Raw genomic sequence first — 922,746 nt, forward strand, 5'->3', positions numbered from 1 at the left:
TCCTGGCGCGCGATTTCGACCGCTACGTGCTGGAACGCAGCGGTGTGCTGCGGGCCGGTTGATCGATCGGCGCTGGCACGCCGCCGAACGGCATCGTCACCGGCGTCGGGCATTCGTTCTGAAAATATTTTTTGTAACACGCAAAAATATCCGCGATATCTTTTTTGCCCTGTTAATCGATTACATCCGGAAAAAAGTTATCGCGGATTCCCTCATCGATATCCATATTTTTTATTTGGGAGGCGAAATCAAAGTTTTTGGAATCGCATCTATTTCCGTACTGAAATCTGTAAATTTTCCGGTCGAATCAGTCACTTAGCGACGTGCGGCACCCGGTTGCAAAGCATTTGAAAATGCCGCATTCTCCGCTCCAGATAGGGATGAGAGGGTCCCATATCGCCGAATACATAATTACTACGACGGAGACTACAGTGAAAAACCTATTATCCCTGGCGGGATTGGGGGCGGTATTCGCTTCCTGCTTCATTACCGCCAATGCCGGCGCCCAGGCCGGCGCGACCTTGCCCACCTTCCAGAACGCGTCCGTGCACGATCCTTCCGTGATCAAGGTCGGCGACACGTTCTACGTGTTCGGCTCGCACCTGGCGTCGGCCAAGTCGAAGGACCTCATGAAGTGGACGCAGATGACGGACAGCGTCAGCGCCACCAATCCGCTGTTCCTGAACGGTTCGAAGAACGTCTACACGGAGCTGGCCGAGACGTTCGCGTGGGCGAACTCCTCGACCCTGTGGGCGCCCGACGTGCGCCAGCTCGCGGACGGCAAGTACTACATGTATTACGACGCCTGCGAGGGCGACGCGCCCCGGTCCGCGCTGGGCGTGGCCGTCGCGAACAGCGTCGAGGGACCGTACGTCAACAAGGGCGTGATCCTCAAGTCCGGCATGTGGGGACAGGCGAGCTACGACGGCACGATCTACGACGCGCTGAAGCATCCGAACACGGTCGATCCGAACGTCTTCTTCGACAACGCGGGCAAGCTGTGGATGATCTACGGCTCGTACTCGGGCGGCATCTTCATCATGCAGATGAATCCCGCCACGGGCATGCCTTACCCGAACCAGGGCTACGGCAAGCGCCTCACGGGCGGCAACCACGCGCGCATCGAAGGCGCGTACGTGATGTACAGCCCGGCCACGTCGTACTACTACATGTTCACGTCGTTCGGCGGCCTCGATGCGAACGGCGGCTACAACATGCGGATCTCGCGCTCGACGAATCCGGACGGCCCGTACTTCGACGCCCAGGGCAACAACATGGCCAACGTGAAGGCCGATCCGGCCAAGCCGCTGTTCGACGACGCGTCCATTGCGCCGTACGGCGTCAAGCTGATGGGTAACTTCCTGTTCGAGCGCAAGCTGGGCGAGGCGGGCACCGGCATCGGCACGGGCTATGTCTCGCCGGGCCACAACTCGGCGTGGTACGACCCGGCGACCGGCAAGCACTTCCTGATCTTCCACACGCGCTTCCCGGAACGGGGCGAGCAGCATGAGGTGCGCGTGCACCAGATGTTCATGAACGCGGACGGCTGGCCCGTCGTGGCGCCGTACCGCTACGCCAACGAGACGCAGCCCGCCTTCCTGCGTCCCGAATTCGTGTTCGGCGACTACCTGTACGTCAACCACGGCAAGGACATCACGGCCACGATCAAGAAGTCGCAGCTGATCACGCTGAACGCCAACGGCAGCATCACCGGCGCCGTGACGGGCACGTGGCGCAGGCCAGGCGGCAACCAGATCGAGATCAGCCTGCCCGGCGCCTCGACGTACAAGGGCGTGCTGCTGACGGAATGGGACGAAACGTCGAAGTCGTACGTGACGACGTTCACCGCGTCGGCGCGCGAAGGCATCGCCATCTTCGGCAGCCGCCTGATCCCGCGTACCGACAGGCAGGTCGCGACCGCCATCTACAATGAACTGAGCCTCGGCGCCACGACGGCCGTCACCGGCAACCTCACGCTGCCGACGACGGCCGCGCGCAACGCCGTCATCAGCTGGACGTCGTCGAATCCGGCCGTCGTCAGCAACACCGGCATCGTGACGACGCCGGCGACCGGCGCGATCAACGTCACGCTCACGGCGCGGATCACGAAGGGGACCGCCACGCTGACGAAGACCTTCACCGTCACCGTGCGCAAGCTGGGCGGCCTCGTGGCGTACTACGCGTTCGACGGCAACCTGGCCGATTCGAACGGCGCGTTCGCGCCCGGCAGCGTCAGCGGCAACAGGATCGACGTGGCCGGCGGCAGCCTGGCGTTCGCCGCGGGCGTGCGCGGCAGCGCGGCCGTGTTCGACGGCGCCACCGGCGTGCGCCTGCCGAACGGCCTGATCTCGTCGAACGCGTACACCGTGTCGATGTGGCTGAAACCCGCGCAGCTGACGGCGTTCACGACGACGTTCTTCGGCGCGCGCACGACGGATTCGTGGGTCAGCTTCCTGCCCATGGGCCATGCCGGCGTCGGCGGCGCGACGATGCTGTGGTCGGGATCGAACTGGTATGACGCGGGCCTGGGCATGAACATCCCCGTGAACCAGTGGTCGCACGTGGCCTTCACGGTCAACAACGGCGCCGTCAACGTGTATGTCAATGGCGTGAAGCGCTTCTCCGGCACGGGCTTCCCGAATGTGTTCACGACGACGACCGGCACGTTCGCGCTCGGCGTGAACTACTGGGATACGCCGTACAAGGGCTCGATGGACGAGCTGCGCATCTATAACGCGGCCCTCAGCGACGCCGAAGTCGCCGGCCTGGCACACTGATGAAGGGAATGACCATGAAGAAGACCATCATCGGCCTGCTGGCGCTCGTTGCCTGCACGCTGGCCCACGCGGGCGTCGTCCATTTCGACGACCTGTCCGGCGACGAGACCCTGCCGATCACCGCCGGCTACGCGGGGTTCGACTGGGACAATATGGGGACGATCCGCGCCGACGCCTATCCCGGCAGCGGCTTCGAGGCGGGCACCGTGTCGCCGATGAACGCGGCGTTCAACTGGTACGGCGGCACGGCCACGATCTCGACGGCCGACGGCAATGCATTCGCCTATGCGGGCGCGTATTTCACGTCGGCGTGGGCCGACCAGGAGATCTCGTTCGAAGGCTGGCGCAACGGCCTGCAGCTGTTCTCGTCCGCTGCGTACACGCTGGACACCGCGACGCCGCGCTGGATCCAGCTCGACTGGTCCGGCATCGATACGCTGGTCATCTACAACAACGGTCCGACGCAGTGGGCGATGGATGAGTTCACGGTGCCGGAACCGGGGTCGCTGGCGCTGATGGGCGTGTCGTTGGCGGGACTGATGGCGGCGCGGCGCCGCAAGCGTTCCGCATGACGCATCGTGGGCACGGGGTGCCCACGCTACGGCGCATGGTGGCGGGGGATTGACGTTGGTCCGGCGCCGCGTGCATTTCATGTGAGGCATCGTGGGCACGGGGTGCCCACGCTACGGCGCATGGTGGCGGGGGATTGACGTCGGTCCGGCGCCGCGTGCATTTCATGTGACGCATCGTGGGCACGGGGTGCCCACGCTACGGCGCACGGTGGCGGGGGGATTGACGCCGGTCCGGCGCCGCGTGCATCTCATGTGAGGCATCGTGGGCACGGGGTGCCCACGCTACGGCGCACGGTGGCGGGGGGATTGACGTCGGTCCGGCGCCGCGTGCATTTCATGTGAGGCATCGTGGGCACGGGGTGCCCACGCTACGGCCTGGAACTCGTAGGGTGGGCTCCCCGAGCCCACGCAATCGTTCCATGTGACGCATGGTGGTCTCCGGGCCCGCCTGTCATTCCAGGTGCTCGTGGTGCTCCGCCACGCCCTGCTTCCAGTACGCCGACACGCGTGTCGCCTCGCGCGGCACGCCTTTCTCGGTCAGCGCCCGGCGCACCCGCGCCATCAAGGACGCTTCGCCGCCACCCCACGCAAAACCACGGCCTTCCGGCACCGCGAGCGTCCGTAACGCTTCGACCAGCGCATCCTGCGTATCGAACCAGCGCACATCGGCCGCGCCCGCGAACACGCGCCGGTCGTCCGCTTCCGCATGCACGAGCACGATCGCGCGGCGCCCCGCCGGCAGCTCTTCCAGCCGTCGCGCGATGGCCGGCAGGGCGGTCGCGTCGCCCGCCAGCAGGTGCCAGTCGAGTGCCGACGGCACGATCATCGACCCGCGCGGCCCGCCGACGAGCGCGCGCTGGCCGGCGACGGCGCGGCGCGCCCACTCGGATGCCTTGCCGTCGCCGTGCAGCGCGAACTCGATCACGAGCTCGCGCGCTTCGCGGCTGAAGCGCCGTGGGGTATAGTCGCGCCTCACCTGGGCGCCGTCCGCATCCGCGAACATGAACTTGACGTGGTCGTCGAACGACAGCGACGTAAAATCGGCCAGTGCCGCGCCCGCGAAGGTGATGGCGGCGAAGCCGGGGCCCAGCGGTTCGACGCGCGCGACGGTGAGTTCGCGCAGCTTGAGTTCGTGGCGTACGCGGCGCACCAACGTGTCCGGGTGGTCTGCAGTCTGTTGCATCGTTGCTCCGAAAATTAGTTGATAATGTCCTCTACAAGTCCTCATTATGCGAAATATAGTTGATCAAGTCAACCAAAATCCCCCGTCGCCTGCGCTGGAGGTGCTGGAGCGCGTCCACGCGATCATGCACCTGTTCCGTTCGGCCCAGCAGCGCAGCCTGCGTGCCGGTCCGCACGACCTGGCGCACATGGAGATCAAGGTGCTGGGCTTCTTCGCGCGCCGTCCGGGCGCGACGCAGAGCGACCTGGCCGCGCATTCGGGACGCGACAAGGCCCAGCTGGCGCGCCTCGTGCGCGGCCTGCGCGACCGCGGCCTGCTCGCAGCGGTGGCGGACGAGACGGACAAGCGCAGCACGCGGCTGTCGTTGTCGGGCGAGGGAAAGAAGATGTACGCGGCGCTGCATCGCCACGACCGCGCGCTGGCCGAAGTGGCGCTGGACGGCATATCGGAAGAGGAACGCGCGACCCTGCTGGACCTGCTGGCGCGGGTGCGCGCGAACCTGGAAAGGGAGTAGGGCCGGACCCGCGCCGGCCGCAGGCCCGGCGGCCGCTCCGGGCCCCGACTTCGGGCGACTACTTCAGGCGCTTACTTCGGACAGCAGCACTTCGCGCCGCACGGCCGCGCTCAGGCGCCCGGCGTCCAGCAGGCGCATGACGGTGAGCGCCTGGCGCGCCGGCACGGGATTCGCGCCCTTGCCGGTCAGCGCGTCGCGGATGCCCGCGTAATACGACGGATAGGCACCGTTCTCGGTCGGCAGCGACGACGTCGCCACCTTCCCGTCGCGCAGGACGGCCAGCGTGCCGGCCTCCGCGTCGACGCCCCATGCGGCCGCGGCGCCGGTCGGCAGGCGGCCCGCGATCAGGTCCGCTTCCTGCGGGTCGAGGCTTTGCTTGACCCAGCTGCCGGCAAGGCCGTGCAGCGCCACGCGCGGGCGCGCGACGGCGGCCACCATGCTGGCGCCGAGGTCCACGCGCAGGCCGTCGGCGTAGCGCAGGCGCGCCTGGAACTGGTCTTCGCAGCGGCTGCCCGGACGCAGGGTCGGCAGGTCGGCCTCGATGGCCAGCGGCTCGCCGAAGTACAGCACGGCTTCGTCGAGCAGGTGCGGGCCCAGGTCCATCCAGATGCCGCCGCCGGCATCCAGCTCTTCCTTCCAGCGCGCCTGCGGTTGCGGGCGGAAGCGGTCGAAATGCATGGCCGCGTGGCGGATCGAGCCCAGCGTGCCCTCGGCGAGCAGGCGCAGCGCGGTGCGCGTCGTGCTGTCCCAGCGGCGGTTGTGGTACACGCTGAGCAGCAGGCCCTTGTCCTCGGCGAGGCGCACGAGCGCGCCGGCCTGCACCGCATCGTCCGTGAACGGCTTGTCGACGACGACGTGCTTGCCGGCTTCCAGCGCGGCCTGCGCGAGCGGGAAGTGGGTCGTGTTCGGGCTGGCCAGCACGACCAGCCGCACGGCGGGATCTTTGATGAGGGCGGCCGGATCGGCGTGCACGGCGACGTCGCCCAGGTCGGCGCGCACCTTGTCCGGATTGCGGCTGGCCACCGCGGCGATGGCGAGGCCCGGCGTCGTGCGCAGCAGGGGCGCATGGAAGACCTGGCCGGCGAAGCCGTAGCCGATGAGTCCAACGTTGATCGTGTCAGCGGTCATTGTGATCCTTGTGATCGTTGTAGGTGAGCCTGTCAGTGCGGGAGCGCCAGCCCGGCCGGCCGCGGGCCCGGGCCGCGGCTCGCGCTGCGTTCGATGCTCTGCACGTCGAGCGGGCGCGTGACGCGGTAGCGCGCCAGCGCGGCGGCGCCGACGGCCACGGCCTGGGCGCCGAAGTGCGAGGTGCGGATGACGGGCGGCGGCAGCATCGCGGCATGCGCATACGCGGCCAGCACGTGCCGGGCCGGTTCGATGAACGCGTCGCCCAGCTGCAGCGCGGGGCCCCCGATCACGATCGCCATCGGGTCGAAGCCGGCCCACAGATTGTTCAGGAGGATGCCCAGCTGGCGGCCGGCCGCGTCGACGGCGGCGCACGTGGTCTTGTCGCCGTCGGCCACGCGGCGGAACAGGTGCTCGAGGGCCGGATGGCTGGGGGGTTCGCGTCCCAGCAGCGAGCCGAGGCCGATCAGCGCGTCGGCGCAGCCGCGCCGCCCGCACTGGCACAGCGGTCCGCCGGCCTGCAGGATCGCGTGGCCCACTTCGCCCGCGAAACCGTGCAGGCCGGTGAGCAGGCGGTCGTTCACGATCACGCCGGCGCCCACGCCGTAGCCGATCGACAGGTAGATCAGCGGATCGGTGCCCGACTGGTCGGCGAATTCGAATTCGCCCAGCGCCGCCACGTTCGCCTCGTTCTGCATGAACAGCGGCAGCCGGTCCAGCGGCGAGCCGACGACGTGGGTCTGGACGATGCCGGCCACGTCCACGTCGCGCCAGCCGAGGTGGGGCGCGTGGTGCAGCAGGCCGCGGGCCTCGTCGACGGCGCCGTGCAGGCCGATGCCCACGCCCAGCACGCGCCGCGCCGTGCCCTGGCCGGCCGGGCGCGCCAGCCGCTTCGCCAGCTTGACGAGGGCGAGGGCGGCGAGGCGGATGCAGGACACGGGGTCGCCCGGGTCTTCGTAGGTGAGGATGCGCGTGTCGAGCACTTCGCCCAGCAGGTTGGTGGCGACGACGCGCGCCTCGTCCACGCCCAGTTCGGCGCCGAGCAGGGCCAGGCGCGACGGGTCCAGGTGCAGGGGCGTGGCGCGGCGGCCTACCTCGCCGGTCACGAGCAGCTCGCTTTCCGTGAGCCAGCCTTCGTCGACCAGCTCGCGCACGAGCAGGCTGACGGTCGACTTGGTCAGGCCCAGGACGTCGGCCAGCGCGGCGCGCGACAGGCCGGGCTGGGTGCTCACCTGGCGTACCAGCGCCATACGGTTCAGTTGCTTGAGGAGTTGCTGGTCACCGGTAACAGGCATGGGCGGGGAAAATCAAGTGGTTTGTGATGATTATGCAACAGATTGGAAATTTTTGTACATCATGCAGTACGCATATTTATAACGACGGGCGCACTGGCTGGTGAAAAGTATAACGGGAGCAAAGTGGGGGCGGGGTGGAACGAAGTGATTGATTTATTTATGAAATCGATTTCTTGAGAAAATTCGCGCATCTTCATACGTATGTTACGTAATCCGCGTTCCGGTGGGAAAAACGCGGTCCATTTCGGTGCGCGGACGCATTTTTTACGTGCATACAGTTCGTTCGACCGATTGACCAATGTGTCAAATGTTCTTAATCTTGAGCAAATGATGTTCGCTATCAGTGACCAAAGAGTCAACGTTGCGGCGGCCAGGACGGCTGCCGCGACCCGGACGACAGAGCCCCCGCCGGCAAGTACGGGAACCGGGGGATGCCAGGAGTAGTACCACCACCACGGACGTCTGCGCCCGTCGGGCGCGGCGTTTTTTTCGAGAGACGAGAGGAGACACAGTGCTGCACACCAAGAGGGTTTTTTCCCATCACCTGAACACCAGGCACCGCCTGATCAGCCTGGCCGTTGCGAGCGCGTGCGCCGCCGTTGCGCTACCTGCCTACGCACAGGACGCGAACAACGGTGCATCCAGTGGCACCGCAGCGCCAGGCGATACGGCGGTGACCACGGCGGTGCAGGGCGTCGCGACGAATACCGTCGTGGTCACCGGCATCCGCGCCAGCATGCAGTCCACGCTGAACCTGAAGCGTAACTCCGATGGTATCGTCGACGGCATCGTCGCCGACGACATCGGCAAATTCCCCGACACGAACCTGGCCGAAGCCGTCCAGCGCATCTCCGGCGTGTCGATCGACCGCAACCGCGGCGAAGGCGCCAAGGTCACCGTGCGCGGCGTCGGTCCGGACCTGAACATGGTGCTGCTGAACGGGCGCCAGATGCCGACCGCGAACCTGGGCGACCAGGCCGGCCGCGCGTTCGACTTCTCCAACCTGGCGTCGGAAGCCGTGTCGCAGATCCAGGTGTACAAGAGTGCCCGCGCCGACACGCCGCCGGGCGGCATCGGCGCCACCCTGAACATCATGACCGGCCGTCCGCTGGACATGGGCAACCGCGCCACCTTCGGCGTGAAGGGCGTGTACGACAAGTCCAACAACAACCTGCCGGACATCGACGCAGGCAAGAAGGTCACGCCGGAAGTCTCGGGCCTGTACAGCACGACGTGGCATGACGGCATGTTCGGCTTCGCGGCCACCGGCAGCTACCAGTCGCGCAACCTGGGCGTGAACCAGGCCGCCGTCACCAACGGCTGGCTCGGCCCGTTCCACGGCGACACCGTCAGCCAGGACCCGGGTCCGGTTCCGGTGTCGGGCGTCGGCGTGACGAACCCGCCGAAGGCCAGCGACATCTACCTGACCCCGCAGAACCTGTCGTACTTCGTGCGCGGCTCGCAGCGCCAGCGCACCAACGGCCAGCTGACGTTCCAGTTCCGCCCGGTGAAGGAGATCACGACCACGCTGGACTACACGTACGCGGAAAACAAGATCCAGACCAAGTACCACGAGTTGTCGGTCTGGTTCAACCACCCCCTGAACGCCCAGACGAGCAAGTGGACCAACGGCCCGATCGCCTCGCCGCTGTACTACGAAGAGCAGGTGACGAACCAGGACATGGCGATGAACGGCGGCGATTTCGCCACCAAGTCGACCCTGGACTCGATCGGCTTCAACACCCAGTGGCGCGTCTCGCCGGCCCTGCGCCTGTCGCTCGACATGCACCACTCGGTGGCGGAGTCGAAATCGGACAGCCCGTACGGCTCGAACAACGACCTGGCGACCGTCAGCTTCTCGCGCGGCACCACCGGCGTCGACTTCAGCCAGGAGATGCCGATCCTCGTCATCCCGGGCGGCGCCGACTACACGGCCGCGCCGAACCAGGTGTCCGGCTCGTGGTTCCAGGATGGCCTGAACAAGATGAAGATCGACCAGATCCAGGCCGGCGGCAGCCTGAAACTGTTCGAGTCGTCGAACCTGAACTTCGGCCTGTCGCACTCGAAGGTCAACAACCACTCCGTGTTCCAGCAGGTGCAGCGCGACTCGTGGGGCGGCACGTCGACAACCCCGGGCACCGCCTATAACCAGAACCTGTGGTTCGCGGACGGCATCAGCCAGTACTTCAGCAAGCTGGGCGGCTCGAACGATCCGCGCATGTACAACCGCTACAACCTGTTCAACTTCGCCGACGTGCGCGACAACGCGATCAAGGTGACGGGCGACCAGGCCGGCTATACCCCGAGCCTGTCCAACCCGAGCTTCAACCGCACCACGATCGAGAAGACGAAGGCGCTGTTCATGCAGTTCAATACGGACTGGGATACGGCGATGCCGATGCACACCGGCGTGGGCTTCCGCTACGAGAAGACCGACGTCGCCTCGACCGGCCTGCTGAAGCAGCCGACCCAGGTCAACTGGATCTCGCAGAACGAACTGCCGATCGTCTTCGGCTCGCAGACCTTCCAGACCCAGACCGGCAGCTACAGCAACTTCCTGCCGACGGTGGACTGGGACATGGACGTGCGTGACGACCTGAAGGTACGCGCCAGCTACGGCGTATCGATCGGCCGTCCGCGCTACGACCAGATCGAGGGCGGCACCACGTACAGCGCCACGGCGGGCGTGACCGGCACGACGGCGAACCGCGGCAACCCGGGCCTGTCGCCGGTCAAGTCGAAGAACCTGGACCTGTCGGCCGAGTGGTATTACACGAAGCAGAGCATGGTGTCGCTGGGCCTGTTCTACAAGGACCTGTCCGACTATGCCGGCCAGACCGTCGTCAACGAGCCGTCGACGACGGCGACGACGCCGGTGGGCGGCGGCTACTGGAACGCGGCCATCGCCGCGGGCTGCGTGGCGACCGACACGAACTGCATGCGTAACTACATCCTGTCGCACTTCGCCGGCCAGCCGGGCGTGACGGCGACCGGCACCAACGCGGCGGGCAACCTGACGGGCACCATCAGCGGCATCCCGGGCGATCCGGCGCTGCCGTACCAGGTGACGACGTTCATCAACCAGGACAAGGCGTCGCTGAAGGGTGCGGAGGTGAACTGGCAGCACATGTTCAACAACGGCCTCGGTTTCCAGGCCAACTACACGTACGTGAAGTCGAGCCTCAAGTACGACAACATGGGACTGGGTAACCAGTTCGCGCTGGTCGGCCTGTCGAACTCCGCCAACCTGGTCGGTATCTACGAAGACCAGAAATGGTCGATCCGCCTGGCGTACAACTGGCGCGGCGAGTTCCTCGCGAGCGTGGCCGACAACGGCAAGCCGAACCCGCAGTACGTCGAGCCGTACGGCCAGACCGACCTGTCGATCGGCTACAACGTCAACAAGAACCTGAGCGTGTCGCTCGAGGCGATCAACCTGACCGACTCGACCCAGCGCACGCACGGCCGTACCGACCAGCAGGTGCTGCAGGTCACGACCGGCGGCCCGCGCTACATGCTGGGCGCGCGCTACAAGTTCTGATGATGTGACCGGGCGGCGGCCGCGCGCCGCCGCATGCAAGGGCCGTCCTTCGGGGCGGCCTTTTTTTCGGGGTCAGAGCCCGTTTTTGGGCAATTTCCAAAAGCCGGGCTCTGACCCCGAATTCACGAGTATTGTCGATGCGGATGGTAGCGTGCAGCAACGCATTATTATTCCCGGATCGGCGGTTTTAACGATTGCGCATGTGACCGCTAACAGCGACAATAGCGCTTCAACTATAATGCGCACGCCGCCGCCACCGTCCGGCACCGTGCCGCGGAGACGATCCCACCCGTCCGCCACGCGCGGCGGCGGGCCATACGGCCCGTCATGACAGTCTTCCCGGCCCTTTGCCGCCTGTGCGTCCGGCATCGCCCGATTCACCCCCTGCGATAGAGGACTGAATGAGACTTACCCTGCACCGCACGCTGATTGCGCTAACATCGGCGCTCGCCATCGTACCCTCGGCCTTCGCCGCCCCGCTGACCACCCTGGACCGGAACGGCGCCTGGGTGACGGTGGAAGCGTACGGCCCGAACGTCGTCCACGTGACGATCGCCGTCGACAAGGACGAAGTCCTCAAGGGGCCGGGCTACGGCATCCTGGCAAAGCACGCCGACAACGGCGGCTTCCGCCACGCGGCCGGCAATGACGGCGACACCTTCACGTCGAACGGCATGACCCTGCACGTGAACGCGGCCCCGCCGGCGCGCACGCCGAGCCAGCCGGAGAAATACTTCGCGCCGTCGCTGGCCCCGGTCGGCCTGCAGGTGAAGAACGCGCAGGGCGAGCAGATCCTCGACATGCAGGGCTGGGAGATGTCGCCGCAGACCGTCTCCGGCGAAAAGACCTACCAGGTCGGCGCCACGTTCGCGGTCGCCCGCGACGAGCATTACTACGGCATGGGCCAGAACCAGGAATCCACGGGGCCCCTGGACCTGCGCGGCCGCACGCTCGACTGCAAGCACTGGTATGACGCGCCGGCCGGCGAGACAGTGTGCGTGCCGTTCATGGTGTCCTCGAAGGGCTACGGCATCGTCTGGGACAACCCGTCGGCCACGCGCTTTTCCGCCGGCATCAACGGCCGCACGACGTTCCAGTCGAACGTGGGCGAGCGCGTGTCGTTCTTCGTCATCACGGGCAAGACGGCGGACGAGATCTACTCGGGCTACGCGCGCCTGACCGGCAAGACGCCGATCCCGCCGAAGGCCGCGTTCGGCCTGATCCAGTCGAAGGCGCGCTACGACAGCCAGCAGGAAGTGCTGCGCGTCGCGAACACCTACCGCCAGAAAAAATACCCGCTCGACGTGATGGTCGTCGACTGGTTCTACTGGACCCGCATGGGCCAGATGGACATCAACCCGGCCGAGTTCCCCGATCCGGACGGCATGAACAAGCAGCTGCATGACATGGGCATGCAGTCGATCGTCTCGATCTGGCCGCGCTTCGAAACGGCGGGCCGCTACTTCAACGAGCTGGATGCGAAGGGCTATCTGCTGAAGGACAAGGACGGCAAGACCGTCGACGGCCTGCCGTTCCGTTCCGACCGCACCGGCGGCCTGATCGACGCGACGAATCCGAAGGCGCGCCAATGGTTCTGGGAGAAGGCGCGCGACAACGTCCTGTCGCACGGCTTCGATTACCCGTGGCTGGACGAGACCGAACCGGACCTCGTGCCGGACGGCTTCTTCTACTCGATCGGTTCGGGCGATCGCTACCACAACCTGTTCCCGCTGCTGCACGTGGAAGGCGTGGCTGACAATATGCGCGCCTGGAAGCCGAACAAGCGCGTGCTGATCCTGTCGCGTGCGGCCTACCTCGGCTCGCAGCGCACGGGCGCGCTGTTCTGGTCCTCGGACGTCAACGCGACGTGGGAAGCGCTGCAGCGCCAGATCCCGACGGGCCTGAACATGACGGCATCCGGCATCGCCATGTGGGGCAACGACATCGGCGGCTGGCAGTCGATCCCGGCCACCAGCGGCGGCACCAAACCGCCGCTGCTCGACCCCTCCGACGCGCGCGACGTCGTCGGCCAGAACAGCGACTATCCCGAGCTCCTGACGCGCTGGTTCGAGTACGGCACCTTCCTGCCGACCCTGCGCTTGCACGGCCTGCACAAGCACACCGACATCTGGTCGTTCGGCAAGCAGGCGGAGGCCGTCATGTCCCGCTACGACGCGCTGCGCTACCAGCTGATCCCGTACATCTACAGCCAGGCCAAGTTCACGCACGACACCGGCGCGCCGTTCATGCGCGGCCTGTGGATGGACTTCCCGAACGATCCGAACGTCGCGAACATCGGCACCGAATACATGTTCGGCCCGGCGTTCCTCGTGGCGCCGGTGACGGAGCAGGGCCAGACGGAAAAGAACGTCTACCTGCCGGCGGGCAGCGACTGGTACAACTTCTGGACCGACGAGAAGCTGGCCGGCGGCCAGTGGGTCAAGGTCGCGGCACCGATCGACCAGATCCCCGTGTTCGTGAAGGCCGGTTCGATCGTCCCGCTCGGCACGGCGATCCAGTCGACGGCGACGAAGCAGGGCATCGCCCAGGTCAAGGTCTACCCGGGCCGCGACGGCAGTTTCGACCTGTACGACGACGACGGCGTGTCGTACGACTACGAAAAAGGCAAGGGCACGACGACGCGCCTGCACTGGAATGACGGCGCGGGCAAGCTCACCGCCAGCGGCGGGGATGCCAGCGTGGCGAAGAACCTGCCTGGCCTCGTGAAGGTCGCCGGCAAATAATCGCGGCACGTCATGAACGCCGTTCCCGCCAGCGCGGGAGCGGCGTTTTTTTTATGGCTGTGTGCGCGATATCGAGGTAAGCGCGCATTGCCCCTCCCTCGGCTGCCGGCGTCAACGACGGCGCCGCCCGACCCGAATGCGCCGGCCACGCAGCCGGACCCACCGCAATCCCCATCGCGGCCGGCATGCCCGGCATCCCCTGCGCCCCCACATGTACGCGCGCAAGTCCCTTTCCGCCATCGCGACGTCCGCGACAGCGATGCGGCCGACGGGTTCCCGAACGGCGCCGCGCGGCGCGATCCGGCTTCCGAAGACACAAATGACCGGTCCTCCGGAACGGGGCAGACCGCGGCATGCGCCATGAATAACATCAGACATCATATCTGTTGTTATCGTATAACACCCCTAACACGATTTTTGTGGTAGCGGATAGCAAGCCCCCGAGGGAGCGGCCCGCTCTATGACGCCTGCGATACGAATTCCGGTATCGGTCACGAAAAAAAATTTATTGGTTCCGTGGTATTTACTCAAGTATTTTACTGACATGTCAGACGTCATACTTGGAAAGCCCCTCCGCAGAGGCGATTTCATCCGTCTTGGGTAGGTGCCTGCCGACAGTGTGGCGAAGGTCGTTCCGCGCCGAAAAATGTTAGCGTTTAACATTTTGTGTTAGTGCGATCGGGGCGAGTGTCCGAAGTAACCGTGTCAGGAGAACCGTTCCCGAGAAAAACAAGCGCATCAAGCAGTCCGACCTCGATACGACACCAAAAGGCCGCCGAGGCCATCCGATAAGAAGACAAAGAGGAGACATATGAAGCAACACTGGAAAGGCGCCGCACGGCGCAGGGCACCCTATTGCCGCGAGATTTACGCATTGACGATCCTGGCCGGCCTCGTGTCGAGCGCCTGGGCGCAGGACGCCGCGCAACCGGCAGCCACCGCCGCGGCGGCGCAGGCCGGCGCGGACGGCAAGAAGCAGGCGGCCGCCCCGACCGTCACCGTGACCGGTTACCGCAGCTCGCTGGCGCTGTCCGCCAACGAAAAGCGCGAGAACAACGGCCTGACCGACACCGTGTTCTCGGAGGACATCGGCAAGTTCCCCGACCCGAACATCGCGGACGCCCTGTCGCGCGTGCCGGGCGTGACGGTGACCCGCGCGGCCATCGACGGCGAGGGCATGAACATCTCGATCCGCGGCATGGGCCCGGCGTTCACGCGGGTGCTGCTGAACGGCGCGCCGATGGCGTCGGCGTCGGCCGGCAGCTGGGGCGGCAACATCAGCGCCAACCGCGAAGTGGACATGGACTTCCTGCCGTCCGAACTGTTCCGCAGCGCCACCGTGTACAAGAGCCAGCGGGCCGACATCATCGAAGGCGGCGTGGCCGGTACGGTCGACATGCGCAGCGTGCGTCCGTTCGACAAGGCCGGCTTCCGTTCGGCCTTCACGGCCAGCGGCAATTATCGCGACAAGGACGGCAAATGGGGCAATACCGGTTCCGGCCTCGTCAGCAATACGTGGAACACGCGCTTCGGCAAGGTGGGCGCGCTCGCCGGCTTCGCGTGGGGCAACACGAAATACCACACCGACGTGTTCCAGACGGTGGACATGCGCACCGTCCGCCTGAATGCGAACCAGCGCAACGCGTCCGATCCGGCCGCGCTCCCGGGCGACTATTTCAACAGCCCGGCCACGGTGCCGTCCGGGATTCCGCTCTCCGTGCTGCCGGCCTACGCGCAATCGCTGCTCAAGCCGGGCGCCGCGATCGACCGCAACATGCTGCTGGCGTTGAATCCGGGCGCAACGATCCAGCAGATCGACAACGGCCTGATGGGCCGCCTGCCGCGCTACCTGGTCTACGACGGCGAGCGCCGCCGCCGCGGCGAGGTGCTGAGCTTCCAGTGGCAGCCGAACGACCAGTGGGACTTCTATCTCGACACCCTGTTCGCCCAGAAGGGCAACAAGATGACGCAGGAAGACATGAACGTGGGCATGCGCGCCAATACGCCGATCCCCATCGGCATGACGTTCGACCGCAGCGATTGCTCCGCCTATTGCACGATCACGGGCGCGACGCTGGCCGACACGTTCTGGTCGCTCGAGTTCCGCCCGATGAAGGAGAACACGCACTTCCGCAGCATCAATCCGGGCTTCGAGTACCGTCCGACGGACAGGCTGACCATCGACGGCCACGTCAACTACACGGACAGCGAGTTCTATCGCGACATGCCGACCGTGCTGGTGGCGACCACGTCGCCGTCGTCGGTGGTCAATTACAGCAACACGGCGCCGGGCAAGATCCCGGTCATGACGAGCAACATCGACATCAACGACCCCAGCGCCTTCGGCTGGTACCAGGCGGGGCAGGGCCTGTCCGGCCTGCGCACCGACCTCTACCAGCGCCGCAACACCACCAAGGGCACGCGCCTGAACCTGAACTGGGGCGACGACACGTTTTCCATCAAGGCGGGCGGTTCGTTCGACGACATCGCGCGCCGCTTCACGGACTACAACAACGCCGACGCGTGGATGAACCTCACCTGCGGCAACAACGTCAGCTACCCGTTCTATGCGCCCAACACGGCGCTGCAGGGAACGTGCGACGGACGCTCCACGCCGGGCGCCGCCGTCGCCGCGACGGCCTATCCGGGCTACGGCACCGGCTCGACCGCGGGCCTCACGAACCAGCTGGTGTATCTCGGTTCGGCCGTCACGAATGCCGACCTGGCCAAGTACGTGCACGCGAGCGATCACGGTTTCGTCACGGTCGACTGGGACAAATTTGCGAAGGACACGAATTACCAGTACTTCCGCGACCGCATCATGGACGTGCCCACGACGGGCGGCGGCTACCTGCGCGAAAAAGTGAAGGCGTTCTACCTCGAGACGAACGGCAAGCTGCCCCTGTTCGGCCGCACGTTCCGCTACAACGCCGGCGTGCGCTATGCGCAGACGGAGCAGACGATCGGCGCGCCGCAGAGCGTGGCCGATCCGCGCAACGCGGCGCAGAACCTCGCCAACGGCGGCCGCTATCCGAACCTGCAGACCTGGACCTACGAGACGACCAAGTACCATAACGTGCTGCCGTCGTTCACCGTCTCGTACAACATCCTGCACGACCTGATCGCACGGGTGTCCGGCTCCAAGTCGATGACCCGGGCGAACCCGGCCGACCTGCACCAGACCCAGTTGACGATCGGCGACCAGGGCGTGAACCAGGGCAGCGTGTCCAACCCGAACCTCAAGCCCTTCAAGGCGAACAACCTCGACCTGGGCCTGGAGTATTACTTCAGCCGGGAAGGCTATGTGGCGCTGGCGGGCTTCGCCAAGGACATCGTCAGCCGGCCGGGCACGCGCTACATCGACTACACGCTGGCGCAGCTGGATCAGATCTACGGCACGGTGGGCCTGACGGGCGCGCAGCAGGCGGCGGTGGACGCGGCCGGGGGACGCGACCAGAAGCACGTGTTCATCAGCGAGCCGTACAACATCGACACCAAGCTCAAGGTGCGCGGCTTCGAATTCACGTGGCAGCAGCCGCTGGACATGTTGCCGGTCAAGGGCTTCGGCTTCACGGGCAACTTCACGTACACGAAGCAGACCGACGAGGTGGTGGGCTCGCCGCCCGTCGCGGGCGTGCCGCCGCGGACCAACAACCTGACGCTGTATTACGAGCGCAACGGCCTGAACCTGCGCGTCGCGCGGCAGTACACGTCCAGCCTGATCAGCAATACCGGCACGGGCCTGGCGACGTGGACGAACGCGTACTCGACGTCGCGCTCGCAGGTCGACCTGTCCGCCGGCCTGAACCTGCAAAAGCTGTTCGGCTTCCGCTACAACACGGACGTGACGCTCAGCGTCTGGAACGTGAACAACGCCAAGAGCCAGAACTACACGCAGTTCACCAACGCGATCTTCGACGAGAACGCGCCGGGCCGCAGCTACACCATGTCGCTGCGCACGGCGTTCTGACCTTGCGTCTCCCCGGGCCGTCGGCCGATGGCCCGGTGTTCATGGAGCGGCCCCGCGGCCGCTCCTTTTTTTTCAACGCCGATCGGCCGCGGCATCCGTCCACGTGAAACGCACGCCGTCGCTGCCGTCCGGCAGCGGCCCCGGGCTGTCCGCGCGGACGGCATGCGTGGCCGGATCGACGCGCAGGAAGCGGTTCGTCGCCAGCGACATCAGCACGAGTTCACCCGTCGGCGTCTCGATCCACTGGAAGCTTTCCGCCTGCCCCGGCCGGCCCTTGCGCAGGCCCACGCCGCCTTTCGCGTCGACGCTGACCCATGCCGCGCCGGAGCGCAGCGCGACGCGGCCCAGGCCCATGTCCTTGACGGCGAGCGGCGCGGCCCCGCCGTGCCCGGGCACGAACGCGTCGCCCGTCTTCCAGCCGGCGAGCCGGATCTCGCGGCCGTAGGGAATCGCGCGCATCAGGCCGTGCGGGTCCGGCTGGTAGACGTCGATGCTGTCGAAGTCGGCGTGCCCGCCCGCTGTGCCGGTCTGGTTGTAGTCGAAGAGGGCGTAGCGCACGCCCTGGAACGTCGTCAGCTGGAACACCATCCTGAACGGCTCGCCGATCGGCGCGAACGTCTTCCCGTCCGTCGACCAGCTGAAGCGCGCCTGCTCCGTGAGGAAGTCGCAGTCGGCGCGCAGCATCACGCGCGCCGCGCCCGCGGGCAGCGGCACGCGCACGGTGCGGTCGCGCGCCTGGTCGTACAGCGCCACCTGCAGGCCCGCGGCCGTTTTTTCGACGCCCAGCGTCGCATACGGGAGGTTCAGCAGGGCCAGGCCGGCGACGTCGCCGTCGGCGAGGCCGGCCGCATCCAGCGTCACCGTGGGCGACGAGCGGGGGCCGATGGCGCGCTGGGTCAGGCTGTTGCGGGCCTGCCAGAACGACGTGGCGGGCAGCGCGTGCAGGCGCAGGAAGCCGGGCCGCTCCGTCAGCGACCACTTGCCGTCGACGGGGACGTGATTCCACTGCCAGACGGGTTGCAGGGCCGGACCCGAAAAGTCGTCGCTGCGCGCATACGGGACGGCAATGGGGGAGGGCGCCGCCGTCTTCGGCTTGACCCAGGTGCGCGGATTGCGTCCCAGGTTGCCGGGCAGGCCGAAGTAAGGCCAGCCGTCCTTCCAGGTGACCGGCGCGAGGCTCAGCAAACGGCCGACCGAATTGAAGTCCTGCATCGAGAAGCCCCACCATTCGCCGGCCGGCGTCAGCACGATGCCGCCCTGGTGCAGAGAATCGGCGTTACGCGCCGACGGGTCGGGCGGCACGAGCGTGGCCGGCATCCTGTTGTCCTTGAGGCGGTAGCCCTGGGCCATGCCGTAATCCTCGTCCTTGCTGATCGCCCGGTTCACTTCGTACGGACCGTCCACCTTGTCCGCGCGCGCGGCCGGCATGCGGAAGCCCCCGGCATAGTTGGCGCTCAGGATGTAGTACTTGCCCTTGATCTTGTAGAAGTGCGCGCCTTCGCCCATGCCGGCGTCCTGGGTGAACAGGATCTTTTCCGTGCCGGGCACGATGTCCGTCAGGTCGTCCGTCAGCTTGGCGACGTGCATGCGCTGGTGGTCCCACACGACCCATGCCGTGCCGTCGTCGTCGAACAGGACGGAGAGGTCGTGCAGGCCGCGCTTCATTTCGCGCCGGGTCCAGGGCCCGCGCGGATCGGTGGCGGAAAAGACCTGCGTGGCGCGGCCGTTCACGTTGCTGAAGATGTAGAACGTGCCGTTCCGGTAGCGCAGGCTGGGCGCCCAGATGCCCTGGCCGTAGATGTTCTTGCCGTCCTCCAGCCGGTAGGCGGGGCCGAAGTCCAGCTTGTCGACGGCATAGCCCAGGAATTCCCAGTTCACGAGGTCGCGCGAGCGCAGGATGGGCAGGCCGGGCATCGCGTGCATCGTCGTGCCGGTCAAATAGAACCAGTCGCCCACGCGGATCAGGTCGGGGTCGGAGAACTCGTCGTAGAACAGCGGATTCGTGAAGGTGCCGTTGCCGTTGTCGGCCGTCCAGGTGGCGGTCGACAGCCCGGTGGCGGGGCGGGGCACCTCCTGCGCGCGCACGTGCATGCAGGCGACGGCGGCGCAGACGGCGAGGGCCGCCGCGGCGAGGCGCGGCGGGCGGGGGCGGTGTGGGGTCATGTGAGGTCCGGTGGCGTACAGGTCATCCGGCAATGTAGGGCATGCCGGCAAGCGTTGTCAAAGCCGCGGCGGCGCGCCGGCGGGCGCCGGGGGCGAGGTCACCGCTATATATAAGCCATTGTTATTGCAGGAATTTTCCCTGCAGCTCGAAGCGGGCGCCGCGGACCCGACCCGAAATATCCGATAATTTGCAACTAACCGACGATTGCGATACCGAACCCGATATCGGTCGCCAGGAAAAAATCATCGCAGGGACCGGTACGCCGGGCTGTTTTTTTCGCCTTCATGGCTGTCGATCATCCGGATCTTGCCCCGGCGGCCGTCACAGGCAGCGTGCCCGCCTGCGCTTGTGTTTAGTCTGGGGCCGGTGCATACTCGAAGGCTCTTCCGTACCCCGGGGGCGCTGCCCGCCCTTTCCGACAGCACAGCATGAAATCCAACGGCCTGTCCCTGCATCACCCCTTCGCGTTCTGGGCCGGCACGGCCGCCATCGTCGCCGGCGTGCTGGCGCACATCCCGATGTTCGTGTGCGCCTCGCACATGGGGTACCGGATGGTCGGCATGAAAATGGACGCCCTGATGCTGGCGGGGATGGCCCTGATCCCGCTCGGACTGTTGTTGGCGGCCTACGGCGTGATGCCCCGCATGGCGCGGCTGCGCGCGGGCACCCGCGCGCGCGGCGGCCTGCATTTCCACATCGCCGACGGCATCCCGCTGAACCGCCAGCACTGGTATCTCGTCGCCGTGCTCGTGGTCGCGCTGACGATCGACGTGATGAAGCCGGCCACGCTCGGTTTCGTCATGCCGGGCATGACCCGCGAATACGATCTCGCCAAGCAGTCGGCCGGCATGCTGGCCTTCGTCGCGCTGACCGGGACGACGGTCGGTTCCGTCGCCTGGGGTCTCGTCGCCGACCGCTTCGGCCGGCGCGCGACGATCCTGCTGTCCGCCCTGATGTTCATCGGCACCGCCATCTGCGGCGCGATGCCGTCGTTTAACTGGAACCTGGCCATGTGCTTCCTGATGGGCGCGTCGGCCGGCGGCCTGCTCCCGATCACGTTCACGCTGATGGCCGAGATGATCCCGGCCGCGCACCGCGGCTGGCTGCTCGTCGCGCTGGGCGGCCTCGGGAACTCGGCCGGCTACCTCGTCGCCGCGTGGTCCGCCAGCCTGCTGGAACCGGTCTACGGCTGGCGCGTGCTGTGGCTATTGGGCCTGCCGACGGGCGCCATCATCATCCTGCTCAGCCGCCTGCTGCCGGAATCGCCGCGCTTCCTCGCGACCAACGGCCTGCCCGACCAGGCGCGCGCCGTGCTGGCGAAATTCGCGGGCGTCGTCGACGCGGACGGGGAGGGCGGGACGGACGGCGGGGCCGAGGCCGACCGTCCGTCGTCCGGCATGCGCGCGCTGCTGCAGGGCGGCTACGGCCCGCTGACGATCGGCATGGGCGTGGCCGGCATCGCCTGGGGCCTGGCCAACTTCGGCTTTCTCCTGTGGCTGCCGACGAACCTGCGCGCGATGGGCATGGACGCCGCCACGGCCACGAGCCTCCTCGCCAAATCGGCATTTCTCGCGCTGCCAGGCACGCTCGTCGTGATCTGGCTGTACCACCGCTGGAGCACGATCAACACTCTCGTGACCTTCATCGGCCTGTCGTGCGCGAGCCTGCTGGGCTTCTTCCTGCTCGGCCATTTCGGCGTGGCGTCGACGGCCGCGATGGTCGTCGCGACGGTCGCGCTGCTGGTCTCGGCCAGCGGCGTGATCGCCACCCTGATCCCGTACGCGTCCGAAATCTACCCGGTGCACCTGCGCGCCACCGGGTCCGGCGTCATCGCGGCCGGCTCCAAGCTGGGCGGCATCCTTGGCGCCGGCTTCGGCGTCGTGGGCCTGTTCGGCAACGTGTCGCTGGCCGCGCTCGTGATCGCGGCCCCGATGGCCGTCGCGGCGCTGCTGCTGGCGAAAAACGGCATCGATACGCGCGGCCGCCGGCTGGAAGAGATCCAGGGGCTGATCGGGGAGCCGGCCGCGCTGGGCTGAACGCCGCGCTGCCGGTCGTGTGGCGTAGTGCCGGACGGATCGCCCTGATCGAACAGGCCGCCAGAGGCCGGCCGTGTCCGCGCTGCGGTTGTGGTCGCGTGCACCGCTGCGGCCAGGCGAGCGGCCTGCAGCGCTTTCGGTGCCTCGGGTGCGGACGCAGCTATAACGCGCTGACCGGCACGCCGCTCGCCCGTCTGCGCAAGAAAGAGTGCTGGCTACCGTTCCTGCAATCCATCCTCGAATCGCGCACGGTGCGCGACGCCGCGCGGGTGACCGGAGTGCACCGGACGACCAGTTTCAGGTGGCGCCACCGGTTCGTGCCCGGCGCGATGCGCGACCGTCCGCCGATGTTGGCGGCCATCGTCGAGGCGGACGAGACCTATCGACTCGAATCGCAGAAGGGCTCGCGCAACCTGACGCGGCGGCCGAGAAAGCGCGGCGGCGTGGCCAGCCGGCGCGGGATCAATCGCGAATACGACTGCCTGCTCATCGCGCGCGACCGCAACGGGCAGACGCTGGACTTTCATACGGGACGCGGACAAGTGACGGCCGCGCAATTGCATGCGTGCCTCAAGCCGGTCTTGCCGGCCGACGTATTGCTGATCAGCGACGGGGCCGCGGCGTATCGTCGTTTCGCCGTGCAAGCGGGCATCACGCACGAAGCGGTGAACGTGAAGGCCGGCGTGCGGGCGCGCGGCGCGATCCACATCCAGAACGTCAACAGCTGGCACAGCCGTTTCAAGAGCTGGCTGGTGCGGTTCCGCGGCGTCGCGAGCCGCTACCTCATCAATTATTCGGGCTGGCAACGGCTGCTGGATGCGCGGCGGCTGACGACGCCCGCGCATTTGCTGTGCGCTGCGGTCCGGTTCGGCTAAGGGCGGCTGCGCTCGGTTACCGAAATATCGCGAACACAGCCATTTTTTTTACTAAATGGAAATTTTAAAGGCCACGACACAGCATCATCGGATGTCATGTATTTATTGTTTCCTTGAGGATGCAATAAATACATGCCGCCTTCGCGGCCGTGTTACCTTACTTACAACAGAGAACATCATGGGCTTACAACAACGCCTCGAGCATCTGCTGCTCTGGCATAAATTCGCGATCCTGAGCGTGGTCGGCATCGTCGTCGCCGCCATCCCGGCCACGCTCTATCTGGAAGAGACCGGCAAGGCGCTGGACGCGATGCAGCTCGAAGCCCAGGCGCGCAGGCCGGTGGCCACGATCCTCGCCGCGATCCAGACGACCCAGCAGCATCGCGGCCTGGCGGCACTGGTGGTCGGCGGCGTCGCGGAATCGGTCCCGAAGCGCGAAGCGAAGCAGCGCGAGGTGGACGGCAACTACGCGGCCATGGCGGCGATCGTCGCCGGCCTCCACGATCCGCGCCTCGACCAGGCGTGGACGGACGCGAACCGGGACTGGGAAGCGTTGCGCGGGCGCGTGGTCGCGCGCACGATCTCGGTGCCCGAGAGCTATGAGGGGCACACGGCCCTGGTGCCCAAGCTGCTCGAGGTCGAGGACCAGGTGGCCGACCACTACGGCCTGGACCTGGACCCGGACGTCGATTCCTACCAGCTGATCCAGGCGATTTATTACCAGCTGCCTTACCTGTCGGAGGAACTCGGCAAGATGCGGGCCAAGGGCGCCGGCATGCTGGCCACGAAGAGCGCCAGCGCGGAAGACCGGTTGGCCCTGTCCGCGATCGTCGCGCGGGTCGCCGACCGGCTGCACCAGACCAGCCGCCAGTTCGACAAGGCCGCGCGCGCCAATCCGGCCCTGGCCGCGCCGCTGGAAGGTCCGATGCGGCACGTGCGCGAGCAGGCGCAGCAGACCATGCAACTGGCCATGGAGCAGATCGTGAAGGCGGACCAGCTCACTTTCTCCGGGCCGGAGTACGTCAGGCTGACCACGGCCGCCATCGATGCCCAGTACGCGTTCGCGGACAAGGCCTCGGAGCAGTTCAACGGACTGCTCGACGCCAGGATTTCCGCCCTCCGCCGCACCCGTCTGGGCATGCTGGCCGCCGTCGCCGCCCTGTTCGCGTTCGGCGGCCTGATGCTTTACGTGATCGCGCGCTCCGTGACGCAGCCGCTGAACAATGCCGTCGAGATCGCGGAACGGGTCGCCGCCGGCGATCTGACGGCGGCCTTCGCCACCGAGGGGCGCAATGAAACCGCGCGGCTGCTGGCTTCCCTCGGGCGCATGAACGACAACCTGCGCAAGATCGTGCGCGAGGTCCGGGTCAGCGTCGACACCATCGGCGCCACGACCGGCGACATCGCAAATGGCAACGCGGACCTGTCGGCGCGCACCGAATCGCAGGCATCGAGCCTGGAAGAGACGGCGGCGTCGATGGAAGAGATCACGGCCACCGTCCGGCAGAACGCCGAGAATGCCGCCCAGGCCAACCAGGTAGCGCGCCAGGCCTCGGCCGTGGCCGAGCGCGGCGGCCAGGTGGTGACCGACGTGGTGGCGACGATGGCAGCGATCAACGCCAGCGCGCGCAGGATCGTCGACATCATCGGCGTCATCGACGGTATCGCCTTCCAGACCAATATTCTTGCGCTGAATGCCGCCGTCGAGGCGGCGCGCGCGGGAGAGCAGGGCCGCGGCTTCGCGGTGGTGGCCGGCGAAGTGCGCAGCCTGGCCCAGCGCAGCGCGGCGGCGGCCAAGGAGATCAAGCAGCTCATCGACGAAAGCGTCGAGCGCGTCGAGACGGGCAACCGCCTGGTGATCCAGGCCGGCGCGTCGATGGACGATATCCTGTCCAGCGTGCAGCGCGTGTCCGGCATCGTGTCGGAGATCGTCGTCGCGTCGCGTGAGCAGGCGGCGGGCATCCACCAGGTCAACGACGCCATTACGAACCTGGACGACACCACCCAGCAGAACGCCGCTCTGGTGGAGCAAGCGGCGGCGGCGGCCGCGAGTCTGGATGAGCAGGCGCGCAACCTGGCCCGTACCGTGAGCGTTTTCCATACCGGCGACGATCGGGAGGTGCAAGGCCAGGGCGCGGCGCTGCGGCGGCCGGCGCCTGTCGTCAGGCTGGCGGCCTGAAAAAAAAAAGGCCGGGCATCGGCCCGGCCAGGAAATGACGGCCTGGGTCTCAGGCCGCGTGGTGACTGGCGCTCGTGTCGTTCGCAGCCGGCGCGCCCTTGACGCTGCCGCTGCCCGCATCCATGCCGTCGTCGTGGTGGAACGGCGCGAACCACGTCGCGAGGAACGACGGGATCGTCGCGATCATGACGGCGACGAAGTAGCTGACGTAGCCCAGGTATTCCTGCAGCACGCCGCTGATCGTGCCCGTGACCAGCATGCACAAGCCCATCAGGCCCGTGCCGAAGGCGTAGTGCGTCGTCGTGTACTTGCCCGGCGCGAGCTGCTGCATCAGGTAGATCATGTAGCCGACGGAGCCGAAGCCGAAGAAGAACTTCTCGACGATGACGCCGGCCGCGATCGTCCACGCGTCGGAGGGCAGGGCGATGCTCATCGCCAGGAACGTCAGGTTGGGAATGTTGACGGCGCAGCACAGGATGAACAGCGTGCGTTTCAGGCCGCGCTTCGCGACGAACATCCCGCCCAGCAGGGAGCCGACGAGCACCGCGATCAGGCCCCAGGTGCCGTAGATGATGCCCAGGCTCTCGTTGGACAGGCCGAGTCCTCCCTTCGCGGGTGAATCGACCATGAAGAAGGGCCCGATCTTTTCCAGCATGCCGATGCTGAAGCGGAATAGGAACGCGAAGGCGACCATCTTCCACACGTCGCGTTTCTGGAAGAAGGTGACGAACGAATCCCACAGGATGCCGGCCGCGCCGCGCACGCTGGTCGGCGTGTTTTCCGCGCGCGCGCCGTCGGGCATCACGCGCGCATGCCAGGCGGCCATCACGAGGATGATGGCGGCGACGATGAAGAAGATCACGCGCCACGCGTCCATCCAGTCCGGCCCGAACACCTTCGGGTCATGGTGGAACACCTCCGTGTGCAGGCGTCCGCTCAGGTAGACGAGGAAGCCGGACGCCACGATCGGCCCGACGTTCCACGACAGGCTTTGCACGCCGCAGTACAGGGCCTGCGTGCGCGTGTCGAGCGACGTGACGTAGACGCCGTCGCTGGCGATGTCCTGCGTCGCGCCGATGAACGACATGACGACGAACATGGACAGCATCAGCACCATCCAGTTCGGCATGCTCATCGCCAGCCCGACGCCGGCGAAGCCCAGCGCGATGAGCACCTGCATCAGCAGCACGAAGAATTTCTTCGTCCGGTACATCTCGACGAACGGCGCGAACAGCGGTTTCGCCGTGTAGGCGAAGATCAGGACGCTCGAATACGCGGCGGCGCGCGCATTGTCCATGCCGATGTTCTTGAACATGATGGCGGTCACGCTCGTCAGCATGACGTAGCCCATCGCCATCGTGAAGTACCCGGTGGGTACCCACAGCAGCGGGTGGCGGATGCGGTCAGGCGTGCGCATGATGGGCCGTCGTGACGGAGTCGATCGGGGCGCGCTGCGCCGCGGCGCGGGCGTCGACGAGCTGCTGGTCCAGCATCGCGGCGGCGCCGGCCAGGGCAGGGTAGGGCGCGTGGATCACGTACACGGGGATCTGCCTGCAGAAGTCGGTGAAGCGGCCCTTGTTCTCGAAGCGGGCGCGGAACGACGACTTGGCGAAGAACCCGGCCAGGCGCGGCACGACGCCGCCGCCGATGTAGATGCCGCCGCGCGCGCACAAGGTCACGGCCACGTTCGCGGCCATCGTGCCGAGCGCGCCGCAGAAGATGTCCAGCACTTCGGCGCACAGCGCATCGCCCGCCAGGCCGCGCTCGACGACCTGCGCCGGTTCGAGGGCATCGCCTTCGATGCCGTCGATGGCGCACAGCGCCTCGTGGATCGTCGCCAGGCCCGGACCCGAGATCAGGCGTTCGGCCGACACGTGGTCCCACTTGGTCCAGCAGTACGCGAGCACCGCCTGTTCGCGCGCGTTGGACGGCGAAAAGGCGACGTGGCCGCCTTCGCTGGGCAGTACGGTCCAGCGGCCGCCGGCCGGGATCACGCCGCCGACGCCGAGACCGGTGCCCGCGCCCACGAGGCCGATCACGGCGTCGGGGCTGACGCGGGTGCCGCCGACCTGTTCGAGGTCCGCGTCCGCGAGGCCGGGCACCGACATCGACAGCGCGGCGAAGTCGTTCACGACGAGCAGCGTGTCGAGGCCGAGGTCGCGGCGCGCGGCGTCGATCGAGAACTGCCAGTGGTGGTTGGTCATCTTGACGAAATCGCCTTCGACCGGATTCGCGATCGCGATCACGGCGTGGCGCACTTCGCGCGCGGCGCCGGGGTGGCGCGCCAGGTAGGCGCGCACGGCGTCGGTGAACGTCGGGTGGGCGGCGCAGGCCAGCGTCGCGATTTCCTCGATGCGGCCGGGGCCGCGCTGCAATGCGAAGCGGGCGTTGGTGCCGCCGATGTCGGCCAGCAGGCGGGCGCCGCCGAAAAGCACATCATCCATGGTGTCCCTCATGTCTTGCTCTGTCTCCTGTTGTTCTTGTCCGCGGCAGGTCAGGCCGCGCGCAGCGCAGCGCGCTGGCCGGCGATGAAATCGCGGTACCAGAGCGCGCTCGCCTTGGGCGTGCGCTGCTGCGTGGCGTAGTCGACGTAGACGATGCCGAAGCGCTTGGCATAGCCGGAATTCCATTCAAAATTATCCATCAGGCTCCACAGGAAGTAACCGCGCACGTCGACGCCCTGGTCCATCGCGGCCTTGAGGGCCTCGAGGTGGGTGCGGACGTAGTCCAGGCGCTGGGTGTCGTTGACCTGGCCGCCCTCGATCGCGTCGACCGAGGCCATGCCGTTTTCCGTAATGTACACCGGCGGCAGGTCGGGGTACTCCTGTTTCAGCTGCACGAGCAGGTCCGTCAGGCCCTGCGGATAGATTTCCCATCCCATGTCGGTGAAGCCCATGCCGCCTTCGGGCTTCTTCGGCGGGACGTCCGCGCTCATCACTTCGCGGCGGTAGTAGTTCACGCCGAGGAAGTCGAGCGGCTGGGCGATGACGTCGAAGTCGCCCGCGTGCACGGTGGGCGCGTCGGCGCCGTGCGCTTCCAGCGACAGGGCCGGATAGCGGCGCTTGAAGATCGGGTCCATGAACCACTCGATGGAATTGGCCCATTCGAGCGCGGCGAGGCGGCGGTCCGCTTCGGTGTCGGTGGCCGGTTCGGCGGTCCACTGGTTCAGCACGATGCCCAGTTGCGCGCTCGGATTCACGGCGCGCATCGCCTGCATGGCCAGGCCGTGCGACAGCAGCAGGTGGTGCGACACCTGGATCGCCTGTTTCTTGTCCGCGACGCCGGGCGCGAACTGGCCGTTGCCGTAGCCGAGGTTCGCCGTGCACCACGGCTCGTTGTGCGTGGCGATGCTGGCCACGCGGTTGCCGTAGCGGCGCGCCACCTCGGCCGCGTAGTCGGCGAAGCGGTGCGCCGTGTCGCGCGACATCCAGCCGCCGTCATCCTGCAGGCCCTGCGGCAGGTCCCAGTGGTACAGCGTGATGTGCGCGGCGATGCCTTTTTCGTCCAGCGCGTCCAGCAGGCGTGTGTAGAAATCGAAACCCGCCTCGTTCCACGCGCCCTTGCCGGTCGGCTGCACGCGGCTCCACGCCATCGAGAAGCGGTAGGCGCCCACGCCCAGCGACGCCATCAGGGCGACGTCTTCGCGATAGCGGTGGTAGTGGTCGCAGGCCACGTCGCCGTTGCTGCCGTCGATGATGTTGGCGGCGTCGTGCGAGAACGTATCCCAGATCGAAGGGCCCTTGCCGTCGGCGTCAAAGGCGCCTTCGATCTGGAAGGCGCTGGTGGCGACGCCCCACGTGAAGTTGGAAGGAAAGCGGATGGAGTCGGTCATGATGCTTCGGTTGGTCGTTGTAGGTTGAAACTTCTGAAATCGATTTCATCGTACATGCGCCATTGCCCGGGTGTCAAATAGATTTTTTCCCTGCAAGCCGCCAGCCACATGTCAAACCGGCATGTCCTGGTGTATATTCACGAGCTTCGCGGCAATTGCCGTGTCGAAGAACCAGGCCGAAACGCATGAAAAAGGATTCCAGCAGCCCGCAGATGGTTACCGTCCACGAGGTCGCCCGTGTGGCGGGCGTGTCGGCGGCGACGGTGTCGCGCTTCCTGAACGGCACCGCCAAGGTGTCGGAGGAAAAGCGCCAGGCCATCGAAAGCGTCATCGAAAAGCTCAATTACAAGCCGAACGTGCTGGCGCAGAACCTCAAGACGGGCAGTTCGCGCACCATCGGCGTGTTGACGCAGTCGCTCGTGTCGGGCTATTTCGCCGACGCGATGGCGGGCATCGACGAAGCGCTGCAGGGGACGGGCTACGCGCCGCTGATCGTCTCGGGCCACTGGCATGCGGACGAGGAGGCCGAGCGCATCGAACTGCTGATCGCGCGCCGCGTGGACGGCCTCGTGATCCTGAGCGGCAAGCTGAAGGATGCGCAGATCCTGAAACTGTCGCAGCGCGTGCCCATCGTCGCCTTCGGCCGCGACCTGAGCGCGCCGCGCGCGTACGGCTTCTGCCTCGATAACTACTGGGGCGCCTGCGAGGCGGTGGGCCACCTGATCGCGCAGGGCCACCGCAACATCGCGTTCATCACGGGTCCGTCCGACCACCAGGATGCGCTGGCCCGCCTGGCCGGCTACCGCGACACGCTGGCCAAGCACGGCATCAAGGAACAGCAGCAGCTGATCGTGGGCGGCGACTTCCAGGAATCGGGCGGCCTGCTGGCGGTCGAGCGCCTGCTCGAATCGAAGCAGCGCTTTTCCGCGATCTTCTGCGCCAACGACCTGACGGCGTACGGCGCACGCCTGGCGCTGTACCGGCGCGGCATCCGCGTCCCGGAAGACATCTCCGTGATCGGCTTCGACGACCTGCACAGCTCCATGTACACGACGCCGCCGCTGACCACCGTGCGCCAGCCGCTGTTCGACGTCGGCAAGTGCCTGGGCCGCGCCATCGTCAAGATGATCGGGCACGAGACGCTCGACATCGAGGTGCCGCAGCTGAACCTCGTCGTGCGCGAGTCCGTCAAGCAGATCGACTGATCGACAATTCGGGGTCGACAATTCGGGGTCGACAATTCGGGGTCGACAATTCGGGGTCAGAGCCCGGTTTTTGGAAATTTACCAAAATCGGGCTCTGACCCCGGTTCATTGCTGACCCCGGTTCATTGGCTCCGGTTTCAGGCAGCGAAGCCGCCGTCCACCGCCAGGTCCGCACCCGTCACGAAGCCCGCTTCGGGGCTGGCCAGCCACGCCACCAGCGACGCGATCTCCTGCGGCCGGCCGTGGCGCGGCAATGCCATGAAGGCGTGCAGCGACTTGCCGAAGTCGGTGTCGGCCGGGTTCATGTCCGTGTCGACGGGGCCCGGCAGCACGTTGTTGACGGTGATGCCGCGCGGGCCGAGGTCGCGCGCGAGGCCTTTCACGAGGCCCGTCAGCGCCGATTTGCTCATCGCATAGACGGCGGCGCCGGCGAACGGCACGCGCAGCGCGTTCGTGCTGCCGATGTTGATGACGCGCCCGCCCTCGCCCAGGTGGCGCACGGCCGCCTGCGTGGCGGCGAACACGGCGCGCAGGTTGACGGCGACCGTCTTGTCGAAATCCGCGAGCGAAAATTCCGTCACGTGGCCGCCGAGGAACACGCCCGCATTGTTGACGAGGATGTCCAGCCGGCCGAACCTGGCGACGGCCGCGTCGATCGCCGCCGTCAGCGCCTGCGCGTCGGCCACGTCGGCGCGCAGGGCCAGGGCGCGGCCGCCGGCGGCCTCGATGCGGCCGGCGAGCTCTTGCGCGGCGGCGTCCGACGATTGATACGTGAACGCGACGGCCGCGCCGTCCCGCGCCAGGCGCTCGACGATGGCGGCGCCGATGCCGCGCGAACCGCCGGTGACGAAAGCGACTTTGTGTTCGAAATGCGTGGTTGCCATGCTGTTCTCCATTCGGTTGGGGTGGTTGATGGATGCAGTATCATTCCAACTCCCGGTTCAAACTAGCCGGCCAGAACGCATAAGACTTTCAACTACAGGTTAAAGGTCCGCCATGAGCGACGCTTTCGTCCACCTTGATTCCTTCATCTACAGCGCCGAGGACGGCGGCTTTTCCGCCGCCGCGCGCCGCCTCGGCCTCACGCCGGCGGGCGTCAGCAAGAACGTCGGCCGGCTGGAGGCGAGCCTCGGCGTGCGCCTGTTCCGGCGCAGCACCCGCAAGCTGAGCCTGACGGAAGAGGGCGAGCAACTGCTGCGCGAGGTGGCCGAGCCGTGGCACCGCATCCAGGACGCGATGGCCGTCGTGCGCCAGGGCGCCAACCACGCGGCCGGACCGTTGAAGGTGGCGATGGCGCCGGCCGTCGGGCGCATGCATTTCGTGCCGATGCTGGCGGAATTCCGCCGCCGCTATCCCGAGGTGCTGCCCGACCTGCATTTCGATAACCGCCAGGTCGACCTGATCGCGGAAGGCTTCGACGTGGCGATCGGCGGCGGCGTCGAGCTGCCGCAGGGCGTCGTCGCGCGCGAGCTGGCGCGCGTGCGCATCGTGCTCGCGGCGTCGCCCGACTACCTGGCGCGGTGCGGCACGCCGCGGCATCCCGACGACCTGCCCGCGCACGACGGCATCGCGCGCCGTTCGATCCGCTCCGGCCGGCTGCAGGCGCTCACCCTGCGCGACGACGCCGGCGGCGTGGCGCCGTACGAATGCCGGCCCGTGGCCGTGCTGGACGATCCGGAAGCGATGGCGCACGCCGCTGCGGCGGGACTCGGCATCGCGCTGCTGCCGGCGCCGCACGCGGGGCCGCTGCTGGCCGATGGACGGCTGGTGCGCATCCTGCCGGACTGGTATGCGGAGACGGGGCCGCTGTTCCTCTACTATTCGAGCCGGCGCCTGCTGCCGGCCAAGACCCGGGTGTTCGTCGACTTCGTCGTCGAGCGGTTCCGCGAACTGGGCCTGGCCGCGCACTTCACCGGCTGACGCCGGCCGCGCGGCCGCGCTACCACTTGCAGCCGCTGCCCGTCACGGCATCTTTCAACAAGGGCAGGACGGCCAGCAGGCCCAGGCCCGCGTAGGCCGTGCGGCAATCGTTGCGGCTGCTGCGCGCGATGCCGCGCGCCAACTGGTCCTCGCGCGCCTCGCGGCCCGGATCGAGCGTGGGCGGCGGCCGTTTCGGCAGCGCGACGAGACCGCGGCCGTCCTCGCGCGCGGCCGCGCGGGCCATGCCGCGGGCGGCGGCCATGTCGAAGGCGGACGCGTCGTCCGGCGGTGCCGGTGCGGCGGCGGCCGCCGTGCCGGCGAGGGCGTCGGACGCGGTACTGGTCGCGGGCACGACGCCGGCCGTTGGCGCGGCAGCGGTCGCGGACACGACGATGGGTGCGGGCGCGGCAGCGGTCACGGGCGCAGCGACGGCTGCGGGCGCCGCACGTGTCGTGGACGCGACGGCGGCGCGCGGCATCGCCGGTTCCATTTTGCGCCGCTGCCGCGGAGCGGCTGGCGTCGGTGTCGCCGGGGCCAGCGCGGGTGCGGACGTGGGCGGGACGGCGCGCGCCGGCACGAGCACGAAGTCGATGCGCGTCGTCGACGGCCCGTCGTCCCGACGCGGCGGCGGCGCGTGCAGCAGCCACGCGGCCAGCAGCGCGTGGACGAGCAGGCTGATGCCCCAGCCGAGCGCGGGGCCGCGCCGGCCCGGACGGACAGTGGTGATGAGCATCCGGCGATTCTAGCAAGCGCATCCGGCGCAAAGCTCACGCACTGTCACGCCACTGACATTTAGCCTTCATACAATGTACGATTGCCAATAACCCGCAACCCGACCGAAAGACCGACCGCATGCGACCCTCCTGGCTGAAGACTTCGCTCACCCTGATCACGTGCGCCACGCTGTGGCTGCCCGGGCCCGCATCCGCCGCGCAGCCCCCCAGACCGGCGACTGTCGCAACGCAGGTGAAACCGCCGAAGCTGGTGGTCGTGATGGTCATCGACGGCCTGCCGTCCGAGCAGGTGCAGCGCTACCGCGACCAGTTCGGCCCCGGCGGCCTGCGCCGCCTGCTGGAGCAGGGCGCGTCGTTCACGGACGCGCACCAGGCCCACGGCATCACGGTGACGGCCGTCGGCCACTCGGCCGTGCTGACGGGCGCCTATCCTTACCGCCACGGCATCATCGGCAACAACTGGATCGCGCCGGATGGCCGGCAGGTCTACTGCACCGAGGACACCCGCTACCACTACATCGACGAAGACACGGACGCGCACGACGGCACGTCGCCCGCGAACCTGCGCGTGGACACCCTCGGCGACCAGCTGCGCTACGCGAGCGGCAACCGCAGCAAGGTCGTGACCGTGTCCGGCAAGGACCGCGGCGCCATCCTGCTCGCCGGCAAGACCGGCACGGCGTACATGTACATGGACAAGACGGGCGATTTCGCCACCAGCACATACTACATGGACCAGTATCCCGCCTGGGCCGCACGCTTCCGCGCCGCGAAGCCGCAGGACCGCTACTACGCCAAGTCGTGGACGCCGCTGCTGGACGACAAGGCCTATGCCGACGACGCGCCGTACCCGGCCGCGACGACCTCCAGTCCGAACCGCTTCCCGTTCACGTTCTACAGCGACAGCGGCAAGCCGGCCGCCGATTATTACGTCCGCCTGAAGAAGAGCCCGGCCGTCGACGCGCTGACGCTGGAATTCGCCGAGGCCGCCGTGGACGGCGAACGGCTGGGCAGCAATCCGACCGGTGCGACGGACCTGCTGGGCGTGAGCCTGTCCGGCCACGATTACGTGAACCATGCCTACGGCCCGGAAAGCCGCATGTCGCACGACCACCTGCAACAGGTCGACCGCCAGATCGCGCGGTTCTTCACGTTCCTCGACAAGCGCGTCGGCATGGACAATGTGCTCGTCGTGCTGACGGCCGACCACGGCTTCGCCAACACGGCCGAGTTCGCCCGCACGCAGCACGCGGACGCGCTGCGCGTGAACCCGAAGGCGCTGCTGGACACGCTGGACGCCCAGCTGGCCGAGCGTTTCGGCGTCGCCAGGCTGGTCAAGACGTCGCTGTTGCCGGAGATCCACCTGGACTATGCCGCCATCGAGCGCCGCGGCCTCGCCCGTGCCGACGTGGAAAACGCCGCCGCCCGCTTCCTGCTCGCGCAGCCGGGCATTGCGGAGGTCTTCACGCGCACGCAGCTGGAGCAGGGCGTCGCCTCGAAGTCGCGCCTGGGCACGCTGATGCAGCGGGCCTGGAACCGCGCGCTGTCCGGCGACCTGCTCGTGGTGACGACGCCGTACACGATCTTCAGCAGCGGCACGTCGGGCGCCAGCCACGGCACGCCCTGGCAGTACGACACGTCGGTGCCGCTGCTGATCATGGGCAAGCGCTGGATCCGTCCGGGCGAGCAGGCCGGGTATGCCGAGGTCGTGGACATCGCGCCGACGCTGGCGCAGATCCTGCACGTGCGCCGTCCGGCGGGCGCGGAAGGGCGCGCGTTGACCGAGGCGCTGCGTTGACGGCGGCGCCGGGCGACGCGGCGGACCCGCTGGCCGCTATACTGCGGTCAACGACACTTCCTCCGGGCCCATCCATGTACGCAGCAGTCGACCTCGGCTCCAATTCCTTCCGCCTCCACATCGGCGAGCCGATCGCGGGCCAGATCCACATCGTGCGCACGGCGCGCGACCCGATCCGCCTCGCGGCCGGCCTCGGTCCGGACAACGCACTGGGCGACGCCGCCGTGGAGACGGCCCTGCGCACCTTGCGCGACTTCAGCGGCATCCTGCGCCAGTTCCGCCTCGATGCGGTGCGCGTCGTCGCGACCAACACGATGCGCGTGGCCAGCAATGCCGCGGACGTGTTGCCGCGCATGGAAGAGGCGATCGGCCATCCCATCGAGATCATTTCCGGCGAGGAAGAAGGGCGCCTGATCTACATGGGGGTCGCGCGCGCGCTGGGCCGGCGCGCCGAGCGGCGGCTCGTGATCGACATCGGCGGCGGCTCCACCGAAGTCATCGCGGCGCATGGCGACGACATCCACATCGTCGAATCGTTCAGCATCGGCACGCATCCGCAGAGCGCGGCGTATTTCCACGGCGGCCACATCAGCGCGGACGCGTTCGAGACGGCCGTCAACGCGGCCCGTGCCCAGTTCGAAGACGCGGCCGACCAGTACCGCAAGCACGGCTGGGACGCCGTCTACGGCTCCTCGGGCACCATGCGCGCGATACACGAAGTGATTTCGCGCAACCGGCTCGGCGACGGTACGATGTCGCTGGCGAGCCTGCTGGCGTTGCGCGACCGGCTGATCGAACTCGGCCACGTCGACGCATTCGACCTGCCGGGCGTGAAACGCGAGCGCGTGATCGTGATGACGGGCGGTCTCTCCATCCTGATCGGCGTGATGCAGGAACTGGGCGTGCCCGCCATGACGGCGATTAACGCCGGCCTGCGCCTCGGGGTGCTGTCCGACCTGGAACTGCGCGCCAACCGCCACGACCGCCGTGACCTGGCCATCCAGGACTGCATGCGCCGCTTCGGCGTCGACATCGAGCGCGCCGCGCGCACGGCCGCCATCGCGAAGAAGCTGTTCGACAAGCTGTCGCCGCAGGACGAGGGCGTCGTCCACCACCTGCTGCGCAGCGCCCTGCTGCACGAGGTGGGGCAATCCGTGTCGCACACGGGCGCGCACAAGCACGCCGCGTACATCGTCGAGCACGCCGACCTGCCGGGCTTCACGGCGCGCGAACAGCGCCTCATGAGCCTGATCGTGCTGGGCCAGAAGGGCAACCTGCGCAAGGTGCGCGAGGTGCTGGGCGTGCCCGACCTGGCCAAGGCCGTGCTGGCGCTGCGCCTGGCGGCCGTGTTCATGCATGCGCGCGTGGACGACGACGTCGACGCCGTCCGCCTGCGCATGAAGGGCCGCATCGACATCGAGACGCCGCGCGGCTGGCTGCGCCAGCATCCGACCGTGGCCGCGTGGTTCGAAAAGGAAGCGTCGGCCTGGGATGACGTCGGGGTGCCGTTCAGCGTGACGACGTAGGCGCCAGCGGAATCCGGACGGCAGCGCCGCCGTACGTCACCGTGGCCGTGGCGTCCGGCGCATCGTCCAGGCCATGTCCCGCATGCGGGCCGACGACGACCAGCTTGAACTTGAGCTCGCGTTGCATGCCGGCATAATGGCCCCGGCGCGCGCCGATGGTCAGGGTGCGGGCCGCATCATTCCAGCGCAGGGGAATCTCGGCGTATTCGCCGTCCTGGTACGCATGGCCTTCACCGGCGTCGTCGTACAGCGTGTACGTGCCGTCTGCGCCCGGATACACACGCACCTCGATCGGCGCGTCGACGGTCTCGTCGGCGAACTGCTTGACCGGGCCCAACGGCAGCACGGTGCCGGCCCGCACGTGGATCGGCATGCGGTCGATCGGCGCATCGACGGTAATCGTCCGTCCGCCCCGGTGGGGCTCGCCGGTCCAGAAGTCGAACCAGGTTCCTCGCGGCAGATAGACCCGGGCCGTCCTGGGCCCGTCGACCGGCGTGGAATTGGCCCCGTAGTACATGGGCGCCACGACCGGGCTGACCAGGATGCCCTGCCCGAACAGCATTTCGCCCTTCAGGTCATGCGTGCGCAGGTCTTGCGGATAGCGGAAGGCGACCGGACGGATCAGCGAACCGCCGTCCAGGTAGGCATGGCCGGCCTCGGAGTACAGGTAGGGCAGCATGCGGTAGCGCAGCCGGATCGCGGCCAGGATCGCGTCGTAGAAAGGCGTGCCCGGCGCGCCGAACTGCCACGGCTCGCGCGGCGTGTCCGTGCCATGGCTGCGGAACATCGGCATGAAGGCGCCGGCTTGCATCCAGCGCGTGTACAGTTCGCGGTAGCCGAGGTCGTCCACGCCTTGCGGGTAGTCGCCTTGACGGAACCATTGCCCGCCGCCTTTCACGAAGAAGCCGCCGATGTCGAAGGTGACGTTCGGCAGGCCCGACGCGCTGAAGCGCTGCATGGTCGCGACCTGCCGGGCCAGCGTGCGCCAGTTGGCCGAGATGTCGCCGCTCCAGATGACGGCGCCGACGGCCTGGCTGCCCGGATAGCCGGAGCGGGTCAGGTCGACGGTGCGCTTGTCCGGCGCGCGGCGGCGCCAGAAGCGCGCCAGCCCCTGGGAGTTGGCCAGCCCATACGCGTTCAACCATTCGGGATCGATCACCCTGGCCAGGCCATCGATGTTCTGCTGGTCGGCGCCGGCGGCGCGCGCCGCACCGTTCCAGTCGGCCACTTCGGGTTCGGTCGAATCGGTCCACCAGGCATCGATGCCATGGCGTCCCAGCACGTCCCACACCTGGTCGAAGTAGAAGTCGGCCGCGTCGGGCCGCAGGAAGTCCACGTAGCCGCTGCCGCTGCTGAAGAAGCCGCGGTCCTGCATGGCCCGGCCCGGCGGATCGAGCGGACTGGGGTTGGGCCAGATCGAAATCATGACCTTGGCGTTCAGCGCGTGCACGGCGGACGTCATGGCCTGGATGTCCGGGTAGCGCTCCGGGTCCGGCACCGGGCTGCCCCAGCGGCCGGGCTGCCAGTAGTTCCAGTCCTGCACGATGAGGTCCAGGGGAATCTTGCGCTCCCGGAACTGGCGCACCGTGTCCACCACTTCCTGCTGCGTCGTGTAGCGCTCCTTCGACTGGATGTAGCCGTAGGCCCAGCGCGGCAGCATCGCGGCGGCGCCGGTCAACTGGCGGAAGCCGGCGATCGCCCCGTCCATCGACGGTCCGAGCACGATGTAGTAATCGAGGTCGTCGACGACGTCGCTGCCGATCGACGTGCCCGTCGGGCCATCGGCGAACGTCATGGCGCTGTAGCTGTCGAACAGCAGTCCGTAGCCGCGGGTGGAGACCAGGAAGGGCACGACCACGCGCAGGTTGTGCTGGTACAGGCGCTTGCTCGTGCCGCGCAGGTTCAGGTCGGCGGTTTCGTCGAGGCCCAGGCCATACAGCCCTTCGTCGTCGCTCAACCTGAAGCGCACCTGCGCGCGCCACGCTTCGCGGTCCTTCGCCTGGCGGTAGGCGCCCACCTGCTGGCGCTCGCCGTCCACGGTCTGCACCGACCGCACGGTGGCCGGATCCGGCACCGACTTGATCACGTCGGTGCGCGTGAAACTGCGCGGCGCCGTCGGGTCTTCGCGCAGGAACACCCGCCCGGCGCGGTCGCGCAGGGTCAGGGCGCCGCTGGCGCGGTCCAGCGTGACCGACAGCGCGGCCGAGCGCAAGGTCAGCGCAGAGGCGTCCCGGGTCACGTCGATGGGCCCCGGCTTCTCCCGCACCGGCACGCGCATCATGCTCGTGCGGTTGGACCACTGCGGATTGGGCGTGGCGCTGACGCGCACGATGCGGTCTGTCACGAACAGCACGCGCAAACGGGTGCCGTCGAGGGTGGCCTCGACGCCGTCGGGACGCGTGCGTATCTGCTCGAGCGACGCGGCGGCCGCGTGACCGGCAAGGGCCAGCAGTGGGAACAAAAGCCGGCAGGCGTACAAGCGAAATCTCATCGTCGCTCCAGGGATCGGGTGGGGAAAGGGGTTTGGCAAAAGTATCGTTTGTTTATTATATATCAAATACAATCGATGTCCGGCTCGACCATTGCCGCCTTCACGCAACAGCGGGAGGGCGTTGTGCACACAGCCGTCAAGCGTTCATGATCCGCGCCTAATTTGCACGCTTGCCCGCCCACCATTGCATTCCACTGGCCGGAGGCGATACTGGAAGTCCGATCATCGGATATTCATGGAGAGGATCATGAACGAGCAAGCAAACATCGGCCTGCTCAAACAGGCGTACGACGCTTACGACAAAGGGGACATCCAGCGCCTCATCGGCCTGCTCGCGCAGGACATCGAGTGGGAGCTGCCCGAAGTGGAGGGCATCCCGTTCACCGGCAAACGCCGCGGCGTGGACCAGGTCGCCGACTTCTTCCGCGTCATGGCCGAATGCCAGGAGCCGCGCGAATTCAGGCCGGACCAGTTCATCGGCCAGGGTGACCAGGTCATCGTGCTCGGGCACGGCACGTTCACCGTCAAGGCCACGGGTGCCGAGTTCAGCAGCGACTGGTGCCACGTCTTCCGTGTCGCCGGCGGCAAGATCGCCAGCTTCAAGGAATACGACGATACCTACAGGGCCGCGCAGGCCTACCGGCCGCAGGGCGCCGGCGCCGGCGCGGCTGCCGGCAAGGGCGCAACGCGTCCGGCCATCCATTGACCTTCATTCTTCAGGCACGCGGCCGCGCCCCCGGGCGTGGCCGTTTCGTTTTGTCATTCTGTTATCATGCGGCACTTCGACTTCGTTCGCATGCCCATGACGGCCGATCCGCTTATCCTGAACAACATCGCCCTCGCGGGCCGGCACGTGCGGCTGGAACCGTTCGACGAGACGCTGCGCGAACCGGTCCGGGCCGCGCTCGATTGCGATCCCGACGCGTGGCGCCTGTTCGCGATCAACGGGCAGGGCGCTGACTTCGACGCCTTCTGGCGCGCCCTCAACGGCCAGGTCGCGCAGGGCGGCTGGATCGCGTATGCCATCCGCCATGCCGCGACGGGCGCCATCGTGGGCACCACCAGCTTCCTGAACATCAAGCCCACGCGCCAGACCGTCGAGATCGGCGGCACCTTCGTGCACCCGGATGCGCGCGCCACGCTCGTCAACGCGGAAGCGAAATACCTGATGCTGGCCCACGCTTTCGCCGCCGGCATGCGCCGCGTCGAGCTGCTGACGGACGCCCGCAACGTGCGCAGCCAGGCCGCCATCGCCAGGCTGGGCGCCGTGCGCGAAGGCGTGCTGCGCCGCGAGCGCGTGACGTGGACCGGACACGTGCGCGACAGCGTGCTGTTCGCCGTGACGGACCTCGACTGGCCCGACGTCCGGGCGCGCCTGGAGCGGCGGCTGGGCGCGGCCGGGCCGGCCTGAATCAGCGCTGCGCGAAAAACGCCGACGGCGAACAGCCGAACGTCTTGCGGAACATGTGCGAAAAGGCCGACTGGCTCGTGTAGCCCAGTTGTTCCGCCACGCGCGCGAGCGGCATGCCGCGCGCGATCAGCGGCGCCGCATGCGCCAGGCGCACCTGCTGGCGCCACTGGCTGAACGGCATCCCCAGCTCTTTTTCGAACAACCGCGCCAGCGTGCGTTCGGACGCGCCGACCTGGCGCGCCCAGTCCGCCAGCGTGTGCGCGGCGCCGGGCTCGTCGAGCAGGCGCTCGCACAGGCTCTGCAGGCGCTTGTCGCGCGGCAGCGGTACGCGGATCGGCAGCGCGGGCGCGCGCGCCAGCTCGTCCAGCATCAGTTCCGACAGCAGGCTCGCGCGCGCCGACGGTGCCAACGGCGGCAGCTGTTCCAGCGCGAGGATCAGCTCGCGCAGCAGGGTCGACACGTCCAGCACGCGGCAATCCTCGCCGGGGAACGGCGTGCGCGCGGCGTGGATGCGCACCGGCCGCAGCCGCACGGGTTCGAGCACCGTGACCTCGTGCACGACGCCGGGCGCGGTCCAGATGGCGCGCGACGGCGGCACGATCCAGCTGCTGCCGGCCGCCGTCAGGCGGATCACGCCCTCGCGCGCATACGTGAGCTGGCCGAACGGATGCGTATGGGGCGCCACGTTGTCGGCGGCTTCCAGGTCGCGCGCCGTCAAGGTGACGGGGCGCTCGGGCGTCGGATCGAAGCAGTCCGGCAAGGGCTGCGTATGGTGCACGACGGGGATGCTCATGGATGTCCGGTTCTCGACAAATTTTGTCCTGCTATCGTAATTCAGACGTGGTCGGTTTGCCTACACTGGTCTTTTCTTCTGGAGTCAATATGTCCCAAGACAGCACCCTGCGCAGCGACGCGCGCGTGATCGGCCTGGTCGGCCTGGCCCACGGCACGTCGCACTTTTATCACCTGATCCTGGCCGCGCTGTTTCCCTGGCTGAAGCCCGCGTTCGGCCTCAGCTATGCGGAGCTGGGGCTGCTGCTGACGGCGTTCTTCGTCGTGTCCGGCGTCGGCCAGGCGCTGGCCGGCTTCGTCGTCGACCGCGTGGGCGCGCGCCGCGTGCTGTTCTTCGGCATGGCGATGCTGGGCGTGTCGGCGCTCGTGCTGTCGGCGGCCGGCAGCTACGCGGCGCTGATGGCCGGCGCGCTGCTGGCCGGCGTCGGCAACAGCATCTTCCACCCGGCCGACTACACGCTGCTGAACCAGCGCGTCTCGCGCGCCCGCCTGGCGCACGGCTTTTCCGTGCACGGCATCAGCGGCAATATCGGCTGGGCCGCGGCGCCGCTGTTCATGACGACGGTCGCCGCGCTGTCCAGCTGGCGCATGGCGCTCGCGTACGCCGCGATCCTGCCGTTCTGCGTGCTAGGCATCCTGTTCCTGAACCGCGCGCACCTGCGTCCGGAACCGAAGCCGGCCGCGGCGTCCATCGACGCCGCCGGGGAGGGCGCCGGCACGTTGTCCTTCCTGCGCCTGCGCGCCGTGTGGATGTGCTTCGCGTTCTTCTTCCTGACGGCGGTGTCGCTGGGCGGCATCCAGGCGTTCGCGTCGATCGGCCTGATGCAGTTGTACGGCATCTCGCGCGCGCTGGCGACCGGCGCGTACACCGCATACATGCTGGCGTCCGCCGTCGGCATGCTGCTGGGCGGCTTCGTGGGCGTGCGTGCGACCGGCGCGGGCCGCCAGGACCACGACCGCACGGTCGCCATCGCCTTCGCCGTGGCCGCCGCGCTGGCGCTGCTGCTGGGCGCGGCCGTCGTGCCGGACTGGCTGGCGCTGCCGCTGATGGCGCTCATCGGCTTCTTCTCGGGCGTGGCGGGACCGTCGCGCGACCTGATGATCCGCGCGGCCGCGCCGAAGAACGCCACCGGGCGCGTGTACGGCGTCGTCTATTCGGGTCTCGACAGCGGCCTGTCCGTCGGACCGGCCATGTTCGGGCTCGTGATGGACGCGGGGCATCCCGGCTGGGTGTTCGCCGGGATCGCGCTGTTCCAGGCACTGGCGATCGCGACGGCGGTGGGCGTCGGCGGCGGGACGCGCGGGGCGCGCCTGCAGAACGCCTGACTGGTGTTCGGCATCCGCGCGGTCGTCGCGCGCAGGCGCGCGACCCCGTCAGTGTTGGAGCTCGGTATCGTCATACAACTGCCGGACGAATTCCAGAAACTCGTCCCCCATGATTTCAGAGTGTCCGGGGATCAGGCTGGCATCGGTTCGTATATTCCATACCAGCGAATTAGGGTCGCGATTTTGCCTGGGGTCCGATTGCTTCAGCTGGACGAGTCGCACGCCGCCGCAAAAATCCCGGACCCACGGCCTCAGCAAACCGTTGTCCTGCGTGTATTGGTTGAAAAACCGCGCGGAATTTTCGACTTCGATTGCCTTGTTCTTCAGGATTTGGTCCTTGTCGCTGGAACTCAACGGCCCCGGTTTTTGCCAGCCCGGGCACGGTTCGGAAGCGATCCTGATTAATTCATGGGTTTGATACAGCTCGATATGGCCATGCGTGTGTGTCATGGCTTCATTCTGTTCTTCGGAAGTGACCGGGCGTTCAAAGATGCTGTTGAGAAAACGACCGGCCGGGAACGCATCTTTCGTTGCGAGATCGGCGGTCGACGTGATCGTGACGAGTATCGGCGGTTGCGCGACCCGGTTCTTGTAATTGATCGCGGCCTGATGGACGGGCTGATATCGTACCGCTTCGAACGCTGGGTTGATGAGGACGATCATTTCTGCCGGACGCCGGTTGGCGATGCCTTTCGCTGCATGTTCCCGCCCGGTGGTATCGTCCTTTCCGTGCTGATCCAGTTGCGCGTCCAGGTCCCGTTCCGCGTTCAGCGTCGCCATGATCTGCCCGGACATTGCTGAATACAGGATCCAGGCGCCGAAGCTGTGCCCGATCATCAATGTCCGCACCCTGCAGCCGCCGGTCGTCAACCTCCCTTCCCGGGGTGTCGCGCAGTCGGGGCTGGCGGTACGGCTATTGTAATATTGCTGAACGGTCCGCAGGCGGGCAAAGAGTTCCTGTACCGTTCCGTGGGAAACCCGCAGGGCGGCCGCTTTCCGCGACCAAAAACTGAGATTGATCAGCGGTCCTGGCAGGTTCCACGATTTTCCGCGCCAACCGACATAGATGCCGACCACTTTTCTCGGATTGTCCTTGCCGCCTCTCTCCAGCGTTCGTGCCGAGGCCAGCACTTGCCTGAAACGTTCCACGTCGCTATCGTCGCTGCGGGCGTCATGTTTCCACCCGTGGACGTACACAATGATGTTCAGGTAGCTGCTATTTTCATCCAGTAATTTGTCCAGGCGATTCATCAAATGATCGATCTGGTTTTGTGATGTATTTCCCGCAGTCGGCGATTCGTTGTCGAGCGTTGGCATCCAGCCCTGATCGTCGAATTCCACGAAATGAAGTTCATAACCTTGCCCCGTCTCGGGCGTGACATTCGAGCACCTTTCAAGCGTTCCGGCAGAATGGAGCGGGCATTCGACGTCGCCAACATCTACCAGCCGCGTTCGATATGGACGATCCGATGCGCAGCCGAACAAAAATACGCTTGCGATAACGCACAGCAGCCATGTCTCGATATGCGATTTCATTTTCACTCCATGCTTCGTGAGAGAAATTTCCGAAACGGCGAGCGCATAAGCGCGATGCATAAACGGCTCCTCATTTTATTGAAGAGTAACTATTGCGCAGTCTAAATAATTTTATGTACCGAGATTTTTAAATTCGTTCAGCGTCAGTCTATTGCCTAATCAATCCGCCGATCGCAGAATATTTTTTTGTGTGCGATAAAAGATACAAGGACTATCGAAAAATTCCGATAGAAAATTTTTTATAATGGTCTCAGTTCGAAAAACAATTGGCGTCGACATACGATTATCGCGATAACGCCGCCATTCCACCGCCGCCGGCAAAGGCGGCGACATACTGGCCGTTCTCCTTGGGCAAGGCACCGATCGGGGATGCGGACCATGAGCGGCCGATACCCGCTCGGTTCGAAATCCTGCAACTAACCGACATGCCGGCGCGGCGATATGCCGCCTCATGCGCAGGCATTGAATTTACATTAGCGCTAATGTATTATGCGGACATGGACACCAGATCGAATCCCGGCCTCGGGGAACTGCTCCGCTACGTGGGCGAGCTCGTGGAACACGGGGCCGAGGAGCATTACCGCGCGCTGAGCCCCGGCTACCGCGCCCGCTACACGCCCGTGCTGCGCGCCCTGCACGCCGGCGCGCGCACCGTCACCGACATCACGGCGCGCACGCATCTGACGCAGGGTGCGATCAGCCAGACCGTGGCGCTGCTGGAGGACGACGGCCTGATCGCGCGCCACGCCGTCGACGATGCGCGCAAGAGCGGCATCCGCCTCACCGCGGCCGGGCGCGCGCTGGTCGCCCGGCTCGAACGCCACTGGACCGCGACGTTCGCCGCGATCGCCGCCCTCGAGGATGAAATCGGCCATCCGTTGCGGCGCGCGCTCGAAGCCGCGGCCGCGGCGCTGGAGCGCGAAGGATTCGCGGCCCGCGTCACGGCCGCCAAGACCCGACTGAAAAAGGAGCATGTGCATGCCGACTGACCATTCGCAGTCACGCAACTGGTTCGATGAGGGCGGCCGCGCGTACGCCCGGTTCCGTCCCGAGTATCCGCCGCGGCTCGCGGACTTCCTCGCCTCGAAGGCGCCCGAGCGCCGGCTCGCCGTCGACGTCGGCTGCGGCAACGGCCAGCTGACCCGGTTGCTGGCGGCGCATTTCGACAAGGTGGTCGGCCTCGACCCGAGCGCCGACCAGATCGCGAACGCCACGCCGGACGCGCGCATCGAGTATCGCTGCGCGCCGGCCGAACGGCTGCCGCTGCCGGATGCGAGCGTGAGCCTGATCACGGCGGCCCAGGCGGCGCACTGGTTCGACCTGCCGGCGTTCTATCGCGAGGTGCGCCGGGTCGGCACGCCGGGCGCGGTCGTTGCGCTCATCAGCTACGGCGTGCTGACGCTCGAGGCGCGCTTCGACGCGCGCTTCCAGACGTTCTACCGCGACGAGATCGGCCCGTACTGGCCGCCGGAGCGCAAGCTGGTCGACACGGGGTATGCGACCATCGATTTTCCGTTCGCGGAGAGCGCCGCGCCGGCGCTCGACATCCGCCTCGACTGGCACCTGAACGAATTCATCGGTTATCTGCTGACCTGGTCCGCCGTGCGCAGCGCGCGCGAGGCCGGCAAGGAAGGGTTGCTGATCGACTTCGCCAACGACATCGCGGATGCGTGGGGCGACCCGAACATCAGGCGCACCGTTCGCTGGCCCATCAATATGCGCATCGGGACGCTGTAAGGGGCGCCGGGCGTCAGCGCAGCTTGCCCACGATGTCCGGGCCGACCGCCAGGCGCACGAACGGCGCCGGGTCGTCGTCGCCCTTGCTGGCGATCCAGAACACGCTGGCCTTGCGGATCTTCCAGTCCTGCGCCGTCCCGGAAAAGATCAGCGACGCCACGTGGCCGAGCACCGGCTGGTGCCCGACGACGACGACGGTATGGCGGTTGGCCGGCCAGCCGGCCGCTTCCAGGATGCGTTCCGCCGTCGAATCCGTATTCAGCGCTTCCGCGGTCGTGAATTTGCGGCCCAGCGCCTGCGCCGTCTGCACGCAGCGCGCGGCCGGGCTGGAGAGGATGCGGCAGTGCGAGGGCAGCTGGCGGTCGAGCCACGCGCCCATGCGCGAGGCGTGGCGCGCGCCCTTTGCCGTCAGCTCGCGCAACTGGTCGCCGGCGCGGTCCGCCGCGTGCGGCTCAGCCTCGGCGTGGCGCCACAGGATCAGTTCCATGGTCGTTCTCCTTGTTGTGCGCGTGGGCGCTGCTCTGTGCGCCCAGCGTGTCCATCAGGAACTGCTGGGCGCCGAAGGCCGACTGGCTCCCGCGCGCCTTGCGGCGCCGCGAGCGGCCGTCGCTGCCCAGTTCCCAGGCGTTGACGTTGTCCTTCAAATAGACCTGCAGGCCCTCGCGCAACACGCGTTTTTTCAGCGCGGGCGAGCGGATGGGGAACGCGACTTCGACGCGGCGGAACAGGTTGCGGTTCATCCAGTCGGCGCTGCCGAGGTAGACGTCGTTCTTGAGATTGTTGCGGAAGTAGTAGATGCGCGTGTGCTCGAGGAAGCGGCCGACGATGGACCGCACGCGGATGTTGTCCGACAGCCCCGGCACGCCGGGCCGCAGCGAGCACGCGCCGCGCACGATCAGGTCGATGCGCACGCCGTCGCCGGACGCTTCGTACAGCGCGCGGATCACGGATTCGTCGGTCAGTGAATTCATCTTGGCGATGATGCGCGCCGGCTTGCCTTCGCGCGCGATCGCGGCTTCCTGGCGGATCGCCTTCACGATCTCCTTCTGCAGCGTGAACGGCGCCAGCCACATGGCCGCCAGCTGCGTCGGCCGCGTCAGGCTCGTGAGGTGGATGAACACTTCGTTGACGTCGGCCGTGATCTCCTCGTCCGCCGTGAGCAGGCCGAAGTCCGTGTAGAAGCGGGCAGTCGTCGGGTTGTAGTTGCCGGTGCCGAGGTGGGCGTAGCGGCGCAGGCCGTCCGGCTCGCGGCGCAGCACGAGCGCCATCTTCGCGTGCGTCTTGAGGCCCACGACGCCGTACACGACCTGGGCGCCGGCTTCCTCCAGCCGCTCGGCCCAGTTGATGTTCGCCTCTTCGTCGAAGCGCGCCATCAGTTCGACGATGACGGTGACTTCCTTGCCGCGCAGGGCCGCGTTGATCAGGGAATCCATCAGCTCCGAATTCGAACCCGCGCGGTAGATCGTCTGCTTGATCGCGACGACGTTCGGATCGGTCGCGGCGCAGCGCACGAAGTCGATCACGGGCTGGAACGACTGGTACGGATGGTGCAGCAGCACGTCCTGCTTGCGCAGCACGGCGAACGTGTCGTGCGCGTTCACGAGCTTGGCCGGGAAGCCCGGCAGATAGGGCGCGAATTTCAGGTCCGGACGCGCATTGCTGTTGACGATCTCCAGCAGGCGTCCCATGTTGACGGGCCCGTCGACGGTGAACAGGCGCGAGCGGTCGATCGAGAACTGGTCGAGCAGGAAGTCGGCGAGGTGCTTGGGACAGCCGCGCGCCACTTCCAGCCGCACGGCGAAGCCGTAGTTGCGGCTATGGAGTTCGCTCTGCAGCGCCTGGCGCAGGTTCTTGACCTCTTCCTCGTCCACCCACAGGTCGCTGTTGCGGGTGACGCGGAACTGCGAGTACGACACGACCTCGCGCCCCGTGAACAGGTCCGCCATATGCGCCTGGATGACGGACGTCAGCAGGCAGTACGACGCCCCCGGCTTGTCCGACAGCTCGTCCGGCAGGCGGATGAGCCGCGGCAGCACGCGCGGGGCCTTCATGATCGCGATGCCCGAGCCGCGCCCGAACGCATCCTTCCCGGCCAGCTCGATGATGAAATTCAGGCTCTTGTTGATTACGCGCGGGAACGGATGCGCCGGATCGAGGCCGACCGGCGTGAGCAGGGGCCGCACCTCCTTGTCGAAGTACTGCTTGACCCAGGCCTTCTGCGCCGCGTTGCGGTCCGAGCGGCGCAGCAGGTGGATGCCGTTGGCGGACAGCTGCGGCAAAATCTGGGCGTTGAGCAGCGCATACTGGCGCCCGATGATCTGGCGGCATTCCTCGCTGGCGCCTTCCAGGTCGGCCTGCCCGGGATCGGGCCCGCCATGGGCCTGGTGCTGCGCCAGCAGGCTCGCGACGCGCACCTCGAAGAATTCGTCGAGGTTGCTCGAGACGATGGTGAGGAAGCGCAGGCGTTCGAGCAGGGGGACGGACGCATCCTCGGCCTGTTCGAGCACGCGGCGGTTGAACTCGAGCAGGGACAGTTCCCGGTTGAGGAACAGCTGCGGGCTATCGGCCGGAAGCGCGGCAAGGGCCTCGTCCGTCTTCAACTTCATATCCATTTTTCGGAAAAATTTCACTCGTGGCAACAGAGTGTAGAAGCCGATTATGACGAGATTGTGACAGAGAACGGGTTTTCGGGGCGCGCAATGTTACCGAAATGCATTTTGGATAAAGTCCTGTCATAAACCGCTCGGACTGGCGGGCGGCGCAGGCCGGCCGTTCATTGCCACGACCGCGAATCGCCACTCGGCGGTTCGCAAGCCAGCGCTCGCGCGAGGCCGCTGCCGTTTCCTGTTGTTTCTCAATGGTAATCACAACCGTTCTGTCACGATAACGAGCTGTTTGCTGCTTCCCTGCCACTTTCCCATGCAAGCCAGACGACGACGTTTCAGGAGCTGCCCCCGTCGACGGGCACGAAACGATCGGGTTTGCATTGCGGCGGAGTGCGCTGGCTCTGTTTTATTCCGTTGTTTGCGGTCTTCTCTTGACGATTGTATAGAGATAAGGCAACCCTTCCAATGGCTAATCAAGCGCTGCTCGGTCAACAAGACCGCCTTCTGAAATTAGATACGCCGTTAGGCGACAATGTTCTTCTGCCTCAACTGAAAAAGAAAAAATGTTTTGGTCGGGAGATAAAGATCTCGCCAAGAAAATTGCAAAAGAACGAGGGAAAATAATCCTGGAGCAAACTCCTGGCGGGAAAGTAATCGATGAATGGGGTGACCTAAATAATATATTTTCGTGGGACGGGAAAGATATGGGGCCTTATGGTTGGGACTTGTGGGGTGCCGTCTCAGTTGAGTATGCAAAAGAGGCAACAGGGGAAATTGATGTCATACAGAATATCAAGAAATTTCCAAGAGGAGGCGATACTTGGAGGGGGAGTGAATGGACAACACTTGTACGGCAGCGCAAAGTTAGCTTTATGAATATTTTTGCAATGGACGCTGATGGTAACGTAATGAAAACAATGAAAATTGCGCCAGATAGTGAAATCGCGAAAGAGCTTTTCAAGGAAAAATAATATGACCGCCGCATTTGAGGAATTTATGAGGCAACACGACATGACCGGGAGCGAAAAGGCTGATGGCTATAGCCCGGATGTGTTTATTGGGCTGGAAGATCGAGAGAGGGAATGCGTTTTTAAGTTGCTAACAGATGAGCTTCCGTGGTCCGCTGACTGGCTTTTTCGTCTCGACGCAGAAAGGGCTTTAACAGTCGCAAAAGAAAAGGAGAAAGAACTGCGTGGTCGCAGTTATGGAAGTGCTTATATGCTTCAGAAAGTGATGACTAAGTATTCTGGGGACTTACTTTATCAAAAACATATGATTGAGGACTACGCGTGCTACGATGTTAGGTTAAAAGCTCGCGTGATAGATGCGATTGATTGCACGCCGACGAATGCAGAAACCATTTCGTTTTTTAAAGAAGTTATCCTGACGGAAGTCGATGCAGATGCAGTGGCCAGCGCAAGTATTTATTTTTTGGATGCCATGAAGATACCCGCGGCAAACGATGCGGAGAAAAGGATATACAATCGATTATTGGATGAATTGCGGAGCGAAGATGTGCGTATCAAATTGCGAGCTATTTCTGAAACAGAAAAATTTCGAGACGATTTGTTGCGAAAAGCATGATGGGTTTAACAGGGTTGGCTTTAATGAGCGCAACGGCTTTCAATGCAATTATTTTTCAAAAAGGCGCCCGGAGTAAATGCAGAGCTCTCCGATGAACGCATTTCAAAATTTCTTGGATTTCTTTTTGATGCACAACAAAGAGCGACGGGATGGGCTAAGCGAATCCTACTTTGCTTCTATGGTCGAAGAAGAGAGGGCGCGTGCGTTCGATTTTTTTTAAAACTTGTCGAGAAAGGCGGAACTGAAGAAAACGTTAATGGACTGTTTAGAGCTGATTTCACTCGTGCCATTGAGTCTGTTAGACGTCTGTTGGCAGAAAACACGTTGACTGGAGAGACGCAAATAGCGGCAGCGTGGAATATCTACAAAGTTCAGCGCAACGAAAGCCGTCTGTCCGTTTTTATCCGCTTTTTTGCCGATCCGGACTGTCGTTTGCGAGAAAAAGCGGTATATTACGTCCCGGCAGATAATTTAACGACTGAACTTAATGCTGGCCTCCAAGGCATGGTTCGGACGGAAGCAGAGCAGCTTGCACGCGTACATGCTGTAGATAAGCTTCTGGAATGTTATGGTGCGACCAAGGAGTCAGTCGGAAAAAGCGAATATTCAGATTTCTATAAGGACCTACACAGCGACGATCCGAAAACAAAGGAAGCAGTCTTTAGAAAGCTTGACGCATTATTTAACTGATACGAAGCATCAGAGAAAATAATTTTCAAAATATTTTTGGAAAGATAAGAGTAAAGAAAACCCAAGAATCAGTTCGGTAGCGTCGTAAAATTAAACGACTATACCACCGGCTCCCTGACCCGCCTCAGATCATCCCTGGGCGGCCTTCCGAACATGCGGCTGTACTCGCGCGTAAACTGCGACGGGCTCTCGTAGCCGACCTGGTACGCCACGGCCGCCACGTCGCGGCTGCTCGCGGCCAGCCGCGCACGCGCCTCGTGCAGGCGGATCTGCTTCTGGTATTGCAGGGGGCTCAACGAGGTAAATTCCTTGAAGTGGCGGAACAGCGTCGACGCGCTCATGCCGCTCACGGCTTCCAGCTGCTGGGTCGACACGGGTTCCGCGTAGTGCTGCTGCAGCCAGCGGATCGCGCGGCCGATGCGCGACGCGCGGCTGTCGGCCAGGCCGACTTCGCGCAGCATCGGGCCGTGCGGGCCGGAGAGCAGGCGCCACAAGATTTCCTTTTCCAGCAGCGGACGCAGGATGCGCACGTCGTCCGGGTGGTCGAGCAGGGTGACGAGGCGGCCGACGGCGTCCAGCAGCTGGATTGACGCCGCGTGCACGGCCATCGGCACGGCGTCCGGCGCCGCGTCGGCTTCCGCCTCGACGATCAGGCCCGCGATCTCGGCCGGGCGCAAGGTGAGCGCGACGCCCAGGTACGGTTCGTCCTCGCTGGCGTGGATCACCTGGCCCGTCGACGGCATCGACAGCGACACGATCACGCAGTCGCCCGGGCCGTATTCGTAGGTGCGGCCGGCTATCGTCGAGCGCTTGCGGCCCTGCAGGATCAGGGCGAACATCGGCTCCTCGATGCCGCTCATCGGGGCGGTCGGCGCCGTGACGGCGCGCACCCGCAGGCCGGGCACGGCGCAGTCCGGGCCCGTGCCGGCGTGGCGCATGGCGAGGTGGCGGAGGTCGTGGAGAGTCATCATGGTGTCGTTCGCTGGTAGTGAGGCGTGCGTCTTCACGCAACGACGATCGTAACATGATCGCCGCCGCCAAAGACACATATGTATGGGCTATGGCTGGCCCGCCGGGACGCCGCGCGCGCCGCGGCGCCACCACGGTTGCCGCGCCGGGCGTTCGTACGCCTGGCCGGCCGGCACCGCGAGCGCGACGAGCGTGCCGCCACCTGGCGCGGAACCGATGTCGAGCCGCGCGCCGATGGCCGCCGCGCGCTCGCGCATGCCCGCGAGGCCCCAGTGGCCGGGACGCGCGGCCTCGCCGATGCCGCGGCCGTCGTCGCGCACCGTGAGCTCGAACGCCTGTTCGCCGAACGTCACCGCCAGCGTCACCTGCGCGGCGCGCGCATGGCGGAAGGCGTTCTGCAGCGCTTCGCGCGCGATGAAACAGGCTTCCTGGGCGACGTCGCGGCACAGGGTGCGGCGCTGGCCGTCCACGCGCACGGAAAAGGTGACGCCGAACTGCTCGCCGAGGATGTGGCCCAGCGGGACGAGCGCGCCGACCAGGTCCTGCGCCGGCGCCGCCGCGCCGCGCAGCGCCGTCAGTTCGTCGCGGCCTTCGCGCAATGCGTGCCGCGCCTGGTCCAGCGTGCGGTCGATCAGCGGCAGGTCGGGACAGTCCTGCGGCAGGCGGCCGCGCGCGTGCTCGAACAGCATCAGCAGCGCTTGCACCGATTGCATCAGCGTGTCGTGCAGGGTGCGCGCGATCCGTTCGCGCTCGCCCGCGCGCTCCTGCAGCAGGCGGCGCAGTTGCAGGGTGGCGCGGCGCAGGCGCAGGCGGTACAGCAGCCAGGCCGCCAGCACGAACGCCACGCCGCACAGCGCCTTGAACGGCGCGCTCTGCACGAAGGTCGGCGCGATCGCGACGTCGAGCGCCGCCCCCGCCGGATTCCACACGCCGTCCTCGTTGGCGGCGCTCACGAGAAAGCGGTAGCGGCCCGGGCCCAGGCGCGTGTAATACGCGGTGCGGCGCGTGCCGGCGTCGCGCCAGCCGTCGTCCACGCCCTCCAGGCGGTAGCGGAAGCGGACCCGCTCCGGCATCGTGAAGCTGGGCGCCGTGTAGGCGATCTGCAGGTCCTGCGTGCCGGCCGGGAGTTCGACGGCCTTGCCTGCACCCAGGCTGCGGCCGTTCGCGTCAAGGCTCACGATGTGCACGGGCGGTGCCAGCCGGTTGCGCGGCAGCCGGGCCGGATCGATCCAGGCGGCACCGTCGCTGCCGTGCAGCCACAGGCGGCCGTCGGGCGTGGCCAGCAGGCTCGATTGGCCGGGGCGCAGCTGGACGACGCCGGGATAGCCGTCGAGGGCGTCGAACAGGTCGTAGCCGCCGATCGTGCCGTCCGGGGCGGCGAGGAAGGCGCGCCAGCGCGCGGCGGGAATGCGCACGAGGCCCAGGTTCCCGTTCAGCCACAGGTCGCCGCTTGCATCCAGCAGCATGCCGGTGATGCCGGCGCCGGCTTGCGGGTCGGCCAGGCGCACGGGCCGGAACCGGCCGCCGGCCAGCATGAACAGCCCTTTGTCGCCGCCGGCCAGCACCACGCCGCCGGCGTCGACCACGTTGCCGACGACGCCGGCGTCGAGGCCCTGGGCGAGGCCGTAGCGGCTGACCTTCCCGTCGCGCAGGGCCAGTACCGTGCTGTCGCGGTAGCCGAACCACGCCGTGCCGTCCGCGCCGCGCGCCATGCAGACGGGCGGCGTGTCGGGCAGGCCGTATTCGTGCGCGGGATGCCAGCGGCCGCCGGTCCAGCGGTACAGCCGGCTGTAGGCGAAGCCGGTCCACAGGCCGGTGCCGTCGTCCAGCATCGTGCGCACGCCGGGATTCATGGCGGTCTGCGGCACGTCGTCCGGAAACGGGATGCGGGTGCGGGCGCCGTCCTTGCGCCGCTCGATGTAGCCGGCGCGGCCGAGCAGCAGGGCGCCGTCGGCCGCGGTCGCGAGCGAATTGACGTCGGTCTCGGGCTGTGCCTCCGGGCCGTCCGGGCCCAGGGTCCACAGGCCCATCCCGCGCGGGTTCTGGGCGCGCGTCCACAGGCGGCCCGTATCGTCCAGCGCGAACGAGACGCTGTAGCTGCCGACCGGGAGCCCCATGGACACGACGCGGTTCCGGCGGAACCGGTCGACGCCGCGCTGCGTGCCGACCCAGATGTTGCCTTCGCGGTCTTCGAACACCGAGATCGGTTTGCCGGTCGTGGCACCGGGCGGCGGCCGGTCGGCCGGATCGGTGGCGTGGTGCCAGGCGTCGAGGTGGGCGAGCGTCCGCGGCGCCAGGCGGCACACCTGGTCGCAGTCGGCGGACCACAGGTTGCCGTCGCGGTCGAAGACGGCGTCCAGCGAATACGACGTCGTCCACCAGTCGCGCGGCCGCGGCGGCGTGGCCAGCCGCGCCGGCAGGCGCTCGACATGGTCCATGTACCACAGCCACAGACGGCCGTCGGGCGCGGCCATGACGTCGAAGCGCTGGCCCCTGAGGCCGGCCGGCACGAAGCGGTCGGTGCCGGGATCGCGATAATACAGCGCGGTCTCCGTGTGCACCCACAGGCGTCCGGCCGGATCGCGCCGCAGTCCTTCCGGCATGCCGGGCAGGCCCTGGTCCGCACCGATCCTGTGCCAGCGCGCGCCGTCCAGCACGAACAATCCCTTGGTCGTCGACGCCCACGTGCGCCCGCGCTCGTCCGCCACGATGGAACCGACGCCTTCCGGATCGATGCCGTCCGCCGCGGTGTAATGGCGCAAGCGGCCGGCGCGGTACACGGAAATGCCCGCGAAGCGGTAGCCGATCCACAGCGCACCGTCGGGGAACGCGCGCACCGTCGCCACCGCGTTCGACAGCAGGGGCGTGCCGCCCAGCGCGTGGATGCGCTCGAAGCGCACGCCGTCGAAGCGGTACAGCCCGGACGGCGTGGCGAACCACATGAAGCCGCCCGTGTCCTGCGTCATTTCCCACACGTCGCCCGGCATGCCGTCCTTGCTCGTCCAGGCGTCGTGGTGCAGCTGGGCGATGGACAGCGCCGGATCGAGGGCCTGCGCGCTGCCGCAGCCGAGGACGCCGGCGAGGGCGAGCGCACAACGGGACGCAGGGCGGAACGAAAAACGGAACGGGAAGCGGAACATTGGTTGGATTGTAAAGCAGGACGCCCCGCGCTGCAGGCGCTGCCCCGCGCCTATACGAACGGATACTGGCGACACGAGGGGTACGGGACTACCATGGCTTGCCGGTGCATCACCGTCCACCCACCATTCCCCGCAGAGGATCATCCCATGAGCAATCCAAAACTCGAAGTGCTGACGCCGCAGAACAGCCAGATCATCTTCATCGATCACCAGCCGCAGATGGCCTTCGGCGTGCAGTCGATCGACCGCCAGGTCCTGAAGAACAACACCGTGGGGCTGGCCAAGGCCGCCGCCGCGTTCAACATCCCGGCGACCATCACCACCGTCGAGACACAAGGCTTCTCGGGCTATACCTACCCGGAACTGCTGGACGTCTTCCCGAACCAGCCCATCCTCGAGCGCACGTCGATGAACTCGTGGGACGACCAGAAAGTGCGCGACGCGCTGGCCGCCAATGGCCGCAAGAAGGTCGTCGTCGCCGGCCTGTGGACGGAAGTCTGCAACACCACGTTCGCCCTGTGCGCGATGCTGGAAGGCGGCTACGAGATCTACATGGTGGCCGACGCGTCGGGCGGCACGTCGAAGGAAGCCCACGACTACGCCATGCAGCGCATGATCCAGGCCGGCGTCGTGCCGGTGACGTGGCAGCAGGTGCTGCTCGAGTGGCAGCGCGACTGGGCGCACAAGGACACGTACGACGCCGTCGTCGGCATCGCCAAGGAGCACTCGGGCGCGTACGGCATGGGCATCGACTACGCCTACACGATGGTGCACAAGGCGCCGCAGCGCGGCACGACCAGCCACGAGACGCTCGCGCCGGCACCGGCACGCTGATCACGCGCGCCGGGGCGATCCCCCGTGCGCGCATCCGCGGCCCCGCCAGATCCGCGCGGGGCCGCTCCCTTCCATCGACAGGGGAAAGCATGAAGTTCTATCTGGTATCCCTGGGCGCCGGCCTGCTGGTCGGCTGCATCTACGCATTGCTGCAGGTGCGCTCGCCAGCGCCGCCGGCCATCGCCCTGATCGGCCTGTTCGGCATGCTCGTCGGCGAGCAGGCCGTACCCATCGCCAAGCGCCTGATGACCGGCGAGCCCGTGACCGTGTCCTGGTTCCGCGCCGAGTGCGTGACGCGGATCAGCGGCATCCAGCCGCCGGCCCCGCAGGCGCAGGCGGAGGGCACGGCCGGGAACGACCGTGCCGCTTGACTCCGGCCAGACCGTGCTCGTGGTGGACGACGACGCCACTGTCCGCGCCGGCATGGTCGCGCTGCTGCATGCGGCCGGCTATGCGGCGCGCGGCTTTCCCGGCGCGGCCGCGGTGCTGGACGGCTTCGATGCCGTGCACGCCCGTTGCGCCGTCCTCGACATCCACATCGGCGAGCCGGACGGCTTCGCGCTGCGCGACTGCCTGTGCGCGCTGGCGCCGCGCCTGCCCGTCATCTTCATCACCGGCGACATCGACCCCGCGCTCGCGGCGCGCGCCGCCGGCGCGGGCGCGCTGGCGCTGCTGCACAAGCCCGTCGACGCCGACTGCCTGCTGGCGCTGATCGATGCGATTCCGGCGGCGCCGGACCCGATCCGTTGACGCCCGCGCTTCCACACGGGCCGGCGATTTCCGCTATGCTGGCGTCTGCGTACGACACGGAGGCAGGCATGAGCGAGGGGATGGTGATGGTGGTGGACGACGACGCTGGCGTGCGCCTGGGTCTCGCACACCTGCTCGAAGCGGAAGGCTATGCCGTGCGCGCGTTCGCCGACGCGGCCGACTTCCTCGCGCAGCCCGCGCCATCGGCACCATCCTGCCTGATCCTCGACATGCAGATGCCGCGGCTGGACGGCATGAGCGTGCTGCAGCACATGGCCGAACGCCACCTGGCGCTGCCGGTGATCTTCCTGACCGGCCACGGCACGATTCCGCTCTCCGTCGCCGCCATGAAGGCCGGCGCCGACGAATTCCTCACCAAGCCCGTCGACCCGGACGCGCTGCTGGCCGCCGTCGGACAAGCGCTGGACAGCGACGCGGGCCGCATCGCGCAGCGGCGCGAGGCCGACGAGCTGGCCCGGCGCCATGCCCGGCTCACGCCGCGCGAGCGCGAAGTGTTCGGGCTCGCCATCGGCGGCCTGCTCAACAAGCAGATCGCCGACGCGATGGGCATCAGCGAGATCATGGCCAAGGTCCACAAGCGCAACCTGATGCAGAAGATGGAGACGCGCACCCTGGCCGAGCTGGTGCGCATGGCCGAGAAGCTCGGCATCGAGAGTTCGCGCAGCCGCTGAGACCCCGTACAATGCGCTTCCACGATTTACGTTCGGAGGATTGCATGGGAAAGAAGGACGTGCCGGGCGTCGGCGAATACGGCGGCCCGGCCGGCGGTTGGGGCGCGCTGCAGGCCGTGGCGAAGGCGATCCGCGGCGAGATGACCGCGAAGGACACGACGATCCTGCTGCAGGTGAACCAGCCGGAGGGCTTCGATTGCCCGGGCTGCGCCTGGCCCGATCCGCGCCAGGGCTCGTCGTTCGAATTCTGCGAGAACGGCGCCAAGGCCGTGTCGTGGGAAGCGACGCACAAGCGCGTCACGCCCGCGTTCTTCGCACAGCACACGGTGACCGAATTGTTCGGCCGGGAGGACTTCGCCCTCGAATGGGAAGGACGACTCACGCACCCGATGAAGTACGACGCGGCGTCGGACCGCTACCTGCCCATCGCGTGGGACCAGGCGTTCGCCGAGATCGGCGCGCACCTGCGCCGCCTGCCCGATCCTGACATGGCCGAGTTCTACGCGTCCGGGCGCACGTCCAACGAAGCGGCATTCCTGTACCAGCTGTTCGTGCGCGAGTTCGGCACGAACAACTTCCCCGACTGTTCGAACATGTGCCACGAGGCGACCAGCGTCGGCCTGCCGGAATCGATCGGCGTCGGCAAGGGCACCGTCACGCTGGAAGACTTCGACCACTGCGACGCCATCTTCTCGTTCGGCCACAACCCCGGCACGAACCACCCGCGCATGCTGGCGACGTTGCGCGAGGCGCGCCTGCGCGACGTGCCCATCGTCGTGTTCAACCCCCTCAAGGAACGGAGCCTGGAACGCTTCAAGTCGCCCCAGAGTCCCGTCGAGATGACGGTCGGGAAGGCTGTCGCCATCGCGACGTCGTACTACCAGGTCAAGGTGGGCGGCGACGCGGCCGTGGTGCAGGGCATGATGAAGGCGCTGCTCGCGCGCGATGCCGTCGACCGCGACTTCATCCGCGACCACACGGCCGGCTTCGACGCCCTCGCGGCCGACCTGGCCGCGCTTTCCTGGGACGAGATCGAGGGCGTGGCGGGCCTGTCGCGCGCCGACATCGAGGCGGCGGCGGACGTGTATGCGCGGGCCGAACGCGTCATCATCTGCTACGGCATGGGCATCACGCAGCACCGCCACGGCACGTCGAACGTGCAGCAGCTCGCGAATCTCCTGCTGCTGCGCGGGAATATCGGCCGCGAGGGCGCCGGCATCTGTCCGCTGCGCGGCCACTCGAACGTGCAGGGCGACCGCACGGTCGGCATCACGGAAATCCCGGGCGCCGCATTCCTCGACAGCCTGCAGCGCGTGTTCGGCTTCGCGCCGCCGCGCGCCAAGGGCCATGCGGCCGTGGAAGCGCTGGAAGCGATGCGCGACGGGCGCTCGCGCGCGCTCGTCTGCCTGGGCGGCAACCTGCCCGTGGCGATGCCAGATCCGCAGGCGTGCTTCGACGCGATGCGCAAGCTGGACCTGTCCGTGCACATCGCCACCAAGCTGAATCGCTCGCACCTCCTCGTCGGCAAGCACACCTACCTGCTGCCCTGCCTGGGCCGCACGGAGCTGGACGTGCAGGCCGGCGGGCCGCAATCGGTCACGGTCGAGGATTCGATGTCGATGGTGCACGCATCGCGCGGCAGTCTGCCGCCCGCGTCGCCCGGGCTGAAATCGGAACCGGCCATCGTCGCCGGCATCGCCCGCGCCACGCTGCCCGATTCGAAGGTCGACTGGGAGGGATTCGTGGCCGACTACGGCCGCATCCGCGCCGCGATCGAGGCTGTGTTCCCCGATTTTAAGGACTACAACGAGCGCGTGAGCAAGCCGCGCGGCTTCCGCCTCGACGTGCCGGCGAGCCGGCGCGAGTGGCGCACGGCGTCGGGCCGCGCGAACTTCATCGTCGCCGCGCGCGACCAGCGGCCGCTCGCACGGCCCGGTGCGCAGGGCGTCCTCGTGCTGGCGACCGTCCGCAGCCATGACCAGTACAACACGACGATCTACGGCAAGAACGACCGCTATCGGGGCGTGACGGGGCGGCGCGACGTCGTCTTCGTCAACGCGGCCGACCTGGCCGAACGGGGGCTGGAACATGGCGACATCGTCGACATCGAAGCCGTCGCGGCGCACGACGAGGGCAGGGAACCGCGCGTGCTGCGCGGCTTCGTGGCCGTGGCGCACGACATCGCGCGGGGCGCCGCCGCCGCGTATTATCCGGAGGCGAACGGGCTGATCGCGCTCGCCAACCGCGATGCGAAGAGCGGCACGCCGTCGTACAAGTCGGTGCCCATCGTGATCCGGCGCGCGGCCGGATCGCGGTAAGGCGTCAGCCCTTGATGAAGGCGAGGATGTCGGCGTTGATGACGTCGGCGTGCGTCGTCGGCATCCCGTGCGGGAAGCCTTTGTACGTTTTCAGCGTGCCATGCGCGAGCAGCTTGGCGGACAGCACGCCGGCGTCGGCGTAGGGCACGATCTGGTCGTCGTCACCGTGCTGCACGAGGACGGGCAGGGTGATCTTCCTGAGGTCTTCCGTGAAGTCGGTCTGCGAGAACGCGACGACGCCGTCGTAATGGGCCTTGGCGCCGCCCATCATGCCCTGGCGCCACCAGTTCTGGACGATGCCTTCCTGCGGCTTGACGCCGGGCCGGTTGAAGCCGTAGAACGGACCGGCCGGCAGGTCGCGGTAGAACTGCGCGCGGTTCGTGGCGACCTGCTGCTGGATGCCGTCGAACACGTCCTTTGCCAGGCCGCCCGGGTTCGTTGCCGACTTCACCATCAGCGGCGGCACGGCCGCGATCAGCACGGCCTTCGCCGCGCGCGCCTGGCCGTGGCGGGCCAGGTAGCGCACGACTTCGCCGCCGCCCGTCGAGTGGCCGACGTGGATCGCGCCCTTGAGGTCGAGGTGCCGGACGACGGCCGCCAGGTCGTCGGCATAGTGGTCCATGTCGTGCCCGAAGCCCACCTGGGTGGAGCGGCCGTGGCCGCGGCGGTCGTGCGCGATCACGCGAAAACCGCGCTGCACGAAATACATCATCTGCGAGTCCCAGTCGTCCGAACTCAGGGGCCAGCCGTGCGAGAACACGATCGGCGTGCCGCTGCCCCAGTCCTTGTAGAAGATGTCGACGCCGTCCTTGGTGCGGACGGTGTCCGTCGTCATGCGCGCGGCGCCGTCTTTTGGTGCCGCGGCGGCATGCGCCGGCCCGGTGGCCAGCACGGCGAGCGGCAGCGCGGCCGCGCCGCCCAGCATGTTGCGGCGTTTGCCGTTGATGTCGTTCATATCGTTTTCCCTGTTGTCTGGTTGTTGTGGTGAACCGATGTTCGACCGTTACGATGCCTGATGCGCGCGCCAAAAACCACTCGCCGGAAGGTAGGGTGGGCGGCCTCCGCCCACGCGTAACGCCGCCTGGACGCGCACGTCCGCACGCGCACGTCACGCGTGGGCACGGGGTGCCCACCCTACCGGGGATCGTGCGGCGGCCGGCGCCGTGCCGGGTCCGCCGGAGGTAGGGTGGGCGGCCTCCGCCCACGCGTTACGCCGCGTGACGCCGCGTCGATGCCAAGGTCACGCGGCGGCGGGCGCCGGCTCGAGCGCCGGCCAGTCCAGCAGCACCATGAACGCCAGCAGCGCCAGCGCCGGCAGCAGGCACCAGAAGCCGAACGTCATGTACGCGGCGCCGCCCGCGACGCAGCCCAGCGCGAACGCCACCACGGGCCAGAAGAACTTCACGAAGCGCGCCTTGACGGCCGGCGTGGCGCGGCCGCTGGCGAGGTCCGTCATGTCGATCAGCAGTTCCGTCACGTTGCCCGTCATGACCGTGGTCGGCGCGATGCGGCCGAACTGCAGCTTGCCGGCCGCGTTCTGCACGCCCATCGCCGCGGCGCCCAGCATGCCGCACGCGAGGACCAGCGGCGCTTGCGGATTGGACAGCGGCGCCGCCGCGCCGCCGGCGGCCATGAACAGCGCCAGCAGCGCGAGCTGCATGCCCAGCAGCGGGCGCGCCGGGTTGTGGCCGAGGCGGGCGCAGCGTACGTCCATCTGGCGCGCCACGACGACGCCCGCGGCGAACGCGGGGATCGCGAGGAATTTCAGCATCAGCACCCCGGCGTGCGACGGCCGCGCGAGCTCGCTGCCGATGAGGACGAAGTTGCCCGTCACGTGCGCCGTGAACAGCCCGAACAGGGCGACGAACGCGGACGTGTCGATGTAGCCGGCCAGCAGGCCGAGCCCGACGCCGAGCGTGAGGTCGGTCGGTTTGATGGACATGATGGCCTCCTCAGAACGCGAAGCAGCTGCAGCCGAACGCGCCCCAGAATGCCGTGAAGTCCGACACCGGCACATCGGACTTGCGCGCGCGGTCGTGCGCATGGGCGTGCACGGAACACGCGCCGCGGCACTGGTGGGCCATGGCCGGCGCGGCCGGCTGCTGCGCGGGGCGGTAGTGGCCCGGCACCTTGGCGACGGGCGACCATTCGGGCAGTACCGGCAGCGCCGGCGGCGCCAGCTTGTCGAACGGCCCCTGGCCGAACACGATCCGGCCGCCGACGACGGTCAGCACGGATTCGATCGCCTTGATCGATTCCTCGTCCACGCGGAAGTAGTCGGCCGACAGCACGGCCAGGTCGGCCAGCATGCCTTCCTGGATGCGGCCCTTGTGGCCCTGCTCGCTGGAGAACCAGGCGCTGCCCGCCGTCCACAGTTCCAGCGCCGTGTGGCGGTCGAGGCGCGTGCCCGCGTCGTACAGGCGCAGGCCGCCGACGGTGCGGCCCGAGACGAGCCAGTACAGCGCAGTCCACGGGTTGTAGCTGGCCACGCGGGTCGCGTCCGTGCCGGCGCCGACGGGCACGCCGGCGTCCAGCATGCGCTTGATCGGCGGCGTCGTTTCGGCCGCTTTCGCACCGTAGCGCTCGACGAAGTACTCGCCCTGGAACGCCATGCGGTGCTGGATCGCGATGCCGCCGCCGAGGGCCTTGACGCGCTCGATGTTGCGCGGGGTGATGGTCTCGGCGTGGTCGAACATCCAGCGCAGGCCCGCGAACGGGATTTCGCGGTCGACCTTCTCGAACACGTCGAGCATGCGCGAGATCGATTCGTCATAGGTCGCGTGCAGGCGGAACGGCCAGCGGCTGGCGACGAGGTGGCGCACGACCTGTTCCAGCTCCGCTTCCATCCCGGCCGGCAGGTCGGGGCGCGGTTCCAGGAAGTCCTCGAAGTCGGCGGCCGAAAACACGAGCATCTCGCCGGCGCCGTTGTGGCGATACCAGTCGGTGCCCTGGCCCGGCGTGACCATCTCGGTCCACTTCCTGAAATCGTCGAGTTCGCGGCCCTTGTTCTGGGTGAACAGGTTGTAGGCGATGCGGATCGTCAGCTGGTCTTGCGCGGCCAGCTGTTCGACGACCTGGTAGTCTTCGGGATAATTCTGGAAACCGCCGCCCGCGTCGATCGCGCTCGTCAGGCCCAGGCGGTTCAGTTCGCGCATGAAGTGGCGCGTCGAATTGATCTGCTGTTCGAGCGGCAGCGTCGGGCCCTTGGCCAGCGTCGCGTACAGGATCATCGCGTTGGGACGGGCGATCAGCATGCCGGTCGGGTTGCCGGCGGCATCGCGCACGATCTCGCCGCCCGGCGGGTTCGGCGTCGTCTTGTCGTAGCCGACGGCGCGCAGGGCGGCGCGGTTGAGCAGGGCGCGGTCGTACAGGTGCAGCACGAACACGGGCGTGTCGGGCGCGGCCGCGTTGAGTTCCTCGATGGTCGGCATGCGTCGTTCGGCGAACTGGAATTCGTTCCAGCCGCCGACCACGCGCACCCATTGCGGGTTCGGCGTGCGGTCGGCCTGCGCCTTCAACATGCGCAGTGCATCGGCCAGCGACGGCACGCCTTCCCAGCGCAGCTCGAGGTTGTAATTCAGGCCGCCGCGGATCAGGTGCAGGTGCGAATCGTTCAGGCCCGGGATGACCGTATGGCCGTCGAGGTCGACGACGCGGGTGGCGGAGCCGCGGTGGCGCATCACGTCGGCGGCGGCGCCCACGGCGATGAAGCGGCCGGCGCCGATGGCGACCGCGTCGGCCTGCGGCTTGGACCGGTCCAGCGTGTGGAAGCGGCCGTTGGTGAGGATCAGGTCGGCGATGGCGGGTGTGTTCATGGGGTTCTCCAGAAGTGTAGACATGGTACTGCGGCGGCCCGCTGGCCGCCCGCACGCGGGATTTCAGGCATGGTCGTGGCTCGCGGATGGGGGCGCCGTGGCGGCCATGCTGCGCACGGGCAGCACGACGCGGAACAGGGCGCCGTGCGGCTCGGCGGGTACGCATTCGATGCGGCCGCCGTGGGCGCGGACGATGGCGCGGCTGATCGACAGGCCGACACCGGTGCCGTGCGGCTTGGTGGAGTACAGGGCGTCGAAGATGCGTTCGCGGTCGGCCGGTGCGATGCCGGGCCCGTTGTCGCGCACGCGCAGCTCGACGAGGCCAGGGCCGGCGGGCGCCGATTCCAGCACGATGCGGCGCGGCCGGTCGCTGACGGCCGCCAGCGCCTCGATCGCGTTCAGCAGCAGGTTGATGAGCACCTGCTGGACCTGGGCGCGGCTGGCGTGGACCTGGCGCTCCGCCAGCTGCAGGCGCGTTTCCAGCTGCACGTTCTGCCGCACCATCAGCGCGCGCAGCAGTTGCGCGACTTCGCCGACGGCCCCGTCGAGCGCGAACGTGCTGGCCGCCTCGCCTTCGCGCCTGGCCAGGCCGCGCACGCTGCGCACGATGTCGCCGGCCTGGCGTCCGCAGGTGCTGATCTGTTCAAGCGCTTCCAGCGCGCGCGCCGTGTCGGGCTGGCCGCGGCGCAGCCAGCGCCGCGCGGCGGCGGCGTGCAGCAGGATCGCGGCCAGCGGCTGGTTGACCTCGTGCGCGATGGCGATGCCGAGTTCTCCCACCGTGCCGGCGCGGGCGGCGCGCGTCTGCTGGTCGGGGTCGAGCGTCGCCGGCACGGCGTCCCAGGCCTGCACCAGCGCGCGCACGCGGCCGTGCGCGCCCCAGGCGCGCCAGGTGTCCAGCGCGAGCCGGCGGTAACCCGGCAGCGCGCCCGCGAGACCGAGCCGGCCGCACAGGCTGGCCGCGCCTTCCCAGGCCAGTGCGGCGATCCACGCCTGGCCATCCGACTGCGCCAGCGCGGCCGCGGCTTCGTAGGCGCACAGGGCGCGGGCGCCGCCGCCGGCATCCTGTTCGGCGGCGCGCGCCAGCAGCGCCATGGCGCCGGCCAGGTGCGGGGCGCGCCGGGCCCAGGCCTGCAGCGCGCGGCGATGGTCGCGCAGTTGCGCGCCCAGGCCGGGAATGCCGCGCAGGCGCGCCAGGGTCAGCGCGCCGAACAGGTGATAGGGCAGCAGTTCGCACGGCGGCGTGAGGGGCGTGACGAGCGGGCGTGCCGCGGCCAGTGCCGCCCGCGCGGCGCCCGTCTGGCCGCGTGGCTGCGCGGCCTGCAGGCAGTCGAGCCAGCAGCCGAACTGCATGGCGTCCGGCGCGACCGCGGGCAAGTCCGGTTCGTGGCTGCTGCCCGCGAGGGCGCGGAACAGCGCGAGGCGGCCGTCCAGCTGGCGCGCGGCGGCGGACGCGCCATCTGCCGGGATGGCCTGGCGCACGGCTTGCGCGTAGTGCAGCAGTTCGGTCAGCGGCGCGCCGCACAGCAGGCGCATGCCGGTCCACAGGACGGCGTTGCGGGCCAGCGTGGCGGGCCGGCCGGCCTCGATGCGGCAGGCTTCGGCCTGCAGCAGGGCGGCGTCGCGCAACGGGGCGCGCCGGGCCAGGACAAGGGTCGCGTGGGCGCGCAGCACGGCACCGCCGACGGCGCCGGCGTCCGGCCGGCGGGCGCGCGCCGCGCAGGCTTCGGCCAGCAGCAGGGCGCGGCGGCCGCCGCGGAAGCGGTCGAGCGCGACGGCGGCCAGCAGCACGGCGGCCAGCAGGGTGGCGTCGCGCGGGCCGTCCAGCAGCGCGCGGCCGATCTCCGCTTCGATCAGCGCGCCGGGCAGGCGGCCGGCGCTGCAGGCGTCCTGCAGCGCGTCGGCCAAGGCCGGATCGGTGCCGAGCAGCGGGGCGGCCGCCAGCGTCGTCACGCCGGCGCCGCACAGCAGCAGCCAGGCGCGCCGGCAGGCGGCAATGGAGGGCTCCGGCGCCGCCGTGCCGCCGGCGGGCGGGACGTACGGGGCGGGAGCGGGTCGGGTCGGTGGTAACGGTCGGGTCATCTGCGCTCGGGATTGCCGCCGGCGGGAGTTGGGCCGGAGCGGAACCAGTATCGCGGCATGGCCCGGGAATTCCCTCATACGAAAGGATGAGCGCCGCACGTATCGGCGACCGGGCGGGCGGCGTGTCGGCGCGCGCGGCGCCTCGTGCGTTGATGGGGGCGGGGCCGGCCGGCCCGGCATGGGGGAGGATGATGCGGTACTACGTGACGTTCGTGATGCTGGGCCTCCTGCTGGGCGGCCTGTGCCTGTTGCTGGACGTGCGGCCGGCGGCACCGACCGTTGCGATGCCGGGGCTGTTCGGCGCCATCGGCGCGCCGCCAGGGGCGCCGGCGCAGGTGGAAGCCCTGTCTGCGGCGCGGCAGGCATGACCGGCCGCGCCGGGCGGGATCAGGAACGCAGGAAGGCCAGCAGGTCGGCGTTCAGGCGGTCCTTGTGCGTGGCCGGCAGGCCGTGCGGGGCGCCTTCGTAGACGAGCAGGCGGCCTTGGGGCAGCAGCTCGGCGGCACGGCGCGCGGTGGTGTCGATCGGTACGATCTGGTCGTCGTCGCCGTGGATCACGAGCGTCGGAATGGTCATCTTCTTGAGGTCTGCCGTGAAGTCGGTTTCCGAGAACTGCTTGATGCACTCGTACGCGGCGCGGATGCTGCACTGCATGCCCTGCAGCCAGAACGTATCGCGCAGGCCCTGCGACTCCTTGGCGCCTTCGCGGTTGGCGCCGTAGAACGGGCCGGACAGGTCCTTGAAGAATTGCGCGCGGTCGGCCTGCACGCCCTGGCGGATGCCGTCGAAGACCGCCATCGGCACGCCGTTCGGGTTCGCGTCCGATTGCGCCATCTGCGGCGTCACGGCGCCCACCAGCACGGCGCGCTTGACGCGGTCGGTGCCGTGGCGGCCGATGTAGCGCGCGACTTCGCCGCCGCCGGTCGAGTGGCCGACGAGGGTGACGCCGTGCAGGTCCAGCGCCTCGATCAGCTGGGCCAGGTCGTCCGCGTAGTCGTCCATGTGGTTGCCGTGCCAGGGCTTGCTCGACAGGCCGTGGCCGCGGCGGTCGTGGGCGATGACGCGGTAGCCGTGGTCGGCCAGGAACATCATCTGGTCTTCCCACGCGTCGCCCTGCAGCGGCCAGCCGTGGCTGAACACGACGGCGGGACCGTGGCCCCAGTCGGTGAAGCGGATGATGGTGCCGTCGCGGGTGGTGACGGTGTTGATGGTACGGGTGATGGTCATGGCGGGTCCCTTCGGTTGGTGGCAGGAAGCCGGAAGGGACGGCGCGGGCCGCCGCATCCGGGCCCGGTCATTGTCGGGAGGGATGCGCGGGCGGTCTAGTCATACGAACGTATAGGTATTTACTTGCCGGTATCGGTCGTTGCCCGCTCGATCGGGCAGTTGAGGGCGAGCATGCGCGCCAGCGGCATCGACGTGCGCAGGCGTTCGCGCCACCACTTGAGCGCGGCGCCTTCCTCGCCCGTGCGCCACGCCATGTACAGCGTCTCGTCCGGCTTGGGTTCCTCGACCTCTTTTTCGACGAGGCGGCCGGCGGCGATGTCGGCGCGGGCCCAGGCCTCGGGCAGGAAGCCGAAGCCGAGGCCCGCCAGCTGGAATTCGTATTTCGTCTGCATGTCGGGGACGGCCAGCGTGTCCTGGCCGAACAGCAGGCCCACGGTGCGCGCCTGCAGCACCCGGGCGGAATCCGCGACGGACACTGCGCGGTGCGCCGTCAGCTCCGCCTTGCCGAGCCGGTAGCGGACCTGCGCCAGCGGGTGCGAAGGCGCGACGGCGAACACGAACGACATCGTGCCGAGCGGCTCGGCCGTGTAGCCGCCGCCGGACGGGCCTTCGCCGGCCGCGCCCACGAGCAGGTCGACGCGGCGGTCGAGCAGGCTTTCCCAGGTGCCGGCCAGGGCCTCGCGCACGATGCGCAGGCGGGTCTGGTCGGCCACGTCATAGAATGCCCGGATGTCGTCCTGCAGGCCGAGCGGCGCGAGCGCGGAATCCATGCCGATGGCGAATTCGGTCTCCCAGCCCGAAGCGACGCGGCGCACGCGGCTTTCCAGGTCGCCCGCCGCCTTGAGCAGGTAGCGGCCTTCCTTCAGCAGTTCCTCGCCCGCGGGCGTGAGGACGACGCGCGGGCCGAAGCGCTCGAACAGCTGCACGCCCAGGTCGTCCTCCAGCTTGGAGACGGTGTACGAGATCGTCGACGGCACGCGGTACAGTTCCTTCGCGGCGGCCGAAAAGCTGCCGCGGCGGGCGATGGTGTCGACGGTGAGGAGGGCGTCCAGGCTGAGTCTGAGCATGTGGGGGCTTGAAGGATCGGGGAGCGCATCGTATCAAAATTGCGCCGGTCACGCCCACTTCGACAAGGTCCGGCCGATGCGCGCGCGGAATGCCTGCACCCGGTGCGGCGCGAGGGACTCGGCCCGGTACAGCGACAGCATCCCGAAGCGGCACTGCGGCGCGCAGGTCCCCAGCAGCGCCGTTTTCAGGACGCGCTTCACGGGTTGCCGCAGCACCAGCCGGTCCACCCACCACGGCGAGCCCAGCGAGGTGATCGCCACGGCCTGGCGCAGCTTGCCGAGGCGCGGCCTGATCGGACCGAGGTCGCTGGCGTGGTCGTATGCGATGCCGGGTGCCCAGACGCGGTCGAACCAGCCCTTGAGCATCGCCGGGAAGCCGAACCACCACGTCGGGAACACCAGCACGAGCGCCTCGGCGGCCAGCAGGTTGTCCACGTGCGGCGCCGTGGCCCTGCCGTCGAACGCGGGCCCGTAATACGACGCGCGTTCCGTCGCGGTCAACGCCGGCGCGAAGCCCGCGCCGTACAGGTCTTCGACGATCACGTCGTGGCCGTGGGCGGTCAGCGTGGAGATGGCGTGCTGCGCCAGCGCGCGGCACAAGCTGTCATGGACGGGGTGGGCGACGACGACGAGACACTTCATGCGCGCTCCCCCAGCCCGAGTTCGTCCGCCGCCTGCCGGCGCAGCACGAACTTCTGGATCTTCCCCGTCACCGTCATCGGAAACCCGTCCACGAAGCGCACGTAGCGCGGGATCTTGTAGTGCGCGATCTGCCCCTGGCAAAAGGCGCGGATCTCGTCCGCGTCCGCCTGCTCGCCCGGCCGCAGCACGATGCAGGCGCACAGCTCCTCGCCATACTTCGGGTCCGGCACGCCGACGCACTGCACGTCCAGCACCTTCGGATGGCGGTACAGGAACTCCTCGACCTCGCGCGGATAGATATTTTCGCCGCCGCGGATCACCATGTCCTTCGCGCGCCCCACGATGCGGCAATAGCCGTCGGCGTCCAGCGTCGCCAGGTCGCCGGTGTGCATCCAGCCGGCGGGGTCGACCGCTTCGCGCGTGCGCGTGTCGTCGCCCCAGTAGCCGAGCATGACCGAATAGCCGCGCGTGAGCAGCTCGCCCGTTGCGCCGCGCGGCACGATGCGCCCGTCGGCGTCGACGATCTTGACTTCCAGGTGCGGATGGATGCGCCCGACCGTGCCCACGCGGCACGCGGGCGGATCGTCGACCGCGGTCTGGAAGCTCACGGGCGACGTCTCCGTCATGCCGTAGGCGATCGTGATCTCGGCCATGTGCATCTGGCGCATCACGCGCTGCATCACTTCCGCCGGGCAGGGCGAGCCGGCCATGATGCCCGTGCGCAGGCTCGCCAGGTCGAACGACGCGAACTCCGGATGGTCGAGCAGCGCGATGAACATCGTCGGCACGCCGTGCAGCGCCGTGCAGCGCTCGGCCTGCACGGTGGCCAGCACCGCGCCCGCGTCGAAGCCTTCGCCCGGATAGACCATCGCCGCGCCGTGCGTCATGCACGCCAGGTTCCCCAGCACCATGCCGAAGCAGTGGTACAGCGGGACGGGGATGCACAGGCGGTCGCGCTCCGTCAGGCGCATGGCCTCGCCGATGAAGAAGCCGTTGTTGAGGATGTTGTGGTGCGTGAGCGTGGCCCCTTTCGGCGCGCCCGTCGTGCCGGACGTGAACTGGATGTTGACGGGATCGTCGAACTGCAGCGTGCGCGCGACGTCCGCCAGGCGCGCGAAGTCGGCCGGGCCGGCGCCTTGCGCCACCGTGTCGAAGTCCAGCATGCCCGGGGTCGAGCCTGGCCCCAGGCGGATCACGTGGCGCAGCTCGGGCAGGCGCGCGGCGCGCAGGTCGCCGGGCGCAGGATGGGGCGAATGCGCGTCCAGTTCCGGCACGAGGTCGCGCAGCATGCCGAGGTAGTCGCTGGACTTGAAGCCGGGCGCCAGGATCAGCGCGCGGCAGCCGACCTTCGCCAGCGCATATTCCAGTTCGGCGCGCCGGTAGGCCGGATTGATGTTGACCATGACGAGGCCGGCCTTCGCGGTCGCGAACTGCGTGAGCACCCATTCCGCGCGGTTCTGCGACCAGATGCCCACGCGGTCGCCGGGATCGAGGCCCAGGCCCAGCAGGCCGGCGGCGAGGCGGTCGGCCCGTTCGCGCAGCTCGCGCCAGCCCCAGCGCACGCCCTGGTGCGGCACGACGAGGGCGTCGCGCCCGGGGAAGCGTGCGGCGACGCGGTCCAGGTGGACGCCGATCGTGTCGCCGATGAGGGGGAGCGGGTGGGCTCCGTGGACGTAGCTGGCCTGCTCCATGCCTGTCTCCTGTTTTGACGTTTTGACACAGTGTAGCGTCCGCGCACGGTCCGTTATTATCGAAAAAATCGATCATAGACCATGAAACAACTCGTTTTCCATCCCGCCCCGCAGCGACCATAATGCTTTCCATGGAAACGCGCTTTCGACGGCAAGCCGGCGAGACGGCAGAGCCCGCGAAGCGCGGTGTGTTCGAACGGTTCGAACGCAGGACTTGACAATCACAGGGAGAACATCATGCTGAAAGTACGTAAAAGCGCGGATCGCGGTGTCGCCAGTTTCGGCTGGCTGCGCTCGCAGCACACCTTCTCGTTCGGCCACTACCACGACCCGGCGCACATGAACGTCGGGCCGCTGCGGGTGATCAACGAGGACCGCGTGGCCCCCGGCCGCGGCTTCGACCCGCACAGCCACAAGAACATGGAGATCATTTCCTATGTACTGGACGGCGCGCTGGAGCACAAGGACAGCATGGGCAACGGTTCCGTCCTGCGCTACGGCGACGTGCAGCGCATGAGCGCCGGCACGGGCGTCACCCACAGCGAGTACAACCACTCGGCGACGGCGCCCGTGCACTTCCTGCAGATCTGGGTGATCCCGTCCGAGACCGACGGCGCGCCGGGCTACGAAGAGAAGCACTTCGATGCGGATTCGAAGCGCGGCCGGCTGCGCCTGATCGCGTCGAACGACGGGCGCGACGGCTCCGTCTCGCTGCGCCAGGACGCCGCCATCTTCGCGACGATCCTGGACGGCGGCGACCGCGCCGACCATGCGCTGCTGCCGGGCCGCCAGGCATACGTGCAGGTGGCGCGGGGCAGCGTGACGGTGAACGGCTGCGTGCTCGGCGCCGGCGACGCCGTCGAGATCAGCGGGGAAGCGGTCGTCGCGCTGGCGGACGCGCAGGATGCCGAAGTGCTGCTGTTCGACCTGCCGGCCTGAACCCGGCACGTATTTCGAAGTCAAACACGACCGCGCCACGCCGTGCCGCCAGGGGCGCGGGGTGAACCCGGTACAATCAGTCCGCAACCTGTGCACACGGGCGGCGGACATCCACGCAAACGCATGAGACGAGGAGGACAGGCCATGGAAGTGACGACGCATCGCGGTACGGGACCGCTGCAGCAGGTGATCGAGATCGGACCGCACCGCATCCTGACGGACGTGAAGCCGGAATTCGGCGGCGAGGACAGCGGCCCGGAACCGCACGACATCCTGGCGGCCGCGCTGGCGGCGTGCACGACGCTCACCGTGAGCCTGTACGCGAAGCGCAAGGGCTATGCGCTGGATGAGGTCAAGGTCTCGATCCGGCATGGCCAGGAAGGCGCGGCCTACGGCCTGCACCGCACCATCGAATACATCGGCGCGCTGGACGACGACACCAAGGCCCGGCTCACCGACATCGCCAACAAATGCCCGGTGCACAAGACCTTGTCGGGCACCATCCAGATCACCACGGAGGCCATCTGACATGAGCACGTTCGACCAAGGGAATAATGAGAGCGGCGTGGAAACCATCGTCGTCCCGCGCACGCACGACCTGGGCGGCGGCTTCGAAGTGCGGCGCGCGCTGCCGCACAAGGACCGGCGCATGGTCGGCCCGTTCGTCTTCCTCGACCAGATGGGACCGCACGTGTTCCACGCCGGCGAAGGGATCGACGTGCGCCCACATCCGCACATCGGCCTGGCCACCGTCACGTACCTGCTGGACGGCCAGATCCGCCATCGCGACAGCCTCGGCACCGTGCAGGACATCAAGCCGGGCGAAGTGAACTGGATGACGGCCGGGAAGGGCATCGTCCACTCCGAGCGCACCGGTCCGGACGTGCGCGCCGCCGGCTCCAACCTGTTCGGCCTGCAGTGCTGGGTGGCGCTGCCGCAGGCGCAGGAAGAATGCGATCCGGCCTTTTCGCACACGGGCGCGGGCGACCTGCCGATCCTCGACGGCGACGGCGCCACCGCGCGCATCATCGCGGGCAGCTATTTCGGCAAGACGTCGCCGGTGCCGGTGCAATCGCCGCTGTTCTACGTCGACCTGGCGCTGCAGCCGGGCGCGCGGCTGACGCTGCCGGCCGAATATCCGGAGCAGGCGCTGTACGTGGTCGACGGCACGCTCGACCTGGGCCGCGACGGCCGCTTCGAACAGGGCCAGCTGCTCGTGCTGAAGCCCGGCGCCGTCGTCACGCTGGCGGCGACGGCAAACCGGGGCGCGCGCGTGATGCTGCTGGGGGGCGAGCCGATGGACGGCCCGCGCTACCTGACGTGGAATTTCGTGTCCAGTTCGGCCGACCGCATCGAGCAGGCGAAGGAAGACTGGAAAGCCCAGCGCTTCCCGCACGTGCCGGGCGAGAACGAATTCATTCCGCTCCCCGACCTGCCGGGACGGCCGGTGCGCTATCCTTGAACCGAGCCCTGAACTGAGCCCAGCGCTCAGCCCTGGGCGTCGGCGCTGCGGGGCGGCGGCACCGCATGGCGCCGCTCGTCCGGCCGCGTGAGCACCCGCATCGCGATTTCGAACGGCACACCCAGCGCGGCCAGCGCGCGCGCGGGCGAGCGGTTCCGGTCCTGGGCCTCGTGGATCGTGGCCTCGATCATCAAGGCGGTCTTGTAGTCGCTTCGTCTTTCCATCGCCCGATGTTAACACGAAGCCCGCTCGTCCCGTGGCTGGCCGGCGCGCCGCCCGGACAGCGCCGCGTCCGCGCCGGCCCCCGCCTCGGCGAGAAAATCGGCGACGGCGCGCACGCGGCTCGACGCGGCCAGGTCCGCGTGGATCACGAGCCACACCCCGTCGCTGAATACCTGGTCGGGCGCCAGCACGCGCACGAGATCCACTCCCGTCGCGAGGAAGTCGGGCAGCACCGCGAGGCCGAGGCCCGCGCGCACGGCCGCGATCTGCGCGCGCAGGGTCGACGCCGTCAGCACCACGTGCGCATCGGGCGCGCGCTGCGCCAGCCATTGCGCGGCCGGCAGGTGCGCATGCGCTTCGTCCCACGTGATGACGGCGCGGCCGGCCAGCGGATCGCCCCCCTGCGCCGGGTGGCGCGCGAGGTAGTCGCGGTGGCCGTACACGCCGTGGCTCATCTCGCCCAGGCGGCGCGCCTTGAGGTTGCCGTGGGTGGGCCGCACGACGCGCAGCGCGAGGTCGGCGTCGCGCCGGCCCAGTTCCACGGTGGCCGTCGTCGTGACGATCTCCAGGCGCAGCTGCGGATGGCGCGCGACGAGGCGGGGCAGGGCGGGGATCACGAGGTCGGTCGCCAGGTTCTCGGTCGTGGCCAGGTGCACGAGCCCCGACACGGCGGGACTCAGGCCGGACGCGCCGCGTTCGAACGCCAGCATATTGTCTTCGACGGCCTGCGCGCGCCCGAGCAGTTCGCGGCCCTCGTCCGTCAGGTGGTAGCCCGTCTGGTGGCGCGCGAACAGCCGCGTGGCGAGGCGCGTTTCCAGTTCGGTGATGCGGCGGCTGACGGTCGACTGGCTCACGCGCAGCACGTCCGCCGCGCGCGTCAGGCTGCCGCCGCGCGCTACTTCGAGAAAGTATTTCAGGTCGTTCCAGTCCACGCGTTCGCTCTCGTCTTCCATTTTTGGAAAACGATTATGCGATTATTGGTGTTTTCTTTGCAAGGCGCAGGGCCTACATTGTCGACAGACCGCCGCCGGCGGCACCCACCACGAAAGGACAACGACATGCTGACCAAACGACGACTCGGAACCCAGGGACTGGAAGTCTCCGCCATCGGCCTGGGCTGCATGGGCATGAGCCATGCCTACGGCACCCCCGACGACGCGGAATCGATCGCGACGATCCACCGTGCCCTCGACCTCGGCTGCACCTTCTTCGACACCGCGGAAGTGTACGGCCCGTTCACCAACGAGGAATTGCTGGGCCGCGCGCTGGCAGGCCGCCGCGACGACGTGCAGATCGCGACCAAGTTCGGCTTCGTCATCGGCAAGGGCCATTTCGCCGGCGCCGACAGCCGCCCGGAACACATCCGCGACGTGGTCGAGGCCTCGTTGAAGCGCCTGCGCACGGACCGCATCGACCTGCTGTACCAGCACCGCGTCGATCCGAACGTGCCGATCGAGGACGTGGCGGGCACCGTCAAGGACCTGATCCAGGAAGGCAAGGTGCTGCACTTCGGCCTGTCCGAGGCGGGCGCCGCGACGATCCGCCGTGCCCACGCCGTGCAACCGGTGACGGCGCTGCAGAGCGAGTATTCGATCTGGGAACGCAACATCGAGGCCGACGTGCTGCCCGTGCTGCGCGAACTGGGCATCGGCTTCGTGCCGTTCAGCCCTCTCGGGCGCGGCTTCCTGACCGGCACGGCCAAGCGCGCCGAGGACTATCCGGCGGACGATTTCCGCGCCCAGAACGACCCGCGCCTGCAGGGCGAGAATTTCGACCGCAACCAGGCCATCGCCGACCTGGTGAAGGACATCGCCGCCGCGCACGGCGCCCTGCCGGGGCAGGTGGCGCTGGCCTGGCTGCTGGCGCAGGGCGACGACATCGTCCCGATTCCCGGCACGAAGCGCCGCACCTACCTCGAACAGAACCTGGCCGCGGCCGACGTCCGGCTCGACGCGGACGACCTGCGCCGCCTGGACGGGGCGCTGACGCAGATCGGCGTGGCCGGCGCGCGCTACACGGCGAAGGCGCTGGCGATGGTGGATCGCTGACGCCGGCCGGCGGCTCAGTCCTCGCGCGGCGCGGGTTGCAGCGCGGCGCGCACGGCCGCGAGAATGTTGTCCGAGGCGGCGCGGTCGGACACGGCGCGCGCCAGCGTGAGGGCGCCGACCATCGCGGCGAGCGCCACGACGCCTTCGTCGCCGGGAGCGGCCGCGAGGTTGCAGTCGGCCAGCAATGCCGTCATGCGCGCCACCATCGCGTCGGCGGTGGCGCTGGGCTGGCCGCGCAGGCCCAGTTCCGCGGCCAGCGTGGGCAGCGGACAGCCTTCGCCCGGTTCGTCGCGGTGTTGGGTGGACAGGTAGTGGTCGATGACGGCGCGCGCCGGCGGATCGGCGGCCGGCGGCGCCTGCCAGCGTTCCAGCGTCTGCTCGGCGGCGGCTTCCAGCGACGCCTGCACGAGCGCGTCCTTGGATTCGAAGTGGGCGTAAAAGCCGCCGTGGGTCAGGCCGAGCGCCTTCATGAGCGGCACCAGGCCGGTGCCCTCGATGCCGTCCTTGCGGAAGCGGCGCGCGGCTTCGCCGATGATGCGCTGGCGCGTTTCGGCCTTATGGTTACTCGTGTAACGCATGCTTATGGGTCGGTATGCAGTAATCGAATGCGGTCCGTGCGGCCGGGAGCGACGGACCCGCTGGCAACGGATGTGCTCATGAAATTTGGCAACGTTCCGTGTCACGATTGTAAGGCTTTGCGTGGGATTCCACAATTCCGGCCATCGATTTTGACGAAATTTGCCGGAATTGGTGTTGCGTCCCGGCATATCTACGGGCCGCACAGCCATTTTACGATATAAAAACGATAGCGTTCCGCGCTTATTTGGCCGCGGCGGCCGCCGGCGCCGTTTCCGCACCGTGGGATGCGGCCGCCGCCCCGTGCCGCCGCAGGTACGCGGCGCAGGCGTCGGCGTCGAGCGGCTTGCTGAAATAGTCGCCCTGGATCTGGTCGCAGCCCGCGCTGCGCAGGGCGGCCAGCTGGCCGTCCGTCTCGACGCCCTCGGCGATGACGTCCAGGTGCAGCGTGTGCGCCATGGCGATGATCGCCTTCACCATCGCCAGCGATTCGGCGCTCTGGTGCACGTCGAGGACGAAGGACCGATCGACCTTGAGCTTGTCGACGGGCAGGCGCTTGAGGTAGCTGAGGCTCGAATAGCCGGTGCCGAAATCGTCGATGCTGAGCGTGGTGCCGAGTTCGCGCAACTGGCGCATCAGGTCCGCGGTGCGGCCCGGGTCGTCCATCGAGATGCTTTCCGTGAGTTCCAGTTCGAGCAGGCGCGGGGGCAGGCCGGATTCGCGCAAGACCGTGCCGACGAGCGCCACGACGTCCGTGCCGAGGAACTGTTTGCCCGACAGGTTGACGGCCACCGGCACGTCCGGCACGCCGGCGTCGCTCCAGGCGCGGCGCTGGGCCACGGCCGCGCGCAGCACCCATTCGCCGATCGGCACGACGAGGCCGGATTCCTCGGCGATCGGGATGAATTCGGCCGGCGAGATCGCGCCGTGTTCCGGATGCTTCCAGCGCACGAGCACTTCCAGGCCGGCCACGGCGCCCGTGCGCAGGTCGGTCTTGGGCTGGTAGTTCAGCGACAGCTCGTTGCGGTCGATGGCATGGCGCAGCTGGTTTTCCAGCGTGAGCTTGCGCTGCAGCGCCTGGCTCAGTTCTTCCGAATAGCGCTGGATCTGGCCGCCGCCCAGCGCCTTGGCGCGGCGCACGGCCATCGTCGCGTTGTTGAGCAGGACGTCGCCGTCGGCGCCGTCTTCCGGGAAGATGGCGTAGCCGATGCTGCACGTGAGCGGGATCGCGCCGCCGGCCGTCTTGAATTCGCGCGTGACGGACTGCAGCAACTGGCGCAGGCGGTCGCGCGCCACGCTGTCGTCGCCGAGGCCGGGCAGCAGCAGGACGAATTCGTCGCTGCCCGCGCGCGCCAGCAGGTCGCCCGGCCGCAGCAGGTTCTGCAGGCTCCACGTGATCGCGACGAGGGCCTTGTCGCCCGCGTGGTGGCCCAGCAGCTCGTTGAGGCGCTTGAACTTGTCGACGTTGACCGTCGCGATGAGCGTGTGGCCGCCGTCGTGCTTCCATTGATCGAGGTTGTCGGCGATGGTCTTCACCAGCACCTGGCGGTTCGCGAGGCCCGTCAGCATGTCGTGCGTGAGCAGGAACTCGACCTGGCCGGCGGCCGCCGCCAGTTCGGGATTCGCGTTGTCGACGTAGACGTGCGAGCGCAGCGACTGCGCGGCCGCGGCCAGCTGGCGGAAGTGGATCAGCTGTTCCGTCATGCGCGCCAGGTCGCGCAGGATGTCGAGTTGTTCCTCGGTGAGCGTGCGCGGCACGCGGTCGAGGACGCACAGGGTCCCCAGCGGCATCCGGTCGATCGAGTACAGCTGCACGCCCGCGTAAAACCGGATGTGCGGCGGGTTCACGACCATCGGATTGTCGGCGAAGCGCGCGTCCTTCGTCGCGTCCGGGACGATCAGCGGTTCGTGGTCGAGGATCGCATGGCCGCAGAACGAGATCTCGCGCCGCGTGCCTGTCATGTCGATGCCGCAGCGCGACTTGAACCATTGGTCTTCCTTGTCGACCAGCGACACGAGCGCGATCGGCATGTCGAGGAGCCGGCTGGCCATGCGGGTGATGCGGTCGAAGGCGTCTTCCGGCGCGCTGTGGAGGAGGCGGGTGGCGTGCAGCGCCGTCAGCCGGCGCGCTTCGTCGAGCGGGATGGATGGGGTCTGCATGGCATGTCTTGTTCGGGTCGGTTCAGACACATTCTGCCACGGTCGGCAAACTGGAGGCACGAGCTTGGCGCGGCGTTGCCGCCGGGAAGGTCAAGCCGTCCTGAACCGCTGCACGAGCCAGTCCGCGAACACGCGCACGCGGGCCGACAACTGGCGCGCCTGCGGGTACAGCACGGAGACGGGGATCGTCGGCGGCGGCACGTCCGCGAGCACCTCGACGAGCTGCCCCGCCGCCAGCTGTTCGGCCACGCGGTAGCGCGGCACCTGCACGAGCCCCAGGCCCGCGAGGGCCGCCGCCGTATAGGCTTCCGTGCCCGTGACCGAGACGACGCCGGGCGGCGTCGCCAGTTTCAGTCCCGTGTCCGTCATGAATTCCAGCGGATACGGCCGACCCGTCGCGGTCGACACGTAATGGACCGCCTGGCGGCGTGCGAGGTCGGCCAGCGCCGCGGGCACGCCCAGGCGGTCCAGGTAGGCGGGACTGGCCACCGTCACCTGTTCCAGGTCGGCCGCGCGCCGCGCCACCATCGACGAATCGTGCAGCTGGCCCGCGCGCAGCACGCAGTCGACGCCTTCGCGCACGAGGTCGACGAGGCGGTCGTCCTCGCCCACGTGCAGCTGGATGCGCGGATAGCGGGCGAGAAACGCGGGCAGCGCGGGAAACACGAAGTAGCGCGCCAGCGTCGGCTGCAGGTTCACGCGCAACAGGCCGGCGGGCTCGCTGCCGCGGAACGCATCCTCCGCCTCGTCGAGGTCGGCCAGCAGGCGCACGCACCGTTCGTAGTACGCGGCGCCGTCCTGCGTGGGCGCGACGGCGCGCGTGGTGCGTTCCAGCAGCCGCGTGCCGAGCCGGTTTTCCAGCCGCTTGATGGCGTTGGTGGCGGTGGCGCGCGGGATCAGGAGATCCTCGGCCGCCTGCGTGAAGCTGCGGCGCTCCACGATGCGCACGAAAATCTGCATCTCCTGGAACCGGTCCATCTGCGTCGCCATGCGTGCCACCTCCCGGCCGGCATTATACGGTGCGCGCGCAGGCCGGTCGCCTTACGCGATGCCGCCGTTGGCGCGCAGGACCTGGCCGTTGACCCAGCCGCCGTCCGGACCGGCCAGGAAGGCCACGACGCCGGCGATGTCGTCCGGCTCGCCCAGGCGTCCCAGCGGCGCCATCATGGCGGCCTGGCGGATCTGCTCGTCGGACTTCCCGTCCAGGAACAGTTCGGTGGCGACGGGTCCCGGCGCCACCGCGTTGCAGGTGATGTCGCGGCCGCGGAGCTCTTTCGCGAACACGCGGGTCAGCGCTTCCACGGCGCCCTTGGTGGCGACGTACACGCCGTAGGTCGGCGGCGCCATGTGCAGTACGCTCGTCGAGAAGTTGACGATGCGCCCGCCGCCGTTCAGGCGCGCGGCCGCCTCGCGCATCGTGTTGAACGTGCCCGTGACGTTGATGGCCATCGTGCGCTCGAACACCTCGTCGCTCGTCTCGGCGATGGTCACGTACGGCAGGATGCCGGCGTTGTTGACGAGGATGTCGACGCGGCCGAGCCGTTCTTCGATCGTCGCGAACATGGCTTTCACGTCGGCGACCCGGGCGACGTCGGCCCGGACCGCGATGGCACGGCCGCCGGCCTGTTCGATGGCGGCGACGGTGGCGTTGGCGGCCGCTTCGTTGCCGGCGTAGTTGACGGCGACGGCGAATCCGTCTGCCGCGAGGCGTCTGGCGACGGCGGCGCCGATGCCGCGCGAGGCGCCGGTGACGAGGGCGACGCGGGTGGTGGCTTGCTGGGCTTGCTGGTTCATGGTGACCTCCTTGGTTGGTTGACAGTGAGGTCATGATGATTGATTTCCGTTAGAAGATAATCATGTCGCGTGTGTATTCATAATTTCGTTTGAGATAACAATCGTCGGACACGGACACGGACGCGGGCACGTTGCCGGACGATCCGTGGGGCCGGCCGCGCATCCCTGCCTATGGACTGCGCCGGGCGCGCATACCGAGCAAGAATTCCGCGCACGATTGGCCGCGCCCCGGTCCTTGGGTTAACATTTCCTGTATCGGCGTCGGCCCGCGCAGGGCGGCCCGCGGCGGGCACCAGGGAGACCACCATGAAAGCGATCATCACCGGCCACACCAGGGGCCTCGGCGCCGCGCTCGCCGGCAACCTGCTGGCGCGGGGCGTGCCCGTGCTGGGCCTGGCGCGCAGCCGCGCGCCCGAGCTGGCGGACGCGTATCCCGACCTGTTCGAGGAGATCGAGCTCGACCTGGCCGACAGCGTCGCGCTGTCCGGCTGGCTGGCGGGCGGCGCGCTCGGCGCCTACCTGGACGGCACCGGCGCCGTCCTGCTGCTGAATAATGCGGGCATGGTCAGCCCGGTCGGCCCGCTCGACGCGCAGGACCCGCAGGCCGTGCTGCGCGCCGTGCAGCTGAACGTGGCGGCGCCGATGGCGTTGGCGGCCGCCGTCGTGCGCGCCAGCGACGGGGCGCAGCGGCGCATCCTGCACATTTCCAGCGGCGCCGGCCGCAGCCCGTACGCGGGCTGGAGCGTCTACTGCGCCACCAAGGCCGCCCTCGACCACCACGCGCGCGCCGTCGCGCTGGACCGCGAACGGGGCGTCCGTATCTGCAGCCTGGCGCCGGGCGTCATCGACACCGGCATGCAGGCCGAGATCCGCGCCGTGCCCGAGGAACGCTTCCCCATGCGCCAGCGCTTCGTCGACCTCAAGGAGACGGGCGCGCTCCTCGATCCCGACGAATGCGCCGAGCACCTGGTCGACTACCTGCTCGGCGCCGGTTTCGGGGCCGAAGTCATCGCCGACCTGCGCACGTTGTCCTGAGCGTTGTCCCGAGCCCGGTTACGCGGCCGGCGCGCGCGGAATCTGCAGGCCTTCGGCGACGGCCGGGCGGGCGCGGAACGCTTCCAGCACACGGCCCACTTCCGGGAAACGGTCGAAGCCGACGATCTCGCCGGCATCGTAGAAGCCGATCAGGTTGTTCACCCACGGGAAGGTCGCGATGTCGGCGATCGTGTACTCGTCGCCCATGATCCAGTCGCGGCCGCGCAGGTGCGCGTCGAGCACGCCCAGCAGGCGCTTCGCCTCGTGCACATAGCGGTCGCGCGGGCGCTTGTCCTCGTATTCGCGGCCGGCGAACTTGTGGAAGAACCCCAGCTGGCCGAACATCGGGCCGATGCCGCCCATCTGGAACATCAGCCACTGGATCGTCTCGTAGCGCCGCGCCGGGTCCGCGGGCAGCAGCTTGCCCGTCTTCTCGGCGAGGTACAGCAGGATCGCGCCCGATTCGAACAGCGGCAGCGGCTTGCCGCCGGGGCCGTCGGGGTCGATGATCGCGGGGATCTTGTTGTTCGGGTTCAGCGCCATGAATTCCGGCGTCGTCTGCTCGTTCTGGTCGAACGCGATGCGGTGCACCTCGTACGGCAGCTTGATCTCTTCCAGCATGATCGACACCTTGACGCCGTTCGGCGTCGGCAGCGAATACAGCTGCAGGCGGTCGGGGTGCTGCGCGGGCCATTTCTGCGTGATGAGGAACTGGTTCAGGTCGGTCACGGACGATTCTCCTGTCGGTTGGTTTGCATTGATTGTACTCAAGATACGGTTTTGCGCAGGGTGGGAGCATACATCTTGGTCTTGGGCAACGATGGGGAGCCATGGACGAGCTGCTGCGCTACTACGAGGAAGAGCTGGGGTTGTTCGGCCAGTTCGCGCGCGAATTCCGCGCCCGCTATCCCAAGCCGGCCAGCGACCTGCACGTGACCGGCGACACCTGGGACGATCCCGGCGTCGCGCGCCTCATCCAGTCCGTCGCGTTGCTGTCCGCGCGGATCAACAAGCGCCTCGACGACGATTATCCCAAGTTCACCGAAGCGCTGCTGGACAGCCTGTATCCCCATTACCTGCGGCCGCTGCCGTCGTATTCCGTCGTCCAGGTGGGCTACCGCGCGCCCGCCGAGGTGCCGGAAAAGCCGTTCCTGCTCGCGCGCGGCACGATGCTGCGCTCCAGCGCCGGGACGGATGCGCCATGCCTGTTCCGCACCGTCTACGACGTGCTGCTGGCGCCGCTCACCGTGGCGCGGCTCGCGTTCGTGCCGCTGCTCGAGGTCCCGCGCGCGCTCCGGGTGCCGCGCAAGGCAGCGAGCAACAGCGCCTGCGGCATCAGCCTCACGATCGAGACGGCGCGCGGCGGCTTTCCGGAGCGCCTGCCGCCGGCGCTGCGCCTGTTCGCCGACGGCGACGCGTCGACCCGCGCCGCACTGATCGACGCGCTGTTCCTGCGCGCCGCCTCCGCCTGGCTGCAGCCGGAAGGCGACAAGGGCTGGCTGCCGCTCGCGCGCGTGCCGCTGCGGCTGGCCGGCCTCGCGGACGAGGATGCGATGCTGCCGTATCCCGCGCGCTCGCACCCGGCGCCGCGCCTGCTGACCGAGTATTTCTGTTATCCGGAAAAATTCAATTTCATCGACGTCGACCTGGCGGCGCTGGGCGACCTGCTGCCGCCGCGCTGCCGCCGGTTCACGCTGCATGTCGCGCTGTCCGGCATCGCCCCCGATTCCGACGGCGCGCGCCTGCTGGCCGGGCTGGACGCGCGCAACCTGCTGCCCGGATGCACGCCCGTCATCAATCTGTTTTCCAAGCCCGGCGCGCCGCTGCAGCTCGCCTACACGAGCGCCGACTACCCGCTGCTGGCCGACGGCGCCCACGCGGCGGCTTACGAAATCCACAGCGTGGACGCGGTGCGCCTCGTGCGCGAAGGCACGGGCACCGTGACGCCGTTCGCGCCCCTGTATGCGCCGGGCGACGCCGCGCGGGGCGACGCTTCGTCCGGGGGCGCGGGCAGGGCGGACGCGGCGCACTACTGGATCGCGCGGCGCGACTACGCGACGGCCGCCGTCAGTCCCGGCCACGAGATGCGCATCGCCCTCGTCGACGGCGATTTCCACCCGCTCGACGCGGCCGGCGCGACGCTCTCCACCGAGCTGACGTGCAGCAACCGCGACGTGCCGTCGCGCCTGCCGTATGGCCAGCCGCAGGGCGACCTGCGCAGCGACGAGCTGTCGGCCCTGGCCCCCATCCGCATGCTGCGCAAGCCCACGCCCAGCTGGCGCTTCGCCGGCACGCGCGGTACGCACTGGCGCCTGATCGCCCACCTGGCCATGAACCATGCCGGCCTGACGATGGCCGGCCTGGCCGACTTTCAAAAGATGCTCGCGCTGTACGACCTGCCGCGCTCGCCCGTGGCGCAGCGCCAGATTGCCGGCATCGTCGGGCTGGAACACGGCACGGTGCGCGCGTGGGTCGGCGCGGCGCCCGTCGCCAGCCTCACGCCCGGCATCGGCATCCGTCTCACTGTCGACGAGGACGCGTTCGCCGGCACCGGCCTGTATCCGTTCGTGCAGGTGCTCGACCATTATTTTGCCCTGAACGGCCAGCTCAACTGCTTCACCCGGCTGCAGGTCGTGTCGCACCAGACCGGCCGCGAAATCCTCGCCTGCGCTCCGCGGACCAGCGGCGGCGAATGGACCTGATCGCGCGCCTGCTGGCCGAGCCCCAGCGCTTCGACTTCGTCCAGGCCGTGCGCCTGCTGCTGCTGGCGCTGGACGAGCGCGGCATTCCCGCGCGCCGTGCGCTCGCGCGTCACCTGCGCTTCGCCAACAGCGTCGCGCTCTCGTTCCCGCCCAGCCAACTGGAGGGGGCGACGCGGGAGCCGGACGGCTACCGCCTGACGCCCAGCTTCATGGGCCTCCTGGGCGCGCACGGGGCGCTGCCGCTGCACGTGACGGAGCGCCTGCTCGCGCTGCCGGCGGACGCGCCGGATGCGCAAGCCGCGCGCGCCTTCCTCGACATGTTCAGCACGCGCATGCTCGCGCTGTGGTACGGTGCGTGGCAGAAATACCGGGTCGAGCACCTCGTGACCGGCCCGCGCGACGGGTTTCTCCCCTTGCTGCTGGCGCTGGCGGGCGTGCCGGGCGGCGCGGCGTTCGCGCGGGACGGCGTCCCGGACACCGCACTGGCCGCGTTCGCGGGCCTGCTGCGCCGGCGGCCCGTGTCGGCGGTCGTGCTGGGCCGGGTGTTGTCCAGCCACTTCGGCGTGGCCGTGCGCGTGCAGGAGGGCGTCGGCCATTGGGACCGCCTGGCTGTGTCCGAACAGAGCGCCCTCGGCACAAAATTCGAAAACCGCGCGCTGCTCGGCCGGCGCGCGCTGCTGGGCGCGCGCAGCTGGCGCCCCGACCTGCGCGTGCGCGTGCGCATCGGGCCCCTCGACCGTACCCGCTACGACCACTTCCTGCCCGGCGCCGCGGGCGCCCGCGCGCTGCGCACGTTGCTGGGCCTGTTCGCCGTCCCGACGCTCGCCTACGACATCGTGCTCGTGCTGCGCCAGGCCGACCTGGGACCGGTGCAGCTCGAGGCGGCCGGCCGCCGGCTCGGCCTGGACAGCTATCTGCTCAGCGCCCCCGCCGCGGCCGACCGCGCCGACCTTTGCTACGAACTCCGTCCGCTCGACCCGCTGCCGCCCCTGTCCGCCACAAAATCCCCTTGACCTTCCCATCGTGGGAAGGCATATCCTGTGTCGGTCATCACGGGAGAAACAGTATGGGGATCGACATCGATGTCAGCGGAATGACCTGCGCGTCGTGCGTGGCGCGCGTGGAGAAGGCGATCAAGGCCGTGCCGGGCGTGCGCGACGCGAGCGTCAATCTGGCGACGGAACGCGCGGCCGTGCAGGGCGACGGGCTGGACCTCGCGGCCATCGTGGCCGCCGTCGAGCGGGCCGGCTACGCGGCGCGGCCGGCGGGCAGCGGCAAGGCCGAGGCGCCCGCGGCGCCGGGACTGCCCACCTGGTGGCCCGTCGCCGTGGCCGCGCTGCTCAGCGTTCCTCTCATCGCCCCGATGCTGCTGGCGCCGTTCGGCATCGACTGGATGCTGCCCGGCTGGCTGCAACTGCTGCTGGCGACGCCCGTCCAGTTCTGGCTCGGCGCGCGCTTTTACCGGGCCGGCTGGAAGGCCGTGCGCGCGGGCGCCGGCAATATGGACCTGCTCGTCGCGATCGGCACATCGGCCGCGTACTTCCTGTCGCTGTACCAGTTGCTGCACGCGGGCGGCGGGCACCTGTATTTCGAATCCGCCGCCGTCGTCGTCACGCTCGTCCTGCTCGGCAAATGGCTGGAAGGCCGCGCGCGCCACCAGACCGTCGCCGCGATCCGCGCGCTGGAGGCGTTGCGGCCCGCCGAGGCCATCGTCCGCCGCGCCGGCCGCGACGCGACGATTCCGCTCGACGACCTGCGCGCCGGCGACCTGATGGTCGTGCGGCCGGGCGAACGCGTGCCGGCCGACGGCCGCGTCATGGAAGGCGCCAGCCATCTCGACGAATCCCTGCTGACGGGCGAGAGCCTGCCGGTGGCGAAGGGTACGGGCGACCGCGTCACGGGCGGCGCCGTCAACGGCGAGGGCCTGCTGCTGGTCGAGGCAACGGCGGTCGGCGCGGACAGCATGCTGGCCCGGATCATCCGCATGGTCGAGGATGCGCAGGCCGCCAAGGCCCCGATCCAGCGGCTCGTCGACAAGGTCAGCGCCGTGTTCGTGCCCGTCGTGCTGCTGATCTCCCTCGTCACCCTGCTGGCCTGGGGCCTGGCGACCGGGGACTGGCAGCACGCGCTGCTGAACGCGGTGGCCGTGCAGGTGATCGCCTGCCCGTGCGCGCTGGGCCTCGCCACGCCGACCGGCATCATGGTCGGCACGGGCGCGGCCGCGCGCCACGGCATCCTGATCAAGGACGCGGAAGCGCTGGAGACGGCGCACGCGCTCAAGATGGTCGTGTTCGACAAGACGGGCACGCTGACGGAAGGCCGTCCGCGCGTCGTCGCGCTGGAAGGCGGCGACACGCGCCGGCTGCTGGCATTGGCCGCGGCCGTCCAGCAGGGGAGTGCACATCCGCTGGCGCGCGCCGTGACGGATCTGGCCGCGGCGCGCGCGGTGGCCGTGCCGCCCGCGACGGCATCCGCCGCGCTGCCGGGCCGCGGCGTGCGCGCCCGCGTGGACGGCGACACCGTTTATCTCGGCAACCGCCGCATGCTGGACGAGATCGGCGCCGGCGCTGTCTTGCCGGCCGCGCTGGCCGCCGCGGCCGCGCGCCACGAGGCGGACGGCCGCACCGTGTCGTGGCTGGCCCGCGACGACGGTGGTGCCATCGTCGTGGAAGGCGTGCTCGCATTCGGCGACCGCCTCAAGCCGGCGAGCCAGGCGGCCATCGCCCGCCTGCGCGCCCTCGGCGTGGACAGCATGATGCTGAGCGGCGACAACGAAGGCAGCGCGCGCGCCGTCGCGCAGGCCCTCGGCCTCACGCGCTGGGTCGCGCACGTGCAGCCGCAGGACAAGGCTGACGTCGTGCGCGGCCTGATGCGCGAAGGGCACAAGGTGGGCATGGTGGGCGACGGCATCAACGACGCCCCCGCGCTGGCGGCGGCCGACGTCGGCATCGCCATGGCCGGCGGCACCGACGTCGCGCTGCACACGGCCGCGATCACCCTGATGCGGGGCGACCCGCTGCTCGTGGCGGACGCCATCGACATCTCGGACCGCACGTGGCGCAAGATCCGCCAGAACCTGATGTGGGCCTTCGTCTACAACGTCGTCGGCATTCCCGTCGCGGCATTGGGCCTGCTGAACCCCGTGCTGGCCGGGGCGGCGATGGCGCTGAGTTCCGTCAGCGTCGTCACCAATGCGCTGCTGCTGCGGCGCTGGCGGCCGGCGCCGCGTCCGGCCATTGACGATACGATTTCAACCAACGGGGCGGACCTGCCCCAAGTACAAGGAGCACACACGATGTATGAATTGACCGTCGAAGACATGAGCTGCGGCCACTGCGTGGGCCGCGTCACCAAGTCGGTGCAGGCCGTCGACAAGGATGCGAAGGTCGAAGTCGACCTGCCGACCAAGAAAGTCAAGGTCGAGAGCACCGCCGACCTGGACGCGATCGCGCAGGCGATCGATGCGGCCGGGTATCCGGTGACGGCCCGCGGCGCCTGACCTGACACGGCGTTATCGGCCGAATTCGTGCCGGCACCGAATGGCGGTGCCGCACGACAGGCATCACGACAGCGGCGGGTCGGATGTTCGTTGGATGGGGGCCTGTGACGCTCGATGGCTGGCTTCGACCATTTGCAGATGCGGCCCGGTCAAAAATCGATTTTTTGGAGTCGACTATTTATGTCCACCCCATGATTTTCCAGGCGTGCCTGGATATGCACCTTCGTCGTGAATTTCTGCGTGTCCTTGCGATCCGCGCTAACGATGACGGACTTTGCACTGCCGTCGTACGTGCAGACCGCGGCTGGCGGCGCCGGACAGGTGAAACCGAGCGCGTTGAGCGCCGCGAGGGGATCGGCGGCATTCAGAACCCGGGGCACATTGACCAGGTCACCAATGCTCCGGTCCACGGCTGTCTCGCCCAGGAACATCGAATATTTCAACTGGGTGGCCAATTTGCTCGTGCCAAGTCCAGCGTAATCATTGGTTGCTGCCGGGTCGATCGAGCAGGCCGCGAGTAGTAACGGAAAAACGTGTTTCAGGTATTTCATCTGCGCGTATGCCCGGCATGGATTATTTCGTTTCTCTTCGGCTGCGCCCGGCATTTTCGTCAACCGTTGCTAGCCCCTTGCTATGCCGATGTCGAAAACGAAGTGCGGCGGCCACATCGCAAAAGTTGACGTTCATCGTGCCGGTCATTGTAAAGAAATGCCGTTGCGATTTTCCGGCAGATTGTCGCCAATATTAATTGGTCGACGCCTGGCCACTCGATCTTCCTGACGAAACCGACATAGATCCGCCGGACGACGAAATGGTCGAACCCGGCCTGGTGGAACGTGCTCGTGTCGGTCCGATAGGCGCGTGCGCTGCCGTTGAAGAGGTCGTTGGCGTTGACCGTCAGACCGAGCGTCTTGCTCAGGGCATGCTTCCACGTCAGGTTCACGCTGCTGGTCGCACCAAGGCGGCCCAGCGGCGCGAGTGCGGCCGACTGGCGGTGCGCATCGAGCGCCACGTCGTCGCGGCCGACGCGGTACGCCGCCCTGACGTTCAGGTAGCCGGAGACGCCGTCCTGGCGCACGGCGCCGGCAAGATCGGGCGTATCGAGCACCACGCGATACGCGCCGCCGTCCAAGCCCAGGCGCAGCGTCGCATCCGGCGTCCAGTCGAGCGAGCCCGTGATGCCGGCCGAGCGGGCCTGTCCGCCATTCTGCTTCGACGTGATCAGCACGTTGTCGACGAAACTGCGCGCGTCCGTCACCGTATCGCGGCTCGTGCGGTAGAAGGCGCCGGCATTGCCGTCCAGGTGTGCCGTACCGGCGTGCGCGCCGACCTCCCATGCGGTGAGCCGCTGCGGCCCGAGGCCGGGATTGCCGCGGCTCAGATTCTGCGCGTCGACATAGGTGGTGAATGGGTTGCGGTCGCGCGGGTCGGGCATCTGGAGGCTGCGGCGATAGGCGAGCGTCAGGTCGGCGTCGTCGCCGACCGCGTACTTCAGGTGCAGGCTCGGATCGAAGGCCTGCCAGTGCCCGGTCCGCGCGCTGCCCTGTGCAGGATTCACCCGCAGCGCCATGCGTTCGGCCCGTCCGCCCAGCAGCGCTTCCCATTTGCCGTGCCGGACCCGGTCCGTCAGGTAGACGGCGCGCAGGGCCGTCGTCACGGTGTAGCCGTTGGTCGTGGCCGGATCGGGCGTCTCGACACCCGTCGCGGGATCGACCCGCGCCTGGTAGTTGCCGATGGCGTCGGTCTGGTCCCGTAGATCCAGGCCCATGCCCCATTGGCCGTGTTTCGCCGCGCCGGTCCAGTCGACGGTGGCCTGGTCGAGGCGGCGCGCCGACCGGGTCGCACCATGGCTGTAGTCGGTGGCGCGCGCGGGCTCCACGAATACGTCGCGATACGACTTGTCGACCAGGCCCACCGTCGCGCTGTGCTGCACCGTCGCCTTGAGCGCCGCGCCGTCGCCCTGATGGCTGACGCTCAGGTTGGCGCTGTCGTCCGACTGCTCGTTCGGCCCGTTGGAGATGCGGTGATAGATCGTCCCGGCGCCGCCGGTGCTGGTCTCGTTGAGGACGTCGAACAAGGGACGCGACCGCCGTTCGTTATGGCGCGCCGACAGGCTGACGCTGTCGGCGTCGCTCAGGGCGTAATCGGCGCCCAGCGCCGCGCTGTCCACCACGCGCCGGATGAACACCCGCGACGCCTGCAGTGTCTGTCCGGACTGGCCCGCGGCCGGATTATTCCAGTCGACGCTCGAACGGCGGATCTTCAGCGTGCCGTCATGACGGTACGCCACGTTGCCGTGCACGCTCAATCGGCCCCGGGTCGCGTCGCCCGACGCGCCGGCGTTCCACAGGCCCTGGTCCGTGGCGCTGCCCTGGACCTGCGCGTGCGCGCCGGGCTTGCGGTTGCGCTTCAAGACGATATTCACGATCGCGCCCCCATTGGCGCGATAGGCGGCGGAGGGATTCGTGATGACTTCGACGCTGGCGATGTCGGCGCCGCTCATGGTCTGCAGCGCCAGCGCGCGTTCTTCGCCGGACCCCGACAGCATCGCCGTCGGCTTGCCGTCGACGAGGACCGTGACCTGGGTATTGCCCTTGACCGCGATCTGCCCGTCGGCCGTGACCGAGACCCCCGGCGTCGCCTGCAGCACGTCCTGCGCCGACCCGTTGGCTGCCCGCGGCGTGTCGGCAACCTGGTAGACGGTCTTGTCGAGTTTTCTGGCGACCGCCGCCTTCTTCGCCATGACGGTGACCGTCGGGGCGCCGGGATCGCCGTCGCCGTCGCCGGCGCGTGCCGTCACCGGCAGCGCGGCGAGGCCGCACAGGATCGCCGAACGTATCGTCTTCTGCACATCATGTCCTTTCATTCCGTTGAACCGGATTGTGGGGGACATTCGACCGTGTCGAAGACGGTGTGTGACCGGCGCCCTGTTCGGCGTGACGTGCGGATCAGTGGCCCTCGTGGCCGCCGCCGCTTGCTCTGCGCCGCGCGGTCCCGATGACTTCACCCTGCGCCGGCGCGGCCGGCGCATCCACGGCCTCCGGCACCGCGCCCGTCCACTCGCGCGCCACCGTGCCGGCCGGATGCCGGTACCAGCCGGGATCGCGGTAGTCGCCGCGCGCCAGTCCCTCGCGTACCTTGATGACGGTGAACATGCCGCCCATCTCGATATTCCCGAACGGGCCGCGCCCGGCCATCATCGGCAGCGTGTTTTCCGGCAGCGGCATCTGCATGCCGCCCATCGATCCGCCCTTGTCGCCCATGGCCATATAGCCGGGCACGAGGTCGTTGATCTTCTGCGCGATGCCGGCCTGGTCGACGCCGATCAGGGTCGGCATATCGTGGCTCATCGCGTTCATCGTGTGGTGCGACTTGTGGCAGTGGAAGGCCCAGTCGCCCGGATTGTCCGCGACGAATTCGATGGCGCGCATCTGGCCCACGCCGATGTCGACCGTCACCTCGGGCCAGCGCGCGGCCGGCGCAATCCAGCCGCCGTCCGTGCCCGTCACCTCGAAGCGGTGGCCGTGGATGTGGAACGGGTGGTTCGTCATCGTCAGGTTGCCCATGCGGATGCGCACCTTGTCGTCCTTGCGCACCACCATCGGGTCGGTGCCGGGGAAGGCGCGGCTATTGATGGTCCACAGGTTAAAGTCGAGCATCGTGTTCACGTTCGGCGTGTAGTTGCCGGGCGCGATGTCGTACGCGTTCAGCAGGAACACGAAGTCGCGGTCGACGGCCTGCCGGCGCGGATCCTTCGGGTGCGTGACCCAGAAGCCCATCATGCCCATCGCCATCTGCGTCATCTCGTCGCTGTGCGGGTGGTACATGAAGGTCCCCGCATGGCGCGCGACGAATTCGTAGACGAAGGTCTTGCCGGGCGCGATGGCGGGCTGCACGAGTCCCGCCACGCCGTCCATCCCGTTCGGCAGGATCTGGCCGTGCCAGTGGATGGTCGTCGCCTCCGGCAGTTTATTGGTCACGAAGATGCGCACCTTGTCGCCTTCCACGACCTCGATGGTCGGTCCCGGGCTTTGCCCGTTGTAGCCCCACAGGTTCGCCTTCATGCCGGGCGCGATCTCGCGCACGACGGGTTCGGCCACGAGGTGGAATTCCTTGACGCCGTCCTTCATGCGCCACGGCAGGCTCCACCCGTTGAGCGTGACGACGGGATTGTACGGGTGGCCGCTCGCGGGATGCTGCGGCGGCTGCGTCGCGGCCGAGGCCTGGACCGGCGCTTCCGGAATGGCGGCCGCGCCGGCCTTCGACACGAGCGAGGCGCCCACCATGGCGCCGGCCGCGCCGGTGATGAAATTTCTGCGGCTGGTCATTCTGCCTTGTCCTTGTTCTGCGGGTTCAATCGGGTGCCGAGCGTGGCTTCCAGTGCGGCGTGGGCGGTCCAGAAGGCGTCCAGCGCCTCGATGTAGGCGCCGACCGCGTCCGCCTGCGCGCGCGCGTCGGCCAGCAGGTCCTGCGGGCTGGCCAGCATGCCGTTGTAGCGCAGCAGGACCTCGCGCCCGATCTTCCTGCGCAGCGGGATGATCGTGTCGCGATAATGCCGCGCCACGTCGTACGCGTTGCGATAGGCGAGATAGCCCTCGCGCGCCTCGCTGCGCGCCGTGACGGCGGTGAGCGCCACGCGGTTCACGGCCTGCATGTACGTGGCCTCGGCGCGTGCGACGCGCGCGCCGCCCCAGTCGAACAGCGGCAGTTCCAGCGACAGCGTGTAGCCGTGTTGCCTGGGCGCGCCGGTGTCCGACTTGTCGGCATAGCCGGCGTCGAGCACGTCGATGAAGCGGGTCGTGCGCGTGAGGCCCAGGTCCGCCGCGGTGGCGGACGCCTCGGCCCTCGCGGCCTGCACGTCCAGGCGCTGTTCCAGCGCGATGCGTTCGACGTCGGCCAGTTCCGCCGGCGCGGCCGGCAGGTCGGGCAGGTGGTCGGGCAGCGCGTAGCCGGCGTCCTTGCCCCACAGGCCCAGCGCGCGCGTGAGGCGCTCGCGCGCGGCGGTCGCGCGCCAGGCCGCGCGCGCGACGTCGCTTGCGGCCTGCGCATGAAAGAGCTGTTCGCGCGCCAGTTCGAGCTGGTTCGTGTTGCCCGCCGTGGCCATGCGGCCGGCCAGTTCGGCGCCGGCTTCGCTCGCTGCCTGCACGCGGCGCGCATAGTCGAGGGCCTGCCTGCCGGCCACCGCCTCGATCCACGCCGTGCGCGTTTCGAGCGCGTGGCGCTCGATGGCGGCGCCGACCTCGCGCTTCACCTGCTCGAAGCGGCGCGCCTCCATGCGCGCGGCCAGCGGCGCGGTCAGCATGCCGACGAGGTCGAACGTGATGCTGCGTTCGATCTCGAGGGCGCCGCCGCCCGCGAGCCGCTTGAAGTCGAACGACGGATTGCGCGGACGCGCGGCCTGGGCCAGGTCGGCCTGGGCGATCCCCACGTTCCAGTACGCGGCCTGCAGGCCGGGATGGTTGACGAGGGCGATGCGCACGGCCGTGTCCATGTCCAGCGGCGCGCCCGCCGCGAACACGGGCAGCGCCCGCAACGACGGCGGCAGCGCGCCCTGTCCGGCGCCGTCGCGCGTCAGTTGCGGCGTCACCCCGGTGCGGTCCTGCGTCGCGGCGGCGACGTCGTCGAAGCCGCCGTCCGGCGTGACCGTCGCGCAGCCCGCGAGCAGCGCCAGCGCGGCCGCCGCCGGCAGCAGGCGTACTTGCGGCATCACGGCGCTTCCTTGTGGCCGCAGCAGCCCGGCTTGCACGCGGCCGGCTGCGCACCCGTGTCGCCGTGGCCGCTGCACGTGCCGCCGTCTTTCATATCCATGCCGGCGCAGCAGCTTTTCTTGTCGCCGCCAGCCATGCACTGCATGCCTTTCATGCCGCCGGCGGCCATGGACGGCATCGCGCCCATGTCCATGCCGGCGTGATGTTCGTGCATGGGCATGGACATGGCGGGGCCGGTTGCCGGCGCGGGTTCGGCGTGGTCGTCGATGGCAGGCTGCGCGCGGGTGGCGGGCACCGGCGCCTGCGGATCGGCGACGCCGGCGGAAGAAGTCTGTGCGGCGGCGTGCGCGCACGTGGCGGCCAGCAGCCAGGCCAGCGCACGGGTCAGGTGAAGTCGTTTCATGTTGTCCTCGTGTCGAATGCGTGAATGGCGCCGCCGCGCATGGAGAGCGCCGGCGGCGAGATACGGGCGCGGACCGAAAGGCCGCGCCGTTCAGGCGATGACGAGACGGGGAGGGCGTTCGGGCAGTGACGGGTCGACGCTGGCCACGTGGCCGGCGCGGAAGGGAATGGCGACGGAGGGCGGCGCGAACGCCGGCGGGACGAGTGGCGCGGGCACGAGGGCGACCACGATGCAGCAGCCGGGGCAGGTGCCGCGGTGCTTGTCCTGGTGATCGCCGGCGGACGCCTTGCCTGCCTGCGCCGCGTGGGCGGCGGGCATGTCGTGGCAGCTTCGCGCAGTCGGCGCGGCGTGCGCCGCCGTCATGGCAGCGGGCGCGCTCAGCGACGGCAGCATGCGCGCGGCGGCCAGGCCCTGGAAGGGCAGGGCCAGCAACAGCAGCCAGACGAACAGTGAGCGCAGGACGGTATTCACGCGGGCATTCTAGCACGGCACCGTTGCATTTTTATCCGTCCGGCGTCTTTGTGGTGATGCAAGAATGGCCACACGTGCTAGCATATTGACATGACAAGGAGATTACGGGCAATGATCGGCATCTTGACGCGCATGCGGGCAGCACGGACCATGCACAGCCGGCGCCAGGTGGGCGAACGGGCCGCGCAGGTCATCGACCGGGTGATCTTCGACATGGGTGTCGACCGCCTCGTGCAGGGCACGTTCCGGCTCGATCGGCACTGCCGCCCGCGCTTCTCCAGCGCCCCCCTCGCGCCCGGCCGCGACGGCGTCGCGGTGGCGCTGGCGCAGCTGGCCGAATGCGCCGCGCTCACGGCGGCGGCGCGCCGCGATGCCGATCGCGAGGCGCTGCGGATGCACACGGACGCCGTCGTCGCGGGCCTGCTGCGCGAATTCGAGGCCCGCTCCCCGCGCTTTCGCGCGCTGCCGGCGGTGCCGGGCGCATAAGCCGGCGCCGATGTCAGCGCAGCGCCGAACGCAGCGCGCCGGACTCGAAATAGATGTGCTGGATCGCCGGATAGGCGGCCGCCACGGCCTTCTCCAGCCGCTCGATCGCGGCCTCCACTTCGTCGATGCGCATGCCGCGGTTGAACTGCACGGCGGCCGTCAGCAGCACGTCGTCCGGCCCAAGCTGCATGCTGAGCAGCTTGCCGACTTCCTGGATGGCGGGATCGGCGCGCAGGATCTCGCACACGCGCCGCGTGGCCTCGGTGCCGATGCCTTCGCCGACGAGCAGCGCGCCGGTCTCGCGCGCGAGGGCGAACGCGGCGCCCACGAGCAGGAGGCCGATCATGATCGACGCGGCCGGATCGAAATACGGGCTGTCGAACACGAAGCCGAGCGTGATGCCGGCGGCCGCGATGGTCAGGCCCAGCAGGGCGGCAGTGTCCTCGATGAAGACGGTGAACACCGACGCGTCCTTGCTCGCATGGACGGTCTGCCACAGCGAGGCGCCGGGCTTGCGCCGTTTGTTGAGTTCTTTGCGCGACACGTTCCAGCTGTAGCCCTCGAAGCAGGCCGAGACGGCCAGCACGACGTAGTTCCACATCGGGTCTTCCAGCGGCTCCGGATGGCGCAGCGCGCTGATGCCGTGGTAGATCGACAGCCCGCCGCCCAGCGAAAACACGGACAGCGCGACGAGCAGCGCCCAGAAATACAGCGCCTTGCCGTAGCCGAACGGGTGGCGCTTGTCGGCCGGCTTCTCGCTGTTCCTCTCGCCGATCAGCAGCAGGAATTCGTTACCGGTGTCGACGGCCGAGTGGATGCCTTCGGCCAGCATGGCGGCACTGCCCGTGATGGCGGCGACGACGAACTTGGCGACCGCGATGCCCAGGTTCGCGAGGATCGCCGCGTAGATCACCTTGCGCGAGCCGCCTTGTTCGTTCTCTTTGTCCGTCATGGTGTATGGTTGTCGCCGGTGGCGTCGATGAGATGTCGAGCCAAGTGTAGCCAATCCGCCGCCGGCGGCTTGCACGGCTGGGAGCGTGTGGATGAGTGTACGTAATCTCAAGCAACTGTTCGCCCCGACGTCGGTGGCCCTCGTCGGCGCCTCCGAGCGACCGGGCAGCGTCGGCGCGACCATGCTGCGCAACCTGCGCGAAGGCGGCTTCGCGGGCCGGCTGTTCCCCGTGAATCCCAAGTACGAGACACTCGCCGGCCTGCAGGTCTGGCCCGACGTGGCACGCCTGCCGCAGGCGCCCGACCTGGCCATCATCTGCACGCCGCCGGCCACGATCCCCGGCATCGTGCGCGCGCTCGGCGCACTGGGGACGCGCGCCGCCATCGTGATGAGCGCCGGCGTGTCGACGGCGCGCGACCTGCGCGGGCGCAGCATCAAGCAGGCGATGCTGGACGCCGCCAACCCCTACCTGCTGCGCATCCTGGGGCCGAACAGTTCCGGCCTGCTGGCGCCCGGCATCGGCCTGAACGCGAGCATCGCCGTGGGCGGCGCGGCGCCGGGGCGCCTCGCCTTCGTGTCCGAATCGGGCGCGCTGATGGCGGGCGTGCTCGATTGGGCGCGCACGCGCAACGTCGGCTTTTCCACGTTCCTGGCCCTGGGCGACTCGGCCGACGTCGACTTCGGCGACGTGCTCGACTACCTGGCCAGCGATCCCGGCACGTCCGCGATCCTGCTGCACGCGGAGAGCGTGCGCTATGCCCGCAAATTCATGTCGGCCGCCCGCGCGGCGGCCCGCAGCAAGCCGACCCTGATGCTCAAGGCCGGGCGCTCGCTGGAGGCGCCGACTGCCGGCGCCTGCCTGTCCGGCGTGCTGGCGCGGCCCGACGACGTGTATGACGCCGCCATCCGCCGCGCCGGCATGCTGCGCGTGTACACGACGGACCAGCTGTTCGCGGCCGTGGAGACGCTGGCGCGCGCCAAGCCTTTGTTCGGCGAGCGCCTGGCGCTGCTCGGCAACGGCGCCGGCCCCGTCGTGCTGGCCGCCGACGCCCTGCAATACGGCGGCGGCCAGCAGGCCGAATTGTCGGCGGAGACGGTGGCGCAGCTGCGCGGCCTCGTGCCCGAATGGAGCGGCAGCGGCGAATTGAACCTGCGCGGCGACGCGCCGCCGGAGCGCTACCGCGACGTCGTCGACGTGCTGCTGCACGACGGCGGGGCGAACGCCGTCGTGATGATCCACGCGCCCAACGCCGTCGTCGATCCGGCCGACGTGGCGCGCGCGGTGGCGCCGCTGGCGAAGGCGTCGTCGCGCAACGTGCTCGCGTGCTGGCTCGGCCTGCAGTCGGTGGGAGAAGCGCGCGCGATCGCGTACGAGGCGGGCATGCCGGCCTACCGCACGCCGGAAGCGGCGGTGAACGGCTTCCTGCAGATCGTCCACTTCCGCCGCAACCAGCAGCTCCTGATGGAAGTCCCGGCTTCCGTCGGCGACGGGGAGCCGGACCGCGGACGCGCCCGTGCCCTCGTCCGCGAGCTGCTCGCGCGGGGACGCAGGACGGGCCGCTACCTGCTGGACGATCCGGACACGAAGGCGATCCTCGACGCCTACGGCATCCCCACGGTGCCCACGCGCGCGGCCGCGACGCCGGACGACGCCGTCGCCATGGCCGGCGAGATCGGCTATCCGGTGGCGGTCAAGATCCTGTCGCCGGACGTGGCGCAGAAGTCGGACGTCGGCGGCGTGTCGCTCGACCTCGATACGCCGGAAGCGGTGCGCGCCGCGACGGAACGCATGCAGAAACGCCTGGCCGAACTGAAGCCGGACGCGCGCCTGGACGGCTTCATCGTGCAGGCGATGGCGCGCAATCCGGCGGCGCACGAACTGATCGCGGGCGCCGCCACCGACCCCGTGTTCGGGCCGGTGATCCTGTTCGGCCAGGGCGGCCTCGCAGTGGAAGCCGTCAACGACCACGCGGTCGGCCTGCCGCCGCTGAACACGGTGCTGGCGCGCGACCTGATCTCGCGCACGCGCGTGGCGCGCCAGCTGGCCGGCTACCGCAACCATCCGGCCGCCAACCTGGACGCCATCGCCGCCGTGCTCGTGCAAGTGTCGCGCCTCGTGGCCGACGTGCCGGAGATCGTCGAACTGGACGTCAACCCGCTGCTGGCCGATGCCAATGGTGCCGTCGTGCTCGACGCGCGCATGCGCATCGCGATGGCCGACCGCGCCGGCAACGCGCTGGACCGCCTGGCGATCCGTCCGTATCCATCCGAACTGGAAGAGTTCGTGGCGTGGCAGGGCGAGACGATCCTGCTGCGCCCCATCCGCCCCGAGGACGGCGCCGCGCACGTCGCCTTCTTCAACGCGCTGACGCCGGACGACGTCCGCTACCGCATGTTCGTGCGCGTGCGCGAACTGCAGCCGGCGCAGCTGGCGCGCTTCACGCAGATCGACTACGACCGCGAGATGGCCTTCATCGCCACGCGCGCCGGCGCGGACGGCCACGCGGAGACGCTGGCCGTGGGCCGCGTCGTGGCCGATCCCGACAACATGAGTGCCGAATTCGCGGTGACGGTGCGTTCGGACCTGAAGGGCAAGGGCCTGGGCGTCATGTTGATGAACAAGCTGATCGCCTACTGCCGCGCGCGCGGCACCCGCGAGATCGTGGGCGAGGCGCTGCCGCAGAACGCACCCGTCATCGGCCTCGTCAAGAAACTCGGCTTCATCGTCGGGCCGGTGGACGAGGACGAGGGCGTGCGGAAGTTCCGCTTGCCGCTGCGCTAGCGCCGCATCAGCGGCGGAACCGTACGTCTTCCTGCACGACGGGTGCGTCCTTGTTGCCGTTCTTCGGCTTCTTGGGTTTCTTCGGCTTCTTGACGATCTCGCCGCTCGCAGTCGTCTGCGGCACGCGGTGCTCGGGCTCGAAGCCCGCTTCCTCCTTGCGCTGCAAGGGCTGCTTCGTCAGCGCCTCGATGGCGGCGAGTTGCTGGACTTCGTCCGCGCACACGAGCGACACGGCGTCGCCCGACGCGCCCGCGCGCCCCGTGCGGCCGGTGCGGTGCACATAGTCTTCCGCCACGATCGGCAGGTCGACGTTGACGACGACGGGCAGTTCCTCGATGTCGAGGCCGCGCGCCGCGACGTCGGTGGCGACCAGCACCCGTACCTCGCCCGCCTTGAAGCGCTCGAGCGCACGCAGGCGCGCGGGCTGCGGCTTGTCGCCGTGGATCGAATCGGCGCCCACGCCTTGCGCGGCCAGCAGGTCGACGAGCTGGTCGACCCCCTTGCGCGTCTTCACGAACGCGAGCACCTGGGACCAGCCGTGGCGCTTGAGCAGGTGCAGGAACAGGTCGGGCTTGCGTTTCTTGTCGACCGGGACGATCCACTGGCGGATCGCCTGCACCGTCGTGTTGCGCGGCGACGCCTCGATGCCGACGGGGTCGACCAGCAGCTTCGTTGCCAGCAGCCGGATCGGGTCGGAAAAGGTCGCGGAGAACAGCAAGGTCTGGCGCCGCCTGGGCAGCAGCGCGAGCAGGTTGTCGATGTCGCGCGAGAACCCGAGGTCGAGCATGCGGTCGGCCTCGTCCAGCACGAGCGTCTGCACCTGGTTGAAGCGCACGGCGTTCTGGCGCTGCAGGTCGAGCAGGCGGCCGGGCGTGGCGACGAGCACGTCGACGCCCTTACGCAACCGCATCATCTGCGGATTGATGCTGACGCCGCCGTACGCGACCATCGTGCGCAGCGGCAGCCCGGCCCCGTAGGCGCGCACGCTCTCGTGCACCTGCTCGGCGAGCTCGCGCGTCGGCACGAGGATCAGGGCGCGCACCGAATTGGCGGCGGCCTGCACGCCGTCGAGCACGAGGCGCTGCAGCAGGGGCAGGGCGAAGCCGGCCGTCTTGCCGGTGCCCGTCTGGGCGGCGGCCATGACGTCGCGACCGGCCAGCACGGCGGGAATCGCCTGCGACTGGACGGCGGTGGGCGTGTGGTAGGACAGCGAGGCGAGGGTGCGCGTGATCTGGTCGATCAGGCCGAGCGAAGCGAACGACATGGTGGCGGAGGCGGTCTTGGAAAAGGCGACAGTGTAACCTGTCGCCCAACCTAGGGTCACGGCGGGTGTCCACTTGTCGTGAGTGCAACGCGCACGTACACTGCGCCTTCGTGGACTTCCGATGCGACGAGGCCGATGGGCATAATTTTGATAGCCGTGTTTCTTGCGATGCTGCTCGGCTTCTCCTGTCTGGGCATCCCGCTGGGTGTCCGGGCCGTATGCCGGGCGCGCGGCCGCACGACCGCGGTCCTCGTTTTATCGGCGGCGAGCGCCGGCCTCGGCGTGCTTGCGGTGTTGCTGCCTTTCGCGCTCGTGATGTCGAGCCGCGTGTCGGCATGGGGATTCGTCCTGGTCGTGACGGCGTGCGTCGGCGCGATTGCCGGGCTGGCCGGCGCCGTTCTCGGGCAGCGTTTTCGGGAATCGGGCAGGCCCGCCGACGGCCTGTTCGGCGCCGCGTTCTTCCTTTCCGCGGCGGCGTTCCCGGTGAACTGGTTCTGGCTGGCGCCGCGCCTGGAGGCGTGGTTCCGGGTCGGCTGGACGTATTGATGCCGCCGCTGCGTCGTCCGGCGCCTAAGGCATATCGCGAGCCTTGTCAGGCGCAACCGCCAGCACCACCGTCCACAGCGCGAACTTGATGATGCGCTCGACCACATAGAAGCAGCACGCCCAGATCGCAAGCCTGGCGAACGAGAATCCGCCATGCAGTACCGAGTCGTCCATCCCGGCGGCCTTGAGCCATCCCTGCACGATCAAGACCGCGCCGACGCAGCACGGCAGCTCGATCCACCATTTGTTAGCCGAATTCTTTTTCATGCCGATGTCTTTCCACACTGATCCGAAGCATTGCCGGCGCGAGTGTAGCAGTCCGGACACCCCCGAAAACACGCCGATTGTCACGCGCCGCCGCCGGCGAATGGGAAATCGACGTCCGGCCTCCGTCCCGACACGATGTCCGCGATCGCCCGCCCCGAGCCGCACCCCATCGTCCAGCCCAGCGTGCCGTGGCCCGTGTTCAGGTACAGGTTCGCGAAGCGCGTGCGGCCGATGATCGGGACGTTCGACGGCGTCAGCGGCCGCAGGCCCGCCCAGTACGTGGCGGCGTCGTAGTCGCAGGCGCCGGGGAACAGGGCGCGCACGCGCCGCGTGATCGCCGCGCAGCGCACGGGATTCAGGTCGCGCGTATAGCCGTTCAACTCGCACGTGCCGGCCACGCGCAGGCGCGCGCCCAGGCGCGAGAACACGAGCTTGTGGCCGTCGTCCGTCAGCGACACGGTCGGCGCGGCGTCGCCATCGACCACCGGATACGTGGCGGAATACCCCTTGCCGGGATAGATCATCAGCCGAATGCCCAGCGGCGCGAGCAGGTGCACGGAAAAACTGCCGAGCGCGACGACGACGGCGTCCGCATGCAGTTGCTGGTGGCGGCCGTCGGCGTCGATGATTTCCACGCCGTCGATGCGGTCGCCGCGGGCCAAAAGTCGCGTCGCCGTCGTGTCGTACAGGAAGCGGATGCCGGCGGCCGCGCCGCGCGCGGCCAGTTGCGCCGTGAACCGGTACACGTCGCCGGATTCGTCGCTGGCCGTGAAGTCGCCGCCCACGAGCTTGCGGCGCACGGGCGCCAGCGCGGGTTCGATCCGCACGACTTCGTCGGCGTCGACGGTCATGCGCGGGCAGCCCAGGTCGCGCATCGCGGCGGCCGCGCGGCGGGCGCGCTCGAATTCCTTGTCGTCCGTGTAGAAATGGAGGATGCCGCGCGTGAGGCTGTCGTACTCGATGCCTGTCCGCGCGCGCAGCGCCTGCAGGCTGCGGCGGCTGTACTCGGCCATGGCGACGATCCGGCGCAGGTTGGCGGCGACGCGGCCGGGTGCGCACTCGCGCACGAACTGCAGGCACCAGCGCCATTGCAGCGGGTCGGCGCGCAGGCGGAACAGCAGCGGCGCGTCTTCCCGGCCCAGCGACTGCACGACCTTGAGCAGGCCGGCGGGCGTGGCCCAGGGCTCGGCGTGCGACACGGAGATCTGGCAGCCGTTCGCGAAACTCGTCTCCTGCGCCGGGCCGCCCTGGCGTTCGACCACCGTGACGTCGTGGCCGGCCTCGCGCAGATACCAGGCGGTCGCGGTGCCGACGACGCCGGCGCCGAGGACGATCACGTGCATCGGCGCACCGTTGCGATACGGCGTGGGAAGTTTCTGGAAACAGGAAGTTGCATGCGGCTCCTCGTTGGCGTCGTGGTGACGGGCGGAGCCGGCAAAGGAGAGCGGGCGCCGGCGCGGGGACCGGTATCCGCATGCTTCCCTTCGCTGGCATTACCCAGATCAGGTTCGGAGGGTGTTTCTCACCCGCGGGCCGCGGTTGCGGCTGCAGGACCCCTAGCGTTGCCTTATGGCAGGCAGAATTCTAACCGGTCCGCGGCGCGGCGGCAAAGTGGGCGGAACAGCGGGTCGGATTGGGGAGGCAATGGGTATGCGGCGGCGCCGGCGCGCGAATGCGGCCGGACGACAGCATGCTGCGCGGCGTGCGCAGGTCAGGCCGGGACGGCGGCCGTGGCCGCGGCCAGCGCGACGGTGGGTTTCACCGGTTCGCGCCGGTCCTGGCAGGCCACGAGCATGAGACAGGCCAGGAGCAGCAGGCGATAGCAGGCACGATGATGTTTCATGACTCTCTCTCCTTTGGCCGCATCGTAGCCCAACCCCGGCGGCGCCGGCGCGCCGCTGGCGCACGCTCAGAAGCGGTAGCCGATGCTCGCGCGCACGACCGGATAGACCTTGAGGGAATCCACGTCGTCGCGCAGGTGCAGGCGCTCGGCGGCGATGTCGTTGAGGAGCGCCACGCAGTCCGTCAGCGACGCCGGGCAGCTGGTGCTGGCCAGATGCACGTTCGGATTGCCCTGGTAGAACACGCCGAGGTCGACGTTGCTGGTCCAGTGCGAGGACGGTGCCAGCGCCTTGCCCCAGCCGATGCCGACGTAGGGCGCGGCCTTGCGGTAATCGATGCGGCCGGTCAGGAGGCCGACGTCGGCCGTCGTGTAGGTATGGCCGTTCAGCGTGAAGGCGCCGGCGCCGTTCGGCCTGGCCCGGGCGTCGAACCGGTTGCCGTTGTAGAGGACGCCGCCCGTCAGGTGGAAGCTGCTGCCTTCGGTCAGATACCAGTCGAACAGGATGTCGAACGTCTGCAGCTTGCCCTTGATGTCGTAGTCGACGAGGTTCGACGTCCTGGTGAAGTTGTGGCGGAAATAGTTGGCGCCGAAGCGGCCGTTCAGATAGGTTTCCATCGGCACGACGACGTGGAAGCCCACGCCGGTGGTGCCGATGTCGGCCGTTGCGCCGCCCTGCTGGCGGCGCCCGCCGCCAGCAGGGCGGCCGCGGCCAGCACGGTTTGTTTCGCGAACATCGATGACCTTTCAGTGGATTGGAGCCGGCGATTGTAGCCGCGCACTTGCCCCAAGAGAAATATTGCTGCCCGGTCTGTTGTAATCCCGCCCGGCGACAATGTAAGCATGTGTTGCAACGAATTGTACGTAACATTTCGTTTGATAAACTCGACACAAACATTACAAAGAGGTCATCCTATGAAATCCCTGATCTTCGGCGTGGCGCTGTGCGCCGCCGCTCTCCCGGCCCTGGCCCAGACGAACGTGTCCATCAGCGTCGGCCAGCCCGGCTTCTATGGCCGTGTCGACATCGGCGACTTCGCGCCGCGCCCCGTCCTGTACGCGCCGCAACCGGTGATCATCACGCCGGCGCCGCAATACGTGGCGGAACCCATCTACCTGCGCGTGCCGCCGGGCCACCGCAAGCACTGGGCGCGTTACTGCGGCCGCTACGGCGCGTGCGGCCGTCCGGTCCTGTTCGTGCGCGACGAGTGGTACACGAACACCTACGTGCCGCGCTACCGCGAGCATTTCGGCGGCTATCGCGGCGATCATCGTGGCAACTACGGCGGCGGACCGCGCGACGTGCGCGTCGTCGAGCGCGTGGAATACCGCGACCGCGGCGACCACGGCCGCCACGAGGGCTGGGAGCACGGCCGCGGCCATGACGAGGGTCACGGCGACCACGGCAACGGTCACGGCCACGACCATGGCCGCGGCCACGACTGATCCGTGACGGGCGGTTGCGCCGCCCCGTAGTAGACTGTCCGGGTGAGCCCGGCAGCGGGCGTGACCGACGGAGGCAGGCTTGCAGGGCGATATCGTGATCGTAGGCGGCGGGGCGGGCGGACTGGAACTGGCCTGCAAGCTGGGCCGCAAACTGGGACCGGACAAGGTGACGCTGGTCGACAGCCGGCTCTACCACGTGTGGAAGCCGTCGCTGCACGAAGTGGCGGCCGGCACGCTGGACATCCACCAGGAAGGCCTGTCGTACCAGATGCTGGCGCACGACCGCGGCTTTTCCTTCGTGTACGGCGCCATGACGGCGCTCGACGCGGCCGCGCGGCACATCACGATCGCGCCCGTGACCACGGCGGCCGATGGCGAGGAAGTGCTGCCGGAGCGCACCCTCGGCTTCCGCTCGCTCGTGATCGCCGTCGGCAGCACGTCGAATTATTTCGGCGTGCCCGGCGCGCGCGAGAACACGATTTCCCTGAATGCCACCGAGGACGCCGAGCGGTTCCGCCTGCGCCTCTTGCGCCTCCTCGCCCAGGCCGAGCAGCAGAAGGACGACGGTGCGGCCGACAGCGGCATCGACATCGTCATCATCGGCGGCGGCGCCACCGGCGTCGAGCTGGCGGCGGAATTGCGCGAAGCGTCCGGCGCCTACGCGGCCTATGGCTTGCGCCGGCTGCAAGTCAAGCGCGACGTGCGCATCACCCTGCTCGAAGGCGCGCCGCGCATCCTGGCGCCGCTGCCGGAACGGGTCTCGAGTGCGGCCGCGCGTCTGCTCGACCAGCGCGCCATCCGGGTCGTGACGGATTGCCGGGTCAACCGCATCGACCAGAACCAGGTCAGCGACAACAAGGGCAACCTCTATCCGGCCGACCTGTGCGTGTGGGCGGCGGGCATCCGCGCGCCCGAGTTCCTGGGCGCGCTCGGCCTGCCCGTGGCCAAGGGCGGCCAGGTCGAGGTCGACGCGCAGCTACGTGTGAAGGACGTGCCCGGCGTGTACGCGCTGGGCGACTGCGCCGCCTGCACGGACGGCAAGGGCAAGCCCGTGCCGCCGCGCGCCCAGGCCGCGCACCAGCAGGCTGCTTATCTCCTCAAGACCTTCGTCGACCAGGCGGCCGGCAAGCCGCCGCAGACGGCGCCGTACGTGTACCGCGATTACGGCTCGCTCGTGTCGATCGGGCGCGAGACGACGGTGGGCAACCTGATGGGTTCATTGCGGGGCGCCAGCCTGTTCGTGGAAGGATTCCTGGCGCGCATCATGTACATGAGCCTGCACCTGATGCACCACCAGGCCGTGCTGGGGTCGCTGCGCACGGGCCTGATGGCGGTGGGGCGCTTCCTGATCCGCAGGACGACGCCGATCGTCAAGCTGCACTGAGCCCGCCGCGCGGCTGCCGGCAGGCGGCATCGAGCAGCGGGATGTCGCAGCAGCGCACGCCGGGCTGGACGCCGTCCCACACGACGCGTTGCATCGCGCTGCAGTAGCACGCGAGGTTGGCGTCGACGAGGTGCCACAGTGCGAGCCGGCAATGCCCGCAGGCCGGCATCGGCGCCGGCCGCTGGATGGGTTCGAGCCGTTCGAGCGTCGGGCTGAGCGCCTCGGGCGGCCGGGCAAACGGTGGCGTCGGGTCCATGCGAAGCTCCACGATGGTTGGCAACCCGCCGATGCTCGCACGGGCCCGCAACCGGGTGTTCGGCCCGATCAAGGAAACGTCATGTCGTTCAGCGCACGGCCAGGATGTCCCACAGATGGTTCCGCTGCTTCTTGTCGGCGGGGTCGAAGATGCGCCGGCCGATCTCGAGTCCCAGCTTGCGATGGCTTTCCCACTGCGCCTCATCGAAGAACTGGTCGCCCGTGGTCTGCTGCGGGAATTCCTTGTTCACGGCGCCATAGTTGTGCACGTCCAGCGGCGCCTCGGCGATCAGGACGGGCTTGACCAGGACGATGCGCATGTCCGGCACCTTGTTGTGCCGCGCCCCGCTGCTGCGGAACACGTTCAGCAGCAGGGCGCATTTGTTGCTGCCGGGCTTGGGCTGCGCCAGCTCCGCGGCGGTGCCGAACACGTCGCGCAACGGGGACAGCGACGTCGTGACGGTCTCGTCGACTTCGATGTCGATGCCGAAGTCGATGCGCGCCAGGCGGATCAGGCCGGCGAGATCGTCGAACCGGTAGCCGGGATCGGCGCCGCAGTCGCAGGCGACGATGAACTTGACGTCGCGTTCGGGCCGCAACAGTTCGTAGATGCCGGTATTGTCGAAATGTCCGCCGTCGCTGAGGTAGTGCATGGGGCGGCGGGTACCGTAGAAATGCGCGCCCAGCTCGTCGACCAGGTAGGCCTGGGTCGGCAGCGCGGTGCGGAACAGGCGCGCGAGGCCGCGCTCGGTGTTGCGCGTCAGGCCGGAACGCCACCAGCGGCCCAGCCGCACGTTCGCCAGGCCCAGCAGCAGGGCCATGGCCGCCGACGTGCGCCGTCCGCTGCCGGTGGCGGCGGCCGCGCCTGAGATGCCGATCCATTCGCCGATCGTCAACGGGTCGCCGGGGCCGGTGTCCTCGGCGGGAAAGCACTTGCCGTCGATCGCGAACGGCAGGGCCGGCGTGTCCCCGGCGACGGCGGGGAGCACCACCATCGGCCGTCCCTTGCGATCGCGCTGGATCAGTTGCTCGGCCGGGTCGACGTTCTGGTTCAGGCACACGTTGATGAGATGCAGGGGCGCGTAGCGGTTCGTGTTGTAGGCGACATGGTCGATGTGGTCGGTATCGAGCGGTTCCGCCGAGCTCAGCGTCTTGTCGCCGTCCGCGAAACGGTGGGCGTTGCTGGCGCCCTGGTAGGCGCGCGTCAACCGTGCGCTGTACAGGCCCTGCAGCGAGGACAGGTTGAGGAACTGCGGGAAGCGGCCGATCATCGCCGTGAGCGCGCCGGCGGCGAGCAGCAGGAGCAGCAGCCAGCCGCACTGCGACTTCAGCAGCCCGGCCGCCGCGAACGTGTAGCGGCACGCCAGGTCCACGCCTTGCCACTGGATCCAGATGACGCCGTAATCCCAGACGGACACGAGCAGCACGGCGAGCGCCGTGGCGGCCAGCCCGAGCAGGACGTCGACCGGAATGCGCGTACGGGGCATGCCGGACAGCTTGACGAGGCGCGGGGCCAGGCGGCGCGTCAGCCACGTCAGGATGGCGGTCGCCGTCAGCGGCGGCCCCAGGGTCCAGTCGTGCGCATAAAAGCTCTGGGAGAGCGTGTCGACGAGCGCCAGGAAGGCGAGCACGCCGGCCAGCTTCAGCGTCCAGGTGAGCTGGCGCGTCAGGTGCAGGCGCAGTGCCGCGAACGTCTTGTGCGGCGCGGCCGCGCGGAACCACAGGGCGCCGAGCGCCATCTCGGCCAGCACGGCGGCGAACGGCGTTCCCGCCTGGTCCCACGGCGCGGCAGGCGCGATCCAGAACCATGGAATCCAGGCCGCCGCGGCGCCGACCACGACGGCCACGCAGGCCGCGCACCCCACATAGCCGAGCCAGTACCGCACGGGCTGCTTCGCCGCCTTGTCGAGGCTTTCGCCCGCGGGCGGATAGGTCATCCAGTAGGCGCAGCCGCACGGCACCGTGAGCAGCGCCAGCACCGCCACGGGAAACATCCACAGGCCGCTGAGCCAGACGTCCGACAGCCATGTGCCCGGTTTGGACAGCTGGACGATGAATTGGGTCAACTGCCCTTGATCGGCCACGTACAGGAGGCCGTTCTTGGCCAGGTTCAGCAGGGCGAGCAGGACGAGCAGCAGCAGGCCGAGCACCAGATGCAGGGCAAACCATGCACGCAGGACGGTGGCGATGCCATACAGCAGGTCGCCGGCGCTGGACGGTGCGAGGTAGCGGCCGTTTTCGCGCAGCCAGGCCATGGCCCGGTACGCGCTGCCGGCGGCCTTGACGGTGCCCGTGCGCAGGCGCGGCGGTTCCTGGCGCAGCGTATCGTAGGCATTCGCGGCGCTGGCGGCCTCGTCCATCTCGCGATCGGCGCGTCCCGGCACGAACATGCTCGCGAAGAACGTCCCGATATAGCCGCCGCCGCTGACCGTCGACAGGTAGTCGAACTGGCCCAGCAGGCTCTCCTCGGTGGCGGCCGGACTGCCGGGGAGGGGGAGCGGCGCGGCCCCGGGCGGCGCCGGCGTGCGGCCGAGTGCCTCGAGTACGCCGAGGCAAAAGGTGGCGCTGCGGATGCCGCCGCCGGACAGGCACAGGCCCCAGGCCGACGTCGCCTGCTGCTCGGGCACGGACCGGCGCCGGCGGACCCGCGCGAGCTCCTCGCGCATGCGCCCGATGTAACGGTCATCGGCTGTCGCCGGGGGCTGGTGCGATTGCGTGTCCATGCATACCTCCATCGCGCTCGACGCGGAGGGCGTCGATATGGCTGACCACGGACGACGTGCCGGGTTCCCGGCCATCTATCCGTGCAGGGTAAGAATTTGCCGGACAAATCTATCGGCGAATTCCTACAAGGCTAGCATGATTCACTGACAAAATTCTCACCAATAATTGCATTGGCGGGCAGGCGACGGGCGTGCGGCGGCCGCGCCCGGGAGGGCGGCCGTGCGGCGGGCGGGATGCGGCCCGATTACTTGGGGATGACCAGCGTCAGGGCGGTGCCTTTGCCGTCCGGTCCGGGGCCGAGGGTGAGCGTGCCGTTCAAGCCGCGGACGCGCTCGCGCAGCATGCGCAGGCCGTGGCAGCTGGGGGCGGCGGCGACGCCCGCGCCGGGGCCGACGCCGTCGTCGCGCACGGTCAGCATGGCCTGGTCGCCATCGTCGTCGAGGATGACGTCGACCGCCGTCGCCTGTGCGTGCCGGGCGATGTTACGCAGGCCTTCCTCGGCGCAGCGCAGCAGCGCGACGCCCTGGGCGCGCGTGTAGTCGGCGTCCTCGTCCGGCATGCTGGCCCTGGCCTTGATGCCGTGCTCGCGGCCCCATTCCTGGACCAGTTCCGCGATCGCCGCCCTGGGGCCCAGGAACTCCAGCTTGTCGTTCCAGAGCGCCAGCTGCATCTTGCGGTTGGTCTCGATGATGTTGTTCAGCAGTTGCTTCATTTGCGCGGCGCGGTCGCGCTGCGGCTGTTCCTGCAAGTGTTGCGACAGCAGGCCGAGATGCATCGTCAGCGCCGTCATCGACGAACCGAGACTGTCGTGCAGCCGGCGTGCCAGCAGGCGCCGCTCTTCGTCCCAGCAGGTCGTCAGGTGGGCCAGGAGTTCGGCCAGCTCGGCGGCGCGCGCCGCATGCTGGCTGTCTTCTCCGGAATCCGGCGGATGAGGTTCCGAAACTTTCATAAAGGCAACCAATTTATGTTTCTCGGGATGATACAACAGCTTGGGCCGGGGCGGCGCAGGAATCGTCTTTGTGAGTTGCCGTACAGTCTAGTGTTGCATTTCGGGTCAAGCTGGAGGCTGACAACCCCACGCAAGGAGCTACAGATGAGCACGAGATCCCACACCGGCGCACAGGCCGGCGCCCAGACCAACGCCATGGCCGCAGGCCAGGACGCCATCGCCCTCTTGACCGCGGACCACCGCGAAGTCTCGGACATGTTCGAACAGTTCGACCAGCTGGGCGACCGCGCCACCACCAGCAAGGAAAAGCTCAAGGACAAGATTTGCAAGGCACTGATCGCCCACACGACGATCGAAGAAGAAATCTTTTATCCGGCCGTGCGCGCCAAGATCGAGGAGGGCGAGGATATGGTGGACGAGGCCGTCGTCGAGCACGCGGCGGCCAAGGACCTCATCAAGCAGTTGCAGGAAATGCAGCCGGACGACGAGCTGTACGACGCGAAGGTGAAGGTGCTCGGCGAGCAGATCGAGCACCACGTCAAGGAAGAAGAGAAGGAGATGTTCCCGAAAGTGAAGAAAAGCGGGCTGGACCTGCTCGCGCTGGGCCAGGAGATGGCCATGCGCAAGCAGGAGCTGATGTCGACGCTGTAAATCCGCCGAGGTCAGCGGGGCCGACATCGTAGGGTGGGCGGCCTCCGCCCACGCGTGACGCCGCGTAGCTGCCACGGTAACGCGTGGGCACGGGGTGCCCACCCTACGTGCCCGCCGGCCGTCCGCCGGCGGCGGCCGGCTGGGCCAGGGGCAACCCTTCGCCCCCTGGGCGGGCCGCCGTGCCCGCCAGCTGGTCGAGCAGGGCGTGCAGTTCGACGGGCTTGACGAGGTGCAGGTCGAAGCCCGCTTCCAGCACGCGGCGCTGGTCTTCCGCCAGGCCGTAGCCGGTGAGCGCGATCAGGCGGATGCCGTGCGTGCCCGCTTCCTGGCGCAGGCGGCGCGCCACTTCATAGCCGTCGATGCCGGGCAGGCCGATGTCGACGAGGGCGACGTCCGGCTTCTCGGCGCACGCCACGCGCACGCCTTCCAGGCCGTCGCCGGCCTGCAGCACCGGATACCCGAACGACGCCAGCATCGTGGCCATCATCTCGCGGCCGTCGTCATTGTCTTCGATCAGCAGCACGGTGGGCTTGTCGGCCTCGCGCGCCCGCGCGTGGGCGGGGACGTCCGTCGCCGCGCCGGGCTCGGTGCGCGGCAGGCGGATCTCGAACGTGCTCCCGCCGCTGCTGCCCGGGCTGCTTGCGCTGACCGACCCGCCATGCAGTTCGACGAGGCGCCGCACGAGCGACAGGCCGATGCCGAGGCCGCCCTGCGAGCGGTCGATCGAGATCGCGCCCTGCACGAACACGTCGAACACGTGCGGCAGCAGGTCGGGGGCGATGCCCACGCCGGAATCGCTCACGCGCAGCACGATGTCCGCCTCGTGCGCCGCGACGGCGATCTCGATGCGGCCGCCGGCCGGCGTGTATTTCAGCGCATTGTCGATCAGGTTCGTCGCGATCTGTTCGAGCCGCGTGGCGTCGCCGTCGACCCAGCCCGGCGCCAGCTGCACATCGATGTCGTAGCCGGCCGTGCGGCCGGTGGCGCGGAATGTGTCGAGGCAGCTCGATACGAGCGTGGCGATGTCCAGCCGCTTGCGCGAAAGCAGGATTTTGCCCGACATCGCCCGCGACAAATCCAGCAGATCGTCGACGATGCGCGATAAATGCTGGCTCTGGCGCTGGATGATCAGGCGGGCGCGGCCGATGGAGTCGGGGCCGACGCCGGGCATGCCCAGCAGCGACGACGCGCTGCTGATGGCGGACAGCGGGTTGCGCAGTTCGTGCCCCAGCATCGCGAGGAATTCGTCCTTGGCGCTGCTCTTGCGCTCGGCCGCGCGGCGCTCTTCCATTTCGCGCACGAGGCGCTTGTTCGTCGCGGTCAGCTCGGTCGTGCGCTGGGACAGTTTCTCGGCCTGGCGCTTGAGCTGTTCGTTCTTCGTCGCGAGCGCCACGAACACCTGTACCTTGGCGCGCAGCACCTGCGGGATCACGGGGGTGAACAGGAAATCGGCGGCGCCGCGCTGGTAGGCCTTCAGCCGGTCGATCTCGTCGGCGAGGAATGCCGTGACGAAGATGATCGGGATGTCGGCGGAGCGGGGACGCAGGTGGATGGCCTCGGCCGTTTCGAAGCCGTCCATGCCGGGCATGTTGACGTCCAGCAGGATGACGGCGAAGTCGTGGCGGAGCACCTGGCGCAGCGCGTCCTGGCCGGAACGCGCGGACAAGACCTCGTAATTGCTCTCGTCGGCCCATTGCTCCAGGAGGCTCGTCAATGCAAGCAGGCTGGCGGCATCGTCGTTGACGACGAGAATCTTAGGTTTTTCGGTGAGGGACACGGCGTTTGAACAAGGGCTCGGTACACGTATTCACAAGCTCATCAGAATAACAGAGCATGCCGCTTTGCAAAATATATCGATAAAAACTGTTGCAATTCGTCATGATAGCACGGCCGATCAGGCCCCTTGAAATCAATCGTGCGCGGCAACTGGCGGGGCATCGTTCGGTGCCGCACATACCGTGTCAAGACCGTATGCGATAGTGGGGTCACGTCAGGGAGCCACATGAAAGGACAGCCATGAATATCCAGATCATCGTTAACGACACGCATCACGATAAATGCTTCCGTGAACTGGTCAACCAGCCGGTGACGGTGCTGCGCAACGTCAGCCAGGCGCAGGCGGACGCGCTGCGCGATGCGTTCGGCATCAATACCATCGCGGAACTGGCCGATCTCAAGCTGGTCAAGTGGGCGCGCGCGATCCGCACGATGGCCAGCGCCGAGGCCGAGCCGCGCGAGGCGGTGGCCAAGGAAACGCTGCTCGACGATGCCGTGGAAATGACGTTCCCGGCCAGCGATCCGCTTTCCGTTTCCTCCGGCATCACCCGTATCGAGGTGCCGCCGGAAAAAGTGGACGCGAGCTCCGACCACCAGAACGCCGCCGCCATCGAGGCGCACAACGAGCAGGTCGTCGGCTGCCGGGCACTGGGCCCGGGGGGCGAAAAGACGGCCGGGGCGGCCTGAACCGCGCCGGCACGCACGGCGGGCGCCACATCGTGCCCACGCGGACGCCGGCAAACCGCCGACGTCACGCGTGGGCACGTTTCATTCGAGGCCCCCGGCCTCGAATGCCCGCCGTGACGCCTAGAAGTTCACGCGGAACTGTGCGCCGAAGTTGCGCGGCTCGTTGACGATGCCCGTCAGGTTGTCGAAGTCGATCGCGGCCACCACCTGGATGCGGTTGGTGATGTTGCGGGCGAACGCGGCGACTTCATACTTCCCGTTGTCCCACTTGTAGCCGACCCGCAGGCCGCCTTCCAGCAGCGCCTTCGCCTTGTACTCCTTGGCCTCGTACAGGAACATGTTGTAGTCGGTCCGGTACGACCAGTCCGTGAGCGCATACAGCTCGCCGTCCGCCAGCGGATGCGAATAGCGCAGCGTGAGGTTGGTCTGCCATTTCGGCGAGCGGGGCAGCGGCAGGCCGTCCAGCTTCTGCGTGTACGGGAACGGGCCGGGCACGCCGGTCGGGGTGCAGCCGTTCACGCCGTTCGTGTTGGGCTGGTTGCCGCAGGTCTGCACGAACAGGTTCGGGTCCTTGATCTCCGTGTCGTTGTAGCTGGCGCCGAGGCTGGCGCGCCAGTCGTCCGACAGGATCGCCTGGAAGTCCATTTCCACGCCCTGGCCCGTGACCTTGTCGGCGTTGATCAACTGGTTCATGTTGATCGTGCCGCTGCCGGCCGTCAGCTGCTTGTCCTTCACGCGGTACTGGAAGACCGTCGCCGACAGGCGCGCGCGGCGGTCCAGCATGTCCGCCTTGATGCCCGCTTCATACGACAGCGCCTTTTCCGCGCCGGCCATCGACGGTTTGTCCGAGAGGCCGTTCAGGCGGCCCTGCATCGACGGGGCGCGGTAGCCGGTCGCCACGCGCGCGAACAGGTTGGTGTCGCCATCCAGAGCGTAGCTGGCCGAACCGTCCCAGCTGATGTTGTGCGAATCGCTGTGCAGCGGCAGCGGGCCGCTGGACTTGGGCGGCTCGAAGCGCTGCGCCACGAAATCCTTGTTGTCGCTGGTGTAGCGCAGGCCGCCGCGCACTTTCAGCTTGTCCGTCAGCTTGTAGTTCAGGGTGCCGAAGGCGGCCCAGGAGCGGGCGTCCTGGGTCTGGGTCGCGTAGGCGTCGTTCTGCGGATTGCCCGGTGCGAGCGTGTTGAAGCTGATCGAGTCGATCCGGATGTGTTCATCGAAGTAGAACACGCCGGCCATCCATTGCAGCGGGTCCCTGGTGTTCGATTCCAGGCGGATTTCCTGCGTCGTCTGGTTATGTTCGGGCAGCAGGTCCGCCGTCTCGACCGTGAACGGAATGTACGCGGGCTGGCCCGGATAATTCGGCCCCATCGGCGGCGCGTAGACGGCGCCGACGCCGCCGTCGACGTCGCCGCGGCTGTAGAAATAGGCGTGCTCGTAACCCGTGATCGAGTGCAGGGTCATGCCGTCCAGGTCCCAGCGCAGGCGCAGGTTGGCGCCGCTGGTGCGCAGCGTCTGGTTGTTGCCGCCGTCGGTCGGGTAGCTGTCGTAGTTGAAGCCGTCGACGAGGTCGCTCGTGCCCTTCTTGATGATATTGGCGCGGAACAGCGTCGCGTTGCCGCGCATGTCGCGCGCGTGGACGTTGAACAGGGCCGAGAAGTCGCGGGTCGGCTTGACCAGCAGCTGCACGCGCGCGGCATTGTCGTCATAGCCCTCGAAGTCGCGGGTGTACGCGTTCGGTTCCGGGTTGTGCACGCGGTTGTTGCGGTGCTGGGACTGCAGCGACACGCGCAGCGCGGCCGTATCCGACAGCGGCATGTTGTAGGCGCCTTCCGCATTCATGGTGCCGTAGTTGCCGGCGCCCAGCACGGCGTAGCCTTCCGTCTTGAATACCGGTTTCGCGGAGTCGAACTTGATCACGCCCGCCGGCGAGTTGCGGCCGAACAGCGTGCCTTGCGGGCCGCGCAGCACTTCGACCTGGTCGACGTCGAAGACGGGGAAGCCCTTGAGCATCGGGCTTTCCTGCACGATGTCGTCGACGACGAGGCCGACCGGCTGGGACGCGTTCAGGTCGAAGTCGGTATTGCCCTGGCCGCGGATGTAGAAGCGGGGGAACGAACGGCCATAGTCGGACTCGACGTTCAGGGACGGCGAGCGGCCCGCCAGGAACCGGATGTCGGCGCCGCCGGACGTCAGCACGTCGAGCTTGTCGCCCTTGATCGCGGTGACGGACATCGGCACGTCCTTGAGGTTCTCGGCGCGCCGCTGGGCGGTCACGATGACGGTTTCCAGGTGCTGGACCGGCCTGGCGGCGGCGTCCCGCGCGGCGGCCTGATCGGCGCTCTGATCGGGTTCGTCGGCCAGGGCATACAGGGGGAATGTGCCGGCCACGGCGGCTGCGAGCAGGGTGCGGGCAAACATTCGGGTGGGACGTACGTGCATGTTACGCATCTCTTCCTTTATTGGAGCTATTGATGTAAATCGACCTTGTTCGATCGATACTCTCTCGTTCTTGTTTCTTTGTCGGTTGGCAAAGAATAACCATCCTAGCAGTAAAAACATTTGCACAAGATTACTGCTGATTTATTTGAAAAATAGATAAATCCCTTAGTTAAACGGTATTTGCCATTCACCGGCGGGCTATTGCATAGTTTGATGTTCGGTACGGTCGACGCCGGCTCGCGCGGCAGAGTGAGGCCGTGACGGGCGTAATGACACGGGCGCGCCGACAACCGTCTTTACGTGCGTAACCGTGTGATTTGAGCAACAGATGCGATGTTGTTAATGTCCAACAACGAGCGCATGCGGCACATGTGAAAAGCGGTCCGCCCATGTGGAACGAACCGCCCGGTGTGAAGCAGGAGGAAAGCGGGCGCTGGCGTCAGCGATGCTGCACGAGCTCCTGCGCCGGCGCGACGGTCGCGGAAGGCGCCGGCGGTGCCATGCTCGGCTTGACGGCCAGCGCGGCCTGGCGGGCGGCGCTGCCGTTGGCGCAGTAGCGGTTCTTGCCGGCGCGCTTCGCTTCGTACAGCGCGTAGTCGGCAATGCTGATCAGGTCGACGACGTTCTCGGCATCGTCCGGATAGAGGCTGATGCCGATGCTGGTCGACAGCTGCAGCGTGAGGTCGTTGATGAAGAAGGGCTCGGACAGCGCCTCGACGAGCTTGGCGGCCGGGCCCTGCGCGTCGGCCAGGCTGTGCACGTCGGCCAGCAGGACGATGAATTCGTCGCCGCCCAGGCGCGCCACCGTGTCTTCCTTGCGCGAATTCGACAGCAGGCGCTGCGATACCATCTTCAGGATCTCGTCGCCGTAGGCGTGGCCGTAGGTGTCGTTGATCGCCTTGAAGCCGTCCAGGTCGAGGTACATCACCGCGGCCTTGTGGTGGTTGCGGTTGGCGTGCTGCAGGGCGGTTTCGATACGGTCTTCCAGCAGGCGGCGGTTCGGCAGGCCCGTCAGGGCATCGTGCAGCGCGAGTTCCTGCTGGGCGCGGCTGTACTGGGCCAGTTCCTTGTACAGCAGGCGCACTTCCAGCATGTTGTGGATGCGCTTGTGCACTTCGAGCAGGTCGAACGGCTTGCTGATGAAGTCGCGCGCGCCCGCTTCCAGTGCGGCGATCTTGAAGCTGGGCTGTGCCGTCAGGGCGAGCACGGGCAGATAGCCGCCCTGTTCAATTTCCTTGAGGCCTTTCATGACCTGGAAACCGTTCAGGCCCGGCATTTGCAGGTCGAGCAGGATCAGGTCGTAGTTGTGCTCGCGATGCAGCGGGCATACCTGTTCCGGCAGCATCGTCGAACTGACGTCGGTGTAGCCTTCCTCACGCAATATCTCTTCCATCAATTCGATATTGTCGGGGGAATCGTCTACGACCAGGATCTTCGCGTTCAGGATGTCTTGTCGGCTGGGCATGCGTAATCTCATCAAATCAAGGCCGGCATCGTTAATTCCCTAACGGATTCCGACTCTAGAGCAACATTCCATAGTCTAGCAAATGGCCGAGAATTTCTTGTAGGACAGCGCCGCGTGCGTGGGTAGGAACATTATTCATGATTTATTCATGACACTAGCGTACGCCATTTCTGCCCGCCGCGGGTGCCGCGGCACGACTTACCATCGGGGTGGAAGGGCCTACGACGGAGGCAACTGTTGCAATTAGTTCACTCGGCTCGACCGGTTTCGAAATATGCGCCGAGAAACCCGCCTCCAGCGCGCTCAACCGGTCTTCGGAACGGGCGAACGCCGTCAGGGCAATGGCGGGGACGTGGCCGCCTTCTTCGCGCGACAGGTGGCGCACCCAGTCGAGCAGTTCGAAACCGTCCACTTCGGGCATGCCCAGGTCGCTGATCAGGAGGTTCGGCACCTGTTCCTTGAACAGCGCGAACGCTTCCCGGGCGCTGGCGGCGATGCGCACGCCGGCGCCGCAATCGCTGAGGATGCGCTTCATCAGCTCGCGTGCGTCGCGGTCGTCGTCGACGACGAGGACGTTGACGCCGGACAGGTCGAGCACCGTCATGTCCGGCGTCGGCGGGGTCGGCAGGATCATGGCGGCGCGGGCGCGCGCGGCCGATGCCGGCTGCTGCTTGGCGAGCGGCAATTCGATCGTGAAGCTGGCGCCCTTGCCCTCGCCGGCACTTTCCGCGCGGACCGTGCCGCCGTGCTGCTCGACCAGGTGCTTGACGATCGCGAGTCCCAGGCCGAGACCGCCGTGGCGCCGCGTCATCGACGCGTCGCCCTGGCGGAAGCGTTCGAACACGTGGGTGATGAATTCCGGGCGGATGCCGGCGCCGTTGTCGCGCACCGTCACGGCGACGCTGGCGTCGTTGCGTGCCAGTTCGATGCTGACGAGGCCGTCGCGGGGCGTGAACTTGATGGCGTTCGACAGCAGATTCCACACGATCTGCTGCAGCCGGGCCGGATCGCCCGCGACGAGGCCCGGGTCGGCGGCGTAGTGTTTCTCGATGCGGATGTTCTTGGCGTCGGCGGCCGGGCGTACGGTCTCGACCGCGGCGTCGATGAAGCTGGCCGGCGCCACGGATTGCATGTCGAGCAGCACCTTGCCGGACGTGATCCGGCTCATGTCGAGCAGGTCTTCGATCAGCTGGGCCTGGGCGCGCGCATTGCGCTCGATCGTCTGCAGGCCTTTCTGCAGGTCGTTCTGGTCGCGGCTGCCGCGGCGCAGCACCTGGGCCCAGCCGAGGATCGCCGACAGCGGCGTGCGCAGTTCGTGCGACAGCGTGGCCAGGAATTCGTCCTTCATCTGGCTCGTGCGTTCGGCCTCGGCGCGCGCCTGGCGTTCGCTTTCCAGCAAGATCTTGCGCTCCTCGGCGGCCCGCTGGGCGGCTTCGTACAGGCGCGCGTTGTCGATCGCGACGGCGGCCTGGGCCGCGATGCCGCGCACGATGCGCTCCGTGCGGTCGCTGAAGATGCCCGCTTCGGGATGCCCGAAGAACATGGTGCCGAGTAGTTCTCCAGAGTGGGCGACGACCGGCACGGCCAGGTAGCTGCGCACGGCCGGGTGGCCCGTGGGCAGGCCGAACGGCGCCGCCTCGCCGAAGCGGGCGTCGTGCGTGACGTCGTCCGAGCGGACGAGGCCGGCCGGGCGGTCCGCGAGCCCCGGGCCGAACAGGCCGTTGGGACCGCCTGCGCCGAACGACTCGAGCCCGGCCGGGCTGCCGCCGGAGACCGTGTACAGCGTGAACATGTTGCCGCCGTCGGCACCGCCCTCGTGGCCGTCATGGCGGCCGTGGTAGAGGAAGGCGCCCTGGCGCGCGCCGGCGATGCCGGTGGCGGCGTCCGTCGCGGCCTGCAGCAGCGAGCGCAGGTCGCGCGTGGACGCCAGCGCGCTGCCGGTGCTGTTGAGCAGTTCGAGCACGTGCGACTCGTCGCGCAACGCCTGTTCGGCGCGCTTGACTTCGTCGACGTCCGTGTTCGTGCCGAACCAGCGCAAGACCTTGCCGTGGCGGTCGCGCACGGGATTCACGCGCGTGAGGAACCAGCGGTAGGTATCGTCCGCGCCGTGGATCGGGTATTCCATTTCGAACGGGGTGCCGCTGCGGATGCTGGCGTTCCAGCGCTCCTGCACGGCTGGCAGCACGGTGGGTTCGACGGTCGTTTGCCAGCCCCAGCCGACGACCTGGTCGGGCGTCGTGCCCGTGTATTCGAACCACCGTTCGTTGAACCAGACGATGGCGCCGTCGGCCTGGGCCATCCAGGCCAGCTGCGGGATCGTGTTGGCCAGCGCGCGCAGCACTTCCTCGCTCTGGCGCAGGGCGTCGGCGGCGCTGCGCCGGGCCGTGATGTCCTGCACGACGCCCGTCATGCCCAGCACGCCCTCGCGCCGGACCTGGTCGGCGTAGTCGGCGCGGCCCACGAGCGCGACCCAGCGCGGCTCGCCGCCGGGGCCGGGCAGGCGGCATTCCAGTTCGAGGTCGCCGTGGCCGGAGAAGGCCTGCAGCACGGCGCGCCGTACGCTTTCGCGGTCGCCCGGGTCGAGGCGGGCGCGCAGTTCGCTCCACGCCAGCGGTTGCTCGGCCGGCAGGCCGAAGACGGCGGCGGCGCGTTCGCCCAGCATCACGCGGTCGCTGGCGGCATCCCAGCGCCAGTCGCCCAGGCGGCCGGCGGCCAGCGCCACCTGCAGGCGGCTGTTGCCTTGCTGGAGGGCTTGCTGGTCGGCCTTGCGCCGGTTGATGTCCTGGAAGTACAGCGTGAGGCCGTCCGGCGACGGATGGGCGCGCACCTCGAACCAGCGCTTCAGCGCGGGCCAGAAGAATTCCTGGATCGCCGTCTCGCGGCTGACCATGGCGCGCCGGTAGACGGTTTCCAGCAGGCTGCCGCGCAGTTCCGGGAACGTGGCCCACAGGTCGTGGCCGACGAGGCTCGGACGGGTCTTCTGCAGGGGCGCGAGCATGTCCAGCGCGCGCCCGTTGATGTACATGATGCGCCAGTGGTGGTCGACGGCGCAGAAGCCGTCGGTCAGGCTTTCGAGCATGTTTTCCATGCGCGCATTGGCGTGGCGCAGGGCTTCGCGGGCTTCCTGCAGCTCGCGCGCGGCCGCGGCGGCATCGGTTGCGGCGGAGGCGGGGACGGCAGCAGCGGGCTGCGCGGAAGGCTGCCGCAGCTGGTCGCGCTCGTTGTTCACCGTCGGTCTCCCCACGAGATCACCGGAGCGGGCACCGGACCGGGCATCTTGATGGGCTCGGAGGGGCGGGGTGCTCTGTCGGTGGGCTCGAAATCGGTCATCGTTCTGGGCTCTGCGCGCGCGACTGCGGTGCCGCGCGGAATGCGCGGGCACGTCCGTCCACGGCGCGTAACGAGCCGTACATCGATTCTAGCCCAGCCCGGGCGCTTTGTTGCACACCTTTGACGCATCGTTCAGGTGCGCACCGGCAGCGGGTGCGCCACCTTGTCGAGGGCCTGCTGAAGCTGGTCGAGCTCGTAGGGCTTCTGCAGCGACAGATAGGGGAATTCCACGTGGCGCAGCAGGGTGTCGCCATAGCCCGACGCAAAGATCACCCGCATGGCCGGGGCGCTGGCCACCGCCTGCCGCGCCAGCTCGACGCCCGACATGCCCGGCAGGCTGACGTCCGTGAACAAGACGTCGTAGTGCCCGGCCGCCAGCCGCGCCAGCGCGTCGTCCGGGTGGCCGACGCCGTCCGCCTCGTGGCCGAAGGCGCGCAGCATCTCGCACACCAGGTACTGGGAATCGACGTTGTCCTCGACGACCAGGATATGGAGCGGGCCGTCCGCCTCGGCGGGCGCCGCTCCGGGTACGGGCGCGGCCGGCGCCAGCGCGCACAGCACGCCGGCCACCGTGTCGCCGTCGGCGCGCACCGGCGTGAAATACAGATCGTAGCGGCCGCCGCCGTCGCTGCCCGGGAATGCGAGCGTGCGGCCGGGGGCATGCGAGGCTTCGCCGTCCCAGGCGCGTTCCAGCTCGGCGCCGCCGGCCGCCAGCGGCGGTGGCATCACCGGCGGTATGCTGCCGCCCGGCACCCGTCCATACGCCGGGCCGGCCAGCGCGCCGTAGGCGTCGTTGAACAGGACCGTCATGTCCCGGCCCCACACCAGCAGCAGCGGCAGCGGGATATTGAACATCATGTCGGCGGCCAGCTTCAGCGCTTGCGGCCACTGCTGCGGATCGCCGAGCCGGGAAGCGGACCAGTCGAAGGAACTGGAGGAATGTGCGGACCTGCCGGAAAGGAGCATAGCGCAGTAACGATTGTTATCTAAACGAAAAGAGGATGCATCGTACACCAAATCGGAAGCAGGGGGCGGCACGACTGCACACGGTTTCATAGAGGAAAAAAACCGGGATCGACGCAGGGTGCGGTCGTAAAAGAACAACATCCTGAACAGCCGATATTGCACCACAGCATATGGCGCCGCGCGCCGACCTCATTGGGCGCCGCCGGGCACGCCGGGCAAAAAAAAGCCCGCTGCGGGAGCGGGCTGAATCTATCCTTGGAGGAGAATAGAGGAGACAGGGATCATAATGCTGCATCGCAAAAAAGAAATCCAATTTAGTTTTCCAATGTCCCTCATTGGTTTTATAAATGACTCGACGGTACGGCTGCCAATCGTGCCGCTCTTGGTGCACTAAAGAAAATGTTCTACGATAGCAAAATGTTTAAAAGCGCTCTGCTGTCGTTCACGTTCTTTCGAGCCGATCCCTCCGCGCGCCGTGCGTTGCCATTCTCGACCTTACCCGGCTATCATGCCCGTTGCGGTTGCCGGCCATGCGCGGCGCCGTTTGTATTGACAGGAACATGTCCGGCACGCCTTGTTCGTGCCTGGCGTGCCTTATCCGGCCGTTTCGTAGGGCGCCGCACGTTCCGGCGCTCCCTGCCATCGTTTACAGTCCTGGGTTTGCCAACCGGCCGATGCATCGTCAATTGAACCGATTTACGAACCGCGGCCTGCGCCGCTCGCTCGCCGCCTGGGCGCTGGCCGCCGTCGCCGTCCTGTGCGCCGGCGTGGGGCTGGCGCCGCCTGCGCGCGCGCAGAGCGCAGCGTCGGGCGTGCCGCTGGAGCGGCGCGTGAAAGCGGCGTTCCTGTATAAATTCCTCGGCTATACCGACTTTCCCTCCAGCGCCTTTGGCGACGCCGCTGCGCCGCTGACGATCGGCGTGATCGGCGCGGACGACCTGGCCGTCGAGCTGGCGCGCGTGGTGGCGGGGCGTACCGTCAACGGCCGCTCCATCGAAGTGCGCGAGCTGCGCGAGGCCGACGCCGGCGCCCGCGTGCATCTGCTGTTCGTGGGCGGGAGCGATCCGCAGCGGGTGGCGCGCATCGTGCGCCAGGCGACCGGCGCGATGCTCGTCGTGACCGAGTGCGATAACGGGCTGCAGCTTGGCAGTGTGATCAATTTCCGCATCGTCGACGAGCGTGTCCGCTTCGACGTCGCGCTCGACGCGGCGGAACGCAACGGCATCAAACTCAGTTCGCGCCTCCTGACGGTGGCGAACCGGGTGCAGAAAGGAGCGCAGTGATGGTGGTGCGCGATGGCGGCACGGTCCGCGGCAAACTGATTCTGATGGCGGTATCGACGACGTTCGTCGCGCTGCTGGCGGCTTCCGTCGCCATGCTCCTGTTCGACCTGCGCGCGTTCCAGCGCTACTGGACCGACGACCTGATGACCCAGGCCGACATCATGGCGCGCGTGACCGCGCCGGCGCTGACGTTCAACGACGAGGAGACGGCGCGCCAGAACCTCGCCGTGCTGCGCGTGCGGCCGCAGATCCTCGCCGCCGCCATCTATACGAGCGACGGCACGCGCTTCGCCACGTACGCGGTGAGTCCGAACCAGACCATTCCGGCGCGGCCGGCGCCGTCCGGCTACCGCATCGAGGGCGGCGAGGTGGCCGTGTTCCGCAACATCGTGGAAAACGGCGAGATGGTGGGCACGGTCTACCTGCGCTCGCGCTATGGCGTCGTCGACCGCCTGTTCAGCTATGGCACGATCCTCGGCGCGGTGATGCTGGGCGCGCTCGTGATCGCGGGGCTGGTCGCATCGCGCCTGCAGGCCGCCATCACGCGGCCGCTGGCGGCCGTCACCAATGTCGCGCGCCAGGTGATGCAGCGGCGCGATTTCACGCTGCGCGTGCCGGGCAACGACAGCGGCGAGATCGGCGTGCTCGTCGCCGCCTTCAACGACATGCTGGCCGAGATCGGCCGGCGCTCGCATGCGCTGCAGGAAGCGAATGCGACGCTCGAGCACGAGATGCAGGTGCGCGAGCGCGCGGAAGAGGCGTTGCGCCTCGCCGACCGCCGCAAGGACGAATTCCTCGCCACCCTGGCGCACGAGCTGCGCAATCCGCTGGCGCCGATCCGCACGGGCCTGGATATCCTGCGCCTGCGCAGCGGCGACGCCCAGGCCACCCAGCGCGCCACCGACATCATGGAGCGCCAGCTGCGCCAGATGGTGCGCCTCGTCGACGACCTGCTGGACGTCTCGCGCATCAACACGGGCAAGTTCACGATCAAGAGCGGCCGCGTGGAACTGAAGGCCGTCGTCAACGACGCGCTCGAAGTCGTCCGCCCGTACATCGAACTGCACGGCCACGAGCTGACGATCGACCTGCCGGACCGCCCCGTATTCCTGAACGGCGATGCGACGCGCCTCGCGCAGATCCTCTCGAACCTGCTGAACAACGCCGCCAAATACACCAATCGCGGCGGCCGGGTCGGCCTGAGCGCGAGCGTGGACGACCGTACGCTCACGGTGACCGTGTCGGATACCGGCATCGGCATCGCGCCGGACATGCTGGATTCCGTGTTCGAAATGTTCGTGCAGGTGGATTCGACCCTGGAGCGCTCGAACGCGGGCCTGGGCGTCGGACTGTCGCTGGCGCGCAAGCTGGTCGAGCTGCACGGCGGCACCATCGAGGCGCGCAGCGCGGGCATCGGCCACGGCAGCCAGTTCGTCGTGCGCCTGCCGATCGTCGTCGAGCCGGAGCTCCCGGCCAAACCGACGCCAATGTCCTTCATCAGCTCGGAAACCTACCGCATCCTGCTGGCCGACGACAACGTCGACTTCGTCAACAGCATCGGCGCGCTGCTGACGGCGATGGGGCACAGCGTCGTCATCACGCACAACGGCGTGGATGCGCTGGCGGCCGCCAAGCGCTTCTGTCCGGACTACGCCTTCCTCGACATCGGCCTGCCGCAGATGTCCGGCTACGACCTGGCGCGGGGCATCCGCGACCTGTCGTGCTGCACGATGACCGTCATGGTCGCCGTCACCGGCTGGGGCCAGGAAAAGGACAGGCAGCTGGCGTTCGAGGCCGGTTTCGACCATCACATGGTCAAACCCGTGCGTTTCGAACAGATCGAGGAAATCCTGGGGAACCGCAGCATCATCAAGAAGCTGCGCACCTGAACGGCAAGGGCAAAAAAAGGCTGTGTTCGCGTTAAGTCCGTGAACTGAATCTGGTTGCAGATGTCATACGCATCGTCGAGTTAACTCATGAGGAGTGACGATGCGCGGCCTACCCTTCGACGAAGTGCTCAGCCTGTTGTCGGCGGCGCAGCTCTCGACTGCCGACCTGGTCCGGCTGCGCGAATGGATCGCTGGCCTGTCGCATCCGGCGGAATGTATCGCCCTGATCGAACAGGCCGCCAGAGGCCGGCCGTGTCCACGCTGCGGTTGCCCCCGCGTACACCGTTGCGGCCAGGCGAGCGGCCTGCAGCGCTTTCGGTGCCTCGGGTGCGGACGCAGCTATAACGCCCTGACCGGCACGCCGCTCGCTCGTCTGCGCAAGAAAGAGTGTTGGCTGCCCTATTTGCAATGCGTCCTCGAATCGCGCACGGTGCGCGACGCTGCGCGCGTGACCGGCGTGCACCGGACGACCAGTTTCAGGTGGCGCCACCGGTTCGTGCCCGGCGCGATGCGCGACCGGCCGGCGGCATTGTCGGCCATCGTCGAGGCCGACGAGACCTATCGCCTCGAATCACAGAAGGGCTCGCGCAACCTGACGCGGCGGCCGAGAAAGCGCGGCGGCGAGACCAGGCGACGCGGGATCAATCGCGAATACGACTGCCTGCTCGTCGCGTGCGACCGTACGGGGCAGACGCTGGACTTTCACACGGGCCGAGGACAAGTGACGGCCGCGCAATTGCATGCGTGCCTCAAGCCGGTATTGCCGGCCGATGTGCTGCTGATCAGCGACGGGGCCGCGGCCTATCGCCGTTTCGCCGTGCAAGCGGAGATCACGCACGAGGCGGTGAACGTGACGGCCGGCGTGCGGGCGCGCGGCGCGATCCACATCCAGAACGTGAACAGCTGGCACAGCCGTTTCAAGAGCTGGCTGGTGCGGTTTCGCGGTGTCGCGAGCCGCTATTTGATCAATTATTCGGGGTGGCAACGGCTGCTGGATGCGCGGCGGCTGACGACGCCTGCGCACCTGTTGTGCGCTGCGGCGCAGCGCGGCTAGGTGGCAGCGCTCGCTTACCTACATAACGCGAACACAGCCAAAAAAAAGCGGAAGCGCGAACGCTTCCGCCCGACTCAAGCTAACGGCGCGTCAAGCCTGGTTGGCCGACTTGCGGCGGCGCGCCAGGAAGCCCAGCACGCCGAGGCCGGCCAGCATCATGCCGTAGGTTTCCGGTTCCGGCACGGGAGCGGCCATCGAGACGGCGCCACCGAAGCTCGCGGCCTGGTCGGAGACCAGGTTGCCGCTCACTTGCAGGTAGTAGTTGCCGGCTGCCAGGTTGTTGCTGGAGATCGTCCACACGTCGATGTTGCCGGATTGCAGAGAAGCGCCGGACGAGACCAGCGCGTCGCCGGCGGCGTTGTACAGCGATACGCCAGTGATGTCGAGGCCGGTGTCAGCGGTGCGGCTCACGGACGAGATGATGGCGTCCAGGTTCGAGCCGGCGCTGGTGCCGCCCACGGAAAAGGTGAAGCGGTCGGCAAAGGTGTTGCCGTTGTTGTTCATCGCGAACGTGTCGCCAAAGAAGCCGCTGCCGTCGGTCAGGTCGAGGACCTGCGGGGTGTTGCCGACGGTAGCCGCCATGGCAGCGGTGGAAGCGAACGACGCAGAGGCCAACACTACAGCAGCAATCAGTGATTTTTTCATTTCTTACCTCGCAAAGAAACAGCCGCGTCCTGCAGCTTGGTTTTCAAGAATCGGGGAACTTCATCGTATCAAATCGACGATAAAACGCACGGAAAATCACCGAAGTGTGCGCTTCTTGATGGAAATATGCCGAAAATAAAGAGTTTCTGCTTGGATGCGCTTTTCACCCGCTCTTCATAGAGAACGTGGTCGGTTTGGTATGTGCAAATGACAAAATAGACCGATATTGCACGATATTTGTAGGTAGGTTCCTACGTGAAGACGCGAGAAAATCCGCCGCAGAGTTTTTTCTGTTGGTGAACGAGCATTGCGCGGTTGGCAAGAAAAACGGCGGGATAACGATGAGGCTCGACTCGTCGTCAAAGCTGTGGAAGCACAGCAATGAAAAAGGCCAGATCTCGCGATCTGGCCTTTCGAAAAAGCTGGTGCGGCTGGCAGGAATCGAACCCACGACCCCTTGGTTCGTAGCCAAGTACTCTATCCAGCTGAGCTACAGCCGCCCGATGCACGCATTATAGCGGGATTTTGCCGTTTGGAAAAGGGCAATGATGGCAGTTTGCCAAAGCCCGGAAGCGATCGGCATAGGGGCGGCCAGTATAACTAGCCGGCCCCTGCCACACCACCCGGCATGCGGGTCCGCACCGGGCGGTTCGAGTAGTTGAGGTCAGAACAGGCGTGGTACTCCCAACCGGTCGAAGTGGGCAATCGTGAGGACCGACTTGAGCAGCCGGTCCGCGTTGCGCCACCAACGGCGGCTGTTCGCCGCCACCCGCCGGACGACGGCGGGCGACGCTCCGAGGCGCAGCAGTTCCCGATACATGGTTGTTCCGCGTTTCCAGTGCTTGAGCTGGATCGCCCGCAGCCTGTGACGCAGCCATTCATCGAGTTTTCTCCAAATTTTCGGAGTTTCGGCGTATTTGAAGTACCCTTTCCAGCCAAGCATGTAGGTACGCAGCTTGTCGACGGTCTGGGCCATACTGCGGCCGCAAGAACGCCCCGTCAGTTCGCGGATACGTTGTTTGAACGTTACCAGCGGCTTGTCCGCGACTTTCAGTTTCACCGCTTTCCCACGCCCCAACCACAGGCTGTAACCGAGGAATTTGCGACCAAATGCACCACCGACCGCGCTCTTGGCTTCGTTGACCACGAGGTGCAACTTGTCATAGAGCCGGCGCAGCAGCGCCATCACCCGTTCGCCGGCCCGTTGGCTGCGAACATACACATTCGCGTCATCGGCATAGCGCGCGAAGCAGTGGCCGCGTCGCTCCAGTTCCTTGTCCACTTCGTCGAGCAGAACATTGGCCAACAGCGGACTGAGCGGGCCGCCTTGCGGCGTGCCCTCGTGCCGTGACTGCACCACGCCATGATCCATGATGCCGCTGTTCAGATAAGCACGTATCAGCCGGATGACTCCGGCGTCGTCGATGCGTTTCCGTAAGCGGTCGATCAGGATGTCATGGTTGACCCGGTCGAAGAACTTCGACAGGTCTACGTCCACCACGATCCGCCGTCCCGACTGGACGTACGCCCGGGACGCAAGAACCGCGTCCTGCGCCCGCCGGCCCGGTCGGAAGCCGTAGCTGTGCTCACTGAAAGTGGGATCGAGAATCGGTTGCAGCACCTGGAGCAGCGCTTGCTGGATCAGCCGATCCGTCACCGTCGGAATGCCAAGCTCACGCTCGCCACCGTCGGGCTTCGGGATCGTCACCCTGCGTACCGGACTGGGCCGGTACGTCCCCGCCAGCAATTGTTCGCGTATTTCCGGCCAAGCCACGGCCAGATGGCGCGAGGTTGCGTCGATGTCCCGACCATCCACCCCGGCCGCGCCCTTGTTGGCGCGCACGCGCTTGAACGCCTGCAGCAGGTTTTCCCTCCTCAGCGCCGCATTCAGTAGCGCCGATCCCGCGTCTCCTGACGTATGTCGCGGGCAGCAGGCTTCGTCGCTGGAAACTTTAGCCAAGGCTTCACCCCGGCCTACCGCCTCCCGCCCCGCTCGCGCGGGCATCTGACGCATTGCCTGTCGCATCGACATACCGGACAACACTCCTACTCGTTCGGTCCTTCGTCGGCGGGGTCGAGCCTTCCCGGCGCTACCACCGACTACTATGACCTCTGCTGAGACCCTGCAACGGCAACACCGCCGCCCTTTCAGGCGTGAGGCAGGGCGTCCCCAGGTAAGGGCCGCACTCCTTCATCACACAACCGCCGCATCTACGCCGCTCCGCCTTGACCACAAGAGCTTCGCGGTCTTTCGCCCGCTCGCCCTGCTCGGCAGCGCCTTCTATGTGGTTCGTGTTCCTCGGCTCGTGATTTACGATTCACGCTTCCTTTCCACGGTCGATTACTCTTCCGCAGTTGCGCTTCACTTCGCTCGCTGTGGTCAGCTTGCGGCGGGACTTGCACTCGCAGGAATGCGCCCATGCTGGGCGCACGAAAAGAAAAAGGCCAGATCGCAAGATCTGGCCTTTCGAAAAAGCTGGTGCGGCTGGCAGGAATCGAACCCACGACCCCTTGGTTCGTAGCCAAGTACTCTATCCAGCTGAGCTACAGCCGCCCGAGGCACGCATTATAGCAGTCCTTTCTCGAATGGCAAAGTGCGCAGCGACAGGCACCGGTCGGACCGATGCGCCAGGCGTATGACACTTCCGCTTGACAATACATTGAAGTGATCCTAAAGTGATATCACTTTCATATAACAACGGAACGCCCGCATGTCTACACATACTCGTCAGGAAATCTCGGTCGCATCGATGAATGGTTACGTGGCCGGCGCCGGCGGCCTGCTTGCCGTGCTGGCGGGTGCCTGGCTGGTCCGTGCAGGCATCATGGGCACGGTCGCCAACGGCGTGGCCGTCGCCGGTATCGCACTTGCCGTCGCCGGGGGATTCGTGTGCACGGGGCTGTACATGCTGCAGCCGAATGAAACGGCGGTGCTGACGCTGTTCGGACGTTATGTGGGCACGGACCGCGGCGAGGGGCTGCGCTGGGCCTTTCCGCTGTACCGCAAGCGCAAGCTGACGGTGCGGGCGCGCAACCTCAACATGTCGACGCTCAAGGTCAACGACAAGCGCGGCAATCCGGTGGAGCTGGCGGCCGCCGTCGTGTGGCGGGTGCGCGATACGGCGCAGGCGCTGTTCGAAGTGGACGATTTCGAGCGCTACGTGACCGTGCAGGCCGAGGCCGCGCTGCGCCACCTGGCAGTGCAATATGCGTATGACGAAGGGGAGGACCTGGCGCCGGGCGAGATGACGCTGCGCGGTGGCGCGGCGGAAGTCGGCCACGCGCTCAGCGAGGAACTGACGGCGCGCTTCGAAGCGGCGGGCGTGGAAACGCTGGACGCGAAGCTGACCCACCTGGCCTATGCGCCCGAGATCGCCCAGGTGATGCTGCGCCGCCAGCAGGCCCAGGCGATCATCAGCGCCCGTGCCCGCATCGTGCACGGCGCGGTCACGATGGTGGAAGACGCACTCAAGGGCCTGGCCGAACGCCAGATCGTCGAACTGGATGCGGAACGCAAGGCGGCGATGGTCAGCAATCTGCTCGTGGTCCTGTGCTCCGACCGCGACGCGCAGCCGGTCATCAACGCGGGCACCCTGTACAACTGATTCGCGTATCGATGGCAAGTCCTGGTAAAAAGTCGTATCCGCTGCGTATCGACCCCGCGTTGTGGGAGCAGTTGCAGCGCCTGGCCGCCAACGACCTGCGCAGCGTGAATGCGGAAATCGAATTCCTGCTGCGCGAAGCGCTGGCGCGGCGGGGCATCCGGATCGCGCCGGTCCAGCCGGATGAGGGGAGCGGCGAATCGCCGTGAGAAATGAAGAAATGAAAAAGGCCAGATCTTGCGATCTGGCCTTTCGAAAAAGCTGGTGCGGCTGGCAGGAATCGAACCCACGACCCCTTGGTTCGTAGCCAAGTACTCTATCCAGCTGAGCTACAGCCGCCCGAGGCACGCATTATAGCAGCGGTTTCATGATAGTCAAAGTGTCCGTTGCCAGGATGCTCACAGCTCATGCGAATAGACGATGAAACCCAGGTGCCTGGCGACTTTATCGTAGAGCGCACGGCCGGCCGCGTTTCCCGTCTGCGTCTGCCAGTACACGCGCGAACTGCCCGCAGTGCGCGCCGCGTCATATACGCCTTCGATCAGGCGCCTTCCGATGCCAAGTCCGCGCAATTCAGGGGCAGTGAACAGGTCCTGGAGGTAGCAGACGTCGTGCAGCCGCGTCGTGCTGCGGTGAAAAACGAGGTGTGCGAGGCCGACGATGCGGCCGGCGTCCGTGGCCACCAGGGCGTGCACGGGTTCGGCCGGATCGAGGAATCTGTTCCACGTGGCCTGCGTGATCTCCTCGGGCAGGGCGGTGGGGCCGCTGCGCTGGTAGAACGCGTTATAACCGTCCCACAGCGGGCGCCAGCCGTCGTAGTCGGTGGGTGCGAGCGGGCGGATGGTCGGTCGGGCGGGCATGTTGATGGATGTGTCATCGAAAACGACATCATACCCCGGCGCGGAAAATGAAAAAGGCCAGATCTTGCGATCTGGCCTTTCGAAAAAGCTGGTGCGGCTGGCAGGAATCGAACCCACGACCCCTTGGTTCGTAGCCAAGTACTCTATCCAGCTGAGCTACAGCCGCCCGATGCACGCATTATAGCAGTGGCATCCCGAATGAGGAAGTCTTAATTTTTCTCAACATTTTCGGGTGTTCTGGTAGATTAGGGCCCGTGTCCTGGAAATCCGAAATCATGCCGCCCGTGAGCCGAGAGCCACGTCCGCCGGCGTACGCACTGGCGTTGCTGCGCATGGTCTGCGGCGTCGTGCTGGCGTGCCTGTGTTCGGCGGCGCTGGCCAGCGGGCCGCGCAGCCTGCGCTTCGAGCGCGTCGGCCTGGAAGAAGGGCTGTCGCAGGAATCCGTGCTTGCGATCCTGCAGGACCGCGACGGCTTCATGTGGTTCGGCACCCAGGCCGGCCTGAACCGCTTCGACGGTTACCGCAACCAGATCTTCCGCAACGATCCCAATGACCCGTCCAGCCTGGCCGACAATTTCGTCCAGGCCGCGTACGAGGATGGCCAGGGCCGTCTGTGGTTCGGTACCCGCGGCGGCCTCGTGCGGTTCGATCCCGCGACCCGGAAATTCGTGCGACTGCCGTTCCTCGCCGGCAGCGAGCGCACCGCGCGCAACAGCGCCGTCACGGCGATCATCGGCGATGGCGCCAGCGGCCTTTGGGTCGGCACCGGCGACGGCCTCGTGCACGTCGATCCCGCCACCGGGCGCTTCCACCCGCTGCGCCACGACGGCGCCGACGCCGGCAGCCTGCGCGACGACCGCGTCACGGCGCTCGCCCTCGACCCCCGCGGCGGCCTGTGGATCGGCACCGGCGTCGGCCTCGACCACCTGGCGGCAGGCGCCGTCCGCTTCGACCATTTCGACATCGACGCCGCCGGCGGCAGCAAGCGCAACGCCGTGGTCGCGTTGTCGATGGGGCCGCGCGATACGCTCTGGATCGGCACCGACGCCGGCCTGGACGCATGGCGCATCGGCCAGGGGCCGCCGCAGCGCCACCACGTCGGCGCCGACGAAGGCATGAACGACGGCCGCGTGCGCACCCTCTATCACGACCAGGGCAGCAACCTGTGGGTGGGCACGGAGCTCGACGGCCTCAAATGGCGCGACCCGACGAGCGGACGCTTCGTCGCCTACACCAGCCAGCCGCTCGACCGCCACACGCTGTCGGACAACCAGATCACGTCGATCTGGGTCGATCGCACGGGCACGCTGTGGGCCGGCACGATGTTCGGCGGCGTCAATCGCGCGGACCTGGCCAGCGGCGGCTTTTCCCGCTTCTCGATGCTGCAGGGCCAGGTGGACGACGTCAGAAGCGCGCGCAAGATCCGCAGCATCGCGATCGGCGCCGACGGCCGCCTGTGGCTGGGCACGACGGGCGGCGGCATCCTGCACCTCGACCCGGACAGCGGCCGCGCCCGCGTGCTGCGCCACGACCCGGCGAATCCGGCCAGCCTGCCGGACGACGTCGTCAACAGCGTGCTGCCGGGGCGCGGCCGGCTGTGGGTGGGCTCGCCGAGCGGCCTGTCCTGGCGCGACCCGACGACCGGCCGCTTCACGCCGATGCCGCTGGGCCGCGAGGCAGGCGCGAACTGGATCCAGTCGCTCACCCTCGATCGCGCCGGGGCGCTGTGGATCATCACCCGCGGCGGCCTGTTCATGGTGGAGCCGGACGGCCACACGCTGCACGGCTGGCGCCACGATCCGGCCGATCCGCGCAGCCTGGGCGAGAATTTCGGGTTCGACGTGCTCGAGGATCGCGCCGGGGCGATCTGGATCGGCACCGAGAATGGCCTCGACCGCTACGACCGCGCGACCGGCACCTTCACGCACTACCGCCACGATCCGCGCGACCCGGCCAGCCTGGGCCACAACCGCATCTACTATCTGTACGAATCGGCGCGCGGCGACCTGTGGATCGGCACGGCGGGCGGCCTGCAGCGCGTGGAGCGGGACGCCGGCGGCAAGGTGACGTTCCGCCTGTTTCCGGTCACGCCCGCGCGCGAACAGGTGCCGATCGGCGCCATCCTCGAAGACGGCAACGGCCAGATCTGGGTCAGCACGACGGTCGGCGTGACCCGCGTGGACCCGGAGACGGGGCGCTACAAGAATTACAGCGCGAAGGACGGCCTGACGGACGGCTCGTACTTCGTCGGTTCGGCGGCGCGCGGCGCCGACGGCGAACTGCATTTCGGCGGCATCAACGGCATGACGTCGTTCCAGCCGGAGGACATCCGCGACAATCCGTTTCCGCCCACGGTGGTCATCACCGACTTCCTCGTGTTCAACCGGCCGCGCGCGCTGCCCGTCGCCGTCGACCGCCTGCACGACATCCGCCTGAGCTACCGCGACACCGTGTTCACGCTGGAATTCGCCGCGCTGCATTACGCCGACCCGCAAGCGAACCGCTACGCCTACCGGCTGCGCGGCTTCGACCGGGACTGGACCGAGACGGATGCCCGCAAGCGCTTCGCCACCTACACGAACCTCGATCCGGGCGACTACGTGTTCGAGGTGCGGGCCGCCAACAAGGACGGCGTGTGGAGCGACAAGCCGGCCACGCTCGCCATCTCGATCCCGCCGCCGTTCTGGATGACGTGGTGGTTCCGCCTGTTCGCGGCGAGTGTCCTGGCCGGGTGCGCCGTCGCCCTGTACCGCCTGCGCGTCCGGGTGCTCGTGCAGCAGAAGGAGCGCCTGGAGCGCCAGGTCGGCGCGCGCACGGCGGAACTCGTGCTGCAGAAGGAGCACGCGGAGCGGCGCAAGCAGGAGGCCGAGGCGCAGAAGGAAGCGGTGGAGCAGGCGCGGCGCAACATCGCGCTGTTGTCCGACATCGGCCGCGAGCTGACGGCGAACCTGGACAGCGAAGCCATCATGGCGAATGTGTTCGGCCAGGTGCGCCAGCTGATGGACGCGCCCCTGTTCGCGATCGGCATGGCGCGCGCCGACGGGCCGCCGGACTATCCGTACGTCGTCGAGGACGGGCGCCGCGTGCCCGCGGCGGGCCGCTTCCCGGCGCGCGTGCGCGGGCTCGCCGAGTACTGCCTGGCGACCGGCGAGGAGATCCTGATCGGCGACCTGGCCCGCGATTACGCCCGTTTCGCGGGCCTCGTGCGCGACGTGCTCGGGGGCGACGCGGCCGGCACGGACGGCGCAACGCTGCCGTCGCCGCGTTCCCTGCTGATCGTGCCGATCCTCGTCGGCAGCCGCGTGCTGGGCGTGATCACGGTGCAGAGCGGCCGTCCCGGCGCCTACCAGAACGTGCAGCTGGACATGCTCAGCACCCTTGCGTCGTACGTCGGCGTCGCGCTCGACAACGCCGACGCCTACCGCCAGCTCAAGGAAACCCAGGCCCAGCTGGCGGCGCGCGAAAAACTCGCGTCGCTCGGGTCCCTCGTCGCGGGCGTCGCGCACGAATTGAATACGCCAATCGGCAACAGCCTGCTGATGGCCAGCACGCTGGAGGAAAAGACCGACGCGCTGGCCGACCGCTTCACGCGCAACGCGCTGAAGAAATCGGACCTGGAAACGTGGATCGCGGCGGCGCGCGAAGCGGCAAGCCTCATCGTGCGCAGCCTGAACGGGGCGGCGGACCTCGTGAACAGTTTCAAGCAGGTGTCGGTGGACCAGGCCAGCACGCAGCGGCGCCGCTTCGACCTCGGCCAGGCCTGCCACGAGATCGCGGCGACGATGATGAACCAGGTGCGCCGCGCCGGCCACACGCTCGAGCTGCGCGTCCCGCCGGGGATCGCGATGGACAGCTATCCCGGGCCGTTCGGCCAGGTCGTCATCAACTTCATCAACAACGCGCTGCTGCACGGGTTCGACGCGCCGGGCGGCCACATGCTGCTCGAAGCGAAGGCGCTGGACGGCGAGCGCGTACGCATCGAGTTCCGCGACGACGGCCGCGGCATCGCGCCGGAGCACCTGTCGCGCATCTTCGATCCGTTTTTCACCACGCGGATGGGGCAGGGCGGCACGGGCCTGGGTCTCAACATCGCCTACAACCTCGTGACGACGCTGTTGCAGGGGACGATCCGGGTCGAGAGCGCGCCCGGCCAGGGTACGGCCTTCATCCTCGAGCTGCCGCTGCGCGCGGCGCCCGGCGGCGCGTAATGCGAGGTGGGCACGGGGTGCCCACCCTACGTGTCTTCTGCGGCATCAACGGTCTTTCCGTAGGGCGGGCGGCCCTCCGCCCGCGCGGACGCCGGCGATACGCGACCATCACGCGTGGGCACGGCGTGCCCGCCCCACATCAAACGACGTTAGTCGGACTGCCCGCCACCCACGCTTCCAGGTTGTCGACCAACATGTCCGCCAAGGTCTGCATCGCCCCGGCGCTGGCCCACGCCACATGCGGCGTGAGCACGAAATTCGGCAGGCGCAGCTGCAGCAGCGGATTCTCCGGCACCGGCGGCTCCTTGCTCAGGACGTCGAATCCGGCGCCCGCGATCGTGCCGTCCGTCAGCGCCCGCGCCAGCGCCGCTTCGTCCACGAGGCCGCCGCGCGCCGTGTTGATCAGGATGGCGCCGCGCTTCATCGTGGCCAGCTCGCGCGCGCCGATCATGTGGCGGGTCTGGTCCGTCAACGGCAGGTGCAGGCTCACCACGTCCGACGTGGCCAGCAGCTCGGCCAGCGGCAGCGGCGTGACGTCGGTGTCGGCGACCGCAGAGCGCGACGCGACGGCGACCTCCATGCCGAACGCGCGCCCGATCTGCGCCACGCGGCGCCCCAGCGCGCCGTAGCCGACGATGCCGAGGCGGCTGCCGGCCAGGTCGCCGATCGGGTGGTCGAGCAGGCAGAAGCGCGTCGACCGTTCCCAGCGGCCCGCCTCGACGTCGGCCGCGTAGGCGCGCAGGTTGCGGCGCACGGCCAGGATCAGCGCGAAGCAGTGCTCGGGCACGGAGACGAGCGAGTAATTGCGGATGTTGGCGACGACGATGCCCCGTTCGCGGCAGGCGGCGAGATCGACGTTGTCGGTGCCGGTGGCGGCCACGGCGATCATCTTCAGGTCCGGCAGTTGCGCGATCGCGTCCGCGCGCAGCGGCACCTTGTTCGTGATGGCGATGGCGGCGCCGCGCAGGCGTTCCACGACGTCGGCGGCGTTCGTGGCGGGGTAGTCGCGCCAGCGGTGGTCGAAGGCGGGCTTGCGGATGTCGGCGATCAGGCTGTCGCGGTCGAGGAAGACGATCTGGTGCTGAGCGATGTCGTGCATGGTAGGCCCGGATGAGGAGGGACCGCCATTGTAGAACGCAGACGAAAAAAAGACAGGGCGAACCCTGTCTTCCGAGGATGGGGGGCTTGAGCCGGTTCTGCGCCGCCGGCGGATTACTTGGCGGCGTCGGCTTTCTGGTCTGCGTGTGCCGCGGCCTTGTCGGCTGCGGCGTCCACCTTGGCTTTGGTGGCTTTCTTGTGTGCCTTGGCTTTCTTCTTCGCGGCGTCGGCCTTGGCGACGGCGACGTCGGAATTGGCTTCGGCGGCTTTCTTCTCCAGCTTCGCGTCGGCTTTCACGTCGGCCTTCTCTTCCTTGGCTTCGGCCTTGGCGGCTTTCTTGTCGGCCTTGACCTCGGCCTTGGTGGCCGGCGTCATCGTCGTGGCCGGGGTGGCCGTGGTCTGGGCGTACACCGACGTTGCGAACAGGCCTGCGATCAGGGTGGCGACGATTTTGCTCATGGCGATGTGTCCTTCAGGGCTTGTTGAGAGAGGGATGATTCCCGTGCTACTGGGCGAGAAACGCGGCCCGTCCACGACCCGTTGACGATCCTTTACATCCGGTTACAAAGTACGTACGGCAATACGTTTGCCAGCATGCGGTTTGACACTGGAAATTATTCCAACGATACTCTGGCGGCACTACCAGTGCACCCCAACAACATCGACACCACAGAGACGCCCGTGAGAACACAACACTCCCTCCGTACGACCCTGACCGCCATCGCGCTCGCCACCGCGGCGCTGGCGGCACAGGCCGCAGACACCGTCCACATCGATCCGCAGCACCTGTCGCAGGACGTCAAGGTCCTGTCCTCCGACGCGTTCGAAGGCCGCGGCCCGAACACGGCCGGCGAGACCAAGACCGTCAACTACCTCGTCGAGCAGTTCAAGGCCGCCGGCCTGCAGCCGGGCGGCGACCTCGTCGACGGCAAGCGCGGCTGGACCCAGGACGTGCCGCTCGGCCGCTTCGAGATCCAGGGCCCGGTCCGGATGACCGTGAACGCGGGCGGCAAGACGCAGACTTATGCGCAAGGCAACGAAGTCGCCGTGCGCGCCGCGATGACGGGCGCGAAGACCGTCGATTTCAAGAATGCCCCGCTGGTGTTCGTCGGCTACGGCGTGACCGCGCCGGAACGCAAATGGGACGATTTCAAGGGCCAGGACCTGAAGGGCAAGCTGGCCGTCGTGCTGATCAACGACCCGGACTTCGAGACGGGCAAGGGCGATTTCGGCGGCAAGGCCATGACCTATTACGGCCGCTGGACCTATAAATACGAGGAGATGGCACGCCGCGGCGCGCTGGGTACGCTGATCGTCCACGAGACGGCGCCGGCCTCGTACGGCTGGGCCACGGTGAAGAACTCGAACACGAACGTCCAGTACGACATCGTGCGCAAGAACCCGCTCGAGACGCATGCGCCGGTCGAAGCCTGGATCCAGCGCGACGTTGCCGTCGACCTGTTCAAGCACGCCGGCCTGGACTTCGACAAACTCAAGAAACAGGCCCAGACCCGCGCGTTCAAGCCCGTCGAACTGAAGGGTGTGACGATGTCCGCGCACTACGCCGTCGACGCCAAGGTCATCACGTCGAAGAACGTGCTGGCGATCCGTCCGGGCAGCGAGCACGCGGACCAGGTCGTGATGTACAGCGCGCACTGGGACCACCTGGGCGTCGGCCTGCCGGACGCGAAGGGCGACAAGATCTACAACGGCGCCGTCGACAACGCCACCGGCATCGCCGCGCTGCTGGAGCTGGCGCGCGCCTACGCCAAGGCACCGGCGCCGCAACGCAGCGTCGTGTTCCTGGCGGTGACGGCGGAAGAGAAGGGCCTGCTGGGTTCGGAATACTATGCGAACAACCCGGTCTATCCGCTGGCGAAGACCGCCGGCGTGATCAATATGGATGCGCTGAGCCCGTACGGTCCGGCGCGCGACTTCACCATCTCCGGCAGCGCCAGGCTCGGCCTGCTCGACCGCCTCGTCGCCAAGGCGAAGCAGAACGGCATCAGCTATGCCGCGGATCCGAAGCCGGAAGCGGGCCACTTCTTCCGCTCCGACCACTTCTCGTTCGCCAAGCACGGCGTGCCGGCGGTCTCGTTCGGTTCGGGCGAGGACTGGGAGCAGGGCGGCGTCGCGGCGGGCAAGGCGGCCGAGGAGAAATACGTGGCGGTCGCCTACCACCAGCCGGCGGACGAGTGGAGCGCGGCGTGGCCGTTCACGGGCATGGCGCGCGACCTCGGCGTCCTGTATTCGGTGGGACGCGACCTGGCGGATTCGTCGGCATGGCCGAACTGGTCCAAGGACTCCGAGTTCCGCGCGGCGCGTGACGCGAGCGCGGCCGAACGCAAGTAATTTGCGGCGAACGCGGGCTCGTGGGGCCGCCCTGCGAGCTGCGGCATCCGTAGGGTGGGCACCCCGTGCCCACGAGCGCACCGCCACACGGTGAGAAACGCGGGCTCGGGGAGCCCGCCCTACGAGCTGCGGCATCCGTAGGGTGGGCACCCCGTGCCCACGAGCGCACCACCACACGGTTAACTGGCGAACAGTCGCGTCCGCACCGCTTGCCTACACTGAGGCAAATAGATGCCGAGGTGATGCCATGCCCGACCCATTAAAGCTGTACAAGGCCAAGCGCGATTTCAAGATCACGGCCGAGCCCAAGGAAGGCGGCGAGGCCAGCAAGGGGCTTCTCACCTTCGTGATCCAGAAGCACTGGGCCACCCGTCTGCACTACGATTTCCGTCTGGAACTGGACGGCGTCATGAAGAGCTGGGCCGTGCCAAAGGGCCCCAGCTTCGACACCCACGACCGCCGCATGGCGGTGCACGTGGAAGACCATCCCATCTCGTATTCCGACTTCGAAGGCACGATCCCGCCGCAGCAGTACGGCGCCGGCAAGGTCATCGTCTGGGACAAGGGCACGTGGGAACCCGTCGGCGACCCGCGCAAGGGCTTCGCGAAGGGCGAGATCAAGTTCGAGATGCATGGCCACAAGATGCACGGACGCTGGGTGCTCGTCCGGCTGCGCGGCCACGAGGACGACAGGCAGGAGCCCTGGCTGCTCATCAAGGAGAACGACGAGTACGCCCGTCCGGCCGCCGAATTCTCCGTCGTCGACGAGATGCCGGACAGCGTCAGGGACCTGCCGATGCCCGCGCCGGGCGCCGCCGCACCGGGTGCTGCCGCGCCGGCGAAACCCGCGCGCAAGGCCGCGGCCAAGCCGAAGCGCGGCGCGCCGCCCGACGGCGCCGTCAAGGCCGACCTGCCGGCGACGCTGGCGCCGGAACTGGCCACGCTCGTCGACGGCCCGCCGGCCGACCCCGAAAACTACATCTACGAAATCAAGTTCGACGGCTACCGCATGCTCACGCGCGTGCAGGGCAAGGACATCCGCTTCGTCACCCGCAACGGCAACGACTGGACCGCCAAGCTCGGCCCGCTGCAACAGGAGGTCCGGCGCATGAAGCTGCCGGACGGCTGGTACGACGGCGAGATCGTCGTGCACGACGAGAACGGCAAGCCGAACTTCAACCTGCTGCAGCTCGCGTTCGACGGCTCCAACACCGCGCGCATCGTCTACTTCGTGTTCGACGTCCCGTACTGCAAGGGGTACGACCTGCGCGACGTGCGCCTCGATGCGCGTCGTGCGCTGCTGCAGGACGTGCTGGCGGCAAAGCCGTCCGACATCGTCCGGTTCTCGACCGAGTTCGGGACCGACCCGGCGCAGCTCGTCGTCGCCGCGTGCCAGATCGGGCTGGAGGGCGTGATCGGCAAGCGGCGCGACTCGCGCTACGTGACGCGCCGCTCGCCCGAGTGGATCAAGCTGAAATGCGGGCAGCGCCAGGAATTCGTCATCGGCGGCTATACCGATCCGCAGGGCTCGCGCACGGGCATCGGCTCGCTGCTGCTCGGCTACTACGACAAGGATGGCGTGCTGCGCTACGCGGGCAACTGCGGCAGCGGATTCAATGGCGCGTCGCTGCGCCACATGCGCGCCGTGCTGGAACAGATCGCGACGGACAAGAGCCCGTTCCCGCCGCGCGCCGTGCCGGGCCGCACGAACCACTGGGTCAGGCCGGAGCTCGTCGCCGAGGTCAGCTTCTCGGAATGGACCGCCACCGACTCCATCCGCCACCCCGTGTTCCAGGGCCTGCGCAAGGACAAGCCGGCGCGGAGCGTCGTGCGCGAGCTGCCGAAGCACATGCAGGCCGAGGCGCCGCCGGCGGATGCGAAGCCCGCGCGCAAGCGGGCGGCGAAGAAGGCCCCGGCCGCGGACGACGCGTTGCCCGGCAACCTGCCCGCCACGTTCAAGGTCACGCACGGCGAGCGCGTGATGGATGCCGAGAGCGGCGTCACGAAGGTCGAGATGGTGCGCTACTACGCCCTCGTCGGCACCTTGATGATGGCATACCTGAAGGGCCGGCCCGTCTCGCTCGTGCGTGCGCCCGAGGGCGTGGGCGGGGAGCTGTTCTTCCAGAAGCACGTCGGCGACACGCGCAAGATGCCCGGCGTCGCGCAGATGGACCAGGCGCTCGATCCCGACCACCCGAGCATGACGGCGATCGCGACGACCGAGGGCCTGCTGTCGAGCGCCCAGTGGAACGTCGTCGAGATCCACAGCCAGAACGCGACGGCCGGCCACTACGACACGCCGGACCGCATGGTGTTCGACCTCGACCCGGGCGAGGGCGTCGAATGGTCCGCGGTCCAGGAAGCGGCGCAGCTCGTGCGCGCCTTCCTGCAGGAGCTGGGGCTGAACCCGTTCCTCAAGACCAGCGGCGGCAAGGGCCTGCACGTCGTCGTCCCGCTCAAGCCGAAGCTCGACTGGGACACGGTAAAGGATTTTTCGCACGCGATCGTGGACCACCTGGCGCAGACGCTGCCCGAACGCTTCTCGGCCAAGAGCGGCGCGAAGAACCGCGTGGGCCGCATCTTCATCGACTACCTGCGCAACGGCCGCGGCGCGACGACCGTCGCCGCGTGGTCGGCGCGGGCGCGCCCCGGCCTGGGCATCTCCGTGCCCGTGCGCTGGGAAGAGCTGCCCGGCCTGAAGTCGGGCAGCCATTGGACCGTCAAGACCGTGCACACGCGGCTCGACGAGGGCAATGCGCCGTGGGCGGACTACGCCAGGAGCGCGACCACCCTCACCAAGGCAATGAAGGCGCTCGGGTTCAAGCCCGGCAAGCAGTAACCCACCGAACGGCGGCGCGGGCCCGGGCGGCCCGCCGCACGCCTCCCCGGCGGCGGAGCCGCGTACAGGTCCGGCTACCAGATTCCCGCGCCGCACGGGACTACCTGTCCATTTGTTAATTCGCTGGCAAATTTCATTTGTCGGTTTGGTGATTTTGCGAATTGCTGCTCTTCCATTAAAACTCACAGAATGTCTTCGGCGTGGGGGTCGTCCAACTTCACTTCATTCGATCGAAAATACGAACTACGACGGAGATAACTGGAATGAAAATCAATCGGTGCACAAAGGCGCTCATCGGGAGCGTGTTCGGCGGCGTCCTCATGGCCGGGCTGATCGCGGCACCCGCGCAGGCCCAGAGCTACACCTGGCAAAACGTGCAGATGGTCGGCGGCGGCTATGTCGACGGCATCATCGCCCATCCCGGACAGCAGGGCCTGTTCTATGCGAAGACCGACGTGGGCGGCGCCTACCGCTACAACGCGGCCACCGCCACCTGGGTCCCGCTGAACGACTGGACGCCTTCCGCCAACAATAACTGGATGGGCGTCGACAGCATCGCCGTCGACCCGAGCAATCCCAGCATGGTCTTCATGTCCGTCGGCGCCTACGACAGCTGGGCGTACGTCCCCGCCGGCGCGATCCTCGTGTCGTCCAACCAGGGCGCCACCTTCACCGCCCACCAGATGCCGTTCCCGATGGGCTCCAACAACACGGGCCGCGACGCCGGCGAGCGCCTGCAGGTCGACCCGAACAACGGCAACGTGCTGTTCTACGGCACCCGCAACGACAACCTGCCGACGCCGTACAACAACGGCATGAACGGCCTGTGGACCAGCACCGACAAGGGCACCACGTGGACCCAGGTCGCGGCCGGCAATGCCCCGCCGCTGTCCAGCGACGGCACCGGCGCCGGCATCGTCTTCACCGCGTTCTACAAGCCGTCGCTGGCCAACGGCCGTACACAGACCATCTTCGCCGGCGTCTCCGACAGCAAGGCGCCGTCGACCCTGTACGTCAGCACCGACGCCGGCGCCCACTGGAGCGCCGTCAGCGGCGGGCCGGGCGCGACGAGCGCCGGCGGCATGTATCCGAACCACGGCCTGATCGGCCCGGACGGCAACCTCTACATCACCTATGGCAATTCGCCCGGCCCCTACGGCATGAGCAGCGGCCAGGTGTGGAAGTACAGCGTCGGCCAGAAGACCTGGCAGAACATCACGCCGCTCGCTCCCACCTCGTCCGATTCGTTCGGCTACGACGGCCTTGCCCTCGACGCGAAGAAGTCCGGTACGCTCATCGTCACCACGGTCGACCGCTACTCCAACGGCGACACGATCTTCCGTTCCACGAACAGCGGCAACTCCGGCAGCTGGATCGACCTGAAACCCAAGGCCACGATGAGCTGGACGCAATCGCCGTGGGCGCCGTGGGGCCATCCCACCGGCTTCCAGGGCTGGATGAATCCGGTCATCGATCCGTTCAATTCGAACAACGCCTTCTACGGCACGGGCGGCGGCATCTTCGGCACCACCAACCTGACCGCCGCCGACAGCGGCCTGGCCACCAACTGGGCCGTCGCCGCCAAGGGGATCGAGGAGACGGTGCCGCAGACGATCGCGTCGCCGACGTCGGGCGCGCCGCTGATCGCCGCGATCGCCGACGTGTGCGGCTTCGTCTTCAATTCGCTGACGACGCCGCCCAACTCGATGATTTCCACGACCAGCGGCACCGGCGTCGCCGGCGCCTGCACGTTCGGCAGCGGCATCGACTTCGCCCGGGGCAATCCGGCCAAGATGGTCATGGTCGGCAGCAATCCGTATTCGAGCCCGGTGCCCGTCGGCGTCGTGTCCTCCAACGGCGGCAGCAGCTGGACCGCTTTCCCGACCCTGCCGGCCGGCATGAAGAAGGGCGAAGGCTCGGTCGCCGTCAGCTTCGACGGCAACTCCATCGTCTGGTCGCCGCACACGGACGACAACCTGCACCCGGTCTACACGACCAATGGCGGCGCGTCGTGGACCACCATCTCGTTCTGGGGTAACACGCTGCCCGTCGGCGCGAAGGTCCTGTCGGACGGCGCGCAGAACGTGTTCTACGCGTGGCAGTCGGGCACGACGAACTTCTACGTCGGGAACGGCGCCGCGAGCTGGTACCAGGCGGCCGCGCTGCCGGTCGCGCCGACGCAGGTGACGGCCGTGCCGGGCCGCGGCGGCGAAGTGTGGATGGCGGCCGGCTCGGGACTGTACAAGAGCACCAACTCGGGCTCGTCGTGGAATGCGCCGATCACGATCACCTATTTCGGCTACGCCTTCACCCCGACGTCCATCGGCTTCGGCAAGGCGGCCGCGGGCGCGAGCTACCCGGCCATCTACTCGGGCGGGCAGTTCTCCGACGGCACGACGGGCCTGATGCGCTCCATCGACGGCGGCACGACGTGGACGAAGATCAACGACGGCAACCACCAGTGGAGCGGCATCAGCCAGGTCGTCGGCGACATGCGGACCTTCGGTACGGTCTACCTGAATGTCGCGGGCGGCATGGGCCGGGGCATCATCTACGGCACCTCGGCGAACTGACGGTGCGCGGCACGGTGGTATGCTGTCTGCCACCGTGCCCGCTCACCGCAACGAACCTCGAAAGACAGACGTGAAACACTTGCCCCTCGCCGCCGCCGTCACCCTGTTCAGCGCCGCGTGCGCATCGGGCGCCTACTGGGGGCTGCCATGGTTCCAGCCGCCCGTGCGGGCGGTCGTGGCGGCACCGCAGGCGGGTGTGGCACCACCCTCCATCGACGCCGCCGCGGGACTCTTCGGCGGCGCGCCGGCCGGTGCGGTGGCCAGCGCGTTCCAGCTGAAGGGCGTCATCGACGCCGGGCCGGAAGGCGTGGCGATCCTCGCGATGGACGGCAAGCCGGCGCAGGCGGTCGGCATCGGCAGGGAGGTCGCGCCCGGCGTGCGCGTGCGCGAAATCCACCAGCGCTACGTGCTGCTCGACGACGGCGGCGCGCTCAAGCGCCTCGACCTGCCGGACAGCGCGATCGCCGGCCTGGCGCTCGTCGCGGCAGCGGCGCCGCTGTCCGACACGTCCGCACCCGCGCGCGCGGAGGCGCCGCGCACACCCGTCACGGGCGCGCGATCCGGCGGACCGATGCCGCCGCCGGTCATGAATCCGAACCTGGCCAGGACGCCCGGCCAGGTGCCGGACCAGATACGGCAGATGCAGGAGATGCAACAAATGCAACAAATGCAGCGGATGCACAGGCCGTCCGGCATCGGCCCCGCGGCGTTCGGCGCGAAGCCGGTGGGCTGAGCGGCGCGGCTCAGGGGGCCGGCGGCGCCGGCATCGTGAAGCGGGCCAGGTCGTCGATGCCGAGGCGCGTCTCGATGGCCGCGATCCGCTTGACGGCATCCTCGAAGCCGTCGTGTCCGAACATCCGCTTCTCGATCTCCTCGAACCGTTCCGACATCTCGTCGTAGGCCTTGCCGGACAAGGCATCCTTCCAGGCCGGGAAGACGATCGTGTCCTCGCGCGCCGCATGGTGTTCGTACATCAGTTCGAAGGCCTCGAGCGCCTGCGCCAGCGGCAGCGCGTTGCCGCTCGCGATCCGGCCACGGGCCGTTGCGCGCAGCACGTACGCCGTGAGCTGGCGGCCGCGGTCGTGCTGGGCATGCAGCACATCGACGTAGCCCGCGGCCGGGCCCTTCGTCCTGCGCACGGCGGGAAAGATGTGCTCTTCCTCCAGCTTGCGTTCGTGGTAGTCCTCGCCGAACGTGCGGAACAGCTGCGCCGTCTGCGTCAAGGCGTCGGCCGGCACCCGGGCCGGATCGCTGCGCAGGCGCGCCGCCGCGGCGCGGTAGACGAGCAGGGCGCGGCGCAGCACGCCGTGCTCGCGCATCAGGTCTTCGGCGGCGCCGACGTCCTTGCTCCTGTCCTCGGCCGCACCCGCGGCCGCGGCGATTCCGCCCGCCGCCAGGACGAGGAAACCGCGCCGCTCACGTCGAATGTCGTCCATGCGTCACTCCGTCGTCGTCCACGGGGTCGCCCCGCTCGTTGCGCACGATGGCGCGGATGTTCATCGCCGCGAGCCCGGCCTGCAGCGCGATCAGCGCCCATGCGCCGTCGTGCAGGCCCCACACGATCCACAGGACGTTACTCGCGATGAAGGTCCAGAACCCGACGACGCGCTTCCTGGCGTGGCGCGCGCCGACGAGGAAGGCGGCCACCAGCGTCACGGCCATCGCCGGCCATTGCAGCAGGTCCAGCAGCGTGTCGACATCCACTCAGGCGGCCTTCCTGCGCCGCGCCGGCGCCGTCTTTGCCGCCGTCTTCGGCGCAGCCCTGGCGGCCGTCTTCGCCGCTGTCTTCGTCGCCGTCTTTGCCGACGTGGACTTCGCGGCCGTCGTCCGCTTCGCACCCGCATGCGTGGCCGCGTGCGCGGGGGCCTTGCGCGCGCGCGGCGGCGGGGTGTCGTCCGTGTCGTCGTCGGCGGCGCGCGCCGGCTTCTTCGCCCTGGCCGGCGGCGGTTCGTCGTCGTCGTCGTCCGCCGCGGCTCGCGCGGGCTTCTTGCCCAGGCTGGCCTGCAGCAGCGAGACGAGGTCGATGACGTTCGTTTTCGCCGGCTTCTCTTCCTCCGGCTCCGGTTCCGTCAGGGTCTTGGTCTGGTTGGCGGCGACCTTTTTCTTGATCAGCGCCAGCACGTCTTCGCGGTAGGTGTCGTGGTACTGCTGCGGCTTCCACTTCTCGCTCATGCCTTCGACGAGCGCCTTGGCCATCTGCAGTTCCTTGTCCGTGACCTGCGCCGCCTTCGAGTCCGCGCCCGGGATCTTCAGCTCGTCGATGGGGCGGATCTCGTCCGGGTAGCGCAGCGTGTTCAGCACGATCGTGTCGCCCACGCACACGAGGGCGGCGAGATGCTGCTTGACGCGGATGACGACGTTGGCGATGCCGATCTTGCCCACTTCGCGCAGGGTCTCGCGCAGCAGCGCATAGACCTTGTCGCCGCCCTTGCCGGGCGCGAGGTAGTAGGGCTGCTCGTAGTAGATCAGCGGGACCTGCTCGGCGTTCACGAACGCGATGATGTCGATCGACTGCGTCGCTTCCGGATTGGCGCGGCGCAGGTCTTCGTCCGTCAGCACGACGTATTCGCCTTCCTTGTATTCATAGCCCTTGACGATGTCGTCCCACGACACTTCCTTGCCGGTCGCCTTGTTGTAGCGCTTGAAGCCGATCGGCGCGAAGTCGCGCCGGTCGAGCATCGTCAGGTCGAGCCCCTGGTCGCTCGCCGCCGGATACATCTCGACCGGGATGTGCACCAGCCCGAAGCTGATCGCACCTTTCCACATGCTGCGTGCCATCTGGCTCTCCTCGAGGTTATTCGCCCACCGAGCCCGTGATCGGCAGGACGACGCCGGTGACGTAGCCGGAACACACGTTCGACGCGAGATAGACGTATGCCGGCGACAGCTCTTCCGGCTGGGCCGGACGGCCGAACGTCGTACTCTGGCCGAACTTGGTGATGTCTTCCGGCGACTGGTCGGCCGGATTCAGCGGCGTCCACACGGGGCCCGGCGCGACGGCGTTCACGCGGATGCCCTTGTCGAGCAGGTTGGCGGCGAGGGACATCGTGAACGCGTGGATCGCGCCCTTCGTCGTCGAATAATCGAGCAGCTTCTTCGACCCCTTGAGACCCGTCACGGAGCCGGTGTTGACGATCGACGCGCCGCGCGTCATGTACGGCAGGCAGGCCTTCGCCATATGGAAGTAGCCGTAGATATTGGTCCGCATCGTCTCGTCGAAACGGTCTTCGGTGAGGTCGAGCAGCGACTCGGCGTGTTCCTGGAACGCGGCGTTATTCACCAGCACGTCCAGGCGGCCCCACCTGGCGACGATCTGGTCGACGGCCTGCTGGCAGAATTCCATGTCCTTGACGTCGCCCGCGATCGTCACGCACTTCTGGCCCTCGGCTTCGATGTAGCGCTGGGTCTCGGCGGCGTCCTCGTGTTCGTTCAGGTACAGGACGGCCACGTCGGCGCCTTCGCGCGCGAACAGGACGGCGACGGCGCGGCCGATGCCGGAATCGCCGCCCGTCACGATCGCGACCTGGCCCGCCAGCTTGCCGCTGCCCTTGTACTGCTCGGCCATGAACCTGGGCTTGAGCTCCATCTGCGCCTCGAGGCCCGGCTTGGCCAGGTGCTGGGCGGGGAAGTCGCCGCTCGGCTGCTGGATGCCGGTCTGGGCCGCATTGCTCCCGCCCGCGCCGCTGCCCTGGTCACCCTTCTGCATGCTGGCGTCGCGCTGGTCCTGGCGGTTCTGGATCGCCTTCTGCTTGTTCGCTGCATCGTCCTGTGTTGCCATGGTCCTCTCCTTGTGCATGATCCCGCCAGTATTCCCGCGCCGGCCGGACGCTGACGGTGCGCTTCCACACATTGCGAGCATTTGCTAGGCGTTACAGGTGCTTTGTGGCAAACTTGTTACGTAACAGTGCCAGGGGTGGATGATGGTGGAGCAAACGGAACAGGAAGCAGGGCGGACCGGGATTTACCTCAGTCCGATGGCGCAGCGGCGCGCCGAATTCGCGGACGCGTGCGCGTCCCTGTTCGCGCGCCTGCACCTGGCCGACAGTGCCGACGTCGCCGCCAGCCTGCTGGCGCGCGCGCAGCCGGACCTGCTCGTCATCGACCTCGACCGCTTCGAACCGAGCATCGACCTGGATGCGCTGGGCGACCTCGTCTCCCGCCGCGCCGGCCTGCCCACCTTGCTGCTGTGTCCTTTCGGCGGCGCCGGGTGGCTGCCTGAGCTGATGGCGCGCGGGCCCGTCGGCTATGCCGTCACGCCGCTCGATGCGGCCGCGCTGCGCGCGGCGGTGGAGGCGCGCCTGGCGGCGCCGGACGCCGCCGGGTCGGCCGCCGATGCGGTCGACCTGCGCACCTTGCTCGACCTGCGCGCCCGCGTGCAGGCCGCCGTGATCGATGCGGAGGACGCGCACACGCTGTCCGAAGCCCTGTGCGCCGCCCTGTGCGCGTGGCCGGGCGTGCTGCACGCCGGCGTGTTCCTGCTCAAGGACGGCAACGACTTGCAGCTGGTCGCCCAGCAGGGACCCGACGGCCTGCTGCTCGGCGCGCTGCTGCAGCGCACGGACCGCCTGCTGCAGGCGCCGCTGCGCCACGCCTTCCCGGGCCTGCTGGCCGCCGCCGGCGGCGTCGCCGCGCTCGTCGAGGCGCCCGAACAGCCGGGCGAACCGGCGCTGGCGGCGGGCTTGCGCGCGCACGGCGTCGCGCAGGCGCTGGGCCTGCCGATTCCGGCCGACGGTCCCGGCGCGCCGCGCGGCGCGCTGTCGCTGCTGTTCGGCGCCGCCCGCGCATTCTCCATCGACGAGTGGAACACCTTGCTCGACGTGGCGCGCCTGGCCGCGCTGGGCCTGCGCCACGCCGCCCTCGGCCAGGAAAACGACCACCTGCTGGCGCGCCTGACCTACATCTCGACGACGGACGCCTTGACCGGCGTGGCCAACCGCCGCCACGGCGAGGAATTGCTGGACAAGGAAATCAAGCGCGCGCGCCGCTATCGCGTGCCGCTCGCGCTGCTGTCGTTCGACATCGACCGCTTCAAGGCCGTCAACGACACCTATGGCTATCCGGTCGGCGACGTGGCGCTGCGCACCGTGGCCGACACGGCGCGCGCCGTGCTGCGCGCCAGCGACATCCTGGTGCGCTCGGGCGGCGAGGAATTCCACATCATCGCGCCGCACACCAGCGCCATCGACGGCCTCAAGATGGCGGAAAAGGTGCGCGTGGCGATCGAGCAGGCCGAGATCCCCGGCTGCGACCACGTGACGGTGAGCCTCGGCGTGGCCCAGCTGGGGGAGCAGGAGAGCGGCGATTCGCTGACCCAGCGCGCCGACGCCGCCCTCGCGCGCGCCAAGCGCGCGGGGCGCAACTGCGTAGAACTGGCGATGCAGTGAGCGGCCGCGGTGTGCCGGCGCCGCGCCGCGCCGACTTGGCCGGCGATGTGGGCGCGGGCATCGTCGTCGCCATGATGATGATCCCGCAGGGCATGGCGTACGCCCTCGTGGCCGGCCTGCCGCCCGTGGCGGGGCTGTACGCGAGTATCGTGCCGCCGCTGTTGTACGCCTTGTTCGGCACGAGTTCCACGCAGTCCGTGGGGCCGATGGCCATCATCTCGCTGATGACGGCGTCCGCGCTGGCGCCGCTGGCGCTCCCCGGCAGTGCGCTGTACGGCGTGCTCGCGGCCCAGCTGGCGCTCGTATCCGGCGCCGTGCTGCTCGCGTGCGGCCTGCTGCGCGTGGGCTTCCTCGCGAACTTCTTTTCGCGCCCCGTGATGAGCGGCTTCACGCTCGGCTCGGCCGTCGTGATCGCGCTGGGCCAGGCGCGGACCTTGCTGGGTGCGGCGCCGCCGCAGGTGCACGGCCCCAGCGCCATGCTGGGCGTCGGCAGCATCGCGCTGCTGCTGTTCGCACGCCGCTGGCTGGCGCCGCTGCTGCGCCGGCTCGGCATGCCGCCCGGCGCGGCCGATGTCGCGGCGAAGCTGGCGCCGATGCTGCTGGTGCTGGGCGGTATCGCACTCGTCGCGGCGCTGCGCCTCGACCGCATGGGCGTGCAGGTGATCGGCGCGGTGCCGGCCGGCCTGCCGCGCCTGGCCCTGGCGACGTCCGCCGTGCATTGGCAGGCGCTCGTCAAGCCGGCCTCCCTGATCGGCTTCATGAGCTTCCTGATCGCGATGTCGGGCGCACAGGCGCTGGCGCTCAAGCGCGCGGAAAAGCTGCACACGAACCGCGAACTGGTGGGCCTGGGCCTCGCCAATATCGGCAGCGCGCTGTCCGGCGGGTTTCCCGTGACGGGCAGCCTGTCGCGTTCCGCCGTGAATTTCGCGGCCGGCGCGCGCACCCGGCTGGCGGGCGTCGTGACGGCGGCGCTGCTGGCCGGCGCGCTCGTGCTGCCGACCGGATGGCTCGCGCTGCTGCCGCTGCCGGTACTGGCCGCGACGATCATCGTCGCCGTGCTGGGCCTGCTGGACTGGTCGACGCTGCGCACGTCATGGCACTACGACCGCGCGGACGCGCTGGCGCTGCTGGCGACGGCCGGCGGCGTGCTGCTGCTCGGGGTGGAGGCGGGTGTCGTGCTGGGCCTGCTGCTGTCGCTGGGGACCATGATCTGGCGCGAGAGCCGGCCGCACATCGCCGTGCTGGGCCGGATTCCGCACACTGAGCATTTTCGCAATGTCGACCGCTACACGGTCGACACGGACCGCGGCGTACTGTTGCTGCGCATCGATGCGGGCCTGTTCTTCGGCAATATCGAAGCCGTCACCCGGCGCATCGAGGAAGCACTGGGGGCGCATGGCGACGCGCGCGAGCTCGTGCTCGTGCTGTCGGCCGTGAACGCCATCGACAGTTCGGCGCTGTTCGGCCTGCTGGACCTGAACCGAGTGCTGGCCCGGCGCCACATCCGCCTGCACCTGGCCGAAGTCAAGGGGCCGGTGCTCGACCGCCTGCGCGCGTCGACACTCTTGCGTGAGCTCAGCGGCCGTCTCTTTTTGAGCACAGCCAATGCCTGGGATGCCCTCGCACGGCACGACACATGATTGCAAGCAAATCCCAGCTGTGGCAGGATGGAACCAAGGTTTTAGAGAAAAGGTGGATATCATGCCGCGCCCCAGCACTATCGTTATTCTGTTGTCAACCGTCGTCCTGGTCGCCCTCGGTTTCGCCGCCGCCGTCCCGGCCGGCATCGCCCTCGCGCTGACGTTCGAACTGGCCGCTTCCAAACGCGACGCCGACCGCGCGCGCGCCCTGCGCCCCGTCCGCGTGGCCCGGCCACTGCGCCGCCGCCGCTGATCGGCGCCGGCCTTCCTCCGCCCGCCTGACCGGTATCCGCTGCCGGCCGGGCTCGCCGGCACGCTCCGGGTTTCCCTCGTCGCCGCGCGCGACCGTCCCGCGGCTTCACGCTCGTGTTGCCGTTATTGCATCCCTCAGAAATTGACCGGCGCCGAGGCCGGCCTATGCCTGCTTGCGCGCGCCGTCCGACCGCTGCGCCGGGTCGCCCAGGCGGATCGGCGCCGCGTCCTGCGGGTACAGCGCACGCACGCCGTCGTAGACGTGGGCGATGGCGGCCATGTCGGCGGCTTCGTCGCCCGTCATCGTCAGCGTGCGGGTGACGTCGATGATCTTCCGGCCATAATCCAGCGAGACCAGCAGCACCGGCACGTCGGCGGCCAGCGCGATGCGGTAGAAGCCGCTCTTCCAGTGCGGCCGGTAGCCGCGCGTGCCTTCCGGCGTGATGGCCAGCCAGAACCAGTTCGACGCGTGCATCGTCTGCGCGAGGCGCAGGATCGCGCCCTGCGGCGCGCTGCGGTCGACGGCCACGCCGCCCCAGTAGCGCATGATGGCGCCCATCGGGCCGCGGAACAGCGAATCCTTGGCGAGCCAGCGGAACTGCAGGCCGACCGCCCATTTGGCCAGCAGGCCGACGAAGAAATCCCAGTTCGACGTGTGCGGATACACGACGGCGATGCCGTGCGGGCCGGGCAGGCGCTTGAAGTAGAGATTCCAGCCGATCGCGTTCAGCATGCGCAGCGCGGTGCGCTGGCCCCAGGTCGGCATCGCCTCGGGGCGCATCAGGTATTCTTCCATGTTCTCTCCATGCGGGCGGGCCGTATGCGGCCTCTGGTCTGGGCTTGACAGTGTTTCAACCGGGGCGTCTCCGCGCAATATCGATTGCGCCCCAGCAAGCAAACCGGGCATTTTATAGCGCTACCAAACGAGGGACAAGCGAAAATACTGGAAGCGTTGCGGTCCCGTCGGTATCATCCTTGCCTCTCGAACAAGGATTTTCAAGATGGACATCACGATTTTTCACAACGCGCGCTGCGGCACGTCGCGCACGACACTGGAAACCATCCGCGCGGCCGGCGTCGAGCCGCGCGTGATCGATTACCTCGCGCAGCCGCCTTCGCGGGACGAACTCAGGGATATGATCGCCCGTGCGGGCCTGACGGTGCGCGACGCCGCGCGCAGCAAGGAAGCGCTGTTCACGGAACTGGGCCTGGATGATCCCGCGACGACCGACGACGCCCTGCTGGACGCCATGGTCGCGCATCCGATCCTCATCAACCGGCCCTTCGTCTTGACGCCCAGGGGCGTGCGCCTGTGCCGGCCTTCCGAGCTGGTGCGCGAGATCCTGTAAGCGAGCCCGCCAAGGCGCGTCGCGGCAGGCTCGCGCCCGCCGGGAAGCGTTCCGGCAGGCTCGCGCCCGCGCGGTCCGTTCAGTGCTGGGCGGCGCCGATATCCACGGGCTCCTTCGCGGGGCGTACCTTGCCGTAGAAATCCGGCCCGGTATCGCCCTCCGGCAACCCCTTGCCGATCGCCGGCGAATCCTGCTCGAGGGCGAAATCGGGTGTCCCGTCGCGCGTGTATGCGACGAAGCGCGGCGGGGCGTCCACCGTGCCGCTGTGCGTCATGCCGTCGGCCAGGTGCCAGTCGCCTTCCGGGTTTCCGAACACGAGGTTGTTGCGGTAGATGTTGTGGGGGCCCGTCGCGCCCTGTTCCGAAATGCCGTAGCGGTTGTCGTACACGATGTTGTTGACCACCCGCGTGTGGTCATTCGGCCCCTCGGTGTGATAAAAATCGCCGCCGCCGACGACGATGCCCGTGTTCGACGCCGTCACCGTATTGTTCGCGACGACGACGTCGTGGGCGTCGTGCCACAGGTGGATGCCCGCCTCGGCGACGCGGTAGACGACGTTGTTGCGGATCGTGGCCGGCGTGTTCACGTAGATGCCCTGCACCCAGCGGCAGCCGGGCGGGCCGATGTCGTGCACGCTGTTGCCGATCACGTCGGAATGGGTGCCCTTGTAATAGCTGTCCACGCCGATGCCGGAGCCGCCCGCGCTCGTGCACGGCACGGTGATGGCGACGTGGTGGACGTGGTTGCCGACGATGCGGTTGTACGACCCGCCGCTGTAGATGCCCGTGGTCCAGCGGATGCCGGCGCTGGCCTCCGGCCCGTCCAGCCCGGAGCTGCCGTCGACGTCGAACCCTTCGATGTCGACGTAGCTGGCGCGGTTGTCCCAGCCCTGCGCGGTGGTGGACACGGGCGGCGGCACGATGCGCGCGCGCCAGCGCTCGGTCGCGCGGAACACGATGCGGGCATTGGCCCGGCCGTCGACCGCCGTGCGGAACCCGCCGCGGTAGGTGCCGGGCAGGACGTTGACGATCGTGCCCGGCGTAACGAGCTGGGCGGCGCGTGCCAGCGAGCGCAGCGGCGCGGCGCGCGTGCCGGGATTCGTGTCCAGGCCGTCCGGCGCGACGTACAACTCGGTGGGGACGATTTCGGGCGCGACCGTCACGGCGGGTGCGTCCTTCATCGTGCAGGCGGCGAGCAGGGCGCAGGCGAACATGTACAGCAAGGTGCGCAGGTGGCGGATCGGTGTCATGGCGGGGCCCGGGACGGTCGCTAACGGCGCAAGTTTGCCGTACATCCCCGGCGGCGCGGCTGTCTGCCTCAATCGAACGTTTGATGCCGCTTAAACCGGACGCGCGCGGGCGTCGGCGGTGCGATATCGCTTGCCGCTGCGCAATGGATCAGATTCGTTTTGACATCGGGAAAGCACGGGTGGTATAGTCGTCCGGCTTCGATTGGTAACGTTTCCAATCGCGCGCCGAACATCAACAACGGGAGACACGATGACGACGAGACGAGACGCAATGCGGCTGCTGGGTGCCGCGACCCTGGCGGGCGGGCAGATGGCCGTGGCCGGCCGATCCGCGGCAGCGCCGGCGCCCGCGCAAGGCGCCGGCGCAGCGGCGGAGCCGGGTGCCGGCTGGCAGGCCGTCACGTCCGCCCCGGGCGCCGAGCGCTTCGTCGCGCGCCCGCTCGGCGCGTTCCAGCCGGCCGGCCAGCCGCCCGAGACCGACATCGACGTGTTCGTCGACACCACGAAGCGGTTCCAGGAAGTGTTCGGTTTCGGCGGCGCCGTCACCGACGCCGTCGCCGAGGTCCACGCGGCGCTCACCCCGGCGCAGCAGCAGGCTTTCCTGACCGCGTACTTCGACCCGCGCGCCGGCCTGGGCTACAGCGTGCTGCGCACCACGATCCACAGTTCCGACTTCGGCAGCGGCAGCTACACGTACGTGCGCGACGGCGACCGCGCGCTCGCCTCGTTCAGCATCGCCCCCGACCTGAAGCTGCGCGTGCCGCTGCTGCGCGCGGCGCTGGCGGCCGGGCGCGCGCATGGCACGGCCGTGCGCGTGTTCGCCAGTCCCTGGAGCGCGCCGGCGTGGATGAAGTCGAACGGCAGCATGGTCGGCGGCGGCAGCCTGCTGCCGGAATACCGCGACACGTGGGCGCGCTACGTCGTCAAGTTCGTGCAGGCGTACGAGGCGGCCGGCGTCCCGCTGTGGGGCCTGAGTGTGCAGAACGAGCCGATGGCGAAGCAGACGTGGGAGTCGATGATGTTCAGCGCCGAGGACGAAACCCGCTTCCTCGGCGACCATCTCGGACCGGCGTTGAAGGCGGCGGGCCTGGGCGGCAGGAAGATCATCGTCTGGGACCACAACCGCGACCTGCTGCCGCAGCGCGCCGCGCACATCCTGCGCGATCCGAAGGCGCGGCCCTACATCTGGGGCGTCGGCTACCACTGGTACGAGACGTGGGCCGGGGGCGAACCCATGCACCGCAACGTCGCCGCCGTGCACGAGGCCTGGCCCGACGTGAACCTCCTGATGACGGAAGGCTGCATCGAAAAATTCGATCCGGCGCGCCTGCAGGACTGGGCCAACGGCGAGCGCTACGGCAGCCAGATGATCGCCGACCTGAACGCCGGCGGCGTCGGCTGGGTCGACTGGAACATGCTGCTCGACAGCCGCGGCGGCCCGAACCACAAGAACAATTTCTGCTTCGCGCCGCTGCATGCGAGCGACGACGGCCAGCTCGTGTTCACGCCCATCTACACGGCCATCGGCCATTTCAGCCGCTACATCCGTCCCGGCGCGCGCCGGGTGAGCGCCGCGACGAGCCGCAGCACCCTCGACGCCACGGCATTCCGCAACGCCGACGGGCGCCTGGCGGTCGTCGTCATGAACCGCAGCGACCAGCCGGTGCGCTACCGCCTGTTCGTCGACCGGCGCGAGGTGGCGGTCGAGATTCCGGCGCGGGCGATCCAGACCGTGGTCGGTTGATTCATCCGTAGTGCATGCGCCGTCGTTCCCGGCCTGGCCGGCCACCGTGGCGGGAACCCGGGTGCGGGCAGTCGCCGCGCATGCAAACTTGGGCCCCCGCCTGCGCGGGGGCGACGGCAAGATCGATGCGGGAGGATTTCCGCAAAGAGCGTCGTCTCCAGCACAAACTCCGCACTTCAGTTACATTGTGCGGCACGCCCTGCATGTAGACCAGGTCGCGCCGCCCGGCCTTGAAAATACGGGTATATACACTTACATTGGCGTTCCGTATCCACAGGAGATTGTGATGAGCCGTAAGACCCCCATCGAGCGTTACCGCAACATCGGCATCAGCGCCCACATCGATGCCGGCAAGACCACCACCACGGAGCGCATCCTGTTCTACACCGGCGTCAACCACAAGATCGGCGAGGTGCACAACGGCGCGGCGACGATGGACTGGATGGAGCAGGAACAGGAACGCGGCATCACGATCACGTCGGCCGCGACGACGGCCTTCTGGAAGGGCATGGGCGGCAACTTCGCGGAACACCGCATCAACATCATCGACACGCCGGGCCACGTCGACTTCACCATCGAGGTCGAACGCTCGATGCGCGTGCTCGACGGCGCGGTCATGGTCTACGATTCCGTCGGCGGCGTGCAGCCGCAGTCGGAGACCGTGTGGCGCCAGGCGAACAAGTACAAGGTGCCACGCATCGCGTTCGTCAACAAGATGGACCGCGTGGGCGCCGATTTCTTCCGCGTCCAGCAGCAGATCAAGGACCGCCTGAAGGGCAACGCCGTGCCGATCCAGATCCCGCTCGGCGCGGAAGAGCATTTCGAGGGCGTGATCGACCTCGTCAAGATGCGCGCCATCCGCTGGGACGACGCCAGCCAGGGCGTGCGCTTCGCCTACGAAGACATCCCGGCCGACCTGCAGCCGCTGGCGCAGGAATGGCGCGAGCACATGATCGAGGCGGCCGCCGACGCGACGCCCGAGCTGACGGAGAAATACCTGAACGGCGAAGCGCTGACGGAAGACGAGATCAAGGCGGCGCTGCGCGCGCGCACGATCGCGGGCGAGATCGTGCCGATGCTGGCCGGTTCGGCCTTCAAGAACAAGGGCGTGCAGGCGATGCTGGACGCCGTCGTCGAATACCTGCCGTCGCCGGTGGACGTGCCGGCGATCGCGGGCCACGACGAGGACGACCGTCCGCTCGAACGGCACCCGGCCGACGACGAGCCGTTCTCCGCGCTCGCCTTCAAGATCATGACCGATCCGTTCGTCGGCCAGCTGACGTTCTTCCGCGTGTATTCGGGCGTCGTGAATTCGGGCGACACCGTGTACAACCCGACCAAGGGCCAGAAGGAACGCCTGGGCCGCATCCTGCAGATGCACGCCAACGAGCGCAAGGAGATCAAGGAGGTGTTCGCGGGCGACATCGCCGCGGCCGTCGGCCTGAAGGGCGTCACGACGGGCGATACGCTGTCCGACCCGGACAAGGTGATCGTGCTGGAAAAGATGACGTTCCCCGAGCCCGTGATCTCGCAGGCCGTGGAGCCGAAGACGAAGGCCGACCAGGAAAAGATGGGCATCGCCCTGAGCCGGTTGGCCCAGGAAGACCCGTCGTTCCGCGTGCGCACGGACGAGGAATCGGGCCAGACCATCATGTCCGGCATGGGCGAGCTGCACCTGGAAATCCTCGTCGACCGCATGAAGCGCGAGTTCGGCGTCGAGGCGACGGTCGGCAAGCCGCAGGTGGCGTACCGCGAGACGATCCAGAAGACCGTCGAGAACATCGAGGGCAAGTTCGTCAAGCAGTCCGGCGGCAAGGGCCAGTACGGCCACGTCGTGCTGAAGCTCGACCCGCTGGAACCGGGCAAGGGCTATGAATTCGTCGACGCCATCAAGGGCGGCGTCGTGCCGCGCGAGTACATCCCGGCCGTCGACAAGGGCATCCAGGAGACGCTGCAGGCGGGCGTGCTTGCCGGCTACCCGGTCGTGGACGTGCGCGCGACCTTGACCTTCGGTTCGTACCACGACGTCGACTCGAACGAGAACGCGTTCCGCGTCGCGGCGTCGATGGCGTTCAAGGACGGCATGCGCAAGGCGGCGCCGGAACTGCTCGAACCGATGATGCAGGTCGAGGTCGAGACGCCGGAGGAATTCACGGGCAACGTCATGGGCGACCTGGCGACGCGGCGCGGCGTCGTGCAGGGCATGGACGAGATCCCGGGCGGCGGCGGGAAGCTGATCGACGCGGTCGTGCCGCTGGCCGAGATGTTCGGCTACTCGACCACCCTGCGCTCGCTGACGCAGGGACGGGCCACGTACACGATGGAGTTCAAGCACTACGCGGCGGTGCCGAAGCATATCCTCGACCAGATCGCGACGGCCAGGGCGGCAAGGTAGCCTGACCCGTCATCCCCGCGCAGGCGGGGATCCAGTCTTGCGTGCGTGGCAAGCGGCGTTACCGGGTTCCCGCCTGCGCGGGAACGACGGTGTTTTTGTTTTGCGGTATCGTCGTGTTTTTGACCACGGAGACCGCGATGAAACAACTTCCCCTCCCGTCCGGCCGCACGATCCCCATCCTCGGCCAGGGCACCTGGAACATGGGGGAGGACCCGGCCGCGCGCGCGGCCGAGGTGGCCGCGCTGCGGCTCGGCATGGACCTCGGCATGACCCTGATCGACACGGCCGAGATGTACGGCGAGGGCGGCGCCGAGGAAGTGGTGGGCGAGGCCATCGCCGGGCGCCGCGACGACGTGGTCCTGGTCAGCAAGGTCTATCCGCACAACGCCTCGCGCGCGGGCGTGCGCGCCGCGTGCGAGCGCAGCCTGCGCCGCCTCGGCACCGACCACCTCGACCTCTACCTGCTGCACTGGCGCGGCGGCGTCCCGCTGGCGGAGACGCTGGAGGCCTTCGAGCGCCTGCGCGCCGAGGGCAAGATCCGCGACTACGGCGTGTCCAACTTCGACGCGGACGACATGCTGGAGGCGGCCGCGCTGCCCGAAGGCGGCGCCATCGCGGCGAACCAGGTGTTGTACAACCTGGTCCAGCGCGGCATCGAATGGGACCTGCTGCCGTGGTGCCGCGCCCGCGGTATCCCCGTGATGGCGTATTCGCCGCTGGAGTCGACGCCGGCCGAACAGGGGCCGCTGCTGGCCCGTCCGCAGCTGGGCGAGGTGGCGCGCCGCCACGGCGCGACGCCGGCCCAGGTGGCGCTGGCCTGGCTGCTGCGCCAGGACGGCGTCGTCACGATTCCGAAGGCCGTGCAGCCGGCCCACGTGCGCGCCAACCGCGCGGCGCTCGACCTGGCACCGCAACTGACGGTCGATGACATGGCCCTGCTGGACGAAGGATTTCCGCCGCCGGGCCGGCGCCGGCCGCTGGCGATGCGCTGAGCGGCGCCCGGCGGGTGTTCAGCGGGTGCCCAGCGGGTGCTCAGTGGGTGCTCAGCCAGTGGAGCAGGTCCCCCGCGGCGAGAGGGCGGCTGAACAGATAGCCTTGTCCCTTGGCGCACGCCTGGGCGCGCACGGCGGCGGCCTGCGACTCGGTCTCGATGCCTTCCGCGACGGTGCCCATGCCGAGGCTTTGCGCCACCTTCACCGTCGCCTCGATCAGCACGCGGTGGTGATGGCTCCTGTCGGCCTGGCAGACGAACGAGCGGTCGATCTTGACCGTGTCCACGGGCAGCTGGTGCAGGCTGGAGAGCGACGAATAGCCGGTGCCGAAATCGTCCAGCGCGAGCGCGACGCCGAGCGCCTTCAGTTCGTGCAGGCGCTGCTGCACCTGCTGGTCCTGCGCGGCCAGGCTTTCCGTCACTTCGAGCTGCAGCTGGTCCGCGCGCATGCCGTTCTGGTGCAGCACGTCGCGCGCGACGTCGGGCCATCCCGGCTCCGCCAGTTGGACGCGCGACAGGTTCACGGCCAGCAGCCGCGGCGCGCGCGCGCCCAGGTCGCGCTGCCACGCGCCGAAATCGCGGCAGGCGCGGCGCAGCACGAAGTCGCCCAGCGGCCCGATGAGCCCCGATTCCTCGGCCACCTGGATGAATTCGATGGGCGGCACGACGCCGCGCACCGGATGCCGCCAGCGCGCGAGCGCTTCGACGCCGGCCGCGTGGTCGGTGGCGCCGTCCGCGCCCAGGCCCAAGACGGGCTGGTAGACGACGAACAGCTGCTCTGTCAGGAGGCGGTCGACAGGTCGGGCACCACCGCCGTCATGTACGCCGCGAGGAATTCCTGCGGCATGCGGCGCGGCCGGCCGCTCGAGAGCTCGATGCAGACGAGGTCCCAGCGACCGCGCAGCACCGTCGCGCCGTCGCGTTCGCGCACGAGCTGGAAGCGCCGTTCCATTGCCAGCTTGCCGTCGCCCGCGACCAGCCACGTGCCGAGCACGAGCGCTTCGCCGGCGCCGGTCGGCAGCAGGTAGTCGTATTCGCCGCGCCGGATGGCCATCGCCCGGTCGAGGCGCCGGTAGTCGTCCAGCGACAGGCCGAGCGCCTCCGAATGCGCCCAGCCGGCCTGTTCGCACCAGCGGACGTAGACGGCATTGTTGGTGTGGTTCAGTCCGTCGATGTCGGCCGCTTGCGGGACACGGGGCAGGGTGAACGGGTGCGGGTAATCCCAATCCAAGGTGGTTCCTTCCGGATGCTGCGGGTGGATGCGTGCCGCGCGGGAGCGGGGCGTCCATTTTACGTCGAGGCATGGGAAGCGGGGTCTTTACGCGGGAGCTCATGCCGGCTCCGGCAGCAGCGGCTGGTGATCGGAACCGGTCGCGTCCGCGGCCACGCGTACCGCGCGCACGTTCGGCCTTCAGGCGCGCGTGGCAGTCGAATCCGGGCAGCCGTTCGACGACACGGTCGAGGTCGGCTCCTCCCTCCGGCGTGCGGGCGCACTGCATGTTCCAGATGATCGGGCGTAGCATGGCGGTCCTTTCGAGAAGCACAGGCTAGCGTGGCACCGGTGGCGCGGTCTGATGCAGGTCAGGCGTGCGCGGCGAACCGCGCGATCGGCACACGGTCTATGCAAATGATGGAGGCGGCGATGTACACGATGATTCTTTTGCTGTACCTGCAGCAGGGCCTGGACGTGACGCTGGACCAGGCCAATCTGCGCGGCCAGTACATGAAGCAGGGCGAATGCGAAACGGCAGCGCGCAGGCTGCGCGGGCCGGTGCCCATTCCCCGCAATTACTCGGCGGCCTGGCAGGACGTCATGTGCATCAAGGTGAACACCAACGTCCGGGTCAACGGTATGAAGCCGGTCGACCTGTCGAAGGCGTTGCAGGCGTACGCGCCCCTGCATTGCCAGGCGGAGGGTGCGTGGGAAAGGGTGGCCGAGCTGTGCCGTGCGCCTGAACCGCCGGGCACCGGCGAGGGCGGCGGCGAGGGCGGCGGCGCAAGCGGCACGGGCGACACGCCTGCCAGGTCGGCGGGGCGCTAGCTGTGGGCGTGGCAGCGGCGCGGGGCGATCGACGCGGCTGGCAGGGCGATGAGCGGCGGCTGCCGGACGCAGCGCCGGTCAGGGATCGTCGCGGTTCCAGGTGACGCCTTTCGGGCAGTCGCTCGCCGCGGCCGAGCCGACGCCCGGCATGGTGGACGCGGCGCCGTCGGGCATCCCGCGCAGGGGCATGCCCGCGCTGCCCGACCGGCGGCAACGGACCCGGTCGCCCTGGCGGAAGCGATAGATGACGACACCGTCCGGTGACGTGTAGGTGTCCGTCTGCAAGGTCAGCGTGCGGTCGATGTGGGCGGATTCGACGCCGCGCCGGAAGCGGGCCCATGGTGTGTCGGCCTCGTCGGGCACACCCGGCTTGCCCTTGCGCAGTTCGTGGTCGATGCGTCCGGCCTGATGCTGCGCGAGGCCGACCGCGAAGCCGCCTCGCGTCGACGCCGGTGCCGTGTCCGCCGGCCTGGCGGTGTCGAAGACGTCCGGCGCCGATGCGGCGGCGGCCTGCGCGGGCACGGCCGCCGCTTGCGTGCCGGTGTGGGCGCGCGTGAGGTCGTCCGGCCTGGGCATGGGCGTGGCCTGCGTCGGGGGCGCGGCGCGGACAGGTGCGGCCGGCGCCGGGGCCGGGCGGGACGGCGCGGGACGCGGATGCGGATGCGGATCGTTCCGCGCCGGCGGCCGTGCAGTGTGGCCGCCAGCGGTTTGCAGGAAGAAGGTGACGACCCGGGATGGCCGGGCGGGCTGTGGACGCCGTTCCTGCGTCCACAACCACAGTGCCAGCAGGTGGACGGCGCAGGTGAAGGCCAGCACGCCGCGCCGCCGGGTGTCCGGGGCCGGTGCGAAGGTGGCGCCGGGCGTCATCCGCGCTCCACCGGGCACCGCCGCGGGTGCGGGTGCGGCGGGCGTGCCGGCTGCCGCGGGGTAGCCGGCGCCGCCGTCCCGGTCATATGCGCATCATGCATGCCCGGCGCGACGCGCTCAGTGCGCCGTCATGGCCTGCCGGATGGCCACGCAGCGGTGGTCTTCCTGCACGGCGTCGAGCAGGGCGCGGCGAGTGCCGGCGGAGAGGTCCTTGTCGGCGTCGGCGGCCGCCTGCAGGCGCCGGACGCTGGCCGCCGTGCAGCCGGCCGGGATCAGCGCCGGGCCATAGGCGCGCATGTAGACGGGGCCGGCCGCCTTGTCGAGTTGCGGCAGGCGTGCGAGGCGCGCGTCGGCGGTCTGTTCGCCCAGGCCATGCTGCTCGGCCGGGTACAGGTGACCCATCGCCGTGCGTACCTTCGAAAACGGCAGCCTGGTCTGCAGGTCGTGCACGGTGCTTAGCCACTGCGTCTTGACGGCCGGGTCGGGGCGGCTGACGACGGCGGCCAGGGCGGCGTCCTGGCCCGTGTCCGATTTGTCGCGCGCCAGTTCGGCGTCGACGAGGGCTGCGGCGCCCGGATAGCCGTAGCGGTTCAGGCGGCCGATGATCGCCCAGCGCAGGTCCTGGTTGATCGCGAGGCCGTCGACGTGTTCCTTGCCGTCGAGGATGGCGGCGAGGCGGGCCAGCGCGGCCGGCGAGCTGGCGACGTCGACGTAGGTGCCGAACCAGCGGCGCTGGAAGTTGTCGTCGCCCTTGCTTGCGAGCGCGCCGGTCCAGGCCATGTCTTCCAGCTGGCGCGTGACCGCCTGCGCGTAGGCGGCCTGCGGGTCCATCAGGTCGAGGTAGCGCTTGGCCGCGAGGACCTTGCCCGACACGTCGCCCAGCAGTGTGTAGTCTTTTTCTTGCGGTACGTTGTTCAGTGCAGTGGCCAGGAAATCGTTCAGCGGGAGCTTGCCGTCGCGTACGCCGTCCCACAGGCTTTGCCACAGCATCGCGCGCAGCAGCGGATCGGCCACCGCGGCCAGGTGAGTGCGCGCGCTGTCGAACGAGCGCGGATCGAGCCGTACCTTGACGAAGCCCCAGTCGTCGTAGTTCGGGTAGACGAGGTCCGGGCAGGCGGCGCCGTTCATGGCCGGCACTGCCGTCTTCGCGCCCTTGTAGGTGACGGCAATGTTGCGCTCGAGTTTGTAGTCCTTGCCGTCCAGGCGGAACGCGGCCACCTGCACGCGCTGCTCGCGCAGGGTCGGCAAGGCCTTGCCGGGCGCGCTCTGCTCGAGGGTGAAGCCGGCGATCTTGCCGGCCTTGCAGGTGTAGTTGGCGGCGATGGTGTCCACGCCCGGCTGGTACAGCCATTCGTTGGTCCAGCCCTTCAGGTCGCGACCGGCGGCGTGGCCGAGGCTGCCGATGAAGTCTTCCAGCTTCGCGTTGCGGTACTGGTATTTGACGAGGTAGTCGTGCACGCCCTTGCGGAACACGTCGGCGCCCAGCAGGTGGCGCAGCTGGATCAGTGTCGATGCGCCCTTCGCATACGTGATGGCGTCGATGTTGTCGAAGGCATTGCGCGTCGACGGCACCGGCACTTCGATCGGGTGCGTGGTGGTCTTCTGGTCCTGGTCGTAGGCGCGCTGCTTGCCTTCGGAATAGAAGGCGCGCCAGGCGTCCTTGAATTCCGTCGCGTCGGCCGTGGCGAGCGTGCCCATGAACGAGGCGAAGCTTTCGTTCAGCCACAGGCCGTTCCACCACTGCATCGTGACGAGGTCGCCGAACCACTGGTGCGCCATCTCGTGCATGATGACGTAGGCGAGGCGCGCGCGCTGCTCGGCCGTCATCTCGGCCTTGTACATGAAGCCGCGCTCGGCGAACGTGATCGCGGCGGCGTTTTCCATCGCGCCGTACAGGAAGTCGGGCACGAGGACCTGGTCGTATTTTTCGAACTGGTAAGGAATGCCGAAATAGTCGTCGAAGAAGGCGAGGCCGGCCTTCGTGTACTTGAACCATTCCGCCGGCTTGATCTGCGCAGCCACGGACTGGCGCGCGAACAGGCGCATCGGGTACTTGCCGCTCGTGTCTTCCCACATCTTGTAGGGACCGGCGTGCATCGAGAAATTATACGGACTCAGTTTCTTGGTACGGGCGAAGGTCCAGCGGCGCAGGTCGCCGGCGGGGGCGACGTTCGTCTCGCGCGTCGTCGAGATCACCTGCCAGTCGGCCGGCACGCTCACGGTCACCTGGTACGTCGCTTTCAGGTCGGGCTGGTCGAACACGGCGAACATCTGGTGCGCGGCGGCCGGCTCGAAGTGGGAATACGTGTAGACGCGGCCGTCGACCGGGTCGACCATGCGGTGCAGGCCCTCGCCGTTGGTGCTGTGCGGGCGTTCGTACGCGACGACGACCGTGTTGCGGCCACGGGTGAGGTCGTGCGGCGCCAGCGTGATGAACCAGCCGTTGTACTGCGGCGTGACGGTCTTGCCGTTGACGGTCAGCGACTTGATCGTGGCCTTGTCGAGGTCGACGGTGAGCGGACTGTTCACGTCCTTGAGGTCGAAGGTCAGCGTCGTCGTGCCGCTGAACGTTTCCTTGCCGGTGAGCGTGAAATCGAGCGCGTAGTCGACGTTGGACACGCGCGCCGAACGGGCGGCGGCGGCGGCCTGCGACAGGAAAGCGTCCTCGGCCCGTGCCGCGGTGGCGGTCGTGGCGGCGTGGACGAGTGGGGTAGCGGCAAACGCCAGCGCGGTGGCGGCGGCGAGCGGCATCAGGCGAAACAGGCAGGTCTTCACGGGACTCCTTGCGACGATGAACGAAGGCGGCAGCTTGTGGCCACGCCCAGTAGGAATCTCACAAGAATATCATGTCAGCAATAGCATTCGTACCCATGAGGCGCGCTGACGAAGGTTTTTTTACTGGATTATATGCATGCGGAAGGAAGGGGATACTCTGCCGCCGGAACGCGTCCGCGCGGTGCGGACGCGTCCGTAAAACGCGACGGCGTCAGCCGTTGGCCTGCAGGGCCGGGTAATCCGTGTAGCCTTCGGCGTTCGGGGCGTAGAACTTGTCAGGGCGCGGCGCATTCAGCGGGGCGTCGCGCTTGAGCCGCTCCGGCAGGTCCGGGTTGGCGATGAACCATTGGCCGAAGGCGACGGCGTCCGCGTCTCCGCTCGTCAGCAATTGCGCCGCGCTCTCTTTCGTCAGCTTTTCGTTGGCAATGTAGACGCCGCCGAAGATACGCTTGAGCTGCGGGCCCAGGCGGTCGTCGCCGATCGCTTCGCGGGCGCAGATGAACGCGATGCCGCGCTTGCCCAGTTCACGCGCCACATGGCCGAACGTTTCCAGCGGCGTGGAATCGCCCATGTCGTGGACGTCGCGGCGCGGCGCGAGGTGCATGCCGACGCGGTCGGCACCCCAGACGGCGATGCACGCGTCCGTCACTTCCAGCATCAGGCGCGCGCGATTTTCGATCGCGCCGCCGTACGCGTCTGTGCGCCGGTTGGTGCTGTCCTGCAGGAACTGGTCCAGCAGATAGCCATTGGCACCGTGGATTTCCACGCCGTCGAAGCCGGCCTTCTTCGCGTTCTCGGCGCCCTTGCGGTAGGCGGCCACGATGCCCGGGATTTCCTCGAGCGCCAGTGCGCGCGGCGTGACGTACGGCTTCGTCGGGCGCACGAGGCTGACGTGGCCCTGGGGCTGCAGGGCCGACGGCGCGACGGGCACGTCGCCGTCCAGGAACAGCGGGTCGGAGATGCGCCCCACATGCCACAACTGCAGGAAGATGCGGCCGCCGGCCTCGTGCACGGCGCCGGTGACCTGCTTCCAGCCCGCGACCTGCTCGTCGGACCAGATGCCCGGGGTGTCGGCATAGCCCACGCCCATCGGCGTGACCGAGGTCGCTTCCGACAGGATCAGACCGGCCGAGGCACGTTGTGCGTAGTATTCGGCCATCAGGGCGTTCGGCACGCGGCCTGCGCCCACGGCGCGCGAGCGGGTCAGCGGCGCCATGATGATGCGGTTCGGCAGTTCGAGGCTGCCGACCTTGATCGGGTCAAACAAAGTCGTCATTGGTACTCCTGTTTCTCGTTGGTCCGCCGCACTGTCGCGGCGAAGAGAGGGCATCTTAAAGCAGCGCCGGAAATCCTGCAGAGGACGCCGCGATTTCCGCCTGCCGGCGTGACCGGGCGGCGCTGATGCTATACTGGAGGGTTGGGTAGCGGCCGGATGTCGGATCAGGGCATCTCGGCCCAGCGCACGTGGATGCGGTCCAGTTCGCCGCTGGCCTTGAGCTTGTCGAGCGCGGCGCCCAGCAGCGGCGCGAGCGCGGGATCGGCCCGGCGGCCGACCCAGAAATACGTCGGCTCGTCGGCCAGGACGACGGGAAGCACCCGCACGCGGTCTTCCAGCCCGTCCTTGCGGATCAGGTAGCGCACGGTCAGGTCGTTGATGTAGGCGAAGCGGCCGTGGCCGGCCAGGATCTTGCGCAGGTTCACGCGGTTGTCGTCGGTCGCGTCGTCGACGCGCACGCCGGCGTCGCGCAGGCGCTCCGTGAACACCGATGCCCGCTGCGACGTGACGAGGTCGCCCAGCCGGGCCAGGTCTTCGGTCGACTCGATCGTGACCGGGTCGTTCCTGCGCACCACCAGGTAGTGGCGCACCAGATAGATCGGCTTGCCCACCGGCTGTCCGATGGCCAGCCGGTGCGGCGACGGCACCAGGCCGCAGGCGGCATCCAGCGAGCCCGTCTCCAGCCCGGCCTCGATGCCCGACAGCGAGCGGCTGCTGTGGCGGTAGCCGGTGAAGTGCAGGCGCGGTTCGATCCGTTCGATCGCGGCCATGATGTCCGGACAGATCCCGGTGACACGGCCGTCCTCATGGATCCACTTGGGTTCCAGGACTTCCTGCGACGCGACGCGGACTTCCAGCGCCCGTGCGCCGCTGCCCGCGAACGCGAGCGCCAGCAGCGCGCAGCGCACCGTTCTTGCGTATTTCCCCATTGGTGTTGTTGTTGTTGTTGTCGTTCGTGCCAGGGGCCGATTGTCGCACGATCCGGCCCCGTTTTCCCAACCGGGCGCGGCCGCGTGTCGATTCGGCAACGGGCGCGTACCCGCGCACGTTTGACCTGCATCGTCGTCGCATCCCGTCCGCACGCGAAGATACCGCTGCCAGTCCGGCGCGGCCGGCACCGACAAGGAGAATGGGATGATGGTCATCAGCGCGACTGGCCGGGAGGCTTGCCATGCATGAGTCCGACGGGCACTTCCTGTCCGTCGTCGTGCCGCTGCGCGACGAGGAAGACAACGTGCTGCCGCTGGCGACCCAGGTACAGGCGGCGCTGGCCGGCGCGCCGTGGCCGTGGCAACTGATCCTCGTCGACGACGGCAGCCGCGACCGCACCGGCGAGCGCATCCGCGAAGCCGTGGCCGCCAGTCCCCGCCACCTGAGCGGCGCCATCCTGCGGCGCGGGTTCGGCCAGACGGCCGCCATGCAGGCCGGCATCGACCTCGCGCGCGGTACCGTCATCGCCACGCTCGACGGCGACCTGCAGAACAGTCCGCACGACATCGTGCGCATGGTGCGCCGCCTGCTCGACGACGACCTCGACCTGCTGGTGGGCTGGCGCCGCGCCCGTCGCGACGGGCTGCTGCGGCGGCTGCCGTCGCGGCTGGGCAACCGCCTGATCGGCCTGCTGACGGGCGTGCCGCTGCATGACTACGGCTGCACGCTCAAGGTCTACCGCACCGCCGTGCTGCGGCGGGTGCGGCTGTACGGCGAGATGCACCGCTTCATCCCGAGCTGGATGGCCACGCTGACGTCGCTCGACCGCATCGCCGAGGAAGAAGTCAGCCATTATCCGCGCCGCCACGGACGGTCGAAATACGGCGCGTCCGGCCTGTCGCGGGCCGTGAAGGTCTTGCTGGACCTGCTCACGATGGCGTTCTTCGTGCGCTTCCGCGCCAGTCCCGGCCATTTCTTCGGGCGCATCGGGCTCGCGTGCGGGGGCGGCGGGCTGCTCGTACTGGCCTGGCTCAGCTGGCTGAAGCTGGGCGAGGGCGCCGCCATCGCCGGCCGGCCCCTGCTGCTGCTCGGCATCCTGCTCGTCGTGATCGGGGTGCAGTTCGTCTGCACGGGCATCCTGACCGAGATGCTCGCCCGCACCTGGTTCGAGGCCGGCGCCGCGCCCGCCTATCTCGTGGGCGAAACCGTCGGCGGCGGTGCCGGCGACGACGACGGCGCGCCGTCCCACCGGCGCCCGCGCGCGGTGCGGGAGCGCCCATGAGCACCGCGCGCAGCGGACCGGATGCCGAGGTGACGGCACAGCTGCGCGCGCAGGGGGCGCCCGGGCGCTGGTCGCGCCTGCGTGCCGCGCTGACGCCGTGGACGTGGCCGCTGCTGCTCGCGGCGGCGATCTGGCTCGGCCTGTTCCACGGCCTCGGCGCGATCCCGCTGTTCGACGTGGACGAGGGCGCGTTCGGCGAAGCGACGCGGGAAATGCTGGCCCGCGGCGACTACGTATCGACGTGGCTGAACGGCCAGCCGCGCTTCGACAAGCCGATCCTGACCTATTGGCTGCAGGCCGCGTCCGTCCGGCTGTTCGGCCTGGACGAGTTCGCGCTGCGGCTGCCGTCCGCGCTCGCGGCCGCGGCCTGGATCGGCGCCATCCACGCCTTCGCGCGCCGCGCCGTCGACCGCGGCACGGCTCGCGCCGCCGCCTTCATCGCCGCCACGAGCGCCGGCGTCGTCGTGATCGGCCGCGGCGCGATCGCCGACGCACTGCTGAACCTGTTCCTGGCGCTGGCGATGTTCGACGTCTACCGCGAACTCGTCGATCCGCGCCCGCGCTGGCGCCGCCGCGCCTTTCTCTGGATCGCGTTGGGCGTGCTGACCAAGGGCCCCGTCGCGCTGCTCGTGCCGGGCGCCGCCAGCGCCATCGCGTTCCTGCTGCAGCGGCGCATGGCGGGCTGGTGGCGCGCCGTGCGCGATCCGGTCGGCTGGCTGATCCTGTTCGCCGTCGCGGGGCCGTGGTACGTCCTGGAGTACGCGCGGCAGGGCGGCGCGTTCCTGGCCGGCTTCTTCATGCGCCACAACGTCGAGCGCTTCCTCGTCCCGCTGCAGGGCCATGGGGGCAGCGCCCTGTACTACCTGCCGGCGCTGCTGCTGCTCGTCCTGCCGTACACGGGGCTGCTGCTCGCCACGCTGCCCGGACTGCGCCGGCTGCGCGCGACGCCCCTCGACACGCTGCTGTGGTGCTGGTTCCTGTTCGTGCTCGGCTTCTTCACGCTGGCGGGCACGAAGCTGCCGCACTACCTGCTGTACGGCGCGACGCCCCTGTTCATCCTGATGGCGCGCCGGCGCCACGCGCTGCGCTTCCGGGTGTGGGCCCTGGTGCCCGCGCTGCTCGCGTGCGGCGCGGTGGCCGCACTGCCGCTGGTGTTGCGGCATGCCGCGCCGGGCGCGCGCAACGCGTACGTGCGCGAGGCGCTGTCCAGGGGCGACGTCCTTGGTCCGGCATGGCAGGCGCAGGCGCTCGTGGCGGCCGCCGCCGTGCTGGCGCTCGTGCTGTGGCCCGGTCGGCCGCGTACCGGCGGCACCGGCGCGGCGCCTCCGCCATGGACGGACGCCGACCCCGCCCACCGCGCCGCCGCGGCCGCCGGCAACGGGGCCTGGCCGCGCCTCGCCGCGGCCGCGCTGGCCTGCTCGTACGCGCTCGGCGGCCTGCTGCTGCCGGCCGCGGCCGAGCTCCAGCAAGGGCCCGTCAAGCGTGCCGCGCTGCTGGCCAGGCAGGCCGGGTGGCCGGTGCGCAGCTGGCGCATCGACGCGCCCAGTTTTTCCGTGTACCGCGCCGCAGTCACGCCGGCGGCGGACGTGCCGCGCGCGGGCGACGTCATCCTCACCCGCAGCGATGCGCTGGACAGCCTGCCGCCGGCGCGCGTGCTGTTCCGCGAGGGCGGCGTGCTGCTGGTCCGCATCGGCGGGTGAATCGCCATGCCGGCTTCGCTCCGTTCCCCCTGGGCCTGGCTGCCGCCCGCGGCCGCACTGGTGCTCGTGGCGGCCATCCTCGCGACCGGCAGCAACCGCGCGCTGTTCCTGTGGCTGAACCATGGCGGCCACGCCGTCGGCGATCTCGTCTGGTTCCACCTGACCATGCTGGGCGACGGGGCCATGGCGCTGGCGCTCGTGCTGCCCTGCATCCGGCGGGCGCCGCGCCTGTTCTGGGCGGCGCTGCTGGCGGCCGTCGTGGCGGGCCTCTGGACCCAGGGCACGAAACAGGTGATCGACGTGCCGCGGCCGCTGTCCGTGTTCGCGCCCGGCGCCTTCCACCTGGCGGGGCCGGCCTATCGCCACGTGTCGTTCCCGTCCGGCCACGCCGCGGCCGCGTTCGCGCTGGCCGGCATCTGGATCCTGGGCGTCGAGGGCCGGCGGCCGTGGCGCGGCCTGCTGTTCGTGCTGGCCGGGCTCGTCGGGCTGTCGCGCATCATGATCGGCGTGCACTGGCCGCTCGACGTCGTCTGGGGCATGGCGGGCGGCTGGCTGGGCGCATGGTCCGGTCTCGCACTGCAGGCGCGCTGGCGCTGGCCGACGGCGGGACGGGGCGGCCGGCTGGCCGGCGCCGTGCTGCTGGCCGTGACGGCGAGCCTGCTGGTGAGCCGCCACATCGGCATCCCGGCCGTGATGCCGGCGCAGCGCCTGGTCGCGGCGGTCTGCCTCGCGTGGGGCGCGTGGGAGATCCGCTGCCTGGGCAGGATGCGCGGCGCCGGGGCGCTTGCGCCGCGCGGTACGGCGCCGTACGCGGCCCAGGCGCCGCCGTGGCGCGCCGCGCTGGCCCAGGCGGCCCGGGCGGTGGGGATGGCGCGGGCCCGGTGGGCGGGCCGGCTGGGCGTCGCCCGGCTCGTGCAGCGCGTACAGCGCGATCAGCGCGATCAGCAACGGAGGAACGATGGCTGACGAGGACGGGTGGCTGCTGGTGGGGTTTGGCGGACAGGCCGTGTTCATGGGCCGTTTCGTCATCCAGTGGATCGCCAGCGAGCGCTATCGCCGCAGCGTGATCCCGGTGTCGTTCTGGTATCTGAGCATCGTGGGCGCGCTGGTCCTGCTCGTCTACGCGCTGCACCGGCGCGATCCGGTGTTCGTCGCCGGACAGGGCATCGGGGTCGCGATCTACCTGCGCAACCTGCAGCTGATCCGGCGCGCGCGCGCCACCGACGCGCTGCGCACGGAGTGAGCGGCGGCGACCCGCGTCAGCGCATGGTCAGCGCATGGTCAGCGCACGGCCAGGATCGAGACCTTGGCGGCCAGCACGAGCAGCACGGCGCCCACCGTCCGGTCGAGCCAGACGAGCCGCGCCCGCAGCCAGGCCAGCACCGGACGCGACGAGAACAGCAGCGCCACGAGCGCGAACCACAGCAGCGACTCGGCGACGAGCAGGGTCCAGAGGAGGGCGACGTCGGCCGCCGCCAGGCCCGGCTTGAGCGCCTGCGACAGCACCGATCCGAAGTACAGCATGGCCTTGGGATTGAGCAGGTTCGTGAGGAAGCCGCTGACGAACGTCCTGCGGCCGCCCTGCGCCGCCTGCGCGTCCGGCAGCTGGCCCTTGGAGCGCAGGCACTGGATGCCCAGCCAGGCGAGGTACAGCGCGCCGACGACGGCCAGGATGCGGGACAGGCCCGGCAGCGCCGCCAGCACGAGCGACATGCCGAGGACGGAGATCAGCACATAGATGCCGATTGCCGTCGCCACGCCGGCGGCGGCCCACAGGCCGGCGCGGCGGCCGGAGACGATGGCGGTGCGCGTCACGACCGCGAAGTCGGGCCCGGGCGAGATCAGGGCCAGTGCGTGGATGCTCAGGATGAGCAGCAGGGTGTTCGGCGTCATGGCGGTCGGTGCGGCGGCGTGGTGGACGGTGCCGGACATCGTAGCACCGTCCCGGCCGCGCCGCATGCCGCTGCGTTATTCGCGTCCGAAAGCCGGGTTCGGGCGCGTGAGGTAGTACCACTCGTGGTTCGGCGCGGCGTTCACGTCCGGGAACAGGATGCGGCCCGCGAATTCCGCGACGACGGGCGTGCCGTCCGCGCGCACGCCGATCTGCTCGCCCTCCGCGACGGGATCGAAGCTGGCCCATTGGCGCGTGAAGCGGTCGTCCGCATGCAGCTTGTCGTGCACGACGACCATCTGCAGCGCCTCCATCTCGTCGAACGGCACCGGCTGCGGTTCCGGCATATCGATGATCTTCAGGAAGGCGAGAGTGTTCATGATGGCCGTGTAGGCGACGTCCGGCGCGCGCGGGTCGAGGTGCTGGCCGCATTCGAGGGTAAGCGCATAGCCGCCCGTGCTGCGCATGTATTCCGTCGTGCCCATGCCGTAGCGCAGCACGGTTTCCAGTTCCGCCGCGTTGCCGCGCGACCGGCGCTGGACGCCGCCGCCGTACGCGGCCATCCAGCCCGTGACGAAGCGGCGCACGCCGAGGCGGCGCGCCAGCGCGCGTTCGGCCCGCATGTGCGCGAAGGGTTCGAGGGGGCCGTCGTTGTCGAGGGGGCCGACCATCACGAACGGCTCGCCGTGCGCGGCATTGAACGAGTGGAGGTCGAGCAGGACGTCGTGCCGGGCCAGCAGTGGGCACAGCCAGTTGGCCACATGGTCCTCGAAGTCGTGCGGTTCCGCTTTCGGGGACAGGTCGCGGTTCAGGTTGCGGTCGCCCGAGCGCGTGTCTTTCGCGTACGCCAGCGGGTTGACGATGGGGACGAACGTCACGCCGCCGTTGACGATGCGGAGGGTGCCGGCGTCGATCTCCGCCATGATCCGCTGGATGGCCTGGGTGCCGCACTTCTCGTTGCCGTGCGTGGCGCCCATGATGATGATGTTGGGGCCGGCGCCCTGGCCGGTGTAGTTGACGGACTTGAAGTGCAGCTGGCTGGCGGGGATCATGCGTCTTGTTCCAAAAAAAATGAATGCGGGCATTGTAGCGTGCCGGCCCCCGGCGTGGCATCATCCGTGTTTTCGTAAAAGAATGCCAACATGGACGGCGTCAATACCGGAGGCCCGCCGCGCATCCACGGCCTCGACACCTTGCGCGCCCTCGCGGTGTCGCTCGTGGTGCTGCACCACTACACGCTGTTCGTCAGCGACGCCCCGACTTTCGGCTGGATCGGCACGATGGGCTGGGCGGGCGTCGACCTGTTCTTCGCGCTGTCGGGCTACCTGATCGGCAACCAGATCTTCGGCGCGCTCGGCACCGCGCGCGGATTCGGGCTGGGACGCTTCTACGCGCGCCGCCTGCTGCGCACGCTCCCCAACTTCTGGGTCGTGCTGGTGCTGTACGCGCTGTGGCCGGCCTGGCGCGGCGCCACGCCCATGCTCCCGCTGTGGCAGTACCTGACCTTCACGCAGAATATCCATTTGCAGCCGGGCACCGCGTTTTCGCATGCGTGGTCGCTGTGCATCGAGGAGCAGTTCTACATGCTGCTGCCGGCCGCCGCCATCGCCGGCGCCGCGCTCGGACGAGCGGGGGTGCGCCTGCGCTGGGCGTGGATCGCGCTGCTGCTGGCCGTCGCGGGCGGGATGCTGGCCCGCGCGACGATCTGGCACGACGGGCAGCACGCCGCGAACGGGCTCGGCTACTACTACCAGTACATCTATTACTCGAGCTGGTGCCGCTGCGACGAATTGCTGGCGGGCGTCGCGCTCGCGCTGCTCAGGGGCCGCGCGCCCGGCTTGTGGCGGCGCCTCCTCGCGCACGGCAATGCGCTCCTGGCGGCCGGGTTGTGCGTCACCGCCGGAACCTGGGCGTGGTTCCTCGGCGATCATTATGGCCTCGCACAGACCGTCGTCGGCTATCCGCTGCTGGCCCTCGGCTGTTCCTTGCTGATCCTGGCGGCGCTGGCGCCGGACTCGCTGCTGCACCGCGTGCGGGTGCCGGGCGCGGCCAGCCTCGCCCTGTGGTCGTACGCGATCTACCTCACGCACAAATCCGTCAGCATCCTCGTCGCGGGGCGCATGGCGCGGGCGGGCTTCGGGGCCGGGGACGGGGCCACGATCGCCGCGTGCCTGCTGGCGTCGCTGCTGGCCGGGTGGCTGCTGTTCGTCTGCGTCGAGACGCCGTTCATGCGGCTGCGCGCACGGTGGGACGGCGCGCTCAGCCCCGTACCCGCACCGGCGCTTCGATGACGTCGAAGGCGGCCGGCATGTCGGCCAGCCATGCCTGCAGGTGGGCGATGCGCATCGACGGGTCGTAGCCCGCCGTCGACGCCAGCGCGGCGCGCAGGCCGGGCAGGGCTTCCGGCGTGTGCGGGCTGTCGCAGGCGTCGATCAGCATGGCGACGAGGTCCGTCGGCGCCGTGCCGCCGCGGCGCAGGCGCGCGTGGATCACGCCGAGCAGCGCGCGCTGCATGCGCGGCGTCGGGTGGGTGATGTGGGCGAAGACGGTAGGCGTGTTGGCGATGGCTTCGCAGATCGCCGTCTCCATCTGTTCGGGCTTGAGGTCGGAGGCGATGTCGAAATAGGCGCGGTCCCAGCGCGTACGGGCGTACCGGTGGCCGGGCGGGAAGGCGTCGACGCTTTCCAGGCCGAGTGCGCGGCTGGCGCGGGACAGCAGGGACGACAGGACGGGAAGCAGCGGCATCGTGGATGAAAGGCGGAGTGCGATGCCCGCTAGTGTAGACCAAGACGCGCAAACGCGCGGCCGTCGCGTGGCCGCCCCGCGCCCACGCGTAACACACGCGGTGGGCGAACGTCCGCGTGGGCACAGGGTGCCCACCCTACCGGGACATTCGGCATAGGCACAGACCGTGGGGTGGGCGCCCCGCGCCCACGCGTAACGCACATGGTGCGCGCACGTCCGCATAGGCACAAGCCGTAGGGTGGGCGCCCCGCGCCCACGCGTAACGCACGTGGTTCGCACGCGTCCGCGTGGGCACGGGGTGCCCACCCAACCGGCACAGGTTTTAAGCCGCCGCCGCCGCAGCCGCCGTGCTGTCCGTGAACTTCCCGTTGCGGAAATCCTCGACGGCCTGGAACACCTCGGCCTGCGTGTTCATCACGAACGGGCCGTATTGCGCGATCGGCTCGTTCAGCGGCCGGCCCGCGATCAGCAGCAGGCGGGCGGGCGCGCCGGCCTTGATGCGCACGCCGTCGGCGTCCCGGGCGTTGTCGAGGATGGCCATGCGGGCCTGCGGCACCGCCTTGCCTTCGACGACGACGTCGCCGCGGAACACGTACAGGAAGGCGTTGTGCCCGGCCGGCAGCGGCTGGTCGAACGTGGCGCCGGCGGGCAGCTCGATGTCCAGGTACAGCGGCTCGGTGACGTCGCGCCGGACGGCGCCGTCGACGCCGTGCGTGTTGCCGGCGATCACCTGCACGGCCGCGCCGGAGGCCAGCGTGAAGCGCGGCACGTCCGCGGCCGGGATGTCGCGGTACCAGGGCGCGCGCATCTTGTCCTGCGCGGGCAGGTTGAGCCACAGCTGGAAGCCTTCCATCAGGCCCTCGTCCTGCTCGGGCATCTCCGAGTGGACCACGCCGCGGCCGGCCGTCATCCACTGCACGCCGCCGCTCGAGATCGAACCTTCATGGCCGGCGCTGTCGCGGTGGCGCATGCGGCCCTCGAGCATGTAGGTGACGGTCTCGAAGCCGCGGTGCGGGTGCTCCGGGAAGCCGGCGATGTAGTCGCCCGCCTTGTCGCTGCCGAAGGCGTCCAGCATCAGGAACGGGTCGAGGCGGCGCTGCAGCGGCTGCGTCAGCACGCGGTTGATCTTGACGCCCGCGCCGTCCATGACGAACTGGCCGCCGACCAGGCGTTCGACACCGCGGCTCGTGGCCACGGTCTGTGTTTGCACTTGCTGGGTCATGATGTTCTCCTTACGGTGCGCGTTCCCGGGATATGAAAGCGTTCAGGCCAGGGCCGCCACTGCGGCGTCGGCGTCGGCCTGGCCTTGCGCGGCCGCGTCCGGGCCCATCGCCTGGGCCGCCGAGTAGATGAACGCGTGGTCCGCCAGGCCCAGGAAGTTCAGCAGCATGCGGATGTGCGGCACTTGCGGGTCGGCGTCCGCCGGGTAGACGCCGCCGCGCGCCGTGGCCACGTATACTTTCTTGTTCTTGAGCAGGCCTTCCGGACCGTTCTCCGTGTAGCGGAACGTCACGCCGGCGCGGGCAACCGCGTCGAACCAGGCCTTCAGCTGGATCGGCATGCCGAAGTTGTACATCGGCGCACCGAGCACGATCACGTCGGCGGCCTGCGCTTCGGCGATCAGCGTGTCGTCCAGGGCCACGCGGGCGGCCTGGGCGGCCGTGCGCTGGTCGGCCGGGGTGAACAGGGCGCCGAGCGCCGCTTCGTCCAGCACCGGATGCGGGTTCGCGCCCACGTCGCGCACCGTGACCGTCGCGCCCGGATTGGCGGCGGCCAGCTTGGCGACGATCGCGTTGGCCACGCGGGTCGATTCGGATTGGGTGCCGCGCAAGCTCGAGTTGATCTGCAGGATGTTCATGGTGGTCTTCCTTCGTGTCGGTTTGTGTTGCGATGGAGTCACTTTAGCGGTTCCATATATCGAGCGGAAGGCGGTAGAATGGATAACATTATTCAACCGATGGAACAATCAACGCCATGAACGTCGAACCGAACGACTTGCTGCTGTTCGCCCGCATCGTCGAGGCAGGCAGTTTCAGCATGGCGGCGCAGCGCCTCGACCTGCCCAAGTCGACGGTTTCGCGCCGCATCGCGATGCTGGAGGCGAGCGTGGGCGAGCGCCTGCTGCAGCGCACGACGCGCCGCCTGATGCTGACGGAGTTCGGCGCGAGCCTGCTGGAGCACGCGCGCAAGGTGGCGGAAGAAGTGGAGGCGGCCGGCGCGCTGGCGCAGCACCGCCAGGCCGAACCCAGCGGCAAGCTGCGCATCTCGATGCCGCAGGATTTCGCCAACGTCGTCATGGTCGAGATGATTCCGCGCTTCGTCGAGCGCTATCCGGCCGTGTCGCTGGAACTGGACCTGTCGCCGCGGCGCGTGGACCTCGTCGCGGAGAACTTCGACATCGCGATCCGCATGGGCGACCTGCCGGAAGACTCGACCCTGGCCGCGCGCCGCATCGCCCTGCAGCGTTTCGGCTTGTACGCGGCGCCGTCCTACCTCGCGCGGCGCGGCCTGCCCGAACAGCCGGACGATCTGCTGCGGCACGACCTGCTGTGCATCCTCAGCCGCACGGGCGGCGCCGCGCCGTGGGTCCTGCAGCGCGGCAAGGTGCGGTGGGAAAAGGAACTGACGGCGCGGCTGACGGCCAATTCACCCCAGCTGCTGGCGCGCATCGCGTGCAGCGGGGTCGGCATTGCGGCGAGCACGGATTTCATCGTGGCGAAACACGTCAACAGGGGCGAGCTGGTGCGGGTGCTGCCGGAATGGGAGATGCCGGTCGCGACCGGCTGGGCCGTGTTTCCGGGCCGGCGCCTGATGCCCGCGAAGACGCGGGCGTTCCTCGACATGATGGACGAGATGTTCTGCAAGGACCAGGACAAGCCGGCCTGAGCGTCAGGCGGATGCGTGCGCCGCGCCCTTCGTGCCGCGCATGCCGGCCAGCAGGATGCAGCCGAACACGATCTCGACGGCCGCGCCCGTGAATGCGACGGCGGCCGGCGGCGCGTGCCGCGCGGCCAGCGCATAGCCAGCCAGCGCCAGCACGGCGCCGCACACCCAGAACAGCTTGCGGCCGAACAGCGTGGCGAACGTCAGGTAGCGGCCGCCGATCACGAACAGCATCGCGGGGAAGAACAGATCGATGCGCCACAGCGAGATGCCGTAGACGAGGGCCAGCATCATGATCATCCAGATGGTCGTCGCGAAGGCCAGCATGCCCAGCGGGTTGCCGGCCGCATGGCGCGCGGAGCGGCCCAGCGCGCGCGTGAGCAGCGCGGAGACTGGATGGATCAGTACGCCGCCTGCGTACAGCGCCCAGACGGCGGCTTGCGGCGAGCGCGTCAGGCAGACGGCGCCGGCGATGGCCCAGACCGACCCGGACACGAACAGGCCGGGCGCGCCGCCCAGGTAGGCCGTGCGCATGTCCTGCTGCGCGGCGGCGAACGTCAGTGAGGCGGGAGGCGGTGATGGCGTGGCGTGCATGGCGTGCTCCGTGAAAGAGAAATGCCATGCTGACACGAAACAGTTGTCAGTACAATATCTTTTTTTACGCCGGCCGGTTGCCCATCATCTCGCCCAGGCGCACGGCACGTTCCGGCGCCCAGTCCGGGTTGAAGCGGATCGTGCCGGGACGGAACAGCATGACGATCGTCGAGCCGAGCAGGAAGCGGCCCATTTCCTCGCCTCTTTTCAGGACGATCTCGCGGTCCGCGTACGTCCATTCCGTCACCTTCTGCATGCGCGGCGGATTCACGACGCCGTGCCAGACGGTCGCCATGCTGCCCACGATCGTCGCGCCCACGAGCACGAGCACGAACGGGCCGTGCTCGGGCGATTCGAACACGCACACGACGCGTTCGTTGCGCGCGAACAGGTTCGGTACGCCGCGCGCCGTCGTCGGGTTGACGGAGAACAGGGCGCCCGGCACGTAGATCATCCGCGTCAGTTTGCCGTCGCACGGCATGTGCAGGCGGTGGTAATCCTTCGGCGACAGGTACAGGTTGGCGAAGCAGCCGTGGCGGAATTGACTTGCCAGCGTGGCGTCGCCGCCGACCAGTTCGGTCGTCGTGAAGCGGTGGCCTTTCGCCTGCAGGATGTGGTGGTCGTCGATGGCGCCGAACTGGCTGATGGCGCCGTCGACCGGGCAGACGAAGTCGGCGTCGGCCAGCGGACGCACGCCTTCCCTCAGCGGCCGCGTGAAGAATTCGTTGAAGCTTTTATAGCTCGCGATATCGGCATTCTCGGCCTCGGCCATGTTGACGCCATATTTGGCGACGAACCAGCGGATCAGGCGCGTCGTGACCGTGCCGCCCTTGGCACCGGCCACGCGGCCGGCGAAGGTCGTGAGGCGCCTCTTCGGCAGCAGATACTGGGGCAGGACTTTCAGGCGATCGGACACGGTGAACCTCGAAATAAAGACGCGCCATTATAGCGGCGCGGGCGTTCGCGAAAATGGTTTTGCCAAAAAGCATTAATTATTCGGCAAAGTGGCCGGAATGCTTCGCTTATGCATATCAAAAATATTTACGCTTAGGCAACAATGCGTCGGAAATCTGGTGGACAATGGCGGCCGTGCTATTTTTTGCCATTCTGACATGCATATCGTGATGACGCCATCCCGCTTGACCACCGGGGTCAGAGCCCGTTTTTGAGCAATAGCTTGACTGGAATTTCAAGCGGCATGGCCTGCGAGCAATGTCTCGAAAAAGGGCTCTGACCCCGAATTCACGACTTCAGGCCAGCGGCGATGAGGGCGACGGCCGCCAGGCGCGCGCGGCGTCCGGCGTCACGCCTGCTCGGCGACCGGTGCCGTCTCCGGTATGCCGTGGCGACGGAAGTAGCGGTGCGCGACCAGCAGCGCCGCGGCCTGCATCGCCGCGCACAGGAAGAACGGCCCGCCCATGCGCCAGTCCAGCGGCGGCAGGTGGCTCGCCGCGCGCAGCAGCTCGGTGCCGACGAGGGGCATGATGACGAGGCCGATGCTGCTGACCGATTGCAGGGAGCCCATCAACTCGCCCTGTTCGCGCGGCGACGACGATTTCGACAGGATGCCCTGCAGCGCCGGGCCGGCGGCGAACGACAGCAGGTTGCACACGATGAAGACGTACATCATCCAGCCGTGCGTCGCGACCGCGTACAGGAAATAGGTGACGGCGCCGGATGCGAGGCCGATCAGCGACAGCCGCACTTCGCCGAAGCGCCGGATCAGCCGTGCGAGCAGCCCGGCCTGCACGACGATCGAGCACACGCCCACGCAGAACAGGGCGATGCCGTTGTCGCCCGGGCTCCAGTTGAAGCGGAACGTCGTGTACAGGACCCACGTCGTCTGCAGCGTCATCTGGGCGAAGGCGACGAGCGCGTAGACGACGATGAGGCCGCGGATGTCGGTCCGCCGCACGAGGCGCAGCAGCGCGCCGAACGGATTGATGCGCGCCCACTGGAACGGCGTGCGGCGTTCGCGCGGCAGCGATTCCGGCACGGCGATCCAGCCGTACACGAAGTTCGCGGCGGACAGCGCGGCCGCCAGGTAGAACGGCAGGTGCAGTCCCATATTGCCCAGCAGGCCGCCCAGCATCGGGCCGCAGATGAAGCCGAAACCGAACGCCGCGCCGATCTTGCCGAAGCTTTTCGCGCGGTTCTCCGGCGTCGACACGTCGGATGCATACGCCGACGCCACCGACATGCTGGCCGACGACGCGCCGCCGATGATGCGGCCGATGAACAGGCAGGCGAGATTCGGCGCCCACGCCGTGGCGAGGAAGTTGATGCACATGCCGCCCATCGAATACAGCAGCACGGGACGGCGGCCGATGCGGTCGGACAGCGCGCCGACCAGCGGCATGAACAGGAATTGCATCAGGCCGAACGTGGAGCCCAGCACGCCGTACCACAGCGCCTGCTGCTCGCGGTCGGCGACGAATGTGCCGACGAGGTTCGGCAGCACGGGCACGATGAGGCCGATGCCGAGCATGTCGATGAACACGCAGATCAGGACGAAATTCAGGTTGCCGGACGGGGTCCTGGCAAGAGTCGCGCTGCTGGTCATGGCCTTCCCGGAATGAAGCGGAAAGCGCTTATGGTAGCACCGATTGCCCTGCCGGCAACACCGGCCGTCCCGTCAAACGCCGGCCTGCGGCATGCCGCTCCATTCGCGGGCGAAGGCGCCGCGGAAGTCCGTCAACGCGGCCAGCCGCGCCTCGGCGAGCGTGCGGCCGGCCACCGTCTGCATCATGGCGGGCAGGCGTGCCAGCTTGGCCTCGATGTGGTCGAGGGCATAGGCTTTGTCGTCGAGCGGACGGTCGTGCGCGAGCGGATCGCCGCCATGGGCCAGGGCGCTGCCCATCCGGCCCGCGATGTAGAACATGCGCGCCAGGCCCACCATGCCGAGGCCGTCCAGGCGGTCGGCGTCCTGCACGATGCGCGCCTCCAGCGTCGTCGCGGGCACGGCCGCGGAAAAGCTGTGCGCCTCGATCGCGTGGGCGACGCCCGCCAGTTTATCGGCCGGAAAATCGAGCGCGGCCAATCTCTCGCCGGCCAGTTCCGCCGACAGGCGCGACGCCACGCTGCGACGCGGATCGTCCTTCGGCACGTTGACGAGATCGTGCAGATAGCAGGCCGCCAGCACGACGAGCGCGTCCGCCTGCGGGTAATGCGCCAGCAGCGCCTGCGCATTGCGCCACACGCGCTCGAAATGGTTCAGGTCGTGGGCGCCGTCCGGGCCCTGTTCCGCGACCGCGGCGGCGGCCAGTGCGGCCAGGCGCGCCTGCCAGGCGGCGAGTTCAGGAGGACGTTCGTAGTGCGTCGTCTGCATCGGATTCGTCGAAGGAAAAGTTCGCGAGCGCGCGCTGCGACAGCGCGTCCGCATCGGTGTTCTTGTGGCGCGGCACCCAGCGCAGGCGCACGTCGGACAAGGCGGCCAGCAGCGTGTGCACGCGGCTGCGGTAGGGCGCCAGCGCCGGCGCGGCGTACAGGTCGGGGCCGGCGACGTCGTCGATCACGACCCGGCTGTCGCCATGGATCGTGAGGTCGCGCGCGCCGTGCGCGACGGCCGCTTCCAGCAGCGCGATCAGGGCGCGGTATTCGGCCTCGCTGCTGTTGCCGTGGCCGGCCGGGCGGGCGATCTCGACCCGGATGCCGGCGGGCCCGTCGAGCCGGGCGCCGATGCCGCAGCGGCCCGGGTTCGGCTTGGCGGAGCCGTCGAACCAGCCGCGCCAGGCGCTGGGCGGGCCGTCGTGGCGGGCCGCGCGGCGCGCGTCGGCGGCGGCTTTCCCGGCGGCGCGGGCGGCGTCGCGTGCCGCCTGGGCGGCCAGCATGCCGGTGCGCGCGGCGACGAGGGCGGCGAGGCCCTGGGTGCCGGCCGCTGCTTCCAGGGTGCGGCGCAGCGCCTGGTCGGCCGGCAACCCGGCGGCCCGCGCCAGGCGGCGGCTGGCGGCGCGCTCGGCTTTATAGGCGATCCGGTCCAGGTCAGGGAAGTCGTTCATGCCGTGAGGATACCTGCTTTTCGCTGACGTCGTGTCCGCGAAGAAAAACAGCACCGGGCGGTGCTGTTTTCATGGTGCATCAACGGCGGTAGGGATTGTCCGGCCGGTGATCCCGGCGGTTCGGCACGCCGTCGCCGTCGCGGTCGCGGTCGTAGCGGTTCGGCACGCCGTCGCGGTCTTCGTCGTGGCGCCGGCCGCCGCGTTCGTAGCGGTCGGGGACGCCGTCGCGGTCGCGGTCGCGGTAGTAGGCGCGGTCGCCGTAGTAGCGGTCGCCGCGGCGCTCGAAGCGGTCGGGCACGCCGTCGCGGTCGCGGTCACGGCCGTATGGCGTCCACGCGGCCGGCTGCATATACCAGCCGCCGTTGCCCTGATACCAGGCGGGCGCGCGGTAGGCATAGCCCGGACGCTCGACCACCCAGAACCCCGGCGCCCAGACGTGGCGGCGGCCGTTCCATTCCCAGTGGCCGGGCGCCCACACATAACCGTGGCGCGGCGCGGGGACGCGTTCGTACAGCGGGGCTGGCGGCGCGGTACCGATGTAGAGGCTGACATTGCTGTAAGCCATCGAAGGGAGAGGTGCTGCGGCGGCGCCGATGGCGATCAGGGCGGCAAGAGTGAGGCGTTTCATGTTGGTCTCCAATCCGGACTGCGGATGAAACCAATATAGCGCGGGGTGCTGCTGCATTCAGCAGTTGAAGCAGATGCTTACATCTGAAACAGATTACGTCGAGGAACGTGCGGACGGCGGCGCGGGCGCGCGGCCGTCCACGGTGCACGTCATGCGCGGCTCCGCACACGTTCCAGCGCCAGCATCTGCTGTTTTTCGACCGGCGTCAGGCGCTTGGCGGTGACGTGTACGACCGGGATGCCGGCCGTCGTCGCGTAGACCGGGGCGGTCGCTTGCGCGGGCTTGACGCTGTCGGCGGCGACGCTCGCGACGCCGGCCAGGCTCAGTGCGACCAGGAAGGCGGCTTCCATGTGTTTGATGACGTTCATGATGTTCTCCTCGGGGTGGTGGGTGGATGAAGCATTTGTCGATGTGTGTACTGTAGCCACAAGGCTTCCCGGTCTCCAGCGGCGTGCGACGGACCGCAAGAAACGCGGGATGAAGCGCACGAAATCGCGACCGGCGTGCCGTTCGTTTCACCCGCCCCCGGCTAGGTGCGCACGGGCACAACAGAGGGGGAATACCGATGATCGGAGCGCTCGTCGAGGCCGTTGCGGCAAACCGGACGCGCTGGCGGCGCGCGCGCAACCTGCGCGCCGCCAGCGCCCGCCGGCGCCCGCGCCCGCGCGCGCGCGCGTGGCCGGCCCGGCACCGCTGCGCTGGCTCACGGCCGGCTGCGTGCTGATGGCCGCGGCGGGCGCCGTCCTCATCGTCGTGCACGCGCGCTGGCTGGCCGCGGCCGGCGCGATTGCGCCCGGCTACGGCGCGGCGCGCTTCCAGTCCGTGCTGCCGGGCCTCGCGTTTACCGTGCCGCAAGCCGAGGGCGCAACGGTGCGCACGCGCGGCGCGGCGGCGCTGCTCATCCTGTCCGGCATGCGCGCCGGCCCCGTGCACCGCGTCGACCTGTGCGGCCAGCTTGCGGACCGCACGCGCCCCGGCCGCCTGCTGCCGCTGCGCATCGGCTGGACGTTCGCCGACCTGGCCGGCCTCGAAGCGCCGCGCAACGTGCTGCTGACCGACCGGCCGATGCCGCGCGTGCGCATCCGGCGCGGCGCGGCCGTCGATGCGCCCGACCTGAGCCTGCGCTGGGACGGCCAGGCGCAGTGGCTGGCCGCCGGCGCCGGGCCGGTGGGCGGGGCGACGGGCCAGGCCGCGCTGCGCGGCGACGGCTGGCTGACGTGGCAGGGCGGCGCGCTGCGCCTGCAGCGCCGGGCGAGCGGCGCGTGTCCGCTGGCCGGCGAACTGCTCGTGCAGCTCTATAGTGCGGCGCCCGCACGGCGCGCCCTCGTCGTCGCGCTGCCCGCGGACGGCCCGGCCGTCGAGGCGCTGCTGGCGCCGGGCGACTATCGCGTGCCGGCGGCGTCCGCGCCGGCGCTGGAAGACGAGCAGTTGTTCGCGCAACTGAGCGCCCGCGGCCTCGTGCGCCTCGGCGCGAACGGCCTGGCCGAGCTGGCCCCGCCCGACCTGGCCGCGTGGCGCGCGGCCGGCAAGACGCCGTGGGATGGCGTCACGCTCGACGGCGACGCGCTGCGCCTGCTGGAGCGCCTGTACCGCCGCGCCGACGGCGATTTCGTGCGCGAGCAGGTACGCATCTTCAATGCCGAACGGCGCCTGCTCGCCTGGCGCGTCCTCGGCGCGGACGCCGCGAGGATGCCCGGCACCTGGCGCGCCGCCGCCCAGCTGGGCGCGGCGGCGCCCGCGCCGGTGCCGCAGGCGGGCGACAAGCCCCCCGCGATGGCGCGCCAGTTAGCGCGGCTGCCGCCGGGCTGGGCCCCGTGGCAGCGCGTGGACGCGTGGCCGGCGGGCGCCTTTGCTGCGCGCGTGCACCTGCATCTGGCGGCGCCGGCCCGTGCCGGCGACGGCATCCGGCTGATGCTCGCGGGCCGCCTGCGCCATGTGGCGGGCGCGCGGCTGCGTAGCGATCCGCAGCCCGCTTGCGACGGCCGCGCGTGCGGTGCGCCCGACGAGGTGCAGGTGCTCGACCTGCTGCCGGACGCGGGCGCCGGCGAGATCGTGCTGGACGCCGACCCGCTGCCGCCCGCGGCCCTCGCCACGCCGGGCGATGCGCGCTACCGCCACCTCGTCGTGCGCGCCGGCCGCCTCGCCTGGCAGGCGCTCGGCCCGGCCGCGGCCCGCGCGCCGGCGCCGCTGGCCGACGTCGTGCTGGCGGACCGCACCGGCGTCCCGCTGTGGCGCGCCGGCGCCCCGACCGATGCGGCGCGCGCGGCCGGCCTGGCGACCTTGCTGGGCGTACGGGCGAACCAGCCCGGCAGCGTCGCCGCGATGCTGGGCCGGCTGCCGGGTGCCCATCACGCGGCGCGCCTCACGCTGGACGCCGGCCTGCAGGCGGCCGCGCAGGCCGCGCTGGAGTGCATCGCCATGCGCCGCGGCCGGTGGGACGGCGCGGCGTGCAGCGGCGCCGGCGCGGTGCCGGCGGGGCGGCAGGCGGGCGTCGTCCTGCTCGACACGGAGACGGGCGCCATCCTCGCGGCGGCCGGGGCGGGCATGCCGGCGGTGGACGCCGCCAACTGGCGCGAGGCGCGCGACTTCGACCGCGTCGACCCGGCCGCGAGCCCGCTGCGCCTGCCCGCGCTGCAGCACGACGGCGGCGCGGAACGGGCGCCGGGGTCGACGTTCAAGATCGTCAGCGCCCTCGGCCTGGAACTCGCCGCGCGCGCCGACCAGCAACTGGACGCCTTGCTGGACGGCCTGCCGCTGGCCGGCATCAACGCCGTGGCGCGCGCGCGCGGCTTCGCGTTCCGCACCGACGCGCCCACCTATCCGCTGGACGGCCGCGCCCACATCACGAACTTCCGCGACCAGGGCCTGGATCGGCGCGCGCACGACGGCCGGCTCGGCGTCGCGCAGGCGCTGACGTACAGCCTGAACACGTGGTTCGCATGGATGGGCGAGTTGTCGGACCGGAGCCTGCGCGGCCGGCCCGACGGCGGCGTTCCCGACCTGCAGCCATTGGCGCCGGATGCGCTGGATGCGGTGCGGCCGATCGTCGCGATGGCGCGCCGGCTCGGCTTCGGGCAGGCGCTGCGCCTCGACGGTGGACTGCTGCCGGCGGACTACCCGTGGTCGGCATGGGATGCGCTGCAGGCGACGCCGGCCGGCATCGACCCGATCCACACGCGCCACGAGCTGCGCCAGATGGCGATCGGGCTGCGCATGCAGGCGACGCCGCTGCAGATGGCCCTCGCGGCGGGCGCCGTCGGCCAGGGGCGGGTGATCGTGCCGCACTTGCTGGGAGAGCTCGACGGCGTGGCGGCGGCGCCCGTCGCCGGGCCGGCGCTGGGCGTGCGCCTGGACCGCATCCGCGCCGGCATGAAGGGCGTCGTCGACGTGGGCACCGCATCCGGCGCGTTCCGTGCCCCGGAACTGGCCGGCATCCGCCGTGGCCTGTCCGGCAAGACGGGGACGGCGCCGGTGGGCGACGGCACGCTCGCCACGGTCTGGTTCACGGGCTGGCTGGAGCCGCACAGCGTGCCGGGGCAGGACCACCGCCTGGCCGTCGCCGTCTTCGTCAGCCGCTCGGAAGCGACCGGCGGGGCGCACGCGGCGCCCGTCGCGGCGGCCGTGCTGGGCGCGCTGGCCCGCCGGAATCCGCCAACGCGTTGAATTAAGGGGTATTTTCCACTCAGCTGCGCGCCTCCCCGGTGTGGTTCTATGGCATCATCTATTACGGTCCTGTCATTGGGGATCGAGCCATCGAAGAGGATTTATGCGTTTGCCGGGGACCCGGTACCAGGAACCGGGGTGGGAGGAAGTGCGCAAATTGCTGGGACAGTGCTCGCTCGTCGCACTGCGCGGCGAGGGCGGCGCGCGCCCGGACCGGCTGGACGACTACGTCGAGTGCATGGCCGCGCAGCTGCTGGCCCAGCGCCACGGCGCCCGCGCCCGCGCGCCCGCCAACGGCTACGGCGACACCGTGTACGAGCTGGCCGTGGCCCTCGTCGTCGAACTGCGCGCCCGTCCGGCCGACTGGGACGCCTTGTGCGCCGCGCTGGCCGGCCAACCCGCGGGCGACGCGCTGCTGCGCAAGAAGGTGAACGATATGTTTGCCGTGCTGCGCGACCGCGTCGACGCCGACAATTACCAGGCCGCCTGCGGCCGCCCCTGCAGCCCGAACCGCATGTACGCCTACCGCATGCTGGATACCGCCTACCACGACGTGGCGCGCCTGTTCGCCGGCTGGCGCGCGCACCGGGCGCAGGTCGGCGCCATCCTCGGCCGCGCGATCGACGACGGCGCCGCGCCCATCGAAGTGCGCCAGCTGCGCACCATCGCGGACTGCCGACCCGAGTGGGTGTTGCGCTGGAGCGCGTCGCTGGAAGCGTTCGGCGGCGGCCCCGGGCCGCTGCACACCCGCTCCAAGCGCTTCGCGAGCCTGAAGACGAGCCCCGACAAGATCGCCGCCATGCTGCGCGAGATCGGCGACTACGAACAGTTGTCCGCGAACCGCGACCAGGACTGGCTGCAGGACCTGGACGACGCCTCGGTCTGGGTCGAGGATTACTGGCGCGTGCTGCAGGAATCGGACAGCGCCGCCACGCCCGGCCCGGACCGCATCCTCGAGGCGCGCCAGGACGCGCTCGACCTGGAAGAACCGGAACCGGACCCCGTGCCCCCCGAGGCTCCGGCCGACCCGCGCCTGGAAACGCTGGCCCTGAGTGTTTCACTGCCCCCCGGCTATCTGCGGGAGGCGGCAGCGGCCGCGCCGGCGGACGGCCAGGCCGCGCGCCTGCTGGCCGCCGACGGCCTGCCCGTGCGCCTCGCCGTGTTCGCGCGGCTGCTGGGGCAGGACGACGACGTCTATCCGGACGCGTGGCGCGACCCGGCCACCGGCGCGCTGCCGACCATGCAGCAACTGGCGGCGCTGGCCGAGGTCTCGCTGCCGACATTGCGCAAGCGGCGCGACGCGGCCATCGCCCGCCTGGGCGCGGCCATCAACGACAAGCGAGGAAGCGATGCATAGCGACGACACCACCTCCCGCCGGCTGCAGGAAGCCCTGCTGCTGGAGCGCCGCAGGGCCGGCGACCGGCTGATGCTGGACGACGCCACGCTGGCCGCCGCGCTGGACGGCAGCCGGCCGCTGACGGCGGGCGAGCGGGCCGCGCTGCAGGCGTCGCCGCTGACGGCGCGCCGGCTGCGCCATCTGGCGCTGGAACGGCGCGCGGCGGCCGTCGCATGGCGCGGCAGCCGCGGCGTGCTGCGCGCGGCCAGCAGCGGCACGCCGGCCGCCCTCGTCACCGAAGACGGCTGGTGGACGCTCCATTTCGTGGACGCCGGCGGCGCCTGGCGCGCGATCCTGCAACTGGCGCCGCAGGCCCCGTTCGCCGAAGCCCTGCTGGTGGCGCGCGCGCCGCTGCGTGTGGCGGACGGCGCCGGCGCCACGATCCTGGCCGCGCAACTCGATGCCGACGGCGAGTGCGAGGCCCCGTGGCCGTTCGCGGCCGCGCCGGGCGACCATTTGCAGGCGCACGGCGCCCGCTTCACCGTCGAACCGCTGGAGGCGGACACACCATGATCCCATTCTTCAAGCGCGCCGCACCCGCCCACGACGCGTGCAGCCTCGGACGCACGGCCGTCGCGGTGCCCCTGCAGCCCGGCTGCGGCACGCCGCCGGGCTGCCCCATCGTGATCGTCGACGCCGACGGCCGTCCCCGCCGCGCCACCACGCCGCCCGGCAAGAAGGTCGAGCTGCGGCCCGGCGAACTGGCGTGGGCGTTCCACCCGGGGCCGTACACGATCGCCATCGTCCCGTTCGCGCAGGCGCCCGAGATCGGCCTGCGCACCACGTTCGCCATCGACCCGCTCGACCCGGCGCCGGCCGGCAAGCGCTTCGACCTGTATCTCGCGGCGGAAGCGGACGGCCGCGTCGACCTGGCGGCGCTCTGCGCCGCCGTCGAGGGCGCCGTGCGCAGCGCGCTGGAGCAGGGCGCGCTGGACCTGCCGCCGTGTGCCGACATCGACGAGTGGAACGCGTTCCGCCTGGGCCTGAACCAGTTGCTGTACCTGCGTTTCGGTCTGAGCGTGGACGATTGCGTGCCCGTCGAGCTGGACGACGTCGATTACGCGGCGCAGCTGGCCGCCCGCGCCGCCGGGGGTGCCGTCGCCGTGGCCCCGGCGTCGGTCGCCGAACGCGTCGAACCGGCGCTGGCCGATGCGAAGGCGCTGCGCCGGATGTTCCTGGAACTGCCTTGCCTGATGTGCGGCCTGCGCCTGGGCGCGCTGCCGTCCGGGCAGGACCAGTTCCGCCAGCAGCAGGCGTTGTTGCAGCGCCTGGACCGCCTGTCGGTCGAGATCACGACGATGCCGGCGCTGGTGCTGGCCGCGCCGGGCCAGCCGCTCGCCATCGACGACCAGTTGCGGCGCATGCGCCACAGCCGCCGCGCGACGGTCGCGCTGGACGAGGCGTGGGCGCTGCTGGCCCGTCTCGACGGCGCCGACAAGGACGAAGGCGATGCGCGGCTCGCGGCGCTGTACGACGAGGCCGAGCGCATCGTCGCCAACCTCGAAGCGGAATGCGCCGGCCGCCGCGCCGTGCACGCGGCGAAGGAGCCGGCATGACGGCCCCGCAGCAGGCGACCTGCCGCAGCCGCCTCGCCGACGGCACGCTGCTCACGGTGACGGCCACGCGGCGCGAGCGCGCCGGCCGCGCCGACGTCAAGTGCACGGTGCCGGGCGACCCGCAGCGCGCCGAGCGCTTGCAGCAGGCCGTGCGCCTCGCGCGCCACACGGAAGCGAAGATCGACAGCCGCGACCAGGTCGTGCTCAGCGCCGACCGCGCACCGTCCGGACGCGACTGCGAACTCGCGTTCGTCCTGGCCGACCGCATGGTGCGCGGCGTGTGGCATGGACGCGGCGACGTGGTCGCGAACGGCTGGTCCGACGCGTGGCAGCTGGGGCGAGTCGACGGCCACGACGTCGCCGACGCGTCGCCGGACGCGCTGCTGGGCGGCCCGGACGGCCTCGCGCACCTGGGCCAGCTGGACGGCCACCCCGATCCCGGCGCACGCGTGTCCAGCGCACGCGCGTGGTTCCCGCTGCACAGCGGCGGCGACGGCGACGCCCTGGCATGGGTCGAGGTGAGCGTCCATCCGCTGGCACCGGATGCGGAGCGGGTGGACGAGGAACAGACGATTGCCGTGCCGGGTGCCGATGCGGCGCGCCAGTCGGCCGTGCGCCAGGCGCTGGCCGGCGCCCGCCATTTCGACGGCCGGGGCCTGCACCGCTGGCGCACGACGGTGCGATTCGGCGCCGCCGGTTTCGCGGGCCGGTCGTACGAACTGGCGCTGGTGCTGGCCGACCGCATGGCGCGCGGCCGCGAATTCGTGCCGCGCGCGCGGCTGCTGGCGACCGGCTGCTCGGATGCCTGGCACGTCGGCCGCGTGGACACGGTCGACGGCCTCGCGCCGAAATGCGCGCTGCTGCTGCGCGAGGCCGGGCCGGGCGACCGGATCGTGCTGCCGCATGCGTGGCGCGACGGCTTGCCGCTGGGGTTCGCGGACGACGTCCGCGCGCGCGGCGCGAGCGTCGCCTGCGTCGAGCGGATCGGGATCATTTGAGGTAGGCTTTGCGCGTGGGCGGAAACGGGAAGGAGTCGATGATGTTGCGGATGTTCGGATTAGGCGGTGCCAGGTGCCCGCGCTGCGCGCAGGCCCACGAGGCGGCCGACGGCTATTGCGCCGGCTGCGGCCTGATGCTGGGGACGCCGCGCCATGCGCCCATGCTGGTCGAGAACCGCTGGGTGCCCGGCCCGGACGAACTGGCCGTGTTCTTCGGCGTGCGCGCGCTGTCCGGCGTGTTCGTCAAGACCTTGCGCGTGCCCGCCACGGCGCGCGCCTATATCCTGCAGGGCGAGGACGCGACGGAAGTGCCGCAGGGCGAGTACGAGATCGAAGGCTTCTTCACGCGCCTGAACCACCTGCTGCGCGACCAGCATGCCGAGATCCTCGTCACGCGCAGCAGCGCGCTTCCCGTCGAATTCGAGCTTGCCGGCCTGCGCAGCGCGGAACACCTGGAGGTGTCGGCGCGTCTCGCGCTGTCGGTGCGCATCGAGAGCGTGCCCGCGTTCGCGCGCTACTTCATGACGATGCCGGGCACGGTCAAGGCGGACCAGCTGCGCGAACTGCTGGCGCAGCCGGTGCGCCAGCTCGCCGCCGAATTCGTCGCCGCGCGCTCGCTGCGCGAGATGGCGGGGCAGCGCGAATTGCGGCCGGAACTCGACCAGCACCTGCAGGGCGGCCTCGCGACGCTGCTGGCCGACTACGGCCTGGGCCTGGTGCGCGTGGAGACGCTGGCGCTGCGCCACGACCGCTTCGACGCCAACCGCGCGCGCATCGGCAGCCTGTGGCTCGCCGCCGACGAGCAGCGGGTGAAGGTCGAGCATGCGCGCCAGCTGGACGAGTTGTACACGGAAGACGAGTGGCGCCGCATCGCGCGCGAGGAAAGCGAGGCGCGCCTGGCGCACCGCCGCGCCGAACTGCGCCAGGGTGCGAGCCTCGAGCGCGCCGACATGACCCTGCAGAACGCCGAGCGCGCGCAGGCGATCCGCGCCCGCGAGATCGAGCTGTATGGCCGCATCGTCGCGGCCCGGTCGCGCAAGCAGGCCATCGAGCGCGGCGCGCAGGATCTCGTCGCGGAACTCGAACACGAACTGGCGCAGAAGCGCGGCGCGCGCGCGGACCAGGAAACGGAATGGGCGCACCTGCGCGAACTGGCGGCCGTGCGCATGCGCGAGGAAGTGGCGCTGGCGCGCGAGGACGCCGCGCAGGCGCGCACCGTCGCGGCGCAGCGCTTCACGCACCAGTTGCTGCAGCAGCAGATCCGCAACAAGATCGAGCAGGCGCGCGGCATCGAGGACGCGGTCCGCCAGCGCGCGGAACTGGCGCGCCTTGCCGCGGCCGAGGAAGACGCGGCGCGCCGCATGCGCGCGATCGACGCGGAAGAACACGCGGGCCGCCTGAAACTGCTGGAGCTGGCGAATGCCGCGCGCCGCCGCGGCGCCGAGCGCGCGCTGGAATGGGACGACGCGCAGGCGGCCGCGCGGCTGCGTGCGGCCGAGCGGGGCGAATCCGTCGATGCCGAGACCGTGCGCCAGCGCGTGGAAGCGCTGCGCCGCGACAGCACGCAGGCCGATGCGCTGGCCCAGCACGAAAAGCTGTTGCGCACGATCGCGGCCGACGCGGCGCTCCAGCGGGCGGCGCTGGACGGCGAGCAGGCGCGCGCCGCGCTGCAGGCCGACGCCGTGGCCGCCGAGCGGGACCACGAGCTGCGCCGCATGGAGGCGCTGGGCGCCGTCGACGACGCGACCAAGCTGGTGCTGGCGGCCAGCCCGAACGCGGCGCTGCTGGCGGACGTGCTCAAGGCGCGCACGCAGGCCGGCATGAGCGCGGAGCAGCTGGCGGCGCTCGCGTCGGTGCCGCCGCAGGAGGCGCTGCGGCTGGCCGAGGAACACGTGGCGCGCGAACGCGAACGGCGCGACGCGGAGCTCGAATGCGAACGGCGCCACCAGCTCGACCTGCTCGCGTTGCAGAACGACGTGAACAAGGCCGCGCTGGCCACGCAGGCGCAGTTGGGTTCAGGCCTGATCGCGGGCGCCGCGGCATTGGCGCACGGCCAGGCGTGCCGCCACGCGGACGCGCAGGCCGGCGACCGTTTCTGCGGCAGTTGCGGCGCGCCGCTGCCGGCGCGGGGATGATGCAGACGGCCATCGACAAGCTGCGCGAACTACGCGCGCTGCACGAAGACGGCCTGTTGAGCCGCCAGGAGTTCGACAGCCGCAAGAATGCGATCCTGGACGCGGCGTATGCCGTCAACCCTGCCGCCGACTCGTCCGCGAACGCCGAGGCGCCCGCGCGCGCCGGGACCGAGATCGGCCTGATGGCCACGCAGGAAGTGGGGCCCGCGCACCGCCGCTATCGCCTCGAACGGCTGATCGCGCAAGGCGGCATGGGCGAGGTGTGGCAGGCGACCGACCTCGCCACGCACGCGGAACTGGGCCACAGCGCCCAGGTGGCATTGAAAATCCTGCCGCCGCGGCTCACGGAAAATTCGCTGCACGCGAAGCTGCTGATCGAGGAAGCGGCCCGCGCGCGCCAGCTGGCGCACGAACACATCGTGCGCGTCTACGACTGGGCGCAGGACCCGGCCACGGGCAGCTATTTCATCATCATGGAATGCCTCGAAGGCGAAGACCTCGACACGCTGCTCGCGCGCGAAGGCCGGCTTGCCCTCGACCGCGCGCTCGACATCCTCGCGCCGCTGGCCGATGCGCTCGACTACGCGTGGGAGCGGCACCACCTCGTCCACCGCGACATCAAGCCCGCCAACGTGTTCCTCGCGCGCGGCGGCGACGTCAAGCTGCTCGACTTCGGCATCGCGGCGCGGGCACGTGCCGGCGGCCTCGCGCTGGAGGCGCCGGCCAGCTCGGGCACGGCCGGCTATCGCGCGCCCGAGGCCGGCGGCGGCGGCGTGGCGGGCGTGCCGGAGCGCGGGCTCGACGTGTATGCCGTCGCCGTCATGTTGTACCGGATGCTGGCGGGCGCGTTGCCGGCGCATGCCGGTCCGGCGCGGCCGGACGGCGTGAACGACGCCCAGTGGGACGTGCTGCGCGCGGGATTTGCCCCCGAACCGACGCGGCGTCCGGCCAGCGTGGCGGAACTGCTCGCGCGCCTGCGCGCCGCGCAGGGACCCAGCGCGGACGAGCTGCGTGCCCGCGCGGAAGCGGAACAGCGTGCGCAGGCCGACGCCACCCGCGAACGCGCCGCGCAGGCCGCGCGCGACGTCGCGGCGCGCAAGCTGGCGGAGGCGCGCGCCCAGGCCGAGGCGGCCGCGAAAGCCCAGCTGGACCGCCAGCGCCGCGAACACGAACGGGCGGCGAAGGCGGCGGCCGAAGAGGCGCGGGCGGCGCGCAAGGAAGCGCTGCGCCAGCAGCTCCTCGAGCGGCGCGCGGCGGAAGCGGAAAAGGCGCGGCTGGAGCGCGAGGAGACGCAGCGCAAACTGGCCCAGGCCAAGGCGGCGGCCGTGTATCTCGCCGAGCAGAAGCGCGCCCGTCTCGAGGAAGCGGCGCGCGCCCAGGCCGTCCTCGAGCAGCTGCTGCCGACGCCGGCCAGTCCCGTCGCCGATACCGAGGGCGTGCTGCGCGACCGTTTCGAAGGCGGCGAGAGCCGCGGTCCGGAACTCGTGCTGGTGCCGACCGGACGGTTTCAGATGGGTTCACCCGAACACGAACGCAAAGTGGCGATGGAGGCGGGCTCGCAACCGGGCTGGCTGGCGCGCGAATTGCCGCAGCACTGGGTCGGCATCGAGAAGCCGATCGCGATGGGCCGCTATCCCGTGACGGTCGGCGAATGGCGCCTGTTCGTGCTGGCGACCGGCTGGCGCACGAGCGGTGAAGTCGACTGGGACGCGCCCGGCTTCGCGCAGACCGACCGCCATCCTGTCGTCGGCGTGAACTGGTTCGATGCGATCCGCTACGTGCGCTGGCTGTCCGAGGCGACCGGAAAATCGTACCGCCTGCCCAGCGAGGCCGAATGGGAGTACGCCTGCCGCGCCGGGACGAAGACGGCGTTTTCGTTCGGCGACACGATCACGACGGAGCAGGCCAACTACGACGGCAACTTCACGTACAACGGCAGCCCGCGCGGCGCGTACCGCCGCGGCACGACGCCGGTCGGCATGTTCGCGGCGAACCCGTGGGGCCTGTTCGACATGCACGGCAACGTATGGGAATGGGTGCAGGACGTGGTGCACGACAATTACGACGGCGCGCCGCTGGACGGCAGCGCGTGGGACGAGGGCGGCGACCAGGCCCGCCGCATCCTGCGCGGCGGCTCGTGGCTGTACAACCCGCGCTATCTGCGCTCAGCCTTGCGCAACGGTTTTTCGGCCGCGCTGTCGAACGACATCGTCGGCTTTCGCGTCGTGCGCGACCTGATGTAAGCGGCCCGGCACGATACGAAGCAGCAACTCCACGGCAGTGACATAATGAAAAGGCACGCGGGCGAGGCCGGCCGTGCCGTCCGCGTCCTGCGCGTCTTGCGCGCATTTCGGATACGAGGAGGTTGCCATGCGCATTCCCAAGGACATCCAGATCCCGTTCATCGTGCTGTCGCTGGAGGCGGTCCTGCTGACCGGCGCGGCGCTGATCTTCCTGATACTGCGCCCCGGTTGAGCGGGAAACTCAGGCGTCCAGCAGGCGGGCGGCCGCGCGTCTACGGTCGCCGGCCTGTCTTGGCTCGTCCTCGCGCCCGGCCTGGTCTTCCGGCCGCGCCCGGCAGGCGAAGCGCACCCGGCCCGTGAAGCGGGCGAGGCGTTCCAGCACGGTGGCGGGACCCAGCGCCGTTTCCTGGCCGGTTCCCGGGTCGAGGTGCCAGAAGCCGCCGTCGCGGTGGAACAGGATCGGCATGCCGGCCGCGCGGGGCAGCGCGGCGCCGCTGTTCGGTTGCGGCTCGACGCCTGGCGCGAACAGCATGAAGCACTCGGCGGCGCCGCCGGCGTCCACGCGGTGCAGGGTCAGCGCGTGCGCGTGCAGCGCGGTGACGACGAACGTCACCACGCCGCGGATGCTGGCCGTCAGTTCGATGCGCATGCCGAGCCGCAGCGGCACCGGCGCGTGCTTGCCCGGCCAGGCGCCGTCCAGCAGCAGGCCGTAGCGCGACACGTCCTCGATCTCGAAGCCGCCGCGGGCCGGCCGGATGACGGCGTGGCGCGCGGACAGGCGGCGCGTGAGGCCTTGCCGCTCCGGGCCGTGCTCGCCGTAGTGTTCGAGCAGCAGGTCGCAATCGGCGTCGCCGGGTTCGTGGCGGCCCAGCACGCATTCTTCCAGCGCGAACAGGCGCACGTGGCGATGAAAGCCGGCGTCCGGTTCCGCGTACACGAGGCAGGCGGCGCTCGCCGGGCAGGGATGTGCCGCCCGTTCGGCCGGGAGGTCGATTTCGATCAGGTCCTCGTCCCAGGCGATGGTCGGCAGGGCGACGGCCACCTTGCCGCCGGCGTTCGCATCGAGGGTCAGCTGGGCGATGGAGGCATTGCGGGCCTGGATGTCGATGTCCATCGCGCCGCCGCCGGCCAGGCCGTGCACGCGGGCGATGCCGGCGTCGTCGGCGCTGATGCGCACGTTCTTGTGCGTCGCGAGGAAGGTCTGGTGGATCTCGCCCAGCGAGGCGTCCGGGCGCGGCACGAGCAGCACGAGCGTCGCCACCCAGGTGCGCGCCGCGGCCGGGTGGGCTGGGTCGCGGGCATGCAGTTCGAGGTCGATGCGGTACTGGCCGTGTTCGCGGCCGCGCGACGAGAATTCCACGAACACGGGGCGCCAGTCGCCGCGCAGGGTGCGGCTGAATTGCTGGCGGCCGCCGTCGTCCGGCAGCAGTTGCGATTCCAGTAACAGGGTCAGTTGCGGCGGCACGTCGTCCGGCATGCCGCGCAGTTCCAGCTTGATGGCCTGGCGGCCGCCCGCCGCGCGCGGATCGAAGCCGCTCACGTGCAGGTGCGGACGGGGCGCCGGCCGGATGGCCTCCGGCATGTGCGCCGGCGCGCCGCCGGTCCGCACGCGTTGCAACAGGTCGAAGCTGGAGCCGAGCAGGTCCGCCGGCCCCGGCGCCTGCCGGTGCCCGTGCGCGCACACCGGCTCGCCGGGGGCGACCCAGACCGTGCAATGCGGGTGATCGGGACTGCTGCAACGCTTCATGGGCGGTTATCGGCTCGGCAGGTGACGCTGCGGACGGGGTGTTCGGGCCTCAGCTTACGCGATTGTAGCCGAGCGCGGCGCGCGGAATTCATTGTTGAGCAAGACTTTTTTCCAAAATGCATCATTTACAACATCATGCGCCGGGCAGCGCCGTCTCGTCGCGCGGGCCGCCGCCGGGAACCCGCAGCAGGATCGCGCTGACGTTGTCGGGATAAAAGAACGCGGCCGGATGGGCATCGTAGGCGGCCAGCAGGGTGCGCAGCATCGTGGCGGCGTCGGCGCCGCCCCCCAGCAGTTGCGGCCACTGGCGCACCCAGCCCTGCGGGTCCGAGCACGACCACAGGCCGTCCGTCGCCAGCAGGTACGATGCGCCGGGGCGCAGTTCGACGGGACGGCGGTCGGCCAGGCGCCACAGCCAGGCCGGCAGGTTCAGCGGCGACAGTTCGAACAGCGGATCGTTCAGCCGCGCCGGATCGGCGAACGCGTTCCCGAGCAGGAAGGCCTGCGCGACCTGGGGCCGGTGCTCGCCGTGGACCTGCTGCCACCAGTCGGCTTCGCCCAGCAGGCCGGCCATCGCATAGGCGGTGGCGGGCACGTGGTCGACCGTCAGCGGCGTCGCCCGCTCTGGCAGGATTTCGTACAGGCGCGAATCGCCCACGTGGTACAGCAGCGGCGTGTCGCCGGCGCGCAGTTCCAGCAAGGTCAACGTCGTGCCGGGGCGCGCGCCCGGCGCATCGGCGAAATGGCGCTGCAGGTCGGCGTGCAGCGTGTCCAGGCGGCGCGCCAGTTCGGCGGCGCCGGTGCATGGCGGCATGGCGAGCAGGCCCGCGACGACGGCTTCCGCCGCTTCGCGCCCGTGGCCGTGGCCGCCCATCCCGTCCAGCACCGCGAGCCGGGCGTGGCCGGCGCGCCAGCCGGGCAGGCGGCGGCGCTGCACGGCCTGGTCCTGCAGCCAGGCCGCGTTGCCGTCTTCGTCGATCAGCAGCAGATTGTCCTGGTTTTCCGCGCGCAGGCGCGGTCCGGCGCCCAGGCGCGAGCAGGCGGCGACGTCGAGCGCGGCGAAGCGCAGCCCGGCAATCCAGGCGTCGGCGGGAGAAACGGCGGGGGACGATGTCGGCATCTCCATACTGTAACCGGAAATGCCGTTTCGCCAAGCGTCGATCAGATGGGGTTTTTCCGCTTACCTGTCACTAACACGGCCGCGTTCACGAGCACGCAGGCGCCGGCCGCCGCCATCGCGCAGCGCACGCCCCAGGCATCCGCGACGCGGCCCCAGAACAGGCTCCCGGCCGTGTAGCCGCCCGCCATCACGACGAGGTAGATCGCCAGCGTGCGGGCCCGCACGTCGGCCGGGAACGACAGCTGGGCGGCCGCGTTCAGGGTCGACACCACGGCCGACCAGGCCATGCCGCCGCACACGATCAGCGGGATCAGGAGGGTGAGCGTGTGCAGGAAGGGCATCGTGGCCAGCATCGCGCCGTACACGGCGAGCGCGCCGGCCAGGATGTTGGTCTTGTCGACGCGGGCGCGGATCGCGGGCAGGCAGAACGCGGCGACGACGGCGCCGCCGCCCAGGCTGCCCATCAACGTGCCGAACACGCTGGCGTCCATGCGCAGCACGTCGCGCACGAACACGGGCAGCAGGCCGGCGAACGCGATGGTGGCGAAGAACACGGTCGCCACGTTGCGCAGGATGCGCCGGTAGCGCGGGCAGCCGAACGCCGTCGCCAGGCCTTCGCGCAGGCGCGCGCCGTAGCCCGCGCAAGGCCTGGGCCGGCCGCCGTCTTCGCGCCACCAGGCGCGGTACACGGCCAGCAGGCCGACGAACGAGACGGCGTTGACGAGGAACAGCGGGCCGGGGCCGATCCACTTGAACAGCACCCCGCCCAGCGCCGGACCGAGGATCGCGGCCGTGTTGTACGACAGGTTGTTGAGGGTCGCCGCCGCTTCCACTTCGTCCGGCTCGACGAGACCGGACATCGCTGCCTGCCACGCGGGCCACATGAATGCCGAGCCGCAGCCGAGACAGAAGAGCACCGCCAGCACGGCGGCATGGGGCGCGTGCCCGGTCGTCACGAGGGCCGCGAGCGTGCATGCGCAGCCGGCCATGAACAGATTGCAGAAGAACAGGAACTGCGGCCGGTGCACGGCATCCGCGACGACGCCGGCGAACAGCGCGAACAGGAACACAGGAATGTAGGTCGAGGTCTGCACGAGCGTCGTCGTCGACGCCGAGTGCGAGCTGGACGCGATCAGCCAGGCCGACGCGAACGTCTGGATCCACGTGCCGAGGTTCGAGACCAGGTTGGCGCACCACAGGCGCCGGTAGCGTGCATGGCGCAGGGGCTGCGTCAGCGGGACTCTTTGCCGGGCCGGGGCCGGCGTCTGGGCATGGGGCGGCGCGGCGGGGGCGAGGCGGAATTTCGTCATGAACCCAGTCTACGGGCGCGCCACGGCCGGGTCAACGCGGCGGCGGGACTTGCCTGCGTTTGCCCCGCCGGTGCGGGGTTTTCCCAACGTGACGTTTCGACAAGCCCCGCGCGGCCATGCTATCTTGGCGTTTTATCCGCTGTCCTTCGCGCACATGCAGATCCGTCCGTTCGAACCCGCCGACATCGATGCCGCCGCCGCCGTGTTGCGGCGCGCGGCCGAGACCTTCATCCTGCACGAGGCCGCGCCCGACGACGGCGCGGCCTTCCTCGCCCTGCACGACGCGGCGGCCCTGCGCCGCAACCTCGACGCCGGCTTCGTCTATCACGCGGCCGTCGTGGACGGCGTGCTGGCCGGCTTCATCGGCATGCGCGGCGGCACGCACCTGTACCACCTGTTCGTGGACGCGGCCTACCAGCGGCGCGGGATCGCGCAGGCCCTGTGGCATGCGGCGCGCGCCGCGGCGCTGCAGCCGGGGCATCCGGGCGTCTTCACCGTCAACGCGTCGAACGTCGCCGTGCCGTTCTACGCGTCGCTCGGCTTCGAACGGACGGCGCCCATGCAGCCGGACTCGGTGCCCTACAACCCGATGCGGCGCGTCGAAGCCGGATCAGCGGCCCTCGTCGATCCGGCGTAGCCACAGGCTGCTGGCCCAGCCGTCCACGGCGCGGCCGTCGGCGCGGGCGCGCACCTGCCACCAGTCGCCGTCCGTCGCACCCGTCGCGGTGACGATGGCGCCGGCGCGCAGCACCCGCACGCGCACGGCGCGCACGCCGCGGTCTTCGCGCAGGTTCAGGTCGGCCGCGACGCGGTAGCGCGCGCCGGCCGTCGGGCCCACCGCGGCAACCGCCGCCGTCCGGACAGCCGCCGTGGCTTCGAGCGGCGCGGGCGCGGACGGCAGCAGCGCCGACAACAGCATCCCGAAGACGAACGTGCCGCCGCCCAGCACCGCCAGCGCCCGCGCGTTGGGCCGGCGCCACCACGCGCGCGGCGTGCACCACGCGGCCAGCACGAGCGTGATCGTGAACGCGAGGCCCCAGGCGAGCCAAGGGGCCAGCCACGGGGCCAGCCAGGGCGGGACGGCGAAGGCGGCGAAGTCCATGCGCGCCTCAGGCATCGAAGCGCAGCACGTAATGGCCGGCGACGAGGTGGTGGCCGGCCGGCAGGCGGTAGGGCTGCTCGGGCGTGGCGGTGTCGATCGCGGCGACGAAGGCCAGCTGCTCGTCCAGGTGGTACAAGGCCTGCGTGGGCGACAGGCGCGCGATCAGCCAGCCGTCCGGCCCCGCTTCGAAGCTGAACGCGTCGCGCGAGAGGCCCAGCCGGTCGGCGCTCGACGGCGGCGTGCCGGCCGCGTTGCGCACGAATCGCGGCGAATCCAGCAGGCGCAGCGCCGCCAGCATGGGTGCACCGCGGCCGAACGTGAAGCGCGCGCCGGGCGCCACCGGCAGCGCCGGCGGCTGCGGCAATAGCAGCAGGGCGCAGTAGCGGTCGGCCAGCGCGGGGGGGCACGCGGCGAGTTCCACGCGCGTGCCGTCGACGGGGCTGAAGCTGGCCGGCACCGCGATCCGTTCGCGGCCGGCGGGCGTGATCGCCTGCAGCTCGTCCTGGTCGTCGACGGCGAAGCCGATGATGGCGTCCTGCGCTTGGGCCGCGGGGACGAAGGCGCGGTTCAGGCCGATCTCCAGCACCTGCGCGCCCGTCTCGCGGTAGCGCGACAGCCGCGGCAGCGCCAGCGCGGCCCGCCCCACGCGCGGGCGCGGCACGGGCGCATAGGTCGCGTCCGGCGGCGCGCCGGCCGGCTGCGGCGCCGGGTCCCGCGCCAGGGGTACGGCTGTCAGTTCGGAATCCAGCACGGCGCGTGGCTTCCAGACGGCGGGACGGGCCGGCGCCGCCGGGGTTTTCGCGACGGCTGCCGGCGGGCGCGCGGTGGCGGCCGGCCGCGCCGGCGTCACGCGCAGCAGCAGGCGCAGCGCGGCGCCGCTGGCGTCCACCGCGCCGCGGCGCGACTTGATCGTCCAGTAGCCGGCCGCCGCATCCCAGTTGCAGTCGAAGGCGTCCTTGGGCCGCACCTGGACTTCCAGCGGCGCGTCCGGGCCGTCGTTGATGAGGAGGACTGCGCCTTCCGCGCCGAACGGCCAGCCCGGCGCGGCGTAGGTCGCTTCGTGCTCGTCGTGGCCGATGAGGGTTAGGCGCTGGTTCGGGTAGATGGCGCAGACGGTCTTCCACACGGCGCTGTCGCGCGATACGGCGACCGTGTACTGCACGGCTTCGCCCGCCGCCGGCAGGTAGACGGCGTGGCCGAACTTGACCTCCACCTCGCCCGGTTCCAGGCGGTCGGCGCCGACGACGTGGTAGCGCACGTCGTCGCCCTGCAGCAGGTCGCCGAAATCCTTCTGGTGCAGCGCCGCCAGGCCTTGCGCGAGGTCGCGCACGCGGGCGCCGCGCGTGAGGTGGCGGTCGTCGTCGACTTCTTCCTGCGGCAGCATCAGCGTGATGTGGGAAAAGCAGCGGACGGCGGCGCGGCCCCGTTGCTCGCGCGGCGTGCGTTCCAGCAGGTCGCGCAGCAGCGGGCGGCGCGCGAACAGCGCCAGGCCCGGCGCCTGCCAGATGGCGTGGGCGTCGAAGACGTCGCCCACCTTGCCTAGGACTTCATGTTGGACGTAGACCGGCATGATTCGTTCTCCTCTAAAGATTGGCTGCTGGCGGCAGCGGCACCTAGCAGGGGGCAGATGAAAAACAGCAGGTGCGAGCCGCCCGCCGACAGGAAGCTCATCGGCTGGCCCATCACCGGGAAGATCGCGAGGTTCGTGCCCCACGAGAGCAGGAAGTGGCCGAACGCGAACGCGGCGCCGCCGGCCAGGAAAAAGCAGCGCAGGCGCGCGAGCCAGGCGACGCGGTAGTCGCGTGCGTCCCTGGCGGCCAGCCAGCAGCGCACGGCCAGGCGCAGCACCGCCGCGAGGAACGCCGCCTGCAGCAGCCACAGGCCGACGGCAGCAAGCAGGCCGTGTCGCTGCAGGAAAAAGGATGCGGCGAAGTCGTCCTGCACGGCCGGGATGCGCAGCGCGAAGCCGGGAGACAGGCCCAGGTTCGCCACGCCGAACGCGCCGTCGGCGCCGCGCCAGCCGCCTTGCGCGATGGCGCGGGCGCCCAGCAGCAACTGCTGTCCCGTGTGCGGATGCGTGCCGGGATCGAGCCAGACGAGGAAGCGGTCGGCATAGAAATCCCAGCGCGCGATGCCGTCCGCGCCGACGCCGCGCAGCAGCGCCACGGCCAGCACGGCAGCGCCGCCCACGCACGCGAGCGCGAACGCGGCGCTGCGGCGGCGCGTGGCGAGCGCCTGGGCCAGCATCATCGTGCCGGCCCACAGCGCCAGCAGCACGAGCGGCGAATAGTCGTCGACCTGCACGAGCGCGACGCCGAGCAGCAGCATGAACAGCAGCGCGGGCGCCGCGAGCCGCAGGCCGCGCCGCCATGCGCCGCCGGGCGCGGGACCGTCCGCGCAGGCGAGCGCCAGGCAGTGGGCGGACAGCGCGGCCAGCGCCAGCTTGGCGAATTCCACGGGCTGCAGGTCGAACACGCCGGTCTCGTCGCCGTACGCGACCTGCAGCAGCAGCGCGAGGAGCGCCGCGCCGGTCAGCAGCAGCAGCGCCAGTTCGATGCGCGCCTGGGGCAGCGGCCGCGCTGGCCGTACGAGCCCCGCCAGCGTGGCGGCGCCGCAGGCCAGCGCCAGCAGCGCCGCCGTCTTGTGGAAGTGGCGCAGCCACGCGGTGTCCGGCGCGCCCAGGCCCAGGTCGAGCTGCGCCAGCAAGCCGAGTGCCAACAGCGGCAGCGCGGCCGCGAGGACGGGGTCGAGGCGGCGCGGCGCCAGCAGCGCGAACGCCAGCGCGGCCCACGCGGCGGCCAGGCCGACGCCCGCACCGGGCGGCGCGCCGCTGCGCTGGAGCCAGAACAGCACGACGCCGGCGCCGGCCAGCAGCAGGCCAGTGCCGGCCGCCGCGCCGGCGCGCAGGCGCATGCCCGCGCGCGCGCCGAGCGCCGTCGCGAGCGCGCCCGCGCCGGCGAGGCCGAGAACCACCAGCAGCGGCACGCCGGCCTGCGCCGGCAGGTCCCACGGCGCGCGCCGGGTCCACGTCCACGTGACGCCGGGCGGCAGGCGCGGCGCCGCGTCCGGATACAGGGCCACGTGGCCGGCGGGACGCAGGCGCAGCACGTCGCCGTCCATCGCGAGCAGCAGGCGCGTGCGGCCGGCGACGAGCGTCCGGCCGCCGTCGAGGCGCAGCGGCCGTCCGGCCAGCAGCGCAGCGTGGCCGTCCTCGGTCAGCAGCACCGGGACGGATGGCGCGGCGGCCAGCACGAAGCCGTCGTTGCCGCGGCCGCGCGCGATGGTGGCGGCGGGCGCCGGCAGGCCGGCGACGGCGATGCGGTTGCCGCAATCGAGGTTGCCCCCGAAAACGAGCGGGCGGCCGAAGGCGAGCATGCCGGGCGCGATCCGGTTCCACAGGCCGGCCAGGCGCGTGCCGATGCGCGCGTCCGGACAGGCCGGCTGCGGCCGGCCGTCGCGGCGCAGCAGGGCGCCGTCGTAGCGCCATGTCGTGCGGCCGGCGGACAACGACACGGCGTCGGCGTCGGCCGCGTCGACGTCGATGCGCAGGGCGCCCGGCTGGAATTGCTGGCCCGGGCGCAGCACGACGCTGCCGCTGCGGCGCCGGCGCTCGCCATCCTGGACGAGCAGCGTGCCGCCCGCGCCGTCGGCGGCCGCCCACCAGCTGCCGTCCGCGGCGCGGCGCAGTTGCAGCCGGCCGCCGTCGTCGGCCGGCGCGCCGAGGGCGGCGTGGTCGAGATCGAGCGCCGCGCCGCGGGGCAGCACGACGGCCACGCGCGCCGGCATCCACGCGGCCGGGGCGCGCAGCAGTGCGAGCATCTGCAGTGCGCACAGCGCGGCCAGCGCTGCCCCGGCGCACACGCGCGCCGTGCGTGACGATGCGGGCGTCATGCGGCGCTCCGCCAGGCGCCGGGCGCGCGGTCCAGGCCCTGTGCCGCGCGCGCGATCAGGCGGCTGATCTCGAGCGCATGGCGCGGACGCGCGTCGGGACGCGGCGCCAGCAGCGCGCGCAGCAGGACCAGCAGCGCATCGTGGTCGGGTGCGGCTGCGCGCGCGAGGAACAGTGCGGTCTCGTCGGGCGCGAGGATCGCGGGCGGTGCGCCCAGTGCGCCCGCGCCGGCTGCGCCGTGCGAGCGGTAGGCGTCGGCGCAGGTGGCGCAAAAGCGCAGCGGGATGCCGGCGACGAGATAGTAGAGCAGGGCGCCCAGAGCGAAGTAATCGCTGCGTGCGTCGGTCCGGTAGCGGCCGCCGGCGTCGGGGAAGAATTGCTCGGGCGCCTGCCAGGCGGCCGTGCCGGCGTAGGAATGGGCGGCGCTGTCCAGCAAGGGACGGTTGGTGCCGAAGTCGGCCAGTTTCAGCACGCTGCCGCGCGCGTCGACGAGCAGGTTGGCCGGCTTGAGGTCGAGATAGCGCCAGCCGTACTGGTGGACTTTCGCGAGCGCGCCGTTGACCTGGGCCACCCAGGCCAGCGCGCGGTCGGCGCCGGGGCTCGCGCCACGGCTGCGCAATGCCGCCAGGTGGGCGGCCAGGTCGCCGTCCAGCAATTCCAGCGCCAGCGCGGGCAGGCCGTCGTGTTCGCCGCTGTCGAGCAGGCGCACGATGTGGCGCTGGTCCCACGGCTGCAGGCTGCGAAGGAATGCGATCTCGGCGTCGAAGCAGGCGCGCCAGGCCGCGCGCTGCGGCGGCAGGGCCAGGTCCATCTGCGCGCGGTTGACGAGTTTCACGGCCGCGGGCAGGCCGTCCAGTACGGACTCGGCGCGCCAGACCTGGCCGTAGCTGGAACCGCCCAGCGGCGCCAGCAGGCGCCAGGCGCCCGCCGTCAACGTGATGATGTCGCCTGCTTCGACCATGTGTCCTCCCGCGCCGGCGGCCGGCTGCCGCTTGCCGGGGATTAGCGGGGGGAGGGGAAAAGCCGGTCCGATGTGCCGTGGCGGTCTGTGTTAATCTCGCCCGTATTGCCGGTTTTGCAAGGGGCGCGAAAGGAACACATGTCGAGATCCGCATTGAGTGCCAAGGTGTTTGCCGTTTACCTGTTCGTCGTCGGGCCCGTGCTGGTGTTCGCGCCGAACGCGCTGCTGTCGTTGTTCGGGATCGCGCCCACGGGTGAGGTCTGGATACGCGTCGTCGGCCTCCTCGCGTCCTGTCTCGGTGTGTATCTCTGGATTTGCGCCGGGTTCAGGCCGTTTCTCGAAGCATCGGTCTACACGCGCATCCTCGTTTTCGTCGTGTTTCTCGTATTCGCGATCAAGGGCCTCGTCAGTCCGATGATCGTGGTGGTCGGCGTGATCGATCTGTGCGGGGGACTCTGGACGTGGTTCGCGCTGAAGGCGGATGCCCGCTCGTCCGCATCCGCCCTGGCAGCGCAGCGCTGACGGGGCGTCGAGGCGATAAAAAGCCGCGCATGAGGCGCGGCTTGTTATCGTTCGGTGCTGCGATCAGCGGTGCCAGCCGCCGCGATCGTGGCCGCGGTCCCAGCCGCGGTCATGGTCCCAGCCGCGATGCCAGCCGCGGTCGTGATCGTACCCGCGGCCGCGTTCGACGACGACGACGTCCGGGCGCGCATCGTAGTAATAGCGCTGCGGCTCGACGTACACGGGGCGCGACTCGACGTACACCGGGCGGGGCTCGACGTAGGTCGGTGCCGACTGGTAATAACCCTCGGAATAGCCGCCCGAGTAGCCGCGGTTGCGGTAGTAATAGTCGTCGTTCGTGCGGGCGGAGTTGCCGACCGCGGCACCGATGACGCCGCCGACGATGGCGCCGTTGCGGCCACCCACGCCACCGCCGATGGCGGCGCCGGCCAGCGCGCCGACGACCGTGTTCACACCCCGATCGTCAGCCATCGCCGTGGAGGACACGGCAGCTGCGGCCAGGAGCATGGCACCAATGCATTTTTTCTTCAACATGGCTTGTTCCTTGCGCCTCAACGGGGGATCGGGATGATCGCGACTACGCCAGGCATGCAAGCATCATAGATCGGGCACCGGATGGTGCCACGCGTTAATACAGATTATTACAGTTGCTTCCGGGTCGGTAACATAAGCGCCGGAAACGTGTTTCTGCCCTTGCAGTCGGCGCCGGCTGCCCCATCTTGGAAGGATTATCGACTGATCCGACTCCACCATGGCGCGCCGACGTTCGTTCGTTTCCATTCTTGCCATCCTGGTGCTGTTGCATGCGTACATCGGCTTGCGGCTGTTGCCTGGCATGGGCGCCGGCCCGTTCGGGATGCTGGCGGGGACGGTGCTGCTTGCCGTCTCGGCCGCGCTCGTGCGCATCGGCCTCGTCGCGCCGAGCCTGCGCCGCACGCGCTGGTCCGGACCGCTGACGTGGGCCGGGCTGCTGGCCATGGGTTTCTTTTCTTCGCTGTTCGTGCTGACGCTCGTGCGCGACGTCGTGCTGCTGGCACTGGCGCTCGGCGGCGCCGGCGGGCCCGGATTCACCCGCCACAGCGCCGTCGCCGTGCCGCTGGTGGCGCTGGCCGTCACGCTCGTCGGCTTCATCAATGCCCGCCGCGTGGCGCGCGTCGTCAGGGTCGAGGTGCCGATCGACGGCTTGCCCGAAGACCTGCACGGGTATTCGATCGCGCAGATTTCCGACATCCACGTCGGCCCCACGATCCGCCGCCCCTACCTGAACGCCATCGTCACGAAGGTCAATGCGCTCAAGCCGGACGCCATCGCCATCACGGGCGACCTCGTCGACGGGACCGTGCAGCGCCTCGCCCTGCACACGGAACCGCTGGCGCGGCTGTCCGCGCCGGACGGCGCCTTCTTCGTCACTGGCAACCACGAATATTATTCTGGCGTCGATCAGTGGGTGACCGAGGTGCGCCGCCTCGGCCTGCGCGTGCTGATGAACGAGCACGTGATCCGGCACCGGGGCCGCGCCAAGGTCATGATCGCCGGCGTTACCGACTATACGGCCCAGCATTTCGATCCCGCCCACAGGAGCGATCCGCACCTGGCCGCCGCCGGCGCGCCGGACGACGTCGCCGTGCGCATTTTGCTGGCCCACCAGCCGCGCAGCGCGCCGGCCGCGGCCGAGGCCGGCTTCGACCTGCAATTGTCCGGCCACACGCACGGCGGCCAGTTCTTCCCGTGGAATTTGTTCGTGCCGTTGCAGCAACCGTTCGTGGCCGGCCTGAACCGCGTGCGCTCGCTGTGGGTGTACACGAGCCGCGGCACCGGCTATTGGGGACCGCCCAAGCGCTTCGGCGCGCCGTCCGAGATCACGCTCGTGCGCCTGGTGCCCGGCCGCGTCTGACGGCCCGCGGCACGGGTGGATATATGTACGCCAATATATTTCCACAAACACAGTGGGATGCGTTATCGTTTTGGTTTCGTCACCGACCAAAGGATCGCACGCATGAACCGCCGTCTCTGTCTTCCTGCCCTGAGCCTGATCGCCGCCGCCTGCATGCTGGGCGCCACCGCGAGTGCCGCCAATCCCGGCAATGATCCGGCCGCGCTCGCCAAGGTGCGCGATACGGCGTTGCAGAGCGATTACGCCTACCAGCGGCTGGAGGACTTGACGGACCTCGTCGGCCCGCGCCTGTCGGGCTCGCCCGGCGCGGCCGCCGCGGTGACCCAGGTCGCCGCCGAATTGCGCAAGCTGGGCGCCAAGGTCACGCTGCAGCCGATCAAGGTGCCGCACTGGGTGCGCGGGGAAGAGAAGGGCGCGCTCGTCGACTACCAGGGCCGGCCGGCCGGCGTCACGCAGAAGATCGTGCTGACGGCGCTGGGCGGCTCGGGCGCGACGCCGGCCGCCGGCATCACGGCGCCCGTGATCGTCGTGCGCACGTTCGAGGAACTCAAGGCGCGCGCGGCCGAGGTCAAGGGCCGGATCGTGCTGTTCGACGTGCCGTTCGACCAGAACATGGCGGACCGCGGCCTGGCCGGCACCGCGTATGGCCAGGCCGTCGCCTTCCGCGGGGCCGGCCCGCGCATGGCGGCCGAGATGGGCGCCGTGGCGGCCCTCGTGCGCGCCGTGGGCGGCGCCGCCTATCGCATTCCGCACACGGGCGCGACCTTGCTCAAGGACGATGCGCGCATCCCCGCGGCGGCCGTCACGATCGAGGATTCGCTGCTGATCAGCCGCCTGTCGAAACGCGGCCCCGTCACCATGCACCTGACGCTGACGCCGCAGATCCTGCCGGACGCCGACAGCTATAACGTGATCGCCGACTGGCCGGGCACGGACAAGGCGGACGAGATCGTGCTCGTGTCCGGCCACCTGGATTCGTGGGACCTCGCGACGGGCGCCAACGACGACGGCTCGGGCGTCGTCAGCGCGATGGCCGTGATCGATACGCTGCGCAAGCTGGACTACCACGCGCACCGCACGATCCGCGTCGTCGCCTGGATGAACGAGGAGAACGGCGGACGCGGCGGGCATACCTATGACGCCGTCAACAAGAACGTCGCCGACAAGCATTTTGCCGCGTACGAGGACGACGGCGGTTCGGGCCGTCCGTTCGGCCTGCACGCGGGCATCAGCCTGGCGGGCGCCAAGCTGCTGGCGCCGCTGCAGGCGGCCTTGTATCCGATGGGCGCGGGGGCATTCCGGCGCGACGACGTCGTCGGTTCCGGCGACCTGCACGACCTCGAGGATTCCGGCGTGCCGAGCTTCGAGCCGTGGATCGATTCTGCCGACTACTTCAATTATCACCATACCCCCGCCGATACCTTCGATAAGGTGAACCCGGAAAACCTGCGCCGCCACGCCGCCGTGATGGCGACGACGGCCTGGTTCCTGGCCAATATGGACCAGCCGCTCGGCCGTGCCAACGCCGCGACCGAGGCGAAGGCCGCCAAGTAACACGGTCGTCGACGCGCACGGTCGTTGACGGGCGCCGCGCACCGTCTACGCGTGCGCGTTCCCATGCCTCCCATCCGGCCGTCGCGCCGTTCCGGGCGCGGCACCACCCGTTCCCGTTACCCGGCGTCGATGCGCCGGATCGCGCGCGCGTGGCCGCGGAACGGACGGCCGTACACGGTCTGGATGCCGCTGGCAAAATTCTGCCCCCAGACCAGTTGCGGCCGCGTATCGTGCGGTTCGTTCGACCAGTACCACACGCGATCGAAGCGCTCGCGCAGGTTGGCGAACAGCAGGGCAAGTTCGCGCCGCGTCGGCAACTCCCCATCCTGCGCGGCGGCCCATTCCCGCGCGGCCGGCCAACTGACGTCGGACGTGTCGTCCGCCAGCAGCACGAGGTGGTAGTCGGACTCGCCGTTCTTGCCGAGTATCAGGCCGGCATAGGCTTCGCCTTCCTTCAACATTCCTTGGATCCTCAGGTAATCACCCATTGCGCAACCCTTTCGTCATGTCTTCATGTCTTGCGGTCTTTGTATGACCATCGATCGCTGCGCTTGGTTGCGACGTTCGATACGACCTAGCTCATAACGGAGTGCGCTGCAGTGGTTCTCAACTTTTCGCGGACACTGTTCAAAGGCAACTGTTAAACGGGCGCACGAGGTCGCGCCCATCTCGTCCGCAAAAAGTTTGCAATTGCAAATCAGTAAGCTATTGATTCTCTTGGGTAATGTTGCTTAGCAACTCGTTACCATGGGAAATTTTTTTTCGAAAAAGTTGAACCAAGGCAGTTTCCTTGCGTCAAAGGGTTATCTTCACTTTTTAATGCAAGGAAACTCTCCGATGAAATTTGCTTCGAACGTCCGTCTGAACTCCCTGCTGTCTTGCAGCGCCGCAGTCCTGTTGTCCGCCGGTGGCAGCGCCATGGCGATGACCACGCCGGCCACGACCTATAACTATTACGTGTCGCCGACCGGTTCGGACACGGCCGCGGGCACGAAGGCCGCGCCGTTCAAGACCCTGGCCCGCGCCGCCAAGGCCGCGACGCGCGCCGGCACCACGGTCTGGGTTGCACCGGGCACCTATGCCGGCGGTATCAAGACGACGTACAGCGGCACCAGCTCGGCCCGCATCTACTGGGTGTCGACGACGAAGTGGGGCGCCAGGATCGTTCCGCCGGCCAGCTCGACCAACAACAATGCGTGGGACAACCGCGGCAACTACGTGAGCATCATCGGCTTCGACGTCGACGGCACGAACTCGGGCAGCGGCACCAAGTGGACCCACGGTATCTACACGGGCGGTTCGTACGGCATGATCGCGGACAACCACATCCACAACATCGCGAAGTCCGTCTCCTGCACGAGCGCCGGCGGTTCGGCGATCGGCGTGGACAGCTATTACCACGGCGTGATGACGGATGTGATCGGCAACGTCGTCAACGACATCGGCCCGGCCGGCTGCACGTACGTCCAGGGCATTTATTTCAGCACCTCGGGCTCGATCAAGAACAACCTGGTCTACCGCGTGGGCGCGGTGGCGATCCACCTGTGGCACGACGCCAATCACGTGGTCATCACCAACAACACGGCGGCGGCATCGAACTTCGGCATGGTGATCGGCGGCGGCGACTTCTATTACACGACGGCCGGTGCGAACAATGTCTTCGTTGCGAACAACATCGTGTACGACAACAAGTACGGCATCTCGGAGCAGGGCGTGACCGGCAAGCAGAACGTGTACAAGAACAACCTCGTGACCAAGAACTCGACGTACAACATTTCGCTGCGCAATGGCCTCGTCGCCACGGCGACGGTCAGCTCGGACCCGCTGTTCAAGGGCTATTCGCGCACCGCGACGACGCCCGATTTCCACCTGACCACCAGCTCGCCGGCAATCGGCCGCGGTATCGCGACGAACGCCTACCCGACCGACCTGGGCGGCAAGCCCCGTAACGCCACCACGGGTTACGACATCGGCGCCTACCAGCACTGATCCGGTCACTTACCCGGTAGTACCGGTCCGGCTTGCCGGACCCCAAGCGCCCGCGGCGCCCTGCCGCGGGTTCGCCTCCCAGTGTTGCGCCTGCTGACACCGACGCTGCCGGCCTTGCGCCCGCGGCAGGGGAACCCACGCACTCAAGGAATGTAAATGAAACAACGACTCAATATCGCGTCCAATACCCGTATCAACGCACTGCTGTGCAGCAGCGCCGCCGTTCTCCTGGCCGCGTGCGGCGCCGCCGGCGCCGCGTCGGCCCAGACGACGGCCCATGTCTACACCATTACGGGTGCCGGACCAACGAGTGAGCCGAATGCGGCCGGTGCCGCATCGAAGGATTTCGCCCTGACGGGCTACGACATCAACCCGCTGGCCGGCGCCGGCTCGCTCAACGGCGCGATCGCCAGCCCCGCCGCGGGCGCCGCCGGGACGCAGCCCCGCCTGCTCGCCGGCGTCACGGCGGCCAATCCGTCGTCGTCCGCCGTGACCACGGCAACCGCGCAGGTGACCCAGCTGTACCAGAGCCTGCTTGGCCGCGCGCCGGATGCGGCCGGCCTCGCGTACTGGAGCCAGGCAGTGGCCAGCGGCGTGCCGCTCTCCGCCGTCGAAGCTGCCATCCGCAGCAGTGCTGAATACATGAGCCTGCATAACTCCACGGGCTCGACGGTGACGGTACCGGCGACGCCGTATAACTACTACGTGTCGCCGACCGGCTCGGACACGGCCGCGGGCACGAAGGCCGCGCCGTTCAAGACCCTGGCCCGCGCCGCCAAGGCCGCGACGCGCGCCGGCACCACGGTCTGGGTTGCGCCGGGCACCTACGCCGGCGGCATCAAGACCACGTACAGCGGCACCAGCTCGGCCCGCATCTACTGGGTGTCGACGACGAAGTGGGGCGCCAGGATCGTCCCGCCGGCCAGCTCGACCAACAACAATGCGTGGGACAACCGCGGCAACTACGTGAGCATCATCGGCTTCGACGTCGACGGCACGAACTCGGGCAGCGGCACCAAGTGGACCCACGGTATCTACACGGGCGGTTCGTACGGCATGATCGCGGACAACCACATCCACAACGTCGCGAAGTCCGTCGCCTGCACGAGCGCCGGCGGTTCGGCGATCGGCGTGGACAGCTATTACCACGGCGTGATGACGGATGTGATCGGCAACGTCGTCAACGATATCGGACCAACGGGCTGCACGTACGTCCAGGGCATCTACTTCAGCACCTCGGGCACGATCAAGAACAACCTGGTCTACCGCGTGGGCGCGGTGGCGATCCACTTGTGGCACGACGCCAATCACGTGATCATCACCAACAACACGGCGGCGGCATCGAACTTCGGGATGGTGATCGGCGGCGGCGACTTCTATTACACGTCGGCAGGCGCGAACAATGTCTTCGTTGCGAACAACATTGTGTACGACAACAAGTACGGCATCTCGGAGCAGGGTGTGACCGGAAAGCAGAACGTCTACAAGAACAACCTGATCTACAAGAACACGACGTACAACACCTCGCTGCGCAATGGCCTCGTCGCCACCGCGACGGTCAGCTCGGACCCGCTGTTCAAGGGCTATTCGCGCACTGCGACGACGCCCGACTTCCACCTGACCTCCAGCTCGCCGGCAATCGGCCGCGGTACCGCGACGAACGCCTACCCGACCGACCTGGACGGCAAGCCCCGTAACGCCGCCACCGGTTACGACATCGGCGCCTACCAGCACTGATCGCTGCACGCAGGGCGGCGCCGGTTCGGCGCACGGGCCCGGTTCGGGAAGATGCGTTCTTCCTGGACCGGGCCTTTTTGTTTACATCGCCAGGAAATAGTTTTGTCCTTGTATGTTCATTACCGTAGGAAATTTTTTTTCGAAAAGGTTGAACTAAGGCAGTTTCCTTGCGTCAAAGGGTTATCTTCACTTTTTAATGCAAGGAAACTCTCCGATGAAATTTGCTTCGAACGTCCGTCTGAACACCCTGCTGTCCTGCAGTGCCGCAGTCCTGTTGTCCGCCGGTGGCAGCGCCATGGCGATGACCACGCCGGCCACGACCTATAACTATTACGTGTCGCCGACCGGTTCGGACACGGCCGCGGGCACGAAGGCCGCACCGTTCAAGACCCTGGCCCGCGCCGCCAAGGCCGCGACGCGCGCCGGCACCACGGTCTGGGTTGCACCGGGCACCTATGCCGGCGGTATCAAGACGACGTACAGCGGCACCAGCTCGGCCCGCATCTACTGGGTGTCGACGACGAAGTGGGGCGCCAGGATCGTCCCGCCGGCCAGCTCGACCAACAACAATGCGTGGGACAACCGCGGCAACTACGTGAGCATCATCGGCTTCGACGTCGACGGCACCAACTCGGGCAGCGGCACGAAGTGGACCCACGGTATCTACACGGGCGGTTCGTACGGCATGATCGCCGACAACCACATCCACAACATCGCGAAGTCCGTGACCTGCACGAGCGCAGGCGGTTCGGCGATCGGCGTGGACAGCTATTACCACGGCGTCATGACGGATGTGATCGGCAACGTCGTCAACGACATCGGCCCGGCCGGCTGCACGTACGTCCAGGGCATCTACTTCAGCACCTCGGGCTCGATCAAGAACAACCTGGTGTACCGCGTGGGCGCGGTGGCGATCCACCTGTGGCACGACGCCAATCACGTGACCATCACCAACAACACGGCGGCGGCATCGAACTTCGGCATGGTCATCGGCGGCGGCGACTTCTATTACACGACGGCCGGTGCGAACAATGTCTTCGTCGCGAACAACATCGTGTACGACAACAAGTACGGCATCTCGGAGCAGGGCGTGACCGGCAAGCAGAACGTGTACAAGAACAATCTCGTGACCAAGAACTCGACGTACAACATTTCGCTGCGCAATGGCCTCGTCGCCACCGCGACGGTCAGTTCGGACCCGCTGTTCAAGGGCTATTCGCGCACGGCGACGACGCCCGACTTCCACCTGACCACCAGCTCGCCGGCAATCGGCCGCGGTATCGCGACCAACGCCTACCCGACCGACCTGGACGGCAAGGCCCGTAACGCCACCACGGGTTACGACATCGGCGCCTACCAGCACTAAGCCTGTCGCGCCCCTGGACTCTCCGGGGGCGACGCAAGCGGCGGCCCGCATGCCTTCCGGTGTGCGGGCCGTTTGCTTTGGATCGGTCGATGCTTCAATCGTCCAGGGGCGTGGTGATGCCTGGCCCGTCCGCCCCGGCCCGGTTCACGGCCGTGCTGACCTTGTACCAGTCGAAGGCGTCGGCCGGCACGGCGGCATGGCGCGCCAGCTCGATCGCCTGCTGGGGCGACAGGTCCGGATCGAGCCACAGCTTCGCGGCCTCGGCGTCCAGCACGACGGGGCGGCGGTCGTGGATGTCCAGCATGCCGCCGGACGCGTCGTCCGTGACGATGACGAAGCCCGCTTCCGCCCGGTTTTCGGCGAACGGGCCGAAGTTGGCAACGGCCAGCATGAACAACGGTTGATGATCCTTGCGGTGGATGTGCCAGGGTTGCTTGTGACCCTTTTCTCCCGTCCATTCGTACCAGCCTTCGGCCGGCACGACACCGCGCCCGTTCTTGACGAGCCGCGACCAATAGCGGTTGGCCAGTTTTTCCAGGCGCGCATTGATCACGATCGGCACCTTGCCCTCGGCCCATTTGGCGCGATAGCTCCAGAACACATCGTCCACGCGGTGCTCGCCGTCCTGCACGTGCATGACGGGCCGATAGGTGCCCGGCGCCGCGTTCGGCGTCGGCCTCGACTCGCTGTCGAGCACGGCGTCGGTCCAGCCGATCAGGTTGGCGTACTGGCGCGCCGTCTGGCTTTGGTCAAATCGTCCACACATGGGGCGATGGTAGCGCAGATGGGCGACGGCGGTCGTCCGTTAGGGCGGCCCATATCGCCGTCCCCGAAATATTTTGTGTCTCCCCCCTAAACAATTTCCAGAACGCACGGATACCTTGTGATCGGCGGTGGGCCGGCTCGACCTGGGCGCCCACCGCCCAACAACACCAACAAGCCTGCTGCGGCAGGCGTCTACACAAGGGATGGCGGCGATGGTTGCGATTACTGGCGGGCAGGGTCTTGGAGTGAACCTGGGTTTGGCGGGCGTGTTGGGCGACCGCGGACTGGCGGGGCAGGCACAGGCGGGCCGCAACGGCCAGCGGGTGTATGTGAACGGCAGCACCGGGAACCTCGTCGTGCAGACGCAGGACGAACAACTGTTCGACCACGGCCTGGACCTGGGCGTCGTGCGCACCTATAACAGCCAGGGCCAGCTGGACGCCAACGCCGCCGACAACGCCAGCACCGGCCTTTACGCGCGGCGCATCGAGCTGGCCGAGGGGGAACTCGGCGGCTACGGCAGCACGTTGCGCCGCACGGCGCGCGACGGGACGCAGACCGCCTGACGGGCGTGGTCGTCGATCTCAGCCCGGAAGACAACAGTGTGGCCGACGGCCAGGTGTACCGCACCGATTACCGCTATGACGGCGACAGCCTGCGCCTCGCGTCGATCGCCCAGAGCGACGGCGGCTCGCTGGCATTCTCGTGTGTCGAGCAGGATGGCGTGTACCGGATCGCCGCGGTGTCCGAGGGCGGCGTCAGCAATCCGGATGGCAGCTACAACATCGCCATCACCGGATGCTCCTTGGTCGTATGGGGCAGGTGGCCCGCGCCGTGCCTCCGACGCTTTGTAAGCAGGGCGAGACGACCTGTTTTCGTGCCAACTCAAGGGATCGCGATTGGTGTTGGTCTGCCGCAGCGGCGCTGTCGTGGGGCTGAAAACCCGCTGCATCGTGCATCCTGGCGCCAATAGAGGATCGGTACGCAAAAGGAGCTTGAACTGGTTTTCCCTGAACAGATGGAGGATTCGGTGTCAAAATTCGAGGGTGTATCGCGCCGGGGAGCAGGCGCGTGTATTAATTTCTCTCGATTTCAAGATCGGAGAGGTCGCCTATTCAGTAGAGGATTCGTACTCGGAGCGGACGAAGCAGGGTATACCGCGGTGAAAGTGGTCGTCGGCCGCAAGGAAACGAGTCTTTCTTGCCGCGGCAATGCGACGGTCGGTTCGGAGTTCGAAATGATCTCCCAGAAGTTGGACCAACTTCAAAAATGAAAAGGGCGGACAGTATCTTAAGAAATCAATCCGTGGCGCTCACATGACGTCAGGCGGATGGTACAGGTGCTGGCCGGGCTCGATCGAGATCAAGCCGCGCCCGAGCCGCGCTGCGTACAGCGTTGTTGTGGTCGCCAGCTCAGCTCCCTCTAACCTGATAACAATCGGAGATAACGAACTTGATCAAACCAAGGATTTTTTCACGACTGTTGATCGTTTTTATCGCTGCACTGCACGGCTTGGGTTCGGCGACGCCACTGGGGACGTCGCCGCAAGGCCTCTGGACCGGAACGCTCGGTAATAATGAGATCGTTGCGTGTTTCGACCGGCGTGGTGAGAACGAAAGGCCGCATGGAAGCTATTACTATGCTCGATATTTGCGCCCGATTTCCCTCACACCGCAGGCCGGTAAGGGCGAGTGGACCGAAGGCCCGGATGCAAGCTGGATACTGACCTCCATCGACGATACCCAGCTTAACGGCGTATGGCGCCGGAGCGATGGCCACGGGGATTTACCCGTACATCTGAGTCGTTTGTCCGGTACGAGCGCACGTCACGGTTGCGGTAGTGACTTGTATAACCTTCCTTTAGAAAGGGAAGCCAGTCGGGTTGCGATTGGGCCGATCAAGTATTTCGGACAAAAGCGCTACCGGCCAATCTCGATTGCCGGCGTCCAGTTGATCGAGTTGGTCGATAAAGGGCCTGGCATCGCAGCGATCAACCGGCAACTCCGTGCTGAACTGCCGGGTGGCGATGGCGATGTCAGGGCGCTGCGCGAGCAGTTGCGGGAACTCGTCAAGACGCAGGGCCGCTACGTGTTCGACACGGTCAGCGCCGAGCCGATCGAATGGAACGACCGGTTGGTCACAATCCAATTGCACCGGGATTTCGCAGGCGAAGGAGCGGCTGGCGCCGAAAATGGATTTCGTACCTGGAACGTCGTGAGCGGCGCCGAAATCGATCCGTGGCGCTGGCTTGGTGGCGCGTCCGGGCGTAGCGCCGATTTGTCGCTTCCTGTGATACGCAGGACGGGCGTGTTGTCCGCGAAGTTGAAGAGTTACCTGATGAAGGTTGCTCATGTAGGTAGCGAGTGTCGCGCTGTGTACGATGAATCTTCGGTCGCCGGAGTTCACGTTTGCGAAATCGGCGTCGAGTTCCTGCTGGGAAATACGTTTCATCCGGAATGCATGCAGAACGTGCTCGTTTCGCCTGAGGCAATGCAGCCGTTTTTGAATACGGAAGGGAAATCCGGATTCCGATGGCTGACCAAAAGATAGTGCCGGATCTCGTCTGTATAATCGACATGGTGTGCTTGGGACGGTTTGCGACCAGCGCCCAAGCGAACGCTGCCAATTCCTTGTGCGCGCCGAACGAAGACGTGTTTTTCAATTTCCCGCTCAAGGACACGGTGCTGCAACAGGTGGGCGGGACGTTGACCCTGCTCGGCGAATTGATCGGCGTTCTCGACGTGGGAGCCGTAGCCACGCACGGCTATCGCGACCTTATTCTTGGTGGGCCGGGCTACTGTGGCAACCAGGTTTACCATTGGACCGGACGCGCCTACGCTTACGTCTGCAACGCGCCCGGCGACATGGACGCCAAACTGCGCCGCACGTGCACGGCTGCGCCGAGCAGGATCCGATGGTGCAGTGCAGGAAGGACGCCCGACCATAATCGTATCCATTTGGTGATGAACCTGACAGAAGGCGATACCGCGTTTACGAAGGACGAGGCGAGATACTGGTTCTGGAGGGATTCAAGGGCTCGAAAAAGTGACTCCGGTTTCAAGGGGCACCGGCTTCGGTTTGCAGCAAGTTATCTTTGCCGTTTTTGACTACAAGCCTAAATTCATTGTTCAATTCGGCATCGCTTTGAGATTCGATGTAATCGAGGATGTCGTGACGCAGTGTTGGCGTACGCCCCCGCAGTCCCGGGCACACCCGGTGACCGTGAATGCCAACCCGAGTATTTCACGAGCAAGAACAGGAGAATCGAAGTCTATTCGTCTGAAAGATATCGCGCATATCTTGAGTAAGACAAAGGCATTGTTCGATAAGCATTGCTTTCCATTTTCGATCTGGTCAATAAACGAAACGTTGAATATATAATATAAATAGATAATGAACAAGGTCGAGGTCAATAAGGCGGTATACGACGGTCTAGCGAAAATTCTTGTCCCAGCCGGTTTCAAGGGAAGGGAATCCGACTGCCGGTTTATCCGTCGGACGGCGTCCGGTTTCCAAGACGTGGGCGCTCCGCTTCGGGATTACGATCCTGTGTTCGCATTCTCGGTGAATATCGGACTGCGGGTCGATGCGATCCAGGACGAGGCGAATCCTTTGTATCCGCTCGACTCACAGTACTGGGCCGACTCGTTTACCGTCCTGCTCAAACCTGTCTATTTCCTCGGAAGAGACCTGAAATTCGAGGTGCAGACCCCGGAAGAGATAGACCGTGCGACGAGCGAAATCAAGAGTCTGTTCGAAGACCACGTCTTTTCGTTTTTCGATTCCTGCCAGGATCTCGCAACGGTGGAACGCTTGTTGAATCGGGATCCTGGCAAGCCGTGGATGGCGAATCGGCGAGATCACGCGATCAACGGCGTCATTGCAGCGGCCCTTTGCGCGCGGTCTGATTTCCCCGACATCGTCGCGCGCTATCGCCAGGAGTTCGTCGGATTTATCGAGCCCATAAGGAACCGGGTTGAGGCTGCCGTCGCCCATGCGACTGCGGATATTCTGCCGAACCACATCGGCACATGAATGATATTTTCTCAAAAAAGAGGGTTCTGAACGTGATCGATGCGAGCGACAGCGCACCGGCAGGCCGAGCGGCTGCCAGAACGGCGCCAGCATGAGGACCGTCGCGAGGCGCAGTGCGCACGGCAGCACCCCAGTCACCCAGACTGTGGAAAAATCGGCACGCATGGCGTCAGAAGTAGCCGGGGATGCCCGCGATCAGGTCGGTGGCGAGCAGCAGCAGCCTGCGCAGCATCCAGGAGCCGAACAGGGTCAGCGCGAGGACCGTGGCGATCAGTTTCGGGATGAAGGTCAGCGACATGTCCTGGACCTGCGTGACGACTTGCAGCACGCTCACCGCGAGGCCGACGATCAAGGTGCAGGCAAGTACCGGGGCACAGATGGCAACTGCTCCCCACAGCAATTGCGCCAGCAGATGCAGCGCGACATCCGAACTCATGTTTCTCTCCAGGCCGTCGTGGTACGCGGCGTGCTCTTTCAGGGTTCCGGATCGTGCCCGGGTTTGGTCTAGTTATTATTGCGATGCGCGTTTGCACTGCCGTTCGACGTATCGTGCCGCGTTCGCTGAATCAATTAAATTTCTTAAATATAATAAAGTTTGATACAAAACAAGACATTTGCCCGCATTCTACAGACAGAAATTTGTCAAAAACTCACCAATTGTTTCCACGCACGATTATTTCGGTCTTTACAACAAGCGGATGAAACAAAAGCCGCGTCCTGCAATTTTTGGAAACTCCACATTGATCTAAATCAGAGTAAGAGTAGATAAAAAATAAATGTTGCCGAAGTAGCGATGGGCGGTTTTTTTGCGCCGGAAACTGTGACAGACTTACCAGCCATTTCGTTGGGTAAATAGCTTCTGGTCACATTCCGCAGCAAGACCTCAACCTGAAGGACGCCATCGCGATGCCTGAAACGGACCCGAACAACTTCGACGTGATCGTGATCGGAGGCGGACCGCTCGGCCTGTCGAGCGCCTACCACCTGAGCAAGCGCAAGGTCCGCACGCTCGTGCTGGAACAGTTCACTTACATCAACCAGCTGGGCAGCTCGGCCGGCGTGTCGCGCCAGTTCCGGATTCCCTATCCGGACGCGTACATGGTCAAGCTGGTCAAGCAGTCCATGCCGTACTGGGATGAGCTGCAGGCGCTGACGCCCGTGCCGCTGCGGGACAAGGTCGGCACCTTGTGGTTCGGCGATCCTGCGGTGCAGTCGACCGAAGGCAATATCAAGGCGGCGGAGGCGGCCTTGCGCGAGCAGGACGTGTCCTATGTGTCCCTGACGCAGGCCGAGCTGGAGCAGCAGTACCACTTCCGCAACCTGCCGGAGAACTACGTCGGCCTGTTCCAGGAAGACGGCGCCAGCATCGACCTCAAGGCCACCCAGACAACCCTGTACGACTGGAACCGCGATTCGCCGTATGTCGAATTGCGGCAGGAGGCGCCAGCCACCCGGATCCGCCATGTGCACGGCAAGTATGAAGTCACCACGCCGCAAGGGGTGTTCGTCGCCGAAAAACTGGTGCTGACGCCGGGCCCGTATGCCGACGACGTGTTCGCATTGCTCGACTTCGGCGTGGCCGCGACGTACTGGAGCATGGCCTCCGCGTTCTACCGGATCACCGATCCGGCCATCCGCTACCCGACGTGGTTCGTGTTCCAGAATCCGGTCGGCGACAACGGCAACCAGTTCTACGGCTTCCCCGAGGTCAGCTGGAACTATCCCGGTTATGTCCGCGTCGCGTCCGACTTCGTCATGGCGCCGCTGGCGTCGCCCGACCAGCGCACGCCGGTGCCCAATCCGCGGGAGCTGGACTATACGGCCGACTGGGTCGGGCGCCACATGACGGGGCTGGAACCGACGCCTTGCTACACCTCCACGTGCCTCGTCGCGCTCAGCAAGATCGCCAACAAGGAATTGCTGATCGACTTCGCGCCGCCGTCCGTGCCGAACCACCGGAACGTCGTCATCTGCACCACTGGCTGGGCGGGAAAATTCGTGCCGCTGATCGGCGCCATCCTGGCCGACCTGGCGCTGGACGGCCACACGCGCTTCGACATCTCCCACTTTGCGAACGGCAGCCAATACTTCACCTCACGCAGGAAGAGCGACCAATGACCACGAAGACCTACGCGATTTTCGGTGCCGGCGCCGCCGGCTTGTACACCGCCTGGCGTCTGTTGAGCGGCAAGAGCGCGCCGGGCAGCGGCCCGTCGAAGCTGCTGGAAGAAGGCGACACGCTGCACCTGTACGACTGGGGCAACTATCGCTTCCGGCCCGGCGACGGCGGCACGCGCGCACCCGGCGCGCGCGTCTGCACCTGGCACTACCGCGACGATTCGGAAAACTCGTACGTCGAACTGGGCGGGATGCGGTATTCGTACTGGGACCGCAGCCGCAAGGACTCGGACACCGTGACCCAGCCCGGCCACCGGCTGGTCACGACCGTCGTCGAGCAGCTTGGCCTGGACAAGTATGCGGTGCCCTTCAACGAATCGACCAATCCGCTGTTCTACCTGCGTACCAGGAACATGTACCTGGACGGGATCACGTCGGCCCAGCCGGCGCCGTATGCGGTGAACAAGTACGGGGCCGCCTCGTCGCCGGACAACGGCTTCACGGTGGTCGAGAACATCGCCGTGACCAAGAAGTCCGGTCCGGTCACGCGCCGCCAGTGGGACCAGTTCTACCAGAACGGCCGCATCACCGCCGACATGCCGTCCACGTCCACGTTCGAAAAGGGCGACCTGCTGAAAAACGTCGGCTACTGGAATCTGATGTACGACCAGCTGGGTTCCGAAGGGTTCGACTATACCGCGGACGGCAACGGCTACACGTCGAACGTCATCAACTGGAACGCGGCGGTGGCGGTGGGCGCGAACAACGAGTTCGCGCCGGGCACGCCCTACAAGACGCTGACGACCGGTTATTCCGGCATGTTCCAGGCACTGTTCGACGCCATCCTCGCGCTGGCGGAGGAGAAGGGCGTGCATTTCGATTACGTGGCGAACCACCGCTTGCACTCGATCCTCGAGGTCGACGGTGCGATCCACTACGGCATCGCGACGCGCGAAGCGCCGGACAAGAAGCACAGCAGCCACGTGTGCGACGCGGCCTGGCTCGCCATGCCGCGCCATGCGCTCGAACTGGTCGCGCGGGCCACCCGCTACGAATCGACGGCCGGACTCGACGTGCTGAACGACGAGAAGGTGCAGCTGTATCTGGAGTCGAGCATCCTGCAGCCCTCGTACAAGATCGGCATGTTCTTCGACAGCGAATGGTGGCTGGATGCCGCCACGCCGTACGCGCCGCAACTGGCCGGCTACGAAGTGACGCCGGCCGTGATCGAGGCGCTGCGGACGGCGCATTTCGCGCCCGGCCATCTGGACGCGATCGCCGCGTCGCCCGTGCTGAACGCGCCCTATGCCAGCGTCGATGCGTTCGTCGCCGACGTGGAGCAGTTGCTGGGCGAGCGCCTGACGCTGAAACAGCAAAACGAGCTCGTGGCCGCCGCCGCCCGCCAGACCATCGGGCCGAGCGTCACCGATACGCCGATCCGCCAGGTCGTCTATTTCGGCAACAATGCGACGGACCCCAACGGTGCGCCGGTGTACGGCCTGCTGGCCTCGTACGACGACGAAGCGTTCACCGATTTCTGGAGTGGGCTGGAGCTGAACCCGAACGAGCTGCGGCAAGTGCCGACGACGCGCAATACCCAGCCGCTGACCGGACCGAGTCCGGTGCCCGACCGCATGATGAAGATGCTGCTGCGGCAACTGGCCGAGGTGCACTTCGGCCCCAATGCCGACCTGTCGGCGGTGCCCGTGCCGCTCGAGGCGCGCTATATGGACTGGTCGCTGCCGCCGTTCAATGCCGGCTACCACGCCTGGGCCGCGCATTACGACATCGGCGACGTGCAGCGGAAGATCCGCAAGCCGTCGCAGCTCATCGCCGGCAAGGACGCCAATATCTTCATCGTCGGCGAAGCGTATTCGAACGACCAGGCCTGGGTCGAGGGCGCCTACTGCACGGCCGAGTCGGTGCTCAACGATTTCTTCGGCGCCGTGCCCCTGATCGACAACGAGCATTACCCGTTCATCTGCTCGGCCAGCGGCGAAGGCGCCTGAACGAAACGGCCATGTCTTGCGGGGCGCTGCGCGGCCCTGCTCATTGAACGACCTACTGGAGAAGTCATGCGTTCTGCACAAATGCGACGCTTCCTGCGCCCCGGCGGCGCGGCGCGATCGGACAAGGCCTTGCTGGAGGCGGTCCCGGAAGGGGAAGAGCTGTCGTTGCGCGAACGTGTCAGCTTCCTGCTGCACGTGGACGCGGAAATCGAGCATTGCCTGATGGTGCAATACCTGTTCGCGGCGTATTCGCTCGGCGGGCCGCAGGTGCCGGAACACCACCGCGAGACCGTGCGCGGCTGGCAGGACACCATCCTCGGCATCGCCAAGGAGGAGATGGGCCACCTGGTGACGGTGCAGAACGCGCTGCGCCTGATCGGCGCGCCGCTCAATTTCGGGCGCGAGGATTTTCCGTGGGACGTGCCGTTCTACCCGTTCCCGTTCGCGCTCGAGCCGCTCACGCTGAAGTCGGTGGCCAAGTACGTGTACGCGGAATCGGCGGTGGACTGGAAGGGCGCGCTGGCGGACGAGATCGGGCAGCTGGTCAAGCAGGAGGTGCAAAGCCCGCACCGGGTGTCCGAGCTGTTCGGCGCGCTGATGCCGCTTATCGGGCGCCTGCCGGAAAGCGCGTTCCAGCCCGAGACCCTGCGCAACCAGGCCGACTTCGCCGAATGGGGGCGCGGCTACCAGGCCGGGCAGCGCGGCAATACCACGCCGCACCATGCGCGCAACACGCCTGACGTCCTCGTCGTGCCGCTGGCCTCGCGCGGCGATGCGGTCGCCGCGCTCAAGGCGGTGGCCGAGCAGGGCGAAGCGCCGGGTCCCGACGCGGACGACGAACGGTCCCACTTCAGCCGGTTCCTGAAGATCTACGAAGGCATGAAGGCGGCGGAGCGGGAAGGCTGGTCGCCGGCGCGGCCGGTCGCCACGAATCCGTACGTGTCGCTCGATCCGGACCTGGAACAGCCGGGCGCCGCCGGCGCGGACGCAGGCGCCGCGCTGATCGTGAACCGCGAAGCCGTCCTGTGGGCGCGCCTGCACAATGTACGCTACCGCATGCTGCTCACGTTCCTGCACCACAGCTTCCTGCTCGACGGCGGTGCGGACGCGACCGCCGCATTCACGCCGCGCGGCGCCGTCATCAACGCGACGTTCGGCGAAATGTACAACCTGCGCGCCCTGTCCGGCCTCCTGATGCAACTGCCGCTGGACCCGGCCAATCCGGCCGCCGGCAACGCCGGGCCGCCGTTCCAGATGCCGTACACGCTCGACTTGCCGGAAGGCGAAGGCAATCGCTGGCGCTTGTACCTCGAACTGCTCGACGCCGCCGCGAGCCTGGTTGGCGCCCTGGAGGCGGTCGCCGAGCCGGCGCGCCGCCATTTCTTGGCCGCGCTGTCCGACAGCGACGCGCAGCTGCGCGCGACGGTGCTGCGCATCCTGGCCGGGCGCACCGCCCGGGACCAGGCCAACTGAAGGAAACCCGATGACCATCCGCGAACTCCGCATACTTCCCCCGCTGGCGATCGGACGGCTGGGCGCCTCGCCCCAGCCGCTCGAGGCATTCGACCTCCAGGTGCCGCCCGGCCGGCCGCTGGATTTTCGTACCATCGTGCCGCAGGAATCCTTCGAGATCGACCCCGAAAGCGGCGCGATCGTCCGCGCCTACGTGCCCGAGCGGATCGCCTTCAAGGACGCCGACGGCTGGATCCGCCCGGTGGCGCCGTTCCTCGAAGTGTTTGCCCTGACCGACGCGCATCCCGACGAACTGGTGCCCCTGACGCTGGACCTGCTGGCCGCCGAAGGGATCGAACCGGCGCAGCTGCGCTGGGAGGTCGAGGTCGCCAACATCAAGCTGTTCCGGCGCACCGGCGACCCGGGCGACAAGATCGTCGCGCGCCTCCCGGCGTTGACGGACCATCGGCGCCAGCCCCTGCACGGCGCGTGCGACCACTTCCTGCCGGGACGCAGCCTGCCCCTCGGCACGGTGCAGTTCATCCGTCCGACGCCGGCATTCCCGCAGATCCGGCTGCGCTTCACGCCGGCCGCGGGCAAGGTGTACGGCGCCAGCCGCACGCGCCACGATCCGGCCACCGGCAAACAGGTACCCGATCACATCATCGACGACGAAGCGCTGGTCCTGTACGACAAGGACAAGGGGCGCTGGCATGGCTACGAAGAGGCCCAGGGCGGCCCGACGCTCACCAATCCGGCCCAGATCTTCGCCGGCTACAACACGCCTGACCCGAACGCGCCGGACAAGACCCTGCGGGTGAGCTGGGGCTACCTCGACGACGAGTGCGACGGTGTCGTGCGGGTCGTGATGCGCCGGCCCGACGGCACGGAGCTGGCCGCGCATGCGACCATCGGCGCCGGCCCGCCCGCGTTCGCGCCGGACACGCTGCCGATCCGCGTCGTTTCCGACGAGCTGGAGCAGATCCTCTACGGCCCGCGCGTCCGCGAGGCCGAGGTCTCGCTCGACGAGGCGGAAGCGATCGTGCGCCGCGCGCTGGAGACGATCCGCCTCATGAACACGGCGGTCATGAACGGCAACAGCGTCAACGGCCGCGAGGACGTGGCCAGCACCATGGTGCGCCAGGACACCGGCGACTTTGCGCGCTACTTCGCGCCGATCGCCGCGCCGGCGCTGGTCGACAACCTGGCCCTGCGCGCCCTGCACGAGCGCGTCTTCAGCACCCTGGCGGCCGGCGGCGCCCCATGGTTCGCCGAAGCGTTGCGGCGACCCGAGGAGATCGGCGACCTGAGCGACGGAACGCGCCGCAAGATGCCGGCGCTGATGCGCGGTGCCGACGGGCGCGGCCTGACGCTGACCCGGCGCCAGATCGACATCGTGGTCAAGGCCGCGGCACGCGCCATGTTCGGCGCGCCCGCCGTCTCGGGACGGCATAGTGAACAGCACGCGAAGGACAGCAGCGATGAGTGACAAGATCAAACCGGCGAACATGGCGGCCCAGCTGCATTACCGCGGGGCCGGCAATCCGTATTCGGTGCTGCCGCGCACCGCGATCTCGAATTGCTTTCCGGGCCTGGAATTCGATTTCCGCAATGTCTGGCGGCGCGCGATCGAGGGCATCGTCCTGGTCGAAAACAACAACTACGTCGTGGCCGCGGAGGCCCCGGAGTACGCGCACCTGGTGGGCCACCGGCTGCTGTCCATCGACGGCCTGCCGACGATGGTCGTGACCAGGGGCCCGGTCAGTCCCGGCGGCGATTCCCAGCGGCTGGGCACGACGGCCAACCCGAACGCCGTCTCGTTCATGGAGTGGTCGAACTCGATCGCGCGCCTCGTCGACAAGCAGGGGCAGCAGGTCGAATGCAGCTTCACGGCGGCGCCGTCGGCCACCGAAGTGATCGCGTCGGAGCAGAAGGAACAGCTGGTCCTCACGATGACCCTGCGCAGATTCTTCGACGGCGACAGCGCGGCATTCGCGGCCGGCCTCGTGCAGCCCGGCGAGCTGACGCAGGGCCTGTGCGCGCCGTGGCAGAACGACTACCGCGAATGCGCCTGCTACTACTGGGCCGCCAGCCGTCCCGACTACGTGAACGTCGAGCCGACCGCCGACGGCCAGAGCCGGGGCGACATGTGGTTGTCGAAGGAGCGCACCGGTTCCTATGTGCCGGACAACCGGACCGACCCCCGGCTGCTGTCCTACGACGACCTGTTCGCGGACTGGCAGCGGCAGCTCCACTTCATCATCGGCGGCAAGGACGCCGACGCGTCGTGACCGCACCCGCCCGCATCCTGGCCAGGCGCAGCATGCGCGACTCGCGGCCGCGCAGCCGCCAGTTGCACCTGCTCGAGCACGCAGGCGGCGCCCAGCTGCTGGTCGCGAACGGCAGCCGCCTGTACCGCCTGGCGCCCGCGCAGGGCGATGCGTTCCGCGCCGCCCTCGACGGCATGGACGAGGCGGGCATCGCCGCCCTGATCGCGTCCAGCGGCCTGGACGCGCCGCTCGCCATCGACGACACGCCGCTGGCGCCGATGGCGCCGCACGCGCTGTCGCTGGCCATCGCCCAGAAGTGCAATCTCGGGTGCACCTATTGCTATGCCCAGCAGGGCAGCTTCGGCGGCACGGCCACGGCGATGAGCGAGGAAGTCGCGCGCCAGGCCGTCGACCGGCTGCTGGAGTCGGCGCTGCCGGGCAGCCGGGTCAATCTCGCGTTCATGGGCGGCGAGCCGCTGACCAACCGCGCCGTCCTGCGCGCCGCCACCGCGTATGCGGCGGGCGAGGCCGCGGCGCGCCAGGTGGACATCGGCTTTTCGATCACCACCAACGGGACGCTGCTGCGGCCGGACGACGCCGACTTTTTCGAGCAGCGCGGATTCGCCGTGACGGTGAGCCTGGACGGGCTGCCCGAGCAGCACGACCGCCTGCGCCCGTTCAAGAGCGGCAAGGGCTCGTTCGACCGCATCATGGAACGGGTGGCGCCGCTGCTCGCCATCCAGCGGCGGGCCCAGGTCTCGGCCCGCGTGACGGTCACGCCGTTCAACCTGCGGCTCGTGGACAGCCTCGATTACTTCGTGGCCGCGGGGTTTCACAGCGTCGGCTTTTCGCCGCTGCTGCGCGCGCCGAACGGCGAGGACGAGCTGGGCCCGGAGCGCATGGAGGACATGCTCGAAGGGATGATCGCGTGCGGCCTCGCGTTCGAGGAGCGGGTGCTGCGCGGCGAGCGCTACCCGTTCCTCAACATGGTCAACGCGCTGCGCGAGCTGCAGCGCGGGACGCATCGGCCCTATCCGTGCGGTGCCGGTGCCGGCTATTTCGGCGTGTCGGCCAGCGGCGACGTGTCGGCCTGCCATCGCTTCGTCGGCGATGCGGAAGGGCAGTTCGGCACGCTGGCCGACGGCATCGACCGGGGCAGGCAGGCCATCTGGCTCGCGCAGCGGCACGTGCACGCGCAGCAGCCCTGCAGCAACTGCTGGGCGCGCTACCTGTGCGGCGGCGGTTGCCACCACGAAGTGCTGGCGCGCGGGCGCACGGCCTGCGACTACATCCGCGGCTGGCTGCACTACACGATGCAGGCACACGACAGGCTGAGCCGGCTGGCGCCGGACTGGGCGGCCGGAGCCCATGGCGACTAGCCGGCGCGACACCGACGTCGTGGTCCTCGGCGCCGGGCCCGCGGGCAGTTGCTGCGCGCTGCGGCTGCTCCAGCTGGGTCATCGCGTCACCCTCGTCGAGCGTGCGCGCTTTCCCCGCGCGCAGATCGGCGAATCGCTCACGCCCGGCATCGCCGGCATCCTCGACCTGCTGGGCGTCCGCGCGCAGGCCGATGCCTTGCCCCGCATGGCGGGTCCCGCCTGGCTCGTATGGGAGCACGCCGACCCGGCGCCGCGCGCGGCGGCGGGCGCCAACGCCATGGTGGACCGGGCGAGCTTCGACGAGGTCTTGTTCCGGGCCGTCGCGGCGCGCGGCGGCCGGTGCCTGCAGGCGGCGGCCATGGCCGGGCTGTCCGGCGCGCCCGGCGCCTGGCAGGTGCGGCTCGCAACCGCGCACGGCATCGAGACCGTCGGCGCGCGCTTCGTGGTCGACGCCACCGGGCGGCGCAACAGCGGCGGCGCGATGCGCACGCCGACGGCCGCGCCGCTGCTGGCCCTGTGGACGGATCTCGACCGGGGCCCGTGCGCGCACCTGGTGGAGGCATGTCCCGACGGCTGGCTGTGGGGCGCGGCCCGGCCCGACGGGCGGTTCCGGATCATGGCGTTCGCCGACCCGGCCAGCGTGCGCGGACGAGATGCCGAGCGCTGGCTCGCCGCGCAGCTCGCGCGCAGCCGCCTGTTTGCGGTCGCCGCCGGCGCGTTGCGGCCCGGTGCCGTGCATGCGTGCGCGGCGACGCCGGCATTCAGCGAAGCGGCCTGGCAGCCGGGTGTCGTCAGGACGGGCGACGCGGCGTTCTGTATCGATCCGCTGTCGTCCAGCGGCGTCGAGAAGGCGCTGCGCTTTTCCCTGCAGGCGGCAGTCGCGGTGCATACCGTCCTCGCCGACGCCGGCGACGAGAACCTGGCGCGCACGTTCTACGAGCACCGGCTGGCCGAGTCGGTCGCCACGCATCGCGCCTGGGCCCAGCGCTACTACAGGATGGCGTGGCCGGACGACGCCAGCCCGTTCTGGCGCGCACGGCGCGAGGATTTCGTGATGACGCCGAAGGGCGGCTCCGCATTGGCGCGGCTGGTCGCGCGTACGCCCGTCCCGGCGCCCGGGCCGGCCGCCGCACCCGGGATGCTGTTGCGGGGCGAGGTGCGCCGCTGCGACGCGCTCGATATCATCGACGAGCCGTGCGTCGTGGACGACCGTGTCCAGCTGCGGCGCGCCGTCGCGCACCCGAACCTGCCGCGCCCGGTGGCATTCGTCGAGGGGGCCGAGATCGTGCCGTTGCTGGACGTGCTGGCCGCGGTGCCGCGGCTGGAAACGGCGGTCGAGCTGTGGTCGTACCGGATGCCGCCGGCGCGCGCGGCGCGCATCGCCGCCTGGCTGTGCGAACAGCGGCTGGTGCGCGCGGCCGGATGATCGGGTAGCCGGCCCCGAAAGAATGGCGGCCATCGTTTTCCACGCGGACGACATAAACGTGTTGCGAGGCACGAACGGAACATCTATACTCTCGAAAGTTTCTTATATATTAAAAACCAAGGAGATTCGATGATCCGCCGTGCGCTTACCTCCACCTTCGCCCTGTGCAGTTTGCTCGGCAGTCCATTGGTGTCCGCTTCCGAGAATGCCGGCCCGCCCGTCAAGCTGACCCATGTCGCGGGACCATTTACCGCCGACCCAGCTTCCTTGAACAAGTATGAAACGCCCGCGTGGTTCCGTGACGCCAAGTTCGGCATCTGGGCCCATTGGGGACCGCAGGCGGTGCCGCGTGCCGGCGACTGGTACGCGCGCAATATGTACGTCTACGGCACGGCGCAGTACGAGCATCACCTCAAGACGTATGGCCACCCGTCCAAGTTCGGCTACAAGGACATCATTCCGTTGTGGAAGGCCGAGAAGTTCGATCCGGACGCCCTGATGGCCCTGTACGCCAAGGCTGGCGCGAAATATTTCGTCAGCATGGGCGTCCACCATGACAATTTCGACCTGTGGGATTCGAAGTACCACCGCTGGAATGCCGTCAAGATGGGGCCGCATCGGGATATCGTCGGCGCCTGGCAGAAGGCGGCCGTCAAGGCCGGGCTGCGCTTCGGCGTGTCCGAGCACCTGGGGGCAAGCTATGGCTGGTTCGGCACCAGCCATGGGCACGACGAGGTCTTTCCGGAGCTGGGCGTACCCTATGACGGCGCCGATCCGAAGTACGCGGACCTGTACCACACGCCGCACGACGAACTCTTTGGCGGCGGGTCGAAGTGGTACACGAAGAACACGGCCTTTCACCAGGAATGGTACAACCGCGTGACCGACCTGGTAACGCATTACAAGCCCGACCTGCTGTATACCGACGGCGGCATCCCGTTCGGCGAGACCGGCAGGACCCTGGTCGCCAATTTCTATAACGACAACATCAAGACACACGGCAAGCTGGAGGCCGTGTACAACCACAAGGACATCGGCTCCGGCGAATTTCTCCGCAAGGCCGGCGTGCAGGACGTCGAACGCGGTGTCATGAACAGTATCCAGCCGCTGCCGTGGCAGACCGACACCTCGATGGGCGACTGGTTCTACAGCGAGGGCTACAAGTACAAGACGACGCAGGACGTCGTGACCATGCTGGCGGATATCGTCAGCAAGAACGGCAACCTGCTCCTCAACGTGGTGCAGTATCCGGATGGCAGCCTGCCGCCCGAGTCGCGCCAATTCCTCGACGAGATGGCTGCCTGGATCAAGGTCAACGGCGAAGCGATCTATGGTACCCGGCCGTGGAAGACGTTCGGCGAAGGCCCGACGAAGACGGAGGGCGGCGCGTTCAAGGAAAACGCCGGCTATACGGCCCGCGATATCCGCTTCACCACCAGGGACGGCGCGCTGTACGCCATCACGCTGGGCGAGCCGAAGGGGCAGGTGCGCATCGCCTCGCTCGGCGCGCGTGCGGGACTGGAAACGCGGCCGGTCAAATCGGTGTCGCTGGTGGGTGCGAGCGAGCCGCTGCGCTGGAAGCAGCAGGACGACGCGCTCGTGATCGAACTGCCGGCCGCCATGCCGACGGCAATCGCGTCCAGTTTCAGGATCGGGTTCTGATCGGACAAATTTATTAGCCGGATTCGCGAAAAACGTGCATTTCCGAGCCCTGTCGCATTGAATATATAGAATACAATCGACGGTTGCATCGGAAACACGGAACAAGCGGAGACGGTTACATGAACACACGAATGATGACATTGGCGGTGCTGGCCGCCTTGAGCGGCGCTGCATGCGCCGCACCTGCGGGTCCTGTCACGGTGACGTCGCCGGACGGCCGGGCCGCTATCCGGATTGCGCCCGCCAGCACGTCGTTTGCGTGGACCTCGAGCGCGCCGCTCATATCGCCGCAACCGGATCCGACGCAGACGATCTATGCCGTGAAAGATCCATCGATCGTCTACGCGAACGGCCGATATCACGTATTCATGACCACTGCCGGGTCGGCCGGCTGGGGGCTCGGGTACACGAGCTTTGCCAAGTGGTCGGATGCATCGTCGGCGAAAATCGTCCCGCTCGACAAATCCGCGATGGGACCGGGGTATCGCGCCGCGCCTCAAGTGTTCTATTTTGCGCCGCAGAAAAAATGGTATCTCGTCTACCAGGGCGGCGATCCCCTTTATTCGACGTCGGACGATATCGGCGATCCGATGTCCTGGAGCGCGCCGAGACCGTTCTTTCCCGTCGTGCCCGAGGTCGTCAAGCAACCGCAAGGCAATGCCTGGCTGGATTTCTGGGTGATCTGCGACGACGCAAAATGCTATCTGTTCAATACCGATGATGGTGGGCGTCTGCTGCGGTCGGAAACCGATATCGGCCGGTTCCCGAATGGCTTCCATAATACTGTCGTCGTCATGGCCGAAAAAGCGGGGGACCTGTTCGAGGCCAGCAATACCTACAAGATTGCCGGCACGCACACGTACATCACCCTTGTCGAGGCAGTTTCACCGAAAGGGCGCTATTTCCGCATCTGGAAGAGCGATCGCCTGGACGGGAAATGGGAGCCGTTCTCGTCCGCGCCGATGAACGCGTTCGCCAGCCGCGATAACGTCGCGCAGGCCTGGTCGGAAGGTGTCTCGCACGGTGAAATGATCCGGACGAACACGGATCAGACGATGACAATCGATCCTTGCCGGCCGCTCGCATATCTCTTCCAGGGCAATGACCCGGCAGTGCATACGGACGACTACATCAAGATCCCGTATCGCCTGGGCGTCATCACGGCGCAAGGGGGGAATCCGGTGAGCGCACTCTGCCGCTAACCCGGCGCATCGATGTGAATCGCCGTGATAGTCGGGTAGGCCGACAAGCGGGGGAGGGCCGAGACGGACCAGGCCGATCGAAGCCCTCGATCTCGGCGGGCGGGCAGGGGAATTGCTGCACCTGGAGACGGTGTGACTGAAAAAGTGGTGCCCGGAGCCGGGATCGAACCGGCACGCCATCGCTGGCACGGGATTTTAAGTCCCGGGTGTCTACCAGTTTCACCATCCGGGCAGCGCGCAGGATTCTAGCACAGTCGGACCCGGTCAGGGTCGAAAATGCAATGTTGACGGCTCGGGCGCGGGCCTGCGGCTGTGGCGTTCCCTTCAACCGGGGGCCCGCATGGTGTAGCATGCGGGGCGATACGCCGCGGCCGTCGCCGCCGCGGCAGGACCACGCAAGGAAAACCATTGAATATCACGATCAACGAAGAACTCCGCTCTTTCATCGATCCCCTCACGCCCGTCGAATACGCGGCGCTCGAACGCAGCCTGCTGGCCGACGGTTGCCGCGATGCGCTCGTGCTGTGGCGCGACGTGCTGATCGACGGGCATAACCGCTACGACATCTGCCGCAAGCACGACATCCCGTTCCGCACCGTCGCCAACGACAAGTTCGACTCGCTCGAAGACGTCATGCTGTGGGTGATCGACAATAATCTCGCGCGCCGCAGCGTGTCCGATTTCCAGCGCGGCATGCTCGCGCTGCGCAAGAAGGAAATCGTCGCCGCGCGCGCCGCCCAGCGCGCCGCGCAGCAGCCGGCGGACGCCGCGCCGGAAGCGGCGCCGCAGGAAGCGGCCGACGATCCGTCCGACCCGCCCTGGAGCACGCGCGAGGACGTGGCCAAGGCCGCGCGCGTGTCCGCGAACACGCTGAGCCAAATCGAGCGCATCCGCAAGACGGCGGCGCCGGAACTGGTCGACGCCGTGCGCAGCGGGACGATTTCGGTCAGCGCGGCCGCCAGCGTCGCGTCGCTGCCGCCGGATGCGCAGGTCGCCGCCGTCGCCGGCGGCCGCAAGGAATTGCAGCAGGCCGCGCGCCAGGTGCGCGAGCAGAAGGCGGGCGCGAAGCCGAAGAAGGACACCGTGCCGGATTCGCCGGAAGACCAGGTCAAGGCTTTGCGCAGCCAGGTCGGTGAACTCAAGGACCGCGTCGCCACCTTGATGACGGAAAACGAAGTGCTGCGGCAAAAGCTGGCTGCGCTCGGCGCCGCCTGACCCGCGAGGAGCGGCCATGACGATGTCCCGCCCGACCCCGGTCGCCGTCGCCTGCGCCGCGTTGTTCGCGCTGGCGCAGCCCGCGTTTGCCGCCGCCCCGGCGCCTGTCGCCGCGACGGTCCGTGCGGCCTTCGCGCCGGCCGAGCTGGCGCGCATGCGGGCGGCGGCGCGGCGCGTGACGATTATGCGCGACAAGTGGGGCATCCCGCACGTGTTCGGCAAGACGGACGCCGATGCCGTGTTCGGCATGCTGTTCGCCCAGGCCGAGGACGACTTCAACCGCGTCGAGCTCAATTACATCAATGCGCTGGGGCGGCTGGCCGAAGTGGAGGGCGAGAAGGAGATCTGGCGCGACCTGCGCATGAAGCTGTACATCGACCCCGCCGACATGAAGGCGAAGTATGCGGCGAGTCCGGCCTGGCTCAGGAAGCTGATGGATGCGTATGCGGATGGCCTGAACTGGTATCTCGTCACGCATCCGCAAGTGAAACCGAAGCTGCTCGTGCGCTTCGAGCCGTGGATGGCGCTGGCGTTCAGCGAGGGCAGCATCGGCGGCGACATCGAGACCATCGACCTGAAAGGGCTGGAGGCGTTCTACGGCAGGCAGATGGCGGCGCCGGTCGCGCTGGCCGACCTGGTTGACCTGGGCGGGGCGGGCAAGGGGTTCGACCCCGAGCCGCAGGGATCGAACGGCTTCGCCATCGCGCCGCGGCGCACGGCTGGCGGCCACGCGCTGCTGCTGATCAATCCGCACACGTCGTTCTACTTCCGCCCCGAGATCCACATGGTCAGCGAGGAGGGCCTGAACGCGTACGGCGCCGTCACCTGGGGCCAGTTCTTCATCTACCAGGGCTTCAACGACCGGATCGGCTGGATGCACACGTCGGGCGGCGGCGACGTCATCGACGAGTACCTGGAAACGGTGACACGGCGCGACGGCACCTATGTCTACAAGTACGGCGCCGCCGAACGCACGGTACGCGAGAAGACCGTCACGCTGCCGTACCGCACGGCGCACGGCTTGGCGACCCGCACGGTCACGGCGTACTTCACGCACCACGGGCCCGTGATCCGCGCGCAGGACGGCAAGTGGGTGGCCGTGCGCATGATGGCAGATCCGGTGCACGCGCTGATGCAGTCGTACGGGCGCACGAAGGCACGCGACTACGCGGCGTTCTACAAGGTCATGGCGTTGCGCACGAATTCGTCGAACAACACGGTGTATGCGGACGCCGACGGGAATATCGCCTACTTCCACGGCAATTTCATCCCGCGCCGCGATCCGCGCTTCGACTGGACGAAACCGGTCGACGGCAGCGATCCGGCGACCGAGTGGCACGGTCTGCACGACGTCAAGGAGACGATCACCGTGTTCAACCCCGAAAGCGGGTATGTCTCGAACACGAACAACTGGCCCTGCACGGGATTCGGCGCGAGCAGCCCGGATTGCTCGGCGTATCCGCGCTATATGTGGTCGCTGCCGCAGAATCCGCGCGGCATCCACGCCGAACGCGTGCTGCACGATGCGCACGAGCTGACGCTCGACGGCCTCATCGCCAAGGCCTACGACAGCTATCTGACGGCGTTCGAGCCGCTCGTCCCGAGCGTGGTGAGGGATTGGGACGCGCTGCCGGACGGCGCTCCGCTGAAGGCGCGGCTGGCCGGCCAGGTGGCGTTGCTGCGCGGGTGGGACCTGCGCTTTTCGACGGCGTCCGTGGCGACGTCGCTGGCCGTGTACTGGGGCCAGGACATGGTCAGGGAAGCGTCGGTCCGCGCGAAGGCGCATGGGATGCCGGTGATCGACTTCGTGCAGACGGCCTTGCACCCGCAGGAGCGCCTCGACGCGCTGGCGCGCGCGAGCGACAAATTGCAGGCCGACTTCGGCAGCTGGAAGACGCCGTGGGGCGAGATCAACCGTTTCCAGAGGCTGTCCGGCGCCGTCGACCAGCAGTACGACGACGCCAGACCGAGCCTGCCGGTCGGCTTCACGTCGGCGAACTGGGGTTCGCTGGCCTCGTTCGGCATGACGGCGCGGCAGACGACGAAGCGCATCTATGGCGACCGCGGCAACAGCTTCGTCGCGGCCGTCGAATTCGGCCCGCACGTGCGCGCGAAGAGCATCCTGGCCGGTGGCGAGAGCGGCGATCCGGCGTCGCCCCATTTCACGGACCAGGCCGCGATGTACAGCCGCGGCGAATTCAAGGACGTCCTCTACACCAGGGCAGACATCGAAAAACATCTCGAGCGCAAATATCACCCTGGCGAATGAGCAGCCTGGGGCGCGCACTTTATACGCACCGCAAACCCGGGTGTAAATACCGCTTTCGACAAGTATGCAGTTTGCATTTTCCGATTTACTGGTGGTCGCCACACGGCTGTCCAACCAACCAAGGAGTGCATCGTGCGTATCCAATCGCTGCCGTTGTATTTGCTGAAACCGCTGTGCCTTGCCGCCATGTTGTGCGCCGCGGCCGGTGCCCAGGCGGGCATCACGGTTTACACGTCCCAGAGCGACTTCCTGAGCGCCGTCTCGGCGCCCGCCGTCGATACCTTCGACGACCTCACCATCGCACCGTACGGCGACACGGTCTTTCGTACGGCCGCCGCCTACAACTACCAGGCGTATTCCGACACCGGCATCTGGGGCGCCGGCGGTCCGACGGATTTCTGGCTGTCGAACAATACCCGCGACAACCCCATCGTGTTCTCGAACTTCACCGGCGGGGTGAGCGCCTTCGGCGGCCAGTTCTTCGCGTCGGACGTTGCCGGCCAGTTCGTGGACGGCAACGTCGTGCTGACGGCCGCCGACGGCGGCACGCTCACCTATGACGTCACGGGTGCGACGACGTCCTCGTTCGTCGGTTTCGTGTCGACGTCGCCCCTGTCTTCCGTGACCCTGGTCACGGACGGCGGCGCGTACTGGCCGACGGCGAACAACGTCGTGCTCGCGGTGCCGGAACCTGTCACCTACGGCATGATGCTGACGGGCATCGGCCTGCTGGGCCTGGTGGCGCGCCGGCGCCGCGGCTGAGGCCATCCGCGCGCATCTTCCACACTCATCTATATACGCAGCACAAGACGGCTGCGAATGCACGGTCATTCAGATTGCATCGAATGCGGCACGGGTATGTACTTGGGGCCGGCCCGCCGGGTCATCCCATCGACTAACCTCGGAGAACAATGTGCGTACCCAATATCCGCTGTCCCTGAAACACCTATGCCTGGCTGTCCTGCTGTGCGCCGCGGGCGCGGCCCGTGCGGACATCCATGTCTACACGAATGCGGCCGACTTCATGTCCGCCGTGTCCGCGCCGGGCATCGACACCTATGACGACCTGCGCGTGCAGCAATATGGCGACACGCTGCTCCGCAACGCCGGTAGCTACGACTACCAGGCGTATTCGTACGGCGCGTTGTGGGGTGCCGGCGGACCGGGCGATTACTGGCTGTCGAACAATACGCAGGCCGACACCATTGTTTTCAGTAATTTCTCCGGCGGCGTGAGCGCGTTCGGCGGCCAGTTCTTCGCGTCCGACATCGCCGGGCAATTCCTCCCGTCCGGCAGCCTGACCTTGACCGCGAGCGATGGCGACACGCTGAGCTATACGCTGGACGGCGCCACGGAGACGTCGTTCCTCGGCTTCGTCTCGACGAGCGCGCTGGAGTCGGTCACGCTGCAGGCGAACGGCAGCTATTGGCCGACGGCCAACAACGTGATGCTGGCCGTGCCCGAGCCCGCCACCTACGGCATGCTGCTGGCCGGACTGGGATTGTTCGGCCTGGCCGCGCGGCGGCGGCGCTGACGCCGCCCGGCCCACCCTGGCGCCGCCGCATGCCGGATTGCTATAATCGCCGGATCGTACAACGGCATTCCAGGGCGGGGCAGGGCAGTGGCAAAACTCTATTTCAGGTATTCGGCGATGAACGCCGGCAAATCGACGTCGCTGCTGCAAGTGGCACACAACTACGAAGAGCAGGGCCAGAAGGTCCGGTTGTACACCGCCGCCATCGACGACCGCTACGGCGTCGGCCAGATCACGTCGCGCCTGGGCCCGCAGCGCCAGACCGACGTGTTCGACCCGCGCACGAACTTCCTGGACGACGCGCCTGCGGTGGCCTGCGTCCTGGTCGACGAAGCCCAGTTTCTGACGCGGGAACAGGTCGTGCAGCTGCACCAGCTGGCCCAGGTGCGGGGCGTGCCCGTGATCTGCTACGGCCTGCGCAGCGATTTCCGCGGCGACCCGTTCCCCGGCTCGGCCTACCTGCTGGCGCTGGCCGACGACATCGAGGAAATCAAGAACATCTGCACGTGCGGCAAGAAGGCGACGATGAACATCCGGGTCGACGCCGAGGGGCGCCGCATCCGCGAAGGCGAGCAGGTCAGCATTGGCGGCAACGAAAGCTACCGCCAGGCCTGCGGCCGCTGTTTCTACCTGGGCTGACGCGGCACGACCATGTCCTGGCCGGCAGGTTGCCTCGCCCATCTGCCCGCCTGGGCCTGCGGCCTGGGCGAGATTGCGCTGTACCTCGCGCCCTCGCTGGCGCTGGCATTCCTGATCTGGATGGTCACCAGGGCGCACCCCGTCTTTTTCCTGTTCAGCGCGGTCGGCACGTTTTGCCACGAGCTGGCGCATTTCGCCGTCGGGCTGCTGCTCGGCGCGGATCCGGTCGGTTTTACCATCATCCCGCGCCGCAACGGCCGCACCTGGGAGCTGGGGTCGGTGTCGTTTGCCAACCTGCGCTGGTATAACGCGGCGCCGGCGGCGCTGGCACCGTTCCTGGTGCTGCTCGTGCCGTTGGGCGTCGCGTGGTGGCGCACCCGCGCGGCCTGGCACTTCGGCCCGGCCGACCTGGCGTTGACCCTGCTGCTGGCGCCGCAGTTCCTGTCGTTCTGGCCGTCGCCCGTCGACTGGAAGCTGGCGCTGCGCAGCTGGCCTTATCTGTTGATCATCGCGGCGGCCGGCCTTGCCCTGTGCTGGTTTCAGACCAGTTTGTTTCGATTTGTAAAAGCGTAGGCGCGCGGCCGCCGTCAAGACTTAAGCTCGGCTGAAACGCGTACAAGCCGGCTCTGCGCCGCTGCGCTATCCTGTAGAATGGGTCGCATCCGCCGCTGCGTCGGCGCGACCGTCAGCCCTCCCGCCTGGCAGTCGCCATTGAATATCCCGTCCGGAGAACCTATAGAATGAAGAAGCAGATGTTGATGGTCGCGCTGGCGTTTGCCATGTCGGCCCACGTGGTCACGGCGCAGCCGGAAAAGGTCGCCACCGTCCAGACCGACAAGGCCGCCATCGTCCAGCTCAAGCCATCCGTCGCCCAGACCCAGGCGGCCCTGTGGGCGTCGCGCGTGCTCGCGCGCTACCACTACAAGGCGATGCCGCTCGACGACGCGATGTCCGCGAAGATCTTCGACGCCTACTTCAAGGCGCTCGACAGCGAAAAGCTGTACTTCACCCAGGCCGACATCGACGGCTTCGCACCCGTGCGCAACAAGCTGGACGATGCGATCAACAACGAAGACCTGACGGTGCCTTTCCAGATCTACAACGTGTACCAGCAGCGTTTCTTCGACCGCATGGCGTACGCCCGTGAGCTGTTGAAGGGCAAGTTCGATTTCAACACGGACGAGACGCTGCAGATCGACCGCGAGAAGGCCGCGTGGGCAAAGAACGAGGACGAAGCGAAGGACCTGTGGCGCAAGCGCGTCAAGAACGACTGGCTGCGCCTCAAGCTGGCCGGCAAGGACGACAAGTCGATCCGCGAGACGCTGGACAAGCGCTACGAGGGCTACCAGAGCCGCCTCAAGAAGCTGAACAACGAAGACGTGTTCCAGATGTTCATGAACGCGTACGCGATGGCGATCGAGCCGCACACGAACTACCTGGGCCCGCGCTCGGCCGAGAACTTCGACATCGCCATGCGCCTGTCGCTGGACGGCATCGGCGCCGTGCTGCAGTCGCGCGAGGACTACACCGTGATCCGCGAAGTCGTCCCCGGCGGCCCGGCCGACAAGTCCGGCAAGCTGAAGGTGGGCGACCGCATCGTCGGCGTCGCGCAGGGCAACGGCCCGTTCACGGACGTGATGGGCTGGCGCATCGACGACGTCGTGCAGCTCGTGCGCGGCGAACGCAATTCGACGGTCCGCCTCGACGTGCTGCCGGCCGACGTCGGCCAGGACGGCAAGCACACGACCATCTCGCTCGTGCGCCAGAAGATCAGCATGGAAGAGCAGTCGGCCAAGAAGAAGATCATCGAGGTCACCGACAACGGCGTGAAGCGCCGCATCGGCGTGATCCAGCTGCCGACCTTCTACCAGGACTTCGAGGCGCGCCGCAAGGGCGACAAGGACTTCAAGAGCGCCACCCGCGACGTGAAGCGCATCCTTGGCGAACTCAAGAAGGAGAAGGTCGACAACGTCCTGATCGACCTGCGCAACAACGGCGGCGGTTCGCTGATCGAGGCCGTCGAACTGACCGGCCTGTTCATCGACAAGGGCCCGGTCGTGCAGCAGCGCAGCGCGGAAGGCCGCGTCGAGGTCGAGAGCGACACGGATGCCGGCCTGGCCTGGGACGGTCCGATGGGCGTGCTGATCAACCGCGGTTCTGCATCGGCGTCGGAGATCTTCGCCGCCGCGATCCAGGACTATGGCCGCGGCATCATCATCGGCGAGCCGAGCTTCGGCAAGGGCACCGTGCAGACGCTGATCAACCTCGACCGCTTCTCGCAGAACGACAAGCTGAAGTACGGCGAGCTGAAAATGACGATCGCCCAGTTCTTCCGCATCAACGGCGGCACGACGCAGTTGCGCGGCGTCACGCCGGACATCAAGTTCCCGGTGACGTCGGATGACGACAACTTCGGCGAGCAGTCGTACGAGAACGCGTTGCCGTGGGTGCAGATCAAGCCGGCGACCTATATGCCGTCCGGCGACCTGAAGGAGCTGTTCAATCCGCTGCAGAAGAAGCATGACGCGCGCGTCGCCAAGGACCGCGACTTCCTGGACATCGAGCAGGACATCGCCGAAGCCCTCAAGCTGCGCAAGGACAACGTCATCTCGCTCAACGAAGCGGTGCGCCGCAAGGAGCGCGAGAACCAGGAAGCCAAGGCGCGCCTGCGCGAATCGCGCCTGGCCGGCAAGGACAATCCGGATGAGCCGGTCGCGGGTCCGGGCAGCAAGGAGCAGCGCGGCAAGGTGCCGTCGCCGACGAGCCCGAAGAAGACGAATGTCGTGCTGAAAGGCGCGGCGGGCGCCGACGACGGCCTGCAGGGCGACGAGCGCAGCCTGACGGCCGAACTGGCCGCCGAGAAGGCCGCCAAGAACGCCAAGGACGTCTATCTGCAGGAAGCGGCACACATCCTGGCCGACGAGGCCGGCATGCTGAAGGCGGACACCCGGATGGCATCGCGCGCCATGCCGTACTTGTCAATGTTGAAACAGAATAGTAACTAATGAATTGTTAATTATTTTGTAGAAATTTCCGGGTTTTCACCCGGAAAGAATGACCGAAGGCGAGGCTCCCCATGGGGCCTCGCCTTTTTTTATGCCGTTCAATTGAAAATTGTGATTTTTGCAGCTGTGATACATTGGCTCAGCAGTTAAATTAAGAATAACTTTTCACACTGAGCAAGGAGTTCATTATGTCAACTCGTTACCTCATCGCGGCGGCTCTCCTGTTCGGAAGCGCGTGCGGGGCGCAAGCGGAAGTGGTCTCGGCAGCGGCCCAATCGGGTTTCCTGTCCGGATGGACCGGCGGCAACGGCGCGGATGTCGTCGGTTCCGGGGTGCTGGCGAACGGCGTCAGCCTGGTCGGCGGCGCGGCCTATGGCAGCGGTAACCTCGCCGAGGCGTTGTATCAAAAGGCGAGCGCAAGCGTCGGGCAGACCGGTACGGAAGTCAAATTGTCGTACTCGCAGGGTATCGAAGGCACGTATCTGCTGAGCACCAGCAACGCCAAGCTCGCGGCGATGCTGGGTAACGGCATGTCCGTGGTGTCCACCAGCGACGGCAAGGTCGTCACGCCGGGTCAGCTGGGTGGAGCGGGCAGCAGCGGCAGCAGCGGAGCATCCGGCGGAGGCGGCGGAGCATCCGGCGGCGGCGGCGGTTCGTCCGGCGGCGGCGCGGCCGCTGGCGGCGGGTCCACCAAAGGCGGCGGACCGACCGACGTGGGCAACAGCGTCGACGGGGCGCCGTCGGGCAATTATGGCAATTCGGGCAATGGCGCCACGGTGATCACGCCGGCCGCCGGCGGGCAGACGGGCGGCGCGATCGTCGAGCTGCCGGTGCCGGCCCAGGATGCCGGCGACGGCGGGTTCGATACCGGCATCGGCGCCGGCTTGCCGGTGAGCCTGCCGGCGGCCGCCGCCGTACCGGAACCGTCGTCGATCGCCCTGATGCTGGCCGGCATGCTGGGCGCGATGGGTGTCGTGCGTCGCCGCAAGCACTGATCCGCGGTTCGCAGTCATCACGCATTCGTCGCCCCCGCCCCGTGCGGGGGCGATGCTTTTGGGAGGCCCCCTCTTTATCGCCCGGTGATTTCAGGTACAATCTTTTGAACGGTCGTGCTTTTTTGGCCGGCACACAAAGGAGACAACATGGACCTGACCTACACCGGCGACGACCTGGCTTTCCGCGACCAGGTACGCGCCTTCCTCGAGGCCGAGTTGCCGGCCGACCTGCGCCACAAGGTTCAACACCACCTGCGCCTGCACAAGGACGACTACGTCCGCTGGCACAGGATCCTGGCGCGCCAGGGCTGGGCCGCGCCCGGCTGGCCGCGCGAGTACGGCGGGCCGGGCTGGACGCCCGTGCAGCGCCACATCTTCGACGAGGAATGCGCCCGCGCCGGCACGCCGCCCGTGCTGCCGTTCGGCGTGAACATGGTCGCGCCGGTGATCATGGCGTTCGGCAGCCAGGCCCAGAAGGACTACTACCTGCCGCGCATCCTGGCGTGCGAGGACTGGTGGTGCCAGGGCTATTCCGAGCCGGGCGCCGGGTCCGACCTCGCGTCACTGAAGACGACGGCCGTCCTTGAGCGGGACGGCGGCGGCGATCACTACGTGGTGAACGGCCAGAAGACGTGGACCACATTGGCCCAGCACGCCGACATGATCTTCTGCCTCGTCCGTACCGACCCCGGCGTGCGCAAGCAGGAGGGCATCTCCTTCCTGCTGATCGACATGCATGCGCCCGGCGTCACCGTGCGCCCGATCATCATGCTGGATGAAGACCACGAAGTGAACGAGGTCTTTTTCGACAATGTGCGCGTGCCGGTGTCTAACCTCGTCGGCCAGGAAAACAAGGGCTGGACCTATGCCAAGTATTTGCTGGGCCACGAGCGCACCGGCATCGCGGCCGTGGGCCGGTCCAAGCGCGAACTGGCCCGGTTGAAGGCATTGGCGCGGCGCGAGCAGAAGGATGGCCGGCCGTTGCTGAACGACCCGCTGTTCGCGGCGAAAGTCGCCGACCTGGAGATCGAACTCATGGCGCTCGAGATGACCGTGCTGCGCGTGCTGGCCGACGCCCACAAGGCGCCGGGCCCGGAAGCATCCGTGCTCAAGGTGCGCGGCACCGAGATCCAGCAGCGGCTGTCGGAGCTGATGGTCGAGGCGGCCGGCCCGCTGGCGCTGCCGTTCGATCCGGCCTATCTCGACGGCGCGCGCGAACACAGCGCCATCGACGACGACTTCGCCGCGCCGCTGCTGCCGCATTACTTCAATGTCCGCAAGACGTCGATCTACGGCGGATCGAACGAGATCCAACGCAACATCATCTCCCAGATGATCCTGGGCCTGTGAGGAAAGACATGGACTTCAACTTCAAGGAAGAGCAACTGCAACTGGCCGATGCCCTCAAGCGCTGGATCGCACGCGACTATACGTTCGACGCCCGCCGCGCGATCGTCGGTTCGCCCGCGGGCGTGTCGGACGCCGCCTGGGGCACGCTCGCCGAACTGGGCCTGACGGCGCTCCCGCTGCCGGAAGCGCACGGCGGCTTCGACGGCGACGCGGTCGACATGTTCGTCGTCATGCAGGAGCTGGGCCGCGGCCTCGTCGTCGAACCGTATGTCGCGACGATGCTGGGCGCCGAGTTCCTGCGCCGCGGCGGCGCGCACGGTGAGCTGCTGGACCGCGTCGCGGGCGGCGCGCTGAAGCTGGCGTGCGCGCTGGGCGAACGCCAGTCCCGCCACGACCTGCGCGACATCGCCACGCGCGCCGTCCGCGACGGGGACGGCTGGCGCCTCGACGGCGAAAAGAAGGTCGTGCTGCACGGCGCCCAGGCCGGCGTGCTGGTCGTGTCGGCGCGCAGCGCCGGCGGCCAGCGCGACGAGGCGGGCATCACGCTGTTCGCGGTCGCGGCGGATGCGCCGGGCGTCGTCACGCGGGACGTGCGCATGCTGGACGGCCAGCGCGCCGCGACGTGCTGCTGCGCGACGTGCGCGTGGACGCCGCCGCCGTGATCGGCACGGCGGACGCCGGCTGGGACATCATGGAAGCGGCGGCCGATTACGGTGCGGCCCTGCTGTGCGCCGAGGCGCTCGGCGCGATGGACGCCCTGTTCGGCGCGACGCTCGACTACCTCAAGACGCGCCAGCAGTTCGGCGTCCCGATCGGCAAATTCCAGGCGCTGCAGCACCGCATGGCCGACATGTACGTGCACCTGGAGCAGGCCCGTTCGATGGCGCTGCTGGCGGCCGTGCGCGTCGCGGAAGACGCACGCGAGGCCGGCGGCAGCAGCGCGGCGGAGCGCCGCCGCGCGGTCTCGGCCGCCAAGTACCGCGTGGGCCAGGCCGCGCGCTTCGTCGGCCAGCAGGCGGTCCAGCTGCACGGCGGCATGGGCGTGACGGACGAGCTGCCGGCGTCGCATTATTTCAAGCGCCTGTCGACGTTCGAACTGACCCTGGGCGATTGCGACCATCACCTGGCCCGCTTCATCGCGCAGCCGGGCTTCCTCGACGGGGAGGCAGCCTAATGTCTTTGTCAAGCAAACTCGGTGGGCGTTGGATCGAAGGGGCGGCGGTAGGTGAGCATGGCCCACAGGACGTTCACACGCCGGCGCGCCAGCGCGATGATGGCCTGATGATGGCGCTTGCCCTCGCGCCGTTTTCGGTCGTAGAACTGGCGGCTGGCGGGACATCGCAGGGACGCGAAGGCGGATTGATAGAAGACGCGTTTGAGCCCCTTGTTGCCGCCCAGCGGGCGCTTGAGCCAACGCGTCTTGCCGGATTGTTTGAGCACGGGCGCGAGGCCGGCTGCAGCGGCCAGCGCGTCGCCGGATCGAAAGCGGCTGATCTGCCCAACCTCGGCGATGAATTCCGCCGTCATGATGGCCCCCATCCCGGGCAGGCTGCGGATGAGGGCCGCGTCAGGGTGGCGTCGCAACAATTCTTCGAGTTCGCCGTCGATCCGGTCAAGTCTGGCGACGGCTGCGAGAGACTCCTCGGCCAGTTCCTTGATCAACCGGCCCACGGTACGGCTGCCCGGCACGACGGTAGCTTGCCGCAGTGCCGCCGCCCGCGCAGCCATCGCCAGCTCTTGCCCACAGGTGCGCTTGCCGGTCGAACCCAACGCCGTCAGCAAATCGCTCAGGCTCAGAGTTCGAAACTCTTCCGGCGTGACAGCGCAGGCCAGCAGGCGCAAACCCATCTTCGTCGTCATGTCGATCCGGTGTTCAAGTTCAGGAAAAATACCGACCAGCAAATCATGCATGCGCGCGATGCGGCGGGTCTGCTCCTGCGTCAGGTCGGCCCGGTGCGACACCAGCAAACGGATTTCAATGTCCAGTTCAGTCTCAGCCACGACTGGGCGCAAGTCGCTCCGCGTCCGGACCTGGTCGGCAATGACGCGGGCATCACGCGGATCGCTTTTCGCTTCGCCGCCGACCGTTCCTTGGCGGGCACGGTTGACCGCCAGGCCCGGGATATGGACCAGCTCGACGCCGGCGTGCAGCAACACCGCCTGGGCAAAGGCTGCAATCCCGCCCAGCACATCAATGCCCACCCGGCAGGGCTGGGCAAGCTTGCTCAACTCCTCGACCAGCAGGGTCAAATCGACGGGCGTATTCATCACCTTCCGGTTCAACACTACCCTGCCAACGGAATCAACCGCACAGGCCCAATGGATTTCCTTGGCAATATCAATACCGACAAACGTGCTCATCAGTGGCCTCCCTTTTACGTGGCTCAGCCTTTCCTGATTGCCTGCCTCGCCCTACACAGCGATCGCTCGCATAGCCTAATCAGCGGTCAACAGGAAATAGCGGAACGGGGGGATGTGCCTCCTGAGCCATCGATGGCAGCCAGCATGAAAACCATCCCCGTCCGCAGCCGGACGCAATCTTGGACAATCGACATTCGGCACCGTTTGCACGGTACTGAGAAAGGTAGGGCCGCATGAAGGCGTATTGGTATTTCGAGGATTTCGAGCCGGGCCAGGACATCGACCTGGGCCTGCGCACCGTCACGGAAGAGGAGATCGTCGCGTTCGCGCGCGACTACGATCCGCAGCCGTTCCACGTCGACCGGGATGCGGCCGCGCACTCGATCTACGGCGGCGTCATCGCCAGCGGCTGGCACACGTGCGGCATGATGATGCGCCTCGTCGTCGACGGGCTGCTCGGCAGATCGTCGAGCATGGGCTCGCCCGGCCTGGATGGCGTGCGCTGGCTCGCGCCCGTGCGCGCGGGCGACACGCTGAACGTGCGCTACCGGACCGTGCAGGTGAAGGCGTCGGCGTCCAAGCCTGACCGCGGCGTCGTCTGGTCGAAGTGGGTCGCCATCAACCAGCATGGCGAGACCGTGTGCACGGTCGAGGGCATGGGCATGTTCGGGCGCCGGCCCGGCGGGGAGGCGCGCGATGGCTAAGGCATTGCACGAAGTGAGCGGGCTGGATGCGCTGAAGGCCCTCGTGGGCACGGAGCTCGGCCGCTCGCGCTGGTTCGAGGTCGGCCAGGAGCGCATCGCCACGTTCGCCGACGCCACCGACGACCACCAGTGGATCCACGTCGACCCGGACCGCAGCGCGCGCGAATCGCCGTTCGGCACGACCGTGGCGCACGGCTTCCTCACGCTGTCGCTGCTGCCGTCGATGCTGGCCGACGTGCTCGTGATGGTCGATGCGAAGCTCGTCGTGAACTATGGGCTGAACAAGGTGCGCTTTCCCGCGCCGGTGCCGGCCGGCAGCCGTGTGCGCGGGGCGATCGTGCTGGCGGCGCTGGACGAAGAAGCGGGGTCCAGCCAGCTCACGCTGGCCGTGACGGTCGAACGCGAGGGCGGCACGAAGCCGGTCTGCGTGGCCGAATTCCTCGTGCGCCGCTACGCCTGAGACCGCGATCTGCGAATCGTCGTCCCCGCGCAGGCGGGGACCCAAGTTGCGCGCGCCGTCGCGACGCGTGCAGGTCGCGCGCGGCCGCCTGCGCGGGAGCGAAGCCGGGTACGGTTTCGGGTATCAACCGATGCATTCCGCGCCGCCGAGGCGGAAGCGGTTGCGGCCCTCGGCCTTGGCCTGGTAGAGCAGGGCGTCCGCGACCTGGATCAGGTCGGCCGGGAGACTGTGCTCGCCCGGCACCATGCACGCGATGCCCATGCTGGCCGTCAGGTAAGCGGCCGTCGGCGAGGCCTCGTGCGGGATGCCCAGATGCTCCAGTTCCGCCATGAGCCGGTGCGCCACGCCGGTGGCGCCGCGGCTGTCCAGCTGCGGCAGCAGGACCGCGAATTCCTCGCCGCCGTAGCGGGCCACGAGGTCTTGCGTGCGCGCGGCGGCGCGGCGCATCGCCGCGGCGAACTGCATCAGGGTCGCGTCGCCGGCCTGGTGGCCATAGTGGTCGTTGTACAGCTTGAAATGGTCGATGTCGACCAGGATCAGCGCCACCGGCAGGCCGGCGCGCCCGCAGCGGCGCCATTCGGCGTCGAGGCGTTCGTCGAAGGCGCGGCGGTTGGCCACGCCCGTCAGCGCGTCGGTGAGGATCAGGGCGCGCAAGGCGTCGCGCTGGCGCTTGACGGTGAGCTGGGTGCGCACGCGCGCCCGCACGACGGCCGCGTTCACGGGCTTGCTGATGAAGTCGGCGGCGCCGGCGCCCAGCGCGCGCGTCTCGTCCTCGGGCGACTTCAGCGCGGTCACGAAGATCACGGGGATGTCGCTCGTCTCGGGCGCCGCGAGGAGCTCCTTGCAGACGGCATAACCGTCCATGCCCGGCATGACGGCGTCCAGCAGGATCAGGTCGGGCTGCTGGGTGCGGGCGATGTCGAGCGCGCGCGGACCGTCCAGCGCGAACAGGACTTCGTGCTCGTCCTGCAGGGCGCCGTGCAGGATCTGGATGTTTTCCATCGCATCGTCGACCACCAGGATGCGGCCGTTCAAGGCCATGTCGGTCCAGCTCATGCATCCTCCTTCGTGTCCAGTAGCGCGCGCACCAGCTGCGCCGCCTCTTCGAAGCGCAGCGTCGCCACCGCGTCCGCCAGCGGCGCCACGGCGCCGGGCTCCAGCCGGGCGAGGGCGGGACGCAGCGTCTCGAACTGCGCCATCGCTTTCATGTTGTTATTGTGGAGCAAATCGAGCAGCTGCGCCAACTCGCGCCGCAAGGTAGCGCTATCTTCCGCCTGTGCCGGTGCCGCGTCCGCCGGTTGCGGGGCCGGGAGGTCGCGCGCCGCGTCCAGCACGATCCGCAGGGCCGCCTCGAGGCGGGCCAGGCGCAGCGCGAGCGCCGCGGCGTCCTCGCTGCGCAGCGCCCGCTCCAGTTCCAGCGCCTGCCCGGCCACGTCCGTCGCGCCCAGGTTGGCGGCCACGCCGCGCAGGCGGTGCGCGGCCTGGCCCGCGGCTGTGCGGTCGCCCGCGTCGAGCAGGGCCCGGATGTCGGACACGGCGCCGCCCTGCGAACTTTCGAAGCGCTTGAACAGGGCGGCGAAGCTGGCGAAACTGCCGCCGAAGCGGGGCAGCGTCGCCTTCAGGTCGATGCCGGGCTGGTTGGCCGGCGCGGCCGGTCCGGACGCCGGTGCGGTGCCGGCGGCGTCGGCGGCGTCGGGCGCGGGCGCCGCCGGGCGGCCCGTGAGGCGGCTCAGCATGTCCACCAGTTCGTCCACGTCGATCGGCTTTGCGAGGTAGTCGCTCATGCCGGCGGCGCGGGCGCGGCGGCGGTCCTCGTCGAGGGCGTTGGCCGTCATCGCGATCACGGGCAGGCGGTCGAGGCCCATCGCGCGGATCGCGGCCGTCGCTTCGAAACCGTCCATCACGGGCATCTGCAAGTCCATCAGCACGGCGTCGTACTGGGCCGCCGCATTGCCGGCCGAATGTTCGCCCAGCATGCTGACGGCGATGCGGCCGTTCGCCGCGAAATCGACGCTGGCGCCGGCGTGCACGAGCACGTAGTTCGCCACTTCCTGGTTGAGCAGATTGTCTTCGACGACGAGCACGCGCATGCCGGCGAGGCGCCCGCCGAGCGGCGCCGTGCGGTGCGGGGCCGGCGCCGGGGCGCCGCTGTGCAGTTCCGCCAGCACGTCGGCCAGCGCGCCCGGCGTGAACGGTTTCGCGAGCACGGCGTCGATGCGCAGGTCGGCCGCCACCGCATCGACGCGTTCGCGCTCCGGATCGGCGGCCAGCAGCGCGCAGCGGGGCAGGGCGATGGCCCGGTCGGCGCGCGCGAAGGCGATCACGGAGGCGCCGTCCAGGTCGCCCAGCACGCTGTCGATGAACGCGACGTCGAACGGTCCTTCGGCACGCAGCAGCGCCAGCGTGTCGGCGCCGCTGGCGGCCGTCGCGACGTGCCACCCGCGCGCCGCGAGCAGCCCGGCCAGCGCGGCGCGGCTGCTCGCATTGTCGTCCGCCACCAGCACGCGCAGCGGCGCATTCGCTTGATGGACCGGCGCCGCGGCGTCCGGCGCGGTGCCGAACGAGGCGGCGAAGCGGAACGTGGCGCCCCGGCCCGGCGCGCTGTCCACCCGCAGCTCGCCGCCCATCAGGCGCACGAGGCGCCGGCTGATCGCCAGGCCCAGGCCCGTGCCGCCGTACTTGCGGCTCGTGGAGGTGTCGGCCTGCGAGAACGCCTCGAACATGCGCTGCTGCTGCTCGGGCGCGATGCCGATGCCGCTGTCGCGCACGGTGAAGCCGAGCGCGATCCGGTCGCCGTCGCGGCCCACCGGGTCGATCGCCAGTACGACTTCGCCCCGCTCCGTGAACTTGATCGCGTTGCTGACGAGGTTGAGCAGCACCTGGCCGAGCCGCATCGGGTCGCCCACGAGGCGGGCCGGCACGTCGGGATGGACCGCGAACACGGGCTCGATGCCCTTGTTCCAGGCGCCCGTCGCGGACATCGCGGCGATGCTGGACAGGACGTCGTCCAGCGCGAACGGGGTCTGCTCGAGCACCAGCTGACCCGCTTCCACCTTCGAATAATCGAGCACGTCGTTCAGCATCGACAGCAGCGACTTCGCGGCCATCTGCATGCGCGCCACGTAGCCGCGCTCGCGCCGGCCCAGGTCGGCCTCCTCGAGCAGGCGCGCGAGGGCGATGACGGCGTTCATCGGCGTGCGGATCTCGTGGCTCATGTTGGCGAGGAATTCGCCCTTGGCGCTGCTGGCCGCTTCGGCCGCGTGCAGCGCTTCCTCCAGGCGCGACTGCGTGCGTTTCAGTTCCGTGATGTCGGCATGCAGCATGTAGAAACCCTGCACCCGCCCGTCCGGATCGATGTCGGGGATGTAGCTGCCCCACGCCTGGATCACCTTGCCGGAGCCCTTGCGGTGCAGCCTGCGTTCGAAGAACTGGCGCTCGCCGCGCAGGACGCCGTCGAGGTAGGTCTGCACTTCCGCGATCTGTTCCTCGTCGACGAGCTCGCGCATGTGGCGGCCGACGATGTCGGAGGAGGAACGCTCGAGCCAGTCGCAATAGGGCTTGTTCGCGAAGCGGCAGCGCATGTCCGCGTCCCAGTAGCCGACGAGCGCGGGCAGGTGGTCCGTCACGGTACGGATCATGCGTTCGCTTTCTTCCAGCCGGCGGCTGGCGGCGCGCAGCGCGGCGGCCGTCTCCACGCGGGCGCTGATGTCGCGGATGGTGCCCTGCACGATGCCGCGGCCGCCGATGTCGACGCTGTTGAGCAGCACGTCGGCGTGGAACTGCGAGCCGTCGCGGCGCCGGTAGATCCATTCGAAGCGGCTGCCGCCCGTGTCGAGTGCGCGCCGCATCGCCTCGTTCCACATGTCGTCCGAGCGGCGCCCGTTCGGCTGCAGTTCGGGCGAGCTGCTGGCCGGCGCCATCGCGAGGAATTCGTCCGCGCCGGCGCAGCCGAACAGGTCGATCGCGGCCTGGTTGGCGCTGAGGAAGCCGGCCCCGTAGGCGATCAGCACGTGGGCGTCGCCCGACCCTTCGAACAGGGTGCGGAACAGCTCCTCGTTGTCGCGGTTGCGCTGTTCCTGGCGCTTGCGCTCCGTGATGTCGAGCACGACGGCGTTGATGCCGACCAGCTCGCGCTCCGGGCCGTACACGGGGTAGTAGCTGCAGATCCAGTGGCGCATCACGCCCGGTTGCGCGGGGGTGTCGCCGCTGTCCTCGACCTCGATCAGCGGCCGCCCCGATGCCAGCACCTGGCGGTACGGCTTCTCGATGTGGACGCCCCGTTCGCCCAGCAGCTCGGGGAATGTGCGGCCGACGTGGGCGCTGGCCGGCAGCGCGTTCACGGCCGCCAGGTAGTCGTTGATCATGACGACCTTGAGGCTGCGGTCGACGAAGGCCAGGCCGACGGGCGCCGTGGCATACACGGTGGCCAGCATCGCGGAGGAGCGCTGCAGCTCGTTGGTGCGCTCGGCCACGAGCGATTCGAGGCCGGCGCGGTACTGCTGCAATTCGCCCTCGACCTTGCCCAGCGCGCGCGCGACGGTCGCCGCCTCGCGGATCGCCAGCGGCGGAATGACGAGCGCCTCGCCGCGCCCGAGCGCCGCCGCCGGCTCGGTCAGGGCCCGCACCGAGCGCGCGATCGAGTCGCCGATGCGCCAGGCGGCGCCGAGGCTGATGGCCAGCATGACGGCGATCCACGCGAGCGTGGTGGCGGGATCGGGGCCGAGGATCTCGCGCGCCGCGTGGCGCGGGAAGCCGATCGCCACGGCCCAGTCGTGCCCGAGCGTGCGCGCATAGGCCGCGTACATCGGCTGCGGCCCGTGGTCGAGCAGCTCGACGAGGCCGAGCGGCCGGTTGGCCAGCGCCCGCGCCAGTTCCGGACGCATGGTGTCGCTGATCGCGTGCAGCGTGTGCCCGCGGAACGCGACGAGCTTGCGGTGGTTGTCGAACACGAGGGCGGTCCAGTGCGGCGGCAGGTTCTGGTTCGCCAGCAGTTCCTGCAGGCGGCGCGGGCGCAGCTCGACGGTCAGCGCATACGCGACCTTGCCGCCGCGCCAGACCGGCACCGCGACCGAAATCACCCATGGCTGCGTGGCGTCGCCGCGGTGCAGGCCCGACGTGACCGTGTCGCCCGTATTGAACACGGTGCGCACGTCCGCTTCGTTGCCGCGCGGGGGCAGGACGCTGCCGAGCGTGTGGCGCGTGTCCAGCAGCACGGTGCCGTCCGGCGCGCTGACGGCGACGGCGTAGGCGGGGAATTCGGGCCGCAGCAGCCGGCGCGCGGCCGTGTGGAAGGCGGCCAGGTCGCCGTTCGCCAGGTTGGCCTGGTTGGCCAGGGTGCGCGCCGCGGTTTCGCCGTTGGCGAGGTCGCGGTCGACGGCCGCCGCCAGCGCGCGCGCGATCATTTCGGCATCCTCGGCGATGTGGGCCCGTTCGCGCTTGTCGGCGTCGGTGGCGAATACGAGGTAGCCGATCAGGATCGGCAGGGCGCACGCCAGCACGAGCGTCACCAGCTTGGCGCGAATGGAAGGTAGCGAACGACGTTGTAACAACTGCACTGCAAGCTCCGCGAAGGGTGCGCAGCCGACGCGGCGCCATAAGACATGGTAGCCCAGCAGGCGCGAGCGGCAAACCCCCTTGATGCCGACAACACGATTCCTGTCCCGCAACCCGTAAATTCGGGGTCAGAGCCCGATTCGTGGCAATTGATCGAAACAGGGCTCTGACCCCGAATTTTGACAACACTGTTTCTTGCCTGGCATGCCGGATAGGCATGGAGTCGCGCCGACGATACGTTTTGCGTTACGTAAAGTCATTCTCTAGGTTAATTTTTCGTTCCTGTGACATACAATGCAGGACTAGTCCTACATTGATCGAAGAGGTGGTATGGCGCGGCCCGAAAAAGTCCGACTTGGCGAAATCCTGGTGCAACAAAAGCTGCTGTCGGAAGACCAGCTGAACCAGGCCCTGGCCGACCAGAAGCGCAGCGGCCGCAAGCTGGGCCGCGTGTTCGTCGAGAGCGGCTTCGTCACGGAAGAGCAGATTTCCGGCGCGCTCGCGCGCCAGCTCGGCATCCCCTACCTCAACCTCAAGTTCTACAACATCAACCAGGACGTCGTGCGCCTGCTGCCGGAAACGCAGGCGCGCCGCTTCCGGGCGCTGGTGCTGGAAGACCGCGCCGACACGGTGCTCGTCGGCGTCTCCGACCCGACCGACCTGTTTGCCTACGACGAGATCGCGCGCCTGCTGAAGAAGGGCGTCGAACTGGCCGTCGTCAACGAGACGGAAGTGCTGCAGGCGATCGACCGCATCTACCGCCGCACGGGCGAGATCACGGGCCTCGCGCGCGAACTGGAACAGGACCTGGGCGACACGACGTCGGTCGACTTCGGCGCGCTGTCCGCCAACTCCGGGCTGGAAGAAGCGCCGGTCGTCAAGCTGCTGCAGTCGGTGTTCGACGATGCCGCCCAGGTGCGCGCATCGGACATCCACATCGAACCGCAGGACGGCCGCCTGCAGATCCGCTTCCGCATCGACGGCGTGCTGCACCTGCAGACCGAGGCCGACATCAAGATCGCGACGCCGCTGGCGCTGCGCCTGAAGCTGATGGCGGACCTCGACATCTCGGAAAAGCGCCTGCCGCAGGACGGCCGCTTCGCCGTCAAGGTGCGCAACCAGCGCATCGACGTCCGTATCTCGACCATGCCCACGCAGTACGGCGAATCCGTCGTCATGCGTCTGTTGAACCAGGTCGGCACCACGTTGCGCCTGGATGCGATCGGCATGCCGGCCGCGCTGGTCGAGCGCTTCCGGGCCATCGTCCAGCGCCCGAACGGGCTCGTGCTCGTGACCGGGCCGACGGGTTCCGGCAAGACGACCACGCTGTACAGCGCGCTGGCCGAGCTGAACTCGGTGGAGAAGAAGCTGATCACGGTCGAGGACCCGATCGAATACCGGCTGTCCGGCATCAACCAGGTGCAGGTCAACGACAAGATCGAGCTGAATTTCGCGCGCGTGCTGCGCTCCGCGCTGCGCCAGGACCCGGACATCGTGCTGGTCGGCGAGATGCGCGACCAGGAGACGGCGCAGATCGGCCTGCGCGCCGCCATGACGGGCCACCTCGTGTTGTCGACCTTGCACACGAACGACGCCGCATCGACCCCGCTGCGCCTGATGGACATGGGCGTCCCGCGCTACATGGTGAGCGGCTCGCTGCAGGCCGTGCTGGCGCAGCGTCTCGTGCGCGTGATCTGCGAAAGCTGCTCGGAGCCGTACCCGCTGCCGGCGCCGGAGCGCGCCTGGCTGCGCGCCGAACTGGGGGACCGCGCCGAGACGGTGCCGTTCTTCCACGGGCGCGGCTGCTCGCACTGCAACGGCACGGGCTACCGCGGACGGACCGGCGTGTACGAACTGCTGGAGATGACGCGCGCCGTCAACGAGGCCGCCAACCATCCGGACCCCGGGCACTTCCTGAAAGTGGCGCATGCCGAGATGCGCGGCGAGACGCTGCGCCGCAGCGGCGTGCGGCTGGCGATCCAGGGCCGCACGACGGTCGCGGAAGCCATGCGCATCAGTAACCAGATGGACGACTGATAAGCACCCATGCCGTTCTTTGCCTATAAAGGCCGCAACGCGCGCGGCGAATTGATGCAGGGGGTGCTGGAAGGCGCCGACAGCGCCGCCGTGGCCGACCAGCTGTCCGGCACCGGCGTCACCCCGCTGGACATCACGCCGACCACCCGCAAGGCCACGTCGGGCGGCGGCGGCGACGCCGGCGAAGGCCTGTGGCAGCGGCTGACGCGCCAGAAGGTCACCTCGATCGACGTGCAGCTGTTCAGCCGCCAGATCTACACGCTGCTGAAGTCCGGCGTGCCGATCATGCGCGGGCTGGCCGGGCTGCAGGAGTCGGCGACCAACAAAAGCTTCGCGCGCGTGATCCAGGACCTGCGCGAATCGCTGGACGCGGGCCGCGAACTGTCGACGGCGATGCGCCGCCACACCGAATGCTTCACGCCGTTCTACCTGTCGATGGTGCGCGTGGGCGAGATGACGGGCCGCCTGGAAGACGTGTTCCTGCGCCTGTTCGACCACCTCGAATTCGACCGCGACATGCGCGACCGGGTGAAGACCGCGCTGCGCTACCCCACGTTCGTCATCGTCGCGATGATCGCGGCGATGGTCGTCGTGAACGTGTTCGTGATCCCGCAGTTCGAGAAGGTCTTCCAGAGCTTCCACGCCGAACTGCCGCTGATGACGCGCATCCTGATCGCGACGTCGCGCTTCACGGTCGACTACTGGCCCGTGATGGCCGGCGCGGCGGTGGCCGCGTTCATGGGCTTCCGCGCCTGGACGCGCACGGCGGCGGGCCGCCTCACGTGGGACCGCTACAAGCTGCGCTTTCCCATCGCCGGCAAGATCATCCACAAGGCCACGATGGCCCGCTTCGCGCGCAGCTTCGCGCTGTCGATCCGCAGCGGCGTGCCGATCGTGCAAGCCCTCACGGTCGTCGCGCAGACGGCCGACAATGCCTATCTGACGCTGCGCCTCGACCAGATGCGCGACGGCGTCGAGCGCGGCGAAAGCATCCTGCGCACGGCGACCAATGCCCACGTGTTCACGCCGATCGTCCTGCAGATGATCGCCGTGGGCGAGGAATCCGGGTCGCTCGACGACCTGATGGACGAGATCGCGCAGATGTACGAGCGCGAAGTCGATTACGAACTCAAGACGCTGTCCAGCCAGATCGAGCCGATCCTGATCACCTTCCTCGGTGCGATGGTGCTCGTGCTGGCGCTGGGCATCTTCCTGCCGATCTGGGACCTGGGCAAGGCAGCCCTGCATCACTGACATGAGGACCACCATGGCAAGCACCGGACATACGCGCCCGCGCGGCTTCTCGCTGCTGGAATTCGCGCTCGTCGCCGCCGTCACGGCCGCGCTGTGCACCCTGCTGCTGCACCGCCTGGACGGCTACCGCCGCGCGGCCGAGGACGCGGCCACGGCCCAGACTGTCGCCGCGCTGCGCACGGCGCTGCAGGTCGAGGCGGCGCGCGCACTGGCGCAGGGCCGCACGGAGGCGCTGGCGGCGCTCGCGCAGGAGAATCCCATCCGCCTGCTGGCGCGGCCCCCGGCGAATTACCTCGGTGAATTCGCACTATCCATACAGGGTCGCGTGGCACGCAACGGGTGGGTGTTCGATCCGCGCGACAAAACCCTTGTCTATGTCACCTCAGAACGAGAAAGATTTGCCTCAGGCAAATCGGAATTGCCCGCGTTCAAGGTAGAATTAACGCGAAATGTCACAGTCGCGGGAAAGCCCGCGATGAGCCTTGCGCTGAACGAAGTCGATACGCAAGGCAGTCGTTAAACAACAACCCACGCGGCGTGGACGCCGCATCATCATCGGAGAGAGCATGAAAGCAAGTATCAAGAACAATGCGCAGGGCGGCTTCACCTTGATCGAATTGATCGTCGTGATCGTGATCCTGGGCATTCTGGCGGCGACGGCATTGCCGAAGTTTGCCAGCCTGGGCGGCGATGCACGCCTTGCCAGCCTGCAGGCGGCGAAAGGCTCCCTGGCCGCGACGGCTGCGATGGCCCATGGCAAATATCTGGTCAATACCGGCACGGCGCTGACGACGCTGGCGGTGGAAGGCGCGACGATCACCTACCAGACGGCCTTCGCTTCCGGCTACCCGAGGGCGGACACCGGCCTGGGCGACGCCGCCGGCCTGTCGACTGACTACACCGTCTATGGCCCTGGCCATGCGAACGACGCCAATTCGGTATCGACGGCCGCGGACGAGATCATGATCGTCCCGAAGAGCGCCGCCAGCTCCCCGACGGGCCTGAAGTGCTACGTCAAGTACAAGGAGCCGACCTCGGCAACGTCCGGCCCGACGATCAAGCTGGGCTCGACGGGCACGCTGACGGCGGCCGACTGCGAATAATCGCCGCCTGGCATGGCCTTGAGAAACGGCGCTTCGGCGCCGTTTCTCATTGGGGCGCCGGGTAGCGCCTCCAATGGATGCAGCGTATTGACCACACCCATTAGTAGTTCCACACGGAAAACCAAAAATATTCTCTCAGAGTAAAATTTTGGTATCGGATTTTCCTCCCGCTTGAATATAATCAAGCCTCTAGCTCTTCTATCTCGACTCAGTCACGGATACCATCGCCACGCATGGGTTTTTTCAGTAAAGCACAGAACAATGCAGCCTGGCTGGCCATGGTGCCGCAGCGCGACGGGATCGCCGCGGCCAGCGTGCGCCGTGGCGGTACGGAAGGCGCGAAGCCGGCCGTGACGCATGCCGTCTTCTTCCCGGGCACGCCGTCCGCCGATGCACTCGACAAGGCCGCCAGGGAGATGCACAGCGCGACCCATCGCTGCACGACGGTGCTGGCGGGCGGCGACTACCAGTTCATGTCGGTCGAATCGCCGAACGTCCCGCGCGAGGAACTGAAAAGCGCGATGCGCTGGCGCCTCAAGGACATCCTCGACTTCCCCATCGACGAGGCCACGTTCGACGTCCTCGACATCCCGCTCGACCCGAACGCGGTCGTGCGTCCGCAGCAAAGCGTGTTCGCCATCGCCGCGCGCAACGGCGTGATCGCCGCGCGCCAGAAGCTGTTCAACGCGGCCAAGGTCAAGCTGCGCGTGATCGACATCCCCGAGATGGCCCAGCGTAACGTGTCGGCCCTGCTGGAGCCGGAAGGCCGCGGCGTCGCCATGCTGTCGTTCGGCGAGGACGGCGGCCTCCTGACCGTGTCGTGGCGCGGCGAGCTGTATCTGTCGCGCCGCATCGACGTGACGGTGGCCCAGGTCCTCGACGACGACCACGACCGCAAGCACCAGAGCTTCGACAAGATCACGCTGGAGCTGCAGCGGTCCCTCGACAACTTCGAGCGCCAGTTCGCGTTCATCAGCGTGGCCAAGCTCGTGCTGGCGCCGACCGGCGCCACGGGCCTGGAAGAATACCTGTCGAGCAACCTGTACACCCGCGTCGAGACGCTGGACCTGGCCACGCTGCTCGACCTCGAGCGCGTCCCCGATCTTGCGGACCCGGCACGCCAGCAGCGCTTCTTCGTGCCCATCGGCGCCGCGCTGCGCCAGGAGGAGGGCGCCGCATGAGCCAGCAGATCAACCTCTTCAATCCTGCTTTCCAGCCGCAGAAGAAGATCTTCTCCGTCAACGCGATGGCCGCCGCGCTGGGCGTGCTCGTGCTGGGCCTCGTCGGGACGGGCGTCTACGCCAAGGTGCGTGTGATGGGCCTGCAGGCCGACGTCGCGCGCGGCGAGGACCGCGTGCAGCAGGCGCAGAAGCGCCTGGAAGCCGCCGCCGCCGAATTCGCGCCGCGCACGAAGGACAGCCGGCTCGAAGCCGAGCTGGCCGACGCGCAGGCCGAGCACGACGCGCTGCGTCGCGTGGCCGACGTGATCGCGCACGGTGACCTGGGCAATACCCAGGGCTATGCCGAATACTTCCGCGCGCTGGCGCGCCAGAGCGTCGACGGCCTGTGGCTGACGGGCGTCTCCATCGCCGGCGCCGGCATGGACATCGGCGTGCGCGGCCGCGCCCTCGATCCCGCCCTCGTGCCGGGCTACCTGGCGCGCCTGCGCAACGAACGCGTGCTGCAGGGCATGCCGGTCGGCAGCATGCAGATCGGCCAGGGGAGCGCCGTCAAGGTGCGCGGCGCCGACGGCAAGGAGACCGATGCGCCCGCGCCGTATGTCGAATTCAGCCTGCAGTCGGCCGCCACGTCGTCCGGCGGCGCGAGCGCCGGAGGCCAGCAATGAAGCGCCGCTGGCTCCAGTTCACGGCGCGCGTGGAAGCGCTGCAGCCGCGCGAACGCATCATGGCGTTCGGCGCCGCGGTCGTCGTGCTCGTGTTCCTCTCGAATACCTTCGTGTTCGCGCCCTTGTCGCACAAGGAAGCCACCTTGCGCTCGACGTTGCAGCAACAGGGCATCACGGTCGACGGCATCGCCGCCGACATCGCATCGAAGGCGCGCGCGTACGGCAACGATCCGAACGTCGCGCTGCGCAAGCGCCTCGGCGAACTGCGTGCCGAGACGGCGCGCACGAGCGACGAGCTGCGCACGATGCAGAAAGGCCTCGTGCCGCCGGAGCGCATCGCGCCGCTGCTGGAATCGATCCTGCGCGCGAACGGCCGCCTGAAGCTCGTGTCGCTCAAGACGCTGCCCGTGACGACGCTGAACGACGGCACCGCGCCGCCCGCCGCGCCGACGGCCGGCGCCCCGGCCGCGCCGGCCGCCACGCCGCCCGTCGTGAAGTCGCCCGACCTGCTGTACCGCCACGGCGTCGAGCTGACGGTGCGCGGCAGCTATCTCGACATGGTCGACTACATGCATGCGCTCGAGACGCTGCCCACCCAGCTGTTCTGGGGCAAGGCGCAGCTGGACGCGGAAGACTATCCGAACGTGCGCCTCACATTGACGCTGTACACCCTGAGCCTGGACCCGAAATGGATGAAGCTGTGATCACGACGACCAAGCGCGCCCTCGGCGCGGCGTTCTGCGCCTTGCTGTGCACGATGTCATGCGCCGCCGGCGCGTTCGCGCAAGGCCTGCAGGATCCGACCAGGCCGCCCGCCGCCGCGACGCCGGCGATGGGCGGTCCCGCGGCCGCCGGCAGCGGTCCGCAACTGCAGTCGATCCTGATCGGGCGCGCGGCGGGCGGGCGCCACCTGGCCGTGATCGACGGCGAGACGGTGCGGCCGGGCGACAGCTTCCACGGCGCGACGGTCGCGCGCATCGACGCGAACGAAGTCGAACTGGTGCGCGGCGGCGAGCGCCAGGTGCTGCGCCTGTACGCGCAGGCCGCGGACGGCAAGACCCCTGTCCGTACCGCGCGGCGCTGATAAAGGATGAGGATGAACGACAAGCGTATCCCGATGCGTACCCTGGCTGCGCTCACCGCCGCCGTGCTGGCGTTGTCCGGCTGCCAGACGACGCCGAGCACGACGACCTACGACGCCATCAAGGGCGAAGTGCGCGGCGCCGCGAGCGCGCGTCCGGCGGGCGCGCCGGCCGTCGACGCGGCCGTCGCCGACGCGCTGCTGCCGCCGGCCGCCGCGCTGGCCACCCAATTGCCGAAGGCGCGGCCCGCGCTGGAAGAGCGCTTCAACGTCTCCTTCAACAACGTGCCCGCGCAGCAGTTCTTCCGCTCGATCGTCGCCGGCACGCGCTACAACATCCTCGTGCATCCGGACGTCGCCGGCACCATCACGGCGAACCTCAAGGACGTCACCCTGCCGGAGACGCTCGACGCGATCCGCGAGATGTACGGCTACGATTACAAGATCGAGGGCACGCGCATCTCGATCAAGCCGCTGACGATGCAGACCAAGATGTTCCACGTGAACTACCTGGTCGGCAAGCGCGCGGGCATGTCGAACACGCGCGTGTCGTCGACGTCGGTGGCGAACGCGGTCAACAACCAGAACGGCAACGGCAACAACAACCAGGGCCAGAACAACAACGGCAACAACCAGAACAACAACGGCAACAATCCGAACGGCCAGGGCAACTCGCAGATGGACAGCACGGACGTCGCGACCACCTCCGCCAACGATTTCTGGGGCGACCTGAAACTGTCCATCGAAGCCATCGTGGGCTCGAAGGAGGGCGGCCGCAGTGTCGTCGTGAGCCCGCAGTCGGGCGTACTCGTGATCCGCGCCATGCCGGACGAATTGCGCAACGTGGACGCCTACCTGAAGGCCACGCAGCTCGCCGTCGACCGCCAGGTGATCCTGGAAGCGAAGATCCTCGAGGTGGAGCTGAACGACAGTTACCAGAGCGGCGTCAACTGGGCCTCGTTCGCGTCGATCAGGAGCGGTCACGACAACCGCGTCTCGGGCGGCATCATCGCGCCGGGCGCCGCGCTCACGCCGCTGCCGTTCGGCGGCGGCCAGCCGGGCACGATCACGGATCCGAGCACGGGCCTGTCGGCCAGCAGCGGCTTCTCGCTGTCGAATGCGGCGGGGACGGCCGGCTCGATGTTCGGCCTCGCCGTGCAGACGGCGAACTTCGCCGCGCTGATCTCGTTCCTCGAAACGCAGGGCACCGTGCACGTGCTGTCCAGCCCTCGCGTGGCCGCGGTCAACAACCAGAAGGCCGTGCTCAAGATCGGCACGGACGAGTTCTACGTCACCGGCGTGCAGACGACGACGAATTCCACGACGACCGGCAACACCGTGTCCCCGAGCGTGACGCTGCAGCCGTTCTTCTCCGGCGTCGTGCTCGACGTCACGCCGCAGATCGACGACAAGGGCAACATCCTGCTGCACGTGCACCCGTCCGTGAGCCAGGTCTCGACGATCAACAAATCGGTCAATCTGGGCACGGCCGGCAGCCTGAACCTGCCGCTGGCCGCGTCGGCCACGTCGGAGCTGGACAGCATCGTGCGCGGCCAGAACGGCCAGGTCGTGGCCATCGGCGGCTTGATGCGCCAGTCGTCCACGGCGGACGATTCGCAGGTGCCGGGCACCAGCAGTGTGCCCGTGCTGTCCTCGCTGTTCGGCGCCAAGAAGCGCGTGAACCAGAAGCGCGAGCTGGTCGTGCTGATCAAGCCGACGATCGTCGAAGGCGTCAACAACTGGAACGACGACCTGCTCGATACCAACCGCCGCATCGAGCAGCTCGACCCGCGCGCCCGGGGGAACCGCTGAATGTACACGGCGCACTTCGGCCTGCGCGAGCTGCCGTTCGGGATCACCCCAGACACCAGCTTCTTCTTCGGCAGCCCGCATTCGCAGGAAGCCCTGAATACGCTGCTCGTGGCGGCGCGCACCGGCGAAGGCTTCATCAAGATCACGGGGGAGGTCGGCACCGGCAAGACCCTGTTGTGCCGCAAGTTCATGGCGACGCTGGGGCCCGAGTTCGTCACCGCCTACATCCCGAACCCGTACCTGGAACCGCGCACGCTGATGCTCGCACTCGCGGACGAGCTGGAAGTCGGCTACGACAAGGACGCCGACCAGCACGCGGTGCTGAAGGCGATCACGCACCGGCTGCTGGATCTCGCGGCCGCGGACAAGCGCGTGCTGCTGTGCCTCGACGAGGCGCAGGCGATGCCCGTCGAGACGCTGGAGGCGCTGCGCCTGCTGACGAATCTGGAGACGGAAAAGCGCAAGCTGCTGCAGATCGTACTGTTCGGCCAGCCGGAACTGAACCGCAAGCTGGAGCTGCAGTCGATCCGCCAGCTGGCGCAGCGCATCACGTTCCACTACCACCTCGGCCCCTTGTCGCGCGACGACCTCGATTACTATGTGGCGCATCGCCTGCGCGTGGCGGGGTATGATGGCGCGCGCCTGTTTTCGCGCGCCGCGGTGGCGCGCCTGTACGCGGCCAGCGGCGGCGTGCCGCGCCTCGTCAACATCCTCGCCCACAAGGCCATGATGCTGTGCTATGGCCAGGGGCGCCAGCAGGTCGCGCGCGCGCACGTGAGCGCGGCCGCGCGCGACACGCACGCGACGAGCCGGCGCCGCCTGTGGCCGTGGGCCGCGCTGCTGGCCGTGCTGGCCGGCGCCGCGGCGGGCCTGGCGTGGGCACTGAGCCATTGACGGGGAGCCGGAATGAGCCTGATTAACAAGATGCTGCAGGACCTCGACGCGCGCGGCACGCCCCAGGACGGCGAACTGCCGGGCCAGGTGAAGCCTGTCGCGCGTGAACCGTACCGGCCGGACTGGCGCGCGATCGCGGCCGGGGTCGGCGGCGCCCACGCCGCCCGCGCGCACGGCTGGCTGGCCTTGACCCAGCTGCATCGCATCCCGCGTCCCGTGACTGCCGTGCCCGCGCCCGTCGCCGCCGTCAAGGTGGCGCCGGTCGTCGCGGGCCCCGTGCGGGCGCCGCAGGTGGTCACCGGGCCGGTCCAGGCGCCGGCAGCCGCGCCGGTGGAAGCGCCGCGCGCCGCGCCGGCAACGCCGCAGGCGGCCGAACGGGCAGAGGAAACGCCGGCCACGACGTCCATGACACGGGCCGAACGCCGCGCCGAGCGCAAGCGTCTCGCGGCGGCGCGCAAGGAAGAGAAAGCGGCGGCGCGCACGGTCGAGAAGACGCCCACCGTGCGCCCTCAGGACGTCGCGCCGATGGAGCCGGACAGCGCGGAAGCGCGCGCGGCCCGCCGCGCGTTGGCGCAGGCGCTGGCCGCGCGCGGAAAATCGGTGAAGAAGACGTCCGCCGCGCTGCTGGCCGCGGCGCGCGCGGCCGCGCGGGACGACGCCGGCGCCACGGGCAAGCACGGCGCGCAGGGCCGCCAGGAAACGGGCGCCCAGCGTGCGGAAGGCGACTACCGGCGCGCGCTGGCGAGCCTGCAGGAAGGCCGCATGACCGAGACGGTGGCCGCGCTCGAACAGGCGCTCAAGTACGAACCCACGCACGAGGCGGCGCGCCAGACGCTGGTCGGCCTCCTGATCGAAGCGAACCGCACCGACGAGGCGATGCGCCAGCTGCAGCTGGGCCTCACGCTGGACGCGCGCCAGCCGGCCATGGCGATGCTGCTGGCGCGCCTGCAGATCGAACGGGGCGGCAACGGAATCGATACCTTGATGCGCACATTGCCGTATGCTGGCAACGATCCCGACTACCACGCCTTCGTGGCGGCCGCGCTGGCGCGCCAGCAGCGCCACCGCGAAGCGGCCGAGCAGTATCAGCAGGCCGTGCGGGCCATGCCGTCGAACGGCGTGTGGTGGATGGGCCTCGGCATGTCGCTGCAGGCCGAGAAGCGCAACGGCGAGGCGCTCGACGCGTACCAGAAGGCGCGCGCGAGCGGCGCTCTGTCGGAGGAATTGCTGGGGTTCGTCGAGCGGCGCATCCAGCAGCTCGGGCGCTGACTCACACCCTGGCGAGGCGCTCCAGCGCCAGCGCCAGCGTCTCATCCTTCTTCGCGAAGCAGAAGCGCACGATCCTCGACTCCGTGGGCCGGCTGTAGAACGCCGCCACGGGAATCGCCGCCACCTTGATCTCGCGCGTGAGCCACTGCGCGAATTCCGACTCGCCCAGGTCCGAGATCCCGTCGTAGCGCACGCACTGGAAATACGTGCCGTCCGCCGGCAGCAAGGTGAAGCGGGACTGCGCCAGCCCCGCGCGGAACAGGTCGCGCTTGCGCTGGTAGAACGCCGGCAGGTCGCGCCACGGCGCCGGGTCGCGCATGAAGCCGGCCAGGCCGGCCTGCATCGGCGTGTTCACGCTGAAGACGTTGTACTGGTGGACCTTGCGGAATTCCGCCATCAACGGCGCCGGCGCGGCCACATAGCCCACCTTCCAGCCCGTCACGTGATACGTCTTGCCGAAACTGGAGACGACGAACGCGCGCTCGGCCAGCACCGGGTGGCGGCTCACGGAGGCGTGCGGCTGGCCGTCGTAGACCATGTGTTCGTACACCTCGTCCGACAGGATCAGGATGCCGGTTCCGGCCACGATGTCCGCCAGCGCATCGAGATCGGCCTGGCGCAGGATGGTCCCGGTCGGATTGTGCGGGGTGTTCACGACGATCATGCGGGTCCGCGCCGTGACGGCCGCCGCGACGTCGTCCCACGGCACGCTGTAGCCGTCCGCGCCGACGCGCATGGCGACCGGCACCGCCACGCCGCCGGCCAGCGCGATCGACGGCTGGTAGCTGTCGTAGCACGGCTCGATGACGATCGCTTCGTCGCCCGGATGCACGGCGCACAGGATCGCGGTGATGATGCCTTGCGTGGCGCCGGCCGTGACCGTGATCTCGGCGTTGGCGTCGTACGCGCGGCCGTACAGCGCTGCCAGCTTGGCGGCGATGGCCTCGCGCAGCACGGGCAGGCCGGTCATCGGCGCGTACTGGTTGTGGCCCGCGCGCATGGCGGCGTCGACGGCGTCCAGCAGGCGCGGGTCGCACTGGAAATCGGGGAAGCCCTGGCCCAGGTTGACGGCGCCGTATTCGTTGGCCAGGGCGGACATGAGGGTGAACACGGTGGTGCCGACGGCCGGCAGGCGCGATCGCAGGACGGGTGTGGTCATGGTGCGGACGGGTTGGATGAAGGTCGGATCATTCTAGCGTGGGCGACGCCTCGGTCTTGACCCACGCGTCGGGCGTCATGATGCGGAACAGGTTCTCGCGCGCGGTCCGGCGCGCCAGCTTGAGCAGGGCCTTGTCCTTCGTGACGAGGACGGCGGCGTCGGCGTCGCGGGCGATCTCGAGGAATTTCTGGTCGTCGCGGTCGGTGCAGACGGGCAGGCGCAGTGCGCGGGCCGTCGGCGCCACGACCTCGATCAGGGCGTCGAAGCGGTCCGCCGCGTGCGGGCGCGTCGTGTCGTCGAGGGGCAGGTGGGCATAATGCAGCACGATGCGGTATTCGTCGCGGCAGTCGGCGCGGGTGACGGCGCGCACGCGGCCGGACTCGAGGGCGGCCAGCAACGGCGCCCAGCGCGGGTCGCGGAAAACGAACAGGTCGAGGCAGACATTGGTGTCGATGACGATGGGTTTCGCTGGAGCAGGTATCATGTCAGCAATTTTACCCGTTGCACGTGTTTCAACAATGCTGATCGTTCTTTCGCCCGCCAAATCCCTCGACCTCGATTCCCCGCCCACCACCCGCGCACGCACGACGCCGCGCTTCATCGACGATGCCGCCGACCTCATCCGGGTCCTGAAACCCAGGTCGCCGGCCGAGATCGGTGCGCTGATGGACATCTCGGATCAGCTGTCCGTGCTGAACGTGACGCGTTACGCCGACTGGCACCCGGACCATGGCGCCGCGCGCCAGGCCATCATGTCCTTCGACGGCGACGTCTACACGGGCCTCGCCGCGCGCACGCTGGACGCGCGGGCGCTGAAGTACGTGCAGGGCAGGGTGCGCATCCTGTCCGGCCTGTACGGCGTCCTGCGCCCGCTGGACGGCATGCACCCGTACCGCCTCGAGATGGGCACCCGCCTCGCGAACCCGCGCGGCAAGGACCTGTACGCCTTCTGGGGCGAGCGCGTGACGGCCGCGCTGAATGCGGACGCGAAGGACGCGGGGGCGCAGGTCCTCGTGAACCTGGCGTCGGAAGAATACTTCAAGTCCGTCAAGCCGAAGCTGCTGGACGTGCCCGTGATCACGCCCGTGTTCGAGGACTGGAAGAACGGCAAGTACAAGATCATCTCGTTCTTCGCCAAGCGGGCGCGCGGGATGATGGCCCGGTACGCGGCCGAGCGCGGGATCACGGACGTGCAGCGGTTGAAGGCGTTCGACGTCGACGGCTATGCGTTCGACGCGGCCGTGTCGACGGACAAGGCGTGGGTGTTCAGGCGGCGGATCGACAGCTGACGTTCCGTCGGCCCGCGCAGAAGATGCCCGTCGTCCCCGCGCAGGCGGGGACCCAAGATGCCCGTCGTCCCCGCGAAGGCGGGGACCCAAGTAATGCCACCAGCTTCGCCGGCGTCGGCATGCCGCGCCGATCGTGGAAATTGGGCCCGTGCCTGCGCAGGGGTGACGGGGCCAACAATAAAAATTTGGCCCCGGCATGCGCAGGCGACGGCGCCAACCATAAAAAAAGCCCGCATCGCTGCGGGCATCGTCGTCCTTACTGCACGGCATCCTTCGGCGCCGGCTTCGGCCCCGCCTTGGCCCAGAACTTCCACCACGGCGCATCGCCCGAGCCCTTGCCGCCCATGAAGCGGCTGTCCGGGTAATTCTTGGCAAAGATGCGCTGCGTGTCGTCGCGCAGGTCGAACATGCCCAGCTTGTCGTAGCAGCGGATCATGATGAACAGCGCTTCCTCGCGCGCGGTCGACTGGTTGAACTGCGTCACGGCCGTCTGCGCGCGGTTCAGTGCGGCCAGGTAGGCGCCGCGGCGATAATAGTAGTTCGCCACGTGCACTTCGTACTGCGCCATCGCGTCGATCAGGTAGTTCATGCGGGCGATCGAGTCCGGCGCGTATTTGCTGTTCGGGAACTTGTCGACCAGTTCCTTGAACGCGGCAAACGCCTCGCGCGTCGCCTTGGGGTCGCGCTCGGTCGGGTCCTGGGCGTAGATGAAGCTGAGGAAGCCGATCTGGTCGTTGAAGTTGATCAGGCCGCGCAGGTAGTACATATAGTCGACCTGCGGGTGGTTCGGGTGCAGCTTGATGAAGCGTTCCACGGCCGCCAGCGCCTCGGCCTGGTCCTGCGCCTTGTAGTGCGCATAGGCGATTTCCATCTGCGCCTGGGCGGCGTAGGTGCCGAACGGATAGTTGGATTCGAGGCGTTCGTACAGCTTGATCGCAGCTTCGTAATGGCCGCCGGCCATTTCCTCCTGCGCGTCAGCGTATAATTTCGATGCTGACACGTTCTTGTTTTCGTCCGATCTTTCCGGCAACAAACCGCAAGCTGACAAACTTAGCAGGACGCTAGTCACGACAATTACAGACAATTTTTTTTGCATAAGCTCTATTGCAAGAAAGTTTTACCGAGATTCAACGAACGGCTGATTATAGCCGATGGGACTGACGTGATATTAACTGCTGCGCCGAATTCGGCGGAAAACCTTTTCGACCCCGACCTGGACGAGGACCTCGACGCCGATCTCGATGCCGGCGTGGCCGGCCCCGACTATTCCCCGATCACCCTGGAACTGGTGCCCGAACACTGCGGCCAGCGCCTGGACAAGGTCGTGGCCGGGCTGGTGCCGCAATTCTCGCGCAGCCGCCTGCAGCAATGGTTCGACGAAGGCCACATCACCGTCGACGGCAAGCCGGCGAAGGGCAAGAGCACGGCCTACGGCGACGAGGCGATCGTCGTCCTGCCGCAGCCCGCGCCCGAGGACACGGCCTACACGCCGGAACCGATGGCACTGAACATCGTGTACGAGGACGATGCGATCATCGTCGTCAACAAGCCGGCCGGCCTCGTCGTGCACCCGGGTTCGGGCAACTGGTCGGGCACCTTGCTGAACGGCCTGCTGCACCACTGCCCGCAACTGGTGTCCGTGCCGCGCGCCGGCATCGTGCACCGCCTCGACAAGGATACGAGCGGCCTGATGGTCGTCGGCAAGACGCTGGAGGCCCAGACCGACCTCGTGCGCCAGCTGCAGGCCCGCACCGTCAAGCGCGAGTACCTGGCCCTCGTGTGGGGCACGCCGCGCGCCAGCGGCACCATCGACTCGGCGATCAGCCGCGACCCGAAAGACCGCGTCAAGATGGCCGTGTCGAACAGCCCGTCGGCCAAACCCGCCATCACGCACTACGAGCTGCTCGAAAGCGGCGAGCTGGACCGCCGTCCCGTCAGCCTCGTGCAATGCCGCCTGGAGACGGGCCGCACGCACCAGATCCGCGTGCACATGCAGTCGCTGGGGTACAGCCTCGTCGGCGACACCGTGTACGGCAAGCAGCACCTGCGCTCGTTCTTCCACCGCCAGGCGCTGCAGGCGCGCCGCCTCGGCCTCACGCATCCGGCCAGCGGCGAGCACATGGAATGGGTCGTGCCGCTGGCCGACGATTTTGCGGAACTTCTGGAACAAGCCGGGATCGAAGAACCGGAAGCGATTTGATGAGTGGTTCCAGTTTGCCGCCGCATCTGCTCGATACCGATCTGATTCATCCGGCCGCGCCGGACCAGTGGCCCGATCTGCCTGACGCGTTCGGTGCACTGGCCACGACGCGGCGCGGCGGCGTCAGCATGGGGCCGTACGGCGACGGATGCGGTGGCGGGGGCCTGAACCTGGGCAGGCACGTGGACGACGATCCGGAGGCCGTGCAGACCAACCGCGCGCGCCTGCGGGCACGCCTGCCGGGGCCGCCCGCATGGATCGCGCAGGTCCACGGCGCCGACGTCGTCGATGCGGCGACCGTGCAGCCGGACGGACCCGTGCGCACGGGCGACGCGAGCATCGCGACGGCGCCGGGCGTCGTCTGCGCCATCCTGACGGCGGATTGCCTGCCCGTGCTGTTCGCGGACCTGGGCGGCAAGGTCGCGGGCGCCGCGCATGCGGGCTGGCGCGGCCTGGCGGGCGGCGTGCTGGGGCAGACGGTCGCCGCCATGCGCGCGGCCGGCGCGGGCGAGATCACGGCCTGGCTCGGGCCGGCGATCGGGCCGGACGCGTTCGAGGTGGGGCCCGATGTGCTGGCCGCCTTCGACGCCGCGCTGCCGGGGCAGGCGGCCGATGCGTTCAAGCCGTATCCCGGCAGGCCGGGCAAGTATCTGGCCGACATGCCGCTGTTGGCGCGCCGCATGCTGGCGCGCGCCGGCGTCACGCGCGTGCACGGGGGCGGGCGCTGCACGGCGACCGAGGCCGACTGGTTTTATTCCTACCGGCGCGATGGCGTCAGCGGCCGCCAGGCCAGTCTCATCTGGCTGAAGTAGAGGGCGGGCAGCCGCCGTCGGCGCTGCCTGCGGCATCGTCACGGCCATCCGCCGCGCGCACTGCGGCCCGGGCCGCGCGGGCGCGCCGGCGCCGTGATCCCGCAAGGTAAAATACTAGCGAGAACGGCAACACGCCATAGCCGAAAAAAGTCATAATGCCGCCAACCACAGTCGGCTCCGTCGCCGCCATCAGGGTTACGACGTACATCCATCCTATGGCCACGATCCACATGCGATGCTCCGGTTGCTGTCGACAAATCGATTCTACACAATGGACGCCTTATGAATACGCCTGATGCTACCCCGCAGATGCTTGCCGCTCCCTGGATGGCGCCGTTCGCGCAATTCACCGATCCCTCCGCCTGGCAGTCGATGATGAAACTTCCCGACGGTGCCGACGGTACGGCAGCATTCGCACCCGTGGCAAAGATGCTGGGCGATATCGGCGCCGGCCTGTCGCAGGGCAAGCTGGAGGCGCTGCGCGACGACTACGTGCAAAAGGCAACGAAGCTGTGGCAGGATTTCGTCGGCGGCAAGCTGCCGTCGTTCAGCGACCGCCGCTTTGCCGCGCCGGAGTGGACGGCGAATCCGATGTCCGCGTACAGCGTCGCGTCGTACCTGCTGAATTCCGAGTTCCTGATGGCGCTGGCCGAGGCCGTCGAGGTGCCCCCGCGCGAGAAGCAGAAGATCCGCTTCGCCGTCCAGCAGATCGTCGATGCGATGTCGCCAGCCAACTTCCTCGCGACGAATCCGGAAGCCCAGCAGAAAATGATCGAGACCAAGGGCGAAAGTCTCACGAAGGGCCTGCAGAATATGCTGGCCGACCTGCAAAAGGGCCGCATCTCGCAATCGGACGAATCCGCGTTCGAGGTCGGCCGCAACGTCGGCGTCACGCCGGGCGCGGTCGTGTTCGAGAATCATTTGTTCCAACTGATCCAGTACACGCCGACGACGCCGACCGTGCACGAGGTGCCGCTGCTGATGGTGCCGCCTTGCATCAACAAGTACTACATCCTCGACCTGCAGCCGGAGAATTCCCTCGTCCGCTACCTGGTGGAGCAGGGCAATACGGTGTTCATGGTCTCCTGGCGCAACCCGGACCAGGGCCTGGCCGGCACGACGTGGGACGACTACATCGAGCAGGGCGCGATCCGCGCGCTGGACGTCACCCGCGCGATCGCGGGCAAGGACAAGGTGAACGTGTTCGGCTTCTGCGTGGGCGGCACCATCGCGGCGACGGCGCTGGCCGTGCTGGCCGCGCGCGGCCAGAAGCCGGCCGCGAGCCTGAGCCTGTTCACGACCCTGCTGGACTTTTCCGATACGGGCGTGCTGGACGTCTTCGTCGACGAGACGCAGGTGAAGATGCGCGAGCAGCAGCTGGCGCGCGGCGGCCTGATGCCGGGACGCGACCTGGCGACGACGTTCTCGGCGCTGCGTCCCAACGACCTCGTGTGGAACTATGTCCAGCAGAACTACCTCAAGGGCAAGACGCCGCCCGCGTTCGACCTGCTGTACTGGAATGCCGACAGCACCAACCTGCCGGGGCCGATGTATTGCTGGTACCTGCGCAACACCTATCTCGAGGACAAGCTGAAGGTGCCGGGTGCGCTGACCGTGGCCGGCACGAAGGTCGACCTGGGCGCCATCGATTGCCCGACCTTCCTGTACGGCTCGAAGGAAGACCACATCGTGCCGTGGGAAGCCGCGTTCGCGTCGATGGGCCTGCTGAACCCGAAGAAGCCGAAGAACAACCGCTTCGTGCTGGGCGCTTCCGGCCATATCGCGGGCGTCATCAACCCGGCGTCGAAGAACAAGCGCAGCTACTGGGTGGGCGAAGGCGGCCGCACGCGACCGAAGACGGCGGCCGAGTGGAGCGCCAGCGCCGTCGAGAAGAAGGGCAGTTGGTGGCCGGAATGGGCGAAGTTCCTGGCGGAGTTCGGCGGCCAGGACGTGGCGCCGCCCGCGCAACCGGGCAGTGCCGCTTTCCCCGCGATCGAGCCGGCGCCGGGCCGTTACGTCAAGGCGCGCGCGGATTGAGGCGGCTGCGGAGGGTATTTGCGAAATAAATCATTCAGTTGCTCAGTGAATAATTGCTGCACCTGCGTTCGCAACGTGGTATTTTTAGCGGATATCCTCTTGGAATCGGAGACGCCGCGGGAGATCCCCGCGGTCGCCGCATAATAAATGCGCTACGGCGCTGTACATGGAAATGAGATGAGTAGTGTCAAAAAAAGCACTGAACGCCTGATCAAGAAATATCCGAACCGCCGGCTGTACGACACCCAGACCAGTTCTTACATCACCTTGTCCGACGTGAAGCAACTCGTGCTCGATTCCGACGAGTTCACGGTCGTGGATGCCAAGACGAACGAAGACCTGACCCGCAGCATCCTCCTGCAGATCATTCTCGAAGAGGAAGCGCACGGCGTGCCGATGTTCTCCAGTGGCGTGCTGTCCCAGATCATCCGTTACTACGGCCATGCGATGCAGGGCATGATGGGTTCCTACCTGGAAAAGAACGTGCAGGCCTTCACCGACATCCAGAACAAGTTCGTCGGCTCGGCCGCGGGCGCGCTGGAAGGCAAGCCGTTCAGCACCGAGATGTGGACCCAGTTCATGAACATCCAGGGCCCGATGATGCAGGGCATGATGAACAACTACATCGACCAGAGCAAGAACCTGTTCCTGCAGATGCAGGAGCAGATGCAGAGCCAGAGCAAGGCGATGATGTTCGGCGCGTTTCCGTTCGGGGTGCCGCCCGAGAAAAAGTGAACGTGTAACGTACCGCGCACGATCAGTCGTACCGCGCACGATCAGTCGTACCGCGCACGATCAGTCGTACCGCGCACGATCAATCGTACCGCGCACGATCAATCGTACCGCACACGATCAGCCGTCGTCCCCGCGCAGGCGGGGACCCAATTTCGCAACCATTCCGGCAGCGCCAAAATTGGGCCCCTGCCTGCGCAGGGGCGACGAGCAACGGGTGCGGGCCACCACACGCTGTATTTCGCCCCTCGATTTCCCTCCGCCCCCGCTTCCTGTACAATCGCGGATTGCCCTGAATTTTCGCCGCAATCCGACAATGCAAGAACTCCGCCGTAATCCCCTCCCTGCCACCGTTGACGCCACCGGCAGCGCGACGCCGCCCAAGGTCGGCTTCGTCTCGCTCGGCTGCCCCAAGGCGCTGGTCGACTCCGAACAGATCCTCACGCAGCTGCGCGCGGAGGGTTACGAGACCGCCAAGTCGTATGCCGGCGCGGACCTCGTGATCGTCAACACCTGCGGCTTCATCGACGCGGCCGTGCAGGAATCGCTGGATGCGATCGGCGAGGCGCTGGCCGAGAACGGCAAGGTCATCGTCACCGGCTGCCTCGGCGCCAAGAAGGATGCCGCCGGAGACGACATCATCACCAAGGTGCACCCGAAGGTGCTGGCCGTGACCGGTCCGCATGCCGTGGCCGAAGTGATGGAATCCGTGCACCTGCACCTGCCCAAGCCGCACGACCCGTTCATCGATCTCGTGCCGGACCACGGCGTCAAGCTCACGCCCAAGCACTACGCCTACCTGAAGATTTCCGAAGGCTGCAATCACCGCTGCAGCTTCTGCATCATCCCGTCGATGCGTGGCGACCTCGTGTCGCGTCCCATCCACGACGTGCTGCAGGAGGCGGAGAACCTGTTCAAGGCAGGCGTCAAGGAACTGCTGGTGATCTCGCAGGACACGAGCGCCTACGGCGTCGACGTCAAGTTCCGCACCGGCTTCTGGAACGGCCGCCCGGTCAAGACGCACATGACGCAGCTGGCCGAAGCGCTGGGCCAGCTGGCCAGGCAGTACGGCGCGTGGGTGCGCATGCACTACGTGTACCCGTACCCGCACGTCGACCAGGTGATCCCGTTCATGGGCGAGCACGTCCTGCCTTATCTCGACATCCCGCTGCAGCACGCGCACCCGGACGTCCTGAAGCGCATGAAGCGCCCGGCGAGCGGCGAGAAGAACCTCGACCGCATCCAGGCCTGGCGCAAGATGAATCCCGACCTCACGATCCGCTCCACGTTCATCGCCGGCTTCCCGGGCGAGACGGAGGCGGAATTCGAATACCTGCTGGACTTCCTGAAGGAAGCGCAGATCGACCGCCTGGGCTGCTTTGCCTACTCCCCGGTCGAAGGCGCGACGGCGAACGCGATCGCGAATCCGGTGCCGGAAGAAGTCAAGGAAGAGCGCCGCGCGCGCGTGATGCTGCTGCAGGAAGAGATCTCGGCCAAGCGCCTGCAGGCGAAGGTCGGCACGACGATCCGCGTGCTCGTCGACGAGGCGGGCCCGCGCGAAGCGATCGGCAGGTCGGCGGCGGACGCGCCGGAAATCGACGGCGTCGTGCACATCAAGCGCGCCCTCGCGCCGGGCAAGGCCAAGCCGGCCGTCGGCGAATTCATCGACGTGGTCGTGACGAAGGCGGATGCGCACGACCTGTGGGCGACCGTGGCCTGAGCGATCGAGACGGCGCTGCGGCGTTGGATGCTGCTTGGGTTCCCGCCTGCGCGGGAACGACGGGTGGAGCGGCCGCAGTGCTTGCAACCTGGGTTTCCGCCTGCGCGGGAACGACGAACACAGCAGTGGAGTACCCGACGTGACCAAACTGTCCATCCAGACCACGCTGACGCACAGCGACTACCGCCCCCCGGCCGGCTTCGCCGCCTACCCGACCGCCATCCACCACGCCTCGACCGTCCTGTTCAAGGACGTGGCCAGCATGCGCGCGGGCGACTGGCGCAACAAGACGGCCTATACCTACGGCCTGCACGGCACGCCCACGACGTTCACCCTGGAAGCCCGGCTGGCCGCCATCGAAGGCGGCACACACTGCCTGCTGGCGCCGTCCGGCCTCGCCGCGATCTCGATGATCCTGCTGGCGCTCTTGAGAGCGGGCGACGACGTCCTCCTGCCCGATAACGTCTACAACCCCACGCGCGAGCTGGGGCGCTGGCTGGCCAGCGACTTCGGCGTCACGGCGCGCTTCTATGATCCGCTGGTGGGCGCGGGCATCGCGGACCTGCTCCAGCCGAACACGAAACTGGTCTGGACCGAGGCGCCGGGTTCCGTGTCGATGGAAGTGCCGGACCTGCCCGCGATCTGCGCGGCGGCGCGCGCCAGGGGCATCCCGGTCGCGCTGGACAACACGTGGGCCGCGGGGCTCGCGCTGCGCGGCTTCGACGTGGGCGCCGACATCGTCATGCAGGCGCTGACGAAATACCAGTCGGGCGGTTCGGACGTGCTGATGGGCGCCGTGATCACGCGCGACGCGGCCCTCAACGAACGCATCGCCATGGCGCACATGCGCCTGGGGATGGGCGTCGGCGCCGACGACGCCTACCTCGTGCTGCGCGGCCTGGAAACGATGAAGCTGCGCTTCGACGCGCACGACGCGGCCGCGCGCAAGGTGGCCGGCTGGCTCGAGGGACGTCCGGAGATCGCGAAGGTGCTGCACCCGGCGTTCGCGGATTGCCCCGGCCACGACGTGTGGCAGCGCGATTTCAACGGCGCCGGCGGCCTGTTTTCCGTCGTCTTCGATGCGCGCTACAGCGGCGAGCAGGTCGACCGGTTCGTCGATTCCCTGGCCCTGTTCGGCATCGGATACAGCTGGGGCGGGACGCACAGCCTCGCCGTGCCGTACCGGATGCAGGGGATGCGCCGCGCCTGGGCCGACGCCGGCGCGCTCGTGCGTTTCAATATCGGGCTCGAAGCGCCCGACGATCTCATCGCCGATATCGCGCAGGCGCTCGGCAAGCTGTAACCGCCGTCACACCGGCATCGCCCGATTGTTGTTGAGGTCGAGAAAGCCCCGGATGATCCGGTACGCCATCCACAACCACGCGCCGGCGCCGACGAGCCACGCCAGCGGAATCCCGATGAGCGTGATCGCGAGACATACCGCCACCGCCATCCACAGCAGATAGAACCAGAACGACCGGATCATCCACGTGTGGTGGCTGTACACCATCGTCCCGGCCGTGTCCGGCCGCCGGATGTAATTGACGATCAGCACCAGGATCGACAGCGTGCCGAGCGAAAAGAAAAAGGTGAGCGCGTGCGCGACGTACAGGATGCGCGCGAACTGCTTGGCATCCTCGAGGCCGCGTTCGTGGACGAGTTCCTGGGCCATGCTATTCCTCTGAAATCAGAAGTAATAGCCGATATTAGCATTGAACCGATGACCGGACGATTTGGCAGCCCCGCCCGTGCCGAGGGCGTTGCCGAAGCCCGGCGACAGGTAGGGCTGGTTCGTGGCATTCGCGACGTCGACGATGATGACCCAGCCGCCCGACGCGAACGTAATGCCCGTCACGTTCTGATAGCTGTCGGCATAGCCGGCGGCGGATTTCCTGAGCCGGCTCCAGTCGTTGTAGACCATGAACTGACTGAACGGCCCGATCGAACCGGGGATTTTATAGGTGAGGTTCGCGATGTCGATGTGTCCCCTGGCCGCAAGACGATTCGAGAAGCCGAACGCGCCGATCAGGACGCAGTCCTTGTCGCAGGCGCCGTACCAGTTGCCGGCCAGCGAGCCGTTCCCATCGAAGTCGTTGTCGTACTTGATCGTCTCCAGCTGCACGCCGAGGTTGCCGAATTCGCCGGCCACATGCAGTGCGCCGGCCCGGCGGTTGCCGCTGGAGAGCGCCGGGCTCGTTGCGGCCAGCTGTCCGGCCAGGACGGAGGCGCCGAGCTCGGTTTTCCCGCCGGCGAACGGGAAGGCATATCCCAGCCGCGCGACGAAGGTATTCTTCTCCTCGCGGCCATAGCTCTGCATCAGGTGATTGCTGAAGCGGACAGAATCCAGCCCATCGAGTTCCGCGGTGCTGTCGGTCCAGGACAGCAGATGGCGGCCGTCCGACGGCAAGAATGCGACGTTGGCGTGCAGGCCGCCGATCCTGCGCTGATACTGGACGCCCATCGCATACGTGTCCTCGTAGCCGGCATACCAGGCCATCGATTCGAAGAAGTTATTCGACGCATAGGGCAGAATGCCGAACGGCATGCGCTCCTGTCCCACATGGAGTTCGCTCTTGTCGGCAAACCGATAGCCGGCCCACAGATATTCGTTGAACAGCATGTCGGCGCCCTTGCTGGCGCCCGTCTGGCGGCTCGTGTAGTGGTAGTACCGCTCGCGTCCCGCCGCCAGGAAGCGGCCGTCGTCGTATTTGAAGCCGAGGCGGGCGGTGTCGAATTCGGGCGTGCCCTTGCGCTGATCGTTCCAGCTCAGTGCTTCCACCCACATCCTGATCGCGCCATCGAACTTGAGCGGGTCCTTGCCGCTTTCCTGCGCGGATGCGCCGGACGCCGATAAAGCGAGGCAGGCGCCGGCGATGGCAAACACGACCGCGCCGGTTTGTTTCCGGTTATTCATTGATTTGTTTCCTGGCAGGGCGCGACAGAAGCGGCTTGCCGTGGGCAGCCGCCGGGGCGTCGGCATCGATGCGGAATTCCCCGACCAGCGACACCAGCAGTGCCGCCTGGTCATGCAGGCTCTCCGACGCGGCAGCGGCCTGCTCGACCAGCGCCGCGTTCTGCTGGGTCGTGCCGTCCATCTGCGCGATGGCCTGATTGACCTGCGCGATGCCACTGCTTTGCTCGGCGCTGGCGGCGCTGATCTCGACGACGATATCGGTGACGCGCCGCACGCTCGCGAGGATCTCTTCCATCGTATGGCCCGCCTCGCCGACCAGGGTGCTGCCGGCGCCGACCTTGTCGACCGAGTCGCCGATCAGGCCCTTGATCTCCTTGGCCGCCGAGGCCGAGCGCTGCGCCAGGTTGCGCACCTCGCTGGCGACGACCGCGAAGCCGCGGCCCTGTTCGCCCGCGCGGGCCGCCTCGACGGCGGCGTTCAGCGCCAGGATATTGGTCTGGAAGGCGATGCCGTCGATCACGCCGATGATGTCGACGATCTTCTGCGACGATGCCTTGATCGAGCCCATCGTGTCCACCACCTGGGCGACGACGGCGCTGCCGCGGGCGGCGATTTCCGACGCGCCTTGCGCGAGCTGGTTGGCCTGGCGTGCGTTGTCCGCGTTCTGCCTCACCGTCGACGTCAGTTCCTCCATCGACGCGGCGGTTTCTTCCAGCGCGCCCGCCTGCTGCTCGGTGCGGGCCGACAGGTCGGCGTTGCCCTGGCTGATTTCGGTGCTGGCCAGGGCCACGTTGTCCGAACTGTGGCGCACGCGCGCCAGCACGTGCTGGAGCTTGGCGACGAATTCGTTGAATCCGCCCGCGATCTGGGCCAGTTCGTCCTTGCCCCTGACTTCCAGGCGCGCGGTGAGGTCGGCGTTGCCGCCGGCCAGGCCGGCCATCGCCGTGCCCAGCACCCGCAACGGCTTGGTCAGGCGGTTCAGCACGGACACCAGCACGACCGCCGCCACCACGGCGCACAACACCGACACCAGCAGCGTATAGGTGAGCAGGTCGCGCGCATCCGCGGTCACCACGCGCTGCGGGAAGCTGAGCTTGATCGACCACGGCGCGATGTCGGGCCGCAGCCGGATCGGCTGCAGCAGGTGCACCTCGCCCCGGGTATCCGCGTATTCATAGGTCTGGCCCTGGCGGATGGCCTCCAGGCCGGCAGCCGGGATGTCGTCGGCCTTCCTGCCGGTGCGCGCGGCGTCCGGATTGCTGGCGTACAGGCCGCCGTTCGACACCAGCGCCAGGTGGCCGCCGTCGATGACCTTCAGCGACGCGAGGATTTCGCTCAGCCGCGACAGTCCGAAGTCGACGCTGGCCACGCCGCTGAATACGCCCTTGACCATGATCGGCACGTTGAAGGACGTCATCGCCACATCCTTGCCGTTGATCGGATAGGTATGCGGTTCGGTCATATAGATCCGGCCGGTGCTTTTCGGGATGTCGTACCAGTCGTTGGCATGGGGCTTGTCCGCGAACACGATGGGTTCTACGTGCAGGCCGCCCGACGCTTCGCGCGAGTAATAGGGCATGGCCCGGCCGGTGGCGTCGTATTCCGGTGCCTTGCCCGCATACTCGGCATCCTTGCCGTCGAGCGCGTCGGGCTCCCAGGTCACGGTGGAGCCGTTCAGGTCCTCCGAGTCCAGTACCGTCGCCTTGACCATCTCGCTCATCTGGGCGCGGGTCAGCGCGATGTCGGCGCCGCGGGTCGTGCGCATGGTGCGCGCCAGGCCCAGGACCGTCGTCAGGTGGGACCCCATGCGCGCCTGCACCGCGGCGGCGGCCTCGCGCGCGGTCGTGCGCGCCAGCTTCATGCTCGATTCCTCGGCGCTGCGGCTGCTGCGGATGCCGGTGACGGTCGACGTGGCGGCAAGGCTGAGGATCACCAGCACGGTCGCGGTCAGGCAGATCTTGGCGTTCAGGCTCAGGGAGCGGGAAGCGGAACTCGGGCCGCCGGGAACCGGGCGGCGCGGCGCGGCAGGCTGCGCCTGCAACATTGGGCTGGATGTCATGGGAACTCTCAGGGTACGGGTCTCGGGGAAAAATAATTCCGTGTGGAAAATTTTAGGCCGGACAATGAGAGGATGAGCAAAAAAGGCGACAAAAATCTGCCGTGAATGCCTCAATGCGGCATGGCTGCCACACTTCCAGTCGTGTTCAATTACATACCGTAAATTAAACGCACGAGCGTGCGCCCCGCGCCCCGCGCGTCATGCAACGCGCGCGTACTGCTGCACCCAGGCCATCAGGCGGTTCGCATCCATCGCCCCCGCCTGGCGCGCGATTTCGCGCCCTTTCTCGAACAGCGCGATGGTCGGGATGCTGCGGATGGCGTAGCGCGCGGCCAGGTCCTGCGACGCTTCCGTGTCCACCTTCAGCAGGCGCACGCGCGGCTCCAGCCGGCCGGCGGCCTGGGCGTAGGCGGGCGCCATCATGCGGCACGGACCGCACCAGGCGGCCCAGAAGTCGACGAGGACGGGAATGTCGTTGCGCGCGACGTGCTTGTCGAAGCGGGCCGACGACACGTCGGTGGGCTGGGCCGTGAACAGCGCCTGCGCGCATTTGCCGCAGACCGGCTGGTCGACCAGGCGCGCGCCCGCCACGCGGTTGACGGCGTCGCAGTGCGGGCAGACGATGTGCAGGGAATCGGCCATGGTACCTCCTGTGTGATGGTCATATTGTAGTGGCGCGGCGCGTGCGCCGTCGGACATCTCGTTCGGCATAGAATCGGGTGCCGGGCGGATGCCCTCCAACATGGGTTCAGATGAGCGAATTGCAATCCACAGCGAGCGGCCGGCCCCTGATCGGGTGCGCCGGCTGGAGCATACCGAAGGACGCGGCGGCCGCCTTTCCGGGCGCGGGCAGCCACCTCGAACGCTACGCGGCCGTGTTCCCGGCCGTCGAGATCAATTCGTCGTTCTACCGGCCGCACCAGCCGCAGACCTACGCCCGCTGGGCCGCCAGCGTGCCGCAGGATTTCCGGTTTTCCGTCAAGCTGCCGAAGGCGATCACGCACGAGGCGAAGCTGGTCGACGCCGACGCGCTGCTCGACCGTTTCGTGCGCGAGGCCGGCGAGCTGGGACCGAAACTCGGCTGCGTGCTCGTCCAGCTGCCGCCCAGCGGCGTGTTCGATGCGGCGGTCGTCGGCGACTTCCTGCCGCGCCTGCGCGCGCGCTTTCCCTGCATGCTCGCGATCGAGGGCCGCCATCCGACGTGGTTCGGCGACGCGGCCACCACGCTGCTGCGCGAGCACGGCGTCACGCGCGTGATCGCCGATCCGCCGGCCGGCCAGCCGGGCCCGCACGTGCCGACGACGGGCGCGTCCTACCTCCGCCTGCACGGCACGCCGCGCGTCTACTACTCGGCCTATCCGCGGGCGTTCCTGCTGGACGTCGAACAGCGCATCGCGGCGCTGGCGCGGCCGGGCGCGGATCTCTGGTGCATCTTCGACAACACGGCCGAGGGCCATTCGGTGCCGAACGCGCTGGACGTGCTGCGTGGCGTCGATGTCTCCGCGGCCGCATGAGCCATGGCCACCGCGACGTTCCGCTTCTACGGCGAATTGAACGACTTCCTCGCGCGCGAGCGGCGCGGCCACGCGTTCGCGACCCCGTGCGCGCGGGCGGCGACGACCAAGCACATGGTCGAGGCGCTGGGCGTGCCGCACACGGAGGTCGAACTGGTCCTCGTGAACGGCGACCCGGCGGGGCTGGACGACATCCTGGAAGAGGGCGACCGCGTCGCCGTCTACCCGCGCTTCACGAGCCTGGACGTGGCCGACGTGGCGCGCCTCGCCCAGCGCCCGCCGGGCCGCGCGCGCTTCGTCGCGGACGCCCACCTCGGCGCGCTCGCGCGGCTGTTGCGGATGGCGGGGTTCGACACCATCTACCGCAACACCCTGCATGGCGCGGAGGTCGAGGCGATCGCGCTGGAGGACGGCCGTGCCGTGCTCACGCGCGACCGCGCACTGCTCAAGCGCCGCGGCATCGAGTACGGTTGCTATGTGCGCGCCCTGACGGCGCAAGCGCAGCTGCAGGAAGTGGTCGAGCGCTTCGGGCTGGGCGAGCGCGTGCGCCCGTTCACGCTGTGCCTGTCCTGCAATGCGCCGCTGCGTCCCGTGGCGAAGGCCGACGTGATCGATCGCCTGCCGCCGCGCGTGGCCGCGACCCGGGACGAATTCAGCACGTGCGACCGCTGCCACGGCGTGTTCTGGAAAGGCTCGCACTGGCAGCGCATGGCCGGCGTGCTCGACACGATCGTTTGCGCCGCGGGGGCCGAAGACGGCCCGCATTGATATACACTACTTTCCCGGACGAGCAATCCGTTGACGGCGTGATCCCATGTTGCAGCAGGCATCGATACCCATCCGCATCGAATGTCCCCCTGGCGCCTGCGTCTGCGAGCGCGAGGTGCTGCTGGCCGACCCGGACGCCGACCTGCGCCCGCTGCGCCTCACGCGCAGCGAAGAGCAGCGCCTGCTCGAACGCATCGACGCCGTGGGCAGCTACGCGGAGCTCACGCGCCTGCAGGACCGTATCCGCGCCAACCTCGGGGTGGAACTGCGGATCGAGCCCGGCCCGAACGAGGTGCGCACTCTGCGCGGCATCCTGATCGTGCTGGAAGACCGTCCGGGCCTGTGCAAGAAGGTGCGCCAGTCGGTGCCGGCCGCCGTGCGCAGGGTACTGGAGCGGCATCCCGAGATCACGTACGCGATCCTCGACGCGCACGACCTGTTCGGGATGCGGGGCGGCTGAAGGCAGGCCGTCTTTGCGCGCATTCCACGGTACCTCGATCATTCCATAACCCTCGTCAAACAATGCAATTCGACGCGCGGCGATTCCGAATGCGCGGCGGATGGGAATGCGTTCTCCGCGAATCGTTTCGATCTGGATGGGCCCGGCGATGATAAGCGCGTCGACACGCCGCTTGCATTTCTTCAGGGTTCGTTCCCGGCCGATTGTGGCAAATCCTGGGTGAGCGTTGGGAAAATCCGGAGCCGCCTGCGGTTGCTTGACACGTGCGCGCGCTTGGAGAGAGCATGAAACGGTCATAAGGTTTTATGACGCGATTGAACCGATGCGATAACGATCCGGGGGCGAAAATGCCGAGACCAGTATGCGATCTACAAGCGGTCCTCAACCTGACTCAACCTTTAGGGCCGATTCAACAGGAGCATATGGAAGATTCCTGTGCCGAAAAACTGCTTGATCATCAGGTTGCTCCCTTCCGCGAAATCGCGGCCGAACCTCATATGTTGTTGTTGGGCCGGAAAGGGGCCGGAAAAACGGCGGCCCTCGCCGAAATACGGATTGCTGCAAGCCGACGGGGCGATGTGCGCCGTGCCCGCCCGCTCCCCCAACGCGGTGCGCAGTTCGTTCTTGCGATCGACTCCTGGCCCCATTTTCACGAGGTGGTGTCCCGTGTCGGCCGAAACGTGCAGGGAGAGCAAGTCAGCCCGGAATTAATTCCGCCCGAGATGTACAGAGACTTGTGGGTCGATTCGCTCTGGCACGAAATTATCACTTATTTCTACGATTATGCGCATGAGGATGACACGCGTGCCGATTTAATGCCGGTGCACAGGTATATCAATGCGGAAGCGCCTACGGGCGTGCCGCTCAAGCTTGCGGCCCAGCAGATGGCCGAAGATGCCAGGGACGCGATCGTCAGCTTTCTGGACCAACGCGACGCTCAGCTTTTCTTTCTTGTCGACACCATGGAGCGTTATCCCATACGTAATTCCGTATTCGCACAAACGCTCAGCGGGATGTTTCCCGCGATGTATAAGATCAAGGCAAATAATTCGCGCATTAAAATTATCTTCTCTGTCCCCGAGGAGATCGAGTCCTTCATGGCGGCCGGCTCGGCGAATCTGATGAAGGATTTTGCATCGTCATTTCGTGTGCGCTGGAAACCAATTGACCTGGTTCATCTGATTGCATACCGCCTGCGCGCCTCGGCATCGATTCACGATCGGCCACTTTATGAGCGGACGGAGAGCCTGGATTTTTCGAAACGGGACGATCTGCACAAAATGTTGAGCGTTATTCTGCCGGAAACGATACGAAATGCATGTGGTAATGACGAGGATGCGTTGGCATACATTATCCGTCATACACAGTTACTGCCACGGCAAATATTGTTTATTTTTAACGCGGCGCTCAGCGAGCAATTTCGTAAGCATAAGACTTTCGAAAATGTAAAGGGAGAGCTGGTGCGGAAGGCGGTCACCGAGTCGCAGCGGTTCATCGGCGAGCAGATGTTGACACTGTATCGGAACGTTTATCCAAAATTGCTGACCGAGGCCAGGAAGATATTGCCCGACCTCGAGCCGATCTGTGACTATCAAAGCTTGCGCAAGATAGAGTCCCGTTTTAACAGGAATATTGAAGACGACGTCGTGTCCATTTGGGATACGATGTTTGAAATGGGTATATTGGGGCGCTCGACCACGAAAAGCGGCGATCTTTCCAATCCGCCCATGGACGAGAGCCGCTACTGCTACGGGCAGTTCCATTTCAACGCCGATTCGGGTTTCGGTCTGGCGACCGACGGCGAGTACTGTTTTCACCCGATCTTCGCGCGTTATTACGGAATGGCGCGTCGCAAGGAAGAACAACGCGTAGTGTATCCAGCGAATATCGATCTGGAGAACATATATGTCGATCAAAGTTCCGGATAAATTGCCCGCTCTTTTTCTGGCGCGATTTTTATGGCTCGCGGTCGTGGTGATCATTGTATGTTCGCTGATTGCTGCCCAGCACACCGGAGATGGCCACTGGGTCAACCGGGGCGGCGCCGGGATTGCAGCGCTGGGCGCCGCGTCCATCCTGCCGCAGATAATGGAAGAAATGCGCCTGGAAGACGAGGCGCGGGAGCTGGAAGAAAAGCATGGTCAACGTCACTGGAACCCGGTGCCGCGTACCCGGATTGAAGAGCTTGAAAGCGAACTTGCCGCGAAAGCCTTGAAGGAAAAAATGTCCAGAGTACGTAGCGAGCGTCTGTATATTGCAAGCCGGGTTGTCGTGACGGCCATGATTGGCGAGCTGCTTCATGGGGGCGGGGATCTCGCCGCGTGTAGCCTGCTTATCGCTTGCGCGGCGCACTGATGTCATTGGACATGGACACAGGCGGTTTCGCTCGTTGCGCGGGCACCCGGCGCGGGAACGGGCGCAGCAGGAGGATCACCGGATCATCGGGGAATTTTTGTTGCTGAAGCAATACTTTGCCGGTTTTCCCTGGCCTCGTATATCCTTGCGGCCATCGACACCAAGGAAAACCCATGAAGATCGTCATCGCCCCCGATTCGTTCAAGGAAAGCCTGACGGCGCTGCAGGTGGCCGCCGCCATCGAGGCCGGCATGCGCGAGGTCTGGCCCGATGCGACCTATGTGAAGGTGCCCGTGGCCGACGGCGGTGAGGGCACCGTGCAGGCGATGATCGACGCGACCGGCGGCCGGCGCGTGGACGCCCGCGTGACGGGGCCGCTGGGCCAGACGGTCGACGCGTTCTACGGCGAGGCCGGCGGCGGCCTCGCCGTGATCGAGATGGCGGCCGCCAGCGGCCTCGAAGGCGTGCCGCCCGACCTGCGCGATCCGCGCACGGCCACTAGCCGCGGCACGGGGTAACTCATCGTCGCCGCGCTGGACGCCGGCGCGCGCCGCTTCGTGCTGGGCGTGGGCGGCAGCGCGACGAACGACGGCGGCGCCGGCATGTTGCAGGCGCTCGGCGTGCGCCTGCTCGACGACGCCGGGCACGATATCGGCCCGGGCGGCGCGGCGCTGGCACGGCTGGCCCGCATCGACGCGTCAGGGCTCGATCCGCGCGTGCGCGAGGCGGAATTCCAGATCGCGTGCGACGTCGACAACCCGCTCGTCGGCCCGCGCGGCGCGTCCGCCGTGTTCGGGCCGCAGAAGGGCGCGTCGCCCGAGATGGTGCGGCAGCTCGACGCCGCGCTCGCGCACTTCGCGGACATCGTCAAGCGCGACCTCGGCCAGGACATCGCGCAGATGCCCGGCGCGGGCGCCGGCGGCGGCATCGCGGCGGCGATGGTCGTGTTCCTGAACGGGCAGCTGCGGCCCGGCATCGAGATCGTCACGGAGGCCGTCGGGCTGGATGCGGCCGTGCGCGACGCCGACCTCGTCGTGACGGGCGAAGGCCGCATCGACGGCCAGACCGTGAACGGCAAGACGCCGATGGGCGTGGCGCGGGTCGCGCGGCGCCACGGCAAACCGGTGGTCGCCATCGGCGGCAGCCTGGCAAACGATGCGGATGCCGTGCACGCGCACGGGATCGAGGTGGTGGTGGCGGCCGTCGCGCGGCCGTGCTCCGTGGCGGAGGCGCTGGCCGCGGCCGAGGACAACCTGCGCCGCGCCGCGCGCAACCTCGCGGCCGCGCTGGCGCTGGGATCGCGCCTTCGGTAGGGTGGGCACCCCGTGCCCACGCGTGCGGCAAGTGGCATGTTGGCGTTCGCGTCGGCACTCCGTGCCCACGCGTGACGCATGTGATATCTTGGCGTAACGTGCGGGCACGAGTGCCCGAACAGACACCGAGAGCCCGCCTTGCCCGACATCCTTCCCGACGACGAATCCTACTGGTCCGCCATCCGCGCCCAGTACACGCGCTCCCCTGACTTCATCAACCTCGAAAACGGCTACTTCGGCATGCCGGCGAACCCCGTGCGCGCGGCGCTCAGGCGCTACCAGGACGAGGTCGACCTCGAGAACGCGTTCTTCCTGCGCATGCGCTGGCCCGCGCGGCTCGCGCGCGTGAAATCGCTGCTGGCCGATTTCACCGGCGCGGCGCCCGATGAACTGCTGATCACGCGCAGCGCCGTCGAGTCGCTGAACATCCTGCTGCAGGGCTATCCGTTCGCGCCCGGCGACGCGATCCTGATGGCGCGCCACGACTACGACAGCAGCCATGACATCGTCCGCATGCTGGCCGGGCGCCGTGGCCTGGCCGTCGTGCAGGTCGACGTTCCGCACGACCTGGAAGACGAGGACGCCGTCCTGGCGCTGTACGCGGAGGCGATCACGCCGCGCACGCGCGTGCTGCTGCTCACCCATATCGTGCACCGCACGGGACGCATCATGCCGGTGGCGCGGCTGGCCGCGCTGGCGCGCGGGCGCGGCATCGACGCCATCGTCGACGGCGCCCATGCGCTCGCGCAGATCGACTTCACGATTCCGCAGGTCGGCGCGCCGTTCGCCGCGTACAACCTGCACAAATGGGTCGGCGCGCCGCTCGGCACGGGCCTGCTGTACAGCGCGCGCGACCGCATCGCCGACATCGCGCCGCTGTACGGCGACGTGTCGTCCGCGCGCGGCGACATCGACAAGCTGGGCCACGTGGGCACCGTGCCGCCGGCGCCCATCATGGCCGTCGAGGACGCGCTCGCGTTCCACGCCGCCATCGGCACCCGCAACAAGGAAGCGCGCCTGCGCTGGCTGGCGCGGCGCTGGATGGACAGGGTGGCCGGCGTGCCGGGCGTCACCCTGTACACGCCGCGCGATCCGCGCCTGCACTGCGCGCTGGGCGCGTTCGGCATCGACGGCGTGCCGGCGGCGGAGGTCGTACGGCGCCTGATGGATGAACACCGCATCTTCACCGTCGTGCGCAAGTTCGGCGGCACCGAGATCGTGCGGGTCACGCCGCACCTGTACAGCAGCCCCGCAGAGCTCGACGTGCTGGCGGACGCGATCCGTCAGTGCGTGCCGCCCAGGTAGGCCGCGACGACCTTCGGATCGTTCCTGAGGCTCGCGGCCGGCCCGTGCACGGCGATGCTGCCGTTCTCCAGCACATAGCCGTAGTCCGCCACGTTCAGCGCGGCCTGGGCGAACTGCTCGACGAGCAGCATCGTGACGCCTTCCGCCTTCAGCCGCGCGATGATGCGGAAGACTTCGTCGACGAGGATCGGCGCGAGGCCCATCGACGGTTCGTCGAGCAGCACGACGTCGGGATTCAGCATGACGGCGCGCGCCATCGCCAGCATCTGCTGCTCGCCGCCGGACAGGGTGCCCGCGAGCTGCGTGCGGCGCTCCTTCAGCCGCGGGAACAGTTCCAGCGCGCGCTCCAGGTCGCGCTGGATGTCGCCCCTGGGCCGGGCGCGGGTAAAACGGGGGAAGGCGCCCAGCAGCAGGTTGTCCGTGACCGTCATCGTCGCGAACACGCGCCGGCCTTCGGGCGAATGGGCGAGGCCGGCGCGGGCGATGCGGTGCGAGTCCATGCCGGTGATGTCGCGGCCGGCGAGGCGCACCGTCCCGTCGCGCGGCTTGAGCATGCCGGAGATGGCGCGCATGGTCGTCGTCTTGCCGGCGCCGTTGGAGCCGATCAGGGTGACCAGCTGGCCCTTCGGGACCTCCAGCGAGATCCCGTGCAGCACTTCGACCTTGCCATAGGCCGCGTGCAGGTTGTCGATGGTGAGCATGTGGTCTCCTCAGACGGCGGCGGTGGTGGACGCCGCCGGCTCGCCCGCGCCGCCCAGGTAGGCTTCGATCACGCGCGGGTCGGACTGCACGCGCGCCGGCGTGCCCTCGGCGATCTTCTGGCCGAAATCGAGCACGGTGACGGTGTCCGAGATCGACATCACGACATCCATGTGGTGCTCGATGAGGACGATCGTGATGCCGTGGTCGCGGATCTTGCGGATGATGGCCATCAGCTCGCGGATGTCGGGCGCCGTGAGGCCCGCGGCCGGTTCGTCCAGCAGCAGCAGGCGCGGATCGAGCGCCAGCGCGCGGCCGATCTCGAGCAGGCGCTGCTTGCCGTAGGGGAGGTTGCGGGCTTCCTCGTCGGCCAGGTCGGCGAGGCCGACGAAGCGCAGGATCGCGGCGGCCCGCGCGCGCGCCGCCAGCTCCTCGCGCTTGCGGCGCGGCGTGTGCAGCATGGCGTCGAACACGTTCGAGCGGAAGCTGTGGTGCAGGCCGACGAGGATGTTTTCGGTCGCCGTCATCTCGCCGAACAACTGCACGTTCTGGAAGGTGCGGGCGATGCCGCCCAGCGCGATCTGCGCCGGCGTGCGGCCCGTGATGCCGGTGCCGGCAAAGAAGACCTGGCCGGCCGTCGGCCGGTAGATGCCGGTGAGGACGTTCATCATCGTGCTCTTGCCCGAGCCGTTCGGTCCGATCAGGCCGTGGACGGTGCCGCGCGCCACGGTCAGGTCGACCTGGTTCAGCGCCTTCAGGCCGCCGAACTGCATCAGCACCTGCTGCACGCGCAGCAGTTCGCCGCCCGCGCCTTCCGCGGCCGCGATGCCCGCGAACGGATCGGCGCCATCGTCCACCAGGGCGCGCGCATGCGCGCGGCCGCGCCCGAGCAGGCCGCGGAAAAAGCCCACGATGCCTTCCTGCAGATAGTAGACGACGAACAGCGTCATGAGGCCGAAGATCGTCAGGCGCCAGTCGACCATGCTCTCCAGTTTGTACGACACGACCGCCATCGCCAGCGTGGCCACCACGGGCACGGCGACGCGGCCGAAGGTTGTCTTGCGGCGCGCCAGCAGCAGGCCGGCCGCCACGACGGCGAGGATCGCGGCGGCGACGGCGATCTGGCGGAACAGGTCGATGTCGGACAGGAGGCTCGGCAGCATCACCACGATCACGGCGCCGATCAGCGCGCCGCTGCGCGTCTTGCGGCCGCCCATGATCACCGCGAGCAGGAACAGCATCGTCAGCTCGAAGTTGTAGGTGTTCGGCGAGATGTACTGCTCGGAGTACGCGTACAGGCTGCCCGCCAGGCCCGCGAACCCGGCGCTGATGACGAACGCGTAGACTTTGTAGCGGTAGACCGAGACGCCCATGCAGTCGGACGCGATGGGGCTGTCGCGCAGCGCCTCGAACGCGCGGCCGATGTGCGACTTCAGGAGCCGGTGCACCAGCACCAGCGACACGACCATCAGCGCGGCCACGGCGTAGTAGAACTCGACCTCGGTCAGTTCGTGGCCGGCCACGCTGGGTTTCGTGAGCATGATGCCCATCGGGCCGTCGGTGAGGAAGGTCATCTCGTTGATGAGGATTTGCACGATGGTGCCGAAGGCGAGCGTCACCATCGCGAGGTAGGGGCCCGTCACGCGCAGCGCGGGCAGGGCGAGGATCGCGCCGAACAGGGCGGCGCCGGCGATGCTGGCGGGGATCGTCAGCCACCATGCGGCCGCCAGCTTCATCACCAGCACGCCCGTCACGTACGAGCCCACGCCGAACAGGCCGGCGTGGCCCAGCGACACCTGGCCCGTGTAGCCGACGACGATGTCGAGCCCGAACAGCAGGATCGCGTAGATCAGGATCGTCACGACGAGGTGCAGGTAGTACGAGTTCGCGACCAGCACCGGGAAGGCGGCCAGCAGCGCGATGCCGGCGACGGCGGCGACCGGAATCAGTTTGTTCATTGTCGTGGCCATCGTCACACTTTCTTGATCGCGGCCTTGCCGAACAGGCCGGACGGCTTCACCGCGAGCACGAGCAGCAGCAGGACGAGGCCCGGCACTTCCTTGTAGCCGGTCGACAGGTAGAAGCCCGTGGCGGTTTCCGCGATGCCGAGGATGATGCCGCCGACGATGGCGCCCATGCCCGACGTGAGGCCGCCGATGATCGCGACGGCGAACGCCTTGAGGCCCAGCGACGCGCCCATCGTGGCGCTCGTGAGCGTGAGCGGCGCGATCAGGGCGCCCGCGAAGGCCGCGGTTGCGGACGACAGCGCGTACGAGAACGTGATCACCATCTTCGTGTTGATGCCCATGAGGCCCGCCGCGTCGCGGTCGTTGGCGGTGGCGACGACCGCCTTGCCGTAAATGGATTTGCGGTTGAAGATTTCGACGGCCAGCATGATGGCGAGCGCGCCGACGACGACGGCGACCTGCATCGGCTGCACGTTCGCGCCCATGACCGTGAACGGTTCCGACGACAGCGGCGACGGGAACGGCAGCACGTCCTTGCCCCAGATGTTCTCGGCCACGTTCTTGAAGATGATCGCGAGGGCGATCGTCGACATGATCCAGCCGAACTCCGACTTGATGCGGATCGCGGGCCGCACGGCGATCCATTCGACGAACATGCCTTGCAGCGCGCCGAACGCGACGACGACGGGAATCATCAGCCAGTAGCTGAGATAGGGCCCGCCGTGGACGGTGCCGACGAGCGACAGGCCGACGAGGGCGCCGAGCATCAGCGCCTCGCCCTGGCCGAAGTTGAGGGTGCCGGACGTGGCGAAGGTCAGTTGGTAGCCGAACGCGATCACGGCGTAGATCATGCCGAGCGCGATGCCGGACACGACGAGTTGCAGCAGGATCTCCATGAGTCCTCCAGAGGGTTCGGCAATACGCGGATAAGCAATTAACGAATATGCGAATACGTTAATGACTACGCGAATACGTTAATGAGTACGCGAATACGTGAATACGTTAATGACTACGCGAATACATACCACGTCGTCCCCGCGCAGGCGGGGACCCAATTTTGCTTGCGCCGTCGAGATGCGCGCAACTTGGGTTCCCGCCTGCGCGGGAACGACGGGTAGGTTACTTGGCCTGCACCACGTGCCCGTCCTTCACTTCGCCGAACTTGGTATTGTCGAAGTTGATGGCTTCGTGGTCGGTGTGCGTGTACGGCTTGTTGTAGGTGGTGACGACGCCTTCCACCGGCGACTTCAGGTTCTCCAGCGCGGCGGCGATCTTCGGTCCCTCCGTGCTGCCGGCCTGCTGGATCGCGGCGGCGAGCAGGTACACGGAATCGTAGCCCTGCGCGGCCGACACGGCGGACGGCATGCGGCCGCCCGGCGGGTTGTAGGCCTTGACGTAGGCGTCGATGAACGCCTTGCGCTTCGGCGTGTCCGGGTTCTGGATGAAGGTCTGCGGCATGCGGGTGCCGTCGCCGTTCTTGCCCGCGTTGTCGATGAAGTTGGCCATCGCGAGCGTCCAGCTGCCGACGATGGGCACTTTCCAGCCCAGCTTCTGCATGCCGTTGGCGATCTGCGCCAGTTCGGGGCCGATGCCGTAGGTGAGCACGACGTCGGCGCCGGCCTGCTTGGCGCGCAGCAGCTGCGCCGTCATGTCGACGTCGCCGATGTTGTACTTCTCGACGGCGACTGGCTTCACGCCCTTTTTCGCGAGCGTCTTTTCGAGGTCTTCGCGCCCCAGCTGGCCGTAGTTGGTGGAGTCGGCGAGGATCGCCGGCTTCTTGAAGCCGCGGCGCGCGACGGCTTCCTCGACGATCATCGCGGACTGGATCGTGTCGTTGGCCGAATTGCGGAAGATGTAGTTTTCCGGCTGGCTGGCGAACTGCTTCGTGACGATGGAGCCGGTCGCCACGTTGTTCATGACGGGGATCCTGGCCTGCTGGTAGAAGCGCTGCGAGGCGAGGGCGACGCCAGTGTTGATGTAGCCGACGGTGGCGACGACGTGTTCCTTGTTGATGAGTTCCTGCGCGACCTGCACCCCGCGTTCGTTCTTCGCCTCGTCGTCGCGTTCGACCAGTTCGATCTTGCGGCCCAGCACGCCGCCCTTGGCATTGATTTCATTCACGGCGAGGCGGACGCCGTCGCGCATCGACACGCCCATCGGCGCCGACCCGCCCGTGAACGGACCGGACACGCCGATCTTGATCGGCTCGGCCGCCATGCCGGCCGTCGAAAACCCCAGCGCTACCCCTGCAACCAATGCCTTCACTTTGAAATTCATTGCGGTCTCCGTAGTCATCTTCTCGTTTTACGCCGGGACGCCGAGGATCGGCGCCGGGCCCATCGTGGGCGATTGTAGAATGGCAATCAAACAACGGCAAACGATTGATGTGACGCGATGCAACATGCGTCTTTCATGCAAATGCGTAAGGAAAGCGTCAGGCAGGGCGGGTAGGGCGCATAAAAAAAAGGCCGCGCCGAGGCGCAGCCTTTGTCCGACCGGCATTCGGGCCGGTGTCAGCGGTGGCCGTGCCAACCGCCGCGGTGACCCCAGCCGCCGCGATGGCCGCCGCTCCAGTGGCCCCAGCTGAAGCCGAGGCCGATCGAGATCGGCGGATACCACAGCGGGTCGGCGTACACGGGCCCGTAGGGCGCATAGACCGGCGCGGGCGCGTAGACGGGCGGCGCGACGTACACCGGCTGGGTCACGACCGTGGCCGGGGCCGGTGAGTAGGTCACGCGGCCGGCGTCGCCGGATGCGGCCGCGGCGGCACCGGTGCCGGGCGCGACCGGCGTCACCGACACGACCTGCCAGCCGTTGGCGTCCGGCTGGGCGTAGGCGCGCGTGCCGTAGTTGGCGGGCGCGGGGTAATACGTGGCGCAGCCGCTGAGGGCTGCAGCGAGCGAAGCAATAATGGCGAGCTTTTTCATGGCGGTTCTCCTCACCTGCTAACTATACGGATTCGGACGGCGCGCGCCTGCGGATTTACAGGCTGTTACACCTGTTCACTTTGCGGAACAATGGTAGCGCTGGCGCAGCCCGAGCTTACCTGCCGGTAGCCGCGCCCGGTTTGATGATATCGTGTCGGGTTCCGTCTCGCTTACGCTTTTCGATGTCTTCTTCAACGCATTCCGGTACGCGGCCGGCCGGCTTGTCGGCCTGGGTGCCGTACGCCGCCCTCCTGATGTCGCTCGTCTCGCTGACGGCGGGCGCCTCGCTGGCCAAGCAGTTGTTCCCCGTCGTCGGCGCGGCCGGCGCAACGGCGATGCGCCTCACGTTCGCCGCCATGATCCTCGCCGTCGTGTTCCGCCCGTGGCGCGTCAAGGGGCGGGGCGACAGGCGCGCGCTGCTGCAATACGGCCTGACGCTGGGGGCGATGAACCTCAGCTTCTACACGGCGCTCGCGTATGTCCCGCTGGGCATCGCCATCGCCGTCGAGTTCACGGGGCCGCTCGTCGTGGCCGTGGCGACGTCGCGCCGGCGCCTGGATTACGTCTGGATCGGCGTCGCCTGTGCCGGCCTCGCGCTGCTGCTGCCGCTGCGCGGCGGCGGGGCGGCCGTCGACTGGCGCGGCATCGCGTTCGCGCTCGTGGCCGGCGCCTGCTGGGCCGTGTACATCCTCGCCGGCAAGCGCGCCAGCGCCGCCTACGGCCCGGCCGCGTCGAGCTGGGGGACGGCGATCGGTGCGCTGATCGCGGCCCCCGTCGGCATCGCGCACGCGGGTGCGGCCCTGCTGGCGCCGTCGGTGCTGGAGGTCGGCGTCGTGGTCGCCGTGCTGTCCAGCGCGATTCCCTATTCGCTCGAGATGGTGGCGCTGCGCCGCCTGCCGGCCAACACCTTCAGCACGCTGCTCAGCGCGGAACCGGCCATCGGCGCGCTGATGGGCCTCGTGCTGCTCGGCGAGCATCTCGACGCCGCCCAATGGCTGGCCATCGCCCTCATCGTCGCCTCGTCGATCGGCGCGGCGACGAGCGCCAGCCTGGCCGCGCGGCGCCGTCCCGCCGATGCCGAACCGCCGGTGCCGTTATGAACCACGACGTCCGCCTGCTGCAGGAAGACGACTGGGCCGCGTTCCGGCAATTGCGGCTGCTCGCGACGGTCGAGGCGCCGCTGGCGATCTGGCCCACGCGCGAGGAAGAGGCGCGGCGCACGCCGGCCGAGGTGCGCGAGCGCATCGCGCCGACGGCGTTGCATGCCGTGTTCGGCGCGTTCGCGGGGACGGACCTCGTCGCGATCGCCGGGGTGCGCCGCGAGCCGCTGGCGCAGGTGGCGCACAAGGCCACGCTGTGGGGCGTGTACGTGCATCCCGCGCACCGGCGCGGCGGCCTCGCGCGGCTGCTGCTGGGCGCCGCGTGCGCCCACGCGCGCGCGCAGGGCGTGCTGCAGGCGCACCTGGCGGTGAATGCCGACAACCCGCGCGCGCTCGCCCTGTACGAATCGCTGGGGTTCACGGCGTACGGCCGCGAGCCGCGCGCGCTGCGCGTCAAGGATGCGTTTTACGACGAGGTCCTGATGGCGCTCCCGCTGGACGACGCTGCATCGTTTGCCGCGCTGGGGTAGAGTAGCGGCTCGATAACGACGACCGAGGGAAGACCATGCAACGACGACAACTGGGCCGGGATGGCCTGACGGTGCCGGAAATCGGCCTGGGATGCTGGCAGCTGGGCGGCGGCTGGGGCAACGACTGGAACGACGACGTGGCGCAGCAGACGCTGCATACGGCCATCGAATCCGGCGTGCGCTTCATCGACACGGCCGACGTCTACGGCGACGGCGCCAGCGAGCGCTCGATCGGCCGCTTCCTCGCCGGCCGGACGGACTCGGACATCGTCGTGGCCACCAAGCTGGGACGCGCCGGCATCTACCCGGACGGCTACACGCGCGCATCGCTGCGCGAAGCGACCCAGCGCTCGCTGGAGCGCTTGCAGGTGGACGCACTGGACCTCACGCAGCTGCACTGCGTGCCGACCGACGTGCTGCGCCAGGGCCACGTGTTCGACTGGCTGCGCGAACTGCAGCAGGAAGGTCTCGTCAGGCGCTGGGGCGCCAGCGTGGAATCCGTCGACGAGGGCATGATCTGCCTGGAACAGGAAGGACTGGCGTCGCTGCAGGTGATCTTCAACATCTTCCGCCAGAAGCCGGCCGAAGAGCTGTTCCCGCGCGCGGCCGATAAACAGGTCGGCATCATTGTGCGCCTGCCGCTCGCAAGCGGCCTGCTGGGCGGGAAGATCACGCGGGCGACGACGTTCCGCGCCGACGATCACCGGCATTTCAACCGCGACGGTGCCATGTTCAATGTGGGAGAAACGTTCGCGGGACTGGAACTGGAGCGGGGCATCGCGGCCGTCGAGCAGCTGGCGCCGCTGGTCCCGGCCGGGATGACGATGGCGCAGATGGCGCTGCGCTGGGTCCTCGACCACCCGGAGGTGTCGGTCGTGATCCCGGGCGCGAGCCGCCCGGACCAGGTGCGCGCGAACGTGGACGCGGCTGCAGCGCCGCCGCTGCCGGCGGCGCTGCACGAGCAGCTCGCCGGCATGTACCGCGCCCACGTGCGCGATTTCATCCGCGGGCCGTACTGACCCGCGCAGGTTCAGGTCGACGTCACAGCGCGACGTCCACGCGGGCCGACCACGAGCGGCCGTTGATGCCGAACGGGCAGGTCTCCCAGCAGTACGTGAAGCCCAGCTGCGGGAACGGCGCGGCCTTGACCGGGTCCCACTTGGTCGGGAACGTGTTGAAGATGTTGTTCGCACCGACGGTCAGGCTGGTCGACTTGCTGAAGTTGTAGCGCACGGTGGCGTCCACGATCCACTTGGCGTCCCACGTCTGGATGAACGGGGCCGTGAAGCCCTGGCCCTGCACTTCGCCGTAGTAGTTGGCGCGCACGTTGCCGTTCCATTGGTCGTGCGTGTAGTCGGCCGCCAGGACGTGGTGCTGGCGCGGCTGGCCGCGTTCGATCAGCGTCACCTGGGAGTCGTCGAACAGCTGCGTGCCCGTCAGCACCGGCGAATCCGAATGGCGGCCCGTCACCGACGTGCGGTTGAAGTCCAGCTGCGCGGACAGCACCAGGGTCGAACCCGGCCAGCGCGTCGTGTGGTCGGCGACGATGTCCAGGCCCTTCGTCTCGGTGTCGATCGCGTTCGTGAAGAACTGCGCCTGGCCGACTTTCAGCGGATCGAGGATCGCCTTGATCGGGCACGCGGCAGCCGTGGCGCACGCGCCGGATTCCGGCGCGATGTTCGACGAGAACACGATGCGGTTGTCGATGTCGATGCGCCACAGGTCGGCCGTCAGCGAGAAGTTCGACACCGGGCGCAGCACGATGCCCACGCTCGCGTTCTTCGACGTCTCCTGCTTCAGGTTCGGGATGCCGAAGGCCTTGGTGACGGCGCTGCCTTCACGCGCGGTCAGGGTCTCGGTCAGCACGCCGGCGCTGTTCAGGTTCGTCGACACGGAGCTGTAGAACTTCTGCTGCACGCTCGGCGCGCGGAAGCCCGTCGACAGCGTGCCGCGGAAGCCCACCTGGCGGGTCGGGTCGTAGCGCAGCGACAGCTTGCCGGTCGTCGTGCTGCCGAAGTCCGAGTACTTTTCCCAGCGCGCCGCGGCGCCGATCAGCAGTTGCGGCGTGATGTTGTGTTCGACGTCGGCGTACAGCGCGATGTTGTGGCGCGCGTCGTCGACGGCCGTCGCGGGCGTGTAGCCGGGGAAGCCCTGCGTGCCCGATGCGGCCGCGCCGCCCGTCTGGTCCTTGATCGCGATGGCCGGGTTGTTCGTGCGGCCGTACTGGTACGAGACCGGATCGCCGGCGTCGATCGCATAGCCGTCGCGGCGCCATTCGAAGCCGGTGGCGAAGTTGACCTTGCGGCCCATCACGTCGAGCGGGCCGCGCAGGTCGGCGTTGAGCGTGGTCTGCTTGAATTTCAGCTTGCCGGTGTCGGCTTCCAGCGGCGACTCGGCGTAGATGCCGCCGCCCGGTTTCGGTTCGTACCAGTAGCTGACGTTGATGGTTTCCTTTTCGTGGAAATCGAGTTCGCTGCGGCCGTGGTTGATCGAGACGTCGGCCTTCCAGTCGTTCGGCAGGTCGCGGCGGTAGCCGACCGCCAGCGACGCGTCCTTGACGGTCGTGCGGATGTTCGGCAGGAAGCCGTTCGGGTAGATGGCCGGCACGTTGCGGCCGTCGCCGGCGGAGCGGAAGAAGCCGGACGAATCGCCGGTGCGGTGCGACACGCCGCCAAACACATAGACTTCGCCGTCGCTGGCGACCGGAATCGCCGAGTTCCACCAGAAATACTGGTCCTTCGCGAGGCTGTCGCCGATGCGCTGGGTGACGCGCGGCGGGTCGACGCGCAGCGTGTCCACGCCGGCGCGGTTCGTTTCGCCGCGGTAGCGCGCCTCGGCCGTCAGGTTGACGTAGCCGCCGTCGCCGATCGTCCAGCCCTTGTTGACGCTGCCCTGGCGCAGCTCGCCGCCGCCTTCGGTCGTGCCGCCGACGGTGCCGGACAGCTGCGTCTCGTTGGTCTGGGTCTTCAGCACGATGTTGATCACGCCGGCGATGGCGTCCGAGCCGTACTGCGCCGCCGCGCCGTCGCGCAGCACCTCGATGCGCTGGATGGCCGACATCGGGATCGCGTTGATGTCCGTGCCGGCCGAGCCGCGGCCGATGGTCTGCTGCACGTTGACGAGCGCCTGCTGGTGGCGGCGCTTGCCGTTCACGAGCACGAGCAGCTGGTCCGGGCCCAGCGAGCGCAGGGTGGCGGGGCGGATGATGTCCGTGCCGTCGCTGATGAAGGTGGTCGAGAAGTTGAACGACGGGTCGAGCGTCTGCAGCAGCTTGCCAAGTTCGACGGGACCGGCCATCGCCATGTCCTTGCCGCTGATCAGGCCGACGGGCGCGGCCGAATCCAGCGCGGTGCGCGCCGTCGAGCGTGAACCGAGCACGACGACGGAAGCCATGCCCGTGTCGGCGGCGCTCTGGGCCGGCGCGGCGGGCGTGTCCTGGGACCAGGCGGGGGCGAAAGCGAGGAACAGCGAAGAGGCGAGCAAGGTGCGGGTGAAGGCGGGTACGGCGCGGTGTTGTGTCATCCTGATTCTCTCGATGGTTGTTGTTGTGCGAACGCGGCCGCACCGGTTTGGTGCTGGCCGGGCGTGGGCCAGTGTACCGACCGCTCAACCGTATTCACAATCGTCACCTGTCTATACTGTTGTGAAATTGATGCATACAAGGCAATCTTGCTTGTTGAAATAGACGGAATGCGGCTATTCTGGACACCATGGCGGAGATGCCGACCTCGAAACAGGGCAGGATGAGCATGAGAATTCCGGATATGCATATACGCGGAGTGTAACAATCTTGCTCGAAAGATTAGTAGCGGAAGGGGGATGGATCGCGCGGCGCGCGGGCGTGGGTAGGCGCGCCGTCGGGGCCGACGGCGTGTCTTGAGGCTGTCAGGCGCCGCTCAGGCGTAGACGTTGATCGTATTGACGATGCCTTGCGCGACGGCGTCGGCGACCGCGACGCTCGTCAGCGCGGGATTGGCTTTCAGGATCGTGCCCCAGTCGCCGGGGACGGCGGCGGACACCGACGTGTCGGACGCCGGGGATGTGGTCGTGGACGCGTCCTGGCTGGTCGACGTGCCGTCCGCGGCGGGCGGTTGCGGCGCCGCGCCGGCGGCCGCGTTGCTGGCGGCCGCGACCTGGTTCAGCAGGCCGGTGGCGTCATACGTCTGGAATCCGGACGGGGCGCTTCCCAGCGTCGCCACGATGCTCGCTTCCTGGGCCAGCGCGGCCATCGCCACGCTGTTCGTCGCTGTCGTTGGCGGCGTGGTTGAGGGCGGACTCGGCGTCGTGTAGGTCGGCGTGGATGTCGTCGACGTGAGGGAGGAAATAGTCATGATGATTTCCTAAAATGTTTCCACGCGTCAATTGTACACCCAGTTCAACCGAGGATGGTCAACAGCCCGTCCAGTCCGGTGAAATTCAGCGCCACGTTCGCCTGCGCGCGCACGACCGGCTTGGCGCGGAACGCCACCGACAGCCCGGACACGCCCATCATCCTGAGGTCGTTGGCGCCGTCGCCCATGACGATCGCCCGCTTCGTATCGATGCCCAGTTCGGCGCACACGCGCTCCACGGTGCGTTTCTTTTCCTCGGCGTCCACGATGCCGCCGACGACCCTGCCGGTCAACACGCCGCCCGCCGCCTCCAGCACGTTCGCGTGGGTGTAGTCCAGGCCGAGGCGCGTCTTGAGGCGCTCGGTGAAGAACGTGAAGCCGCCCGATACGAGCAGCGTCTTGAGGCCCGCGGCCTGCACGCCCAGCAGCATCGCTTCGCCGCCCGGCGAGATGCGCAGGCGTTCCTCGTACACGCGCGCCAAAGCCGACGTCGGCAAGCCTTCCAGCAGCGCGACGCGGCGCGTGAGGCTCTCGGCGAAATCCAGTTCGCCGCGCATCGCCGCTTCCGTGATCGCCGATACCTGGGGTTTGAGGCCCTGCATGTCCGCGATCTCGTCGATGCATTCGATGGTGATCAGGGTCGAGTCCATGTCCATCGCAACCAGGCCGAAATCTGCCAGGGTCAGGCCGGCATCGACGAACGTCGCGTCGATGCCGGCGGCGTGGGCCGCCGCGTCGACGGCCGCCTTGAGTTCCGGCGTGACGTCGAAACCGTCGCAGCGCAGCGCGTGTGCGTGGAGTTCGGTGGTGCGTGCGGGACGGGCGAGTTGGGCGACGCGCGCGAGCGCGGCCTGGTCGGCCTGGGGGCCCTGGAGTACGAGCTTGGTGGACATGATTCGTTCTGCTTGTGGGTGATTACGCGAGGAGTTGTTTGATGGTCTGCTTGAGCTGGTTCACGCGCGCGGCCAGGTCCGGCATGTTCGATGTGATGCGCAGCTTGTCCTGGCCGGCCAGCTTGACGTGGCGGTTCTTCTGGATCAGCGTGATGATCTTGATCGGATCGATGGGCGGCTTTTCCATGAACTGCAGGCTGGCGCTTTCCGCGTGCGCGTCGATCTTGACGATGCCGACGGACCTGGCCGCGATGCGCAGGCGGTGCGTCTCGATCAGCGCCTTCACGGCATCGGGGAGCTTGCCGAAGCGGTCGATCAGTTCTTCCTGCATGTCGTCGATGCGGCCCTGGTCCTCGCAGTTCGCGAGGCGTTTGTAGATCGACAGGCGTTCGTGCACGTCGCCGCAGAAATCGGCCGGCAGCAGGGCGGGCACGTGCAGGTTGATTTCGGTCGTCGACGACAGCGGCGCGCTCATGTCCGGTTCGCGGCCGGCCTTGAGCGCCTTCACGGCTTCGTTCAGCATGTCGGAATACAGCTGGAAGCCGATCTCCAGCATCTCGCCCGACTGGTTCTCGCCCAGCACCTCGCCGGCGCCGCGGATTTCCAGGTCGTGCATGGCGAGGTAGAAGCCGCTGCCCAGTTCTTCCATCGCCTGGATGGCGTCGAGCCGGCGCTGCGCCTGTTTCGACAACCCGAGCACGTCGTTCACGAGCAGGTAGGCATAGGCCTGGTGGTGCGAACGGCCGACGCGGCCGCGCAGCTGGTGCAGCTGGGCGAGGCCGAACTTGTCGGCGCGGTGCATGATGATCGTGTTCGCCGTCGGCACGTCGATGCCGGTCTCGATGATCGTCGTGCACAGCAGGATGTTGTAGCGCTGGGCGACGAAATCGCGCATGACCTTTTCGAGGTCGCGCTCGTGCATCTGGCCGTGCGCGACGGCGATGCGCGCTTCCGGCAGCAGTTCGCGCAGCATGGCGAGGCGGTTCTCGATGGTCTCGACCTCGTTGTGCAGGAAGTAGATCTGGCCGCCCCGTTTCAGTTCGCGCAGGCAGGCTTCGCGGATCACGGAGCCGTCTTCGCCGCGCACGAACGTCTTGATCGCGAGGCGTTTCTGCGGCGCCGTCGCGATGACGGAAAAGTCGCGCAGGCCTTCCAGCGCCATGCCGAGGGTGCGCGGGATCGGCGTCGCGGTCAGCGTCAGCACGTCCACTTCGGCCCGCAATGCCTTCAGCGCTTCCTTCTGGCGCACGCCGAAGCGGTGTTCCTCGTCGATGATGACGAGGCCTAAGCGCGTGAACTTCACGTCCGGCGACAGCAGCTTGTGGGTGCCGATCACGATGTCGACGGTGCCGTCGGCCATGCCCTTGATCGCGTTGTTGATCTCCTTGCCGGTGCGGAAGCGCGACAGCTCCGCGATGCGCACGGGCCAGTCGGCGAAGCGGTCGGAGAACGTCTGCGCGTGCTGCTCCGCGAGCAGGGTCGTCGGCGCGAGGATCGCGACCTGCTTGCCGCCCATGACGGCGATGAACGCGGCGCGCAGCGCGACTTCGGTCTTGCCGAAGCCGACGTCGCCGCACACGAGGCGGTCCATCGGCCGGCCCGACGTCATGTCCTGGATGACGGCGGCGATGGCCGCGCGCTGGTCCGGCGTCTCGTCGAAGCCGAAGCTCTGGGCGAAGTTTTCGTAGTCGCCGGCGGAATATTCGAACGAATGGCCCTGGCGCGCGGCGCGGCGGGCGTACAGGTTCAGCAGCTCGGCGGCCGTGTCGCGCACCTGTTCCGCCGCCTTGCGCTTGGCCTTGTCCCACTGGCCGGAGCCGAGCGTGTGCAGCGGCGCGTCTTCCGGCGAGGCGCCCGAATAGCGCGAGATCACGTGCAGTTGCGAGACCGGCACGTAGAGCTTCGACTCTTTTGCGTATTCGAGGTGCAGGAATTCCGTCTCGCCTTCGCCCAGGTCCATGCTGACGAGGCCCAGGTAGCGGCCGATGCCGTGGTTGATGTGCACGACCGCGTCGCCGATCTTCAGTTCGGACAGGTCGCGCACCATCGACTCGACCTGCGAACCCGCTTCCTGCTTCTTCTTGCCCGCGCGCCGGCCGGTGCCCGCGTACAGCTCCGTCTCGGTGATGAACACGAGGCGGCCGGCGCCTTCTTCCATCAGTTCGAAGCCGGCCTGCAGCGGCGCGACGCCCAGCACGACCTTCGCATCCGACGCACGCAGTCCGTCGAAGCCTTCGACGGGCGCGAGATCCAGCTTGTATTCGTTGAAGTACTGCTGCAGCGTCTCGCGCCGGCCAGCCGATTCCGCGCAGATCATCACGCGCTTGCCGGCCGCCTGCATCAGGTACGAGCGCAGGTTCGCGAGCGGATCGTCGAGGCGGCGGTTGACGGCGATGTCGGGGATCGCTGCGGACAGTTCCGATGCGCCCGCGCCCGCGTCACGCGCGATGGCCCAGCGGCCGTGCGGCTTGGCCCGCACGAAGAAGTCCTCGGTGCCGAGGAAGATCTCCTTCGGTTCCAGGATCGGGCGGTCGCGGTCGGTCTTGAGGAATTTGTAGCGCGACTCCGTGTCGGTCCAGAAGCGCTGGATGGATGCCTCGATGTCGCCGACCAGGGCGAGCGATGCGTCGTCCGGGAGGTAGTCGAACAAGGTGGCCGTCTCGTCGAAGAACAGCGGCAGATAGTATTCGATGCCGGCCGACGCGATGCCGTTGCCGATGTCGCGGTAGATCGTCGAGCGCGACGGATCGCCTTCGAAGCGTTCGCGCCAGCGCCCGCGGAACGCGCTGCGCGCCTGTTCGTCCATCGGGAATTCGCGGCCCGGCAGCAGGCGCACTTCCTTGACGGGGTACAGCGAGCGCTGGGTGTCGGCGTCGAACGTGCGGATCGTCTCGATCTCGTCGCCGAACAGGTCGAGGCGGTACGGCAGCGCGGAACCCATCGGGAACAGGTCGATCAGGCCGCCCCGCACGGAATATTCGCCGGGCGACATCACCTGCGTGACGTGGGTATAGCCGGCGAGCGTCAGCTGGGCCTTGAGCTTCGCCTCGTCCAGGTGCTCGCCCTGGCGGAAGAAGAACGTGTACGCGGCGAGGAAGGACGGCGGCGCCAGGCGCACGAGCGCCGTCGTCGCCGGGACGACGAGCACGTCGCACTGGCCGTTGCGGATTTCGTGCAGGGTCGCCAGGCGCTCGGACACGAGGTCCTGGTGTGGCGAGAACGCGTCGTAGGGCAGCGTCTCCCAGTCCGGCAGCAGGTGGCACGACAGCTTGCCTTCGGCGAACCACGGGATTTCGTCGAGCAGGCGCTGGCCGTCGCTGGCGTTCGCGACGATCACGGTCAGCATCTGCTTCCTGGCTTTCAGCGCGAGGGCGGCGACGGCGAGCGCATAGGCATCGGCCGAGCCATGCAGCTGGGGCAGGGCGAAACGGGTTCCGGGTTTGGGAAGGTGTCTGGTGAGGTCGAAGGGCATTGACGCGTGCTATTGTCGGGTCGTCAGGACGAGCAGCCATTATAGACGAACAACGTCCGGGCCGCCCTGCGCCGGCCCGTTCGCGGCTGGCTCAGCGTACGCCGGTGCCCGACGTGTTGTCGCCCGAGTTGCCGGTGGCCGTCGCGCCCGAGGCGCTCATGCCCGACGAGGTGCCGGACGAACCGGAGGTCGCGGTGCCCGCCGGCATCGCGCCCGGGCCGCCGGCGCCTTGTACGCCTTCGCCGGCGCCGCCGCTGGAGGTCGCCCCCGACGCCGAGCTGCCGCGCATGCTGTCGCCTGCATTGCCGCCCGCATTGCCGCCCGTGGCGCTGCATGCCGCCAGGCCCAGGGCCATCAGGCCCCCGATCAGGATGCCTCGATACGTTTTCATGATTCGCTCCCGTGATTGAGCAACGCAAACATCATGCGGCGGAGCAGGGCGGTGCAGAATAGGATGGGTACGTGACGCCCTGTAGGATTGGGCGTACGGAGCGATGGTGCGGTGGGGCGATCGTCCGGCCGCGGATGGGCCGGACGGACGGTGGAAGCGATCAGTGGCCGTTGGTGCCCTGGGTGTTGGTGCCCTGGCCGGTGGCGTCCGAGTTGCCGGCGCCGCCGGCGGAGGTCGTGGGCGGGAGGGAATTCGCCGTGCCCGCCGCGCCGGTGGCCGGGGTCCCCATCGTGGCGGAATCGGTCGTGCCGGTGGCGCTCGAGCCGGCGCTGCTGGACGTGGCGCCCGCCGACGAGCTGCCGGTCGCGTCGCTGCTGGTCCCGTTGGTGGCGGTCGAGCTGCATGCGGCCAGGCTCATGGCCATCAGGCCGCCGATCAGAAGGGCTTGGTACTTTTTCATCGTTCACTCCTGTTGTAAAAGTGACGCCATCATGGCGGCACACATGCCTGCACGAAATAGGATCAGCCCGTACAGACATGTAGGACTGGACGCACGATCTCTTTGTTTTGTGGCAATGCGCTTGACAGGGCGCCAACGAAAACGGGCCGCACGCGGCGGCCCGTCGGGGTGGTCGTCGACCGCTCAGAACAGCGTGTTCGACGGCTGCTGCCGCTGCGGCTGCGGTTGTGGTTGAGGCTGAGGTTGCGCCGGCGCCGTGCCCGGCGCGCCGGGCGTGACCGGCGTGACCAGCGGCCCGCCCTCGACCGGCTGCACGGCGTTCGGGTCCGGTGCCTGGTCGAGGTCGATGCCGCCCAGCGCAGGCGTCTCGGCAAACTCGGCGTAGACCCAGTCGTCGTTCTCGCGCACGACGCCGTCCGGCGCCAGGCGCTCTTCCTGCGGCGGCTTCTTGGCAAGCGCCACGCGCATGTAGTCGATCCAGATCGGCAGCGCGACCGTGGCGCCGAATTCGCGCCCGCCCAGCGATTTCGGATCGTCGTAGCCCATCCACGCGACCGCGACGACGTTGCCGCCGTAGCCCGAGAACCAGCCGTCCATCGCATCGCTCGTCGTGCCGGTCTTGCCGGCGATGTCCGTGCGGCCGAGCGCCTTCGTCGCTTCCGCGCCGGTGCCGTAGCGGGTCACGTCGCGCAGCATGCTGTCGGTGATGAAGGCGTTGCGCGGATCGAGGACGCGCTGCTCGTCGGTGTGCTCGGCCGGCGGTTTGGTCTGCTGGATGATCTTGCCGTCGGCGTCCTCGATGCGGGCGATCAGGTAGGGCTGCACGCGGTAGCCGCCGTTCGCGAACACGGCGTACGCGCCGGCCATCTGCAGCGGCGTCGCGGCGCCCGTGCCCAGCGCCAGCGTGTAGTTCTGCGGCTGGCGCGCCAGGTCGAAGCCGAACTTGCCGACGAATTCATGCGCATACGGCACCGTGATCGCGCGCAGCAGGCGCACGGACGGCACGTTCTTCGATTCGGCCAGCGCGCGGCGCATCGTGATCGGGCCGTCGTACTTGTTGTCGTCGTTCTGCGGCGACCATGTCCTGCCGGCGTCCTCGCCCGGCATGTCGAGCGGCGCGTCGAGGATGAGCGTGCCCGGCGAATAGCCCTTGTCGACGGCGGCCGAGTAGATGAACGGCTTCATGCCGGAGCCGGGCTGGCGCCAGGCCTGCGTCACGTGGTTGAATTTCTGGAAGTTGTAATCGAAGCCGCCGACCATCGCGTGGTAGGCGCCGGTATCGGCGTCGATGGCGACGAACGCGGCCGCCACCTGCGGCACCTGCGTCACGCTCCAGTTGCCCTTCGCATCCTTGGCCACGCGGATGATGGCGCCGGGCGTGAGGCGCATGCTCGCCTTCGCGCCGGACGACAGGCCGGCCTGGGCGAATTTCAGGCCCGCGCCGGCGAGGTCGACCATGTCGCCGTCGACCGTCTCCACACGCACCGCCTTGCTCGTCGCCGACAGCACGACGGCCGGGATCAGGCCCTCGCTGACGGGACGCTTGCCGAGGGCGTCGTTGATCGCGTCCTCGCGTTCCGCCGGGTCGGACGGCAGGTCCATGCGGTCTTCCGGGCCGCGCCAGCCGTGGCGCTGGTCGTAGGTCAGCACGTTGCGCCGGACCGACGCGTAGGCGGCGTCCTGCTCGGGTTTCAGGATCGTCGTGTAGACCCGGATGCCCTTCGTGTACGCGTCTTCCTTGAACTGGTTGTACACGGCCTGGCGCGCCAGTTCGGCCACGTATTCCGCGTGCGTGCCGAAGTCCTGCACGCCGCGCTGGTTGACGCGCAGCGGCTCGGCCAGCGCTTTCTGGTACTGCTCTTCCGTGATGTAGTTCAGCGCGCGCATGCGGCCCAGCACGGCGTGCTGGCGCTCGCGCGCCCGCTTCGGATTCGCGACCGGATTATGGCGCGCCGGGTTCTGCGGCAGGCCCGCCAGCATCGCCATCTCGGCGACCGAGAGCTGGTCCAGCGTCTTGTTGAAATAGATCCGCGCGGCGCTCGAGAAGCCGTAGGCGCGCTGTCCCAGGTAGATCTGGTTCATGTACAGCTCGAGGATCTCGTCCTTCGACAGAGCGGCCTCGATCTTGTACGCGAGCGCGATCTCGTTGATCTTGCGCGACAGGCGCTTTTCGCGCGACAGGAAGAAGTTGCGCGCCACCTGCATCGTGATCGTGGACGCGCCGCCGGAGCCGAAGCCGCCGCGCAGGTTCGACCCGACGGCGCCCATCGCGCGCTTCCAGTCGATGGCGCCGTGCTCGTAGAAGCGGGCGTCCTCGATGGCGAGCAGCGATTTCTTCATCAGGTCGGGGATCTTCTTGATCGGGACGAAATCGCGATGCTCTTCGCCGAACTCGCCGATGAGGACGTTGTCTGCCGTGTAGACGCGCAGCGGGATCTTGGGCCGGTAGTCGGTGACGGCATCCAGCGCCGGCACGTTGGGCAGGACGCGGAACACGATGTAACCGCCGACGCCGGCGATGAACAGGACGATGACGGCGGCCAGGATGGCCAGTGCCGGAATCAGGAAGCCGCGCTGGCGGAGGGCGCGCGGCGTTGCCGGCTTGCGGGTATTTGTCAAAACAGAACTCTCTTGATGCGGGTCGAAAACCCGTTGGGAGACCGTAACTACGGGCGATGTGCGAAATTATAATCCGCTTTTCTTCCACTACGGCATGTGCGATAGTCACGCTTTCAGGGCCCGTCCGGCGATCCCGACGGTCCTGTTCGTCAATACCCACGCCTGAAGGAAACCCCTCCCATGCCTTATGACCCCAGCCCGCCGGCCGTCAAGCCGTATATTCCGGCGTCCAGCACGCTGCCGGAGCTGACGTGGCGCGCCCTGATCATGGGCACCGTGCTCGGGATGATCTTCGGCGCCTCCTCGCTGTACCTCGTGCTCAAGGTCGGCCTGACCGTCAGCGCGTCGATTCCCGTCGCCGTCATCGCGATCACGCTGTTCGGCCTCGCCAGGAAGGCGGGCGGGCGCGAGGCGACGATCCTGGAGAACAGTATCACGCAGACGGCCGGTTCGGCCGGCGAATCGCTCGCGTTCGGCCTGGGCGTCACCATGCCCGCGATCATGATCCTCGGCTTCGACCTGGAAATCTCGCGCGTGATGCTCGTGGGCGTGCTGGGCGGGCTGCTGGGCATCCTCATGATGATCCCGATGCGCCGCACGATGATCGTCGACCAGCACCGCGAACTGAAATACCCGGAAGGCACGGCCTGCGCCGAAGTGCTGAAGGCGGCGGCGACGGAATCGTCGCGCGAGGCCGCCGGCGAAGTGCGCGACGCCGGTTCGGACGAGGCGAAGGAAGCGCGCCAGCGCGCCTTCATCATCTTCGGCGGCTTCGGGCTCGGGCTGTTGTACAAGGTGCTCAACATCTCGCTCAAGCTGTGGAAGGACACGGTGAACTTCGTGTTCGACGCGCCGCTGAAAGCCGGTTCGGCCGGCGCCGAGATCTCGCCAGAGCTGCTGGGCGTCGGCTACATCATCGGGCCGCGCATCGCGATGATCATGGCGGGCGGCGGCGTGCTGTCGTACCTGCTGCTGATCCCGATGATCAAATTCTTCGGCGACGCGCTGACGGTGCCGGTGGCGCCGGGAACGATGCTGATCCGCGACATGAGCCCGGACGACGTCCGCAGCGCCTACGTGCTGTACATCGGCGCGGGCGCCGTCGCGGCCGGCGGCCTGATTTCGCTCGTGCGTTCGCTGCCGACGATCTGGAACGGCCTGAAAGGCGGGCTGGCCGGCATCGGCAAAGGCTCGACCGCGGACCTGTCGCTGCGCACCGAGCAGGACATGCCGCTGAAATGGGTGGTCATCGGCTGCCTGGGCATCATCGCCGCGATCACGTTCGCGACGCCGCTGCACATGAATCTGCTGGGCGCGCTGCTGATCCTCGTATTCGGTTTCCTGTTTTCGACCGTCTCGTCGCGCCTGACGGGCGAGGTGGGTTCGTCGTCGAACCCGATCTCCGGCATGGCGGTGGCGACGCTGCTGTTCACGTGCCTGATCTTCCTCGTGATGGGCTGGACGGGCGGGCGCTATTACGTGACGGCGCTGTCCGTCGGCGCCATCGTCTGCATCGCCGCCAGCAATGCGGGGACGACGTCGCAGGACCTCAAGACAGGCTTCCTCGTCGGCTCGACGCCCAGGTTGCAGCAATACGCGATCCTCGCGGGCGCGCTCGCGTCGGCGCTGATCCTGGGGCCGATCCTGTTGAAACTGAACGACGCGGGCACCGTGTACGTGCCGGCCGCGCAGGTGGCGCCGCACGTGACGACGGACGCATCCCGGTTGACGGACACGATGCAGCTGCAGGGCCCGCAGGCGGCCACCGACCACGCGACCTACAAAGTCTGGCAGAAGACGGACACGCACGGCGGCCCCGCCGGCAAATACCTCGTGCGCGCGGACGGCACGCTCGCGTACCTCGTCGACCCGGGCATCAACGGCCAGTACCACACGCGCCCGGATGGTTCCGAGGTCAAGAAATTCGATGCGCCCAAGGCCGTGCTGATGTCGTACATCATCAAGGGCATCCTCGACCACCAGCTGCCGTGGACCCTCGTGCTGTTCGGCGTGATGGTCGCCGTCGTGCTGGAGATGTCGGGCGTCGCGTCGCTCGCGTTCACGGTGGGCGTCTACCTGCCGCTCGTGTCGACCTTGCCGATCGCGATCGGCGGCATCATCCGCTGGCTGGTCGACCGCCGCAACAATACGCTGCCGCAATACACGGGCCTGTCCGGGGACGAGCTGCAGGCCGCGGGCGACCGCAGCTCGGGCACGCTGCTGGCCTCCGGCTACATCGCCGGCGGCGCGCTGGCGGGCATCATCATCGCCATCACGGCCGGGGTGATGACGGATTTCGACAATACGATGAACAAGTGGGCGGAAGCGGCGAATCCGTTCTTCGCCGGCGCGAGTTCGGACCTGCTGTCGATCCTGCCGTATGCGGCGATCTGCGTGCTGCTGTACGTGGTCGGGCGCGAGAAGGCCGCGAAATGACGGCGTGATCGCGGGCGCGCGGCACTCACCGCATTGGTGGGCTCGGGGAGCCCACCCTACGAACGCAATGTTCACGTCGGATGGGCACCCGGTGCCCACGACACGCATGAACGGCCGCATCATGTGTCGAGCGTCGCGCGCATCGCGTCAGATCCAATGGGGGGCTCGGGGAGCCCACCCTACGAACGCAATGTTCACGTCGGGTGTGCGCCCGGTGCCCACGACACGCATGAACGGCCGCATCACGTGTCGAGCGTTGCGCGCATCGCCGCCATCTCGGCCACGATCCAGTCGCGGAAATGCCGGATCTTCGTCATCGCCTCCTTGTGCGGATTGACGAGGAGCCGGTAGCCATAGCCGAACGGCGCGCTCCTGCACGCGAGCTGCAGGAGCGTGCCGGTGCGGATGTCCTCGAACGCGATCCCGTACGGCACGAGGCCGATGCCCTGGCCGGCCACGGCCGCCTGCGCCAGTACGCCCCAATGGCTGTACGTACGTGAAAAATCGTAGTCGCCCTTCAGCGCGCGGTTTTCGTTCAGCAGTTGCAGCCAGCCCTCCGGCGTGCGCTCGCACAGCAGCGGAAAGCGGGTGAGGTCCGGCAGCTGCAGCGCGTCCTGGCCGTCGGCCAGCAGGTCGGGGCTGTACACGGGCACGAGGCGCTCGCGGAACAGCAGCGCGGGGTCGCCGTCCTTCACGGGGCCGTAGCGGATCGCCACATCGATGGCATCGTCCTCGATGTCGACCGGCGTGTCGTTCGAATCGATGCGCAGGTCCAGTTCCGGATGCAGCTTCGTGAAGCGCGACATGCGCGGCACGAGCCACTTGATCGCGAACGAGTGCGTCGTCGAGATGCGCAGCACGGCTTCGTCGCTGCCGCGCTGCAGGGCCGCCACCTTGGCGCCCAGGTCGGCCAGCATGCGCGCCACGGCGATCGCCAGTTCCTGGCCCTTGGCCGTCAGTGCGATGTGGCGCGGATGCCGCACGAACAGGGCAAAACCGACGGCTTCCTCGAGCTGCTTGACCTGCAGGCTGACGGCGGCCGGCGTCTTGTGCAGCTCGCGCGCGGCCAGCTTGAAGCTGCCCCAGCGCGCGGCGCATTCGAAATCGATCAGGCCGGAGAGGCTGCGCAGCGGCCTCACCGCTCACTCCAGCATAAGTTTTTCTTACTCATAACATTTATTTTTCTAGTTTGAACAATTGCGGTTCTGGTTACAGAATATAGCGGATCGACGACGACGTGCCTAAGGAAAACTTCATGACCAAGAACATCCTGGTGATCGGTGGGACCCGTTACATCGGCAGGCTGCTGGTGCAGCGCCTGCTGCGAGCCGGCCATCGCGTGACCGTGGCGACGCGCGGTTACGCGCCCGACCCGTTCGGCGAGCGCATCGCGCGCGTGCGCGTCGACCGCCGCAACGAGACCGCCATGCGCAACGCGTTCGCCGATGCCGGACCGTTCGACGTCGTCTACGACCAGATGTGCTACAACCCGCTCGACGCCGCCATCGCCGTGCGCACGTTCGCGGGCAGGGTGGGGCGCTACGTGATGGCGTCGACGATCGACGCCTACCGCGTCCTCGGCTACGACCACGGCCGGCCGTTGACGGAACCGGACCTCGCCATCGAGGCGCAGACGATCGACACGGGCTACCCCTGGCACGACCCGTGCCGCGCCACCGAGTGCTATGTCGCGGGCAAGGTGCAGGCCGAGGCCTATCTCGTGCGCGACGGTTCGCTGCCGCTTGTCGTGCCGCGCCTGGCGCACGTGCTGGGCGGACCGGAAGATTTCACGGGCCGCCTCGCGCACTACGTGGAACTGGCGCGGATGAACGGCGTCCTGGAATATGCGAACGCGGACGCCGCCCTGTCGTTCCTGCCGCTGCGGGGCGCGGCCGATTTCCTCGTCTGGGTCGGGATGCAGTCGTTCACGGGGGCGGTCAACGGAGCGTGCGACGGCGCGCTGTCGGCGGCCCGCCTGTTCGAGCGGGTCGGCGCCGTGCTCGATACGCCGGTGCGCACCCGCCGTGGCGCGGCGGGATCGCCGCCGGGCCGCCTGTCGCCGTTCGACGTGCCGGGCCCGATGGTGCTCGACACGGCGCGCGCGCAGGCGCTCGGCTACCGGTTCGGGCATTGCGACGAGTGGATCGACGATACGATCCAGTTGCACGACCTGGCGTTCGTGTAGGGTGCCCACGCGAAGGCCAAGGCCAACGCGATGCATGCGTCACGCGTGGGCATGGGATGCCCACCCTACGTAAAACGTCGGCCTGAGAGGCCGTCGTTTTACTTCACGCCGTGCATCAGTTTCTGGATCAGCGGCGCGATCAGGAACAGCAGCACGCCGGCGCCGATCAGGGCCCAGAAGCCGAACGTGTAGCCGGACAGCGCCGATTCCACGGTCATGCCTTTTTCGCCCGATACGACCGACGCGAAGATGCCCGACAGGTTGTTGCCGATACCGGTCGACAGGAACCAGCCGCCCATGCCCAGGCCGACGAGGCGGGTCGGGGCCAGCTTGGTCACCATCGACAGGCCGATCGGCGACAGGCACAGCTCACCGACGGACTGGATCACGTAGACCATGAACAGGGTCCAGAACGGGATCTTGCTGTCCGGGCCGACGAGGTGCTGCAGGGCGAACATCAGCAGCAGGAACGCGAGGCCGTTGAAGATCAGGCCGAGGCCGAACTTGCGCGGGATCGACGGGTTCTTGCGGCCCATCGCGACCCACACGGAGGCGACGATTGGTGCGATCACGATGATCGCGAGCGTGTTCACGGACTGGAACCAGCCGGTCGGGAAGGTCCAGCCGCTGAAGTCGCGGCGCACGATGTATTCGGCCAGGAAGGTGAACGAGCTGCCGGCCTGCTCGAAGAAGCACCAGAACATCACGTTGAAGAAGAAGATGACGAGCATCGCGATCGTCTTGTCGCGCACGACCGCGCCGCCGCGGATGCCTTCCACCATCAGCATGATCGCGAGGATGATGAAGAGGACCGACAGCAGGCCTTGCAGCTTTTCCGCGCCCAGTTTCAGCACGAAGTAGACGACGGGGATGACGACGAACGAACCGATGATGACGCCGACGAGGCGCATCGGGCTGCCGAGCGGTCCGGTGGCGGCGCCGATGCCCTTCAACATGCGGCGGCCGATCTGGAACCAGATCAGCGACAGGATCATGCCGACGCCGGCCGCGAAGAACACGACCTTGTACGCCGGGACGCCGCTCTGGCCGGACATGCTCTCGGCCAGGACGCCCGTGAGGATCGGGGCGAGGAAGCCGCCGCCGTTGATGCCCATGTAGAAGATCGTGAAGCCGGAGTCGCGGCGCTGGTCGTTGATCCCGTACAGCTGGCCGACCATCGCGGAGATGTTCGGCTTGAACATGCCGTTGCCGACGATGATGGTGGCGAGGCCCAGCTTGAAGACGTCGGGATTCGGCACCGTGATGGCGAACAGGCCGAGCACCATGAACGCGGCGCCGACGAGGATGGAACGCTGGTAGCCGATCACACGGTCGGCGATGTAGCCGCCGAACACGGCGCCGGCATACACCAGGGCGAGGTAGGAGCCGTAGGTCAGGTTGGCGTCGGCCTGGCCCACGCCGCTGCCGCCGTAGAACTGGGCGACGATGTAGAGCACAAGGGCCCAACGGATGCCGTAGAAAGCGAAACGTTCCCAGAATTCGGTCATGAACAGCATCCACAGCGGCGCCGGGTGCCCCATGATCTGTCTGAATTCCGGTACCGCTCTCGGTTCGGCGGTTGTAGTAGCTGCACCGCTCATGCGGTTCCTCCCCTATCTTTATAAGAATGATTGCGTTTTTCGGGGCATGGCCGGCCTGGGTAAGGATGGCTGCCCAGCGTCGCATTTTAGTGTAAATCGTGCATGCCGGGCCAGCTTTTTACGGCTCATCCGTATGGCGAATCGGCATAAACGAAATGGAGGACGCAAACTCGTGTGACTTGTCGTATATTGGAGCAAAAGCGACACTGATTCACAGAAGAGGAAAGGAACCAACCATGAATTACGACGTTGTCGATACGCTGATTTCTCCGGAAGGACGGCTGGAAGTCCTGTCGAAGGCCGAGGTGTCCAAGCTCCTCGATACGAGCCAGGGCGGGCTGTACCAGATCTTCCGCAAATGCGCGCTGGCGGTGCTCAACTCCGGCAGCTCGATCGACGACGGCAAGGAACTGCTCGAGCGCTACAAGGATTTCGACATCAAGATCATCCAGCGCGAACGCGGCATCAAGCTCGATATCCGCGGCGCGCCCGCGCACGCCTTCGTCGACGGCAAGATGATCAAGGGTATCCACGAGCACCTGTTCTCGGTCCTGCGCGACATCGTCTACGTGAACTTCGAGGTGACGGACAATCCGCGCTTCGACCTCACGCGCCCGGAAGGCATCACGGATGCCGTCTTCCACATCCTGCGCAACGCCAACGTGATCCAGCCGCAGCGCAATCCGAACCTCGTCGTGTGCTGGGGCGGCCACTCGATCAATCGCGTCGAGTACAACTACTCGAAGCACGTGGGCTACCAGCTGGGACTGCGCGAACTCGATATCTGCACGGGTTGCGGCCCGGGTGCGATGAAGGGGCCGATGAAGGGCGCCACCATCGGCCACGCCAAGCAGCGCCTGCAGGGCGGCCGCTATCTCGGCATCTCGGAACCGGGCATCATCGCGGCCGAATCGCCGAACCCGATCGTCAACGACCTCGTGATCATGCCCGACATCGAGAAGCGCCTGGAGGCCTTCGTGCGCGTGGGCCACGGCATCATCGTGTTCCCGGGCGGTGCCGGCACGGCGGAAGAGATCCTGTACATCCTCGGCATCCTGCTCCACCCGGACAATGCGGAACTGCCGTTCCCGCTCGTCTTCACGGGACCGGCGACGGCGCGTGCCTATTTCGAACAGATCGACCAGTTCATCGGTCTGACCCTCGGCCCGGACGCGCAGCGCCGCTACAAGATCATCGTCGACGACCCGGACGCCGTGGCGCGCGAGATGCAGACCGGTATCCGCCAGGTGCGCGAGTTCCGCAAGTCGCGCAGCGACGCGTACTACTTCAACTGGGGCCTGCGGATCGACCCGGAGTTCCAGAAGCCGTTCCGCCCGACCCACGAGAACATGCGCAACCTGTCGCTGCATAAAAACCAGGAGACGCACCTGCTGGCCGCGAACCTGCGCCGCGCATTCTCGGGCGTCGTCGCGGGCAACGTGAAGGAAGAGGGCATCCGCGCGATCGAGCAGTTCGGCAAGTTCGAGATCCACGGCGAGAACGAGATCATGGCGCCGATGGATGCGTTGCTGCAGTCGTTCGTCGAACAGAGCCGCATGAAGTTGCCGGGCAAGGAGTATGTGCCTTGCTATCGGGTGGTTCGCTAAGATAAATAACGCAAGAACACCGTCATCCCCGCGGAGGCGGCGATCCAAGTTGCGCGCGTTGCGGCTGCGCGTACAAATTGGGTCCCTGCCTTCGCAGGGACGACGTTTTGAGGTAGCCACATATAAGAAAGGCGCGGACGATTCAACGTCCGCGCCTTTTTTCGTGATGCGTCACCTGCCTGTGGCGGTCAATCTTCCTTGCGCAGGTGCGGGAATAGCAGCACGTCGCGGATGTTCGGCGAGTCGGTGATGATCATCATGAGGCGGTCGATGCCGATGCCGCAGCCGCCGGTCGGGGGCATGCCGTATTCCAGCGCGCGGATGTAGTCGGCGTCGTAGTACATCGCCTCCTCGTCGCCCGCGTTCTTCGCTTCCACCTGCGCCAGGAAGCGCGCCGACTGGTCTTCCGGGTCGTTCAGCTCGGAGAAGCCGTTGGCGATCTCGCGGCCCACCATGAACAGCTCGAAGCGTTCCGTGATGCCCTCGCGCGTGTCCGACGCGCGCGCCAGCGGCGACACTTCGACCGGGTAGTCGATGATGAACGTCGGTTCCCACAACTGCGCTTCCGCCGTCTCTTCGAACAGCGACAGCTGCAGCGCGCCCAGGCCCGAGATGGCGTGCGGCTTGACGCCGAACTTCGCCAGTTCCGCCTTCAGGAACGCCATGTCGTGCAGCTGTTCGTCCGTGTAGTGCGGCGCGAACTTGTTGATGGCCTGGACGATCGTCAGGCGGTGGAACGGCTTGGACAGGTCCAGCGCGCGGCCGCCGTAGGTCAGTTCGGCGGTGCCGTGGGCGTCGATGGCGGCCTGGCGGATCACGGCTTCCGTGAAGTCCATCAGCCACTTGTAGTCGGTCCACGCGGCGTAGAACTCCATCATCGTGAATTCCGGATTGTGGCGGATCGACACGCCCTCGTTGCGGAAGTTGCGGTTGATCTCGAACACGCGGTCGAAGCCGCCCACGACGAGGCGCTTCAGGTACAGCTCGGGCGCGATGCGCAGGAACATCTGCATGTCCAGCGCGTTGTGGTGCGTGATGAACGGCTTCGCGGCGGCGCCGCCCGGGATCGCGTGCAGCATCGGCGTCTCGACTTCCATGAAGCCGTGGTCCTGCATGAAGCGGCGGATCGACGAGATGGCGGCGGTGCGCGCCTTGAACGTGCGGCGCGTTTCCTCGTTCATGATCAGGTCGACGTAGCGCTGGCGGTACTTCGTTTCCTGGTCGGCGAGGCCGTGGAACTTGTCCGGCAGCGGGCGCAGGGCCTTCGTGATCAGGCGGAGCAGGGTGACCTTCACGGTCAGCTCGTCGGTCTTGGTCTTGAACAGCGTGCCTTCGACGCCGAGGATGTCGCCCAGGTCGTAGTGGCGCAGCGCTTCCATCGCTTCCTCGCCCGTGTTGTCGAGGGTGACGTAGATCTGGATGCGGCCGTCGGCGCGCGGGCCGGATGCGTCCTGCAAGGTCGCGAAGGCGGCCTTCTTGCCGGCTTCGCGCTTGAGCATCATGCGGCCCGCCAGCACGACCTGCTGCGGCTCGGCTTCCAGCTGTTCGCGGGTCCAGCCGCCGAACTGCTCGGTGAGGTCGGCCGACTTGTGCTGCGGGACGAAGTCGTTCGGGAAGGCGATGCCTTTTTCGCGGATGGCGGCCAGCTTGACGCGGCGCTCGGCGATGATCTTGTTGTCTTCGGCCGCGAGGTTCGTTGGCTCGTTGCCCGGTTGCTGTTCTTGGTTTTCGGTGCTCATGTCAGGTATCGGTCTGGTAGGAATTACGGGGTGCCGAGCAGGTCGCCGACGTTCAGTTCTTCATAGTGCTCGACGATGCGCACGACGTTGTCGAATTCGCGGAAGGCCTCGGCCGGCAGCGTGGTCGTGATGACGACGGCGCGCATGCCGGCGCGGCGCGCCGCTTCCACGCCCATCGGCGCGTCCTCGAACACGATGCAATCGGCGGGCGGCACGCCGAGCTTCTCGGCCGCTTTCAGGAAGACGTCCGGATGCGGCTTGCCGCGTGCGACGTCGGCCGCGCCGACGACCGCGTCGAAGCGGCGGCGCAGGTCCAGTTCGTCGAGCGTGAAGACGATGTTCGCGGGCGGGGCCGACGTCGCCACCGCCAGCCGCACGCCTTGCGCGCGCGCGCTCGCCACGAAGGCCTCGAAGCCCTGGATCGCGCCGCGGTGCGGACCGTAGATCTCGCGGTACAGCACGTCCTTCTCCTGCGCCAGCACGGCGATCTCGTCGTCCGGGATGTCCGGGCCGAGGCGCTCGCGCAGGATCTCGCGGCCCTGGGCGCCGGCCGTCTCGCGGAAGAACGCGTCGGGGTCGTACGTCTTGCCGCGGCGGGCGAAGAACGCCAGCCACGACTCGGTGTGGAACGCCATGTTGTCGACGATGGTGCCGTCCATGTCGAAGATGAAGGCGGGCTTCGTCATGCCTTACACGCCCTGCTTCAGCGAGGCGGAAATGAAGTCGTCGAGGTCGCCGTCCAGCACGTTCTTCGTGTTGCCGGTCTCGAAGCCCGTGCGCAGGTCCTTGATGCGCGACTGGTCGAGGACGTACGAACGGATCTGGTGGCCCCAGCCCACGTCGGTCTTCGAGTCTTCCAGCTTCTGCTGCTCGGCCATGCGCTTGCGCAGTTCGAGCTCGAACAGCTTGGCGCGCAGCATGTCGAACGCCTCGGCCTTGTTGCGGTGCTGCGAGCGGTCGTTCTGGCACTGCACGACGATGCCCGACGGCGCGTGCGTCAGGCGCACCGCGGAGTCGGTCTTGTTGATGTGCTGGCCGCCGGCGCCGGACGCGCGGTAGGTGTCGATGCGGACGTCGGCCGGATTGATCTCGATCTCGATCGATTCGTCGACTTCCGGGTACACGAAGATCGACGAGAACGAGGTGTGGCGGCCGTTGGCGGAATCGAACGGCGACTTGCGCACGAGACGGTGCACGCCCGTTTCCGTGCGCAGGTGGCCGTAGGCGTATTCGCCCTCGACCTTGATGGTGGCCGTCTTGATGCCGGCGACCTCGCCCTCGGACAATTCCATCACCTCGGCCTTGAAGCCCTTGCGCTCGCAATAGCGCAGGTATTGGCGCATCAGCATCGATGCCCAGTCCTGGGCCTCGGTGCCGCCGGCGCCGGCCTGGATGTCGATGAAGCAGCTGGCGTGGTCCATCGGGTTGCTGAACATCCGGCGGAATTCCATCTGCTCGATCACTTTCGCGATCTCGCCGGCATCGGCTTCCACGGCTTCGATGGTGGCGTCGTCGCCTTCCTCGCGCGCCATCTCGAACAGATCGGAGGCGTCGCCCAGGTCGGCGCGCGCCTTTTCCAGCGTCAGGACGACGCCTTCCAGCGCCTTCTTCTCGCGGCCCATCTCCTGGGCGCGTTTCTGGTCGTTCCAGATCGCCGGATCTTCGAGTTCCTGGTTGACCTGCTCTAACTTCTCCGCTTTGCGGTCGAAGTCAAAGATACCTCCGAAGTTCGGCTTCACGGCTGGTCAGGTCGTTCAGCAGGGCGGAGAGGGCATTGATGCGTTCAGCTTCCATGGTCTTTGGCAAATTTTATTGGTTGAATCGAACCCACGATTATACCGTAATGGAAGGCGCTCCCGTGCGCGCCTTGCCGTGCGCCACGGCGCTGGCTTATGATGCCTGCCCATGACGCCCCGCCTTTCCCATCTGTTTGCGCTGATTCCCGTGGCCGCGGCCGTGTCCGCCCTGGCCGCGCCGGTGGCGCCCGGCACCCACGCCACGCTCGCGATCCTGGAGACGACCGACCTCCACGCGAACGTCGTCGGCTACGATTATTTCAAGCTCGCGCAAGACCCCTCGTTCGGCCTGGACCGCACTGCGACGCTGATCGCCCAGGCGCGGCGCGAGTTTCCGAACACGGTGCTGCTCGATGACGGCGACACGATCCAGGGCACGGCGCTGGGCGATTACCAGGCCCTCGTCGCGCCCGTGAAGTGCGGCGAGCTGCCGGCCATCTACCAGGCGATGCAACGCCTCGGCTATGACGGCGGGAGCGTCGGCAACCACGATTTCAACTACGGCCTGGGTTATCTCGGCCAGGTGACGGGCACCCGTTTCGACGTCCCCGGCATCGAGCAGCCCGCCAAACCGTGCGCGGGCCCCGGCTTTCCGATCGTGCTCGCGAACGTCTACAGCGTCAAGACGCACGCGCCGCTGTTCGCGCCGTACCGCATCATCGCCAAGCGCGTGCGGGCCGAGGACGCGGACGGGCATCCCGTCGAGGCGACGGTAAGGATCGGCATCATCGGCTTCACGACGCCCACGATCATGGCGTGGGACAAGCGCGCGCTGGAAGGCCGCGTCTACACGGAAGGCCTCGTCGAGACGGCACGCCGCTACCTGCCGGAGATGCGCCGCCAGGGCGCCGACCTGATCGTCGCCATTTCGCACGGCGGCCTGGACGCGAGCCCGTATTCCCCGACGATGGAGAACGGCAATTACTACCTGGCGCAAGTGGCCGGCATCGATGCGCTGCTGATGGGTCATGCGCACCAGCTGTTCCCGAATCCGGCGAGCAAGGTCGCGCAGTTCGACCTGCCGCACGTCGACAAGGTGCGCGGCACCGTGTTCGGCGTGCCGGCCGTGATGGCGAACCTGTGGGGCAAGAACCTGGGCGTGATCCGCTTCGACCTGCGCCACGACGGCAAGGGCTGGACGATCAACCGCGACCGGACCGTCGTCGAGACGCGCGCCACGCAGCAGCCCGACAAATCGTATGTCGCCGCCGATCCGGCCGTGCTGGACAGGGTGCGCGCCGCCCACGAGGCGACGATCCGCTACGTGCAGACGCCCGTCGGCAGCACGGATTTCCGCATGTCGACGTACTTCGCCGATGTCGGCGATCCGTCCGCCATCCAGGCCGTCAACGCGGCGCAGGCGGACTATGTGCGCGAGTACGTGAAGGCGAATCTGCCGCAATACACGGACGTGCCCGTGCTGTCCGTCTCGGCCGCGTTCAAGGCCGGCGCGGCGGGACCAGGCGATTACACGGACGTGGCGCCCGGCAGCCTCGCGCTGAACAATGCGGCCGACCTGTACCTGTATCCGAACGCGCTGTATGCGGTCAAGGTCGACGGGGCGGGATTGAAGGCGTGGCTGGAACATGCGGCAGGACGCTTCAACACCATCGATCCGGCGCGGACGGCGCCGCAGGAACTCGTCAACGGCGGATTTCCCAGTTTTAACTTCGACATGGTCACGTCGCCCGATCTGCGCTACGAGATCGACGTGACGCGCCCGGCCGGCCAGCGCATCCGCAACCTGGCGTGGCGGGGCAAGCCCGTCGCCAGCGACCAGGCCTTCCTCGTCGCGACCAATAACTACCGCGCGAGCGGCGGCGGCAGCTTCCCCGGCCTGGACGGCAGCCGGACCGTGATCGCGGCGCCGGACACGAACCGCGACGTGCTGATCGCGTGGATCCGCGCGCACAAGCGGCTCACGCGGGCCGCGGACGGCGCGGCGCGCAGCTGGCGCTTCGCACGGGCAAGGACGGCGGGGCCGGTCGTGTTCCACGCGCCGCCGGGCAAGCTGGACCTGGCGCGCGCGGCCGGGCTCGACAACGTGTCGGCACTGCGGGAGGACGACGGCCAGGGCAAGGGGTTCGCGTTGTACGCGGTCGACCTGGCGAAATGAGGGCGCTCAGTTGCGCAGGGCGCGGCCCGTGGCCTGGATCTCGCTCGAGGCGATCTCGGCCAGGTCGATGAGGCTTTGCACTTCGGCCGCGCGCAGGCGGCGCGGTTCGCGGTCGATCACGCACAGCGTGCCGAGCGGCTGGCCGGACTTGTCGCGCAGCGGCACGCCGGCATAGAAGCGGATGTGCGGTTCCTGCAGCACGAGCGGATTGCTGCGGAAGCGCTCGTCTTCCATGGCGTCTTCGACGACGAATAATTCGTTCTTGAGGATCGCGTGCGAGCAGAACGCCCAGTCGCGCGGCGTCTCGCGCGCGGCGAGGCCGGTGCGGGCCTTGAACCATTGGCGGGTCGAGGTCAGCAGGGAGATCAGGGCGATCGGCGAACCGGTCACCATCGAGGCCAGGCGCACGAGGCGGTCGAAGCGGGCTTCCTGGTCGGTGTCGACGAGGCCGGTGGCGGCCAGCGCGGCCAGGCGCGCGCGCTCGTTGGCGCCGACCGGGTAGCCGGCCTGAGGCGCCGGCTGGTATTCCTTGTCCGTGCTCGGGTTCGGGGTCGAGCGTGCCGGGTCGTCGCCGTGCATCAAGCCTTGCACGAGGCTCAGGCGCGTGCGGCGGTGTCCGCCGGGCGTCTTCCAGGATTCGATTGCGCCGCTTTCCATCCAGATCTGCACGGTGCTCGTCGCCACGCCCAGCAGGCGTGCCACTTCGCTCGTGGTCAGGATCGGGTCGTCTTCTTGTAAGTTGCTTTGCATAAACATCCTCATTACCGTCAGTATAGCGGATTCGGAGGGGTTCGCATTTCTTAAAATATAGTTGCGATATGGAACGTGTTTCTAAGCCAACATTTCCATTCGATTTTACATTTTCGTGCCCAATGTGACATTAACGGAATGGGCGCGGCGCAGGCGCGCCGCTCAATGGACGGCGTGGCGTTCCGGCTGCACGAGCACGAACGGGCTGACGACGGACGCCCACAGCAGGGTATCGGCGGCCTGCCAGGTGCTGGCCTGCACGTCGGATACTTTGGCGATCTTGCCTTCGGTCATCCACTGGGTGATCGCGGCCTTGTCGTCGTGGGCGATGCGCACGGCGACTTCGACGAGGTCCAGCGCTTCGCTCACGTAGACGACGGCGCCGTGGGCGAAATGGCGTTCCAGTTCGGACCAGTGCACGCGGGCGGTTTCGCGGTTGATCTTGTCGTGCAGTTCGTTGTCTTTGAGCGGATCGGTTTTCATGAGCTTGGTGGTCGTGATTCAGAGGCATTCGACGGCGGGACGCGGCGAACCCGCCCATGTTAACCGATATGCATGGCCCTTGCGGACATTGCCGACCAGCGCCGGGCGGAAGCACGCGAGGTTCGTGCCGTCGGGCCGGCGTACGCTCGGGTAGATGACGCCCATCGAGCCCGCGTCCAGCAGGTCGGCGGCCAGCGCCTGCGAGGCGACGTAGCTGTCCGGGGCAAGGCAGTCGTGCCAGGCGTCGGCACCGCGCAGGTCGTGGAAGGTGGCACTGAAGTCGGCCAGCAGCGCCTGGTAATTCACGCTGTCGTCGAAGCGCCCGATCTCGTGGTATTCGACGGCCTTGTGGAACGCCACCTCGGCCAGCGCCGTCTCGGCGTCGAACGCGCAATACCACGCGCCCCGTTCGCCGTCGTTGAAGCGGCTGCCTTCCGGACGCGCATACGCATAGGCCGCGTTGATGATGCGGAAATTTGGCACGCCAAACACGAGCTCATCCACGCCTATGCCGGGCAGCAGGCCGGATTCGCCGCGCAGGCGATCGTTGGTGGCATTGTCGAGGTCGAACAGGTCGCGCAGCATGCCTTCGCCGTCGGCCAGCGGGGCCAGCACGGAATCCTCGAGGTCGGCGAAGCGCGAGGGGATCAGGCGGCACGTGTCGAACTGCCGCAGCGCCGTCAGGCGGGGGATCAGTTTCACTCACAGTCCTCCGCGGCGGGCGTCGAGGAGCCGGCGCACGGTCTGCATCGCCAGCAGGCCGCCGCCCAGCATATAGGCCAGCGGGGTGCGGCCGTTGAAGATCGGATTGGTATTCGGGAGGTGGGCCCATTCGTCGGCGAGCTTGTCGCCGTACAGGATGTGCAGGGCCTTGTAGATGCCGAGCAGGTAGGAAATGCGTGTGATGCGGTCGACTTCGAGCACCCGTGCGGGGTGCTTCTTCCATTCGTAGAACGAGGACGACGACAGGCCGCCGAGCAGCTCGCGCGCATCCTCGTCGCGGATCCGCCAGGCGTCGGCGAGCCGGAAGAATCCTTTCAGGGCCGACTCGGACAACCGTTCGCGCTCGGAGCGGGCGGACAGGTCGACGAGTACCGCCGGCTCGAACCGGCTCTTGGGGTAGGCGTAGGCGAAGCTCATGAGGAATCCTCCGGTTTTGGATTATATATACTCCGCTTCCGGATATCGTGCAAGCGTCTTGTGCAAAGCGAATTGCCATGCCAGAATGCAAAGCTTGTCAAACCATCATCCTGGCAAACGACGAAAAGGGGGGCGCGATGCGTCTGCTGTCGATTGGGGTCATGTGCATCAGCATGCTGATGCTGGCTATGGCGAGCGCGGCGCGGCCGTCGCACGACGAGCTGAAGAAACAGGTGGCCGATACGGAACGCGCCTTCGCCGCCACGATGAAGGCGCGCGACCACGCCGCGTTCATCGCTTTCCTGGCCGACGAGGCCATCTTCTTTTCCGGCGCGACGGCACTGCGTGGGCGCGACAACATCGCCGACGCATGGCGCAAATACTATCAGGGCGAGCGCGCGCCGTTCTCGTGGGAGCCCGAGCAGGTGGAAGTGGTGGAATCGGGCACGCTGGCCTATAGCGGCGGGCCGGTCTACGACGCCGCCGGCAAGGTGGTGGGGCGCTTCAATTCGATCTGGCGGCTGGAAGCCCCCGGGCGCTGGAAGATCGTGTTCGACCGGGGCGAGGCGCCACCGTGCCGCTGGGGGACCAAACCCGCCGAACAGAAGGACTGAGCGTCCCCGCGCTCAACAATGTGACTAGTTGCTCGTGCCGAGTTGACACTCTCCAGCCCTGTCCCGATACTCGTCCGCACCCCAACGACGAGAGGCAGGAGACATGGACAAGCCCACGATTCGCACCTATGCACCGATCGCACTGCTGGCGCTCACGCTGACGCAGTCCGCCTTTGCCGCGCAAGGCAAGCAGGTCGAGAAACTCGATCGCGGCGTCATCGCCATCGCGACCGGCAGCGGCGTCTTCATCAGCTGGCGCGTGCTGGGCGTCGACGACCCCGGCACCCGCTTCAACCTCTACCGCGACGGCGTGCGCCTGAACGATGTCCCGCTCGAGGCGAGCAATTTCACGGACGCCGCCGGCTCCCCGGCGGCGCATTATGCCGTGCGGCCCGTCGTCAAGGGGCAGGAAAAGAAGGACGAGCCGGCCGCGGCGACCTGGAACCAGCCGTTCCTGCGCATTCCGGTGCAGCGGCCCGCGGGCGGCGTCACGCCCAAGGGCGAAGCGTACACCTACGACATCAACGATGGCACGCCGGCCGACCTGGACGGCGACGGCCAGTACGAGCTGATCGTCAAGTGGCAGCCGACCAATGCCAAGGACAATTCGCAGTCGGGCTATACGGGCAACACCTATGTCGACGCGTACAAGCTCGACGGCACCCGCCTGTGGCGCATCGATCTCGGCCGCAACATCCGCGCCGGCGCCCATTACACGACGATGGTGGCCTACGACCTCGACGGCAACGGCAGGGCCGAGGTGATGCTCAAGACCGCCGACGGCACCGTCGACGGCCAGGGCAAGGTGATCGGCGACGCCAGTGCGGACTACCGCAATGCCAACGGTTATATCCTGTCCGGTCCCGAGTTCCTGACCGTGTTCGACGGCCGCACCGGCCGCGCGCTGGCGACCACGAACTACCTGCCGGCGCGCGGTTCGGTGGCGGCGTGGGGCGACAGCTACGGCAACCGCGTCGACCGGTTCCTGGGCGGTGTCGCCTACCTGGACGGCCGCCGTCCCAGCGCCGTGTTCTCGCGCGGCTACTACACCCGCGCCGTCGTCGCCGCCTGGGACTACCGCGACGGCGTGCTGTCCAGCCGCTGGGTGTTCGACACGGACAAGGAGGGCAGCGCCGTGCGCGGCCAGGGATCGCACTGGTTCGCGGTGGCGGACGTCGACGGCGACGGCCGCGACGACATCGTCTACGGCGCGGCCGCGATCGGCAGCGACGGGCATATGTTGTACAGCACCGGCCTGTGCCACGGCGACGCGCTGCACGTGGGCAAGCTCGACCCGGCCCGCGCCGGCCTGCAGGCGTATATGGTGCACGAAACGCCATCCTGCTATGGCGCCTACGGCTCCGAGATGCACGACGCGGGCACGGGCCGGATACTGTGGGGCGTCAGCGGCAGCGGCGCCGACGTCGGCCGCGGCGTGTGCGCGGACGTCGATCCGAACTATCTCGGCGAGGAATGCTGGGCGGCGCGCGGCGGCCTGATGGCGGCCAACGGCCACCAGATCACCACCAAACGGCCCAGCAACATGAACTTCGCCAGCTGGTGGGATGGCGACCTGGGCCGCGAGCTGCTCGACGGCACCGCCATCAACAAGTGGCAGCCGGCGACGGCCAGTGTGGTGCGCCTGCTGGATGGCGCGCCGTTCGGGGCGGCCTCGAACAACGGCACCAAGGCCACGCCGGTGCTGTCGGCCGACATCCTGGGCGACTGGCGCGAGGAAGTCGTGTGGCGCACGGCCGACAACTCGGCGCTGCTCGTGTTCAGCACGACGACGCCGACCACGGCGCGCATCCCGACCCTGATGCACGATCCGCAATACCGCGCGCAGGTGGCGGGGCAGAACGCCGGCTACAACCAGCCGCCGCATCCGAGCTATTACCTGGGCGTGGGCATGGAGCCGGTGGTGCAGGCGCCGATTTTTACGCGTTAGGTCCGCAGCCTGAACGACCGCTCAAGTATGAAGACGTCGTCCCCGCGAAGGCGGGGATCCAAGTTGTTCGCGTTATCGTGACGCATGCAAAACTGGGTTCCCGCCTGCGCGGGAACGACGATTGTAAGCCGGTGGACTGATGTGTGAGTGCGCATCAGCCGCCGCCCGTCGTCCCCGCGAAGGCGGGGATCAAAGTTGTCCGCGTTATTGTGATGCATGCAAAATTGGGTTCCCGCCTGCGCGGGAACGACGATTGTAAGCCGGTGGACTGATGTGTGAGCGCGCATCAGCCGCCGCCCGTCGTCCCCGCGCAGGCGGGGACCCAAGTTGCACGCGCTGAGGCAACGCGTGCAAAGCTTGGGTTACCGCCTGCGCGGAACGACGATTTCATGATGGGTAACTGATGTGCCGCCAGGCGCGGCCGCCGGGAGCCTCACGCCGCCTCGGCGTGCTCCACCAGCAGCTGCACCTTGGTGACGCCGTTGTACTCGTTGGCGTCGAGCCGGAACGCCACGCGCGCCTTGTCGCCCAGCGCGTCCGTGTGCCCGAACCAGATCGCGTCGTAGCGCCGGCCATTGCGTTCCAGCAGGAGCTTGAGGTGCTTGTCCTTCAGGATGCGCTGGCTCACGACACGGAATTCGTCGCAGAACACGGGCGGCGCAAAACCCTGGCCCCACACCTGGCCGTCCAGAAGTTCGATGAATTGCGTGCTGTAGAAATCGTCTTCCAGCGGACCGTCCGTCTCGACGATGCGTTCCAGCTGGGCTTCCGTCAGCCAGGACCGGCCGACGGCCTCGAACGCCTGCGCGAACGTGTCGAAGCGGTCGGCGCGGATCGACAGGCCCGCCGCCATCGAGTGGCCGCCGAATTTGTCGATCAGGCCGGGGACTTTCTTCGACACGAGGTCCAGCGCGTCGCGCAGGTGGAAGCCCGGGATCGAGCGCCCCGAGCCCTTGATCCAGCCGTCGCCCGCGGGCGCGAACGTGATCGTCGGGCGGTAGAACTTTTCCTTGAGGCGCGAGGCGACGATGCCGATCACGCCCTGGTGCCAGCCGTCGTCGAACACGGCGATGGTGCTGGCGTCCGCCGGGTTGAAGTCGTCCAGGTGCAGCAGCGCCTCGCCCTGCATGTCGGCCTCGATCTCGCGCCGCTTCAGGTTGATGTCGTTGAGCTGCTGGGCGATGGCCCAGGCGCGGCCTTCGTCGTCCGTGATCAGGCATTCGATCCCGAGCGACATGTCTTCCAGGCGGCCGGCGGCGTTCAGGCGCGGCCCGAGCGCGAAGCCGAGGTCGAACGGCGACGCGCAGCGCGCTTCGCGCCCCGCGACGCGGAACAGTGCCGCCACGCCGGCGTGCATGCGCCCCGCGCGCATGCGCTTGAGGCCTTGCGCGACGAGGATGCGGTTGTTCGTATCGAGCTTGACGACGTCCGCCACCGTGCCCAGCGCGACGAGGTCGAGCAGGTTGTCGAGCTTCGGCTGCGTCTGCGCGTCGAACACGCCGCGCCGGCGCAGTTCCGCGCGCAGCGCCAGCAGCACGTAGAACACGACGCCCACGCCGGCCAGGTGCTTGCTCGGGAAGCCGCATTCGGGCTGGTTCGGGTTCACGATCACGCGCGCGTCCGGCAGGGCGTCGCCCGGCAGGTGGTGGTCGGTGACGACCACGTCGATGCCGCGCGCCTTGGCGGCCGCCACACCGTCGATGCTGGCGATGCCGTTGTCCACGGTGATGATGATGTCCGGCGCCTTTTCGCGCGCCGTCAGCTCGACGATTTCCGGCGTCAGGCCGTAGCCGTACTCGAAACGGTTCGGCACGATGTAGTCGACCCGCGCACCCATCGCCCACAGCCCGCGCAGGGCGGTGGCGCAGGCGGTGGCGCCGTCGCAGTCGTAGTCGGCCACGATGGTCATCTTCTTGCCGGCCGCGATGGCGTCGGCCAGATAGGTCGCGGCCGCGTCGATCTGGCGCAGCGCGCCCGGCGGCACGAGGGCCTGGAGCTCGATCGCGAGTTCGCGCGGATCGGTCAGGCCGCGCGCGGCGTACACGCGCGCCAGCACGGGGTGGATGCCGCCCTGGCGCAGCATTTCGGATTGGCGTACGGGGCAGGGGCGGATGGTGATGCGGGTCTTCAAAGCAGTCGTTCCAGGGTCGGGCGGCGCCAGAATTTACGCTGCGCCAGTGGTGTCGTCGTCGTTTCGAGGAGGCCGTCGCGGTGGCTCAGCACGAGCCGCACCGACCTCGCGCGGCCCTGCGCCAGCGCGGCCAGCAGCGGCGCGAACAGGTCCGCTTCCAGACGCTGCATCTGCTGCAGCCAGCCGCTCCAGTCGGCCGCGATGCCGGGTGCGGCCACGTTGCCGCAGGCGAGCAGCCAATCGCCGTCGTCGTCCAGCAGGCCATCGAGTTCGGCCAGGCTGTTCATGCGCCGCTCGGCCAGCGCCGCCAGCCAGCCGGGCGTCTCGAACGCGGCCACGCGCGGGCGCGCGACCGCATTGCCGGCCGCCTTCGCGACCAGTTGCTGGGCGTGCTCGGTCGCCACGCTCGCATTCCCCCACGGCCAGAAGGAATTGATCGGCAACTGGCCGCGCGCCTCGCGCGCCGCGTTGGCCGGATCCGTGAACCACGTCACCTGCACGTCGTTCTGCAGCTTGCGGAAGGCGCGCGCCTGCGCGCCGGACGGCATCCAGTCCGTCAGGTTCATGTTCACCGCCGCGTCCGGGCTCGCGGTCGCAAGCTCGGTCCAGTCGTCGGCGCGCATGAACCAGGTGTCGTGCGTGCCCCAGGCCAGCAGCATGCCGGCGTCCTCGAAGCAGGGCCGGGCGCTGTCGAACAGGGCGCGCGCCTCCGGTTCGTGCAGGTCGAGCGCGCGCGTGTCGCCCATCTGCAGGTGCGTGCGCGCGATCTGGATGTGGGTCGGATTCACGACGAACCACATCCCGCCTTCCGGGTCGAGGCCGAAGCCGCGCATGGCGCTGGCCGCGACGCCCGGCACGAGGCCGCGCGCGAGGCCCAGTTCCCGTGCGATCCACAACTCGTGCGGCAGCACGCGCGCGTCGGCATCCAGCGGGCGGTATTGCCGGTTTGATGTTCTTGACAACAGCGCGGCCAGCGCCGGCGCGTGCAGGGCGCGGGTCAGGTCGGGCGCGAATTCTGGAGCGGGGAGGGCGAACGGCAGGACGAGCGAAATGTGGGCCATCCCGGTATTGTAGGCGAAATCGGCCCGTTCAGATATCCGCTCCCCGCATCCCGTCGGTGCCGGGGAGGGGCGTCGTGACGTCCGGCGTGGACGTGGGCGCCATCGACGCGTCCGGCGGCAGCCCGGCCGATCCGCCCGGCGGCAGCATGCCGGACACGGGCGTGAGACCGATCGCCTCGTGATACCAGCCCTGCACCAGCGCCAGGTGGCGGTGCTCGTCCTCCAGCGCCAGCGTGAAGCCGGCCAGCAGGTCGTCCTGTCCGGCCTCGCCGGCCAGCGCGATCAGGGTCTCCCAGCCGGCGCGGTCGGCCAGCTCGGCCGTCAGCAGCGCGTGCAGCGACTGGGCCAGGCTCGTGCGCGGATCGCCCAGTACCTGCACGATGCCCTGCGCCTCGATGCCCGCGACGTCCGCGCTGGGCGTCTGCGCCGTCGGGTCGCCGCCCAGCGACTCGATCGCCTCCTTGAGCAGCAGGAAGTGACGGGCTTCGTCGCGGCGGATGTCCGCCACGTGGTCGCGCGTCATGCCCGCGGGCCCGCGCTGCATCACGTCGCATTTCGCCAGCAGCGCGTCGTACAGCCGCGTGCCGGTCCGTTCAAATGCAAGGCGCTCGCCCAGCTTGTCGAGCAGGATCTGGGGCCGGTCACCCTTGAGCATGTGCATGCCCACGCTGACGGCGCCCGCCACCGTGCCCGGCATGGGGAGCGAGCCGATGGCGTCGGCATCGACGATGTACGCTTCGCGCGCGTCCTGCAGCGCGCGCTCGTCGCCCGGGGCGCCGCGGATGGGGATGTTCTCGCTGCGTTGCATGGCCGCCGTGTCGAGGGGCGACATCTGCACCCCGGTCCGGTTCATGCCCATGTGTTCCGTCTGCTGTGCCATCATGCCTCCCGCTCGCCCGTCAGGGCATCACGACGCCGCCCCGGTTGGCCGGCAGGGTCGCCACGAGGGCCGTCGTGCCGGCGGCGCCGTGGCTGACGAGCTCCGTGCCCGGCGTCCAGACGTAGCCGGCCGCCACCGCCTCGCTGGGCGAGCCGTCGTGGTTCAGCTGGCGGCGGACGTCGATGCTGGCCTGGTCTTCGTGCTCCCTAGGCACGAACTGCGTGCCGAGCGCGCGCAGATCGACTTCGCTCGCCAGCACGCTGCGGACGTAGTCGCGCTGGCTGCGCAATTCGATCGGGCGGGCGAAGTCGCCGACGATCTCGGCCGGATCGCGCCGTTCGTAGCGCCGGAAGGCCTCGGCGGCCAGGTGGAAGTGGCCCAGTTCGTGGTCGAGGCAGCGTTCCCAGACGGCCTTGACGTGGTGGTTCGTCTCCGTCTCGACGCAACTGTAATAGGCGTAGCACTCGTTCGCCTCGTGCAGCATCCACTGCTCGACCCACGTCTCGGTGGGGTCCAGCAGCGATTCGTACTGGGTCACGTGCTGTTCCTCCACCGCCGCGATCTCGGCATACAGCTGGCGCGCCACGGGGTCGGCGAAGGTCGGGCCCACGGTCATATAATAGTCATGCGTCTGCGCCTCGGCCGCCGTGACCGTCAGCGCGTGCAGCTTGCTGAGCATCGCGGCCATGCTGCGGTCGTAGGGGATGCGCAGGTCGTCGCGCGGGGCGCGGTGGTGTTCGGACGTGGGGCGGCCGGGCAGGATGTCCGTATAGCTCTGCAGGATATTGTTCGCATCCTTGCCTTCCATGCGGTCGAGCAGGGCCGCGTAGCGGTAAAGGTGGTCGAAGTCTTCCAGCAGGCCGAAGCGGTAGACCTGGCACAGGTAGCTGTCCGGCTCGGCCTTGGCCACGCTCGCCGTCAGCTCGATGGCCAGCTGTTCGTGGGCGATCGTCGTCTCGAGCGGCGAATGGTCGGGCGACAGCAGGCCGCCCACCAGCGTCGCCTGATGCTGTTCGACCCGCCGCACCTCGGCCAGCGGCTGGCGCAGCGCCATGTTGCAGCGCGCCGCCATGTGCGAGAAGCGCACGGCCTCGCGTTCGATGCCGGTCATGAGGATCACGCGCATGCGGGTGAAGGCATCGTCGTCCAGCTTGCTGATCGGTTTGCGCACCATGCCGCGCCACGTGGTGTGCTGCCGGTCGAGCGGCGTGCCCTTGGAATCGAAGACGGAAAATGCCATGGTCGGCCTCCTGTCTCCGTTCGATAGGCCTTTGCGCCCGGAGTTCCGGACATTTTCCAGTGTGTGTATGCAGGAAAAAGTACTTCCAATTGTGACAACGCCTCACGTGGATGAGCGTTGTGTGGCAAACTGCGGGACCAAAGCATTTACCCCGGAGCCCATGAGCCTCATCCACAAACTGCCGTACGAATGGCTGGTCGGCCTGCGCTACACGCGCGCCGGCAAGCGCAGCAGCCGCAACAGCTTCATTTCCTTCATCTCACTGATCTCCGTGTCCGGCATCGCCCTGGGCGTGGGTGCGCTGATCGTCGTGCTGTCGGTGATGAACGGGTTCCAGAAGGAGGTCACGGACCGCATGCTGTCCGTGCTGGCGCACATCGAGGTGTTCGACGCGAGCGGGGCCATGCCGAACTGGCGCCAGGCCGAGCAGGAAGCCTTCAAGAATCCCGCCGTGCGCGGCGCCGCGCCGTTCGTCGAGACGCAGGGCCTGCTCGTGCGCGAGGACACGATGAAGCCGGCCATCATCCGCGGCATCCTGCCGTCGGAAGAGCACAAGGTGTCCGACGTGGCGAAGCAGATCCGCCAGGGCAGCATCGAGAGCCTGCGTCCCGGCCAGTTCAACATCGTGCTCGGCTACGTGCTGGCGCGTTCGCTCGGCGTGGGCATCGGCGACAAGGTCAACATGCTGCTGGCCCAGGGCCAGACGACGCCGGCCGGCATGGTCCCGCGCTCGCGCGTGTTCACCGTGAGCGGCATCTTCGAGGCCGGCCACTACGAATTCGATTCGGCGCTGGCGTTCATCGACATCGAGGACGCCGAGCGCATGGAACGCCTGGACGCGCCGAACGGCCTGCGCCTGCGCATCGCCGACATGCACGACGCGCCGATCGTGGCCGACCAGCTCAAGCACAGCATGTCGGGCGACCTGATCATGCGCGACTGGTCCAAGCTGAACGCCAACTGGTTCGCCGCCGTGCAGACCGAGAAGCGCATGATGTTCATCATCCTCACGCTGATCATCGCCGTGGCCGCGTTCAACCTGGTCTCGACGCTCGTCATGACGGTGACGGAAAAGCAGCCCGACATCGCCATCCTGCGCACGCTGGGCGCGTCGCCGCGCTCCATCACGAAGATCTTCATGATCCAGGGCGCCCTCGTCGGCATCATGGGCACCGTGGCCGGCGTCGCGCTGGGCGTGCTGGTGGCGCTGAACATCGACGTCATCGTGCCGTTCATCGAGCACCTGCTGGGCGTGCAGTTCCTGTCCAAGGACATTTACCTGATCAGCGAAATCCCGTCCGACCTGCGCTGGCCGGACGTCTTCAAGATCGGCGGCGTCTCGGTGCTGCTGGCCTTCGTCGCCACCATCTACCCCAGTTGGTCGGCGTCGCGCGTGAAACCGGCGGAGGCCCTGCGTTATGAGTAACATGAAAAACGAGACCGGCGGCCCCGCCATCCTGGCTTGCCGCGGCGTCGGCAAGACCTTCCGCGAGGGCGACTACGCCGTCCAGGTGCTCGACCACGTCGACTTTTCGATCGGCCGCGGCGAACGCGTCGCCATCGTGGGCGCGTCCGGCTCGGGCAAGTCGACCCTGCTGCACATCCTGGGCGGGCTGGACACGCCCAGCACGGGCATCGTCACCCTGCAGGGCGAAGACTTCGCCACGCTGTCGGAGACGCGCCGCGGCGACCTGCGCAACCGCTTCCTCGGCTTCGTCTACCAGTTCCACCACCTGCTGCCGGAATTCACGGCACTGGACAACGTCGCGATGCCGCTCTTGATCCGGCGCGTGAAGCGCGACGAGGCGCTCGCGCGCGCCGAGGCCATCCTGGCCCGCGTGGGCCTGACCAGGCGCGCCATCCACCGGCCGGGCGAACTGTCCGGCGGCGAACGCCAGCGCGTGGCACTGGCGCGTGCCCTCGTCACGGAACCGGCCTGCGTGCTCGCGGATGAGCCGACCGGGAACCTCGACCACACGACGGCGCAGGGCATCTTCGACCTGATGCTGGAACTGTCGAAGACCCTGGGCACCGCCTTCGTCATCGTCACGCACGACCCGGAACTGGCGGGCCGCTGCGACCGCGTGCTGCGCATGACGGAACACGGGCTGCAGCCGGCCGAGGCGTAGGCACCCCATGTGGATCGACACCCACTGCCACCTCGACGCGCACGAATTCGGCACGGAATCCGCCGGCGTCGCACGGCGTGCGCAGGAGGCGGGCGCCGGCATGATCGTGATCCCGGCCGTCGCGCGCGATAACTTCGACGTCGTGCGGACCCTGGCGGCGGACGTCCCGAACGCCAGCTATGCGCTGGGCATCCATCCGATCCACGTACCGCAGGCCACGGACGACGACCTCGCCGAACTGCGGCGCCAGGTCGAGGCGTCGCTCGCCGACCCGCGCTTCGTGGCCATCGGCGAGATCGGCCTGGACTTCTTCATTCCGCTGCTGTGCGAGCCGGCGATGCGCGAGAAGCAGGAACGCTTCCTGCGCGAGCAGCTGCGCATCGCGCGCGACTTCGGCCTGCCGGTGCTCACGCACGTGCGCCGGTCGCAGGACCAGGTGCTGAAGCACGTGCGCCAGATCGGACCGAACGGCGGCATCGCGCACGCGTTCAACGGCAGCTTCCAGCAGGCCCGGGCCTTCATCGACGCGGGCTTCCACCTCGGCTTCGGCGGCGCGATGACCTTTACGCGCGCGCTGCAGATCCGGCGGCTCGCGGCGGAACTGCCGCTGGACGCCATCGTGCTGGAGACGGACGCGCCGGACATCGCGCCCGCGTGGATCCACCCGGCCCGCAACAGTCCGGAACAATTGCCCGCGATCGGTGCCGTGCTGGCCGGGCTGCGCGCCGTCGACGTCGCTGCGGTGCGCGCGGCGACGCGCGCGAACGCGCTGGCGGCGATACCCCGCCTGGCCCCGCTGCTGGCCTGAGCGGCCGTTCTCCCCGGCGCGCATGCGGCGCGCATCAATCACATGGGTCCTACCCGCTGACCATCGAAGCGCGCCGCAATCGCAGCCGCAACCGCGACCGCGTCCGCACCGTCCCGGTTCCCGCGTGTTCGCACCGGCGCATCGCGCGACCCCGCGCGGCGCGCGGCATGGGACCATCCGCACGCACGCGGGTTCGTCCCTGCGCACTCTGAGCCAAACCAATCCCGGGCCGTTCGAAGCATGGAAGAATCCATTCTCGTGCCGCAGCCGCGGCGTGTTCACGGGAGAGACAGTGGAAAGCGCGAGCGAGTTCCTGCGGGTTCTGCAGAACGAGAAGGTCCTGAGCACCGCTCATCGGCCATTGCGCCTGCGCCTGGCCCACGGCGGGCGGCTCGCGGACGACGTGCTGCTGCCCCAGCGGGTCGTGGGCAGCGAGGCGATCTGCGGCGGCATCGACTACCGCGTCGCCTGCGTCGCCGGCAGCCCGCACATCGCGCTCAAGGACCTCATCGCGCTGCCGGCCGAGCTCCAGTTCGTCACCGACCGCGGCATGCTGCGCAGCGTCTGCGGCATCGTCACCGAGGCGCGCGCCGGCGACGCGGACGGCGGCCTGGCCGGCTACGAAGTCGTCCTGCGCGACGTGTTCGCCGTAATGGAAAAGCGCACCAACAGCCGCGTGTTCCGCTACCAGAACGAGCTCGAGATCGTGCAGGTGCTGTGCGACGAATGGCGCCAGTCGAACACGGTGCTGGCCAACGCGTTCGAACTCGAACTCGACCCGCTGTTCGACATGCGCCAGTTCCCGCCGCGCGAACAGACCATGCAGTACAACGAATCGGACGCCGCATTCGTGCGCCGGCTGCTCAGGCGGCGCGGCATCGCCTGGGTGTTCCGGCCGGGCCGCAGCCGCGGCACCCCCGTCGACCCCGCGCACGACCGCACGCCGGCGCACACGCTGGTGCTGTTCAACGACCCGAACAGCCTGCCGCAGAACGGCGCCGGCACCGTGCGCTACCACCGCGACACCATGGCGGACGGCCGCGACACGATCCATTCCTGGCGTGCCGCGCGCCGCCTGCAGCCGGGCGTCGCCACCCGCCACAGCTGGGATTACAAGAACGCCGGCAGCCCGGAGTTCATGACGGCCACCGCGCGCAGCACGGCCGACCAGGGCCCGAGCGGCAACACGCTCGCCGCTTCGCTGGACGACTACCTGATCGAGATGCCGCACGCCGGCAACGACACCCTCGACCACTGGCGCCTCGGCCACGTGCGCATGAGCCGCCACGAATTCGAATCGAAGTGCTTCCAGGGCGAGGGCAGCGTGCGCGACTTCTGCGTCGGCCAGTATTTCACGCTCGAGGGCCATCCCGAGATCGACACCCATCCCGCGCCGGAGCGCGACTTCGTGATCACGGAACTGCACATCGCGGCCGACAACAACCTGCCGCGCGGCCTCGACGTCGAGCGCGATCGGCATGCGGCGCACCCTGCCGCCGCGCCGGCCCTGAGCGCGCTGCCGCCGCCGCGCGCGGGCGACGGGCAGGCGCGCGTGCGCGTCGGCTTTTCCGCCGTGCGGCGCGGGATCGCCATCGTGCCGGCGTACGACCCGCGCACCGACCTGCCGCATCCGCCGCTGCAAAGCGCCATCGTCGTCGGCCCGGCCGGCGAGGACGTCCACTGCGACGCGCTGGGGCGCGTGAAGATCCGCTTCCCCGGCATGCGCACCGCCGATCACCGCCACGCGCACGGCGCCGGCGCGTCCGGTTCGCCGGCCGATTCCGCCTGGGTGCGCGTGGCGTCGAACTGGGCCGGCAACGGCAACGGCAGCCGGCAGCAGGCGGGCGCGCTGTCGCTGCCGCGCGTGGGCAGCGAAGTGCTGGTGGCCTTCCTCGGCGGCGATCCCGACCGCCCGATCATCCTCGCGCAGTTGTACAACCAGCGCACGGCGCCGCCCGCGTTCAGCCAGACGGGCGCCTTGCCGGGCAACCGCTACGTGTCCGGCACGCGTACGCACGAAGTGCAGGGCGCGCGCGGCAACCAGCTGCGCTTCGACGACACGCGCGGCGAAATCAGCGCCCAACTGGCCAGCGACCACGGCACGTCGGAACTGAACCTCGGCTGGCTGACGCGCCCGCGCGCCGACGGCAGCGGCACGCCGCGCGGCGAGGGCGCGGAGCTGCGCAGCGACTTGTCCGTCGTCGTGCGCGGCGCCCAGGGCGTATTGATCAGCGCCGAGGCGAGCCCGCAGGCGGAAGGCGGCCAGCTCGATCGCGCCGGCCTGGCGGGCCTGGCCGACGTCATGCAGGGCATACTCCACGAAGTGGGCAAGCTGGCAGCCGTCCACACGGACGACGAGCCGACGGGCAAGCGCCTCGCGGTCCTCGTCGACAAGCTGAAACGCTGGCATGCCGGCAGCAACGTGGCCGAAGGCGCGGCGGGCGGCGGCGAGCCGATCCTGGCCGCGACGGCGCCGAACGGCGTCATCATCGCCAGCAACGACAGCCTCGCACTGGGCGCGAGCGGCAAGGTGGACGTCATCAGCGCGGGCGACGCCGAGGTCGCGGCCGGCAAGAACATCTTCGTGCGCGCCGCCCGCCGCCTGAGCCTGTTCGCCCACGAACTTGGAGTACGGCTCGTCGCCGGCCGCGGCGACATCGTGATCCACACCCACCTGGGCAATATCCAGATCAAGTCCGCGGGCCGCATCAGCCTCGTCGCCGCCGAGCGCATCGAGCTGGAGGCGCCGGACGTCAAGATCATCGCGCCGGGCGCGCAGACCGGCTGGGCCGGCGGCACGGTCACCCAGCAGACGAGCGGCCGCCAGGTGTTCAAGGGCGCCGGCTTCGACGAGCTCGGACCGGACGGCGCGACACCCGCCGGCGTACGCATGCCGGCGTCGCACCTGCACACGGACGAATACGTGGTCTTGCGCCACGAGCAGACCGCGAAGCCGGTCCCGAACCAGCGTTACAAGGCGACGTTCGAAGACGGCCGCACCGTCACCGGACGCACCGACGCGGAGGGCCGCACGTCGTTACTGATCGGCGAAATGATCGGCGACGTGCACATGACCTTCCTCCCCGACGACGACACCGCCCACTGACCCGGGCCCCAACCCTCGACCACGGAGCGCGCATGGCAGACCCGACCCGCCCCTTGCCTCACCTCGTCCCGCAGCCGGACGGCAGCTGGACCGGCCGAACCGTCCTGACGCCGACGTCGTTCACGACACGTGGCTTGTTTACATTGCCGTCGTCGAAGGTCATTCCGGTGATTGTGGTGCCGGGCATCATGGGGACGAATTTGAGGGCGGCGACCAGTCCGGCGAAGAGGGCGAATGAAGTTCTTGATCCGGGGGAGCCGGCGTGGCGGGCGCCGAATGGGACGTTTGAGGGGCTGAAGACGGCGCATAAATGGAAGAATTTCGGCCCGGTCCGGCGTCAACAAATTTTGGACGCTAAGACGCTTGAGGTGGACAACCGTGGCGATATCCATCTTCCGCTGGAAGCGCGCAACTACGGCACGACCGAGGCCGAAGTGCGGCAGCGCTGGTGGGGTGAAGTCCACTGGGATTCTTACGGTAGGTTGCTGTATGGTTTGCATGTGGGGCTCAACCACACTTTCGAGATGGACCCGTTGGACAATGTACGCGTGATATGTCGTCATTGGAAAGATGTGATGGCATGCGACCCGGCAAAATGGGGCGTGCGGAGTATCGACAAGCTCACTGAACCTGAGTTGGAAAAGCACGCGGGCTATTACTACCCGGTCTACGCATGCGGCTACAACTGGCTCGAATCCTGCGAGGACTCGGCCAAGTCGCTCCGACAACGTATAGAACGCGTCATTGCCTTCTGGACTGAGCGCAAGCGTGAATGTCAGAAAGTGATCCTAGTTACCCACTCGATGGGCGGTTTGGTCGCGCGTGCTTGCGCTAAGCAGATTCCAGAGCGAATTCTCGGGGTCATTCACGGCGTGATGCCAGCCCTCGGTGCACCGGCCTGCTACCGCCGGATCGCCTGTGGTACTGAGACGTGGAGTCCAAGCAATGGAAAGGTAGATAATATCAAGGCCGAGCACGTTGCCGAAATCTTGGGTGAGCACCCGAGAGACACGATGGCCGCAATGGCTACCTCGCCGGGCGCACTACAGCTACTGCCGAATCATCTTTACCCGCAGCCTTGGTTGCATATCTGTCTGGTCAGCAGGGTCAATAATAAAGACGTGCCGCGGGAGGTGGTACATTTGCCGGTCGGAAATCCGTACGATATGTATCGTGATACGCGATCTTGGTACAGGCTGATTGATCCGGTATTGGCAGATCCGGCAAAAAAGTACAACGACGAGGCTGAGGTCATCGATATGATTCGAAAGGCCGTCAATAATGCCGAGCGCTTCCACCGCCAGGTTCTGGATACCTATTATCATCCAAATACCTATGCTTTTTATGGCGCGGACCCGGAACACATGTCCTTTGGCGCGGTGCGCTGGGTAGCGCGCGACCCTGGAGCGGGGGCCGTGTTCACGGAGTCGAACGTCCGCGGAGCGGTCTTGGGGGACTACACTCCAACCGGCGGGCGACGCGTTCGCGTGGAAAGGCGAACCGACATGTATTTTGTTCCGGCGCGCCAGGATGTTGCCGGTGACGGCACTGTGCCGCACCAGTCCGGCGCAGGGCCACGCGGAAAGGTCAGCCAGTTGTTCGACGTCCGTGGATTCGATCATCAAGGGGCGTTCAACAATGACGCAATCCTGATGTTGACCCAACATCTTATTGTCAAGCTGGTTCAGAAGCTGCAATGAAACGCACGGAGAAACCGCAATGGCGCAAGCGTTTCGCATTTCCCGCGCTTCAGAACATTGCCGGAGCCACTGTCGTGACTCATGACCTCTGCCGGAAAAGCACGGACGGGGTTACGAGCCTGATGAGACGCAAGAAAACTCCATGCGCCGTTCAGTATGCACGAGCCACCGAATGTAAATTGGATGGGCGAGCGATTGACGTCCATGGGCTCGATCCTATGGACGCGTTCACGCGGCGAGTTGTTCTGTCGTCGGCCCCAGTTTCCATTGTCAAGCTGGTACCGACGTTGCCATGACTCGAACGAGGAAACACGGTTGGCGAGAGCTTGTCGTCTTGCTCGCAGCTCTCGCCTGTGCGGGAACCTGGGCTGCAGGCCAGGTCCGTAGCATACGGGACAGATCCGAGGTGGCAAAAATGACGGAAAAAATGAAAACGGTATGCGTCGGACGATACCTGGTCGATGTACCGGGCGAGGCTGAGGTAAGCCTGTCGGGCGAAAGGATATCCGGATTCGCGATTGATACTGTCGAAGAGAGCCAAGCAGCGTTCCGGCAGAGGGTTGCCGCGCGTGAGGCCGAAATTGCGGCACGTCGTGCCGATCAGGATGACAACGGCGAGGGGGGCATGATCGAAGCACGCGATTTGCGTATTCCCGGCCTGGTTGGGCGATCATTTGTCTATGGACGTAGCCGCGGTTACATGATGAACGGGGATCGTCGGGTTGACATGGAGTCGGTATCGATCGAGGTCCATGCACATATGGGGGAATTAAGTTTTTTGTTGTCGGCGACGTCCAAGCAGGAGTCCGGTGTCAGAGAGGCGGAAGCCTTGCTGGCACGGTTGCAAATACGTGGCGAAGAAGAGATCCCGCCTGTGCCGGGCTTCTGTATTTGGCGGGGCGTGTTTGCCGAACCTCTGCCCGAGCACAAGAACGAACACGTGATTCTACATCTCGGCCTGCCCGGCCATCCAGACATGGGTTTGGCTTTGTCCAGCACGCCCAGTGGGCAAGCCGGTCGGAGTTTGCTTGAGCGCGTTGCGGAAACTGACGCTGAAGCCACTGCTGACGAGATGTTGCGTGTGACAAAGTTGCGCTCGGGAACGCGCAGTATTAATGGGATCGACGGCGAGGAAGTGCTGGAGAGAGTTCGTGAACTGAACTTTACTACCGGGTACAGCTTTATGTGGGAATCACCGGGAGTCCAGGATGATCACTTGCGGCCCTATCTGCTATTGAACATGGAGACTGGCACCAACCCGCGACCCGGCGGCAAGCCTGTCGACTCCAGCCTCCATGAAGATGCCGTTTTGACTCTGTGGGACAGTATCTCGTCCAGTATTCGCCTTCGCAAGTCCGATTTGCCGCCGCCTGCCGATCCGCCGCCTGAACCTCCAGGCCCGAAGCTAGGTGCATTGGCAACCGCCGGCGAAGTCTGCCCGCAGTCCGGCTGGTGGAAATGCCGCGAAGGCGGTCCAGGCGTCGACGTGCAGGGCGGCTCAGTCCAGTGGATTCGCAAAGGCGATCGCATGCCGCAGGCGTTGCTGCTGCCGCGCCAGACCTTATGGCAAAAGCTGCGTGGTCTCCAGCCGAGCATCGAGCCGTCCCAGCCGACCACCTGGAAACTGCTCGACAAGCGTCTGCGGCCGCGCACACCAACTATAGTGGCACTCGCTCCGCCGGGACCTATCAGCGTCACAGCGGACACACCTGCCGATGCCAGCCAGGTGGTCGCCCTCGGTACCAACGTGAGGACCGGTGAAGTTTGCCCGGCCAGCGGCTGGTGGCGCTGCGGAGAAACACACGCCCTCGACGGTACGCGCTGGTTCCCGCGCGGCAGTACGCTTCCGGCAGCGACTTTTCAAGTACCGGTAGGTGTATTCGGTCGTTCCGCCGGTCCTGAGGTCATTCAACGTCGAAGTACGTGGCAACTGATGCGTCAAGCCGAGGCTGAAGGCGTTGCACTTCTCGCGGATGCCGGGAAGGAGGCACAGGACGGCACCGCTCGTCCGGCGGATGGCCCGTCGTCGCTGGCGTGAGCCGTCAGCAGCGCGCTCGTACATTCTCTGAACGGATGACAGCTATGACCCATTCGAGAAAGCTTGGATGGCGGGCGATGATCGTCTTGCTCGCAGCGCTCGCCTGTGCGGGAACCTGGGCTGCAGGCCAGGTCCACAGCATACGGGACAGATCTGCGGTGGCAAAAATGACCGAAAAGATGAAAACAATATGCGTCGGACGATTTCTTGTCGACGTGCCCGCCCACGCGGATATAGGTTTGTCACACGAGATGATCGATGGATTCGAGCTCGACACGGTTGAGGAAAGCGAGACGTCGTTTCGCGAACGCGTGGCGGCGCGTGAGGCCGCGATTGGAACGCATGGGGTGGCGACGGATTCACGCGGAACTGGAGGTATGGTGGAAGCTCGTGACCTGCGGGTGCCGAATATGGTTGGACGCATCCTCGTCTACGGACGTACTCGTAGTTACAGGATGGATGGGAATCGCCGTGTTGATGATGAATGGGTGTCGATCGAAGTTCATGCGCATCTAAATGGGTCAAGTATCGCGCTCTCAATGAAATACGCCGATCAGCCTGATGTGTACTCCGCCGAAGCACTGTTGGCAAGGCTGCACCCACGAGATCCGGATGAGATTCCGTCAATCCCGGGCTTCTGTATCCAGCACGCAGTCTTCACCGAGCCGCTCCCTCCTCGCAAAACCGAGCATATTGTGATGCATCTCGGTCTGCCCGGGCATCCAGATATGGGCTTGGCTCTGTCCAGTACGCCCAGTGGCCAAACTGGTAAAAGCTTACTCGAACGTGTCGCGGAGACCGATGCCGAAGCCAGCGCAGACGAAACTTTACGGGTTACGAAGCTACGTTTGGGTAAACGTGGCATCAACGGTATCGACGGCGAAGAAGTATTGGAGCGTGTACGAGAACTGAACTTTACTACGGGGTATGGCTTCATGTGGGAAGCGTTGGGTACGAAAGACGATCCGATGCATCCTTATCGGCTGTTAAACATGGAGACAGGAACCAACCCTCGGCCAGGAGGCAATCCAGTCGACTCCAGCCTGCACGAAGACGCCGTGCTGGCCCTGTGGGACAGTATCTCATCCAGCATCCGCCTCCGCCCAGCCAAGCGTTTGGAAGATCATCCGCCGTCCGGCAAACCGGCCGCCAGCAGCCGCGACCGCACATGATCGACTGTCCGCCATAACGGGTTCACCCGGGTGATCGTGACGCCATGCGCAGCTTCATCCTCGGCTTCGTCACCGGCGTAAGCTGCCTGCAAACCGCCGCCACGCTGCCGTCGACAAAGCTGATGGCCGCCTTCGCTGCCGCTGCCGCGCTGCTCCTTCTGGCCTGCGCGTATGCGATCCGCCACCCGGCCGCGCGAATCGCTACCATCGCCAGCGCCGGCCTGCTGGCCGGCTTCACCTGGGCCGCGCTGCTGGCCCAAACGACGCTCGCGCCATCGCTCGCCCCGCGCGACGAAGGCCGCGACCTGCACATCGTCGGCATCGTCGAGACGCTGCCGTACCGCTTCCACCAGGGCGTGCGCTTCGACTTCCGCGTCGAACGCAGCCTCGATGCCGGCGTGCGCGTGCCGCCGCACGTGGCGTTGTCGTGGTACGCCGGCCGGCACGGTGCGCGCCAGGCCGCCGGCGACGTCCAGCCGGGCCAGCGCTGGCGATTGACGGTGCGGCTGCAGCGCCCCCACGGCAACGCCAATCCGGGCGGGTTCGATTACGAGGCGTGGCTGCTGGAGCAGGGCGTGCGTGCCACCGGCTATGTGCGTGCCGGCGACGACAACACGCAACTGAAGGCCTTCGTGGCCAGTCCGGGCATGCTGGTCGAACGCGTGCGGGCGGCGCTGCGCGCGCGCATCCAGGATGCCCTCGCGGGCCGCACGTACGCCGGCGTCATCGTGGCGCTGGTGATCGGCGACCAGCGCGGCATCGACCAGGCCGACTGGCAGGTGTTCAACCGCACCGGCATCGGCCACCTCATTTCCATCTCCGGATTGCACATCACGATGATCGCGGGCCTCGCCGCGTGGGCGGTGTCGGCCCTGTGGCGGCGCTCGTTCTTCACAGGCGCGCGGCTGCCGCTGCTGCTGCCGGCGCAGAAGGCCGCGGCGCTGGCCGGGGCGATCGTCGCCTTGCTGTACGTGCTGCTGGCCGGCTTCGGCGTGCCGGCGCAGCGCACGCTGTACATGTTGTCGGTCGTCGCGCTGGCGTTGTGGATGGGGCGCCTGGCCGCCGTGTCGCACGTGTTGTGCACGGCGCTCGGGGTGGTCGTGCTGCTCGATCCGTGGGCCGTGTTGTGGCCGGGGTTCTGGCTGTCGTTCGGCGCCGTGGCCGTCATCCTGTTCGCGGGACACGGCCGCATTGGGCCGCCGCCCGCCGGTCCGCGCGGCGCGCTGCTGCTGGCCGGGCGCACGCAATGGGCCGTCACGGCGGGGCTGGTGCCGCTGACCTTGCTGCTGTTCGGCCAGGTGTCCGTCGTCAGCCCGCTCGCGAACGCGGTGGCGATCCCGGTCGTCAGCTTCGTCGTGACGCCGCTCGCGCTGGCCGGTAGCCTGACCCCCGGAGCGCCGGGCGACTGGCTGCTGCTGCTCGCGCACTGGGTCGTCGAGGTGCTCGCCTGGCTGCTGCGCCTCATGGCCGACTGGCCGGGCGCCGTGTGGCGCGCGCCGGCGCCGCAGGGGTGGGTATTCGTGCTGGGCCTGGGCGGCACGCTGTGGATGCTGATGCCGCGCGGCTGGCCCCATCGCTGGGCCGGCGCCGTGGCGCTGTTGCCGATGTTGATGCAGGTCCCCGACCATCCGCAGGCCGGTACGTTCCGCGTGACCGCGTTCGACGTGGGGCAGGGGATGGCGCTGCTGGTCGAGACGGAAGGGCACCGCCTGATCTACGACACCGGCCCCGCCTACGCGCCCGGTAGCGATGCCGGCGGCCGCGTGATCCTGCCGTACCTGCGCATGCGCGGCATCGCGGCTCTCGACGGCATCGTCGTCAGCCACGGCGACACGGACCACACGGGCGGCGCGCTGGCGCTGCTGGAGGGCGTCGACGCCGGATGGCTGGCGTCATCGCTGCCCGCCGATCATCCGGTGGTGCGCGCGGCGCGGCACCACGTCCGCTGCGCGGCCGGCCAGCACTGGGCGTGGGACGGCATCGCGTTCGACATGCTGCACCCCACAAGCGCCAGCTACGCCGATGCGGCGTTGAAAACCAATGCGCGCAGCTGCACGCTGCGCATCAGCAATGGACACCGCACGTTGCTGCTGGCCGGCGACATCGAAGGGGCGCAGGAAGCGGCACTGCTCGGGCGCGCGCGCGACCGCCTGCGCGCGGACGTTCTGCTGGCGCCGCATCACGGCAGCGGCACGTCGTCCACGCTGGCGTTCCTGCAGGCCGTGCGGCCGGAGGTCGCGATCTTCCAGGTCGGCTACCGCAATCGCTATCACCATCCAAAACCGGAGGTCTACGCGCGCTACGGTACGCTCGGCGTCGAGCGCTTGCGCACCGACGACGCGGGCGCGCTGGTAGTCGACTTCGGCACGTCCGTCGTGTGGCGCGGCTATCGCGACGAACACGCGCGTTACTGGTACGCGCGCTAGGTGCCGGTCACGCGCGGCAGCGTGATGGTCATCCGCAGCCCGCCTTCGGCGCGGTTCGCGGCGGAGATCCGGCCGCCGTGCGTCTCGACCACGCGTTTGGCGATGGCGAGGCCGAGGCCGTGGCCATCGACGTTGTTGCGCGTGGGGTTCGAGCGGAAGAAGGGTTCGAACACGTCGCCCAGGTGTTCCGGCGCGATGCCCGGGCCCTGGTCGAGCACTTCGATGTGAACGAGTCTGCCGTCCGGATGCACGCGCACGTCCACGCGGCCGCCGGCGCCATGCTTGACCGCGTTGCGCACGATGTTTTCGACCGCGCTCCACAGCAGGTCCGGCGCGGCGCGCAGGGTGACCGGTTCCGGGGCGTCGACTTCGACCACCGCACCGGCCTCGAAGCGGGCGTCGTCGGCGATCTGGTCGATCATCTCGACGAGATCGACGGGCTCGATCGCCGGCAGCGTCGTCGATGCTTCCAGGCGCGACAGCGTCAACAGCTCGCCGACGAGGCGGTCCATGCGCACGCTTTCCCGCTCGATGCGCTCGAGCGACGCCTGCAGCCGGTCGGGCTGCTGGTGCGCCAGGCCGATGGCCGCCTGCAGGCGCGCCAGCGGCGAACGCAGTTCGTGCGAGACGTCGTGCAGCAGGCGCCGCTGGCCTTCCATCAGGGCGCGCAACTGGGCGCTCATGCGGTCGAAGTCGTGGCCCAGTTCCGCCAGCTCGTCGCCGATCAGGCGCGGCCCGGCATGGGCGAACCGGGGCGCGAGGTCGCCGGCCGCGGCGGCGTCGAAGGCGCGTTGCAGCGCGCGGATCGGGCGCGAAAAATACCAGGCGAGGAGAACGGCGAACAGCAGGCTGGCCAGCGTGGCGGCGACGATCGGCAGCCAGTGGCCCACGTGGCGGCCGAATTCAGGCGGCAGGCCGAACCAGCCGCTACCCGGGCCGCCGGGGCCGCCGTCCATGCGCGGGCCGGGGCCGTCGGGGCCCCCAGGGCCGCCCGGGCCGCCGTCGCGCGGGGCGGCATCCGGCGCGGGCCCGCCGGGCGGACCGAAGCCCGGTGCGGCGCCGAACCCCGGCTGTCCGGGACCGTCCGTGCCCGGCGTGTGCCAGGCGCGCGAGGCAAAGGCGACGTAGCGGCGGCCGTCGGCGCCGGTCAGGTGCGTGACGGCGTGCGAGGGACCATCGCCGTTCAGGTTGCGTTCGACTTCCTCGCGCAGCTTGGCGGGCACGGGCCGGTCGAGCAGTTCATGGCCCTGCTCGTCGAGCACGTACAGATGCATGCGCCGGCTGCCGGCGGCCAGGTCGCGCAGGGCGTCGATGCCGCCGTGCTTGAGTGTGGCCGCGGCCGCGTCGAGCATGATCGTCGCGGGCGGGCTCGCGTCGAGCGTCGGTTCGGCGTTGTGCTGGCGCGCCTGGTCGCGCAGCCAGAGGGTGCCGCCGATGCCGATCGTGGCCGCCACCTGGGCCAGCAGGATGGACAGGAAGAACTTCCAGAACAACCGGCCCATCGCTACTCGCGGATCAGCTGGTAGCCGAGACGGTAGACGGTCTGCAGGCAGGAACGGCCGTCGGACAGCGTGCCGAGTTTATGGCGCAGGCTGGACAGGTGGACGTCGATGTTGCGGTCGAAGCGGGCCAGCGGCCGGCCCAGGCCCTGTTCGGACAGGTCGTTCTTGCTGACGGGGCGGCCGGCGTTGCGGGCCAGGACTTCGAGCAGGTTGAATTCGGTGCTGGTCAGATCCAGCGGCTGGCCTTCCCACATCGCGCGGCGCTGTTCCGGCAGCATCGTCAGCTTGCCGACCGTGAGCGTGATGCCCGGGCCGTCGTTCGGCGAGCTTTGCGTACGGCGCAGGATGGCGCGCACGCGTGCCGTCAGTTCGCGCGGCGTGCAGGGTTTCGTGACGTAGTCGTCGGCGCCCAGTTCCAGGCCGAGGATGCGGTCGGCGTCGTCGCCGCGGCCGGTCAGCATCAGGATCGGCATCCGGCTGGCGGCGCGGATGCGGCGCAGCGTCTCGATGCCGTTCATGCGCGGCATCATCACGTCGAGGATGGCGATCGCGTACTGGCCGGACAGCGCTTCGCGCGCGCCCGTCTCGCCGTCGTGGGCGCAGGCGACGCGAAAGCCTTCCTGTTCCAGGTATTCGGAGAACATGCCGACCAGTTCGGTGTCGTCGTCGATGAGTAGGACTTGGTTCATGCTCGCATCTTAGCGCAGGGCCGCAGCGGCGGCCACGGCGGCCGGATTCTCTTTACTTCGTTTTACACGGTGATAACACTTTTTAACGCGGAGGAATCCGACAATGGCGTCTCCAAACAAAAAAGGATGACAGACATGAAACTCACAAGCCTTTCCGCGGCGGCCGCGCTGCTCGCCGCCTGCGTCACCGCCACGTGCGCCGTCCCGGCCTTCGCGGCCGGCGAGGCCGATGCGCCGCCGGCCGCCGGCCAGCCGGGTCCCGGCAACGACCATGAGCGCGGTCATGAGCGCGGGCCGGAAGGATTCGGTTTCGGCGGCCACGCACCCGGCGCGCCGGGTCCGGACATGCCCTTCGGCCGCATGCCCCCGCTGCACGGCCTGAAGCTCAGCGAGGCGCAGGAGGACAAGCTGTTCGCCATCATGCACGCCCAGGCGCCGCAGCGCCGCGAGAACGACAAGGCGATCCGCAAGGCGCACGATGCCTTGCGCGACCTGGGCCGCGCCGACAGGTTCGACGACGCGAAGGCCGGCGCCGTGGCGCGCGACCTGGGCCAGGCCGTCGCCGCCGAAGCCTTGCTGCAGGCACGCACGGAGGCGCAGGCGCTGGCCGTGCTGACGCCCGAGCAGCGCGAGCAGATGCGCCAGCACCGCATGCGCGGGCGCGACGCGGGCGAGCGCGCGGACGGCCCGCCGGACCGTCGCTGAACGTGTCGCCGAGCCGGCTGCCGGGCCGGCCGCCGCACGCGGCGCTGCCGCGCCGCGTGTAGGCGTTTCCCTCTAAACCACGGGAGGTAATGACATTACAATGGGCCTCGTTCCGACTATGCGCAGCCGCGTCATCCCTTTTCCGATGCCCCACCCATTACTCCATTTCACCCACGGGAACAGCTATCCGGCGGGATCGTACGGCCGCCTGCTCGACGACCTGCGGCGCGATTTCGACGTGCGCACGACGGACATGCTGGGCCACGATCCCCGTTATCCCGTGCGCGACAACTGGCACACGCTGATCGACGAACTGATCGCGCAGCTGGAGGCCTATGGCCGGCCTGCGATCCTCGTCGGCCATTCGCTGGGCGGCGCGGTGAGCATGCTGGCGGCGCACCGGCGTCCGGACCTGGCGCGCTGCGTCGTGATGCTGGATTCGCCCGTCGTCGCGGGCTGGCGCGCGGGCGTGTGGCGCCTCGTGAAGGCGCTGGGGCTGCGCGAACGGCTGTCGCCGGGCGGGATCGCGCGGCGCCGCCGCAACGTCTGGCCGTCGCGCGCGGCCGCCTACGAACATTTCATCGCCAAGCCGATCTTCCAGGCCTGGGCGCCGGGCGCGCTGGACGATTACCTGGACCACGGCCTGGCGCCGCATCCGGACGGCGTCCGGCTGCGCTTCGACCGCGACGTCGAGGCGGCGATCTACAGCACGCTGCCGCACGATATGGAGCGCGCGCTGCGCGGGCCGTTCCCGGTGCCGGTCGGCTTCGTCGCGGGCACCGATTCCGCCGAGTTGCGCCAGGCGGGCCTGGACGGCACGCGCCGGCTCGTCGGCGACAATTTCGTCACCATCGAGGGCACGCACCTGTATCCAATGGAAAAGCCGCAGCTCACGGCGCAGCTGACGCGCGAGATGATCGCGCGCCTGCTGGCGCAAGCGGAGGAAAAAGCCGGACGCCCGGCGGCGCTTTTCGCCTAGGCTGCTGTGCTTTCGCGTAGAATTGCGGGATTGTTATCCCAATCTTTTTAGAAAAGAAGCCCAGCGATGAGTATCAAGAGCGACAAATGGATACGCCGGATGGCGGACGAACACCGCATGATCGAACCGTTCTCGCCGAAACAGGTGCGTGAGACGGACGGCCGCAAGATCATTTCGTGGGGCACGTCCTCGTACGGTTACGACATCCGCTGCGCCGATGAATTCAAGGTGTTCACGAACATCAACAGCACCATCGTCGACCCGAAGAACTTCGATTCGAATTCGTTCGTCGACGTGAAGAGCGACGTGTGCATCATCCCGCCGAACTCGTTCGCGCTGGCCCGCACGATCGAATATTTCCGCATCCCGCGCAACGTGCTGACCGTCTGCCTGGGCAAGTCGACGTATGCCCGCTGCGGCATCATCGTCAACGTCACGCCGTTCGAGCCGGAATGGGAAGGCTATGTGACGCTGGAGTTCTCGAACACGACGCCGCTGCCCGCCAAGATCTATGCGGGCGAAGGCTGCGCGCAGGTGCTGTTCTTCGAGAGCGACGAGGTGTGCGAGACGTCGTACAAGGACCGTGGCGGCAAGTATCAGGGCCAGCATGGGGTGACGTTGCCCAAGGCCTGATCCGGTCGACGTACCGCACGATTGAAAAAGGGAGGCCGCGGCCTCCCTTTTTTGGTTCAGGTCAGGCGCGAGATGGATACCGAGACCGTGCCTTTGTTATTGCAATAGGCGAAGAACGCATCGTTCGCAAACAGGTACAAATAGCTGGCCTGGGCGATCGTCACCACATTGCCTTCTCCGATATCGGTCAGGTGCGATTCGCGATCGCGGCGTCCCGGGCCCCGGCGCCGGCTTTCGATCCAGCCGGTCACGAAGTTGCGCGCCGCTGGCCTCGACAATCCGAGATCGGCCGACGGATGCACGGCCGCGACGAGGCTGAACCAGTCGGCATCGCGGGCGCGCCGCGCCCATTTGAAGAGCGACAGCAGGGGCGAGGTATAGCCGGCGGCCGTCGAACGGATGGCGGCATCGTACCACTGGCCCGTTGCACGCAAATCGTAGGTCTCGCCCGCACGGACGTGCAGCGCCGCGGCGTTCCACCACAAGGCCGCGTGCACGTCCACGTGCTTGCATTGGGTGGTGGCCAGCCGGTCGCAGGCCTGCGGATCATGCTCCGGTGTTCGATTCCCGGTCATGTGCGTTCCCGGCGGCGATAAGACGTCACGCGCCGCACAGCGGGCGCAGTTCGTCGCACGCTTTGCGGACGGCGCGGAACCGCGCGAGAGACTGGTCGCCGACCGTGACCGGCGTCAGATACCAGCCCAGCGGCGCCGTGTGCAGGGACTGGATGAATTTGCAGCGCTCGCCCTCGTCCTTGATCGTACTTGCGAACGCGTCGTCGAGATTCGGCTGGAGCGGGAAGTCCTTGATGCCGGAATTACGATAGCGCCACACGGCGAGGGCGGCTTGCGATTCGCGCACGGCGAACAGGGCGTCGACCGCGGAAAAGGCGCCCTTCACGGGCTTGGGATCGGTGCCCGCGCAGAGTTGGTCCGGAGGGTTGCCATCGATGTTCAGCCAATGCCTGTTTGCGCCCGGCATGCCGGTATCGGCCAGCGTGCCCGCGCCGCTGTTGTCGGCATAGCCGCCGTCGACCAGCAGCATCGCCTGCTTCCCGAACGCGATGCCGCCCGCCGGCGAGACGAAGGGAAAACGGGCGCTATGGAGGACGGCCTGCCCGACCTGGAAAGCCGCGTCCAGGTTGCGCGATCCGCTCCTGCCGGAAAAGGTGCTGCGGTTCGAGAACCACACGCGCTCACCGGTGGTGACGTCGGTGGCGTTGAAGAAGACGGACGGCGCCGGTGCGATGCCGCCGTCCAGCCGGCCGAGCGGCAGCGCCAGGCCGGCCAGGGAGATGCCGCTGCGGCCCGGCACCGCCGCGCGCGCCGCCAGCACCGACGTCAGCGTGTCCTGCCAGCTGTCCAGCAGGGCCTGTCCGCGCTGGGGCGTGGTGTAGGGGACGAGATCGGTCGACAGCATGCGTGCCATGGCGGCCGACAGGTGATCCTGCACGAGGGTGTCGTCGACCATCTGCGCGAGCTGCGGCCCGTTCAGCGACGATGGCGTGCAGTGCGCCCCCCACCCGCCGGACGCGACGAATTCCTGGCGCAGGAGCATGTAGACGGCGAGTCCCAGGCTGCCGCCGGATACGCCGCTCAGCCGGTCGAGCCGCCGGCCGAATTCGCCGCACGAGCGGTCATCGAGGTCCGCCAGCACCTCGGCGGTAAAGAGCGCGGCGCGCAGGCCGCCGCCATAGGCATTGACGACGATGTCGGTGGCCTGGCGCTCCTGCAGGGTTCTGGGCCCGGACGGGAGAGTCGCTTGCGGCAATCGTTCCTGCCCGAGCTGTTCTTCGAACGGCGCCCAGCCGAACGTCCCGTGGAGGAACAAATAGATGGCCCCCGCCGCGGTCGCAATGATCAGCAGGAATCCGGGCTTGTTGTGGGTGATGTGGCGCAGGGCCAGCGTGATGGCGCACAACGTGAACAGGACGGCGGTGAGCGAGATCAGGACGATCGCCGCGGAGCCGAGTGCCCGGGCGGCGGCCGGCGGACCGTACGACAGCGCCAGCAGCAGCAGGGCGCCGCCGATGCCCATGCCCAGCAGCCGGACGAGTGCCTCGTCGAGGCTGAAGGTCAGGTTGGCGTCCGCGCTGCGTGTCGACTTCGCCACCTTGCGCAGGAGCGGGCGGCGTACCGTGAAGAGGAAATACAGCGCGGCCGGCAGGTAGCACAGGATGGACAGCGCGCCGATGACCTGCCAGTCATAGATGGTCGGGCTGGCGGCAATGATGAGAAACCATGGGACCGCGCCGCCAACCAGCAGGGCGACGGCCAGCGGCCATTCGCGCGCGTTCCTGTGAATGGCGTACAGGACTGCGCACAGGGGCGTCAGGCACGCAAGCAGCGCGATCAGCACGCCGAAGCGGTGATCGGTCCGCCGGCTTTCCTGGACGATGACGAGTGCGATGATCAACACGGCCGGCGTGAGGGCGCCGATCAGGCGCGGGTACATTTCGATGACGCGCGACGGCACCGCTCCCGCCGCGCCATGGCGTTTGTCCCGTTCGACGGTCAGCAGCAGGCGCGCCGTGTACCAGACGCCCACGCCGATGAATGCCATCGCCGCGGCGAGTGCGAAGAACTGTGTCCCGATGTACTGGTCGTACGGCTTCGGCATGCGGTTGAACGAATGCGGCACCGGCCCGATGGTGCCGAACAGTGCTTCGCGCGCCTGGTCGATCCGGACGAAGACGACGATCGCGGCGACGGCAAACAACAGCGGCAAGACGGTTTCGTGGATTGCCGCGGGCCAGCCGGTCGGCGCCGCCGATTGCCCCGCGGCCGCCGGTCCCGGATCGTTCTGCAATGCAGCTGCCATATATCGTCTCCATTGTCGGATGGATAATATATTGCCATTGTCATAGCGCTATTGTCCAGAAATTAGATCGATCGGATCAGCGTCTCCCGGACGATGGTTCGGCGCTACGTATGACCTCTGCAGGCCCATTCGGTTCACGCGCGTGGAGCGGCTACCGCCAAAAAAAAAGAGGGGCCTCGGCCCCTCTCGGTGTGGTGCGCGGGAACGGTTCAATCCTGCCTGACGCAATCCACGAAGTATCCCAGCTTGCCATCGACCTCGCGCTTGACGAGGCCATGCACGTCGGTCTCGAAGCCCGGGAAGCGTTCGTTGAAATCGCGCGCGAAGCGCAGGTAATCGACGATGGTCTTGTTGAAGCGCTCGCCCGGAATCAGCAGGGGAATGCCCGGCGGATAAGGCGTCAGCAGGATCGCCGTGATGCGGCCTTCCAGGTCCTCGATGGCCACGCGCTCGATCTCGCGGTGCGCCATTTTCGCGAAGGCGTCCGACGGCTTCATCGCCGGGATCATGTCCGACAGGTACATCTCGGTCGTCAGGCGGGCGACGTCGCGCGACTTGTAGAAGTCGTGGATCTGCTGGCACAGGTCGCGCAGGCCCCACGATTCGTAGCGCGGGTTCGCGGCCGTGAACTCCGGCATGATGCGCCACATCGGCTGGTTGCGGTCGTAGTCGTCCTTGAACTGCTGCAGGGCGGTGACGAGCGTGTTCCAGCGGCCTTTCGTGATGCCGATCGTGAACATGATGAAGAACGAGTACAGGCCGCACTTCTCGATGATCACGCCGTGCTCGGCGAGGTATTTGGTGACGATCGACGCCGGGATGCCCGAGTCGCCGAACGAGCCGTCCAGCGACAGGCCGGGCGTGACGACCGTGGCCTTGATCGGGTCGAGCATGTTGAAGCCTTCGGCCAGGTTGCCGAAGCCGTGCCAGTCGTCGTCGGCGTGGATCATCCAGTCGGCCTGCGTGCCGATGCCTTCGGCGCTGAAGTCCTGCGGACCCCAGACCTTGAACCACCAGTCGTCGCCGTAGTCCTGGTCGACCTTCTGCATCGCGCGGCGGAAGTCCAGCGCCTCGAAGATCGATTCCTCGACGAGGGCCGTGCCGCCCGGCGCTTCCATCATCGCGGCGGCGACGTCGCACGAGGCGATGATCGAATACTGCGGCGACGTCGACGTGTGCATCAGGTAGGCTTCGTTGAACGCGTCCTGGTCGAGCGCGACGGTCTCGGACTCGCGCACGAGCACCTGCGACGCCTGCGACAGGCCGGCCAGCAGCTTGTGCGTGGACTGCGTCGAGAAGATCATCGACTGTTTCGCGCGCGGGCGGTCGCGCCCGATCGCGTGCATGTTGCGGTAGAAATCGTGGAACGTGGCGTGCGGCAGCCAGGCTTCGTCGAAGTGCAGCGTGTCGATCTCGCCGTCCAGCAGTTCGCGCAGCGTCTCGACGTTGTAGACGACGCCGTCGTAGGTCGACTGCGTGATCGTCATGATGCGCGGCTTCTTGTTCTTGGCCTCGCGCGCGAACGGATTCGCCTCGATCTTCTTGCGGATCGACTCCGGCGAGAACTCGGCCAGCGGGATCGGGCCGATGATGCCGAGGTTGTTCCGGGTCGGCATCAGGAACACGGGGATCGCGCCGCACATGATGATCGAGTGCAGGATCGACTTGTGGCAGTTGCGGTCGACGACGACGATGTCGCCCGGCGCCACGGTCGAATGCCACACCATCTTGTTCGACGTCGACGTGCCGTTGGTGACGAAGTAGCAGTGGTCGGCGTTGTAGATGCGCGCGGCGTTGCGCTCGGATTTGGCGACGGGGCCGGTGTGGTCGAGCAGCTGGCCCAGTTCCTCGACGGCGTTGCAGACGTCGGCGCGCAGCATGTTCTCGCCGAAGAACTGGTGGAACATCTGGCCGATCGGCGACTTCAGGAACGCCACGCCGCCCGAGTGGCCGGGGCAGTGCCACGAGTACGAGCCGTCGTTCGCGTAGTGGACCAGCGCGCGGAAGAACGGCGGCGCCAGGCTGTCCAGGTAGGCCTTCGCTTCGCGGATGATGTGGCGCGCGACGAATTCCGGCGTGTCCTCGAACATGTGGATGAAGCCGTGCAGCTCCTTCAGGATGTCGTTCGGGATGTGGCGGCTCGTGCGGGTTTCGCCGTAGATGTAGATCGGGATGTCCGAGTTCTTGTGGCGGATCTCCTGCACGAAGGCGCGCAGGCCCGACAGGGCGAAGTTGGTTTCCTCGATGGTGCCGCCGCCGAATTCCTCGTCGTCGATCGACAGCACGAAGGCCGAGGCGCGCGACTGCTGCTGGGCGAACTGCGAGAGGTCGCCATAGCTGGTCAGGCCCAGCACTTCCATGCCTTCTTTTTCCATCGCCGCGGCCAGTGCGCGAATGCCGAGACCGGACGTGTTCTCGGAACGGAAATCCTCGTCAATGATGACGATTGGGAAACGAAATTTCATGGACAGCTCCAAAGCGAAGCGCCGTGCGCGCCGCCCATCCGGAAGTGGAAGGCGGCCGGGCACGGCACCGGAAAAATGAAGAAGCGGATTTTCGCAGAAATTGCGTGGTCCCGTGCAAAAATTTTTAATAGGTTATCTACACGGGCGAGATTGTGGCGCACTCTTGTTTGACGACGATGACGGGGCACGATGTCGAAGCGCCGCAACCAGGTAGGGCGGGCTCCCCGAGCCCGCCATGAAGCCGCGTCGTTGCGACGTGTTGGTGGGCACGGGGTGCCCACCCTACGGCAATGCGATAGCGCGACCGGTGTCGAACCGCGAAACTGCGTAGGGAGGGCTCCCCGAGCCCGCGCGCGACGTCAATGCGAGGCTGCCGAGGTGAACAGCGCACCGAGCGGATCGACGTGCAGCCACGCGAATGCCCCGAGTGCGAAGCCGACGACGGCCACGACGTAGGTCACCGACAGCAGCCAGCGCCGGCGCGTGAGCAGGGTGATCGCGGCCAGCGAGATCGCGATCTGTTCCGCCGTCGTCGCGAGGGCCCACTGGTGGTGGGTGTGCAGCGCGTGTTCGGACTTCTCGTTCCACGCGTCCGACTGCTTGTCGAGCTTTTCGGCTTCCTTGCGGTTGCCGGCCTTGTCGAGGTCGTAGCGGGCCGCCTGGGCCTTGAATCTTGCCGCGTCCGCGCCCGGCAGCGAGGCCGCCATTTCGGCGATGTTCTGCTTGATCGACTTGGCCTGGTAGTAGTTCCACGCGTCGGCGGCCGCCGTCTTGGCGATGGCCGCGTTGTTCTTGTACAGCGCCGCGTCGGTCTGGGTGTCGCCGCCCAGGTAGCCGAACACCGCGCCGGCGGTGGCCAGGATGGCCGTCATCACCGCGATGTTGTTCGAGAAGCTGTCGCTGCCGTGCTGCGCGGCGTGTTCGACCGCGTGGTCGTGCGGTCCATGGACATGAAAGCCGTGTTCGGACATGGTATTACTCGACCTTGTCGTAGGTGACGATGGCGTAATCGACGTCCGCCGTCGGCGAATGCAGGGGCTCGTTCGACACGGCCGTCCATGCGCCGCCGTCGATCTCGGGGAAGAACGTGTCGCAGCGGTAGGCCTTGTCGATGTGCGTGACGATCAGCCGGTCGGCCACGCGCATCGCCTCGGCGAAGATCTGGGCGCCGCCGATGATGCTGGCCGACTCGCCGCCGACCAGGGCGACGGCTTCCTCGAGCGAGCCCGCCGTCTCCACGCCGTCGTGGCGCCAGTCGCGGTTGCGCGTGACGACGATGTTGCGCCGTCCCGGCAGCGGACGGCCGATCGATTCGAACGTCTTGCGGCCCATGATGATCGGATGGCCGAGGGTCACGCGCTTGAAGTGCGCGAGGTCCTCGGGCAGGTGCCACGGCAGCTTGTTGTCGATGCCGATGCCGCGCCTGGCATCCATGGCGACGACGATGGACAGGTGGTTGGCCATGAAACCTCCTCAGACGGCGACGGGCGCCTTGATGGCGGGATGCGGATCGTAGCCGGTGATCTCGAAGTCGTCGAACTTGTAGTCGAACAGCGAGTCGGGCTTGCGGCGGATGACCAGCTGCGGCAGCGGGCGCTCGGCGCGCGACAGCTGGAGTTCGACCTGCTCCATGTGGTTCGAGTACAGGTGGCAGTCGCCGCCGGTCCAGACGAAATCGCCGACGTCCAGGCCCGCCTGCTGGGCCATCATGTGCGTGAGCAGCGCGTACGACGCGATGTTGAACGGGACGCCGAGGAAGATGTCGGCGCTGCGCTGGTACAGCTGGCACGAGAGCTTGCCGTCGGCGACGTAGAACTGGAACAGCGCGTGGCACGGCGGCAGCTTCATCTGCGGGATGTCGGCCACGTTCCAGGCCGAGACGATCATGCGGCGCGAGTCCGGATTATTCCTGATCTGGTCCAGCACCTGGCTGATCTGGTCGACGTGGCCGCCCGACGGCGTCGGCCAGCTGCGCCACTGGTAGCCGTAGATGGGACCGAGCTCGCCGTTCGCGTCCGCCCATTCGTCCCAGATCGAGACGCCGTTGTCCTTCAGGTACGCGATGTTGGTGGAGCCGGCCAGGAACCAGATCAGTTCATGGATGATCGACTTCAGGTGCAGCTTCTTGGTGGTCACCAGCGGGAATCCGTCCTGCAGGTCGAAGCGCATCTGGTGGCCGAACACGGAGCGGGTGCCGGTGCCGGTGCGGTCGGTTTTGACCGTGCCATGGTCCAGCACATGGCGCATCAGGTCGAGATATTGACGCATCGGTGTGGCTCGCAATGAAAGATTGAAAACCCGCGCATTTTAACCGATAGCGGCGCCGCGCCGCATGACGATGCTTACACGCTGCGCTCCACCGCGGCCGCCAGCAGCGCGACGGCTTCGCGCACGCGGCCGTCCGGCGTGTCCAGCAGGTTGTCGCCCACATAGACTTCGAAGAACGAGGTGTCCGGCAGCACGCCGTGGTTCACGCGATTGAACGGCCAGATGCCGTGGTCGCGCGCCAGTTCGCGGCGGATCTCCAGCGCGCGGTCGCGGCTCACGGGCAGGTGCACGTGCAGCATGTTCGCTTGCGGCCGGGCCGGGTTCACGCGCAGCACCGGGTGGTCGCGCAGCACGTCGTACAGGAATTCGGTCCGCGCGAAGCATGCCGGCATGGCGGCCAGCCGCTGCTCGAACTGCATCGCGGCCGCCACCACGTACGGGGAGCGGTGGATGACGTTGCCGCCCTGGCGCTTGAACCATTCGGCCGCCTGCGCCACGAAGGCGCGGCTGCCGGCCAGCATGGCGCCACCGAGGCCGCCGATGCCCTTGTACAGCGAGGTGTAGACGGTGTCGAAGCCGGCCGCGATCTCGGCCACCGGGCGGCCGTAGCCCGCCGCCGCTTCCCACAGGCGCGCGCCGTCCATGTGCAGGTGGATGCCGTGCGCGCGGCAGTGCGCCTTGATGGCCTGCAGGTCGTCCCAGCCCGACAGCTGGCCGCCGATTTCGCGCATGGGAATTTCGAGCGCGACGGCGGACAGGCGGTCGGGCAGGTTGACGATGTCCGCCGCGGCCCAGGGGCGGTACGGGTCGCCGACGCGCAGGGCGTCGAAATGCCCCAGCAGCTGATAATTGGAACGCTCGTGGACGAAGATGTGCGCGGTCGGATGCAGCGCCACCGGGGCGCGGCCCCGCGCGTCCGCGGCGAGGCGCAAGGTGGTCACCTGGGCCAGTGTGCCGCTGATGCAGAACACGGCGGCCTCGAAGCCGAGCAGTTCGGCCACGCGCCGCTCGAAGCCCTGGATCAGGGTGCCGTCGCCATACGTGTCGTGGGCGACGCCGTTGGCTTCGCACCAGGCGGCCATCGCGGCGAACATCTCCGCCGGGGTGCGGGCGCGGTGGCCGGGAATGACGGTGGTGCAGCGGGCGAGCAGGTCGGTATCGGTCAATCGGGGCTCCAGGGTAGCGGACCGCGCTACTCTACACCCAAGCGGACCGGCGCGGAAGGGCGCGGCCGGCGGTCGCGCCCACGGCATTGTCCGGTCAGTACTGCGCGAGCGCGGGGCGGGACGCGGCCGGCTGCTGGTCCAGCTTGAACAGGCGCACGGCGCGCGCCAGCTGGTCGGCCTGTTCCTGCATGGCCTGGGCGGCGGCGCTGGCTTCCTCGACGAGGGCCGCGTTCTGCTGGGTGACCTGGTCCATCGCGCCGATCGAGCGGTTGATGTGCTCGATGCCGGTGCTCTGTTCCGCGTTCGCGGTGCTGATGCGGGCCATGATGGCCGTGACCTTTTCGGCGCTGGCCAGCACCTCGGTCATCGTGACGCCCGCTTCCTGCACGATGCGGCTGCCGGCGTCGACTTCCGCCGTCGACGCGACGATCAGGCCCTTGATCTCCTTCGCCGCCGCGGCGCTGCGCTGGGCGAGGTTGCGCACCTCGGTCGCCACGACGGCGAAGCCGCGGCCCTGCTCGCCGGCGCGGGCCGCTTCGACGGCCGCGTTGAGCGCGAGGATATTGGTCTGGAACGCGATGCCGTCGATGACGCCGATGATGTCGCCGATCTTGCCGGACGACGCCTTGATCGTGTTCATCGTGTCGATCACCTGGTGCACCATGCGGCCGCCTTCCTGCGCGACCATCGAGGTGTTCACGGCCAGCTGGTTCGCTTCGTGGGTGTCGCCCGCGTTGCGGCGCACGGTCGCCGTCAGGTCCTGCATCGAGTTGGCGGTCGAGGCCAGGTTGGCGGCCTGTTGCTCGGTGCGCGCGCACAGGTCCAGGTTGCCGGTCGAGATTTCGCCGGACGCGCCCGCGATCTGCTCGGCGCCGCTGCGCACCTGGCCCACGACCGCCGACAGGCTGCTGCTGATATTGTTCATCGCTTCGGCCAGCAGGCCGATTTCGTCATTGCGGTCGACGTCCATGCGCACGCTCAGGTCGCCCTCGGCGATGCGCACGGCGGCGTCGCGCGCCCGCACCAGCGGCCGGGTGACGGTGCGGGTCATCACGAAGTGCAGGATGGTGGCGAAGATGGCCAGCGCGGCGAGGCCGATGCCGATGTAGCGGTTGCGCAGGCGCGCCGCTTCCTTCGTGATCTCGTCCTCGTACGTGCCGCCGGCGATCAGCCAGTTCCAGTCCTTGAACAGCGTGTACGCGGCCACCTTCATGCGCGGCGCCGTTTCGTCGGCTTCCGCGTTCTGCCACGGGTAGGTCATGAGGCCGTGCTGCGTCTCGAGCATCTCCTTGATGAATTCGCGGCCGCTGGCGTCGCGGCTGCCCAGGATGTTCTTGCCTTCCTTGACGGGGTGGACGATCAGGTCGCCGTAGGTCTTGCCCTTCGTTGCGTCGAGCACGAAGTAATAGCCGGTGTCGCCGACCTTCTTCTTCTTGATGCGTGCGCGCAGCGCGTTGATGTTGGCCTCGACGTCGAGGCCGATGTAGAGGATGCCGATCACCGTGCCCGATGCGTCGCGGATCGGTTCATAGTCGGTGATGAACGGCTTGCCGAACAGCTTGACCATGCCGACGTACGCCTTGCCGGCGCGGATCGCGGCATACGCGGGGCTCGCGTGGTCGAGGATCGTGCCGACGGCGCGGTCGCCGTTTTCCTTTTTCACCGAGGTGGTGACGCGCACGTAGTCGTCGCCGCTGACGACGAACACCGAGGCGTTGCCGCCGGTCTGGCGCGTGAAGGCGTCGGGCAGCGTGAAGTCGAGATTCAGCGGCTTGCCGGCGACGCTCAGCGTCGGCACCTGCCGGTCGCCGACCGCGACCATCTTGCTGTCGTCGCGCGCGAACTCGCCGGCGAACTGCGAGGCGAAGATGCGGCCGTAGCCGACGGCCTGGCTCTTCATGACGTTGTCGAACATCTCGACGGCGTTGACGACGCTCTGCAGTTCGGACTCGACGTTGGCGATGGCACGCGCGTGCAGCATCGAGGACGTCGTCCAGGTGATGGTGAAGACGAGGCCGGCGAGGATGACGCCGACGAGCGCGAACGTGAAGGCCGTGATCTTGGAGCCGACGGTCCAGTTCGCGACACTGAACGATTTCTTGTTCATGGGAGGCTTTGGGGAGATGTGACGTTGCGCTATCGTACGCCAACTATCCCCAAGGCAACAAAAGTGTGTCGTCCTTCCGATGTGTTCGTGCAACAAATTTTTGCCGGAATGGAACGATTTACCGTGAAACCACCCCGGGCCTTGTCATGCCGCCAACTCAATGCTCGACGTGCACGTTATGGAACTGCAAAGCCGCCAGGTTCGCGTAAATGCCGCCGAGCGCCACGAGCGACGCGTGCGTCCCCGTCTCGACGATGCGGCCGTCCTCCATCACGATGATGCGGTCCGCGCGCTGCACGGTGGCCAGGCGGTGCGCGATGATCAGCGTCGTGCGGCCCACCATCGCCGCTTCCAGCGCGCGCTGCACGAGGCGTTCTGATTCCGCGTCGAGGGCGCTGGTCGCTTCGTCCAGCAGCAGCAGCGGTGGATTCTTGAGCAGCGCGCGCGCGATCGCGATGCGCTGGCGCTGGCCGCCGGACAGCCGCACGCCGCGCTCGCCCAGGTACGATTCGTAGCCTTGGGGCAGGCGCTCGATGAATTCGTGCGCGGCCGCCAGCTTCGCCGCGGCGATGACTTCGGCGTCCGTCGCGCCGGCGCGGCCGTAGCGGATGTTTTCCAGCGCGTTGGCCGAGAAGATCACAGTGTCTTGCGGGACGATGCCGATGGCGTCGCGCAGCACGTGCAGGTCGAGGTCGCGGATGTCGACGCCGTCGAGGCGGATGCTGCCTGCCTGCGGGTCGTAGAAGCGCAGCAGCAGCTGGAACAGCGTCGTCTTGCCGGCGCCGGACGGGCCGACGACGGCCACCGTTTCGCCGGGCTTGACGTCGAGGCTGACGTGGTCCAGCGCGGCCGTGTCCGGGCGCGACGGGTAGGAGAACTGCACGTTCGCGAGGTTCAGGGAAGCGCCGCCGGCCGTGCGCGCGGGCAGCGGCGTGGGGTGCGCCGGGTTGCGGATGTCGGAGCTGACGGCCAGCAGTTCCAGCAGGCGTTCGGTGGCGCCGGCCGCGCGCTGGGCCTCGCCCATCACCTCGGACAGCGCGCCGATCGCGCCGGACACGATGGACGCGTACAGGATGAACTGGCCGAGGTCGCCGCCCGTCATGGTCCCTTCCAGCACGGCGTGCGCGCCCAGCCACAGTACGAACACGATGGCGCCGAATATGAGCGCGATCGCGAGCATCGTGAGGATGGCGCGCGCGCGGATGCGCCGCATCGCGGTCGCGAATGCGTCCTCGACGGACGCACCGAAGCGCCGGGCCTCGATCTTTTCGTGGGTGAACGCCTGCACGGTCGGCATGGCGTTGAGGATCTCGCCGGCCAGCGCCGACGCGTCCGCGATGCGGTCCTGCGAATCGCGCGACAGCTTGCGCACGCGCCGGCCGTACAGCACGATCGGCACGACGACCAGCACCAGCAGGCCGAGGATGATCGACGTCAGCTTCACGCTCGTCACGAACAGCATCGCGAGGCCGCCCGCGAACAGCAGTGTGTTGCGCAGCGCGAGCGAGATGCTGGTGCCGACGACGCTCTGGATGAGGGTCGTGTCCGTGGTCAGGCGCGACAGGACTTCGCCGCTGCGCGTGGTCTCGAAGAATGCCGGGCTTTGCTCGACGACGTGGCGGTAGACGGCGCTGCGGATGTCGGTCGTCACGCGCTCGCCCAGCCACGAGACCATGTAGAACCTGGCGGCCGTCGCGACCGCGAGCACGGCGGCCACGCCGAACAGCGCGAGGAAGGTGCTGTTGACGCTGGCGGCGCTCGCGGCGCCTCCCCTGGCGCCGAAGCCGTGGTCGATCATCTGCTTGAACGCATACGGGATCGCGAGCGTGGCGGTGGCCGCGACCAGCAGGGCGATGCCGGCAAGGAGGAACTGGCGGCGGTACGGCCGCAGGAAGGGCAGCAGGCCTTTGAGGGCGGCGAGGGCGCCCTTGCGCGGCGCGGCCGGCGTGGCCGGGTTGGATCGGGTGTCGGTGGTGGAACCGTTGCTCATGTCGTCATTCGTTGTTCGTGGTGTTGCGGATGCTTGCGTGTTCATAGCTTCATGGCCGATACATAACCCGTCAGTTCGAGGTAGCCGCGTCCGGCGGGCCGGCCGTCGCGCCGCACGGTCACGGCGCCTTCCCAGTACACGGACCCGGTCGAGCGGCGCGAATCGAGTTCCTGGTCCGGCAGCAGGGGCTCGATGCGCCACTGCGTCGCGCCCGTCGTCAGCAGGGTCGCCACCGGGTAGGCGGCGTTCGTGCGGGGCGAGGTCCAGGTCCGCTCAGGGGCGAAGCGCACCTGGTCGGGCCCGTACTGCGTCACGCGCGAGCCGGCGTCGCGCCAGGTCGCGTGGGCCCACAGTGTACTCCCATCCCTGGCGCGGATCCGGAAGGCCATGAGGGCGCCGCCGTCGTCCAGGTTGATGCCGGTCCAGTCCCACCCCGCGGCGTTCGCGTCCAGCACCTGGCTGGACCATTCGTGGTCGAGCCAGGCGCTGCCCGTCACGGCCTGTTTGCGGCCGGCGCGGACGATTTCGCCGTCCACCTGCAGGTGCGGCTCGCTGTAGTAATAACTGGCGTGGCCGGGCTGCCGCCCTTTTTGCGAATAGCCGGCGTCGCCCTGCAGCAGCATGGGTTGCGTGGGCGCGAGGCGCAGCGTGAACGACAGTTCGCCCGCGCGCACGACGACGCGGTAACGGCCGTCGGGCTCGCGGCGCATGCTCCAGTCGTCCAGTTTGATATCCGTCGTGCCGGTATCGGCATAGGCCAGGCCGAAGCCGGCGCGGGCGCTGCGCTGGTCGTGCACGAGGTGGCCGAGCGCCGGATCGGACAGCGCAGCATGGCCGATGATCAGCTGCTTCGGCGCGAACGCGCTCGGGTTGGCGGGATCGGTCTCGGTGCGGCTGCGGAAGAACGTGACCTGGAAGCCGAGCGGCTTGCCGTCGGGCGTCCGCAGCCATCCGGTCGCGTACCACCATTCCGTGCGGTAGTCCGGATGCGCGCCGTAGTCGGCCGGGAACGTCAGGGCCCGCCCCGGCGTGACGGTCGCGAAGACGGGCGGCGCGGCGTGCGCGCAGGCCGCCGCGAGAAGCCACACGAGCAGGATGCGCAGCACCGTCATCACCAGTCCTCCCGCACGGCGCGCACCGGCCCGCCGGACAGCGCGTAGCGGCCCGACACCAGCGCCGTCGCGACGGATGCCGCCACCAGCACGGCGGCCACGCTGCCGAGCAGGGGCCACGGCAGGTGCAACTGCATCGTCCAGTGGAACGATTGCGGATTGACGACGTAGACGAGGATCAGGCTGATGACGAGGCCCAGCACGAACCCGGTCAGCACGCCCAGCGCGGTCAGCGCGCCGCCTTCGACGGCGAGGATGCCCAGCACCTGGCGCCGCGTGACGCCCACATGGCGCAGCATGCCGAATTCCTTCGCGCGCGCCAGCGTCTGCGCGGAGAACGTGGCCGCCACGCCGGACAGGCCGATGGCGATGGCGATCGCTTCCAGCAGGTACGTGACGGCGAAGCTGCGGTCGAAGATCTTGAGGCTCATGGCGCGGATGTCGCCGGGACGCGCCATCTGCAGGGCGGCGCCGAACGGCAGGCGGCGCAGCGCGGCCTCGATCCGTGCGGTGTCCGCGCCGGGCGCGGCCCACAGGGCGGCGTCCGTGACCGTCGCATCGCCCGTCAGCGCGCGGTAGTCGGCCAGGCGCACGACGGCGGCCCCGGTCTGGCTGGCATAGTCGCGCCAGACGCCGGCGATGAAGAACGGTTGCGGGCGGCCGCCCAGCGGCAGCGTCAGGGTCTGCCCGACCTTCAGCCGGTACAGGTCCGTCATCGCTTCCGAGATCCATACGGGGCGGCGGCCGGCCGGTACCGGCGCCGCGTCGCCGACGAGGGCGAGCATGCGGCCGGGGTCCCGCGCATCGATGTCGCGCGCCACGAGCACGATGTTCGGGCGCGCCGGATCGAGCGACAGGGGCCGGGTGCGCAGGAACGCGCTGCGTGCGACGCCCGGCACGGCGACCAGCGCGGCCTGTTCCTGCGGGCCGAACCCGCCCGTGTTGCCGCCGCTGCTGCTGCGCACGTACAGGTCGGCCGGCAGGATGTGCAGGATCCAGTCGTCGACCGAGACGCGGAAGCTGGCGACCATGATGCCCATCGCGACCATCAGGCTGAAGCTCGCCAGCACGCCGCCGAGCGCGATCGACGCCTGGCCCGGCGCGTTGGCGAGGCGTGCCAGCGTCAGCGCCAGCACGGGCGAATGGTCTTCCCGGCGGCGCAGCAGGCGGTCGAGCAGGCGGAACGCGGATGCGGCCAGCCGCGGCATCAGGCCTATGCCGCCCACGAGCAGCAGGGCGACGGCAAAGTAGCCGAACAGCGGCAGCCCGAACACGGGCGGCGCGAACGCGCAGGCGCCGGCCGCCAGCAGGCAGACGAGCGACGGCCAGACCCGGTTCAGGCGTTCCAGCGCCGTTTCGTCGGTGCCGGATTTGAGCGCGATGGCGGGCCGGGCGCGCGCTGCCTCGAGTGCCGGGGCAGCGCAGCCGAGCAGGGCGACGCCCAGGCCCAGGCCGAAGTAGACGAGGGCGGCGCCGGGCGCGAATTGCACGCGCGGCTTCACGCCGGGGAAGTAGCCGGCGCCGAGATCGCCGCCGAACAGCGCCAGCGCGGCCGCCGCGAGACCATAGCCGGCCGCGATACCGAGCAGGGCGCCGAGCACGCCCAGGATCGCACCTTCCAGCAGCACCTGGCGCAGCAGCGCGCGCCGTTCCAGCCCGAGCACGCGCAGCAGCGCGAACTGGCCGCGCCGGCGCAGCACGGACAGGGCCTGCGTGGAAAACACGAGGAACGCGCCGGTAAACAACGCGACGAGCGCAAGCACGGTCAGGTTCACACGGTAGGCGCGGCTGAGGTTATTGCTGCGGCTTTCCTGGTTGGCGTCGCCCGGCCGGCCGACCGTGAAGCGGCCCGGATAATCGCGCTGGAGCTCCGCCGCCAGCGCCCGTTCGAACGCGGCGCGGTCGACGCCGTCGCGCAGTTTCAGGTCGATCCGCGACAGTTTGCCGGTGAGATGGAAACGCCACTGCAGCGCGCCGATGTCCATCACGCCGAGGCGCTGGCCGCTGCGCGCGCGCAGGATGGGGCCCGCCACGCGCAGATGCAGGTCGTGCGTGCCGGCGCGCACGGCGATGGTGTCGCCGCGAGTCTTGCCCAGCCACGCCTGCGCGGCCGGGGACAGGAACACGGCGTCGTCGGCCAGCACGTCGTAGGGGTGCGCGGCATCCGGCACGCCCATCAGGTCGGGCGCGATGTAGCCCGCGCGGAAGGCGTCGAGACCCACGATCTTGAGCGCACCCTGGCCGTCCGAGCGCGCCGCGTCCACCTCCAGCACGGGCGACGCGAGCGCGACGCCTTCATGCGTGGCGAGGCGCGGATAGATGTCTTCGTCGAACAGGGCTTCGCGGCCCGTCACCTGGACGTCGGCCTGGCCGGACAGGCTGTGCACGGCCGCGTTGAATTCGTTGAACGCGGCCGTGTTGATCAGGTGGATCGCAAAACCCATCGCCACGCCGACGGCGATGGCGACGACGGCCAGCACGGCGCGCATCGGATGCGCGCGCCATTCGCCGAACAGCAGCCAGCGCGCCAGCGTGTTCATGCCGGACATCATGCCGGACGTCACGCCGGACATTCCACCGCCAGCGCCTCGCGTGCGCGCTGCGCCCGGCGTTGCGCCGCCACGCGCCCGCGGCCCGTCAGGCGCGCGGCGTCTTCTTCGGCCCATTGCCGGCGCAGGTGCACGCGTGCGCATTGCTTGCGGTGCGCGGCCGCGGCGCGGGCCGTGCGCGCGTCCGCCTTGTCGCTGCGCCGCTGTTCCCGTTCGCGCGCGAGGCGCAGCTTTTCCAGCTCGACGAGCGTGCGCGCATCGCGCGTGGCGACCGTCTCCGCGCCTTCGGGGCGGATGCCGGCGGGCGCCGGCAGTTCGACGGATCTGCCTTGCGCGCAAGGGCGGTCGGCATAGGTCGTCCTGCCGTCGTGCGTGCACTTGTAGACGGGTTGGGCGAGGGCGCCGGACAGGACGCCGGCTGCCAGCAGGGGGAACAAACGCATCATGACGATCTCCCGGTCACAGGATTTTACCGGGGTTCATGATGCCGAGCGGGTCGAGGGCGGTCTTGATGGCACGCATCAGGTCCAGTTCGACCGCGGATTTGTAGCGCGGGAGTTCGTCCCGCTTCAGCGCGCCGACGCCGTGTTCGGCCGAGATCGAGCCGCCGTGCGCCGCCGCGCTGTCGTGCACGATGCGGTTGATGGGGCCCTGCTGCGCGAGGAAATCGTCGTGGCGGATGCCTTCCGGCGGCGCCACGTTGTAGTGCAGGTTGCCGTCGCCCAGGTGGCCGAAGCAGACCACCTGCACGCCCGGATAATCCGCCGCCAGCCGGGCGTCCGTCGTCTCGATGAAATCGGCGATGCGCGAGATCGGCACCGAGATGTCGTGCTTGATGTTCTTGCCGGCCGCCGCCTGCGCGAGCGGGATGTGTTCGCGGATGGCCCACAGCGCACGCGACTGGGCGATCGACGTCGCGACGACGGCGTCCCGCGCGACGCCGTCTTCCAGCGCCCGTTCGATGGCGCGCTCCAGCAGCGCGACGCCGTGTTCTTCCGATTCGTGGCTCGACAATTCGAGCAGGGCGTATTGCGGATAGCGTTCCGGGAACGGTTTCGGCAGGTCGGGGAAGTGGGCGGCGACGAGGCGCAGGCTGACGTCGCTCATCAATTCATAGCCCGTCAGCGTCGGGCCGCACGCCGCCTCCACGAGCTTCAGCAGCGCGAGGGCGTCGCGCGGGCTGGCCAGCGCGACGAGCGCGGTGATCGCCGCCTTCGGCTGCGGGAACAGCTTCAGCACGGCCGCCGTGATGATGCCGAGCGTGCCTTCGGCCCCGACGTACAGGTCGCGCAGGTCGTAGCCGGTGTTGTCCTTGCGCAGGCCGCGCAGCGCGTCCCACACGTCGCCCTGCGCCGTGACGACTTCCAGGCCCAGGCAGAGTTCCCTCGTGTTCCCGTAGCGCAGCACGCCGGTGCCGCCCGCATTGGTGGACAGGTTGCCGCCGATGGTGCAGCTGCCCTCGGCCGCCAGCGACAGCGGGAACAACAGGCAATGGGCGCTGGCCGCCTGCTGGATGTCGTGCAGGATGCAGCCGGCGTCCACCGTCATCGTGCGGTTGAAGGTGTCGACGGCGCGGATGCGGTCGAGGCGCCGCAGCGACAGCACGATGGCGTCGCCGCTGGCGTCCGGCACGCTGCCGAGCACGAGGCCCGTGCGGCCGCCCTGCGGGACCACCGGCACGCGCAGGTCGCGGCACAGGCGCACGACGGCCGCGACTTCCGCCGTGTTCGCGGGCCGGACGACGGCGCGGGCGCGTCCCGTGAAGCGGCCGCGCCAGTCGGTGAGGTACGGGGCGGTGTCGTGGTCGTCGACGAGGACGTTCGCCTGGCCGACGATGGCGCTGCAGCGTTCGATGAAGCCGTCAGTCATGCGGTACTTTGACCTTGTCGAGCAATTCCTTGGCCAGCTTCTGCGCCTGTTTCTTGTACGGGCGCAGGTACAGCAGGGCGAACAGGAAGTAGGCGCAGACGAGCAGGGTCTCGCCCAGGGCCATCATGCGCGAGATTTCCGTGCGGTCGCTCCAGGCGCGCACGATGCCCTCGACCAGGTAGATCAGGATCACCATCGACGACCATTGCAGCGTGTACAGGTCGCGTTTGAGCACCCCGCGCAGCGGCAGCAGCAGCGGCAGGGCCTTGAGCGCGAGCAGCGAGCCGCCCGGATGGAGCGGCGCCACGGCGATTTCCCAGGCCAGCAGCCAGGCGAACAGGATGACCAGGCTGGTCACCGCGCCCGTATGAAACACCCTTAGCACTTGCATTGCTTAATCCGTCCCCTGCAGTTTGCGGCTTGCTTGTGCGAGGCGCCGGCCGAGCGCGATCGCAAGCCGCTTCTCGTCTTCGGTCACCGGGCGGTTGCCGTCCACGCCGGACCAGTGGGTCGCGCCGTAGGGACTGCCGCCGCTGGCGGTGGTCATCAGTTCCGGCTCGGTGTAGGGCAGGCCCATCACCATCATGCCGTGGTGCAGCAGCGGGATCATCATCGACAGCAGGGTCGATTCCTGGCCGCCGTGCAGGCTGCCCGTCGACGTGAACACCGCGGCCGGCTTGCCGGCCAGCGTGCCGGACAGCCATTGCGCCGAGGTGCCGTCGAGGAAATATTTCATCGGCGCCGCCATATTGCCGAAGCGCGTGGGCGAACCCAGCGCCAGTCCGGCGCATTCGGCCAGGTCCTCGAGCTCCACGTAGGGCGCGCCGGACCGCGGGATATCGGGTTCCGTCGCTTCGGCCACCGTCGATACCGCGGGGACAGTCCGCAACCGGGCTTCCAGCCCCGGTACGCTGTCGATGCCCTGGCCGATCAGTTCGGCCAGCCGGCGGGTCTTTCCATGACGCGAGTAATACAACACGAGGATAATCTGATTGGTTGGGTTCATCGTTGGTATTATAGGGCGCTTTACAAGATGACACGTTCGCGCAGGATGCTTTTTCTCGCCGGCGCGGCGACCCTATCGATGCTTTCCAAGACCGTCACCAACCTTTCCCGCAGCACGACCGAGATGATCAACACGGGCGTCGACCGGGTGCGCGGGTTGACGTGGAACGAGGCGCGCGACCTCGTGCGCTTCGCGCGCCGCCGCGTGACCGAAGAAAAACTGCCGCAGGTGGCCGGCAGCCTGACGTTCACGACGACCCTGGCCATCGTCCCGCTCCTGACCATCGTGCTGGCCATCTTCACGACCTTCCCCATGTTCGGCAAGCTGCGCACGGCCCTCGACAATTACTTCGTCCAGATGCTGATGCCGAGGGCCATCGCGAACACGATCACGGCCAACCTGACGCAGTTCGCCAGCAAGGCGACCGGCCTGTCGGCCGTGGGCGGTATCGCGCTCGTGTTCACGTCGGTCGCCATGATCAGCACCATCGAGCGCGCGTTCAACCAGATCTGGAAGGTGCGCCAGCCGCGCCCCCTCGTCCAGCGTGTGCTCGTGTACTGGGCGCTCGTCACCCTGGGGCCGCTCGCGTTCGGTATCTCGCTGACCCTGACGTCGCAGCTGTTTTCCGCCACCAACGGCCTGACGAGCCTCGTGCCGTTCCTCGGCGCGGTCTTCTACACGGTCGTGTCGGTCGCGCTGACGACGGGCGCCTACGTGCTGCTGTACATGACGGTGCCGAACCGCGACGTCGACTGGCGCGATGCCGTCTGGGGCGGCCTCGTCGCCGCGATCGCGTTCGAGGTCGCCAAGCGCGTGTTCGCCATCTTCATCCGCCAGTTCCCGACCTACGCCATCATCTACGGCGCGCTGGCGGCGCTGCCGCTGTTCCTCGTCTGGATGTATCTGTCGTGGATGATCACGCTCGTGGGCGCGCTGCTGACGGCGGCGCTGCCGATCGTCAAGTACGAGCGCTGGTGGTACGAACCCGTGCCGGGCGGCGCGTTCGTCGACGCGATGGCCGTGCTCAAGGTCCTCCAGGGCGGCGCGCGGATCACGGGCACGGCGATGGTGTCGAACGCGCAGATCCGCGCGTGCACCCGCATCGGCTACGACGAGATGACGTCGTTGCTGGAGCAGATGGTGGCGGCAGGCTGGGTCGGCCGGGTGCAGGCAGAGACGGCCGTCGCGCTGCGCTGGGGCCGGGGCGCGCGTGCCGGGACCCAGTGCTGGGTGCTGCTCGTCGATCCGCGCCTGATCCGCCTGGCCGACGTCTACCGCCTGTTCGTGTTCGGCGGCATCGGCAGCGAGGGCGGTCCGGCGGGCGCGGCGGCGCAATCGCCGCTCGCGCTGGACACGGCCGCGCTGGCGCGCCAGGTCGAGGCCGCCGTCGAACGGGGCCTGGACGAGACGCTGGCCGAGCATTTCGAGCGGACCGGGTCCGGCCCGCTCGGCTGATTACCAGCTGACCTTGCCCGTCAGCATCTGCCAGTACATCACCCAGTCCGCGCGGAACGAATACCACGGGTAGTCGAACGTGGCCGGGCGGTTCTTTTCGAAAAAGAAGTGCCCGATCCAGGCGCCGCCGTAGCCCGTCACGACGGCCACGAGCAGCCACCAGGGATTCAGGCTGTCGATGTACTGGGCGATGCCCGCGATGGCCGACGACGTCCCGAGGAAGTGGGCGCGCCGGCACAGCTGGTTCTCGTGCTGGTCCAGGTAGTACGGATAGAACTGCGCGAAGCTGTCGTAGCGAACGGCGGCCATGCCATGTCTCCTGATCGTTGCCCCCACTGCCCAGTGTAGATCAATTCAGGCCGCGCACGAAGTCCGCCAGCGCGGTGCTCACGGCATCCGGCTGTTCCGTCATCATCGCATGCCCGCAATCGATGGCCACTACCCGCGCGTGGGGGATCGCGGCCACGAGCGCCTGCGCCGAGCGGGGCGGCGTCATGACGTCGCGCCGGCCTTGCACGAACAGTGTCGGACACGCGACGGCGCCTGCCGCCGCGCCGCCGTGCGCATACGTGTTGCATGCGACGAAATCGGTGTGGAACAGCTGTGCCGGATTCAGCTGCGACAGCCGCTGCATCAGCCGGCGCGAGGCGCCCGGCGCCCAGAAGCCTTGCGGGCTGCCGGCCGCCGCCGGCGCGATGCTCGCGTGCGACCACAGGTTGACCATGTCGATGGCGCCCGCTTCATCCGTGCGGGCCGTTTCCAGCAGGGCGTCCGAGACCTTCATCGGCCACGTGCTGCCCAGCAGGGCGAGCCCGCGCACGCGCGCCGGCGCGCGGGCCGCGGCGTCGAGGGCGATCAGCGACCCCATGCTGTGGCCGGCGAGCACGGCGCGTTCGATGCCGGCGGCGTCGAGGAGGGCGAGCAGCCAGGCGGCCATCCCGTCCACCGTCGCCAGCGCGGGACCGGCGCTGCGGCCATGGCCGGGCAGGTCGACGGCCAGCACGTCGTGGCCCGGGCGCGCCAGCGCGCGGGCCTGGGCCGTCCACACCGAATGGTCGTTCTGGGCGCCGTGGATGAACACGATGGCGGGGCGGCCCGCGGCCGGGGCGGTGCCGGCGGTGTAGGCGTAGGCGGTGTTGCCGTTCACGTCGATCAGCATGTCAGGCTCCTTTTTGTGCCAGTTTCAGGGCGCGGGCGAGGTCGTCCAGCAGGTCGTCGGCGTCTTCCAGGCCGAGCGCGAGGCGGACCGCGCCTGCGCTGCCCGCAGTCGCCTGCGAGCGGGCGCCGCCGCCGTCGTGCGCGCGGCCGAATACCTTGAGCGCGTCGAGGAAGCGGGCGGCGGCCGCCGGGCCGCCCTGCAGCGTGAACGGGACCACGGCGCCGCAACCGCGCGGCAGCAGGCGCTGGGCGGTCGCGTGGTCGGGGTGGCTGTCCAGGTCCGGATACGCGACGCCGGCGACGGCAGGATGCGCGGCGAGCGCTTCGGCCACTTTGCGCGCGACAGCGACGTGGCGCTCCATGCGCACGCCCAGCGTTTCCAGGCCGTGCAGCATGGCGGCGGCATCGTGGGCGCCGAGCGTGGCGCCGAAAGCGCGCAGCCCGGCGTGGCGGGCGCGCAGCGCGAACGCGCCGACCGTCGACTCTTCGGCGAAGACGCGGCCGTCGCAGCCCGGGTCCGGCTCGCACAGGCCGGCGAAACGGCCGGTGCGCGCATGGGCCGCGGCCCAGTCGAACGTGCCGCCGTCGACGAGCAGCCCGCCCGCGGCAAACGGCTGCCCGGCGAGATAGCCGGCGCCATGGAACACGAGGTCCGCGCCGTGGTCGAACGGGGTCAGGAGCCACGGCGTGGCGAGCGTCGCATCCACCAGCAGCGGCAGGTCGTGTTCGTGCGCGATGGCGGCGACCTGCGGAATGTCGAGCACGTCGAGGGATGCATGGCCCAGCGCTGCGCCGACCAGCAACCGCGTGTCGGGCCGGATGGCGGCGCGCCAGGCGTCGGCATCGCGCGGGTCGACGAAGGTCGTGGCGACGCCGAAGCGTCCGAGGCCGTGCGCGAGCAGGGCTTGCGCGTCGCCGTGCAGATTGCGCGCGGCGACGACGTGGCGGCCGGCGCCGGCCAGCGTGGCCACGGCCAGGTGCAGGGCGGCCTGGCCGCTGGCCGTGGCGATGCCGGCCACGCCGCCTTCGAGGGCGGCGATGCGTTCTTCCAAGGTGGCGGCGGCCGGGGGCGAAGCCTGCGCGCCTGCGGCCGTGTGCAGCGCGAGGGTGGTGAAGCCGGGATATCGGGGTCCGCTCATGGCGTACTGTTCCTGAAGACGAAGACGGCGCATGCTAGCATTCGATAGCGCTAACCGTTTCATTTATTCATCATCATGGTGCGTTGTGCACGGTTGTAGGGCGGAAAGCTGGATTTTTTGGGGAGCTTAGGCTAGAGTCACCTTATGAGTTATACAACGCAGCACGCATCTCCAATCAAGGGGGTCCAAATGAAGGTATCGGAAATCCTGCAGGTCAAGGGCGACATCCTCTATACGGTATCGCCGGACACCGACCTCGCCAACGCCGCCGCCACGATGGCCGAGCGCGACATCGGTTCGCTCGTCGTGATGGAATACGGCGACCTGGTCGGCATGCTGACCTTCCGCGAGGTCATCAAGGCCTTGCATGCGCATGGCGGCTCGCTGGCGCCGGCGGGCACCGTGCGCAAGCACATGGACGACAGTCCGATCACCGTCACGCCGGACACCGAAGTCAACGAAGTGCGCCGCATCATGCTGGAAAAGCACGCGCGCTACCTGCCCGTCATGAACGCGCGCACGCTGCTGGGCGTGATCTCGTTCTACGACGTCGCCAAGGCCGTGCTGGAAGCGCAGAGCTTCGAGAACCGCATGCTCAAGGCGTATATCCGCGACTGGCCCGCGGAGCAGATGGCCGACGACTGACGGTTCGGCGCAGGCATGTCGTAGGGTGGGCACCCTGTGCCCACGATGGCGTCGCTACGCATGCGTTTGGTGGGCACGGGGTGCCCACCCTACTGCGTTGACCACGTCCTGATCACGCGGCGCGCGTCAGCGCGTCGTTGCCGAGCCATTCGATGAGCGCCTCCGGCGCCAGCGGCCGCGCGAACAGGTAGCCCTGCGCCAGCGGGCAGCCCAGCGTCTGCAGGATCTGCGCCTGGCGCTCGTCTTCCACGCCCTCGGCGATGATCGACAGGCCCAGGTTGCGCCCCAGTTCGATGACCATCTCGGCGATGCTGCTGCCGCGCGCCGCGTCCGTGATTTCGGTCACGAAGGCGCGGTCGATCTTCAGGCGGTCCACGCGCAGGCGCTGCAGATACGACAGCGACGAAAACCCGGTCCCGAAGTCGTCGATGGCGATCGATACGCCGGTGCGCTTGATCTCGGCGAGGCGTTCGATCAGCAGGTCGGGCTCTTCCATCGCCATCGATTCCGTGATCTCCAGCTCCACGCGTTCCGGCGGCGCGCCGGTGTCGGCCAGTGCCTGGCGCAACATGTCGATGAAATGCGGGTGGCGGAACTGCACCTGCGAGACGTTGATCGACATCGTGAAGTCCACGTGCCCGGCCGCGCGCACGCGCACGAGTTCCGCGCACGCCTCGCGCAGCACCCACGCGCCGATGTCGATGATCAGGCCCGAGTATTCGGCGATGGGGATGAAGCGGTCGGGCGGCACGAAGCGGCCGTCCTCGGTGCGCCAGCGCAGCAGGGCTTCGGCACCGAACGTGCGGCGCGCCGCGAGTTCGACCTGGGGCTGGTACGCGAGAAACAGTTCGCCGCGGGCGAAGCCGCCGCGCAGCGCGTGCATCAGGCGGACGCGTTCGCGGATCTCCACGCCCATGCCGCGCGAAAAATAGAAATGGCCGCCGCGCCGCTGGCTCTTCGCGCGCTTGAGGGCGATGTCGGCATCCTTGAGGGCGTCGGCCGCGCTGCCGTCGTGTTCGAGCAGGCGCACGAGACCGAGCGTGGCCGACACCTGCACGTCCTGGCCTTCGATCGAGAACGGGGCCGCGAACAGGTCCTGGACGGCGGCCGGTTCGATCAGGTCGGCCTGGCCCAGCAGGCAGAAGATGTCGCCGCCGATGCGCGCCAGCGCCAGGCCGGCGTCCAGGCGCAGGCGCAGGCGTTGCGCCACGGCCCCGAGCAGCGCGTCGCCGAACTGGTGGCCGAGGGCGTCGTTCGTTTCCGCGAACTGGTCGATGTCGACGAGGCACAGGGTCGCGTCGGCGCGGGTCTGCAGGCTGTCGTCGACGAGTTCGACGAGGCGCGTGCGGTTCGGCAGGCCGGTCAGCGCATCGTAGAACGCGGCGCGGTGCAGGTCGGTCATCAGCGCGACGTTGTCCAGGCCGACGGCGATGCTGCTCGTGAAGACGTCGATGAGGCCGCGGCGCAGGCCGTCCAGCGGCCATGCCAGCCGCACCCACGCGGCGAAGTCGCAATGCGCCTTGCCGCTGAAGTAGAGGGCGAGGTGGTCGTCCTCGTAGACGTTGCGGCGCCCGGCCAGCGCCAGCGCGATGGCGGCCGCCGGTCCTTGCGTCGAGGCGGGCAGCATGCCGTCGCGCGCCAGCGCCGCGCTGGCCCCGCAGCTGGCCAGCACCTGCCAGCCGGCGGCGGCGCCCGGCGGGCACGCGCACAGCAGGCCGTCGGCCGGCTGGCCGGCGAGGGCGGCCACCTCGCGCAGGATGCCCAGGGTCATCTCGCCGACCGAATGCATGGCCATCAGCTCGCTGTTCGCGCGCACGACTTCGGCCAGGCCGGTGCGGCTGTCTTCCAGCGCGTGGATCTGCTGGTAGGCGCGGATGGCGGCGGCCACGCTCGTGTAGAGCTTCGTGCGGGTGAGTTCGGACTTGGTGCGGTAATCGTTGATGTCGTAACCGCGGATGGCGTCCATTTCCGGCGCATAGCCGGGCTGCCCCGTGCGGAGGATGATGCGGACGTCGTGGCGGCCAAGGGTGTCGCGCACGTGACGCACCAGGTGCAGGCCGGCGTCGGCCTGTTCCATCACGACGTCGAGCAGGATCACGGCGATGTCGCGCTCGCGCTCCAGCATCGCCATGGCCTGGGCGGCGGAGTAGGCGTGCAGGAATTCCAGCGGCCGTCCGTGCATCTCGAGGGCGCCCAGCGCGAACGTCGTCGTCGAATGCACGTCGGCATCGTCGTCGACGATCAGCACGCGCCATGCCCCGCTGCCTTTGCCGGGCGCGACTGCCGGCGTCTCGTCAGCGAACACCAGGTCATCGTCCTGCGCGGCGCCGGCGGGCGTGTTCGGTGCGGGCATGTGCTGCGTCTCCAGGTTAAGCTCCGTGATTGCGAACCAGTATATATGCAATGCTAGCAACTCCGGCAGAAAAATTCCACAAAGAAACATTTTTCTTGATGCATATAGGGCGTTTCCCCGCCCGTCTGCCCATGCTGGTAAAATCTTTCATTCCATTCGCACAACCCAACGAGAATCCATGTCCGGCAACACATTTGGCAAGCTGTTTTCCGTAACCACTTTCGGCGAGTCGCACGGTCCCGCGATCGGCTGCGTGATCGATGGCTGCCCGCCGGGACTGGCGCTGTCCGAGGCCGACATCCAGCCGGAGCTGGACCGCCGCAAGCCGGGCACGTCGCGCCACGTGACCCAGCGCCAGGAAGCGGACCAGGTCAGGATCCTGTCCGGCGTCTACGAGGGCGTGACGACGGGCACGCCGATCGCGCTGCTGATCGAGAACACGGACCAGCGCAGCAAGGACTACGGCAACATCGCCGACACCTTCCGCCCCGGCCATGCCGATTACACCTACTGGCACAAATACGGCGTGCGCGACCCGCGCGGCGGCGGCCGCTCGTCGGCGCGCCTGACGGCACCCGTCGTCGGCGCCGGCGCGATCGCCAAGAAGTGGCTGCGCGAAAAATTCGGGACCGAGTTCGCGGGCTGCATGAGCCAGCTGGGCGACATCGCCGTGCCGTTCCAGGACTTCAAGCACGTGCACGACAACCCGTTCTTCGCCGCGACGGCCGACGCCGACCTGATCGCGCGCATGGAAACGGCGATGGACGAACTGCGCCGCGCCGGCGATTCGATCGGCGCCCGCATCGACGTGGTGGCGAAGAACGTGCCGGTCGGCCTCGGCCAGCCGATCTACGACAAGCTCGATGCCGACATCGCTTATGCCATGATGGGCATCAACGCGGTCAAGGGCGTGGAGATCGGCGCGGGCTTCCACTCGGTCGAGCAGAAGGGTTCCGAGCACGGCGACGAACTGACGCCCGAGGGCTTCGTGGGCAATAACGCGGGCGGCGTGCTGGGCGGGATTTCGACGGGCCAGGACATCACGGTGTCCATCGCCATCAAGCCGACGTCGTCGATCCGCACGCCGCGCCGGTCGATCGACAAGGCGGGCAATGCGGTGTCGGTCGAGACGTTCGGCCGCCACGACCCGTGCGTGGGCATCCGCGCGACGCCGATCGCGGAAGCGATGCTGGCGCTGGTGCTGATCGATCACGCGCTGATGCACCGCGCGCAGTGCGGCGACGTGCACGTGGACACGCCGCGGCTGCGCTGAGCAACGCAGCATTCGATACGTCGCCCCCGCGCAGGCGGGGGCCCAAGTTCCGCATGCCTGATGCGAGCGCGAAAAAATTGGATCCCTGCCTTCGCAGGGACGACGTTTACGCGCCGGCTCTTGAAAGCGCCGGCGCTTTGGTCACGCCCGGTTCGCCACCGCTTCCAGCGGCTGGCGCCGCTCGACGCTCTTCACGACGAGGCCGCGCAATTCGTTCAGCAGCGAGAATTCCGTCTGGCTCAGGTAGACGGACGGGAAGCGGTCATCCCAGTCGCCGTAGATGAAGCCGACCGGCTCGCCGCGGGTGCACAGCGGGATGATCACGAAGCAGCGTGCCTCGAGCAGCGTGCCTTTCCACCAGAGCGGCAGCTTGCTCGAGAATTTCGGGTCGCGCGCGTTCTCGATGAAGATCACGCGGTCGCTGCCGAGGGCGGCGAAGAACACGTTCGGTTCGTAGGTGTCGTCGAAGGCCAGCTTGGGCGCGAGCGTCTTGGCGTTGTCGCCCAGGCCGATCTTGGCCGTGTAGCGGCCGTCGCGGCGGTTGCGCAGGAAGCCGAAGGCGCGCGTGAACGACAGGCCGTGGTATGCCGTCTCGAGCGCCATCGACACCATCTGGCCCGGCGTTGCCTGGGCCGCGGCGTCGCGCATGTCGGCCACGCCGTCCAGAAGAATCTTGTTGCCGGCTTCGCGCATGCGCGTGACGGCGGCGGCGCGGGCGCGCTTCTCGGGCGGATTCGCGAGCGGCGCGATCGACAGGTCGGCGGCCGCTTCGACCTTGGCCTTTTCGATGGCGCCGACGATGTTGTCCGGCTCGATGCCGAGCAGCGGCGCGAAGCCGGCCGCAAGCAGCCGGACCTGTTCGGCACCCGCTTCGTCGCCATGCCACAGGCTGTTCGCGCACTGGGTCGACATGGTGCCAAGGGCGGCGAGCCAGTCGTCATGGCCGAAGTCGGCGCCGCGCTCGCCCGGTTCCACGCGGCGCATGCCGGCGATCAGGTTGCGCGGCAGGCCCCAGTGCTCGGCCGTCGCGCGCCCGATCTGTTCCAGCGGCAGGCCCAGTTGGGCGACGGCGGTCGCATCGATGTCGCCCCGGCCGGCGGCCTGCTGCATCAGCGTCCAGTGTTCGGGCAGGTAGAACGTGACCATCATCCGGCCCAGCGAGTGGAGGATCGAGCAGACGACCGCTTCTTCCGGATCGCGCGTGGCCGCTTCGCTGGCCACCTGGTGCGCCACCATGCCGGCCAGGACGGCTTTTTCCATCTCGATGTGGGCCTGCAGCGAATCCGGCGTGGACCTGGACAGTTCCTCGATCAGCTTCAGGCCGAGGGCGAGGTGGCCGATGGCCTCGGTGCCCAGCACGAGGATCGCCTTCGAGACGGTGTTGACGCGCTGGCCGAACGCCGAGTACATGCCGCTGTTCGCCAGGCGCAGCACCTTCTGGGTGAGCACGGGGTCGGACAGCACGGTCTGGGTCATGGAAAAGTCGCGCTCGTCCTCGCCGCGCATCGTGGCGAGGATGGCGTTGATGGCCTTGGTGAAGCCCGGCATGTCGCCGCGCCGGCGGATCCGCTCCCACAACAGGGCGAGGGTGGCGTCGGCTTTCGGCGATCGTTCGATGGTAGCAGTCTGGTTCATGTGAGGCCCGCCCGTAATTCGTCCGGCAGCAGTTCCGTGTACAGGTTTTCCTTGAGCGCGGCCATGGCCACGTGGGCCGGCATCGGTTTTCCGGTCAGGTAGCCTTGTATGTAGTCGCACCCGCGCGACTCGACGTAGGTAAGTTGTTCTTCGGTCTCGACGCCTTCGGCCACGACGGACAGGTCGAGGTGCTTGGCCAGGTCGAGCACGGCGTTGCAGATCGCCGCGTCCTTGGTCGAGGCGGGCAGGTCCTTGATGAAGGCGCGGTCGATCTTGAGCACCGAGATCGGGAAGCGCTTCAGGTACGCCAGGCTCGAATAGCCGGTGCCGAAGTCGTCGATCGCGATGCGCGCGCGGCGTTCCGCCATCTTGGTCAGGATCGCTTCCGCGTGGACCGGGTCGATCATCAGCGTGCCTTCCGTGATCTCGAGCACGAGCTTGTCGCCGGGCGCGCCGGAAAACGCGAGGGCGTCGTCCAGCACGTCGAGGAAACGGTCGTTGCGGAACTGGCGCGGGCTGATGTTGACCGAGATGTACAGGTCGCGCTTGGCCACTTCCTCGAACTGGCCCAGTTGCACGAGCGCTGCCTTGAGCGCCCAGGCACCCAGCAGGTTGATGAGGCCATTCGTCTCGGCGATCGGGATGAAGCGCACGGGCGGCACCATGCCGAGCGTCGGATGCTTCCAGCGCATCAGCGTCTCGAACCCTTCGATCCGGCGGGTGCGGCTGGACACGATCGGCTGGTAGTACAGCAGGAATTCGCCTTCGCGCACGGCCTGGAACATCGCGGCTTCGAGCGAGATGTCGTGCTGCGGCGGACCGCTTTCGCGTACGCTGTAGACGACCGTGCGGCCCTTGCCCGTTTCCTTGGCGCGGCCCATGGCGGCATCGGCGAGGGCGATCAGCCGGATCTCGTCCTCGGCGTGGTCGGGATAGATCGACACGCCCACGGACGCGCCCAGGTACACGGTATGCCCGTCGACCTCGAACGGCGCCTGCAGCGCGGCCAGCAGGCGGCCGCTGACCAGTTTGATCTGGTCGGGCGTGAACGTGCCCGGCAGGACCCCCACGAATTCGTCGCCGCCGACGCGGGCCAGCGTGTCGCTGTCGCGCAGCGTCTTGCGCAGGCGGCTCGCGGCCTGGCGCAGGACGGCGTCGCCGACCGGGTGGCCGAGGCCGTCGTTGACCTTCTTGAAGCCGTCCAGGCCGATCGTGGCGATGCAGAAGCCCTGGCCGGAGCGGCGCGCGTTGGCGATCACCATGCGGATGCGGTCGGACAGCAGCAGGCGGTTCGGGAGCTCCGTCAGTGCGTCGTGCGTGGCCATGTGGCGCAAGCGTTGTTCGGTGGCGCGCTGGGCCGACATGTCGCGGCCGACGGCCAGCAATTCACGGCTGCCCGGCAGCGCTGCGATGCGCAGCTCGAACCACGTGTCCTTGCCGGGGCAGCGCAGCCGCACTTCGACGAGCACCGGGTCGCCGGCCGTGCCGGCATCGACGAGGGCATTGCGCAGGGCGGCCTGGTCGGCGTCGAGGGCAAGCGTCGTCAGGACGGTGCCGGCCAGCGGCTGGGTGCCGAATGCGCGCTGGGCGCGCTGGCTCGCGTATTGGATCAGACCGGAAGGATCGAGGCGGAGCGCGACGTCGCCCACCGCTTCCATGTAGCCGTCCGGGCTCGCCGCCGGGGCCGCATGGCGCGGATCGTTCGGTACTGCGGGTGAACTGGCGCGCATTGTCGAAATATCTGCTTTCTAATCGTGGCAGCAAAGCCTGGGGTAATGCTGGAGTGTACCAAATCAACAAGGAATGTATCACCGAAAGATGCCGGCGAGCACTAAAAAGCACAATGCCCGCTATCTTTCCGCCCTTGCTTGATGCGCCGCAGTTCCCGGATCGGACGGGTCGCGCTTGCCCGGCACAGGGCTTTAGGCTAGCCTTGTTGCTTAACCGATAACCACGAGCTGCGGCACGAAGGTTTATTGTCGCCGATACAGTGCGAAGAGGAAACTTTTGCACCGATATTATGATGCTCAGTTGCAACAGCTGGGCGTGCGGGCCACCCGGAGGAGACGCCATGAACCGTTTCGACACCCACGAGGTTTTCAACCAGGCGCCGCCGTTCGGGGACGTCAACCTGTTCGCCTGCGACCCCGCGCTGCGTGAAGCGCTGGAGCACGAAGGGGCCGGCTGGGCGGGCGCCGACCTCGACCGGCTGGGGCAGGCGCTCGGCGCTGCCGGCGTGCTCGACCTGGGGCGGCTGGCCAACGAGTTCCCCCCGCGGCTCGTGAACTTCGACCGCGGCGGCAATCGCGTCGACGAGGTCGAGTTCCATCCGGCATGGCATGAGCTCATGCGCCTCCTGATCGAGAACGGCGCCCATTCGCTGCCGTGGGAAGCGGCGCGTCCCGGCGCCCAGGTCGCGCGCGCGGCGGCCTACCTGCTGTTCGGCCAGGTCGAGAACGGCTCGCAATGCCCGGTGACGATGACGTACGCGGCGGTGCCGGCGCTGCGCCAGCACGCGGGCATCGCGGCGCACTGGCTGCCGAAAATCCTGTCGCGCACGTACGATCCGCGCTCGCTGCCGATCGAACGGAAGCACGGCGCACTGATCGGCATGGGCATGACGGAAAAGCAGGGCGGCACGGACGTGCGCGCCAACACGACGCGGGCCACGCGCATGAGCCCGGACGTCGCCGCCACCCGCTTCGGGGCGGCGTGGCGCGACGCCTGGAGCCTCGTCGGCCACAAATGGTTCTTTTCGGCGCCGCAGTCGGACGCCCACCTCGTCCTGGCCCAGGCTACCGAGGGCGGCAGCGCAGGACTGTCCTGCTTCTTTGTCCCGCGTTACCTGCCGGACGGCACCCGCAACGCGATCCGCGTGCAGCGCCTCAAGAACAAACTGGGGAACAAGTCGAACGCGTCGTCCGAGGTCGAGTTCTGCGATGCCGTCGGCTGGATGATCGGCAAGGAAGGGCGCGGCATCCCGACGATCCTCGAAATGGGCAGCCACACGCGCCTGGACTGTGTGACGGGCACGGCCGGCATCATGCGTGCGGCCCTGTGCCATGCGCTGCACCACGCCCGCGCCCGCAGCGCGTTCGGGCGCCGGCTGGCCGAGCAGCCCCTGATGCAAAACGTGCTGGCCGACCTGGCGCTGGAATCGGAAGCGGCCACCGCGTTTGCGCTGCGCCTCGCGCGCTGCGTCGACGTGGGGCCGGACGGCGCCGTCGACCCGCGCGAAGCGGCGCTGGGCCGCATCCTGACACCGGCCGGCAAGTACTGGCTGTGCAAGCGCGGGCCGGCATTCGGCGCCGAGGCGATGGAAGTCATGGGCGGCAACGGCTACGTGGAGGACGGCCCGCTGGCGCGCCTGTATCGCGAATTTCCCGTCAACTCCATCTGGGAAGGTTCGGGCAACGTGATGTGCCTGGACGTGCTGCGCGCGTTCGCCAAGGGCCCGGAACCACGCGACGCCCTGGCCGCGGAGCTGGCGCTGGCTCGCGGCCGCGATCCCCGCTTCGACGCGTATTGCGCGCGCCTGCTGGATGGGCTGGGCACCCTGGCGGCCGATGAATTCGGCGCGCGCCGCCTCGCCGAGCAACTGGTCGTGGCCGTCCAGGCCGGGCTGTTGCTGCGCCGTGCGCCGTCTTTCGTCGCCGCTGCGTTCGTGGCGTCGCGCATCGCCGTCGACGTCGGCGGCGCGTTCGGCCGGCTGCCGGACGGCGCCGACTGCGCCGCGATCCTGGCGCGCGCCCTCGTCGAGTGAACGTCGCCATGAAACTTCGACAAAGGACGGGACAAACGGGCGCGTGGCTGGGATAATGCTCGCCATTTACCGAAAACCATGCCGGCGCCACAAGTGACGGCCTACGCACGACTCCCACTCATGAAACAAGATCCGCGCTTCCCGAACCTGTTCATCCTCAACCATCCCCTGATCCAGCACAAGCTGTCGCACATGCGCGACCGCGGCACGTCCACGCGCACGTTCCGCGAACTGCTCCGGGAGATCACGCTGCTGATGGGTTACGAGATCACGCGCGACCTGCCGCTGACGACGCGCGAGATCGACACGCCGCTGATGACGATCGATGCGCCCGTCATCGCGGGCAAGAAGCTGGCCATCGTGCCGATCCTGCGCGCCGGCATCGGCATGAGCGACGGCCTACTGGAGCTGGTGCCGTCGGCGCGCGTGGGCCACATCGGCGTATTCCGCGACCCGGATACGCACATGCCCGTGGAATACCTCGTGCGCTTGCCGGACACGGCCGAGCGCACATTCATCCTGTGCGATCCGATGGTCGCGACGGGCAACTCGGCCGTGCACGCGGTCGACGTGATGAAAAAGCGCGGCGTGACGGACGACCAGATCATCTTCCTCGCCCTCGTCGCGGCGCCGGAAGGCGTCGCGGTGTTCCACCAGGCGCATCCGGGCGTGAAGCTGTACGTCGCCTCGCTCGACAACAACCTGAACGACCACGCGTACATCGTGCCGGGCCTGGGCGACGCGGGCGACCGTATCTTCGGCACCAAATGAGTGCGAGTGCGGATGCGGAGTTCTTCGCGCGCCTGGCGGAGCTGAACGATAAATTTGCGGCGAGCCTGCCGCAGACGCTCGGGCGCCTGTCGGCTGCGCGCAACGAATTCGATTCGAGTCATCCGCCGTCGGCGCTGATCGAACAAATGCATGCGGTGCTGCATACGCTGGCCGGCTCATCCGCCACGTTCGGTTTCCGCATCCTCGGTCAGCAGGCGCGCATGCTGGAACAGCGTTTGCGCGTCCTGATGACGTTCGATGGCGTTGCGCCGCAGGAATGGGATGCATGGCTGGCCGAACTGGACGTGTTCGTTGCTTGGGGAATCGTCGACCCGAAAGCGGCCTATCCCGGCGACGACTCGGCCGTTTAGCGTTACGGCAAAGAAGCTGTCCCTGAATCGTTTGATTTAGGACAAACTTTATCTGCTTCCATGCCCTATATTTTGCGTACTGCCGAAGCAAACGGGATCGGTAAAAGGTTGATGATAGGAATTGTTACTGATCCCGGTTTTATTTTGCGAAAACCGTGTACGTGCGGGTTTATTCGGTATAATTAGGGATCGTTGGATTCGCGGTAGCAGTGCAGTTAGTCTGTCATTTGTTTCTTGCTTCTTCAAACGATCGTAAACGGACTTCTGTCCACTTCAACTGAAATAGGAAATTGTAATGGCAACTGGCATCGTAAAATGGTTCAATGACTCCAAAGGCTTCGGGTTCATCACCCCGGACGAAGGCGGCGAAGACCTGTTCGCGCACTTCTCGGCGATCCAATCGCAAGGCTTCAAGTCGCTGCAAGAGAACCAGCGCGTTTCTTTCGACGTGACCTCTGGTCCGAAAGGCAAACAAGCATCGAACATCCAGCCGCTGTAATCGGCTGAATGTCTGACAAAAAATCCTCGGGTCTCCGAGGATTTTTTTTTGCCCATCCGTTTCAGGGCATCGCGTTCATATCTCCCGCATCTTGCCCAGGCTGTTCCGCCAGTAATCCGGCTGCGAATAGGCGTGGCGCAGGAAATCGACGAATACGCGGATCCGCAGCGGCAGGTGACGGCGCTGTGCGAACACGGCATAGATATCGTTGCCCGGCGCCGCGAACTGCTCCAGCACCGGCACCAGCAGGCCGCTTTCGATTTCCGAACTGACTTCCCACATCGACCGCCAGGCCAGGCCGCGGCCGGCCATCGCCCAGTCGTGCAGGACGGCGCCGTCGTTGCACACCATGTTGCCGCCCACCTTTATCGTGACGATCTTGCCGTGGTCGCGGAACGTCCAGCCCCGCTGGCTGCCCTGGCTGCTGATCGCCAGGCAATTATGCTTGCCGAGATCGTCGAGCGTCTGCGGCGTGCCGTAGCGCTTCAGGTAGCCCGGGGTGGCGACGACGACGCGGTGGTTGTCGGCCAGTTTCACGCCGACCAGGTTCGAGTCCGTCAGGCTGGCGATGCGGATCGCGATGTCCACGCCTTCGCCGATGACGTCGACGACGCGGTCGGACAGGTTCAGGTTGACGCTCACCTCGCGATGTTCGGCGAGGAAGGAGGGCACGAGCGGCGCCACGTGCTGGCGCCCGAAGCCGGCCGGCGCGGAGACGACCAGGTGCCCCGTCGCCCGAGCGCTCCGTTCCGACACGGCCGCTTCCGCTTCTTCGAGCTCGGCAAGGATGCGCTGGCAATCCTCAAGGAACGCCGCGCCTTCGTCCGTCAGCGCCAGCTTGCGCGTGGTACGCTGTAGCAGCTTGACGCCCAGCCGCGCTTCCAGCGCATCCAGGCGGCGTCCGATCATGGCCGGCGCAATCCCTTCGGCCCGTGCCGCGGCCGACAGGCTGCCGCGGGCGATGACTTCGACGAACGTCGATATCTGACGAAAATGGTCCAACGGAAATCCCCGAGTCTGGTGTTGATCTGTGACAAAAACGCACAAATGAATATATTTTTTGTCTCGTTTAGGCGAGTAATAGTGAATATACTTGAAGCAATATCAAACGCCAAGGCGGCTTGTGCCAAGCCGGTGCGGTAAAGCCGAATTTCATACTAGAACAGGAGAAAGCAATGACCATCGCCACCCCAGCCGGAATGGAAATCCGGGCCGAGATCAAGCCCGGCTACGAACAGATCCTGACGCCGGAAGCGCTCGCGCTGGTAGCGAAACTGAGCCGCGAATTCGAGCCGCGCCGCCAGCAATTGCTGGCTGCCCGCGTCGAGCGCGCCAAACGCCTGGATGCCGGCGAGCGTCCGGACTTCCTGCCGGAAACCGCGCACATCCGCAACGGCGACTGGAAGATCGCCCCGATTCCCAAGGCGCTGGAGTGCCGCCGGGTGGAAATCACCGGTCCGGTCGAACGCAAGATGGTCATCAATGCGCTGAACTCGGGTGCGGACAGCTATATGACCGACTTCGAGGATTCGAACACCCCGAACTGGGACAACCAGCTCACCGGCCAGCTGAACATGCGCGACGCCGTGCGCAAGACGATTTCGCTGGAACAGAACGGCAAGCAATACAAGCTGAACGACAAGGTCGCCACGCTGGTCGTCCGTCCGCGCGGCTGGCACCTGGACGAGAAGCACGTGCTCGTCGACGGCAAGCGCATCTCGGGCGGCATCTTCGACTTCGCCCTGTTCATGGTCCACAACGCCAAGGAACAACTGGCCCGCGGCGCCGGTCCGTACTTCTACCTGCCGAAGATGGAATCGCACCTGGAAGCGCGCCTGTGGAACGATATCTTCGTCATGACGCAGAACGAACTGGGCCTGCCGCAAGGCACCATCAAGGCGACCGTGCTGATCGAGACGATCGTGGCCGCGTTCGAGATGGACGAGATCCTGTACGAACTGCGCGAACACAGTGCCGGCCTGAACGCGGGCCGCTGGGATTATATTTTCTCGTGCATCAAGAAGTTCAAGCTGGACAAGGACTTCTGCCTGGCCGACCGTCCGAAGGTCACGATGACGGCGCCGTTCATGCGTGCCTACGCGCTGCTGCTGCTGAAGACCTGCCACAAGCGTAACGCGCCGGCGATCGGCGGCATGTCGGCATTGATCCCGATCAAGAATGATCCGGAAAAGAACGAAGTCGCGATGGGCGGCGTGCGCAGCGACAAGGCACGCGACGCGACCGACGGCTACGACGGCGGCTGGGTCGCGCACCCTGGCCTCGTCGACCTGGCGATGACGGAATTCAAGAAGGTGCTGGGCGACCGTCCGAACCAGATCGACAAGCAGCGTCCGGACGTCGAGGTGACGGCCAAGGACCTGCTGGACTTCCGTCCGGAAACTCCGATCACCGAAGCGGGCCTGCGCTACAACATCAACGTCGGCATCCACTACCTGGGCGCCTGGCTCGCCGGCAACGGCTGCGTGCCAATCCACAACCTGATGGAAGACGCCGCCACGGCCGAAATCAGCCGTTCGCAGGTCTGGCAGTGGATCCGTTCGCCGAAGGGCGTGCTGGAAGACGGCCGCAAGGTCACTGCCGAGATGGTGCGTGCGATGATCCCGCAAGAGCTGGCCAACGCGAAAGCGGCCGCCCCGAACGGCGACAGCCCGACCTATGACCGCGCCGCCGAGATCTTCGAACAGATGTCGACGTCGGAAGACTTCGCCGAGTTCCTGACGCTGCCGCTGTACGAAGAAATCTGAGCGTGCCTTTGACGCAACCGCAGGTGACGGCGGTTGCGTCGTCAGCTGTTGCGTCGTCAACGTTTGCGCTGCGCCAGCGGCGCCCGGCCGACGAATTCCCGCAACACCGCTTCATCGATCCCGTTGCCCTGCAGGCGCCAGAGCAGGGCGTCGATCCGGTCCGCGCCCCAGAACAGCGCAGCATCGTCCCCGACCCGGAACGTCGGCACCCCGAACACACCCTCCTCCGCCGCCTGTGCCGTCGCATCCGCGAGCGCCTGCTTGATGGTCGGCGTCCGCGCCGCCGCCAGCAGGGCGGTGCCGTCCTGCCCGGCCTCGTCCGCCAGGCGCACGAGCGTCGCATCGTCCATGAGGTTCTCGCCCCGCTCCCAGGTCGCGCAGGTGAACGCGACCAGCAGCCTGCGCCGTGCCGCGTCCTCGTCCACCGCCGTGCACATCCGTAGCGCGGTCAGCGGATTGAACGGATGGCCGGGCGGCCCGGCGAAGGGCAGGCCGCGCCGGGCCGCTTCGCGCATCACGTCGCGGAACAGGTAGCGGCGCTTGGCCTCCACCTCGGCGGGGCCGATATTCGCGTGCGCGCTCAACAGGCCCGCGAACAGCACGGGGACCACGACGATGTGCGCACCTGCCGCCTCGATGCGGTCGAGATCGCGCAGGCCCAGCCATGCATACGGACTGACCGGATCGGCATAGCAGCGCACCGCGATCACGGCGCGCTCAGAACACGTTCTTCCACTCGCGCAGCGCGGCGAACACGGCCACCGGGTCCGTATCGGCACCGAGGCGGCCGGCCGCCGCCAGGCTGGCGATGATCGTGGATTCGCGCGTGCGCAGGAAGGGGTTGGTCGCCTTTTCGATCGCGATCGTCGACGGGATCGTCGGCAGGTGCGTGCCGCGCAGCTGGCTGTCGTTGGCGATGCGCATCTGCAGCGCCCGGTTGCCCGGTTCCAGCGCTTCGGCGAAGCGTAGGTTGGACAAGGTATATTCATGGGCGCAATAGATCAGCGTATCGTCGGGCAGGGCGGCCAGCTTGGCCAGCGACGCCGCCATCTGCGCGGGCGTGCCTTCGAACAGGCGGCCGCAGCCGCCGCCGAACAGCGTGTCGCCGCAGAACAGCCAGTGGGCGCCGCCGTCCTCGCGGACATAGGCGATGTGGCCGTTCGTGTGGCCGGGGACGTCCAGCACGGCGAGGTCGAGTGCGAGGCCGGGCACCCGGACGCGATCGCCTTCGCCCAGCGGATGATTGACCAGCGCGATGCCGTCGTTGCGGGGACCGAACACGGGCACGTTGCTGTGTTCGAGCAAGCGCATCACGCCGCCGATGTGGTCAGCATGGTGATGGGTGAGTAGAATGGCGGTCAGGGTGAGCCCATTTGCCCGCAGGGCCGCGAGGACCGGTTCGGCGTCGCCCGGATCGACCGCAGCCGCATGGACCCCGTCATGGATGAGCCACAGGTAATTATCCTTGAACGCTGGCACGGTCAGTACGGCAAGTTCAGTGGGCGAGGGAGTCATAGGGGTATGAATAAAGGTTGGGCATGGACAGCGCGGCATCCGAAAAATCCATTATAGCGCTCGACCGCTGGCTGCAATCGCCGGCGGGCGCGTACGTGCGCGCGTGGGAGCAGGCGTGCCTGGACGAGTTGACGGTCGATATTTTCGGCTTCAACGCGATCCAGATCGGCGTGCCCCAGATCGACGCGCTGGCCGCCAACCGCATGCCCAATAAATGGCAGGCGGCGACGCGCACCTCGACGGCCGACGAACTGGCCTATGCGACGAAGGGCAAGCAGATCGCGGTGGCGCTCGACTTCGCCGACCTGCCGTTCGCGTCGCAGAGCCTGGACCTCGTCGTGCTGCCGCACGTGCTCGAGTTCGCGGCCGAGCCGCACCAGGTGCTGCGCGAGGTCGAGCGGGTGCTGATCCCGGAGGGCCAGGTGATCATCTGCGGCTTCAATCCGGCCAGCCTGTGGGGCGTGCGCCAGGGGATGGGGCGCATCACGAGCAGCGACTACCTGCCGGCCGCGGGCGAGTTCATTTCTATGCCGCGCCTGAAAGACTGGTTAAAATTGTTGAATCTCGGCGTCACGCGCAGCCATTTCGGCTGTTACGCGCCGCCGTTCCGGACCGCGCAGTGGCTCAACCGGTTCGCCTTCGTCGAAGGGGCGGGGCGGCGCTGGTGGCCGTATCTCGGCGCCGTGTACATGGTGCACGCGATCAAGCGCGTGAAGGGCATGCACATCATCGGTCCGGCCTGGAACAAGAAGCCGAGCAAGGCGCCGCAGGCGGTGCCGGCGACCAACCGCAACGAACATCACAAGTAACACGTACAAGGAAGAAAGCGCAGCATGACCAAAGTTCAGATTTTTACCGACGGCGCCTGCAAGGGGAATCCGGGCACCGGCGGCTGGGGCGCGCTGCTCGTGGCCGATGGCGGCCACGAAAAGGAGATCTTCGGCGGCGAGCCGAACACGACCAACAACCGGATGGAATTGCGGGCCGTGATCGAGGCGCTGACCACGCTCAACCGGCCGTGCGAGGTCGTGCTGCATACGGACAGCCAGTACGTGCAGAAGGGCATCTCGGAATGGATCCACGGCTGGAAGGCGCGCGGCTGGAAGACGGCGGCGAAGGAGCCGGTCAAGAACGACGACCTGTGGAAGGCCCTCGACGCCGCCCAGCAGCAGCACGCCGTCGAATGGCGCTGGGTGCGCGGGCACAACGGCCACCCCGGCAACGAGCGCGCGGACGTGCTGGCGAATATGGGCGCGGCTTCGGTAAAGCGCTGATTTTGCTATACTAATTGGTTCTTCTTAACGCTTTTTGAGTCTTCACGCGCATGCGCCAAATCGTCCTCGATACCGAAACCACAGGCCTGAATCCGCGCACCGGCGACCGCATCATCGAAGTCGGTTGCGTCGAAATCTTCAACCGCAAGCTGACCGGCAATAACTTCCACCGTTATATCAATCCCGAGCGCGACTCGGACGAAGCGGCGCTGGCGGTCCACGGCCTGACGACCGAATTCCTCAGCGATAAGCCCAAATTCCACGAGATCGCCCACGAGCTGCGCGAATTCGTGCAGGGCGCCGAGATCATCATCCATAACGCGCCGTTCGACCTCGCGTTCCTGAACCACGAATTCGAACGCATGGGCCTGCCGCCATTCGTCGAACATTGTTCCAGCGTGATCGACACCCTCGTGCACGCCAAGGAACTGCACCCCGGCAAGCGCAACTCGCTGGATGCGCTGTGCGACCGCTACGGCATCTCGAACGCGCACCGCAAGCTGCACGGCGCGTTGCTGGACTCGGAGCTGCTGGCCGACGTCTACCTGGCGATGACGCGCGGCCAGAACACCTTGTCGATGGACGTCGAGGTCGAAGCGGGCAGCGGCGGCCTCGTGCTGGAAGCCGGTCCGCTGGGCGACATCCTCGTGGTCCCGGCCAGCGCCGAGGACCTCGCCGAACACGACAACATCCTCGCCGCGCTCGACAAAGGCGTGAAAGGCGAATGTGTTTGGAGAAAATATTCTCCGCAGGGGTGACAAAACGCAAAACGCCCCCTATAATGCTCGTCATTGCAGCGATGCAATCGCAGCAAAGCAGTAGAAAGTAGGGCGGTTAGCTCAGGGGTAGAGCACAGCATTCACACTGCTGGGGTCGCAAGTTCGAAACTTGCACCGCCCACCAGGATTCGGGTCCCGATTCAACGAGTCGGGACAAGACAGAAGGCCAGCGATCAGCTGGCCTTTTTGTTTTCTCCCGGCGGTATCCCCGTTCCGCCAACAGACGCCGCAAATGCGCGTCCATGGCGTGCACCGTGGCGTTGCGGGTGCCGTCGCAGGCACCAGGATGTGAGCGATACCACTGCTTGGGTTACAATCGACGCTCACGTTCGCAGGCGCATCCGGCCCGCGGACACTCGCATCCGACGCGTTCCGGGGCAGATCGGGCAACGTGATCTTCGGAGATGTCGACAACCTATGGAGCATCCATGCATACCCGCTTGACCCGCTTGCTGATGACGGCACTGGGCGGACTGTCCGTGATGATGGCAGCGCGCGCGGCCGAGCCGGCGCGTGCCGTCCAGACCGTGCAACTCGAGGGCGACGCCGGCGGCAGGCGGTTCGAAGGATTCGGCGTCGTCGACGGCGGCGGCGGCACGTCCGTGCTGCTGAAGGACTACCCGGAACCGCAACGCAGCCAGATCCTCGACCTGATCTACAAGCCGGACTTCGGCGCCTCGGTGAGCGCGCTGTACGTGGAAATTCCCGGCGACGGCAACTCGACCCAGGGCTCGATGCCCAGCCACATGCACACGCGCGGCGACTTGAACTACGACCGCGGCTACACCTGGTGGGTGATGACGGAGGCGCACAAGCGCAACCCGCTGCTGGCGCTGGACGGCACCATCTGGAGCGCGCCGGGCTGGATCGGCGACAGCGGCGGCCTGTTCGGCGGCGGCAGTGGCGATGCGCGCTTCTTCTCGCAGGATACGGCGGATTATTATGTGACGTGGCTGCGCGGCCTGCGCGATGTCTATGGGCTCCAGATGGACGCGCTCGGCGTGCGCAACGAGAAGGGTGTCAGCTACGGTCTGGTCAAGGCGATGCGCAAGACGCTGGACGGCAACGGATTCGGCAAGGTCAGGCTGCACGCATTCGACAACTGGCCCGACGAATGGAAGTTCGACTTCGTCAAGGACCTCGACGCCGATCCCGAACTGGCCGCGGCGATCGGCGCGATCGGCGCGCACGTCAACACGGACACCTCGACCGTCCCCGCCGGCGTGCGCGCCACGGCGGCGCGGCTGGGCAAGCCGCTCTGGAACACGGAGGCGCATGTCTACAAGGCCGGCTACGAAGGCCTGATCGGGAACGTCGAATCGTTCAACGAGAACTATATCCGCAGCGGCATGACGCGCTTCGTCAACTGGTACGGCATCGCGGGCCTGTACACGATGGAGCCTTATTCCGGCGAAAAGGAAGCGGCGCTGCGCGCCAACTGGCCGTGGAGCGGCCATTACGAACCGAACCCCAGCCTGTGGGGCTATGCCCACTATGGCCAGTTCACGCGCGTCGGCTGGACCTACCTGAATGGTGCCAGCGGCGACCTGGCCGGGGGCGGCACGTATGTCACGCTGAAATCGCCCGGCAAGGATTACAGCGTGATCGTCGAGACCCGCAAGGCCACGGCGCCGCAGCAGGTGCGCTTCGTGGTCGGACGCGGCCTGGCGCACACGAGCCTCGCCGTTTGGCGCAGCAATACGCACGACTATTTCGCGCGCCAGGCGGATCTCGTGCCCGTCGGCGGGGCGGTCGCGCTGACGCTCGAACCGAACGCCGTGTATTCGCTCACGACGACGCGCGGCCAGCGCAAGGGCGGCTTCGCCGACGTGCCGCCGCTGCGGCCATTCCCGTTCCCCTACCGCGAGACGTTCGACGGGTATGGGCACCCGCGGCGGTGGGGCTACCTGCCGCGCTATTTCGCGGACATCGCCGGCGCGTTCGAACTGGCCGCTTGTCCGGCACGGCCCGGGACATGCCTGCATCAGGCCGTGCCCGTGCCGACACTTTCCTGGGCGCCGGAATGGAAGCCCTATACGATCATCGGCGACGATGCGTGGACCGATTACGAGGCCGGCGCGGACGTGCATGTCGGTCCCGGCGAATCCGCGGCCGTGATGGGCCGGGTGAACCACGTGGGCACCGGCTTCGGCACCATCCCCAAGGGTTACTACCTGCAGCTGGAGGCGGGAGGCCGCGTGAGCCTCGTCGTCGTGCGCGGCAAGGCCGACAAGAAGGCGCTCGTCGGCGACGGCGAGCAGCAGGCCCTGATCAAGGCGCAGGACGAGGCCGGCGAGGGCGGCGAGAAGGTGCTGGCCACCGGTGCGGCCGCCGGCGGCGACGGCTGGCACACGCTCAAGTTGCGCTTCGAAGGTTCGACCATCCGCGGCTTCGTCGACGGCACACTGGTCGTGCAGGCCGACGACGCGCTTTACGGGCACGGGATGGCCGGCCTGATGGCGGGGCCGACGAACCGGGGCTTCAGCATGCCGTATTTCGACAACGTCGTCGTCAACCGCATCGATGGCCCGCTGCCGGCCGCCACCGAGGCGCTGCCCGGACAGGCGCCGCTCTATCCGGGCAAGGACTGAGCGGCGCCGGCCATCGCACGCGGCGTCCGGTCAACCTGCGGCCGGCGCGACCGACGCGCCCTCGACGCCGTGGCGGGCGAGGGCGTCGGCCACGAATCCGCCCGCCTTCATCCGTTCGACGAACTGCGCGAGGAACGCGGCCGCCTGCTCGCCGCGGGTTTTCGGCGTGCCCATCGCCTGCTGGATGACCATGAAGCGGCGCTCCAGCAGCCGCAGGCCGCTGGAGCGCCGTGCATCCGCTTCCAGTTGCTGTTTGACGCCGGCCGCCACGTCCGCGCCCGATGCCAGGAAGGTGTCGACGACGGTGGGCGAGGTCGGCGCGCGCACGATCTGCGCGTGCTGCAGCGTGCGCGTCAGGTACAGGTCGTAGGCGCTGCCCTTGCCGACGACGACGCGGTTGCCCGCCCGGTCGACTTCTTCGTTGGCGCGGATGGGCGACGCGTCCTTCACGAGATAGCAGCCTTCGATCAGCACATACGCCGCGCTGAACGCGATGTTCGCGCCGCGTACCGGGTCGATGGCGAAGAAGCCGACGTCCGCGGCCCCGGATGCGACGACGTCCACCGATTTGCCGGCCGCGTCGACGACGACGAGTTCCAGGTCAACGCCCAGCAGGCGCGCGAATTCGGCGGCCAGGTCGACCGACACGCCGCGCGCGCCGCCGTCCGCGCCCTGGTGCGCGAGGATGGGATTGCCCAGATTGATGGCAGCGCGCAGCGTGCCGGTCGGGGTGAAGGCGGAGCGGATGGAGGGCGAAGGTGTCATGGTCGGTGTCGGATGGGGGCTCAGGGTTGCAGGATGTGTTCGATTTTCGCCAGTGAGCGCAGCGTGTGTTCCAGGTGCTCGCGCATGAAGGCGGAGGCTTCCTCGTTGCGGTCGCGTTCGAGCAGGTCGAGGATGTGCAGGTGCTGGCGGCAGTGTTCGGGGTAGCGGTCGCGCTTCGTCATCGAGCGGTAGGACAGCAGGCGCCGCACGCGGTTGGCGCGCTTGATCGTATCGATGAAGAAGGGGTTGCCGGACGCTTCGACGAGGCTTTCGTGGAAGCGCACGCCGCGGTCGTGCAGCTCGTCCGCGGTTGCCGTCTCGATGCCGCCGTCCAGCAGCCGCAGCTCCGTCTCGCGGCACTGCTGGAGGATCTTGCGGTCCAGCCTGTAGCCCGGCTCGAGCAGGGCGGCCGGCTCCAGCGCCAGCCGCAGGCGGTACGACTGCAGCAGGCTGTCGGGCGTCGTCAGCATCGTCGAGAAGGTCCAGCCGTAGCCGGGCTTGCGCTCGGCCCAGCCTTCCTTGGCGATCCGCCCCAGCACGGCGTTCAGCTGCGCGGCCGTCAGGCCGTAGCGGGTCTTGATCAGCTGCTCGGAAAACGCTTGCGGCAGCTCGTTCTTCAACAGGTCGTCGGCGATCCTGAAATACACGCTCGTGACGACGTCCGGCTCGTCCAGGCCCAGGCGCTCGACGATGTTCGCGACCGGCTCGTCGAGCGACGTGGCGACGAAATAGCCGCGGTTGCGTTCGCGCGTGACGATGCCCCTGTCGTGCAGCAGGGCGAGCGCGCTGTTGACCGGCTGGCGCGACACGCGCAGCCGGTCCGCCAGCATCTGGGCCGGCAGGTGGCTGCCTGCCTCCCAGGCTTCGGTCTTGATCAGTTCGATGATCTGTTTCGGGATCGTTGTTTCGGCGTTCATGGTATTCGTGGATGACGGCCCGCGGGCCTCTTCCGAATATTATGACGTACGCTGCCCGGCGATGGACTTTTGCAGGATGTACGGAATCACGCCGCCCTGGCGTAGCAGGTCGACTTCGAGCCGCGTCTCGACGGCGGCCGTGGCGGCGTACGATTCGACGCCGCCGTCCGCGCGCAGCACGCGTACCGTGATCGTCGCGCGCGGCCCGATCGCATCCGCCGGGGCATCGATCCCGATCCGGTCGCCCGGCACGATGCGCAGGCGGTCCGGCGCGCATTCGGGCGGTACGCGCAGCGGGAGGATGCCCATGCCGATCAGGTTCGACCGGTGGATGCGTTCGAAGCTTTGCGCCAGCACGGCGCGGATGCCCAGCAGGCGCTGGCCTTTCGCGGCCCAGTCGCGCGACGAGCCCGTGCCGTAGCGTTCACCGGCCAACAGCACGACCGCGGCGCCCTCGTCGCGGTAGCGCCCGGCGACGTCGAAGATCGGCGCCACCGTGCCGCTCGGGACGTGCAGCGTCTGCCCGACGGGCGACTCCGGCCACAACAGGTTGCGCAGCGACTTGCTGTAGAACGCGGCGCGCACCATGACTTCCCAATTGCCGCGGCGCGAGGCGAACACGTTCAGGTCGTCGCGCTCGTCGCCGACGACGCAGCTGGGCGGCATCGTCGCTGCCACCGGCCTCGGTGCATCCACCGTGCGCGTCAGGAATGCGCTGGCGGGCGTCGTCTACGACCTCGGCTTCATGAAGCTGCATGCGGGCTACGGCGACACGAAGCTGGCCGCGGCCGGCGCGACGGACATCCGCAACACGCTGCTGGGCGTGACCGTGCCGGTGCCGACGGGCACCGTGATCGCGTCGTGGAACCGCAGCGACCTGCGCGACCTGGCGTACGGCGTCGCCCAGCAGGCCGGCATCGGCTACAGCTACCCGCTCAGCAAGCGCACGACGCTCTATTCGTCCGCGAGCTGGACGCGCAACGAGAGCCAGGTCGCGCTGAACGCCTACGCCAAGGGCGCGAGCCAGCACGAGGCGCGCCTGGGTATCGTCCACACCTTCTGAACGGCGCCGCGCACGCCACCGTTCGATTCCGCTTGCCGCCGGAATTGCTTTAGGCTTAAAGTATCTCCCGGTACGCATCGACCGATCTTTTCTCCGGGGGCGCTTCATGACGGGCATGTCCGCTGCAGAGTTGAGTCCATCGGCCCACATCGACACGTTCGCGCGGGACCATCTCCCGCCCGTCGACCTGTGGCCGGACCTCGTGTTCGACCTGCCCGGGCTCCAGTACCCGGCGCGCCTGAATTGCGTGGCGGAGCTGCTGGACCGCCACGTCGCGGCCGGACGCGGCGCGCGCAGCGCCGTGCTGGGTGACGCGCTGACGTGGACCTATGCCGAGCTGCAGGCGCAGGTGGACCGCATCGCCCACGTGCTGCGCGCGGACATGGGGCTGGTGCCCGGCAACCGCGTGCTGCTGCGCGGGGCGAACTGCTCGACGATGGCGGCCGCGATCCTTGCCGTGTTCAAGGCGGGACTCGTCGCGGTGCCGACGATGCCGCTGCTGCGTGCGCGCGAACTGGGCATCATTCTCGACAAGGCGAAGGTGAACGCGGTGCTGTGCGCGCGCAGCCTGGCGGCGGAATTCGAGCAGGTCGAGGACCATCCGCCCGTCGTGTATTTCCACGACCCCGGCCATCCGGATGGGCTGGAGGCCCGCATGGCGCGGCACGATGCGCCGTTCGCGCCCGTGGCGACGGCGGCCGACGACGTGTGCCTGATCAGCTTCACGTCCGGCACGACCGGCGTCCCGAAGGGTACGATGCACTTCCACCGCGACATCCTGGCCATCTGCGACTGTTTTCCGCCGCATACCCTGGGGGCGCGCGCGGACGACGTCTTCATCGGCACGCCGCCGCTGGCTTTCACGTTCGGCCTGGGCGGGCTGCTGCTGTTCCCCATGCGCGTGGGTGCGGCCGGCGTGCTGCTCGAAAAGCTCACGCCCGAGGGACTGCTGGCCGCAATCGAGCGCTTCCGGGCCACCGTCTGCTTCACGGCGCCGACGTTCTATCGGCAGATGACGCCGCTCGCTGCGCGCCATGACCTGCGTTCGCTGCAGAAATGCGTGTCCGCCGGCGAGGCGCTGCCGCTGGCCACGCGCGAGGGCTGGAAAGCGGCCACCGGCATCGACATGATCGACGGTATCGGCGCGACCGAGATCCTCCACATCTTCATTTCCGCCGCCGGCGCCGACATCCGTCCCGGCGCGACCGGCAAGCCGGTCCCCGGCTACCGCGCCTGCGTGCTCGACGACGACGGCCATCCCGTCGGCCCGGGCGTGACCGGACGCCTGGCCGTCAAGGGCCCGACGGGATGCCGCTACCTGGCGGACGAGCGCCAGCGCGACTATGTGCTGGACGGCTGGAACCTGACGGGCGACAGCTACGAGATGGACGCCGACGGCTATTTCTACTACCGCTCGCGCACGGACGACATGATCATCTCGGCCGGCTACAACATCGCCGGCGCCGAGGTCGAAGAAGCGCTGCTGCGGCATCCTGCGGTGGCCGAGTGCGGCGTCGTGGGACGGGCGGACGAGGAGCGCGGCCAGATCGTCGAGGCGCACGTCGTCCTCAAGCCCGGCCACGAACCGACGCCCGCCACGGCGCGCATACTGCAGGATTTCGTCAAGGCGCAGATCGCGCCGTACAAATATCCGCGCGTCGTGCGCTTCACCGACAAGCTGCCGCGCACGGAAACGGGCAAGCTGCAGCGCTTCAAACTACGACTGTCATGAACATCGTCTGCATCGGCGGCGGACCCGGCGGCCTGTATTTCGCCCTCTTGGCGAAGAAGCGGGAGCCCGCGCACCGCATCGTCGTCGTCGAGCGCAACCGGCCGTACGACACGTTCGGCTGGGGCGTCGTGTTCTCGGACCAGACGCTGGGCAACCTGGTCGCGGCCGACGAACCGACGGCGCTCAGCATCCTGCAGGCGTTCAACCACTGGGACGACATCGACGTGTTCTTCAAGGGCGAACGGATCACGTCGGGCGGCCACGGCTTCTGCGGCATCGGCCGCAAGCGGCTCCTGAACATCCTGCAGCAGCGCTGCGAGGAACTCGGCGTGGAGCTCGTGTTCGAGACGGACGTGCAGGACGACCAGGCCGTCGCGGCGCGCTATGGCGCCGATCTCGTGATCGCCGCCGATGGGCTGAACAGCCGCATCCGGACGCGCTATGCGGCGACGTTCCGGCCCACCGTCGAGACGCGGCGCTGCCGTTTCGTGTGGCTGGGCACGAAAAAGAAGTTCGACGCGTTCACGTTCGTGTTCAAGGAGACGGAGTTCGGCTGGTTCCAGGCCCACGTCTACCAGTTCGACGGCGCGACGTCGACCTTCATCGTCGAGACGCCGGACGAGGTGTGGCGCAAGGCCGGCCTGGCCGACATGCCGCAGGAGGCGGCCATCGCCTTCTGCGAACGGCTGTTCGCGGACCACCTGGACGGGCATCCGCTGCTGTCGAACGCGGCCCACCGGCGCGGCGCCGCGATCTGGATCGCGTTCCCGCGTATCGTCTGCGAACGGTGGGTGCACTGGAACGACGGCGTCCCCGTGGTGCTGATGGGCGACGCGGCGCACACGGCGCACTTCTCGATCGGCTCCGGCACCAAGCTGGCGCTGGAAGACGCGATCGAACTGGCGCGCTGCTTCGGCAGCCACGGCGGCAATGGGGGCGACACGCGCGCGGCGCTCGACGCCTACCAGGCCAGCCGCGCCGTGGAAGTGCTGAAGATCCAGTCGGCCGCGCGCAATTCGATGGAATGGTTCGAAAACGTGGAGCGCTACACGGCACTGGACGCGGAGCAGTTCGCGTACTCGATGCTCACGCGCAGCCAGCGCATCTCGCACGAGAACCTGCGCCTGCGCGATCCCGGCTACGTCGCGCACTTCGAGGACTGGTTCGCCGCGCGGGCCTGCGCGCGCGCGGGCGTGGACCTGCCGCCAGGCGTGCGCGTGCCGCCGATGTTCACGCCGCTGCGCGTGCGCGACGTGTTCCTCAAGAACCGCATCGTCGTCTCGCCGATGGCGCAGTATTCGGCCGTCGACGGCGTGCCGGGCGATTACCACCTCGTGCATCTCGGCGCCCGCGCGATGGGCGGCGCCGCGCTGGTGATGGCGGAGATGACCTGCGTGTCGAGCGACGCGCGCATCACGCCGGCCTGTCCGGGCATGTACGCGCCCGAGCACACGGCGGCGTGGCGGCGCATCGTCGACTTCGTGCACGGCCATACGGACGCGTGCATCGGCATCCAGCTCGGCCACGCGGGCCCGAAGGGCTCGACGCGGCCCATGTGGGACGGCATCGACCAGCCGCTGCCCGCGGACAACTGGCCGCTGATCGCCGCCTCGGCGCAGCAATACCTGCCGGGCATCTCGCAGGTCGCGCGCGCCGCGACGGACGACGATCTCGCGCGCGTCGAGGCCGATTTCGTGCGCGCCACGCGCGCGGCCGCCGAGGCGGGGTTCGACTGGCTCGAACTGCATTGCGCGCATGGTTATCTGCTGTCGTCGTTCATCTCGCCGCTGACCAACCGGCGCACCGACGACTATGGCGGCAGCCTGGAAAACCGCTGCCGCTATCCGCTGCGCGTGTTCCGCGCGATGCGGGCCGCGTGGCCGGCGGCCAGGCCGATGAGCGTGCGCATCTCGGCCCACGACTGGGTCGAAGGCGGCATCACCCCGGCGGACGCGGTGGAGATCGCGCGCCTGTTCAAGGCGGCCGGCGCGGACATGATCGACTGCTCGTCGGGCCAGGTGAGCAAACAGGAGCGACCGGTGTTCGGACGCATGTACCAGACGCCGTTCGCGGACCGCGTCCGCAACGAGGCCGGCATTCCGACGATCGCGGTCGGCTCCATCTTCGAGGCGGACCACGCCAACAGCATCATCGCGGCCGGGCGCGCCGACCTGTGCGCCGTGGGCCGGCCGCACCTGGCGAATCCCGCATGGACCCTGGCGGAAGCCGCGCGGATCGGCTTCACGGCCATCGCCTGGCCCAGGCAGTACCTGGCGGGCAAGGCCCAGCTGGAACGCAACCTGGAGCGCGAGCGCCAGCTGGCGGCGGCCGGCGCGGGCCTGTCGCCGCAACAGGTCGCGGCGCGGCTGCTGGAGGGCTGATGGACACTTTGATTGGAAAACATGCCGTGGTGACGGGCGCCAGCCGCGGCATCGGCCTCGCGATCGCGCGCGCCTTGCTGGCGCAGGGCGCGCGCGTGACCCTGATGGCGCGCGACGCGGCCGCACTGGAAGCGGCGGCGGCCGGCCTGGGCGGCGGCGCGGCGTGGCGGACGCTGGACGTGACCGATCCGGCCGGCGTCGCGCAAGCGTTCGCGGACGCGGGCGCCGTGGACATCCTCGTCAACAATGCGGGCCAGGCGGCGTCGGCGCCGTTCGGACGTACCGATGACGCGCTGTGGCAGCGCATGCTGGACGTGAACCTGACCGGCGCCTGGCACTGCATCCAGGCCGCGCTGCCGGGCATGGCGGACGCGGGCTGGGGACGCATCGTCAACGTCGCCTCGACGGCCGGCCTCACGGGCTACCGCTACGTGGCGGCCTATTGCGCGGCCAAGCACGGCCTCGTCGGCCTCACGCGCGCGCTGGCGCTGGAAGTCGCGCACCGCGGCGTCACCGTGAATGCCGTCTGTCCGGGCTATACCGAGACGGACATCGTGGCGGACGCCGTGGCCAACATCGCGCGCAAGACCGGCCGCTCCGAGGAACAGGCGCGCGCCGGACTGGCGGCCGCGAATCCGCAGGGCCGGCTGGTGCAGCCGGACGAAGTGGCGCACGCGGTCGCCTGGCTGTGCATGCCCGGTGCGGCCGCACTGAACGGCCAGGCCATCGCGGTGGCCGGCGGGGAGGTCATGTGAAGCCCGCGCACGATGCCCCGCCCGACCTGACGGCGCGCCTGACGGGCGAGCATCACCAGGCGCTCAAGCTGTGGCTGCGCATGCTGGCCTGCACGACGCGCGTCGAGGCCACGATCCGCGGCCGCCTGCGCGCCACGTTCGGCATCACGCTGCCGCGCTTCGACCTGATGGCCCAGCTGGAGCGCCATCCGGACGGCTTGCGGATGGGCGAGCTGTCGAAGCGGATGATGGTCACGGGCGGCAACGTCACGGGCATCGCGGACCAGCTGGAACGCGAACGGCTGGTCGTGCGGGTGGCCGATCCGCAGGACGGGCGCGCGTACATGGTCAAGCTCACGCCGCTGGGCCGCACGACGTTCGCCGGCATGGCGGCCGTGCACGAAGGCTGGGTCGCGGACCTGTTCCGCGACATCCCCGCCGCCGACAAGACGAAGATGATCGCGCTGCTGGACACGATGAAGCGGCATCTGAACGACAACGACGACTAAAACCAGGAGCACACCATGCGTTACCTGCAGGGCGACCCGCATGCGCTGCCGCGCAACCGCACGACGCTGGCCGATTACCGCGCCGAGCATTTCCTGTTCGAAGCGGCGGACGGCGTGGCCACCATCACGCTGAACCGCCCGGAGCGCAAGAACCCGCTGACCTTCGACTCCTACGCGGAGCTGCGCGACCTGTTCCGCGCGCTCGCATACGCGGACGACGTGAAGGCCATCGTCATCGCGGGCGCGGGCGGCAATTTCTGCTCCGGCGGCGACGTGCACGAGATCATCGGGCCGCTCACGCGCCTGGACATGCCCGGCCTGCTGGCCTTCACGCGCATGACGGGCGACACCGTGAAGGCGATGCTGGCGTGTCCGCAGCCGATCGTGGCGGCCGTGGACGGCGTGTGCGCGGGCGCCGGCGCGATCCTGGCGATGGCGTCCGACCTGCGCCTCGCGAGCACGCGCGCCCGCACCGCGTTCCTGTTCGCGAAGGTGGGCCTGGCCGGCTGCGACATGGGGGCGTGTGCCATCCTGCCGCGCCTGATCGGCCAGGGACGGGCCGCGGAACTGCTGTACACGGGCCGTTCGATGTCGGCCGAGGAGGGCGAGCGCTGGGGCTTCTTCAACCGCCTGTGCGCGCCGGACGAGGTGGTGGGCGAGGCGCTGCAACTGGCGCGCAGCCTGGCCGCGGGCCCCACGTTCGCCCACGGCATGACGAAGAAGATGTTGCAGCAGGAGTGGAACATGGGGATCCACGACGCCATCGAGGCCGAGGCCCAGGCCCAGGCCATCTGCATGGCGACCAACGACTTCCACCGCGCCTACCACGCCTTCGTGGCGAAGTCGGTGCCGGGCTTCGAGGGGGACTGACATGGCGGACAAGGGTTATCTCGAGTGGCCGTTCTTCGAAGGACGGCACGTCGACCTGGAGGCGGCGCTCGATGAGTGGGCGGGGCACACCGTGCGCGGCCTGCACGGCGCCGACGTCGACGCCGATTGCCGGCGCCTCGTGCGCCTGCTGGGCGAAGGCGGCTGGCTGCGGCATGCGATCGCGGGCGCGGGGACGGCGATCGATACCCGTGCAATCTGCCTGATCCGCGAGACGCTGGCGCGCCACAATGGCCTCGCGGATTTCGCGTTCGCCATGCAGGGTCTTGGCGCGGGCGCCATCAGCCTGTTCGGCACGGACGCGCAGCGCGAGCGCTACCTGCCGCGCGTGGCGCGCGGCGCGGCCATCGCGGCGTTCGCGCTGTCGGAGCCGGATGCCGGTTCGGACGTCGCCGCCATGCGCTGCGCCGCGCGGGCCGACGGCGATGCGTATGTCCTCGATGGCGACAAGACGTGGATCTCCAACGGCGGCATCGCGGATTTCTACGTGGTGTTCGCGCGCACGGGCGAGGCGCCGGGCGCGCGCGGCATCAGCGCCTTCATCGTCGACGCGGACATGCCGGGATTCTCGATCGCGGAGCGCATCGCCGTGATCGCGCCGCACCCGCTGGCACGGCTGCGTTTCGACGGTTGCCGGGTGCCGGCCGCGCAGCGCATCGGCTTGGCGGGGCAGGGCTTCAAGGTGGCGATGGCGACGCTCGACGTGTTCCGCACGTCCGTCGCGGCGGCGGCGCTGGGCTTCGCGCGTCGGGCGTTCGACGAGGCGCTGGCGCATGCACAGCACCGCCGGATGTTCGGCCAGACCCTGGCCGACTTCCAGCTGACGCAGGCGAAGCTCGCGCAGATGGCGACGTCGATCGATGCGGGCGCATTGCTGACGTACCGCGCGGCGTGGCAGCGCGACCGCGGTGCCAAAGTGACGAAGGAAGCGGCGATGGCGAAGATGACGGCGACGGAATCGGCGCAGCAGGTGATCGACGCGGCGGTGCAGATGTTCGGCGGGCTGGGCGTCACCAGCGGCCATCCGGCCGAGCGGCTCTATCGCGAGATCCGCGCCCTGCGCATCTACGAGGGCGCCACCGAAGTGCAGCAACTGATCATCGCGCGCGAACTGCTGCGCGAAGCCAAGGAAGGAACGTGATGGAGATCCTGCAACCACCGCTCTGGCCGCGCCCGCGCGGCTACGCGAACGGCATCGCGGCGAGCGGCCGCCTCGTGTTCGTGAGCGGGATGATCGGCTGGAACGCGCGCGGCGAATTCGAGAGCGACGGGTTCGCGTCCCAGGCGCGCCAGGCGCTGCTCAACGTGGTCGCCGTGCTGCGCGAGGCGCAGGCGGGGCCCGAGCATCTCGTGCGCATGACCTGGTACGTGGTCGACAAGCGCGAATACCTCGCGGCGTCGGCCGAACTGGGCGCGGCTTACCGCGAGATCATCGGCGCCCATTATCCGGCCATGACGGCCGTCGAAGTGCGGGCGCTGATCGAGGACCGCGCGCGGGTGGAAATCGAGGCGACGGCCGTGGTGCCCTAGCAGCCGCACGGCATCCCGGGCGGCATGCCCAGCGTCTCGGCCTTGGCGATCGTGGTGGCCCGTGGCAGGTTGAATGCGAGGGGGATGAGGGACACGAGGCCCTTGTAGGGCACGGGGTCGCAGCTGCCGCTGTCGCCGCCGGCGAGGCAGATGCGCACCCTGACGAGCTGGATGCAGTTCACGGCGTTCGGATCGCGCATGCAGTTCACGCGGTTTTCCTGGGGGCTGGCGGGCAATGTGCCGGTCATCGATACGGGCACCGACGAGTCCGAGGGTATCTGCAGGTAGTCGATCTTGACGTTCTGGTCGGTGATCGGGTCGCCGAAGGCCAGCAGGCCGGGGGACGTGCGGAACACGGCCTGCTGACGCACGCTCTGCATCGCCGCGGCGTCGCTGAAATCCGTGTTCACGGCGAGTGCCGCCGCCCTGCGCGTGACTTCCTGCAGGGTGTTGCACAGGTACATGGCCCGCGCCAGTTCGATGATGCCGAAAAACAGCAGGAAGAAGATGACGGCGACGGAGGCGAACTCGATGGCGGCAACACCCCGTTGTCGCGCCGGGCGCTGCCGGCGCAGGGTCGATAAGGTCTTCATGGGTACAACTCCACTTGGGCGCCCAACGATTGCTCGGGAACGAGTCCGGCGAATTCGCCGTAGAGCGAGTTGCTGGTGGCGGCGACCGGCATGAAGAATTTGCCGATGCCGAGTACGGTCGCCTTGCTGCCGGACACGGGGCATTCCAATAACGGCAGGTTCAGGACGCGCCGGTTGCGTACGCTCTTGTTCCCCGCCGGGGAGGTCTTGAAGAAGGTCGTCCCGTTCGTGTACGAATAGGGCGTGGGCGTGGATTGGCTCGTGGGGTACGGCGTCGTCGTCGACGTGGTGGGCTGGCCGGGATTATACAAAGTGGCCCAGGCGGACGTATCGTAGGTACTGTAGCCGCCCGCCGGTTCCGGTTCGCCCGCCTGTTGGTAGGCGGCATAGGGAACCGCCTTTGCGTACGACCACAGCACGCCGAATTGCGCATTCGTCGTGCCGCCGGGCGCCGTGTCCGGGCCCGCGACGGTCCAGCGCCTGTCCGTATCCAGCAGCAGGGCGGCCGATTGCGCCGTCGGTGTGACGCGCATCCAGGAGTTGCTGCCGTTGTAGGGATATTCCTTGATATTCGCGTCCGAGGGGGCCGTGCGGGCGTCGCATGCGGCCAGCGGCGCGCTGTAGGAACCGAAGCGCGAATTCAGGTAGTAATAGAGGCTCCCGATCGGAAACGGGGACGAGACGGTGACTTTGCCGCCGGTCAGCCGGGTCATTGCCATCGTTCCGGTGCAGACGAAAGGGGCGAGGGTGGCCACGTCGCTGATCACGGCGCTGTTCGCGAACGGATTGACGAGGAACGTCTTCCCGGCGGCGGCGGCGGGCACGTTCAGGTCGAGCAGATTGTAGGCCACGCCGCGGCGGTAGCCGTATTCCTCCAGTTCGCCGTTGTGATTGCGATGCGATTCGCTGCGCATGGCGCAGATGCCCAGCGGGGTGACCTTGACGGCCGCGCGGCCGGCGACGGCGCGGCCGCTGGTCGACGCGTCGGACGAGCGCGTGAGGGTCCGGGCGAACAGCGTCGTGACCTTGCCGTAGTCTTGATCGAGGCCGCTCGTGTCGACTTTCGCAAAGAGCAGTCCGTCGGGCTGTGTCTTTGCCTCCGAGGCCGATTTCCACGGTCCCGCCGGACCCCGGCCGAACTCGATGGCCGCATCGGACCAGCTCATGGCGCTGTTGTTGTAGTGGTAAGTGAGCCCGGCGGGCGGCGCCGCGGTAAAGCGGTCCGCCGCTTTCTGCAGCGCGTTGGTAATGCCCTGGGTCGTGCCGTCGAGTTCCAGCGCGGCCGCCAATGCCACCGTATCCGCCGCATTCTGCAATTCCATTTTGCGGTTGTACATCTGGGACAGGTCGATGGCCAGGGCAAAAAAGCCGATCATGATAATGAGCCCGGCGGCGAACATGATCCCGATCGCACCGTCCTGCCGAAGCGGCATGCCCGGGGCAGGCCGCGGCGCCGGCCGGGCGGCCGCTACGCTGTTGATCGTTTCCATACGTTTTCTCCGACTCCGCATTATTCGAACGGGCCCGCGCCAGATCGAGACCGGGAATATCGGTCAGTCCCCGGCGTAAAGCATCGTGACGTGGCTGTTGAGGGTCATGTTGGTATTGCCCAGATATTCCGACGTCAATGGGCTGAGAATCGTGTCATGCAGGCCGATCTGGATATCGGCGCGTACCGTCGCCGGCACGGCGCCGCCACAGACGATCGAGTCGCACAGGAGCGTGATGTTGATGCCGTCCGTGAACGGAAGAATCTCCTCGAGTTCCTGTTGCGCGATCCAGCGGGCGACCGCCGGCACCTTGGCCTCGCTGAAACCGCCGCCATAGGTCCGCATTTCCGCCTGGTTCGCCATCGACAAATAGCGGGCGGCGTCGTGCGCCGCCTTTTCGCCGACGCTGTAATACCAGAACACGCGGGCGAAAAAGAAGGGAACGGCCAACAGCAGCATGAAGATCGGCAGGACAAACGCCATTTCGACAGCGATATACCCGCTCGCGGCATTCCTGGAAAATTTGCGTCGCGTTAACATTTCCGCCTCTTCAGGATCATTGGCCCTCTGCCGATTCTAGTCCCCGTGTTCAGGGGATATTTGACTTGGCCCAATTGCGCTAGCGCATGCCCCAGGCCGCGCGGACCTGGCGGTCGACCCGCCGCGGCGCCACCGCGCCTTCTGGTTATCGATCACAAATATTTCGCGACAGGATATTTTGTTCCGGCCTGCGCATGCTAGACTTTACGCGGGGTATCGATAACATAGACGTGGTCGACGATCCCGCAAAAACAAAACCATGGAGGAGACTCAAATGAAGAAAACCGGTACCCGCGCCCCCCTGCTGCGGGCAGCGGCGCTGGCCGTGTCGCTCGCCATCGCCGCGATGGGCCCCGGCGCGCACGATGCCTTTGCCGCCGACACGATCCAGACCATCGTCACGACCTACCAGCCGACCATCAACGAATCGATCGACGCGAGCGGCTTCAAGCATCCCGGCGTCGGCCTGACGAAGGACGTGCTGGAGACCATGCGCGCTGAGGTGCTGGCGCAGAAGGAACCCTGGAACACGTATTTCAACCGGATGCTGTTGTCGGGCGCTGCCTCGAAGACGATCTCGTCGAACAACCAGAGCGGTTCGGACCCGACCAGGCCGGGGACGGTCGCCTTCAACAGCCAGGGCGTGGAATCGAAGTTCATCGCGGACGCGCTCAAGGCCTACACCCAGGCCATCCTGTACTACGTGACGGGCGACGAGACGTACCGCGCGAACGCCATGCGCCTGATCCGCATCTGGGCGCAGATGGACCCGAACCAGTACGCCTATTACACAGACGCCCACATCCACACGGGCATTCCCATGAACCGGATGATGGCGGCCGCCGAGATCATGCGCTACACGAGCTGCCAGACGGCGGCGCTGGCGTGGACCGACCAGGACACCGCGAACCTGACGAACAACCTCATCGTGCCCGTCACCGAGACGTTCAACCACAGTCCCGACCACTTCATGAATCAGCACCTGTATCCGCTGATCGGGTCGATGTCCGGCTATATCTTCACGGGCAACCGGGCGCGCTGGAACGAGGGCGTCGAGTGGTTCACGATCAACAAGACGGCCGTCGACCAGGGCCAGAACGGCTCGATCAAGCAGCTGTTCCGCCTCGTGACGAAGAACGACCTCACGGGAGAAGCCGTCACGCCCATGGTGGAGCACGTGGAGATGGGACGCGACCAGGCGCACGGCGCCGGCGACGTCACCAACATGAGCATCCTGGCGCGCCTCCTGATGTCGCAGGACACGAAGATCGATCCCGTCGACGGCACGGCGTCGACGGCGCCCGATGCCGTCGGGCCGTACGAATTCCTGAACGACCGCATCCTGGACGCGACCGAATACTTCGCCGGGTTCATGCTCGGCTACGACACGCCGTGGGTGCCGACGGCCGCGCACACGGACCCGGACGGCGTGCCGACCGTGATCTACAAGACGCTGCAGCGCGGCTACCGCGGCCGCCTCACGCAGAACACGTGGGAGCCGTACTACTATTACAAATACACGCGCGGCCTGGACATGAGCCAGCGCGCGCCCAACTTCACGCGCATGTTCGCGGACCGGACGACCTACAACTGGGACGGCGTGGACGGCGGCGGCGATTTCTGGCTCTTCATTCCGCCCGCGGCAGAAAGCGAGGGCACGCAATTCCTCGTGAAGCCCATCGTCGACCCGCTGCGCGAAGTGGAAGACCGCTTCACGTCGCTGGACGGCTTCGGCACGGCCATGCAGGACGATGCGGCGTCGTTCGTGCGCGTCGCGGCCACCGGGGCGGGCAGCAGGCTGGCGGTGTTCGGCTACGCCAACGGCACCCGCAGCGTCGCGTTCCGCGTGCGCACGAACGGCGAAGCGTCGATGGACGCGTTCGGCGACACGATCCTGCTGCCGGACACGCAGGGCCAATGGCGCTACGTGAGTTACGCATTCAACCAGTACCAGGGCCTGGGCGACTACCTGCCCCTCACCATCAAGGGCGCGGGCACGACGGTCGACATCGACCACCTGAACGTCAACCCGGGCACCGCCATCACGCCGCCCGTGTTCACCAGCGGCGATGCGGCGCTGAGCCTGTACACGAACGCGGGATCGACCGCCACCGTCGCGTACAGCTTCGCGGCGACGGACGCCACGGCCACCGACGTCCTCACCTACAAGATCGACAACCTGCCGCCGGGCGCCCGGTTCGACTCGACGACCGGCGCGTTCTCGTGGGTGCCGACCCAGGCCGGCACCTATGACTTCATCGTCACGTCGACGGACGGCACGGTGGTCACGTCGAAGGCCGCGCGGATCGTCGTCAGCGCCGACCGCCAGTCCGCGATCGCGGCCGTCACGGCCGCGTACAAGCCCGGCACGCTGTACACCAGCCAGACGCTGGCCGTCTACAACGCGGCCTATGCGGACGCGACGAACGCGGTGGCGACGGCGGGCGACGACCAGTTCTACCAGAAGCTGGGCGCGCTGCAGGCCGCCATGACGGGCCTCGCGGAACTGACGCCGCTGCTCGCCGACGGCAGCATGAACTTCGCGAACATGTTCGTCTCGTCCACGTTCGGCACGGCCGTCCCGAACCTGCTGGACGGCAGTTCCGATTCGTTCGTGTTCTACGGCCAGGCGCAGAACCTGACGCACACCATGGATTTCGGCCCCAGCTACAAGGTCAACGCCAGCGCGTTCCAGCTGCAGGTGCGGACCAGCTTCCCCGAGCGCATCGGCGGCGTCACCGTGTTCGGTTCGAACGACAACGAGAACTGGGTGCGCCTGACCCCGGGCATGACGGCGGTCACGGAAGACATGCAGACGCTGGACGTGAGCGACGACCTGAAGAACCAGCAGTTCCGCTTCCTGAAGCTGCAGATGATCGAGCCGTCGAGCACCATGTTCGAAATGGCGGAATTCCGCATCTTCGGCATCCGGCACGAGACGGTCAACCAGCTGTCGTCGGTGTCGCTCGCTTCCGACCAGGCGCTGAAGAAGCGCATCGTCCCGGGCAATACGGTCAAGCTGAATTTCCAGGCCGCGGCGCCGATCAACGCCGTGACGGCGACGATCCAGGGCCAGCCCGCGCAGGTGAGCACGACCGACAACGTCAACTACACGGCGACCGCCGTGATGCCGGGCGACGTCAAGCCGGGCAACGTCAAGTTCCTGCTGAACTACAAGACGGCGGCCGGCGTCGATGCCGAACCCGTGCTGTTCACGACGGACAGCACGTCGCTGTTCATCGCCGACCAGACGAATTACCTGGACAATCTGCTGGCCATCACGAGCCTGAAGGATTCCAGCGGCCGGAATGCGACCGACCTGCTGGCGACGGTGAACACGCTGTTCGACAGCAACCTGGCCAGCGGTACCGATTTCCGCGTGAACGGCAGCGGTTACGGCGGCTGGGTGATGTTCGACTTCAAGGAGGGCGGGCAGGCGACCATCCAGCGCGCCGAAGTGATCGGGCGCCAGGACCAGTACTCGTCGCGCATCAACGGCACCGTGGTGCAGGGCTCGAACGACAACACGTCCTGGACGACGATCTCGAACGCGGCCGGCAACACGGCGGACTGGCAGACACTGACCGTGGGCAGCCCGCAGCCATACCGCTACATCCGCATCACGAACGGCAATAACTGGTACGGGAACATGGAGGAGCTGCGCCTGTACGGCACCGCCGCATCGTCGAACAAGATCGCGACCGTGTCGATGAGTTCCGCGCAGGCGCTGCGCACGCGCATCGTGCCCGGCAACGCGGTCAAGCTGACGTTCACGGCCAAGGAAGCGGTCAGCAACGTGGCCGTCGCGATCCAGGGCGTCCCGGCCGCGGTGACGACGGCCGACAACATCAACTTCACGGCCACCGCGACGCTGAACGAGGGCGTGGCGGCGGGCGCTGTCAAGTTCGCGATCAGCTACAAGCAGGCCAACGGCGAGGACGGCTTCACGAGCACGAGCACGACGGACAACACGGGGCTGACGCTGGTGGACGAGGCGGACACGATCCGTAACGTGGCCACCGTCGCCACGCTGATCGATTCGAGCGTCAACCGTCCCGCGTCCACCACGCTGGGCAACGTCAACAACCTGTTCGACGCGAACCTCGGCTCGATCTCGGACTTCCGCACCGGCAGCAACAACTCGGGTGCGGGCAGCTTCATCACGTTCGACTTCAAGTCGGGCAACCAGGTCAACCTGACGGGCGTGGAACTGGCGGCGCGCCAGGACCAGTATTACACCCGTGCGAAGGGCACCGTGATCCAGGGCTCGAACGACAACACGAGCTGGACGACGCTCACCAGCCCGGCCGCCTCGACGCCGGAATGGCAGACCTTCCCCGTCGCCAGTGCGGCCCCGTACCGCTACATCCGCATCTACAACGGCGGCACGTGGTTCGGCAACCTGTCGGAAGTGCGCCTGCACGGTTCGCTGCACGGCGCCGACACCACGCCGCCCGTCACGACGGCCGCGACGGACCCCGCGTCCGCGGCAAACGGCACGTCCGCGACGAACGTGACGGTGACCCTGTCCGCCAGCGATGTCGGCGGCAGCGTCGCGGCGACGTATTACACGGTGGACGGCGGCGCGCGCCAGACCGGCACGGCGCTGGCGCTGGCCACGACGGGCAGCCATACGGTGGCCTACTGGAGCGTCGACGCCGCCGGCAATACCGAGGCGCAGCACACGCTCGCCGTGAACATCGCGCCGGCCGACGTGAGCGCGGGCGTCAGGATGACCCAGCAGGGCGCCACGCTGAACCGCGCGACCGGCAAGTACGTGGGCGGCGTGACCGTCACGAACACCGGCGCGACGGCGCTGGCCGGCCCGCTGTGGCTCACCTTGAACGGGCTCACCGCGGGCGTGACGCTCGACGGCGCCGCGGGCACGAACGGCGGCGCGCCCTACGTCGTCGTGGGCGGCCCGCTCAATCCCGGCGCGACGCTGACCGTGCCGCTGACGTTCACGAATCCGGCCCGCGGCATCGTCGGCTACACGCCGGCGCTCTACCAACCCCATTTCTGAGGACACGACATGCACACCCGATTCAAGACCCAATTTGCCGCCCTGTGCACCCGGGCGGCCCTCGCCGCGCTGCTGGCGGCCGGCGCCGGGGCGGCGTCGGCCGGCACGATCCACGTGGCGATCGACACGTCGACGTTCGGCGTGGCCGACGGCTACATCGACATGAACCTGAGCGCCGGCAGCGGCGTGCCGCTGGCGACGGCCGTGGTCGACCACATGGTCGGCTTCGACGGCAGCGCGTATATCGACTCCTGGGGCCTGACGCCGGTGCCGGGCGGGTACGCGTTCCGCAACGACACGGCGAACGATCTGTTCCACGCCGTGGATTTCGGCGGCGTGCTGTCGTTCGACCTGACGTTCGCCGGCGAGCCCGACCCGCTGGCGAGTTATGTATCGCATTTCGTCGTGTCGGCGTTCGACGACGCGTTCGCGCCGCTCGGCCATTACGATCCGGTCTCGGGAGCGCTGGCGGACTTCGCCTGGACCCCGGCGACCGGCGCGCAAGGGCAGGGGAGCGTCGCCGCCACCCTGAACGATCCCGCGGTGACGGCGGTGCCCGAGCCGGCCGCCTACCTGCTGGCGGGAATCGGACTGACGGCGCTGGCCCTCGCACGCCGCCGCCGGCGCTGACACCGCGCTGAAGCATCCGGCCGGCCCGCGTCGCGCGACGCGGGCCGGCTTTTTTACGCGGTCAGCTGGACGCGATCAGCGCTGCGATGTCCGCCGCGCTGAGTGCTCCGCGATAGATGCGGAACTCGTCGATCTTGCCGTTGAAGTAAGGGTCGGCCGCATACTGCGAACGGCCGATCCAGTTCTGGCTCGTGCCCCCCAACTGCCACGGCGGCAGGAACTCGGCGCTGTTGGTGCCGGCCACGGCGCCGTTGACGTACAGCGTCGCGGTCCGCCCCGAAAGTGTCACGGCCACGTGCACCCATTGCGCGGTCGGCAGTGCGGTGGTGCTCGATACCGCCTGCTCGCCGTGGCCGCCGTCGACGGTGATCGCGAAGCGCGCGCCGCCGCTGCCGGAGCGCGGCGTGAGGAACATGTAGCGGCCCGTGCCCGAACCGAAGTCGAAGATCCGCTCCCAGGTGCGCGCTGCGTTCCAGTACACCCAGCAGGCCACCGTGAAGTCCGTCAGGTCCGTCACCAGGTTGGCCGGCAGGTTCACATAGTCCGTGCTCCCGTTCAGTGCGAGGGCGCTGCCCGACTTGCCGGTGCCCCAGGCGGCGCTGCCCGTCAGCGTGCCGGCGTGTCCCTGGCCGCTGGCATCGGACACCGCCGTGCCGGTGCCCTCGTTGCACGCCAGGTACGTATGGAGCGTCTTGCCCACCTTGGCCGTGGCGCGGTTGGAATCGGCCGTTTCGCCGCCCGGCGTCATGGCGGAGACCACGTAATACCAGGTGCCGGTGCCGGGATTGTCGGTGTACGTCAGCAGGTCGGTGATGCCGCTCGCGATGGTAGTCCAGGGACCGCTCGTCGACGTGGCGCGCTTGACGTTGTAGCTGGTGCCGTAGGCGCTGCCCCACCACGACAGCTCGACCTGGCCGGCCGGCGTGCGCGCCTTCAGGCCGCTGGGGGCGGCGCCGGCCGCGATCGCATCGCGCGTGCAGGTGAGGGTGCCGTAGCCCAGCTGGTCGTAACCGCCGCTGTTCGGGCCGTAGTTGCCGCCGCCGCCTTCCGGCTGGATCTGCAGCGCGAACATCTTCGAATACGGCGCCGCCAGGCCCTTGCGGTTGACGTAATGGTTGTAGACCAGCGCCCAGCACGGGCGGACGTTGCCCTGGCTGTTCGTCGAGAAGACGCCCTGGTAGACGTTGTCAGCGTTGTTGTAGGGGACGTAGGGCACCGTGTAATAGGTCGTCCCCGACTGGATCAGGTTCGCTTTCGCCACGTATTCCGCGCCCATCAGGAAGCGGTTGTTATCGTAGCCGTACAGGTCCACGCCCTGGTTCCACGCCATCTCGCACAGGGCGCCCATCAGCGCGATGCCGAGCGTGTTGTGGCCCTGGTCGCGCCCCGATTCCTGCCATTGGCCCAGGAAGCCCGGGTGGATGTAGTACACGGCCTGCGCGACGGCGCCGTTGCCCGCGCCCGACTGGAAATAGGTGACGGCTTCGTCGAACAGGGTGCGGTCGTCGCACAGCACGCCGATCGCCATGATCGACGCCATCTGGCACAGGTCCCAGTTGGCCCAGTAGTGCGTGATGTCCGTGCCGTTGTGGCGGATCAGGAAGTCGTGGTTGATGGAATAGAAGACATTCCGCATCATGTTCTGGAAACTCGTGATGTCCGCCGCGGCCCACCCGGTATAGGTGCGCATGATTTCGCCGGCGTTGGCGAATTCGTAGCCGTAGATGCCGGCGGCCAGGGCGGCGTCCGTCGTGCCCTGGATCGACGTGAGCGTCGACGACCAGGCGTTCATGATCTGCACGGCCTTGTTGGCGTAGTTGATGTCGCCCGAGATCTTCCAGCGCAGTGCGCAGGCGTAGGCGGCGGCCACGTCGTTGAACAGGGTGCTGTAGTTCTCCGCGTGGGTGCCGTCGTAGCCGCGGTACACGATGGTCTGCGGATGCGGCGTGTACGTCAGGCTCGCGTGCGAGTTGTTGATGAGGATGTTCCAGCTGCCGGACCAGGGCGCGGTCGTGTACTTGACTTGCATGCGGTCGAAGTCGGCCTGGGTGTGCAGCAGGCCCGGATGGACGAAGGGGCCGGTCGATGCGCCGGTCCCGCTCATCGTTCCGGTTGCCGTTGCGCCTGCCGTCCCGCCGGAGAGCAGGCTGGCGGCGGGGCCGTCGGCGCCGCCCGCGCCGCAGCCGGCGAGGGCAATGGCGCCGAGACTCAGGAGGAAACTGCGGCGTCCCAGTTCGGCGCGCGAGACGGCGTCGGGCGCCTCCGCGGGCGTGAGGGCGGGGCGGGTCGGGCTGGCGGGTTCGTTGCTGTCGTGCGGTTCGATTCTCTTCATGTGGCGTCTCCATGCCATGCAGGCGTGTGTTGGACTGCGATCGAAGTGCTGCCGTACTGCCGCGCCGATGCTAGCATGGATCGCCCTTGTTTTGTTATCGTTAACCACGACGCGAATCAAGCTGTCGCGCGCCCGCCATGGCCGGTGACGGGAGTGCGTCTGCCATGTGCAAAAGATATCCGTTTCGATAAAAAACATATGGGTCGCCGTCGGCCGCCGCCGTTATCATCGGCAGGTGACGATGGCCGCGCTCCATTGCGAAAGCGGACATGGTCTTGACAGTCGCATCAGATGTGATATAAATGTAATTGAGGCTGTTATCGATACCAACGACGGCGGGGCAGAGTCCGATTCCGCCGCAACCAAACGATAAACCCGGCGGCGGCGCGGTCCGCATGCACGGGTAAAGGAGACGATGTTGTTGTCCACGTTACGTGCGTTCGCACGCCTGTGCACCTTGCCGCTTGCCGTTCTGTGCGCCGGCCTGTTCGCCGGCATCGCGCCGGCCCACGCCGGCGAGAACCGGCTGCAGGTGCACCCGTTCCCGAACCCGATCCGCTATTCCCACCACAACGACGACTACACGGTGCGCGTGCGCGTGCCCGGCGGCGCGTGGCAGGACCTGTACGAATACAACGTCAAGGTGGACCTCGACAAGCCCCAGGATGCCTCGATGGTGTACTTCAATTTCGACGGCGCGGTGGAGGTGGCGGTCCAGAAGAACAATGGCATGTTCTCGAAAGTGACCATACGGCCGGATGCGAAGGGCGTCAAGCCCGTCGTGCGCGACGGCATCGTCTACTTCACGCTGCGCCGCCCTGACAACCTGAGCGTGGAATTCGACGACGACCACCTGCACAACCTGCACGTGTTCACCCACGCGATCCGCGCCGACATGCCGGCCGTGCCGGCGGACCTGTCCTCGTACGACGTCGGCACGGGCACGACGCCCGACATGACGCAGAGGACCGTGTTCTTCGGGCCCGGCATCCACAGCGGCGAATTCCGCGTGCGTTCCCACACCACGGTGTATATCCACGGCGCGGCCATCATGAAGAATCCCCTCGTCATCGACGGCGTGGAAGACGTCAAGGTGATCAGCGACGGCCTGTTCGACGGCGTGGACATGATGATGGTGCGGAATTCGCGTCACGTCGAGATCGACGGTCCGATCTTCATCAACCAGCCGCACGGCACGATGCGCTGCATCACCTCGCAGGACCTCGTCGAAAAGAACATCCGCACGATCGGCGCGGGCCAGTGGTCCGACGGGCTGGGACATTTCGCCTGCGAGCGCGTGACGATCGCGGACAGCTTCGTGCGCACGTCCGACGACTGCGTCACGTTCTACAACCACCGCTGGGACATCTGGGGCGACACCCGCGACGTGCAGGTGAAAGACTCGACCCTGTGGGCCGACGTCGCGCACGCCGTCATGATCGGCATCCACGGCAACACGCCGACGCCGGCCCACCCGCAAAGCGAGGTGCTGGAGCGCCTGCGCTTTTCCAACATCGACATCCTCGAGCACGACGAGGACGAACCCGAATACGAGGGCGCGCTCGGCATCATGGCCGGCGACGACAACCTGGTGCGCGACGTCGTGTTCGACGACATCCGCGTCGACCGCATCGAGGAGGGCAAGCTGTTCAACCTCAAGATCGCCTACACGGCCAAGTACAACACGAGCCCCGGCCGCGGCATCGAGAACGTCACCCTGCGCAACATCCATTACACGGGCCGCGGCGCGCCGAGCGCCGCGCGCATCACGGGCCGCGACGGCGCGCGCATGGTCAGGAACGTCACGATCGAGAACGTGACCGTCGGCGGCAAGCGCTTGAGCGCGCCCGAGGCCGGGCTGCTCGAGGTGAACGAATTCGTCGACGGCCTGCATTTCCGCTGAAGGACGGGCCCATCATGCACCGACAACGAGAAAGAGGCAGGAACTTCATGGCATCAATGAACATCATCGCGACCGTCGTCCTCGCCGCGGCGGCGCTGCCGGCGCTGGCGGCCCGGCCGCAACCGGCCGAGTGGGAACAGCCGGAAGTCGTGGCCGTCAACCGCGAACCGATGAAGGCGACGTTCTTCAATTTCGAATCGCGCGACAAGGCGCTGGCCGGCGACAAGGCCGCGTCGCAGTACTATCTGTCGCTGGACGGCACGTGGTCGTTCAAGTATTCGCCGAACCCGGAAGCGCGCCCGAAGGAATTCTTCAAGCCGTCGTACGACGTTGCCAGATGGGGCCACATCGAGGTGCCGGGCATGCTGCAGGCGCAGGGCTACGGCAAGCCGATCTTCACCAACATCAAGTACCCGTTTCCGCAGAACGAACCGTATATCCCGCATGACCTCAACGAGGTGGGATCGTACCGCCGCGAGTTCGACGTGCCGGCGGCCTGGAACGGCCGCGACGTGTTCCTCCAGATCGGTGCGGCGGGCGCCGCGTACTACGTCTGGGTCAATGGCAAGCGCGTCGGCTATTCGGAAGATTCCAAGCTGCCGGCCGAATTCGACCTGACCCGCTACGTGCACCCGGGCCGCAACATGATCGCGATCGAACTGTATCGCTGGGCGGACGGTTCGTACCTGGAAGACCAGGATTTCTGGCGTGTCAACGGCATCGAGCGCAGCGTGTACCTGTATGCGGAACCGAAGACGCGCCTGCGCGACTACCGCGTGACGGCGGCGCTGGACAAGCCGGCCTACCGCGACGGCCGCTTCGCGCTGGTGGCCGACATGGCCGGCGTTCCGGCCGCGATGCAGGTCGACGCCCGCGTGCTGGACGGCGCGCGCGAAGTCCTGCACGTGCGGGGCAAGTCCGGCGCGGACGGCAAGGCGGCGCTGGCCGGCGCCATCCCGTCCGTCAAGCCCTGGTCGGCCGAGACGCCGAACCTGTACACGCTCCTCGTCGAGGTGTCGGACGCGCAGGGACGGCTCGTGTCGGCGACGGCGCGCCGCATCGGCTTCCGCACCGTCGAAGTGGCGGACGGCGAAGTGCGGGTGAACGGCAGGCGCGTGATGATCAAGGGCGTCAACCGGCACGAGCACGACCCCCATACGTGGCGCGTGATGTCGCTGGAGACGATGCGCAAGGACATCGAGCTGATGAAGCGCGCCAATGTCAACGCCGTGCGCGCGTCGCACTACCCGAACGATCCGCGCTGGTACGACCTGGCCGACGAATATGGCCTGTACATCATGGACGAGGCGGACCTGGAATCGCACGGCTACATGCAGGCGGGCGACCAGGCTGCGACGCGGGAGGCGCGCGCGTCCATCCAGCTCGGCTACAAGCCGCACTGGCGCATCGCGCACCTGGACCGCGTGTCGCGCATGGTGGAGCGGGACAAGAATTCGCCGTCCGTCATCTTCTGGTCGCTGGGGAACGAGGCCGGCACGGGACCGAACTTCGAGAACGCCGCCGCCTGGATCCGCAAGAACGATCCGACGCGCCTGATCAGCTACCTGGGGCACGGGACCATCGGCGAGGAACACCTGCCGAACGCCTACGTCGACATCTACGCGCCCATGTACGACGACATCGAAAAGATGGAGGACTACGCGCTCGATCCGGCCTACCGCCAGCCGATGATCCAGTGCGAGTACGCCCACGCGATGGGCAATTCGCTGGGCAACCTGGAAGACTACTGGAAGGTCATCCGCGCGCACCGCAAGCTGCAGGGCGGCTTCGTGTGGGACTGGGTCGACCAGAGCATCATCGCGCGCGACGACAAGGGCCGCACGTACTGGGCATCCGGCTTCGACCTGAATCCTGGGCGCGGCGACAACAGCGTCGTCGGCGACGGCGTCGTGCGTTCCGACCGTACGCCCGATCCGGAATACTACGAGCTGCAGAAAGTCTATTCGCCCGTCGTGTTCGAGGGCGACCCGGCCGCAGGCAGCATCGAGGTCGTGAACCGCTACGATTTCCGCGACCTGTCGCAGCTGGCGTTCGACTGGGAACTGGCGCGCGACGGCGTCGTCGTCGCGCACGGCACCCTGGCCGATGCGGCCACGCCGGCAGGCGGCAGGCAGAAACTCGCCCTCGCGCTGCCCGACGCCGGCCGCGACGGCGAACGGGTGCTGACCGTGCGGGCCCGCAGCCGCGCGGCGGCGCCGGGCGTGGAGCAGGGCACGGTCGTCGGCTGGTCGCAGTTCGTGCTGCCGTCGACGGCGGTCGCGCACAAGGCGCCGGCAACCGTGGCCCCCGTGCGCACGGACGGTGCCGTCGAACTGCGCGCCGCCGACGCCGTGTTGCGCGTCGCGCCGGACACCGGCCTCGTGACCTACACGGTGGCCGGGCGCACGGTGCTCAAGGGCGGCGCGCCGAATTTCTGGCGCGGCCTGACGGACAACGACGAGGGCGCGGGCGTGGACAAGAGCCACAAGGTCTGGCAGACGTTCACGGAACAGCGCAAGGTGCGCGGCGTGGCCGTCGAGGGCGACGGCGTGCACGTGCTGTTCAGCTTCGGCGCCGGTGCGGCGCACTGGGAAAACGTGTATCGCATGCGTGTCGACGGCAGCGTCGAGGTGGCCGCCAGCTTCACGCCGCTGCGCGACGACCTGCCGGACCCGGTGCGCCTGGGCCTGCGCTTCGACAGCCTGCCCGCGCTCGACACGCTGTCCTGGTATGGCCGCGGCCCGTACGAATCGTACGCGGACCGCAAGACGGGTTCCGCGCTCGGCCTGTACGCGGGCAAGGTGGCGGACCAGTACCACGGCTACATCCGCCCGCAGGAAAGCGGCAACAAGACGGATGTGCGCTGGTTCCAGTTGAAGAGCGCTGATGGCGCCGGCATCCGGGTGGGCGCCGACACGCCGTTCTCGTTCAACGCGCTCGCATTCCCGTACGAGGACCTGTACCTGCGGCCGCGCGGCACGTGGAAGAGTTCCGAGATCGCGCCGCATGGCGACGGTACGGTGCTGGTCGACATGGCGCAGGCCGGCGTCGGCGGCGACACCGGGTGGAGTCTCGACGGCCGGCCGCATGTGAAGTACCGCATCCCGCTGGCGCCGGCCAGTTATCGCTTCGTGCTCGCGCCGGTGCGTGCGGACCGGGTCGCGGCCGAGTGAACGGCAGCACTACGCCGGGGGATTGTCAAGCACCCGGCGTAGTGCAAATACCACAAAGAACATGATATTTCGCAAAGGCATTAATACAAGGAAGGATGGCACGTATAATTCAAAGCAGATTTGTTATCGATACCTAAAACGCCAGCACCACCCAGCGAGGCCAATGTGCCCGATGAGCCCAAGCCGGCAATAACCAGCAAACCAGCATCCTGGAGGAGAACACAATGAATCAACATCGCAACATCGGACCGAAAATGTCGGTCGTGGCCCTGGCGCTCGCGCAGGCTTTCGCAGGCAACGCGTTCGCGCAGCAGGTGGACCCCAACGCCAACACCGTCGTCGTGACGGGCCTGCGCGCCAGCGCCCAGTCGTCCGTCGCCATCAAGCGCGATACGATGGAAGTCGTGGATTCGATCACGGCCGAGGACATCGGCAAGCTGCCCGACCCGAACGTGGCCGAGACGCTGACCCGTCTTCCCGGCGTGCAGGGCTACCGCTACGGCGGCGAGGGCGCTTCGCCGGCCGGCTACGGCTCGGGCCTGACCATCCGCGGCCTCGCGGGCCAGACGGCATCGCAAGTCAATGGCCGCGCCTACTTCACCGCCGGCGCACGCGAGTTCAATATCGAGGACGCGATCCCCGGCATGATCGCCGGCGTCGACGTCTACAAGAATCCGTCCGCCGAACACATCGAAGGCGCCATCGGCGGCCTGGTGAATATCCGCACCCGCAATCCGAGCGACTTCAAGGGCCTGACGGCCACGCTGAGCACGAATGCGCGCTACAACGACCTGGCCAAGAAGACCGATCCGGAATTGTTCGGCTTGCTCGCCAACCGCTTCGACCTCGGTGGCGGCTCGCGCATCGGCGTCATGGCCGCGTTTGCGTTCCAGAAGAGCACCGGGCGTTCCGACAGCACGCCGGCCAACCGTGCGCCGGATTACCGCCGCGTCGTCCGCGGCGACAGCGCCGAATACGCGAACCTGGCCGCATCGAACACCACGAACGACCCGGGCAAGCCGATGTCGAAGTACGTCGGCCGTAACGACGTGAGCTACCTCGCCAGCGTGCCGACCCTCGCCACGTCGCCGACCGTGGGCGTCAACATGCCGAACACGGCCGGACTCACGCCGGACCAGGTCGCCAACATCATCTCGACGCCGGCCGTGAACACGAACGTGTTCCAGGAAACCATCATGCGTCAGCGTAAGGGCCTGAACGTCGCCGCCGACTACCGTGTCGACAACACCCTGCGGTTCTACGTGGAGACCAACTACACCGGTTACCTGTATCACCAGAATTATCGCTTCGTCTTCGTCGACAACGGCGGCAATGTCCAGAACCTGCAGACCGCGCCGTTTGCCGTGACCGAGGGCCTCGCCAATCGCAATTTCAACGGCGGCAGCAACGATATCCTGACGACCCAGCGCCTGCAGAGCGGGACGTTCCTGAACTCGCAGGTGCGGCCGTGGGGCGGCGACGAGCACAGCCCGTACTCGACCTGGATCGGCGCCGGCGGCGTCGAGTGGAGCCCGACCAGCGCACTGTCGCTGAAGGCCGATTTCTCGTACATCAAGGCGGACCGCAAGCAGGACAACCGCCGCGTCGAAATGGCCGGTGCGGCCGGCCTGTCGTGGGACGTGTCGCGCGTCGCGGACGGCCTGCCGCACCAGATCGCCATCAGTGGTCCGAGCCTGTCCGATCCGGGCAACTTCGTCTACAACTGGTATCCGGTCACCTACCTCACCTGGGACGACAAGGGCGGCGCGGCCGCGCTGGACGGCGCCTACACGTTCGACCACGGCTTCTTCGACAAGCTGAAATTCGGTACGCGTTTCGCGCACCAGCAAAGCCTGTTCATGGACCACGGCTTCGGCCGCTCGCTGGCGGCGGATGGCCAGGCGCTCAAGGCCGACCGCTCGAACGGCATCTCGGTGGCGAGCAACACGGGCGTGCTGCAGGCCGCGCCGTCGAACTACATGGACGGCACCGCCGGCTATGCGGGCGGCTATCTCGTCTACAATCCGGATGCGCTGCTCGGCAACCAGGTGCGCGGACAGTTCCCGAATGCCGGCATCCCGGCCGAGGGCAGCTTCGCGGAAAACCCGCTGGCGCACCGTCTCATGAGCGAGAACACGCTGGCCGCTTATCTGGTCGGCGAGTTTTCGGGACTGGACGAGCGCCTCAAGGGCAATGTCGGCGTGCGCGTGGTGCGTACGAGGTCGTCGGCGACGGCGCGCAACCGCGACTTCACGCAGGCGGCGCTGACGTATGTCGACTTCCCGCAATCGACGACCTACACCAACGTCCTGCCGACGTTCAACGCGACCTACGACATCCAGAAGGATTTCCTGGCACGTTTCGGCTATGGCCGCGGGATGACGCGCCCCGACCTGGGCTCGCTGAATCCGTTCATCAACGCCAATGCCGACGGTACGGGCAACATGGGGAACGCCAGCCTGCGTCCGCAGATCGCCGACAGCTTCGACTTCTCGCTCGAGCGCTATTTCAACGCGACGAACTACGTGTCGGCCGCCGTGTTCGACAAGAAGATCAAGGGCTTCTTCAGCAACCTCGCGCAATGCATGACGGTGCCGCTCGTCGCGCCGTATGCCGGCACGACCTCCAACACCTGCTCGGGCGGCCAATACCTGGTCACGCGGCCGGTGAACGCGGAACCGGGCTTCGCACGTGGTATCGAAGTGTCGGGCCAATGGTTCTTCAATAACAGCTACAACTGGCTGAAGAACTTCGGCGTATCGGGTTCGTACACCTACGTCGACACGTCCAATCCCGTCAACGCGGGCACCGCGGCGGCGCCGGTCTTCCTGACGACGCAGCAGCCGTTCGTGTCGAAGAACAGCTACAGCGTCACCGGCATGTACGAGGACAAGAAGCTGTCGGCGCGCCTCGTGTACACGTGGCGCTCGTCCCAGCTGTGGGGCGGCGTGAACCCGCTGACGCCGCTGGGCAGCGGCTACATCGCGGGCTATGGCCTGCTCGACGCGTCGCTCAACTACGCGATCGACGACCACGCGACCCTCGCCTTCACCGCGTCCAACCTCACCGACAAGGCGCCGAACCGCTTCATCGGCGAAGCGCAGACCTACGAGACGGGCCGCGAGCTGCAGCACTTCGAGAATGGCCGCACGTTCAGCGTGGGCCTGCGTTACAAGTTCTGATCGCCGGAACGCGTAACAGCCAGCGTGCCGGCCGCATCCCGCGGCCGGCGCCGGACCGTATCGGGCGCTGCCGGCCGGTACGGTCCGGCCGTTTCTGCGCCCGGTCGTTTCAAGAACCAAGGATTGCGTCATGAAGTGGATCCGCCTTCCCGTCATTGCCGCCGGCATGTGCGCCGCGGCGATGGCCTGTGCAACCCAGCAAGTGGACGTCGAGATCGAAGCGGCCCGTCCGGGGCCGGTCATCAACAGGAATGTGTACGGCCAGTTCGTCGAGCATCTCGGCACCGGCGTGTACGGCGGCCTGTGGGTCGGCCCCGAATCGCCGATCCCGAATACCCGCGGCTGGCGCGACGACGCCGTCGGCGCGCTGAAGGCGCTGCACGTCCCGGTGGTGCGCTGGCCCGGCGGCTGCTTCGCGGACGATTACGCCTGGCGCGACGGCATTGGCCCGCGCGACCGGCGGCCCGTCAAGATCAACGCCAACTGGGGCGGCGTCAAGGAAACCAATGCCGTCGGCACGCACGAGTTCTTCGACCTCGTCGACCAGCTCGGGACCGCGGCTTACGTCAACGGCAACGTCGGCACCGGCTCGGCGCGCGAAATCGCGGAATGGATCGAGTACATGACGGCGGACGGCCAGTCATCCCTCGCCCGATTGCGTGCCCGGAACGGCCATCCCGCACCGTTCAAGGTGGCGTTCTTTGGTCTCGGCAACGAGAGCTGGGGATGCGGCGGCAATATGACGGCGCGCCACTACACCGACTTGTACAATCACGACGCGACGTTCGTGCGGACGACGCCGGACGCCATGCCGGCGCTCATCGCCGCCGGCGGCCTGGATGGCGACGTCGCCTGGACCGATTACCTGAGCCGCCACATCCGCGCGAACGCGAGCGCGATCAGCCTGCACTACTACACGGTGCCGGGCCGGGGCGGAAAAACGAAGGGCGCGGCGACCGGCTTCGGCGAGGACCAATGGATCTCGGCGCTGAAGGATGCCCTGCATATGGACGACCTCATCGCCGCGAACGTCGCCCGGCTCGACGAGACCGATCCCGGAAAGAAGTACACCATCGCGGTCGACGAATGGGGCACCTGGTACGATCCCACGCCGGGCACCAACCCGCGCTTCCTGCAGCAGCAGAATTCCCTGCGCGACGCGCTCGTGGCGGCGCTGCACTTCCACATCTTCCATGCGCACGCCGCGCGCGTGAGCATGGCGAACATCGCGCAGATGGTGAACGTCCTGCAGGCGATGATCCTGACCGACGGCGAACGGATGGTGCTGACGCCGACCTATCACGTATTCAGGATGTACGTGCCGTTCCAGGATGCGACCGCGTTGCCGGTGAAGGTCGCCGGCGATCCGCAATACCGCTTCGGCGCGACGGCCATCCCGGCCGTCAGCGTCTCGGCCGCGCGCGGCAAGAACGGCAAGCTGCACCTTGGACTGGTGAACGCCGACCCGCACGACGCGGTCGACGTTGCGGTGCAGGTGGCCGGCGCGCGGGCCGTGGCGGCGCAGGGGAGCGTCCTGACCGCGTCCACGATGGACGCGCACAACACCTTCGCCGCGCCGGATGCCGTGTTGCCGGAGCCGCTGCGGGCGAGCGCGGACCATGGGAAGCTCGTCGTCAGGCTGCCTGCGAAGTCGGTTGCCGTGCTGGCGATCGACGAGTGAGCCGGGCCGGTTTTTTTACAGAAGGAAGCAGCATGAAATCGATCAAGCGCGCGGTGCTCGGGTTATCGATGCTCGCGGCAACGGCCGCCGCGGCGCCGCAGGTCGCCGTCACCATCGACGCGGTCCACCCCGGACCGGTGATCAACAAGGACCTCTATGGCCAGTCCATCGGACTTGGCGGCGGCGGGATGTGGGTGGGACCGGGGTCGCCGATCGCAAATATCCGCGGCTGGCGCAAGGACATGGTCGACGCGCTCAAGGCGCTCCACGTCCCGGTCATGCGCTGGCCGGGCGGATGCGCGGCCGATGCCTACCATTGGCGCGACGGCATCGGCGTGCACGGGGATGCCGTCGGCACCCACGAATTCTTCGACCTGGCCGAGCAGGTCGGCGCGGACGCGCACGTGGTCGCGAACGTCGGCACGGGCTCGCTCCGCGAGGCGGCGGACTGGATCGAATACATGACGGCGGACGGGGACTCGACGCTGGCGCAGCTGCGGGCGAAGAACGGGCATCCGAGGCCGTTCAAGGTCGCGTATGTCGGCGTCGGCAACGAGAGCTGGGGCTGCGGCGGCGACATGAAGGCCGACTACTACGCGGACTTGTACAACCAGTACGCGGTCTTCATCAAGGCGCGAAGCGGCACGCCGCCCAGGCTCGTCGCCAGCGGCGGCGATCCCGCATGGACGGCGGAAGTCGGCAAGAAAGAGCGCATACGCGACTATCGCGATGCGATCGCCATCCACGACGCCGGGACGGGCGCGGTCGACGGCGCCGACGTGGTCATCGCGCAGCATATCGCCGCGCTCGACGGCGACGATCCGGCACGGAAGGTGCAGCTCGTCGTCGACGAATGGCGCGCCCGGCCCGACGGGAGGCCTGGACGGCGGCCGGATGCGATGGGCGATGCGCTTGCCGCAGCGTTGCGGTTCCACGTGTTTCACGCGCGCGCCGGCCGCCTGGCCATGGCGAGCATGGCGCCGGCGGACCTTGCGCTGATCGTGGCGGCGGGCGACGGGATCGCGCTGACACCGATGTATCACGCGTTCAGGATGCACGTGCCGTTCCAGGGCGCGGCCGCGCTGCCCGTGCGGGTCGAGCGGGATGCGCGGGCCGCCGCCGCCGCGCCGGCGGTCAGCGCTTCGGCCGCGCGGGCCCCGGATGGGATCCTGTACCTGTCGCTCGTCAACCCGGGTCCGGACGCCGCGGTGGACGTCGTCGTCGGCGTGACGGGCGCCGAAACCCGCGGCGCCCGCGGCAGCGTGCTGGCCGCGCCAGCGACGGATGCGCACCGGACCCTCGCGGCCCCGGCTTCTGCGGCGCCCGTTCCGTTCGCGGCGCGCGCCGCGCACGGCAAGCTGCGCATGACGCTTCCGGCGAAGTCGGTGGCCGTCGTCGCAATCCGGGAGACCCCCACGCGGGCGCCGTGAACGTCGCGGCCGGGTCGTCCCGGCCGCTCCCCGTGCCGTCAGTACGGGCCCGGGCCGGGCGCCGTCACGTTGAAGTCATCGGCTTCCAGGTACGACGGCTGCGCGCGCTCCCGCGTGCCCACGCTGAACAGCCCCACCTGCGCCCCGACCCACGTGCCGCGCGTGACGGGAAACGCGTCGCCCGCCGGCTTGAATTCGCGGCCATCGAGGCTGTACGAAAAGCCGACGAACGCATTCTCGTTCATCGCCATGCGCAGGGTCAGTTCGGCCGGCGCGTCGGCCAGCACCACGGTGGACTCCTCGCGGCAGCGCGGTCCGAACGGGCCGCACACGGTGCGCACGAGATCAGTCCGGCCGCCGCTGCGGCGCAGCCCCAGCCACGTGTACTGCATCGCATTGACGATCAGCCCCGCGCGATCGCCGTCCACGGCGCCGGCCAGGCGCACGCGCGTCTCGACGATGAAGCGCGACGCGGGCGCCTTCTGCGTCAGGATCGATCCCGCCGCGCGCACATGGCCGTCGGCCTCCGGCACGACCTGCGTGGCCAGGCGCAGGTGGCCCGGATGGTCGGTCAGCGAATACCAGCCGGGCGCCGGGTTCGCGCCCCATTGCCACTGCGGGCCGAGCGTGGTGCCGTCGAATGCGTCGCTCGTCGCCGGCGCGGCGGGGCCGAAGCCCTGGACCGGCTTCGTGTACGTGATGACCGGTTCGCCCGTGCCGGGCTTGCGTCCCGGCGCGCCGATGACGGGCCAGCCGCCTTCCCAGCGCATCGGCTGCAGGTGCACGACGCGGCCGTAGGCCCCCTTGTCCTGGAAGTGGACGAACCAGTCCTTGCCGTCCGGCGCATCGACCCACGCGCCCTGGTGCGGGCCGTTGACGGGCGTGTCGCCCTGGTCCATCACGCGGCGGACCTCGTACGGGCCGTCGATCGAGCGCGCGCGGAACACGGCCTGCCAGCCCATCTCGACGCCGCCCGCCGGCGCGAAGACGTAGTAATACCCGTTGGCCTTGTAGAGCTTGGGCCCTTCGACCGTGTGGTAGCCGGGATAGCGGCCGCCGTCGATGACGACCTTGCCGCCGTCGTCCAGCATGCGCGTCGCCTGCGGGTCCATGCGGCGCAGGGTCAGCACGTTGTTGATGCCGGCGCGGCTCTTCGCCCACGCGTGCATCAGGTACGCCTTGCCGTCGTCGTCCCACAAGGGCGCGGGGTCGATGATGCCGCGCCCGGCCAGCAGCAGGCGCGGCGCGCTCCACGGGCCGGCGAAATGCTCGGCCGTCATGACGTACACGCCGTAGTCGGGGTCGGGGTAGAAGATCCAGAAGCGCCCGTCGTGCCAGCGCAGGCACGGCGCCCACACGCCCTTGCCGTACTGCGGGCGGGCGAATACGGCGGCCGGCTCGAGGCGGGGCAGGGCATGGCCGACGAGCGCCCAGTTCACGAGGTCACGGGACTCCAGCAGCGGCAGGCCGGGCGTGTTGTTGAAGCTGGACGCCGTCATGTAGAACGTGTCGCCGACGCGGATCACGTCCGGATCGGAATAGTCGGCGTGCAGGACGGGATTGCGGTAGCGGCCGTCGCCGAGGTCGGCGATCCACGGCGCTGCCGCGAGGGCGGCGGGCGTGGCGGGCGCGGGCTGGGCCACGCTGCGGCATCCCGCGACGGCGGCGGCGGCAAGCAGCACGGCGGCGGCGATCCGCGTCCGTGCGGGGGCGGGCGATTGGACGATGGGTGAGGCGGGCAAAACGGTCTCCTTGGGTTGTTATCGATCTCATGGTAGCATTCGAAGATAGACGCTATCAAGGCTATCCGGACCGCATAAGGGCGGACCGGGGCGGGTGCGTCGGCCATGGCCGCTTGTCACAAGTGGCGTTTCCGCTGGCCCGGCGGTATCATGTGATACAACATATACGGCTTGAAATCGATAACATCGCCGGAACGACAGACTACAGGACAATAATTCAATGGGTAGTGAATCCAAGCAGGGCGACCGCTCTTCCGGCGGCGCGACGGTATGGGACGTGGCGCAAAAGGCCGGCGTCTCGGCGATGACCGTCTCGCGCGTCATCAACGGCAATGCCAGCGTCAGCGACAAGACGCGGGAAAAGGTCAACCGCGCGATCCAGGAACTGAACTACCAGGTCAACGTGGCGGCACGCGCGGCGCGCATCGGCACCTTGCGCGTCGGTCTGTTGTACAGCAACCCGAGCGCCGCATTCCTCAGCGCGTTCCTCGTCGGCGCCCTCGGCGAGTGCAGTCAGACGGGCGCCCACCTGATCCTCGAGAACTGCGACAACCTGCGCAGCCAGCGCAAGGCGATCGACCGCCTGATCGCGGACGGCGCCGACGGCATCCTCGTGCCGCCGCCGCTGTGCGACTCCAAGGCCGCCCTCAAGCAGCTGGGAGAACTGGGCATTCCGTCGGTGGCCGTGGCGACCGCGAAACCGTCGCCGCAGATGTCGGCCGTGCGCATCGACGACTACGAAGGCGCGCTGACGATGACGAAGCACCTGCTGGCGCTCGGCCACACGGACATCGGCTTCATCAAGGGCGACCCGGAACACACCCCGGCGCAGCTGCGCTACCAGGCATTCATCGACGCCATGCGCGAAGCCGGCCACCACGTGCCCGCCGAGCGCGTCGCGCAAGGCATGTTCACGTACCGTTCCGGCCTGCTGGCGGCGCGCGAGCTGCTGGCCCACCCGACCCGGCCGACGGCGATCTTCGCCAGCAACGACGACATGGCGGCGGCCGTCATCGCCGTCGCTCACGGCATGCATCTGCAGGTCCCGGACGACATCGCCGTCTGCGGCTTCGACGACACGCCCGTCGCGACGACCGTGTGGCCGGAGTTGACGACCATCCACCAGCCGATCACGGAGATGGCGCGCAGCGCCGTCGCGCTGCTGGTGGAGCACATCCGCTCGCGCCGTGCCGGCCAGTCGTACATGCCGCAGCACCGGCTGATGCCGTACACGCTCGTCGAGCGGGAGTCGACCGAAGCGGTCGATTGACCGTCACCAGTAGGGTCGCCACGTGCGCGTGAGGCGCACGAGCGCCTCCAGGTAGAAATAATCGCCCCAGATGCAGGCCTCGTCCACGCCGACCCCGTTCGGCTTGTGGTACACGCCATGCTTCAGCAGGCCGGCGCCAGGGGTGCCGCTCGTGTCCGCGTAATCGTTGGCCAGCGTGGCCACCATGCCGGCGGCGGCGCGCTCGTACGGGGCGCGCAGCGGGTCGGCCAGCGGCAGGTGCTGCGCCAGCTCCAGCAGGCCGCAGGCGGCGATCGCGGCGCCCGAGCTGTCGCGCGGTTCCGGGCCCGCCGTGAAGACGAGGTCCCAGTAGCAGATGCCGTCCTGCGGCAGGCGGTTCAGGAAGTAGTTGGCCAGCACCTTCGCCAGGTCGACGAGGCGGCCGTCGCCGTTGTGGCGGTAGACGAGCGGGAAGCCCGAGATCCCCCACGCCTGGCCCCGCGCCCAGCACGAGTCGTCCGCATGGCCCTGGTGCGTCTTGCCGTGCAGCGGGGCGCCGCTGGCCGGGTCGAAGAAGAAGGTGTGGAACGTGGAGCCGTCGGCGCGCACGATGTGGCGCGCGGCCGCTTCGATGTGGCGGTCGGCCGCCGCGCGGAACGCCGGGTCGCCCGTGTAGTCGCTGGCCCAGTACAGCAGCGGCAGGTTCAGGTTGCAGTCGATGATCATGCGCCCGCGCTGCGCCGGGTCGCTCAGTTCACCCCAGGCCTGGATGATGCCGGCGCCGGGCAGGTAGCGCTGCAGCAGCAGGCGTGCGGCGCCAAGGGCCGCCTCTGCGGCCTGCGGCTCGCCCGTCAACTGGTAACCCGCCACGCACGAGAGGCTGTACAGGAAGCCGAGGTCGTGGTGGTCGACGTTGATGCGTTCGCGCTGGCGCGCGTGGAAGCCGGCGACGTGGCGCAGGGCCGCATCGCGGTAGCGTGCGGCGCCAGTCAGCTCGTACGCGAGCCACAGCATGCCGGTCCAGAAACCGTTCGTCCATTCCGTATTGTCCATCGCGGCATAGACGCCGTTCTTCGATGACGGCATCGGGAAGGCGTCGCCGAAATGCGCGAGGTTGCGGTCGACGGCGTCCAGCGCGCGGTCGATCGCGCGGTCGATGGCGGCCTTGTCGACGCCGGCGTTCCAGTGCGGCGGCAGGGCGCCGGTGTTCAGCGGCTCGATCGGGGCCGGGTTGAGGGGGGAAGACATGCGAACTCCTTGACGGTTCATTTTGCCGGTTCCGCGAGCGGCGTTGCGGGGGACGCGGTCGTCTCCGGCGGCGTCGGCAGCAGGAACACGGCGGACAGGATAAGGAAGACGAGGCCCATGCCGGCCATCGACAGATAGGTGGCGGAATAGCCGATGCTGTCGTAGCCGATACCGGCGAGAGGCGACAGCGCGGCCAGGCCGATCGAGTGGCCGAAGCTCACGCCCACCATGTACACGGTCGACGCGAACCGGTTGTCGAAGTGGCGCGCGATGTAGCGGAAGATGGAGACGGCCAGGATCGGCAGTTCCACCGAGTGCAGCAGCTTCATCGCGGAGATCGACAGCGGACCGGCCGCGAGGCCGGAACCCGTGATCCGCACGAGCATGATGGCGCCGGCCAGCAGCAGGCCGTTCTTGGCCCCGATGCGGCGCACGAGCAGCGGCGCGAGGAACAGGCCGCCGGCCTCGAGGAAGATCTGGGTCGAATTCAGGTAGCCGAACATGGCGGCGCCCGTCGCCACGTCGGGAAACAGCGACGCGAAGTAGTTGGAGAACTGCTGGTCGAACACGAGGTAGAGGTTCGTCACGCCCAGCACGAACACCATGAAGCGCCAGAAGCCCGGCATGCGCAGCAGGGCGAACGCTTCGCCCAGCCGCACGCCTTCCCGGGCGCGGACCTCGGTGCCGTCGGGGCCCGTGCGCCACACGGCCAGCAGCACGAGCATCAGCACGCCGGCGCACGACGCGAGCGCGAAATTGATGCCCGGGTCGACGTTGTAGATCCGGCCGCTGAACATGGCGGCGCTGGCGAAGCCCAGCGAGCCCCACAGCCTCACGCGGCTGTATTCGAAGCCGTCGCGGCGGCCGATGCGGTCGACGTACGATTCGATCGCATAGCTGCCGGCGATGAACGTGATGCCCAGGTACAGCCCGCCGACGGCGGCGCCCAGCAGGATGTGCGCCTTGAGCAGCGGCGCGTAGACCATCGTGAAGAACAGGCCGGACAGCGCGACGAGCGCCGCGACGGTCCACAGGATGTTGCGGCGGGTCCCGACGCGATCGGACACGAAGCCGTAGATCGGTTGCGAGCACATCGCGGCGGCGAAGTTCGCCGAGAACACGATGCCCGTCTCGGTGCCCGACAGCTTGAGGGTCGAGCGCAGCCACAGCGCGAGCAGCGAGATGCTCATCGCCTGGGCGAAGAAGTAGATGTAGACGAAGCCGCACAGGAAGCGGAAGTGCGATTGTCGCGTTGTCATGGTTGTCTCCTCGCTATCGTTATTGCGCCGGCCGCAGCCAGATCGCCTGGCCGCCGGACGCCGCCAGCGGCGCCTCGATGACCGTCTTCGCGTCCACGCGCACCGTGCGCAGGCCGACCTTCGTACGGGTGGGCGCCGCGGGATCGTCCGCGTAGATCGTGGCGAGATACTGTTTGCCGGGCGCCAGGAAGTCAAGGGCGACCTTCAGCGTGCGGCTGTCCGTGTTCGTGATCGTGCCGACGAACCACTGGTCGCCGTGGCGGCGCGCCGTGGTGATGAACTGGCCGGGGCTGCCCTGCAGCACGCGGGTCTCGTCCCACGTCGTCGGCAGGCGGTCCCAGAATTCCAGTTCCGGCTCGTCGTGCGAATCGGCCGGGCGGTCGTACCAGTACAGCGTCTGCAGCGGACTGTAATAGATCGCGGCGAGCGCCAGCTGGTGCGCATGCGTCGTCCTGATGCGCGGGCTGTAGTAGCAGAACGTGTAGTCGGCGGCGCCGGCGAGGAAGCGCGTGAACGGCAGCACCGTGTTGTGCGTCGCATCCGGCATCTCCTCGTTGCCGCGGATGCCTTCGGCCGTCAGCAGGTTCGGCCACGTGCGCTGCTCGCCCGTCGGGCGCCAGTCGTCGTGGATGTTGACCATGATGTGCGCGTCCGCCGCCTGGCGGATCGCCTTTTCGATCCACGTCGTCCAGCGGTGCGAGCCCACCTGCACGAAGCCGAACTTGACGCCTTTCACGCCCCAGTCGCGGTAGGTCTGGAACAGGGTGTCGGACTGCGCGAGCAGCGCCTGCTGGTTCACGTACAGCCACACGCCGATGCCCTTGTTCCTGGCGTAGCGGATGATCTCCGGCAGGTCGAAGTCGGGGATCGCAACCTTCGTCGCATCGGCGTCGAACGAGAACGCGTTGCCGTACCACTTCCAGTCGAACAGGATGTACTGCAAACCGTGGCGGGCGGCGAAGTCGACGTTCGCCTTCGCGTCCTTCGTCGTCTGCGTCATCACGCGCATGATCTTGCCGGGCCGGATCCAGCCCGTGTCGGCGATGTGCGACGCGTCGTTCAGGTTGAGGATGAAGTCGTCGTGCTCGATCAGGGCGCCGGGCGTCTCGGCCACCATGATGCCGCGCCACGGCGTGGCGAACGGAGAGATCAGGTCGGCGCCGCCGTGCATCGAGGTCACCAGCGTGTCCGGCCGCGTCGCGCTCAGGCGGAATTTGCTGCGCGCATAATCGACCATGCCCGCTTCGAGCAGGGCCACGTGCAGGCCGCCCGGCAGCTGCAGGGTCAGCGGACGTTCCGATTCGTCCGGCCAGTTCGCGAGCGGCAGCAACGTGTACGGCGCCTGCGCCCAGCCGTGATACCACGCCCGGGTGCCGGACGGCAGCGCGAATTCGGTGTTTTCCTGCGTGATGCGGTAGTAGGTGCCCTTTTCGTTTTCGGGGAAGACGTAGCGCAGCGCCACGCCTTCGTCGTAGGCGCGGATCTCGAGCGCCATCTTATAGATCGGATTGTCGTCCTTGACCATGGCGATCGTCGCCGCGTTGTAGCGGTCGCGGATCGTCGAACGCTCGCCGGTGACGGGGTGCCACGTGCTGTCGTGCGCCGCCTTCGTCACGCCCGTGATGGCGAGGTTCTCGAACCAGTGCGCATGGCGGTCGACCGGCAGCGCCATGGCGCTCTCGGACAGGTGGTTGTCCAGCTCCAGGTCCAGGCGCGAGTCGCGGATGACGGTCCGGTCCTTGTAGCGCACGCTGTAGTGCAGCTCGCGCTTGTCGCCGGCCAGGCGCGCCTGATAGAAGTCGAGGACGAGGCGGCCATCGGGCGACGCGACGCTGACCCGGCTCGCGGGGACGACGTCCTGGGCGTGCGCCGCGTGCAGGGCGAGCGCGGCAAGCAAGAATGCGAGGCGGCGGATCATACGCGGGCCTCCTCGCGCTGGACGGCGATGGCGTCGGCCAGCGCCAGCACGGCCGCCAGCGGCGGCGGCTGGGCCCCGGCCGCGCGGCAGGCGGCGGTGCCGGCGGCGACGGCGAAGCGCAGGTGGCTGCCGCCGGCGCGTTCCGGCCACGTCATGAGGCTGTAGAGCAGGGCGCCGATGCTGGCGTCGCCGGCGCCGACCGTGTCGACGACGTCCACGCGGGGCGCCGCGGCGCGCCACACGCCGTCCGGCCGGACGAGGTGGGCGCCGTCGCCGCCGCGCGTGTACAGGTAGGTCGCGGCCGGATTCCAGGAACGCAGCGCGGCAAACGCCGCATCGAGGTCGTCGTGCCGGAACAGCCCGCGCAGGTCTTCGTCCGACACCTTGACGACGTCCGCCAGGCCGACCATCTCGCGCAGCGTCGCGTCGTAGCTCTCGTCCATCAGCGCGCGGTAGTTCGGGTCGTAGCTGATCTTCGTGCCGCGCCGCCCGAGCTCCCGCGCGAGCGCGACGAGCGTGCCCGCGAGCGGCGCGCGCGCGAGGCTGATGCCGCCGAAGTGGACCCACTCGGCCTTCTCCCGCCACCCGTCCGGCAGCCGGCGCGGATCGAAGTGCAGGTCGGCGCTGTCCGTGCCGATGAAGAAGTAGCGGGGCGGCTGGCGTTCATGCACGACGGCCAGCAGCGGCGGCCGGTCGACCTGTTGCAGGAAGCGGTCGTCCAGGCCCGCGGCCGTATTCGCGGCCGCCAGTTCGGCGCCGAAGACGTCGCGGCTGACGGCGCCCGCGAACGCGCTCGGGATGCCGAGGCGGGCGGCGACGCGCGCCACGTTCCACGTCGAGCCGCCCGTCTGGCTCGTCCACGTGCCGGGACCCGTCGTCAGCAGGTCGGTCAGGGCCTCGCCCGCGGCGACAAAGCGCGGCAGGGCGTTCATCGCGGCAGCTCCAGCGCGCGCAGCACGTCGTAGCAGGCGCCCATCGTGTGGTAATCGGTCTTGCCGGCCGGGCTCTTTTCGTCGCTGAGCTTGCGGTTGTCCGGGCCGAGGATGCGGTACCAGGCGCCGTGCTCGTGGTCGACGAAGTGCCGCCAGCTGTACGCCCAGATGCGTTCGTACCAGTCCCAGTACGCCGCGTTCCCGGTGCGTACGGCCAGCAGCGCGGCGGCCGCGAAGCTTTCGGCCTGTACCCAGAAATACTTGTCGCCGTCGCAGATGGTGTCGTCCGGCGCGAAGCCGTAGCAGATGCCGCCGTTGTCCTGGTCCCAGGCGCGCGCCAGCGCGGCGTCGAACAGCGCGACGGCGCGCGGCGCGAGCCAGTCGGCGTCCCCTTGCAGGTGGATGCGGTGGCGCTCGAGCAGCAGGAGCAGCTTCGCCCATTCCGTCAGGTGGCCCGGCTGGTAGCCCCAGGGACGGAAGATGTTCGTCTTGTCGTCGCGGTTGTAGTCCCAGTCGACCGACCAGTCGGCGCGGTAGTGTTCCCACACGAAGCCGCCGGCCAGTGCCGCCTGGCGCACCGTGATGTTGCGGGCCAGGAGTTCTGCGCGGTGCAGGTAGCGGACCTCGTTCGTCGCCTCGTACGCCGCCAGCATCGCTTCGCACGCATGCATGTTGGCGTTCTGGCCGCGGTAGGTGTCCAGCGTCGACCAGTCGGCGCTGGCCTGGTCGGCGTACAGGCCATGTTCGGGCAGCCAGAAGTGCGCCTCCATCAGCGCGAACGTCTCGGCGATGTGGTCGCGGGCGTCGAGCACGCCCGCCTGCAGCGCGTGCGCATACGCCAGCACGACGAACGCGAGGCCGTAGCAATGGTTGTCGCCGTCGAGGATCTCTTTGCGGCCGCCGTCCCATGCGAGCTGCCAGGCGTAGCCGCCGGTGCCCGGATCGCGATGGGCGTCGCGCAGGAAGGCCACGCCGTGGCGCACCGCGGCGAGGTAATCGGGATTGCCGAACCGGCGGTATGCCATCGCGTAGTTGAAGACGAAGCGCGTGCTGCTGACGAGGTGGCGCGTCGTGCGGTCGTACACGGTGCCGTCGTCGCGGAAGAAGTGATAAAAGCCGCCGCTCGGGTCGATGCAGCGCGGGTGGTAGAACCGCATCGTGGCCGCAATGTGGTCGAGCAGGAAATCGGGGGAGCGGAAATCGGGTGCCATGTCGCGGTTCTCTATTCGGAGGTTGTCGGGGAGGTCTGGGGCCAGGCGGCGATGCGGTAGCGGGTTTCCCACGGCGCCTCAGGGGAAATCGCAATGCCCAGCCGGTCCGCCAGCGGATGGCCGGCGGGCGCGGTCGCGACGCGGCCCAGGTCGAAGATGCTGTTCACCGGTTCGGCGCCCAGCGCCAGGTGGTTGCTCATCCAGGGAAAGTGGATGCGCCCGCCGTTGCTGACCCAGAGCAGCAGGTCGGGCAGCTGCGCCGTGTCCCACCACAGGCCGACGCAGGCGTCGTAGTCGAGGTAGTGCAGCGCGAACGGCGCGTCCGTGCCGGTGCCGCCGACCGCCCGTACCTGCAGCAGCTCCTCGGCCGGCGCGCCCAGGGGCAGGTGCGCGAGGTCGACGGGGCCGTCGATGCCGGCGAGCCGGTCGAGGGACGCCGAGCGGGTGTCGGACAGCAGCCGCGACACGGCGCCCGCCGGCTGGGCGGGATAGCTGTGGATGCCGTCGTGCGGGCCGAGCACGACCCGCACCCGCCCAGCCGCCGGCGGCAGGCGGAACGTCGGATGCAGGCCGGCGGGCACGCGGGCCGGCCGCCGTGCCCACACGCGCAGCACGACGTCGACGGCGGGCGCGTGCGGGTCGGCCGTGATCTCGCGCTCCATGTGCTCGATCGGCGAGCCGGGCGGGTAATCGATGGCGAGGTGGATGCGCTGCCCGGTCGCCGACACGCAGCGCCAGTGATGGTTGGCCGCGTAGCCGTGGTTCCAGCTGTCTTCCGGCGCGTGCGTGCGCCAGGCGGCGGGCAGGCCTTGCGGCGGCTCGGTGCAGCCGAACGGCAGGCAAGGCCACTCGCCGCGCAGGCGGCGCATGATGCCGGGCAGGCTGCTGGAGCGCGTCATCCCGGCCCACGGGGCGACGTGCATGATCTCCAGTTCGCGTTCGTCGCCGATGCGCAGGCTGAGCGGCCCGAGCATCGCCCCCAGCGACTGCACTTCCGCGCTGCCGTGGTCCCACGCGAGGCGCCAACTGCCGGTCACGCGCGCCTCCCGGTGTCAGCGCAGCGCATCGAACGCTCCAGTGCGCGCGGCGCCGACGTGGTCGGGGCGCGCGAGGTCGAAGTCGCCGGTGGCCGCGTGTTTCAGCGCGGCGGCCGCGAGCGCGAATCCGGCCACGTCCGCCGGCGCCATGCCGGACTGCAGCCCGTGCAGCACGCCGGCCGCGAACGCGTCGCCGGTGCCGATGCGGTCGACGATGCCGGACAGCCGGTAGCTGCCGCCCGTCACGGTTTTCGTGCGCGTGTGCAGGCACGCCGACAATTCGTGTTCGCCCGCGCCGTGCTGGACCCGGCAGGTCCAGGCGAGCAAGGTCAGGTTCGGGAATGCGGCGAACGCGGTGCGCGCCACTTCCGCGGCGCGCGATGGGTCGGCCAGTTCCGGACGTCCCAGCACGAGGGCGATGTCGCGCGGGCCGGCGAACAGGACGTCCGCCTGGCGCATGGCGTCGAGGAGCACCGCGATGCCGTCCTGGCCGCGTTCCGCCCACAGCGACGCCCGGTAGTCGCCGTCGAACGCGACGCGCACGCCGCGTGCGCGCGCGGCCCGCATCGCGGCCAGCACGGCGTGCGCGGGGCCGTCGCCGACGGCCGGCGAGATGCCGGACACGTGCAGCCACGCGGCGCCGTCCAGCAGCGCGGGCCAGTCGTACAGGTCGGGGTCGGCCAGCGCGTAGGCCGAGCCGGCGCGGTCGTAGATGATGTCGGCCGGACGCACGACGGCGCCCGGCTCGAGGAAATACAGGCCCATGCGGCCCGGATGCATGCGGATGCCGGACGTGTCGACGCCGTGCGCGCGCAGGCTGTCGAGGGCGGCGCGGCCGAGCCGGTTGTCCGGCAGGACGCTGACCATCGCGGCGCGGTGGCCGAGCAGCGCGAGCGCGACGGCGACGTTCGCCTCGGCGCCGCCCGTGCCGGCGTCGAGGGCCGGCGCCTGCGGCAGCATGCGGCCAGGGGGTGCGGCGAGGCGCAGCAGGATCTCGCCGAAGCAGACGATGCGGCCCGCCATGTCGGGAGCGGCGTTCATCGGGCGAGCCAGCCGCCGTCGACGGGCAGCACGACGCCGTGGACGTAGTCGCTGGCGCCGCTGGCCAGGAAGACGGCGGCGCCGGCCAGGTCCTGCGGTTGGCCCCAGCGGCCGGCGGGGATGCGGGCGAGGATCGCCGGCTCGCGCACGGGGTCGGCGCGCAGGGCCGCCGTGTTGTTGGTGTCGAAGTAGCCGGGCGCGATGGCGTTCACGTTGATGCCGTGCGCGGCCCATTCGTTGGCCAGCGCCCGCGTGAGCCCCGCCACGGCGCTTTTGCTCGCCGCGTAGGCCGGCACGCGGACGCCGCCCTGGAACGACAGCAGCGACGCGATGTTGACGATCTTGCCGCCGCCGTGGGCGGCCATGTGGCGCGCGGCCGCCTGGGACAGGAAGAACACGGATTTCAGGTTGGTGTCGATCACGGCATCCCAGTCCGCTTCCTCGACGTCGAGGCTGTCGGCGCGGCGGATGATGCCGGCATTGTTGACGACGATGTCGAGCCGGCCGTTCAGGGTGACGGCGGCGTCGACGACGTCGCGTACGGGCGCCGTCGACGCCAGGTCGGCATGGATGTCGAGGAAGCGGCGGCCGAGGGCCGTGACGCGGGCGCCCGTGTCGGTGGCGGCGCTGCGGCCGACCGCCACGATGTCGGCGCCGGCCTGTGCCAGCGCGACGGCGATGCCCTGGCCGAGGCCCGTGTTGGCGCCGGTCACGAGCGCCGTGCGGCCGGCGAGGTTGAACAGGTCGAGCATGGTTGTCCTTATTTGAGCTGGCAGATGTCCAGGACCTTCATGTCCGTGTAATCGAGGTTCTCGCCGCCCATCGCCCAGATGAAGGCGTAGTTCGCGGTGCCGGACCCCATGTGGATCGACCACGGCGGCGACACGACCGCCTGTTCGTTGGCGACGACGATGTGGCGCGCGGCGTCCGGCTCGCCCATGAAGTGGAACACGCGCTGGTCGTCCTGCAGGTCGAAGTAGAAATAGACTTCGGAGCGGCGCTCGTGCACGTGCGGCGGCATCGTGTTCCAGACGCTGCCCGTCTTGAGGATCGTGAGGCCCAGCAGCAGCTGCGCGGACTTGCAGACGCCCGGGATCACGTACTGGTAGATCGTCCGTTCGTTCGAGGTCGCGGCGCTGCCGCGCTCCAGCGGGACCGCCTGTGCGTGCGTGATCTTGGCGAGCTCGCAGCGGACGTGGGCGGGCGTCGACGCGAGATAGAAACGCGCCGGGTTCGCCGGGTCCAGCGATTCGAACACGACGTCGGCGCTGCCCATCGGGACATACAGGCCGTCGCGCGGCGCGAGTTCGAACGCCTGGCCGTCGACGGTGACGCGGCCCGTCCCGCCGGCCACGTTGATGATGCCCAGTTCGCGGCGGGCGAGGAACGGCTGGCCGGCGGCGGACGCCGGTTCGGTGTGGGCGGGCAGGGCGAGCGGACCGTGCACGGGCGCGGCGCCGCCGATGACGAAGCGCTCGTCGTGACAGTAATTCAGCGTGACGGCGTCCGGGGCGAACATCCGGTCGAGCAGATAGCGCTGGCGCAGCTGGTCGTTGCTGGCGCCCGCCATCATGTCGGGGTGGGTTGCGTAACAAGTCTTCGCGAACACTGGTGTCTCCTCGTTGTCCGTTATTGGTTGCCGGCTTGCGGTTATCGATAACAATGATATCAGGGTATTTCGAAAAGTCAAATGTCCGGCGCCTGCCTGCGGGCGCGCATGCGGGGAGGGCCGGTGCCGGAGCGCCGTCAGCGCCCGGACGCCCTTTTTGCGAAAAATGTTGTACACGTTCGTCAACTTTTGTTATCGTTAACGTGCGCTGTATCCGTGACGCCTGACGGATGCTGGCGGTGGTGTGCCGACATCGTGGGCGCCATCGTTCGCGGATGGACGGCGTCGCGGCGCCACCGGCTCGCGCCGGTGCGGCGATCTCCTTGCGGGTACGTTCCAGGCCCGCATTCGACCTGCCTCGGCGATCGGGGCAGGTTTTTTTTTACCGGGAAAGCACATTCGGCTTATCGGTTGCTTCCTCCAGTTCTGCCAGGCAGCGTCCCGGATGCTTGCGATGGCGTGGTGCCGGCCCGCATCGAGCCGTGCCCGCTGCCTGCGTGAGCTGTGTGAGAATAGGGTTTTTACGCAGGTGCGTGCAGTTTCATGGACAAGGCCAATCCAGCCGACGGCGTCATCGCATTGTTCAACGAAGGCCGCTTCGAGGAGGCGCTCGCCCGGGTCGCCGACGCGGCGCCTGACGCGGTCCCCGGCGTCGAGTTGCTGAATATCGCGGCGGCCTGCGCCTGCGCGCTGGCGCGGCCGGCCCAGGCCGAACAGTATTGGAGGCTGGCGCTGCAACGCGATCCCGCGCACGCCCCGACCTGGAACAATCTCGGCATCCTGCTGCAGCAGGGCGGCCGCGGCGCGGAGGCGGAAGCGGCATATCACGAGGCCCTCGCCTTGCAGCCGGGCTTCGCCGATGCGCACTACAATCTTGGCCTGCTGCTCCAGCAATCCGGCGCGCTCGATGCGGCCCACGCCTGCTACCAGCGCGCGCTGGCGCTCCGCCCCGGCCATGCCGACACCTACAACAATCTCGGCGCCCTGTACCGGATGCGCGAGCAATGGCCGGCGGCGCTGGCCTGTTTCCGGCAGGCGGCGGCGCTGCAGCCGGAGAATGCGCACGCCCGGAACAACCTCGGCCTGGCGCTGGCACAAGTGGGCCGGATGGATGAGGCGGAAGCGGCGCTGGGCCGGGCGCTGGCCTTGCAGCCCGGCTTTGCGGCCGCTCGCGCCAACCTCGACCTGGTGCGGCAGGCGCCCGGCCGCGGCGCGCAGGTGCGGCACCGGTCCGGCAATGCCGCCGCGGCCGATCCGGACGATGCGCTGGCCCTGCACCAGCGCGCCGACCTGCTGCAGACATCGGGGCACTGGGCGCAGGCCGAGGCGTGCTACCTCGACGCGCTCGAGCGCGCCCCGGAACGCGCCGGACTGCACAACAACCTCGCCGTCCTGCAGAGCCGGATGGGCCGGCTGGACGCCGCCGAAGCCAGCTACCGCAGGGCGCTGGCCCTGCGCCCGGACTATGCCGAGGCCCTGCATAACCTGGCCATGCTGTACATGCGGCAGCGCCGCCATGCGCTGGCGGAACGGGCGCTGCGCGACTTCCTCGCGCTGCGTCCCGACGATCCGGACGGCCTGAATTCGCTCGGCAACCTGCACCAGCAGGTGCACCGCTACGCGGACGCCGAACAATGCTATCGCCGCGCATTGGCGCGCCGCCCGTCCGACCCGAAGTCCCTGAACAACCTGGCGGTGCTGCTGCAGCACGAGGGCCGCGCCGAGGAAGCCGAAGCGGCCTACCGGGCAACGATCGACGCCGATCCCGGCTATCCCGAGGCGCGCTGGAACCTCGGCTTCATGCTGCTGGCGCGCGGCCGCCTGGCGGAAGGCTGGCCATTGATGGAGGCGCGCTACGATCCCGCCCTGGCGCATCCGATCGCCGCCAGGCCGGTTCTCGGATTTCCGCAATGGCGGGACGAAAGTCTCGCGGGCCGCAGCATCGTCGTGTGGCCGGAACAGGGATTCGGCGACCAGATCCAGTTTGTGCGCTACCTGCCGAAGTTGAAGGCGGCTGGCGCGTCCCGGGTCACCCTGGTGTGCCAGGACCCGCTCGTGCCGCTGCTGCGCGACGCCGCCGGCGCCGATGCCGTGCTGGCCCTGAGCGAGGCGGCGACGCGCCTGCCGCCGCATGACTACTGGGTCTTCATGCTGAGCCTGCCGATGCATTTCAGGACGACGCTGGCGACCATTCCGGCCGCCTTGCCCTACCTGGCACCCGATCCCGCGCGCGTCCGGCGCTGGCGCCCACGGCTCGGCGCGGACGGCGTGCGCGTCGGCCTCGTATGGCGCGGCTTCGGCGGGCACGTCAACGACGCCAACCGCTCGCTGCCCGACCTGGCTTGCCTGGCGCCGCTGTGGCGGGTGCCGGGGGTGGTTTTCGTCAGCCTGCAGCGCGGCATGGACGGGGAGGGCGCCGGCGCCGCCACGCCGGACTTGCCCTTGCTGGACCTCGGCGCCGGGATCGCCGACTTTGCCGACACCGCCGCCATCGTGTCGCTGCTCGACCTGGTCGTCTGCGTCGATACCGCCGTGGCCCACGTGGCGGGTGCGCTCGGCAAGCCGTGCTGGGTGCTGTTGCCGGCCGTGCATCCGGACTGGCGCTGGATGGAAGCGCGCGCCGATTCGCCGTGGTATCCCGGGGTCCTCAAGCTGTACCGGCAAACCGCGCCGGGCGACTGGCGCACCGTCGTCGACGCCGTCGCCGCGGACCTGGCGGCCTGGACCGCGCGTCCCTGAGGACCGTCAGCTGCCGGTCCTCCGGGGGCCGGCGCCGCGGACCCTTGTCACCTTCCGTTGTATCGGAGCAGCAGAATCGGTAAAAACGATTCAGATACAAAAAATATGTTGCCTGACAGCATGTTTCAAATGAGAATTCGCTGACCGTCTGCAATCCCCTTTCTTACCTAATTCACTGCCGCTCCTCGCCGCCGCCGCCCCCACCCGCCCGCGCATCCGCGCGCGCGAGCCGCCGCTTGCCGCATTGCGAACACATCATATGAATCATATCTACCGCCTGGTCTGGAACAAAAAACGAAACATGCTCATGGCCGTCGCCGAGTTCGCGAGCGCGCAGGGCAAGGATGCGGCAGGCGAGGCCGATGCGAACGGCCAGCCTGGCGCCGGCCGGCAAGCGGGCCCTGCCACGCCTGGCGCCCGTAGTCTGTTGGCGGCGGCGATCCTGGCAGTCTTCCCGGTGGTCTCGTTTGCGCAGATCCAGCAGCATACGATCGCCTACGGTAATGTCGAAACCTGGTCGGATACCGATGGCACGAACGCCGCTGCGGTCGGCTGGCAAGTGATCAACGACGGCGGGCTCGACATCTCCGCCACCGTGGCCGGATCGGCCGTCCAGAGCCTGGCCGGCTCCGGCAGCGTCCTGCTGGGTTCCCAGACCTTGAGCCTGCTCGCCGCGCAGGATACCTTCGGCGGCGTGCTGTCCGGATCGGGCGGCTTGCTGTTGCAGGCCGGCTTCGAGACCCTGGGCGGCACCCAGACCTACACCGGCGCGACCACCATCAATCCCGGCGGGACGCTGATGCTGGCCGGTTCGGGCAGCGTCGCGCTGTCGAGCGGGGTCGTCAACAATGGCCTTTTCGATATCTCGGCAACCGACAATGGCAGCCGGATCCAGACCCTCAATGGTTTCGGCGCCGTCATCCTCGGCGGCCAGACCCTGACCCTGACCAATGCCGGCGGCACGGTGGTCCAGAACACGGGCGGCCTGCCTGGCGTGCCGATCCTCGGATCGGGCGGCGTCGTTCTCGGTGCCCCGAACCTGGTCCTGGGCAACGCCAGCACTGACTTTTCGGGCGTGATCCTCGGCGCCGGCGGCCTGACGGTCAGCGGCGGCGTCGAGACCCTGGCCGGCATCAACGGCTACACCGGCGCCACCACGATCGGCCAGGGCGCGACCGTGGCGCTGGCCGGCCTGGGCAGCATCGCGTCGTCGAGCGGCGTGGCCGACGACGGCGTGCTCGATGTCTCCGCCAGCATCTTCGGCACGCAGATCCAGTCGCTGTCGGGCTCGGGCAGCGTGGCGCTGGGCGCGCAGACGCTGACGCTCACCAATGCCGGCGACGTGTTCGCGGGCGCGGTCAACGGTTCCGGCGGCGTGGCGGTCGCGGGCGGCGTCGAGACCCTGACCGGTACCAACACCTACAGCGGCGCGACCAGCGTCAACATGGGTGGCACGCTGGCGCTGGCCGGTTCGGGCGGCATCGCCCTGTCGAGCGGCGTGAACGACAATGGCGTCTTCGACATCGCCGCCACCGACAACGGCGCGCAAATCCAGTCGCTGTCCGGTTCGGGCACCGTGCTGCTGGGCGGGCAGACCCTGACCCTGACGAATGCCGGCGGCACGGTGATCCAGAGCCCCATTGGCCTTCCCGGCCTGCCCTTGTCCGGATCGGGCGGCGTCATCCTCGTTACTCCGCCCCTGATCCTGGGCAATGTCACCAATGGCTTTACGGGCACGATCGCCGGGTCTGGCGGCCTGGCTGTGACCGGCGGGGTGGAGACCCTGGCCGGCATCAACGGCTACACCGGCGCCACCACGATCGCCACGGGCAGCACGCTGGCGCTGACCGGCCTGGGCAGCATCGCGTCGTCGAGCAGCGTGGCCGACGACGGCGTGCTCGATGTCTCCGCCAGCATCTTCGGCACGCAGATCCAGTCGCTGTCGGGCTCGGGCAGCGTGGCGCTGGGCGCGCAGACGCTGACGCTGACCAATGCCGGCGACGTGTTCGCGGGCACGATCAACGGTTCCGGCGGCGTGGCGGTCGCGGGCGGCGTCGAGACCCTGACCGGTACCAACACCTACAGCGGTGCCACCAGCGTCAACATGGGTGGCACGCTGGCGCTGGCCGGTTCGGGCGGCATCGCCCTGTCGAGCGGCGTGGCCGACAACGGCGTCTTCGACATCTCGGCGACCGACAATGGCGCCCAGATCCGGACGCTGTCCGGCTCGGGCACCGTGCTGCTGGGCGGGCAGACCCTGACCCTGACGAATGCCGGTGGCACGGTGATCCAGAGCCCCATTGGCCTTCCCGGCCTGCCCTTGTCCGGATCGGGCGGCGTCATCCTCGTTACTCCGCCCCTGATCCTGGGCAATGTTACCAATGACTTCGCGGGCACGATCGCCGGGTCTGGCGGCCTGGCTGTGACCGGCGGGGTGGAGACCCTGGCCGGCATCAACAGCTACACCGGCGCCACCACGATCGGCCAGGGCGCGACCGTGGCGCTGGCCGGCCTGGGCAGCATCGCGTCGTCGAGCGGCGTGGCGGACAATGGCGTGCTCGATGTCTCCGCCAGCATCTTCGGCACGCAGATCCAGTCGCTGTCCGGCTCGGGCAGCGTGGCGCTGGGCGCGCAGACGCTGACGCTGACCAATGCCGGCGACGTGTTCGCGGGCGCGGTCAACGGTTCCGGCGGCGTGGCGGTCGCGGGCGGCGTCGAGACCCTGACCGGTACCAACACCTACAGCGGCGCCACCAGCGTCAACATGGGTGGCACGCTGGCGCTGGCCGGTTCGGGCAGCATCGCCCTGTCGAGCGGTGTGAACGACAACGGCGTCTTCGACATCGCCGCCACCGACAACGGCGCGCAAATCCAGACGCTGTCCGGCTCGGGCACCGTGCTGCTGGGCGGTCAGACCCTGACCCTGACGAATGCCGGCGCGACCAGCACCCAGACCGGCGGCATCCTGCTTCCCGGCTTGCCCGGCCTGCCGGTCGTGACCAGCACGGGCGCCGACTTTGCCGGCACCATCGCCGGTTCCGGCGGCCTGACCGTGGCCGGCGGCACCGAACAACTCAGCGGCGCCAACACCTACACCGGCGCGACCGTCATCAACGCGGGCGCGACCCTGGGCCTGGCCGGCTCGGGCAGCATCGCGTTGTCCAGTGGCGTGGCCGACTACGGCGTGCTCGACATCTCGGCGACCAGCAATGGCGCGCAGATCCAGTCGCTGTCCGGTTCGGGCAGCGTGGCGCTGGGCGCGCAGACCCTGGCGCTGTCGAATGCCAATGACGTGTTCGCGGGCACGATCGCCGGCGCCGGCGGCCTGGCCGTGAATGGCGGCACCGAGACCCTGGCCGGCATCAACAGCTACACCGGCGCCACGACGATCGGCCAGGGCGCGACTCTGAACCTGCTTGCCCTTGGCAATATCTCGTCGTCGAGCGGCGTCGCGGACAATGGCGTGCTGGACGTCTCCACCAGCATCTTCGGCACGCAGATCCGGTCGCTGTCCGGTTCGGGCGGCGTGGCGCTGGGCGCGCAGACGCTGACGCTGACCAACGCGGCCGACACCTTCGCGGGCAATATCGCCGGCGTGGGCGGACTGGCCGTCGCGGGCGGCGTCGAGACCCTGAGCGGCGCCAACACCTACAGCGGTGCCACCAGCGTCAACATGGGCGCCACGCTGGCCCTGGCCGGTTCGGGCAGCATCGCCTCGTCGGGCGGCGTGGCCGACGACGGCGTCTTCGATATCTCGGCGACCGACAATGGCGCCCAGATCCGGACGCTGTCCGGCTCGGGCACCGTGCAGCTGGGCGGCCAGACCCTGACCCTGACGAATGCCGGCTCGACCAGCACCCAGACCGGCGGCGGCCTGATCGGCGTGATCGTCGGCCCGGGCGGCATCCTGCTCCCCGGCTTGCCTGGCCTGCCGGTCGTGACCAGCACGGGCGCCGACTTTGCCGGCACCATCGCCGGTTCCGGCGGCCTGACCGTGGCCGGCGGCACCGAACAACTCAGCGGCACCAACATCTACACCGGCGCGACCAGCATCAACGCGGGCGCGACCCTGGGCCTGGCCGGCTCGGGCAGCATCGCGTTGTCCAGCAGCGTGGCCGATTACGGCGTGCTCGACATCTCGGCGGCCAGCAATGGCGCGCAGATCCAGTCGCTGTCCGGTTCGGGCAGCGTGGCGCTGGGCGCGCAGACGCTGACGCTGACCAATGCCGGCGACGTGTTCGCGGGCGCGGTCAACGGTTCCGGCGGCGTGGCGGTCGCGGGCGGCGTCGAGACCCTGACCGGTACCAACACCTACAGCGGCGCCACCAGCGTCAACGTGGGCGCTACGCTGGCGCTGGCCGGTTCGGGCAGCATCGCCCTGTCGAGCGGCGTGAACGACAACGGCGTCTTCGACATCGCCGCCACCAACAACGGCGCGCAAATCCAGTCGCTGTCCGGCTCGGGCGCCGTGCTGCTTGGCGGCCAGACCCTGACCCTGACGAATGCCGGCGCGACCAGCACCCAGACCGGCGGCATCCCGCTCCCCGGCTTGCCCGGCCTGCCGGTCGTGACCAGCACGGGCGCCGACTTTGCCGGCACCATCGCCGGTTCCGGCGGCCTGACGGTGGCCGGCGGCACCGAACGACTCAGCGGCACCAACACCTACAGCGGCGCGACCGGCATCAACGCGGGCGCGACCCTGGGCCTGGCCGGCTCGGGCAGCATCGCGCTGTCGAGCAGCGTGGCCGACTACGGCGTGCTCGACATCTCGGCGGCCAGCAACGGCACGCAGATCCAGTCGCTGTCCGGTTCGGGCAGCGTGGCGCTCGGCGCGCAGACCTTGACGCTGTCGAATGCGAACGACGCGTTTGCGGGCACGATCGCCGGCGCCGGCGGCCTGGCCGTGAATGGCGGCACCGAGACCCTGGCCGGCTACAACGGCTACACCGGCGCCAGCACCATCGGTGCGGGCGGCACCCTGGCGCTCGCCGGCGCCGCCAACATCGCCTCGTCGGGTGGCGTGACCGACAACGGCGTCTTCGACATCGCCGCCACCGACAACGGCGCGCAAATTCAGTCGCTGTCCGGCTCGGGCACCGTGCTGCTGGGCGGGCAGACCCTGACCCTGACGAATGCCGGCGCGACCAGCACCCAGACCGGCGGCGGCCTGGTCGGCGTGATCGTCGGCCCGGGCGGCATCCTGCTTCCCGGCCTGCCTGGCCTGCCGGTCGTGACCAGCACGGGCGCCGACTTTGCCGGCACCATCGCCGGTTCCGGCGGCCTGACCGTGGCCGGCGGCACCGAACAACTCAGCGGCACCAACACCTACACCGGCGCGACCGGCATCAACGCGGGCGCGACCCTGGGCCTGGCCGGCTCGGGCAGCATCGCGTTGTCCAGCAGCGTGGCCGACTACGGCGTGCTCGACGTCTCGGCGGCCAGCAATGGCGCGCAGATCCAGTCGCTGTCCGGTTCGGGCAGCGTGGCGCTGGGCGCGCAGACCTTGACGCTGTCGAATGCGAACGACGTGTTCGCGGGCACGATCGCCGGCGCCGGCGGCCTGGCCGTGAATGGCGGCACCGAGACCCTGGCCGGCATCAACAGCTACACCGGCGCCACCACGATCGGCCAGGGCGCGACGCTGAACCTGCTTGCCCTGGGCAATATCTCGTCGTCGAGCGGCGTCGCGGACAATGGCGTGCTGGACGTCTCCACCAGCATCTTCGGCACGCAGATCCGGTCGCTGTCCGGCTCGGGCAGCGTGGCGCTGGGCGCGCAGACGCTGACGCTGACGAACGCGGCCGACACCTTCGCGGGCAATATCGCCGGCGTGGGCGGACTGGCCGTCGCGGGCGGCGTCGAGACCCTGAGCGGCGCCAACACCTACGGCGGTGCCACCAGCGTCAACATGGGCGCCACGCTGGCGCTGTCCGGTTCGGGCAGCATCGCCTCGTCGGGCGGCGTGGCCGACGACGGCGTGCTCGACATCGCCGCCACCAACAACGGTGCGCAAATCCAGTCGCTGTCCGGCTCGGGCACCGTGCTGCTGGGCGGCCAGACCCTGACCCTGACGAATGCCGGCGCGACCGGCACCGGCGCCGAATTCGCCGGCACCATCGCCGGTTCCGGCGGCCTGGCGGTGGCAGGCGGCACCGAGCAGCTCAGCGGCGTCAACACCTACACCGGCGCGACCGGCATCAACGCAGGCGCAACCCTGGGCGTGGCCGGCCTGGGCAGCATCGCGTCGTCGAGCGGCGTGGCCGACAATGGCGTGCTCGATATCTCGGCGGCCAGCAATGGCGCGCACATCCAGTCGCTGTCCGGCTCGGGCAGCGTGCTGCTCGGCGCGCAGACCCTGACGCTCACGAATGCGGCCGGGGCCTTCGCGGGTACGGTCTCCGGCAGCGGCGCCGTGACCGTCAGCGGCGGTGCGCAGCAGTTCGGCGGGGCCAATACCTACGCCGGCGCGACCACCATCGGCACAGGCGGCACGCTGGCGCTGGCTGGCACCGGCAGCATCGCAACGTCGAGCGGCGTGGCCGACGACGGCGTGTTCAACATCGCCGCCACCGACAACGGCGCCGCGATCCGCACGCTGTCCGGCTCGGGCAGCGTGGTCCTGGGCTGCAAGGATCTGACACTGACCCATGCGAGCGGCAGCTTCGCCGGCACGATCGACGGCGGCTGCGGCGGCGTGAACGTCGCCGGCGGCACCGAGGTGCTGTCCGGCGCCAACAGCTACACCGGCGCCACCACGATTGGCGCGAACGCGGCCCTGGCGCTGTCCGGCTCGGGCAGTATCGCGCTGTCCAGCGGCGTCGCCGACAATGGCAGCCTCAGCATCGCGGGCACCGGTAACGGCGTGCAGATCAAGTCGCTGTCCGGTTCGGGCAGCGTGATCCTGGGCGGCCAGACCCTGACGCTCACCAATGCGAACGGCGTGTTCGCCGGCAGCATCAACGGTTCCGGCGGCCTGGCGCTGACCGGCGGCGTGGAAACCCTGACCGGCAACACCAGCCACACCGGCGCCACCACCATTGGCCACGACGGTACGCTGGCGCTGGCCGGCACGGCATCGATCGCATCGTCGAGCGGCGTCGTGGCCGACGGCACGCTGGATATCGCGGGCATGTCCGGCCAGGCTGCGGTGAAGACCCTGTCCGGTTCCGGCAGCGTCATCCTCGGCGGCCAGAGCCTGACCCTGACCGCTGCATCCGGCAACTTCCGCGGCGCGATCTCCGGTGCGGGCGGGCTGGCGATCGCGTCCGGCACCGAGACGCTGAGCGGCACCAACACCTACAGCGGCGACACCGGCATCGGCCAGGGCGCCACCCTGGCGCTTGCGGGCGCGGGCAGCATCGCCTCCAGCCGGGTCGTGGATAACGGCACGCTGGACATCTCTGCCGCGCGTGGCGGCGCGGCGATCAAGAGCCTGGCCGGCGGCGGCGACGTGCTGCTCGGCGCTAATACGCTGACCCTCAGCGCGGCCGACGACAGCTTCGGCGGCCGGATCTCCGGCGCCGGCGGCTTGAGCGTGACCGGCGGCACCGAGACCCTGACGGCGGCCCAGGACTACACCGGCGCGACCGATGTCGCCCATGGCGCCACCCTGCTGCTGGCCGGCAGCGGCGCGATCGCCGCGTCCGGCGCGGTGACGGTGGACGGCAATCTCGGCATCGGCGCCACCACCGACGGTGCGTCGATCAAGAGCCTGTCCGGCAGCGGCCAGGTCGATCTGGGCGCCCGGACCCTGGCGCTGACCCAGGCCAACGGCAGCTTCGCCGGTACGATCAGCGGTTCGGGGGGACTGAACGTCGACGGCGGTACGGAAACGCTGAGCGGCGTGAACGCCTACACCGGCGGCACCGCGATCGCCAGCGGCGCCACGCTGGCCCTGGCCGGCCAGGGCAGCATTGCGGCCTCGTCCGAGGTCGACAATGCGGGCACCTTCGACATCGCCGCGACCAGCGACGGCGCCACGCTGCACAAGCTGACCGGCGCGGGCGACGTCAACCTGGGCGGCAAGACGCTGACCCTGAGCGACGCGTCCGGCGTCCTGGCGGGCAGCATCCATGGCGCCGGCGGCGGCTTGACGGTCAGCGGCGGCAACGTCACCCTGACCGGCAACGACGACTACAGCGGTGCCACCACGATCGCCAGCGGCGCGACCGTCGCGCTGGCCGGCAGCGGCAGCATCGCCGCCAGCACGGTGGCCGACGCGGGCACGCTCGACCTCACGGGCGCCAGCGGCAACGTCGGCATCCGCAGCCTGTCCGGCGCGGGCCTGGTCAAGCTGGGGGCCAACTCGCTGACCCTGAGCAAGGCCGAGGGCCAGTTCGGCGGCGTCATCAGTGGCAGCGGCGGCCTGAACGTCAACGGCGGCAGCTTCACGCTGGCGGGCAACAACAGCTACACCGGCAAGACCAGCGTCGACAATGCGATGCTGACGATCTCGTCGATGCTCAACCTGGGCACCGGACAGAGTGCGCTGGCGCTGAACGACGCCACCCTGCACACCACCGCCAGCATGGACGCCGACCGCGCGATCACGCTCACCAACCAGGGCACGCTCGACGTCGACGCCGGCACCACACTGGCGCAGACCGGCACGGTGTCCGGTAGCGGCACGCTGGTCAAGCAGGGCAGCGGCGTGCTGACCATGAACGGCACGCTGGCCAACAACGGCGGCCTGAAGGTTGCCCAGGGCACGGTCGCGTTGTCCGGTGTGAACAGCTATACCGGCGACACCACCGTCAGCAGCGGCGCCCACCTGCTCATCGACGGCGACGCCAGCCTGGGCGCGGCGAGCGGCAAGCTGAACTTCGACGGCGGCACCGTGCAGACCAGCGCGTCGCTCGACTCCGCGCGCGCCGTCACGGTGAGCGCGCAGGACGGCCATCTCGATACGGCGGGCGCGGACAGCGTGGTGACCCTGAACGGCAACGTCAGCGGCGCCGGCCGGCTGTACAAGGACGGCGCCGGCACCCTGGTGCTGGCGGGCGACAACGCCGGCGGCAACGGTGCACTGAACCAGCCGGGCGACGGCTGGACCGGCGGCCTGACCGTCAACGACGGCGTCGTCAAGGTGACCAATTCGTACGGCCTCGGCTGGGGTAGCGTCATGACCTTCAATGCCGGCACGATCTACGCGACCGTCGACATCCTGACCGGCCAGGCCATCCACATGGGTCACGACATCAGCATCAACACCGACTCCGGCACCACGACCACGCTGTCGGGCGTGCTGACCTCGAGCGATGTGGGTAACGGCTGCTTCACCAAGACCGGCACCGGCACGCTGAACGTCACCGGCACGGCCACCATCGACGCCACCTGCGTGGCGCAGGGCAAGCTGCTGGCCAACGGCAGCTACACCAGCAATGTCACGGTGGCGCCGGGCGCAACCCTGGGTGGCAGCGGTCACATCCAGGGCGACGTGATGGTGCGCGGTATCCTGTCGCCGGGCAATTCGCCGGGCATGCTGACCGCCGACGCGACCATCACGATGGCGACCGGCAGCAGCTTCAAGGAAGACATCGGCGGCGACAAGCAGGCCTCGGCCAGTTCGCCGATCGGCGCCACCGGCTACTACTCCTATTTGCACGTGACCGGCACCAGGCAGTTCGTGATCCAGCCGGGATCGACGCTGGCGCCGGCCCTGAAGGACCTGTATTCGGTCAACGAGTCCGGCTACGGCTCGGCGCCGGTGACGCCGGCGATGGGCCAGACCTACCGCATCATCACGGCGGATGGCGGCATCGTCGGCCGCTTCGATGCCGTGACCCAGCCGGATGGCCTGGACGGCCTGCGCATGGCGGCCTTCTACGATTACGGCGGCAACAACAGCATCGAGCTGAAGGTGCTGCCGGCCTCGTACAAGACCTGGTTCAAGGATGGCAACGGTAACGGCCGTTCGGTGGCCGCGGCGCTCGACCGCATCGTCGACCTGGACCAGTCCGGCCACGCCAGCACATTGCAGGACCAGCTGCTGTACCGCACGGCGTCCTACGATGCGGACAAGCTCGGCGTCCTGGTCAAGGACCTGTCGGGCGAGGTGCACGGCGCGCTGGCGGCCGCGGCGCCGCAGGCCGGCTGGAACCTGCAGCGCAGCGTGCTCAAGCGCGACGCCAAGGATGACGGCCGCGCCCTGTGGATCGACATCGGCGCCAACCACGGCGACTGGCGGGGCGACCGGACGGCGTCAGGCTTCGATACCGACACCGTCCAGATCACGGTCGGCGGTGACCTGCTGCACACGCGCGGCGCGCGCCTGGGCGTGGGCGCGAGCCGGGCGAACACCAACCTGAGCGCGGGCGCCGCCTCCGGCACCCTGCATCAGAACAAGGTCTTCGTGTACGGCGAAGCCGCCACCGCGGGCCTGGTGTTCGACGGCATCGGCAGCGTCGGCCGCGACAAGGTCGACAGCAACCGTTCCGATCCGTTCGAGCAGGCATTCCTGCTGCGCGGCCACGCCGGCGGCAACAGCGCCATGCTGGGCGCCGGCGTGCGCGCGCCGCTCGAGGTGAACGGCACCAGGGTCGAGCCGTTCGCGCGGGTGACCGTGCAGAAGGCCGAGCGCGACGCCTACGCCGAAAGCCCGGATGGGCTGGGCGCCCTGGCGCTGGACCGCTACGCGGCCACCGGGACGCGCATCGTCGCCGGCCTGTCGGCCGACTCGCGCAATACCGACCCGCTGCAGGCCTCGACCTGGCGCTTCAACCTGGGCGCGGGCGTCGACGCCGGTGCGCTGGCCCGTCCGACCCTGGCGGCGTCGCTGGCCCAGACCGGCACCGTGATCGCAGGGCCGGAAAGCGGACGCGTCTTCGTGCAGGGCGGCGTCAGCGGGTCGCTGCAGATGAAGAAGGGCGCCTACCTGTACTACGGTCTGACCGGCGAAGCGCGCAGCGGCTACACCCAGCTGGGCGGCAACGGCGGCGTGCGCGTCGTGTTCTGAGCCCTGGGGCTCCACACCACAGGCCGGCTTTTTGCCGGCCTGTGTTTTTTTCGCTAGACTGCAGCCATGCTCGAAGGATTACCGCATTACTGGATCAACCGCCAGGCCGACGTCGAACGGCGCCGCCTGGCCGAAGCGGCGTTCGCGCGCGCGGGCGTCGCGCATGCGCGCGTGGAGGCGGCCACGCCCGACAACCTGCCGCAGGTGAATCTGCGCAAGCCCCTGGCCAACTCGCTGCCCGAACTGGCGATCGTCGTCTCGCACCTGCGCGCCATCGGCGCCGCGCACGCCGGCGGCGGCGCGGCGGTGGTCGTGATGGAAGACGACGTGCGCTCGCATCATGTGTACGATGCCCGGGCCCTGATGGCGTCCGCGCCGCCCGACTGGGAAATCCTGCAGCTGCACGTGAGCCATGCGCCGGTGGTGCTGGCGCTGGGCGAGCTCTACCTTGCGCACGGCATCCTGTGGCATGAATGGGAGCCGAGCTTCTATTCGGCCGGCGCCTACCTGATCCGGCGCGCGGCGATGGAGCGGCTGCTGGCGCGCTACTGTCCGGACGGCGAGCACCTGGAGCTGGGCGGGGTGCACGCGCACGGCAAGCTGGTCGCCGACCACCTGCTGTACCGGCGCAGCATTTGCTATACCGCGACCGTGCCGCTGTTCTTCAACGATGTCGCGCTGCATTCGACCCACGCACCGCAGCGCGACGCCACCCACCATCGTCCCGGCGCGGCCGGCGTCGAAGCGGTGCGCCGGCGCATCGCCGATGCCATCGCGGCCGGCCGCGGATGGCCCGGCGTCCCGGCCCGGGCCGGCTATCCGTTCGCGCTGCGGCCGTCATGAACGATACCCGCCACGCGCTCGCGGTCGTGCTGCTGACCACCTGCCGGCTGTCGCTGGCGCGCGCGCTGCGCTCGGTGTTCCGCCAGCGCGTGGCCGCCGGCGTCCGCATCCAGGTCCTGCTCGGCGTCGACGGCGATCCGCACGGCCGCCTGCAGGCCCTGCTGGCGGCGCTGCTGCCCGAATGCCCGGCGCACGTCACGCTCACCCTGATCAATCCCGGCTATTCGACCTCGCGTCGCCACGGCGGACCGCATGCCTCGTTCTACGGCGGCGCGCTGCGTTCGGCCCTGACCCTGCTGGCCGACAGCCGCGTGGTGGTCTACCTCGACGATGACGACTGGCTGAAGGAAGACCACTGCGCGGCCATCCTGCACGCCATCGAAGGGAAGGCGTGGGCGTTCTCGTACTCGATCTACGCCGACGGCAACACCGGCCAGGAACTGTGCGTGGACGGGCTCGAGAGCGTCGGCGTCGGCCGGGGCATCTATGCCGAGCGCTTCGGCGGCTTCGTGCGGCCGAGCGGCCTGGCGATCGACAAGCTGCGACTGCTGCACCTGGTCCACCTGTGGTCGTGCGCCGCCTTTCCCACCGGCGACGGCGAGGACCGCCTGGTGTTCGAGCAGCTGCGCCACGAGCCGCACGGCTGCACCGGCGTCGCCACCGTCTGCTGCGCGCTCGACCCCAACGACGCGCTGCATGCGCGCCGCGTCGAGTTCATGCGCAGCCAGGGCGTCGACTACGCCGGCGCGGCCAAGATCGAATCGAGCCGCTAGGCGGCCGCCTGGGCCAGCGCGGCGCGCGCATAATCCGCATGCGGCCCGCTGGCGCCCAGGGCGGCCAGCGCCTGGTCGTAGCGCCCGGGTGTCTCGACCAGGCTGGCGGCCTGCCAGATCGCCTCGAAATGTTGCGAGGTCCAGGTGTTGGCGCCGGTCTGCACATACGTGTAGAGCCAGGGCGCATCGAGCAGCACGACCCGGCCGCGCGCCACCATCGCATGCATCACGGCGGTGTCCTCGCCGCGCGCCAGCGCCGGATAGGCCGGCACCCCGGCGGCCCGGGCCAGCATCGATCCTTCCCATTCGCGTGCGCCCGACACGCCGATGCGGCGCGCGGCCGGCGCCCACAGCATCCAGCGGCTCAGGAACAGGGTGTCGGCCTGCATCGACTGCAGGAGCAGCATGCCGACCTCGATGCGCTGCGGATGGTAGAGGTCGTCGTCGTCCCACTGGCAGATCCAGTCGCCGCGCGCCGCCCGCAGCGACAGGTTGCGCAGCGCGCCGAGGCTGGCCGCGTCCGCGGCCGTTTCCGGGTACACGATGCGGATGCGGGTGTCGCCCAGCGCCTGGCAATATGCCTCGACCTCGGTGGCGGGCGCGTCGCACACCAGCACCAGCTCGCGCTCGGCCCAGCTCTGGCGCAGGAAGCAGTCGACCGCGAAGCGCGCCGGGAACAGGCGGCCGCGCGTGACCATCAGGCAGGACACCAGCGGCCGGCGCCCCGGCCAGGCCAGCAGGTCCAGCGTGCCTTGCTGGACCAGGGCGCCGTCCTGGCCGAGCTTGAAACCGAGGCCGCGGCCGGGCCGCGGCAGGAAGTCGGCCAGCGTCGCCGCCGCGGTGGACGTGCTCATGGCAGGTAGGGCCGCGCCAGCGCGGCATAGGTGCTGGCGCCGGCGCGCACGTAGTCTTCGGTCAGCAGGCCGGCGTGGAAGGTCGTGAAGTCGGTGCGCCCGGCATCCCACCACAGGTGACTCCACAGGTGCAGGCTGAAGACGTCGCGCAGGTCCGGGTCGTGCCGCTCGAACAGCGACTGGATCCCGGCCACGGTCCACGGGTGGCGGTAGAAGTAGTGGCGCGGCGCCACGTGCACCAGTTCGGGGTGCCGTTCCCACAAGCGCGTGGCCAGTTCGCAGGAATGGCTGGTCCACTTGCCGTCGAAGGCGGCGTAGGATTGCTCGAGCCAGCGCGTGACGAACAGCGCGCCGGGCGCGGCGGCGATCAGGGCATTGCACAGCGACGGGCGCAGCACGCCGCGCGCGTCCGCCAGCGCGCCTTCGTCGCCCAGCACGCAGCCGTAGTCGTACAGGTGGTCCGGCAGCGGCGCCACGAACAGCGTGTCGATGTCGGCATACACGCCGCCGTGCTCGAGCAGCACCTTGAGCCGGATGAAGTCGGCCTCGTGCGCGTAGCTCCAGCCGGCGGCGGCGATCAGTCGGCCCTCTCCGGAGCCCTGGTAGGCCGCCTGGGGCAGGGGCTCGCGCGCCACCTCGCGCAGCGTCAGGTGCGGCTTGATGCGCTCCCACAGCGGGCCGTGGGGCTCGTTCGCGTAGTGGAAGAAAATCGCGTCGGGGCGGTTGACCTGGCGGCACGATTCCAGGCACAGGTAGTGCGCCAGGTGGAAGGGCTCGGTCTGTTCCTTGAGGCCGAACACGAAGTGGAAGATGCGGGGAACCATGCTGCTCATGCTCCGATGATGCGCCGGAACTGGCGCATGACAACGCCTTCGGCGTAGCGGTTGGCGATCGTCTCGCTGAGGCGCCGCGCGTGCGCGTCCGGGCGGCTGCGCTGTTCGAAGCGGGCGCGCATCCTGCGGCGTGCGTCGGCGACGTCGGCGACCGCCCACTGGTGGTCGCGGCCATAGGTGGTGCCGGGCCAGTCGATCGGTTCGAGCCTGTAGTCGATCAGGCCGGGATGGTCGCTGCCGAGGAAATCCAGGTGGCCGCTCCAGCCGGTCATCAACACCGGGCGGCCCAGGGCGGCGGCCTCGAACGCGCCCATGCCCCAGCCTTCGGCGCGCGCCAGCGAGACATACGTGTCGCCGATCTGGTGCAGGCAGTCGATCCAGGCGCCGCTGACGCCGTCGCCGGCCAGCACGGCGACCGTGGGCAGATGGGTGCGCCCCGCGCGCGCGGCGAACGCGCGCGTGGTCTCCTGCACCAGCTGCAGCGAGGTCTTGCCCTGTTCATTGGGCAGCGGGGCGTGGACCGGCTTGGCCGAGGTCTTGACGCACAGCGCGACCGGTTCGGCGGCGCCGAACTCGGCGAGGAAGGCTTCGACCAGGCGCGGCAAGTCCTTGCGCAGCATCCACGCGCCGATGGTGTAGAACACGAAGTGGTCCGGGCCGATGCCGAGCTGGCGCCGCAGGGCGTCGCGCTGGTCGGGCGCGACCTCGTCGTGCGCATGGCGCCGGATGTGCGGCACCACGTGCACCGGCGCCGAGACGCCGCCGGCGCGGAACACGTCGGCATTGAAGCGCGACGGCACCATCACCGCATCGAAGCGGTTCAGGATCGCCGGCCAGTGCGCCGGAATCTTGTCCGACTCCCAGGCGCAGTAGGCCACGTTGACCTTGCCTTCTTCGATGCAGCTGGGCAGGTAGTCGGGGATCATGTGCGATACGACGATGCGGTAATCCCTGGGCGCGGCGGTGAGCGCGAGGATGGCCGGCAGGTCGCGCAGCGCCGGATCGCCCGCGCTGGCGCGCACGGATTCGAGCAGCTGCGGCGCCATGTCCGGGCGCCAGAATTGCAGGCCATGCGCGCCCCAGAACACCGGCTGCCAATATACCTCCAGGCCGAGGTTGAGGAGCCCGCGCAGGTACGACAGGCCGGACAGGCCGTAGCCGGTGGTGTCGCCGTATGAAATGTACTTGATCATGATGGTGTGTCGTCCGGCAGGCGTTCGATCCGCAGGCCGCGGATACGCAATTGCAACGGCCGCGCCTCGCCCTCCGCGAGTATACCGACGATGACGTCGTTGCGGGTGCCCGGCATGTCGAGCGTCAGCGCCAACGCGGCCGGCCCGGCGCCGTCCTGCCGGAGGACCGTGCGCGCCATCACCTGGCCAGTGCCGTTGGCGGCCGCGAACAGGGTCAGGACAGCGCCCGGCGAGGCCTGCGCCAGGTCGAGCAGCACGCGGTAGGCCCCCGCGGCGAAGGGAAAGGGCATCAGGCACAAGGCCACTTCCTGCGCGGCGCCGGCGGTCGCGTCGCCGCGGTAGACCAGCTCGCCGCGTTCGAGGCCGCAGACGCTGCGCCCGTGCCGCTGCAGGGCGTCGGCGCCGAGCGTGACCGGAAAGTCGCCGGCATAGCTCAACCCCGCATGGTAGAACTCGTTGTAGTTGTTGACGCCGTCCTGCAGGCCGAGTTCGCGCAACCCGGCCATGCTCTTGGTACGATAGGCCACCAGGCGGCCATCGGTGGCGTCGACGAAGACCAGGGCCTCGGCCGTATTCCGGCCGGACACGTTGGCGACCTCGCCCAGGTGAATCTGGTCCGGTTCGCAATGCAGGGCGAGGGCCTTGCCGAACAGGACAGGCCCGGTCGGGCACAGCGGGGACGCGCCGCGGTAGCGCGTGCGGCAATGCGCGACGATCATGCGGATCGCGGCCTCGAGCGCGGGAAAGCGGGCCGGGGTGCTGATGATGGTATTGCTGACGATCCAGGGCGCGACCGTGGCGCGGTCGCGAAACACCGCAATCTTGCCGGGATGAACGGGCCAGCCCGCGTGAAAGAACACCGACAAATCGGCATACACGCCGCCGAATTCATGCAGCAGGCACAGGCGCGCCAGATCCGCGCGATAGGCATAGGGCAGCAGTTGCTCGTAGGCCCACACGACATCGGGCTCCGTATTTTCGCGAAGAAATGCGCGAATGCCGCGCTGGTCGAACAGGCGATGCGTGGCGTCCGGGTGATGGGCCTTGAAAGACGCGATATTCCGCGCGATCGCCGGCGGCAAGGCGGAGGTGCCGGCGGCTGCCTGGTCGTTGATGAGGATACTGAAGGCATTCATGGTCCGTACATGGTACCGGACCCGGCGATTCCATGCGCCCGTCGCCGATCGCCAAAGCGTGCCGCGGGGAGAGCAACGGTAACGAGACCTTCCTCGCGGCGTCCCGGGCCATGGCCGCGGTGCACGATTTCACGCGGCGCCTGGCGTCGTCAGGCGCCGCTCATCGCCGGTCCGCCTTGGCGGGTCCATCCTTGCGGCGGGTATCGACGGCGATCCAGTTCGTTTCCCAGCGCTGACCGCCATCGGCGGAATAAGCTTGCTCGAAGCGCCACCTGGCGGCGTCGATCGGCACGATCAGGAACCGGACCAGGACCGCGCGCCCGTTCAACGTGTCCCGGCCGTAGAAGCTGCCCTGGCCGTCCTTGAAGGCGCCGTGCATCGGGTCGGTCATCAAGCCATTGGCCAGGTTCGCGAAATGCAGGGTCCACTGGCCACTCGCCGGCTGGTACAGGCGCAGCGACACGCCCGCGATGCGGCCGGCACCGCCGCGCACATCGAGCTCGACGAGGTTGGCACGCGCGCCCATGACCGGTTTCACGACCGACGTGCCCGTGTACTCGACCCAGTCGGTCTTGCCGCTGAGCGGCTCACGCAGGCGTTTCAGGTGCGTATCCCAGCTACCGATTTCCCAATCGAAATCGTGTTGGCCGTCGCGCGGCACCGCGGACGGGCTGGCGGCCGGAACGTCCGGTCCGGCCGCATTCGCCTGGACGACCGCCAGCGAGGCAGACAGCACGACGGCAACGACGAGTCGCTTCATGGCAGGGCTCCGATCGACATGCGTGGTTGCCCAGTGTACGTGGCTTGTTGCTGTTGCGGCAACCGCGGATTCGCGGCGGGCCGTACGCACCGCGCCCGGTATGAATTTTTTCGTCGTATCTATGCCATTTCGGGCATGGCTCGCGCGCAAGGGCACCCGTCCGGACGGTGTTTTCAGGGCCCGCTCGTGCTTCCACGCCCGTGGATTCGGGCGTCGCCGCCCGGTCCGGACTGCCGCATTCGCCAACGCGAGGTAACGATAACAAATCCGCGCCATTTTTATTGTCTTCGTGATACGATCCGCCCGCTATCGATAACACAACAGGCGGAGGAGGCGTGTCGCCGATGGCATGACAACGATCTGGTTAGCAAACAAATAAGGACAATCATGTATAACCATTCGCATCCGAGGTGGAGGGCGTTGCGCAGCAACGCGGGAGCAAACATCGTGGCGCTGGCATTGGCGGGGGCGGGGGCGCTGCCGGGCGGCGCGTACGCCGTGCCGTTCGTGGCCACGCCGATGGCGCAGCCGGTGGTCAGCAGCGCCGGCTTCCGGCATCCGGACCTGGGCTTCACGCCCGAGCAGCTGGAGTATGTGCGCCAGCAGATCCGTGCCGACGTCGAGCCGTACAAGACGTACTACAACATCCTGGCCACCGTGTGCTGCAACTACGCGAACATCAACCTGCAGCCCACGAACCGCGACGCCACGAAGATCGACACGCCGAACACCCCCAACTACAACGGGTCGACGGCGCAGACGCGCATGATCAACGATTCGCAGGGCGCGCTGACGCAGGCGCTCCTGTACTACGTCACGGGCCGCAACGAGTACCGCCGCAACGCGATGCGCATCCTGCGCACGTGGAGCAACATGAATCCGAACGGCTACGCCTATTTCCCGGATGCGCACATCCACAACGGCGTGCCGCTGTCGCGCATGCTGATGGCCGCCGAGATCATGCGCTACACGCCGGCCGATCCGACCTACACCGATTATCCGCTCGCGTGGACGGACACCGACACGCAGAAGCTCAAGGACAACCTGGTCGATCCGATGGAGCGTACCTTCTTCTCCAGTAACGAACGGTTCCGCAACCAGCAGCAGTATTCGCTCGTGGGCCGGATCGCCGGCGCGATCTTCACGGACAACCGCGCCCGCTACGACGAAAGCGTCGAGTGGCTGACGGTGAACGCGACGTCGACGCGCCAGGACATCAACGGCGCGATCATGTCGGCGATCGCCCGGATCGACGCCGACGATCCGCTCAACAAGACCGGCAAGACCTTCTACGAAGTCGAGGAAATGTCGCGCGACGGCGCGCACGCCGGCGACAACGTCGACATCCTCGGCGGCCTGCTGCGCCTCGTCACGGCGCAGGGCACGAAGGTCGATCCGTTCACGGGCAAACCGTCCGGCAGCGGCGACGCGGTGAGCGTCTACCGCTTCGGCGACGACCGCCTGCTGCGGGGCGCGAACTCGTATGCCGAGTACATGCTCGGCTACGACACGCCGTGGGCCGACACGACGGGCGGCACGTCCGGCATCTCGACGGCGTACCGCGGCCGCCTGTACGAGGTGGACGCGATCGCCGAGATCTACAACACTTACAAATACGTCGAGGGGGTCGACGTCGACGCGGAAGCGCCTTACCTCGCCACGGCGGCGCGCCACGCCAACGGTCCCGCCATCCCGTGGGGGCCGGCGACGCCCAACAACAAGGACATGGGCCCGACCGCCATCCTGACCCTGCCGCAGGCGTTGACCGGCGTGCCCCTGCCGCCGAGCACCGCGGGCATCCTGGAAACGGAGCGCAAATCGATCTTCCTCGACGGCGACTGGACCATGCAGACGGAGGGCGAGCGCACGTTCGGCCACGGCGCCGTCACGCCGGCCGGCGCGACGATCGTGTTCCACGACGTGCAGTACGCGGACCGCTCGAAGTACGCGCCGGTCGGCATCATGGTGCGTACGAGCGCGCCGGTGACGCTGTCCGCCGGCGCCGCGCGCGACGCCAGCCCGTGGTCGCAGATGACCGTGCCGGACACGCACGGCCAGTGGCGCTACATCGTGCCCGACACGTCGGCGGCCGCCATCGGCAACCGCTGGCTCGGCGACAACATCATGTACTTCACGTTTTCCGGCCCCGAGGGCGCGACGGTGGACGTCGACTACGTGAACATGGCCGCACCGGCCCAGCTCACGCCGCCGCGCTTCGCCATGCCCGCGTTCCCGGTGACGGAAATCGTCGTGCAGGGCATCCCTTACCACGCGGCCTACACCGCGACGGACGCGAACACGGCCGACAGCGTGACGTACGAGGCCGTCAAGGTGCCGGCCGACGCGCTGGTGAATACGTCCAGCGGTGTGTTCGACTGGACGCCGGGACCGGACCAGGTCGGGGTGCACGACGTCGTCGTCGCCGCCACGGACGGCGTGGCCGTCAGTTCGATGACGGCACGCCTGAACGTGCAGCCGGACCGCGCGTCGGCATTCCAGGCCGCGCTCGACGGCTACGATCCGTCGGCCGCCTATACGACGCCGTCGCTGGCCACGTTCAAGGCCGAGCTGGCGCCGCTGCAGGCGTCGATGGCGACCGTGTCCGACGCCGATTTCGCCGGGCTGCTGAAATCGGTGCAGGCCGCCGTGCGCAAGCTGGAGCTGGTCAATCCGCGCGTGGCCTCCGACGGAAGCCTGGACTGGAGCCGGAACATGGTGACGACCATCGGCTTCGGCGCGGATCGCCCGGCCTTGCTCGTCGACGGCAACTACAACAGTTATTCCGGCGACCTGCGCGCCCCGATCTACATGGATTTCGGGGAAAACTACCGGGTGTCCGTCGGCGGCTTCGGCATCCAGGCGCGCTACATGTTCGCCAACCGCTCGCAGGGAGCCAACGTGTACGGGTCGAACGACAACGTGAACTGGACGCTGCTCACGAGCCGCGAGACGACCGACACCAGCGGCCATAACTTCGAGATGGAAGTCATCCCCGTGCTGCCCGGCCTGGAGAACCAGCGCTACCGCTACTTCATGGTGCGGGTCGACCATCCGGGGCCGCCCACCGATCCGGCGTATCCGGGCATTTCGTCGTACGGCGAGTTGCGCTTCTACGGCACGCGCTACGACCTGCAGGCGCCCGTGGACGTGACGGGCAGCGTGCGGATCGCGCGCTCGGGCCTCGCCATGAACCGCTTCACGCTCAAGTACACGGGCACGGTGGCCATCACGAACACGAGCGGCGCCGCGCTCGGGGGCCCGCTGCAGTTCCGGCTGTCCGGCCTGACCGGCGGCGTCACGCTCGACAACGCGACGGGCGTGAAGGATGGCGTGCCCTACGTCACGCTGGGCCAGGCCGAACTGGCGCCGGGCCAGACTGCGACCCTGACGACCACGTTCTCGAATCCCGCGAAGGCCGTGATCGCGTACACGCCGCAACTCATCAACGTCAAATACTAGGAGACTCCTGATGCAGACCCTGAAACACCATGCGGCACGCCTGCTGGCCGCCACTTGCCTGTGCCTGTGCGCCGGTGCCGCGCTGGCCGTGCCGTCGGCGCCGTTCCATCACGTCGACATCGACACGTCCGCGCTGGGCACCGGCACGGCCTACCTCGGGATCGACTTCCTCAGCGTCGGCGGCGCCACGCCGGCCAGTGCGACCGTCGGCAACCTGGCGGGCGCATTGCTCGGCATCCCCGTGGCGACGGGGTCCGTTGCGGCCGATCCGGCGGGTGTGCTGACGTTCACGAGCGATGCCGGGGGCGGCGACTGGTTCCAGGCGATCCAGCTGGGCGGGCATTTCGGCTTCGACGTCAGCTTCGCGACCGGCGCCGGCAGCGACGGCAGCACGTTCAGCTGGTCGCTGTTCGACGATACGCACTACCTCGGCGTCGACGGCAACCTGGGCAGCATCGACCTGCATCCGGAGGCGCCGGCCGATGCGCGCCTGACCATCGCGCCGGACAATGCGTTCAGCACCGTGCGCGCGGTGCCGGAGCCGTCCACGCTGCTGCTGGTGGCGCTGTCCGGCTGCGCCCTGGTCGCGGCGCGGCGCCGGCGCGCGGGCTGAGCGGCGCCGGAACCCGGGCCCGGTCCATGTGCCGGGCCTGAGGTTGCCACGAGGCGGCGCGCCGCCGTACATTGTCGGTGACGGCGCGCAGGCCTCCCGCCGGCGGCCGCCCGGAGGCAACCACCATGCGCCTGCGCGACGTGTTGCGGCGTGCGCTCACCATCCGGCAATGGCTGGCGCTGCTGCTGGCGGCGTTCATCGTGCCGGCCGCGCTGGCCGTTGTGACGCTGTCCGTGCACGCCTACCAGCGCGAGCGTGCCGGCATCGAGCGCGCCTACCTCGACGTGGCGCGCGCGCTGATGCAGGCCATCGACCGCGAACTGGCCAGCGCCCAGGCCGCGATGAAGGCGTTGGCCACGTCGCCCAATCTCGACCGCCCCGACCTGCGCGCGTTCTACGGCCAGGCCACCGACGTGCTGCATTCGCGGCCGGGGAATGTCCTGCTGCTGCTGGACGATAACCTGCGCCAGGTCGTGAACACGCACATGCCGTTCGGCGCGGCACTGCCCATGCACGGCAATCCCGTCGAGCTGCGGCGGGTCATCGACAGCGGCAGGCCCGCCGTGTCCGACCTGTACGTGGGGCCGACCGTGCGGCGCCAGCTGACGAGCGTCGACGTCCCCGTCCGCCGCCGGGGACGCGTGCGCTACGTGCTGTCGATGCAGTATTTCGGCGAGCGCCTCGGCGAAATCCTCGCGCGCCAGCAGATCCCGGCCCACGCGACCGCGACGATCTACGACAGCGTCGGCCGCATCATCTGGAGCAACCGGGGCTCCCCGGGCGACGTCGGCGACCACGCGCAAGCCGCGCTCGCGGCCGCCCTCGCGCACGCGCCGGAAGGCATCGTCGACGACGGCGGCGCGGACGGGCCGGGCCACGTGACGGTATTCAGCCGCTCGGCCCTTTCGAACTGGGCGGTGGCGATCGCGCTGCGGCGCAGCGACCTGAACGAGATCCTGTGGAATTCGCTGGTGTCGATCACGCTCGGCGCCCTGGCCCTGTTCGCGCTGGGGCTCGGGCTCGTGGGGATCGTGGGTGCGCGCATCGAGCGCTCGGTCCGCGCGCTCGCCGACGCGGCCATCGCCCTCGGCTACGGCGAGACGGTGGTGGCGCCGGTGTCGCCGCTGCGCGAGGCGCGCGAAGTCGGCCAGGCCCTGGAGCAGGCCGCGGCGCTGCTGCGCGAACGGACGGCGCAGCGCGACGACGCCGAGCGCGCCGAGCGCAGCCTGCGCGAAGCCAACCGCGCGATCGAACGCAGCGAAGCGTTCCTGCGCGGGATCTTCGAGGAGACCCCGGACGGTGTGCTCCTGCTCGACGCGGATTGCCGGGTCACGCGCGCCAACGGCCAGGCGGAGCAGCTGTTCGCCTATGCCCAGGGCGCGCTCGTCGGCGTGGCGGTCGACGCCTTGCTCACCGAGAGCGGTCCCGCGGCCGGATCGGTGTGCGAGCGCGTGCGCGCGGCGTCGCTGCAGCGCAGCCTCGACGGGACCATGCAGCTGCACGGCCGCAGGCGCGACGGCAGTGCGTTCCCGGCCGATGCGATGGCCAGCCCGCTGCGCGAGCGCGCGCTCGTGATCCTCACCGTGCGCGACATGACGGAGAGCTGGGCGCAGGAAGAAGCGCTGCGCCGCGCGCTCGAGGACAAGAATACGCTGCTGAAGGAGCTGTACCACCGCGTGAAGAACAACCTGCAGCTGATCATCAGCCTGTTCAACCTGCAGGTGCGTGCCGTGACCGAGGAGCAGGCGCGCCAGGCCTTGCTCGACGCGGCCAGCCGCGTGCGCGCGATGGCGCTCGTGCATGAACGGCTGTACCAGTCCGGCACGCTGTCGTCGATCCGGCTGGACGGTTACGTGACCGAGCTGTGCGAACAGGTGGCCGGCGCCGCGTCCGCCCACCAGCGCGGCATCGCCGTCGACGTCGAGGCGGCGCCGCTGGAGGTCGGGCTGGACGTGGCCGTGCCGCTGGGCCTGCTGCTCAACGAGCTCGTCACGAACAGCTTCAAGCACGGCTTTCCCGGCGACCGCCGCGGCCGTGTCCTCGTGCGCCTGGAACGCCTGGGGGACGACGGCGTGCGGCTGACCATCAGCGATGACGGCGTGGGCCTGCCGCCAGGCATGGACCGAACTTCGCAACGATCCCTCGGTCTAAAACTTGTTTCGGCCTTGACCGACCAGTTGCGCGCCCGGTTCACGCTCGACAACCACGACGGCGCGGTGGCGACGCTGGAATTCCGCGTGGCCGCAGCGGGTGCGGCGCCTGGACCGGCACGGGAATGACATGACGACCATGACCGAACCAGCGGCAGCCGCGCCCCGCGTCCCGCCCACCCTGCTCGTCGTCGAGGACGAATCCGTCGTCGCGATGGATCTCGACGGGCAGCTGCACGACATGGGATACCGGGTCTGCGGCTGCGTCGACAACGGACGCGCCGCGATCGAGCGGGCACGTTCCGACAGGCCCGACCTGATCCTGATGGACATCGTGCTCAAGGGCGAGATCGACGGCGTCGCGGCCGCGGCCCAGATCGCCCGCGAGCTGCATATCCCGGTCCTGTTCCTCACCGCCTACAGCGACGACCAGACGGTGGAGCGCGCCGCGGGCGCATGGCCCTATGGCTACCTGACCAAGCCGTTCCAGAACCGCGAATTGCGCGCCGGCATCGAGGTGGCGCTGCGCAAGGCGGACGTCGAGCGCAAGCTGCGCGAGTCGGAACGCTGGCTCGCGGCCGTGCTGCGCGGCGTCGGCGACGCCGTCATCGCCACGGACGCGGTCGGGCGCGTCGGCCTCGCGAACCCCGCGGCCGAACGGCTGCTCGGCGTGGACGGGCTGGAGGGGCGGCTGGCGGCCGAGGTCGTGCGCCTGCGCGATCCCGTCGGCGGCGCCGTCCTGGCGCTGGTGCCGGACACCTTGCACGCGACGCGCCAGTGCGCGCCCGCCTGCCGTGCCGCGCTGCTCGACGGCCACGACGGCGCGGCCATCCCCGTCGACTATACGATCGGCACCATCAGCGACGACGCCGGGCGCCTCGGCGGCCTCGCGATCGTCCTGCACGACGTGCGCGAACGCGTGGCCGCGCAGGAGCGCCTGGCGCGCAGCGAGCACCGCTTTCGCGGCGCGTTCGACAACGCCCCGCTCGGCCTGGCGCTCATCGACGACGGCAACCGTTTCGTGCGCGTCAACCGGGCACTGTGCCGCCTGCTCGGCGTCGACGCGGGACGCCTCGTGGGCGCCGACCAGGCCGCGTTCGGCGACGCGTCCGACAACGCCATCGAGAAGGAATTCCTGCGCGACCTGGTGCAGGGGCGCAGCGAGGCCGTGCAGTACGAACGGCGCTACCATGGGCGCGACGGCCAGGTGATCTGGGCGCTCGTTTCCGCCTCGCTGCTGCCGGCCAATGCCGACCCGGAGCAGTTTCTCGTACAAATCAACGACGTCACGGAACGCAAGCGCGCCGAGCATGCGCTCGAACACCTGGCGCATCACGATGCGCTGACCGGCGTCGCCAACCGGACCTTGCTGAACGAGGAAGTCGAACACGAGATCGCCGTCGCGCGCCGCCAGAAGTCGCGGCTGGCCGTCGTGTTCCTCGACCTCGATTACTTCAAGCACGTCAACGACAGCCTCGGGCATGAGGCGGGCGACATGGTTCTCAAGGAAATCTCGGCGCGCCTGACGCGCACCGTGCGGACGATCGACATCGTCGGCCGCATGGGCGGCGACGAGTTCGTCGTCGTGCTGTGCGGCGTGACGGACACCCGCGGCGTGCTGGCCCTCACGGACAAATTGCGGACGGAATGCGCGAAGCCGATGACGGTGGGCGCGCACGAGGTCAGGCTCGCCGTCAGCATGGGCGTGAGCCTGTTCCCGGACGACGCCCAGGATTTCCGCACGCTGCTGCGCTTTGCCGACAGCGCGCTGTACCAGGCAAAAGGGGAGGGGCGCAACAATGTGCAGTTCTACCGTCCCGAACTGACCGTGCAGATGGAGATGCGCACGCGCCTCGGCGCCGGGCTCCGCGTGGCCCTGGAGCGCAACGAGCTGGAGATGCATTACCAGCCCATCGTCGCGCTCGACGACGACCTGCCGGCCGCCGCGGAAGCGCTGATCCGCTGGCGCCATCCGGAACTCGGCCTGCTGCTGCCGGGCGTGTTCCTGCCCGTGCTGGAGGAATCGTCGATGGGCGAAGCGATCGGTGCCTGGGCGATGCTCGAGGCCTGCCGCCAGGCCGCCCGCTGGAATGCCGGCAACGCCCGTCCGCTGCGCATGGGCGTGAACGTGACGGCGGCGCAGTTCAAGTCGGGCGCCATCGTGGGCACGGTCGAGAACGCGCTGCGCGAGACCGGCCTGGCCAGCGACCGCCTGTGCATCGAAATCACCGAACACAGCCAGCTGACCGACGACGCGCACACCCGGGCCATGCTCGCCGCGCTCAAGGGCCTGGGCGTGCTGGTCGCGATCGACGATTTCGGCACCGGCTATTCCTCGCTCGGCTACATCAGCCGCCTGCGCCCGGACGAGCTCAAGATCGACAAGTCGCTCGTGACGGACGTCGACAGCGACCCGGAGCGCGCCGGCCTCGTCACGGCCGCGCTGGCCATGGCCCGCAGCCTGAACCTGGAAGTGGTGTCCGAGGGTGTCGAGACGGAGGCTGAACTGGCTTTCCTGCGCGCCCACGGCTGCGATATGGTGCAGGGCTTCCTGTACGCCCGGCCGGCGACGGCGGCGGAATTCGAGCACTGGATGGCACGCGGCGCGCCGCCCGGCGGGATGCACGCCGGCGCGTGACGGGGCCCGCCGTCGCCGCGGCTAGCGTCCGCCAGTCTTGCCGCCGCTCCCCGCCGGCGCCGACGGACTGCCGAGCACCTTGCGCAGCGCGTCGGCCTGGGCGTTGATCTCGGTGTTGTCGATGGCCTGCAGCGCCGTCGTCGGCTTGCCGTAATACGCTTCGGTCAGGCGCCGGTTGTAGCGCACGTCGTTGATGCCGACCGTGACCGCGTTGCCGAACAGGCCCTTGCTGCCGGACCACACGACGACGTCGCCCGCCGTCGAGCCCTGGGCCATGCGGGCGAAGTTGACGACGGTGAGGCCGGCATCGGCGCTGAGCGAGAAATTGTTGCGGTTGCGGAAGCTGTCCACCGCTTTCTGGTTCAGCAGGAGCAGGGCGATGGGCCCGCCCTCCGCGCCGGCCTGCAGTCCGATGTTGAGGCCGCCGATGTCGAAGAACGCCGGGTTGCCCCAGGCGCCGTCCGCGCGCCTGACCATCAGCACGCCGGCGCCGCCCGCGCCGCCGACGCCGAGCGCGGCGCGGCCGTAGGTCGGGACGATGAAGACGCCGCGTGCGCGGTCCAGCAAGCCGGCCATGCCGGCCTCGTTGTCCATCGTGTGCACGACGCCCACGGCATCGCTGATGTGCTTGACGGCCGTCTGCTGGCGGCGCGTGGCGGTGTCGCTGTCCGCACCGCGGGCCGCCCGGCCGGATGCCGCGGTGGCGGCCGGCAGGGCGCAGGCCAGCATGAGCAGGGCGGCGATGCCGACCAGGGCTCGCCGGAGGGCGGACCGGCGCCGGTCCGAAAGCGGCGTCGGGGGTGTTGCGCGTGGCATCGTCTGCGTCATGGCGATCTCCTCGGTTCGGCCGGCCGCGGCCGGCGGTGTGCGGCGACGGGCCGGCGATTCAGGTGGAGCATATGGGGGCACCCGCATGCGCGTTTGACATGTATCAGTCGTGCGCCGGTGGCGTCCGACCCGTCCGCGCGCCGTATCATGGGGTCCGGCCGCAAGGAGCGTCGTCGATGGTCTATCGGTTTCTCGCCGCCCTGGTGCTGGTGCTGCACCTCGGCTTCATCCTGTTCGTCGTCGCCGGCGCGGCCCTCGTGCTGCGCCGGCGACGGCTGTGGCCGCTCCACCTGGCCGCCGTCGCGTGGGGTATCGCGATCGAGGTCACGGGCGCGGCCTGTCCGCTCACCGCGCTCGAAATCCGGCTGCGGCTGCTCGCGGGGGCGGCGGGCTATGCCGGCGGCTTCGTCGACCATTATCTGGTCGGGCTGATCTACCCGGCGGGCCTCACGCGCGGCATGCAGTGGCTGCTGGCGGCGGCCGTGCTGGCGCTGAACGCGGTGTTCTATGTGCGCATCCTGCGCGGCGCGCGCGCCGGCGGGCATTGACGCAAGTCTGGCGGACGCACGGAACCGCCGGTGTGCCGTCCGATCCAATCACACGACGGCCGTGTTGCCGGCCCGGGAGAAAGCGCATGGAAAGCACGATCGTTCGTCCGTGGGTGGCGCGCCAGGCCGGCGGGCACGCGCGGGACCTGATAGCATGAGGCCGTATCGTTCCACGATGGGAGACCCGCATGCCGATCAACATGAAGATGCCTGGCCCCGACCACCCGATCACGATCGGTCCCGCGAGCGGCCGTGTGACCGTCCGCGCGGGCGGTGCCGTGATCGCCAGCAGCGACCGCGCGCTCGCGCTGCGCGAGGCGAACTATCCACCCGTGCTGTACATCCCGCGCGAGGATGTCGCGATGGACCGCTTGCGGCGCACCGATCAGTACACCCATTGTCCGTACAAGGGCGATTGCGCCTATTTCTCGGTCGCGGCGGCCGGGCCGCAGGGCGAAAACGCGGCGTGGAGCTACGAGTCGCCGTATCCCGCCGTCGCCGCGATCCGCGGACACCTGGCGTTCTATCCCGACCGCGTCGACGCGATCGAGACCAGCTGAGCCCGTTACCGTGGCACGATGAGCGGCACGGCGTCCAGAAGCTGGACGGGCGGGGGACCTAGACCGCGGCGCGGTTGAGCCGGTGCACGCCGCCGGCGTCGGCGCGGCCCGGGCGCGGGGCCTGCGGCGTCAGGTGCAGGGTGGTGCGGGCCAGCGCGTCCATGCGCACGCCGAGGGGACGCCGGGCCGGACCGGGTTCCAGGCGGGTGGCGAACATCCACAGCACGGGATAGTCCAGGGTCGCCGGCACGGCCACGTTCAGGATCATGGCGAGTTGCCAGTCGGCACACTGGAGATCGTCGATGCAGATGAGCAGCGGCTGCTTGCCGCCGTTGTGCTGCACCCTGTGCTGGAGCAGGGCGCACAGGGCGGCCGTCTGCAGCAGCTGGGTGGCCGGCAGCGGCCAGTCCGGCACCGTGTCGATCAGGCTGACGCAGGCGTCGACGTGCGCCGCAGGCAGGGCCAGGGCGGCGCAGCGTGCGCGCACGAGGTCGGCCAGCTGCGCGTCGTCGGCCGCGGCGTCGGGCGCAAGGCCGAGCAGGGCGAGCATCAGGCGCGCGGCGGTGTGGGCGACGGGCTGGCCGGCCGTGCCGCCGTCGAGCACGACGCAGGCATAGCCGCGCGCGCGGGCATCGCTGGCGCCGAACGCGAGCAGTCGCGACTTGCCGGCGCCTTCCGCGCCCTGGATGTCGATGATCCGGCCGCGGCCCGCCACGTGGACGGCGTCGATGACGGCGCGGCACTGCAGGCGCTCGACGTCGGACGGGTCCGGTGCCGGACGCGACGGCGGCGTGTGGTGCTGTGGTTCGGCGTCGATCAACGACTCGACGCCGATGCCGTAGAACGCGGCCAGGTGGCGCACGGTGCGGTAGGGGACTGGCTTGCCGGATTCCGCCCGGTTGAGGGCGGCGCGGGTGAGGCATTGGCGCCGTTCCTGGAACTGTTCGGACAACGCCTCGCGTCCGCCGCGGCGCTGGCGCAGGGCTTTCAGGTTGTGCACGTCGAGCATGACGCGGGCGTCAAGGGGCAGGATGGGCGAGGAAGCGAAGTTGAGTGTCATGGCACGTTCAGGAAAATGGCGCCGCCCCGATGGCGGCACTACCACTATTGCAAGCGCCGTGCCATGCTGATAACCAGGCTTATGAGGGGTGTGCGACCCGGTTTACGGCCCTTCCGGTGTTTCTGAGTGTAAAATTGCCATGTGTTTTTACATGTAAAAGTGCATCCTGACGTGCCGCGCATGAGCGATTCCACCGAATACACCCAGACATTGCAGTTGTCCGCCCAGGGCATCCCGGCGCGGCCGCTGCTCGCGCTGACGATCCTCTGGCACCCGGACGCGGCGCGCATCGGCGAGCAGTTCGTCGGCGATCCGGCCGCGCTGGACGTGAACCGCTACGGGCCGCTGTTCTATCGGCCGGGCCAGGCCGGCCTGCCGCTCGGCCACGGCACGATCTCGCGCGATCCGGTGCGGATCGTGCGCGACGGCGAGGGCGTCACGCTGCACCTGCCCGCCACCCGCATGCCGGTCGAACTGAACGGACGGGCCACGACGGGCCAGGTGCGGTTCGACGCGTCCGAGGTCGCGCGCGGCCAGGTCTTGATGCTGGGCCGCGCCGTCGTGCTGTGCCTGCACTGGATGCATTGCCTGCCCAAGCACAATCCCGTGCCCGGCCTCGTCGGCGTGGGGGCGGCGGCCATCGGGCTGCGCGACCAGATCCGCATGGTGGCGCCGACCGACATCCCCGTGCTGCTGCTGGGCGAGACGGGCACCGGCAAGGAAATCGCGGCGCGCGCCATCCACGCGCTCGGCCAGCGCGCCCAGACGCGGCTGGTGGCCGTGAACATGGCGGCATTGAATGAATCGCTGGCGGCCGCCGAACTGTTCGGCGCGGCGCGCGGCGCATACACGGGCGCGCAGGAGCGCCGCGGCCTGTTCGCCGAGGCCGACGGCGCCACGCTGTTCCTCGACGAGATCGGCAACGCACCGCCCAGCGTCCAGCCGATGCTGCTGCGCGTGCTGGAAGGCGGCGATTATCGCCCGCTGGGCGCGAGCCACGACCGCAAGACGAGCGCGCGCCTGATCGCGGCGACCGACCAGGACCTGGACACGGCCGTGTTCAACCAGGCCCTGCTGCGCCGCCTGGAGGGATTCGCGATCCAGCTGCCGCCGCTGCGCGAACGGCGCGAAGACATCGGCGTGCTGATCGTGCACCTGTTGCAGGCGCATGGCGCCCAGCCGGCGCTGCCGGTGGAACTGGTGGTGGAGATCGCGTGCTACGACTGGCCGGGCAACATCCGCCAGCTGGGACACACGCTGCGGCGCGCGGCGCTGCTGGTGCAGCACGGTGGCGCGCCGCAGCTCGAACAACTGGTGCGCCTGACGCCGGCGCCGTCCGGCAGCGCGGCGCGCGTGATGCCGGCCGTGGAGGCCGCGCCGGCGCCGGCGCCGGCGCCCGCCGCGGTTGCGGCCGAACCGCCGCGCCGCAAGCCATCCGAGCTGACCGACGCCGACGTGCTCGAGGCGATGGCCGGCAACGACTGGAACATCCAGGCGGCGGCGCGCGCCCTCGGCATCTCGCGGCCGACGATGTACAAGCTGCTCGACGCCCACGCGGAGATCCGCTGGGCCGAACGGATTCCGGCCGATGAGATCGAGCGGACACTGGCAGCGTGCGACGGCGACGTGGCGCGCTGCGCGGTGGTGCTCAAGACGCCGACGGAGTCGTTGCGGCGGGAGGTGAGGCGGCTGCGCGAGAGTGTTTGATCAGCAGTGTGACCCGACTTCCATCTCCGGGTCCGGCAGGTAATAGAACGCTGTCGTACCGTCGCCGGCGTGTGCCGAAAAGGACACAGTGAATCCCCACACGCCCATCTGTTGGCTCACCACCAGCGTCGAATGCGATTTGAGATTGATGCGGTTTCCTTCGACGAATGGTGACGAGCCGCAGCCGCTCTGCATCTGGCCGCTAATCAACACGCATTCCGCGATGTCGCCTGGACCGTCGAACTGGAACGCAACCTTGTCCCCCGGTTGGGCCGTGAAAGTGTCTCCATCTTGCAGTTGACGCCCGTCCAGGCTCCAAGTGGCGAGGGTCTCGCCCTGAACATAGCTGATGGTAAGTTGATGGGTTTGCGGCATGATGTTCCTTTCGGTGATCGAACGGTTGGATGGGATGGCGCGGGTTAATTGGTGTGGTAGGCCGGGTCGCGTCGCAGCGCGACGAGGTCTGGCTCCGCTTCCACATATTTGAGCGGATAACCTAGGGTTAAGGCTTTTGAGATCGCGGCGAGCGCGAGTGTGCGCTGCCCCAGGAGTTCGTAGGTGAGGCCGGCGCGGAACTGGACATCGGCGCTGTCGGGTGCAAGCTTGACCGCTCGCCCGGCCAGCGCTCGTGCGTCCATTTTGTCTCCAGCCCGCGCCGTGTATAGAGCCATGCGCGATACCAGGACGACATCGTTCGGGGCGCGTTCGAGGCGAGGGGCGAGCAGCCGCCGCGCCTTGTCGTAGGCTTGCCGCGCCTCCTGTGCGCGGCCAGGAATCCAGAGCAGCGTGTCGCCAAGGTTTGCCCACTTGAAATAGGAGCCCGGATCGCCGTGGACAGGCGAGACCGCGTTCTGAAACGCATCGGCCGCGCCGACGTAATCGCTGCGCAGGAAGAGAATATTGCCTAGGTTCGTGTAAAGGCGGGAGTTTGGACGCAACTGGAGTCCGCGCTGAAGCATTCGTGAGGCGTCGTCAGCGCGATTCAGGCGCATCAGGACGGCGGCCAGGTTTGCGTAGGCGATCACCGCGTCGGGTTCCAGTGCGATGCTGCGTCGGAAAGCTTGTTCGGCGGCCTCATAATGGCCTTGTTCATACTCGACGCTTCCGAGCTCATCAATAAAAACACGCTCCCGAGGGAAGCGGTGGATCGCCCCGGCCAATGTGGCACGAGCGTCTTGAAAGCGACGCGCGTGCCGTAGTGTTTCCGCCTTGACATACCAGGCGAAGTGATTCGCCGGGTCGAGCCGGAGCGCGCTGTCGCAGGCCGCAATGGCGTCGTCGAACCGTCCTTGTCCCGCGCGCACCGCGGCAGTCGCCACGTGAGCCAGTGCGAGCTGATCGTCCAGTTTGGCGGCTTGCTGCGCGCTCGCATCCGCTTTCTGAATCCAGGTTTCGTCCTGACTGTCGCCAGCAAAGCGCAGGCTGTCCACCAGCGAAATCCCGGCCACTGCCGCTGCATTTTGCGGCGTCCGCGCGAGGATACGTTCAAAATGGCGCTGCGCGGTGTCAAGTGCGCCGGGCCGGTCGAAGAACCTGAGCGAGGCAAGGCCCTGGTCCATCTCGACGGCTTCGGAATAGGGTGTGATCGCCTTATGCATCGAGGTCTCGAGCGCAGCCAGATGCGGCTCACCCCGCCACCACGCGATCCCGCCGATCGCGACGGTCAGCAACGCACCGGCAGCGAACTTCGCCACACGTGGCAGCAGGTGTCGGCGCGGTGCAGGTGTCGGCGGATGTGTGTTCTGGGACGCTTCGCCGCCCGTCAGCTCCGCCAGTCGCCGAACGACCTCGTCCATGTTCGCGATCCGCTGCTCCGCCTGCCGCGCCGTCATCGCGCGTATCAGCGCAATCAACGGCGTGCCGAGACTGTCCGGATAATCCCACCCGTCGGACGACGTCTGGACGAGCGCGGCCGCGAGCGCCAGCCCGTGCAAGGTCGCGAAAGGCCGCTTGCCGCACACGAGTTCGTACAGGATGACGCCAAGCGCATACACGTCCGCGCGTGGATCGGGCGTCGCGCCCTGCAGGCGCTCGGGCGCCATGTAGGCGATCGTGCCCTGGGGGTCTGTCTGGCCGGTGGATGCGGTCGAGCCCAGCGACACGGTTTCCGTCGCCAGCGCGTCGTGGCGCAGCGCGAGGCCGAAATCGAGGATGCGTACGCGGCCGTCGTCCTCGACCATGAGGTTGGACGGCTTGATGTCGCCGTGCACGAGCCCGGATGCGTGCGCGGCGCGCATCGCTTCCGCGACCTGGCCGACGTAGTCCAGTGCGGTCGACAGCGGCACCGTGCCGTCCTGCAGGATCTGTTTCAGCGTGCGGCCGTGCACCAGTTCCATGACGATGAACTGGCCGGTCGCGTCGTCTTCGACGGCGTGGACGTTGACGAACGCCGGATGCCGCAGCGATGCGGCGAGACGCGCCTCATGCACGAGGTCGGTGCCGACGGAGCCGCCGTGGCGGATCGTCTTGATCGCGACGCTGCGGTGCAGCCGGGTGTCCCAGGCTTCGTAGACCTCGCCGAATCCTCCCTCGCCGAGACGGGCGCGGAATTCATAATGCCCCGGTTGCCCGGGCCGGCGCTTCGGTTCGGATGTTCCGTCTGTTTGAGGAAGAATGCTTGCCGCCATGACCGGAAATATGTGATGTACGGCAACATTATAGCGATAAAGCAACTCCGCGGAAGGGATATCGTGACCCGTCCGATAATATTTGTTGTGTTTTGGTCGACGGCCGGAATTAACCCCGCGCCGCCCGCTCCGGCGCCACGAACGCCAGCGCCTCCTCGAACGAGCGCAACACGATATCGACGTGCTCCTCGACGGTCGGTTGCGGCACCGGCGACTGGTCGAACGGCAGCTTGACGGTGGCCAGCAGTGCATCCGGCAGGTGGGTGCGCAGTTCCGCCGCCGCGTTCAGCCAGTCGCCCAGCCGTTCTTCGACCGGGTAGGGCAGGATCACGGTGGAGATCAGCTCCGCCTTTTCCGGTCCCGGGCGGTCCGCCGAGCCCAGCAGGGTGCTGCGGGCGTCGATGTCCGCTTCGCGCAGGGCGGAAACGAGCAGCTCGCTCATCAGTTCGTCGCGTTCCACCGCAAGGGCGGCGCACAGCACCACCGAGTGGGCCGGCACGTCGAGCGAGCCCTGCCACCGGCCTTGCCGGGTCTCGCGCATCTGGCGCAGGTAGGCGCCCAGGTTGGCGTCGAGCAGCGAGACGTCGCGCCGGCGCCGCGTGCGCGCGGGCGTGCGGCCTTCCGGGTTCAGGGTCGCGGCCACGCGGCCCATCGCGGCGCGCATGGTTTCCATCTGGCCCGCGTCGATGCGGCCGGCGCGCATGTCGGCACCGGCCAAAGCGAGGCCGGGCAGCAGCACCTTGTCGCAATAGCGCGCGAAGCTGGCGCGGCGCAGGTAGGCGTGGGCGTCGCGCACGATGGTGTCGCTGTCGGCCGTCAGCAGGCGCTGGTACAGGCGCTGGGCGCCGGAGACGTTCGGCGCGTCGCCCAGCAGGATCGTCACCGGCTCCAGGCCGCGCACGTGGCGTCCGGCCACGACGAAGCACAGGGTCAGCGGCGTCGACAGCAGCAGGCCGACGGGGCCCCACATCGCGCCCCAGAACACGGCCGAGATGATCACCGCGAGCGGCGACAGGCCCGAGCTGTGGCCGTAGACTTTCGGCTCGACGACGTTGGCCACGAACAGTTCGAGCGCGACGAACAGGGCGATGCACGACAGCGCCAGTTGCCAGCCGGGGTCGATGGCCGCGACGAAGACGGCGATGACGGCGCCCGCCGCCATCACGCCCAGGTAGGGCACGAAGCGCAGCATGCCGGACAGTGCGCCCCACAGGCCCGCGTGCGGCACGCCGGCCAGCCACAGCAGCACGCCGATCAGCGTGCCGAAGGTCAGGTTCACGGTGAACTGCGACAGGAAGAAGCGCGACACGCCCTGCGCCGCGTCGCCCAGCGTGCGGATCGTGCGGTTGATTTCGGTCTGGCCGGCGAGCCGGATCAGGCGGTCGCGCAGCGAGTCGTGTTCGAGCGAGATGAAGACGAGCAGCACGAGCACGAGGCCCGCCTCGCCCAGCGGGCCCCAGGCCATCGCGAACAGCCGGGCGAGCGAGTCGCGCGTGGTCAGGCGCGGCTGGCGGATTTCGACGGGCAGCGGCTGCGTCGGGCTGACCGTCACCGTGTTGATGCCGCGCCGGCCGCTGACGGCGCCGTGTTCCTGTGGCTGCACGGCGCTGATCTCGGCCTCGATGCGGGCGAACGGCCGCTCCGTCAGCTCGCGCACGGCCGCGACCTTGGTGCGGATCGCGGCACGGTATTTCGGCAGGTCGCCCGTGACGGCCACGAGCTGGAAGGCGAGCACGATGCCCAGGCCGACGACGCACGTGCCGATCATCAGCACGGACAGCATCGTCGCCGGCACCTGGCCCAGGCCGATGCGGCGCAGGGTGCGGATCAGCGGCGCGATGACGAGGCTCAGGATCACCGCCAGCGCGAGCGGTTCGAGGACGTCGCGCCCGAAATAGAGCAGGCCGAGTACGCAGCAGGCGGTGACGATCGCGCTGGAGGTCAGGTGCTTGAACAGAGTGGAATCGCGCATTCGCGGCGGGCAAAGGCCCCAATGTAGCAAAAAAACGTGGCCGCAACCAAGTTTCGTAATGGAAATATTTTTCGGGTCGGGTAAACCGTCAGCGCGCGACGATCAGGCGCAGGCCCAGCGCGATGAAGATGGTGCCGGCGGCGCGGTCGAGCCACTGCCCGGCCCTGGGCCGGCGCGCCAGCCATTGGCCGATGGCGCCGGAGAAGAAGCCGAGCAGGCCGAACAATACGACGGCCTGCAGGGTGAACGTGAGGCCCAGCAGCGCCGTCTGCAGGTTGGCGTCGCCGCGCTGGGCGACGATGAACTGCGGCAGGAACGACAGGAAGAACAGGGCGACCTTGGGATTGATCGCATTCGCGAAGAGGCCCTTGAAAAACAGCGTGCGCGGCGGGGCGGCGGATGCCTGGTCCGCATCGATGCGGGCGCCGCCGCGGCTGCGGAGCGCGTGCCAGCCCATCCAGGCGAGGTACAGGCCGCCGCACACCTTGAGCGTCGTGAACGCCAGCGGCGACGCGGCGATGAGGGCGGACACGCCGATCACGGCCAGCAGCGTGTGGCTGAGGCAGCCGAGCGCGCACCCGAGCCCGAACGCGATGCCCCGCGCCCGGCCCTTCGACACGCCCACGCTCAAGACCATCATGTTGTCCGGCCCCGGCGTCAGCGTGAGCAGGATGGCGGTGGCGAGGAAGGCGAAGAATTGGTCGGGTGTCAGCATGGGCGGTTCCTGTTTAATGAGCAATGTTACCGTGGCTAGCTCAATTGCACCAGTGCGCGGAGAGATGGCGACAAAGAGGAGGGCGTTCGTGTACAGTGCGATTTTTACAAGCTTCTTCCGCATGCCCAGGCACAAGCACCAGCGTCCCATCCGCAACGCGACCGAACGCATCCTGAACGCCGTCCTGATGAATGGCTGGCTGGCCGGACTGAGCTACCGGCTCGGCGGCCAGGGACGCGTAGGCGTGACGTACCAGGACGTCGAGCTGGGGGCGGAACGACGGCTGGTGCAGCCGCTGCGCATCGGCTTCGCCTCCGATTTCCACGCCGGCCCGACGACGCATCCGGCGCTGTTCGACGACCTGCTGGCGGCGATCCGCGCGGAGCGTCCGGACGTGCTGCTGCTGGGCGGCGACTACGTGTCGTTCGACGCCGATAACGTGGACAGCCTGCGCGCCTTCCTGGAGGGCGTGCGGGCGCCGCTGGGCGTGTACGGCGTGGTGGGGAACCACGATATCTGGAACGGCCGCGGCGTCGTCGAGGATGCCCTGCGCGCGGCCGGCGTGGAGGTGCTCGTCAACCGCAACGCGGCGTTGCCGGCGCCGTTCGGCCACGTCAGCATATGCGGCATCGACGATCCGTGGACGGGCGATCCCTCCGCCGGCGCCACGTTCGACGGCGCGGGCGCCGTCCGGATCTACCTGATGCATTCGCCGGACGGCTTGTTCCGCCTGGAGCGCCAGCGCTTCGACGTCGGTTTCGCCGGCCATACCCACGGCGGCCAGATCGCGCTCCAGGACGGTGCGCCGCTGTTCCGCCCCAGCGGCCCGTGCTCGCGCGAATACACCTATGGCCGCTACGACCTGCCCGACAACGGACCGCTGATCGTCAGCCGCGGCGTCGGCTGTTCCGGCATTCCACTGCGGCTGAACGCCGATCCGGAACTCCTGGTCTGTACGCTGCGCTAGCTTTTTCGCGCGTGCCCGTTCGCCGGGGCCGTAAATATTGAGTATTTCCTTTGATTCTCGATAACAGAATGGAGATAATGGCACGCCGCTAAGTTCCTGACCGGCACTGTTTTTGCATGTCAGGCTGCTTGACGGTCCGAGCCCGAGGAGGAGACCCCCTTCGGCGTATGTATGTGCAGGCCAACCGCCTGCCCGCCGCGCGCACAATAATCAGGGACCGGGATCTATCTACTATCGATTGGAGAAAGCAGTGAGTCTTTTCAGAACCAAGAATCTCGACAACATGGTCGCAGCTTCCCGTACCCCGGGCGGGCTGAAGAAAGTGCTGGGGCCAACCGACCTCATCCTCATGGGCATCGGGGCGATCGTCGGCACCGGTATCTTCGTGCTGACCGGTACCGGCGCCTTGACGGCCGGACCGGCGCTGACCGTGTCGTTCATCGTCGCCGCCATCGCCTGCGGCTTCGCGGCCATGTGCTACGCGGAATTCGCGTCCACCGTACCGGTCGCCGGTTCGATCTATACCTACAGCTATGCCGTGCTGGGCGAACTCGTCGCCTGGATGATCGGCTGGGACTTGCTGCTCGAATACGGGCTGGCGACGTCGGCGGTGTCCGTCGGCTGGTCCGGCTATTTCCAGTCGCTGCTGTCCGGATTCGGCATCGCCATCCCGCAGGCGCTCAGCGCCGCGCCGGGCGCGCTGCCGGGCGTGCACACCATCATGAACCTGCCCGCGCTGTGCATCATGCTCGTGCTGACCGCGATGCTGTCGTGGGGTGTGCGGGAATCGGCCCGCGTCAACAACGTCATGGTCGTCATCAAGATCACCGTCGTGCTGCTGTTCATCTTCGTGGGCGTCAAGCACGTCACGCCGGCCAACTGGCACCCGTTCGCGCCGTTCGGCGGCAAGGGCATCATGGGCGCCGCCGCCGTCGTGTTCTTCGCATTCATCGGTTTCGATGCCGTCACGTCGGCCGCCGAGGAAGTCAAGCGCCCGGAACGCGACCTGCCGATCGGCATCATCGGTTCGCTGACCATCTGTACCATCCTGTACGTGATCGTGTCCGCGATCATGACCGGCATCGTTCCGTTCCGGCTGTTCGAGGGCCATATCGACCACCCCGTCTCGCTGGCGCTGCAGTATGCGGGCGAAAACTGGTTCTCCGGCTGGGTCGACCTGGGCGCGATCCTGGGCATGACCACCGTGATCCTCGTGATGGCGTATGGCCAGACCCGCATCATCTTCGCGATGTCGCGCGACGGCCTGCTGCCGGCCAGGCTGTCGACCGTGCACCCGAAATTCGGCACGCCGTTCTTCGCCACCTGGGTCGTGGGCATCCTGTTCGGCTTGATCGCCGCCTTCGTGCCGCTGAACGTGCTGGCCGAACTGGTCAACATCGGCACCCTGGCCGCGTTCTGCCTCGTCTCGGTCGCCGTGATCGTGCTGCGCAAGAAGCGCCCGGACCTCAAGCGCGCATTCCGCTGCCCGGGCGTGCCGATCGTGCCGGGCATCGCCGTCGTGTTCTGCCTGGCGCTGATGTCGTTCCTGTCCGCGATCACCTGGATGGCCTTCGGCATCTGGCTCGTGCTGGGCCTGATCGTCTATTTCGGCTATGCCCGTGCCCGTTCCGTGCTGAACGGCGCGACCCAGTCGTAAAAAGCATCGGGGCGGCGCGAGCCGCCTTCGTCTCCCGGGCGGCGCTGCGGCGCCGCCCGTCGTTTCCAGCCCCATCCGAACGATACAATTCTTGTAATCTCTGTCCGACATTCCGGAGGGAAGCGTACCGATTACGCCAATAACGCCGGGTCCGCATAATCGTGGTTGAACATTGACCACAAGATTTATTATGACCTCCACGTACGCCGTCGACAGCCAGCAACGCGCCGCCGCGCGCGATGCCCGTCCCGCCCAGGTGCCGGCCGCCAGGACCCTGTATTTTTCCCTGCTGGACGATCCGGCCGGATGCCGCGCCGCGGCGCACGCGTTCCTGCACGCGCAGATCGGGCTGGCGCGGGCCGAACCGTGCGAATTGCCGGACGCCGTCTGGCAGCTGCAGGGCTGGATCCAGGGCCGCGCCGAGTCCGTCGGCATCGCCTACCGCGAATATCTCGCCGCACGCAAGAACGGTGCGCCGCGCCGTTACTTCACGAACAAGGCGCATGCGCTGTACTTCCTCAAGGGCGTCGCGCCGACCAAGCTCGTCGACGGCGCCTGGCTGTACGGCCTGCTGCCGCGCTGGGACGATCCCGACTTCCACCCGCTGATCAAGACCTACCTCGAAGAGCTGGGCGACGGCGTCCCGGACAAGAACCACGTCACGTTGTACCGCCGCCTGCTCGCGGCGCACGGCTGCGAACACTGGGACGCGCTGGCCGAGGACCACTTCGTGCAGGGCGCGATCCAGCTGGCGCTGGCCCATCATGCGGACGATTTCCTGCCGGAGGTCGTAGGCTACAACCTCGGCTACGAGCAACTGCCGCTGCATCTGTTGATCACGGCGTACGAGTTGAACGAACTCGGGATCGATCCGTATTACTTCACCCTGCACGTCACGGTGGACAACGCCGGCAGCGGCCACGCGCACAAGGCCGTGCAGGCGCTGCGCAACCTGATGGCGCAGTCGTCCGACCCGGCCGCGTTCTTCGGGCGCGTACTGGACGGCTACCGCCTGAACGACCTGGGCGCCTGCACGACGTCCGTCATCGGCGGGTTCGACCTGGAAGCGGAACTGGTCGAGATCTTCTCCGCGAAAGCGGCCATCGGCAAGAACATGCACTCGGATTACTGCCGGGTGGGCGGCCGCTCCGTCAACGACTGGCTGGCGGACCCGAAACAGATCCCCGCGTTCCTGACGGCGCTGGAAGACGCCGGCTGGATCCAGCGCGGCGAAGACGTCGAGCACAGCCGTTTCTGGCGCCTGATCCAGGGCGAGCGCGCCGAGATGTTCGGCGTATTTTCCAGCTACGAGCAGCAGGTGCTGCACGACTGGATCGCCACGCCACGGGCCGCGTCGGCCACGGCCCGCACCACCCGCGTGCTGAGCCACCGCGCCCGCCAGCGCACGCTCGACAGCCTCACGCAGCACGCGCAGCGCGGCGGTTATCCGGAGCGGGGCCTGATCCGGCGCCGCGCCGCGGACACCAGCGGCGACACCGAACTGCACCAGCTGGAACGGCGCGTGGCCGATGCCGCGGGCAAGCCGGAGGCGATGGCCATGCTGGCGCGCCTGATGTCGCCATCGGTGCATCATACCGCGGTGGGCCTGATGGCCACGCGGATGTATTCGCAATTGCTGGACGCCTGAGCACGACCGGGCGACACGAGGATATCCTGTGCAAATACTCGAACAACGCTTCCTGCGCGGACCCAACATCCACGCCGCCACCCCGTGCCTGTTGTCCGTGCTGGACCTGGACGACCTGTACGGCGTCTCCACACGCGACCTCCCGCGCTTCAACGACGCGCTGCTCGACCTGCTGCCGTCGCTGGCCGACTACCTCGTGCCGACGGGGCAGCCGGGCGGCTTCGCGCAGCGCCTGCGCGAAGGGACGTATCTCGCCCGCGTGATCGAACACGTGACACTGGGCCTGCAATGCCTGGCCGGCGCGCCGGTCGCATTCGGGCGCACGCGGCCCGTGACCGGCGAGCCGGGCCAGTTCCGCATCGTCTGCGCCTACCAGCTGGAAAAGGTCGCGCAGCCGGCGTTCGCGCTGGCCGTGGACATCGTCGACGCGCTCGCGCACGACGAACCGTTCGACCTGGCGCCGCGCCTGGACGAGCTGCGCGCGCTGACGGAACACTATGCCGTCGGTACGAGCACGGCCGCCGTGCTGGCCGCCGCGCAGGACCGGGGCATTCCGGTCACGCGCATCACGGAGGACGCCAACCTGTTCCAGCTGGGCTGGGGCGTGAAGCAGAAACGCATCCAGGCCACGGTCACGGGCGACACCGGGACCATCGCCGTGCGCATCGCCGGCGACAGGCAGCTGGCCAGGCGCCTGCTGGCCGAGGCGGGCGTGCCCGTGCCGGAGGGCGAAGCCGTCGCCACGGTCGAAGACGCGCTGCGCGTGGCGCGCGAGCTGGGCGCGCCGGTGACGGTCAAGCCGCTCGACGCCACCGGGGGCGAAGGCGTCACGGTTGCATGCGGCACGGACGACGAGATCGAGCGGGCCTACGTGCATGCGCGCACATTCGGCCGCCACGTCATCGTCGAACGCTGCATCGACGGCGCGGCGTACCGCATCCTGGTCGCGGCCGGCAAGGTCGCGGCGGCGTCGCTGCGGCCCGCGCACGCCGGCGGCACGGCCGACGACGTGGCGGCGCTGCTGCCCGAATCCACGCGCCGCCTGTGCGTGCGCGCGGCCGCGAAGATCGGGCTGGACGTGGCGGGCATCGACATCGTCTGCCGCGACATCGCCGTGCCGCTGGCCGACCAGGGCGGCGCCGTGGTCGGCCTGCACGCGGCGCCCGGCCTGGACCTGCACCGGGAGCCCGGCGGCGCGGTGCACGACGCGGCCGACGCCATCGTCACGGGGCTGATGGGCGATTCGGACGGCCGGATTCCGATCATCGCCTGCACGGGCACGAACGGCAAGACGACGACCACGCTGCTGATCGCGCACACGGCGCGCCTGGCGGGCCGCGTCACCGGCGTGGCGACGACGCACGGCGTCACCATCGGCGGCAAGGAAGTCACGAAGGGCGATTGCACGGGCTACTGGTCGGCGCGGACCGTGCTCTCGTCGCCGGACGTCGAGTTCGCGGTGCTGGAGACGGCGCGCGGCGGCATCCTCAAGCGCGGCCTGGCGTTCGACCGCTGTGACGTCGGCATGGTGCTGAACGTGGCGCCGGACCATCTGGGGCTGGACGGCGTCGACACCGTCGAAGACCTCGCGCAGGTGAAGGCCGTCGTGGCGCTGGCGGCGCGCCGCGCCGTCGTGCTGAATGCCGAGGACCCGCTGTGCGTGGCGATGGCGCGCCGCGTGCACCCGGACGTGGAGGTCGTGTATTTCTCGATGGAGGCCGACAGTCCGGTGCTGCTGCACCACCTGGAGGAGGGCGGCTGTGCGGTCTACCTGCAGGACAATTCGATCGTCGTGGCCGACGCCACCTACCATCAGGAGTTGCTGCGGGTGGAGACGATGCCCATCGCGTTCGGCGGCCGCGCGCGCTACAACATCGCGAACGGCCTCGCGGCGGCGGCCGGGCTGATGGCGGCGGGGTTCAACAGTCTGCAGATCGCCACGGGCCTGTCGACGTTCGTCAGCGACGGCAAGACGAACCCGCTGCGCACGAACGTGTTCGACGTGCGCGGCGTGACGGTCATCGTCGACTATGCCCACAACCCGGCGGCCTACACGGCCCTGGCCGAGATGGCGCGCGCGCTGCTGCCCGGCCAGCTGGTGGGCATCGTGACGGCGCCGGGCGACCGCCGCGACGCCGACCTGTTCGAGGTGGGCCGCGTGTGCGCCGCCCGCTTCGACGAACTGGTCGTGTACGAATCGGCCAGCCGCGGCCGCGACTACGGCGCCGCCGTCGACCTGATCCTGCAGGGCGCCGAGGACGTCGTCGGCAAGACCGACACCCTGCACCGCGAACTGGACGTGGGAGAAGCGATCCGCCTCGGCCTGTCGCTGTGCCGGCGCGGGGACGTGCTCGTGTTCGCGTGCGGGTCGTCGCTCGACGTGTTCGTGGAGGCGATCCGCCAGGCGGACCCGGAGAGCGCGGCAAGGATCGCGGCGCAGGTCGGGTAGGGCGGACGGCGCGCCGTCCACCCGTTCACATCACGTGTTCAGACGGCCCCGGCTTCGATCCGGCTCGCCGTCGCCGGCGACGTGGGCCGGATCGCTTCGGTGAGCTCCGTGATCGACGACCCGCACCCGAACACGAGCACGTCGCCAGGGACGCAGCGCGCGAGGCCCGCGCGGATTGCCTCGTGCGCGTTCAGCTGCACCTGCAGGTGATCGGCCTCGAATTTGCCGACGTGCGCCCCCTGCACGAGGAGCGCCGCCACCTCGCCGGCCGCACGGCCGCGATTCTCCGTCTCGTACACGACCAGTTCGTCGAAGCCGGCCGCGCAGGTCTCGCCGAGCGCGATCAGGTCTTCGTCGCGGCGGTCGCCGGGGGACGCGACGACGCCCACGAGACGGCCCGGCGTCAGTGCGCGCGCCGTCTCGGCCAGCGCGGCGTACGCGGCCGTGTTGTGCGCGTTGTCGAAGATGACCGTGACGCCGTCGACGTCGAACACGTTCGAGCGCAGCGGGTTGTGCTTCCAGTCGGAGACGAACGTGCGCAGGCCGGCCGCGATCTCGGGGTTGCCGAAGCCCGTCGCGGCGAGCGCGGCGGCGGCGGCCAGCCCGTTGGCGATGTTGTAGCGCGCGGCGCCCCGCATCGTGCACGGCATCGTGCGCACGTCCAGCAGCGCGTCGTGGCGCGTGCCGTTCGCCAGCACGATCATATTGTCTTCCAGGTAGACGGCGCGGCCGCCGTTTTCCAGGTGGCGCAGCAGCACGGGGTTGTCGGCGTCGAGCGCGAAGTACAGGATCTCCACGGCGTGGCGCAGGCTCGATGCCATCGCGACGCAATGGTCGTCCTCGGCGTTCAGCACGACGGCTCGGCGCGCCCGCTCGGCGATGACGTATTTGACGCGCGCCAGTTCCTCGACCGTGTCGATGCCGTCCAGGCCCAGGTGGTCGGCCGAGACGTTCAGCACGACCGCGACGTCGCACTGGTCGAACGCGAGCCCGTGCTCGAGGATGCCGCCGTGCGCCGTCTCCAGCACGGCGAAGTCGACGTCCGGCGCGGCGAGCACGGTGCGCGCCGGGCGGTAGCCCGTGCAGTCGCCTTTCGCGATGCGCTCGCCGTCGACGTACACGCCTTCCGTCGTCGTGACGCCGGTGGACAGGCCGGCGAGGCGCGTCGCGTGGGCGATGAGGAGGCTCGTCGTCGTCTTGCCGTTCGTGCCCGTCACGGCCACGACGGGAATGCGGCCGTCGTCCTCGCCGAACAGCGCGTCGACGATGGCGGCCCCCGCGTCGCGCGGCGTGCCGCGGCTCGGATACTGGTGCATGCGGATGCCGGGCGCCGCGTTGACTTCGATGATGCCGCCGTTCTGGTCGCGCAGCGGCCGGGCGATGTCCTGGCAGACGATGTCGATGCCGGCGACGTCCAGGCCGATCGTGCGCGCGGCGCGGATGCAGATGTCGCGCGTCTCCGCCGGCAGCAGGTCGGTGACGTCCTCCGCCGTGCCGCCGGTCGACAGGTTCGCGTTGCCGCGCAGGTCGACCTGCGTACCGGCCGCCGGGACGGTATCGAGGTCGTGGCCCTGTCGTGCCAGCACCTGCAGCGCGAGGTCGTCCAGCGGGATTTTGGTCAGGATGTTGGCGTGGCCGTCGCCGCGCGCCGGGTTGCGGTTTTCGGCTTCGACGAGCTCGCGCACCGTCGACACGCCGTCGCCCGTCACGTGCGGCGGACGGCGCCACGACGCGGCGGCGACCTTGCGGCCGGCGACGAGCACGCGGTAGTCGCGGCCCTGCAGATGTTCTTCGACGATGACGTGCGGCCCGTACTGGCGGGCGAAGTCGAACGCGCGCGCGATCTCGTCCGGCGTCGCGCAGGCGACCGTGACGCCCTTGCCCTGGTTCGCGTCCAGCGGCTTCACGGTGACGGCGCCGCCGAGCCGGCGCGCCACGCACAGCGCCGCATCCGGCGTGGCGACGGTGGCGCCGGCCGGCACGGGCACGCCGGCCTGGTCGAGCAGGGTCTTGGTGAGCTGCTTGTCGCTGGCGATGCCGACGGCCACGTGGTTGGTGGCGCCGGTGATCGTCGCGTGCAGGCGTTTCTGGCGGCTGCCCCAGCCCAGCTGGAACAGGTTCGCTTCCTCGGTCAGGCGCAGGCTCGGGATGCCGCGCCGGTGCGCGGCGGCCAGCACGGCAGCCGTGCTCGTGCCGATGGCGTGGCGGTGCGCGGTGTCGCGCAGCTCGTCCAGGGCCGCGTCGAGGTCGAACGGATCCTGGCGCGCGCAGGCCCCGATCAATGCCGCGGCCGTGCGCAGCGCCTGTCCGGCCACCTGCTCGATCGTGTAGCCGCAGACGACGCGTGCCCGCTGCGGCCGGGCGGGGTCGGTCAGCATCAGGCTGAACGGGCCGGGCGCGCCCGCCAGGCGCTGCAATTCCATCACGACGGGTTCGAGGGCCTCGTGCGCGGCCTGGCAATCGGACAGGCGCGCGGCCGCTTCGAAGGAAATCGCAGGCAACAGGGCCAGCAGGCGGCTGCCGAGGCCGGCGGCGTTCTGCTGCGCGGCGGTGTCGACGATGGCCAGCAGGCAGGGCGTCGCGGCATACAGGCTCGGACCGCGCAGGAAGCGATGTTCTGCGATTTTCATGAGATCGGATTCCGTTTCGTGATGTTTTCCAAAAACTCGAGCAGCGGCGGGGGAATGCGGCGGGCGTCCGCCGTGCCGCCGGCGCCCGGCAGGGCATACCGGCTGCCGGCCGGGAGCAGGTGCAGGCGCACGTCGATCAGTTCCGGCGTCGCGTGGTCGGCGATCTCCGCCACGTTCGTCGACATCGAGCGGCCGTCCACGATGGTGACGGCGCCTTCGCCCAGCACCTCGATGCCGACTCCGCGTTCGACGACGAGCGCGGTGTCCTCGTCGATGCCGATGCCCTGCAAGTACGGGTTCTGTGCCACGATGGACAATAGCCGCGACAGGCGCTGGCGCTCGGAGAAATGCTGGTCGATGACGACCCTGTGCAGGAAGCCGAGGCCCGCGCCCAGGCTCACCGAGCCCTTTTCCGGATGCAGCTCGGCGCGGCCCTGGGCCAGCATGTGGCCGGACATCGCGGACGCGCCGGCGCTCGTGCCGCCGATGCAGGCGCCGCGCAGCTTGAGGGCGGCGTGCATGGCGGCGTCGAGCGCGGTGCCGCCGACGATGGCGAGCAGGCGTTTCTGGTCGCCGCCCGTCATGAAGATACCGTCGGCGTCGGCGACGTCGCGGATGAGCGCCTCGTCGTTGGCGTCGTGGCGGCTTTGCAGGTGCAGGTGCACGTGGCGGGTGAGGCCGAGGTCGCTGAACGCGCGGTCGTACGTCTCCCACATGTGTTCGCACGCGGCGCTGGCCGCCGTGATGACGACGATCTTGGCGGACTGACCGCCGCACAGTTCGACGAAGCGCGTGAGGATCGCCATGTCGTCCTGCTTGTCCTCGCCGCCGCCGATGATGACGAGGTGGCCGTGGCTTCCGGCCACCCGGTCCGCCTGTTCGGCCTCGGCGATGGCGCTCTGCTCCTGGGCGGTCATGGCGCGACGATCCTCGCGCTGGGCATGTCCTGGTTGCTGTGGCTGCCCGCGTCGGTGCGGCTGGCGGCGATCAGGCCGACCGGCACCTTGGGATCGAACAGGTCCACGCCGCGCCTGAGCGCCTGGTCGAGCGGCATGCCGTCTTCGATCCAGCCGTAGACGGTGCGCGCCAGCAGGTGGCGCACGATCTGTTCGCCGATGCCGGTGGCGGCGACCGCGCCCGCCGGCCCGGCATAGAAGCCGCTGCCGATGATCGGGGTGTCGCCCACGCGGCCCAGCAGCGACGGTGCCGAACCGCCGGTGGACAGCGCCACGGCGAAATGGCCGTCCGGGCCGCGCACGACGGCGCCGACCGTGTCGCAGGCCGCGTGCGCGGGCAGGTCGAGCGGCGTCTGGTAATTCCAGAAGCGCAGGAACGCTTTCGCTTCCGGCGACAGGCCCGGCATCGCGGGCACGCGGCCGGCCAGTTCGCGGACGACCTTGGCGTGGGCATCGCGCTGGCGCTCGGAAATCGTCGTGTGGGCCGGATGGCCGATGGCGGCGGCGAAGCGGTTCGCGCCGTCGCCCGCCAGCAGCCAGTGCGGCGTCTCGGCGACGGCCCGCGCCAGCAAGACCGGGTTCTTGACGCCCTGCACGCAGGCGACGGCGCCGAGGCGGCCGCGGGTGTCCATGATGGAGGCATCCATTTCGACGGTCGCGCCGTCCAGGCACAGGACCGATCCGCTGCCCGCGTTGAAGCGGCCGTCGTCTTCCATCGACGCGACGGCGGCGATGGCGGCGTCGAGGGCGTCCGCGCTGATCGCCAGTTCTTCCACGGCCAGTTGCGCCGCGCGCGCGCAGCCGTCGGCGTACGCGCGGGGACTGCCGGCGCCGCCGTGCACGACGATTGCATATCCTTGCGTCACACTCATGTTGTTATTTTCTCCTTGCAACACTTGTCCCGTGCGCGCGCTGATGCGATGCGGCACGGCAGATACCGAATTATGCAAAACATAAACTATTAGAAACATCGGTAGCGTGGCCGTGTGGTTGTCGGACGCGGCTTACACGGCTCAGTCGGGCAGGCTGGCGCTCCGCTAGCTGTGATGTTTCAATAGGTTGTTCATTCGGATTGGAATTGAGAAACTGGAAATCGCCAAACCCCCAGTTCTCAAGGAAGCCAACCGAATGAACATCCATAAGAATGCCCGATTGACCTTCGTTCGTCGAGTCGAAATGGTCCAAGACGTCCTCAAGGCCCGCCTGCCGGCCTGTCACGTGGCGCAGCTATACGGCGTCAGCGCCCCGACTGTGCGCAAGTGGGTGGGACGGTTTCTGGCTGAAGGCAAGGCTGGATTGACCGATCGTTCATCGCGTCCGAATCACAGCCCACGTGCCATCGACGAATCGAAGGCGCTGACGATCGTCGAACTGCGCAAGAAACGGTTGACGCAGGCACGCATCGCCGAGTATCTGGCGCTATCGAAAGCGACCGTGAGCCGGGTGTTGGCGCGCGCTGGGCTGGCGCGACTGTCCGATCTGGAGCCGGCCGAGCCGGTGCAGCGTTATGAACATGAAAAGCCGGGTGATCTTATCCATATCGACACGAAGAAACTTGGGCGTATCGAAAAGACCGGACATCGCGCCACCGGCGACCGGCGTGATCGCAGCCGTGGTGCCGGATGGGAAGTGCTGTTCGTGGCAGTCGATGACCATGCGCGTATCGCGTACACCGAGCTGTATCCTGACGAATCGCAGGAAAGCGCCTGTCGCTTCCTGGCCAACGCCCACGCGTATTACTGCTCGCTGGGGGTCAGGCCCAAACGTCTACTGACCGATAACGGCTCACCTTTCCGGGCAAAGAGCTTTGGCCGGATTTGCGCAGGCCTGGAACTGAAGCATCGCTTTACCAAGCCCTACCGGCCACAGACCAACGGCAAGGCCGAGCGCTTCATCCAGTCAGCGCTGCGTGAATGGGCTTACGGCTTCGTCTACAAGACCTCAAGCGAGCGCGCCAACATGCTGCGCGACTGGATCCATCACTACAACTGGCATCGCCCGCACCAAGGCATCGGCGGCAAAGCACCGATGTCCAGGCTCTCAACCAACCGAAACAACCTCTTGCAACTTCACAGCTAGCGCATCGCGGACACGCTGCGCAGCGCCTGGCGCAGCTCGCCGGCCACCTGGCGGCGCCGGCTGTCGTCGACGAAGCGGCCGATCTCGACCTTGACGCCGCGCGATTCCAGCCGGATGAGCGCGCGCGGGCGTTCGTCCGGCACGACGACGCGGGTCCACAGCGGATCGAGCCGGACGAGTTCGCGCCTGTCGGCCTGCACGCATGTGACGAGCAGGCCGGATTCGGACAGCGCGATGCGCTCGTGGTCGGTCGCATGGCGCGCATGGACCAGCATGGCGAGACCGACGAGCGCCAGTTCGAGCAGGGAAAATGCGAGTACGCACCAGATGCCGTGGACCAGGAAGCCGACGGCGACGGCGAGCGAGCCGACGCACAGCACGGCATAGGCGCGTGCGACCTGGCGCGGGGACAGCGAGCAGTTGCGCCGCAATGTCCATTCGCGCGTCATGGCGGGCCCCGCGGGATCACTTGACGAGCGGCGGCGTCTCGAAGGTGTGAAACGGCGCCGGGCTCGGCACGGTCCATTCGAGGCCTTCCGCTCCCTCCCAGGGCTTGGGCGGCGCGGGCGGCCCGCCGCGGACGTTCGGGATCACGACCCGGAACAGCCAGTACACCTGGGAGAGCCCGAACAGGAAGGCGCCGGCCGACGTCAGGGCGTGGAAGTCGGTGAACTGGACGGGATAGTCGGCATAGCGGCGCGGCATGCCGGCCAGCCCGAGGAAATGCATCGGGAAGAAGGTCACGTTGACCCAGACGAGCGAGTTCCAGAAATGGAATCGTCCCCGCCGTTCGTCGATCATGTGTCCCGTCCATTTCGGCGCCCAATAGTAATAGCCGGCGAACAGGGCGAACAGCGACCCCGCCACCAGCACATAATGGAAGTGCGCGACCACGTAGTAAGTATCCTGCATCTGGATGTCGACGGGCGCCACGGAGAGGATGAGCCCCGTGAAGCCGCCGATCGTGAAGACCCAGATGAAGCCGACGGCGAACAGCATCGGCGTTTCGAAACTGAGCGAGCCCTTCCACATCGTCGCGACCCAGTTGAACACCTTCACGCCGGTCGGCACGGCCACGAGCATCGTCGCGTACATGAAGAACAGCTGGCCGGTGACGGGCATGCCGGTCGTGAACATGTGGTGCGCCCACACGATGAACGAGATGATGGCGATGGCGGCCGTGGCGTACACCATCGACGCATAGCCGAACAGGGGCTTGCGCGCGAACGCGGGAATCACCTGGGAGATGATGCCGAAGCCGGGCAGGATCATGATGTAGACCTCGGGGTGGCCGAAGAACCAGAAGACGTGCTGGAACATGACGGGGTCGCCGCCGCCGGCCGCGTTGAAGAAGGTGGTGCCGAAATGGCGGTCGGTGAGGATCATCGTGACGGCCGTCGCCAGCACGGGCATCACGGCGATCAGGAGGTAGGCCGTGATCAGCCAGGTCCAGCAGAACATCGGCATCTTCATCAGCGACATGCCGGGCGCGCGCAGGTTCAGGATCGTCGTCACGATGTTGATGGCGCCCATGATGGACGACACGCCCATCAGGTGGACGGCGAAGATGGTCATGTCCATGCCGGGGCCCATCTGGACCGACAGCGGCGGGTACATCGTCCATCCGGACGCGGGCGCGCCGCCGGGCACGAAGAAGGCGCCGAGCAGCAGCAGGGCGGCGGGCGCCAGCAGCCAGAACGAGAAATTGTTCATGCGGGCGAACGCCATGTCGGCCGCGCCCACCTGCAGCGGCACCATCCAGTTGGCGAAGCCGACGAAGGCGGGCATGATGGCGCCGAAGATCATCACGAGGCCGTGCAGGGTGACGAACTGGTTGTACAGTTCGGGCTCGAAGAACTGGATGCCGGGCTGGAACAGCTCGAGGCGGATCAGCAGCGCCAGCACCCCGCCGGCCATGAACATGACGAGCGCGAACCAGAGGTACAGGGTGCCGATGTCCTTGTGATTCGTGGCGAGCAGCCAGCGGCGCCAGCCGTGGGGGTGGACGTGCGCGCCGGCATGGGTGCCGCCGGGGGCGAAATCGGAACTGCCGGCCGTGGTGGGCATGGGTTCTCCGTGTCGGGTTGGCGCCGGCGCGCGCAGCGCAGTGGTCTGCATGAGACAACCCGGCCCGGCGTTGGTTCCATGCCAATGCGCGAGCCGGCCACAGGTGCCGCGCCGGCCGGAATCTGGTAACATTCCGCCCCTTTTCATCGAAAGACTTCCATGGCGAACGCTTGCGGCGTCGATTTCGGCACGTCCAACTCCACAGTCGGCTGGGTGCGGCCCGGCCAGCCCACGCTGCTGCCCCTCGAGGACGGCAAGTCCACCCTGCCGTCCGTCGTGTTCTTCAATGCCGACGACGAGCAGGTGCGCTATGGCCGTGCGGCGCTGGCGGACTACCTGGAAGGCTACGAGGGGCGCCTGATGCGGTCGCTGAAGAGCCTGCTGGGCACGAGCCTGATGGAAGGCCAGACGGAGGTGGCGGGCCGTTCGTTGCCGTTCCGTCAACTGCTGGGCCACTTCATCGGCGAGGTCAAGCGGCGCGCCGAGCGCGAGGCGGGGCGCGCCTTCGACTGCGCCGTATTCGGCCGGCCCGTGTATTTTGTCGACGACGATCCCGACGCGGACCGCCTGGCCGAGGACACGCTGGCCGACATCGCCCGTTCCGTGGGTTTCCGCGACATCGGCTTCCAGTACGAACCGATCGCCGCCGCGTTCGACTACGAATCCCGCATCGAGCGCGAGGAACTGGTGCTGATCGCCGACATCGGCGGCGGTACGTCCGACTTTTCGCTCGTGCGCCTGGGGCCGGCGCGGACCAGCCGCACCGACCGCCGCGACGACATCCTCGCCACCGGCGGCGTGCACATCGGCGGCACGGACTTCGACAAATACCTCAGCCTGGCGGCCGTCATGCCGCTGCTGGGCCACGGCAGCGCGCTGCTGTCGGGCGCCGCCGTGCCGTCGAGCTATTACTTCAACCTGGCGACGTGGCATACGATCAACCAGGCCTACACGCGCAAGAGCATCGTGCAGCTGGCCGACCTCGTGCGCGACGCGGCCGAGCCGGACAAGCTCAAGCGCCTGCAGCGCCTGATCGACGAGCGCGCCGGCCACTGGCTGGCGATGCGCGTGGAGGAGGCGAAGATCGCCCTGTCGGACACGCCGGAGGTCGACCTCGACCTCGACCGGCTCGCCCCGCCCGAGGTGCTGCGCGTGGGGCGCGACCTGTTCACGGCGTCGATCGGCGGCATGATCGACAGCGTGGGCGCGACGGTGCAGCGGCTGCTGGACGAAGCGGGGATCGCGCCGGAGCGCGTCGACACCGTGTTCTTCACGGGCGGCTCCAGCGGCGTGGCGAGCCTGCGCGAGCGGATCGCCGCCACCGTCCCCGATGCGCGCCGCGTCGAGGGCGACCTGTTCGGCAGCATCGGCGCCGGCCTGGCCATCGACGCCGCCCGCAAGTTCGGCTGATTTCAAACGGAAAGGAAGCACCTTGTTCGAACGCCCCATCGTCATGCTCGACTTCGAGACCACCGGCCTGTCGCCCGACGGCGGCGACCGCATCACGGAAGTGGCGGCCCTGCGCATCGCGGACGGCCAGGTCGTCGAGCGCTACGTCTCGCTCGTGAATTGCGGCGTGCGCGTGCCATCGTTCATCACCCAGCTCACGGGCATCACGCAGGCGATGGTCGACGGCGCGCCGCCGGCGGCCGAGGTCGTGCCGGCGCTCATCGACTTCATCGGCGGCGACGTCCTGGCCGCGCACAATGCCAGCTTCGACGAAAAATTCCTCAAGGCCGAGGGCGCGATGCTGGGCCACGGCTGCCGTCACGGCGGCCTCGTGTGCTCGCTGAAGCTGTCGCGCCGCGTGTTCCCGGGCCTGCCGAGCTACAAGCTGGGCCAGCTGGCGCATGCGCTCGGCATCGCGTTCAACAGCCGCGCCCACCGCGCCGAGGCCGACGCCGAAGTCGCGGCCGCGCTGCTGCTGCACATCGGCCGCCACCTGGGCGACGCCTACGGCCTGCGCGCAGTCGATCCGGACCTGCTGGTGTCGCTCAACCGGGTTGCCGCGGCGAAGGTCGGCGCCTTCATGGGCGTGTACGCGGCCGGGCGGCGCGTGTCGGCCTGAGCGGCGGCATCCTCCCGCATTATTTCCTGCAGTCAGCACGTCTTCGTAGCGTGCCACTGGACTTGTCGGCCGACCCGTCGCGCCGACGTCGTTTTCGCGCCCGTCCATCCCCTTCACGTTGGCGCAAGTCAAATCCATGATGCATCGCATCATTACACTTTTGGCAATTCTTTGACTCCCTGCGCGGGCGGCCGGATAACCCGCGGCGCGCGCGTGGGGCCGGCCACGCTTGCCGTGAGGAGCAACCGCATGCACAGTCACGAGTCCCTTCCGCGCGCCGGCGCGCTCGCCTGGTTCGCCCGCGCCGCCGCGCGCGGGAACCCCTATGCGCAGTTCAATCTCGGCATGATGTACAAGGACGGCGACGGCGCGCCGCAGGACGACGTCGCGGCCTGCCGGTGGCTGGAGCGGGCCGCCCGCAAGGGTCTCGTGTTCGCCCAGAACCACCTGGGCAGCATGTATTTCCAGGGGCGTGGCGTGGCGCAGTCCGACCACGAGGCGGCGTACTGGTTCCGCCTGGCCGCCGCCCAGGGCGACGCGTCGGCGCAGCAGAACCTCGGCGACCTGTACCGGACCGGGCGGGGCGTGCCGCGCGATCCGGCCCTGGCCGTCGCCTGGTATTACAAGGCGGCCGAGCAGGAACTGCCCAGTGCCCAGCGGCTGCTCGCCGCCTGCTACCTGGACGGCGAAGGCGTCGCGCGCAGCCAGCCGCTCGCGATGGCGTGGTTCCGCAAGGCGGCGCTGCTGGACGATGCCGAAGCCGAAGTCTGCCTCGGCCTGATGTACCGGCGCGGCCAGGGCGTGGCGCCGAGCGAGCCGGAGGCGCTGTACTGGTTCCGGCGCGCCGCCGCGCGCGGCCATGCGCCCGCGCAGCGGCTGCTGGGCCTGTCGTACCTGGCGGGACGCGGCGCGCCGGCCGACACGCTGGGCGCGCAGGCATGGCTCGAATGCGCGGCCGAGCAGGGCGATGCGGAAGCGCAGTTCAGCCTCGCCCAGTTGCTGGGTGCGGCCGATGCCGACGCCCTCGCCGGCGCGCACGGCAAGGGCGCCGGGGCCGCGCACGGTGCGCACGGTGCGCCCCGGGACGGCGCGGCGCTGGCCTGGACGCTGGCGGCGGCCGAGCAGGGGCACGTGCCGGCCCAGGTCAACCTCGGCCACCGGTACGCCTACGGGCGGGGCGTCGCGCCCGACCCCGAGCGGGCGCTGTACTGGTACCGGCGCGCGGCCGAGCAGGGCGCCGCCAAGGCCCAGTTCACGCTCGGCGTGATGTATGCGAACGGGCAGGGCGTGCGGCGCGACGAGGCGCAGGCAGCCGAATGGTATCGCCGCGCGGCCGAGCAGGGCGACGCGAGCGCCCAGAACAACCTCGGTGTCATGCTCGCGAACGGGCAGGGGGTGCCGCAGGACGACGAGCAGGCCGTGTACTGGTATCGCCTGGCGGCCGAGCAGGGCCATGCGCTGGCGCAATACAACCTGGGCGGCATGTACAACAGCGGCCGCGGCGTCGCGCGCGACACCGTGCGCTCCTATATGTGGATGTTGCTGGCGGCGGATGCCGGCGACGCGGCCGCCAGCGCCGGCAAGGCCATCGTCGCGCGCCGCCTGTCGCAGGCGCAGATCGAGAGCGCGATCGACATGCGGCGCCAGTGGCGGGACGCCCGGCTGTACGCGGGGCCGGAGCGCCGCGCCGCGTGACCGCGGCGCGGCGGGATATAAGCCGTGGTGATCCCGGTTGTTGCCGGCCGTGATATGGCCGTGGGTGAGAAATCAGGAAAACGTATTGCGGAGATCGGAAATGGAAATTGGATTTATATCTGGCGTCGCCGTAAACTGCAAGCATCACTGAACGAATCGACGACGGAGTTGACATGAACGCCTACACCACGAACACGACCACGAGCCGGATCGCCACCGAGAGCACCATTGCCCGCCTGTTCCGCGCGTTCTGCGTGGAAGCGCGCCGTGCGATCGAAATCGTCGGGGCGGCCTACCAGAACGGCCTGCAGCCGCCGCTGTAAGCCTGCGCACCGCGCACCGCGCATGACGACCCCCGCCCCGAGCGGGGGTTTTTGTTTGCCGGTTCCTAACGGTGCACGACCACCAGCAACGCCTTCGCCTCGGTCTTCCCGGCATTCCGGATGACATGATTCTGGTCGGCCGGATAACGCGCCGTCGCGCCGTGCTTGATTTTTCGCTTCTCGGCCCCGACCTCCAGTTCCACCGTCCCAGTTACCACAGTCAAGTGCTCGTTCGTACCCGGATCGTGGGCCTGCGATGCCAGTTCGCCGCCCGGCTGCAACGTCAGCTCATACCATTCGTACTTGCCGGCAAGGTCCATCGGTCCCAGGATGCGCAGCGAGTAGCCCGCGTGGCTGCCGGGCAGGGTGGGGATCTCGTGGGCGTCGACGACACGGATCAGGTCGACGGCGCGCACCTCGGACGACAGCAGTTCGCCGATCTGCACGCCGAGCGCATTGGCCAGGCGCCACGTGATGGCGATGGTGGGATTGGCCTTTTCGCGTTCGATCTGCGACAGCATCGATTTGGAGACGCCGGCGATGCGCGACAGGTCTTCCAGGGTAAGGCCGCGCGCGAGGCGCATGCGCTGCAGGGTGGCCCCGACTTCGGGAGGGGCGCTGGTGGTGACCGTTTTGTTCATGGAGCTTGCTTGCCAAGTTCAATGGCCGGGAGTAATATTCAATATATTGAAATTCTGTTCGAAATATAGAACAAGTTCCATACATCGAACGAATCCACACTATACCATTCGCCAACCGACAAGGACGAGGAAACATGAGCGACCCAGCATTCTATAGCGGCCTGCAGCAGAAACTCGACACGCTCAAGACCGAAGGCCTGTTCAAGCCCGAACGCGTGCTCGCATCGCGCCAGGGCGCCGAAGTGGTCGCCGCGGACGGCCGCACGCTGATCAATATGTGCGCCAACAACTACCTCGGCCTGTCGGGCGACCCGGACACGCAAAAGGCGGCCGAGGCGGCACTGCAGAAATACGGCTACGGCCTGTCGTCCGTGCGCTTCATCTGCGGCACGCAGACGGTGCACAAGGAGCTGGAGAAGAAGCTGTCCGAATTCCTCGGCACGGAAGACACGATCCTGTACGCCGCCGCCTTCGACGCCAACGGCGGCGTGTTCGAGCCGCTGTTCGACGAGAACGACGCCATCATCTCGGACGCGCTGAACCACGCGTCGATCATCGACGGCGTCCGCCTGTGCAAGGCCGCACGCTACCGCTATGCCAACAACGACATGGCGGACCTGGAAACGCAGCTGCAGGCCGCGACGAGCGCCGGCAAGCGCCACAAGATCATCGTCACGGACGGCGTGTTCTCGATGGACGGCACGATCGCGCAGCTGGACCGGATCGTCGAACTGGCGCAGAAATACGGCGCGCTGACGATGATCGACGAATCGCACGCGTCGGGCTTCATGGGCCGGACGGGCCGCGGCACGCACGAGCACTGCGGCGTGATCGGCAAGATCGACATCATCACGGGCACGCTCGGCAAGGCGCTGGGCGGCGCGATGGGCGGCTTCACGTCCGGCCGCCGCGAAGTCATCGAGACGCTGCGCCAGAAATCCCGGCCCTACCTGTTCTCGAACACGCTGGCGCCGATGATCGCCGGCGCCTCGCTGGCCGTGCTGGAGCGCATCGGCAAGTCGACCGAACTGCGCGACCGCCTGCATGAAAACACCGCATACTTCCGCCGCGAGATCGAGCGCATCGGCTTCACGATCAAGCCGGGCACGCACCCGGTGGTGCCGGTGATGCTGTTCGACGCGCCGGTGGCACAGAAATTCGCGGCGCGCATGTTCGAACTGGGCGTGCTGCTGTCGGGCTTCTTCTACCCGGTGGTGCCGATGGGCCAGGCGCGCGTGCGCGTGCAGCTGTCGGCCGCGCACACCCGCGAGCAGCTTGACAAGGTGCTGGCCGCCTTCGAGCAGGCCGGGCGCGAACTGGGCATCATCAAGGCCGCGTGAGCGGCGGACGGGATCACCGATCGGCCGGACGGCGCCGCCCACGAAGCGGCGCGCCGGAAACAGGCTCACGAAGCCGCAAAAGAGCAAGGACAACAAGCATGGAACGCATCCTCATCATCGGCGCCAACGGCCAGATCGGCAGTGAACTGGTGACCGCCCTCGCGCAGCAGCACGGCGCGGCCAACGTGATCGCCGCCGACATCGGCACCGACAACCTGTACGGCGCGGCGCGCTACGTGCGCGTCGACGTGCTCGACCAGGACGCGGTGGCGCGGCTGATCGCCGACGAAGGCGTCACCCAGGTCTACCAGCTGGCGGCGCTGCTGTCGGCGACGGGCGAGAAGGCGCCGTTGAAGGCCTGGAAGCTGAACATGGACGGCCTGCTGAACATCCTCGAGATCGCGCGCGAGCGGGGCGACGCGGGCAAGCCGCTGAAGGTGTTCTGGCCGTCGTCGATCGCCGCGTTCGGCCCGAACACGCCGGCCGAGTCCACGCCGCAGTACGCGGTCATGGACCCGACGTCGATCTACGGCATCAGCAAGCTGGCCGGCGAGCGCCTGTGCGAGTACTACCACGCGAAATACGGCGTCGACGTGCGCAGCATCCGCTACCCCGGCATCATCAGCTACAAGTCGCCGCCCGGCGGCGGCACGACCGACTACGCGATCGCGATCTTCCACGCGGCGCTGCGCGGCGAGACCTATGACTGCTTCCTCGGCCCGGAAACGACGCTGCCGATGATCTACATGCCGGACGCGATCCGCGCCACCGTCGAGCTGATGGACGCGCCCGCGGAGCAGGTCGCCATCCGCTCCTCGTACAACGTGGCGGGCGTCTCCTTCAATCCGCGCGAACTGGCGGCGGCGATCCAGAAGAAGGTGCCCGCGTTCCGTATCGCGTACAAGCCGGACAGCCGCCAGCAGATCGCCGATTCCTGGCCGAAGAGCCTCGACGACAGCCGCGCGAGTGCGGACTGGGGCTGGCAGGCGCGCATCGGCGTCGACGAGATGGTCGCGGACATGCTGGCCAACGTCGACGTGGGCATGAGCAAGGCGGCGTGATTTCCGAATGAAAGCGCTGCGCGCATTCACCACAAGTGGAACGCGTGGAAAGACCGTCGTTGCCGCGCAGGCGGGAATCTGATTTCCAGCCGCAGCGGCAACGCACGCAAGATTGGGTTCCCGCCACCGCGGGAACGACGTAGTGGGGCGGTGTCCACGAAACGCCGATCAGCCCATCAACAAGTAAAACCAGGAGACAGCTCATGGACATGAGCGTATTTGACGTTTTCAAGATCGGCATCGGCCCATCGAGTTCGCACACGGTCGGCCCGATGGCGGCGGCGCGGCGCTTCCTCGTCGAATGCGGTCCGCTGGACAATGCGGTCGGCGTGGAAGCCCATCTGTACGGCTCGCTGGCGCTGACGGGCGTCGGCCACGCCACCGACAAGGCCGTGATCCTCGGCCTGATGGGCGAGACCCCGCAGGACGTCGACCCGGACACCGTCGACGACAAGCTCGCCGAGGCCGAGCTGGACGGCGTGCTGAACCTGCTCGGCGCGCAACCCGTGCCGTTTTCCAGCCGTACGGGCCTCGTCTGGCACAAGCAGTCCACCTTGCCCGACCACCCGAACGGCATGCGCTTCGTGCTGAAACTGGCGGACGGCAGCGTCATCGAGCGCATCTTTTATTCGATCGGCGGCGGCTTCATCACGGCGCCGGGCGAAACCCAGGCGACGCGCGAGGCGGCGCCCATCCCGTTCCCGTTCGACACGATGCGCGACCTGCTCGAGCACGGCAGCCGGCAGGGCCTGACGATTCCCGCGATGCTGCGCGCTAACGAATGCGCGCGCATGTCGAACGACGCGCTCGATGCCGGCATCGACCGCATCTGGGAGGTGATGCGCGGCTGTATCGCGCACGGTCTCGTCACGGAAGGCGAGCTGCCGGGCGGGCTGAACGTCAAGCGCCGCGCGGCCAAGCTGTGGCGCCAGGAACGGGAAGCCCGCAACGCGGCGAACCACCTGCCGCACGATGCCGTCAACCAGGTCAGCCTGTACGCGATGGCCGTCAACGAAGAGAATGCGGCGGGCGGGCGCGTCGTGACGGCGCCCACGAACGGCGCGGCCGGCATCATCCCGGCCGTGCTGCGCTACTACGCCGAGGATTGCCGCCCGACCGACGCGCGGCGCGGTATCCACGACTTCCTGCTGACGGCGGCGGCCATCGGCATGCTGTGCAAGAAAAACGCATCCATTTCCGGGGCCGAGATCGGGTGCCAGGGCGAGGTCGGCGTCGCGTGCGCCATGGCGGCGGCGGGACTCGTGGCGGCGCTGGGCGGGTCCAACGGCCAGATCGAGAACGCGGCCGAGATCGGCATCGAACACCACCTGGGCATGACCTGCGACCCGATCGGCGGCCTCGTGCAGATCCCGTGCATCGAGCGCAACGGCATGGGGGCCATCAAGGCCATCACGGCGGCGTCGCTGGCGCTGAAGGGCGACGGCACCCACTTCGTCAGCCTGGACGACGTCATCGAGACGATGCGGCAGACGGGTTTCGACATGCAGGCCAAGTACAAGGAGACGTCGCTGGGCGGACTGGCCATTCACGTTGTGACGGTCAACCACGCGGCGTGCTGATCGGGCGGGGGGGCGCCCACCCAAGGCTATTCGATGCACCCGGTGATGGTCTGCCGTCGCGTGGGCGGGGGGCGCCCACCCTACGTTGTTCGATGCTCCTGGCGATGGCCTGCCGTCGCGTGGGCGGGGGCCGCCCACCCTACGATGTTCGATGGTCCCGGCAATTTCCTGCCGTAGGGTGGGCACCCCGTGCCCACGACGCCTGAAATACATCGCCGATGCGCGAATTGCGTGAACAATATTCGGCAAAAAGACAATATTGCCCGGTCCAGACTATAATAAATATCCAACGCCAGCCAACTCCGATCTTTTCTACCGTATGCAATATGTGTCCACCCGCGCGACGAGCGCGTCCGCAGCACGTAATCCCCAATCCTTTTCCGACATCCTGCTGGGCGGCCTGGCGCCGGACGGCGGGCTGTACCTGCCGGCCGATTACCCGCAGGTCACCGGCGCCGAACTCGATGCCTGGCGCAAGCTGTCGTATGCCGAACTGGCCTACGAGATCCTGCGCAAGTTCGCCACCGACATCCCGGACGCCGACCTCAAGGCGCTGACCGCGAAGACCTACACGGCCGACGTGTACAAGAACGCGCGCGCCGACGAATCCGCCACCGAGATCACGCCGCTGCGCGTGCTGGAGCAAAGCCCGGACCGCACCCTGATCCTGCAAGCCCTGTCGAACGGCCCCACGCTGGCCTTCAAGGACATGGCGATGCAGTTGCTGGGCAACCTGTTCGAATACGCGCTGGCGAAGAACGGCGACGAGCTGAACATCTTCGGCGCCACGTCCGGAGACACGGGCAGCGCGGCGGAATACGCGATGCGCGGCAAGCGCGGCATCCGCGTGTTCATGCTGTCGCCGCACAAGAAGATGAGCGCATTCCAGACGGCGCAGATGTTCAGCCTGCAGGACCCGAACATCTTCAACATCGCCGTCGAAGGCGTGTTCGACGATTGCCAGGACATGGTCAAGGCCGTCTCGAACGACCTCGAATTCAAGGTCCGCCACAAGATCGGCACCGTCAATTCGATCAACTGGGCGCGCGTCGTGGCGCAGGTCGTGTACTACTTCCGCGGCTACCTGGCGGCCACGACGTCGAACGACCAGAAGGTGTCGTTCACGGTCCCGTCGGGCAACTTCGGCAATATCTGCGCCGGCCACATCGCCCGCATGATGGGCCTGCCGATCGCGAAGCTGGTCGTCGCGACCAACGAGAACAATGTGCTGGACGAATTCTTCCGTACCGGCGTGTACCGCGTGCGCAAGTCGGCCGAGACCTATCACACGTCGAGCCCGTCGATGGACATCTCGAAGGCGTCGAACTTCGAACGCTTCGTGTACGACCTCGTCGGCCGCGACGCGGATCGGACGCACGCGCTGTTCCGCAAGGTCGAGACGCACGGCGGCTTCGACCTGTCCGGCGGCCCGGGCTGCGACGGCGACGAATTCCGGCTGGTCGCGAACTACGGCTTCCAGTCCGGCTGCTCGACGCACGAAGACCGCCTCGCGACGATCCGCGACATGGCCGACGACTACGGCATCACCATCGACACGCACACCGCGGACGGCATCAAGGTCGCGCGCGAGCACGTGGAGCCGGGCGTGCCGATGATCGTGCTGGAGACGGCGCTGGCCGCCAAGTTCAACGAGACCATCCTGGAGGCGCTGGGCACCGACGCCGAGCGTCCTGCCGGTTTCGAGGACATCGAGACGCTGCCGCAGCGCTTCGTCGTGATGCATGCGAACGTCGCCCAGATGAAGGAATTCATCGCGGCGCACACGGGACTGGCCAAGTGAATCCGCAGGCTGTCCACCTTGCGCGCAAGCCCTTGATGCCGGTGCGCGCGGCGCTCGACTTCCTGCTGGCCGCGGCGCGCGTCGTGGACGGCGTGGAGGAAGTCGACACGCTGGCCGCCAACGGCCGCGTGCTGGCGGCCGACCAGGTGTCGGGGCTGAACGTGCCGTCCGCCGACAACACGCAGATGGATGGCTACGCGGTGCGCTCCCACGACTGTGCGAGCGGGGCGGCCACGTTGCGCATCGCCCAGCGCATCCCGGCGGGCACGGTCGGCCAGCCGCTCGAGCCGGGCACCGCGGCGCGCATCTTCACGGGCGCCCTGATTCCGGCGGGCGCGGATGCCGTCGTGATGCAGGAGCAGTGCGAAGCGGACGGCGACCAGGTCACCGTGAAGCACGCGCCGCAGCCGGGCGAATGGATCCGCCGCGCCGGCGAGGACATCGTGGCCGGTGCCGTGATCCTGCCGGCCGGCACGCGGCTGCGCGGCCAGGAACTCGGCCTCGCAAGCTCGGTTGGCCTCGCGCGCCTGCCCGTGCGCAGGCGCCTGCGCGTGGCCGTGTTCTTCACGGGCGACGAGCTGGCGATGCCGGGCGAAGCCCTGAAGCCGGGCGCCATCTACAATTCGAACCGCTTCACCTTGCGCGGGCTGCTGGAAAACCTCGGTTGCGACATCGCCGACTATGGCATCGTGCCCGATTCGCTGGAGGCCACGCGTGACACCTTGCGCGCCGCCGCCGCGCAGCACGACCTGATCATCACGTCGGGCGGGGTGTCCGTCGGCGAGGAAGACCACATCAAGCCGGCCGTGGAAGCGGAAGGGCGGTTGAACATGTGGCAGATCGCCGTCAAGCCGGGCAAGCCGCTCGCGTTCGGCGAGGTGCGCCGCGCCGACGGCAACGGCCATGCGTTCTTCCTGGGCCTGCCCGGGAATCCGGTGTCCAGCTTCATCACCTTCCTGCTGTTCGTGCGGCCGTTCCTGCTGCGCCTGCAGGGCGTGACGGGCGCCGTCGAACCGCGCACGATCCCGCTGCGCGCGGACTTCGACTGGCCGAAGCCGGACCGCCGCAACGAATTCCTGCGCGCCCGCATCAACGACGCCGGCGGCCTCGACCTGTTTCCGAACCAGGGTTCGGGCGTGCTCACGTCGACCGTGTGGGCGGACGGCTTGATCGACAATCCGCCGGGCCAGGCGATCGCGCGGGGCGACATCGTGCGCTTCATCCCGTTCAGCGCGCTGCAGTACTGAAAGACGACCATGAAGATCAATCTGCGATTCTTTGCCAGCGTGCGCGAAGCCGTGGGCAGCCCGGGCGAGACCGTCGACCTGCCGGCAAGCGTGGCGACGGTGGGCGCCGTGCGTGACTTCCTGATCGCCCGTGGCGGCGCGTGGGCCGCTGCGCTCGCGCACGAGCGCGCGCTGCGCATGGCGTTCAATCAGATGATGTGCGAGCCGGGAACGGCCATCGCCGAAGGCGGCGAAGTGGCGTTTTTCCCGCCGGTGACCGGCGGCTGAACCCGAGTTACATGGCACTGCCGCGGGCGTGCCGTAGTCCGTCGTTCCCGTGTAGGCGGAACCCACTTGCGCAGCGTTGCCGAGGGGTACGCAGCACCCCGTCGTTCCCGCGCAGGCGGGAACCCAATTTGCGCAGCGTTGCCGAGGGGTGTGCAGCACCCACCCCGTCGTTCCCGCGCAGGCGGGAACCCAATTTATGCAGCGCCGCCGAGGGGTATACAGCACCCCGTCGTTCCCGCGTAGGCGCACTGCTGTCCGGAATAAAATTCTTGACAGTTTCATCAGATGAGGCTCAGCTGGAGCTCTGCCATTTCTTGCTGAAGTCGCCGTCGTTGTCGATAGCGGGAAGCTTCGATCTCGGGGCGCTGAAACAAGGTGGCGCGTATCAGCACGAGACAGTCCCAGAGACTGATCTTGAGCGAGTGCCGCTGCTTGTAGAGCGCCACGAGCAAATAGCTGATCAACGCTGTAAGCACCTGGATGCGCACTGCGTTTTCGCTCCGCCCGAGGAATTTTTTGATTTTCAGGTGCTGCTTGATCCACTTGAAAAACAGCTCGATTCCCCAGCGCTCCTTGTAACGCTGGGCGATCTCGAACGCGGCGCTGTCCAGATCGTTGGTGGCCAGGACAAGCGGCGTGTCCTTTTCCGGGCGAGCGATTGTGATACGCCGTAGCGATGCCAGGTACGGGTTGCCTCGTCCTCCGGGACGCTTATGTTTGAGCCGGACGATTTCATCATTGAGCACGACCCCGGCGGCTTCGGCGGGAATGCTTCTTTCTTCGATTATCTGTAGGCCGGCATTGCGTTTGAACCGGGTAACGAACTGCGCCCCAGCCTGACTGATGGCGTTCCACCAGGCGTAGTCGCAGTAGCCTTTGTCGAAGACGTAAAGGGCGCCCCGAACCAGCGGTACGCTCCAGGCTTTCTCTACGTCGTTCACGTTGGCCGCGCTGAACGAAATCCAGTCTGGCGTCCGGGTCTCGGCATCGAGCAGGACATGGACCTTGATACCCTGGGTGTTGCGGGTGCGGTTTTCTTGTGTCCAACGCTCGAATTCCCGTCCCTTGAGCGTCAACGACGTCGAGTCGAGCAGATACATCAATTCAGCACTATCGCTGCGCAACTGACGCGACACCTGTCCCATCAGCCAATTGGCGACGTCACTGAACACGGTATCGGAGCGCCTGGCGTTCGCATCGGCCAGCGTCGTACGTTTGATCATCCCGGCGCCCAAATGGTAATGGTGAGAGCGGTGATGATTAAAGCCCGTCTCCAGCGCCCGCAAGCCCGGCGCTTCACTGAGCTGCCCGTACATCATTGCGATCAGGTGCTGCCAGTGTCCGAACTTTTTAGAGTACTTGTCGGCCTTGTGCCTTTTTACCAGCCGATCGAACTCCGAGCGGGGCAGGCCCTTTAATAATTCCTGAAAGGTAGCTATGCTGAACATGTTGCGGGGTTTTGGTTTTTTGAGTTTGGCGACTCGGGTATACGCCCGTAAACCAGTCCCTGCAACACCTTCAGCGATTTCCCCTCAAATTATTCCGGACAGCAGTGCGCGTAGGCGGGAACCCAATTTACGCAGCGTTGCCGTGAGGTGCGCAGTACTGCCGGCTTCACTTGGGTCCCCGCCTGCGCGGGGACGACGTGTCGAGTGACGTTGTCGATCAGACGATCGTCTTCTCCGCCAGCGCCAGCAGCTTCGCGCAATCCGCATTGCGCTCGGCGTAGTCGCGCCACGCGGTCGCGCGCGCGAGGTCCTGCCACTTGCGCAGCGAGTCGCCGTTCAGGTCCACCGTGCGGCCGCCGGCGCCCTGGAACAGCGCGGCCACGGCCGCATCGTCCATCTGGGCCGATTTGCGCGCGAACGCTTCCAGGTCGGCGCCCACCGAGAGCAGCACGGCCTGCTGGTCGCGCGGCAGCCGGTCGAAGGCGGCGCGCGACATGATCAGGGGCTCCAGCATGAACCAGTAGGTGCCGCCGCGCGCCGTCGTGACGGACTTGCTGACTTCGTCCAGGCGGAACGAGATCAGCGACGAGGACGACGTCATGGCCGCGTCGAGCTGGCCTTTTTCGAGCGCGCCGCGGATGTCGTTCGACGGCATCGACACGACGTTGGCGCCAGCTTCCTTGAGGATCATGTCCATTTCGGGCGAGCCGCCGCGCACCCGGAGGCCCGCCGCGTCTTCCGGGTCGACGATCGGCTTGCCGCGCGACGCCATGCCGCCCGCCTGCCAGATCCAGCTCAGCAGGATGAGGCCCTTGTCGGCCAGCACCCGCTTGAATTCCGTGCCGATTTCTTCGTTTTTCCAGGCATAGCCCTGTTCGTACGACGTGACGAGGCCCGGCATGAGGCCGATGTTCACTTCGGGCAGGTCGGCGCCGGCGTACGACAGCGGCACGAGCGAGATGTCGAGCGCGCCTTTCGCCAGCGCGGGAATCTGGGCTTCGCTCTTCATCAGCGAGGAGTGCGGGTAGATCGAGAATTTGACGCGTCCCTTGGTCCGCCGTTCCGTCTCGGTGGCGAACATGCGGCACAGGCGGTCGCGGAAATCGCCTTCGGCCACGCTGCCACCGGGGAATTGATGGGAAATCTTGAGATTCGTGGGCTGGGCCCATGCAGCGTGCAGCAAGAGCGGGCTGGCCGCGATTCCGACCAGCAATGTCCTACGCGTCAATACCGACATAAACATCCTCCAAGATGATATTACGGACTACCGGACGAATCGTGGACCCCTCTTGACGACCGCCTGAGGCGTACATCGTTCGCGATTTCACATTATGTTGTGCGTATAAGAATAGGCTCAGCCGTAGGCTTGTCAAGAAAATATTGCAATAAAAAACCGTGCGTCGCAGCATAAAAAATGCAGGAAGAATCAAGCGGCCAGGGAGGCAGTATCGCGCGCGGGAGTCGCTGCTCCTTGCGCTGGATCTGATGTGCGCCCGGTTCGCGTTTGCTGCGGCGCCGCGAATCTCGCGGCCGTCACCGGGCGATCGTTAGCGTTTTTTGACAGATCATGCACGGCGGGGCAGGGAGCCGGGGCGGCGCGGTGCCGCCCGGCATGCGCCCCGCATGGCACGGGGCGCGGCGCGGTCAGCGCGCGGGGAGCGGATACGTGGCCGGACTGACGTTGCCGTCCTTGTCGACGGCCTGCACGCCGAACAGCAGATTGTCCTTCGACAGGTCGAGGCGGTAGTTCGTCACGTTGCCGACGAACTTCGCGCCCTGCCAGAGCGGGGCCGTCGTGTCGCGCCACACGATGCGGTAGCCGGCCAGGTCCGGCTCCGTGTTCGCCTTCCACGCGAGGTCGGTGCCGTTGTCCAGGTTCGCCGTCCTGACCCTGACCTCCTGCGGCGCGGCCGGCGCCAGCGCGAGCGCGGCGAGCGACGCGGCGTTCACGCGCGCCACCTGCGCCACGTAGTCCGGATCGACGTACTCGGGCAGGTCGCCGATCTTCTTGCCGTTTTCCGTGCGCAGGTCCTGGTGCTGGTGATTGAAGTCTTCGTGCGGTTCCGTGAAGCGCACGGCCGCGTAGCCGGCGTCCAGGAACGGGCTGTGGTCGCCGCCGCGCAGGTAGCGGTCGCGCCGGTAGATGATATTCACCTTGAAGCCGGGGACGTAGCGCTCGCCCGTTTCCTTGACGTGGCGCGCGAGCTGGCGCGTGATCGAGTCGTTTTCGCCGCCGGTCTGGAGCAACGTGCGCAGCGCCGGCGTCGTTTCCTTCACGGGCGGCACGCCTTCCGCGAACAGGCGCACCTCGGCGTTATCCAGCTTGCCGTGTTCGTCGTGCGAGCTGCCGATGATGTCGTTGTTCAGCATGCCGGCGATGTTCATCCCGGCCGCCCTGGCCTTGGCCGCATAGTCGCCGGAGCCGTACAGGCCCTGTTCCTCCGCCGCGACCGTCATGAACACGAGCGACGCGTCGAATGCGTGGCGCGCCATCACGCAGGCCATTTCGATGACGGCGGCCGTGCCCGACGCATCGTCGTTCGCGCCGGGCGCGTCGGCCGTGGCGTTCATCACGTCGGTCACGCGCGAATCGTAATGGCCGCTGACGACGTAGTAGCGGTCCTTCGACGCCGCCTGTGTGCCCGGCAGCGTGGCCACCACGTTGACGATCTCGGTCGGCCGCGTGATCCGCTTGTCGACGGGGTGCACGTGGCTCTGGAACTGCACGTCCAGCCGGCCGGCGCCGCAGCGTTCCAGCTCGGACTTGATCCAGCGCCGCGCCGCGCCGATGCCGCGCGTGTCCGACGCGGTCCCGGACATCGTGTGGCGCGTGCCGAAGCCGACCAGCTTGTCGACGTAGGCGTGGATCCGCTGCGGCGAGATCTCGCGCACGATCGCGTCGATCTCGGCCTGGCGCGCGGGCAGGGCCGCGTCCGCGGGCGCCGCGGCCTGCGCGCCGGCGCCGGCCAGCAACAGGATGGGGAAAGTGGTCTTGAGTACGGGATGCATGGGACTCCTTGGGCTGACGAATCGGCGCCGCGGATCGCGCGGTCCGGCTGTTGTTGTGCATGCGGCGCGTGCGGGATGCGCCGCGGCCGCCGGGATGCACTGTACCGGACGGCGGCGGCGCGGGGAAGCTTTACGCCGCGCGCCGCCGCCGTGCGTGTGTCACAAGGTTCCGAGGAAGGTGCGGATCGCGGCGATGACGGCGTCGGGCTGGTCGAACATCGCGAAATGGCGGGCCGGCGCCACGATCGCGACCTGCAGCCTCGGCGTGCCGTCCATCAGCGCGCGGTAGTAGTCCGCCTTGCCGGCGGGCGTCAAGCCCTGCTGCGCGCTGTCCAGGTCCAGGTAAGGCACGATGGCCAGCACCGGCGCCTGGATGGCCTTCAGGCCGGGCCGCAGGTCCAGCGTCAGCACGTCCGCGGCCCAGGCGCCGACGGAGGCGGGATCGCTGCGCGCCGTCAGCTGCGCCAGCGCGTCGGCCCGGGACATGTCCAGCACGCCGATCGTCCGCATGTAGGCTTGCTGCTGCTGGGCGAACAGGTCCGGCGGCTGCTTGCCGATCTGGGCGCGCGTGCGCTCGGCGAACTGCGCGCGCTGTTCGGGCGGCAGGTCTTCCGTGCCGGGCATCACGGGCAGGCCGTCGATGCTGACGATGCCGCCCACGAGCGCCGGATTGTCCTCGGCCACGGCGAGGGCCAGGATGCCGCCCAGGCTGTGGCCCACGATGACCGGTCTGTCGAGGCGGCGGCGCGCGATCAGTTCCTCGACCGCGGCGCGCGCCGCCGCGAACGGCGCCGGTCCGGCCTTTGGCCTGCCGTCGAAGCCGGGCAAGGTCAGCACGTAGACGGCGTGGTCGGAAGAGAAGGCGCGGATGGTGTCTTGCCACACCCAGCTGCCGCTCGCGAGGCCCGGGATCAGGATCAGCGGCCGGCCCTTGTCGCCATGGCGTTCGACGAGCACGCCGGCCACCTCGAAACGTTCGGCCGGCGCGAGGGCGGCGGCGTAGCGGTTCGGTTCCGGGGCCGCATCGGCGGCGCGGCTCGTGGGGAGGGCGCCGCCGACGAGGGCGGCGAAAACGGCGGCGAGTGCGGCTTTGTTGCGAAGGCGGGTCATGCGGTCTCCTGGTCGGGGAAGAAAATGGTTTCGATCGTTTGTCCGAACAGCCTGGCCAGCGCGAACGCCAGCGGCAGGCTCGGGTCGTAGCGTCCCGTCTCGATGGCGATGACGGTCTGGCGCGAGACGTCCAGCAGCTCGGCCAGGTGCGCCTGGCTCCAGCCGCGCGTCGCGCGCAGGTCGCGGATGGCGTTCTTCATGGTTCGACGGTGCGGCGGGCGACGAGGCCGCGCACGATGTTGACGAGGCCCCAGCTCGCGCCCATCACGATCCACACGCTGAACATCGACAGGCGGGGGAAGCCGGCCGTCTCCAGGAAGCCGTAGCTGAACGTGACGGCGGCCGTGATGGCGAAGGCGAGGGCGACGCCTTCCAGCAGGCGCAGGCGCTGGTATTCGTCGATGCGCGCGACGTGGCGCGCGATGGCGCGGATCATCAGGCCGAAGCCGATCATGGGCAGCAGCAGGACGATGGTGCGCAGCGGTCCGTCGGCCAGCGGCCGGCCGTAGCGGATGGAACCTGCCAGCAGCACGACATACACGGCGATCGCCGTCCACAACTCGAACCGGTAAGCCCGGGCCACGCGTTTCTCGTGCATCGCACACCTCCTTTTGATAGAACATCATGTAAAGTATGCTTTACATCGTAGACGTGCCCCGGGCCGATGTCAAGTTTCCTTTACATCCTTTTTCGGCGCCCGTTCGACTACAATGCTCGCCTCCGTTTTCCTTGATGCCGCCATGTCCGAGTCCCGCACCGAAGCACGTTCCCGCCACGCCATCGTCATCGGCGGCGGCCCCGCCGGCCTGATGGCGGCCGAAGTGCTGGCCGCAGGCGGCGCGCGGGTCGACCTGTACGACGCGATGCCGTCCGTCGGCCGCAAATTCCTCCTGGCCGGCAAGGGCGGCATGAACATCACGCACGCGGAAGGCTACGATGCGTTCGTCGCCCGCTACGGTGTGCGCGCCGGCGCCGTGCAAGCCTGGCTGGATGCGTTCCCGCCCGAGCAGGTGCGGGCGTGGATCCACGGCCTCGGGATCGATACCTTCGTCGGCACGTCCGGCCGCGTGTTCCCGGCCGACATGAAGGCGGCGCCGCTGCTGCGCGCGTGGCTGCACCGGCTGCGCGAAACCGGCGTCGCGTTCCACATGCGGCACCGGTGGCTGGGCTGGCGCGATGGCGGACTCCTGTTCGCCACGCCCGAGGGCGAGTCGGTCGTGGACACGGCGGGCGCCGCGACCGTGCTGGCGCTGGGCGGCGCGAGCTGGGCGCGGCTCGGGTCCGATGGCGCCTGGGCGCCGCTGCTGACGCAACGCGGCGTCGAGGTGGCGCCGCTGGTGCCGTCCAACTGCGGCTTCGATGCCGACTGGAGCGCGCACTTCGCGGAGCGCCATGCGGGCAGTCCGCTGACCACTGTGGCGCTGGCGCTGGAGGGCGACGCGTTCCGCAAGGGACAGTTCGTCGTGACGAAGACGGGCATCGAAGGGAGCCTCGTGTACGCGCTGTCGGCACCGATCCGCGACCGCATCGCGCGCGACGGCCGCGCGACCGTCCTGCTGGACCTGTTGCCCGACCACGATCCGCGGCGCGTGCTCGACGAGGTCGCGCGCCCGCGCGGGACGCGCTCGATGGCCAGCCATCTGCAGAGCCGCCTGGGCATCAAGGGCGTGAAATCGGGCCTGCTGCACGAGTGCCTGAGCAAGGCCGACTACGCGGACCCGGCGAAGCTGGCGCGGGCGTTGAAGGCCTTGCCGCTCGTGCTGGCGCGCCCGCGTCCGATCGACGAGGCGATCAGCAGCGCGGGCGGTGTGCGCTTGGAGGCACTGGAGGGCGGGACCATGTTGCGCGGCGTGCCCGGCGTGTTCGTGGCCGGCGAGATGGTCGACTGGGAAGCGCCGACCGGGGGTTATCTGCTGACGGCCTGTTTCGGCAGCGGACGCGCGGCGGGGCGGGCGGCGCTGGGCTGGCTCGATCAAGACGTCAATCGTCGAAACTGACCGACCCGCTCCCCTTCCGGCTGACCGAGCGTTCGTCCGGATTGCCGTACACGCGCGCTTCGCCGCTGCCGGACAATTCGACGTGCAGGCGCTTGCGGGCATACACGGCGCTGTCGCCGGAACCCTGTTGCAGCAGGTCGACCTCGTCGGCGCGCAGGTGGCGCGCGTCCAGGTCGCCCGAGCCGCGCGACTCGGCGTGCAGTTCGCGGCTCGAGCCCACGAGCGTGAGGCGTCCCGTGCCGATCACGGCGGCATCGACCGTGTCGCTCGTGCCGCCCGTCAGTTCGAGGTCGCCGCTGCCGCGCAGGGCGGCCATGATTTCGCGGTAGCGGCCGTTGAACCGCATATTGCCGGAACCGTCCAGCGCCACGTCCAGGTGGTCGCCGGCGAAGCCGCTGACGGTGTGCTCGCCGCTGCCGTTGACGCTCAGCGATTCCAGCGTCGGCAGCGTGACCGTCACCTCGATCGGCGTGCGGTGGCGCAGCAGGATGCCGCGCGGGCCGATGCGCAGCACGTCGCCGTCGATGCTCGTGTCGATGTTCGCCAGCAGCCGCTGTTCGCCGCGCACTTCGAGCGAAGGCGTCGCGCCCTGGCGCAGCGTGAGGTTGAGGGGGCCGGAGAGGTCGACCTTGGCGACGGCCTTGTCGAACGGGCGGCGTTCGGTGGCGACGAGGCGGCTGCCCGGGGTCGACGGGCCGTTCGTGCCGTGGGCGCGCAGCATGCTGTACGACACGCCGATCAGCAGGAACGCGAGGACCAGGAGGCTGAAACCGATCTTGAGCAAAGCGCGCATCGTGTCCTCAGCTTCCCCTGAGCAGGGATCGGTTCATCTGGACGTAGCGCTTCAGGCCGATGAAGGTATAGCGCGTCACGACGAGGGACAACAGGAACAGCGCGATCCCGCCCAGCACGAGGCCGCAGCCGAACAGGGTCTGCGTCGTGCGCGATTCCGCGTCCATGTCGGTGCTGATGCGCAGCGTGCTGTCCGCGAGTGCCTCGGCGCTGCGCAGGGCGCGCGAGTGCGCGCGCCCGTGGCCGGCGCCTGCATCGGCCGTGTCGTCGGGCGGCAGCGGGTCGGCGACCTGCGGCCGCTCCTCCTTGACGAGGATGCCGCGGTCGCCGATCTCGACGCGCATCTGGCGCCCGCGCCCGTCGTCGTCGATGGTGACGAAGCGGCTCGGCCAGTCCAGCACGAGTTCATTGGCGCCCGCGAGGCCGCTGGCGGTGGTGGCGATGCCGGCCAGGTAGAACGTCAGCGCGCATACGTACAGGCAGAGCAGCAGCGCCGAATAGACCAGCGCCGGCACGAGCATGAACAGGTTGAAGATGGCCAACCCGACAGCCGACACCATCAGGCGCAGCAGGTTGGCGGGGTTCTTCTTGGTGCTGAACGCGTCCAGGTGCGCGTTCGCGCGCAGGGTCATGGCGATCTTTTTCGGGTCGTCGAGCTCGCGCGCCACGTCCGGCTCGCCCTGTCCGGCGGCGACGCCGTCCACGAAGCGCTGTTCGTAATAGGCCAGCGTCCTGGCCTGCACGTCGGGCGGCAGGCCGAGCATGGCCCGCTTGAGCGCCTCGAGGTATTCCAGTTTGCCCATCAGGACTCCTTCCGGGGCGATATCAGCCGCGGCCGAACGACAGCATGGCGTTCAGCGCCGGACTGGCCGCCGCGCCGGGGTGCACCAGAATGATCGTCGCGGCCGCCACGACGGCCAGCAGGGCAAGGGTACGCAAGCCGAGATGGATGTTCATTTGCATTTCCGCCAACACTCGTTTCGATGCTGCCACTGTACGGAGCGCGGGCGGCGCGCGCCACCGCTGTGCGACAGGCTGCGGATTTCGCGGGGCAGGGCGCACCCCGGCGCGACGATCGGCGCGCCGTCATCGCGGCGTCGTCCCCGTCATGACGCTGGCCGCGGCGACGCCGCTGCGCACGGCCGCTTCCAGCGTGGCGGGATAGTCGGATGCCGTGTAGTCGCCGGCCAGCGCCAGGCCTGGCAGGGCGGTCGCGTTGGCCGGACGGGCCAGGGCGGGCGAGCAGGCGAACGTGGCGCGTTTTTCCGTGATCGTCCGGCTCCACAGCGGCGCTGCGAGCGCCGGTTGCCCGAACGATGCGGCCAGCTGCGCGGCGACGGCGGCGGCCAGCGCCTCCTGGCCGATGGCGCCGGCGGGGTCCGCGCCGCTGATCACGACGGCCAGCAGGCCATCCTGGCCGGGATCGAGCTGGCCGCGGTCGAACACGAACTGGCCCCAGCGCTCGTCGAGCGGCGCATCGGCCAGCGCACAAAAGGGCAAGGGCAGGCGCACGCCGGGCGCGTACTGCAGGTAGACGGTGGCGATGGGTTCGTAGGCCAGCGCATCCAGTTGCGCCACGACGCCGGCCGCGCCATCCAGGGGCCGCAGCAGCGCCGCCGCCTGCCACGGCGGGGCCGCGAGGACGACGCCGTCGAACGCATGGTGATCGACGCCGGAACGCAGGCGCCATGCGCCGCCGTCAGGTTCCAGCGCGTCGATGCGGGCGCCCGTGCGCACGGCGGCGCCGCGGCCATCGAGGTGGCGGCGGGCCGCTTCCGGGAACACGGCGTCGAGCAGCACGCGCGGGATCAGCATGTCGGACGCGGCGCGGTGCGCACCGAGGCTGTCGCGCAGCACCGCCAGGAACACTTGGGCGGACGCCCGCTCGGGCGGCGTGTTCAGCGCGGCCAGGCACAGGGGGCGCCACATCAGGCGCTCGAGGCGCGGTGTCTGGTCGAAGCGCGCCAGCAGTTCCGCCACGCTGCAGTCGGTGTACAGCTGCCAGCCCATCCAGCGGGCGCTGGTCGTGAAGCGGGCGAGGGCCAGCTTGTCGTGCCGGTCCAGGCCGCGCGCCCGCAGCAGCGCGACGAGCATGTGCAGCGGCGCCGGCAGGCGCGGGGCGACGAAGTCCATGCCGTCGTCCGCCGCGGGATAGCGCATCTGCAGCGGCAGCCGCAGCATGGCCTGGTCCGGGTCGACGCCGACGCGGCGCATCAGGCGCAGCGTGTCGGCGTAGGCGCCCAGCATGATGTGCTGGCCGTTGTCGAGCAGGCGCCCGTTCGTCTCGATGGCGCGCGCGCGGCCGCCCAGGGTGCGCGCGGCTTCGAACAGCGTGACGTCGCAGCCGGCGTCCAGCAGCGCGACGGCCGCCGCGCAGCCTGCCCAGCCGCCGCCGACGACGGCGATCCGACGGCCGGCGGCCGGGCGACTTGCGTCCCGGCGGTTTTCAGCCGCGGACATACGTCTTCCAGGCCAGCCACAGCTTGCGCAGCGGTGTCAGGGAGATCTTCTGGTTGAGGACGTGGAAGCCGTCGCGCTCGATCTCGCCGAGCAGCGTGCGGTAGATGGCGGCCATCATGAGGCCCGGGCGCTGGGCGCGCCGGTCCGCCCTGGGCAGCAGCGCGAAGGCTTCGTCGTACAGGCCCTGGGCGCGGTCGGCCTGGAACTTCATCAGCGCCTCGAATTTTTCGCTGTGGCGCGCGTTCAGCAGGTCGGCGGCAGTCACGTTGAACTGCTGCAGTTCGCTGATCGGCAGGTAGATGCGGCCCTTGCGCGCGTCTTCGCCCACGTCGCGGATGATGTTCGTGAGCTGGAAGGCGAGGCCCAGCGTTTCCGCATATTGCAGAGTCTGCGGATTCGTCACGCCGAAGATGCTGGCCGACAGGATCCCGACGACGCCCGCCACGTGCCAGCAGTATTTCTTGAGGTTCGGATAGTCGAGGTAGCGCGACTGGTCGAGGTCCATCTCCATGCCGTCGATGATGGCTTGCAGGTGTTCCTGTTTCAGGTCGTACGGCTGCAGGTGCGGCTGCAGCGCGAGCATCACCGGGTGCGTGGGCGTGCCCGAATACGCCTGGGCGACCTCGTTGCGCCACCAGGCGAGCTTGATGCGCGCGACCGATTGGTCGGTCGTCTCGTCGACCGTGTCGTCGACTTCCCGGCAGAACGTGTACAGCGCCGTGATCGCGCGCCGGCGTTCCGGCGGCAGGAACAGGAAGCTGTAGTAGAAGCTGGAGCCGCTTTGTGCGGTCTTTTGTTGGCAGTATTCGTCGGGGGACATATAAAAAGTGTGATTGCGCGGAGCCAGTCCGCTATCTTATCCGATGCGGCGTCAGTCGCCGCATCACATGCATATCGCGCGCCAGCCGACCGCGAGCCAGTCGAGGCGTTTCAGGCGCGGGCGGCGCCGGAACACGTCGTAGTCCGCGCGCTCGATCGCTTCCAGGATGCGCAGGCCGCCCTGCACGACCATCCGCAATTCCCAGCCGATGCGCCCCGGCAGCCGCGTGGCCAGCGGCGCGCCTTCCAGCATCAGCGCGCGCGCCCGCTCCACTTCGAAGCGCATCAGCGCGCGCCACGCCGGTCCCGTGCGGCCCTGTTCGATGGCGTCGGCCGTCACGCCGAAGCGCGCCAGATCGTCCTGCGGCAGGTAGATGCGGCCCTTGGCGATGTCGATGGCGACGTCCTGCCAGAAGTTGATGAGTTGCAGCGCCGTGCAGATCGCGTCCGACTCGCGCAGGCGCGCCGGGTCGTCGACGCGATACAGGCCCAGCATCAACCGTCCGACAGGATCGGCGGATCGTCGGCAATAATCGTGCAGTTGCGCGAAGTTTGCGTAGCGCGTCGTGACGACGTCCTGCCTGAAGGCGCTGAGCAGGTCGCGCAGCGGTTGCAGCGGCAGGCCGAATTCGGTCAGCACGTCGGCGAGGCGCCGGAACATGGGCTCGTGCTGCGGCGTGCCGGCCGCGATGGCGTCCAGCGCGGCGTCGTAGGCCTGCAGCGCGGCCAGGCGTTCGGCCGGGGCGGCGTCGCCCTCGTCGGCGAGGTCGTCGGCGCTGCGCGCGAAGGCATAGATCGCCTCCACCGCGGGCACGAGGCGGCGCGGCAGCAGGATCGAAGCGACAGGAAAATTTTCGTAATGGTCGACGGCCATGCGACTCGATAGATTGCTGACTCTAAAGTCATTTACTGGCGTTAATTGCATGATTATAATTGCTAGGTTAAATCCACGACAGTGCCTCGCCGTCCCGGCCGGGCCAGCATGAGGAAACCAATGCCTGCTTTTCTCTCGATGTCCCTGCGGCCGCGCGGCGCCGCACCGTTCGTCCTTTCCCTGACCCTCGCCGCGGCGCTGCTGGCCGGGTGTTCCCGCAACGACGCGCCGCCTGAGGACGTGCGCCCCGTGCGCGCGCTCACGCTGGCGACGGGCACGGTCGGCACGTCGGCGGAATTTTCCGGCGACGTGCGCCCGCGCTACGAATCGCGGCTCGGCTTCCGTGTGGGCGGCAAGATCAGCGCGCGCAAGGTCGACGTGGGCACGGTCGTCAAGCGCGGCCAGGTGCTGATGCAGCTGGACCCGCAAGACCTGCGCCTCGGCCAGGCCCAGGCCCAGGCCAACCTGCGCGCGGCGCAGACGAATTACGACCTGGCGCGCGCGGACCTCAAGCGCTACCAGGACCTGCGCAGCCAGAACTTCGTCGCCCAGGCGGTGCTCGACCAGAAGCTGGCGGCCGCGCATTCGGCCCAGGCGACCGTGGAAGCGGCCCGCGCGGCGTTGCGCGAACAGGCCAACCAGACCGGTTACGCCAGCCTCGAATCGGACACGGACGGCGTCGTCACCGGCATCGACGCCGAGGTCGGCCAGGTCGTGCAGGCGGGTACGCCCGTCGTGCGCGTGGCGCGGACCGACGAAAAGGAAGTGGTGATCGGCGTGCCGGAAGACCAGGTCGACGAGCTGCGCCATGTGAGCACCGTGAAGGTCAGGCTGTGGGCCGATCCGAACCGCAGCATCGACGGCAAGATCCGTGAAGTGTCGCCGGTGGCCGATCCGGCCACGCGCACCTACACGGTGAAGGTGTCGATCCCGGCGCGCGACGACATCCGCCTCGGCATGACGGCCGTGGTCCGGCTGGCCCAGGCCGGCGGCGGCGGATCGGCGATCAAGGTGCCGTTGTCGGCGCTGTACCAGAACAAGGGCGCGACCTCCGTGTGGCTGATCGAGAACGGCGCGGTGCGCCTCGTGCCAGTGCAGGTGGGCGGCGTGGACGGCAACGACGTGCTGCTGGCCGGCGGCGTGAAGCCGGGCCAGACGATCGTCACCGCGGGCGTCAACCTGCTCAAGCCGGGCCAGAAGGTCAAGGTGCTGGCGGCCGACGTGGCCCGCCGCGGCGATGCGGAGGCTGAGGCGACGGGTGTCCGGGGGACACCCGTCGGGCAAGCCGCACCGGCCGGGCAAGCCGCCGCTGGGGCAGCGAAATGAAGGGTTTCAACCTGTCGCGCTGGGCGCTGGAACACATCCCGCTGACCCGCTACCTGATCGCCGCGCTGCTCATCGGCGGCATCATCAGCTACGGCAAACTGGGCCAGGACGAGGACCCGCCGTTCACCTTCCGCGCGATGGTGATCACCGCGTACTGGCCCGGCGCCACGGCCGTGCAGATGGCCCAGCAGGTCGCGGATAAACTGGAGAGAAAGCTGCAGGAGACGCCGTACGTCGACAAGCTGCGCAGTTTTTCCAAGCCGGGCGAGACGACCATCATCCTCGAGCTGCGCGAATCGTCGCCGCCGAAGGACGTTCCCGGCATCTGGTACCAGGTGCGCAAGAAGGTCGGCGACATCGCGGGGACGCTGCCGCCGGGCGTGGTCGGGCCGTTCTTCAACGACGAATTCGGCGACACGTACGGCTCGATCTTCGCGCTGTCCGGCGACGGCTTCACGTATGCCGAGATGCGCGACTATGCCGACTTCGTGCGCCAGCAGCTGCTCGCGGTGCCGCTGGTCGCGAAGGTGGAGCAGTTCGGCGTGCAGGAAGAGAAGGTCAACATCCTGTTCTCGCAGCAGAAATTCGCGCAGCTGGGCGTGCCGTTCGAGCAGATCGTGAACCAGATCGCGACGCAGAACGGCATCGAGTCGGCCGGTGTGCTCGTCACGCCGATGGAGAACCTGCAGGTGCGCGTGACGGGCGGCCTGAAGACCATCAAGCAGCTGGAAGACCTGAGCCTGCGCGCAGGGAACACGACGTTCCGCCTCGGTGACTTCGCCACCATCCAGCGCGCGTACGCCGACCCGCCGCACGACAAGATGCGCTTCAACGGCAAGGAAGTCATCGGCCTGGGCGTGTCGATGGAAAAGGGCGGCAATATCATCGAGCTGGGCAAGGGCCTGGAAAAGACGGTGGAGCACATCAAGAGCCAGCTCCCGGTCGGCATCGAACTGGAACGCGTGTCGAACCAGCCGGCGGCCGTCAAGGCTTCCGTCGGCGAATTCATGAGCAGCCTGATCGAGGCGATCGTCATCGTGCTCGGCGTGTCGTTCGTCGCGCTCGGCCTGCACCAGAAGCCGAAACTGCGGCTGGACGTGCGGCCCGGCCTCGTCGTGGCGCTGACGATCCCGCTGGTGCTGGCGATCACGTTCCTGTTCATGCGCGTATTCGACATCTCGCTGCACAAGATCTCGCTGGGCGCCCTGATCATCGCGCTCGGCCTGCTCGTGGACGACGCCATCATCGCCGTCGAGATGATGGTGCGGAAGATGGAGGAGGGCATGTCGCGCTTCGACGCGGCCACGTTCGCGTACACGTCGACCGCGTTCCCGATGCTGACGGGGACCCTGATCACGGCGGCGGGCTTCCTGCCGATCGGCCTGGCGAAATCGGCGGCCGGCGAGTACACGTTCGCGATGTTTTCCGTGAACGCGATCGCGCTCGTCGTGTCGTGGGTCGTCGCCGTCACGTTCACGCCGTACATCGGCTTCATCCTGCTGCGCGTGCAGCCGCACGGCCACGGCCACCACGACGTGTACGACACGCCGCTGTATGTGCGCTTCCGCCGCCTCGTCGACCGCTGCGTGGAATGGCGCATGACGACCATCGCGCTGTCGCTGGCCGTGTTCCTGCTGGGCGTGTTCGGCTTCAAGTTCATCGAAAAGCAGTTCTTCCCGGATTCCAGCCGCCCCGAGCTGATGGTGGAGATGTGGACGCCGGAAGGCACCAGCTTCGCCGTCAACGAGGCGCTGGCGAAGAAGTTCGAGCGCTTCGCGCGCGCGCAGCCGGAGACGGACAGCGTGACGTCGTACATCGGCACCGGCAGCCCGCGCTTCTACCTGCCGCTGGACCAGATCTTCCCCGCGTCGAACGTGTCGCAGTTCGTCGTGCTGCCGAAGACGGTCGCCCAGCGCGAAGCCCTGCGCCACAAGATCGAGAACCTGTTCAAGACCGATTTCCCGGAAGTGCGCGGGCGCGTGAAACTGCTGCCGAACGGCCCGCCCGTGCCGTATCCCGTCCAGTTCCAGGTGATGGGGCCCGACATCGGCGTCGTGCGCAAGGTCGCGGACCAGGTGAAGGAGATCATGATCGCCAATCCGAACACGGTGGGCGTCAACGACAACTGGAACGAATCCGTGAAAGTGCTGCGCCTCGACCTCGACCAGGACAAGCTGCGCGCGCTGGGCGTGACGTCGCAGGCGGTGCGGCGCACGGTCGCCACCGTGCTGTCGGGGACGACGGTGGGCCAGTTCCGCGAGAGTAACCGCCTGATCGACATCGTCGTGCGCCAGCCGCTGAACGAGCGCTCGAGCATGTCCGTGCTGGCGAACACGAACGTGGCGACGCCGTCAGGCAAGGCCGTGCCGCTGTCGCAGCTCGCGCGCATCGAGTTCGTGTGGGAGCCGGGCGTCGTGCAGCGCTATGGGCGCGAGTGGGCGATCATGGTCCAGTCCGACGTCGTCGAGGGCGTGCAGGGGCCGACCGTGTCCGACCAGGTCGGCGCGAAGCTGGCGGCGCTGCGCGCGAAGCTGCCGGCCGGCTACCGCATCAAGCTCGAAGGCGCGGCGGCGAACAGTTCGACGGCGGAGGACTCGATTGCCGCCAACGTGCCGCTCGTGCTGTTCATCGTGTTCACCCTCCTGATGCTGCAGCTGCACAGCTTCTCGCGCGCCGTGATGGTCTTCCTCACGGGCCCGCTGGGCATCGCCGGCGCGGCGATGGCGCTGCTGGTGTCGCACGAGCCGTTCGGCTTCGTCGCCAACCTCGGCGTGATCGCGCTGTTCGGCATGGTGGTGCGCAATTCGGTGATCCTCGTCGACCAGATCGAGAAGGACATCGCGGCCGGGCACGCACCGTGGGATGCGATCGTCGAGAGCGCCGTGCGGCGCTGCCGGCCGATCCTGCTGACGGCGGCCGCGGCGGCGCTGGCGATGATTCCGCTGTCGCGCTCGGTGTTCTGGGGGCCGATGGCGGTGGCGATCATGGGCGGGCTGCTGGTGGCGACCGCGCTCACGCTGCTGTTCCTGCCGGCGCTGTATGCGGCATGGTTCCGCGTGAAGCGGCCGGTGCCCGCGTAGGGTGGGCACCCTGTGCCCACGCGTTACACCGGCATGACGCAAACGCCGGCGTGACGCAATCGTTTCCGTGGGCTCGGGGAGCCCACCCTACGTAAATCCTTGATATATGGGGCGATTTAATACGAATTAAAAACTGCCCAATCGTGTCAGAAAATCCAGTAAAATATCGGGTTGAAGTTGTAGCCCCTAGACATTGGATTCAGGGCGGCCGGTTTCATTGTCGGGCGCCCTTTGTTTTTGTGGCAAGATGAGCAATCCTGAGCGAGGATGGCGAAATTGGTAGACGCACCAGGTTTAGGTCCTGACGCCAGCAATGGTGTAGGGGTTCGAGTCCCCTTCCTCGCACCACGAATAATTAATTTTTTTGGACGATTTTTACAATGGCAACTGCTGTCGAAAACCTGGGTAAACTCGAGCGTCGCTTGACGATCTCTTTTCCGCTGAGCGACGTACGTACGGAAGTTGAAAAGCGCCTCAAGAAGCAGGCCAAGACCGCTCGTGCTCCGGGCTTCCGTCCGGGCAAGGTGCCACTGAAGATGGTCGCCGCGCAGTACGGCTACCAGATCGAGTCCGACGTGCTGAACGACAAGGTCGGCCAGGCCTTCAGCGTCGCCGCCGACGAAGCCCAGCTGCGCGTTGCCGGCATGCCGAAAATCGAGCCGAAGCAGGACGCGCCGGAAGGCATGCTGTCCTTCGACGCGACGTTCGAAGTCTACCCGGAAGTCACGCTGCCGGCGCTGGCCGACGTCGAGATCGAAACCGTCAAGACCGACGTCACCGACGCTGAAATCGACAAGACCATCGACATCCTGCGCAAGCAGCGCGTGCACTTCCACACCAAGGGCGAAGCCGGCGAGCACGGCGACGGCGGCGAGCCTGTGGCCGCCAACGGCGACCGCGCGACCGTGGACTTCGTCGGCGTCATCGACAACGTCGAATTCCCGGGCGGTAAAGCTGAAGACTACGCATTCGTGCTGGGCGAAGGCCGCATGCTGCCGGAATTCGAAGCCGCGACCGTCGGCCTGAAAGTCGGCGAGAGCAAGACCTTCCCGCTGGCTTTCCCGGAAGACTACCATGGCAAGGACGTGGCCGGTAAAACCGCCGAGTTCACCATCACGCTGAAGAAGCTGGAATGGGCGCACCTGCCGGAAGTCGATGCCGAATTCGCCAAGTCGCTCGGTATCGAAGACGGCAGCATCGAAAAGATGCGCGAAGACATCAAGGTCAACCTGGAGCGTGAAGTCAACGCCCGCATCAAGGCCCGCAACAAGGAAGCCGTGATGGACGCCCTCGTCAAGCACACCGAAATGGACGTGCCGAAGGTCATGATCGAGCAGGATTCGCAGCGCCTGGCCGAGCAGACCCGCCAGGACATGGCCCAGCGCGGCATGGACGTCAAGAGCCTGCCGTTCCCGGCCGACCTGTTCGCCACCAAGGCCGAGCGCCGCGTGCGCCTGGGTCTGATCCTGTCGCAACTGGTCCAGGAAAACAGCCTGCAAGCTACCCAGGACCAGGTGAAGGCCCAGATCGAAGACTTCTCGCAGAGCTACGAAGATCCGAAGGAAGTCCTGAAGTACTACTACAGCGACCGTCGCCGCCTGGGCGAAGTCGAAGCTCTTGTATTGGAAGAAAACGTCGTTAACTATGTGCTCGGCAAGGCAAAGGTGACGACCAAGGACATCGCCTTTGACGAACTGATGGGAAGCGCCGCCCAGGCTTAACTTCCTTGATGAAGCCGTGCGACAACGTCCTTGCGGGGATGGGATAGTGCGGCTTCGTAACTTTTACAAAGGAATTGACAGGTATGAATCGTAATCCGGCATTGGATACCCAAGCCCTCGGCCTCGTGCCGATGGTGATCGAGCAGAGCGGCCGCGGCGAGCGCGCCTACGACATCTACTCGCGCCTGCTGAAGGAGCGCGTGATTTTCCTGGTCGGCCCTGTCAACGACCAGATGGCCAACCTCATCGTGGCCCAGTTGCTGTTCCTGGAGAGCGAGAATCCGGACAAGGACATCTCGCTGTACATCAACTCGCCGGGCGGTTCGGTGTCGGCCGGCCTCGCCATCTTCGACACGATGAACTTCATCAAGCCCGACGTGTCGACGCTGTGCACCGGCCTGGCCGCCTCGATGGGCGCGTTCCTGCTGGCCGCCGGCGCCAAGGGCAAGCGCTTCTCGCTGCCGAACTCGCGTGTCATGATCCACCAGCCGTCCGGCGGTTCGCAGGGCATGGCGTCGGACATCGAGATCCAGGCCAAGGAAATCCTGTACCTGCGCGAACGCCTGGCCCGCATCATGGCGGACAACACCGGCCAGACGATCGAGCAGATCCACAAGGATACCGACCGCGACCGTTTCATGTCGAGCGAGGAGGCCGTGGAATATGGCCTCATCGATAAGGTCCTGACGAACCGCGGCTGAGGTTCTTCAACGGATTTCCGAGATCGCGTTTAGCACTCGACAACTGTTGCTCAAATACGCCCGGACGCGACAGCGCTTCGGGCGTTTTGTTTTCAAATCGGGTAGCATGGAGTCCGTGTGCACTTGTTGCGCCCTCGTATTAGCGTTATATTCATAGCAATTCAACAGAAACCTGCCCCATGTCAGACAAAAAATCCTCTAGCGGCGAAAAACTCCTGTACTGCTCGTTCTGCGGCAAGAGCCAGCACGAGGTCAAGAAGCTCATCGCAGGGCCTTCGGTCTTCATTTGCGACGAGTGCATCGACTTGTGCAATGACATCATCCGCGATGAGACCTCGAACGTTGAATCGGTGGCGGGCGCCAAGTCCGACCTGCCGACGCCGCACGAGATCGCCGAGCTGCTCGATCAATACGTCATCGGCCAGCAGACTGCGAAGCGCATCCTGTCGGTGGCGGTGTACAACCATTACAAGCGCCTGAAGCACCTGGGCAAGAAGGACGATGTCGAACTGGCGAAGAGCAATATCCTGCTCGTCGGCCCCACCGGTTCCGGCAAGACCCTGCTGGCCCAGACCCTGGCACGCATGCTGAACGTCCCGTTCGTGATCGCCGACGCGACCACGCTGACGGAAGCCGGCTATGTCGGCGAGGACGTCGAGAACATCATCCAGAAGCTGCTGCAGAGCTGCAACTACGAAGTCGAGAAGGCCCAGCGCGGCATCGTCTACATCGACGAAATCGACAAGATCTCGCGCAAGTCGGACAACCCGTCCATCACCCGCGACGTGTCGGGCGAGGGCGTCCAGCAGGCGCTGCTGAAGCTGATCGAAGGCACGATGGCCTCGGTGCCCCCGCAAGGCGGCCGCAAGCACCCGAACCAGGATTTCGTGCAGATCGACACGACGAACATCATGTTCATCTGCGGCGGCGCATTCGACGGCCTGGACAAGATCATCCAGAACCGTTCGGAAAAGAGCGGCATCGGCTTCGCGGCCAGCGTCAAGAGCCAGACCCAGCGTTCCGTCAGCGATATCCTGCTGGAAGCGGAACCAGAAGACCTGATCAAGTTCGGCCTCATCCCGGAACTTGTCGGCCGTCTGCCGGTCGTAGCTACGCTGAGCGAACTGACGGAAGACGCTTTGATCCAGATCCTGGTCGAGCCGAAAAACGCCCTTATCAAGCAGTATTCGAAACTGCTGGATATGGAAGGCGCCGAACTGGAAATCCGACCGGCGGCCCTGCACGCGATTGCGAAAAAGGCATTGGCGCGCAAGACCGGTGCGCGCGGCCTGCGCTCCATCCTGGAACACGCCCTGCTCGACGTGATGTATGAATTGCCGAGCCAGCAAAATGTCGTGAAAGTCGTAATCGATGAAAATACGATCACGAATGGCGCGAAACCTTTGCTGATTTACAGTGAATCGCCGAAGGCTGCCGGCGAGAACTGAAAAATTTCCGGGCGCAAACACAACAAAGGTATTGAATCGTTGAGTTGAGGCGGTACAATCAATCTCAACAAAAGACGGCTTCAATCGAAAAGCCACTCGCGGCAGACGCTGTGAAGTGGCTTTTTTATTTGAATCCTCCGCTTTTGTAGAAACGGCTATTATTCGTATCAAGTTAAAGTTTTTTACTTGTAGAAAATATTTATTGGGCCGGTCTTGTGATTCGACGGTGCGCTCCCCACATCGTCAACACGCTTTCTATAAGGTATGCCATGACAACTTCCAAATTGACCGAGCAAATGACGCTGCCCCTCCTGCCGCTGCGCGACGTGGTCGTGTTTCCGCATATGGTGATACCGCTGTTCGTCGGCCGCCCGAAATCCATCAAGGCGCTCGAAGCCGCCATGGAACAGGGCAAGAGCATCATGCTCGCAGCCCAAAAGGCCGCTGCCAAGGACGAGCCTTCGGCCGCAGACATCTACGAGATCGGCTGCGTGGCCAATATTCTGCAAATGCTGAAGCTGCCCGACGGCACCGTGAAGGTGCTGGTCGAAGGCGCGCAGCGCGCAAAAATCACGAACATCAACGACGGTCCGAGCCATTTCATCGCCGACCTGACCCCGATCAATTCGGAAATCGGCGACGACTCCGAAGTCGAGGCGATGCGCCGCGCGATCGTCCAGCAGTTCGACCAGTACGTCAAACTGAACAAGAAGATCCCGCCCGAGATCCTGGCGTCGCTGGCCGGTATCGACGATGCCGGCCGTCTGGCCGATACCGTCGCCGCCCACCTGCCGCTGAAACTCGAGCAGAAACAGGTCATCCTCGAAATCTTCAACGTCGCCAAGCGCCTGGAGCATCTGCTCGGCCAGCTGGAAGGCGAGCTGGATATCCTGCAGGTCGAAAAGCGCATCCGCGGCCGCGTCAAGCGCCAGATGGAGAAATCGCAGCGCGAGTATTACCTGAACGAACAGGTCAAGGCCATCCAGAAGGAATTGGGCGAAGGCGAAGAGGGTGCCGACATCGAGGAACTCGAGAAGAAGGTCATCGCCGCCAAGATGCCGAAGGAAGCCCTGGAAAAGGCCCAGGCCGAGATCAAGAAGCTCAAGCTGATGTCGCCGATGTCGGCCGAAGCCACCGTCGTGCGCAATTACATCGACACGCTGGTCTCGCTGCCGTGGAAAAAGAAATCCAAGGTCACGATCGACCTGGAAAAGGCCCAGGAAGTCCTGGAAGCCGATCACTACGGCCTCGACAAGATCAAGGAACGCATCCTTGAATATCTCGCGGTGCAACAGCGCGTCGACAAGCTGAAGGCTCCGATCCTGTGCTTCGTCGGTCCTCCGGGCGTCGGCAAGACGTCGCTGGGCGAGTCGATCGCCCGCGCGACGAACCGCAAGTACGTCCGCATGGCGCTGGGCGGCGTGCGCGACGAAGCCGAGATCCGCGGCCACCGCCGTACCTACATCGGTTCGATGCCGGGCAAGGTGCTGCAGTCGCTGGCGAAGGTCGGCGTGCGCAACCCGCTGTTCCTGCTGGACGAGATCGACAAGATGGGCGCGGACTTCCGCGGCGATCCGTCGTCGGCCCTGCTCGAAGTGCTGGACCCGGCCCAGAACCACACGTTCTCGGACCACTACGTCGAGGTCGACTTCGACCTGTCGGACGTGATGTTCGTGGCGACGTCGAATTCGTTCAACATCCCACCGGCACTGCTGGACCGGATGGAAGTGATCCGCCTGTCGGGTTACACCGAGGACGAAAAGACCAGCATCGCGCAGCGCTACCTGCTGCCGAAGCAGATCAAGGCGAACGGCCTGAAGGACGAGGAGATCAAGGTCGACGAGGCCGCGATCCGCGACATCATCCGCTACTACACCCGGGAAGCCGGCGTGCGTTCGGTCGAGCGCGAAATCTCGAAGATCTGCCGCAAGGTCGTCAAGATGCTGCTGCTCAAGAAGGACAACAAGCGCGTGATCGTGTCGTCGAAGAACCTGGATAAATTCCTGGGCGTGCGCCGCTACGATTTCGGCGTGGCCGAGAAAGAGAACCAGATCGGCCAGGTGTCGGGTCTCGCATGGACCGAAGTGGGCGGCGACCTGTTGACCATCGAAGCCGTGCAGGTGCCGGGCAAGGGCGCCGTGATCCGCACCGGTACGCTGGGCGACGTGATGAAGGAATCGATCGAAGCCGCCCGCACCGTCGTGCGCAGCCGTGCGGCGCGCCTGGGCATCAAGGCCGAGGTGTTCGAGAAGACCGACATCCACGTCCACCTGCCGGAAGGCGCGACGCCGAAGGACGGTCCGTCCGCCGGTATCGGCCTGACGACGGCGCTGGTGTCGGTGTTCACCGGCATCCCGGTGCGCGCCGACGTGGCGATGACCGGCGAGATCACGCTGCGCGGTGAAGTCCTGCCGATCGGCGGCCTCAAGGAAAAACTGCTGGCGGCGCAGCGCGGTGGCATCAAGACCGTCCTGATCCCGGAGCAGAACGTGAAGGACCTGGCCGACATTCCGGACAACGTCAAGAACAAGCTCGAGATCGTGCCGGTGCGCTGGATCGAAAAGGTGCTGGAAGTGGCCCTGGAGCGCCTGCCACAGCCGATCGTCGAGGTGCCGGCCGTGGCCTCGTCCTCGGTGGCGACCACCTCGACCGACGCGCAGGGCGGCGTCGTCAAGCACTAAGCCTGTTTTTGCAAGCGTAGACGGCACCTCCGGGTGCCGTTTTTTTATGTCGATTGATGTCCACGCTGTCGGTCGTGCGTGACTTGACACAAGGTATTGTCGGCTTGTTTAATACGCCCTTGCGGTTTTTTGCCGAGGGTCAACCCGGCCCGGTGGCGCCTGCCGTGTCCAGAACGCACAACGAGGGAAGAAAGTGAACAAAACTGAACTGATCGAAGAAATCGCGAAGTCCGCGGACCTGACCAAAGCTTCTGCGGCGCGCGCCCTCGATGCCATGATCACTGCTGTGACCAATACCCTGAAGAACAACGACAGCGTGACGCTGGTCGGCTTCGGCACCTTCACCGTGGGCGAACGTGCCGCACGTACGGGCCGCGATCCGCGCACGAAGGAAGCCATCAAGATCAAGGCGGCCAAGGTCCCGAAATTTAAGGCTGGTAAAGCACTGAAAGATGCAGTAAACTAATGCCTCCGCTGCGCTGACACGCAGCAGGAACATCCGGTTACCGGGCCTCGCGGCCCTCGGCCAGGTGTGCAGTACCCAGTATTTCGTGGAGCGGTAGTTCAGTTGGTTAGAATACCGGCCTGTCACGCCGGGGGTCGCGGGTTCGAGTCCCGTCCGCTCCGCCACGAAACCTCGGCCTTGTCGGCTGTAGCGGCGTGATTGCGAAATACACGAATTTGGAGCGGTAGTTCAGTTGGTTAGAATACCGGCCTGTCACGCCGGGGGTCGCGGGTTCGAGCCCCGTCCGCTCCGCCAGATTATCAGGAGTAAAGAGTGTCGCCCCTGCGGGCGGCACGGGCTGGGGCTCGAAGGGAGCCGCATGCAAGCGGCTCCGCGGCCTGCGGAACGTAGGCGAGCCCCGTCCGCTCCGCCAGATACTGAAAGAGAGGCGAACCTAGGTTCGCCTTTTTTTTTAAGTTTTTTCGATAACGCATTTTCAACCTTGATTGGCTGACCATGTTTGAATTTATCCGTAATCACCAGCGGCTGATGCAGCTCCTCCTGTTGCTGCTGATCCTGCCGTCGTTCGTGCTGGTCGGCGTGACCAGCTACAACAATCGCGGCGGCAGCAGCGATGGCGTGGCGACCGTGGACGGGAAAACGATCACCCAGCAGGAGTGGGAAGGCGCGCAGCGCCGTCAGCTCGACCAGGCGCGCCAGATGATGGGCGCCCAGTTCGACCAGAAACTGTTCGACACGCCCGAAGCGAAGCAGGCCGTGCTGGACCAGCTCGTGGCCGAGCGCGCCATCAACGCCGAGATCGTCCACAAGAACCTGACCGTGGGCGACGCCGCGCTGCAGAAGGCCATCCTCGACATCCAGGCGTTCCGCAAGGATGACGGCACGTTCGACATGGACCGCTACAAGGCCGCGCTGGCCGCCCAGGGCATGACGCCGGAAATGTTCGACCAGCGCATGCGCCACGACCTGGCCGTGCAGCAGCTCGTCGGCTCCGTGCAGCAGACCGCGTTCGCGCCGCGCACCGTCGCCAACCGCCTGTCGGACATCAACGACGAGGAACGCGAAGTACAGGAACTGCTGTTCCCGGCCGCGAACTACGCGTCGCAGGTCAAGGTCACGGACGACATGGTGAAGGCTTATTACGACAAGCACGCCACCCAGTTCCAGGTGCCGGAATCCGTCAAGGCCGAATACGTCGTGTTCGACGCATCGGTCGTCGAGAAGCAGGTCACCGTCTCGGATGCCGAAGTCGCCGACGCGTACAACAAGAACAAGGCGCGCTTCTCGACGCCGGAAAAGCGCACCGCCAGCCACATCCTGATCAACGTCAAAAAGGGTGCCTCGGCAGCCGAGGACGCCGCCGCGAAGGCCAAGGCGCAAGCCATCCTCGATGAAGTGCGCAAGAACCCGAACGACTTCGCGAGGATCGCCAAGGCACAGTCGCAGGACCCGGGCTCGGCCGAGCTGGGCGGCGACCTGGGCGTCGTGCAGAAGGGCGTGTTCGTCAAGCCCGTCGAAGACGCGATCTACGGCCTGAAGGAAGGCGAAGTCAGCGGCCTCGTGCGTTCGGAATTCGGCTACCACATCATCAAGATCACGAAGATCGTGCCGGAAGCCCAGAAGTCGCTGGAAGACGCCAAGCCGGAGATCGTCGCCGAACTGAAGAAGGCCAAGATGTCGGCCAAGTATTCGGAGCTGGCCGAGACCTTCTCGAACACGGTGTACGAGCAATCGGACAGCCTGAAGCCGGTGGCGGACAAGCTGGGGCTGACCATCCAGACCGTCGACGGCCTGACCCGTACGCCGAACCCGGCCCTGGGCAACTCGCCCGTCAACAACGAGAAATTCCTGAAGGCGATCTTCTCGAGCGACGCGCTGACCAACAAGCGCAACACCGAAGCCGTCGAAGTGGCGCCGAGCACGCTGGTGGCGGGACGCGTCGTCGAGTTCAAGCCGGCGACGAAGCGTCCGCTGGCCGACGTCGAAGCCCAGATCCGCCAGCGCGTCACGCTGGAAGAAGCGGAACGCCTGGCACGCCAGGCTGGCGAAGCGAAGCTGGCTGCCGCCAAGGCGTCGGGCGACGCGGCCGGCTTCGGCGAGGCCAAGACCGTCACCCGCACGAAGCAACCGCCGATCAACGAGACGGCCGCGGTCGCCGTGCTCAAGGCCGACGCGAGCAAGCTGCCGGCCTATGTGGGCGTCGACATCCCAGGCCAGGGCTACGGCGTGTACCGCATCGTCAAGGTGAGCCAGCCCGCGCAGCCGGACGTGGCGCGCCGCAAGCAGGAAGCCGAGCAGATCGGCCGCGCCGTCGGCAATGCCGAGACGTACGGCTTCATCGAAGCGCTGAAGCACAAGGCGAAGGCGAAGATCAACGTCAAGGCGGCGGACCTGGGCACCAAGTCCGAGTAATCCCGCACGCGTCACACAAAAGCCCGGCCGCGTGAGCGGACCGGGCTTTTTCGTTTCGAGGCGCCGGCCGTTACAATCGTGGTTCGATCAACAACGTAACGGGAACGACATGACCCTGGCCTGGACCGATTCACTCGACGCCGTCGACTGGACCGAACTTTCCGACCTGTACCGCAAGGCCCCGCTGGGCGAGAAATCGCCGGCGCGCCTGAAGACGGTGTTTTCGAACAGTATGTTCCGCCGCTTCGCCTACGAAGACGGCGTGCTGGTGGCCGCGGGGCGCGCGCTGGCCGATGGCCTCGATTGTTCCTACATCTGCGACGTCGCGATCCTGCCCAGCCACCAGGGGCGCGGCCTGGGCAACGAGCTGATCGCGCAACTGGTCGAGCTCTCACGCGGGCATGCGAAGATCATCCTGTACGCGGTGCCCGGCAAGGAAGGCTTTTATGCGCGCCACGGGTTCCGGCGCATGACGACGGCGATGGCGATCTTCGAGGAGCCGGAGAAGGCGGTGGCGCGAGGCTATCTCACGCCGTGAAATGAAAAAGGGCGTCGCCGGTGTGAACCGGGCAACGCCCTGTCTAGCTGGGGGGCTGGTCGACCGTCGCGGCTTACATCTTCCAGCGAAGGGCGGCCGAGACCGAACGTCCGATCTGGAGCGTACCGAAGTTGCTCACCTGCGCGTTACCCGCATCGCCGAAGTGATAGTACGCCTGCTGCACTTCGTTGGTCAGGTTGACACCACTGATATCGAACGACATGTTGTCGTTGATTTTATAGGTGATCTGCATGTCCACGCTCTTTTCCGGATGACGCCAGATACCGATCGGATTGGCAAACAATGCCGCTTCGTTGGAGGCCAGGAAGCCGGAGCGCCAGACCTGGGACAGGCGGGCGCTGATCGGGCCCTTTTCGTAAGCCAGGGTGGCGTTGTAGGAGCGGTTGGACACGCCGAAGAACGGTGTCTCGAGCTGAGAGATGATGACGCCGGCACTATTGGTCTCGGGCACGTTCTGCGACGACGTGAGATGGGTATAGCTGCCCTGGATGCCCAGACCGTCCAGCAGGCTCGGCAGCCCCTTCGGGAAGTAGATGAAGCCGAGCTCGGCGCCGCTGATCTTGCCGTTGGAGGCGTTGGTCGGCGAGTTGATGACGTAGTCATAGCCGTTCGTATGGTCGCCGCCCGAGGTCGAGTTGCGGAACGGATCGTCCGCCGGATCGACGTGAACCTTGCGAGCCAGGTTCACGACCAGGCCGTCGATCTTGCGCTTGAACACGGTACCGTAGATTGCACTGTCCTTCTGGAAATACCACTCAGCCGTCAGGTCGAGGTTCTTGGATTGCGTCGGTTTCAAGTCCGGATTGCCGCCGCTGCCCGAGCCGTAACCCACCTTCGACACGTCGTCACCGAGTTGATAGACCGGATTCAGATCACCGAAGTTCGGGCGGCGCAGGGTTTCGCCATAGTTCAAGCGCAGCACGACGTCCTTGGACGGGTCGTAAATCAGGGTCATGCTCGGCAGGAGCTTGCTGGTCGACTTGCTGGCACTGGTCGCGGTGACCGCCTTGGTGGTGGCATCGACCTTATAGAAGGTCATGTCGGTCTTGACCTTGACGTAGCGCACGCCGAAATTGCCGCGCAGGTGATGGCCGAACAGGTCGTTCTGGGTATTCCCCATCAGGAACAGGTTGGTCGTCTTTTCATCGACGTCGAACGTCTTCTGCAGGCTCAGTTTATCCGTCGTCAGGAAATTCGGATCGACCGAGTTAAAGAGCGTACGCCAGTCGTCGATATGGTCGCGGATGTAGTAGGCATTGGGCTCCACCCACGTGCGCGGAACGTCCGAAATGCCCGTGCCGAAGTTCGCGTTGGTGGAGGCATACGCCGAACCCAGCGAGGCGAGGTTGCGGTTCAAGGCACTCGATTGCGTCCGGTTCGCTTCCGACGCCTTGCGGTCGTCGAAACGCCCGCCGAACTGGATCGTCTGCAGCGCACCCCAGTCGGCATCGAAGACGCCCGCCAGACTGGCCGTCGCGGCGCTGCCCTTGTTGCGGTTTGCGTTATCGAAAAACTGCGCCACATTCCACTTGGACGGGTCGGCCAGGTCGGCATCGTTGTTGAAGTGGAACGCCGTGTTGTTGCTGCCGTCATTGAAGTTGACGTTGATGGACGGTGCGACGCGATCGATCCGGGTGGCCGTGAATTCCGAGTGATACGTGCTGGTCTGGTACGACAGGTCACCGTCCAGCCGCAGGCGGTCGCCAAGGTCCCACTTGCCGTTCAGGGCGTACACGTAGGAATCGGTTGCCGACGTCGTGAGGTCGCCGCTGTTGAAGCCGTAGACGCTACCGACCGTACGGCTCTTGATGATGTTCGTTCCCGGGAACGTCGTGATCGACCCCGCAGGGTTGCTGCCGAGATCCCCCCACCAGTCGACGAAGCTGAACAGCAACTTGTTGAAGGTCTTGTTACGATAACCGTTGTACATCGATTCGAAGGTGTAGACCGAATCGCTGTTCGGTTTCCACTGCAAGGCGATATTGGCGGAAGGACGTTCCCGCTCTCCCTGAAGGTCGCTCTGGAAAACGGCGTCACGCGACAGGTAATACGGATACGCCTTGCCATTGAAATTCAGCGTCGAACCCGCTGCGGTCGGCAGGCCGGTACGGGTGCCGGGCGTCCAGATACTGGTGTCGGTAATGCGCTGCAGGGGCGTGTAACCGGCGGGATCTTCGGCGGCATTCGGGCTGGCAAACGGCACCATCGCACCCGGCGTCACACTTTCGTTGCGGTATTTCGTCTTGGTATCCGACAGATTGACCAGGGCACCGAATTCGCCGTAGCCGGTTTGCCAGCGGTTGCTCAACATCCCGCTGAGCTGCGGGTTCGCCTTTTTCGCGGGATCGAGATAGGTTTCTCGCGCCGACAGCGACACTTTCGAACCCTTGAAATCGAATGGCCGCAGCGACTTGACGTCAATCTGGCCCGCGATCCCGGTTTCCAGCTGGCTGGCGTCGCGCGTCTTGTAGACGTCGATCTGGCGAACCAGGGTCGACGGAATGTCCTGGAGCGCAACCTGCGTGCCGGAGGCGGTGAAAATGGTGCGGCCGTTCCAGGTGGTTTGAACGTCGGGCATACCGCGGATGGACAGGGTGCCGACTTCGCCGCCGGAGCGATCGGTGACCTGGATGCCCGTCACGCGTTGCAGCGCTTCGACGACATTGTTATCGGGCAGCTTGCCGATGTCGTCGGCAACGACCGATTCCACGACCTGGTCGCTGGTGCGCTTGATCGCCAGGCTCTTGATCAGCGATGCCTTGACGCCCGTGACGACCACGGTGGCGGTGTCATTCGGCTCCGTTTTTTCGGCGGCCGCTTGCGCCCATACCGAGGCGCTGCTGACCAGGCCGGCGCCCATCAGGGCGATCACGGTCAGCTTCAAGGCCATAGGGCGTGCAGATACATGCGATTTCATACGTCTCCTGTGTTTCTAGTTATGGGAAATTGCTTCTCAACCTGGCATTGCTCCAAAACCATCTTAGAGATCCGGTAATGATCGATCCAATGATTTTTTCCGGGTTTCCCATATCGCTTTCGATATCACAGTAATCTTCTGGGTAACAAATCGGAGGTCGTTCGCCTGCCAAAAGCCGTGCAAAAGCCGGTTTCGTCTGGAATATGAAATGTCGGATTGTCTATGTCCGGCACCGTGTTCTCGAACCCGGTCGGATTGTGTCGGGCTGGTGAACCGAAGAATACGAGGCAGTTCAGGAACCGCTTGCGATTATTCCCGGGGGAGCGTCCGGCGGAACGGAAAAACAACAGTCGGGGCGTGGCCGATACGAGGCGGCATTAAAGTCGGCCACGGCCGACCGACGGACCCGCAAACGCAAGGCAAGTGGCGGGCGAACCCGTCGCGGTCAGGCCGACCGACACCGACGGGCTCGTCCACGCCACCTCCTGCAACGGGCAGATGTGCGAAATCGACCTGCGAATCACCGGTGTCCCTGTGCCATACGGGGCCGCGCACCTATGCATTCAGGTGCTGCGCCGCCGCGGTGAAATCGTCTTTCGAAATGCCGGCCAGCGTCAGGACTTCCGCCCCGGGATACTGCGCGAAATTCCGGTCGATCGAGCGCAGGTAGGCCGGATCGTAATGCTCGACGAGCAGCTGGTCCACGAGCTCCGGCATGCGGCCCGTGTTGGCCAGGTCGTGCCAGGCCTCGATGCGCGCGCGGCCGTGCAGTTGCACGAGGTGGTCCAGCTGCGCATTCAGCGCGGCCGGGTCGGCGCAGAAGTGGTGATAGTCTTCCATCAGCAGCTGCACGCGCAGCGGGCGATCGAGCTGCAGGGCGATGCAGGGCGCGGCGCGCATGCGGTCCATGACGGCGTCGGGCACGCGCAGATTGCCCACCTTCTTGCTCTCCGATTCGACGAACACCGGCCTGGCCGGATCGAAGCGGCGCAGCTTGTCCCAGATGCGCGTCTCGAACATCTTCTGGCTCGGCTGCGGCTCGCCCGGCAGGTGGCCGAGGACGGAGCCCCGGTGCGCGGCCATCTGTTCCAGGTCGAGCACCTGCGCGCCGATGGCGTCGAGCGTCTCCAGCAGGCGGCTCTTGCCGCTGCCGGTCGTGCCGCACACGACGCGGAAGTCCAGCGCCGGCGGGTTCTCCAGCGCCGCTGCGACGTAGGCGCGAAAGGCCTTGTAGCCGCCGTCGAGCTGCACGACGGGCCAGCCGATCTTGGCGAAGATCAGCGCCATCGAGCCGCTGCGGTTGCCGCCGCGCCAGCAGTAGACGAGCGGCTTCCAGTCCTTGGGCTTGTCGGCGAACAGCGTCTCGACGTAGCGGGCGATGTTCTGCGCGACGAGCGGGGCGCCGATCTTCTTGGCTTCGAACGCGCCCACCTGCTTGTACGTGGTGCCGACAAGGATGCGCTGTGCGTCGTCCAGGGTGGGACAGTTGATGGCGCCGGGGATGCGGTCGAGCGCGAACTCGGACTCGCTGCGTGCGTCGATGATGGTGTCGAACTGGTCGAGCACGGGCAGGACGTCGTCGACGCCGAGGACAGCAGGGTATTTCATTATCGTTTCACGAGAGGCGCGAATTGCGGCCAGATGTTGTTGAGGATGGTCGGATGGGCCGTCGCCAGCGGGTGCATGCGGTCGGCCTGGAAGTTGGCCGGGTCCTGCGCGACGCCGTCCAGCATGAACGGCACCAGCGGCACTTTATACGTGCCGGCGAGGTCCTTGTACATGCCGGCGAAGGGTTCCGTGTAGGCGCGGCCGTAGTTGGGCGGCATGCGCATGCCGACGAGCAGGACCTTCGCCCGGTTCTCCTGCGCCAACCGGATCATCGTGCGCAGGTTGTCTTCGGCCGCCGCGACGGGGAGGCCGCGCAGGCCGTCGTTGGCGCCCAGTTCCAGCACGACGACGTCCGGCCTGTGCTGGCGCAGCAGGGCGGGGAGGCGCGTGCGGCCGCCGCTCGTCGTCTCGCCGCTGATGCTGGCGTTGACGACGTGGGCGTCGATCTTCTGTGCCTGGAGGCGCTGCTCGAGCAGGGCGACCCAGCCCGTGCCGCGCGCAAGGCCGTATTCGGCCGACAGGCTGTCGCCCACCACGAGCACGGTTTTTGGGGCAGAATAGGCGCTCCCCGCCGCGGTCATTCCAAGAACCGCGACGGCAGCTATCGTCCATTTCCTGAGTAAAGCAAGCATGCGTGATATTCCCGAGGCGTCAAAAGGCGGTGCAGGACAGGCTGGAGGCGGCACGCCCGCGATCGAAGTGCGCGGGCTGTCCAAGCGCGTGCTCGATGCCAGCGGCCCGCTCACCATCCTGCACGAGGTGGATTTTACCGTGCAACCGGCCGAGACGCTTGCCCTCGTCGGCGCCTCCGGTTCCGGCAAGTCCACGTTGCTTGGCCTGTTGGCCGGCCTGGACACGCCGTCGTCGGGCCAGGTCATGCTCGACGGGACCGACATCTTCGCCCTCGACGAGGACGGCCGCGCCGCGTTCCGCAAGGCCCGGCTGGGGTTCGTGTTCCAGTCGTTCCAGCTGCTCGCGCACCTGAACGCGCTGGAAAACGTGATGCTGCCGCTGGAATTGCGGGGCGACGCCGACGCGCGTGCGAAGGCCGAGGCGATGCTCGGCCGCGTGGGCCTGGCGAGCCGCCTGCGCCACTACCCCAAGTATCTGTCGGGCGGCGAGCAGCAGCGCGTGGCCCTCGCGCGCGCCTTCGTCACCGAACCGCCGCTGCTGTTCGCGGACGAGCCCACGGGCAGCCTCGACGCCGCCACCGGGGAAGCCGTCATCCGGCTGATGTTCGAGCTGAATCGCGAACGGGGCTCGACGCTCGTCCTCGTCACCCACGATCCCGCCATGGCCGCGCGCTGCGGCCGCACGCTCACCATCGCGGCCGGCCGGCTCGCCGTCTGACCCCGTTCACGCGCGGTCCGCGTCGGCCACGAGCGCATTGAGCTCGGCACGGATCGCCCGCGGCAGTTCGCCCGCCGTCAGGCCGATGGGACCCTTGCCCGCGGCGACCAGACGGTCCGCCGCGGCGCCGTGCAGCCAGACGCCGGCCAGCGCGGCTTCCCACGCCGGCCAGCCCTGGCTCAGCAGGGTGCCGATCAGGCCCGCCAGCACGTCGCCGGTGCCGCCCGTGGCCAGGCCCGGGTTGCCCGTCGCATTGATGACCACCTCGCCGTCCGGCCGCGCGATGACGCTGCCGGCGCCCTTGAGCACGACGACCGCGTCCAGCCGCTGTGCCAGTTCGCGCGCATTCTCCAGCCGGTCGGCCTGGATGACGGGCGCCGTCACGCCCAGCAGGCGCGCGGCTTCCAGCGGGTGCGGCGTGAGGACCGTCGCGCCGTCGTGCGCGGCGAGGCGCGCGGCCAGGTCGGGGCTGGCAGCGCACAGGTTCAGCGCGTCGGCGTCGACCAGCAGCGGCCCCGTGCCGTCGATCACCTTCGACAGCAGGTGCGTGGCGCCGGCCGAATCGCCCATGCCGGGGCCGGCGACGACCGTGCGGCCGTCGAACGCGAAGCCGGCGGCGTCGCGGAACATGATCTCCGGCTGCACCGGGTCCAGGCCGGGGCCCGGATCGACGGCGGCGACGAACACGCGGCCCGCGCCCGCATACAGCGCGGCGCGCGCGGCCAGGATGCCGGCGCCGGCCATCCCGCGCGCGCCGCCCAGCACGGCCACGTCGCCGTACGTGCCTTTATGGGAATTGCGCCGACGCGGCGCGAGCAGCGCGGCGAACAGCGCGGGCGCGTTCAGCCGCGCGTGCGCCGTCTCCGCGTGCAGGCCGGCGGTGCCGAGGCGGTTCACGTGCACGCGGCCCGCGTGGTCGCAGCCGTCGCCCGTGTGCAGGCCAGGCTTGTCGCCGAGGAAGGTGATCGTGTACGTGGCGCGCACGGCCGCGCCATCCGGGCCGACGACGCTGCCCGTGTCGGCATCGAGGCCGCTCGGGACGTCCAGCGCCAGCACGGGACACGCCATCCCGTGCGTCGCCTCGACGAGGTCGCGCGCGCGTCCCGCGAGCGGGCGCGCGAGGCCGATCCCGAACAGGCCGTCGATCACGAGGCAGCAGCCACGGCTATCCTCGATCGCGTCGATGAAGCGCGCGCAACCGGCACGGGCGCGCTCGAGGGCATGCTGTGTTTCCGGCGACGGTGCCGCGCCGGCGAGGTGGACGACGTCGACACTGGCGCCGAGATTGGCGAGGTTCGCGGCGACCTCCAGCGCGTCGCCGCCGTTGTTGCCGGGGCCGGCCAGCACGAGGATGCGCCCGGTCGGCAGGCCGCCCAGCACCTCGAGCGCGTAGGTCGACGCGGCTTCGCCCGCGCGCTGCATCAGTGCGCCGGGCGCCAGTTGCGATTGGGCTGCCTGTTCGATGGCGCGGATCTGCGCGACGCTGTAGAGCGGATTGTCCATGCTGGTTCCGAAAGAAAACGCACGACGGTGCGGAGCATGCATTTTCGCTAAAATCGGCGCGGGGCGCGACTACAATAGCCGCTGGCTTGACTTTGACGATGGGGACAACGATGGACTGGCAGTTCTGGATCGACCGCGGCGGCACCTTCACGGACATCGTGGCCCGCCGTCCTGACGGCTGCCTCGTCACGCACAAGCTGCTGTCGGAAAACCCGGAACGCTACCGCGACGCGGCCGTCGCCGGCATCCGTCATCTGCTCGGCCTGGCGTCTGGCGCGCCGATCCCCGCGGGCCAGGTGGAGGCCGTCAAGATGGGCACGACCGTCGCCACCAATGCGCTGCTGGAGCGCAAGGGCGAGCCCACGGCGCTCGCGATCACCCGGGGTTTCGGCGACGCCCTGCGCATCGCCTACCAGAACCGTCCGCGCCTGTTCGACCGCCACATCGTGCTGCCCGAGCTGCTGTACGGCCGCGTCGTCGAGATCGCCGAGCGCATCGGTGCGCATGGCGACGTCGTGACTTCGCTCGACGCGGCGGCGGCGCGGCGCGACCTGCAGGCCGCGTACGACAGCGGCATCCGCGCACTGGCCATCGTGTTCATGCACGGCTATCGCTACCACGCGCACGAGGATGCCGTCGCGCGCATCGCCCGCGACATCGGCTTCACCCAGGTGTCCGTCTCGCATGAGGTCAGTCCGTTGATGAAGCTCGTGGCGCGCGGCGACACGACGGTCGTCGACGCCTACCTGTCGCCGATCCTGCGCCGCTACGTCGACCAGGTGGCGGCCGAGCTACCGGGCGTGAACCTGCAGTTCATGCAGTCCAGCGGCGGTCTGGCGGATGCGCGCGCGTTCCAGGGCAAGGACAGCATCCTGTCCGGCCCCGCCGGCGGCATCGTCGGCATGGTGCGCGCGAGCCGCCTCGCCGGGTTCGAGCGCGTCATCGGCTTCGACATGGGCGGGACGTCGACCGACGTGTCCCATCACGCGGGCGAATTCGAGCGCGTGTTCGAGACGCAGGTCGCGGGCGTGCGCATGCGCGCGCCCATGATGAGCATCCATACCGTCGCGGCGGGCGGCGGCTCGATCCTGCATTTCGACGGCAGCCGCTACCGCGTCGGGCCGGACAGCGCCGGCGCGAACCCGGGACCGGCCAGCTACCGGCGCGGCGGGCCGCTTGCCGTCACCGACTGCAACGTCATGCTGGGCAAGATCCAGCCGCGGCATTTCCCGCACCTGTTCGGCCCGAACGCCGACCAGCCGCTCGACGCGGACGCCGTGCGCGCCGGCTTCGGCGCCATGGCCGACGACATCGAACGCGCGACCGGCACGCGGCCCGCGCCGGAAGCCGTCGCCGAAGGTTTCATCCGCATCGCCGTCGGCAACATGGCGAATGCGATCAAGCAGATCTCGGTGCAGCGGGGCCACGACGTGACGGATTATGCGCTCACGAGCTTCGGCGGCGCGGGCGGCCAGCACGCCTGCCTCGTGGCGGACGCGCTGGGCATGAAGACGGTGTTCATCCACTCGCTGGCGGGCGTGCTGTCCGCGTACGGCATGGGGCTCGCGGACCAGGGAGCGATGCGCGAACGGGCCGTCGAGCGCCGGCTGGACGACTTGAGCGCCGGGGCGCTGGCGGGCGAACTGGATGCGCTGGCCGCCGCGGCCCGCGCCGACCTGCTGGCGCAGGGCGTGGCCGGGGAGCGCATCGCCGTGCTGCGCCGCGTGCACCTGCGCTACGAAGGCACCGATTCCGCCATCGTCGTGACGGATGGGGACCGCGCGGCGCTGCAGGCCCAGTTCGAACAGGCGTACCGCCGCCGCTTTTCCTTCCTCATGCCGGGCAGGGCGCTCGTCGTGGAAGCGGTGTCGGTGGAAGCGCTGGGCCGATCCGACGCGCCGCCCGAGCAACCGGTGCGGGGCACGCCGCGCGCCGGCGCGCCGGCGGCATTCGAAACGGTCGGGATGTACGCCGACGGCGCGTGGCGCGACACGAACGTGTACCGCCGCGAGGACATCGTGCCGGGCGACGCCATCGACGGCCCGGCGATCGTCGCGGAAGCGAATGCGACGACGGTCGTGGAGGCGGGCTGGCGCGCCGAGGTCACGCCGTACGGCCACCTCGTGCTGCGCCGCGTGCAGGCGCTGCCGCGGCGGCATGCGATCGGGACGACGGTCGACCCGGTGATGCTGGAGATCTTCAACAACCTGTTCATGTCGATCGCCGAGCAGATGGGCCTGCGCCTGCAGAACACGGCGTACTCCGTCAACATCAAGGAGCGCCTCGACTTCAGCTGCGCCATCTTCGATGCGGACGGCAACCTCGTCGCCAATGCGCCGCACATGCCGGTGCACCTTGGGTCCATGGGCGAGAGCATCAAGGCCGTGATGCGCAGGAATGCCGGCACGATGAAGGCGGGCGACGTGTACGTGCTCAACGACCCGTACAACGGCGGCACGCACCTGCCCGACGTGACGGTGATCTCGCCCGTGTTCGACGACGCGGGGGAGCACATCCTGTTCTACGTGGGTTCGCGCGGCCACCATGCGGACATCGGCGGCACCACGCCCGGCTCGATGCCGCCGGATTCGACGCACATCGAGGAAGAGGGTGTCCTGATCGATAATTTCAAGCTGGTCGACGGCGCCGACGGCGTGCTGCGCGATGCGGAAATGCGCGCGGTGCTGGCCGGCGCGCGCTGGCCCGCACGCAATCCGGACCAGAACATGGCGGACCTGCGCGCCCAGGTGGCGGCGAACCAGAAGGGCGTGGACGAGCTGGGCAAGATGGTCGCGCATTTCGGGCTGGACGTCGTGCGTGCCTACATGGGGCACGTGCAGGACAATGCCGAGGAAGCCGTGCGGCGCGTCATCACCGCGCTCTCGGACGGGCATTTCGTGAACGAGCTCGATAACGGCGCGCGCATCGAGGTGGCGATCCGCGTCGACCGGGAAGCGCGCAGCGCGGAGATCGATTTTACGGGGACCTCCGCCCAGCTGCCGAACAACTTCAACGCGCCGTCGGCCGTGTGCATGGCGGCCGTGCTGTACGTGTTCCGCACGCTCGTCGACGATGCGATCCCGCTGAACGCGGGCTGCCTCAAGCCGCTGAAGGTGATCATCCCGCCAGGTTCCATGCTCAATCCGCATTATCCGGCGTCCGTCGTCTCCGGCAACGTGGAGACGTCGACGTGCATCACGAACGCGCTGTACGGCGCGCTGCGGGTGATGGCGGCCGCGCAGGGCACGATGAACAACTTCACGTTCGGGAACGCGCGCCACCAGTATTACGAGACCATTTCCGGCGGCTCCGGCGCGGGGCCGGGGTTCGACGGCACCGACGTCGTGCAGACGAACATGACGAACTCGCGCCTGACCGACCCGGAAATCCTGGAGTTCCGCTTTCCCGTGCGGCTCGAGAGTTATGCGATCCGGCCCGGGTCGGGCGGCACGGGGCGCTGGCACGGCGGCAACGGCGGCGTGCGCCGGATCCGCTTCCTGGAACCGATGACGGCGGCGATCCTGTCCAACAACCGCGTGCACCCGCCGTTCGGCATGGCCGGCGGCGCGCCCGGCGCGCGCGGCCGCAACGTCGTCGAGCGGGCCGACGGACGCGTCGAGGAACTGGGCCACATCGGCAAGGCCGAGATGGCGGCGGGCGACCAGTTCATCATCGAGACGCCGGGCGGGGGCGGGTACGGCGAATCGTAAGACGGGGTATCTATCCGGTTAACGAAAGGCCAACGGCATCAATCGTTACGTCGTTCCCGCGGAGGCGGGAACCCAGGTCCGAGAGGCGTGTGCAACCTAGGTGCCCGCCGCCGCGATACCGTACTTGCGCTTGGCGGCGGCCAGCTCCGTATCGAGCGCGGCCAGGCGCGGGTGGTCCGGATCGAGGGCGCGGATGTGTTCCAGCTGCTCTTCCGACAGCGCGGCGAGCGGGTGGTCCCAGCCCATCTCCATGATCTGGCGGAGCACGCCGCCGACGACGGCGACCATCACCTGCAGGTTGTTCGGCGCCATGTGCAGCGCTTCCAGCAGGGTTTGCACGGCGCCGCGCACGTCGCCCATATTGCGCTTTTCGTCCGCCACGCCGAGCAGGATCTGGGCCTGCGCGCGCAGCTGCTTGCCGATGCCGTCCGCGAGGTCGGGCCGGCCGGCCCTGACGAATACGTTCAGCGCCTGCTGCGGCGACAGCGCGTCGTCGCCGCCGTTCAGCGCGCCCAGCATGACTTCCGACGCCTCGTCGTCCATGCGGTGCGTGAGGCACGATTGCGCCAGCCCCACGCGCATGTTCGGCGACAGCGCGCCGCCCGTGCGCACGGCGTCGACGGCCAGCTTGAGTTCCTTGACGGCGGCCGCGCCGTTGCCCGCCGCGTCGTGCAGCAGCGCCACCGAGATCGCCTTGCAGGCTTCCGCGGCCGGCGTGCCGCGCAGCGAGCGTTCGAGGTCGCGGATGACGGTCGACGCGCCGGCCGGATCGCCCTTGCCGACGAGCGCGCGCACGAGGTTGACGTGGTCTTCGGGATTGCGGAACTCCGAGTAGCGCGAGCGCGTGACGACCTGGCGGAACGATTTCTCGGCACCGTCCGTGTCGCCCGTTTCGAGCGCCACCTCGCCCAGGCGGCGCAGGCGGCGCACGACGTAGGGCGAGATCGCGACGGCGTCTTCCAGCGTCTTCTTGGCCTGCGCCGCGTCGCCGCGCTCCTGCTGGCAGCGCGCGAGCAGGTCGTATGCGGCCATCAGGCGCGGATTGTCGGCCACGATGTGTTCGAGCAGCGGAATCGCCTCGTCCGTGCGGCCCTGGGCGGCGACGGCGCGCGCGAGCCCGAGCCGCGCCCAGCCCACCGGTTTGGCCGCCAGCACGTCGCGGTAGACGGTTTCCGCCAGGTCGTGCTCCTTGAGCGAGGCGTGCAGCTCGGCGCGCAGCCGGGCGAAGTCGAGCGCATGCGCGGGCCGCGTGCGGGCCGATTCGATGGCCGCTTCGATCGCCTCGCGCGGCTTCGCCTGGGCGATCAGCTGGTAGACGGGAAGCAGGGCGGCGCGGCGCGCGACGGCTTTCTGGATGCGTTCGTGCAGCACCTGGACCGTGAACGGCTTCAGGATGTAGTCGGTCGGCGTCAGCTCGGCCGCGCTGACCACCTTGCCGTACGTGCCCTCCGCCGTCAGCATGATGAAGATGGACCAGGGCGGGATGATGCGGTGGTGGCGCAGGTCTTCCAGCAGCTGCTGGCCGTCCTGGCCTTCGCCGCCGCCGTCCGCCCCCCTGGTGCCGCTGCCCAGGTCGTATTCGCACAATACGATGTCGAAGGACTTGCGGCCGAGCGCCTTGATCGCGGTGCCCGCGTTCACGGCCGACTCGATGCGCGTCACGCCCGCCTGGTTGAGCATGTTCTGCAGGTTCGCGCGGATGCCGGCGTTGGGGTCGACGATCAGCACGCTCAACTGAGCGTTCAGTTGGGTGCCCGGCTGATTGGCCGCCGGCGTGCCGGGCTGGCTGGATGAGCTTTTTTCTGGCATGCGTTTCGGTATCCGTCGGTCCGCGCGAGGTATTTTTCAGCACTACGATACCGCTAAGCTGCAAGGTCGGCAACTTTTCGCTGCGCGTGCGCCCCGGGCGGCCGACCGGGACGGGGCCGACGCTGTATAATAGCGGGCTTCTTTCACCCGCAGCCACGCTGCATCAACCGACTTTCAAGCCATGTTGATTCTGCCGGGTTCCAACGCCCTCTCTGCCTTCCGTAGCCAACGCCTCCTCACGCAACTGCAAGCCGTCGCCCCGACGATTGCCGACGTGTCGGCGCGCTACTACCACTTCATCGATGCAAGCGCGCCCCTCACCACGGAGGACACGGAACGCTTGAGCGCAATGCTCACCTATGGCGAGCCTGTGCCGGAAACGCAGTACGAGGGCGTGACCGAGGAATTCTTCGTGATCCCGCGCCTGGGCACGATCTCGCCGTGGGCCTCGAAGGCCACCGACATCGCCCACAACTGCGGCATGGCCCACATCCATCGCGTCGAGCGCGGCGTGGCGTTCAAGGTCGTACTGAAGAGCGGCATCCTCGGCACCGGCTTCGGTGCGCCGAAGAAGCTGGCGGACGACGAGATCGCGGCCGTCGCCGCGCTCCTGCACGATCGCATGACGGAAACGGTGCTGCGTGCTGCCTCCCAGGCGCACGCGCTGTTCACGGACCTGGAAAGCCGTCCGCTCGAGGCGATCGACGTGCTGGGCCGCGGCCGCGCGGCGCTGGCCGAGGCGAATGCCGGCATGGGCCTGGCGCTGGCCGAGGACGAGATCGACTACCTGTTCGACGCCTTCACGCGCGTGCAGCGCAACCCGACCGACGTCGAGCTGATGATGTTCGCGCAGGCGAACTCCGAGCACTGCCGCCACAAGATCTTCAACGCCGAGTGGACCATCGACGGCGCGAAGCAGGACAAGAGCCTGTTCCAGATGATCAAGAACACGCACCAGCTGCAGCCGAAGGGCACGATCGTCGCGTACAGCGACAACTCGGCCATCATGGAAGGCGCGCAGGCGCTGCGCTTCTTCCCCCAGGCCGGCAGCCAGGAATACGCACCGGTCACCGACCTGACGCACACGCTGATGAAGGTCGAGACCCACAACCACCCGACGGCGATCTCCCCGTTCCCGGGCGCCTCGACGGGCGCCGGCGGCGAGATCCGCGACGAGGGCGCGACCGGCCGCGGCGCCAAGCCGAAGGCGGGCCTGACGGGCTTCACCGTGTCGAACCTGTACCTGCCGGACGCGGTGCGGCCGTGGGAAAACGCGGCCAACGTCAACGGCGCGGACAAGGCCGGCGCCGACCAGGTCTACGGCAAGCCGGAACGCATCGCGTCGCCGCTGCAGATCATGGTCGACGGCCCGCTGGGCGGCGCCGCGTTCAACAACGAATTCGGCCGGCCGAACCTGGGCGGCTACTTCCGCGTCTACGAACAGAACGTGGGTCCGACGGCACTCAGTTCCACGGCCGGCGGCAACACCGTGTTCGGCTACCACAAGCCGATCATGATCGCCGGCGGCATCGGCAACATCGCGGGCGGCCACACGCACAAGGACGAGATCCCGGTCGGCAGCCTGCTGCTGCAACTGGGCGGTCCGGGCATGCGCATCGGCATGGCCGGCGCGGCCGCGTCGTCGATGGCGACGGGCACCAACACGGCCGACCTGGACTTCGACTCGGTCCAGCGCGGCAACCCGGAGATGGAGCGGCGCGCTCAGGAAGTCATCAACAGCTGCTGGCAGCTGGGCGACGCGAACCCGATCATCTCGATCCACGACGTGGGCGCGGGCGGCATCTCGAACGCCTTCCCCGAGATCACCAACGACGCCGGGCGCGGCGCCACCTTCGACCTGCGCAAGGTGCCGCTGGAAGAAAGCGGCATGTCGCCGAAGGAAATCTGGAGCAACGAATCGCAGGAGCGCTACGTGCTGGCGATCGCGCCCGACGACCTGGCGCGCTTCGCCGCCATCTGCGAACGCGAGCGCTGCCCGTTCGCGGCGGTGGGCGTCGCCACGGAAGAGCGCCAGCTGCGCCTGATCGATCCGATCACGGAAAAGGACGGAGGCGCGTCCCCGGTCGACATGCCGATGGACGTCCTGCTCGGCAAGCCGCCGAAGATGCACCGCAACGTCGAGCACGTGGCGAATGAATTCAAACCCGTCGACGTCACGGGACTGGACCTGGAAGAAGTCGCGCGCCGCGTGCTGCTGCTGCCGACCGTGGCCGATAAATCGTTCCTGATCACGATCGGCGACCGCACCGTCGGCGGCATGAGCGTGCGCGACCAGATGGTCGGCCCGTGGCAGGTGCCCGTCGCCGACTGCGCCGTCACCACCTTGAGCTTCGAAGGCTACAAGGGCGAAGCGATGGCGATGGGCGAGCGCACGCCGCTGGCCGTCATCGACGCCGCCGCGTCGGGCCGCATGGCCGTCGGCGAGGCCATCACGAACATCGCCGCCGCGCCGATCGCAGACATCTCGGCGATCAAGCTGTCCGCCAACTGGATGGCCGCGTGCGGCCAGCCGGGCCAGGACGCCGCGCTGTTCGACACCGTCAAGGCGGTCGGCATGGAGCTGTGCCCGGCGCTGGGCGTGTCGATCCCGGTCGGCAAGGATTCGCTGTCGATGCGCACGACGTGGACCGAGGACGGCGAGAACAAGGCCGTCGTATCGCCAGTCTCGCTGATCGTGTCGAGCTTCGCGCCCGTCACCGACGTGCGCAAGACCCTGACGCCGCAACTGCGCACGGACCTGGGCGAGACGTCGCTGATCCTGATCGACCTGGGCCGCGGCAAGAACCGCCTGGGCGCCTCCGCGCTGGCGCAAGTCACGCAGCAGCTGGGCAACGACACGCCGGACGTCGACAACCCGGCCGACCTGAAAGCCTTCTTCGCCGCGATCCAGCAACTGAACGTCGACGGCAAGCTGCTGGCCTACCACGACCGCTCGGACGGCGGCCTGTATGCCACGCTGTGCGAGATGGCGTTCGCGGGCCGCGCCGGCGTCTCCGTCAACCTCGACATCCTGACGATGGAAGGCGAGCACGCCTCCGACCACGGCGACGCCAAGAACTGGGCGGCGCAGGTGGGCGAGCGCCGCAACGAGATGACGCTGCGCGCGCTGTTCAACGAGGAGCTGGGCGCCGTCGTGCAGGTACGTACGGACGAGAAGTCGGCCGTCATGAACGTGCTGCGCACGTTCGACCTGGGCGCGTGCAGCCACATCATCGGCAAGGTCAACGACCGCGGCGTGGTGGAGTTCACGCGCGACACGAAGGTCATCTACAGCAAGCGCCGCAGCGAACTGCACCGCCTGTGGAGCGAGACGAGCTGGCGCATCGCGCGCCTGCGCGACAACCCGGCGTGCGTCGACCAGGAATACGACCGCCTGCTGGACGAGCAGGACCCGGGCCTGACGCCGAAGCTCGTGCACGATACGACCGTCAACATCGCCGCGCCGTTCATCGCGACGGGCGCCCGCCCGACCGTGGCGATCCTGCGCGAGCAGGGCGTCAACTCGCACATCGAGACGGCATGGGCGATGCACCAGGCGGGCTTTTCGGCCGTCGACGTGCACATGAGCGACCTGATCTCCGGCCGCGCCAAGCTGGACGACTTCAAGGGCCTGATCGCCGTGGGCGGCTTCTCGTACGGCGACGTGCTGGGCGCCGGCGAAGGCTGGGCCAAGACGATCCTGTTCAACGCCGAACTGAAGGCCGCGTTCGCGCAATTCTTCGGCCGCGCCGACACGTTCGGCCTGGGCGTGTGCAACGGCTGCCAGATGATGAGCAACCTGAAGACGATCATCCCGGGCGCCGAAGCGTGGCCGAAGTTCACCCGCAACAAGTCGGAACAGTTCGAAGCGCGCTTCGGCATGGTCGAGGTGATGGATTCGCCGTCGATCTTCTTCCAGGACCTGGCGGGCACGCACGCGCCGCTGGCGATCGCGCACGGCGAAGGCTACGCGGACTTCTCGCAGACCGGCGACATCGCCAAGGTCGTGAAAGCGCTGCGCTACATCGACAACCGCGGCGTGGCGACCGAGGCGTATCCGTTCAATCCGAACGGCTCGCCGGAGGGCCTCACGGCCGTCACGACGCCGGACGGACGCTTTACGGTCATGATGCCGCACGCGGAGCGCGTGGCGCGTACCGTCACGATGTCGTGGCATCCGGATGGCTGGGGCGAGGATTCGCCGTGGGCGCGCATGTTCCAGAATGCGAGGAAGTGGGTGGGTTGATTCGACACCCCGCATGAAAAAGCGCTCCCTCGGGAGCGCTTTTATTTTGTCGATCACAAACCGCTGCCGGTAACCGGGCCGGTTTTTGTTATATATTATTAAACGAAAAATGTTGCAAACGGGGACGAACGAGCCCCATTGCCGGCGCACGAACGCATCCAAAAAAGGGAGAATCATGACAACATCGCGTTATCAATGCACGGACTGCTTCAAGACCTATATCGGTCCCACGCTGCCGAATCCAATGATGTGCAATTGCAGCCCGCCAAAGGCGATCGCCGCCGATCCGGCGCCGGCGAAAACGGCAAAGCTGAGCGCCACCGCGGCCGTCTTCGAACCATCGTCCACGCCGGTTGCCGCGATTGCGACGGGCGTGGCGTATGACGGGACCGACCCCGGGGCATTGAACCAGGAATTCTTCTTTGTCGAGGCGCCGACGCCGCAGTTCCGAACCACCTTGCCGCATGGGCACATCACATGCAATATGGACGGCTCGGTCGCGAACATCTCCTACACGTCGCGCACAGGTCAGAAGACATCCTTTGTCAGTACGGCCACGGACTGGAACGCCATCTTGGCGGACTCGGCCGCCGTCTATAACGCCATGTGTGCAACGATGGAGTCCTTGTACCCTTCCTGGAGCAATTCCTGAACGATCAGGCGAGCAGCAAGGCGGTGAGCGCGAGCCCCGCCGGCACCGTTTGCACGAACAGGATGCGCCGCGACACGGTCGCGGCGCCCCACACGCCCGCGATGGCCACGCACACGAGCCCGAACACGGCGAAGGCGCGGCCGACGGTCGGATCGGGGTGCAGCAGCCCAACCGCCAGCATCGCCACCAGGAAGCCGTTGTAGCAGCCCTGGTTCGACATCAGCGGCGCCAGCGCGTCCACCTGGCCCTCCTTGAGCCCGAAGACCTTCCTGCCGCGGCTGCGGAACAGGACGGTCTCGATGAGGACGATGTAGACGTGGATGGCGATGACGACGGCGGTCAGGACGGTGGCGATCAGCAGCATGAATGTTCCAGTCGAGAAAGATGTACGTACTGTACCGTATTTGCGCGCGTTCGCGGCTTTCCTCTTCCTGAATGCATGCCCTGCGCCAGCGTCCGCCGCGGGACCGGCGCCGCGAGACCGATGCACGCGCGGCGCTCATCCCGCACCACGCGATCAGCGCATCAGCTTGTCGAGCGTCGGCTGCATCTCGCGCTGCCAGATCTTGTAGCCGTCGCCGTTCGGGTGCAGCAGGTCGGGGAAGATGGTCTTCGACAGCGTGCCGTCCGGCGCCAGGAATGCCTTGCCGAAGTTGAGGAAGAACACGTGCTTGCCGTCGGCCAGCCCGGGCAGCAGTGCGTTGACTTTCTCGTTGTTCAGGCGCAGGTCGTCGTCGGGCTTTTCGCCGCGCGGGAAGATCGCCAGCAGCAGGATCTTCGTGTGCGGCAGGTGTTTGCGGATTTCCTGGATGTCGCGCTTGATGCCGGCGTAGATCAGTTCCGGCGCCTCGTGGCGATGGCCCGTGTTGTTCGTGCCGATCATCATGACGGCGACCTTCGGCGCGATGCCGTCGATCTCGCCGTGCTCCAGGCGCCACAGGACGTTTTCCGTGCGGTCGCCGCCATAGCCCAGGTTCAACGCGTGATACTTGCCCCAGAACTCGTCCCACAGCGGCTTGTTGTGCTGTTCCCAGTTGTGCGTGATGGAGTCGCCGATGAAGACGAGGTCCGTCGGTTCGCCCGCGGCCTTGCGGCGCGCGATCTCGGCCAGTTTTTCCTTGTGGCGCGGCATCCACCAGTCGAGCGACCACGATTCGTTCAGCGGCGACGGCGTCACGCTCGCGGTGCGGTAGTCGGGGCAGGCCTCGTTGGCCTTGCCGGCCGCGTCGATGCGGATGTTGGCGATCTCGACGTCGCCGTCGCCGGTGCCGTCCAGCGCGAACGGCGTCGTCACGGCGCTGAAATCGTCGCCCTTGCGGTAGAAGCACGACAGCGCATAGCTCAGGTGGCGCCAGCCCTTGCCCTGGGCCGCGCGGGCATCGATCACGTCCACGACCTTGCGCTCGCAGTCATGGCCGCAGTCGACACGGTAGGTCAGGCCACCCTTCGCCAGCTCGTTCACTTTCAGGTCGAACGACACCGTGCCCCTGGCCAGGTAGGGGCGCAGGTCGAGCGGGGCGCTCTCCACGCGCACGGTCGAGAACCAGGCTTTCTTCCAGGTCAGGCCGAGTGCGTCGGCGGTCGTGTCCTTGGCCGTGCGGCGCGCTTCGACGACGGCGCCCGGCAGTTTCGGATCGTTGTCCATGCGGCCGGTGTCGGCCGTCAGCGGTTGCTGGACGTCGAAGTCGCCGAACATCACGTGGGCGCCGGCGAGAGGCTGGGCGACGTACAGGGGCAGGGCGGGCGCGGACGGGGCGGCCGCGGCGGCCGTCGCGGCCATTGCGGCCGTGGCGGCCAGGATGAGGGCGGAGGAATGGCGGAAATTCATGGCGTCTCGTGCTTGATCGTTTGGTTGTTTTGTCGAACAAATAGGTCAAAAAAAAGCGCCCCGGACGGGACGCTTTCTCTTGCCGAGCCAGCTTACTGGATCTTGGCTTTCTTCATCAGCTCCTCGCGGTATGCAGCCAGTTTGCGCTGCTGCAGCGATTCCGCGACCTGCTGCTTCACTTCTTCCAGCGGCGGGACCTTGGCCGGACGTACGTCTTCCAGCTTGATCACGTGCCAGCCGAACTGGGTGTGCACCGGGGTCTCGGTGACTTGACCTTTTTGCAGCGAGGTCATGGCCTTCGAGAACTCAGGCACGAACGAGGCCGGGTTTGCCCAGTCCAGGTCGCCGCCGTTCGGTGCCGAACCCGGGTCCTTCGACTGCTTGGCCAGGTCTTCGAACTTGGCGCCGCCTTTCAGCTTCGCGATGATCTGCTTGGCTTCGTCTTCCGTGCCGACGAGGATGTGGCGGGCGTGGTATTCCTTGTCGCCCACCTGCGCCTTGTACTTGTCGTACTCGGCCTTGATGTCCGCATCCTTGACCGGATTCTTCTTGATGTAATCGGCCAGCATCGCATTGATGATGATGCTCTGGCGCGCGTTGTCGATTGCGTTCTTGACGTCCGGACGGGTGCCGACGCCTTGCTTGTCGGCTTCCTGGATCAGGACTTCGCGGCCGATCAGGTCCTTCTTGATTGCCTCGCGCAGTTGCGGGGAATCGGTTGCCTTGCCTTGGGCGACGACCTGTTTGACCACCTGGTCAACCTTGGCCGCAGGAATGGGCTTGCCATTGACGGTCGCAACGTTCTGCGCGAACGACGGCAGGGCTACCATCGCGGTCATGGCTAACAACAGGCGGGCTGGCTTCACAATCATTTATTCGATCCTATCTAAAACCGGTGGTGGTGTCCGGTAGTCAACACGAAAAGTCGCCAGGGCGACGAAAACCGGCGGCCTGGGCCGCCGGCGCTGCAATGTTACTGCACCTTTGCTTTTTTGACCATTTCTTCCTGGTACGCGGCCAGCTTTTGCTGGGTCAGCGCTTCGGAGATCTGCGGCTTGACTTCGGCCAGCGCCGGCAGCTTGGCCGGGCGCACGTCGTCCAGCTTGATCACGTGGTAGCCCACCTGGGTCTTGACCGGGGTGTCGGTGATCGCGCCTTTCTGCAGATTGGTGAAGCCGGCAGCGAATTCCGGCGGGAACGAGGACGGGCTCGCCCAATCCAGGTCGCCGCCGTTGTTGGCGGTGCCGGTGTCCTTCGACTGCTTGGCCAGGTCTTCGAACTTGGCGCCGCCTTTCAGCTTGGCGATGGCCGCCTTCGCTTCGTCTTCCGTCGCGAACAGGATATGGCGCACGTGGTATTCCTTGTCGCCCGTCTGCTTGGCGAAGCGGTCGTACTCGGCCTTGACTTCGGCGTCCGTCACAGGGTGCTTCGTGATGTAGTCGCGCGCGAGGGCGTTGATCACGATGGTCTGGCGGGCGTTCTCCAGCGCCGCCTTGACTTCCGGATTCTTTTCGTAGCCCTGCTTGATCGCTTCCTGCATCATCACCTCGCGCGAGATCAGGTCCTTCTTGATCGCCTCACGCAGCTGCGGGCTGTCGGTGCCCTGGCCTTGCGCCACGACCTGCTTGACGATGGCGTCGGCGCGCGAAGAGGGGATCGCCTTGCCATTCACCACGGCGAGGTTCTGTGCGAACGATGGCGAGTATGCGAAGGATGCGGCGATAGCGATCAGGGCTAACAGTAGCCGCGCTGGCTTAAAAGTCATTTTGTTTCCTGTGAGGGGGTTGCTTGGACGAAGATTTGATTAATAATTATTGTGATGCGTAGCGGATTCTGAATCAGCTTACTTACAACTCACTTAAAACTCCCTGAAACCGCGCCGTCACGACTGTTCGGACGGTGCGAGGGCGGTGATCGCCAGGGCATGTATGTCGGAGTGCATCATACCTTGCACGGCATCATATACCAGTCGATGACGCATGACCAGCCTCACTCCCTCGAAGCGTTCCGAAACGATTTTCACTCGGTAATGCCCACCGCCGGAGGCCGCGCCGGCATGGCCTGCATGCAGGTGCGAATCGTCGCCGACTTCCAGTACGGACGGGCTCAACGCGGCGTCCAGCAACTGGCGGATGCGTTCCACGCGCTCGCTCATCATGCGTCTCCCTTGCCCTGGCCTTGCGGCTGTTCGTGCTCTTCGATGTACTTCGACAGCATCAGCGTCTGGACGACGATGAACGCGAAAAAGATGCCCGTGATGCCGAACAGTTTGAAGTTCACCCACGCGCCCGTATTGCCCTTGAAGACGATGAAGGCCATGACGAGGTTCAGCACGCCGATCGCGGCGAAGAAGGTCATCCACGCATAGCCCACCCTGGCCCAGACGGCGTCCGGCAGCCTGATCTGCGCTTCCATCACCTTGCGCATCAGGTTGTTGCGGAAGCCGACCTGCGCAACGAACAGCGCCAGCGCGAAGGCCCAGTACAAGATCGTCGGCTTCCACTTGATGAAGCTTTCGTCGTGGAAGTAGATCGTGGCGCCGCCCGTCACGACGATGACGCCGAGGGACAGCCACAGCATGCCGTCCACCTTGCGGCCGCGCGCCAGCAGGTACAGGATCTGCAGGATCGTCGCGACGATGCCCACGAGGGACGCCAGCATGATCGGCGCCTGCTCGGGCGTGACGTTGCCGCCCGAAATCAGGCCCCCCATGTACTGGACGGCAAGCGCATGCGCCGCGTCCTGGTGGCCGTCCGCGAATTTATAGACGAGGAAGAACAGGATGACCGGGAATAGGTCGAACAGGAATTTCATAAGCTGACTCTATCCTCGTTCAGACCGGCTCGAAGCGGAGCGCGGCCGAGTTGATGCAATAGCGCAGGCCGGTCGGCGGCGGGCCGTCCGGGAACACATGGCCCAGGTGGGCGTCGCAGACGGCGCAGATGATTTCCGTGCGCACCATGCCGTGGGTGCGGTCGGTCTTTTCGATCACATTGTCCGGATCGAGGGCGCGGAAATAGCTGGGCCAGCCGCAGCCGGACTCGAACTTGGCGTCGGATTCGAACAGCGGCGTGCCGCAGCACACGCAGTGGTAGATGCCGTGCTCGTGGTGGTCCCAGTACTTCCCCGTGAAGGCGCGTTCGGTGGCCGCGTGGCGCGTCACCTGGTATTCCATCGGGTCCAGCTCGGCGCGCCATTCGGCGTCCGCCTTGATCACTTTTGTCATTTTGTCGGTCATGATTTTTCTGTCGTCATGGAATCAGGAAGAGCAGCTCACTTCGAGGTGGGAGGCCCAGTCCGGCGGCAATGCCGCATAGCTGTCGTGCTCGGGCTGGTCGTCGAACGGGCGCTCGAGCACGGCCAGCAGCCTGCGCACTTCGTCGAAGTCGCCATTCTGCGCCTTTTCGATCGCCACCTGGGCGAGGTAGTTGCGCAGCACATACTTGGGGTTGACGGCGTGCATCGCAACCCGGCGCGCCGCGTCCACGCTGCCCTCGTCGCGCAGCCGCGCCCGGTATTGCGCGGCCCAGGCATCGAAGGCGGCGCGGTCGAGGAACAGGTCGCGCAGTGGCGCATCCGCCTCGTCGCGCTGCGCGTCGGGCACGTCGACCTTCAGTTCGCCCAGGCGGCGGAAGAACAGTGTGAAGTCGACGTGGTTCGCCTGCATGAGCTTGAACATATCGTCGGCCAGCGCGCGGTCGTTCTCTTGCGTCGATTTGAGGCCGAGCTTGGCATGGAGAAGTTCGTCGAACTTTTCGCCGTAGGCGTCGATATACACGTCCAGCGCGGCCTGCGCCGCTTCCTGGTCCCCGATCAGCGGCAACAGGGCGTTGGCCAGCGCATAGCAGTTCCAGTGGCCGACGGGGACCTGGTTCGCATACGAATAGCGGCCGCCCTGGTCCGTGTGGTTGCAGATGTGGTCGACGTCGAACGCTTCCATGAAGCCGAACGGCCCGTAGTCCAGCGTGATGCCCAGGATCGACATATTGTCAGTGTTCATCACGCCATGCATGAAGCCGACGGCCTGCCAGTGCGCGATCATCCGTGCCGTGCGGCGCGTGACTTCCTCGAGCAGGGCGACGTAGGGATTCGGCGCGTCGGCCAGTGCCGGGTAAAAGGTCTTGATGACGTAGTCGGCCAGCGTGCGCAGTTCTTCCGGCTTGTTGTTGTAGCGCCAGTGCTCAAAGGAACCGAAGCGCACGAAGCTGGGCGCCATGCGGGTGACGACGGCGGCCGTCTCCATCGTTTCGCGGATCACGCCCTGGTTCGAGCCCGTCACCATCAGGGCGCGGGTCGTCGGGATGCCGAGGGCGGCCATCGCTTCCGAGCACAGGAATTCGCGGATCGACGAGCGCAGCACGGCGCGGCCGTCGCCCATGCGCGAATACGGCGTCATGCCGGCGCCCTTGAGCTGGAGTTCCATGCGCCCGTCCGGCCTGGCGATGTCGCCCAGCAGGATCGCGCGGCCGTCCCCCAGCTGGCCCGCCCAATGGCCGAACTGGTGGCCGGAATACACGGCCGCCAGCGGCTGCGCGCGCTGCGGCACGTCGTTGCCCGTGAAGACGGCGACGAAGTCCTCGTGCGCGAGGCCGGCCGGGTCGAGTCCGACGAGCCGCGCCGCCGGCGCGCTGGCCGCGACGAAGTACGGCGCGGGCAGGGGCGTCGGCATCAGGCGCGTGTAGAACGCGGGCGGCAAACCGGCAAAGGAGTTGTCGAACGGCAGGTCGTCGGCGGTGCGGGTGCTGATATCGCTTCCTTGTCTGTATGAGGGCTGGTGTGCGGATTTTACCCCACACGCGCGGATTCTATGGGGCTCACCGGTGCGCAAACCATGCAGGTTACATTCCGTAACCGTTTTGTAATGTTGCGCCGGCGGCAATGCTGCGGTGCCGCATCGATTTCCATTGACGGTGTCCGCACGATCGTTCGAAACTGGATATTCCGACAACATCCTCGAGAGACCAATGACGAACCTGCAGCCGCCGCTCATGGGCGCGATGATGGACCAGCCACTCCTGATTTCGAGCATCATCCGGTTCGCCGCGCGGCATTACGGCGGCAGCGAGATCGTGTCGCGCCGCGTCGAGGGCGACATGCACCGCTACACGGTGCGCGACTGCGAAGCGCGGGCGCGCCGGCTCGCGAACTTGCTGCGGGCGCAGCAAGTCGCGCCGGGCGAGCGCGTCGGCACGCTGGCCTGGAACGGCTACCGGCACATGGAACTGTATTACGCGGTGTCCGGCTCGGGCGCCGTGCTGCACACGATCAATCCGCGTCTGCATCCTGACCAGATCGCCTACATCGTCAACCATGCGGAAGACCAGCTGCTGTTCTTCGACCTGACCTTCCTGCCGCTGGTCGAGGCGATCGCGCCGCGCTGCCCGACGGTGAGGGCGTTCGTGCTGATGAGCGACCGGGCGCACATGCCGGCCGCAAGCAACATCGCCAACCTGCTGTGCTACGAAGACCTGATCGACGCCGCGTCCGCCGGCTACGCCTGGCCCGAATTCGACGAGCACGCGGCCGCATCGCTGTGCTACACGTCCGGCACGACGGGCAATCCGAAAGGCGCCCTGTATTCGCACCGCTCGACCGTGCTGCACGCATACGCGTCGGCCATGCCGAATGCGCTGAACGTGGGGGCGGCCGACGTCGTGCTGCCCGTCGTGCCGATGTTCCATGTGAACGCGTGGGGCTTGCCGTATTCCGTGCTGCTGGCGGGCGCCAAGCTCGTGCTGCCGGGCGCGGCGCTCGACGGCAAGTCGCTGTACGAATTGTTCGAGGCGGAGGGCGTGACGTTTTCCGCCGGTGTGCCGACCGTCTGGCTCGGCCTGGTCAATTACGCGCAGCAGAACGGGCTCGCGTTCTCGACGTTCCGGCGCACCGTGATCGGGGGCGCCGCGTGCCCGCCGGCGCTGATGGACACGCTGATCGACCGCCTTGGCGTCAAGGTCATCCACGCCTGGGGCATGACGGAAATGTCGCCGCTCGGCACGACGGGTGGCCTGCTGGCGAAGCACCGCGACCTGCCCGTGGAGAGCCAGCGCGCCATCCTGCGGAAACAGGGCCATGCGATCTTCGGCGTCGACATGAAGATCGTCGACGACGGCGGCTGCGAACTGCCGTGGGACGGCCGCACCTTCGGGCACCTGCTCGTGCGCGGCCCGTGGATCGTTTCCCGCTATTTCGGCGGCAACGGCGGCGACGAGGGCGGCGACGTGCTGCAGGACGGCTGGTTCCCGACCGGCGACGTGGCGACGATCGACGCCGACGGCTTCATGCAGATCACGGACCGCAGCAAGGACGTCATCAAGTCGGGCGGCGAGTGGATCGGGTCGATCGACATCGAGAACATCGCGATGGCGCATCCGGCCGTGCTGCAGGCGGCGTGCATCGGCGTGCATCATCCGAAGTGGGACGAGCGGCCCGTGCTCGTGGTCGTGCGGCGGCCCGGGGCGAGCCTCACGCGCGAGGAGATGCTGCGCTTCTTCGACGGCAGGATCGCGAAATTCTGGATGCCGGACGACGTGGTGTTCGTGGACGCGCTGCCGACCGGGGCGACCGGCAAGATCCAGAAGAACCGGTTGCGCGAACAGTTCCGCGATTATCGGTTGCCCGGTTGAGCGGCGCGCGCCAGAAATAACACGACCGTTCTTTTACGGGTTATATTGTCGCCACCGTCAATCACACAAACGCAAGGAGACCCATGAGCGCCGACTACCAGGTCATCGACGACGTCGCCGTCATCACGCTGAACAACCCGCCCGTCAATGGCCTCGGCCTGGCGACGCGCACCGCCGCCGTGGACGGGCTGCGGCGCGCGGCCGCGGACCCGGCCGTCAAGGCCATCGTCATCACGGGCGCCGGCAAGGCATTCTCGGGCGGCGCCGACATCCGCGAATTCAATTCGCCCAAGGCGCTCACGGAACCCACGCTGCACACCCTGATCCGCACGGTCGAGGATTCGGTCAAGCCGACCGTCGCCGCGATCCACACCGTGTGCATGGGCGGCGGCCTGGAGCTGGCGCTGGGCGCCAATTACCGCGTCGCGCTGCCGGGCGCCCAGATCGCGCTGCCGGAAGTCAAACTCGGCCTGCTGCCCGGCGCGGGCGGCACGCAGCGGCTGCCGCGCGTGCTGGGCCTGGAGACCGCGCTGAACATGATCGTGACCGGCACGCCGGTCGCGTCCGAAAAGCTGGCCGGCACGCTGCTGTTCGACGAACTGCTGCCGGCCGGATCGGACCTCGTGGCCGGCGCCGTCGCCTTTGCGCGCCGCGTGGAGGACGTGCGTCCGCTGCCGAAGGTGCGCGAGCGCCAGGTCGACCATCCCGATGCCGCGGCCTTCCTCGCGGCCGCGCGGGCGCGCGTGAAGGTCGAGGCGGGGCCGTTCCCGGCGCCCGTCGAATGCGTGGAAACGGTCGCCGCGTCCGTCGAAATGCCGTTCGCGGACGGCCTGAAGTTCGAGCGCGAGCGCTTCATCCGCCTCACCCGGACCACGGAATCGAAGGCGCTGCGCCACGCCTTCTTCGCCGAGCGCGCGGCCGGCAAGGTGCCGGACGTCCCGCCTGACACGCCGGTGCGCGAGATCCGCAGCGCGGCCGTCGTCGGCGCCGGCACGATGGGTGGCGGCATCGCGATGAATTTCGCGAACGCAGGCATCCCCGTCACGATCCTGGAGACCAGGCAGGAGGCGCTGGACAAGGGCCTGGCCACGATCCGCAAGAATTACGAGAACACGGTCAGGAAGGGCAAGCTGGCGCCCGAGAAGGCCGAGCAGCGCGCGGGCCTCATCCGCGGCACGCTCGACCATGCCGACATCGCCCAGGCCGACATCGTCATCGAAGCCGTGTTCGAGGACATGGGCGTGAAGGAGACCGTGTTCCGCCAGCTGGACGCGGTGATGAAGCCGGGTGCGATCCTCGCGTCGAACACGTCGACGCTGGACCTGAACCGCATCGCGTCGTTCACGGCGCGTCCGCAGGACGTCATCGGCCTGCATTTCTTCAGCCCCGCCAACGTGATGAAGCTGCTGGAAATCGTGCGCGGCGCGGCGACGGGCAAGGACGTGCTGGCGACGGCGCTGGCGCTGTCGAAGAAGGTCAGGAAGACGGGCGTGGTGTCCGGCGTGTGCGACGGCTTCATCGGCAACCGCATGGTCGAGCAGTACATCCGCCAGGCCGGCTTCCTGCTGGACGAGGGCGCGCTGCCGCAGCAGGTCGACGCGGCCGTCGAGAAGTTCGGCTTCGCCATGGGCCCGTTCCGCATGGGCGACCTGGCCGGCAACGACATCGGCTGGTACATCCGCAAGCGCCGCGCCGTCGAGATGCCGGACGTGAAGTACTCGCAGACGGCGGACCTGCTGTGCGAACAGGGCCGATTCGGCCAGAAGACGGGCGCCGGCTGGTACGATTACCAGGCGGGCGACCGCACGCCGCAGCCGTCGAAGTGGGTCGACGACATGATCGTGAAGCACTCGCAGGCGCTGGGCGTCGCACGCCGCGCGATTCCGGACGAGGAGATCGTCGGACGCCTCGTCTACGCGCTGGTCAACGAGGGCGCCAAGATCCTGGAAGAGGGCATCGCGCTGCGCGCGTCGGACATCGACATGGTGTACCTGTCCGGCTACGGCTTCCCGCTGTTCCGCGGCGGCCCGATGTTCTACGCCGACACCGTGGGCCTGCCCGCGGTGCTGGCCGCGGTCGAGAACTATGCGCGCGGCTACCATGGCGAAGCGTGGACGCCGGCGCCGCTGCTCGTGCGCCTGGCGCGGGAAGGCAAGACCTTCAACGGCTGAAGAAAGGCCCTGCTGCAAGGAGGGTGCGACGCGTGCTAGGCTAGCCGTCAACGCGACGACCGAGCCGACATGAAGAACGCCCTCCTGATCGCGACCGCCTGCCTGCTCGGACTCCTGTCCACGACGGGCGCGTCGCTCCCTTACCCCATCCTCCCGCCGCTGTTCGTGAACGGCGCGCCGGACAGCCTGACGCACTTCCTCGGCCTGCCGCCGAAACTGCTGTTCGCGCTGGCGCTGATGGTCAACCCCGTCGGCCTGCTGCTGGGCACCGCGGTGCTCGGGTCGCTGTCCGACCGCTATGGACGCCGGCCGCTGCTGCTCGTGACGGCCGCCGGCGCCGCCGTCGGCCACGTGCTCACGGCATGGGCGCTGGCGAGCCGCTCGTATCCCCTGTTCCTGGCCGCCCGCTTCGGCACGGGCCTGCTCGAAGGCCACAGCGCGATCGTGCGCGCGATGCTCGCCGACCGCCTGCAAGGCCCGCTGCGCAACCATGCGTTGTCGTGGCTGAACGGCGCGCTGCACCTGGGCTGGTTGTTCGGGCCGTTGCTGGCCGGGTTCACGATCGCGTGGGGCATCACGGTGCCGTTCTACATCGCGGCCGGCGCGCTGGCGCTGGGCGCGCTCCTCGTCGGCGTGGCGCTGGAGCGCAAGCCGCGCGCGGCCCGGCCGTCGTGGTGGCGCGTCGCGCGCGAACGCCATGCGTTCAACCTGCTGCGCCACGACGGCCTGCGCGCGCTGTTCGGCGTGCAGCTCGCGTACACGTGCGGCGTCACCGCGTTCTACGAATTCTATCCGCTGTGGCTCGTCGAGATCGGCCATTACGACACCCGCGCGATCGCCCTCGTCAACGTGGGGATGTGCGGCCTGATGACGTGTTCCGCGCTGTTCGCGGGCCGCGCCAGCCGCACGGAACCGATGCGCCGCGCCGCCTGGCTCGCGGCGTGCGTCGCGCTGGCCATCGGGTCGCTGGGCGTCGGGCACTTGTGGGTGGGGCTCGTCGGCATCATGGCCTTCGGACTGCCGCATGCGTTCTACAACGCCGTCGTGCAGGCGTGGGCCGCGGACCGTTTCGGCGGCGGCCACGGACAGGGCGCCGTCATGGGGCTGCTGTCGACGACGTTCTGCCTCGCGAACATCCTGATGGCGGCGGCGGGCGCGGTGCTGACGCTCATCGACACGCGGCTCGTGCTGCTGGCCGGGGCGATCCTCACCGCGTGGGCGGCGAACCGGATGCGGACGTGGGGAACCGGCGCCGTGGCGCGGGCGGCCCAACGCGTCGAGTAGCCCCGCCGGCCCCGTCTCGCGCGGGGTCAGCGGGCCGGGGGCACGAGCGCGTCCAGGATCGGCCGCACGAAATCGTCGCGCTTGAAGTCGTACAGCACGAAGTCGCTGGAGAACTGCCAGTACACCCACGCGAAACCGTATTTTTCCGCGGTGCGCGCGACGGTCGACGTCCACAGCACGCGGTCGTCCATGGCGCCCTTGTCGTAGGCGCCGAATTCGCCGAGGAAGACGGGGCGGCCGCTCGCGTCGCTCCATGCCTTCACGGCCGCGAAGTCCTGGTCGATGCGCGCGATCTCCGCCGGCTTGCCGAAGCGGATGCCCGTGGTCGACCGGATCGGTTCAGCGGCCCACGACGCGCCCTGGTGCGTGAACGGGAACGGATCGTAGTAGTGGAAGGTCGCGATGAGGTGCTTGTCGGCGGCCGGCAGCTGCAGGTCCTTCAGCGTGGCGCGGCTGTTCCAGCGCACGCCGCCGATGATGACGTTGCGCGTGGGGTTCGTCCTGCGCATCACGGCCAGCACCTGCGGGAAGCTGGCGTTCCACGTGGCCGCGTCGAACTGGCCGTGCGGTTCGTTCAGCAGCTCGAAGACGACGGTGTTCGGCTCGTTGCGGTAGCGTTCCGCCAGCTGGCTCCAGACGGCTTTCAGCCTGGGCAGGCAGGCGGCGGCGTCCTTCGAACAGTCCTCGAAGTCGTGCTCGTCGATGATCACGTTGAGGCCGTGCTTCGTCGCCGTGGCGACCACCCAGTCGAGGCGGTTCAGCCATTTCGGATCGAGCCGGTCCTGCGCATCGAGGGCGCGGAACGCGAACAGCACGACGCGTACCGTCGAGAAGCCGGCCGCCCTGATCTTCGCGAAGTGCTCGTCCTTGTAGTTGCCCTGGGCGCCGTCGCGCCAGAACGGGTCGTAGCCGATGACGTTCACGCCGCGGGCCATCAGGCGTACCTGCTCGTGCGCGTCGATGTCCTTGAACTGCGACGTCGCGGGCGGCGGGTTGGGCGGCGGATCGGCGGCCAGGACCGCCTGTGCGGCGAGGACGAGCGTGACGGCGGCGGCGCGGCGCGGCAGCGTGGGCATGAGAGTCTCCATCGTGATTGTCGAGATCGACCGGCTGTTCCGCCGCCTCGCCATACCGGCGCTGGCGGCGGCCGGCCAGGCTCAGTCGGCGGCGTAGATATCGTTGTCCTTCGTCTCGCGCACGAACAGCATGCCGATGACGACGGTCGCGACGGCGATCACGCAGGGATACCACAGGCCGTAATAGATGTTGCCGTTGGCCGCGACGAGCGCGAACGCGGTCGTCGGCAGCAGCCCGCCGAACCAGCCGTTGCCGATATGGTAGGGCAGCGACATCGACGTGTAGCGGATGCGGGTCGGGAACATCTCGACGAGCATCGCGGCCACGGGGCCGTACACCATCGTCACGTACAGCACGAGCACGAACAGCAGCAGTACCAGCATGGGTTTGTTCAACTGGACCGGGTCGGCCTTGGCCGGATAGCCGGCGGCCTTGAGGGCGGCGCCCAGGCTCTTTTTGAGCACCGTCTCGCGGTCCTTGCTGGCCTGGTCGAAGTTCAGGCCGTCCGCGGTCATGGTCGCGTCGAACGACGGGTAGACCTTGTCGCCGACCTTGACGCTGGCGACCGTGCCGGCCGGCGCGTCCTGGCGCGTGTAGCTGACCGAGGCCCCCGTCAGCTGGGCGGTGGCGATGTCGCACGACGACGGGAATTTCTTCGTGCCCGTGGCGTTGAACTGGAAGTGGCACGAGTGCGGGTCGGCCACGACGACGACGGGCGAATTGTTCAGCGCCGCCTCCAGCGCCGGGTTGCCGTAGTGCGTGAGGCCCTTGAAGATGGGGAAGTAGGTCAGCGCGGCGACCAGGCAGCCCGCCATGATGATGGTCTTGCGGCCGATGCGGTCCGACAGGGAGCCGAAGACGATGAAGAACGGCGTCGCCAGCGCGAGCGCGACGGCGATCAGGACATTGGCGGTCGCGTCGTCGATCTTCAGGGTCTTGGTCAGGAAGAACAGGGCGTAGAACTGGCCCGTGTACCACACGACGGCCTGGCCCATCACGACGCCCAGCAGCGCGATGAGCGCGATGCGGCCGTTCTTCCAGGTCAGGAAGGCTTCGCTGAGCGGCGCTTTCGACGTCCGGCCCTGGGCCTTCATGCGGGCGAAGGCGGGCGATTCGCTCATCGACATGCGGATCCAGACCGAGACCGCGAGCAGCAGCACGGAGACGAGGAACGGTATGCGCCAGCCCCAGGCGTCGAACGCGGCCGCGTCCATGCCGGCGCGCACGCCCGTGATCACGAGCAGCGACAGGAACAGCCCGAGCGTGGCCGTGGTCTGGATCCACGACGTGAAGTAGCCGCGGCGGCCCTGGGGCGCGTGTTCGGCGACATACGTGGCCGCGCCGCCGTATTCGCCGCCGAGCGCGAGGCCCTGCAGGATGCGCAGGGAGACGAGGACGATCGGCGCGACGATGCCGATCGCCGCGTAGCCCGGCAGCAGGCCGACGATGAACGTCGAGACGCCCATGATCAGGATCGTGATGAGGAAGGTGTGCTTGCGGCCGATCATGTCGCCCAGGCGTCCGAACACGAGCGCGCCGAACGGCCGCACGATGAACCCGGCCGCGAAGGCGAGCAGCGCGAAGATGAACGACGTGGTCGGATCGCCGATGAAGAACTGCTTGGCGATCACGGTCGCGAGGGAGCCGTACAGGTAAAAATCGTACCATTCGAAGACGGTGCCGAGCGAGGACGCGACGATGATCTTGCGCTCTTCCTTCGTCAGCCCGACGCCCGATGGCATGGGTTTGCCGCCCGCGGCCATGCCGGGTGTGATTGCCATTGTGGTCTCCTGTCTTGATTATTGTGATGCGCGGTCCGATGGCGCGGGCCGCCGGTCGACTGTGCGCCGGGAAGCTTACGGGACGCTTGCTGCAAACTTACGTGGCGCTTACGGCGGAGGCGCGTGGGCATCGTCCGGGTCGTCCGCCGCCGAACCGTCGTTCGGCGCCTCGTGCAGGTGCGCGTAGCGATACGCTTCGGTCGAGCGCTCCAGCGCCAGGCCCAGCGCCGTCGTCAGTTCGCTGCGCGGCACGCCCTGTTCCAGTTGCTGGACGGCGAAGCTGTTGCGCAGCGTGCGCCCGCCCGCGCGCGCGACGGCGATGCCGGCCCGTTCGAAGGTCGCACGCGTCTGCCGGTACACGGTCGCCTTGTGCAGCGGCTCGCCTTCGAGGTTCGCGGGGAACACGAGGTCGCCGGGGATCGCGAGTTCGGCCCGCTCCTTCAGCCAGGCCGTCAGCTCGGCGACGCCGGCGCGGGGCAAGGTCGTCGTGTGCTCGTAGCTCGTGCGGTGCTTGGCTTCGGGCGTGATGTTCAATTCGAGGCCGCCGTCGATGTCGGGCTGGCGGCCGACTTCGTCCACGAGCAGGCCGATGGCTTCCGCCACGCGCAGCCCGGCGAGCGCCATCACGATCTGCATCGCGCGGTCGCGCCGGCGCTTCCAGCCGGCGTGACCCTCCGTGTCGTCGCCGCGGCCGGCGGGGAGGGCGGCGAGGAAGCGCTGCAGGTCGTCCGCGCTGAGCGCCGTCATCGGCGCATCCTCGGCCAGGTGGGCGCGGTCGGTCGCGGCGATCGCCTGGCGCGCCGGGTTCGGCGCGCGGCCGAGGTATTCGAAGCAGCGCTCCAGCAGGCGCAGGTAGCGGTAGGCGATCTTGCTGTTGAGGTCGCGGCGGCCGTCTTTCGACAGTTCGATGAAGCGGCGCAGGTCCGCCGCGTTCACGGTCGACATCGTCAGGCCGCGCTCGAGCATCCACGTGGCGAACTTGCCGAACATGAATTTATAGATCGTCGCGGATTCGGTCGAGATCGGCAGGGGCACGGGATCGCTCTGGCGGCTGGACGTCAGCACGAATTCCGGCGTGACGACGAACGCGGCGAACGCATCGAACGGGCGGGCGTCCCAGTCGGCGTGGGAAGGTGGGTGGCTCATGGCGGCGGCGGGCATGGATGTTGGCACCATACTGCAACTAACCGACCCGGGTGGTCAAGGGTGTGCAGTGGCGTGCGTGCACGGCGGTCGCGTCACGTAAAACATTTATGCAACTAACCGACATTTGGCGCACGACCACCAAAACCCGCCGCCAGGGCACAGGCACGCGCGCCGCTTATCGCTCTTATAATAGCCAGAGCAAAACCAGCGAACACCAACAAAGGAAATCCATGCTCAAGCACATCGTCATGTGGAAATTGAAAGAACACGCCGAAGGCGCCGACCGCGCCGCCAACGCCATCGAGATGAAACGCCGCCTGGACGAGTGCGCCAGCATCGTCCCGGGCCAGCACAAGTTCGAAGTGGTCGTCGCCCAACCCGGCCTGGAAGCCACCTACGACGTCGTGCTGTATTCCGAGTTCGAAGACAAGGCGGCGCTCGAGGCATACGTGAAACATCCGGTGCACCAGGCGGTCATACCGTTCATCGGCGCGATCCGCGAGGCGCGCCAGTGCATGGACTACGAAGTCTGACGGACGGGGAGGCCGCCATGCGCACGGTACAGGAATTGTTCTCGCTGCGGGGCCGCACCGCCATCGTCACGGGCGGCTCGCGCGGTCTCGGCCTGCAGATGGCCGAGGCCCTCGGCGAGCAGGGTGCGCGCGTGCTCGTCGCGGCGCGCAAGCGCGGCGAACTCGATGCGGCCGTCGCCCATCTGGCCGCGCGCGGCATCGAGGCCGTGGGCATGGCCGTCGACCTGGCGGACGAGGCGGCGGTCGCGCCGTTCGTCGACGATGCGCTGGCCCGGCTGGGCCGCATCGACGTCCTCGTCAACAACGCGGGCGCGACCTGGGGCGCGCCGGCCGAGGACTATCCGCTCGACGCGTGGGACAAGGTGATGAACCTGAACGTGCGCAGCGTCTTCCTGCTGGCGCAGGCCGTCGGCAAGCGGGCGATGATTCCCGCCCGCGCGGGTCGCATCGTCAACGTCGCCTCGATCGCCGGCCTCGCCGGCAATCCGCCCGGGACGATGCAGACGATCGCCTACAACACGTCGAAAGCGGCCGTGATCAACTTCACCCGCGCGCTCGCGGGCGAGTGGGGCCGGTACGGCATCACCGTCAACGCCATCGCGCCGGGCTTCTTCCCGTCGAAGATGACGCAGGGCCTGCTCGACGCCGTCGGTGCGGACCGTCTCGCCCAGGGCGCGCCGCTGGGCCGCCTCGGCGACGACGAAGACCTGAAAGGCGCCGTCGCGCTGTTCGCGTCGGATGCCGGCAAACACATCACCGGCCAGGTGCTGGCCGTGGACGGCGGGATGTCCGCCGTCTGAACGGACGCAGTCCACAGGAGGACGCCATGGACGATTTTGCGGGGCGGGTCGCCGTCATCACCGGCGCGGGCAGCGGCATCGGACGCGCGTTCGCCAACGAGGCCGCCAGGCTGGGCATGAAGCTGGTGCTTGCCGACATCGACGCGCAGGCGCTCGGACAGGTCAGCAGCGCATTGCAGGCGGCCGGCGGCGATGTGCTGGCCATGGTCTGCGACGTGCGCAAGGCAGCCCACGTGGAAGAACTGGCGGACGCCGCGATGATCCGCTTCCACGGTGTGCACCTGCTGTTCAACAATGCCGGCGTGGGTTCCGCGGGGCTGATCTGGGAAGCCAGCGAAGCCGATTGGGAATGGGTGCTGGGCGTGAACCTGTGGGGCGTGATCCACGGCGTGCGCGTGTTCACGCCGCTGATGCTCGAGGCGGCGCGGCGCGATCCCGGCTACGCAGGCCATATCGTGAACACGGCGTCGATGGCCGGGCTCCTGGCGCCGCCGGCGATGGGCGTCTACAACGCGTCCAAGCATGCCGTCGTGGCGCTGTCGGAGACGCTGTACCACGACCTGCGCCTCGTCGATGCGCGGGTCAGGGCGTCCGTCGTGTGCCCCTATTTCGTCCCGACGGGGATCGCCCACTCGGATGCGCACCGTCCGGCCGAGGTCCGCCACGATGCGGCGCCGACGCCCAGCCAGCAGGCGGCCCAGTCATTGCTCGAACAGGCCGTCGCCTCGGGCAGGCTGACGGCGGCGGACGTGGCCCGCATCACGTTCGATGGCATCCGGCGCGGCGATTTCTACATCCACACCCACCCGCAGGCGCTGCAGGCCGTTGCCGACCGCATGGACGCCATCCTGCACGGCAAGCCGCCGGCCGACGCCTACGCGGCCACGCCGCAGTTCACCGCCACGCTCAAGGCGGCCGTTCAGGGATCGGGAAAGTAGGGCGGCACGTTCGCCGCGATGTGCGCGAATTCCGCCGGCGACAGCGGCAGCTTGCGAAACGCGGCCCACGCCTCTCGCGGGCGCAGGTTGGCGCCCTGGGCGGAATCCGTCCCGTACAGCACGCGCCCGACGCCGACCTGGCGGATGTATTTCACCAGCAGGGCCGCCGTGTCCGGCGCGATGTCGCGGTCGACGATGGACGCCACGTCGAACCACAGGTTGTACGCGTGCGGATCGTGGTTCTCGACGGCGGCGGCCAGCACGCCCATCGCCGCCTGCGCGGCCGGGTCGCCGTAGCCGGGCCCGGAGCCGGCGAAATGCGCCACCTGCACCGGCACGTCCGGCGCGGCCGGCATGACCTGGTCGAGGAAGATGCGGGCCTGGGCCGCGCCGTACGGACGCCGCTTGCCGATGTTCGCCCGCAAGTGGACGACGATCGCCATGCCGTGCGCGTTCGCGGCCGCGAACACCTGGCGCAGGCGCGCGACGTGTGCCGGGTCGTCCAGCTGGACGTCCGAATTCCCGATGTGCAGCTTGATCCCGTGGTCCAGGCCGGGCTTGTTCGCGCACCGTTCGAGTTCCGCCAGCGCGTAGTCCTTGAGCGGATTGAAGCTGCAGAACGCGATCAGGCGGCCGGGATGGCGCGCGGCCTGCGCGGCCGTCCAGTCGTTCTCGAGCCGCACCTGTGCGTATTCGTCGTCGACCGTGCGGGCCGGGCTCCCGATCATGTACGCGACGGACAGCAGCACGGCCTTGCGGATGCCGGCCGCGTCGAGCAGTGCAATCAGCTGGTCGGCGTCCAGCGTGACGAGGCCGGAGGACGGACCGAGCAACGCGATGTCGGCCGCGCTGAACACGTGCTGGTGGAAGTCGCCGGCGGGGACGGTCTGGGCATGCGCCACGCCCGCGAGCAGCAGGGCGGCGACGGCGGCGCGGATGGCATGCATGCGGTCTCCTCGATCATTAGCGCGGCCAGGGCCTATCCGACTGACGAAGGCCAGCAGCACGAATTTTACGTCGTTCCCGCGGAGGCGGGAACCCAAGTCGGAGAGGCCGCGCGCGCAAAATCTGGTCCCGGCCTGCGCTGCGACGACGTGCCGATCACGCCGCGGCCTGGTCGCCGGGCTTGAGGACGCGTTCATGCAGCTCCGGCGCGGCGTCGGCGTACAGCTTGACGACGGTGGACGTGCGCGTGCCGTAGCCGGGGATCTCGATGCAGACGGCGGACAGCTGCCGTTCCAGGTCGATGGGCACGCCGGTGTCGGGCAGGCGCATGTCCGGTGCGCGGGTCGTGTCGGCCAGCATTTCGAAATAGGCTTCTTCCGGCGCGCCCTGCAGCAGCAGGCTCGCGAACGTGGCCTTGGTGCGCAGGACCTTGGGCCACGGCGCATCCAGCAGGCCGTTCGACACGCCGTAGATGCCCGGCTCCAGCGGCTTGCCGTTGCGCGGGTCGGCGCCGGCGCGGTTCGAGAACCAGTACATCCCGGCGGCGTCGCCCAGGATCAGGTTGAAGCCGTTGTACGCGGCGGCGTCCGGTGCGATGCGTTCCAGGTGGGCCGGGGCATCCAGGTCGTCCTTGAGGAAATCGGCGACGAGGGCGCCGCGCGTCGGCGCGTCCGTGCGCCAGTCGCTGGGTGCGCGGATGTTCGTGAGCGCCGCGAATTTCGGACCGTGCGGGCCGGTCTTCGTCACGCCCATCCAGCTGCCGCCGCCGCGCAGGTCGCGGCCGGCGATGATGTTGGGCGCGTCCGGCCACGGGCCGGCCGGGCTGGCGGGTCGGTCATAGTATTCGTCGCGGTTGGCGCACGCGACCAGCGGCAGGCCCGGGATCACGCGCCAGGCAAAAACGATCAGGCACATGGGGGCATATCCGTAAAGATTTCGGCGCGGCGGGGCCCGTCGATCAGGCCCTCGAAGCCGGCACCCTGCGCGGCGGCGTCGAGCCGCGCGGGAAAATCGTCGTCCACGCCCGGGTAGACTTCCATCCAGGTCTGCAGGCCGGAGCCGGCGTCGGGACGGCGCTTCAGCTGCGCCTGCGCCCCCACGCGCGCCTGCAGCGCGCGCACGCGCGGCGCGAGCGCCGGGGCGTCGGCCTCCCGCACCTTGTAATAGACGTAGAGATCGATCATGCGGCTCAGGCGTCCAGCGCGTCGAGCGGATACGGCAGCGGCAGGAAATCCAGCTTCGTGCCGCCGGCCGAACCGTGGCGCACGTCGCCGTCCAGGGCGGCCAGCTTGATCTCGACGAGCGCGTCGGCGCCGCCGGCACCGTTGGGCGCCACGTTGACGATCATGCCGGACGGCTGGTCGGGGTCGGCGACCGAATAGACCTCGTCGCCGGGCCGCGCGGCCGCGTCGGCGAGCGTGGCCAGCGTCATTCGGCGTTTCAGCTTGCCCAGGTACTGGCTGCGGGCGACGATTTCCTGGCCGGGATAGCAGCCCTTCTTGAAATTCACGCCGCCGAGCAGCTCGTAGTTGATCATCTGCGGGACGAACTGCTCCTGCGTCGCCTGGCCGATCTGGGGCACGCCCGCGTGGACGGCGGCCAGCTGCCACGCCGCGTTGCCGCCCAGCGCGAGCGTCGCGCGCAGCGCGGACAAGGCCTTGACGCCGTCGTCGGCCGACGTCAGCCACAGATAGCGGGGGTGGCCGAAGGCGTCGGCGAGGCGGATCACGGTGCCGAACGCGCCGTCGATCTTCGCATACGGTGCCTCGGGCAGGGCGCCGACCTGGGTGCGCAGGGCGTCGCCCGCCGCCGCGCCGCCCAGCCCGAGGACGGCCGCGTTGCGCGCTTCGTCGGTGGCGTCGCGCAGCCTGGCTTTCGACCGCAGCACGAACATGGTCAGGCGCTTCTGCAGCGGCGGCTGGATGGCGCGCGGCAGCTGCAGGTAGACGGCGTCGGCGTCGCGCCACATCAGGAACGTGGCCTGCAGGCGGCCCTTCGGCGTGCAGTAGCCGGCCAGCCGGGCCTCCGCCGTGCCGAGATGTTCGACGTCGTTGGTGAGCTGGTTGTGCAGGAAGCCGGCGGCGTCCTCGCCGGCGACGGCGATCAGGCCCAGGTCGGTGACGGCGGCGACAAACCCTTGTTCGAGGGCGGCCGTGCCGAGGACGTGGCCGAAGTCCTCGACTTGCGTCGGGCTATCGGGGTGGAAACGGGCGCCCAGGGTGGCGAGGTGGTCGATCCAATGGTTCATGACACGAATTATTTCCGGTTTAGGAGTATCGGCTTTATGATTACGGCCTCATTATAAGTTCGCCTTCAAAAACGCGCCGACGACGGCGAAAAAACGAAACCAGCATGGCACTGATCAGAAAACTCATCGTCACGGGCGTGATCGGGCTCGCGGCGGCCGGCGCCGGCTTCCAGTGGTGGAGCAGGCAGCCGATCACACCGGGTGGCGCCCCCGTCATCCCGTTCGCGATCGCGCAGGGCAGCGGCGTGGCCGGCGCGGCGCAGCAGATGGCGACGGCCGGCGTGCCCGTCAACGCCTTCCTGTTCGGGGTGCTGGCGCGCGCCACGGGCAAGGCAAGCCGGATCAAGGCCGGGAGCTACGAGCTCAAACCGGATACGACCCCGCGCCGCCTCCTCACCCAGCTCGTGCGCGGCGAGTTCGCGCAGGAGTCGCTGACGATCATCGAAGGGTGGACGTTCCGCCAGATGCGCCAGGCCATCGACGCCGCGCCGAACCTGAAGCACGACACGGCGAAGCTGTCCGACCAGGAATTGCTGGCGAAGGTGGCGCCCGACTACAAGGCGCCGGAAGGCCTGTTCTTCCCCGACACGTATCTGTTCGCCAAGAATGCGAGCGACCTGTCGATCTACCGGCAGGCGCACGACATGATGATGAAGCGCCTGAAGGCCGCCTGGGAGAAGCGCGACCCGGGCCTGCCGTACACCGACCCGTACCAGGCCCTGATCATGGCCTCGCTGGTGGAAAAGGAAACGGGCAAGAAGAGCGAACGGGCGCTGATCGCCGGCGTGTTCGTGAACCGCCTCAAGGCCGGCATGCTGCTGCAGACCGACCCCACCGTCATCTACGGCATGGGCGACCGGTACGACGGCAAGATCCGCAAGAAGGACCTCGAGACCGACACCCCGTACAATACCTATACGCGCGCCGGCCTGCCGCCGACGCCGATCGCGCTGCCGGGCGTCCAGTCGCTCGCGGCCGCGACGGCGCCCGCGAAGACGGAAGCCCTGTATTTCGTCTCGCGCGGCGACGGCACGAGCCATTTCTCGGTGAACCTCACGGAGCATAACAAGGCCGTCAACCAGTACCAGCGCAACCAGGTGCCCCAGTAAATACGAATGAATGCAATGAACCATAACGATGCCACCCGCGGGCGTTTCATCACCTTCGAAGGCATCGACGGCGCCGGCAAGTCCACGCACATCGGCCACGTCATCGCCCTGCTCGAAGGCGCCGGCAAGACCGTCGTTTCGACGCGCGAGCCGGGCGGCACGCCGCTGGGCGAAAAGCTGCGCGACCTGGTGCTGCACGAAAAAATGCACCTCGAGACGGAGGCGCTGCTGATGTTCGCCAGCCGCCGCGAACACGTGGCGCAGGTCATCGCACCGGCGCTCGCGCGCGGCGACTGGGTCCTGTCCGACCGTTTTACGGACGCCAGCTTCGCCTACCAGGGCGGCGGGCGCGGCCTGGATCGCGCGAAGCTCGACGCGCTGGAGGAATGGGTGCATCCGCACCTGCAGCCCGACCTGACCCTGTTGTTCGACGTTCCGCTGGACGTCGCGCGCGCGCGCCTGGCCGCGACGCGCACCCTGGACAAGTTCGAAATGGAGCAGGCCGATTTCTTCGCGCGGGTGCGCGCCGAATACCTGCGCCGCGCCGCGCAATCGGGCGGACGCATCGTCGTCATCGATTCCACGCAGTCCATCGCCGGCGTGCGCATGGCCCTGCAAGCCGCACTGGAGCCATGGCTGTGAGCATGTATCCCTGGCAGCAGGACGCCTGGACGCGGCTGCAGGCGATGCGCGCGCGCCTGCCGCACGCGATCCTGTTCCACGGCCCGGCCGGCATCGGCAAGGCCGACTTCATCGAGTCGTTTGCGCAGTCGCTGCTGTGCGAAGACGTGAGGCCGGACGGCCACGCGTGTGGCGCGTGCGCGTCCTGCGGCTGGTTTGCGCAGGGCAATCACCCCGATTACCGCCGCGTGCGTCCGGAAGCGCTGGAGGACGAGGTCGCGGCCGGCGAGGGCGAGGACGCGCCTGCCGAAGACAAGAAATCCAAATCGAAGACGGCGTCGAAAGAGATCAAGATCGAACAGGTGCGCGCGCTGGCCGATTTCATGAACATCTCGACGCACCGCCAGGGCCTGCGCGTCGTCGTGCTGTATCCGGCGGAAAGCCTGAACATGCCGTCGTCGAACGCGTTGCTGAAGACGCTCGAGGAACCGCCGCCGGGCACCGTGTTCCTGCTCGCATCGAATGGCCTGGACCGGCTGCTGCCGACGATCCTGTCGCGTTGCCGCAAGTTCGCGTTGCCGATGCCCGACCACGCCGAGGCACTGGCGTGGCTGCAGGCGCAGGGCGTCGACGATGCGGACGGCTGGCTGCGCGAGCAGGGCGGCGCCCCGCTGGCGGCGCTGGCCCAGGCCGAGACGGGCAGCCGCGAAGAACTCGACGGCCTGCTGCAGATACTCGCGCAGCCGAGCGTCGATGCCGCGTTGCGCAGTGCCGACAAATTGAGCAAGGCGCCGCTGGCGTCCCTCGTCGCGTGGCAGCAGCGCTGGCTGTATGATGTGTTTTCGTACAAGCTTTCCGGGGTGATCCGGTATTATCCGAGGTATCAGCGGGAACTGGCGGCGCTCGCCGGTCGCGTGCACGTGGCCGACTTGCTGCAGGTAATCAAATCCACGAACGAGCGCCGCGCCGTGGCCGACCACCCCTTGTCTCCGAAACTGTTTGTCGAAGACATGTTGCTTGATTACACTGCGCGCTGCGGCCCATGATGTACGGCCCATGACGAAAGGACGACGATGAGTGTTTCGCAGAACGGACCGATCAGCGGCCTGCCCGCCGATCCGAACGCGCCGCAACCCGCGCGGCCGTCCGTGCTGTCGCTCGCCATCAAGGAAAAGGCCGCGCTATACGCGGCCTATATGCCGTTCCTGAAAAACGGCGGCATGTTCGTGCCGACCAACAAGCCGTACAAGATCGGCGACGAGATCTACCTGATCCTGTCGCTGATGGACGACCCGAACAAATACCCGATCGCCGGCAAGGTCGCCTGGATCACGCCGGCCGGCGCCAACAACAACAAGGCGCAGGGCATCGGCGTGCATTTCCCGGCCGACGAGACCGGCCAGCGCGCCCGCCTGCGCATCGAAGAAATCCTCGGCGCGGCGCTGCGTTCGTCGCGCGCCACCCATACCCTGTAGCTTTTACTTAGTTTCAACATGCCGTCCTACGTACACCGCCTCGCCCGCATCGAAGATCTGCCCGTCATCGTCGACATCTACAATTCCACCATCGCATCGCGCGAAGTCACGGCCGACACCGAACCGGTCACGGTCGCGTCGCGCGAAGGCTGGTTCCACGAGCACACGCCGGAGCGCCGGCCGCTGTGGGTGATCCACGATGGGGCGGACACGTCGGCGAATCCGGCCGTGATCGGCTGGTGTTCGTATTCGAATTTCTACGGCCGCCCGGCGTATTCCGGCACGGCGGAGCTGTCGATCTATATCGCGGAACGCTGGCGCGGCAAGGGCGTGGGACGTTATTGCCTGGAACAGGCGATGGCGTTCGCGCCGAACGTCAAGGTGCATACCCTGCTGGGCTTTATCTTCGGGCACAATGCGCCGAGCCTGGCCCTGTTCCGCAAGTATGGCTTCGATACGTGGGCGAATTTTCCGCGGGTCGCGACCCTGGATGGGATCGAGCGCGACCTGATCATCCTCGGCAAGCGGGTGGTCGAATAACGCTTGCCGGGCTTCGTGGACGCGGCCCCGAACCGATGTGTCGCGGGCTCACGGACCGGTGCTGCGATACTGGCGAAGCAGCAACGACCAGCGGTCGTCCATCTCGCGTTTTTTCTGTTCGATTTCTTTCTGAACCTTTGGGGTTTTCGCCAGCTGCTCCGCAAGCCGTTGCCCCCTGAACTGCGCATATTCGAACGCATAGCGCGCCTTGACCGCCTGGATATCCGCTTTTTCGCGGGCCTCGACTGCCGACTCGTCGGCGTGCTCGAGCCGCGCGAACTCGAGATATTCAGTCCGGTTCGTGGTCACTGTCAGGCCGGTGATGAGCAGCGCCGCCGCGCCTAATCCGACCTGGACGAGAAAGGCTTTCGGGCGGGCCGTCAACTGGGTCTTCACGAGGCGCGGCACATAACTGGCGACGAAACCGGAAAGAAACGTGGTGACGCCGGCACCGATCTTCGAATAGATGGCGCCGTCCACGTCGTCGAACGGGACCAGGAAAACGGCCAATCCCCAACCGATGCCGCAGCCGAGGATGATCCCGAGTAAATTCAGGAAAAACCCGGTGATGCCGGAATCCGCGTTGTAGCGCGCGCCGTCCAGCAGAAGCGTATCGTCGCCGTTGCGCGGTTTCTCCCTTAGAAAGTACGCGCATAGAAGGAGCAGCGGCGCGAGCGCGGACGCGGCAAAATTCGTCACGACCACACCCTCGGACGGAAGCACCGCGACGTCGTTGTCGACGCGGGCATTCACCTCGATCACCAGGTGAGTTCCCAGCACATACAGCCACACCGCGAACGCCAGGGCGAGGCCCAATGCGACCAGCACGTCCGGCTTTTTGTCGCGCTCAACAATATTCTCATTATCCGGCATCGTCAGCTCCACGCATCGCTTCCGCCTCGAGTCTCGCCCAGTCCCGTCGTTGAGTGTAGGACGGATATTGTTTTAATCGTAACTAAAGATTCTGACAGGTGGCGCCGCCTGTCCCGTGCGCCCGCCGGCGTGCGCGCCTCGCGTACAATATCGGGATGTACATCGATTCCCACTGCCACATCAATTTCCCCGAGCTCGCCGCGCGCATGCCGGAGATCCTGGCCAGGATGGCCGAGAACAAGGTCTCGCACGCGCTGTGCGTGTCCGTCGACCTGCCGGATTTTCCCGGCGTGCTCGCCCTGGCCGAGCAATATCCGCACATCTATGCGTCGGTCGGCGTGCACCCCGACTACGAAGACACGCCCGAACCGACAGTCGCGCAGCTGGTCGCGCTGGCCGATCACCCGAAGGTCATCGCGATCGGCGAGACGGGCCTCGATTATTACCGCCTGGAAGGCGATCTCGAATGGCAGCGCGAGCGCTTCCGCACGCACATCCGCGCGTCGCGCGCGACGCGCAAGCCGCTGATCATCCACACGCGCGCCGCCAGCGCCGACACGATCCGCATCATGCGGGAAGAGGGCGCGGGCACCGACGAGGGCGGCGTCGCCGGCGTGATGCACTGCTTCACCGAGTCGCTGGAGGTCGCACTGGCCGCGATCGAGATGGGGTTCTACATCTCGTTTTCCGGCATCGTCACGTTCAAGAGCGCGAAGGACCTGCAGGCGGTGGCGCGGGCGCTGCCGCTGGACCGCATCCTCATCGAGACGGATTCGCCGTACCTGGCGCCGGTGCCTTACCGCGGCAAGATGAACGAGCCGGGCTATGTGGCGCACGTCGCGGAATACCTCGCGACGCTGAAGGACGTGCCGCTGCGCGAGATCGCCGACCGCACCACCGCCAATTTCTTCAACCTGTTCCAAGCCGCGAGGACCTGACCCATGATGCCCGCCAGCCCGTTGCGCCGTACCGTCCTGCGTTCGTTCGTGCTCGCCGCCGCCCTGGCCGCCGGCATCCATCCCGCGACGGCAGCGCCGGCGGGCGGGCAGGCGGCCGCGCAGGTGACCGATTTCTTCCGCGCCGTGCAGATGGACGACGTCCGCACGGTGCAGTCGCTGCTGGGCAAGGTCGATCCGAACGAGGCCAATCCCATCGGCGGCGAACCGGCCCTGGTCCTCGCGGTGCGCGAAGGCGCGATGCGGGTGCTGGACGTGCTGCTGCGCCACCCGGGCACGAACGTTGACGCGCCTGCGCTGAACGGCAACACCGCGTTGATGATGGCGGCGTTCAAGAACAATCAGGCGGCGGCCGAGGCGTTGATCGCGAAGGGCGCGGCCGTGAACCGTCCCGGCTGGACGCCATTGCACTACGCGGCTGCCAGCGGCGCCGACGACATCGCGCGCCTGCTGCTCGCGCACGGCGCCCGTATCGACGCGCAGTCGCCGCCCGCGAGCGGCAAGTACACGCCGCTGATGATGGCGGCGCGCGAGGGGCATGAAGACAGTGCGCTGCTCCTGCTCGCCCAGGGCGCCGATCCGCAACTGAAGAACGGCGAGGGCCTGACGGCGGCGCAGATCGCCCACCGGGCCGATCACGACGCCATCGCGGCGGCGCTCGACAAGCGCGCTAAGTCCGCCCGCTGAGCGCTTCCGCCACGGGCGGCGCGGCGGCGTCCGGCGCCGCCTTCCGGGCGCGCTTCCTGGCATACATGCGCGCGTCCGCATGCATCAGCAGCGTCTCGACCTGGTCCGCATGGTCCGGGAACAGCGCGCAGCCGATGCTGACGCCGATGTGCAGCGGCGCGCACTGGGTCGGCACCGGCTGCGCCAGCGCGGCGCGGATCTTGTCGGCGCACAGGTCGGCGTCCTCGGGCGCCTGCAGGTCTTCGAGCAGCAGCACGAATTCGTCGCCGCCGAGGCGGGCCACCGTGTCCGACTCGCGCGCGCACTCCACCAGCCGGGCCGCGACCTCGCGCAGCAGGGCGTCGCCGGCGGCGTGGCCGTGGCGGTCGTTGACCTGCTTGAAATCGTCGACGTCCACGTACAGCAGGCCGAGCCGCGACTGGCAGCGCCGCGCCCGCGCGACGGCCGTGCGGATACGGTCGAAGAACAGGCGCCGGTTCGGCAATCCCGTCAGCTCGTCGTAGCAGGCCGAGCGCATCAGGTCGTCGTGCAGGCGCTTGCGCTCCAGCGCCAGGCCGACCTGCGCCGCGACGAAGTGCAGCAGCCCGCGGTCGCCCGGGGAATATCCGGTGCCGGCGCGGTCGCGCAGCAGCAGGGCGCCGATGGTGCCGGCCGGGCCTTTCAATTCGACCATCAGCCACGTGTTCAGGCGTCCTCGTGCGGCGTGGCGGACGGCGGCGGGCGCGAGCGCGTCCGGGTCCGACGCGGTCGCGCGCCAGCGCGCGAGGCAGGCGCGCGAGGGCAGCCGGCCCCGTTCGTCGTGGTCGCGCTGGTAGATGACCTTGAAGCCGTGCTGCGGCGTCGGGTCGGTGACGACCACCATGCCGGGTGCGCCGACCAGCCGGTCGAGGATGCCGTGGATCTCGGCGCACAGCCCGGCCAGGTCGGATGCCTGGTACGCGGCTTCGGAAATGGCATACGTCGCGGCCTGGCGCCGCTCGGCCCGTTTGCGCAGGCTGATGTCCCGCGCGACGCCCAGGCGCAGGCCCTGGTCGGCGATCCAGCGCGCCGACCACATGATGTCGACGCAGTGGCCATCCTTGTGCAGGTAGCGGTTCTCGAAGCCGCTGCGGTCCTGGCCGGCCAGCACGCGCGCGCCTTCGGCGAGCGTCGCGTCGCGGTCGTCGGGGACGACGAAGTCGAGCATGTGTTGTCCGATCAGCTCGGTCGGCCGGTAGCCGAGCATGCGCTCGCAGCCTGCGCTGACGTCGACGATCGTGCCGCACCGGTCCACCAGGAAAACGACGTCCAGCAGCAGGTCGGCGATATTCGCCGAGAGGGAACGGATCGAATGGACCATGGCGGCCGGCGCGGGTGACGGATGGTGGGAAAATCCTAACATTCCCTTACGGCAAATAGCTAGTTGTATTTGCCAACACATCGCGCTTGTCCCATCGATCCGACAAACTGGGCGGAAAATCCCCGTCAGATCCGCGCATCAGTTGCTTCCTGGCATGCACATAATGCAGCCTGAGATCAACAACGGCGCCGGCAGGACCGCGGGCCCGACAACGAGGACACAATGCTGAACGAACGCGAAATCGAGAGCTGCTACCTGGGGCAGTTCATTCCGGTCCACTACCATCACAACATGCTGATGGATCACAACCGCATGCACAGCTTCAAGTCGGCGATCTACCACGCGGTCAAGCCGGGCATGAAGGTGCTGGAACTGGGCGGCGGCACGGGCGTCCTGTCGTTCTTCGCGGCCCAGAACGCGTCGCAGGTCTATTGCGTCGAGTTCAATCCGGACATGGTGCGCGAAGCGCGCCGCTTCCTCGCCATGAACCCGAACGGGCACAAGGTCGAGGTCGTCCATGCGGATGCGTTCGAATACCTGCCGCCGGAGCCGGTCGACATCGTCATCTGCGAAATGATCCACGTGGGCATGCTGCGCGAAAAGCAGGTCGACGTGATCGAATCGTTCAAGCGCCGCTACCTGGCCCGCTTCGGCGGTCCGCTGCCGATCTTCATGCCGGAGGCCGTCATCATGGCCGCGCAGCCGCTGCAGCTCGAATACGATTTCGAAGGCTTCTATGCGCCGATCGTGCAGTTCCAGCCGACCAACGTGATCTATCCGGGCACCATCGAACTGGCGCAGCCGGGCGTGTATTCGATCATGGACTTCAGCCAGAACGTGGGCGACGCCATCGCGTGGGAAGGCCAGTTCCGCATGGAGCAGGGCGGCCGCCTGAACGCGCTGCGCTTCATCACCAAGAACGTCCTCACGATCATCGAGGAACGCGGCACGACGATCGACTGGCTGAACCATTACATGATGCTGCCGCTGGCCACGCCGCTGGACGTGCAGCAGGGCGACATCGTGCAGGTGGGCTTCGCGTATCGCGCGGGCGGGTCGATTCCGTCGCTGGAAGCGTCGATGCGGGCCGAGGTCGTCGTGCGCGCGGGCGAGCCGGTGCGCGTCGAGGATGCGGCGTTCGCCTGACCGATTGTCATTCTTGCGAAAAATGAACGTCGCGCTCACAGGGAACGAGCGTCGTCCCTGGGAAGAATGAACGTCGCCCCCGCGCAGGCGGGGGTCCAAGTTTTACGTGACGCGTGCAGAAATTGGATCCCCGCCTCCGCGGGGACGACGCAGTCAGTGTGTATCGATCCATTGTGTACCGATGCATAGTGCGTCGATGCATTGCATGTCGATGCCCGCCGCCCCCGCTCGCCCCCGCTTTTTCCCCGTCTATCCGCCCCCGCCCGCCGTCCATCGCAGAAAGATTGCGCGTGGCCGTCCATACAACTACAGTCACAACGTCGGGCCGCAACGGCCTTTTTTGACTGATGGAGCTGGCGATGCTGGGTTTCCTCGTGTGGTTGATGTTATTGTTCCTGTGCTGGCCGATCGCGCTGGTGGCGCTCGTGATGTATCCGCTCGTCTGGCTCCTGCTGCTGCCGTTCCGCCTGCTCGGCATCGGCGTGGAAGCCGTGTTCGAACTGCTGCGCGCCGTCGTCATGCTGCCGGCGCGCGTGCTCGGGGGCGGCGTCCGTCGCTGAACGTTGACGGCCGGCCAGTGTGCGCGGATTAACAGACGGTGACGAACCGTTCGCCTATCGTGCCATACTGATGGCTTTCATTCGAAGGTCATGCTTTTAAAGGATATGACTATGCGCCTGGACATCTACCGCAGAGCCGAACACGACGGCAAGTTTTCCTACCTGGCCGTCCCCGAGACCCGTAACATCCCCGAGGAAGCCACGAATACCGACTGGGAAGTCGAAGCACGGGCCTTCGAAGTCGACGATGACGCCGGCGACCTGCCGGATTACGATATCCAGAACCTCACCGGCCAGCTGGCCGAAAAAGGATATGCCGTCACGTCGCTGATGCACTGAAGGCGCAGTCGTTCCGGCGCTGTCGCGTTGTCACGACAAGTCGTGTAACAGTCGATTTACAGCGCGCGGCCGTACCCCATCCGTCCCGGCCAGCCGGGCGGACGGCGTACGGCCGCGTATCGCATATGGTATCCTTGCGCCTCGTTTAAATTGATCCGTGCCGCACGACGCGGCGGGACAGGTCGGAGGCGTAATGAAGTGGTTTGTCGTCGGTTTCCTCGTGCTGTCGGTCCTGCACATCCATTTCCGCGGCAAGGTCCGGCTGCCGTTCGGCCGCCAGTTGTTCGACCATTCGTCGTTCATGGCGCCGATCAATATGTTCATGCACCTGTTCTCGAAGGTGCCGAGCACGCCCTATATTCCCGTGCGCGAATTCCCCGAGCTGGCCGTGCTGCAGGAAAACTGGCCGACGATCCGCGAGGAAGGCCTGCGCCTCATCGAGCTCAAGAAGATCAAGGCGTCCGAGCAGAACAACGACGCCGGCTTCAATTCCTTTTTCAAGACGGGCTGGAAGCGCTTCTACCTGAAGTGGTACGACGCCAGCCACCCGTCGGCCGAGCGCCTGTGCCCGCAGACGCATGCCCTGCTGCAGGGGATCCCGTCCGTAAAGGCGGCGATGTTCGCCGAGCTGCCGCCGGGCGCGAAGCTGAACCCGCACCGCGACCCGTTCGCCGGCTCGATGCGCTACCACCTGGGCCTGGCCACGCCGAACGACGACCGCTGCTTCATCGAAGTCGACGGCCAGCGCTACAGCTGGCGCGACGGCCAGGGCGTGATCTTCGACGAGACGTATATCCACTGGGCGGAGAACGCGAGCGACAGCGACCGTCTCATCCTGTTCTGCGACGTCGAGCGCCCGATGCGCTTCGGCTGGATGCAGTCCGTCAACCGCTGGCTGGGCCGCACGATGATGACGGCGGCCGCGTCCCCGAACGAGACCGGCGATCAAACCGGGCTCGTCAGCAAGTTGTTCCGCGTTTCGTACGTGATGGGCCAGTACCGCCGCCGCTACAAGGCCTGGAACAAGACAGCGTACAAGGCGACCAAGGTCGCGCTGATCGTCGGCCTCGCCGCGCTCGTCTACTACATCTGATCAAAAAAGGGTGGCAAGCAAGGTCGGGTGGGCGGCCCCAGCCCACGCGGCCGTCGTGTCTGCTTCGCGTGGGCACGGGGTGCCCACCCTACCGGGACAGTACATGGTGCGCGAACGTCCGCATAGGCACAAACCGTAGGGTGGGCGGCCCCCGCCCACGCGGCCGCACCGGCTGCGCCGGAAAAAAGAGCCGCAAGCGCGGCCCTTTTCGGTGGGCCGCGCCTTGCGGCCAAAGGGGATGCTAGAACGTGAATGGCATCCTGACCATCAGCGTGACGTCGGGCGTGTCGCGCGTGAGCCCGGCGCCGACCGAGACGCTCAGCGTGCGGTTGTTCTTCATCCGGTACGAGTAGCCCAGCAGCAGGGTCCCAAGCTGCACCCGGACCGAACCCGGGATCACGACGCCGTTCTGGTGCATGCGGCCGACGGAGTTGTGGTCGTAGCCGATGCTGAACGACGCCTTCTCGTTCAGCGCCAGCCCCATGCCGAAGTTGAAGCCGAACACGTCGCCCGGATCGACCTGGCCCAGCAACTCCTTCTCGCCGTTCAGCACCGTCCGGTAGACGTTGTTGCGCTTGAAGTTCTTGGTGTAGCTGAAGCCGCCGAAGAAGATCGCCGGGTCGGACGGCAGCAGCCACGTCAGGCTCGGCTGGACCGAGTAGAAGCCGGAACCCGTCGGCAGGTCCAGCGGCAGGCCCGTCCCCGTCACGTTCTGGCCCACGCAGCGGGTCTGGCAGTCGGTGATGACCTGGAACGGGTCGCGTCCCGTGCGCGACTTGAAGCGCAGGCCGGCGATGTAGTACGGCGTGTCGACGCCGCCGTCGTTCAGCTGGTAGCGCCAGCCCAGTTCGATGTCGCCGATGCCCTTGCCGCTCGTCTCGAACGCGCGCTCGGCCGCCGTGCCCGTGAACAGCTCGCGGCTGACGGTGGAATCGCTGCGGTAGACGTACGGTATCTTCGCTTCGAGTTCCAGGCGGTTGTCGAAGCCGTAGCGGAACGTGGCCGTGGCCGTCGTCGTGTTGCGTTTCACTTCGCGCACGTCCAGCAGGCCGATCAGCAGGGCCGGGATCACCGTGTAGCCGACGAGCGCCACGCGGTTGCTGGACGAATAGCCGTACTGCACGGACGGTTCGAACACGACTTTGCCCCGCGGCGTGAGCACGCCCGGGGTCTCGAAGATCGGCGCCACTTCCGGTGCGCGCGGCGCGGGCGGCCGGCCGACGGCGGCGTCGCCCTGGGCCTGCCCCGTGTCGGCGACAGCGTTGCCGGTGCCGCGCATCCGTTCGAGCTGCGCCGGCGCCGCCACGGCCGCGTTGGCGGGCGCCGCGACGCCGCTCGCGCGCAACTGGCGTTCCAGTTCGTCGACGCGCGCGCGCTGCTCTTCCAGCTGTTGTCGCATGATCTTGAGCTGCTCGAGGAGGTCAGGTCCGGACTGGGCGCCGGCCGGAAAGGCCGCCAGTGCGACGCTGACACCAATCACGCCGTACAGCGCTGGAATTTTTTGCATAAGTATTCTCCAGGTAATTCCGTCACCTGCCGGTGGCGGCGGTATTGAGCGCGTTCGCGAGGCTGGACTGGAAATTCATGGCCTGCAGCAGTCCGCGCGCGTTCACGCTTGCATTGATGATGGTCTGGTTGTTGATCAACTGGTTGTTCAGGCTGTTCTGGATCACGGTGCCGCCCAGGGTCGTGTCGCCCATCTGGACGTTGAAGGTGCCGCCGCCGTTCTGGATGAGGCGCACCTGGGCCGCGGTGTCCGCCGACAGCGTGCTCTGGCCGCTCGTCAGGCGGCCGAGGTCGCCGAGGTTCAGCTCGCTGCGCTCGGCCAGGTTGCCGTTGATGGTCACGATGCGCTCGATGCCGAGCGTCACCGCGAGGCCGTTGTCGGTGACGAAACCGCCGCGGTAGTCGTCCAGCCGGTCCGACGCGACGGCGTTGGCGCTGCTGAACGGATTGTCCGGGCCGCCGGCGTGGCCCTGCGTCGCGATCGCGGCGCTGGCCAGCACGAGGCCGATCTGGACGGGAAGGCGCATGGGGTCTCCTGTCAAAAATCGCCCGGGCCGAATTTCGGCAGCGTCGTCATGTCGATCGCGGTCCGGGTGACGCCGTCGGCCAGCGGCGCGCGTGGTGCGGCGCGCCAGTCGACGTCGGCGTTGAACGAAGGCTTGTCCGGCGCGTCGTGGATCACGAACAGCAGCCGGGTCGGCCAGATGGATTCGAAGTGTTCGCGCGTGATCGAGCGGGTGCCGCTGGACGGATCGCCCAGCAGGATGCGCCCGTCCTCCGCGCCCTTGATCACGACGAAGTGGTTGTAGCCTTTTTCCGAGATCAGCACGATGGCGGGCAGTTTGCTGTCGAACAGTTTCTGCAGCGGCACCTGGAAACCGTCCGCCTTGAAGCCGATCTTCGCGAGGAAGCGCTGCATGTCGAGCAGCGAAAAGCCTTCGCGCCGGATCTTGGCCTGGTCGCCGCTGTCCCACATCGCCTTGAAGGCGACGGTTTCGCTGACCGGATAGCCATAGTGATAGGTCAGCAGGGTCGCCAGGGCGGCCGAGCCGCAGCTGAAGTCGTATTGCTGGCGGGTCGTGGAGGTGAAGCGCAATTCGCGCATGCTCTTCACCGGCACGTCGAAACGCGCGCCGCCCGCGATCGGCAGGTCGGCCGCGTGCGCGCCGGCGGCGCCCAGCAAGGCGCCCAGCAAGGCGAACGGCAAGGGCAGGGCGCTGGGCATCATTTGAACTGCAGGTTGACGATGGTGGCGTTCTGGATCAGCACGTTCGCGCCACTGTTCTGGATCACCACCGGGATGCCCGACATGTTGGCGAACGCCCCGGTGTCGATGCTGTTCGACCCCGTGACGACGTTCACCGCGCTGTTGCCGGAAACGACGCCGTTGAGATTCGCGTTGTTGTTGGTGATGAACGTGTCCGTTCCACCGCGCGAATGTTCCAGCTTGCCCAGATCGGCGGCCGGACCGAATCCCAGCGCGTCGGCCGCCTTTGCCGCCTTGTCCGCGCCGGCGTCCGGCCTCGCGGCCGGCGTGCCGTCCTGGACGGGGACCGCGAGTTCCGGTCCGGCCCAGGCCGCGGATGCGCAGGCCGCGAGCACAGCGAAGCTGCACACGCGGTTGCTGGCCTTGCTCTTGAGTGATGACTGCATTCTCTACCCCCGGGTTGCTTCGTAAAACCGCCGTGCCCGAGCGGGCACGGCGGTCCGCCGCATTACTTGCCGACAGCCAGGTTGCTCTGGACGTTCACGCTCTGCTGGATCAGCGAGGAGAAGCCGTTGTTCTGGCTGATGACCATCACGCCCGCCGCCGACTGGCCGACACCGCTCATGGTGTTGGACATGTCGAAGGTGCCGGCATTGACGGAGTTCGAGCCGCCATTGCCGCCGGTGCCCGCGCCGCCCATGCCGCCGGTACCGATGCCGGCCGTGACGTTGGCGAGCGCGCCGCCGGCGCCGCCGCTGGTCGTGCCGCCGTTGCCGCCATTGCCGCCGTTGCCGGCGGTTGCGTCACCCACCGTGGCCGAGCCGGTCGTGGCCGCGCCGCTGGTGGCCGAGCCGGTCGTGGCTGCCCCGGTCGATGCCGCACCGCCGGCTGCGCCTGCGCCGCCCGTGTTCGATGCCATGCCGCTGGCGGCACCTGAACCGCCCGCTGCGCCCGCACCTGCGGCGCCCGAGCTTGCCGTACCGGCCGCACCGGCACCGCCTGCACCCGAGCTCGCCGTACCGGCCGCACCCGCACCGCCCGCGCCGCCTGCGCCGCCGGAATTGGCCGCACCGTTACCGGCCGTCGAGGTCAGGCCGCCGCCCGCACCGCCGGCTGCGCCGGTCGCGGCACCGCCCGCTGCGCCGGCCCCGCCGGCATTCGACGCCATGGCGCCCGAGCCGCCCGCACCGCCGGCCGCACCGGCCGCGCCCGAGCCGCCCATGCCGCCGGCCGCACCGGCCGCACCCGAACCGCCCGCGCCGCCGGCCGCACCGGCCGCGCCCGAACCGCCCGTGCCGCCGGCTGCGCCAGCCGCGCCGGCACCGCCGGCGCCGCCAGTTCCCATGCCGGCCGTCGCGGTCGAATCGCCGCCCGTGGCCATGCCGCTCGTGGCCGTCGACGTGCCCGCGTTCGCGTTGCCGCTACCGCTGAGACCGCCAGCGCCCGACGTGGCCGTGTGGGTGCCATTGCTGGCCGCGCCGCCGGTGGCCGCGTTGGCCGCCGTCGAGCCGCCGCCGGTGCCTGCGCCGGCCAGGCCGCCCGCACCGCCGAAGCCACCCGAGCCGCCGGCCGCACCCGCACCGCCCGTACCGCCGGCTGCGCCGGCCGCACCCGCACCGCCCGCACCGCCGGCTGCGCCCGCCGCACCGGCGCCGCCCGCACCGCCGGCCGCGCCTGCGCCGCCCGCGCCGCCGGTCGCCGCACCCGTGCCGCCGCCCATGCCGCCCATGCCGGCGGTGGTCGGGCCGCTGGCGCCGCCGTTTCCACCGGTCGTGGCGCCGGTCGCGCCGCCGTTGCCGCCCGACGCCAGGCCGCCGGCTGCACCGGCGGCGCCCGCGCCCCCGGTAGCGGCCGCACCGCCCGTCAGGCCGCCGTTGCCGCCCGAAGCGCTCGCGGCGCCGGTCGAACCGCCGAAGCCGCCGGCCGCGCCCGCGCCGCCCGCGCCGCTCGACGCGCCCGTGGCCATGCCGCCCGCGCCGCCCGCGCCGGCGGTCGCGCCGCCGGTGGTGGCCGCACCGGCGGTCGCGCTGCCGGCAGTCGCCGCGCCGGCGCTCGCGCCGCCATTCGAGGCCGAGCCGCCCGCGGCGCCCGCGGCGCCGTTCGCATTGCCGGAGCCGCCGCCCGCGCCGGTGCTGGCCGTGATGCCGCCGCCCGTGCCCGCTGCTCCGGCGCCGGCCGTGCCGGCGGCGCCGTTGGCGTTACCGGTGTTGGTGGCGACGTTGCCGATGTTCTGGATGGTGTTGCCGGAGACGCTGCCGCTCAGGTTCGCGGTGGCGTTGGCCGACGAGGTGTTGAAGCTGTTCGAGAAGGTCGACGTGGCCGTGCCGCCGTTGTTCGCGGCAGTGCCGCCGATGGCGGAGGCCGTCGCGTTGCCGGAACTGTGGTTGCTGTTGTTCGTGCTCGTGCTGGTGCTCGTGTTGGTGCTGTTGTTGCTGCTGTCGTGCGTGCTGTTGTCGCTGTTGTCCGTGTTCGTCGTGGTAACGCTGTGGTCGCTGTTGTCGTGCGTGCTGTTGTCGTGCGTACTGTTGTCGTGTGTGCTGTTGTTGGTGTTCGTGGTCGTCGCGGTGCTGGTGTTGGTGGTGGTGTTCGTGCTGTTGTTGCTGTTGTCGTGCGTACTGTTATTGCTGTTGTCGTGGGTACTGTTGTCCGTCGAACGGGTCGTGGTCTGCGTGGCCGTGCTGCCGCCGCGCGCGAGGTTCGAGTCCTGCGCTTGTGCGCTCAACGAGAAAGCGAGCGAAATAGCAGTCACGAGCAAGGTCTTGTTCATTCGAGTTCCCCTCTGGGTTTGATGGTTGGTGATGGGTCGGCTGTGGCGCCGACATCCATCCCGTTGCACTTTCAGTGCCAGCCATACTGCAGAGTTCGCTAACCCATTGTTTTTGTTGACTTTGTGCGTATCTTCCTACACGTCTGTCAGAGAAAGTCCGGCACGATTTACCGAAAATATCGAAAAAGTGTTTCAGTTACGGTACAACTGTGTATCGCTGGGTACGGCAACACACAAAAAAAAGTGGACACCTTGTCCACTTGTGCCCCACGCGGCCGGGCGCTCACGCGCGCATGCCGTGCTTGCTCAGCAAGCGGTACATCGTCGTGCGCGAGACGCCCAGGTCGCGCGCGGCCCGGCTCACGTTGTGGCCGCTGCGGTCGAGGCATTCGCGCAGGGCGCGCCGCTCCGAGCGCAGGCGCGTGTCGTCCAGCGCCGCGGGCGTCGGCGCGGCGATCCCGCGCGTCAGCCCCAGGTCTTCCGGCATGATCAGGCGCCCGTCCGACATGACGAGCGCGCGCCGCACCCGGTTGATCAATTCGCGCACATTGCCCGGCCAGTCGTGATCGAGGATCGCCTCGATCGCGCGGTTGGAAAACCCTTTCAGGCGCGGCGATTTTTCGCTCGCGTACACGTGGAAGAAGTGCTCGGCCAGCGTGACGAGGTCGTCGCGCCGTTCGCGCAGCGGCGGGACCGTCACGGGCAGCACGGCGAGCCGGTAGTACAGGTCTTCGCGGAACGCGCCGCTCGCCACGGCCTGCTGCAGCTGCACGTGCGACGCGGCGATCACGCGCACGTCGACGCGGATGTTGCGCGTGCTGCCCAGGCGGCAGATCGTCTTCTCCTGCAAAAAGCGCAGCAGGTTCGCCTGGAGGTCCTTGGGCAGGTCGCCGATCTCGTCGAGGAACAGCGTGCCGCCGTCCGCCGATTCGATCAGGCCCGCCTTGCCGCGCGTGGCGCCCGTGAACGCGCCCCGTTCATAGCCGAACAGCTCGGAATGGATCAGGCTGGGCGCGATGGCGCCGCAGTTGATCGGCACGAACGGGCCGGCGGCGCGGTCCGACTGCGCGTGGATCGCCTGGGCCGTCAACTCCTTGCCGCTGCCGCTTTCGCCCCAGATCAGCACCGGCGCAGCGACCTTGGCCACGCGCGCGACCTGCGCCCGCAGGCGCGCGATCGCGTCGCAGGCGCCGATCAGCGGCGACGCCGGATCGTCCCCCGGCGCGTCAGCGTGGATCGGGCGTCCGCGCAGCACCGCCCAGCCGTGCGCGTGGCCGAGGGTATGGGCCAGCCGCACCGGGTCGACGGGGGCCGTGTGGTAATCGCACAGGTGTTCCACGACGAGGTCGCGGCACGGACCGGATTCGAGGTCGCGCGGGTTGAACACGCCGACCCATTGCATGTGGCTGTGGCGGCGCAGGAAGGTGTCGACGTCGGCCGGGCGGTGCTGCTCGCGGTCGTGCACGAGCAGGCCGACCAGGTAGCGGTCGTCGCGCAGTTCGCGCCCGGCGTCGCCGAGGTTGCAGAAACTGCGGATCTCCCAGTCGTGCATCGCCTCGTCCAGCAGGGCACGGGCGCCCTGGTCGTCCGGGGCAATGCACAGCAAGCGTTTTCGGGTCATCCATCCTCCTTCGGGCAGTCGGCCGGTTCACGCAGCGCGGCGGACGAACGGGAGAACCGGCAATCTTTACAAGTGTAACTATCCGCAAGAATTATGCCGCTCAGTAGCCTGTTGGCAATTTCTTACTATCAGTTGAACTTTGATCAACATTATGCCTCGTGCGAAACATTCGTGGCGGACGATACAAACTGGACGGCAGACGCATTCGAAGGGTGCGCACGACCGCGTGCGTGCCCGGCGCGCGTGTCGGCCGTGCGCACCGGCTCATGCAGCGGCCGTCCTATCCGACGCGGCAGTTTGTTACAGTGAGTTACAACTTTGTACTTTTCGGTTACATGTGTCAAGCGTGCCATAACGCCGCGTTGCTTTTTTTGCGGCGCACAACAAGGCAGGATTCCGCCCGAATACGGATTGGGATGCGTGCCGCCGGAAGGGCGGCAGCGTGAGGAGGATGGCGCGCCCGCTCGGCGGACGCGGCGGACCTTCAGGCGCGCGGCCGCTGGCGGTGGAACACGAGCGGGCTGTACGGAATGGCGGACGGCGGCGGCGAATTCAGGATGCCGGGCTTCATCGCGCCGACCACGTGCATCTCGCACGGCTTGCAATCGAATTTCAGCGTGTAGCGCTCGTCGCCGCTGACGAGGGTCATCGGCTCGGCGCGCACCTGGCCCTGCACGCCCTGTACGCCCTTCGCCTGCTTGGGGCACAGGTTGAACGAGAAGCGCAGGCAGTGCTTGGTGATCATCAGCGGCACTTCTCCCGGTTCCTCGTGCGATTCGTACGCGGCGGCGATCAGCTGCACGCCGTGCTTGTGATAGAACGCGCGCGCCTTTTCGTTGTACACATTGGCCAGGTAGCTCAAATGCGTTTCCGGATACGCGGCCGGCGGCTGCGCCGCTTGCGCGCGTTGCGGGCGCTGCCAGGCGGCCAGGCGCGCCGCTTCCTGGGCGGCGATGGCGTCGCGGCGCAGGCCGTTGATGGCGCTCGCGGGCACGAACCACGGTTGCGACAGCGCGACGTCGATCGCGCCCGCCTCGAACATCGTGTTCCCCAGCTTGCCCACGCTCGCGCGCAGGCCCGCCAGTGCCTGTTCGGCCTGCTGGGCCGGCTGCAGGGCCAGCGCCGCGTCGGTCGTCGTCGCGATGCCGTCCTCGTCCGTGACGGTCAGGCGCAGGCCGCCGGCGACGTCTTCCAGGCGCAGGTCCACGCGCACCTTGCGGTCCGACGATTTTTTCGACAGCGTGGCTTCCCACTGATGGTCGCGGTTGCGGTGGACGACGGTGCCGACCTTCAGGCCCGGCAGCGTGGCGAGGCCTTCGTTCGGGAACACGCGCCAGCGCTGGCCGTCGCCATCCTCGCCGAGCTTTTGCACGGTATTGGCCTGGATGCCGACGGTGTCGCGCTTGTGCATGTAGTTCAGGCCGTCGCCATTGGCCATCGCCTCGGTCGTGACGAGATCGAAATTGTCGCCGCCGATGCGCGCGACCGTGCCCAGTTCCACGCCGACGTATTTCGGCGAATCGAAGGCGCCGATGGCCTGTTGGCGGCCCTGGGCGAAATAATCCGTGTGGCCGCGGTGGAAATTCTTGTCGACGTCGGGCGTGAACATGACCTGCGTCCGGCCGCTCGACGCGCGCGCCAGTTCCGGGCGGCGCTCCAGGATCTCGTCCAGCAGCAGGCGGTAATGGGCCGTGATGTTCTTCACATAGCCCATGTCCTTGTAGCGGCCTTCGATCTTGAAGGAACGGATGCCGGCGTCGACGAGCGCTTCCAGGTTGCGGCTCTGGTCGTTGTCCTTCATCGACAGCAGGTGTTTTTCGTAGGCGACGACGCGGCCCTGGCCGTCGGACAGCGTGTACGGCAGGCGGCACGCCTGCGAGCAGTCGCCCCGGTTGGCGCTGCGGCCGGTGTCCGCGTGCGAGATGTAGCACTGGCCGGAGAACGCGACGCACAGCGCGCCGTGGATGAAGTATTCCAGCGGCGTGTCGACCTGGGCGCGGATCGCCTTGATCTGCTCGATGGTCAGCTCGCGCGCCAGCACGAGTTGCGAGAACCCGACCTGCGACAGGAATTTCGCCTTCTCGACCGTGCGGATGTCGCACTGGGTGCTGGCGTGCAGCTGGATCGGCGGCAGGTCCAACTCGAACATGGCCATGTCCTGCACGATCAGCGCGTCGACGCCGGCGTCGTACAGTTGATGGATCTGGCTGCGCGCGGTCTCGAGTTCGGCATCGTGCAGGATCGTGTTCATCGTCACGAAAATACGCGCGCGGTAACGGTGCGCGAATTCGACGAGGGCCGCGATGTCTTCCAGCGTATTGCTCGCGTTGTGGCGCGCGCCGAACGCGGGGCCGCCGATGTAGACCGCGTCGGCGCCGTGCAGGATGGCTTCGCGGCCGATCTCGGCGGTTTTGGCGGGGGACAGCAGTTCGAGCTGGTGGGCGAGCAGTGACATGGCGGTTTCCTGGCGAGGCGCGAAAGGCGGAAATTATAGCCAGATCAACGGCTTATGTCACCGTTCCTCGTGCGCGACCCAGGCCGCGCCGTGCAGTGCCGCCTCGACGGCCGCGCGCAGGGCGTCGGGCGCCACCGGCCTGGGCAGGACGGGGATGTCGTCCGGCAATCCCATGGCCCGGATCGTCGTCGGATCGAGGCCGCTGATCACGACGATGGCCATGTCCCGGTATGCCTGGCTCGCGCGCAGCGTGCGGATCATGCGCAGGCCGTCCACGCCCGGCATGCTGAGGTCGCCGACGAGCAGGTTTGGCTGCGTCTCGCCGATGCGGATCAGCGCCTCGAAGCCGTTGCCGGCCCGGACGACGTCCAGCGGCAGGTCGCCGCCCGAGAGCGTGGACTCATACAGCGCCAGCATCGCCGCGTCGTCGTCCACGAGCAGCACCTTGTAGCGGGCAGGCGCCGTGCGGTCGAGCATCGCCTGGCGGCGCCGCTCGACGTGGCGCTCGATCGACGCCACGGCGATGCGGCGGTGGCCCCCGGCAGTTTTCCACGCCGACAGCAGGCCGCTTTCCACCCACAATTGCACCGTCCGGTGCGACACGCCGAGCAGGGCTGCCGCCTGGCGGGTGGAGCAATATGCGGCGGCGTCGAAATCTTGCTCGGGCGAGTTGGGGCTGAGTAGCGAGGTCATGGCTGTCGTATCACGTTATTATCGATTCCGCTGATGCACTCAGGAATCTATCAAATAATCACAACGTGTGACAGCAATATTTACGAGTTCGTCCACCGGGGCGTCCGCCGCCGCCCCGGAATGATGCCGCCAGTCAATGCAGCGGCCGCGCCGGACCGCCCGTGCGCTCGATGCGGATGGCGATCGATTTCGCCGCCGGCACCTTGCTTTCCTTCGCGTAATGCCAAAGCGGAATCAGCGGATTGCACTCCGGATAATAGCCGGCCACGCAGCCCGCCGGCACGCCGTATTCCTTCACGCTCAAACCCTCGACCTTGCGCTCGATGCCGTCGTCGACGGCCGTGCTGGCCGTCACGATGTCGCCGTCCGCGAGGCCCAGGCGGGCCATGTCGGCGCCGGCCATGAGGAGCACCTTGCGGTCGGTCGTGCCGCGGAAGCGGTCTTCGAGGCTGTAGATGGTGGTGTTGAACTGACCATCGCTGCGCACCGTGAACAGGCGCAGGGCGTCGGCCGGCACCGGCATGTCCGGGTCGGTCGACAGGGTGTCCGGCACCGTGAAATTGGCCTTGCCGGTCGGCGTCTTCCATTCCCGCTTGGACGCGGCGACCGGCTTGCGGAAGCCGCCCGGCGTCCACATGCGCTCGTTGAAGTCGTGGAAGATCTTCGGATAGGTGGCGGCGATCGCGTCGCGCACCTTCGCGTAATCGGCCACCCAGCCGTCCCAGTCGACTTTCGGATTCGCATCCAGCGTCGCTTTCGCGATGCCGGCCACGATCGCCGGTTCGGACAGCAGCGTGTCCGCCACCGGCTCCGCGCGCCCGCGCGAGCCGTGCATGCAGCCGGTCGAATCCTCCATCGACACCGACTGCTCGCCGCCCGCCTGGCGGTCAATCTCGATGCGGCCCAGGCACGGCAGGAGGTACGCCGTCTTGCCGTGCACGAGGTGGCTGCGGTTCAGCTTGGTCGAGATCTGCACGGTCAGCGGCAACGCGCGCCAGGCGGCGTCCATCACGCCATGTTCCGGCACCGCGCGCACGAGGTTGCCGCCAAGGCTGATCAGGGCCTGTGCCTTGCGGTCGCGGATCGCCTCGCAGGCCTCGACCGTGTTCATGCCCTTGTCGCGCGGCGGCTCGAAGCCGTACAGCTCCTTCAGCTTGTCGAGCGGCGCCAGCTCCGGTTTTTCCGTGATGCCGACGGTGCGCTGGCCCTGCACGTTCGAGTGGCCGCGCACGGGGCAGATGCCGGCGCCCGGCTTGCCGATATTCCCCCGCAGCAGCAGGAAATTGACGAGCATCTGCACGTTCTGCACGCCGTTGCGGTGCTGCGTGAGACCCATGCCGTACACGCCGATGACGCTTTTCGCGTGGATGTAGGTGCCTGCCGCCTGTTCGATCTGGGCGCGCGTGAGGCCGGCTTCGCGCTCGATCTCGTCCCAGCCGCAGGCGCGCGCGGCGGCCGCGAATTCGTCGAAGCCGTGGCAGTGCTCGGCGATGAACGCGGCGTCGACCGCGCGCGGACCGCCTTCCGCGACGGCGCGGTCGTCGGCCTCCAGCACGGCCTTGCACAGGCCCATCAGCGCGGCCGTGTCGCCGCCGGCCTTGACCTGGTGGTACTGGGTACTGATCACCGTCTCGTGGCCGGTGAGCATTTCCGTCGGCGATTGCGGGTTGACGAAGCTGACGAGGCCCCGCTCGCGCAGCGGATTGAACGTGACGATGGGCACGCCGCGCTTGCGGGCCTCCTGCAACTGGTGCAGCATGCGCGGGCTGTTCACGCCCACGTTCTGGCCGAAGAAGAAGATGCAGTCGGTCTGGTCGAAGTCGTCCAGCACGACGGTCCCGATCGGCACGCCGATGGTCTTGGGCAGCGCGACCGACGTGCTCTCGTGGCACATGTTCGAGCTGTCCGGCAAGTTGTTGTTGCCGTACATGCGCGCCAGCAGCTGGTACATGTACGACGTTTCCAGCGATGCCCGGCCCGAGCTGTAGAACACGACGTTCTTCGGGTCCATCTTGCGCAGCTCGGCACCGATTTCGGCGAATGCCCGGTCCCAGGAGATCTCGACGTAGCGGTCGAGGGCGCCGTCGTAGCGCATGGGCACGGTCAGGCGGCCCGCTTCTTCCAGCTCGTGGTCGTGCCAGCCTTCGAGCTCGCGCAGCGTATGGCGCTTGAAGAAGTCGGCGCCGATGTGCTTGCTCGTCACTTCCCACGCCGTCGCCTTGGCGCCGCTCTCGCAGAACTCGGCCGGGTGCGGATGCGCCGGCTTGGCCCAGGAACAGCTGACGCACATGAAGCCGTCCGGCTTGTTCTGGTGCATCAGCAACTGCGCGCCCTCGAACGGGACGCGCTCCCTGAACAGGATCGTGCCGACTTCCTTCAGCGAGCCCCAGCCGCCGGCCGGGACCTTGGGTTCGTTGGGTTCGCCCGTCTTGCCGGGCTCCTTGCCGCCTTGCTTGCTCATGTCGGGACTCCGTGTCGGTCAAGAGACATATTGGCTCAATAGTAGTAGCTTGTACCCAACCTTCGGGCGGTGTCTGTTCGACAGCGCACACGCGAATTCGGCAACGCGTCGTCGTGCGTACGGCCCTGCACAGAGCGCCGCAGCGAACCCGGCCATGATCTGCACATCATCATTCCAACCCAACCGGATCCCGCCATGAACCCGCCGATTCCTTACGAACCCGCCTTCGAGACCCCCGAAGACGACGAAGCGCAGACGGCCTTCGACCTGCAGACGACGATGCGCAGTATCTCCACGAAGACGTACGAGGATTCCGGCCGGGCGCTGCGCAGCGTGCACGCCAAGACGCACGGCCTGCTGCTGGGCGAGCTGACCGTGGAAGCCGGCCTGCCCGAGGCGTACGCGCAGGGCCTGTTCGCCGCGCCCGGCACGTATCCCGTCGTGATGCGCCTGTCGACGACGCCGGGCGACATCCTCGGCGACGACGTGTCCACGCCGCGCGGCATGGCGATCAAGGTCGTCGGCGTGCCGGGCGCGCGGGTCGAGGGCAGCGAGAACGACGTCACGCAGGACTTCGTGCTCGTCAACGGCCCCGTGTTCAACGCGCCGACCGCGAAGAAATTCCTCGGCGGCGCCAGGCTGCTGGCCGCGACGACGGACAAGGCGCCGAACCTCAAGCGCCTGTTCTCGGCGGTGGCGCGCGGCACGGAGCACGCGCTGGAAGCCGTCGGCGCGGAAAGCGCGACGATCAAGGCGCTGGGCGGCCACCCGGAAACGCATCCGCTCGGCGACACCTATTACAGCCAGGCGCCGATCCTGTACGGCCGCTACATGGCGAAGGTGCAGGTGGCGCCCGTCGCGCCGGCGTTGACGGCGCTCGCGGGCAGCCCGGTCGACCTGCAGGACAGGCCGGACGGCCTGCGCGACGCCGTCGTGGGCCATTTCGCCGGCCAGGGCGGCGAATGGGAAGTGCGCGTGCAGCTGTGCACCGACCTGGAGACGATGCCGATCGAGGACGCGTCCGTCGAATGGCCGCAGGCCGCGAGCCCCTACGTGACGGTGGCGCGCCTGCGCGCGCCGGCGCAGAAGGCGTACGGCGACACGCTGGCGCGCCGCATCGACGAGGGCATGCAGTTCAACCCGTGGCACGCACTGGCCGCGCACCGGCCGCTCGGGTCCATCATGCGCGTGCGCAAGGCCGTGTACGCGATGTCGAAGCGCTTCCGGGCCGAGCGCAACGGCATCGCGATCGCCGAGCCCCGCGACCTCGACGGCTTGCGGGACGCGGGCGTCTGATATGATCGGCGCTCCCGCGTCGCGCATGGCTTGAACCGATGAATTCGCCCGATTACCCGCCGGAGCCCGCCCTCCCGCCGGAGCCCGCCCTCCCGCCAGAGCCGGCCCTCCCGCCGCCGGCGCGCGCCCGCCGCGTGCTGCGCATGCGCGCGGGGGCAATCGCGGAGGTGGACGACATGCTGGTCGACGAGGTGCCCGTCGCACTCGTCTACAACGGCATTTCACACGCCGTCATGATGGCGACGCCCGCCGACCTGGAAGAATTCGCGCTCGGCTTTTCGCTGTCCGAGGGCATCATCGCGGGGCCGGGCCAGTGCTACGGGATCGAGGTCGAGCCGGACGCCGGCGGCATCGCCGTGCAGATCGAGATCGCCGGCAGTGCCTTCATGGCGCTGAAGGAGCGCCGCCGCAGCCTGGCGGGGCGCACGGGCTGCGGCCTGTGCGGCGTCGACAGCCTGGACCAGGTCTGCCGCGCCTTGCCGGCGCTGCGGCCCGCGCAGGGTTTTAACGCGTCCGGCGTGCGCCGCGCGGTGGCCGCGATCGGCGCGGCGCAGGCGCTCACCCGCCAGACCGGCGCCGCCCACGCGGTCGCCTGGTGCGGCATGGACGGCGCGGTGCGCATCGTGCGCGAGGACGTCGGCCGCCACAATGCGCTGGACAAGGTGATCGGCGCACTGGCGCGCGGCCAGGTGCGCCCCGGCGACGGCTTCTTCCTGATCACGAGCCGGGTCAGTTTCGAAATGGCGCAGAAGGCGGCCATGGCGGGCGTTTCCGCGCTCGTCGGGATGTCCGCGCCGACGCTGGCGGCCGTCGACCTGGCCGACCGGGCGGGCATGACCTTGCTTGCGTTCGCGCGCGGGCCGGACTTCGTCTGCTATACCCACGCCGACCGGCTCGGGCTCGATCAGGGTCTATCCGACTGAAGGCCGGCGGCATCAATTGTTACGTCATTCCCGCGGAGGCGGGAACCCAAGTTCGAGAGGCCGCCCGCGCGACATCGGGTCCCCGTCAAGGAGGTCGGCTGGCCCCGAATCGATCAGCCCGAACCGATCAGCCCGAGACGAGCGCCAGCAACGCCGCCCGGTCGGCCGCCTGCTGGCGCTGGGCCGTCACGCGGTCCCACAGCAGGAACATGCCGTAGGCCCATTGCGCCACCAGTTCCGCCTCACCGGCCGGACGCGCCGCCGCGCCGTGCACCAGCCGCTCGATTTCCGCGCGCGCGAGCGCCGTCACCTGGTCGTAGTTCCAGGCGCCCTTCGGCAGCATCTTCTGGCGCGCGCGGTAGCGGCGGGCCCGCTCCGCGTCGCTGAGCTTGTCGTCCTTGGGCGGACGGCCGCGCTTTTTCGCCTGCGCCGCGTCGAGCGGCAATTCGATCGTGCTGAGGTCTTCCGGTTGCTTCATGGTGCGGTCGGGAGTGGTCATGCCCCTATTATTCGTGACGCATTTCAATAAAGCAATAGACAGCAACCGATAGCAAATGCGGGATCGTTGCCGCCCCAGCCGGGAACCCGCCGCGCCGCCTCCTGCCTAACGGTGCGGGAGGAATGCGGGGCCGCGCCGACATGACGTCCGGGCGGCCGGATGCCGGTATGTCGGTTGCCAATGTGCGGCCGTCAAGGAGGTCATATGGCAACGAATCACATCGCAATCGCCTGCCAGGGCGGCGGGAGCCACGCCGCCTACACGGGCGGCGTCCTGCCCGTCCTGCTCGAACAATTCGACAACCTGCCGGCGGCGCATGCCGACGCCGGGGACGGGCCCGAGCGCACGGCGCTGGTCGCCATCAGCGGCACGTCGGGCGGCGCGATCAGCGCGCTGCTCGGCTGGTACGGCTTCATCACGGGCGGCGCAACGGACGCCGGGCGCCGGCTGGACGCCTTTTGGCAAGGCAATTCCGCGCTCGGCGTCGCGGAAGCGTCGGTCAACCGGTTCTGCCGCGGCCTGGCCGATATGGCCGCCATGGGCGGCTGGGACATCAAGTCGAGCCCCTACGTGCTGCCGCTGGCCGGACTGGAACTGCTGAACGCGACGGCCTGGCCGGCGCTCGCGCGCATGCTCGGCACGGACAATCCGTGGATGCGCCCCGATTTCTTTTCGCTGCCGGCACTGCTGCAACCCGGCGTGGACTGGCCGCTCGTCGCCTTGCTGGGCGAGTTCGCCAGCATTCCCGTCGAGGCGGAGCGCTGGCTGCGCAGCGACCTGGAAGCGGCCGTGTTCCCGGCCGGCGCGCCCTGCCAGGAGCGCTACCGCGCCGACCGCGGCGCGGTCGAAAGGCGGATCGCGGACAAGCTGGGCGCCGCCGACCGCCTGCGCGCGCGCATGGACCGGATCGGCGTCGGCGAGGGCAGCCTGCTGCACGCCGCGCTCGCGGACTGGCATCCGCCGGCCGTCCGCTTCGACGCGGAGGCGCTGGGCGAACTGGCCACCGCCGTGCGGCGCGCGCTGCGGCCCATCCCGCGCCTGCTGCTGGGCGCCGTGGAGCTGCACGAGGGCGAGTTCGTCGCCTTCAGTTCAGAGCGGGCGCCGGGCGACGGCGGGATCTCGATCGACGCCGTGCTCGCGTCCGCCGCCGTGCCCTGGCTGTTCCGCGCCCACGAGATGGCGGGCACCGACGACCTGACCCTGGCGCAGCGGCCGCTGACGTTGTGGGACGGCCTGTTTTCGCAGAACCCGCCGATCCGTAACTTCCTGTCGGGCGTGACGGACGACGCGCGCAAACCGGACGAGATCTGGGTCGTGCAGATCAATCCGACCCAGGCGAAGGCCGAGGCGGACGGGCCGCACGCGCTGCCCCGCATCGCATTCTCCCGCGGCGAGATCTGGGACCTGCGCAATGCGCTGGCCGGCAACCTCGCGCTGAACCAGGAGCTCGGCTTCGTGGACGCCATCAACCGGCGCATGGAGGCCGCGCGCGGCGAGGACGAGGCGCCGGCCAGCGCGGCCGCGCAGCGCCGCGACAAGCTCGTGCAGGTCGACCGCATCGTCATGGACGGCACGGCCGTCGGGGCGGCGGCCGGCGTGCCGCTCGGGGCGAATTCGAAGCTGGACCGCGACCCTGGCCTGCGCGCCGCGCTGTGGGACCATGGCGCGCTGCAGGCGCGCCGCTACCTGGCGCTGCGGGGCCACGTGGACAGGCTGTTCGCCGGCCTGGACGGCACGCTGGCCGGCGCCTGCGCGTGCGCGGCGGGCCTGCCGCCCGACGGCGCTGGCGGCGGCTCCACCGGGACGGGCCGGCCGGACGGCGCGGCGCGCCTCGGCGAACTCGTCGTCTCCGGCGCCACCGTGCACGGCATCGCGCCGGATGTCCCGGACCTGCCGCAGGCGCTGGTGGAATGGCGCTCGGCCCACACGCGCATCAACGGCCGGTCCGTGCGCATCGAAGGCCGGTCCGAGCTCGCGGCCGAGGCCGGCCCGGGCATCGACTGGCGGCTGAAGGACGTGCGGATCACGGCCGTCGTGCCGACGGCGCCGGCGCAACCCGCGCCGACGCCGGCGCGCGTGAAGGCGCGGCGGCAGGCCGGGCAGGGCGTGCCCGCGCGGCCGCAGCCGGACGTGCGCCACTGAGTCCCGCCCGTAGGCATCCCGCGACGACACGGTTAGAATGACAAGCTTATATCTTCGTCAATTCTTGCTGGGGAGTCCGGGATCGTGGCATTACCATTCAAAAGGACGGCGGCGGCCGTGGTTGCGGCCTGCGCGCTCGTGGGCGGCACATGCGCGGCGGACGATGCCGGGCCGCAGAGTATCGTCGTCACGGGCCAGCGCGGCACGTCGCCGTGGATACGGGCCGAGAGCGCGCACGTGGTCGTCCTGTCGGACGCGCCGCGCGAGGACGTCGGCCGGCTCGTCGAGCATCTGGAGCGCCTCGACGGCCTGCTGCGCGTCTACACGGACGACTACCGCGCGGCGGGCCCCGGCGCGGAACCCAAGCTGAACCTCGTCTACCTGAACGACGTGCGCGACCTGGATCGCGTGGCGGCGGACCGGCCGGCGGACGGCATCGCACTGTTCCGCGATTGCGCGGACGGTGCGCAGGGCTTCCTCGTGCGGACGGCACCGCTCGCCGCGATCGCGGACGACCGGCTCGCCAAGGCGCCGCTGGACGAAGGGCTCTCGTACGTCTCGGAAGCGTATGCCCGTCACTTCCTGTACCGTCACACGGACGTGCGCGGCCCGTCGGCCTGGGTCGAGGGCTTCGCCAACTATTTTGCCGGCGTGCGTTTCGGCGCGAAGCAGATGGTGATCGGCCGCACGCCGCCCGGCGTGGGCCGCTACTTTGCCTTCCTCGACCAGGGCCATCGCTACAACCTCGACTACGACGACGTGCTGGGGCCGAACCCGCTGGGAGATCTCGGCGGCGCGCGGGCCGTTGCCGCGAGCGTGGAATTCGAGGCGCGGTCTTGGATCCTCGCGCACTACATCCTCGGCTCCAGCGCGCGCCGCCAGCGGCTCGGGACGTTCCTGAACGCCGTGTACAAGGGCGGCAATCCGGCCGCCGCGCTGCACGATGCGTTCGGGCTCAAGGTGGACGACGCGTCGTCCACGCTGTGGCGCTACCGGCTGCAGGCGGCCGAGGTGCTGCGCGTCGACCTGCCGCCGGGCGCGCCGCCGGAACCCGTGTTCTCGACCATGTCCGCGACGTCCGGCAGTTTCCTGCTGGCCGACGCCGCGCTCAAGGCCTGTCCCGCGCGGGCGCAGGGGGAAGCGCTGTTGCGCACGCTGACGGCGGATGCGGGCGCCGTGCCGAACGTCGACGCCGGACAGCTGGCGCTGAGCCGCGCCCGCGTCGACTGGGGCGATCCCGCCGCCGCGCTGCCGTGGCTGCAAGGCGCCGCGCGCCGCGCGGATGCCGGCGCCGACGTGCTGCTGTTGCTGGGCCGGGCCAACCTGAAACTGGCCGCCCGCGCGGCCCCCGGCGCGCGCGGGCCCTACCTCGACGCCGCCCGCGCCAGCCTCGCGCGAGCGCGCGAGCGCGACCCCGGTGCCGGTGCCGTCGCGCTGGCGCAGCTGGACCTGTCGCTGCTGGCGGACGGCGCGCCCAGCCGCGCGGCGCTGGACGGCGTCATTGCCGCCTGGCGCACGACGCGCGATTCGGGGCCGCTGGCGCGCGCGGCCGTGCTGGCGTACTGCTATCTCGTCGACGCGCCCCGGGCCGAGCACATCCTCCACATGCTCGTGACCGATCGGCGCGATCCGGCCACGGCAGCGTGGGCCGCGCAATTCCAGCGCCGCCTGGATGCCGGCCTGACCCTCGCCGCCATCGCCGCCGACATGCGGCTGGCGCAGGAAGGCGGCGGCAGCAGCGAATGGACCCTCGACCAGATCAGCATGATGCAGGACGTCGAATACAATGCCGGTCTGGAAGACGCCCAGGGCATCATCAACCAGCTGACGCAGAACCCGGATCCGGCGAAGGCGTTGACGAATGCGCCCGTGCGCAGATAGTTGGAACTTTAGCGGGTCGGCACGGGAATACTGAACTGGAGCGAAGCTGGCCGGCGCCCGTCGCGCGGCTCCGGACCTGTCTTGACATGCGATCAAGACGATGAGTGTTTGGAGCCGGCGTCATCCGCGCGCCCGCCGCCGCGTTACGTTCATGCACCCGGCATCTATCACAACCTGACTAACCGATGACTCATACCACGTTCGCCGCCCGAGACGGGCTGGCGCTGAAGGTCTTGCCCGCATTACTCCTGAGCTGTCTCGCCGCGCAACCGCTGCGTGCCCAGACCACGGCCCCCGAACCCGTTCGCGACAAACCGCCCGCCAGGTCGGCCCCGGCCCCGGCCAAGGCCGCGCCGGCCGGCGACGGCCAGGCTGCGCCTGGCGTCACGAGCGGCACGCAGCCCCCGGGTGCCGGCGCCGACGACGGCGTCGCCACCGTCGAAGTGGTGGCCGCGCGCCCGGCCAACAAGATCGACCGCGACGTCTACGACCTCAAGAACGACATCAGCGTCAGCAATGCGTCCGCGGCCGATATCCTGAACAACGTTCCGTCCGTTACGGTCGACCAGGACGGCAACGTGGCCCTGCGCGGCAACCAGAACGTGCAGATCATGGTCAACGGCAAGCGCGATGCGCAATTCCAGGGCCAGAACCGGGGCGACGCGCTGAATGCGTTCCCGGCCGAGGCCATCGAATCCGTCGAGGTCATCAACGTGCCGGGCGCCGAGTTCGGCAACGAGGGCGGCAACGGGCCGATCATCAACCTGGTCCTCAAGCGCAACCGCAAGGCGGGTTCGCGCGCCAACCTGAGCGCCAACAAGGGCACCCAGGGCCGGGGCAACGCGTTCCTGAATGGCGAGCACGCGGAAGGTCCATATTCGATCAGCGGCAACGTCGGCGTGGCCGAGCGGGTGCGCAACGTCCACAGCGAATCGCAGCGCCAGGACCTCGATCCGGCCACGGGCGCCGTCACCGATGGCCAGAACACGGTGACCAACCGGCAGATCAAGTCGAAGTCGCTGAACATGTCGTCCACGTTCACGTACAACGTCGGCGAACGGGACCAGTTCGGGGCGACCGCCAGCTACTCGAAGATCCGGAGCGAGAGCGACGGCGCCGGCACGACGCAGCGCTATGCCGGCGATATGGACCCGCTGGCCGATTTCACGAACCGTTCGCAAAGCCGCTCGCCGGCCGAGAACTTCGGCATCGGCGCGTCGTACGATCACAAGAGCGGCCAGCCGGGCGAAGACCTCAAGTTCGACCTGCGCTACACGGGCCAGAACAACGATTCCGATTCGTCCGTGTTCTACGACTACCGGTTGCGTCCCACGCCGTTCGTCGCGAACAGCCTGCGCTCGTCCGACCGGCGCAACCGCATCCTCGACATCTCCGTCGACTACGAGCGCAACGTCTGGGACACGTGGCACCTGAAGGCCGGCGCCAAGGTCGCGGACAGCAGGAACAGCAACCCGGCGGACTACCTCGCGCAGGACCCCGTGACGGGCGAGTACGTGCCGGTGGCGAGCCGCATCAGCGATTTCGAATCGAACGACCGCAATGCTGCCGTCTACGGCATCCTGGGCACGACGCTGTTCAAGAACCTCAGCCTCCAGGGCGGCCTGCGCGGCGAATACACGGAACTCGACGTGCACCAGCCGCTGCTGAACGAGGAGGACAAGTATTACTACATGAACTGGCTGCCGAGTTTCTACGTCACGCGCGACATCGGCGAAAACGGCTCGCTGCAGCTGCGCGCGTCGCGGCGCATCGCGCGGCCGAACGAGCGCGACCTGAATCCGAACCTCGTCTACCTGAGCGATTTCTATGCGCGCCAGGGCAATCCGCATCTGCAGCCGGTGAACAACGACAATTTCGAGCTGGCCTACCGCGACCGCATTGCCGGGGTCGACAGCAGCTTCGTGCTGTTCAAGCGACGCGAATCGCCCGTGATCGGCAACCGCAGCTATACATTGGCGTCCGATCCGAACGTGATCGTCACGTCGCCCATCAACTTCGGCGCGAACGATTCCGTCGGCATCGAGTTGAACTTCAACGTGCGCCAGCTGTTCCTGCGCGGCCTGTCGGCCAATCTGGGGGCGACGCTCGCCGACGAGAAGCGCCAGCGCATCTCGAACTTCGCCGCCGCCATGACGAGCGTCGAACAATCGAATCACCGGGAAAACATCAAGCTGCGGCTGGCGTACCAGGCCGGCATGGAATCGCTGCAGCTGAGCGTGAACCGCAATGGCGCGAGCCTGAACGGGCAGGGCACCAACAGCGCCTTCACGATGACGAATTTCACGTGGCGGCACAACATCAGCCAGCGCCTGTCGCTGAACCTGAACGTGAACAACGTGTTCCACACCGGGAATATGGAAAGCGACGTCGAGAACGAGGTGCTGCGCCTCCATACGCTCAACGTGAGCCAGCCGCGCATCGTCCAGATCGGCCTGCGCTACCAGTGGGGCGGCGTGCCGGGAGACGAGCGCATCCGCAATGGCGGCCGCGGCATGTTCCGCGGCGGCCCGGGCGGACGGGGCAATGGCGGCTTCGGGAACGGTGGATTCGGTGGCGGTGGCGGTGGTGGCGGCGGAGGCGGCGGAGGCGGCGGAGGAACCTGAGCCGGCGCTCACGGCGACGGGCGCAGCGCGATCCCGTGTTCGAACAGGCGCGGCAGCCAGGCCTGTTCGAAGATCCGGCGGAAGCCGAGGTTCGTCGGGTGCAGCTCGTTGGACCAGTAGTCGCGATACGTGCCGTCGCGCGGAAGGATGCCGCGGCTGTCGATGTAGACGACACCCGGCGTCGTCGCCGCCAGCGGCGCCAGCAGATCGTCGTTCAGCCGGTCGATGAGGATGCGCGCGATCTCGCCGCGCAGCGCCATGTCGTCCGGCACGCCGTGCCTGTCCAGCGCCGGCTTGAGCCAGGGGCCGGCGTGGATCAGCCCGAATTCGAATCCCCGGCCGTCCGGCACCGGATAATCGTAGCCGTGCACGAAGATCGGCGCTTCGCCGGGCGCGTCGCGCCTGGCGAAGCGGATGGCCGCGATCAGCCGGGTCAGCGCCTGGCGCAGCCGGAACAGCATGCCGTCCATTCCGCGGTCGTCGAACCAGCCGTCCGCATCCGTCCCGGGCGGGCGATGGTCGTGCAGCGCCATGTCGACGTCGACGGCGTCGTTGCCGGCCCCGCTGATGTAGAACTCGGAAAACCCTTCCACGAAGCCGGGGCGCAGGAAGTGCTCCACGGTGTCGGCAAACTTGCCTTCGCCGACATAATCCTTCAGGCGCGCCCCGTTGTAGCCCACGAGCTGGACGTTGCGATGGTCGTCGGACAGGGCGCGGTGATTGATCATCGTGCCAAGGATATTGTTGTTGACGTACCAGAACCAGGAATCCCCGATGGCGAGCGCGGACGGAAAACCGATGTCGGCGTTGTCCCACCGTTCCTCAGGTTTATAGATGTGCGGCATCGTAGCCTCCGTAGGCAGTGGGCGAACAGGCAGATTTTTCGCTATTGTGCGCTGATCGACATCATGCCAAAGCATTGACGCCAAATAAAGCCTGGTTTGACAACAATTATCCGTGACGAGTCACGGAACGCATCGGCGAAGGATGTCGACTTGACGCCGCCGTGTGGAATTTGGCCAGGACCAGGGGAGTGACTTCCATGACAGCGGCGCAGAGTACACGCGCTTGCCTGCGAAGGTCTTGCCGCGCGCGGGCGCGGGAGCGGGGCGCTCGCCACCACGCGCCCGTCGCACGGCACCCTGGCTGTTTTCTCAGGCAATGAGCCTCAAGGCGTCGTCGGGACCCAGCCGGCACCGTTGTTCCATGCCTGGAAGACCTCGGCCCGGGTATCGAGACCGGACAGGTCGATCCCGGTCGACGACACGTTCTGGTTGCGACCGCTCACGTTCAGCGTGTTGCCGCTGAGGTCCATGCTGCCCCGTTCGCGCCATCCCGCCGTGGCCGTGGGGGTCGCCGGTGTGGGCGCCGGGGTCGCCTGCCAGCCGGCCGTGCGGATATGGGTTCCCATCCTTGTGTTGATGTAGGCGAGGTTGTCGCACCCGAGGTTGGCGCTGCCGAGACCGCCCGTGGTCGTCTTGGTGGTGCAGTAGGTAGGCGGCGCCAGGCCGCCCGATCGGGCCAGCCAGGTGCTGCCGGCCGGGATCGCCGCATCCGCCGTCAGTTTGCTGTTCAGGACGACGAAGCCGGGGTAGCCGTATGCGGCCCGCGCCTGGAAGATGTAGCCGCCGGAACTGGCGTTGGTGCCGTCCACGATGGTGTGCAGCTCACTTTGCTCGAACAGGGCGGCATATGGGGAGCCCCAGATGAAATCCACGTCGCCCGAGACGTAGGACTTGTAGAACCAGCTCCAGCCCTTGAGCAGCAGGGTATCCTGGGCGCTCATGAAGTTCATCGAGAGGGCGCTCAGCCGGCTGCCGCCCAGCGTACTGCTGTTGAAATACATGGTTTCGGCCTGGTTGTCCCAGCCGCTGGTCTTGCGATGCGCATTCCACAAGGTGAAGTTGGTCAGCTTCAACAGGTCGGCATTCTCGGCCAGCAGCACGTTGCGCCCGCCGCCCAGGTAACGGCGCGTGCCGACATTGGGCCCGGCGCTGACCAGCGTGTCGCCGGCCGCCGCGGTGCCGAAGCCGGTGCCGGGGTTGAACGAATCAGAATTGTCGTAGAAGACGATGACGCCGCTGCGGCTTTCGCCGGTGATCGTCAGATTGTTGACATTGCGTAGGAATAGCAGCTCCCTGTAGTTGCCGTTCTTGACCGTGATCGTCTTGGCTGCGCCCGCATAGGCGCACGTAACACAGCCGTTCTGCATGATCCAGTTGAGTGCGCCCTGGACGGTACGGAAATCGGCAGGGCCATCGTCGTCCACCGTCACCGAGGTGGGCGAGCCGGGCGTTGCCCTGGTTTTGAAGGTCCACGCATTGGTGCCGCTGACGCCCCTGAAGGAAGCACCTGCAACCTTGCCGTTCAAGACCCCGTCGTCGATATTCACGTAGTAGGCCGTGTTTGGCCGAAGCGCACCGTCGTGCAGCTTGATGCTGGCAGTGCTGCCGCTGATGACCACCGGCCGGTAATAGACATAGCGCCACTGGGCCAGCGAGGGCACATTGCCGCCGAGCTTGTCGATTTCCGTGTTCCTCGCAGAAAACAATGTCTGCGTTTCGCCACTCATTTTTGAAACCGCATCGCTGACGTCGATTGTGTCGACGAGCGTGCCGTCTGTCGTGAAGACCTTGATCTTGCCTGTCGAGCCCAACGAGGGCGCGGTATCGAAGGTAATCGCCAGGCGGGTGTCGCTATAGGCTGCCGTGTCGCCTGTGTCGGGAAGGAACGGACCGGCATGGGCGGCGGGAGACACCAACGTGGCGAGCGCAGCATTTACTACCAGAGTCGACAATTTCAGGGGCATGAACGTCTCCTACTTGGATCTTCGGTTGAGGGAATGCAAACTTCCTGCACGGAGTTGCGACGATGAGTGTAACAGTTTGGTCGGGCCGAAAGTGTATTGGTCTAGCCAAAATGTCGATCGGCGCTTGGATTGGCCTGAACGCACATCCTGACGGAGAAGGAACCCGGCAACTCGATCCGGGCGGTGCGCGTTTGAAGTTAAGCGCTGCCGCGCTGGGTCTGCCCGAGCGCCGGCCCAGGACACGCCGCTGCGGCAGCGACATCCATATTCCCGGCTCGACTGCGCCAAGCGGCGTGTGGACGTATGACTTCGTGCATGACCGGTTGGCTGACGGCGGGCCGCTACTGTTCACCAACCTAGTTTCATTTTGATAAAGTTGGTCAAACGATCGGCGTTCATCTTGTGCTGTATGAGGCGTGGGTGCTGGCTATACCCAGTGAACGGGAAGAAAACCGTATCGACAAGGGCATCCTTGTCCTCGATTCGGATCTGGTCTACCGCACTTTTGACATAGCCGGGCCAGGGCGAACCGGTCCTGGTTGCATCCATGCTGCCCAGCGCACACACAATATATGCCTTCGGATAAAGTTGCCGGATGCGCTTTACGAATTTCATGTAACTCGCTACGCGCTGCTCGTCGTCGGGTTCAGGCTGCAGTTTATGAAGCTGACCGATCAGCGACGAATCGTTCTGCATGAGGTTGATGACAACCACGTCAGGTGTCCATGCCGAGAAATCCCAGCGACTGTCGTTGTTCCCCACAGCGTTCAACTGGTCGTAAAAGTCCCAGATCGTGAACGGGACATAGCTTGCCATGATGCCGATGCCGCTCTGCGAGGTCATATGAAGCTCCGCATTCAATGACCGCGCGGTGATCGCGGCATAGGATAAGTAGCTGTTCTTTTCTCGTGCCAGAGCGTCCACGCCATTGATTGGCGCTTCGTTGCCCATGCCACTGGTCACGGAGTCACCAAAGAATTCGATGCGACGCAACGGCCTTGGCGACGGTCGCAACAATTGGCCATCGTCCGCGAGCTCGACGCCTAGAAATACCGTCTCACCTTCTTGGCCTTCGGTACGCTTGGTTATCAAAAAGCTGTGCTTTCCTGGAGCCAAACCGCTTGCAACCTCATATGTTTTGCTTCCTTGGCGGGCCCGGACAATTACGGGGTGGGTATCGTCACCGTCCAGAATGACGTTAAAGTAGTTGGCACCGCTCTTGTCGTCCAGAGTGATCGCCAGTGAGCTGCCGGTAAAGTTGGCCGCAACACTGGACTGTGGCCAGGACAGCACCGGTGCGGACGGTGACGAGAAGTCGATGCGCCCGGCATACTGGAGATGCCTGTCACTCGCAGGCACTTTAGTAGCCGCGGAGGCGAGATTGGCACTCAAGAAAAAGGGCAGGGTTAGTAGCGTTAACGTCGAGACAAGGAGATTTCGTTTCATGGGATAAGCCTGAGGATCCAAATTCGGCGCGGATTTCAAATTGTTTTGGTAAGCGTGCCGGTCAGCGCAGACCCTGAAAGTTGTGTGCGCTGGCGATCTCGTACGGCTGCTTTTCGTACCGTGCTACTTCGTCGAGGTGTGGTCGAGAACGAGCGTCATCGATGCCTTCAATCCCGCCAGCGACGCCTGGACGGACTCTAGTTGCCCCATTCCGTCCGGATAGTCTTCCTGCTCGACGATGATCCACTGGGTGCCGCCCGAATCGCGCACGGCGCGCAGCAGTTCCGTCCAGTCCGCCCCGTCCTTGCCGATGATCGGCACGCTGGTCGGGCCTGCAGCCGGTTTGGCCTTGAAATGCGTGGTCATGGTGCGGCCCGGATAGCGCCGTACGTACGCGGCCGGGTCCTTGCCCGCAGACAGAGTCCAGCCCACATCTTGTTGCAGGATCATTTCCCGAGGGGTGTTTTGGGCGATAACGTCCCATGGCGTACCGCCTGCGGGACCGACCATCTCCGGCGCATGGTTGTGGTAGCCGATGCGCATGCCCAAGGCCGCCAGCTTCGCAGACAGTGCGGCAAGGTCGCCGGCCAGTTCCGCGCTTCGCGCCGTCGTGGCGCCGCGCGGGTCAGCCGCTACCACGAGGTTGGCGCAGCCCAGTGTCCGGTAGAAGTCCGTCGTCGCCACGAAATGTTGCTGCGCCAGCTGCGGCAGCATCACGTGCGCACCGGCGCATTGCAAGCCGTTCTTGTCGAGGACAGCCTTCAATCCAGCTGGATTGCCCCGGTACGGGCCGAACTGCCCGGCGAATTCCACGCCCTGGAAGCCCAGCTTGGCGATCCGTTCGAGCATCCCGTCGAAATCTCGCCTGATCTCATCCTTGACAGACCACAATTGCAGGGCGAGGAGCGGTGTCGTTTGTGACGTCGCGGCAAGCGCCGGAACCCCGAACAGGGTGAGGAGCAGCGGTAGTACGGCTCGTGTCGTTCTCATATCATCTTCGTGCGCGAACATGGTTCATCATGGGTCTCTGACCCTGGCGATTGTGAAGATGGGGGCACTGCCCCGCACCGTCCGAACGGACGATGCCCTGACGGCCCGATCGACCGAATATGATCGAGGAAAAAGTCTCGGAAAGGACAAGCATGAAACTGGAAGCGATCGCGGGCTCGATGAAGGTAAGGGAATACAGGCACCGAAACAGGCTGGTCGTCTCGGCGTGCGTGGCGGCGTTGTATGCGGCGGGCGTCGCCCCGCTGCCGGCCATGGCGCAGGACGCGGACGACGTGTGGGCCGAATCGGTCCTGAAGCAGATGACGCTGGACGAAAAACTCGATCTCGTCCGTGGCAGCAACCCGTTCGCCGCGAAACCGAAGTTGTCCCGCGACGTTGCAAAGGGCGCGGGCTATGTGAAAGGCGTCCCGCGCCTGGGTGTGCCCTACCTGACGGAGAGCGACGCAAGCGTCGGCGTTGCCAACATGATGGGCGGGTTGCGGCCGGGCGACGTCGCTACTGCGCTGCCTTCGACCGTCCTGCTGGCGTCGACCTGGAATGCGCCGCTTGTGGAACGCGGCAGCGCCATGATCGGCGCGGAGGCGCGCGACAAGGGGTTCAACGTTCTTCTGGCGGGCGGCGTCAACCTGGCGCGCGAACCGAGGAACGGTCGCAATTTCGAATACTTCGGCGAAGATCCTCTGCTGGCGGGGACGCTGGCCGGACATGCCATCCGCGGGGTGCAGTCGAACCACGTCATGTCGACCATCAAGCACTTCGCCCTGAACACGCAGGAGACCGGTCGGACTATCCTCAGCGCGGACATGGAGGAGGGCCCCCTGCGCGAGAGCGACCTGCTGGCGTTCGAGATCGGCATCGAGGTCGGCCATCCGGGCTCCGTGATGTGTGCTTACAACAAGATCAACGGCACGTTCGGATGCGAGAACTCGTTCCTGCTGAACGACGTCCTGCGCCGCGACTGGGGATACAAGGGCTTCGTGATGTCCGACTGGGGTGCCGTGCATGGCCCGTCGATTCGCGCGGGCCTCGACCAGGAATCCGGCACCACGCCCGCCGACGCGGGATATTTCGGTTCCCGGCTGCGCACGGCGCTGGCTGCCGGGACCGTCACGGAAGCAGACGTGGACCGGTCGGTGCGGCGCATCCTGCGCTCGATCCATGCCGTCGGCCTGGATACCCATCCGCCCGCGCACAGGGACATCGATTACGACGCGAACGGGCGCGTCGCCCAGGAGGTCGCGGAGGGCGGCATCGTTCTCCTGAAGAACGCGCGCAATCTGCTGCCCATCGCCGCGTCGGTACGCACCATCCTCGTCGTGGGCGGCCATGCCGACGTCGGCATCCTCGCGGGCGGCGGCGGGTCGTCGCAAGTGAATCCGGTGGGCGGCGCCGTGCTGAAGATCCCGGCCGCGTTCGGCCGTAAGCTGTACAGCAACTCGTCCCCGGTCGCCGCCCTGCGCAATGCCCTGCCGAAGGCGACGGTGTCCTTCGACGACGGCACCGATCCCCAACGTGCGGCGGATGCGGCCCGGAAGGCGGATCTCGTCGTCGTCATCGGTGAGCAGTTCACGACCGAGACCATGGACGTGAAGGACCTGAACCTGCCCGACAACCAGAACGACATGATCGCGGCGGTCGCCGCTGCGAATCCCGCGACGGTCGTCGTACTCGTCACGGGCGGCCCTGTCCTCATGCCGTGGCTGGACAAGGCCGGCGCCGTGCTAGAGGCCTGGTATCCGGGACAGCGGGGTGGCGAAGCGATTGCGCGGGTCCTGACGGGCGCAGTGAACCCGTCGGGCCACCTGGCGATGACGTTCCCGGCCAGCGAACGGCAGCTCCCGAATCCGACGATTCCCGGCTACGAGATGGCCGGGGAAACGGTACAGCGCGACCTCTACGGGCTGCCGAAGGACATGAAACCGTTTTCCGTGACCTATCCGGAGGGTGCGAATGCGGGCTACCGCTGGTTCGACAAGACCGGGGCGAAGCCGCTGTTCCCGTTCGGTCACGGACTCAGTTACACCCGCTTCTCGTACAAGAACCTGCGCGTGACCGGCGGCGCGACACCGCGCATGTCGTTCACGATTGCGAACACCGGCAAGCGCCCGGGCGCCGACGTCGCCCAGGTCTATGCCCGCGTGGACGGTGCCAAGCGCCTCGTCGGCTGGAGCCGCGTCGACCTGAAGCCGGGAGAAAGCCGGCAGGTGTCGGTCGACGTCGATCCACGGGTGATCGCGCGCTTCGACGTCGCGGCCCGCAACTGGCACGTGGCGGGGGGCACCTACGACATCGAGGTTGGCGAAGACGCCGGCCAACCCGTCCTCAAGGCGAAGGTGCGCCTGGACGAGCAACGCATCAAACCCTGACGAGACTATGGAAACGACGAACGACAATCCCCAGTTCAGCGCATCGCGCCGGACGTTCCTGGCCGGTTCCATGGCCGTCACGACCATCGGCTTCGGCATGCCGGCCTTCGCCGCCATGCGGGCGCCCGCCACCGATCCGTTCATCGAGCGGCTGCTGAAGCGCATGACGATCGAGGAAAAGGCGGGCCAGCTGACGATGAACGGTGCGCTGGGCATCGGGCGCCTCGTGAATCCCACGACGGGACCGGAGCCCGCTCTGCAGACGACGCTCGACCAGATCGCGCAAGGTCGCCTCACCGGCCTGTTCAACGCCGACGACGTGAAGCTGGGCCGCACCATGCAGCAGGTCGCGGTCGAGAAGTCCCGCCTCGGCATCCCGCTGATCTTTGCGGCTGACATCATCCACGGCCTGAAGACCGCGTTTCCCGTCCCGCTGGGCGAGTCGGCCAGCTTCGATGCCGGCCTGTGCGAACGCACGGCCAGGGCCACGGCCATCGAGGCGACGGCATTCGGCGTGCAGTGGACGTTCGCGCCCGCCGTCGACATCGCCCGTGACCAGCGCTGGGGCCGCGTCGTGGAAGGTGCGGGCGAGGATCCGTGGCTGGGCTGCCGCATCGCCGAGGCGCGCGTGCGCGGCTTCCAGGGCGCCGACCTGCGAGCGAACGATTCGCTGCTGGCCTGCCCGAAGCACTTTGCCGGCTATGGCGCCGTGCAGGGCGGCATGGACTACAACACGGCCGACATTCCCGAAACCACGCTGCGTGAAGTGCACCTGCCCCCGTTCAAGGCGTCCTTCGACGCGGGCGCGTTGACGACGATGGCCAGCTTCAACGACACGGGCGGCGTGCCGTCGACCGGCAACCACCACCTGCTCACCGACATCCTGCGCGGCGAATGGGCGTTCCGCGGCCTCGTCGTCTCGGACTTCAATTCGGAGAAGGAACTGGTCGACCACGGTTACGCGGCCGACGAGGCGGACGCCGTCCTCAAGGCCGTCACCGCCGGTTGCGACATGTCGATCCAGGGTGGCCTGTACCTCAAGCACATTCCGGCACTGGTCCAGTCGGGCCGGTTGAAGATGGCGGTCGTCGACGAGGCGGTGCGGCGCGTGCTGCGCGTGAAGAAGGCGCTGGGCCTGTTCGAGAATCCCTACCGCTCGCTCGATCCGGCGCGCATGGGAACGGACATCCGCCGGCCGGAGGCCGTCGCCCTCGCGCGTGAAGCGGGGCGCAAGTCGATCGTCCTGCTGAAGAACGAGCGCAACGTCCTGCCGCTGCCGAAGTCGGGCAAGGCGCTCGCATTGATTGGCCCGTTCGTCACGGACAGGAACAATGCGCTGGGACCCTGGATGGTGTTCCCGGACATGAAGTCGGCCGTGACGCTCGAACAGGGTGTTCGGGATGCCCTGGGCGCCAGTGCGGCGCTCGCTGTTGTTCCCGGCTGCGGCATCGAGAGGCCGCTCCACGGCGGCATCGACGCGGCGGTTGCCGCCGCCCGTGCCGCCGACGTGGTCGTGCTCTACGTGGGCGAGGCGACCAATATGTCCGGCGAAGGCGCGTCGCGCGCGGACATCACGATCCCGAAACCGCAGGTGGACCTGATCGATGCAGTCGCCGCGGTCGGCAAGCCGATGGTGATCCTGCTGAAACACGGCCGGGCGCTGGAACTGCCCAACTCGGTGAAGAACGCCCAGGCCATCGTGTGCACGTGGTTCCTCGGGTCGGAGTCGGGCAACGCGATCGCCGATGTGCTGTTCGGCGACTACGCACCGCAAGGCCGCTTGCCGGTGAGTTTTCCTCGCCGCGCCGGCCAGGAGCCGTTCTACTACAACCACCGGTCGACCGGCCGGCCAAGCCTCGTGGAAGGGCCGCCCGTCGGTGCGCGCTACCGCGAGGTGTCGACCAGCGCACTGTATCCGTTCGGTCACGGGCTCGGATATTCGACGGTCGCCTACGGTGCGACCGAGATCGGACGGCCGCGCATCCGCATGGGCGAGTCGCTGTCGGTCAAGGCGCGGATCACCAATACCGGGACGACGAAGCATCATGAGGTCGCGCAGCTCTACATCCGGATCCGCGTGGCGGAGATCGTCCAGCCGATCCGCGCGCTGAAGGGTATCCGGCACGTCGACCTCGAGCCCGGCGCGAGCGCGGACGTAGAGTTCACGCTGACCGCGCAGGATCTCGCCTACGTGCATGCAGATACGAGGACGCGGACCGATCCCGGCGCGTTCGAAGTCGTGATCGCGCCGAACTCGGCGGCGGGCACACCGGTACTTTTCCTGCTGGCCGCCGCGTAATCGATCATGCCGCGTCCGAAATCGCCGCCGCGCCTTGCCTTGGCGATTCCGAGGACGAACCGACCACGCCAGGTGTAGTTGTTTTTTGTCCTTCCAGATACGGGGCGGCGTGTTTACCGTCTGAACGGACGATGTCGCCGGAAAACAAAGCCAGCAAGATGGTGGTGCAGTCGCCGTGACCGGGCCTGCACCAGCACAACGCGGAATATTTGGAGACGAAATGAAAAGTAATAATCCTGTAATCAGGTTGACGGTTTGCGCTGCTGCGCTGGCGCTCGCATTTCCCGCCGTGGCCCAGCAGGCGGCACCCAAGGACGATGGCAAGATTCCCGAAATCGTCGTGACAGCGTCCAAGCGCAAGGAGAGCATCCAGTCCGTGCCGATGGCCGTCGACGCAGTGACCGGCAGCACCCTGCAGAAGATGAACATCCAGAAGTTCGAGGACGTCGAGAAGCTGGTGCCGGGCCTCGTGCTCGACCCGGCCGACGGCCGCGGCCAGACGGTGACGCTGCGCGGCATCAGCTTCGATCCGGACACGGGAACGAGCCCGACGGTCCAGATCTACTGGAACGAGACGCCGATCTCGGCATCGGATGCGTTCCGGGCCATGTTCGACCTGGGCCGCATCGAGGTCCTGCGCGGTCCGCAGGGCACCCTGCGCGGCCAGACGTCGCCGGCGGGTTCCATCACGATGGCGACCGAACGGCCGGACACCAGCGGTGTCGCCGGCCGCATCGTCCAGACGTTCGGATCGGATTCCCTCCGCAATACCCAGGCGGCGGTCAACGTGCCGTTGATCCCGAACGTCCTCGCCGTCCGCGTCGCGGGGCTGTACAACTACAGCGAGAACGGCGTGCACGACCTGTACACCGGTAAGCCCGACTACGACCGCGGCAAGGGCGCACGCATCTCGGTGCTTTACCAGCCGACCAAGACGCTCGAATTCCTTCTCGTGCACCAGCAGCTGAAGTCGGACATGGTCAATCCGCCGCTCGCGATCGACAGCCCATTCCCGGGCCTGGGCGGGCCGACGCTGAGTTACAACGACCGCAAGTCCGTCGTCGAAGGTCCCTACCAGTTCTACAACAAGAGCAAGCTGACGTCGCTGAACATCGGCTGGGACCTCGGCGGCCACAAGCTCAGCTACATCGGCGGCTTCCAGCAGAGCGCGGAAAACACCGATCGCGACACGGACATCTTCAACGTGATTCCGGGCTGGAGCAATCAGCAGACGGTCAGGTTCCACACGCTGCAGCGTACCCACGAACTGCGCTTCGAGTCGACCGGTGCCCGCCGCTGGAACTACATGGTCGGCGCGTACCATTCGTGGACCGGCGGACCGGCAGAATTCACGCAGAAATTCCCATACTACTTCCCGACGCCGTTCACCCCGCCGCAGGAAGCGATCCTGAAAGGCTCGACGGCGCCCGGCGGGTACGGCGAAGGGTCTGCGCTGTTTACCGACCATCGTTTCGCGTTGACGGACGTCGACCAGTTGCAGCTCGGCCTGCGCGTGCAGAAGAACAAGGGCTACGGCCAGCAGTACCTCGAGGTCTTCGGGCAGAAGATCAACGCGCTGCCGGAAGACCGCGCGCATACGGATGAGAAGGCCTGGACCGGCTCGGCCAGCTTCCGTCACAACTTCACCAAGAACATCATGGGTTACGCCAGCGCGGGCACGGGCTTCCGCCCGGGCGGCACGACGGCGTTCGTGTCGGCGCCCGGCCTGACAGCCGACCTGATGACTTACCGTCCGGAGAAGTCGCGCGCCATCGAACTGGGTTTCAAGTCGACCCTGATGGATCGCCGTCTCGTGCTGAATGCCGATATCTTCCAGCAGAACATCAAGAACTATATCGGCCGCGCCAACGCGCTGCGTGTCCGCACTGCCGCCGTCCCCGGCGAGGCAGCCGGCCCCGGCCCGGGCGGCAGCTATGCGGCGGACGCGAGCGGCACGATCAACCTGAACACGAACGGCGACCTGGTGAGCCGCGGTATCGAGGCGACTGCGATCTGGAGCATCCTGCCGAACTGGCGCGCGCAGGCGTCGGCAAGCTACGTGAACTCGCATTATGCGAACGCGGCGTTGTATTGCAATGACGGGAACAACGACGGCCTGCCGGACAACGTCGGTGCGTTCGTCCAGCCGGGACGCCAGGTGTCGGTTTGCCGCTCCAGCCGCCCGTTGGCCGACCAGTTCGGGACCGAAACCGGCAAGTTCAACGCCACGGTGCAATCGGAATATTCGCGTCCGATCGGCAACGTGGACGGGTTCGTTCGTGGTCTCGTCCGCTACAACCCGCCGAAGTACAATGTCCCGTTCGACCAGCACATCGCCTCGTTCACACCGGTCGACGTTTTCGTCGGCGTGCGTGATCCGGGCCAGGATTGGGAAGTCAGCCTGTGGGCGCAGAACCTGTTCGACCGTTCGCCCGCGCCGTTCCTGATGGAAGGCGTGACCTACCAGGGTGTCGCGGGCGGCTATAGCGCGAGCGTGCCGCCGCCGCGCCGCAAGGTCGGTGTGACGGTACGCTACGAATTCTGATAGCCAGGTCGCTTTAATGTTGGGGCCAGGACTTCGTGTCCTGGCCTTTTCTTTTCGGAGTCGGAGAAATAACTGATGGCAATCAATTTGGATGACGACGCCAGGCAGCGCCTGCAGGCGTCTCTTCAGCGCTACTGTGCGGAGAATTTCGATGAAGAAGTCGGAGGTCTCAAGGCCGGCATGCTGCTCGACTTCTGCCTTCGCGAGATCGGTCCATGCGTGTACAACCAGGCGGTCAGGGACGCGCAAGCCGAGATGCGGGACAGGATCGATGCCGTCGACGTCGCCTGCTACGAAGAAGAGTTCGGATATTGGAGCCGGGGCGGGCGCAGGCGCTAGGCCGGCCTGTGGATGCCTGCGGCCCGGGGCCGCAGGCGATGATCGTCCGTTCAGAAGAGATAGGCGCCGAGCTTCACCTTCAGCGCCACTGGACGGTCCGTGAAGTTCAGGCCGTAGTCGGTCTGGTCGCCATTCCATACGCGCGACATGACCCATTTGCCGTTCACGAAGCGGCCTTCCTCGACCCGTTCGAAGATTGCGGCACGGTCCTTCACGTTCTTGTTGACGCTGAACGTGAGGCGCGCGTTCCGGCCGGTGACCAGATATTCGTTGTCGCCCAGTTTCGCCAGCGCGACGCCGCCGCTGGGCACTTCCGATCCCTTCGGCAGGTCATCCTTCTTGCGCAGCCAGTACGTCTCGCCCATCTGCCATTGCCGGTAGCTGACTTTCGCCGCCCACGCCGGGCCGAGGTCGATGTCCTGGCTACGGTGATCGTCCGGCTCCGACACACCGTAGACCTCGGACTCGAAGCTCAGCCGTGCCCATTCGCGGGCCATCGGCGCGAACAGGGAATACACGCCTGTGAACGGCTTGACGGTGTCCGGCCCCCAGTCCTTCGCGCCCAAGGGGTAGTTGCTGTAGCCCGTATAGTCGAAGCCGAACGGGTCGAACCCGATGCCGCCCTGGCCCAGGATCGTGAAGATGTAGCGCGCGTACACGTCCTTGCTGCCGCTTTCGGCGATGTAGAGGGCATTGTCGGGGCGGCGGTAATGCTTGACCTGCGCTTCGTAGATGTCGGAGTCGGCCATGTACATGTCGGGGGACAGGAAGTCGACGTGCGGCGCCGCGACCTTGTAGATGTCGATGACGTTCCAGGTGGCGCCGCCGCTGCCGTAGAACAGGCCTGGCATCGATTTCTTCTTCGGATCCGGATCGCGCGGCGAAGCGTTCAGGTAGGTCGGCAGCGGATAGATGGCCTTGCCGGCCGCGGCTACCTGCTCGATGTATGACGCGATCGACCAGGCGTGGAAGAATTCGTCCGCGTCGGCGCCGAACACATCCTCCCAGGAACCTGGCTGCTTGTTCAGGCGGGTCAGCAGCGCCTGCGGAACGGGCTGTGCGAACAGGGCGTTGGCGGCTGGCGAATAGTCGCGAACGCTGCCGAACACGCCGGATTCGTTTTCCGGCTGCATCAGGATGACGGTATGGCGCTTGCCGTCGACTTCCTTCAGGTGCTTCATCAGGGCCGAATACGCCTTGATGTCCGCGTCGAGCGTCGTCTTCGCGTGCGGCGACAGGGCGTTGGACGTGCTGCCGTCTTTCTTGATCAGCCGTGGGAAGCGCTGGTTGTCGAGCTTGACCCACGCCGGCGCATAGTTGGGGTTCGTGTTCTTCCACGTGCCGAACCACAGCAGGCACAGGCGTACGTCGTTCTGCCGTGCCTGACGGATGAGTTCATCCACCCACCGGAAATCGAATTTGCCTTCGACAGGCTCGATCTGTTCCCAGGCCACGGGCATGGCCAGCGTGTTCGCCTTGAGGTCGCGGATCGCTGGCCAGACCTGCGGCAGCACGTCAGGGTAATTGCTCGAGTTATTCGCCTGGCCCCCGAGGATCAGGTAAGGCGCGCCGTCGACCATCAGGGCGAACTTTCCGTTTTTTTGCACCAGGTGCGGCATCTGGTCGGCAGCGGCATGCACGACGGGTGTGCACGCGAGGAGTACCGAGGCGACGAGAGAAGCGCAGCGTCGACGCTGCAGGGAAGCGACAGTCATGGTTGTCCTGGACTTAAGCAGACGGGGTGGCGCGATCGATCGCGTGCCGTCTGGTGATTTGGAAGAGTGCCGGGGACCGGCTGTTGCCAGTGTAATACAGCCGCGCGCGCTGTCAAAATAAATTTACGGTGCCGTATACTTTCTGAGATTTCTGTCGTATAGTGGCTTCACGCTGATCAGTTGCCGTACAAGCCGGCGGCGGATCGGACGAAGATTGCTGCCATTATTCCTAGTCTGGGGACACCTCATGAAACTCCGCAACATCTCGCTCGCTACCATGCTGTCCGTGATCGCCTGCACCGTCGCCGCGCAAGCACCAGCACCCGCTCCCGCCGCGCAACAAGCGAGCGCCACCTGTGTCAAACAAAAACTGAGCTCCGAGTCGCTCGTGTCGGAACTGCTCGACGAGCCGGCCGCCAGGGAAGTGCTGTACAAGCATGTGCCTGCGCTGAAGGGCAGCGACCAGTTCGACATGGCGCGTTCGATGCCGCTGCGCGCCATTCAGCCGTATGCCGAAGAAACGTTCACGGACAAAGTTCTGGATGCTATCGACGCCGACCTGGCAAAACTGCCGGTTTGCAAATAACTCACGCTCGTCTCCTACGTGCCAGGCGTTCTCCTGGCCTTCCAGGGTGCCGCTAATGTGGCGCCCTTTTTTGCTATGATGCGACACATTTCCAATATGCATGCACGCATACTCCGGGACACATCCATTCATGACCGAAGCCCTGCCGTCTTCCGATAATTCCCAGCAGCCAAGCGCAGAGCGGCCGAAGCTGCGTGGCCGTCCGCGCAAGGAACACGCCGGGAACATCGATGCGGACATCCTCAGCGCGGCAATCGCACTCTTCGACGAGGTAGGGTTCGACGGCACCGCCATGGAAGCGGTCGCGGCCCGCGCCGGCATTTCGAAACGCACGCTGTACATGCGTTACCCGGACAAGAAAGCGCTGATCAAGGCGGTCATTACCTCGATCGTAGGCAGCGCGCGCAATCCCGATCCGCCTGCATTCATGGACATGCGCAGTTGCCTGATGTTCCACATCGAAAATTTCTTCATGATCTGTAACGATCCGGGGATGCGTGTGCTGATGGCGATGGGCGACAAGTCCTCCCAGGTCATGCGGGAGCTCGCTCCGATGGGGCAGGAAATGACGTACGAGCTGGGCGTCCGGCACATCGTACAGACCATCGTCGACACCGCGGGCAGGACGGGCATGCGCGTCGATGCCCCCGATTTCTACGCCGCGTCCCTGCTGGACCTGGCCATGGCCCACTACCAGCGTCTTCGCGCGCTGGGGACGACCGTCGGTATCGCGCCCGCGCAGGTGGCTTCCATCCGCATCGTCAATCTGTTATTGGCCGGCATGCAGGCGGATTGCGCCGCCGATCCCAACGCGTCATCCTGACGATCTCCCGCTAATTTCCCTCCCTCTGTAACGCCGCGTCAACCGCAGGCCGGATCATCCCGGCCCCGGCGCACGCGGTCGCCATGCCTCCGCCCGCGTTGGTTTTCTGGATTTCCGTTGTTCAACAGCCAAAGTCGATTGCAATAATTAAACGCAGGTGTATACTTATTTTCGGCATCAAGAACAATTATCAGGAGACAAGCAATGAAAATGACCCGGCGTACGCTGCTGGCCACCACCGGTCTCGCCCTGGCACTACCGGCGCTGGGCGCGGCGCTTCCGACTTACCGGCGAGCCAGTGCGCCGGTCGCCGAACGCGTGCGCGACCTGCTCGGCCGCATGACGCTCGACGAGAAGGTCGCCCAGCTGTGTTCCATGTGGATGACCAAGGTGTCCATCGTGGACAGGGAAACCTTCGCTTTCTCGCCCGAGAAAGCGGCGAAAGCGATCCCGCACGGGATCGGACAAATTGCGCGCCCGTCGGATCTCGCGGGCAGTGGCCGTTTCCGGACGAAGTCGTTCCGCGAACCCGAGGACGCGGTTGCATTTGTCAACGCCGTCCAGCGTTATGCCGTCGAGAAGACCCGGCTCGGCATCCCGGTGCTGTTCCACGAAGAGACAGCGCACGGCTTGGCCGTCAAGGGCGCCACGTCGTTCCCGATCCCGCCCGCGCTGGGCAGCACGTGGGATCCGGCGCTGGTGGAACAGTGCTTCGTCGTCGCGGGGCGCCAGGCGCGCCGCCGCGGTGTGACGGTCGGCCTGAGCCCCGTACTCGATCTCGTGCGCGATCCGCGCTGGGGCCGCAGTGAAGAGTTTTTCGGCGAGGACCCGTACCATGTCGGCGTGATGGGGGCCGCGGCCGTGCGGGGCCTGCAAGGCCCGGTCCGGCCGATCGGCCCGGACAGCGTGTTCGCCACGCTCAAGCATTTCGTCCATGGGATGCCGCAGAACGGCCTGAATATCGGTCCGTCCGACATGTCGGAGCGCATGCTGCGCGAAACTTACCTGCCGCCGTTCAAGGCGGCGATCGGCGCGAAGGCCGCCATCGTGATGCCGTCCTATAACGAAGTGGGCGGCGTGCCGTCGCATGCGAATGAGCAGTTGTTGCAGCAGACGGGGCGCGGCCTGCTCGGCTTCCAGGGCGCCTATTTCAGCGACTACGGCGGCGTGGGCGAAATCGCGGAACTGCACGGCATGGCGGACGACGCCGATGGCGCCGCGATCCTGGCGATGCGTGCGGGGGTGGACGCCGACCTGCCGGAAGGCAGCACCTATCAGAAACTGGCAAAGCTCGTGCAGGCCGGCCGCGTACCGCAGGCAAGCGTCGATGCCGCCGTGGGCCGCATCCTGGCGTTGAAGTTCGAAGCGGGGCTGTTCGAGAACCCCTACGTCGATCCTCAGCGTGCCGCCGACGTGCTGAACGACCCGCAGGCGGTGGCGTTGGCGCGCACGGCCGCGCAGAAGGCAGTGGTCCTCCTGAAGAATGACGGCGTGCTGCCGCTGGATGCATCGAGCGGCATGCGTATCGCGCTGATCGGGCCGAACTCGGTGAAGCCCATGCTGGGCGGCTATTCGGGTTGGCCGAAGGCCGCGGTCGGGGTGCTGGAAGGCCTGCGCCAGGCCGGGGGCAACGTGTCCATCGAGCAGTCCGACGGCGTGTGGATCACGCCGCCTGTCGCGGAAGGCGTACGTCCGGAAGTGCCTGTCATCCGCAAGGTGCCCGCCGCCGACAACCAGGCGCGTATTGCCGCGGCGGTCGAGGTCGCGAAGCGCGCCGACCTCGTCGTCCTCGTCGTGGGCGACAACGAGCAGGTGACTCGCGAAGCGGTGGCGACGATCGTTCCCGGCGACCGCAATTCCCTCGACCTGTACGGCGACCAGGATGCGCTGGTCGAAGCCATGCTCGCCTGCGGCAAGCCGGTCGTGACGGTCCTGCTGAACGGCCGTCCGCTGGCCGTCAACCGGCTCGCAGAGAAGTCCAATGCCCTCGTCGAAGGCTGGTACCTGGGCGAGCAGGGCGGCAACGCGATCGCCGACGTGTTGTTCGGCAAAGTGAACCCGGGTGGCAAGCTGGCGGTGAGCTTCCCCCGCTCGGTCGGCGAGGTGCCGGCCTTCTACAACCGGCATCCGTCCGCTGACCGGGTGCCGTACGTCGAGGGCAAGCGCACGCCGCTGTATCCGTTCGGATACGGCTTGAGCTACACGACGTTCGACGTGTCCGCTCCGCGCCTGTCGCAAGACCGGATCGGACGCAACGACACGTTTGCGGTCGAGGTCGAGGTTGCCAACACGGGCAAGCGCGACGGCGACGAGGTCGTGCAGATCTACGTGCGCGATACGGTGAGTTCGGTCCCGCGTCCGGTGCTGGAGCTGAAGGCATTCCGGCGCGTTTCGGTGCCAGCGGGCGGCCGGACGACGGTGCGGTTCGACCTCGGGCCGGACGCGCTGGCGTTCTGGGACCGCGCATTGAAGTGGGTGGTCGAACCAGGCACGTTCGTCATCAGTGCCGGCAACAGCTCGGACCGGCTCAAATCGACAAAACTGGTCGTCGTCTGACGTCGTTGCCTGGAGGGTCATGATCATGGGTTCATTAGCTACTCCTTTCGCGCAAGTCCCGATGGATCGTCCGGGACTGATGAACGAGGTTATCCACGCGATCTACCAGTCCGTCCTGGAAGCCGAGCCATGGCGAGCGAGCATGGCATTGATTGCCGAGTACATCGGCTGCACCAGCGCGACCATCGTCGTCCGGCCGAGCAACGGGATCGACCTGGGTTACCTGGTGACCCATCCTGAGAACGGCAAAGAGTTCGAGGCTGCGTACAAGACGACGTGGTACAAGTCGGACCCGTTCGTGAGCCTGCCGCCTGAGCGCGTCGTCCTGATCGCGGACGTCATGTCGAACCGGGAGTGGCAGGACAGTGTGTATTTCAGGGAATTCCTGCAAGACGCCATGCCGGCGGATGCACATCACGGCATGGGCGTCGATATCGTTACCAGCGCCGGCGCGATTTGCCGGCTGCGCCTGTTCCGTTATCCGGAGTTGCCGCCGTTCGACGTCGAACACAAGGCCCGACTCGCCAACCTCGTCCCGCACATCAAGCAGGCGCTGACGCTCGCCGCGCAGGCGACGCGCAACGAGGCGGAGCGCGAGATTTACGAGGAGGGGCTGGACGGGCTGAACATCGGCGTCGTGGTGCTCGACGAGCGCGGCCAGCTTCTGAGGGCAAATCCCGTCGCTTGCCGCCTGTTGACGGCCGGCGATGGACTGCGCCGGTCCGGGCGCGAAGTGGAGGCGTGCACGCCGTCCGAAACGCGTGAGTTGCGGCGCCTCCTCAGCGACGCGACGGCTGATTCGAGCGGCGTGGCTGCCATGTCGCTGAGCCGGCCGTCGGGGCGCCGCAAGCTGGCTGCCGTCGTGCGCAGGATTCCGATGGTCGAGGAATCCGAAGGCAAGGCCCGGCCGGCGTGCGCCATCTTTCTGCGCGACCCGGATGCGCCTGCCCGGCCGGCCCAGGACATGGCCCGCCAGCTGTTCGACTTCACGCCGGCCGAGGCCAATTTCGCCGTCGAACTGGTGAATGGCCTGAGCCTGGACGAGGCGGCGATCAAGCTCGGCATCCGCCGCAACACGGCACGCGCGCATCTTCGCTCGATTTTCATGAAGGCCGACGTCACCCGGCAGAGTGAACTCGTCAGGGTGTTGCTGAACGCCGTGCTGGGCCTGGACGTACAGCGCAACTGAACGACAACAAGGAAAACAATATGCAGAAACCATTTGCATGCGCGGCCGCGCTGGCGGCCGCGTGCCTGCACGCGTACGCCGCGCCGCTGCCGACGATCGAAAAACGCGGCAACGCGACCCAGTTGGTCGTCGATGGCAAACCCTTCCTCGTGCTGGGCGGCGAACTCCATAACTCGAGCGCGTCGTCGGTCGAGTACATGGCGCCGATCTGGCCGCGCCTGAAACAGATGAACCTGAACACGGTGCTGAGCACGGTGAGCTGGGACATGGTCGAACCGGAGGAGGGCAAGTATGACTTCTCGAACGTCGACCGCCAGCTGGACGCCGCGCGCGCCCAGGGCCTGCGTCTGGGGATCGTCTGGTTCGGCGCCTACAAGAATGCGCGCTCGACGTACGCGCCAGGCTGGGTGCGGCGCGACACCGCCCGTTTCCCGCGCGCCGCCACGAGCGGCGCCAAGCCCGAATTCATGAGCTACCCGGGCGCGATGCCCCTGCCGGTGCTGTCGCCGTTCTCGACGCAGCTGCAGGCGGCGGAGCGGCGCGCGTTCGCCGCGTTCCTGGCGCACCTGAAGGCCGCCGATCCGGATCACACCGTCATCATGCTGCAGGTCGATAACGAAGTGGGGCTGCTCGGTGACAGCCGCGATCGTTCGAAGGTCGCGCAGGCCGCGTGGGATGCGCAGGTGCCCGCGCCGTTGATGGCTTACCTCGAGCGCCACCGCGCTTCCCTTCGCCCCGAGCTGCTGGACGTGTGGGGACGCCAGAAGTTCCGTCGCACCGGGACCTGGGAACAGGTGTTCGGCAGGGATGCGCTGGCCGAGGAAATCTTCATGGCCTGGGCCTACGGCACCTATGTCGAAACTGTCGCGCAGGCCGCGAACAAGACCCTGCCGCTTCCGATGTACGTGAATGCCTGGCTCGGACCCCAGCCGGGCCAGCCGCAGCCGGGCGACTATCCCAGCGGCGGTCCGGCGGCACGCATGATGGACGTGTGGAAGGCGGCGGCGCCGTCGATCGCCCTGCTCGCGCCGGACATCTACGTCGACGACGTCAAGGGCACGCTGGCCGATTTCAATCGCGCCGACAACCCCGTTTTCGTTCCGGAGTCGCGCTTCAAGGCCGTGAACCTGTTCCGCGCCATCGGCGAACACAACGCGCTGGGCTGGTCCGTCTTCGGCATCGAGGATCTGGCGGCGACCAAGCAGCTGCCGCAGGCCTATGATGTCCTCGGCTCGATGGCCGACGTGATCCTGCGCGCGCGGGAACGCGGTACGTTGCATACCGTCCTCCTCGAACGCGACGATCCGGTGCCCGCGACGCTTGCCGGCTATTCGATGACGATCCGCGGCATGATGGGCCAGCTCAAGAAGATGATGTTCGACGCGGGTGTCGCAGGGCCCGGGGGCGGCGCGGGCGCGAGCGACAAGCCGGCCGCGCCGAAGAAGGATCCGACGTCGTTCGGTTTCGTCATTGCGGGCGGACCGGGCGAATTCTACCTAGTCGGCCAGGACTTCATGGTGGACTTCGCGCGCAACGGCAAGCTCGCCGAGATCGACTTCGTGGAAGAGGGGCGCTTCAAGGATGGCCGGTGGATTCCGGGACGCCGTCTCAACGGCGACGAACTCGTGACGCTGCTCCCCGCTTCGGGCATCGGCGTCGTCCGCGTGAAACTGCTGGAGCCTGGCTCGTCTAGTCCGCATTAACGATGTCAACGTCAACCCGGTCTTCATAATGCTTGAAACAGGGTTGACGAGGACATCCATGAACATCCATTTGCAAGATCCCCTTGCATGCTTTCCGAGCGGCGTCGTGCTGCTGACTGCCGGGCACGGCGATGACCGGATCTGCGCGCCGGCACGGACCTTCGGCGTCCTGTCGCCGGAAGGCGCGCTGGTGATGTGGTCCATCAGCCGGCACGTCCCTTGTGCGACGGAGCTTGAACAGGCGACGGACTGGGCCGCTCACGTGCTGGGGTATAACCAGGCGGCGCTGGCGGCGCGCGCCGGGGCCACGGCCGACGACGTCCGCGTATGTGCCGGCGCCGACGGCATTCCCATGCTGGCAGGCAGCGCGGCCACCCTGTCTTGCAGGCGCGTCACGTCGTTCACGTGCGCGGACAGCCTGATCGTCGTCGGGCATGTGACCGGCTTCGCGCGCAGCGACATACCGCCATTGATCAGGCACGACGGCACCGAGGCCGTGGGCATCGACATCAATGGGAGGCCCGTGGACGGCGCAGGACCCACGACGGCCACCTCGCTCGGTTACCTGTTGGGGACGGCATTCTTTTACCTCTACGGCAAAATGCGCGACGTCGGCGGCCGGCTCGGTTACGACAACATCGAGATGTTCGTGCTGACGGCGCTCGGCGAACGGGGCGGGCGCACGCGTGTCGAGATCGAGACCCTGCTGGCCTACAGCGCGCATCCCACCAGCCTCGAAGCGATGGACGACCTGGAGGCGCGAGGCCTGATCGTGTCGCGCGAGCCTGTCAACGGCATCGTCTCGGACACGACGTTCGATCTTACCGAAGCCGGCCGGGATGTCGTTGAACAGTTCAGCCGTGCAGGCGTGCAGGTGCAAACAGGCATGGAGAACCTGCTGGGAGCGCCGGAGACGGTAGCCCTGCGCGCGCTGCTCTACCGGTTCGCCGAAAAGATCGACACCGGCTCACCGGCTGCGTGGCTCTAGGTTCCACGTGTGGGGATCGATAAAACAGGGCGCCGAGGACGGGCGGTACCCCTGGGCCTCGTCGACGTTCGCGGCATTACGGCCGACGTCCAGGAGCGCAGCGGGCGTTGGTGCCGCCGATGTCGCCCAACAGGCGCGGCCCGTCGTGGTGCGGCGCGCATGCCGGGGAGGGAGTTTGTGTTCCGATCATTGTTGGATGAACGTCGTCGTCAAGATTGCCCTGGAGTCTGTCCCGACCCACACGTCGAACGTGCTGGCCTCGTTGACCCAGTCGTGCGCGGATGCGCTCCAGTATCGAAGCTCGTCGGGACCGAGTGTGAAACGGACCGTCTTTTTCTCGGCAGGGCGCAGGGTGACGCGTTCGAATCCCTTGAGCTCGCGTACGGGACGCGAGGCGCTGCCGTACCGTTGATGGAGGTAGAGCTGGACGACCTGGTCGGCAGTCACCGGACCTGTGTTCTCGACGACGGCCGTCGCCTCAATCGATTCCCCAGCGTGGATCCTTGTTTTGCTCAGGTGCAGCTCGCCGACCTTGAATGTCGAATAGCTCAGCCCATACCCGAACGGGAATAATGGACTGCCCGGTTCGTTCCAGTAGCGCCGGTCCTGTTCGGAGGGGTCCTGCGTCAGGTTGTGTCCGTAGTAGAGCGGAACCTGTCCCACGTTGCGTGGCCAGGTGAACGGCAGCTTCCCGCCCGGACTCGCCGCGCCGAACAGCAGGTTCGCTGCCGCGGTGCCGCCCTGTGCGCCGGGGTACCACAGTTCCAGGATCGCGGGCACGTGCGCATGGGCCCAGCCGATGTCGAGCGGCCGGCCGTTCACCAGCAGGAGCACCACTGGCTTGCCCAACGCGACCACACGTTCCATGAGCCGTTGCTGGTCGCCGGGCAGCGCGAGCGTCGAGCGGGAAGCGGATTCGCCGATCATGTCCTGTTTTTCGCCGAGCGCGAGGATGACGAGATCCGCTTTGCCCGCCATCGCCAGCGCTTTCTCGAATTCTTCGCCGGCATGGGCGGCATCCCAGACGGGCGGCGTCTTCTCCTTGAAAATCGATTCGAATGGCGACGGCGTCGTCCTGCGAATCTGGACGCCGGGCGCGACGTCGAGCGTCTGGCCGGCGCCGAGCCTGGTGCGCAGCCCCTGCGCGATGGTGACGGTGTCGTCCAGATCGTGGGCGAATACCCATGGGCCCAGCGTATCCTGGCGCGAGTCCGCCAACGGACCGATGAGCGCGATGCGCTTGTAGGCCGCAGGGTCGAGCGGCAGCAGGTTGCCTTCGTTGCGCAGCAGCACCGCCGACCGCTCCGCCGCGAGACGCGCTTCGGCCTGGTATTCCGGCGCGCGTTGTACCGCCGCGCGCGCCTTCGCTTCGTCGACGTAGGGGTGCTCAAAAAGGCCCAGCTGGAACTTCGTGGCGAGGATGGGGCGCACTGCGGCGTCCACGTCCGCCACATCGATGGCGTGCCGGTCGAAGGCTTCGCGCAGGGTGGCATAGGCGTTGGAATAGCTGGCCATTTCCATGTTGACGCCGGACTTGAACGCGCGGAGCGCGGCATCGCGCCGGTCGCTCGCATACCCGTGCGGCACAAGGTCGTTCACGGCGTTGTTGTCGCTGACGACGAACCCTTTGAAACCCCATTGGCCGCGCAGGACGTCGCGCAGCAGCCAGCGGTTGCCGGTGGCCGGGACGTCGTTCAGGTCCATGTACGCGCTCATGATGGTGCCCGCGCCGGCCTGGATCGCCGCCCGGAACGGCGGCAGGTAGACGTTTTGCAGCTGGGCGTCCGACAGGTTGGCCGCGTCGTGATCACGGCCGCCTTCGCTCGCGCCATAGCCGGCGAAGTGCTTGACGGTCGCCAGCAGCCGGCCCGGCGTGCCCAGGCTGGGTCCCTGGATACCGCGAACCTGCGCGGTCGCCATCGCGGCATTGAGGTAAGCGTCTTCGCCGGCACCTTCCACGATGCGGCCCCAGCGCGGGTCTCGCGCGACGTCGACCATCGGTGCGAACGTCCAGCCGATACCGCCGGCACGGGCCTCGATCGCGCCGATCGCGCTGGCGCGTTCGACGAGGGCGGGATCCCAGGAAGCGGCCAGTGCGATGGGTACCGGGAAGATGGTCCGATAGCCGTGCACCACGTCGCTGCCGAACAGGAGCGGGATGCCGAAGCGCGATCCTTCGACGGCCAGGTGCTGCAGGCGGTTGATCTCCGCCGGGTCCGTCACGAACAGCACTGACCCGAGCTTACCTTCGCGCACCATGCCGTCGAGCTTGGACGACTTCCGGAACTGGAACAGCTGGCTGAGCTGCCCCAGTTTTTCGTCGACCGTCATCTTGCGCAGGAGGGCGTCGGTGCGTGCCAGCGACTCGGCCGAAAAAATCGCGGGGGCGTCGGGCCCCGTGGCGGGCCGAACTACGGCTGCGCTTGCCGGGCCGGCGGCCAGCGCACCTGCGATGGACCAACAGGCGACGTTGGCCAGCGACCTGCGCAGCGCATGGCTGCCATGGTGGTCGTTCAAGGAAGCGAACATGATTCAGGCCTTATGTGGATTGGAACGGCGATGGCCATGCCGATGCGGAAACCCGAACCGCTCACGCCGATGAACTGCTCGGCCGAGATGTTCGATGCGATCGGCAAGGACGTATTCGTGCGGGGCCGACGAGCCCGCGGCGGATTTCCTGCGCCGATACGCCCACAGGCCGTAGTCGGCGGCAACGATGAAGTGGATGCGGAAGACGAGCGAATCCAGGGAGGAGAACAGAGTCATGTGAATGCAAAGGCAGTAGGGCGACGAGCGGGCGGATGACGAGAGCCACATGGGCATGGTGCCTGGTGTTCCGCGCGAGCTCATCGTCCGTTCAGACGTTACGGCCGCCCGCGTTACGCGCCACACTGCCGTCATGTACTCCGATGATCCGGTTCAGACTGTCCGCATGTGGCGCATCTATGTTTGCGCCTGGGTTGCATTCCTGCTGCTCATGGGGATCGCCCTGCAGGTCGACGACCTGCGCCAGGGAAGATTCGATACGCGGGTCGTAGCCGCAATACTGAAGAGCACGCCGCACGCCGTTTTCCTTGCCTTGTTGTGGCCATTGAGCGGCTGCCTGGAGCATCGGCGTCCGCCGGCGTGGGCCGTCGTCCTGATTCACGCCTGCGGTGCGCTGCTGTACGGCGTCATGTGCTACTCGTTGTTGTGGTTCCTGATCGGCGTGCGGCAGCCGCTGGCATGGTATTTCTGGCCGCTCCTCTATGCGCTGATGACCTACTGCGTCGTCGCCGCTATTTTCCACATCGTCCGCATGGATCACGCCAGGCGGCGCCAGGCCGAGGCGGCGCGGCTGGCGCACCACCTGCTGGTCACGTCGGAAATGAGCGCGCTGCGCAACAAGCTGAATCCGCATTTCCTGTTCAACACGCTGCACTCGATCATCGCGCTGATGCGCCACAGTCCGGCGGCAGCCGAAGCGGCGCTGTTTCAATGCTCGGACATGCTGCGTTACGTGCTCCGGACCGAAAAGAATGGGGTCGACCTGGTGACACTGGACGACGAATTGCAGTTCGTGCGCGATTACCTCGACCTCGAAAGCCTGCGTCTCGGCCCCCGGCTGCAGGTCGACTGGGAACTGGACGAGAAGGCCGGACATTGCCCGTTGCCGGCGCTGTCGTTGCAGCCGCTCGTCGAAAACAGTATCAAGCATGCGATCAATCCATATCGCCGGCCGGGACGGATCCTGATCCGCACGAGCCTCGACGAACGGGCCGGGACGCTGACGCTGACGGTGGGCGACAACGGCCCAGGCGCGGACCCCGATGCATTCAAGGCGTCGCGCGGACTGGGAATTCGCACACTGGTACGCCGGCTGGAACTCCAGCATGGCGTGCGCGGTACCTTGAGCGTCCGGACGGCGCCCGGCGCGGGATTTGTCGTCACGATGTCGATTCCGCTCGCGGAAGAGGAATTCAAACTGATTAAGGAATGAGAATGCATCAAGTCAGAAACGCATTGTTCGCCGTCGTCATCGGTGCTTCCGTGACGTTACCGGCCGTCGCACGCGACCGGTTCGCCACATATGCGAACCCCGTGGACCTGCCTTATCGATACCAGTTCCGGTCCTTGCGGGAGGCGGCCGATCCGACCGTCGTCCGGTTCAAGGACCGGTACTGGCTGTTCGCGTCGCATTCGAAAGGATATTGGTGGTCGCACGATCTGCAGAACTGGGAGTTCGTGGAGCCGACCGGCTATCCCGTGAACCGGTACGCGCCGACCGCCCTCGTCATGAACGGCAAGCTGTACATGACGTCGAGCGAGAACACGCCGGACGTGTGGACGACGGACGATCCATTGGCGGGCACCTGGACGAAAGCCGCCGACATCCGGCCCGGCTACAACGATCCGTGCCTGTTCCTCGACGACGACGGCCGGCTTTACATGTACGAGGGACTGAGCGGCACGGATACGTTGCGGGTCTTCGAGCTCGATCCGGCCACGTTCCAGCCCTTGCGCAGGGCTGACGTGCCGGCGTCGCGTGACAAGGCGAACCGCGGCTGGGAAGTCGTCGGCGACAACAATGAGATCGAGCGTGCCGAGAGCTTCGTGGAGGGCTCGTGGATGACGAAGCACAAGGGTATCTACTACCTCCAGTACGCATCGCCCGGGACCGAATACAAGACGTATGCGGACGGCGTGCTGACCTCGACGAACCCGATGGGCCCTTTCAAGTACGCGCCATACAGTCCGTTTTCGTTCAAGCCGACGGGCTTCGTGGCAGGGGCCGGACACAGCAGCACCTTTCAGGGAATTGACGGCCAGTGGTGGCACATGGGGACCATGACGATCTCGAAGCGCTTCAAGTTCGAGCGTCGTCTCGGCCTTTTTCCGGCCGCATTTTCGAACGACGGCGCGCTGATGGTCGACACTTACCTGGGTGACTATCCACGCTACCTCGACGGCAAGCGTGAGCTGACGGGCTGGATGCTGCTGTCGCGCCGCAAGGCCGTCACGGTGTCGTCGACGCTGGATGGTTACCCGGCCGGGAACGCGGCGGACGAAGACATCCGGACGTGGTGGTCCGCGCAGACGGGGGAGGCGACGGAATGGCTGAAGATGGACCTCGGCGCTATCAAGACGATCGAGGCGGTCCAGCTCAATTTCGCCGACCAGGACAGTGCAGGCAAGGGCATCAGCCGCGACGTCTATCGCTACGTCGTGGAAGGCTCGGATGACGACTCGAACTGGCGGACCTTCGTCGATCGGTCCACCGGCGGGCGCGACGCGCCGCACGACTACCGTGTTCTGGCCCGGCCCGAGCGTGCACGCTACGTCCGTGTGAGGAACGTCCACATGCCGGACAACGGCAAGTTCTCCCTGTACGACCTGCGTGTGTTCGGACACGGATCGGGCCCGCGCCCCGGTGCGGTGGCCGGGGTGACGGCCGCGCGTCGGCATGGCGATGCACGGCGCGCGACGATTTCCTGGAAGCCTGCCGGCAACGCCGATTTTTACATCGTGCGGCTCGGCGTACGCCCCGAGCTCATGAACCAGAATTTCCAGGTCTATGACGGCGCCCATTCGGCGGATGTAGGGAGCCTGAACGTCGGGCAGAAGTATTACGTGGCGGTGGATGCCGTCAACGAACAGGGCGTGACAAAAGGGCGTGCCCAGATCCTGGTTCGTTGAAACAGCGGACCCGTCTCCGGCGACGGCCGTTTCCCGGCAACCTCGCACCATTCATGCCGGAGCATCTGGCCGGCGCCGCGTTCCATGAACGATCGATATCCACGATCCCGAACGAACACGGAAGGTTCGACGTTCGTATCATGCCGGACGATCCGATGAGGCGCCAGGCGGAAGCGTGACGACGTTGAATCACGGTGCCGACGGCCGTTTCGGCGCGCCGGCACCCGCCCGGTCATGGCGTGGGCCGGCGCTGTTTGCGTACCAGTTTCACCGGCCCCAGCAAACCCGCAGGCTGCGGCTTCAGGTTCTTCAGGCCAGGCTTCTTCGAATCGATCATTGCATTGTTGGGGCTGTTGAAGATGCCGATCTGCAGCTGGTTCAGTCCCGGACGCAGCATAGCCGTGATGTCGGCCTCGAACGGAGGCGCAATGAGCGTGAGCTGTTGCTTGCCACGCACCGTCACGATCGCCATGTCGTGTACTGCGCCAAGATCGAGCACGACCTTGTTGCCGGGCTCGAGCCACGTGGCGGGCAGGGTCACCTCGATGCGATAGGTGGCGTGGCCGGAGACGTCGGCAAGCTCGGGAACGGCCTGCCAGTCGCGCAGGCGATCGAGCGTCATCTGGTGGCGTACTACGCGTCCGTGCTGGCCATGGCCATCGACGTCCAGCGTCCATCGTCCGGCGGTCAGGTCGATCGCATCCGCCCGTTTCCAGGACGCGGCCGCGGGCAGGCGATGGTCGGCGAAGACGACCAGGGCGGCGGCGCCGGCTGCGAGATCGACCCGGATCTCGCTTTCTCCCTTCCTGCTCCTTGTATGTAATCCGGTCCGTTCACCGGTGTACGCGTTCCACAGTTCCGGATAGCCGGACGCGCGGGTAGTGAAACTGACGGTCTGCGCTTCCGCCTTCGGATTGTGCAGGAAATACGCGGTGCGGCCATCCAGCGCTTTTTCGATGAACAGGCAGGGCGCGCTGGTAAACGTCAGGTTGGCCCGGACCCGCGCTTGGCGTAGCGTGTCGGCAAGCGCGTCGGTGCGGGTAATGCGCGCGCCAGCATTCAATGCGGCCTGCACGGCGTCCCTGACGATGCGGTCTTGCGCCGCGTGGTCGAAATAGCCTGCCGCGTGTGATGGTGGCCGATCGATGAAAAAGATTGGCAGTCCGGCCTCGGCAAATCGCACAAGTTTGGCCGCTGACGTCGCCGTCAACGCAGGCCGCGCGGGCAGGATGAGCGCCGCATATTTGGCGCCGCCCGGCGTCACGAGGGCGCGACCGGCCACGTGGCTCTTCGCAATGCTGTCGTCATTGATCCGGTCGTAGTCGTACCCGATGCCAAGCACATGCTCCAGCAACGCATCGGTCGTGTCGGGTTCAATACCGTGGAAATAAGTGCTGTCGGCCAGGTACACGGCCAGTGGGACGACGTTGACGCCGTTTTGCAGGATCGCCTGCATGCTGCTGATGTAGCGATTGAGTGTGCCGATCGCATTCCAGAGAGGATTCGCTTCGTTGATCATGCTGCTGAACCCCGGCAGGAAGGGACTGGGCGCGAACGGATACCAGCCTGGCCAGGCATCCCCGTGCAGTGCATACGGAAAGCCATGCATGACGATCGCGTTAACGCCGCTTGCGAACAACAGGTTCACGCGCGCTTGCCATTGGGCTGGCGTGATCTCGAACGACTTCAGGGGCCAACACAGGCTTTCGCAACTCACCAGTTTGCACCCGTACAGGTTTGCGGCAGCACGCGCCATCCGCAGGAAATGCGGGTTCCCGGTGCCCTCAAGGTCCTCGGTCTCCGGAATGTCGGCCAGTCCGTACGTCTTCAGCAGGTCGGCGGGCGCACCGTGTGCCTGGACTCGTGCCAGCAGACCGTGGCGGTGGTTCCACTCAACGAAAGGCTGGTAGAAGTTTTCGATGATCAGTTCGGAGAGGGTAAGGCGGTAGTCCGCCCGGATCCGGTCACCCGTATCGCCAGCATCGAAATAAGGTAAAGACACGTGCGGATTCCACGACTCCATCCAGCCGGGCTGCAGCAGATGGGGCAGGTAGGGAGTGACGTCGTAGCCGCGCCGTGCCGCGAACTGGGCCAGCAGGTCTTCGGACCAGTACAGATCTGGCATGAGTTCCAGGCTGTCGATGAACGTGGCACGCAGTGCATGCCGCGGCCTGCCGTCCGGCGCCAGCGGGTCGCCGACGCGGCGCGCGTGCGCCTCGAAGGCGGCACGCTTGAAATGGTCGAGGACCAGTTGCGGCCCTTCGCCCACGCCGGCCAATACGGGGCTGTCCACGACGAACTGCTTGAACACGACGATCTGCCATTCGCCGTCGCTCGGCGGGACCCAGTCGAGAATGCCGTCCGGCCGCAGTTTCTCGGTCACGACGATGCCTTCGACGTTGCCGTCGACGACCTTGCCGGCCGCATTGACTACGGATGCACGGAAGGTCTTGTCGTTTTCAAGGACCGGCGCGCCGCTCCGGATGGCAACGACGGCTATGAGCTTTTCGCGTGCTGCGATGCGGTCGCGCCAGTCCTGTGCGCGGGGATCCTTTGCGCGCGCATCGAGCGGCGAAAGCGCGCCCATCTTGCGGGTGTTTCCCGGGATCCTGACCCGGATTGGAGCGGCAAGTGGCGTCTGCACGCTCGTAACGGCCGGCGTCAGTTCGAGCAGCGCGAGCTCAGGGGTAATCGCGAAGCCGCCGCCCGACGGCCAGGCCGAACCGAACGTCAGATCAATGCGCAGGCCTTGTCGATCCGCCTCGTCGGCACACGTGTCCACGTGGGAGAAAAATGCGGCGTTGGCGTAGTCATTGACGTGTGCACGTTCGTCCTTGCTCAGACCGGGAATGCCGGGATTGAACGCCTGGATTTCCGCACCGCCGAAGCCGGCCAGATTCAAGAGCTCGATCTCGCGGCGCAGTTCGCCGTCCTCGACAGCGCCGCCTGGCCACCACCAGCGCACCCATGGCTTCGCAAGCACCGGTGGATGTGCAAACAACCGTCGATAAGTTTTGCCGGCGTCAGCCGTCCTCGCCACGCCCAACGGCAGCGCCGACGCTCCGGCCATGGCCGTCAGCGATGATAGGAAGTTTCGGCGAGTCAAAGCCATCTGGGTCTCCGGTGGAATGGGTTGGCCGGATTCGCGACAGCCGGGAGGCGTACCCGCAACATCCGAAATTCCATTGTGGACGACTCGGGCATGGGCAGGCATCGTCCGTTCGGACGGGCTGTCGCCGGTCCGGTAACGGGTGGTTCGCAAACGGTGTAGTCGGGGGTGCCGTTGCGTAATTTTGCTATCGTTACAGTGCAAGGAGAGCCAATGCCTGCTGCGCCAGCAGAAGGTAATTCTGCGTCGGCGGTTCACCATCGACGCAGAACATTTGCCGGTGGCGCAGATCCGCCTCCAGACGCTTCAGCCGCAACTACTCAGTTGGTGTAAAGCACACCCCGGCCGTTACCAGCGACATAGACGCGACCATAGGTGTTCCAGTCGCCCGCCATCATGCCCATGCCGCCGAACTGGTGCGCGTCGTCATTGAAGCGCGCCCAGCTTGCGCCGCCATCGTCAGAGTGGTACAGGCCCCACACGCCGTTGATCGTGCCCACCACGTAGACCGCGGCCGAGTAGGTGGCACCGGGCGCCGCCTTGCCCAGCGCGACCGTCTTCGCGCCATGCAGGGTAGGCTGGTTCAGGTCGCCCACCGAAGCAAAGTTGTTGAGCTTGGTCCAGGTCGCGCCCGAATCGAGCGAGTGGAACAGGGAGTTGCCGTCGGCCAGCCAGATGTCGCCCTCGGCGTTGGGGTTGACCTCCATCGAGGAGTTAAACGGGGCGTTGGCGTGCATATTCGCCGCCACCGAGCCCTGGCTCAATGTGAAGTTGTGGCCGCCATCGGTCGATACGTACACCTTGCCCGCGCTGCCCCACCATTGGGCGCCGTTGTCATAGGCATAGACCTTGTTCGGGTTCTTGCGGTCCGCCTTCAGCTTGTAGGCGTGAACCCACCCGTTCACATTCGACACGGCAGGCAGATTGGTCGCGGTCCAGCTTGCGCCATTGTTGGTGGTATAGGAGGGCACCGAATCGCCTGGCGCCCAGACCACGTTGTTGCGCGCAGTGACGATCAGGTTGGACGGGTCGCCCGGGTTGGCCGCGGCGCCGGGAGGCAGCGTTGCGAACGCCGCCCAGGTGGTGCCGCCGTCGCCGGACCAAAAGCCCTTGCCGACGTGGGGGAGGGGGGCATTGTCTTGCACCGAGGTGGCGATGTAGAGCGGGTCGGACCACGCCATGTCGGCCGAAGTGCCATTGCTGAATGTGGACATGGGGCCCTTGGTCGCCTTCGTCGTGAGGTCCGTATAGACCCAGGCGCCGATGTCGCCGCCGCTATCGATCAGCTTGTACGGCGCGCCGGCTGGCGGGGTAGAGAGGGCCAGGGTGGCGGTTTCTTCCATGCCGGGAACCAGGTTGTTCCACCACGGCGTGGCCGACGAGGCGCTCCAGGTCTCGACGATGCCGGAACCGCCGAGGTGGGCGATGTGGTCGCGGTTGAACGGATCGATCTCGATGTCGTCGTTCCAGCCTCTCGTATCGTTGGCGGTTGGGGTATGTCCCATGCCGAACTCGATTTCGCGCCAGGTGGCGCCGTTGTCGTCGGACAGCTGGATTTCCTGGGTCGTGTTCGCCCAGCCGGTTATGGCGAGCGCGATGCGGGTGGTCGACCCGCTTCCGTAGATGGACACGCCGCCGAATCCGCCGCTGGTTGAGCTATTGAGCTGGGTCCAGGTGCCGTTGAAGGGCACGTACCTGTAAAGATAGCTGGGGCCGGTGACACCCTCGCCGGCATTCTGGTTGAATGCCAGGTAGTAAGTGCCGTCGGTGGAACGCACCATGTGCGGGATGTAGTAGCCGGTCGCTGGGGTCGGGACCGTGACCGGGGTCCACGAGAAACCGCCATTCGTCGACTTGTACAGGCTCGACGTCAGGCCCGCCGCGTTGGCGTAGTCCGGGGCGACGGCGGCATAGATGATCCAGGTGGTCTGGCCGCCACCCACGTTCGAGTTGTCGAAGATGACTTTCTCGACGCCGATCGCGCTGCCGCTCATCGTCACGCTGCCCAGGTTGAGCCGGGACCAGGTGTGGCCCGAGTCCGCGCTCTTCCACAGGCCGGCAGTGCGCGACCCGTAAAACATCGTCGACGGATTGGTGGGGTCCAGTTGCAGGCGTTCGCCCATGGCCCTGCCGCCGCCGTTGCCCATCACCGGGAATGGCAGGGCGACCCAAGTCCAGTGGTTGCCGCGATCGCTGGAAATATAGATACGGCCGTTCTTGTCGGACTTGTTACCGGCGACCAGGTAGAGCAGCTGGTCGTTGGTCGGGTCGACGGCGAGGCTCTCCACGGCGTGGAAATTCGTATCGTTCTCCTCGAAACCCAGGCCGTCGGTGATCGGCGTCCACGACGATGTGGCCGGGTCCCAGCGGTAGGCGCCGCCCACGTCGGTGCGGGCGTAGCGGAGGTTCGGGGTCGTCGGATGGTAGAGGATGCCGGTGACGTAGCCGCCGCCCCCCCACTTCACGGCGCTCCAGCCGGTGGCCACGGAGGTGCTGGTGGCGAGGTAAGTCGGCGCAGGACCCTGCGCGACGTCGTTATTGGAACCGCCGCTACAGCCGGCAGCAAGACCGGCGAGCAACACCGGCATGAGGAACTTGATATTCCGAAGCAACTTCTTGCATGGATCGTTCATTGCACATCTCCGTTATTGTTTATGGGTCTTGTGAAAAGGCGGCGATCGCCGATGCCGCATGCCGCACCGCGGCGGGCGCGGGGCAGCATGCGTCAGTAGACGCAGACAATCTTTATGAAACTTACTGTCGTTGAGGGCGAGCTTGCATAAAGCCCAACGCGACCGAGGTACACGGGCGCGCGCGTCCGTTCGGCCGGGGTACTTCAGGCCGCCAGGGAGTGGCCTGGGAAACGGCCGGATTGCTCAGGATGGCGTCGGCCTCGAAGACGAAGGCGGTCGCGGCAACTGCCGCGGCCAGCGATGGTGGCGAGCACGCAAGCTTGCAACGGCATCGGGGCGCCGGCGAGCTGCGCGTCGCACAGGAAGAAATAGGCGCGTTATCGCGTCCATTATTGTTGACCATCGCAATGTCTCCTTTGCCGACGATATCGGCTGGCTTCGGATCTATCGAAATATCACCAGCTGATGTGTATATTGCGCGCTGCAGCACGGCGGCGATACATCCAAATCACCAAAAAAGGGGATCTCATTTCGTGGTCGACGGCGGCCCTGGGGGCGAAACGGTATCCGGGATTTCCTTGATGTCGTCAACGATTTTCCACGAGACCTACTAGCGAAAGCTCGCTCGACATCGATTTCAACAGCAAGGGGTAAAAGAGAAAACAATCGAAAAATCACACCGCGATGCGCGGTGCGTGCGCCGTGCTTACGCACGGCAATTCGTCAACACATTCCTGTGTCGCATGAGATTGCCGCGCGGCGCACCCAGCCGCTTATTTCCGGCGACGGCGCGCCAGGGCACCGACCACCAGGCCGCCCAACAGCAGGGGCAGGGTTCCCGGCAGGGGAACGGCGGCGCTCGGAGCTCCCACGGACAGGTTGTCGATTTCGTTGTAGGTGCCGGAACCCAGGCGCAGCTCGGTGATGCCGTTCAGCGCCGTGCTCCAGCTGTCGTAGCCTTCGAGGTGGGCGGTCAGCAGGCCGTTGATCGACATGTCCATCCCGTCCGTGTAGAAGTCGAAGCCGAGCAGATTGAAGACGCCGCCGCCCACCTTGCCGACAGTCAGGTACGAACCGGTACCGTTTTCGAAGCCGTCGTGCCAGTTGTAGGTCTGCGGGTCATACGTGCCGTCGCCGATATGGGCCGCGCCGGACGCCGCGTTCGGCGCGTGCAGCGTGACCTGGAAGCCCGACTCCACATAGGTCAGGTCCTTGCCGCTGTAGGCCATGCCGGCCGCCAGCGGGTAACCGTCGCCGTACATGAAGTTGGTCAGGTTGTCGAAGGTCAGGACGGCGGCACTGGCGCTGCCGGCGAAGCACAGGGCGACGGCGGCGATGATGGTTCTAAATTTCATGTAATGCTCCAAATAGGGTGTAATTGATGAAGTACAGCCTGGGCGCCAGAGCCGCGGCTCTGGCGCTCGGGACGGGCGCCTTAGTAACTGAACAGGACGCCGCGGCCGCTGCCGGCCATGTACAAGCGCCCAGGCACGCTCTGGTCGGCCGCCAGTTGGGAAATGCCGCCGTACTGGTGCTTGTCATCGTTGAAACGGCGCCAGGTCACGCCGCCATCGTCGGAGGCGTACACGCCCCACACGCCGTTGACCACGCCCACCACATACACCGAGGCCGACGACTTCGAACCAATCGGTGCCTTGCCCAGCGCGATCGAGGTGGCGCCCCACAATTCGGGGTACGACCATGTCGCGTTGGCGCCCCAGAATGGCGCGAAGGTGCTCAGCTTGGTCCAGGTGACGCCCCCGTCGAGCGAATGCATGACGGCCCGCCCGTCGGCGACCCAGATATCGCCTTCCGCGTTCGGATTGACCGCGATCGACACGCTGGGGAGGTCGGTCACATAATCGCTGGCGAGCTTGAACGCGGCGCTTTCGGTGAACGTATGGCCGCCGTCGGTGGAGGCGTAGAAGTGCTGCGTCTCGGACCCTTTCGCCCACCATGCGCCGCCCGGATTGTAGGCATACACCTTGTTCGGATTCTTGCGATCGGCCACGACCTTGTAACCGCGGTATATCCACGGCGTCGGATCGACAGCCGGCAGGTCGGTCATGGTCCAGGTCGTTCCGTTGTCGGTGCTATAGGCCGGCACCGCATTGTTCGGGGTCCAGATGATGTTGCCCGGTTTGGTGACCGCGACGTTCGACAGATCGCTCTGATTGGTCAATCCTTGCGGATGGTGGCCCGCGAACGGTGTCCAGGTCACGCCCGAATCGGTGGAATAGGCGCCGCCCACGGTGGGGTGGTCCCAGGTGCTGGTGCCGATCGCGGCGATGTAGCTTGGCGTGGACCAGGCCATGTCGGCGCTCATGCCGTTGTTCATCAAGCCAACCGGTCCCAGCGTGGGCGTCTTGTTGAGTTCCGTATAGACCTTCATGCCGATGTCGCCCGAGCTGTTGAGCAGACGGTAGGAGGCGCCCGGCGGAGCGGCCATCAGCGACAGCGTGGCGGTTTCCTCCATGCCGTCGACCTTTCTGGTCCAGCTTGGCTTGGCCGCCGACGCATTCTTCGTTTCCCACACGCCACCGCCGTTCACGTGCATGATGTGCTCGGGATCGTTGGGGTCGATCTCGACGTCGTCCGTCCAGCCGGCCCACATTTCGGTACCCGTGTGCGGAGCCATGGCGGAAATCTCGCGCCAGGTGGCGCCGGCATCGTCGGACAATTGCACAACAGGCTGGCCATCCCAGTTGCCCCAGGAATTGGTGACGCCGAGCGCGATGCGGGTGGTGGCGCCAGTTCCCGACACCGACAGGCCGCCCATGCCGAAGTTGACCCATTGCTCGGCATCATACTTCTTCAGCAACGTCCAGTTGGTACCGTCGAATTTGTACAGCCTGGACGGGCCGGCGGCGCCGGGGCCGGTGTCCTTCGTGAAGGCGACGTACATCATGCCGTCCTTGTTGCGCACCATGTGGGGGACGTACATGCCGGCCGTGTCGGCAGGGGTGGCGATGCCGTTCCAGGTCGCGCCGCCATCGGTGGTCTTGTACATGCTGAAGGTCATCCCGGCCACCGATGCATAGTCCGGGGCCACGGCCGTGTAGATAGTCTGGGTGGCGCTGCCGGTACCCTTGGTCGAGGTGTCGAAGATCACCTGCGCGACGCCGACCACGCCGCTCCAGTGCACCGCGCTGATCTGGTCCTGGGTCATCTTGGTCGACGACAGCGAGCTCACCTGCTGCCAGGTCTGGCCGCGGTCGGCGCTCTTCCACAGGCCCTGGGTGCGCGTGCCGTAGAACAGGATCGTCGGATCGTTGGGGTCGACCATCATGCGCTCGCCGACAGCGCGGCCCGGGCTGTTGCTGCCGGTCGAGAACGGCAGGTTGACGTAGGTCCAGTTATCACCGCGGTCGGTGGATATATACAGGCGCCCGTCGGCCTTGTCCGACACGTACATCCCTGCGCTCATGTAGACGCGCTGGTCGTCGTTCGGATCGAGGGCCATGCTCTCGCTGCCATGGTAAAACCCGTCGCGCACGTGCAAGCCGTCGGTGATCGGCAGCCAGGTCGCGGTGGCGGCGTCCCAACGGTAGGCGCCGCCCACGTCCGTACGCGCGTAAAGGACGTCCGGACTGGTCGGATGGTAGATCAGCCCGGGCACGTAGCCGCCGCCCCCGTATTTCACGTTCATCCATCGGGCTTGCGTTGCCGTCTTGATGGTGGCCGCCAAAACCGGTGCCTGCGCTGCCGGCGAGGCATTGTCGGCGCCGCCGCAGCCGGCCAGCAGGGTTGCCAGGATACTGCTCATGGCGATTAGGCGAATCTTGTTGTTTTGCTTTTTGTACATACTTGTCTCCAGAAGGATGATGAATCGGGTCTTGTAGCTGTGGCGGCAGGAGGCCGCTCTTTTCAGTGCTTGCTTGGCCGGAAGCCGGCAAGTCGCGCTGTCGCATGGGCAATTCAGAAAAGCGCCAATGCGGACGTGCGTCCTTTCGACCTGGCACTTCAGGCCGTCAAGGGCTCGGCCAAAGACACGCCCGGATTGTTCAGGATGGTGTCGGCCTCGACGACGAAAATGGTCGCGGCAATTGCCACCGCCAGTGCGGTTGCCGAGCACCTGGCCTTGGAACGGCATCGGGAAGCCGGCGGGCTGCGCGTCGCGCAGGAAGAACAGGCGCTTTGGCGCGTCCTTTATTGTTGACCATCGCAATGCCTCCTTCACTGACGATATCGGCTGGCTTCGAATCTATCGGAATGTATCCAGCTGATGCGCATATTGCACGCTACGCCGCGGCGGCGATACTTCCAGATCACCAACAATGTGAATCAAATTTCATGGTCGACGGCGGCCCTGAGGACGAACGGTATGCCGGTAGCGGCGCTGCACCTGCTTGACCGGTTTGTTGGCCCCGCCGGCCGAAAAATGACCGGGCGCATTGGTGATTTGGAGAATTGCGGCACGCACGGGGAGTGAGCAGAATGGAGTACCAACCGTTGCATACCATTCGTGCGACCTCGCACCATCCCAGGGGTGCTCTTACAGGCCCTGGGCCTGGCTGCTGCTGCGGCGGCTCGCCCGCCAGCGTCCTCGACCTCCGGCCGGTGCGCCGGTCGTCACCCAGGATCCCGGCGCTCGCCCGCGATCTGGCAAAAGCGCGTCCCAATGCACCTCGCAGATTGATATATGAAGACCATGTGAGCGCGCGATCGGGAAGACAGCAAACGCTCACAGCGCAACTGCCCCCCTTATTGCGCGTTTGCGGCAGGGGAAGTCGCGCTACGCCGCGTCTGAAGCATGGGCTGTCCATCACGGGCAACGATATCGCCGGCAAGCGAAGTTCTTGCAAACCGCCGGATTTGCAAGCAATGCCAGCCACGGTGAAAATCGGCGGTTCGCCCGTGGTGTGTAGGCTGAGCGGTGAGGACGAGCCGGATCGGGTTGCCTGGTTGGACCATTTTTCGCCCTCCATGACCACGCAATGTTTTAGTTTAGGCAATAACTCGCTCAAGAACAGATTTTTATGAGACAGCACGACTAGCACCCCGCCGGAGTTAGCTCGGTCCGCCGCAAAAATACTGGGACCGTACATATCTCGCCTGTTATGATTCTGGGACCGTACCAGTCAAGCCGCGCGGCCCCCGAGATAGTTCAATAAGTATCTATATGCAAGAGTTCTTTAAAAAGGCGCTGCTGGCGCTGATTTTCCTGCTCGTCGTGGACGCGCTGCTGGCGGTTTTTTTTGTTTACATGGCCTTTCCGACAAAGACGTTGCGGCAGGCGCATAAAGATGGCTCCGGCTGGCGTTACGGAACGTATTCCAATGTGGTAATTGGCGGCGTGCCGTCAGTGCGCTTGCACGACATGTCGGATGACCGGCTGCGCTTCGACTTCAAGCTGGAGGACGTGGTCGCGTATCCGATTTCCGCCGGCGACCTGAAACTCCAGGACGGCAAAGGACGGCTTATCCAGGAGGATTGGTCGAAGTTCCATACCATTTCCTTCGTTGCCAAATGTTCGCTGGCCACTGCCTTGTCGTTCGAGGTGTCCGTCTTCGATGAAAAATTCTCCAAGCCAAACAAGTTCGAGACTTACATTCCACCTAGAACGTATTTTTCGTGCAATGAACAAGGCATGGCGGTGACGCTCGACCTGGACCGGCTGCTTATTCCCGAATGGTGGTATGCATCGATGAAGGAGGACTTGGGGCGTCAGGTCGTTAAACTGGACAAGGTCGGGAAAATCATGTTTGGCGCCACCGCTGCTACGCCACGCGATGTCGATATCTCTATTGAAATCAGCGAATTGACTTTGCATGGCCGCGATTACCGCTATTTGGCCGTGCTGGTGGTCATGATCCTGGGTGGCTGGGTGGCATTTGGTGTTTGGTTTTTTCGGGCCCATTCCCGCGCACTGTTGGCCAGTGTCGACAAAAAAATGAAAACGAATTTGCCGTTGGTGGCCTATCGCCAGTTAACCGTCGAACCGTACAAGGACAAGGAGAAGGCGTCGGTCTTGCGGTATATCGGCAACTCTTATACCGATCCCAAGCTGGACCTGGACACGGTGGTGCAAGGGACCGGCGCGACCCGCTATAAAATCAATGATGTGCTGAAATCCGAACTCGGCATGACATTCACCGGTTACCTGAATAAACTGCGGCTGACTGAAGCATCCAGGATGCTGATTGAGAAAAGCGGCGCCGCCGTGTCGGAAATCGCGTATTTCGTTGGCTACTCGAGTGTTCCTTATTTTAATAAGCTGTTCAAGGAAGAATTCGGTTGCTCGCCGAAGCAATTCCGGATGCTTGCCGCCCAGCAGCAGCATGAGCAGCCCGCCGACAGCGCGCCGTCAGAATCACCCGCCTGAACCGCCCCATCCCAACCCTCTGCCTGATCTCGCTCGCTCCAACCACTCAGCCTGATCCGGCTCGCCCCCACCACTCAGCCTGAACCTCCCGGCTGAACGGTTGCCGGTCCCGCGCTCCTGCCAGGGGTGCGCCCGCCGTTCCACCCCTTGCACGTTCCCATTCTTCCGGGATATCCACGACCGCTCCACGATTGGACCGTGGCACGGCGGCCACTTTTTCCGGCCCGCTTGCCCGACCTGTCGCCAGATGCCATGGCGGATTTTCACCGTGGTGAAAATTTCTTGCGATTTCTACCGTTGGCAAAAGAAATTTCGTGGCAGCGATATTGTTGCGCACGAGGAACTGCCTATGCTTGAGACGTGAGCCAGAATCCGCTACCGACCTCCGGCCCCAGACGCAAGAATGTGTGCGTTGCTGGTTGCAGAATGATGAAAGGTCTTGCAGTCCGCTAAATTGTCGGGTGGAAAATGTTCCTCATATATCAAGAAATGCGTCGAGGAAATTGATTTTAGACGTTGCCCGCCGATCGTCGCAGCTTGTAAGTTGGAAGATAAATATAAGGGAGACGGTAATGCAATTGAAGAAGATGGACGACTTCACCACCACCGCGGCCGCCACGGTGCCCGAGCCCGGCGCCCAGCTGATACTGGGGATTGGCCTGCTGGCGCTGGTGGCAGGGCGGCGCAGGTTTGCGCGCTGAAGATCGAGTCAATCCTGGCCTTCACACCCTTTTGCTCTCCTCCACGGCGGGGTTCCGCGGTGGTTTTTACGGGGCAGCTTTGGCTGCCCCTTTTTTTTGGAATCGGATACCGGGCGCTGCCTGGCAGGACTAGCGGGAACCCATCCGCGACGTTCTTGTGGGGTGTGCGATGGTTGAATCGGGGCAGGGCCGGTTGCCTGCAAGCGGGATGTTCTCAATAAAAATAAAGGATGGAGAGACGATCTTGCCCCCGGTTTTTGCATGCGCAAGTGCGGCTGTGATTGTTTTTTCGAAAATGCTTTCAACCATACAAGTAAAATGAAGACGACCAAAGTACACCGGATCGCGCTGTTATTCAAAGCGAACATGATCTTCGATCACGAAGTCATTGCCGGCATTGCCGGATATTTTGGAAATACGCGCGCGGCCTGGGATATCTTCGTGGAAGAAGATTTCCAATTGCGCCTGTCTGGGATCGAGCATTGGCAGGGCGACGGCATTATCGCCAATTTTGACGATCCGGCAGTGGCACAAGCGTTGTCGCGCTGTAGCGTACCGGTGGTGGCAATTGGCGGTTCCTATGCCGACCCGGCCAACTACCCGGCCGGTGTGCCCTACGTGGCAACCGACAATTTCAAGCTGATCGAACTGGCACGCCAGCATCTGATCGATGTCGGCCTGCAGCGTTTCGCCATGTTCAGCGTTCCCGCCACCGAGAAAAACCGCTGGGCGCAGGAGCGCGAGAATGCCTTCCGCAGCCTGATGCAGGGCGACCAGCTGGAAGCGGAGATCTTCCGCGGCCGCGAAACCAGCATCCATTCGTGGGACGAGGCGGTCCAGGGGCAGATCGACTGGTTGCACAGCTTGGCCAAACCGGTCGGCATCGTCGCCGTATCGGACGCGCGTGCACGCCAGCTATTGCAGGCCTGTGTCATCGCCGGCATCGAAGTGCCGGAACAGGTGGCGATCATTGGCATCGACAACGATCCCCTGGTGCGCAAGCTCACCCGCATACCGCTCAGCTCCGTGGTCCAGGGCGCCCAGGAGATCGGGCGCGCGGCAGCCAATCTGATCGAGCAGATGCTGCGCGGGATGCGCCCGCCGACCACGCCGATCGTCGTGCCGCCGGCCGGCATCAAGGTGCAGGCGTCCAGCCAGTATCAGCTGATCAAGCATCCGAACGTGATGCGGGCGCGCCACTTCATCCGCCAGTATGCCTGCCAGGGCATCAAGACCGAACAGGTGGCCAAACATGTCGGCGTGTCGCGCTCGTCGCTCGAAGCCGCCTTTCGCCAGGAGCTGGGATGCAGCGTGCATGACGTGATCCTGAGCTTCAGGCTCAATGCCGCCAAGGCCGGCCTGGAAATCAGCAATTGCAGCATCGAGGACGTGGCGGTGGACAGCGGCCTGACGTCCATCCAGCACATGCATCGCGTGTTCAAACGCGAACTTGGCTGCACGCCGCGCGCCTACCGCGACCGCGTGCTCAGCGAGCGTGGACAGGAGTCGCCAGCGTAGAACCTAACGCGGTTGCACCTCCAATACAGCGCCATCGAAGCAGCTGATTGACCGTTATCGATAATAAAAGCAGGGAGACAGGACGTGCACCTCAAGCTCGTTCAATGCGGCAGCAAGCTGCCCGCAGACCTTTCCAACGTCCGCCTCGCGCACAGCCAGGCCAGGCCGGCCGGATCCGGCCGGCGCGACGCAGGCCGGCCCCCGCCGCCTCCCCGCGCAGCGCGCGTGTTTCCAATCCTGGCACGCTGCTTGTCCTGTGTTTTTGAAAACGTTTACATAACGACAGCGAGGCGACGCCAGTCCATACATCCTTGACCGGGACCATCGTCCATGCCGCCTAGCGGGGCAGGGACCATCTTTCCTTGTCATCGGCGTCGCCGGTGGCGAGCATTTTTAGAAAACGCAATAGAGAGGAAACATTAAAATGAGGAGACATACCATGGGATTCCAGCTTTCGGCCATCGGCCTTGCCTGCGCCACGCTGCTGGTCGGCTGCGGCGGCGGCGGCGCGGCCACGGGCGGCAAATCCCAGTCCATCGAATTTGCTTTCCCGGGCTCGCACTATCTGATGACGCCGGCCGCACCGCTGGTGGCGACCGCGTCGTCCGGGCTGCCGATCACCTTCACGTCGAGCACGCCGGCCACCTGCACCATGGATGGCGACAAGCTGGTAACGGTCAAGGCGGGCGAATGCTCGATCACGGCCAGCCAGGCCGGCGACAGCACCTACATGGCGGCCTCGCAGCAGCAGTTGTTCAATGTGCTCAAGCATACGCAGTTTGTCGACTTTCCCTCGCCCGGCTTCCAGTCGATCACCAAGACCCCGGATCCGCTAGTGGCAACTTCCGAGTCGGGCCTGCCGGTGACCTTCGCCTCGACCACGCCCGACGTGTGCACCGCCAGCGGCACCACGCTCACCCTGGTCTCCAAGGGTACCTGCTCGATCACCGCCGCGCAGGCGGGCAACGACACCTACGATGCCGGGTCTGCCAAGGCCGTCTTCATCGTTGGCGATGACAAACCGCCGGTGCTCACCATCATGAACGGCGTCGAGGCGGTCGACCGCACCGTCGACGGCGATCCGATCAACCGCTGGGCCGGCAGTAGCGTTGACGGCTGGGGTTGCGGCGACCCGAACTGGTGCAGCACGACGTTCAACGCCGCCGACAGCAGCTTCACCTACAAGTACGTGATCCAGACCAAGGACCCCAAGCATCCGTGGGACGGCAGCGATATCGGTGCCTACTTCGGCTTCGACGTGGTTCCCCACGGCGTGAAGGACGGCACCAGCGACGGCCTGCGCGTGAGCAATCAGACCACGATCAAGATCACGCTGGGCCAGAACGACGAGTGGGTCCAGACCGGCAACAATGACCTGTATCTGATCTTCGTGCTGGGCCACGTCAACAATAACTGCAACGTCGCCCCGCACGTGCTGCTCAAACCCAAGGGCGGCGCGGTCGCCACGTATGAAGTTCAACTGAGCGACATCAAGGGCTACGACAACTCGTGCGGCTTGTCGAACCTGAACGAGGCCGACGAGATGAAAAAGTATCCGATCGTCGATTTCAAGGTGTACGGGCCGCGCTCGAACACCTCGGTGGCGGGCGCTTCACCGACCACGCCGGGCTATCCGACCGCGCTCACCGTCAAAGGCCCGATCACCATCCAGTAAGCCGGGGCGCCGGGAAGCGCTCGCGTTTCCCGGCCACCAGGCCAGATATTGCTTCCATGCCGCAGCAGCGCGCGGCTGGGCATTCGAGATTCGATCCAGAAAAGAGATAATGACATGAAGAGACCATTCAAAAAAACCGCGCTGTCCATCGCCGTGGCACAGGCCGCACTCATTTGCGGGGGCGCCGCGTTCGCACAAAGCGCACCGGCGACCGAGGGCGGCGCCGTGAGCACCAACAGCGACGGCACCGTAACCGTCGTGGTGACCGGCCAGCGCGCGGCGCTGCAGTCGGCCGCCAAGCTCAAGCAGAACGCCGAAGAGATCATCGACGGCGTCGTCGCCGAGGAAGCCGGCAAGCTGCCGGACAAGTCGATCACCGAGGTGCTGCAGCGCGTGGTCGGCGTGACCATGGACCGCAACAGCCGCGGCGACCCGGAGCACTTCTCGGTCGAAGGGTCGGGCATCTCGGTGCGCGGCCTGACCTGGGGCTCGTCCACGCTCAACGGGCGCGAGTCATTCTCGGCCGGCTGGCCGGGACGCGAGCTGAGCTGGGGTGACGTGCCGCCAGAGCTGATGTCGGCCGTGATCGTGCACAAGAACCCGCCGGCCGAACTGGTCGAAGGCGGCGTCAGCGGCCAGGTCGACCTGCGCACCGCGCTGCCATTCGATTACAAGGTCGACAAGTTCGCCATCTCGACCAATGCCAATTACAACGCACTGGGCAAGAAATCCTCGCCGGGCGTGTCGGCCCTGGCCTCGAAACGCTGGGAAAACGATTTCGGCCAATGGGGCATGCTGCTGGACCTGTCGGCCAACCGCAGCAACGAGCACAACGACTCGATCCAGATCGACCCCTACTATCCGCGCACCAACGTCGTCGATGGCAAGACCGTCTGGGCGCCCAAGTCGGGCTCGTATCGCACCAACACCTCCCGCTACGACCGCGTCGGCGAGTATGCCGCGCTGCAGTGGAAGAAGAATGGCGTGGAGTCCTCGTTTACCGTGTTCAACTCGGCCTACACCAACAACAGCCAGGAACACGCCCTCTACACCGGCGTCGAGGACACCTACAAGACCAAGCTGAACAATGCCGTGTTCGACGCCAATGGCGTGCTGCAGTCGGCCAGGTACACCTATCCGGGCGGCCAGGGTGCGAACAATTTCGTCGAGGGCGGCCTGGAATTCAATTCGAACTCCACCGACTCGCTGGTCCACTCGACGACCCGCGAACTCGCCTGGAACACCAAGTGGACCGTCAACCGACGCCTGTCGTTCCAGAACGACTTGCAGTGGGTGCACGCCAAGGCCGACAGCACCTACCGCAACATGACCCTGTCGACCTTCGTGCCGAGCATGAACATCAGCGTGAGGGGCAGCGATCCGGCCGAAATCACCTTCGACGACGCGGCGACCCAGTTCCTGGCCGATCGGGGCCATTACTACCCGAACGCCTTTGTGCCGCAAATGGGCAAGGAAGACGGCGACCTGTACGCCTGGAAGGTCGACGGGCGCTTCAAGTTGGACCATCCGGTGCTGCGCGACCTGCGTTTCGGCGTGCGCGTGACCGACCGCAAGGCCACCCACGTCAAGGCCAGCGGCTCGGACTGGTACACCACGTCCCGGCCATGGGAGGTCGCCACGACCCAACGGCCGGGCACCCTGCCGACCTCGGCCGACACCGGGGGCTGGCAGCCGCGCGCCAGCTACGGCTACCTGAGCGATCCGCGCTACGGCGACCTGCTCCCGACCACGCTGTTCAAATACAACAACTTCTTCAACGGCAAGGTTCCGGCGCCGGCGGCGCTGGTGCAACCGACCACGGCGGCGATCCTGGGCTATCCCGATTCCTACGCGGTGGCGAAGAAGGTCGTCCAGTACCAGTGCGAGGACGGCGCCCAGCATTTCGGCACCACGGTGGACTGCTCGACGCAGGGCAACGACTGGACGCCGCTCTCCTACGACGGCGACCCGAGCAAGACCTTCAGCAACCGCGAGAAGACCCAGGCCGCCTATCTGTCGAGCCGCTTCGGCTGGGATGAGGTGCGCTTCCCGGTCGAGGGCAGCGTCGGCGTGCGCGTGGTGCACACCTCGACGACGGCGCATGGCTACACCGTGTTCAAGCCGACCTACGACACCCTCACGCCGCCGGCCATGCCGCGCTTCGGCAAGATCGACACCCCGCTCGACGGCAAGAACAGCTTCGTCGACGTGCTGCCGAGCCTGAACCTGAAGGCAGAACTGAGCGACAAGCTGCAGGCGCGCTTCGCCTTTGCCAAGTCGATGTACCGGCCCGGCTTTGGCGACCTGAGCGAGTACGTCACGCTCAACCAGAACTACAACCAGGCCGTCGGCACCACGCCGGCGAGCGTCACCTATCAGGGCAGTGACACCGGCAACGTCAAGCTCAAGCCGACCCGCGCCTACAGCTATGACGTGTCGCTCGAGTGGTATCCGGGCAGCGGCAGCTCGCTGACGGCCGACGTGTTCTACAAGAAGGTGAGCGACATCATCTTGAATTCGGCCGTCAGCCACAGCTACGCCGACCTGGCCGGCAACTTGCAAAGCTTCATGATCCAGCAGAAGGACAACGCCTCGGACGGTTCCGTGGCCGGTCTGGAGCTGGCAGGGCAGACTTACTTCAACAACGTGCCCGGTTTGCAGGACGTGTTGCCGGAGTGGGCCAAGGGCTTCGGCATCTCGGCCAACTACACCTACATCAAGAGCAAGCAGGAGCTGCACCATCCGTTCGACCAGAAGTACTGCCCGGCGGCCGATTCGTTTAACGACGCCTCGCTCAACCTGTTCGGCTGCGACAGCAACGGTCTGCCGTTCACCACGATGCCGCTGCAGTACCTGTCGCGCAACGCCTACAACGTGGCCCTCATGTACGACAAGGGACCGTTTTCGGCGCGCCTGGCCTACAGCTGGCGCAGCCGCTTCCTGCAGGGCGTGAACGTGAACGGCACCTCGGGCAAGGACGCCACCAGTGCCGATCCGGCGCACCCGGGCGCCACCAACGTGGCCTTCGGCTTGCCGACCTGGCAGGAAGCGACCGGTCAGCTGGACTTCGGCATGGACTACCGCTACAACGAGCATCTGTCGGGTAGCGTCTCGATGACCAACCTCACCGACGCGACGGTTCGCCAGACCCAGCAGCAAGGGATCGGCATGATGGGCCGCGCCTGGTTCGAGTACGGCCGCGGCTACCGCGCCTCGCTGCGCTACCAGTTCTAAGCAGTGGCGGGGCGGCCCCGGGGCAGGGGTCGCCCCGCCGGCGGCGCGCAGGCCGCGCCACCTCGATGGGGGGCGCGGCGGCTTGAAAGGGGCAGCTTCGGCTGTTCCTTTTTATGCTGCGCTGGCGTTGATGGAAACACCAATCGGCAGTGATCGCCCGGCGTTGCGCTACGTTAGCCACGGGCAGAGGCGGTCCCGCCTGCGGGGCCATTGACCAAGTCCTTGCCGGCCTCGGCAAGGCATACATTAGAAAGTGACAACGATGAACGATAATCACATCCGTAAAGTCGTCATCGTCGGCGGCGGCACCGCCGGCTGGATGACGGCCGCGCCGCTGGCGCTCAAGCTGGGCGGGCGCTGCGAGATCGTGCTGGTCGAGTCGCCCGAGATCGGCACGGTCGGCGTGGGCGAAGCGACGCTGCCGACCATCCGCTACTTCAATCACGCCCTGGGCATCGATGATGCCGATTTCGTCAGGAAGACGCAGGCGACCTTCAAGCTCGGCATCGAGTTCAAGGATTGGGGTCATGTCGGCAACCGTTTCTTCCACGGTTTCGGCGACTTCGGCCCGCCGATCGAGCATCGCCCGGCCTATATGTACTGGCTGCGCCTGTCGCGCACCTTCAAGGATATGCCCTCGTACGAGCAATGGTCGATGGCTACGGCAATGGCGCGCAACAACCGCTTTGCCCCGCCGCACGACGAGATGCCCTCCGTGAGCGACGCCTATTCCTTCGCCTACCATTTCGACGCCGGCCTGTATGCCGCCTATTTGCGCGACTACGCGATGGGCCGCGGCGTGACGCGCGTCGAAGGCATGATCGACGGCGTCGAACAGCACCCCGAGACCGGCTTCATCACCGCCCTCAAGCTGCGCGACGGGCGGCGTGTCGAAGGCGACCTGTTTGTCGATTGTTCCGGCTTTCGCGGCCTGTTGATCGAAGGCGTATTCAAGGCCGGCTACGATGACTGGAGCGACATGCTGCCTTGTAACAGCGCGCAGGCCGTGCCCTGTGCCAAGGCCGAGCAGCTCACGCCCTACACGATTTCGACCGCCCAGAGCGCCGGCTGGACCTGGCGTATCCCGCTGCAGCACCGCACCGGCAACGGCCATGTCTACTGCGACGCATTCACCAGCGACGAGGAAGCCGGGCGCGTGCTGATGGACGGCCTGGATGGCGAAGCGCAGGGCGCGCCGCGCCAGCTGCGCTTTACGACCGGACGGCGGCGCAAGTCCTGGATCAAGAACTGCGTGGCCATCGGTTTGTCGAGCGGCTTTCTCGAGCCGCTCGAATCGACCAGCATCAACATCATCGAAGTGGCGGTCGGCTGGCTGGTTGAGTTTTTTCCCCAACGCGATTGCCGTCCCGAGCTGGCCGCCGAGTTCAACCGCATGATCACGGAACGCTACCAGTTTGTGCGCGACTTCATCGTCCTGCACTACAAGGTCACGCAGCGCTCGGATTCGGAATTCTGGCGCTACTGCGCCAACATGCCGATTCCCGATACGCTCAAGCACCAAATCGAGCTGTTCCGCGAAACCGGGCATGTGGCCATCTACGATCCGCAGGGGTTTTCCGCGTCCTCGTATTTCTCGATCCTGATGGGGCTGGGGGTGGTGCCGAAGGCCGACGATCCGCTGATCGACGCCCTGCAGTTCGACCAGCTGCTGGGGCATTTCGCCACCCGCCGCGAGTTCATCAACAAGATGGTCAACGCGATGCCCGATCACGGCCTCTACATTTCCCGGCACTGCAAGGCACCATGACACTCTCGTTCAAACGCATCGTGGTGGTGGGCGGCGGCACGGCCGGATGGATGGCGGCCGCCGCGCTCGCCACCGCCCTGAAGGGCAGTAGTGTCGAACTGGTCGAATCGGACGAGATCGGCATTGTCGGGGTAGGGGAGGCAACCTTTCCCTCGATCCGCAATTTCCACCGCCTGCTCGGTATCGACGAGGCCGAGTTTCTGCGCGCCACCAACGGCAGCTACAAGCTGGGTATCGAGTTCCGCGACTGGCGCGCCGTCGGCGAAAGCTACTTCCACACCTTCGGCGATTTCGGCGAGCTGAGCGGCCCGAACGCGGTGTGGGGCCAGTATCACCGGCTGGGTGAGGCCAGCCTTGGCGCCCTGGGCGAGCAGTGCCTGTCCAGCGTGATGGCCAGCAAGGGCCGCTTCATGGTGCCGCGCGTAGAACACCGCTTCGATTACGCCTACCATTTCGATGCCGTGCTGTACGCCGCCTTCCTGCGCAAGCTGGCCGAGCAACGCGGCGTGCGGCGCACCGAAGGGCGCATCGTCGACGTGGCGCGGCGCGCCGACGGTGCCATCGACCGGCTCCTGCTTGCCGATGGGCGCGTGGTGGCCGGCGACCTGTATATCGATTGCTCCGGCTTCGCTTCGCTGCTGCTGGGGCGCGCGCTGGAAGAGCCATTTGTCGACTTCAGCCACTGGCTGCCGGTGGACCGGGCCTGGGCCGTTCCAAGCGAGCGGATCGGCACCGAACTGACGCCCTACACGCGCGCCACCGCGCTGGAAGCGGGCTGGGCGTGGCGGATTCCGCTGCAAGACCGCATCGGCAACGGCCATGTGTTCGCCAGCCGCTACCTGGACGAGGAAAGCGCGCGCGCGCAATTGCTGCAGCAGCTGGACGGCCCTGCGCTGGCCGAACCGCGCTTGCTGCGCTTTCAGACCGGCCATCGCGCGCGTGCCTGGGTGCACAACGTGGTCGCGCTGGGCTTGTCGGGGGGCTTCCTGGAGCCGCTCGAGTCGACCAGCATCTTCCTGATCCAGCGCGGCTTGGGCAAGCTGATCGATTTGCTGCTCTCGGGCGCGCCGCTCAGCGAGCCGGTGGTGGCCGACTATAACGGCTTGAACGCCCGCCAGTTCGCGCGCGTGCGCGATTTCATCATCCTGCACTACTGCCTGAGCGCGCGCCGCGACAGCGCCCTGTGGCGCGCCATGACGACCATGGAGCTGCCCGACACCCTGGCCTTCAAGATCCACGCCTGGCGCAAGGCGGGCGCGCTGCAGCAGTACGACCTGGAGGGCTTCGATGCGACCAGCTGGCTGGCGATCCATGCCGGGATGGGGCACTGGCCCGAGCACACCGATCCCTCGCTGGGCGACATGACGCGCGCCGAGGCCTTGGCGGGGCTGCAATGGCGCCGCGAACGCATCATCGAAGCCGTGGCGGCCATGCCCACGCATGGCGCTTTCCTGCGCGGCATGCTGGGACGCTGAGTGCCCTGCTGTGCGCTCCTCGACGGCCGGCGCGAGGCGCCGCCAGCGGTTTGAGAAGTAATTCAGATACGACGACACACACTGGAGTGATTTTGAAACGACGACAATTACTGAAGCATTTGGGCGCGGCGATTCCCGCCGTCGCCCTGTCGCCCTATGCGCGCGCCGCCGACGCGCTGACGCCCACTGGCACGGGCACGATCGCGGCCGGTCCGTTTGCGCCGACCTGGGATTCGCTGTCGACTTACCAGACGCCGGACTGGTTCCGCAACGCCAAGTTCGGCATCTGGGCGCACTGGGGACCGCAGTGCGAAGCGGAACATGGCGACTGGTATGCGCGCGGCTTGTACGAGGAAGGCAGCGATCACTATCGCTACCATGTGCAGAAGTACGGGCACCCGTCCAAGGTCGGCTTCAAGGATGTGATCCACCAGTGGAAGGCGGAGCGCTGGGATCCGGACGCGCTGCTGGCCCTTTACAAGAAGGCCGGGGCAAAATATTTCATGGCGCTGGCCAACCACCATGACAATCTCGACCTGTACAACAGCCGCTACCAGCCGGAATGGAATTCCACCAGGGTCGGTCCGGGCAAGGACTTGATCGCCGGCTGGAGGCGCGCCGCGCGCGCCAACGGCATGCGTTTCGGTGTGAGCGTACACGCGGCGCACGCCTGGACCTGGTACGAGACGGCGCAGGGCGCCGACAAGAGCGGCCCCTACGCCGGCATCCCCTACGATGGCAAGCTGACCACGGCCGACGGCATGGGGACCTGGTGGGAAGGTCTCGATCCACAAGCGCTGTATGCGCAAAACCATCCCCTGAGCAAGAGCGGCGGCGATGGCGGCGTGTGGCAGGAGCAGTGGCACTGGGGCGGCGGCGCCGCCATTCCAGACAAGGCCTATTGTGACAAATTCTTCAACCGCACGCGCGACCTGATCGACAACTATGATCCGGACATGGTGTATTTCGACGACACCGTGCTGCCCTTGTTCCCGTTCAGCGACGTCGGCATGCGCCTGACGGCGCACATGTACAACCGCAGCATCGCCAGGAAGGGCAGGAACGAGGCCGTGGTCAACGGCAAGATCCTCAACGAACAGCAGCGCCAAAGCATGGTGTGGGACATCGAGCGCGGCCAGAGTCACCAGATCGAGCCCTTGCCATGGCAAACCTGCACCTGCATCGGCAACTGGCACTACGACCGGTCGCTGTACGAGCGCAAGGCCTACAAGAGCGCGCAGACGGTGGTGCATACGCTGATCGACGTGGTGAGCAAGAACGGCAACCTGCTGCTGAGCGTGCCGGTGCGAGGCAATGGCAGCATCGACGAACAGGAGCGCGCCATTGTCGAGGAAATCGGACGCTGGATGGCGGTCAACGGCGAGGCCATCTACGACACCCGGCCCTGGGCCGTGTACGGGGAAGGGCCGGTGGCGCAGGAGGCGGCCACGCCGATGTCGGGCGCAGGCTTCAACGAGGGCAAGGGCAAGCCGTTTTCCCCGGCCGACGTGCGCTTCACTGCCAAGGGCAGGACGGTGTTCGCCTTCGTCATGGGCTGGCCGGCATCGGGCAAGGTGTTGATCGAGGCCATGGGCAGTGCCAGTGCGCACATGTCGGGCCGCATCCGGCGGGTCGAGTTGCTCGGCGCCAAGGGTGCGCTGGCGTTCGAACAAACCGCACACGGCTTGCAGGTCACACTGCCGGCCAATATACCCGCTCTGGCTTATGCCAACGCTTTGAAAATTTCTTGAGGAGAAAGACTTGAACATCGCAGCCTTCGTGCTTGCCGCATCGCTGGCAACACCCGTGCTGGCGCAGCCGGCGGCACCGGCATTTGCCGGCATCTTCGGCGACCATGCCGTGCTGCAGCGCGGCGAAGCTTTGACCTTGTGGGGCACGGCGCCCCCCGGACTCGGCGTGACGGTGCGCCTTGGCGGCAAGACCGCCGAGGCCAAGGCCGATGCGCAGGGCCGATGGCGGGCGAGCATGCCGGCCATGTCGGCCGGCGGACCGTACACGCTGTCCGCCAGCGGCGCCGGCGGTACCGCGACGCTCATGGACATCATGATCGGCGACGTCTTCCTGTGCGGCGGCCAGTCGAACATGGAGTTTCCGTTGCGCCTGTCGACGGGCGCGTGGCCGGCATTTCCCGCCAATCCGGACCTGCGCTTCGTCAATATTCAACGCATCAGCGAACTTGCCGTCCAGCAGGACTTGAAGCGGCCGGCGGTATGGAACGTGGTGACGCCCAAGACCGTCGGCGAGGCCTCGGCGGCGTGCTACTACATGGCGCGTACACTGCAGCAGAAGCAGAAGGTGGCGGTCGGCTTCATTGGGTCGGACTGGGGTGGTACCACGATCCAGGGCTGGATCGGCGAGGAATCGCTGAAGACCCTGCCGGCCTACGCCGAGCGGGTCGAGGCGCTGGCGGTGATGGCGTCCAATCCGTCCAAGGGGATGGCCGACGAAGCGCGCCGCCTCGAGCGATGGTGGGACGCGCATGACCCGCAGGCCAAGGCGCAGCGTGCCTGGAGCTTGCCGGGATTCGACGACGCGGCATGGCCGAGCTTGTCGCCGAAGGGATCGTGGAAGGATGCCGGCGTCGCCGCGTTGGCGGGCTTCGACGGCGCCGCCTGGTTCCGCACCAGCGTGACGCTGAGCGAGGCGCAGGTGCGCGCGGCCAACGCCCTCCAGCTCGGTCCCATCGATACCTACGACAGCACCTGGGTCAACGGCGTGCGCGTGGGCGGCGGCACTATTGCGTGGATATCGCGCGACTATGCCGTTCCCGCGGGCGTTTTCAAACCGGGCCGCAACGTGATCGCCGTCCATGTTCTTGGGGGCGGCGGGCTGACCGGGCTGCCGGAACAGCGCGGCATCAAGACCGGCGACGGGCAGTTCATTGCCCTGTCCGCGCCGTGGAAATACCAGCTGGGCATGCGCGCCAAGGGCCTGGTTATCCCGGCCGCGCCGTGGGAAGTGCCGATCAGCCTGTCGACGCTCTACAACGCGATGATCGCGCCGCTGGCCGGCTACAAGTTCAAACTGGCGGCCTGGTACCAGGGCGAGGCCAACACGGACGCCGCAAGTGAATACGAGACCTTGCTGCCGCTGCTGATCGCCGATTGGCGCAAGACCTTGGGCCAGCCGGAATTGCCCTTCCTCGTCGTCCAGTTATCCTCGTTCGGTTCGATCGCGACCAAGCCCGGGCCATCGAACTGGGCGCAGTTGCGCGAAGCCCAGGCCAGGACGGTGCGCAACGACCCGCATGCCGCGCTGATCGTGACGATCGACGTGGGCGACCGCACCGACATTCATCCCGCGCAGAAAGCCGTGGTCGGCGAGCGCCTGGCCCGCGCGGCGCGCGCGCTGGCTTACGGTGAAGCGATCGCGCCTGGCGGCCCGGAAGCGGTCGGCGTGAAGCGGGAAGGGGAGGACCTGGTGGTCACCTTCAAGAACACCGGCGGGGGCTTGCGCACCTATAGTTCTAACCATGCGATCGGATTCGAAGCCTGTGCCGGCGCCGTGTGCCAGTTCGTGCTGGCGGTGGCGCAAGGCGACACGGTGACGCTGAAAGGCGCCAACCAGCCAGGCACCACGCGTGTGCGCTATGCCTGGGCCGATGCGCCGTATGTGAATCTGTACAGCGCCGACGACTTGCCTGCTGCGCCGTTCGAGATGGCGCTGTAAGCAGGCAGACGCCGGCCTATTGCATCACTCATTGAGCTTTCCCCTTGGGCTGTCGGCCATGTACTGCCTGCTCCAACCCGCCCTTGCGGAAACGGTCAAGGTGGACGATGTCCGATCCTTGCAGGCGGCCTTGGACACAGCCCGGGTGAACAAGCGCATTACCCGCAACGAGCTGGCAGCGGGCACGTATGCCTTGCGCCCGCCCATTGTCGTCGATGAGAGGCTGTCCGGCACGGCAGCGACACCGTTCGTACTGGCGGGCGCCACAGGCGCGCGTCCGGTGCCGACCGGTGCCGAACACCTGGCCAGCCTACACTGGGAGGCCTGGAACGGCGGCATCTGGCGTGCCAAACTCGAGGACAAGGACTTCCAGCGCCTGTGGCTTGGCCCGTCGATGCTGGTCCGTGCGCGCTATCCCAACAGCGGCCCCGCCAAGCTGGTCCTGGGCGCCCTGGCCAGTGGCGCCACGTCGAAGGAGCGCGTGGCGACCTGGCGCGATCCGGCTGGCGCCGTGCTGCATGGCCCTGCACGGCGGACGCTGGGGCGGTGTCCATGTGCATCGAAGGCCGGCGCGCGCCTGTGCAAAACATCCTGATCGAGAACCTGGCGTTCGAGGACACCGACGCGACCGCTACTGGCATCCAGATCGCGCGGAAATGGATAGGCGAATGGCAGCGGAACCTTCCCTGGCCACGCTGGACGCGATCGAACCAGTTGTGATACGGCGCAACCGCTTCGAGTGCGACCACGGCTGGGATGTTGATCTGGACGACGGCGCCTCGAATTACGTCATCGAAGAGAACCTCAAGTTGTCGGGCGGCCTCAAGCTACGTGAAGGCGTGCACCGGGTCGTTCGCAACAATATCCTCGTGAACGGGAGCTTCCATCCGCATGTATGGTCACGGACGCGCACTCCGTTGCCGGCGCCCTTCGTGCATCCGGTCCGAGAATTCGCAAGCTTGGTAGTTATGGGGACTGTTGCATGCGCTTTGCCCTAGCGGCTATATGGCTAAATGTTCAACACAGACGGCGGCACTATTGCGTGAGTGATAAGGCCGCCACTGTTGTGCAGCTAGCCCGTGCACATGCAATAGCCAAACCTCGGCGAGCGGCAGCTACCAGGGCCTAATGTTGCGTCGCGGTCGAGTGCGAAGGCTCGAAGGATGCCTAGCTCCGCGACAAGTGTCCGAATCGGGCAGTGTAGCGTTCGCGTCCAGTCTGGGCTGACTGTAACAATTCATTAGTTATTTCTGGCAGCATCGTATATCATTTTTCCAATGATCAGGTTCTGCAAATGTCAAAGGCGTGGGCGGGCTGGTAAGTAAAGCAGCAACGATTTTTGTTTTTAAGAATAATGTGAGGGAACATGAGCTATACGTTTAGGATGCTTCGGCAGAAGGACCGAAAAATTCTCGATTATTATGAAAAAGCCAATAGTATCTGGAGCAGAATATTAACTGATTTCGATGGGAACACGACGGAATTATCGAAAAAACTAACTCATGCGCAATTTGAGTTTGAACGAATCTCTGGTAGCTCAGATAGGTATGACCGATGGGATATGCAAGAGATAATGGTATTTTCTGGCTTGACGTATTTCTTGAACGAGGGCTCAGAAGAGGAGATGCGTAATGCGTCTGGTATTGCAGAGGCTTTTGAAATGAGTTATTGCAGCGTTGAAGTAAAAGGCTTGGCAAAGAGATTTGCGAAACTCTTCTATCTTGGTGTGTTTCCATGAACGGCATTCCTGAGCTTTACAACAAGCAGACGTATTTGCAATGGCACAATTCGGTAGTAGAGCCTGGGGGTGACTTGGAACGCGAGATCAACTCTACAATGGCGAAGATCAAAGCGGAAGGTAAAGAACGACTAAGCAATCTCGCAAACATCTTATCTCAACTTAATTCGTTCCAACTGCTGAAGAAAAAAACCAGCTGCGAAGATATTTCGGACGCGGATACGGACATCCAGCTCATCACGGCGATTCAGTCGGTAGGCTACGAGAGTCTGTTCAAAAGTACTGACTCCATAATTGATAAATTTTGGCGAAAAAATAAACTGCTAGGACCTGGAGCATATGTAACATCAAAGAATATGATGGCGAAAATTGGTGATCTTGTTAGAACATCGATTGTTACTTCTACGTTTGCCTATGCGGAAAGCCTTTCAAGTGCAATGGTTTATTGGAAAGAGATCGCCGAGCAAGCAAAAATTAATTCTGCTGATTATCACGATATTCGAAAGATTAGCCCGAAGGAGGAGGCAAAGATGGCCAACGGGTATTTTGCTCATCATGTAGATGTGCTTTATGCCGACGGGCTGAGAATTGAAATTCAAATATATTCGAAAATGAGTGAAATATGGCGGCATTTATCACACAAGCTCTATGAAAAAGTTCGCCTTGGTGATGATGTCAAATGGGGTCATGGAACTGCGGCATCTCGGTTGGTCTCGCTGGGCCATCTTCTTCATCTTGCGGAATGCGAAGTTGAGTATTTGAAGACAAGTATCGAAAAATGAGTGGGGCGAGATATGATGAAAATGTTGCTGTTCATTGACTGGCTGGCTTAAATATATAATCCATGAGTATCAATGCGTCCGAAGCACGGCTTGGCGCGCTTTCGCGTAAGACCTTTTTGTCGATGTGGAGCTACGAAAACCCTTTCTATGCGGAAGGGAAAGAGCTCTGCGATGTTCTCGTCGTATTCGGAGATGATGTCATAATCATCTCCGATAAGCTGAATTGATTTGGTGACCATCAGGACGAGGCGGTCAATTGGAAGCGCTGGTACAGAAAAGCCGTTGCTGGTAGCGTTCGTCAGTTACGGGGCGCCAGAAACCATATCTTCAGAGCTCCCGATAGCATTTATACGAACGCCCAGGTGTCATCGCCGCTTCCACTAAGGCTACCTCCGCGCGAACGGATGCGACTTCATCTTATCGCTGTCGCAAATGGCTGTGAAGACGCCTGTGTGGCCACGCACGGCCGAAGAAGCTTATACATAGATACGCGACTGCAAGACGATGCCGAGATTTGCACGGTTGGCACCACAGCCGAAGATGGCGACTTCGTTCATGTCGTAAGCGCGGTTGCGCTTGACGCGATGTTCGAATGTTTTGATACAACACGTGATTTTATCGATTATCTCAGCCGAAAAAAGGATGCTTTGTTGATCGAGAATTGGGTTATTGAAGGTGAGGAAAATTTGATTGCCGGCTACATTTCTAGCCAGCCCGGTGATAGCCCGTTTTTTATCCCGACGTCGAGCTTCTCTGTCGAAGCAGGCGTTCGGCGCGTCCGCTCAGGCATTTGGGATGTCTATGTCGGTAGTCCGGCCAAAGAAATTCGTCAGAAATCAAGAAAGGGGTCATATGTCATCGATCAGCTCATCGAGGACCTCGCGGATGACTATTCACAAGATAGAATGGTTATTGGTCAAGATAAAACCTTGTCCTATCACGAACAAGCGTTTCGACTCTTGGCGAGCGAGTCACGCCTAAGTCGCCAGGCCCTTTGTTTAGCGTTTTATGACATTTATTTCGAAAGCACCAAAACATTTTGGAGCAACGTATCTCAATCTCTTGATTTACCAGGTGTGCATTATCTATGGCTACTCTATCCGCAACCTCCCACAGATTGGCCTCTCGAACAGATTGAGACATACCTACTAAATGAGCTTTCGAAGTATATGCTCGTAACCCGAGCCAAATTTCCTTTGGCGACTCGTGTCTTTGGGATATGCTTACCGAATCGAGAGTGTCACTGTACTTCCCGGTTTTATCGAGTAACCGACGGCGAGAACTGGACCAATGATATGCAAACAGCTGCGGAACATTTTGAACAGAATGAGGGAATCCTTTCAACTATGGAAAGAGTCCAATACGGAACGACACGCTGAGCGTTGCAACCAGGCTGCCCGTCACGGTTATTTGCGTTGACAAAACAAAACCCATTAATTGCCTAGCTGTAGTCAGCCACATTGAGAAACAACTTCGCAACCAACGCAAAAGCAACGCTCGCGTCAAGCCAAAAATTCCATTTATCCAGGCAACGTAGTTTATGCGAATAATATTTGACATTAAGGCAGGCGGTTCTATGCTCATCATACAAGACCGGTAATCCCCCCGTTTTTAGAGCGAGCTAAAAGTAGAGGTTAAGCGGCAAGGGCAAGTTTCTGTTTTGGTGTGATGCCGCCGAGTTTCGCGTCAAACGTACTCTTAATTGCATCCACTGGAAGCAAAAGGGCTTCGCCGCGCCGCAGCCCTTGATGGAGCATAAGAATGAACGCCACATAGGTGCACCACCGGGTCTGAACACGAGCGAACGGGTTTTCTTTGGATTCAGGGTCGAGGAATTGGTATAGCGCTTCAACGGTAGACGCCGGAAGGGACCGGATCATTTCCGGTGTGTTTCGCTTCTTCACGCGGAACTGGCTGTAAAGGACCGAAAGTTGATGAAGCCGGCTCTCGATATGCTACAGCGCCTTGTGCGCGTCACTTTTCGCAATCCACGAGACGACCGACGTGACGAAATTGAGTCCGACTTGCCAACGTGTCTCGTCAGCCTCAGACGTCCTTGCTTGATTTCGGATCGAGATAAACCATGATTCAAGGATTTCAGCCAGGCTTCCGTCGTTCAGAGTACCTAGGGCATCGTCAAGTGCGCCATATCCAAGCAACTCATCGCCGTGCTGGTACAGATTGTCGATGTAACGGAGTTTTTTTATGTGTGTCGAGTCCGCTAAGGCCGCAGTAACAGCCGCCGACCAGACTGCGGCCCAGTATCGAGGCAGACCATGCCGGTCGACTAGTACAGGCCCAGAAAGACCTGGAGGGATGTGCGAACCGACAAGCTGAGTGATCATGGCGTTGTAATGGTTAAGCAACGCTTAAACATACCATTCACTGAGCCGTCGTTGCGGTACTTGATCAAAGAAACGCAACATCCTGCAAACTACCGTCCCTTCGCATAATCTATATTATGTCAAATGACAGATCGACGCGTGGCCCCCGCTATAGGCAAGATTGGCAGGGTCCGTCGTCGCAGCGACATATCTCATCAGTGGAAGCAAACCTGCCATTTCACCGTAGAGTCCGGTGCAACCTTGCCGACGCCCCCGCCAGCGCCGCCCTTTTCGGCGCGACGCACCGCCCGCCGCTGACCCGCGTGGCATTCTGTGGCTTGACGTGGCCGACGACGCGTACAACGGCTTCTCGGGCTCGTTCGTGCAAGACTCGGATTCAGGCGGCATCGCCTGGTTCAACCTGTCCACGTTGTCGAACCGATTTATTCCGGGCTACGACTCGACGATCACTCGTGCATTTGAGTATGCGCCAGGTCATCCGACTGGCTTTATTGCCACGTCTGGCATCAATGGCTACTTCGATTCCATGATCGGTCTGGACTTCATGCCAGGTCCCACGCCCGGTACATTCTCGGTGACCCCCAGTTCGTTCGCGTCATATGCGGAGACGTCGCTGAGTCCGCCCGTGACACACCAGATCCTGTCCGGTACCGTGACGGTGGGAACGATCGCGCCAAACCTGTTGTCCTACCTGGAAGATCCGAATTCCGGTCTGACTGTTTTTCTCCCCGCTAATTCTCCCGCGCCGGTGCCGGAACCGGGCAGTCTGGCGCTCATAGGCGTCGGCTTGGGCCTGAGTGGCCGTCTGCGCAAGCGCGCCAAGCCGGCGTGATGGAAGGGTGACGCGATAAGGCGCCCCACAGGGGCGCTGCAAAGCCAATGCGTATAACTCGACATTACAGAAAATAATGTCGAGTTATATGACATCACCCGGCAGAGCACGAGTTGCATGTCTTTATCCTCTTGCGATTGCGCTGATGCGGGCGCGCCACCAGGCTTCCGGAGCGGCGGCGCCGACGCCGACGCCCCGCTCGACGATACCCGCGCCTGGCCGGACACGGCTACAATGGGAAGTCGGTGTCGACGATCCTCCGGGAGAAAGGCGGCAACGCCCGCCTCGCGAACCGAAGCCGGGTGGCGTTCGTCAAACCGTTGGGCCACCTGAGCTGGCCAACCGGAACCCCGGTCCGCCTCGCTGCGGTTGATGCAGTTTCCGGCCCGCTCCGCTTTGCCGTGTCGTGACACCGGAAACGTCCAGGTGACGCGCTCGTTATCCCGGTCGTCCGGCTGGCGGACCGGGCGATCTCGCCATCGTCGATCATTCCAAACGGGGAGTCAATATGTGCATCAAACGCTTTCTGGCGGTAACCGCCCTCGCCCTCGCCAGTACCGTGACCTCCTCCGCCTTCGCGCACGCGAAGCTGCAGTCATCCAATCCCAAGGCCGGCAGTACGCTTGGCGGCGCGCCGAAGCAGGTTCGCCTCAAATTCAACGAGGCGGTCGAGCCGGCCTTCAGCAAAATCATGTTGCTGGGGACCGGCGATAAGGAGATTCCAATCAGCGGCGCCACCGTCGACAAAGTGGACCCGACCGTCATGACGGCCCCGCTGCCGCCGCTCCCCGCCGGAGAATATCGCGTGCGCTGGTCGACGATGACCCATGACGGCCACAAGACGAAAGGTGACGTTCCGTTCACGATCAAGTGATGGGGCTCGACCTGCAGACCGTCCAGCGGCTCGTCACTGCATTGCTGAACCTGTCGGTGGCCGTGCTCATGGGGGCAAGCGTGGCCCGCTCATGGCTCGACCGCGACGCTTCCGACTGGGCGGCGGCGCGACGCCAGCCGGTCCGCAATGCCGCCATCGGCGCTGCCGTGGTCGCGCTTGCCGCCAGCGCCGCATGGCTGTGGCTCGAGTCGGCGGCAATGGCCGAGGTTCCGGTTACTCAGGCAGGAAGCGCCGTCTGGACGATGCTGAGCGCCACGCATCTCGGACTTGCGTGCTGCGTCGGCATGGCCGGGCTGGCCGTCGCCATGGCCGGCGCCCTCCTCCGGGACGGCAGAAGCCGGCTTGCTGTGCTGCTGACTCCGGCAGCGCTCGCGGTGTTCTGGTACACGCGGAGCATGGTCAGCCACGCGGCTAGCGACGGCGACTTCAGCGTGCGGCTGCTGGCTGATTGGGTTCACCTGGGCCTCATCAGCCTGTGGGTCGGTGAAGTCGCCGTCGCCGGCGCCATCATCTTGAGAGCGCCTGGGAACATGGCTTCAACCGACCGGCGCGCCAGGGCGGCTTATGTCGTGTCGCTGTCGAATTCCGCAACCTGTGCATTGACCGGCATCTTCGCCACCGGGGTCTATGCGGTCTGGCGCAGCATCGGCGGATGGGCCGACCTGGTCGGCAACCCCTACGGCAACACCCTCGTGGCGAAAGTGCTGGTCGTAGGCCTGGCGGCTGCGCTGGGCGGGTTCAACCGCTTTTTCGTGATGGCGCCGTGGCGCGCACACGAGTCCGCGGGTCGTGCCGTGCCGGGCGTCTTGCCGGCGCGTTTCAAGCGCGTCCTCCGGATCGAGGCATTGCTGCTGCTGGCGGCCGTCGTGCTCGCGGCCTGGCTTGCATCGACGTCGCCACCGGGCGAGGCGATGTAAGGCGTACGGAAACCTGTCACTGGCAGGTCGTTTACGCCGCGCCCGCCGCGCCGGCGGCGTGGCCAGTCCCGCCAGAAGCAACCGCACGGCGCCCGCCGATGCCCGCATACCGGTGCGCTGGCGCACTGATGGCTGTCAACGACGCTCAGTCCGTTTGTAACGATAGTGAGTGACGCGGGAATTCAGGATCGACCGCTTCGCGTTGCTGCGCGACATGCCGGCAGTCGGGAAGACTGCTCAGATTCCAGCGCTTGCAAGCCACTCAATGGAAAGGAGTAATGCCGTGAAACATTCTTCAATCGAAGTCGGTCCGCAGCTCGAGGCCGCGGCGCCGCAGGTCAGGGCTGTCGAGACCATGCTGCGCGACATGCAGAACACCCCCGCCCCCGCTGCCCGCGCGGTCGCGCAAGCGAAGTCGAAGCTGTTCTTGCCGACCATGCCTGCAGATCAATACGAAGAGCTCAAGGCAACATTGCAGGCGCAGGGGCCGGCGGCCGAAAAGCCCTTCGACACCGAAACCGAAGCCGAGGCGTTGCCGCGCGCGCCGATCGGCCTGGTCGGCCCCAACGTGCCGGGCGCGACGGATGTCGATGGATTGATCCCGCCCGATACGCACGGCGCCATCGGGCTCGACCACTTCGTCGAGGTGACGAATTCGCACGTCGACATCTTTGTCCGGACCAACCCGAGCCAGCGCACCAGCATTTCGCTCGCAGCCTTCTTCGGCTATACCACCCGGATCCTGTTCGATCCCCGCGCCGTCTACGACAGCGTCTGGAACCGCTGGATCATCACCGCCGACGCCTTCCAGGAGTCGGACACCCGCCAGTTCCATTTCGTCGCGATCTCCACGACGTCGAACCCGCTCGGCTCGTATTTCATCTACGGGCTGAACGTCACGTTCAACGCCGGCGATTTCTGGGATTATCCGCAACTCGGCATGGACCAGGATTCGATCATCATCACGGCGAACGTCTTCACGTCGTCCGGCGGGTTCCGGGGCGCCGACATGTTCGCGGTCGCCAAGGCGCGCCTGTACAACGGGCTGGGTTTCGTGGTGCCCGTCTTCACGGGCCTGCGCGCCACGCTCGCGCCGCCGATCGTACTGGACCAGAACGCCAGGACGTTCCTGATCGCCGCGTCGGGCGGCAGCGCGCTGAGCCTGTACGCGCTCACCAATTCGAGCAGGCCGAACGCCATCCAGCTGACCGGGCCGGTAAATATTTCGGTGCCGTCGTATTCCGCCCCGCCCCCTGCCCCGCAACCGGGCACCAGTGCCGTGCTCGACACGCTCGACGGCCGGTTCGTCAACGCCAGCACGCAGACGGGCGATTTCCTGTGGCAGGTCCACACCGTCAACCTCGTCGGCTATGCGGCGCCCAAGTTCTACCAGATCAACACGGCCACCAACGCGCTCGTGCAAAGCGCGTTCTTCTTCGGGACGTCGACGTCGTTCGACTTCAACGCATCGATCGCAGCCAACAGCGCCAACGACGTGTACGTGACGTGGACGCTGACCGACCCTCCCCGCGGCACCAACGCCCAGGTGCGGTTCTCCGGCTTCGACCACAACAACGGCAGCACGTACAGCCTGAGCCCGGGCACGGCGGCCTTCACGAGTCCGACGTGGTTCGGCGGCGGCCGCTGGGGCGATTATTCGGCGGTGACGGTCGATCCGCGCAATTCCAGGCGCGCCTGGCTGGTCAACGAGGACATCCTGTCGAACCATGACTGGGGCAGCCGTATCGTCGGCATCGGCTTTACGGCGTGAACCGGCGCGGGTCCGGCATCGTCACCGGATACCGCTGTCGTACACGATCCGGACCGACGTGACATGGTCCTTGATCACGGTCACCGTCTGGTCCGGCGCGTGCGGGTAGATCGCTTCGGACTCGGGGTGCAGGACGTACGTGCCCGGTTCGAGGATGATCTCGAAGCGGCCGTTCGCGTCGCTGCGCACCTCGGCCACCGGGCGTCCGGCCGCATCCGCCACGCCGATCACGGCCCGGTAAGGACGCTGGTTGGCCGATCCGGGCCGTTCGACCGGGCTGAGCGGGCGCAGGATCACGTCGCCGTCGATGCCGCTGGCCATGTCGTGCGCTTGCATCATCATGCCTCAGTATAGGCACGATAGCGGCCGCATTACAGGATCCCGCGCCCGCGCGCGGACGCGATGATCTCGTCGTAACGCTCGTTGTCGGTCTTGTGCAGATAGGCGGCCGTCGTCGCGATGTTCGCGTGCCCGGCCGTGTCCTGCAGCGTCTTGAGCTGGACGCCGTTGTTTGCATGGTTCGTCAGCATGCTGTGGCGCAGCCAGTGCGCGGACGCCTGCCGCAGCGTGGTGGCCGTGTCGGCGTCGCCGCGGGTGTCGGCGACGCTTGCCGCGTCGGCGAAGACGGCCTTGATCGCTTCGGCGGCCGCTTCGTCGGTGATGCGCGCGAGGCCGCGGCTGCGGCTCGACAGGACGAGCGGCGTGCGGTCCGCGCGGTTCGCCTGCGGCAACAGGTCGAACGCCTGGCGATAGGCGCGGAAGGCGTCCAGCATGTCCGGCGGCACCGGCAGCCGGCGCGGCTTGCCGCCTTTGCCGACGACGTCCAGCCACCAGCGGCCATTGCCTTCCGTGTAGATGGAACCCATCGCCGCGCCGACGATCTCGTTCAGGCGCGCGCCCGTGTGCGCGAACGCGACGAGCAGGAAACGGTCGCGCTCGCGCCGCTTGACGGCAGCCGGCGTGCCGGCCGGGCGCCGCGCGACGGTGTCCAGCGCCAGCGCGATCGCGCCCTGCGTCAGGTAGCGCGTGATGCGGCTGGCCGTCGGGGCCCGGACGTTGCGGACGAGCGCGGCCGGATTGCGGCGCAAATACCCCGTCTGCTCCGCGAAGCCCAGCAGGCCCTTGACGGCGATCATCGCCTGGCGCCGGCTCGCGTCCGACAGCGGCCCCGTGAACGGCCGGTAGCGCGCATCCGTGCGCGGCCACTTTGTCCTGGACACCCATTCGGGCGGCGGATTCTTGAGGAAGTCCTTGTACGCGTTCAGGTCGGCGACGTTCAGCTGGCCCAGCGTCTTGCCGGGTTCTTCGCGGCACCAGGTCAGGAAGCGGAACAATTCCTTCTGCGTATTCTGGATGGATTTTGCGCTGAGCTCGCCGTGCGCGATGAACTCGCGTGCCAGTTCGATGTCGGTGGTCGCTTCCGTGATGGCATCGTCGGCCTGACGGTACATCTTGACGTGCAGCCGGCTGCTGGCACCGGGCGCGATCTCTTCCGGAAGCGTTGGACCGAGGTCGATGGGCGTAAAGGTCGGCATGAGGAAAGACATTACTGTGTTTTTGTACAGTATATCATCCCGCCGCGAAAGCGCCACCGGGTCAGTAGCCGCGCACGCTTGAACGGCGTTTGCAGGCCGGCCGCGCCTACGGGACAATCGGCGTGACGCGGTCCGACTCGAAAGGAGCATGCATGAACATCACGGTGAAAAACACGACAGCCGACACGACCCGGGTCACTTTGTTCGGCGAACTGCGCGACGGCAGCTTCGACGCGAAGATCATGGCCGAGACCGACGTGCCCTACACGCGCTGCTGGGATGACGAGGTCGAGCAGCGCATCGTCTACATCCAGCCCGATCCGGAGCAATTGCAGGCCATCCTCGCCGCCCTCAACGACCGCCGCCTGTCGCTCGAGCAGTTGCAGGCGTTCGGCAGCGTGGGCGGCGGCACGTCCGAGATCCCGGTCTGACCGGCTGAGCCGGCATCCTATACGCGCACGCAGCGCCTGCCGACAGACGGCTCGCCTGCGCGCGGCAACAATCGTTCATCGAGCTACGCACAGGGAGGCGGTATGAACGCACACACGACGAATCCGGGCGACGGCGCCGGCAAGGACCAGCAGAACGAGCAGTCGGCGACGATCGGCGTCGGCAACGCGACGAGCGGCGAACAGGGCAGTACGCCCACCCACGAGACGATGGCGGAAACGGGCGGCAGCGGCGGCCGTGCGCTGACGAAGCCGCGGCCGGAGGAAGAAGCGCCGTCGTCACGCGGCGCCAGCCAGTCCGGCGCGGCGGGCAGCCGCCAGGGCGGCCCCCATGACGAGGCCGAAGGCGCTGGCACGGCCGCGACGGCCATCAACCGCGGCTACCAGTACACCCGCAGCCGCCAGGCCAGCCCCGGTTCGACCGGACTGGGCGCGCCGGAAACCGGCGGCAACCAGACCGAGGCCGACCTGGCGCCGCGCCGCGATTGACCGGTCAGGCGCCCGCCATGCGCCGGCAGGCGTCCGCGCACGCGCGGCATGCCTGCGCGCAGGCCTGGCAATGGTCCATCGGATGCTTGCCGCATTCATCGCCGCAGGCCGCGCACACGTTCGCGCACAGCCGGCACAGGTCGCGCGCGAGGTCGCTGCCGCGCGCCATGAAGGCGGCTGCCGTCCGGCAGATCTGGGCGCAGTCCATGTCGAGCGCGATGCAGCGCGCCATCATCTTGACGTCGTCTTCCTGCAGACAGGCGGTCGAACAGCGGTCGCAGGCGGCCGCGCACGCGTTGCAGGCCTCGATACAGGCTTTGAAATCGTCGTAAGACATCGTTCCTCCTCGGTGGATTGGTGACGTGTCCCGGACATCCCGATGAAGGCCGCGGCCGGTGTCTCCCGGCCTGCCGCCCCGCATATTATGGCGTGCTGCTCCGGATGACGGCGCCACCCTTCATGACGAAGTTCACGCGCGTGAGTTCGGCCGGGTCCGCCAGCGGATCGCCGCTGACGGCGACGACGTCCGCATACTTGCCCGGCGTGAGCGAACCGATGCGGTCCTTCCAGCCCAGCAGGTCGGCGCCGTTGATCGTGGCGGCCTGGATCGCCTGCATGGGCGTCATGCCGTACTTGACCATGTAATGGAACTGTTTCGCGTTATCGCCGTGCGGATACACGCCTGCGTCGGTCCCGAACGCCATCTTGATGCCGGCCTTGAACGCCTTGCGGAAGTTGTCGCGCTGCAGTTGCCCGACCATGCGTTCCTTCTCCAGCGATTCCGGCAGCATGCCGGCCCTGGCGCCTTCCTGCAGGATGAAGTCGTCGTTATAGATGTCCATCACGAGGTAGGTCCCTTTTTCGCGTGCCAGGCGGATGCCTTCGTCGTCGATCAGGCTCGCGTGCTCGACCGAGTCGACGCCGGCCAGGATCGCGTCGCGGATGCTGCTCGCGCCGTGCGCGTGGGCGGCCACGCGGCGCCCGAGCTTGTGCGCTTCCTCGACGATGGCCTTCATTTCTTCCAGCGTCAACTGCTGGGCGCCCGCCTCGTCGCCCTTCGAGAGCACGCCGCCGGACGCGCAGATCTTGATGGTGTCGGCGCCGTACTTCGCCATCTCGCGCACCTTGGCGCGCCCCGCCCACGGGCCGTCGGCCACGCCATTCTCGACATAATGGAAATCGTGCGGCAGCAGGTTGTTGTCGCAGTGGCCGCCCTGGATGCCGATGGCGTAGCCGGCCACGCGCATGCGCGGGCCCGGCAGTTCGCCGTCATTGATGGCATCGCGCAGCGCCACGTCGCCGAAGCCGCTGGCCCCGACGTTGCGCACGGCCGTGAAGCCGGCCTCCAGCGTGCGCCGCGCCGCGTAGGCGCCGTACATGGCGGCGCGGATGTCGGATACGCCCAGCGAACGGTAGCCGTGCAGGTTCGGGTCGCCCGTCAGGTGCACGTGCGCGTCGATCAGGCCCGGCAGCACGGTCTCGTGCGACAGGTCGATCACCCTGGCGCCGGCCGGCACTGTCGTGGCGGCGGCCGGACCCACGGCCGTGATGCGTTCGCCGCTAACGAGGATGGTCTGGTCGGTCAGCACCTTGCCGCCCACGACGTCGACCAGCCTGCCGGCGCGGATGGCGACGACCTGGTCGGCGCCGGCGGCGGAATACGTGAAGGCGAGCATGGCCACCGCGGCCGCGAGCGATTTCTTGTTCATGGTTGAGAACTTTCGTAAGTGTGCGCATGTCTGGCGGACGCCACCGCCACATGTCGCGCGGCCAGTCGGTACCAGTTGCGCCAGGAGACGATGGCGTTGACCCAGAAGCCGGCGTACAGCACGGCCGTCAGGACGAGGCCGCGGCTCAGATACAGGGGCGCGGCAATGCTGTTCACGAGCAGCCAGAACGCCCAGTTCTCGACCCGGCGCTGCATCATGAGGATCTGGCCGATGACGGAAAAGACGAGCACGGCCGAATCGAGGAAGGGCGCGTACGCGTTCGTCGTGAAGTGCAGCAGCACGCCGTAGCCGGCCGTGGCGGCCACGCCCAGCGGCACGGTCCATGCCAGGTTCGTGGCGCTGGCGTGCGTGATCGGCAGCGGGTCGCCGTGGTCGCCGCGCGCCCATTTCCACCAGCCGGCGACGCTGGTCGCGACGAAGAAGACCTGCAGGGCGACGTCCGCATACAGCCGGTTCTGGGCGAACAGGATGGCGAACAGCGTGCAGCCGACGATGCCCGTCCACCACGTGTGGACGTTGTTGCGGCCGGCCAGCAGGATGGCCACGGCGGTGAGGCCGTTCGCCGCCAGTTCCAGCGGCCCTGTCATCGCGCCCCGCCCTGCCCGTCCAGTTTCATCCACGCTCCCCGAAGAAGCGTGTACTGTACGCCAGCCCGTCCGATTATTGCAAGAGAGGAATGTTCAGCGCGCCGCGGAGCCTTACAGTTTCAGCGTACGGTGCTCCGCATCCAGGTCCGGCCGGGTGCCCGTCATGGCAGCCTTCGCGACCGCGAACAGGCGCACCATCTTGCTGTCGTTCGAATCCCAGTATTCGGCCGAGTGCGGCTCGACGCGGATCAGCACGGCGTGCTCGTCGTCCGGGCCGGCCGGGAACCACGCCTGCACGCCCGCGTTCCACATCGCGCGGATGCGTTCGCGGTCGACGACGCGCTCCGCGAGCCCGCTGACGGAGACGAACAGGCTGTCTTCCGATTTCGCGAACGACAGGTTGACCTGGGGCCGGTGCGCGATGCAGTCCCACAGCGCGGTCTGCGTGGAGGTGAAGAACCAGACGCCGCCGCCGTCGTCGACCTCTTCCTGCGTCATTGGCTGGCTCAGCAGGTGGCCATGCTCGTCCTGCCACGTGAACATCGGGAAGCGGACTTCCCGGATCTTCGATTTCAGGTCGGCGATGTCTTTGGTGTCGTGTGTGCTCATGGTGGGTCCTCGTGCGGGTGGAAGCGCCATCCTAGCGTGCGCCTGGCCGGCGTTCGGTGCGGCGGCGTACACACCCGGTTGGACAAGTCCGGATCGCGGTTGCTGCACGTATTCGGCGCTTTCTTGAGACCAGTCAACGGCGCCGGAAAGCGAAAAAAACGCCCCGTTGCAGCGCAATATAATGAGCTCAGCGTCGACCGGGGCACCGGTCCGGCGCGCCCGTCAACGAGCGTGGAGCTGCCGCCATGAAGCATATCGACCGCCATGCACGAACCCCTGGCCGCATCGGCAACGGCCGGGCCGAGCGCTGACGCGGGGCCGTATGGGCGCCCAGCACCCGCGCGCGTTGTCCCTGTGCGAACCGGTCGCGCGCCCGCGCCTCGTCGTGCACGTGGTCGACGCGCTCGACACGGCGCAGACGGAAAACGGCCTGCTGAACCTCATCCGCCATCTGCCGCCCGAGCGCTATCGCCACGCCATCGTCTGCCTGCACGACCGCGGCGGCGACGAGGGCGGCATGCGCGAACACGGCGTCGAGATCGTCAACCTGCACAAGCGCGCCGGGCGCGATCCGCTCCATTACCTGCGCATGTTCGGCGTGCTGCGGGCATTGCGGCCCGACCTGATCCACACGCGCAACGGCACCGGCCTGCCGGCCCAGCTCGTCGCAGCGCTGGCCGGCGTCAAGCTGCGCGTGCATGCCGAACATGGACGCGCGGCGGCAGGCGCCGGCCGGTCGGCCGGGCTCGCCGCACGCGTGCTGCGCCGCATGCTGTGTCCGCTGATCGACCATTTCATCGCCGTCAGCGGCGACCTCGAACAATGGCTCATCGAATCCGTGGGCGCGGAGCCGGCGCGCGTGTCGCAGATCGCGAACGGTGTCGACAGCGTGCAATTCCATCCGCGGCTCGGGCCCCCGGCCGTCGTCGGCCCGCCCGGCTTCATGCATGACGGCGTCTTCGTCGTCGGCAGCGTCGGCCGGATGGACGACGCCGGCAACCACACGACGCTGGTCGAAGCCTTCCTGCGCCTGATCGCGTCGCCGCACCCGGCGCACCAGCGGTTGCGCCTGCTGCTCGTCGGCGACGGGCCGGCGCGCACCGAATGCCAGGCGCTGCTGCACCGGGCCGGCGCGGCCGCGCGCGCGTGGCTGCCGGGCGCCCGTGCCGACGTCCCGCAACTGCTGCGCGCGATGGACCTGTTCGTGCTGCCTTCGCTGGCCGAAGACCGCTCCAACACGATCCTGCAGGCGATGGCGACGGGCCTGCCGGTCGTGGCCTCCGCCGTCGGCGGCAACACGGAACTGGTGCATCCCGGTTTCACGGGCATCCTCGTGCCGCCGATGTCGACGGAGCTATTGGCGTCGGCGGTCGCCGATTACTGCCGCATCCCCGCCATGGCGACGCGCCACGGCGCGCGGGCCCGCACCCAGATCATCGCCCGCCACAGCATGCCGGCGATGGCGCGCGACTACCTGGCCGTCTACGATGCCCTCACGCGCAGCGAACCGGCGGACAGCCTGCGACGAGTGCGCTGATGCGTGTCCTGCATGTGCTCGACGCGGCGTGCGCGCGCCCGACGGATTACGCCCTGCGCACACAAGCCCTGCTGGCGGCGTTGCGCGCGCAGGGCGTGCAGACCGTGCACCTGAGCGCCGCGGGCGCGTGCGCCGCCGATGACCGGGACGCCTGGCCCCATCACGCGTGGCACCTGTACCGTACGCCGGCGCCGCAGACGCCGCGGTGGCTGCTGCGCTGCTGCCCGGACGTGGCGAACGGCGCGGCGCTGGCCCTGCGCCTGCGCCGGATCACGCGGCTCACCCGGCCCGACCTGATCCACGTCCATGCGCCGAGCGTGCACGCATCGGCCGCCTGGCCCGTGGCGCGGCTGGGCCGCTTGCCGTTCGTCGTCGATGCGGACCGCCGCGCCGCCGCGGGCGGCGGCAGCCGGCCGTTCGACCGCTTCGTCTGCGCCCGGGCCGATGCGCTGGCCGCGCCCAGCGTCGAAATGCGCGCGGCGCTGCGGGCCGGCGGCATCCGCCCGCGCCGCATCGCGATCCTGCCGCCGGCGGCCGACGTGATGGCCGCGTCCGGTTGCGTGGCGCGGCCGTTCGACACGCTGGATGCGCCGCTGCTCGCCTATGCCGGCGACCTCGATAGCGCGGCCGGCCTCGACCTGCTGCTGGCCGCGCTGCGCGACCTGCGCCGCAATCGTCCGACGCTGCGCCTGCTCGTCGCCGGCGGGGGCGCCGGCATGGAGGCGCTCGACACGCGGATCGCGGCGGCCGGATTGAACGGGTATGTGCGCGTCACGGGACGGCTGCCCGCCCGCCGCGCCGCCGACGTCCTGGCGCGGGCCGACATCGCCGTATTCCCCGCGCTGGCGGGAAGCGGAACGCTGGCGCCCTCGCGCCACCTGCTCAATGCGATGGCCCAGGGGTGTGCCGTCGTCGCGTCGGACATCCCGTGCCACCGCGACCTGCTCGTGCACGGGCACAGCGGGATGCTGTTCGCGGCCGGCAGCCGGCAGGCGCTCGCGGACGTGCTGGCGCGCCTGCTCGACGGGACGTATCGGCTGCGCCCGCTCGGACAGGCGGCCGCGCAATGCATCGCGGCCACGCACAACTGGGCGGCGGCGGCGGCGCGTTACCGCCGGTTGTACGCATCCGTTCTCGCCGACGTACGGGGCGGCCGGGATGGATGCTGAACATCGCCCTCTCCCACATGTCCACGCCAAATCGTCTATAGTGATGCCTCTGTACAAAAGAAAAACCAAGAGAACGCGATGAAATTTGACGTAGCCATCGTCGGCAGCGGCCTGGCCGGCCTGTCGGTCGCCCTTCATTTGGCGCAGACCCGCAAGGTCGCCATCATCTCCAAGCGCGAACTGCTCGACGGCGCCAGCAACTGGGCCCAGGGTGGCATCGCCGCCGTGCTGGATTCCGGCGACAGCCATGACCAGCATATCGCCGACACGCTCGTCGCCGGCGCGGGCCTGTGCGACGAAGCGGCCACCCGCTACATCGTCGAGCACGGTCGCGAAGCGATCGAGTGGCTGATCGAACAAGGCGTGCCCTTTACCCGCGACGAGACCGCGGAACTGGGCTTCCACCTGACCCGCGAGGGCGGCCACAGCCAGCGCCGCATCATCCACGCGGCCGACGCCACCGGCCACGCCGTGCAGGTGACCCTGGAACAGAAGGTGCGCGCGCATCCGAACATCACCCTGTTCGAACACCATTGCGCGATCGACGTGATCACGTCGGACAAGCTGCAGCCGGGCGGCGTCCACGCGGGCCCGGCCCTCGTCGGCCAGCCGCGCTGCCACGGCCTGTACGTGCAGGACGAAAAAAGCGGCAAGGTGCTGACCTGCGAAGCGGAACACACGGTGCTGGCCACGGGCGGCGCCGGCAAGGTCTACCTGTACACGACGAATCCCGACACGGCGACCGGCGACGGCATCGCGATGGCCTGGCGTGCCGGCTGCCGCGTGTCGAACATGGAATTCATCCAGTTCCACCCGACCTGCCTGTACCACCCGTTCGCGAAATCGTTCCTGATCACCGAAGCCGTGCGCGGCGAAGGCGGCCTGCTCAAGCTGCCGCCCGAGGCGGGTCCGGCCGCCGGCACCCGCTTCATGCCGGCGCACGACGAACGGGGCGAGCTGGCCCCGCGCGACGTCGTGGCGCGCGCCATCGACTTCGAGATGAAGAAGCGCGGCCTCGACTACGTGCACCTCGACATCACGCACCAGAGCCCGGAATTCATCAAGGAACACTTCCCGACGATCTACGCGCGCTGCCTCGAACTCGGCATCGACATCACGAAGGAACCGATCCCCGTCGTGCCGGCCGTGCACTTCACGTGCGGCGGCGTCGTGACGGACATGGCGGGCCGCACCGACATCCCGGGCCTGTACGCGGTCGGCGAGACGGCGTACACGGGCCTGCACGGCGCCAACCGCCTGGCCAGCAATTCGCTGCTGGAATGCCTCGTCGTGGGCCGCGCCTGCGCGCACCAGATCGCCGCGGCGCCGCCCGTCGACCTGCCGCCGCTGCCCGCGTGGGACGAGAGCCGCGTGACGAACGCGGACGAGGAAGTGGTCATCGCCCACAACTGGGACGAGCTGCGCCGCTTCATGTGGAACTACGTCGGCATCGTGCGCACGACCAAGCGCCTGGAACGCGCGAAGCACCGCATCAAGCTGCTGAAGGAAGAGATCGACGAGTACTACCGCAACTTCCGCGTCTCGAACGACCTGCTGGAGCTGCGCAACCTCGTCGAAGTGGCGGAGCTGATCGTGCGCAGCGCGCTGTCGCGCCGCGAGAGCCGGGGCCTGCATTATTCCCGCGATTATCCGGACACGCTGCCCAAGGCCCTGCCCAGCGTGCTGACGCCGCGCCGCCGCTGACCGGGTTGATGAACCAGAAGCTGACGCCGTCCACCGCCCTGCTGCTGACCGTCCCGCCGCTGCTGTGGGCCGGCAACGCCATCGTCGGACGGCTGGTGCGCACGGCCGTCCCGCCGATGACGCTGAACCTGCTGCGCTGGACGATCGCGCTGGTCGTGCTGCTGCCGCTGGGCTGGGAAACCTTGCGCCAGGCCGGCGTACTGGCCGCCATCCGGTTCCGCTGGCGCCGGTATGCCTTGCTGGGCCTGCTCGGCATCGGCATGTACAACTCGCTGCAATACCTGGCGCTGCAAAGCTCGACGCCCATCAACGTGACCCTCGTCGCGTCCGGGATGCCTGTCTGGATGATGCTCGTCGGCCGGCTGTTCTACGGCATGGCCGTGCGGACGCGCCAGGTCGCCGGGGCATTGCTGTCGATCGCCGGCGTGCTCGTCGTGCTGTGCCGTGGCGACGTCGGTCAGTTGCTGGCCCTGCGCCTCGTCGCCGGCGACCTGTACATGATCCTCGCGACGATCGCGTGGTCGTTCTACAGCTGGATGCTGCTGCAGCCGCAGGACGAGCCGCTGCTCCGCGCCGACTGGGCGGCGTTCCTCGGCACGCAGGTCGGCTTCGGCCTGCTGTGGTCGGGCGCCTTTGCCGGCGCCGAATGGGGACTGGGCGCGCACGCCATCGCGTGGAGCTGGCCCGTCGCGGCCGCGCTGCTGTTCGTCGCCGTGGGTCCGGCCGTGCTGGCGTTCGCGCTGTGGGGCGCCGGCATCCGCCGCGCCGGACCCGGCATCGGCGCGTTCTTCGTCAACCTGACGCCGCTGTTCACGGCGCTGCTGTCGTCAGCCTTCCTGGGCGAGCTGCCGCATGCCTATCACGTGCTCGCATTCCTGCTGATCGTCGGCGGCATCGTCGTGTCCGCCAAGCGTTGATACGTGGCCGCGGCGATGGCGGCGGGAATCGTGTTTTCGTCGGGGCATCGGTAATGTTACGATCCCATGCGGAAGGAGCACATCGATGGCCGAAGCATTCACCATCCACGACCACGCGGCGCGGATCGCCGCATTTCTCGACCGGCATCCGCGCGCCCTCGTGCTGACGGGCGCGGGGCTGTCGACCGCATCCGGCATTCCCGATTACCGCGACCGCGACGGCGCCCGGCGCGGCAAGCCGCCCATCCACGGTCCGGATTTCCGCAAATCCGACGCCGTGCAGCGGCGCTACTGGGCGCGCAGCATGATCGGCTGGCCCGTGCTCGCGCAGGCCAGGCCCAATCACGGCCACCGGGCGATCGCCGGGCTGGAGCGGCTGGCACGGATCGGTTCCGTGCTGACGCAGAACGTCGACGGCCTGCACGGCCAGGCCGGCAGTCACGGCGTGCTGGAATTGCACGGCAATATCCACACGGTCGTGTGCCTTGACTGTTCGGCGGTGTTCCCGCGCGCGTTCGTGCAGGGACAGCTGGAAGAATTCAATCCGCAGATGGCGGGCGCGAACGCGACGCCGCTGCCGGACGGCGATGCGTCCGTCGAGCCGGCGGCGCTGGCCGATTTTCGCCTGCCTTACTGTACGTGCTGCGGCGGCACCTTGATGCCGAATGTCGTGTTCTTTGGCGATAACGTACCGCCGGCACGCACGGCCATCGCGCTCGCACAGATGGAGCGCGCCGATGCGCTGCTTGTCGTGGGATCGTCGCTGATGGTCTACTCGGGCTTCCGCTTCTGCCGCATGGCTCACGCCGCGGGCAAACCGATCGCCGCCATCAACCTCGGCCGCACGCGCGCCGATGACCTGCTCGACATCAAGATCGAGGAAACGGCCGAGCGCGTGCTGCCGCTCGCGCTGGAACTGCTCACCAAGGGTTCGGAACACACTGGAAGAGACACACCATCCATACCACTCGACGGGGGAATACTGTGACGACAACTTTGCGCAGCACGCCGATCAAGCCCTGGCAGGCCGGCGCCATGCTGGCCGGCCTTGGCCTTGCGGCATCCTATTTTTATGTACGTTCCAAAACGAAGCAGGCCGAAGCGGAGAATCCGCCCCAGGGCCGTTTCGTGAAAGCCGACGGCGTGCGCCTGCACTATGTGGAGCGCGGCAGCGGCCCCGTACTCGTGCTGCTGCATGGGAATGGCGTACTTGCCAGCGATTTCCAGACCAGTGGCCTGATGGACAAGGCGGCCGAGCACTACCGCGTGATCGCGTTCGACCGCCCGGGCTTCGGCTACAGCGAACGGCCGCGCGGCAAGGTGTGGACGCCGCAGGCCCAGGCGCGCCTGCTGCATCACGCGCTCCAGGAAATCGGCGTCGATTCGGCCATCGTCCTCGGTCACTCGTGGGGGACGCTGGTCGCGCTGTCGATGGCGCTGGAGGTGCCGGACTTCGTGCGTGGCCTCGTCCTGCTGTCGGGCTATTACTACCCGAGCCTGCGCGCGGACGTGCCGCTGCTGTCCGGGCCCGCCATCCCGCTCGTGGGCGACCTCATGCGCTATACCGTGTCGCCGCTCATCACGCGCATGCTGTGGCGGCCGTTGACGAAACGGGTGTTCTCGCCACAAGCGGTCGACACGCGTTTCCGCGAATTGCCGGTATGGATGCTGCTGCGGCCGAGCCAGCTGCGCGCCAGCGCCGCCGAGACCGTGATGATGGTGCCGGCGGCGGTCGCGCTGGCCAAGCGCTATCCGGAACTGAAGGTGCCGGCGGTGATCATGGCCGGCACGCAGGACAAGATCGTCGATTTCGGCCACAACTCCGAGCGCCTGGACGAGCGCCTGCCGGACAGCGAGCTGCAACTGCAGCCGGGTGTCGGCCACATGACGCATTACGCGCATCCGGACAAGGTGCTGGCGGCCGTCGACGGGATCGCGGCGCGGGTGGGGGAATCCGTCTATCGGCGCAATCCGCAAGCGGAGGCGCTGGCCAGGGCCAGCGAGAGCGGGACGTAAGGGGCTAGACGCACAATGACCGTCGATCGCGCGCAGGCGGGAGCGCGATTTCGGTGGCGCATCATGAAATACCCGTCGCTCCCGCGCAGGCGCGAGCTTAATTTCTGTGGTGCATCACGGAAAATTGGGTTCCCGCCTGCGCGGGAATGACGCCGTTTTGATGCAGCGTGAGCCCCGGCGCGAGTGGAACGTAAGGAACTTGACGCAACCGAGCCGTCGCTCCCGCGCAGGCGGGAGCCTAATTTCAGTGGCGCATCACGGGAAATTGGGTTCCCGCCTCCGCGGGAACGACGGTGTTCTGGTGCGGCGTAAGACGGTCAGCCGACGATCCGCAGCGAGTAATCGGTCGCCTTCACATCCTTCGTGAGGCTGCCGATCGAAATGCGGTCGACGCCCGTCTCCGCGATCGCCCGCACCGTCTCCAGGTTGATGCCGCCGGACGCTTCCAGCAGCGCGCGCCCTGCGTTGATGCGGACCGCGTCACGCATCATGCCCAGGTCGAAATTGTCGAGCAGCACGGATTTGGCGCCCGCGACGAGCGCCTCCTCCAGCTCGGCGATCGACTCGACCTCGACCTGGATCGACACGCCCGCATCCAGCGCGGCGGCCGCCCGCAGCGCCGGCGTGATGCCGCCCGCGGCCGCGATGTGGTTTTCCTTGATCAGGATGCCGTCGTACAGCGCCATGCGCTGGTTCGCGCCGCCGCCGACGCGCACCGCGTATTTCTGCGCCAGCCGCAGGCCCGGCAGCGTCTTGCGCGTGTCGAGGATCCTGGCTTTCGTGCCGGCGACGACGTCCACATAGGTGCGCGTGGCCGTCGCGACGCCGGACAGCAGCTGCAGGAAGTTCAGCGCCGCGCGCTCCGCCGTCAGCAGCGAACGCGGCGAGCCCGTCATCGTGCAGACGATGCTGTCGGCCGCCATCACATCGCCTTCGGCATAGCGCCAGTCGATCTCGATGTCCTGGTCGACGGCCAGCATGATGCCCTCGAACCAGGGCGCGCCGCACAGGACAGCCTGCTCGCGCACGAGCACGCGCGCCTGCGCGCGAGGTTCTTCCGGCACGAGCTTGCCGGTGAGGTCGCCGCTGCCGACGTCTTCCAGCAGCGCGGCCAGCAGGTTCTGTTCGAACGCGGCCTGCAGTTTCTCGTCGAACCGGCCTTCGTCGGCGTATGGATTGCGCAGTGTGCTCATGCAGGTCCGATCCCGTTGAAAAGTTTGGCTTCCTGTTCCAGCGCACCGGTCGGCAGGGCCTTCGCCTTCTTGGCGGCGGCGAAGTCGAGCATGCGGTCGATCGCGCGCCTGGCCTGCCTGCCGGTTTCCGGATCGACGAAGATCTCGTTCCTGCCGTCCGTCGCTTCCAGGACGTCGGCCAGGTTCTGCAGGCCGTTCATTGCCATCCACGGGCAGTGCGCACAGCTCTTGCAGGTGGCGCTGTTGCCGGCCGTCGGCGCTTCGATCAGCGTCTTGCCGGGCGCGGCCATGCGCATCTTGTGCAGGATGCCGTTGTCGGTGGCGACGATGAAGTGCGTCGCGTCCATCGTCTGTGCCGCATTGATCAGCTGCGTGGTCGAGCCGACGATGTCGGCCTGGGCGACGACGTTGGCCGGGGACTCGGGGTGCACGAGCACTTTCGCGTGCGGGTACTCGGCGCGCAGCAGGTCCAGCTCGACGCCCTTGAATTCGTCGTGCACGAGGCAGGAGCCCTGCCACAGCAGCATGTCGGCGCCCGTCTGCTTCTGGATGTACGAACCCAGGTGGCGGTCCGGCGCCCACAGGATCTTCTTGCCCTGCTCGTGCAGGGACTTGACGATGTCCAGGCCGATCGACGACGTGACCATCCAGTCCGCGCGCGCCTTCACGGCCGCGGACGTGTTCGCGTAGACGACGACCGTGCGGTCCGGATGCTGGTCGCAGAACGCGGCGAACTCGTCGGCCGGACAGCCGAGGTCCAGCGAGCAGGTCGCGTCCAGGTCCGGCATCAGGATCGTCTTTTCCGGGCTCAGGATCTTCGCCGTTTCGCCCATGAAGCGCACGCCGGCCACGACGAGCGTCCTGGCCGGGTGGTCGCGGCCGAAGCGCGCCATCTCCAGCGAATCCGACACGCAGCCGCCCGTTTCCTCGGCCAGGTCCTGCAGGTCGGCATCGACGTAATAGTGTGCGACGAGGACGGCTTCACGCTCCTTGAGCAGGCGGCGGATGCGGTCCTTCAGCGCGGTCTTTTCCGCGACTTCGAGCGGCGACGGGGTGCGGGCCCAGGCCTCGGCGGTGGAACAGACGCCGCCGACCGGGCGGTCGTATTCGAAGACTTTAACGGGGGCAATAGTATTCATGACTAGATTCTACTCTCCGAGACAAACGTGGGCACGGGGCGCCCACCCTACGGCACGCGACACGTAGGGCGGGCACCCAATGCCCACCGATCAAGCGCGCTGACGTATCAATCCAGGCCCTGGCTCTTGAGGTAATCCTCGTAATTGCCCTGGAAGTCGATCACGCCATCTTCCTTGATCTCGAGGATGCGGGTCGCCAGCGACGACACGAATTCGCGGTCGTGCGAAACGAAGATCAGCGTGCCGGCATACTTGTCCAGCGCGATGTTCAGCGACTCGATCGATTCCATGTCCATGTGGTTGGTCGGCTCGTCGAGCAGCAGCACGTTGTGGCGGCCCAGCATCAGCTTGCCGTACATCATGCGGCCCTTCTCGCCGCCGGACAGCACGCGCACCGACTTCTTGACCTCGTCGCCGCCGAACAGCAGGCGCCCCAGGATCGAACGTACGGCCTGGTCGTCGTCGCCTTCCTTCGTCCACTGGCCCATCCAGTCGGTCAGGTTCAGGTCGGTGGCGAATTCCTCGGTCGGATCCTGCGGCATATAGCCCGGGTTCGCGTTCTCGGCCCATTTCACGCGGCCGGTGTCGGCGTCGAGACCGGTGATCGGGGCGCTGCCGATCGAGCGCAGCAAGGTCGTCTTGCCGGCACCGTTGGCGCCGATGATCGCGATGCGTTCGCCCGCCTCGACCATGATCGAGAAATTCTTGAACAGCTGACGGTCGTAGGATTTCGACAGGCCTTCCGTCTCGACGGCCAGGCGGTGCAGCTTCTTCTCGCCTTCGAAGCGCACGAACGGATAGGCGCGCGACGACGGCTTGAATTCCTCGATCTTGATCTTCTCGATCTGCTTGGCGCGCGACGTCGCCTGGCGGGCCTTCGACTTGTTGGCGGAGAAGCGGCGCACGAAGTCCTGCAACTCGGCGACCTTCTCCTTGGCCTTGGCGTTGTTGGCCAGCTGCTGGTTGCGGGCCTGCGTCGACGCTTCCATGTAGTCGTCGTAATTGCCCGGGTAGACCTTCAGCGTGCCGTAGTCCATGTCGGCGACGTGGGTGCAGACCGAATTCAGGAAGTGGCGATCGTGCGAGATGATGATCATCGTCGAGTTACGCTGGTTCAGCATGTCCGCCAGCCAGCTGATCGTGTGGATGTCCAGGTTGTTGGTCGGCTCGTCCAGCAGCAGGATGTCCGGATCCGAGAACAGGGCCTGCGCCAGCAGCACGCGCAGCTTCCAGCCCGGCGCGACGGCGCTCATCGGGCCCTGGTGCAGGTCGGTGCCGATGCCCAGGCCCAGCAGCAGCTCGCCGGCGCGCGCTTCGGCCGAATAGCCGTCGTACTCGGCGACCTTGCCTTCCAGTTCGGCCGCTTTCATGTAGTCGTCGTCGGTCGCTTCCGGATTGGCGTAGATGGCGTCGCGCTCGCGGATGGCGTTCCACAATTCCGTGTGGCCCATCATGACGACGTCGAGCACGCGCACGTCCTCGTACGCGAACTGGTCCTGGCGGAGCTTGCCGAGGCGCTCGTTCGTATCGAGGCTGACGTTGCCGCCGGACGGCTCGAGGTCGCCGCCGAGGATCTTCATGAAGGTCGACTTGCCGCAACCGTTCGCGCCGATGAGGCCGTAACGGTTGCCGTCGCCGAACTTGACGGAAATATTTTCGAACAGCGGCTTGGCGCCGAACTGCATCGTGATGTTGGCTGTACTGAGCACTGGGAAACCTTATTGCGTGTGTTTTCGATTAACCGCGCATTTTACCACTGCGGGGGTGGCCTGCGTCAGGCACGCTGCAGTGTCGGGTAGGCGGCCATGGTCAGCTTCCACTGTCCGCCGTCGCACAGCAGGTGGCCCTGGGCGCCGAACGGAATCGTCACGCGGCGCGGGATGTGGCCGAACTCCAGCCCCGTCAGCACGGGCACGGGCAACGTGGCGCGCACATGGGCGAGCATCTCGTCGAAGTTGTAGCCGTTGTCCGCGGGCGCCAGGCGGTAGCCGGAGAAATCGCCCAGCACGACGGCGCGCTGGCGCGCGAGGACGCCCGTGTGCATCAGTTGCAGCAGCATGCGTTCGACGCGGTAGGGATGCTCGGCGATGTCTTCCAGGAACAGGATGCCGCCGTCGATCTGCGGAAAGTACGGCGTGCCCGCCACCGACATGACCATCGCGAGATTGCCGCCCCACACCGTGCCGGTGACGTCCAGGCGTGGGTTCGCGGCGCCGTGCCCGGACACGGTGTGCGTGGGGCCGGCCAGGCAGTGCCAGAAATCGTCCAGCGTGAAGCCGACGGGTTCCTGGGCGCCGAAGTCGCCGGCGAACATCGGTCCGGCATAACTGGGCGCGCCCGTCCTGGCGTACAACCCCATCTGGAAGGCGGTCATGTCGGAGTAGCCGACGAAGATCTTGCCGCTCGCGGCCATGCGTTCGAAGTCGATGTCCGCCAGCAGCCGGGTCATGCCGTACTGGCCGCGGATGGCCATCACGACCTGCACGTCCGGGTCGGCGGCGGCCGCCTCCAGCTGGGCGAGGCGCTCGGCGTCCGTCGCGCCGAAGCGCTGGTGCCGCTCTTCGTGCTTGTAGTAATTGTGGACCAGGATGCCCTGGGCTTCGAGGCGCGCGATGCCGCGCGGGATGGCGTCCGGCTCGGGGGCGCAGCCGCCCGGCGCGACGAGGGCGATGCCCAGCTTGGAAATAGTCACTGTTTGACGAAGAGCCTTGGAGTCGAGTCGGGCGCCATCTTACCGTGCGCATGGGCGTCGATCAAGGCGAGGAGCCGTTCCAGCAGCTGGGCCGGCAGGTCGTGGCCCATGCCTTCGATGACCTCGAGGCGGGCGCCGGGGATGGCCTGCGCGGTGTCGACGCCGCAGGCCGGCGGCACGAGCGGATCGGCCGCGCCGTGGATCACGAGCGTGGGCGCGGCGATCGTCTGCAGTTGCGGGGTGCGGTCGCCGCAGGCCGTGACGGCCAGCATCTGGCGCACGACGCCACCGGGACAGCAGTTGCGGCGCAGCGCGCGCGCGACGCGGCGGCGCAGGTGTTTTTCCGGCGTCGGATACGCGGGGCTGCCGATGGCCTGCAGCAGCTGGACGTTGTAGTCGACGGCGCTGTCGATGTCGCCGGCGCCGTTCCAGCCGCGCGGCCGGCGCAGCAGTGCGCGGCGGGCGGCCTGCGTCGGGCCCGGCAGGCCGCGGCGGCCGCTGCTGGACATGATCGACGTGAGGCTGAGGACGCGCGCCGGGAACCGCGCCGCCATCAGCTGCCCGACCATGCCGCCCATCGATATCCCGACGATATGGGCACGCGCCACGCCGAGCGCGGACAGCACGCCGATGGCATCGTCGGCCATGTCTTCCAGGCGGTACGGCGGGCTCAAGGGCAGGCGCAGCACGGACTTCAGCCAGGCCAGCGTGAGGCTGGGCGTGCCGGCATGCTCGAACTTGGTGGACAGGCCGCTGTCGCGATTATCGAAACGGATCACGTAAAAGCCCAGCTCGACGAGGCCTTCGACGAATTCGTCGGGCCAGGCCGTCAGTTGCAGGCCGAGGCCGGAAATCAGCAGCAGTGGCACGGCTTTCGGATCGCCCGCGGTGTCGAAGGCGATGCGGATCCCGTTGGCGTTCAGACTAGGCATGGCGGCGTCGCCGGCACCGGGTCGACCGGATCAGGTAGGGGTGCCGAAAGTTGAGCGGTTGATCCAAGATGTACTCCCTGCCGTGGTGCAGCAGCGGCATGGAACCAGCATACCATTTTCGGCAAAGCGGTGGCGTCAGCGATGCGCGCCGGCGCGCGCCCGGTCAGTCCGTGGACGCGGGCGCGGCGGCGGCAGCAAGAGGCGTGCGCCGGGCGGCGCGGCGTTCGGCGAAGAAGGCCTTGAGCATGGCGCTGGCTTCATCGGCCAGCACGCCGCCGACGACGTCCGTGTGGTGGTTCAACTGCTCCAGCGCGAACAGGTCGAGGATGGAGCCGCACACGCCCGTCTTCGGGTCCGGGGCGGCATACACGACGCGCGCCAGGCGCGCATGCATCATGGCGCCCGAGCACATCGCGCACGGCTCCAGCGTGACGTACAGTTCGCAGCCCGGCAGGCGGTAATTGCCGAGCTTTTCCGCGGCCGCGCGCAAGGCGACGATTTCCGCGTGCGCCGTCGGGTCGTGGCGGCCGATCGGCTGGTTGAAGCCGGCGGCGACGACCTCGCCGTCGCGCACGACGACGGCGCCCACGGGCACCTCGCCCGCCGCCCAGGCCTTGCGCGCTTCCTGCAGCGCCAGGCCCATCCAGGCGGCGTCGTCCGGGTCGGCGATGGCGATCGGGTCAGGCATCCGTGATTTCGGCCCAGCAGTTCGGCGTTTCGTGCAGCACGAGCTTGTGCAGGCGCAGGCCGGTGCCGTAGCGGTCCTTGTAGACGGCCTTGAGGATGTTCCACGCCACCTGCGCGAGGTTCTCGACGGTCGGGATGCGGTCGATCACGACGGTCTTGTGGCCCGGCAGGCTGGCGAGGAAGCCGCGCACGGACTCGTCCTTCTCATAGACGAGGAAGGCATGGTCCCACACGTCGACGAGGTGCTCCTTGGCGAGCGCCTTGATGTCCGAGAAATCCATGATCATGCCGTTGTCGGAGTTGCCTTCGACGTCGATGACGGCGCCGGTCAGCGTGATTTCCAGCGTGTAGCGGTGGCCGTGCAGGTTGCGGCACTGGCTCTTGTGGTCGGGGATGCGGTGGCCGGCGTCGAATTCCAGCTTGCGGGTAATGGTCAGCATGTGTGCTTCAGGGAATGTTCAGGAGTTTATGGGTCTGGAGGCTGAGCTTCCACCTGGGATTGCGGCGGCACGTGTCGATGGCCAGTTGGGTGTTGAACCGGGCCAGCGGACCGTCCATCGGCTGGACGAAGAAATTCTCGAAATCCAGGTGCTCATAGGCGGACAGGTCCTGCCCCGCCTGCGGGATGACGACCTTGATTTCGTTGCCGCGCTCGACCACCAGCGTCGAGCCCATCTTGGGGCTCACGCAGATCCAGTCCACGCCGGCCGGCACGGGCAAGGTGCCGTTCGTCTCGATGGCGATCGTGAAGCCGACCGCGTGCATGGCATCGATCAGCGCGGCGTCCAGCTGCAACAGCGGCTCGCCGCCCGTGAACACGACGTATTTGCTGGCCGGATAGGTGTCTGGCCACAGGCTGGCGATGTCCGCGGCCAGGCTGGCGGCGTCCTTGAACTTGCCGCCGCGTTCGCCGTCCGTGCCGACGAAATCGGTATCGCAGAACTGGCAGACGGCCGTGGCGCGGTCGCTCTCGCGTCCCGTCCACAGGTTGCAGCCGGAAAAGCGGCAGAACACGGCCGGCCGGCCGGCATGGGCGCCCTCGCCCTGCAGGGTATAGAAGATCTCTTTGATGCTGTAAGTCACGGTAAAAATCCGGGGAAGCTCGCGTCAACCTTCCATTATACCGCGTTGGTACGGGGGCGCAGAAGCGGCCCGCTTTTGGCTGCGACGTGCCGTAAAGACGTCAAAATTGACGACGAGCAAAAACGCGTCGTTCGGAAAGTCGTACCTTTGAATACGGAAAGTTCCTAATCGCGTCGTCCTAGTCCTCGTCGAAGGGATCGTCATGAAAACCGTGCTGCTCCAGTCGCTGCGCGTCACCCTCGGGGCCCTGCTGGTGCTGACCCTGTGGATCGGGTTCGCCGGCCATGCCCGCGTGCTCGCCATGCCCGAGCGCATGCAGGCGGGCGTTCTGGTACTCGTGATGATGGGCGTGCTGTTCGCCACGCTGTTCCGGCGCGTGCGCAGCGAAGACCGGATCGCGCGCCTGGAGGCCGCGCTGTGCCGCGAACAGACGGCGCGCAGCCAGGCCGACCAGGCGCTGGCGGAGTCCGACATGCTGCTGGGCCGTCTGACGGGCGGCGCCGAAGCCCGCCGCGGCAGCCTCGATCCGCTCGCGCAGCTGGTGGCGATCCAGTCCGAGCTGCTGCAGGTGCGCCGCCAGTACGCGCTCGAAGATCCGCTGCTGGCCTCGCGCATCGACTTGTTGTGTACCCGCGTCGACCGGGTCGCCCACGCGATCGTCTCGGCCCACGCTTTCGACCCGGGGTGAAGCACCGCTGATCTCTCTTGCTAAAGATCAAGGGGGCGCCATTGTCCGGGGCGCACAATCGGTTCTCGTCAGCAAGTAATTGCTCAACAGACAGAACCGAAGGACGCCTCATGACAAGCACAACAACAATACAGCGCCTCATGGATTCCTCGGGCGCGACCGGCGCGCCGGCCGCTGCTGATCGCGCTTTCTCGCACCAGCTGATGGAGACGCTGGCCATTCCCATCTTCGTCCTCGACACGACGTCCCGCGTGATGTTGTGGAATCGCGCGTGCGAACGCCTGACGGGCGTGCCCGCGCACGAGATCATCGGCACGCGCGAACACTGGCGCAGCTTTTTCGAAGACCGCCGCCCTACCCTCGCCGACCTGCTGATCGAAGAGCGCGCCGCGGAAGCGGGCCGGATCCAGTCGCGTCACGGCCTGGCCGACGATACGCACCTGTCGGCCGAGAGCTGGTGCGACATGCCGCGCCTTGGCCGGCGGCGCTATCTCGCGGCCGACGCCTGTCCCATCTACGACGACCGCGGCCGGCTGGCGGCCGTCGTCGAGACGCTGCGCGACATGACGGACGAAAAGCTGGCCCAGATCGCCCTCGAACAACTGGCCACGCGCGACGGCCTGACCGGCCTGGCCAACCGCCGCTGCTTCGACGAGACCCTGCACGCCGAATGGGCGCGCGCGCTGCGCCAGCGCCAGCCGCTCTCGCTGCTGATGGTGGACGTCGACAATTTCAAGGCCTATAACGATGCGAACGGCCACCTGGGCGGCGACGAATGCCTCAAGCGCATCGCCACGGCCGTCGCGAGCGAAATGCGCGCGAACGACCTCGTGGCGCGCTACGGCGGCGAGGAATTCGCCGTCATCCTGCCGAACCAGTCCCTGAAAGGCGCGGCCAGCGTGGCCGAGCGCATCCGTACCCGCGTCGAACAACTGCAGGTTCCGAACCGCCTGGCGGACGGACAGCACGTCACCGTATCCATCGGCGCGGCCACCGCCATCGCGGCCCCCGACAACAGCGCCAGCGAACTGGTCGCCATCGCCGACGCCGCGCTGTACCGCGCCAAACACATGGGCAGGAACCGGATCAGCCTGCCGCTGACCGAGCCGGCCTGAGCCGACTCCTCGCGGTCACAACGTGGCGCGGTCCCACCCGTGCCGCACGGCCGCCTTCATCTTGTCCCAGGTCGACGCGCTGTCCTTGCCATAGCGCGCATCCCAATCCGAACGCAGGTCGTTTTCGACGTCGGACCAGTCGCGGTTGCGGTATCGGACGTCATTGCGCATCTGGGCGCCGTAGCGGTAGGCCGGGGCGGTGTCGTCGTAGCTCGTGCCGGTCGATGAATACGTGTCCGACCAGTGGGTGCGGTAGTGGGTATCGTCGTCCGTGCCGGCCGTCTCGCCCGTCATCTTGTCCCAGCCGTGGCGCACGGCCGCCTTGATGCGCTCCCAGGCCGACGGCTCGTCGTGCGCGCCGTACTTGCTGTGCCAGTCGTTCTTGAGGTCGCCCTCGACGTCGTCCCACGCGCGATCGCGGTAAGCGTCGCTGCTGCGCATTTCGTTACCGTAGCGGTAGGCCGGCGCCACGTCGTCGTAGTCGGTGCCGGAGGCGGCGTAGGTTGACTCGTAGTGCGTGTGGTAGTAGGTCGACTCATCCATGTCCGGCGTAATCTTGTTCCAGCCATGGCGCACGGCGTCCTTGAATTTGTCCCACGTCGACGTCCCGCTCGTGTAGCGCGATTCCCAGTCGGCCTTGAGGTCGGCCTGGGCATCGTCCCAGTGGCGGCTGCGGTACTTCTGCAGGCGGCGCGCTTCGTCGCCGTAGCGGTAGGCCGGCAGGTAGTCGTCGTACTTGTCGGACGCGTTCGAGTACTTCGCGTTCCAGTGGCTGCGGTAATAGCTGTCGTCGTCGATGTCCGGCGTGATCTTGTCCCAGCCGCGGCGCACGGCGGCCTTGAACTTGTCCCACGTCGACGCGCCCGGATGGCGCTTGTCCCAGTCGCTCCTGAGGTCGGATTCGACCTCGTCCCACGAGCGGTCGCGGTACCTGGTGCTCGTGCGCATCTCGGTGCCGTAGCGGTAAGCGGGTGCGTATTCGTCGAAGCCGGCGCCCAGGCTCGAGTAATTGTCGTGCCAGTCGGAGTGATACCAGTCGTCCTCGTCCATGTCCGGCTTGAAGCGGTCCCAGCCGTGGCGCACGGCGGCCTTGAACTTGTCCCAGGTCGAGGCGCCCGGATTGCGCGCTTCCCAATCGCTGCGCAGGGTCTGCTCGACGTCGGACCAGTCGCGGTCGCGGTATTTCTCGTCGCGGCGCATCTCGTTGCCGAAGCGGTAGGCCGGCGCGTAGTCGTCGTAGCTGCCGCCCTCGCCCGCGTAATTCCGGTTCCAGTCGTTGCGGAACGTGTCGTCGTACGTGCTGTCCGCGCCCGTGTCGCGGGAGTACACGCGCACGTTGCCGCGCGCGCCCACGTCGCGCTGCTGCGAACCCGCCAGAGAAGAATCGCGCTGGAGCGAGCCGGAACGGTTGCCCATCATCGCGGTGCCGCCCAGCGACGTGTCGTCCGAGCCGGGGATCGACGCCGTACCCTGCAGCGTGGAGCCGCTCTGGTTCAGCGAGCCGCCCTGCGCCGACTGGAGCGACGAACCCGTCGCCGGGTTCTGCGCCGAGCTCTGCGTGCCGCTCAGGGTATTGCCGCCGGTGGCGCTGTCCATCGAGCCGCCCGACTGCTCGTTGGCGCCCTGCGGCTCTTCGTAGGTCTGGCCCTTGGGAACCGGGTCGTTGATGTTCTGCATGCCGAAGAAATTGCGGTCGTCGTGCCCGGTGAACTGCAGCGAACCCGGCTCCGTGCCCGCCGGCGTGCCCTGGTACGAACCGGACGACGATGCCGTCGACCCGCTGGCGGAACCCATGCCGCCGGACTGCGCCGACATGCTGCCCGACTGCTGCAGGCCGGCCGACGCGGGGGGCGACGCGGTGGCCGCGCCGCGCGTCCACTCGTCATGGTGTTCGTCGATGTCGACGGGACCGAAGCGCTCGATGATGTCCGCCGCGCGCTCCACTTCCGGCTCCGAGTCCGTCGTCAGGGTGAGCACGTGGTGGCCGCGCGTGACGGCATACGAATACTTCATCGCGTGCTCGTTCGTGTCGGAGCCGAACAGGGTCGTGAAGAAATGCTTGAGCGAGGCGCCGAAGCCTTCCTCGTGTTCGCCGGCCAGCCGTTCATCCTCGCCGGTGACGCTGTTCGACTGGCCCGTGGGATCGGCACTCGAGATGCTCACATCGGTGCGCGCAAAGCCCGAGGCCAGCAATTCGTCCAGGGCGTTCCGGGCATCGCTTCGATTGTCGAAGACTGCTACTAGGGTATGTCGCATGATGTTTCCTCCGCTGTCATCGTGTGGGGTTGCCGACCCTGCCGAAGCGCGCCACGCCGACCTGCTCGCCGCCGAGCATGACGTATTCCGCGTGGAGATCCTCGTGCAGGTACTGGTCGAGAGTACTCCAAAGCGGCCGCGTTGCGCGCACCATTGACCCCTTACAACTCATGCGTATCCCGCCACGAAAAACGGGCCGTGCGGCCCGTGTTATCGATGACTTCGGTGAGTCCGCGCACCGACCGGCGCGCGGCTTGCCGGCCGGCGCGTGCGGTGCGGTCAGCCGAACGGATTCGCCACCGTCTTGACGTCCGGCGGCGGCAGGCGGTCCGGCAGGTCCCGCCCTTCCAGCCCGGCCACGATCCGGCCCAGCAGGTCGTGCAGCTGGCGCGCCCTGGCCAGGCCGTCCTTGTCGGCCGTGAGGTCGACGTCGCCCGAGATCGTGATCCGGTCGAGCCGGTTCTCCAGCATCAGGTTGCCGATCTCCACGACGTCGGCCTCGTTCGCGTACGGTGCGAAATTCGGTTTGCTGCTCATGGCTCTCCTCTCAATGGCGGTTGCGGTTGCGGGCCGGCTTGTCGTGGATTTCGGGCAGGTCCAGCACGCGCTCCTTCTCGGCGTCGGTCAGCGCGGGCAGCAGGTTGATGCCGATGATGCGTTCCAGTTCCGGGATCGGGATCACGTTCGCCTTCGCGTCCGGCGCGTTCTCGACGAACCAGGCGGCGCCGGCGCGCTGGCGCGGGCTGTACACGAGTTTATACAAATGGGTCGGCACGAGCACGTTGCCGATCTTGCGCAGGTCCGAGCCGAGGAAGGCCGGCCCGGTGACGACGTACAGGTCGCCCTCCTGCTTTGCCATCCTGCGCACGGCGCCTTCGATGCCGGCCCACAGGTTGCGGTTGTTCTCGCCGTTCTGCGGCACGATGTTGGCGAGGCTGAAGCTGTCGCGCTGGCTGTCGCGGTCCGGCATGTCGCCGTTCGGCGCCATATGGCCGCGGTCGTAGCCGCTGCGCGCGTAGTCCGACAGTTCGGCGCGCTGGTCCGACTGCAGGCGCGGCTCCGAATGGAAGGAATTTTCGCGCGACAATTCCTGCGCCGCCGCGATGTTTTGCGCCTGCAGGTGTTCCGCCGACCACAGCGGCGTGCGCGTGATCCCGGAGTGCAGCACGCTGAAGACGTTGAAGCACAGGGCTTCGGTGGCTTTGCCCAGCTTCGGATTCGTGATCCGCGGCGCCTCCCCGTCGACGAAATGGTCGTTGCAGGATTGTGGCCGCGGCGCGCCGCCGCCCCGCGCCGCGGCCGCCCCCGCGTCGGCATGGGCACGGGCGTCCGGCCGATGCGGGGATTCGCGGTGGCAGGCGCCGAGCGACAGCAGGGATGCCAGCACGAGAGCCGGCGTGAACAACTTCTTAAGCATGATGATTCGACAAAATCAAAGAGTGTGTCATTTTATCCGACGCGCGCTTGCCCTTCCGCAGAAGTCTCCGTATTGCATGCGCGCGCACGCTTCGACACAATTCCCTGCATTTCCGTCCGGAATGCTATAAGATTACGCTTTCAAAAAGCTAAGTATATTTGTCCAAACACGATGGCGATGGATAACCCCTCCATACCTGAGGACCTCCGGCGCTTTGTGCTGACCAGCATCCCTTCGGTTCCGTTCCTGGAGGCACTGCTGCTGATGCGCGCGGATCCGAACCAGGCATGGCGCCGCGACACGCTGGCGCGTCGGCTGTACGTCCGCGAAAAGACTGCGGAAGACTTGCTGGCCGAGCTGTGCACGGCCCGCATCGCCGTTCCCTGCCCCGAGCCCGGGGCGGAAGGCTACCGCTATGACCCGGCGGACGCCGGGCTGCGCGAGCGCATCGACCGCCTGGCCGACCTGTACGCGACCCACCTGGTCGAAGTGACCCACCTGATCCACTCCTCCCTCGACCGCAAGGCCCAGCAGTTTGCGGACGCCTTCAAATGGCGAAAGGACTCATGATGGCGATTACCATCTATGTGCTGTGCACCCTGACGTCGCTTGCCTGCGCCTGGCTGCTGCTGGGCAGCTATCGGCGCACCGGCCACCGTCTCCTGTTCTGGAGCGGCACCTCGTTTGTGGCGATGACCGTGAACAATGTTTTCCTGGTGCTCGACAAGGTCGTGTTTCCCGACGTGTACCTCCTCCCCGTGCGCCAGGTATCCGCCCTCGTGTCCGTACTTCTTTTGCTGTACGGCCTGATTTACGAGAAGGAATGACATGCGCAATGAATTGAACGACCTGTTTGCCGGCGGCATCGCCATGGCCTCCTTCGTCATCGCGCTGTGCTTCCTGCGCTTCTGGCGCAGTTCGCGCGACCGGTTCTTCCTGTATTTCGCGCTGTCGTTCGGCATCGAGGGCGTGCACCGGGTCGTGTCCGCGCTGTCGTACGACGACAACGAGGACTCCCCGCTACACTATCTTGTCCGGCTGCTGGCCTATGGCCTGATCCTGTGGGCGATCCTGGAAAAGAACCTGCCCGCCCGCGGCGGGCGGCGCGACGGCGGAAATTAGCGTGCGCCCGGCCGCCGTCCCCTGCGCCATAATCGGCCGCGACACCATTCGAGGAGGACGGCATGACGAAACAGGACAAGCAGGACAAACGCAAGGACGGCGCGAACCGCAACCTCCAGCGCGCCGATCCCGGGCCGGCGCAGCGGTCGCACGACCGCTCGGAAAACCTGCTGCCGGACGACGATGCCCAGGACGGCCGCTACGACGTGGCCGAGGAAGTGAACCTCGACCAGCAATCGGACCAGCTGCGCCGCGTGGGCAAGCCGCCCAGGGACGTCGGCCCCGGCTAACCCGTCAATCCCATGCGCAGGCCTTCGATCGTGTGGGCCTGCTCGATGCTTTCCAGCGCCGGCACGATGCGGCAGCGCAGGTGCTCGCGCACGGCGGCCGGGAGCGCGTCCCAGTAGGCCTGCGTCACCTGCAGGTCGTGCTTCTCGGCGTTGCGGCCGTCCGGCGCATCGACCCCGAGCACGAGCACGGGCCGCGACTGGCGGCTGCGGTTCGCCGTGCCGCGGTGGATCGTCAGCGCGGATCGGGCCGAGATGTCGCCCACTTGCGGCAGCTTGCGCTGGGCGCGCGCCTCGTAGCGCGGGTACAGCGCCGGATCGGGGAACATCGGGTCGCCGCCCGCGAGATCGTCCCACTGCGTGCCCGGCGCGATTTCGAACGGGCCGACCTCCTCCGTCACGTCGACCGTCGTGAGGTTGAACGCGAGCGAATTCAGGCGGCGCCCGACGAGCGTCTCGGGCGGCGCCGGGAAGTCGCGGTGCCAGGGCTGGTGCATCGCGCCCGGGAACGGGATGTCGAACCCCACTTCCACGATCTTGTAGTCCGGCCCGAGCACGGCCCGGCACACGGCGACGACCCACGGATGCGTCGCCAGGTCGACGAACCCCCGCAGCCGTTCCGGATGCACCTCGACGTAGAAGCGGCAGGGGCCGCGCTCGAGGGCGCCGCAGGGACGGGCGCGCGCCTCGGCGAACAGGGTCTCGATGTCGTCCTTGAGTTGCGCCACCCATTCGGCGCTGAAGGCGCCCTTGCAGGCGATGATGCCGTCGCCGTACAGGCCGCCCATGATGGCGCCCACCTCGTAGCCGGCGCTCCCGTTCGATGCTTGCATGGTGTCCTCCTTGCTGTGCCGCGGCCCCATCCTACCGGCGATCCACGCCGGATGGCGCCCGGCTGCCGACTGTTGACAGCCGGGCGCGCAACTTCTACAGTCGCAACACGATGATCCCCACACCCTGCGCATGCATTCCGCGGTAAATACCGCACCCGCTTATCGGGCCGCTTATCGGGCCGCTTATCGGGCCGCTTATCGGGCCCTTTGCCGGCCCGTCCGCTGGCCGGCGCCGGCCCACGCCGCGCGCGGGAGCGCAGCATGAGCGGGACGATCCAGGGGCGGGTCCTGTTCCTGTGTGGGCGCGCCGTCTCCGATCCCGCCGTCGGGGCCGTGGCCGCCGAGATGGGCTACGACCTCGTGCGCGCCCGCACGCTGGACGAAGCGCTCATGCATGCGCGCCACGGGGACGAGCTGCCCGGCTTCGCGCTCGTGCTGGCCGGCTATTCCGGCGACACCGAGGCATTGTTCGACAGCGTGCGCCGCCTGCGCGCCGCCCTCCCGCAGGCGCCCGTGATCGCGCACGGCATCCCCGCCGCGCCGCCGTTCACGCTGGAGTCGCTGTACGACGCCGGCGCGCTCGCCGTGCTGCACGATCCGGTGTCGATCCCCATCCTCAAGGCCAAGGCGCGCTTTTTCCTGGAAGCGTATGCGACGGCGGCCGAGCGGCGCCGCGCGGAAGCGGCGCTGCGCGACACCCGCGCGCGCCTCGAGGCGATCATCGCCGCCGCCGAAGTCGCCGTGTGGTCGCTGGACATCGCCAGCGGCCGGGTCCGCGCCGACGCGCGCATGAACGAGATGTTCGGCCTGCGTCACGAAGACGGGGACGGCGTGGACGTGGCCGCGTATTTCGCCGTGATCCATCCGGACGACGTGCCGCCCACGCAAACCCTGCTCGGACGCGCCATGGAGACGGGCGCGCCGTACGACGCCACGTTCCGCGTCCGGACGCCGGCCGGGGGCTGGCGCTGGGTCCTCGCGCGCGGCCAGCTGGACCGCAGCGCCGGCCCGCGCGGCATGATGCGCGGCGTCGTGATCGACGCCAGCGTCCGCAAGCAGGCCGAGGAACGCCTGCAGGCCAGCGAGGAACGCTACCGCACGCTGTTCGAGGCGATCGACGAGGGCGTGTGCGTGATCGAGATGCTGTACGACCCGGCCGGCAAGCCCTGCGACTACCGCTTCCTGGAAGTCAATCCGGCGTTCGTCAAGGCCACCGGCCTCGAAGGCGCCGTCGGGCGCACGATTCGGTCGATGCTGCCGGACCACGAGCCGCGCTGGTTCGAGGTCTACGGCAAGGTCGCGGCCACGGGGGAGCCGATGCATTTCGTCGACGAGGCCGCGCAGCTCGGCCGCTGGTACGACGTGTACGCGGCGCGCGTGGGCCCCGCCGGCAGCAGCAAGGTCGTCGTGCTGTTCACCGACATCACGCAGCGCCGCCGCACCGAGGTCGAACTGCGCCGCCTCGCCGACGACCTGGCCGAGCAGGACCGCCGCAAGACGGAATTCCTCGCCACCCTGGCGCACGAGCTGCGCAATCCGCTGGCGCCGATCCGCAGCGGCCTGCAGTTGATGCGGCGCGCACGCTCCGATCCTGCCGCGGTCACGCGCGTGCAGGACATCATGGACCGCCAGCTCGATCACCTCGTGCACCTCGTCGACGACCTCCTCGACGTGGCCCGTATCACGCGCGGCCAGGTGGAGCTCAAGCCGGCCGTGATCGCGCTGGCCGACGTGCTGAACGCGGCGGTCGAGACGAGCCTGCCGCTGATCGAGGCGGCCCGCCACCAGCTCGACGTGCGCCTGCCGCACGAGCCCCTGGCGCTGTTCGCGGACGCCACGCGCATCACGCAGGTCGTCAGCAACCTGCTGAACAACGCGGCCAAGTACACCCCGCGCGGCGGCCACATCGTGCTGGCGGCGGAACGCGACGGCGACCATGCGCTGATCGCCGTGTCCGACAACGGCATCGGCATCCCGCCGGAGTCGATCGGCGAGGTCTTCCGGATGTTCACCCAGGTGGCCCACGCCGCGCGCCACGTGCCGGGCGGACTGGGGATCGGCCTGTCGCTCGTGCGCAGCCTCGTCGAACTCCATGGCGGGACGATCCAGGCGGCGAGCGCCGGCACCGGCACGGGCAGCGTCTTCACGGTGCGCCTGCCGCTGGCCGACCGCGGCGCCGCCACGGGTGCCGCGGTCGGCCCGGCGCAGTCCGACACGGCGGGCATTGCCGCCCTGCGCCTGCTCGTCGTGGACGACAACCGCGACGCCGCCGACACGCTGGCCGCGCTGCTGTCCGTCATGGGCCACGACGTCGTCGTCGCGCACGACGGGCACCAGGCGCTGCGCATGCTGGACGGACTGCATCCGCACGCCGTGTTCCTCGACATCGGCATGCCCGGCATGTCCGGCTACGAGGTGGCCGAGGCCGTGCGGCGCGAGCCGGGCCACGACGGCGTCATGCTCGTCGCCCTCACCGGCTGGGGCGGCGCCGACGACCGCGCGCGCACGGCGCAAGCCGGGTTCGACGCCCATCTCACCAAGCCGGCGACGGTGGCGGCGATCGAGGCCGTGCTGCGCGAGGTGACGGCGCGCAGCGCCCCGTCACCAGCCGACGGCTAGCAGGCGCGCGGCCATGCGCGGCCAGCACAGCGTCGCGACTTCCGAGCGCGTGGCCCAGCGGTAGCCGTCCATCTCCGGCGTGGGCGCACCCGTGGCGTGGTGCGGATACATGCTCGTGCAGTTCAGGTGCGCCAGGTCGGGCATGGCCGCGCCCACGTCCACGCGGAACAGGTGCAGCGCCTTGTCGCGGCGGTACTCGAAGCGGCCCAGGTCGCGGAACGCGTCCGGCGCAAATGCGAGGCCCGTCTCTTCCCACAGCTCGCGCACGGCGGCGTCCAGCGGCGACTCGCCCGGGTCCTGCACGCCTTTCGGGATGTCCCAGCGCGGCGTGTGCGTGACGTGGCCCAGCAGCAGGCGCCCGCCGGCGTCGACGACGAGCGTGCCGCATGACACGGCGACGACAGGCGGGGTCCTCATCGCAGCGCGCGCGCGGCCGCGGCCAGCGCCTGTTCCAGCGCCTCCAGGCTCACCGGCTTGGTCAGGTGCTGGTCGAACCCGGCTTCGTGCGACTGTTCCTGGTCGCTCTGCGCGCCCCAGCCGGTCAGCGCGATGAGGACGATCTGGCGCAGGCCCTGGCGCCGGCGGATCGCGCGCGCCACTTCGTAGCCGCTCATGCCGGGCAGGCCGATATCCAGCAGCACGAGGTCCGGGCGCGCTTCCAGCGCCAGCCGCAGGCCCTGCGGGCCGTCGCGCGCCACCGTCGTCGCGTGGCCGAGCGCCTCCAGCAGCGCGACGAGGCTGTCGGCGGCGTCGGCGTTGTCGTCGACGACGAGCCCGCGCAGCGGCGCCGGGGGCTGGGTGTGATGCGCGTCGTCCGTGCCCGTCGGGCGCGCGTGCGGCGAACCGGGGTGCAGCGGCAGGCGCACGGTGAAGGTGCTGCCGTTGCCACGGCCGGCCGAGAACGCGCTCACGCGGCCGCCGTGCAATTCGACGAGCCGGCGCACGAGCGACAGCCCGATCCCGAGCCCGCCCTGGGCGCGATCGAGGCTGCCGCGCACCTGCGTGAACATCTCGAATACGGAACCGATGGCGTCGGGCGGGATGCCGATGCCGGTATCGGACACGGCGACGACGGCGTGGCCGTCCTCGCGCCAGGCCGCCAGGGTGACGCAGCCGCCGGCGGGCGTGTACTTGGCGGCGTTGTTGAGGAGGTTGGACAGCACCTGCACCATGCGCGTGACGTCCGCCTCCAGCGGCAGCGGTTCGTGCGGCAGGTCGACTTCCAGCCTGTGCCCGTGGCCGTCGATCAGCGCGGCGCTCGTTTCCAGCGCCATCTGCACGACGACCTTGAGGTCGACTGCCTCGCGTTTGAGTTCGATCTTGCCGCGCGTGATGCGGGCGATGTCGAGCAGGTCGTCCACCAGATGGATCAGGTGCCCCAGCTGGCGGTCCATCATGGCGTGCACGCGCCCCGTGGCCTCGGCGTCGCGCGGTGCCATGCGCAGCAGGTCGAGCCCCGTGCGGATCGGCGCCAGCGGGTTGCGCAGCTCGTGCGCCAGCGTGGCCAGGAATTCGCTCTTGCGGTGGTCCGCTTCCGAGAGGTCGGCAGCCACGCGGCGCAGCTCGTCCTCCGAGCGCTTCTGCGCCGTGATGTCGCGCGTGATCGTTGCGAGGCCGATGTTGTGGCCGTCCGCGTCGCGCACGGCGAAGCCCTTGAAGTACACGGGGATCGGCTCGTGGCCGTCGGGCTGGTCCAGGCGCAGTTCGCCTTCCCATTCGGCCGCGCCGCCCGTCAGCGCGGCCATCACGTGGTCGCGCACGAACGGCCGGTCTTCGCGCGGGAAGAAGTCGATCATGCGCCACGCGGCGATGTTGGTGCCGTCGTCCAGCCCGGCCATGCGCCGCCCCGCCGGATTCAGGTAGATGCCACCCGCGTCGGGCGTGAAGATGCCGATGAAGTCGGACGATTGCTCCGCCACGGCGGCCAGGCGGCGGATGCCTTCCTCGGCGCGGCGGCGGTCGGTCTCGTCGCGGAAGTACAGCGCGAGGCCGCCGGTCTCCGAACCCGACGCCTCCATCGGAAACGAGTTGATTTCGAACCAGCGGTTCTGGGCGTCGTCGTAGGCCTCGATGCGGCTGCGCGTCCGCTCCAGCGCCGTGCGCCGCAGCGCCCGTTCCTGCGCGCTGCCGCGCATCTGCGCGAACAGGTCCCAGAACTGCGCGCCGACCAGCTCCTCGCGCGGGCGGCGCGTGACGGCTTCCGCGGCGCCGTTGGCATACGTGATGCGCCAGGCCGGATCGAGGGCGATGAAGCCTTCGCTCATGCTTTCCAGGATCGCGCGCGAGCGGTGTTCGGCCGCCTGGCGTTCCTGCGCCTCGTGGCGCTGGCCGATCACGAGCGACGCCGTGTTGGCCAGCAGCGCCAGCGCCGCTTCCTCCTGCGGGCCGGGCAGGCGCCGCTCGCGGTAATACAGCGTGAAGGTGCCGAGCACCGCGCCGGACGGCGCCAGGATCGGCAGCGCGCGCGCCGCGCGCAGCCCGTGCGCCTGCGCGAGGGCCGCATGCTGCTGCCACAGCGGATCGGCCGCCACGTCGGCGCAGACGATCGGTTCGCCGCGCCACGCGGCACCGCCCGCGGCGCCGGCCACCGGGCCGATGGGAATGGCGTCGATGGCGCGCTGGAACTCGATGCCGAGCGACGGGGCGGCCGCGTGAAGCAGGCGGCCGCCGGACGCCGTCAGCTGCACCGACGCGAGCGCCGCGCCGCCGCTGTAGTCCTCGGCGGTGCGGGCCAGCACGTCCAGCACGTCGCCCAGCGGGGCATCGGTGACGGCCAGCTCCAGCGCGCCGCGCTGGCCGACGGCGAGCAGGTTCGCGCGCGTCCGCTCCGTGACGTCGACGCCGTGCAGCAGCACGCCCGAGACGCTGCCGTCCGGGTCGCGCAGAGCCATGCAGACGAAGTCGAGGAAGTGTTCTTCCAGGCCGCTGTGGGCGTCGTCGCCGTGGCCTTGCAGCAGCAGGCGCACGTTGTGGCCTTCGACGGCCTCGCCGCTGGCGTAGACGCGGTCCAGCACGTCGATGAAGCCCTGCCCGGCCAGTTCCGGCAGCGCCGTGCGCACGGCCAGGCCTGCGAGCGGACGGCCGCCGGTCAGTTCGAGGTAGCGCTGGTTGGCCATGTCGATCACGTGTTCCGGGCCGCTCATCACGCACATGATGGCGGGCGCGCGGTGGAAGATGTCGCGCATGCGCTCGCTGGCGGCCTGCAGCTCGCGCAGCAGGCGTTCGCGCTCCGCCTCGGCCTGGCGCCGGCTCTCGCCCAGCTGCTGCTCGCTCTCGGCCAGCCGCTCGGCGGCCAGTTTTTCCACCGTGGCGTCGCGGATGATCTTGGCGAAGCCGGCGTGGACGCCCGCCTCGTCGCGCAGCGGCACCATCACGCCGTCGGCGAAGAAACGCGTGCCGTCGCGCCGCACGTGCCAGCGGCGGTCCTCGGCGCGGCCATGCGCGAGGGCGTTGCGGGCTTCCTGTTCCGGCTGCCCGGCCGCCTGGTCCTCGGGCGTGAACAACAGGTCGACGCAGCGCCCGAGGACGGCGTCGGCCGGCCAGCCCGTGATCGCGGCGGCGCCGCCTTCCCACTCGGTCACGACGCGGTCGACGTCGGTGCCGATGAAGGCATAGTCGCGGATATTGTCGAGGATGAGGCGCAGCCGGGCGTCGCGCGAGCGCAGCTGGGCGCGGTGGCGTTCTTCCTCGATGCGGGCCAGCTCCGCGTTCTTGCGGTACAGGTCGATGAAGACGGCGACCTTGGCGCGCAGGACCACGGGATTGAAGGGTTTTGTGAGGTAATCGACCGCGCCGAGCGCATACGCCCGCTCGAGCGGGAATTCGTCGGCGTCGCCGGCGGTCAGAAAGATGATCGGGAGGCTGTGCGTGCGCGGGTGCTCGCGGATCAGCTCGGCCAATTCGAAACCGTTCATGGTCGGCATGCGCACGTCCAGCAGCACGACGGCGAAATCGTGGGCGAGCACCTCGCGCAGCGCGGCCTCGCCCGACGTCACGGCGACGAGCGCCTGGCCCAGGTCCGCCAGGATGGCTTCCAGCACCGCCAGGTTGGCCGGCTGGTCATCGACGAGCAGGATCTTGGTGGTCTGGTCCGAGGCCATCAGGTGTCTGGGGAAAGGAGCGATGTAAATAATGCAATGTATTCCGCGCCCTGCCGAAAGTCAATTGTGCGCGGCCCGGCGCCGCCCGCCCCCAAACTGGCGGCTGGCTTTCGACGGTACTGGAGTATTCGATGACGTTTTCCTTCCTGTCCCGGACAGGGCATTTTTCCTTCCTGAATAACCCCTTCGAATCGTGGGCGATGGCGGCGGCCGTCGCGGCCGGGTCGGCGATCGCCATGGTGTTCGTGCGCGCCTTCGTGCTGCGCCGCATGGAGACGCTGTCGCGGCGCACCGGGACACGCCTCGACGATTTCGTCGTCAAGATGCTGTCGCAGACCTATCTGCTGTTCATCGTCGTGTTCGCCCTGTACTTCGGCAGCACCTTCCTGGAGCTGACGGCGAAGCAGGACAAGTTCGTCACGCGCATCGCGATCGCCTCCCTGCTGCTGCAGGCGGCGATCTGGGGCGACGCGGGCCTGCGCGCCTGGCGCGACCAGTTCCGCGTCGGGCCCGTCGACAGCGAACGGCGCGCCTCCAGCGGCGTGCTGTGCTTCATCTCGCGGCTGCTGCTGTGGGTGATCGTCACCCTGATGGTGCTCGACAATTTTGGCATCAACATCACGACGCTCGTCGCCAGCCTGGGCATCGGCGGCGTGGCCGTCGCGCTGGCCACGCAAAACATCCTCGGCGACCTGTTCGCCTCGCTCTCGATCATGCTCGACAAGCCGTTCGAAGTGGGCGACTTCATCATCGTGGGCGACGTGCTCGGGTCGGTCGAGCACATCGGCCTCAAGACGACGCGCGTGCGGGGCCTGGGCGGGGAGCAGGTCGTGTTCTCCAACGGCGAGCTGCTGAAGAGCCGCATCCACAACCACAAGCGCATGCAGACGCGGCGCGTGGCGTTCGTGCTGCGCGTGGCCTACGGCACGGGGGATGAACTGCTGGGCCGCATCCCGCAGATCATCCGCGAGATCGTCACGAGCAAGGAGAACGTCGACTTCGAGCGCGCCCATTTCTTCAGCTGGGGACAGTGGTCGCTGGATTTCGAGGTCGTGTACCACTACCGCAGCCCGGACTACCTCCTGCACATGGACGCGCAACAGGCCATCTTCCTGGAGATTTACCGCCGCTTCCAGCAGGACGGCATCGAGTTCGCGCACCCGCTGTCGATCGTGCGCCTGGCCGATGCGGGACTGGCGGAGACGTTCCGCCGCAACGGCGACGCGCCCCCGCCGCCGGGCCCGTCCTTTCACTGAATCCGTTGCACCAAAATAGCCAGACTCATCCTACAAGCCAGCCATAAGGAATCCTATTCACCCTGCATATCGTGCGCCTTACCATGGCTTCACCTCTTCCCGGGCGGCAGTCACGCGACGCTGATCCGGCAGAGGGACGAATTGTTTAACCAACTCAAGGAGAACGATCATGGCATCGAACAACCAGCAAGGCGGTAACAAGGGCAACAACCAGAGCGGCGACACCAGCAACCGCGGCTTCGCATCGATGGACCCGCAGAAGCAGCGCGACATCGCCTCGGAAGGCGGCAAGGCCGCTCACGCTTCGGGCAATGCGCACGAGTTCACCTCGGAAGAAGCGCGCCGCGCCGGCTCCATGAGCCACAAGAACGACAGCGGCAGCCAGCAAAGCCAGGGCGGCGGCAGCCAGCAGAGCAGCAACAGCACCCGCGGCGGCACGCCGGAGCAGCACGCCAAGGCCGGCTCGCAGAGCCACAAGAACGACAACAAGCGCTGACCGTCAGCGCCTGCCCGGCACGCCCGGGCAGATCGTGGCATGTTCAACCGCTGGCTCCGGCCGGCGGTTTTCGCATTTCCGTGACGCGTTCGGAAACAGCGCTCCGCGCCCCCTTTCCCGCCCCTTTTCCACCTCCGGCATTCCGCCGCGACGTGCCGCCGGACTCGTATTGACGGGCTCGCCTCGCCTGCGCCCGCGTCCAATTGTGCGGGGCAAAACGGATGAAGGGTGATATATTTTTGGCACTATATTTCACATTCCAAACGCTCCGTAACCGTAAGTCGTTACGGTCTTTACATATGAACTTGGGATGCGGGAAACAGCGCATGCGGGGCATGGAGTCCGCGCGGCCGCACGCGCCGCGCCGGCAGGAATAACCATCAAACAGGATAAGCGAATGAAAAAGAATATTGCCATTGTCGGTGCTGGATTTTCCGGAGCTGTCATCGCCAACCAGCTGGCCCATGCGGGCTATAACGTCGAGATCTTCGAGGCGCGCGACCATATCGCCGGCAATTGCCATTCGGAGCGCGACAGCGAAACGGGCGTCATGGTCCACGTGTACGGCCCCCACATTTTTCACACCGATAACGAACGGGCCTGGGAATTCGTGAACCGCTTCGCCGAATTCAAGCCCTACGTCAATCGCGTGAAGGCGATCACGAATCACCGCGTGTTTACGCTGCCGATCAACCTGCTGACGATCAACCAGTTCTTCGGCAAGACGTTCCGTCCGGCGGAAGCGGAAGCCTTCATCCAGTCGCTGGGCGACAAGTCGATCGAGAATCCGGCCACGTTCGAGGAACAGGCGCTGCGTTTCGTGGGCCGCGAGCTGTACGAAGCGTTCTTCAAGACCTATACGATGAAGCAGTGGGGCCTGCATCCGAGCGAGCTGCCGGCCAGCATCCTGAAACGCCTGCCCGTGCGCTTCAATTACGACGACAACTACTTCAACCACAAATACCAGGGCATGCCGGCCGACGGCTATACGGCGCTGGTGGAAAACGTCCTGAAAGTGCCGGGCATTACCGTTCACCTGGGCACCCGCTTCGACCCGGCCGCCAAGTCGGACTACGATCACGTGTTCTACAGCGGCCCGATCGACGCCTGGTTCAACCACGTGGAGGGCCGCCTGCCCTATCGCACGCTGGATTTCGAAGTGTTCCGCGACACCGGCGATTACCAGGGCAATGCCGTCATCAATTACTGCGACGATTCGCAATCGTATACGCGCATCACGGAACACAAGCATTTCTCGCCGTGGGAACAGCACGAGCGCACGGTCTGCTACATGGAATACAGCCGCCAGTGCGAGGAAAACGATACGCCGTATTATCCGATCCGCCAGGCACGCGAAAAGGCGCAGCTGGAAAAATACGTCGACCTGGCCCGCACCGAAACGAACGTCACCTTCGTCGGCCGCCTCGGCACGTACCGCTACCTCGACATGGACGTGACGATCCACGAGGCATTGCAGACGTCGGATAAATTCCTCGCGGCCGCGCGCGAGAAGGTGCCGATGCCGGCGTTTGCGATCGATCCGCTGGCCTGAACGTCTGCGGCGCGGCCACGGCCGCGCCCGGGAGCGCCCGGCGGCGAGTGCCGGCGCACGGCGATCCGCCCGCCAGGTTCGCAATCCCGAAGTCTAGATCCGGCCGCCGCGTATCGGGACTGCCGGATCGCCGCGCCGTTTTTCGGCCTCGTATCCGAGAGCAAGGAAAATCGCGCCACCGAAAATCAACACGTCGGCGACATTGAACGAATATGGGTTGTTAATCCCGCAGCAACTCACGTTGATGTAGTCGGCAACCGCACCGTAGACAACGCGGTCGTAGGCATTGCCGAGTGCACCGCCCGCCACGGCGCCGGACGCCAGTATCAGGACCCATCCCGACTTGTTGCGCGCCCATAAGATCAGCGCCAACGAGACGACGATGCTGATGGCAACCAGCAGCCAACGGGCATCGAAACTGTTCAGGAAACCGAAATTGACCCCTTTGTTCCAGGCCATTACGAAAGTGAGGTAAGGGGGGGAAACGGGGATCGTCTGGACGGATATCAGGTTGAGCCAGTCAACGATAATGATCTTTGAAAGACGGTCGAGGCCGAATGCGAGAAACGATGTGATAGCGATCCGGATCATAAGTTAAAGTAAATAATTCGATTCTCTCGGCGTCGGTTGACAAGGTCTGCGCGCCCAATTTTAGCAGCATAAACGTGCTCGGAAACCGGCAGGACGCCATGTCCAGCAACCGACTGCTTTTGGCGGAGCCCGGCCGTTGGCCGCCGCACGGCGTCTTCTCGCCAGGCTGGAAAATCCCCGAAACCTAACCGCGCCGCCTGCTGCGTTTGTTCCAGTACTGGCCCGAATAATCGCCGCACGATGCAAGGTGTACGCGTCCGCTGCCATCGTTGACGATATCCAGGCATTTGCCCTGGCCCGTGAACTCGTTCCACAACCGCACGCCCTGGCCCGGACCCGTCTGATCCATGTGCCATTGCTGGCCCGTCACGTTGGCGCAGGACGCCATGTGCACCTGGCTATTGTTGCCGTCATTGACCACGTCCAGGCACATATCCTCGCCAGTAAAGCGCGCCCGCAGACGCACAAAGCTGTTGACGGCGTCCGGCACAAGCTCCCACATTTGGCCCGTGTAAGGACCGCAGCGGGTCATGTGCAACTGATCCCGATTCTCCGCGTTGACGATATCGAGGCAGTTGTCATGTCCGGTAAAGGCCGAATGCAGGCTGAAGCTGGGCGGGTTTGCGCTGGCGCCGTGGGCAACGGTGGCGAGCAAGAACGGCAGCAGCAGTCGCATTGTCTTCTCCTTGGATGAACATATCGATGCCGATCGATCGTGCCGGCCGTTTTCGCAACGATCGGTCATCGAGTTTGTGCCGGTTGGCCGATAACGTACGGCCGGCCCGGCCCAGTGTACGATGTTGTTGCTCTCTGAGCAAGTAAGAGGTCTTGTGGCATCGAGCCATGGCTTTCTTGTGTACTCAGCTTTGAAACACGCCCATCATCAAATTTACGAGCAACCATGCGGATAACCCCGTCGTCCGGATCACCAAGGCCACGGTGTCTTGCGTCCAACGTCGGCATCGCGGGCCGCGTCGTAAAGGTATTTGCCCACGACCAAGTCCTGCAGGGCTAGACCGGTCATATCGAACACCGTAACGTCATCCGCACGGCGGACGAAGGCGAACTTTCCTGTCAGGAGGTCCCCGAGCTCCATATGTCGCACGGATGGATCCCACTGCGTTTCGCCGAGTTGGGACGCCTGTTCGCTGTCGTCGACCACCAGCCGGCAACGCTGCAGCAAACCTTGCGGCAGTTCACGTTTGCCTCGGGTATCGGCGCCGACGCAGTTAAAGTGTGTTCCTGGCCGCACTGCCGCAAGGCTGAATAGTGGCCCGCCGCCTGGTGTAGCCGTGATCACGACGTCGCTGGCGGCAACGGCCGCGTCGACGTCGACTGCAAGGGTCGGCCGCTGCCCTTCGGCGAAGTGATCTTCGAAGGCTGCATCGGGCTTGCCATCGTGTGAAACATAGCGAACCGTACGCAAGGACGGCAATGCGCGCAGCGCGGCGGACAGCTGGGCGCGCGCCTGCACGCCGGTACCGAACACACACAAAGTCGCGCTGTCGGCGCGCGCCAACGTGCGTAAGCCGAGCTCGCCGGCCGCCGCGGTCCGGGCGGTTGTGATGGCATTGCCGTCCATAATGCAGCATGGGCGTCCCGTCGCCGGATCGAACAGCATGATCGTCGCCTGGTGTGGCTCGCCACCGAGTTCGCGGTTGCGTGGCCAGAACCCGGCGGCCTTGAAGCCTAGCAGCGCACGCGCAGCGACGTCACCCGACTTGATGCCAAAAATCCCGCCGGTGTTCAGGGCTTCGCGGACGACTGGAAAGACCCGGCCTTGTCGGTCGCTGTGCAACGTGAAAGCGTCGTGGACAGCGCGGCTGACCATCTCGGTTGTCATGAGGGCTGCGACGGCGTCGCGGTCGAGCAATAGCAGACGGGCGTCGCTGGGCATGAAATGTCTTCGGTAACGTGAAAGTGCGTTCTCAACGTTGGCGGATATCCGCCAATTGCGGCTGGGCGATTCGCGGAAAATCGTCGGTGGAGAGGACGATCGACGCATCCAGGCGGCCGGCGTTGAAGGCGATCTCCCGGTAGCGCGCGAATAGCTCAGGATCCGCTATCAGTTGCAAGTCCGGGTGAAATGAAAACGGCGGGATAGCGCCCAGCACGCATCCGGTCATCGCGTCGATCTCCTTTGGGCTCATCAGGCTGGCGCGCCTGGCCTGGCAACGTGTTGCGAGGGCAGCCAGGTCGAGCTGGCGATCCGCAGCCAGTACGGCCAGGACGTACTTCGCGGGCACACTCGAAACCTGCAGCTTGCAGGCCATGGCCTTGGCGCCCTGGCCGACTTCCGTGCCGCGAATACGGGCGACCTCTTCGGACTTGCCGGCAGCCGCGTGCTCGATGACCCGGTAGCGGGCGCCTTGTGCGTCGAGTAGGTCGACCAGCTTGAGGAAGGTTGCCGTAGGGCCGACGCCTGGCGGATTCGATGGTTCAGTCATGGGTACGGGGCATGAAAATTCAGGGTTCAGTCGATGTCCAGGAGCGTGCAGAGCTCGTTCTCGAGTTCACGATGGGAGTCGACGACGCGGAACGCGCCCGTGAATGTGTAGTCGGCCAACAGTTCGCTGCGCAGCACGATACAGCGCAACCCGGCTGCCCGCGCGGCGGCCAGCCCGCGCGGCGAATCCTCGACGGCGATGCATTCGTCAGGGTCCAGGCGCAGCTTGTCCAGCGCTTGCAGGTAGGCGTCGCGTGCCGCACGAACCTGTGCGATCCGCGCTTCGTCGTAGCCGCGTCCGCGCAGCACGTGCCACGCGCCGTGGTTGTCGTCGAGGTACCAGGCCAGGTACTGCTCACGCGTCAAGGCGACGTCGTGCGGTCCCGGGACGCGGCGGTTGGCCTCGAAAAACAGGCGCTCGGTATCGCACAGCACCCCGTCGTTGTCCCAAAGGATCGCCTTGATCATCAGCCCGCCAGGAACCCGCTCAGGCGCGCCAGGTCGATATTGCCGCCGCTGAGGAGGATGCCAATCCGCTTGCCGCGCAGCTGGCCCTTCATGCGCTGCGCCGCCGCGAAGCCGAGGCAGCCGGTCGGCTCGACCACGATCTTCATACGCTCGGCGAAAAAGCGCATGCACTGCACCAGCTCCTCGTCCGACGCGGTCAGGATGTCGTCGACGTCACGCCGGATGATGGGGAAGGTGCAGTGGCCGAGATGCTGGGTCTGGGCGCCATCGGCGATCGTCCTGGGCGCGTCGATGTGGACGATGGCGCCCGAGCGGAACGATTGCTGGCCATCGTTGCCGGCCTCGGGCTCGACACCAAACACTTTGCACTGCGGCGCCAGGGCGTGGGCCGCGAGGGCCGATCCGGCCAGCAGACCGCCGCCGCCAAGTGGAGCGAAAAAGGCGTCCAGCGGCCCGACTTCCTCGAACAGCTCTTTGGCCGCAGTACCCTGGCCGGCGATGACATCCGGGTGGTCATAGGGTGGAATGAGGGTCAGGCCATGCCTGTCCGCCAGATCTCGCCCAATCTTCTCGCGGTCTTCCTGATAGCGGTCGTAGACGACGACGTTGCCGCCGTAGCCCTTGGTCGCCGCCACCTTCGCCGCCGGCGCATCGTGCGGCATCACGATCGTGGCCGGCATGCCCAGCAGCCTGGCCGCCAGGGCAATGGCTTGGGCATGGTTACCTGACGAGAAAGCGACAACGCCTGCGCGGCACTGCCCGGGCGTGAACTTCGACAACGCGTTGTAGGCGCCACGGAACTTGAATGCCCCCATGCGCTGCATGTTTTCGGCTTTGAAGTAGACCTCGGCGCCGAACGCTTCGTTGACGGTACGCGAGGTCAGGACGGGGGTGCGGTTGGCGGCGCCGGCAATGCGTCCGGCGGCCTGGACTACGTCATCGTACGTAGGTAAGTCAAGCGTGGTCATCGTGGGTTTCTTCAATTACTTGATGTCGTTGTAGGCCGTGGCGCGCGAGATGCCAAGGTGCGAGGCGGCGATCTCGATGGCACGCCGGACTTCGAGAAAGCCGCCGACTTTCAGCTCGCGCATCAGGGCGCGGCGTTCGCTGGCCTTCAGCAGTTGCGGAGACGACGCCAGGCTCGCGGCATACTGGTCGATCCGCCGGCGGATCGCCTCGGCGTTGGCCGGATCGAGGGATTCCTGCACCGGCGACGCATCGGTCGCGTTGAATTGTTCGAGCGCATTCTGCATCGAGCGGAACAGTGTCAGGTCCACGTTCATGCACAGCGCGGCGACATAACGACCCTCTGCATCCTTGATGCCGATCGAGGTGCTTTTGGCAGGACGGCCGTCCGCGAACTGGTTGGCGTAGTTGGCCAGGATCTGCGGATAGTTGTTGTCAGCGATGCGTGCCAAACCGAGCTCCGTTGCCGGATCACTGGTTGCGCGGCCGGACAAGTTGTTGTGGATCGCGAGCACGGCGTGTTTGGGATCGCGCAGGTCATGCACGACGACCTCGCAAAACGGCGCAAACGTCTGGGCCAGGCCCTGCGCGATCTGTTCGAGCTGATCGAGTAACGAGGCTTGGTGCGTTTGCAGAATATCGGCTGGGATAGTAGACATTTAAGGGGGATGCGGTGCACTCACGATCCGCTGATTGGCAATGCAAGATATTTTGTCTGTTCTTGGACGATTCGTCAAATAAGATCGGCGGATACTGGTATTCGTTCTGGCAACATGCCCGTTGCCCATGCCCCGCCGTCCGACGCGCACCCCTCCAGTGGCGACAGTTGGCGGTCCGTTTGCCGGCGCACCGGCATACGCTGGGCGTATCTTCCTCGTGAGCCCGGCTGCAAACATCATATTCTCGATGACCAGGCGCGGTACGTTGAGAGCTTGTGTTAGGCATACCTAGCCCACCTTGACGACGACCTTGCCTTTCGCATGGCCCTGTTCGACGTAGGCGAGGGCCGCGTCGACGGCGTCGAACGGAAAAACGCGGTCCACGACCGGACGTATCGCACCGGATTCGATGAGGCCGGCGATCCGGCGCAGCTGGTCGCCGTTCGGCTTCATGAACAGGAACGAATAGCCGACGTTGCGTGCCCGCGCTTTTCTCCTGGCGCCAAAGCTCAGCAGATGTGTGGCGAGCGCCACGAACCACGGCAGGCCGGCCTCTTTCGCGAAGCCGGGGTCCGGCGGGCCGGAAATCGAGACGAGACGGCCGCCGCGTTTCAGCACGCGCAAGGATTTTTCGAGATTTTTCGCGTCCTGGCTATGCAAGACCACGTCATAGTCATGCAGCACGTTCTCGAAATCGTCTTTCCGGTAATCGATAACGATATCCGCGCCGAGGCTTTTCACGAGGTCGATATTGCCCGCGCTGGTCGTCGTCGCCACCGTCGCACCGATGTGCCTGGCGAGCTGGATCGCGAACGTGCCGACGCCGCCGGAACCCGCCTGGATGAAGACTTTCTGGCCCTTCTTGAGGCCGGCCTTGTCGACGAGTGCCTGCCAGGCCGTCAGGCCCACCAGCGGAATCGACGCGGCGTCCTCCATGCCGATGTTGCCGGGTTTGAGCGCAAGATCGCGTGCATCGACGGCGATGAATTCGGCGAAGGTGCCGATGGCGCGATCCGCGGCGCGCGCGTACACCTCGTCGCCCGGCCGGAATCCGGTTACCCGGCTGCCCACCCGAACCACGACGCCGGCCAGGTCATGGCCGAGAATGAACGGGGGCCGGTATGGCAGGATCAGCTTGAATTCGCCGCTCCTGATCTTCGCATCCAGCGCGTTCACGCCGGCCGCGCGGATGCGCACCAATACCTGGTCGTCGCGCGGCTCGGGTACCGGCATCTCGGCGGGCCGCAGCGCCGCGTCCTTGCCGTAGCGATCGATGACGAATGCTTTCATTGTGTCCTGTTCCATGGTGACTCCGCTCATGCGCCGAGCCTCAGGTCCCTGCGCACGCCCGCATCGACCATCGGGGCGGGCGCGAACCTGCGCAGCAGCTGCAGGCGGCCGGCGGCGCCGGGCGTGTAATGGCGTTTCGGTTGGGCCGCCGTGGCCGCCTCCAGCACGGCAGCGGCGACGACGTCCGGCCCGTCCGCGCCGACGAGCACTTCCTTGACCCGCGTCGCGACGGCCGCGCGGATCTCGCGATACACGTCGAGCGGCGCATCGGGTTGCATCAGGTTCGCATCGAACGGCGTGTTGATGTAGGCGGGCTCGACGACCGAGACGCGGATGCCCATGGTGCGCAATTCATGGTCGAGCGATTCCGAATAGCCCGCGACGGCGTGCTTGGTCGCGGAATACAACGCCATGTACGGCATCGGCAGGAAACCCAGCACGGACCCGATGTTGACGATGCGCCCCCGGCCTTGATGCCGCATGTGCGGCACGACGGCGCGGGTCATCCGGACGATGCCGAAGAAGTTGGTATCGAACACCGCGCGCGCCTGGTCGAGCGAGCTCTCCTCCGCCGCCGCGGGCGCGACGCCGAAACCGGCGTTGTTGACGAGCAGGTCGATGCGCCCTTCCCGGCCTATCACTTCCGCGACCGCGGCGTCCACGGACGCGTCGCTCGTCACGTCGAGCGCTAGCAGCTCGAACGGCTGGCTGCCGGCCGCCGCGCCGCGCCGGCTGGTGCCGTAGACTGTGTAGCCGGCCTGCGCGAGCCGCCGCGCGCTCGCTTCACCGATACCGGAAGACGCTCCCGTGACGAGGGCGACGCCCGACGTTTTCTTCATGTTCATCCGAACCTCCGTTTGATGTGCGGCCGTTCCCGGCCATTTACTATCGATTTAATACTGACTATACTTCTAAAATGAAACCGAGTCACTATCAAAAGAGAATTAAGTCGAATGATTGCCAAGAATTCATGTGATTCCCCCTGCCCGATCGCGCGCACGCTGGCCGTCGCGGGAGATGCGTGGAGCATATTGATCCTGCGGGACGCGCACGCCGGCCTCACCCGTTTCGACCAGTTTCGCAAGAGTCTCGGCATCGCGCCCGGCATCCTGACGCGGCGCCTGACGGATTTGACGGCCGAAGGATTGCTGGAAAAGCGCTGCTATTCCGAGCGCCCGCCGCGCGAGGAGTATGTGCTGACGCCCGCCGGTCGCGATTTCTTGCCGGTACTGTTCATGATCGGCGCATGGGGACGCCAGCACCGCGGCGGCGGCGCGCTGACGCGCTTCGTGGATGCCGACACGGGAACCGACATCGAACCCGTCGCCGTGGATGCCGTGACGGGGGCGAGGATCGGTACGCGCCCCATCCGTATCGTGGAAGCGGACGGCGGCTGAACGGGTACGTCGTCAATCCGTCCGTTCGACGACATAAGTCTTGCCGCCCTCCAGCGTCATTTCGTAGCGGTCGTCCGCGACGTGGCGAATCGCACCATCCGCGCTGCGCGGCGTGGTCGTGCTCGTGAACCGCAGCACGCCGGCGCCCGCGACGGCGGTCACCCTGATCCGCTGCGTGTTGGCGAACACGGCGATGTCACCGTGCGGCGTCGGCACCTTCCCTTCGATCCATTGCAGGCCGCCGAGGTCGGGCTCGACGACATATGCCGCATACCCGGGCTGCGTCGGTTTCACGCCCAGGTAGTATTTGCCGAGCAGGTACAAGGGACTCGCACCCCACGCGTGGCACAGGCTCATGCCGAACGGCTTGCCGTACATCGCGTAGCGCGCGGCCCCCTGGACGTTCGGATCGTACTGTTCCCAGAAACAGGTCGCTCCCGCGCGCAGCATGCCGCCCCAGTAATCCTTGATCTGATGCGTCACATAGGCCTGCTGCCCGCTTTCCGCCAGGGCGGCGAGTTCGTAGAACCGCATATAGGGCGTCGTGATCTTCGGCACGTCGTCGCTCATGAGGACGTTGCGCCGGACGGCCGCCGCCTGCGTGTCGTCCAGGTAGCCGAACAGCAGCGCGAACATATTGGGATGGCGCGTGACCAGCGGATTCGTCTTGCCGCCCTTGCGGCCGTGGATGAACACCTGCCGTTGCGGGTCCCAGAACGCCGCCCGGACCTTCGCCTTGAGCTCGGTGGCCAGCCGGCGGTAGGTGGCGGCCTTCGCCTCGTCGTGCGCGAGCGCCGCGCAGTCGGCCATCGCGTCCAGGCTGCGCGCGAACAGCAGCTGGATGACCGTCAGTTCGCCGTCCTTCGGCATGTCGGCCCAGTCGACGAAGACCCAGTCGCCCGGCTGCCCTTCCAGCATGCCGTCGGCGTCGCGCCGCGCCAGCACGAAATCCATCAGCGAGACCATGCGCGGATAGATCGTCTTCACGAACTCGTCGTCGCCCGTGTACTGGTAATAGTCGCGGATGCCGATGAACCAGTACAGCGAATAGTCGAGGATCGTATTGATGTGCATGTCGACGGGGTCCGCGCCGCGGAGCGCCCACGTCGTCCGCTTGACCGTGTCGCCGTCGAAGAAGGCGTAATAGTTCATCAGGTATGCCTGCACGGCGTCGCCGGACCAGACCCAGTGGTCGCGCTTGACGCCGTCGATGAAGAATTCGCGCGTGTTCAGTTCCAGCGTGCGCTGCGCCACGTCCCAGATCCTGTTCAGTTCAGCGTCGGAACTGCGGAAGCTGCCGCGGTGCGCGACCGGCAGGTATTCGTACAGGAGCGCGACGTCGCCCACGCGCAGGCCGCCGTCCAGGCGGATGTTCACGTAGCGCATGGCGCGCGACGTCGGGGCCGTGAAGTCGCCGCGGTGGTGCGCCAGCGTGAACGTGTCGAGGGTTTCGGCGCCGGTTTCCGACAATGCCTCCTCGCGCGATTCGCCGTAGTACAAGGTCACGCGGCCGCTGCCCGTGAGGTTCTTCAGCTTGACGAAGCCCGTCGTTTCCGCGCCGAAGTCGACGAGGACGGCGTGTGCTTCGCGCTTGACGGTGGCGGGCCGCACCTCGCGCGTCGCCAGCCGGTAGCGCGACGGTGGGTTGTCGGGCGTGTCGAAGTTCCAGTGGGCCGCATGGACGGGGCTGCCTGCCGCCGGCATGCCGGGCCGCGGCCCGACCGTCCACGAAGCGTCCGAACGGATGGTCTTGCCCTGCACCAGGACGGCCGGCGGGGACGCCGGATTGTAGGCCTGGACATTCAGCGTGTGTTTGCCGGCCGGTACGCGGATATGCCGCTGGTCGCCGTGGACGAAACGGCCGTCGATGGCGACGTTGTACGTGCCCTCGACGCTAACGTCGATGTCCTCCGGTTCGGCCAGGTCCACCTGGCGCGTGAAATTCACCTGCGGCTGGTGGCTGTAGAGTCGCCAGAACGGCGGCCAGGCGACGTCGCGCTCGACGCGCCGGGCCTGCATCTGGTTGCTCAGCCAGATTTCGAAGTCGCCCGGATACCAGATCCAGGTGGCCGGGCCCTGCGCGCCGGCGCGGCCGCACACGAGCGCGAGGAGGAGTGTGATGAAGAGTGTCTGGAGTCGCATCCGTGGATTGTATCGATAACATCCCACGTCTCGTTGCTGTTGAGGGAAATGATCAGCGTATTGCGCTTTTTCGCACGTGCGCGGTCATCCCGAGCTGGTCGCTGGTGGCCTGGGCGACGAGGTCCCTGAGCCATTTCGAGGCCGGCGCCCGATGCGTGCGCTCATGCCAGAGCTGGTAGTAGCGCAGGGCCGGCGCCGCCGCGGGCAACGGTTCCACGCGCAACGACAGGAATTCGGCGTAATGGCGCGCGAACGAACGCGTCGTCGTGAAGATCAGGTCGGACTTCACCAGCACATAGGGCGCGGCGCAAAAATACGGCAAGGTCGCGACGACGTTGCGCCGCAATCCGGCGCTGCGCAGCGCCATGTCGATCGTGCCGGGACCGGCGCCCCCGTGCGTCGTGACCGTCAGGTGGTCCGCCGCGGCGAAGGCCGCCGTGTCGAGGGCGCCGGGCGCGATCGGATGCGCGTCCCGCATCAGGCACACCAGTTCGTCGTCGCACAGGGGCTGGAGGTGCAGGTGCGCCGGCGGCGTATGCCAGTTGCCGATCACGAGGTCGACGAATCCGCTTTCCAGGCCCCGTTCGTAGCCGCCGCCGGCCAGCAGGTGCGTGAACTCGATCCTGGCGTTGGGCGCCTGGCGGCGCAGGCGGTCGACGATGGCCGGCACGAAGAAGACGTCGAGATAATCCGGAGAGGCGATCCGGAACGTCTGGTCGGCAACGCCCGGATCGAAGCCCTCGGCCGGGCGCAGGATGTCGTCGACGCCGCGCAGCACCTGGCTCGCCGGCCCGATGAGCGCGAGGCCGCGGACGGTCGGCACCATGCGATTACCGCTGCGCACCAGCAGCGGATCGCCCGTGATCGTCCGCAGGCGCCGCAGCGCCACGCTGATGGCCGGCTGGGTCTGTCCCAGCAGGTCGGCCGTGCGCGACACGCTGCCCTCTTCCATCAGGGTGTGGAGGATGCGGATCAGGTGCGTGTCGATGATTTCTCTGGACATGTCGGGGCCGGGTTGCGCTATATGTCTTGCAACATAGCGCAACCTGCCCCACCCCGTTATCACCGTCCGGATATTGCCGGCATAACGCCACGGCGACGGTCATGCCCGCAAGCGCAGGCTCAGCCGGCGGCCTTCGCCATGCCGTCCTTGGGCGCCATTCGCGCCGCCAGCGCCGCGATCGGCAGCGGGTTCACGTTCTCGGCATTGACGACGTCGTCGAAGTCCGCTTCCTCGGCGCGGGCGATGAAACGCTGCGCCTTGTTGCTGGGCGCGGTCGTCTGGATCAGCTGGTGCATCTTCGTGGCCGTCAGGTCCCACGACGTGCCGGCGACGATGGCGCGCATGCGCTCCGTCAGGGCCGTCTTTTGCTCGGCCGTCATCGCCAGCATGCGGTCGCAGGCGGCGATGAATTTTTCCGGCGTGTCGGCGATGGCGACGACGTCGCCGTACGGCACCTTCACGTCCGTGATCGGGGTGCTGACGGACGGCAGTTCGGCCGCCATGTATTCGAGCACCTTGGTCGGGCTGATGAACTTGGTCGACTCGTTCAGCGCGAACGGCAGCAGACAGACGTCCCAGCCGGCCAGGAACTGCGGCAGCTGTTCGTACGTGCGCTGTCCCATGTAGTGGATGTTCTCCGCGCGCGGCAGGTTGGCCGGGTCGATCTTGACGACCGGGCCGACGAGCACGATCTGCCATTCGGGACGCGCGGCGGCGACCTGCTTGATGAGCTCGGTGTCGAAGCGTTCGTCGATCACGCCGTAGAAGCCGAGGCGGGGCCGTGCCAGGTGCGCCTGCTCGGGATGGCTGTCGTCGCGGTCGAGGGCCTTCTGGAAGTGTTTGGCGTCGACGCTGCTCGAGAAGCAGTGCGCGTTCGCGTGGCGGTCGCGCTTGGACTGATACAGGCTCGGGCCCCCGGTGAAGCACAGGTCGGCGATGTTCAGCAGCGCGTTCTCGCGCTGCAGCAGCTGTTTCGGGGCATTCTTGAAGGCGGCCAGTTCGTCCATGCAGTCGTAGACCACGAGGGCCGGATCGAAGCCTTGCAGCAGCGGCAGGGCCATCGGCGTGTAGAACCAGACGACGGGACGCTCGCCTTCCGGGACGAGGTCGGCCAGCAGCGTCTGCAGCGTGGGGATCTGGTCGTCGTGGAAGCCGGGTGCCTGGATGCCGGTATGCGGCTGGCACACCGTGATGTTCGGCGCGACGGCCGTCTTCTTCAGGTGCGCCTCGCCCTCGTCATACACCGGCTCCTCGACAAACAGGATTCGGTAGTGTTCCGCCAGGCGAGTCATGAGGTGCTGGGGGCGCTGGAAGACGAAGTCCCAGCGCAGATGGCAAAACACGATCAGGGTCGGCATGTTGATTTCCTTTCGCCTTGGGGCGTTCTAGTTGATCTGGATTCAAGGCCCGCCACTGATGCTTCGATGCTCTGGAAAACACCGACAGATCAGATGCCGGACCAGTGAATCGTATCATGCAAAATTCTTAATATTTTCATTTATGCATTGCAATGTTTGCATCAGGAAACCCCCTCGGACCGGCACGGTCCGGGTCTCCCTAGGAGAGCTCGGCACAGCGCTCAACCATGTAGGTTCCCTCCTACGGGGACGCAGGAAAAAACACTACGAAATTGCATCATTCGCGCTTGCGAAACGACGGGAAACCGGGCGGTCCGGGGTCGAAAAAAGGCGTGTTTTCAGAGGGAGAAGACCGCGCCGGGCGGCGCGGTCGGGGGCAGGAAGGGCGTGCCGACCGGCCGGTCGGGCCGGCCGAACCGGTTCAGGCCGAAAGATAGGGTTCCGCGTCTTCCGGCTCGCCGGCGGCATCGAAGCCGCGGGCCAGCAGCACGCCGTCGAGGCCGACCGTGCCCAGGGCGTCGCACAGGTCGGCCAGCTCGGCCGACAGGTCGGCGGCCAGGTCCATCGGCTTGTCGACGGTGGCGAGCGGCGCGCCGCCGTCCAGCGGGTACAGGTTGATGCGCAGCACGGGCTCGCCGTTCGCCTCGACGGGCGCGACGACGGCCTTGATGCGCTCCGGCGCGCGCTGCTGCTCGTCCAGGCGCTGGTTGACTTCGGACAGCGTGGCCAGCATGCCCAGCTCCGCCACGCCCTGCTCCTTGGCGCCGTAGAACAGGTCCTGGTACAGGAAATTCAGGTCGAGTTCCGTCGGGTGGGCGGACAGGCAGCGTTGCAGCAGCGGTGCGACGCTCCCGGCCCACATGCGATAGCGGGCCATGCGGCTTTCGAAATACGCGTCCGCCGCGGCCTCGTCGGCCGGCACGTGGTAGAACGGATCGTCGGCCGCCTTCAGCGCGAAGCCGAGCAGGAACCGCAATTCCATCGCCTCCTCGTCCGGCCCGTAGTCGCCGGCGGGCCAGGGCCGCATGCTCGCCTCGATGGCGGGCGTGGGCACGAGCTTGCGCGAGCGCAGCGCCTGCGCGGCTTCCCTCAGCATGTCCTGCAGGTCGCTGTAGCGGATGCGGTCGACGGCGTCCAGGTCGTACAGGTGGCGCACGAGGACGATGCGGGTGCCGGCGCTCGCCAGGCCGGCCGTGCGGAAGCTGTCCATCAGGGCTTCGTAGTCGGCGTCGTCGCGGAACACGTCGGCCTGATTCAGGCCGCCGGTGCTGTGCACGAACAGCGGGATCATGAAGGCGTCGATTTCGAGCTCGCCGCCTTCGGTCCCATCTTTGCCGTCGCCGCGCAGGTGCAGCGTGGCGGCCTCCTCTTCCACGCGTTCGCGCAGCAGGCGGCAGCAGTCTGCATCGGTGTAGCGCGCCACCTCGATGGCGCCGTGCAGCACGTCGTCGTGCTTGCGCCGCAGCAGCCGCCTGATCAATACCGTCAGGTCCTGCCTGCGTGCGTCGAGCGTCGCGGCGTCGGCGGACTCGCGCTCGGCGATCTCGAGCGCCAGGTCGACGAGGTTCTGGGCCAGCTCGTCGGGATCCGCTTCCACCGGCTTGGCGGCGGGTTTGCGGTTGGGCTGGGCCGACGGGCCCTTGGCCGGGCGCTTGTTGTTGGGCATGGCTGACTTCATTTTAGTGAACAAGTCACCATGGTAGCAAATCGGTCGCGCGGAACCCAGGCCGGGCGCGCTTTACGGGCGATCGATCAGCGCGCGGGACGGGTGTCGAGGTGGGTGGTGAAGAACTCCGGCCGCAGCTTGCGGGTGATTTCCAGCACCGGCATCACGTGGTCCAGATGTTCGCGCATGGCGGCGACGGCCCGCGCCGGATCGCGCGCCTCGATGGCCTCGACCACGGCGCGGTGCTCTTCCAGCACGCCGGCCATGCGCCCTTCCAGCGGCAGGGTGAGCTGGCGGTAGCGGTCCATCTGCGTCTTGGCCTGCTGGATGATCGGCCATACGCCCGGATAGCCGGACAGCTCGGCCAGCAGCGCGTGGAAGCGCTCGTCCGTGCGGTGGAACGTGCCGAAGTCGTTGGCCGTGATGGCGGCCTCCTGCTCGGCCAGGATCGCGCGCAGGCGCGCCGCGTCGCCGGCGCCGACGCGCTCCGCCGCCTTTTCGATGATCGCCGTCTCCAGCGCGTGGCGCACCAGGTTGGCCTCTTCCAGCGCGTCGAGCGGGATGCGGGCGACGAACGTGCCCGAGCGCGGCACGATCTCGATCAGGCCCTCGTCGGCCAGGCGCTGCACGGCCTCGTGCACGGGAGTGCGGCTCGTGCCGAACTCCTCGGCGATGTCGCGCTCGACGACGCGCGCGCCCGGCAGCATGGTCATTTCGACGATGCGCCGGCGCAGGCACAGGTAGACGCGGCGCGACGCGCTCATGCCGCTCTCGGCCTCGGTCACGTCGGTAGGTGGGGTCAAGATGTTCATGGTCGGCAGTGTAGCGAAACTCGGGCGTCCAGTCGCGCTATTCAGTTGCCGGGCATGGCGTCGCGCGGGATGATCGCACCGCGGTGGCGGATCACGGTGCCGGCCAGGCGGTGGCCGGCGCGCGCGGCGGCCTCCGGTCCCTGGCCGGACAGGCGCGCCGCCATGTAGCCGGCACCGAACGAATCGCCGGCGGCCGTCGTGTCGATCACGTCGCGCACGGGTTCGGGCGCGACCGCGTACGTCCAGCCGTCATGCCACACGACGCACGGGGCGCCGCCGCACTTGACGACGATTTCGCCCACGCCCAGCGCGCGCGTCCGTTCGATGACGCCGTCCGCGTCGGTCGCGCCGTACAGCGCAACCTCGTCGTCCAGCGTGAGCAGCGCGATGTCCGCATGGGCCAGCACGCGGGCGTAGACGGCGCGCGCCGTCGCGGCGTCTTCCCACAGGCGCGGCCGGTAGTTATTGTCGAACACGACGCTGCCGCCGCCCGCACGGCACTGGGCCAGCGCCGCGATCAGCAGTTCGCGGTCGGCCGGCGCCAGGATCGCCAGGCTGATGCCCGACAAATAGACCATGCGCGCACCCGCCAGTTGGACGAGCACCCTGCCCGCGTCCGGCGCGTGCAGCCAGTGGCGCGCGGCGGAATCGCGGCGCCAGTAGTGGAAGCGGCGCTCGCCGTCCGGGTCGGTCTCGATCATGTAGATGCCCGGCAGGCGGTCCGGCAGGCGCTGCACCCACGCGGTCTCGATCCCTTCGCGCTCCCACGCGGCGAGCATCTCGGCGGACATGCCGTCCACGCCCAGCCCCGTCACATAAGCGACGTTGGCGACGGCCGGATCGAGCAGGCGCGCCATGTACACGGCCGTGTTCAGGGTGTCGCCGCCGAAGCGGTAATCCATCGTGCCGCCCGCTCCTTCGCTGCTGCGCTGCAGTTCGATCATGCATTCGCCGATCGCGTAGACGGTGTGTGCTCCCATCGTTAATCCTTGTCGCTCGTTCATGTGTTGTCGGGGCCGGAGAGTTTACCGCAGAGTGTTCAGCGGGTCTCGGCGATGGCGGGGGCATCGGTTGCCAAGGGCGCGCGCGGACCGCCGTCGCGCACCAGCGTCCAGACGACGATCGCCGCCAGCACGTCGAACACGGCCAGCACGACGAACATCGGGCTGTAGCCCACGTGCGTGACCACGACGCCGAACACCAGCGTGAACAAGGTCGCGCCCAGGTAGCCGGACATGCCGGCCAGGCCCGTGGCCGTGGCCACTTCGTGTTTGCCGAAGACGTCGGACGTGATCGCGTACAGCGCGCCGGACAGCGTCTGGTGCGCGAAGCCGCCGATGCAGAGCAGGAAGATCGCCGTGTACGGGCTCGCCACGAGGCCGATGCAGCCCGGGCCGATCATGCACAGCGAGCCGAACGCCATCACCCATTTGCGCGACCCGGCCAGCGACACGTTGAAGTGGCGGTGCACGAACGGCGACAGATAGCCGCCCAGCACGCAGCCGATGTCGGCGGCCAGGAACGGCAGCCAGGCGAACGCCGCGATCTCCTTCAGGTCCATGTGGCGTTCCGTCGCCATGTACAGCGGGATCCACGCGTTGAAGGTCTGCCAGGCCGGCTCGGACAGGAAGCGCGGGATCGCGATCGACCAGAAATTCCGGTTGCGCACGATCTCGCGCCACGACGCTTTCGCGCCGCTGTCCTGGTGCTTCGCTTCCTGGCCCGCGAGGATGTAGTCGCGCTCGGCGTCGGACAGCAGCTTCTGGTCGCGCGGGTGCTTGTAGAACACCGTCCACAGCAGGGTCCAGGCGGCGCCCAGCACGCCGACGATGACGAACGCCCACTGCCAGCCCGCGTGCAGGATCGCCCACACGACGAGCGGCGGCGCGCACAGGGCGCCGATCGACGAGCCGATGTTGAACCAGCCGATTGCGACCGAGCGCTCCCTGGCCGGGAACCATTCCGTCGTCGCCTTGACGCCGGCCGGGATGCCCGCCGCTTCCGTCAGCCCGAGCAGGCCGCGGAAGAACGCCATGCTCTGCCAGCCGGAGGCCAGCGCGGCGCAGGCGCACGCGACCGACCACGCGAGCGCGAACACGGCGAAGCCGATCTTGGTGCCGATCGCGTCCAGCACGAAACCGGCGACCGGCTGCATGACGGCGTAGCAGACCTGCCACGCGACGACGATGTACGAGTACTGCTTCGTGTCGATGTGCAGGTCGGCCATCATCGTCGGCGCCGCGACGGACAGCGTGTTGCGCGCCAGGTAGTTGACGATCAGGCCGAGCGTGACCAGCCCCACCATCCACCAGCGCATGCCTTTCAGTTTGTTCACGGTAGTCCCCTCCTGCGCCGAATTTTGGCGCGCAACATCTCGAGCCGTCGGGCGGGAATCGCCCTCGGCGTTCTTTTGCGTAGGGTGGACACCCCGTGTCCACGCGTGACGTCGGCGTTACGCCGGCATTCGCGCGGGCGGAGGCCGCCCGCCCTACGTTCGGTTGTCGTTTGCGGTTTAAGCGAGCAGCGCGCGGATGCCCTGCTGCTCGATGGCGCGCAGGTTCGCGGCCAGCTGCGCGGCCAGGCCCGGGACCTCGTTCAGGTCCCGGCCCCACAGCGCGGCGTGGGCGAGCCAGCCGCGCGCGAGGTCGTCAAGCGTCCATGCGCCGGCAGCCACCTTGTCCCAGCCGGCGCGGAACCATGCCAGCGTGGCGGCGTCGTCGGCGAGGTCGATGACGCCGCCGCGGTACAGCACCATCGTCGCGGCCAGCGCCAGCACGAGGCGGCGCGGCAGGCGGCCGTCGTGCAGGTCGGCGTAGCGCAGCAGTTGCGGCATCACGCGCGCGGCGAACTTGCTCCAGCTGTTCAGCGCGATCGATGCGAGGCGATGGTGGATGGCCGGATTGCGGAAGCGGCGCAGCACGTCGGCGGCGAACGCCTCCAGCTCCGCGCGGTCCATCTCCAGCGCCGGAATGATTTCCTCATCGATGGCGGCGCGCAGGAAGCTGCCCACCTGGGCGTCGTCGACGGCCGGACCGACGGCTTCCAGGCCGGCCAGCAGCGCGACCGGCACGAGCGTCGTGTGGCCGCCGTTCAGGATGCCCACCTTGCGCTTCTTGTACGGCGTGATGTCGTCGACGAGCTTGACGTTCAGGCCGCTGCCGGCCAGCTTCAGTTCCTCGGCGACCTGCGCCGGGCCCTGGATCACGAACAGGTAGTAGTATTCGGCCGCCACGAGGAACGGGTCGGCGTAACCGAGTTCGCGCCCGATCTCTTCCGCGTCGGCGGCCGGATAGCCGGTCACGATGCGGTCGACGAGCGTATTGCAGAACGTGCAGGCGTCGCCGACCCACGCCGCGAAGCCGGCCGGCAGCTGCCACAGGCGCGCGTAGTGCAGCACGGCGTCCTTGAGCGCCGCGCCGTTCTTGTCGATCAGTTCGCAGGGCAGCAGTATCAGCCCCTTGTCCTGTGCGCCGCCGAATGCGGTGAAGCGCCGGAACAGCAGCTGCGTGAGCTTGGCCGGGAACGTCACGGGCGGCGCGTCGTCGGCGCGGTCGGTGTCGTTGACGGTGATGCCGGCTTCCGTCGTGTTCGAGACGACGAAGCGCAGGTCCGGATTCGCGGCCAGCGCGAGGTAGTCGCCATACATCGTGGCCGGGTCGATTTCGCGCTGCACGCATTCGACGGTGCGGTAGTGCTTGACCGGCTGGCCCGTTTCGTCGAGGCCGCGCACGAGGACGGTGAACAGGCCGTCCTGCACGTCCAGCAGCGGCGTGGCCGAGCCGCCGCGCGGGCGCACGACGACGACGCCCGCGTTCAGGCCCGTGCGTTCGTTCAGGAGGTCGACCTGCCAGTCGAGGAAGCCGCGCATGAAATTGCCCTGGCCGAATTGCAGGATCTTGACGGGCAGCGCGAACGGCGCTTGACGACGGAGTTGGTTCATATGTCTCGCCTTACAGGGAAATATCGCGTTTCCAGAAAATGAAGTCGTACTGCTGCAGGCGGTCGGCCTTGCACTTGTACTTGCCGCCCGCAGTGTCGACGACCATGCCGAACAGGCCCTTCGCCACGTCGGGCAGCGGCTTGCCTTCGATGATCGGACCGCAGTCGTAGTCGATCAGGTCGGACAGCTTGTTCGCCACCCGGCTGTTGCTGGAGATTTTCAGCACGGGCACGATCGGGTTGCCGGTGGGGGTGCCGAGGCCGGTCGAGAACAGCACGACGTTCGCGCCCGACGCCACCATGCCGGTCACGGATTCGACGTCGCCGCCCGGGGTGCACAGCAGGGACAGGCCCTGTTTGTCGGTCTGCTCGCCGTAGTCCAGCACCGAGACGATCGGCGACGTACCGCCCTTTTTCGCGGCGCCGGCCGATTTCATCGCGTCCGTGATCAGGCCGTCGCGGATGTTGCCGGGGCTCGGGTTGTCGGCGAAGTGCGTGCCGACGGCGAGCGCGCGCTGTTCGAAGTCGCGCATCATGCCGAGGAAGCGGCGCTTGTCCTCGTCCTCGACGCAGCGCTCGATCAGGCTCGCTTCCACGCCGCACAGTTCCGGGAACTCGGCGAGGATCGACGAGCCGCCCACGGCGACGACCATGTCCGACACATAGCCCATGGCCGGGTTGGCGGAGATGCCGGAAAAACCGTCGGAGCCGCCGCACTTCACGCCGATCTTCAGGTGCGACAGCGGCACCGGCTGGCGCCGGACCTTGTTCGCGTCCTTCAGGTTCGTCAGCGTGTCCTGCAGGACCGCCTTCATCATCTTTTCTTCGCTGTCCCACTGCTGCTGTTCGTAGATCAGCACGGGCTTGTCGAAGTCCGGGTTCTGCTTCGCGAGGGCATCCTTGAACATGGCGATCTGCGCGTTCTGGCAGCCCAGCGAGAACACGGTGATGCCGGCCACGTTCGGGTGGTCGGCGTACGCGGCCAGGATCTTGCACAGCGAGCGCGCGTCGGCGCGCGTGCCGCCGCAGCCGCCGTTGTGGGTGATGATGCGCACGCCGTCCAGGTTCGGGAACGGACGGACCACCGCCTTGGGCGCCTCCATGTCCTCGCCCAGCAGCTGGAACGTCAGCGACGCGAGGTCGTTGGTCGAATAACCGAGCGGGCCTTCGAGCGCGTTGCGCAGGTGCTCGACGTTGCGGTTCTCGCAGAACACGAGCGGGAAGATCAGCCAGTAGTTCGCGGTGCCCACGCGGCCGTCGGCGCGCACGATGCCGTCGAACGTCGCTTCCTCGAGGTCGGCCACGTCGGGCGGCGTCCAGGTGTAGGGCTTGCTTTCCCCGATCTCCACCTCGGATGCGTAGTGGGCCAGGTTGTCGGTCGTGACGGCCTCGCCCTTGCGGATGGCCTGCGTGGCCTTGCCGACCACGACGCCGTACATCGTCAGCAGCTCGCCCTCGGCGAACGAGCGGCGTGCCAGCTTGTGCTTGGTCTTGATCGGCGTCGACACGAGGATGTTCTCCCCGTTCCACGTCACGACGTCACCCGGCGCCAGGTCGGTCAGGGCGACCAGCATGCTGTCGTCCGGGTGAATGCAGATTACTTTTTGCATGGTTGCCCAATCAGAGCTTGAAGTAGTTCTTGGCGTTCTCGTAGCAGATGCCGCGCACGATCGTGGCCAGTGCGTCGAAGTCTTCCGGATACTCGCCGGCCGCGACCCATTCGCCCAGCTGGCGGCACACGAGACGGCGGAAGTAGTCGTGGCGCGGGTACGACGCGAAGCTGCGCGAGTCCGTCACCATGCCCACGAAGATACCGAGCACGGAGTGGTTGCCGAAAGCGACGATCTGGTTCAGGTTGCCCAGCTTGTGGTCGTTGAACCACCAGGCCGGGCCGAACTGCACCTTGCCGGCGACGCTGCCGTCCTGGAAGTTACCGATCATCGTCGACAGCACTTCGTTCATCGCGGGGTTCAGGTTGAACAGCATCGTCTTCGGCAGCTGCTTGTGGGCGTCCAGCGCCGACAGCAGCGCGACCAGGCCGTTACTGGTCGTCATGTCGGAGATCGAGTCGAAGCCGGTGTCCGGCCCCAGGGTCTCCAGCATACGCTGGTTATTGTTGCGCATGGCGCCGATGTGGAAGCACATGGTCCAGTCGAATTTCGCGTACACGGCGCCGATGGCTTCCAGCAGGCCGCGCAGGTAGCGCGCCTGTTCGAGGTCGCCCAGCAGCTCGCCCTTCATGCGCTTGGCGAACAGGGCTTCCAGCTCCTCGGCCGTCGCGGCGACGGCCGGCAGCGGGATGTCGATGGCGTGGTCGGAAATGCGGCCGCCGCGGGCGTGGAAGTATTCGACGCGGTTCGCCAGCGCGGCGATGAGCGACGCGAACGAATCGATCTTCACGCCGGCGACGTCCGCGAGGCGCGCCACGTACTCGACGTAGCCGGGATTATTGATGCGCATGGCCTTGTCCGGACGGTAGGCCGGCAGCACGCGGGTTTTCAGCGCCGACTGTGCGATCTCGGCGTGCTGCAGCAGGTCGTCGGCCGGGTCGTCCGTCGTGCAGGCGATTTCCACCTTGGCCTGTTCGAGGAACGTCCACGTGTCCATCGTCGCCAGCTTGGCGTTGGCCTGTTCCCAGATCGCCTCGGCGTTCTTCGCGTTGATCACGAGGTCGATGCCGAAGATGCGGCGCAGCTCCAGGTGGCTCCAGTGGTAGATAGGGTTGCCGATCGCGAGCGGCAGCACCTTGCAGAAGGCCAGGAATTTCTCCTTGTCCGGGCGGTCGCCCGTGCAGTACTCCTCCGGCACGCCCGCCGTGCGCATCAGGCGCCATTTGTAGTGGTCGCCGCCCAGCCACAGTTCGGCGATGTTGCGGAACTTCTTGCGCTCGGCGATCTCGCCCTGCTGCAGGTGCGAATGGTAGTCGATCACCGGCAAATCGGCGCCGACTTCGTGGTACAGCTTGCGGGCGACGTCGGTCGTGAGGAGGAAATCCTGGTCCATGAAGGCGGTCATGTCGTGTAGCTCCTTGGGTAGCTGATCTGATATATCAGGATGGTATGCCTAATATATTACGTACGCAAGAACTTTTGTTCTGAATATGCACGGGCAGCCGGGAAAGCTTCGCGGGAAAAGTACCGGATGTTATGCTTCGGTCATCGGACTCGGGATGCATATACGCAATAACCGGATCCGCAACCACGCCTCCGGAGCCCAGAGAACATGCTCGAACAATTATTCAAACTACGCCAGAGCGGCACCGACGCCAGGACGGAAATCCTGGCCGGCCTGACCACGTTCCTGACGATGGCCTACATCATCTTCGTCAATCCCACGATCCTCGGCGATGCCGGCATGCCCAAGGACGCCGTGTTCGTCGCCACCTGCCTCGTGGCCGCGCTGGGCAGCCTGGTCATGGGCCTGTACGCCAATTATCCGATCGCGATGGCGCCCGGGATGGGCCTGAACGCCTATTTCGCCTATGCCGTCGTGCTGGGGATGAAGGTGCCCTGGCAGGCGGCGCTCGGCGCCGTGTTCGTGTCGGGCTGCCTGTTCATCCTCGTGTCCGTGTTCGGCCTGCGCGCGATGATCGTGAACGGCATCTCGCGCTCGCTGCGCGTGGCGATCACCGTGGGCCTGGGGATGTTCCTCGCGCTCATCGCCCTGAAGAGCGCCGGCATCGTCGTCGCCAGCCCGGCGACGCTCGTGCAGGCCGGCGACCTGCACAAGCCCGCGGCGGTCATGGCCGTCTTCGGCTTCCTGCTGATCGTCACGCTCGACCGCCTGAAGGTGCGGGGCGCCATCCTGATCGGCATCGTCGCCGTGACGATCCTCAGCTTCTTCTTCGGCGGGAATACGTTCCACGGCATCGTCTCGGCCCCGCCGTCGATCGCGCCGACGCTGATGCACCTGGACGTCAAGGGCGCGCTGGGCGTCGGCATCATCAACGTGGTGCTCGTGTTCTTCCTCGTCGAGCTGTTCGACGCCACCGGCACGCTGATGGGCGTCGCCAGCCGCGCGGGCCTGCTGGTCGAAGGCAAGATGGAGCGACTGAACAAGGCGCTGCTGGCCGACAGCGCGGCCATCGTCGCCGGCTCCATGCTCGGCACGTCGAGCACCACGGCGTACATCGAGAGCGCCGCGGGCGTGCAGGCCGGCGGCCGCACGGGCCTGACGGCGCTGACGGTGGCGGTCCTGTTCCTCGCCTGCCTGTTCATCGCGCCGCTGGCGGGCGTGGTCCCCGCCTACGCGACGGCGCCCGCCCTGCTGTTCGTCGCCTGCCTGATGCTGCGCGACCTCGGCGACATCGAATGGAACGACACGACGGAAGCCGTGCCGGCCGCGATCACGGCCCTCGTGATCCCGTTTACGTATTCGATCGCGGAAGGCATCGCGTTCGGCTTCATCACCTACGCCCTGCTGAAGCTGACGACGGGCCGCGCGCGCGAGGTCAAGCCGGTGATCTGGGTGATCGCCGCCCTGTTCGCCTTCAAGATCGTCTACATCGGCGCCTGAGCCGGCGCGCCGCCGACGGCGCGCGCCGCCTGCCCGGCCGTCAGCATCGCGGCGAATTCCGCCGCCGGCACGGCGGGGCTGAACAGCCAGCCCTGCACGAGATCGCACCCGAGTTCCGCCAGCAGTTGCAGCTGGCCGGCCGTCTCGACGCCCTCCGCCACGACCGAGAGCCGCAGGCCGTGGGCCATCGCGATGACGGCCCGCGCGATCGCAAGGTCGTCGGGGTCCGTTTCCAGCTCGTGCACGAACGAACGGTCCAGCTTGAGGCGGTCGACCGGGAAGCGTTTCAGGTAGTTGAGGTTCGAATAACCGGTGCCGAAATCGTCGATCGCAAGGCGGATGCCCATCCCCTTCAGCTGGGCCAGCAGCGCGAAACTCTTGCCCGCGTCGGCCATCGACGCGCTCTCCGTCAGTTCCAGTTCGAGCAGGCCCGGGTCCAGGCCGCAGTCGTCCAGCACGCGCCGCACGGTGCCGAGGATCTGTTCCGTGAACTGGTGCGCCGACAGGTTCACGGCCACCGGCACGACGGGCAGGCCCGCGCGGCGCCACGTGTCGAGCTGGCGGCACACCTGGTGCAGCACCCACTCCCCGATCTCGAGGATCAGCCCCGTCTCCTCTGCCAGCGGGATGAAGGTCGACGGCGGGACGAAGCCGCGCTCCGGGTGGCGCCAGCGCAGCAGCGCCTCGGCGCTGGCGATGGCGCCGCCGTCCACCGCGATCTGCGGCTGGTAATGCAGTTCGAGCTCGCCCCGTTCGAGGGCGCGGCGCAGCCCGTTTTCCAGCTTGAAGCGGTCGTTCGCATCCTGGTTCAGTTCCGGGCGGTAGAAGGCGTAGCGGTGGCCGACGCCGTCCGCCGCCTGGCGCAGCGCCGTTTCCGCGCCCCTGGCCAGCGTTTCGTAGGCGACGCCGTCGTTCGGGTAGATGGCGATGCCGATGCTCGGATCGAGGTGGAATTCCTCGTGCTCGTACGCATACGGTGCGCTGAGCGCGGCCAGTACGCGGCGCGCGCCGGCGGCGAGTTCCTCGGCGTCCGCACCCGCCAGGACCAGCGCGAACGCGCCTTCGGAAAAGCGCGCCACGAAGTCGTGCGCGCCGACCTCCCGCAGGCGCGCCGCCGCCTCCTGCAGCAAGGCCTGTTCGGCGCCCGGGCCAAGGGCTTCGCGGATCAGCGCCATGCGTCCGAAGCGCAGCAGCATGAAGCCGAGCATGCGCCCGTCGCTCCTGGCTTGCGCCTTCATCCGGCGCAGGCGCTCGCGCAGCAGGTCGCGGTTCGGCAGGCCCGTGACGGCATCGTAGTTGCTGGCATAGTGCAAGCGTTGCTCGGCGCCGCGCAGTTCCGTGACGTCGATGCCGGTGGCGAGGACGAATTCCACGCCGCCATCCTCGCGCCGCAGCAGCGTGTGGGTCCAGACGATGCTGCGCGTGCGCCCGTCCGGCGTGCGCCATTCGCCCTGCAGCCGCTGCGGCGGCGGATCGCTGGCCAGTCCGGTGAACAGGTTGCGCACGACGTCCGGGTCCTCGGCGCCGCGCACCACTTCCCAGCAGCGGCGGCCCAAGGCCTGGTCGGCGCGCCAGCCCAGCGATTCCTCGCAGGCGCGGTTGAACGTCACGATGCGCCCTTCCGGGTCGGCCAGCAGCACGAGCGTGCCGGCGGTCTCCACCACGGCCGACAACCGGTTGCGCTCCGAGCGCAGGGCTTGCGTCCGCTCGACGACGAGCGCCTCGGCGCGCGTGTACAGGCGCGCGCGCTCGAGCGCGAGGGCGACCTGCTGCGCCACCCCGTCGAGCAGCTTGCGTTCGTCTTCGCCGAACGCGTCCGGCCGGGCGCGCGCATGCAGCAGGCCGAGCCGGCGGTCGCCGGCCAGCAGCGGCAGGCACACGGACGCCGGGTCATCGAGCGCGCTGCCGTGCGCACACAGGCAGGCACCGATATCGGGCGCGTCGCCGCGCTGCGCCAGCAGGCACCAGGCGCCGTCCGGCGCGACGGTGCTGATCGCGGCGCCGGCGAGCGCCGGCATCCGCAACAGATGGTCGAGCGCGGCCCGGGCGACGTCCGCTTCGCTGGCGGCCTCGTTGAGCGCGCCGGCGATCGTGCCGAGCAGCCCCAGGGAGCCGACCATGCGCGCCAGGTCCTTGCGCTGCGTATCCAGTTCGGCGTTCAGGCGCAGGGCCTGGTCGTGGGTGGCCACCAGCAGCTCGTAGATGTGGCGCCGCTCGTCCGCCATCACTTCCAGCGGCCGTGCCGGGTCGCCCGCGTCGCGCCCGCGCAGGATGCGGTCCACGCGCTCGCGCAGCTGGGCGCCGTCGTAGGGCTTGCGCACGAAGCCGTCGGCGCCGGCCTCGAGGCTGCGCACGATGTCCTGCAGGCTCGTGAGGCGGGTGAACAGCAGGACGGGTATGGCGGACAGCCGGGCGTCGTCCTTGAGGGCGCGGCACAGCGCATAACCGTCCATGGCCGGCATGGCAATGTCGCTGATGACCAGGTCGGGCGGTTGTGCCCGAACGGCGGCGAGCGCGGCGCGGCCGTCGGGGGCCAGGCGCACGCGGCAATCGGGGTCCTGTGCCAGCAGCCGGGCAAGCTGCTGGGCCTGGGTCGGGCTGTCCTCGGCCACGAGGACGTCATAGTGCCGGCCGGACGATTCTCTCTTGTGCGTTGTTGTCATCTTGTTCGCGCCGGCCCGCTAAGCGGTCCGTGCCGTGATCAATGCAATCGGTGGCCGGTGCAGCGCACACCCCGGCCATGAAAAGTTGCATTGATATTAGCTAAGATGGTGAAGCATTAACATTCGCTCGAACCGCTGCCCGTATGTCCAACCGTCTTTACTTCTGCAGGGTCCGCTTCCAGTTTTACACAGATTTAACACCGGCGGGACGTGGCCGATCCCGGAAAGACACACTTGTATTGAAATCGCTGTCATGAATTCTATGACAACGACCCTTTAACATTGTTGCCATGTGACAACATGTGAGGCGGCACGGCAGGTCAGCCCGCCAGCCCGTGCTGCAGTGCGTAGCGGATCAGGGCCGCGTTCGTCGACAGGCCCATCTTCCGGAAGATGCGCGTGCGGTAGGTGTTGACCGAGCTGACGCTGATGCCCAGCTCGGCCGCGACCTGCTTGATCTGCAGTCCCGAACCGATGAGGGCGACGATTTCGGCCTCGCGCGGGGTCAGGCTGTAATGCGCCGGCCGGACGCCGGGGCGCGCATCGTGCGCGAGCAACATGCCGACGCGCGGGCCCAGCCAGGTGCCGCCGGCGGCCGCGCGCCGGACGGCCTCGACCAGCTCGGCGGAGGCCATCGTCTTCGACACATAGCCGAGCGCACCCGCGCGCAACGCGGCGAGCGCGTACCGTTCCTCAGGATGCATGCTGAGGATCACGACCCGCAGGTCGGGGAAATGGCGCCGCAATTCGGCGAGGCCGTCCAGCCCGTCATAGTCGGGCAGGGTCAAGTCCAGGATCACGACGTCTGGGTGAACCTGGGTGATGAGGGCGATCGCTTGCTTCAAGTCTGCGGCTTCGCCGACGATTTTTAGGTCGACGCAGGGCCGTACGATCTTCTTGATCCCTTCGCGGATCAACTCATGATCGTCGGCGATGACTAGCCTGATCAAAGTGCTTCCTTCATACATTCACGCCGGTATGTCGGCAAAGCAAGCATTCTAGGCAACAGTTGCCCAGAATTGCAAACACAATTATAGGGTACGTAACATTTATCCGGTTTATCGGGCCGATCCCGCGGGTCAATGTGTAAAATTTCCGTGCGAAAGTATTTAGACCGGCGCTTTGGGCTACAATGTCGCCTCCGCCGACGGGCTCCGGCCCGACGGACGATCCGTGAACGACAGGCTGTGCATCGCTCCCGATGGCGACGGAAGGCAGCCGTACAGATGGCTATGAAATCTCTGATGCTTTGTGTGCTGGCCCTGACCAGCGCGGGGGCGGCGATGGCCGCTCCGGACGATCTCGCGGACAGCGTGCCGTCGTCCAGTTACTTCACCCAGGCGCCCGCCGCGACGATCCCGGAAGGCAGCAACTGGTACACCTCCGCCGAGCTCGGCGCCATCACGACCTCGGGCAACACCGAAGGCACCTCCGTGACCGGCAAGGTCGATGCCCGCCACGAGATGGCCAACTGGAGCAACGAGTACATCGTCAGCGGCTATTTCAAGGAAGACGTCACGCACAACGGCGACGGCACGACGACGCGCACCCGCTCCGCCGAGCGTTATTCGGTGTCGGCCAAGGCGGCGTTCAAGCTGCTGGAGGACGGCAACCGCGCCTTCCTGCTGGGCTCGCACGTAAACGATAAATTCGGCGCCTACACCCGCTATTCCTCGGTCGGCGTCGGTTACGGCACCCAGTTGCTCAAGCGCGACAACGAGACCGTCGACGTCGAAGTGGGTCCGGGTTATTTCCACGGCGAGAATGCGGCCGGCGGCATCGAATCCGGCGTGACCGTGCGCGGCGCGGCCCAGCTGCGCTGGCGCGTGAGCCCGTCCGCGGCGTTTTCCCAGAGCGTCAGCGTGGAACGGGGCACGTCCAACATGCACTCGATCGCCGAGACGGCGCTGTCCACCAAGATCAACGGCACGATGCAGATGAAGGCCGCGTTCAGCGCGCGCAACGACACGAACGTGCCGGACACGAAGAAGAATACCGATACGCAGACGTCGCTGACGCTCGTCTATTCGTTCTGACCGTTCTGATCGTTTTGATCCGAAACGGCGACGGCCGGGCGGTCCCGGCCGTCATGTCGCATCCGCAGTCCGCTTATTTCGTCAGGATCCGGCCGGTAAGCTGGATCGTCCCCTGCCCCGTCGTCATATCCTCGCCACCCGTCATGTCGCCGCCGCCGGTCGCCCTGGCGTAGCGGCCGGTGCCGCCCGTCACCTGGAACGTGGCGCCGCTGAATACGAACTTGGCGCCCTCGCCCGTCGGGACGAACTGGCCGCTGTAGTTAGCGAAGATCAGTTCGCCGGTCATCGTCGTGACCAGGAATTTGCCCTGGCTGAAGGTATAGGATGTGCCGCTCGGCGCGATGCAGTCGCTGGCCAGGAACGTCACCTTGCCGACCAGGGAACTGGTGCCGAAACCCAGGATGGTGCCGCCGAAATTCGATGCGCAGCGCGCCGACGGGCCGGGGATTTCCTGCAGCACGCCGGAAAGCTTGAAGTCCTTGTACGTGGCCGGGGCGGCGGAGGCGCACAGCGCGGCGGACATGAGGACGGCACCGGTGGCAAGACGCAGGACAGACTGGAACATGAAGTTCTCCGTGTAAATTGGTAGAGCTTCATTTTAACGATTTGCTATCGTTTCGTGCGCACAATTGTGTATTTTATTGTAATTTTTTCCGGCAGGATCAGATTATGTGTCGTTTACATCAAGGCTCCATGCCGTCGGAACGTAATCGCGGGTAACGCGGCAAACTGTCGACCAGGTGCAGCCAGCGTACCCGCTGCGAATAATAAGTGTGGTCGGCCGGCGGCAGCGCGTCCGGATCGTCGAGGCTGCCGGTGGTGACGTCGATCTCGTCCGGCGCCGCCGCGCCGTGCCAGGTCAGTTGGGTGCCGCAGTCGCGGCAAAACAGGCGCTCGACGCCGGGGCTGGACGGATTGCGCGCCGGCGTGCCGCGGGTCCAGCGCAGCGCATCCTTGCGGACGCTGAACCACGCGAGGGCCGGGGCGCCGCTGGCGCGGCGACAGTCGACGCAATGGCACAGCGTCGGATGGGTGACGGCCCCCGTGGCCTCGTAGCGCACCGCGCCGCACATGCATCCGCCCTGCAGTCCCATTGCCTTCCTCCGATCAGCGTGCCGCGGCCGGCGTGCCGCGCGGCGTGGGCGCCGTCAGCAGCAGCGCGACGAGGCTGATGACGGACGCCACGCTCAGGTACCAGCCCACCGTCTGCAGGCCGTAGTGCGTCGCCAGCCATGTTGCCACATACGGCGCCAGCGAGGCGCCCAGGATGCCCGACAGGTTGAACGTGAGCGACGCGCCGGTGTAGCGCACCTCGGCGGGGAACAGTTCCGACAGCAGCGTGCCCAGCGGCCCGTACGTCATGCCGATCAGGCACTGGCCCAGTACGAGGAACAGGGCGACGAGCGCCAGGCTGCCGGACCCGAACATCGGCCCGAACAGCAGGCCGAACAGCGCCAGGCCCGCGGACACGAGGATCATCGCCGCGCGCCGGCCGTGGCGGTCGGCCAGCACGGCGGAGATCGGGATCGTCAGGCCGAAGAAGACGATCGCGCCCAGCTGCAGCAGCAGGAAAGTCTGGCGCGAATAGCCCAGCGCCGACGTGCCCCAGCTGAGCGCGAACACGGTCATCAGGTAGAACACGACGAACGTGGCGAGCGCCGCCAGCGTGCCCAGCACCAGTGCGCGCGTATGGTTCGCGAACACGTCCGCGACGGGCAGCTTGACGCGCTCGTTGCGGTCGAGCACGGCCTGGAAATCGGGCGTTTCCGTGATCTTGAGGCGCACGTACAGGCCGACGAGGACCAGCATGCTGCTGGCCAGGAACGGGATCCGCCAGCCGTAGCGGAGGAATTCGGCGTCGGAAAGCAGGCCGGACAGCAGCAGGAACACGCCGCTCGACAGGAAGAAGCCCAGCGGTGCGCCCAGCTGCGGGAACATGCCGTACCAGGCGCGCTTGCCCGGCGGCGCGTTTTCGGTCGCCAGCAGCACGGCGCCGCCCCACTCCCCGCCCAGGCCGAGGCCCTGGCCGAAGCGGCACAGCGCGAGCAGCAGCGGGGCCGCCGTGCCGATCGCGGCATAGGTGGGCAGCAGGCCGATCGCGACGGTGGACAGGCCCATCGTCAGCAGCGCGGCCACGAGCGTGGCCTTGCGGCCGACGCGGTCGCCGAAGTGGCCGAACACGGCCGAGCCGACGGGGCGCGCGAAAAAGGCGATGGCGAACGTCGCCAGCGATTGCAGCGTGGCCGCGGCGGCGTCCCCGGCCGGGAAGAACAGCTTGGGGAACACCAGCACGGCGGCCGTGGCGTAGATATAGAAGTCGAAGAATTCGATGGTCGTGCCGATCAGGCTCGCGAACAGCACGGTCGCGGGCCGGTTCAGGGCGGGACGGGTCTGCGTGGCGGCGCCGGTCATGCGGCACCGGCCTGGGACAGGGCGTCGGCGAGTTCGCGGCTGTCGACCGGACGCACGACGCGCGCCACTTCCTGGCCGTCCCTGAGCACGACGACGGTCGGCCACAGCTTCACCTTGAACGAGCGCCCCAGCTTGCGTCCCGGACCGTCTTCCACCTTGATGTGCCGGACCGCCGCATGCGGCGCCAGCGCCTCGTCGATGTGGCTGGCCGCCGCCTGGCAATAGCCGCACCAGTTGGTGCCGAAATCGAGGGCGACCACGCCGGGCAGCGCGTCGATGGCGCTGCGCTCGGGCTGCGCGGTGTCGTAAGGCTTCGTCATGCAAGTTCTCCTGGTTGTCGATCACGCTAGCCTACAACAAAACACCCCCTCCCCGTAAGCCCGGGGGCGCCGCAGGCAGCTTGTTTGCGAAGCGAAATGCGGAAACGAACCGCTTTTCAAGCGTCGCCAACGTGAAACACCGAACGGAATACGGCCGCGCGCGGTGGCATGCTGCGTTCATACCGATCAAGGAGGCCATCATGTCCGACAATCTGCACAACCGCGGCCCGCAGGACCGTTCGCGCATCAACCTGCACGAGAAGTGGGAAGTCCAGTACTGGACGAAGGAACTCGGCGTGACCGAGCAAGAGCTGGAGCAGGCCGTCAAGACGGCCGGCAGCAGCGCGGAAGCCGTGCGCGCGCACCTGAGCGGCACGCGCCACTGAGCCGTCCCCGCCGGGCGGCGCCCGCCGCCCGCGCCACGCCTCCGCCGTAACCGGACGGGCCGCCGCGCCCGCCCGCGTCCCCGCCTGCATCCCCGACCGCCTTCCGAAAGGAGCCCAATGACCATCCGCGGCTATTTTTCCAATCTCGACATCGGCTGGACCAACGCGGCCGTCGCCCTCGGCGCCGCCGTCGTCAGTTTCATCGCCATCCACGGCGCCGTCCACCTGTTCCGGCGGCGCCTCGACAAGCTGGACGACGCGCGGGCCCACAAGCCCATCGTCGACGTGCTGCGCCACACGCTGGCGCGCACCAGCAATCTCGCCATCCTCGCCACGTCGCTGCTGATCGGCGCGTCGGTGCTCGACCTGCCGCCGCCCTGGAACCAGCGCATTGGCCACCTGTGGTTCATCACCCTCGGCGCGCAACTGGCCGTGTACCTGCACCACGCCATTGCCGTGACGGCGCGGCGCTATTTCCGCGTGCACGGCAAGGGCCGGGAAGACGACCAGGTGACGGTCGCCCACACGCTCGTGATCTGGGCCATGCAGTGGAGCGTCTGGACGGTCTTCCTGCTGGCGATGCTGTCGAACCTGGGCGTCGACGTCACGACGTTCGTCGCGAGCCTCGGCATCGGCGGCGTGGCCGTCGCGCTGGCCGTGCAGAACATCCTGGGCGACCTGTTCGCGTCGCTGGCCATCGCCACCGACAAGCCGTTCGAAGTCGGCGACGCGATCTCGGTGCCGGAATTCTTCGGCACCATCGAGCACGTGGGGCTCAAGACGACCCGCATCCGCGCGCTGTCCGGCGAACAGATCGTCATCGCCAACGCCGAGCTGCTGCGCAAGACCGTCCACAACTTCAAGCGCCAGCACACGCGCCGCGTGCAGTACACCCTGCGCGTGAACCCGGCCACGCCGGCCGACGTGGCGGCGCAGGTGCCCGAGCGGCTGTCCGCCATCATCGCGGCGAAGGAGAAGGTCAGGCCGGACCACGTGAACCTGACCACGATGGACCAGAACTACCTCGAATACGACATCGTCTACAACCTGTCCGACGTCGACTACGGCCTGTTCCTGCGCACCCAGCAGGCCGTGCTGCTGGAAACGATGCAGATGCTGCGCGAGCTGGGCATCTCGACGGCGCCGCGGCCGCAGGAGCTGCTGCTCCAGCAGGGCGCCGCCAACGACGCCGGCGCGCGCCGCCCGGACGGACGCGGGGCGCCGCAGGCGCGGCCCGCGCACTGACCGGGCTTGCGCCGGCGGCGCCGCCCGATGGTCGCGGTCACGCGTCGTTCGGCTGGATGCCCCCGCCGTCCGCCGGCGCCTGGTCCGGCTGCGGCGGCGCGGGCGGTTCGTTGTCCGGCGGCTTCGGCAGGTCGGCCGGCGGGCCGCCTTCCTGCTGCATGTCGCCGCCCTCTTCCATGTCTTCGTCGGGCGGCGGCGTCTCGTGGCGGATCACCGGTTCGGGCTTGTGCCCGCCCGGGAACAGCGCGTCGGCGCTGATCCTGCCGCTGGCCAGCACCGACTTGAAGAAGTCGCCCACGAGCAGGATCGCGCTGTGGCCGCCCTGCCCCCAGTAGTTCGAGCGCATCGTCACGCGGTTGTCGTTGAAGCCGACCCACGCGCCCGCGACGAGGTTCGGGTGCATCATGATGAACCAGGCGTCCGCGTTGTTCTGCGTGGTGCCGGTCTTGCCTGCCACGTCGGCCGTGATGCCGAAGCGGTAGCGGATGCCGGTGCCCGTGCCGCGGTTGATCACGCCCCGCATCATGTCGATCAGGGTCACCGCGGACGCCTGCGACAGCACCCGTTGCGGCGTCTGCTGCCCGAAGTCGGCGATCACCTGGCCGTTGCGGTCGGTGATGCGGCGCACGAACACCGGCTTGCGGTACTCGCCCTGGGCGGCGATCGTCGAATAGGCGTTGACCATCTCGAGCAGCGTGACGGGACTCGTGCCCAGCGCGATCGACGGCACCTGCGCCAGCTTGCTGGTGCGCACGCCCATGTCCTGCGCCAGCTTGACGACGGGCGCCACGCCGATGTCGCGCACGACCTGCGCCGTGATCGTGTTCTTCGAGTACACGAGACCGTCGCGCAGGGTCAGCTCGCGCCCCGTCGTGCCGCTGTTGTCGGTCGGGCGCCAGGTGGTGCCGTCGGCGAAGCGGATCGTCGTGACGGCGTCCAGGTACGGATGGTCGGGCGCGATGCCCTTCTCGAGCGCGGCCGCGTACACGATCGGCTTGAACGTGGAGCCGGGCTGGCGCGCGGCCTGCACGACGTGGTCGTACTGCTCGCGCTCGAAATCGCGGCTGCCGACCCAGGCCTTGATCTCGCCCGTCGTCGGGTCCATCGCGAGGAAGCCGGCTTCCAGGCGCGACTTGGCCGCCTTCAGCTGGCGCATGAAGTCGCGGTCGGCCTTGAGGCGCTTGAGCGCGGCGACCGGGTTCTCGCCGCCCTCGACGGCCTTGCGGTATTCGGACGATTCGCGGATGAACGTCTCGAGCATCTCGCCGTGCGACGCCCAGTAGTATTCGAACGGATTGACGCCCGGACGCATGTCGACGTAGGTCTGCGTCTGCGTCGCGTTGACGGGCCACGAATGGGCCCAGTCGACGTCGGCGATCGCCTGCAGCGCGCCGGCCTCGCGCTGGACCGCCTGCAGCGCCGCCTGCTGCAGGTCGTAGTCGAGCGTCGTCTGCACGACGAGGCCGTCCTGCTGGAGGTCGGCGTCGTTCTTGTCCGCCCACTCCACCAGCCAGCGCCGCACGTAGGCCGTGAAATGGTCGTCCTTGCCGGTGTGCTCGGCCAGGCGCGCGAAGTGCACGCGCAGGGGCCGTTTCACGAGCTGGCGGTACTTGGCCTCGTCGAACGCGCCGGCCTTCAGCATCTGCCCCAGCACGACGTTGCGCCGGGCCAGCGAGCGCTCCGGATTCGTCACGGGATTGTAGTAGGCGGTCCCCTTGAGCATGCCGACGAGCGTGGCCGCCTCCGTCTCGTTCAGTTGCGCGGCCGTCTTGTTGAAGTAGGTATGCGCCGCCGCCTCGATGCCGTAGGTGTTGTACAGGAACGGCACCGTGTTCAGGTAGGCTTCGAGGATCTCGGTCTTGCTATAGGTGTTCTCGATCTTGAAGGCGGTGATGAGTTCCTTCAGCTTGCGGTTGATGTTGCGGGCGCGGCCGATCTCGTCGCGGAACATGTTGCGCGCCAGCTGCTGCGTGATCGTCGACCCGCCCTGCGCATCGCCCTTGAGGTTGGCGACCAAGGCGCCGGCGATGCGGGTGAAATCGACGCCGTGGTGGTCGTAGAAGCGGTGGTCTTCCGTCGCGATGAGGGCGGTGACGACGTTCGGCGAGATCTGCGACAGCGGCACCTTCATCTGGATGCCCTGTTCGAAGCTGGCCAGCTGGCGCCCGTCGGCCGAGACGACGACCGTGGGCCGCGCCACGCGCGCCTGCCTGACGTCCTCGATGCCGGGCGTGAGCGGAAACAGCAGCGCGATCCAGGCGGCGAGCAGCGTCACGAGCAGCAGGAACATGCCGGCGGCGATGTACAGCCAGCGCACGTGCGGCGCCTTCGTCATCAGGTGGCCGTGCGCCCGCGCATAGGCTTCCCTGGCGCGGTCGCCGGCGCGGTCGATCATCCTGCGTTCGCGTCCGTCCCAGCGCTTGCCGTCGTTATGGTCATCCACTTCGTTTCCTGTCAGCTTCTTCGGTGATGGCCGCAAGTATAGCCGACGGCAGGCGGGGTTTCGGTTGGCGCACGCTCATACGGTGGCGTTATGCGGCAGCATGTGCCGTCCGGTGCGCAGCATGCGCTCGACGTCCGGCCCGGAGGCCGCCTGGGCATACACGTGGCCCTGCACCTCGTCGCAGCCGCGCCGGCGCAGGTAGTCGAGCTGGGCTTCCGTTTCGACGCCCTCGGCGATCACGCGCATGCGCAGGCCGCGCGCCAGCTGGATGATGGCGGCGACCATGGCGGCGTCGTCCTCGTCGAACGGGATGTCGCGCACGAAGCTGCGGTCGATCTTGAGCACGTCGACAGGAAAGCGGCGCAGGTACGACAGGCTCGAATACCCGGTGCCGAAATCGTCGATCGACAGCAGCACGCCCATCTGCTTGAGTTCGCGCATCGTGCGGATCGCGCTCTCGACGTCGCCCATCACGAGGCTTTCCGTGATCTCCACTTCGAGGCAGGCCGCGGACAGCCCCGTCTCTTCCAGCACGCGCGCGATCTCGCGCACGAGGTTCGGCTCCGCGAACTGGCGCGCCGACAGGTTCACGGCGATGCGCAGCGGTCCGAGGCCGGCGTGCTGCCAGGCGCGGCTCTGGCGGCACGCCGTGCGCAGCACCCACGCGCCGATGGGGACGATGAGGCCCGTCTCCTCGGCCAGGTTGATGAAGCGGTCGGGCCGTACCATGCCCATGCTCGGATGGCGCCAGCGGATCAGCGCCTCCAGCCCGACCACGGCGCCCGACACGAGGTCGACCTGCGGCTGGTAGTACAGCTCGAACTCGTCGTGCGTCAGCGCGCTGCGCAGCGCCCCCTCCAGCGCGAGCCGTTCGCGGGCGCGGGCGTTCATCGTCGGCATGTAGAACTGCACCATGTTGCGGCCCAGTTCCTTGGACCGGTACATGGCGACTTCCGCGTGCTGGATCAAGGTGGCGGCGTCGCTGCCGTCGGCCGGGTACGCGGCGAGGCCCGCGCTGCCCGTCAGCACGAGGTCCTGGCCGGACAGCTCGAGCGGATGGGCGAGCGCCTCCAGCACGGCGCGCACGGTGGCCGCCGCCTCCGACTCGTTCTCCCGCCCGGGCAGCACGAGGACGAATTCGTCGCCGCCCGTGCGCGCCACGGTGTCCGTGCGTTCGACAACGCTGCAGATGCGCTGCGCGGCCGTCTTGAGCAGTTCGTCGCCGGCGTCGTGGCCGAGCGTGTCGTTGACGAACTTGAAGTGGTCGAGGTCGAGCGCCGCCACCCACACGACGCCGCGCCCGGCCGCCAGGTTGATCGCATTCTCGATCCGGTCCTGCAGCATCGAGCGGTTGGCCAGGCCCGTGAGCGTGTCGAAGCGGGCGCGCGCCTCCAGCTCGGCCTCGTAGCGCTTGGCCATCGTCACGTCGTATTGCGTCATCACGAAATGGGTCGTGACGCCGTCGTCGTTGTTGACCGGCGCGATGTACACCTCGGCGAACATCTCGCGCCCGTCGCCGCAGCTCAGGCGCATCGACACGTGGGCCTCGCGCCGCTCGCGGATGGCGGCGCGCAGTTCGGCCACGGCGGCCCGGTCGGGTTCGCGCGCGCCCAGTTCGAGCAGGCCCCGTCCGACGGCCTCGGCGGCGCGATAGCCGCGGATGCGCTCGAACGCGGGATTGACGTATTCGATGGGGTAGCCGGGGCGCGTCGCGCTCACGAGGACGATGGCGTTCGCGCTGGCCTCGATGGCGCGCCGGTACAGCCGCAGCGCATCGAGGGCGTCGTGCAGGTCGGCCGTGCGGCTCTCGACGAGCGCCTCGATGCGGCGCGTGCGCTTGACGCGGCTCTGCACATACGCCGATGTGGCCAGGCTCACGAGGCAGCCGAGGACGAACGCGATCAGCGGACCGGTGCTGCCGGTCATGTCGCTCGAGCGCCCCGCGATGCGCAGCTCCCAGGGCAGGCCGGCCACGTCGAACGTGTGCCGGTTCGTGAACAGCGTGTCGCCCATGAGCGCGTGCCAGGGCGGAGGCCGCGTGCGGCCCAGCGAATCGTAGACATAGGCGCGCTGCGGGCCGTCCACGCCCGGACCGTACAGCTCGATCCTGAGGCCGTTGGGCGCCAGCAGGTTCGATTTCGCGAGGTTCGAGTCGACCAGCGCGGCCACGTCGATGATGACGGCCGTGTCGCCGAGCGCGGCGGCGCTGCGCGCGGCCGCATTGACGAGGGGCGCGCCGCGCCGGTACACGGGCTGGATCAGGACGAAGCCGAGGCGGTCGCCGCGCTGCAGCAGCGGCAGCATGGCGCTGGCCGCCGGCTGGTTCGTGTCGATGGCGCGCATGAACGCGGCGGCGTGGGGCGCGAACGAAAAGGCGTCGTAGCCGAGCGCGACTTCGTTCCCGCCCAGCGGCTCCACGTAGTCCAGCACGAGGTAGCGCGGACGCCGGCCGGCGGGCACGACCGTCACCGCGTCGCCCGTCGCCCGGCGCTCGCGGATCCCGAAACCGGGGCGGAAGCGCTGGTTCGCCGCCTCGAAGGCGGCCCGGTCCGCGCTGCTCACCATGCGGTGGAACACCACGGCCTGAAGGTACTGGTGGTTGGCCAGCAGCGGCCGGGCGAAGGCGCCGAACTCGTCGCGGGTCGCGATGCCGACGGAAGAAAACAGGGCGTTCGCCGCCTGCAGCACGTCGAGCGCGTCGCCGAAGCTGCGGGTCACGGACGCATTACGGATTTCCGCGCGCTGCAGGAATTCGGAGCGGGCACGCTCGCGCTCGCCATCGATCATGCCGACGGCCAGCACGACAGTAAGGCCCAGTCCCGCCAGCAGCGTGAGCACTGCGGCGGGGGTCGGGGGCCGGGCGCGGCCGAGGCGCAGGTTCCGTGTCAGCATGCCCCATCCTAGCAAATTTGGCCATGCCGGGACGCGCTGTTTCCGTGCCGCTTCAGTCTGTCGTGACGGGCGCCGCCGGCGCCGCGGTGGCGGCGGGAATCCGGCCCAGCTGCAGCTTCGCCAGCGTCGGATAGAGAGGGGGACTGATCAGCCGCGCGACGGCGAACGCGATCAGCGCGCACATCATCAGGCTCAGCACCATCGCATGGCCGTCGACCATTTCCATCACGATGATGAAGGCCGTCAGCGGCGCCTGCGTGGCGGCCGCGAGGAAGCCGACCATGCCCAGTGCGATCAGCGCCGGGACCTGCATGCCGTACAGCAGCAGCGCGACGTCGTTGCCGAACGCGGCCCCGATCGCCAGCGACGGCGCGAAGATGCCGGCCGGTACGCCGGACCACGTCGTCAGCCACGTCGCGAGGAATTTGAAGGGGGCGTACGCAAACGGCATCGCGGCGGTGCCCTCCACCATGTGGCGCGTGCTCGCATAGCCGGAGCCGAACGCGGCGCCGCCGGTCACGACCCCGATCAGGGCGATGCCGAGGCCGCACCCGGCCGCGAACAGCACCGGCCGGTGCGCGCGCCAGCGGCTGACGCGGTCGGGACTGCGGCCGGACAGCGACGCGATCATCAGCCGCGAGAACAGCCCGCCGGCCAGGCCGGACAGCACGGCGACGAGCAGGCCCGGCAGCAGCAGGTCGAGGCCGATCGCGGGCGCATGGATGACGCCGAAATAGGCGCTGTCGCCGTGCGCGGACACGCCGACGAGGCCGGCCAGCACGATGCCGACGATGATCAGGCCGCTCGAACGCTGTTCCGGCGCGCGCGCCAGTTCCTCGATGGCGAACATCACGCCGCCCAGCGGCGTATTGAAGGCGGCCGCGATGCCGGCCGCGCCGCCCGCGACGAGCAGGCCGTGGACGCCCACCGCGCTGCCGGCGGGAATCAGCCGGCGCGCCTGCAGCATGACGCCGGCCGCGATCTGCACGGACGGTCCCTCGCGCCCCAGCGACAGGCCGCCGAGCAGGCCGCCGGTCGTCAGCAGGATCTTGGCCACCGTCAGGCGCAGCGACACGAACAGCCCGCGCTCGGCGTCGCCCACCTCCGGCTCGAGGGTGGCCATCACTTGCGGGATGCCGGAGCCGGCCGCGCCGGGCGCGAAGCGGCGCGTGCACCAGACGACGAACGCCGTGCAGGCCGGCGTCCAGAGGAGCGGACTCCACCACGCCACGTTGCGCAGCGCGGCGAAGGTCTCGTAGGCCTTGTCCGCGAGCCAGGAGAAGCCGACGACCGTCAGGCCCGCCGCGCCCGCCAGGGCGATGACGATGGCGCGCACGGTCCACAGGCGCCAGTCGCCCAGTTCGCGGCGCAGGTCCGGTGCAGGTATCAAGCTCATGGTTTCCTGGATGTCATTTTTCGGCAGCCTGCCGGGTTTTCCGCTATCATTCTTGCATGTCCTCGTCTTCCCAATCCAACGCGCCCGCCGAGCCGGCCGCGCCGCAGCCGACGCCGCCCTCCACGCCGTCGACCCGCGTCCTGCGCCAGTTCCGCGTCGTCTTCAATTCCGTCAAAACCCATTTCCGCCAGGTCGAGCGCGAGGCCGGCGTCGGCGGCGCCCAGTTGTGGGCGCTGTCCGTCATCGACCGGCGGCCGGGCATCGGCGTGACCGAGCTCGCGCGCGAGCTGGACATCCACCAGTCGACCGCCAGCAACCTGATCAAGAGCCTCGTCGAACGCCGCCTCGTGGCGACGAGCCGCGAAGGCACCGATCGCCGCAGCGTGTCCCTGCGCATCCAGCCGGGCGGCGCGGAGGTGTTGCGCAGCGCTCCCCTGCCCTTTGCCGGCGTGCTGCCGGACGCGCTGTCCGCGCTGGACGCGGCCACGCTGGAACGCCTGGAACAAGACCTCACCAAATTGATCGCTTTGCTCGAAGCGGACGAAGCCAGCGGCAACGTGCTGCTGTCCCAGATGTAATTCCCGCGCGTGCCGCGCACTGCCGCGGCGCCGCTCTCCTCGAATGATACCTGCCTGGGCCGGCGCCGCGGCGCCGCGTGGACGGCGCATGCCCGTGGCGACGGCGCACCGCGCGTGGGCTGTTGTCCGGACGTTCATGGGGGTGACATCGTAAAAAATGCTCCCGGCGAACCGGGAGCACAAGAGATACAAGGTATCCTCATCGCTGATCGCGAAGGCCGCGGAAGCTGCCCCGCTCACGCGTCCATTGTCACACAAACGGTGTATTCAGGGCAATCACTTTTGTAGCAATATAGTTCCTGCGGCTCACACTTGCGGCACGGCGCACGTGGAGTGGCGCCCTTTCACCGTGCAGGTATTGCGCGCCTTGCCGTCGCGGTCGTGCACGACGACGTGCCAGGTGTCCGGGCCGGTCCGCTCCATCGTCATGAAGCCGAAGCCGTCGATCCACGAACTCATCGCCTCGATCGCCGCGCCCGGCGCCGGCGACTGGCCGGCCGGCGCGGTCCTGGGCAGCGGCACGATGTCTTCCGCCGTGCCGGCGAAGCCCGCCACGAACTGGGTCGGGTGGTCGGACGCGAAACTGGTCTGCTCCCACAGGTGCACGTGGCCGGACAACAGCATGGCGACGGACGCCGGCAGCAGGCGCGCGTCGAGCGCGCCGAAGACCTGCGTCAGGCCGGCGTCGCCGCCGAACAGCGTGACGGCGCCCGTACGCGCGTCGCGGTTGGCGCCGAACGCGTACAACGGATGGTGGTCGACGGCGATGTTGTAGGGTTGGCGGTGCGCGAGCCGGTCGACCTTGCGCCACGTGTCGGCGTAGCGCGCGATGCGCACGTCGCCCGGCTTGAAACCGTGCCAGTCCGTGTTCGCGCTGTCGAACACGATCAGCTGGCTGCCTTCGCCCAGCGGCACGGCGTACGGGTCGGTGTAGTCCGCGCGTTCGTCGGCGGCCGGGTCGTCGCAGTTCGCGGCCGGATCGTAGCGGTGCGGATCGAGGAAGCGCCACCAGCCCTGCCCGCCGCGCGCGCACGTCTCGTGGTTGCCGCGCGCGAGCACCCACGGCGCCGCTGCGAGCAAGGCCCGGCCGGGCGCGAAGAAGTCGGCATTCCACGCGTCCCAGCCATAACCGTAAGGACTCCCGGCGCAGCCCGCACGGTTCGCCGGGCACGGGTCTTCGCGATAGTGATAGTCGCCCACGTGCACGACGAGGTCCGGCTTCCAGGCGGCCGCGCTGGCCGCCACGCGGGCGAACGGGTACGCCTCCGGGTCGTTACAGTCCTGGAATTCGCGGCCCTTCAGGCGGCAGCCCGTGTCGCCGATCACGACGATACGTTCGATGTCCGCCTGCGGCAGCGGCAGCGCCTGTCCCGCGACGTCGACGTGCGTGCTGCCGGCGGGGATCGCAGTCTCGCACGACAACACGGGGTTCGAGCCGGCTTCCGGATGAAAGCCGGCACTGTGGCCCTTTCCGCGCAGGGGGATCGCGCCGAATGGCGCCCGCACGGCCATCGCCAGCGTGCGGCCGTCGATGGTGATCGACGGACAGGCCGGCGCGGTGGTAATGGCGCGGGCGATCGGCGCCCCGCCCTCGCCCAGCACGACGAAGGCGGCGGCGGGCGGACGTTGCGCACCGAGGCCGGCACAGCCGGCCAGCAGGACCGTCGCCGCGAGCGCGCCGGCGCGGGACCGCAGGTGCGGAGGAATCATGGGGGCTCCGGGCAAAACCGGCAATCTACCATACGGATCGTCACGGGAGGAACCGGTGTTGGTTCCGCGCGGTAGCGTACGCCGGCTTTCGTCCCCGCATTGGTGGCGGCCACATGGTCCGGATGTCCGATCGACCACGGGCCGGACGTCGTATCATCGTTGCTTGTCCTGAATATATAACGTACACTCGCAATCACATTCCATCCACCGCGGGGACCGTACATGAAACCGGCGGAGCGCGCGGCGCCTGATGTTATCGATAACGATGCAGACGTGCCCCAACACTTGAGGAGACAACATGAAAGAGGAGACAACATGAAACGACGCCAGGTCCTGGCCGGGCTGGCCGCCACCGTGCCAGCCCTTGCTGCACCCGCCCTGTTGCCGCGACAAGCGCTGGCGGCAGGCGCCGCCGCGCCCGCGGGGCTCGAGCCGATGGCCGCCGGTCCCTTCGCGCCCAACTGGGATTCGCTGGCGACGTACGAGACGCCGGAGTGGTTCAGGAACGCGAAGTTCGGCCTATGGGCCCATTGGGGGCCGCAGTGCGAGCCCGAGTACGGCGACTGGTACGCGCGCTATATGTACGTGGAAGGCAGCAACGCCTACCGCTTCCACGTCCAGAAATACGGTCATCCGTCGAAGACCGGCTTCAAGGACGTGATCCGGCAGTGGCAGGCCGCGGAATGGAATCCGGACAGCCTGCTCGCCCTGTACCGCACGGCCGGTGCGCGCTACTTCGTCGCGCTCGCCAACCACCACGACAACTTCGACCTGTACGACAGCCGTTTCCAGCCCAACTGGAACGCGACGCGGATCGGGCCCAGGAAAGATCTCATCGGCGGCTGGGCGCGGGCCGCGCGCGCGAACGGCCTGCGCTTCGGCGTCAGCATGCACGCGAGCCATGCGTGGACCTGGTACGAGGTCGCCCAGGGCGCGGACAAGACAGGGCCGTACGCCGGCATTCCCTACGATGGGGTGCGCACGCGCGCGGATGGCAAGGGCGCCTGGTGGGAAGGACTCGACCCGCAGGAGCTGTACGCCCAGCGGCATCCCCTGAGCCGGAAATGGGATGGCACGCCGGCGCACGGCGTGGCGCAGTGGAACTGGGGCGGCGGCGCCGCGCTGCCGTCGCGGCAGTACATCGAGACCTTCCACAACCGCGTGCTGGACCTGATCGGCAAGTACGATCCCGACCTCATCTACTTCGACGACGACGACCTGCCCTTCTGGCCCGTCAGCGACGCCGGCCTGCGCATCGCCGCGCACATGTACAACCGCAGCATCGCGACGCGGGGTGGGCTCGACACCGTCATCACCGGCAAGATGCTGCAAGGACAGCAGCGCCGCTCGCTCGTCCTGGACATCGAGCGCGGCCAGAGCGCTGCCATCGACCCGCTGCCGTGGCAGACGTGCACCTGCATCGGCGGCTGGCATTACGCCCGCGGGATCTACGACCGGCACGGCTACAAGAGCGCGCAGACGGTGGTGCACATGCTGATCGACATCGTCAGCAAGAACGGCAACCTGCTCCTCAGTGTACCGGTGCGCGGCAACGGGACGATCGACGAGCAGGAGCAGGCGATCGTCGAGGAGATCGGCCGCTGGATGGCCCGGTACGGCGAGGGCATCTACGACACGCGTCCGTGGGCCGTGTTCGGCGAAGGTCCCGGCATGGCGGCGGCGCCGCTGACCGCCCAGGGGTTCAACGAAGGCAAGGGCGCGCCGCTGACGGCCGCCGACGTCCGCTTCACGGCAAAGGGCGACACGGTCTACGCCTTCGTCATGGGCTGGCCGGCCGGACGCGAGATCACGATCGCGGCGCTGGGCACGGCGAGCGGCCACCTCGAGAAGCCCGTCGCCAGGGTCGAATTCGTCGGGGCCGGGCAGGCGCTCGCGTTCACGCAGGCCGCCGACGGCCTGCGGGTCACACTGCCGCCCGCGGCGCCCGCCCTGCCCTATGCGTTCGCGCTGAAGGTGCTGGTGTGACGCGGATTATTTGACGCGCTGCTTTTCCAGCTTGCGCGCCAGCGTGCGCCGGTGCATGCCGAGCCGGCGCGCCGCTTCCGAAATATTGAAATCGGTCTCGGCGAGCACGGCGTGGATGCGTTCCCACTCCAGCGTCTTGATCGACGTGGAGCGGTTCGTCAGTTCCAGCTCGGTGTTGCCGGCGACGTGGCCGAACGCGGCTTCGATGTCGTCCGTGTTCGACGGCTTCGCGAGGTATTGGCAGGCGCCGAGCTTGATCGCCTCGACCGCCGTGCCGATGCTGGCGAAGCCCGTCAGCACGACGATCTGCATGTCCGGGTCGTGCGCGTGGAGCATCTGCACGCAGGCCAGGCCCGAGCTGTTCCCCTTGAGTTTCAGGTCGACGACGGCATAGTTGGGCGAGTGTTCCTGCAGCAGTTCCTGCGCCTCCTCGAGGCCGGGCGCCTGCAGCACCTGGTAGCCGCGCCGTTCGAACGAGCGGCCGAGCGTGCGGGCGAACGCGTCGTCGTCCTCGATGATCAGCAGGAGGCGCTCGTCGTCGCGTTCATCGTCGCGTTCGTCGGCTGCGTTGTCGTCTTCAATGGGCATGTAGGGGTTCCTTGTCGAGCGCGATCGCGGACAGCGGCAAGGTCAGCGTGACGGCGGCGCCGCCTTCCGGCCGGTTGACGGCATGCACCGTCCCGCCCAGCGTGCGGGCCACGTTCACGACGAGGAACAGGCCCAGGCCGCCGCCGGGTCTGCCCTTGCTGGACTGGTACGGTTTGCCGAACTGCGCCAGCATCGCGGGCGCGAAGCCGGGGCCGCGATCGAGCACGGTCAATACGAGGGTGCCGTCGGCCACGCCCGCCTCCACGCCGATCCAGTCGGGCGAGGCTTCCAGCGCGTTGTCCAGCACGTTGTCGATCATCTGTTTGAGCGCGGAGTCGAAGGCCACCGGCAGGTCGTGTTCGATGCGATTGCGGTAGTCGACGTCGCGCACGGGCCGGCTGTGCTGCCACTCCTCGACGAGCTTGTCGAGGAAGCCGCGGATCGTCGTGCGCGCGGCGGATTCCCCGCGCGCCTCGCCGGCCGACAGCAAGATGCCGCTGACGATGGACTTGCAGCGCTTGAGCTGCGTCTCCATTTCCGTGATCTCTTCCAGCAGGTCGGGATTGGCCTTGAACTCGCGCATGCGCTTCCAGTCGCCCAGGATCACGGACAGCGTCGCGAGCGGCGTGCCCAGTTCGTGCGCGGCGCCCGACGCGAGCAGGCCCATGCGGACGATGTGTTCTTCCTCGGCCGCGCGCTGGCGCAGGTCCGCGAGCTGGGCCGCCTTGCCCTTCAAGGTGTTCGTGATGCGCGAGATGAACACGACGAGCAGCGCCGCGTTCAGCGTGAAGCAGATCAGCATGCCCTGCACGTACAGGCTCGAGATGCCGCGCGCGTGGTCGAACGGCAGCGCGAGCGGCTTGGCGAACACGGACAGGCCCGCGAGGCACGCCAGCGTGATGGCGACGATGGTCCACGTGGACCACGCTTCCAGCAGCACGGCCGACAGGATCACCTGCAGCAGGTACAGGAAGGCGAACGGGTTCGTCGTCCCGCCCGCGAGGTACAGCTGCATCGTGAGGCTGGCCACGTCGACGAGCAGCGCGAGAAACAGCTCGCTGTTGGTGACGGGCCGGTGTTCGTGCCAGCGCAGGTGGCTGGCGACGTTGAAGGCGATCAGGCAGGCCAGCACTTCGAGCATCTGCACGAGCGGCAGGCGCACGTCGAACACGAGGATCGCGCCGGCGATGGTCGTGACCTGGCCGATGACCGCGATCCAGCGCAGCTCGATCAGCTGCAGCATGTTCTTGTGGCCGGCCACGTATTCGACGTCGGCGGCGGATTCCGTGCGCTCGCGCTGCGCGGCAGCGACGGCGGCCGCCTTGTCGGCGCCCCGTTCGAATACCCGCTTCAGCAGGTCAGTCGTGTCGTTCATCATCGTCGTCGTCGTCGTAGCCCTGGCCACGGCCGCGCGCCACCCACCACAAGGCGCCGGCGACCATCAAGGCCAGAGCATACCAAGTGATCGCGTACACGAGGTGGCTGTTCGGAAAATTCACGACGGTGAGACCGCCGGCCGGCTGGTCGGGACTGCCGGCCGGATTCTGGTGCGCGCCCGCGTCGACGAAGAACGGCGCGACGGGCCCTGCGGCGCCGAGGCCGCGCGCGGCGGCGATCGCGGCCACGTCGCGCGTGTACCAGCGGTTCGCGCCCGGGTCGTTCGTGCGCGTGAACACACCGTTGCGCTCGCTCGTGCGCAGCAGGCCGGTGACGTCGACCGCGGGACCGGCCGCCGCGGCGCACGGGTTGCCGCTCGCGCGCTCGGGCGCGTAACGCGTGCGCGCACCGAGTTCGGCGGGAATGAAGCCGCGGTTGACGAGGATGGTCGAGCCGTCCGTCGTGCACATCGGCGTGAGCAGCCAGTAGCCGCTGCCCTCTTCGGTGAGGGCCTGGACGGGGGTGGTGAGATCGTAGAGATAAGTACCGCGCAGGATGACGCGGCGGTACTCGTCGGATGCGGGGGTGATGCCGGCCCAGCGCGCGCGCGGTGGCGGCGGCGCCGGGGCGGCGTGCACGCGTGCGTTCACGCGTGCGATGAGGTCCAGTTTCCATTGCAGGCGAACCACCTGCCAGGTGCCCAGACCGGCAAAGAGGACGATCAGCAGCAGCCCGACGGCCGCCAGGAGCAGGGAGACACCCCGGCGCCGGGCAGGTACTGCACTGCGCGGCGCCGCTGCGCGATCGTCTCCCGCCATTACTGCATGTCGTGCATGCCGTGTACCGAACCGCCGTCGTTGCCCATGTTGGGCATCATGTTGGCGTTCATGTGGTACATGACCCAGATCGAGCCGGACAGCACGATGAACAGCAGGATGATGGTCAACAGCATGGCCATCATGTTCCAGCCGCCTTCCGACTTCGAGTTCATGTGCAGGAAGTACACCATGTGCACGACGAACTGCACGGCCGCGAAGCCGATGATCAGGGCCTTGGTCGCGCCGGGTGCGACCTGGTGGGTCATCACCAGCCAGAACGGGATCGCCGTCAGGATCACGGACAGGATGAAGCCGATCGAGTAATCCTTCATACTGCCGTGCGCATGCAGGTGATCGTCGTCGTGGTGGCCGTGGCCATGGTCGTCATGGCCGTGGGCGTGGGCGTGATGCAGGTCGCTCATGGCAGGACTCCCATCAGGTAGACAAAGGTGAACACGCCGATCCAGACGACGTCCAGGAAGTGCCAGAACATCGACAGGCAGGCGAGGCGGCGGTAGTTGGCGGCGGTGATGCCGTGCTTACCGAGCTGGAACATCAGCGTGACGAGCCACACGATACCGAAGGTCACGTGCAGGCCGTGCGTCCCGACCAGCGAGAAGAACGAGGTCAGGAAGCCCGAGCGCCACGGGCCGTTGCCTTCGTGGATCAGGTGCGCGAATTCCTGCAGTTCCAGGAACAGGAAGCAGGCGCCCAGGATGCCGGTGACGAGCAGCCAGACCTGGGTGCCCTTCACGTTCTTCTTCTGCGCGGCCAGCATGGCGAAGCCGTACGTGATCGACGAGACCAGCAGGAACGCCGTGTTCAGCGCCACGGTCGGCAGTTCGAAGATCTCGGCGCCGGACGGGCCGCCCGCGTAGTTGCGGCCCAGGACTGCATAGGCGGCGAACAGGCAGGCGAAGATGAGGCAGTCGCTCATCAGGTAGATCCAGAAACCGAGCAGCGTGCCGTTTTCCGGATGGTGCTCGCGCACATAGAAGCGCGAGCTCGGGTCGGCGCTCGCGGCGCCGGCGTGGGTTGCGTTAATTTCAGACATGGGCTTCCAGCAAACGGGTGCGCTCTTCTTCGGTGCGGGTCACTTCGTCCGCCGGGATGTAGAAGTCGCGTTTGTAATCGAACGTGTGGTAGATGGCGACGGCGATCATGCCGAAGAACGTCACGCCGACCAGCAGCCACATGTGCCAGATGATGCCGAACGCCATCAGGAACGCGAAGGCCGGGATCACGGGGCCGGCCCACGTGTTCTTCGGCATGTGGATGGCGATGAAGTCGTTCAGCGGACGCTGGTAGCCGTGCTTCTTCATGTCGGCCCAGGCGTCGTTGTCATGCACGACCGGGGTGAACGCGAAGTTGTAGTCAGGCGGCGGCGACGAGGTCGACCACTCCAGGGTGCGCGCATTCCACGGGTCGCCGGTCACGTCGGCCAGCTTCTTGCGGTTCATGATCGACACGGCGATCTGCACCAGCAGGCAGGCGATGCCGGCGGCGATCATCAGGGTACCGGCCAGCGAGATGCGGAACAGCCATTGGATCGACATGTCGTCGAAGTGGCTCACGCGGCGGGTCACGCCCATGAAGCCCAGGATGTACGGCGGGGTGAACGCGACCCAGAAACCGATCGACCACAGCCAGAACGAGGCCAGGCCCCATTTACGATCGAGCTTGAAGCCGAACATCTTCGGCCACCAGAAGTTCACGCCGGCGAACAGGCCGAACAGCACGCCGCCGATGATGACGTTGTGGAAGTGGGCGATCAGGAACAGCGAGTTGTGCAGCACGAAGTCGGCCGACGGGACCGCCAGCATCACGCCGGTCATGCCGCCGATGGTGAAGGTGATCATGAACGACACGGTCCACATCATCGGCAGTTCATAGCGGATGCGGCCCTTGTACATGGTGAACAGCCAGTTGAAGATCTTGGCGCCGGTCGGGATCGAGATAATCATCGTCGTGATGCCGAAGAACGAGTTCACGCTCGCGCCCGAACCCATCGTGAAGAAGTGGTGCAGCCACACGAGGTACGACAGGACCATGATCACGACGGTCGCATAGACCATCGACGAGTAGCCGAACAGGCGCTTGTTGCAGAACGTCGCGACGACTTCCGAGTAGATGCCGAACGCCGGCAGGATCAGGATGTAGACCTCGGGGTGGCCCCAGATCCAGATCAGGTTCACGTACATCATGGCGTTGCCGCCCAGTTCGTTCGTGAAGAAGTGCGTGTCGAACAGGCGGTCGAGGCCCAGCATGGCCAGGGTGACGGTCAGGATCGGGAAGGCCATCACGATCAGGATGTTGGTGCACAGGGCGGTCCAGGTGAACACCGGCATCTTCATCAGGTCCATGCCCGGGGCGCGCATCTTGATGATGGTGACGACCAGGTTCACGCCTGACAGCAGGGTGCCGACACCGGCCACCTGCAATGACCAGATGTAGTAGTCCACGCCGACGTCCGGGCTCGCCAGGATGCCGGACAGCGGCGGATACGCCAGCCAGCCGGTACGGGCGAATTCACCGACGAACAGCGACGCCATCACGAGGATCGCGCCGGCCGTCGTCATCCAGAACGAGAAGTTGTTCAGGAACGGGAAGGCCACGTCGCGCGCGCCGATCTGCAGGGGCACGACGTAGTTCATCAGGCCCGTCACGAACGGCATCGCCACGAAGAAGATCATGATCACGCCGTGGGCGGTGAAGACCTGGTCGTAGTGGTGCGGCGGCAGGAAGCCGTGCGAATCGCCGAACGAGAACGCCTGCTGGGCGCGCATCATCAGCGCATCGGCAAAGCCGCGCAGGAACATCACGAGGCCCAGCACCATGTACATGATGCCGATCTTCTTGTGGTCGATACTGGTGAACCACTCGTTCCAGAGGTAGCCCCACAGCTTGAGTTTGGTGAGTACGCCCAGCAGGACGATCCCGCCCAGCAGGACGCCGATGAATGTCGCGATCAGGATCGGCTCGTGGTAGGGAATCGCTTCCCAGCTGAGCCGACCGAAGATCAACTTCGCTAAGTCAAATTGCTCGTGCATGATTACTTCTTCTTCACAGGATCATTGGGCGTGGTGCAGACCGCGCCATTGGCCTGGGCCAGGCGGGTCGCTGCCGCTGTTTGTGGCATGTTACGCATAGCCATTTCGCGGGCTTTCTTGGCATCGTCGTTCATCATCTTGTCCATGCAGACGGCGCCGTCGGCGACGCAGCGGTTCAGGACGCGATAGAACAGGTCGTTGTCGACGGCCGCGTAACGGTGCACCGGCTCCTTGATGCTCGGCTTTTCGAGCGTCAGGTAGTTGACACGGTCGAGGTTGCCGCCGCCGGACTTGATCGACTGGACCCAGCCGTCGAAGTCGCCCTGGGCCACGCCGCGGTAGGAGAAGCGCATGTCCGAATAGCCGGCGCCGCTGTAGTTGGCCGAGAAGCCTTCCGACTGGACCGGATGGTTCTGGACGGCGTTCAGCGCCGTTTCCATGCCCGGCATCGCGTAGATCATGCCCGCCAGTTCCGGCACGTAGAACGCATTCATGACCGACGTCGCGCTGATCTTGAAGCGGACCGGCACGTCGACCGGCACCACCAGCTCGTTGACGGTGGCGATGCCCTGCTCCGGATAGATGAACAGCCATTTCCAGTCCATCGCCACGGCCTCGACGATCAGCGGCTTGGCCGACGCGGGAATCGGGCGGCCTTCGGCGACGCGGTCCAGCGGACGGTACGGGTCGAGCTTGTGCGTGGAGATCCAGGTCACGAGGCCCAGGACGATGATGATCAGCAGGGGCGCGCCCCAGATGACCAGTTCCAGCTTGGTCGAGTGGTCCCAGTCCGGCTCGTAGGCCGCGTCGGTATTGCTCGCGCGGTATTTGCGGGCGAACCAGACGATCAGGAACAGCACGGGAACGATAATCAGCAACATCAGGATCACGGACACCGTGATCAAGTGCGCCTCTTGCTTGGCGATGTCACCGGAAGGGTTCATCACCACCGTGTTGCAGCCGGCGAGCAGCGCGAACAGTGGGGAGAGGAACACTCCGCGACGGAGGGTCTTTGGAATCATGCTTGTGTTTTACGTTACATGGGAAAAATAACATGCTAATGTAACGCCAACGGCGTGCGTTTGGCGATTGGACGTTTTGTCCTACCCTTTTCCGTATTGCAGCATTTCAGAGGGTCCAGAGGCCGTCGGCTGATAAGGAGACGAAGACATGCAAGGCACCCATAATACTTACGGCGACGTAGGCGCCGCTCCCGTCACAGCACCCCACTCCGGGGCCCGGAACATCAACACCCGCGACACGAAAATCGCGCCGGGTGAGATCGCGGTCGGCGTCGTCATCGGCCGCGCTTCCGAATACTTCGACTTCTTCGTCTATGCGATCGCTTCGGTGCTCGTGTTCCCCGCCGTGTTCTTCCCGTTCGCCGACCGGCTGGAGGGCACGCTATATTCCTTCGCCATCTTCGCGCTGGCGTACGTGGCGCGTCCGATCGCCTCACTTGTCTTCATGGCAATCCAGCGCGCCTATAGCCGCGAGATCAAGCTGACCATCGCCCTGTTCCTGATGGGCTCGGCAACAGTCGCCATCTCCATGCTGCCCACGTATTCCCGCTGGGGCGAGTGGTCCATCATCGCCCTCGCGATCCTGCGCATCGGCCAGGGCGTCGCCCAGGGCGGGTCGTGGGACGGGCTGCCGTCGCTGCTGGCCCTCAACGCTCCCGAGAACAAGCGTGGATGGTACGCCATGTTGGGACAACTTGGCGCACCGACGGGATTCATCATCGCGGCGGGGTTGTTTTCCTATCTGATGGCCCAGTTGTCGCAGGACGATTTCCTGGTGTGGGGCTGGCGTTATCCGTTCTACGTCGCCTTCGCGATCAACGTCGTCGCGCTGTTCGCCCGCCTCCGCCTCGTCTCGACGCCGGACTATACCCACCTGCTCGACGAGCATGAACTGGACCCGGCCCCGGCCCGCGAAGTGATCGGCAACCAGGGCACGAACATCGTCATCGGCGCCCTCGCCGCGCTGTGCAGCTATGCGCTGTTCCACCTCGTGACCGTGTTCCCGCTGTCCTGGATCCAGCTGTACGACACCCGCTCGATGGCCGATTTCCTGCAGGTGCAGATCATGGGCGCGGGCCTGGGCATCGTCGGCGTGCTGGCGTCGGGCCTCATCGCCGACAAGTTCGGCCGCCGCAACACGCTGGGCACGCTGGCCGCGCTGATCGCCCTGTTCTCCGGCTTCATCCCCACGCTGATGGATGGCGGCGTGACGGGCCAGAACACGTTCATCCTCGTCGGCTTCCTGCTGCTGGGCCTCTCGTACGGCCAGGCCGCCGGCGCCGTGACGTCGAACTTCCTGCCGCAGTACCGCTACACGGGCGCCGCCCTCACCTCCGACCTCGCCTGGCTCGTGGGCGCCGCGTTCGCCCCGCTCGTCGCGCTGGGCCTCGCCGCCAACTTCGGGCTCGGCTACGTCAGCCTGTACCTGCTGTCCGGCGCCGTCGGCTCGCTGGCCGCGCTGAGCCTCAACCGGGCCCTGGAGATCCGCGACTGAGCCTCTGTTCAATCGCAAAGCGCATGCCCCGGTCGCGCCGGGGCATTTTTTTTGCGCGCGCGGGCGCTGGGGATATACTGGTCTCCGACCGATAACCGGCAACGGGGCCACGGAGGAGCGATGCCGAGAAGGACGACGTTCGGCCTGACCCTCCTTGCCGCGGCGCTGGCGGCCGGCGGTCCGCCCTGGCTCGCGCTGCAGGAAGCGCGCCGGCAGGCCTACGAAGGGGAAGCCGGGCTCGCCATGAACTATGCACGCGACGTGCTGCACCGGTCGGACGAGACGTCGCGCCAGGCATTGGAGGCGATCGCGCTGCTCGAACGCACGGGCCTGGCGTCGTGCACGGCGGCCGCCCGCGCCAGGATGCGCGAGATCGACCTGACGTCGAGCTACATCCAGGCGATCGGGCACCTGAGCGGCGACACGATCGAATGCTCCTCGCAGGGCGGTCCGCCGGTCCCGCTCGGCGACCCGTCGTTCCGCAGCTCGCGCGGGATCGCCCTGTACGACGTCGTGCCGCTGGTCGAAGGCGGCCCGAACCCCTTGCTGGGCCTGGCGCGCGACGACGTGATCGTCCTCGTGCACCGCGACCTGCCGCTGGATATCTGGACGGCCGTGCCCGGCGTGTCGCTGGCCATCGTCCACCTGGAGCGCCACCGGTTCACCATGGCGCGCGGGCCGGTCGACCCGGCCTGGCTCGACCGGCTGGGGAACCGCAACGACACGACCTTCATCGCCGGCGGCCGCCTCGTGACCATCGTGCGCTCGCAACGCTACGTGACGATGGCCGCCGTCGCCGCCGTGCCCGTGCGCGCCCTGCAGGAGCGCATCCGTGCCGCCACGCGCCGCCTGATCCCCGCCGGCCTGTTCGGCGGCCTGGCCGCGGCGGCGGCGATCCTGTTGCTGGCGCGCCAGCAGATGTCGATGGCGGCGTCGCTGCGCCACGGGCTGCGCCGCGGCGAATTCTTCCTGCTCTACCAGCCGCTCGTCGACCTGCGCAGCGGCGCGTGCATCGGCGCCGAGGCGCTGCTGCGCTGGCGCCGTCCCGCCGGGGAACTCGTCGGGCCCGACCTGTTCATTCCGGTCGCGGAACAGTCGGGCCTCATCACCCGCGTGACGGCGCGCGTGCTCGACCTCGTCGAACGGGACGCGGGCGAGTTCCTGGCGCGCCACCCCGGCTTCCACATCGGCATCAACCTGTCCCCCGCCGACCTGCACTCGGACGCCATCGTCCGGCGCATCGACGTCCTGCTGGAGCGCACCCGGGCGCGCCCCGCCAGCCTGCTCGTGGAAATCACCGAGCGCGGCTTTCTCCACCTCGACGCCGCCCGTCCCGTCGTGGCGGCCCTGCGCGCTCGCGGCGTCGAAGTGGCGATCGACGATTTCGGCACCGGCTATTCGAGCCTGTCTTACCTGGAGACGCTGGACCTCGACTTCCTCAAGATCGACCGTTCGTTCATCGAGGCGATCGGCACCGGCGCGCCAACGCGCCAGGTCGTCGGCCACATCATGGCGATGGCGCGCACGCTCGACCTGAAAATGATCGCCGAGGGCGTCGAGAGCGAAGCGCAGGCGGATTTCCTGCGCGCGCATGGCGTGCTGTATGCGCAGGGCTGGCTGTTCGGGCGGCCGATGCCGTTCGCCGACGTCGCCCGCATGGCGGCGGACGCCCGCGCGAGCGCCGCGTGAATCAGCCCCGCACCGGGACCCGCATCACCGGCGCAGCAGCGACCACTGCTGGTTGCTGCCGCCGTTGGACGGGTACTGGATGATCTGGGCGCCGTCCGCCGTGCTCTTGTTCTGCACGTCCAGCACCATGCCGGACAGGCGGTTCGCCGCGGTGTAGTAGCCGGACGCCGGGCTGGCGAAACGCCATTGCTGCCCCTGCCCCGCCCAGTAACCCCATTGCGCGATGTTCGTGCCGGCCGTCGTGGAATTGTCGTAGTCGTCCAGGCTCTTCAGGCTGTTCGCGTTGATGACGCTGTAGTAGCCGTCGCCGTGGCCGATTACGTACCACTGCTGCTGGCGCGCGTTCGTGTCCGTCGATTGCTGCACGAGCGCCCCGTCGGCCGTCGACGCGCCGGCCACGCCCATCACCTTGCCGGACAGGCGCGACTTGAACGCATAGACACCGTCGCTGATGCCGCCGCAGCCGGAGAAGTCGGTGAAGTTGCGGGTCAGGACCGGCCAGCCCGAACTGTAGGTCATGCGCTGGATGTCCAGCTTGGGATTGCCGTTGTCGGACAGGTCGTAGTAGTGGGTCGAGACGAAGTGGCAGCCGTCCTGGCGCAGGTCGGCGATGTGGCCGGGGCCCCGGTATTTGCCGTCAGTGACGGGCAGGATCGTGCGGGTGCCGGAATACGGGCCGCGGATGTTCGTCGCCCGCTGCACTTCCACGTAATAGGTGGAGCTGGAACCCTTGCAGCAGCTGCCGCGGTTCACGAACAGGTAGTAATAGCCGCCGTCGCGCGTGATGTACGGCGCTTCGATATCCTTGCCGCCGCCGCCCCAGACCGTCGTCACGCTGCCGGCCAGCTTGCCGGTCGACTGGTCGATCTCCGCCACGCCGATGCCGCCGAAGAACGAGCCGTAGCTCAGGTAGACCTTGCCGTCATGGTCGCGGAACAGCGCGGGGTCGATGGCGTTGATCTCGGCGCTGCCGCCGTACGACTGCACGACGATGCCCAGGTCCTGCCAGCTCGGCGTCTTCAGCGACGCGCTGCGCGCCACGCCGATGGCGGACGACGAGGTGCCGAACGTGGACACCGAGTAGTACATATAATAGTAGCCGTTCATCTGGATCAGGTCGGGCGCCCAGAACGAACCGGAGAAATTCGGAATCTTTTGCGCGATCCAGGACGGATACGTCGAGAACACGGGCCCCGGCCCGCCGGTCCAGGTCTTGAGATCCTTCGACGTCGAATACCAGATGCCGGTGCCCGTCGTGAAATTGAAATACGTGTCGCCGTCCTTCGTGATCGTGCCCGGGTCGTGGGCATTGGTCACGCCCGCCAGGTCGATCGCCCCGGCCGACACGCAGCCGAGGACGAGGCAGCAGGCTGCCAGCAGCTTCTTGAACATGTCATCTCCTGTCTTTTATATATTTATTTCAATGGATGAACCCACCGACCAGCTTAGGCAAAGCGGGGCGGGCTCACCAATGAAATAAAACGTCCGTGCGATTCCGATTTCGGTATCGCACGGCGACAGGAAACGCCGGCGCGCGGGGCGCCGTCAGTGCAGCGGCGGCGAGCCAGGGCTGGGTTGGCCGCCCGGGCTGACGGTCCTGCCGTCGGCGAGGGTCTGGTTGCCCATGCCCAGTTCGGCGCCCGTCGTCGGATCGACATTCGGGTCGGACATGGTGCGCTCGGCCATTTGCTTGAGGATGTCGATGTCCTTGGCCGGCAGCTTGACTTCCGCCTCGCCCGAGCCGCCGTCGACGGCCATCTGCTTGTCGCGGTCGGTGACGAAGTCCCAGTTCTCGCCCTGGTTCCACGCGCCGCGCGCCTCGCCCGCGCCTTGCGACATGTTGTAATAGGTGTTGGCGAAGCGCGGGTCGCCCGGCATTTTGCCCGGAGGGAAATTCGGCGCGATGGCGTACAACGCTTTTTCGAACGACTTCTGGTGCGCGATCTCGCGCGTCATCAGGAAGCCCAGCGCCTCCTTCACGCCCGGATCGTCGGTCAGCGCGATCAGGCGCTCGTAGACGATCTTCGCGCGCGCCTCGGCCGCGATGTTGGAACGGAGGTCGGCCGTCGGCTCGCCGATCGTATCGATGTACGCCGCCGACCACGGCACGCCGGCCGAGTTGACGAGCGCCGGGCCGCCGCCGTACAGCACCTGCGTCACGTGGCTGTCGTTGCCGGCGCCCTGGATCTTGCGATACAGTTCGGCCTCGCCGTCGACGGCTTCCGCCAGCTCGCCCTTGGCGCCCTTGTTCAGCATGGCGACGATGTGGCCGATGATCTCGAGGTGGCTCAGCTCCTCCGTCGCGATGTCGAACAGCATGTCCTTGCGGCCCGCATCGTCCTCGCCGACGGCCTGGGTGAAGTAGCGCATGGCCGCCGCGAGTTCGCCTTGCGGGCCGCCGAACTGTTCGAGCATCAGGTTGGCCAGTCCCGGATTCGGTTCACTGACGCGCACGGTGTACTGCAAGCGCTTGTTGTGTGCAAACATTCCGATTCCTCCAGTGGTGGTTGGGATGACCGCGCGGAACGCGTCCTGCGTCACCGCGCGGCTCGCAGCCATCATCGCAGCGTTGCGGAACACAGTAATCAGAAACGAAGCCGTGTCTGTGTAGGAGTGGAGGCGACAGCCTGTCGAGTGATTGCCGGCCTGGGCCGGACAGCCCATGCGTCATCGGCCGACATGACCGTGCGGCGGCCTCCTACGCGGCGGCTCTGGCGCCGGCACTACCATGCATCTATCCGCCCCCACAGCCCACAGGAGACGATCATGTTTTCCCTGAAAAAACTTAGTCCGTCCATCACCGACATGATCCGCTTCGATCACTCGCACGTCATGGTGACGTTCCACCAGTACACCCGCGACAAGCGCCCGAGCGTCAAGAAAGCGCTGGCCGAGACGATCTGCGACGCGCTGGAGATCCACGCGACGCTCGAGGAAGAAATTTTCTATCCCGCCATCCGGCCGCGGGTCCACGACGAGAAGGTCATGGACAAGAGCGTGCCGGAACACGACGAGATGCGGGCCGTGATCGCCGAACTGCGGCGCACCGAGCCGACGTCGCCGCGCCACGACGACCTCGTGTTCGAACTGATGCGCGACGTCCAGCACCACGTGGCCGACGAGGAAACCGTGCTGCTGCCGGACGCCGAGCAGGCGCTCGGCAAGGACCGCCTGTCCGAGCTCGGCGCGCAGATGACGAAGCGCCGCCTGGAACTCGTGACGCCGAAGGCCGGCAAGATCGCCGCCAACACGGCCGTCGGCTTTTCCGGCAGCACGGCCGCCATCGTCGTGGGCGTCGCGAGCGCCCTGTTCGCGGCCCGCGCCTTCACCCGCAAGTCCGCCTGACCGTCGTTTTCCGCAGCGGCGCAAGCCGCCTGCGCTCCCCCGGCACGGCGTGACCTCGCGCCTGCCCCGCCCGCAATCGCGTCCGCGCGTGGTTGCGGGCTTCTACTTTATTGTCCCATCCAGCCAAGCAGCAAAGGCACCAGCCATGGCGCCAGCAACGCCGTCAGCACGCCGTTCATCCCCATGCCGAGGCCCGCGTAGGCACCCATCTCGGGGCTGACCTGGAACGCGCGCGCCGTGCCGATGCCGTGCGACGCCACGCCCAGCGCCAGGCCCTGCGCCGCGTGCGAATCGATGCGCAGGGCCTTCATCAGGAAGCGCGCCGTGACGGCGCCGAAGATGCCCGTGCAGATCACGAGGACGGCCGTCAGCGCGGGCACGCCGCCGAGGTGTTCCGACACGGCCATCGCGATGGGCGTCGTCGCCGACTTCGGTCCCAGCGAGCGCGCCAGCTCCGGCGATGCGCCCATCAGCACGGCGATGCCGACGGCGCTGACGATCGCCGTCACGCAGCCGCACAGCAGCGCGCACGCGAGCGGAAACAGGCTGCGGCGCAGCCGCGGCATCTGGCGCGCGAGCGGCACGGCGAGGGCCACGGTGGCGGGACCGAGCAGGAAGTGGACGAACTGGGCGCCGGCGAAATAGCGCGGGTACGACATGCCGCTCGCCGCCAGCACGAGGCTCACGAGCGCGATCGCGATGGCGACCGGATTGGCGAGCGGCGAAAAGCCGCAGCGCGCGTACACCCATTGCGCGAACACGTAGGCGCACAGGGTGACGGTGAGGCCCAGCAACGGGGAGGCCGACAGGTAGACCCAGAAGTGGGTGAAGTCCTGGAGGTTAAACATCGCCGCCTCCCCTTTGGCGAGCCGGCGTCAGCGCATCGCCGCCCTCGCCCCGCCGGTCGGCCGGCGTCAGCGCCTGCAGCACGAGCGCGGTGACGGCCAGCGTCAGGAGCGTGCTGCCGACGACGGCCGCGCAGATGGCCAGCCAGTGTCCGCTGCCGCTGGCCGCCGCCACGACGATGCCGACGCCGGCCGGCACGAACAGCAGCGACAGGTGGCGCAGCAACTCGTTCGCGCCCGCCTCCACGACCTCGTGCAGGCGCGGAAACCCGACGAGGGCCACGAGCAACAGCAGCATCCCGGCGACGGGCCCGGGAACGGGCACCTTGAACAGGAATACGAATCCTTCCCCGAGACACTGGAAGACGAGGAGTACGGCAAACGCGAGCAGCAAGAGACCTCCGGCGATGGCATGCGGCCACGAGCGGCCGCGATCACCGAAGGATAGCAGTTATGGCCGGCGCCGCGGCGGCCGCACGGGACTCACGCCGCCGCGAGTGCCTTCCTGGCCGGCGGTGCGCCGAGGGCGGGACGCGCCGGCGCGGCGGCCGCGCCGTCGAGGCGGAACTGGCCCACGAGCGACACGAGCAGGTCGGCCTGCTGGTGCAGGCTGTCGGCCGCGGCGGCCGCCTCCTCGACGAGGGCGGCATTCTGCTGCGTCGTGCCGTCCATCTGCACGATCGCCTGGTTGACCTGGCCGATGCCCGTGCTCTGCTCCGCGCTGGCGGCGCTGATCTCGGCCACGATGTCGCTCACGCGGCGCACGCTGGCGACGACGTCCGCCATCGTGCGGCCCGCGTCCTGCACGAGGGCGCTGCCCGCTTCGACCTTGCCGGAGGCATCGCCGATGAGGGCCTTGATCTCCTTCGCCGCGCCGGCGCTGCGCTGGGCCAGTCCGCGCACCTCGCTGGCGACGACGGCGAAGCCGCGGCCCTGTTCGCCGGCGCGCGCCGCTTCGACGGCCGCGTTCAGGGCGAGGATGTTGGTCTGGAACGCGATGCTGTCGATCACGCCGATGATGTCGACGACCTTGCGCGACGCCGTGTCGATGGCCGCCATCGTCTCGACGACTTCCGCCACGACGGTGCCGCCGCGGCGGGCCGTATCCGATGCGGACAGGGCGAGCTGGTTGGCCTGGCGCGCGTTGTCGGCGTTCTGCTTGACGGTCGACGTCAGCTGCTCCATCGACGCCGCCGTCTCTTCCAGCGCGCCGGCCTGTTGTTCGGTGCGGCCGGACAGGTCGATATTGCCCTGGCTGATTTCGACGCTGGCGGCGGCGACGCTGCCCGCGCTTTCGCGCACCTGCACGAGCACCTGCTGGATCTTGGTGACGAAGCCGTTGAAGCCGGCCGCGATCATCGCCAGCTCGTCGCGGCCGCGCGCGTCCAGGCGGGCGTTCAGGTCGGCGTTGCCGCTCGCGAGGTCCGTCATGGTGGCGCCGAGGACGCGCAGGGGACGGGTCAGGCGGCGCTGCACGGCGACCATCACGATCGCCGCCACGATGGCGCAGATGAGCGACGCAAACAGCGAATAGCCCATCAGCTGGCGCGCGCTGGCCGTCGCCTCGCTGTGCGGGAACGACAGCTTGACCGCCCACGGCGCGATGTCCGGATGCAGGCGCAGGGGTTCGATCAGGTGCTCCATGCCGGCGCGGTCGACGTATTCATAGCGCTCGCCGGCGCGCACGGCCGCCAGCGCGGCGGGCGGCAGGTCGTCGGCCTTCTTGCCGTTCCTGGCCGCGTCCGGGTGGCTCGCGTACAGGCCCCCGTTCGAGATGAGCGACAGCCGGCCGCCGGCCAGCACCTTGATGCCGCCGAGGATCTCGCCCAGGTGCGTCAGCTGGAAATCGGCGCTGGCCGTGCCGCGGAACTCGCCCTTGACGAGGATCGGCGCGACGAGCGACGCCATCATGACGTCCTTGCCGTTGACCGGGTACGAATACGGCTCGGTGAAGAATACCTTGCGCGTGCGCTTGGGCACGTCGTACCAGTCGTTGGCGCCCGGCGTGGTCGGCCACACGATCGGTTCCACGTGCATGGTGCCGTCCGCGTTGCGCGTGTAGTAAGGCATGTAGCGCCCGGTGGCGTCGTACTCGGGGCCCTTGCCGGCATAGTCGGCATCCTTGCCGTCCAGCGCGTCCGGTTCCCACGTCACGGCGCCGCCGATGAAGTCCTTCGCGCCGCGCACCGTTGCCTGGGTCATGGCGGCGATCTGTGGCCTGGCCGGCGCGATGTCGGCTTCGCGCAGCGCGCTCATGGCGCCCGCGAGGTTGGCGACGGCGCCGAGTTTCGCGCCGAGTTGCGCCTGCACGGCAGCGGCGGCTTCGCGCGCGGACGTGCGCGCCAGCTGCATGCTGGCGTCTTCGGCGTTGTCGCTGCTGCGCACGGCGATGACGGCCGACGTGACCGCGAGGCTCAATACGACGAGCGTCGTGGCCGTCGCGCAGATCTTCGCCGTCAGCGACAGCGACGACAGGGGGTTGCGGCTCATGTTCTCTCCTCGGGTCAGAATTTGCGGGTCAGCGACAGCACGACGGCGCGCCGCGCCACGTTCGACACCGCGAGGCGGCCGTCGGCGCGCGGGACGCCCGTCGTGTAGCGGTCGTAGACGCCGGTCGCGCCGATCGCGCGGGTATAGTTCACGGCGACGGTCCAGCCGTCTTCCAGCTGCCGGGTCAGGCCGGCCTTGAGGTCGCGCCAGTTCCAGATGTCGTTGCCGCTGCCGGCCACGCGGCCGTCGCCGGCATGCAGGTTCAGGGTCAGCGTCTTCGTCAGCGGATGGTCGGCGCCGACGTCCAGGTAGCCCGTGCCGCGGGCATTCTGGATGCCGAAGAAGTCGTGGCTGAACGTGTAGTTGTAGCGGGCGTAGAACGTCTTCCAGCTGACGCCGGCGGACAGCTCGCCATAGTCGAACGCCGTGTCCGTGGCCGTGATGCGCGCGCCCGGATACTTGTACCAGTAGACCAGCGCGGACCAGCCGACCGGGCCGGCCGTGCCGCTGTAGCCGCCGTACAGGTCCCATTCGACGGAACCCTTTTCGATGAAGCGGTCGCTGACGTTGATGACGGACGTGCCGGCCGACCAGCCGCTCGGGTGCGTGTAGTCGATCGCGGCCATCGCCGCCGGCCCGCCCCACGTCTGGCGGATGCCGCGCGAGATGTATTGCGAGCTGACGGAGACGGTCGCGCTCAGCGGGCTGTCCGCCGCCGGGGCCTCCGCCGTGATCGGTGCGTCCGCGGTCGCCTCGGCGGCATGTACGCACGGGCCGGCGGCCAGCAACAGGATAGTCAACGGGGCGATGCGCCGGATCGGCGCAAGCGCCGGTCGGAGTCGGGAGCTCATGGTGTCGGGAGGTCGGTTGTGACCGGCGCGGGACGCCACCTCGGAGATGGGCCTGGACTGGTCGGTTGTCGAAATTCGGTCGGCATTGATGCCGTACGGAAATTCTAGTGCCTGCTCAGCCGCTTTTGCTTACAAACTGGAGGGAAATTCGAGGAAACCGTCGAAATGCGACGCGCACGCAACACTCAGATATTTGTCTGGAAATGAAGTGTACGAGCGTTCTTGGAATACTTGTAACGCCTGTGGTTGAACGCGTGGACACGGGGTGCCCACCCTACCCGCCGGAAGAGCCGGCGTTTTTTGTAGCAGTAGGGTGGGCTCCCCGAGCCCACCGTGCCTAAGCGTTTACGCGGCGGTCTTGAGCGCCCCGCGCTTCAGCTGGTCGCGCTCGATCGATTCGAACAAGGCCTTGAAATTGCCCTCGCCAAAGCCCTCGTCGCCCTTGCGCTGGATGAATTCGAAGAACACGGGACCCAGTTGCGTTTCCGAGAAGATCTGCAGCAGCAGGCGCTGGCTGCCGTCCTCGGTCGTGCCGTCGACGAGCAGGCCGCGCGCCTTGAGCGCTTCCACGTCCTGGCCGTGGCCCGGCAGGCGCGACTCCAGCATCTCGTAGTACGTGGCCGGCGGCGCGGCCATCAGCGGCACGCCGGCGGCGCGCAGGCCGTCGACGGTCGCGAAGATGTCTTCAGTCAGCAGCGCGATGTGCTGGATGCCTTCGCCGTTGTACTTGAGCAGGAATTCCTCGATCTGGCCGCCGCCCGCCTTGCCTTCCTCGTTCAGGGGGATGCGGATCTTGCCGTCCGGCGCCGTCATCGCCTTCGACGTCAGGCCCGTGTACTCGCCCTTGATGTCGAAATAGCGGATCTCGCGGAAGTTGAACAGCTTCTCGTAGAAGCCGGCCCAGTAGCTCATCCGGCCGCGATAGACGTTGTGCGTGAGGTGGTCGATGAGTTTCAGGCCATGGCCGGCCGGGTGGCGTTCGGTGCCGTCGATCCATTCGAAGTCGATGTCATAAATCGATTTGCCGTCCTCGAACCGGTCGATCAGGTACAGCGGCGCGCCGCCGATGCCCTTGATGGCGGGCAGGCGCAGCTCCATGGGGCCGGTCGGGATGTCCAGCGGCTGGGCGCCCAGTTCGAGCGCGCGCGCATACGCCTTGTGTGCGTTCTGGACGCGGAACGCCATGCCGCAGGCCGACGGGCCGTGTTCCGCGGCGAAGTAATAGGCCGCGCTCTTCGGCTCGTTGTTGACGATGAAGTTGATGTCGCCCTGGCGGTACAGCACGACGTCCTTCGAGCGGTGCACGGCGACTTTCGTGAAGCCCAGCGCCTCGAACACGGGTTCCAGCACGCCCGGAGCGGGCGAGGCGAATTCCACGAATTCGAAGCCCATCAGCCCCATCGGATTGTCAAACAGGTCGGCCATTGTGTTGTCCTCTTTCATTAAGTTGTCAGCTCCTCCACGCGCCGCTCGTGGCGGCGCGCCGGCGACGCGTCTGCGGGATCATTCGGCAAACACGTCGGCAATCAGCCCCCGCAGCCACTGGATGCCGGGGTCGTGGTTGAAGCGCCGGTGCCAGAAGACGTTCGTCTGCAACGTCGGCAAGGCGAGCGGCGGTTCGATCCACTTCAGGCCGAACGGGCTTGCCGCGCTCTCGGCCAGTTTCTGCGGCACCGTCACCACCAGCTCGCTCGTGCCGACGATGTACGGGACCGCGGTGAAATGCGGCACCCGGAACCGGGCGCCGGCCGTCACCCCGGCCTTTTCCAGCAATCCATTGATGCGGTCATAAGGGCTCTGGGCCGCATCGACGATCAGGTGCGGCGCCGCCACGAAGCGCGCCAGGTCCACCTTCCCCTTCGCCAGCGGATGGTCCTTGCGGAACATGCTCACGAAGGGCTGCCGGAACAATGCCCGGTGGTACAACGCTTCCGACACATCCCCGAACGCGCCGATGGCGAGATCGACCCTGCCCGTCTCCATGTCGTCCTTCAAGGTGAGGCCGTTCGCCCGGACCGAGGCGATCTCCACGTGCGGCGCGCTCGACCGGCAACGCTCGATCAGCACCGGCATGAAGTACACCTCGCCCACGTCCGTCATCGCCAGCGTGAAGCGGCGGCTGCTCGTGGCCGGGTCGAACCGGCTGCGCTGCGACAGGGCCAGCGCCACCTGGGCCATCGCGGCGCCGATCGGCTCGGCCATCTGCTGCGCGAGCGGCGTCGGCTGCATGCCGTACGCCGTGCGCACGAACAGCTCGTCGCCGAACGTGCGCCGCAGCCGCGCCAGCGCGTTGCTCACCGCCGATTGCGTCAGGCCCAGGCGCCTTGCGGCGGCCGAGATCTGGCGTTCGCGGTAGACCTCCTGAAATACCGATAACAGATTCAGGTCGATGCTAGAGGGTTCGATCATGCACGAGATAGTGTTATTGATGGTCTAAATATTCTACATTTCTGTATTCACCTCGTAAAATCGGCCGCACTCCTCTAGAGTGTCGTAAACACCACGGATTCTGGAGATCTCTTGACTGCTTCGACCGAGTACATGTCCGGCTTCGGCAACGAATTCGCCACCGAGGCCCTGCCCGGCGCCCTGCCGGCGCACCGCAATTCGCCGCAGCGCGTCGCCTACGGCCTGTATGCGGAGCAACTCTCGGGCACGGCGTTCACGGCCCCGCGCAGCCACAACCGGCGCTCCTGGCTGTACCGCATCCGGCCCGCCGCGATGCACGGCGCGTTCGAGCCCATGAGCAACGGCCGCATCGCCGCCGGATTCGAGGGCGTCGCCCCGTCGCCCAACCAGATGCGCTGGAGCCCGCTGCCGATGCCCGGCGTGCCCACCGACTTCGTCGACGGCCTCGTGACGATGGCCGGCAACGGCGCGCCGGCCGCGATGTCCGGCTGCGCCATCCACGTGTACGCGACGAACCGCCCCATGCGCGGACGCTGGTTTTATTCCGCCGACGGTGAGCTGCTGATCGTGCCGCAGCAGGGCCGGCTCGCGCTCGCCACCGAATTCGGGCGCATCGAGGTGGAACCGCAGGAGATCGCCGTGATCCCGCGCGGCGTGCGGTTTGCCGTCGACCTGCCGGACGGCGCGGCGCGCGGCTATGTCTGCGAAAACTTCGGCGCCCTGCTGCGCCTGCCAGACCTCGGTCCGATCGGCTCGAACGGCCTGGCCAATCCGCGCGACTTCCTCACGCCCGTCGCGCGCTACGAGGACGTCGAGGGGGATTTCGAACTCGTCGCGAAGTTCGGCGGCAACCTGTGGCGTGCCGGCATCCGCCACTCGCCGCTGGACGTCGTCGCCTGGCACGGCAACTACGCGCCCTACAAGTACGACCTGCGCCATTTCAACACGATCGGCTCGATCAGCTACGACCACCCGGACCCGTCGATCTTCCTCGTGCTGCAGGCGCCGTCCGACACGCCCGGCGTCGACACGCTCGACTTCGTCATCTTCCCGCCGCGCTGGCTCGCCGGCGAGGACACGTTCCGTCCGCCCTGGTTCCACCGCAACGTCGCGAGCGAGTTCATGGGTCTCGTGCACGGTGCCTACGACGCGAAGGCGGACGGTTTCGTGCCCGGCGGTGCCAGCCTGCACAATTGCATGAGCGGACACGGCCCGGACGCCGCCACGTTCGACAAGGCCAGCAGCGCCGACACGAGCCGCCCGCACAAGGTCACGGACACGATGGCGTTCATGTTCGAGACCCGTACGCCGCTCGTCGCCACGCCGTACGCGCTGCAGTCGCCCCAGCTGCAGGGCAATTACCAGGACTGCTGGGCGGGGATCGCGAAGCATTTCGATCCAGGCCAGCCCTGAAAGCCCGGCTGCAAGGCACCGTCGCCCGCGCGGCGCACCGCAGCCCCGCAAAGTACCGTCGCCCCCGCGGAGGCGGGGGTCCAATTTCGCTCGCCACCCCGCTGCGCCAGGGAACTTGGGTTCCCGCCTCCGCGGGAACGACGTAAAACCGGTCCGGGAACGAAATAAGCCGGTCCGGGAACGACGTAAACCGGTCCGGGAATCACGCTGGTTTGTCCGGTACGTGGCTCGTCCTGTGCGACCTCCCCCGATTCCCCCATGCGATGATCGACCCGCCGGCAGGCGGCACGGGCCGTCCCGGCGGAGTTCGGGAAACGCATGGTCGACGTCGTCATCATCCTCGCCCTCATCCTGCTCAACGGCGTGTTCGCCATGTCCGAGCTCGCCATCGTCTCGGCCCGGCGCCTGCGCCTCGACCAGATGAAGGCCGGCGGCAATGCCGGCGCCGGCAGCGCGCTCGACCTGCATGAAGACCCGAGCCGCTTCCTGTCCACGGTGCAGGTCGGCATCACCCTCATCAGCATCTTCAACGGCGCGTACGGCGAAGCGTCGCTGACGGCACGCCTGACGCCCAGGCTGGCCGGGCTCGGCGTGGCCGACGGGTATGCGCGGTCGGTGTCCCTGGTCATCGTCGTGTTCGGCATCACGTTCGCCTCGATCGTGCTGGGCGAACTGGTGCCCAAGCGCATCGCGATCCTGTATCCGGAACAGCTGGCGGCGGCGAGCGCGCGGCCGCTGCAGTTCCTGGCGCGCCTCGCGCACCCGTTCGTGCGGCTGCTGGCGATGGCGACGGACGGGATCATGCGCCTGCTCGGCATGCACCACCGCAAGGACGATACGCCGACCGAGGAAGAAGTGACCGGCATGATCAAGGAAAGCGCCGAGGCCGGCGTGTTCGAAAAGGCCGAGTACGACATCGCCGCGCGCGCGCTGCGGCTGGACGACTGGCACCTGCGCGCGCTGATGACGCCGCGCGTCGACCTGGAATTCCTCGACCTCGACCAGCCCCTGGAGCGCAATCTTGCCCGCATCGCGGACTCCCCGTACAGCCGCTTCCCCGTCTACCGCGGCGACCGCTCGCAAGTGCTCGGTATCGTGCGCGCGCGCAACCTGTTCGGGCAGGCCATCCGCGGCCAGTGCTTGCCGTGCATCGACATCGGCGCGGCCGTCGAGCCCATCCTGTACGTGCCGGATTCGAGCAGCGCCATCGACCTGCTGGAACAGCTCAAGCAGGGCCGGGTGGAACTGGCGATGATCGTGGACGAATACGGCGACATCCAGGGCATGGTCACGTTGACGGACGTGATGAGCGCGCTCGTCGGCGATGTGACGCCGACGGGCGACCACGGCGAACCGGACGCCGTCAGGCGCGAGGACGGCAGCTGGCTGGTGGACGGCGGCATGGTGCTCGACCGCTTCCGCCACCTGACCGGCACCGGCGTGCGCTTCCCCGACGAGGACGGCGGCGCGTACCATACGCTGGCCGGCTTCGTGCTGTACCAGCTGGCCGTGATCCCGCACGCCGGCGACCGGCTGGACTGGGACGGCTGGCGGTTCGAAGTCGTCGACATGGACGGCAACCGCATCGACCGCCTGCTCGTGGCGCAGCTCGCGGACCGCCGCGCCTGAATCCGGCGGAACCCTTGGCCGGTTTGGCGATCCTACGAGCGCAGGACGCCAAACAATATATTGAAATATATATTGTAATCTTATAGACTGATTGCATGGACATCGCCACCACACCCGCGCCGGACGCCATGCGCGCCGCCGCCCTGCAGGCCGGGGGGCTGCTGAAGGCCCTCGCGAATCCGGACCGCCTGCTGCTGCTGTGCCAACTCACGCAGGGCGAGCAGCCCGTCGGCGCGCTGGAAGCCGCGCTCGACATCCGCCAGCCGACGCTGTCCCAGCAACTGGGCGTGCTGCGCCAGGAAGGCCTCGTCGCCACGCGGCGCGAGGGCAAGCAGATTTTCTACCGCGTGGCCAGTCCGGAAGCGCTGGCCGTGCTGCAGCTGTTATACCGGCTTTATTGTCCCAAGGAGGACTGATCATGCGCATCGACTGGCTTCACTTCACACCGTGGGCATCGCTCGCGGGCGGCATCCTCATCGGCCTGGCGACGGCGCTGCTGCTGCTCGCCAACGGCCGCGTCGCGGGCATCAGCGGCATCCTCGGCGGCCTGTTGCGGCCCGCGCGCGGCGACGTCGCCTGGCGCGTGGCTTTCGTCGGCGGCCTGTTCCTGGCGCCCGTCGTCTGGCTGGCCCTGCGCGCGATGCCGCCAGCGCAGATCGACCACTCGCCCGTCCTGCTCGCTGCCGGCGGCCTGCTCGTCGGGATCGGCACGCGTTTCGGTTCCGGCTGCACGAGCGGCCATGGCGTGTGCGGCATCGCGCGCCTGTCGCCCCGGTCGCTGCTGGCGACCGCCTGCTTCATCGGCGCCGGCGTCGCCACCGTCTTCGTCGTGCGCCACGTGTTCGGAGGCGCGCCATGAACGTCGTCACCGCCCTGCTGGCCGGCCTGCTGTTCGGCGCGGGCCTGATCCTGTCCGGGATGAGCAACCCGGCCAAGGTGCTCGCCTTCCTCGACGTGGCCGGCGTCTGGGACCCGTCGCTGCTGTTCGTGATGGCGGGCGCGATCCTCGTCGCCGCCGTCGCCTTCCGCTTCGCGCGCACGCGCGTGCGGCCCCTGTTCGGCAGCGTCATCCACGTGCCGGGCGCGGGCCGCATCGACGTGCCGCTCGTGCTGGGGAGCGTGACGTTCGGCGTCGGCTGGGGCCTCGTCGGCTACTGTCCCGGCCCGGCGCTGACGGCGCTGGCCGTCGGCGGCCGCTCCACGCTGCTGTTCGTTGCGGCCATGGTGGCCGGCATGGCAATATTCGAGGTAGCCGAGCGTATCCGCGCCGGCACCGAGGCCAATCGTGGCGCTACCCGCGCCGCGGCCGGTCCACCAGGAGACTGAATGCAGACCAATCCGATCCAGTTGTTCGACCCCGTATCGTCGACCTACACCTATATCATCGCCGGCCCGGGCAGCGACGCCGCCGTCATCATCGACCCGGTCGACCACCATTGCGAGCGCGACCTGGCCCACATCGCGCGCCTGGGCCTGCGGCTGGAATACATCCTCGAGACGCACGCCCACGCCGACCACGTCACGTCGGCCGGCCGCCTGCGCCAGCTGACGGGCGCGCACGCCGCCGTGCCGAGCGGCTGCGGCATCCCGCCCGCCGAAGTGCAACTGCACGACGGCGACGTGATCCGCTTCGGCGCCGGCGAAACGGTCGCCGTGCTGCACACGCCGGGCCACACGGCCGGCAGCATGTGCTACGTCTGGCGCGGCAACGTGTTCACGGGCGACACGCTGCTGATCGACGGCTGCGGCCGCACGGACTTCCAGGGCGGCAGCGCGGGCGCGCTGTACGACAGCATCACCCATCAACTGTTCGCGCTGCCGGACGCCACCCGCGTATGGCCGGCGCACGACTACAAGGGACAGGCCGTGTCGACCATCGGCTGGGAAAAGGCGCGCAATGCGCGCGTCGCCGGCCGCAGCCGCGACGAATTCATCGCCTTGATGGACAACCTGCGCCTGCCGCAGCCGAAGCTGATCGACATCGCCGTGCCGGCGAACCGCAATCTCGGCTTGCCGCACGGCGTTTGAACGCTTGCGCGGTGTTGCAACCTGGCCAGTAGGGTGGGCACCCCGTGCCCACGCGGACGTCGGCATTACGCAAGCGTTCGCGTGGGCGGAGGGCCGCCCACCCTCGTATCTTGACTGCCGCGACAGGTTCTTTCGCACATACGGCCACAGTAAAACCGGCCGCGTGGTCACAGGCACCACCGTTTCCATTAAAATCCTTGTCTTTTAGCAAGCGGACACCATGGCCTCCGACGACACCCAACTCCACCGCGGCCTCAAGAGCCGGCACATCCAGCTGATGGCCCTCGGCGGCGCCATCGGGACCGGGCTGTTCCTCGGCGTCGCGGAGACGGTCCGCCTGGCCGGGCCGTCCGTCCTGCTCGGCTACGCAATCGCGGGCCTCGTCGCCTTCCTGATCATGCGCCAGCTGTCCGAGATGATGGTCGACGAGCCCGTCGCCGGCTCGTTCGGGCACTTCGCCGACAAGTACTGCGGCCGCTTCGCCGGCTTCGTCTCGGGCTGGAATTACTGGGTGTTGTACGTGCTCGTCAGCATGGCCGAACTGTCCGCCGTCGGCATCTACGTGCAGTACTGGTTCCCGGACGTGCCGACGTGGGTGTCGGCGCTGGGCTGCTTCCTGCTCGCGAACGGCATCAGCCTCATCAACGTGCGCGCGTTCGGCGAAAGCGAATTCTGGTTTTCCGTCATCAAGGTGGCGGCCATCGTCGCGATGATCGTCTACGGCGTGTTCCTGCTGGCCAGCGGCGGCGCCGGACCGCAGGCGTCGGTCGCGAACCTGTGGACGCATGGCGGCTTCTTCGCCCACGGCATCAAGGGCCTCGTGATGTCGATGGCCATCATCATGTTTTCGTTCGGCGGCCTCGAAGTCATCGGCATCACGGCGGCCGAGGCGGCCGATCCTGCGCGCTCGATCCCGCGCGCGACGAACCAGACGCTGTGGCGCATCCTCGTCTTCTACGTCGGCGCGCTGGCCGTGCTGCTGGCGCTGTACCCGTGGGACCAGATCGTCCCCGGCGCCAGCCCGTTCGTCCTGATCTTCAAGGCGCTGGACGCCGGCATCGTCGCGCACGTGCTGAACGTCGTCGTGCTGACGGCCGCGCTGTCCGTCTACAACAGCTGTGTGTACTCGAACAGCCGCATGCTGTACGGCCTTGCCGTGCAGGGCCATGCGCCGCGCGCGCTGCTGCGCGTGAACGAACGCGGCGTGCCGCTGGCGTCGCTGGCCGTGTCGGCGGTCGCCACCGCGCTGTGCGTCGGCGTCAACTACGCGGTGCCGGGCAAGGCGCTGGGCCTGTTGATGGGTCTCGCCGTCGCCGGCATGCTGATCAACTGGGCGATGATCAGCTGGTCGCACCTGCGCTTCCGCGCCGCAAAGCGCGCGGCGGGCGTGCCGACGGCGTTCCCGAGCCCGCTCTACCCGTTCACCAACTGGGCGTGCCTGCTCTATCTCGCCGGGATCGTCGCGATCATGTATGCGACGCCCGAACTGCGGCCGTCCGTGTGGATGATCCCGGCCTGGCTCCTCGTGCTGGCGGTGGGGTATCGCATGGCCGAGGGCCGGCGCGCGCGGCTGGCCCGCGCCGTGTCCTGAAGGGGACGGCGCGATCGGGCGGGACGCGCTACACTCGGCCCGTCACGACTTGCGAGCCTGGCATGGAACAACAAGAATTCATCGATATCCTGAGGGCGGAAGGCTATGCGGAACCCGTCCTCGTGCAGCGCGGGCCGGACGGCCGCCTCGACGACCACGCCCATCCGTTCGAAGCGAAGGGGCTGGTCCTGACCGGCGAGATGCGCATCCACGCGGGCGGCGAAATCAAGATCTACCGCGCCGGCGACGTATTCCACCTGCGCCGCGCCGAGCCGCACCGCGAGAGCTACGGGCCGGCCGGCGTGGCCTACCTGTCCGGCCGCCGTTAGACCCCCGCTGCCTTGCCGCGCGCGCATTCGTCCGCCAGCACGAGCACGGGCTGCGCGCCGGGAGGGCGGAACACGATGGCGAAGCAGTCGAACCAGTCCTGCGGATCGGGGCAGCCGTCGGCCAGCATGGCGCGGTAGTCGTCCTCGGCCTGGTAGGCATAGATGACGACGACTTCGCCGGCCACGGGCCCGAACCACGCCTCGTCGTCCGCGCGCGGGCGCACGCCGTCGCCGTGGCGGCCGCTCCAGCCGTGCTGCGCCGGATCGAACAACAGCACTTCGCGCCCGCACACGGGGCAGGCGGCATGGACCGGCGCGACCGGCGCCGCCACCGTCTTGCGGCCGAACAGGCCGCGCCGCTCCTGCCGCCGCGCCGTGCGCAGCCTGAGTTCCCAGCTGCCGCACGGGCAGCCGAGCCGGCGCGCGAGGAAGTCCGGCCCGTGCCGCAGCCCGCGCACGGCGGGGGCTGCGACGTTGGCCAGCATGAACGGCGCCAGGTTGGCGGGGATGCGGGCACCGAGCAGGGCAAGCAGGTCGGACACCGCAGGCTCCGGGATCAGAAGGAATCAGAAGTACTTTGACAGATAGTACACGCCGGAGTCCGGGAACACGGTCACGACACGCTTGCCCGCGAGCCTCGGCAGCATCTGCGCGATGCCGGCCGTGACGCACCCGCTCGACCCGCCGGCCAGGATGCCCTCTTCCGCCGCGAGCCGCCGGCACCAGTCCAGCGCCTCGTCGTCGTCGACCTGCACCACGTCGTCGACGACGCGCGGGTCGAAACTGCCGGACGGCTGGCGCTTGCCCACGCCTTCGACGACGCTCGCGAACGCGCCCTCGGCGGGCGCGTCGGTGACGACCGTGCGGTAGGCCGAATGGCGGGGCTCCACGCCGATCACCGTCAGCCCCGGCTTCTGCTCCTTGAGGTAGCGGCCGATCCCGGAGATCGTTCCGCCCGAGCCGATGCCGCACACGAAGACGTCGATCTCGCCCGCCAGTTGGCGCCACAGTTCCGGGCCGGTGTCGCGGTAATGAGCCTCGCGGTTCAGGGCCGAGCGGTACTGGTCGAGGTAGTGGACGTCGGCGCCCTGCGCGAGGCGCTCGGCCACGGCCTGGTAGCCGCCGGCCGGGTCCAGGCCGTCCTCCGGCGCGCACAAATGCACCTCGGCGCCATAGGCACGGATGCGCTTGATCTTTTCGATGCTCGTCGTCTGCGGCACGGTGACGTCGCACTGCAGGCCCAGCACCGCGCTGGCCATCGCGAGCGCGGCGCCCGTGTTGCCGGACGAGCTCTCGACGACGCGCGCCGTGCCTGGCGGCAGGCTCTTCAGCATGTGGCGCACCATGCGGTCCTTGATGCTGCCGCCCGGGTTCATGTATTCCAGCTTCGCCACCACGTCCAGGCCGGCGAACATGCGGGCCAGCCTGACGACGGGCGTGTTGCCGATCGCGTCCATCACGGAAGATTTGACTTGGGATTCCACGCCGCTCCTTTCTTTGAGATTGCCGCTAAGAAAGACTAGCACAACAATTCATTCGACGGCGTCGGATTGAAATGGCGTGCGCGCGGCCAGGATGATGCCCGTACCTTAACCGGCCACGGGGCATTCCCGCAAGCTATGTTCGTGCCGCCGTGACTGAATTGGTTCAATGGAGCAAACGTAATGTCTGGGTGACAATGTGCGTATTTGTCCGATGGGTTCGTTTGCTAAGCTTCGTTTCCCAAGAAAACGATTCCAAAGGATGCACGCATGCCCTCTCTGTTCCGCGCCACGGTGCTCGCCGCTGCCCTGGCCGCCGCGCTCCCCGCCACCGCAGCCGTCGACCTGGGGGCGCAGATCCCCGTCGGCCCCCAGGTCAAGGTCGGCAAGCTGGCCAACGGCCTGACGTGGTACGTCCAGCGCAACGGCAAGCCCGAGCACCGCGTCGAACTGCGGCTCGTCGTCAAGGCCGGTTCCGTGCTGGAAGACGACGACCAGCAGGGCCTGGCGCACATGGTCGAACACCTGGCGTTCAACGGCTCGACCCATTTCAAGAAGCAGGAGTTGATCTCCTATCTGCAATCGATCGGCGTGAAGTTCGGTGCCGACGTGAACGCCTACACGGACCGGGACGAAACGGTGTACATGCTGCCCGTGCCCACCGACCGCAAGGACAACGTCGAGACGGCCTTCACGGTGCTGGAAGACTGGGCCCACGGCCTGACGCTGAACGCGGACGACATCGACAAGGAGCGTGCCATCGTCCTCGAAGAAGCGCGCCTGCGCAAGGGCGCGGCCGAGCGCATGCAGAAGGCGCTGGCACCGAAGCTGTTCAACGGATCGCGCTACGCGTTGCGCGAGCCGATCGGCAAGGAAGACGTGATCCGCAACGCGAAGCCGGACGCCCTGCGCCGCTTCTACCATGACTGGTATCGGCCCGACCTGATGGCGGTGATCGTCGTGGGCGACATCGATCCGGCCGACGCCGAGCGTCTCGTCAAGGCGCATTTCGGCGGGCTGGCGAATCCGCCGCACGAGCGGGTCCGCGCCTATCCGGACATCGCCGCGCGTGCCACGACCGAGGCGTTCGTGTTCGCCGACGACGAGATCCCCGGCAACGCCGTCACCATCCACTATCCCGTGCGCTTCGAACCGGTCACCGGCACGTACGGCGACTATCGCAACAAGGTCGTGAACGGCCTGGCCACCCTCCTGCTGAACCTGCGCCTGCGCGAGCTGACCCAGCAGGCAAATCCGCCGTTCCTCGGCGCCGGCGCGAACACCGTGCCCCTGACGGCGCAGCACAAGGCGTTCATGGCGAGCGCTTCCCTCGGCGCGGGCGGCGCGGCGCCCGCCATCGCGGCCCTGGAGCAGGAGCAGCAGCGCGTGCGCCAGTTCGGCTTCACCGAGGCGGAGCTGGAGCGTGCGCGCAAGATGGCCCTGAGCGGGATGGAACGCGGGCTCAAGGAACGTGACACGACCGACTCGTCGTCCTATGTCGCCGAATACCAGCGCAACTTCCTCGCCGGCGAGTCCCTGCCGGGCATCGACGCCGAATTCCGCCTCGTGCAGGAATTGCTGCCGACGATCACGGTGGCCGACCTCAACGCCGCCGCGCGCAAGGCCTTCCCGGCCGACGCCGCCAGGCTCATCGTGTACGCGGGCAACACCAAGACGGGCCCCGCGCCCACGACCGCGCAGCTGCTGGCCGACGATGCCGCGGCCAGCCACGCGCAGGTCACGGACCACACCGAAAAGAAGGTCGCGCAACACTTGATGGCGCGTCCCGCGGCGCCGGGCCGCATCGTGGCGGAGACCCGCGACGAGACGCTCGGCCTGACCCGCCTGACGTTGTCGAACGGCGTGCAGGTGATCCTGAAGCCGACGGCCTTCCGCAAGGACCAGGTGCTCCTCGGCGCCAAGCGCTTCGGCGGGCAGACGCTGTTCGACGAAAAGGACATCCCCAACGCGCGCGCCGCCAGCGGCCTGGCCGCCATGATGGGCCTGAAGGATTACGCACCGGCCGACCTGCAAAAGATGCTGGCGGGACGCGATGCCGCGGTGACCGCCGGCCTGGGCGACTACACCGACGAGATCAGCGGCCACTCGGGCAGCGGCGCGGAAGACATGGAAACGATGTTCCAGCTGCTGTGGCTGCGCTTCGACGGCGTGCGCCGCGACGAGGCGCTGTACAAGGCCTACATGGGGTCCCTGAACGAGATGGTGCGCAACCGCGCCGCGGCGCCCGAGCAGCGCTTCGGCGAAGCCGTCGCCGACACGCTGTACCAGGGCCACCCGTACGAGCTGCGCATGCCCAGGCAGGAAGACGTCGACAAGATCGACCTCGACCGGAGCCTCGCCCTGTACCGCCGGCGCTTCGCCAGCGCCCGGGGGATGACGTTCATCGTCGTCGGCGACTTCGACATGGCCGCGATGAAGCCGCTCGTCGCCGCCTACCTCGGCACGCTGCCCACGCCCGACCTGCCGCTCGCTTACCGCGACGTCGGGCTGCGCATCGCGAAGGGCGTCGTCAAGAAAGAGGTCCAGGCGGGCACGGAGCCCAAGAGCATCGTGTCGCTGACGTTCTCCGGGCCCGCCGCCTGGTCGCCGGCCGAGACGTTGCGCATGGGCGCGCTCATCGAAGTGATGAACCTGCGCGTGAACGCGGTGCTGCGCGAAAAGCTGGGACTGATCTATGCGGGCCAGATGGGCGGTGCGCTGCTGCGCATCCCGTACGAGCACTACGAAATCAGCGCGCAATTGCCGACCGGACCGGACAAGGTCGATCCGCTCGTGGCGGCGCTGTTCGCCGAAATCGACAGCGTCAAGGCAAACGGTCCGACCCAGGCCGAACTGGACAAGGTCAAGGCCAACTGGCGCCAGAATTTCATGCATTGGCAGCATGAAAACAACTACTGGGTGTCCAACCTCGAAGCGTCGCTGCTGGAAAACACGCCGCCCTCCCGCCTGCTGACGATCACGGACGAAGTCGAGAAGCTGACGGCCGCCGACGTGCAGGCGGCCGCACGGCGCTATTTCGACAAGGACAACTATGTCCAGGTCGTCCTGCAGCCCGAAGCGAAGCTGAAGACGGCCAGCATCGCCAAGTAAGCACCTGCCGCCGCGGGGCGTCGTTCCCGCGGCGGCAATAACTGCATTTAAGATGCATCTTTGCTAGAATGGGACGTCATCTTTCCATTTCAAGCAACGCATGCCCTCCCCCGCCATCACCGAATCGTCGATCATCCAGCTGGTCGACACGTTTTATGCACGCGTGCGCGACGACGCCCTGCTGTCCCCCGTGTTCGAAGCGAAGCTGGCCGGGCGCTGGCACGAGCACATGCCGCGCATGTACGCGTTCTGGACCAAGGTCCTGCTGGGCACCGGCGAGTTCCAGGGAAATGTGTTCGGCAAGCACATGGCGCTGTCCGGCATCGAGACGGAGCACTTCGTGCGCTGGCTCACGCTGTTTCGCCTGACGGCCGTCGACGTGTTCGGCGTCGACGGCGCGACGGAGGCGCTGGAAGTGGCCCAGCGCATCGCGTCCAGCCTGCAACTCGGCTTTTTCGGCGACATCCGCGTCTGACGGCGTCCCCCGCGCTCACCCTTTGCAGACGAAACCGTAGCGCGTCATCGTACAGGCGTGCTGGAAGCACTGGCGCTCGTCGTAGCCGTGGGCCCGGCATTGCATCAGCGTCTCTTCGCGCCGCTCGCGCGGCGACGGCGTGAGGGCGGCCGGCGCACGGTCCCGCGTCTCGTCCCGCGCTTCGGCGTGGCGCGCTTTCGCCACGGCGCGCTTGCGCGCGGACGCCGCGTGGCGTGGCGTGCGCCGGGGCGGTTCGACGTCGGCCGTCGCCGGGCCGGCCGCGGCGGGATGCGGCACGGCGGCCGCCGGCTCGGGCGCGGGCGCCGGCTGCAAGGGTGCATTCCCGACTTCCGGTTCGGGCGGCGCCGGGATCGGCCTCACCACGTCGGCAGCGGCGGCCGGCGCTCCGGCGGCCGGCGCCCCGGCGGCCGGCGCCCCGGCGGCGAACGCCTGCGCGCCGCTGGCCGCCACGGGCGGCGCCGGTGCCGGTGCCGGCGTCGGCGTCGGCGTCGTATTGGCCACGACCACGAGCGCCCCGTCGACGCGGTTTTCCTCGTACAGCCACAATCCGCCCGCCGCCAGGCCGGCCAGCAGGCCGCCGGCGATGCTCCAGGTGACGAGGCGGCGCGTCCACATGCTGCTCCAGGCCGGCGTTTCGCGCAGGGACGCTTCCGCGCGCATGCGGGCGGCGAGCCAGTCGGCTTCCGCCTCGGGCTGGACGGGACGCGGGATCGTGCCGGGATCGACGTGGGGTTCGGGTGGCCGCGGCGGCGGGACGTGGCTGCCGGGTGCCGGCGCCGCGGGCGTTTCGCGTGTTTCGGCTGGCGCGACGGGCGGCACGGGCCGGTGGCGCGCATGCTGCCCCGGCAACGTCGCCTCCTGCGCCGGCGCCGCCGTTTGCGGGGGCTGCGTCGCTTGCGGCGGCGCGGAAGCCGGCGCCGCGGGCCGACCTTGCGCGGCAGCCGCGGGCCGCTCTTGCGCGGCGCGCTCGGCCCACGCTTCGATGGCCGCGCCGAGGCCGCGGGCCGGCGTGTCCGGCGCGCGCTGCATGGCGCCCGGGTCCGCCCGCTGGACGGCCGCGCCGGCCTCGGCGCGCTGCCCGCCGGGGCCGTGCCAGACGGCCGGCCGCGGCCTCGCGGCCGGCGCCGCGCGGACGTCGTCCGGCGCCGCCTGCGCGGGCGTCGGTGCGGCGACTGGCGGCGGGTCCGTCGGCTTCGACGCCGATGGCGCCGAGCCGCTTTCCTGGAAGTCTTGCAACAGTTGGGTCTTCATCGTGCGGTGCGCAATCCGGATAACCGGATGGGCAGTGTACCGAATCCCGTCCAGGCGCGGAGCGCGGCTGCCCGCGCGGATCGTGTCTGCTTTCCGGCAGGCACGATCCGTATGACCTCTTACAAGGTCACGACGACCTGCAGCGGCGCCGACCGGACGGCCGGCAGCGGCACGTCGAGCACGCGCCGTTTGGCGTCCCAGCGGAACGCCACGGGCTTGCCGCCGGCCTGCACGGCGCGCGGACGGGCCGCCACGTTGTGCACCTTCAGGTCGAAGGTGCGCGCGGCGGGCGTCGCCGCGGCGCCGGTCTCGGGCACGATGTCGAGCGCGAGGCGGCCGTCGGCCAGGCGGCTCGAGAAGCGCACCAGTTCGTACTTCCCGGATTCGTAGGCGTGCGCCGTGTGGCCGTCGTCGTCGTACAGGTGCCCCTCGGCCGCCGTCACGCCGGCATCGTTCCAGTAATGCAGGTCGAGCTGCGCCGTCGAATAGTCGCGCGTGCTCTGCACGGGCTGCGCGAGCGGAACGAAGGCGCCGGCGCGGACGAACGTCGGGATGCGGTCCGGCCGGGTGGCCACCGTCTCGATGATGCCGCCGCGGTGCGGTTCGTCCGTGTAAAAGTCGAACCACACGCTGCCCTTGCGCGGAAACACGACTTCCTTGCGCACGGCATTCGGTTCCGTCACGGGCGCGACGAGGAAGTCCGGGCCCCACAAATATGTGGACGCCACGGCGTTCGTCGGCAGCATGTCGTTGTCCGGGTCCTCGAACAGGACGGGTCGCATCAGCGGCATGCCCGTGCGGCTGTCGTCGAACGCGGCCGTGTAGTTATACGGCAGCATGGCATAGCGCAGGCGGATGGCGGCGCGCGCGAGCGCCTTCACGGCCGGCGTGCGGAACACGGCTTCCGCCGGCACTTCTTCCTGCGCGTGCGGGCGGAAGATCGGCTGGAACACGCCGTACTGCAGCCAGCGCACGTACAGCTCGTCGTCCAGCACGGGCCCCGCGAACCCGCCCAGGTCGGAGTGCATGTACGCCTGGCCCTGCATGCCCATCTGCAGCGCGATCTCCATCTGCGACTGCAGGCCGTCCCAGCCGCGGCGGACGTCGCCCGACCACGGGATCATGCCGAAGCGCTGCGAGCCCGAATAACCCGAGCGCATCAGGATGAACGGCCGCTCCTGCGGATAGTCGCGCGCGTAGCCGTCGGCGATCAGGTGCGCCCATTCGTGGCCATAGATGTTGTGGACCTGGTTCGCGGTGCCCGTCGCGTGGCGCGCGGCGGACGGATGCATTTCCGGCTCGCCCAGGTCGCCCCACCAGCCGGCCACGCCGCCCGCCTTGAGGTCCTTGTAGATGTTCCAGAACCAGTCGCGCGCCTGCGGCTTGAACACGTCGATGAGGCCGGTGTTCCCGAAGTAGAAATCGAAGGTGAACGGTTTGCCGTCCGCATCCGTCGCGAGCACGCCGTGCCGCACGGCGTCCTGCCAGCGCTTGGACGTCGTCAGCACGAACGGTTCCGTGATCACGACGGTGTTGACGCCCTTCTTCCTGAAGTCGGCCATCATCGCCTCCGGATGGGGGAAGCTGTCGCGGTCCCAGGCGAGGTTGCCCATCGTGCCCTTGATGGTCTTGCCGAACCAGTACAGGTCGAGCACGACGGCGTCCAGCGGGATGCCGTCGGCGATGAACTTGTCGACGACGGTGCGCGTCTCGGCTTCGGTGTGGTAGCCGAAGCGGCTGGCGAAATTGCCGAACGCCCAGCGCGGCGGCAGCGGCTGGCGGCCCGTCAGGCGCGTCGTCTCGTCCATCAGCTGGGCCCAGTCGGCGCCCGCGATCACCTGGTAGGTCTTGCGACCGCCCATCACTTCGTAGCGCAGGGTGCCGTCCTTGCGGCTGTCGAAATCGAGCCAGCCGGCCTGCGGATTATCGAAGTGCAGCGCGTACTTGTGCGACGACAGCGCCATCGGAATGCCATAGCCCATCTGCGCCGCGTGGCTGCCGAACGCATAGGACGCCTTGTTGTACAGGCGCAAGCGCTGGCCGCGCCGGTTCATGCCGACCGCGCGCGAACCGGCGCCATACAGCGCTTCGTCGTCCTCGAGCGCGAAGTCGATGCTGTCCAGGTCCCCGGCGTGAGCGTAACCGTGCTTTTCGGCGACCAGCGGACGGCCCTTGTACGCATAACTGATGCGGAACGGCGATTTCTCGACCGTCACCGTGATGCCGTCCGTGACCAGCTGGATGCGGCCGTCCGCCTCCTTCACGGACGCCTGCGCCTGGCCGGGCGGCAGCACGACGGCGTGCGATACCGGGTCGAACGTCTCCCCGCGCGGCACGAAGCTCGTCTCGACGATGTTGGCGTCGTACGGGCGGATCAGGTAGCGGCCGTCGCTGGTGGTAATGTCCAGCGTGCCGTTGTCGTTCTTGTAGCCGAGGAAGGCGCGGTCCGCGTTCTGCGCCAGTGCGGGCAGGCTGGCGGCCAGGCACAGGGCGAGCACGGCGTGGGGGATGGGTTTCATGGTTTCCCGTCTCGTTGTCGTTGTTGGAATCGGGAATTTTAACCGGTTGACGTAGAAAAGCTACAACCAAGGGCTTGCGCGCACATATTCTTGTACAATATTACGTAGTTTGACTACTTTCCAGCTTCGTGCGGCGCCGGCGGCGTTCTCGGGTCAGAATAGCGGCAACGACAACCCATGAGAGACCCCATGCGCATCGCCACCTTCAACGTCAACGGCATCAACAGCCGCCTCCCCGCCCTGCTGCAATGGCTGGAAGAGACGCAGCCGGACGTCGCCTGCCTGCAGGAACTCAAGGCGCCGCAGGAGAAATTTCCGGAGATGGAGATCCGCGCGGCGGGTTACTGCCCCATCTGGCACGGCCAGAAGAGCTGGAACGGCGTCGCGATCCTCGCGCGCGGGACGGAGCCGCAGGAACTGCAGCGCGGCCTGCCGGGCGACCCGGAAGACGAGCAAAGCCGCTACATCGAGGCCATCGTGAACGGCATCCTCGTCGCCTGCCTGTATCTGCCGAACGGCAATCCGGCCCCGGGTCCCAAGTTCGATTACAAGCTGCGCTGGTTCGCGCGCCTGCACGTGCGCGCGCAGGAATTGATCGCGACGGGCGCCCCGATCGTCATCGCGGGCGACTACAACGTCATGCCGACGGAACTCGACGTGTACAAGCCCGAGCGCTGGCTCGACGACGCGCTGTTCCGCCCGGAGACGCGGGAAGCGTACCGGCGCCTGCTCGACCAGGGCTGGACGGACGCGCTGCGCACGATGCATCCGGATGAAGTCATCTACACCTTCTGGGATTATTTCCGTGACGCGTACGGCCGCAATGCCGGCCTGCGCATCGACCACCTGTTGCTGAGCCCCGCGCTGGCGCCGAAACTCAAGGCCGCGGGCGTCGACCGCGACGTGCGCGGGCGCCCGAAACCGAGCGACCACGCGCCCACGTGGATCGAGCTGGACTGGCCGAAACTGGCCTGAGCGTCAGGCCGCGGCCGTGCCGCGCGCGGGCGCCCGTCCCAACACCATGCCGAGGCGCAGCGCGCTGTCGGTGACGATTTCGATGTCGGGCGTGTAACCGTCCTCGATCCAGCGCAGCGCGATGTGGATCACGCCGCCCACGATGCCCGCTTCCAGCAGCGGATCGGCCGGCACGCCGGGCGGCACGACGAGGCGGCCGACCTGTTCGCCGATGGCGCGCAGCGCGCCGTCGAAGGCCTTGTCGACGGCGCGGCTGACGCCGCGGATCTCGACGAGGAACACGCGCGCCGAGCGCGGCTCGCGCTGCAGCGCCGCGAAATAAGTGTGCAGCATCGCCCGCGCCCGCGCGACCCGGCTGCGGCCGGCCTGGTGCGCCGCCTCCGTGATCTCGCCCAGCACGCTGTACGTGACGGCGTTGAACGACGCGATCAAGAGTTCTTCGCTGTTGGCGAAGGATTCGTAAAAATAACGTTCGGTGAGCCCGGCGGCTTCGCAGACCGCCTTGACGGTCGACAGGCGATAGCCGCGCTCGCCATACACGGCGACGGCTGCCCCGATCAGCTGGGCGCGCCGCTGGGCGCGGCGTTCGTCTTGCGGAACACCGCGATAGGGCCGGGCCGGTTGTAAAGATTCTGGAGGCATCCTTCTATTTTCGCACAGAACATTCAGCATCAACTTGTGACAATATATGGTGTCAATATTACACGATCCGCGACGCGAGACGCCATGCTTCGGCGCGCCGACCGGAGCCTCCTCGAGAAAGCGATCCAGCGATGATTATCGTCCTGTCCGTCCTGGCCGTCGCGGCCCTGTTCGTCGCGCTGGCTTGCCTGTTCACCGTGTACATGAAACGCAAGGTCGAAGCCCTGTTGCCGCCGAAGGGACGCTTCGTCGACGTGCCCGGCGCGCGCCTGCACGTGCGCGAGTTCGGCGGCGACCCCGGCGCGCCCGCGATCCTGCTCGTGCACGGCCTCGCCGGCCAGCTCGACCACTTCACCTACGGCGTCACGGCCCGCCTCGCGGGACGCCACCGGGTCGTCGCGGTCGACCGCCCCGGCGCCGGCTACTCGACGCGCGCGCCGGGCACGCCGGCGGACCTGCGCACCCAGGCCGTCATCCTCGCCGCGCTGATCGACACCCTGGCGCTCGATGCGCCGCTCGTCGTCGGCCATTCGCTGGGCGGCGCGCTCGCCCTCGCGCTCGCGCTGGATCATCCGCGCCACGTGGGGGCCCTGGCCCTCGTCGCGCCGCTGACGCACATGCAGGACGACGTGCCGCCCGTGTTCGACGGCCTCACGATCCTGTCGCCGCTGTGGCGCCATATCGTCGCGTGGACGCTGGCGACCCCGGTCTCGATCAGGAACGGGCGCGCGGCGCTGGACGCGGTGTTCGGCCCGGAACCCGTGCCGCACGATTTCCCGACGCGCGGCGGCGCCCTGCTCGGCCTGCGCCCCGGCGCCTTCCTGTCCGCGTCCGACGACCTGCGTTCGCTGCCCGATTGCCTGCCCGCGCAGCAGACGCGCTACGGCGAGCTCGACGTGCCCGTGGCCATCCTGTACGGCAGGGACGACCGCATCCTCGACCCGCAGGCGCACGGGCAGGCGCTGGCCGACAAGGTGCGCGGCGCGCGCCTGCAGCTGATCGCGGGCGGCCACATGCTCCCCGTGACGAACCCGGAGGCGACCGCCGCCTTCATCCTCGCGGCCGCCGCCGGTTGCCGCAGCGACCGGAGCGCCGCCGCCGCGCAGGGTTGACGGTCGGGCCGCCGGGTCCGCATTCCCCTTGTGCGAATCGGCGCGCCTTCGCTGCGCCGCATGCTAAGGTCCCGGCCTGGTGCGGCAGGCATGCGCGCGGCGATCCCGCGCCGGCATGCTGCATGGCAGCACGAAAATTCCTTGCGCGCGCTGGCGTGCGCTGTCTTTCCGGAATTAATATGTTGCTGCCGCACACACCTTACCAAGGGGGAGCGTTTATGAGCCAGAGTCAACCTCTGTCGCTGCACGTCCCGGAGCCTACCGGCCGTCCGGGTTGCAAGACCGATTTTTCGTATCTCGACATCCACCCGGCCGGGTCGACGCCCCGGCCGCCGAGCGACATCCGCTACCAGGACACGGCGCCCCTCGCGTCCGGCCTGATCCGCGTGCTGGACGACGACGGCAATGCGATCGGGCCCTGGGACCCCGGGCTCGATCGGGACACCCTGCGCTTCGGCCTGCGCACGATGATGAAGACACGCATCTTCGACGCGCGCATGGTCATCGCCCAGCGCCAGAAGAAGCTGTCGTTCTACATGACGTCGCTCGGCGAGGAAGCCATCGGCAGCGCCCACGCCCTCGCGCTGCGCGACGGCGACATGTGTTTTCCCACGTACCGCCAGCAAAGCCTCCTGATGGCGCGCGAATATCCGCTCGTCGACATGGTGTGCCAGCTGCTGTCGAACGAAGCGGACCCGATGAAGGGGCGCCAGCTGCCCGTGATGTATTCGGTGAAGGCGAAGGGCTTCTTCACCATTTCCGGCAACCTCGCCACGCAGATCCCGCAGGCCGTCGGCTGGGCGATGGCGTCCGCGATCAAGGGCGACACGAAGATTGCGTCCGGCTGGATCGGCGACGGCGCGACGGCCGAAAGCGATTTCCACACGGGCCTCACGTTCGCCCACGTGTACCAGGCGCCCGTGATCCTGAACGTCGTCAACAACCAGTGGGCGATCTCGACGTTCCAGTCCATCGCCGGCGGCGAGAGCGTCAGCTTTGCCGCGCGCGGCGTCGGCGCCGGCATCGCGTCGCTGCGCGTGGACGGCAACGATTTCCTCGCCGTGTACGCGGCGTCCTGCTGGGCCGCGGAACGGGCCCGCGGCAACCTCGGTCCCACCTTGATCGAGTGGGTGACGTACCGCGCCGGTCCGCACTCGACGTCGGACGATCCGTCGCGCTACCGCCCCGCCGACGAATGGACCTACTTCCCGCTGGGCGACCCGATCGGCCGCCTGCGGCGTCACTTGACCAAGAAGGGCTGGTGGTCGGACGCGGAACACGAGGCCCTGCAGGCCGAACTGGAAGCCGAGGTCGTGGCCGCGCAGAAGGAAGCGGAGCGCCACGGCACGCTGATCGACGGCCGCGTGCCGAGCGCCGCGTCGATGTTCGAGGACGTCTACAAGGACATGCCCGAACACCTGCGCCGGCAACGCCAACAACTGGGGGTGTAAGGTGATGCGCGACATCGACAAGGACATCAAGACGACCCCGATGACCATGATCCAGGCCCTCCGTTCGGCCATGGACGTGATGCTCGGGCGCGACGACAACGTCGTCATCTACGGCCAGGACGTCGGCTATTTCGGCGGCGTGTTCCGCGTCACGGACGGCCTGCAGGTCAAATACGGCAAGCACCGCTGCTTCGACGCGCCGATCTCGGAAGGCGGCATCGTCGGCACGGCGGTCGGCATGGCGGCGTACGGGCTGCGGCCTGTCGTCGAGATCCAGTTCGCCGACTATTTTTATCCGGCCACCGACCAGATCGTGTCCGAGGCGGCGCGCCTGCGCTACCGCTCGGCGGGCGATTTCACGGCCCCGCTGACGATCCGCATGCCCTGCGGCGGCGGCATCTACGGCGGCCAGACGCACAGCCAGAGCCCGGAAGCGTTCTTCACCCACGTGTGCGGCCTGCGCACCGTGATGCCGTCCAATCCATACGACGCGAAAGGCCTCCTCATCGCGTCGATCGAGAACGACGACCCGGTCATCTTCCTGGAACCGAAACGGCTGTACAACGGCCCCTTCGACGGCCACCACGACCGCCCCGTCGTCTCGTGGGCCAAGCATCCCCGGGGCGAGGTCCCGGACGGCTACTACACGGTCCCGCTGGACAAGGCCGCCGTGTTCCGCGAAGGCGCCGACCTGACCGTGCTCACCTACGGCACGATGGTGTGGGTGTCGGAAGCGGCCGCGCAGGAGACGGGCATCGACGCGGAGATCATCGACCTGCGCACCTTGTGGCCGCTGGACCTGGAGACGGTCGTGGCGTCGGTCAAGAAGACCGGCCGCTGCGTCGTCGTCCACGAAGCGACGCGCACCAGCGGCTTCGGCGCGGAACTCGCCGCCCTCGTGCAGGAGCACTGCTTCTACCACCTGGAAGCGCCCATCGAACGCGTGACCGGCTGGGACACGCCGTACCCGCACGCGCAGGAATGGGCGTATTTTCCGGGACCGGACCGCGTGGGCGCGGCATTCAAACGTGCGATGGAGGCCTGAGCAGATGGGTATGCATGTCATCAAGATGCCGGACCTGGGCGAAGGCATCGCGGAAGTGGAAGTCGTCGCATGGCGCGTGCAGCCGGGCGATGCCGTCGTCGAAGACCAGGTCCTGGCCGACGTCATGACGGACAAGGCGACCGTGGAGATACCGTCGCCGGTGCACGGCACGGTCGTCGCGCTGGGCGGCAAGGTGGGCGAATCTTTGGCGGTGGGCGCGGAACTGATCCGCCTCGACGTCGAGGGCGCGGGGAATGCGCCGGCGGCCGCGCGGCCTGCGCCCGCCGCCGACGAACCGGCCGCCCTGCCGCACGGGTTCGTGCCGGAACCGGCGCGCGTGGCGGAAGCGGCGGCGAGCGTCGCGCAGGCCGCACCGGTCGTCGCCGCGGCCCCGGCGCGTCCCGCACCCGCACACGGACCCGCACACGCGCCTTCGCGCGCGCCGGCGCCGGCCTTGCGCGCGGCGGGCGAACAACCGCTGGCCGCGCCGGCCGTGCGCAAGCGCGCGTGGGACCTGGGCATCCAGCTGCAATACGTGGCGGGCAGCGGTCCGGCGGGCCGCATCACGCACGCCGACCTCGATGCGCACGTGGCGGGCCAGCGGCGCGGCCACGCGGCCACTCCCGACGGACGCTATGCGGAACTGGACGGCGAGGAGGCCGTCCCCGTGATCGGCCTGCGCCGCAAGATCGCAGAAAAGATGCAGCTCGCGAAGCGCCAGATTCCCCATTTCACGTACGTCGAGGAAGTCGACGTGACGGAGCTGGAAGCCTTGCGCGGCCAGCTGAACGCGCGCTACGGCGAGGACCGCGGCAAGCTCACCCTGCTGCCCCTCCTGATGCGCGCCGTCGTCCTCGCCGTGCGCAGGTTCCCCGACGTGAACGCGCGCGTGACGGAAGAGAGCGGCGACCAGGCGAACGTCGTCACGCGCTACCGGCCCGTGCACATCGGCATCGCGACGCAGACCGACGCCGGCCTGATGGTGCCCGTCGTGCGCCATGCGGAAGCGCGCGACCCGTGGGCAAGCGCGGCGGAAATCGCCCGGCTGGCCGACGCGGCCCGCCACGGCAAGGCGGGGCGCGACGAACTGTCCGGTTCCACGATCACGATCACGAGCCTCGGCGCGCTTGGGGGCATCGTCAGCACGCCGGTCATCAACCATCCGGAAGTCGCGATCGTGGGCGTGAACCGCATCGTCGACCGGCCCGTGATCCGCAACGGCGGCATGGTGGCGCGCAAGCTGATGAACCTGTCGTCCTCGTTCGACCACCGCGTCATCGACGGCATGGTGGCGGCCGAATTCATCCAGGCGATCCGCGGCTACCTCGAGTCGCCGGCCACCCTGTTCGTGGAGTGAACGCATGGGACTGAACATGGAAACCACCACCTTGCTCGTCGTCGGCGGCGGCCCGGGAGGCTACGTCGCGGCGATCCGCGCCGGCCAGCTGGGCATCCCGACCGTGCTCGTCGAGGGCGCGGACCTCGGCGGCACGTGCCTGAACATCGGCTGCATCCCGTCGAAGGCGCTGATCCATGCGGCCGACGCCTTTCACCAGGCGGCGAGCTACGCGGGCGAGTCGCCGCTGGGCATCCGCACGGGCGCGCCGGCCATCGACATCGCGCGCACGGTCGCGTGGAAGGATGGCATCGTCAAGCGGCTGACGGGCGGCGTCGGCGCGCTGCTGAAAAAGAACGGCGTGAAGGTCGTGCAGGGCTGGGCGCGCATCCTGGACGGCAAGACGGTCGAAGTGGCGGCCGGCGACAACGTGCTGCGCATCCGCTGCGAGCACCTGCTGCTGGCCGCGGGCTCGACGCCCGTCGAACTGCCGTCCATGCCGTTCGGCGGCAACGTCGTGTCGTCGACGGAGGCGCTGGCGCCGGCCACGCTGCCCGACCACCTCGTCGTCGTGGGCGCCGGGTACATCGGCCTGGAACTCGGGATCGCCTACCGCAAGCTGGGGGCGCGAGTCACGGTCGTGGAAGCGGCCGGACGCGTGCTGCCGGCCTACGACGACGAACTCGTGAAGCCGGTGGCGGCGAACCTTGCGCGGCTCGGGATCGCCGTCCACCTCGAATCGAGCGTCCTGGGGCTGGCCGACGACGGCCGCGGCGTGCGCATGAAGAACGGCGGCGGCGAGGAGACCGTGCTGGCGGCGGACCGCGTGCTGGTGGCCGTCGGCCGCCGTCCGCGCACGGAAGGCTATGGGCTGGAAAGCCTGCTGCTCGACATGAACGGACGCTTCGTCCGCATCGACAACCAGTGCCGCACGTCGATGCGCGACGTGTGGGCCATCGGCGACCTGACGGGCGAACCGATGCTCGCGCACCGCGCGATGGCGCAGGGCGAGATGGTGGCCGAGATCGTCGCCGGCAAGCGCCGCCATTTCACGCCGGCCGCGATTCCCGCCGTCTGCTTCACGGACCCGGAAGTGGTCGTCGTCGGCATGACGCCGCAGGACGCCACGCAGGCGGGCGTCGATTGCATCAAGGCGAGCTTCCCGTTTTCCGCCAACGGCCGCGCGATGACGCTGGAGTCGACCGACGGCTTCGTGCGCGTCGTCGCGCGCCGGGACAATCACGTGATCGTCGGCTGGCAGGCCGTGGGCGGGGCCGTGTCCGAGTTGTCGACCGCGTTCGTGCAGTCGATCGAGATGGGCGCGCAGCTGGAAGACGTCGCCGGGACGATCCACGCGCATCCGACGCTGGGCGAGGCGGTGCAGGAGGCGGCGCTCAGGGCGCTCGGACACGCGCTGCACATCTGACCACGCGCCGCACGCAGAAAAGCGCGGGTGGCCATGCGTCGCCCCCGACACATTCCACCCGCGCCGCGCACCAGGCCGCTGGCACGCCCCCGATCCCGGACCAGGCCGGGCCTTGCTCGATGTCAATCGCGCTTGCGCTTGCCCGCGTCCTCGGCCTCTTCCGACTGGCGGCTGCCCGCGTTGCCGGTGCTCAGGCTGCCGATGCCGCCGAGTCCCGTCTGCAGTTCGCCCGCTTCTTCGCCGACATAGCCTTCGCCGTCGCGGTCGGCGTCGTTGCTCAGCAGATCGTCCGTGCGGCCTTTTTGCAGATTGCCGCCCGTATCGGATCGTGCGCTGGTTCCCGAGTCGCCGGTGGCGCCGGCGCCCAGCGTGCCGGCCGCGCTCGTGCCGTCCTTCGTCACCTGGTCGTAGTTGCGCCCTTTGGCATCCTTGCCTTCGCTCTGCATGGACATGAGGTTCTCCATTCGTTCGCGTCGACGACCATCTTGATCCTCCCGGCGCGGGACGGCTATAGGCATGCACCCGGCTGGCTTGTAGGACATGTCGGGCGAGAATGACGCCAGGCACGCATGCGGGATATGCTATAAAACGGTGTTGCATAAATAGAACAACGCATGAACGAACCGAACATCCTCGTGATCTACGCCCACCCGGCGCCGCACCGCTCGCCCGTCCACCGCCGCCTGGCCGACACGGCGCGTGCGCTGCCCGGCGTCGAGGTGCGCGACCTGTACGACATCTATCCCGACTTCGACATCGACGGCGACCACGAACGCGCCCTCTTGCGCACGGCCCGCCTGCTCGTCTTCGTGCATCCGTTCCGCTGGTACGGCATGCCGTCCCTCGTGAAGGAATGGATGGACGTCGTGCTGCAACCCGGCTGGGCGTATAACGACGACAACCACGTGGGCGAATGCGCGCTGCGCGGCAAGAGCTTCTGGCTCGTCACGACGACCGGCAGCGGGCCGGAGGCCTACGGGCCCGGCGGCCTGCACGGCCGGCCGTTCGCGGACTTCCTCGCGCCATACGAGGCGACGGCCGCGCTGTGCGGCATGGACTGGATCGCGCCGCTCGTCATGCACGGGGCGGCGCAGGTGTCCCCCGACGCCGTCGACGCCCACGAGGCCGAATTCCGGCACCGGCTGGAAGGCTATGCCGGCCTCGCCGCGGCGGGACAGGCGGAGCGCGGCCATGGAACATAATCTGCTGCAGAACGCGGTCGTCTACCTGGGCGCCGCCGTGCTGGTGGTGCCGCTGGCGAAGCGGCTGGGCATGGGCGCCGTGCTGGGCTATCTCGTGGCAGGCATCGTGATCGGCCCGTTCGGCCTGCGCCTGATCGCGGACGGCGAGGACGCCCTGCACTTCGCCGAATTCGGCGTCGTGCTGCTGCTGTTCCTCATCGGCCTGGAACTGGAACCGAGCCGGCTGTGGGCGTTGCGGCGCCCGATCTTCGGCTGGGGCGGCGCGCAGGTCGCCGGCGTCGCGGCGGGTCTGTTCGCCGCCGCGCTGCTGGCCGGGATCGACTGGAAAGTCGCCCTGATCGCGGGCCTCGGCCTGTCGCTGTCGTCCACCGCGATCGCCCTCGCCTCGCTGGAAGAACGCAACCTGATGCCGACGCCGGCCGGCCAGGCCGGCTTCGCGATCCTGCTGTTCCAGGACATCGCGGCGATTCCGATGATCGCCATCGTGCCGCTGCTGGGCGTGCCCGAATCGGCCGGCGGCGGGGGCAATGCGTGGATCGCGGCGCTCAAGGTCGCGGGCGTGCTGGCGGGCCTCGTGGTCGCGGGCCGCTTCCTCCTGCGGCCGCTGCTGCGCATCATCGCCAAGACGGATGCGCGCGAGATCTTCACGGCGTTCGCCCTGCTGCTCGTGATCGCGATCTCGCTGCTGATGCAATGGGTCGGCATGTCGATGGCGCTCGGCGCCTTCATGGCCGGCGTGCTGCTGGCCGACTCCGAATACCGCCACGCGCTCGAGACCGACCTGGAACCGTTCAAGGGCCTGCTGCTCGGGCTGTTCTTCATCGCCGTCGGCATGTCGGTCGACTTCGAGGTCTTCCTCGCCCAGCCGGGGCTCGTGCTGGGCCTCGTCGCGGGCTTCCTCGCCATCAAGGTCGCGGTGCTGTACGGGTTGTCGCGCGGGCTCGCCATCGCCCGCGGCCAGCACCTGCAATTCGCGCTGCTGCTCGCGCAGGGCGGCGAATTCGCGTTCGTCGTGTTCGGCGCGGCCGCCACCGCGCGCGTGTTCTCACCAAGCGTCGCGTCGATCCTGGTCGTCGTCGTCGCGCTGTCGATGGTCGTCACGCCGCTCGCGCTGATGGCCTACGACCGCCTCGCGGCCCGCCGCGAATGCGCGGGGCGCAAGCGCGACGCCGACCGCATCGAGCCGAACGAGGACCATGTGATCGTCGCCGGCTTCGGCCGTTTCGGCCAGATCGTCGGCCGCTTCCTGCACGCGAACCACGTGCGCCTGACGGTGCTCGACCACGACCCCGACCAGATCGAGGTGCTGCGCAACTTCGGCTTCAAGGTGTTCTACGGCGACGCCACGCGGCCCGACCTGCTGCGCGCGGCCGGCGCCGCGAAGGCGCGCGCCGTCGTCGTCGCCATCGACGACATCGAGGACAGCCTGAAACTCGTGGACGCCGTGCGGCGCGAGTATCCGGACCTGCCCGTGTTCGCGCGCGCCCGCAACGTCACCCATTACTACCAGCTGATGGACCGCGGCGTGGAGCTGATCGAGCGCGAGACGTTCGAGGCGGCGCTGCGGCTGGGCCGCTCCGTGATGACGGCGGGCCTGGGCCAGAGTGCGTACGCGACGCGGCAGGCGGCGCTCAAGTTCAGGCGCTACAACAAGCAGACGCTCGACACGGTGTACCCGTATTACAAGGACCGGGAGACGTTCGTGTCGATGGCCAAGCAGGCGCGCGAGGAACTGGAGGCCATGATTTCGCGCGACCGCGAGGCGTTCGATGAGGAGACGGGGAGCGACTGGGATTAGGCCATGACAACGTTGACGAGGACACGGGCAGCGATTGGGATTGGGCCGTGACAAACGTCGTTCCCGCGCAGGCGGGAACCCCATTTTTACGTCATCCACGCACACCTCACGTAGGCGGATAATTGAAGGCACTTGGGTTCCCGCCTTCGCGGGAACGACGGTGTGTGCCCTACGGCGCCGGTTGCGCCGTCCACGTCGGCCCCGGCGTCGACGGCGTGCCGTCGTTCCAGTCGAGGCGGTCGATGCACATGCGGCGCGCCGTCCGCGCCGGGTCCCACGCGTGGTACACGATCCACGTCGTGGTCCCGTCCGGGGACACGGCGAACGAATTATGCCCCGGCCCCAGCAGGCCGCCGCCCTTCGGCGTGCGCATCAACAGGGCTGCGTGGCCGCCGGCGGGCCGCGTGTACGGTCCCAGCGGATCGTCCGCGACGACCCAGCTGACGCCGTAATTGTCGCGCTCCCACGCCCCGCCGCTGTAGAAGCAGTAGTAGCGCCCGTCGTGGCACAGCACGGCCGCGCCCTCCACCGTGTGCCAGTCGTAGACGCCGCCGTACATCGCGCGGCCCTTGCGGAACACGTGCCAGTCCGCGTGCGGGCGCACGACGACGCGCGGTGCGCCGGCCAGGGTCGTCATGTCGACGAGCCGGTCGACGACGATGCCCGTGCCGACGCGGTCATCGCCTTCCGTCTCGAGAAAGTCGACGCAGTAGAACAGATACCACTGCCCGTCCCGCGCGCGGAACGGGTGCGCGTCGATGGCGAACGGCTGGTCGGGCACGAGCAGCTTGCCGCTGTCGGTGAACGGGCCGGCCGGGTGGTCGGCGACGGCCACGCGCAGCTTCTGGTCCGTGCCTTCCGCTTTTGATCCGGCCGAGTAGTACATGTAGAAGCGGCCGTCGTGGCTCGCGACTTCCGGCGCCCAGTAGTGGGTCTCCCCGATCGGCAGCAATGCATGGCCGACGGGTTCCCAGTCCACCAGGTCCGTCGAACGCAGCACCGGCACCTGGCGCCCGTCCGCGGCGCCGGGCGCCGTGCCGTAGGCGTAGTAGACGCCGTCGTGGCGCAGCACGAACGGGTCGGCCATCACGTCCGGATACACCGGGTTGCGGTACGTCTTCATCGTCACAACGAGAAGCGCAGGCCGACGCCGTACGTCGTCGGGTTGTAGCGGATGTCGCGCGGGATCATCGGCGACGCCAGATAGCTCTCGTATTTTTCGTGCGTCAGGTTGATGGCGTCGAACTGCAGCGACACATGCTTGTTGATGGCGTACGACACGCTCAGGTCGACGAACGTGGTGGCCTTGACGATGCGGTCCATGCCGAAGCGAGGCTCGGCGATCTGCTCCACGTACGCGCCGCGGTGCGTGGCCGTCAGGCGTCCCGTGATGCCGTTGCCCTCGTACAGCAGCGCGAAGTTGTAGTTCTTCTTCGCGACGTTCGTCAGCGCCGCCGTGCGGTACTCGGTGCTCGTGGGCGATACGAGGACCTGGTTGTCGCCGTCGATCCACGTGTAGTTGAACTGGGCGCCGAAGTTGTTCCACGGGCCGGGCAGGAAGTCGAAGAATTTCTGGATGCCGAATTCGGCGCCGCGCAGGGTGCCGGTGCCGGAATTCTGCGGACGCGTCACGCGATAGTTCTGGCCGCCGATGACTTCGTCCGACTCCATGTTCTGCAGGTAGCCGCTGATGTCGCGGTGGAACAGCGCGACCTGCGCGTAGCCGTTTTTCGGGAAGTAGTATTCGAGCGTGGCGTCGGTGTTGACGGAGCGCGTCGGCCGCAGGTTCGGGTTGCCGGCCGTGCCGGTGCCCGGCGCGTTGACGGTGGGCGGAATCAGCGACAGCGCGGGATTCAGCGACGCGAAGTCCGGCCGCGTGATCGTCCTGCCGGCCGACAGGTGCGACTGCAGGTTCTCGCGCCAGCCGACGACGGCCGCAACGCTGGGCAGGAAGTTGTTCTCGGTCGAGCTGACGGCGATCGGCGTGACCGTGTCGCCGATGCGGCTGTTGCCGTTCAGGTTGCGCGCCACGCGGACGTAGCGCCCGCCGAACGTGCCGGACAGGTCGATCGTGCCCGCCTTCGTCTTCCAGCGCGCCGCCAGGTACACCGTGTTCGTGCTTTCGCGCTGCTCGAACGTGCGGGTCGGGTCGTCCGCCACGCGGCCCGGCGCGGCGCCGTAAAACGTCCGCACGGCGTCGGCCTGGTCGATCAGGAAGTCGCGCGACGGCGTAAGCCACGGGCCGCCGAGGCGATCGAGGCCCGGTGCCAGCGATTCGAAACCGGGGCCGAACGCGGCCACCGGATTGGCGCGCACGGCGCCCGCGATGTCACTGTGCCCTTCGGCGCCGTGGAAGCTGGCGCGGTGGTTCGACAGGCGCAGGCCCGCGTCGATACCGGACAGGAAGCCGTCGCCGAGGCGGTACGACGCGTCGCCGCGCCACTGCACCTGCTCGCCCTTCGAGATGCCCCAGTTCTGCACCATCCCGCGCAGCACGAAGGCGTCCGGATCGCGCAGCGCGTTGGGGCTCGTCGGCGTGCTCACGCTCGAGTAGCCGCCGTGGCCGTCCGCGCCGTAGGTGTAGACGCCCACGCTGGCGCCGGGGATCTGCTGGTCGACGATCACCGTGTCGTTCACGAACGTCGACCTGGTCCACGCGAAGTTCGAGCCGGCCTTCCACGGTCCTTCGCGGTAATTCAGGCCCACGTTCAGGAAGTGCGACGTCGTGTGTTCCTTCACGCCCCACGTCGACGTCGCCGTGTACGGGTCCCAGTCGTACGGGCCGCCGAACTGCTTCGCCTGCGCGTACGCCGACTGGATCGGACACACGACACCCTCCGGCGTGCTGCAATAGTCGCCCTGCGGCGCCAGCTGCACGTTGTACAGCGTCGGGGTCCACGTCGTGATGGCAAGGATGTAGTCGACGGCGCTGCGCGCGCGGTAGCCCGTCCCGAGGTACTGGACGTTCGCTTCCAGCGTCGGGTTGACCTTCCACTGCAGGGCGCCGTGGATGCTGCCGCGGTCGCGGTCGCCGGCGTTGTAGATGCCGCCCACGTTCGGCAGTTCGCCAAGGCGCGCGCCCGGCGTCAGGGGCGCGAGCGGCCCGTCGTTCAGGCGCGTGCCCACGCCGTTCGCGTCGACCGAGTGCACGCGGTCCGGCCGGTCGACCCATTGCACGGGAAAGCCCCAGTGCTCGCGGTTGAACGCGACGTCGAACAGCGCGCCGATCTCGCCATAACTGGTGTGCCAGCGGTTGCTGGCCGAGAACCCGCCGCCCGGGTTGTTCTTCGTGTCCGTCGCGCTGGACCCCGTCACCTTCTGGCGCCGGTCTTCCACATAGCCCGTGACGCTCAAGCCTTTCAGGTCGAACGGCTGGCGCAGGCGCACGTCGATGCCGCCCGCGATGCCGCCTTCGAGCTGGTTCGGCGTCGCCGTCTTGTACACGTCCAGGCCGCCGATCGACTGCACCGGCAGATCCTGGTACTGCAGGCGCCGCCCGTTGCCCGTGAAAATTTCCATGCCGTTCAGGGTCGTCACGACGTCCGGCAGGCCGCGGATGATGACCTGGCTCGTCTCGCCCCGGTCGCGCCCGACCTGCACGCCGGCGATGCGCTGCAGGGCGTCCCCGGCTGCGCGGTCGGGGAACTTGCCGATGTCTTCGGCGTTGATCGAGTCGACGACCTGCACCGAGTCGCGCTTGATCGCCTCGGCGCTGCGGATGCTGCCGCGCAGGCCGGTGACGGTGACCTGCTGGATCGGGGCGGGCTGCGGCGCGTCGCCGGTCTGGGCGCTGGCCGCGTGCGCGAGCAGCACAAGGATGGCCGCGCACACGGGCCGGAGCTGGAACGTGGTCATGCGATTCTCCCGATTATTAGTAATAAGTTTTATCGGGAAGCTAACGCAAACCTAACGTGAACGACGCACGCTTGAACCCGCCAAAAAGGGGTGTTCAGACCTGCGGCGGGGCCACGGAATCGCGTACCACCAGAGGGCATTCCATCTTGATGACGGCCCTGGCGGTGTGGTTCGCGCGCACTTGCGCGATGAGGGAATCGGCGGCCCAGCGGCCCATTTCGTAGTTTGGCAACAACACCGTGGTCAGCGGCGGATGGGTGTAGCGGGCGATGTCCTGGTCGTCATAGCCGACGATGGACAGGTCGCGCGGCACCGCGAGCTTGCGTTCGCGGGCGGCGTCGAGGGCGCCGATCGCCATCAGGTCGTTGGCGCAGAACAAGGCGGTCGGACGCTGCGCCAGGTCCAGCAGGCCCAGCGCGTGTTCGTAGCCGGCCGCCACCTGCCAGTCGCCGGAACGCACGAGCACGGGATCGAACGGGATGTCGGCCGTGGACAGCGCCTGCCGGTAGCCTTTCAGGCGCTCGGCCGCGGCCTCGATCCAGTGCTCGCCGTTGATGAAGCCGATGCGGCTGTGGCCGTTCTCGATCAGGTGCATCGTGGCCGCGTAGCCGCCCAGCAGTTCGCTGGGCACGACGGCCGCGCGGCCCCGGTCGCGCGTGTGGCAGTTCAGCAGCACGGCCGGCGTGGCGGCCAATGCCGCCGGCACCGTCACGGCGCGCGTGAAAATCGTCGAATAGATCACGCCCAGCAGCGCGGGATGGTCCAGCATGCGCGCGAACACGGCCGCTTCCACCTCGGGATCGCCCCGCGTGGCGAACACGGCGACGAGGCAGTCGTGCTCCCAGGCGCCATCCTTGGCGCCGTCGATGGTCTGCATGGCGTGCGGGCTCGTCGTCAGTTCGTCCGTGAGATAGACGATCAGGTTGCGCGCCTGCGCCTGTGCCGCGGCCAGGTGCGCGTGCCGCTCGACGGGGTAGCCCAGCTCGCGCGCGATGCGCAGCACGGTCTCGCGCGTGACCCTCGACACCTTTGCGCCGCTCATGTGATTGATGACCAGCGACACCGTCGACTGCGACACGCCGGCCAGCTTGGCGATGTCGGTCATCGTGGGAGGGCGGGTGCGGGGCGGCCTGGTCATGGCGGTCGTGTTGGCGAAATCGATTTCGACAACACGACATTATCACTAATTATTACCTGTCGCCAGCACGTGGATGCGCGACTAGTCGGTCACCTCGAACGCCTCGTTCAGCTCATCCAGCCTGTAGGGTGCGTTGCCGGCGCCGCCCCGCTCCAGCCGCGCCCGCACCTGCGCCAGGTAATCGGCGCGCGCCTTGCGCAAGACGTAGTCGCGGAAGTTCGCCTGCTCGAGCTCCCGCCATGCGGCCTGCCTCGCGTCGTGCGAACGTTCCCGGGCCGCCTCGAACGACGCTTCGGTGAGGACGGCATCCGCCGGCGTCATCGACTCGTAACCATAGCCGCGCATATGGTCCCGCGCCAGCGTTTCGATCACGCGGATGTCGTCGAGCGACAGTTGCTGCTTGAATTTGTCGGCATTGGCCGGAATCGGCGCAAAGCAGTTGGATTCCCACAGCGCGGACATCCTCGCGATCTTGCGTGCCTCCGACGAATGGGCGACGTCGAGCATATCCGGCAGGAACTCGATGCCGATGAAGCCACAGATCGTCCGCAACGTGGCTTCCTGGTCGGTGAGGAAATCTTCATAGCGTATCGTCAAGGCGCGCTCGGGATAGCGTTCCAGCAGCGCGCGCGCCGCGTCATGCGCCTGGACCCAGGTGCGGGCGTTGAGGGTGCTGTCGAAGTCGTGGATGATGGCGCGATTCATCGATGCCACCTGGCCGCGCGGATCGCGCACGACGTTCAGGAACAGCATGTCCGGGTAGAGGCGCATCAGGTCGTCGGCGTAATGGACGCTGTCGAGCGACTTGTCCATGACGATTTTCGCGCCCGTCCGCTCGCCCGACCGGAGCAGCAGCTCCCAGACGATGCGATGCACGCTGCGCGGTTCGTGGCGGAGCCGCTCGAAGATCTCGACCGGGTCGTACACCATGTCCGGCCACTTGACCATGCTGACCGCCTGCAGTCCGACGACGTCGACGACGAGCCTGAAATAGGCGCGGTCGTCTTCCAGGTCGCCGTACAGCGGCACGAGCGGCATGAAGTCGACGATGTGCAGCGGATACGGCGAGTGGAACTCGGGATTGAAGTTCAGCCGCAGCCGCAGCGCGTGGCTGCCGCAGCGGCGCAGCGGCATCATCAGCAGCGGGCGGGGGCGCTTGTTCTCGACTGCCGTGTTCGAATCCATACTCTCTCCTCAGAACAGAAAATAACCGATCGCGCCGCACAACGGCACGACCCAGAATGCTTCGACCCGCCAGCGCAGCAACAGCAGCAGCGCCAGCACGAACAATACGGGCGACAGCCAGACCGGCGCCGCCATTTTTCCGATGGCGAATGCCGCCGCGACCACCATGCCGGCGCCCGCCGCGCGCACCCCGCGCAGCGCCGCCCGCACCGCACCCGATGCGTACCAGCGATTCAGCCGGTGCGCACAGCCGACCATCAACACCGCCGTCGGCGTGAAGACGCCGACGGTCGCCGCGACCGCGCCGGCGATACCGGCCACCTTCAGGCCGATGAACGCGGCACCGATCAGCACGGGACCGGGCGTGAGCTGGGTCATTGCCATCGCATCGGCGAATTCCCGCCCCGTGACCCAGCCATAGCCATCGACAACGGTATGCTGCAGCACGGGGATCGACACGTAGCCGCCGCCGAACATCAGCAGGCTCATGCCGGCGAAGGCGGCGAGCAGCTTGGCCAGCAAGGCGGCCTGCGCGCCGACCAAGGGCACGAGTACCAGCGGCGTCGCGAACAGGATGCCCGCGTTGCCACGCGCCTGCTGGCGCGGCGCCGGCGCGTACGCACCGCCGTCTTCGCGGAACCAGAAGCGCCCGATCAGCGCCGAGGCCACGACGATGGCCGGCGTCACCAGCAGGCCGGAACAACACAACAAGAGGACGACCGCGCCCCCGGCCAGCAGCGCCTCGCGCCAGCCGCGCACCGAGACGCGGCACATGCGCCAGGCGGCGCCAAGGACGACCGCGGCGACGGCGGGCATGATCCCCATGAAGAGCCGGTCGATCTGCGGCAGCCGGCCCCAGCGAAAATACAGGGAAGCCAGTACCACCATGAACACGAAGGCCGGCAGCACCGCGGCACACACGCATACGCACGCGCCCATCGCGCCGCGCAGGCGGTAGCCGACATAGGCCACGGTATTGATCGCCACCGGACCGGGCAGGATGGACGCGAGCGTGACGCCGTCGAGCACGTCCTGGTCCGTCAGCAGCTTGCGTTGCGCCACGACGGCGTTCTGCATGACCGACACCATCGACATGTAGCCGCCGAAGCTGGAGCAGCCGACCCGCAGGAACAGGGCGCACAGGGACGCGAGCGACGGCGGGCCCGCCTCATCCCGCATGCGCCAGGCCTCCGCATGCGGCAAAATAGTCGGAAAAGGCGCGCACGAAACGGTCGATGTCGGCGGCCGGCAGGCCGTTGATGCCGGCCGCGGCGCGCCGCCCGCCGCCGCCGGCGAAATGCTCGCACAGGACGTTGGCGGCATGCGTTCCCGGCGCGCCCGAGCGCACGCTGACGACGAACCTGCCGTCCGAGCCTTCGGTCAGCACGGCGAACGCGCGCGCGCCGCCGGCAGCCGCCAGCCGGTTGGCGAAGACCCCGGAGATGCGCCGCGCCCAGCAGGCATCGGGGAGCACGTAGACCGCGCCGTACTGCCATTGCCATTGCGGCTGCAGGCCGCTCATGCGCGCGGCGTCGTCGCGATAACCTTCGACCAGCATGCGGTACCGGTCCGACGCCTCGATGAATTCGAACGGATCGACGTAGGGACTCAATGCCCGATACAGCGCGTCCGGCGCCATGTGCAGATCCTCGACGCATTCGCCGTAGGCGTTATAGTTCAGCACCGTGCCAAGTTCCGCCAGCGCCGCGATCCGCGCTTCGGACAGGCCCATGTCCGAAGCCAGCGCACGCGCCGGCCCGGCCAGGTTGTCGCCGAACGCGGCGGCGATGGCCCATGGCCGATAGCGCCCCACGAGCTGACGGTCGACCAGCAGGCTGGTGCACACCGTCGGCGCATCGTCCCAGAACAGGCGCAGGCGCGGATGCGCGAACGCCTGGCGGGCCGAATGGTGATCGAACCAGGTCACGTGCGCCCCGGCGTCGAGGACGCGCCGCAGCGACGCCGCATTCGCATCGACCGCGATGTCGAGCACCGTCACCTCGTCGCCGGCGTCGCAGGCGACCCGCTGCAGCAGCGCGACGTCGCGCTTGATGCCGGTGACGAGCATACTCTCGCCCGGATAGGCCAGGCGCCATTGATGCTGGGCGCAGATGCCGTCGGCGTCGCCATTGAACACGTCGAGACGTCGCGCGGTCATGGTCAACCCAGGCGCGGGATGAGGTGCTCGTACAGGGCGCGGGTCGCCTCGTCGATCGACATCGCCCCGGTGTCGACGGTGACGTCCGGATTCTCCGGCGGCTCGTAAGGCGCGGACACGCCGGTGAAATGCGCGATCTCGCCGGCGCGCGCACGGGCGTACAGGCCCTTGGGGTCGCGCGACTCGCACACCGTCATGCAGGTGCTGACATGGGCCTCCACGAACCGTTCCGCGCCGATGATGTCGCGCGCCGCCTTGCGGTCCTCGCGCAACGGCGAAATGAACGCGGTCACGACGAACAGGCCGGCTTCGTTCATCAGACGCGCCACTTCGGCGGTGCGCCGGATGTTTTCGCGCCGGTCGTCGGTCGAAAAGCCCAGGTCGCGATTGAGACGATGCCGGACGTTGTCGCCGTCGAGCACGAAGCTCGGATGGCCGCGCTCGAGCAGCAGTTTTTCCAGTTCGTAGGCCAGCGTCGACTTGCCCGCGCCGGACAGGCCGGTCAGCCAGATCGTCCCCGGCACGTGTCCGAAATACCGGTGCCGGTGAGCCTCGGTCACCTTGCCGGCATGCCAGTAAATATTCGAACCCGCCGGCGCAGGCCCGTGCTTCACTTCCGCTTCGTGTACCGCCACCTCATTGCGCATCGCCACTCCCCTGTGAATAGCTGAACTCCGGCCGTCGGGAACTTCCCAGTCGGGCCGCGCTTCCTAGCGCGCGGCGCGCCGCGCCAGGGTCAACGCGGTGCCGCGATTGGCCTCGAGCCTTGTCACGGATGCGAGCGGCGGTTCCGCGCGCGCCGCATCGGCACGCCCCGGCGCACGCTGGGCGCCGGACAGCAGGAACACGCCGACCACCTTGGCCAGGTGATCGGCCTGCTCCTGCATCGATTGGGCCGCCGCAGCCGCTTCCTCGACGAGCGAGGCGTTCTGCTGGGTGACGTCGTCCATCTGCGCAATCGCGAGATTGACCTGTTCGATGCCCGACGCCTGCTCCTCGCTCGCCGCCACGATCTCGGACATGATGCCGGTCACGCGCTTGATGCTGTCGACGACTTCGTGCATCGTCGCGCCCGCTTCCTCCACGAGCTTGTTGCCGGAATCGACCTTCTCGACAGAATCGGAAATCAGCGTCTTGATTTCCTTGGCCGCCGCCGCGGAACGCTGGGCGAGGTTGCGCACCTCGGAAGCGACGACCGCGAAGCCGCGTCCCTGTTCGCCGGCGCGCGCCGCTTCGACCGCGGCATTCAGCGCCAGGATATTGGTCTGGAACGCGATGCCGTCGATGACGCCGATGATTTCCACGATCTTCTGCGCCGACTGGTTGATCGCACCCATCGTGTTCACCACTTGCGACACCACCTCGCCGCCCTTCTCGGCGACGTGGGAGGCCGACAGTGCCAGGCTGTTCGCCTGGCGCGCATTGTCGGCGTTCTGCTTCACGGCCGAGGTCATCTCTTCCATGGAGGATGCGGTTTCCTCGAGCGCGCTGGCCTGCTGTTCGGTGCGCGCGGACAGGTCGAAGTTACCGGCCGCGATCTGGGCGGAGGCCGTCGCGATGGTATCGGTGCCGGTGCGCACCTGGCCGACGATATGGTCCAGGCTGTCGCGCATGGACCGCATGGCATACATGAGGCTGGAGTTATCGCGGGGATAGGTCTCGATCTCGACCGACAAGTCCCCCGCCGCGATCTCGCCGGCGACCCGCACCGCGTCGGCCGGCTCGCCGCCGAGCTGGCGCAGCAGGCCCCGCGTGATCAGCCAGGCGGCCAATACGCCCGTCACCAGCGCCAGCACGCCGAACCCGATCAACATGGAGCGCGCGCCGGCATAGGTTGCGTCGGACACGTCCAGCTGCACGTCGTTCTGACGTGCTTCCAGGGCGGCCAGTTCCCGCATCAGGGCCCACCACTTCTTTTGCACCGGCCGGAAGTCGAACCGCACCAGCTTGTACGCCTCGTCCTTCTTCCCATCGAGCGCGAGCTGGACGGCGCGCGGATAGTATGGTGCGGCGAGCGTCGCCTGCTCGGCGATCTGCGCCATCAGTTCCTTTTCCTTCGGCGACGTGCCGGCAATGGTCGCGAACATCGTCTTGAGCTTTTGCTCTGCGTCGGCATACTTCTTCGCCTGCTCCGCGACGCGGTCGACCTCCATCTGGACTTCCTTCGTGTTGTCGCTTTCCAACAACGAGAGATTGCGCAGCGCCAGCGCACGCTCCGTGACCGTCATGTCCATCGTGGCCACGAGACGGGCTTCGACGTCGTTGACCTTGATGATTTCGTCGACCCGCGCCTTGATGGTCGCCATCCGGTTCACACCGAGCACCGTGACGACGAGAAGCAACAGGGACATCAGGCCGTAACCGATCCCCAGCCGGGTCGCAACCCGCAAATGGTTAATGTTCATGCCGCAACCCGAAAGAAAAACTCCTGGACCACGGCACCGCCGGCGCACGAATCATGCATAACTGCCCCCAACAAGGTTATTTGATTCAAAGCATCATATAACCAAAAAGTTCCGATAGGCAACTACTTTGTTCAATAACAAACTTGTTATTATTTGTGAGAATTGGCGACCGAAAATCGTGTAGATGGAGGCGTCGTGGGAAGCGGGGGCGCGGCGGCCGGCCTAGGACGCCGCGGCGGCGCGCTCGCGCAGCGCCGGCAGTGCCGCGCCCTGCTCGTCGAACAGCCAGGCCCGCGCGGGATCGAAGCGCAGGCGCACCGGTGTGCCCGGCGCCGGCAGCGGGACGTCCGGCGGACACTTTGCCGCCACCATGCCCTCCACGCCGTCGACCTGCACATACGCGAGCGTCACGTCGCCCAGGTATTCGGCGAGTGCGAGGCGGCCCGGGATGCCGGTGTCGCCCGCCACGTCCAGGCGCAGGTGCTCGGGCCGCACGCCCAACGTGAGCGCGGCGCCGGCGCGGGCCTGGCTCGCATCCGCCGCCACCTGCGCCATGCCGCCGCCGGGCACGCGCACGGTCGCGAGGCCGCCCGTGTGGCCGGCCAGCGTCGCGGGAAACGCATTCATGCGGGGCGAGCCGAGGAAGCCCGCCACGAACAGGTTCGCCGGCCGCTCGTACAGCTGCAGCGGCGTGCCGACCTGCTCGATGCGGCCGCCGTTGAACACGACGATCTTCTGGCCGAGGGTCATGGCCTCCACCTGGTCGTGCGTCACGTAGATCATCGTGGCCCGCAGGTCCTTGTGCAGGCGCGCCAGTTCCACGCGGGTCTGGGCGCGCAGCGCGGCGTCCAGGTTCGACAGCGGTTCGTCGAACAGGAAGACTTCCGGCTTGCGCACGATGGCCCGGCCGATCGCCACGCGCTGCCGCTGGCCGCCGGACAGCGCCTTCGGCTTGCGCTCCAGCAGGTGGGCGATCTGCAGGATGTCCGCCGCATGGCGCACGCGCGCGACGATCTCCGGCTTCGGCACCCTGGCCAGCTTCAGTGCGAATCCCATGTTCTCCGCCACCGTCATGTGCGGGTACAGCGCATAGCTCTGGAACACCATCGCGATGCCGCGCCGCGCGGGTTCGATCGTGTTGCTGACGACGCCCCCGAGCTCCAGCGTGCCGTCCGTGATGTCTTCCAGGCCCGCGATCATGCGCAGCAAGGTCGACTTGCCGCAGCCGGACGGCCCGACGAAGACGACGAACTGGCCGTCCTCGATGTCCAGGTCGACGCCCTTGATGACGGGGTTGTCGCCATACGTCTTGCGGATGCCGCGCAGCGTTACCGATGCCATAAAATCTCCAACTCCTTATCCTTTCAATCCGCTCGCCGCGAGGAAGCCCTGCGTCACGCGGCGCTGGAACAGCACGTACGCGAGGGCGACGGGCAAGGCGCCCAGCAGCGCGGCCGCCATCAGCTGGGCATAGCGTACACCGAACGCGTCGTACGTCTGCGTGAGCCCGAGCGGGATCGTCATCATGTCGTTCGACGTGACGATGATGAACGGCCACAGGAAATTATTCCAGGCCGCGATGAACGTCACGATCGCCATCGCCCACACGATGTTGCCCGAGACCGGCAGGTAGACGCTCCACAATACGCGCAGCGGCCCCGCGCCGTCCATCACGGCGGCCTCGCGGAAATCGGCGGGAATCGCGTCGAAGAACTGCTTGAACACATAGATCACGACCGGCGACACCACCTGCGGCAGCACGATGCCGGCATACGAGTTGATGAGCCCCAGCTGGTGCATCGTGCGGAACAGCGGCACGAGCAGCGCCTCGAACGGCAGCAGGAAACCGAGCATCGCGATGCCGAACACGATGCCGCGGCCGCGGAAGCGCAGCTGCGAGAACGCGTATGCGGACGTCAGGCTGATCGCCATCGTCACGACGGTCACCAGCAGCGCGACGACGAAACTGTTGACCAGCCAGCGCACGACGTTGCCGGCGCCCAGCGTGCGGCGGTACGCGTCCAGCGTCCACTCCTGCGGCAGCCAGTGGAACTGGGTCGCCACCGTTTCCAGCTCCGGACGCAGCGACGTGGAGAGCGCCCACAGCAGCGGGAAGGCCCACAGCGCGGTGAGCACGATGGCGCACGCGGCACCGAGGATGGACCAGATCGATGCCTTCATGCGTCCCTCCGCGCCAGCCACCGGGCGAGCCACGCCTGCAGCAGCGACAGCACGATCACGATCGCGACGAACGCCATCGCCACCGCCGCCGCGTAGCCGGCGTCGCTCTGCGTGAACGCCGTCTCGTACATATAGTGCAGCGCCACGCGCGTCGTGTTGAACGGGCCGCCGCTGGTCAGGATATACGTCTGCCCGAAGACTTTCAGGGACGCGATCAGTTGCAGGATCACGGCCGTGGAGACGACCGGCCGCAGCGCCGGCCACGTGATCGTGCGGAACAGCGTGAAGCCGCGCGCGCCGTCCAGCGCGGCCGCCTCGTACAGCTCGGCCGGGATGTTGCGCAGGCCGGCGAGGAACAGGAGCATGTTGAAGCCGACCGTCCACCAGATCGTGCCGATGGCGACGGCCGGCAGCGCCCAGTGCGGGTCGGCGAGCCACGCGCGTTCGCCGCCGAGGATGTGGTTGACGACGCCGGACGACGGCTGCAGCATCCAGTCGGCGATCAGGGTCATGACGGAGATCGGCAGCACGAACGGCAGGAAGAACGTGCCCTGCAGCCAGCCCTGCGCGCCAGTGAAGCGGTCGACGAGCATGGCCATCAGCAGGCCGAGGGCGCACAGCGGGATCACCGTCAGCAGCGCAAAATAAAACGTGTTGCCGACCGAATCCCAGAACGACGGGTCGTTCAGCAGGGTGTGGTAGTTGTCCAGGCCGACGAAGGCGCTGGTGCGCGTCAGGCTGCTTTCCGTGAGGCTGAGCCAGAGCGTTTCCAGCGCGGGCAGGAAGAAGAACAGGCCGAAGGCCGCGAGGAACGGCGCCAGCAGCAGCCACGCGGGCAGCGCGTCGCGCCGTGCCGTCGTGGGGCCGGCGCTGCGTGTCGAGGTGATGTCGGCGCGTCGCATGCGGGCCTCAATAGCGCGGCGGACGCTTACGCACGAGGCGCGCCGCCTCCGTCTCGAACCGGTGCACGGCCTGCGCCGGCGTCAGGTAGCCGTACAGCGCGGCCGGCAGGAATTTCGACGCGATGGCTTCCAGCGGCCCGGCGGCTCCCATGTACCAGCCGTCCGGATCGTACACGACGTCGTGCGCGGCCTGCGCGTACAGCGCGTTCGGCATCAGGCTCTTTGCCGCCTGCGACTCCGCCACCGGCCTGTACGCCGGGATGTGGCCGCCCTCGGCCCAGCCCAGCGAATGCTTGCTGACATAGGCGACGAAGCGCAGCACCGCCCGCACCTTCGCCGGCGACGGCTCGTGGCCGGGATTGGCGGGCAGTGCGAACCCGTGCGAATCGGCCCACGTGGACGCGTTCGCGTACATCCGCGGCAGCGGCACGATGCCGTAGTCGAAGCCGAGCGTGCCGGCTTTCGTCGCGCGCACCAGTTCCGGCACTTCCCACACGCCGTTCAGCATGAAGGCGGCGTTGCCGCCCATGAACTGGCTCGTCGACGCCGGATAATCGAGGCCGGCCTGCGCATAGCCGCGCGTGAACCAGTCGCTGATGCGCGCCAGCGTGGCGGCGCCCGCCGGGCCGTACGTGAAGCGGCCGTCCCTGATGATCGTGACGTTCTGCTGCGCCAGCATGGCCAGCCACAGGCGCCAGATGGCGTAGGAACTCTGGCTGCTTTCCATCGTGAGGCCGCGCCGGCCGGTGCGCTCGGTGGCGGCGCGGAACGCGTCCGTCAGCGCCTCGACGCCGACGATGGGTTTCAGGTTGCCGCCCGCATCCAGCAGGCCCGCCTTCCCGGCGAGCGTCTTGTTGTAGTACAGGACGAGCGGGTGCACGTCCAGCGGCACGGCGTACGTACGGCCCTCGTACTGCGCCTTGGCCCACTGGCGCGCCAGGTAGTCGTCCCCGCGCAGGCCGGCGGCGGCCAGTTCGGCGGGAGAAATCGGCCGCAGCACGCCGCCGCCCGCCAGGTTGACGATGCGCGACAGGTGGATCGTCGCGACGTCCGGCCCGGCGCCCACGACGGAGGCCGTGATCAGCTTCGTATAAAAGGGTTCACCCCATCGCAGGGTCGTGCTGACCACGCGCACGTCGTGCTGGCTGGCGTTGAAGTCGTCGACCAGCGAGCGCATGCGCGCGCCGTCGCCGCCCGAGAGCAGCGTCCACATCCTGACTTCGACCTGCGCCCGCGCGGGCGCGCTCACGCCCGCCAGCACGAGGAACAGGGTCGCAACCAGCGCGGCGGCGCGCGGGAATCCGCGTCGCGCCACGTCGTCTCCTTGTTAGTGTCTGCTCCAGTAGGGTGCGCGGCCCTCCGCCCACGCGTGGCGCCAACATATCGCAAGCGTCCGCGTGGGCACGGCGTGCCCACCCTACCGGGACTTTCGAGTGGAGCGCCGGTTCAGGCCACTTTCCGCCGGGCACGCGCTCCCGGAGCGCCGCGCCCGCGTCGTTCGAAGCCCGGCGGACCCGCGGCCGGGCCGGGCTCCGTCGGCGGCACGGTCGGTGGCACTTCAGGCTCCGCCACCTGCGGGGGCTGGCGCTCTCCCGGATAGGCTAACACTTCCGCCGTTTCTCCGACGCGCGTCCACTCGACCGGGAAATCGGGCCCGCGCCTGGCACGCCAGCGCTGGCTGTGGCCGAGCGGGTCGAGCACCCAGTCCTGCAGGTGCGCCTGCGGCCCGCGCGTGGCCTGCGCCAAGGCCTCGATGGGCGCCTTCGGCACGCGGTCCTCGGTCAGCAGGCCGTTCTTTTCGAGGAAGGTGTCGGTGAGCTGGGTGTAGCAGAAGCCGGACAGCGGCCGGCACGCATGCACCGCCGTCATCAAGACCTGGTAGCGCGCCAGCAGCTCCTTGCCGTCCCGCGCGACGGAGTAGCCCCAACCCGCCTCTTCGCCGGGCTTCAGCATGGCGATGCCGCCGAATTCGGACAGGAACAGCGGCCGGCCGAGGCCCGTGAAACCGTCGATGACGAGCCGGCGCCGGTCGGGCTGCACGTGCTCCAGCGTGTAGGCGACGGCGTCGCGGCTGCCGTAGCGTTCCAGCAGCACGGCCGGGTCCTGCTCGTAGTCGTGCACGCAGACGAGGTCCCCGCACGGCATCTCCCAGCCGTCGTTGCCGACGACGGGCCGGGTGCCGTCCAGCGCCCGCGTCATGTGGTACAGGGCGCGCACGAAGTCGACCTGGCGGCGGTCGTTCATCAGTTCCGGCACGCCCCACGATTCGTTGGTCGGCACCCACGCCACGATGCACGGGTGCGAGACGTCGCGCTCGACCAGTTCCTTCCACTCTTCCATCACGCCGTGGATCGTCGCGCTGGAAAAGCCGTAGGCGGACGGCATCTCGCCCCACACGCACAGCCCGAGCACGTCGCACCAGTACAGCCAGCGCGGGTCCTCCGACTTCTGGTGCTTGCGCACGCCGTTGAAGCCGAGGCGCTTGATGAGCAGCACGTCGTGGCGCAGCTGGTCGCTGGACGCCACCATCAGGCTGTCCGGCCAGTAGCCCTGGTCGAGCACCATGCGCAGGAAGTACGGGCGGCTGTTCAGCACGAAGCGGTCGCCCTCGACGCTGACCGTGCGCAGCGCCGTGTAGCTCTGCACGCTGTCGATCGGGGTGCCGTCGGCCGCGCGGATCTCGACCTCGGCATCGATCAGCTGCGGGCTTTCCGGGCTCCACATCCACAGCCCGCGGGCGTCGTCGATGCCCGGATCGGGCAGCTGGAAGATGCGCGACAGGCGCGGCCCGGTCAGCAGGCAGCGGTCATTGACGAGCAGGCGCCCGCCCAGTTTCAGGGTGACGTTGGCCATGCCGCCTTCGGGCACGTGGGCGATGTCGGCGTCGAGCCGGATCTGCCACCGCGCCACGTCGGCCGTCCAGCGCAGCTGCGCCACATGGGCGCGCGGCACCTTTTCGATCCAGACGGTGCGCCAGATGCCGCTGGTGCGCGGATACCAGATCTTGTGCGGCTCGGCCTCCCAGTCCATCTTGCCGCGCGCCTTGTGCATGTCCTGCGGGTCGTCCTCGGCCTGCACCGCGATCTCGAGGATCGAGCCGTCGAGGTGGCGCGTGACGTCGATGGAAAACGGGCTGTGGCCGCCCCGGTGCTCGACGGCGAAGCGGCCGTTGATCCAGACGCGGGCGCGGTGGTTGACGGCGCCGAAGTGCAGCATCAGCCGCTCCTCGGGCCCCGGCACGAGGCCGGGATCGAGGGAGATCTGGCGCTTGTACCAGACGCGCCGCCGGAAACCGCGGTCGTGCACGCCGCTGGCGCGCGCCTCGGGCGGATAGGGGACGACGATCGTGCGGTCGAACGGCACCTCGGCCGGATCGACGTAGACGGCGGCGTCGTCCAGCATGGCCTGCCATGGGCCGTCGAGGCTGCGCCAGGCGGCGCGCCGCAATTGTGGGCGGGGATATTCCACGTTCGCGCTCCTTGTTCTCGCTCCTTACGACCTACTCTATGAGCCGCCTCCCGCGCTGGCAAGGGCTTTCACGCACCGTTACAAAGCGGTGACAAAGGCGTCGCGTCAGCGAGACAGGCGCGCCACCGACACCCTGCGAAACACCGCCCGGTGCCCGGCGCCGCCCATCGCCACCAGGCCCAGCCGCGCCTCCCGGCCGAGGCGGTGGGTCCACGTCCCGCCGCCGACCCAGGCGTTGCCGTCCCGGCTCGAATACGCCGTATAACGTTCTTCCCCCCCGCTCCGGTGGACATCGAGCCGCAGCCACGTCGTCGCGCCCGGCGTGCCGGCGACCGTGTTGCCGTAGCGCGGATAATGGGCCGGCACGGGCGCCATCTCCTTCGCGAACTCGACCTCGCGCAGGCCGCCGTGCGCCAGCTCGACCAGCTTGACGTAGTTGTCGTCGTCGCGCATCACGACGAAGCCGGCCTGCACGGCCGTGGCGCAGCAGGCGTCCGGCACGTCCAGCCGCACGACCGCCTCGACGCGGTAGTCGCCGTCCGGCAGCGGCGTGCGCAGCACGCTGGCCGTGTTGGTGTCCACGTGCAGGTCGGTGGCGGCCGTCGCCAGCGTCAGGCCGGTGCGGCCGAGCGACCACGCGGCGTCGGCGGGCGGGCGCAGCCACGTCCAGCGCGCATCCGGCGTCGGGCCGCCGAACGTGTCCGTCCACAGCGCGCGGACCGATTCTGCCGGCGCGGCCGGGGCGGCGAACGCACGGGGACGCGCACCGGCCGTCGCCGCCGGCGCCGGACGCGCCGCGTCGCTGGGGGCGCCGGTCGCGACGGGCCAGCCGTCCACCCAGTCGATGCGGTCGAGCAGCGCGAGACGGCGCGTCAGCTTGTCGCGCGCGCTGAAGAACGGCTCCCCGGCGTCGATGCCGTGGTAGATCGTCCACCACTGCCCGGCCGCGTCAGGGGACACGGTGTTGTGGCCGACGCCGACCCAGCGGTTGCCGTTCTGGAACAGCACCGGCGTGCCGCCCGCGCGGGCGGCGGCCAGGTCCTGGCCGAGGCGGTCGAGGAACGGTCCGGCCGGCGTGCGCGCCCGTCCCGCGTACACGGCGTAACCCGTCAGCGGGCCGTTGCAGCAGTCGGTCGTGGAGGCGAACAGATACCACCAGCCGCCGTGCCGGACGACTTCCGCGCCCTCGTAGCGCCCGGCCGCGCCCACCTTGCGCGGCGTGCCCTCGGCGGCCAGCCCGTCGGCGCGGAGCGGCTGCACGAACACGCCGCCGCCGTAGCTGCCGTAATAAATCCACTTGCGGCCGCCGTCCTCGACGACCTTCGGGTCGAACGTCCAGTGGAAATCGCAGCCGGGCCCCGCGCGCCGCGGCGCGACCACCGGCGCGGCCGCCGGCACCCACGGACCGGCCGGGTTGTCCGCGACGGCCACGCCGATGGCGCTGTCGTTGGCGCAGCCGGCCTCCGGACTGTGGGCGTCCGCCACGTCCGTCACCGTGAAGTACAGGTAGTAGCGGCCGCCCATGTATTCCGGTTCCGGCGCCCACAGGCCGGACGTGGGCGCGGCCAGCCCGGCCGGGCGGTCGGCGAACGCGTCGCCGACATAATTCCAGTTGACGAGGTCCGTCGACCGGTAGATCGCGATCATGTGGAAATGCCACGGGCCGGATTCGCCCGGCAGCGGGCGCTCCGTTTTGCTGACCGGGTCGCTCGTGCAATACAGATACCAGGTCGGCGTCCTGGCACGCGCATCGCGCACCACGGCCGGGTCGGCGCAGTTCTGGGCCGGCGCGCCGTTCGCCAGGTGCACGCGCAGCGGGTTGCGATAGGTGGCGGCGGGCGCGGCGCTCACCGGCGCCGCCAGTCCGAGCGCCAGCGCCCACCCCAGCGCCGCGAGGTTCCGTTGCAATCCCATCGCATCCTCCGTGAAGTCCGCCGCCGAGCTTACCCCAGCCGGGCCGGGCGGGCTGCACGGTTGCGGACCGGCGGCACCGCCCGCGGGCGGGCGGCGAAACGCCCGCTCTGGTATCATGACGGCTGTTTTCGCTTCGAGATCCGCACCCGACGATGCACACGAGGATATCCACCCGCGCGGCCGCGCTCCTGGCCGGCGCACTGCTGAGCGCGGGCGCGGCGGCGAAGGATGCGCTGCTGCGGCCGTGGCCCGCGGGCCGGCCGACGCCGGCCCTGCAGCTGACGACCCTCGACGGCCAGCCGTGGGACCTGGCGGCCCTGCGCGGCAAGGTGGTCGTCGTGAATTTCTGGGCCGCCTGGTGCGGCCCATGCGTGGAAGAATTGCCGGTGCTGGGCGCGCTGGCGGGGCGCGACGGCGTCGCGGTCGTCGGCGTGAACTACAAGGAGCCGCTCGATTCGATCGAACGGTTCGCCGCGGCCCATCCGCTGGCCTACCCCGTGCTGCGCGACCGCACCGGCGATGCGTTCAAGCGCTGGTCGCCGGGCGTGATGCCGGCGACGATCGTCGTCGACCGCGGCGGGCGCGCGCGCTGGCGCACGGTGGGCGAGATACCGCCCGACGACACCCGGCTGCGCGGCGCCATCGACGCCCTGCTGGCCGAGCCGCAAACACATCAAGAACACAACCAGAACTAGAGAACGAGGGAAAAACGCCATGCACGACACGAACCTGAAAACCACCCGCCGCACGCTGCTGAAAGCGGCCGGCGGCATTGCGCTCGCCAGCGCCCTGCCGCGCACCCTGCTGGCGGCCGAGCAGGAACGCCATTTCGATCCGCGTCCGGGCGACTGGAAGAGCTACGAGGTCGTGACCAAGGTGGCCCTGCAGCGCGCCGCCGGTCCGTCGACGGTGTGGATTCCGCTGCCGTCGATCGACACGGAATGGCAGCGCAGCCTGTCGAACAACTGGTCCGGCAACGCGACCAAGGCGCGCGTCGAGACCGATCCGCGCTACGGCGCCCGCTTCCTCGTCGCCGAATTCGACGGCTCCGCGCCGCCGGCGCTGGAAGTCGTGTCGCGCATCCAGACCCGCGACCGTGCCGAGAACTGGAAGACCCGCACCCCGGGCACCGAGGATGCCGCGGACCTGCGCCTGTGGCTGCAGCCGACCGACCTGCTGCCGCTCGACGGCATCGTCAAGAAGACGTCGCTGACGATCACCAAGGGCGCGCGCACCGACGAGGAAAAGGTCGAGCGCATCTACAACTGGATCGTGCTGAACACGTTCCGCGAGCCGAAGGTCAAGGGCTGCGGCACGGGCGACATCAAGACGATGCTGGAGACGGGTAACTTCGGCGGCAAGTGCGCCGACCTGAACGGCCTGTTCGTGGGCCTGTGCCGCGCGTCCGGCGTGCCGGCCCGCGACGTCTACGGCATCCGCATCGCGCCCAGCAGCTTCGGCTACCGCGAACTGGGCGGCAAGCCGCAATCGCTGCAGGGCGCCCAGCACTGCCGCGCCGAGGTCTACCTGAAGCAGCACGGCTGGGTCGCGATGGACCCGGCCGACGTGGCCAAGGTCATGCGCCAGGAAACGCCGAACTGGATCAAGGACCCGGACAATCCCGTCGTCGCCCCCGTCAAGCGCGCGCTGTTCGGCGGCTGGGAAGGCAACTGGATGGGCTATAACTTCGCCCACGACGTGCGCCTGCCCGGCTCCGCCGTCGGCAAGGTCAGCTTCCTGATGTATCCGCAGGCGCAGAACCGCGGCGAAGCGTACGACCCGCTCGATCCGGACGCGTTCAAGTACACGATCACGGCCCGCGCGATCTGATCCGGCCATGCCCACGCTCGCCCGTCCCACCGCCCCAGGCAGCGCCGCGACCGACCGCAAGGCCGGGCGGCTGATCGCCGTCGCCGTGCTGGCATCGCTGCTCGCCTCCACGTGCTGCGTGCTGCCGCTCGCGCTGGTGCTGGTCGGCGTGACGGGCGCGTGGATGGCCAACCTGCAGGCGCTGAAACCGGTGACGCCCTACGCCATCGCGCTCACCGCCGGCGCGCTGGCCTGGGCCGGCTGGCTCGTGTTCCGCCCGGCCCGCGCCTGCGACATGGCGGACGGCGCCTGCGCCACGACGCGTCCGCTGATGCGCCGCGTGTTCATCGCCTGCGCGCTGTTCGTCGCGCTGTTGCTGGGCTTTCCGCTGATCGCCCCGTTGTTCTATTGAGGATAGCTACCATGACAATCTCCCGCACCCTCACCCTCCTTGCGCTGGTCGCCGTTGCGCCGCTGGCGTCGGCCAAGCAGCAGACCGTCCAGCTGACCGTCCCGACGATGGACTGCGCCACCTGCCCCATCACGATCAAGGCGGCGCTGTCGAAAGTGCCGGGCGTGTCGAAGGTGAAGGTCAGCTACGACAGGCGCGAAGCCGTCATCGTCTACGACGACGCCAAGGCCACCGTCGCCGACCTGAAAAAAGCGACGGAGGACGTCGGCTACCCGGCGATGCTCAAGACCGCGAAGTGATCCCCCGGGGCTCGCCGAGGAACACGAGCAGCACCGCCCCGATCAAGGACATTCCCACTGCGCACGCGGCCTGCCAGCCGCCGTGCGCGAAGCTCCACGCCCCCAGCGCCGACCCGGTCGCGCCGCCCAGGAAGAACGTCGCCATGTACAGGCCGTTGACGCGGCCCCGCACCTCGGCGCCCAGCGCATAGATGGCGCGCTGGCCCAGCACGAGATTACCCGACACGGCGAAGTCCAGCGCGATGGCGGCCGCCACGAGCAGCCCCAGACCCAGCTTGCCGCCGCCGGCGGCGCCCAGGGTCGGCACGAAGGACAGCAGGCCGAGGATCATGCAGAACGCCGTCGCCGGCCGGGTCCAGCCGCGGTCCGCCACGCGGCCGCCGGCGGGCGCGGCGATCGTGCCCGCGACGCCCGCCAGCGCGAACCACGCGATGTCGCGCTGGTTCATGCCGTAGGCCGGGCTGGCCAGCAGCAAGGGCGTCACGGTCCAGAACACGCTGAACGCGCCGAACATGCCGGCCTGGTAGATGGCGCGCCGGCGCAGCACGGGCAGGTCGCGCAGGAGCCCCTGCATCGACGCCAGCAGGGCGACGTAGCCCAGCGTCGAATGGGGCCGGCGCGTGGGCAGCAGCACCCGCAGCACGATCCCGAGCACAACCATCAGCGCGGCCGACAGCCCGTACACGACCTGCCACGACCACGCGTGCGTGATGAAACTGGCGACGGGACGGGCCAGCATGATCCCGAACATCAGGCCGCTGACGACATTGCCGACGACGCGGCCGCGCACGTGTTCGGGCGCCATGTGCGACGCGTACGGCACCAGCACCTGCACGGCCACGGCGGCAAAGCCGATGAGCAGCGAGCAGGCGAGGAACGCGGGCGCCGGATGGCCGAGCGCCGGCACCAGCGGCGCCGCGACGAGCGCAACCACCAGCACGCCGACGAGGACCAGCACCAGGCGGCGGTTTTCCAGCAGGTCGCCCAGCGGCACGACGAGCAGCAGGCCGGCGCAGTAGCCGATCTGCGTGAGCGTGACGAGCAGGCCCGCCGCGCCGGCCGGCAGGCCGATCGCCGCCCGGATCGGGCCGACGAGCGGCTGGACGTAATAGAGGTTCGCGACGATCAGGCCGCAGGCGGCGGCGATCAGCAGCATCAGCCACGTGGGCATCGCCGTGTGTGCTTCTGCGTGCGCCACGGCGTCATGCCGCAGACGGTCGGGTGCCTCGGTGGGCAAAGGCGGTGGGGTCAATCCTGGGCTCCGGACAAAACGGCAAGTGTAACGCGCGGCGGCGATCCTTGCCGGACGCCGCCCGCGTCAGGGCGCGTCCATCCAGTCGTATTCCCAGCTCCACGGCATGTCGTCGGGCCCGAGCGCCTGCCGGCCCAGTTCCGGATACAGGCGCTCCGCGCGCACGTCGTTCGACAGCAGCACGACGCAGCGCTGGCCCGTCTCCAGGCACAGCACGAAATCGGCCGTCGTGTCGTCGTGGCCGCCCTTGAACCAGCCGGGGCCCGACCGGTCCTCGAACGTGACGACGCCCAGGCCCGCCGCCAGCTTCTGCGGCCATTCGGTGTCGCCGCCGGCGAGGGTCGGAAACTGGCGGCGCGACGCGATGGGCAGCCAGCCGGTCGCGAACGCGGCGCGCGTGTCCGGCCGCAGGCCGTCGCCGCGCATGATGCCGGCCCACAGCTTCGCCTGGTCGGCGATCGTCGTATCCATCGAGCCGGCCGCGCGCACGCGGTAGCGGCGCTCGTGCGGCTGCACGGCACCGTCGAAGCCGTAGCCGTCCGCCACGTTCTCCGCGAAGTCCGCGCGCCAGTGCATGCTCGTGTTGCGCATGCCGAAGCGGTCGAACACGCGGCGCTGCATCTCCTGCGCGACATCCAGCCCGAGGCCCCGTTCGACGATCAGCTGCAGCAGCATGTAGCCCTCGCCGGAATACGCATAGCGGCTGCCCGGGTCGAAGTGGATGCGGAGGTGCCCGCCCGGCTCGAGCCAGCGGAAGTTGGCGAAGCCGCCGGCGTGCGCGAGCAGCATGCGCGGCGTGAGCGACTGCCAGCGCGGATCGTCCGCCAGGTCGGAAAAATCGAACGGCCGCTCGCGGTACGCGGGCAGCGGCTGCGGCAGCAGCTTCGTGACGGGCGCGTCGAGGTCCAGCCTGCCCTCGTCGGCCAGCTGCAGCACCATGTAGGCGAAGGCCGTCTTGGTCAGCGACGCGCCGGTCATGACCGTGTCCGGCGTCAGCGGCTGGCCGAGCGCCGCGTTGCGCGTGCCGTACACGCGCACTTTCGCCACCTTCCCGTTCTCGATGGTGGCCAGCGCCAGGCCCTGCACCTGTTCGCGCCGCATGATGCGCTGCACTTCGGGATCGGACAGCGATTGCAGGGGCCGCAGCGGCGGCGCACAGCCCGCCATCGCCAATACCGTCGCCCCCACCGCCCACCACGTCCCGAACCGCATGCGTCTCTCCATGACCTGCCCGGCACCGCCCCGCGCGGCGCCACAGCCCGTCATGATGCCATGGGAGCGCTAACTTCGTCATGACTGTCCGTTAACGTGCGCGCCGGTACGCGGGCACGTCGTCGACGCGCATTTGCCGGGGACGCCGTCGCGGCGCTCGGAACCGGTTTCCGGTCGAATGGACGTCCGCGTGGAAACGCTTCCAGGCAATTTCCAATATAGCACCGCCGATTTTTCGATGTCAACGCAGCCGGTTTCGCAGGTGTGCTGTTTCGGCCACGCACCATGGAATATTCCGTTGACAATTGTTTTTTCTGAACATAAGATTCGACCACGATATGGAAACGTTTCCACGTCCGACGCGGTGAAGAACAAGCAGATAAAAACAGAGGAGACCTAATGCATTATCCCAAGGCAAACCAAAAACTGATGAGCCTGGCGGTGGCGAGCGCCTGCGCCGCCCTCATCCCGGCCTATGGCCAGACCGGCGCGACGGAAGACAGCCGCGGCGGCGACATCCCGACCACGGCCGTCCAGCAGGTCGTCGTGACCGGCCTGCGCCAGTCGCTGGCGTCGTCGCTGAACCTCAAGCGCCAGTCGGACGGCATCGTCGACGGCATCGTCGCCGAGGACATCGGCAAATTCCCCGACACGAACCTGGCCGAATCGCTGCAGCGCATTTCCGGCGTGTCGATCGACCGCGTCAACGGCGAAGGCCAGAAGATCACGGTGCGCGGCGTGGGCCCCGACTTCAACATGGTGCTGCTGAACGGCCGCCAGATGCCGACGTCGAACCTGGGCGACCTGAACGGCCGCTCCTTCGACTTCTCGAACCTGGCGTCGGAAGCGATCTCGCAGCTGCAGGTCTACAAGACCAGCCGCGCCGAGACCCCGACCGGCGGCATCGGCGCCACCGTCAACGTGATCACGGCGCGTCCGCTGGACAAGCTGGGCACGTGGTCCAGCATCGGCATCAAGGCCGTGCACGACACGTCGAACAACAACCTGCCGGGCGACGTCAAGGCCAGCAACTCGACGACGCCGGAATTCTCGGGCATCTATTCGACGACGTCGAAGGACGGCCACTGGGGCCTGGGCGTCTCCGCCAGCTACCAGGAGCGCAACCTGGGCTTCAACCAGGCGTCCGTGTCGAGCGGCTGGAAAGGCCCGTTTCGCGGCGACGAGAACAACTGGGGCACGATTCCGCAGCCGGGCACCCCGGGTTCGGAAAACATCACGAACCGTCCCAAGCCCACCGACATCTACCAGGTGCCGCAGAACCTGAACTACAGCATGACGGGCGTGAAGCGCAAGCGCACCAACGGCCAGCTCACCTTGCAGTGGCAGCCGGTGAAGGAACTGACGACGACCCTCGACTACACGTACTCGGAAAACAAGCTGCAGACGAAACGCAACGACGTCTCCGCATGGTTCAACTTCGGCCCGTCCGCCTCGTCCTGGACCAACGGCCCGATCGCCGCGCCGCTCGTCTACAGCGAATTCATCCCGGCCGGGAACAGCGACATTGCGATGGGCGGCGCCGACTTCGCCACCAAGACGCAGAACAAGTCGCTCGGCTTCAACACGCAGTGGCGCGCGACCAGGGACCTCAAGCTGGAGTTCGACGCGCACCATTCGACGGCCGAATCGAAGGCCGACAGCCCGTTCGGCTCGAACAACACGCTGGGCACCGCGAGCTTCTCGCGCGGCGACACGACGGCCGACTTCTCTCAGGAATTCCCGGTCCTGTCGATCAAGGGCGCCGACTTCGTGAACGCGCCGCAGCAGGTCACCGGCTCCGTCTTCCAGAACGGCTACATGAAGGGCGACATCTCGCAGGCCCAGTTCAAGGGCCGCCTGCGCATGCTGGATTCGTCGAACCTGAACTTCGGCCTCGGCGCCGTCAACGTCAAGAACCGTTCCGCGTTCTCGACCCAGCAGCGCGACTCGTGGACCGGGGCGACCAAGCCGTCCGACTACCCGAGCAGCCTGTGGCACGCCGATACCGTGCGCCAGTACTTCGACCAGCTGGCCGGCAGCCAGAACCCGAACCTGTTCAACACCTTCTACACCTTCAACTTCGCCCAGGTGCGCGACGTCGTGGCGAAGGCGTCGGGCATGCCGGAGATGTACCTGCCCAAGAACACGTTCGACACCGACCAGCGCACCGAGGAAAAGTCGAAGAACCTGTACCTGCAGTTCAACACGGACTGGGACACGGCGCTGCCGATGCACACCGCGATCGGCGTGCGCTACGAGAAGACGGACGTCGTCTCCACGGCCCTGGTGCCCACCGCGACGTCGATCACGATGGTCTCCGCGAACGAATTCCCGGTGCAGTTCGGCGCGCCCTCGTTCACGACCCTGACCGGCAAGTACCACAACCTGCTGCCGTCGATCGACTGGGACATGGACGTCCGCGCCGACATGAAGGTGCGCGCGAGCTATGGCGAGACGATCGGGCGCCCGCGCTACGACCAGATCGCCGGCGGCCAGATCCTGAATACGCTGGCGCGGGTCGACGGCGGCACCGGCTCGCAGGGCAATCCGGCGCTGAAACCCGTCAAGTCGAAGAACTTCGACCTGTCGTGGGAGTGGTACTACGCGAAGGACAGCTTCTTCTCGGTCAACGCGTTCTACAAGGACCTGGAAAACTACGCGGGCCAGTCGAAGCTCGACGCCACGCCGTTCAACCTGCACACGCCGGTCGGCGGCGCGCTGTGGAACGAAGCGTCGGCTGCCGGCTGCGGCACGGACCCGGCCTGCATCCGCAACTACATCTTCACGCACCACCCGACGGCGGCGGGCGTGACGGTGACGGGCGTGGACAGCAGCGGCAATCCGACCGGGAACATCGTCGGCCAGCCGGGCGATCCGGTGGCGCACTTCCAGATCACGTCGTTCTCGAACCAGAAGAAGGCCAGCCTGAACGGCCTGGAATTCAACCTCCAGCACATGTTCGGCAACACCGGCTTCGGCATCTCGGCGAACTACACGTACGTCCACTCGGGCCTGCGCTACGACAACGGCAGCGTCGGCGAGCAGTTCGCGCTGGTCGGCCTGTCGAACTCCGCCAACCTGGTCGGCATCTACGAGAACGACAAGTGGAACGTGCGCGCGGCGTACAACTGGCGCGGCGAATTCCTGTCGTCGACGTTCGACGGCGCCGGTCCGAACCCGAACTACGTCGAGCCGTACGGCCAGCTCGACCTGTCGGTGGGCTACAACCTGACGCCGAAACTGAGCGTCCAGCTCGAAGCCATCAACCTGACGAACGAGACGAACCGCGTGCACGGCCGCACCTCGCAACAGGCGCTGTACGTGACGCAGTCCGGCCCGCGCTACATGATGGGCGCGCGCTACAAGTTCTGACGCAGGATCGCACAGCAAGAGCCGTCGTCCCCGCGCAGGCGGGGCAAAGAGCCATCGTCCCCGCGCAGGCGCGCAGCAAGAACCGTCGTCCCCGCGCAGGCGGGGACCCAATTTTGTATCCGCAGTCCGCAAAATCGGGTTCCCCGCCTGCGCGAAAACGACGGGCATTACGTAATATGGGTCGCCATTTAGCGCACGTGCGACCTGCCGTAATCGGTTTCAGCGAATAAAAAGTTGTTCCGAATTCAGCACTTCAGGTAGACTCATGCGGCGTACCGAAAAAATGGAAGCTGAGATGAGTAAACCCATCGAACACGTCGTGGTGGTCGGCGGCGGCTCCGCCGGCTGGCTGACGGCGGCCATCCTGGCCGTCGAACACCCGCGCCTGACCGTCACGCTCGTCGAATCGCCGGGCGTGCCGCCCATCGGCGTCGGCGAAGGCACGTGGCCGTCCATGCGCGAGACCCTGCAGCGCATCGGTGTCTCCGAGGCGGCGTTCTTCCGCGAATGCGACGCCGCCTTCAAGCAGGGTTCGCGCTTCGACCGCTGGGTCGACGGCGGCGACGCGGACATCTATTTCCATCCCTTTTCTCTGCCCCAGGGCTATGGCGAAGCCAATCTGGCGGCGGCCTGGCAGCATGGGCACCGCGACGTGCCGTTCGCCGACCTCGTGAGCTACCAGCCGCACCTGTGCCACCAGGGCCGCGCGCCGAAACAGCCGCAGACGCCGGAATACGCGGGCGTCGCCAACTACGGCTACCACCTGGACGCCGGCAAGTTCGGCGCCTTCCTGCAGAAGCATTGCACGGAAAAGCTGCGCGTGCGCCACGTGCTGGCCCACGTCGTCGACATCATTTCCACGGACGCCGGCGACGCGGCGGGCGACATCCAGGCATTGCGCACGCGCGAGGCCGGCGTCGTGGAAGGCGACCTGTTCGTCGACTGCACGGGCATGGCGTCGCTGCTGCTGGGCCGCCACTACGGCGTGCCGTTCGTGTCGCAGCGCGACGTGCTGTTCAACGACCGCGCGCTCGCCGTGCAGGTGCCCTACCCCGCGCCCGACGCGCCGATCGCGTCGCAGACCACCTCCACGGCGCAGTCCTGCGGCTGGATCTGGGACATCGGCCTGCCCGCCCGGCGCGGCATCGGCTACGTGTATTCCAGCGCCCACTGCGCCGACGACGCGGCCGAGCAGACCTTGCGCGCCTACCTGTCCGCCACCGGCATCGAGGGCGACATTCCCGCGCCGCGCAAGATCGCGTTCGACCCCGGCTACCGCGCCCGCTTCTGGGAGCGCAACGTCGTCGCGATCGGCCTGTCCGCCGGGTTCATCGAGCCGCTGGAAGCGTCCGCGCTCGCGCTCGTGGAACTGTCCGCCGCCTGGCTGGCGGACGACCTGCCGGCCACGCGCGCCCAGATGGACACGATCGCCGCCCGCTTCAACGAGGCGTTCACGTACCGGTGGGAGCGCATCATCGACTTCCTCAAGCTGCACTACGTGCTGTCCAGGCGCACGGGTTCCGCCTACTGGCTGGATCACCGCACCGCGCGCACGCAGTCGCCGCGCCTGCGCGAACTGCTCGCGCTGTGGCGCACGCGCGCACCGTCGCGGCGCGACTTCCCGCGCATCGAGGAGATCTTCCCGTCCGCCAGCTGGCAGTACATCCTGTACGGGATGGGCTTCCGGCCCGAGTTTTCCGGGCGCGCGTCGGACCTGCCGGACGCCGCCGCCCAGTATTTCCGCGAGGCCGCGCGGCTCACCGCCCGCATGCTGCCGCTGCTGCCCGCGAACCGCGCGATGCTCGACCACATCCGCCAATACGGCATGCCGTCCCCTTAGCCGGCATGCCCCCACAATAACGACAAACGAGAGACTACGAGACCGATGGCCAACCATGCACCCCTGAACAACGTCGACCACAAGAACCTGCGCATCGTCACCACGCGCGGCGCGGCCTATGGCGACGCCGTGATGTCCGCGCTGACCTTCCCGGCCGAATTCCGCGACCTGCAGGCCTGCTACCCGATCGTCTTCGCGCAGGACGGCAACGGCGGCTACGACGCCGTCGCCCTGCTCGGCTTCGAACAGGGCGAGAACCTGTTCCTGGGCCCGGACGGCTGGGACGCGCCGGCGCTCCCGCTCACCGTCGAACGCCAGCCGTTCATGATCGGCCGCGGCGGCGACGACCTCGCCGTCCACATCGACCTGGACAGCCCGCGCGTGCGCGACGGCGGCATCGAGGGCGAGGCGCTGTTCCTCACCTACGGCGGCACGAGCGAATACCTGGAGCGCATCAGCTCCGTGCTGCGCACGATCCACGAAGGCATGGCCGCGTCGCGCGCGTTCGTGGGCGCGCTCGTCGAACTGGAACTGCTCGAATCGTTCGTGCTCGACGTCGAACTGGACGACGGCTCGCAGAACCGCCTGGCCGGCTTCTACACGATCAACGAAGACCGCCTGGCGCAGCTGACGGCCGAGCAGCTCGCGCGCCTGCACCGCGACGGCTACCTGCAGGCGATCTACATGGCGGTGGCGTCGCTGGCCCAGTTCCGCGCCCTGATCCAACGGAAGAACCGCGCCAATGACGGCCGCCGTTAACCACGTGCGCGAAGTGGCGGCGGTCGACGGCAGGCTGCCGGACGAGATGCTGCGCGCCACGCGGCCGTACATCGTGCGCGGCCTCGCCGCCGGCTGGCCGCTCGTGCGTGCCGGGCGCGAATCGGCGGCCGGCGCGGAGGCGTACGTGCGCGGCTTTTATCGCGACGCGACCGTGAACGCGATGCTCGGCCCGCCGCAGATCGGCGGCCGCTTCTTCTACAACGACGATATCACCGGCTTCAACTTCCATAACGTGCGCGCGCGGCTCGACCAGGTGCTCGACGAACTGGCGGCCCACCGCGCGCGTCCCGATCCGGGCGCGATCTACGTCGGCTCGACGTCGATCGACGGCGCCCTGCCCGGCCTGCGCGCGGAGAACGACGTCGATCTCGGCGGCCGCGACGCGCTGGCCAGCATCTGGATCGGCAACCGCACCGTCGTCGCCACGCACTACGACCTGCCGGACAACCTGGCCGTCGTCGCAGTCGGCGAGCGCCGTTTCACGCTGTTCCCGCCGGACCAGCTGAAAAACCTGTACGTCGGTCCGCTCGACTTCAATCCGGCCGGGCAGGCCATCAGCCTCGTCGACGTGCGCAATCCGGACCTCGAACGCTTTCCGCGCTACGCCGAAGCCATGGCACATGCGGAAGTGGCCGAGATGGGGCCGGGCGACGCGCTGTTCATCCCGTCGATGTGGTGGCACCACGTGGAGGCACTGTCCGCGTTCAACGTGCTCGTGAACTACTGGTGGCGCCAGTCGCCGGACTACATGGACACGCCGACCAATGCGCTGATGCTCGCGATCCTGACGATGCGCGAACTGCCGCCCGAACAGCGCCGCGCGTGGCAGGAGATCTTCCGCCACTACATCTTCGAGCCGGATGCCGAGCACCTCGCGCACCTGCCGGCGAACGCGCGCTATGCGTTGGCGCCGCTCGACGACGACGGCGCACGTGTGCTGCGCGGGCAGCTGCTGCGCCGCATCAACAGGTAAATCAAGCCAGGAGGAGACATGGACAACAACAACCAGCAGGGCCGCGGCCGCCCGATCCGCCGCGTCGTGATCGCGGGCGGCGGCACCGCCGGGTGGATGGCCGCGGCGGCGCTGTCGCGCACCCTCGGCAAGGTCATCGACATCAAGCTCGTCGAGTCGGACGAAATCGGCACCGTGGGCGTGGGCGAGGCGACGATCCCGAGCCTCGTGCACTTCCACCGCCTGCTCGACATCGGCGAACAGGAATTCATGGCCGCCACCCAGGCCACGTTCAAGCTGGGCATCAGCTTCGAAGGCTGGCGCGCGCGCGGCGAAGACTACATCCACTCGTTCGGCATGACCGGCACGGACCACTGGACGGCCGGCTTCCAGCACTTCTGGCTCAAGGGCCGCGAACGCGGCCTGGCGGGCGACTACGGCGACTACTGCCTGGAACTGGTCGCCGCGCAGGAAAAACGCTTCGGCCACCTGCCGAACCAGGGCATCAACTACGCCTATCACCTGGACGCCACACGCTACGCGCGCTACCTGCGGCGCTTTTCCGAACACTTCGGCGCCGAGCGCATCGAGGCGAAGATCACCGGCGTCGACACCGACCCGGCCACGGGCCACATCACGGCACTGGTGCTGGACTCGGGCACGCGCGTCGAGGGCGATTTGTTCATCGACTGCACGGGCTTTCGCGCGCTGCTGCTGGGCCAGACGATGGGCGAAGCCTACGAGGACTGGTCGCAATGGCTGTTCAACGACAGCGCGATCGCCGTGCAGACGGAATCCACCGGTCCGGCCGTCCCGTTGACGCGCTCGATGGCGCACGACTGGGGCTGGCAGTGGCGCATCCCGCTGCAGCACCGCACGGGCAACGGCATCGTGTTCTCGAGCCGCTACATCGACGAGGACACCGCGCGCGCCACGCTGCTCGGCAATATCGAAGGCAAGGCGCTGACCGAGCCGCGCGTGATCCGCTTCAAGCCCGGCCAGCGCAAGCGGGTCTGGATCGGCAACTGCATCGGCCTCGGGCTCGCGGCGGGCTTCCTGGAACCGATCGAGTCGACCAGCATCCACCTGATCCAGCGCGGCATCGTGCGCCTGCTGCAGACGTTCCCGTCGCACGGCATCCAGCAATCCGACATCGACGAGTTCAACGCCCAGAGCGAGGACGACATCCGCACGATCCGCGACTTCATCATCCTGCACTACAAGGTCACGAACCGCCACGACTCGCCGTACTGGCACGACGCGGCGACGATGGCCGTGCCGGACAGCCTGCAGCACCGCATCGACCTGTTCCGCGACGGCGGGCGCGTGTTCCGCTACGCGAACGAGCTGTTCGCCGAGAACTCGTGGGTGCAGGTGATGCTGGGCCAGGGCTTGACGCCGGAACGCTGGCATCCGAGCGCGGACCTGATGGGCGACGACGAATTGCGCGGCTTCCTGGACGGCATCCGCAGCAACGTGCGCCGCACGGCGTCGCAACTGCCGCCGCACCAGCACTACGTGGAGCGTTACTGCCCGGCGGGCAAGCCATGAGCGGAGCGGCCGCCTTCGCCGACACCAAGCGGCACTACCCGGTCCTCGACGGCCTGCGCGGCGTCGCGGCGCTGACCGTCGTCGCGTTCCACCTGTGCGAGGCGCATGCGGTCAGCCGCTTCGCCCAGGTCATCAACCACGGCTACCTGGCCGTGGACTTCTTCTTCCTGTTGTCCGGCTTCGTCATCGGCTACGCGTACGACGACCGCTGGCCGGGGATGTCGACGGGCGAATTCTTCCGGCGCCGCCTGATCCGCCTGCATCCGATGATCGTCGTCGCGATGGCCGTCGGTGCGCTCGCGTTCTACTTCCAGGGCGGGCCGTTCTTCCCGATGATCGCGGACACGCCGTTGTGGCGCGTGCTGCTCGTGATGGTGATCGGCATGACCCTGCTGCCCGTGCCGCCGTCGATGGACCTGCGCGGCTGGGGCGAGATGCACCCGCTGAACGGGCCCGCGTGGTCGCTGTTCTTCGAATACGTGGCGAACGTGCTGTACGCGTTCGTGCTGCGGCGGCTGCCGAACCGGATGCTGGCCGTGCTCGCGCTGCTGGCCGGCGCGGTCCTCGTGCACTACCTGCTGGCCGGACCGAACGGCGATGTGATCGGCGGCTGGTCGCTGGAACCCGTGCAGTTCCAGCTGGGGCTCACGCGCCTGATGTATCCATTCTGCGCCGGACTGCTCCTGTCGCGCGTCGTGCGCCCCGGCCGTGTCGCCAACGGCTTTGCGTGGAGCGCGGCGATCCTGTTCGCCGCGCTGGCCCTGCCGCGCGTCGGCGGGCCGGCGACCCTGTGGATGAACGGCCTGTACGAAGCAGCGTGCATCATCGTCGTGTTCCCGGCGGTGGTGTGGCTCGGCGCCAGCACCCGCGCGGGCGCTCGCACGGGCCGCGCGTGCGCCGCGCTGGGCGGGCTGTCGTACCCGCTGTACATCATCCACTACCCGTTCGTGTACACCTACACGGCGTGGGTCAACGAACACCATCTGTCGCTGCGGGCCGGGCTGCCCGTCGCGGCGGCGACGTTCTGCACGTGCGTGGCGCTGGCCTGGGTGCTGCTCAAGTATTACGACGAGCCGGTGCGCGCGTGGCTCACGCGGCGCTGGATGGCGCGCGAGCCGGCGGTCGTGGCGCCGGCCGCGAACGGCTGAACGCATGAGCGCCTGCCGTCGGTGGTGCGATGACACGCCGTTCGTCATCGTCCACGCCGGCGGCAGTTGTTTATTCGATCCGGCCTCCGCATTCGCACGGCGGAACAGTGGTTATCTCTTTAACGATCCCATTTGACGAAAGCCTTTCTGATGTCCTTCACCCGACGTTCGATGCTCAAAGCCACGCTCGTGGCGCTGCCGGCGCATTGTGGCGCCCGCGGCCTTGGCCAACTTGCGCCTCCTGTGCTGGGCACTGGTCCAGTTGACGTGGCGAGTGCCTTCCTGGCAAACCAGGTGCGCCTGCTGCCGGGAAGTCCGTTTTACGTTCGGCAGGAGCTGCATCGTAAAGGGGTGCTCGCGTCCTATGATCCCGACAAGTTGCTGTACCCCTACCGCGTGTTGGCCAAGCTTCCCCAAAAAGAAGGCATCGAGAGCGGCTACGACGGCTGGGATAGCGGATTTCTCCGGGGGCACATGACAGGGCATTATTTGTCCGCCGCCTCGCGCATGGCGGCGGCGACGGGAAGCCTCCTGTTTCGCGACCGGGTCAACTACCTCGTGGGAGAACTCGCCAAATGCCAGGAGAGCCTGAATCTGGATGGTTACCTGGCCGGCTTTTCCACGGCCGCGTTTGACCAGCTCGAAGGCAAGCCGGGGGCCGATGCCGGAGGCATCGTCGTGCCCTATTACACGGTCCAGAAGGTCATGTCGGGCCTCCTCGACGCCCATGCCTATGTCGGCAACAAGCAGGCACTCGACGTGGCCACCAGGATGGCCAACTACTTCGAGAAACGGCTCGCGGCGCTGGATGCCGCGCAGATCGACAGGATGTTCCGCACGGACGGCGACCGCAATCCAAAGACCGAATTCGGTGCGATGAGTGACGTCCTGACGGAGCTTTTCAAAATCGGCAAAGATCCCCGGCACCTCGAAGCCGCCCGCATGTTCAATCGCGCCTGGTTTGTCGGCCCACTTGCCGAGGGCGAGGACCGGCTGGGCGGCTTGCATGCCAATACGCACATCGCGCAGGCGGTGGGCCTGGCAAACTCCGCGAACGTCGATGGCGACCCGGTGGAACTGAAGGCGTCCGAGAACTTCTGGCGGCTGGTCGTGCACCGGCATTCGTTCGCCAACGGCGGCAACGCATTCAACGAATGGTTCGATAAACCCGGCGTGGAAGTCGGCCCGTCAATTGACGATCAGAAGGTATTGCCCCCGACCACCGCCGAAACGTGTAACACCCACAACATGCTCAAGCTTACCGCCAGGCTTTTCGAGCGCAACCGGCGTGCGGAGCTTGCTGACTACTACGAGCGCGCGTTGTACAACCACGTGCTGGCGTCGATCGCGCCCGATTCGGGCGCCATGACCTACTTCACGCCGTTCCATGGGGACTTTCGCACCTATCTTAATGGCAGCTTTTGCTGTATGGGCACCGGTATTGAAAACACCGCGCGCTACAACGAAGGCATTTACTTTCACAAGGATGATTCGCTCTGGGTGAACCTGTATATCCCATCCGAGCTCAATTGGCGGGAAAGCGGGATGTTTTTGCGGCAGCAAGGGGATATCACGCGGGGTGACCCGGTGCGCTTGACGGTGGTCAAACCTGGAGCCCACGCCGTCACTCTCAATTTGCGAATCCCCGCGTGGGTCGCCAAACCGGTGACAGTAAGGATCAACGGGAAGCCGCAAGGTGTGGACGCAAAGCCCGCAAGCTATCTCTCGTTAAGGCGGAAATGGAAAGCCGGTGACGTGATCGACCTTGCACTTCCAGCGGGGCTGCGACTGGAGCAAGCCAGAGACGTCTCCTCGATGGTCTCCATATTCCATGGTCCCGTCTTGCTGGCCGGAGAACTTGGCAAGGACAATATGCCTGGTAGCGACGTGGGCGATAAGGATGCCTTCCTGAAGATCGCGGCGGCGCCGGTTCCCGATATCGTCAGCACGTCCAGTAATCCCGCCGATTGGCTCGCTCCACTCCCCGGCGATCCGTCCGCGTTCAAGATCAAGAACGCCGGTCCGGCAAACGGCATTGTCGTTCGGCCGTTATTTGACCTGCATCATCAACGCTATTCCGTTTATTGGAACCTTCGCGAAGACACATTCCGTGACCGCCGATAGTTGGCACATGGGAGAAATGCGAAGACGACCATACCATCGATACCGCCAGAGCGAGTCGCCCCGGGTCTGAACTGCCCCCCAAGAGTTGTGGCCATTGTCAGATTGGCGTGGTGCCATGAAGGGAGCTTGGATAGGTAAGGCACAATCAACGCTCTAACAGCGTTAACGCGAGGTGTGGAAACGGCGCCAGGACGTTTGCAAGCGGGTGCCAAAGTCGTCGCGCCGCTGCACCCCGCGGCGTCTACTGCGGCGCCAGCACGAAGGCCCGGGCCGCGCTGCGGTCGTAGACGCTCAGCCGCGACCAGCCGTCGGTGCCCGTGTGGGCCACATACAGCTGCTCGGTGAAACCCGCCAGCGTACAGGCGTCGAGCAGGCTGTCCACCGTCGGCAACGGATCGGCCGGGGGCGACGGCGGGATTGCCCCGGGCATGGTGGCGATGGAAGCCGCCGCCGTCCCGGCGATGCTGTATTCCGGCGGCGACACCGCGCCACGCTGCACGTAGAACGAGTAGCTGGCAAAGCGATTCATCTGCAGCGCCTCGAACGGTACGCCCACCGGCAGGGCCCGCGACGTATAGCGCATCACGCCGCATTCGTCCGCAGCAAGGCTGCCGCCCACGGTGGGCGCGTCGATGCGGGCAAACGCCGGATTGTTATCCACCCGGACGGTCAGGACCATGCGGTTGAGCGCGGCATCGACCAGGCCCAGCGCCGCCGCGTCGAGCGTGGTGATGGTGCCCGTCAGGTCGTAGCTTTCCGGGACGCGCCACTTGATGCCGAGCGCCTCGGGATCGACCATGGCGCCGGCCGCGTCGAACAACTCGACCTTGATTTGCCATAGCCCGCCCTGGTCCGGCCCCGTCGGCACGCCGAACTCGTCGAACGGCACGCCGGGCGCCACCGCCGTGGTCGGGATCACCGCACTTTGCGTGTCGAGCACGGCGTTCGGAATCGACCACCGGCCAATCGGGGGCAGGGCCGGCGGGATTTCGTACAAGTACGGCGTGGTGCCCACCGCCTTGGGTCCGAGCGCGTACTGCTCGAGGATCAGGTCGCCCCCCACCTCGTGCGTATAGTGGCGGTTGATGGCCTCGAGGCTCGGCCTCCATGCCGACTCCGGCTCGCTGACGCGCTTGTAGGACACGCGATAGTAATAGACGCCCAGATCGCTCCGCAGCGAATTGTCGAACTCCAGACGCGGCCGCAGCGTGCCGCCCCAGGGCGAGGTACCGTCCAGCAGCCCGACCTTGGCCGGGTCGTGGCCGGGCGCGCCGGTCATGGTGTCCAGGTTGGCGCCGTGGATGCGCCATACCGACGTATTGCCGATGGCCATGAACAGCACCCAGTTGTTGGGCGCCACGATGGGCGGGCACGGCGGACAGGCGTGCGCCAGCGGATGCGTGGTGGTCAGGATCACTTCGGTGCCGCAGACGTAGTTCCACCAGGTGTTGCAAATGACCGGCGTCGGCGCGTAGATCTCCACCCAGAAGCCGGGCCAGATGCGTTGCCGCGCGGTGAAATAGAGATCGGGCTGGTCGAAGTTGAACACCGAGCGCCAGATCAGCGCGTGGAAGCGGCCGCATTCGTCCGTGGTGACGGTGGCGATCTTCGTTTTGCGCACGGGGAAGCGGAACAGCCAGCACAGGATGGGACGCAGCAGATCGAGATGGGCCAGCACCGCCCGCTCGAACAGCGGACGGTCGGCCCGCGCCGCCAGCACCAGGTCGGCCGGCAGCGCCAGCGTGCCCGCCGGCCGGGTCTCGGCGCTCGCGAGCAACGCCCGCGGCGGCAGCGGTTGCGGATTCAGCGCGACGTCGGTCAGGGCATCGAACGCCTGCGTCCCGAACGGCTCCGGCGGCCTGGGCGGGATGGGCCAATGGATGGGCGGCCAGGGCCCGTCGACGATATCACGCAGGCGGTCGAGGTCGATCTCGGACAGGCCGGCGATGATCAGGGGCCAGGGATCGATCTCGTAGATATCGACCGTGGCGTTGCAGACCGGCAGGTCGAGGACGACGCCGCCCGACACGGTGCGCTTCAATAACGTGCCGTTGACCATGCAAAATCGGCCCAGCCAGATGCGCCAGATGTCCGGCGTCACCTCGAACAGCACCGGCGGTAGGCGCTGCATGTCCGGGCGCACGGGCACGTGCCGGTCGATGGCGCCGCGGCGCAGCAGCTCGCCGGCTGATATGGATTCCTTGTCCAGCTCGGGGCCGACCATGACGCGCACGAGCTGGCCCTCCTTGCCGATCTTGATGCTCAGTCTGGCATAGCCCTCCTGGTCGAGCGCCTGCATGTCGAGCAGCGCGCCACCCTGGCTGAAGGCGTACGCGACGATGGTGACCAGCTCGGCGGGACGTTCGGTGACGCGCGCCCGGACTTCCAGTGTCACGCTATGCGGTTGGGTGTTGGATGTGGCCATTGCGGCTCCTCGGTTGCGATGGGAGCTTGAAAGTAGCCCAGCCCGTACGCCCACGGGGCCGATCCGGTCAAACCGCGGCGGAATTGTCCGCAGGAAATTGGTCGCGCGCAAACCGAGAATAAAACAATCGCAATCTTGCCTGTTCGCGAACGACTTTTTCAAAAGTATAGAAAAACTGATACGCGCGTTCCATCAATCGTTGCGACACAGCATCATTTTGAACGTTGCCGCCGGATTCACCGTGACAAGCCCGGGCGCTCGTCGCTAAGATTCAAAACATTTCCAGCGGGCAAATCGGCAAAACCCGATGCCCGCTGCGCGTTCCCGGCCGCACCGCCCGTGCGGGCCGGCGTCTTCGACAATCCAAGGACCGCCCAGCCTCTCATGGCCACTTCCCAGTTTCCGACGCGGCTCGCCTGCGCCCTCGCCGCCGCATTTGCCGTCGCCCCCGACCTGTACGCCCAGACCGGCTTCGACCCCGCCGCCGCCACCCAGCGCGCCGACGTGCTGCAACGCCAGCAGGACGAACGCATCAAGCGCGACATCGACGCCGCGAAGCCGCGCGAACGCGTCGAACCCGGCATCGACACGAGCCGCCTGCGCCCGCCGGTCGACGCGTCCGGCGCCGGCCCGCGCTGCCACGACATCGACGTCATCGCCATCCAGGGCGCGCCGGGCCTGTCGGCCGCGGTGCGCGCGGAGATCGACACGAAGTTCAGCCACCGCTGCCTCGGGGTGTCCGAGATCGAAGCCATCCTGGGGCTCATCACCAAGGACTACATCGACCGCGGCTACGTCACCACGCGCGCCTACCTGCCGGCCCAGGACCTCGGCAAGAAGCGCCTGGAGATCCTCGTGATCGAAGGCCGCCTCGGCGCCGTCCGGGTCGACGACGGCGCCCGCATCAATCCGTGGAACGTCTTCCCGCCGGCCGGCGGCCTGCTGAACCTGCGCGACATCGAGCAGGGCATCGACCAGGTCAACCGGCTGTCGTCGAACAACGCCACGCTCGACATCCAGCCGGGCCGCGCGCCGGGCGAGAGCACGGTGGTCATCCACAACAAGCCGGCCTTCCCCGTCCACGCCAGCCTGTCCGGCGACAACACCGGCTCCGAAAGCACGGGCCGCAACCAGGCCGGCTTTGCGCTCAGCACCGACGGCATCCTCGGCCTGAACGAACTGCTGCTGGCCACGTACCGCCGCTCGCAGCCGAACGACATGGAACACAAGGGCTCGGAAAGCAAGAGCGTGACCGCGATCGTGCCGTTCCGCTGGACCACGTTCACCGCGACCGGCAGCGATGCCGAATTCGTCAGCACCGTGCAGCTGCCCAGCGGCGACGCATTGAAATTCCAGGGCAAGTCGCGCAACGCATCGCTGCGCGTCGACCAGCTCCTGTACCGCAACCAGGTCACCCGCGCCGGCGTGTACGGCAACCTGACCGTCAAGGACAGCAAGAACTACCTCGGCGGCGAACTGCTCGGCGTGAGCAGCCGCCGGCTGTCGGTGTTCGACCTGGGCGGCACGGCCAGCACCGCGCTGCTGGGCGGCGCGCTGTCCGTCGATCTCGGCTACTCGCGCGGCCTCGGCCTCGCCGGCGCCCTGCACGACGCGGATGGCCTGGATGCCGCCGCGCCGCGCGCGCAATTCGGCAAGGTCACGCTGAACGCCAACTGGATGCGCCCCTTCAGGATCGGCGGCCTGGATGCGGGCGTCTCGTCCAGCCTGACGGGCCAGTACGCGCGCGACACGCTGTTCGGCACGGAGCAGATGCTGATCGGCGGCCCGTACACGGTGCGCGGCTTCTACAACAACACGCTGTCCGGCGACCACGGCGCGTACCTGCGCAACGAGTTCTTCGTGCGTCCGGTCCTGCCGCTGTTCGGCCAGATGTTCCCGCTGCGCGCCTACGCGGGCCTGGACGTCGGCCATGTCAAGAACCGCGTCGCCGGCAACCCGGACGGCACGCTGTCCGGCGCCGCGCTGGGCCTGAACATCGCGTGGAAGCGGACGTCGCTGGACGTCTCCGCCACGCGCGCCCTGCACGAACCGCACGCATTCCAGCGCGAAGGCACCCAGACCTGGGTGCGCCTGAACATCGAGATCTGAGAGAAGACCATGAACCGCTCGTATCGCCACGTCTGGAGCGCCGCCCGCGGCGCCTACATCGTCGCCGCCGAAACCGCCCGCGGACGCGGCAAGTCCGGCCGCGCCGTCAAGGCCGCCGCCGCCGCCGTGCTGGCCGGCGCCGTTGCCGCGCCGGATGCCGCCTGGGCCCAGGTCAGGACACCCACGTCGGCCGTCCCCGCCGGCGGCAAGACCAATACCTATATCGCGCCGAACGGCGTGCCCGTCGTGAACATCGACACCCCGAACGGGGCCGGCATCTCGCACAACACGTTCAACACCTACAACGTGGACGCGAACGGCCTGGTGCTGAACAACACGCCGTTCAAGCAGAGCGCGGTGGGCCAGTCGCAACTGGCCGGGGGCCTGGTCGGCAACACGAACCTGAAGGACGCGGCCAAGGTCATCCTGAACGAGGTCGTCTCCACCAACCGCTCCACCCTGGCCGGCTACACCGAGGTGTACGGCAACCGCGCCGACGTCATCGTCGTCAACCCGAACGGCCTGACGTGCACGGGCTGCGGCTTCATCAACACCGACCGCGTCACGCTGACGACCGGCGCGCCCGTGTGGGCGGCCGACGGCAACCTGATCGGCTTTAACGTCAGCCGCGGCGACATCGAGATCAAGGGCGCGGGCCTGAACGCCAGCGCCCAGCAGATCCTCGACCTGGTGACCCGCTCGGTCAAGCTCGACGGCCAGGTCAACGTGGCCGGCAGCGGCGAACTCGGTGTGTTCACCGGCCCGATCCAGTGGCATTACGACGGCCGCAATATCGCCGGCACGGTCGGCGCCAGCGCCGACAAGCCGCAGTACGCGATCGACTCCAGCGCGCTCGGCGGCATGTACGCGGGCCGCATCCGCCTGATCGCCACGGAGGCCGGCGTGGGCGTGCGCATGCTGGGCGACGCCGCCGCCAGCGCCGACGACTTCCGCGTCGACGCGGCCGGCAAGGTCCTCATGCAGGGCCGCGTGTCCGCCGCGCGCGACGTGACGATCGTGCAGACCGGCGCCACGGACGCCGGCCAGGTCGAGATCAGCGGCGCCAACGCCGCCGTGAGCGCCCAGCACGACGTGAACGTGACGGCGGCCGGCGGCGTGCTGCTGAACGAGGCGGCGCTCAAGGCCGGCAACGACCTCGCCATCCAGGCCGCCAGCCTCGCCGACACGTCGACCGCCAGCGCGACGCGCAGCGCCAACGCCGCGCTCAAAGTCAAACTGGCGGGCGCCGCCACGATCGACGGCAGCACCTGGGGCGCGGGCAGCACGTTCGGCCTCGACGCCGACACCATCGCCGCAACCCACGCCACGCTGTACAGCGGCGCGGCCGCCACGGCCGGCGACCGCGCGCTCACGCTCGGCGCCAACGGCGACGTCGCCCTCGACACCTCGACACTGACCGGCACCGACAAGGTGAACGTGCAGTCGCGCGCAAGCGCCCTGTCCCTCGGCGCCGGCGCGCAGCTGACGGCGGGCGGCGACGCCACGCTGAACGCGGCAACGCGTATCGACAACGCCGGCAGCGTACTGGCCGGGGCCACGCTCACCATCGACGGCGGCACCGCGTCCGCCCCGCTGCAACTGACCAACAGCGGCCTGCTGCAAGCCCAGGGCGCGCTGAACGTCGGCGCCGCCCAGGCCGCGGCCGTGACCAACACGGCACCGGGCCGCGTGCTCGCCGACCGCGTCGCCGTGCAGGCCACGCTGCTGTCCAACGCCGGCACCGTGCAGGGCACGAATGGCTTGACCATCGACGCCGGCGGCGCCGTCACGAACGCGGCCACCGGCGCCCTGCTCGGCACCGGCGCCGGCAAGGACGTCGCCGTGCAGGCCGCGAGCCTGGACAACGCGGGCACCGTGCAATCGGCCGGCGGCCTGACCGCCACCGTCACCGGCGCCGCGACCAACAGCGGCAAGCTGCTGACGACGGCGACCAAGGACGGCGGCGCGGACGGCACGCTCGCCCTCGCGGCCGGCAGCATCGCCAACACGGGCACGGTCGCCGCCAGCGGCGCCGCCAACCTGACGAGCGCCGGCGCCGTCGTGAACCATGCGCTGGTCCAGGGCGCGTCGCTGACCGTCACGGCCGCCACGACCGTGAATAACGACAGCGCCGACAGCACCCTGCTGGGGCGCGACAGCGCCGTCGTCGACGCGTCCGACGTCGCCAATGTCGGCACCATCCAGGCCGGCACGAACCTGGCCGTGACGGCCGCGGGCGGCATCGCCAACACGAACGCGATCCAGACGCTGGCGTCCGGCGGCAACCTGGCCCTGACCGGCGGCACCGTCACGAACGGCGGCACCGTGCAGGCCGCCGGCGCGGCCAGCCTGAAGTCGACGGCCGACACGCTGACCAACAACGGCCAGATCATCGCGGCGGGCGACCTGGGGCTGAACGCCGCGACCGTGCTGCGCAACGCCGACGGCAACAGCATCATGCAGACGCTCGGCGACTTCGGCGCCAAGGCCGGCCAGTTCGTCAACGGCGGCGCCATCAGCGCGGGCAAGAACCTGTCCGTCAACAGCGCCGGCGCGCTCGACACTGGCGGCCTGCTCGAAACGACGGCCGCCGGCGGCAGCCTGGGCCTGCGCGGCGCGTCGATCAGCAACGACGGCACGATTCGCGCGGCCGACGCCGCGGGTCTCGTCGCGACGACGGCCTCGATCGAGAACGGCAACCAGATCAAGGCCGCCACCGCGCTCGACCTGCATGCCGTGCAATCGGTCCGCAACATGGGCGCCAACGCCGTGCTGTCCGGCCGCACGCTGAATGCGACGGCCGCCGGCTTCGACAACAGCGGCACGGCCCAGGGCGATACGAGCGTGACGGTCGACGCCAGCGGTTCCCTCGTGAACAGCCTGGCGCTGCAGACGACGGGTGCCGGCTCGGCCCTGACCCTGCGCGGCGGCACGATCGGCAACAGCGGCACCGTCGCGTCCAGCGGCGGCGCGAGCCTGACCTCCCGCACCGGCGCCATCGTCAACGGCAGCCAGGTCCAGGCCGCGGATGCCCTCACGGTCAACACGTCGACGACGCTCGACAACAGCGGCAAGATCATCGGCCAGGCCGGCGTGACGGTCACCGGCGCCGCCGGCTTCGGCGTCACCAACAGCGGCCGCATCCAGGCCGGCGCCGCGCTGAACGTGGGCGCGGCATCCGCCGCCGCCGCGTGGGCGACCAACAGCGGCACACTGTTCGGCGACACCATCGGCGTGTATGCCGCGAACCTGACGAACCAGGGCCGCATCCAGTCGAACGCCGCCGGCACGCTGAGCGGCGCGAGCATCGTCAATCAGGGCAGCGGCGCCGTCATCCTGCTGGGCATGGACGGCAGCGCCAGCACGATCGCGGGCACGGGGAGCGTGCGCAACGAAGGCGCCATCCACACGGCCGGCGACCTGACCCTGAGCGCGCCGCGGCTCGACAACACGGGCACGGGCGGCATCTCGTCGGAAGCGAACCTGACGACGACGGCCGCCGGCGCGGGCTTCGACAACAGCGGCGCCCTGTACGCGGGCGCCAGGCTGACCGTCAACGCGACCGGCCAGGTGTACAACAACACCATGACCGGCACGATGGACGCCAACGACATCGAGGTCAATTCCGGCACCTTCAACAACTACAATACCGTGATCGCGCTGCGCGACACCACGATCAACACGAGCGACGCCTTCAACAACCTGCCCACGGGCCGGGTGCCGAACGTGATCATCGCCCAGGTCATCGACGGCACGGTCACGACGCCGTACGACTGGGAAGGCAATTGCGCCTTCCTCGGCATGGGTTGCGACCACAACGTCACCTGGGCGCAGAACGTCACGTGGATCCAGGGCCTCGACGGCCCGATGCCCACGCAGTTCGGCCAGGTCATCGCGGCACGCACGATCAACCTGAACTACGGCCATGCGGGCCTCAACCAGGCGTCGCTGATCTCGGCGCCGAACGTCAACATCAGCGGCAGCGGCGCGTTCACCAACACCGACCTGCACCTGGAGCAGATCGACTACGACCGCCGCTGGCACATGAGCAAGGTCGGCCACCTGATCGACCCGGACGAGTACTACTACAGCTACCCGACCACGGATTCGCAATACGGCTGCAACGACGGCGGCTGCTTCGGCGGCTCCGCGGGCAGCGCCGACGCGGCGGCCGCCGCCGCGCACCTGATGGAGACGGGCCGCCACGTGATCCAGAAATGGAAGGCCGGCATCTACGCGACCAATCTGACGTTCACCGGCGGCAGCCTGATGAACCTCGGTTCGCCGTACCAGCAGGGCACGCAGGCGCAGTCCGTGGGCGCCGACAGCGCCGTCGCGACGAATCCGCTGGCGGGCACGCCGCTGGGCTCCGCGCTCTCGGCGTTCGTCAAGAAACTGCCGGCATCGACCAAGGCGCAGAACGTCGCGGCCGCGCCGACGATCCAGTTCCAGGGCCTGAACCTGAACCTGCCGACGAACCCGAACGGCTACTTCGTCACGGCCAGGGACCCGAACTCGCAATACCTCGTCGAGACGAACCCGCTGTTCGGCGCGGGCAGCAATTCGGTCGGCTCGGACTATCTGACGAAACTCCTGAACATCAACCCCGACAAGGAAGTGAAACGCCTGGGCGACGCCAACTACGAGGCCAAGCTCGTGCGCGACCAGCTGATCGCCCAGACCGGCGCCAACGTCCTGAAAGGCATGGACAGCGAAGCGGCGCAGATGCAGGCGCTGATGGACAACGCGTCCGCCGAGGCGGGCAAGCTGGGGCTCGTGTACGGCCAGGCGCTGAGTCCGGACCAGGTCGCGAACCTGACCGAGGACATGGTGTGGATGGTGGAAACCGTCGTGGGCGGCCAGAAGGTCGTCGCGCCGGTCGTCTACCTCGCCAAGTCGACCAAGGACGCCATCGAAGGCGGCGGCCCCGTGATCTCGGCCACCAATATGAAGATCGACGCCGGCACCGTCACGAACACGGGCGGCACCATCGCGGGCGACAAGCTGGACATCACGGCCAAGGGCGACATCACCAACACGGGCGGCAAGATCAAGGGCGTCGACGTCGCGCTCAAGTCGACCGGCGGCAGCATCGTCAACCAGACCGTGGCCGAGACCCACGGCGGCAAGGACTTCGCCCGCACGACCATCGGCGCGGCCGCGGGCATCGAAGCGACCGGCAAGCTGAGTCTCGACGCGGCCAAGGACATCACGGTCAAGGGCGCCGACGTCAAGGCTGGCGGCGACGCCAGCCTGGCGGCGGGCGGCAACGTCACGTTCGACACGATCCAGAACACGACCGCCGACAGCCAGATGCACCGCAGCGCCGGCCTGCTGGGCGGCTCCGGCAGCGGCAGCAGCCTCGCCACCACGACCAATATCGGGTCGAACCTGACGAGCGGCGGCAACCTCAAGATCAAGAGCGGCGGCGACACCACCATCGCCGGCTCGCAGGTGAAGGTCGGCGGCGACCTGGCGCTGGACGCCAAGGGCGACGTCAACGTCATCTCGCGCCAGGACACGCGCGAAGCGACGAGCTACTCGGAACACTCGGGGCTCGGCGTCGGCGGCGGCCTGCTCGGCAACACGTCGACGACCACCGACACCTTCCAGGGCCGCAACGTGGCCGCCGGCATCGACGTCAAGGGCAATGCCGACATCAAGAGCGGCGACACGCTCACGCTGCAGGGCTCGAAGCTGAACGTGGGCGGCGGCGCCGACATCCAGGCAGGCCAGGTGCAGGTGCTGGCCGGCCAGGACGTCGATCGCACGACGACCGAGACCAAGACCACGTCGTTCCTGAAACTCGACGGCGCCGGCGGCAATGCGTCGGCGGATGCGGGCGCGTCGGCCGGCAAGGGCGTGGGCAGCAAGGCCGGCGTGGGCATGGGCGCGGAAGCGCACGCGGGCGCCAGCGCGTCCGGCAGCGCCGGCGTCACGCTCGCCGAGACCAAGACGACGAATACCTATGACCTCAATGCGCGTGCCGTGGGTTCGGAGATCTCGGTCGGCAAGGACCTGAACGTGAAGGCCGACAAGGACATCACGCTGCAGGGCGCCAAGGTCAACACGGGCGGCAACGCCAGCCTCGACGCGCAGAACGTCAACGTGCTGGCGTCGCAGGACGTGCACGTCTCGAGCAGCAAGACGACGACGACGCAGGTGGGCCTGTACGCGGACTCGAACAACGACGCGTCGGCCAGCGCCGGCGCGCGTACCGGCATGGTCAGCGGCGCGGGCGCGGAAGCGGGTGCCAATTCGGACACCACGATCGACGTGATGCGCACGAAGACGACGCAGACCGACAGCCTGGGCATCCACAACAACGGCACGACCATCAACGCGGGCGGCAAGTTGAACGTGAACGCGGCCGACAAATTGGCCGTGCAGGGTTCGGAGCTCGGCGGCGACAAGGGCGTGAACGTGAAGGCCAAGGACATGGCGTTCACCGCCGCGACCGACGTCAACACGACGACCACCACGACGACCAAGACCTCGGCCGGCCTGTACATCAGCGGCGGCGCGAAGGCCGAGGCCAGCGCGTCGACCGGGGTGCTGGGCGGCGGCGGCGCGGCATCCGCGGACGCCAAGGCCGGCGTCGGCCTGCAGGCGCGCCATTCCGACTCGACCGACGCATCGGGCACGACGACGGCGCAGGTGTCGACGATCCGCTCCGGCAACGGCGACATCACCCGCACCGCGACCGGCAACATCACGGACGTCGGCACCGACATCGACGCCGCCGGCAACTTCACGCAGTCGGCCACGACGATCGACAGCAAGGCGGCGGCGAACACCAGCTGGACGTCGAGCAACGCATCGTCGCACGAGGCCCGCATCGGCGTGTACGCGGACGCGGGCGCGAACGCCGGCGCCTCGGGCGCGCCGCAAACCTCGGGTGCCGGCGCCAGCGTCGGCATCGAGGCGCAGTACACCGGCACCCAGTCGTCGTCCAGCTCGAACAGCAGCACGGCCGTGGTATCGAACATCCACGCGGGCGGCAAGGCCACCAGCACCTCGACCGGCGCCACGACGATGGAAGGCACGAACATCAAGGGCGACAACGGCGTCGAGATCGGCGCCGGGTCGCTGGATTACAAGGCGGCGCACAACACGTCCAGCAGCAGCTCGAGCTCGCAGACCATCAACGCCGCGGCCAATATCGGCGTCGGCGTCGGGTCCAAGACCGTCGAGGGCGGCGCCAGCGGCGGCTTCGACAAGGCCAGCGACAGCGCGCACGCGTCGACCGCAGTCACCGGCGGCATCCAGTCCGGCGCGGGCCTCGTCATCAAGACGCAGGGCGACGCGCACTTCGAGGGCACCGACATCGCGGCCAAGGGCGACGCCACGATAGGCGCGGGCGGCAAGCTGACGATGGACGCGGCGCGCAACGAGAGCAGCTCGACCAGCAGTTCCAGCTCGTTCCAGGCCGGCATCCAGGTATCGGGCGGCGGCGGTGGCGGCAAGGGCGGCAAGGGCGGTGAATCCGGTGCGGGCCTGACGGCGGACGGCGGCTTCCAGAACGACACGAGCCAGTCGAGCCAGGCCGTCACCGGCGGCGTCAAATCAGGCGGCAACCTCACGCTGAGCGCTGGCGGCCAGGCCGGCTTCGAAGGCACGCAGCTGAAGGCGGACGGCACGGCTACGGTGGCCGCGGGCAGCGTCGACTTCAGGGACGCCAAGAGCACGAGCAGCAGCACCAGCTCGGGCTTCGCGGCCAGCATCGGCGTGTCGGGCGGCAGCAAGGAAGGCAAGTCGAGCGGCGCGGGCATGGCCAGCGTCGAAGGCGGCTATTCGAGCGCCAGCACGGCCACGTCGACCCAGGCGACGCTCCAGCCGGGCAACGGCGTCCAGGTGAAGACCGGCACCGCCGTCAACGTCGCGCCGGACGTGAACGTTGCGGCACCGGCCATCAGGATGGCGGCGCCGGTGTTGCGGGCGGCGCCCAAGGCCAGGCCGCAGGCCGACGCCGGGCCGGCGCCGGTGTCCGCGCCCGGTCCACAAGGCTGATCGTCGACGCCTGACGTGACGACGGCGGCCGGTAAACCGGCCGCCGTTTTTTTATCGGCGCGGCGTCAAGCGTGGCCGATGTGCTCATACAGGATCAGCGCCCCGATCGCGATCAGCACGACGCCGCCCACCACCTCCGCGCGCTTGCCCACCAGTTTGCCGAGACCGCGGCCCACCATCACGCCCAGCGTCACCATGATGAAGGTCGAGAGGCCGATGGCGCCGGCCGTCGTGACGATGTTCGCGTCGATGAACGCGAGGCCCACGCCGACGGCCAGCGCATCGATGCTGGTGGCAAATCCGGTCACGGCCAGCAGCCAGAAGGAGTGCGAGGACGGCTTGTCCTCTTCCTCCACGTCCGCGCCCCACAAGCCTTCGCGCATCATGCGCAGGCCGAGGAGGCCGAGCAGGGTGAACGCGATCCAGTGGTCCCACGCTTCGACATACGGCGCGGCGACATGGCCCAGCGCCCAGCCGATGACGGGCGTCGCGCCTTCGATGACGCCGAAGATGGCGCCCGTGCGCAGGGCTTCACGGAAATGCGGACGTTGCAGCGCGGCCCCCTTGCCGACGGCGACGGCGAATGCGTCGGTGGACATGGCGAGGGCGAGTGCGGCGGTAGCGAGGAAATTCATTACGGTTCCGGTCGGGCAAATGACGATGGCATGCCGGCGCGGCCCGATGAACGCGCAGGCATACCAAAGGTCTTGCCAACCGAAACGGCTGCCCGTACCACGGCGGCCGTGGGCCGTCGAGTATGTTGATACGGGAACTTCCGCGTGGACGGAAGCAGGCTACTCCCCAATGGGATGCCGGCATTCTACTGCAAAACCCCGCCGGATGGCCAGCGTCAGGCCGCCAGGGCCTGGCGGCGATGCAGGTTGGCGTATTTCAGGCCGAAGAACAGGATGAAGCCGTAGCACGCGGCCGGCACGAAGAACGACGGCTGGACGCCGACGCGGTCCGCCAGCATGCCCTGCGCGAACGGCACGATCGCGCCGCCCACGATGGCCATGCACAGGATGCCGGAGCCCTGCCCCGTATGGCGTCCCAGGCCGTGCAGGGCCATGCTGAAGATCGTGGGGAACATGATCGAGTTGCACAGCCCGACGGCGAGGATCGCCCACATCGCGGCATGGCCCTCGCCGAAGATGGCCGCCAGCACGAGCACGATGGCGGCGCACGCATTGAACGCGAGCGCCTTGCCCGGACTGACGACGCGCATGACGCCGAAGCCGATGAAGCGCCCGACCAGCGCGCCGCCCCAGTACACGCTGACCCAGCCGGCCGCCTGCGCCGCCGGCAGCGCGGCGACGCGCTGCTCGCCGAGGAAGCTGACGAGGAAGCTGCCGATGCTGACTTCACCACCCACGTACAGGAAAATGGCGACGGCCCCCAGCACGAGGTGGCGGTAGGCCAGCACCGAGCCGGAAGCGGCCGTCTCCCCTTCGGCGTGGTCGATGCGCGGCAGGCGTGCCAGCGCAAACAGCACGGCCAGGAGCGCGAGCGCCGCCGCCAGCGCGAGATAGGGTCCCTGCACCGTGGCTGCTTCGTGGGCGCGGTGCGCCGCCTGCCCGGCCGCGTCCAGCGCCGCGACCTGGTCCGCCGTGTGGCTGCCGGCGCCGGCCAGGATCAGGGCGCCGCCGACCAGCGGGCCGACCGTGGTGCCGAGCGAGTTGAGGGCCTGCGTGAACGTGAGCCGGCTCGACGCCGTGGCCGCCGGACCGAGGACGGTGACGTACGGGTTCGCGGCGACCTGCAGGATCGTGATGCCGCCCGCCAGCACGAAGAAGGCGAACAGGAACAGGCCGTAGCCGCCGCGCGCGGCCGGATAGAACAGGGCGCAGCCGGCGGCCGCGATCAACAGGCCGGTGACCGCGCCCTTCTGGTAGCCGAGGCGCCGGATCAGCGCGCCGGCCGGCAGCGACACGATGAAATAGGCGCCGAAGAAGCAGAATTGCACGAGCATCGCTTGCAGGTAGTTCAGCGTGTAGATCGCCTTGAGGTGCGGTATCAGCACGTCGTTCAGCGATGTGAGGAGGCCCCACATGAAGAACAGGATCGTGACGATGACGAGCGGGCCCGTGTTCGTCGCGGCGGTGCCGGGTGCGGCCGCCAGCGGCGCCGTGCCGGAGGTGTTCGGTGATACTGCCATGAGGTCTCCTCGTGATGATTATGATTGTCGCGATGCGGCGTCGAGCATGGCGGCCACGCCGCGCAGCGCGGGATACGGCGCCGTGACGAGCCACGTCGGGATGCGCGCCAGCCAGGGCTGCAGGCGGCCCTTGCCTTCGAAGCGGGAGCGGAATGCGGACGCATGGAACAGCGGCCCGAGGCGCGGCACGATGCCCCCGCCGATATACATGCCGCCCGTCGCGCCCAAGGTCAGCGCGACGTTGCCCGCCACGCTGCCCAGCACCGCGCAGAACACGTCGGCCGTGTCGCGGCAGGCGGCGCTCGTGCCGTCCAGCGCCCGCGCCGTGATGGCGGCGGCGGCCAGCCGTTCGCCCGCCAGCACCCGGTGGATCGCTTCCAGGCCGGGGCCGGACAGCAGCCGTTCGGCCGACACGTGGCCAAATTCTTCCCGCAGCGCCTCGAGGAGCGCCGTCTCCTGGCGCGTCACGGGTGCGAAACTGGCGTGGCCGCCCTCGCCCGCCAGCGCGATCCATTGCGTGCCGCCCGGTCCCGGCGCGGGGACGACGGCCGACACGCCGAGGCCCGTGCCCGGTCCGATCAGGCCGATCGGCCGGCCGGCCTGCGCGGCGCCGTCCGCGCCGCCGATGCATTCGCGGCCCGCCTCGTCGAGGTACGGCAAGGCCATCGCCAACGCCGCGAAATCGTTGACGACGAGGAGCGTGTCCAGTCCCCGCGCCGCGCGCAGCTCTGCGATCGAAAAACGCCAGTGGTGGTTCGTCATGCGCACGAAGTCGCCTTCGACGGGATTGGCGATGGCGATGGCGGCGTGGCGCAGGCCGTCCGTCGCGTGGCCCCGCGCGGCGGCGCCGGCCAGGTAGGCATCCATCGCGGCGCCGATGTGGTCATGGTCGCGGCACGCGAGAACGTCGATGTCGGCGAAGCCGGCGCCAGGGGCCTGCAGCGCGAAACGGGCATTGGTGCCGCCGATGTCGGCGAGCAGCCGGTAAGCGCTCATTGCAGTTCCTCGCAACCGATGGCGTCCCCGGTGGCCGTCACGTCGATGTTGCCGAAAGCGGCCGTGAACGCGCCGCTGCTCGTCACGCTGAACGGCGTGTCCACGCGCGCCGGGTCGGCGCCGTGCGCGCGGAAGCACGCGAGCGGAATCGCGACCGACTGCCGCCCTTTTCCAGCCAGGCGCGTGAACAGCTTCGTCGCGTCGAGCGGCGTGCCGCATGCCCTGGCGCCGCACGCCATCGCGATCGTCACCTTGCCCGCGGGCGCGGCCTGCACGACCGTGTCGAAGCGGAGCAGCCCCTTGTCCGCCAGCGCGGCCGGCAACGCGAGCGGCTTGTCGCCATGCGCCTCGAACGTGGCCGGCGCCGTCCACGTGACGAGCTTCGCGTCCTGCTGCGCCTTGATCTGGGCGACGGCGGCGGTGATGCCGGGCAGGCGCGTCGTCGCGTTCAAGTCCGCGCCGAGCGGCTGCACCCTGGTGTCGCTGCGGATGCGCAGGGGGAAGCTGGCGCGGTCGGCGTGGCCGTAGACGGGATACGTGTCCGCCGCGCTGCAGCCGCCGGGCGGGTAAGCGGCATCGAGCAGGCCCACGCGCGAACGCTCGCCGCGCTTGAGCCCATAGCCGTAGGCGAACAGCGGCGCGTAGCCGGCGTCGCCGACGTTCAGCGGCGTCTGGCACACCGTCTTCGGCCACGAGAACGACAGCCTGCCCGTGAATTCGTATGGCTTCGCCCCCTTGGCGGCGACGAGCAGGTCGGACACGCCCCTGCCTTCCGTGCCCGGCAGCCAGGCGGCGACGAACGTGTCGGACAGGTTCAGCAGGTCGTTGACCCACAGCGGGCGGCCGGACAGGAACACGGTGACGACCGGCTTGCCCTTGCCATGCACTTTCCGCAGCACCGCGAGATCTTCCGGATAGCGGCTCGAATGGCGCAGCGTCCCCGATGGCACGATGTCGCCGTCGCCTTCCGCGTACGGGCCTTCGCCGATCACCGCGACCACGGCGTCGAACTTGCCCGGGTCGACATCCGCCGCATCCGCGCTGTACGTGACGTCGGCGCCGGCGGCCTTGAGGCCCGCGAGGATCGTGTCGGCCTTCGGGAAATCCGCGTTCGTGTTCGCCGTGCCCTGCCACGTCAGCGCCCAGCCGCCGGTCTGGTTGGCCATGCTGTCGGCCGCCTTGCCGACGACGAGGATGCGTTGATTGGCGGCCAGCGGCAGCGCCGGGCCCTCGTTCTTGAGCAGCACGAGCGATTCGCGCACGGCGCGGCGGCCCAGGTCTTTCGCCAGCAGCGCGTCGTCCCTGCCGGCCCACGCCGATTGCGACGGCCGCTTGCCGAACACGCCCGCCCGCAGTTTCACCCGCACGATGCGGCTGACGGCGTCGTCGATGCGGGCCAGCGGGATCCGCCCTGCCTCGACGTCCTTGACCGTATTGGCGATGAACGCTTTCCAGTCGTTCGGCACCATCACCATGTCGACGCCGGCGTTGATGGCCTGGGCGCAGGCATCGTTGCGGCAGCCCGGCACTTCGCCGATGCCGTTCCAGTCGGTGACGACGAAGCCGTCGAAGCCCATCTTGTCCTTGAGGATGTCGGTCAGCATCGCGTGGCTGCCGTGCACCTTGCCGTAATCGTGGCCCGCCGCGACGTCGTTCCAGCTGTTGAACGAGGCCATGACGGTCTGCGCGCCGGCTTCGATGCCGGCGTAGTAGCCCTGCGCGTGGATGTTCATCATGTCGCGCTCGCTGACCTTCGCGACGCCGGTGTTGACGCCGAATTCCGTGCCGCCGTCCGCCATGTAGTGCTTGATGCTCGCGATGACGTTGGCGTCGCCCTTGAGTGCCCCCTGCAGCCCCGTCACGTAGGGTCCGGCCAGGCGCTTCACGAGTTGCGGGTCTTCCGAAAAGCTCTCGTAGGTGCGCCCCCAGCGGTCGTCGCGCACGACGGCGACCGTCGGCCCGAACACCCACGCGATGCCGGTCGCGCGCACCGCCTTGCCCGTCGCCGCGCCGATTTCACGCACGAGTTCCGGATCGCGCGCGGCGCCGAGGCCGATATTGTGCGGGAATATCGTGGCGCCGTAGACGTTGTTGTGGCCATGGACGGCGTCGGTGCCCCAGATCATCGGGACCTTGACCGCCATGTCGGTCGCCATGGATGCATCGTAAAACGCGTCGGCGAGTTTCAGCCAGTCGGCCGCGTTCGCGTGCTTGTCGTTGTGCGGCCAGCTGCCGCCGCCGTTCAGCACGGAGCCGAGGTAGTACGTGCGCACGTCGTCCGGCGTCACGCTCTTGATTTCGGCCTGCGTCATCTGGCCGATCTTCTGTGCGAGCGTCATCTTGCCGACGATTTCGCGCACGCGCGCCTCGAGCGCGGCGTCCGGGGCGATGGCGCTCGTCAGGCGCGGCCAGGCATCCAGCTGCGGTGCCGCGGTCGCGGCGGCGGCGCAGGCGGCGGCCAGCGCCAGCGCGGACGCCACGGCCAGGCGCATGGTGCGGTTGATGTTCATGCGGGTGTCTCCAGGGGTTATGTCGTTATGGTTGCGAAGCGATTGGAAAGGTTTCCAATCGCATGCGCAGATATTGAATGGAAACGTCCGCGCTGTCAATCGCCCGCTTGCGTTCACGCCCCGCGCAGGAACCCCCGATACCATTTCGCACTGTCCTTCAACGTGCGCCGCTGCGTGCCGTAATCCACGTGCACGAGGCCGAAACGGCGCAGATAGCCTTCCGCCCACTCGAAGTTATCCAGCAGGCTCCAGGCGAAATAGCCTTTCACCGGCACGCCGTCGGCGACGGCCTGGCGCAGCGCGGCCAGGTGGCGCATCAGGTAGCGGCGCCGTTCCACGTCGCGGACCTCGCCGTCGCCCGCGACCACGTCGTCGTAGCACGACCCGTTCTCCGTCACGTACAGCGGGCCGGGACGGTAATCGCGGTCGATGCGCGCGAGGAGTTCCGACAAGCCCTGCGGCGCCACCGGCCAGCCCATCGCCGTGGTCTCCCCCTGCGCGGGCAGGATGCGCACACCGAGCGGGCCGTGGTCCGGGTCGTCCGCGACCGTCTCCGGGAAGTAGTAATTCACGCCGAGGAAATCGGTCGGCACGGCGATCGCCTCCAGGTCGCCCGGCAGCACGACGGGCGCCGCCGCTCCCACTTGCGCCAGGGTCGCCTCGGGATAACCGCGGCCGTACAGCGGGTCGAGGAACCAGCGGTAGCGCAGCCCGTCGTGCCGTTCCATCGCGGCGACGTCGCGCGGCGCGGCGCTGGCGGGACGCAGCGGGTGCAGGCTCAGTGAAATGCCGACCTGCGCATCCGGCACGTTGGCGCGGATGACGGGCACCGCCTTACCGTGCGACAGCAGCACGTGATGCGCCACCTGCAGTGCCGTGCCGAGATCCTTGAGGCCCGGCGCATGCCAGCCTTCGTAGTTGCCGATGATGGCCGTGCACCACGGTTCGTTGTGCGTGATCCAGTGCTGCACACGGTCGCCGAGGCGGCGCGTCATCGCATCGGCCAGTTCGAGGAAGGCGTCGACCGTCCCGCGGTCCGCCCACCCGCCGCGGTCCTGCAGCCATTGCGGCAGGTCCCAGTGGTACAGCGTGGCCCACGGCTGCAGGCCCCGTTCCAGCATGCCGTCGACGAGGCGCGAATAGAAGTCCAGCCCCTTCTCGTTCGGCTTGCCGCCCGTCCCGTCGAAGATGCGCGGCCACGCGATCGAGAAGCGGTAGGCGTTCAGGCCCAGGTCGCGGCCGATGTCCAGGTCTTCCGGCCAGCGGTGATAGTGGTCGCAGGCGACGGCGCCGGACGAGCCGTCGCGGATCTTGCCGGGCGTGGCGGCGAAGCGGTCCCAGATCGATTCGACCCGGCCGTCGACGGCACCCGCGCCCTCGATCTGGTAGGACGAGGTGGCGCAGCCCCACAGGAAATCGCTGCCGAAATCGGCGCGCTGCGGCGCGTGCGGCTCGGGGCCGGCGGCGCCCGGGAAATGGTCGTTGGTGGTCATGGTAGTCGGTCTGTTATGGTTGTAATTGGAAAGCTTTCCAGATGCGCCGCAAAAAAAAGCGCGCATGCGGCCGCGCGCCTGGATCGCGGCGGCGCCGTCAGGCGGCCTTGCGTCTCCCGCCCGGCGCGGTCGCGAGCGACGCGCGCAACGTGACGCTGACGGGGAATTCGCGCGTGACGGGCCGGCGCATGTCGTAGCACAGGTTGAGCAAGGCGTTGATGCCGTTCTGCGTCATCTCGCGCCACGGCATGTGCACCGACGTCAGGCGCGGCGCGGAGAACGCGGCGCTGGGCGTGTCGTCGTAGCCCAGCACGGACAGGTCGTGCGGCACGCGGATGCCCGCCTCCTGGAAGTACGACAGCGCGCCCACGGCCATCTCGTCGTTGGCGCAGAACAGCGCCGTGCAGCCGTAGCCGGAATCGAGCAGCTGTTTGGCCGCGGCCCAGCCGCCGGCCGGCGAAAAGTCGCTCTCGAGGCGCCAGATCTTCGCGGGGTCGATGCCGTGCTCGCGCAACTCGCTCATGAAACCGTCGATGCGGGCGCGGTTGTCCTCCAGCTGGCGCGGGCCTTCGACGACGGCGATCTTGCGGTGTTTCTGGTCCAGCAGCGCGCGCGCGGCGAGGCGCCCGCCCAGCGCGTGGTCGACGGTGAAGCACTGGTCCGGCATCGATTCGAAGCTGTGGTTCAGCGCGACGAGCTGGCCGGACTTGGCGCCCAGCGCGGCCACGTCCTCTTCCAGCAGCGCGCTCGTCATCACGACGAGGCCGTCGCAGCCGCGCTCGACGAGGAATTCGATGCCCTCGACGGCCTGGCGCCGTTCGTCGCCGAGGCCCACGCCGAACGCCAGCACCATGTGCACGCCGGCCGCGCGCAGTTCCGTGTCGATGATCTGCAGGATGGGCGTGTAGAACGTCCCGCTCAGCACGGGGATGTAGACGCCGACCATGCGGCTCGTCCCGGACAGCAGCGCGCGCGCCGCGTGCGACGGCCGGAAGCCCAGTTCGTCGATCGCCTGCTTCACGCGTGCCAGCGTCGCCGGCGATACCGATCCCTTCCCGCTCACCACGCGCGACGCGGTGCCGAGGCCAACGCCGGCCAGCTTCGCTACGTCCTTGATAGTCGCCACAAACTCTTCCTCAATGCTTACGTTTCGCCAGGGCCGCCGGGGCGGCGCGGCGTAAGGATACTGTATTTGCGCCGTTCACAGGCGATTTCCCGTCCGCGCATCGAACAGCGACACCCGCGCCGCGTCGATGTCGAACGCGACCCGTTCGCCCGGCGCGAAGCGGCGCGCGTCATGCACGATGCTGGCCAGCAGCGCCTTCCCGCAGCGCAGCCACACGACCTGGTGATTGCCCATCGGTTCGACGAGCGTCACCTCGCCCCGCAGTGCGCCGTCCGCGCGGATCTCGACGTGTTCGGGCCGCACGCCGAGGACGGCCGGCTGCGCGGCCGGAGACCCCGCGTCGTACGCCGGCACGAGGTCGAAACCGTCGGCGCCGAAGCGTCCGGCGGCGTCCAGCGCGCCGTCCACGAACGCCATCGCCGGCGCGCCCAGGAAGCCCGCCACGAAGCGGTTCGCGGGCCGCTCGTACACGTCCAGCGGCGTGCCGACCTGCTGGATCGCCCCCTTCTCCATCACGACGATGCGGCTCGCGAGCGTCATCGCCTCCACCTGGTCGTGCGTCACGTAGATCATCGTCGAGCCCAGGGTCTGGTGCAGCAGTTTCAACTCGCGGCGTAGTTCCGCGCGCAGCTTGGCGTCCAGGTTCGACAACGGCTCGTCGAACAGGAACACCTGGGCCTCGCGTACGAGCGCGCGTCCGATCGCCACGCGCTGGCGCTGGCCGCCCGACAGCTGCGCGGGCTTGCGCCGCAACAGCGCGTCCAGCTGCAGCATGGCGGCGGCGCGGTCCACGCGCCGGCGGATCTCGGCCTTGGGCGTGCCGGCGATGCGCAGGCCGAACGACATATTGTCCTCGACCGTCATCGTCGGGTACAGCGCGTACGACTGGAACACCATGCCGATCCCGCGCTCGCTCGGATCGCAGTCCGTCATGTCGCGCCCGCCGATCTCGATGGCCCCCGATTCGCTGTCGACCAGGCCCGCGATGCTGTGCAGCAGCGTGGACTTGCCGCAGCCGGAAGGGCCGAGCAGGACGAGGAATTCGCCCGGTTCGACATGCAGGTCGAGGTCGCGGATGATGGGCTTGCCGCCCAGGACGATGTTCAGTTTGCGCAGCGAGACGTTGGCCATCCCTTATCCTTTCATGCTACCTTCGGCGATGCCGCGCACGAACCAGCGGCCCGAGAAAAAGTACAGCGCGAGCGGCACGAGCGCCGTCAGGATCGTCGCCGCCATGTTCACGTTGTACTGCCGGGTGCCGGTCGTGGTGTTGATCACGTTGTTCAGCTGGACCATCATCGGCATGTTGTCGCGTCCCGCGAACACGAGGCCGAGGATGTAGTCGTTCCACACGCCCGTCACCTGCATGATCGCGGCGACGACGATGACGGGCAGCGACATCGGCAGCATCACCTGCGCGAAGATGCGCCAGAAACCGCCGCCGTCGATGCGCGCCGCCTGGAACAGCTCGTGCGGCACGTTGCAGTAGTAATTCCGGAACAGCAGCGTCAGGACGGGCATGCCGAACACGAGGTGCACGAGCACGATCGCGGGCAGCGAGCCGAAGATGCCGGCCAGCGCCATCACACGCACGAGCGGATAGATCATCACCTGCACCGGGACGAAGGCGCCGGCCATCAGGATGCCGAACAGGATGTTGGCCCCGCGCGGACGCCAGAACGACAGCGCGTAGCCGTTGACGGCGCCGAGCAGGATCGGAAGGACGGTACTCGGCACGGTGATCGCGACCGAATTCCAGAAGCCGGTGCGCACGCCCTCGCACGCCGCGCCCGTGCACACGCCGCTCCAGGCGAGGCGCCACGGCTCGAACGTGAGCGCGTGCGGCAGCGCGAAGATGCCGCCCTGGCGGATCTCGTCCATCGTCTTCAGCGACGTCACGATCATCACGTACAACGGCAGCAGGAAGAACAGGGCGGCGCCCAGCAGGAACACGTACAGGCCGATGCGCGCGGGTGTGAGGCGGCGCCGCGCGCGCCGCAGCGGCTTGCTGTGGGCGGCGGCCGGCGTGGTGGCGAGCGGCGGGACGATCGTCTGCGGATTCATGCGGTCTCCTTGCGGCTGCGGGCATAGGCGTACGGCGCGAGCAGCGCCAGCACCGGAACGAGCAGCACGATCGCGCCGGCCGAAGCCAGGCCCACGTTCGAGCGCAGGAACAGGTGGTCCATGATGAATTTGGCCGGGACCTCGCTGGCGATGCCGGGACCGCCCTGCGTCATCGCGACGACGGCGTCGTACAGCTTCGCGACGGCCGTCGCGAGCAGCAGCAGGACGGTGGCGACGGTCGGCCACAGCATCGGCAGGATGATCTGGGCATACACGCGCCAGGCGGGGATGCCGTCCAGCCGCGCCGCCTTCCGGATCTCGGGGTCGACGCCGCGCAGCCCGGCCAGCATCAGCGCCATCACGAGGCCGGACGCCTGCCACACGGTGGCGATGACGACCGTGTAGATCGCATAGTCCTGCGACACGATCCAGTCGAACCGGACGTGCCCGAACCCGAGCGCGCGGATCGCGCCGTCGATGCCGTCGCCCGGGCTCAGGAGCCATTGCCACACGAGGCCAGTCGCCACGAACGACATCGCGTACGGGTACAGGAACACGGTGCGGAACACGCCCTCGCCTTTCACGTTCTGGTCGATGAACACGGCCAGCAGGAAGCCGATGACGAGGCTCGCCAGCACGAACAGCGCGCCGTACGCGGCCAGGTTGTGCAGCGACAGCATCCAGCGCTCGTTGTCGAACAGGCGGTGGTATTGCGCGAGGCCGATGAAGTGCCCGGACGGGAAGGTGCGCGAGCCGGTCAGCGACAGATAGAACGTCCACAGGCCGGCGCCCAGGTAGCCGAGTGCGGCCACGACGGCCATCGGCAGCAGCGCCGCGTACGGTGTGGCCCGGGTGAGGGAACGTCGCGCCATGTCAGTAGCGCAGCGCCGAAGCGATGCTGTTCTGGGCCCGGTCGACGGGCATGTTCGTGTTCCAGTAGGCGGTCAGCACGTCCTGCAGCGCGCCGTTCTGGTCGGGCGTCAGGTACACCTCGGCGACGCCGACCGGCCGGCGCGGATCGCGCAGGATCGCCATGCCCTTGCGCGCGCACTCGTCGAACTGGCTGTCGTCGGCGTCCAGCCGCACCGGGATCGACCCTTTCAGCCTGTTGAACGCGAGCTGCACGGCGGGCTTCTCGACGACGCTCGCCAGCAGCTTCTGGGCGCGCAGCGTGGCCGCATCGTCCGTTTTCGGGAACACGAAGACGTCACCCTGGATCAGGTAGGGACTGTCGCGGCCCAATCCCGGCACGCACCCGAACTCGCGACCCGGCGCCTGCCCGGCCGCGATGAATTCGCCCTTGGCCCAGTCGCCCATGATCTGCATGCCGGCCTTCCCGCCGATCACGAGCGCCGTCGCGTCGTTCCAGTTGCGGCCCGGCGATGCCGGATCGACATAGCCCTGCAGGCGCTTGAATGCGACCAGCACCTGGCGGAACGCGGACGAATGGATGGCGGCCTGGTCGCGGTCGCGGATCACTTTCAGGTACAGGTCGCGGCCGCCCAGGTTCGACAGCACCATCGAAAACAGCAGGATCTCCTGCCACGCCTGGCCGCCGTGCGCGAGCGGAATCAGGCCGGCCGCCTTGAGTTTGTCGAGGTCCGCGAACAGCTCGTCCATGCTGGCCGGCTCGCGCCCGATGCCGGCCTTCGCGAACGCGGCTTTCGAATACCAGATCCACGTCTGCATGTGGATGTTGATCGGCACGGCGTACCAGTGACCGCGCACCTTGATCACGTCGACGATGGGTGCCGGCAGGACCTGGTCCCAATGGTCGCGGCGCGCGATGTCGTCGACGGGATTGAGCATGTCTTCCTCGATGATGTCGAGGAACTGCTTGGAGGTGTTGAACTGGGCCGCGGTGGGCGGATTGCCGCCGATGATGCGGTTGATGGTGACGGCGCGCGCCTGGTCGCCGCCGGCGATCGCGGTGTCGACCCAGGTGCCGCCGGCCGCGCGATAGGCCTGCTCGACCTGCTTCACGGCGGCCGATTCGCCGCCGGACGTCCACCAGTGGATCACTTCCGCCCTGGGACCGGCGTGTGCCGCCGCCGCGAATACGCACAACGACGCGCCGAGCAGCCACCTGCGGGTTCCGTACATGCTGTCTCCGTTATGGCGTCCTGGCGGGGCCGGCGCCTGTTTTATGCGGTCATGGCGTTCGCGTGGAAACGTTCCCATGACCGTTGCCCGACTATAGCACCGGGCGAAAATCGCTGTCAAACACAAGATGCCGGCATTGTCCTACAGGCGGCGCGGGCCGGCGAGCGGATTCTCGATAAAACAACGCGGGCCGCGGTCAGGCCGGGCCTTTCCGCGGCCGCAGCGCTTCCGCCAGCATCCCGAACAAGGTCCGCGCCGCGGGCGCCATGCTGTGATCGCGCTTGGTGATCAGGCCCAGCGTCCGGTGAATGGCCGGGTTCACGAGCGGCACGCCGACGATCGTGTCCGGCCGTCCCGGCAGCACGGACAGCCCGGGCACCGCGGCCACGCCCATGCCCGCCTCGACGAGGGCCAGCACGCCGGAGACGTGGTTCACTTCGCACAGGATGACCGGATGCTTCTCGACGCCGGCCAGCGCGGCATCGATGACGCTGCGGTTGCCGCTCGACTTGGCGACCGAGATATAGCGCTCGCCGACCGTGTCCTTCCAGCTCAGCGTCTTGCGGCGCGCCAGCGGGTGGTCGCGCCGCATGGCCAGCACATAGCTTTCCACATAAATTGGTTCGAACACGATCTCCGGGTTTTCCGCGCCGGTGAAGTTGATGCCGAAGTCAGCCTCGCCGTTCAGCACGAGATTCAGCACGTCCTGCGCGCTCTCGTCGTGGACGCGCACGCGGATGCGCGGAAAGCGCTCGCTGAAATCCTTCAGCACCTCCGGCAGGAAGTGCCAGACGGCGGACGGCACGCAGGCGAGCGTCACCGATCCCGTCCGGTGCGCCGCGAGGTCGGCGACGCCCAGCACCGCGTCTTCCAGGCCGTCCAGCGCGGTGCGGACGTTGACGAGGAAGGCTTGACCCACATTGGTCAGCCGGACGCGCCGGGTCGTGCGTTCGAACAGGACGACGCCCAGCGCCTCCTCCAGCTTGTCGATGCGGCGGCTCAGCGCCGATTGCGACAGGAACAGGTCGGCGGCGGCCTGGCGGAAGCTGGCGCGCTCCGCCACGGCGACGAATGCCTGCAAGTCGTGCAAGTCGTAATTGATGCGCATGGTGCATGAATACGCTGGAAAATTGCAATTATCAAATTATGCCATTTGGTGGATGATTCATCCACTCAGCCATCCCAGCCTCGCCAAGAAGGCAACCACCAAGGAGACACCGTGCGCCATCCCTGCGCCTTTACCATCCTGCTCGCGTCGAGCGGAACCTGCCTTGCCCAGTCGGGCGTCGACCTGTACGGCATCGTCGACGTCGGCGTGCGCAGCGCGTCCGGCCTCGCCGCCAGCAACGCACCCGCCCCGCCGGGCCATGCGGCCTTCGTGAACAGCGGCATCGACAACACCAGCCGCTGGGGCATCAAGGGCCAGGAATCGTTGGGGGGCGGCGTGAAGGCATTGTTCCGCCTCGAAGGCGGCATCAATGCCGACACGGGCGCCCAGGCCAAGGGCGACCGCCTGTTCGACCGCCTGGCCTGGGCCGGCCTCGCCACCCCGTACGGCACGGTGGCCGCGGGCCGCCAGCCGAACCTCCTGTCCGACGCCCTCGTCCCCGTCGATCCGCTCGGCAAACGCTATGCAGGCATCAACCCGAACATCAACGTCGCGGGCTTGAGCAATACCGCGTTCGGCACGCACGCATTCGGGCGCCAGTACGGTCCGAGCGGCTACGCGGACAACTTCTACCGGCTGGACAACACGGTCAAGTACACCGCCGACGTCGGCCCCTGGCAGGCGCGCGCCGCGTATTCGGCCGGCGAAGTGCCGGGCGACGCGGCCGCGGCCTCGAGCCACGGCGTCGCGCTGGCTTACCGGCGTCCGGCCTGGGTCGTCTCCGGCGCGACGATGCAGTTCCGCAGCCGCGACGGCCTGCCGCTCGATGCCTGGACGGCCGGCGCGGCGGTGCGGGCCGCCGGCTGGCAGTTCAAGGCCAACATCGCGCGCAACGACGCCGCGACGGGCCCGGGCAAGACGGTCGTCCAGCGCGTGCGGTCCGCGGGCGTGAGCCGCCAGGCGGCGCGCGACGTCCTCGTCACCACGGCCTGGTACAGCGTGCGGCGCGCCGCCACGGGCCTGCGCGACGACGGCTTCGACCGCGCCTTCCTGTTCATCGAAAAGATGCTGGCGCCGCGCACCACCGCCTATGCCGAAGCGGACTACACGGTCTGGCGCGGCGACGCCGCGGGGCTCACCGCAGCGCGGCCCAACGACCGCCACGGCACCGGCCTCACGCTGGGCCTCATGCAGAAATTTTAACGGAGACGGAGAGAACGCCATGCGACCACATCACCTGAAACACAAGACCCTGGCGGCGCTCGCCGCCCTCGCGCTGGGCGCGTCGGCCCACGCCGCGGACGTGCACGTCGTCAGCTCGGGCGGCTTCGCCCAGGCCTACAAGGACCTGGCTGGCCCATACGAACGCGCCAGCGGCGACCATCTGGTGGCCGCCTGGGGTCCGTCGATGGGCACCACGAAGAACGCGATCCCGGCGCGCCTCGCGCGGGGCGAACCGATCGACGTCGTCATCATGGTGGGCGACGCGCTCGACAAGCTGATGGCCGAAGGGCGCCTCGAACCGGGCAGCAAGGTCGTCCTCGCCAACTCGCCGATCGCGTGCGCCGTCCGCCACGGCGCCGCTCAGCCGGACATCGGCACCGTCGACGGCCTGCGCCAGGCCTTCCTGCACGCGTCCCGCGTCGCCTATTCCGACAGCGCGAGCGGCGAATACATCAAGCGGCAACTGCTGGACAAGCTCGGCATCCGGCAGCAGATGGAGGGCAAGGCGGCGCAGATTCCCGCCACGCCGGTGGGCGAGATCATCGCCCGCGGCGAGGCCGATTTCGGATGCCAGCAGAAGAGCGAACTGAAACCCGTGCAGGGCATCGACATCGTCGGCCTGATGCCGCAGGAAGTGCAGCTCAACACGCAGTTCGCCGGCGCCGTGGTGCGCGGCGCCGGCCATCCGGAGGCCGCGCGCGCGCTGCTGCGCTTCCTCGCCGCGCCTGCCAACGCGCGCGCCATCGAGGCCACCGGACTGGAACCGGTCGCCGCCCCGCACTGAACCCCATTTCGCCAGAGGTCACCATGTCCACTCACTCCACCGCCACGGCCGCCCACGTCACAGCCGCCGCGGCCGCGCCGGCGCGCGCGCCGTCCCGGCTCGGCACCGTCATCAAGGTCACGAGCGGGAATTTCATCGAGATGTATGATTTTTTCCTGTTCGGCTTCTACGCGCACCAGATCGCCCGGGCGTTCTTCCCGGCGACGAGCGAGTACGCGGCGCTGATGATGACCTTCGCCACCTTCGGCGCGGGATTCTTCATGCGTCCCCTGGGCGCCATCTTCCTGGGCAGCTACGTCGACCGCATCGGCCGGCGCAAGGGCCTCGTGCTGACGCTCGCGATCATGGCGTCGGGGACGGCGCTGATCGCGTTCGTACCGGGCTATGCCACCATCGGCATGCTGGCGCCGGTGCTCGTGCTGGTCGGCCGCCTGCTGCAGGGCTTCTCGGCGGGCGTGGAACTGGGCGGCGTCTCCGTCTACCTGTCCGAGATGGCGACGCCCGGCAACAAGGGCTTCTACGTCAGCTGGCAATCGGCCAGCCAGCAGGTCGCCGTCATCTGCTCCGCCGCGCTGGGCTACGCCCTCAACCAGGCCATGGCGAAGGAGGTCATCGCCGACTGGGGCTGGCGCATCCCGTTCTTCATCGGCTGTTCGATCATCCCCGTGGTGTTCTACATCCGCCGCTCGCTGCAGGAGACCGAGGCCTACCTGGCGCAGAAAACGCATCCGACGTTCCGCCAGATGATGCGCACGATGGCCCTGAACTGGCCGCTCGTCACGGTCGGCGCCATGCTCGTCGTGATGACGACGGTCGCGTTCTACCTGATCACCGTGTACACGCCCACGTTCGGCAAGAGCGTGCTCAAACTGAGCACCGCGGACAGCCTGCTCGTGACGCTGTGCGTCGGGGTGTCGAATTTCATCTGGCTGCCCGTCATGGGCGCCCTCTCGGACCGCATCGGCCGCTGGCCCGTGATGGCCGTGTGCTCGGCGCTGGCGGCGGTGACGGCCTATCCCGCGCTGGCGTGGCTGATCGCCAACCCGAGCTTCGGCCACATGGTGCTGGTCGAGCTGTGGTTGTCGTTCCTGTACGGCAGCTACAACGGCGCGACCATCGTCGCGCTGACGGAAATCATTCCGGTCCAGGTGCGCACCACCGGGTTCTCGCTGGCGTACAGCCTCGCGACGGCGCTGTTCGGCGGCATGACGCCGCTGGTCTCCACGTGGCTGATCGAAGCCACCGGCGACAAGGCGGCCCCCGGCTACTGGATGGCATGCGCGGGCGCGATCAGCCTCGTGGCCACGTTCCTCGTGTACCGCGGCATCGTCAAGGAGCGCATCGCCGTCCGCGCCTGACGGCTTGCCGCGGCGGCCCGCTTTCCGTATGATGCGAGCCCGACCTCGCCACGACGACGCCCGGTGACCACCACCTCACACCCCTCTCCCGCGCCGGCGGAACAGCCGGACGCACGCGCACGCAAAGCGGCCGACGTGCGCGGCATCACATCGATCGCCGCCATGCGCGACGCCATCCGTGACGCGTCGCGCACACTGGCGCCGCCCGCCGCCGTCGCGCGCTTCAAGGCGCTGGACCGCGCCGCGTTCCAGGCGCAGGCGGCACGCGGCCTGCCGTTCATGATCACCGGCGTGGTGGGCCGCTGGCCCCTGTGCGCCGTCACGCCGGACATGCTGCGCGACCGTTTCGGCGACGTCCCCGTGCGGGCCCGCACGGGCGACTACATCAACACGGCGTTCGCGCCCGACCGCGCGATGCGGGACATGTCGATGCGCGCCTACCTGGATCTCGTGGCGGCCGGCACGGACGCGCTGCCGCCGTACGTCGGCAACCTGGAAATCAATGAATTGAACGGGATGTGCCACTGGCCCGGCTATTTCGGCAAGATGGGACCACCGCGCTTCTGGCTCGGCCCCGCCGGCACGGTCACGCCGCTGCATTGCGATTACGACGACAACATCTTCGCGCAGGTGTGGGGCACCAAGCGGATCTTCCTCGCGCCGCCGCACCACGACGAATTCCTGTACCCGCGCGAGGCGAACCCGGTGCTGGTCGGCTCGCCCTTCGACCCGGAGCATCCGGATTTCGAACGGTTTCCGCTCGCCCGCCAGGCGACGCTCATCGAGTGCATCGTCGACCCCGGCGACATGCTGTATGTGCCGGCCGGGTGGTATCACCAGGTGCGCGCGCTGACGTTTTCGCTGTCCGCCAACCGCTGGGCCAGGGCACTGCCGCTCGCATTGCAGGGCGATCCCGCGCTGCGGCGAACGGCGCCCTGACCAGCCATCAAGCCTTCTTGTTGCGGCGGCGCGTCGCGCCCAGCAGGCCCAGGCCACCGAACACCAGCGCCAGGCTGGCCGGCTCGGGAACGGCCACCGTCGGCGTGTACGTATAGGTGACTTTCGCCACGCCCGATGCCGCCGTGTTGAATTGCGTGATCAGGTTGCCCGAGCCCGTGCCGCTGGAATTGCCGACGGCGTTCAGGCCCAGATCGATCATGCCGCCGCCCAGTGCCGAGAACAGCGCGAAATCGCTGGCGCTGCTGGAAACGAAGAAGTCCGAGCCAGTCGCCGAGACGCTGCCGGTGGTCCCGCCCGAGGTGCCGTCGAAGTTGACCGCGTTATCGAAGGCGCTGAAATCGAAGGTCTGGCTGAACACCGGGTTCGTCACCACCAGCGTGCTGTTGTCGGGACGGGTCAGGCCCAGCAGGGAGCCCAGCGTCAGTTTCACGGTGGACGCCGACGAATCCAGGCTTTCGGCGTTGCCGACGCCCTGCACGACGCCGCTCAGGTCGAAGCGGATCGACGTCAGCGTGCCCAGGCTCGTGTCGAATTTGGAAAACGACAGGGCATCGGTCCAGTTGGTGGTGGTCAGCGCCTTGCTGTCGGTATAGCTGACCGTAGCCGCCTGCGCGGCGGCGAGCGGGAGAAAAGCGGCGGCGATCGCCAGCGCTGCAAATGTCTTTTTCATCATTCCTGGTCGTCTTTCTTGTCAAGTTGAAAACAGTTGGTACAACTTAATATTATAACCAGAATATTGAAATAATTGCACATATGCATGTTTTATTTAACACAATAACGCTATCATGGCTGTAACCTGTAACCAACTGCCGTCTCCGTCAGCAGGTGCCGCGGCTGCGCCGGATCGTCCTCGAGTTTCTGGCGCAGGTGCCCCATGTAGATGCGCACGTAATGGCCGTTGTCCGCGTTCGACGGCCCCCACACCTCGCGCAGCAGCTGCGGCGCGGTGACGACGCGGCCCAGGTTGGCGAGCAGCACCGACAGCAGCTTGTATTCCGTCGGCGTCAGGTGGACGGGCTGGCCGTCGCGCTGGACCGTGCGCTTGTGCAGGTCGACCTCGACCCGGCCGAACGCGATCCGCGCCGACGTCTCGCCGCCGGCCTTGTGCTGCCGGCGCAGCGCCGCGCGCACGCGCGCGAGCAGTTCGCCGATGCCGAACGGCTTCGTCAGATAGTCGTCCGCGCCGGCGTCCAGCGCGGTGATCTTGTCCGCTTCGTCGATGCGCGCGGACAGGACGATGATCGGCACGGGACTCCAGCCGCGCACGTCGCGGATCAGTTGCAGGCCGTCGCCGTCGGGCAGGCCGAGGTCGAGGATGATGAGGTCCGGCGTGCGCGTGCCGGCGTCGATCAGGCCCCGCTTGAGGGTCTCGGACTGGTGCACGATCCAGCCCTCGCCTTCCAGGGCCATGCGCACGAAACGGCGGATCTGCGGCTCGTCCTCGACGATGAGGGCGACGGGTGCGGCGGGTTCAATGCTCATGCTTGTCGGTGTCGGTGTCGGTGTCGGTGTCGTGGGGTTCGAGGTCGGCCTCCGGGAGCGGCGGCGGCTCGCCCAGGGCCAGCGAGAATTCGAAGCAGGCGCCGGCGTCCGGCTGGTTCCAGGCCCGCATGGCGCCGCCGTGGGCTTCGACGATGGCGCGGCAGATCGCCAGCCCGAGGCCGACGCCGGCGATCGGGGATTCCTGCCGGCCGCGCACGAATTTTTCGAACAGCGCGTCCTCGCGTCCGGCCGGCAGGCCCGGGCCGTCGTCGCACACGGCGACCAGCAGCCGGCCGTCCTCCGCGCGCGCGGCGATCGTCACGCGGGCGCCGGGCGGCGTGTACTTGCCCGCGTTTTCCAGCAGGTTGCACAGCACGCGTTCGAGCAGGGTGGCGTCGAAACGCACGAGCGGCAGGCCGCGCGGGATGCGCGTCTCGACCGTGCGTCCGTCCAGCTGCCAGCGGCAGGCGCGCAGGGCGCTGCCGATCGTCTCCTCGACCACCTGCCACTGCAGGTTGAGTGTCACGCCGCCGCTCTGGATGCGCGCCATGTCGAGGAGGTTGGCGACGAGGGTGCTCATGCGCCGCGCCTCGTCGCGCAGGGCATGCGCCAGTTCCATCTGCGCGGCGGCGAGCGGTGGACGGGACAAGGTCAGCGATTCGGACAGGCCGACGAGCCCCGTCAGCGGCGTGCGCAGGTCGTGCGACAGCGCCGCCAGCAGCGAATTGCGCAGGCGCTCGCCCTCCATGCGCACGACGGCGTCCTGCGCCACGTCGACGTAGTGCACCCGTTCCAGCGCGATGGCGGCCAGCGCCGCGAATGCATCGAGCAGTTCGCGCCGCTCCGGCACGAGCAGCGCCGCGACGTCGGGCACGCGCACGGCCAGCACGCCGCGCGAACGCATCGGCGCCAGCAGCGGCAGGTACAGGAATGGATTGCTGGGCAGCGTGGCCGTCCCCGCGCCGGCCGGCGCCGCGTGGTCGAACGCCCACTGCGCGGCCGCCATGTCCAGTACGCTCAGCACCGGCGCCTTCGCTTCCGCGTCGGCGCCCGGTTCGGGCCAGCGCAGGCGGGCGGCATCGTCCGGCAGCAGGATTGCGGCGCCGGCGTCGAAGCTGCGCGCGAGGAAGCGGCGGGTGATCTCGAACACCTGCTCCGTCTGCAGCGCGACGGACAGCGCGCGCGCGAATTCGTACAGCGCGCGGGTACGGGCCTCGCGCCCGATGGCGGCCTGCGCCTGTTCGCGCAGGTCCGACGTCAGGCGCGCCGTGATCCAGCCGACGGCCAGCATCACGCCCAGCGCGACCGTGTATTTGAATTCGCTGACGTCGTAGCGGTGGCGCGGCGCCGCGAGCACCAGCGCGCAAAAGCCGACCAGCGTCGCCGCGATCGCGGGACCGCGCCCGAGCCGGATCGCGACGAGCACCACCGTCAGCAGGAACAGCATGCCGACGTTGGCGACGTCCAGCAGCGGCAGCAGCGGCAGCGCCACGAGCGCCGTGCCCAGGCTGGCGCCGACGGCGGCCAGGTAGCGGCGCGGCGCGGGCGGCGTGTCCGCGGGCGCATCCGGCGCGTGGCCGGCGGCTGGGGCGGCGCGATCCGATGGCGGCGCCGCGACCTCGACCAGATCCAGCCCCGGCGCCGCCCGTGCCAGCCGGCGCGCGAACGGCGTGTGCCACCACGCGGACGCGCGCTCGCGCGCCAGCACGACCGTGGCGCAGCCGTGGCGGCGCGCATAGCCGGCGACGACCGCCGCCGCATCGTGCCCTTCGAGCACGGCCGTGACCGCGCCCCGGGCCAGCGCGGCGCGCCGCAGTTCGAGCGTGCGCAGGCGCGCCGCTTCGCCGCGGCGGCGCGTCCGCGCGTTCTCGACGAGGACGGCGTGCCACGGCGCCTGGGCGAGCGCCGCCAGGCGGGCGGCAAAGGCGACGGTGCGCTCGTCGCAGGCATCCGCGCGCAGCACGGCGACCGCGGCGCCGCAGCCTGAAGATGACGTCGATTCGTAACTCTGCATGCGTGGATGGTAAGCGATCGCCTGTAAAAGCGGCATAAAAATCGGCCGCGTTTACGCGATGTTTACACGCGCCCGCCCACCCTTTACGACAATTTTCGGCGCGCCGGCCTATCGTGACAGCCTTGTTCCATCAACCGCACCCACCCATGGCATCCACTCTCTCGAACCTGCGCACCGCCCTGCTCGGCCGGCCCCTCGACCCGCTGCGCCAGGACACCCGCCATTCCCTCACCCTCGCCGCCTTCCTCGCCTGGGTCGGCCTCGGCGCGGACGGCCTGTCGTCGTCGGCCTACGGTCCGGAAGAAGCCTTCAAGGCGCTGGGCGGGCACGCCCATTTCGGCCTGTATCTCGCCCTCGCGACGGCGGCCACCGTCTTCGTTATCGCATTCGCCTACAACCAGGTGATCGAACTGTTCCCGACCGGCGGCGGCGGCTACCGCATCGCCTCCGTCCTGCTCGGACCGCACGCCGGCCTCGTCTCCGGCGCCGCGCTCGTCGTCGACTACGTGCTCACGGTCGCGATCTCGATCGCGAGCGGCGTCGACGCCCTGTTCTCGCTGCTGCCCCTCGCGTTCCAGGGCTGGAAGCTGGGCACGGAGCTCGGCCTCGTCGTGCTGCTGCTGTGGCTGAACCTGCGCGGCGTGAAGGAATCGATCCGGGTGCTGCTGCCGATCTTCCTCGGCTTCGTCGCCACGCATGCGCTCCTGATCGTGTACGGCATCGGCGTGCAGGCCGCCCACATCCCCGCCCTGCTGCCCGACACGCTGCACGAGACGACGGCCCTCGCCGGCCAGACCTCGTGGATCTTCACGCTCGCCCTGCTGCTGAAGGCGTATTCGCTGGGCGGCGGCACGTACACCGGCATCGAGGCCGTGTCGAACAACGTGAACGCGCTGGCCGAGCCGCGCGTGCGCACGGGCCGCATGACGATGCTGTACATGGCGTGCAGCCTGGCCTTCACGGCCGGCGGCATCATCTTCCTGTACCTGCTGTGGAATGCGGCGCCGCAGGCCGGCCAGACGCTGAACGCGGTCGCCTTCCGCGCCATCCTGCAGCATGCCGGCTTCAATGGCCCGCTGCTCGGCGTGGTGCTGGCCGCGACGCTCGCCTGCGAAGCGGGCCTGCTGCTGGTCGCCGCGAACACCGGTTTCCTGGGCGGTCCCGCGGTGCTGGCGAACATGGCGCAGGATTCGTGGGTGCCGCACCAGTTCCGCTATCTCTCCAGCCGCCTCGTCACGCAGAACGGCGTGCTGCTGCTCGGCCTTGCCGCCGCCCTCGTGCTGCTGGCCAGCGGCGGCCGCGTGGACCTGCTCGTCGTCCTGTACAGCATCAACGTGTTCCTCACGTTCAGCATGTCGCTGCTGGGCCTGTGCCGCTACTGGCTGCGCCACCGCGGCGACGCCGGCTGGCTGCGCCGCCTGCTGCTGTCGCTGTGCGGCCTCGCCGTCACCGCGAGCATCCTCGTCGTGACCATCGTCGAAAAATTCATGGAAGGCGGCTGGGTCACGATCCTGCTGACCGGTCTCGTCGTCGCCCTGTGCCTCGCGGTGCGCGCCCACTATGCGGACACGCGCAAGCGCCTCGACGACGTCGACCGCGTGTTCGCCGCCCAGCCGCCGGGCCAGTGCACGGACACGCCGGCGCCGCAACCGGACGCGCCGACGGCCGTGTTCATCGTCGGCAGCTCGCGCGGCGGCGGCCTGCATGCGCTGTTGTGGGTGCAGCGCATGTTTCCCGGCCATTTCAAGAACGTCGTGTTCGTGTCCGCCCGCACCGTCGACGCGCATGCCTACGGGGGCGACGGCGCGATCGACATCCTCAAGACGAAGGCGCACGCCACGCTGGACGATTTCGTGGGCTTCTGCCGCAGCCACGGCATTCCCGCCACGTCGCGCCTCGGGTTCGGCACGGATGCCGTCGCGACCCTGACGGACATGTGCCGCGACCTCGCCGACGAATTCCCGCACGCCGTGTTCTTCACGAGCCGCCTGGTGTTCCAGCGCGATAACCTGTTCACGCGGCTGCTGCACAACCAGGCGGCCCTCACCATCCAGCGCCGCCTGCATTTCGACGGCCTGCAGATGATCATCCTGCCGATGAAGGTCTAGCCGAACAGCTTGATCGCCGTCTTCGCCACGAGGTCGCCCTGGAAGCGCGCGCCGTCCAGTTCATTCTTGCTGGGCTGGCGCTGGCCCTGGCCGCCGGCGATCGTGCTGGCGCCATAGGGGCTGCAGCCCGTGACCTCGTCCAGCGTCATCTGGCCCGCGAAGCTGTATGGCAGGCCGACGATCACCATCCCGAAGTGCAGCAGGTTGGTCACGATCGAGAACAGGGTCGTCTCCTGGCCGCCGTGCTGGGTCGCCGTCGACGTGAACGCGGCGCCGACCTTGCCGTTCAGCGCGCCCTTCGCCCACAGCCCGCCCGTCTGGTCGAGGAACGCCGCCATCTGCGACGGCATGCGGCCGTAGCGCGTGGGCGCGCCGATCACGATGGCGTCGTAGCCGGGCAGCTCGTCCACCGTCGCGACGGGCGCGGGTTGATCCAGCTTGAAGTGGCCGTTGCGGGCGACGTCGTCGGGCACCGTCTCCGCCACCCGCTTGACGTCGACGGCCGCCCCCGCCGCGCGGGCGCCTTCCGCCAGCGCGTGCGCCATCTGTTCGATGTGTCCATACGTCGAGTAATACAGCACCAGTACCTTGGCCATGCTCTCTCCTTGTCGTCCGCCACCGCGCCGCCAGCCGGCGCCCCGCCATGCTACCTCAGTATCGCCGGGGGTTCACGCGCACGCGTGTTCGCCCTGCAGGCGGTAAGGCGACGCGCGCGCCCAGTCGAGCAGCTCGCCGGCCGGCATCGGCGCGGCCACGTAGAAGCCCTGCGCCTCGTCGCAGCCCAGCGTAAGCAGCGCATCCCAGATGCGCGCGTTGCTGACGCCCTCGGCCACGACGCCCATCCCGAGGTCGTGCGCCAGGTGCACGGTCGACTTGACGATGGACGCGGCGCGCCCGTCCTCGATCATCTGCATCGTGAAGCCGTGGTCGATCTTGATGACGTCCACGGGCAGGCGGCTCAGGTAGCTCAGCGACGAGTAGCCCGTGCCGAAGTCGTCGACGTACAGGCGGAAGCCCATGCCGGACAGGCGTTCCAGTTCGGCGATGCTCTCGGCCGGATTCTGCATCAGGCTGCTCTCCGTCATCTCCAGCCCGATCAGGCCCGCGCACGAGCCGTGCCGCTCGAGCAGCTCGCGCAGGTGTTCGGACAGCGACAGCGCCGCGATGTCGCGCGCGGACAGGTTGACGGCGATCGGCAGGCGCACGCCCTGCGCGCGCCATGCCTCGCACTGGGCGATGCTGGACTCCAGCATGTGCCGGGTGAGCACGTGGATCAGGTCCGTCGCCTCGATCAGCGGCATGAAGGTCTCCGGCCCGATGCAGCCCTTGTCCGGATGGACCCAGCGCACGAGGGCTTCGGCGCCGACGATGTCGCGCGATGCCATCGTCACCTTGGGCTGGCAGAACAGCTGGATCTGGCCGGACTCGATGGCGGCGCGGAAGTCGCCGATCAGGGACAGGCGGTCGGGCGTGTGCGGGTCGTCCTCGGCCACGTACACGGCTACGTTGCGCGCCATGCCGGCGGCCTGGTACAGCGCGATGTCCGCCTTGCGCAGCAGCGTGTGGTAGTCCAGCCCCTGCAGCGGCGCGAGCGCGATGCCGATGCGCGCGCCGATCTCGTACGAGATGCCGGCGACGGCGAACGGCGCCTCGAGCGCGCGCAGCAGGTGCTGCGCCCAGCGCCGCGCCTCGTCCTCGTCGGCGCCGTCGAGCACGATCGGGAAGCGCGAATCGCAGCGCGCCACGACGCCCGCCTGGCCGACGACGGCAGCCAGGCGGTCCGCCACGAGCGCCAGCAGCACGTCGCCGTACATGTGCGTGAGCGCGTAGTTGACGTCGCGGAAGCGCACGAGGTCGACGATCAGGCAGGCCAGCCGCGCCGGGCTCCGCCCCCGTCCGGCGCCGCGGCGCAACTGGGCCAGCCGGTCCTCGACCTCGCGCTCGAACAGGTTCATGTTGGGCAGGGCCGTCACCGTGTCGTAATAGGCCAGGCGCCGCACGTTGTCCTCGGCGCGGCGGCGCTCCGTGACGTCCTGCACGAGGCCCAGCATCTTGACGGCGCGCCCCACCGCGTCGTACTTCACCTCGGCGACCGAATGCAGCCAGCGGACCTCGCCGTCCGGCCGGACGAGGCGGAATTCGATGTCGTACTTGTAGTCCGGATCGTGCAGCGCCCGTTCGCGCGCCCGCTCGGCCAGCGCGCGGTCGTCCGGGTGGATGCGCGCATAGATCTCCGCCGTCGACACGGGCGCGTCCTCCGGCCTGAAGCCGAGGATGCGGTAGCCTTCCGGCGACGACGTCACGTGCGAATCGCTGGCCGCGTCCCAGATCCAGTTGCCGATCATGGCGAGCGCCTGGGCGCGGTGCAACTCCTTCTGGGTCGCGCGCAGTTCGCCCTCCGCCTCGACGTGGCGCGTGACGTCCTGCAGCACGACCAGCACGGCGTCGCGCCCGCCGTATTCGATGGCGCAGCGCTGCAGGATCGCATGATGGTTTTCGCCATCGGCGCCGGCGATGCGACGCGCGTGCGAATGCAGATGGCACGTCGAGGGACCGAGGTCGTCGGGTTCCTGTCCGCCGCGCGCGTACAGGTCGGGCAGGCGCAGGGCCAGCAGCTGGCCGCGCGTGTAGCCGAGCAGGTCGAGGATGGCGTCGTTGACGTCGAGGATTTCCTGCGACACCGGGTCGCAGACCAGCATCGACAACTGGGTCCCTTCGAACAGGGGCCGGCACCATGCGCTCGCATCCGCGCGCGGGGACTCTGCAGCCATGGCTTTCCCTTTCCGTGCAATGAAGGACCACCTTCGAGTATAGCGCAAACATTGATAACAAAATGTTATCAATAACCTGTCAATATAGACAGGTATCCCGCTTTTCGGCCATCCTCCAGAATGGCCGACCCCGGCTTTTCCCTTCCTTCCCATGGAGACCAGAGACCACATGACCAACACCGTACGCTGGGGCATCCTCGGCACCGGCAGGATCGCCCGCGATTTCGCGACGGCCCTGCGCGACACGCCCGGCGCGACCATCGCCGCCGTCGCCTCGCGCGAACGCGCGACGGCCGTCGAATTCGCCGACGAATTCCACATTCCCCTGCGCCTGGCCGGCTACGATGGCCTGGCCGCATGCGCCGACGTCGATCTCGTCTACATCGGCACCCCGCACGCGATGCATGCCGAGAACGCGCTCGCCATGCTGGCCGGCGGCAAGGGGGTGCTGTGCGAAAAACCGTTCGCGCTGAACCGCGCCCAGGCCGAACAGGTCGTGGCCCTGGCGCGCAGCCGCCGCGTCTTCCTCATGGAGGCGATGTGGACGCGCTTCATGCCCGCCCTCGACGAGGTCAAACGCATCCTGGCGTCCGGCGTGCTGGGCGAGGTATCGCAGGCCAGCGCCGATTTCGGCTTCGCGGCCACGGGCGGACCGGACGCGCGCCTGTTCAACCCGGCCCTCGGCGGCGGCGCCCTGCTCGACGTGGGCATCTATCCGCTCTCGATCACGGCCTACCTGCTGGGCGCCGTGGAAGCCGTGCGCGCCCAGGCCGAGCTGGGGCCCACCGGCGTCGACCTGCAGACCGTGTTCACGCTGCGCCACGCGGGCGGCGCGCTGTCCACGTGCGCGTGTTCGCTGAAGGCGCGCACGCCGGGCCTGCTCACCTTGTCCGGCCGCCACGGCCAGCTGCGCCTCGACGCGCCGTTCCACCGGCCGCCGACGATCACCCTGATGCTGGCCGACGAAGCGCCGCGCGTGATTCCCACACCCTACCTGGGCAACGGCTACGTGCACGAAGCGATCGAGGCGCAGCGCTGCTGGAACGCAGGCCTGATCGAAAGTCCCGCCATCACGCACGAGCAGACCCTGCACCTGATGGGCGTGCTGGACGAGATCCGCAGGCAGACCGGCGTGACGTATCCGGGCGACTGACCTTGTGGACAGGTCGCGCATCCGGCGGTTGACATGCGTTCGCGGCGGCGGCATACTCGCCGCTGTTAGCGCTATCACCCGAGCGGACGAAGAGCCGCCATTCACCTGACCGGAGACGCAGATGGCCTGTCCGACCGCTTTCCCTGATCCCGCCGCAACCACCGGAGCGGCCCGATGACGGCCGCCCTCCCGCGCGCCGCCGCCGGCCCCGACGCCGGCACGGCGCACGCCCCGCTGCCCTGGCGCGAAAAACTGGCCTACGGCGTGGCCGACATGGGGTTCAATTTTTACTGGACCAACGTCGCCACCTTCCTGCTGATCTACTACACGGACACGTTCGGGATCTCGGCCGCCGCCGCGGCCACCATGATGTCTGCCATTAAAATCGTCAACGCGTTCACCGACCCGCTGATCGGCGCCGCGGCCGACCGCACGGACACCCGCTTCGGCAAGTTCCGCCCCTGGCTCGTGTGGATGTGCGTGCCGCTGGCCGGCGCCGCCGTCCTCACCTACACGACGCCCGGCCTCGCGGGCGACGCGAAACTCGCATGGGCGTACGGCACGTATCTGTTGATGATGGTGTGCTACACGTGCGTGAACATCCCGTACAACGCGCTGTCCGGCGTGATGTCGGCCGACCCGCAGCAGCGCTCCACGATCAACGGCCTGCGCTTCATCTTCGCCTTCGCCGGCAGCACGCTCGTGACGGCGGCCACGCCGGACATGGTGCGCTGGCTCGGCGCCGGCGACGACCGGCGCGGCTGGCAGCTGACGATGCTGGTGTGGGCCGTCGCCGCGTCGCTGCTGTTCGTATTCACCTTCTTCAACACGCGCGAACGCATCGCACCGCCGCCCGGACAAAGGAACGCCGTGTGGCGCGACGTGCGCGACCTGGCGGGCAACCGCCCGTGGATGGTGCTGTTCTTCCTGGCGCTGATCATCATGGTCACGATCACGCTGCGCACCGCCAGCGCCGCCTATTACTTCAAATACGTCGTCGGCCGCCCGGAACTGATGCGCACCTTCGTCCCCACGTACATGGTGGCGGCCGCGGTCGGCGCCGCGCTCACGCCGCTGCTCACGCGCCTGGTCGACAAGAAGACCCTCATGATCGTGCTGATGAGCGCGACCGCCGCGCTGTCCGCCGCGTTCTATGTCGTGCCCCCTAGCCAGGTGGGGCTGATGTTCGTGCTGCAGGGCGCGCTCGGCCTCGTGCTCGGGCCGAAATCGCCGCTCGCGTTCTCGATGTATGCCGACACGGCCGACTACAACGAATGGCGCACGGGCCGCCGCGCGACGGCCATGACCTTTGCCGCCGCCACGTTTTCGCAAAAGCTCGGCACCGCGGTCGCCGTCGCCGTCATCGGGTCCGTGTTCACGGCGCTGGGCTACGTCCCGAACGCGGTGCAGGCCAGCGGCTCGCGCGAAGGCATCGTCTGGCTCATGTCCTTCATCCCGGCCGCGTTTGCCGTCGCCGCCGTGGCCGTCATGTGCTTCTATAACCTGAACGGCAGGCAGCTGGCGCGCATCCAGGCCGAACTCGACGCGCGCAAGACCGCCTCCTGAAAATCACGACAAGGAAACACCATGCTGCAACCGACCGAGAACGGCGCGCGCTACGAGCTCGCCAGCCCGACCGCCATGCCGAACGCCGGCGGCTTCCTGTGGAACCGGCGGATGATGATCCAGATAACCTGCCGCGGCTATGCCACCGCCCAGTTCATGCAGCCGGAACCGGCCAAGTATTCGCATGCGCCGAATCTCGAAGCAAAGACCTTCATGCAGCCGGAGCAGGCGTATTACGCGCACCATCCGGGCCGCTTCTTCTACGTGAAGGACGAGGACACGGGCGAGATCTTCTCGGCGCCGCACGAACCCGTGCGCTCGGCGCCCGACCGCTTCGCATTCTCCGTCGGCCGCGACGACCTCGCGTGGACCGTGGAAAAGCTGGGCATCCGCGTCGACCTGCGCCTCGGCCTGCCGGTCGACGACGTGGCCGAGCTGTGGACCCTGAGCGTCACCAACGTGAGCGGCCGTCCGCGCAAGGTCAGCGTGTATCCCTACTTCACGATCGGCTACATGTCGTGGATGAACCAGTCGGCCGAGTACCGCCCGGACCTGCAGGCCATCGTGGCCAGCAGCGTCACGCCGTACCAGAAGCTGCAGGACTATTTCAAGAACAAGGATTTCAAGGACAAGACGTATTTGCTGTGCGAGACGGCGCCGGACGCATGGGAAGCGAACCAGGGCCGGTTCGAGGGCGAAGGCGGCCTGCACGCACCGGACGCGCTCTCCGCCGAGCGCCTGCCGGGCGGCGATGCGCGCTACGAAACGCCGGTGGCCGCCGTGCAGTACCGCCTCGCGCTGGGCGCCGGCGAGAGCGCCACGCGCCGCTTCGTGTTCGGCCCCGCGCGCGACGACGCCGAGATCGCCGCCATGCGCGCGCGCTACCTGAGCGCGCAGGGGTTCGCCGCCGCCGCGCGCGCGTACGCCGCGTACGCGGACCAGGGCGCGGGCTGCGTCACCGTCGAGACGCCCGATGCGGCGTTCGACAACTTCGTGAACCACTGGCTCGCGCGCCAGGTGTTCTATCACGGCGACGTGAATCGCCTCAGCACGGACCCGCAGACCCGCAACTACCTGCAGGACAACATGGGGATGGCGTTCATCAAGCCGGCCGTCGCCCGCGCCGCGTTCCTGCACGCGCTGTCGCAGCAGGCGCCGAACGGCGCGATGCCGGACGGGATCCTGCTGTTCGAAGGCGCCGAGCTCAAATACATCAACCAGGTGCCGCACACGGACCATTGCGTGTGGCTGCCCGTCTGCCTGCAGGCCTATCTCGACGAGACGGGCGACTACGCAGTCCTCGACGAACCCGTCGCGGGAGCCGACGGCGTGACGCTCACCGCCGCCGAGCGCATCTCGCTGGCGATGGACTGGCTGCTGCACAAGCGCGACCACCGCGGCCTGTCGTACATCGAACAGGGCGACTGGTGCGATCCGATGAACATGGTGGGCTACAAGGGACGCGGCGTGTCCGGCTGGCTGACGGTGGCCGCGGCATACGCGCTGAACCTGTGGGCCGACGTGTGCGCGGCGCGCGGCGACGACTGGCGCACGGAGCACTTCCGCGCCGGCGCCCGCGACATGAACACGGCCGCCAACCTGCACCTGTGGGACGGCGCCTGGTACGCGCGCGGCATCACGGACGATGACGTCGTCTTCGGCACGCGCCTTGACGCCGAAGGCCGCATCTACCTGAATCCGCAGAGCTGGGCCTTCCTCAGCGGCGCCCCGGACGCGCGCCAGCGCGGCGCGATGCTCGCCGAAATCGACGGCCAGCTCGACACCCCGTACGGCGTCCAGATGTTCGCGCCGCCGTACAGCGCGATGCGCGAAGACGTCGGACGCGTCACGCAGAAACATCCGGGATCGGCCGAGAACGGCGCGGTCTACAACCACGCGTCCGTGTTCTACATCTACAGCCTGTACACGATCGCCGAACCGGACCGCGCCTGGGACGCACTGCGCAAGATGATCCCGGGCCCGGGCGCGGACGACTATCTGCAGCGCGGCCAACTGCCCGTGTTCATCCCGAATTATTATCGCGGCGCGTGGCGGGAATACCCGCGTACGGCCGGCCGTTCCAGCCAGCTGTTCAACACGGGCACCGTCTCGTGGGTCTACCGTTCCATCGTGGAGGGGCTGTGCGGCCTGAAGGGCGATGCGGCGGGCCTGGTCGTGAATCCGCAACTGCCGTCGCACTGGCCGTCCATGCGCGTGCGCCGGGTGTTCCGCGGCGCCACGTTCGACGTCAGCGTGACGCGCGGGCCGGTCGAGCGCACGACTGTCGTGTGCGACGGGATAGTGCTGGCGGAGGCGCGCGTCGCGGGCATCGAGGCCGGACGCGCTTATCGTCTCGAAGTCACGGTGCCCTGAGCGCCGTTGTGTGCGGTGTGGACATGTCCCCCGAACAAGGGGGCTGTGTTCGCGCTATTTAGGTAAGCGAGCGCTGCCGGCTAGCCGCGCTGCGCCGCCGCGCATGGAGCAGCCGTTGCCAGCCCGATTAATCGATGAGGCAGCGGCGGACGACACCGCGAACCGCACCAGCCAGCTCTTGAAGCGGCTGTGCCAGCTGTCGCCGTTCCGGATCGCGCCCGCACACCCGCCCGCGCGCCACGGTGGGCATGACGCAGGCTGCCAGACCGCGCAGCGTCGCTCCTCATGAGCTAACTCGACGATGTGTGTGAAATCTGCAACCAGATTCAGTTCACGCATATAACGCGAACACAGCCCCAAAAAAAAGAGCCGGGAGCACATCTGCGCCCGGCCCTAAGAGGAGATTTTTAGAAGAGTGCGCAGCCCCCCGCGCACCCCGCACCGCTTATCCGCACCTTCAGGCCGATCGGCTGATAGCGCTAACAAGCAATACCGTCAGTGTAACGTTTCCACAGAAAATGTAAAGCGCAACCAGATGATTATTTGTTCGCCGACGCGGGCGGATCAGGTGCTCTCGCGCTCGCGCAACGTAAAGCCCAGGTCGATGCGGCGTTCGCGCGGTTCGCGCCCGCCGATCACGTCCAGCAGCAGCGACGCGGCCTCGTAGCCGATGCGGTAACGCGGGGTGTCGATGGTCGTCAGCGACGGCACCATCCACGCGGACGCCGGCAGGTCGTTGAAGCCGGCGATGGCCACGTCCTGCGGCACGCGGATGTCGTGGCGCTGGCAGTAATAGATGGCGCCGTGCGCGAGGTCGTCGTTGCAGAAGAACACGGCGTCGCAATCGGGCAACGTGTCCAGCGCCTGGCGCATCAGTTCGGCGCCCAGCGCGATCGTGGACGGGTCCGGCACCATGATTTCCAGCCGCGGGTCCGCGAGCCCGGCCGCCTGCATCGCCTGCCGGTAGCCGTCGGCGCGGCGCAGCGTCCGCTCGTCCAGCTGGGCGCCCACGAACGCGATGCGCTTGTAGCCGCGCTCGAGCAGGTGGCGCGTGATGGCGTTGCCGGCGTCGTGCTGCGAAAAACCCACCGACAACTCGCCCGGCCCTTCGGCCAGGTCCATCATCGACACGACCGGCATCCGCGATCCGGCCAGCATGCGCTCGACCTGCGGGCTGTGCGTGAGGCCGGACAGCAGGATGCCGTCCGGGTCCGATTGCAGATAGGTGCGCAGCAGCTTTTCTTCCTCGGCATCGGAATAGCGGGTGTTGCCGATCAGGAGCTGGTATTGCCCATGCTCGATGGCGTCGTGAATGCCGTCCAGCACGGCCGTGAACACGACGTTCGACAGCGACGGCACGAGCGCCACGATCACGCGCGACTGCGACGACGCGAGCGCGCGCGCGGCCCGGTTGGGCACATAACCCAGTTCGGCCACGGCCTGCTCGACCTTGGTCCGCGTCGCCTCGGACACCAGTTGCGGCTGGCTCAGCGCGCGCGATGCCGTCATCGTCGATACACCCGCGTGCGCCGCCACCTCTTCCAGCGTCGTCCGCCCCGTTCCCCTGACCTTACCTGTACTGCTTCTGCTCATTGTCTTTTTTGTATTTACTGGCCGCGACGCGTGCCGACCATGGATTCCGCCACGGATTGGACATTTTGTCAATGTTTGACACGCAATCGTTCCCCATTTGGCGCCGGATCGTGGCTTTAAACACCATGAACCCGACCAGTTCTGTCCGACAGGTCCTACAGCCTCCTGACGCATATTCCGATTGCCGGCTCCGTCAGTCGGCCTACCATGGGGGTTCACATACCGATCAAGGAGGCGATTATGCCGAGCAACCACGACGACAAAAGCAAGGGTATGAAAGGCACGGGCGAGGCGGGCAACCAGCAGTCGGCCGGCCAAAGCAAGTCCCGGCGCAGCCAGGGCAACCAGCAGAATTCCGACCTGGCCAGCGGACCGGGCGACAACGCGCAACGCGGCGACTGGGGCAGCCAGCAGAGCGCCAAGCCCGACCAGGGCAATCAATCGCAGTCCGACCTGGGCAGCGGGCCGGGCGACAATTCCCGCAACCAGGGCCGGCAAAGCGGGAACCTGAACCAGAACCAGCAAAGCGATAACCAGCGCGGCAACCTGCAGAGCGGCGGCCAGGGCAGCCGGTCGGGCAGGAACCAGCTGGACCGCGACGATCTCGATTCCGACGACTCGCTGCAGCGCTGACGCGCCTTCCTCTTCCACTTCATCCGGCCCGCCCCGCGGTGGGCCGCTGTCTTGCGCGCGTCGCGCAGCGGCTCTCCGTTTCCGCCCGGCGGAGCCGACCGTGGCGAACGTAATGTAACATCGCGGCCGAACGGCCGGGACGGTGCAATGCCGTCCCCGCGGCCTGCATCCGTCATTGTCAACAATATTGCGACGCGCAACCCCGCTCCCAGGCGCTATACTCGCAGGCACAATCATAATCCTCCGTACGGGAACGCGACGATCCCGCCTGCGCGCGCCTCGCACCACAAGCACAGCATGAGAATCAGCAAAGAGAAAGCCGCCGACAACCGCACCGCGCTGATCCGCGCGGCGAGCAAGCTGTTCCGCGAACGCGGCATCGACGGCGTCGGCGTGGCGGAGATCAGCAAGCAGGCGGGTCTCACGCACGGCGCCCTGTATGCGCATTTCCGCTCGAAGGAAGAGCTGGCGCTGGAAGCGCTGTCGTATGGCCTCGACCAGGCCAATTCGCGCATGTATTCGGCGACGTCGGACGGCATGCCCGACCTGTCGCGCTTCCTCGACCGCTACCTGGCGCTGGAGTCGCGCGACGACTACGGCAACCGCTGCGCGATGGCGGCGTCGGCCAGCGAGATCGGGCGCCAGGACAAGGCGATCAGCGCCCGTTTCGCGGAAGGCTATATGGTGATGGTGCGCGCGTTCGAGCGCCAGATCGCGGAGAACGAGCCGGGCAGCGATGCGCTCGGGCGCGCCATGGTCGTCGTGGCCACCATGATCGGCAGCCTGGCCGTGGCGCGCGGCGCCGCCAGGGGCAATCCGGCCGTGTCCGAACAGGTGCTGCAGGCGGCCCGCCGCCAGCTCGACGAGCTGATGCTCGCGCCCGCCCCCGCGCGCGCGGACGACCGGCCCGCGGCCTGATCGTCCGGCGCCGGCAACGGCGCGCCTCTACTTCGTGACGCCGATGGGCGTGCGGTGGCCGCCCTTGAACGTGTACAGCGTGAGCACGCCGTCGCGGATGTCGCCGTGCGCGTCGAACGCGATGGTGCCGGTGACGCCGGGGTAGCGCACCTTCGCCAGTTCGGGCAGGTACTTCGCGGGCGCGCTCGAACCCGCCTTGTCCATCGCGGCCGCGACCGCCATCACGGCATCGTACGAATACGGCGCGATGATCTGGACGTCGATGCCGTAGCGCTTCCGGTAATCGGCGCGGAACTTGTCCATGCCGGCCTTGCCCTTGTCTTCGACGCCGCCCGCTTCCGCGCACACGACCCGGCCGTCGGTCATCGTATTCCCCGACAGCGGCTGCATCGCATCCGAACAGATGCCGTCGCCGCCCATCATGCGCGCGTGGATGCCCAGTTGCTTCATCTGGCGCAGCATCGGACCGGCCACCGCGTTCATGCCGCCGAAGAACACGAGGTCCGGATTGCTGGCCCGGATGCGCGTCAGGATGGCGGCGAAGTCCGTCGCCTTGTCGTTGGTGAACTCGCGCGCGACGGGCGTGACGCCCTGCCGGCGCAGGCTGTTGGCGAATTCCGAGACGAGACCCTGGCCATACGCGGTGCGGTCGTCGATGACGGCGATGCGTTTCGCCGCCATCGTCCCGACGGCGTAGCGGCCCAGCGCGCGGCCCAGCTGGACGTCGTTGGCGACGACGCGGAACGCCGTGTTGTACCCCAGCTGGGTGTACTTCGGATTCGTGGCGGACGGCGAGATCTGCGGGATGCCCGCGTCGTTGTAGATCTTCGCGGCGGGGATCGTCGTGCCCGACGTCTCGTGGCCGATCACGGCATTCACTTTCGCGTCCGCCAGCTTCTGCGCGGCGGCCGTCGCCGCCTTCGGGTCGCCGCCGTCGTCTTCCGGCACGAGCACCCATCTGACCTTCCTGCCGGCGATCGTCGCGCCGCGCGCGTTCAGTGCGTCGATCGCCATGCGCGCGCCGTTCTCGCTGTCCTTGCCGAAATGGGCGACCGGACCCGTGATCGCGGCCGCATGGCCGATCTTCACGGTTTCCTGGGCCGTGGCCAGGCCGGCCGCGGACAACGCCAACATCAACAACGCTTGCTTCTTCATTCCATCCTCATCTAAAACAGTGATTCTTTATATCAAATCACTAGGGTAGCGTGGATGAGCCGAATTCACAAGTCTTGCGATGAAACGCAAAGTTTCAGGCACAATGGGGTTTTGGTTCCAGAAGTCCACGATGACCGCCGACTCCCCGTCACCGCTGCCCAGACTGGGCGCCGCCGTCCTGCTGCGCGCCCTGTTCAAGCACCCGCGCCGCTTCCACGGCGTGCCGACGCCCCGCACGACCTACGTCCTCGACCGCATCGACCCGCACCAGCTGCGGCGCTACCGCCAGGCCCTCGGCTTCCGCGACGAGGGCATTCCCCTCACCTATTACTACCTGCTGGCCCAGCGCGCCCACGTGGCGACGATGCTCGACGACGCGTTCCCGTTCCGCCTGCCCGGCACGGTGCACACGGAAAACACGCTGCGGGCGCTGGCCGAGCCGCGCCACGACGTGCCGCTGGTGCTGTCGACCACCGTGACCATCCGCCCGCCGACCGAGAACGGCGCCGTCGTCGCCGAGCTGGACACCGTGGCCCGCCAGCTCGACACGGCCATTTTCAGCTGCCGCAGCACCTACCTCGTCGTGCGCGGCCAGCAGGCGCAGCGGCGCGGCCGCCAGGAGGCGAAGGACCTGCCCATACTGACCGGCTGGCGCCTGCCGCGCAGCACGGGCCGTGCCTACGCGCGCATCTCGGGCGACTGGAATCCGATCCATCTGTGGACGTGGTCGGCGCGCCTGATGGGCATGAAGCGGCCGATCATCCACGGCATGCACACCCTGGCGCGCGCCTGCGCCGAGCTGGAGCAGGCATGCGGGCGGCGCGTCCTGGCGCTGGAGGGACGCTTCCGCGCGCCGGCGCCGCTCGGCAGCGAACTGGTGCTGGGCGCCGACCTGGCGGCCGGCAGCTTTGCCGTGGGCGGCGGCGGCCGCGTCGTGGCCGAGGGCAGCTTCCGCACCGTTTGAATTTGATCCAGATCAAAGAATTTACAGCGTATATTCGCCATCCTGAGCCGACCACCAGACGCTCGGGAGAACGCCATGTATGACCGCATCCTCGTGCCCACCGACGGCTCCGACGTCTCCGCCGCCGCCGAACAGGCCGCCATTGCCTTCGCGCGCGCCAACGGCAGCGAGATCGTCGCCCTCGCCGTCGGCCAGCCGCAACCACCCATCGCCAGCGCGGAAGCGGCGATGGCCATCGATCCCGGCCTCGACGACGAGGTGCTGCTGACCCGCGCCACCGGGCACGCGCGCCGGGTGGCGGACGCCGCGGCCGCCGCGGGCGTGCGCTGCAGCGAGGTGGCCATGCTCGACTACGCGCCGGCCGACGCGATCCTCGCCACCGCCGAGAGCCGCAACTGCGACCTCATCTTCATGGGTTCGCACGGCCGGCGCGGATTGTCGCGCCTGCTGGCCGGGAGCGTGACGCAAAAGGTCTTGGCCGACGCCACCGTGCCCGTGCTCGTGATGCGCCCCCGGCCCGCGCACAAGGCGTAAGCCATGTACCAGCGCATCCTCGTCCCCGTCGACGGCACCGAGCGGGCCGCGGCGGCCCTCGGCGCGGCGCTCGGCCTGGCGCACCTGGCCGGCGGCACCATCATCGGCGTGCACGTGGCGGGCGAAACGCCGCTGCTCGCGACGGGCGACGTGGGCGGGCCGTTCTACGACGCATGGCGCAACGAGGCCGACCGCCTCGGGCGCGACGCCCTCGCCTACGTCGTCCGGCGCGCCACCGAAGCGGGCATACCGTGCGAGACCGTGCTGGCCCCGCCCGGCCCCGCGTGGGACGGCATCATCGCGACGGCGCGCGAGCGCGCATGCGACCTGATCGTTATGGCCTCGCACGGCCGCCACGGACTGGCCGCGCAACTGCTGGGCAGCGAGACGCAACGGGTGCTGACCCATTGCGACATTCCGGTCCTCGTGGTGCGCTGAGCCGGGCCGCCGCAGCCGGTTTTTCCGCCGAACCTGCCGCGGTACGTGTTCAGGCGGCCGATCCGCCGAGGCGGCGCAGGTGGTCGCGCCACATCGCGACCCGCTCCGCCGACAGCGTGTGGGCCCGCCCGATCAGCGTCGTGCGCACGGGCCGGATGCCCGCCCGGCCGAGGATCTGGCGCCGCATCATCCGGACCCCGTAGCCGCCGTACCGCCACCGGTACACGACCGCGGGCATGCCCATGCTGACGACGAGCCGCGCGCTGCGTCCGCCCAGCAGGCCGGCGCCGAACGGCTGCTGCGGATCGTCCATGAAGACGCCCGGCCGCGTGACGTGTTCCATGAAGCCGCGCATCAGCGCCGGCATGTCGCCCATCCACAGCGGATAGACGAACACGAGGTGGTCCGCGTGCTGGATCGCATCCTGGACGGCAGCGAGCTGCGGCGGCGGCGAGCCATGCCACCATTCGGACGGGCTGGTGAGCAGCGGAAAACTCATCCGCGCCGGTTCGACGACGTCGACCTCATGGCCGGCGGCCAGCGCGCCCTCCACGTACGACTGGGCCAGCGCGTGGCACAGGTGGGGACGGTGGCAATCCGGATGACCCTGGATCAATAGGATGCGCGCCCCCATCAGTGACCGCCGTACTCTCGTTCGGGTTGTACCACGCTCATTTCTCGCTTTCGCTATGTATTCTGTCAACTAGGCTAACTGAACACAACGATGCTACGTTGCGAGATATCAAACGTCAGGGATTTTTTCGTGCTACCGGAAGTCTAAGAATATTTCGACTTTCGGGCGCCCGACGGCGCGGGGAGAACAGGATGGCCACGACAAGCATCACGCCGGCCCGCCCGCGCGCGCTCTGCGCCGCCCTGCGGCACGGACGCAAGATGCTGTGCCGGCGCATCGCGGACATGGCGGCCGGTCCGGACGACATGCTCGGCCGCGGCTTCGCGGCCCTCGTCGCGGCCGTCGAAGCGGCCTTCCGCCACGAAGAACTGATCATGGAAACGCTGGGCTACGTCCACCTGCACGAGCACCGCGAGGAGAACGCCGTCGTCCTGTCGGCCCTGCACCGCGTGCTGCCGGATGTCGAACGGGGCGACCACATGCTGGGCCGCCAGGTGCTGGCCGCGCTGGACGAGGTCCTCGCGCTGCACCGGCTCAGCGGCGACCTGGCGCTGACGGTAGCCACCCGGGCGCCGGCCGCGCGGGCCCGGGGCCGGGCGGCGCAGGCCACGTCGCACGTCGCGGCGCACCGCCCGCACACCCGCTGAACGGCGCGCCCGCCGGCTGGGCGGGAACGGCCGCACACGCTACACTGGCAGGATGAAGATTGCCGTCCTGTCCCGGCACCGCCGCCTGCTGGTCCTGTGCGCCTGCTCGACCGCCGTTCACCTCGCGCTGCTGGCGTTCGTCGCCGCGCACGGCGCGGGGCCGTCCGACGCCGCGCCCGCCGACGCCGGCCTGAGCGTGCGGCTGATGCCGCCCGGCGCGGCCGTGCCGGCGCGGCCGGCGGCACCGGTTCCCGTCGCGCGGGCGTCCGCGCCCAGGCACGCGCCCAGGCACGCGCCCGCGGCGCCGCCGGTCCGGCATCCGGCGCCGGGCACCGTGCCCGCCGTGGCGGCGGTGCCATCGCCGCCGGCCGTCGCCGCCCCCGCCCCCGCCCCCGTTGCCGCCGGCACGCCACTGATGCAGATGCCGGGCCGCTACCACGTCCGCCTGCCGGGGCCCGCCCTGCTCACCTACGACGTCGTACGCCAGCCCGCGGGCGCCGCCGCGGCACCGGCCGGCACCGCGCACCTGTCGTGGCGCACGGACGGCGACCGCTATCTGCTCGATCTGGACGGCCCGCTCGGTCGCCTGCACAGCGAAGGCGCGAGCGGCGACGCGGGCATCGTGCCGCGCCGCGCCCGCGAGGACACGGACGCCGGTCCGCTCGTCACGGACTTCGATGGGGACGGCCACCGCGTGCTGTTCCGTGCGGCCGGCACGGAAAGCCCGGACAACGTCGGCATCCAGGATCGCGCATCGCTGCTGATGCAACTGGCCGGCATCGGCCTGGCCGCGCCGGACCAGCTGACGGAATCGGTCGACATCGTCGTGGCGGGCGCGCGCGACCTGCGCATCGCGCGCTTTCGGGTGCTCGGCCAGGAAGACGTCGCCACGGCCACGGGGACGCTCAGCGCCTGGCACCTGGCCGAGCTGGCGGCACCCGGCGTGGCGCGGCTGGACGTCTGGCTGGCGCCGGAACGGGGCTGGCTGCCCGTGCGTCTGCGCATCGACGACGGCAGCGCCAGCGTCACGCAGACGCTGAGCGCCGTCGGGCCGGCGCCGGCCGCGCCCTGACTACTCGCGCACGCGGCGCCAGCCGGCCTTGCGCGCATCCTGCGCGGCGGCGGCCGGCAGGTCGAACGGCGTGTTCTTGCCGTCCGCCGTCGTCGCGATCAGCTTCAGCGCGCCGCTCGGCAGGCGCACGATGATGAAGCCCACGGCGGCCGAACTGTTCGACAGCGTGCGGCCGACGATGGCGTTGTTGTCGCTGTCGACGAGCAGCGGCTGCGCCGTGCACACGTCGAGCTGGTACAGGTTGCTCGTGCCGCCGACGGAGCAGGCCGAGGACGACGTCGGCAGGTTGGACACGACGTTCAGCGTGCCGGAGACGACCTTGGGATCGAGGTTCACGCGCTCGCCGCGGTTCTGGTCGAGATCCATGTACCAGCCGGCCTGCGTGCCCCAGCTGACGGCCGTGCCGCCGATCGCATACGTCTCGGTACCGCCGGCCGTGCTCTTGGTCAGGCGCATCTGCGCCATCTTCGCGGCCGTGCGCCAGTCGGCGGCGGCGATGCCGGTGCCGGAATCCTTCAGCACGTAGACGCTCTGCGTGTCCGTGGTCGCGATGTCGGACAGGTCGAGCAGCCGCCCCGTGCCGTACACCACCATCGTGCGCGCGGCCGTGCCGCCGACCTGGCACAGCGTGATCTCGGGGCGCGTCGTCACCGGCTGGGCCGCACCGGCATCGGCCATCTGCACGACGACCGGCGCGCCGCCCGCCGTGTAATCGAAACGGAACATCCGGCCCTGGTTGTCGCCGCCGTAGACGTAGGTCACGAGCGGATCGGTCAGCGGATTGGCCGTGATCGCCGTGATGCGTGCGAAACCGGAAGGCGTTGTCGCGTCGCCGTCGCCGGTGCTCGTCTTGTCCAGCACCTGCCCGGTCGCGACGTCGACGACGTACAGATAACCGGCCCCGCTGCCGCCGCTCACGCCGTCCGTGCCGGGCACGTTGTTGTAGCCGGACGTGAGGAACACGACCCAGTGCTCGGCGCCGCCGCCGTCCTTCCACGTGCCGAACTGCGGGTTGCCGAACGTGAGGCCGATGTCGGCGTCGAAGGCGGTGCCGCTGCACACGGCCGCGTCGGCGCACAGTTCCCACAATGCGTGCGGGTGCGCGGGGTCCGTCACATCCAGCGCATAGTAGCCGCGCCCGCCCGCGTTGAGGCCCGCCACGAGCACGGCGCGCCACGTGCCGCCGATCTTGACGTCGGCCACCTCGGGCGCGCCGTCGGTCGTGAACTGGTGGTTCGTGCCATACGTCGTGCTGGCCTGCAGGTACAGCTTCTTCATCGTGATGCGCGGCGCGTAAGCCCACAATTCCGTGCCGGCCGCCGCGTCGAACGCGTGCAGCATGCCGTCGTTGGCCGCCACGAACACGGTCGGACGGCGCGCGGCGTTCGCCGCCTTGTAATCGGCGTACCCGGCGATCGAATAGCCCTTGCGCGGATCGCGCAGGTAGGCCGGTTTCGACGACGCGATGTCGCCCAGCACGATCGGGATCGTCGTCGTGAGGCCCGGCGGATTGTGGTCGGTGCGCGTGTAGGCGCGCAGGATCGTGCCGTCGGCGTACTGCTGCTGGCCGCGCAGCCAGTCGACGATGGTGGCGCCCGCATTGACGCTGGCGCGGTCCGTGGACGACAGGCTGGCGCACTGGGCGAGCGCCGCGCATTTGTTGTCGAACCAGGCCTTCTCGGTCGCCGTCAGGTTCGCGTAGGTGAACGCCTTGAGGCCCCCGTTCGCCACGTCGGCCATCCAGATCGTACGCGTGTCGCTGCTGTCGCCGACGAGGCGGCCGACCGTGTCGGACGACGTCCACGCCGCCGTGGTCGAGACGGCGCCCGTGACGGGATCGATCTTGCGGTCCGCCAGTTCGCCGTACCAGCGCACCGTCGTGAACGTGGACGAGAAGATGTCGTTGTCCTGCTGCGAGATGTTCGGCGTGGACGTCGCCGCCGCGGACGCCGCGCCGATGCGCACCTGGATCGACGACAGCGCCGAGCCGAGGCCCTGCACGACCTGGGTCGGGTCGGACGCGCTGAAGTAGTGGCCGTGGCCATTGACGGCGGCGTGCCACAGGTCGTCCACGCGCGACTGGTATGCGGCGGAGCCGCTGGAGTCGCCCGTCTTCGGGTCCGGCCACACGTAGGCGCCGTTGCCGTTCCACGGGCAGCCGCTGGTCGCACCGGAGATCAGCTTGTAGAAGTCGCCGCCCGGCACGGGGGCCGAATCGTATTTCTCTTCGTAGTTCATGACGCCGTCCACGCCCAGGCCGAGCGCGTACGTGTTCATGTGCAGGCGCGTGTTCTCGCCCGTCTGCGCCGGCACGAGGCCGGGCTTGGTCCAGTCCTCGAGCGACGAACGCAGCGACGACGTCGCCGTGTTCGAGCCGCCGTTGTACCAGTACAGCGCGACGTCGGCCAGCGAGTTGTAGGTCTGCGCGCTCGGGTCGTAGCACCCGCTGCCGCGCGTGCAGAACCGCGCCGCGCTCTCGACGTTGTCGTTGTTGACGACGGTGGACGCGGCGGCGCCGTTCCAGTAGCCGTCGGTCGTGATGAACGTGAAGTTCTGCTGGCACGGGTACTGCACCACTTCCGAACCGGCGTCCGCCACGTACGGGCTCTGGTTCGCGTACATCTTGCCGATCGCGTACAGGGCCTGGCGCAGCGGCGTCGAGTTGCTGCCGTCCATCGCGTACAGCGTCGTGTACCAGTTGGTGCGGGCCGTGCCCGTGAATTGCTGGGGCGGCGTCATCGCGCCTTCGGCCGCCGCCGTCGACAGCGAGACGATCCCCACGTTGTAGTTCGACGTGAGCGACTGGAACGCCAGGCCCACGGCCGTCTTCATCATCTGGTTGCGCGTCTTGTAGTACGCATACCAGTTGGCGAAATTCGTCATCTCCTCGTCGTACGTGCACGTGCTGCCCGCGCAATCGGTGCGGCCGGCGGCCTTGGGATAGCTCGTCACGGCCGGGACGATGTCCGTGCGCACGAACACGGCGGCGCCGCTGCCCAGCGGCGTGGTCGTCACCGGAATCGCGTCGTACACGGCCGGCACCGGCGCCGACGCGGCCGTGGTCGCGAAGCCGATGCTGCCGCCGTTGTTGGTGAGCGTGCCCATCGTGATCGCGGCACCGCCCGCGGCGGCACCGGTGTCGACGACGCAGATCGTGTTGACGCTCTTCGCCGCGCACACCTGCGAGACCGCGTTGCCGCCGAGGTAGGCGGCGATGTTGCCCTGGCTGCCGATGTCGCTGGCGATGCTGGACGCGACCGACGTGTTGCTCGCGCCCTTGCCGAAGGTCCGATCGGCCGCGATCAAGGTCGTGCCGCCGAGCTTCGTGCCGGCGGCGAGCACCGTGCGGCTGCTCGAGAACTTGCTGTTGCTCGCCGTGCCCGACACCGTGATCAGCGCGGTGGCCGGCTGCGCCGCGATCGCGACGGTCGCCGGCGCGTCCACGGTGATCGCCCAGCCGGAGCGGCTGCTGTCCGTCAGGACCGAGCAGACGCCGATCGATTTGCTGCTCGTGCCGGCGGCACAGTCGATCGGGACGACGGCCACCACGTTGTCGGTGCCGAGCGTGATGCCGTAGGTCGAGCAGGCCGGCACGCTGTAGCCGGACACCGGCGTGCGCACGCAGGCCAGGTACTGGTTCGTCAGGCCGGTCTTCGCGATGATCGAGGCCGCGAGCGCGGTCGCCACCGTCGCCTGCTTGCCGACCGTGTTGGTGCCGGTCGTCGCCGTCACCGCGTTGTTCGTGATGACGACGGCGCCGCCCGATTCGGCGACGGACACGCCGTTGAGCGTGATCGCGCCGGCGGACGCCGACGTGCCGATCGTGATGGTGCCGTAGGCCGCGACCACGCCGCCGTTCGGATTCGAGAAGCGCGGGTACTTGAAACTGCCGACGTATTTCGACTGGCAGTTCGTCAGTGCCGTGCTGTCGCACCAGCGCACCCGGGCCGGGAACGGATAGCCGGCCGGCGCCGGCGCGCCCACGGCGGTCGTCACGCACGTCGTCAGCGCGGCCGTGGTGCAGTACTCGGCGACGTTGATCGTGTAGTAGTACGGGTTCGTCGTGTACGCCTGCGGCGTGTAGCGCACGTCGTTCGGATAGGTATAGGTCGCCGAGTTGTACACGCAGTTGGCATAGCTCGTGTCGCACCAGCGCAGGTCGGGAAAACCGGTGGCCAGGTTCGTGCTGGTGGCGCTGCTGCCCAGCATGTCGCGCTTGTTCACGTTGAAGCCATCCGTCGCCACCACCGTCCAGCCGGTCGTCGCGCTGCGCGTCATCGACGTGTACGACGTGCCGTCCGCGCGCACGGGCGGCGTGTAGCGCACGCCCGGATTGTAGTACTGGCGGTTGAAATCCGCGCTGCTGAACGGCGGATGCCCGACCGTACAGCCGCGCGTCCCGCTCGACATCGATGCCCGCGAGCGGCACGTCGAGCTGTCGTCGATGTAGTCCGGCGTGAACGTGCTGGCCATCGAGCCCGAGTTATCGTACAGGAGCATCAGGTTCGGCTTCACGTTGCCCGTGCCGTCGACGTTGAGCAGCGGGAGCTGGGCGATGCTGGTCACGGCCGCGCCGGCGGCGCCGGCCAGCAACAGGGCGGCGAGGCCCAATAGAGCGAGGAGTTTTTTCATGGTGGACAGGTCATGCGCCGATCAGGACGATCATCTGGTTGGTCACGTTGGCACCCCGGCCGCCCGTGATGCGCGCCGTGATCACGTAGTGCAGCTGCGGCGTCCCGGCGTACGACGGCGCGTCGGACGCGAGGCTGTCGCCCGCCGCCACCGTGGTGCCCAGCGTGGCCGCGTTGGCGGCCGTCTGCATGCAGCGGTTCGCGCCGCCGTACGTGCCCGCCGACGCGCACAGGCGGTGGATGACGTATTCGATCTGCGTGCCGTCGTCGCCGTCGATCGTCCGGCTGCCCGTCCAGAACCCGGCGTCGCGCGGCTGGCTGGCCGCGTCCCATGTGGCGACGTAGCCGTTCGCCGTATCGTCCTGGTTCAGCGCCGCCTTGTTGGTCTGTGCCGTCTGGCTCAGCCAGGCGAAGGCCGTGTGCAGGCCGAGGTCGGCTTCGCCGCTCAAGGTCGTGTCGTACGCCAGATTGGCGGTCGTGAGCGCCGTCGAATGCACGGACTTGAGCAGGTACACGCTCCCCAGCAGCATCACGGCCAGGATGATCAGGATGACGGGCAGCGCCATGCCGCCCGTCCGCGCACGTTGTCGGCTCATCATGGATTCGGCCTCCAGCCCGCGTTGCGCAAGGTGACCACCGTCTCGAACGCGCGGTAGCGGTAGCAGCGCCAGTCGAGCGGATCGCCGGTCACCGCCACGTTCACGGTCGTCGGCACGGCGGCGACGCCGACCGGCGCGGCGTCCGCGAACACCACCGGTTGCGCCGTCGTCGTGGTGCACGCCGCGCGGGCCGCCGGGCGTTCCACGGCCTTGCTGCGGGCGACGACGGCCAGGCGCACGGCCGCGATGTGCTGCCAGTCGGCGGCGTCGCCGGCCGTGCCCGAGCCGTCCGCGTCGATCATCGCGGCCGACCACTGGTTCACCTGCAGGCCGTTCTGCGGCTGGAACGCGCTGCCGGTGCGGGTGTCGAAGCCGTACTGCGCCTTGATGGAGACGATATCCTCGGCCACGGTCGATGGCTGCGCCGACGCGTCGTCCGGGCCGGTCGCCTGCAGCTGCAGATAGCCGTCCGCCACCGACCACGAACGGAACGCGAGGCTGCCGACGGGGCCGAGGTCGAACACGCGCGCCGCGTAGCCCTTGAAGGTTGCGGTCGGCGTGCCGCCGTTGAAGCGCATGCCGGCATCGGCAGCCACCGCCACGCGGGTGGCGGTGGGGTCGCTGTCCGAACGCTGCACCAGCAGGCAGTCGCCGCCCGGCTGCTCCGGCGCGACGACGAGCACGTCGCCCTGGTTGAAGCCGTAGACGATGCGGTCGACGTCGAACTGCGTGGCGCCCGCGGCGGCATCGCTCGTCAGGCGCAGCGTGGGCGTGCCGCCGATCGAGGTGCCGGCATAGAACGTGACGCGGTCCGGGTCCGCGCCGTGCGCTTCGATCACGACGGGCGCCAGCGGCGTCACGTCCGTCGTGCCGCGCGTGGCAGGTGCGAGCTGATAGCCCTTGGTGTCGCTGAACTGGGTATTGCAGCCTGCGATGATCGGGTCGTTCAGGCCATAGCCGGCGCTGCGCGCATCGTTACCGAGCGAGAACAGCGCGACCATCCCGTTCTGCATTTCGTCCGACCCGCCCAGCGCGGAGCGGCGCGTCTGCTCGGCGCCGCCGACCATGCGCAGCGCGAACAGCAGCGCGAGCAGGCCGATGACGACGCTGACCATCAGCTCGACGAGCGAGAAGCCGTGCCGGCGGCTGGCGGGCGTGCGGATCATGTCGCCGCCGCCAGGTACGCCACGACCCGGTGCGCGTTCTGCGCGGCGCCGGTCTTGCGGGTCCAGGAAATCGCGATTTCGACGCGGGTGCGCGCCGTCTCCGGCGTGACGGTCACGAGGATCTGCGCGTTCGGGATGCGTCCACGGGTCTCGTCGTACCACGGTTGCAGCCGCGCGGCCGGCGACCCGTCTGCCGCCAGCGCGTACGCGCTCGCGTTCGGGAGGTCGACGGCCATCATGCCCAGCAGCTTGTCGGCCGCGATGGTGGCCTCGGCGCGCATGCCGGCGTCGGCCAGCGCGCTCGTCGACCGCGCCTGCAGGCCGATCGCGCCCAGCAGGCCGATGGCCAGCAGCAGCGCGGCCACGATGGCTTCGATCAGGGCCATGCCCCGCTGGCGGCGCGCGATCATGGCGGACACCCGCGCATATCGTGCGCCGCCGCGGACGGATCGCAGATGGTGGCGATGCCCGCCAGCGTCAGCACGACGGCCAGCGGCGCGAAGGCGTTCGCGCGCGTGAGCGCGGGCGCGAGGCCGATCCGCGCCAGGCGCGGCGCGACGCTCGTGTCGACCCAGCCCAGCGGCGTGAAATACACCTCGGTGGTGCCGGACGGGTTCACCGCAAGAGACAAGTCGCCCTCGCCCGGCATCGCTTCGGCGCTGCGGCCGATGGAGCGGAACACCTGGTCGGGATCGGGATCGCCGTCGGCGGCCGTCGTCGCGGTGGACCAGGTGCCGGTGTCGCCGTTGCAGGGGATGCCGGACGTCGGAAAACAGATGTCGACGCGCCAGTCCATCTTGCCGTTGACGGCGTTCTCGGTCAGCACCAGGCGGCTGTGGCTGTTGTGCGCGATCGCGGTGTTGCGCGCGAGCGTGAAGCCGTCCTGGTAGAACACGGCGGCCGCCAGCGCCTTGCGGCCCAGCAGCCAGTTCGACATCGACGGCAGGCCGACGGAGAGGACGATGCCCATGATCGCGACGACGACGACGGCCTCGATCAAGGTGAAGCCGCGCGCCTGGCGCGGCCGCGTCATTGCACGCACTGCGAGCCCTTGCGGTCGATCCAGCACGACGTGCTCGTGCCCCACCCGGTCGGCGCTGCGGTGGTGGCGCGGTTGCCGTTCTGGTCGATCGTGTAGACGAAGCCCGCCACCGGACCGGCTCCCGTCGCCGTCACCTTGTACGCGGACGCCGTGGCGCCGCTCAGCGCGAACGTGAAATTGGCGCTGTTCGCCGGCAGCCGGTCGAAGCCGTCGTACGTGTGCGGGCTGCTGGTGTTCCAGTAATCCTCGGCGGCCGTGGACACGCTGCCCAGTCCCGAAAAGGCTTCGGTCAGGCGCGCGCGCGTCACGTAGTCGCGGTAGACCGGCACCGCGATGGCGCTGAGGATGCCGACGATCGCCACGACGACGAGGATCTCGATCAACGTGAAGCCGCGTTCGAGCCGGGTAGACAGGAAGCGAGTTTCCATATACTTTGGGTTAAAAGTTTCCGCTCGACAATATTAGCGCAACCGTGCGTCTTGTGGCCGGAAAAATGCGCCAAACCAGGCTTTTTTACACAAAAACGTGGCGGCGGGCACAACCCACGGCGCCAAAATTGCCAAACTTTTACAAGGATTTGTCGGTTTTACAAGCGCTCGGCGGCGCGCATTCCTGTTGCCGGTTGCGAAACTTTCGCGTTATGTTTCTGGTTTGACCGCGCACCGCCGACGATCCGGCGCGCCATCGCATGCACGGGGCGATCCCCCCGCACCACACTGGAGACACTATGCGTTCCCTTGCCATCGCCGCGCTGTGCGCGTGCACCTTCGCCCACGCGGCCAGCCGCACGGACAATGTCGACGTCTTCATCGGCACCGGCGGCGACGGCCACACGTTCCCGGGCGCTACGCGGCCGTTCGGCATGGTGCAACTGAGCCCGGACACCCAGGTGCGCCACTTCCGCCAGAGCTATCCGTGGGCGGCCGGCTACCGCTACGAGGACGATTCCATTCTCGGCTTCTCGCACACGCATTTCTCCGGCGCGGGCCATTCGGACCTGGGCGACGTCCTCCTGATGCCGACAAGCGGCGACGTCAAGCTGGAGCCGGGTTATCCCGAGCGCCCGTTCAGCGGCTACCGCTCGCGCTTCTCGCACAAGGACGAACATGCGGAGCCAGGCTATTACGCCGTCCGGCTGCTCGACAACGACGTCGACGTGGAACTGACGGCCAGCGAGCGCGTGGGCCTGCACCGCTACCGCTTCAGGCCGGGCGCGGACGCGCACGTGATCCTCGACCTGCGCTCGAGCATCTACGACTGGTCCGGCAAGAACCTGTGGTCGCGCCTGCGCCTGCGCGGCAACGACACCGTCACCGGCATGCGCGAGACGCGCGGCTGGGCGCCGGGCCGGCAGCTGTACTTCGCCATCCGGTTCTCGCGGCCCATCGTCGGCCACCAGTTGCTGAACCGCGAGGAAGGCGTCGAATACAAGGGCTTCGCGGCGCCGGGCAAGACGCCGGCCGACAAGGTCCTCGTTGAAGGCAAGGCACTGGAGGGCACGTTCGACTTCGGGCAGCCTGCCGACGCCACGGTGCTCGTCAAGGTGGCCGTGTCCGCCGTCAGCGAAGACGGGGCGCTGGCGAATCTCGCCGAGATGCCGGGCTGGGACTTCGACGCCGAGCGCCGGCACGCGCACGACGCGTGGGAACAAGCACTGGCCGCCGTCGACGTCGATGCGCCGCCCGCCATGAAGCGGATGGTGTACACCGGCCTGTATCACGCCATGCTGGCCCCGAGCCTGTTCATGGACACGGACGGCAGGTACCGCGGGCCCGACAACCAGGTGCACGAAGCGCAGGGCTTCCGCTTCCACTCCACGTTCTCCTTGTGGGACACCTACCGCGCGCTGCATCCGCTGCTGACGCTGATCCAGCCGGAGCGGCGCAACGTGGACTTCGTGCGCTCGCTGATCGAATCGCAGAAGGCCAGCCCGTACGGCATCCTGCCCGTGTGGCAGTTCGCCGGCCAGGAGACGTGGTGCATGATCGGCTACCACGCGGTGCCCGTGATCGCGGACGCGTACATGAAGGGCTTGAAGGGATTCGACGCCGACGAAGCGCTGCGCGCGATGACGTCCAGCGCGGAGTACGGCCCGTATGGCGGCCTGCGGTACTACATGAAGCTGGGCTACGTGCCGATCGACCTGGAACCGGAAGCGGCGTCGAAGACCGTCGAATACGCGTTCGACGACTGGACCATCGCGCGCATGGCGGAAAAGATGGGCCGCCGCGACGTCGCCGACCGCTACTACAAGCGCGCGCAGAACTGGCGCAACGTGTTCGATCCGGTGACCGGCTTCGTGCGCGCGAAAAAATCGGACGGCCAGTTCCGTACGCCGTTCGATCCGGTGCGCTCCAACTTCGGCAGCGACTATACCGAGGGCAGCGCGTGGCAGTATTCCTGGTATATGCCGCACGATAACGCGGGCCTCGTGCGGATGCTCGGCGGGGACGCGGGTCTTGTGTCCAAGATCGACCAGGTGTTCGACGCGAAGATCGATCCGGCCGTGTACGCGCACATGGAAGACATCTCCGGCCTGATCGGCCACTACGCCCACGGCAACGAGCCGTCGCACCACGTGGCCTATCTGTACAACTATGCGGGCGCGCCGTGGAAGACGCAGGCGCGCCTCGCGCAGATCGTCGCCAGCCAGTACCATGACACGCCGGACGGCCTCGCGGGCAACGACGACCTGGGCCAGATGTCGGCCTGGCTCGCGTTCACGGCGCTGGGCTTTTATCCGGTGGCGCCGGCCAGCAACGAGTACGTGATCGGGCGGCCGTTCGTCGAGCGCGCGGTGCTGAATCTGCCGAACGGCAAGCGGTTCACCGTGCGGACCGAGGGGCTGGCGGATGCGAATCCGTATGTGGGCAGCGTGACCCTGAACGGCAGGCCGCTTGCGCGCAGCGTGCTGCGGCACGCGGACATCGTCGCCGGCGGGGAGCTCGTGTTCCGCATGCAGGCCACGCCGAACAAGGCATGGGGCAAGGCGCCGGACGCGCGGCCATACACCCAAACCCCGTATTGATGCCATCGCATACGTTCGGTGGGCACGGGGTGCCCACCCTACGGCCGGCTTACGTAGGGTGGGCTCCCCGGGCCCGCCAATTGCCCGCGTTATCGGCGTCGCACGCTGGCGACGACGACGCCCGCCAGGATGACCGCGAAACCGGCCGCGTGATACAGGTGCGGCGGCTCCTTCAGCAACGGCCACGCCGCCAGCGTGGCGAACAGCGGAATCAGGTACACGGTCAGGCTCGCGCGCGCCGGGCCGGCGGCGGCCACGAGGCGGTCGAAGAAAAAGTAGGCGCCCAGGCTCGGCACGACGGCGAGGAAGGCCAGCGCGGCGTACAGGCGGCCGTCGCCGAAATCGGGCACGGTGCCAGTCGCCGCCTCGAATGCCGCGAACGGCGCCAGCACGAGCGCGCCACCGCCGATCAGCGCGGCCAGCTTCACGGCGGCGGGCAGCGGCGGCAGCGGCAGGCGCTTGTTGAAGACGGTGTAGAACGACCAGCCGCAGGCGGCCAGCACGACCCACAGGTCGCCGCGGCCGAATTCCAGCTGGCCCAGCGCCGTCACGTCGCCCTTCGCCAGCACGACCAGCACGCCGAGGATCGCGAGGAACAGGCCGCCGGCCTGGCGGCGCGACAGCGGCGCCTTCCACACGAGCGTCTCGATCATCGTCACGAGCGCCGGGCAGGCGGCAAAGATGATGCCGACGTTCGCGGCGCTCGTGTGGCGCGCGCCCACGTATTGCGGGGCGGTCGCGAGGCCCATGCCCAGGCCGGCCAGCAGCAGGATGCGCCGCCAGTTCGCACGCAGCGTGTGACGCAGCGCCCACAGGCGCGGACCGCACGACGGCATCAGGATCACGAAGGCCAGCATCCAGCGCCCGAAAGCGAGGAAGACGGGCGGGATGCCCGCGCCCTGGGCCCAGCGGGCGACGACGAGGTTGGCCGCGAACAGCGCGGGGGTGATCAACATGAGCGGCAGTTCGGCTGCGAAGGGATCTCCCCGGTAGCCGGCGCCCGCCCGTGACACTGCATTCGACACGTGGACTCCTGAACGAAAAGCGGCTGGCGCAGCCACGCCCGGGTCGGGAATGCTGCACCGCAAGAAAAGCTGGTAAGCGAGCAGCAATGGTAAGGGAGCACGCGCAGAATGTGCTTCTATTCGATAGCGATAACACCGCCATATTCAGAAGGATCGTCTAGGGCTCCATTAAAATGGCGATAAAATCTCCATGTCTATACAGAAACCACGAAGGAAGCACTGCAATGAAAGACGGCCAGCTGGACGAAACCGACCGCCAGATCCTGCGCACGCTCAGCCGCGACGGGCGCATCAGCAACCAGAAACTGGCGGAGACGGTGCATTTGACGCCGACGCCGTGCTGGCACCGCGTCAAGACGCTGGAGGATGCGGGCTATATCACGGGCTATGTCGCGATGCTGGACCAGCGCGCGCTGGGCATGCCGGACACGGTGATCATCGAAGTGACGGTCGACCGCCACGACGACGAGATCTTCACGGCATTCCAGGACGCGCTGGCCGACCTGCCGGAAGTGATGGAGGCGTATCTGCTGTCGGGGGAATACGACTACCTGATCAAGGTGGCCGTATCGGGGACGGAAGGCTATGAGCGCTTCCTGCGCCAGAAACTCTATAAACTGCCCGGCGTGACGCGCACGCGCTCGACGTTCACGCTGCGCTGCCTGAAACGCGCGCCGTCCGTCACCCCGTGACGTAGGGACGCGCGCCCGCCGTACGTTATTTCTTGCCCTTCAACTCGGTCAGTTCGGCCCGCAGCTTGCTGCGCTCCGCCGTCGATTTGTCGAGCTTCGCGCGCATGTCGTCCAGTTCGGCCGACAGGCTGTCGCGCGCCGTCGTGGCGCCGACCAGTTCCATCTCGGCGCGCAGGCGCGCGTCCGATTCGGCCGCCGTGTCGGCCACCTTGCGCTCCAGTTCCTGGCGCAGCTGGGTCAACTGCTGTTCCTTGCCGTCGATCGCCAGCTGGTCCTTCGCCTTGCTGACGAGGGCGTCCATCGCGACCTGGCGCGCGTTCTTCAGTTCCGCGTTCAGGCGTTCGATGGTTTCGTCGCGCTCGGCGATGGCTTCTTCCGACGCGGCCGTGGCGCTGGCCATGTCCTCGCGCAGCGCATCGCGTTCGCCTTCGAGCGACTCGCCGGCCCGGCGCAGGGCTTCGATATCGGCCTCGTTGCGCGCCAGCGCTTCGCGGTCGCCGGCGCCGCTCTGTTCCGCGAATTTCAGCGCCCAGTCGGCGAGGCCCGCCAGCAGTTCCGGCGGCAGCTCGGCCTTGGGCGGCGCGGCCGGCTTGACGTTGGCCGCACGCCACGCGGCCAGGTGCTTGAAGATGGCGTTCGGCGACCCTTCGCCGAGGAAGTCCTGCACCGCTTCGATGGTGACCGCCTCGCCATCTTCCTGCAAACTCTCGGCTGCGCGCGCAACGTCGTCGAATGTGACTTCTTGGCCTGCCATAAGGTCTTGACTCCTGCTTCGTTGGATTTCGGAGTGCGTATGATACTTCCCGTAGAGAAATTCCGCAGGCTTCGCCGGCGCAAGTGTTGCGCCCGCGACGCGTCGCTGGCGATTTTATTTCACAAATGCTTACTTCACCGTCCGGACATTGCCGAGGCGGCAAGGGATCAGCCCGTCTGCGCGACCGGCTGCGGCACCGGCCGGATCTGGTTGCGCCCGCCTTCCTTCGCCTCGTACAGCATGGCGTCGGCGCGCAGGAACAGTTCGTTCTCGCTGCGGTATGCCGGAAACGCGGCCAGGCCGCCGCTGAACGAGAAGTGGCGCACGTCGCCCGGCTTGACTTCGAACGCGGCGGCGCCGAACGCCTGGCGCATCGCATCCAGCCGGCGCCAGCCCTGCTCCAGCGTGCAATCCCAGAACACGACGACGAATTCCTCGCCGCCGAACCGGCTCAGCAAATCGGCCTCGTCCATGCGCGCCGCCAGCGTCAGCGACAGGCGCTTGATGACGATGTCGCCGAAATAATGGCCCCAGGTATCGTTGATCGTCTTGAACTTGTCGATGTCGATCACGCCCAGGCACAGCGGCTTGCCTTCCAGCAGGGCGCGGCAGATGAGGGACTGGGTCTTCTGCTGCAGGCCGATCTTGTTCAGCAGGCCGGTCGCGCGGTCCTTGCCGATCAGGTCGCGGCTGATGCGGATCTTGTCGGCGCGGTTGAGCAACTGGCGGGCCAGCAGGTCGGGATCGTCCATCGCGAGCAGCGCGTCGAATCCGCTGTCGAGCGCGCGCCGGGCCTGGGCCGGATCGGCCCGGCGTTGCAGCAGCGTGATCTCGCGCACGGGGTCCGCTTCGATATTGCGCTTGAGCACGCGCACGACGGCTTCCGTCCGTTCGTATTCCTCGTCCGTGATGAGGACGATGTCGGGCCGCAGGTCCTTCACGCGCAGGTGCAGCGTCTGGGGATCGGCGTGGTAGACGACGTCGAGGCGCTGCGCGCGCAGCGCGGCCTCGTCCCACCCCGGCGGCGCGCCCAGCATGGTCACGCGCACGACGTCGGCGCGCTTCTGCTGCACGAACAGGTTGAACAGCTTGTCGACGAGGACGTCGTTGGCGATCGGTTTTTCCGCATACGCGAGGCAGTTGCTGTCGACGAGGCGCTGCTGCAACGCGAACCGGCCGCCCTGGCGCTCGCTCTGCAGGTACACGTAGCGGCGGTCGCCCGGCAGGCGCTGCAACAACTCGCCCAGCAGCAGGGTCTTGCGTGCCGCCAGCATGTCGGACTGCATGTTGTACAGCGCATCGAGGTCGATCAGGTACAGGCTGTCGCCGGCGTCGCGCTCGACGGCCGCCACGAAATCGCTGAGTTCGTGGAAAAAGCGGATGTCGAAGTCGTATTTATGGGCGTGCAGGCGCAGTTCGTCACAATTGTCCTTGATGAAAAAGCGGTGTGACAAGAACAACACATGATTCTTGTATAACGAGATGTCCCCTGCCATGTGTTACACGCCTTCAAGATGGTTGAAGCGGAATGCGTAGCGCCAACCTCCAGTATGCCTTCGTTTACGCCATGCATAAGTACAAACACCGGTTTTTTTGGCGCTGCAGGCCCGATTTTGCGTGTTATCAGGAAAATACGTTGTGTAGCAACAAAATCAAGCCCGGCGACCGGCCAGGCTGCCGAGCTTGTCCGGATTGCGGACCACATAGATCGCGGCGATACGCCCGTCCTCGATGTGGATCGACGTGACCGCATCGGGCACACCATTGCGCCAGGTCAACACGCCCGGCATGCCGTTGACCGTGACGATGTCGTGCCGGGTGTCGATGTCCGACCATTTGCGCTCGATGCCGGCGACGAGGCGGCCGACCCGGTCCGCGCCGAACACCTGCTTGACCGCCGTCTTGGCCTTGCCGCCGCCGTCGCCCGTGTACGTGGCGTCCGCCGCCAGCAGCGCCTGGACCCGGGCCGGATCGGCCGAGCGCGACGCCTGCACGAAGCGGCCCAGCAATTCCAGGTGCAGCTCGCGGTTGACGGCGAACCGCGGACGCTCCGCGCGCACGCGCTCGCGCGCCCGCTGCAGCACCTTGCGGCAGGCCGCTTCGGTCTTGCCGACCATCGCTGCGACTTCGGCATAATCGAAGTCGAACACCTGGTGCAGCAGGAACACGGCGCGCTCCTCCGGCGCCAGCCGTTCGAGCATCAGCATGAAGGCCGTCGACAGGTCGCCGGCCGCTTCCAGTGCGCTTTCGGGCGACTCGACCGTCTGTTCCAGCAGCGGTTCCGGCAGCCATGGCCCGACATAATGTTCGCGCTCCGTGATCGCGCCGCGCAGGCGGTCGATCGACAGCCGTGTGACGACGGTGACGAGCCAGGCCTCCGGCGTGTGCGCGGCGACGCCGCCGCCGTTCTGCCAGCGCAGCCAGGCTTCCTGGACGATGTCCTCGGCGTCGGCGCGGATGCCGAGCATGCGGTAGGCGATCCCGAACAGGCGCGGGCGCAGGCGGACGAAGGTGGCGGTCGCCGGGGCGGCGACGGCGGGGGCAGGTGCGGTCGAGGTATCCATATCCATTAGACGGACGGGTGGCCCGTCTTGTGACAGGCCGTCCATGGATTGTAAGCCCGGGCGGCGCCTGCGCTACCTGGCAGGATGAACGTCTTGCGGGGGCGCCGTCAGGTCGACCCGCACGCGGCATCCGACGGCGTGCGGGCATGCGACTTTCCCGGCCGCACCCGCATCGGTGCGCGCGGCGCGTCGAGGCGCACCGGGGTCAGCGTGCCGGCATAGGGTGCCATGTCGGGGTCGATCTCGACCGGCCCGCCCGCGCGCGCCGCGCCCGCGAGGAACGCGCCGATGGCGATGCGGACGATCATCCGGTTGCCCGGCTCCGCCTTCAGGCTCATCTTCTTATTGAAGTAGAGAAATGTACACGACACCCCGGCAGCCGTGGTGATGTCGACTTTCTTCGGCAGGGAAAACCCGTAACGGCCCGTCGCCCACAGCTTGACGACACAGGTCCCGTGCTCCGATGACGAAAAAGTAAAGTTCATGCGGCAATGCTAAACGCCGCAAGACATCTGTACGTTTCAAATTTGTGCCAAACCGTAACGGCTGGAACATCTCTTTCCGCATCACATCTTCATTTCGACATTCAGGCCGACGCGCGTGGCGCCCCGCTGCCAGCTGGCCTGGCGCGACAATCCGCCCGCATCCTCGTACGCACTTTCGGACGTGCCGTCCATGCCGAGGATGTTGTTGAGGGTCAGGCGCAGTTGCACATGGGGGTCGAGCTTCCACGCGGCGTACGCGTCGACGTCGCGCCGCGTCTGCTGGCGGCGGCTCTGCGCCTCCGACACGCGCACCCAGCCGCCCTGCTGGTACGCCATGCTGGCGCCGAAGCTGAGCCGGTCGCGCCGGTAGTCGAGGCCGACGTTCGCCGACATCGGCGTCTGCGCATCGAGGCGGTTGGCGGGGCCGGGCACGACCGCGACCTCCGACCAGTTGCGGGTCACGGCGGCGCGCATGTCGAAGCCGGCCGCCGCCGGGCTCACCATGCGCAGCGGCAGCTTGACCTCCGCCTCCAGCGAATGCACGCGCGCGTCGCCGTCGTTCAGCGGGCGGTAGATCCAGCGGCCGTCCGGATCGAGGTCCAGGCGCGTGCGGATATAGTCGCTGATGAGGCGCTGGCTGCCGCTCACGGACACCATCGCACCCTCGGGCCAGTACTGCTCGAATGCGACGTCGACGCCGTTCGCCAGCTCCGGCCTCAAGTCCGGATTGCCGCTGGAATCGGGGCTGAAGCGCGTGTTCAGCGCCGCCAGGTAGCGGCGCGCGGTCAGCTGGTCGACGGTGGGCGCCTTGTACGTGCGCGTGAGCGCGAGGCGCACCTGGCGCCCGCTCTTGTCGGGGAATTTGTACAGCGTCTGGGCAACGGGGCTCAGTACGTGGCTGCGCGACGCCGCCGCCGCCATGCCGGTCGCCGCGCTGTCCGTGCGCACGCCTTCCCAGCGGCCGCCCAGGTACATCGACAACTGCTTCGTGACGCTCCACTCGTCCTGCACGAACGCGGCCAGCCGCGTGACTTCCGGCTGGTAACTTTCGACGACGTGCGTCCCGGGCGCATCGTCCTGGCGGTCGCGCCGGTCGCGCGTGTCGTCGTTGCGCTGGCGGCTCGCGTCGACGCCGGTCGCCAGCGCGTGGCCGTCGAACAGCGAACGGGTGAACTTGCCGCGCAACGACGTGCGGCGCGGACGGACCACGGTGTCCCAGTCGCGCGCCAGGTGGTGGGCCCGGCCGGCGGAAAAATAGTCGGTGACGTTGTCGTTGTCGTCGCGGCTGCGCTCGCCCGCCAGGGTCAGCTCGAGCTTGCCGCCGCCGACCTTCGCGATCCAGCCGATTTCCCCGCGCATCATCCACTGGTCGCCCGACGTCCGGCCCGGCATGTCGATCCAGTCCGGGTCGCCGAACGCGCCCACGAGGACATCGTTGTGCGACACGCCCGACCACGCGTGGCTGCTCGCCTGCAGGCCGGCCGACAGATTCAGCTCGTTCGTGTCGTCGATCTTCCAGTTCAGGCGCGGGAACAGCACGATGCCGCGGTAGGCGCCGCCGCCGCGGTAGTTCGACAGGCGCGCCTGCGCGAGCTGGCCGTCCGGCTGCGTCATGCGGTCCGAGCCGCGCGAATAAAAATCGTTGTGGCCGCCGAACGCCGTCCCGTTCACGAAGTACGACAGGTTGCCCACCTTCTCGCCCCAGGTGCCGCCGACCGTGCCGCTGCGCTGCAGTGTCGACCGCGTCGCGTTCAGGCGCAGGTCGCGCTGCGGCTTGCTGACGACCTTGCGCAGCACGATGTTGATGGTGCCGGCGATCGCCTGCATCGAATACTCGGCGCTCGCCGCGCGGATCACTTCGATGCGCTCGATCTGGTCCGGCGTGAGCGCATCCAGCGAAAAGCCGGGCGGCGGGCGGTCGCCGTTCACCAGGATCTGCGTATAGCCCGCGCCCAGGCCGCGCATGCGGATCGTCTTGCCGGTGACCGTGACGCCCGGCGCGCGTTTCAGCACGTCGAAGATGTTGTCGTCGCCGTATTTGCGGATCTCTTCGGCGGACAGCACCGTCTTGCTGGCCGTGTCGTCGCGGCGCGGATCGTAGTCGGCGGCGGCGCCCTTCACTTCCACGCGCTGGATGGTCTTGTCCTTGTCCTTGACCTTGTCCTTGCCCTTGTCCGGACCCGCGGCCTTGGCGTCGCCCTGCGGCGTCATTTGTGCGAACCCGGCGGCGGGGCCGAGCAACACGGCGGCGAGGGCGAGGCGGAGGGCTGTCGGATGCATGTCGAAGTGGTGGATGATTGCGTCAATACGCAGGGCGGTGGCAGCGGATGCGCAGGTTGGTTCGATAAACTTATCAATTATGCGGAACCATGGCGGTGCTCGTCAAACGTGGGGGTGTGGCGCACGACGCGCGCGCACTCTTGATTTAGCGAAATATCCGTTCCACCAAGATATAATCGGGCAGCCATGCTCCTGCGCCGCCTCTATCCGTTGCTGCTCGCCCTGATGCTGTTCGCGGCAGGCGGTCCCGCGTCCGCCGGCACCACGTACACGTTCGGCGGCGGCACCGTCGCCGGCTGCCCCCTGTCGGGCGCGATCTATACCTGCGCCAGCCTGCCGCTGACGGCCTGGGACGACGACATGGTGATCGCCAGCGGCTATACCGTGAAGATCACGTCGGACGTCAATTTCGGCTACAACCACAGCCTCAAGATGAGCGGCAGCGCGGTACTGTCCAGCACGGGCGACCTGAACATCGGCGGTATCGCACCCAACAACCTGAACATCACGGGCGGCACGCTCATCGCGGGCGACACGTTCAGCGTGGGTGCCCAGAACCAGACGCTGACGGCCGACATCCAGGCGGTGACGGCGAACCTCGGCACGGGTTCCACGCTCAACCTCACCGGCAGCGTCACGGCGACGGGCACCGTCAACGTCGCCTCCCACGCCACGATCAACGGCGCCATCAGCGGCGCGACGGTCAACACCAACTCGCCCGTCACGCTCAAGGGCGACGTCGTCGCCACCCGGTCGTTCACGCTCGCGTCGGGCAGCACGGTCAAGGGCAACGTGACGGCGCCCATCGTCAGCCTGTTCGCGTCGAGTTCCACCGTCACCGGCAACATCACGGCCACGACGTCGCTGCAGTTGGGCTCTTCGGTTGCCGTGACGGGCGACGTCGACGTCGGCACGCTGACGCTCGATTCGTCCGACGCCATCATCAACGGCAACGCGACCATCGACAGCGGCGTATTCAACTGGCACGGCCGGGTCACGCAGACCGTCTACTGCCGGGGCGGCACCGCCAACGGCAAGTGCGACTGCATCACGAACAACAGCGGCTACAACGTGAACACGGCAAACGGCCCGCACTGCCACGGCAACGCGGTCGCGCTGGACCACTATCTGATCGCGTACGAACCGACGGGCAGCGTGTGCGCGCCGTCGACCGTGACGATCACCGCATGCGCCAACGCCGCCTGCTCCGCGACGTACGGCGGCGGCGCCAACGTCACCCTCGCGCCGACGGGCCTGGCAGTGGCGATTCCCGCGTCCGGCGTCGCCTCGGCGGCCGTGACGTGGACGCAGGCCGGCACCAACACGCTCGGAGTGACCGGCGCGCCGACGGCGTGCATCCGCAACGGCGACACCGCGCCGGGCGCCGATTGCAAGGTCGCCGTGGCCAGTTCGGCGTACACGATGACGACGAACGGCGCGGCGTTCTACGCGGAGGCGACGGCGCCGCACACGACGCCGACGCTCACCCTCGCGGCCGTGCGCTACGACGCCAGATCGAACGCCTGCGTACCGCTGTTTAACAACACGACGCGCAACGTCAACTTCAAGTGCTACTACGCCAACCCCACGGGCGGCACGGTCCCCGTACGCCTGAACGGCAAGGCGCTCAACGACGGCACGGTCGCCACCTGCGACAACACCGGACTGACGCTGGCGCTGTCCTTCGATGCGAACGGCAAGGCGGCGCTGCCCATGCAGTACGCGGACGCCGGCGCCGTGACGGTGGAGGCGACCGACACCGGCAGCGGCAGTCCGGGCAAGGCGAGCGTCACGGCGACGTTCGTCCCCGCGAAGTTCAAGATCGCGCTGCCGGGTGCGCCCTACGTGGCGGGCCAACCATTCGCCACGACGGTCACGGCCCAGAACGACGCCAACGGCACGACGGGCAATTTCGGCAAGGAGTCGCCGGCCCAGACGGTCAAACTGTCCGCCGCGGCCTGCCGGCCGAACAATAACAACGGCCTGCTCGCCACCACGCCGGCACTCAAGAACGGCGTGGTGACCTTCCAGACGCAGTGGAGCGAGGTGGGCAACATCGATCTCGTGGCGAGCCTCGACGGCGGCAATTATCTCGGCAGCGGCATGGCGCCGGGCGCCTCGTCGACCAATGTGGCGACGAGCGGCTGCACCGGCGCCGCCGGCCCGTTCAACCCCGCCTACTTCACGTTCGGCATCGATCCGGCCTGGAAGCGCACCGCGACCATCGCCGGCGGCACGACGCCACAGTACTATTCGGGCGAACCCGCGATCAAGCTGACGGTCACGGCACGCAACCTGCAGAACGGCGTCACCCAGAACTACGCCGGCACCGTCGCGCACGACCTCGTCTTCACCGCGATCGACCCCGCGGGCGGCGCGCTCACGGGCGCCGCCGGCAAATTCAGCCGCTCGACGGGTTATCCGGCCAGCGACCTGACCGGCACCGCGCAGGTCCGCGCCCAGGACTTCGGCGCCAACGGCGACGCGCCCGGCACGGCCACGTGGACCGGCAGCTTCACGTTCGCGACGTCGCCGAGCGCGCAGACGCGCCTGCGCGTGCGCGCGACCGAAGTCTCGTCGCTGCCGTACCCGGCCAGTTCGGCGACGATTCCGGCCACGGTCACGACCGGCGTCGAGCCCACGCTGCTGATCCGCAGCGGCCGCGTGCGCATGCCGAACCGCTTCGGCGGTACCGGCATGCCGCTCAAGATTCCCGTCTCGCTCGAATACTACACGGGCCAGACCTGGGTGCTGAACGCCGAAGACTCGACCACTACCATCCCACCCGGCGCGGTGTCGGTAGGTATGGGCGTGGGCACGATCGCGACCGGGCTCACGGGATTCGCGAACGGCAGCGCCACACTCACCCTGACGCCGTCCGCGGGGTCCAACCGCGGCAGCATCCCGTTCGCGCTGAACCTGGGCAAGGACAGCGCCAACACCTCGTGCTACGCCGACAAGCCGGCGATGACGGCCAGCACGGGCGCGGTCGTACCCTTCCTGCGCAGCGTCGATTCGTCGTGCGCCGCATTGGGCGCCGTCGACCCCTCCGCCATGGCCACCTTCGGCGTCTACGCGCCCGAGACCAAGCGCATCATCCACATGCGCGAGGTGTTCCGGTGAACGGCCGCGCGCGCGCATCCGGCTTCACGATGGTCGAACTGGTCGTCGTGATGATCCTCATCGGCGTGCTGGCCGCCATCGGCATCCCGCGCCTGCTGGGCGACAAGAACATGGAGGCCGCGGTGTTCGGCGACCAGGTGGTCAGCGGCCTGCGGCGCGCGCAAAAGATCGCGACCGGGCACCGCCGCGTCGTGTGCGCGAGCGTCGGGCCCAAGGCCGTGATCCTGCGCCTGAACGCGTGCGGCAGCGCCGGCGTCGCGCTGACCGGCCTGGACGACGGCGACTTCGCGACGACCGACAGCGTCCTGACCGTCACGACGGCGACCCTGTTCTTCCAGCCGGACGGCCGCATCACGACCGACGCCGCGGGCACGACGGCCGTCGCCGCCGGCACCATCGCCGTCACGGGTAACCTGAACGGCGCACCCACCACTTTCCGCACCATCCACGTGGAAGGAACGACCGGCTATGTCGAATAGATTCACGCGCCGCGCCGGCGTCACGCTGATCGAACTGATCGTCGCCCTCGTCATCGTGGGCGTGGCGCTGGCCGGCATGGTCGCCGTGTACACGGCCACGACGCGCTCCAGCGTCGACCCCGTGATCGTCCAGCAGATGCAGGCGATCGCCGACAACATGATGGAAGAGATCCTGATGAAACCATTCGCGCCACCGGAAGGGTCCACCGTGACGGCGGCGTCGGGCCGGGTCAATTACGACCAGGTGAGCAACTACGACGGCTACGGCCAGGGCCTCACGGGAATCCGCGACGTCGAAGGCAACGTCATCCCCGGCCTGGAGCGGTACACGGTCCTCGTCAGCGTCAAGCAAGCCGCGCTGGGCAACATCCCGAGCAAGGACGCGCTGCGCGTCATCGTGACCGTGACCGCGCCCGGGGCCGACCCGAACCTGCCGCAACCCATCGTGCTGACCGGCTGGAGGACCAACCCATCATGACCCGCCAGCGCGGCTTCACCCTCGTCGAACTGATCGTCGTGATGGTCGTCGTCGGCGTCATCGCCGGCGTCATGGTCCTGCAGATCCGGCCGGCGATGCAGTCCTATCTCGCCATCCGCCAGCGCGCCAACCTCACGAGCCAGGCCGACGCGGCGCTGCGGCGCATCGTCGCGGAAGTGCATGCGGCCGTGCCGAATTCGCTGCGCTACACGTGGGGGTCGCAGCAGCAGCAGGCGCAGTGCATCGAATTCGTGCCGACCGAGGACGGCGGGCGGTTCAGGACGGCAGCGGATTACAGCGATCCGGCCACGCACCCGACGGGCGCCGGCAACGCCATGGTGTCCGGCGCGGCCACGAACAAGTTCGACGTGCTGACGTCCCTCGGCCCGTCCGTTGCGCAGGGCGACCTGATCGTGGTGGGCAACATCAACCGCGACGACGCCTACGACGCCACGAAGGTCGGCATCGTCGATTCGGTCGCCGGCCAGACGATGGCCGGCACGCGGATGCTGGCCAGGCATACGATCACGCTCAGGGCGGCAATGACCGTTCCGGCCGGCTACGATGGCGGCCGTTTCGTCGTGGTGCCGCACAGCGAACCGGCCGTGACCTACACGTGCACGAATCCCGGCACCGACGCCAACGGCACGGGCACCGGCACGATCTACCGCGTCACCGGCTACACGCCCAGCACCACGCCGTGGAAGACCTGCCCGACGGGGCCCGCGATCCTCGTCACCAAGGTCAGCGACTGCAATATCCTGTATCACGAAAGCGAAGGCGCCACGCAGCAGAGCGGCTACCTGCAGCTGCGCCTCGGGCTCGCGGACGGCGGCGAAGCGGCGCGCCTGACGATGGGCGCCCACGTGGAGAACGCGCCATGACGGCCCGGCGCGCCGGCGGCTTCGCCTACATCGCGGCCATCGTGTTCCTCGTCGTCCTGGCCGGTTTCGCGCTCGCGGCGCTGCGCCTGTCCGAGTCGGCGCAGGTCACCGTCAACCAGGCGCTCCTGGGCGCGCGCGCGAACCAGGCGGCCCGCGCCGGACTGGAATGGGCGTTCTACCAACTGAAGACACCGAACGCCGCCTGCACGGCAGTCACCGCCGCGCCGCCGGACTTCGTCGCCGAAACCGGCTACCGGGTCACCCTGGGGTGCGACATGCAGACCTATTTCGAAGGCCAGACACCGGCCGGCCCCCCCCTGGAGAAACACATCTTCCAGCTCGACGCCACGGCCTGCAACATCGGCAGCGCGTGCACGCCCACGAATCCCGGCGTCACGAGCCCGGACTTCATCGAGCGCAAGCGCAGCGCGTCAATCTGCGTGACCGTGGACGGCGCCGACTGTTACTGACGGGGATTCCATGTCGCTCACCGCACTCGACGCACTGCTGACGGACGCGCGCTCGCGCCGCATCGAGGGGTGGCGCCGCGGCGCCGTCGAATTCCTGGTGTTCGGGATCAAGGAAGCGCGGGCGTGCCTGTTCGCCGGGCTGTTTTTCGCGAGCGTGCTGCTGGTGCCGCGCGCCGGCCTGTTCGGCGTGCCGCGCTACGACGTGCTGCTCGTGGCGGCGCTGGCGATCCAGGCATGGATGCTCATGAGCGGCCTGGAGACCCGTGACGAACTCAAGGCGATCTGCCTGTTCCACGCGCTCGGCTTCGCGCTGGAGGCGTTCAAGACGTCCGGCGGCGTGCATTCATGGAGTTATCCCGACTTCGCGTACACCAAGGTCATGGGCGTGCCGCTGTTTTCCGGCTTCATGTACGCGGCCGTGGGCAGCTACATCATCCAGGCGTGGCGCCTGCTCGACCTGCGCGTGCGGCATCATCCGCCGTACTGGATGGCCGCGCTGGTGGCGGTGCTGATCTACGTGAATTTTTTCACGCACCACGTGCTCGGGGATGCGCGCTGGTACCTGGCGGCCGTCGCGCTCGGGCTGTACGCGCGCACGACGGTCAGCTTCCGCCCGCTGGACCGCGAGCGCCGCATGCCGTTGCTGCTGGGTTTCGTGCTGACCGGGTTCTTCATCTGGCTGGCGGAGAACCTCGGCACGTTCTGGGGATTGTGGCGCTATCCGAACCAGCTGGGCGCCTGGTCGGCGGTCCACGTCAGCAAGTGGAGTTCGTGGTCGCTACTGGTCATCATGACGTTCACGATCGTGGCCAACCTCAAGCACGTCAAAGCGCGGATACATGTGCCAGAGTCGTGACGCCCTTGGCGAAGGCCATGGCGACGGGCAAGGCACACAGCACGAGCATCACGCCGATGCGCACGCGGCGCGCACGCTGTTTTTGTTCCGCCAGACGCGAAACGCGGAATCCTGCATCTTTGCTCATGGAAGTCCTTTCATGCGATATGAATTAACCAATCATAATATGGAGTCGGAGAAACCCGCGACACGAATGGATTTCTCGTCGTATCCGATGCTACCCACGCAACCTAAATTGCGCGTGGGTAAAAGATCAGATTACACCTCCGCGCTATACAAATCCATGAGGTAAGTTCACACAAACGCGAATTCCGCAAAATCGTCTGTTTTTTCCCACGCTCGTGCGCGTCAGCGCGCCCCGCCGCAGGCGACGGCGGCACCGTTGGCGGCGTGCTCGCAGATCGTCGCCTGGCCGCCGCACGCGACGGCCAGGCCATCCGCCGACTTGTCGCAATAGCTCGCCTGCCCGCCGCAGGCCACGTCGTTGCCGGTCGCCGATTTGAGGCAGTAGTTGGCCATGCCGCCGCAGGCGACGCGCCGGCCGTCGGCCGACTGTTCGCAGGCCGTGGCCCGGCCGCCGCACGCGACCTGGCGACCGTCGGCGGATTTTTCGCACACACTCGCGCCGCCGCGGGCGTCCGCCGTGCGCGGATGGCTTTCCGTGGCGATCACGCAACCGCCCAGCAGCGCGGCCAGCACGCCGGCGGACAGCGCGGCACGGCAAGCGGTTTTCCAGTATCTCGACATCATCGAACATTCCTCCGGGTAAAACGTGCATCGTAACCCGGCGGCACGTCCTCATTTCTCGCGGATTGTCACAACGCTCAGCTGCGGTCGACGACGAGGGCCAGCTGGCCGTCGCGCACGACGAATTCGGATTCGCCGCGCAGCGCCAGCCGGGTGCCGGCCGGCGGGCCGCCGGGCAGGTCGATGGCCAGCTGGCCGCGCCAGGCGACCGCCGCGACGAGCGTGTCGCCGCGCGGCGCCAGCGCCGTGACGCGCTGTTCGCGTTCGGCGAACATCGTCCGCGCCTGTTCCGCCAGCACGCGGAAGGCGTCGCGGCCGTCGCTGGCCGCGGTCAGCTGCCCGCCGGACCAGTTTTCGAAGCGCACGTCGGAGCTCAGGGTCGCGAGCATGCCGTCGACATCGAAGGCGTTGTAGGCGGCCACGTAGCGCTCGATGAGCGCCAGGGCCGACGGGGCGATCGTCTGCTGGGTCATACGGTTCTCCTTGTCGTGGTTCAGGCGAAGCGCCAGGCGATGGCGGAAGCGTCGTCCGCCGTCTTGGCCGCGAGGCCGGCGGCCTCCTTGCCGGCTTCGAACGCGCGCAGCTCGTCGAGCAGCGCATCCAATCCGCGCGCGCGGCAGGCGTCGAGCAGGCTGGCATCCCCGTGCAGGCCGTAGGTGTCGACGAGGCGGTACAAGCCGTCGCTCGCGACCAGCAGCAGCGCGCCCGGCGCCGCCGTCGCCCGCGCCGTGCGCGCCGCGAACGGGCCGCGCGGCTCCAGGCACAGGACGGCCGGCCGCAGGGCCGTATTCTGTTCGTGGCGGCGCGCGCGCAGCATGGGCAGCAGGCGCGTCCAGCGCGCGGCCGGATCGAGGATGCCCTCCGCGACGAGCGCCGCGACGGCCGCCTGCGTCGCCTGTTCCTGCGGATTCTCGAACGGGTCGAGGTCGCGCACGGTGCCGTCCGGCGCCTGCAGGAGGACCTTGCTGTCGCCCAGGCAGAACAGTTCCAGCGCATGGGCGCCGGCCGCATCCGGGTCGCGCACGCGCACCCACGCGAGGGTCGCGATGGGCCACGCGTACGGCGGCACGTCCGCGCTGCCGCCGGCCGCACGGTACGCGGCGCGGGTGCCTTCCAGCGCTTCCAGCACGAGCGCGTCCTGGCTCGCATCGGCGCGCAGCACGCGGCCCAGGTCGTGCGCGAAGCGGCGCACGAACCATGCCGGATCGCTGGCGCCGGCCGCCACGCAGCGCTCCGGGGTGAGCGGCGTCGCGCCGTCCATCAGCACCAGGTCCGTGACGCCGTCGCGCTCGAACACGACGACCACGTCCTCGTTGATCCTGCCCTTGCCGGCCGCCGAAGCGAGGCTGTAGCGCATGCGTTCTCCCCGAAGTGTTGTCTGCGTTACTATAAGCGATCCCGGTGACGCACGGATGACCCCGTGTGCGGTGGATATTCGAGAGTTTGTCGTGCGGGGTTTTCGCGTACGATGCCGGACAGGCCATTCCCGGCCCGCCATCCTGAGGACCCCATGACGTTCATCGAATCCATCCAGACCTGCTTCCGGAAATACGCCACCTTCGACGGCACGGCGCGCCGGTCCGAGTACTGGTGGTTCTTCCTGTTCAACGTCATCGCCGGCTCGATCCTGGGCCAGGTCGGCACCGTGCCGTCGGTGATCTTCACGCTCGCGATGCTCCTGCCGTCGCTTGCCGTCGCCACGCGCCGCCTGCACGACACCGACCGCAGCGGCTGGTGGCAGCTGATCTGCTTCGTGCCGCTGATCGGATGGATCGTCCTGATCGTGTTCCTCGCCCAGGAAGGCAAGGCCAACCGCTACGGCGCCGCGCCGGCCTACGCGGTCTGAGGCCCGGTCACAGCAGCCGGATGCCCGGCAGGTTGCGCAGCGACGTCTCGCGCATCACCTGCACGAAATCGTCCAGGTACGCGTCGTCGCGGCCGCCGTCCCGGGCCGCCTGGCGCGTGACGGCGTACAGGCGTCCCGTCAGCCCGTCCCGCCCGATGCGCTGCTGCGCCACGTAGCCGCGCTGCAGGTAAGTCTGCACAGCCCACAGCGGCAGCGCCGCGAAACCGCGGCCGCTCGCCACCAGTTGCAGCATCGCCACCGTCAGCTCGGTCGTGCGGCGCGGCGGTTCCACGCCCGCGGGCCGCAGCACCTGGCGCACGAGATCGAGCATCTCGTCCGGCACCGGATACGTGATCAGGGTCTCGCCGGCGAAATCCGCCGCCTCCAGATGATCGCGCGCCAGCAGCGGATGGCCCAGCGGCAGGATGGCGACGATGTCGAACTCGAACAGCGGATGCACCGCGACGTCGCGCTCGTCCGCGTCGACCTCGGAGACGATGGCAACGTCGGCCCGGTCCTGGTGCAGCAGGCCGACGGGGTCGGACTGGAAGCCCGACACGATGTCCTGTTCGACTTCCGGCCAGCGCAGGCGCAGCGCGTCCATCGACGGCATCAGCCAGTCGAAGCACGTGTGGCATTCGACCGCGATGCGCAGCTTGCCGGCGCCATGGCCGCCCAGGCGGGCGACGTCGCGCTCCGCCTTTTCCACGGCCGGGATCACGGCCTGCGCCAGTTCCAGCAGGCGCCGCCCGGCCGGCGTGAACGCGACGGGCGCCGACTTGCGCTCGAACAGCGTCAGGCCGTAGAACTCTTCCAGCGCCTTCAACTGGTGCGACAGCGCCGACTGCGTCACGTTCTGCAGCGCCGCCGCGCGCGACACGCTGCCCGATTCGAGGAGGGCCAGCAGGGTGCGCAGGTGGCGCAGGTCGAGGATCGAGGTCGGCATGAGTGGAATTCATCTTTGCAGAAAAATAATTCGTTTGAATTATGCCGGCCGCCCGTCGATGATGACAAGCATTATTCATCCAGATGAGGCAACAACATGACCAAAACTCATATTCTCGGCTATCCCCGCATCGGCGCGCAGCGCGAACTGAAATTCGCGCTGGAGCGCCACTGGCGCGGCGAGATCGACGAGGCGGCGCTGGAAGCCGTTAGCGCCGGCCTGCGCGCGCGCCACTGGGCCGAGCAGCGCGCGGCGGGCCTCGACTTCGTGAGCGTGGGCGATTTCGCCCTCTACGACCAGGTGGCCGACCACGTGCTGCTGTTCGGCTGCGCGCCCGCCCGCTTCGGCTTCACCGGCGCCGAGACGCCGCTGCAGCGGCTGTTCACGCTGGCGCGCGGCGTCGCGACCGAAGCGCCCGCGGCCTGCGGCTGCGGCCACGCCCACGGCGCCCCGGCGCAAGGAAAGCCGGCGCTGGAAATGACCAAGTGGTTCGACACGAACTACCACTACCTCGTGCCGGAATTCGACGCGGCCACCCGCTTCGGCCTGGCGCCGGACCGCCTGCTGGACCAGGTTGCGCAGGCCCGTGCGCTGGGCCATCCCGTCAAGGTCACGCTGATCGGCCCCCTGTCCTTCCTGTGGCTCGGCAAGGCCAAGGACGGCGCCGACCGCCTCGCGCTGCTGGACGCCCTGCTGCCGTACTACTGCGCCCTGCTGGCGCGCCTGAAAGCGGCGGGTGCCGGCTGGGTCCAGCTGGACGAACCGATCCTCGGCCTGGATCTGCCGGGCGACTGGTCGCTCGCGTTCGAGCGCGCCTATCACCTGCTGAACGGCGCCGGCGTGCCGCTGCTGCTGGCCACGTATTTCTCGCCCCTGCAGGAAAACCTCAGCCTCGCGTGCAAGCTGCCCGTCGCCGGCCTGCACGTGGACGGCGTGCGCGCCCCGGAAGAACTGGGCCCGGTGGCGGACTGGCTGCCGGCCCACAAGGTGCTGTCGGTCGGCATCGTCGACGGCCGCAACATCTGGCGCGCCGACCTCGATGCATGCCTGGCGCGCTTGCGGCCCCTGACCGGGCGCCGCGCCGGCGAGCTGTGGCTGGCGCCGTCGTGCTCCCTGCTGCACGTGCCGTTCACGCTGGCGCACGACGCCGCCCTCGACGCCGAACTGCGCACCTGGCTGGCCGGCGCGCGCGAAAAGCTGGACGAGCTGCGCAGCCTGAAGCAGGCGCTGGACGGCACCGGGCAGCCCGCGGCACTGGCGCCGGCCCGCGCCGCGCTGGCGTCGCGCCGCGCCAGTGGGCGCGTGGCGCGGCCGGACGTCGCCGCCGCGCTGGCCGCGTTGCCGCCGGACGCCGACCGCCGCGCCGCGCCGTTTGGGCAGCGCCAGGCGGTGCAGCGCGCCCGCTACGCCCTCCCCGCGTTCCCGACGACGACGATCGGCTCGTTCCCGCAAACCGCGGCGATCCGCGCGGCGCGCGCCGCCTGGCGCCGCGGCGAATTGCCCGACGCCGACTACGACGCCGCGATGCGTGCCGAGATCGCCGATGCCGTGCGCGTGCAGGAAGACCTGGGGCTCGACGTCCTCGTGCACGGCGAGGCCGAGCGCAACGACATGGTCGAATACTTCGGCGAGCAGCTGGACGGCTTCGCGTTCAGCGCCAACGGCTGGGTGCAGTCGTACGGCTCGCGCTGCGTGAAGCCGCCGATCCTGTACGGCGACGTGCACCGTCCGGCGCCGATGACGGTGGGCTGGACCACGTATGCGCAAGGCCTCACGGAACAGCCGATGAAGGGCATGCTGACCGGCCCCGTCACCATCCTGCAATGGTCGTTCGTGCGCGACGACCAGCCGCGCGCCCTCACCTGCGCCCAGATCGCGCTGGCGATCCGCGCCGAGGCGGCCGACCTGGAACAGGCCGGCATCGGCATCGTGCAGATCGACGAGCCCGCGCTGCGCGAAGGCCTGCCGCTGCGCGCGGCCAGCCGCGCCGCCTACCTGGACTGGGCCGGCCGCGCATTCCGCATCGCCGCGAGCGGCGTCGCGGACACGACGCAGATCCACACCCATATGTGCTACGCCGAGTTCAACGACATCCTGCCGGCGATCGCCGCGCTGGACGCCGACGTCATCACGATCGAGACGAGCCGCTCGGACATGGAATTGCTGGCGGGCTTCGGCGCCTTCGCCTACCCGAACGAGATCGGCCCGGGCGTGTACGACATCCACTCGCCGCGCGTGCCCACGACGGACGACATGGTGCGCCTGCTGCGCAAGGCGGCCGCCGTCATTCCGGCGGGGCGGTTGTGGGTGAACCCGGACTGCGGGCTCAAGACGCGCGCCTGGCCGGAGACCGAGGCGGCGCTGCGCAACATGGTGGCGGCGGCGCGGGTGCTGCGCGCGGAATCGCGCACCGCGTAGGGTGGACACCCCGCGCCCACGCGTAACGCCAACGTATCGCGCCCGTCACGCGTGTGCACAGGGGTGCACACCCTACGCCGGGCGGATGCCGCGCGTCGTGAAATACGCTTCGAGCGTGTCGCGGTCGGCCGCGCGGTCCACCAGCGCGACGTAGGCATCCGGCCGCACGAGATAAGCCGCGTCGCGCGTGAGGCCGGCCGCCTGGCAGGCGTCGCACCAGTCGTAGCGGTACAGCGCCATGCCGCGGCCCGCGCACCACGTTTCCAGCGCCGGATGCACGGTGCCGTACACGTGCACCTGCCACGCGATGGCGGACAGCGGCTCGTGGTTGTCCGGGCCGCCGTAGCCCGTCCACGGGAGCCGGTCGCCGCCGCGCACGTGGCCGACGTGGCCGGCAGACAGCGGGCTGTCGGGATAATGGATGCCCGTCTGCGACAGCACGCGGAACATGAAGGACCGGATCGGATCGATGCCGTAGGCGGCCGACGCGAACAGCGGCGCGATGCGGGTGCGGACGAAGTCGGCGAAGCCGCCCTCGGCAATGACGAACGAAAACACGCGGTCCGTCGTCTCGACCAGCTTGCGGGCGAACGCCTTGCGCTCGGCCTCGTAGCTGTCGACGAGGCTGTCCGGCGCGCGGCCCTGCAGCACGTGCGCGAGTTTCCAGGCCAGATTGACGGCATCGCCGATCCCGGTGTTCATGCCCTGGCCGCCGGCCGGGCTGTGCACGTGGGCCGCGTCGCCCAGCAGCAGCGCGCGTCCGGACCGGTAATGGCCGGTGACGCGGTGGTGCACGCGGTACGTGGAAAACCAGTTGACGCGCTCGATCGTCAAGCCGAGGCTGGAAATGGCGCGCTGGCGCACGTCGTCGAACTCGAGGTCGCGCCCCAGCTTCGCCGCGTCGTCGCGCACGGCGCCGATCAGGCGCGCGCTGCCCTTCTCGTCGTAGGCGAACAGCGCGGCGAAATCGCCGTCTTCCAGCGACAGGTGGATTTCGCCGTTCGCGGACGGCCCCGTCACGTCGACGTCGGCGACGTAGAACGTGTGCTCGTACGTGCCGCCCTCGAAACCGGCGCCCAGCTGGTGCCGCACGATCGAATGGGCGCCGTCGCAGCCGGCCAGCCAGGCCGCCTTGCAGATCGACTCGCCCGCGGGCCCGCGCAGGCGCGCGACCACGCCTTCCGCATCCTGCTCGAAGCCCACCAGCTCCGTGTTGCGCTCCACGTGCACGCCCGCTTCTTCGAGCCGGCGCACGAGGACGCGTTCGTGGCGGTCCTGCGGGTAGATCAGCACGAACGGATAGGGTGTCAGCTCGCGGCCGGCGTCGCGGAACGACAGGCGCGCGCGCCGTTCGCCCTTGACCCACATGTTGATGGCCGGGTTGCGCAGCCCGCCTTCCACGATCTCGTCCGCCAGGTCGAGCTGGCGGTACAGTTCCAGGGTGCGGGCCTGCACGGCCATCGCGCGCGAGCTGGTGCCGGGGCCCGCGCTGCGGTCCACGATCCGCACCTTCACACCCTGGCGCACGAGCCACAGGGCCAGTACGAGGCCGGTCGGTCCGGCGCCCGCGATCAATACTTCGGTATCGTCCACAATCGCCTCCGCTTCACAGAGTTGATGACAGGAATGCGCCGCCGCATGCGGCGCACCGCAACGATACAGGAGTATGCCGGGCACGTCGCGCCGGAATCCGCTTGCCGGGCCGGGCCGGCCGGAGCGCCGTCAGCCGCCCGCTTTCAGGCGCGCGGACAGCTTGCGCACGTCGTCCGCCTGGGCGAAGCGCATGTCGCCGGCCAGCAGGCTGTCCAATTCCTTGCGCGCGCCGTCCTTGTCGCCGCTGGCGGCCAGCGCGGCCGCCAGGTGGTAGCGGATGTCGCGCGCCTTGGGCGCCAGCGCATGCGCCGCGCGCAGCACGGTCACGGCGCGCGCCGCGTCGCCCGTGCCGACGAGGATCCAGCCCAGCGTATCCATCACGTCCGGCCGTTTCGGCGCGCGCGCGTCGCCCAGCGCCTGGTAGCACACGGCGAGATTGTTCAGGGCGACGGCGTTGTCCGGCTGGCGCCGCAGCACGGCTTCCAGCTGCGCCGCGGCCCGTTTGAAGTCGCCGGCGCCGATCCAGGTCTGGGCGCGGTAGGCCTGCGCGCGCAGGTCGTCCGGGTGCGCCGCCAGCCATTTGCCGAGGCGGCTCTCCGCTTCCGCCACGCGGCCGCCCTCGCGCAGCGCGCTGTCGATCTTGATCGCGAGTTCGTTCGTCGTGTGCAGGCCGTAGGCATGCTCGTACGCGGGCAATGCGGCCGCCGGCTGGTGCTTGGCCATCAGGATGTCGCCCTGCAGCTGGAAGCCGGCCGCGCCCTGCGGATGCTGGCGCTGCATGCGGTCGGCGAGCATCAGCGCGAGATCGGGCGAGCCCTTGCGCACGTAAAGCGCCGCGAGTTCGAGCTGGGCAGACGGGAAGTCCGGCTGGATCGCCAGCACGCTCTTGAGGTCGTCCTCGGCTTGCGTCGGGTTGTTCGACAGCAGGCGCAGTGCCGCCACCTGCATCAGCGCCGGCGCGGAGCGCGGCAGCGCCTGCGCCAGCTGCTTGTACGATTCCAGCGCGGCCGGCAAGTCGCCGCGCGCCAGCTGCGCCTTGCCCTGCAGGTCGAGCAGGTCCGGGTCTTCCGGGTGGCTGACCTGCAGGCGGCGCGCCAGGTCCAGCGCCTTGTCCGCCTGCTGCGTGCGCAGGTATTGCGCGCACAGTTCGACCCCGGGACCGATCGCACGCGGGTCGACGGCGGCGGCCTGCTCGAGCCAGTGCGTGACCTGGGCCTGGTCGTGGGCCCGGCCGGCCAGCGCCGCCAGGCCCGCCATCGCGTCGACGCTGGCCTTGTTCCGGGCCAGGAAGGCCAGCAGGATTTGGCGCGCCTCGCCCGGCTGCTGCGCGTCGAGCGCCAACTGCGACAGGCCGGCGGCGGCACGGTAGTACGACGGATCGAGCGCCAGCGCGTGCGCGAAGCTGGCGCGGGCAGCGTCGGGCTTGCCCTGCGCCGCCAGCACCTGGCCCTTGAGGGCGTGCACCAGCGGCTTGCCGGGCTGGGTGCGTTCCAGTGCGAGCGCCGCGTCCAGGGCGGCGTCGCGCCGGCCCAGCTTGAGGTTGGCCTGCACGAGCGCCTCGCCCGCTTCGAGCGAGTTCTTGTCGAGCGTCGTCGCGGCCTGCAACTGGCGCACGGCGTCGTCCGTCGCGCCTTCGCCCAGGCGCGACAGGCCCAGACCCGTACGCAGCGACGCCGATGTGGAATCGAGCGCGCTCGCGCGGGCGAACAGGTCGGCCGCCTGGCTGAAGCGGTGCGACTGCATGTCGGCGTCGGCGGCCAGTCCCAGCACCTGGGCGTCCAGCTGGCGCGCGTCCAGCATGGGTTCCAGCACGGCGCGCGCGTCGTCAGCGTGGCCCGAGCCGATCAAGGCCTGCGCCAGCATCTTGCGCGCGTACACGTTGGCGGGATTGCGCTCCAGGTAGCGGCGGAAGTATTGCTCCGACTGGTAATACGACCCGAGCCTGAGGTCGACGGCGCCGGCCAGCAGCACGCTCGGCATGTGGTCGGGCACGGCCCTGAGCACCTTGTACAGCACGTCGCGGGCCGCGTCCGGCTTGTCCGTCGAATAGTCGAGCAGCGCCTGGGTATAGCCCACCAGCAGGCTGGCGGGCGCGCCCTTTGCCGCCAGGTCCAGCTCGGCCTGGGCCAGTTGCGGGCGGCGCAGGCCGATCGCCAGATAGGCTTTTTCCACGTGGGCCGTGCGGTGCTGCGGGCTGACGGCCAGCACGCGGTCGTACAGCGCCAGCGCCTGTTCCGGATGGTCCCCGGCGCGCACCAGGTCCGCCTTGAACATCAAGGCATCCACATTGCGCGCATCGCGGGCCAGCACGCGGTCGGCGTAACCGTGCGCGGCGTCGCCGCGCCCTTCGACGATCGCGAGCCGGCCCATGCCCACGAGGGCCGCCGGGTCGTCCGGATGCTGCGCCAGCACGTGTTCGTAGGCGGCCCGCGCCTCGTCGTTCTTGCCCAGCGCCAGCGAGGCGTCGCCGCGCGCGACGCTCAACGCCGGGTCGTCGGGCCCGCCTCTCGTCTCGTCCAGGGCCTTGCGGTGCTGCCCTTCCATCACGAGCGCGGCGGCCAGCGCGGCCAGGGCCGGACCGCGCGCGTAACCGCGGTCCAGCGCCTGCCGCGCTTCCTTTTCGGCCGTCGTGCTGTCGCCGAGGTCAAGGTAGGTGCGGGCCAGCAGGTAGCGCGTTTCCGTGCTGGCCGGTTCCGCGTCGAGGGCGTTCTTGAGGACGATGAGCGCGCCCCGGAAATCCCCCTGGCTGCGCAGTTGCACCGCGTGCGCGCGCTGCTGGGCGGCGGTCGGCCGGTTGCAGGCGGCCAGCGGCGCGACCAGGACGGCCGCCAGCAGGACGGTCGCCAGGCGGCTGGCGCGGCGCGGGTGCGCGGGAGGTCGGGTCGGCATCGGTGATCTTGATATGGATTAATCGCTTATTTTCGTGGTGCAAGGCCCGATAAGGCAAGCAAAACCCATCGGGCATCGCCGTGATACCACGGCGCACTTTTTGGTTGCAAAAAAATCACAACCGCTTATTGATATTAAATAATTTATTTACAAGTTAAGTTTATCTGTGGCATGATTACGTTTGAAACTGGTCAACGTGCGAATATTTGAGGAGAGTCTGTGAAAAACGCGCTCAAGCTGGCCGTCGCGGCCGCCTGCGTACTCGGCGTCAGCCATGCAGGCGCTGCCACCATCCTCGATTCCGGCACCACCGCCTACTACGGTGCGGACAACAAGGGCGCCGCCGACAGCATCGGCGGGAGCACGTACGACATTTCGCAGGCGACGATCGCGCGGGCCGGCGACGTCCTGACCATCACGATCACGACTGCGTTCGCCGGCAAGGCGGGCGTGAGTTCGTCCTGGGGCAAGGACCCGCTGACGGGCGCTACCGGCAAGGGCATCGGCTACGGCGACGTCTTCCTGTCGGATACGTGGAACGCGGCCGGCACGAGCAGCAATCACTACGCCACCGACAACGCGACCAAGGGCACCGTCTGGGACTACGGCTTCGCGCTCAACAACCGCTGGAGCAACACGGGCGGCACGTTCAAGCTGTATGCGCTGAACGGCGCGACGAACGCGCAGAACATCCTGAATTCCAACAGCTACATCAGCTGCGGCACCTCGTGCAACTACCGCGAGAACGAGGAAACGGCAGTCAACACCAATTCGACCTCGGTCAAGGACACGGGACTCGCCGGCACCTGGTCCGTCACGACCAACAGGACCAATCCGGCGCAGAGCGCCCTCACGTTCAAGATCGACCTGAGCGGCTCGGAACTGCTGGACTACAGCTCGTTCGCGATGCACTGGGGCGAAACCTGCCAGAACGACGTCATCGAAGGCCTGGCCAAGAACGTGCACGTGCCGCTGCCGGGCACCGCCGCCCTGCTGCTCCTCGGCCTGGGCGCACTGGGCGCCGCGCGCCGCCGCGGCGGACGGGCGCTGCCGCCCGGCGCCGCCGCGGCGGCCGGGCGCTGCCGCCCGGCGCCGACGCCTGATCTTTGGATCAGTGTCCGCGCCGCGCGGCGCGGATAGACTCGGGGTGTCATCCTTTTGCGAGAACCCCATGGACCACTCCCCCCAAGTCAATGCCGACAATGCCGGCGTCGTGCAGGAATTCGGCGCGCTCGCGCCCGTGCGCATCGGCCTGCCCGAGCAGACCCGTTCGCAAAGCGTGCGCGCGCTGAACCGCCTGCTGGCCCACACGATGGCGCTGCGCGACGCGTACAAGAAGGCGCACTGGCAGACGTCCGGCGCCACGTTCTATGAACTGCACCTGCTGTTCGACAAGCACTACGAAGAACAGGTGACGATCATGGACGCCCTCGCGGAGCGCATCCAGACGCTGGGCGGCGTCACGTTCGCGCTGGCGGGCGACGTGGCCGGCGAATCGTCGATCGCACGCGCGCCGCGCGGGCGCGAGTCGGCCCACGCGCAGCTGGAGCGCCTGGCCGGCGCCCACGAGACGATCCTGCTGGACGCCCGCCCGCTGGCCCGCCACGCGGCCGACGCCGGCGACGACGGCAGCAACGACCTGATCGTCAGCCAGGTCGTGCGCGCCAACGAACTGCAAAGCTGGTTCATCGGCCAGCACCTGGCGCTGCAGGCGGAACGCGGCTGACGGACCGCCGTCGGATATCCGTTCGTATAGCTGGACCCGGCCCGCCTTCGTCCCGACAATGCGTGTGGCGGCGCGACATTCCCGTGCGCGCCGCCGATCACCGGACGAGGAGCCGCCATGACCATCCACCCGCCCCCGCTGGCGCCCAGCCTCGAGCCCGACCGGCAGGCGCGCCTTGCCACGATCGGCCAGCTGGCCGCGTCGATCGCCCACGAAGTCGACCAGCCGCTGGCCGCCATCGCCCTGCACGCCCACGCCGCCCTGCGCTGCATCGAACGCGCCCAGGCGCCCGCCCAGGCCCAGGCCGCGCTGCGCGCCGTGCTGGACGCGTCGCGGCGCGCGAGCGCCATCGTGCACAGCGTGCGTGCGCTCGCGGGCCAGGTCCGCGCCGGCCACGGCGACTGCCGCCTGGACGCGGCCGTGGACGACGTGCTGGCCGGCTACGCGGCCGACCTGCGCCGCCACGCCATCGCCAGCCGCGTGACCCTGGCCGCCGGCGCGCGCATCGTGCGGGCGAATCCGGTGCAGCTGCGCCAGCTGCTGCGCAACCTCGTCGGCAATGCGGTCGACGCCCTGCGCGCGGACCCCGGCCGGCCGCGCCGGCTGGCGATCCGCGCCCGCGCGGGCGCCGGCGGCACGGTCGTCGTCACCGTGCGCGACAACGGCGCCGGCATCGACGCGGCGACGGCGTCCGATGCGTTCGACCCGCTCGTCACGACCAAGGTGCACGGCCTCGGCCTGGGCCTCGCGATCTGCCGCGCCATCGTCGACGCACACCAGGGCCGCATCTGGCTCGAGGCCAATCCGGACCACGGCTGCACGGCCGGCTTCGCGCTGCCGCGCGTCCGCCATGGCGCCACGAGCGCCGGCGAGGCCGCCCATGGATGACCCGCGCCCCATCACGCTGCTGATCGCGGACGACCACCCGCTGATCCTGGCCGGCCTGGCCGCGCTGGTCCGGCTCGAGCCGGCGCTGGCGCTGGTCGGCGAAGCGCGCGACGGCGTCACGGCCGTCGAACACTACCTGCGCCTGCGGCCGGACGTCATGCTCGTCGACCTGAACATGCCGGGCGGCGGCGGAGTCGAGGCGATCCGCAAGATCCGCGCCGTCGTGCCCGACGCCCGCATCGTCATCCTCACCACCTACGACGGCGACGAGGACGTGCACCGCGGCCTGCTGGCCGGCGCCAGCGCCTACCTGCTCAAACAGTCGGGCCTCGACGAGGTCGTGCTGTGCGTGCGCCAGGTGGCGGCCAACCGCCGCTACCTCGCGCCGGGCCTGGCCGAAAAACTGGCGGGGCGCGTGGACGGCAACAGCCTGTCGCCGCGCGAACTGGAAATCCTCGCGCACCTGTCCGCCGGCATGAGCAACAAGATGATCGCCCGCGCCGAGAACATCGGCGTCGGGACCGTCAAATACCATGTCAACAACATCCTCTCCAAGCTGAACGTCTCGTGCCGCACCGAAGCGGCGTGCGTCGCGGCGCGGCGGGGGCTGATCCACGCCTACTGAAAGGTCCGCAGAGGTCGACATTTCGGGGTCGACACTTCGGGGTCAGAGCCCGATTTTGGGAAATTGCCTGAAACCGGGCTCTGACCCCGGTATTGTCGATGTTGTACAATCGGGTGCCGTACCATGCCACCGCAAACACCGCATGAACCCTCCCAGCACCTCGCCGATCCGCGTGCTGATCGCGGACGACCATCCGATGATGCGCGAAGGCATAGCCGCCACGCTGACCGCCCACGGCGGCATCGAGGTCGTCGCGCAGGCCCGCGACGGCGACGAAGCCATCCATTTCTTCACGAGCCACCGCCCGGACGTCGCGCTCCTCGACCTGCAGATGCCGGGCAAGGACGGGCTGGAAGCCATCCGCGCGATCCGCAGCATGCATCCGGACGCGCGCCTCGTCGTGCTCACGACCTACGACGGCGACGCCCGCATCGCGGCCGCGCTCAAGGCCGGCGCCTCGGCCTACCTGTTGAAGAACGTGCCCGGCCGCGAGCTGGCCGCCACCGTGCGCGAGGTGTACAACGGCTCGCACATCCTGCCGCAGGCGCTGCGGCGCGAGGTGGCGATCCACTATGCCGGCGACGCGCTGTCGCCGCGCGAGCTGGACGTCCTGCGCCTCGCGGCCGTCGGCCATTCGAACCGCGGCATCGGCCAGCAGCTGCACATCGGCGAGACGACGGTCAAGACGCACATGAGCACCATCCTCGTGAAGCTGGGCGCGAACGACCGCGCGCACGCCGTCACGCTGGCCGTCCAGCGCGGCTTCATCGACCTGTGACCGCGCGCCGGGCCTACGGCGGCGACTGCGCGCCGATATAGGCGCCGAGACCAGCCACGAGCGCGTCGAACGCGACCCGGCAGCGCGGGCTGGCGCGCAGGTCTTCGTGCATCGTGACCCACGTGTCGAGCCGGAACGAGAACGCGTCCGGCAGCACGCGCACGAGCGCCGGCGCGCGCGCGGCGAGCGGCACCTGGCACACGCCGATCCCGGCCCCGGCGCGGATCAACGCCAGCTGGGCCACGTCGCTGTCGGTGCGCAGCGCAAAGCGCTCGCGCGCATAACCCGGCAGCGCCTTCGCGGCCTGGCGCACGAACGGCGTCGGCCGGTCGTAGCCGATCAGGGCGTGCGCGGAGAGGTCGTCCAGCGTGGCCGGCGTGCCGCGGCGTTCCAGGTAATCGGCGCGCGCATGCAAACCCAGCTCGATCGCGCCGACGCGGCGCGCCACCAGCTGTTCCTGGCGCGGCGCCGTCATGCGCACGGCGATGTCGGCCTCGCGCTGCAGCAGGTCGTGCACGCGGTTCGACAGCACCAGTTCGACCTTCAGCGCCGGATGGCGCCGCGCCAGGCCGGCCACGATGGCCGGCATCACTTCCACGCCGACGACGTCGCTGACGCTGATCCGTACCGCGCCGGCGGCCGCACCCGCGCTGCCGCGCAAGCCGGATGCGGTGCGCTCCAGCGCGGCGGCCGTGCTTTCCATCGCCTCGGCGTGCGGGCGCAGCGCGTGCGCGGCCTCCGTCGGCAGCAAGCCCGCCTGCGAGCGCGTGAACAGCACCAGCCCCAATGCGCCTTCCAGGGCCGCCACGTGCCGCCCGACAGTCGGCTGCGCCACGCCGAGCGCGCGCGCCGCGCCGGACAGCGAGCCTTCGCGCAGCACGCCGAGGAAGGCCCGATAGAATTCCCATTCGATCGTCATGTTCTATAAAAATGTATAGCTGCTGGTGAAAGTCATGCAATTCCATTGAGCCAGACGAACGGTTACGCTGTCAACAGTTTCCACGGTTTCCACACTTACCACACACGGAGGACGGCATGAACGGATCGGACCAACAGAAAACGGCACTGGTACTGGGCGCCAGCGGCGGCATCGGCGGCGAGGTGGCGCGCCGGCTCGCGCGGGACGGCTGGCAGGTGCGGGGCCTCAAGCGCGGGCTGGCCTCGGAGACGGTCGATACGGACGGCATCGCGTGGATGGCCGGCGACGCGCTGGACCGCGCCGACGTGGCGCGCGCCGCGCAGGGCTGCGCCGTCATCGTGCACGCCGTGAACCCGCCCGCCTACCGCAACTGGGGCAAGCTCGTGCTGCCCATGCTGGACAACACCATCGCGGCGGCCGCCGCCAGCGGTGCGCTCGTCGTCCTGCCCGGCACCGTGTACAACTACGGGCCGGACGCATTCCCGCTCCTCGCCGAGGACGCGCCCCAGCATCCCGCCACGCGCAAGGGCGGCCTGCGGGTGCGGATGGAAGCGGCGCTGGAAGCCCACGCGGCGCGCGGCGGCCGCGTGCTGATCGTACGGTCCGGCGATTTTTTCGGCCCGCGCGCCGGCAACAACTGGTTCGCGCAAAGCCTCGTCAAGCCGGGCAAGCCGGTCGGCCGCATCGCCAACCCGGCCGCACCTGGCGTCGGCCACCAGTGGGCCTACCTGCCCGACGTGGCGGCGACGATGGCCGCGCTGATCGAACGCCGCGCACAGCTCGATCCGTTCGCCCGCTTCCACATGGCCGGCCACTGGGACCCGGACGGCAGCGCCATGTGCGATGCCATCCGCCGCGTCGTCGCGCGCCGCGGCGCCCGGGCATCCGTCGGCGCCTTCCCGTGGTGGCTCGTGCGGCTGGCCGCGCCGTTCAACGAGACGCTGCGCGAACTGCAGGAAATGCGTTACCTGTGGCGCCAGCCGGTCCGGCTGGACAACGCGCGCCTCGTGGACGTATTGGGCGCCGAGCCGCACACGCCGCTCGACGACGCCGTCGAACGCACGCTGGTCGGACTGGGCTGCCTGCCGCCGGCGGACCGTCAGGCGCACACGCCGGCGCCGAGCAGCGCGCCCATGGCGGCGGCGTTGACCGGACGGCTGAACCAGTAGCCCTGCGCCTCGTTGCAATCGTGCGCCTTGAGAAACGCCAGCTGCGCCTGGGCCTCGACGCCTTCGGCGACGACGCGGTGATGCAGGTTCTTGCCCATGCCGATGACGGCACTGACGATGGCGCCGTTGCTGCCCGCCCCCGCATCGATCGCGCGGACGAACGACTGGTCGATCTTGAGCACGTCGATGGGGAATTGGTTCAGGTAGCTCAGGCTCGAGTAGCCGGTGCCGAAGTCGTCCACGGCGATCTGCACGCCCATCGCCTTGAACTTGGCCAGCAGGTCGGCGCTGGCGGCCACGTCGCGCATCAGCACGCTCTCGGTCAGTTCGAGCTGCAGGCAGGTCGGATCGACGCCGGTGGCGTCGAAGATGGCGATGGCCTGATCGAAGAATTCGCGGTGGCGGAATTCGAGCGCGGATACGTTCACCGCGATCGATATCGCCGGTGATGCGGCCGGTTGCCAGGTCGACCTTCGGCTGGTAGTTCAGTCTGAATTCGGACCGTTCCAGCGCCCGCCGCAGATTGCTCTCGACCAGCTGCCGCTCCACGGCGCGCGTGTTCATGTCGTGGCGGAAGAACTGGTAATTCGCGCGCCCGCGCTCCTTGGCGTGGTACATCGCGGTGTCGGCGTTCTTGATCAGGGCGGCGGGTTCGGTGCCGTCGTCGGGAAACACGCTGATGCCGATACTCGTCGACGTGTGCAGCTCGTGCTCGTCGAGCACGAACGGCACCGACAGCACCAGCAGGATCTTCTCGGCCGTCAGCGCCGCATTCTGCGCCTGGCGTTCGTCGGCCAGCAGGATCACGAACTCGTCGCCACCGTGGCGGCTCACCGTGTCGGAGGCGCGCACGCAGTCGACCAGCCGCTTCGACACGGCTTGCAGCAACCGGTCGCCGACCGCGTGCCCCAGCGAATCGTTGATGTGCTTGAATTTGTCGAGGTCGAGGAACAGCAACGCGGGGTAGCAATCGCTGCGCCTGGCCAGGGCGATGGCCTGCGTGATGCGGTCGTTCAGCAGCATGCGGTTGGGCAGGCCGGTCAGGAAGTCGTGCTGCGCCTGGTGCCGCATCTTCAACGCCAGCGCCACGTGGTCGGAAATGTCGCGGAATACCATCACGGCGCCCACCAGATGCCCGTCCCAATCGTGGATCGGTGCCGCCGAGTCTTCGATCGGGACGCGCTTGCCGCTGCGGTCCACCAGCACGGCTTCGCCGGCCAGGCCCAGCGGCCGATCGCTGTGCAGGACGTATTCGACGGGATTGGTGATCGGGTGCCCGGTGGCGCTGTCGATGATGTTGAGGATGTCGGTGACGGGATGGCCGCACGCCTCCTCGCGCGTCCACCCCGTGATCTTTTCGGCCGCGACGTTCAGGTAATCGACGCCGCCGCACATGTCGGCCGAGATGACGGCGTCGCCGATCGAATTGAGCGTGATCTCGGCGCGCGCCTGCGCGACGTACAAGCCCTGCTCCACCTTCATGCGTTCGATAATGTTGAGCAGGGACTGCGGCACCAGGTAATTGTCGAAGTACCCCTTCGACAGCCAGCCCTGCGCGCCGCGCCTGACGGCTTCCTTCGCTTCCTCTTCGTTCTCGAGCTCGCACAGCGTCAGGATCGGGGTGTGCGGCGCCACGCCGTACAGGCGGTCGAAGCAGTCGAGGCCATGGGCATCGGGCAGCGCCAGGTCGGCCAGGATCGCATCGATGCCGCCCTGCCGGACACGGTCCACGCCGTCCGCCAGCGCGCACACGCTCTCGACGTCGAAGGGACCGTCGTGCGCATTGCCGAGCGCGTGTTCGAGGATACGGATGTCATCCGCGCTCGGTGAGATGATGAGGACGCGTTTGGCCACGGTATCTCCAGCAGGGTTCCATGCGGCTGTCGTGGCCCGGCCGGGACGGGACTTCGCTCCAGAGCGCCGCTTCGCGCTACCCGGTTCGCGCGGGTGTGAACGAGTATAGGCTTACTCGCATTGCCGTCAACCAGGCCCGGCGCTGACGCCGCGGACGCGCTACCGCGTGCCGACCTCGACACGGCCAAGCTGCTGCCCCTTGCCGTACATCCGGCACTCGGCCGCCAGCGCCAGCAGGTTCGGATCGCGCTCGCGGCTCTTCGACAGGATCAGGCTGATCGTCTGGTGCGACGCATACGGCGCATCGAGCGGGATCAGCTGGATGCGCGTGCTGAACTCGGCCACGCGGCCCGGCAGCAGGCTGTAGCCCATGCCGCCGCTGACCAGGTTGATGAGCGAGAAGATGTCGGACACGCGCATGATCGTCTCCGGCGTGTAGCCGGCCTGGCGGAACGCGTGGTCGAAGCTGTCCGACGTGACGAAGCCGCCGCCGAGGGTAATGAATTTTTCGCCCTGCAGGTCGCGCAGGTCGACGTGGGCGCGGGCGGCGTACGGCGAACCGAGCGGCGCGGCCAGGTGGATCCGGTCCTCGAACAGCGGCACGGCCAGCAGTTGCGCATCGTCGAGCGGCGCCTGGAGGCCGATGACGATGGCGTCCAGCCGCCCTTCGTCCAGCCCCCGCAGCAATTCCTGGTTCGAGCCCAGGGTCAGGTCGATCTGCAGCTCGGGCCGCCGCAGCTTGACGCCCATCAGCAGTTGCGGGATGCAGCGCAGGGTCAGCGAATACAACGACCCGATCTTGAGGCGGCCGCCCGCGAATCCGGCCAGTTCGCGCACCTTGCGCACGCCCTCTTCCGTTTCGCTGACGGCGCGCTGCGCGTGCTTGGCGAACGCATAGGCGGCCGGCAGCGGCGCCAGGTTGCGGCCCTCGCGCCGGAACAGCGGGCAGCGCAGGCCCTCCTCCAGCGAGTGCAGCGCGCGGTGGATGCTGACCGTGCTGGTGCCCAGTTCTTCCGACACGCGCGCCAGGCTGTGCAGGCGCATGAAGGCCAGGAAGACTTCCAGTTTCTTGAGGGTAATCTCTTCATCGATCATCGCGCCGCTCCTGCCGGGAGCATACTCCAATCATTAACCTGAGAGTAAACATTCGGACGCCGCGTTGATTGAAGGCCGTCCTGCCCGTTTCTATGCTGGCGTTACCGTCCGTACAAAGGAGACAACATGGAAAGCAATACGCCCGCCCCGCGCCAGTGGGACACCCGGCGCCAGGAAAAGGCGCGCCGGATGGCGGCGGCCAGCCACCTGGCCGATGGGCCCGTGCTGGCGCCCGAGCGCATCGTCGAGGCGTTGCAGGTGCTGCTGGCCAGCGGCGACCGCGTGGTCCTCGAGGGGAATAACCAGAAACAGGCGGATTTCCTGGCCCGCTCGCTGGTGCAGGTCGACCCGGACCGGGTCAACCATCTGCACATGATCATGCCCAGCGTGAGCCTGCCGGAGCACCTCGACCTGTTCGAGCGCGGCATCGCCAGCAAACTCGATTTCGCCTTCGCCGGCGCGCAGAGCCTGCGCATCTCGCAATTCCTGCAGGAGGGCCTGCTTTCCGTGGGCGCCCTGCACACCTATATCGAGCTGTACGCCCGCCTGTACGTCGACCTGACGCCGAACGTCGTGATGGTCGCCGGCTACAAGGCCGACCGCCAGGGCAATCTGTACACGGGCCCCAGCACGGAAGACACGCCGGCCCTCGTCGAGGCGGCGGCGTTCCGCGACGGTATCGTGATCGCCCAGGTCAACGAGATCGTCGACGACCCGAAAGACCTGCCGCGCGTGGACATTCCGGGCGCATGGGTCGATTACGTCGTCCGGTCCGACAAGCCGTTCTACATCGAACCCCTGTTCACGCGCGATCCGCGCCTCATCAAGCCGGTGCACATCCTGATGGGGATGATGGCGATCCGCGGCGTCTACGAGCGCCACGGCGTGCAGTCGCTGAACCACGGCATCGGCTTCAACACGGC

At 67.8% G+C, this 922,746-nt stretch carries 730 protein-coding genes, 9 tRNA genes, 6 pseudogenes and 2 riboswitches (2 of these 747 only partly in view); of the genes and pseudogenes, 369 read left to right on the forward strand and 376 right to left on the reverse strand.

The window, feature by feature from the left end; genetic code table 11:
• The 3 genes from ACEN9Q_RS08155 to ACEN9Q_RS08165 form a co-directional block, all read left to right on the forward strand.
• Positions 1 to 62, forward strand: partial view of an MBL fold metallo-hydrolase gene (locus ACEN9Q_RS08155; RefSeq protein WP_495627989.1) — the 3' end only. The gene continues 895 nt to the left of window position 1, outside the view; 62 of the gene's 957 nt are visible here — the last part of the coding sequence; its start codon lies beyond the left edge, outside the window; it ends in the stop codon at positions 60 to 62.
• A 369-nt stretch (positions 63 to 431) separates the two neighbouring features.
• Positions 432 to 2,777 (forward strand): family 43 glycosylhydrolase, encoded by a 2,346-nt coding sequence (locus ACEN9Q_RS08160; RefSeq protein ID WP_495627990.1) that lies wholly within the window; start codon positions 432 to 434, stop codon positions 2,775 to 2,777.
• 14 nt (positions 2,778 to 2,791) lie between these two features.
• A complete protein-coding gene (locus tag ACEN9Q_RS08165) occupies positions 2,792 to 3,349 on the forward strand; it encodes a PEP-CTERM sorting domain-containing protein (protein ID WP_495627991.1) in 558 nt (185 codons plus the stop codon).
• A 451-nt stretch (positions 3,350 to 3,800) separates the two neighbouring features.
• Here the strand turns inward: ACEN9Q_RS08165 and ACEN9Q_RS08170 are convergent, their stop codons facing one another.
• The gene (locus tag ACEN9Q_RS08170) at positions 3,801 to 4,532 is read right to left on the reverse strand and encodes a siderophore-interacting protein (protein ID WP_495627992.1); all 732 of its coding nucleotides are present in this window, start codon (positions 4,530 to 4,532) and stop codon (positions 3,801 to 3,803) included.
• A gap of 124 nt (positions 4,533 to 4,656) precedes the next feature.
• Here ACEN9Q_RS08170 and ACEN9Q_RS08175 point away from each other — a divergent pair, with 124 nt between their 5' ends.
• Positions 4,657 to 5,046 (forward strand): MarR family winged helix-turn-helix transcriptional regulator, encoded by a 390-nt coding sequence (locus tag ACEN9Q_RS08175; RefSeq protein WP_229412705.1) that lies wholly within the window; start codon positions 4,657 to 4,659, stop codon positions 5,044 to 5,046.
• A gap of 63 nt (positions 5,047 to 5,109) precedes the next feature.
• On the opposite strand, the gene ACEN9Q_RS08180 is transcribed toward ACEN9Q_RS08175, so the two are convergent.
• Together ACEN9Q_RS08180 and ACEN9Q_RS08185 are read right to left on the reverse strand one after the other, a co-directional pair.
• On the reverse strand, positions 5,110 to 6,174 hold the full coding sequence (locus ACEN9Q_RS08180) for an oxidoreductase (protein WP_056442315.1): 1,065 nt from the start codon (positions 6,172 to 6,174) through the stop codon (positions 5,110 to 5,112).
• 32 nt (positions 6,175 to 6,206) lie between these two features.
• Positions 6,207 to 7,466, reverse strand: a complete 1,260-nt coding sequence (locus ACEN9Q_RS08185; RefSeq protein ID WP_495627993.1) for an ROK family protein — start codon at positions 7,464 to 7,466, stop codon at positions 6,207 to 6,209.
• A 511-nt stretch (positions 7,467 to 7,977) separates the two neighbouring features.
• Here ACEN9Q_RS08185 and ACEN9Q_RS08190 point away from each other — a divergent pair.
• From ACEN9Q_RS08190 to ACEN9Q_RS08200, 3 genes are all read left to right on the forward strand, one after another.
• Positions 7,978 to 11,007 (forward strand): TonB-dependent receptor, encoded by a 3,030-nt coding sequence (locus tag ACEN9Q_RS08190; RefSeq protein WP_495627994.1) that lies wholly within the window; start codon positions 7,978 to 7,980, stop codon positions 11,005 to 11,007.
• Between the two features lie 401 nt (positions 11,008 to 11,408).
• Complete coding sequence (locus tag ACEN9Q_RS08195; RefSeq protein WP_495627995.1) at positions 11,409 to 13,751, forward strand: glycoside hydrolase family 31 protein; 2,343 nt, start codon at positions 11,409 to 11,411, stop codon at positions 13,749 to 13,751.
• A gap of 811 nt (positions 13,752 to 14,562) precedes the next feature.
• Positions 14,563 to 17,721 (forward strand): TonB-dependent receptor, encoded by a 3,159-nt coding sequence (locus ACEN9Q_RS08200; RefSeq protein WP_495627996.1) that lies wholly within the window; start codon positions 14,563 to 14,565, stop codon positions 17,719 to 17,721.
• 72 nt (positions 17,722 to 17,793) lie between these two features.
• On the opposite strand, the gene ACEN9Q_RS08205 is transcribed toward ACEN9Q_RS08200, so the two are convergent.
• Positions 17,794 to 19,884, reverse strand: a complete 2,091-nt coding sequence (locus tag ACEN9Q_RS08205; protein WP_495627997.1) for a family 43 glycosylhydrolase — start codon at positions 19,882 to 19,884, stop codon at positions 17,794 to 17,796.
• 429 nt (positions 19,885 to 20,313) lie between these two features.
• On the opposite strand from ACEN9Q_RS08205, the gene ACEN9Q_RS08210 reads away from it, so the two are divergent.
• The 3 genes from ACEN9Q_RS08210 (at position 20,314) to ACEN9Q_RS08220 (ending at position 24,975) form a co-directional block, all read left to right on the forward strand.
• On the forward strand, positions 20,314 to 21,921 hold the full coding sequence (locus tag ACEN9Q_RS08210) for an MFS transporter (RefSeq protein ID WP_495627998.1): 1,608 nt from the start codon (positions 20,314 to 20,316) through the stop codon (positions 21,919 to 21,921).
• 8 nt (positions 21,922 to 21,929) lie between these two features.
• Entirely contained in the window at positions 21,930 to 22,796 is an 867-nt protein-coding gene (locus ACEN9Q_RS08215; RefSeq protein WP_495628928.1) for an IS1595 family transposase, read from the forward strand.
• Positions 22,797 to 22,974: 178 nt separating this feature from the next.
• Positions 22,975 to 24,975 carry a methyl-accepting chemotaxis protein gene (locus tag ACEN9Q_RS08220; RefSeq protein ID WP_495627999.1) on the forward strand — a complete coding sequence of 667 codons (2,001 nt, stop codon included), beginning with the start codon at positions 22,975 to 22,977 and terminating at the stop codon, positions 24,973 to 24,975.
• A 49-nt stretch (positions 24,976 to 25,024) separates the two neighbouring features.
• Here the strand turns inward: ACEN9Q_RS08220 and ACEN9Q_RS08225 are convergent, their stop codons facing one another.
• Genes ACEN9Q_RS08225 through ACEN9Q_RS08235 form a run of 3 tightly spaced genes read right to left on the reverse strand, consistent with a single transcriptional unit; the run spans position 25,025 to position 28,807 of the window.
• Entirely contained in the window at positions 25,025 to 26,392 is a 1,368-nt protein-coding gene (locus tag ACEN9Q_RS08225; protein WP_495628000.1) for an MFS transporter, read from the reverse strand.
• The gene (locus ACEN9Q_RS08230; RefSeq protein WP_495628001.1) at positions 26,379 to 27,419 is read right to left on the reverse strand and encodes a glucokinase; all 1,041 of its coding nucleotides are present in this window, start codon (positions 27,417 to 27,419) and stop codon (positions 26,379 to 26,381) included. Before ACEN9Q_RS08230 ends, ACEN9Q_RS08225 begins: the two co-directional genes overlap by 14 nt.
• 50 nt (positions 27,420 to 27,469) lie before the next feature.
• Positions 27,470 to 28,807, reverse strand: a complete 1,338-nt coding sequence (locus ACEN9Q_RS08235; RefSeq protein WP_495628002.1) for a GH1 family beta-glucosidase — start codon at positions 28,805 to 28,807, stop codon at positions 27,470 to 27,472.
• 185 nt (positions 28,808 to 28,992) lie between these two features.
• On the opposite strand from ACEN9Q_RS08235, the gene ACEN9Q_RS08240 reads away from it, so the two are divergent.
• Positions 28,993 to 30,012, forward strand: coding sequence for a LacI family DNA-binding transcriptional regulator (locus ACEN9Q_RS08240; RefSeq protein WP_056445308.1), 1,020 nt, complete (start codon positions 28,993 to 28,995; stop codon positions 30,010 to 30,012).
• Between the two features lie 137 nt (positions 30,013 to 30,149).
• Here ACEN9Q_RS08240 and ACEN9Q_RS08245 read toward each other — a convergent pair whose 3' ends face one another.
• Positions 30,150 to 30,896 carry an SDR family oxidoreductase gene (locus tag ACEN9Q_RS08245; protein ID WP_495628003.1) on the reverse strand — a complete coding sequence of 249 codons (747 nt, stop codon included), beginning with the start codon at positions 30,894 to 30,896 and terminating at the stop codon, positions 30,150 to 30,152.
• A 112-nt stretch (positions 30,897 to 31,008) separates the two neighbouring features.
• On the opposite strand from ACEN9Q_RS08245, the gene ACEN9Q_RS08250 reads away from it, so the two are divergent.
• Positions 31,009 to 31,932, forward strand: a complete 924-nt coding sequence (locus ACEN9Q_RS08250; protein WP_056445314.1) for a LysR family transcriptional regulator — start codon at positions 31,009 to 31,011, stop codon at positions 31,930 to 31,932.
• Positions 31,933 to 31,951: 19 nt separating this feature from the next.
• Here the strand turns inward: ACEN9Q_RS08250 and ACEN9Q_RS08255 are convergent, their stop codons facing one another.
• The gene (locus ACEN9Q_RS08255; protein ID WP_495628004.1) at positions 31,952 to 32,665 is read right to left on the reverse strand and encodes a hypothetical protein; all 714 of its coding nucleotides are present in this window, start codon (positions 32,663 to 32,665) and stop codon (positions 31,952 to 31,954) included.
• Positions 32,666 to 32,784: 119 nt separating this feature from the next.
• Between ACEN9Q_RS08255 and ACEN9Q_RS08260 the strand changes: the two genes are divergently transcribed.
• Positions 32,785 to 34,464, forward strand: a complete 1,680-nt coding sequence (locus ACEN9Q_RS08260; RefSeq protein WP_495628005.1) for an alkaline phosphatase family protein — start codon at positions 32,785 to 32,787, stop codon at positions 34,462 to 34,464.
• A gap of 74 nt (positions 34,465 to 34,538) precedes the next feature.
• Entirely contained in the window at positions 34,539 to 35,990 is a 1,452-nt protein-coding gene (locus ACEN9Q_RS08265; RefSeq protein ID WP_495628006.1) for a Ppx/GppA phosphatase family protein, read from the forward strand.
• Here the strand turns inward: ACEN9Q_RS08265 and ACEN9Q_RS08270 are convergent.
• Positions 35,974 to 38,481, reverse strand: coding sequence for a glycoside hydrolase family 31 protein (locus ACEN9Q_RS08270; protein ID WP_495628007.1), 2,508 nt, complete (start codon positions 38,479 to 38,481; stop codon positions 35,974 to 35,976). The genes ACEN9Q_RS08265 and ACEN9Q_RS08270 overlap by 17 nt on opposite strands.
• Positions 38,482 to 38,728: 247 nt before the next feature.
• On the opposite strand from ACEN9Q_RS08270, the gene ACEN9Q_RS08275 reads away from it, so the two are divergent.
• A complete protein-coding gene (locus ACEN9Q_RS08275; RefSeq protein ID WP_495628008.1) occupies positions 38,729 to 39,187 on the forward strand; it encodes a nuclear transport factor 2 family protein in 459 nt (152 codons plus the stop codon).
• 96 nt (positions 39,188 to 39,283) lie between these two features.
• Positions 39,284 to 39,892, forward strand: a complete 609-nt coding sequence (locus tag ACEN9Q_RS08280; RefSeq protein ID WP_495628009.1) for a GNAT family N-acetyltransferase — start codon at positions 39,284 to 39,286, stop codon at positions 39,890 to 39,892.
• Position 39,893: 1 nt separating this feature from the next.
• Here the strand turns inward: ACEN9Q_RS08280 and ACEN9Q_RS08285 are convergent, their stop codons facing one another.
• Positions 39,894 to 40,685 (reverse strand): AraC family transcriptional regulator, encoded by a 792-nt coding sequence (locus ACEN9Q_RS08285; protein WP_056445334.1) that lies wholly within the window; start codon positions 40,683 to 40,685, stop codon positions 39,894 to 39,896.
• Between the two features lie 89 nt (positions 40,686 to 40,774).
• Between ACEN9Q_RS08285 and ACEN9Q_RS08290 the strand changes: the two genes are divergently transcribed.
• A complete protein-coding gene (locus ACEN9Q_RS08290; protein ID WP_495628010.1) occupies positions 40,775 to 42,010 on the forward strand; it encodes an MFS transporter in 1,236 nt (411 codons plus the stop codon).
• A 48-nt stretch (positions 42,011 to 42,058) separates the two neighbouring features.
• Here the strand turns inward: ACEN9Q_RS08290 and ACEN9Q_RS08295 are convergent, their stop codons facing one another.
• A complete protein-coding gene (locus ACEN9Q_RS08295) occupies positions 42,059 to 43,606 on the reverse strand; it encodes a hypothetical protein (RefSeq protein WP_495628011.1) in 1,548 nt (515 codons plus the stop codon).
• Between the two features lie 437 nt (positions 43,607 to 44,043).
• Between ACEN9Q_RS08295 and ACEN9Q_RS08300 the strand changes: the two genes are divergently transcribed.
• Positions 44,044 to 44,535: a MarR family winged helix-turn-helix transcriptional regulator gene (locus ACEN9Q_RS08300; RefSeq protein ID WP_495628012.1), complete on the forward strand. Its 492-nt coding sequence runs from the start codon at positions 44,044 to 44,046 to the stop codon at positions 44,533 to 44,535.
• The gene (locus ACEN9Q_RS08305; protein ID WP_495628013.1) at positions 44,525 to 45,283 is read left to right on the forward strand and encodes a class I SAM-dependent methyltransferase; all 759 of its coding nucleotides are present in this window, start codon (positions 44,525 to 44,527) and stop codon (positions 45,281 to 45,283) included. The genes ACEN9Q_RS08300 and ACEN9Q_RS08305 overlap by 11 nt, the downstream gene beginning before the upstream one ends.
• 13 nt (positions 45,284 to 45,296) lie before the next feature.
• On the opposite strand, the gene ACEN9Q_RS08310 is transcribed toward ACEN9Q_RS08305, so the two are convergent.
• On the reverse strand, positions 45,297 to 45,770 hold the full coding sequence (locus ACEN9Q_RS08310; protein ID WP_056445353.1) for a SixA phosphatase family protein: 474 nt from the start codon (positions 45,768 to 45,770) through the stop codon (positions 45,297 to 45,299).
• Positions 45,736 to 47,895, reverse strand: a complete 2,160-nt coding sequence (gene ppk1 / locus ACEN9Q_RS08315) for a polyphosphate kinase 1 (RefSeq protein WP_495628014.1) — start codon at positions 47,893 to 47,895, stop codon at positions 45,736 to 45,738. Before ppk1 ends, ACEN9Q_RS08310 begins: the two co-directional genes overlap by 35 nt.
• Before the next feature lie 557 nt (positions 47,896 to 48,452).
• On the opposite strand from ppk1, the gene ACEN9Q_RS08320 reads away from it, so the two are divergent.
• From ACEN9Q_RS08320 to ACEN9Q_RS08330, 3 genes are read left to right on the forward strand one after another with little or no spacing between them, the layout of a single operon-like run.
• Positions 48,453 to 48,860, forward strand: a complete 408-nt coding sequence (locus ACEN9Q_RS08320; RefSeq protein WP_495628015.1) for a hypothetical protein — start codon at positions 48,453 to 48,455, stop codon at positions 48,858 to 48,860.
• A gap of 1 nt (position 48,861) precedes the next feature.
• A complete protein-coding gene (locus ACEN9Q_RS08325) occupies positions 48,862 to 49,473 on the forward strand; it encodes a hypothetical protein (protein WP_495628016.1) in 612 nt (203 codons plus the stop codon).
• A gap of 42 nt (positions 49,474 to 49,515) precedes the next feature.
• Positions 49,516 to 50,163 carry a hypothetical protein gene (locus ACEN9Q_RS08330; protein WP_495628017.1) on the forward strand — a complete coding sequence of 216 codons (648 nt, stop codon included), beginning with the start codon at positions 49,516 to 49,518 and terminating at the stop codon, positions 50,161 to 50,163.
• 98 nt (positions 50,164 to 50,261) lie between these two features.
• Here the strand turns inward: ACEN9Q_RS08330 and ACEN9Q_RS08335 are convergent, their stop codons facing one another.
• Both ACEN9Q_RS08335 and ACEN9Q_RS08340 read right to left on the reverse strand, forming a co-directional pair.
• Positions 50,262 to 51,134: an AraC family transcriptional regulator gene (locus ACEN9Q_RS08335; protein ID WP_056445362.1), complete on the reverse strand. Its 873-nt coding sequence runs from the start codon at positions 51,132 to 51,134 to the stop codon at positions 50,262 to 50,264.
• 87 nt (positions 51,135 to 51,221) lie between these two features.
• Positions 51,222 to 54,272 (reverse strand): sensor histidine kinase, encoded by a 3,051-nt coding sequence (locus ACEN9Q_RS08340; RefSeq protein ID WP_495628018.1) that lies wholly within the window; start codon positions 54,270 to 54,272, stop codon positions 51,222 to 51,224.
• A 147-nt stretch (positions 54,273 to 54,419) separates the two neighbouring features.
• Between ACEN9Q_RS08340 and ACEN9Q_RS08345 the strand changes: the two genes are divergently transcribed.
• The 5 genes from ACEN9Q_RS08345 to ACEN9Q_RS08365 all read left to right on the forward strand — a co-directional run bounded on the left by ACEN9Q_RS08345 (position 54,420) and on the right by ACEN9Q_RS08365 (position 58,866).
• Entirely contained in the window at positions 54,420 to 55,106 is a 687-nt protein-coding gene (locus tag ACEN9Q_RS08345; protein ID WP_495628019.1) for a hydrolase, read from the forward strand.
• An 89-nt stretch (positions 55,107 to 55,195) separates the two neighbouring features.
• Positions 55,196 to 55,477: a XapX domain-containing protein gene (locus ACEN9Q_RS08350; RefSeq protein ID WP_495628020.1), complete on the forward strand. Its 282-nt coding sequence runs from the start codon at positions 55,196 to 55,198 to the stop codon at positions 55,475 to 55,477.
• Positions 55,467 to 55,856, forward strand: a complete 390-nt coding sequence (locus ACEN9Q_RS08355; protein WP_495628021.1) for a response regulator — start codon at positions 55,467 to 55,469, stop codon at positions 55,854 to 55,856. The genes ACEN9Q_RS08350 and ACEN9Q_RS08355 overlap by 11 nt, the downstream gene beginning before the upstream one ends.
• A 68-nt stretch (positions 55,857 to 55,924) precedes the next feature.
• Positions 55,925 to 56,548 carry a response regulator transcription factor gene (locus tag ACEN9Q_RS08360; RefSeq protein ID WP_495628022.1) on the forward strand — a complete coding sequence of 208 codons (624 nt, stop codon included), beginning with the start codon at positions 55,925 to 55,927 and terminating at the stop codon, positions 56,546 to 56,548.
• Between the two features lie 44 nt (positions 56,549 to 56,592).
• A complete protein-coding gene (locus ACEN9Q_RS08365) occupies positions 56,593 to 58,866 on the forward strand; it encodes an FdhF/YdeP family oxidoreductase (protein ID WP_495628023.1) in 2,274 nt (757 codons plus the stop codon).
• Positions 58,867 to 58,870: 4 nt separating this feature from the next.
• Here the strand turns inward: ACEN9Q_RS08365 and ACEN9Q_RS08370 are convergent, their stop codons facing one another.
• The 4 genes from ACEN9Q_RS08370 to ACEN9Q_RS08385 all read right to left on the reverse strand — a co-directional run bounded on the left by ACEN9Q_RS08370 (position 58,871) and on the right by ACEN9Q_RS08385 (position 64,760).
• On the reverse strand, positions 58,871 to 59,701 hold the full coding sequence (locus ACEN9Q_RS08370; RefSeq protein WP_495628929.1) for an alpha/beta fold hydrolase: 831 nt from the start codon (positions 59,699 to 59,701) through the stop codon (positions 58,871 to 58,873).
• Positions 59,702 to 60,106: 405 nt separating this feature from the next.
• Positions 60,107 to 60,808: a YoaK family protein gene (locus ACEN9Q_RS08375; protein WP_495628024.1), complete on the reverse strand. Its 702-nt coding sequence runs from the start codon at positions 60,806 to 60,808 to the stop codon at positions 60,107 to 60,109.
• A gap of 10 nt (positions 60,809 to 60,818) precedes the next feature.
• Positions 60,819 to 62,681: an amidohydrolase gene (locus tag ACEN9Q_RS08380; protein WP_495628025.1), complete on the reverse strand. Its 1,863-nt coding sequence runs from the start codon at positions 62,679 to 62,681 to the stop codon at positions 60,819 to 60,821.
• A gap of 63 nt (positions 62,682 to 62,744) precedes the next feature.
• Positions 62,745 to 64,760 (reverse strand): sensor histidine kinase, encoded by a 2,016-nt coding sequence (locus ACEN9Q_RS08385; RefSeq protein WP_495628026.1) that lies wholly within the window; start codon positions 64,758 to 64,760, stop codon positions 62,745 to 62,747.
• Between the two features lie 188 nt (positions 64,761 to 64,948).
• Here ACEN9Q_RS08385 and ACEN9Q_RS08390 point away from each other — a divergent pair, with 188 nt between their 5' ends.
• Positions 64,949 to 65,128 (forward strand): hypothetical protein, encoded by a 180-nt coding sequence (locus ACEN9Q_RS08390; protein WP_495628027.1) that lies wholly within the window; start codon positions 64,949 to 64,951, stop codon positions 65,126 to 65,128.
• 19 nt (positions 65,129 to 65,147) lie between these two features.
• On the opposite strand, the gene ACEN9Q_RS08395 is transcribed toward ACEN9Q_RS08390, so the two are convergent.
• The 4 genes from ACEN9Q_RS08395 to ACEN9Q_RS08410 all read right to left on the reverse strand — a co-directional run bounded on the left by ACEN9Q_RS08395 (position 65,148) and on the right by ACEN9Q_RS08410 (position 69,387).
• Positions 65,148 to 65,969, reverse strand: a complete 822-nt coding sequence (locus tag ACEN9Q_RS08395; protein ID WP_495628930.1) for an alpha/beta fold hydrolase — start codon at positions 65,967 to 65,969, stop codon at positions 65,148 to 65,150.
• A 137-nt stretch (positions 65,970 to 66,106) separates the two neighbouring features.
• Positions 66,107 to 67,054 (reverse strand): LysR substrate-binding domain-containing protein, encoded by a 948-nt coding sequence (locus tag ACEN9Q_RS08400; RefSeq protein WP_056445398.1) that lies wholly within the window; start codon positions 67,052 to 67,054, stop codon positions 66,107 to 66,109.
• Between the two features lie 48 nt (positions 67,055 to 67,102).
• Positions 67,103 to 67,696: an NAD(P)H-dependent oxidoreductase gene (locus ACEN9Q_RS08405; protein WP_495628028.1), complete on the reverse strand. Its 594-nt coding sequence runs from the start codon at positions 67,694 to 67,696 to the stop codon at positions 67,103 to 67,105.
• Entirely contained in the window at positions 67,693 to 69,387 is a 1,695-nt protein-coding gene (locus tag ACEN9Q_RS08410; protein ID WP_495628029.1) for an AMP-binding protein, read from the reverse strand. The genes ACEN9Q_RS08405 and ACEN9Q_RS08410 overlap by 4 nt, the downstream gene beginning before the upstream one ends.
• A gap of 237 nt (positions 69,388 to 69,624) precedes the next feature.
• Between ACEN9Q_RS08410 and ACEN9Q_RS08415 the strand changes: the two genes are divergently transcribed.
• The 3 genes from ACEN9Q_RS08415 (at position 69,625) to ACEN9Q_RS08425 (ending at position 71,788) form a co-directional block, all read left to right on the forward strand.
• On the forward strand, positions 69,625 to 70,326 hold the full coding sequence (locus ACEN9Q_RS08415) for a pirin family protein (RefSeq protein WP_495628030.1): 702 nt from the start codon (positions 69,625 to 69,627) through the stop codon (positions 70,324 to 70,326).
• A 144-nt stretch (positions 70,327 to 70,470) separates the two neighbouring features.
• Positions 70,471 to 70,854: an OsmC family protein gene (locus ACEN9Q_RS08420; RefSeq protein WP_056445410.1), complete on the forward strand. Its 384-nt coding sequence runs from the start codon at positions 70,471 to 70,473 to the stop codon at positions 70,852 to 70,854.
• A 1-nt stretch (position 70,855) separates the two neighbouring features.
• Positions 70,856 to 71,788 carry a pirin family protein gene (locus tag ACEN9Q_RS08425; RefSeq protein ID WP_056445413.1) on the forward strand — a complete coding sequence of 311 codons (933 nt, stop codon included), beginning with the start codon at positions 70,856 to 70,858 and terminating at the stop codon, positions 71,786 to 71,788.
• 26 nt (positions 71,789 to 71,814) lie between these two features.
• On the opposite strand, the gene ACEN9Q_RS08430 is transcribed toward ACEN9Q_RS08425, so the two are convergent.
• Both ACEN9Q_RS08430 and ACEN9Q_RS08435 read right to left on the reverse strand, forming a co-directional pair.
• The gene (locus ACEN9Q_RS08430) at positions 71,815 to 72,012 is read right to left on the reverse strand and encodes a hypothetical protein (RefSeq protein ID WP_495628031.1); all 198 of its coding nucleotides are present in this window, start codon (positions 72,010 to 72,012) and stop codon (positions 71,815 to 71,817) included.
• A 9-nt stretch (positions 72,013 to 72,021) separates the two neighbouring features.
• Positions 72,022 to 72,963, reverse strand: coding sequence for a LysR family transcriptional regulator (locus ACEN9Q_RS08435; RefSeq protein ID WP_495628032.1), 942 nt, complete (start codon positions 72,961 to 72,963; stop codon positions 72,022 to 72,024).
• 105 nt (positions 72,964 to 73,068) lie between these two features.
• Between ACEN9Q_RS08435 and ACEN9Q_RS08440 the strand changes: the two genes are divergently transcribed.
• On the forward strand, positions 73,069 to 74,058 hold the full coding sequence (locus tag ACEN9Q_RS08440; protein WP_056445421.1) for an aldo/keto reductase: 990 nt from the start codon (positions 73,069 to 73,071) through the stop codon (positions 74,056 to 74,058).
• Between the two features lie 14 nt (positions 74,059 to 74,072).
• Here ACEN9Q_RS08440 and ACEN9Q_RS08445 read toward each other — a convergent pair whose 3' ends face one another.
• The 4 genes from ACEN9Q_RS08445 to ACEN9Q_RS08460 form a co-directional block, all read right to left on the reverse strand.
• A complete protein-coding gene (locus ACEN9Q_RS08445) occupies positions 74,073 to 74,636 on the reverse strand; it encodes a TetR/AcrR family transcriptional regulator (RefSeq protein WP_495628033.1) in 564 nt (187 codons plus the stop codon).
• 241 nt (positions 74,637 to 74,877) lie between these two features.
• Entirely contained in the window at positions 74,878 to 76,794 is a 1,917-nt protein-coding gene (locus ACEN9Q_RS08450; RefSeq protein ID WP_495628034.1) for a putative bifunctional diguanylate cyclase/phosphodiesterase, read from the reverse strand.
• A gap of 90 nt (positions 76,795 to 76,884) precedes the next feature.
• Positions 76,885 to 77,772, reverse strand: a complete 888-nt coding sequence (locus tag ACEN9Q_RS08455) for a LysR family transcriptional regulator (RefSeq protein WP_495628931.1) — start codon at positions 77,770 to 77,772, stop codon at positions 76,885 to 76,887.
• Positions 77,773 to 77,835: 63 nt separating this feature from the next.
• Complete coding sequence (locus ACEN9Q_RS08460) at positions 77,836 to 78,588, reverse strand: SDR family oxidoreductase (protein ID WP_495628035.1); 753 nt, start codon at positions 78,586 to 78,588, stop codon at positions 77,836 to 77,838.
• A 306-nt stretch (positions 78,589 to 78,894) separates the two neighbouring features.
• Between ACEN9Q_RS08460 and ACEN9Q_RS08465 the strand changes: the two genes are divergently transcribed.
• On the forward strand, positions 78,895 to 79,623 hold the full coding sequence (locus ACEN9Q_RS08465) for an SDR family oxidoreductase (RefSeq protein ID WP_056445434.1): 729 nt from the start codon (positions 78,895 to 78,897) through the stop codon (positions 79,621 to 79,623).
• Between the two features lie 18 nt (positions 79,624 to 79,641).
• Here ACEN9Q_RS08465 and ACEN9Q_RS08470 read toward each other — a convergent pair whose 3' ends face one another.
• Positions 79,642 to 80,352 carry a glutathione binding-like protein gene (locus ACEN9Q_RS08470; RefSeq protein ID WP_495628036.1) on the reverse strand — a complete coding sequence of 237 codons (711 nt, stop codon included), beginning with the start codon at positions 80,350 to 80,352 and terminating at the stop codon, positions 79,642 to 79,644.
• A 101-nt stretch (positions 80,353 to 80,453) separates the two neighbouring features.
• On the opposite strand from ACEN9Q_RS08470, the gene tssF reads away from it, so the two are divergent.
• The 3 genes from tssF to ACEN9Q_RS08485 are packed head-to-tail and all read left to right on the forward strand — an operon-like array spanning position 80,454 to position 85,824.
• Entirely contained in the window at positions 80,454 to 82,325 is a 1,872-nt protein-coding gene (tssF, locus tag ACEN9Q_RS08475; RefSeq protein ID WP_495628037.1) for a type VI secretion system baseplate subunit TssF, read from the forward strand.
• Positions 82,316 to 83,338 carry a type VI secretion system baseplate subunit TssG gene (tssG, locus tag ACEN9Q_RS08480; RefSeq protein ID WP_495628038.1) on the forward strand — a complete coding sequence of 341 codons (1,023 nt, stop codon included), beginning with the start codon at positions 82,316 to 82,318 and terminating at the stop codon, positions 83,336 to 83,338. Before tssF ends, tssG begins: the two co-directional genes overlap by 10 nt.
• A 53-nt stretch (positions 83,339 to 83,391) precedes the next feature.
• Positions 83,392 to 85,824 carry a heavy metal translocating P-type ATPase gene (locus tag ACEN9Q_RS08485; RefSeq protein WP_495628039.1) on the forward strand — a complete coding sequence of 811 codons (2,433 nt, stop codon included), beginning with the start codon at positions 83,392 to 83,394 and terminating at the stop codon, positions 85,822 to 85,824.
• A 149-nt stretch (positions 85,825 to 85,973) separates the two neighbouring features.
• Here ACEN9Q_RS08485 and ACEN9Q_RS08490 read toward each other — a convergent pair whose 3' ends face one another.
• From ACEN9Q_RS08490 to ACEN9Q_RS08515, 6 genes are all read right to left on the reverse strand, one after another.
• Positions 85,974 to 86,375 carry a hypothetical protein gene (locus ACEN9Q_RS08490; RefSeq protein ID WP_495628040.1) on the reverse strand — a complete coding sequence of 134 codons (402 nt, stop codon included), beginning with the start codon at positions 86,373 to 86,375 and terminating at the stop codon, positions 85,974 to 85,976.
• An 80-nt stretch (positions 86,376 to 86,455) separates the two neighbouring features.
• Positions 86,456 to 88,675, reverse strand: a complete 2,220-nt coding sequence (locus ACEN9Q_RS08495; protein WP_495628041.1) for a TonB-dependent receptor — start codon at positions 88,673 to 88,675, stop codon at positions 86,456 to 86,458.
• 97 nt (positions 88,676 to 88,772) lie between these two features.
• Positions 88,773 to 90,152 carry a multicopper oxidase family protein gene (locus ACEN9Q_RS08500; protein ID WP_495628042.1) on the reverse strand — a complete coding sequence of 460 codons (1,380 nt, stop codon included), beginning with the start codon at positions 90,150 to 90,152 and terminating at the stop codon, positions 88,773 to 88,775.
• A complete protein-coding gene (locus ACEN9Q_RS08505; RefSeq protein WP_495628043.1) occupies positions 90,149 to 91,531 on the reverse strand; it encodes a TolC family protein in 1,383 nt (460 codons plus the stop codon). Before ACEN9Q_RS08505 ends, ACEN9Q_RS08500 begins: the two co-directional genes overlap by 4 nt.
• Complete coding sequence (locus ACEN9Q_RS08510) at positions 91,531 to 91,935, reverse strand: hypothetical protein (RefSeq protein WP_495628044.1); 405 nt, start codon at positions 91,933 to 91,935, stop codon at positions 91,531 to 91,533. The genes ACEN9Q_RS08505 and ACEN9Q_RS08510 overlap by 1 nt, the downstream gene beginning before the upstream one ends.
• A 90-nt stretch (positions 91,936 to 92,025) precedes the next feature.
• Positions 92,026 to 92,406: a DUF2946 family protein gene (locus tag ACEN9Q_RS08515; protein WP_056445467.1), complete on the reverse strand. Its 381-nt coding sequence runs from the start codon at positions 92,404 to 92,406 to the stop codon at positions 92,026 to 92,028.
• A 111-nt stretch (positions 92,407 to 92,517) separates the two neighbouring features.
• On the opposite strand from ACEN9Q_RS08515, the gene ACEN9Q_RS08520 reads away from it, so the two are divergent.
• Entirely contained in the window at positions 92,518 to 92,892 is a 375-nt protein-coding gene (locus ACEN9Q_RS08520; RefSeq protein ID WP_056445469.1) for a hypothetical protein, read from the forward strand.
• A 13-nt stretch (positions 92,893 to 92,905) separates the two neighbouring features.
• On the opposite strand, the gene ACEN9Q_RS08525 is transcribed toward ACEN9Q_RS08520, so the two are convergent.
• Positions 92,906 to 93,844 (reverse strand): cation diffusion facilitator family transporter, encoded by a 939-nt coding sequence (locus ACEN9Q_RS08525; RefSeq protein ID WP_056445473.1) that lies wholly within the window; start codon positions 93,842 to 93,844, stop codon positions 92,906 to 92,908.
• A gap of 91 nt (positions 93,845 to 93,935) precedes the next feature.
• Here ACEN9Q_RS08525 and ACEN9Q_RS08530 point away from each other — a divergent pair, with 91 nt between their 5' ends.
• Positions 93,936 to 96,626: a bifunctional acetate--CoA ligase family protein/GNAT family N-acetyltransferase gene (locus ACEN9Q_RS08530; RefSeq protein WP_495628045.1), complete on the forward strand. Its 2,691-nt coding sequence runs from the start codon at positions 93,936 to 93,938 to the stop codon at positions 96,624 to 96,626.
• 7 nt (positions 96,627 to 96,633) lie between these two features.
• Here the strand turns inward: ACEN9Q_RS08530 and ACEN9Q_RS08535 are convergent, their stop codons facing one another.
• Positions 96,634 to 97,890, reverse strand: coding sequence for a DEAD/DEAH box helicase (locus tag ACEN9Q_RS08535; protein ID WP_495628046.1), 1,257 nt, complete (start codon positions 97,888 to 97,890; stop codon positions 96,634 to 96,636).
• A 135-nt stretch (positions 97,891 to 98,025) separates the two neighbouring features.
• On the opposite strand from ACEN9Q_RS08535, the gene ACEN9Q_RS08540 reads away from it, so the two are divergent.
• Complete coding sequence (locus ACEN9Q_RS08540) at positions 98,026 to 98,436, forward strand: hypothetical protein (RefSeq protein WP_495628047.1); 411 nt, start codon at positions 98,026 to 98,028, stop codon at positions 98,434 to 98,436.
• A gap of 24 nt (positions 98,437 to 98,460) precedes the next feature.
• Here ACEN9Q_RS08540 and ACEN9Q_RS08545 read toward each other — a convergent pair whose 3' ends face one another.
• The 4 genes from ACEN9Q_RS08545 to ACEN9Q_RS08560 form a co-directional block, all read right to left on the reverse strand.
• Positions 98,461 to 98,703 (reverse strand): hypothetical protein, encoded by a 243-nt coding sequence (locus tag ACEN9Q_RS08545; protein WP_495628048.1) that lies wholly within the window; start codon positions 98,701 to 98,703, stop codon positions 98,461 to 98,463.
• A gap of 80 nt (positions 98,704 to 98,783) precedes the next feature.
• The gene (locus ACEN9Q_RS08550; RefSeq protein WP_495628049.1) at positions 98,784 to 100,046 is read right to left on the reverse strand and encodes a D-amino acid dehydrogenase; all 1,263 of its coding nucleotides are present in this window, start codon (positions 100,044 to 100,046) and stop codon (positions 98,784 to 98,786) included.
• Between the two features lie 119 nt (positions 100,047 to 100,165).
• Positions 100,166 to 100,271, reverse strand: a riboswitch (TPP riboswitch).
• A gap of 143 nt (positions 100,272 to 100,414) precedes the next feature.
• Positions 100,415 to 100,546, reverse strand: a complete 132-nt coding sequence (locus tag ACEN9Q_RS08555) for a hypothetical protein (protein WP_495628050.1) — start codon at positions 100,544 to 100,546, stop codon at positions 100,415 to 100,417.
• Positions 100,547 to 100,612: 66 nt separating this feature from the next.
• Positions 100,613 to 101,185 (reverse strand): hypothetical protein, encoded by a 573-nt coding sequence (locus ACEN9Q_RS08560; protein ID WP_495628051.1) that lies wholly within the window; start codon positions 101,183 to 101,185, stop codon positions 100,613 to 100,615.
• A gap of 273 nt (positions 101,186 to 101,458) precedes the next feature.
• Between ACEN9Q_RS08560 and ACEN9Q_RS08565 the strand changes: the two genes are divergently transcribed.
• Positions 101,459 to 101,989, forward strand: coding sequence for a hypothetical protein (locus ACEN9Q_RS08565; protein ID WP_495628052.1), 531 nt, complete (start codon positions 101,459 to 101,461; stop codon positions 101,987 to 101,989).
• Positions 101,990 to 102,068: 79 nt separating this feature from the next.
• Positions 102,069 to 103,373 (forward strand): NAD(P)/FAD-dependent oxidoreductase, encoded by a 1,305-nt coding sequence (locus tag ACEN9Q_RS08570; protein WP_495628053.1) that lies wholly within the window; start codon positions 102,069 to 102,071, stop codon positions 103,371 to 103,373.
• On the opposite strand, the gene ACEN9Q_RS08575 is transcribed toward ACEN9Q_RS08570, so the two are convergent.
• The 3 genes from ACEN9Q_RS08575 to ACEN9Q_RS08585 form a co-directional block, all read right to left on the reverse strand.
• Entirely contained in the window at positions 103,360 to 103,629 is a 270-nt protein-coding gene (locus tag ACEN9Q_RS08575; protein WP_056445501.1) for a hypothetical protein, read from the reverse strand. The genes ACEN9Q_RS08570 and ACEN9Q_RS08575 overlap by 14 nt on opposite strands.
• Positions 103,630 to 103,717: 88 nt before the next feature.
• The gene (locus tag ACEN9Q_RS08580) at positions 103,718 to 106,351 is read right to left on the reverse strand and encodes a patatin-like phospholipase family protein (protein WP_495628054.1); all 2,634 of its coding nucleotides are present in this window, start codon (positions 106,349 to 106,351) and stop codon (positions 103,718 to 103,720) included.
• Between the two features lie 245 nt (positions 106,352 to 106,596).
• Positions 106,597 to 107,301 (reverse strand): sensor histidine kinase, encoded by a 705-nt coding sequence (locus ACEN9Q_RS08585; RefSeq protein WP_495628055.1) that lies wholly within the window; start codon positions 107,299 to 107,301, stop codon positions 106,597 to 106,599.
• A 144-nt stretch (positions 107,302 to 107,445) separates the two neighbouring features.
• On the opposite strand from ACEN9Q_RS08585, the gene ACEN9Q_RS08590 reads away from it, so the two are divergent.
• Positions 107,446 to 107,952: a hemerythrin domain-containing protein gene (locus ACEN9Q_RS08590; protein WP_495628056.1), complete on the forward strand. Its 507-nt coding sequence runs from the start codon at positions 107,446 to 107,448 to the stop codon at positions 107,950 to 107,952.
• 103 nt (positions 107,953 to 108,055) lie between these two features.
• On the opposite strand, the gene ACEN9Q_RS08595 is transcribed toward ACEN9Q_RS08590, so the two are convergent.
• Entirely contained in the window at positions 108,056 to 109,729 is a 1,674-nt protein-coding gene (locus ACEN9Q_RS08595; protein WP_495628057.1) for a response regulator, read from the reverse strand.
• A 239-nt stretch (positions 109,730 to 109,968) separates the two neighbouring features.
• Here ACEN9Q_RS08595 and ACEN9Q_RS08600 point away from each other — a divergent pair, with 239 nt between their 5' ends.
• Complete coding sequence (locus ACEN9Q_RS08600) at positions 109,969 to 110,415, forward strand: hypothetical protein (protein WP_229412779.1); 447 nt, start codon at positions 109,969 to 109,971, stop codon at positions 110,413 to 110,415.
• 120 nt (positions 110,416 to 110,535) lie between these two features.
• Here ACEN9Q_RS08600 and ACEN9Q_RS08605 read toward each other — a convergent pair whose 3' ends face one another.
• The 4 genes from ACEN9Q_RS08605 to ACEN9Q_RS08620 all read right to left on the reverse strand — a co-directional run bounded on the left by ACEN9Q_RS08605 (position 110,536) and on the right by ACEN9Q_RS08620 (position 118,615).
• The gene (locus ACEN9Q_RS08605) at positions 110,536 to 112,854 is read right to left on the reverse strand and encodes a TonB-dependent receptor (protein ID WP_495628058.1); all 2,319 of its coding nucleotides are present in this window, start codon (positions 112,852 to 112,854) and stop codon (positions 110,536 to 110,538) included.
• A 439-nt stretch (positions 112,855 to 113,293) separates the two neighbouring features.
• Positions 113,294 to 114,319: a GGDEF domain-containing response regulator gene (locus tag ACEN9Q_RS08610; protein ID WP_056445514.1), complete on the reverse strand. Its 1,026-nt coding sequence runs from the start codon at positions 114,317 to 114,319 to the stop codon at positions 113,294 to 113,296.
• Positions 114,320 to 114,473: 154 nt separating this feature from the next.
• Positions 114,474 to 117,548, reverse strand: coding sequence for a hybrid sensor histidine kinase/response regulator (locus ACEN9Q_RS08615; RefSeq protein ID WP_495628059.1), 3,075 nt, complete (start codon positions 117,546 to 117,548; stop codon positions 114,474 to 114,476).
• 233 nt (positions 117,549 to 117,781) lie between these two features.
• Positions 117,782 to 118,615 (reverse strand): response regulator, encoded by an 834-nt coding sequence (locus ACEN9Q_RS08620; protein ID WP_495628060.1) that lies wholly within the window; start codon positions 118,613 to 118,615, stop codon positions 117,782 to 117,784.
• 686 nt (positions 118,616 to 119,301) lie between these two features.
• Here ACEN9Q_RS08620 and ACEN9Q_RS08625 point away from each other — a divergent pair.
• The 3 genes from ACEN9Q_RS08625 to ACEN9Q_RS08635 all read left to right on the forward strand — a co-directional run bounded on the left by ACEN9Q_RS08625 (position 119,302) and on the right by ACEN9Q_RS08635 (position 122,841).
• Positions 119,302 to 119,898, forward strand: a complete 597-nt coding sequence (locus ACEN9Q_RS08625; RefSeq protein WP_495628061.1) for a TOL_0243 family YfiR-like periplasmic protein — start codon at positions 119,302 to 119,304, stop codon at positions 119,896 to 119,898.
• On the forward strand, positions 119,898 to 121,787 hold the full coding sequence (locus ACEN9Q_RS08630) for a sensor histidine kinase, YfiR-like protein-associated (protein WP_056445521.1): 1,890 nt from the start codon (positions 119,898 to 119,900) through the stop codon (positions 121,785 to 121,787). The genes ACEN9Q_RS08625 and ACEN9Q_RS08630 overlap by 1 nt, the downstream gene beginning before the upstream one ends.
• 100 nt (positions 121,788 to 121,887) lie before the next feature.
• Positions 121,888 to 122,841: an IS1595 family transposase gene (locus tag ACEN9Q_RS08635; protein WP_495628062.1), complete on the forward strand. Its 954-nt coding sequence runs from the start codon at positions 121,888 to 121,890 to the stop codon at positions 122,839 to 122,841.
• A 90-nt stretch (positions 122,842 to 122,931) separates the two neighbouring features.
• Here the strand turns inward: ACEN9Q_RS08635 and ACEN9Q_RS08640 are convergent, their stop codons facing one another.
• From ACEN9Q_RS08640 to ACEN9Q_RS08655, 4 genes are all read right to left on the reverse strand, one after another.
• The gene (locus ACEN9Q_RS08640; RefSeq protein ID WP_056445524.1) at positions 122,932 to 123,486 is read right to left on the reverse strand and encodes an FxDxF family PEP-CTERM protein; all 555 of its coding nucleotides are present in this window, start codon (positions 123,484 to 123,486) and stop codon (positions 122,932 to 122,934) included.
• Between the two features lie 423 nt (positions 123,487 to 123,909).
• Positions 123,910 to 123,986 (reverse strand) — tRNA-Arg (locus ACEN9Q_RS08645).
• Between the two features lie 164 nt (positions 123,987 to 124,150).
• Entirely contained in the window at positions 124,151 to 125,518 is a 1,368-nt protein-coding gene (gene ltrA / locus ACEN9Q_RS08650; RefSeq protein WP_495628063.1) for a group II intron reverse transcriptase/maturase, read from the reverse strand.
• 445 nt (positions 125,519 to 125,963) lie between these two features.
• Positions 125,964 to 126,040: transfer RNA gene (locus tag ACEN9Q_RS08655), tRNA-Arg, on the reverse strand.
• Between the two features lie 157 nt (positions 126,041 to 126,197).
• Between ACEN9Q_RS08655 and ACEN9Q_RS08660 the strand changes: the two genes are divergently transcribed.
• Positions 126,198 to 127,091: an SPFH domain-containing protein gene (locus ACEN9Q_RS08660; protein ID WP_495628064.1), complete on the forward strand. Its 894-nt coding sequence runs from the start codon at positions 126,198 to 126,200 to the stop codon at positions 127,089 to 127,091.
• An 11-nt stretch (positions 127,092 to 127,102) separates the two neighbouring features.
• Positions 127,103 to 127,297: a type II toxin-antitoxin system antitoxin gene (locus ACEN9Q_RS08665; RefSeq protein WP_056445530.1), complete on the forward strand. Its 195-nt coding sequence runs from the start codon at positions 127,103 to 127,105 to the stop codon at positions 127,295 to 127,297.
• 53 nt (positions 127,298 to 127,350) lie between these two features.
• Here ACEN9Q_RS08665 and ACEN9Q_RS08670 read toward each other — a convergent pair.
• From ACEN9Q_RS08670 to ACEN9Q_RS08680, 3 genes are all read right to left on the reverse strand, one after another.
• A tRNA-Arg gene (locus ACEN9Q_RS08670) sits at positions 127,351 to 127,427 on the reverse strand.
• A 59-nt stretch (positions 127,428 to 127,486) separates the two neighbouring features.
• A complete protein-coding gene (locus tag ACEN9Q_RS08675) occupies positions 127,487 to 127,948 on the reverse strand; it encodes a GNAT family N-acetyltransferase (RefSeq protein WP_056445533.1) in 462 nt (153 codons plus the stop codon).
• 89 nt (positions 127,949 to 128,037) lie between these two features.
• Positions 128,038 to 128,114: transfer RNA gene (locus tag ACEN9Q_RS08680), tRNA-Arg, on the reverse strand.
• 118 nt (positions 128,115 to 128,232) lie between these two features.
• Between ACEN9Q_RS08680 and ACEN9Q_RS08685 the strand changes: the two genes are divergently transcribed.
• Positions 128,233 to 132,156, forward strand: a complete 3,924-nt coding sequence (locus tag ACEN9Q_RS08685; RefSeq protein ID WP_495628065.1) for a sensor histidine kinase — start codon at positions 128,233 to 128,235, stop codon at positions 132,154 to 132,156.
• A gap of 139 nt (positions 132,157 to 132,295) precedes the next feature.
• Here ACEN9Q_RS08685 and ACEN9Q_RS08690 read toward each other — a convergent pair whose 3' ends face one another.
• Complete coding sequence (locus ACEN9Q_RS08690) at positions 132,296 to 133,255, reverse strand: D-2-hydroxyacid dehydrogenase (RefSeq protein WP_495628066.1); 960 nt, start codon at positions 133,253 to 133,255, stop codon at positions 132,296 to 132,298.
• 113 nt (positions 133,256 to 133,368) lie between these two features.
• The gene (locus tag ACEN9Q_RS08695) at positions 133,369 to 133,713 is read right to left on the reverse strand and encodes a hypothetical protein (RefSeq protein WP_056445543.1); all 345 of its coding nucleotides are present in this window, start codon (positions 133,711 to 133,713) and stop codon (positions 133,369 to 133,371) included.
• 222 nt (positions 133,714 to 133,935) lie between these two features.
• On the opposite strand from ACEN9Q_RS08695, the gene ACEN9Q_RS08700 reads away from it, so the two are divergent.
• From ACEN9Q_RS08700 to ACEN9Q_RS08715, 4 genes are all read left to right on the forward strand, one after another.
• Positions 133,936 to 135,606 carry a M28 family metallopeptidase gene (locus ACEN9Q_RS08700; RefSeq protein WP_495628067.1) on the forward strand — a complete coding sequence of 557 codons (1,671 nt, stop codon included), beginning with the start codon at positions 133,936 to 133,938 and terminating at the stop codon, positions 135,604 to 135,606.
• Between the two features lie 247 nt (positions 135,607 to 135,853).
• Positions 135,854 to 138,445: a DNA ligase D gene (gene ligD, locus ACEN9Q_RS08705; RefSeq protein WP_495628068.1), complete on the forward strand. Its 2,592-nt coding sequence runs from the start codon at positions 135,854 to 135,856 to the stop codon at positions 138,443 to 138,445.
• A 263-nt stretch (positions 138,446 to 138,708) separates the two neighbouring features.
• Positions 138,709 to 141,018 (forward strand): sialidase family protein, encoded by a 2,310-nt coding sequence (locus tag ACEN9Q_RS08710; RefSeq protein ID WP_495628069.1) that lies wholly within the window; start codon positions 138,709 to 138,711, stop codon positions 141,016 to 141,018.
• A 70-nt stretch (positions 141,019 to 141,088) separates the two neighbouring features.
• The gene (locus tag ACEN9Q_RS08715) at positions 141,089 to 141,751 is read left to right on the forward strand and encodes a type II secretion system protein N (RefSeq protein WP_495628070.1); all 663 of its coding nucleotides are present in this window, start codon (positions 141,089 to 141,091) and stop codon (positions 141,749 to 141,751) included.
• A 10-nt stretch (positions 141,752 to 141,761) separates the two neighbouring features.
• On the opposite strand, the gene ACEN9Q_RS08720 is transcribed toward ACEN9Q_RS08715, so the two are convergent.
• The 4 genes from ACEN9Q_RS08720 to ACEN9Q_RS08735 are packed head-to-tail and all read right to left on the reverse strand — an operon-like array spanning position 141,762 to position 144,796.
• The gene (locus ACEN9Q_RS08720) at positions 141,762 to 142,454 is read right to left on the reverse strand and encodes a hemerythrin domain-containing protein (RefSeq protein WP_056445555.1); all 693 of its coding nucleotides are present in this window, start codon (positions 142,452 to 142,454) and stop codon (positions 141,762 to 141,764) included.
• Complete coding sequence (locus tag ACEN9Q_RS08725) at positions 142,435 to 142,722, reverse strand: hypothetical protein (protein ID WP_495628071.1); 288 nt, start codon at positions 142,720 to 142,722, stop codon at positions 142,435 to 142,437. The genes ACEN9Q_RS08720 and ACEN9Q_RS08725 overlap by 20 nt, the downstream gene beginning before the upstream one ends.
• Positions 142,723 to 143,796, reverse strand: a complete 1,074-nt coding sequence (ku, locus tag ACEN9Q_RS08730) for a non-homologous end joining protein Ku (RefSeq protein WP_495628072.1) — start codon at positions 143,794 to 143,796, stop codon at positions 142,723 to 142,725. It abuts the gene before it with no gap.
• A gap of 16 nt (positions 143,797 to 143,812) precedes the next feature.
• Positions 143,813 to 144,796, reverse strand: coding sequence for an SDR family oxidoreductase (locus tag ACEN9Q_RS08735; RefSeq protein WP_495628073.1), 984 nt, complete (start codon positions 144,794 to 144,796; stop codon positions 143,813 to 143,815).
• A 139-nt stretch (positions 144,797 to 144,935) separates the two neighbouring features.
• On the opposite strand from ACEN9Q_RS08735, the gene ACEN9Q_RS08740 reads away from it, so the two are divergent.
• The 3 genes from ACEN9Q_RS08740 to ACEN9Q_RS08750 all read left to right on the forward strand — a co-directional run bounded on the left by ACEN9Q_RS08740 (position 144,936) and on the right by ACEN9Q_RS08750 (position 148,295).
• A complete protein-coding gene (locus ACEN9Q_RS08740; protein WP_495628074.1) occupies positions 144,936 to 146,402 on the forward strand; it encodes a GGDEF domain-containing protein in 1,467 nt (488 codons plus the stop codon).
• Positions 146,399 to 148,042 (forward strand): SulP family inorganic anion transporter, encoded by a 1,644-nt coding sequence (locus tag ACEN9Q_RS08745; RefSeq protein ID WP_495628075.1) that lies wholly within the window; start codon positions 146,399 to 146,401, stop codon positions 148,040 to 148,042. Before ACEN9Q_RS08740 ends, ACEN9Q_RS08745 begins: the two co-directional genes overlap by 4 nt.
• Before the next feature lie 91 nt (positions 148,043 to 148,133).
• On the forward strand, positions 148,134 to 148,295 hold the full coding sequence (locus ACEN9Q_RS08750) for a hypothetical protein (protein ID WP_495628076.1): 162 nt from the start codon (positions 148,134 to 148,136) through the stop codon (positions 148,293 to 148,295).
• A gap of 162 nt (positions 148,296 to 148,457) precedes the next feature.
• Here ACEN9Q_RS08750 and ACEN9Q_RS08755 read toward each other — a convergent pair whose 3' ends face one another.
• Positions 148,458 to 149,090 (reverse strand): 1-acyl-sn-glycerol-3-phosphate acyltransferase, encoded by a 633-nt coding sequence (locus tag ACEN9Q_RS08755; protein WP_495628077.1) that lies wholly within the window; start codon positions 149,088 to 149,090, stop codon positions 148,458 to 148,460.
• A 205-nt stretch (positions 149,091 to 149,295) separates the two neighbouring features.
• On the opposite strand from ACEN9Q_RS08755, the gene arsC reads away from it, so the two are divergent.
• Positions 149,296 to 149,643 carry an arsenate reductase (glutaredoxin) gene (arsC, locus tag ACEN9Q_RS08760; RefSeq protein WP_495628078.1) on the forward strand — a complete coding sequence of 116 codons (348 nt, stop codon included), beginning with the start codon at positions 149,296 to 149,298 and terminating at the stop codon, positions 149,641 to 149,643.
• Between the two features lie 79 nt (positions 149,644 to 149,722).
• Here arsC and ACEN9Q_RS08765 read toward each other — a convergent pair whose 3' ends face one another.
• Entirely contained in the window at positions 149,723 to 150,892 is a 1,170-nt protein-coding gene (locus ACEN9Q_RS08765) for a DUF1565 domain-containing protein (protein WP_157202002.1), read from the reverse strand.
• 250 nt (positions 150,893 to 151,142) lie between these two features.
• Here ACEN9Q_RS08765 and ACEN9Q_RS08770 point away from each other — a divergent pair, with 250 nt between their 5' ends.
• From ACEN9Q_RS08770 to ACEN9Q_RS08780, 3 genes are all read left to right on the forward strand, one after another.
• Positions 151,143 to 152,636 carry a glycoside hydrolase family 30 protein gene (locus ACEN9Q_RS08770; protein WP_495628079.1) on the forward strand — a complete coding sequence of 498 codons (1,494 nt, stop codon included), beginning with the start codon at positions 151,143 to 151,145 and terminating at the stop codon, positions 152,634 to 152,636.
• Between the two features lie 286 nt (positions 152,637 to 152,922).
• The gene (fusA, locus tag ACEN9Q_RS08775; protein ID WP_495628080.1) at positions 152,923 to 155,031 is read left to right on the forward strand and encodes an elongation factor G; all 2,109 of its coding nucleotides are present in this window, start codon (positions 152,923 to 152,925) and stop codon (positions 155,029 to 155,031) included.
• A 137-nt stretch (positions 155,032 to 155,168) separates the two neighbouring features.
• Entirely contained in the window at positions 155,169 to 156,023 is an 855-nt protein-coding gene (locus tag ACEN9Q_RS08780; protein ID WP_495628081.1) for an aldo/keto reductase, read from the forward strand.
• Positions 156,024 to 156,063: 40 nt separating this feature from the next.
• Here the strand turns inward: ACEN9Q_RS08780 and ACEN9Q_RS08785 are convergent, their stop codons facing one another.
• On the reverse strand, positions 156,064 to 156,771 hold the full coding sequence (locus tag ACEN9Q_RS08785) for an EAL domain-containing protein (protein WP_495628082.1): 708 nt from the start codon (positions 156,769 to 156,771) through the stop codon (positions 156,064 to 156,066).
• Positions 156,772 to 156,803: 32 nt separating this feature from the next.
• Positions 156,804 to 157,253, reverse strand: a complete 450-nt coding sequence (locus ACEN9Q_RS08790) for an acyl-CoA thioesterase (RefSeq protein ID WP_495628083.1) — start codon at positions 157,251 to 157,253, stop codon at positions 156,804 to 156,806.
• 411 nt (positions 157,254 to 157,664) lie between these two features.
• Here ACEN9Q_RS08790 and ACEN9Q_RS08795 point away from each other — a divergent pair, with 411 nt between their 5' ends.
• Complete coding sequence (locus tag ACEN9Q_RS08795; protein ID WP_495628084.1) at positions 157,665 to 158,063, forward strand: hypothetical protein; 399 nt, start codon at positions 157,665 to 157,667, stop codon at positions 158,061 to 158,063.
• Positions 158,064 to 158,141: 78 nt separating this feature from the next.
• Here the strand turns inward: ACEN9Q_RS08795 and ACEN9Q_RS08800 are convergent, their stop codons facing one another.
• The 4 genes from ACEN9Q_RS08800 to ACEN9Q_RS08815 form a co-directional block, all read right to left on the reverse strand.
• A complete protein-coding gene (locus tag ACEN9Q_RS08800; RefSeq protein ID WP_495628085.1) occupies positions 158,142 to 158,930 on the reverse strand; it encodes a hypothetical protein in 789 nt (262 codons plus the stop codon).
• Positions 158,931 to 159,047: 117 nt separating this feature from the next.
• Positions 159,048 to 161,705 (reverse strand): aminopeptidase N, encoded by a 2,658-nt coding sequence (gene pepN / locus ACEN9Q_RS08805; protein ID WP_495628086.1) that lies wholly within the window; start codon positions 161,703 to 161,705, stop codon positions 159,048 to 159,050.
• Positions 161,706 to 161,916: 211 nt separating this feature from the next.
• Positions 161,917 to 162,981, reverse strand: a complete 1,065-nt coding sequence (locus ACEN9Q_RS08810; RefSeq protein ID WP_495628087.1) for an alkene reductase — start codon at positions 162,979 to 162,981, stop codon at positions 161,917 to 161,919.
• Between the two features lie 164 nt (positions 162,982 to 163,145).
• On the reverse strand, positions 163,146 to 163,910 hold the full coding sequence (locus ACEN9Q_RS08815) for a substrate-binding periplasmic protein (RefSeq protein WP_495628088.1): 765 nt from the start codon (positions 163,908 to 163,910) through the stop codon (positions 163,146 to 163,148).
• A gap of 242 nt (positions 163,911 to 164,152) precedes the next feature.
• Here ACEN9Q_RS08815 and ACEN9Q_RS08820 point away from each other — a divergent pair, with 242 nt between their 5' ends.
• From ACEN9Q_RS08820 to ACEN9Q_RS08835, 4 genes are read left to right on the forward strand one after another with little or no spacing between them, the layout of a single operon-like run.
• Entirely contained in the window at positions 164,153 to 165,193 is a 1,041-nt protein-coding gene (locus ACEN9Q_RS08820; protein ID WP_495628089.1) for a glycosyltransferase family 2 protein, read from the forward strand.
• The gene (locus ACEN9Q_RS08825) at positions 165,190 to 166,893 is read left to right on the forward strand and encodes an ArnT family glycosyltransferase (RefSeq protein WP_495628090.1); all 1,704 of its coding nucleotides are present in this window, start codon (positions 165,190 to 165,192) and stop codon (positions 166,891 to 166,893) included. The genes ACEN9Q_RS08820 and ACEN9Q_RS08825 overlap by 4 nt, the downstream gene beginning before the upstream one ends.
• Before the next feature lie 6 nt (positions 166,894 to 166,899).
• Positions 166,900 to 167,859, forward strand: coding sequence for a phosphatase PAP2 family protein (locus ACEN9Q_RS08830; RefSeq protein WP_495628091.1), 960 nt, complete (start codon positions 166,900 to 166,902; stop codon positions 167,857 to 167,859).
• Positions 167,852 to 168,136, forward strand: coding sequence for a lipid-A-disaccharide synthase N-terminal domain-containing protein (locus ACEN9Q_RS08835; protein WP_495628092.1), 285 nt, complete (start codon positions 167,852 to 167,854; stop codon positions 168,134 to 168,136). The genes ACEN9Q_RS08830 and ACEN9Q_RS08835 overlap by 8 nt, the downstream gene beginning before the upstream one ends.
• 38 nt (positions 168,137 to 168,174) lie before the next feature.
• Here the strand turns inward: ACEN9Q_RS08835 and ACEN9Q_RS08840 are convergent, their stop codons facing one another.
• A complete protein-coding gene (locus ACEN9Q_RS08840; RefSeq protein ID WP_495628093.1) occupies positions 168,175 to 168,825 on the reverse strand; it encodes a LysE family translocator in 651 nt (216 codons plus the stop codon).
• Positions 168,826 to 168,861: 36 nt separating this feature from the next.
• Positions 168,862 to 169,836 (reverse strand): M14 family metallopeptidase, encoded by a 975-nt coding sequence (locus ACEN9Q_RS08845; protein ID WP_495628094.1) that lies wholly within the window; start codon positions 169,834 to 169,836, stop codon positions 168,862 to 168,864.
• A 90-nt stretch (positions 169,837 to 169,926) separates the two neighbouring features.
• Between ACEN9Q_RS08845 and ACEN9Q_RS08850 the strand changes: the two genes are divergently transcribed.
• Positions 169,927 to 171,075, forward strand: a complete 1,149-nt coding sequence (locus ACEN9Q_RS08850; RefSeq protein ID WP_495628095.1) for an acyltransferase family protein — start codon at positions 169,927 to 169,929, stop codon at positions 171,073 to 171,075.
• Here ACEN9Q_RS08850 and ACEN9Q_RS08855 read toward each other — a convergent pair.
• The 3 genes from ACEN9Q_RS08855 to ACEN9Q_RS08865 all read right to left on the reverse strand — a co-directional run bounded on the left by ACEN9Q_RS08855 (position 171,044) and on the right by ACEN9Q_RS08865 (position 173,387).
• Positions 171,044 to 171,529 (reverse strand): hypothetical protein, encoded by a 486-nt coding sequence (locus ACEN9Q_RS08855; protein ID WP_495628096.1) that lies wholly within the window; start codon positions 171,527 to 171,529, stop codon positions 171,044 to 171,046. The genes ACEN9Q_RS08850 and ACEN9Q_RS08855 overlap by 32 nt on opposite strands.
• Before the next feature lie 322 nt (positions 171,530 to 171,851).
• On the reverse strand, positions 171,852 to 172,751 hold the full coding sequence (locus tag ACEN9Q_RS08860) for a pirin family protein (RefSeq protein WP_495628097.1): 900 nt from the start codon (positions 172,749 to 172,751) through the stop codon (positions 171,852 to 171,854).
• Positions 172,752 to 172,793: 42 nt separating this feature from the next.
• Complete coding sequence (locus tag ACEN9Q_RS08865) at positions 172,794 to 173,387, reverse strand: FMN-dependent NADH-azoreductase (protein WP_495628098.1); 594 nt, start codon at positions 173,385 to 173,387, stop codon at positions 172,794 to 172,796.
• Positions 173,388 to 173,503: 116 nt separating this feature from the next.
• On the opposite strand from ACEN9Q_RS08865, the gene ACEN9Q_RS08870 reads away from it, so the two are divergent.
• A complete protein-coding gene (locus ACEN9Q_RS08870; protein ID WP_056445628.1) occupies positions 173,504 to 174,415 on the forward strand; it encodes a LysR family transcriptional regulator in 912 nt (303 codons plus the stop codon).
• Positions 174,416 to 174,418: 3 nt separating this feature from the next.
• On the opposite strand, the gene ACEN9Q_RS08875 is transcribed toward ACEN9Q_RS08870, so the two are convergent.
• The 7 genes from ACEN9Q_RS08875 to ACEN9Q_RS08905 all read right to left on the reverse strand — a co-directional run bounded on the left by ACEN9Q_RS08875 (position 174,419) and on the right by ACEN9Q_RS08905 (position 180,000).
• On the reverse strand, positions 174,419 to 175,006 hold the full coding sequence (locus ACEN9Q_RS08875; protein ID WP_495628099.1) for a DUF7010 family protein: 588 nt from the start codon (positions 175,004 to 175,006) through the stop codon (positions 174,419 to 174,421).
• Positions 175,007 to 175,070: 64 nt separating this feature from the next.
• The gene (asd, locus tag ACEN9Q_RS08880) at positions 175,071 to 175,922 is read right to left on the reverse strand and encodes an archaetidylserine decarboxylase (protein WP_495628100.1); all 852 of its coding nucleotides are present in this window, start codon (positions 175,920 to 175,922) and stop codon (positions 175,071 to 175,073) included.
• A 387-nt stretch (positions 175,923 to 176,309) separates the two neighbouring features.
• Complete coding sequence (locus ACEN9Q_RS08885) at positions 176,310 to 177,569, reverse strand: TCR/Tet family MFS transporter (protein ID WP_495628101.1); 1,260 nt, start codon at positions 177,567 to 177,569, stop codon at positions 176,310 to 176,312.
• Positions 177,570 to 177,641: 72 nt separating this feature from the next.
• Complete coding sequence (locus ACEN9Q_RS08890) at positions 177,642 to 178,334, reverse strand: HD domain-containing protein (RefSeq protein WP_495628102.1); 693 nt, start codon at positions 178,332 to 178,334, stop codon at positions 177,642 to 177,644.
• Positions 178,303 to 179,004: a ribonuclease HI family protein gene (locus ACEN9Q_RS08895; protein ID WP_495628103.1), complete on the reverse strand. Its 702-nt coding sequence runs from the start codon at positions 179,002 to 179,004 to the stop codon at positions 178,303 to 178,305. Before ACEN9Q_RS08895 ends, ACEN9Q_RS08890 begins: the two co-directional genes overlap by 32 nt.
• Positions 179,005 to 179,083: 79 nt before the next feature.
• Positions 179,084 to 179,632 (reverse strand): YXWGXW repeat-containing protein, encoded by a 549-nt coding sequence (locus tag ACEN9Q_RS08900; protein WP_495628104.1) that lies wholly within the window; start codon positions 179,630 to 179,632, stop codon positions 179,084 to 179,086.
• Between the two features lie 149 nt (positions 179,633 to 179,781).
• Positions 179,782 to 180,000 carry a hypothetical protein gene (locus ACEN9Q_RS08905; protein WP_056445649.1) on the reverse strand — a complete coding sequence of 73 codons (219 nt, stop codon included), beginning with the start codon at positions 179,998 to 180,000 and terminating at the stop codon, positions 179,782 to 179,784.
• Positions 180,001 to 180,307: 307 nt separating this feature from the next.
• Here ACEN9Q_RS08905 and ACEN9Q_RS08910 point away from each other — a divergent pair, with 307 nt between their 5' ends.
• From ACEN9Q_RS08910 to ACEN9Q_RS08940, 7 genes are all read left to right on the forward strand, one after another.
• Positions 180,308 to 183,295 (forward strand): penicillin-binding transpeptidase domain-containing protein, encoded by a 2,988-nt coding sequence (locus ACEN9Q_RS08910; protein WP_495628105.1) that lies wholly within the window; start codon positions 180,308 to 180,310, stop codon positions 183,293 to 183,295.
• 103 nt (positions 183,296 to 183,398) lie between these two features.
• On the forward strand, positions 183,399 to 184,652 hold the full coding sequence (locus ACEN9Q_RS08915; RefSeq protein WP_495628106.1) for a hypothetical protein: 1,254 nt from the start codon (positions 183,399 to 183,401) through the stop codon (positions 184,650 to 184,652).
• Complete coding sequence (locus ACEN9Q_RS08920) at positions 184,645 to 185,205, forward strand: hypothetical protein (RefSeq protein ID WP_056445659.1); 561 nt, start codon at positions 184,645 to 184,647, stop codon at positions 185,203 to 185,205. The genes ACEN9Q_RS08915 and ACEN9Q_RS08920 overlap by 8 nt, the downstream gene beginning before the upstream one ends.
• Positions 185,202 to 186,248 (forward strand): hypothetical protein, encoded by a 1,047-nt coding sequence (locus ACEN9Q_RS08925; protein WP_495628107.1) that lies wholly within the window; start codon positions 185,202 to 185,204, stop codon positions 186,246 to 186,248. Before ACEN9Q_RS08920 ends, ACEN9Q_RS08925 begins: the two co-directional genes overlap by 4 nt.
• A complete protein-coding gene (locus ACEN9Q_RS08930; RefSeq protein ID WP_495628108.1) occupies positions 186,245 to 187,246 on the forward strand; it encodes a hypothetical protein in 1,002 nt (333 codons plus the stop codon). Before ACEN9Q_RS08925 ends, ACEN9Q_RS08930 begins: the two co-directional genes overlap by 4 nt.
• A gap of 50 nt (positions 187,247 to 187,296) precedes the next feature.
• The gene (locus ACEN9Q_RS08935) at positions 187,297 to 189,381 is read left to right on the forward strand and encodes a coiled-coil domain-containing protein (protein ID WP_495628109.1); all 2,085 of its coding nucleotides are present in this window, start codon (positions 187,297 to 187,299) and stop codon (positions 189,379 to 189,381) included.
• Positions 189,378 to 191,624, forward strand: coding sequence for a bifunctional serine/threonine-protein kinase/formylglycine-generating enzyme family protein (locus tag ACEN9Q_RS08940; protein WP_495628110.1), 2,247 nt, complete (start codon positions 189,378 to 189,380; stop codon positions 191,622 to 191,624). Before ACEN9Q_RS08935 ends, ACEN9Q_RS08940 begins: the two co-directional genes overlap by 4 nt.
• Before the next feature lie 241 nt (positions 191,625 to 191,865).
• Here ACEN9Q_RS08940 and ACEN9Q_RS08945 read toward each other — a convergent pair whose 3' ends face one another.
• The 3 genes from ACEN9Q_RS08945 to ACEN9Q_RS08955 form a co-directional block, all read right to left on the reverse strand.
• Positions 191,866 to 193,371 (reverse strand): FHA domain-containing protein, encoded by a 1,506-nt coding sequence (locus tag ACEN9Q_RS08945; RefSeq protein ID WP_495628111.1) that lies wholly within the window; start codon positions 193,369 to 193,371, stop codon positions 191,866 to 191,868.
• Positions 193,372 to 193,504: 133 nt separating this feature from the next.
• A complete protein-coding gene (locus tag ACEN9Q_RS08950; protein WP_495628112.1) occupies positions 193,505 to 194,491 on the reverse strand; it encodes a PP2C family protein-serine/threonine phosphatase in 987 nt (328 codons plus the stop codon).
• Between the two features lie 41 nt (positions 194,492 to 194,532).
• Positions 194,533 to 195,801, reverse strand: coding sequence for an MFS transporter (locus ACEN9Q_RS08955; RefSeq protein WP_495628113.1), 1,269 nt, complete (start codon positions 195,799 to 195,801; stop codon positions 194,533 to 194,535).
• 124 nt (positions 195,802 to 195,925) lie between these two features.
• Here ACEN9Q_RS08955 and ACEN9Q_RS08960 point away from each other — a divergent pair, with 124 nt between their 5' ends.
• Complete coding sequence (locus ACEN9Q_RS08960; protein WP_495628114.1) at positions 195,926 to 196,438, forward strand: GNAT family N-acetyltransferase; 513 nt, start codon at positions 195,926 to 195,928, stop codon at positions 196,436 to 196,438.
• Here ACEN9Q_RS08960 and ACEN9Q_RS08965 read toward each other — a convergent pair.
• The 4 genes from ACEN9Q_RS08965 to ACEN9Q_RS08980 are packed head-to-tail and all read right to left on the reverse strand — an operon-like array spanning position 196,412 to position 201,753.
• The gene (locus ACEN9Q_RS08965) at positions 196,412 to 196,903 is read right to left on the reverse strand and encodes an SH3 domain-containing protein (protein WP_495628115.1); all 492 of its coding nucleotides are present in this window, start codon (positions 196,901 to 196,903) and stop codon (positions 196,412 to 196,414) included. The genes ACEN9Q_RS08960 and ACEN9Q_RS08965 overlap by 27 nt on opposite strands.
• A 7-nt stretch (positions 196,904 to 196,910) precedes the next feature.
• Positions 196,911 to 198,473: a hypothetical protein gene (locus ACEN9Q_RS08970; protein ID WP_495628116.1), complete on the reverse strand. Its 1,563-nt coding sequence runs from the start codon at positions 198,471 to 198,473 to the stop codon at positions 196,911 to 196,913.
• Positions 198,443 to 200,794: an FtsW/RodA/SpoVE family cell cycle protein gene (locus ACEN9Q_RS08975; protein ID WP_495628117.1), complete on the reverse strand. Its 2,352-nt coding sequence runs from the start codon at positions 200,792 to 200,794 to the stop codon at positions 198,443 to 198,445. Before ACEN9Q_RS08975 ends, ACEN9Q_RS08970 begins: the two co-directional genes overlap by 31 nt.
• Positions 200,791 to 201,753, reverse strand: coding sequence for a protein kinase domain-containing protein (locus ACEN9Q_RS08980; RefSeq protein ID WP_495628118.1), 963 nt, complete (start codon positions 201,751 to 201,753; stop codon positions 200,791 to 200,793). The genes ACEN9Q_RS08975 and ACEN9Q_RS08980 overlap by 4 nt, the downstream gene beginning before the upstream one ends.
• Before the next feature lie 138 nt (positions 201,754 to 201,891).
• Here ACEN9Q_RS08980 and ACEN9Q_RS08985 point away from each other — a divergent pair, with 138 nt between their 5' ends.
• Positions 201,892 to 202,275: a hypothetical protein gene (locus ACEN9Q_RS08985; protein WP_495628119.1), complete on the forward strand. Its 384-nt coding sequence runs from the start codon at positions 201,892 to 201,894 to the stop codon at positions 202,273 to 202,275.
• A 63-nt stretch (positions 202,276 to 202,338) separates the two neighbouring features.
• Here the strand turns inward: ACEN9Q_RS08985 and ACEN9Q_RS08990 are convergent, their stop codons facing one another.
• Positions 202,339 to 202,809 (reverse strand): hypothetical protein, encoded by a 471-nt coding sequence (locus tag ACEN9Q_RS08990; RefSeq protein ID WP_495628120.1) that lies wholly within the window; start codon positions 202,807 to 202,809, stop codon positions 202,339 to 202,341.
• A 217-nt stretch (positions 202,810 to 203,026) separates the two neighbouring features.
• Here ACEN9Q_RS08990 and ACEN9Q_RS08995 point away from each other — a divergent pair, with 217 nt between their 5' ends.
• Together ACEN9Q_RS08995 and ACEN9Q_RS09000 are read left to right on the forward strand one after the other, a co-directional pair.
• Positions 203,027 to 204,169, forward strand: a complete 1,143-nt coding sequence (locus ACEN9Q_RS08995; RefSeq protein ID WP_495628121.1) for a metallophosphoesterase — start codon at positions 203,027 to 203,029, stop codon at positions 204,167 to 204,169.
• Between the two features lie 102 nt (positions 204,170 to 204,271).
• On the forward strand, positions 204,272 to 205,723 hold the full coding sequence (locus tag ACEN9Q_RS09000) for a M28 family peptidase (RefSeq protein ID WP_495628122.1): 1,452 nt from the start codon (positions 204,272 to 204,274) through the stop codon (positions 205,721 to 205,723).
• 116 nt (positions 205,724 to 205,839) lie between these two features.
• Here ACEN9Q_RS09000 and ACEN9Q_RS09005 read toward each other — a convergent pair whose 3' ends face one another.
• Entirely contained in the window at positions 205,840 to 206,184 is a 345-nt protein-coding gene (locus tag ACEN9Q_RS09005; protein ID WP_229412789.1) for a DUF1566 domain-containing protein, read from the reverse strand.
• Positions 206,185 to 206,560: 376 nt separating this feature from the next.
• Between ACEN9Q_RS09005 and ACEN9Q_RS09010 the strand changes: the two genes are divergently transcribed.
• The 3 genes from ACEN9Q_RS09010 (at position 206,561) to ACEN9Q_RS09020 (ending at position 210,815) form a co-directional block, all read left to right on the forward strand.
• Positions 206,561 to 207,712 carry a choice-of-anchor Q domain-containing protein gene (locus ACEN9Q_RS09010; RefSeq protein WP_495628123.1) on the forward strand — a complete coding sequence of 384 codons (1,152 nt, stop codon included), beginning with the start codon at positions 206,561 to 206,563 and terminating at the stop codon, positions 207,710 to 207,712.
• A 156-nt stretch (positions 207,713 to 207,868) separates the two neighbouring features.
• Positions 207,869 to 209,449, forward strand: coding sequence for a right-handed parallel beta-helix repeat-containing protein (locus ACEN9Q_RS09015; protein WP_495628124.1), 1,581 nt, complete (start codon positions 207,869 to 207,871; stop codon positions 209,447 to 209,449).
• A gap of 214 nt (positions 209,450 to 209,663) precedes the next feature.
• Positions 209,664 to 210,815 carry a choice-of-anchor Q domain-containing protein gene (locus ACEN9Q_RS09020; protein ID WP_495628125.1) on the forward strand — a complete coding sequence of 384 codons (1,152 nt, stop codon included), beginning with the start codon at positions 209,664 to 209,666 and terminating at the stop codon, positions 210,813 to 210,815.
• Positions 210,816 to 210,909: 94 nt separating this feature from the next.
• Here ACEN9Q_RS09020 and ACEN9Q_RS09025 read toward each other — a convergent pair whose 3' ends face one another.
• A complete protein-coding gene (locus ACEN9Q_RS09025) occupies positions 210,910 to 211,581 on the reverse strand; it encodes an SOS response-associated peptidase (protein ID WP_495628126.1) in 672 nt (223 codons plus the stop codon).
• Between the two features lie 244 nt (positions 211,582 to 211,825).
• Here ACEN9Q_RS09025 and ACEN9Q_RS09030 point away from each other — a divergent pair, with 244 nt between their 5' ends.
• From ACEN9Q_RS09030 to ACEN9Q_RS09050, 5 genes are all read left to right on the forward strand, one after another.
• Positions 211,826 to 212,146, forward strand: a complete 321-nt coding sequence (locus ACEN9Q_RS09030) for a hypothetical protein (RefSeq protein WP_495628127.1) — start codon at positions 211,826 to 211,828, stop codon at positions 212,144 to 212,146.
• A gap of 5 nt (positions 212,147 to 212,151) precedes the next feature.
• Positions 212,152 to 212,553 carry a hypothetical protein gene (locus ACEN9Q_RS09035; RefSeq protein WP_495628128.1) on the forward strand — a complete coding sequence of 134 codons (402 nt, stop codon included), beginning with the start codon at positions 212,152 to 212,154 and terminating at the stop codon, positions 212,551 to 212,553.
• A gap of 479 nt (positions 212,554 to 213,032) precedes the next feature.
• Positions 213,033 to 214,130, forward strand: coding sequence for a hypothetical protein (locus tag ACEN9Q_RS09040; RefSeq protein WP_495628129.1), 1,098 nt, complete (start codon positions 213,033 to 213,035; stop codon positions 214,128 to 214,130).
• Complete coding sequence (locus tag ACEN9Q_RS09045; RefSeq protein ID WP_495628130.1) at positions 214,112 to 214,687, forward strand: hypothetical protein; 576 nt, start codon at positions 214,112 to 214,114, stop codon at positions 214,685 to 214,687. The genes ACEN9Q_RS09040 and ACEN9Q_RS09045 overlap by 19 nt, the downstream gene beginning before the upstream one ends.
• Positions 214,688 to 214,973: 286 nt before the next feature.
• Entirely contained in the window at positions 214,974 to 215,615 is a 642-nt protein-coding gene (locus ACEN9Q_RS09050; protein WP_495628131.1) for a hypothetical protein, read from the forward strand.
• 169 nt (positions 215,616 to 215,784) lie between these two features.
• Here ACEN9Q_RS09050 and ACEN9Q_RS09055 read toward each other — a convergent pair whose 3' ends face one another.
• Entirely contained in the window at positions 215,785 to 216,051 is a 267-nt protein-coding gene (locus tag ACEN9Q_RS09055; RefSeq protein ID WP_495628132.1) for a flagellar biosynthetic protein FliQ, read from the reverse strand.
• A 470-nt stretch (positions 216,052 to 216,521) separates the two neighbouring features.
• Between ACEN9Q_RS09055 and ACEN9Q_RS09060 the strand changes: the two genes are divergently transcribed.
• From ACEN9Q_RS09060 to ACEN9Q_RS09100, 9 genes are all read left to right on the forward strand, one after another.
• Complete coding sequence (locus tag ACEN9Q_RS09060; RefSeq protein ID WP_495628133.1) at positions 216,522 to 217,733, forward strand: FAD-dependent oxidoreductase; 1,212 nt, start codon at positions 216,522 to 216,524, stop codon at positions 217,731 to 217,733.
• On the forward strand, positions 217,730 to 219,742 hold the full coding sequence (locus tag ACEN9Q_RS09065; RefSeq protein ID WP_495628134.1) for a flavin monoamine oxidase family protein: 2,013 nt from the start codon (positions 217,730 to 217,732) through the stop codon (positions 219,740 to 219,742). Before ACEN9Q_RS09060 ends, ACEN9Q_RS09065 begins: the two co-directional genes overlap by 4 nt.
• 66 nt (positions 219,743 to 219,808) lie before the next feature.
• Positions 219,809 to 221,215 carry a ferritin-like domain-containing protein gene (locus ACEN9Q_RS09070; protein ID WP_495628135.1) on the forward strand — a complete coding sequence of 469 codons (1,407 nt, stop codon included), beginning with the start codon at positions 219,809 to 219,811 and terminating at the stop codon, positions 221,213 to 221,215.
• A gap of 10 nt (positions 221,216 to 221,225) precedes the next feature.
• Positions 221,226 to 222,683 carry a hypothetical protein gene (locus ACEN9Q_RS09075; protein WP_056445734.1) on the forward strand — a complete coding sequence of 486 codons (1,458 nt, stop codon included), beginning with the start codon at positions 221,226 to 221,228 and terminating at the stop codon, positions 222,681 to 222,683.
• Positions 222,676 to 223,485, forward strand: a complete 810-nt coding sequence (locus tag ACEN9Q_RS09080; RefSeq protein ID WP_056445736.1) for a hypothetical protein — start codon at positions 222,676 to 222,678, stop codon at positions 223,483 to 223,485. Before ACEN9Q_RS09075 ends, ACEN9Q_RS09080 begins: the two co-directional genes overlap by 8 nt.
• A complete protein-coding gene (locus tag ACEN9Q_RS09085; RefSeq protein ID WP_495628136.1) occupies positions 223,482 to 224,843 on the forward strand; it encodes a radical SAM protein in 1,362 nt (453 codons plus the stop codon). Before ACEN9Q_RS09080 ends, ACEN9Q_RS09085 begins: the two co-directional genes overlap by 4 nt.
• On the forward strand, positions 224,833 to 226,269 hold the full coding sequence (gene qhpG / locus ACEN9Q_RS09090) for a flavin-dependent monooxygenase QhpG (protein ID WP_495628137.1): 1,437 nt from the start codon (positions 224,833 to 224,835) through the stop codon (positions 226,267 to 226,269). Before ACEN9Q_RS09085 ends, qhpG begins: the two co-directional genes overlap by 11 nt.
• A 129-nt stretch (positions 226,270 to 226,398) precedes the next feature.
• Positions 226,399 to 227,931, forward strand: coding sequence for an alpha-L-fucosidase (locus ACEN9Q_RS09095; protein WP_495628138.1), 1,533 nt, complete (start codon positions 226,399 to 226,401; stop codon positions 227,929 to 227,931).
• Between the two features lie 119 nt (positions 227,932 to 228,050).
• Complete coding sequence (locus ACEN9Q_RS09100) at positions 228,051 to 229,133, forward strand: glycoside hydrolase family 62 protein (RefSeq protein WP_495628139.1); 1,083 nt, start codon at positions 228,051 to 228,053, stop codon at positions 229,131 to 229,133.
• Between the two features lie 145 nt (positions 229,134 to 229,278).
• Here ACEN9Q_RS09100 and ACEN9Q_RS09105 read toward each other — a convergent pair.
• A tRNA-Leu gene (locus tag ACEN9Q_RS09105) sits at positions 229,279 to 229,365 on the reverse strand.
• 176 nt (positions 229,366 to 229,541) lie between these two features.
• On the opposite strand from ACEN9Q_RS09105, the gene ACEN9Q_RS09110 reads away from it, so the two are divergent.
• The 10 genes and pseudogenes from ACEN9Q_RS09110 to ACEN9Q_RS09155 all read left to right on the forward strand — a co-directional run bounded on the left by ACEN9Q_RS09110 (position 229,542) and on the right by ACEN9Q_RS09155 (position 241,314).
• The gene (locus ACEN9Q_RS09110; RefSeq protein WP_495628140.1) at positions 229,542 to 230,348 is read left to right on the forward strand and encodes a hypothetical protein; all 807 of its coding nucleotides are present in this window, start codon (positions 229,542 to 229,544) and stop codon (positions 230,346 to 230,348) included.
• A gap of 16 nt (positions 230,349 to 230,364) precedes the next feature.
• Positions 230,365 to 232,617 (forward strand): penicillin acylase family protein, encoded by a 2,253-nt coding sequence (locus ACEN9Q_RS09115; protein ID WP_495628141.1) that lies wholly within the window; start codon positions 230,365 to 230,367, stop codon positions 232,615 to 232,617.
• Positions 232,618 to 232,749: 132 nt separating this feature from the next.
• Positions 232,750 to 233,379 (forward strand): PEP-CTERM sorting domain-containing protein, encoded by a 630-nt coding sequence (locus ACEN9Q_RS09120; protein WP_495628142.1) that lies wholly within the window; start codon positions 232,750 to 232,752, stop codon positions 233,377 to 233,379.
• Between the two features lie 151 nt (positions 233,380 to 233,530).
• Complete coding sequence (locus ACEN9Q_RS09125) at positions 233,531 to 234,151, forward strand: PEP-CTERM sorting domain-containing protein (RefSeq protein ID WP_495628143.1); 621 nt, start codon at positions 233,531 to 233,533, stop codon at positions 234,149 to 234,151.
• Between the two features lie 87 nt (positions 234,152 to 234,238).
• Positions 234,239 to 234,790 carry a thymidine kinase gene (locus ACEN9Q_RS09130; protein ID WP_056445759.1) on the forward strand — a complete coding sequence of 184 codons (552 nt, stop codon included), beginning with the start codon at positions 234,239 to 234,241 and terminating at the stop codon, positions 234,788 to 234,790.
• Positions 234,791 to 234,802: 12 nt separating this feature from the next.
• Positions 234,803 to 235,363 carry a hypothetical protein gene (locus ACEN9Q_RS09135; protein ID WP_056445762.1) on the forward strand — a complete coding sequence of 187 codons (561 nt, stop codon included), beginning with the start codon at positions 234,803 to 234,805 and terminating at the stop codon, positions 235,361 to 235,363.
• Between the two features lie 167 nt (positions 235,364 to 235,530).
• Positions 235,531 to 237,795 carry a carboxy terminal-processing peptidase gene (locus ACEN9Q_RS09140; protein ID WP_495628144.1) on the forward strand — a complete coding sequence of 755 codons (2,265 nt, stop codon included), beginning with the start codon at positions 235,531 to 235,533 and terminating at the stop codon, positions 237,793 to 237,795.
• A 188-nt stretch (positions 237,796 to 237,983) separates the two neighbouring features.
• Positions 237,984 to 238,790: a PEP-CTERM sorting domain-containing protein gene (locus tag ACEN9Q_RS09145; RefSeq protein WP_495628145.1), complete on the forward strand. Its 807-nt coding sequence runs from the start codon at positions 237,984 to 237,986 to the stop codon at positions 238,788 to 238,790.
• Between the two features lie 147 nt (positions 238,791 to 238,937).
• Positions 238,938 to 240,140 carry an acyl-CoA dehydrogenase family protein gene (locus tag ACEN9Q_RS09150; RefSeq protein ID WP_495628146.1) on the forward strand — a complete coding sequence of 401 codons (1,203 nt, stop codon included), beginning with the start codon at positions 238,938 to 238,940 and terminating at the stop codon, positions 240,138 to 240,140.
• 8 nt (positions 240,141 to 240,148) lie between these two features.
• Positions 240,149 to 241,314, forward strand: a pseudogene (locus ACEN9Q_RS09155) (acyl-CoA dehydrogenase family protein).
• A gap of 8 nt (positions 241,315 to 241,322) precedes the next feature.
• Here ACEN9Q_RS09155 and ACEN9Q_RS09160 read toward each other — a convergent pair.
• Positions 241,323 to 242,501, reverse strand: a complete 1,179-nt coding sequence (locus ACEN9Q_RS09160; RefSeq protein ID WP_056436183.1) for an IS110 family RNA-guided transposase — start codon at positions 242,499 to 242,501, stop codon at positions 241,323 to 241,325.
• A gap of 233 nt (positions 242,502 to 242,734) precedes the next feature.
• On the opposite strand from ACEN9Q_RS09160, the gene ACEN9Q_RS09165 reads away from it, so the two are divergent.
• Both ACEN9Q_RS09165 and ACEN9Q_RS09170 read left to right on the forward strand, forming a co-directional pair.
• A complete protein-coding gene (locus ACEN9Q_RS09165; protein WP_056445786.1) occupies positions 242,735 to 243,205 on the forward strand; it encodes a MaoC family dehydratase in 471 nt (156 codons plus the stop codon).
• Positions 243,198 to 243,665 (forward strand): MaoC family dehydratase, encoded by a 468-nt coding sequence (locus ACEN9Q_RS09170; RefSeq protein ID WP_056445790.1) that lies wholly within the window; start codon positions 243,198 to 243,200, stop codon positions 243,663 to 243,665. The genes ACEN9Q_RS09165 and ACEN9Q_RS09170 overlap by 8 nt, the downstream gene beginning before the upstream one ends.
• Positions 243,666 to 243,788: 123 nt before the next feature.
• Here ACEN9Q_RS09170 and ACEN9Q_RS09175 read toward each other — a convergent pair whose 3' ends face one another.
• Positions 243,789 to 244,721 carry a diguanylate cyclase domain-containing protein gene (locus ACEN9Q_RS09175; protein WP_056445793.1) on the reverse strand — a complete coding sequence of 311 codons (933 nt, stop codon included), beginning with the start codon at positions 244,719 to 244,721 and terminating at the stop codon, positions 243,789 to 243,791.
• Positions 244,718 to 249,220 carry a PAS domain-containing protein gene (locus ACEN9Q_RS09180; RefSeq protein ID WP_495628147.1) on the reverse strand — a complete coding sequence of 1,501 codons (4,503 nt, stop codon included), beginning with the start codon at positions 249,218 to 249,220 and terminating at the stop codon, positions 244,718 to 244,720. Before ACEN9Q_RS09180 ends, ACEN9Q_RS09175 begins: the two co-directional genes overlap by 4 nt.
• Before the next feature lie 328 nt (positions 249,221 to 249,548).
• Here ACEN9Q_RS09180 and ACEN9Q_RS09185 point away from each other — a divergent pair, with 328 nt between their 5' ends.
• The 11 genes from ACEN9Q_RS09185 (at position 249,549) to ACEN9Q_RS09235 (ending at position 260,514) form a co-directional block, all read left to right on the forward strand.
• A complete protein-coding gene (locus tag ACEN9Q_RS09185; RefSeq protein ID WP_056445799.1) occupies positions 249,549 to 251,255 on the forward strand; it encodes a GspE/PulE family protein in 1,707 nt (568 codons plus the stop codon).
• A gap of 9 nt (positions 251,256 to 251,264) precedes the next feature.
• A complete protein-coding gene (locus ACEN9Q_RS09190; protein WP_495628148.1) occupies positions 251,265 to 252,509 on the forward strand; it encodes a type II secretion system F family protein in 1,245 nt (414 codons plus the stop codon).
• 13 nt (positions 252,510 to 252,522) lie between these two features.
• On the forward strand, positions 252,523 to 253,029 hold the full coding sequence (locus tag ACEN9Q_RS09195) for a hypothetical protein (protein ID WP_495628149.1): 507 nt from the start codon (positions 252,523 to 252,525) through the stop codon (positions 253,027 to 253,029).
• A gap of 46 nt (positions 253,030 to 253,075) precedes the next feature.
• Positions 253,076 to 253,612 carry a type II secretion system protein gene (locus ACEN9Q_RS09200; RefSeq protein WP_495628150.1) on the forward strand — a complete coding sequence of 179 codons (537 nt, stop codon included), beginning with the start codon at positions 253,076 to 253,078 and terminating at the stop codon, positions 253,610 to 253,612.
• 233 nt (positions 253,613 to 253,845) lie between these two features.
• Positions 253,846 to 254,793, forward strand: coding sequence for a pilus assembly protein PilM (gene pilM / locus ACEN9Q_RS09205; protein ID WP_495628151.1), 948 nt, complete (start codon positions 253,846 to 253,848; stop codon positions 254,791 to 254,793).
• On the forward strand, positions 254,790 to 255,458 hold the full coding sequence (locus ACEN9Q_RS09210) for a hypothetical protein (protein ID WP_495628152.1): 669 nt from the start codon (positions 254,790 to 254,792) through the stop codon (positions 255,456 to 255,458). Before pilM ends, ACEN9Q_RS09210 begins: the two co-directional genes overlap by 4 nt.
• Positions 255,455 to 256,162 (forward strand): hypothetical protein, encoded by a 708-nt coding sequence (locus ACEN9Q_RS09215; RefSeq protein ID WP_495628153.1) that lies wholly within the window; start codon positions 255,455 to 255,457, stop codon positions 256,160 to 256,162. Before ACEN9Q_RS09210 ends, ACEN9Q_RS09215 begins: the two co-directional genes overlap by 4 nt.
• Positions 256,147 to 256,542 (forward strand): hypothetical protein, encoded by a 396-nt coding sequence (locus ACEN9Q_RS09220; protein WP_495628154.1) that lies wholly within the window; start codon positions 256,147 to 256,149, stop codon positions 256,540 to 256,542. The genes ACEN9Q_RS09215 and ACEN9Q_RS09220 overlap by 16 nt, the downstream gene beginning before the upstream one ends.
• Before the next feature lie 12 nt (positions 256,543 to 256,554).
• Entirely contained in the window at positions 256,555 to 258,351 is a 1,797-nt protein-coding gene (gene mshL / locus ACEN9Q_RS09225) for a pilus (MSHA type) biogenesis protein MshL (protein WP_157202008.1), read from the forward strand.
• Entirely contained in the window at positions 258,352 to 259,245 is an 894-nt protein-coding gene (locus ACEN9Q_RS09230; protein WP_495628155.1) for an ExeA family protein, read from the forward strand.
• A gap of 12 nt (positions 259,246 to 259,257) precedes the next feature.
• Positions 259,258 to 260,514 (forward strand): tetratricopeptide repeat protein, encoded by a 1,257-nt coding sequence (locus tag ACEN9Q_RS09235; protein WP_495628156.1) that lies wholly within the window; start codon positions 259,258 to 259,260, stop codon positions 260,512 to 260,514.
• Position 260,515: 1 nt separating this feature from the next.
• Here the strand turns inward: ACEN9Q_RS09235 and ACEN9Q_RS09240 are convergent, their stop codons facing one another.
• Together ACEN9Q_RS09240 and ACEN9Q_RS09245 are read right to left on the reverse strand one after the other, a co-directional pair.
• Positions 260,516 to 261,673 carry a pyridoxal phosphate-dependent aminotransferase gene (locus ACEN9Q_RS09240; protein WP_495628157.1) on the reverse strand — a complete coding sequence of 386 codons (1,158 nt, stop codon included), beginning with the start codon at positions 261,671 to 261,673 and terminating at the stop codon, positions 260,516 to 260,518.
• A 28-nt stretch (positions 261,674 to 261,701) separates the two neighbouring features.
• Positions 261,702 to 262,157 carry a putative toxin-antitoxin system toxin component, PIN family gene (locus ACEN9Q_RS09245; protein WP_056445829.1) on the reverse strand — a complete coding sequence of 152 codons (456 nt, stop codon included), beginning with the start codon at positions 262,155 to 262,157 and terminating at the stop codon, positions 261,702 to 261,704.
• 34 nt (positions 262,158 to 262,191) lie between these two features.
• On the opposite strand from ACEN9Q_RS09245, the gene yaaA reads away from it, so the two are divergent.
• Positions 262,192 to 262,962 carry a peroxide stress protein YaaA gene (gene yaaA / locus ACEN9Q_RS09250; RefSeq protein ID WP_056445832.1) on the forward strand — a complete coding sequence of 257 codons (771 nt, stop codon included), beginning with the start codon at positions 262,192 to 262,194 and terminating at the stop codon, positions 262,960 to 262,962.
• A 256-nt stretch (positions 262,963 to 263,218) separates the two neighbouring features.
• Here the strand turns inward: yaaA and ACEN9Q_RS09255 are convergent, their stop codons facing one another.
• The gene (locus tag ACEN9Q_RS09255) at positions 263,219 to 264,058 is read right to left on the reverse strand and encodes an outer membrane protein assembly factor BamD (protein WP_495628158.1); all 840 of its coding nucleotides are present in this window, start codon (positions 264,056 to 264,058) and stop codon (positions 263,219 to 263,221) included.
• 66 nt (positions 264,059 to 264,124) lie between these two features.
• Here ACEN9Q_RS09255 and ACEN9Q_RS09260 point away from each other — a divergent pair, with 66 nt between their 5' ends.
• From ACEN9Q_RS09260 to ACEN9Q_RS09285, 6 genes are all read left to right on the forward strand, one after another.
• Entirely contained in the window at positions 264,125 to 265,162 is a 1,038-nt protein-coding gene (locus ACEN9Q_RS09260; RefSeq protein ID WP_495628159.1) for an RluA family pseudouridine synthase, read from the forward strand.
• On the forward strand, positions 265,162 to 265,974 hold the full coding sequence (gene pgeF, locus ACEN9Q_RS09265) for a peptidoglycan editing factor PgeF (protein ID WP_495628160.1): 813 nt from the start codon (positions 265,162 to 265,164) through the stop codon (positions 265,972 to 265,974). Before ACEN9Q_RS09260 ends, pgeF begins: the two co-directional genes overlap by 1 nt.
• Before the next feature lie 282 nt (positions 265,975 to 266,256).
• Positions 266,257 to 268,011 carry a class I poly(R)-hydroxyalkanoic acid synthase gene (gene phaC, locus ACEN9Q_RS09270; protein WP_495628161.1) on the forward strand — a complete coding sequence of 585 codons (1,755 nt, stop codon included), beginning with the start codon at positions 266,257 to 266,259 and terminating at the stop codon, positions 268,009 to 268,011.
• A gap of 177 nt (positions 268,012 to 268,188) precedes the next feature.
• Positions 268,189 to 268,746, forward strand: a complete 558-nt coding sequence (gene phaR, locus ACEN9Q_RS09275; RefSeq protein WP_056445844.1) for a polyhydroxyalkanoate synthesis repressor PhaR — start codon at positions 268,189 to 268,191, stop codon at positions 268,744 to 268,746.
• Positions 268,747 to 269,059: 313 nt separating this feature from the next.
• Positions 269,060 to 270,463 carry a 30S ribosomal protein S12 methylthiotransferase RimO gene (gene rimO, locus ACEN9Q_RS09280; protein ID WP_495628162.1) on the forward strand — a complete coding sequence of 468 codons (1,404 nt, stop codon included), beginning with the start codon at positions 269,060 to 269,062 and terminating at the stop codon, positions 270,461 to 270,463.
• A 139-nt stretch (positions 270,464 to 270,602) separates the two neighbouring features.
• On the forward strand, positions 270,603 to 271,766 hold the full coding sequence (locus tag ACEN9Q_RS09285; protein ID WP_495628163.1) for a cystathionine beta-lyase: 1,164 nt from the start codon (positions 270,603 to 270,605) through the stop codon (positions 271,764 to 271,766).
• 6 nt (positions 271,767 to 271,772) lie between these two features.
• Here the strand turns inward: ACEN9Q_RS09285 and ACEN9Q_RS09290 are convergent, their stop codons facing one another.
• The 4 genes from ACEN9Q_RS09290 to trxC form a co-directional block, all read right to left on the reverse strand.
• Positions 271,773 to 272,135, reverse strand: a complete 363-nt coding sequence (locus tag ACEN9Q_RS09290) for a DUF4870 family protein (protein ID WP_495628164.1) — start codon at positions 272,133 to 272,135, stop codon at positions 271,773 to 271,775.
• Positions 272,136 to 272,150: 15 nt separating this feature from the next.
• Positions 272,151 to 273,377, reverse strand: a complete 1,227-nt coding sequence (locus ACEN9Q_RS09295) for a hypothetical protein (protein ID WP_495628165.1) — start codon at positions 273,375 to 273,377, stop codon at positions 272,151 to 272,153.
• Positions 273,370 to 275,436 carry a methyl-accepting chemotaxis protein gene (locus ACEN9Q_RS09300; protein WP_495628166.1) on the reverse strand — a complete coding sequence of 689 codons (2,067 nt, stop codon included), beginning with the start codon at positions 275,434 to 275,436 and terminating at the stop codon, positions 273,370 to 273,372. Before ACEN9Q_RS09300 ends, ACEN9Q_RS09295 begins: the two co-directional genes overlap by 8 nt.
• A gap of 198 nt (positions 275,437 to 275,634) precedes the next feature.
• Positions 275,635 to 276,078, reverse strand: coding sequence for a thioredoxin TrxC (gene trxC / locus ACEN9Q_RS09305; protein ID WP_056445860.1), 444 nt, complete (start codon positions 276,076 to 276,078; stop codon positions 275,635 to 275,637).
• Between the two features lie 110 nt (positions 276,079 to 276,188).
• On the opposite strand from trxC, the gene ACEN9Q_RS09310 reads away from it, so the two are divergent.
• From ACEN9Q_RS09310 to ACEN9Q_RS09340, 7 genes and pseudogenes are all read left to right on the forward strand, one after another.
• Entirely contained in the window at positions 276,189 to 276,950 is a 762-nt protein-coding gene (locus tag ACEN9Q_RS09310) for a DUF72 domain-containing protein (protein WP_495628167.1), read from the forward strand.
• A 3-nt stretch (positions 276,951 to 276,953) separates the two neighbouring features.
• On the forward strand, positions 276,954 to 277,718 hold the full coding sequence (locus ACEN9Q_RS09315) for a Mut7-C RNAse domain-containing protein (protein ID WP_495628168.1): 765 nt from the start codon (positions 276,954 to 276,956) through the stop codon (positions 277,716 to 277,718).
• A gap of 46 nt (positions 277,719 to 277,764) precedes the next feature.
• Positions 277,765 to 278,178 carry a hypothetical protein gene (locus tag ACEN9Q_RS09320; RefSeq protein WP_495628169.1) on the forward strand — a complete coding sequence of 138 codons (414 nt, stop codon included), beginning with the start codon at positions 277,765 to 277,767 and terminating at the stop codon, positions 278,176 to 278,178.
• 422 nt (positions 278,179 to 278,600) lie between these two features.
• Positions 278,601 to 280,106, forward strand: a complete 1,506-nt coding sequence (locus ACEN9Q_RS09325) for a P-loop ATPase, Sll1717 family (protein ID WP_495628170.1) — start codon at positions 278,601 to 278,603, stop codon at positions 280,104 to 280,106.
• Positions 280,084 to 280,533, forward strand: a complete 450-nt coding sequence (locus ACEN9Q_RS09330; RefSeq protein WP_495628171.1) for a hypothetical protein — start codon at positions 280,084 to 280,086, stop codon at positions 280,531 to 280,533. The genes ACEN9Q_RS09325 and ACEN9Q_RS09330 overlap by 23 nt, the downstream gene beginning before the upstream one ends.
• Before the next feature lie 173 nt (positions 280,534 to 280,706).
• Positions 280,707 to 281,846 (forward strand): annotated as a pseudogene (locus tag ACEN9Q_RS09335) (glycerate kinase).
• 138 nt (positions 281,847 to 281,984) lie between these two features.
• The gene (locus tag ACEN9Q_RS09340) at positions 281,985 to 283,151 is read left to right on the forward strand and encodes an aminotransferase class V-fold PLP-dependent enzyme (RefSeq protein WP_495628172.1); all 1,167 of its coding nucleotides are present in this window, start codon (positions 281,985 to 281,987) and stop codon (positions 283,149 to 283,151) included.
• On the opposite strand, the gene ACEN9Q_RS09345 is transcribed toward ACEN9Q_RS09340, so the two are convergent.
• The 5 genes from ACEN9Q_RS09345 to ACEN9Q_RS09365 form a co-directional block, all read right to left on the reverse strand.
• Positions 283,130 to 283,852, reverse strand: a complete 723-nt coding sequence (locus tag ACEN9Q_RS09345; RefSeq protein ID WP_056445878.1) for an ABC transporter ATP-binding protein — start codon at positions 283,850 to 283,852, stop codon at positions 283,130 to 283,132. The two genes, ACEN9Q_RS09340 and ACEN9Q_RS09345, sit on opposite strands and share 22 nt — an antisense overlap.
• A 9-nt stretch (positions 283,853 to 283,861) precedes the next feature.
• Positions 283,862 to 285,808, reverse strand: coding sequence for a branched-chain amino acid ABC transporter ATP-binding protein/permease (locus ACEN9Q_RS09350; protein WP_495628173.1), 1,947 nt, complete (start codon positions 285,806 to 285,808; stop codon positions 283,862 to 283,864).
• 14 nt (positions 285,809 to 285,822) lie between these two features.
• On the reverse strand, positions 285,823 to 286,713 hold the full coding sequence (locus ACEN9Q_RS09355) for a branched-chain amino acid ABC transporter permease (RefSeq protein ID WP_495628174.1): 891 nt from the start codon (positions 286,711 to 286,713) through the stop codon (positions 285,823 to 285,825).
• Positions 286,714 to 286,936: 223 nt separating this feature from the next.
• Complete coding sequence (locus tag ACEN9Q_RS09360; RefSeq protein ID WP_056445884.1) at positions 286,937 to 288,094, reverse strand: ABC transporter substrate-binding protein; 1,158 nt, start codon at positions 288,092 to 288,094, stop codon at positions 286,937 to 286,939.
• Positions 288,095 to 288,330: 236 nt separating this feature from the next.
• Positions 288,331 to 288,744 carry a hypothetical protein gene (locus tag ACEN9Q_RS09365; RefSeq protein ID WP_056445887.1) on the reverse strand — a complete coding sequence of 138 codons (414 nt, stop codon included), beginning with the start codon at positions 288,742 to 288,744 and terminating at the stop codon, positions 288,331 to 288,333.
• Positions 288,745 to 288,926: 182 nt separating this feature from the next.
• Here ACEN9Q_RS09365 and ACEN9Q_RS09370 point away from each other — a divergent pair, with 182 nt between their 5' ends.
• From ACEN9Q_RS09370 to ACEN9Q_RS09380, 3 genes are read left to right on the forward strand one after another with little or no spacing between them, the layout of a single operon-like run.
• On the forward strand, positions 288,927 to 289,844 hold the full coding sequence (locus ACEN9Q_RS09370; protein WP_495628175.1) for an EamA family transporter: 918 nt from the start codon (positions 288,927 to 288,929) through the stop codon (positions 289,842 to 289,844).
• Entirely contained in the window at positions 289,841 to 290,374 is a 534-nt protein-coding gene (locus tag ACEN9Q_RS09375) for a GNAT family N-acetyltransferase (protein ID WP_495628176.1), read from the forward strand. The genes ACEN9Q_RS09370 and ACEN9Q_RS09375 overlap by 4 nt, the downstream gene beginning before the upstream one ends.
• Positions 290,375 to 290,409: 35 nt before the next feature.
• Positions 290,410 to 291,393: an aldo/keto reductase gene (locus ACEN9Q_RS09380; RefSeq protein ID WP_495628177.1), complete on the forward strand. Its 984-nt coding sequence runs from the start codon at positions 290,410 to 290,412 to the stop codon at positions 291,391 to 291,393.
• 22 nt (positions 291,394 to 291,415) lie between these two features.
• Here ACEN9Q_RS09380 and ACEN9Q_RS09385 read toward each other — a convergent pair whose 3' ends face one another.
• The 7 genes from ACEN9Q_RS09385 to ACEN9Q_RS09415 all read right to left on the reverse strand — a co-directional run bounded on the left by ACEN9Q_RS09385 (position 291,416) and on the right by ACEN9Q_RS09415 (position 302,540).
• Positions 291,416 to 293,896, reverse strand: coding sequence for a TonB-dependent receptor plug domain-containing protein (locus ACEN9Q_RS09385; protein WP_495628178.1), 2,481 nt, complete (start codon positions 293,894 to 293,896; stop codon positions 291,416 to 291,418).
• A 374-nt stretch (positions 293,897 to 294,270) separates the two neighbouring features.
• On the reverse strand, positions 294,271 to 294,705 hold the full coding sequence (locus ACEN9Q_RS09390) for a hypothetical protein (protein WP_495628179.1): 435 nt from the start codon (positions 294,703 to 294,705) through the stop codon (positions 294,271 to 294,273).
• Between the two features lie 44 nt (positions 294,706 to 294,749).
• Positions 294,750 to 295,598: a phosphoserine phosphatase SerB gene (serB, locus tag ACEN9Q_RS09395; RefSeq protein ID WP_495628180.1), complete on the reverse strand. Its 849-nt coding sequence runs from the start codon at positions 295,596 to 295,598 to the stop codon at positions 294,750 to 294,752.
• Between the two features lie 22 nt (positions 295,599 to 295,620).
• Positions 295,621 to 299,070, reverse strand: a complete 3,450-nt coding sequence (gene mfd / locus ACEN9Q_RS09400) for a transcription-repair coupling factor (protein WP_495628181.1) — start codon at positions 299,068 to 299,070, stop codon at positions 295,621 to 295,623.
• Positions 299,071 to 299,161: 91 nt separating this feature from the next.
• The gene (locus tag ACEN9Q_RS09405; RefSeq protein WP_056445912.1) at positions 299,162 to 299,461 is read right to left on the reverse strand and encodes a hypothetical protein; all 300 of its coding nucleotides are present in this window, start codon (positions 299,459 to 299,461) and stop codon (positions 299,162 to 299,164) included.
• A gap of 160 nt (positions 299,462 to 299,621) precedes the next feature.
• Positions 299,622 to 299,921 (reverse strand): hypothetical protein, encoded by a 300-nt coding sequence (locus ACEN9Q_RS09410; protein WP_495628182.1) that lies wholly within the window; start codon positions 299,919 to 299,921, stop codon positions 299,622 to 299,624.
• A 183-nt stretch (positions 299,922 to 300,104) separates the two neighbouring features.
• Positions 300,105 to 302,540: a penicillin-binding protein 1A gene (locus tag ACEN9Q_RS09415; RefSeq protein ID WP_495628183.1), complete on the reverse strand. Its 2,436-nt coding sequence runs from the start codon at positions 302,538 to 302,540 to the stop codon at positions 300,105 to 300,107.
• Between the two features lie 180 nt (positions 302,541 to 302,720).
• On the opposite strand from ACEN9Q_RS09415, the gene ACEN9Q_RS09420 reads away from it, so the two are divergent.
• Positions 302,721 to 304,976, forward strand: coding sequence for an OPT family oligopeptide transporter (locus ACEN9Q_RS09420; protein WP_495628184.1), 2,256 nt, complete (start codon positions 302,721 to 302,723; stop codon positions 304,974 to 304,976).
• A gap of 242 nt (positions 304,977 to 305,218) precedes the next feature.
• Here the strand turns inward: ACEN9Q_RS09420 and ACEN9Q_RS09425 are convergent, their stop codons facing one another.
• A complete protein-coding gene (locus ACEN9Q_RS09425) occupies positions 305,219 to 306,115 on the reverse strand; it encodes a LysR substrate-binding domain-containing protein (protein ID WP_495628185.1) in 897 nt (298 codons plus the stop codon).
• A gap of 116 nt (positions 306,116 to 306,231) precedes the next feature.
• On the opposite strand from ACEN9Q_RS09425, the gene ACEN9Q_RS09430 reads away from it, so the two are divergent.
• Positions 306,232 to 307,161: an NAD-dependent epimerase/dehydratase family protein gene (locus tag ACEN9Q_RS09430; protein ID WP_495628186.1), complete on the forward strand. Its 930-nt coding sequence runs from the start codon at positions 306,232 to 306,234 to the stop codon at positions 307,159 to 307,161.
• A gap of 98 nt (positions 307,162 to 307,259) precedes the next feature.
• On the opposite strand, the gene ACEN9Q_RS09435 is transcribed toward ACEN9Q_RS09430, so the two are convergent.
• Positions 307,260 to 308,762, reverse strand: a complete 1,503-nt coding sequence (locus ACEN9Q_RS09435) for a peptide MFS transporter (RefSeq protein WP_056445928.1) — start codon at positions 308,760 to 308,762, stop codon at positions 307,260 to 307,262.
• A 236-nt stretch (positions 308,763 to 308,998) separates the two neighbouring features.
• On the opposite strand from ACEN9Q_RS09435, the gene ppnN reads away from it, so the two are divergent.
• Entirely contained in the window at positions 308,999 to 310,369 is a 1,371-nt protein-coding gene (ppnN, locus tag ACEN9Q_RS09440; protein WP_056445931.1) for a nucleotide 5'-monophosphate nucleosidase PpnN, read from the forward strand.
• A 188-nt stretch (positions 310,370 to 310,557) separates the two neighbouring features.
• Here the strand turns inward: ppnN and lysS are convergent, their stop codons facing one another.
• The 3 genes from lysS to prfB all read right to left on the reverse strand — a co-directional run bounded on the left by lysS (position 310,558) and on the right by prfB (position 313,902).
• Complete coding sequence (gene lysS / locus ACEN9Q_RS09445; protein WP_495628187.1) at positions 310,558 to 312,108, reverse strand: lysine--tRNA ligase; 1,551 nt, start codon at positions 312,106 to 312,108, stop codon at positions 310,558 to 310,560.
• A 23-nt stretch (positions 312,109 to 312,131) separates the two neighbouring features.
• Entirely contained in the window at positions 312,132 to 312,794 is a 663-nt protein-coding gene (locus tag ACEN9Q_RS09450; RefSeq protein WP_495628188.1) for an HAD family hydrolase, read from the reverse strand.
• A 3-nt stretch (positions 312,795 to 312,797) separates the two neighbouring features.
• Positions 312,798 to 313,902 (reverse strand): peptide chain release factor 2 gene (gene prfB, locus ACEN9Q_RS09455; RefSeq protein ID WP_495628189.1). Its coding sequence is split into 2 segments (ribosomal slippage): positions 312,798 to 313,820 and positions 313,822 to 313,902, totalling 1,104 coding nucleotides; the frame shifts between segments, so codons are not numbered across the junction.
• 111 nt (positions 313,903 to 314,013) lie between these two features.
• Here prfB and ACEN9Q_RS09460 point away from each other — a divergent pair.
• Positions 314,014 to 316,020, forward strand: a complete 2,007-nt coding sequence (locus tag ACEN9Q_RS09460; RefSeq protein ID WP_495628190.1) for a bifunctional 2',3'-cyclic-nucleotide 2'-phosphodiesterase/3'-nucleotidase — start codon at positions 314,014 to 314,016, stop codon at positions 316,018 to 316,020.
• A 6-nt stretch (positions 316,021 to 316,026) separates the two neighbouring features.
• On the opposite strand, the gene ACEN9Q_RS09465 is transcribed toward ACEN9Q_RS09460, so the two are convergent.
• The 4 genes from ACEN9Q_RS09465 to ACEN9Q_RS09480 form a co-directional block, all read right to left on the reverse strand.
• Positions 316,027 to 316,770 carry a GAF domain-containing protein gene (locus ACEN9Q_RS09465; RefSeq protein ID WP_495628191.1) on the reverse strand — a complete coding sequence of 248 codons (744 nt, stop codon included), beginning with the start codon at positions 316,768 to 316,770 and terminating at the stop codon, positions 316,027 to 316,029.
• Positions 316,771 to 316,932: 162 nt separating this feature from the next.
• Positions 316,933 to 317,253 carry a DUF2288 domain-containing protein gene (locus ACEN9Q_RS09470; RefSeq protein ID WP_056445945.1) on the reverse strand — a complete coding sequence of 107 codons (321 nt, stop codon included), beginning with the start codon at positions 317,251 to 317,253 and terminating at the stop codon, positions 316,933 to 316,935.
• Between the two features lie 18 nt (positions 317,254 to 317,271).
• Positions 317,272 to 317,955 (reverse strand): RES family NAD+ phosphorylase, encoded by a 684-nt coding sequence (locus ACEN9Q_RS09475; protein ID WP_495628192.1) that lies wholly within the window; start codon positions 317,953 to 317,955, stop codon positions 317,272 to 317,274.
• Entirely contained in the window at positions 317,956 to 318,393 is a 438-nt protein-coding gene (locus tag ACEN9Q_RS09480) for an antitoxin Xre-like helix-turn-helix domain-containing protein (protein ID WP_056445953.1), read from the reverse strand. It lies immediately after the preceding gene.
• Positions 318,394 to 318,566: 173 nt separating this feature from the next.
• Here ACEN9Q_RS09480 and ACEN9Q_RS09485 point away from each other — a divergent pair, with 173 nt between their 5' ends.
• Together ACEN9Q_RS09485 and ACEN9Q_RS09490 are read left to right on the forward strand one after the other, a co-directional pair.
• The gene (locus ACEN9Q_RS09485; protein WP_495628193.1) at positions 318,567 to 319,007 is read left to right on the forward strand and encodes a YybH family protein; all 441 of its coding nucleotides are present in this window, start codon (positions 318,567 to 318,569) and stop codon (positions 319,005 to 319,007) included.
• A 103-nt stretch (positions 319,008 to 319,110) separates the two neighbouring features.
• Complete coding sequence (locus ACEN9Q_RS09490) at positions 319,111 to 320,955, forward strand: rhamnogalacturonan lyase (protein WP_495628194.1); 1,845 nt, start codon at positions 319,111 to 319,113, stop codon at positions 320,953 to 320,955.
• A 433-nt stretch (positions 320,956 to 321,388) separates the two neighbouring features.
• Here the strand turns inward: ACEN9Q_RS09490 and recJ are convergent, their stop codons facing one another.
• From recJ to ACEN9Q_RS09510, 4 genes are read right to left on the reverse strand one after another with little or no spacing between them, the layout of a single operon-like run.
• Positions 321,389 to 323,038, reverse strand: coding sequence for a single-stranded-DNA-specific exonuclease RecJ (recJ, locus tag ACEN9Q_RS09495; protein ID WP_495628932.1), 1,650 nt, complete (start codon positions 323,036 to 323,038; stop codon positions 321,389 to 321,391).
• A gap of 44 nt (positions 323,039 to 323,082) precedes the next feature.
• Positions 323,083 to 324,147 (reverse strand): hypothetical protein, encoded by a 1,065-nt coding sequence (locus tag ACEN9Q_RS09500; RefSeq protein ID WP_495628195.1) that lies wholly within the window; start codon positions 324,145 to 324,147, stop codon positions 323,083 to 323,085.
• 28 nt (positions 324,148 to 324,175) lie between these two features.
• A complete protein-coding gene (locus ACEN9Q_RS09505; RefSeq protein WP_495628196.1) occupies positions 324,176 to 325,030 on the reverse strand; it encodes a ferritin Dps family protein in 855 nt (284 codons plus the stop codon).
• A gap of 16 nt (positions 325,031 to 325,046) precedes the next feature.
• Entirely contained in the window at positions 325,047 to 326,267 is a 1,221-nt protein-coding gene (locus ACEN9Q_RS09510; protein ID WP_495628197.1) for a hypothetical protein, read from the reverse strand.
• Between the two features lie 160 nt (positions 326,268 to 326,427).
• Here ACEN9Q_RS09510 and ACEN9Q_RS09515 point away from each other — a divergent pair, with 160 nt between their 5' ends.
• The 8 genes from ACEN9Q_RS09515 to ACEN9Q_RS09550 all read left to right on the forward strand — a co-directional run bounded on the left by ACEN9Q_RS09515 (position 326,428) and on the right by ACEN9Q_RS09550 (position 339,646).
• The gene (locus tag ACEN9Q_RS09515; protein WP_495628198.1) at positions 326,428 to 327,693 is read left to right on the forward strand and encodes a lipoprotein-releasing ABC transporter permease subunit; all 1,266 of its coding nucleotides are present in this window, start codon (positions 326,428 to 326,430) and stop codon (positions 327,691 to 327,693) included.
• Positions 327,686 to 328,396, forward strand: coding sequence for a lipoprotein-releasing ABC transporter ATP-binding protein LolD (gene lolD / locus ACEN9Q_RS09520; protein WP_495628199.1), 711 nt, complete (start codon positions 327,686 to 327,688; stop codon positions 328,394 to 328,396). Before ACEN9Q_RS09515 ends, lolD begins: the two co-directional genes overlap by 8 nt.
• A gap of 7 nt (positions 328,397 to 328,403) precedes the next feature.
• On the forward strand, positions 328,404 to 329,204 hold the full coding sequence (locus ACEN9Q_RS09525; protein ID WP_495628200.1) for a TatD family hydrolase: 801 nt from the start codon (positions 328,404 to 328,406) through the stop codon (positions 329,202 to 329,204).
• A gap of 292 nt (positions 329,205 to 329,496) precedes the next feature.
• Entirely contained in the window at positions 329,497 to 332,310 is a 2,814-nt protein-coding gene (locus tag ACEN9Q_RS09530) for a type VI secretion system Vgr family protein (RefSeq protein ID WP_495628201.1), read from the forward strand.
• Positions 332,311 to 332,342: 32 nt separating this feature from the next.
• Positions 332,343 to 334,010 (forward strand): esterase/lipase family protein, encoded by a 1,668-nt coding sequence (locus ACEN9Q_RS09535; RefSeq protein ID WP_495628202.1) that lies wholly within the window; start codon positions 332,343 to 332,345, stop codon positions 334,008 to 334,010.
• Positions 334,011 to 334,425: 415 nt separating this feature from the next.
• Positions 334,426 to 336,048, forward strand: coding sequence for a T6SS immunity protein Tli4 family protein (locus tag ACEN9Q_RS09540; protein ID WP_495628203.1), 1,623 nt, complete (start codon positions 334,426 to 334,428; stop codon positions 336,046 to 336,048).
• Positions 336,049 to 336,215: 167 nt separating this feature from the next.
• On the forward strand, positions 336,216 to 337,220 hold the full coding sequence (locus ACEN9Q_RS09545) for a T6SS immunity protein Tli4 family protein (RefSeq protein WP_495628204.1): 1,005 nt from the start codon (positions 336,216 to 336,218) through the stop codon (positions 337,218 to 337,220).
• A gap of 44 nt (positions 337,221 to 337,264) precedes the next feature.
• Positions 337,265 to 339,646, forward strand: a complete 2,382-nt coding sequence (locus tag ACEN9Q_RS09550) for a DNA internalization-related competence protein ComEC/Rec2 (protein WP_495628205.1) — start codon at positions 337,265 to 337,267, stop codon at positions 339,644 to 339,646.
• Here the strand turns inward: ACEN9Q_RS09550 and ACEN9Q_RS09555 are convergent.
• Both ACEN9Q_RS09555 and ACEN9Q_RS09560 read right to left on the reverse strand, forming a co-directional pair.
• Entirely contained in the window at positions 339,643 to 341,148 is a 1,506-nt protein-coding gene (locus ACEN9Q_RS09555; RefSeq protein ID WP_495628206.1) for a sensor histidine kinase, read from the reverse strand. The genes ACEN9Q_RS09550 and ACEN9Q_RS09555 overlap by 4 nt on opposite strands.
• Positions 341,149 to 341,150: 2 nt before the next feature.
• On the reverse strand, positions 341,151 to 341,837 hold the full coding sequence (locus ACEN9Q_RS09560; protein ID WP_056449489.1) for a response regulator transcription factor: 687 nt from the start codon (positions 341,835 to 341,837) through the stop codon (positions 341,151 to 341,153).
• A 135-nt stretch (positions 341,838 to 341,972) separates the two neighbouring features.
• On the opposite strand from ACEN9Q_RS09560, the gene ACEN9Q_RS09565 reads away from it, so the two are divergent.
• The 3 genes from ACEN9Q_RS09565 (at position 341,973) to dcd (ending at position 344,154) form a co-directional block, all read left to right on the forward strand.
• Positions 341,973 to 342,542 (forward strand): Spy/CpxP family protein refolding chaperone, encoded by a 570-nt coding sequence (locus ACEN9Q_RS09565; protein WP_495628207.1) that lies wholly within the window; start codon positions 341,973 to 341,975, stop codon positions 342,540 to 342,542.
• Between the two features lie 145 nt (positions 342,543 to 342,687).
• A complete protein-coding gene (locus ACEN9Q_RS09570; RefSeq protein ID WP_056449517.1) occupies positions 342,688 to 343,521 on the forward strand; it encodes an alpha/beta fold hydrolase in 834 nt (277 codons plus the stop codon).
• Positions 343,522 to 343,587: 66 nt separating this feature from the next.
• Positions 343,588 to 344,154, forward strand: a complete 567-nt coding sequence (dcd, locus tag ACEN9Q_RS09575) for a dCTP deaminase (RefSeq protein ID WP_056449481.1) — start codon at positions 343,588 to 343,590, stop codon at positions 344,152 to 344,154.
• Positions 344,155 to 344,210: 56 nt separating this feature from the next.
• Here dcd and ACEN9Q_RS09580 read toward each other — a convergent pair whose 3' ends face one another.
• The 15 genes from ACEN9Q_RS09580 to wrbA (ACEN9Q_RS09650) all read right to left on the reverse strand — a co-directional run bounded on the left by ACEN9Q_RS09580 (position 344,211) and on the right by wrbA (ACEN9Q_RS09650) (position 363,506).
• Positions 344,211 to 344,729: a hypothetical protein gene (locus ACEN9Q_RS09580; protein ID WP_495628208.1), complete on the reverse strand. Its 519-nt coding sequence runs from the start codon at positions 344,727 to 344,729 to the stop codon at positions 344,211 to 344,213.
• Positions 344,730 to 344,754: 25 nt separating this feature from the next.
• Complete coding sequence (locus ACEN9Q_RS09585; protein ID WP_495628209.1) at positions 344,755 to 346,974, reverse strand: patatin-like phospholipase family protein; 2,220 nt, start codon at positions 346,972 to 346,974, stop codon at positions 344,755 to 344,757.
• A 209-nt stretch (positions 346,975 to 347,183) separates the two neighbouring features.
• The gene (locus ACEN9Q_RS09590; RefSeq protein ID WP_056449471.1) at positions 347,184 to 349,439 is read right to left on the reverse strand and encodes an arginine/lysine/ornithine decarboxylase; all 2,256 of its coding nucleotides are present in this window, start codon (positions 349,437 to 349,439) and stop codon (positions 347,184 to 347,186) included.
• Between the two features lie 359 nt (positions 349,440 to 349,798).
• Entirely contained in the window at positions 349,799 to 350,410 is a 612-nt protein-coding gene (locus ACEN9Q_RS09595) for a DUF4337 domain-containing protein (RefSeq protein WP_495628210.1), read from the reverse strand.
• Between the two features lie 4 nt (positions 350,411 to 350,414).
• Positions 350,415 to 350,903, reverse strand: coding sequence for a dihydrofolate reductase (locus ACEN9Q_RS09600; protein ID WP_495628211.1), 489 nt, complete (start codon positions 350,901 to 350,903; stop codon positions 350,415 to 350,417).
• 9 nt (positions 350,904 to 350,912) lie between these two features.
• On the reverse strand, positions 350,913 to 351,707 hold the full coding sequence (thyA, locus tag ACEN9Q_RS09605; protein ID WP_056449460.1) for a thymidylate synthase: 795 nt from the start codon (positions 351,705 to 351,707) through the stop codon (positions 350,913 to 350,915).
• A 74-nt stretch (positions 351,708 to 351,781) separates the two neighbouring features.
• Complete coding sequence (locus ACEN9Q_RS09610; protein WP_495628212.1) at positions 351,782 to 352,873, reverse strand: threonine aldolase family protein; 1,092 nt, start codon at positions 352,871 to 352,873, stop codon at positions 351,782 to 351,784.
• A gap of 94 nt (positions 352,874 to 352,967) precedes the next feature.
• On the reverse strand, positions 352,968 to 354,980 hold the full coding sequence (locus ACEN9Q_RS09615) for a methyl-accepting chemotaxis protein (protein ID WP_495628213.1): 2,013 nt from the start codon (positions 354,978 to 354,980) through the stop codon (positions 352,968 to 352,970).
• A 157-nt stretch (positions 354,981 to 355,137) separates the two neighbouring features.
• A complete protein-coding gene (locus ACEN9Q_RS09620; protein ID WP_495628214.1) occupies positions 355,138 to 356,970 on the reverse strand; it encodes an ABC transporter transmembrane domain-containing protein in 1,833 nt (610 codons plus the stop codon).
• Between the two features lie 41 nt (positions 356,971 to 357,011).
• Complete coding sequence (locus ACEN9Q_RS09625; protein ID WP_495628215.1) at positions 357,012 to 358,082, reverse strand: lipocalin-like domain-containing protein; 1,071 nt, start codon at positions 358,080 to 358,082, stop codon at positions 357,012 to 357,014.
• Positions 358,082 to 360,655 (reverse strand): FtsX-like permease family protein, encoded by a 2,574-nt coding sequence (locus ACEN9Q_RS09630; RefSeq protein ID WP_495628216.1) that lies wholly within the window; start codon positions 360,653 to 360,655, stop codon positions 358,082 to 358,084. Before ACEN9Q_RS09630 ends, ACEN9Q_RS09625 begins: the two co-directional genes overlap by 1 nt.
• The gene (locus ACEN9Q_RS09635; RefSeq protein ID WP_495628217.1) at positions 360,643 to 361,077 is read right to left on the reverse strand and encodes a DUF4124 domain-containing protein; all 435 of its coding nucleotides are present in this window, start codon (positions 361,075 to 361,077) and stop codon (positions 360,643 to 360,645) included. Before ACEN9Q_RS09635 ends, ACEN9Q_RS09630 begins: the two co-directional genes overlap by 13 nt.
• A gap of 13 nt (positions 361,078 to 361,090) precedes the next feature.
• A complete protein-coding gene (locus tag ACEN9Q_RS09640) occupies positions 361,091 to 362,500 on the reverse strand; it encodes an FAD-binding oxidoreductase (RefSeq protein ID WP_056449441.1) in 1,410 nt (469 codons plus the stop codon).
• Positions 362,493 to 362,891 carry a DUF2069 domain-containing protein gene (locus ACEN9Q_RS09645; RefSeq protein WP_056449438.1) on the reverse strand — a complete coding sequence of 133 codons (399 nt, stop codon included), beginning with the start codon at positions 362,889 to 362,891 and terminating at the stop codon, positions 362,493 to 362,495. The genes ACEN9Q_RS09640 and ACEN9Q_RS09645 overlap by 8 nt, the downstream gene beginning before the upstream one ends.
• Positions 362,892 to 362,894: 3 nt before the next feature.
• Entirely contained in the window at positions 362,895 to 363,506 is a 612-nt protein-coding gene (gene wrbA, locus ACEN9Q_RS09650) for an NAD(P)H:quinone oxidoreductase (protein ID WP_056449435.1), read from the reverse strand.
• A gap of 78 nt (positions 363,507 to 363,584) precedes the next feature.
• On the opposite strand from wrbA (ACEN9Q_RS09650), the gene ACEN9Q_RS09655 reads away from it, so the two are divergent.
• Complete coding sequence (locus ACEN9Q_RS09655; protein ID WP_495628218.1) at positions 363,585 to 364,961, forward strand: YihY family inner membrane protein; 1,377 nt, start codon at positions 363,585 to 363,587, stop codon at positions 364,959 to 364,961.
• Here the strand turns inward: ACEN9Q_RS09655 and ACEN9Q_RS09660 are convergent, their stop codons facing one another.
• From ACEN9Q_RS09660 to ACEN9Q_RS09670, 3 genes are read right to left on the reverse strand one after another with little or no spacing between them, the layout of a single operon-like run.
• Entirely contained in the window at positions 364,962 to 365,270 is a 309-nt protein-coding gene (locus ACEN9Q_RS09660; protein ID WP_495628219.1) for an Mpo1-like protein, read from the reverse strand. It abuts the gene before it with no gap.
• 40 nt (positions 365,271 to 365,310) lie between these two features.
• Complete coding sequence (locus ACEN9Q_RS09665; protein ID WP_495628220.1) at positions 365,311 to 366,120, reverse strand: alpha/beta fold hydrolase; 810 nt, start codon at positions 366,118 to 366,120, stop codon at positions 365,311 to 365,313.
• A 1-nt stretch (position 366,121) separates the two neighbouring features.
• On the reverse strand, positions 366,122 to 367,258 hold the full coding sequence (locus tag ACEN9Q_RS09670) for a PLP-dependent transferase (protein WP_495628221.1): 1,137 nt from the start codon (positions 367,256 to 367,258) through the stop codon (positions 366,122 to 366,124).
• 189 nt (positions 367,259 to 367,447) lie between these two features.
• Between ACEN9Q_RS09670 and ACEN9Q_RS09675 the strand changes: the two genes are divergently transcribed.
• On the forward strand, positions 367,448 to 367,903 hold the full coding sequence (locus ACEN9Q_RS09675) for a CBS domain-containing protein (protein ID WP_495628222.1): 456 nt from the start codon (positions 367,448 to 367,450) through the stop codon (positions 367,901 to 367,903).
• 112 nt (positions 367,904 to 368,015) lie between these two features.
• On the opposite strand, the gene ACEN9Q_RS09680 is transcribed toward ACEN9Q_RS09675, so the two are convergent.
• On the reverse strand, positions 368,016 to 370,256 hold the full coding sequence (locus ACEN9Q_RS09680; RefSeq protein ID WP_495628223.1) for a GGDEF/EAL domain-containing response regulator: 2,241 nt from the start codon (positions 370,254 to 370,256) through the stop codon (positions 368,016 to 368,018).
• 178 nt (positions 370,257 to 370,434) lie between these two features.
• On the opposite strand from ACEN9Q_RS09680, the gene aroC reads away from it, so the two are divergent.
• A complete protein-coding gene (aroC, locus tag ACEN9Q_RS09685; RefSeq protein ID WP_056449412.1) occupies positions 370,435 to 371,529 on the forward strand; it encodes a chorismate synthase in 1,095 nt (364 codons plus the stop codon).
• A gap of 141 nt (positions 371,530 to 371,670) precedes the next feature.
• Here aroC and ACEN9Q_RS09690 read toward each other — a convergent pair whose 3' ends face one another.
• Both ACEN9Q_RS09690 and ACEN9Q_RS09695 read right to left on the reverse strand, forming a co-directional pair.
• The gene (locus ACEN9Q_RS09690; RefSeq protein WP_495628224.1) at positions 371,671 to 373,164 is read right to left on the reverse strand and encodes an HDOD domain-containing protein; all 1,494 of its coding nucleotides are present in this window, start codon (positions 373,162 to 373,164) and stop codon (positions 371,671 to 371,673) included.
• Positions 373,161 to 374,894: a putative bifunctional diguanylate cyclase/phosphodiesterase gene (locus ACEN9Q_RS09695; RefSeq protein ID WP_495628225.1), complete on the reverse strand. Its 1,734-nt coding sequence runs from the start codon at positions 374,892 to 374,894 to the stop codon at positions 373,161 to 373,163. The genes ACEN9Q_RS09690 and ACEN9Q_RS09695 overlap by 4 nt, the downstream gene beginning before the upstream one ends.
• 341 nt (positions 374,895 to 375,235) lie before the next feature.
• Here ACEN9Q_RS09695 and ACEN9Q_RS09700 point away from each other — a divergent pair, with 341 nt between their 5' ends.
• The 4 genes from ACEN9Q_RS09700 (at position 375,236) to ACEN9Q_RS09715 (ending at position 378,568) form a co-directional block, all read left to right on the forward strand.
• The gene (locus tag ACEN9Q_RS09700) at positions 375,236 to 376,927 is read left to right on the forward strand and encodes an isovaleryl-CoA dehydrogenase (RefSeq protein WP_495628226.1); all 1,692 of its coding nucleotides are present in this window, start codon (positions 375,236 to 375,238) and stop codon (positions 376,925 to 376,927) included.
• 120 nt (positions 376,928 to 377,047) lie between these two features.
• Complete coding sequence (gene upp / locus ACEN9Q_RS09705) at positions 377,048 to 377,698, forward strand: uracil phosphoribosyltransferase (RefSeq protein ID WP_495628227.1); 651 nt, start codon at positions 377,048 to 377,050, stop codon at positions 377,696 to 377,698.
• Entirely contained in the window at positions 377,695 to 378,069 is a 375-nt protein-coding gene (locus tag ACEN9Q_RS09710; protein WP_495628228.1) for an Hpt domain-containing protein, read from the forward strand. The genes upp and ACEN9Q_RS09710 overlap by 4 nt, the downstream gene beginning before the upstream one ends.
• A gap of 295 nt (positions 378,070 to 378,364) precedes the next feature.
• A complete protein-coding gene (locus tag ACEN9Q_RS09715) occupies positions 378,365 to 378,568 on the forward strand; it encodes a cold-shock protein (protein WP_036166698.1) in 204 nt (67 codons plus the stop codon).
• A 75-nt stretch (positions 378,569 to 378,643) separates the two neighbouring features.
• Here the strand turns inward: ACEN9Q_RS09715 and ACEN9Q_RS09720 are convergent, their stop codons facing one another.
• Complete coding sequence (locus ACEN9Q_RS09720; RefSeq protein WP_495628229.1) at positions 378,644 to 379,570, reverse strand: LysR family transcriptional regulator; 927 nt, start codon at positions 379,568 to 379,570, stop codon at positions 378,644 to 378,646.
• A 173-nt stretch (positions 379,571 to 379,743) separates the two neighbouring features.
• On the opposite strand from ACEN9Q_RS09720, the gene aceB reads away from it, so the two are divergent.
• Positions 379,744 to 381,333, forward strand: coding sequence for a malate synthase A (gene aceB / locus ACEN9Q_RS09725; protein WP_495628230.1), 1,590 nt, complete (start codon positions 379,744 to 379,746; stop codon positions 381,331 to 381,333).
• 56 nt (positions 381,334 to 381,389) lie between these two features.
• On the opposite strand, the gene ACEN9Q_RS09730 is transcribed toward aceB, so the two are convergent.
• Complete coding sequence (locus ACEN9Q_RS09730; RefSeq protein ID WP_495628231.1) at positions 381,390 to 382,034, reverse strand: 2-hydroxychromene-2-carboxylate isomerase; 645 nt, start codon at positions 382,032 to 382,034, stop codon at positions 381,390 to 381,392.
• A 16-nt stretch (positions 382,035 to 382,050) separates the two neighbouring features.
• Entirely contained in the window at positions 382,051 to 382,848 is a 798-nt protein-coding gene (gene gloB, locus ACEN9Q_RS09735) for a hydroxyacylglutathione hydrolase (RefSeq protein WP_495628232.1), read from the reverse strand.
• Positions 382,849 to 382,871: 23 nt separating this feature from the next.
• On the opposite strand from gloB, the gene ACEN9Q_RS09740 reads away from it, so the two are divergent.
• From ACEN9Q_RS09740 to ACEN9Q_RS09760, 5 genes are all read left to right on the forward strand, one after another.
• A complete protein-coding gene (locus tag ACEN9Q_RS09740; RefSeq protein WP_056449359.1) occupies positions 382,872 to 383,657 on the forward strand; it encodes a class I SAM-dependent methyltransferase in 786 nt (261 codons plus the stop codon).
• A 24-nt stretch (positions 383,658 to 383,681) separates the two neighbouring features.
• A complete protein-coding gene (gene rnhA, locus ACEN9Q_RS09745) occupies positions 383,682 to 384,122 on the forward strand; it encodes a ribonuclease HI (protein WP_495628233.1) in 441 nt (146 codons plus the stop codon).
• Positions 384,123 to 384,172: 50 nt separating this feature from the next.
• Positions 384,173 to 384,880 carry a DNA polymerase III subunit epsilon gene (dnaQ, locus tag ACEN9Q_RS09750; protein WP_056449350.1) on the forward strand — a complete coding sequence of 236 codons (708 nt, stop codon included), beginning with the start codon at positions 384,173 to 384,175 and terminating at the stop codon, positions 384,878 to 384,880.
• A gap of 70 nt (positions 384,881 to 384,950) precedes the next feature.
• Positions 384,951 to 385,025 (forward strand) — tRNA-Val (locus tag ACEN9Q_RS09755).
• 304 nt (positions 385,026 to 385,329) lie between these two features.
• On the forward strand, positions 385,330 to 387,492 hold the full coding sequence (locus ACEN9Q_RS09760) for a galactocerebrosidase (RefSeq protein WP_495628234.1): 2,163 nt from the start codon (positions 385,330 to 385,332) through the stop codon (positions 387,490 to 387,492).
• 30 nt (positions 387,493 to 387,522) lie between these two features.
• Here ACEN9Q_RS09760 and ACEN9Q_RS09765 read toward each other — a convergent pair whose 3' ends face one another.
• The 3 genes and pseudogenes from ACEN9Q_RS09765 to ACEN9Q_RS09775 form a co-directional block, all read right to left on the reverse strand.
• Entirely contained in the window at positions 387,523 to 388,257 is a 735-nt protein-coding gene (locus tag ACEN9Q_RS09765; protein WP_495628235.1) for an ABC transporter substrate-binding protein, read from the reverse strand.
• A gap of 20 nt (positions 388,258 to 388,277) precedes the next feature.
• Entirely contained in the window at positions 388,278 to 389,174 is an 897-nt protein-coding gene (locus tag ACEN9Q_RS09770) for a GntR family transcriptional regulator (RefSeq protein WP_495628236.1), read from the reverse strand.
• Positions 389,175 to 389,213: 39 nt separating this feature from the next.
• A pseudogene (locus ACEN9Q_RS09775) lies at positions 389,214 to 389,873 on the reverse strand (aconitate hydratase AcnA); the annotation flags it as partial.
• On the opposite strand from ACEN9Q_RS09775, the gene ACEN9Q_RS09780 reads away from it, so the two are divergent.
• From ACEN9Q_RS09780 to ACEN9Q_RS09815, 8 genes are all read left to right on the forward strand, one after another.
• Positions 389,761 to 390,237: a porin gene (locus tag ACEN9Q_RS09780; protein ID WP_495628237.1), complete on the forward strand. Its 477-nt coding sequence runs from the start codon at positions 389,761 to 389,763 to the stop codon at positions 390,235 to 390,237. The pseudogene ACEN9Q_RS09775 and the gene ACEN9Q_RS09780 overlap by 113 nt on opposite strands.
• 106 nt (positions 390,238 to 390,343) lie before the next feature.
• Positions 390,344 to 391,969 carry a benzoate-CoA ligase family protein gene (locus ACEN9Q_RS09785; RefSeq protein ID WP_495628238.1) on the forward strand — a complete coding sequence of 542 codons (1,626 nt, stop codon included), beginning with the start codon at positions 390,344 to 390,346 and terminating at the stop codon, positions 391,967 to 391,969.
• Complete coding sequence (locus ACEN9Q_RS09790) at positions 391,966 to 394,350, forward strand: bifunctional salicylyl-CoA 5-hydroxylase/oxidoreductase (RefSeq protein ID WP_495628239.1); 2,385 nt, start codon at positions 391,966 to 391,968, stop codon at positions 394,348 to 394,350. The genes ACEN9Q_RS09785 and ACEN9Q_RS09790 overlap by 4 nt, the downstream gene beginning before the upstream one ends.
• Positions 394,350 to 395,105 carry an SDR family NAD(P)-dependent oxidoreductase gene (locus ACEN9Q_RS09795; protein ID WP_056449315.1) on the forward strand — a complete coding sequence of 252 codons (756 nt, stop codon included), beginning with the start codon at positions 394,350 to 394,352 and terminating at the stop codon, positions 395,103 to 395,105. Before ACEN9Q_RS09790 ends, ACEN9Q_RS09795 begins: the two co-directional genes overlap by 1 nt.
• Positions 395,102 to 395,593 (forward strand): MarR family winged helix-turn-helix transcriptional regulator, encoded by a 492-nt coding sequence (locus tag ACEN9Q_RS09800; protein ID WP_495628240.1) that lies wholly within the window; start codon positions 395,102 to 395,104, stop codon positions 395,591 to 395,593. Before ACEN9Q_RS09795 ends, ACEN9Q_RS09800 begins: the two co-directional genes overlap by 4 nt.
• A gap of 15 nt (positions 395,594 to 395,608) precedes the next feature.
• Positions 395,609 to 396,463 (forward strand): enoyl-CoA hydratase family protein, encoded by an 855-nt coding sequence (locus ACEN9Q_RS09805; RefSeq protein WP_495628241.1) that lies wholly within the window; start codon positions 395,609 to 395,611, stop codon positions 396,461 to 396,463.
• A 1-nt stretch (position 396,464) separates the two neighbouring features.
• Complete coding sequence (locus ACEN9Q_RS09810) at positions 396,465 to 397,622, forward strand: acyl-CoA dehydrogenase family protein (protein ID WP_495628242.1); 1,158 nt, start codon at positions 396,465 to 396,467, stop codon at positions 397,620 to 397,622.
• On the forward strand, positions 397,622 to 398,011 hold the full coding sequence (locus ACEN9Q_RS09815) for a RidA family protein (RefSeq protein WP_056449303.1): 390 nt from the start codon (positions 397,622 to 397,624) through the stop codon (positions 398,009 to 398,011). The genes ACEN9Q_RS09810 and ACEN9Q_RS09815 overlap by 1 nt, the downstream gene beginning before the upstream one ends.
• Here the strand turns inward: ACEN9Q_RS09815 and ACEN9Q_RS09820 are convergent.
• The 3 genes from ACEN9Q_RS09820 to ACEN9Q_RS09830 all read right to left on the reverse strand — a co-directional run bounded on the left by ACEN9Q_RS09820 (position 398,008) and on the right by ACEN9Q_RS09830 (position 400,634).
• A complete protein-coding gene (locus ACEN9Q_RS09820; RefSeq protein WP_495628243.1) occupies positions 398,008 to 398,604 on the reverse strand; it encodes a TadE/TadG family type IV pilus assembly protein in 597 nt (198 codons plus the stop codon). The genes ACEN9Q_RS09815 and ACEN9Q_RS09820 overlap by 4 nt on opposite strands.
• On the reverse strand, positions 398,601 to 400,094 hold the full coding sequence (locus tag ACEN9Q_RS09825) for a pilus assembly protein TadG-related protein (RefSeq protein ID WP_495628244.1): 1,494 nt from the start codon (positions 400,092 to 400,094) through the stop codon (positions 398,601 to 398,603). Before ACEN9Q_RS09825 ends, ACEN9Q_RS09820 begins: the two co-directional genes overlap by 4 nt.
• 63 nt (positions 400,095 to 400,157) lie before the next feature.
• Entirely contained in the window at positions 400,158 to 400,634 is a 477-nt protein-coding gene (locus tag ACEN9Q_RS09830) for a TadE family protein (protein ID WP_495628245.1), read from the reverse strand.
• Between the two features lie 274 nt (positions 400,635 to 400,908).
• On the opposite strand from ACEN9Q_RS09830, the gene ACEN9Q_RS09835 reads away from it, so the two are divergent.
• Together ACEN9Q_RS09835 and ACEN9Q_RS09840 are read left to right on the forward strand one after the other, a co-directional pair.
• Positions 400,909 to 405,657 (forward strand): discoidin domain-containing protein, encoded by a 4,749-nt coding sequence (locus ACEN9Q_RS09835; RefSeq protein ID WP_495628246.1) that lies wholly within the window; start codon positions 400,909 to 400,911, stop codon positions 405,655 to 405,657.
• 9 nt (positions 405,658 to 405,666) lie between these two features.
• Positions 405,667 to 406,287, forward strand: coding sequence for an NF038129 family PEP-CTERM protein (locus tag ACEN9Q_RS09840; protein ID WP_495628247.1), 621 nt, complete (start codon positions 405,667 to 405,669; stop codon positions 406,285 to 406,287).
• A gap of 61 nt (positions 406,288 to 406,348) precedes the next feature.
• Here ACEN9Q_RS09840 and ACEN9Q_RS09845 read toward each other — a convergent pair whose 3' ends face one another.
• Positions 406,349 to 408,619 (reverse strand): LamG-like jellyroll fold domain-containing protein, encoded by a 2,271-nt coding sequence (locus tag ACEN9Q_RS09845; RefSeq protein WP_495628248.1) that lies wholly within the window; start codon positions 408,617 to 408,619, stop codon positions 406,349 to 406,351.
• Between the two features lie 421 nt (positions 408,620 to 409,040).
• Here ACEN9Q_RS09845 and ACEN9Q_RS09850 point away from each other — a divergent pair, with 421 nt between their 5' ends.
• From ACEN9Q_RS09850 to ACEN9Q_RS09870, 5 genes are all read left to right on the forward strand, one after another.
• On the forward strand, positions 409,041 to 410,522 hold the full coding sequence (locus tag ACEN9Q_RS09850; RefSeq protein WP_495628249.1) for a glycoside hydrolase family protein: 1,482 nt from the start codon (positions 409,041 to 409,043) through the stop codon (positions 410,520 to 410,522).
• A 47-nt stretch (positions 410,523 to 410,569) separates the two neighbouring features.
• Positions 410,570 to 413,695: a glycoside hydrolase family 2 TIM barrel-domain containing protein gene (locus ACEN9Q_RS09855; protein WP_495628250.1), complete on the forward strand. Its 3,126-nt coding sequence runs from the start codon at positions 410,570 to 410,572 to the stop codon at positions 413,693 to 413,695.
• Positions 413,696 to 413,919: 224 nt separating this feature from the next.
• Complete coding sequence (locus ACEN9Q_RS09860) at positions 413,920 to 416,877, forward strand: TonB-dependent receptor (protein ID WP_495628251.1); 2,958 nt, start codon at positions 413,920 to 413,922, stop codon at positions 416,875 to 416,877.
• A gap of 130 nt (positions 416,878 to 417,007) precedes the next feature.
• The gene (locus ACEN9Q_RS09865) at positions 417,008 to 418,558 is read left to right on the forward strand and encodes an alpha-N-arabinofuranosidase (RefSeq protein ID WP_495628252.1); all 1,551 of its coding nucleotides are present in this window, start codon (positions 417,008 to 417,010) and stop codon (positions 418,556 to 418,558) included.
• Positions 418,559 to 418,590: 32 nt separating this feature from the next.
• Positions 418,591 to 419,988 carry an alpha-L-arabinofuranosidase family protein gene (locus ACEN9Q_RS09870; protein ID WP_495628253.1) on the forward strand — a complete coding sequence of 466 codons (1,398 nt, stop codon included), beginning with the start codon at positions 418,591 to 418,593 and terminating at the stop codon, positions 419,986 to 419,988.
• Positions 419,989 to 420,026: 38 nt separating this feature from the next.
• Here ACEN9Q_RS09870 and ACEN9Q_RS09875 read toward each other — a convergent pair whose 3' ends face one another.
• Positions 420,027 to 421,730 carry a glycoside hydrolase family 43 protein gene (locus ACEN9Q_RS09875; RefSeq protein WP_495628254.1) on the reverse strand — a complete coding sequence of 568 codons (1,704 nt, stop codon included), beginning with the start codon at positions 421,728 to 421,730 and terminating at the stop codon, positions 420,027 to 420,029.
• 220 nt (positions 421,731 to 421,950) lie between these two features.
• Here ACEN9Q_RS09875 and ACEN9Q_RS09880 point away from each other — a divergent pair, with 220 nt between their 5' ends.
• Positions 421,951 to 423,000: a LacI family DNA-binding transcriptional regulator gene (locus ACEN9Q_RS09880; RefSeq protein WP_056449274.1), complete on the forward strand. Its 1,050-nt coding sequence runs from the start codon at positions 421,951 to 421,953 to the stop codon at positions 422,998 to 423,000.
• A 3-nt stretch (positions 423,001 to 423,003) separates the two neighbouring features.
• Here the strand turns inward: ACEN9Q_RS09880 and ACEN9Q_RS09885 are convergent, their stop codons facing one another.
• The 9 genes from ACEN9Q_RS09885 to kduI are packed head-to-tail and all read right to left on the reverse strand — an operon-like array spanning position 423,004 to position 433,213.
• Positions 423,004 to 424,206: a glycoside hydrolase family 88 protein gene (locus tag ACEN9Q_RS09885; protein WP_495628255.1), complete on the reverse strand. Its 1,203-nt coding sequence runs from the start codon at positions 424,204 to 424,206 to the stop codon at positions 423,004 to 423,006.
• 17 nt (positions 424,207 to 424,223) lie between these two features.
• On the reverse strand, positions 424,224 to 425,465 hold the full coding sequence (locus ACEN9Q_RS09890) for an oligosaccharide MFS transporter (protein ID WP_056449268.1): 1,242 nt from the start codon (positions 425,463 to 425,465) through the stop codon (positions 424,224 to 424,226).
• A gap of 19 nt (positions 425,466 to 425,484) precedes the next feature.
• Positions 425,485 to 427,383: a glycoside hydrolase family 97 protein gene (locus tag ACEN9Q_RS09895; protein WP_495628256.1), complete on the reverse strand. Its 1,899-nt coding sequence runs from the start codon at positions 427,381 to 427,383 to the stop codon at positions 425,485 to 425,487.
• Positions 427,380 to 428,315, reverse strand: coding sequence for a carbohydrate kinase family protein (locus ACEN9Q_RS09900; protein ID WP_495628257.1), 936 nt, complete (start codon positions 428,313 to 428,315; stop codon positions 427,380 to 427,382). The genes ACEN9Q_RS09895 and ACEN9Q_RS09900 overlap by 4 nt, the downstream gene beginning before the upstream one ends.
• Positions 428,312 to 429,526 (reverse strand): AGE family epimerase/isomerase, encoded by a 1,215-nt coding sequence (locus ACEN9Q_RS09905; protein ID WP_495628258.1) that lies wholly within the window; start codon positions 429,524 to 429,526, stop codon positions 428,312 to 428,314. The genes ACEN9Q_RS09900 and ACEN9Q_RS09905 overlap by 4 nt, the downstream gene beginning before the upstream one ends.
• 11 nt (positions 429,527 to 429,537) lie before the next feature.
• Positions 429,538 to 430,563, reverse strand: a complete 1,026-nt coding sequence (locus ACEN9Q_RS09910; protein WP_056449256.1) for an aldose epimerase family protein — start codon at positions 430,561 to 430,563, stop codon at positions 429,538 to 429,540.
• 15 nt (positions 430,564 to 430,578) lie between these two features.
• Positions 430,579 to 431,604: a sugar kinase gene (locus tag ACEN9Q_RS09915; protein ID WP_495628259.1), complete on the reverse strand. Its 1,026-nt coding sequence runs from the start codon at positions 431,602 to 431,604 to the stop codon at positions 430,579 to 430,581.
• Complete coding sequence (gene kduD, locus ACEN9Q_RS09920; RefSeq protein ID WP_495628260.1) at positions 431,601 to 432,356, reverse strand: 2-dehydro-3-deoxy-D-gluconate 5-dehydrogenase KduD; 756 nt, start codon at positions 432,354 to 432,356, stop codon at positions 431,601 to 431,603. Before kduD ends, ACEN9Q_RS09915 begins: the two co-directional genes overlap by 4 nt.
• An 8-nt stretch (positions 432,357 to 432,364) precedes the next feature.
• A complete protein-coding gene (kduI, locus tag ACEN9Q_RS09925) occupies positions 432,365 to 433,213 on the reverse strand; it encodes a 5-dehydro-4-deoxy-D-glucuronate isomerase (protein ID WP_495628261.1) in 849 nt (282 codons plus the stop codon).
• A gap of 543 nt (positions 433,214 to 433,756) precedes the next feature.
• On the opposite strand from kduI, the gene ACEN9Q_RS09930 reads away from it, so the two are divergent.
• The 4 genes from ACEN9Q_RS09930 (at position 433,757) to ACEN9Q_RS09945 (ending at position 448,522) form a co-directional block, all read left to right on the forward strand.
• Positions 433,757 to 435,952 carry a tetratricopeptide repeat protein gene (locus ACEN9Q_RS09930; protein ID WP_495628262.1) on the forward strand — a complete coding sequence of 732 codons (2,196 nt, stop codon included), beginning with the start codon at positions 433,757 to 433,759 and terminating at the stop codon, positions 435,950 to 435,952.
• Between the two features lie 259 nt (positions 435,953 to 436,211).
• Complete coding sequence (locus ACEN9Q_RS09935) at positions 436,212 to 446,906, forward strand: ESPR-type extended signal peptide-containing protein (protein ID WP_495628263.1); 10,695 nt, start codon at positions 436,212 to 436,214, stop codon at positions 446,904 to 446,906.
• A gap of 66 nt (positions 446,907 to 446,972) precedes the next feature.
• On the forward strand, positions 446,973 to 447,749 hold the full coding sequence (locus ACEN9Q_RS09940) for a hypothetical protein (RefSeq protein ID WP_495628264.1): 777 nt from the start codon (positions 446,973 to 446,975) through the stop codon (positions 447,747 to 447,749).
• Positions 447,746 to 448,522, forward strand: a complete 777-nt coding sequence (locus tag ACEN9Q_RS09945) for a hypothetical protein (RefSeq protein ID WP_495628265.1) — start codon at positions 447,746 to 447,748, stop codon at positions 448,520 to 448,522. Before ACEN9Q_RS09940 ends, ACEN9Q_RS09945 begins: the two co-directional genes overlap by 4 nt.
• On the opposite strand, the gene ACEN9Q_RS09950 is transcribed toward ACEN9Q_RS09945, so the two are convergent.
• The 5 genes from ACEN9Q_RS09950 to ACEN9Q_RS09970 form a co-directional block, all read right to left on the reverse strand.
• Complete coding sequence (locus tag ACEN9Q_RS09950; protein WP_495628266.1) at positions 448,519 to 449,376, reverse strand: glycosyltransferase family 2 protein; 858 nt, start codon at positions 449,374 to 449,376, stop codon at positions 448,519 to 448,521. The genes ACEN9Q_RS09945 and ACEN9Q_RS09950 overlap by 4 nt on opposite strands.
• Entirely contained in the window at positions 449,373 to 450,200 is an 828-nt protein-coding gene (locus tag ACEN9Q_RS09955) for a glycosyltransferase (RefSeq protein ID WP_495628267.1), read from the reverse strand. Before ACEN9Q_RS09955 ends, ACEN9Q_RS09950 begins: the two co-directional genes overlap by 4 nt.
• 5 nt (positions 450,201 to 450,205) lie before the next feature.
• On the reverse strand, positions 450,206 to 451,402 hold the full coding sequence (locus ACEN9Q_RS09960) for a glycosyltransferase family protein (protein ID WP_495628268.1): 1,197 nt from the start codon (positions 451,400 to 451,402) through the stop codon (positions 450,206 to 450,208).
• Positions 451,399 to 452,538, reverse strand: coding sequence for a glycosyltransferase family 32 protein (locus tag ACEN9Q_RS09965; protein ID WP_495628269.1), 1,140 nt, complete (start codon positions 452,536 to 452,538; stop codon positions 451,399 to 451,401). Before ACEN9Q_RS09965 ends, ACEN9Q_RS09960 begins: the two co-directional genes overlap by 4 nt.
• A 160-nt stretch (positions 452,539 to 452,698) precedes the next feature.
• Entirely contained in the window at positions 452,699 to 453,298 is a 600-nt protein-coding gene (locus tag ACEN9Q_RS09970; protein ID WP_495628270.1) for a hypothetical protein, read from the reverse strand.
• Between the two features lie 387 nt (positions 453,299 to 453,685).
• Here ACEN9Q_RS09970 and ACEN9Q_RS09975 point away from each other — a divergent pair, with 387 nt between their 5' ends.
• From ACEN9Q_RS09975 to ACEN9Q_RS09990, 4 genes are all read left to right on the forward strand, one after another.
• Positions 453,686 to 456,757: an alginate lyase family protein gene (locus tag ACEN9Q_RS09975; protein ID WP_495628271.1), complete on the forward strand. Its 3,072-nt coding sequence runs from the start codon at positions 453,686 to 453,688 to the stop codon at positions 456,755 to 456,757.
• Positions 456,758 to 456,767: 10 nt separating this feature from the next.
• Positions 456,768 to 457,370: an NF038129 family PEP-CTERM protein gene (locus tag ACEN9Q_RS09980; protein WP_495628272.1), complete on the forward strand. Its 603-nt coding sequence runs from the start codon at positions 456,768 to 456,770 to the stop codon at positions 457,368 to 457,370.
• A 125-nt stretch (positions 457,371 to 457,495) separates the two neighbouring features.
• On the forward strand, positions 457,496 to 459,649 hold the full coding sequence (locus tag ACEN9Q_RS09985) for a histidine kinase dimerization/phosphoacceptor domain -containing protein (protein ID WP_495628273.1): 2,154 nt from the start codon (positions 457,496 to 457,498) through the stop codon (positions 459,647 to 459,649).
• Position 459,650: 1 nt separating this feature from the next.
• The gene (locus ACEN9Q_RS09990; protein WP_495628274.1) at positions 459,651 to 462,158 is read left to right on the forward strand and encodes a two-component system response regulator; all 2,508 of its coding nucleotides are present in this window, start codon (positions 459,651 to 459,653) and stop codon (positions 462,156 to 462,158) included.
• A 21-nt stretch (positions 462,159 to 462,179) separates the two neighbouring features.
• Here ACEN9Q_RS09990 and ACEN9Q_RS09995 read toward each other — a convergent pair whose 3' ends face one another.
• Positions 462,180 to 462,986: a lipid-binding SYLF domain-containing protein gene (locus tag ACEN9Q_RS09995; protein ID WP_495628275.1), complete on the reverse strand. Its 807-nt coding sequence runs from the start codon at positions 462,984 to 462,986 to the stop codon at positions 462,180 to 462,182.
• A 176-nt stretch (positions 462,987 to 463,162) separates the two neighbouring features.
• Between ACEN9Q_RS09995 and ACEN9Q_RS10000 the strand changes: the two genes are divergently transcribed.
• Together ACEN9Q_RS10000 and ACEN9Q_RS10005 are read left to right on the forward strand one after the other, a co-directional pair.
• The gene (locus tag ACEN9Q_RS10000) at positions 463,163 to 463,534 is read left to right on the forward strand and encodes a DUF2784 domain-containing protein (RefSeq protein WP_056446337.1); all 372 of its coding nucleotides are present in this window, start codon (positions 463,163 to 463,165) and stop codon (positions 463,532 to 463,534) included.
• A 188-nt stretch (positions 463,535 to 463,722) separates the two neighbouring features.
• Positions 463,723 to 464,094 (forward strand): DUF427 domain-containing protein, encoded by a 372-nt coding sequence (locus ACEN9Q_RS10005; protein ID WP_056446340.1) that lies wholly within the window; start codon positions 463,723 to 463,725, stop codon positions 464,092 to 464,094.
• 58 nt (positions 464,095 to 464,152) lie between these two features.
• On the opposite strand, the gene ACEN9Q_RS10010 is transcribed toward ACEN9Q_RS10005, so the two are convergent.
• Positions 464,153 to 465,154: an AAA family ATPase gene (locus ACEN9Q_RS10010; protein WP_056446343.1), complete on the reverse strand. Its 1,002-nt coding sequence runs from the start codon at positions 465,152 to 465,154 to the stop codon at positions 464,153 to 464,155.
• A gap of 180 nt (positions 465,155 to 465,334) precedes the next feature.
• Here ACEN9Q_RS10010 and ACEN9Q_RS10015 point away from each other — a divergent pair, with 180 nt between their 5' ends.
• Entirely contained in the window at positions 465,335 to 466,861 is a 1,527-nt protein-coding gene (locus ACEN9Q_RS10015; protein WP_495628276.1) for a sigma 54-interacting transcriptional regulator, read from the forward strand.
• Here the strand turns inward: ACEN9Q_RS10015 and ACEN9Q_RS10020 are convergent, their stop codons facing one another.
• From ACEN9Q_RS10020 to ACEN9Q_RS10035, 4 genes are all read right to left on the reverse strand, one after another.
• Positions 466,862 to 467,236 carry a hypothetical protein gene (locus tag ACEN9Q_RS10020; protein WP_322400182.1) on the reverse strand — a complete coding sequence of 125 codons (375 nt, stop codon included), beginning with the start codon at positions 467,234 to 467,236 and terminating at the stop codon, positions 466,862 to 466,864. It abuts the gene before it with no gap.
• A gap of 44 nt (positions 467,237 to 467,280) precedes the next feature.
• Positions 467,281 to 469,533 carry a protein kinase domain-containing protein gene (locus tag ACEN9Q_RS10025; protein WP_495628277.1) on the reverse strand — a complete coding sequence of 751 codons (2,253 nt, stop codon included), beginning with the start codon at positions 469,531 to 469,533 and terminating at the stop codon, positions 467,281 to 467,283.
• 64 nt (positions 469,534 to 469,597) lie between these two features.
• Entirely contained in the window at positions 469,598 to 471,460 is a 1,863-nt protein-coding gene (locus tag ACEN9Q_RS10030) for an AI-2E family transporter (RefSeq protein WP_495628278.1), read from the reverse strand.
• An 88-nt stretch (positions 471,461 to 471,548) separates the two neighbouring features.
• Positions 471,549 to 472,175 carry a LysE family translocator gene (locus tag ACEN9Q_RS10035; protein WP_495628279.1) on the reverse strand — a complete coding sequence of 209 codons (627 nt, stop codon included), beginning with the start codon at positions 472,173 to 472,175 and terminating at the stop codon, positions 471,549 to 471,551.
• A 121-nt stretch (positions 472,176 to 472,296) separates the two neighbouring features.
• On the opposite strand from ACEN9Q_RS10035, the gene ACEN9Q_RS10040 reads away from it, so the two are divergent.
• From ACEN9Q_RS10040 to ACEN9Q_RS10055, 4 genes are all read left to right on the forward strand, one after another.
• Positions 472,297 to 473,142 carry a metallophosphoesterase gene (locus tag ACEN9Q_RS10040; RefSeq protein WP_495628280.1) on the forward strand — a complete coding sequence of 282 codons (846 nt, stop codon included), beginning with the start codon at positions 472,297 to 472,299 and terminating at the stop codon, positions 473,140 to 473,142.
• A gap of 250 nt (positions 473,143 to 473,392) precedes the next feature.
• Complete coding sequence (bcaP, locus tag ACEN9Q_RS10045; RefSeq protein WP_495628281.1) at positions 473,393 to 474,799, forward strand: branched-chain amino acid transporter BcaP; 1,407 nt, start codon at positions 473,393 to 473,395, stop codon at positions 474,797 to 474,799.
• A gap of 190 nt (positions 474,800 to 474,989) precedes the next feature.
• A complete protein-coding gene (locus ACEN9Q_RS10050) occupies positions 474,990 to 476,447 on the forward strand; it encodes an iron-containing redox enzyme family protein (protein ID WP_495628282.1) in 1,458 nt (485 codons plus the stop codon).
• Between the two features lie 28 nt (positions 476,448 to 476,475).
• The gene (locus ACEN9Q_RS10055) at positions 476,476 to 478,896 is read left to right on the forward strand and encodes a cyanophycin synthetase family protein (protein WP_495628283.1); all 2,421 of its coding nucleotides are present in this window, start codon (positions 476,476 to 476,478) and stop codon (positions 478,894 to 478,896) included.
• Positions 478,897 to 478,934: 38 nt separating this feature from the next.
• Here ACEN9Q_RS10055 and cphA read toward each other — a convergent pair whose 3' ends face one another.
• Genes cphA through ACEN9Q_RS10070 form a run of 3 tightly spaced genes read right to left on the reverse strand, consistent with a single transcriptional unit; the run spans position 478,935 to position 483,354 of the window.
• Positions 478,935 to 481,526 (reverse strand): cyanophycin synthetase, encoded by a 2,592-nt coding sequence (cphA, locus tag ACEN9Q_RS10060; RefSeq protein WP_495628284.1) that lies wholly within the window; start codon positions 481,524 to 481,526, stop codon positions 478,935 to 478,937.
• Positions 481,523 to 482,443: a cyanophycinase gene (locus ACEN9Q_RS10065; protein ID WP_495628285.1), complete on the reverse strand. Its 921-nt coding sequence runs from the start codon at positions 482,441 to 482,443 to the stop codon at positions 481,523 to 481,525. The genes cphA and ACEN9Q_RS10065 overlap by 4 nt, the downstream gene beginning before the upstream one ends.
• Positions 482,440 to 483,354 (reverse strand): isoaspartyl peptidase/L-asparaginase, encoded by a 915-nt coding sequence (locus ACEN9Q_RS10070; protein WP_495628286.1) that lies wholly within the window; start codon positions 483,352 to 483,354, stop codon positions 482,440 to 482,442. Before ACEN9Q_RS10070 ends, ACEN9Q_RS10065 begins: the two co-directional genes overlap by 4 nt.
• 256 nt (positions 483,355 to 483,610) lie before the next feature.
• On the opposite strand from ACEN9Q_RS10070, the gene ACEN9Q_RS10075 reads away from it, so the two are divergent.
• Positions 483,611 to 484,561 (forward strand): IS481 family transposase, encoded by a 951-nt coding sequence (locus ACEN9Q_RS10075; RefSeq protein ID WP_495628287.1) that lies wholly within the window; start codon positions 483,611 to 483,613, stop codon positions 484,559 to 484,561.
• Here ACEN9Q_RS10075 and ACEN9Q_RS10080 read toward each other — a convergent pair.
• Together ACEN9Q_RS10080 and ctaD are read right to left on the reverse strand one after the other, a co-directional pair.
• A complete protein-coding gene (locus tag ACEN9Q_RS10080) occupies positions 484,558 to 485,010 on the reverse strand; it encodes a DUF2244 domain-containing protein (protein ID WP_056446373.1) in 453 nt (150 codons plus the stop codon). The genes ACEN9Q_RS10075 and ACEN9Q_RS10080 overlap by 4 nt on opposite strands.
• A gap of 16 nt (positions 485,011 to 485,026) precedes the next feature.
• On the reverse strand, positions 485,027 to 486,628 hold the full coding sequence (gene ctaD / locus ACEN9Q_RS10085; protein WP_056446376.1) for a cytochrome c oxidase subunit I: 1,602 nt from the start codon (positions 486,626 to 486,628) through the stop codon (positions 485,027 to 485,029).
• Positions 486,629 to 486,787: 159 nt separating this feature from the next.
• Between ctaD and ACEN9Q_RS10090 the strand changes: the two genes are divergently transcribed.
• The 4 genes from ACEN9Q_RS10090 to ACEN9Q_RS10105 all read left to right on the forward strand — a co-directional run bounded on the left by ACEN9Q_RS10090 (position 486,788) and on the right by ACEN9Q_RS10105 (position 490,714).
• A complete protein-coding gene (locus tag ACEN9Q_RS10090; RefSeq protein WP_495628288.1) occupies positions 486,788 to 488,038 on the forward strand; it encodes an Hsp70 family protein in 1,251 nt (416 codons plus the stop codon).
• Between the two features lie 22 nt (positions 488,039 to 488,060).
• A complete protein-coding gene (locus ACEN9Q_RS10095) occupies positions 488,061 to 488,696 on the forward strand; it encodes a 3'-5' exonuclease (protein WP_495628289.1) in 636 nt (211 codons plus the stop codon).
• 249 nt (positions 488,697 to 488,945) lie between these two features.
• Positions 488,946 to 490,391: a tetratricopeptide repeat protein gene (locus ACEN9Q_RS10100; RefSeq protein WP_495628290.1), complete on the forward strand. Its 1,446-nt coding sequence runs from the start codon at positions 488,946 to 488,948 to the stop codon at positions 490,389 to 490,391.
• 173 nt (positions 490,392 to 490,564) lie between these two features.
• On the forward strand, positions 490,565 to 490,714 hold the full coding sequence (locus ACEN9Q_RS10105; protein WP_157202031.1) for a hypothetical protein: 150 nt from the start codon (positions 490,565 to 490,567) through the stop codon (positions 490,712 to 490,714).
• Positions 490,715 to 490,779: 65 nt separating this feature from the next.
• On the opposite strand, the gene ACEN9Q_RS10110 is transcribed toward ACEN9Q_RS10105, so the two are convergent.
• The gene (locus tag ACEN9Q_RS10110) at positions 490,780 to 491,355 is read right to left on the reverse strand and encodes a helix-turn-helix domain-containing protein (RefSeq protein WP_322400209.1); all 576 of its coding nucleotides are present in this window, start codon (positions 491,353 to 491,355) and stop codon (positions 490,780 to 490,782) included.
• 134 nt (positions 491,356 to 491,489) lie between these two features.
• Between ACEN9Q_RS10110 and kbl the strand changes: the two genes are divergently transcribed.
• From kbl to moaD, 6 genes are all read left to right on the forward strand, one after another.
• Entirely contained in the window at positions 491,490 to 492,695 is a 1,206-nt protein-coding gene (kbl, locus tag ACEN9Q_RS10115) for a glycine C-acetyltransferase (protein ID WP_056446390.1), read from the forward strand.
• 98 nt (positions 492,696 to 492,793) lie between these two features.
• The gene (locus tag ACEN9Q_RS10120) at positions 492,794 to 493,756 is read left to right on the forward strand and encodes an NAD-dependent epimerase/dehydratase family protein (protein WP_495628291.1); all 963 of its coding nucleotides are present in this window, start codon (positions 492,794 to 492,796) and stop codon (positions 493,754 to 493,756) included.
• Positions 493,757 to 493,959: 203 nt separating this feature from the next.
• Positions 493,960 to 495,336 carry an L-serine ammonia-lyase gene (locus ACEN9Q_RS10125; protein ID WP_495628292.1) on the forward strand — a complete coding sequence of 459 codons (1,377 nt, stop codon included), beginning with the start codon at positions 493,960 to 493,962 and terminating at the stop codon, positions 495,334 to 495,336.
• A 319-nt stretch (positions 495,337 to 495,655) separates the two neighbouring features.
• Complete coding sequence (thrC, locus tag ACEN9Q_RS10130) at positions 495,656 to 497,137, forward strand: threonine synthase (RefSeq protein ID WP_495628293.1); 1,482 nt, start codon at positions 495,656 to 495,658, stop codon at positions 497,135 to 497,137.
• Between the two features lie 35 nt (positions 497,138 to 497,172).
• On the forward strand, positions 497,173 to 498,384 hold the full coding sequence (locus ACEN9Q_RS10135) for a molybdopterin molybdotransferase MoeA (protein WP_495628933.1): 1,212 nt from the start codon (positions 497,173 to 497,175) through the stop codon (positions 498,382 to 498,384).
• A gap of 9 nt (positions 498,385 to 498,393) precedes the next feature.
• Complete coding sequence (gene moaD / locus ACEN9Q_RS10140) at positions 498,394 to 498,651, forward strand: molybdopterin converting factor subunit 1 (RefSeq protein WP_056446402.1); 258 nt, start codon at positions 498,394 to 498,396, stop codon at positions 498,649 to 498,651.
• A gap of 281 nt (positions 498,652 to 498,932) precedes the next feature.
• Here moaD and ACEN9Q_RS10145 read toward each other — a convergent pair whose 3' ends face one another.
• The 6 genes from ACEN9Q_RS10145 to ACEN9Q_RS10170 form a co-directional block, all read right to left on the reverse strand.
• Positions 498,933 to 500,099 (reverse strand): IS4 family transposase, encoded by a 1,167-nt coding sequence (locus ACEN9Q_RS10145; RefSeq protein ID WP_495626177.1) that lies wholly within the window; start codon positions 500,097 to 500,099, stop codon positions 498,933 to 498,935.
• 217 nt (positions 500,100 to 500,316) lie between these two features.
• Complete coding sequence (gene dctP / locus ACEN9Q_RS10150; RefSeq protein WP_495628294.1) at positions 500,317 to 501,336, reverse strand: TRAP transporter substrate-binding protein DctP; 1,020 nt, start codon at positions 501,334 to 501,336, stop codon at positions 500,317 to 500,319.
• Between the two features lie 407 nt (positions 501,337 to 501,743).
• On the reverse strand, positions 501,744 to 503,108 hold the full coding sequence (locus ACEN9Q_RS10155) for a M28 family peptidase (protein ID WP_495628295.1): 1,365 nt from the start codon (positions 503,106 to 503,108) through the stop codon (positions 501,744 to 501,746).
• Between the two features lie 159 nt (positions 503,109 to 503,267).
• The gene (locus ACEN9Q_RS10160; RefSeq protein WP_495628296.1) at positions 503,268 to 504,218 is read right to left on the reverse strand and encodes an alpha/beta fold hydrolase; all 951 of its coding nucleotides are present in this window, start codon (positions 504,216 to 504,218) and stop codon (positions 503,268 to 503,270) included.
• Positions 504,215 to 504,418: a helix-turn-helix transcriptional regulator gene (locus tag ACEN9Q_RS10165; protein WP_056446414.1), complete on the reverse strand. Its 204-nt coding sequence runs from the start codon at positions 504,416 to 504,418 to the stop codon at positions 504,215 to 504,217. The genes ACEN9Q_RS10160 and ACEN9Q_RS10165 overlap by 4 nt, the downstream gene beginning before the upstream one ends.
• Entirely contained in the window at positions 504,415 to 504,816 is a 402-nt protein-coding gene (locus ACEN9Q_RS10170) for a hypothetical protein (RefSeq protein WP_495628297.1), read from the reverse strand. Before ACEN9Q_RS10170 ends, ACEN9Q_RS10165 begins: the two co-directional genes overlap by 4 nt.
• A gap of 142 nt (positions 504,817 to 504,958) precedes the next feature.
• On the opposite strand from ACEN9Q_RS10170, the gene ACEN9Q_RS10175 reads away from it, so the two are divergent.
• The gene (locus tag ACEN9Q_RS10175; RefSeq protein ID WP_495628298.1) at positions 504,959 to 506,215 is read left to right on the forward strand and encodes a TIGR03862 family flavoprotein; all 1,257 of its coding nucleotides are present in this window, start codon (positions 504,959 to 504,961) and stop codon (positions 506,213 to 506,215) included.
• On the opposite strand, the gene ACEN9Q_RS10180 is transcribed toward ACEN9Q_RS10175, so the two are convergent.
• From ACEN9Q_RS10180 to hpnC, 6 genes are all read right to left on the reverse strand, one after another.
• A complete protein-coding gene (locus ACEN9Q_RS10180; protein ID WP_495628299.1) occupies positions 506,199 to 507,008 on the reverse strand; it encodes a head GIN domain-containing protein in 810 nt (269 codons plus the stop codon). The genes ACEN9Q_RS10175 and ACEN9Q_RS10180 overlap by 17 nt on opposite strands.
• 7 nt (positions 507,009 to 507,015) lie before the next feature.
• Positions 507,016 to 507,810: a DUF1700 domain-containing protein gene (locus tag ACEN9Q_RS10185; RefSeq protein WP_495628300.1), complete on the reverse strand. Its 795-nt coding sequence runs from the start codon at positions 507,808 to 507,810 to the stop codon at positions 507,016 to 507,018.
• Between the two features lie 22 nt (positions 507,811 to 507,832).
• Positions 507,833 to 507,964, reverse strand: a complete 132-nt coding sequence (locus ACEN9Q_RS10190; RefSeq protein WP_267874963.1) for a hypothetical protein — start codon at positions 507,962 to 507,964, stop codon at positions 507,833 to 507,835.
• A gap of 129 nt (positions 507,965 to 508,093) precedes the next feature.
• Positions 508,094 to 509,467 (reverse strand): hydroxysqualene dehydroxylase HpnE, encoded by a 1,374-nt coding sequence (gene hpnE / locus ACEN9Q_RS10195; protein ID WP_495628301.1) that lies wholly within the window; start codon positions 509,465 to 509,467, stop codon positions 508,094 to 508,096.
• Entirely contained in the window at positions 509,454 to 510,287 is an 834-nt protein-coding gene (hpnD, locus tag ACEN9Q_RS10200; RefSeq protein WP_495628302.1) for a presqualene diphosphate synthase HpnD, read from the reverse strand. Before hpnD ends, hpnE begins: the two co-directional genes overlap by 14 nt.
• A 63-nt stretch (positions 510,288 to 510,350) precedes the next feature.
• Complete coding sequence (hpnC, locus tag ACEN9Q_RS10205; RefSeq protein ID WP_495628303.1) at positions 510,351 to 511,160, reverse strand: squalene synthase HpnC; 810 nt, start codon at positions 511,158 to 511,160, stop codon at positions 510,351 to 510,353.
• 120 nt (positions 511,161 to 511,280) lie between these two features.
• On the opposite strand from hpnC, the gene ACEN9Q_RS10210 reads away from it, so the two are divergent.
• From ACEN9Q_RS10210 to ACEN9Q_RS10265, 12 genes and pseudogenes are all read left to right on the forward strand, one after another.
• Positions 511,281 to 512,486, forward strand: a complete 1,206-nt coding sequence (locus ACEN9Q_RS10210; RefSeq protein WP_082548188.1) for an efflux RND transporter periplasmic adaptor subunit — start codon at positions 511,281 to 511,283, stop codon at positions 512,484 to 512,486.
• The gene (locus ACEN9Q_RS10215) at positions 512,483 to 515,566 is read left to right on the forward strand and encodes an efflux RND transporter permease subunit (protein WP_495628304.1); all 3,084 of its coding nucleotides are present in this window, start codon (positions 512,483 to 512,485) and stop codon (positions 515,564 to 515,566) included. The genes ACEN9Q_RS10210 and ACEN9Q_RS10215 overlap by 4 nt, the downstream gene beginning before the upstream one ends.
• 261 nt (positions 515,567 to 515,827) lie before the next feature.
• Positions 515,828 to 515,914: transfer RNA gene (locus ACEN9Q_RS10220), tRNA-Leu, on the forward strand.
• 32 nt (positions 515,915 to 515,946) lie between these two features.
• Positions 515,947 to 517,287, forward strand: a complete 1,341-nt coding sequence (tig, locus tag ACEN9Q_RS10225) for a trigger factor (RefSeq protein WP_056446441.1) — start codon at positions 515,947 to 515,949, stop codon at positions 517,285 to 517,287.
• Positions 517,288 to 517,370: 83 nt separating this feature from the next.
• Positions 517,371 to 517,988, forward strand: a complete 618-nt coding sequence (gene clpP, locus ACEN9Q_RS10230; RefSeq protein WP_166861694.1) for an ATP-dependent Clp endopeptidase proteolytic subunit ClpP — start codon at positions 517,371 to 517,373, stop codon at positions 517,986 to 517,988.
• A gap of 179 nt (positions 517,989 to 518,167) precedes the next feature.
• A complete protein-coding gene (clpX, locus tag ACEN9Q_RS10235; protein WP_322400243.1) occupies positions 518,168 to 519,436 on the forward strand; it encodes an ATP-dependent Clp protease ATP-binding subunit ClpX in 1,269 nt (422 codons plus the stop codon).
• 269 nt (positions 519,437 to 519,705) lie between these two features.
• Positions 519,706 to 522,117, forward strand: coding sequence for an endopeptidase La (gene lon / locus ACEN9Q_RS10240; protein WP_056446447.1), 2,412 nt, complete (start codon positions 519,706 to 519,708; stop codon positions 522,115 to 522,117).
• A 184-nt stretch (positions 522,118 to 522,301) separates the two neighbouring features.
• Positions 522,302 to 522,583 (forward strand): annotated as a pseudogene (locus ACEN9Q_RS10245) (HU family DNA-binding protein); the annotation flags it as partial.
• Positions 522,584 to 522,670: 87 nt separating this feature from the next.
• Positions 522,671 to 522,747 (forward strand) — tRNA-Asp (locus tag ACEN9Q_RS10250).
• 53 nt (positions 522,748 to 522,800) lie between these two features.
• Positions 522,801 to 522,877 (forward strand) — tRNA-Asp (locus ACEN9Q_RS10255).
• Between the two features lie 201 nt (positions 522,878 to 523,078).
• Complete coding sequence (locus ACEN9Q_RS10260; RefSeq protein ID WP_495628305.1) at positions 523,079 to 524,995, forward strand: SurA N-terminal domain-containing protein; 1,917 nt, start codon at positions 523,079 to 523,081, stop codon at positions 524,993 to 524,995.
• A gap of 109 nt (positions 524,996 to 525,104) precedes the next feature.
• Complete coding sequence (locus ACEN9Q_RS10265; protein WP_495628306.1) at positions 525,105 to 525,533, forward strand: GNAT family N-acetyltransferase; 429 nt, start codon at positions 525,105 to 525,107, stop codon at positions 525,531 to 525,533.
• A gap of 73 nt (positions 525,534 to 525,606) precedes the next feature.
• On the opposite strand, the gene ACEN9Q_RS10270 is transcribed toward ACEN9Q_RS10265, so the two are convergent.
• The 3 genes from ACEN9Q_RS10270 to ACEN9Q_RS10280 form a co-directional block, all read right to left on the reverse strand.
• The gene (locus tag ACEN9Q_RS10270; protein ID WP_495628307.1) at positions 525,607 to 528,444 is read right to left on the reverse strand and encodes a TonB-dependent receptor; all 2,838 of its coding nucleotides are present in this window, start codon (positions 528,442 to 528,444) and stop codon (positions 525,607 to 525,609) included.
• Positions 528,445 to 529,026: 582 nt separating this feature from the next.
• Positions 529,027 to 530,079 (reverse strand): tRNA 2-selenouridine(34) synthase MnmH, encoded by a 1,053-nt coding sequence (gene mnmH / locus ACEN9Q_RS10275; protein ID WP_495628308.1) that lies wholly within the window; start codon positions 530,077 to 530,079, stop codon positions 529,027 to 529,029.
• On the reverse strand, positions 530,079 to 530,660 hold the full coding sequence (locus tag ACEN9Q_RS10280) for an arylesterase (RefSeq protein WP_495628309.1): 582 nt from the start codon (positions 530,658 to 530,660) through the stop codon (positions 530,079 to 530,081). The genes mnmH and ACEN9Q_RS10280 overlap by 1 nt, the downstream gene beginning before the upstream one ends.
• A gap of 49 nt (positions 530,661 to 530,709) precedes the next feature.
• Between ACEN9Q_RS10280 and ACEN9Q_RS10285 the strand changes: the two genes are divergently transcribed.
• Entirely contained in the window at positions 530,710 to 531,429 is a 720-nt protein-coding gene (locus ACEN9Q_RS10285; protein ID WP_056446473.1) for an ABC transporter ATP-binding protein, read from the forward strand.
• 6 nt (positions 531,430 to 531,435) lie between these two features.
• Here ACEN9Q_RS10285 and ACEN9Q_RS10290 read toward each other — a convergent pair whose 3' ends face one another.
• Positions 531,436 to 532,932, reverse strand: a complete 1,497-nt coding sequence (locus ACEN9Q_RS10290; RefSeq protein WP_495628310.1) for an NAD(P)H-hydrate dehydratase — start codon at positions 532,930 to 532,932, stop codon at positions 531,436 to 531,438.
• Positions 532,933 to 533,042: 110 nt separating this feature from the next.
• Between ACEN9Q_RS10290 and ACEN9Q_RS10295 the strand changes: the two genes are divergently transcribed.
• Entirely contained in the window at positions 533,043 to 536,642 is a 3,600-nt protein-coding gene (locus ACEN9Q_RS10295; protein WP_495628934.1) for a hydantoinase B/oxoprolinase family protein, read from the forward strand.
• A gap of 96 nt (positions 536,643 to 536,738) precedes the next feature.
• On the opposite strand, the gene ACEN9Q_RS10300 is transcribed toward ACEN9Q_RS10295, so the two are convergent.
• Positions 536,739 to 538,451: a tetratricopeptide repeat protein gene (locus tag ACEN9Q_RS10300; protein ID WP_495628311.1), complete on the reverse strand. Its 1,713-nt coding sequence runs from the start codon at positions 538,449 to 538,451 to the stop codon at positions 536,739 to 536,741.
• Positions 538,452 to 538,632: 181 nt separating this feature from the next.
• On the opposite strand from ACEN9Q_RS10300, the gene purL reads away from it, so the two are divergent.
• Together purL and ACEN9Q_RS10310 are read left to right on the forward strand one after the other, a co-directional pair.
• Complete coding sequence (gene purL, locus ACEN9Q_RS10305; RefSeq protein ID WP_495628312.1) at positions 538,633 to 542,697, forward strand: phosphoribosylformylglycinamidine synthase; 4,065 nt, start codon at positions 538,633 to 538,635, stop codon at positions 542,695 to 542,697.
• A gap of 175 nt (positions 542,698 to 542,872) precedes the next feature.
• Positions 542,873 to 543,349, forward strand: a complete 477-nt coding sequence (locus tag ACEN9Q_RS10310; protein WP_495628313.1) for a hypothetical protein — start codon at positions 542,873 to 542,875, stop codon at positions 543,347 to 543,349.
• Positions 543,350 to 543,353: 4 nt separating this feature from the next.
• On the opposite strand, the gene ACEN9Q_RS10315 is transcribed toward ACEN9Q_RS10310, so the two are convergent.
• The 8 genes from ACEN9Q_RS10315 to ACEN9Q_RS10350 all read right to left on the reverse strand — a co-directional run bounded on the left by ACEN9Q_RS10315 (position 543,354) and on the right by ACEN9Q_RS10350 (position 549,924).
• Entirely contained in the window at positions 543,354 to 543,713 is a 360-nt protein-coding gene (locus ACEN9Q_RS10315; RefSeq protein WP_056446492.1) for a DUF1304 domain-containing protein, read from the reverse strand.
• A gap of 153 nt (positions 543,714 to 543,866) precedes the next feature.
• Entirely contained in the window at positions 543,867 to 545,177 is a 1,311-nt protein-coding gene (locus ACEN9Q_RS10320; protein WP_495628314.1) for a GDSL-type esterase/lipase family protein, read from the reverse strand.
• 92 nt (positions 545,178 to 545,269) lie between these two features.
• The gene (locus ACEN9Q_RS10325; protein ID WP_056446498.1) at positions 545,270 to 546,049 is read right to left on the reverse strand and encodes a peptidylprolyl isomerase; all 780 of its coding nucleotides are present in this window, start codon (positions 546,047 to 546,049) and stop codon (positions 545,270 to 545,272) included.
• A 101-nt stretch (positions 546,050 to 546,150) separates the two neighbouring features.
• Positions 546,151 to 546,942, reverse strand: a complete 792-nt coding sequence (locus tag ACEN9Q_RS10330; protein ID WP_056446502.1) for a peptidylprolyl isomerase — start codon at positions 546,940 to 546,942, stop codon at positions 546,151 to 546,153.
• A gap of 117 nt (positions 546,943 to 547,059) precedes the next feature.
• The gene (locus ACEN9Q_RS10335; RefSeq protein ID WP_056446504.1) at positions 547,060 to 547,335 is read right to left on the reverse strand and encodes a BolA family protein; all 276 of its coding nucleotides are present in this window, start codon (positions 547,333 to 547,335) and stop codon (positions 547,060 to 547,062) included.
• Positions 547,332 to 547,991 (reverse strand): septation protein A, encoded by a 660-nt coding sequence (locus tag ACEN9Q_RS10340; RefSeq protein WP_056446507.1) that lies wholly within the window; start codon positions 547,989 to 547,991, stop codon positions 547,332 to 547,334. Before ACEN9Q_RS10340 ends, ACEN9Q_RS10335 begins: the two co-directional genes overlap by 4 nt.
• A 19-nt stretch (positions 547,992 to 548,010) precedes the next feature.
• A complete protein-coding gene (gene msrB, locus ACEN9Q_RS10345; protein WP_495628315.1) occupies positions 548,011 to 548,415 on the reverse strand; it encodes a peptide-methionine (R)-S-oxide reductase MsrB in 405 nt (134 codons plus the stop codon).
• A 21-nt stretch (positions 548,416 to 548,436) separates the two neighbouring features.
• Positions 548,437 to 549,924, reverse strand: a complete 1,488-nt coding sequence (locus ACEN9Q_RS10350) for a protein adenylyltransferase SelO (protein ID WP_495628935.1) — start codon at positions 549,922 to 549,924, stop codon at positions 548,437 to 548,439.
• A 217-nt stretch (positions 549,925 to 550,141) separates the two neighbouring features.
• Between ACEN9Q_RS10350 and ACEN9Q_RS10355 the strand changes: the two genes are divergently transcribed.
• From ACEN9Q_RS10355 to ACEN9Q_RS10365, 3 genes are all read left to right on the forward strand, one after another.
• Positions 550,142 to 551,800: a 3-(methylthio)propionyl-CoA ligase gene (locus ACEN9Q_RS10355; protein ID WP_495628316.1), complete on the forward strand. Its 1,659-nt coding sequence runs from the start codon at positions 550,142 to 550,144 to the stop codon at positions 551,798 to 551,800.
• An 83-nt stretch (positions 551,801 to 551,883) separates the two neighbouring features.
• Positions 551,884 to 553,971, forward strand: a complete 2,088-nt coding sequence (locus ACEN9Q_RS10360) for a 3-hydroxyacyl-CoA dehydrogenase NAD-binding domain-containing protein (protein WP_495628317.1) — start codon at positions 551,884 to 551,886, stop codon at positions 553,969 to 553,971.
• Positions 553,972 to 554,040: 69 nt separating this feature from the next.
• A complete protein-coding gene (locus ACEN9Q_RS10365) occupies positions 554,041 to 555,255 on the forward strand; it encodes an MFS transporter (protein ID WP_495628318.1) in 1,215 nt (404 codons plus the stop codon).
• Between the two features lie 26 nt (positions 555,256 to 555,281).
• Here the strand turns inward: ACEN9Q_RS10365 and ACEN9Q_RS10370 are convergent, their stop codons facing one another.
• From ACEN9Q_RS10370 to ACEN9Q_RS10380, 3 genes are all read right to left on the reverse strand, one after another.
• The gene (locus tag ACEN9Q_RS10370) at positions 555,282 to 556,331 is read right to left on the reverse strand and encodes a glycoside hydrolase family 5 protein (RefSeq protein ID WP_495628319.1); all 1,050 of its coding nucleotides are present in this window, start codon (positions 556,329 to 556,331) and stop codon (positions 555,282 to 555,284) included.
• A gap of 81 nt (positions 556,332 to 556,412) precedes the next feature.
• Positions 556,413 to 558,113 carry an MFS transporter gene (locus ACEN9Q_RS10375; protein ID WP_495628320.1) on the reverse strand — a complete coding sequence of 567 codons (1,701 nt, stop codon included), beginning with the start codon at positions 558,111 to 558,113 and terminating at the stop codon, positions 556,413 to 556,415.
• A gap of 108 nt (positions 558,114 to 558,221) precedes the next feature.
• Entirely contained in the window at positions 558,222 to 559,259 is a 1,038-nt protein-coding gene (locus ACEN9Q_RS10380; RefSeq protein WP_495628321.1) for a tyrosine-type recombinase/integrase, read from the reverse strand.
• A gap of 230 nt (positions 559,260 to 559,489) precedes the next feature.
• Between ACEN9Q_RS10380 and ACEN9Q_RS10385 the strand changes: the two genes are divergently transcribed.
• The 3 genes from ACEN9Q_RS10385 to ACEN9Q_RS10395 are packed head-to-tail and all read left to right on the forward strand — an operon-like array spanning position 559,490 to position 561,530.
• Positions 559,490 to 559,792, forward strand: coding sequence for a Dabb family protein (locus ACEN9Q_RS10385; RefSeq protein WP_056446527.1), 303 nt, complete (start codon positions 559,490 to 559,492; stop codon positions 559,790 to 559,792).
• A gap of 17 nt (positions 559,793 to 559,809) precedes the next feature.
• Positions 559,810 to 560,592, forward strand: a complete 783-nt coding sequence (locus ACEN9Q_RS10390) for an SDR family oxidoreductase (RefSeq protein ID WP_495628322.1) — start codon at positions 559,810 to 559,812, stop codon at positions 560,590 to 560,592.
• Positions 560,593 to 560,618: 26 nt separating this feature from the next.
• Complete coding sequence (locus tag ACEN9Q_RS10395; RefSeq protein ID WP_495628323.1) at positions 560,619 to 561,530, forward strand: SDR family oxidoreductase; 912 nt, start codon at positions 560,619 to 560,621, stop codon at positions 561,528 to 561,530.
• Here the strand turns inward: ACEN9Q_RS10395 and ACEN9Q_RS10400 are convergent.
• From ACEN9Q_RS10400 to ygfZ, 4 genes are all read right to left on the reverse strand, one after another.
• Positions 561,512 to 562,477, reverse strand: coding sequence for an amidohydrolase family protein (locus tag ACEN9Q_RS10400; protein WP_495628324.1), 966 nt, complete (start codon positions 562,475 to 562,477; stop codon positions 561,512 to 561,514). The two genes, ACEN9Q_RS10395 and ACEN9Q_RS10400, sit on opposite strands and share 19 nt — an antisense overlap.
• 154 nt (positions 562,478 to 562,631) lie before the next feature.
• Positions 562,632 to 563,390: an NRDE family protein gene (locus ACEN9Q_RS10405; RefSeq protein WP_495628325.1), complete on the reverse strand. Its 759-nt coding sequence runs from the start codon at positions 563,388 to 563,390 to the stop codon at positions 562,632 to 562,634.
• Positions 563,381 to 563,659 (reverse strand): DUF4936 family protein, encoded by a 279-nt coding sequence (locus ACEN9Q_RS10410; RefSeq protein ID WP_495628326.1) that lies wholly within the window; start codon positions 563,657 to 563,659, stop codon positions 563,381 to 563,383. The genes ACEN9Q_RS10405 and ACEN9Q_RS10410 overlap by 10 nt, the downstream gene beginning before the upstream one ends.
• A 5-nt stretch (positions 563,660 to 563,664) precedes the next feature.
• The gene (ygfZ, locus tag ACEN9Q_RS10415) at positions 563,665 to 564,723 is read right to left on the reverse strand and encodes a CAF17-like 4Fe-4S cluster assembly/insertion protein YgfZ (RefSeq protein ID WP_056446547.1); all 1,059 of its coding nucleotides are present in this window, start codon (positions 564,721 to 564,723) and stop codon (positions 563,665 to 563,667) included.
• 104 nt (positions 564,724 to 564,827) lie between these two features.
• Here ygfZ and mltG point away from each other — a divergent pair, with 104 nt between their 5' ends.
• Genes mltG through ACEN9Q_RS10440 form a run of 5 tightly spaced genes read left to right on the forward strand, consistent with a single transcriptional unit; the run spans position 564,828 to position 568,468 of the window.
• Entirely contained in the window at positions 564,828 to 565,832 is a 1,005-nt protein-coding gene (gene mltG, locus ACEN9Q_RS10420) for an endolytic transglycosylase MltG (RefSeq protein WP_495628327.1), read from the forward strand.
• A 6-nt stretch (positions 565,833 to 565,838) separates the two neighbouring features.
• On the forward strand, positions 565,839 to 566,474 hold the full coding sequence (tmk, locus tag ACEN9Q_RS10425) for a dTMP kinase (protein ID WP_495628328.1): 636 nt from the start codon (positions 565,839 to 565,841) through the stop codon (positions 566,472 to 566,474).
• Positions 566,465 to 567,499, forward strand: coding sequence for a DNA polymerase III subunit delta' (locus ACEN9Q_RS10430; RefSeq protein WP_495628329.1), 1,035 nt, complete (start codon positions 566,465 to 566,467; stop codon positions 567,497 to 567,499). The genes tmk and ACEN9Q_RS10430 overlap by 10 nt, the downstream gene beginning before the upstream one ends.
• A gap of 27 nt (positions 567,500 to 567,526) precedes the next feature.
• Positions 567,527 to 567,928 carry a PilZ domain-containing protein gene (locus ACEN9Q_RS10435; protein ID WP_056446556.1) on the forward strand — a complete coding sequence of 134 codons (402 nt, stop codon included), beginning with the start codon at positions 567,527 to 567,529 and terminating at the stop codon, positions 567,926 to 567,928.
• Positions 567,929 to 567,946: 18 nt separating this feature from the next.
• Entirely contained in the window at positions 567,947 to 568,468 is a 522-nt protein-coding gene (locus ACEN9Q_RS10440; RefSeq protein ID WP_056446559.1) for a GNAT family N-acetyltransferase, read from the forward strand.
• A 48-nt stretch (positions 568,469 to 568,516) separates the two neighbouring features.
• Here the strand turns inward: ACEN9Q_RS10440 and ACEN9Q_RS10445 are convergent, their stop codons facing one another.
• Complete coding sequence (locus ACEN9Q_RS10445) at positions 568,517 to 569,353, reverse strand: hypothetical protein (RefSeq protein WP_495628330.1); 837 nt, start codon at positions 569,351 to 569,353, stop codon at positions 568,517 to 568,519.
• Between the two features lie 143 nt (positions 569,354 to 569,496).
• On the opposite strand from ACEN9Q_RS10445, the gene ACEN9Q_RS10450 reads away from it, so the two are divergent.
• Entirely contained in the window at positions 569,497 to 570,279 is a 783-nt protein-coding gene (locus ACEN9Q_RS10450) for a TatD family hydrolase (protein WP_495628331.1), read from the forward strand.
• 3 nt (positions 570,280 to 570,282) lie between these two features.
• Entirely contained in the window at positions 570,283 to 570,984 is a 702-nt protein-coding gene (locus tag ACEN9Q_RS10455) for an ankyrin repeat domain-containing protein (RefSeq protein WP_495628332.1), read from the forward strand.
• Here ACEN9Q_RS10455 and ACEN9Q_RS10460 read toward each other — a convergent pair.
• On the reverse strand, positions 570,968 to 572,365 hold the full coding sequence (locus tag ACEN9Q_RS10460; protein WP_495628333.1) for a diguanylate cyclase domain-containing protein: 1,398 nt from the start codon (positions 572,363 to 572,365) through the stop codon (positions 570,968 to 570,970). The genes ACEN9Q_RS10455 and ACEN9Q_RS10460 overlap by 17 nt on opposite strands.
• Positions 572,366 to 572,545: 180 nt before the next feature.
• On the opposite strand from ACEN9Q_RS10460, the gene ACEN9Q_RS10465 reads away from it, so the two are divergent.
• The 4 genes from ACEN9Q_RS10465 (at position 572,546) to lpxO (ending at position 575,461) form a co-directional block, all read left to right on the forward strand.
• Complete coding sequence (locus tag ACEN9Q_RS10465; protein ID WP_495628334.1) at positions 572,546 to 573,469, forward strand: class I SAM-dependent methyltransferase; 924 nt, start codon at positions 572,546 to 572,548, stop codon at positions 573,467 to 573,469.
• Between the two features lie 359 nt (positions 573,470 to 573,828).
• The gene (locus ACEN9Q_RS10470) at positions 573,829 to 574,029 is read left to right on the forward strand and encodes a hypothetical protein (RefSeq protein WP_056446577.1); all 201 of its coding nucleotides are present in this window, start codon (positions 573,829 to 573,831) and stop codon (positions 574,027 to 574,029) included.
• Positions 574,030 to 574,140: 111 nt separating this feature from the next.
• On the forward strand, positions 574,141 to 574,368 hold the full coding sequence (locus tag ACEN9Q_RS10475; RefSeq protein WP_056446582.1) for a DUF6139 family protein: 228 nt from the start codon (positions 574,141 to 574,143) through the stop codon (positions 574,366 to 574,368).
• 193 nt (positions 574,369 to 574,561) lie between these two features.
• Positions 574,562 to 575,461 carry a lipid A hydroxylase LpxO gene (gene lpxO / locus ACEN9Q_RS10480; protein ID WP_056446585.1) on the forward strand — a complete coding sequence of 300 codons (900 nt, stop codon included), beginning with the start codon at positions 574,562 to 574,564 and terminating at the stop codon, positions 575,459 to 575,461.
• A gap of 241 nt (positions 575,462 to 575,702) precedes the next feature.
• Here the strand turns inward: lpxO and ACEN9Q_RS10485 are convergent, their stop codons facing one another.
• From ACEN9Q_RS10485 to ACEN9Q_RS10525, 9 genes are all read right to left on the reverse strand, one after another.
• Positions 575,703 to 576,968, reverse strand: coding sequence for an acetate kinase (locus ACEN9Q_RS10485; RefSeq protein ID WP_495628335.1), 1,266 nt, complete (start codon positions 576,966 to 576,968; stop codon positions 575,703 to 575,705).
• Positions 576,969 to 576,990: 22 nt separating this feature from the next.
• Positions 576,991 to 577,494: a hypothetical protein gene (locus ACEN9Q_RS10490; RefSeq protein WP_056446592.1), complete on the reverse strand. Its 504-nt coding sequence runs from the start codon at positions 577,492 to 577,494 to the stop codon at positions 576,991 to 576,993.
• Between the two features lie 11 nt (positions 577,495 to 577,505).
• Entirely contained in the window at positions 577,506 to 578,195 is a 690-nt protein-coding gene (locus ACEN9Q_RS10495) for a C39 family peptidase (protein ID WP_495628336.1), read from the reverse strand.
• A complete protein-coding gene (locus ACEN9Q_RS10500) occupies positions 578,192 to 578,620 on the reverse strand; it encodes a hypothetical protein (protein WP_495628337.1) in 429 nt (142 codons plus the stop codon). The genes ACEN9Q_RS10495 and ACEN9Q_RS10500 overlap by 4 nt, the downstream gene beginning before the upstream one ends.
• 62 nt (positions 578,621 to 578,682) lie before the next feature.
• Positions 578,683 to 580,941, reverse strand: coding sequence for a hypothetical protein (locus ACEN9Q_RS10505; protein WP_495628338.1), 2,259 nt, complete (start codon positions 580,939 to 580,941; stop codon positions 578,683 to 578,685).
• 283 nt (positions 580,942 to 581,224) lie between these two features.
• A complete protein-coding gene (locus ACEN9Q_RS10510) occupies positions 581,225 to 582,562 on the reverse strand; it encodes a sigma-54 dependent transcriptional regulator (protein ID WP_495628339.1) in 1,338 nt (445 codons plus the stop codon).
• 484 nt (positions 582,563 to 583,046) lie between these two features.
• The gene (locus tag ACEN9Q_RS10515; protein ID WP_495628340.1) at positions 583,047 to 585,017 is read right to left on the reverse strand and encodes a peptidase U32 family protein; all 1,971 of its coding nucleotides are present in this window, start codon (positions 585,015 to 585,017) and stop codon (positions 583,047 to 583,049) included.
• Positions 585,018 to 585,074: 57 nt separating this feature from the next.
• Positions 585,075 to 585,710 (reverse strand): response regulator, encoded by a 636-nt coding sequence (locus ACEN9Q_RS10520; RefSeq protein WP_056446612.1) that lies wholly within the window; start codon positions 585,708 to 585,710, stop codon positions 585,075 to 585,077.
• Between the two features lie 133 nt (positions 585,711 to 585,843).
• On the reverse strand, positions 585,844 to 588,171 hold the full coding sequence (locus ACEN9Q_RS10525) for an FdhF/YdeP family oxidoreductase (protein ID WP_495628341.1): 2,328 nt from the start codon (positions 588,169 to 588,171) through the stop codon (positions 585,844 to 585,846).
• Between the two features lie 195 nt (positions 588,172 to 588,366).
• Here ACEN9Q_RS10525 and ACEN9Q_RS10530 point away from each other — a divergent pair, with 195 nt between their 5' ends.
• Both ACEN9Q_RS10530 and fdhD read left to right on the forward strand, forming a co-directional pair.
• On the forward strand, positions 588,367 to 589,467 hold the full coding sequence (locus tag ACEN9Q_RS10530) for a catalase family protein (protein ID WP_495628342.1): 1,101 nt from the start codon (positions 588,367 to 588,369) through the stop codon (positions 589,465 to 589,467).
• A gap of 38 nt (positions 589,468 to 589,505) precedes the next feature.
• On the forward strand, positions 589,506 to 590,390 hold the full coding sequence (fdhD, locus tag ACEN9Q_RS10535; RefSeq protein WP_495628343.1) for a formate dehydrogenase accessory sulfurtransferase FdhD: 885 nt from the start codon (positions 589,506 to 589,508) through the stop codon (positions 590,388 to 590,390).
• A 127-nt stretch (positions 590,391 to 590,517) separates the two neighbouring features.
• Here the strand turns inward: fdhD and ACEN9Q_RS10540 are convergent, their stop codons facing one another.
• Positions 590,518 to 590,889 (reverse strand): hypothetical protein, encoded by a 372-nt coding sequence (locus ACEN9Q_RS10540; RefSeq protein WP_495628344.1) that lies wholly within the window; start codon positions 590,887 to 590,889, stop codon positions 590,518 to 590,520.
• Positions 590,890 to 591,093: 204 nt separating this feature from the next.
• Between ACEN9Q_RS10540 and ACEN9Q_RS10545 the strand changes: the two genes are divergently transcribed.
• From ACEN9Q_RS10545 to ACEN9Q_RS10555, 3 genes are all read left to right on the forward strand, one after another.
• A complete protein-coding gene (locus ACEN9Q_RS10545) occupies positions 591,094 to 593,031 on the forward strand; it encodes a hypothetical protein (RefSeq protein WP_495628345.1) in 1,938 nt (645 codons plus the stop codon).
• Between the two features lie 84 nt (positions 593,032 to 593,115).
• Complete coding sequence (locus ACEN9Q_RS10550; RefSeq protein WP_495628346.1) at positions 593,116 to 594,912, forward strand: hypothetical protein; 1,797 nt, start codon at positions 593,116 to 593,118, stop codon at positions 594,910 to 594,912.
• A gap of 185 nt (positions 594,913 to 595,097) precedes the next feature.
• A complete protein-coding gene (locus ACEN9Q_RS10555) occupies positions 595,098 to 597,536 on the forward strand; it encodes a TonB-dependent receptor domain-containing protein (RefSeq protein ID WP_495628347.1) in 2,439 nt (812 codons plus the stop codon).
• An 8-nt stretch (positions 597,537 to 597,544) separates the two neighbouring features.
• On the opposite strand, the gene ACEN9Q_RS10560 is transcribed toward ACEN9Q_RS10555, so the two are convergent.
• Together ACEN9Q_RS10560 and ACEN9Q_RS10565 are read right to left on the reverse strand one after the other, a co-directional pair.
• Positions 597,545 to 598,381 carry a hypothetical protein gene (locus ACEN9Q_RS10560; protein ID WP_495628348.1) on the reverse strand — a complete coding sequence of 279 codons (837 nt, stop codon included), beginning with the start codon at positions 598,379 to 598,381 and terminating at the stop codon, positions 597,545 to 597,547.
• 323 nt (positions 598,382 to 598,704) lie between these two features.
• On the reverse strand, positions 598,705 to 600,345 hold the full coding sequence (locus tag ACEN9Q_RS10565; RefSeq protein ID WP_495628349.1) for a pectinesterase: 1,641 nt from the start codon (positions 600,343 to 600,345) through the stop codon (positions 598,705 to 598,707).
• 203 nt (positions 600,346 to 600,548) lie between these two features.
• On the opposite strand from ACEN9Q_RS10565, the pseudogene ACEN9Q_RS10570 reads away from it, so the two are divergent.
• Positions 600,549 to 600,680: pseudogene (locus tag ACEN9Q_RS10570) on the forward strand (IS3-like element ISBcen23 family transposase); the annotation flags it as partial.
• A gap of 13 nt (positions 600,681 to 600,693) precedes the next feature.
• Here ACEN9Q_RS10570 and ACEN9Q_RS10575 read toward each other — a convergent pair.
• Entirely contained in the window at positions 600,694 to 601,791 is a 1,098-nt protein-coding gene (locus tag ACEN9Q_RS10575; protein WP_495628350.1) for an SGNH/GDSL hydrolase family protein, read from the reverse strand.
• Positions 601,792 to 601,914: 123 nt separating this feature from the next.
• Positions 601,915 to 602,802, reverse strand: coding sequence for a sugar phosphate isomerase/epimerase family protein (locus tag ACEN9Q_RS10580; RefSeq protein ID WP_495628351.1), 888 nt, complete (start codon positions 602,800 to 602,802; stop codon positions 601,915 to 601,917).
• Positions 602,803 to 602,933: 131 nt separating this feature from the next.
• On the opposite strand from ACEN9Q_RS10580, the gene ACEN9Q_RS10585 reads away from it, so the two are divergent.
• From ACEN9Q_RS10585 to ACEN9Q_RS10600, 4 genes are all read left to right on the forward strand, one after another.
• Complete coding sequence (locus ACEN9Q_RS10585; RefSeq protein WP_495628352.1) at positions 602,934 to 605,168, forward strand: beta-glucosidase family protein; 2,235 nt, start codon at positions 602,934 to 602,936, stop codon at positions 605,166 to 605,168.
• A gap of 7 nt (positions 605,169 to 605,175) precedes the next feature.
• Complete coding sequence (locus ACEN9Q_RS10590) at positions 605,176 to 607,467, forward strand: glycoside hydrolase family 3 N-terminal domain-containing protein (protein WP_495628353.1); 2,292 nt, start codon at positions 605,176 to 605,178, stop codon at positions 607,465 to 607,467.
• A 220-nt stretch (positions 607,468 to 607,687) separates the two neighbouring features.
• On the forward strand, positions 607,688 to 610,012 hold the full coding sequence (locus tag ACEN9Q_RS10595) for a TonB-dependent receptor (RefSeq protein ID WP_495628354.1): 2,325 nt from the start codon (positions 607,688 to 607,690) through the stop codon (positions 610,010 to 610,012).
• Positions 610,013 to 610,087: 75 nt separating this feature from the next.
• Positions 610,088 to 610,351: a DUF2164 domain-containing protein gene (locus ACEN9Q_RS10600; protein ID WP_495628355.1), complete on the forward strand. Its 264-nt coding sequence runs from the start codon at positions 610,088 to 610,090 to the stop codon at positions 610,349 to 610,351.
• Positions 610,352 to 610,401: 50 nt separating this feature from the next.
• On the opposite strand, the gene ACEN9Q_RS10605 is transcribed toward ACEN9Q_RS10600, so the two are convergent.
• Entirely contained in the window at positions 610,402 to 612,066 is a 1,665-nt protein-coding gene (locus ACEN9Q_RS10605; RefSeq protein ID WP_495628356.1) for a DUF5597 domain-containing protein, read from the reverse strand.
• Positions 612,067 to 612,313: 247 nt separating this feature from the next.
• Here ACEN9Q_RS10605 and ACEN9Q_RS10610 point away from each other — a divergent pair, with 247 nt between their 5' ends.
• The 6 genes from ACEN9Q_RS10610 (at position 612,314) to ACEN9Q_RS10635 (ending at position 619,911) form a co-directional block, all read left to right on the forward strand.
• Entirely contained in the window at positions 612,314 to 612,652 is a 339-nt protein-coding gene (locus tag ACEN9Q_RS10610) for a hypothetical protein (protein WP_495628357.1), read from the forward strand.
• Between the two features lie 130 nt (positions 612,653 to 612,782).
• Positions 612,783 to 613,475 (forward strand): TetR/AcrR family transcriptional regulator, encoded by a 693-nt coding sequence (locus tag ACEN9Q_RS10615; protein ID WP_495628358.1) that lies wholly within the window; start codon positions 612,783 to 612,785, stop codon positions 613,473 to 613,475.
• A 204-nt stretch (positions 613,476 to 613,679) separates the two neighbouring features.
• Positions 613,680 to 616,031 (forward strand): glycoside hydrolase family 3 N-terminal domain-containing protein, encoded by a 2,352-nt coding sequence (locus tag ACEN9Q_RS10620; RefSeq protein WP_495628359.1) that lies wholly within the window; start codon positions 613,680 to 613,682, stop codon positions 616,029 to 616,031.
• Positions 616,032 to 616,110: 79 nt separating this feature from the next.
• Positions 616,111 to 617,220, forward strand: coding sequence for a helix-turn-helix transcriptional regulator (locus tag ACEN9Q_RS10625; protein ID WP_495628360.1), 1,110 nt, complete (start codon positions 616,111 to 616,113; stop codon positions 617,218 to 617,220).
• Between the two features lie 20 nt (positions 617,221 to 617,240).
• Positions 617,241 to 618,923 (forward strand): GH35 family beta-galactosidase, encoded by a 1,683-nt coding sequence (locus tag ACEN9Q_RS10630; RefSeq protein WP_495628361.1) that lies wholly within the window; start codon positions 617,241 to 617,243, stop codon positions 618,921 to 618,923.
• Positions 618,924 to 618,981: 58 nt separating this feature from the next.
• Complete coding sequence (locus tag ACEN9Q_RS10635) at positions 618,982 to 619,911, forward strand: flavin reductase (RefSeq protein WP_495628362.1); 930 nt, start codon at positions 618,982 to 618,984, stop codon at positions 619,909 to 619,911.
• Between the two features lie 186 nt (positions 619,912 to 620,097).
• On the opposite strand, the gene bglX is transcribed toward ACEN9Q_RS10635, so the two are convergent.
• Positions 620,098 to 622,440, reverse strand: coding sequence for a beta-glucosidase BglX (gene bglX, locus ACEN9Q_RS10640; protein ID WP_495628363.1), 2,343 nt, complete (start codon positions 622,438 to 622,440; stop codon positions 620,098 to 620,100).
• A gap of 3 nt (positions 622,441 to 622,443) precedes the next feature.
• Positions 622,444 to 622,677, reverse strand: coding sequence for a hypothetical protein (locus ACEN9Q_RS10645; protein WP_495628364.1), 234 nt, complete (start codon positions 622,675 to 622,677; stop codon positions 622,444 to 622,446).
• Between the two features lie 49 nt (positions 622,678 to 622,726).
• Here ACEN9Q_RS10645 and ACEN9Q_RS10650 point away from each other — a divergent pair, with 49 nt between their 5' ends.
• Both ACEN9Q_RS10650 and ACEN9Q_RS10655 read left to right on the forward strand, forming a co-directional pair.
• On the forward strand, positions 622,727 to 623,890 hold the full coding sequence (locus ACEN9Q_RS10650) for a sensor histidine kinase (RefSeq protein ID WP_495628365.1): 1,164 nt from the start codon (positions 622,727 to 622,729) through the stop codon (positions 623,888 to 623,890).
• Between the two features lie 23 nt (positions 623,891 to 623,913).
• Positions 623,914 to 625,587, forward strand: a complete 1,674-nt coding sequence (locus ACEN9Q_RS10655) for a family 43 glycosylhydrolase (RefSeq protein WP_495628366.1) — start codon at positions 623,914 to 623,916, stop codon at positions 625,585 to 625,587.
• 232 nt (positions 625,588 to 625,819) lie between these two features.
• On the opposite strand, the gene ACEN9Q_RS10660 is transcribed toward ACEN9Q_RS10655, so the two are convergent.
• The 4 genes from ACEN9Q_RS10660 to ACEN9Q_RS10675 all read right to left on the reverse strand — a co-directional run bounded on the left by ACEN9Q_RS10660 (position 625,820) and on the right by ACEN9Q_RS10675 (position 635,095).
• Positions 625,820 to 628,699 (reverse strand): glycosyl hydrolase, encoded by a 2,880-nt coding sequence (locus tag ACEN9Q_RS10660; RefSeq protein WP_495628367.1) that lies wholly within the window; start codon positions 628,697 to 628,699, stop codon positions 625,820 to 625,822.
• A 317-nt stretch (positions 628,700 to 629,016) separates the two neighbouring features.
• Positions 629,017 to 631,329, reverse strand: a complete 2,313-nt coding sequence (locus ACEN9Q_RS10665) for a WD40/YVTN/BNR-like repeat-containing protein (protein ID WP_495628368.1) — start codon at positions 631,327 to 631,329, stop codon at positions 629,017 to 629,019.
• Between the two features lie 773 nt (positions 631,330 to 632,102).
• Positions 632,103 to 632,684, reverse strand: a complete 582-nt coding sequence (locus ACEN9Q_RS10670) for a hypothetical protein (protein WP_495628369.1) — start codon at positions 632,682 to 632,684, stop codon at positions 632,103 to 632,105.
• An 80-nt stretch (positions 632,685 to 632,764) separates the two neighbouring features.
• Positions 632,765 to 635,095: a dockerin gene (locus tag ACEN9Q_RS10675; protein ID WP_495628370.1), complete on the reverse strand. Its 2,331-nt coding sequence runs from the start codon at positions 635,093 to 635,095 to the stop codon at positions 632,765 to 632,767.
• 174 nt (positions 635,096 to 635,269) lie between these two features.
• On the opposite strand from ACEN9Q_RS10675, the gene ACEN9Q_RS10680 reads away from it, so the two are divergent.
• The 15 genes from ACEN9Q_RS10680 (at position 635,270) to ACEN9Q_RS10750 (ending at position 655,614) form a co-directional block, all read left to right on the forward strand.
• Positions 635,270 to 635,488 (forward strand): hypothetical protein, encoded by a 219-nt coding sequence (locus ACEN9Q_RS10680; RefSeq protein WP_495628371.1) that lies wholly within the window; start codon positions 635,270 to 635,272, stop codon positions 635,486 to 635,488.
• 963 nt (positions 635,489 to 636,451) lie between these two features.
• Positions 636,452 to 637,654 carry an AraC family transcriptional regulator gene (locus ACEN9Q_RS10685; protein WP_495628372.1) on the forward strand — a complete coding sequence of 401 codons (1,203 nt, stop codon included), beginning with the start codon at positions 636,452 to 636,454 and terminating at the stop codon, positions 637,652 to 637,654.
• Positions 637,655 to 638,226: 572 nt separating this feature from the next.
• Positions 638,227 to 638,355: a PEP-CTERM sorting domain-containing protein gene (locus tag ACEN9Q_RS10690; protein WP_495628373.1), complete on the forward strand. Its 129-nt coding sequence runs from the start codon at positions 638,227 to 638,229 to the stop codon at positions 638,353 to 638,355.
• Positions 638,356 to 638,673: 318 nt separating this feature from the next.
• Positions 638,674 to 639,873: a XylR family transcriptional regulator gene (locus ACEN9Q_RS10695; RefSeq protein ID WP_495628374.1), complete on the forward strand. Its 1,200-nt coding sequence runs from the start codon at positions 638,674 to 638,676 to the stop codon at positions 639,871 to 639,873.
• 439 nt (positions 639,874 to 640,312) lie between these two features.
• On the forward strand, positions 640,313 to 641,548 hold the full coding sequence (locus ACEN9Q_RS10700) for a hypothetical protein (protein WP_056446678.1): 1,236 nt from the start codon (positions 640,313 to 640,315) through the stop codon (positions 641,546 to 641,548).
• Positions 641,549 to 641,662: 114 nt separating this feature from the next.
• Positions 641,663 to 644,782: a TonB-dependent receptor gene (locus ACEN9Q_RS10705; RefSeq protein WP_495628375.1), complete on the forward strand. Its 3,120-nt coding sequence runs from the start codon at positions 641,663 to 641,665 to the stop codon at positions 644,780 to 644,782.
• A 262-nt stretch (positions 644,783 to 645,044) separates the two neighbouring features.
• Positions 645,045 to 646,550 (forward strand): tryptophan halogenase family protein, encoded by a 1,506-nt coding sequence (locus ACEN9Q_RS10710; protein WP_495628376.1) that lies wholly within the window; start codon positions 645,045 to 645,047, stop codon positions 646,548 to 646,550.
• On the forward strand, positions 646,547 to 648,025 hold the full coding sequence (locus ACEN9Q_RS10715; RefSeq protein ID WP_495628377.1) for a tryptophan halogenase family protein: 1,479 nt from the start codon (positions 646,547 to 646,549) through the stop codon (positions 648,023 to 648,025). The genes ACEN9Q_RS10710 and ACEN9Q_RS10715 overlap by 4 nt, the downstream gene beginning before the upstream one ends.
• A 92-nt stretch (positions 648,026 to 648,117) precedes the next feature.
• Complete coding sequence (locus ACEN9Q_RS10720) at positions 648,118 to 649,776, forward strand: alpha-L-fucosidase (protein ID WP_495628378.1); 1,659 nt, start codon at positions 648,118 to 648,120, stop codon at positions 649,774 to 649,776.
• Positions 649,777 to 649,786: 10 nt separating this feature from the next.
• Complete coding sequence (locus ACEN9Q_RS10725; protein WP_495628379.1) at positions 649,787 to 651,715, forward strand: sialate O-acetylesterase; 1,929 nt, start codon at positions 649,787 to 649,789, stop codon at positions 651,713 to 651,715.
• A gap of 31 nt (positions 651,716 to 651,746) precedes the next feature.
• The gene (locus tag ACEN9Q_RS10730; protein ID WP_495628380.1) at positions 651,747 to 652,310 is read left to right on the forward strand and encodes a hypothetical protein; all 564 of its coding nucleotides are present in this window, start codon (positions 651,747 to 651,749) and stop codon (positions 652,308 to 652,310) included.
• 73 nt (positions 652,311 to 652,383) lie between these two features.
• Positions 652,384 to 652,713, forward strand: a complete 330-nt coding sequence (locus ACEN9Q_RS10735) for a hypothetical protein (protein WP_495628381.1) — start codon at positions 652,384 to 652,386, stop codon at positions 652,711 to 652,713.
• A 368-nt stretch (positions 652,714 to 653,081) separates the two neighbouring features.
• A complete protein-coding gene (locus ACEN9Q_RS10740; RefSeq protein WP_495628382.1) occupies positions 653,082 to 653,453 on the forward strand; it encodes a hypothetical protein in 372 nt (123 codons plus the stop codon).
• Complete coding sequence (locus ACEN9Q_RS10745) at positions 653,450 to 654,235, forward strand: nucleotidyltransferase family protein (protein WP_495628383.1); 786 nt, start codon at positions 653,450 to 653,452, stop codon at positions 654,233 to 654,235. The genes ACEN9Q_RS10740 and ACEN9Q_RS10745 overlap by 4 nt, the downstream gene beginning before the upstream one ends.
• A 452-nt stretch (positions 654,236 to 654,687) precedes the next feature.
• Entirely contained in the window at positions 654,688 to 655,614 is a 927-nt protein-coding gene (locus tag ACEN9Q_RS10750; RefSeq protein ID WP_495628384.1) for a hypothetical protein, read from the forward strand.
• A 255-nt stretch (positions 655,615 to 655,869) separates the two neighbouring features.
• Here the strand turns inward: ACEN9Q_RS10750 and ACEN9Q_RS10755 are convergent, their stop codons facing one another.
• Positions 655,870 to 656,139 carry a hypothetical protein gene (locus ACEN9Q_RS10755; RefSeq protein ID WP_495628385.1) on the reverse strand — a complete coding sequence of 90 codons (270 nt, stop codon included), beginning with the start codon at positions 656,137 to 656,139 and terminating at the stop codon, positions 655,870 to 655,872.
• A gap of 763 nt (positions 656,140 to 656,902) precedes the next feature.
• Here ACEN9Q_RS10755 and ACEN9Q_RS10760 point away from each other — a divergent pair.
• The 4 genes from ACEN9Q_RS10760 (at position 656,903) to ACEN9Q_RS10775 (ending at position 660,995) form a co-directional block, all read left to right on the forward strand.
• Positions 656,903 to 657,412 carry a PEP-CTERM sorting domain-containing protein gene (locus ACEN9Q_RS10760; protein WP_495628386.1) on the forward strand — a complete coding sequence of 170 codons (510 nt, stop codon included), beginning with the start codon at positions 656,903 to 656,905 and terminating at the stop codon, positions 657,410 to 657,412.
• A 508-nt stretch (positions 657,413 to 657,920) separates the two neighbouring features.
• Positions 657,921 to 658,286, forward strand: a complete 366-nt coding sequence (gene copC, locus ACEN9Q_RS10765) for a copper homeostasis periplasmic binding protein CopC (RefSeq protein WP_495628387.1) — start codon at positions 657,921 to 657,923, stop codon at positions 658,284 to 658,286.
• Positions 658,286 to 659,224 carry a copper resistance D family protein gene (locus ACEN9Q_RS10770; RefSeq protein WP_495628388.1) on the forward strand — a complete coding sequence of 313 codons (939 nt, stop codon included), beginning with the start codon at positions 658,286 to 658,288 and terminating at the stop codon, positions 659,222 to 659,224. Before copC ends, ACEN9Q_RS10770 begins: the two co-directional genes overlap by 1 nt.
• A 283-nt stretch (positions 659,225 to 659,507) precedes the next feature.
• Complete coding sequence (locus tag ACEN9Q_RS10775) at positions 659,508 to 660,995, forward strand: hypothetical protein (protein WP_495628389.1); 1,488 nt, start codon at positions 659,508 to 659,510, stop codon at positions 660,993 to 660,995.
• Positions 660,996 to 661,016: 21 nt separating this feature from the next.
• Here ACEN9Q_RS10775 and ACEN9Q_RS10780 read toward each other — a convergent pair whose 3' ends face one another.
• Together ACEN9Q_RS10780 and ACEN9Q_RS10785 are read right to left on the reverse strand one after the other, a co-directional pair.
• Positions 661,017 to 661,337 (reverse strand): hypothetical protein, encoded by a 321-nt coding sequence (locus tag ACEN9Q_RS10780; RefSeq protein WP_495628390.1) that lies wholly within the window; start codon positions 661,335 to 661,337, stop codon positions 661,017 to 661,019.
• Between the two features lie 29 nt (positions 661,338 to 661,366).
• Positions 661,367 to 662,542: a tyrosine-type recombinase/integrase gene (locus ACEN9Q_RS10785; protein WP_495628391.1), complete on the reverse strand. Its 1,176-nt coding sequence runs from the start codon at positions 662,540 to 662,542 to the stop codon at positions 661,367 to 661,369.
• 140 nt (positions 662,543 to 662,682) lie between these two features.
• On the opposite strand from ACEN9Q_RS10785, the gene ACEN9Q_RS10790 reads away from it, so the two are divergent.
• Both ACEN9Q_RS10790 and ACEN9Q_RS10795 read left to right on the forward strand, forming a co-directional pair.
• Positions 662,683 to 662,961: a hypothetical protein gene (locus ACEN9Q_RS10790; protein ID WP_056446728.1), complete on the forward strand. Its 279-nt coding sequence runs from the start codon at positions 662,683 to 662,685 to the stop codon at positions 662,959 to 662,961.
• A gap of 102 nt (positions 662,962 to 663,063) precedes the next feature.
• Entirely contained in the window at positions 663,064 to 663,468 is a 405-nt protein-coding gene (locus tag ACEN9Q_RS10795; RefSeq protein ID WP_495628392.1) for a hypothetical protein, read from the forward strand.
• A 4-nt stretch (positions 663,469 to 663,472) separates the two neighbouring features.
• Here ACEN9Q_RS10795 and ACEN9Q_RS10800 read toward each other — a convergent pair whose 3' ends face one another.
• From ACEN9Q_RS10800 to ACEN9Q_RS10815, 4 genes are all read right to left on the reverse strand, one after another.
• Positions 663,473 to 663,805 carry a four-helix bundle copper-binding protein gene (locus tag ACEN9Q_RS10800; protein ID WP_056446734.1) on the reverse strand — a complete coding sequence of 111 codons (333 nt, stop codon included), beginning with the start codon at positions 663,803 to 663,805 and terminating at the stop codon, positions 663,473 to 663,475.
• Positions 663,806 to 663,890: 85 nt separating this feature from the next.
• Complete coding sequence (locus tag ACEN9Q_RS10805; protein WP_495628393.1) at positions 663,891 to 665,177, reverse strand: Xaa-Pro dipeptidase; 1,287 nt, start codon at positions 665,175 to 665,177, stop codon at positions 663,891 to 663,893.
• Positions 665,174 to 665,785, reverse strand: a complete 612-nt coding sequence (gene pnuC / locus ACEN9Q_RS10810) for a nicotinamide riboside transporter PnuC (protein ID WP_495628394.1) — start codon at positions 665,783 to 665,785, stop codon at positions 665,174 to 665,176. Before pnuC ends, ACEN9Q_RS10805 begins: the two co-directional genes overlap by 4 nt.
• A gap of 111 nt (positions 665,786 to 665,896) precedes the next feature.
• Positions 665,897 to 666,394 carry a pyridoxamine 5'-phosphate oxidase family protein gene (locus ACEN9Q_RS10815; RefSeq protein WP_495628395.1) on the reverse strand — a complete coding sequence of 166 codons (498 nt, stop codon included), beginning with the start codon at positions 666,392 to 666,394 and terminating at the stop codon, positions 665,897 to 665,899.
• A gap of 322 nt (positions 666,395 to 666,716) precedes the next feature.
• On the opposite strand from ACEN9Q_RS10815, the gene ACEN9Q_RS10820 reads away from it, so the two are divergent.
• The 6 genes from ACEN9Q_RS10820 to ACEN9Q_RS10845 all read left to right on the forward strand — a co-directional run bounded on the left by ACEN9Q_RS10820 (position 666,717) and on the right by ACEN9Q_RS10845 (position 673,737).
• Positions 666,717 to 667,931: a glycosyltransferase gene (locus ACEN9Q_RS10820; protein WP_495628396.1), complete on the forward strand. Its 1,215-nt coding sequence runs from the start codon at positions 666,717 to 666,719 to the stop codon at positions 667,929 to 667,931.
• Positions 667,931 to 669,100, forward strand: a complete 1,170-nt coding sequence (locus ACEN9Q_RS10825; protein ID WP_495628397.1) for a glycosyltransferase family 4 protein — start codon at positions 667,931 to 667,933, stop codon at positions 669,098 to 669,100. The genes ACEN9Q_RS10820 and ACEN9Q_RS10825 overlap by 1 nt, the downstream gene beginning before the upstream one ends.
• Positions 669,101 to 669,178: 78 nt before the next feature.
• Positions 669,179 to 670,804: an L-aspartate oxidase gene (gene nadB / locus ACEN9Q_RS10830; protein WP_056446754.1), complete on the forward strand. Its 1,626-nt coding sequence runs from the start codon at positions 669,179 to 669,181 to the stop codon at positions 670,802 to 670,804.
• An 8-nt stretch (positions 670,805 to 670,812) separates the two neighbouring features.
• The gene (locus ACEN9Q_RS10835; RefSeq protein ID WP_495628398.1) at positions 670,813 to 671,721 is read left to right on the forward strand and encodes a DMT family transporter; all 909 of its coding nucleotides are present in this window, start codon (positions 670,813 to 670,815) and stop codon (positions 671,719 to 671,721) included.
• 85 nt (positions 671,722 to 671,806) lie between these two features.
• The gene (locus tag ACEN9Q_RS10840) at positions 671,807 to 672,709 is read left to right on the forward strand and encodes an NAD-dependent protein deacetylase (RefSeq protein WP_495628399.1); all 903 of its coding nucleotides are present in this window, start codon (positions 671,807 to 671,809) and stop codon (positions 672,707 to 672,709) included.
• Positions 672,706 to 673,737, forward strand: a complete 1,032-nt coding sequence (locus tag ACEN9Q_RS10845) for an alpha/beta fold hydrolase (RefSeq protein WP_495628400.1) — start codon at positions 672,706 to 672,708, stop codon at positions 673,735 to 673,737. The genes ACEN9Q_RS10840 and ACEN9Q_RS10845 overlap by 4 nt, the downstream gene beginning before the upstream one ends.
• A gap of 317 nt (positions 673,738 to 674,054) precedes the next feature.
• Here the strand turns inward: ACEN9Q_RS10845 and nadC are convergent, their stop codons facing one another.
• From nadC to queE, 8 genes are all read right to left on the reverse strand, one after another.
• On the reverse strand, positions 674,055 to 674,930 hold the full coding sequence (nadC, locus tag ACEN9Q_RS10850) for a carboxylating nicotinate-nucleotide diphosphorylase (protein WP_056446766.1): 876 nt from the start codon (positions 674,928 to 674,930) through the stop codon (positions 674,055 to 674,057).
• A complete protein-coding gene (gene nadA / locus ACEN9Q_RS10855; RefSeq protein ID WP_495628401.1) occupies positions 674,927 to 676,069 on the reverse strand; it encodes a quinolinate synthase NadA in 1,143 nt (380 codons plus the stop codon). Before nadA ends, nadC begins: the two co-directional genes overlap by 4 nt.
• A gap of 107 nt (positions 676,070 to 676,176) precedes the next feature.
• Positions 676,177 to 677,778 carry an ABC-F family ATPase gene (locus ACEN9Q_RS10860; RefSeq protein WP_082548207.1) on the reverse strand — a complete coding sequence of 534 codons (1,602 nt, stop codon included), beginning with the start codon at positions 677,776 to 677,778 and terminating at the stop codon, positions 676,177 to 676,179.
• Positions 677,779 to 677,843: 65 nt separating this feature from the next.
• Entirely contained in the window at positions 677,844 to 678,761 is a 918-nt protein-coding gene (ldcA, locus tag ACEN9Q_RS10865; protein ID WP_495628402.1) for a muramoyltetrapeptide carboxypeptidase, read from the reverse strand.
• Entirely contained in the window at positions 678,758 to 679,693 is a 936-nt protein-coding gene (locus ACEN9Q_RS10870) for an alpha/beta fold hydrolase (RefSeq protein ID WP_495628403.1), read from the reverse strand. Before ACEN9Q_RS10870 ends, ldcA begins: the two co-directional genes overlap by 4 nt.
• Before the next feature lie 163 nt (positions 679,694 to 679,856).
• Positions 679,857 to 680,381, reverse strand: a complete 525-nt coding sequence (gene tadA / locus ACEN9Q_RS10875; protein WP_056446778.1) for a tRNA adenosine(34) deaminase TadA — start codon at positions 680,379 to 680,381, stop codon at positions 679,857 to 679,859.
• Positions 680,374 to 680,820: a 6-carboxytetrahydropterin synthase QueD gene (gene queD / locus ACEN9Q_RS10880; protein WP_495628404.1), complete on the reverse strand. Its 447-nt coding sequence runs from the start codon at positions 680,818 to 680,820 to the stop codon at positions 680,374 to 680,376. The genes tadA and queD overlap by 8 nt, the downstream gene beginning before the upstream one ends.
• 7 nt (positions 680,821 to 680,827) lie before the next feature.
• Positions 680,828 to 681,463 carry a 7-carboxy-7-deazaguanine synthase gene (queE, locus tag ACEN9Q_RS10885; protein ID WP_495628405.1) on the reverse strand — a complete coding sequence of 212 codons (636 nt, stop codon included), beginning with the start codon at positions 681,461 to 681,463 and terminating at the stop codon, positions 680,828 to 680,830.
• Between the two features lie 202 nt (positions 681,464 to 681,665).
• Between queE and ACEN9Q_RS10890 the strand changes: the two genes are divergently transcribed.
• Positions 681,666 to 682,151, forward strand: coding sequence for a hypothetical protein (locus ACEN9Q_RS10890; RefSeq protein WP_495628406.1), 486 nt, complete (start codon positions 681,666 to 681,668; stop codon positions 682,149 to 682,151).
• 110 nt (positions 682,152 to 682,261) lie between these two features.
• Positions 682,262 to 683,266, forward strand: coding sequence for a sensor domain-containing diguanylate cyclase (locus tag ACEN9Q_RS10895; protein WP_495628407.1), 1,005 nt, complete (start codon positions 682,262 to 682,264; stop codon positions 683,264 to 683,266).
• A 15-nt stretch (positions 683,267 to 683,281) separates the two neighbouring features.
• On the opposite strand, the gene ACEN9Q_RS10900 is transcribed toward ACEN9Q_RS10895, so the two are convergent.
• The 3 genes from ACEN9Q_RS10900 to ACEN9Q_RS10910 all read right to left on the reverse strand — a co-directional run bounded on the left by ACEN9Q_RS10900 (position 683,282) and on the right by ACEN9Q_RS10910 (position 686,939).
• Positions 683,282 to 685,522: a hypothetical protein gene (locus ACEN9Q_RS10900; RefSeq protein ID WP_495628408.1), complete on the reverse strand. Its 2,241-nt coding sequence runs from the start codon at positions 685,520 to 685,522 to the stop codon at positions 683,282 to 683,284.
• A 279-nt stretch (positions 685,523 to 685,801) separates the two neighbouring features.
• A complete protein-coding gene (locus ACEN9Q_RS10905) occupies positions 685,802 to 686,059 on the reverse strand; it encodes a hypothetical protein (protein ID WP_056446798.1) in 258 nt (85 codons plus the stop codon).
• A gap of 10 nt (positions 686,060 to 686,069) precedes the next feature.
• Positions 686,070 to 686,939 carry a DNA/RNA non-specific endonuclease gene (locus ACEN9Q_RS10910; RefSeq protein ID WP_495628409.1) on the reverse strand — a complete coding sequence of 290 codons (870 nt, stop codon included), beginning with the start codon at positions 686,937 to 686,939 and terminating at the stop codon, positions 686,070 to 686,072.
• 264 nt (positions 686,940 to 687,203) lie between these two features.
• On the opposite strand from ACEN9Q_RS10910, the gene ACEN9Q_RS10915 reads away from it, so the two are divergent.
• From ACEN9Q_RS10915 to ACEN9Q_RS10930, 4 genes are all read left to right on the forward strand, one after another.
• The gene (locus tag ACEN9Q_RS10915; protein WP_495628410.1) at positions 687,204 to 687,509 is read left to right on the forward strand and encodes a hypothetical protein; all 306 of its coding nucleotides are present in this window, start codon (positions 687,204 to 687,206) and stop codon (positions 687,507 to 687,509) included.
• Entirely contained in the window at positions 687,506 to 687,766 is a 261-nt protein-coding gene (locus tag ACEN9Q_RS10920; RefSeq protein ID WP_229412815.1) for a DUF5985 family protein, read from the forward strand. Before ACEN9Q_RS10915 ends, ACEN9Q_RS10920 begins: the two co-directional genes overlap by 4 nt.
• Position 687,767: 1 nt before the next feature.
• Positions 687,768 to 688,061, forward strand: coding sequence for a DUF5985 family protein (locus tag ACEN9Q_RS10925; protein WP_056446806.1), 294 nt, complete (start codon positions 687,768 to 687,770; stop codon positions 688,059 to 688,061).
• Between the two features lie 62 nt (positions 688,062 to 688,123).
• Positions 688,124 to 688,351, forward strand: coding sequence for a hypothetical protein (locus tag ACEN9Q_RS10930; RefSeq protein ID WP_495628411.1), 228 nt, complete (start codon positions 688,124 to 688,126; stop codon positions 688,349 to 688,351).
• Here the strand turns inward: ACEN9Q_RS10930 and ACEN9Q_RS10935 are convergent.
• Positions 688,348 to 689,181, reverse strand: coding sequence for a phytanoyl-CoA dioxygenase family protein (locus ACEN9Q_RS10935; protein ID WP_495628412.1), 834 nt, complete (start codon positions 689,179 to 689,181; stop codon positions 688,348 to 688,350). The genes ACEN9Q_RS10930 and ACEN9Q_RS10935 overlap by 4 nt on opposite strands.
• Positions 689,182 to 689,442: 261 nt before the next feature.
• On the opposite strand from ACEN9Q_RS10935, the gene ACEN9Q_RS10940 reads away from it, so the two are divergent.
• Positions 689,443 to 691,800 (forward strand): hybrid sensor histidine kinase/response regulator, encoded by a 2,358-nt coding sequence (locus ACEN9Q_RS10940; RefSeq protein WP_495628413.1) that lies wholly within the window; start codon positions 689,443 to 689,445, stop codon positions 691,798 to 691,800.
• Here ACEN9Q_RS10940 and ACEN9Q_RS10945 read toward each other — a convergent pair.
• Together ACEN9Q_RS10945 and ACEN9Q_RS10950 are read right to left on the reverse strand one after the other, a co-directional pair.
• Positions 691,783 to 692,217, reverse strand: coding sequence for an NUDIX hydrolase (locus ACEN9Q_RS10945; RefSeq protein WP_495628414.1), 435 nt, complete (start codon positions 692,215 to 692,217; stop codon positions 691,783 to 691,785). The two genes, ACEN9Q_RS10940 and ACEN9Q_RS10945, sit on opposite strands and share 18 nt — an antisense overlap.
• Positions 692,214 to 695,900 carry a response regulator gene (locus tag ACEN9Q_RS10950; protein WP_495628415.1) on the reverse strand — a complete coding sequence of 1,229 codons (3,687 nt, stop codon included), beginning with the start codon at positions 695,898 to 695,900 and terminating at the stop codon, positions 692,214 to 692,216. The genes ACEN9Q_RS10945 and ACEN9Q_RS10950 overlap by 4 nt, the downstream gene beginning before the upstream one ends.
• A 131-nt stretch (positions 695,901 to 696,031) precedes the next feature.
• Between ACEN9Q_RS10950 and ACEN9Q_RS10955 the strand changes: the two genes are divergently transcribed.
• The 3 genes from ACEN9Q_RS10955 to glf all read left to right on the forward strand — a co-directional run bounded on the left by ACEN9Q_RS10955 (position 696,032) and on the right by glf (position 699,204).
• A complete protein-coding gene (locus ACEN9Q_RS10955; RefSeq protein WP_056446825.1) occupies positions 696,032 to 697,156 on the forward strand; it encodes a mechanosensitive ion channel family protein in 1,125 nt (374 codons plus the stop codon).
• A gap of 169 nt (positions 697,157 to 697,325) precedes the next feature.
• Positions 697,326 to 697,652, forward strand: a complete 327-nt coding sequence (locus ACEN9Q_RS10960) for a KGG domain-containing protein (protein ID WP_495628416.1) — start codon at positions 697,326 to 697,328, stop codon at positions 697,650 to 697,652.
• A gap of 397 nt (positions 697,653 to 698,049) precedes the next feature.
• On the forward strand, positions 698,050 to 699,204 hold the full coding sequence (gene glf / locus ACEN9Q_RS10965) for a UDP-galactopyranose mutase (protein WP_495628417.1): 1,155 nt from the start codon (positions 698,050 to 698,052) through the stop codon (positions 699,202 to 699,204).
• 93 nt (positions 699,205 to 699,297) lie between these two features.
• On the opposite strand, the gene ACEN9Q_RS10970 is transcribed toward glf, so the two are convergent.
• The 9 genes from ACEN9Q_RS10970 to ACEN9Q_RS11010 form a co-directional block, all read right to left on the reverse strand.
• Complete coding sequence (locus ACEN9Q_RS10970) at positions 699,298 to 699,795, reverse strand: signal peptidase II (RefSeq protein WP_495628418.1); 498 nt, start codon at positions 699,793 to 699,795, stop codon at positions 699,298 to 699,300.
• Between the two features lie 184 nt (positions 699,796 to 699,979).
• Entirely contained in the window at positions 699,980 to 700,471 is a 492-nt protein-coding gene (locus ACEN9Q_RS10975; protein ID WP_495628419.1) for an RICIN domain-containing protein, read from the reverse strand.
• A 249-nt stretch (positions 700,472 to 700,720) separates the two neighbouring features.
• Positions 700,721 to 701,692, reverse strand: coding sequence for an ornithine cyclodeaminase family protein (locus ACEN9Q_RS10980; protein WP_495628420.1), 972 nt, complete (start codon positions 701,690 to 701,692; stop codon positions 700,721 to 700,723).
• Between the two features lie 31 nt (positions 701,693 to 701,723).
• Positions 701,724 to 702,242 (reverse strand): YbaK/prolyl-tRNA synthetase associated domain-containing protein, encoded by a 519-nt coding sequence (locus ACEN9Q_RS10985; protein WP_495628421.1) that lies wholly within the window; start codon positions 702,240 to 702,242, stop codon positions 701,724 to 701,726.
• A 26-nt stretch (positions 702,243 to 702,268) separates the two neighbouring features.
• Positions 702,269 to 702,709 carry an HAD-IA family hydrolase gene (locus ACEN9Q_RS10990; RefSeq protein WP_495628422.1) on the reverse strand — a complete coding sequence of 147 codons (441 nt, stop codon included), beginning with the start codon at positions 702,707 to 702,709 and terminating at the stop codon, positions 702,269 to 702,271.
• Positions 702,709 to 703,677 carry a threo-3-hydroxy-L-aspartate ammonia-lyase gene (locus ACEN9Q_RS10995; RefSeq protein WP_495628423.1) on the reverse strand — a complete coding sequence of 323 codons (969 nt, stop codon included), beginning with the start codon at positions 703,675 to 703,677 and terminating at the stop codon, positions 702,709 to 702,711. The genes ACEN9Q_RS10990 and ACEN9Q_RS10995 overlap by 1 nt, the downstream gene beginning before the upstream one ends.
• Before the next feature lie 15 nt (positions 703,678 to 703,692).
• Positions 703,693 to 704,334 carry a helix-turn-helix transcriptional regulator gene (locus tag ACEN9Q_RS11000; RefSeq protein ID WP_495628424.1) on the reverse strand — a complete coding sequence of 214 codons (642 nt, stop codon included), beginning with the start codon at positions 704,332 to 704,334 and terminating at the stop codon, positions 703,693 to 703,695.
• Positions 704,335 to 704,622: 288 nt separating this feature from the next.
• A complete protein-coding gene (locus tag ACEN9Q_RS11005; RefSeq protein ID WP_495628936.1) occupies positions 704,623 to 705,624 on the reverse strand; it encodes an NADP-dependent oxidoreductase in 1,002 nt (333 codons plus the stop codon).
• Positions 705,625 to 705,650: 26 nt separating this feature from the next.
• The gene (locus tag ACEN9Q_RS11010; RefSeq protein WP_495628425.1) at positions 705,651 to 706,469 is read right to left on the reverse strand and encodes an oxidoreductase; all 819 of its coding nucleotides are present in this window, start codon (positions 706,467 to 706,469) and stop codon (positions 705,651 to 705,653) included.
• A gap of 108 nt (positions 706,470 to 706,577) precedes the next feature.
• On the opposite strand from ACEN9Q_RS11010, the gene ACEN9Q_RS11015 reads away from it, so the two are divergent.
• Complete coding sequence (locus ACEN9Q_RS11015; protein WP_056446857.1) at positions 706,578 to 707,021, forward strand: winged helix-turn-helix transcriptional regulator; 444 nt, start codon at positions 706,578 to 706,580, stop codon at positions 707,019 to 707,021.
• Positions 707,022 to 707,033: 12 nt separating this feature from the next.
• Here ACEN9Q_RS11015 and ACEN9Q_RS11020 read toward each other — a convergent pair whose 3' ends face one another.
• From ACEN9Q_RS11020 to uxaC, 10 genes are all read right to left on the reverse strand, one after another.
• Positions 707,034 to 709,163, reverse strand: a complete 2,130-nt coding sequence (locus ACEN9Q_RS11020) for an alpha-L-rhamnosidase-related protein (RefSeq protein WP_495628426.1) — start codon at positions 709,161 to 709,163, stop codon at positions 707,034 to 707,036.
• 52 nt (positions 709,164 to 709,215) lie between these two features.
• Positions 709,216 to 710,166, reverse strand: a complete 951-nt coding sequence (locus ACEN9Q_RS11025; protein WP_056446863.1) for a LysR family transcriptional regulator — start codon at positions 710,164 to 710,166, stop codon at positions 709,216 to 709,218.
• 119 nt (positions 710,167 to 710,285) lie between these two features.
• On the reverse strand, positions 710,286 to 711,524 hold the full coding sequence (locus tag ACEN9Q_RS11030) for a glycosyltransferase family 1 protein (RefSeq protein WP_495628427.1): 1,239 nt from the start codon (positions 711,522 to 711,524) through the stop codon (positions 710,286 to 710,288).
• A 421-nt stretch (positions 711,525 to 711,945) separates the two neighbouring features.
• Positions 711,946 to 713,190, reverse strand: coding sequence for a hypothetical protein (locus tag ACEN9Q_RS11035; protein WP_495628428.1), 1,245 nt, complete (start codon positions 713,188 to 713,190; stop codon positions 711,946 to 711,948).
• Positions 713,191 to 713,276: 86 nt separating this feature from the next.
• Positions 713,277 to 713,993, reverse strand: coding sequence for a GntR family transcriptional regulator (locus tag ACEN9Q_RS11040; protein ID WP_229412818.1), 717 nt, complete (start codon positions 713,991 to 713,993; stop codon positions 713,277 to 713,279).
• A 50-nt stretch (positions 713,994 to 714,043) separates the two neighbouring features.
• A complete protein-coding gene (kdgK, locus tag ACEN9Q_RS11045; protein WP_495628429.1) occupies positions 714,044 to 714,982 on the reverse strand; it encodes a 2-dehydro-3-deoxygluconokinase in 939 nt (312 codons plus the stop codon).
• Between the two features lie 59 nt (positions 714,983 to 715,041).
• A complete protein-coding gene (locus ACEN9Q_RS11050) occupies positions 715,042 to 716,319 on the reverse strand; it encodes an MFS transporter (protein WP_056447035.1) in 1,278 nt (425 codons plus the stop codon).
• Between the two features lie 195 nt (positions 716,320 to 716,514).
• A complete protein-coding gene (locus tag ACEN9Q_RS11055; protein WP_495628430.1) occupies positions 716,515 to 717,942 on the reverse strand; it encodes a tagaturonate reductase in 1,428 nt (475 codons plus the stop codon).
• 10 nt (positions 717,943 to 717,952) lie between these two features.
• Complete coding sequence (locus ACEN9Q_RS11060; RefSeq protein ID WP_495628431.1) at positions 717,953 to 719,551, reverse strand: UxaA family hydrolase; 1,599 nt, start codon at positions 719,549 to 719,551, stop codon at positions 717,953 to 717,955.
• A gap of 10 nt (positions 719,552 to 719,561) precedes the next feature.
• Positions 719,562 to 720,956, reverse strand: a complete 1,395-nt coding sequence (uxaC, locus tag ACEN9Q_RS11065; RefSeq protein WP_495628432.1) for a glucuronate isomerase — start codon at positions 720,954 to 720,956, stop codon at positions 719,562 to 719,564.
• 207 nt (positions 720,957 to 721,163) lie between these two features.
• Between uxaC and ACEN9Q_RS11070 the strand changes: the two genes are divergently transcribed.
• On the forward strand, positions 721,164 to 722,456 hold the full coding sequence (locus tag ACEN9Q_RS11070) for an NCS2 family permease (RefSeq protein WP_056446885.1): 1,293 nt from the start codon (positions 721,164 to 721,166) through the stop codon (positions 722,454 to 722,456).
• Here ACEN9Q_RS11070 and ACEN9Q_RS11075 read toward each other — a convergent pair.
• Positions 722,441 to 725,119, reverse strand: coding sequence for a GGDEF/EAL domain-containing response regulator (locus ACEN9Q_RS11075; RefSeq protein ID WP_495628433.1), 2,679 nt, complete (start codon positions 725,117 to 725,119; stop codon positions 722,441 to 722,443). The genes ACEN9Q_RS11070 and ACEN9Q_RS11075 overlap by 16 nt on opposite strands.
• A 320-nt stretch (positions 725,120 to 725,439) precedes the next feature.
• The gene (locus ACEN9Q_RS11080) at positions 725,440 to 726,069 is read right to left on the reverse strand and encodes a response regulator (RefSeq protein WP_056446891.1); all 630 of its coding nucleotides are present in this window, start codon (positions 726,067 to 726,069) and stop codon (positions 725,440 to 725,442) included.
• 294 nt (positions 726,070 to 726,363) lie between these two features.
• Here ACEN9Q_RS11080 and ACEN9Q_RS11085 point away from each other — a divergent pair, with 294 nt between their 5' ends.
• Positions 726,364 to 727,155 carry a DUF481 domain-containing protein gene (locus tag ACEN9Q_RS11085; protein WP_495628434.1) on the forward strand — a complete coding sequence of 264 codons (792 nt, stop codon included), beginning with the start codon at positions 726,364 to 726,366 and terminating at the stop codon, positions 727,153 to 727,155.
• Positions 727,156 to 727,228: 73 nt separating this feature from the next.
• Here the strand turns inward: ACEN9Q_RS11085 and ACEN9Q_RS11090 are convergent, their stop codons facing one another.
• The 4 genes from ACEN9Q_RS11090 to ACEN9Q_RS11105 all read right to left on the reverse strand — a co-directional run bounded on the left by ACEN9Q_RS11090 (position 727,229) and on the right by ACEN9Q_RS11105 (position 729,887).
• Positions 727,229 to 727,720 (reverse strand): hypothetical protein, encoded by a 492-nt coding sequence (locus tag ACEN9Q_RS11090; protein WP_056446898.1) that lies wholly within the window; start codon positions 727,718 to 727,720, stop codon positions 727,229 to 727,231.
• Between the two features lie 118 nt (positions 727,721 to 727,838).
• A complete protein-coding gene (locus ACEN9Q_RS11095) occupies positions 727,839 to 728,249 on the reverse strand; it encodes a GFA family protein (RefSeq protein ID WP_495628435.1) in 411 nt (136 codons plus the stop codon).
• A gap of 13 nt (positions 728,250 to 728,262) precedes the next feature.
• Positions 728,263 to 729,567 carry an MFS transporter gene (locus ACEN9Q_RS11100; RefSeq protein ID WP_495628436.1) on the reverse strand — a complete coding sequence of 435 codons (1,305 nt, stop codon included), beginning with the start codon at positions 729,565 to 729,567 and terminating at the stop codon, positions 728,263 to 728,265.
• Positions 729,564 to 729,887, reverse strand: coding sequence for a thioredoxin family protein (locus ACEN9Q_RS11105; RefSeq protein ID WP_056446907.1), 324 nt, complete (start codon positions 729,885 to 729,887; stop codon positions 729,564 to 729,566). Before ACEN9Q_RS11105 ends, ACEN9Q_RS11100 begins: the two co-directional genes overlap by 4 nt.
• A 200-nt stretch (positions 729,888 to 730,087) precedes the next feature.
• Between ACEN9Q_RS11105 and ACEN9Q_RS11110 the strand changes: the two genes are divergently transcribed.
• Both ACEN9Q_RS11110 and ACEN9Q_RS11115 read left to right on the forward strand, forming a co-directional pair.
• Positions 730,088 to 730,273 (forward strand): DUF3606 domain-containing protein, encoded by a 186-nt coding sequence (locus tag ACEN9Q_RS11110; protein ID WP_495628437.1) that lies wholly within the window; start codon positions 730,088 to 730,090, stop codon positions 730,271 to 730,273.
• A gap of 117 nt (positions 730,274 to 730,390) precedes the next feature.
• Positions 730,391 to 731,518, forward strand: a complete 1,128-nt coding sequence (locus tag ACEN9Q_RS11115; RefSeq protein WP_495628438.1) for a mechanosensitive ion channel family protein — start codon at positions 730,391 to 730,393, stop codon at positions 731,516 to 731,518.
• Between the two features lie 37 nt (positions 731,519 to 731,555).
• Here ACEN9Q_RS11115 and ACEN9Q_RS11120 read toward each other — a convergent pair whose 3' ends face one another.
• The 3 genes from ACEN9Q_RS11120 to ACEN9Q_RS11130 form a co-directional block, all read right to left on the reverse strand.
• Entirely contained in the window at positions 731,556 to 733,961 is a 2,406-nt protein-coding gene (locus ACEN9Q_RS11120; RefSeq protein ID WP_495628439.1) for a penicillin-binding protein 1A, read from the reverse strand.
• A 75-nt stretch (positions 733,962 to 734,036) separates the two neighbouring features.
• A complete protein-coding gene (locus tag ACEN9Q_RS11125) occupies positions 734,037 to 736,853 on the reverse strand; it encodes a bifunctional diguanylate cyclase/phosphodiesterase (protein ID WP_495628440.1) in 2,817 nt (938 codons plus the stop codon).
• 52 nt (positions 736,854 to 736,905) lie between these two features.
• Positions 736,906 to 738,249: a chloride channel protein gene (locus ACEN9Q_RS11130; RefSeq protein WP_056446921.1), complete on the reverse strand. Its 1,344-nt coding sequence runs from the start codon at positions 738,247 to 738,249 to the stop codon at positions 736,906 to 736,908.
• A gap of 56 nt (positions 738,250 to 738,305) precedes the next feature.
• Here ACEN9Q_RS11130 and ACEN9Q_RS11135 point away from each other — a divergent pair, with 56 nt between their 5' ends.
• On the forward strand, positions 738,306 to 738,827 hold the full coding sequence (locus tag ACEN9Q_RS11135; protein ID WP_056446924.1) for a MarR family winged helix-turn-helix transcriptional regulator: 522 nt from the start codon (positions 738,306 to 738,308) through the stop codon (positions 738,825 to 738,827).
• Between the two features lie 306 nt (positions 738,828 to 739,133).
• Here ACEN9Q_RS11135 and ACEN9Q_RS11140 read toward each other — a convergent pair whose 3' ends face one another.
• Positions 739,134 to 740,537 carry a metallophosphoesterase gene (locus ACEN9Q_RS11140; protein WP_495628441.1) on the reverse strand — a complete coding sequence of 468 codons (1,404 nt, stop codon included), beginning with the start codon at positions 740,535 to 740,537 and terminating at the stop codon, positions 739,134 to 739,136.
• A gap of 315 nt (positions 740,538 to 740,852) precedes the next feature.
• On the opposite strand from ACEN9Q_RS11140, the gene ACEN9Q_RS11145 reads away from it, so the two are divergent.
• Positions 740,853 to 742,523 carry an alpha-L-fucosidase gene (locus tag ACEN9Q_RS11145; protein ID WP_495628442.1) on the forward strand — a complete coding sequence of 557 codons (1,671 nt, stop codon included), beginning with the start codon at positions 740,853 to 740,855 and terminating at the stop codon, positions 742,521 to 742,523.
• 6 nt (positions 742,524 to 742,529) lie between these two features.
• Here the strand turns inward: ACEN9Q_RS11145 and ACEN9Q_RS11150 are convergent, their stop codons facing one another.
• The 7 genes from ACEN9Q_RS11150 to cyoA are packed head-to-tail and all read right to left on the reverse strand — an operon-like array spanning position 742,530 to position 749,378.
• A complete protein-coding gene (locus tag ACEN9Q_RS11150; protein WP_056446931.1) occupies positions 742,530 to 743,111 on the reverse strand; it encodes a response regulator transcription factor in 582 nt (193 codons plus the stop codon).
• Complete coding sequence (locus ACEN9Q_RS11155; RefSeq protein ID WP_082548214.1) at positions 743,101 to 744,486, reverse strand: ATP-binding protein; 1,386 nt, start codon at positions 744,484 to 744,486, stop codon at positions 743,101 to 743,103. Before ACEN9Q_RS11155 ends, ACEN9Q_RS11150 begins: the two co-directional genes overlap by 11 nt.
• On the reverse strand, positions 744,470 to 745,306 hold the full coding sequence (locus ACEN9Q_RS11160; RefSeq protein ID WP_495628443.1) for an SURF1 family protein: 837 nt from the start codon (positions 745,304 to 745,306) through the stop codon (positions 744,470 to 744,472). Before ACEN9Q_RS11160 ends, ACEN9Q_RS11155 begins: the two co-directional genes overlap by 17 nt.
• Positions 745,306 to 745,728 carry a cytochrome o ubiquinol oxidase subunit IV gene (cyoD, locus tag ACEN9Q_RS11165; RefSeq protein ID WP_056446934.1) on the reverse strand — a complete coding sequence of 141 codons (423 nt, stop codon included), beginning with the start codon at positions 745,726 to 745,728 and terminating at the stop codon, positions 745,306 to 745,308. The genes ACEN9Q_RS11160 and cyoD overlap by 1 nt, the downstream gene beginning before the upstream one ends.
• Positions 745,725 to 746,360, reverse strand: a complete 636-nt coding sequence (gene cyoC, locus ACEN9Q_RS11170) for a cytochrome o ubiquinol oxidase subunit III (RefSeq protein WP_322400460.1) — start codon at positions 746,358 to 746,360, stop codon at positions 745,725 to 745,727. Before cyoC ends, cyoD begins: the two co-directional genes overlap by 4 nt.
• Positions 746,353 to 748,356 carry a cytochrome o ubiquinol oxidase subunit I gene (cyoB, locus tag ACEN9Q_RS11175; protein WP_495628444.1) on the reverse strand — a complete coding sequence of 668 codons (2,004 nt, stop codon included), beginning with the start codon at positions 748,354 to 748,356 and terminating at the stop codon, positions 746,353 to 746,355. The genes cyoC and cyoB overlap by 8 nt, the downstream gene beginning before the upstream one ends.
• Before the next feature lie 2 nt (positions 748,357 to 748,358).
• Positions 748,359 to 749,378 carry a ubiquinol oxidase subunit II gene (gene cyoA, locus ACEN9Q_RS11180; RefSeq protein ID WP_495628445.1) on the reverse strand — a complete coding sequence of 340 codons (1,020 nt, stop codon included), beginning with the start codon at positions 749,376 to 749,378 and terminating at the stop codon, positions 748,359 to 748,361.
• 148 nt (positions 749,379 to 749,526) lie between these two features.
• Here cyoA and ACEN9Q_RS11185 point away from each other — a divergent pair, with 148 nt between their 5' ends.
• Together ACEN9Q_RS11185 and ACEN9Q_RS11190 are read left to right on the forward strand one after the other, a co-directional pair.
• Entirely contained in the window at positions 749,527 to 750,873 is a 1,347-nt protein-coding gene (locus ACEN9Q_RS11185; protein WP_056446945.1) for an MFS transporter, read from the forward strand.
• 120 nt (positions 750,874 to 750,993) lie between these two features.
• A complete protein-coding gene (locus tag ACEN9Q_RS11190; RefSeq protein WP_495628446.1) occupies positions 750,994 to 752,562 on the forward strand; it encodes an EAL domain-containing protein in 1,569 nt (522 codons plus the stop codon).
• A 24-nt stretch (positions 752,563 to 752,586) separates the two neighbouring features.
• Here the strand turns inward: ACEN9Q_RS11190 and ACEN9Q_RS11195 are convergent, their stop codons facing one another.
• Together ACEN9Q_RS11195 and ACEN9Q_RS11200 are read right to left on the reverse strand one after the other, a co-directional pair.
• On the reverse strand, positions 752,587 to 753,954 hold the full coding sequence (locus ACEN9Q_RS11195; protein ID WP_495628447.1) for a family 43 glycosylhydrolase: 1,368 nt from the start codon (positions 753,952 to 753,954) through the stop codon (positions 752,587 to 752,589).
• Positions 753,955 to 754,107: 153 nt separating this feature from the next.
• Complete coding sequence (locus tag ACEN9Q_RS11200) at positions 754,108 to 755,049, reverse strand: manganese catalase family protein (RefSeq protein WP_495628448.1); 942 nt, start codon at positions 755,047 to 755,049, stop codon at positions 754,108 to 754,110.
• A gap of 279 nt (positions 755,050 to 755,328) precedes the next feature.
• Here ACEN9Q_RS11200 and ACEN9Q_RS11205 point away from each other — a divergent pair, with 279 nt between their 5' ends.
• Positions 755,329 to 755,907, forward strand: coding sequence for a hemerythrin domain-containing protein (locus ACEN9Q_RS11205; RefSeq protein ID WP_495628449.1), 579 nt, complete (start codon positions 755,329 to 755,331; stop codon positions 755,905 to 755,907).
• A gap of 107 nt (positions 755,908 to 756,014) precedes the next feature.
• Here ACEN9Q_RS11205 and ACEN9Q_RS11210 read toward each other — a convergent pair whose 3' ends face one another.
• The 6 genes from ACEN9Q_RS11210 to ACEN9Q_RS11235 form a co-directional block, all read right to left on the reverse strand.
• On the reverse strand, positions 756,015 to 756,755 hold the full coding sequence (locus ACEN9Q_RS11210; RefSeq protein ID WP_495628450.1) for an LrgB family protein: 741 nt from the start codon (positions 756,753 to 756,755) through the stop codon (positions 756,015 to 756,017).
• The gene (locus ACEN9Q_RS11215) at positions 756,748 to 757,146 is read right to left on the reverse strand and encodes a CidA/LrgA family protein (RefSeq protein WP_495628451.1); all 399 of its coding nucleotides are present in this window, start codon (positions 757,144 to 757,146) and stop codon (positions 756,748 to 756,750) included. Before ACEN9Q_RS11215 ends, ACEN9Q_RS11210 begins: the two co-directional genes overlap by 8 nt.
• Before the next feature lie 89 nt (positions 757,147 to 757,235).
• Entirely contained in the window at positions 757,236 to 759,242 is a 2,007-nt protein-coding gene (locus ACEN9Q_RS11220; protein ID WP_495628452.1) for a methyl-accepting chemotaxis protein, read from the reverse strand.
• A 14-nt stretch (positions 759,243 to 759,256) separates the two neighbouring features.
• A complete protein-coding gene (locus ACEN9Q_RS11225; RefSeq protein ID WP_495628453.1) occupies positions 759,257 to 760,093 on the reverse strand; it encodes a TorF family putative porin in 837 nt (278 codons plus the stop codon).
• A 345-nt stretch (positions 760,094 to 760,438) separates the two neighbouring features.
• Entirely contained in the window at positions 760,439 to 761,518 is a 1,080-nt protein-coding gene (hppD, locus tag ACEN9Q_RS11230; protein WP_495628454.1) for a 4-hydroxyphenylpyruvate dioxygenase, read from the reverse strand.
• A gap of 78 nt (positions 761,519 to 761,596) precedes the next feature.
• On the reverse strand, positions 761,597 to 762,502 hold the full coding sequence (locus tag ACEN9Q_RS11235) for a LysR family transcriptional regulator (RefSeq protein WP_495628455.1): 906 nt from the start codon (positions 762,500 to 762,502) through the stop codon (positions 761,597 to 761,599).
• 132 nt (positions 762,503 to 762,634) lie between these two features.
• Between ACEN9Q_RS11235 and hmgA the strand changes: the two genes are divergently transcribed.
• The 8 genes from hmgA to ACEN9Q_RS11275 all read left to right on the forward strand — a co-directional run bounded on the left by hmgA (position 762,635) and on the right by ACEN9Q_RS11275 (position 769,492).
• Positions 762,635 to 763,915 (forward strand): homogentisate 1,2-dioxygenase, encoded by a 1,281-nt coding sequence (gene hmgA / locus ACEN9Q_RS11240; protein ID WP_495628937.1) that lies wholly within the window; start codon positions 762,635 to 762,637, stop codon positions 763,913 to 763,915.
• A 318-nt stretch (positions 763,916 to 764,233) separates the two neighbouring features.
• Positions 764,234 to 765,544: a hemolysin family protein gene (locus ACEN9Q_RS11245; protein WP_056444671.1), complete on the forward strand. Its 1,311-nt coding sequence runs from the start codon at positions 764,234 to 764,236 to the stop codon at positions 765,542 to 765,544.
• Positions 765,545 to 765,639: 95 nt separating this feature from the next.
• Positions 765,640 to 765,960, forward strand: a complete 321-nt coding sequence (locus ACEN9Q_RS11250) for an ArsR/SmtB family transcription factor (protein WP_056444668.1) — start codon at positions 765,640 to 765,642, stop codon at positions 765,958 to 765,960.
• Between the two features lie 2 nt (positions 765,961 to 765,962).
• Positions 765,963 to 766,403 carry a YeeE/YedE family protein gene (locus tag ACEN9Q_RS11255; RefSeq protein ID WP_056444667.1) on the forward strand — a complete coding sequence of 147 codons (441 nt, stop codon included), beginning with the start codon at positions 765,963 to 765,965 and terminating at the stop codon, positions 766,401 to 766,403.
• Entirely contained in the window at positions 766,400 to 766,870 is a 471-nt protein-coding gene (locus ACEN9Q_RS11260) for a DUF6691 family protein (protein WP_495628456.1), read from the forward strand. The genes ACEN9Q_RS11255 and ACEN9Q_RS11260 overlap by 4 nt, the downstream gene beginning before the upstream one ends.
• Positions 766,871 to 767,572: an MBL fold metallo-hydrolase gene (locus ACEN9Q_RS11265; protein WP_056444660.1), complete on the forward strand. Its 702-nt coding sequence runs from the start codon at positions 766,871 to 766,873 to the stop codon at positions 767,570 to 767,572.
• A gap of 220 nt (positions 767,573 to 767,792) precedes the next feature.
• Positions 767,793 to 769,163 carry an amino acid permease gene (locus ACEN9Q_RS11270; protein ID WP_495628457.1) on the forward strand — a complete coding sequence of 457 codons (1,371 nt, stop codon included), beginning with the start codon at positions 767,793 to 767,795 and terminating at the stop codon, positions 769,161 to 769,163.
• A 62-nt stretch (positions 769,164 to 769,225) separates the two neighbouring features.
• Positions 769,226 to 769,492, forward strand: coding sequence for a cupin domain-containing protein (locus ACEN9Q_RS11275; protein WP_056444654.1), 267 nt, complete (start codon positions 769,226 to 769,228; stop codon positions 769,490 to 769,492).
• On the opposite strand, the gene ACEN9Q_RS11280 is transcribed toward ACEN9Q_RS11275, so the two are convergent.
• Entirely contained in the window at positions 769,489 to 770,034 is a 546-nt protein-coding gene (locus ACEN9Q_RS11280; protein WP_056444651.1) for a hypothetical protein, read from the reverse strand. The two genes, ACEN9Q_RS11275 and ACEN9Q_RS11280, sit on opposite strands and share 4 nt — an antisense overlap.
• A gap of 24 nt (positions 770,035 to 770,058) precedes the next feature.
• Complete coding sequence (locus ACEN9Q_RS11285) at positions 770,059 to 770,976, reverse strand: PLP-dependent cysteine synthase family protein (protein ID WP_495628458.1); 918 nt, start codon at positions 770,974 to 770,976, stop codon at positions 770,059 to 770,061.
• A gap of 267 nt (positions 770,977 to 771,243) precedes the next feature.
• Here ACEN9Q_RS11285 and ACEN9Q_RS11290 point away from each other — a divergent pair, with 267 nt between their 5' ends.
• Positions 771,244 to 774,084 (forward strand): M16 family metallopeptidase, encoded by a 2,841-nt coding sequence (locus ACEN9Q_RS11290; RefSeq protein WP_495628459.1) that lies wholly within the window; start codon positions 771,244 to 771,246, stop codon positions 774,082 to 774,084.
• Positions 774,085 to 774,184: 100 nt separating this feature from the next.
• Positions 774,185 to 774,559 (forward strand): group III truncated hemoglobin, encoded by a 375-nt coding sequence (locus tag ACEN9Q_RS11295; RefSeq protein WP_056444641.1) that lies wholly within the window; start codon positions 774,185 to 774,187, stop codon positions 774,557 to 774,559.
• A gap of 15 nt (positions 774,560 to 774,574) precedes the next feature.
• On the opposite strand, the gene ACEN9Q_RS11300 is transcribed toward ACEN9Q_RS11295, so the two are convergent.
• Both ACEN9Q_RS11300 and ACEN9Q_RS11305 read right to left on the reverse strand, forming a co-directional pair.
• Positions 774,575 to 775,831: a hypothetical protein gene (locus ACEN9Q_RS11300; protein WP_495628460.1), complete on the reverse strand. Its 1,257-nt coding sequence runs from the start codon at positions 775,829 to 775,831 to the stop codon at positions 774,575 to 774,577.
• A gap of 119 nt (positions 775,832 to 775,950) precedes the next feature.
• Positions 775,951 to 778,350 carry a glycoside hydrolase family 31 protein gene (locus ACEN9Q_RS11305; RefSeq protein ID WP_495628461.1) on the reverse strand — a complete coding sequence of 800 codons (2,400 nt, stop codon included), beginning with the start codon at positions 778,348 to 778,350 and terminating at the stop codon, positions 775,951 to 775,953.
• 189 nt (positions 778,351 to 778,539) lie between these two features.
• Between ACEN9Q_RS11305 and xth the strand changes: the two genes are divergently transcribed.
• Entirely contained in the window at positions 778,540 to 779,325 is a 786-nt protein-coding gene (xth, locus tag ACEN9Q_RS11310) for an exodeoxyribonuclease III (RefSeq protein WP_495628938.1), read from the forward strand.
• 3 nt (positions 779,326 to 779,328) lie between these two features.
• Here xth and ACEN9Q_RS11315 read toward each other — a convergent pair whose 3' ends face one another.
• Positions 779,329 to 779,967, reverse strand: a complete 639-nt coding sequence (locus ACEN9Q_RS11315) for a TetR/AcrR family transcriptional regulator (RefSeq protein WP_056444630.1) — start codon at positions 779,965 to 779,967, stop codon at positions 779,329 to 779,331.
• 131 nt (positions 779,968 to 780,098) lie between these two features.
• Between ACEN9Q_RS11315 and ACEN9Q_RS11320 the strand changes: the two genes are divergently transcribed.
• The 5 genes from ACEN9Q_RS11320 (at position 780,099) to lpdA (ending at position 786,337) form a co-directional block, all read left to right on the forward strand.
• Positions 780,099 to 781,079, forward strand: a complete 981-nt coding sequence (locus ACEN9Q_RS11320) for an alpha/beta fold hydrolase (RefSeq protein ID WP_495628462.1) — start codon at positions 780,099 to 780,101, stop codon at positions 781,077 to 781,079.
• A 218-nt stretch (positions 781,080 to 781,297) separates the two neighbouring features.
• Entirely contained in the window at positions 781,298 to 782,530 is a 1,233-nt protein-coding gene (locus ACEN9Q_RS11325) for a 3-methyl-2-oxobutanoate dehydrogenase (2-methylpropanoyl-transferring) subunit alpha (protein WP_495628463.1), read from the forward strand.
• Positions 782,531 to 782,534: 4 nt separating this feature from the next.
• Complete coding sequence (locus ACEN9Q_RS11330) at positions 782,535 to 783,575, forward strand: alpha-ketoacid dehydrogenase subunit beta (protein WP_200958351.1); 1,041 nt, start codon at positions 782,535 to 782,537, stop codon at positions 783,573 to 783,575.
• 4 nt (positions 783,576 to 783,579) lie between these two features.
• Positions 783,580 to 784,932 carry a dihydrolipoamide acetyltransferase family protein gene (locus ACEN9Q_RS11335; RefSeq protein ID WP_495628464.1) on the forward strand — a complete coding sequence of 451 codons (1,353 nt, stop codon included), beginning with the start codon at positions 783,580 to 783,582 and terminating at the stop codon, positions 784,930 to 784,932.
• Positions 784,933 to 784,936: 4 nt separating this feature from the next.
• Positions 784,937 to 786,337, forward strand: coding sequence for a dihydrolipoyl dehydrogenase (lpdA, locus tag ACEN9Q_RS11340; RefSeq protein WP_495628465.1), 1,401 nt, complete (start codon positions 784,937 to 784,939; stop codon positions 786,335 to 786,337).
• 122 nt (positions 786,338 to 786,459) lie between these two features.
• Here the strand turns inward: lpdA and ACEN9Q_RS11345 are convergent, their stop codons facing one another.
• Positions 786,460 to 786,789: a hypothetical protein gene (locus ACEN9Q_RS11345; protein ID WP_495628466.1), complete on the reverse strand. Its 330-nt coding sequence runs from the start codon at positions 786,787 to 786,789 to the stop codon at positions 786,460 to 786,462.
• A gap of 162 nt (positions 786,790 to 786,951) precedes the next feature.
• Between ACEN9Q_RS11345 and kefF the strand changes: the two genes are divergently transcribed.
• Together kefF and kefC are read left to right on the forward strand one after the other, a co-directional pair.
• On the forward strand, positions 786,952 to 787,539 hold the full coding sequence (gene kefF / locus ACEN9Q_RS11350) for a glutathione-regulated potassium-efflux system oxidoreductase KefF (protein ID WP_495628467.1): 588 nt from the start codon (positions 786,952 to 786,954) through the stop codon (positions 787,537 to 787,539).
• A complete protein-coding gene (gene kefC, locus ACEN9Q_RS11355; protein WP_495628468.1) occupies positions 787,529 to 789,337 on the forward strand; it encodes a glutathione-regulated potassium-efflux system protein KefC in 1,809 nt (602 codons plus the stop codon). The genes kefF and kefC overlap by 11 nt, the downstream gene beginning before the upstream one ends.
• Positions 789,338 to 789,506: 169 nt before the next feature.
• On the opposite strand, the gene ACEN9Q_RS11360 is transcribed toward kefC, so the two are convergent.
• The 14 genes from ACEN9Q_RS11360 to ACEN9Q_RS11425 form a co-directional block, all read right to left on the reverse strand.
• Positions 789,507 to 790,460, reverse strand: coding sequence for a glycoside hydrolase family 43 protein (locus ACEN9Q_RS11360; RefSeq protein WP_495628469.1), 954 nt, complete (start codon positions 790,458 to 790,460; stop codon positions 789,507 to 789,509).
• Positions 790,461 to 790,462: 2 nt separating this feature from the next.
• Complete coding sequence (locus tag ACEN9Q_RS11365) at positions 790,463 to 793,192, reverse strand: TonB-dependent receptor (RefSeq protein WP_495628470.1); 2,730 nt, start codon at positions 793,190 to 793,192, stop codon at positions 790,463 to 790,465.
• A 94-nt stretch (positions 793,193 to 793,286) separates the two neighbouring features.
• Positions 793,287 to 794,330, reverse strand: a complete 1,044-nt coding sequence (locus ACEN9Q_RS11370; protein WP_495628471.1) for a LacI family DNA-binding transcriptional regulator — start codon at positions 794,328 to 794,330, stop codon at positions 793,287 to 793,289.
• An 81-nt stretch (positions 794,331 to 794,411) separates the two neighbouring features.
• A complete protein-coding gene (locus ACEN9Q_RS11375) occupies positions 794,412 to 795,515 on the reverse strand; it encodes a sulfotransferase family protein (protein WP_495628472.1) in 1,104 nt (367 codons plus the stop codon).
• 9 nt (positions 795,516 to 795,524) lie between these two features.
• Positions 795,525 to 796,694: a chromate efflux transporter gene (gene chrA, locus ACEN9Q_RS11380; RefSeq protein WP_495628473.1), complete on the reverse strand. Its 1,170-nt coding sequence runs from the start codon at positions 796,692 to 796,694 to the stop codon at positions 795,525 to 795,527.
• Positions 796,684 to 797,673, reverse strand: a complete 990-nt coding sequence (locus ACEN9Q_RS11385) for a DHHA1 domain-containing protein (RefSeq protein ID WP_056444591.1) — start codon at positions 797,671 to 797,673, stop codon at positions 796,684 to 796,686. The genes chrA and ACEN9Q_RS11385 overlap by 11 nt, the downstream gene beginning before the upstream one ends.
• Before the next feature lie 2 nt (positions 797,674 to 797,675).
• On the reverse strand, positions 797,676 to 798,320 hold the full coding sequence (gene cysC / locus ACEN9Q_RS11390) for an adenylyl-sulfate kinase (protein ID WP_495628474.1): 645 nt from the start codon (positions 798,318 to 798,320) through the stop codon (positions 797,676 to 797,678).
• Positions 798,321 to 798,383: 63 nt separating this feature from the next.
• Complete coding sequence (locus ACEN9Q_RS11395) at positions 798,384 to 800,078, reverse strand: methyl-accepting chemotaxis protein (protein WP_495628475.1); 1,695 nt, start codon at positions 800,076 to 800,078, stop codon at positions 798,384 to 798,386.
• Positions 800,079 to 800,300: 222 nt separating this feature from the next.
• Positions 800,301 to 801,419: an ABC transporter ATP-binding protein gene (locus ACEN9Q_RS11400; protein WP_495628476.1), complete on the reverse strand. Its 1,119-nt coding sequence runs from the start codon at positions 801,417 to 801,419 to the stop codon at positions 800,301 to 800,303.
• A gap of 15 nt (positions 801,420 to 801,434) precedes the next feature.
• Positions 801,435 to 802,259, reverse strand: coding sequence for a carbohydrate ABC transporter permease (locus ACEN9Q_RS11405; RefSeq protein ID WP_495628477.1), 825 nt, complete (start codon positions 802,257 to 802,259; stop codon positions 801,435 to 801,437).
• A complete protein-coding gene (locus ACEN9Q_RS11410; protein WP_495628478.1) occupies positions 802,256 to 803,161 on the reverse strand; it encodes a carbohydrate ABC transporter permease in 906 nt (301 codons plus the stop codon). The genes ACEN9Q_RS11405 and ACEN9Q_RS11410 overlap by 4 nt, the downstream gene beginning before the upstream one ends.
• A 7-nt stretch (positions 803,162 to 803,168) precedes the next feature.
• Positions 803,169 to 804,476, reverse strand: coding sequence for an extracellular solute-binding protein (locus tag ACEN9Q_RS11415; RefSeq protein WP_495628479.1), 1,308 nt, complete (start codon positions 804,474 to 804,476; stop codon positions 803,169 to 803,171).
• Positions 804,477 to 804,607: 131 nt separating this feature from the next.
• Positions 804,608 to 806,629: a glycoside hydrolase family 2 TIM barrel-domain containing protein gene (locus ACEN9Q_RS11420; protein WP_495628480.1), complete on the reverse strand. Its 2,022-nt coding sequence runs from the start codon at positions 806,627 to 806,629 to the stop codon at positions 804,608 to 804,610.
• Positions 806,630 to 806,734: 105 nt separating this feature from the next.
• The gene (locus tag ACEN9Q_RS11425) at positions 806,735 to 808,543 is read right to left on the reverse strand and encodes a glycoside hydrolase family 43 protein (RefSeq protein ID WP_495628481.1); all 1,809 of its coding nucleotides are present in this window, start codon (positions 808,541 to 808,543) and stop codon (positions 806,735 to 806,737) included.
• A 152-nt stretch (positions 808,544 to 808,695) separates the two neighbouring features.
• Here ACEN9Q_RS11425 and ACEN9Q_RS11430 point away from each other — a divergent pair, with 152 nt between their 5' ends.
• From ACEN9Q_RS11430 to merP, 4 genes are read left to right on the forward strand one after another with little or no spacing between them, the layout of a single operon-like run.
• The gene (locus ACEN9Q_RS11430) at positions 808,696 to 809,238 is read left to right on the forward strand and encodes a TlpA family protein disulfide reductase (RefSeq protein WP_495628482.1); all 543 of its coding nucleotides are present in this window, start codon (positions 808,696 to 808,698) and stop codon (positions 809,236 to 809,238) included.
• Between the two features lie 19 nt (positions 809,239 to 809,257).
• Complete coding sequence (locus tag ACEN9Q_RS11435; protein ID WP_495628483.1) at positions 809,258 to 810,373, forward strand: transglutaminase-like domain-containing protein; 1,116 nt, start codon at positions 809,258 to 809,260, stop codon at positions 810,371 to 810,373.
• Between the two features lie 7 nt (positions 810,374 to 810,380).
• Positions 810,381 to 810,764, forward strand: a complete 384-nt coding sequence (locus tag ACEN9Q_RS11440) for a mercuric transporter MerT family protein (protein WP_056444566.1) — start codon at positions 810,381 to 810,383, stop codon at positions 810,762 to 810,764.
• An 11-nt stretch (positions 810,765 to 810,775) separates the two neighbouring features.
• Complete coding sequence (gene merP / locus ACEN9Q_RS11445) at positions 810,776 to 811,063, forward strand: mercury resistance system periplasmic binding protein MerP (protein ID WP_495628484.1); 288 nt, start codon at positions 810,776 to 810,778, stop codon at positions 811,061 to 811,063.
• Here merP and ACEN9Q_RS11450 read toward each other — a convergent pair.
• Together ACEN9Q_RS11450 and ACEN9Q_RS11455 are read right to left on the reverse strand one after the other, a co-directional pair.
• Positions 811,047 to 812,234: an MFS transporter gene (locus tag ACEN9Q_RS11450; RefSeq protein WP_495628485.1), complete on the reverse strand. Its 1,188-nt coding sequence runs from the start codon at positions 812,232 to 812,234 to the stop codon at positions 811,047 to 811,049. The two genes, merP and ACEN9Q_RS11450, sit on opposite strands and share 17 nt — an antisense overlap.
• Positions 812,235 to 812,381: 147 nt before the next feature.
• A complete protein-coding gene (locus tag ACEN9Q_RS11455; RefSeq protein WP_495628486.1) occupies positions 812,382 to 813,527 on the reverse strand; it encodes a serine hydrolase domain-containing protein in 1,146 nt (381 codons plus the stop codon).
• 399 nt (positions 813,528 to 813,926) lie between these two features.
• Between ACEN9Q_RS11455 and ACEN9Q_RS11460 the strand changes: the two genes are divergently transcribed.
• From ACEN9Q_RS11460 to ACEN9Q_RS11490, 7 genes are all read left to right on the forward strand, one after another.
• Positions 813,927 to 816,899, forward strand: coding sequence for a TonB-dependent receptor (locus ACEN9Q_RS11460; RefSeq protein WP_495628487.1), 2,973 nt, complete (start codon positions 813,927 to 813,929; stop codon positions 816,897 to 816,899).
• A gap of 295 nt (positions 816,900 to 817,194) precedes the next feature.
• Entirely contained in the window at positions 817,195 to 818,739 is a 1,545-nt protein-coding gene (locus tag ACEN9Q_RS11465) for a tryptophan halogenase family protein (protein ID WP_495628488.1), read from the forward strand.
• A gap of 45 nt (positions 818,740 to 818,784) precedes the next feature.
• Entirely contained in the window at positions 818,785 to 819,498 is a 714-nt protein-coding gene (locus ACEN9Q_RS11470; RefSeq protein ID WP_495628489.1) for a SapC family protein, read from the forward strand.
• Entirely contained in the window at positions 819,482 to 820,492 is a 1,011-nt protein-coding gene (locus ACEN9Q_RS11475; RefSeq protein WP_495628490.1) for a cupin-like domain-containing protein, read from the forward strand. Before ACEN9Q_RS11470 ends, ACEN9Q_RS11475 begins: the two co-directional genes overlap by 17 nt.
• Before the next feature lie 18 nt (positions 820,493 to 820,510).
• On the forward strand, positions 820,511 to 822,022 hold the full coding sequence (locus ACEN9Q_RS11480; protein ID WP_495628491.1) for a tryptophan halogenase family protein: 1,512 nt from the start codon (positions 820,511 to 820,513) through the stop codon (positions 822,020 to 822,022).
• A complete protein-coding gene (locus tag ACEN9Q_RS11485; RefSeq protein ID WP_495628492.1) occupies positions 822,019 to 823,170 on the forward strand; it encodes an acyltransferase family protein in 1,152 nt (383 codons plus the stop codon). The genes ACEN9Q_RS11480 and ACEN9Q_RS11485 overlap by 4 nt, the downstream gene beginning before the upstream one ends.
• Positions 823,171 to 823,320: 150 nt before the next feature.
• On the forward strand, positions 823,321 to 825,294 hold the full coding sequence (locus ACEN9Q_RS11490) for a beta-L-arabinofuranosidase domain-containing protein (RefSeq protein ID WP_495628493.1): 1,974 nt from the start codon (positions 823,321 to 823,323) through the stop codon (positions 825,292 to 825,294).
• A 241-nt stretch (positions 825,295 to 825,535) separates the two neighbouring features.
• Here the strand turns inward: ACEN9Q_RS11490 and ACEN9Q_RS11495 are convergent, their stop codons facing one another.
• The gene (locus ACEN9Q_RS11495; RefSeq protein ID WP_495628494.1) at positions 825,536 to 827,719 is read right to left on the reverse strand and encodes a hypothetical protein; all 2,184 of its coding nucleotides are present in this window, start codon (positions 827,717 to 827,719) and stop codon (positions 825,536 to 825,538) included.
• Positions 827,720 to 828,103: 384 nt separating this feature from the next.
• On the opposite strand from ACEN9Q_RS11495, the gene ACEN9Q_RS11500 reads away from it, so the two are divergent.
• The gene (locus ACEN9Q_RS11500) at positions 828,104 to 829,828 is read left to right on the forward strand and encodes a ShlB/FhaC/HecB family hemolysin secretion/activation protein (RefSeq protein ID WP_495628495.1); all 1,725 of its coding nucleotides are present in this window, start codon (positions 828,104 to 828,106) and stop codon (positions 829,826 to 829,828) included.
• Positions 829,829 to 829,837: 9 nt separating this feature from the next.
• Positions 829,838 to 837,838: a two-partner secretion domain-containing protein gene (locus ACEN9Q_RS11505; protein ID WP_495628496.1), complete on the forward strand. Its 8,001-nt coding sequence runs from the start codon at positions 829,838 to 829,840 to the stop codon at positions 837,836 to 837,838.
• Between the two features lie 65 nt (positions 837,839 to 837,903).
• On the opposite strand, the gene mntP is transcribed toward ACEN9Q_RS11505, so the two are convergent.
• From mntP to ACEN9Q_RS11560, 11 genes are all read right to left on the reverse strand, one after another.
• Positions 837,904 to 838,473 carry a manganese efflux pump MntP gene (mntP, locus tag ACEN9Q_RS11510; protein ID WP_056444527.1) on the reverse strand — a complete coding sequence of 190 codons (570 nt, stop codon included), beginning with the start codon at positions 838,471 to 838,473 and terminating at the stop codon, positions 837,904 to 837,906.
• Positions 838,472 to 838,654, reverse strand: a riboswitch (yybP-ykoY riboswitch). It overlaps the preceding gene by 2 nt.
• 34 nt (positions 838,655 to 838,688) lie before the next feature.
• Complete coding sequence (locus ACEN9Q_RS11515; protein WP_495628497.1) at positions 838,689 to 839,993, reverse strand: sugar MFS transporter; 1,305 nt, start codon at positions 839,991 to 839,993, stop codon at positions 838,689 to 838,691.
• 18 nt (positions 839,994 to 840,011) lie between these two features.
• Positions 840,012 to 840,989 carry a glucokinase gene (locus ACEN9Q_RS11520; protein WP_495628498.1) on the reverse strand — a complete coding sequence of 326 codons (978 nt, stop codon included), beginning with the start codon at positions 840,987 to 840,989 and terminating at the stop codon, positions 840,012 to 840,014.
• On the reverse strand, positions 840,986 to 843,499 hold the full coding sequence (locus tag ACEN9Q_RS11525; RefSeq protein WP_495628499.1) for a glycoside hydrolase family 3 protein: 2,514 nt from the start codon (positions 843,497 to 843,499) through the stop codon (positions 840,986 to 840,988). The genes ACEN9Q_RS11520 and ACEN9Q_RS11525 overlap by 4 nt, the downstream gene beginning before the upstream one ends.
• Positions 843,500 to 843,612: 113 nt before the next feature.
• Complete coding sequence (locus ACEN9Q_RS11530; RefSeq protein WP_495628500.1) at positions 843,613 to 844,992, reverse strand: GH1 family beta-glucosidase; 1,380 nt, start codon at positions 844,990 to 844,992, stop codon at positions 843,613 to 843,615.
• A 97-nt stretch (positions 844,993 to 845,089) separates the two neighbouring features.
• On the reverse strand, positions 845,090 to 846,118 hold the full coding sequence (locus tag ACEN9Q_RS11535; RefSeq protein ID WP_495628501.1) for a LacI family DNA-binding transcriptional regulator: 1,029 nt from the start codon (positions 846,116 to 846,118) through the stop codon (positions 845,090 to 845,092).
• A 75-nt stretch (positions 846,119 to 846,193) separates the two neighbouring features.
• Positions 846,194 to 847,249 (reverse strand): ABC transporter ATP-binding protein, encoded by a 1,056-nt coding sequence (locus ACEN9Q_RS11540; RefSeq protein ID WP_495628502.1) that lies wholly within the window; start codon positions 847,247 to 847,249, stop codon positions 846,194 to 846,196.
• Positions 847,250 to 847,252: 3 nt separating this feature from the next.
• A complete protein-coding gene (locus ACEN9Q_RS11545) occupies positions 847,253 to 848,182 on the reverse strand; it encodes a carbohydrate ABC transporter permease (protein WP_495628503.1) in 930 nt (309 codons plus the stop codon).
• Positions 848,179 to 849,054 carry a carbohydrate ABC transporter permease gene (locus ACEN9Q_RS11550; protein WP_495628504.1) on the reverse strand — a complete coding sequence of 292 codons (876 nt, stop codon included), beginning with the start codon at positions 849,052 to 849,054 and terminating at the stop codon, positions 848,179 to 848,181. Before ACEN9Q_RS11550 ends, ACEN9Q_RS11545 begins: the two co-directional genes overlap by 4 nt.
• A gap of 1 nt (position 849,055) precedes the next feature.
• Positions 849,056 to 850,285: an ABC transporter substrate-binding protein gene (locus ACEN9Q_RS11555; RefSeq protein ID WP_495628505.1), complete on the reverse strand. Its 1,230-nt coding sequence runs from the start codon at positions 850,283 to 850,285 to the stop codon at positions 849,056 to 849,058.
• 196 nt (positions 850,286 to 850,481) lie between these two features.
• A complete protein-coding gene (locus ACEN9Q_RS11560; protein WP_056444494.1) occupies positions 850,482 to 851,393 on the reverse strand; it encodes a LysR family transcriptional regulator in 912 nt (303 codons plus the stop codon).
• Between the two features lie 111 nt (positions 851,394 to 851,504).
• Here ACEN9Q_RS11560 and ACEN9Q_RS11565 point away from each other — a divergent pair, with 111 nt between their 5' ends.
• The 4 genes from ACEN9Q_RS11565 (at position 851,505) to ACEN9Q_RS11580 (ending at position 855,698) form a co-directional block, all read left to right on the forward strand.
• Positions 851,505 to 852,596 carry a porin gene (locus tag ACEN9Q_RS11565; protein WP_495628506.1) on the forward strand — a complete coding sequence of 364 codons (1,092 nt, stop codon included), beginning with the start codon at positions 851,505 to 851,507 and terminating at the stop codon, positions 852,594 to 852,596.
• 19 nt (positions 852,597 to 852,615) lie between these two features.
• The gene (locus tag ACEN9Q_RS11570) at positions 852,616 to 853,401 is read left to right on the forward strand and encodes a substrate-binding domain-containing protein (RefSeq protein ID WP_495628507.1); all 786 of its coding nucleotides are present in this window, start codon (positions 852,616 to 852,618) and stop codon (positions 853,399 to 853,401) included.
• Positions 853,402 to 853,424: 23 nt separating this feature from the next.
• The gene (locus ACEN9Q_RS11575; protein ID WP_495628508.1) at positions 853,425 to 854,759 is read left to right on the forward strand and encodes an MFS transporter; all 1,335 of its coding nucleotides are present in this window, start codon (positions 853,425 to 853,427) and stop codon (positions 854,757 to 854,759) included.
• Positions 854,760 to 854,822: 63 nt separating this feature from the next.
• Positions 854,823 to 855,698, forward strand: a complete 876-nt coding sequence (locus ACEN9Q_RS11580) for a cupin-like domain-containing protein (protein WP_495628509.1) — start codon at positions 854,823 to 854,825, stop codon at positions 855,696 to 855,698.
• Between the two features lie 7 nt (positions 855,699 to 855,705).
• Here ACEN9Q_RS11580 and ACEN9Q_RS11585 read toward each other — a convergent pair whose 3' ends face one another.
• The 3 genes from ACEN9Q_RS11585 to ACEN9Q_RS11595 all read right to left on the reverse strand — a co-directional run bounded on the left by ACEN9Q_RS11585 (position 855,706) and on the right by ACEN9Q_RS11595 (position 859,215).
• Positions 855,706 to 856,392, reverse strand: a complete 687-nt coding sequence (locus ACEN9Q_RS11585) for a choice-of-anchor E domain-containing protein (RefSeq protein ID WP_495628510.1) — start codon at positions 856,390 to 856,392, stop codon at positions 855,706 to 855,708.
• Positions 856,393 to 856,502: 110 nt separating this feature from the next.
• A complete protein-coding gene (gene kdpE / locus ACEN9Q_RS11590; RefSeq protein WP_056444478.1) occupies positions 856,503 to 857,201 on the reverse strand; it encodes a two-component system response regulator KdpE in 699 nt (232 codons plus the stop codon).
• Positions 857,191 to 859,215 carry an ATP-binding protein gene (locus tag ACEN9Q_RS11595; RefSeq protein WP_495628511.1) on the reverse strand — a complete coding sequence of 675 codons (2,025 nt, stop codon included), beginning with the start codon at positions 859,213 to 859,215 and terminating at the stop codon, positions 857,191 to 857,193. The genes kdpE and ACEN9Q_RS11595 overlap by 11 nt, the downstream gene beginning before the upstream one ends.
• A 146-nt stretch (positions 859,216 to 859,361) precedes the next feature.
• Between ACEN9Q_RS11595 and ACEN9Q_RS11600 the strand changes: the two genes are divergently transcribed.
• Positions 859,362 to 861,323: an APC family permease gene (locus tag ACEN9Q_RS11600; protein ID WP_495628512.1), complete on the forward strand. Its 1,962-nt coding sequence runs from the start codon at positions 859,362 to 859,364 to the stop codon at positions 861,321 to 861,323.
• Here the strand turns inward: ACEN9Q_RS11600 and wrbA (ACEN9Q_RS11605) are convergent.
• Positions 861,320 to 861,919, reverse strand: coding sequence for an NAD(P)H:quinone oxidoreductase (gene wrbA, locus ACEN9Q_RS11605; protein ID WP_495628513.1), 600 nt, complete (start codon positions 861,917 to 861,919; stop codon positions 861,320 to 861,322). The genes ACEN9Q_RS11600 and wrbA (ACEN9Q_RS11605) overlap by 4 nt on opposite strands.
• A gap of 72 nt (positions 861,920 to 861,991) precedes the next feature.
• On the reverse strand, positions 861,992 to 864,094 hold the full coding sequence (locus tag ACEN9Q_RS11610; protein ID WP_162251907.1) for a putative bifunctional diguanylate cyclase/phosphodiesterase: 2,103 nt from the start codon (positions 864,092 to 864,094) through the stop codon (positions 861,992 to 861,994).
• 169 nt (positions 864,095 to 864,263) lie between these two features.
• On the opposite strand from ACEN9Q_RS11610, the gene ACEN9Q_RS11615 reads away from it, so the two are divergent.
• From ACEN9Q_RS11615 to ACEN9Q_RS11625, 3 genes are all read left to right on the forward strand, one after another.
• A complete protein-coding gene (locus ACEN9Q_RS11615) occupies positions 864,264 to 865,247 on the forward strand; it encodes a Gfo/Idh/MocA family protein (protein ID WP_495628514.1) in 984 nt (327 codons plus the stop codon).
• Between the two features lie 174 nt (positions 865,248 to 865,421).
• On the forward strand, positions 865,422 to 866,813 hold the full coding sequence (locus ACEN9Q_RS11620) for an MFS transporter (protein ID WP_495628515.1): 1,392 nt from the start codon (positions 865,422 to 865,424) through the stop codon (positions 866,811 to 866,813).
• Positions 866,814 to 866,834: 21 nt separating this feature from the next.
• Positions 866,835 to 869,186 (forward strand): GH36-type glycosyl hydrolase domain-containing protein, encoded by a 2,352-nt coding sequence (locus tag ACEN9Q_RS11625; RefSeq protein ID WP_495628516.1) that lies wholly within the window; start codon positions 866,835 to 866,837, stop codon positions 869,184 to 869,186.
• 564 nt (positions 869,187 to 869,750) lie between these two features.
• Here the strand turns inward: ACEN9Q_RS11625 and gntR are convergent.
• Positions 869,751 to 870,779, reverse strand: a complete 1,029-nt coding sequence (gene gntR, locus ACEN9Q_RS11630; protein WP_056444436.1) for an HTH-type transcriptional regulator GntR — start codon at positions 870,777 to 870,779, stop codon at positions 869,751 to 869,753.
• Positions 870,780 to 871,019: 240 nt separating this feature from the next.
• On the opposite strand from gntR, the gene ACEN9Q_RS11635 reads away from it, so the two are divergent.
• Together ACEN9Q_RS11635 and ACEN9Q_RS11640 are read left to right on the forward strand one after the other, a co-directional pair.
• Positions 871,020 to 871,412, forward strand: coding sequence for a hypothetical protein (locus ACEN9Q_RS11635; protein ID WP_495628517.1), 393 nt, complete (start codon positions 871,020 to 871,022; stop codon positions 871,410 to 871,412).
• A 297-nt stretch (positions 871,413 to 871,709) separates the two neighbouring features.
• A complete protein-coding gene (locus ACEN9Q_RS11640; protein WP_495628518.1) occupies positions 871,710 to 872,330 on the forward strand; it encodes a TetR/AcrR family transcriptional regulator in 621 nt (206 codons plus the stop codon).
• A 27-nt stretch (positions 872,331 to 872,357) separates the two neighbouring features.
• Here the strand turns inward: ACEN9Q_RS11640 and ACEN9Q_RS11645 are convergent, their stop codons facing one another.
• Positions 872,358 to 873,485: a branched-chain amino acid ABC transporter substrate-binding protein gene (locus tag ACEN9Q_RS11645; protein ID WP_495628519.1), complete on the reverse strand. Its 1,128-nt coding sequence runs from the start codon at positions 873,483 to 873,485 to the stop codon at positions 872,358 to 872,360.
• Positions 873,486 to 873,615: 130 nt separating this feature from the next.
• Here ACEN9Q_RS11645 and ACEN9Q_RS11650 point away from each other — a divergent pair, with 130 nt between their 5' ends.
• From ACEN9Q_RS11650 to ACEN9Q_RS11660, 3 genes are all read left to right on the forward strand, one after another.
• Positions 873,616 to 874,449, forward strand: coding sequence for a MaoC family dehydratase (locus ACEN9Q_RS11650; RefSeq protein WP_229412757.1), 834 nt, complete (start codon positions 873,616 to 873,618; stop codon positions 874,447 to 874,449).
• Between the two features lie 75 nt (positions 874,450 to 874,524).
• On the forward strand, positions 874,525 to 874,983 hold the full coding sequence (locus tag ACEN9Q_RS11655; RefSeq protein ID WP_495628520.1) for a universal stress protein: 459 nt from the start codon (positions 874,525 to 874,527) through the stop codon (positions 874,981 to 874,983).
• Positions 874,984 to 874,986: 3 nt separating this feature from the next.
• The gene (locus tag ACEN9Q_RS11660; protein ID WP_495628521.1) at positions 874,987 to 875,421 is read left to right on the forward strand and encodes a universal stress protein; all 435 of its coding nucleotides are present in this window, start codon (positions 874,987 to 874,989) and stop codon (positions 875,419 to 875,421) included.
• 49 nt (positions 875,422 to 875,470) lie between these two features.
• Here the strand turns inward: ACEN9Q_RS11660 and ACEN9Q_RS11665 are convergent, their stop codons facing one another.
• Positions 875,471 to 876,055 carry an NAD(P)H-dependent oxidoreductase gene (locus ACEN9Q_RS11665; RefSeq protein ID WP_056444412.1) on the reverse strand — a complete coding sequence of 195 codons (585 nt, stop codon included), beginning with the start codon at positions 876,053 to 876,055 and terminating at the stop codon, positions 875,471 to 875,473.
• A gap of 191 nt (positions 876,056 to 876,246) precedes the next feature.
• Between ACEN9Q_RS11665 and ACEN9Q_RS11670 the strand changes: the two genes are divergently transcribed.
• Together ACEN9Q_RS11670 and ACEN9Q_RS11675 are read left to right on the forward strand one after the other, a co-directional pair.
• Entirely contained in the window at positions 876,247 to 876,702 is a 456-nt protein-coding gene (locus tag ACEN9Q_RS11670) for a hypothetical protein (protein ID WP_495628522.1), read from the forward strand.
• A 52-nt stretch (positions 876,703 to 876,754) separates the two neighbouring features.
• Positions 876,755 to 877,774, forward strand: coding sequence for a DUF3108 domain-containing protein (locus ACEN9Q_RS11675; RefSeq protein ID WP_495628523.1), 1,020 nt, complete (start codon positions 876,755 to 876,757; stop codon positions 877,772 to 877,774).
• On the opposite strand, the gene ACEN9Q_RS11680 is transcribed toward ACEN9Q_RS11675, so the two are convergent.
• The 6 genes from ACEN9Q_RS11680 to ACEN9Q_RS11705 are packed head-to-tail and all read right to left on the reverse strand — an operon-like array spanning position 877,775 to position 885,640.
• Positions 877,775 to 882,406, reverse strand: coding sequence for a pilus assembly protein (locus ACEN9Q_RS11680; RefSeq protein WP_495628524.1), 4,632 nt, complete (start codon positions 882,404 to 882,406; stop codon positions 877,775 to 877,777).
• 10 nt (positions 882,407 to 882,416) lie between these two features.
• Complete coding sequence (locus tag ACEN9Q_RS11685) at positions 882,417 to 883,004, reverse strand: pilus assembly PilX family protein (protein WP_056444400.1); 588 nt, start codon at positions 883,002 to 883,004, stop codon at positions 882,417 to 882,419.
• On the reverse strand, positions 883,001 to 884,170 hold the full coding sequence (locus ACEN9Q_RS11690) for a PilW family protein (RefSeq protein WP_495628525.1): 1,170 nt from the start codon (positions 884,168 to 884,170) through the stop codon (positions 883,001 to 883,003). Before ACEN9Q_RS11690 ends, ACEN9Q_RS11685 begins: the two co-directional genes overlap by 4 nt.
• Positions 884,167 to 884,580, reverse strand: coding sequence for a prepilin-type N-terminal cleavage/methylation domain-containing protein (locus ACEN9Q_RS11695; RefSeq protein WP_495628939.1), 414 nt, complete (start codon positions 884,578 to 884,580; stop codon positions 884,167 to 884,169). The genes ACEN9Q_RS11690 and ACEN9Q_RS11695 overlap by 4 nt, the downstream gene beginning before the upstream one ends.
• Entirely contained in the window at positions 884,577 to 885,203 is a 627-nt protein-coding gene (locus tag ACEN9Q_RS11700) for a pilus assembly FimT family protein (RefSeq protein ID WP_495628526.1), read from the reverse strand. Before ACEN9Q_RS11700 ends, ACEN9Q_RS11695 begins: the two co-directional genes overlap by 4 nt.
• Complete coding sequence (locus ACEN9Q_RS11705) at positions 885,200 to 885,640, reverse strand: type IV pilin protein (protein ID WP_495628527.1); 441 nt, start codon at positions 885,638 to 885,640, stop codon at positions 885,200 to 885,202. The genes ACEN9Q_RS11700 and ACEN9Q_RS11705 overlap by 4 nt, the downstream gene beginning before the upstream one ends.
• Before the next feature lie 299 nt (positions 885,641 to 885,939).
• Here ACEN9Q_RS11705 and ACEN9Q_RS11710 point away from each other — a divergent pair, with 299 nt between their 5' ends.
• Positions 885,940 to 888,240, forward strand: coding sequence for a GH92 family glycosyl hydrolase (locus ACEN9Q_RS11710; protein ID WP_495628528.1), 2,301 nt, complete (start codon positions 885,940 to 885,942; stop codon positions 888,238 to 888,240).
• An 89-nt stretch (positions 888,241 to 888,329) separates the two neighbouring features.
• Here ACEN9Q_RS11710 and ACEN9Q_RS11715 read toward each other — a convergent pair whose 3' ends face one another.
• Positions 888,330 to 889,196, reverse strand: a complete 867-nt coding sequence (locus tag ACEN9Q_RS11715; RefSeq protein WP_056444386.1) for a DMT family transporter — start codon at positions 889,194 to 889,196, stop codon at positions 888,330 to 888,332.
• Between the two features lie 293 nt (positions 889,197 to 889,489).
• On the opposite strand from ACEN9Q_RS11715, the gene ACEN9Q_RS11720 reads away from it, so the two are divergent.
• Complete coding sequence (locus tag ACEN9Q_RS11720; RefSeq protein WP_056444383.1) at positions 889,490 to 889,957, forward strand: Lrp/AsnC family transcriptional regulator; 468 nt, start codon at positions 889,490 to 889,492, stop codon at positions 889,955 to 889,957.
• Positions 889,958 to 889,982: 25 nt separating this feature from the next.
• Here the strand turns inward: ACEN9Q_RS11720 and ACEN9Q_RS11725 are convergent, their stop codons facing one another.
• The 5 genes from ACEN9Q_RS11725 to ACEN9Q_RS11745 all read right to left on the reverse strand — a co-directional run bounded on the left by ACEN9Q_RS11725 (position 889,983) and on the right by ACEN9Q_RS11745 (position 896,040).
• Entirely contained in the window at positions 889,983 to 890,711 is a 729-nt protein-coding gene (locus ACEN9Q_RS11725; RefSeq protein WP_495628529.1) for a DNA-binding protein, read from the reverse strand.
• 167 nt (positions 890,712 to 890,878) lie between these two features.
• Positions 890,879 to 892,174, reverse strand: coding sequence for a GGDEF domain-containing protein (locus tag ACEN9Q_RS11730; RefSeq protein WP_495628530.1), 1,296 nt, complete (start codon positions 892,172 to 892,174; stop codon positions 890,879 to 890,881).
• Between the two features lie 189 nt (positions 892,175 to 892,363).
• Positions 892,364 to 893,275: an RNA polymerase sigma factor SigJ gene (sigJ, locus tag ACEN9Q_RS11735; RefSeq protein ID WP_495628531.1), complete on the reverse strand. Its 912-nt coding sequence runs from the start codon at positions 893,273 to 893,275 to the stop codon at positions 892,364 to 892,366.
• Between the two features lie 107 nt (positions 893,276 to 893,382).
• A complete protein-coding gene (locus tag ACEN9Q_RS11740) occupies positions 893,383 to 893,760 on the reverse strand; it encodes a hypothetical protein (RefSeq protein ID WP_157201964.1) in 378 nt (125 codons plus the stop codon).
• A gap of 81 nt (positions 893,761 to 893,841) precedes the next feature.
• Positions 893,842 to 896,040, reverse strand: a complete 2,199-nt coding sequence (locus ACEN9Q_RS11745; RefSeq protein WP_495628532.1) for a TonB-dependent receptor plug domain-containing protein — start codon at positions 896,038 to 896,040, stop codon at positions 893,842 to 893,844.
• A gap of 186 nt (positions 896,041 to 896,226) precedes the next feature.
• Here ACEN9Q_RS11745 and ACEN9Q_RS11750 point away from each other — a divergent pair, with 186 nt between their 5' ends.
• From ACEN9Q_RS11750 to ACEN9Q_RS11775, 6 genes are read left to right on the forward strand one after another with little or no spacing between them, the layout of a single operon-like run.
• Positions 896,227 to 899,163, forward strand: coding sequence for a DUF6701 domain-containing protein (locus ACEN9Q_RS11750; protein ID WP_495628533.1), 2,937 nt, complete (start codon positions 896,227 to 896,229; stop codon positions 899,161 to 899,163).
• Positions 899,160 to 899,642 (forward strand): pilus assembly FimT family protein, encoded by a 483-nt coding sequence (locus ACEN9Q_RS11755; RefSeq protein WP_495628534.1) that lies wholly within the window; start codon positions 899,160 to 899,162, stop codon positions 899,640 to 899,642. Before ACEN9Q_RS11750 ends, ACEN9Q_RS11755 begins: the two co-directional genes overlap by 4 nt.
• Complete coding sequence (locus tag ACEN9Q_RS11760) at positions 899,632 to 900,120, forward strand: type IV pilus modification PilV family protein (protein ID WP_056444364.1); 489 nt, start codon at positions 899,632 to 899,634, stop codon at positions 900,118 to 900,120. The genes ACEN9Q_RS11755 and ACEN9Q_RS11760 overlap by 11 nt, the downstream gene beginning before the upstream one ends.
• On the forward strand, positions 900,117 to 901,004 hold the full coding sequence (locus ACEN9Q_RS11765; RefSeq protein WP_495628535.1) for a prepilin-type N-terminal cleavage/methylation domain-containing protein: 888 nt from the start codon (positions 900,117 to 900,119) through the stop codon (positions 901,002 to 901,004). Before ACEN9Q_RS11760 ends, ACEN9Q_RS11765 begins: the two co-directional genes overlap by 4 nt.
• A complete protein-coding gene (locus tag ACEN9Q_RS11770) occupies positions 901,001 to 901,474 on the forward strand; it encodes an MSHA biogenesis protein MshP (RefSeq protein ID WP_495628536.1) in 474 nt (157 codons plus the stop codon). Before ACEN9Q_RS11765 ends, ACEN9Q_RS11770 begins: the two co-directional genes overlap by 4 nt.
• A gap of 10 nt (positions 901,475 to 901,484) precedes the next feature.
• Positions 901,485 to 902,330, forward strand: coding sequence for a DUF817 domain-containing protein (locus ACEN9Q_RS11775; RefSeq protein WP_495628537.1), 846 nt, complete (start codon positions 901,485 to 901,487; stop codon positions 902,328 to 902,330).
• Here the strand turns inward: ACEN9Q_RS11775 and ACEN9Q_RS11780 are convergent.
• The 4 genes from ACEN9Q_RS11780 to ACEN9Q_RS11795 all read right to left on the reverse strand — a co-directional run bounded on the left by ACEN9Q_RS11780 (position 902,299) and on the right by ACEN9Q_RS11795 (position 904,434).
• Positions 902,299 to 902,457 (reverse strand): hypothetical protein, encoded by a 159-nt coding sequence (locus ACEN9Q_RS11780; RefSeq protein WP_157201963.1) that lies wholly within the window; start codon positions 902,455 to 902,457, stop codon positions 902,299 to 902,301. The genes ACEN9Q_RS11775 and ACEN9Q_RS11780 overlap by 32 nt on opposite strands.
• Before the next feature lie 221 nt (positions 902,458 to 902,678).
• Complete coding sequence (locus ACEN9Q_RS11785) at positions 902,679 to 903,080, reverse strand: hypothetical protein (protein ID WP_056444353.1); 402 nt, start codon at positions 903,078 to 903,080, stop codon at positions 902,679 to 902,681.
• A 74-nt stretch (positions 903,081 to 903,154) separates the two neighbouring features.
• The gene (locus ACEN9Q_RS11790) at positions 903,155 to 903,550 is read right to left on the reverse strand and encodes a nuclear transport factor 2 family protein (protein ID WP_495628538.1); all 396 of its coding nucleotides are present in this window, start codon (positions 903,548 to 903,550) and stop codon (positions 903,155 to 903,157) included.
• 20 nt (positions 903,551 to 903,570) lie between these two features.
• On the reverse strand, positions 903,571 to 904,434 hold the full coding sequence (locus tag ACEN9Q_RS11795; RefSeq protein WP_495628539.1) for a hypothetical protein: 864 nt from the start codon (positions 904,432 to 904,434) through the stop codon (positions 903,571 to 903,573).
• 153 nt (positions 904,435 to 904,587) lie between these two features.
• Between ACEN9Q_RS11795 and ACEN9Q_RS11800 the strand changes: the two genes are divergently transcribed.
• A complete protein-coding gene (locus ACEN9Q_RS11800) occupies positions 904,588 to 904,923 on the forward strand; it encodes a DUF805 domain-containing protein (RefSeq protein ID WP_495628540.1) in 336 nt (111 codons plus the stop codon).
• 7 nt (positions 904,924 to 904,930) lie between these two features.
• Here ACEN9Q_RS11800 and ACEN9Q_RS11805 read toward each other — a convergent pair whose 3' ends face one another.
• Positions 904,931 to 905,869 (reverse strand): LysR family transcriptional regulator, encoded by a 939-nt coding sequence (locus ACEN9Q_RS11805; RefSeq protein WP_495628541.1) that lies wholly within the window; start codon positions 905,867 to 905,869, stop codon positions 904,931 to 904,933.
• Between the two features lie 96 nt (positions 905,870 to 905,965).
• Between ACEN9Q_RS11805 and metE the strand changes: the two genes are divergently transcribed.
• The gene (gene metE, locus ACEN9Q_RS11810) at positions 905,966 to 908,287 is read left to right on the forward strand and encodes a 5-methyltetrahydropteroyltriglutamate--homocysteine S-methyltransferase (RefSeq protein ID WP_495628542.1); all 2,322 of its coding nucleotides are present in this window, start codon (positions 905,966 to 905,968) and stop codon (positions 908,285 to 908,287) included.
• 72 nt (positions 908,288 to 908,359) lie between these two features.
• Here the strand turns inward: metE and ACEN9Q_RS11815 are convergent, their stop codons facing one another.
• Positions 908,360 to 909,880, reverse strand: coding sequence for an FAD-dependent monooxygenase (locus ACEN9Q_RS11815; RefSeq protein ID WP_495628543.1), 1,521 nt, complete (start codon positions 909,878 to 909,880; stop codon positions 908,360 to 908,362).
• A 129-nt stretch (positions 909,881 to 910,009) separates the two neighbouring features.
• Positions 910,010 to 912,769 (reverse strand): XrtA/PEP-CTERM system TPR-repeat protein PrsT, encoded by a 2,760-nt coding sequence (prsT, locus tag ACEN9Q_RS11820; protein ID WP_495628544.1) that lies wholly within the window; start codon positions 912,767 to 912,769, stop codon positions 910,010 to 910,012.
• Between the two features lie 219 nt (positions 912,770 to 912,988).
• Here prsT and ACEN9Q_RS11825 point away from each other — a divergent pair, with 219 nt between their 5' ends.
• The 5 genes from ACEN9Q_RS11825 to ACEN9Q_RS11845 all read left to right on the forward strand — a co-directional run bounded on the left by ACEN9Q_RS11825 (position 912,989) and on the right by ACEN9Q_RS11845 (position 916,786).
• Positions 912,989 to 913,909 carry a PEP-CTERM sorting domain-containing protein gene (locus ACEN9Q_RS11825; protein ID WP_495628545.1) on the forward strand — a complete coding sequence of 307 codons (921 nt, stop codon included), beginning with the start codon at positions 912,989 to 912,991 and terminating at the stop codon, positions 913,907 to 913,909.
• 31 nt (positions 913,910 to 913,940) lie between these two features.
• Positions 913,941 to 914,495, forward strand: coding sequence for a Dps family protein (locus ACEN9Q_RS11830; protein WP_495628546.1), 555 nt, complete (start codon positions 913,941 to 913,943; stop codon positions 914,493 to 914,495).
• 117 nt (positions 914,496 to 914,612) lie between these two features.
• Complete coding sequence (locus ACEN9Q_RS11835; protein WP_495628547.1) at positions 914,613 to 915,383, forward strand: sensor histidine kinase; 771 nt, start codon at positions 914,613 to 914,615, stop codon at positions 915,381 to 915,383.
• Positions 915,376 to 916,008, forward strand: coding sequence for a response regulator (locus ACEN9Q_RS11840; protein ID WP_495628548.1), 633 nt, complete (start codon positions 915,376 to 915,378; stop codon positions 916,006 to 916,008). The genes ACEN9Q_RS11835 and ACEN9Q_RS11840 overlap by 8 nt, the downstream gene beginning before the upstream one ends.
• Positions 916,009 to 916,150: 142 nt before the next feature.
• Complete coding sequence (locus ACEN9Q_RS11845) at positions 916,151 to 916,786, forward strand: response regulator transcription factor (protein ID WP_056444319.1); 636 nt, start codon at positions 916,151 to 916,153, stop codon at positions 916,784 to 916,786.
• A gap of 13 nt (positions 916,787 to 916,799) precedes the next feature.
• Here ACEN9Q_RS11845 and ACEN9Q_RS11850 read toward each other — a convergent pair whose 3' ends face one another.
• Positions 916,800 to 917,705, reverse strand: coding sequence for a LysR family transcriptional regulator (locus ACEN9Q_RS11850; protein WP_495628549.1), 906 nt, complete (start codon positions 917,703 to 917,705; stop codon positions 916,800 to 916,802).
• Between the two features lie 116 nt (positions 917,706 to 917,821).
• Here ACEN9Q_RS11850 and ACEN9Q_RS11855 point away from each other — a divergent pair, with 116 nt between their 5' ends.
• The gene (locus ACEN9Q_RS11855; protein WP_495628550.1) at positions 917,822 to 918,874 is read left to right on the forward strand and encodes an NAD-dependent epimerase/dehydratase family protein; all 1,053 of its coding nucleotides are present in this window, start codon (positions 917,822 to 917,824) and stop codon (positions 918,872 to 918,874) included.
• On the opposite strand, the gene ACEN9Q_RS11860 is transcribed toward ACEN9Q_RS11855, so the two are convergent.
• The 3 genes and pseudogenes from ACEN9Q_RS11860 to ACEN9Q_RS11870 form a co-directional block, all read right to left on the reverse strand.
• Positions 918,805 to 919,302 carry an EAL domain-containing protein gene (locus ACEN9Q_RS11860; protein ID WP_495628551.1) on the reverse strand — a complete coding sequence of 166 codons (498 nt, stop codon included), beginning with the start codon at positions 919,300 to 919,302 and terminating at the stop codon, positions 918,805 to 918,807. The genes ACEN9Q_RS11855 and ACEN9Q_RS11860 overlap by 70 nt on opposite strands.
• 211 nt (positions 919,303 to 919,513) lie before the next feature.
• Positions 919,514 to 920,728, reverse strand: a pseudogene (locus ACEN9Q_RS11865) (diguanylate cyclase domain-containing protein); the annotation flags it as partial.
• 159 nt (positions 920,729 to 920,887) lie between these two features.
• Positions 920,888 to 921,823 carry a LysR family transcriptional regulator gene (locus ACEN9Q_RS11870; protein WP_056444307.1) on the reverse strand — a complete coding sequence of 312 codons (936 nt, stop codon included), beginning with the start codon at positions 921,821 to 921,823 and terminating at the stop codon, positions 920,888 to 920,890.
• A gap of 126 nt (positions 921,824 to 921,949) precedes the next feature.
• Between ACEN9Q_RS11870 and mdcA the strand changes: the two genes are divergently transcribed.
• Positions 921,950 to 922,746 carry the 5' portion of a malonate decarboxylase subunit alpha gene (mdcA, locus tag ACEN9Q_RS11875; protein WP_495628552.1) on the forward strand. Its footprint extends 865 nt past the window's final position, so only the first 797 of its 1,662 coding nucleotides appear in the window; its start codon is at positions 921,950 to 921,952; its stop codon lies beyond the right edge, outside the window.

Source organism: Massilia sp. Masssp93, assembly GCF_059491295.1.

Coding starts and splice junctions, on each gene's coding strand:
- ACEN9Q_RS11130 (WP_056446921.1), bottom strand. CDS start 738,249: ATGAGCTTGATACCTGCACCGGACCTGCGCCGCGAACTGGGCGACTGG.
- ACEN9Q_RS09880 (WP_056449274.1), top strand. CDS start 421,951: ATGGGTAGTGAATCCAAGCAGGGCGACCGCTCTTCCGGCGGCGCGACG.
- ACEN9Q_RS10295 (WP_495628934.1), top strand. CDS start 533,043: ATGGACTGGCAGTTCTGGATCGACCGCGGCGGCACCTTCACGGACATC.
- ACEN9Q_RS10175 (WP_495628298.1), top strand. CDS start 504,959: ATGTCCGAGTCCCGCACCGAAGCACGTTCCCGCCACGCCATCGTCATC.
- ACEN9Q_RS10700 (WP_056446678.1), top strand. CDS start 640,313: ATGGGATTCCAGCTTTCGGCCATCGGCCTTGCCTGCGCCACGCTGCTG.
- ACEN9Q_RS10335 (WP_056446504.1), bottom strand. CDS start 547,335: ATGATGAGCGAGCGCGTGGAACGCATCCGCCAGTTGCTGGACGCCGCG.
- ACEN9Q_RS11295 (WP_056444641.1), top strand. CDS start 774,185: ATGCCCTCCCCCGCCATCACCGAATCGTCGATCATCCAGCTGGTCGAC.
- ACEN9Q_RS08630 (WP_056445521.1), top strand. CDS start 119,898: ATGGTGGTGCGCGATGGCGGCACGGTCCGCGGCAAACTGATTCTGATG.
- ACEN9Q_RS10355 (WP_495628316.1), top strand. CDS start 550,142: ATGACGAACCTGCAGCCGCCGCTCATGGGCGCGATGATGGACCAGCCA.
- ACEN9Q_RS08285 (WP_056445334.1), bottom strand. CDS start 40,685: ATGAGCATCCCCGTCGTGCACCATACGCAGCCCTTGCCGGACTGCTTC.
- ACEN9Q_RS10740 (WP_495628382.1), top strand. CDS start 653,082: ATGAGCTATACGTTTAGGATGCTTCGGCAGAAGGACCGAAAAATTCTC.
- ACEN9Q_RS10995 (WP_495628423.1), bottom strand. CDS start 703,677: ATGACCACGCTTGACTTACCTACGTACGATGACGTAGTCCAGGCCGCC.
- ACEN9Q_RS11770 (WP_495628536.1), top strand. CDS start 901,001: ATGACGGCCCGGCGCGCCGGCGGCTTCGCCTACATCGCGGCCATCGTG.
- ACEN9Q_RS11330 (WP_200958351.1), top strand. CDS start 782,535: ATGCGCGACATCGACAAGGACATCAAGACGACCCCGATGACCATGATC.
- ACEN9Q_RS10930 (WP_495628411.1), top strand. CDS start 688,124: ATGACGAAACAGGACAAGCAGGACAAACGCAAGGACGGCGCGAACCGC.
- ACEN9Q_RS11525 (WP_495628499.1), bottom strand. CDS start 843,499: ATGAACATCAACCGCACCATGCGCCTGGCCGTGGCGTCCGCGCTGGCG.
- ACEN9Q_RS08335 (WP_056445362.1), bottom strand. CDS start 51,134: ATGATGACTCTCCACGACCTCCGCCACCTCGCCATGCGCCACGCCGGC.
- ACEN9Q_RS08490 (WP_495628040.1), bottom strand. CDS start 86,375: ATGAAATACCTGAAACACGTTTTTCCGTTACTACTCGCGGCCTGCTCG.
- ACEN9Q_RS08455 (WP_495628931.1), bottom strand. CDS start 77,772: ATGGACCGGTTCCAGGAGATGCAGATTTTCGTGCGCATCGTGGAGCGC.
- ACEN9Q_RS10270 (WP_495628307.1), bottom strand. CDS start 528,444: ATGGCCTTGAAGCTGACCGTGATCGCCCTGATGGGCGCCGGCCTGGTC.
- nadC (WP_056446766.1), bottom strand. CDS start 674,930: ATGAGCACACTGCGCAATCCATACGCCGACGAAGGCCGGTTCGACGAG.
- ACEN9Q_RS09485 (WP_495628193.1), top strand. CDS start 318,567: ATGCTGATGCTGGCTATGGCGAGCGCGGCGCGGCCGTCGCACGACGAG.
- ACEN9Q_RS08445 (WP_495628033.1), bottom strand. CDS start 74,636: ATGCGTTACACGAGTAACCATAAGGCCGAAACGCGCCAGCGCATCATC.
- rimO (WP_495628162.1), top strand. CDS start 269,060: ATGCAAGAACTCCGCCGTAATCCCCTCCCTGCCACCGTTGACGCCACC.
- ACEN9Q_RS08525 (WP_056445473.1), bottom strand. CDS start 93,844: ATGACGGACAAAGAGAACGAACAAGGCGGCTCGCGCAAGGTGATCTAC.
- ACEN9Q_RS08420 (WP_056445410.1), top strand. CDS start 70,471: ATGGAAGTGACGACGCATCGCGGTACGGGACCGCTGCAGCAGGTGATC.
- ACEN9Q_RS10075 (WP_495628287.1), top strand. CDS start 483,611: ATGAACATCCATAAGAATGCCCGATTGACCTTCGTTCGTCGAGTCGAA.
- ACEN9Q_RS11840 (WP_495628548.1), top strand. CDS start 915,376: ATGGATGACCCGCGCCCCATCACGCTGCTGATCGCGGACGACCACCCG.
- xth (WP_495628938.1), top strand. CDS start 778,540: ATGCGCATCGCCACCTTCAACGTCAACGGCATCAACAGCCGCCTCCCC.
- ACEN9Q_RS09780 (WP_495628237.1), top strand. CDS start 389,761: ATGACTTCCCAATTGCCGCGGCGCGAGGCGAACACGTTCAGGTCGTCG.
- ACEN9Q_RS09295 (WP_495628165.1), bottom strand. CDS start 273,377: ATGAATAACCGGAAACAAACCGGCGCGGTCGTGTTTGCCATCGCCGGC.
- ACEN9Q_RS11695 (WP_495628939.1), bottom strand. CDS start 884,580: ATGATCGCGCGCCGCCAGCGGGGCATGGCCCTGATCGAAGCCATCGTG.
- qhpG (WP_495628137.1), top strand. CDS start 224,833: ATGGCGACTAGCCGGCGCGACACCGACGTCGTGGTCCTCGGCGCCGGG.
- ACEN9Q_RS09670 (WP_495628221.1), bottom strand. CDS start 367,258: ATGAGCGGACCCCGATATCCCGGCTTCACCACCCTCGCGCTGCACACG.
- tig (WP_056446441.1), top strand. CDS start 515,947: ATGGCAACTGCTGTCGAAAACCTGGGTAAACTCGAGCGTCGCTTGACG.
- ACEN9Q_RS08565 (WP_495628052.1), top strand. CDS start 101,459: ATGAAATCCCTGATCTTCGGCGTGGCGCTGTGCGCCGCCGCTCTCCCG.
- ACEN9Q_RS10410 (WP_495628326.1), bottom strand. CDS start 563,659: ATGATCGATCTCTACGTCTATTACAAGGTGCGGGAGGCCGACGCCCCG.
- ACEN9Q_RS09375 (WP_495628176.1), top strand. CDS start 289,841: ATGAACCACGACGTCCGCCTGCTGCAGGAAGACGACTGGGCCGCGTTC.
- fdhD (WP_495628343.1), top strand. CDS start 589,506: ATGAATTCGCCCGATTACCCGCCGGAGCCCGCCCTCCCGCCGGAGCCC.
- phaC (WP_495628161.1), top strand. CDS start 266,257: ATGAATACGCCTGATGCTACCCCGCAGATGCTTGCCGCTCCCTGGATG.
- ACEN9Q_RS08635 (WP_495628062.1), top strand. CDS start 121,888: ATGCGCGGCCTACCCTTCGACGAAGTGCTCAGCCTGTTGTCGGCGGCG.
- cphA (WP_495628284.1), bottom strand. CDS start 481,526: ATGAAAATCGCAGAACATCGCTTCCTGCGCGGTCCGAGCCTGTATGCC.
- ACEN9Q_RS09680 (WP_495628223.1), bottom strand. CDS start 370,256: ATGCCCGCACCGAACACGCCCGCCGGCGCCGCGCAGGACGATGACCTG.
- ACEN9Q_RS09945 (WP_495628265.1), top strand. CDS start 447,746: ATGAACGATACCCGCCACGCGCTCGCGGTCGTGCTGCTGACCACCTGC.
- ACEN9Q_RS09315 (WP_495628168.1), top strand. CDS start 276,954: ATGGCCACCGCGACGTTCCGCTTCTACGGCGAATTGAACGACTTCCTC.
- ACEN9Q_RS08965 (WP_495628115.1), bottom strand. CDS start 196,903: ATGGACTTCGCCGCCTTCGCCGTCCCGCCCTGGCTGGCCCCGTGGCTG.
- pnuC (WP_495628394.1), bottom strand. CDS start 665,785: ATGACAGGGCCGCTGGAACTGGCGGCGAACGGCCTCACCGCCGTGGCC.
- ACEN9Q_RS08540 (WP_495628047.1), top strand. CDS start 98,026: ATGGGCATAATTTTGATAGCCGTGTTTCTTGCGATGCTGCTCGGCTTC.
- ACEN9Q_RS11790 (WP_495628538.1), bottom strand. CDS start 903,550: ATGACCCAGCAGACGATCGCCCCGTCGGCCCTGGCGCTCATCGAGCGC.
- cyoB (WP_495628444.1), bottom strand. CDS start 748,356: ATGCACGAGCAATTTGACTTAGCGAAGTTGATCTTCGGTCGGCTCAGC.
- clpX (WP_322400243.1), top strand. CDS start 518,168: ATGTCAGACAAAAAATCCTCTAGCGGCGAAAAACTCCTGTACTGCTCG.
- ACEN9Q_RS08865 (WP_495628098.1), bottom strand. CDS start 173,387: ATGAACATCCTGCAGATCAACTCGAGCTTGCGCGGCACCCAATCCGAA.
- ACEN9Q_RS10870 (WP_495628403.1), bottom strand. CDS start 679,693: ATGCCTAGTCTGAACGCCAACGGGATCCGCATCGCCTTCGACACCGCG.
- ACEN9Q_RS10530 (WP_495628342.1), top strand. CDS start 588,367: ATGAACCCGCCGATTCCTTACGAACCCGCCTTCGAGACCCCCGAAGAC.
- ACEN9Q_RS10460 (WP_495628333.1), bottom strand. CDS start 572,365: ATGTTAGGATTTTCCCACCATCCGTCACCCGCGCCGGCCGCCATGGTC.
- ACEN9Q_RS11705 (WP_495628527.1), bottom strand. CDS start 885,640: ATGGAAACTCGCTTCCTGTCTACCCGGCTCGAACGCGGCTTCACGTTG.
- cyoD (WP_056446934.1), bottom strand. CDS start 745,728: ATGAGCGACCTGCATCACGCCCACGCCCACGGCCATGACGACCATGGC.
- fusA (WP_495628080.1), top strand. CDS start 152,923: ATGAGCCGTAAGACCCCCATCGAGCGTTACCGCAACATCGGCATCAGC.
- ACEN9Q_RS10435 (WP_056446556.1), top strand. CDS start 567,527: ATGAGTGTTTCGCAGAACGGACCGATCAGCGGCCTGCCCGCCGATCCG.
- ACEN9Q_RS09465 (WP_495628191.1), bottom strand. CDS start 316,770: ATGCAAAGCAACTTACAAGAAGACGACCCGATCCTGACCACGAGCGAA.
- ACEN9Q_RS09640 (WP_056449441.1), bottom strand. CDS start 362,500: ATGACTGACGGCTTCATCGAACGCTGCAGCGCCATCGTCGGCCAGGCG.
- ACEN9Q_RS08430 (WP_495628031.1), bottom strand. CDS start 72,012: ATGGAAAGACGAAGCGACTACAAGACCGCCTTGATGATCGAGGCCACG.
- ACEN9Q_RS10370 (WP_495628319.1), bottom strand. CDS start 556,331: ATGCCCACGCTGCCGCGCCGCGCCGCCGCCGTCACGCTCGTCCTCGCC.
- ppnN (WP_056445931.1), top strand. CDS start 308,999: ATGAATTACGACGTTGTCGATACGCTGATTTCTCCGGAAGGACGGCTG.
- ACEN9Q_RS08895 (WP_495628103.1), bottom strand. CDS start 179,004: ATGAACGACTTCCCTGACCTGGACCGGATCGCCTATAAAGCCGAGCGC.
- ACEN9Q_RS10890 (WP_495628406.1), top strand. CDS start 681,666: ATGAAAACCGTGCTGCTCCAGTCGCTGCGCGTCACCCTCGGGGCCCTG.
- ACEN9Q_RS08850 (WP_495628095.1), top strand. CDS start 169,927: ATGGACGGCGTCAATACCGGAGGCCCGCCGCGCATCCACGGCCTCGAC.
- ACEN9Q_RS08970 (WP_495628116.1), bottom strand. CDS start 198,473: ATGCCGGTCTACGTCCAACATGAAGTCCTAGGCAAGGTGGGCGACGTC.
- ACEN9Q_RS09695 (WP_495628225.1), bottom strand. CDS start 374,894: ATGCGCGCCAGTTCACCCGCAGTACCGAACGATCCGCGCCATGCGGCC.
- ACEN9Q_RS09360 (WP_056445884.1), bottom strand. CDS start 288,094: ATGAATTTCAAAGTGAAGGCATTGGTTGCAGGGGTAGCGCTGGGGTTT.
- ACEN9Q_RS10615 (WP_495628358.1), top strand. CDS start 612,783: ATGACCGAAGCCCTGCCGTCTTCCGATAATTCCCAGCAGCCAAGCGCA.
- ACEN9Q_RS10365 (WP_495628318.1), top strand. CDS start 554,041: ATGAAGAACGCCCTCCTGATCGCGACCGCCTGCCTGCTCGGACTCCTG.
- ACEN9Q_RS08440 (WP_056445421.1), top strand. CDS start 73,069: ATGCTGACCAAACGACGACTCGGAACCCAGGGACTGGAAGTCTCCGCC.
- ACEN9Q_RS11830 (WP_495628546.1), top strand. CDS start 913,941: ATGGACCACTCCCCCCAAGTCAATGCCGACAATGCCGGCGTCGTGCAG.
- ACEN9Q_RS11410 (WP_495628478.1), bottom strand. CDS start 803,161: ATGCGACGCGCCGACATCACCTCGACACGCAGCGCCGGCCCCACGACG.
- ACEN9Q_RS11545 (WP_495628503.1), bottom strand. CDS start 848,182: ATGAATCCGCAGACGATCGTCCCGCCGCTCGCCACCACGCCGGCCGCC.
- ACEN9Q_RS11845 (WP_056444319.1), top strand. CDS start 916,151: ATGAACCCTCCCAGCACCTCGCCGATCCGCGTGCTGATCGCGGACGAC.
- ACEN9Q_RS11765 (WP_495628535.1), top strand. CDS start 900,117: ATGACCCGCCAGCGCGGCTTCACCCTCGTCGAACTGATCGTCGTGATG.
- ACEN9Q_RS08955 (WP_495628113.1), bottom strand. CDS start 195,801: ATGACGAAATTCCGCCTCGCCCCCGCCGCGCCGCCCCATGCCCAGACG.
- ACEN9Q_RS08860 (WP_495628097.1), bottom strand. CDS start 172,751: ATGACCCAGCAAGTGCAAACACAGACCGTGGCCACGAGCCGCGGTGTC.
- ACEN9Q_RS09630 (WP_495628216.1), bottom strand. CDS start 360,655: ATGTCCGGCGTGACGTCCGGCATGATGTCCGGCATGAACACGCTGGCG.
- phaR (WP_056445844.1), top strand. CDS start 268,189: ATGAGTAGTGTCAAAAAAAGCACTGAACGCCTGATCAAGAAATATCCG.
- ACEN9Q_RS11555 (WP_495628505.1), bottom strand. CDS start 850,285: ATGTACGGAACCCGCAGGTGGCTGCTCGGCGCGTCGTTGTGCGTATTC.
- ACEN9Q_RS11055 (WP_495628430.1), bottom strand. CDS start 717,942: ATGAACCAACTCCGTCGTCAAGCGCCGTTCGCGCTGCCCGTCAAGATC.
- ACEN9Q_RS10555 (WP_495628347.1), top strand. CDS start 595,098: ATGACTCATACCACGTTCGCCGCCCGAGACGGGCTGGCGCTGAAGGTC.
- ACEN9Q_RS09940 (WP_495628264.1), top strand. CDS start 446,973: ATGCTCGAAGGATTACCGCATTACTGGATCAACCGCCAGGCCGACGTC.
- ACEN9Q_RS11515 (WP_495628497.1), bottom strand. CDS start 839,993: ATGGCAGTATCACCGAACACCTCCGGCACGGCGCCGCTGGCGGCCGCA.
- ACEN9Q_RS10780 (WP_495628390.1), bottom strand. CDS start 661,337: ATGATGATGCAAGCGCACGACATGGCCAGCGGCATCGACGGCGACGTG.
- ACEN9Q_RS08330 (WP_495628017.1), top strand. CDS start 49,516: ATGCAATTATTTTTCAAAAAGGCGCCCGGAGTAAATGCAGAGCTCTCC.
- pgeF (WP_495628160.1), top strand. CDS start 265,162: ATGAGTGGTTCCAGTTTGCCGCCGCATCTGCTCGATACCGATCTGATT.
- ACEN9Q_RS09365 (WP_056445887.1), bottom strand. CDS start 288,744: ATGAAAAAGCTCGCCATTATTGCTTCGCTCGCTGCAGCCCTCAGCGGC.
- ACEN9Q_RS11010 (WP_495628425.1), bottom strand. CDS start 706,469: ATGAACATGAAGAAAACGTCGGGCGTCGCCCTCGTCACGGGAGCGTCT.
- ACEN9Q_RS11530 (WP_495628500.1), bottom strand. CDS start 844,992: ATGACCACCAACGACCATTTCCCGGGCGCCGCCGGCCCCGAGCCGCAC.
- ACEN9Q_RS10215 (WP_495628304.1), top strand. CDS start 512,483: ATGAAGGGTTTCAACCTGTCGCGCTGGGCGCTGGAACACATCCCGCTG.
- ACEN9Q_RS09350 (WP_495628173.1), bottom strand. CDS start 285,808: ATGAACAAACTGATTCCGGTCGCCGCCGTCGCCGGCATCGCGCTGCTG.
- ACEN9Q_RS09390 (WP_495628179.1), bottom strand. CDS start 294,705: ATGACTATTTCCTCCCTCACGTCGACGACATCCACGCCGACCTACACG.
- ACEN9Q_RS11185 (WP_056446945.1), top strand. CDS start 749,527: ATGCAAGGCACCCATAATACTTACGGCGACGTAGGCGCCGCTCCCGTC.
- ACEN9Q_RS10670 (WP_495628369.1), bottom strand. CDS start 632,684: ATGAAATTTAGAACCATCATCGCCGCCGTCGCCCTGTGCTTCGCCGGC.
- ACEN9Q_RS08925 (WP_495628107.1), top strand. CDS start 185,202: ATGATCCCATTCTTCAAGCGCGCCGCACCCGCCCACGACGCGTGCAGC.
- ACEN9Q_RS09930 (WP_495628262.1), top strand. CDS start 433,757: ATGGACAAGGCCAATCCAGCCGACGGCGTCATCGCATTGTTCAACGAA.
- ACEN9Q_RS11475 (WP_495628490.1), top strand. CDS start 819,482: ATGACGGCCGCCGTTAACCACGTGCGCGAAGTGGCGGCGGTCGACGGC.
- ACEN9Q_RS11025 (WP_056446863.1), bottom strand. CDS start 710,166: ATGTCCAGAGAAATCATCGACACGCACCTGATCCGCATCCTCCACACC.
- ACEN9Q_RS11205 (WP_495628449.1), top strand. CDS start 755,329: ATGTTTTCCCTGAAAAAACTTAGTCCGTCCATCACCGACATGATCCGC.
- ACEN9Q_RS09330 (WP_495628171.1), top strand. CDS start 280,084: ATGTCGATCAAAGTTCCGGATAAATTGCCCGCTCTTTTTCTGGCGCGA.
- ACEN9Q_RS09815 (WP_056449303.1), top strand. CDS start 397,622: ATGGAGATCCTGCAACCACCGCTCTGGCCGCGCCCGCGCGGCTACGCG.
- ACEN9Q_RS09840 (WP_495628247.1), top strand. CDS start 405,667: ATGCACACCCGATTCAAGACCCAATTTGCCGCCCTGTGCACCCGGGCG.
- ACEN9Q_RS08755 (WP_495628077.1), bottom strand. CDS start 149,090: ATGGAAGAATACCTGATGCGCCCCGAGGCGATGCCGACCTGGGGCCAG.
- clpP (WP_166861694.1), top strand. CDS start 517,371: ATGAATCGTAATCCGGCATTGGATACCCAAGCCCTCGGCCTCGTGCCG.
- ACEN9Q_RS08350 (WP_495628020.1), top strand. CDS start 55,196: ATGAAGTTCTATCTGGTATCCCTGGGCGCCGGCCTGCTGGTCGGCTGC.
- ACEN9Q_RS08770 (WP_495628079.1), top strand. CDS start 151,143: ATGACGACGAGACGAGACGCAATGCGGCTGCTGGGTGCCGCGACCCTG.
- ACEN9Q_RS11275 (WP_056444654.1), top strand. CDS start 769,226: ATGGAACAACAAGAATTCATCGATATCCTGAGGGCGGAAGGCTATGCG.
- queD (WP_495628404.1), bottom strand. CDS start 680,820: ATGCTGACCATTACCCGCAAGCTGGAATTCGACGCCGGCCACCGCATC.
- ACEN9Q_RS10605 (WP_495628356.1), bottom strand. CDS start 612,066: ATGACTGTCGCTTCCCTGCAGCGTCGACGCTGCGCTTCTCTCGTCGCC.
- ACEN9Q_RS10285 (WP_056446473.1), top strand. CDS start 530,710: ATGCGTGATATTCCCGAGGCGTCAAAAGGCGGTGCAGGACAGGCTGGA.
- ACEN9Q_RS10525 (WP_495628341.1), bottom strand. CDS start 588,171: ATGAGCAAGCAAGGCGGCAAGGAGCCCGGCAAGACGGGCGAACCCAAC.
- ACEN9Q_RS10430 (WP_495628329.1), top strand. CDS start 566,465: ATGGCTGTGAGCATGTATCCCTGGCAGCAGGACGCCTGGACGCGGCTG.
- ACEN9Q_RS08310 (WP_056445353.1), bottom strand. CDS start 45,770: ATGGAACTGATCCTGTGGCGCCACGCCGAGGCTGAGCCGCACGCGGCG.
- ACEN9Q_RS09140 (WP_495628144.1), top strand. CDS start 235,531: ATGAAGAAGCAGATGTTGATGGTCGCGCTGGCGTTTGCCATGTCGGCC.
- ACEN9Q_RS10515 (WP_495628340.1), bottom strand. CDS start 585,017: ATGTCACTGCTCGCCCACCAGCTCGAACTGCTGTCCCCCGCCAAAACC.
- ACEN9Q_RS10065 (WP_495628285.1), bottom strand. CDS start 482,443: ATGACCGCCCAGGAGCAGAGCGCCATCGCCGAGGCCGAACAGGCGGAC.
- ACEN9Q_RS09370 (WP_495628175.1), top strand. CDS start 288,927: ATGTCTTCTTCAACGCATTCCGGTACGCGGCCGGCCGGCTTGTCGGCC.
- ACEN9Q_RS09595 (WP_495628210.1), bottom strand. CDS start 350,410: ATGTCCGAACACGGCTTTCATGTCCATGGACCGCACGACCACGCGGTC.
- ACEN9Q_RS10815 (WP_495628395.1), bottom strand. CDS start 666,394: ATGAGCACACACGACACCAAAGACATCGCCGACCTGAAATCGAAGATC.
- ACEN9Q_RS11540 (WP_495628502.1), bottom strand. CDS start 847,249: ATGGCCAACGTCTCGCTGCGCAAACTGAACATCGTCCTGGGCGGCAAG.
- hppD (WP_495628454.1), bottom strand. CDS start 761,518: ATGGCCGACCTGTTTGACAATCCGATGGGGCTGATGGGCTTCGAATTC.
- ACEN9Q_RS10120 (WP_495628291.1), top strand. CDS start 492,794: ATGGAACGCATCCTCATCATCGGCGCCAACGGCCAGATCGGCAGTGAA.
- ACEN9Q_RS10360 (WP_495628317.1), top strand. CDS start 551,884: ATGAGCGCCGACTACCAGGTCATCGACGACGTCGCCGTCATCACGCTG.
- ACEN9Q_RS11780 (WP_157201963.1), bottom strand. CDS start 902,457: ATGAGCAAAGATGCAGGATTCCGCGTTTCGCGTCTGGCGGAACAAAAA.
- arsC (WP_495628078.1), top strand. CDS start 149,296: ATGGACATCACGATTTTTCACAACGCGCGCTGCGGCACGTCGCGCACG.
- ACEN9Q_RS10180 (WP_495628299.1), bottom strand. CDS start 507,008: ATGCGCGCTTTGCTCAAGATCGGTTTCAGCCTCCTGGTCCTCGCGTTC.
- ACEN9Q_RS11145 (WP_495628442.1), top strand. CDS start 740,853: ATGAAACGACGCCAGGTCCTGGCCGGGCTGGCCGCCACCGTGCCAGCC.
- ACEN9Q_RS08205 (WP_495627997.1), bottom strand. CDS start 19,884: ATGACCCCACACCGCCCCCGCCCGCCGCGCCTCGCCGCGGCGGCCCTC.
- ACEN9Q_RS10190 (WP_267874963.1), bottom strand. CDS start 507,964: ATGAACATCCATCTCGGCTTGCGTACCCTTGCCCTGCTGGCCGTCGTG.
- ACEN9Q_RS08800 (WP_495628085.1), bottom strand. CDS start 158,930: ATGACGCCCGGCGCCACCTTCGCACCGGCCCCGGACACCCGGCGGCGC.
- ACEN9Q_RS11325 (WP_495628463.1), top strand. CDS start 781,298: ATGAGCCAGAGTCAACCTCTGTCGCTGCACGTCCCGGAGCCTACCGGC.
- ACEN9Q_RS08270 (WP_495628007.1), bottom strand. CDS start 38,481: ATGAGATTTCGCTTGTACGCCTGCCGGCTTTTGTTCCCACTGCTGGCC.
- ACEN9Q_RS08300 (WP_495628012.1), top strand. CDS start 44,044: ATGGACACCAGATCGAATCCCGGCCTCGGGGAACTGCTCCGCTACGTG.
- ACEN9Q_RS10070 (WP_495628286.1), bottom strand. CDS start 483,354: ATGAGTGTGACGCAAGGATATGCAATCGTCGTGCACGGCGGCGCCGGC.
- ACEN9Q_RS09075 (WP_056445734.1), top strand. CDS start 221,226: ATGACCATCCGCGAACTCCGCATACTTCCCCCGCTGGCGATCGGACGG.
- ACEN9Q_RS09210 (WP_495628152.1), top strand. CDS start 254,790: ATGAGCCAGCAGATCAACCTCTTCAATCCTGCTTTCCAGCCGCAGAAG.
- ACEN9Q_RS09560 (WP_056449489.1), bottom strand. CDS start 341,837: ATGAACCAAGTCCTACTCATCGACGACGACACCGAACTGGTCGGCATG.
- ACEN9Q_RS09430 (WP_495628186.1), top strand. CDS start 306,232: ATGACCAAGAACATCCTGGTGATCGGTGGGACCCGTTACATCGGCAGG.
- ACEN9Q_RS11060 (WP_495628431.1), bottom strand. CDS start 719,551: ATGCAAAAAGTAATCTGCATTCACCCGGACGACAGCATGCTGGTCGCC.
- ACEN9Q_RS09200 (WP_495628150.1), top strand. CDS start 253,076: ATGAAAGCAAGTATCAAGAACAATGCGCAGGGCGGCTTCACCTTGATC.
- dctP (WP_495628294.1), bottom strand. CDS start 501,336: ATGTCGGTATTGACGCGTAGGACATTGCTGGTCGGAATCGCGGCCAGC.
- ACEN9Q_RS09870 (WP_495628253.1), top strand. CDS start 418,591: ATGAAATCGATCAAGCGCGCGGTGCTCGGGTTATCGATGCTCGCGGCA.
- ACEN9Q_RS11560 (WP_056444494.1), bottom strand. CDS start 851,393: ATGCGCATCAATTACGACTTGCACGACTTGCAGGCATTCGTCGCCGTG.
- ACEN9Q_RS11870 (WP_056444307.1), bottom strand. CDS start 921,823: ATGATCGATGAAGAGATTACCCTCAAGAAACTGGAAGTCTTCCTGGCC.
- ACEN9Q_RS08375 (WP_495628024.1), bottom strand. CDS start 60,808: ATGTCCATCAAACCGACCGACCTCACGCTCGGCGTCGGGCTCGGCCTG.
- ACEN9Q_RS08370 (WP_495628929.1), bottom strand. CDS start 59,701: ATGACGACGGACACCGTCCGCACCAAGGACGGCGTCGACATCTTCTAC.
- ACEN9Q_RS10540 (WP_495628344.1), bottom strand. CDS start 590,889: ATGACCACTCCCGACCGCACCATGAAGCAACCGGAAGACCTCAGCACG.
- ACEN9Q_RS11655 (WP_495628520.1), top strand. CDS start 874,525: ATGTATGACCGCATCCTCGTGCCCACCGACGGCTCCGACGTCTCCGCC.
- ACEN9Q_RS09080 (WP_056445736.1), top strand. CDS start 222,676: ATGAGTGACAAGATCAAACCGGCGAACATGGCGGCCCAGCTGCATTAC.
- ACEN9Q_RS09985 (WP_495628273.1), top strand. CDS start 457,496: ATGCGCCTGCGCGACGTGTTGCGGCGTGCGCTCACCATCCGGCAATGG.
- mntP (WP_056444527.1), bottom strand. CDS start 838,473: ATGAATTTCCTCGCTACCGCCGCACTCGCCCTCGCCATGTCCACCGAC.
- ACEN9Q_RS10820 (WP_495628396.1), top strand. CDS start 666,717: ATGGGCGCCCAGCACCCGCGCGCGTTGTCCCTGTGCGAACCGGTCGCG.
- ACEN9Q_RS11760 (WP_056444364.1), top strand. CDS start 899,632: ATGTCGAATAGATTCACGCGCCGCGCCGGCGTCACGCTGATCGAACTG.
- ACEN9Q_RS10105 (WP_157202031.1), top strand. CDS start 490,565: ATGAACGCCTACACCACGAACACGACCACGAGCCGGATCGCCACCGAG.
- ACEN9Q_RS09810 (WP_495628242.1), top strand. CDS start 396,465: ATGGCGGACAAGGGTTATCTCGAGTGGCCGTTCTTCGAAGGACGGCAC.
- ACEN9Q_RS10160 (WP_495628296.1), bottom strand. CDS start 504,218: ATGACCCGCCTTCGCAACAAAGCCGCACTCGCCGCCGTTTTCGCCGCC.
- ACEN9Q_RS11680 (WP_495628524.1), bottom strand. CDS start 882,406: ATGAAAAAACTCCTCGCTCTATTGGGCCTCGCCGCCCTGTTGCTGGCC.
- ACEN9Q_RS11090 (WP_056446898.1), bottom strand. CDS start 727,720: ATGTTCCAGTCTGTCCTGCGTCTTGCCACCGGTGCCGTCCTCATGTCC.
- ACEN9Q_RS09535 (WP_495628202.1), top strand. CDS start 332,343: ATGGCAGACCCGACCCGCCCCTTGCCTCACCTCGTCCCGCAGCCGGAC.
- ACEN9Q_RS08255 (WP_495628004.1), bottom strand. CDS start 32,665: ATGCTCATCACCACTGTCCGTCCGGGCCGGCGCGGCCCCGCGCTCGGC.
- ACEN9Q_RS09825 (WP_495628244.1), bottom strand. CDS start 400,094: ATGGAAACGATCAACAGCGTAGCGGCCGCCCGGCCGGCGCCGCGGCCT.
- ACEN9Q_RS09975 (WP_495628271.1), top strand. CDS start 453,686: ATGTATAACCATTCGCATCCGAGGTGGAGGGCGTTGCGCAGCAACGCG.
- yaaA (WP_056445832.1), top strand. CDS start 262,192: ATGCTGATCGTTCTTTCGCCCGCCAAATCCCTCGACCTCGATTCCCCG.
- ACEN9Q_RS09600 (WP_495628211.1), bottom strand. CDS start 350,903: ATGGCCAACCACCTGTCCATCGTCGTCGCCATGGATGCCAGGCGCGGC.
- ACEN9Q_RS10600 (WP_495628355.1), top strand. CDS start 610,088: ATGGCAATCAATTTGGATGACGACGCCAGGCAGCGCCTGCAGGCGTCT.
- ACEN9Q_RS09480 (WP_056445953.1), bottom strand. CDS start 318,393: ATGAGCTTCGCCTACGCCTACCCCAAGAGCCGGTTCGAGCCGGCGGTA.
- ACEN9Q_RS10955 (WP_056446825.1), top strand. CDS start 696,032: ATGACGTTTTCCTTCCTGTCCCGGACAGGGCATTTTTCCTTCCTGAAT.
- ACEN9Q_RS10100 (WP_495628290.1), top strand. CDS start 488,946: ATGCACAGTCACGAGTCCCTTCCGCGCGCCGGCGCGCTCGCCTGGTTC.
- ACEN9Q_RS11645 (WP_495628519.1), bottom strand. CDS start 873,485: ATGAAGAAGCAAGCGTTGTTGATGTTGGCGTTGTCCGCGGCCGGCCTG.
- ACEN9Q_RS08665 (WP_056445530.1), top strand. CDS start 127,103: ATGGCAAGTCCTGGTAAAAAGTCGTATCCGCTGCGTATCGACCCCGCG.
- ACEN9Q_RS11480 (WP_495628491.1), top strand. CDS start 820,511: ATGGACAACAACAACCAGCAGGGCCGCGGCCGCCCGATCCGCCGCGTC.
- ACEN9Q_RS09525 (WP_495628200.1), top strand. CDS start 328,404: ATGTGGATCGACACCCACTGCCACCTCGACGCGCACGAATTCGGCACG.
- ACEN9Q_RS10710 (WP_495628376.1), top strand. CDS start 645,045: ATGAACGATAATCACATCCGTAAAGTCGTCATCGTCGGCGGCGGCACC.
- ACEN9Q_RS10400 (WP_495628324.1), bottom strand. CDS start 562,477: ATGCATGCCATCCGCGCCGCCGTCGCCGCCCTGCTGCTCGCGGGCGTG.
- ACEN9Q_RS09185 (WP_056445799.1), top strand. CDS start 249,549: ATGGCGCGGCCCGAAAAAGTCCGACTTGGCGAAATCCTGGTGCAACAA.
- ygfZ (WP_056446547.1), bottom strand. CDS start 564,723: ATGAACCATTGGATCGACCACCTCGCCACCCTGGGCGCCCGTTTCCAC.
- cyoA (WP_495628445.1), bottom strand. CDS start 749,378: ATGATTCCAAAGACCCTCCGTCGCGGAGTGTTCCTCTCCCCACTGTTC.
- upp (WP_495628227.1), top strand. CDS start 377,048: ATGAAACAAGATCCGCGCTTCCCGAACCTGTTCATCCTCAACCATCCC.
- ACEN9Q_RS08290 (WP_495628010.1), top strand. CDS start 40,775: ATGTCCCAAGACAGCACCCTGCGCAGCGACGCGCGCGTGATCGGCCTG.
- ACEN9Q_RS08835 (WP_495628092.1), top strand. CDS start 167,852: ATGGCTGACGAGGACGGGTGGCTGCTGGTGGGGTTTGGCGGACAGGCC.
- ACEN9Q_RS10050 (WP_495628282.1), top strand. CDS start 474,990: ATGACCTCCACGTACGCCGTCGACAGCCAGCAACGCGCCGCCGCGCGC.
- ACEN9Q_RS09625 (WP_495628215.1), bottom strand. CDS start 358,082: ATGACGGTGCTGCGCATCCTGCTCGTGTGGCTTCTCGCGGCGGCCTGC.
- ACEN9Q_RS11570 (WP_495628507.1), top strand. CDS start 852,616: ATGCGACCACATCACCTGAAACACAAGACCCTGGCGGCGCTCGCCGCC.
- ACEN9Q_RS08815 (WP_495628088.1), bottom strand. CDS start 163,910: ATGGGGAAATACGCAAGAACGGTGCGCTGCGCGCTGCTGGCGCTCGCG.
- ACEN9Q_RS10585 (WP_495628352.1), top strand. CDS start 602,934: ATGAAACTGGAAGCGATCGCGGGCTCGATGAAGGTAAGGGAATACAGG.
- ACEN9Q_RS09380 (WP_495628177.1), top strand. CDS start 290,410: ATGCAACGACGACAACTGGGCCGGGATGGCCTGACGGTGCCGGAAATC.
- ACEN9Q_RS08900 (WP_495628104.1), bottom strand. CDS start 179,632: ATGAAACGCCTCACTCTTGCCGCCCTGATCGCCATCGGCGCCGCCGCA.
- ACEN9Q_RS09690 (WP_495628224.1), bottom strand. CDS start 373,164: ATGAACCAGACTGCTACCATCGAACGATCGCCGAAAGCCGACGCCACC.
- ACEN9Q_RS10565 (WP_495628349.1), bottom strand. CDS start 600,345: ATGCCCCTGAAATTGTCGACTCTGGTAGTAAATGCTGCGCTCGCCACG.
- ACEN9Q_RS11440 (WP_056444566.1), top strand. CDS start 810,381: ATGCCCACGCTCGCCCGTCCCACCGCCCCAGGCAGCGCCGCGACCGAC.
- ACEN9Q_RS09540 (WP_495628203.1), top strand. CDS start 334,426: ATGACGGAAAAAATGAAAACGGTATGCGTCGGACGATACCTGGTCGAT.
- ACEN9Q_RS11465 (WP_495628488.1), top strand. CDS start 817,195: ATGAGTAAACCCATCGAACACGTCGTGGTGGTCGGCGGCGGCTCCGCC.
- ACEN9Q_RS08510 (WP_495628044.1), bottom strand. CDS start 91,935: ATGAAACGACTTCACCTGACCCGTGCGCTGGCCTGGCTGCTGGCCGCC.
- recJ (WP_495628932.1), bottom strand. CDS start 323,038: ATGCTGCGCCAGGGCGGCATCCACCCCGTGCTGGCGCGCGTGTACGCC.
- moaD (WP_056446402.1), top strand. CDS start 498,394: ATGAAGATCAATCTGCGATTCTTTGCCAGCGTGCGCGAAGCCGTGGGC.
- cyoC (WP_322400460.1), bottom strand. CDS start 746,360: ATGTCTGAAATTAACGCAACCCACGCCGGCGCCGCGAGCGCCGACCCG.
- ACEN9Q_RS09710 (WP_495628228.1), top strand. CDS start 377,695: ATGAGTGCGAGTGCGGATGCGGAGTTCTTCGCGCGCCTGGCGGAGCTG.
- ACEN9Q_RS08710 (WP_495628069.1), top strand. CDS start 138,709: ATGAAAATCAATCGGTGCACAAAGGCGCTCATCGGGAGCGTGTTCGGC.
- ACEN9Q_RS09055 (WP_495628132.1), bottom strand. CDS start 216,051: ATGAGTTCGGATGTCGCGCTGCATCTGCTGGCGCAATTGCTGTGGGGA.
- ACEN9Q_RS08465 (WP_056445434.1), top strand. CDS start 78,895: ATGAAAGCGATCATCACCGGCCACACCAGGGGCCTCGGCGCCGCGCTC.
- ACEN9Q_RS11720 (WP_056444383.1), top strand. CDS start 889,490: ATGAAAGACGGCCAGCTGGACGAAACCGACCGCCAGATCCTGCGCACG.
- ACEN9Q_RS08250 (WP_056445314.1), top strand. CDS start 31,009: ATGAGCGACGCTTTCGTCCACCTTGATTCCTTCATCTACAGCGCCGAG.
- ACEN9Q_RS10470 (WP_056446577.1), top strand. CDS start 573,829: ATGCTGGGTTTCCTCGTGTGGTTGATGTTATTGTTCCTGTGCTGGCCG.
- ACEN9Q_RS10915 (WP_495628410.1), top strand. CDS start 687,204: ATGCGCGCGGATCCGAACCAGGCATGGCGCCGCGACACGCTGGCGCGT.
- copC (WP_495628387.1), top strand. CDS start 657,921: ATGTGCATCAAACGCTTTCTGGCGGTAACCGCCCTCGCCCTCGCCAGT.
- ACEN9Q_RS09150 (WP_495628146.1), top strand. CDS start 238,938: ATGGACCTGACCTACACCGGCGACGACCTGGCTTTCCGCGACCAGGTA.
- ACEN9Q_RS10485 (WP_495628335.1), bottom strand. CDS start 576,968: ATGCAAAAAATTCCAGCGCTGTACGGCGTGATTGGTGTCAGCGTCGCA.
- tmk (WP_495628328.1), top strand. CDS start 565,839: ATGAATGCAATGAACCATAACGATGCCACCCGCGGGCGTTTCATCACC.
- tssF (WP_495628037.1), top strand. CDS start 80,454: ATGGACGAGCTGCTGCGCTACTACGAGGAAGAGCTGGGGTTGTTCGGC.
- ACEN9Q_RS09890 (WP_056449268.1), bottom strand. CDS start 425,465: ATGACAACGCGACAATCGCACTTCCGCTTCCTGTGCGGCTTCGTCTAC.
- ACEN9Q_RS08195 (WP_495627995.1), top strand. CDS start 11,409: ATGAGACTTACCCTGCACCGCACGCTGATTGCGCTAACATCGGCGCTC.
- ACEN9Q_RS09135 (WP_056445762.1), top strand. CDS start 234,803: ATGTCCTGGCCGGCAGGTTGCCTCGCCCATCTGCCCGCCTGGGCCTGC.
- ACEN9Q_RS09460 (WP_495628190.1), top strand. CDS start 314,014: ATGACGCCCCGCCTTTCCCATCTGTTTGCGCTGATTCCCGTGGCCGCG.
- ACEN9Q_RS08950 (WP_495628112.1), bottom strand. CDS start 194,491: ATGCCGACATCGTCCCCCGCCGTTTCTCCCGCCGACGCCTGGATTGCC.
- ACEN9Q_RS11700 (WP_495628526.1), bottom strand. CDS start 885,203: ATGACGCGGCCGCGCCAGGCGCGCGGCTTCACCTTGATCGAGGCCGTC.
- ACEN9Q_RS08940 (WP_495628110.1), top strand. CDS start 189,378: ATGATGCAGACGGCCATCGACAAGCTGCGCGAACTACGCGCGCTGCAC.
- ACEN9Q_RS08410 (WP_495628029.1), bottom strand. CDS start 69,387: ATGGAGCAGGCCAGCTACGTCCACGGAGCCCACCCGCTCCCCCTCATC.
- ACEN9Q_RS11455 (WP_495628486.1), bottom strand. CDS start 813,527: ATGCGGTTCGGGACGTGGTGGGCGGTGGGGGCGACGGTATTGGCGATG.
- ACEN9Q_RS11710 (WP_495628528.1), top strand. CDS start 885,940: ATGCGTTCCCTTGCCATCGCCGCGCTGTGCGCGTGCACCTTCGCCCAC.
- ACEN9Q_RS10645 (WP_495628364.1), bottom strand. CDS start 622,677: ATGACTCTGTTCTCCTCCCTGGATTCGCTCGTCTTCCGCATCCACTTC.
- ACEN9Q_RS08695 (WP_056445543.1), bottom strand. CDS start 133,713: ATGAGCAAAATCGTCGCCACCCTGATCGCAGGCCTGTTCGCAACGTCG.
- ACEN9Q_RS09195 (WP_495628149.1), top strand. CDS start 252,523: ATGGCAAGCACCGGACATACGCGCCCGCGCGGCTTCTCGCTGCTGGAA.
- ACEN9Q_RS08610 (WP_056445514.1), bottom strand. CDS start 114,319: ATGCCCAGCCGACAAGACATCCTGAACGCGAAGATCCTGGTCGTAGAC.
- ACEN9Q_RS09590 (WP_056449471.1), bottom strand. CDS start 349,439: ATGAAATTTCGTTTCCCAATCGTCATCATTGACGAGGATTTCCGTTCC.
- ACEN9Q_RS11835 (WP_495628547.1), top strand. CDS start 914,613: ATGACCATCCACCCGCCCCCGCTGGCGCCCAGCCTCGAGCCCGACCGG.
- ACEN9Q_RS08640 (WP_056445524.1), bottom strand. CDS start 123,486: ATGAAAAAATCACTGATTGCTGCTGTAGTGTTGGCCTCTGCGTCGTTC.
- ACEN9Q_RS08345 (WP_495628019.1), top strand. CDS start 54,420: ATGAGCAATCCAAAACTCGAAGTGCTGACGCCGCAGAACAGCCAGATC.
- ACEN9Q_RS11745 (WP_495628532.1), bottom strand. CDS start 896,040: ATGCATCCGACAGCCCTCCGCCTCGCCCTCGCCGCCGTGTTGCTCGGC.
- ACEN9Q_RS08325 (WP_495628016.1), top strand. CDS start 48,862: ATGACCGCCGCATTTGAGGAATTTATGAGGCAACACGACATGACCGGG.
- ACEN9Q_RS09020 (WP_495628125.1), top strand. CDS start 209,664: ATGAAATTTGCTTCGAACGTCCGTCTGAACACCCTGCTGTCCTGCAGT.
- ACEN9Q_RS09830 (WP_495628245.1), bottom strand. CDS start 400,634: ATGTTAACGCGACGCAAATTTTCCAGGAATGCCGCGAGCGGGTATATC.
- ACEN9Q_RS08530 (WP_495628045.1), top strand. CDS start 93,936: ATGAGTGTACGTAATCTCAAGCAACTGTTCGCCCCGACGTCGGTGGCC.
- ACEN9Q_RS11220 (WP_495628452.1), bottom strand. CDS start 759,242: ATGAGCCGCAACCCCCTGTCGTCGCTGTCGCTGACGGCGAAGATCTGC.
- ACEN9Q_RS10035 (WP_495628279.1), bottom strand. CDS start 472,175: ATGCTGACACCCGACCAATTCTTCGCCTTCCTCGCCACCGCCATCCTG.
- ACEN9Q_RS11235 (WP_495628455.1), bottom strand. CDS start 762,502: ATGATCGAACCCTCTAGCATCGACCTGAATCTGTTATCGGTATTTCAG.
- ACEN9Q_RS09700 (WP_495628226.1), top strand. CDS start 375,236: ATGAACCGTTTCGACACCCACGAGGTTTTCAACCAGGCGCCGCCGTTC.
- ACEN9Q_RS08280 (WP_495628009.1), top strand. CDS start 39,284: ATGACGGCCGATCCGCTTATCCTGAACAACATCGCCCTCGCGGGCCGG.
- ACEN9Q_RS08875 (WP_495628099.1), bottom strand. CDS start 175,006: ATGCACGCCACGCCATCACCGCCTCCCGCCTCACTGACGTTCGCCGCC.
- ACEN9Q_RS08220 (WP_495627999.1), top strand. CDS start 22,975: ATGGGCTTACAACAACGCCTCGAGCATCTGCTGCTCTGGCATAAATTC.
- ACEN9Q_RS08340 (WP_495628018.1), bottom strand. CDS start 54,272: ATGTTCCGCTTCCCGTTCCGTTTTTCGTTCCGCCCTGCGTCCCGTTGT.
- ACEN9Q_RS11650 (WP_229412757.1), top strand. CDS start 873,616: ATGACCGCCGACTCCCCGTCACCGCTGCCCAGACTGGGCGCCGCCGTC.
- ACEN9Q_RS08535 (WP_495628046.1), bottom strand. CDS start 97,890: ATGTCGTTCGCTTCGCTCGGCCTGATCGACCAGATCACGCGCACCCTC.
- msrB (WP_495628315.1), bottom strand. CDS start 548,415: ATGACCGACAAAATGACAAAAGTGATCAAGGCGGACGCCGAATGGCGC.
- hpnD (WP_495628302.1), bottom strand. CDS start 510,287: ATGTCCCCCGACGAATACTGCCAACAAAAGACCGCACAAAGCGGCTCC.
- ACEN9Q_RS10785 (WP_495628391.1), bottom strand. CDS start 662,542: ATGTCTTTCCTCATGCCGACCTTTACGCCCATCGACCTCGGTCCAACG.
- ACEN9Q_RS10990 (WP_495628422.1), bottom strand. CDS start 702,709: ATGATCAAGGCGATCCTTTGGGACAACGACGGGGTGCTGTGCGATACC.
- ACEN9Q_RS08905 (WP_056445649.1), bottom strand. CDS start 180,000: ATGAACGTCATCAAACACATGGAAGCCGCCTTCCTGGTCGCACTGAGC.
- ACEN9Q_RS11005 (WP_495628936.1), bottom strand. CDS start 705,624: ATGAAAGCATTCGTCATCGATCGCTACGGCAAGGACGCGGCGCTGCGG.
- ACEN9Q_RS08720 (WP_056445555.1), bottom strand. CDS start 142,454: ATGGACGACATTCGACGTGAGCGGCGCGGTTTCCTCGTCCTGGCGGCG.
- ACEN9Q_RS10020 (WP_322400182.1), bottom strand. CDS start 467,236: ATGCCGCAAACCCATCAACTTACCATCAGCTATGTTCAGGGCGAGACC.
- ACEN9Q_RS11035 (WP_495628428.1), bottom strand. CDS start 713,190: ATGCCCAACAACAAGCGCCCGGCCAAGGGCCCGTCGGCCCAGCCCAAC.
- ACEN9Q_RS09220 (WP_495628154.1), top strand. CDS start 256,147: ATGGATGAAGCTGTGATCACGACGACCAAGCGCGCCCTCGGCGCGGCG.
- kefF (WP_495628467.1), top strand. CDS start 786,952: ATGAACGAACCGAACATCCTCGTGATCTACGCCCACCCGGCGCCGCAC.
- kdpE (WP_056444478.1), bottom strand. CDS start 857,201: ATGAGCATTGAACCCGCCGCACCCGTCGCCCTCATCGTCGAGGACGAG.
- trxC (WP_056445860.1), bottom strand. CDS start 276,078: ATGGCCGATTCCCTGCACATCGTCTGCCCGCACTGCGACGCCGTCAAC.
- lon (WP_056446447.1), top strand. CDS start 519,706: ATGACAACTTCCAAATTGACCGAGCAAATGACGCTGCCCCTCCTGCCG.
- ACEN9Q_RS09990 (WP_495628274.1), top strand. CDS start 459,651: ATGACGACCATGACCGAACCAGCGGCAGCCGCGCCCCGCGTCCCGCCC.
- ACEN9Q_RS11085 (WP_495628434.1), top strand. CDS start 726,364: ATGCTTTGTGTGCTGGCCCTGACCAGCGCGGGGGCGGCGATGGCCGCT.
- ACEN9Q_RS08520 (WP_056445469.1), top strand. CDS start 92,518: ATGATCGGCATCTTGACGCGCATGCGGGCAGCACGGACCATGCACAGC.
- ACEN9Q_RS09310 (WP_495628167.1), top strand. CDS start 276,189: ATGAGCGAATTGCAATCCACAGCGAGCGGCCGGCCCCTGATCGGGTGC.
- ACEN9Q_RS11600 (WP_495628512.1), top strand. CDS start 859,362: ATGGCATCCACTCTCTCGAACCTGCGCACCGCCCTGCTCGGCCGGCCC.
- ACEN9Q_RS09235 (WP_495628156.1), top strand. CDS start 259,258: ATGAGCCTGATTAACAAGATGCTGCAGGACCTCGACGCGCGCGGCACG.
- ACEN9Q_RS10980 (WP_495628420.1), bottom strand. CDS start 701,692: ATGCCCAGCGACGCCCGTCTGCTATTGCTCGACCGCGACGCCGTCGCA.
- ACEN9Q_RS11265 (WP_056444660.1), top strand. CDS start 766,871: ATGCAGACCAATCCGATCCAGTTGTTCGACCCCGTATCGTCGACCTAC.
- ACEN9Q_RS11135 (WP_056446924.1), top strand. CDS start 738,306: ATGTCCTCGTCTTCCCAATCCAACGCGCCCGCCGAGCCGGCCGCGCCG.
- ACEN9Q_RS11805 (WP_495628541.1), bottom strand. CDS start 905,869: ATGCCGACCTCGATCCTCGACCTGCGCCACCTGCGCACCCTGCTGGCC.
- kefC (WP_495628468.1), top strand. CDS start 787,529: ATGGAACATAATCTGCTGCAGAACGCGGTCGTCTACCTGGGCGCCGCC.
- ACEN9Q_RS08825 (WP_495628090.1), top strand. CDS start 165,190: ATGAGCACCGCGCGCAGCGGACCGGATGCCGAGGTGACGGCACAGCTG.
- ACEN9Q_RS11435 (WP_495628483.1), top strand. CDS start 809,258: ATGCACGACACGAACCTGAAAACCACCCGCCGCACGCTGCTGAAAGCG.
- ACEN9Q_RS08235 (WP_495628002.1), bottom strand. CDS start 28,807: ATGACCGACTCCATCCGCTTTCCTTCCAACTTCACGTGGGGCGTCGCC.
- pilM (WP_495628151.1), top strand. CDS start 253,846: ATGGGTTTTTTCAGTAAAGCACAGAACAATGCAGCCTGGCTGGCCATG.
- ACEN9Q_RS09905 (WP_495628258.1), bottom strand. CDS start 429,526: ATGGCACCCGATTTCCGCTCCCCCGATTTCCTGCTCGACCACATTGCG.
- ACEN9Q_RS09100 (WP_495628139.1), top strand. CDS start 228,051: ATGAACACACGAATGATGACATTGGCGGTGCTGGCCGCCTTGAGCGGC.
- ACEN9Q_RS09820 (WP_495628243.1), bottom strand. CDS start 398,604: ATGAAGACCTTATCGACCCTGCGCCGGCAGCGCCCGGCGCGACAACGG.
- ACEN9Q_RS10805 (WP_495628393.1), bottom strand. CDS start 665,177: ATGAACAAGAAATCGCTCGCGGCCGCGGTGGCCATGCTCGCCTTCACG.
- ACEN9Q_RS08870 (WP_056445628.1), top strand. CDS start 173,504: ATGAACGTCGAACCGAACGACTTGCTGCTGTTCGCCCGCATCGTCGAG.
- ACEN9Q_RS09450 (WP_495628188.1), bottom strand. CDS start 312,794: ATGACGAAGCCCGCCTTCATCTTCGACATGGACGGCACCATCGTCGAC.
- ACEN9Q_RS09715 (WP_036166698.1), top strand. CDS start 378,365: ATGGCAACTGGCATCGTAAAATGGTTCAATGACTCCAAAGGCTTCGGG.
- ACEN9Q_RS10790 (WP_056446728.1), top strand. CDS start 662,683: ATGAACATCACGGTGAAAAACACGACAGCCGACACGACCCGGGTCACT.
- ACEN9Q_RS11115 (WP_495628438.1), top strand. CDS start 730,391: ATGACCATCCGCGGCTATTTTTCCAATCTCGACATCGGCTGGACCAAC.
- ACEN9Q_RS11320 (WP_495628462.1), top strand. CDS start 780,099: ATGATTATCGTCCTGTCCGTCCTGGCCGTCGCGGCCCTGTTCGTCGCG.
- dcd (WP_056449481.1), top strand. CDS start 343,588: ATGAGTATCAAGAGCGACAAATGGATACGCCGGATGGCGGACGAACAC.
- ACEN9Q_RS10265 (WP_495628306.1), top strand. CDS start 525,105: ATGACCCTGGCCTGGACCGATTCACTCGACGCCGTCGACTGGACCGAA.
- chrA (WP_495628473.1), bottom strand. CDS start 796,694: ATGCGGGATGAGGCGGGCCCGCCGTCGCTCGCGTCCCTGTGCGCCCTG.
- ACEN9Q_RS08580 (WP_495628054.1), bottom strand. CDS start 106,351: ATGGACACGCAATCGCACCAGCCCCCGGCGACAGCCGATGACCGTTAC.
- ACEN9Q_RS09025 (WP_495628126.1), bottom strand. CDS start 211,581: ATGTGTGGACGATTTGACCAAAGCCAGACGGCGCGCCAGTACGCCAAC.
- ACEN9Q_RS08885 (WP_495628101.1), bottom strand. CDS start 177,569: ATGACCAGCAGCGCGACTCTTGCCAGGACCCCGTCCGGCAACCTGAAT.
- ACEN9Q_RS10635 (WP_495628362.1), top strand. CDS start 618,982: ATGAACATCCATTTGCAAGATCCCCTTGCATGCTTTCCGAGCGGCGTC.
- ACEN9Q_RS11050 (WP_056447035.1), bottom strand. CDS start 716,319: ATGCGCTGGTGGATGGTGGGGCTGGTCACGCTCGGCCTGATCGTCAAC.
- ACEN9Q_RS10625 (WP_495628360.1), top strand. CDS start 616,111: ATGAACGAGGTTATCCACGCGATCTACCAGTCCGTCCTGGAAGCCGAG.
- ACEN9Q_RS10735 (WP_495628381.1), top strand. CDS start 652,384: ATGGCAGCGGAACCTTCCCTGGCCACGCTGGACGCGATCGAACCAGTT.
- ACEN9Q_RS11385 (WP_056444591.1), bottom strand. CDS start 797,673: ATGACCGCGCGACGTCTCGACGTGTTCAATGGCGACGCCGACGGCATC.
- ACEN9Q_RS11095 (WP_495628435.1), bottom strand. CDS start 728,249: ATGGGACTGCAGGGCGGATGCATGTGCGGCGCGGTGCGCTACGAGGCC.
- ACEN9Q_RS10935 (WP_495628412.1), bottom strand. CDS start 689,181: ATGCAAGCATCGAACGGGAGCGCCGGCTACGAGGTGGGCGCCATCATG.
- ACEN9Q_RS08985 (WP_495628119.1), top strand. CDS start 201,892: ATGTCGAGATCCGCATTGAGTGCCAAGGTGTTTGCCGTTTACCTGTTC.
- ACEN9Q_RS08585 (WP_495628055.1), bottom strand. CDS start 107,301: ATGAAAGTTTCGGAACCTCATCCGCCGGATTCCGGAGAAGACAGCCAG.
- ACEN9Q_RS08505 (WP_495628043.1), bottom strand. CDS start 91,531: ATGCCGCAAGTACGCCTGCTGCCGGCGGCGGCCGCGCTGGCGCTGCTC.
- ACEN9Q_RS09500 (WP_495628195.1), bottom strand. CDS start 324,147: ATGGCCCACATTTCGCTCGTCCTGCCGTTCGCCCTCCCCGCTCCAGAA.
- ACEN9Q_RS10380 (WP_495628321.1), bottom strand. CDS start 559,259: ATGAGCCACCCACCTTCCCACGCCGACTGGGACGCCCGCCCGTTCGAT.
- lpdA (WP_495628465.1), top strand. CDS start 784,937: ATGGGACTGAACATGGAAACCACCACCTTGCTCGTCGTCGGCGGCGGC.
- ACEN9Q_RS11625 (WP_495628516.1), top strand. CDS start 866,835: ATGCTGCAACCGACCGAGAACGGCGCGCGCTACGAGCTCGCCAGCCCG.
- gntR (WP_056444436.1), bottom strand. CDS start 870,779: ATGAGCAGAAGCAGTACAGGTAAGGTCAGGGGAACGGGGCGGACGACG.
- ACEN9Q_RS09070 (WP_495628135.1), top strand. CDS start 219,809: ATGCGTTCTGCACAAATGCGACGCTTCCTGCGCCCCGGCGGCGCGGCG.
- ACEN9Q_RS10495 (WP_495628336.1), bottom strand. CDS start 578,195: ATGATGCCCAGCGCCCTGCCCTTGCCGTTCGCCTTGCTGGGCGCCTTG.
- mnmH (WP_495628308.1), bottom strand. CDS start 530,079: ATGAAATACCCTGCTGTCCTCGGCGTCGACGACGTCCTGCCCGTGCTC.
- ACEN9Q_RS08590 (WP_495628056.1), top strand. CDS start 107,446: ATGAGCACGAGATCCCACACCGGCGCACAGGCCGGCGCCCAGACCAAC.
- ACEN9Q_RS09320 (WP_495628169.1), top strand. CDS start 277,765: ATGTTGCAGCAGGCATCGATACCCATCCGCATCGAATGTCCCCCTGGC.
- ACEN9Q_RS08765 (WP_157202002.1), bottom strand. CDS start 150,892: ATGACACCGATCCGCCACCTGCGCACCTTGCTGTACATGTTCGCCTGC.
- ACEN9Q_RS10705 (WP_495628375.1), top strand. CDS start 641,663: ATGAAGAGACCATTCAAAAAAACCGCGCTGTCCATCGCCGTGGCACAG.
- ACEN9Q_RS10620 (WP_495628359.1), top strand. CDS start 613,680: ATGAAAATGACCCGGCGTACGCTGCTGGCCACCACCGGTCTCGCCCTG.
- ACEN9Q_RS09255 (WP_495628158.1), bottom strand. CDS start 264,058: ATGCAAAAAAAATTGTCTGTAATTGTCGTGACTAGCGTCCTGCTAAGT.
- ACEN9Q_RS10745 (WP_495628383.1), top strand. CDS start 653,450: ATGAACGGCATTCCTGAGCTTTACAACAAGCAGACGTATTTGCAATGG.
- ACEN9Q_RS09965 (WP_495628269.1), bottom strand. CDS start 452,538: ATGAATGCCTTCAGTATCCTCATCAACGACCAGGCAGCCGCCGGCACC.
- ACEN9Q_RS08920 (WP_056445659.1), top strand. CDS start 184,645: ATGCATAGCGACGACACCACCTCCCGCCGGCTGCAGGAAGCCCTGCTG.
- ACEN9Q_RS09900 (WP_495628257.1), bottom strand. CDS start 428,315: ATGAACGCCCTGCCGCGCTTTGTCGCCGCGGGCGAGGCCCTGACCGAC.
- ACEN9Q_RS08995 (WP_495628121.1), top strand. CDS start 203,027: ATGGCGCGCCGACGTTCGTTCGTTTCCATTCTTGCCATCCTGGTGCTG.
- ACEN9Q_RS08820 (WP_495628089.1), top strand. CDS start 164,153: ATGCATGAGTCCGACGGGCACTTCCTGTCCGTCGTCGTGCCGCTGCGC.
- ACEN9Q_RS09230 (WP_495628155.1), top strand. CDS start 258,352: ATGTACACGGCGCACTTCGGCCTGCGCGAGCTGCCGTTCGGGATCACC.
- hmgA (WP_495628937.1), top strand. CDS start 762,635: ATGTCCGGCTTCGGCAACGAATTCGCCACCGAGGCCCTGCCCGGCGCC.
- ACEN9Q_RS11635 (WP_495628517.1), top strand. CDS start 871,020: ATGCCGAGCAACCACGACGACAAAAGCAAGGGTATGAAAGGCACGGGC.
- ACEN9Q_RS11550 (WP_495628504.1), bottom strand. CDS start 849,054: ATGGCGCGACGTTCCCTCACCCGGGCCACACCGTACGCGGCGCTGCTG.
- kduD (WP_495628260.1), bottom strand. CDS start 432,356: ATGCTCGACCTGTTCAACCTCGCCGGCCGCACGGCGCTCGTGACCGGC.
- bglX (WP_495628363.1), bottom strand. CDS start 622,440: ATGTTCGCTTCCTTGAACGACCACCATGGCAGCCATGCGCTGCGCAGG.
- ACEN9Q_RS11270 (WP_495628457.1), top strand. CDS start 767,793: ATGGCCTCCGACGACACCCAACTCCACCGCGGCCTCAAGAGCCGGCAC.
- ACEN9Q_RS10010 (WP_056446343.1), bottom strand. CDS start 465,154: ATGACACTCAACTTCGCTTCCTCGCCCATCCTGCCCCTTGACGCCCGC.
- wrbA (WP_495628513.1), bottom strand. CDS start 861,919: ATGGCCAAGGTACTGGTGCTGTATTACTCGACGTATGGACACATCGAA.
- ACEN9Q_RS08170 (WP_495627992.1), bottom strand. CDS start 4,532: ATGCAACAGACTGCAGACCACCCGGACACGTTGGTGCGCCGCGTACGC.
- ACEN9Q_RS10580 (WP_495628351.1), bottom strand. CDS start 602,802: ATGTTCGCGCACGAAGATGATATGAGAACGACACGAGCCGTACTACCG.
- ACEN9Q_RS11370 (WP_495628471.1), bottom strand. CDS start 794,330: ATGACCAGGCCGCCCCGCACCCGCCCTCCCACGATGACCGACATCGCC.
- ACEN9Q_RS09385 (WP_495628178.1), bottom strand. CDS start 293,896: ATGACACAACACCGCGCCGTACCCGCCTTCACCCGCACCTTGCTCGCC.
- ACEN9Q_RS11460 (WP_495628487.1), top strand. CDS start 813,927: ATGCATTATCCCAAGGCAAACCAAAAACTGATGAGCCTGGCGGTGGCG.
- ACEN9Q_RS11620 (WP_495628515.1), top strand. CDS start 865,422: ATGACGGCCGCCCTCCCGCGCGCCGCCGCCGGCCCCGACGCCGGCACG.
- ACEN9Q_RS09950 (WP_495628266.1), bottom strand. CDS start 449,376: ATGAGCACGTCCACCGCGGCGGCGACGCTGGCCGACTTCCTGCCGCGG.
- ACEN9Q_RS08990 (WP_495628120.1), bottom strand. CDS start 202,809: ATGTTGAAGAAAAAATGCATTGGTGCCATGCTCCTGGCCGCAGCTGCC.
- hpnE (WP_495628301.1), bottom strand. CDS start 509,467: ATGTCCGCGGCTGAAAACCGCCGGGACGCAAGTCGCCCGGCCGCCGGC.
- ACEN9Q_RS08425 (WP_056445413.1), top strand. CDS start 70,856: ATGAGCACGTTCGACCAAGGGAATAATGAGAGCGGCGTGGAAACCATC.
- ACEN9Q_RS09470 (WP_056445945.1), bottom strand. CDS start 317,253: ATGAAAACCGATCCGCTCAAAGACAACGAACTGCACGACAAGATCAAC.
- ACEN9Q_RS09410 (WP_495628182.1), bottom strand. CDS start 299,921: ATGAAAAAGTACCAAGCCCTTCTGATCGGCGGCCTGATGGCCATGAGC.
- ppk1 (WP_495628014.1), bottom strand. CDS start 47,895: ATGGATATGAAGTTGAAGACGGACGAGGCCCTTGCCGCGCTTCCGGCC.
- ACEN9Q_RS11020 (WP_495628426.1), bottom strand. CDS start 709,163: ATGCGACTCCAGACACTCTTCATCACACTCCTCCTCGCGCTCGTGTGC.
- ACEN9Q_RS09515 (WP_495628198.1), top strand. CDS start 326,428: ATGAGCCTCATCCACAAACTGCCGTACGAATGGCTGGTCGGCCTGCGC.
- ACEN9Q_RS10840 (WP_495628399.1), top strand. CDS start 671,807: ATGGCCGAAGCATTCACCATCCACGACCACGCGGCGCGGATCGCCGCA.
- ACEN9Q_RS09860 (WP_495628251.1), top strand. CDS start 413,920: ATGAATCAACATCGCAACATCGGACCGAAAATGTCGGTCGTGGCCCTG.
- ACEN9Q_RS10795 (WP_495628392.1), top strand. CDS start 663,064: ATGAACGCACACACGACGAATCCGGGCGACGGCGCCGGCAAGGACCAG.
- ACEN9Q_RS08210 (WP_495627998.1), top strand. CDS start 20,314: ATGAAATCCAACGGCCTGTCCCTGCATCACCCCTTCGCGTTCTGGGCC.
- ACEN9Q_RS10685 (WP_495628372.1), top strand. CDS start 636,452: ATGCAAGAGTTCTTTAAAAAGGCGCTGCTGGCGCTGATTTTCCTGCTC.
- ACEN9Q_RS10165 (WP_056446414.1), bottom strand. CDS start 504,418: ATGAAGAACGCCATCCGCGACCTGCGCGCGACGCGCGGCTGGAGCCAG.
- ACEN9Q_RS11660 (WP_495628521.1), top strand. CDS start 874,987: ATGTACCAGCGCATCCTCGTCCCCGTCGACGGCACCGAGCGGGCCGCG.
- ACEN9Q_RS09960 (WP_495628268.1), bottom strand. CDS start 451,402: ATGATCAAGTACATTTCATACGGCGACACCACCGGCTACGGCCTGTCC.
- ACEN9Q_RS11670 (WP_495628522.1), top strand. CDS start 876,247: ATGGCCACGACAAGCATCACGCCGGCCCGCCCGCGCGCGCTCTGCGCC.
- ACEN9Q_RS08810 (WP_495628087.1), bottom strand. CDS start 162,981: ATGACGACTTTGTTTGACCCGATCAAGGTCGGCAGCCTCGAACTGCCG.
- ACEN9Q_RS08385 (WP_495628026.1), bottom strand. CDS start 64,760: ATGACCCGACCGTTACCACCGACCCGACCCGCTCCCGCCCCGTACGTC.
- ACEN9Q_RS09970 (WP_495628270.1), bottom strand. CDS start 453,298: ATGAAGCGACTCGTCGTTGCCGTCGTGCTGTCTGCCTCGCTGGCGGTC.
- ACEN9Q_RS09635 (WP_495628217.1), bottom strand. CDS start 361,077: ATGATGCGTTTGTTCCCCCTGCTGGCAGCCGGCGTCCTGTCCGGCGCC.
- ACEN9Q_RS10290 (WP_495628310.1), bottom strand. CDS start 532,932: ATGGACAATCCGCTCTACAGCGTCGCGCAGATCCGCGCCATCGAACAG.
- ACEN9Q_RS08735 (WP_495628073.1), bottom strand. CDS start 144,796: ATGGCAACACAGGACGATGCAGCGAACAAGCAGAAGGCGATCCAGAAC.
- ACEN9Q_RS09980 (WP_495628272.1), top strand. CDS start 456,768: ATGCAGACCCTGAAACACCATGCGGCACGCCTGCTGGCCGCCACTTGC.
- ACEN9Q_RS10650 (WP_495628365.1), top strand. CDS start 622,727: ATGGGCATGGTGCCTGGTGTTCCGCGCGAGCTCATCGTCCGTTCAGAC.
- ACEN9Q_RS08415 (WP_495628030.1), top strand. CDS start 69,625: ATGCTGAAAGTACGTAAAAGCGCGGATCGCGGTGTCGCCAGTTTCGGC.
- ACEN9Q_RS11500 (WP_495628495.1), top strand. CDS start 828,104: ATGGCCACTTCCCAGTTTCCGACGCGGCTCGCCTGCGCCCTCGCCGCC.
- ACEN9Q_RS10280 (WP_495628309.1), bottom strand. CDS start 530,660: ATGACCGCGGCGGGGAGCGCCTATTCTGCCCCAAAAACCGTGCTCGTG.
- ACEN9Q_RS11850 (WP_495628549.1), bottom strand. CDS start 917,705: ATGACGATCGAATGGGAATTCTATCGGGCCTTCCTCGGCGTGCTGCGC.
- ACEN9Q_RS08380 (WP_495628025.1), bottom strand. CDS start 62,681: ATGAACACACCCGCCATCGCCGACCTGATCCTCACCAACGGCCGCTTC.
- ACEN9Q_RS09895 (WP_495628256.1), bottom strand. CDS start 427,383: ATGATCCGCCGCCTCGCATTCTTGCTTGCCGCGCTCGCCCTGCACGCG.
- ACEN9Q_RS10690 (WP_495628373.1), top strand. CDS start 638,227: ATGCAATTGAAGAAGATGGACGACTTCACCACCACCGCGGCCGCCACG.
- ACEN9Q_RS10490 (WP_056446592.1), bottom strand. CDS start 577,494: ATGCGCCTTCCCGTCCAGATCGGCCTCGTGCTGGCCAGCGCCGCGATC.
- ACEN9Q_RS08435 (WP_495628032.1), bottom strand. CDS start 72,963: ATGGAAGACGAGAGCGAACGCGTGGACTGGAACGACCTGAAATACTTT.
- ACEN9Q_RS11300 (WP_495628460.1), bottom strand. CDS start 775,831: ATGAAGACCCAACTGTTGCAAGACTTCCAGGAAAGCGGCTCGGCGCCA.
- ACEN9Q_RS09545 (WP_495628204.1), top strand. CDS start 336,216: ATGACCGAAAAGATGAAAACAATATGCGTCGGACGATTTCTTGTCGAC.
- ACEN9Q_RS08175 (WP_229412705.1), top strand. CDS start 4,657: ATGCACCTGTTCCGTTCGGCCCAGCAGCGCAGCCTGCGTGCCGGTCCG.
- ACEN9Q_RS08485 (WP_495628039.1), top strand. CDS start 83,392: ATGGGGATCGACATCGATGTCAGCGGAATGACCTGCGCGTCGTGCGTG.
- ACEN9Q_RS11335 (WP_495628464.1), top strand. CDS start 783,580: ATGGGTATGCATGTCATCAAGATGCCGGACCTGGGCGAAGGCATCGCG.
- ACEN9Q_RS10210 (WP_082548188.1), top strand. CDS start 511,281: ATGCCTGCTTTTCTCTCGATGTCCCTGCGGCCGCGCGGCGCCGCACCG.
- ACEN9Q_RS08555 (WP_495628050.1), bottom strand. CDS start 100,546: ATGAAACATCATCGTGCCTGCTATCGCCTGCTGCTCCTGGCCTGTCTC.
- ACEN9Q_RS10800 (WP_056446734.1), bottom strand. CDS start 663,805: ATGTCTTACGACGATTTCAAAGCCTGTATCGAGGCCTGCAACGCGTGC.
- ACEN9Q_RS11775 (WP_495628537.1), top strand. CDS start 901,485: ATGTCGCTCACCGCACTCGACGCACTGCTGACGGACGCGCGCTCGCGC.
- ACEN9Q_RS11100 (WP_495628436.1), bottom strand. CDS start 729,567: ATGACCGGCGCCGCCACGCAGACCCGTCCCGCCCTGAACCGGCCCGCG.
- ACEN9Q_RS11610 (WP_162251907.1), bottom strand. CDS start 864,094: ATGGCTGCAGAGTCCCCGCGCGCGGATGCGAGCGCATGGTGCCGGCCC.
- ACEN9Q_RS10260 (WP_495628305.1), top strand. CDS start 523,079: ATGTTTGAATTTATCCGTAATCACCAGCGGCTGATGCAGCTCCTCCTG.
- ACEN9Q_RS10015 (WP_495628276.1), top strand. CDS start 465,335: ATGAGCGATTCCACCGAATACACCCAGACATTGCAGTTGTCCGCCCAG.
- ACEN9Q_RS10155 (WP_495628295.1), bottom strand. CDS start 503,108: ATGCATCCCGTACTCAAGACCACTTTCCCCATCCTGTTGCTGGCCGGC.
- ACEN9Q_RS10630 (WP_495628361.1), top strand. CDS start 617,241: ATGCAGAAACCATTTGCATGCGCGGCCGCGCTGGCGGCCGCGTGCCTG.
- ACEN9Q_RS11395 (WP_495628475.1), bottom strand. CDS start 800,078: ATGAACATTAACCATTTGCGGGTTGCGACCCGGCTGGGGATCGGTTAC.
- ACEN9Q_RS08915 (WP_495628106.1), top strand. CDS start 183,399: ATGCGTTTGCCGGGGACCCGGTACCAGGAACCGGGGTGGGAGGAAGTG.
- ACEN9Q_RS09000 (WP_495628122.1), top strand. CDS start 204,272: ATGAACCGCCGTCTCTGTCTTCCTGCCCTGAGCCTGATCGCCGCCGCC.
- ACEN9Q_RS10145 (WP_495626177.1), bottom strand. CDS start 500,099: ATGTTCAGCATAGCTACCTTTCAGGAATTATTAAAGGGCCTGCCCCGC.
- ACEN9Q_RS11255 (WP_056444667.1), top strand. CDS start 765,963: ATGCGCATCGACTGGCTTCACTTCACACCGTGGGCATCGCTCGCGGGC.
- ACEN9Q_RS09835 (WP_495628246.1), top strand. CDS start 400,909: ATGAAGAAAACCGGTACCCGCGCCCCCCTGCTGCGGGCAGCGGCGCTG.
- ACEN9Q_RS11105 (WP_056446907.1), bottom strand. CDS start 729,887: ATGACGAAGCCTTACGACACCGCGCAGCCCGAGCGCAGCGCCATCGAC.
- ACEN9Q_RS11430 (WP_495628482.1), top strand. CDS start 808,696: ATGCACACGAGGATATCCACCCGCGCGGCCGCGCTCCTGGCCGGCGCA.
- ACEN9Q_RS10920 (WP_229412815.1), top strand. CDS start 687,506: ATGATGGCGATTACCATCTATGTGCTGTGCACCCTGACGTCGCTTGCC.
- ACEN9Q_RS10835 (WP_495628398.1), top strand. CDS start 670,813: ATGAACCAGAAGCTGACGCCGTCCACCGCCCTGCTGCTGACCGTCCCG.
- ACEN9Q_RS08165 (WP_495627991.1), top strand. CDS start 2,792: ATGAAGAAGACCATCATCGGCCTGCTGGCGCTCGTTGCCTGCACGCTG.
- ACEN9Q_RS09300 (WP_495628166.1), bottom strand. CDS start 275,436: ATGACATCCAGCCCAATGTTGCAGGCGCAGCCTGCCGCGCCGCGCCGC.
- ACEN9Q_RS08230 (WP_495628001.1), bottom strand. CDS start 27,419: ATGGATGATGTGCTTTTCGGCGGCGCCCGCCTGCTGGCCGACATCGGC.
- ACEN9Q_RS10940 (WP_495628413.1), top strand. CDS start 689,443: ATGAGCGGGACGATCCAGGGGCGGGTCCTGTTCCTGTGTGGGCGCGCC.
- ACEN9Q_RS10170 (WP_495628297.1), bottom strand. CDS start 504,816: ATGCACGAGAAACGCGTGGCCCGGGCTTACCGGTTCGAGTTGTGGACG.
- aceB (WP_495628230.1), top strand. CDS start 379,744: ATGACCATCGCCACCCCAGCCGGAATGGAAATCCGGGCCGAGATCAAG.
- ACEN9Q_RS09790 (WP_495628239.1), top strand. CDS start 391,966: ATGAACATCGTCTGCATCGGCGGCGGACCCGGCGGCCTGTATTTCGCC.
- lolD (WP_495628199.1), top strand. CDS start 327,686: ATGAGTAACATGAAAAACGAGACCGGCGGCCCCGCCATCCTGGCTTGC.
- ACEN9Q_RS09240 (WP_495628157.1), bottom strand. CDS start 261,673: ATGACCACACCCGTCCTGCGATCGCGCCTGCCGGCCGTCGGCACCACC.
- ACEN9Q_RS10465 (WP_495628334.1), top strand. CDS start 572,546: ATGCTGAACGAACGCGAAATCGAGAGCTGCTACCTGGGGCAGTTCATT.
- ACEN9Q_RS09955 (WP_495628267.1), bottom strand. CDS start 450,200: ATGGTTCCCCGCATCTTCCACTTCGTGTTCGGCCTCAAGGAACAGACC.
- ACEN9Q_RS09435 (WP_056445928.1), bottom strand. CDS start 308,762: ATGAGCGGTGCAGCTACTACAACCGCCGAACCGAGAGCGGTACCGGAA.
- ACEN9Q_RS11505 (WP_495628496.1), top strand. CDS start 829,838: ATGAACCGCTCGTATCGCCACGTCTGGAGCGCCGCCCGCGGCGCCTAC.
- ACEN9Q_RS08450 (WP_495628034.1), bottom strand. CDS start 76,794: ATGCAGACCCCATCCATCCCGCTCGACGAAGCGCGCCGGCTGACGGCG.
- ACEN9Q_RS11365 (WP_495628470.1), bottom strand. CDS start 793,192: ATGACCACGTTCCAGCTCCGGCCCGTGTGCGCGGCCATCCTTGTGCTG.
- ACEN9Q_RS08500 (WP_495628042.1), bottom strand. CDS start 90,152: ATGACCAGCCGCAGAAATTTCATCACCGGCGCGGCCGGCGCCATGGTG.
- wrbA (WP_056449435.1), bottom strand. CDS start 363,506: ATGAACCCAACCAATCAGATTATCCTCGTGTTGTATTACTCGCGTCAT.
- ACEN9Q_RS10595 (WP_495628354.1), top strand. CDS start 607,688: ATGAAAAGTAATAATCCTGTAATCAGGTTGACGGTTTGCGCTGCTGCG.
- ACEN9Q_RS09845 (WP_495628248.1), bottom strand. CDS start 408,619: ATGAAGAGAATCGAACCGCACGACAGCAACGAACCCGCCAGCCCGACC.
- ACEN9Q_RS11615 (WP_495628514.1), top strand. CDS start 864,264: ATGACCAACACCGTACGCTGGGGCATCCTCGGCACCGGCAGGATCGCC.
- ACEN9Q_RS08620 (WP_495628060.1), bottom strand. CDS start 118,615: ATGCTCCTTTCCGGCAGGTCCGCACATTCCTCCAGTTCCTTCGACTGG.
- prsT (WP_495628544.1), bottom strand. CDS start 912,769: ATGCCGACCCGACCTCCCGCGCACCCGCGCCGCGCCAGCCGCCTGGCG.
- ACEN9Q_RS10040 (WP_495628280.1), top strand. CDS start 472,297: ATGCCCAGGCACAAGCACCAGCGTCCCATCCGCAACGCGACCGAACGC.
- ACEN9Q_RS08320 (WP_495628015.1), top strand. CDS start 48,453: ATGTTTTGGTCGGGAGATAAAGATCTCGCCAAGAAAATTGCAAAAGAA.
- ACEN9Q_RS09215 (WP_495628153.1), top strand. CDS start 255,455: ATGAAGCGCCGCTGGCTCCAGTTCACGGCGCGCGTGGAAGCGCTGCAG.
- ACEN9Q_RS10320 (WP_495628314.1), bottom strand. CDS start 545,177: ATGAATTTCCGCCATTCCTCCGCCCTCATCCTGGCCGCCACGGCCGCA.
- ACEN9Q_RS08390 (WP_495628027.1), top strand. CDS start 64,949: ATGATGCGGTACTACGTGACGTTCGTGATGCTGGGCCTCCTGCTGGGC.
- ACEN9Q_RS11495 (WP_495628494.1), bottom strand. CDS start 827,719: ATGGCCACATCCAACACCCAACCGCATAGCGTGACACTGGAAGTCCGG.
- tssG (WP_495628038.1), top strand. CDS start 82,316: ATGGACCTGATCGCGCGCCTGCTGGCCGAGCCCCAGCGCTTCGACTTC.
- metE (WP_495628542.1), top strand. CDS start 905,966: ATGACCAAAACTCATATTCTCGGCTATCCCCGCATCGGCGCGCAGCGC.
- ACEN9Q_RS11750 (WP_495628533.1), top strand. CDS start 896,227: ATGCTCCTGCGCCGCCTCTATCCGTTGCTGCTCGCCCTGATGCTGTTC.
- ACEN9Q_RS08225 (WP_495628000.1), bottom strand. CDS start 26,392: ATGCGCACGCCTGACCGCATCCGCCACCCGCTGCTGTGGGTACCCACC.
- ACEN9Q_RS09615 (WP_495628213.1), bottom strand. CDS start 354,980: ATGAACAAGAAATCGTTCAGTGTCGCGAACTGGACCGTCGGCTCCAAG.
- ACEN9Q_RS10440 (WP_056446559.1), top strand. CDS start 567,947: ATGCCGTCCTACGTACACCGCCTCGCCCGCATCGAAGATCTGCCCGTC.
- ACEN9Q_RS10675 (WP_495628370.1), bottom strand. CDS start 635,095: ATGAGCAGTATCCTGGCAACCCTGCTGGCCGGCTGCGGCGGCGCCGAC.
- ACEN9Q_RS08360 (WP_495628022.1), top strand. CDS start 55,925: ATGAGCGAGGGGATGGTGATGGTGGTGGACGACGACGCTGGCGTGCGC.
- ACEN9Q_RS08740 (WP_495628074.1), top strand. CDS start 144,936: ATGATGGTGGAGCAAACGGAACAGGAAGCAGGGCGGACCGGGATTTAC.
- ACEN9Q_RS09165 (WP_056445786.1), top strand. CDS start 242,735: ATGAAGGCGTATTGGTATTTCGAGGATTTCGAGCCGGGCCAGGACATC.
- ACEN9Q_RS08660 (WP_495628064.1), top strand. CDS start 126,198: ATGTCTACACATACTCGTCAGGAAATCTCGGTCGCATCGATGAATGGT.
- purL (WP_495628312.1), top strand. CDS start 538,633: ATGTTGATTCTGCCGGGTTCCAACGCCCTCTCTGCCTTCCGTAGCCAA.
- ACEN9Q_RS11375 (WP_495628472.1), bottom strand. CDS start 795,515: ATGGATTCGAACACGGCAGTCGAGAACAAGCGCCCCCGCCCGCTGCTG.
- ACEN9Q_RS10310 (WP_495628313.1), top strand. CDS start 542,873: ATGACAACATCGCGTTATCAATGCACGGACTGCTTCAAGACCTATATC.
- ACEN9Q_RS09010 (WP_495628123.1), top strand. CDS start 206,561: ATGAAATTTGCTTCGAACGTCCGTCTGAACTCCCTGCTGTCTTGCAGC.
- ACEN9Q_RS08365 (WP_495628023.1), top strand. CDS start 56,593: ATGGGAAAGAAGGACGTGCCGGGCGTCGGCGAATACGGCGGCCCGGCC.
- ACEN9Q_RS09355 (WP_495628174.1), bottom strand. CDS start 286,713: ATGGAGATCCTGCTGCAACTCGTCGTGTCCGGCATCGCGCTCGGCATG.
- ACEN9Q_RS10340 (WP_056446507.1), bottom strand. CDS start 547,991: ATGAAATTCCTGTTCGACCTATTCCCGGTCATCCTGTTCTTCCTCGTC.
- ACEN9Q_RS11425 (WP_495628481.1), bottom strand. CDS start 808,543: ATGGGATTGCAACGGAACCTCGCGGCGCTGGGGTGGGCGCTGGCGCTC.
- ACEN9Q_RS11685 (WP_056444400.1), bottom strand. CDS start 883,004: ATGATGAGCCGACAACGTGCGCGGACGGGCGGCATGGCGCTGCCCGTC.
- merP (WP_495628484.1), top strand. CDS start 810,776: ATGACAATCTCCCGCACCCTCACCCTCCTTGCGCTGGTCGCCGTTGCG.
- ACEN9Q_RS11725 (WP_495628529.1), bottom strand. CDS start 890,711: ATGGCAGGCCAAGAAGTCACATTCGACGACGTTGCGCGCGCAGCCGAG.
- ACEN9Q_RS08275 (WP_495628008.1), top strand. CDS start 38,729: ATGAACGAGCAAGCAAACATCGGCCTGCTCAAACAGGCGTACGACGCT.
- ACEN9Q_RS08890 (WP_495628102.1), bottom strand. CDS start 178,334: ATGCAGACGACGCACTACGAACGTCCTCCTGAACTCGCCGCCTGGCAG.
- nadA (WP_495628401.1), bottom strand. CDS start 676,069: ATGAATACTATTGCCCCCGTTAAAGTCTTCGAATACGACCGCCCGGTC.
- ACEN9Q_RS10715 (WP_495628377.1), top strand. CDS start 646,547: ATGACACTCTCGTTCAAACGCATCGTGGTGGTGGGCGGCGGCACGGCC.
- ACEN9Q_RS10135 (WP_495628933.1), top strand. CDS start 497,173: ATGCCGGTGCGCGCGGCGCTCGACTTCCTGCTGGCCGCGGCGCGCGTC.
- ACEN9Q_RS10560 (WP_495628348.1), bottom strand. CDS start 598,381: ATGCCGCACATCTATAAACCTGAGGAACGGTGGGACAACGCCGACATC.
- ACEN9Q_RS09655 (WP_495628218.1), top strand. CDS start 363,585: ATGCTTTCCAAGACCGTCACCAACCTTTCCCGCAGCACGACCGAGATG.
- ACEN9Q_RS09510 (WP_495628197.1), bottom strand. CDS start 326,267: ATGGCATTTTCCGTCTTCGATTCCAAGGGCACGCCGCTCGACCGGCAG.
- ACEN9Q_RS09050 (WP_495628131.1), top strand. CDS start 214,974: ATGAACAAGGTCGAGGTCAATAAGGCGGTATACGACGGTCTAGCGAAA.
- ACEN9Q_RS09565 (WP_495628207.1), top strand. CDS start 341,973: ATGAAACTCACAAGCCTTTCCGCGGCGGCCGCGCTGCTCGCCGCCTGC.
- ACEN9Q_RS11400 (WP_495628476.1), bottom strand. CDS start 801,419: ATGGCATCGGTAACGCTGCGCGGCATCCGCAAGACGTATGGCGACAAC.
- ACEN9Q_RS08200 (WP_495627996.1), top strand. CDS start 14,563: ATGAAGCAACACTGGAAAGGCGCCGCACGGCGCAGGGCACCCTATTGC.
- ACEN9Q_RS09580 (WP_495628208.1), bottom strand. CDS start 344,729: ATGACCGGGAATCGAACACCGGAGCATGATCCGCAGGCCTGCGACCGG.
- ACEN9Q_RS11640 (WP_495628518.1), top strand. CDS start 871,710: ATGAGAATCAGCAAAGAGAAAGCCGCCGACAACCGCACCGCGCTGATC.
- ACEN9Q_RS11210 (WP_495628450.1), bottom strand. CDS start 756,755: ATGTTTAACCTCCAGGACTTCACCCACTTCTGGGTCTACCTGTCGGCC.
- lpxO (WP_056446585.1), top strand. CDS start 574,562: ATGAAGTGGTTTGTCGTCGGTTTCCTCGTGCTGTCGGTCCTGCACATC.
- ACEN9Q_RS11490 (WP_495628493.1), top strand. CDS start 823,321: ATGTCCTTCACCCGACGTTCGATGCTCAAAGCCACGCTCGTGGCGCTG.
- ACEN9Q_RS09665 (WP_495628220.1), bottom strand. CDS start 366,120: ATGCTGATCGACGTGAACGGCAACACCGCCTACGCCTACACCGCCGGC.
- thyA (WP_056449460.1), bottom strand. CDS start 351,707: ATGCGTCAATATCTCGACCTGATGCGCCATGTGCTGGACCATGGCACG.
- ACEN9Q_RS08185 (WP_495627993.1), bottom strand. CDS start 7,466: ATGCCTGTTACCGGTGACCAGCAACTCCTCAAGCAACTGAACCGTATG.
- ACEN9Q_RS11305 (WP_495628461.1), bottom strand. CDS start 778,350: ATGAAACCCATCCCCCACGCCGTGCTCGCCCTGTGCCTGGCCGCCAGC.
- ACEN9Q_RS10660 (WP_495628367.1), bottom strand. CDS start 628,699: ATGGCTTTGACTCGCCGAAACTTCCTATCATCGCTGACGGCCATGGCC.
- ACEN9Q_RS10590 (WP_495628353.1), top strand. CDS start 605,176: ATGGAAACGACGAACGACAATCCCCAGTTCAGCGCATCGCGCCGGACG.
- ACEN9Q_RS11070 (WP_056446885.1), top strand. CDS start 721,164: ATGCTCGAACAATTATTCAAACTACGCCAGAGCGGCACCGACGCCAGG.
- ACEN9Q_RS10315 (WP_056446492.1), bottom strand. CDS start 543,713: ATGCTGCTGATCGCCACCGTCCTGACCGCCGTCGTCATCGCCATCCAC.
- ACEN9Q_RS11290 (WP_495628459.1), top strand. CDS start 771,244: ATGCCCTCTCTGTTCCGCGCCACGGTGCTCGCCGCTGCCCTGGCCGCC.
- ACEN9Q_RS10895 (WP_495628407.1), top strand. CDS start 682,262: ATGACAAGCACAACAACAATACAGCGCCTCATGGATTCCTCGGGCGCG.
- ACEN9Q_RS09760 (WP_495628234.1), top strand. CDS start 385,330: ATGCATACCCGCTTGACCCGCTTGCTGATGACGGCACTGGGCGGACTG.
- ACEN9Q_RS09170 (WP_056445790.1), top strand. CDS start 243,198: ATGGCTAAGGCATTGCACGAAGTGAGCGGGCTGGATGCGCTGAAGGCC.
- ACEN9Q_RS09570 (WP_056449517.1), top strand. CDS start 342,688: ATGCCCCACCCATTACTCCATTTCACCCACGGGAACAGCTATCCGGCG.
- ACEN9Q_RS09345 (WP_056445878.1), bottom strand. CDS start 283,852: ATGCTCACCATCGACAACCTGCACGCGGCCTATGGCAAGGTCGAAGTG.
- ACEN9Q_RS08405 (WP_495628028.1), bottom strand. CDS start 67,696: ATGAAGTGTCTCGTCGTCGTCGCCCACCCCGTCCATGACAGCTTGTGC.
- ACEN9Q_RS08975 (WP_495628117.1), bottom strand. CDS start 200,794: ATGACGCCCGCATCGTCACGCACGGCGCGCGTGTGCGCCGGGGCAGCG.
- ACEN9Q_RS08180 (WP_056442315.1), bottom strand. CDS start 6,174: ATGACCGCTGACACGATCAACGTTGGACTCATCGGCTACGGCTTCGCC.
- ACEN9Q_RS09645 (WP_056449438.1), bottom strand. CDS start 362,891: ATGCAAGTGCTAAGGGTGTTTCATACGGGCGCGGTGACCAGCCTGGTC.
- ACEN9Q_RS10970 (WP_495628418.1), bottom strand. CDS start 699,795: ATGATCCGGATCGCTATCACATCGTTTCTCGCATTCGGCCTCGACCGT.
- ACEN9Q_RS10395 (WP_495628323.1), top strand. CDS start 560,619: ATGGACGATTTTGCGGGGCGGGTCGCCGTCATCACCGGCGCGGGCAGC.
- ACEN9Q_RS10910 (WP_495628409.1), bottom strand. CDS start 686,939: ATGCTTAAGAAGTTGTTCACGCCGGCTCTCGTGCTGGCATCCCTGCTG.
- ACEN9Q_RS09190 (WP_495628148.1), top strand. CDS start 251,265: ATGCCGTTCTTTGCCTATAAAGGCCGCAACGCGCGCGGCGAATTGATG.
- ACEN9Q_RS10375 (WP_495628320.1), bottom strand. CDS start 558,113: ATGGCAATCACACCCGGCATGGCCGCGGGCGGCAAACCCATGCCATCG.
- ACEN9Q_RS10520 (WP_056446612.1), bottom strand. CDS start 585,710: ATGACCTCGCTACTCAGCCCCAACTCGCCCGAGCAAGATTTCGACGCC.
- ACEN9Q_RS11665 (WP_056444412.1), bottom strand. CDS start 876,055: ATGGGGGCGCGCATCCTATTGATCCAGGGTCATCCGGATTGCCACCGT.
- ACEN9Q_RS10475 (WP_056446582.1), top strand. CDS start 574,141: ATGCGCCTGGACATCTACCGCAGAGCCGAACACGACGGCAAGTTTTCC.
- ACEN9Q_RS10985 (WP_495628421.1), bottom strand. CDS start 702,242: ATGACTGAACCATCGAATCCGCCAGGCGTCGGCCCTACGGCAACCTTC.
- ltrA (WP_495628063.1), bottom strand. CDS start 125,518: ATGTCGATGCGACAGGCAATGCGTCAGATGCCCGCGCGAGCGGGGCGG.
- ACEN9Q_RS09290 (WP_495628164.1), bottom strand. CDS start 272,135: ATGGCCCAGGAACTCGTCCACGAACGCGGCCTCGAGGATGCCAAGCAG.
- ACEN9Q_RS09765 (WP_495628235.1), bottom strand. CDS start 388,257: ATGACACCTTCGCCCTCCATCCGCTCCGCCTTCACCCCGACCGGCACG.
- mshL (WP_157202008.1), top strand. CDS start 256,555: ATGAACGACAAGCGTATCCCGATGCGTACCCTGGCTGCGCTCACCGCC.
- ACEN9Q_RS10385 (WP_056446527.1), top strand. CDS start 559,490: ATGCTCAAGCACATCGTCATGTGGAAATTGAAAGAACACGCCGAAGGC.
- ACEN9Q_RS10575 (WP_495628350.1), bottom strand. CDS start 601,791: ATGAAACGAAATCTCCTTGTCTCGACGTTAACGCTACTAACCCTGCCC.
- ACEN9Q_RS09015 (WP_495628124.1), top strand. CDS start 207,869: ATGAAACAACGACTCAATATCGCGTCCAATACCCGTATCAACGCACTG.
- ACEN9Q_RS11690 (WP_495628525.1), bottom strand. CDS start 884,170: ATGATCCGCACGCCCGCCAGCCGCCGGCACGGCTTCTCGCTCGTCGAG.
- ACEN9Q_RS09915 (WP_495628259.1), bottom strand. CDS start 431,604: ATGAACGCCGCTCCCGACATGGCGGGCCGCATCGTCTGCTTCGGCGAG.
- ACEN9Q_RS10925 (WP_056446806.1), top strand. CDS start 687,768: ATGCGCAATGAATTGAACGACCTGTTTGCCGGCGGCATCGCCATGGCC.
- ACEN9Q_RS11795 (WP_495628539.1), bottom strand. CDS start 904,434: ATGCGCTACAGCCTCGCTTCGGCGGCCGGCAAGGGCAGGATCAACGAG.
- cysC (WP_495628474.1), bottom strand. CDS start 798,320: ATGCGCAATGAGGTGGCGGTACACGAAGCGGAAGTGAAGCACGGGCCT.
- ACEN9Q_RS08605 (WP_495628058.1), bottom strand. CDS start 112,854: ATGCACGTACGTCCCACCCGAATGTTTGCCCGCACCCTGCTCGCAGCC.
- ACEN9Q_RS11855 (WP_495628550.1), top strand. CDS start 917,822: ATGAACGGATCGGACCAACAGAAAACGGCACTGGTACTGGGCGCCAGC.
- ACEN9Q_RS09550 (WP_495628205.1), top strand. CDS start 337,265: ATGCGCAGCTTCATCCTCGGCTTCGTCACCGGCGTAAGCTGCCTGCAA.
- ACEN9Q_RS11225 (WP_495628453.1), bottom strand. CDS start 760,093: ATGAGCTCCCGACTCCGACCGGCGCTTGCGCCGATCCGGCGCATCGCC.
- ACEN9Q_RS08545 (WP_495628048.1), bottom strand. CDS start 98,703: ATGAAAAAGAATTCGGCTAACAAATGGTGGATCGAGCTGCCGTGCTGC.
- ACEN9Q_RS08265 (WP_495628006.1), top strand. CDS start 34,539: ATGTACGCAGCAGTCGACCTCGGCTCCAATTCCTTCCGCCTCCACATC.
- ACEN9Q_RS10695 (WP_495628374.1), top strand. CDS start 638,674: ATGAAGACGACCAAAGTACACCGGATCGCGCTGTTATTCAAAGCGAAC.
- ACEN9Q_RS09660 (WP_495628219.1), bottom strand. CDS start 365,270: ATGGCCGCCGTTCGCTACGACAGCTTCGCGCAGTTCTATCCGTACTAC.
- ACEN9Q_RS09675 (WP_495628222.1), top strand. CDS start 367,448: ATGAAGGTATCGGAAATCCTGCAGGTCAAGGGCGACATCCTCTATACG.
- ACEN9Q_RS09855 (WP_495628250.1), top strand. CDS start 410,570: ATGGCATCAATGAACATCATCGCGACCGTCGTCCTCGCCGCGGCGGCG.
- ACEN9Q_RS10390 (WP_495628322.1), top strand. CDS start 559,810: ATGCGCACGGTACAGGAATTGTTCTCGCTGCGGGGCCGCACCGCCATC.
- ACEN9Q_RS08845 (WP_495628094.1), bottom strand. CDS start 169,836: ATGATCCCCGCCAGCCAGCTGCACTTCAAGTCCGTCAACTACACCGGC.
- ACEN9Q_RS11140 (WP_495628441.1), bottom strand. CDS start 740,537: ATGATTCCTCCGCACCTGCGGTCCCGCGCCGGCGCGCTCGCGGCGACG.
- ACEN9Q_RS11195 (WP_495628447.1), bottom strand. CDS start 753,954: ATGTTCAAGAAGCTGCTGGCAGCCTGCTGCCTCGTCCTCGGCTGCGTG.
- ACEN9Q_RS09770 (WP_495628236.1), bottom strand. CDS start 389,174: ATGAACGCCGAAACAACGATCCCGAAACAGATCATCGAACTGATCAAG.
- ACEN9Q_RS11470 (WP_495628489.1), top strand. CDS start 818,785: ATGGCCAACCATGCACCCCTGAACAACGTCGACCACAAGAACCTGCGC.
- ku (WP_495628072.1), bottom strand. CDS start 143,796: ATGGCACGCAGCATGTGGAAAGGTGCGATCAGCTTCGGGCTGGTGCAC.
- ACEN9Q_RS10825 (WP_495628397.1), top strand. CDS start 667,931: ATGCGTGTCCTGCATGTGCTCGACGCGGCGTGCGCGCGCCCGACGGAT.
- ACEN9Q_RS08295 (WP_495628011.1), bottom strand. CDS start 43,606: ATGCATCGCGCTTATGCGCTCGCCGTTTCGGAAATTTCTCTCACGAAG.
- ACEN9Q_RS11030 (WP_495628427.1), bottom strand. CDS start 711,524: ATGCCGACCCTGATCGTGTTTTGCCATCTGCGCTGGGACTTCGTCTTC.
- ACEN9Q_RS10110 (WP_322400209.1), bottom strand. CDS start 491,355: ATGAACAAAACGGTCACCACCAGCGCCCCTCCCGAAGTCGGGGCCACC.
- thrC (WP_495628293.1), top strand. CDS start 495,656: ATGCAATATGTGTCCACCCGCGCGACGAGCGCGTCCGCAGCACGTAAT.
- ACEN9Q_RS09555 (WP_495628206.1), bottom strand. CDS start 341,148: ATGGGCCGGTTGTTCTGGAAGTTCTTCCTGTCCATCCTGCTGGCCCAG.
- ACEN9Q_RS08305 (WP_495628013.1), top strand. CDS start 44,525: ATGCCGACTGACCATTCGCAGTCACGCAACTGGTTCGATGAGGGCGGC.
- ACEN9Q_RS08575 (WP_056445501.1), bottom strand. CDS start 103,629: ATGGACCCGACGCCACCGTTTGCCCGGCCGCCCGAGGCGCTCAGCCCG.
- ACEN9Q_RS11520 (WP_495628498.1), bottom strand. CDS start 840,989: ATGAGCGCTTACCGGCTGCTCGCCGACATCGGCGGCACCAATGCCCGT.
- ACEN9Q_RS10545 (WP_495628345.1), top strand. CDS start 591,094: ATGGCAACGAATCACATCGCAATCGCCTGCCAGGGCGGCGGGAGCCAC.
- ACEN9Q_RS10090 (WP_495628288.1), top strand. CDS start 486,788: ATGGCGAACGCTTGCGGCGTCGATTTCGGCACGTCCAACTCCACAGTC.
- ACEN9Q_RS10080 (WP_056446373.1), bottom strand. CDS start 485,010: ATGACGCGCGAATGGACATTGCGGCGCAACTGCTCGCTGTCCCCGCGC.
- ACEN9Q_RS09325 (WP_495628170.1), top strand. CDS start 278,601: ATGGAAGATTCCTGTGCCGAAAAACTGCTTGATCATCAGGTTGCTCCC.
- ACEN9Q_RS10300 (WP_495628311.1), bottom strand. CDS start 538,451: ATGCCAGAAAAAAGCTCATCCAGCCAGCCCGGCACGCCGGCGGCCAAT.
- ACEN9Q_RS10000 (WP_056446337.1), top strand. CDS start 463,163: ATGGTCTATCGGTTTCTCGCCGCCCTGGTGCTGGTGCTGCACCTCGGC.
- ACEN9Q_RS09405 (WP_056445912.1), bottom strand. CDS start 299,461: ATGAAAACGTATCGAGGCATCCTGATCGGGGGCCTGATGGCCCTGGGC.
- ACEN9Q_RS11160 (WP_495628443.1), bottom strand. CDS start 745,306: ATGGCGGGAGACGATCGCGCAGCGGCGCCGCGCAGTGCAGTACCTGCC.
- ACEN9Q_RS10455 (WP_495628332.1), top strand. CDS start 570,283: ATGATGCCCGCCAGCCCGTTGCGCCGTACCGTCCTGCGTTCGTTCGTG.
- ACEN9Q_RS11245 (WP_056444671.1), top strand. CDS start 764,234: ATGGTCGACGTCGTCATCATCCTCGCCCTCATCCTGCTCAACGGCGTG.
- ACEN9Q_RS11190 (WP_495628446.1), top strand. CDS start 750,994: ATGCCGAGAAGGACGACGTTCGGCCTGACCCTCCTTGCCGCGGCGCTG.
- ctaD (WP_056446376.1), bottom strand. CDS start 486,628: ATGCCCACCACGGCCGGCAGTTCCGATTTCGCCCCCGGCGGCACCCAT.
- ACEN9Q_RS11740 (WP_157201964.1), bottom strand. CDS start 893,760: ATGAACTTTACTTTTTCGTCATCGGAGCACGGGACCTGTGTCGTCAAG.
- ACEN9Q_RS09805 (WP_495628241.1), top strand. CDS start 395,609: ATGCGTTACCTGCAGGGCGACCCGCATGCGCTGCCGCGCAACCGCACG.
- ACEN9Q_RS10505 (WP_495628338.1), bottom strand. CDS start 580,941: ATGAACAAGACCTTGCTCGTGACTGCTATTTCGCTCGCTTTCTCGTTG.
- ACEN9Q_RS09095 (WP_495628138.1), top strand. CDS start 226,399: ATGATCCGCCGTGCGCTTACCTCCACCTTCGCCCTGTGCAGTTTGCTC.
- ligD (WP_495628068.1), top strand. CDS start 135,854: ATGCCCGACCCATTAAAGCTGTACAAGGCCAAGCGCGATTTCAAGATC.
- ACEN9Q_RS09245 (WP_056445829.1), bottom strand. CDS start 262,157: ATGATACCTGCTCCAGCGAAACCCATCGTCATCGACACCAATGTCTGC.
- ACEN9Q_RS08245 (WP_495628003.1), bottom strand. CDS start 30,896: ATGGCAACCACGCATTTCGAACACAAAGTCGCTTTCGTCACCGGCGGT.
- glf (WP_495628417.1), top strand. CDS start 698,050: ATGAAAAAGAATATTGCCATTGTCGGTGCTGGATTTTCCGGAGCTGTC.
- ACEN9Q_RS09995 (WP_495628275.1), bottom strand. CDS start 462,986: ATGACGCAGACGATGCCACGCGCAACACCCCCGACGCCGCTTTCGGAC.
- hpnC (WP_495628303.1), bottom strand. CDS start 511,160: ATGGCCGTCGACCATTACGAAAATTTTCCTGTCGCTTCGATCCTGCTG.
- ACEN9Q_RS08930 (WP_495628108.1), top strand. CDS start 186,245: ATGACGGCCCCGCAGCAGGCGACCTGCCGCAGCCGCCTCGCCGACGGC.
- ACEN9Q_RS09620 (WP_495628214.1), bottom strand. CDS start 356,970: ATGAGCAACGGTTCCACCACCGACACCCGATCCAACCCGGCCACGCCG.
- ACEN9Q_RS11575 (WP_495628508.1), top strand. CDS start 853,425: ATGTCCACTCACTCCACCGCCACGGCCGCCCACGTCACAGCCGCCGCG.
- ACEN9Q_RS09585 (WP_495628209.1), bottom strand. CDS start 346,974: ATGGCAGCTGCATTGCAGAACGATCCGGGACCGGCGGCCGCGGGGCAA.
- ACEN9Q_RS11200 (WP_495628448.1), bottom strand. CDS start 755,049: ATGTTTGCACACAACAAGCGCTTGCAGTACACCGTGCGCGTCAGTGAA.
- ACEN9Q_RS11150 (WP_056446931.1), bottom strand. CDS start 743,111: ATGCCCATTGAAGACGACAACGCAGCCGACGAACGCGACGATGAACGC.
- ACEN9Q_RS11110 (WP_495628437.1), top strand. CDS start 730,088: ATGTCCGACAATCTGCACAACCGCGGCCCGCAGGACCGTTCGCGCATC.
- ACEN9Q_RS08935 (WP_495628109.1), top strand. CDS start 187,297: ATGTTCGGATTAGGCGGTGCCAGGTGCCCGCGCTGCGCGCAGGCCCAC.
- ACEN9Q_RS11000 (WP_495628424.1), bottom strand. CDS start 704,334: ATGTCTACTATCCCAGCCGATATTCTGCAAACGCACCAAGCCTCGTTA.
- ACEN9Q_RS09885 (WP_495628255.1), bottom strand. CDS start 424,206: ATGTCTTCCCCCCTCAACCCGGCCCCGATCGAGCCGCTGAACACCGGC.
- mfd (WP_495628181.1), bottom strand. CDS start 299,070: ATGCCCTTCGACCTCACCAGACACCTTCCCAAACCCGGAACCCGTTTC.
- ACEN9Q_RS11485 (WP_495628492.1), top strand. CDS start 822,019: ATGAGCGGAGCGGCCGCCTTCGCCGACACCAAGCGGCACTACCCGGTC.
- ACEN9Q_RS09065 (WP_495628134.1), top strand. CDS start 217,730: ATGACCACGAAGACCTACGCGATTTTCGGTGCCGGCGCCGCCGGCTTG.
- ACEN9Q_RS09420 (WP_495628184.1), top strand. CDS start 302,721: ATGCCTTATGACCCCAGCCCGCCGGCCGTCAAGCCGTATATTCCGGCG.
- ACEN9Q_RS11585 (WP_495628510.1), bottom strand. CDS start 856,392: ATGATGAAAAAGACATTTGCAGCGCTGGCGATCGCCGCCGCTTTTCTC.
- kdgK (WP_495628429.1), bottom strand. CDS start 714,982: ATGGGAGCACACACCGTCTACGCGATCGGCGAATGCATGATCGAACTG.
- tadA (WP_056446778.1), bottom strand. CDS start 680,381: ATGCCTGACCCGATCGCCATCGCCGACCCGGACGACGCCGCCTGGATG.
- ACEN9Q_RS11675 (WP_495628523.1), top strand. CDS start 876,755: ATGAAGATTGCCGTCCTGTCCCGGCACCGCCGCCTGCTGGTCCTGTGC.
- ACEN9Q_RS10510 (WP_495628339.1), bottom strand. CDS start 582,562: ATGACCCGAAAACGCTTGCTGTGCATTGCCCCGGACGACCAGGGCGCC.
- ACEN9Q_RS08690 (WP_495628066.1), bottom strand. CDS start 133,255: ATGCACGACATCGCTCAGCACCAGATCGTCTTCCTCGACCGCGACAGC.
- ACEN9Q_RS08980 (WP_495628118.1), bottom strand. CDS start 201,753: ATGGTCGAAGCAGGCGACATCATCACGTTGACGGCGGGCGCCTGGCGC.
- ACEN9Q_RS10325 (WP_056446498.1), bottom strand. CDS start 546,049: ATGATTGTGAAGCCAGCCCGCCTGTTGTTAGCCATGACCGCGATGGTA.
- ACEN9Q_RS08550 (WP_495628049.1), bottom strand. CDS start 100,046: ATGCACGTGATCGTCCTCGGCGCCGGCGTCGTCGGCACCGCGACCGCC.
- ACEN9Q_RS11360 (WP_495628469.1), bottom strand. CDS start 790,460: ATGAAGACGTACCGCAACCCGGTGTATCCGGACGTGATGGCCGACCCG.
- ACEN9Q_RS09505 (WP_495628196.1), bottom strand. CDS start 325,030: ATGATGGCACAGCAGACGGAACACATGGGCATGAACCGGACCGGGGTG.
- gloB (WP_495628232.1), bottom strand. CDS start 382,848: ATGACTCCCTCGCCCACTGAACTTGCCGTACTGACCGTGCCAGCGTTC.
- ACEN9Q_RS09740 (WP_056449359.1), top strand. CDS start 382,872: ATGGACAGCGCGGCATCCGAAAAATCCATTATAGCGCTCGACCGCTGG.
- ACEN9Q_RS11800 (WP_495628540.1), top strand. CDS start 904,588: ATGACGTTCATCGAATCCATCCAGACCTGCTTCCGGAAATACGCCACC.
- ACEN9Q_RS11785 (WP_056444353.1), bottom strand. CDS start 903,080: ATGATGTCGAGATACTGGAAAACCGCTTGCCGTGCCGCGCTGTCCGCC.
- ACEN9Q_RS09795 (WP_056449315.1), top strand. CDS start 394,350: ATGGACACTTTGATTGGAAAACATGCCGTGGTGACGGGCGCCAGCCGC.
- ACEN9Q_RS11075 (WP_495628433.1), bottom strand. CDS start 725,119: ATGACAACAACGCACAAGAGAGAATCGTCCGGCCGGCACTATGACGTC.
- ACEN9Q_RS09160 (WP_056436183.1), bottom strand. CDS start 242,501: ATGAGCACGTTTGTCGGTATTGATATTGCCAAGGAAATCCATTGGGCC.
- ACEN9Q_RS11345 (WP_495628466.1), bottom strand. CDS start 786,789: ATGTCCATGCAGAGCGAAGGCAAGGATGCCAAAGGGCGCAACTACGAC.
- sigJ (WP_495628531.1), bottom strand. CDS start 893,275: ATGGATACCTCGACCGCACCTGCCCCCGCCGTCGCCGCCCCGGCGACC.
- ACEN9Q_RS08830 (WP_495628091.1), top strand. CDS start 166,900: ATGCCGGCTTCGCTCCGTTCCCCCTGGGCCTGGCTGCCGCCCGCGGCC.
- ACEN9Q_RS08260 (WP_495628005.1), top strand. CDS start 32,785: ATGCGACCCTCCTGGCTGAAGACTTCGCTCACCCTGATCACGTGCGCC.
- ACEN9Q_RS10950 (WP_495628415.1), bottom strand. CDS start 695,900: ATGGCCTCGGACCAGACCACCAAGATCCTGCTCGTCGATGACCAGCCG.
- rnhA (WP_495628233.1), top strand. CDS start 383,682: ATGACCAAAGTTCAGATTTTTACCGACGGCGCCTGCAAGGGGAATCCG.
- ACEN9Q_RS09175 (WP_056445793.1), bottom strand. CDS start 244,721: ATGAGCTGGACCGACATGGCCTTGAACGGCCGCATCCTGGTGGTCGAC.
- ACEN9Q_RS10610 (WP_495628357.1), top strand. CDS start 612,314: ATGAAACTCCGCAACATCTCGCTCGCTACCATGCTGTCCGTGATCGCC.
- uxaC (WP_495628432.1), bottom strand. CDS start 720,956: ATGACCGCCTTCATGGACCAGGATTTCCTCCTCACGACCGACGTCGCC.
- ACEN9Q_RS11405 (WP_495628477.1), bottom strand. CDS start 802,259: ATGAAGGCATCGATCTGGTCCATCCTCGGTGCCGCGTGCGCCATCGTG.
- ACEN9Q_RS10125 (WP_495628292.1), top strand. CDS start 493,960: ATGGACATGAGCGTATTTGACGTTTTCAAGATCGGCATCGGCCCATCG.
- ACEN9Q_RS10330 (WP_056446502.1), bottom strand. CDS start 546,942: ATGACTTTTAAGCCAGCGCGGCTACTGTTAGCCCTGATCGCTATCGCC.
- ACEN9Q_RS08855 (WP_495628096.1), bottom strand. CDS start 171,529: ATGCCGCTGCTTCCCGTCCTGTCGTCCCTGCTGTCCCGCGCCAGCCGC.
- ACEN9Q_RS09490 (WP_495628194.1), top strand. CDS start 319,111: ATGGACAAGCCCACGATTCGCACCTATGCACCGATCGCACTGCTGGCG.
- mltG (WP_495628327.1), top strand. CDS start 564,828: ATGGCACTGATCAGAAAACTCATCGTCACGGGCGTGATCGGGCTCGCG.
- ACEN9Q_RS10945 (WP_495628414.1), bottom strand. CDS start 692,217: ATGAGGACCCCGCCTGTCGTCGCCGTGTCATGCGGCACGCTCGTCGTC.
- ACEN9Q_RS09115 (WP_495628141.1), top strand. CDS start 230,365: ATGACGATGTCCCGCCCGACCCCGGTCGCCGTCGCCTGCGCCGCGTTG.
- ACEN9Q_RS11315 (WP_056444630.1), bottom strand. CDS start 779,967: ATGCCTCCAGAATCTTTACAACCGGCCCGGCCCTATCGCGGTGTTCCG.
- ACEN9Q_RS09060 (WP_495628133.1), top strand. CDS start 216,522: ATGCCTGAAACGGACCCGAACAACTTCGACGTGATCGTGATCGGAGGC.
- ACEN9Q_RS08945 (WP_495628111.1), bottom strand. CDS start 193,371: ATGAAGCGTTGCAGCAGTCCCGATCACCCGCATTGCACGGTCTGGGTC.
- ACEN9Q_RS11155 (WP_082548214.1), bottom strand. CDS start 744,486: ATGAACGACACGACTGACCTGCTGAAGCGGGTATTCGAACGGGGCGCC.
- ACEN9Q_RS08780 (WP_495628081.1), top strand. CDS start 155,169: ATGAAACAACTTCCCCTCCCGTCCGGCCGCACGATCCCCATCCTCGGC.
- ACEN9Q_RS11125 (WP_495628440.1), bottom strand. CDS start 736,853: ATGCTGACACGGAACCTGCGCCTCGGCCGCGCCCGGCCCCCGACCCCC.
- ACEN9Q_RS11450 (WP_495628485.1), bottom strand. CDS start 812,234: ATGCCCACGTGGCTGATGCTGCTGATCGCCGCCGCCTGCGGCCTGATC.
- ACEN9Q_RS10960 (WP_495628416.1), top strand. CDS start 697,326: ATGGCATCGAACAACCAGCAAGGCGGTAACAAGGGCAACAACCAGAGC.
- lysS (WP_495628187.1), bottom strand. CDS start 312,108: ATGAGCACCGAAAACCAAGAACAGCAACCGGGCAACGAGCCAACGAAC.
- ACEN9Q_RS11250 (WP_056444668.1), top strand. CDS start 765,640: ATGGACATCGCCACCACACCCGCGCCGGACGCCATGCGCGCCGCCGCC.
- ACEN9Q_RS11715 (WP_056444386.1), bottom strand. CDS start 889,196: ATGTTGATCACCCCCGCGCTGTTCGCGGCCAACCTCGTCGTCGCCCGC.
- ACEN9Q_RS09045 (WP_495628130.1), top strand. CDS start 214,112: ATGGCTGACCAAAAGATAGTGCCGGATCTCGTCTGTATAATCGACATG.
- ACEN9Q_RS08840 (WP_495628093.1), bottom strand. CDS start 168,825: ATGTCCGGCACCGTCCACCACGCCGCCGCACCGACCGCCATGACGCCG.
- ACEN9Q_RS10770 (WP_495628388.1), top strand. CDS start 658,286: ATGGGGCTCGACCTGCAGACCGTCCAGCGGCTCGTCACTGCATTGCTG.
- ACEN9Q_RS11260 (WP_495628456.1), top strand. CDS start 766,400: ATGAACGTCGTCACCGCCCTGCTGGCCGGCCTGCTGTTCGGCGCGGGC.
- ACEN9Q_RS11595 (WP_495628511.1), bottom strand. CDS start 859,215: ATGCAGAGTTACGAATCGACGTCATCTTCAGGCTGCGGCGCCGCGGTC.
- ACEN9Q_RS11015 (WP_056446857.1), top strand. CDS start 706,578: ATGATTGCCAAGAATTCATGTGATTCCCCCTGCCCGATCGCGCGCACG.
- ACEN9Q_RS09785 (WP_495628238.1), top strand. CDS start 390,344: ATGACGGGCATGTCCGCTGCAGAGTTGAGTCCATCGGCCCACATCGAC.
- ACEN9Q_RS10405 (WP_495628325.1), bottom strand. CDS start 563,390: ATGTGCCTGATCGTTTTTGCCTGGCGCGTGATCCCGGGCCTGCCGCTG.
- ACEN9Q_RS09935 (WP_495628263.1), top strand. CDS start 436,212: ATGAATCATATCTACCGCCTGGTCTGGAACAAAAAACGAAACATGCTC.
- ACEN9Q_RS10665 (WP_495628368.1), bottom strand. CDS start 631,329: ATGAACGATCCATGCAAGAAGTTGCTTCGGAATATCAAGTTCCTCATG.
- ACEN9Q_RS09865 (WP_495628252.1), top strand. CDS start 417,008: ATGAAGTGGATCCGCCTTCCCGTCATTGCCGCCGGCATGTGCGCCGCG.
- ACEN9Q_RS10030 (WP_495628278.1), bottom strand. CDS start 471,460: ATGCGCGATTCCACTCTGTTCAAGCACCTGACCTCCAGCGCGATCGTC.
- aroC (WP_056449412.1), top strand. CDS start 370,435: ATGTCCGGCAACACATTTGGCAAGCTGTTTTCCGTAACCACTTTCGGC.
- ACEN9Q_RS08795 (WP_495628084.1), top strand. CDS start 157,665: ATGTACACGATGATTCTTTTGCTGTACCTGCAGCAGGGCCTGGACGTG.
- serB (WP_495628180.1), bottom strand. CDS start 295,598: ATGTCCACCAAGCTCGTACTCCAGGGCCCCCAGGCCGACCAGGCCGCG.
- kbl (WP_056446390.1), top strand. CDS start 491,490: ATGAGCGACCCAGCATTCTATAGCGGCCTGCAGCAGAAACTCGACACG.
- dnaQ (WP_056449350.1), top strand. CDS start 384,173: ATGCGCCAAATCGTCCTCGATACCGAAACCACAGGCCTGAATCCGCGC.
- ACEN9Q_RS10500 (WP_495628337.1), bottom strand. CDS start 578,620: ATGCAGTCATCACTCAAGAGCAAGGCCAGCAACCGCGTGTGCAGCTTC.
- ACEN9Q_RS09145 (WP_495628145.1), top strand. CDS start 237,984: ATGTCAACTCGTTACCTCATCGCGGCGGCTCTCCTGTTCGGAAGCGCG.
- ACEN9Q_RS08460 (WP_495628035.1), bottom strand. CDS start 78,588: ATGAACCAGCAAGCCCAGCAAGCCACCACCCGCGTCGCCCTCGTCACC.
- ACEN9Q_RS10905 (WP_056446798.1), bottom strand. CDS start 686,059: ATGAGCAGCAAACCGAATTTCGCACCGTACGCGAACGAGGCCGACGTC.
- ACEN9Q_RS09005 (WP_229412789.1), bottom strand. CDS start 206,184: ATGTTGAAGGAAGGCGAAGCCTATGCCGGCCTGATACTCGGCAAGAAC.
- ACEN9Q_RS10450 (WP_495628331.1), top strand. CDS start 569,497: ATGTACATCGATTCCCACTGCCACATCAATTTCCCCGAGCTCGCCGCG.
- ACEN9Q_RS08600 (WP_229412779.1), top strand. CDS start 109,969: ATGAATATCCAGATCATCGTTAACGACACGCATCACGATAAATGCTTC.
- nadB (WP_056446754.1), top strand. CDS start 669,179: ATGAAATTTGACGTAGCCATCGTCGGCAGCGGCCTGGCCGGCCTGTCG.
- ACEN9Q_RS08240 (WP_056445308.1), top strand. CDS start 28,993: ATGAAAAAGGATTCCAGCAGCCCGCAGATGGTTACCGTCCACGAGGTC.
- ACEN9Q_RS08400 (WP_056445398.1), bottom strand. CDS start 67,054: ATGCTCAGACTCAGCCTGGACGCCCTCCTCACCGTCGACACCATCGCC.
- ACEN9Q_RS08675 (WP_056445533.1), bottom strand. CDS start 127,948: ATGCCCGCCCGACCGACCATCCGCCCGCTCGCACCCACCGACTACGAC.
- ACEN9Q_RS10005 (WP_056446340.1), top strand. CDS start 463,723: ATGCCGATCAACATGAAGATGCCTGGCCCCGACCACCCGATCACGATC.
- ACEN9Q_RS10900 (WP_495628408.1), bottom strand. CDS start 685,522: ATGCGACATACCCTAGTAGCAGTCTTCGACAATCGAAGCGATGCCCGG.
- ACEN9Q_RS10975 (WP_495628419.1), bottom strand. CDS start 700,471: ATGCGACTGCTGCTGCCGTTCTTGCTCGCCACCGTTGCCCACGGCGCC.
- ACEN9Q_RS10185 (WP_495628300.1), bottom strand. CDS start 507,810: ATGGGCAAACTGGAATACCTCGAGGCGCTCAAGCGGGCCATGCTCGGC.